Source organism: Nitrospira sp. M1, from assembly GCF_965152605.1.
The window spans coordinates 2,842,388-3,765,133 of sequence record NZ_OZ224217.1 but is presented as its reverse complement, the minus strand read 5'-3'; the positions used below and the strand labels follow the sequence as shown (position 1 = coordinate 3,765,133).

788 protein-coding genes, 5 tRNA genes, 4 pseudogenes and 3 riboswitches (1 of these 800 running past the window's edge) are annotated in these 922,746 nt (G+C 47.9%); of the genes and pseudogenes, 467 read left to right on the top strand and 330 right to left on the bottom strand.

Translation table 11 applies throughout. The features are described from left to right. Positions 1-742 precede the first annotated feature (742 nt). The 20 genes from rsmH to ACWHX8_RS16865 all read left to right on the top strand — a co-directional run bounded on the left by rsmH (position 743) and on the right by ACWHX8_RS16865 (position 22,240). Positions 743-1,687, top strand: coding sequence for a 16S rRNA (cytosine(1402)-N(4))-methyltransferase RsmH (gene rsmH / locus ACWHX8_RS16960; protein ID WP_447969316.1), 945 nt, complete (start codon positions 743-745; stop codon positions 1,685-1,687). Next, positions 1,684-2,010, top strand: coding sequence for a cell division protein FtsL (gene ftsL / locus ACWHX8_RS16955; protein ID WP_447969315.1), 327 nt, complete (start codon positions 1,684-1,686; stop codon positions 2,008-2,010). Before rsmH ends, ftsL begins: the two co-directional genes overlap by 4 nt. 18 nt (positions 2,011-2,028) lie before the next feature. Then, positions 2,029-3,762, top strand: coding sequence for a peptidoglycan D,D-transpeptidase FtsI family protein (locus ACWHX8_RS16950; RefSeq protein ID WP_447969314.1), 1,734 nt, complete (start codon positions 2,029-2,031; stop codon positions 3,760-3,762). 17 nt (positions 3,763-3,779) lie between these two features. Then, positions 3,780-5,306 (top strand): UDP-N-acetylmuramoyl-L-alanyl-D-glutamate--2,6-diaminopimelate ligase, encoded by a 1,527-nt coding sequence (locus tag ACWHX8_RS16945; protein ID WP_447969313.1) that lies wholly within the window; start codon positions 3,780-3,782, stop codon positions 5,304-5,306. A 17-nt stretch (positions 5,307-5,323) separates the two neighbouring features. Then, entirely contained in the window at positions 5,324-6,754 is a 1,431-nt protein-coding gene (locus ACWHX8_RS16940) for a UDP-N-acetylmuramoyl-tripeptide--D-alanyl-D-alanine ligase (RefSeq protein WP_447969312.1), read from the top strand. A gap of 60 nt (positions 6,755-6,814) precedes the next feature. Further along, entirely contained in the window at positions 6,815-7,891 is a 1,077-nt protein-coding gene (gene mraY / locus ACWHX8_RS16935; protein ID WP_447969311.1) for a phospho-N-acetylmuramoyl-pentapeptide-transferase, read from the top strand. Between the two features lie 9 nt (positions 7,892-7,900). Beyond that, positions 7,901-9,352, top strand: a complete 1,452-nt coding sequence (gene murD, locus ACWHX8_RS16930) for a UDP-N-acetylmuramoyl-L-alanine--D-glutamate ligase (protein ID WP_447969310.1) — start codon at positions 7,901-7,903, stop codon at positions 9,350-9,352. Positions 9,353-9,366: 14 nt separating this feature from the next. Continuing rightward, positions 9,367-10,545 carry a putative lipid II flippase FtsW gene (gene ftsW / locus ACWHX8_RS16925; RefSeq protein ID WP_447969309.1) on the top strand — a complete coding sequence of 393 codons (1,179 nt, stop codon included), beginning with the start codon at positions 9,367-9,369 and terminating at the stop codon, positions 10,543-10,545. A 137-nt stretch (positions 10,546-10,682) separates the two neighbouring features. Continuing rightward, positions 10,683-11,789, top strand: a complete 1,107-nt coding sequence (gene murG / locus ACWHX8_RS16920) for an undecaprenyldiphospho-muramoylpentapeptide beta-N-acetylglucosaminyltransferase (protein ID WP_447969308.1) — start codon at positions 10,683-10,685, stop codon at positions 11,787-11,789. A gap of 37 nt (positions 11,790-11,826) precedes the next feature. Further along, positions 11,827-13,209, top strand: coding sequence for a UDP-N-acetylmuramate--L-alanine ligase (murC, locus tag ACWHX8_RS16915; RefSeq protein WP_447969307.1), 1,383 nt, complete (start codon positions 11,827-11,829; stop codon positions 13,207-13,209). Positions 13,210-13,229: 20 nt separating this feature from the next. Further along, on the top strand, positions 13,230-14,147 hold the full coding sequence (murB, locus tag ACWHX8_RS16910) for a UDP-N-acetylmuramate dehydrogenase (RefSeq protein WP_447969306.1): 918 nt from the start codon (positions 13,230-13,232) through the stop codon (positions 14,145-14,147). 102 nt (positions 14,148-14,249) lie between these two features. Further along, positions 14,250-15,182 (top strand): D-alanine--D-alanine ligase, encoded by a 933-nt coding sequence (locus tag ACWHX8_RS16905; protein WP_447969305.1) that lies wholly within the window; start codon positions 14,250-14,252, stop codon positions 15,180-15,182. 7 nt (positions 15,183-15,189) lie between these two features. Continuing rightward, a complete protein-coding gene (locus ACWHX8_RS16900; RefSeq protein ID WP_447969304.1) occupies positions 15,190-16,005 on the top strand; it encodes a cell division protein FtsQ/DivIB in 816 nt (271 codons plus the stop codon). Positions 16,006-16,011: 6 nt separating this feature from the next. Next, entirely contained in the window at positions 16,012-17,259 is a 1,248-nt protein-coding gene (gene ftsA, locus ACWHX8_RS16895; RefSeq protein ID WP_447969303.1) for a cell division protein FtsA, read from the top strand. A gap of 105 nt (positions 17,260-17,364) precedes the next feature. Next, positions 17,365-18,603: a cell division protein FtsZ gene (gene ftsZ, locus ACWHX8_RS16890; RefSeq protein ID WP_447969302.1), complete on the top strand. Its 1,239-nt coding sequence runs from the start codon at positions 17,365-17,367 to the stop codon at positions 18,601-18,603. Between the two features lie 73 nt (positions 18,604-18,676). After that, positions 18,677-19,396: a peptidoglycan editing factor PgeF gene (gene pgeF, locus ACWHX8_RS16885; RefSeq protein ID WP_447969301.1), complete on the top strand. Its 720-nt coding sequence runs from the start codon at positions 18,677-18,679 to the stop codon at positions 19,394-19,396. Positions 19,397-19,491: 95 nt separating this feature from the next. Further along, the gene (locus tag ACWHX8_RS16880; RefSeq protein WP_447969300.1) at positions 19,492-20,199 is read left to right on the top strand and encodes a YggS family pyridoxal phosphate-dependent enzyme; all 708 of its coding nucleotides are present in this window, start codon (positions 19,492-19,494) and stop codon (positions 20,197-20,199) included. A 54-nt stretch (positions 20,200-20,253) separates the two neighbouring features. After that, positions 20,254-20,550, top strand: coding sequence for a YggT family protein (locus ACWHX8_RS16875; RefSeq protein ID WP_447969299.1), 297 nt, complete (start codon positions 20,254-20,256; stop codon positions 20,548-20,550). An 11-nt stretch (positions 20,551-20,561) separates the two neighbouring features. Further along, complete coding sequence (locus tag ACWHX8_RS16870; RefSeq protein ID WP_447969298.1) at positions 20,562-21,077, top strand: DivIVA domain-containing protein; 516 nt, start codon at positions 20,562-20,564, stop codon at positions 21,075-21,077. A 35-nt stretch (positions 21,078-21,112) separates the two neighbouring features. Continuing rightward, positions 21,113-22,240 (top strand): serine hydrolase domain-containing protein, encoded by a 1,128-nt coding sequence (locus ACWHX8_RS16865; RefSeq protein WP_447969297.1) that lies wholly within the window; start codon positions 21,113-21,115, stop codon positions 22,238-22,240. A 21-nt stretch (positions 22,241-22,261) separates the two neighbouring features. Here the strand turns inward: ACWHX8_RS16865 and ACWHX8_RS16860 are convergent, their stop codons facing one another. From ACWHX8_RS16860 to ACWHX8_RS16825, 8 genes and pseudogenes are all read right to left on the bottom strand, one after another. Further along, positions 22,262-22,654, bottom strand: a complete 393-nt coding sequence (locus ACWHX8_RS16860; protein WP_447969296.1) for a type II toxin-antitoxin system VapC family toxin — start codon at positions 22,652-22,654, stop codon at positions 22,262-22,264. Then, entirely contained in the window at positions 22,651-22,881 is a 231-nt protein-coding gene (locus tag ACWHX8_RS16855; protein ID WP_447969295.1) for a hypothetical protein, read from the bottom strand. The genes ACWHX8_RS16860 and ACWHX8_RS16855 overlap by 4 nt, the downstream gene beginning before the upstream one ends. A 307-nt stretch (positions 22,882-23,188) precedes the next feature. Continuing rightward, positions 23,189-24,979 (bottom strand): discoidin domain-containing protein, encoded by a 1,791-nt coding sequence (locus ACWHX8_RS16850; protein WP_447969294.1) that lies wholly within the window; start codon positions 24,977-24,979, stop codon positions 23,189-23,191. 945 nt (positions 24,980-25,924) lie between these two features. After that, positions 25,925-26,659, bottom strand: a pseudogene (locus ACWHX8_RS16845) (IS5 family transposase). Between the two features lie 53 nt (positions 26,660-26,712). Continuing rightward, positions 26,713-26,868, bottom strand: a complete 156-nt coding sequence (locus ACWHX8_RS16840) for a hypothetical protein (RefSeq protein WP_447969293.1) — start codon at positions 26,866-26,868, stop codon at positions 26,713-26,715. A gap of 132 nt (positions 26,869-27,000) precedes the next feature. Beyond that, complete coding sequence (locus tag ACWHX8_RS16835; protein ID WP_447969292.1) at positions 27,001-27,180, bottom strand: helix-turn-helix domain-containing protein; 180 nt, start codon at positions 27,178-27,180, stop codon at positions 27,001-27,003. Positions 27,181-27,346: 166 nt separating this feature from the next. Continuing rightward, complete coding sequence (locus tag ACWHX8_RS16830) at positions 27,347-30,487, bottom strand: DNA polymerase III subunit alpha (RefSeq protein WP_447969291.1); 3,141 nt, start codon at positions 30,485-30,487, stop codon at positions 27,347-27,349. Further along, positions 30,453-31,664, bottom strand: a complete 1,212-nt coding sequence (locus ACWHX8_RS16825) for a DNA polymerase Y family protein (RefSeq protein WP_447969290.1) — start codon at positions 31,662-31,664, stop codon at positions 30,453-30,455. Before ACWHX8_RS16825 ends, ACWHX8_RS16830 begins: the two co-directional genes overlap by 35 nt. A 718-nt stretch (positions 31,665-32,382) precedes the next feature. On the opposite strand from ACWHX8_RS16825, the gene ACWHX8_RS16820 reads away from it, so the two are divergent. Continuing rightward, complete coding sequence (locus ACWHX8_RS16820) at positions 32,383-34,263, top strand: TIGR03790 family protein (protein ID WP_447969289.1); 1,881 nt, start codon at positions 32,383-32,385, stop codon at positions 34,261-34,263. A 21-nt stretch (positions 34,264-34,284) separates the two neighbouring features. Further along, positions 34,285-34,767, top strand: coding sequence for a methylated-DNA--[protein]-cysteine S-methyltransferase (locus tag ACWHX8_RS16815; protein ID WP_447969288.1), 483 nt, complete (start codon positions 34,285-34,287; stop codon positions 34,765-34,767). Here ACWHX8_RS16815 and ACWHX8_RS16810 read toward each other — a convergent pair. Then, on the bottom strand, positions 34,759-35,352 hold the full coding sequence (locus tag ACWHX8_RS16810; protein ID WP_447971930.1) for an NUDIX hydrolase: 594 nt from the start codon (positions 35,350-35,352) through the stop codon (positions 34,759-34,761). The genes ACWHX8_RS16815 and ACWHX8_RS16810 overlap by 9 nt on opposite strands. Positions 35,353-35,695: 343 nt before the next feature. Between ACWHX8_RS16810 and ettA the strand changes: the two genes are divergently transcribed. The 4 genes from ettA to ACWHX8_RS16790 all read left to right on the top strand — a co-directional run bounded on the left by ettA (position 35,696) and on the right by ACWHX8_RS16790 (position 38,532). Continuing rightward, complete coding sequence (ettA, locus tag ACWHX8_RS16805) at positions 35,696-37,381, top strand: energy-dependent translational throttle protein EttA (protein WP_447969287.1); 1,686 nt, start codon at positions 35,696-35,698, stop codon at positions 37,379-37,381. Between the two features lie 30 nt (positions 37,382-37,411). After that, on the top strand, positions 37,412-37,630 hold the full coding sequence (locus ACWHX8_RS16800; RefSeq protein ID WP_447969286.1) for a hypothetical protein: 219 nt from the start codon (positions 37,412-37,414) through the stop codon (positions 37,628-37,630). A 10-nt stretch (positions 37,631-37,640) separates the two neighbouring features. After that, positions 37,641-38,108 (top strand): hypothetical protein, encoded by a 468-nt coding sequence (locus tag ACWHX8_RS16795; RefSeq protein ID WP_447969285.1) that lies wholly within the window; start codon positions 37,641-37,643, stop codon positions 38,106-38,108. Between the two features lie 79 nt (positions 38,109-38,187). After that, complete coding sequence (locus ACWHX8_RS16790) at positions 38,188-38,532, top strand: hypothetical protein (RefSeq protein ID WP_447969284.1); 345 nt, start codon at positions 38,188-38,190, stop codon at positions 38,530-38,532. 76 nt (positions 38,533-38,608) lie between these two features. On the opposite strand, the gene ACWHX8_RS16785 is transcribed toward ACWHX8_RS16790, so the two are convergent. Continuing rightward, complete coding sequence (locus tag ACWHX8_RS16785; RefSeq protein WP_447969283.1) at positions 38,609-39,244, bottom strand: peroxiredoxin; 636 nt, start codon at positions 39,242-39,244, stop codon at positions 38,609-38,611. Positions 39,245-39,801: 557 nt separating this feature from the next. Between ACWHX8_RS16785 and ACWHX8_RS16780 the strand changes: the two genes are divergently transcribed. Continuing rightward, on the top strand, positions 39,802-40,260 hold the full coding sequence (locus tag ACWHX8_RS16780) for a DUF3015 family protein (protein ID WP_447969282.1): 459 nt from the start codon (positions 39,802-39,804) through the stop codon (positions 40,258-40,260). Between the two features lie 207 nt (positions 40,261-40,467). Here ACWHX8_RS16780 and ACWHX8_RS16775 read toward each other — a convergent pair whose 3' ends face one another. Further along, complete coding sequence (locus ACWHX8_RS16775) at positions 40,468-41,013, bottom strand: ATP-dependent zinc protease family protein (RefSeq protein WP_447969281.1); 546 nt, start codon at positions 41,011-41,013, stop codon at positions 40,468-40,470. Between the two features lie 548 nt (positions 41,014-41,561). Between ACWHX8_RS16775 and ACWHX8_RS16770 the strand changes: the two genes are divergently transcribed. From ACWHX8_RS16770 to ACWHX8_RS16690, 17 genes are all read left to right on the top strand, one after another. Then, positions 41,562-43,829, top strand: coding sequence for a sigma 54-interacting transcriptional regulator (locus ACWHX8_RS16770; protein ID WP_447969280.1), 2,268 nt, complete (start codon positions 41,562-41,564; stop codon positions 43,827-43,829). 256 nt (positions 43,830-44,085) lie between these two features. Further along, a complete protein-coding gene (locus tag ACWHX8_RS16765; RefSeq protein WP_447969279.1) occupies positions 44,086-44,469 on the top strand; it encodes a hypothetical protein in 384 nt (127 codons plus the stop codon). 602 nt (positions 44,470-45,071) lie between these two features. Beyond that, positions 45,072-46,523, top strand: a complete 1,452-nt coding sequence (locus tag ACWHX8_RS16760) for a sensor histidine kinase (protein ID WP_447969278.1) — start codon at positions 45,072-45,074, stop codon at positions 46,521-46,523. After that, a complete protein-coding gene (locus tag ACWHX8_RS16755; RefSeq protein WP_447969277.1) occupies positions 46,504-47,163 on the top strand; it encodes a response regulator transcription factor in 660 nt (219 codons plus the stop codon). Before ACWHX8_RS16760 ends, ACWHX8_RS16755 begins: the two co-directional genes overlap by 20 nt. Positions 47,164-47,320: 157 nt before the next feature. Further along, positions 47,321-47,797 carry a DsrE family protein gene (locus ACWHX8_RS16750; protein WP_447969276.1) on the top strand — a complete coding sequence of 159 codons (477 nt, stop codon included), beginning with the start codon at positions 47,321-47,323 and terminating at the stop codon, positions 47,795-47,797. A 90-nt stretch (positions 47,798-47,887) separates the two neighbouring features. Beyond that, positions 47,888-48,397, top strand: a complete 510-nt coding sequence (locus ACWHX8_RS16745; RefSeq protein WP_447969275.1) for a TlpA family protein disulfide reductase — start codon at positions 47,888-47,890, stop codon at positions 48,395-48,397. Positions 48,398-48,417: 20 nt separating this feature from the next. After that, the gene (locus tag ACWHX8_RS16740) at positions 48,418-49,173 is read left to right on the top strand and encodes a cytochrome c biogenesis CcdA family protein (protein ID WP_447969274.1); all 756 of its coding nucleotides are present in this window, start codon (positions 48,418-48,420) and stop codon (positions 49,171-49,173) included. A 210-nt stretch (positions 49,174-49,383) separates the two neighbouring features. Then, positions 49,384-50,922, top strand: coding sequence for a sigma 54-interacting transcriptional regulator (locus ACWHX8_RS16735; RefSeq protein WP_447969273.1), 1,539 nt, complete (start codon positions 49,384-49,386; stop codon positions 50,920-50,922). Positions 50,923-51,377: 455 nt separating this feature from the next. Further along, complete coding sequence (locus ACWHX8_RS16730) at positions 51,378-52,001, top strand: transaldolase family protein (RefSeq protein ID WP_447969272.1); 624 nt, start codon at positions 51,378-51,380, stop codon at positions 51,999-52,001. Positions 52,002-52,436: 435 nt separating this feature from the next. Next, positions 52,437-54,398 (top strand): cytochrome ubiquinol oxidase subunit I, encoded by a 1,962-nt coding sequence (locus tag ACWHX8_RS16725; protein WP_447969271.1) that lies wholly within the window; start codon positions 52,437-52,439, stop codon positions 54,396-54,398. Positions 54,399-54,443: 45 nt separating this feature from the next. After that, positions 54,444-54,635, top strand: a complete 192-nt coding sequence (locus tag ACWHX8_RS16720; RefSeq protein WP_447969270.1) for a hypothetical protein — start codon at positions 54,444-54,446, stop codon at positions 54,633-54,635. 245 nt (positions 54,636-54,880) lie between these two features. Continuing rightward, positions 54,881-58,318, top strand: a complete 3,438-nt coding sequence (locus tag ACWHX8_RS16715; RefSeq protein ID WP_447969269.1) for a molybdopterin-dependent oxidoreductase — start codon at positions 54,881-54,883, stop codon at positions 58,316-58,318. A gap of 114 nt (positions 58,319-58,432) precedes the next feature. Beyond that, entirely contained in the window at positions 58,433-58,831 is a 399-nt protein-coding gene (locus ACWHX8_RS16710) for a response regulator (protein WP_447969268.1), read from the top strand. Positions 58,832-58,960: 129 nt separating this feature from the next. Beyond that, positions 58,961-60,250: a 4Fe-4S dicluster domain-containing protein gene (locus ACWHX8_RS16705; RefSeq protein ID WP_447968487.1), complete on the top strand. Its 1,290-nt coding sequence runs from the start codon at positions 58,961-58,963 to the stop codon at positions 60,248-60,250. Positions 60,251-60,396: 146 nt separating this feature from the next. Next, positions 60,397-60,642 (top strand): hypothetical protein, encoded by a 246-nt coding sequence (locus tag ACWHX8_RS16700; protein WP_447969267.1) that lies wholly within the window; start codon positions 60,397-60,399, stop codon positions 60,640-60,642. Positions 60,643-61,345: 703 nt separating this feature from the next. Then, positions 61,346-66,238: a hypothetical protein gene (locus ACWHX8_RS16695; protein ID WP_447969266.1), complete on the top strand. Its 4,893-nt coding sequence runs from the start codon at positions 61,346-61,348 to the stop codon at positions 66,236-66,238. A gap of 124 nt (positions 66,239-66,362) precedes the next feature. Continuing rightward, a complete protein-coding gene (locus ACWHX8_RS16690; RefSeq protein WP_447969265.1) occupies positions 66,363-67,289 on the top strand; it encodes a carboxypeptidase-like regulatory domain-containing protein in 927 nt (308 codons plus the stop codon). Positions 67,290-67,416: 127 nt separating this feature from the next. Here the strand turns inward: ACWHX8_RS16690 and ACWHX8_RS16685 are convergent, their stop codons facing one another. Continuing rightward, a complete protein-coding gene (locus ACWHX8_RS16685; protein WP_447969264.1) occupies positions 67,417-68,001 on the bottom strand; it encodes a MarR family winged helix-turn-helix transcriptional regulator in 585 nt (194 codons plus the stop codon). Positions 68,002-68,113: 112 nt separating this feature from the next. On the opposite strand from ACWHX8_RS16685, the gene ACWHX8_RS16680 reads away from it, so the two are divergent. The 3 genes from ACWHX8_RS16680 to ACWHX8_RS16670 all read left to right on the top strand — a co-directional run bounded on the left by ACWHX8_RS16680 (position 68,114) and on the right by ACWHX8_RS16670 (position 69,989). Next, positions 68,114-68,356, top strand: a complete 243-nt coding sequence (locus tag ACWHX8_RS16680; protein ID WP_447969263.1) for a thioredoxin family protein — start codon at positions 68,114-68,116, stop codon at positions 68,354-68,356. Between the two features lie 131 nt (positions 68,357-68,487). Beyond that, complete coding sequence (locus ACWHX8_RS16675; protein WP_447969262.1) at positions 68,488-68,946, top strand: group I truncated hemoglobin; 459 nt, start codon at positions 68,488-68,490, stop codon at positions 68,944-68,946. A 173-nt stretch (positions 68,947-69,119) separates the two neighbouring features. After that, entirely contained in the window at positions 69,120-69,989 is an 870-nt protein-coding gene (locus ACWHX8_RS16670) for an MOSC domain-containing protein (RefSeq protein ID WP_447969261.1), read from the top strand. Between the two features lie 62 nt (positions 69,990-70,051). Here ACWHX8_RS16670 and ACWHX8_RS16665 read toward each other — a convergent pair whose 3' ends face one another. From ACWHX8_RS16665 to ACWHX8_RS16655, 3 genes are all read right to left on the bottom strand, one after another. After that, positions 70,052-78,319 (bottom strand): autotransporter-associated beta strand repeat-containing protein, encoded by an 8,268-nt coding sequence (locus ACWHX8_RS16665; RefSeq protein ID WP_447969260.1) that lies wholly within the window; start codon positions 78,317-78,319, stop codon positions 70,052-70,054. An 80-nt stretch (positions 78,320-78,399) separates the two neighbouring features. After that, a complete protein-coding gene (locus ACWHX8_RS16660) occupies positions 78,400-78,627 on the bottom strand; it encodes a hypothetical protein (protein ID WP_447969259.1) in 228 nt (75 codons plus the stop codon). Positions 78,628-78,633: 6 nt separating this feature from the next. Continuing rightward, positions 78,634-79,512 (bottom strand): hypothetical protein, encoded by an 879-nt coding sequence (locus tag ACWHX8_RS16655; RefSeq protein ID WP_447969258.1) that lies wholly within the window; start codon positions 79,510-79,512, stop codon positions 78,634-78,636. On the opposite strand from ACWHX8_RS16655, the gene ACWHX8_RS16650 reads away from it, so the two are divergent. Further along, positions 79,511-79,648 carry a hypothetical protein gene (locus ACWHX8_RS16650; protein ID WP_447969257.1) on the top strand — a complete coding sequence of 46 codons (138 nt, stop codon included), beginning with the start codon at positions 79,511-79,513 and terminating at the stop codon, positions 79,646-79,648. The genes ACWHX8_RS16655 and ACWHX8_RS16650 overlap by 2 nt on opposite strands. 746 nt (positions 79,649-80,394) lie before the next feature. Here ACWHX8_RS16650 and ACWHX8_RS16645 read toward each other — a convergent pair. The 4 genes from ACWHX8_RS16645 to ACWHX8_RS16630 form a co-directional block, all read right to left on the bottom strand. After that, complete coding sequence (locus ACWHX8_RS16645; RefSeq protein ID WP_447969256.1) at positions 80,395-81,078, bottom strand: response regulator transcription factor; 684 nt, start codon at positions 81,076-81,078, stop codon at positions 80,395-80,397. Positions 81,079-81,597: 519 nt separating this feature from the next. Further along, positions 81,598-82,230 (bottom strand): response regulator, encoded by a 633-nt coding sequence (locus ACWHX8_RS16640; protein ID WP_447969255.1) that lies wholly within the window; start codon positions 82,228-82,230, stop codon positions 81,598-81,600. Between the two features lie 11 nt (positions 82,231-82,241). After that, complete coding sequence (locus ACWHX8_RS16635; RefSeq protein WP_447969254.1) at positions 82,242-84,185, bottom strand: PAS domain-containing sensor histidine kinase; 1,944 nt, start codon at positions 84,183-84,185, stop codon at positions 82,242-82,244. A gap of 524 nt (positions 84,186-84,709) precedes the next feature. Then, on the bottom strand, positions 84,710-85,603 hold the full coding sequence (locus ACWHX8_RS16630; RefSeq protein ID WP_447969253.1) for an NAD(P)-dependent oxidoreductase: 894 nt from the start codon (positions 85,601-85,603) through the stop codon (positions 84,710-84,712). Positions 85,604-85,823: 220 nt separating this feature from the next. Here ACWHX8_RS16630 and purE point away from each other — a divergent pair, with 220 nt between their 5' ends. Beyond that, positions 85,824-86,330, top strand: a complete 507-nt coding sequence (gene purE / locus ACWHX8_RS16625) for a 5-(carboxyamino)imidazole ribonucleotide mutase (protein WP_447969252.1) — start codon at positions 85,824-85,826, stop codon at positions 86,328-86,330. Positions 86,331-86,531: 201 nt separating this feature from the next. On the opposite strand, the gene ACWHX8_RS16620 is transcribed toward purE, so the two are convergent. Next, positions 86,532-86,735, bottom strand: coding sequence for a DUF1653 domain-containing protein (locus ACWHX8_RS16620; protein ID WP_447971929.1), 204 nt, complete (start codon positions 86,733-86,735; stop codon positions 86,532-86,534). Positions 86,736-86,764: 29 nt separating this feature from the next. Then, positions 86,765-87,577 (bottom strand): TrmH family RNA methyltransferase, encoded by an 813-nt coding sequence (locus ACWHX8_RS16615; protein ID WP_447969251.1) that lies wholly within the window; start codon positions 87,575-87,577, stop codon positions 86,765-86,767. A 252-nt stretch (positions 87,578-87,829) separates the two neighbouring features. Here ACWHX8_RS16615 and ACWHX8_RS16610 point away from each other — a divergent pair, with 252 nt between their 5' ends. Next, positions 87,830-88,963, top strand: coding sequence for a diguanylate cyclase (locus ACWHX8_RS16610; protein WP_447969250.1), 1,134 nt, complete (start codon positions 87,830-87,832; stop codon positions 88,961-88,963). 26 nt (positions 88,964-88,989) lie between these two features. Here ACWHX8_RS16610 and ACWHX8_RS16605 read toward each other — a convergent pair whose 3' ends face one another. Both ACWHX8_RS16605 and ACWHX8_RS16600 read right to left on the bottom strand, forming a co-directional pair. Beyond that, complete coding sequence (locus tag ACWHX8_RS16605; RefSeq protein ID WP_447969249.1) at positions 88,990-90,030, bottom strand: HDOD domain-containing protein; 1,041 nt, start codon at positions 90,028-90,030, stop codon at positions 88,990-88,992. Positions 90,031-90,158: 128 nt separating this feature from the next. Then, a complete protein-coding gene (locus tag ACWHX8_RS16600) occupies positions 90,159-92,117 on the bottom strand; it encodes a TonB-dependent receptor plug domain-containing protein (RefSeq protein WP_447969248.1) in 1,959 nt (652 codons plus the stop codon). A 428-nt stretch (positions 92,118-92,545) separates the two neighbouring features. On the opposite strand from ACWHX8_RS16600, the gene ACWHX8_RS16595 reads away from it, so the two are divergent. Both ACWHX8_RS16595 and ACWHX8_RS16590 read left to right on the top strand, forming a co-directional pair. After that, positions 92,546-93,376, top strand: a complete 831-nt coding sequence (locus ACWHX8_RS16595; RefSeq protein ID WP_447969247.1) for a glycosyltransferase family 2 protein — start codon at positions 92,546-92,548, stop codon at positions 93,374-93,376. Between the two features lie 502 nt (positions 93,377-93,878). Further along, positions 93,879-94,133, top strand: coding sequence for a hypothetical protein (locus ACWHX8_RS16590; RefSeq protein WP_447969246.1), 255 nt, complete (start codon positions 93,879-93,881; stop codon positions 94,131-94,133). A gap of 186 nt (positions 94,134-94,319) precedes the next feature. On the opposite strand, the gene ACWHX8_RS16585 is transcribed toward ACWHX8_RS16590, so the two are convergent. After that, positions 94,320-94,994 (bottom strand): AAA family ATPase, encoded by a 675-nt coding sequence (locus ACWHX8_RS16585; protein ID WP_447969245.1) that lies wholly within the window; start codon positions 94,992-94,994, stop codon positions 94,320-94,322. Positions 94,995-95,219: 225 nt separating this feature from the next. Here ACWHX8_RS16585 and ACWHX8_RS16580 point away from each other — a divergent pair, with 225 nt between their 5' ends. The 3 genes from ACWHX8_RS16580 to ACWHX8_RS16570 all read left to right on the top strand — a co-directional run bounded on the left by ACWHX8_RS16580 (position 95,220) and on the right by ACWHX8_RS16570 (position 97,830). Next, a complete protein-coding gene (locus tag ACWHX8_RS16580) occupies positions 95,220-96,131 on the top strand; it encodes a hypothetical protein (RefSeq protein ID WP_447969244.1) in 912 nt (303 codons plus the stop codon). Positions 96,132-96,159: 28 nt separating this feature from the next. Next, on the top strand, positions 96,160-97,182 hold the full coding sequence (locus ACWHX8_RS16575; protein ID WP_447969243.1) for a DUF362 domain-containing protein: 1,023 nt from the start codon (positions 96,160-96,162) through the stop codon (positions 97,180-97,182). 81 nt (positions 97,183-97,263) lie between these two features. Beyond that, entirely contained in the window at positions 97,264-97,830 is a 567-nt protein-coding gene (locus tag ACWHX8_RS16570; protein WP_447969242.1) for a DUF5069 domain-containing protein, read from the top strand. Here the strand turns inward: ACWHX8_RS16570 and ACWHX8_RS16565 are convergent. Continuing rightward, a complete protein-coding gene (locus ACWHX8_RS16565; RefSeq protein ID WP_447969241.1) occupies positions 97,789-98,877 on the bottom strand; it encodes an aminotransferase class V-fold PLP-dependent enzyme in 1,089 nt (362 codons plus the stop codon). The two genes, ACWHX8_RS16570 and ACWHX8_RS16565, sit on opposite strands and share 42 nt — an antisense overlap. A gap of 159 nt (positions 98,878-99,036) precedes the next feature. On the opposite strand from ACWHX8_RS16565, the gene ACWHX8_RS16560 reads away from it, so the two are divergent. Beyond that, the gene (locus ACWHX8_RS16560) at positions 99,037-100,395 is read left to right on the top strand and encodes a tetratricopeptide repeat-containing protein (protein ID WP_447969240.1); all 1,359 of its coding nucleotides are present in this window, start codon (positions 99,037-99,039) and stop codon (positions 100,393-100,395) included. A gap of 222 nt (positions 100,396-100,617) precedes the next feature. Here ACWHX8_RS16560 and egtD read toward each other — a convergent pair whose 3' ends face one another. From egtD to ACWHX8_RS16545, 3 genes are all read right to left on the bottom strand, one after another. Beyond that, positions 100,618-101,604 carry an L-histidine N(alpha)-methyltransferase gene (gene egtD / locus ACWHX8_RS16555; RefSeq protein WP_447969239.1) on the bottom strand — a complete coding sequence of 329 codons (987 nt, stop codon included), beginning with the start codon at positions 101,602-101,604 and terminating at the stop codon, positions 100,618-100,620. A 342-nt stretch (positions 101,605-101,946) separates the two neighbouring features. Further along, a complete protein-coding gene (locus ACWHX8_RS16550) occupies positions 101,947-103,530 on the bottom strand; it encodes a glycine betaine ABC transporter substrate-binding protein (protein WP_447969238.1) in 1,584 nt (527 codons plus the stop codon). Between the two features lie 15 nt (positions 103,531-103,545). Continuing rightward, positions 103,546-104,289 carry an ATP-binding cassette domain-containing protein gene (locus tag ACWHX8_RS16545; protein WP_447969237.1) on the bottom strand — a complete coding sequence of 248 codons (744 nt, stop codon included), beginning with the start codon at positions 104,287-104,289 and terminating at the stop codon, positions 103,546-103,548. A 326-nt stretch (positions 104,290-104,615) separates the two neighbouring features. On the opposite strand from ACWHX8_RS16545, the gene ACWHX8_RS16540 reads away from it, so the two are divergent. From ACWHX8_RS16540 to ACWHX8_RS16530, 3 genes are all read left to right on the top strand, one after another. After that, a complete protein-coding gene (locus ACWHX8_RS16540; RefSeq protein WP_447969236.1) occupies positions 104,616-105,827 on the top strand; it encodes an SUMF1/EgtB/PvdO family nonheme iron enzyme in 1,212 nt (403 codons plus the stop codon). Between the two features lie 70 nt (positions 105,828-105,897). Continuing rightward, a complete protein-coding gene (locus tag ACWHX8_RS16535; RefSeq protein WP_447969235.1) occupies positions 105,898-108,297 on the top strand; it encodes an energy-coupling factor transporter ATPase in 2,400 nt (799 codons plus the stop codon). Next, the gene (locus tag ACWHX8_RS16530; protein WP_447969234.1) at positions 108,294-109,067 is read left to right on the top strand and encodes an energy-coupling factor transporter transmembrane component T family protein; all 774 of its coding nucleotides are present in this window, start codon (positions 108,294-108,296) and stop codon (positions 109,065-109,067) included. Before ACWHX8_RS16535 ends, ACWHX8_RS16530 begins: the two co-directional genes overlap by 4 nt. A 103-nt stretch (positions 109,068-109,170) precedes the next feature. On the opposite strand, the gene ACWHX8_RS16525 is transcribed toward ACWHX8_RS16530, so the two are convergent. The 4 genes from ACWHX8_RS16525 to ACWHX8_RS16510 form a co-directional block, all read right to left on the bottom strand. After that, positions 109,171-109,743, bottom strand: coding sequence for a DUF4114 domain-containing protein (locus tag ACWHX8_RS16525; RefSeq protein WP_447969233.1), 573 nt, complete (start codon positions 109,741-109,743; stop codon positions 109,171-109,173). Between the two features lie 615 nt (positions 109,744-110,358). Beyond that, on the bottom strand, positions 110,359-110,943 hold the full coding sequence (locus ACWHX8_RS16520) for a DUF4114 domain-containing protein (RefSeq protein WP_447969232.1): 585 nt from the start codon (positions 110,941-110,943) through the stop codon (positions 110,359-110,361). A 977-nt stretch (positions 110,944-111,920) separates the two neighbouring features. Next, the gene (locus ACWHX8_RS16515; protein WP_447969231.1) at positions 111,921-113,909 is read right to left on the bottom strand and encodes a prolyl oligopeptidase family serine peptidase; all 1,989 of its coding nucleotides are present in this window, start codon (positions 113,907-113,909) and stop codon (positions 111,921-111,923) included. Between the two features lie 391 nt (positions 113,910-114,300). Then, positions 114,301-114,507: a hypothetical protein gene (locus ACWHX8_RS16510; RefSeq protein WP_447969230.1), complete on the bottom strand. Its 207-nt coding sequence runs from the start codon at positions 114,505-114,507 to the stop codon at positions 114,301-114,303. 262 nt (positions 114,508-114,769) lie between these two features. On the opposite strand from ACWHX8_RS16510, the gene ACWHX8_RS16505 reads away from it, so the two are divergent. Further along, on the top strand, positions 114,770-115,066 hold the full coding sequence (locus ACWHX8_RS16505; RefSeq protein ID WP_447969229.1) for a DUF167 domain-containing protein: 297 nt from the start codon (positions 114,770-114,772) through the stop codon (positions 115,064-115,066). Between the two features lie 35 nt (positions 115,067-115,101). Here the strand turns inward: ACWHX8_RS16505 and ACWHX8_RS16500 are convergent, their stop codons facing one another. Continuing rightward, a complete protein-coding gene (locus ACWHX8_RS16500) occupies positions 115,102-116,265 on the bottom strand; it encodes a M28 family peptidase (RefSeq protein WP_447969228.1) in 1,164 nt (387 codons plus the stop codon). A gap of 219 nt (positions 116,266-116,484) precedes the next feature. On the opposite strand from ACWHX8_RS16500, the gene ACWHX8_RS16495 reads away from it, so the two are divergent. The 7 genes from ACWHX8_RS16495 (at position 116,485) to folE (ending at position 124,171) form a co-directional block, all read left to right on the top strand. Beyond that, positions 116,485-119,580, top strand: coding sequence for a VWA domain-containing protein (locus ACWHX8_RS16495; protein WP_447969227.1), 3,096 nt, complete (start codon positions 116,485-116,487; stop codon positions 119,578-119,580). A gap of 17 nt (positions 119,581-119,597) precedes the next feature. Next, on the top strand, positions 119,598-120,017 hold the full coding sequence (locus tag ACWHX8_RS16490; RefSeq protein WP_447969226.1) for a hypothetical protein: 420 nt from the start codon (positions 119,598-119,600) through the stop codon (positions 120,015-120,017). A gap of 38 nt (positions 120,018-120,055) precedes the next feature. Further along, positions 120,056-120,994, top strand: coding sequence for a malate dehydrogenase (mdh, locus tag ACWHX8_RS16485; RefSeq protein ID WP_447969225.1), 939 nt, complete (start codon positions 120,056-120,058; stop codon positions 120,992-120,994). 322 nt (positions 120,995-121,316) lie between these two features. Next, entirely contained in the window at positions 121,317-122,618 is a 1,302-nt protein-coding gene (gene nuoF / locus ACWHX8_RS16480; RefSeq protein ID WP_447969224.1) for an NADH-quinone oxidoreductase subunit NuoF, read from the top strand. A 15-nt stretch (positions 122,619-122,633) separates the two neighbouring features. Continuing rightward, positions 122,634-122,978 (top strand): 2Fe-2S iron-sulfur cluster-binding protein, encoded by a 345-nt coding sequence (locus ACWHX8_RS16475; protein ID WP_447969223.1) that lies wholly within the window; start codon positions 122,634-122,636, stop codon positions 122,976-122,978. Between the two features lie 93 nt (positions 122,979-123,071). Continuing rightward, entirely contained in the window at positions 123,072-123,473 is a 402-nt protein-coding gene (locus ACWHX8_RS16470; protein WP_447969222.1) for a 6-carboxytetrahydropterin synthase, read from the top strand. A 74-nt stretch (positions 123,474-123,547) separates the two neighbouring features. Further along, positions 123,548-124,171: a GTP cyclohydrolase I FolE gene (folE, locus tag ACWHX8_RS16465; protein WP_447969221.1), complete on the top strand. Its 624-nt coding sequence runs from the start codon at positions 123,548-123,550 to the stop codon at positions 124,169-124,171. 324 nt (positions 124,172-124,495) lie between these two features. Here folE and ACWHX8_RS16460 read toward each other — a convergent pair whose 3' ends face one another. Continuing rightward, a complete protein-coding gene (locus ACWHX8_RS16460; protein WP_447969220.1) occupies positions 124,496-125,287 on the bottom strand; it encodes an alpha/beta fold hydrolase in 792 nt (263 codons plus the stop codon). A 229-nt stretch (positions 125,288-125,516) separates the two neighbouring features. Here ACWHX8_RS16460 and ACWHX8_RS16455 point away from each other — a divergent pair, with 229 nt between their 5' ends. The 5 genes from ACWHX8_RS16455 (at position 125,517) to ACWHX8_RS16435 (ending at position 128,749) form a co-directional block, all read left to right on the top strand. Continuing rightward, positions 125,517-126,239, top strand: coding sequence for a PEP-CTERM sorting domain-containing protein (locus ACWHX8_RS16455; RefSeq protein WP_447969219.1), 723 nt, complete (start codon positions 125,517-125,519; stop codon positions 126,237-126,239). Between the two features lie 357 nt (positions 126,240-126,596). Further along, positions 126,597-127,934, top strand: a complete 1,338-nt coding sequence (locus ACWHX8_RS16450) for a replication-associated recombination protein A (RefSeq protein WP_447969218.1) — start codon at positions 126,597-126,599, stop codon at positions 127,932-127,934. Between the two features lie 157 nt (positions 127,935-128,091). Further along, on the top strand, positions 128,092-128,337 hold the full coding sequence (locus ACWHX8_RS16445; RefSeq protein ID WP_447969217.1) for a CopG family transcriptional regulator: 246 nt from the start codon (positions 128,092-128,094) through the stop codon (positions 128,335-128,337). After that, on the top strand, positions 128,324-128,488 hold the full coding sequence (locus ACWHX8_RS16440; RefSeq protein WP_447969216.1) for a PIN domain-containing protein: 165 nt from the start codon (positions 128,324-128,326) through the stop codon (positions 128,486-128,488). Before ACWHX8_RS16445 ends, ACWHX8_RS16440 begins: the two co-directional genes overlap by 14 nt. A 78-nt stretch (positions 128,489-128,566) precedes the next feature. Then, a complete protein-coding gene (locus tag ACWHX8_RS16435; RefSeq protein WP_447969215.1) occupies positions 128,567-128,749 on the top strand; it encodes a hypothetical protein in 183 nt (60 codons plus the stop codon). A 100-nt stretch (positions 128,750-128,849) separates the two neighbouring features. On the opposite strand, the gene ACWHX8_RS16430 is transcribed toward ACWHX8_RS16435, so the two are convergent. Together ACWHX8_RS16430 and ACWHX8_RS16425 are read right to left on the bottom strand one after the other, a co-directional pair. Beyond that, a complete protein-coding gene (locus tag ACWHX8_RS16430) occupies positions 128,850-130,706 on the bottom strand; it encodes an ABC-F family ATP-binding cassette domain-containing protein (RefSeq protein ID WP_447969214.1) in 1,857 nt (618 codons plus the stop codon). Positions 130,707-130,808: 102 nt separating this feature from the next. Continuing rightward, positions 130,809-130,884: transfer RNA gene (locus ACWHX8_RS16425), tRNA-Ala, on the bottom strand. 222 nt (positions 130,885-131,106) lie between these two features. On the opposite strand from ACWHX8_RS16425, the gene ACWHX8_RS16420 reads away from it, so the two are divergent. From ACWHX8_RS16420 to ACWHX8_RS16410, 3 genes are all read left to right on the top strand, one after another. Beyond that, positions 131,107-132,426, top strand: coding sequence for an adenylosuccinate synthase (locus tag ACWHX8_RS16420; protein WP_447969213.1), 1,320 nt, complete (start codon positions 131,107-131,109; stop codon positions 132,424-132,426). 63 nt (positions 132,427-132,489) lie between these two features. Then, positions 132,490-132,565: transfer RNA gene (locus ACWHX8_RS16415), tRNA-Lys, on the top strand. A gap of 418 nt (positions 132,566-132,983) precedes the next feature. Further along, positions 132,984-133,631, top strand: coding sequence for a response regulator (locus ACWHX8_RS16410; protein WP_447969212.1), 648 nt, complete (start codon positions 132,984-132,986; stop codon positions 133,629-133,631). 90 nt (positions 133,632-133,721) lie between these two features. Here ACWHX8_RS16410 and ACWHX8_RS16405 read toward each other — a convergent pair whose 3' ends face one another. After that, on the bottom strand, positions 133,722-134,372 hold the full coding sequence (locus ACWHX8_RS16405; RefSeq protein WP_447969211.1) for a response regulator: 651 nt from the start codon (positions 134,370-134,372) through the stop codon (positions 133,722-133,724). Beyond that, positions 134,369-135,544, bottom strand: a complete 1,176-nt coding sequence (locus ACWHX8_RS16400) for a histidine kinase (protein ID WP_447969210.1) — start codon at positions 135,542-135,544, stop codon at positions 134,369-134,371. Before ACWHX8_RS16400 ends, ACWHX8_RS16405 begins: the two co-directional genes overlap by 4 nt. 288 nt (positions 135,545-135,832) lie before the next feature. On the opposite strand from ACWHX8_RS16400, the gene ACWHX8_RS16395 reads away from it, so the two are divergent. From ACWHX8_RS16395 to tatA, 5 genes are all read left to right on the top strand, one after another. Next, positions 135,833-136,615 carry a BON domain-containing protein gene (locus ACWHX8_RS16395; protein ID WP_447969209.1) on the top strand — a complete coding sequence of 261 codons (783 nt, stop codon included), beginning with the start codon at positions 135,833-135,835 and terminating at the stop codon, positions 136,613-136,615. Between the two features lie 25 nt (positions 136,616-136,640). Then, positions 136,641-137,024, top strand: coding sequence for a hypothetical protein (locus ACWHX8_RS16390; RefSeq protein ID WP_447969208.1), 384 nt, complete (start codon positions 136,641-136,643; stop codon positions 137,022-137,024). 71 nt (positions 137,025-137,095) lie between these two features. Then, entirely contained in the window at positions 137,096-137,554 is a 459-nt protein-coding gene (locus tag ACWHX8_RS16385; protein WP_447969207.1) for a hypothetical protein, read from the top strand. A 454-nt stretch (positions 137,555-138,008) separates the two neighbouring features. Continuing rightward, entirely contained in the window at positions 138,009-138,251 is a 243-nt protein-coding gene (locus tag ACWHX8_RS16380) for a YtxH domain-containing protein (RefSeq protein WP_447969206.1), read from the top strand. 83 nt (positions 138,252-138,334) lie between these two features. Continuing rightward, positions 138,335-138,640, top strand: a complete 306-nt coding sequence (gene tatA, locus ACWHX8_RS16375) for a twin-arginine translocase TatA/TatE family subunit (RefSeq protein WP_447969205.1) — start codon at positions 138,335-138,337, stop codon at positions 138,638-138,640. A gap of 397 nt (positions 138,641-139,037) precedes the next feature. On the opposite strand, the gene ACWHX8_RS16370 is transcribed toward tatA, so the two are convergent. Together ACWHX8_RS16370 and ACWHX8_RS16365 are read right to left on the bottom strand one after the other, a co-directional pair. Next, on the bottom strand, positions 139,038-139,169 hold the full coding sequence (locus ACWHX8_RS16370; protein ID WP_447969204.1) for a hypothetical protein: 132 nt from the start codon (positions 139,167-139,169) through the stop codon (positions 139,038-139,040). A gap of 17 nt (positions 139,170-139,186) precedes the next feature. Then, positions 139,187-139,378, bottom strand: coding sequence for a hypothetical protein (locus ACWHX8_RS16365; RefSeq protein ID WP_447969203.1), 192 nt, complete (start codon positions 139,376-139,378; stop codon positions 139,187-139,189). Here ACWHX8_RS16365 and ACWHX8_RS16360 point away from each other — a divergent pair. After that, entirely contained in the window at positions 139,377-139,760 is a 384-nt protein-coding gene (locus tag ACWHX8_RS16360; RefSeq protein ID WP_447969182.1) for a hypothetical protein, read from the top strand. The genes ACWHX8_RS16365 and ACWHX8_RS16360 overlap by 2 nt on opposite strands. A 205-nt stretch (positions 139,761-139,965) precedes the next feature. On the opposite strand, the gene ACWHX8_RS16355 is transcribed toward ACWHX8_RS16360, so the two are convergent. Then, on the bottom strand, positions 139,966-140,241 hold the full coding sequence (locus ACWHX8_RS16355) for a transposase (protein WP_447969202.1): 276 nt from the start codon (positions 140,239-140,241) through the stop codon (positions 139,966-139,968). 558 nt (positions 140,242-140,799) lie between these two features. Between ACWHX8_RS16355 and ACWHX8_RS16350 the strand changes: the two genes are divergently transcribed. The 7 genes from ACWHX8_RS16350 (at position 140,800) to ACWHX8_RS16320 (ending at position 146,789) form a co-directional block, all read left to right on the top strand. After that, complete coding sequence (locus tag ACWHX8_RS16350; RefSeq protein ID WP_447969201.1) at positions 140,800-141,213, top strand: response regulator; 414 nt, start codon at positions 140,800-140,802, stop codon at positions 141,211-141,213. A 241-nt stretch (positions 141,214-141,454) separates the two neighbouring features. Continuing rightward, positions 141,455-141,838, top strand: a complete 384-nt coding sequence (locus ACWHX8_RS16345) for a CBS domain-containing protein (RefSeq protein ID WP_447969200.1) — start codon at positions 141,455-141,457, stop codon at positions 141,836-141,838. Positions 141,839-142,279: 441 nt separating this feature from the next. Then, positions 142,280-142,645, top strand: coding sequence for a response regulator (locus ACWHX8_RS16340; protein ID WP_447971928.1), 366 nt, complete (start codon positions 142,280-142,282; stop codon positions 142,643-142,645). 63 nt (positions 142,646-142,708) lie between these two features. Continuing rightward, positions 142,709-143,140, top strand: coding sequence for an FKBP-type peptidyl-prolyl cis-trans isomerase (locus ACWHX8_RS16335; RefSeq protein WP_447969199.1), 432 nt, complete (start codon positions 142,709-142,711; stop codon positions 143,138-143,140). Between the two features lie 556 nt (positions 143,141-143,696). After that, positions 143,697-143,906 carry a hypothetical protein gene (locus tag ACWHX8_RS16330; RefSeq protein ID WP_447969198.1) on the top strand — a complete coding sequence of 70 codons (210 nt, stop codon included), beginning with the start codon at positions 143,697-143,699 and terminating at the stop codon, positions 143,904-143,906. 287 nt (positions 143,907-144,193) lie between these two features. Next, entirely contained in the window at positions 144,194-145,444 is a 1,251-nt protein-coding gene (locus tag ACWHX8_RS16325) for an NAD(P)/FAD-dependent oxidoreductase (RefSeq protein ID WP_447969197.1), read from the top strand. 292 nt (positions 145,445-145,736) lie between these two features. Next, a complete protein-coding gene (locus tag ACWHX8_RS16320) occupies positions 145,737-146,789 on the top strand; it encodes a sodium:calcium antiporter (RefSeq protein WP_447969196.1) in 1,053 nt (350 codons plus the stop codon). A gap of 230 nt (positions 146,790-147,019) precedes the next feature. On the opposite strand, the gene ACWHX8_RS16315 is transcribed toward ACWHX8_RS16320, so the two are convergent. Together ACWHX8_RS16315 and ACWHX8_RS16310 are read right to left on the bottom strand one after the other, a co-directional pair. Further along, on the bottom strand, positions 147,020-147,640 hold the full coding sequence (locus tag ACWHX8_RS16315; RefSeq protein ID WP_447971927.1) for an IS30 family transposase: 621 nt from the start codon (positions 147,638-147,640) through the stop codon (positions 147,020-147,022). Between the two features lie 63 nt (positions 147,641-147,703). Continuing rightward, positions 147,704-147,997 carry a helix-turn-helix domain-containing protein gene (locus ACWHX8_RS16310; protein ID WP_447969195.1) on the bottom strand — a complete coding sequence of 98 codons (294 nt, stop codon included), beginning with the start codon at positions 147,995-147,997 and terminating at the stop codon, positions 147,704-147,706. A gap of 70 nt (positions 147,998-148,067) precedes the next feature. Between ACWHX8_RS16310 and ACWHX8_RS16305 the strand changes: the two genes are divergently transcribed. After that, the gene (locus ACWHX8_RS16305; protein WP_447969194.1) at positions 148,068-148,715 is read left to right on the top strand and encodes a hypothetical protein; all 648 of its coding nucleotides are present in this window, start codon (positions 148,068-148,070) and stop codon (positions 148,713-148,715) included. A gap of 227 nt (positions 148,716-148,942) precedes the next feature. Here the strand turns inward: ACWHX8_RS16305 and ACWHX8_RS16300 are convergent, their stop codons facing one another. Then, positions 148,943-149,266 carry a hypothetical protein gene (locus ACWHX8_RS16300; RefSeq protein WP_447969193.1) on the bottom strand — a complete coding sequence of 108 codons (324 nt, stop codon included), beginning with the start codon at positions 149,264-149,266 and terminating at the stop codon, positions 148,943-148,945. 403 nt (positions 149,267-149,669) lie between these two features. Further along, a complete protein-coding gene (locus tag ACWHX8_RS16295; protein ID WP_447969192.1) occupies positions 149,670-150,092 on the bottom strand; it encodes a CBS domain-containing protein in 423 nt (140 codons plus the stop codon). Positions 150,093-150,852: 760 nt separating this feature from the next. Between ACWHX8_RS16295 and ACWHX8_RS16290 the strand changes: the two genes are divergently transcribed. The 11 genes and pseudogenes from ACWHX8_RS16290 to ACWHX8_RS16240 all read left to right on the top strand — a co-directional run bounded on the left by ACWHX8_RS16290 (position 150,853) and on the right by ACWHX8_RS16240 (position 161,985). After that, entirely contained in the window at positions 150,853-151,041 is a 189-nt protein-coding gene (locus ACWHX8_RS16290; RefSeq protein ID WP_447969191.1) for a hypothetical protein, read from the top strand. 112 nt (positions 151,042-151,153) lie between these two features. Beyond that, entirely contained in the window at positions 151,154-151,918 is a 765-nt protein-coding gene (locus tag ACWHX8_RS16285; protein WP_447969190.1) for a PRC-barrel domain-containing protein, read from the top strand. 78 nt (positions 151,919-151,996) lie between these two features. After that, complete coding sequence (locus ACWHX8_RS16280; RefSeq protein ID WP_447971926.1) at positions 151,997-153,748, top strand: thiamine pyrophosphate-dependent enzyme; 1,752 nt, start codon at positions 151,997-151,999, stop codon at positions 153,746-153,748. A 380-nt stretch (positions 153,749-154,128) separates the two neighbouring features. Continuing rightward, positions 154,129-154,419 carry a hypothetical protein gene (locus tag ACWHX8_RS16275; protein WP_447969189.1) on the top strand — a complete coding sequence of 97 codons (291 nt, stop codon included), beginning with the start codon at positions 154,129-154,131 and terminating at the stop codon, positions 154,417-154,419. A 63-nt stretch (positions 154,420-154,482) separates the two neighbouring features. Beyond that, the gene (locus tag ACWHX8_RS16270; RefSeq protein ID WP_447969188.1) at positions 154,483-157,353 is read left to right on the top strand and encodes a cbb3-type cytochrome c oxidase subunit I; all 2,871 of its coding nucleotides are present in this window, start codon (positions 154,483-154,485) and stop codon (positions 157,351-157,353) included. Positions 157,354-157,470: 117 nt separating this feature from the next. Further along, positions 157,471-157,632 carry a hypothetical protein gene (locus ACWHX8_RS16265; protein ID WP_447969187.1) on the top strand — a complete coding sequence of 54 codons (162 nt, stop codon included), beginning with the start codon at positions 157,471-157,473 and terminating at the stop codon, positions 157,630-157,632. Positions 157,633-158,303: 671 nt separating this feature from the next. Further along, positions 158,304-158,435: pseudogene (locus ACWHX8_RS16260) on the top strand (transporter); the annotation flags it as partial. A gap of 359 nt (positions 158,436-158,794) precedes the next feature. Further along, entirely contained in the window at positions 158,795-159,106 is a 312-nt protein-coding gene (locus tag ACWHX8_RS16255) for a hypothetical protein (RefSeq protein WP_447969186.1), read from the top strand. 376 nt (positions 159,107-159,482) lie between these two features. Then, the gene (locus ACWHX8_RS16250; protein WP_447969185.1) at positions 159,483-160,958 is read left to right on the top strand and encodes a BON domain-containing protein; all 1,476 of its coding nucleotides are present in this window, start codon (positions 159,483-159,485) and stop codon (positions 160,956-160,958) included. A gap of 97 nt (positions 160,959-161,055) precedes the next feature. After that, positions 161,056-161,433, top strand: coding sequence for a hypothetical protein (locus ACWHX8_RS16245; protein ID WP_447969184.1), 378 nt, complete (start codon positions 161,056-161,058; stop codon positions 161,431-161,433). Positions 161,434-161,709: 276 nt separating this feature from the next. Continuing rightward, positions 161,710-161,985, top strand: a complete 276-nt coding sequence (locus tag ACWHX8_RS16240) for a transposase (RefSeq protein ID WP_447969183.1) — start codon at positions 161,710-161,712, stop codon at positions 161,983-161,985. Between the two features lie 205 nt (positions 161,986-162,190). Here the strand turns inward: ACWHX8_RS16240 and ACWHX8_RS16235 are convergent, their stop codons facing one another. After that, entirely contained in the window at positions 162,191-162,574 is a 384-nt protein-coding gene (locus tag ACWHX8_RS16235; RefSeq protein ID WP_447969182.1) for a hypothetical protein, read from the bottom strand. Between ACWHX8_RS16235 and ACWHX8_RS16230 the strand changes: the two genes are divergently transcribed. The 3 genes from ACWHX8_RS16230 (at position 162,573) to ACWHX8_RS16220 (ending at position 164,751) form a co-directional block, all read left to right on the top strand. After that, positions 162,573-162,764 carry a hypothetical protein gene (locus ACWHX8_RS16230; protein ID WP_447969181.1) on the top strand — a complete coding sequence of 64 codons (192 nt, stop codon included), beginning with the start codon at positions 162,573-162,575 and terminating at the stop codon, positions 162,762-162,764. The two genes, ACWHX8_RS16235 and ACWHX8_RS16230, sit on opposite strands and share 2 nt — an antisense overlap. Before the next feature lie 90 nt (positions 162,765-162,854). Next, entirely contained in the window at positions 162,855-163,238 is a 384-nt protein-coding gene (locus tag ACWHX8_RS16225; protein ID WP_447969180.1) for a hypothetical protein, read from the top strand. A gap of 961 nt (positions 163,239-164,199) precedes the next feature. Further along, complete coding sequence (locus ACWHX8_RS16220) at positions 164,200-164,751, top strand: alcohol dehydrogenase catalytic domain-containing protein (protein ID WP_447969179.1); 552 nt, start codon at positions 164,200-164,202, stop codon at positions 164,749-164,751. Positions 164,752-165,384: 633 nt separating this feature from the next. On the opposite strand, the gene ACWHX8_RS16215 is transcribed toward ACWHX8_RS16220, so the two are convergent. Further along, positions 165,385-165,684, bottom strand: coding sequence for an RNA recognition motif domain-containing protein (locus ACWHX8_RS16215; RefSeq protein WP_447969178.1), 300 nt, complete (start codon positions 165,682-165,684; stop codon positions 165,385-165,387). Between the two features lie 1,084 nt (positions 165,685-166,768). Between ACWHX8_RS16215 and ACWHX8_RS16210 the strand changes: the two genes are divergently transcribed. The 6 genes from ACWHX8_RS16210 to ACWHX8_RS16185 all read left to right on the top strand — a co-directional run bounded on the left by ACWHX8_RS16210 (position 166,769) and on the right by ACWHX8_RS16185 (position 173,230). After that, positions 166,769-167,059, top strand: coding sequence for a hypothetical protein (locus ACWHX8_RS16210; protein ID WP_447969177.1), 291 nt, complete (start codon positions 166,769-166,771; stop codon positions 167,057-167,059). Between the two features lie 129 nt (positions 167,060-167,188). Then, positions 167,189-167,572, top strand: coding sequence for a hypothetical protein (locus tag ACWHX8_RS16205; protein ID WP_447969176.1), 384 nt, complete (start codon positions 167,189-167,191; stop codon positions 167,570-167,572). A gap of 287 nt (positions 167,573-167,859) precedes the next feature. Continuing rightward, entirely contained in the window at positions 167,860-168,444 is a 585-nt protein-coding gene (gene nuoI / locus ACWHX8_RS16200) for an NADH-quinone oxidoreductase subunit NuoI (RefSeq protein ID WP_447969175.1), read from the top strand. A gap of 230 nt (positions 168,445-168,674) precedes the next feature. Further along, on the top strand, positions 168,675-169,871 hold the full coding sequence (locus ACWHX8_RS16195) for a glycosyltransferase family 4 protein (RefSeq protein WP_447969174.1): 1,197 nt from the start codon (positions 168,675-168,677) through the stop codon (positions 169,869-169,871). Beyond that, positions 169,829-171,796, top strand: a complete 1,968-nt coding sequence (locus ACWHX8_RS16190; protein WP_447969173.1) for a glycoside hydrolase family 15 protein — start codon at positions 169,829-169,831, stop codon at positions 171,794-171,796. Before ACWHX8_RS16195 ends, ACWHX8_RS16190 begins: the two co-directional genes overlap by 43 nt. A 723-nt stretch (positions 171,797-172,519) precedes the next feature. Continuing rightward, positions 172,520-173,230 carry an OmpA family protein gene (locus ACWHX8_RS16185; protein WP_447969172.1) on the top strand — a complete coding sequence of 237 codons (711 nt, stop codon included), beginning with the start codon at positions 172,520-172,522 and terminating at the stop codon, positions 173,228-173,230. A gap of 93 nt (positions 173,231-173,323) precedes the next feature. Here the strand turns inward: ACWHX8_RS16185 and ACWHX8_RS16180 are convergent, their stop codons facing one another. Further along, positions 173,324-175,102 carry a ShlB/FhaC/HecB family hemolysin secretion/activation protein gene (locus tag ACWHX8_RS16180; protein ID WP_447969171.1) on the bottom strand — a complete coding sequence of 593 codons (1,779 nt, stop codon included), beginning with the start codon at positions 175,100-175,102 and terminating at the stop codon, positions 173,324-173,326. A gap of 395 nt (positions 175,103-175,497) precedes the next feature. Beyond that, on the bottom strand, positions 175,498-177,162 hold the full coding sequence (locus tag ACWHX8_RS16175) for a tetratricopeptide repeat protein (RefSeq protein ID WP_447969170.1): 1,665 nt from the start codon (positions 177,160-177,162) through the stop codon (positions 175,498-175,500). 327 nt (positions 177,163-177,489) lie between these two features. Here ACWHX8_RS16175 and ACWHX8_RS16170 point away from each other — a divergent pair, with 327 nt between their 5' ends. The 4 genes from ACWHX8_RS16170 (at position 177,490) to ACWHX8_RS16155 (ending at position 183,922) form a co-directional block, all read left to right on the top strand. Continuing rightward, complete coding sequence (locus ACWHX8_RS16170; protein WP_447969169.1) at positions 177,490-180,780, top strand: hypothetical protein; 3,291 nt, start codon at positions 177,490-177,492, stop codon at positions 180,778-180,780. Positions 180,781-180,884: 104 nt separating this feature from the next. Then, positions 180,885-181,385 (top strand): hypothetical protein, encoded by a 501-nt coding sequence (locus tag ACWHX8_RS16165; protein WP_447969168.1) that lies wholly within the window; start codon positions 180,885-180,887, stop codon positions 181,383-181,385. Positions 181,386-181,956: 571 nt separating this feature from the next. Continuing rightward, a complete protein-coding gene (locus ACWHX8_RS16160; RefSeq protein ID WP_447969167.1) occupies positions 181,957-182,325 on the top strand; it encodes a hypothetical protein in 369 nt (122 codons plus the stop codon). Positions 182,326-183,055: 730 nt separating this feature from the next. Continuing rightward, positions 183,056-183,922 carry an SWIM zinc finger family protein gene (locus tag ACWHX8_RS16155; RefSeq protein WP_447969166.1) on the top strand — a complete coding sequence of 289 codons (867 nt, stop codon included), beginning with the start codon at positions 183,056-183,058 and terminating at the stop codon, positions 183,920-183,922. Between the two features lie 141 nt (positions 183,923-184,063). Here the strand turns inward: ACWHX8_RS16155 and ACWHX8_RS16150 are convergent, their stop codons facing one another. Then, complete coding sequence (locus ACWHX8_RS16150; RefSeq protein ID WP_447969165.1) at positions 184,064-184,948, bottom strand: P-loop NTPase; 885 nt, start codon at positions 184,946-184,948, stop codon at positions 184,064-184,066. Positions 184,949-185,321: 373 nt separating this feature from the next. Here ACWHX8_RS16150 and ACWHX8_RS16145 point away from each other — a divergent pair, with 373 nt between their 5' ends. From ACWHX8_RS16145 to ACWHX8_RS16095, 11 genes are all read left to right on the top strand, one after another. Further along, positions 185,322-185,807 carry a ribosome maturation factor RimP gene (locus ACWHX8_RS16145; RefSeq protein ID WP_447969164.1) on the top strand — a complete coding sequence of 162 codons (486 nt, stop codon included), beginning with the start codon at positions 185,322-185,324 and terminating at the stop codon, positions 185,805-185,807. A gap of 64 nt (positions 185,808-185,871) precedes the next feature. Continuing rightward, positions 185,872-187,077, top strand: a complete 1,206-nt coding sequence (gene nusA, locus ACWHX8_RS16140; RefSeq protein WP_447969163.1) for a transcription termination factor NusA — start codon at positions 185,872-185,874, stop codon at positions 187,075-187,077. Between the two features lie 20 nt (positions 187,078-187,097). Further along, the gene (gene infB / locus ACWHX8_RS16135; RefSeq protein WP_447969162.1) at positions 187,098-189,665 is read left to right on the top strand and encodes a translation initiation factor IF-2; all 2,568 of its coding nucleotides are present in this window, start codon (positions 187,098-187,100) and stop codon (positions 189,663-189,665) included. A 94-nt stretch (positions 189,666-189,759) separates the two neighbouring features. Next, the gene (locus ACWHX8_RS16130) at positions 189,760-190,041 is read left to right on the top strand and encodes a DUF503 domain-containing protein (RefSeq protein WP_447969161.1); all 282 of its coding nucleotides are present in this window, start codon (positions 189,760-189,762) and stop codon (positions 190,039-190,041) included. A 26-nt stretch (positions 190,042-190,067) separates the two neighbouring features. Further along, on the top strand, positions 190,068-190,448 hold the full coding sequence (gene rbfA / locus ACWHX8_RS16125; protein ID WP_447969160.1) for a 30S ribosome-binding factor RbfA: 381 nt from the start codon (positions 190,068-190,070) through the stop codon (positions 190,446-190,448). Positions 190,449-190,478: 30 nt separating this feature from the next. Further along, complete coding sequence (truB, locus tag ACWHX8_RS16120) at positions 190,479-191,486, top strand: tRNA pseudouridine(55) synthase TruB (RefSeq protein ID WP_447969159.1); 1,008 nt, start codon at positions 190,479-190,481, stop codon at positions 191,484-191,486. A gap of 36 nt (positions 191,487-191,522) precedes the next feature. Further along, positions 191,523-191,792, top strand: a complete 270-nt coding sequence (gene rpsO / locus ACWHX8_RS16115) for a 30S ribosomal protein S15 (protein WP_447969158.1) — start codon at positions 191,523-191,525, stop codon at positions 191,790-191,792. A 93-nt stretch (positions 191,793-191,885) separates the two neighbouring features. Then, positions 191,886-193,982 (top strand): polyribonucleotide nucleotidyltransferase, encoded by a 2,097-nt coding sequence (gene pnp / locus ACWHX8_RS16110; RefSeq protein WP_447969157.1) that lies wholly within the window; start codon positions 191,886-191,888, stop codon positions 193,980-193,982. A gap of 28 nt (positions 193,983-194,010) precedes the next feature. Continuing rightward, entirely contained in the window at positions 194,011-195,276 is a 1,266-nt protein-coding gene (locus ACWHX8_RS16105; protein WP_447969156.1) for a M16 family metallopeptidase, read from the top strand. A gap of 195 nt (positions 195,277-195,471) precedes the next feature. Beyond that, a complete protein-coding gene (locus ACWHX8_RS16100) occupies positions 195,472-196,023 on the top strand; it encodes a hypothetical protein (RefSeq protein ID WP_447969155.1) in 552 nt (183 codons plus the stop codon). Positions 196,024-196,102: 79 nt separating this feature from the next. Continuing rightward, complete coding sequence (locus ACWHX8_RS16095; protein WP_447969154.1) at positions 196,103-196,729, top strand: hypothetical protein; 627 nt, start codon at positions 196,103-196,105, stop codon at positions 196,727-196,729. A gap of 62 nt (positions 196,730-196,791) precedes the next feature. On the opposite strand, the gene mutS is transcribed toward ACWHX8_RS16095, so the two are convergent. Genes mutS through ACWHX8_RS16075 form a run of 4 tightly spaced genes read right to left on the bottom strand, consistent with a single transcriptional unit; the run spans position 196,792 to position 202,385 of the window. Then, the gene (mutS, locus tag ACWHX8_RS16090; RefSeq protein ID WP_447969153.1) at positions 196,792-199,434 is read right to left on the bottom strand and encodes a DNA mismatch repair protein MutS; all 2,643 of its coding nucleotides are present in this window, start codon (positions 199,432-199,434) and stop codon (positions 196,792-196,794) included. A gap of 47 nt (positions 199,435-199,481) precedes the next feature. Beyond that, positions 199,482-199,958: a tRNA (adenosine(37)-N6)-threonylcarbamoyltransferase complex ATPase subunit type 1 TsaE gene (tsaE, locus tag ACWHX8_RS16085; protein ID WP_447969152.1), complete on the bottom strand. Its 477-nt coding sequence runs from the start codon at positions 199,956-199,958 to the stop codon at positions 199,482-199,484. A gap of 25 nt (positions 199,959-199,983) precedes the next feature. Next, complete coding sequence (locus tag ACWHX8_RS16080; RefSeq protein ID WP_447969151.1) at positions 199,984-201,606, bottom strand: NAD(P)H-hydrate dehydratase; 1,623 nt, start codon at positions 201,604-201,606, stop codon at positions 199,984-199,986. 56 nt (positions 201,607-201,662) lie between these two features. Further along, the gene (locus ACWHX8_RS16075; protein ID WP_447969150.1) at positions 201,663-202,385 is read right to left on the bottom strand and encodes a pyridoxine 5'-phosphate synthase; all 723 of its coding nucleotides are present in this window, start codon (positions 202,383-202,385) and stop codon (positions 201,663-201,665) included. 253 nt (positions 202,386-202,638) lie between these two features. Here ACWHX8_RS16075 and ACWHX8_RS16070 point away from each other — a divergent pair, with 253 nt between their 5' ends. The 9 genes from ACWHX8_RS16070 (at position 202,639) to ACWHX8_RS16030 (ending at position 211,384) form a co-directional block, all read left to right on the top strand. Further along, complete coding sequence (locus tag ACWHX8_RS16070; protein WP_447969149.1) at positions 202,639-203,829, top strand: aminotransferase class I/II-fold pyridoxal phosphate-dependent enzyme; 1,191 nt, start codon at positions 202,639-202,641, stop codon at positions 203,827-203,829. Further along, positions 203,826-205,139, top strand: a complete 1,314-nt coding sequence (locus ACWHX8_RS16065; RefSeq protein ID WP_447969148.1) for a homoserine dehydrogenase — start codon at positions 203,826-203,828, stop codon at positions 205,137-205,139. The genes ACWHX8_RS16070 and ACWHX8_RS16065 overlap by 4 nt, the downstream gene beginning before the upstream one ends. A 28-nt stretch (positions 205,140-205,167) precedes the next feature. Then, positions 205,168-206,226, top strand: a complete 1,059-nt coding sequence (gene thrC / locus ACWHX8_RS16060) for a threonine synthase (RefSeq protein ID WP_447969147.1) — start codon at positions 205,168-205,170, stop codon at positions 206,224-206,226. A gap of 73 nt (positions 206,227-206,299) precedes the next feature. After that, the gene (locus tag ACWHX8_RS16055) at positions 206,300-207,526 is read left to right on the top strand and encodes a hypothetical protein (RefSeq protein ID WP_447969146.1); all 1,227 of its coding nucleotides are present in this window, start codon (positions 206,300-206,302) and stop codon (positions 207,524-207,526) included. Next, positions 207,526-208,758 (top strand): aspartate kinase, encoded by a 1,233-nt coding sequence (locus ACWHX8_RS16050; protein ID WP_447969145.1) that lies wholly within the window; start codon positions 207,526-207,528, stop codon positions 208,756-208,758. Before ACWHX8_RS16055 ends, ACWHX8_RS16050 begins: the two co-directional genes overlap by 1 nt. Positions 208,759-208,794: 36 nt before the next feature. Further along, positions 208,795-210,441 (top strand): citramalate synthase, encoded by a 1,647-nt coding sequence (gene cimA, locus ACWHX8_RS16045; RefSeq protein WP_447969144.1) that lies wholly within the window; start codon positions 208,795-208,797, stop codon positions 210,439-210,441. 109 nt (positions 210,442-210,550) lie between these two features. Then, on the top strand, positions 210,551-210,826 hold the full coding sequence (locus tag ACWHX8_RS16040) for an integration host factor subunit alpha (protein WP_447969143.1): 276 nt from the start codon (positions 210,551-210,553) through the stop codon (positions 210,824-210,826). Positions 210,827-210,866: 40 nt separating this feature from the next. Next, positions 210,867-211,211, top strand: coding sequence for a MerR family transcriptional regulator (locus ACWHX8_RS16035; protein ID WP_447969142.1), 345 nt, complete (start codon positions 210,867-210,869; stop codon positions 211,209-211,211). 96 nt (positions 211,212-211,307) lie between these two features. Continuing rightward, positions 211,308-211,384: transfer RNA gene (locus ACWHX8_RS16030), tRNA-Pro, on the top strand. Positions 211,385-211,451: 67 nt separating this feature from the next. On the opposite strand, the gene ACWHX8_RS16025 is transcribed toward ACWHX8_RS16030, so the two are convergent. Further along, the gene (locus tag ACWHX8_RS16025) at positions 211,452-211,697 is read right to left on the bottom strand and encodes a hypothetical protein (protein ID WP_447969141.1); all 246 of its coding nucleotides are present in this window, start codon (positions 211,695-211,697) and stop codon (positions 211,452-211,454) included. 636 nt (positions 211,698-212,333) lie between these two features. Between ACWHX8_RS16025 and ACWHX8_RS16020 the strand changes: the two genes are divergently transcribed. From ACWHX8_RS16020 to ACWHX8_RS16005, 4 genes are all read left to right on the top strand, one after another. After that, entirely contained in the window at positions 212,334-213,128 is a 795-nt protein-coding gene (locus ACWHX8_RS16020) for a glycosyltransferase family 2 protein (protein WP_447971925.1), read from the top strand. Between the two features lie 70 nt (positions 213,129-213,198). After that, positions 213,199-213,531 (top strand): lipid-A-disaccharide synthase N-terminal domain-containing protein, encoded by a 333-nt coding sequence (locus ACWHX8_RS16015; RefSeq protein ID WP_447969140.1) that lies wholly within the window; start codon positions 213,199-213,201, stop codon positions 213,529-213,531. Beyond that, a complete protein-coding gene (locus ACWHX8_RS16010) occupies positions 213,524-215,230 on the top strand; it encodes an ArnT family glycosyltransferase (protein WP_447969139.1) in 1,707 nt (568 codons plus the stop codon). Before ACWHX8_RS16015 ends, ACWHX8_RS16010 begins: the two co-directional genes overlap by 8 nt. Before the next feature lie 457 nt (positions 215,231-215,687). After that, the gene (locus ACWHX8_RS16005; RefSeq protein WP_447969138.1) at positions 215,688-217,079 is read left to right on the top strand and encodes a malic enzyme-like NAD(P)-binding protein; all 1,392 of its coding nucleotides are present in this window, start codon (positions 215,688-215,690) and stop codon (positions 217,077-217,079) included. 99 nt (positions 217,080-217,178) lie between these two features. Here the strand turns inward: ACWHX8_RS16005 and ACWHX8_RS16000 are convergent, their stop codons facing one another. The 8 genes from ACWHX8_RS16000 to ACWHX8_RS15965 form a co-directional block, all read right to left on the bottom strand. Beyond that, a complete protein-coding gene (locus ACWHX8_RS16000; protein WP_447969137.1) occupies positions 217,179-218,309 on the bottom strand; it encodes a phosphatase PAP2 family protein in 1,131 nt (376 codons plus the stop codon). Positions 218,310-218,345: 36 nt separating this feature from the next. Continuing rightward, entirely contained in the window at positions 218,346-219,377 is a 1,032-nt protein-coding gene (locus ACWHX8_RS15995; RefSeq protein WP_447969136.1) for a TolB family protein, read from the bottom strand. A gap of 76 nt (positions 219,378-219,453) precedes the next feature. Then, the gene (locus ACWHX8_RS15990) at positions 219,454-221,490 is read right to left on the bottom strand and encodes a M1 family metallopeptidase (protein WP_447969135.1); all 2,037 of its coding nucleotides are present in this window, start codon (positions 221,488-221,490) and stop codon (positions 219,454-219,456) included. Between the two features lie 198 nt (positions 221,491-221,688). Continuing rightward, positions 221,689-222,606, bottom strand: coding sequence for a signal recognition particle-docking protein FtsY (gene ftsY, locus ACWHX8_RS15985; RefSeq protein ID WP_447969134.1), 918 nt, complete (start codon positions 222,604-222,606; stop codon positions 221,689-221,691). A gap of 86 nt (positions 222,607-222,692) precedes the next feature. Beyond that, positions 222,693-223,160: an rRNA maturation RNase YbeY gene (ybeY, locus tag ACWHX8_RS15980; RefSeq protein ID WP_447969133.1), complete on the bottom strand. Its 468-nt coding sequence runs from the start codon at positions 223,158-223,160 to the stop codon at positions 222,693-222,695. Between the two features lie 72 nt (positions 223,161-223,232). Continuing rightward, positions 223,233-224,210, bottom strand: coding sequence for a PhoH family protein (locus tag ACWHX8_RS15975; RefSeq protein WP_447969132.1), 978 nt, complete (start codon positions 224,208-224,210; stop codon positions 223,233-223,235). Between the two features lie 187 nt (positions 224,211-224,397). After that, entirely contained in the window at positions 224,398-225,228 is an 831-nt protein-coding gene (mutM, locus tag ACWHX8_RS15970; protein ID WP_447969131.1) for a bifunctional DNA-formamidopyrimidine glycosylase/DNA-(apurinic or apyrimidinic site) lyase, read from the bottom strand. A gap of 67 nt (positions 225,229-225,295) precedes the next feature. After that, on the bottom strand, positions 225,296-225,712 hold the full coding sequence (locus ACWHX8_RS15965) for a dual specificity protein phosphatase family protein (RefSeq protein WP_447969130.1): 417 nt from the start codon (positions 225,710-225,712) through the stop codon (positions 225,296-225,298). A gap of 269 nt (positions 225,713-225,981) precedes the next feature. Here ACWHX8_RS15965 and ACWHX8_RS15960 point away from each other — a divergent pair, with 269 nt between their 5' ends. From ACWHX8_RS15960 to ACWHX8_RS15885, 16 genes are all read left to right on the top strand, one after another. Beyond that, complete coding sequence (locus ACWHX8_RS15960; protein WP_447969129.1) at positions 225,982-226,332, top strand: hypothetical protein; 351 nt, start codon at positions 225,982-225,984, stop codon at positions 226,330-226,332. A 34-nt stretch (positions 226,333-226,366) separates the two neighbouring features. Beyond that, complete coding sequence (locus ACWHX8_RS15955) at positions 226,367-226,579, top strand: hypothetical protein (RefSeq protein ID WP_447969128.1); 213 nt, start codon at positions 226,367-226,369, stop codon at positions 226,577-226,579. Between the two features lie 737 nt (positions 226,580-227,316). Continuing rightward, on the top strand, positions 227,317-227,937 hold the full coding sequence (locus tag ACWHX8_RS15950) for a hypothetical protein (RefSeq protein ID WP_447969127.1): 621 nt from the start codon (positions 227,317-227,319) through the stop codon (positions 227,935-227,937). A gap of 122 nt (positions 227,938-228,059) precedes the next feature. Further along, on the top strand, positions 228,060-229,805 hold the full coding sequence (locus ACWHX8_RS15945) for a hypothetical protein (RefSeq protein WP_447969126.1): 1,746 nt from the start codon (positions 228,060-228,062) through the stop codon (positions 229,803-229,805). Positions 229,806-229,831: 26 nt separating this feature from the next. Then, complete coding sequence (locus ACWHX8_RS15940; RefSeq protein WP_447969125.1) at positions 229,832-230,329, top strand: Rab family GTPase; 498 nt, start codon at positions 229,832-229,834, stop codon at positions 230,327-230,329. Further along, positions 230,330-230,725, top strand: a complete 396-nt coding sequence (locus ACWHX8_RS15935; RefSeq protein ID WP_447969124.1) for a hypothetical protein — start codon at positions 230,330-230,332, stop codon at positions 230,723-230,725. Between the two features lie 112 nt (positions 230,726-230,837). Beyond that, entirely contained in the window at positions 230,838-232,625 is a 1,788-nt protein-coding gene (locus ACWHX8_RS15930; RefSeq protein ID WP_447969123.1) for a sigma-54 interaction domain-containing protein, read from the top strand. Between the two features lie 348 nt (positions 232,626-232,973). Next, positions 232,974-234,032, top strand: a complete 1,059-nt coding sequence (locus ACWHX8_RS15925) for a DUF481 domain-containing protein (RefSeq protein WP_447969122.1) — start codon at positions 232,974-232,976, stop codon at positions 234,030-234,032. Between the two features lie 320 nt (positions 234,033-234,352). Further along, a complete protein-coding gene (locus ACWHX8_RS15920; protein ID WP_447969121.1) occupies positions 234,353-234,787 on the top strand; it encodes a response regulator in 435 nt (144 codons plus the stop codon). A 418-nt stretch (positions 234,788-235,205) separates the two neighbouring features. Next, positions 235,206-235,664, top strand: coding sequence for a large-conductance mechanosensitive channel protein MscL (gene mscL, locus ACWHX8_RS15915; RefSeq protein WP_447969120.1), 459 nt, complete (start codon positions 235,206-235,208; stop codon positions 235,662-235,664). A gap of 120 nt (positions 235,665-235,784) precedes the next feature. Then, a complete protein-coding gene (locus ACWHX8_RS15910; RefSeq protein ID WP_447969119.1) occupies positions 235,785-237,233 on the top strand; it encodes a mechanosensitive ion channel in 1,449 nt (482 codons plus the stop codon). A 926-nt stretch (positions 237,234-238,159) separates the two neighbouring features. After that, positions 238,160-239,134 (top strand): ABC transporter substrate-binding protein, encoded by a 975-nt coding sequence (locus ACWHX8_RS15905; RefSeq protein ID WP_447969118.1) that lies wholly within the window; start codon positions 238,160-238,162, stop codon positions 239,132-239,134. Further along, positions 239,131-241,050: a PAS domain S-box protein gene (locus ACWHX8_RS15900; protein ID WP_447969117.1), complete on the top strand. Its 1,920-nt coding sequence runs from the start codon at positions 239,131-239,133 to the stop codon at positions 241,048-241,050. The genes ACWHX8_RS15905 and ACWHX8_RS15900 overlap by 4 nt, the downstream gene beginning before the upstream one ends. A gap of 291 nt (positions 241,051-241,341) precedes the next feature. Next, entirely contained in the window at positions 241,342-242,175 is an 834-nt protein-coding gene (locus ACWHX8_RS15895) for a response regulator (protein ID WP_447969116.1), read from the top strand. Between the two features lie 449 nt (positions 242,176-242,624). Next, positions 242,625-243,029 (top strand): response regulator, encoded by a 405-nt coding sequence (locus ACWHX8_RS15890; protein WP_447969115.1) that lies wholly within the window; start codon positions 242,625-242,627, stop codon positions 243,027-243,029. Between the two features lie 345 nt (positions 243,030-243,374). Next, on the top strand, positions 243,375-243,809 hold the full coding sequence (locus ACWHX8_RS15885; protein WP_447969114.1) for a glycine zipper family protein: 435 nt from the start codon (positions 243,375-243,377) through the stop codon (positions 243,807-243,809). Between the two features lie 156 nt (positions 243,810-243,965). Here ACWHX8_RS15885 and ACWHX8_RS15880 read toward each other — a convergent pair whose 3' ends face one another. From ACWHX8_RS15880 to ACWHX8_RS15855, 6 genes are all read right to left on the bottom strand, one after another. Further along, positions 243,966-244,097, bottom strand: a complete 132-nt coding sequence (locus tag ACWHX8_RS15880) for a PEP-CTERM sorting domain-containing protein (RefSeq protein ID WP_447971924.1) — start codon at positions 244,095-244,097, stop codon at positions 243,966-243,968. Positions 244,098-244,447: 350 nt separating this feature from the next. Further along, positions 244,448-244,726 carry a hypothetical protein gene (locus ACWHX8_RS15875; protein WP_447969113.1) on the bottom strand — a complete coding sequence of 93 codons (279 nt, stop codon included), beginning with the start codon at positions 244,724-244,726 and terminating at the stop codon, positions 244,448-244,450. A gap of 557 nt (positions 244,727-245,283) precedes the next feature. Further along, on the bottom strand, positions 245,284-245,532 hold the full coding sequence (locus ACWHX8_RS15870; RefSeq protein WP_447969112.1) for a GlsB/YeaQ/YmgE family stress response membrane protein: 249 nt from the start codon (positions 245,530-245,532) through the stop codon (positions 245,284-245,286). Between the two features lie 47 nt (positions 245,533-245,579). Continuing rightward, positions 245,580-246,248, bottom strand: a complete 669-nt coding sequence (locus ACWHX8_RS15865) for a DUF2959 domain-containing protein (RefSeq protein WP_447969111.1) — start codon at positions 246,246-246,248, stop codon at positions 245,580-245,582. Positions 246,249-246,360: 112 nt separating this feature from the next. Continuing rightward, complete coding sequence (locus tag ACWHX8_RS15860) at positions 246,361-246,777, bottom strand: DUF2780 domain-containing protein (RefSeq protein WP_447969110.1); 417 nt, start codon at positions 246,775-246,777, stop codon at positions 246,361-246,363. A gap of 74 nt (positions 246,778-246,851) precedes the next feature. Continuing rightward, positions 246,852-249,311, bottom strand: coding sequence for an ATP-binding protein (locus ACWHX8_RS15855; RefSeq protein WP_447969109.1), 2,460 nt, complete (start codon positions 249,309-249,311; stop codon positions 246,852-246,854). A gap of 567 nt (positions 249,312-249,878) precedes the next feature. Here ACWHX8_RS15855 and ACWHX8_RS15850 point away from each other — a divergent pair. Together ACWHX8_RS15850 and ACWHX8_RS15845 are read left to right on the top strand one after the other, a co-directional pair. Further along, positions 249,879-250,046, top strand: coding sequence for a hypothetical protein (locus ACWHX8_RS15850; RefSeq protein ID WP_447969108.1), 168 nt, complete (start codon positions 249,879-249,881; stop codon positions 250,044-250,046). Continuing rightward, on the top strand, positions 250,043-250,351 hold the full coding sequence (locus ACWHX8_RS15845) for a type II toxin-antitoxin system VapC family toxin (RefSeq protein ID WP_447969107.1): 309 nt from the start codon (positions 250,043-250,045) through the stop codon (positions 250,349-250,351). The genes ACWHX8_RS15850 and ACWHX8_RS15845 overlap by 4 nt, the downstream gene beginning before the upstream one ends. 134 nt (positions 250,352-250,485) lie before the next feature. Here ACWHX8_RS15845 and ACWHX8_RS15840 read toward each other — a convergent pair whose 3' ends face one another. The 8 genes from ACWHX8_RS15840 to ACWHX8_RS15805 all read right to left on the bottom strand — a co-directional run bounded on the left by ACWHX8_RS15840 (position 250,486) and on the right by ACWHX8_RS15805 (position 257,171). Further along, complete coding sequence (locus tag ACWHX8_RS15840; RefSeq protein WP_447969106.1) at positions 250,486-250,905, bottom strand: secondary thiamine-phosphate synthase enzyme YjbQ; 420 nt, start codon at positions 250,903-250,905, stop codon at positions 250,486-250,488. A gap of 387 nt (positions 250,906-251,292) precedes the next feature. Continuing rightward, entirely contained in the window at positions 251,293-251,661 is a 369-nt protein-coding gene (locus ACWHX8_RS15835; protein WP_447969105.1) for a DUF6036 family nucleotidyltransferase, read from the bottom strand. Beyond that, positions 251,662-251,811: a hypothetical protein gene (locus ACWHX8_RS15830; protein ID WP_447969104.1), complete on the bottom strand. Its 150-nt coding sequence runs from the start codon at positions 251,809-251,811 to the stop codon at positions 251,662-251,664. Further along, on the bottom strand, positions 251,789-252,001 hold the full coding sequence (locus ACWHX8_RS15825) for a hypothetical protein (protein WP_447969103.1): 213 nt from the start codon (positions 251,999-252,001) through the stop codon (positions 251,789-251,791). Before ACWHX8_RS15825 ends, ACWHX8_RS15830 begins: the two co-directional genes overlap by 23 nt. A 218-nt stretch (positions 252,002-252,219) precedes the next feature. Then, the gene (gene uvrA / locus ACWHX8_RS15820) at positions 252,220-255,069 is read right to left on the bottom strand and encodes an excinuclease ABC subunit UvrA (RefSeq protein ID WP_447969102.1); all 2,850 of its coding nucleotides are present in this window, start codon (positions 255,067-255,069) and stop codon (positions 252,220-252,222) included. A 177-nt stretch (positions 255,070-255,246) separates the two neighbouring features. Beyond that, positions 255,247-255,624, bottom strand: a complete 378-nt coding sequence (crcB, locus tag ACWHX8_RS15815) for a fluoride efflux transporter CrcB (RefSeq protein ID WP_447969101.1) — start codon at positions 255,622-255,624, stop codon at positions 255,247-255,249. A gap of 91 nt (positions 255,625-255,715) precedes the next feature. Continuing rightward, positions 255,716-256,555: an ROK family protein gene (locus ACWHX8_RS15810; protein ID WP_447969100.1), complete on the bottom strand. Its 840-nt coding sequence runs from the start codon at positions 256,553-256,555 to the stop codon at positions 255,716-255,718. Beyond that, complete coding sequence (locus ACWHX8_RS15805; protein WP_447969099.1) at positions 256,545-257,171, bottom strand: nucleoside deaminase; 627 nt, start codon at positions 257,169-257,171, stop codon at positions 256,545-256,547. Before ACWHX8_RS15805 ends, ACWHX8_RS15810 begins: the two co-directional genes overlap by 11 nt. Before the next feature lie 789 nt (positions 257,172-257,960). Between ACWHX8_RS15805 and ACWHX8_RS15800 the strand changes: the two genes are divergently transcribed. Then, the gene (locus ACWHX8_RS15800) at positions 257,961-258,767 is read left to right on the top strand and encodes an SDR family oxidoreductase (RefSeq protein ID WP_447969098.1); all 807 of its coding nucleotides are present in this window, start codon (positions 257,961-257,963) and stop codon (positions 258,765-258,767) included. Between the two features lie 29 nt (positions 258,768-258,796). Here ACWHX8_RS15800 and ACWHX8_RS15795 read toward each other — a convergent pair whose 3' ends face one another. Then, positions 258,797-259,219, bottom strand: coding sequence for a DUF6941 family protein (locus ACWHX8_RS15795; protein WP_447969097.1), 423 nt, complete (start codon positions 259,217-259,219; stop codon positions 258,797-258,799). A gap of 218 nt (positions 259,220-259,437) precedes the next feature. Then, entirely contained in the window at positions 259,438-260,142 is a 705-nt protein-coding gene (locus tag ACWHX8_RS15790; RefSeq protein WP_447969096.1) for a CPBP family glutamic-type intramembrane protease, read from the bottom strand. 438 nt (positions 260,143-260,580) lie between these two features. Between ACWHX8_RS15790 and ACWHX8_RS15785 the strand changes: the two genes are divergently transcribed. Continuing rightward, positions 260,581-261,402, top strand: a complete 822-nt coding sequence (locus ACWHX8_RS15785; protein WP_447969095.1) for a hypothetical protein — start codon at positions 260,581-260,583, stop codon at positions 261,400-261,402. A gap of 176 nt (positions 261,403-261,578) precedes the next feature. On the opposite strand, the gene ACWHX8_RS15780 is transcribed toward ACWHX8_RS15785, so the two are convergent. From ACWHX8_RS15780 to thiS, 14 genes are all read right to left on the bottom strand, one after another. After that, positions 261,579-262,244 carry a class I SAM-dependent methyltransferase gene (locus ACWHX8_RS15780; RefSeq protein WP_447969094.1) on the bottom strand — a complete coding sequence of 222 codons (666 nt, stop codon included), beginning with the start codon at positions 262,242-262,244 and terminating at the stop codon, positions 261,579-261,581. A 66-nt stretch (positions 262,245-262,310) separates the two neighbouring features. Next, positions 262,311-262,640: a hypothetical protein gene (locus ACWHX8_RS15775; protein ID WP_447969093.1), complete on the bottom strand. Its 330-nt coding sequence runs from the start codon at positions 262,638-262,640 to the stop codon at positions 262,311-262,313. Between the two features lie 219 nt (positions 262,641-262,859). Beyond that, entirely contained in the window at positions 262,860-264,086 is a 1,227-nt protein-coding gene (locus ACWHX8_RS15770; protein ID WP_447969092.1) for an aminotransferase class V-fold PLP-dependent enzyme, read from the bottom strand. Then, positions 264,058-264,918: a tryptophan 2,3-dioxygenase gene (gene kynA / locus ACWHX8_RS15765; RefSeq protein WP_447969091.1), complete on the bottom strand. Its 861-nt coding sequence runs from the start codon at positions 264,916-264,918 to the stop codon at positions 264,058-264,060. Before kynA ends, ACWHX8_RS15770 begins: the two co-directional genes overlap by 29 nt. Before the next feature lie 62 nt (positions 264,919-264,980). Further along, positions 264,981-265,565 (bottom strand): LOG family protein, encoded by a 585-nt coding sequence (locus ACWHX8_RS15760; protein ID WP_447969090.1) that lies wholly within the window; start codon positions 265,563-265,565, stop codon positions 264,981-264,983. Between the two features lie 72 nt (positions 265,566-265,637). Further along, positions 265,638-266,561 carry a M23 family metallopeptidase gene (locus tag ACWHX8_RS15755; RefSeq protein WP_447969089.1) on the bottom strand — a complete coding sequence of 308 codons (924 nt, stop codon included), beginning with the start codon at positions 266,559-266,561 and terminating at the stop codon, positions 265,638-265,640. Continuing rightward, entirely contained in the window at positions 266,558-267,934 is a 1,377-nt protein-coding gene (gene pafA, locus ACWHX8_RS15750; RefSeq protein ID WP_447971923.1) for a Pup--protein ligase, read from the bottom strand. Before pafA ends, ACWHX8_RS15755 begins: the two co-directional genes overlap by 4 nt. Positions 267,935-268,514: 580 nt before the next feature. Next, positions 268,515-269,198, bottom strand: a complete 684-nt coding sequence (gene prcA, locus ACWHX8_RS15745; RefSeq protein WP_447969088.1) for a proteasome subunit alpha — start codon at positions 269,196-269,198, stop codon at positions 268,515-268,517. A 4-nt stretch (positions 269,199-269,202) separates the two neighbouring features. Next, positions 269,203-270,048, bottom strand: coding sequence for a proteasome subunit beta (prcB, locus tag ACWHX8_RS15740; protein WP_447969087.1), 846 nt, complete (start codon positions 270,046-270,048; stop codon positions 269,203-269,205). A 24-nt stretch (positions 270,049-270,072) separates the two neighbouring features. After that, positions 270,073-271,548, bottom strand: a complete 1,476-nt coding sequence (dop, locus tag ACWHX8_RS15735; RefSeq protein WP_447969086.1) for a depupylase/deamidase Dop — start codon at positions 271,546-271,548, stop codon at positions 270,073-270,075. A gap of 48 nt (positions 271,549-271,596) precedes the next feature. After that, positions 271,597-273,276 (bottom strand): proteasome ATPase, encoded by a 1,680-nt coding sequence (gene arc, locus ACWHX8_RS15730; RefSeq protein WP_447969085.1) that lies wholly within the window; start codon positions 273,274-273,276, stop codon positions 271,597-271,599. A gap of 223 nt (positions 273,277-273,499) precedes the next feature. After that, positions 273,500-274,132, bottom strand: coding sequence for a thiamine phosphate synthase (thiE, locus tag ACWHX8_RS15725; RefSeq protein ID WP_447969084.1), 633 nt, complete (start codon positions 274,130-274,132; stop codon positions 273,500-273,502). 140 nt (positions 274,133-274,272) lie between these two features. Next, positions 274,273-275,046, bottom strand: coding sequence for a thiazole synthase (locus ACWHX8_RS15720; protein ID WP_447969083.1), 774 nt, complete (start codon positions 275,044-275,046; stop codon positions 274,273-274,275). A 3-nt stretch (positions 275,047-275,049) separates the two neighbouring features. Beyond that, a complete protein-coding gene (gene thiS / locus ACWHX8_RS15715) occupies positions 275,050-275,304 on the bottom strand; it encodes a sulfur carrier protein ThiS (RefSeq protein WP_447969082.1) in 255 nt (84 codons plus the stop codon). Between the two features lie 248 nt (positions 275,305-275,552). Here thiS and ACWHX8_RS15710 point away from each other — a divergent pair, with 248 nt between their 5' ends. Together ACWHX8_RS15710 and ACWHX8_RS15705 are read left to right on the top strand one after the other, a co-directional pair. Further along, positions 275,553-276,008 carry a histidinol-phosphatase gene (locus tag ACWHX8_RS15710; protein ID WP_447969081.1) on the top strand — a complete coding sequence of 152 codons (456 nt, stop codon included), beginning with the start codon at positions 275,553-275,555 and terminating at the stop codon, positions 276,006-276,008. A gap of 205 nt (positions 276,009-276,213) precedes the next feature. After that, complete coding sequence (locus ACWHX8_RS15705; protein WP_447969080.1) at positions 276,214-276,450, top strand: Lrp/AsnC family transcriptional regulator; 237 nt, start codon at positions 276,214-276,216, stop codon at positions 276,448-276,450. Positions 276,451-276,465: 15 nt separating this feature from the next. On the opposite strand, the gene ACWHX8_RS15700 is transcribed toward ACWHX8_RS15705, so the two are convergent. From ACWHX8_RS15700 to ffh, 11 genes are all read right to left on the bottom strand, one after another. After that, positions 276,466-277,779, bottom strand: coding sequence for a S41 family peptidase (locus tag ACWHX8_RS15700; protein ID WP_447969079.1), 1,314 nt, complete (start codon positions 277,777-277,779; stop codon positions 276,466-276,468). A gap of 27 nt (positions 277,780-277,806) precedes the next feature. Continuing rightward, positions 277,807-279,003 (bottom strand): murein hydrolase activator EnvC family protein, encoded by a 1,197-nt coding sequence (locus ACWHX8_RS15695; RefSeq protein ID WP_447969078.1) that lies wholly within the window; start codon positions 279,001-279,003, stop codon positions 277,807-277,809. Next, on the bottom strand, positions 279,000-279,899 hold the full coding sequence (locus ACWHX8_RS15690; RefSeq protein WP_447969077.1) for a cell division protein FtsX: 900 nt from the start codon (positions 279,897-279,899) through the stop codon (positions 279,000-279,002). The genes ACWHX8_RS15695 and ACWHX8_RS15690 overlap by 4 nt, the downstream gene beginning before the upstream one ends. Continuing rightward, on the bottom strand, positions 279,896-280,564 hold the full coding sequence (locus tag ACWHX8_RS15685; RefSeq protein ID WP_447969076.1) for a cell division ATP-binding protein FtsE: 669 nt from the start codon (positions 280,562-280,564) through the stop codon (positions 279,896-279,898). The genes ACWHX8_RS15690 and ACWHX8_RS15685 overlap by 4 nt, the downstream gene beginning before the upstream one ends. A gap of 163 nt (positions 280,565-280,727) precedes the next feature. Beyond that, positions 280,728-281,114 carry a YraN family protein gene (locus ACWHX8_RS15680; protein ID WP_447969075.1) on the bottom strand — a complete coding sequence of 129 codons (387 nt, stop codon included), beginning with the start codon at positions 281,112-281,114 and terminating at the stop codon, positions 280,728-280,730. Next, entirely contained in the window at positions 281,111-281,737 is a 627-nt protein-coding gene (locus tag ACWHX8_RS15675; protein WP_447969074.1) for a ribonuclease HII, read from the bottom strand. The genes ACWHX8_RS15680 and ACWHX8_RS15675 overlap by 4 nt, the downstream gene beginning before the upstream one ends. A 59-nt stretch (positions 281,738-281,796) precedes the next feature. Continuing rightward, entirely contained in the window at positions 281,797-282,264 is a 468-nt protein-coding gene (rplS, locus tag ACWHX8_RS15670; RefSeq protein WP_447969073.1) for a 50S ribosomal protein L19, read from the bottom strand. A gap of 128 nt (positions 282,265-282,392) precedes the next feature. After that, positions 282,393-283,145, bottom strand: a complete 753-nt coding sequence (trmD, locus tag ACWHX8_RS15665; RefSeq protein ID WP_447969072.1) for a tRNA (guanosine(37)-N1)-methyltransferase TrmD — start codon at positions 283,143-283,145, stop codon at positions 282,393-282,395. Continuing rightward, a complete protein-coding gene (rimM, locus tag ACWHX8_RS15660) occupies positions 283,135-283,695 on the bottom strand; it encodes a ribosome maturation factor RimM (RefSeq protein ID WP_447969071.1) in 561 nt (186 codons plus the stop codon). The genes trmD and rimM overlap by 11 nt, the downstream gene beginning before the upstream one ends. Positions 283,696-283,780: 85 nt before the next feature. Further along, the gene (gene rpsP, locus ACWHX8_RS15655; protein ID WP_447969070.1) at positions 283,781-284,065 is read right to left on the bottom strand and encodes a 30S ribosomal protein S16; all 285 of its coding nucleotides are present in this window, start codon (positions 284,063-284,065) and stop codon (positions 283,781-283,783) included. Positions 284,066-284,142: 77 nt separating this feature from the next. Beyond that, positions 284,143-285,534, bottom strand: coding sequence for a signal recognition particle protein (gene ffh, locus ACWHX8_RS15650; RefSeq protein ID WP_447969069.1), 1,392 nt, complete (start codon positions 285,532-285,534; stop codon positions 284,143-284,145). 237 nt (positions 285,535-285,771) lie between these two features. On the opposite strand from ffh, the gene ACWHX8_RS15645 reads away from it, so the two are divergent. The 6 genes from ACWHX8_RS15645 (at position 285,772) to ACWHX8_RS15620 (ending at position 293,695) form a co-directional block, all read left to right on the top strand. Continuing rightward, on the top strand, positions 285,772-287,022 hold the full coding sequence (locus ACWHX8_RS15645; RefSeq protein WP_447969068.1) for a LuxR C-terminal-related transcriptional regulator: 1,251 nt from the start codon (positions 285,772-285,774) through the stop codon (positions 287,020-287,022). Positions 287,023-287,357: 335 nt separating this feature from the next. Further along, a complete protein-coding gene (locus tag ACWHX8_RS15640; RefSeq protein WP_447969067.1) occupies positions 287,358-288,779 on the top strand; it encodes a sigma-54-dependent transcriptional regulator in 1,422 nt (473 codons plus the stop codon). 730 nt (positions 288,780-289,509) lie between these two features. Next, positions 289,510-290,451: a DsbA family protein gene (locus ACWHX8_RS15635; RefSeq protein ID WP_447969066.1), complete on the top strand. Its 942-nt coding sequence runs from the start codon at positions 289,510-289,512 to the stop codon at positions 290,449-290,451. 55 nt (positions 290,452-290,506) lie between these two features. Beyond that, positions 290,507-291,487, top strand: a complete 981-nt coding sequence (locus ACWHX8_RS15630) for a hypothetical protein (protein ID WP_447969065.1) — start codon at positions 290,507-290,509, stop codon at positions 291,485-291,487. A gap of 188 nt (positions 291,488-291,675) precedes the next feature. Continuing rightward, positions 291,676-292,125, top strand: coding sequence for a calcium-binding protein (locus tag ACWHX8_RS15625; RefSeq protein WP_447969064.1), 450 nt, complete (start codon positions 291,676-291,678; stop codon positions 292,123-292,125). A 373-nt stretch (positions 292,126-292,498) separates the two neighbouring features. Then, the gene (locus ACWHX8_RS15620) at positions 292,499-293,695 is read left to right on the top strand and encodes a hypothetical protein (protein ID WP_447969063.1); all 1,197 of its coding nucleotides are present in this window, start codon (positions 292,499-292,501) and stop codon (positions 293,693-293,695) included. A gap of 10 nt (positions 293,696-293,705) precedes the next feature. Here the strand turns inward: ACWHX8_RS15620 and ACWHX8_RS15615 are convergent, their stop codons facing one another. Then, positions 293,706-294,677: a methyltransferase gene (locus tag ACWHX8_RS15615; protein WP_447969062.1), complete on the bottom strand. Its 972-nt coding sequence runs from the start codon at positions 294,675-294,677 to the stop codon at positions 293,706-293,708. A gap of 693 nt (positions 294,678-295,370) precedes the next feature. Between ACWHX8_RS15615 and ACWHX8_RS15610 the strand changes: the two genes are divergently transcribed. The 7 genes from ACWHX8_RS15610 (at position 295,371) to ACWHX8_RS15580 (ending at position 301,390) form a co-directional block, all read left to right on the top strand. After that, positions 295,371-296,315 (top strand): hypothetical protein, encoded by a 945-nt coding sequence (locus ACWHX8_RS15610; RefSeq protein ID WP_447969061.1) that lies wholly within the window; start codon positions 295,371-295,373, stop codon positions 296,313-296,315. 92 nt (positions 296,316-296,407) lie between these two features. Continuing rightward, complete coding sequence (locus ACWHX8_RS15605; protein WP_447969060.1) at positions 296,408-297,334, top strand: hypothetical protein; 927 nt, start codon at positions 296,408-296,410, stop codon at positions 297,332-297,334. Positions 297,335-297,515: 181 nt separating this feature from the next. Beyond that, a complete protein-coding gene (locus tag ACWHX8_RS15600) occupies positions 297,516-298,184 on the top strand; it encodes a hypothetical protein (RefSeq protein ID WP_447969059.1) in 669 nt (222 codons plus the stop codon). Between the two features lie 75 nt (positions 298,185-298,259). Continuing rightward, positions 298,260-298,961 (top strand): hypothetical protein, encoded by a 702-nt coding sequence (locus tag ACWHX8_RS15595; RefSeq protein WP_447969058.1) that lies wholly within the window; start codon positions 298,260-298,262, stop codon positions 298,959-298,961. A 96-nt stretch (positions 298,962-299,057) separates the two neighbouring features. After that, a complete protein-coding gene (locus ACWHX8_RS15590) occupies positions 299,058-299,765 on the top strand; it encodes a hypothetical protein (RefSeq protein ID WP_447969057.1) in 708 nt (235 codons plus the stop codon). Between the two features lie 47 nt (positions 299,766-299,812). Further along, complete coding sequence (locus tag ACWHX8_RS15585) at positions 299,813-300,616, top strand: hypothetical protein (protein WP_447969056.1); 804 nt, start codon at positions 299,813-299,815, stop codon at positions 300,614-300,616. Positions 300,617-300,754: 138 nt separating this feature from the next. Beyond that, positions 300,755-301,390, top strand: coding sequence for a hypothetical protein (locus ACWHX8_RS15580; protein WP_447969055.1), 636 nt, complete (start codon positions 300,755-300,757; stop codon positions 301,388-301,390). 167 nt (positions 301,391-301,557) lie between these two features. Here ACWHX8_RS15580 and ACWHX8_RS15575 read toward each other — a convergent pair whose 3' ends face one another. Beyond that, the gene (locus tag ACWHX8_RS15575; protein ID WP_447969054.1) at positions 301,558-302,394 is read right to left on the bottom strand and encodes an EcsC family protein; all 837 of its coding nucleotides are present in this window, start codon (positions 302,392-302,394) and stop codon (positions 301,558-301,560) included. A gap of 138 nt (positions 302,395-302,532) precedes the next feature. Further along, the gene (locus ACWHX8_RS15570) at positions 302,533-303,231 is read right to left on the bottom strand and encodes an arginine N-succinyltransferase (protein ID WP_447969053.1); all 699 of its coding nucleotides are present in this window, start codon (positions 303,229-303,231) and stop codon (positions 302,533-302,535) included. A gap of 530 nt (positions 303,232-303,761) precedes the next feature. Here ACWHX8_RS15570 and ACWHX8_RS15565 point away from each other — a divergent pair. Next, on the top strand, positions 303,762-306,815 hold the full coding sequence (locus tag ACWHX8_RS15565) for a DUF748 domain-containing protein (protein WP_447969052.1): 3,054 nt from the start codon (positions 303,762-303,764) through the stop codon (positions 306,813-306,815). 113 nt (positions 306,816-306,928) lie between these two features. Continuing rightward, on the top strand, positions 306,929-307,723 hold the full coding sequence (locus ACWHX8_RS15560) for a DUF1295 domain-containing protein (protein WP_447969051.1): 795 nt from the start codon (positions 306,929-306,931) through the stop codon (positions 307,721-307,723). Between the two features lie 12 nt (positions 307,724-307,735). On the opposite strand, the gene ACWHX8_RS15555 is transcribed toward ACWHX8_RS15560, so the two are convergent. Beyond that, positions 307,736-309,037, bottom strand: coding sequence for an AmpG family muropeptide MFS transporter (locus ACWHX8_RS15555; protein ID WP_447969050.1), 1,302 nt, complete (start codon positions 309,035-309,037; stop codon positions 307,736-307,738). A gap of 761 nt (positions 309,038-309,798) precedes the next feature. Here ACWHX8_RS15555 and ACWHX8_RS15550 point away from each other — a divergent pair. Both ACWHX8_RS15550 and ACWHX8_RS15545 read left to right on the top strand, forming a co-directional pair. Then, complete coding sequence (locus tag ACWHX8_RS15550) at positions 309,799-312,849, top strand: PAS domain S-box protein (protein ID WP_447969049.1); 3,051 nt, start codon at positions 309,799-309,801, stop codon at positions 312,847-312,849. Positions 312,850-313,456: 607 nt separating this feature from the next. Then, on the top strand, positions 313,457-313,909 hold the full coding sequence (locus ACWHX8_RS15545; RefSeq protein ID WP_447969048.1) for a hypothetical protein: 453 nt from the start codon (positions 313,457-313,459) through the stop codon (positions 313,907-313,909). 75 nt (positions 313,910-313,984) lie between these two features. Here the strand turns inward: ACWHX8_RS15545 and ACWHX8_RS15540 are convergent, their stop codons facing one another. From ACWHX8_RS15540 to ACWHX8_RS15530, 3 genes are all read right to left on the bottom strand, one after another. Further along, positions 313,985-314,545 carry a YqgE/AlgH family protein gene (locus tag ACWHX8_RS15540; RefSeq protein ID WP_447969047.1) on the bottom strand — a complete coding sequence of 187 codons (561 nt, stop codon included), beginning with the start codon at positions 314,543-314,545 and terminating at the stop codon, positions 313,985-313,987. A 147-nt stretch (positions 314,546-314,692) separates the two neighbouring features. After that, the gene (locus ACWHX8_RS15535; protein WP_447969046.1) at positions 314,693-315,601 is read right to left on the bottom strand and encodes a hypothetical protein; all 909 of its coding nucleotides are present in this window, start codon (positions 315,599-315,601) and stop codon (positions 314,693-314,695) included. A gap of 207 nt (positions 315,602-315,808) precedes the next feature. Next, on the bottom strand, positions 315,809-316,081 hold the full coding sequence (locus ACWHX8_RS15530; protein WP_447969045.1) for a Fe(2+)-trafficking protein: 273 nt from the start codon (positions 316,079-316,081) through the stop codon (positions 315,809-315,811). A gap of 140 nt (positions 316,082-316,221) precedes the next feature. On the opposite strand from ACWHX8_RS15530, the gene ACWHX8_RS15525 reads away from it, so the two are divergent. Further along, positions 316,222-317,157: a Ppx/GppA phosphatase family protein gene (locus ACWHX8_RS15525; RefSeq protein ID WP_447969044.1), complete on the top strand. Its 936-nt coding sequence runs from the start codon at positions 316,222-316,224 to the stop codon at positions 317,155-317,157. A 27-nt stretch (positions 317,158-317,184) separates the two neighbouring features. On the opposite strand, the gene ACWHX8_RS15520 is transcribed toward ACWHX8_RS15525, so the two are convergent. After that, the gene (locus ACWHX8_RS15520; RefSeq protein ID WP_447969043.1) at positions 317,185-318,687 is read right to left on the bottom strand and encodes a class I SAM-dependent methyltransferase; all 1,503 of its coding nucleotides are present in this window, start codon (positions 318,685-318,687) and stop codon (positions 317,185-317,187) included. Between the two features lie 15 nt (positions 318,688-318,702). After that, positions 318,703-319,404, bottom strand: a complete 702-nt coding sequence (locus ACWHX8_RS15515; protein ID WP_447969042.1) for a TenA family transcriptional regulator — start codon at positions 319,402-319,404, stop codon at positions 318,703-318,705. A 463-nt stretch (positions 319,405-319,867) separates the two neighbouring features. Between ACWHX8_RS15515 and ACWHX8_RS15510 the strand changes: the two genes are divergently transcribed. From ACWHX8_RS15510 to ACWHX8_RS15500, 3 genes are all read left to right on the top strand, one after another. Beyond that, entirely contained in the window at positions 319,868-320,434 is a 567-nt protein-coding gene (locus ACWHX8_RS15510; RefSeq protein WP_447969041.1) for a polymer-forming cytoskeletal protein, read from the top strand. A gap of 186 nt (positions 320,435-320,620) precedes the next feature. Then, positions 320,621-321,070 (top strand): bactofilin family protein, encoded by a 450-nt coding sequence (locus tag ACWHX8_RS15505; protein WP_447969040.1) that lies wholly within the window; start codon positions 320,621-320,623, stop codon positions 321,068-321,070. A 483-nt stretch (positions 321,071-321,553) separates the two neighbouring features. Then, complete coding sequence (locus ACWHX8_RS15500; protein ID WP_447969039.1) at positions 321,554-322,024, top strand: DUF4149 domain-containing protein; 471 nt, start codon at positions 321,554-321,556, stop codon at positions 322,022-322,024. A gap of 87 nt (positions 322,025-322,111) precedes the next feature. Here ACWHX8_RS15500 and ACWHX8_RS15495 read toward each other — a convergent pair whose 3' ends face one another. The 9 genes from ACWHX8_RS15495 to ccmA form a co-directional block, all read right to left on the bottom strand. Then, entirely contained in the window at positions 322,112-323,029 is a 918-nt protein-coding gene (locus tag ACWHX8_RS15495) for a tetratricopeptide repeat protein (protein ID WP_447969038.1), read from the bottom strand. A 20-nt stretch (positions 323,030-323,049) separates the two neighbouring features. Then, entirely contained in the window at positions 323,050-323,490 is a 441-nt protein-coding gene (locus ACWHX8_RS15490) for a cytochrome c-type biogenesis protein (protein WP_447969037.1), read from the bottom strand. Between the two features lie 26 nt (positions 323,491-323,516). After that, positions 323,517-324,071, bottom strand: a complete 555-nt coding sequence (locus ACWHX8_RS15485; RefSeq protein ID WP_447969036.1) for a TlpA family protein disulfide reductase — start codon at positions 324,069-324,071, stop codon at positions 323,517-323,519. After that, positions 324,068-326,017: a heme lyase CcmF/NrfE family subunit gene (locus ACWHX8_RS15480; protein ID WP_447969035.1), complete on the bottom strand. Its 1,950-nt coding sequence runs from the start codon at positions 326,015-326,017 to the stop codon at positions 324,068-324,070. Before ACWHX8_RS15480 ends, ACWHX8_RS15485 begins: the two co-directional genes overlap by 4 nt. Positions 326,018-326,194: 177 nt before the next feature. Further along, positions 326,195-326,647, bottom strand: coding sequence for a cytochrome c maturation protein CcmE (ccmE, locus tag ACWHX8_RS15475; RefSeq protein ID WP_447969034.1), 453 nt, complete (start codon positions 326,645-326,647; stop codon positions 326,195-326,197). After that, positions 326,631-327,143, bottom strand: coding sequence for a cytochrome c maturation protein CcmE domain-containing protein (locus ACWHX8_RS15470; RefSeq protein ID WP_447969033.1), 513 nt, complete (start codon positions 327,141-327,143; stop codon positions 326,631-326,633). Before ACWHX8_RS15470 ends, ccmE begins: the two co-directional genes overlap by 17 nt. Then, positions 327,140-327,865 carry a cytochrome c biogenesis protein CcsA gene (gene ccsA / locus ACWHX8_RS15465; protein WP_447969032.1) on the bottom strand — a complete coding sequence of 242 codons (726 nt, stop codon included), beginning with the start codon at positions 327,863-327,865 and terminating at the stop codon, positions 327,140-327,142. Before ccsA ends, ACWHX8_RS15470 begins: the two co-directional genes overlap by 4 nt. A gap of 80 nt (positions 327,866-327,945) precedes the next feature. After that, entirely contained in the window at positions 327,946-328,623 is a 678-nt protein-coding gene (locus ACWHX8_RS15460) for a heme exporter protein CcmB (RefSeq protein ID WP_447969031.1), read from the bottom strand. Beyond that, entirely contained in the window at positions 328,610-329,398 is a 789-nt protein-coding gene (gene ccmA / locus ACWHX8_RS15455; protein WP_447969030.1) for a heme ABC exporter ATP-binding protein CcmA, read from the bottom strand. Before ccmA ends, ACWHX8_RS15460 begins: the two co-directional genes overlap by 14 nt. 144 nt (positions 329,399-329,542) lie before the next feature. Between ccmA and ACWHX8_RS15450 the strand changes: the two genes are divergently transcribed. Together ACWHX8_RS15450 and ACWHX8_RS15445 are read left to right on the top strand one after the other, a co-directional pair. Then, entirely contained in the window at positions 329,543-330,157 is a 615-nt protein-coding gene (locus ACWHX8_RS15450) for a peroxiredoxin family protein (RefSeq protein WP_447969029.1), read from the top strand. Further along, positions 330,144-330,890 carry a cytochrome c biogenesis CcdA family protein gene (locus tag ACWHX8_RS15445; RefSeq protein ID WP_447969028.1) on the top strand — a complete coding sequence of 249 codons (747 nt, stop codon included), beginning with the start codon at positions 330,144-330,146 and terminating at the stop codon, positions 330,888-330,890. The genes ACWHX8_RS15450 and ACWHX8_RS15445 overlap by 14 nt, the downstream gene beginning before the upstream one ends. A gap of 98 nt (positions 330,891-330,988) precedes the next feature. On the opposite strand, the gene ACWHX8_RS15440 is transcribed toward ACWHX8_RS15445, so the two are convergent. Continuing rightward, on the bottom strand, positions 330,989-331,978 hold the full coding sequence (locus ACWHX8_RS15440; RefSeq protein WP_447969027.1) for an outer membrane protein assembly factor BamD: 990 nt from the start codon (positions 331,976-331,978) through the stop codon (positions 330,989-330,991). Between the two features lie 198 nt (positions 331,979-332,176). Here ACWHX8_RS15440 and ACWHX8_RS15435 point away from each other — a divergent pair, with 198 nt between their 5' ends. The 3 genes from ACWHX8_RS15435 (at position 332,177) to ispH (ACWHX8_RS15425) (ending at position 335,469) form a co-directional block, all read left to right on the top strand. Continuing rightward, entirely contained in the window at positions 332,177-333,172 is a 996-nt protein-coding gene (locus ACWHX8_RS15435; RefSeq protein WP_447969026.1) for a 3-oxoacyl-ACP synthase III family protein, read from the top strand. 152 nt (positions 333,173-333,324) lie between these two features. Continuing rightward, positions 333,325-334,224 carry an orotidine-5'-phosphate decarboxylase gene (gene pyrF / locus ACWHX8_RS15430; RefSeq protein ID WP_447969025.1) on the top strand — a complete coding sequence of 300 codons (900 nt, stop codon included), beginning with the start codon at positions 333,325-333,327 and terminating at the stop codon, positions 334,222-334,224. A 306-nt stretch (positions 334,225-334,530) separates the two neighbouring features. Then, a complete protein-coding gene (ispH, locus tag ACWHX8_RS15425) occupies positions 334,531-335,469 on the top strand; it encodes a 4-hydroxy-3-methylbut-2-enyl diphosphate reductase (protein WP_447969024.1) in 939 nt (312 codons plus the stop codon). Positions 335,470-335,639: 170 nt separating this feature from the next. Here ispH (ACWHX8_RS15425) and ACWHX8_RS15420 read toward each other — a convergent pair whose 3' ends face one another. From ACWHX8_RS15420 to ACWHX8_RS15410, 3 genes are all read right to left on the bottom strand, one after another. After that, complete coding sequence (locus tag ACWHX8_RS15420) at positions 335,640-335,780, bottom strand: hypothetical protein (RefSeq protein WP_447969023.1); 141 nt, start codon at positions 335,778-335,780, stop codon at positions 335,640-335,642. A gap of 512 nt (positions 335,781-336,292) precedes the next feature. After that, on the bottom strand, positions 336,293-336,526 hold the full coding sequence (locus tag ACWHX8_RS15415; RefSeq protein WP_447969022.1) for a DUF4879 domain-containing protein: 234 nt from the start codon (positions 336,524-336,526) through the stop codon (positions 336,293-336,295). Positions 336,527-336,818: 292 nt separating this feature from the next. Further along, positions 336,819-337,322: a hypothetical protein gene (locus ACWHX8_RS15410; protein ID WP_447969021.1), complete on the bottom strand. Its 504-nt coding sequence runs from the start codon at positions 337,320-337,322 to the stop codon at positions 336,819-336,821. A 402-nt stretch (positions 337,323-337,724) separates the two neighbouring features. Between ACWHX8_RS15410 and ispH (ACWHX8_RS15405) the strand changes: the two genes are divergently transcribed. Further along, positions 337,725-338,441, top strand: a complete 717-nt coding sequence (ispH, locus tag ACWHX8_RS15405; RefSeq protein ID WP_447969020.1) for a 4-hydroxy-3-methylbut-2-enyl diphosphate reductase — start codon at positions 337,725-337,727, stop codon at positions 338,439-338,441. Between the two features lie 171 nt (positions 338,442-338,612). Here ispH (ACWHX8_RS15405) and ACWHX8_RS15400 read toward each other — a convergent pair whose 3' ends face one another. Together ACWHX8_RS15400 and ACWHX8_RS15395 are read right to left on the bottom strand one after the other, a co-directional pair. After that, a complete protein-coding gene (locus ACWHX8_RS15400; RefSeq protein WP_447969019.1) occupies positions 338,613-338,864 on the bottom strand; it encodes a ribbon-helix-helix protein, CopG family in 252 nt (83 codons plus the stop codon). 198 nt (positions 338,865-339,062) lie between these two features. After that, complete coding sequence (locus tag ACWHX8_RS15395) at positions 339,063-339,812, bottom strand: hypothetical protein (RefSeq protein WP_447969018.1); 750 nt, start codon at positions 339,810-339,812, stop codon at positions 339,063-339,065. 975 nt (positions 339,813-340,787) lie between these two features. Here ACWHX8_RS15395 and ACWHX8_RS15390 point away from each other — a divergent pair. The 3 genes from ACWHX8_RS15390 (at position 340,788) to smc (ending at position 346,017) form a co-directional block, all read left to right on the top strand. Then, the gene (locus ACWHX8_RS15390; RefSeq protein WP_447969017.1) at positions 340,788-341,024 is read left to right on the top strand and encodes an AbrB/MazE/SpoVT family DNA-binding domain-containing protein; all 237 of its coding nucleotides are present in this window, start codon (positions 340,788-340,790) and stop codon (positions 341,022-341,024) included. Beyond that, positions 341,021-341,458 (top strand): type II toxin-antitoxin system VapC family toxin, encoded by a 438-nt coding sequence (locus ACWHX8_RS15385; protein ID WP_447969016.1) that lies wholly within the window; start codon positions 341,021-341,023, stop codon positions 341,456-341,458. The genes ACWHX8_RS15390 and ACWHX8_RS15385 overlap by 4 nt, the downstream gene beginning before the upstream one ends. 890 nt (positions 341,459-342,348) lie before the next feature. Further along, on the top strand, positions 342,349-346,017 hold the full coding sequence (gene smc / locus ACWHX8_RS15380) for a chromosome segregation protein SMC (protein WP_447969015.1): 3,669 nt from the start codon (positions 342,349-342,351) through the stop codon (positions 346,015-346,017). A gap of 229 nt (positions 346,018-346,246) precedes the next feature. On the opposite strand, the gene ACWHX8_RS15375 is transcribed toward smc, so the two are convergent. After that, positions 346,247-346,594, bottom strand: coding sequence for a 4Fe-4S dicluster domain-containing protein (locus ACWHX8_RS15375; RefSeq protein ID WP_447969014.1), 348 nt, complete (start codon positions 346,592-346,594; stop codon positions 346,247-346,249). Positions 346,595-346,829: 235 nt separating this feature from the next. After that, complete coding sequence (locus tag ACWHX8_RS15370) at positions 346,830-347,600, bottom strand: 4'-phosphopantetheinyl transferase family protein (RefSeq protein WP_447969013.1); 771 nt, start codon at positions 347,598-347,600, stop codon at positions 346,830-346,832. A 291-nt stretch (positions 347,601-347,891) separates the two neighbouring features. Between ACWHX8_RS15370 and ACWHX8_RS15365 the strand changes: the two genes are divergently transcribed. Next, positions 347,892-348,791, top strand: a complete 900-nt coding sequence (locus ACWHX8_RS15365) for a DMT family transporter (RefSeq protein ID WP_447969012.1) — start codon at positions 347,892-347,894, stop codon at positions 348,789-348,791. 43 nt (positions 348,792-348,834) lie between these two features. Continuing rightward, positions 348,835-349,227: a nuclear transport factor 2 family protein gene (locus tag ACWHX8_RS15360; RefSeq protein ID WP_447969011.1), complete on the top strand. Its 393-nt coding sequence runs from the start codon at positions 348,835-348,837 to the stop codon at positions 349,225-349,227. Positions 349,228-349,329: 102 nt separating this feature from the next. Here the strand turns inward: ACWHX8_RS15360 and ACWHX8_RS15355 are convergent, their stop codons facing one another. Both ACWHX8_RS15355 and ACWHX8_RS15350 read right to left on the bottom strand, forming a co-directional pair. After that, positions 349,330-349,701, bottom strand: a complete 372-nt coding sequence (locus ACWHX8_RS15355; RefSeq protein WP_447969010.1) for a hypothetical protein — start codon at positions 349,699-349,701, stop codon at positions 349,330-349,332. A 76-nt stretch (positions 349,702-349,777) separates the two neighbouring features. After that, on the bottom strand, positions 349,778-349,993 hold the full coding sequence (locus ACWHX8_RS15350) for a hypothetical protein (RefSeq protein WP_447969009.1): 216 nt from the start codon (positions 349,991-349,993) through the stop codon (positions 349,778-349,780). 232 nt (positions 349,994-350,225) lie between these two features. On the opposite strand from ACWHX8_RS15350, the gene ACWHX8_RS15345 reads away from it, so the two are divergent. Beyond that, the gene (locus tag ACWHX8_RS15345; RefSeq protein WP_447969008.1) at positions 350,226-350,705 is read left to right on the top strand and encodes a hypothetical protein; all 480 of its coding nucleotides are present in this window, start codon (positions 350,226-350,228) and stop codon (positions 350,703-350,705) included. 81 nt (positions 350,706-350,786) lie between these two features. Here the strand turns inward: ACWHX8_RS15345 and ygfZ are convergent, their stop codons facing one another. From ygfZ to ACWHX8_RS15275, 14 genes are all read right to left on the bottom strand, one after another. After that, positions 350,787-351,884 (bottom strand): CAF17-like 4Fe-4S cluster assembly/insertion protein YgfZ, encoded by a 1,098-nt coding sequence (gene ygfZ, locus ACWHX8_RS15340; protein ID WP_447969007.1) that lies wholly within the window; start codon positions 351,882-351,884, stop codon positions 350,787-350,789. Between the two features lie 211 nt (positions 351,885-352,095). Continuing rightward, on the bottom strand, positions 352,096-352,464 hold the full coding sequence (locus ACWHX8_RS15335) for a response regulator (RefSeq protein WP_447969006.1): 369 nt from the start codon (positions 352,462-352,464) through the stop codon (positions 352,096-352,098). Positions 352,465-352,537: 73 nt separating this feature from the next. Continuing rightward, on the bottom strand, positions 352,538-353,053 hold the full coding sequence (locus tag ACWHX8_RS15330) for a tetratricopeptide repeat protein (RefSeq protein WP_447969005.1): 516 nt from the start codon (positions 353,051-353,053) through the stop codon (positions 352,538-352,540). A gap of 227 nt (positions 353,054-353,280) precedes the next feature. Further along, on the bottom strand, positions 353,281-354,081 hold the full coding sequence (locus ACWHX8_RS15325; RefSeq protein WP_447969004.1) for a sulfide-dependent adenosine diphosphate thiazole synthase: 801 nt from the start codon (positions 354,079-354,081) through the stop codon (positions 353,281-353,283). Positions 354,082-354,131: 50 nt separating this feature from the next. Then, entirely contained in the window at positions 354,132-356,072 is a 1,941-nt protein-coding gene (gene thiC, locus ACWHX8_RS15320) for a phosphomethylpyrimidine synthase ThiC (protein ID WP_447969003.1), read from the bottom strand. 112 nt (positions 356,073-356,184) lie between these two features. Continuing rightward, a riboswitch (TPP riboswitch) is annotated at positions 356,185-356,287 on the bottom strand. A gap of 55 nt (positions 356,288-356,342) precedes the next feature. Then, positions 356,343-356,771 (bottom strand): TA system VapC family ribonuclease toxin, encoded by a 429-nt coding sequence (locus ACWHX8_RS15315; protein WP_447969002.1) that lies wholly within the window; start codon positions 356,769-356,771, stop codon positions 356,343-356,345. After that, on the bottom strand, positions 356,758-357,009 hold the full coding sequence (locus tag ACWHX8_RS15310) for a DUF2191 domain-containing protein (protein WP_447969001.1): 252 nt from the start codon (positions 357,007-357,009) through the stop codon (positions 356,758-356,760). Before ACWHX8_RS15310 ends, ACWHX8_RS15315 begins: the two co-directional genes overlap by 14 nt. A gap of 819 nt (positions 357,010-357,828) precedes the next feature. After that, positions 357,829-358,641, bottom strand: a complete 813-nt coding sequence (locus ACWHX8_RS15305) for a hypothetical protein (protein ID WP_447969000.1) — start codon at positions 358,639-358,641, stop codon at positions 357,829-357,831. A 380-nt stretch (positions 358,642-359,021) separates the two neighbouring features. Further along, on the bottom strand, positions 359,022-359,900 hold the full coding sequence (locus ACWHX8_RS15300) for an EamA family transporter (RefSeq protein WP_447968999.1): 879 nt from the start codon (positions 359,898-359,900) through the stop codon (positions 359,022-359,024). Positions 359,901-360,068: 168 nt separating this feature from the next. After that, entirely contained in the window at positions 360,069-361,169 is a 1,101-nt protein-coding gene (locus tag ACWHX8_RS15295) for a CARDB domain-containing protein (protein WP_447968998.1), read from the bottom strand. Next, positions 361,169-362,128: a hypothetical protein gene (locus tag ACWHX8_RS15290; RefSeq protein ID WP_447968997.1), complete on the bottom strand. Its 960-nt coding sequence runs from the start codon at positions 362,126-362,128 to the stop codon at positions 361,169-361,171. Before ACWHX8_RS15290 ends, ACWHX8_RS15295 begins: the two co-directional genes overlap by 1 nt. A 592-nt stretch (positions 362,129-362,720) precedes the next feature. Further along, a complete protein-coding gene (locus ACWHX8_RS15285) occupies positions 362,721-365,894 on the bottom strand; it encodes an efflux RND transporter permease subunit (RefSeq protein ID WP_447968996.1) in 3,174 nt (1,057 codons plus the stop codon). Further along, the gene (locus tag ACWHX8_RS15280) at positions 365,884-367,119 is read right to left on the bottom strand and encodes an efflux RND transporter periplasmic adaptor subunit (protein WP_447968995.1); all 1,236 of its coding nucleotides are present in this window, start codon (positions 367,117-367,119) and stop codon (positions 365,884-365,886) included. Before ACWHX8_RS15280 ends, ACWHX8_RS15285 begins: the two co-directional genes overlap by 11 nt. Positions 367,120-367,149: 30 nt before the next feature. Further along, complete coding sequence (locus ACWHX8_RS15275; protein ID WP_447968994.1) at positions 367,150-368,583, bottom strand: efflux transporter outer membrane subunit; 1,434 nt, start codon at positions 368,581-368,583, stop codon at positions 367,150-367,152. Between the two features lie 232 nt (positions 368,584-368,815). Here ACWHX8_RS15275 and ACWHX8_RS15270 point away from each other — a divergent pair, with 232 nt between their 5' ends. From ACWHX8_RS15270 to lspA, 6 genes are all read left to right on the top strand, one after another. Continuing rightward, positions 368,816-369,535, top strand: a complete 720-nt coding sequence (locus ACWHX8_RS15270) for a response regulator (protein ID WP_447968993.1) — start codon at positions 368,816-368,818, stop codon at positions 369,533-369,535. After that, positions 369,532-370,959: an ATP-binding protein gene (locus ACWHX8_RS15265; protein WP_447968992.1), complete on the top strand. Its 1,428-nt coding sequence runs from the start codon at positions 369,532-369,534 to the stop codon at positions 370,957-370,959. The genes ACWHX8_RS15270 and ACWHX8_RS15265 overlap by 4 nt, the downstream gene beginning before the upstream one ends. Positions 370,960-371,143: 184 nt before the next feature. Continuing rightward, entirely contained in the window at positions 371,144-371,608 is a 465-nt protein-coding gene (locus tag ACWHX8_RS15260; RefSeq protein ID WP_447968991.1) for a MarR family winged helix-turn-helix transcriptional regulator, read from the top strand. A gap of 163 nt (positions 371,609-371,771) precedes the next feature. After that, positions 371,772-372,875: a quinolinate synthase NadA gene (gene nadA, locus ACWHX8_RS15255; RefSeq protein ID WP_447968990.1), complete on the top strand. Its 1,104-nt coding sequence runs from the start codon at positions 371,772-371,774 to the stop codon at positions 372,873-372,875. A gap of 166 nt (positions 372,876-373,041) precedes the next feature. Then, entirely contained in the window at positions 373,042-375,906 is a 2,865-nt protein-coding gene (gene ileS, locus ACWHX8_RS15250; protein WP_447968989.1) for an isoleucine--tRNA ligase, read from the top strand. A 2-nt stretch (positions 375,907-375,908) separates the two neighbouring features. Then, entirely contained in the window at positions 375,909-376,427 is a 519-nt protein-coding gene (lspA, locus tag ACWHX8_RS15245; protein WP_447968988.1) for a signal peptidase II, read from the top strand. A gap of 162 nt (positions 376,428-376,589) precedes the next feature. On the opposite strand, the gene ACWHX8_RS15240 is transcribed toward lspA, so the two are convergent. Together ACWHX8_RS15240 and ACWHX8_RS15235 are read right to left on the bottom strand one after the other, a co-directional pair. Beyond that, the gene (locus ACWHX8_RS15240; protein WP_447968987.1) at positions 376,590-377,525 is read right to left on the bottom strand and encodes an ATP-binding protein; all 936 of its coding nucleotides are present in this window, start codon (positions 377,523-377,525) and stop codon (positions 376,590-376,592) included. Then, positions 377,522-377,731, bottom strand: coding sequence for a MoaD/ThiS family protein (locus ACWHX8_RS15235; RefSeq protein WP_447968986.1), 210 nt, complete (start codon positions 377,729-377,731; stop codon positions 377,522-377,524). Before ACWHX8_RS15235 ends, ACWHX8_RS15240 begins: the two co-directional genes overlap by 4 nt. A 384-nt stretch (positions 377,732-378,115) precedes the next feature. Between ACWHX8_RS15235 and tkt the strand changes: the two genes are divergently transcribed. The 5 genes from tkt (at position 378,116) to ACWHX8_RS15210 (ending at position 390,266) form a co-directional block, all read left to right on the top strand. After that, entirely contained in the window at positions 378,116-380,179 is a 2,064-nt protein-coding gene (tkt, locus tag ACWHX8_RS15230) for a transketolase (RefSeq protein WP_447968985.1), read from the top strand. A gap of 164 nt (positions 380,180-380,343) precedes the next feature. Beyond that, the gene (locus ACWHX8_RS15225) at positions 380,344-383,205 is read left to right on the top strand and encodes a bifunctional transaldolase/phosoglucose isomerase (RefSeq protein ID WP_447968984.1); all 2,862 of its coding nucleotides are present in this window, start codon (positions 380,344-380,346) and stop codon (positions 383,203-383,205) included. 262 nt (positions 383,206-383,467) lie between these two features. Then, a complete protein-coding gene (locus ACWHX8_RS15220) occupies positions 383,468-385,528 on the top strand; it encodes an RCC1 domain-containing protein (protein WP_447968983.1) in 2,061 nt (686 codons plus the stop codon). Positions 385,529-385,966: 438 nt separating this feature from the next. Further along, positions 385,967-388,033 (top strand): RCC1 domain-containing protein, encoded by a 2,067-nt coding sequence (locus ACWHX8_RS15215; RefSeq protein WP_447968982.1) that lies wholly within the window; start codon positions 385,967-385,969, stop codon positions 388,031-388,033. Positions 388,034-388,160: 127 nt separating this feature from the next. Further along, positions 388,161-390,266, top strand: coding sequence for an RCC1 domain-containing protein (locus tag ACWHX8_RS15210; protein WP_447968981.1), 2,106 nt, complete (start codon positions 388,161-388,163; stop codon positions 390,264-390,266). Positions 390,267-390,488: 222 nt separating this feature from the next. Here the strand turns inward: ACWHX8_RS15210 and ACWHX8_RS15205 are convergent, their stop codons facing one another. From ACWHX8_RS15205 to ACWHX8_RS15160, 10 genes are all read right to left on the bottom strand, one after another. After that, a complete protein-coding gene (locus tag ACWHX8_RS15205; RefSeq protein ID WP_447968980.1) occupies positions 390,489-392,471 on the bottom strand; it encodes a tetratricopeptide repeat-containing protein in 1,983 nt (660 codons plus the stop codon). An 18-nt stretch (positions 392,472-392,489) separates the two neighbouring features. Beyond that, the gene (locus ACWHX8_RS15200) at positions 392,490-393,656 is read right to left on the bottom strand and encodes a patatin-like phospholipase family protein (protein ID WP_447968979.1); all 1,167 of its coding nucleotides are present in this window, start codon (positions 393,654-393,656) and stop codon (positions 392,490-392,492) included. A 258-nt stretch (positions 393,657-393,914) separates the two neighbouring features. After that, on the bottom strand, positions 393,915-395,069 hold the full coding sequence (locus tag ACWHX8_RS15195; RefSeq protein WP_447968978.1) for a TIR domain-containing protein: 1,155 nt from the start codon (positions 395,067-395,069) through the stop codon (positions 393,915-393,917). Between the two features lie 19 nt (positions 395,070-395,088). Then, the gene (locus ACWHX8_RS15190) at positions 395,089-397,437 is read right to left on the bottom strand and encodes a DUF2235 domain-containing protein (protein ID WP_447968977.1); all 2,349 of its coding nucleotides are present in this window, start codon (positions 397,435-397,437) and stop codon (positions 395,089-395,091) included. Positions 397,438-397,696: 259 nt separating this feature from the next. Then, entirely contained in the window at positions 397,697-399,091 is a 1,395-nt protein-coding gene (gene sthA, locus ACWHX8_RS15185; RefSeq protein ID WP_447968976.1) for a Si-specific NAD(P)(+) transhydrogenase, read from the bottom strand. Further along, entirely contained in the window at positions 399,088-399,963 is an 876-nt protein-coding gene (locus tag ACWHX8_RS15180; RefSeq protein WP_447968975.1) for an HDOD domain-containing protein, read from the bottom strand. Before ACWHX8_RS15180 ends, sthA (ACWHX8_RS15185) begins: the two co-directional genes overlap by 4 nt. A gap of 353 nt (positions 399,964-400,316) precedes the next feature. Next, positions 400,317-401,870, bottom strand: a complete 1,554-nt coding sequence (zwf, locus tag ACWHX8_RS15175) for a glucose-6-phosphate dehydrogenase (RefSeq protein ID WP_447968974.1) — start codon at positions 401,868-401,870, stop codon at positions 400,317-400,319. Between the two features lie 161 nt (positions 401,871-402,031). Continuing rightward, positions 402,032-402,925 (bottom strand): phosphogluconate dehydrogenase (NAD(+)-dependent, decarboxylating), encoded by an 894-nt coding sequence (gene gnd / locus ACWHX8_RS15170; RefSeq protein WP_447968973.1) that lies wholly within the window; start codon positions 402,923-402,925, stop codon positions 402,032-402,034. Between the two features lie 155 nt (positions 402,926-403,080). Next, complete coding sequence (locus ACWHX8_RS15165; protein WP_447968972.1) at positions 403,081-404,949, bottom strand: glycoside hydrolase family 15 protein; 1,869 nt, start codon at positions 404,947-404,949, stop codon at positions 403,081-403,083. Between the two features lie 205 nt (positions 404,950-405,154). Next, positions 405,155-405,352, bottom strand: coding sequence for a hypothetical protein (locus ACWHX8_RS15160; protein ID WP_447968971.1), 198 nt, complete (start codon positions 405,350-405,352; stop codon positions 405,155-405,157). A 280-nt stretch (positions 405,353-405,632) separates the two neighbouring features. Between ACWHX8_RS15160 and ACWHX8_RS15155 the strand changes: the two genes are divergently transcribed. The 6 genes from ACWHX8_RS15155 to ACWHX8_RS15130 all read left to right on the top strand — a co-directional run bounded on the left by ACWHX8_RS15155 (position 405,633) and on the right by ACWHX8_RS15130 (position 413,479). Further along, on the top strand, positions 405,633-406,745 hold the full coding sequence (locus ACWHX8_RS15155; RefSeq protein WP_447968970.1) for an aminoglycoside phosphotransferase family protein: 1,113 nt from the start codon (positions 405,633-405,635) through the stop codon (positions 406,743-406,745). A 28-nt stretch (positions 406,746-406,773) separates the two neighbouring features. Next, a complete protein-coding gene (locus ACWHX8_RS15150) occupies positions 406,774-407,526 on the top strand; it encodes a nucleotidyltransferase family protein (RefSeq protein ID WP_447968969.1) in 753 nt (250 codons plus the stop codon). Positions 407,527-407,718: 192 nt separating this feature from the next. Next, entirely contained in the window at positions 407,719-409,692 is a 1,974-nt protein-coding gene (locus ACWHX8_RS15145) for a diguanylate cyclase domain-containing protein (protein ID WP_447968968.1), read from the top strand. Positions 409,693-410,204: 512 nt separating this feature from the next. Further along, entirely contained in the window at positions 410,205-410,975 is a 771-nt protein-coding gene (locus ACWHX8_RS15140) for an OmpA family protein (protein WP_447968967.1), read from the top strand. Positions 410,976-411,026: 51 nt separating this feature from the next. Further along, on the top strand, positions 411,027-412,469 hold the full coding sequence (gene ybgF / locus ACWHX8_RS15135) for a tol-pal system protein YbgF (RefSeq protein WP_447968966.1): 1,443 nt from the start codon (positions 411,027-411,029) through the stop codon (positions 412,467-412,469). A gap of 119 nt (positions 412,470-412,588) precedes the next feature. After that, positions 412,589-413,479, top strand: a complete 891-nt coding sequence (locus ACWHX8_RS15130) for a diacylglycerol/lipid kinase family protein (RefSeq protein ID WP_447968965.1) — start codon at positions 412,589-412,591, stop codon at positions 413,477-413,479. A 43-nt stretch (positions 413,480-413,522) separates the two neighbouring features. Here the strand turns inward: ACWHX8_RS15130 and ACWHX8_RS15125 are convergent, their stop codons facing one another. The 7 genes from ACWHX8_RS15125 to ACWHX8_RS15095 form a co-directional block, all read right to left on the bottom strand. After that, a complete protein-coding gene (locus ACWHX8_RS15125) occupies positions 413,523-415,418 on the bottom strand; it encodes an LTA synthase family protein (RefSeq protein ID WP_447968964.1) in 1,896 nt (631 codons plus the stop codon). 55 nt (positions 415,419-415,473) lie between these two features. Then, on the bottom strand, positions 415,474-416,094 hold the full coding sequence (gene pgsA / locus ACWHX8_RS15120; protein ID WP_447968963.1) for a CDP-diacylglycerol--glycerol-3-phosphate 3-phosphatidyltransferase: 621 nt from the start codon (positions 416,092-416,094) through the stop codon (positions 415,474-415,476). A gap of 471 nt (positions 416,095-416,565) precedes the next feature. Next, positions 416,566-418,041 carry a heme-binding domain-containing protein gene (locus ACWHX8_RS15115; RefSeq protein ID WP_447968962.1) on the bottom strand — a complete coding sequence of 492 codons (1,476 nt, stop codon included), beginning with the start codon at positions 418,039-418,041 and terminating at the stop codon, positions 416,566-416,568. Between the two features lie 342 nt (positions 418,042-418,383). Further along, a complete protein-coding gene (locus ACWHX8_RS15110; RefSeq protein WP_447968961.1) occupies positions 418,384-419,175 on the bottom strand; it encodes a histidine phosphatase family protein in 792 nt (263 codons plus the stop codon). A gap of 402 nt (positions 419,176-419,577) precedes the next feature. Beyond that, positions 419,578-420,312, bottom strand: a complete 735-nt coding sequence (locus ACWHX8_RS15105; RefSeq protein ID WP_447968960.1) for an SDR family oxidoreductase — start codon at positions 420,310-420,312, stop codon at positions 419,578-419,580. A 2-nt stretch (positions 420,313-420,314) separates the two neighbouring features. Beyond that, entirely contained in the window at positions 420,315-421,736 is a 1,422-nt protein-coding gene (locus ACWHX8_RS15100) for an FAD-binding oxidoreductase (protein WP_447968959.1), read from the bottom strand. Positions 421,737-421,743: 7 nt separating this feature from the next. Further along, positions 421,744-423,231: a UbiA family prenyltransferase gene (locus tag ACWHX8_RS15095; protein WP_447968958.1), complete on the bottom strand. Its 1,488-nt coding sequence runs from the start codon at positions 423,229-423,231 to the stop codon at positions 421,744-421,746. Between the two features lie 565 nt (positions 423,232-423,796). Between ACWHX8_RS15095 and ACWHX8_RS15090 the strand changes: the two genes are divergently transcribed. Both ACWHX8_RS15090 and ACWHX8_RS15085 read left to right on the top strand, forming a co-directional pair. After that, positions 423,797-425,020: a glycosyltransferase family 87 protein gene (locus tag ACWHX8_RS15090; protein WP_447968957.1), complete on the top strand. Its 1,224-nt coding sequence runs from the start codon at positions 423,797-423,799 to the stop codon at positions 425,018-425,020. Between the two features lie 209 nt (positions 425,021-425,229). Beyond that, on the top strand, positions 425,230-426,141 hold the full coding sequence (locus ACWHX8_RS15085; protein ID WP_447968956.1) for a hypothetical protein: 912 nt from the start codon (positions 425,230-425,232) through the stop codon (positions 426,139-426,141). A 247-nt stretch (positions 426,142-426,388) separates the two neighbouring features. On the opposite strand, the gene ACWHX8_RS15080 is transcribed toward ACWHX8_RS15085, so the two are convergent. Continuing rightward, complete coding sequence (locus ACWHX8_RS15080) at positions 426,389-427,783, bottom strand: sulfatase-like hydrolase/transferase (protein WP_447968955.1); 1,395 nt, start codon at positions 427,781-427,783, stop codon at positions 426,389-426,391. A 714-nt stretch (positions 427,784-428,497) separates the two neighbouring features. Here ACWHX8_RS15080 and ACWHX8_RS15075 point away from each other — a divergent pair. Then, the gene (locus ACWHX8_RS15075; RefSeq protein ID WP_447968954.1) at positions 428,498-430,372 is read left to right on the top strand and encodes a hypothetical protein; all 1,875 of its coding nucleotides are present in this window, start codon (positions 428,498-428,500) and stop codon (positions 430,370-430,372) included. A gap of 12 nt (positions 430,373-430,384) precedes the next feature. On the opposite strand, the gene ACWHX8_RS15070 is transcribed toward ACWHX8_RS15075, so the two are convergent. Together ACWHX8_RS15070 and ACWHX8_RS15065 are read right to left on the bottom strand one after the other, a co-directional pair. Next, the gene (locus ACWHX8_RS15070; RefSeq protein ID WP_447968953.1) at positions 430,385-431,128 is read right to left on the bottom strand and encodes a class I SAM-dependent methyltransferase; all 744 of its coding nucleotides are present in this window, start codon (positions 431,126-431,128) and stop codon (positions 430,385-430,387) included. An 86-nt stretch (positions 431,129-431,214) separates the two neighbouring features. Continuing rightward, positions 431,215-432,444 carry a glycosyltransferase family 2 protein gene (locus tag ACWHX8_RS15065; RefSeq protein ID WP_447968952.1) on the bottom strand — a complete coding sequence of 410 codons (1,230 nt, stop codon included), beginning with the start codon at positions 432,442-432,444 and terminating at the stop codon, positions 431,215-431,217. Positions 432,445-432,719: 275 nt separating this feature from the next. After that, positions 432,720-432,799: riboswitch (cyclic di-GMP riboswitch) on the top strand. 608 nt (positions 432,800-433,407) lie between these two features. Between ACWHX8_RS15065 and ACWHX8_RS15060 the strand changes: the two genes are divergently transcribed. The 20 genes from ACWHX8_RS15060 (at position 433,408) to ACWHX8_RS14965 (ending at position 454,845) form a co-directional block, all read left to right on the top strand. Then, entirely contained in the window at positions 433,408-433,584 is a 177-nt protein-coding gene (locus ACWHX8_RS15060; RefSeq protein WP_447968951.1) for a Flp family type IVb pilin, read from the top strand. A 229-nt stretch (positions 433,585-433,813) separates the two neighbouring features. After that, positions 433,814-434,005 carry a Flp family type IVb pilin gene (locus tag ACWHX8_RS15055; RefSeq protein ID WP_447968950.1) on the top strand — a complete coding sequence of 64 codons (192 nt, stop codon included), beginning with the start codon at positions 433,814-433,816 and terminating at the stop codon, positions 434,003-434,005. A gap of 357 nt (positions 434,006-434,362) precedes the next feature. Further along, entirely contained in the window at positions 434,363-434,827 is a 465-nt protein-coding gene (locus ACWHX8_RS15050; protein ID WP_447968949.1) for a TadE/TadG family type IV pilus assembly protein, read from the top strand. 3 nt (positions 434,828-434,830) lie between these two features. Beyond that, positions 434,831-435,526, top strand: a complete 696-nt coding sequence (locus ACWHX8_RS15045) for a TadE/TadG family type IV pilus assembly protein (RefSeq protein WP_447968948.1) — start codon at positions 434,831-434,833, stop codon at positions 435,524-435,526. 111 nt (positions 435,527-435,637) lie between these two features. Continuing rightward, the gene (locus ACWHX8_RS15040; RefSeq protein WP_447968947.1) at positions 435,638-437,071 is read left to right on the top strand and encodes a vWA domain-containing protein; all 1,434 of its coding nucleotides are present in this window, start codon (positions 435,638-435,640) and stop codon (positions 437,069-437,071) included. Between the two features lie 227 nt (positions 437,072-437,298). After that, on the top strand, positions 437,299-437,826 hold the full coding sequence (locus ACWHX8_RS15035; RefSeq protein ID WP_447968946.1) for an A24 family peptidase: 528 nt from the start codon (positions 437,299-437,301) through the stop codon (positions 437,824-437,826). Between the two features lie 137 nt (positions 437,827-437,963). Further along, positions 437,964-438,785 (top strand): Flp pilus assembly protein CpaB, encoded by an 822-nt coding sequence (gene cpaB / locus ACWHX8_RS15030; protein ID WP_447968945.1) that lies wholly within the window; start codon positions 437,964-437,966, stop codon positions 438,783-438,785. Positions 438,786-438,851: 66 nt separating this feature from the next. After that, the gene (locus ACWHX8_RS15025; RefSeq protein ID WP_447968944.1) at positions 438,852-440,300 is read left to right on the top strand and encodes a type II and III secretion system protein family protein; all 1,449 of its coding nucleotides are present in this window, start codon (positions 438,852-438,854) and stop codon (positions 440,298-440,300) included. Between the two features lie 110 nt (positions 440,301-440,410). Continuing rightward, on the top strand, positions 440,411-440,689 hold the full coding sequence (locus ACWHX8_RS15020) for a hypothetical protein (protein WP_447968943.1): 279 nt from the start codon (positions 440,411-440,413) through the stop codon (positions 440,687-440,689). Beyond that, positions 440,686-441,933, top strand: coding sequence for an AAA family ATPase (locus ACWHX8_RS15015; protein ID WP_447968942.1), 1,248 nt, complete (start codon positions 440,686-440,688; stop codon positions 441,931-441,933). Before ACWHX8_RS15020 ends, ACWHX8_RS15015 begins: the two co-directional genes overlap by 4 nt. Positions 441,934-441,973: 40 nt before the next feature. After that, on the top strand, positions 441,974-443,287 hold the full coding sequence (locus tag ACWHX8_RS15010) for a CpaF family protein (protein WP_447968941.1): 1,314 nt from the start codon (positions 441,974-441,976) through the stop codon (positions 443,285-443,287). Between the two features lie 45 nt (positions 443,288-443,332). Then, positions 443,333-444,310 (top strand): type II secretion system F family protein, encoded by a 978-nt coding sequence (locus ACWHX8_RS15005; protein WP_447968940.1) that lies wholly within the window; start codon positions 443,333-443,335, stop codon positions 444,308-444,310. A 10-nt stretch (positions 444,311-444,320) separates the two neighbouring features. Beyond that, positions 444,321-445,274, top strand: coding sequence for a type II secretion system F family protein (locus ACWHX8_RS15000; protein ID WP_447968939.1), 954 nt, complete (start codon positions 444,321-444,323; stop codon positions 445,272-445,274). A gap of 94 nt (positions 445,275-445,368) precedes the next feature. Next, a complete protein-coding gene (locus ACWHX8_RS14995; protein ID WP_447968938.1) occupies positions 445,369-446,382 on the top strand; it encodes a tetratricopeptide repeat protein in 1,014 nt (337 codons plus the stop codon). Between the two features lie 1,300 nt (positions 446,383-447,682). Then, on the top strand, positions 447,683-447,856 hold the full coding sequence (locus tag ACWHX8_RS14990; RefSeq protein WP_447968937.1) for a Flp family type IVb pilin: 174 nt from the start codon (positions 447,683-447,685) through the stop codon (positions 447,854-447,856). A gap of 567 nt (positions 447,857-448,423) precedes the next feature. Further along, on the top strand, positions 448,424-449,815 hold the full coding sequence (locus ACWHX8_RS14985; RefSeq protein ID WP_447968936.1) for a YhjD/YihY/BrkB family envelope integrity protein: 1,392 nt from the start codon (positions 448,424-448,426) through the stop codon (positions 449,813-449,815). Between the two features lie 90 nt (positions 449,816-449,905). Beyond that, complete coding sequence (locus tag ACWHX8_RS14980; RefSeq protein ID WP_447968935.1) at positions 449,906-450,790, top strand: carbon-nitrogen hydrolase; 885 nt, start codon at positions 449,906-449,908, stop codon at positions 450,788-450,790. 73 nt (positions 450,791-450,863) lie between these two features. After that, positions 450,864-451,922, top strand: coding sequence for an agmatine deiminase family protein (locus ACWHX8_RS14975; protein ID WP_447968934.1), 1,059 nt, complete (start codon positions 450,864-450,866; stop codon positions 451,920-451,922). A gap of 108 nt (positions 451,923-452,030) precedes the next feature. Then, positions 452,031-452,957 carry an NAD(P)-dependent oxidoreductase gene (locus tag ACWHX8_RS14970; protein ID WP_447968933.1) on the top strand — a complete coding sequence of 309 codons (927 nt, stop codon included), beginning with the start codon at positions 452,031-452,033 and terminating at the stop codon, positions 452,955-452,957. Positions 452,958-453,069: 112 nt separating this feature from the next. Further along, positions 453,070-454,845, top strand: a complete 1,776-nt coding sequence (locus ACWHX8_RS14965) for an ABC-ATPase domain-containing protein (RefSeq protein WP_447968932.1) — start codon at positions 453,070-453,072, stop codon at positions 454,843-454,845. 599 nt (positions 454,846-455,444) lie between these two features. Here ACWHX8_RS14965 and ACWHX8_RS14960 read toward each other — a convergent pair. Further along, positions 455,445-456,731 (bottom strand): HD-GYP domain-containing protein, encoded by a 1,287-nt coding sequence (locus tag ACWHX8_RS14960; protein WP_447968931.1) that lies wholly within the window; start codon positions 456,729-456,731, stop codon positions 455,445-455,447. Positions 456,732-457,266: 535 nt separating this feature from the next. Here ACWHX8_RS14960 and ACWHX8_RS14955 point away from each other — a divergent pair. The 4 genes from ACWHX8_RS14955 to ACWHX8_RS14940 all read left to right on the top strand — a co-directional run bounded on the left by ACWHX8_RS14955 (position 457,267) and on the right by ACWHX8_RS14940 (position 460,792). Beyond that, on the top strand, positions 457,267-458,046 hold the full coding sequence (locus ACWHX8_RS14955; protein WP_447968930.1) for a S16 family serine protease: 780 nt from the start codon (positions 457,267-457,269) through the stop codon (positions 458,044-458,046). 152 nt (positions 458,047-458,198) lie between these two features. Further along, the gene (locus ACWHX8_RS14950) at positions 458,199-458,867 is read left to right on the top strand and encodes a 5' nucleotidase, NT5C type (RefSeq protein WP_447968929.1); all 669 of its coding nucleotides are present in this window, start codon (positions 458,199-458,201) and stop codon (positions 458,865-458,867) included. Between the two features lie 243 nt (positions 458,868-459,110). After that, positions 459,111-459,632 (top strand): response regulator, encoded by a 522-nt coding sequence (locus tag ACWHX8_RS14945; RefSeq protein ID WP_447968928.1) that lies wholly within the window; start codon positions 459,111-459,113, stop codon positions 459,630-459,632. Positions 459,633-459,964: 332 nt separating this feature from the next. After that, entirely contained in the window at positions 459,965-460,792 is an 828-nt protein-coding gene (locus ACWHX8_RS14940; protein WP_447968927.1) for a hypothetical protein, read from the top strand. A gap of 413 nt (positions 460,793-461,205) precedes the next feature. On the opposite strand, the gene ACWHX8_RS14935 is transcribed toward ACWHX8_RS14940, so the two are convergent. From ACWHX8_RS14935 to ACWHX8_RS14910, 6 genes are all read right to left on the bottom strand, one after another. Continuing rightward, entirely contained in the window at positions 461,206-461,799 is a 594-nt protein-coding gene (locus tag ACWHX8_RS14935) for a Slp family lipoprotein (RefSeq protein ID WP_447968926.1), read from the bottom strand. Between the two features lie 72 nt (positions 461,800-461,871). Then, positions 461,872-462,948, bottom strand: coding sequence for a tetratricopeptide repeat protein (locus tag ACWHX8_RS14930; protein ID WP_447968925.1), 1,077 nt, complete (start codon positions 462,946-462,948; stop codon positions 461,872-461,874). A 535-nt stretch (positions 462,949-463,483) separates the two neighbouring features. Beyond that, positions 463,484-463,978 carry a hypothetical protein gene (locus tag ACWHX8_RS14925; protein WP_447968924.1) on the bottom strand — a complete coding sequence of 165 codons (495 nt, stop codon included), beginning with the start codon at positions 463,976-463,978 and terminating at the stop codon, positions 463,484-463,486. Between the two features lie 223 nt (positions 463,979-464,201). Then, a complete protein-coding gene (locus ACWHX8_RS14920) occupies positions 464,202-464,429 on the bottom strand; it encodes a hypothetical protein (RefSeq protein ID WP_447968923.1) in 228 nt (75 codons plus the stop codon). A 493-nt stretch (positions 464,430-464,922) separates the two neighbouring features. After that, positions 464,923-465,234: a hypothetical protein gene (locus tag ACWHX8_RS14915; protein ID WP_447968922.1), complete on the bottom strand. Its 312-nt coding sequence runs from the start codon at positions 465,232-465,234 to the stop codon at positions 464,923-464,925. An 84-nt stretch (positions 465,235-465,318) separates the two neighbouring features. Beyond that, the gene (locus ACWHX8_RS14910; protein ID WP_447968921.1) at positions 465,319-465,915 is read right to left on the bottom strand and encodes a c-type cytochrome; all 597 of its coding nucleotides are present in this window, start codon (positions 465,913-465,915) and stop codon (positions 465,319-465,321) included. A 695-nt stretch (positions 465,916-466,610) separates the two neighbouring features. Here ACWHX8_RS14910 and ACWHX8_RS14905 point away from each other — a divergent pair. Further along, entirely contained in the window at positions 466,611-466,778 is a 168-nt protein-coding gene (locus ACWHX8_RS14905) for a hypothetical protein (protein ID WP_447968920.1), read from the top strand. Between the two features lie 88 nt (positions 466,779-466,866). Here the strand turns inward: ACWHX8_RS14905 and smbP are convergent, their stop codons facing one another. From smbP to ACWHX8_RS14875, 6 genes are all read right to left on the bottom strand, one after another. After that, positions 466,867-467,232, bottom strand: coding sequence for a small metal-binding protein SmbP (gene smbP, locus ACWHX8_RS14900; protein ID WP_447968919.1), 366 nt, complete (start codon positions 467,230-467,232; stop codon positions 466,867-466,869). A 453-nt stretch (positions 467,233-467,685) separates the two neighbouring features. After that, entirely contained in the window at positions 467,686-468,636 is a 951-nt protein-coding gene (locus ACWHX8_RS14895; RefSeq protein ID WP_447968918.1) for a universal stress protein, read from the bottom strand. Positions 468,637-468,703: 67 nt separating this feature from the next. After that, positions 468,704-468,859, bottom strand: coding sequence for a hypothetical protein (locus ACWHX8_RS14890; RefSeq protein ID WP_447968917.1), 156 nt, complete (start codon positions 468,857-468,859; stop codon positions 468,704-468,706). 1,349 nt (positions 468,860-470,208) lie between these two features. Continuing rightward, the gene (locus tag ACWHX8_RS14885; protein ID WP_447968916.1) at positions 470,209-471,975 is read right to left on the bottom strand and encodes a SulP family inorganic anion transporter; all 1,767 of its coding nucleotides are present in this window, start codon (positions 471,973-471,975) and stop codon (positions 470,209-470,211) included. A gap of 1,329 nt (positions 471,976-473,304) precedes the next feature. Continuing rightward, positions 473,305-473,529, bottom strand: coding sequence for an alginate export family protein (locus ACWHX8_RS14880; RefSeq protein WP_447971922.1), 225 nt, complete (start codon positions 473,527-473,529; stop codon positions 473,305-473,307). A 207-nt stretch (positions 473,530-473,736) separates the two neighbouring features. Continuing rightward, on the bottom strand, positions 473,737-473,874 hold the full coding sequence (locus tag ACWHX8_RS14875; RefSeq protein WP_447968915.1) for a hypothetical protein: 138 nt from the start codon (positions 473,872-473,874) through the stop codon (positions 473,737-473,739). A gap of 617 nt (positions 473,875-474,491) precedes the next feature. On the opposite strand from ACWHX8_RS14875, the gene ACWHX8_RS14870 reads away from it, so the two are divergent. Beyond that, positions 474,492-475,865, top strand: a complete 1,374-nt coding sequence (locus ACWHX8_RS14870) for a sigma-54-dependent transcriptional regulator (protein ID WP_447968914.1) — start codon at positions 474,492-474,494, stop codon at positions 475,863-475,865. A 235-nt stretch (positions 475,866-476,100) separates the two neighbouring features. Here ACWHX8_RS14870 and ACWHX8_RS14865 read toward each other — a convergent pair whose 3' ends face one another. Further along, positions 476,101-476,517 carry a CBS domain-containing protein gene (locus ACWHX8_RS14865; protein ID WP_447968913.1) on the bottom strand — a complete coding sequence of 139 codons (417 nt, stop codon included), beginning with the start codon at positions 476,515-476,517 and terminating at the stop codon, positions 476,101-476,103. A 597-nt stretch (positions 476,518-477,114) separates the two neighbouring features. Here ACWHX8_RS14865 and ACWHX8_RS14860 point away from each other — a divergent pair. The 6 genes from ACWHX8_RS14860 to ACWHX8_RS14835 all read left to right on the top strand — a co-directional run bounded on the left by ACWHX8_RS14860 (position 477,115) and on the right by ACWHX8_RS14835 (position 484,397). Next, complete coding sequence (locus ACWHX8_RS14860) at positions 477,115-477,855, top strand: DUF899 domain-containing protein (protein WP_447968912.1); 741 nt, start codon at positions 477,115-477,117, stop codon at positions 477,853-477,855. 137 nt (positions 477,856-477,992) lie between these two features. Continuing rightward, positions 477,993-478,931 (top strand): hypothetical protein, encoded by a 939-nt coding sequence (locus ACWHX8_RS14855; protein ID WP_447968911.1) that lies wholly within the window; start codon positions 477,993-477,995, stop codon positions 478,929-478,931. A 1,271-nt stretch (positions 478,932-480,202) separates the two neighbouring features. Beyond that, positions 480,203-480,676 (top strand): response regulator, encoded by a 474-nt coding sequence (locus tag ACWHX8_RS14850; RefSeq protein ID WP_447968910.1) that lies wholly within the window; start codon positions 480,203-480,205, stop codon positions 480,674-480,676. 278 nt (positions 480,677-480,954) lie between these two features. Next, a complete protein-coding gene (gene sthA, locus ACWHX8_RS14845) occupies positions 480,955-482,355 on the top strand; it encodes a Si-specific NAD(P)(+) transhydrogenase (protein WP_447968909.1) in 1,401 nt (466 codons plus the stop codon). Positions 482,356-482,510: 155 nt separating this feature from the next. Further along, positions 482,511-483,071 carry a QcrA and Rieske domain-containing protein gene (locus tag ACWHX8_RS14840; protein ID WP_447968908.1) on the top strand — a complete coding sequence of 187 codons (561 nt, stop codon included), beginning with the start codon at positions 482,511-482,513 and terminating at the stop codon, positions 483,069-483,071. A 3-nt stretch (positions 483,072-483,074) separates the two neighbouring features. Next, the gene (locus ACWHX8_RS14835; RefSeq protein WP_447968907.1) at positions 483,075-484,397 is read left to right on the top strand and encodes a cytochrome b N-terminal domain-containing protein; all 1,323 of its coding nucleotides are present in this window, start codon (positions 483,075-483,077) and stop codon (positions 484,395-484,397) included. A 481-nt stretch (positions 484,398-484,878) separates the two neighbouring features. Here ACWHX8_RS14835 and ACWHX8_RS14830 read toward each other — a convergent pair whose 3' ends face one another. Next, positions 484,879-486,006, bottom strand: coding sequence for a bifunctional UDP-4-keto-pentose/UDP-xylose synthase (locus ACWHX8_RS14830; RefSeq protein WP_447968906.1), 1,128 nt, complete (start codon positions 486,004-486,006; stop codon positions 484,879-484,881). A gap of 264 nt (positions 486,007-486,270) precedes the next feature. Between ACWHX8_RS14830 and ACWHX8_RS14825 the strand changes: the two genes are divergently transcribed. After that, a complete protein-coding gene (locus ACWHX8_RS14825) occupies positions 486,271-486,444 on the top strand; it encodes a hypothetical protein (protein WP_447968905.1) in 174 nt (57 codons plus the stop codon). Between the two features lie 191 nt (positions 486,445-486,635). Here ACWHX8_RS14825 and modA read toward each other — a convergent pair whose 3' ends face one another. Next, entirely contained in the window at positions 486,636-487,373 is a 738-nt protein-coding gene (gene modA, locus ACWHX8_RS14820; protein WP_447968904.1) for a molybdate ABC transporter substrate-binding protein, read from the bottom strand. 813 nt (positions 487,374-488,186) lie between these two features. On the opposite strand from modA, the pseudogene ACWHX8_RS14815 reads away from it, so the two are divergent. The 5 genes and pseudogenes from ACWHX8_RS14815 (at position 488,187) to ACWHX8_RS14795 (ending at position 495,323) form a co-directional block, all read left to right on the top strand. After that, positions 488,187-491,364, top strand: a pseudogene (locus ACWHX8_RS14815) (efflux RND transporter permease subunit). Then, the gene (locus ACWHX8_RS14810) at positions 491,365-492,747 is read left to right on the top strand and encodes an efflux RND transporter periplasmic adaptor subunit (RefSeq protein ID WP_447968903.1); all 1,383 of its coding nucleotides are present in this window, start codon (positions 491,365-491,367) and stop codon (positions 492,745-492,747) included. A 46-nt stretch (positions 492,748-492,793) separates the two neighbouring features. Beyond that, positions 492,794-494,377, top strand: a complete 1,584-nt coding sequence (locus tag ACWHX8_RS14805) for an efflux transporter outer membrane subunit (protein WP_447971921.1) — start codon at positions 492,794-492,796, stop codon at positions 494,375-494,377. 284 nt (positions 494,378-494,661) lie between these two features. Continuing rightward, on the top strand, positions 494,662-495,006 hold the full coding sequence (locus ACWHX8_RS14800; protein WP_447968902.1) for a hypothetical protein: 345 nt from the start codon (positions 494,662-494,664) through the stop codon (positions 495,004-495,006). 2 nt (positions 495,007-495,008) lie between these two features. Continuing rightward, complete coding sequence (locus ACWHX8_RS14795; RefSeq protein ID WP_447968901.1) at positions 495,009-495,323, top strand: DUF2934 domain-containing protein; 315 nt, start codon at positions 495,009-495,011, stop codon at positions 495,321-495,323. 236 nt (positions 495,324-495,559) lie between these two features. Here the strand turns inward: ACWHX8_RS14795 and ACWHX8_RS14790 are convergent, their stop codons facing one another. Next, positions 495,560-495,985 carry a CBS domain-containing protein gene (locus ACWHX8_RS14790; RefSeq protein ID WP_447968900.1) on the bottom strand — a complete coding sequence of 142 codons (426 nt, stop codon included), beginning with the start codon at positions 495,983-495,985 and terminating at the stop codon, positions 495,560-495,562. Positions 495,986-496,862: 877 nt separating this feature from the next. Here ACWHX8_RS14790 and ACWHX8_RS14785 point away from each other — a divergent pair. The 3 genes from ACWHX8_RS14785 to ACWHX8_RS14775 all read left to right on the top strand — a co-directional run bounded on the left by ACWHX8_RS14785 (position 496,863) and on the right by ACWHX8_RS14775 (position 499,280). Next, a complete protein-coding gene (locus tag ACWHX8_RS14785; protein WP_447968899.1) occupies positions 496,863-497,225 on the top strand; it encodes a hypothetical protein in 363 nt (120 codons plus the stop codon). A gap of 39 nt (positions 497,226-497,264) precedes the next feature. Continuing rightward, positions 497,265-498,137 carry an SPFH domain-containing protein gene (locus ACWHX8_RS14780; protein ID WP_447968898.1) on the top strand — a complete coding sequence of 291 codons (873 nt, stop codon included), beginning with the start codon at positions 497,265-497,267 and terminating at the stop codon, positions 498,135-498,137. Between the two features lie 198 nt (positions 498,138-498,335). Then, positions 498,336-499,280, top strand: coding sequence for a sugar phosphate nucleotidyltransferase (locus tag ACWHX8_RS14775; RefSeq protein ID WP_447968897.1), 945 nt, complete (start codon positions 498,336-498,338; stop codon positions 499,278-499,280). 546 nt (positions 499,281-499,826) lie between these two features. On the opposite strand, the gene ACWHX8_RS14770 is transcribed toward ACWHX8_RS14775, so the two are convergent. From ACWHX8_RS14770 to tnpA, 3 genes are all read right to left on the bottom strand, one after another. After that, positions 499,827-500,165 (bottom strand): hypothetical protein, encoded by a 339-nt coding sequence (locus ACWHX8_RS14770; protein ID WP_447968896.1) that lies wholly within the window; start codon positions 500,163-500,165, stop codon positions 499,827-499,829. 114 nt (positions 500,166-500,279) lie between these two features. Beyond that, complete coding sequence (locus tag ACWHX8_RS14765) at positions 500,280-500,576, bottom strand: hypothetical protein (protein ID WP_447968895.1); 297 nt, start codon at positions 500,574-500,576, stop codon at positions 500,280-500,282. 266 nt (positions 500,577-500,842) lie between these two features. Further along, positions 500,843-501,274 (bottom strand): IS200/IS605 family transposase, encoded by a 432-nt coding sequence (tnpA, locus tag ACWHX8_RS14760; protein ID WP_447968894.1) that lies wholly within the window; start codon positions 501,272-501,274, stop codon positions 500,843-500,845. A gap of 263 nt (positions 501,275-501,537) precedes the next feature. Between tnpA and ACWHX8_RS14755 the strand changes: the two genes are divergently transcribed. From ACWHX8_RS14755 to ACWHX8_RS14745, 3 genes are all read left to right on the top strand, one after another. Next, positions 501,538-501,837, top strand: a complete 300-nt coding sequence (locus tag ACWHX8_RS14755) for a hypothetical protein (RefSeq protein ID WP_447968893.1) — start codon at positions 501,538-501,540, stop codon at positions 501,835-501,837. Next, on the top strand, positions 501,834-501,992 hold the full coding sequence (locus tag ACWHX8_RS14750) for a hypothetical protein (RefSeq protein ID WP_447968892.1): 159 nt from the start codon (positions 501,834-501,836) through the stop codon (positions 501,990-501,992). Before ACWHX8_RS14755 ends, ACWHX8_RS14750 begins: the two co-directional genes overlap by 4 nt. Before the next feature lie 171 nt (positions 501,993-502,163). Next, complete coding sequence (locus ACWHX8_RS14745; protein ID WP_447968891.1) at positions 502,164-502,448, top strand: hypothetical protein; 285 nt, start codon at positions 502,164-502,166, stop codon at positions 502,446-502,448. A 1,082-nt stretch (positions 502,449-503,530) separates the two neighbouring features. Here the strand turns inward: ACWHX8_RS14745 and ACWHX8_RS14740 are convergent. From ACWHX8_RS14740 to ACWHX8_RS14665, 16 genes are all read right to left on the bottom strand, one after another. After that, entirely contained in the window at positions 503,531-504,091 is a 561-nt protein-coding gene (locus tag ACWHX8_RS14740; RefSeq protein WP_447968890.1) for a TlpA family protein disulfide reductase, read from the bottom strand. A 17-nt stretch (positions 504,092-504,108) separates the two neighbouring features. Continuing rightward, positions 504,109-505,374 (bottom strand): sialidase family protein, encoded by a 1,266-nt coding sequence (locus ACWHX8_RS14735; RefSeq protein ID WP_447968889.1) that lies wholly within the window; start codon positions 505,372-505,374, stop codon positions 504,109-504,111. A gap of 663 nt (positions 505,375-506,037) precedes the next feature. Continuing rightward, on the bottom strand, positions 506,038-508,362 hold the full coding sequence (locus tag ACWHX8_RS14730) for a TonB-dependent receptor domain-containing protein (protein WP_447968888.1): 2,325 nt from the start codon (positions 508,360-508,362) through the stop codon (positions 506,038-506,040). 806 nt (positions 508,363-509,168) lie between these two features. Further along, positions 509,169-511,394: a TonB-dependent receptor family protein gene (locus tag ACWHX8_RS14725; RefSeq protein ID WP_447968887.1), complete on the bottom strand. Its 2,226-nt coding sequence runs from the start codon at positions 511,392-511,394 to the stop codon at positions 509,169-509,171. Positions 511,395-511,459: 65 nt separating this feature from the next. Continuing rightward, entirely contained in the window at positions 511,460-512,848 is a 1,389-nt protein-coding gene (locus ACWHX8_RS14720) for an amidohydrolase family protein (protein WP_447968886.1), read from the bottom strand. A 740-nt stretch (positions 512,849-513,588) separates the two neighbouring features. Then, positions 513,589-514,146 carry a cytochrome P460 family protein gene (locus ACWHX8_RS14715; protein ID WP_447968885.1) on the bottom strand — a complete coding sequence of 186 codons (558 nt, stop codon included), beginning with the start codon at positions 514,144-514,146 and terminating at the stop codon, positions 513,589-513,591. Between the two features lie 1,191 nt (positions 514,147-515,337). Next, positions 515,338-516,102, bottom strand: a complete 765-nt coding sequence (locus ACWHX8_RS14710) for a hypothetical protein (RefSeq protein WP_447968884.1) — start codon at positions 516,100-516,102, stop codon at positions 515,338-515,340. Between the two features lie 109 nt (positions 516,103-516,211). Further along, complete coding sequence (locus ACWHX8_RS14705) at positions 516,212-516,517, bottom strand: hypothetical protein (RefSeq protein WP_447968883.1); 306 nt, start codon at positions 516,515-516,517, stop codon at positions 516,212-516,214. A 136-nt stretch (positions 516,518-516,653) separates the two neighbouring features. Continuing rightward, positions 516,654-516,860: a helix-turn-helix domain-containing protein gene (locus ACWHX8_RS14700; protein ID WP_447968882.1), complete on the bottom strand. Its 207-nt coding sequence runs from the start codon at positions 516,858-516,860 to the stop codon at positions 516,654-516,656. A gap of 188 nt (positions 516,861-517,048) precedes the next feature. Further along, entirely contained in the window at positions 517,049-517,396 is a 348-nt protein-coding gene (locus tag ACWHX8_RS14695) for a hypothetical protein (protein ID WP_447968881.1), read from the bottom strand. Positions 517,397-517,451: 55 nt separating this feature from the next. After that, complete coding sequence (locus ACWHX8_RS14690; RefSeq protein ID WP_447968880.1) at positions 517,452-517,862, bottom strand: ExbD/TolR family protein; 411 nt, start codon at positions 517,860-517,862, stop codon at positions 517,452-517,454. Further along, the gene (locus ACWHX8_RS14685) at positions 517,859-518,464 is read right to left on the bottom strand and encodes a MotA/TolQ/ExbB proton channel family protein (RefSeq protein WP_447968879.1); all 606 of its coding nucleotides are present in this window, start codon (positions 518,462-518,464) and stop codon (positions 517,859-517,861) included. Before ACWHX8_RS14685 ends, ACWHX8_RS14690 begins: the two co-directional genes overlap by 4 nt. A gap of 38 nt (positions 518,465-518,502) precedes the next feature. Continuing rightward, positions 518,503-519,402 carry a TonB family protein gene (locus ACWHX8_RS14680; RefSeq protein ID WP_447968878.1) on the bottom strand — a complete coding sequence of 300 codons (900 nt, stop codon included), beginning with the start codon at positions 519,400-519,402 and terminating at the stop codon, positions 518,503-518,505. After that, a complete protein-coding gene (locus ACWHX8_RS14675; RefSeq protein ID WP_447968877.1) occupies positions 519,399-520,412 on the bottom strand; it encodes a tetratricopeptide repeat protein in 1,014 nt (337 codons plus the stop codon). Before ACWHX8_RS14675 ends, ACWHX8_RS14680 begins: the two co-directional genes overlap by 4 nt. Positions 520,413-520,488: 76 nt before the next feature. Further along, the gene (locus ACWHX8_RS14670) at positions 520,489-521,082 is read right to left on the bottom strand and encodes an energy transducer TonB (RefSeq protein ID WP_447968876.1); all 594 of its coding nucleotides are present in this window, start codon (positions 521,080-521,082) and stop codon (positions 520,489-520,491) included. A 253-nt stretch (positions 521,083-521,335) separates the two neighbouring features. After that, entirely contained in the window at positions 521,336-522,022 is a 687-nt protein-coding gene (locus tag ACWHX8_RS14665) for a PEP-CTERM sorting domain-containing protein (protein ID WP_447968875.1), read from the bottom strand. 271 nt (positions 522,023-522,293) lie between these two features. On the opposite strand from ACWHX8_RS14665, the gene ACWHX8_RS14660 reads away from it, so the two are divergent. From ACWHX8_RS14660 to ACWHX8_RS14575, 18 genes are all read left to right on the top strand, one after another. Then, positions 522,294-522,680: a hypothetical protein gene (locus ACWHX8_RS14660; RefSeq protein ID WP_447968874.1), complete on the top strand. Its 387-nt coding sequence runs from the start codon at positions 522,294-522,296 to the stop codon at positions 522,678-522,680. Between the two features lie 219 nt (positions 522,681-522,899). Next, positions 522,900-523,106, top strand: a complete 207-nt coding sequence (locus ACWHX8_RS14655) for a hypothetical protein (protein ID WP_447968873.1) — start codon at positions 522,900-522,902, stop codon at positions 523,104-523,106. 151 nt (positions 523,107-523,257) lie between these two features. Continuing rightward, entirely contained in the window at positions 523,258-525,972 is a 2,715-nt protein-coding gene (gene secA, locus ACWHX8_RS14650; RefSeq protein WP_447968872.1) for a preprotein translocase subunit SecA, read from the top strand. 247 nt (positions 525,973-526,219) lie between these two features. Then, positions 526,220-527,800 (top strand): phosphoenolpyruvate mutase, encoded by a 1,581-nt coding sequence (gene aepX, locus ACWHX8_RS14645; protein ID WP_447971920.1) that lies wholly within the window; start codon positions 526,220-526,222, stop codon positions 527,798-527,800. A gap of 298 nt (positions 527,801-528,098) precedes the next feature. Continuing rightward, positions 528,099-529,325 (top strand): class I SAM-dependent methyltransferase, encoded by a 1,227-nt coding sequence (locus ACWHX8_RS14640; RefSeq protein ID WP_447968871.1) that lies wholly within the window; start codon positions 528,099-528,101, stop codon positions 529,323-529,325. A 124-nt stretch (positions 529,326-529,449) separates the two neighbouring features. After that, positions 529,450-529,821, top strand: a complete 372-nt coding sequence (locus ACWHX8_RS14635; RefSeq protein WP_447968870.1) for an NADH-quinone oxidoreductase subunit A — start codon at positions 529,450-529,452, stop codon at positions 529,819-529,821. 153 nt (positions 529,822-529,974) lie between these two features. After that, positions 529,975-530,454 carry an NADH-quinone oxidoreductase subunit B gene (locus tag ACWHX8_RS14630; RefSeq protein WP_447968869.1) on the top strand — a complete coding sequence of 160 codons (480 nt, stop codon included), beginning with the start codon at positions 529,975-529,977 and terminating at the stop codon, positions 530,452-530,454. A 92-nt stretch (positions 530,455-530,546) separates the two neighbouring features. Next, positions 530,547-532,298: an NADH dehydrogenase (quinone) subunit D gene (gene nuoD, locus ACWHX8_RS14625; RefSeq protein WP_447968868.1), complete on the top strand. Its 1,752-nt coding sequence runs from the start codon at positions 530,547-530,549 to the stop codon at positions 532,296-532,298. A 110-nt stretch (positions 532,299-532,408) separates the two neighbouring features. Then, positions 532,409-532,930 carry an NADH-quinone oxidoreductase subunit NuoE gene (gene nuoE / locus ACWHX8_RS14620; protein ID WP_447968867.1) on the top strand — a complete coding sequence of 174 codons (522 nt, stop codon included), beginning with the start codon at positions 532,409-532,411 and terminating at the stop codon, positions 532,928-532,930. Positions 532,931-533,046: 116 nt separating this feature from the next. Next, complete coding sequence (gene nuoF, locus ACWHX8_RS14615) at positions 533,047-534,360, top strand: NADH-quinone oxidoreductase subunit NuoF (protein ID WP_447968866.1); 1,314 nt, start codon at positions 533,047-533,049, stop codon at positions 534,358-534,360. A 9-nt stretch (positions 534,361-534,369) separates the two neighbouring features. After that, on the top strand, positions 534,370-537,039 hold the full coding sequence (gene nuoG, locus ACWHX8_RS14610) for an NADH-quinone oxidoreductase subunit NuoG (RefSeq protein ID WP_447968865.1): 2,670 nt from the start codon (positions 534,370-534,372) through the stop codon (positions 537,037-537,039). 69 nt (positions 537,040-537,108) lie between these two features. Next, positions 537,109-538,170, top strand: coding sequence for an NADH-quinone oxidoreductase subunit NuoH (nuoH, locus tag ACWHX8_RS14605; RefSeq protein ID WP_447968864.1), 1,062 nt, complete (start codon positions 537,109-537,111; stop codon positions 538,168-538,170). Between the two features lie 18 nt (positions 538,171-538,188). Continuing rightward, a complete protein-coding gene (gene nuoI / locus ACWHX8_RS14600) occupies positions 538,189-538,728 on the top strand; it encodes an NADH-quinone oxidoreductase subunit NuoI (protein ID WP_447968863.1) in 540 nt (179 codons plus the stop codon). Between the two features lie 136 nt (positions 538,729-538,864). Continuing rightward, the gene (locus tag ACWHX8_RS14595) at positions 538,865-539,383 is read left to right on the top strand and encodes an NADH-quinone oxidoreductase subunit J family protein (RefSeq protein WP_447968862.1); all 519 of its coding nucleotides are present in this window, start codon (positions 538,865-538,867) and stop codon (positions 539,381-539,383) included. After that, positions 539,380-539,685 carry an NADH-quinone oxidoreductase subunit NuoK gene (gene nuoK, locus ACWHX8_RS14590; RefSeq protein ID WP_447968861.1) on the top strand — a complete coding sequence of 102 codons (306 nt, stop codon included), beginning with the start codon at positions 539,380-539,382 and terminating at the stop codon, positions 539,683-539,685. The genes ACWHX8_RS14595 and nuoK overlap by 4 nt, the downstream gene beginning before the upstream one ends. A 4-nt stretch (positions 539,686-539,689) precedes the next feature. Further along, positions 539,690-541,585 (top strand): NADH-quinone oxidoreductase subunit L, encoded by a 1,896-nt coding sequence (gene nuoL, locus ACWHX8_RS14585; RefSeq protein WP_447968860.1) that lies wholly within the window; start codon positions 539,690-539,692, stop codon positions 541,583-541,585. 100 nt (positions 541,586-541,685) lie between these two features. Beyond that, positions 541,686-543,266 carry an NADH-quinone oxidoreductase subunit M gene (locus ACWHX8_RS14580; RefSeq protein ID WP_447968859.1) on the top strand — a complete coding sequence of 527 codons (1,581 nt, stop codon included), beginning with the start codon at positions 541,686-541,688 and terminating at the stop codon, positions 543,264-543,266. Beyond that, entirely contained in the window at positions 543,263-544,744 is a 1,482-nt protein-coding gene (locus ACWHX8_RS14575) for an NADH-quinone oxidoreductase subunit N (RefSeq protein ID WP_447968858.1), read from the top strand. Before ACWHX8_RS14580 ends, ACWHX8_RS14575 begins: the two co-directional genes overlap by 4 nt. Positions 544,745-544,798: 54 nt before the next feature. Here ACWHX8_RS14575 and ACWHX8_RS14570 read toward each other — a convergent pair whose 3' ends face one another. Next, positions 544,799-545,191, bottom strand: a complete 393-nt coding sequence (locus tag ACWHX8_RS14570; RefSeq protein WP_447968857.1) for a hypothetical protein — start codon at positions 545,189-545,191, stop codon at positions 544,799-544,801. Between the two features lie 620 nt (positions 545,192-545,811). Further along, entirely contained in the window at positions 545,812-546,657 is an 846-nt protein-coding gene (locus ACWHX8_RS14565) for an ankyrin repeat domain-containing protein (protein WP_447968856.1), read from the bottom strand. 145 nt (positions 546,658-546,802) lie between these two features. Here ACWHX8_RS14565 and lhgO point away from each other — a divergent pair, with 145 nt between their 5' ends. Then, positions 546,803-548,002 carry an L-2-hydroxyglutarate oxidase gene (gene lhgO / locus ACWHX8_RS14560; protein ID WP_447968855.1) on the top strand — a complete coding sequence of 400 codons (1,200 nt, stop codon included), beginning with the start codon at positions 546,803-546,805 and terminating at the stop codon, positions 548,000-548,002. A 39-nt stretch (positions 548,003-548,041) separates the two neighbouring features. Here the strand turns inward: lhgO and ACWHX8_RS14555 are convergent, their stop codons facing one another. After that, positions 548,042-548,659: a hypothetical protein gene (locus tag ACWHX8_RS14555; RefSeq protein ID WP_447968854.1), complete on the bottom strand. Its 618-nt coding sequence runs from the start codon at positions 548,657-548,659 to the stop codon at positions 548,042-548,044. A gap of 566 nt (positions 548,660-549,225) precedes the next feature. Between ACWHX8_RS14555 and purH the strand changes: the two genes are divergently transcribed. The 3 genes from purH (at position 549,226) to ACWHX8_RS14540 (ending at position 553,072) form a co-directional block, all read left to right on the top strand. Continuing rightward, entirely contained in the window at positions 549,226-550,782 is a 1,557-nt protein-coding gene (purH, locus tag ACWHX8_RS14550) for a bifunctional phosphoribosylaminoimidazolecarboxamide formyltransferase/IMP cyclohydrolase (protein ID WP_447968853.1), read from the top strand. 156 nt (positions 550,783-550,938) lie between these two features. Continuing rightward, positions 550,939-552,213, top strand: coding sequence for a phosphoribosylamine--glycine ligase (gene purD, locus ACWHX8_RS14545; protein ID WP_447968852.1), 1,275 nt, complete (start codon positions 550,939-550,941; stop codon positions 552,211-552,213). Further along, positions 552,161-553,072 carry an L-threonylcarbamoyladenylate synthase gene (locus tag ACWHX8_RS14540; RefSeq protein WP_447968851.1) on the top strand — a complete coding sequence of 304 codons (912 nt, stop codon included), beginning with the start codon at positions 552,161-552,163 and terminating at the stop codon, positions 553,070-553,072. The genes purD and ACWHX8_RS14540 overlap by 53 nt, the downstream gene beginning before the upstream one ends. Here the strand turns inward: ACWHX8_RS14540 and ACWHX8_RS14535 are convergent. Beyond that, entirely contained in the window at positions 553,054-553,905 is an 852-nt protein-coding gene (locus ACWHX8_RS14535; protein WP_447968850.1) for an SDR family oxidoreductase, read from the bottom strand. The two genes, ACWHX8_RS14540 and ACWHX8_RS14535, sit on opposite strands and share 19 nt — an antisense overlap. A 153-nt stretch (positions 553,906-554,058) precedes the next feature. Here ACWHX8_RS14535 and ACWHX8_RS14530 point away from each other — a divergent pair, with 153 nt between their 5' ends. Both ACWHX8_RS14530 and ACWHX8_RS14525 read left to right on the top strand, forming a co-directional pair. Then, the gene (locus ACWHX8_RS14530; protein ID WP_447968849.1) at positions 554,059-555,099 is read left to right on the top strand and encodes a threonine aldolase family protein; all 1,041 of its coding nucleotides are present in this window, start codon (positions 554,059-554,061) and stop codon (positions 555,097-555,099) included. 68 nt (positions 555,100-555,167) lie between these two features. Then, entirely contained in the window at positions 555,168-555,398 is a 231-nt protein-coding gene (locus tag ACWHX8_RS14525) for a hypothetical protein (RefSeq protein WP_447968848.1), read from the top strand. A gap of 474 nt (positions 555,399-555,872) precedes the next feature. Here ACWHX8_RS14525 and ACWHX8_RS14520 read toward each other — a convergent pair whose 3' ends face one another. The 5 genes from ACWHX8_RS14520 to ACWHX8_RS14500 form a co-directional block, all read right to left on the bottom strand. Further along, positions 555,873-556,304: a hypothetical protein gene (locus ACWHX8_RS14520; RefSeq protein ID WP_447968847.1), complete on the bottom strand. Its 432-nt coding sequence runs from the start codon at positions 556,302-556,304 to the stop codon at positions 555,873-555,875. Between the two features lie 125 nt (positions 556,305-556,429). Continuing rightward, complete coding sequence (locus tag ACWHX8_RS14515) at positions 556,430-556,642, bottom strand: hypothetical protein (RefSeq protein ID WP_447968846.1); 213 nt, start codon at positions 556,640-556,642, stop codon at positions 556,430-556,432. Between the two features lie 10 nt (positions 556,643-556,652). Beyond that, entirely contained in the window at positions 556,653-558,182 is a 1,530-nt protein-coding gene (locus ACWHX8_RS14510) for a YifB family Mg chelatase-like AAA ATPase (protein WP_447968845.1), read from the bottom strand. A gap of 710 nt (positions 558,183-558,892) precedes the next feature. After that, entirely contained in the window at positions 558,893-560,131 is a 1,239-nt protein-coding gene (locus ACWHX8_RS14505; RefSeq protein WP_447968844.1) for a tetratricopeptide repeat protein, read from the bottom strand. 107 nt (positions 560,132-560,238) lie between these two features. Then, positions 560,239-561,261 (bottom strand): PA0069 family radical SAM protein, encoded by a 1,023-nt coding sequence (locus tag ACWHX8_RS14500; RefSeq protein ID WP_447968843.1) that lies wholly within the window; start codon positions 561,259-561,261, stop codon positions 560,239-560,241. Positions 561,262-561,842: 581 nt separating this feature from the next. Between ACWHX8_RS14500 and ACWHX8_RS14495 the strand changes: the two genes are divergently transcribed. The 29 genes from ACWHX8_RS14495 to ACWHX8_RS14355 all read left to right on the top strand — a co-directional run bounded on the left by ACWHX8_RS14495 (position 561,843) and on the right by ACWHX8_RS14355 (position 606,833). Continuing rightward, positions 561,843-561,919, top strand: a tRNA-Arg gene (locus ACWHX8_RS14495). A gap of 779 nt (positions 561,920-562,698) precedes the next feature. Further along, a complete protein-coding gene (locus ACWHX8_RS14490) occupies positions 562,699-563,349 on the top strand; it encodes a polysaccharide biosynthesis/export family protein (protein WP_447968842.1) in 651 nt (216 codons plus the stop codon). A 43-nt stretch (positions 563,350-563,392) separates the two neighbouring features. Further along, entirely contained in the window at positions 563,393-563,998 is a 606-nt protein-coding gene (locus ACWHX8_RS14485; protein ID WP_447968841.1) for a polysaccharide biosynthesis/export family protein, read from the top strand. A gap of 179 nt (positions 563,999-564,177) precedes the next feature. Next, positions 564,178-566,511 carry an XrtA system polysaccharide chain length determinant gene (locus ACWHX8_RS14480; protein ID WP_447968840.1) on the top strand — a complete coding sequence of 778 codons (2,334 nt, stop codon included), beginning with the start codon at positions 564,178-564,180 and terminating at the stop codon, positions 566,509-566,511. Further along, positions 566,508-567,566, top strand: coding sequence for a TIGR03013 family XrtA/PEP-CTERM system glycosyltransferase (locus ACWHX8_RS14475; protein ID WP_447968839.1), 1,059 nt, complete (start codon positions 566,508-566,510; stop codon positions 567,564-567,566). The genes ACWHX8_RS14480 and ACWHX8_RS14475 overlap by 4 nt, the downstream gene beginning before the upstream one ends. Positions 567,567-567,589: 23 nt before the next feature. Continuing rightward, positions 567,590-568,525, top strand: coding sequence for an XrtA system polysaccharide deacetylase (locus ACWHX8_RS14470; RefSeq protein WP_447968838.1), 936 nt, complete (start codon positions 567,590-567,592; stop codon positions 568,523-568,525). Between the two features lie 439 nt (positions 568,526-568,964). Further along, positions 568,965-570,164, top strand: a complete 1,200-nt coding sequence (locus tag ACWHX8_RS14465; protein ID WP_447968837.1) for a glycosyltransferase family 4 protein — start codon at positions 568,965-568,967, stop codon at positions 570,162-570,164. 373 nt (positions 570,165-570,537) lie between these two features. Then, on the top strand, positions 570,538-571,308 hold the full coding sequence (locus tag ACWHX8_RS14460; protein WP_447968836.1) for an acyltransferase: 771 nt from the start codon (positions 570,538-570,540) through the stop codon (positions 571,306-571,308). A gap of 50 nt (positions 571,309-571,358) precedes the next feature. Then, positions 571,359-573,320, top strand: a complete 1,962-nt coding sequence (locus ACWHX8_RS14455; RefSeq protein ID WP_447968835.1) for a dehydrogenase E1 component subunit alpha/beta — start codon at positions 571,359-571,361, stop codon at positions 573,318-573,320. Continuing rightward, positions 573,317-574,717 (top strand): 2-oxo acid dehydrogenase subunit E2, encoded by a 1,401-nt coding sequence (locus ACWHX8_RS14450; RefSeq protein WP_447968834.1) that lies wholly within the window; start codon positions 573,317-573,319, stop codon positions 574,715-574,717. The genes ACWHX8_RS14455 and ACWHX8_RS14450 overlap by 4 nt, the downstream gene beginning before the upstream one ends. 8 nt (positions 574,718-574,725) lie before the next feature. Further along, complete coding sequence (locus ACWHX8_RS14445) at positions 574,726-575,406, top strand: 4'-phosphopantetheinyl transferase superfamily protein (RefSeq protein ID WP_447968833.1); 681 nt, start codon at positions 574,726-574,728, stop codon at positions 575,404-575,406. Between the two features lie 291 nt (positions 575,407-575,697). Further along, the gene (locus tag ACWHX8_RS14440; RefSeq protein WP_447968832.1) at positions 575,698-576,663 is read left to right on the top strand and encodes a lysylphosphatidylglycerol synthase transmembrane domain-containing protein; all 966 of its coding nucleotides are present in this window, start codon (positions 575,698-575,700) and stop codon (positions 576,661-576,663) included. Positions 576,664-577,108: 445 nt separating this feature from the next. After that, on the top strand, positions 577,109-578,806 hold the full coding sequence (locus ACWHX8_RS14435) for an FAD-dependent oxidoreductase (protein WP_447968831.1): 1,698 nt from the start codon (positions 577,109-577,111) through the stop codon (positions 578,804-578,806). Then, on the top strand, positions 578,791-579,984 hold the full coding sequence (locus ACWHX8_RS14430) for a glycosyltransferase (protein ID WP_447968830.1): 1,194 nt from the start codon (positions 578,791-578,793) through the stop codon (positions 579,982-579,984). Before ACWHX8_RS14435 ends, ACWHX8_RS14430 begins: the two co-directional genes overlap by 16 nt. Positions 579,985-580,000: 16 nt before the next feature. Then, positions 580,001-581,017, top strand: coding sequence for an NAD-dependent epimerase/dehydratase family protein (locus ACWHX8_RS14425; RefSeq protein WP_447968829.1), 1,017 nt, complete (start codon positions 580,001-580,003; stop codon positions 581,015-581,017). Positions 581,018-581,116: 99 nt separating this feature from the next. Continuing rightward, the gene (locus ACWHX8_RS14420) at positions 581,117-582,097 is read left to right on the top strand and encodes an NAD-dependent epimerase/dehydratase family protein (RefSeq protein WP_447968828.1); all 981 of its coding nucleotides are present in this window, start codon (positions 581,117-581,119) and stop codon (positions 582,095-582,097) included. 945 nt (positions 582,098-583,042) lie between these two features. Continuing rightward, positions 583,043-584,179 carry a glycosyltransferase family 2 protein gene (locus ACWHX8_RS14415; protein WP_447968827.1) on the top strand — a complete coding sequence of 379 codons (1,137 nt, stop codon included), beginning with the start codon at positions 583,043-583,045 and terminating at the stop codon, positions 584,177-584,179. 1,331 nt (positions 584,180-585,510) lie between these two features. Continuing rightward, positions 585,511-587,154 (top strand): DUF5060 domain-containing protein, encoded by a 1,644-nt coding sequence (locus ACWHX8_RS14410; RefSeq protein ID WP_447968826.1) that lies wholly within the window; start codon positions 585,511-585,513, stop codon positions 587,152-587,154. 1,018 nt (positions 587,155-588,172) lie between these two features. Next, the gene (locus ACWHX8_RS14405; RefSeq protein ID WP_447968825.1) at positions 588,173-589,201 is read left to right on the top strand and encodes a sulfotransferase family protein; all 1,029 of its coding nucleotides are present in this window, start codon (positions 588,173-588,175) and stop codon (positions 589,199-589,201) included. Positions 589,202-589,818: 617 nt separating this feature from the next. Beyond that, positions 589,819-591,483, top strand: coding sequence for a DUF5060 domain-containing protein (locus ACWHX8_RS14400; RefSeq protein ID WP_447968824.1), 1,665 nt, complete (start codon positions 589,819-589,821; stop codon positions 591,481-591,483). Positions 591,484-591,898: 415 nt separating this feature from the next. Then, on the top strand, positions 591,899-593,089 hold the full coding sequence (locus tag ACWHX8_RS14395; RefSeq protein WP_447968823.1) for a hypothetical protein: 1,191 nt from the start codon (positions 591,899-591,901) through the stop codon (positions 593,087-593,089). 340 nt (positions 593,090-593,429) lie between these two features. Then, a complete protein-coding gene (locus ACWHX8_RS14390) occupies positions 593,430-594,449 on the top strand; it encodes an NAD-dependent epimerase/dehydratase family protein (protein WP_447968822.1) in 1,020 nt (339 codons plus the stop codon). Positions 594,450-594,578: 129 nt separating this feature from the next. Continuing rightward, positions 594,579-595,043, top strand: coding sequence for a hypothetical protein (locus tag ACWHX8_RS14385; protein ID WP_447968821.1), 465 nt, complete (start codon positions 594,579-594,581; stop codon positions 595,041-595,043). After that, positions 595,040-596,383 carry a DCC1-like thiol-disulfide oxidoreductase family protein gene (locus ACWHX8_RS14380; protein WP_447968820.1) on the top strand — a complete coding sequence of 448 codons (1,344 nt, stop codon included), beginning with the start codon at positions 595,040-595,042 and terminating at the stop codon, positions 596,381-596,383. The genes ACWHX8_RS14385 and ACWHX8_RS14380 overlap by 4 nt, the downstream gene beginning before the upstream one ends. Before the next feature lie 722 nt (positions 596,384-597,105). After that, positions 597,106-602,331: an Ig-like domain-containing protein gene (locus tag ACWHX8_RS14375; protein WP_447971919.1), complete on the top strand. Its 5,226-nt coding sequence runs from the start codon at positions 597,106-597,108 to the stop codon at positions 602,329-602,331. Between the two features lie 82 nt (positions 602,332-602,413). Beyond that, entirely contained in the window at positions 602,414-603,100 is a 687-nt protein-coding gene (locus ACWHX8_RS14370) for an Lcl C-terminal domain-containing protein (RefSeq protein ID WP_447968819.1), read from the top strand. A 142-nt stretch (positions 603,101-603,242) separates the two neighbouring features. Then, on the top strand, positions 603,243-604,451 hold the full coding sequence (locus tag ACWHX8_RS14365) for a glycosyltransferase family 4 protein (RefSeq protein WP_447968818.1): 1,209 nt from the start codon (positions 603,243-603,245) through the stop codon (positions 604,449-604,451). Positions 604,452-604,479: 28 nt separating this feature from the next. After that, positions 604,480-605,748 carry a glycosyltransferase gene (locus ACWHX8_RS14360; RefSeq protein WP_447968817.1) on the top strand — a complete coding sequence of 423 codons (1,269 nt, stop codon included), beginning with the start codon at positions 604,480-604,482 and terminating at the stop codon, positions 605,746-605,748. Positions 605,749-605,852: 104 nt separating this feature from the next. Beyond that, on the top strand, positions 605,853-606,833 hold the full coding sequence (locus ACWHX8_RS14355; RefSeq protein ID WP_447968816.1) for a D-glucuronyl C5-epimerase family protein: 981 nt from the start codon (positions 605,853-605,855) through the stop codon (positions 606,831-606,833). Positions 606,834-606,886: 53 nt separating this feature from the next. Here the strand turns inward: ACWHX8_RS14355 and ACWHX8_RS14350 are convergent, their stop codons facing one another. The 15 genes from ACWHX8_RS14350 to ACWHX8_RS14280 all read right to left on the bottom strand — a co-directional run bounded on the left by ACWHX8_RS14350 (position 606,887) and on the right by ACWHX8_RS14280 (position 625,939). Then, complete coding sequence (locus ACWHX8_RS14350; protein WP_447968815.1) at positions 606,887-608,287, bottom strand: pectate lyase family protein; 1,401 nt, start codon at positions 608,285-608,287, stop codon at positions 606,887-606,889. Between the two features lie 585 nt (positions 608,288-608,872). Beyond that, entirely contained in the window at positions 608,873-610,138 is a 1,266-nt protein-coding gene (locus ACWHX8_RS14345) for an O-antigen ligase family protein (RefSeq protein ID WP_447968814.1), read from the bottom strand. Between the two features lie 673 nt (positions 610,139-610,811). Beyond that, on the bottom strand, positions 610,812-611,045 hold the full coding sequence (locus ACWHX8_RS14340) for a hypothetical protein (protein WP_447968813.1): 234 nt from the start codon (positions 611,043-611,045) through the stop codon (positions 610,812-610,814). A 241-nt stretch (positions 611,046-611,286) separates the two neighbouring features. Continuing rightward, positions 611,287-612,384 (bottom strand): glycosyltransferase, encoded by a 1,098-nt coding sequence (locus ACWHX8_RS14335; RefSeq protein ID WP_447968812.1) that lies wholly within the window; start codon positions 612,382-612,384, stop codon positions 611,287-611,289. Between the two features lie 944 nt (positions 612,385-613,328). Then, positions 613,329-614,207, bottom strand: a complete 879-nt coding sequence (locus ACWHX8_RS14330; RefSeq protein WP_447968811.1) for a sulfotransferase domain-containing protein — start codon at positions 614,205-614,207, stop codon at positions 613,329-613,331. An 11-nt stretch (positions 614,208-614,218) separates the two neighbouring features. Continuing rightward, positions 614,219-615,247: a glycosyltransferase gene (locus ACWHX8_RS14325; RefSeq protein ID WP_447968810.1), complete on the bottom strand. Its 1,029-nt coding sequence runs from the start codon at positions 615,245-615,247 to the stop codon at positions 614,219-614,221. Positions 615,248-615,353: 106 nt separating this feature from the next. Then, the gene (locus ACWHX8_RS14320; protein ID WP_447968809.1) at positions 615,354-616,262 is read right to left on the bottom strand and encodes a glycosyltransferase family 2 protein; all 909 of its coding nucleotides are present in this window, start codon (positions 616,260-616,262) and stop codon (positions 615,354-615,356) included. A 36-nt stretch (positions 616,263-616,298) separates the two neighbouring features. Continuing rightward, the gene (locus tag ACWHX8_RS14315; protein ID WP_447968808.1) at positions 616,299-617,843 is read right to left on the bottom strand and encodes a lipopolysaccharide biosynthesis protein; all 1,545 of its coding nucleotides are present in this window, start codon (positions 617,841-617,843) and stop codon (positions 616,299-616,301) included. Positions 617,844-617,883: 40 nt separating this feature from the next. Further along, on the bottom strand, positions 617,884-618,540 hold the full coding sequence (locus ACWHX8_RS14310) for a PIG-L deacetylase family protein (RefSeq protein WP_447968807.1): 657 nt from the start codon (positions 618,538-618,540) through the stop codon (positions 617,884-617,886). Between the two features lie 56 nt (positions 618,541-618,596). Further along, positions 618,597-619,439, bottom strand: a complete 843-nt coding sequence (locus tag ACWHX8_RS14305) for a glucose-1-phosphate cytidylyltransferase (RefSeq protein ID WP_447968806.1) — start codon at positions 619,437-619,439, stop codon at positions 618,597-618,599. Positions 619,440-619,498: 59 nt separating this feature from the next. Then, on the bottom strand, positions 619,499-620,776 hold the full coding sequence (locus ACWHX8_RS14300; RefSeq protein ID WP_447968805.1) for a methyltransferase domain-containing protein: 1,278 nt from the start codon (positions 620,774-620,776) through the stop codon (positions 619,499-619,501). A gap of 41 nt (positions 620,777-620,817) precedes the next feature. After that, entirely contained in the window at positions 620,818-622,032 is a 1,215-nt protein-coding gene (locus tag ACWHX8_RS14295; RefSeq protein ID WP_447968804.1) for a class I SAM-dependent methyltransferase, read from the bottom strand. A gap of 25 nt (positions 622,033-622,057) precedes the next feature. Beyond that, on the bottom strand, positions 622,058-623,239 hold the full coding sequence (locus ACWHX8_RS14290; RefSeq protein ID WP_447968803.1) for a class I SAM-dependent methyltransferase: 1,182 nt from the start codon (positions 623,237-623,239) through the stop codon (positions 622,058-622,060). A 105-nt stretch (positions 623,240-623,344) separates the two neighbouring features. After that, on the bottom strand, positions 623,345-624,400 hold the full coding sequence (locus tag ACWHX8_RS14285; protein ID WP_447968802.1) for an NAD-dependent epimerase/dehydratase family protein: 1,056 nt from the start codon (positions 624,398-624,400) through the stop codon (positions 623,345-623,347). Between the two features lie 276 nt (positions 624,401-624,676). Next, on the bottom strand, positions 624,677-625,939 hold the full coding sequence (locus tag ACWHX8_RS14280; RefSeq protein ID WP_447971918.1) for an outer membrane beta-barrel protein: 1,263 nt from the start codon (positions 625,937-625,939) through the stop codon (positions 624,677-624,679). Positions 625,940-627,289: 1,350 nt separating this feature from the next. Here ACWHX8_RS14280 and ACWHX8_RS14275 point away from each other — a divergent pair. Next, positions 627,290-629,929 carry a PKD domain-containing protein gene (locus ACWHX8_RS14275; RefSeq protein WP_447968801.1) on the top strand — a complete coding sequence of 880 codons (2,640 nt, stop codon included), beginning with the start codon at positions 627,290-627,292 and terminating at the stop codon, positions 629,927-629,929. A 319-nt stretch (positions 629,930-630,248) separates the two neighbouring features. Here ACWHX8_RS14275 and ACWHX8_RS14270 read toward each other — a convergent pair whose 3' ends face one another. From ACWHX8_RS14270 to ACWHX8_RS14235, 8 genes are all read right to left on the bottom strand, one after another. Further along, positions 630,249-631,007 (bottom strand): CpsD/CapB family tyrosine-protein kinase, encoded by a 759-nt coding sequence (locus ACWHX8_RS14270; RefSeq protein WP_447968800.1) that lies wholly within the window; start codon positions 631,005-631,007, stop codon positions 630,249-630,251. Then, positions 631,004-632,578, bottom strand: a complete 1,575-nt coding sequence (locus ACWHX8_RS14265; protein ID WP_447968799.1) for an AAA family ATPase — start codon at positions 632,576-632,578, stop codon at positions 631,004-631,006. Before ACWHX8_RS14265 ends, ACWHX8_RS14270 begins: the two co-directional genes overlap by 4 nt. A gap of 3 nt (positions 632,579-632,581) precedes the next feature. Continuing rightward, entirely contained in the window at positions 632,582-634,069 is a 1,488-nt protein-coding gene (locus ACWHX8_RS14260) for a GumC family protein (protein WP_447968798.1), read from the bottom strand. Beyond that, positions 634,059-635,114 (bottom strand): polysaccharide biosynthesis/export family protein, encoded by a 1,056-nt coding sequence (locus ACWHX8_RS14255; protein ID WP_447968797.1) that lies wholly within the window; start codon positions 635,112-635,114, stop codon positions 634,059-634,061. The genes ACWHX8_RS14260 and ACWHX8_RS14255 overlap by 11 nt, the downstream gene beginning before the upstream one ends. 132 nt (positions 635,115-635,246) lie before the next feature. Then, complete coding sequence (locus tag ACWHX8_RS14250) at positions 635,247-635,861, bottom strand: polysaccharide biosynthesis/export family protein (protein ID WP_447968796.1); 615 nt, start codon at positions 635,859-635,861, stop codon at positions 635,247-635,249. A 193-nt stretch (positions 635,862-636,054) separates the two neighbouring features. Next, the gene (locus tag ACWHX8_RS14245; RefSeq protein WP_447968795.1) at positions 636,055-638,979 is read right to left on the bottom strand and encodes an SDR family NAD(P)-dependent oxidoreductase; all 2,925 of its coding nucleotides are present in this window, start codon (positions 638,977-638,979) and stop codon (positions 636,055-636,057) included. Further along, positions 638,976-640,139, bottom strand: a complete 1,164-nt coding sequence (locus tag ACWHX8_RS14240) for a DegT/DnrJ/EryC1/StrS family aminotransferase (protein WP_447968794.1) — start codon at positions 640,137-640,139, stop codon at positions 638,976-638,978. The genes ACWHX8_RS14245 and ACWHX8_RS14240 overlap by 4 nt, the downstream gene beginning before the upstream one ends. A 1,040-nt stretch (positions 640,140-641,179) precedes the next feature. Then, a complete protein-coding gene (locus ACWHX8_RS14235; protein WP_447968793.1) occupies positions 641,180-641,362 on the bottom strand; it encodes a hypothetical protein in 183 nt (60 codons plus the stop codon). Between the two features lie 451 nt (positions 641,363-641,813). Between ACWHX8_RS14235 and ACWHX8_RS14230 the strand changes: the two genes are divergently transcribed. From ACWHX8_RS14230 to ACWHX8_RS14100, 27 genes are all read left to right on the top strand, one after another. After that, positions 641,814-643,079, top strand: coding sequence for a hypothetical protein (locus ACWHX8_RS14230; RefSeq protein WP_447968792.1), 1,266 nt, complete (start codon positions 641,814-641,816; stop codon positions 643,077-643,079). A gap of 13 nt (positions 643,080-643,092) precedes the next feature. Next, positions 643,093-644,040 carry a glycosyltransferase family 2 protein gene (locus ACWHX8_RS14225; RefSeq protein WP_447968791.1) on the top strand — a complete coding sequence of 316 codons (948 nt, stop codon included), beginning with the start codon at positions 643,093-643,095 and terminating at the stop codon, positions 644,038-644,040. Positions 644,041-644,126: 86 nt separating this feature from the next. Continuing rightward, positions 644,127-645,113, top strand: coding sequence for a glycosyltransferase (locus ACWHX8_RS14220; protein WP_447968790.1), 987 nt, complete (start codon positions 644,127-644,129; stop codon positions 645,111-645,113). Between the two features lie 57 nt (positions 645,114-645,170). Beyond that, positions 645,171-646,199 (top strand): FemAB family XrtA/PEP-CTERM system-associated protein, encoded by a 1,029-nt coding sequence (locus ACWHX8_RS14215; RefSeq protein WP_447968789.1) that lies wholly within the window; start codon positions 645,171-645,173, stop codon positions 646,197-646,199. A gap of 108 nt (positions 646,200-646,307) precedes the next feature. Continuing rightward, positions 646,308-647,498 (top strand): TIGR03087 family PEP-CTERM/XrtA system glycosyltransferase, encoded by a 1,191-nt coding sequence (locus ACWHX8_RS14210; RefSeq protein WP_447968788.1) that lies wholly within the window; start codon positions 646,308-646,310, stop codon positions 647,496-647,498. A 38-nt stretch (positions 647,499-647,536) separates the two neighbouring features. Further along, positions 647,537-648,745, top strand: a complete 1,209-nt coding sequence (locus tag ACWHX8_RS14205; protein WP_447968787.1) for a TIGR03088 family PEP-CTERM/XrtA system glycosyltransferase — start codon at positions 647,537-647,539, stop codon at positions 648,743-648,745. Between the two features lie 37 nt (positions 648,746-648,782). Beyond that, a complete protein-coding gene (asnB, locus tag ACWHX8_RS14200; RefSeq protein WP_447968786.1) occupies positions 648,783-650,660 on the top strand; it encodes an asparagine synthase (glutamine-hydrolyzing) in 1,878 nt (625 codons plus the stop codon). 61 nt (positions 650,661-650,721) lie between these two features. Then, complete coding sequence (locus ACWHX8_RS14195) at positions 650,722-651,936, top strand: glycosyltransferase family 4 protein (RefSeq protein WP_447968785.1); 1,215 nt, start codon at positions 650,722-650,724, stop codon at positions 651,934-651,936. Positions 651,937-651,974: 38 nt separating this feature from the next. Further along, positions 651,975-653,216: a non-hydrolyzing UDP-N-acetylglucosamine 2-epimerase gene (gene wecB / locus ACWHX8_RS14190; RefSeq protein WP_447968784.1), complete on the top strand. Its 1,242-nt coding sequence runs from the start codon at positions 651,975-651,977 to the stop codon at positions 653,214-653,216. Position 653,217: 1 nt separating this feature from the next. Then, complete coding sequence (locus ACWHX8_RS14185; protein WP_447968783.1) at positions 653,218-654,432, top strand: TIGR04063 family PEP-CTERM/XrtA system glycosyltransferase; 1,215 nt, start codon at positions 653,218-653,220, stop codon at positions 654,430-654,432. A 170-nt stretch (positions 654,433-654,602) separates the two neighbouring features. Then, complete coding sequence (locus ACWHX8_RS14180; RefSeq protein ID WP_447968782.1) at positions 654,603-655,376, top strand: tetratricopeptide repeat protein; 774 nt, start codon at positions 654,603-654,605, stop codon at positions 655,374-655,376. A 64-nt stretch (positions 655,377-655,440) separates the two neighbouring features. After that, complete coding sequence (gene asnB / locus ACWHX8_RS14175; protein ID WP_447968781.1) at positions 655,441-657,336, top strand: asparagine synthase (glutamine-hydrolyzing); 1,896 nt, start codon at positions 655,441-655,443, stop codon at positions 657,334-657,336. Between the two features lie 83 nt (positions 657,337-657,419). Beyond that, positions 657,420-658,481 (top strand): polysaccharide deacetylase family protein, encoded by a 1,062-nt coding sequence (locus tag ACWHX8_RS14170; protein ID WP_447968780.1) that lies wholly within the window; start codon positions 657,420-657,422, stop codon positions 658,479-658,481. 29 nt (positions 658,482-658,510) lie between these two features. Then, positions 658,511-659,551: a GNAT family N-acetyltransferase gene (locus tag ACWHX8_RS14165; protein WP_447968779.1), complete on the top strand. Its 1,041-nt coding sequence runs from the start codon at positions 658,511-658,513 to the stop codon at positions 659,549-659,551. 3 nt (positions 659,552-659,554) lie between these two features. Beyond that, complete coding sequence (locus ACWHX8_RS14160; protein WP_447968778.1) at positions 659,555-660,598, top strand: hypothetical protein; 1,044 nt, start codon at positions 659,555-659,557, stop codon at positions 660,596-660,598. A gap of 20 nt (positions 660,599-660,618) precedes the next feature. After that, complete coding sequence (locus ACWHX8_RS14155; RefSeq protein WP_447968777.1) at positions 660,619-660,888, top strand: acyl carrier protein; 270 nt, start codon at positions 660,619-660,621, stop codon at positions 660,886-660,888. A 337-nt stretch (positions 660,889-661,225) separates the two neighbouring features. Next, positions 661,226-662,938, top strand: coding sequence for a glycosyltransferase family 39 protein (locus ACWHX8_RS14150; protein WP_447968776.1), 1,713 nt, complete (start codon positions 661,226-661,228; stop codon positions 662,936-662,938). Positions 662,939-663,805: 867 nt separating this feature from the next. Further along, a complete protein-coding gene (locus ACWHX8_RS14145; protein ID WP_447968775.1) occupies positions 663,806-664,738 on the top strand; it encodes a glycosyltransferase in 933 nt (310 codons plus the stop codon). Positions 664,739-664,823: 85 nt separating this feature from the next. After that, a complete protein-coding gene (locus ACWHX8_RS14140; protein ID WP_447968774.1) occupies positions 664,824-666,407 on the top strand; it encodes an acyl-CoA ligase (AMP-forming), exosortase A system-associated in 1,584 nt (527 codons plus the stop codon). Continuing rightward, positions 666,400-667,707 (top strand): type III PLP-dependent enzyme, encoded by a 1,308-nt coding sequence (locus tag ACWHX8_RS14135; protein WP_447968773.1) that lies wholly within the window; start codon positions 666,400-666,402, stop codon positions 667,705-667,707. The genes ACWHX8_RS14140 and ACWHX8_RS14135 overlap by 8 nt, the downstream gene beginning before the upstream one ends. 244 nt (positions 667,708-667,951) lie before the next feature. Next, complete coding sequence (locus ACWHX8_RS14130) at positions 667,952-669,112, top strand: DegT/DnrJ/EryC1/StrS family aminotransferase (protein WP_447968772.1); 1,161 nt, start codon at positions 667,952-667,954, stop codon at positions 669,110-669,112. 53 nt (positions 669,113-669,165) lie between these two features. Then, positions 669,166-670,452, top strand: coding sequence for a glycosyltransferase (locus ACWHX8_RS14125; RefSeq protein WP_447968771.1), 1,287 nt, complete (start codon positions 669,166-669,168; stop codon positions 670,450-670,452). A 6-nt stretch (positions 670,453-670,458) separates the two neighbouring features. Then, the gene (locus tag ACWHX8_RS14120) at positions 670,459-671,832 is read left to right on the top strand and encodes a putative O-glycosylation ligase, exosortase A system-associated (RefSeq protein WP_447968770.1); all 1,374 of its coding nucleotides are present in this window, start codon (positions 670,459-670,461) and stop codon (positions 671,830-671,832) included. Positions 671,833-672,034: 202 nt separating this feature from the next. Further along, on the top strand, positions 672,035-673,885 hold the full coding sequence (locus ACWHX8_RS14115) for a carbamoyltransferase family protein (RefSeq protein WP_447968769.1): 1,851 nt from the start codon (positions 672,035-672,037) through the stop codon (positions 673,883-673,885). A gap of 15 nt (positions 673,886-673,900) precedes the next feature. Continuing rightward, the gene (locus ACWHX8_RS14110; RefSeq protein ID WP_447968768.1) at positions 673,901-674,305 is read left to right on the top strand and encodes an SxtJ family membrane protein; all 405 of its coding nucleotides are present in this window, start codon (positions 673,901-673,903) and stop codon (positions 674,303-674,305) included. Between the two features lie 13 nt (positions 674,306-674,318). Then, positions 674,319-674,471: a DUF5989 family protein gene (locus ACWHX8_RS14105; protein WP_447968767.1), complete on the top strand. Its 153-nt coding sequence runs from the start codon at positions 674,319-674,321 to the stop codon at positions 674,469-674,471. Between the two features lie 589 nt (positions 674,472-675,060). Next, the gene (locus tag ACWHX8_RS14100; protein WP_447968766.1) at positions 675,061-676,530 is read left to right on the top strand and encodes a lipopolysaccharide biosynthesis protein; all 1,470 of its coding nucleotides are present in this window, start codon (positions 675,061-675,063) and stop codon (positions 676,528-676,530) included. Between the two features lie 76 nt (positions 676,531-676,606). On the opposite strand, the gene ACWHX8_RS14095 is transcribed toward ACWHX8_RS14100, so the two are convergent. The 7 genes from ACWHX8_RS14095 to ACWHX8_RS14065 form a co-directional block, all read right to left on the bottom strand. Continuing rightward, positions 676,607-677,623, bottom strand: a complete 1,017-nt coding sequence (locus tag ACWHX8_RS14095) for a polysaccharide deacetylase family protein (RefSeq protein WP_447968765.1) — start codon at positions 677,621-677,623, stop codon at positions 676,607-676,609. A 135-nt stretch (positions 677,624-677,758) separates the two neighbouring features. Next, positions 677,759-678,994 (bottom strand): hypothetical protein, encoded by a 1,236-nt coding sequence (locus tag ACWHX8_RS14090; RefSeq protein ID WP_447968764.1) that lies wholly within the window; start codon positions 678,992-678,994, stop codon positions 677,759-677,761. Next, positions 678,967-679,572, bottom strand: a complete 606-nt coding sequence (locus tag ACWHX8_RS14085) for an arsenate reductase/protein-tyrosine-phosphatase family protein (RefSeq protein ID WP_447968763.1) — start codon at positions 679,570-679,572, stop codon at positions 678,967-678,969. The genes ACWHX8_RS14090 and ACWHX8_RS14085 overlap by 28 nt, the downstream gene beginning before the upstream one ends. A 253-nt stretch (positions 679,573-679,825) precedes the next feature. Beyond that, entirely contained in the window at positions 679,826-680,989 is a 1,164-nt protein-coding gene (locus tag ACWHX8_RS14080; RefSeq protein WP_447968762.1) for an NAD-dependent epimerase/dehydratase family protein, read from the bottom strand. After that, the gene (locus tag ACWHX8_RS14075) at positions 680,986-682,038 is read right to left on the bottom strand and encodes a Gfo/Idh/MocA family protein (RefSeq protein ID WP_447968761.1); all 1,053 of its coding nucleotides are present in this window, start codon (positions 682,036-682,038) and stop codon (positions 680,986-680,988) included. Before ACWHX8_RS14075 ends, ACWHX8_RS14080 begins: the two co-directional genes overlap by 4 nt. Before the next feature lie 138 nt (positions 682,039-682,176). After that, entirely contained in the window at positions 682,177-683,376 is a 1,200-nt protein-coding gene (locus ACWHX8_RS14070; protein ID WP_447968760.1) for a glycosyltransferase, read from the bottom strand. 283 nt (positions 683,377-683,659) lie between these two features. Further along, the gene (locus ACWHX8_RS14065) at positions 683,660-684,487 is read right to left on the bottom strand and encodes a sulfotransferase domain-containing protein (RefSeq protein WP_447968759.1); all 828 of its coding nucleotides are present in this window, start codon (positions 684,485-684,487) and stop codon (positions 683,660-683,662) included. A 549-nt stretch (positions 684,488-685,036) separates the two neighbouring features. On the opposite strand from ACWHX8_RS14065, the gene ACWHX8_RS14060 reads away from it, so the two are divergent. The 5 genes from ACWHX8_RS14060 (at position 685,037) to ACWHX8_RS14040 (ending at position 692,521) form a co-directional block, all read left to right on the top strand. Further along, positions 685,037-686,353 carry a nucleotide sugar dehydrogenase gene (locus tag ACWHX8_RS14060; RefSeq protein WP_447968758.1) on the top strand — a complete coding sequence of 439 codons (1,317 nt, stop codon included), beginning with the start codon at positions 685,037-685,039 and terminating at the stop codon, positions 686,351-686,353. Between the two features lie 364 nt (positions 686,354-686,717). Beyond that, positions 686,718-687,755 (top strand): hypothetical protein, encoded by a 1,038-nt coding sequence (locus ACWHX8_RS14055; RefSeq protein ID WP_447968757.1) that lies wholly within the window; start codon positions 686,718-686,720, stop codon positions 687,753-687,755. Positions 687,756-687,818: 63 nt separating this feature from the next. Continuing rightward, positions 687,819-689,753, top strand: coding sequence for an asparagine synthase (glutamine-hydrolyzing) (gene asnB, locus ACWHX8_RS14050; protein ID WP_447968756.1), 1,935 nt, complete (start codon positions 687,819-687,821; stop codon positions 689,751-689,753). Continuing rightward, entirely contained in the window at positions 689,750-690,940 is a 1,191-nt protein-coding gene (locus tag ACWHX8_RS14045; protein ID WP_447968755.1) for a TIGR03087 family PEP-CTERM/XrtA system glycosyltransferase, read from the top strand. The genes asnB (ACWHX8_RS14050) and ACWHX8_RS14045 overlap by 4 nt, the downstream gene beginning before the upstream one ends. A gap of 468 nt (positions 690,941-691,408) precedes the next feature. Further along, positions 691,409-692,521, top strand: a complete 1,113-nt coding sequence (locus ACWHX8_RS14040; protein ID WP_447968754.1) for an SGNH/GDSL hydrolase family protein — start codon at positions 691,409-691,411, stop codon at positions 692,519-692,521. A gap of 377 nt (positions 692,522-692,898) precedes the next feature. Here ACWHX8_RS14040 and ACWHX8_RS14035 read toward each other — a convergent pair whose 3' ends face one another. The 3 genes from ACWHX8_RS14035 to ACWHX8_RS14025 form a co-directional block, all read right to left on the bottom strand. Next, on the bottom strand, positions 692,899-695,001 hold the full coding sequence (locus tag ACWHX8_RS14035; RefSeq protein WP_447968753.1) for a hypothetical protein: 2,103 nt from the start codon (positions 694,999-695,001) through the stop codon (positions 692,899-692,901). Between the two features lie 81 nt (positions 695,002-695,082). Continuing rightward, the gene (locus ACWHX8_RS14030; protein ID WP_447968752.1) at positions 695,083-697,350 is read right to left on the bottom strand and encodes an InlB B-repeat-containing protein; all 2,268 of its coding nucleotides are present in this window, start codon (positions 697,348-697,350) and stop codon (positions 695,083-695,085) included. 76 nt (positions 697,351-697,426) lie between these two features. Then, positions 697,427-697,510: riboswitch (cyclic di-GMP riboswitch) on the bottom strand. A 253-nt stretch (positions 697,511-697,763) separates the two neighbouring features. After that, on the bottom strand, positions 697,764-698,708 hold the full coding sequence (locus tag ACWHX8_RS14025) for a hypothetical protein (protein WP_447968751.1): 945 nt from the start codon (positions 698,706-698,708) through the stop codon (positions 697,764-697,766). On the opposite strand from ACWHX8_RS14025, the gene ACWHX8_RS14020 reads away from it, so the two are divergent. The 8 genes from ACWHX8_RS14020 (at position 698,701) to prsR (ending at position 709,523) form a co-directional block, all read left to right on the top strand. Beyond that, the gene (locus ACWHX8_RS14020) at positions 698,701-698,958 is read left to right on the top strand and encodes a hypothetical protein (RefSeq protein ID WP_447968750.1); all 258 of its coding nucleotides are present in this window, start codon (positions 698,701-698,703) and stop codon (positions 698,956-698,958) included. The genes ACWHX8_RS14025 and ACWHX8_RS14020 overlap by 8 nt on opposite strands. 856 nt (positions 698,959-699,814) lie before the next feature. Beyond that, positions 699,815-701,299, top strand: a complete 1,485-nt coding sequence (locus ACWHX8_RS14015) for a sensor histidine kinase (RefSeq protein WP_447968749.1) — start codon at positions 699,815-699,817, stop codon at positions 701,297-701,299. Further along, entirely contained in the window at positions 701,296-702,096 is an 801-nt protein-coding gene (locus tag ACWHX8_RS14010) for a hypothetical protein (protein WP_447968748.1), read from the top strand. Before ACWHX8_RS14015 ends, ACWHX8_RS14010 begins: the two co-directional genes overlap by 4 nt. Positions 702,097-702,111: 15 nt before the next feature. Then, complete coding sequence (locus ACWHX8_RS14005) at positions 702,112-703,506, top strand: sigma-54-dependent transcriptional regulator (protein ID WP_447968747.1); 1,395 nt, start codon at positions 702,112-702,114, stop codon at positions 703,504-703,506. Between the two features lie 843 nt (positions 703,507-704,349). Continuing rightward, positions 704,350-705,231 (top strand): exosortase A, encoded by an 882-nt coding sequence (gene xrtA, locus ACWHX8_RS14000; protein WP_447968746.1) that lies wholly within the window; start codon positions 704,350-704,352, stop codon positions 705,229-705,231. Between the two features lie 19 nt (positions 705,232-705,250). Further along, a complete protein-coding gene (locus tag ACWHX8_RS13995) occupies positions 705,251-705,973 on the top strand; it encodes an exosortase C-terminal domain/associated protein EpsI (protein WP_447968745.1) in 723 nt (240 codons plus the stop codon). Positions 705,974-705,984: 11 nt separating this feature from the next. Further along, positions 705,985-708,102 carry an XrtA/PEP-CTERM system histidine kinase PrsK gene (gene prsK / locus ACWHX8_RS13990; RefSeq protein ID WP_447968744.1) on the top strand — a complete coding sequence of 706 codons (2,118 nt, stop codon included), beginning with the start codon at positions 705,985-705,987 and terminating at the stop codon, positions 708,100-708,102. 29 nt (positions 708,103-708,131) lie between these two features. After that, the gene (prsR, locus tag ACWHX8_RS13985; protein ID WP_447968743.1) at positions 708,132-709,523 is read left to right on the top strand and encodes a PEP-CTERM-box response regulator transcription factor; all 1,392 of its coding nucleotides are present in this window, start codon (positions 708,132-708,134) and stop codon (positions 709,521-709,523) included. A gap of 617 nt (positions 709,524-710,140) precedes the next feature. On the opposite strand, the gene argJ is transcribed toward prsR, so the two are convergent. The 11 genes from argJ to ACWHX8_RS13930 form a co-directional block, all read right to left on the bottom strand. Beyond that, the gene (argJ, locus tag ACWHX8_RS13980; protein ID WP_447968742.1) at positions 710,141-711,346 is read right to left on the bottom strand and encodes a bifunctional glutamate N-acetyltransferase/amino-acid acetyltransferase ArgJ; all 1,206 of its coding nucleotides are present in this window, start codon (positions 711,344-711,346) and stop codon (positions 710,141-710,143) included. A 54-nt stretch (positions 711,347-711,400) separates the two neighbouring features. Beyond that, complete coding sequence (gene argC / locus ACWHX8_RS13975; protein ID WP_447968741.1) at positions 711,401-712,489, bottom strand: N-acetyl-gamma-glutamyl-phosphate reductase; 1,089 nt, start codon at positions 712,487-712,489, stop codon at positions 711,401-711,403. 162 nt (positions 712,490-712,651) lie between these two features. Then, the gene (gene rpsI / locus ACWHX8_RS13970; RefSeq protein WP_447968740.1) at positions 712,652-713,044 is read right to left on the bottom strand and encodes a 30S ribosomal protein S9; all 393 of its coding nucleotides are present in this window, start codon (positions 713,042-713,044) and stop codon (positions 712,652-712,654) included. Between the two features lie 53 nt (positions 713,045-713,097). Further along, a complete protein-coding gene (rplM, locus tag ACWHX8_RS13965; RefSeq protein ID WP_447968739.1) occupies positions 713,098-713,526 on the bottom strand; it encodes a 50S ribosomal protein L13 in 429 nt (142 codons plus the stop codon). A gap of 38 nt (positions 713,527-713,564) precedes the next feature. Continuing rightward, positions 713,565-714,053 (bottom strand): bifunctional nuclease family protein, encoded by a 489-nt coding sequence (locus ACWHX8_RS13960; protein ID WP_447968738.1) that lies wholly within the window; start codon positions 714,051-714,053, stop codon positions 713,565-713,567. Positions 714,054-714,151: 98 nt separating this feature from the next. After that, positions 714,152-714,607 (bottom strand): bifunctional nuclease family protein, encoded by a 456-nt coding sequence (locus ACWHX8_RS13955; protein WP_447968737.1) that lies wholly within the window; start codon positions 714,605-714,607, stop codon positions 714,152-714,154. A gap of 207 nt (positions 714,608-714,814) precedes the next feature. Beyond that, positions 714,815-716,536 (bottom strand): proline--tRNA ligase, encoded by a 1,722-nt coding sequence (locus tag ACWHX8_RS13950; RefSeq protein ID WP_447968736.1) that lies wholly within the window; start codon positions 716,534-716,536, stop codon positions 714,815-714,817. 88 nt (positions 716,537-716,624) lie between these two features. Continuing rightward, entirely contained in the window at positions 716,625-718,025 is a 1,401-nt protein-coding gene (gene rseP, locus ACWHX8_RS13945) for an RIP metalloprotease RseP (protein WP_447968735.1), read from the bottom strand. A gap of 9 nt (positions 718,026-718,034) precedes the next feature. Then, on the bottom strand, positions 718,035-719,195 hold the full coding sequence (locus ACWHX8_RS13940) for a 1-deoxy-D-xylulose-5-phosphate reductoisomerase (RefSeq protein ID WP_447968734.1): 1,161 nt from the start codon (positions 719,193-719,195) through the stop codon (positions 718,035-718,037). A gap of 25 nt (positions 719,196-719,220) precedes the next feature. Next, positions 719,221-720,111, bottom strand: a complete 891-nt coding sequence (locus ACWHX8_RS13935) for a phosphatidate cytidylyltransferase (protein WP_447968733.1) — start codon at positions 720,109-720,111, stop codon at positions 719,221-719,223. Then, entirely contained in the window at positions 720,108-720,905 is a 798-nt protein-coding gene (locus tag ACWHX8_RS13930) for an isoprenyl transferase (protein ID WP_447968732.1), read from the bottom strand. Before ACWHX8_RS13930 ends, ACWHX8_RS13935 begins: the two co-directional genes overlap by 4 nt. Before the next feature lie 250 nt (positions 720,906-721,155). Between ACWHX8_RS13930 and tldD the strand changes: the two genes are divergently transcribed. The 4 genes from tldD (at position 721,156) to ACWHX8_RS13910 (ending at position 725,474) form a co-directional block, all read left to right on the top strand. Continuing rightward, positions 721,156-722,598, top strand: a complete 1,443-nt coding sequence (gene tldD / locus ACWHX8_RS13925; RefSeq protein WP_447968731.1) for a metalloprotease TldD — start codon at positions 721,156-721,158, stop codon at positions 722,596-722,598. 66 nt (positions 722,599-722,664) lie between these two features. Further along, positions 722,665-724,035 carry a TldD/PmbA family protein gene (locus tag ACWHX8_RS13920; protein WP_447968730.1) on the top strand — a complete coding sequence of 457 codons (1,371 nt, stop codon included), beginning with the start codon at positions 722,665-722,667 and terminating at the stop codon, positions 724,033-724,035. A gap of 79 nt (positions 724,036-724,114) precedes the next feature. Then, positions 724,115-724,615 (top strand): hypothetical protein, encoded by a 501-nt coding sequence (locus tag ACWHX8_RS13915; RefSeq protein WP_447968729.1) that lies wholly within the window; start codon positions 724,115-724,117, stop codon positions 724,613-724,615. A gap of 214 nt (positions 724,616-724,829) precedes the next feature. Beyond that, positions 724,830-725,474, top strand: coding sequence for a lysophospholipid acyltransferase family protein (locus ACWHX8_RS13910; protein ID WP_447968728.1), 645 nt, complete (start codon positions 724,830-724,832; stop codon positions 725,472-725,474). Between the two features lie 9 nt (positions 725,475-725,483). Here ACWHX8_RS13910 and ACWHX8_RS13905 read toward each other — a convergent pair whose 3' ends face one another. From ACWHX8_RS13905 to ACWHX8_RS13890, 4 genes are all read right to left on the bottom strand, one after another. Beyond that, positions 725,484-726,134, bottom strand: a complete 651-nt coding sequence (locus tag ACWHX8_RS13905; RefSeq protein WP_447968727.1) for a uracil-DNA glycosylase — start codon at positions 726,132-726,134, stop codon at positions 725,484-725,486. A 39-nt stretch (positions 726,135-726,173) separates the two neighbouring features. Then, positions 726,174-727,577, bottom strand: coding sequence for an FAD-dependent oxidoreductase (locus ACWHX8_RS13900; protein WP_447968726.1), 1,404 nt, complete (start codon positions 727,575-727,577; stop codon positions 726,174-726,176). Continuing rightward, positions 727,574-728,455, bottom strand: coding sequence for a presqualene diphosphate synthase HpnD (gene hpnD / locus ACWHX8_RS13895; protein ID WP_447968725.1), 882 nt, complete (start codon positions 728,453-728,455; stop codon positions 727,574-727,576). Before hpnD ends, ACWHX8_RS13900 begins: the two co-directional genes overlap by 4 nt. A gap of 440 nt (positions 728,456-728,895) precedes the next feature. Continuing rightward, the gene (locus tag ACWHX8_RS13890; protein WP_447968724.1) at positions 728,896-729,450 is read right to left on the bottom strand and encodes a hypothetical protein; all 555 of its coding nucleotides are present in this window, start codon (positions 729,448-729,450) and stop codon (positions 728,896-728,898) included. A 508-nt stretch (positions 729,451-729,958) separates the two neighbouring features. Between ACWHX8_RS13890 and ACWHX8_RS13885 the strand changes: the two genes are divergently transcribed. Continuing rightward, positions 729,959-730,372, top strand: coding sequence for a secondary thiamine-phosphate synthase enzyme YjbQ (locus ACWHX8_RS13885; RefSeq protein ID WP_447968723.1), 414 nt, complete (start codon positions 729,959-729,961; stop codon positions 730,370-730,372). A 440-nt stretch (positions 730,373-730,812) separates the two neighbouring features. After that, on the top strand, positions 730,813-731,826 hold the full coding sequence (locus tag ACWHX8_RS13880) for a hypothetical protein (RefSeq protein WP_447968722.1): 1,014 nt from the start codon (positions 730,813-730,815) through the stop codon (positions 731,824-731,826). An 87-nt stretch (positions 731,827-731,913) separates the two neighbouring features. Here the strand turns inward: ACWHX8_RS13880 and ACWHX8_RS13875 are convergent, their stop codons facing one another. Together ACWHX8_RS13875 and ACWHX8_RS13870 are read right to left on the bottom strand one after the other, a co-directional pair. Next, positions 731,914-732,786, bottom strand: a complete 873-nt coding sequence (locus ACWHX8_RS13875) for a PHP domain-containing protein (protein ID WP_447968721.1) — start codon at positions 732,784-732,786, stop codon at positions 731,914-731,916. A gap of 16 nt (positions 732,787-732,802) precedes the next feature. Then, on the bottom strand, positions 732,803-733,744 hold the full coding sequence (locus ACWHX8_RS13870; protein ID WP_447968720.1) for a dihydroneopterin aldolase: 942 nt from the start codon (positions 733,742-733,744) through the stop codon (positions 732,803-732,805). Between the two features lie 45 nt (positions 733,745-733,789). Here ACWHX8_RS13870 and ACWHX8_RS13865 point away from each other — a divergent pair, with 45 nt between their 5' ends. Next, positions 733,790-734,224 (top strand): hypothetical protein, encoded by a 435-nt coding sequence (locus ACWHX8_RS13865; RefSeq protein WP_447968719.1) that lies wholly within the window; start codon positions 733,790-733,792, stop codon positions 734,222-734,224. Positions 734,225-734,342: 118 nt separating this feature from the next. Here the strand turns inward: ACWHX8_RS13865 and ACWHX8_RS13860 are convergent, their stop codons facing one another. Next, positions 734,343-734,648, bottom strand: a complete 306-nt coding sequence (locus ACWHX8_RS13860; RefSeq protein WP_447968718.1) for a hypothetical protein — start codon at positions 734,646-734,648, stop codon at positions 734,343-734,345. Between the two features lie 263 nt (positions 734,649-734,911). Between ACWHX8_RS13860 and ACWHX8_RS13855 the strand changes: the two genes are divergently transcribed. The 8 genes from ACWHX8_RS13855 (at position 734,912) to ACWHX8_RS13820 (ending at position 745,725) form a co-directional block, all read left to right on the top strand. Continuing rightward, complete coding sequence (locus ACWHX8_RS13855; protein WP_447971917.1) at positions 734,912-735,847, top strand: glycine--tRNA ligase subunit alpha; 936 nt, start codon at positions 734,912-734,914, stop codon at positions 735,845-735,847. Next, positions 735,844-738,096, top strand: a complete 2,253-nt coding sequence (glyS, locus tag ACWHX8_RS13850; protein ID WP_447968717.1) for a glycine--tRNA ligase subunit beta — start codon at positions 735,844-735,846, stop codon at positions 738,094-738,096. The genes ACWHX8_RS13855 and glyS overlap by 4 nt, the downstream gene beginning before the upstream one ends. Positions 738,097-738,174: 78 nt before the next feature. After that, positions 738,175-738,639 carry a hypothetical protein gene (locus ACWHX8_RS13845; protein ID WP_447968716.1) on the top strand — a complete coding sequence of 155 codons (465 nt, stop codon included), beginning with the start codon at positions 738,175-738,177 and terminating at the stop codon, positions 738,637-738,639. Continuing rightward, entirely contained in the window at positions 738,640-738,807 is a 168-nt protein-coding gene (locus ACWHX8_RS13840) for a hypothetical protein (protein WP_447968715.1), read from the top strand. A 14-nt stretch (positions 738,808-738,821) separates the two neighbouring features. After that, positions 738,822-741,830, top strand: a complete 3,009-nt coding sequence (ppdK, locus tag ACWHX8_RS13835) for a pyruvate, phosphate dikinase (protein ID WP_447968714.1) — start codon at positions 738,822-738,824, stop codon at positions 741,828-741,830. 5 nt (positions 741,831-741,835) lie between these two features. After that, positions 741,836-742,972, top strand: coding sequence for a bifunctional diaminohydroxyphosphoribosylaminopyrimidine deaminase/5-amino-6-(5-phosphoribosylamino)uracil reductase RibD (gene ribD / locus ACWHX8_RS13830; RefSeq protein WP_447968713.1), 1,137 nt, complete (start codon positions 741,836-741,838; stop codon positions 742,970-742,972). 272 nt (positions 742,973-743,244) lie between these two features. Continuing rightward, a complete protein-coding gene (locus tag ACWHX8_RS13825; protein WP_447968712.1) occupies positions 743,245-744,234 on the top strand; it encodes a glycosyltransferase family 2 protein in 990 nt (329 codons plus the stop codon). Between the two features lie 177 nt (positions 744,235-744,411). Further along, positions 744,412-745,725 (top strand): carboxylesterase family protein, encoded by a 1,314-nt coding sequence (locus ACWHX8_RS13820; protein ID WP_447968711.1) that lies wholly within the window; start codon positions 744,412-744,414, stop codon positions 745,723-745,725. A gap of 501 nt (positions 745,726-746,226) precedes the next feature. Here the strand turns inward: ACWHX8_RS13820 and ACWHX8_RS13815 are convergent. Both ACWHX8_RS13815 and ACWHX8_RS13810 read right to left on the bottom strand, forming a co-directional pair. Then, positions 746,227-747,204: a FecR family protein gene (locus ACWHX8_RS13815; protein ID WP_447968710.1), complete on the bottom strand. Its 978-nt coding sequence runs from the start codon at positions 747,202-747,204 to the stop codon at positions 746,227-746,229. 110 nt (positions 747,205-747,314) lie between these two features. After that, positions 747,315-747,938, bottom strand: a complete 624-nt coding sequence (locus ACWHX8_RS13810) for an RNA polymerase sigma factor (protein WP_447968709.1) — start codon at positions 747,936-747,938, stop codon at positions 747,315-747,317. Between the two features lie 134 nt (positions 747,939-748,072). Between ACWHX8_RS13810 and ACWHX8_RS13805 the strand changes: the two genes are divergently transcribed. Then, entirely contained in the window at positions 748,073-750,745 is a 2,673-nt protein-coding gene (locus ACWHX8_RS13805) for a TonB-dependent siderophore receptor (RefSeq protein WP_447968708.1), read from the top strand. Positions 750,746-750,955: 210 nt separating this feature from the next. Here ACWHX8_RS13805 and ACWHX8_RS13800 read toward each other — a convergent pair whose 3' ends face one another. Together ACWHX8_RS13800 and lysM are read right to left on the bottom strand one after the other, a co-directional pair. Next, positions 750,956-751,813 (bottom strand): M48 family metallopeptidase, encoded by an 858-nt coding sequence (locus tag ACWHX8_RS13800; protein WP_447968707.1) that lies wholly within the window; start codon positions 751,811-751,813, stop codon positions 750,956-750,958. Between the two features lie 380 nt (positions 751,814-752,193). After that, positions 752,194-752,625, bottom strand: coding sequence for a peptidoglycan-binding protein LysM (gene lysM / locus ACWHX8_RS13795; protein ID WP_447968706.1), 432 nt, complete (start codon positions 752,623-752,625; stop codon positions 752,194-752,196). Positions 752,626-752,989: 364 nt separating this feature from the next. Here lysM and ACWHX8_RS13790 point away from each other — a divergent pair, with 364 nt between their 5' ends. Then, positions 752,990-753,886: a spondin domain-containing protein gene (locus ACWHX8_RS13790; protein ID WP_447968705.1), complete on the top strand. Its 897-nt coding sequence runs from the start codon at positions 752,990-752,992 to the stop codon at positions 753,884-753,886. A gap of 72 nt (positions 753,887-753,958) precedes the next feature. On the opposite strand, the gene dapF is transcribed toward ACWHX8_RS13790, so the two are convergent. The 4 genes from dapF to ACWHX8_RS13770 all read right to left on the bottom strand — a co-directional run bounded on the left by dapF (position 753,959) and on the right by ACWHX8_RS13770 (position 757,227). After that, the gene (gene dapF / locus ACWHX8_RS13785) at positions 753,959-754,828 is read right to left on the bottom strand and encodes a diaminopimelate epimerase (RefSeq protein WP_447968704.1); all 870 of its coding nucleotides are present in this window, start codon (positions 754,826-754,828) and stop codon (positions 753,959-753,961) included. Positions 754,829-755,238: 410 nt separating this feature from the next. Beyond that, complete coding sequence (locus ACWHX8_RS13780; RefSeq protein ID WP_447968703.1) at positions 755,239-755,796, bottom strand: DUF5069 domain-containing protein; 558 nt, start codon at positions 755,794-755,796, stop codon at positions 755,239-755,241. Positions 755,797-756,231: 435 nt separating this feature from the next. Then, positions 756,232-756,582: a thioredoxin gene (gene trxA / locus ACWHX8_RS13775; protein ID WP_447968702.1), complete on the bottom strand. Its 351-nt coding sequence runs from the start codon at positions 756,580-756,582 to the stop codon at positions 756,232-756,234. A gap of 78 nt (positions 756,583-756,660) precedes the next feature. Next, positions 756,661-757,227, bottom strand: a complete 567-nt coding sequence (locus tag ACWHX8_RS13770) for a TetR/AcrR family transcriptional regulator (protein WP_447968701.1) — start codon at positions 757,225-757,227, stop codon at positions 756,661-756,663. 592 nt (positions 757,228-757,819) lie between these two features. Between ACWHX8_RS13770 and ACWHX8_RS13765 the strand changes: the two genes are divergently transcribed. Continuing rightward, positions 757,820-758,146, top strand: coding sequence for an RNA recognition motif domain-containing protein (locus ACWHX8_RS13765; protein ID WP_447968700.1), 327 nt, complete (start codon positions 757,820-757,822; stop codon positions 758,144-758,146). Between the two features lie 84 nt (positions 758,147-758,230). Further along, a complete protein-coding gene (locus ACWHX8_RS13760) occupies positions 758,231-759,088 on the top strand; it encodes an acyl-CoA desaturase (protein WP_447968699.1) in 858 nt (285 codons plus the stop codon). Positions 759,089-759,094: 6 nt separating this feature from the next. Here the strand turns inward: ACWHX8_RS13760 and ACWHX8_RS13755 are convergent, their stop codons facing one another. From ACWHX8_RS13755 to ACWHX8_RS13745, 3 genes are all read right to left on the bottom strand, one after another. Further along, entirely contained in the window at positions 759,095-759,940 is an 846-nt protein-coding gene (locus ACWHX8_RS13755) for a hypothetical protein (protein ID WP_447968698.1), read from the bottom strand. A gap of 267 nt (positions 759,941-760,207) precedes the next feature. Beyond that, positions 760,208-760,372 (bottom strand): hypothetical protein, encoded by a 165-nt coding sequence (locus ACWHX8_RS13750; protein WP_447968697.1) that lies wholly within the window; start codon positions 760,370-760,372, stop codon positions 760,208-760,210. Between the two features lie 408 nt (positions 760,373-760,780). After that, entirely contained in the window at positions 760,781-761,173 is a 393-nt protein-coding gene (locus ACWHX8_RS13745) for an STAS domain-containing protein (RefSeq protein ID WP_447968696.1), read from the bottom strand. A gap of 219 nt (positions 761,174-761,392) precedes the next feature. On the opposite strand from ACWHX8_RS13745, the gene ACWHX8_RS13740 reads away from it, so the two are divergent. Continuing rightward, complete coding sequence (locus ACWHX8_RS13740; protein ID WP_447968695.1) at positions 761,393-761,854, top strand: GNAT family N-acetyltransferase; 462 nt, start codon at positions 761,393-761,395, stop codon at positions 761,852-761,854. 90 nt (positions 761,855-761,944) lie between these two features. After that, positions 761,945-763,093 (top strand): JmjC domain-containing protein, encoded by a 1,149-nt coding sequence (locus ACWHX8_RS13735; RefSeq protein ID WP_447968694.1) that lies wholly within the window; start codon positions 761,945-761,947, stop codon positions 763,091-763,093. Positions 763,094-763,846: 753 nt separating this feature from the next. Here the strand turns inward: ACWHX8_RS13735 and ACWHX8_RS13730 are convergent. After that, positions 763,847-764,155 (bottom strand): peptidylprolyl isomerase, encoded by a 309-nt coding sequence (locus tag ACWHX8_RS13730; protein WP_447971916.1) that lies wholly within the window; start codon positions 764,153-764,155, stop codon positions 763,847-763,849. Positions 764,156-764,709: 554 nt separating this feature from the next. On the opposite strand from ACWHX8_RS13730, the gene ACWHX8_RS13725 reads away from it, so the two are divergent. Both ACWHX8_RS13725 and ACWHX8_RS13720 read left to right on the top strand, forming a co-directional pair. Continuing rightward, complete coding sequence (locus ACWHX8_RS13725) at positions 764,710-765,003, top strand: type II toxin-antitoxin system Phd/YefM family antitoxin (RefSeq protein WP_447968693.1); 294 nt, start codon at positions 764,710-764,712, stop codon at positions 765,001-765,003. Between the two features lie 7 nt (positions 765,004-765,010). After that, positions 765,011-765,292, top strand: a complete 282-nt coding sequence (locus tag ACWHX8_RS13720) for a type II toxin-antitoxin system RelE/ParE family toxin (RefSeq protein WP_447968692.1) — start codon at positions 765,011-765,013, stop codon at positions 765,290-765,292. A gap of 118 nt (positions 765,293-765,410) precedes the next feature. On the opposite strand, the gene ACWHX8_RS13715 is transcribed toward ACWHX8_RS13720, so the two are convergent. Then, positions 765,411-765,848: a VOC family protein gene (locus ACWHX8_RS13715; protein WP_447968691.1), complete on the bottom strand. Its 438-nt coding sequence runs from the start codon at positions 765,846-765,848 to the stop codon at positions 765,411-765,413. Between the two features lie 269 nt (positions 765,849-766,117). Here ACWHX8_RS13715 and ACWHX8_RS13710 point away from each other — a divergent pair, with 269 nt between their 5' ends. Further along, positions 766,118-766,534 (top strand): hypothetical protein, encoded by a 417-nt coding sequence (locus ACWHX8_RS13710; protein WP_447968690.1) that lies wholly within the window; start codon positions 766,118-766,120, stop codon positions 766,532-766,534. Positions 766,535-767,316: 782 nt separating this feature from the next. Here ACWHX8_RS13710 and ACWHX8_RS13705 read toward each other — a convergent pair. From ACWHX8_RS13705 to ACWHX8_RS13695, 3 genes are all read right to left on the bottom strand, one after another. Continuing rightward, positions 767,317-768,162 (bottom strand): hypothetical protein, encoded by an 846-nt coding sequence (locus ACWHX8_RS13705; RefSeq protein ID WP_447968689.1) that lies wholly within the window; start codon positions 768,160-768,162, stop codon positions 767,317-767,319. 457 nt (positions 768,163-768,619) lie between these two features. Continuing rightward, a complete protein-coding gene (locus ACWHX8_RS13700) occupies positions 768,620-769,921 on the bottom strand; it encodes a hypothetical protein (protein WP_447968688.1) in 1,302 nt (433 codons plus the stop codon). A gap of 292 nt (positions 769,922-770,213) precedes the next feature. Then, on the bottom strand, positions 770,214-770,387 hold the full coding sequence (locus tag ACWHX8_RS13695) for a DUF1330 domain-containing protein (protein ID WP_447968687.1): 174 nt from the start codon (positions 770,385-770,387) through the stop codon (positions 770,214-770,216). Between the two features lie 265 nt (positions 770,388-770,652). On the opposite strand from ACWHX8_RS13695, the gene ACWHX8_RS13690 reads away from it, so the two are divergent. The 3 genes from ACWHX8_RS13690 (at position 770,653) to ACWHX8_RS13680 (ending at position 772,812) form a co-directional block, all read left to right on the top strand. Continuing rightward, complete coding sequence (locus ACWHX8_RS13690; RefSeq protein ID WP_447968686.1) at positions 770,653-771,213, top strand: TetR/AcrR family transcriptional regulator; 561 nt, start codon at positions 770,653-770,655, stop codon at positions 771,211-771,213. Between the two features lie 172 nt (positions 771,214-771,385). Further along, positions 771,386-771,655 (top strand): DsrE family protein, encoded by a 270-nt coding sequence (locus ACWHX8_RS13685; RefSeq protein WP_447968685.1) that lies wholly within the window; start codon positions 771,386-771,388, stop codon positions 771,653-771,655. 188 nt (positions 771,656-771,843) lie between these two features. After that, positions 771,844-772,812, top strand: coding sequence for a pyridoxamine 5'-phosphate oxidase family protein (locus tag ACWHX8_RS13680; protein WP_447968684.1), 969 nt, complete (start codon positions 771,844-771,846; stop codon positions 772,810-772,812). 127 nt (positions 772,813-772,939) lie between these two features. Here the strand turns inward: ACWHX8_RS13680 and ACWHX8_RS13675 are convergent, their stop codons facing one another. Continuing rightward, positions 772,940-773,527: a TetR/AcrR family transcriptional regulator gene (locus ACWHX8_RS13675; RefSeq protein WP_447968683.1), complete on the bottom strand. Its 588-nt coding sequence runs from the start codon at positions 773,525-773,527 to the stop codon at positions 772,940-772,942. A gap of 233 nt (positions 773,528-773,760) precedes the next feature. Here ACWHX8_RS13675 and ACWHX8_RS13670 point away from each other — a divergent pair, with 233 nt between their 5' ends. The 3 genes from ACWHX8_RS13670 to ACWHX8_RS13660 all read left to right on the top strand — a co-directional run bounded on the left by ACWHX8_RS13670 (position 773,761) and on the right by ACWHX8_RS13660 (position 775,526). Then, entirely contained in the window at positions 773,761-774,222 is a 462-nt protein-coding gene (locus ACWHX8_RS13670) for a YHS domain-containing (seleno)protein (protein WP_447968682.1), read from the top strand. Between the two features lie 83 nt (positions 774,223-774,305). Then, complete coding sequence (locus tag ACWHX8_RS13665; RefSeq protein ID WP_447968681.1) at positions 774,306-774,905, top strand: cytochrome P460 family protein; 600 nt, start codon at positions 774,306-774,308, stop codon at positions 774,903-774,905. 309 nt (positions 774,906-775,214) lie between these two features. Next, the gene (locus ACWHX8_RS13660) at positions 775,215-775,526 is read left to right on the top strand and encodes a hypothetical protein (protein WP_447968680.1); all 312 of its coding nucleotides are present in this window, start codon (positions 775,215-775,217) and stop codon (positions 775,524-775,526) included. Positions 775,527-775,672: 146 nt separating this feature from the next. Here ACWHX8_RS13660 and ACWHX8_RS13655 read toward each other — a convergent pair whose 3' ends face one another. From ACWHX8_RS13655 to ACWHX8_RS13625, 7 genes are all read right to left on the bottom strand, one after another. Beyond that, positions 775,673-776,179, bottom strand: coding sequence for a hypothetical protein (locus ACWHX8_RS13655; RefSeq protein ID WP_447968679.1), 507 nt, complete (start codon positions 776,177-776,179; stop codon positions 775,673-775,675). 6 nt (positions 776,180-776,185) lie between these two features. Beyond that, positions 776,186-776,515 (bottom strand): hypothetical protein, encoded by a 330-nt coding sequence (locus tag ACWHX8_RS13650; RefSeq protein ID WP_447968678.1) that lies wholly within the window; start codon positions 776,513-776,515, stop codon positions 776,186-776,188. Positions 776,516-776,625: 110 nt separating this feature from the next. Further along, positions 776,626-777,489: a class I SAM-dependent methyltransferase gene (locus ACWHX8_RS13645; protein WP_447968677.1), complete on the bottom strand. Its 864-nt coding sequence runs from the start codon at positions 777,487-777,489 to the stop codon at positions 776,626-776,628. A gap of 122 nt (positions 777,490-777,611) precedes the next feature. Then, entirely contained in the window at positions 777,612-778,079 is a 468-nt protein-coding gene (locus ACWHX8_RS13640; RefSeq protein ID WP_447968676.1) for a YaiI/YqxD family protein, read from the bottom strand. 233 nt (positions 778,080-778,312) lie between these two features. After that, the gene (locus ACWHX8_RS13635; RefSeq protein WP_447968675.1) at positions 778,313-778,801 is read right to left on the bottom strand and encodes a hypothetical protein; all 489 of its coding nucleotides are present in this window, start codon (positions 778,799-778,801) and stop codon (positions 778,313-778,315) included. Positions 778,802-778,819: 18 nt separating this feature from the next. Continuing rightward, on the bottom strand, positions 778,820-779,065 hold the full coding sequence (locus ACWHX8_RS13630) for a hypothetical protein (RefSeq protein WP_447968674.1): 246 nt from the start codon (positions 779,063-779,065) through the stop codon (positions 778,820-778,822). A 20-nt stretch (positions 779,066-779,085) separates the two neighbouring features. Further along, entirely contained in the window at positions 779,086-780,252 is a 1,167-nt protein-coding gene (locus tag ACWHX8_RS13625) for a Na/Pi symporter (RefSeq protein ID WP_447968673.1), read from the bottom strand. A gap of 236 nt (positions 780,253-780,488) precedes the next feature. Here ACWHX8_RS13625 and ACWHX8_RS13620 point away from each other — a divergent pair, with 236 nt between their 5' ends. From ACWHX8_RS13620 to ACWHX8_RS13610, 3 genes are all read left to right on the top strand, one after another. After that, a complete protein-coding gene (locus ACWHX8_RS13620; protein WP_447971915.1) occupies positions 780,489-781,403 on the top strand; it encodes a glutaminase in 915 nt (304 codons plus the stop codon). Between the two features lie 458 nt (positions 781,404-781,861). After that, the gene (locus tag ACWHX8_RS13615; RefSeq protein WP_447968672.1) at positions 781,862-782,455 is read left to right on the top strand and encodes a Tll0287-like domain-containing protein; all 594 of its coding nucleotides are present in this window, start codon (positions 781,862-781,864) and stop codon (positions 782,453-782,455) included. 399 nt (positions 782,456-782,854) lie between these two features. Beyond that, entirely contained in the window at positions 782,855-783,898 is a 1,044-nt protein-coding gene (locus tag ACWHX8_RS13610; RefSeq protein WP_447968671.1) for an isopenicillin N synthase family dioxygenase, read from the top strand. Positions 783,899-783,960: 62 nt separating this feature from the next. On the opposite strand, the gene ACWHX8_RS13605 is transcribed toward ACWHX8_RS13610, so the two are convergent. Both ACWHX8_RS13605 and ACWHX8_RS13600 read right to left on the bottom strand, forming a co-directional pair. After that, the gene (locus tag ACWHX8_RS13605) at positions 783,961-784,299 is read right to left on the bottom strand and encodes a YajD family HNH nuclease (RefSeq protein ID WP_447968670.1); all 339 of its coding nucleotides are present in this window, start codon (positions 784,297-784,299) and stop codon (positions 783,961-783,963) included. Between the two features lie 116 nt (positions 784,300-784,415). Next, positions 784,416-784,850 (bottom strand): hypothetical protein, encoded by a 435-nt coding sequence (locus tag ACWHX8_RS13600; protein WP_447968669.1) that lies wholly within the window; start codon positions 784,848-784,850, stop codon positions 784,416-784,418. Positions 784,851-785,366: 516 nt separating this feature from the next. Here ACWHX8_RS13600 and mgtE point away from each other — a divergent pair. The 3 genes from mgtE to ACWHX8_RS13585 all read left to right on the top strand — a co-directional run bounded on the left by mgtE (position 785,367) and on the right by ACWHX8_RS13585 (position 789,978). Next, positions 785,367-786,788 (top strand): magnesium transporter, encoded by a 1,422-nt coding sequence (gene mgtE / locus ACWHX8_RS13595; RefSeq protein ID WP_447968668.1) that lies wholly within the window; start codon positions 785,367-785,369, stop codon positions 786,786-786,788. A 730-nt stretch (positions 786,789-787,518) separates the two neighbouring features. After that, positions 787,519-788,901 carry a hypothetical protein gene (locus ACWHX8_RS13590; RefSeq protein ID WP_447968667.1) on the top strand — a complete coding sequence of 461 codons (1,383 nt, stop codon included), beginning with the start codon at positions 787,519-787,521 and terminating at the stop codon, positions 788,899-788,901. 3 nt (positions 788,902-788,904) lie between these two features. Next, positions 788,905-789,978 (top strand): c-type cytochrome, encoded by a 1,074-nt coding sequence (locus ACWHX8_RS13585; RefSeq protein ID WP_447968666.1) that lies wholly within the window; start codon positions 788,905-788,907, stop codon positions 789,976-789,978. A gap of 28 nt (positions 789,979-790,006) precedes the next feature. Here ACWHX8_RS13585 and ACWHX8_RS13580 read toward each other — a convergent pair whose 3' ends face one another. Continuing rightward, positions 790,007-790,819, bottom strand: coding sequence for a hypothetical protein (locus tag ACWHX8_RS13580; protein WP_447968665.1), 813 nt, complete (start codon positions 790,817-790,819; stop codon positions 790,007-790,009). Positions 790,820-791,033: 214 nt separating this feature from the next. Here ACWHX8_RS13580 and ACWHX8_RS13575 point away from each other — a divergent pair, with 214 nt between their 5' ends. From ACWHX8_RS13575 to ACWHX8_RS13565, 3 genes are all read left to right on the top strand, one after another. Further along, positions 791,034-791,672: a thiopurine S-methyltransferase gene (locus tag ACWHX8_RS13575; RefSeq protein ID WP_447968664.1), complete on the top strand. Its 639-nt coding sequence runs from the start codon at positions 791,034-791,036 to the stop codon at positions 791,670-791,672. Between the two features lie 269 nt (positions 791,673-791,941). Further along, entirely contained in the window at positions 791,942-792,670 is a 729-nt protein-coding gene (locus ACWHX8_RS13570) for a PEP-CTERM sorting domain-containing protein (protein WP_447968663.1), read from the top strand. Positions 792,671-793,239: 569 nt separating this feature from the next. After that, on the top strand, positions 793,240-793,614 hold the full coding sequence (locus tag ACWHX8_RS13565) for a tetratricopeptide repeat protein (RefSeq protein WP_447968662.1): 375 nt from the start codon (positions 793,240-793,242) through the stop codon (positions 793,612-793,614). A gap of 177 nt (positions 793,615-793,791) precedes the next feature. On the opposite strand, the gene ACWHX8_RS13560 is transcribed toward ACWHX8_RS13565, so the two are convergent. Further along, positions 793,792-794,952 carry a mandelate racemase/muconate lactonizing enzyme family protein gene (locus ACWHX8_RS13560; RefSeq protein ID WP_447968661.1) on the bottom strand — a complete coding sequence of 387 codons (1,161 nt, stop codon included), beginning with the start codon at positions 794,950-794,952 and terminating at the stop codon, positions 793,792-793,794. Positions 794,953-795,123: 171 nt separating this feature from the next. On the opposite strand from ACWHX8_RS13560, the gene ACWHX8_RS13555 reads away from it, so the two are divergent. The 4 genes from ACWHX8_RS13555 (at position 795,124) to ACWHX8_RS13540 (ending at position 797,222) form a co-directional block, all read left to right on the top strand. Beyond that, on the top strand, positions 795,124-795,474 hold the full coding sequence (locus ACWHX8_RS13555) for a hypothetical protein (RefSeq protein WP_447968660.1): 351 nt from the start codon (positions 795,124-795,126) through the stop codon (positions 795,472-795,474). Between the two features lie 107 nt (positions 795,475-795,581). Continuing rightward, the gene (locus ACWHX8_RS13550; RefSeq protein ID WP_447968659.1) at positions 795,582-795,872 is read left to right on the top strand and encodes a 4a-hydroxytetrahydrobiopterin dehydratase; all 291 of its coding nucleotides are present in this window, start codon (positions 795,582-795,584) and stop codon (positions 795,870-795,872) included. A 16-nt stretch (positions 795,873-795,888) separates the two neighbouring features. Then, positions 795,889-796,395: a gamma-glutamylcyclotransferase family protein gene (locus ACWHX8_RS13545; RefSeq protein WP_447968658.1), complete on the top strand. Its 507-nt coding sequence runs from the start codon at positions 795,889-795,891 to the stop codon at positions 796,393-796,395. Between the two features lie 407 nt (positions 796,396-796,802). After that, complete coding sequence (locus tag ACWHX8_RS13540) at positions 796,803-797,222, top strand: cupredoxin domain-containing protein (RefSeq protein WP_447968657.1); 420 nt, start codon at positions 796,803-796,805, stop codon at positions 797,220-797,222. Positions 797,223-797,346: 124 nt separating this feature from the next. Here ACWHX8_RS13540 and ACWHX8_RS13535 read toward each other — a convergent pair whose 3' ends face one another. Beyond that, a complete protein-coding gene (locus tag ACWHX8_RS13535) occupies positions 797,347-797,619 on the bottom strand; it encodes a hypothetical protein (protein ID WP_447968656.1) in 273 nt (90 codons plus the stop codon). A 398-nt stretch (positions 797,620-798,017) separates the two neighbouring features. Here ACWHX8_RS13535 and ACWHX8_RS13530 point away from each other — a divergent pair, with 398 nt between their 5' ends. Continuing rightward, positions 798,018-799,541, top strand: coding sequence for a BON domain-containing protein (locus ACWHX8_RS13530; protein ID WP_447968655.1), 1,524 nt, complete (start codon positions 798,018-798,020; stop codon positions 799,539-799,541). A gap of 437 nt (positions 799,542-799,978) precedes the next feature. Here ACWHX8_RS13530 and ACWHX8_RS13525 read toward each other — a convergent pair whose 3' ends face one another. The 4 genes from ACWHX8_RS13525 to ACWHX8_RS13510 form a co-directional block, all read right to left on the bottom strand. Further along, positions 799,979-800,947, bottom strand: a complete 969-nt coding sequence (locus tag ACWHX8_RS13525; RefSeq protein WP_447971914.1) for a lysylphosphatidylglycerol synthase transmembrane domain-containing protein — start codon at positions 800,945-800,947, stop codon at positions 799,979-799,981. Beyond that, positions 800,947-801,972: an NAD-dependent epimerase/dehydratase family protein gene (locus ACWHX8_RS13520; RefSeq protein ID WP_447968654.1), complete on the bottom strand. Its 1,026-nt coding sequence runs from the start codon at positions 801,970-801,972 to the stop codon at positions 800,947-800,949. Before ACWHX8_RS13520 ends, ACWHX8_RS13525 begins: the two co-directional genes overlap by 1 nt. A 17-nt stretch (positions 801,973-801,989) precedes the next feature. After that, a complete protein-coding gene (locus tag ACWHX8_RS13515; RefSeq protein ID WP_447968653.1) occupies positions 801,990-802,667 on the bottom strand; it encodes a class I SAM-dependent methyltransferase in 678 nt (225 codons plus the stop codon). A gap of 536 nt (positions 802,668-803,203) precedes the next feature. Then, positions 803,204-805,288 carry a hypothetical protein gene (locus ACWHX8_RS13510; RefSeq protein ID WP_447968652.1) on the bottom strand — a complete coding sequence of 695 codons (2,085 nt, stop codon included), beginning with the start codon at positions 805,286-805,288 and terminating at the stop codon, positions 803,204-803,206. 718 nt (positions 805,289-806,006) lie between these two features. Between ACWHX8_RS13510 and ACWHX8_RS13505 the strand changes: the two genes are divergently transcribed. From ACWHX8_RS13505 to ACWHX8_RS13495, 3 genes are all read left to right on the top strand, one after another. Continuing rightward, positions 806,007-806,351, top strand: a complete 345-nt coding sequence (locus tag ACWHX8_RS13505; RefSeq protein WP_447968651.1) for a hypothetical protein — start codon at positions 806,007-806,009, stop codon at positions 806,349-806,351. Between the two features lie 152 nt (positions 806,352-806,503). After that, entirely contained in the window at positions 806,504-807,397 is an 894-nt protein-coding gene (locus tag ACWHX8_RS13500) for a transporter (protein ID WP_447971913.1), read from the top strand. 43 nt (positions 807,398-807,440) lie between these two features. Next, positions 807,441-808,133, top strand: a complete 693-nt coding sequence (locus tag ACWHX8_RS13495) for a C39 family peptidase (protein ID WP_447968650.1) — start codon at positions 807,441-807,443, stop codon at positions 808,131-808,133. A gap of 223 nt (positions 808,134-808,356) precedes the next feature. Here the strand turns inward: ACWHX8_RS13495 and bioF are convergent, their stop codons facing one another. Continuing rightward, positions 808,357-809,523 carry an 8-amino-7-oxononanoate synthase gene (gene bioF, locus ACWHX8_RS13490; protein ID WP_447968649.1) on the bottom strand — a complete coding sequence of 389 codons (1,167 nt, stop codon included), beginning with the start codon at positions 809,521-809,523 and terminating at the stop codon, positions 808,357-808,359. Positions 809,524-809,763: 240 nt separating this feature from the next. Between bioF and ilvB the strand changes: the two genes are divergently transcribed. From ilvB to ACWHX8_RS13445, 9 genes are all read left to right on the top strand, one after another. After that, on the top strand, positions 809,764-811,539 hold the full coding sequence (gene ilvB, locus ACWHX8_RS13485) for a biosynthetic-type acetolactate synthase large subunit (protein WP_447968648.1): 1,776 nt from the start codon (positions 809,764-809,766) through the stop codon (positions 811,537-811,539). A gap of 103 nt (positions 811,540-811,642) precedes the next feature. Next, entirely contained in the window at positions 811,643-812,164 is a 522-nt protein-coding gene (gene ilvN / locus ACWHX8_RS13480) for an acetolactate synthase small subunit (RefSeq protein WP_447968647.1), read from the top strand. A gap of 80 nt (positions 812,165-812,244) precedes the next feature. Then, a complete protein-coding gene (ilvC, locus tag ACWHX8_RS13475; RefSeq protein WP_447968646.1) occupies positions 812,245-813,258 on the top strand; it encodes a ketol-acid reductoisomerase in 1,014 nt (337 codons plus the stop codon). Between the two features lie 43 nt (positions 813,259-813,301). After that, positions 813,302-813,967 (top strand): phosphatidylserine decarboxylase family protein, encoded by a 666-nt coding sequence (locus tag ACWHX8_RS13470; RefSeq protein ID WP_447968645.1) that lies wholly within the window; start codon positions 813,302-813,304, stop codon positions 813,965-813,967. Next, complete coding sequence (gene pssA / locus ACWHX8_RS13465; RefSeq protein ID WP_447968644.1) at positions 813,949-814,743, top strand: CDP-diacylglycerol--serine O-phosphatidyltransferase; 795 nt, start codon at positions 813,949-813,951, stop codon at positions 814,741-814,743. Before ACWHX8_RS13470 ends, pssA begins: the two co-directional genes overlap by 19 nt. Before the next feature lie 175 nt (positions 814,744-814,918). Continuing rightward, positions 814,919-816,466, top strand: a complete 1,548-nt coding sequence (locus ACWHX8_RS13460; RefSeq protein ID WP_447968643.1) for a 2-isopropylmalate synthase — start codon at positions 814,919-814,921, stop codon at positions 816,464-816,466. Between the two features lie 43 nt (positions 816,467-816,509). Beyond that, positions 816,510-817,586, top strand: coding sequence for a 3-isopropylmalate dehydrogenase (gene leuB, locus ACWHX8_RS13455; RefSeq protein ID WP_447968642.1), 1,077 nt, complete (start codon positions 816,510-816,512; stop codon positions 817,584-817,586). 1 nt (position 817,587) lies between these two features. Then, the gene (locus tag ACWHX8_RS13450; RefSeq protein WP_447968641.1) at positions 817,588-818,796 is read left to right on the top strand and encodes an NHL domain-containing protein; all 1,209 of its coding nucleotides are present in this window, start codon (positions 817,588-817,590) and stop codon (positions 818,794-818,796) included. Between the two features lie 150 nt (positions 818,797-818,946). Beyond that, positions 818,947-819,957 (top strand): aspartate-semialdehyde dehydrogenase, encoded by a 1,011-nt coding sequence (locus ACWHX8_RS13445; RefSeq protein WP_447968640.1) that lies wholly within the window; start codon positions 818,947-818,949, stop codon positions 819,955-819,957. A gap of 90 nt (positions 819,958-820,047) precedes the next feature. Here the strand turns inward: ACWHX8_RS13445 and ACWHX8_RS13440 are convergent, their stop codons facing one another. Next, positions 820,048-820,218, bottom strand: a complete 171-nt coding sequence (locus ACWHX8_RS13440; protein ID WP_447968639.1) for a hypothetical protein — start codon at positions 820,216-820,218, stop codon at positions 820,048-820,050. Here ACWHX8_RS13440 and ACWHX8_RS13435 point away from each other — a divergent pair. From ACWHX8_RS13435 to queA, 3 genes are all read left to right on the top strand, one after another. Next, positions 820,217-820,453, top strand: coding sequence for a DUF2905 domain-containing protein (locus ACWHX8_RS13435; RefSeq protein WP_447968638.1), 237 nt, complete (start codon positions 820,217-820,219; stop codon positions 820,451-820,453). The two genes, ACWHX8_RS13440 and ACWHX8_RS13435, sit on opposite strands and share 2 nt — an antisense overlap. Before the next feature lie 109 nt (positions 820,454-820,562). Further along, on the top strand, positions 820,563-821,804 hold the full coding sequence (locus ACWHX8_RS13430; protein WP_447968637.1) for a SpoIID/LytB domain-containing protein: 1,242 nt from the start codon (positions 820,563-820,565) through the stop codon (positions 821,802-821,804). 24 nt (positions 821,805-821,828) lie between these two features. After that, a complete protein-coding gene (queA, locus tag ACWHX8_RS13425) occupies positions 821,829-822,848 on the top strand; it encodes a tRNA preQ1(34) S-adenosylmethionine ribosyltransferase-isomerase QueA (protein WP_447968636.1) in 1,020 nt (339 codons plus the stop codon). Between the two features lie 109 nt (positions 822,849-822,957). Here the strand turns inward: queA and ACWHX8_RS13420 are convergent, their stop codons facing one another. Next, entirely contained in the window at positions 822,958-823,656 is a 699-nt protein-coding gene (locus ACWHX8_RS13420; RefSeq protein WP_447968635.1) for a SurA N-terminal domain-containing protein, read from the bottom strand. A 320-nt stretch (positions 823,657-823,976) separates the two neighbouring features. Between ACWHX8_RS13420 and gltX the strand changes: the two genes are divergently transcribed. The 3 genes from gltX to ACWHX8_RS13405 all read left to right on the top strand — a co-directional run bounded on the left by gltX (position 823,977) and on the right by ACWHX8_RS13405 (position 826,429). Then, positions 823,977-825,401: a glutamate--tRNA ligase gene (gene gltX, locus ACWHX8_RS13415; protein WP_447968634.1), complete on the top strand. Its 1,425-nt coding sequence runs from the start codon at positions 823,977-823,979 to the stop codon at positions 825,399-825,401. Between the two features lie 167 nt (positions 825,402-825,568). After that, positions 825,569-825,642 (top strand) — tRNA-Gln (locus ACWHX8_RS13410). 310 nt (positions 825,643-825,952) lie between these two features. Next, positions 825,953-826,429, top strand: coding sequence for a DUF4149 domain-containing protein (locus tag ACWHX8_RS13405; RefSeq protein ID WP_447968633.1), 477 nt, complete (start codon positions 825,953-825,955; stop codon positions 826,427-826,429). 227 nt (positions 826,430-826,656) lie between these two features. Here the strand turns inward: ACWHX8_RS13405 and ACWHX8_RS13400 are convergent, their stop codons facing one another. Further along, the gene (locus ACWHX8_RS13400; RefSeq protein WP_447968632.1) at positions 826,657-827,580 is read right to left on the bottom strand and encodes a methyltransferase domain-containing protein; all 924 of its coding nucleotides are present in this window, start codon (positions 827,578-827,580) and stop codon (positions 826,657-826,659) included. A gap of 268 nt (positions 827,581-827,848) precedes the next feature. Between ACWHX8_RS13400 and ACWHX8_RS13395 the strand changes: the two genes are divergently transcribed. Continuing rightward, positions 827,849-828,505, top strand: coding sequence for a hypothetical protein (locus ACWHX8_RS13395; RefSeq protein ID WP_447968631.1), 657 nt, complete (start codon positions 827,849-827,851; stop codon positions 828,503-828,505). 8 nt (positions 828,506-828,513) lie between these two features. On the opposite strand, the gene ACWHX8_RS13390 is transcribed toward ACWHX8_RS13395, so the two are convergent. Both ACWHX8_RS13390 and ACWHX8_RS13385 read right to left on the bottom strand, forming a co-directional pair. After that, a complete protein-coding gene (locus ACWHX8_RS13390; RefSeq protein ID WP_447968630.1) occupies positions 828,514-829,476 on the bottom strand; it encodes a Gfo/Idh/MocA family protein in 963 nt (320 codons plus the stop codon). Between the two features lie 59 nt (positions 829,477-829,535). Continuing rightward, positions 829,536-830,234, bottom strand: coding sequence for a hypothetical protein (locus ACWHX8_RS13385; protein ID WP_447968629.1), 699 nt, complete (start codon positions 830,232-830,234; stop codon positions 829,536-829,538). 311 nt (positions 830,235-830,545) lie between these two features. On the opposite strand from ACWHX8_RS13385, the gene ACWHX8_RS13380 reads away from it, so the two are divergent. The 29 genes from ACWHX8_RS13380 (at position 830,546) to asnB (ACWHX8_RS13240) (ending at position 865,599) form a co-directional block, all read left to right on the top strand. Then, positions 830,546-831,511 (top strand): KpsF/GutQ family sugar-phosphate isomerase, encoded by a 966-nt coding sequence (locus tag ACWHX8_RS13380; protein ID WP_447968628.1) that lies wholly within the window; start codon positions 830,546-830,548, stop codon positions 831,509-831,511. Positions 831,512-831,550: 39 nt separating this feature from the next. Then, positions 831,551-832,837, top strand: a complete 1,287-nt coding sequence (locus ACWHX8_RS13375; RefSeq protein ID WP_447968627.1) for an O-antigen ligase family protein — start codon at positions 831,551-831,553, stop codon at positions 832,835-832,837. A gap of 323 nt (positions 832,838-833,160) precedes the next feature. Then, a complete protein-coding gene (locus ACWHX8_RS13370) occupies positions 833,161-834,480 on the top strand; it encodes a glycosyltransferase (protein WP_447968626.1) in 1,320 nt (439 codons plus the stop codon). A 59-nt stretch (positions 834,481-834,539) separates the two neighbouring features. After that, positions 834,540-835,517: an NAD-dependent epimerase/dehydratase family protein gene (locus ACWHX8_RS13365; RefSeq protein WP_447968625.1), complete on the top strand. Its 978-nt coding sequence runs from the start codon at positions 834,540-834,542 to the stop codon at positions 835,515-835,517. Then, on the top strand, positions 835,517-837,310 hold the full coding sequence (locus ACWHX8_RS13360) for a hypothetical protein (RefSeq protein ID WP_447968624.1): 1,794 nt from the start codon (positions 835,517-835,519) through the stop codon (positions 837,308-837,310). Before ACWHX8_RS13365 ends, ACWHX8_RS13360 begins: the two co-directional genes overlap by 1 nt. A gap of 140 nt (positions 837,311-837,450) precedes the next feature. Next, entirely contained in the window at positions 837,451-838,029 is a 579-nt protein-coding gene (locus ACWHX8_RS13355) for a winged helix-turn-helix transcriptional regulator (protein ID WP_447968623.1), read from the top strand. 115 nt (positions 838,030-838,144) lie between these two features. After that, positions 838,145-838,642, top strand: a complete 498-nt coding sequence (nusG, locus tag ACWHX8_RS13350) for a transcription termination/antitermination protein NusG (RefSeq protein ID WP_447968622.1) — start codon at positions 838,145-838,147, stop codon at positions 838,640-838,642. A gap of 49 nt (positions 838,643-838,691) precedes the next feature. Further along, the gene (locus ACWHX8_RS13345; RefSeq protein ID WP_447968621.1) at positions 838,692-840,293 is read left to right on the top strand and encodes a Gfo/Idh/MocA family oxidoreductase; all 1,602 of its coding nucleotides are present in this window, start codon (positions 838,692-838,694) and stop codon (positions 840,291-840,293) included. Continuing rightward, entirely contained in the window at positions 840,290-841,432 is a 1,143-nt protein-coding gene (locus ACWHX8_RS13340) for a DegT/DnrJ/EryC1/StrS family aminotransferase (RefSeq protein WP_447968620.1), read from the top strand. The genes ACWHX8_RS13345 and ACWHX8_RS13340 overlap by 4 nt, the downstream gene beginning before the upstream one ends. A 191-nt stretch (positions 841,433-841,623) precedes the next feature. Further along, positions 841,624-842,628: an NAD-dependent epimerase/dehydratase family protein gene (locus ACWHX8_RS13335; RefSeq protein ID WP_447968619.1), complete on the top strand. Its 1,005-nt coding sequence runs from the start codon at positions 841,624-841,626 to the stop codon at positions 842,626-842,628. After that, complete coding sequence (locus tag ACWHX8_RS13330) at positions 842,621-843,766, top strand: DegT/DnrJ/EryC1/StrS family aminotransferase (protein WP_447968618.1); 1,146 nt, start codon at positions 842,621-842,623, stop codon at positions 843,764-843,766. Before ACWHX8_RS13335 ends, ACWHX8_RS13330 begins: the two co-directional genes overlap by 8 nt. Before the next feature lie 29 nt (positions 843,767-843,795). After that, on the top strand, positions 843,796-844,860 hold the full coding sequence (locus ACWHX8_RS13325) for a class I SAM-dependent methyltransferase (protein ID WP_447968617.1): 1,065 nt from the start codon (positions 843,796-843,798) through the stop codon (positions 844,858-844,860). 2 nt (positions 844,861-844,862) lie between these two features. Beyond that, positions 844,863-846,758 (top strand): asparagine synthase (glutamine-hydrolyzing), encoded by a 1,896-nt coding sequence (asnB, locus tag ACWHX8_RS13320; RefSeq protein ID WP_447968616.1) that lies wholly within the window; start codon positions 844,863-844,865, stop codon positions 846,756-846,758. Then, positions 846,755-847,834 carry a hypothetical protein gene (locus ACWHX8_RS13315; protein ID WP_447968615.1) on the top strand — a complete coding sequence of 360 codons (1,080 nt, stop codon included), beginning with the start codon at positions 846,755-846,757 and terminating at the stop codon, positions 847,832-847,834. The genes asnB (ACWHX8_RS13320) and ACWHX8_RS13315 overlap by 4 nt, the downstream gene beginning before the upstream one ends. Beyond that, a complete protein-coding gene (locus ACWHX8_RS13310) occupies positions 847,831-848,763 on the top strand; it encodes a methionyl-tRNA formyltransferase (RefSeq protein WP_447968614.1) in 933 nt (310 codons plus the stop codon). The genes ACWHX8_RS13315 and ACWHX8_RS13310 overlap by 4 nt, the downstream gene beginning before the upstream one ends. Positions 848,764-848,765: 2 nt before the next feature. Then, positions 848,766-849,035: a hypothetical protein gene (locus ACWHX8_RS13305; protein ID WP_447968613.1), complete on the top strand. Its 270-nt coding sequence runs from the start codon at positions 848,766-848,768 to the stop codon at positions 849,033-849,035. Positions 849,036-849,065: 30 nt separating this feature from the next. After that, complete coding sequence (locus ACWHX8_RS13300) at positions 849,066-850,199, top strand: radical SAM/SPASM domain-containing protein (protein ID WP_447968612.1); 1,134 nt, start codon at positions 849,066-849,068, stop codon at positions 850,197-850,199. A gap of 13 nt (positions 850,200-850,212) precedes the next feature. After that, a complete protein-coding gene (locus tag ACWHX8_RS13295) occupies positions 850,213-851,769 on the top strand; it encodes a hypothetical protein (RefSeq protein ID WP_447968611.1) in 1,557 nt (518 codons plus the stop codon). A 68-nt stretch (positions 851,770-851,837) separates the two neighbouring features. Next, entirely contained in the window at positions 851,838-852,959 is a 1,122-nt protein-coding gene (locus tag ACWHX8_RS13290) for a glycosyltransferase family 4 protein (protein WP_447968610.1), read from the top strand. A gap of 127 nt (positions 852,960-853,086) precedes the next feature. Next, on the top strand, positions 853,087-853,878 hold the full coding sequence (locus tag ACWHX8_RS13285) for a class I SAM-dependent methyltransferase (RefSeq protein WP_447968609.1): 792 nt from the start codon (positions 853,087-853,089) through the stop codon (positions 853,876-853,878). A 178-nt stretch (positions 853,879-854,056) separates the two neighbouring features. Then, positions 854,057-854,836, top strand: coding sequence for a class I SAM-dependent methyltransferase (locus ACWHX8_RS13280; protein ID WP_447968608.1), 780 nt, complete (start codon positions 854,057-854,059; stop codon positions 854,834-854,836). Between the two features lie 71 nt (positions 854,837-854,907). Then, on the top strand, positions 854,908-855,936 hold the full coding sequence (locus ACWHX8_RS13275; RefSeq protein WP_447968607.1) for a GNAT family N-acetyltransferase: 1,029 nt from the start codon (positions 854,908-854,910) through the stop codon (positions 855,934-855,936). A 27-nt stretch (positions 855,937-855,963) separates the two neighbouring features. Next, a complete protein-coding gene (locus tag ACWHX8_RS13270) occupies positions 855,964-856,590 on the top strand; it encodes a class I SAM-dependent methyltransferase (protein ID WP_447968606.1) in 627 nt (208 codons plus the stop codon). A gap of 9 nt (positions 856,591-856,599) precedes the next feature. Further along, positions 856,600-857,790, top strand: coding sequence for a glycosyltransferase (locus ACWHX8_RS13265; protein ID WP_447968605.1), 1,191 nt, complete (start codon positions 856,600-856,602; stop codon positions 857,788-857,790). Beyond that, positions 857,787-859,580: an ABC transporter ATP-binding protein gene (locus ACWHX8_RS13260; RefSeq protein ID WP_447968604.1), complete on the top strand. Its 1,794-nt coding sequence runs from the start codon at positions 857,787-857,789 to the stop codon at positions 859,578-859,580. Before ACWHX8_RS13265 ends, ACWHX8_RS13260 begins: the two co-directional genes overlap by 4 nt. Positions 859,581-859,802: 222 nt before the next feature. After that, positions 859,803-860,960 carry a glycosyltransferase family 4 protein gene (locus ACWHX8_RS13255; protein WP_447968603.1) on the top strand — a complete coding sequence of 386 codons (1,158 nt, stop codon included), beginning with the start codon at positions 859,803-859,805 and terminating at the stop codon, positions 860,958-860,960. Positions 860,961-861,247: 287 nt separating this feature from the next. Next, positions 861,248-862,687 (top strand): hypothetical protein, encoded by a 1,440-nt coding sequence (locus tag ACWHX8_RS13250; RefSeq protein ID WP_447968602.1) that lies wholly within the window; start codon positions 861,248-861,250, stop codon positions 862,685-862,687. A gap of 35 nt (positions 862,688-862,722) precedes the next feature. Beyond that, a complete protein-coding gene (locus ACWHX8_RS13245) occupies positions 862,723-863,565 on the top strand; it encodes a class I SAM-dependent methyltransferase (protein ID WP_447968601.1) in 843 nt (280 codons plus the stop codon). A gap of 120 nt (positions 863,566-863,685) precedes the next feature. Further along, the gene (gene asnB / locus ACWHX8_RS13240; RefSeq protein WP_447968600.1) at positions 863,686-865,599 is read left to right on the top strand and encodes an asparagine synthase (glutamine-hydrolyzing); all 1,914 of its coding nucleotides are present in this window, start codon (positions 863,686-863,688) and stop codon (positions 865,597-865,599) included. Between the two features lie 70 nt (positions 865,600-865,669). Here asnB (ACWHX8_RS13240) and metG read toward each other — a convergent pair whose 3' ends face one another. From metG to tmk, 3 genes are all read right to left on the bottom strand, one after another. Next, positions 865,670-867,661 (bottom strand): methionine--tRNA ligase, encoded by a 1,992-nt coding sequence (gene metG / locus ACWHX8_RS13235; RefSeq protein WP_447968599.1) that lies wholly within the window; start codon positions 867,659-867,661, stop codon positions 865,670-865,672. A 98-nt stretch (positions 867,662-867,759) separates the two neighbouring features. Continuing rightward, the gene (gene holB, locus ACWHX8_RS13230) at positions 867,760-868,773 is read right to left on the bottom strand and encodes a DNA polymerase III subunit delta' (protein WP_447968598.1); all 1,014 of its coding nucleotides are present in this window, start codon (positions 868,771-868,773) and stop codon (positions 867,760-867,762) included. 46 nt (positions 868,774-868,819) lie between these two features. After that, positions 868,820-869,527: a dTMP kinase gene (gene tmk, locus ACWHX8_RS13225; protein WP_447968597.1), complete on the bottom strand. Its 708-nt coding sequence runs from the start codon at positions 869,525-869,527 to the stop codon at positions 868,820-868,822. Positions 869,528-869,678: 151 nt separating this feature from the next. Here tmk and ACWHX8_RS13220 point away from each other — a divergent pair, with 151 nt between their 5' ends. The 8 genes from ACWHX8_RS13220 to ACWHX8_RS13185 all read left to right on the top strand — a co-directional run bounded on the left by ACWHX8_RS13220 (position 869,679) and on the right by ACWHX8_RS13185 (position 878,469). Beyond that, positions 869,679-870,350: a DUF502 domain-containing protein gene (locus ACWHX8_RS13220; RefSeq protein WP_447968596.1), complete on the top strand. Its 672-nt coding sequence runs from the start codon at positions 869,679-869,681 to the stop codon at positions 870,348-870,350. A gap of 37 nt (positions 870,351-870,387) precedes the next feature. Further along, the gene (gene glmU / locus ACWHX8_RS13215) at positions 870,388-871,842 is read left to right on the top strand and encodes a bifunctional UDP-N-acetylglucosamine diphosphorylase/glucosamine-1-phosphate N-acetyltransferase GlmU (RefSeq protein ID WP_447968595.1); all 1,455 of its coding nucleotides are present in this window, start codon (positions 870,388-870,390) and stop codon (positions 871,840-871,842) included. A gap of 162 nt (positions 871,843-872,004) precedes the next feature. After that, the gene (gene glmS, locus ACWHX8_RS13210; protein ID WP_447968594.1) at positions 872,005-873,834 is read left to right on the top strand and encodes a glutamine--fructose-6-phosphate transaminase (isomerizing); all 1,830 of its coding nucleotides are present in this window, start codon (positions 872,005-872,007) and stop codon (positions 873,832-873,834) included. 241 nt (positions 873,835-874,075) lie between these two features. After that, positions 874,076-875,185, top strand: coding sequence for a dTDP-glucose 4,6-dehydratase (rfbB, locus tag ACWHX8_RS13205; protein ID WP_447968593.1), 1,110 nt, complete (start codon positions 874,076-874,078; stop codon positions 875,183-875,185). Between the two features lie 66 nt (positions 875,186-875,251). Next, on the top strand, positions 875,252-876,130 hold the full coding sequence (gene rfbA / locus ACWHX8_RS13200; RefSeq protein ID WP_447968592.1) for a glucose-1-phosphate thymidylyltransferase RfbA: 879 nt from the start codon (positions 875,252-875,254) through the stop codon (positions 876,128-876,130). Between the two features lie 2 nt (positions 876,131-876,132). Next, entirely contained in the window at positions 876,133-876,696 is a 564-nt protein-coding gene (rfbC, locus tag ACWHX8_RS13195) for a dTDP-4-dehydrorhamnose 3,5-epimerase (RefSeq protein ID WP_447971912.1), read from the top strand. Continuing rightward, a complete protein-coding gene (gene rfbD, locus ACWHX8_RS13190) occupies positions 876,693-877,544 on the top strand; it encodes a dTDP-4-dehydrorhamnose reductase (RefSeq protein WP_447968591.1) in 852 nt (283 codons plus the stop codon). Before rfbC ends, rfbD begins: the two co-directional genes overlap by 4 nt. Positions 877,545-877,653: 109 nt before the next feature. Continuing rightward, positions 877,654-878,469: an undecaprenyl-diphosphate phosphatase gene (locus ACWHX8_RS13185; protein ID WP_447968590.1), complete on the top strand. Its 816-nt coding sequence runs from the start codon at positions 877,654-877,656 to the stop codon at positions 878,467-878,469. A 78-nt stretch (positions 878,470-878,547) separates the two neighbouring features. Here the strand turns inward: ACWHX8_RS13185 and ACWHX8_RS13180 are convergent, their stop codons facing one another. The 6 genes from ACWHX8_RS13180 to ACWHX8_RS13155 form a co-directional block, all read right to left on the bottom strand. Continuing rightward, entirely contained in the window at positions 878,548-879,936 is a 1,389-nt protein-coding gene (locus ACWHX8_RS13180; RefSeq protein WP_447971911.1) for a malic enzyme-like NAD(P)-binding protein, read from the bottom strand. A gap of 261 nt (positions 879,937-880,197) precedes the next feature. Next, positions 880,198-880,794, bottom strand: coding sequence for a Tll0287-like domain-containing protein (locus ACWHX8_RS13175; RefSeq protein WP_447968589.1), 597 nt, complete (start codon positions 880,792-880,794; stop codon positions 880,198-880,200). Beyond that, entirely contained in the window at positions 880,791-883,265 is a 2,475-nt protein-coding gene (locus ACWHX8_RS13170) for an ATP-binding protein (protein ID WP_447968588.1), read from the bottom strand. The genes ACWHX8_RS13175 and ACWHX8_RS13170 overlap by 4 nt, the downstream gene beginning before the upstream one ends. 7 nt (positions 883,266-883,272) lie before the next feature. Next, the gene (locus ACWHX8_RS13165) at positions 883,273-884,313 is read right to left on the bottom strand and encodes a sensor histidine kinase (protein ID WP_447968587.1); all 1,041 of its coding nucleotides are present in this window, start codon (positions 884,311-884,313) and stop codon (positions 883,273-883,275) included. A gap of 255 nt (positions 884,314-884,568) precedes the next feature. Next, positions 884,569-885,003: a response regulator gene (locus tag ACWHX8_RS13160; RefSeq protein WP_447968586.1), complete on the bottom strand. Its 435-nt coding sequence runs from the start codon at positions 885,001-885,003 to the stop codon at positions 884,569-884,571. 367 nt (positions 885,004-885,370) lie between these two features. Next, entirely contained in the window at positions 885,371-886,516 is a 1,146-nt protein-coding gene (locus ACWHX8_RS13155) for a pyridoxal-phosphate-dependent aminotransferase family protein (protein WP_447968585.1), read from the bottom strand. Between the two features lie 614 nt (positions 886,517-887,130). Between ACWHX8_RS13155 and ACWHX8_RS13150 the strand changes: the two genes are divergently transcribed. Further along, on the top strand, positions 887,131-888,588 hold the full coding sequence (locus tag ACWHX8_RS13150) for a CPBP family intramembrane glutamic endopeptidase (RefSeq protein ID WP_447968584.1): 1,458 nt from the start codon (positions 887,131-887,133) through the stop codon (positions 888,586-888,588). A 67-nt stretch (positions 888,589-888,655) separates the two neighbouring features. Here ACWHX8_RS13150 and ACWHX8_RS13145 read toward each other — a convergent pair whose 3' ends face one another. From ACWHX8_RS13145 to ACWHX8_RS13130, 4 genes are all read right to left on the bottom strand, one after another. Beyond that, positions 888,656-889,465, bottom strand: a complete 810-nt coding sequence (locus ACWHX8_RS13145; RefSeq protein ID WP_447968583.1) for an NAD-dependent epimerase/dehydratase family protein — start codon at positions 889,463-889,465, stop codon at positions 888,656-888,658. 158 nt (positions 889,466-889,623) lie between these two features. Further along, positions 889,624-890,145, bottom strand: coding sequence for a gamma carbonic anhydrase family protein (locus ACWHX8_RS13140; RefSeq protein WP_447968582.1), 522 nt, complete (start codon positions 890,143-890,145; stop codon positions 889,624-889,626). A 59-nt stretch (positions 890,146-890,204) separates the two neighbouring features. Beyond that, the gene (locus ACWHX8_RS13135; protein ID WP_447968581.1) at positions 890,205-890,669 is read right to left on the bottom strand and encodes a hypothetical protein; all 465 of its coding nucleotides are present in this window, start codon (positions 890,667-890,669) and stop codon (positions 890,205-890,207) included. 66 nt (positions 890,670-890,735) lie between these two features. Continuing rightward, the gene (locus tag ACWHX8_RS13130) at positions 890,736-891,512 is read right to left on the bottom strand and encodes an alpha/beta hydrolase family protein (protein ID WP_447968580.1); all 777 of its coding nucleotides are present in this window, start codon (positions 891,510-891,512) and stop codon (positions 890,736-890,738) included. Between the two features lie 345 nt (positions 891,513-891,857). On the opposite strand from ACWHX8_RS13130, the gene ACWHX8_RS13125 reads away from it, so the two are divergent. The 10 genes from ACWHX8_RS13125 to ACWHX8_RS13080 all read left to right on the top strand — a co-directional run bounded on the left by ACWHX8_RS13125 (position 891,858) and on the right by ACWHX8_RS13080 (position 898,256). Further along, complete coding sequence (locus tag ACWHX8_RS13125) at positions 891,858-893,432, top strand: M14 family zinc carboxypeptidase (RefSeq protein WP_447968579.1); 1,575 nt, start codon at positions 891,858-891,860, stop codon at positions 893,430-893,432. A 100-nt stretch (positions 893,433-893,532) separates the two neighbouring features. Next, positions 893,533-893,856 (top strand): hypothetical protein, encoded by a 324-nt coding sequence (locus ACWHX8_RS13120; RefSeq protein WP_447968578.1) that lies wholly within the window; start codon positions 893,533-893,535, stop codon positions 893,854-893,856. 425 nt (positions 893,857-894,281) lie between these two features. Beyond that, positions 894,282-894,467 (top strand): hypothetical protein, encoded by a 186-nt coding sequence (locus ACWHX8_RS13115; protein WP_447968577.1) that lies wholly within the window; start codon positions 894,282-894,284, stop codon positions 894,465-894,467. Beyond that, complete coding sequence (locus ACWHX8_RS13110; protein WP_447968576.1) at positions 894,457-894,693, top strand: type II toxin-antitoxin system RelE/ParE family toxin; 237 nt, start codon at positions 894,457-894,459, stop codon at positions 894,691-894,693. Before ACWHX8_RS13115 ends, ACWHX8_RS13110 begins: the two co-directional genes overlap by 11 nt. A 115-nt stretch (positions 894,694-894,808) precedes the next feature. After that, complete coding sequence (locus ACWHX8_RS13105) at positions 894,809-895,036, top strand: DUF433 domain-containing protein (protein WP_447968575.1); 228 nt, start codon at positions 894,809-894,811, stop codon at positions 895,034-895,036. Beyond that, the gene (locus tag ACWHX8_RS13100; protein ID WP_447968574.1) at positions 895,033-895,365 is read left to right on the top strand and encodes a DUF5615 family PIN-like protein; all 333 of its coding nucleotides are present in this window, start codon (positions 895,033-895,035) and stop codon (positions 895,363-895,365) included. Before ACWHX8_RS13105 ends, ACWHX8_RS13100 begins: the two co-directional genes overlap by 4 nt. A gap of 132 nt (positions 895,366-895,497) precedes the next feature. Beyond that, on the top strand, positions 895,498-895,947 hold the full coding sequence (locus tag ACWHX8_RS13095) for a MarR family winged helix-turn-helix transcriptional regulator (protein ID WP_447968573.1): 450 nt from the start codon (positions 895,498-895,500) through the stop codon (positions 895,945-895,947). A 96-nt stretch (positions 895,948-896,043) separates the two neighbouring features. Beyond that, positions 896,044-896,919, top strand: coding sequence for a pirin family protein (locus ACWHX8_RS13090; protein ID WP_447968572.1), 876 nt, complete (start codon positions 896,044-896,046; stop codon positions 896,917-896,919). Further along, a complete protein-coding gene (locus tag ACWHX8_RS13085; protein ID WP_447968571.1) occupies positions 896,916-897,854 on the top strand; it encodes a glutathione S-transferase family protein in 939 nt (312 codons plus the stop codon). Before ACWHX8_RS13090 ends, ACWHX8_RS13085 begins: the two co-directional genes overlap by 4 nt. A gap of 54 nt (positions 897,855-897,908) precedes the next feature. Beyond that, on the top strand, positions 897,909-898,256 hold the full coding sequence (locus ACWHX8_RS13080) for a nuclear transport factor 2 family protein (protein ID WP_447968570.1): 348 nt from the start codon (positions 897,909-897,911) through the stop codon (positions 898,254-898,256). A 616-nt stretch (positions 898,257-898,872) separates the two neighbouring features. Here the strand turns inward: ACWHX8_RS13080 and pfp are convergent. Beyond that, positions 898,873-900,132, bottom strand: a complete 1,260-nt coding sequence (pfp, locus tag ACWHX8_RS13075) for a diphosphate--fructose-6-phosphate 1-phosphotransferase (RefSeq protein WP_447968569.1) — start codon at positions 900,130-900,132, stop codon at positions 898,873-898,875. Positions 900,133-900,858: 726 nt separating this feature from the next. On the opposite strand from pfp, the gene elbB reads away from it, so the two are divergent. The 5 genes and pseudogenes from elbB (at position 900,859) to ACWHX8_RS13050 (ending at position 907,619) form a co-directional block, all read left to right on the top strand. After that, positions 900,859-901,512 (top strand): isoprenoid biosynthesis glyoxalase ElbB, encoded by a 654-nt coding sequence (gene elbB / locus ACWHX8_RS13070; protein WP_447968568.1) that lies wholly within the window; start codon positions 900,859-900,861, stop codon positions 901,510-901,512. Between the two features lie 651 nt (positions 901,513-902,163). Further along, on the top strand, positions 902,164-904,038 hold the full coding sequence (locus ACWHX8_RS13065) for a DEAD/DEAH box helicase (RefSeq protein ID WP_447968567.1): 1,875 nt from the start codon (positions 902,164-902,166) through the stop codon (positions 904,036-904,038). A 92-nt stretch (positions 904,039-904,130) separates the two neighbouring features. Further along, positions 904,131-905,237 (top strand): annotated as a pseudogene (locus ACWHX8_RS13060) (transposase). Between the two features lie 357 nt (positions 905,238-905,594). Next, the gene (gene hchA, locus ACWHX8_RS13055; RefSeq protein WP_447968566.1) at positions 905,595-906,479 is read left to right on the top strand and encodes a glyoxalase III HchA; all 885 of its coding nucleotides are present in this window, start codon (positions 905,595-905,597) and stop codon (positions 906,477-906,479) included. Between the two features lie 294 nt (positions 906,480-906,773). Next, positions 906,774-907,619, top strand: a complete 846-nt coding sequence (locus tag ACWHX8_RS13050; RefSeq protein ID WP_447968565.1) for an SDR family oxidoreductase — start codon at positions 906,774-906,776, stop codon at positions 907,617-907,619. On the opposite strand, the gene ACWHX8_RS13045 is transcribed toward ACWHX8_RS13050, so the two are convergent. The 11 genes from ACWHX8_RS13045 to ACWHX8_RS12995 all read right to left on the bottom strand — a co-directional run bounded on the left by ACWHX8_RS13045 (position 907,596) and on the right by ACWHX8_RS12995 (position 921,079). Next, positions 907,596-908,420 carry a M48 family metallopeptidase gene (locus tag ACWHX8_RS13045; RefSeq protein WP_447968564.1) on the bottom strand — a complete coding sequence of 275 codons (825 nt, stop codon included), beginning with the start codon at positions 908,418-908,420 and terminating at the stop codon, positions 907,596-907,598. The two genes, ACWHX8_RS13050 and ACWHX8_RS13045, sit on opposite strands and share 24 nt — an antisense overlap. Continuing rightward, positions 908,417-908,887 carry a YbjQ family protein gene (locus ACWHX8_RS13040; protein ID WP_447968563.1) on the bottom strand — a complete coding sequence of 157 codons (471 nt, stop codon included), beginning with the start codon at positions 908,885-908,887 and terminating at the stop codon, positions 908,417-908,419. Before ACWHX8_RS13040 ends, ACWHX8_RS13045 begins: the two co-directional genes overlap by 4 nt. 8 nt (positions 908,888-908,895) lie before the next feature. Further along, entirely contained in the window at positions 908,896-909,210 is a 315-nt protein-coding gene (locus ACWHX8_RS13035; RefSeq protein ID WP_447968562.1) for a YbjQ family protein, read from the bottom strand. 440 nt (positions 909,211-909,650) lie between these two features. Next, positions 909,651-911,240, bottom strand: a complete 1,590-nt coding sequence (locus ACWHX8_RS13030) for a di-heme oxidoredictase family protein (RefSeq protein WP_447968561.1) — start codon at positions 911,238-911,240, stop codon at positions 909,651-909,653. A gap of 429 nt (positions 911,241-911,669) precedes the next feature. Then, positions 911,670-912,554 (bottom strand): lytic polysaccharide monooxygenase, encoded by an 885-nt coding sequence (locus ACWHX8_RS13025; RefSeq protein WP_447968560.1) that lies wholly within the window; start codon positions 912,552-912,554, stop codon positions 911,670-911,672. Beyond that, positions 912,523-912,966 (bottom strand): lytic polysaccharide monooxygenase, encoded by a 444-nt coding sequence (locus ACWHX8_RS13020; protein ID WP_447968559.1) that lies wholly within the window; start codon positions 912,964-912,966, stop codon positions 912,523-912,525. The genes ACWHX8_RS13025 and ACWHX8_RS13020 overlap by 32 nt, the downstream gene beginning before the upstream one ends. Positions 912,967-912,993: 27 nt before the next feature. Continuing rightward, positions 912,994-915,696, bottom strand: a complete 2,703-nt coding sequence (locus ACWHX8_RS13015; RefSeq protein WP_447968558.1) for a M12 family metallo-peptidase — start codon at positions 915,694-915,696, stop codon at positions 912,994-912,996. A 797-nt stretch (positions 915,697-916,493) separates the two neighbouring features. Next, on the bottom strand, positions 916,494-917,084 hold the full coding sequence (locus tag ACWHX8_RS13010; protein ID WP_447968557.1) for a class GN sortase: 591 nt from the start codon (positions 917,082-917,084) through the stop codon (positions 916,494-916,496). Continuing rightward, on the bottom strand, positions 917,081-919,264 hold the full coding sequence (locus ACWHX8_RS13005; RefSeq protein ID WP_447968556.1) for a marine proteobacterial sortase target protein: 2,184 nt from the start codon (positions 919,262-919,264) through the stop codon (positions 917,081-917,083). Before ACWHX8_RS13005 ends, ACWHX8_RS13010 begins: the two co-directional genes overlap by 4 nt. Positions 919,265-919,393: 129 nt before the next feature. Continuing rightward, positions 919,394-920,263, bottom strand: coding sequence for an OmpA family protein (locus ACWHX8_RS13000; RefSeq protein ID WP_447968555.1), 870 nt, complete (start codon positions 920,261-920,263; stop codon positions 919,394-919,396). Between the two features lie 537 nt (positions 920,264-920,800). After that, positions 920,801-921,079, bottom strand: coding sequence for a hypothetical protein (locus ACWHX8_RS12995; RefSeq protein ID WP_447968554.1), 279 nt, complete (start codon positions 921,077-921,079; stop codon positions 920,801-920,803). Positions 921,080-921,438: 359 nt separating this feature from the next. Here ACWHX8_RS12995 and ACWHX8_RS12990 point away from each other — a divergent pair, with 359 nt between their 5' ends. Beyond that, positions 921,439-921,681 (top strand): hypothetical protein, encoded by a 243-nt coding sequence (locus tag ACWHX8_RS12990; RefSeq protein ID WP_447968553.1) that lies wholly within the window; start codon positions 921,439-921,441, stop codon positions 921,679-921,681. A 19-nt stretch (positions 921,682-921,700) separates the two neighbouring features. On the opposite strand, the gene ACWHX8_RS12985 is transcribed toward ACWHX8_RS12990, so the two are convergent. Both ACWHX8_RS12985 and ACWHX8_RS12980 read right to left on the bottom strand, forming a co-directional pair. After that, on the bottom strand, positions 921,701-921,943 hold the full coding sequence (locus ACWHX8_RS12985) for a hypothetical protein (protein WP_447968552.1): 243 nt from the start codon (positions 921,941-921,943) through the stop codon (positions 921,701-921,703). Positions 921,944-922,403: 460 nt separating this feature from the next. Further along, a protein-coding gene (locus ACWHX8_RS12980) for a TIGR04283 family arsenosugar biosynthesis glycosyltransferase (protein WP_447968551.1) crosses the window boundary here: on the bottom strand, positions 922,404-922,746 show its 3' portion. 353 nt of this gene lie beyond the right edge of the window; the window shows 343 of its 696 coding nt (coding positions 354-696); the start codon falls outside the window, past its right edge; it ends in the stop codon at positions 922,404-922,406.

Sequence of the window (922,746 nt, the reverse complement as noted above, 5' to 3'; positions counted from 1 at the left end):
CTCTTGAGATAAGAGTTGAAGTCGAAGGTGGGTAGGGGGCGGCGAGTTTTTACGTTGATTTACTCACTGCAGATTGGAAGTTAAAGCTTTTTCATGGAGCGTAGTTCTACGACTTGTGCCTGACGATTGCTCTGTAAGCTTTTCAGTTTCTTACTTCCTCATGTTTTTTCATGACCTGCTGCTGTCGCTTGTCGTGTCGGTCTGGTTGTCACAATTCTGAGGATCGCAAGCTCCAAGCACTCTTGCAATATTACCCTCTGAATGATCATCTTGCCCTATTCCGTATTCCCGAAAAAATCTAGGGCAGGGTCTCGTGTGTCATCTGTTCATGGACTGGTTCCTTAAGCCCACATGGGAGCCTAGCGCCGTTTCACATGACTTCCAACAGTTTGGAGATATGATTTTGCGTAATGCGTTGGAGTCATTTAGTGGAAACTACTTTGACTCGCTGTAGATGTAAGAGCATGCCGCTCTTCTTGTTTGTCCATCCGTCTTCAATAATGAACAGTCTGCCCGCCATCGATTCGATAAAAACTTTCTGTAATTTCCTTCGGTTTTAAGGTTATAGCATTAGGTGTTTATATTTATACTATTGCTTTAGCGCTAACGCATTAGCTGAGGCTGTTGAGGTCTCTTTGTTGGGCTGATGCTTCCTCGTGGTCTAGAGCTTGCGGCTTGACAACTCGAACCTACACCGTATAATGCGTTGTGTGTGGGAGTGGATAAAAGTGGTAGGAGTTTTATGGTTGAAGAAAAATTTGAAAAACGCCTAAATTATGAGCATGATCACGTATCTGTCCTTTTAAATGAGGTACTTTACTGGATTTCTCCAAGTCCAGGCAAGTTATATATAGATTGTACGTTGGGAATGAGTGGGATGTCAGAAGCGCTACTTGAGAAGAGCATGCCTAGTGGTAAATTGCTAGGTATAGATCGTGATGCTCAAGCAATTACGCAGGGTCATCATGCTCTTGGGTCTTATCGTGATCGTGTGGAGCTCAGGCATGGGAACTTTACGTCGCTGAAATCCATAGCCGAGGAGGCTGGATTTTGTCGCGTCGATGGCATTGTGTTTGACCTTGGAGTTTCCTCACCTCAATTGTCACAAGCGGAACGTGGCTTCAGCTTTATGAAAGATGGTCCTTTGGATATGCGAATGGATCAGTCGACAGGACCGACTGCTGCCGAATTTCTCTTGCACATTCCCGAAAAGGCCTTAGAGCGTGTCCTTCGCGAGTACGGTGAGGAGCGATTTGCGAGACGAATCGCTCGTGCCATTGTGCAAGAGCGGCAGGAACCTATTACGACCACAAGTCGACTGTCTGAAATCATTCGGCGAGCGATTCCCATACCGGCTCGACGAGGGCGCCTTCACCATGCCACGCGAACTTTTCAGGCTCTTCGCATAGCCGTGAATGGAGAATTGGATGGGTTGGCTGATGTCCTCCGTGATGCAAGTTCGCTTTTAGGCCCTGGCGGACGTGTATGTGTGATTGCCTTTCATTCCCTAGAGGATAGAATCGTCAAGCAGACGTTTCGTGAATTATCGGCGAAACCTCATCCGCAACTCTCCCTTTTAACCAAGAAACCACTGACGCCCACGCGCGAGGAACAGCAACGAAACCCACGGTCACGAAGTGCCAAGCTTCGAGTGGCTGAACGTGTCATAGGTGAAGAGCAGGTATGAAACGAAGTGGTTTTACCATGATGGTGGTGTTCTTTGGTGCCATTGGTCTGTTGTACGTGTGGATGCGGGTTGATCTGCTTCGAGTCGGGCATGACATTGAACAATTAAAGCAGCAAGAGCTTACTCTTGAGCATCGGCAAGAAGCCTTGCAGTTACAACTCTCACAACTCACGGCCCCTCAGAAGATCGCGAAAGCTGCCAAGGAACAGTTTCAGTTGAAGATGCCTGATCCAGGTCAGATTGTGATGGTGGCCTCGGAGACAGCTATGGCGGGAATTGCCCCTTCGCCTCACAAGGCTTTGCAGGTGGCACAAGGTCAATAATTATTTGAAGGATTGCGTATGAACCCGAATTCCGCACATGTGAATCAGGTCTGTCGATTTCGTACGGCCATAGTGTGTTTTGGATTGCTCGTCGGCTTTGTTGTCATTTTTTCCCGTCTGTTTTTTCTGCAAGTAATTCAAGCCAATGAGGGAGCCCTGCAGGCTCACGGACAACATTTTGAAAATGTGGAAGTGAAGGGAAGCCGTGGGCTTATTGTCGATCGTAACGGGAGTACCTATGCGATCAATGTCAAAGTGCCATCTGTCTATGCGCGGTCAGCCGATATTCAAGATCGTGCACTGGTCGCCCGTACGCTTGCTCCCATCTTGAATATGTCCGTGTCTTCCGTTGAACGCAAATTACAGAAGAACAAGAAGTCTATTCAGTTGAAGCGTAAGCTGACTGACGAAGAGGCGAAATTGGTTCAGGCGTTGGCGTTGCCTGGTATTACCGTGAAGATGGAATCGCATCGGTTTTACCCCAAAGGCACGGCTCTGGCCCATTTGATGGGAATTGCTGGGAAGGATAGCCAGGGCTTAGAGGGGCTGGAGTGGCGGTTTGACTCCTATTTGCGTGGACAGAAACAGGTTGTCCAGTTTCAACGTGATGCGTCGAAAGGCCGAATTGCCTTGGTTCGTGACGTTGGGCGGCGGCTTCATGAGGGCTATCGCGTCACGCTCACAATCGATGAAGTGATCCAATATATTGCCGAGGAGGAGTTGGACGACGCGATGAGTCGTACCAAGGCCAAACGGGGAGCGGTTCTCGTCATGGATCCCAGAACCGGTGCCATGCTCGCATGGGCGCTTCGTCCAACCTTCGATCCGAATCATTACCAAGATTGGTCAAGGGATCATTATGTCAATCGTGCGGTGACGGATCCGTATGAGCCTGGGTCGACGTTGAAAGTCATGGTCGCGGCGGCGGCGATTGAACAACAGAAATCGAATCCAGATGAGTTGATCTATTGTGGAGACGGCGAGATGCCCATTGCGGGAACCAAGATGCATGATATCGGGAAGCATGGGTGGATGACGCTGAGCGAGGTGATCATGCATTCCAGTAACATCGGCATGGTGAAAGTCGCGAATGATTTAGGACGAGCCAATATCCATAGAAGTTTGCAGGCCTTTGGTTTCGGGGAAAGAACGGAAATTGATCTGCCTGGAGAATCGTCAGGGAAGTTATTGTCTGTCGATCAATGGGATTCACGAACCCTCTCATCCTTAGCGATCGGCCAAGGCCTGAGTGTGACGCCAATCCAGCTGTTGACTGCTATGTCAGCCGTCGCGAACGGAGGATCACTGCTTCGTCCATATGTCGTGTCTCAGGTGGAAGATTCCCGGGGAAATATGGTCTTGAATCAGCAGGTGGAGATACGACGCAACCCGATTTCTTACGAAACATCGGAAGCCGTGAAGGCAATGTTGGTCAATGCGGTTGTACGAGGGACGGGAAAGAATGCAGCGCTCCTCGACTACACGGTGGCAGGAAAGACCGGCACCGCACAAAAAGTTGATCCAAAGACGAAAACGTATTCGCGAACAAAATTCATCGGATCCTTTGTAGGCTTTGTTCCAGCTGAAGAGCCACGACTCGCGATCCTAGTGGTTCTTGATGAACCGGAAGGTAAAGGATATGGCGGAGAAGTTGCCGCGCCGGTGTTTCGTAAGGTCGCGGGAAAAGCTCTGCGTCATTTAAACGTGATGCCAAAAGACGGTGGAATGGTCAAAGTTGCCGGATTGTTCTAGATGGAAACGACAGAGCGATGACGATTACCGAACTCATTCAGCCGATCCAGCCCCTTGAGGCCAAGGGTGATCTTAATGTGGAAGTCTTGGATGTGACCGATGACTCACGTCATGTGAAGAGCGGGAGTGTGTTTGTGGCGGTTAAAGGTACGCAGGTTGATGGACATGAATTTGCGGTGCAGGCCTGCACTAATGGAGCTGCTGGAATCGTGTTGGAGGATTCTCTGTCGGAGGAGCGAGTCGGGAAATCTGATTCTCTGAATGATCCGTCTACTCCAGTTATCATTGTGAAAGATTCAAAGCGAGCGCTTGGTGTTTTAGCCTCGCGGCTTCATGGGGACCCGTCTCTTCATCTCAACATGATCGGCGTCACTGGGACGAACGGAAAGACGACGGTGACGCATTTGATTCGTGCGTTGCTTGAGCAAGATGGAAAACGTTCCGGTGTTGTTGGAACGGTTGGATATTTTATTGGTTCTGACTTCTATCCGGCGTCGCATACAACTCCTGGTGCGGTTCAATTGCAAGCATTGTTAGGGAACATGACGCAAGCAGGTCTGGATGCAGCCATCCTGGAAGTGTCATCGCATGCGCTGGCGTTAGGTCGGGTGGCGGGATGCGAATTTGATGTGGCGGTGTTCACGAATTTAACTCAAGACCATCTCGACTTTCATGGAGATATGGAAACGTATTTTGAAGCCAAGCAACTGCTGTTTTCCGAATTCTTAACGCCAATTCGCAAGACGAATTCGAAGAAAGCCGTTGTGAATGTGGATGATAAGTGGGGAGCGAAACTAGTCCAACGCTGTCAGGCTCCAGTCTGGACATATGGTATTCGCCTTGATGCTGATATCCGGGCACGCGATGTTGATTTCTCACTGGACGGAACCCAATTTCAGGTGACCACGCCACGTGGAGCATTGGGTATCCGCAGTCAGCTGGTTGGGGAGCATAATGTGTATAACGTGTTGGCGGCAATCGGGGTGGGCTTGGAAATGGGAATGTCTGTCAATGCCATCGAGTCGGCCATCGCATCGGTGGAAAATGTTCCGGGACGATTTGAGCGTATTGATCGTGGCCAAGATTTTACGGTGATTGTGGACTATGCCCATACGGAAGATGCATTGCTCCGTGTCTTATTAGCCGCTCAGTCTTTGAAGAAAGCCAAGATCATTACCGTGTTTGGGTGTGGCGGTGATCGTGATACCGGAAAACGTCCGAAGATGGGACAGGTTGCCGTACGACACAGTGATCTTGCGATTTTGACGTCGGATAATCCTCGAACGGAAGATCCGATGAAGATTTTACAAGACATTGAAGCAGGGATTTTCAAAATTCCACAACCGATGCGTTCAGACTATCGAATGATTCCTGATCGTCGAGAGGCCATAGAGGCCGCCATCGCTGCAGCAGAGACACACGATATTGTTCTGATTGCCGGGAAGGGACATGAGGATTATCAGATTGTGGGCACGAATCGATTGGACTTTGACGATCGTCAGGTTGCCAATGAAGCCCTTCAACAACGACTTCGGTTGACGTAGCAAAGGGTCTTGGCTGTATGGCCTCCTTTACCATGGACGAAATTATTCAAGCGACTGGAGGTGAGGTGTTGTGGTCAACCTCTCGCGCTCGGGTTCGAGGGGTGACGACAGATTCCCGTCAGGTAAAGCAAGGAAATCTGTTTGTGGCTCTCAAGGGGCCTCACTTTGATGGGCATCGTTTTGTGAAAGGGGCCATGAATGATGGGGCTGTTGGTGCGATGATTTCACGAACTGCATGGGCATCGATCTCGCCCTGGATCCGTCGTGGCCGACGAACACATGCATCGGCTTCATGGTTTGTGATTGGAGTCGATGATTCTCTGAGGGCCTATCAAGAACTCGCCTCGTATCATCGTCGCCGGTTTTCATTGCCGCTGATTGCCGTCACGGGGAGCAATGGGAAAACGACAGCCAAAGAGATGGTGAGTCATGTGCTGGCTCGACGTTGGCGCACGATGAAAACGCAAGGGAACTTTAATAACAGTATTGGTGTTCCGCATACCTTATTACGAATGACGAAACGCTATGAGGCGGCCGTGATTGAAATGGGCGTCGATCAAGAGGGGCAAACCACTCGATTGTGCGAATTAGCGCAGCCCACGGTTGGTGTGATTACCAATGTCGGCCCTGATCATCTTGAATTTTTCGGAACCATCGAGGCCTCGGCTCGTGCGAAAGGTGAACTGTTGCCCGCGCTTCCTTCTGATGGCGTGGCTGTCTTAAACGCGGATGATGCCTATTTTAAAGGCTTTGCTCGACAAGCGCCGTGTCGAATGTTGTCGTACGGCTTCTCGAAAAACGCTGAGATACGAGCGAGCGATGTGGTGTTGAATCGTCAGGGGGCGCAATTTCGTCTCCATCTCCCTCATCGTGCTCGAGCCAAGCAGATACAGCTTCGAGTTGCCGGTCACCATAATGTCTCGAATGCGTTAGCGGGCGCGGCCGTGGGTCATGCATTGGGAGTGTCAGCGCACAATATTGCCATTGGCTTGGGTGAGATGCGTGCGGCTTCGATGCGATCACAAATTCATCGCATACATGGTGTGACTTTTCTGTATGACTGTTACAACGCGAACCCGGCTTCCATGGAAGCTGGGGTCGATTTGCTCATTGAATTGGCAAAGGGACAACGCACAATTGCCGTGTTGGGGGAAATGAGAGAATTAGGAGTTGGTGAAGCGACATTTCATGAAGAGGTTGGGCGCTATGTGGCCCGAAAGGATGTTGCCTATCTCATTGCCTGCGGAAAGCTCGGGGCGATGCTGGCTGACGGGGCAAGGCAAAAAGGGATGCCAGCGTCGAGCGTATTCGAGGTCAACCGGGTGTCGGATGCGGCCAAAGTATTGCAACGCCTCGTTCGTCGCGGAGATGTCGTCCTTCTCAAAGCTTCTCGCGGTGTGCAGATGGAGAACGTGTTAGATTTCATGGAGAGGACGAAGAAGAGGTAACCGTGGTTCGTTGCTGGTGTTGTCTGTGGGTGTGTCAAATCTTACGTTAGGTCTTATCTTATGCTGTATCTCTGGCTTTACCCGTTACACACGGAATATGCCATCTTCAATGTGTTTCGGTATTTAAGTTTTCGCATGATTTATGCCGCGATCACGGCGTTCTTGATTGCCTTTGTCCTTGCCCCGCCCATGATTAAGAAATTTCAAGAATTGGGAATCGGTCAACGGGTCAGGGATGATGGTCCAAGCGGACATTTAGGGAAAACGGGAACGCCGACGATGGGAGGGGTGTTGATTATTTTTTCGGTATTGCTCACTACATTGCTGTGGGCCGATGTTCGGAATCTCTATATTTGGTTGGTGTTGTTAGCGATTGTCGGATTTGGATTGATTGGATTTGTTGACGACTATATCAAGATTCTTCGAGGTCGCTCGCAAGGACTCACGGCGGTGCAGAAATTAGCATGCCAGGGAGCTGTGGCACTCGCCATTGCCATGTTTTTTTATTATTCGCCCGGGTATTCCACGCAATTGAGTGTTCCGTTCTTTAAAAATTTCACACCCGATCTTGGTCTCTTCTATGTCCCGTTTGCCGTGTTGGTGATTGTCGGATGTTCAAATGCTGTCAATTTGACTGACGGGCTTGATGGGTTGGCTATCGGTCCGACCGTGATCGCGGCCATGGCGTATACCATTGTGGCCTGGGCCGTTGGCAATAAGTTGATTGCCGACTATCTGTTGATTCCTCATATCGATGGTGCGGGAGAATTATCCGTGTTGACCGCTTCGATTGTGGGGTCAAGTCTGGGATTTCTTTGGTTTAATACCTACCCTGCTTCAGTCTTTATGGGTGATGTCGGTTCCTTGCCGCTCGGGTCGGCATTGGGAACCGTTGCCGTGGTCTGTAAGCACGAATTGTTGCTCCTGATTGTGGGGGGGGTGTTTGTCATGGAAGCCGTGTCGGTCATTTTTCAAGTACTGTCATTCAAATCACGTGGCAAACGCATATTTCTGATGGCGCCGCTCCATCACCATTTTGAGATGAAAGGCTGGGAAGAGCCGAAGGTGGTGGTTCGTCTATGGATTATTGCGATCATTTTAGGGCTCTTGAGTGTTAGTACCTTAAAGCTTCGTTAGTATTTTTGTATGTTAGCGACCTTGGAATATTTACCCACGATGTCTCCTCTCAATCAGACCATGAATTCAGAATGTCCTAATCTTCAGGGAAAAGATGTGACGGTCGTTGGAATGGGGAAAAGCGGTGTGGCCGCTGCCCGATTACTCAAGACGATCGGGGCTCATGTGACGATTGTTGATGAACAGGAAGAAGCGGTGCTTCACCAAGCAATTTCAACGTTAACCGAAGAGTCTATTCAATTCGTCACCGGGAAATCGTGGGAAACAGCTCTAGAGCCGGTCGATTGGATTGTCCTCAGTCCTGGTGTTCCGGCCAATCATGCTGCGCTTGTTCCTGCTCGTCAACAGGGTATTCCAATTATTGGAGAGATGGAGTTGGCCTGTTGGTTTTTAGAGATTCCCATTATTTCCGTCACTGGAACGAACGGCAAAAGCACAACGGTGCGATTGATCGGGGAACTCTTGCATGCCAGTAGAAAGAACGTCTTTGTCGGGGGAAACCTGGGGATCCCGTTGTCTGAAGCCGTCTTGGCTCATCGGGTGGCAAAGGAAGGGGGGGGGGCATCTTCTACGTTGCCGTATGACTATGCGGTCGTTGAGGCCTCAAGCTTTCAACTCGAGACGATTCAACGTTTCCATCCCTGGATTGCCGCTATTTTGAACGTGACTCCTGATCATCTCGATCGCCATGCCTCTTTTGATGAATATCAAGAGGCGAAATGGAATATGTTTGTCAATCAAACGGCTGAAGATTTTGCCATCGTCAATATGGATGATCCGCTTATTGCCGCGCGAGCCGATTCGCTTCCCTCATCGGTCGTGAAGTGTAGTCTTTGCCGTTCGTTGGATGCTGGTGTGTGGCTGGAGGGAACCGCTGTCAGGGCAAGAATTGATGGTGTGGACTCCACGGTCGCGGAGCGAGGGCAAATTGCCTTGCGGGGTGATCATAATTTGGCCAATGTCCTTGCGGCCACGGCGGTCGGTCTGTTGTGTCAGTGTTCACTTGAGAGTATTCGGCAAGTCCTTGGTTCATTTTATGGAGCCGAACATGTCCTGGAGTTTGTTCGTGATCATCATGATGTCAAATATTACAACGACTCTAAAGGGACGAACGTCGATGCAACCAAGAAGGCACTTGCCAGTTTCGATGAGCCGATTCTTTTGATCATCGGGGGAAAAGACAAGGGCGGAGACTTTGCGCAACTCCACGACCTCATTCAACGGAACGTCAAAACCGTCATTGTCATTGGTGAAGCAGCGCAGCGCATCATGAGTTCCTTGAACGATGTCAAGCCTATTGTAGCGGCTGAGAGCCTCGCTGAGGCCATTGCCTGTGCTCAAAAAGAAGCGAACGCTGGAGATGTCGTGTTGTTGTCTCCTGCATGTTCGAGTTTCGATATGTTCAAAAATTATGACCATCGTGGCAAAGAATTTAAAAGGTTGGTTCACGAATTATTGTGAATGCTGGACGCGTCATGGGATCAATCGTCTTTCGCAAAAAAAATATGTCAACCGTGGCTCCGAATTGGGCCGGGTTATTTGATCAACCGCATCGAGCGACATTTTTCCGCTCACTCGATGGCGTCATTCTTGGCGTGACGATTGTCTTAGCGCTCGGTGGTTTGATTGCGGTGTTTAGTGCAAGCGGGTATACCGCCAATGTGAGATTTGAATCGTCCACGACGTTATTCTTTCTTCGTCAAGCCATCTGGTTGGCCATTGGGTTTAGCGCACTGTTCTTTATTGCTCGAATCGACTACACCGTCATCCGGCACTATATCCCTCGACTGCTTGTCGGGTGTGTGGCGTTATTGGGGATCGTATTGGTTGCGGGTGTAGAGAATAACGGCGCACGACGATGGATTGATCTATCCTGGTTTTCGATGCAGCCTGGCGAACTGAGTAAATTGGTGGTGGTGGTGTACTTAGCGCATTATTTAGCCAAGTCTGAGAATCGAATCACGAAATGGCGAGATGGTCTGTCGCAACCTCTTTTGGTTGTTGGACTGATCAGTCTCCTCTTGGTCTTTGAGGATTTTGGCACTCCCGTCGTGTTGGGCCTGTTGCTGTTTGGCATGTTGTATATTGCCGGCGCACGAGTTGCACATCTTGCGATGTTGGCGTTGATGGTTATTCCACCATCAGTGTGGCTGATTGTCAGATCTCCTGAACGGTTGGAGCGGTTGAGCAGTTTTTTACATCCAGAAGCCGACCCATTAGGTGCGGGTCATCAACTCCTGCAATCCTTTTTAGCTTTTAGTAATGGAGGGGTGTTTGGGCAAGGGTTGGGGTTGGGCGGCCAGAAACGTGGTTTTCTCCCTGAAGCCCATACGGACTTTGTCTTGGCCCTGATCGGAGAAGAACTCGGGTTTGTTGGGACAGTTTGTTTTCTCGGGTTATTTGTCGTGTTGCTTCTGAAGGGGTTTCGGGTTGCAGCTCAAGCCCCTGATATGTTCGGACGGTACCTCGCGCTTGGCGTCACGTTGCTTCTTGGTATTCAAGTTCTGATGAATGCCGGAGTCGTGAGCGGCTTGTTACCGACCAAAGGCCTGACGTTGCCTTTTGTGAGCTATGGCGGGTCGTCGTTAGTGACCAGTCTCATGGCTATTGGGGTATTGCTGAGTGTCGCTCGTCAACGGGCTGGGAGAGTCTAGAGCAACGGTATTTTTACTGTAGGAAGAGAATAGGGGCGGCCCCTGATGTTTCCCGTTCAGGTGTTCCATGGCCATGATTATTGTGTCTGGTTTTCGCCTTTGCCGGATGATGTGTGTGCGTTCATGGTGTGTCGTTCGTGACTCAGAGATTACCGGTGCCCAAGAATATCGTGATTGCAGCAGGAGGGACAGGGGGGCACTTGTACCCGGCAATTGCTCTCGCGAAAGAATTTAAACGGCAGGATCCCGAGACGATGATCACATTTGTTGGATCTGGCAAGCATTTGGAAAACACGATTCTCGCTCATGAAGGGTTTGCCGTCGAGCATATTGATGTCAAAGGGATTGTGGGTCTTGGCGTGTGGGGTGCCATGCGAAGCGTCCTGTTGCTTCCCAAGGCGATTCGACAATCGATGAAGATTCTACGTGCCCGGTCGGCTGATTTGGTGATAGGAACAGGCGGTTACTTTAGTCCGCCAGTGGTGTTTGCTGCGGCGCTGTTGGGGCTGCGACGCATCATCATGGAGCCAAATGCTGTCCCGGGATTAGCGAATCGAGTGTTGGGTCCGATTGCCGATCGTGTCTTTGTGGCGTTTGACAGCGCCAAGGGTCACTTCAATAGTACCAAAGTTCGGATTGTGGGCACCCCGGTGAGAGACGAGTTCTTTCAAGAGGCTGTTCAAAACCCAGAGCGGCACAAAAAAACGATTGTGGTCGTTGGGGGAAGCCAAGGAGCCAAAGCGATTAACACGGCTGTGGCTGATGCGATTCGAACGTCTTCTGTGCTTCGGGACACGTGTGTATTGATTCATCAAACCGGGGCGTCTGATTATGAACGGATCATGTCGCTGTATGGAACGTCCGAGGGCGATGTGGAGGTTGTGCCTTTCCTGTATGACATGCCTCAGGCACTCAAGTCAGCGGATCTTGTTGTTTCACGTTCTGGTGCAGGAACACTCGCGGAGCTTGCAGCCTGCGGAAAACCATCAATCTTAATTCCATTCCCTTATGCGACGCACGGCCATCAGGAAAAAAATGCGAGAGCGGTGGAAGCAATGGGGGCTGCGTCAGTCATTCTTGAGTCGGAGCTTACGGGTGAACGTTTGGCTCATGAACTGGAAACGCTATTGAGTCACCCTGAACGGTTGAGCGAGATGAGTGTGCAGAGCTTGGCGTGTCGCAAGGTCGACGCGACGATGCTCATGATTCAGGAGTGTCAGCACTTGATGCGTTCGATGGCGTAAGACGCAGGAGGCGTTGCCAAGGGCGGAAAGAGGAATAATGTTCAGGAAAATTCAAAATATTCATCTCGTTGGAATTGGTGGAAGCGGTATGAGCGGCATTGCCGAAGTCCTACTGACCTTAGGCTATCAAGTAACGGGATCTGACATGAATCAATCGGATACCGTCCGTCGCTTGGAAGCAATCGGAGGAAAGGTGTTCATTGGTCATCAGGAGTCGAATGTAGAAGGGGCGCAAGTCGTGGTCGTCTCATCGGCAGTTCCGGATACGAATCCTGAGGTCCGAGCGGCAAAGGCGAAAGTCATTCCTGTCATCCCGCGAGCTGAAATGCTAGCGGAGCTCATGCGATTGAAGTATGGGGTCGCGATCGCGGGAGCCCATGGAAAAACCACCACGACGTCAATGGTCGCGACCATTTTGGCGCAGGCTGGACTTGATCCAACCTTTGTCGTTGGGGGGAAAGTGAATGCCGTCGGGACGCATGCTCGTCTTGGACGAAGTGACCTCCTGATTGCTGAGGCCGACGAAAGTGATGGGTCGTTTCTTCGTCTTTCTCCATCGGTTGTGGTCGTAACCAATTTAGATCGAGAGCACCTTGATTATTACGGCACGATGGAAGGCATTCAAGAAGCCTTTTTAGAGTTCATCAACAAAATCCCATTCTATGGCCTCGCGATTCTCTGCGCGGACGATGAATGGGTTCGTGGGCTTTTGCCGCGGATTACGAAGCGTTACCAAACCTATGGGTTGCATGATTTTGCTGGGGCGCTGACTCCAGATGTCTATGCGTCGGATCTGAGGGCGAATGATCGCGCGGTTGAGTTTCGTGCGCATTTTCGCGGGAAAAAATTAGGGCCATTTCGTCTTCCCATTCCTGGCAGTCATAACGTGTCAAATGCGTTGGCCGCGATTTCAGTGGCTTTGGAATTAGATGTGTCTGTCGATCTGATTCGAAATGGGTTAGCAGCATTTTCCGGAGTTGAGCGACGGTTTCATATACGAGGAGAAAAAGCCGGAATTATGGTTGTGGATGATTATGGGCATCATCCGACAGAAATTCGAGCAACGCTTGCCGCATCAAAGTCGGCATGGGATCGTCGAGTCGTCGCCGTCTTTCAGCCGCACCGTTACACGAGAACCCGCGATCTCGCCAATGAGTTTGCCAAGGCTTTTGAGCAGGCGGATGAGGTCTATGTGACAGATATTTATCCTGCTGGAGAAGCTGAAATTCCTGGGATTACCGGGGAGTTGGTGGTTGAAAAAATTCGAGGGGCTGGTCATGCATCGGTGCATTGGGTCAATGGCAATGTAGATCTGGTTGAGCAAGTCAAAAAGAATTTGCACCCAGGCGATGTTGTCATCACTCTTGGTGCTGGCGATATTTGGAAATTCGGGAAAGATTTGTTGGGGAGCCTTTCATAGCCAAATGTTGTCATGACGCAATGGGGCACACGCACGTATTTGATAGCCGGTCTCTTCGGCAGGTGCTGGATGGATTCAAAGGGGAAGTTAAATTTCATGAGCCCTTGGCCGCCTATACATCGTTGCAGATCGGTGGCCCTGCAGATGCCTTGGTGATTCCGGCTGATGTTGACGATCTTCGTCAGCTTGTGCGGCAGGCCAAAATCGGCAACGTGCCGTTGTTCGTCTTGGGTGGAACGAATGTGTTGGTGAGAGATAAAGGAGTGCGAGGTATTGTGATTCAATTAGCGCAACTGAACCACATTCGACTTGAAGCCAATCATGTGCTCTATGCGCAAGCTGGTGCGCGAATGCCGACCGTGTTGGCTTATGCCATTCGCCATCAATTGTCAGGCTTCGAATGGGCGGCTGGAATTCCTGGCACAGTTGGAGGAGGGGTGGTTACCAATGCCGGGACCAAACTTGGAGAGATGCGCGATGTGCTGACGGCGATAGAGCTTGTGACTGATTCTGGGAAATTGAAAAGAGTCGCCGCATCGAAGCTATCGTTTGCGTATCGGTATGCCCGTGTGCCGAAGCGCGTGATTGTCGGGGCGTGGTTTCAGTTATCACAAGCCACCAAGGAACATGTGGAATCCTTAACCAAGCACTATCTTCGATACCGAAAAGAGACGCAACCTCTCACATTACCGAATGCTGGTTCAGTTTTTAAAAACCCTCCAGAACAATCGGCAGGATCGTTGGTTGAACAGGCTGGACTGAAAGGGGCTCGGATCGGTGATGCGCAGATATCGCCGAAACATGGAAATTTTATCGTGAATGTCGGTCACGCCCGAGCCGCAGATGTAATAGATCTCATTCAGAAAGTTCGACACACCGTAGCGCAAAAAACCGGTATAACCTTGCAGCTAGAGTTAAAGACTGTGGGGGAACTGTAACCACAATGCCACGTGAAAAAAAACTTGTGAAGAATTCAATCGTGCCGTCATCTTTTTTAGCAGCATTTTTCAAATTTCATTTTCTGTTTTTCATTGAATCTTATGGCTAAAAAACGTATGCGTGTTGGCGTGATCATGGGGGGGCGGTCGGCCGAACGGGATATCTCGTTACAGACGGGGAATGCCGTGTGTGCGGCGCTGACTCGGCGAGGGTATCTCGTGAAGCCTATTGAGGCCGATACCTCTCTGCCTTGGAGCTTGCGATCGAAAAAAGTCGAGGTCGCATTTCTCGCCTTGCATGGTCGTGGCGGCGAAGATGGAACGGTTCAAGGCCTGCTTGAGGTGTTAGGGATTCCCTATACCGGTTCGGGGGTACGAGCCAGCGCGATTGCCATGGATAAAGCGTCGACGAAAGCGCTGTTCCAATCCCATGGTCTTCCGGTTCCTCGAGGCGTCGTCTTGCATCACGAATATCCGAAACGAATCCTCCCCGCAGGACTGAAATGGCCTGTCGTGGTGAAGCCCAGTAGTGAAGGGTCGACAAATGGCGTCTCGATTGTCAGGAGTTCGAAGATGTGGCGCTCGGCCCTTCGTCGTTCGTATCAATATGATCCGAAGGCTATTGTCGAGAGCTATATTGAGGGTCGGGAGATTACGATTGGTGTCATGGATGGCAAAGCCCTTCCCGCAGTCGAAATTCAAGCGCCAGGAGGTTTCTATGATTATCAGGCGAAATATAAAAAAAAGGATACTCGATATGTCTGTCCTGCGTCGTTACTGAAAGGGCCGTTAAATCGGATGCAAGTCCTGGCGGTTCAGGCGTATGACGTCCTTGGGTGCGAAGGCGCGGCGCGCGTGGACTTTCGACTGAGTCGGCAAGGTCGTCCAGTCATATTGGAAATCAATACCATTCCTGGCATGACCGAGCGAAGCTTGCTTCCGATGGCCGCCGCACAGGCTGGTCTGCCATACGATGAACTTGTTGAAGGTATGCTCAACAGTGCCCTGAAGAATCCACCGAGACTTTTTGCCTAAGGAAGAGATGCCGATGATTCGCCAGCGTCAGAGGACCGTACGAAAAAATCAGCCAGTCAACAAGCCAGGGCGTCGTCGCCGACGTCCGAAGCACACCGTTTGGCAGAAAATGATGCGTTGGGGTATGGCAATGGTGTTGGCGGCCCTGTGCATCGTTGGTGTGTGGGAGTTTGATCGAGTGGAATCGGTAGCAATGAGTTTAACAACGGTTCAACATGTCACCATTATCGGGCTGAATGAATTAGAGCGAAAGGATATCCTTTCGAAGCTGAATCTCTCACCTGAGACGAGCTTGTTCCATATTCAGTCAGACTCGATCATTGCGGATCTCACATCGCATCCCTGGGTTCGGAATGCGGCGGTTGAACGAATATTCCCGCATACGTTGGCTATTCGAATTGATGAACGAGAGCCTGCGGCCGTTTGGCAGTCCAAGGACGCTCGATATGTCCTTGATGCACAGGCGAAGGTTCTTTCAACGGTTACGAATGAGCAATTCCCTGGGTTGCCGGTGGTAATGGGGATTCCCGAAGATTTTGCTCTATCTGGCAATGACGACGTTCAGCAGAAGGTCCGTGATGGCATACTCGTTGGGAGTTTGTTGTCGAGTGGATTCAATGTTGTTCCAACAATACATGTGAATACACCGTCAATGGTTCTGGCCGACACTCAGGATTTCCGTTTCCAATTTCATGATTCGATTGAGGCCCAATGGCAACGGTTCCAAGCATTGTATCCCTCGATTGAAGCACAGATTACGCGTGAGGCGACAGAGATTGATTTGCGATATTCAGGAAAAGTAATTCTTCGAAAAAGGGAGTGATACGCAATGTCGAAGAAAGAACGCATCATCGTTGGCTTAGACATCGGAACGACAAAGATCTGTGCCGTGGTGGCAGAGGTTCTTGATGATACGTCTATTAATGTCATTGGAGTCGGTTCCAATCCGTCGCGTGGCCTACGAAAAGGTGTTGTCGTCAATATTGAGAGTACCGTCGAGTCTATTAAAAAAGCTGTGGAAGAAGCGGAACTCATGGCTGCAGTGCAGATTAACTCCGTCTATACGGGCATTGCAGGAAGTCATATTGCGAGTGAAAGTACGCATGGGGTGGTCGCGCTGAAAAAGCGAGAGGTCTTGAACGGGGATGTGAGTCGTGTGATCGAAACAGCTCGTTGTGGCGCTGTCATTCCTTCGGATCGTCGCGTCCTCCATGTTCTGCCCCGTGAATTTATTGTTGATGACCAAGAAGGCATTCGTGACCCAATTGGGATCGCCGGGTCACGGTTGGAAGTTGATGTGCATATCGTGACCGGTGCGGTAACCTCGGCGCAAAACCTTGTGCGATGCGTGAATCGAGCGGGGCTGGATGTTGCCGATATCGTTCTGCAACCGCTGGCATCGAGTGCGGCGGTGTTGTCGCCGGAAGAGCGGGAACTTGGTGTGGTGATGGTTGATCTTGGGGGTGGGACGTCGGATGTGGCGATTTATGTCGAGGGAAGTATTCGTCATTCTGCGGTGATTCCAATCGGGGGGAACCATTTGACGACGGACTTGACCGTGGGACTTCGTACCTCTCATGCCGATGCCGAGAAAATCAAGATTCGCCATGGGGTGTCATTATCTGAACAGGCCACTGATGAAGAAACGATTGAGGTGCCGAGTGTCGGAGGTCGTCCGCCACGTTTGGTTTCTCGTAGTCATATTGCTGAAATTCTTGAGCCACGAGTGGAGGAGATGTTCGATCTGGTTCGTCGAGAAATTCGTCGTGCTGGGTATGATGGTATGCTGGTCGCCGGTGGAGTGATTACCGGTGGCACCTCACTGCTTCCAGGCATGGCGGAAGCCGCAGAACGAATCTTGGATTTACCGGTTCGAAGTGGAGGTCCGACCGGTATTGGAGGGTTACGAGATGTGGTCAGCAATCCCATGTGCGCAACAGGCGTCGGATTGATTTTGCATGCGGTCAATCATGAACAGGTTTTGCAAGGAATGGGAGTCGGTGGGATAAGCGCGGGAAGCGGACGATGGTCTTCGGTCTTGGACCGTATGAAAGATCGTGTTATGAGTTTTTTTTAAGTCTATGGCATAGGCTGAAGACGTGCACCGATCTCTTGAGGAAACGATGAATGTCCATGTGTTTCATTACAGTTCAGATACCGAGTTTGGCGAAAGGAGGCCATAATGTATTCATTTTCAGAGGAAGATTCATCTGCCATTCGCATTAAAGTGATTGGAGTTGGTGGAGCGGGATGTAATGCGGTCAATACGATGATTGCGGCAGGGCTCAATCGCGTAGAGATGGTGGTTGCGAACACGGATGTTCAGGCTCTGGAAAAGTCTGAGGCCCCGTTTAAAATTCAGTTAGGTCCTGAACGGACGCGCGGACTTGGCGCTGGTGCGCGACCGGAAGTGGGAAAAGAAGCGGCATTGGAAAGTGAAGGGCAAATTCGTGATGCTCTTGAAAATGCCGAAATGGTCTTTGTGACTGCCGGAATGGGTGGGGGAACCGGGACCGGTGGAGCCCCGATTGCGGCCAAAATTGCTCGTGACCTCGGCATCTTAACTGTCGGCGTGGTGACGAAGCCATTTCAGTATGAAGGGCATCGTCGAACAGCCTATGCGGAAGAGGGGCTTCGGGAATTAAAGAAACATGTCGATTCGCTGCTTGTGATTCCCAATCAAAAGCTCTTGACCTTGGTCGATAAGAGTACTCCGCTTCTTGAGGCGTTCAAGGTTGCCGATGATGTATTGCGACAGGCCATTCAGGGAATTTCCGATGTGATCACGACGCCAGGTTTTGTCAACGTCGATTTTGCCGATGTGCGGACTGTGATGAGTTATTCTGGACGAGCGGTGATGGGATTAGGTGTTGGGCGAGGTCCGAGTCGGGCGAGTGAAGCTGCCAAACAGGCGATCTCAAGTCCGCTCCTCGAAGATGGAAGCATTGCAGGGGCTCGAGGCCTTCTCTTGAACATTTGTGGCGGACCCAGCTTAACGCTGCATGAAGTTGATGAAGCATCGACCATTGCGAAGGAAGCCGCTGACCCTCAGGCCAATATCATTGTGGGACAAGTCATTAATCCTGAAGCCGGCGATGAAATCATCGTGACGGTGATCGCGACGGGATTTGAGCAAAAGGACACTGGGTTTACTCGTCCTCAGCAGCGTGAGGTTGTTCGGGAGACTGTTCGTGAGACTCCAGCACCACCCCGTGAAGCTCCAGCTCTTGCTGTGAAGCCAGCGAATGAGCCCCTGTTGGCGTCGGTTTCCAACGAATCGGCGTATTCAGATGAGGAGTTGGATCGCCCAACCTTTATGCGACGATATGCTCCCAAACGAGCTCATCAAGAAAATGGGAATTTGCTCGTTGATGACGATTGGGACGTGCCAACATTTTTGAGAAAGTCATCAGATTCATAGGGGGAATGGTCTATCAGTCTTCTCATAAGACAGATTCCTAAAGAGGGCCCAGCCTTCGGAAAAGGTTACGGACGTGGACTCTCTTTCATTCCCTGAGTGTATTCCTGCCGAGCATGGCTTTGTCCATTTTTTTGGAACACGGCAAAGTCCAGCAGCTCTCGTCAACACAGTTCAAGTGGGACAGGTGACCCCTGTCCCACCGGATTACCCTTTAGTGATTTCCCTCAAGCAAGTCCACGGGAAATCGGTATTGGTTTTTGATGAACCTCTTGATGGCAATGCGACTCTCGCAGAAGGGGATGCACTGGTCACCAGTCAACCTCAAGTCCTGCTCGTCGTGCGTACTGCTGACTGTGTGCCTGTGCTTTTTGCCGATCTTCAGTTGCGTGTGGTGGCGGCAGTTCATGCTGGATGGCGAGGTGCTGTAGCTGGAATTGTCGAGGAAACCCTTTCAACCTTGAAGGATCGGTATGGGACAAAAACCGAACATCTTCGTGTGGCGATTGGACCTTCGATTGGTGCCTGTTGTTTTGAAGTTGACGGTCCAGTCATTAGTCCCATAAAAGCGCAGTATCCGTATTGGGCCAAGGTCGTGAGTCCGATTTCTTCGACGCATGCCAAGGTGGATCTGAAAGAGCTCATTTTCCAACAATTACAGCATCAGGGTATTGCCTTGGCGGCAATCAGCAAGAGTGATGCTTGTACACAATGTGATGCGAACCGATTTTATTCGTATAGAAGAGAGGGGCGAGTCAACGGGACGATGTTGAGTGGAATCATGATAAACCCCTAAAGAGTAAGAGCGTGAAGTGACGAAACGGCGATTTCGGATTACAATAGAGTCAAGGAAACATTGTCTCTGATTATGGAATGGTGAATGCGGAGCCTGTGTCTTGTTCAATTGCTGAAAATATTCAACTCGTCGTACAGTCGATTCAAGAGGCCGCTCTCCGTGTGGGGCGAGAACCCAAAGACATCCGATTAGTCGCTGTGACGAAAACCGTCCTTGCTGAACGGTTGCGTCACGCGCATGCTGCCGGCATTCGGACTTTTGGCGAAAACCGTCTTCAAGAGGCTCAACAGAAACAAGCGTCGTTGCGGGACCTTGTTGATGTGTCCTGGCATTTTATCGGACAGGTCCAACGTCGGAAAATTAAAGATGTGGTCGGCCAATTCGATCTCATTCATTCTGTGGAAAGTCTTGAGCAAGCGAGAACGATGGACAAGTGTGCTCACGATCTGGGAATGACCCAAGCGATGTTGTTGCAGGTGAATGTCAGTGGAGAAGCGACGAAGGGTGGATTTTCAGTGTCTGATATGCTGAAGGCCTTGCCGGAATTCGAACGGATGAGGCATGTGACCGTACGAGGATTGATGACGATTCCCCCGTGGTCTGAGGATAGTGAGCAGGCAAGGCCGTACTTTCGTGAACTGCGTGCGTTAGCCCAGACCGTTACGCAGCAGGCCTATCAGCGGACGAAGATGGAAGAGCTGTCTATGGGGATGTCTCGTGACTATCTCGTTGCTGCGGAAGAAGGCGCCACAATTGTACGAATTGGAACGGCTCTCTTTGGCTCTCGTGATCCTGTAGAATAAAGGAAGACGATCACACGAATATTTTGCTGACGAAGCCGTATCGCAAGGAGGTTTATGTTTATTGCCGCCAATATACTCGAAGGCGTGGCCCATGTGTTGGATTGGATTTTAACCATCTACATGTACGTCCTCATTGCGCGTGCGCTGATATCCTGGGTGAATCCTGATCCCTATAATCCTATCGTGCAGTTTTTAAGCCGGGCGACGGAGCCTGTTCTTTTTGCTATTCGTCGACGGTTGGGATATGGTATGACCATTGATTTTTCTCCGATTATTGCTATCCTCATCATTATGTTTTTGCAGTATGCCGTGGTTCGTTCGTTGTTTGAACTGGCGGCACGGATGCATTGAGAGATTTTGTCATGAAAATTACACCACTTGATATTCAACATAAAGTGTTTGACGCCAAGTTTCGCGGTTATGAGAAGCGACAGGTCGACCAGTTTTTAGAAGAAGTCGCAGAAACAGTGGAAAGCCTGACGCGTGAAAATGCTGTGCTGAAAGAAAAAATGTTGTCCAAGGACGATGAATTGGTCAATCTGAAAAAGACAGAGACCACGTTAACAAATACGTTGATGTCGACACAGACCTTTGTTGATCAATTGAAGCGTGGCGCAGAGCGCGACGCGGAGCTCATTGTCAAAGAGGCAGAACTGAAAGCCGAAGAAATCCTTGCGCAAAGCCGTACGGATTTGATGGAGCTCAGACGGATGATTGCAGATCTTCGTCGCCAGCGAGCCCTTGTTCTGGAGCGTTTGCGTTCAACCTTAGGGGCTTTTCATCGTTTGATCGAAGTCGAAGAACATGCCGATCCCATTCCTGACGTTGTTGAAGAGTCTGCCTACAACACTGATCAGGAAAGTCTTCCAGAAGTGTAATCCATTCGAAAGAGTCTTTATTAGGTCAATGTCCGATGGACACGATTGATCCCATCACCCGGGCATTGCAAACGGGCATTCGTGACCAGATTTTTCCGGGTGCGGTCTTGTGGGTCCGGAGCCATGGGCATCTCCGGTATCATCAGGCAGTCGGCCTCACCTCTTACCTAGCTCCCAATCACCAAACGTCTCTTCACACTATTTATGATCTCGCCTCGTTGACGAAGCCCTTGGCTACGGGAACCGCCATTCTTTGCCTTGTGCAAGAAGGTGTTCTTGAGATTGATCAGCCAATTGGTTTGATCCTGCAGGGATTGCGTGGAACCCTTATTGAACATGCCACGGTTCGAGATCTGTTATGCCACCGATCAGGTCTGCCAGGTTGGCGACCGTACTATGAACAGTTCGTTCTGCAGAATGGAGCGTTACCACAGGAAATCACACGAGAGGCTCGTTGTCACGAAGTTCTGAAGCATATTGCTCAAGAGCCTTTAGAGTATCAGCCAAGAATTCAGAATGTGTATAGCGACCTGGGGTTCATGCTGTTAGGACTTGCGATTGAGAGCGTTACCCAACAATCGTTGAGTCAGTATTGTGCTGAACAGATGTATAACCACCTCAATGGATGTTCATTATTTTTTGGAGACAATGTCGCGAATTCGTCGGTTCATGAACGGTCTGCATCGGAGATTGCTCCAACTGAACAGGATTCTTGGAGAGGAAGGCTCTTGCAAGGGGAAGTGCATGATGAAAATGCATATGTGTTGGGAGGAGTGGCTGGTCATGCTGGATTGTTTGGAACAACAGAGGCTGTGGGTGCCATCACTCAGGCGTGGGTCGCAGCCTATCATGGTCGTGATTCGTTGCTTGATCCGACGCTGGTCCGGCAATTTACATCACGACAAGGAGAGCCAAATGATTCGAGTTGGGCTCTTGGGTGGGATACTCCATCGAAATCTTCATCCTCTGGAAAGTACTTTTCCGCTTCAGCCTTTGGGCATTTGGGATTTACCGGCACATCGGTCTGGATCGATCCGGAAGTTGAATTGGAAGTCATTCTTCTCACCAACCGGGTACATCCTACCCGTGCAAACAATGCCATTCGGCAGTTTCGTCCAATGATTCATGATGTGATTTATGAGGAAATCGTTCGGAAGGCGTAATGCTCTGAAAAGAAAAGAAACTTAAAACAGTTCAATCATAGCTTTATGTCCTGGAGCTGAAGCCAGACGTGCATCACAGGTGACTAAGGGTGCCCCCAACAGTTCCGCTAGTGCGACATATGTTGCGTCATACGATGTGAGATTCTGCCGTAAATCCCAAATACGATACAGAAACAAATTGTGAGCATATCGGGTTAGTGGAAAGTCTGCTAAGTCTTCAATAGCCTGAAACGCACGCGCCGCTGAAAGTTCACCGTGTTGGCAGTATCGCCGCAAGACGTGAGTAACTTCAATATCCAATAAGTGTGGACAATGTAGTGTTTCCCGCTGATGAAGGCATCGTTCTTGGAGCTGAAGGCCTTTGGAGGTGCAGAGTAATTGTTCTAGCAACGCTGAGGCATCAAGGACGATCACCGTTGTTCCCGTTCTCCTCGAATGAGTTCGGCTGGGGAAACAGGGAGTGTGACGGAAGTTCGACGGCGAAGGCGATCACGCATTTCCGTCGGTGTGGGGAGTTCAGCAAGCTCGCGGATGTGCCCAAGAAGATACTCTGATAACGAAAGCCCTTCCATGGCAGCTCGGCCCTTCAATTTGCGATGTAATTTGTCCGGGACGTTTCTTAGTTGAATCATTTTTGACATGTGATTATGATAATTTCATGTGCATAACATGTCAATGGCTAGTGTAGGGAACCATAAATGCACTTTAGCCTATTGACATCAGGGCTTTACTGGCACGTCAATCTGGAATGATCCGAAAGTCGAATTGGAAATGCTTCTCTTAACCAACCGTGTGCGTCTCTCCCGTGAAAACAACAAAATCCGCGAGTTTCGTCCGATGATTCATGATGTGATTTATGAGGAAGTTTAAATAGAGGCATGTCCAATTTCTTCAGATACTGAGGCAACATTGCTAGCGTTCCATTATCTGCTCTCTCTGAGAGACTATTCACAATCCTCCTTGAATTTCTGCCTCCGTGATACTCATCCAATCATTTTCATCGTTTCCGCGATTCACGATTCTCACGTATTGGCCGGTTTGGTCTAGGAAATCATATGTTTCAAGATTCAACGTCCCTCCGCTACTCTCTCTTGGCACGTTTGGATCTCCGATGGTGATCCAATGTTCATTATCTGTTGATGATTGTATGAAAAAGCGTGCCCTTCGTTGATCGCCTCGATACCAGGCGAGAGAAATTGAAGAAATTACCCGGGTGCTTCCTAGGTTTATGACGATGTATTCATCAAGGCCATTTGCCGCCCAGCGTGAAATGAGATTACCGTCAAGAATATTGTCCGGGACATTGGGGTCTTCGTGGCTGCTGGCTTCAACGCCGGTTATAGGGAGTACAAGAGGAACGGCTCCGCGTTCAACCGAACCACTATCACAAACCGCATTGCCATCTTCGTTTCCATCCACAGGCCGTATATACCCTCTTTGATCTGTGGTAGGACAACCGCCAAATCCGCTGCCATGGTCGATGGCTGGACTATCTAATTGTATTCGGTGTGTTCGAGTTGTTCCGCCCCAGTTCGAAAAAACATTGAGATTGGGATCAAGTGGATTGTTTTCAGTGCCCGTGAGGTCAGAATTAGTTTCAACGCTACAATCTGACGTTAGTACACCGATGATATTTCCACCCTGTGAAGAAATGACCCCAGGGTCGGCACCTGGCTCGTTCGGCGTATCGGTTCGGCAGTCAGGTGTATAGCCTATACTGCCCTCAGTATCGATATTGTCTGCAAGAATCGAGTTGACCAATGTGATCTCGCCTATATTGAAGATGCCTCCACCGCCGTGAACTTCGGAGGCGGCATTGCCGGGCGTCGATCTGGCCTGATTATCTGTAATCGTGGTGAATGAAATATCGGCGTCCCCATAATTCATGAGCCCTCCGCCGCGAATTCTGGCAGTATTCCCACTGATGGTGCTATTGTGAATTTCCATGGTGCCCCCGGCATTCCGGATTCCTCCCCCACGCGTGGTGAAATTTCCTGTAATCGTACTGTTTTCGATCGTCAGGTCAGCTCCCAAAAAGTTCATGATTCCAGCTCCAGAGTGTTGAGTTCCACCTCCACCTGCCGAAGGAGGGGTCTCAACGGTTGAATCGTTGGGAATTTTGTTATCCCGGACGGTACTTCTCGACAGATAGAGACTTCCGTCATTCGCAATGCCTCCTCCTGGGGCGCTGGTTTCATTGTCTTTGACGATGCTGTCAGTGAGTTCTAGCGTACTTCCCTCCGCGATAAATATTCCTCCTCCTGATAACATGCTCCCGCCTCTTCCATTTTGAATGGTCAATCCTGATATTGTTACGTCAGCTGAGTCAGCTGATGTTCCGATCGCAAAAATTCGTGTTTCATGAATCCCATCCACGGCGGTAACATTGGCTCCTGAACCTTGAATGTCCACATCCTCCGTGATCTGAAGCCGGCCACCACCTTGATTAGATGGAAGAGTTAACTGATAGACACCTGGGGGAACCTCAATCGTATCGCCGACAATCGTCGCATTCGCCTCTTCGATGGCTGCCCGCAAGGTGCACCGACCTGCATTGTCTGTAATAACATCGGGTCCCCCATTTACCGCGATTTCGCATCGAAAGTCTCCTGGATTGGCATCGGGCTTATCGATCATGTTGTTGACTCTGAACGTACACCCACCAAGGAGGATAAACCATAGAACGACGACGTTGAACACGTGAAAGATAGAGACTGTTTTTCGAGTAAAGAGCTTCATGGTAAATCTCCCTCAGGAATATTTGTATTTTGGTATGATGCCTAATAGATATGACTGCGACGGGACTTATAGAGAGCAAACTGTATACCAGTGAGAGTGTTGTGTTTAACGTAAACTGTCATCGCGACTGTTATGTCTTAGAAGAGTGCAGGTTAGACTGTTTTAGGCAAGTGTGAAGTATCGGAATAGATAACAAAATTATCCATTCCGATATCTTGGTGGCATTAAAACAGATTCAATCTTGAACTCCTATGAATATCCAACTTGTGAAAATAATAAGATTCGTGAGTGATGTTTCAATGATTCATGACGTGATTTATGAAGAAGTTGTTGGAAAAGGGTAGTACTTAAGAAAGGAACTTCTAGAACACTTCAATAGTTGCCGTATTCCTAGGAGCTGTAGCCAGACGTGCATCACAGATGACTAAGGGGCCCCCAACAGTTCCGCTAGTGCGACTTTTCCATCATGGATTGCGGCTTCACCGACTTCGCTCGCTGGTACGTTCTCCATCAAGTCCAGGTATTCCTTGTCATTCATGGCAAATCCAGTTTGCCCTTTCGTCGTCTCTACTCTCGTTTCGTGGACAAAGCCACGGGACTACGCTGCGATCAGATCATTGCGTTGACCGCGGCGAAGGCCCGCAAAGATTATCCGCAGCATCTGCGACGCATCAAGGTCTACGTGCCGAACACGACCGGCATTTATAGCGATACCAAATAACTTCTAGCCGAATTTACATCATGTACACAGCGTAAAAACACACGTCGGATAGACGGAAGTATATTGGAACGGCTATAGAACCCTCTGCAAAAGTCAGTTGAGTTGAGGGGCTTGTCTTTCGAATCGTCTTTTGAGGGGGGTTGTTGTCTACGGTCCTTTGTTGATTTTTCCTTCGCTCCCCTTTTCGAGGCTTGTCGGTGGTGCTCATCGGGGACTTGCCTTGGTTAGGCGGCCTTGATCGGAGCTTGCCCACAGAAAAACACATTCGACAGCGCACAGAGCCGGGTAAACTGCGCCGCGTTTTTGGCCAGACCTTTATCCCGGAGCTTGCGGTGTCCCCAGAGGTGTTTGATCACCCGGAAGGAATGTTCCACCTTGGCGGTGGTAAATTCGGTCGAATGAATAATAGGCGGCCCTTGCGCCTGCACCCCAATATGCCCTTTGGCTCCAACGTGCCACTTGTTGTTTTTACGGGTCGAGCTCATCTCGGGGCCCCGTTCTTTGCGACGGTTCTTCTTGCTCACGGGCTCGGCCAGCAATGTCGCATCCACAATCGTCCCGGCTTTCAGCACCAGCCCCTGGGCCGCTAAGTGGGTATTCACGACGGTCAGAATCTGTTGCGAGAGGCCATGCTCTTCCAAGAGATGCCGAAATCGACAGATGCTGCTCTCATTCGGAATCACGCCCCCAAAACAGTCAAAGCCCAGAAAGGTCTGGAAACTCAGGCGATCTTACAGGGCTTCTTCCATCAGGGGGTCGCTTAAATTGTGCCACAGCTGAAGGAAGTGAATGCGCAGCATCACCCGCAGGTCATGGGGAGGACGTCCGCCGGGGCTCTTATAAGACGGCTGAATGACTTCCTCCAATTGCTGCCACGGCACACCCTGATCCATCTCGTGGAGAAAGCGCTCAATTCGCAAGGGCTTTGTTTTCATTTGGTACCTCAGGGTGATTTGCATGAGGGCTATTCTACGGAGTTCCGTTACTTTTGCAGAGGGTTCTATAGATATTGTTAATCGCTTGGAGTCTCGAAATGTCCTGGTATCCGGTTTTGCCAGGGAACGGTGGCGGTCTTCGCCTGTTTCAGTAGACTTTTGAGATTCACTTCCGCAGCTCGCAGAAGTTTCGGCTCCCCGTTTTGAAGAAGTGCGGTGAGGAGGGAATACATTTCTCGTTGTTCCTGAGGCGAATGAGCGATGAGTTCTAGGATGGGGTCTGGAGAGTCTACATATGTCCAATCAGCATCTTTCTCATCAGAGTCACCTAAGAGGAGGTTGATTGCTGTGGGATTACTATAGGGCTAGTCTGGCGGTATTCCGAGTGCAGTGGCCAATGCTTCAAGTCGTGAGGCTGGCGGATCCAACTCGCCGGCTTCGATGGCCTCAAGCTCAGTCGAAGGCATGCCGACTTTGCCGGCTAATGCTGTCACCGAATTTCCTCGCATGCGCCGCCAGGCTTGAATGTGTTCATTGATGGGCATGAGCCGATCTTAGCCAAGGTCTGGACCGATGTCCAGTGTTCTTCGATCTCATTAACCGTCTCTCGTGAAGCGTAGCTTGTAAAAACCAGAAAGACTCCTCATGCGAGATACGAAATACGAGCAACGTTCCTTAAGATACGAACGACGAGATATGCTTTTAACCTGCTTATGGTGTTTCATGTTCACAAGGCGACGAGCCTTTTCGAATAGTGGCCTGGTTGGGTATTGAAAAGTGGGAAGACCTGTTTGCGGTCATTCTGCGGACTTCCTTCACGATCAATGAATAGGTTTGAAATTCTTCCTCAATGATACCCACTAAAATATATGGTCCTTGGTTGGTTAAGAGCGCACCATATTGTTGATAGGTCTTAGGAAACAACGTGGCTTCATACAATCCTGTTAAGTCTTCAAAGGTTACGAATTCCATCGGCTCGCGCTGTTTGGTCTGAACGGATTTTTCGGTGATCATCCAGCCGATCATCGTAATGGTTTGTCCCACGTACAGATGTATGTCGCAGGCTGGTACCACATGTAATCCTTGAAACGCTTCTGCAAACAATTCGAGTGGATGGGTGTGAAGTGGAAATCCGAGTAGTTCAATCTCATGTTGGATTTTTTGTTTTGGAGAGTAATCTGGTGGAATAGGAAGTGCCACGGACTTGTGTGGAAGAAGAGGTAATAGAGAAGACGTCAAACTACAGGGTACTGTGTGAGCCGTTTTTTGTTTGCTTCCTTGCTGCGCATGATGCGCATACAGGCGCCAAAGAAGGCCTGGACGTGTGACGTCTCCTGAAACACTATCGAAACATCCGGCTTTGATGAATGTGCGGGTGTGGGCTTGTTCTCCCGCCATGCGGATCAGAAAGTTCTGTAATGATCGAAACGGGCCACGTTGAGTCCGTTCTTCAAGAAGATGAGTAATCACATCGGTCTTTAGCCCTTTGATGTGCATGAAGCCCATGCGAAGAGTCGTGTCGGTTCCCACATATTCCCAATGACTGGCATTGATGTCCGGCGGTAAAATTGTGAGGCCCATACGACGGGTTTCCGAAAGGTAGGCAAAGGGCGAGTAGAACCCACCTTGATTGTTAAGCACGGCTGCCATGAATTCTGCGGGGTAATACGTTCGCAGGTAGGCGGATTGAAATGAAACTTGCGCATAGGATGCGGAGTGCGGCTTGCAGAAGCTATATCCCGAAAAGCTCATGATCATGTTCCACATTGTGGCGATCGCCTGTTCTGATGCTCCGTTGGCGGCAGCCCCACGAGAGAACTGCGCGTGATAATCTTGAAGCTGTCGTTCCTTGTGCTTTTTACTCAGAATTTTTCTGAGTTGATCGGCGTCTTCTACGGAAAACCCTGCCACTTCCATGGCGACTCGCGTCACGTCTTCCTGGTACACCATAATGCCGTGAGTGTCAGCCAAGACTTTCTCGAATAATGGGTGAACTGGTTGATGCGTCTCACCATGGGCACGCAGGACGAAGTCTCGATTGTAGGGATTGCCTGCAGGACGAACGAGAGAGGACACCATCACGACATACTCGAAAATGTCTCGAGTTGATTGCCGTGTCTTGCTCATGGTTTTCCACAGTTTCCTCAGCAACAGACGTGTGGCGGGCGACTCGATATAAAAGCACCCGATCGTATTGGTCTGACGAATCAACTCTTGAGTCTGAAGGTCATGGATGGGATCCCATGATGTGTGGTTGAGACGTTGTCCTGTGTGAACCGCGACGGCATCAAGCGTATCGCGAATGACTGCGAGTGAACGATTTCCTAAGATATCGAGTTTGACGAGACCAGCATCTTCGGCTTGATCTTTTTCCCATTGAATAATGGGAACACCTTTGGGTGCAATTTGGATTGGGACGTAACGCTGAATCTCACCTGGAGCGATGATGACTCCGCCACAATGGACCCCGAGATGTTGGAGGCAGCCTTCGAGGCGGAGTCCTAGAGAGATTATTTCCGGCCATGGCTCAGCCATCCCTAAGGCTTGGCAGATGTTTTCTGCCCACGAGGTCAATGTGGGTGTTGTCGGAGGTGGATAAAATTCTGTTTGGCGGACAAGGCGTGGGATGAACCTATTCAGTTCGGCTAGTGACATTCCGTAGACTTTGGCAACTTCGCGAATCGCTGCTCGAAAGCCTAGCGTGTTGTGGTTTGCCACCATGGCTGTGCGACGGGTGCCATACTTTGCGAAAATGTAATCGATAATGCGGTCCCGTTCATCCCAGGGGAAATCAATGTCGATGTCTGGTGGATCCTGACGTCCGGCATTCAAAAATCGTTCAAAAAACAAGTTGTGACGAATCGGATCGACATGGGTGATTCCCAGACAGTATGAAACAATTGACGCTGCGGCTGATCCGCGACCGCACGTGCGTGGAGCTTGTTGGACAATGTCTTGGACAATTAAAAACCAAACGGCAAACCCCTTCGACTGAATCACCCTGAGTTCGGTCTCGATTCGTTTTTGAATGTCATCAGAAATTTCTCCATATCGTTCTCGAGCGCCTTCGTATGTTTTGGCCTGAAGCGTGGGAAATGTTTGTGGATCTGTTTGGTCGCGAAAGGCTTGCTGTACGGTCTCTTTGAAATTCCATTCAGTATGACAACGGTTGGCAAGGCGGCGTGCATTACGTAGTGCATGCGGCATATGTACATAGTGTGGTTCGAGAACTGAAGCTGGAGCAAGCCATTGGTGACGGGAGCAGTGAGAATCTGGCTGCAGTTGTGAAAGCGTGGTCTTCAACGCGATTGCGCGTAACATACGATGAAGATGAAATTCTTCAGGATGTACAAAATGCACACGATTGGTTGCGACTGGCGGAATTTCTGTGCGTCGGCTCAATGCAACGGCTTGATGCATCATGGTTCCTGGTGTCAATTCAACATAGATATTCTGCAGTTTTCGCTTTTTCCATGCTGTGAGAGCCGGAATATCATCGGACAATACAAGAAGATCACGATGATGTAGGTGCACAGTGTCAATGAAATCAAAGTCCTCATGACAATGTCTGGCTGACAGTATGCGGCACAGGTTCGTGTAGCCAGTCATGGTCGTTGCGAGTAAGGTGGCTCGGTGATGCTGGTGAGTGAGCTCAGCTCCAAGAATGGGTTTGAGTCCTACGCGCTTGGCCGTTTCTATGAACCGTATAGCGCCATATACGCCATTGGTGTCGGTGAGCGCGAGAGTGTCGGCTCCATGCGACTTGGCCGTCGCACACAACTCCTCCACTGAAGACACCCCGGACATGGGTGAGTAGTTAGAATGGACGTGCAGATGAACGAAGGGTGGCATGCGTGTTCCCCCACCAAATGGACTGTGGACCAAATCGTTTTCGAATCTGATCAAGCGATAGTGTTAAGCGGTGTGACTTTTGGGGTGCAAAAGGTTCATTGATGAATTGTTCCTGAAACAAATCACTCTGTTCGATAAATGTAGAGAGTTGTTCCGCATATATGGCGAGACGACTGCTTCGAATTCGGCGTGTGAACATTCGTGTCAGCAGCGTGGCGGCATAGGGGAGCAAGTCGGCTTCCCAGTATGTTCCCGGGGTTACGGCATGCGCTTTCGTCATTTCTACTCCATCACGATATTGAAATCTGACCCTGATCGCGTGACACATCCGCTGTTGATGCCGTAGCTGCTGACAGATTTGTTCAAGGAGTCCATACAACGCCCCATGGAGTCGATGGATGTCGATTTCATCGGACTTGAATTTGAGCGCCGCTTCAATCTGTGGTTGTTGGGGTGGGCAGAGAACAGGGGACGAGTCGGTCCCATGTGCCCATGCATGAAGAGCCCCGGCATGCTGTCCCAAGACAATCTGAAGGTACACGAGTTCAATGTCTGCAAGATCATGCAAGGTATGGATATTCAAATCCGACAATACCGGCAACATGGTCTTTGTATGGTGAGGGCTAAGCGGTAAGGCATGGATAGGCAATGGCGCAAGGAATGCTTCTTCAGAGCCATGTTGAATGTCGCACAGGAGTGGAGGTGTGACAATGGTTGAGGCAATACGTGCGACGAGTTTATTGCTGGCCAGTCCGGCCACTCCGATCAGTCCATAGTGTTGTGTAATTTCTCGCTTGATTCGCATGGTGGCATCACAGGCCAATCCAAAGAGACGTGTGGTGCCGGTCAGATCAAAAAAGAACTGGCCAGGTTGGATCGGTTCCCACACTGGGGAAAATTGCCTGATGGTGTTCACGAGGGCATGGTGAGCTTGCCGGACGTGCGTTGTGCGTGGGGGAAGAATGTGCAGTGACGGGCATCGCTGGCGAGCCTGTGCGACAGAAAGGCCTGGCAAGACGCCATCTAGCTGGGCTTCTTGTGACACTTCAGTAATGGGTGATCGAGTGGCTGATGAAACCGCAACGGCAACGGGTCGTGTTTGTAACGAAGGATCGTCTAGGCGCGCGAGAGCGATGGAAAACGTGGGAATAGAAAAGCAGGCAATGTGGCGATTCATGGGGCAAGCATATCTTATGGTGACAGAGAAAGGACGGGGCCTTAACAATCCTGCTATTCTCCAAATAGCCACAATATTGTATCCAATGGTTGCATTTTATGAAGATTTATGTCAAGAATACTGCTATAGCCGTTCCAGTTATGCCGAATCAGTTACATGTCGATCCACTGAATACTGGTTATAGCCGTTTCAAATAACTTCCGCTGGTGGAAACGTTGTACCGCGCGAAGTTCGTGATATTCTCCTGCTTGGAACGTATTTGGATTCGCTATAACCCTTCGTTATTGAACCGTCAATCGTATACAGGGCATCCAGGCGGGCATAACTTTCCTCTATGTTTGCGCTGTGTACATGATGTACATTCGGTTGGAAGTTATTTGGTTTCGCTATAGTAGAAGAACATTCTCATATTCCTTTAACGATCAAAGATGGCCATTCCGTGTCCCTATGACTCATACAGAAAGTCAAAGGACAGGTCATGCTTGATCAGGTACGAATTATTTCCAAAAAACGGCTACACAAATTAGATGGATCGGTTCATGCCAAGACCAAATCCGACATTCTTGAATGTTTGAATACGATGTTTGTACTCTAACGAAGATGTGTTTCAAAAACGAAAGGGCTCGATATCAGATGATGTCGGGCCTTTGTCATTCTGACGTAGGGTGTTCTACGATGTAGTTTCAAGCCAACCGAGATGTTCATTGTAGGTGTCTAAGTGGTGCTTCGCGACAATCAACGACAGAAGCTGGAATATCATCGTGTTGGCGGCTATCGGATTCGTGTGCAACATGTCCGAAAGCCACTCGTCGTAAAGATTTTTACTGTTTTTCAGTGGGTCGGGTTATTGACCTTTATGGCCATGAGCGTTCTGCAGGAACCTGTTTGGGCGGCGCTTAGCCCAACCCAAGTTGTGATTGTGTCGAACATGAATAGCCGAGAAAGCGATTCCGTTGCTCGATATTATGCACAACAACGAGGCATTCCCCTATCGCATATCATTGAATTGGATACATCGACAAGGGAGACGATTGGTCGAGAAGAATATAAAGAATCTATTGCCCAGCCCCTTCGAGAAGCGCTACAAGTCAAAAAGCTTGCCCCAACTGTTCGCGTGATTGTCACCACGTATGGAATTCCTCTTCGCGTTGAGGCGCCTCGTCCTTCTGCGCAAGAAACTGTTTGGTTAGAAGATGCCAAAGCTTGGCGAAAATCTTCTGTCGAGTTTTTACAAGAGCTCACGCATGATATCGAAGGCATTGCGACTCAAAAACCTGAGGCCGCATTCTCGCCATCACACGATGTCGATATGAATGAGCGAGCCATTCACGTGTTCCTTCAAGAAGTGGGGCAGGCTATTCAACGGGCCAATGATCGTATTCGAAACATTGAGGATGTCGATCGCAGAAAAGCTCATGAGCGTGTGTTGGAAAAAATCATTCAGCGTATCAATGGCATGGCGGGTACGGTTCAGATCTTACGATCTGTGTCAGAGAAGACGGCAATGGCCATGGATGCGCCGTTGACGGCTCTTCACGGTCAGCTCCGTTCAGCAGAACGTCTGACTTCGTTATTGTTAACTGTTCCCTCGGACAACAATCGGGAACATGCCTATCAAGTTGTGCAGCAGCACTTTGGTGTTGCAGGCGTGCTGCGCTTTGCCAATCAAGAAATTCAGCGATTCAGCTTCGTGCATGCCCGTGCGAGTGTCGATAGCGAATTAAGTGTTGTGTGGTGGGGGCACACCTTTGCGCATCCATCTGGCAAAATCCCGAATCCCTTGTATGCCTGGTATCCTGAGCAGGCTCAGGAGCAGGCATTGAGTCTTCCAGTCATGCTGGTGAGTCGTCTTGATGGACCGAATCCTGATTTGGTTAAACGCATGATCGATCATGCAACCCTGACGGAGCAGAATGGCTTGAGGGGAAACGCCTATTTTGACGCACGGGGAATGGATTCCAAGCAATTGTTAAGCTACGGACATTATGATCGAGACATCCGGATGCTCAGCGAGGCTGTCCGAAACATTTCTTCTTACCCCGTTGTGCTCGAAAACACACAAAAACGATTGAGCGAACCTGGGGATGCTCCTCATGTTGCGCTCTATGTCGGGTGGTATCGTCTTCGACACTACGAGGATGCCTTTACGTTTAATCCAGGTGCGATTGGCTATCATATTGCTTCGGGCGAGGCGGTCAGTCTTCGTGATCCGATTGAACGGGGGTGGTGTAAAAACGCATTGGAACGAGGGATTACGGTGACGCTAGGGCCAATCGGGGAACCCTATCTTGATGCATTTCCTTTGCCGACGGAATTCTTTGGTTTGTTATTGACGGGGCGCTATTCGGTCGTTGAGGCGTTCTACCTTTCCTCTCGCCATCTGAGTTGGCAAATGGTGCTCGTGGGGGACCCGCTGTATAATCCGTGGCGGGGTCGAGCATTTGCTCAAAAAGTGAAGAAGTCTGGCATATTACGTCGACAGACGTTTCCAGTTCCTCCATCGGAGCGAGTTTTTTCTGATCCACTTCATATTCGGGAGAAACTCCTGGAGGAACGCCGGCAAGTCTTGTCGAGGCTTTCGTTACGCGAGGGGCGTTAGTGTAAGGAAGGAGTCCGCGTCATGTTCTATCATGTACTTCGAAGTCCGGTTGGCAAACTCTTGTTGGTGGGGAATGAGCAAGGGGTAAAGATGCTGAGTTTTCAGGATGGCCGACATCCTCAAGCCATTGATTCGCAATGGAGAAAAGATCGACAACCTTTTGACGATGTGATTACCCAGTTGGAGGCGTATTTCGATGGCGAACGTACAACGTTTTCAGTGAAGCTCTCCCCTGAGGGGACAGACTTTCAACGGAACGTGTGGAAAGCGCTTCGACGTATTCCGTATGGGAAAACCGTTTCCTATGGCGAGATTGCGAAGCGGATCGGAAACCCTCATGCGTCACGAGCCGTAGGAGCCGCGAATGGACAAAACCCTATTTCGATCATTGTCCCGTGCCATCGGGTGATTGGAGCCAATGGCAAGCTAGTCGGCTATGGTGGTGGGTTGCCGATTAAACAGTCACTACTTGCCCTTGAGCAAGAGTATGGTGCGTCACGGTGATACGTTTCGAGCTGTGGTCTGATTTGGGGGGTGATTCGTATGGGGCATTTGCGTCATAGGTGCGATTGATCCAAAGTGCACTCCGAAGCTTTTTCGCTGACAATCCCGGACATACTGGGTAAGCGCTTCATGAATCACTGGGAATGCGAGTTGTTCCCAGGGAATATCGTCAAGAGACACCAGTTGGACTTCTAGACTTTCTTCTCCAGCACCAAATTCACGTGTTCGTAGTTCCCCACGATAGATGATATAGACTTGATCGACGCGGCGTAATGAATAGACTGCATAAAGCGATGTAATGTGAACGTCAGCTTTGGCTTCTTCTAGGGTTTCCCTTGCCGCAGCTTCCTCGGAGCCTTCACCCATTTCCATAAATCCAGCTGGGAACGTCCAGAGTCCTACGCGAGGTTCAATGGCCCGACGACACATGAGGATCTGTCCTTCCCATTCAGGAATACAACCTGCCACAATTTTAGGGTTTTGGTAATGAATGGTTTCGCAGTTTGGGCAGACCGCTCGCAGCCGATCTTCTCCCTGAGGGATCTTCTGTTCAACCTTTTCACCGCATTGACTGCAAAAATTGATGGGTGGGAGTGGCATGTCACTTTCCTATCAGACGAAAGGCAAGCGGTCAAATGTCGATTTTGACCATTCGATACTCTACATACACGTAACTGGTAAGTTGAAAAGTGAAAATGGCAAAATGAAAAATTGTGGAAAACGCTCTGAGTTCGATATTACATTTTTACATTCTATGCATGATTCCCCTATCTCATGGTGTACCACAAGTACGGGCCGTGGGTCACGAGGTTTCGAAGTCCGATGATGCCAGCTTGCGTTTGTGATCCCGCCATCGCCTTTGGTAAGGTTGGGGCCCGGAGTGCTTGCTCCGTTTCTTAACCCGCAATCGCTAAAGGAAAACAATAGGATGAGTACAGATGAGAAACAGGTCATATTTTCGCTCATTGGCGTGGGTCGTGTGCACCCACCCAAAAAACAGGTTCTCAAAGACATTTATTTGTCATTCTATTATGGAGCTAAAATAGGGGTCTTAGGACTGAACGGATCTGGGAAAAGTACGTTGCTGCGGATTATTGCCGGGCTTGACAAGGATTATCTTGGAGAGATCACGTTTTCGAAAGGCTATTCCGTAGGACTGCTTGAACAGGAACCCCAGCTCGATCCTGGAAAAACCGTTAAAGAAGTCGTGGAGGAAGGGAGAGCCGAGGTCATTGGACTCTTGCGGGAATATGAAGCCGTTAGCAATCGATTTGCGGAAGAACTTTCATCTGACGAGATGGAAAAGTTGATTGATAAACAAGCGCAGTTACAAGAAAAGATCGAAGCAGTCAACGGATGGGAGCTTGAACATGAGTTGGAAATTGCGATGGATGCGCTGCGGTGTCCTCCACCGGACTCGGTAGTTGAAAAGCTTTCCGGAGGGGAGCGTCGTCGTGTGGCTCTCTGCCGCTTGATGATTCAAGAGCCAGATATTTTGTTGCTGGATGAGCCCACTAACCATCTTGATGCAGAATCTGTGCAATGGTTAGAGCAGCATTTGCAGCAGTATAAGGGAACGGTTATTGCCGTGACCCATGATCGATACTTTCTGGATAATGTTGCGGGGTGGATTTTGGAATTGGATCGTGGCCATGGCATGCCGTTTCAAGGCAATTATTCTTCGTGGCTTGAACAGAAACAAGATCGATTGGAAAAAGAGGAAAAGACGGAGTCCAAACGGCGGAAAACTCTTGAGCGTGAGTTAGAGTGGATTCGCCTGTCTCCCAAAGGCCGACAGGCAAAGGGAAAGGCTCGCGTGACGCGTTACGAAGAACTTGTGAGTGAAGAGCAAGATCGACAAAGTCAGGACCTTGAAATCTATATTCCGCCTGGTCCGCGATTAGGAGATGTGGTCATTGAAGCCAAGGGACTTCACAAGGCGTTTGGCGAGAAAAATCTCTTTGAAGATCTCTCCTTTACATTGCCTCGAGGAGGGATTGTGGGGGTAATTGGGCCGAATGGTGCTGGAAAAACCACGTTGTTTCGGATGATCATGGGAGCCGAAAAGCCCGATGCGGGTGAATTTACCATAGGTGAGACTGTGACGCTTGGGTATGTGGATCAAGATCGAACGCTTGATGCCAATCGTACGGTGTGGGAAATCATCTCCGATGAGCAAGAGACCATTATGTTAGGGAAAGCCGAAGTCAATTCGCGAGGCTATGTGTCGAGGTTTAACTTTGCGGGATCTGATCAACAGAAGAAGGTCAAAGATCTTTCTGGCGGTGAACGGAATCGTGTGCATTTGGCGAGAATGCTGAGAGAGGGGGCCAATGTGTTGTTGCTCGATGAACCTACGAATGATCTTGATGTGAATACGCTCCGTGCATTGGAAGAAGGCTTGGAGCAATTTGGGGGTTGTGCCGTCGTCACCAGTCATGATCGCTGGTTTCTCGACCGTATTGCGACACATATTTTGGCATTCGAAGGCGATAGCCAAGTGGTATGGTATGAAGGTAATTATAGTGAGTATGAGACGGATCGGAAAAGGCGTTTGGGGAAGTCGGCTGAGCGGCCCCATCGAATTCGCTATCGAAAGTTAACCAAAGGGTAGGCCTACTCCATTGTTGAAATGACGAATGGGATGCTTGGACAACGACCAGAAGTGCTTATCGCTCGGACTGTCGGAATTATCTGTATTGCACTTGGATTTGTCTTAGGGATGCATGGTCTTGATTATCCTGATTCGATGTGGCTCCCAACGGCATTGGGCTTGATCGTCACAGGGATGGTCGCTCAATTATTCGCGTTAATCCGATCGTTCATGCGAGCGACTGAAGACAAGAAAGATCCAAAGCTGTGAAGAAACACTGATGCGTAGTATGTTCGTGCGTTCAAAGACTTTGACTGCCTTATTAAAATTTGGTGTTGTCGTATTGGCCGGATGTCTCTTGACGAGTTGCACACATTGGCGTGACCGCTATTTCGATAGTGCCGTAGACGACTTGACGCAATTCGATATCCGCGAAAAGTTTGGCAAACCACATATGGTCGAACAGTCGTTGTTGGATAAAAAAACTACGTGGGTCTATCGCGTGGCTATTCCTGAAGGCGAACTTGATCCTTCCGGTTTAAAGGGCTTTGGATCTGGTGTGGCCGATGTTGGTGAGGCTGTTGCCTCTTTAGTTGGAAAAGGGGATCAGGACGGCGCCCCGCGAGAACGTATTGTCTGTCTGCGTTATGAACTCTTGTTTGATGAGGAACGGATACTCAGAGAGTGGACGCGTCAGTTTTGTCAATTGAAAAAAAAGGAAGATCCGTTTGGGAGTCGTGAGCGGTGAGACGTTCCGTGAGGGTTTGCTGAAGGAAATCCTTCTTTTTAGCGATCAAAAAACCATCTGAGGTTACAGGAATTGGTGTATGCCCGTTTTTAAAAGTCCGGCATTTATTCAACAATGTTTTGCTGTGCATCCATTGTCTTTGAATGTCAAAATGGTTGCACTTCCAGAAAAAGTTGGTATTTTTTGTGACAATTGTCATATGCGGCATCGCCTGCAGGTGACCATGTGTCAAAGTCAAATTGGAGACGAACCGTTCACGGATGTTGGTGCGGCTGAGAGTCTAGGGCAATGCATGGCAGACCACTCCGTTGATTTGCGTGTGAGTCAAGTGGATGTCAAATCAGATGTCGTCCAGTTTCGATGTCGTCCGTGTCGTCGTGTCTATCAAATGAAGATTTCTCTGTTCGAGACTCATCAGCAGTAAATGCGTTCATAGAGGGAACACAGAAAAAAAGAGCCGCTGTTACGCGGCTCTTTTTTTGTTTCACTGCCTAAATTTCTTACTTGTTAGGTTGCGGAGTGTACCGCAGATACGGCTTCACGACGCGGTGGCCCTTCGGGAAGAGGGAGGGAATTTCTGTATCAGTCACAGCCGGGGTAATGATGCAATCTTCGCCATCTTTCCAGTTGGCTGGCGTCGCTACTTTGTGTTGAGCTGTTAGTTGTAGTGAGTCGATCACGCGAAGCAATTCAGCAAAATTTCTTCCGCACGAGGCCGGATACGTTAAGGTTAGTTTGATTTTTTTATCAGGTCCGATCACGAATACCGAACGCACAGTCATGTTGTCTAACGCATTCGGGTGAATCATGTCATACAGATTGGCGACCTTTTTTTCAGGGTCCGCAATAATAGGATAGCTGACGGTACAGTTTTGAGTTTCATTTATATCGTTCACCCACCCTTTATGAGAGTCAAGTGGATCGACGCTAATTGCCAACACTTTGACATTACGGTTCTTGAACTCATCATTCATATTGGCCATCGTACCGAGTTCAGTGGTGCAGACCGGCGTATAGTCCTTGGGATGAGAAAAAAGAATGCCCCACCCGTTGCCAAGCCATTCATGGAAATTAACGCTACCTTCCGTGGTTTCCGCTGTAAAATTCGGTGCTTCATCGCCTAATCGCAGTGCCATAATGTGCCTCGCTTGATAGGAAGTGGATGGATAAGGTCCTCGTGCTGAATGAGAGTTTTCCTCTGAGGTAGGGGCTCGGATGATTTACGGATCCGCTACTCATATTGCTAGGTAGAAGTCTACGTCATGTCACAGAAGATGGTCAACTAAGCAATGTGTTGCCTGCTGGGCAGGCTTTGCAGAGCTGGTCGACTTGGATATGAGGATATAACATTGGTCCCAGTGAAGCACTGGGTTTAAGTATTTTGCTGCCTTTCCTTTCCAGTGAAGGGAATAAATGCATAGTGTCAAGATTCATCATTTATTAACGGTTGTATAGATACATAGTTCTTGAAATTGCCTCTTCTAGACAAGAGTCACGAAGATCCTTGCTTTTTATCTAATGAAAGATACTGTGGTTGTTGGTATGTTACTTGTTGGCTGTAGTCTGATTGAGCTATTTTGAGCGATGGGGACATGCCTCAAACTCTCGTATTGGGACTTGGGTTGGTTATGAGGAATACTGACATATTCATACCGCTGTGCCATTTATTCATACAATAATGAGGAGGAAGATTATGTTGAATGTGAGGAAATTATTTCTATTAAGTATGGTGTGCGTGATGGGACTAAGCTTGAATGCGTGTTTGATTCTTGAAGCGACGACGGACACCGCCGTGCAGATCAGCGATGCTGTGACGCATGCGACGACTGATATTCTTTCCAGCACCTCAGGTAGCGGCGGCCATTCTTCGGCCGAAGCTCGTGCCAAAAAAATTCGAATGTTTGCCAAGCACAATGCAAGGAATGTACAGCAAGATGTGGCTCAGGGAGGGGGGGAGTATCTGGCTTCGCTTGAAGCGTTGTTGGAAGTTCCTCCACAACGGCATGATGAGTTCACTGTCTTTGCGCAATCACACTATGAGTGGCTTGTTAGCGATGAGGACGGGATCACCAATGACGGGCTTATGCAATTGGCGGATTTCGGATCTCAAGACATAGCGCAAGCCCTATCCGTGCAAATAGCGGCGAAGTAATGAACCCTGCGCCATGATTCATGGCACAGCATACACTCAGCATTCGTCGTTAGGTTGTGGATACTTTTTAGGCTCCGGCATTCACTTGCCGGAGCCTTTTCTGTTTTGAGGTGTTATCGTTTGGTGATACGTCGGTTCTACGTGCACCCAATCTTCGTGAGCAATCGAAGGTGAGAAAGTGTGATAGGACTTCTGATTGCTAAAACTTTACTTTGATGAAGATTTTTTGCAGTTTGGTTCAAGGGTGCGTTTCGACGAGGGGTCGATGGTGAAATGCTGGTTGAGAAACACTCGTCCAATCAAAAGTTCATATTCGTAATTACTGCGATTAGCCAAGTTTACCTCGGCTTCCTTATGGGTGTCGCCAAGGCAGATGTCTAATAGAACGACGGGTCGTTCTGCTGATTTCTGTTTGTGCCGTTTGATCTTCACGATTCGCTTGATTTCACGCTCAAGGGTCAGGTTTTTGTTGCTTCGATCTGTGACGGTAAATTTAACCCATGGTTTCCCGTCACGTTCAAATTGATCAATATCTTCAGCATGAATGGAGGCACTTTCCGCTCCCGTGTCGAGTTTGGCCACCATCCGCAAGTTTCCGGGGAAAATACGTACTTCTTCGATCCAGCCTGCTTTCACTAATGCTTCTGATGCCAGCAGTGTATCTGAATAGCCAACCGTCAAAATTAAACAAGAAAAAGAGAATAAGGCTTTAAATGTTACGGAACGGGAAATCGATGCCAGGATAGTATTCATTGACTCAAAAACCTCCTTAAATATACCTATAAATTAAAAAGAGAAACGTTCATAAATTCAAAAATTGGTAAATTTAACTCTGATTCAGAGTGGAAATGCAACGACTTCGGTTTTGTATCCCATGTTTTCGACTTCATTTTGCCATGCGCTTCAGTTTAGTGCCAAAGACCATCATCGGGTCATAGGCACTGATGATGTTGCATCGCTCATGAGAAAAAGAATTACCATAAACTGAAATTCCATGTACACACGTCAGGCAAATGTGATGCACAGAACGCTATTTGTGATCTCCCGCTTATACCGAGTCAGGAAATTTAGCTCAACGGACAAAAATTTTACTCATAATCAAAGAATGTCTATGTGTTGGAAGGCTTTCCTGTTCATCATGTTGGAAGAGTGAAGAGTGATGAGTGATTGTTGCCATACGTGTGTGCGGGATCTACAGAAATTGGTGAGATCTCACAGTTTTTGATGTGAACTTCTCTGTATATTTGTTGTAAACTTGAGCGCTCCGTTCTCCTCCTTTATATTTTTATATTTACCATATTATGTCAAGCTTCACACCAGAAGATGAGACCTCAGGGACCGCTGAGCAACTTCAGGAAACGCTTCATCATTTAGGGGAGCGTGTTAAAGAGCTCTCAGCGTTGCATTCGACGGCTCGGCTGTTCCAAGAGGATGGTGGGTCGACGGAAGAACTCTTGGCAAAGATGGTGGCCCTGCTTCCCGCCTCCTGGCAATACCCGGAAATTACTGCTGCACGAATACGATTTGGTGAGGTCGAGATTGCCACGCCGAACTATCAGGCGACGCCCTGGGTGCAACATGCTGATTTCGTTTGTCAGGGGGATATTTTTGGGTCGCTTGAAGTGGTGTACCTTGAAGAGCGACCTCTAGAAGTCGAGGGCCCTTTTCTTGCCGAAGAGCGAAACCTCATTGACTCGTTGGCGGAAATGCTCACGATTCATTTGGATCGAAAGCGATCAAGTGATGCCTTGCGTGGGCTCTCTAAAGTCTATCGGGATGCGACGGACCCCATTATTCTTGAAGATCTCGCAGGAGTGGTGACATCGGTGAATCCCGAAGCAGAACGTGCGTATGGGTGGAACGCTGCCGAATTGATTGGGCAGCCTATCACGGTTCTGGTCCCTCCAGAGGAACACCCTCAGGTGCAAGGCCAGCGAATGCGTTGTCAACAGGGACAGGTTGTTCGAAATGTTTCTGGTGTTCGACAATCGAAGGATGGGAAGCGTCTTCCGGTGCTGATTACCCTCTCGTTACTCACGGATGAAGAGGGGCAACCCACAGGCATTGCCACCTTTGCTAAAGATATTTCTGTGTTGAAAGAGACAGAAGCCGCACTTCGGAATGCGCATGATGAGTTGGAGGCGCGTGTGAAAGAGCGGACGAGTGAACTTCATCAGGCAAATGATTTATTGACGGAAGAAATCGCACAACGTACGGAAATCGAGTCGCGTCTTGAGCAGGTTATTGGCAAACTCCAACGTAGTCATGACGATCTTCAGGCGATGATGAATCAACTTTCCATCGGCGTAGCGCTCACGGATCGTTCAGGCACGATTCTTTTTCTCAATCGCGCCGCTCAACAGTTATGTCAAAAACGGTCTGAACAATGTGTGGGAAAACAGTGGAAAGAACTCTTTGGCGATGCAGAGTCTCTTGCGCGTCTTGAAGAAATCGTGCAGCAATCACCGCAGAAACGTGAAAGCATGCTCGTGAAAATGCCGAATGTGCCCGGAGGACGTATCAGTTGGGCCAATGTAGATATTTGTGACGATCCACGGGATTCACAGCAGAAAATCTTCTACTTGTATGATACGTCAGAAGTGGAGAATTTACGCCGGCTTCTTGGTGAAAGTGGAAAATTTCAGGATTTGATTGGAAAGAGTCAAGGCATGCAGGCGGTATTTCAACAGATTCATGAGTTGGCGCGTGTGGATTCCACGGTGTTGATCGAAGGAGAGACTGGAACAGGAAAAGAGTTGGTGGCCCGTGCCATTCATCGCACCAGTCATCGGAAAGATATGCCCTTTGTCGCCGTGAATTGTGCGGGTCTCACCGAATCGCTTGTGGCCAGTCAACTCTTTGGGCACAAGCGAGGGGCATTTACTGGTGCCGTTTCGGATCAGACAGGTTTGTTCGAAGCGGCGGAAGGTGGGACGCTGTTTCTCGATGAAATCGGTGATATTCCTTTATCGATCCAGACTAGTCTGCTCCGCGTGTTGCAGGAGCGTGAAGTGACGCGTTTGGGCGAGTCCAAGCTTCGAAAGATTAACGTACGCGTTATTGCAGCCACACATCATCATTTAGCCGACGATGTCGAAGCAGGAGAGTTTCGCGCTGATCTTTTATATCGAATTCGCGTTGGGCGAGTGCTGTTGCCCCCGTTGCGGGAACGACGAGAAGATATTCCACTTCTCTCGAGTTTTTTCTTAGGGCAATGTCAGGCAACCACGGGCCGTCCTGTGAATCAAATTAGTCATGAGGCGGTGCGTCTGCTTGTCTCGCATGATTGGCCAGGAAATGTTCGAGAACTCCAACATGCCATCGAGTTTGGGGTGATTCGTTCTCGTGGGCCTATCTTGCAGCCCCATGACTTTCCTCCGGAAGTTCTTGATCAGCAAGATGTGCCGCCCAGGCTTGCGCGTGGGAAAAATGCGCCAATAGAAGATCAGGGCGACCCCATTCTTTCTGCGCTGGAGAAAACGGGAGGGAATCGGAGTGCCGCAGCCAAACTCCTTGGAATCAGTCGAGTTACCCTCTACCGTCGCCTCTCTCGCCTGGGGATTAAGTAATACTTCAGAATTACCTGCCTCCTTTCTCTGAATTCATATAAAATCATTGCGTGAAACAGATGATGCATATTCGTTACATATGTGTAACTTTACGTGTATCACCGTTACAGTATTATTATAGATTATTTTGTATAATTAGTTGTTTTCATTGAACTTAATAGTTGGTACTCAAATTGTAATACTTTGAGAAGAGAAGACATAACATTCAGTGGGCTGTCGGCTAAGTATGAGTAGAATAATGAAAGGAAGTACAAATATGAAAACCTTAATAATGAGCCTCATTCTAGTTGTGGGTTTCGGAGTCGGGCCGTCAATAACCTTGGCAGGAAACACTCCATTTAATATTGAGAATCATCAGACCATGAAGACATGGTCTGCAGAGAATCACGTTGAGAAAGCCAGGGTTGCCAAAGAGAAAGTTGAAGGTCTTGAAGCAAAAATTGACGAACTTCAAACGAAAATCGATAAATTCTCTCAAAAACCCTACCTGGACACCAAAGGATTTAAGCGCCAAGGGTTGAGACTGTGGAAGGGGAAATTAGTCAATGAGTTAAGGCAGATAGTCGACAAGATTGTCTGGCACGAACAGCAAGCTCATGAGATGGTCGCTTCTCAGCACGACAACCAAGAAGACTCCTAATCCTGTCTAACATTCTTCTCTCGGATTCATGGAGCCCGATCAAAGATCAGGGCTCCACCATTCCTGGCAATAATCAAGTCATAGACAGATATCCTCTCATTTTCCTCCAACAGAGCCCTTAATTCTGTGTGACTGAGATCACATGAGAACGATGAATTTCGTCAATCAGTCTTTTGTCGTCCAATGATTAAACGTGGAAATTAAGGCGCTACGCTATTTTCCAACCTCGTTCAAATCTTCTGCAATCCAAACTTATCTGTAGATTGTAGCCTTCCAATCTTCTCTTTTTCTCACATGCGCAGTGCTGTATGCCCAATATCGGCCTATAGCCGTTCCAATATACTTCCGTCTGTACGACGTGTGTTGTTGCGCTGTGTACATGATGTACATTCGGCTGGAAGTTATTTGGTTTCGCTATAGTAGCCAGTTCATGTTTGAAGAGATTCGTGAAATTTGGATCAGTCTGTTTCCAGGCTATGTGTTTGTTCAGGAGGGAGAGAAAGTATAAAGTGGCGTATTTTATACTGTCCATACTGTTCTGTTGGACTTGATGTTCCTAGACAGAACCTTGTTCGACTGGAAAGATAGATGATGAAAGGAAGATGATGAGAGCATTCTCCCTCTATCTGGTGATCTGTGGTGGTAGTCTTGCTGTACTCTTAATCAGTCTGATTCTTCCTATTCTCTTGCCAGGCTGGCGCTGGCAACATGAACCGCTCCATTCCACCATAGAGGCGCTTGGTGGACTGACCGCCATCGCCATGGCGATTGTGTTACTCCATAGCACCAAGAAGCATGACAGAGAAAAGTTTCATGCGGTGGCGGGAGGTTTTCTTGCGATGGGCCTCCTAGAAGTATTTCATGCTCTTTCGACACCTGGGGATGGGTTCGTCCTCTTACGTAATATGGCAAGTCTCTTTGGAGGGATTGGGTTTTCGCTCGTCTGGCTTCGAACAGCAGAGAAAAGGAAGATGAGCGAGTCAACTATGCTGTGGTTGATCGCTGGAGGAACCCTGGCAATTGGTATCTGGATACTAGGATTTGCGGAACAACTTCCCGTCCTGATTCGCCAGGGCGAATTTACCCCAACGGCCATCGCACCGAAAAGCATCGCTTGCATGCTCTTCCTCGCCGGGGCTGTGTATTTCCTGTTGGATTACCGAAGCACCCGTCAATTAGAAGATGTCATGTTCGCATGCCTCGCGCTCATGTTCGGCCTCGCCGAACTGATGTTCACCTACTCGACTATCTGGGATGGACCATGGTGGTATTGGCACTGGCTTCGTCTTATGGCCTACTTCTTGGTTATGGGGTATGTTGGACATGGTTATCTCAATGCCTTCTCCGATTTGCAGATTTCACTGGTTCAGACCTTACAGGCTGAGGAATCAGTCCGTCGAAGCGAGCAGCAACTGCGTGAAGTGTTGGAGGAGCGCGAACGGTTGGCAGAGGATCTTCATGATGGCGCAATCCAATCGATGTTTACACTCGGGCTGAGTCTCGAACGCTGTCAGCGTCTTATTCCCAAAAATCCAAAAGAAGCGATCAGTACAATTGGTGATGTGATTGCGGATCTTAAATTAGTGATTCGAGACCTCCGGAATTATATTAGCGGTACAGAAGCTGAGTCTGAAAATTTCCCACCATTGAAAGAAGCGATCGCATCGCTGGTGCGTACGATGAACCATTCTGCTCCCATTCACTTCCGTATGCACGTTGATCAAGCCGCGACCACACTCCTGACTCCAGATGAGAGAACGCACGTGCTCTATGTCATCAAAGAAGCGATGAGTAATAGTCTTCAACATGCCGGAGCCAAATCCGGATCAGTGTCCCTTCACGTTCAGAATGAGATTGTTCGTGTAGAAGTCAAAGATGACGGTTTTGGCTTTGACCCCGCGGATGACGAGAGGCATGGATATGGTTTACGAAACATGGCTGCGCGTTCGAGGCGACTTGGTGCCAGGCTTGAGGTACGATCTGAGAGAAATAAGGGCACTCGAATCATCTTTGAAATTCTTAAGAAAGGAAGTCATGTCTCAGCACCAGTCTAATCCCGTCCGTCTTCTACTTGTGGATGATCATGAAGTGCTTCGTCTCGGTTTGCGAACATTATTTGGCGAGACTGAGGGGATTCAGGTGGTCGGCGAGGCAGGAGATAAAGCGTCGGCCATCTCGGAAGCCACCCGACTCAAGCCCGAGGTGATTGTGATGGATGTTCGATTGCCGGATGGCAGTGGTATTGAGGCTTGTCATGAAATTCGGAGCACCTTGCCGAACACACGAGTGTTATTCTTGACGTCTTTTGCTGATGAGGAAGCTGTGCTGGCGACTATCATGGCAGGGGCTGATGGGTTTCTTTTAAAAGAGATTGGCGGGGAGGAATTAATTCGAGCCGTCAAAACTGTCGCGGAAGGACAATCCATCCTTGATCCAGCAGTCACGCAACGCGTGCTCGCAAAAATGAAATCCCTTTCGGATGCGGCACTTGAAGACAAAAGTGGAAATTTATCTCCGCAAGAAAAGAAAGTCTTAGCTTTTGTCGCGGAGGGGAAGACCAATAAAGAAATCGCTATGGTGATGGACTTAAGTGATAAGACTGTTGGCCACTACCTCGAGAATATTTTTCAAAAACTCAATGTCACCCGCCGTTCTCAAGCCGCTGCGCTATTTGCCCGCCGATTTCCCCAATAGGGGTATTCACCCCTAACTGTGTACGGGCATAAAAGTTTTGGTTCTCCAGGCGTTCTCACCTACCGGTCCATCTTCTTCAAGGCTATAGTGTTGACATGATTGATTCGTAGATGGTGGCAATTTCGTTTACCATCAGGCTTACCAAAAGGAGGTCATCATGTTTATCAAGCACCCACAATCTTTTGTAGGGTTTTTCGCAATGGTTCTAACCCTGGTGTGTTCGTTGCTCATTGGAGCCAGCGTGACCCAGGCGAGTGAAACAGGCGGAAAGGGTAAAATGAAGGTCGTCTATCAAGTCAACGGCCCCGATCCAGCCGTTGCGAAATACGCGCTGGCGCTCATTAATAAACATATTGAAGCTGAAGGGGGTCCCGATAACATTGATGTGGTGTTAGTGGTTCACGGACCAGCGTTGAAACTCTTTGAAAATGCCAATGCTGATCAAGATCTGAAAGACAAGATTAAGATGGTTCTGGATAAAGGAGCAACCGCTGAGATGTGTCAGGTTTCGATGAAACTATTTGGGACTCCGTTAGAAAAATTAGTTGCTGGATTTATTCCTACGGAACATCCAGTTGCTGTCAAGCGCATTGCTGATCTGCAACGTGAGGGATATGTATATATTAAACCGTGAGGATGAATGATGACATATGATTGTTGTAAGCAGATAGTAACTCACAAAACCTCACTTCGTGGGAGCCATGCAGGCTCCCACGAGGGAACTGTGGGCAGTAGCATTCATGAAATGGCTTTGCGTCTCATGGTTGTCCTGGTCAGTCTGGTTTTCTTGACTTCTGTTGCCAATGCTGCGTCATCCGTAGAAGCTCCGGAATTTGAAATTGAGACCTTCGATGGGCAACGCTACAACAACGCATCATTACGTGGGCAGCCGACGTTGTTGGTGTTTTGGGTGCCATGGTGCCATTTCTGTCAACTAGAATTGCCGGTATTGGCAAAGTTTTATCAGGAGAATAAACCGAAACAACTTCGTATCTTGACCATTGCCTTTGCGGATACACGTGCCAATGTCCAAGAGTACGTCAAGGCCAACCCTGATACGTTTGTTTTTCCAACCGCCTATGATCAGGAGGATCGAATTGCCCAAAAGTTTGGTGTTAGCGCGACTCCGACATTTGTCGTGATGAATGAACAGGGTGATCTAGTCTTGGCGCACTTTGGAGCTGGCCTTAATCAGAATCCGCAGTATCGGGCATTCCTAAAAAGCATGCGTTAGAGAGTGAAAACAGTATTTCCATGATTGAATCTTCTGCTCAGATTCCACAGATCACCCTATTGGCTGCGTTTGGAGCCGGGTTTTTGTCCTTCCTATCTCCGTGCGTACTGCCTCTTGTGCCTTCGTATATTTCCTATGTCACCGGTCTATCCGTTGAACAGCTTCAAATGTCCACAAAGCGCGAACAGTTTCGAAAATCTATCATCTTGAATTCTTTGCTGTTTATCGCAGGGTTTTCTTCCATCTTTATTGTTTTGGGAGCATCGGCGAGTCTGTTGGGTCAATGGTTATTTGAATATCAGGAGTATCTTCGAAAGGTTGGAGGAGTTCTGATTATTCTGATGGGACTCTATGTGCTTGGTATGTTTAAGTTTAGCTGGTTGACGACTGAAAAACGTTTACACTTCCATACCCGTCCATTGGGGTATGGGGGTTCATTTCTGATCGGTGTCGCCTTTGCAGCAGGCTGGACCCCCTGTATTGGCCCTATCTTGAGTACCATATTATTGTATGCGAGTACTTCAGAAACGTATCTGGACGGGCTGACGCTCCTGGCCTTCTATTCATTAGGTTTGGGCTTACCACTCTTTGCTGCAGCCGTGAGTCTAGAACGATTTTTGTCTAACTTCAGAAAGATCCGACGACATATCAAGGCTCTTTCGGTCGTAAGCGGAGTGTTATTGATTGCAGTAGGTATCCTGCTTTATTCTAACGCGTTCGTCCGATTGACAAGCACCCTGGAACGTTTAGGCGTTGGATGGTATATCGGACAATAAGGTAAGTGTCATTAACACGGCAATGCTGTCAAGACTCTGTCTCAGATAACGGTCATCCCCCTTTTCATACGAACATAGGCTATACATCTCGAGTTGTCAGAGAGAATGTGCGAAATGTTCGCTTTTCCTACTACAGGTTAAGCTTTTTTATTCGACAGGTACCGTTCTTGTATGCTTGAATCGGTTGTTATTTATTCTAATGGATCCCCCATGAATCGAATCGAAACCAGCTATCGGGCGTTACTCAAAGTGGCGATTGTGCTCAATTCGCAACGGGATACGAATAGTCTCTGGCAGGCCATTACTGAACAGATCAATCATGTCATGCCCTGGGCGCGAGCGAGTGTGACGCTCTATGACCGGGACGTCGATGGGTTCCGGTTCTATATTGTGGCCACGAATATTCCAAAAGTTGTCTTGCAGGGCGATACGATAATTCCACGAACAGGAAGCGCAATGGGCTGGACTTATGATCATAAGGCGATGCATGTTCGTCCTGATCTCAAGCAAGAGCAGGTTTTTCTTGAAGACCAGTGGTACGTGGAGGAAGGTCTCGGACGAATGATCAATCTTCCGTTGCTCGTTCAGGAAAAATGCTTGGGGGTGTTCAATGTTGGAAGTGTCGACTCTGGTTATCCAAGCCAGGATGACCTTGAGTTTTTAATGCAAGTGGCGATGCAAATTGCCTATGCGATTGATCATGTACAAGCATACGAGGAGATCAAGCGACTTCATGGGAAGTTGGCACGAGAAAATATGTACCTTGCCGAAGAACTCAAGCTCACCAAGCACTTCGGTGCCATGGTGGGGGAGAGTCACATATTCCAATATGTGATGGAGATTGCTCAAGAGGCCGCACCGACCACAACGACCGTACTGATCAACGGAGAAACGGGGACAGGAAAAGAGCTGCTGGCTCAAGCTATTCATGATTGGAGTCCTCGTCGAGGCAAACCATTTATTCGAGTGAATTGTGCGGCGTTTCCACCTGGGTTGGTCGAAAGTGAGCTTTTTGGGCATGAGCGTGGTGCGTTTACCGGGGCAGATGCTCGTCGCGAAGGGCGTTTTGAATTGGCGCATGGAGGAACGTTGTTGTTAGATGAGATTGGAGAAATGCCGTTGGAAACTCAGGCGAAATTGTTGCGGGTGATTCAAGATGGCCTGGTCGATCGTATTGGCGGCAAACAACCAATTCCCGTCGATGTGCGTTTGATTGCTTCAACCAATGCTGATTTGGCCGCAGCGGTTGAGCAAGGTCGCTTTCGGGCTGATTTGTTCTACCGACTGCATGTCTTCCCGATTACGATTCCTCCGCTCCGTTCCCGTCCGGAAGATATCCCTGGGTTGGCACAGCACTTTCTTGAGCATTATCGCATTAAGCTCAGGCGTCCTTGTAAAGAGATTGCTGCGGAGTCAATGGAGAGACTCATCCGATACCCTTGGCCAGGAAACGTTCGAGAGCTTGAAAATCTCATTGAACGAGCGATGATTCTCTCTCATGAATCATTGTTGCACATTGATGAGCGGCTCCTTATGCCTTCTCCCACAACCCCTCCTGTCAAACCAGCTTCAGGGTTAATGGATTTTGAACGCCAGCACATATTGCAGACGCTAGCTTCGACGCATTGGCGTATTGAAGGTTCAGGCGGTGCAGCAGAACAACTGGGTCTTGCTCCTAGCAGTCTGCGCAGTCGTATAAAAAAACTTGGTCTTCAACGTCCAACAAAACTAAAGCGTGAGTCCGACTAGAAAATTACTACTGCATACCCTTAACCTCCTCTCTCGAATATTCCTCACTATTCAACGCAGTCTCGCCACGGGAAACCGTGGCCAAATGTCATGTATCCACCACCATTTTGAGTGGGACGTTTGCGCTGTCTATGGAGTCCTTCTCACTTAAAGAGCAATTCCTTTCAAAGTTTTCATAAGATTTCATATTGCTACGGATATTAATTTTTTGGTGTAGGACATGCATGGCGTGGAGTGACTAGGAATCTTAAGTGATGTTTTATCGTAAATTGATGTTCTATTCACCAAACTTTTGCTAGTTCCTTTCCTATCCTTCTAAAGATTCAACAAATTTGAAGTGTTTTTACTGTGATGTCTTTGTTGAGTTGCCTTGTGCAAAAAGGTTTCCTTTCTCTAATTGGCTATCAAGAACTGATTCAGCTGGACGTTGCTCTGATATGTGAAGAAATGAATAGATGAAGGTGTATCTTCAGACTGCAAACATTCGTGAAATTCAAGAGGCTGCAAACTTCGGAATTCTTGATGGGATTACGACGAATGCCTATCTCGTGTCGAAAGAAACTCACGCGTACAATATTTACGAGGGATTACAGGAAATTTGTCATCTTGTGGATGTGCCAATTTGCGTCGGAGGATTGAGTGTCGAAGAAGAGGCCCTGGTGAAAGAGGGAAATGAGTTGGCAAATATTCATTCCAACATTGTCGTGAAGTGTCCCTTCACCTCAGAAGGGCTCAAGGCTACCAAAAGGTTGGCTGCTGAAGGCATTCGCGTCAATGTCACGCTTTGTTGTTCCGCAACTCACGCATTGCAGGCTGCTCATGCAGGAGCATGGTATGTCTCATCTTTCATGGGTTGTCTTGGCTATGTGGAAGGCTGTGAAATACATGTGATTCGTCAAATGGTGGCTATGTTTCGTCATTATGGAATCGATGCGCAGATCTTTCTGGCTAGTGTGCAAGACCCTCGGCACGTCGTAGAGGCTGCTTCGGTTGGCGGTCATATTTGTGGAGTGCCCTTCTCTGTTATGAAAAGACTGATGACGTCTCGTTACGCTGGTGTCATAGAGAATACTCTGTAAAGCCACGTGGCTGTGTCTCAGCGTAGCGGCAAAGAAGTTTTTCCATAAACCTCACACTTCTGTTTTTTCTCAATGCCTTCGTGATGATCTCACAATATCTGAATAATTAACCACTGGCCACCGCGGTTAACGCCCACGAGCCCACCACGGTATTTGGTGGGCGATGGCTTGCTTCGTGGACTTTTGTGCAGATCAAGCAGTTATTTCCCCTGTATTTTCTGGAGATTTTATCTTGACGCCCATTGAATGGGTTTAGGTATAGCGCATGCAATGAGCAAGAGCATGAACTCCACGAAAGAAACAAAATTCCATACTTACATCACGATAGATCGAGAATTCTGAGGAAACGTGAGAACTCTTCAACTGAGTGGATGGTGATTGAAGAATTATGCCGAACATATTTATTGCGACCAGTGGCGTTGAAGGAGGAAATAGATGAGACGGGTAACATTAAAGCGAAATGGCTCAGTCGTAGTCTTGGGTGCCATGCTGGGTTTATTGCTCTTACCTATTTTGATGGCATTTCCTGTGATGGCTGGAGGCGGTGGGGGAGGGTCTGCTGGTGGTCCACCCGCTGAAGTGGTCGCAGCGCAAGAGGCTGCTGAGGAAAGTGTTGACCCTGAAGAAGAGAGTCAGGAAATGGCACGTGATGTCTACTATAAAACCGAAGGGGTCGTGTCGGGAGAAGCCGCTCCGATAGCTGAAAATAATGCTCGAGATTATCCGCGGTACAACTTTGAAAGTCGGGTTCTGATATGGGTGGCCAATCAACAGCATTTATATTACGGAAGTTTTGTCTTGGCGGTTCCTATCTTCTGCATGATTATTGAGTTTGTTGGGATGGTGACGAAAGATAAGGCTATGGCGAAAAAATATGATCGCCTCGCCTATGATTTCATTAGAATCAGCCTGACCGCTTATTCATTGACGGCTATTCTCGGGGGAATTCTTCTCTTTACATTTCTCACGCTGTATCCCACCTTTTTCGGGTATCTTTCCAGCATTTTTCGTCCGGTCATGCATATCTATGCTCTTCTGTTCGTTGCTGAAAGTGGAACGCTGTACATTTATTACTACGGATGGGACCGGATGAAGGATGGGATTCTGAAATGGCTTCATCTGACGATTGCCGTTGTCTTGAATGTGATCGGAACCGTCCTGATGTTTTTGGCGAATTCATGGATTGCGTTCATGATGTCTCCCGCTGGTGTGGATGAGCAGGGACGCTTCCTTGGAAACATTTGGCATGCGATTCATACGGCTCTTTGGAATCCTCTGAATTTTCATCGAATCCTTGGAAATATGGCGTTTGGTGGGAGTGTTGTGGCCGCCTATGCTGCCTATCGATTTTTGTCAGCGAAAAATGACGACGAGCGTGCACATTACGATTGGATGGGATATGTCGCGATGTTTATCGCGGTGATTTTCCTTATACCGTTGCCCTTCGCTGGATATTGGTTGATGCGCGAAGTCTACGCCTACCGTCAGCAGATGGGGATTACGTTGATGGGAGGCTTGCTCGCCTGGTTGTTTATCATTCAAGCCACGATGATTGGTGCACTCTTTCTAAGTGCGAGTTATTACTTGTGGCAATGTTTTGGTCGTATGCCCGGGGCTGAACGTTTTCAACGATACATCAAATATCTCGTATTCATCTCTATTGTGGGTCTCTTGGTGTTTATCACCCCTCACACGATTGTCATGACACCTGCCGAGTTGAAAGCGATGGGAGGGCAACAGCATCCAGTTCTTGGAAACTATGGGGTGATGTCCGCGAAAAATGGTGGCATCAATATGCTCATTATCGTAACCATCATCAGTTTTATCTGGTATCAGCGCGGCAATATGATTCCCTCTGTTCCTTGGCGAAAATTCGGTAATACCTTTATGACCTGCTTCTTTGTCATGGGAAGTCTGAACATTATTTGGTTGGCCATTTATGGGTATTACATTCCGGCCAATGTCAGGATTGGTCTATCGGTTCCGCAGGTTGTTACCACCCTGTCCTGTCTATTTTTGATGATGCCATTAAACATTGCCATGTTGAAGGGGGCCAAGGTCGCCGGTGCGATCAGATGGGGAGATATGCCTGCGCGTTCACAGTATGCCTTGATTGCCTTGGCCACGGAGTTTACGTGGATGATGGCCTTGATGGGCTATATCCGTTCATCTGTCAGATTGTTTTGGCATGTGAATGAAGTGATGCGTGATAACTCGCCTTGGGCCTATACCCACACGATTGGGTTTGCTGCCAACATGATTTCGTTCAATGTGTTGTTGTTTTGGATATCGATTTTGTTTGTGTTCTGGTTGGCGGCGTTCGGCCACAAGAAGGTGACGGCTCAAGAAGCCGTGCCTACCCCTGAGCTTGTTCCGCAACCTTCTGCTCGGAATTGAGGTGAAGAATGTATGTCTCTCATCATTATGTCGAGGAGGTCAATCATGGTTGATTTTCCAATTGGGAGTCCAGAGATTGAAGTGATCTTTGGGTTGATCGGGTTCTTTGGTGTACTGCTTTTAGGAATGACAAACGTCTTATCCTGCCCGCCCGAAACGTTAGTAGAGGAGAGCGCCAGGCCTAATCTTATGCAATATCAGGTGCGGTTTGGGTGGGGTCGTGATGACGAATACTAATACTGGCAGTCATCAAATATTACTACATGGCTGTGATGGTTCATATGGATTGATGAAATCGTTATTCACTTTTATCAAGAGGCGGTCGTCTCGCTGCTGACGTTGTGTGTATGCAGGAAAGGGGTTGACTGTCTTAGTAAATGGAAAGGAAGCAAGGATTCGTGACTCAATGTATTTCAGAATCTTTTCGGCATGTTGCCATTTTGGAAAATTGAACAGCGTAATTCCTAAAGGAGGAAGGAACCATGTATTTATCGAGACGGCAGTTCATGAAGGTGTCAGCGGGCACGGTGGCCGCGGTGGCGTTGGCGGATAAGGCGTTAGCCTTAACAGCCTTGCAACCGGTTATCGAAGTAGGGAACCCCCTGGGCGAGTATCCCGACCGGTCGTGGGAGCGGGTGTATCACGACCAATATCGCTATGATTCCTCGTTTACGTGGTGTTGTTCGCCGAACGATACGCATGCGTGCCGGATTCGGGCTTTTGTGCGCAACGGAATCGTGATGCGGGTGGAGCAGAACTACGACCATCAAACGTATGAAGATCTCTACGGCAATCGGGGGACGTTTGCGCACAATCCTCGGATGTGTCTCAAAGGGTATACCTATCATCGGCGGGTGTATGGACCGTATCGATTGAAGGGACCGTTGATACGTCGAGGTTGGAAAGCCTGGATGGATGCCGGGAGTCCAGAATTCACCCCGGACGTGATGACAAAGTATAAGTTTAATGCGCGGTATTTGGATGACATGCTGCGGGTGTCCTGGGATACGGCCTTCACCTATCTCGCCAAGGCGATGATCGTTATCGCCAATCGGTATAGTGGGGAAGCCGGGGCCAGACGGCTCAGAGAGCAGGGCTATGCGCCAGAACAGATTGAAATGGCCAAAGGTTCTGGAGTCCGTTGTATGAAGTTTCGTGCGGGGATGCCTATCTTGGGGATTATTGGAAAAATGGGTGTGACCCGCATGAATGGTGGCTGTGGAGCACTGCTGGATAGTTGGGTTAGAAAAGTTGGGCCAGATAAGGCTCAAGGCGGACGATATCTTAATAATCTCACGTGGCACGGCGACCAAGATCCGTCACAGCCCTATTGGTCTGGGACGCAGTCTATCGATTGTGATCTCAACGACATGCGGTTTTCTAAACTGAATACGAGTTGGGGGAAGAATTTTGTCGAAAACAAGATGCCGGAAGCTCACTGGAAGCTGGAGTGTATTGAGCGGGGAGGCCGTATTGTGGTCATCACGCCAGAATATAACCCCACGGCGCAACGTGCCGATTATTGGATCCCTGTTCGGCCAGAAACCGATGGAGCGTTGTTTTTGGGAGCATGCAAAATCATTTTAGATGAAAATATGCAAGATGACAGTTTTATTAAGTCGGCGACTGATCTTCCCTTATTGGTCCGTACGGATACTTTGCAGTATCTGGATCCTCGGGAAGTAATCAAAGACTATCAATTACCTGATTTTTCGCAAACGTATTCTGGCAAAATCCAAGCCTTAAAGCCAGAGTATGTGGCTCGTTTAGGCGGAATAATGGTGTGGGATCTCAATAGAGATCAAGCCGTGCCGATTCATCGGGAACTGGTGGGCTGGCATTTTAAGCAAAGCGGAATTGATCCAGCTTTGATGGGGACGTACCGGGTGAAGCTTTTGAATGGGCGGGAAGTGGATGTGATGCCGATCTTCCAGATGTATCAAGCGCATTTGCAAGATTACGATTTGGATACGGTACATCAGATTAATCGTGCGCCCAAGGACCTTGTCGTACGCTGGGCGCGAGATTACGGTACGGTCAAACCTGCAGCCATTCATAACGGGGAAGGAGTCTGTCACTATTTTCATATGACGAGCATGGGGCGCGCGGCAGCCATGGTTCTGATGTTAACAGGAAACATGGGGAAATTTGGAACTGGCTGTCACACGTGGTCTGGAAATTATAAAGTTGGTATTTGGGCGTCGACGCCATGGTCAGGCGCAGGGGCAGGTGTTCATACAGGGGAAGACCCCTTTAATATCACCACCGATCCTAATGCGCACGGGAAGGAAGTCATTTATCGCTCATATTATTACGGTGAAGAAACAACCTATTGGAATCATGGAGATACGGCGTTGATCGTGAATACGCCGAAGTATGGCCGTCGGGTATTTACCGGGAAGACGCATATGCCCACACCAAGTAAGTTTCGGTGGGTGGCGAATGTCAATATTTTGAATAACTCGAAACATCACTATGACATGGTCAAAAATGTCGATCCGCATATTGAGACGATTGTCACTCAGGATATTGAAATGACCTCCGATGTCAATCATGCCGATGTAGTGTTTGCGGTGAATGGCTGGATGGAGTTTACCTATCCGGAAATGACGGCAACCGTATCCAATCCATGGATGCAAATTTGGAAGGGAGGCATTCGGCCCCTCTATGACAGCAGAAATGATTTAGATACCGTAGCTGGCGTGGCTTCCAAGTTGGCAGAGATCACCGGTGATGGGCGGTTCCGGGATTACTTCAAATTCGTCTATGAGAACCGGGTGGATGTGTATGCGCAGCGATTGCTTGATGCAGGGACAACCACATACGGCTATAACGCCGATACGATGCTCAAGAGCGAGAAGGGCTGGATGGTGATGTGTCGGACCTATCCGCGTGTTCCACTGTGGGAGGAAATTAATGAGAGTAAGCCGCAGTGGACGCGGAGTGGGCGGTTGGAGGCCTATCGGGTGGAGCCGGAAGCCATCGAGTACGGGGAGAACTTTATTTCACATCGGGAAGGGACCGAAGCGACGCCGTATCTGCCGAATGCCATTATGTCGTCGAATCCGTACATTCGGCCAGATGACTACGGGATTCCGATCACCGCGCAGCATCACGACGATAAGACGGTGCGGAATATCAAGCTGCCGTGGCAGGAAATCAAACGGTACTCGAATCCGTTATGGGAGAAAGGGTATCAGTTCTATTGTGTGACGCCCAAGACGCGGCATCGGGTGCACAGTCAGTGGTCGGTGAACGACTGGGTGCAGATGTATGAGTCGAACTTCGGCGATGCGTACCGGATGGATAAACGGACGCCGGGGATTGGGGAACATCAGATGCACATCAACCCGGCGGCGGCGAAAGATCGGGGGATCAATGACGGGGACTATGTCTACGTCGATGGGAACCCGGTGGATCGACCGTATCGGGGCTGGAAGCCAAGTGACCCGTACTACAAGGTGGCGCGGTTGATGATTCGGGCGAAGTATAACCCGGCGTTCCCGTATCACGTGACGATGGCCAAGCATGCGCCGTATGTGTCGACGGCCAAGTCGGTGAAAGGGCATGAGACGCGGCCGGATGGGCGCGCGATTGCCATGGATACGGGGTATCAATCGAACTTCCGGTATGGAGCGCAACAGTCGTTTACGCGGAGTTGGCTGATGCCGATGCACCAGCTCGATTCATTACCGGGCAAGAGTGCGAACAAGTGGAAGTTCAAATGGGGCTTTGAGATTGATCACCATGCGGTCAATACCGTGCCGAAAGAATGTCTGATCCGTATCACGAAAGCGGAAGAAGGTGGCATCGGCGGGCGGGGGCCATGGGAGCCGGTTCGGACCGGGTTTACGCCGGGTCAGGAAAATGAGTTCATGATTAAATGGCTCAAGGGTGATCATATACGAATTAAAGTATAAAAGAAGAGGGGCCAGGACGCATGGTTTCCTGGCCCCGTCGTGAAAATAGTTATCTAGGGGGCAAGTATCCATCGCTGTGAATGGGGAAACTGATACGCAAGTGTCTAATAGACTATGCGAAAACCTTGCGTATTTGTGGTCGACGATGAGGAGTTAATTCGACATGGTATTGTGACACGGCTTACTCGTCAACATTTTCTGGTGCGAGACTTTGAGTCTGGCGAGTCAGCCTTACGTTTTATGGAGCTACACCAAACATGCCCTGATGTCATTCTTTTAGATTATAAGATGCCAGGGATGAGTGGGTTAGAAACCTTAGCAATTATTAAAAAACAGATACCCTCAGTCGTGGCGATTATTTTAACCGTTGATCGGGGGGCGGTGGATGAAGAGATTGCGAGAAAAGTTGGAGCCTGGAACGTGTTCGCAAAAAGCGTGGAACTTGATGGAATCGTGCAGCTCGTTAATGATGCATTGGCAATCAAGAACAGTTCGAATGAAGGATTCGCCTAGTCATGATCAAGGCAGATTCTCAAACTATTGCAGGTTGTCTGTAACAATATTGTAATCATTAAGTAGCATAAGACGAATGCTACTTTTGACCTTAACCAATACTGGCTTACGCTACTAACGGAGGAAATCATGCCAGAGGTGTATAATTGGCAATTAGGCCGGAAGATGCTGTATCCGTATGAAGAGCGGCATCCGAAATGGCAGTTTGCATTTGTGTTCAATATCAACCGGTGCTTAGCCTGTCAGACGTGTTCGATGGCGGATAAGTCGACGTGGTTGTTCTCGAAGGGGCAGGAGTACATGTGGTGGAACAACGTGGAGACGAAGCCCTATGGGGGGTATCCGCAGTTCTACGACGTGAAGATCACGCAGTTGATTGAGCAAGTCAATCCCGGGGGGCAGGTCTGGAACGTGCGGGTGGGGCGGAAGCACCATGCGCCGTACGGGGTGTTCGAAGGGATGACGATTTTTGACGCGGGGGCGAAGATCGGGCAAGCGGCGATCGGGTATATCCCCACGGACCAAGAGTGGCGGTTTGTGAATATCTATGAAGATACGGCGACGTCGATGCGGGCGCTGGTCGAAGGCGTCGATAAGACGGGGTTCACGAAAGAAGAGCCGTGGAAGATGAGTGGGAGTAGTTTGCCGGAGCATGAGACGTACTTCTTCTATCTGCAACGGATCTGTAACCACTGTACGTATCCAGGGTGTTTGGCGGCGTGCCCGCGGAAGGCGATCTACAAGCGGCCGGAAGATGGGATTGTGTTGATCGACCAGAACCGATGCCGAGGGTACAAGAAGTGTGTGGAGCAGTGCCCGTTTAAGAAGCCGATGTATCGGGGGACGACGCGGGTGACGGAGAAGTGTATTGCCTGTTATCCCCGAGTGGAAGGCAAGGACCCGTTAACGGGGGGCGAGCCGATGGAAACGCGGTGTATGTCGGCGTGTGTGGGGAAGATTCGCTTGCAGAGCCTGGTGAAGGTGGGGGAAGATGGGTTATGGGCGGAAGACCGCTGGAACCCGTTGTACTACACGATCCGGGTGGAGCAGGTGGCGTTGCCGTTGTACCCGCAATGGGGGACGGAGCCGAATGGGTACTACATTCCGCCCCGGCAAGCGCCGCGGGGGTATACGCGGCAGATGTTTGGGCCAGGCGTGGATAACGCGATTGAGAAGTATCTGGTGCCGAGTCGGGAGTTGTTGGCGGTGCTGCAGTTGTGGCGGGCGAGCCAGCAGATTCTGTTCCGGTATGATGTGATCCCTGGTCCGAAAGTGTTTGAGACCCAGATTCACGGGAAGAAGTTTGAGATGTATAACGATACCGTGTTGGGCTTTAACAAGTCGGGCAAAGAGGCGGTGCGGCAGCAGGTGGAAGAGCCCATCTATGTCCGTCCGGCGGAACGGATCAACTGGCTGTAAGGCGTTTTCCAAAGACAGCAATGTAGCAGAGGATTGGAGGTCGGCCGACGCTTTCCATCTACCGGCATTGGAAAGGTCTATTCCTTATCATTGTCGCCCGGCCTCCCTTTTTTTATGTCATTTATATACACGTATCAGGAGAGATCATGAACTGTCGACGATGTGCTGGATTCATGGAAAAACAAATATTGATGGATCATATGAATGAATCGGGAGAAATATTTATTAAGGCCTGGCGATGTCTCAACTGCGGAGAAGTCCTTGACCCCATGATTGCTCAAAACAGAAAATCTACACCGGCACCGATTTATGATAAAGCCCGTATGAGAATTACAAAGGGAATTTCCGTCAGGAAAGTGATGGCTCTGGATAAGAAAGAAGTCAGCATATAGATACGAGTAGAGATTACGAGCCACAGTGCTGCAGGCATAAGGCTTTTCTGAAGCTCATCATTTTTTAAGCATGCCCAAATTGGAATCCACCAATTTGGGCATGTTCATAATAGATATTTGTCACTTCTCAACATTCTTTCCTATTTACCATTTTCAATAAAAGTTCTGTTTTACGAAAACCTCTCTTACTCTAACCGTCCTAATTGTGTATCAATCCGTTTGTTTTGTGGTATTCGCGTGCGTCAGTATCGCGAGTTTACGAGGGTAATGCCCTAGGGTTCTCAGCTGCAATTTGCTAGAAAATATTGTCTCAAAACTCCACATGGGTCTAATTTTCTTGTCTCACATAGTGTGAGTCTTTCTGTCTTTCCTTCTTTTCCCTTGCACGACGAGAGAAACTATTTCCGCGAGGTAGCGTGGTTGAGTGATTGTATTCCGCCGCGCAATTTCGTGAGATATTCCGTGGAATATGTCGCGTTATAAGATTGCGAAATTATATATACAGGGAAATGTGTGTATTTTCGGAGGAATCATCGGTGTAGTGCGAATATGTTTTTTGGCGTAAAGCATGCAGAGAGTGAACGAGAGTCCGGCTGAAACTGCTTATCTGTACCAATGTTGTCGTCAAAGAAATTTTCGCATGACGATGAAGTGTAAGAATTTTTATACAGCGTAACACACTTATTTTTAGGAGGGTCAAGCAATGCCTTGGTTTGAGGGATTCCTACGTACCTGGTGCGGACGACTGGCATTTCTATTGGCAGGAATGAGCGCATTCATTGTTTCTGGAGATATGAGTTTTGCGTCTGATCATCCAGATACAGAAACGCATGCTTCTGCTATCAAACCAGTGTCAACGGTTACGAATGATTGGGTTGAACGACTCAAAGGACAAACGATTGTTGAGGATTCAATGGAGGGTCGACCAGATCGAGCCGCAAAGGTTGACCGCCAACATCAACGGTTGATGAATCAAATGAACCATCAGATGCAAATGGATATGACATCTCCTCGCGCGGATGGTTCGTACAATACGACCTCCATGTTGCATCAGTATGGAGCTGGTGGACAGGATTATCTTCTTGCCTCAGATAGTAAGTCTGAACCAGTCTCAAGGCTGGCGGGTCGATGTCCGCCTAGTGCCCCAGTCACAGCTTTTGATATCTCAGCAATCGATGTTGAGATCACCTTGAATCAATGGCTGGATTATTATCCTGGTTATATGTATGTCCTCACCGAAAATATTGAAAAGGTTCGTCAAGAAGAAAAGTCCAATGCTGCGGCCCGCGAAACGGAGGGATTTCCCACGGGGGCGGTGACGAATGGGTTGCAGACCGGGTGGATTCAGCCGTTGGTTATCCGAGCCAATCAAGGTGATTGTCTAAGAGTGAAGTTACGGAATAAATTGGAATTTGGTGAAGACGTGAGTTTTCATATTCATGGATCGAGCATGATTGTTTCGGATACGGGGCAACCAGCCACGACCACGAACCCTGATGGTGTGGCGGAAGAAGGCGAAGGCATTGATCTGGAATGGTATATCCATCCGGATACGCAAGAGGGAGGGCGTCAATTTCATAGTTATAGTAATGATCGAGAACTGACAGTCATGGGATTGTTTGGGGCTTTGATAGTTGAACCGAAGGGGGCGAAATATTTACCAGCAGTCAAAGAAGGCGAGGATTCTCGTCTCCAGAGTGGCTGGCAAGCGATGATTGATAATGCCAATGGCCCTGATTTTAGAGAATTTGTCGTCATCTATCATGAGGTGGGAGATGAAGCGTTTCGACCAGTGAATAAACATGGAGACTTTCTTCCGCAGCGTGACCCATTGACAGATGTCTATCGCCCGGGAGCCCGTGCATTAAATTACCGAAGTGAACCATTCGGTATTAATTTTATGCATTTACAACATGAATATTTTGGTTTTGAAGATGAGTCGTTAGGTTACAGTTCCTATACCTTTGGCGACGCTCCGACGCCAATTCCACGGAGTTATTTAGGCGATCCGGCAAAATGGCGGCTGATTCATGGAGGGTCAGAAATCTTTCATTCTCACCATCCACATGGAGGATCGATTCGTTGGGCACGAAGTCCACGGGCGACTGATGAAATGCCTCTGTGGCACAAAGCGAAAAATGGTCCGGTAAAGTTTCCTGTTATACGGACCAAGTCCGATCGTGTCGATACCGAAGTTATTGGGCCAGCCGAGGCACTGGATTTGGAAACGGAATGCGGGTCCGGCCTCTGTCAGCAAGGAGCCGGCGACTTTCTCTATCATTGTCACGTCGCCCATCATTATGTCGCAGGGATGTGGGGATATTGGCGGGTCTATAATACATTGCAAACAGCTGAGGTGCATACGGACGTCATGCCGAAATTGGAAGAATTGCCTGACCGTCGTGGTCGCATGCGTCAAGCCGTACCATCTGACAAACTGGTAGGGGAAACGCTTGATTGGTTTGGTAAGAAATTCAAAATCATCGAAAAAGGCAAGAGCAAGTGGAATGCAGATCCTGTCATTGTGACTCTCAAAGATTGGGTGTCGATGCAGTTGCCGACGCCAGGTCAACCTGGACATACTGACGATGAGCGTGGGCAGATTATGGCCTATGATGCATCGGTTTGGGACTGGACCTGGGATGGCATGACGGCCTTAGCAGAAAAAGAAAGTACAATCGAAAATCCAAAATATAAATCAAAGACTCCAGGCAAGCGGCGGGCGTTATTCTTTGATCCGATTACTGGAAAGCTCGCGTGGCCGCATATGTCTCCTCATTTTGGGAAGCGTGTACCATTTTCGCCTGATCATAATCCTGCTCCCTGGCTGGAACCTATACGACGAGATGGGAATGGTAACCCGTCTACACAACCGGCTAAACCCGGAGAAAATGGCCGGTGGAGTCTCTGCCCGGATAATGCCAGACAAGCCTATTACAATGTCCATTTTATCGAAACCCCAATTGAAATGACGGCGAAACAAGGTGATGAAGAGTCGGTCATTGACCCCAAAGGTCTCATCTTTGTAGCGCATGAAGAAGAGGAAGCGATTCGTGCCAATAACGACCTGAAGCTTCCGTTGGTCTTTCGAGCGAATATTTATGATTGCTTAGATTATGTCTTAACGAGTGAATGGGAAGATGACGATTTTACGAATTTTCAATCATCGAAAATCAATACGCATTTTCATTTCGTACAATTCGATACGCAGTCGTCCGACGGAGTCATTACGGGAATGTCGTACGAACAATCGGTGCGTCCCTTCACCATGCTAGAAAAGCCGTTAAAGAAGGGATTACCTGTTCCCATGAATGCCGTTCTGCTTGAATCAGCAAAGAAAGGCGAGCAATCGATTCGCGTCTCAAATGCCGCACAATATCATGAAAATACATTGCTCTTGGTTGGGGCTGATAATGTGAAAGGAAATGAAATCCGCCGAATTCAAAAGATTAAAGGTCAATCCATTACCTTTTTTCAACCGCTGGAGCATGATCATCCAGAAAAGGATATTGTGACGGTAGAGTTTGTTCGCCAACGGTTTTGGCTCGATGCTGACGTAGGCACCGTCTTTTGTCATGATCATGCGTTCGGTGCCACGACATGGCCGCATGGGGGATTTTGTTCATTATTGGTTGAACCGGTGGGGGCCACGTATCATGACCCCAAGACTGGAAAGCCTATCCGAACCGGTCCCATCGCTGATATCCATACCACAGAACCCATTGGGTATGGAGTGAATAAGAGTTTTCGAGAGTTAGCCGTTCAAATGCATGATACGGTTCCCCATTCGGTCAATATCGTTACGGCAGGCAATCCTCCTGGACAACCGATCGAGGTGGCTTTGGAGGCTGGGAAAACCGTGTCTTTTCAAATGCCTGATGATCTTTATATGTCTCCCATGCCTTTCTTAAATGGGGGTACGCACACCACAGGAAGCGGGATTGACTTTAGAACTGAACCAATTGCGTTACGATTGGCAGTCAATCCTGATCCTTCGAAAATTTTTAGCAGTGTGGTTCATGGAGACCCGAGTACTCCACTTCTTCGAGCGTATACGGGAGACACTCTCGTCTTTCGGTTGGTTGAGTCGTTAATGAATGAAACACATGTCTTTACCGTCGCAGGGCATTCATTTTTAAGTGAAAGATATGCCGGTGATGCGAATAGAAAAAATTCGATTCACGTCGGCATTGCTGAGCGGTATGATCTAGTGGTTCCAGAAGCGGGAGGACCGAGACGGCAACCGGGCGATTTCTTGTATTTCAATGGTCGGTCATCGAAACTGTCTGAAGGTTCCTGGGGTATCTTCCGGGTTTTCGATGAACAGCAAGATGACTTAATGGCATTGCCAAGAGGCTTAGGAGAGCTGGAAGGACCGAAGGCGCCATTACCTGTTTGTCCTTCCGATGCTCCCAAGAAGGAGTTTAAGGTAGTGGCTATTGATCATCCTACGATGAATTTTAACACGCAAGTCCCTGAGTCTATTGAAGTAGATTTTGAACGAACCATCGATCTTCAGAATCCGAATGGAAAAGTGTATATATTGGAAGAAGAGGTTACGAAAATCGCTGATGGATTTCAGCCTATGCCATTGACCGTGAGGGCCAATATTGGTGACTGTATTGTGGTGCATCTGACGAATAAGATGAAGTCAAGCCGTGCGTCATTTTCAGCTTTTGCGTTAGCCTTTGATCCGAAGGATTCGTTGGGTCTGAATCTGGGAAGGAATCCAGGTGATCAAACTGTTGGTCCTGGAGAGAGTCGAGTGTATACCTATTATGCCGATCCATCGCATGGGGAAGTTGCTGCACTCGTATGGGATGGCGGTAATATGATGTTGAATCCCAGAGACGGTTTGTTTGGGGCAATTATTATCGGGCCCAAAGGGTCGGTGTATCGAGATCCTAAGACAGGAGCTGACATTAGTTTGAAAAATAGTTGGGAAGCTGATGTCTTAATTGATCGAAGTATCTCAGAGAATGAGCATCGAAAGAACTATCGGGATGTGGCATTATTTTTTCAAGATGAAGATAACATTATCGGGACTAGTTTCATGCCATATGTGCAAAACGTGGCAGGGATGACGGGAGTGAATTATCGTTCAGAGCCATACCTGCATCGTGAAGAACATGGTTGTACGCTGGGTCGAATGTTTCAACCCTGTGACGCGGATAATCCTCAGGACCCGGTTACGCCGTTAATCGAGGCTCATGCTGGCGATTCAGTTCGGATTCATGTGTTTGGGGCGAGTAGCGAACAAAATGGAATGTTTAGTCTTGAGAAACATGAATGGCCAATCGAGCCATTCATGCCGGGTGCAGACTTAATTAGTGTTGTGGAATTTGGAGGATCAGAGCATATCGATGCCTTTATCCCTGCAGCCGGCGGTCCATATGCCTTACCTGGCGATTATATTTGGAATAATCAGCGGCTTCCATATGCTCAGTCCGGTCAATGGGGGTACTTCCGCGTGTTGCCAGAAGGAGACCAGCGGATTCTTCCTTTGCAAGAGGGGAAGACGACGAACATGAAAGAAGCCCATATGGATGAAAGGAAGAAATCCGCATCCCTTATGAACCCGGTGAAATTGAAATAACTTCAAGGTCTTGTTCGCAAGACATGATGAAACTAATAGAACGAGGAACTTTCCCACGAGTAAAGCTGTTCAGTGAAAAGAAATGAAAGCTGGTGGGAAGGTTTATCGAGTGAAGGATTTGATCATGAAAAAACGATTGCTTCCGTATAGTCTCAGTATAGTTGTCATCTTGTGGATATCGATTCCTCAAGTGTGGTCATATGAAGAAATGGTTGTGGAACAGGGAGGTACCATCCAAGGTAAGGTGACGTTGATAGGGGACTCTCCAAAACCGATGGCGTTCAACCTGGTTACGATTCCTGACCCCGTCTATTGTGGACGAATTTCTACCGGAACCGGCTGGCGGATTGTAGAAGATTTTATCGTGAACCCTGAGGGTGGGCTCAAAGATGTAGTCGTGATGATTGCAGGTATTAAAAAAGGTAAGTCTTTTGAATTGCCTAAAGTCAAGATTGAAGCCAAGGATTGCGACTTCTTTCCTTTTGTCAATGTCTTACGTGACCAGGATGAAATACAGGTTATGAATATGGATCCTGTGCAACATGATATTCAGGGATATGAAACGGCTCGTGTGCGCGGCGCCCGTGTGTTATTCAATCGCCCACTCCCGATGAATCCGTTTCACAAAGTCTTTGACGCACTCCATAGTCACAAACATTTACCCGGTACACCCATGATTGAAAACATTCACTTAACAAAAGAACGAGATATTTTTGTCATGCAATGCGGGTTTCATCCGTACATGTTTTCTTGGGGCGTCGTTGTGGACAATCCGTATTATGCCATCACGAAAGAAGATGGTCGGTTCGAAATTACGAATGTGCCTCCCGGAGACTACACGCTGACCGCATGGCATGCTGGCACCAAAACATATTTGAGGAAAAACGTCACCGTAAAGCAGAAAGAAGTAATCACGGAACAGTTCGTATATGAAGCGCCCAAGGGTCGAAGAAGTGTTCATGAAATGCATGAAAATCCACATTTTGGACTGGAAATGCTGGGTGACGACGTAGAAATTGAGCCATCATTGCGCCTTCAACAAACTTCGTAACAGCGTAGGCTTTAACAGCGTTTAGGTTTTGTCTTTCTTCCTGGTCTTTTCGAAGGTGCGGAGAAGCGACCGTCTATCTGTCTGCTCGACTAATATTGGAGAACTATTGCTAGAAAGTCATGGACCCTCAGGCTCCGTTCGTTTGCTCTAATTCTGGGAATTGATGTTCACGGCAGATCAATTGAATTTCCTGTTTACTTAATGGTTCACGCGTTAATCCGCAGACATAGCCTCCTTGGTGCTGTTCGTTAAAGCGGCACGTATGGCAGGCGGCGAAGGTCTTGCGTTTATTGGTACGCTGCATTCCGCGTAAGATTCCTCGAAGGACCTCTTTAAGTTCATGAAGATTGAACGAATGGGCTGTCTCCAATGCGGTTTCCAGCCCTTTCGCCGGAATAGATTGCTCAATAAACTTTTTCCCTTTTGTGGTGGGCGTCAGATGCACCATCCGTTTATCCTGTCGATCTTGTTGCTTACGCAATAAGCCCTTCTGCTCTAAGACCTTCAGTGATTGAGAGACTGTTCCCTTTGTTAAGCCTAGATATTCTGTGACAGCCTGGGGCGTATCTGAATAGCGATTGCATTGCGTGAGATACGTCAAGGCTTCGATTTGGACGGGTTGCAATCCAAATTTCAAGCCATACGTCCTCATTTCCATCCGTAAGAGGTTACATAATCGCTCTAATATATCGTGAACTTCAGGTGCGCTCATATGTTGATTGTATCGCCTCGATACATATTTGACAAATGAAAACTATTCTGCAATACTCATATTGGTATCGAGTCAATACTAATAATTTACTTTAACTACAAGGAGAGTCGCAATGAAAAAAGCTATTTTCTATCACGCAGGGTGTCCCGTGTGTGTCGAGGCCGAAGGCATGGTGGCGCAAGCGCTTGACCGCAAGCAATATGACCTGGAGGTCATCCATTTTGCTGAACATCCCAATCGTGTGGCTGAAGCTGAAGCGGCTGGAGTGAAATCCGTTCCAGCGTTGCTGTTAGACAACCAGGTGTTTCACATTAACTTCGGGGCATCCATGGCTGACGTGAAGGGGGCTTCTTGACGAACAACGATGTTCGATGCACGGTTTGTACGTCGTGAGGTGTTTCGCTTACTTAACCGTTGACTCTGCCCTGGGTCGGTGACTTAGGGCAGAGTCAAATGTATACGCCAAGAAAGAAGGAGATAATGAGAATGCGTTCATTCGTGAAATCAATATATATGGGATTAGCTGCTAGTCTCTTGATAACCGCAGCGGCCTGTTCGACGGTTGAACCTCCAGTCGGAAAGACATCTGCGTCGTTATATGATCGGTTAGGGCAGAAACCCGCTATTACAGCGGTCATCGATGAATTTGTGGGGAATGTGGCCAACGATAATCGGATTAATGGCCGATTTGCCACAACAGATATTCCACGATTAAAAGGGCACCTTGTGGATCAAGTATGCATGGCGACTGGAGGTCCCTGTACCTACACAGGCAGAGATATGGTAACGATGCACAAGGGAATGCGTATCACCAACGCCGATTTTAACGCAATGGTCGAAGATTTAATTGCTGCACTCGATACTTTCAAGGTTCCCCAAGCAGAGCAGAAGGAATTACTTGGTCTTCTAGGGTCGATGAAGTCTGATATCGTCGAATTACCGTAACGGCTATTCCTGCATTTGAGTGCGACGCTTGGCTCCTTGCGAGATGGACTTCATCTTGGCAGGGAGCCATTTCGTTCATTGCCATTTTGTGTTAGAACGCGACTGTTCATAGGAAATGTTCTGGAAAGACTGCTGCGGAAAAATTACTGGCTGTTAGATAAGGAGCGTTGAAATTGACTCATCCAACATATGCTGAGATTGGACGCATTGCGTCAGTGTGGCGATACCCGGTGAAGTCGATGATGGGGGAAACTTTATCCCTCGCTCAGGTGAACGAACGTGGGATATTCGGTGACCGGTCCTATGCCATTTTGGATCGTTCAGACGGCAAGATTGCCACAGCCAAAAACCCGAGGAAATGGCCGACATTGTTTACGTTTCAGGCTGCATTCCATGATGCCATGAATGCGGCTGACCACGTGTCTCCGGTTCATATCACATTGCCAGATGGAACCATGCTGACTAGTGAGCGAGATGATGTCGACGACAAACTTTCCCAGGTACTCAATCGCGAGGTCATGTTAGCGGCGACTGAGAATGGTGTGGTGAAAGGTGTACGATCGCCCCTTCCTGCTTCTTGGATTGCCAATTCTGAGGAATATTGGCCTGATGTTGATGGTCGCGATCATCGCGATACTGTGACCGATTTTACGCTTCCTCAAGGAACATTTTTTGACGCGGCCATGATTCATATTCTTACAACCGCCACGCTCTCTCAACTTCATGAGAGCTATCCTGATGGACAGTTAGTCATACCACGTTTTCGGCCAAATCTCATGATCGAAACGACGGATGAGACCAAGGGATTTGCAGAAAATGCATGGATTGGCCACACCCTTGCCGTTGGAGACAGTGTTCGCCTGAAAATATCCGGACCATGTGCTCGTTGCGTCATGACAACCTTATCGCAGGGTGATCTTCCCAAAGACCCCGGTATCCTGCGTACGGCTCTCAAGCAGAATCAAGGGAATGTCGGAGTATATGCCTCAGTCTTGCAGGGAGGGACCATTCGACCTGGTGATGGGATCATGCTTGAAGACTGAATGCCAATGACATTCAGCCTCTTCCGATGACTTGGCCCGTCTGATCATCGAAGGACCTGAATTTAAAAAATGAGCCGCCAATCCAGGGTGACCCCATGTGTCGTCATGTTCTGACTCAATTGTGCAAAATAATTCAAACTCAAAATCTGTTTCTTTAAAACTTCCGCAGTTAGTCCTGCTCCTAATAGTCCACGACTTCGGTTAGGTTTAAAGCCTTCAACTGAAAAACGGACGTTAGGATTTTGTGCAAAGTTAGCATCGACGATTCGATCAGTGTTAAGCATTTCGTAACTCCACCGACCCCATACCTCTGGAACAATTTCAAAGTTCAGACCAGAGGCCATCACGCCAGCCACTCGAAGACCGAGAGACGGGCGAAGCGATTTCGTCTTGGATTTCCCCACTGTCAGATTAAGCGCTTGGGCTCCAGTTTCAGTATATCCGTCCTGAGACAGGTAGCTATAGGACACAGAGGTCAATGGTTGGATATCTAGATCTATGAATGTATTGCGCCATGAATGACGACTGCCGACCTCAAGATATCCTGAAAATTGATAGCCGTCTGTCTGAGCCTTGGCTCGACGATTGATCGATCCGAAGGTAAGACCACGATTGGTTTTAGTTTTCAGGTACCCGAAGGTGCTGGCAATATCTGCGTAAAATGGCTTTTGCATATGACTAGCGTATAGGCCGACAAGGTAGGTATTCACTCGATTCTTGTTAGAAATACCATCTAAGTTTACGTAGGTTTTTGAGAAACCCACATTCATTCCGATCAGAGATCTGGAGCCGATTCGGCGATCAAATCCGAGCATGCCTCCGCCGGATTGATAGTGAAATCCTGTCGTATTGCTATCACGTTTGCTTTTCCCATATATCCCAGTGCCTTGCATCCAGACCCCAGGCTCCCAATGCATTTCATGATTTGTTCCTACACCTGGTTGGAAGTTGGAATTCATAAATGCATTCGAGAGGTCTTGCAAGCTATTCTCCATCTCCAGAGGAGATCCGGTAAATGCAAGGCTTCCCATTGTTCTCCCAACCAAGCCACTGGAGAGGGGCGCGCGGAGCATGTTGGCTGGTCGGATCGCCATCGCTCGAAGAAATTGATTGTTGGATGTGTGAAGGGGAGTTGCAAGAGTTCCTTCTGCTTCTGCGCCACTTGTGATTTGCGTGTAGGCATTTTGTGCTGACTCATCTGGGACGCTCATCAGTTGAGCGATGACTTCGTCAAAATCTCCTGTAGCCTGTGAGCTATTGGCATCCAATGCCAGGGCAATTGCCTGTTGATTGCTTGATCTGGCATTGTTTTGAAAGTTCGTGCTGGTACGGCGTAATGTGAGAATCACATCATTCCCGTTCTGACTAAGATTCGGTGTGAAATTTGGATGATTCATCGACACGGAATCAAAGCTACCAGCGACTCCACCATCGCCGGTGACCAGTGTATACGTTTCTTCATGATGATAAGCGCCAGGTGCGGGTTCGACCTGTACGGTTCCTCCATTGATGGTCACGGTTCCTGAGACATCAACCAGATCCCCACTCCCGTTTCCATTAATATCTATTGCAAGTGTGCTATTGGGATTATTGGTATAGTTCCCGTTCACCGTAAGCGTGCCAATTCCACTTCCAGGAGAAAGGGTCCCTTGGTTAATGATATTGCCCGTTTGACCTGATCCAGACAACGTCCCTCCAGAGGTGACCGTTGTATTTCCTGCTATCGCACCAGTGACTTCTAATATCCCTGCATTGACCGTCGTGGCACCAGTGTAGGTATTGGCGCCTCCTAGCGTCATGGTGCCAGGGCCGAGTTTGGTCAAGCCGCCGGTGCCAGTGAGGACGCCGGTGAAGGCAGTGTCGGTGGCGTCACCCGCGGAGAGAGTGCCGCTGCCAAGGTCGACAGTGCCGGCGCCGGCCAAGGAGGCGACGGAGGCATTGAGGTCATTCAAATCCAAGGTTGTCCCGGCCCCCAGAGAGAGGGCACTGCCGACTCCCAAGGTACCGGCTCCTGCTAGTTGTAAGGTGCCGCCGGTGAGCGTGGTGTCCCCGGTATAGGTATTCGCACCACTCAAGGTCACGGTACCCACGCCTTCTTTGATGAGTGTCCCTGTCCCGCTAAGCACATCACTATAGGTGCCCGAGCCCGCTTGATCGAAGGTGACGGTAGCAGCATTAGCAATATCGCCTTGGAGACTGGAGGTGGTGCCTTCGAGAATGCCCGTCGTGACGGTGGTGCCGCCGGTATAGGTGTTGGTGCCGTCAAGGGTGAGGGTACCGGCGCCGAGTTTGGTCAAGCCACCGGTGCCGCTGAGGACGCCGGCAAAGGTGGTGTCGGTGGCATCGCCGGTAGAGAGGGTGCCGCTGCCTAAGTCGACGGTGCCGGCCCCGGCCAATGAGCCGATGGTGGTATTGAAGTCGTTTAAGTCCAGCGTGGTGCCGGCGCCGATGGCCACAGCACTGCCCGTGCCCAGCGTGCCGGTGCCGCTGAGCTGGAGGGTGCCGCCGGTGAGGGTGGTGGCGCCGGTATAGGTGTTGGTGCCGCCGAGGGTGAGAGTGCCGGTGCCGAGTTTGCTCAAGCCGCCCGTGCCGGTGAGGACGCCGGCAAAGGTGGTGTTGGTGGCATCGCCGGTGGAGAGGGTGCTGGTGCCTAAGTCGACGGTGCCGGCCCCGGCTAAGGAACCGATGGTGGCATTGAGGTCGTTTAAGTCCAGCGTGGTGCCGGCGCCGAGGGCCACAGCACTGCCCGTGCCCAGCGTGCCGGTGCCGCTGAGCTGGAGGGTGCCGCCGGTGAGGGTGGTGGCGCCGGTATAGGTGTTGGCGTCGTCAAGGGTGAGAGTGCCGGTGCCGAGTTTGGTCAAGCCGCCCGTGCCGGTGAGGACGCCGGCAAAGGTGGTGTCGGTGGCATCGCCGGTGGAGAGGGTGCCGGTGCCTAAGTCGACGGTGCCGTCCCCGGCCAAGGAGCCGATGGTGGCATTGAGGTCGTTTAAGTCCAGCGTGGTGCCGGCGCCGAGGGCCACAGCACTGCCCGTGCCCAGCGTGCCGGTGCCGCTGAGCTGGAGGGTGCCGCTGGTGAGGGTGGTGGCGCCGGTATAGGTGTTAGCGCCGTCAAGGGTGAGGGTGCCGGCGCCGAGTTTGGTCAAGCCACCCGTGCCGGTGAGGACGCCGGCAAAGGTGGTGTCGGTGGCATCGCCAGCGGAGAGGGTGCCGCTGCCGAGGTCCACCGTGCCAGCGCCAGCCAAGGAGCTAACGGTGGCATTCAGGTCATTCAAATCGAGCGTGGCCCCGGCACCGACGGAGAGGGCACTGCCGATGCCCAAGGTGCCGGTGCCACTGAGTTGGAGGGTGCCGGCGGTGAGGGTGGTGGCGCCGGTATAGGTGTTGGCGCCGCTGAGGGTGAGGGTGCCGGCACCTTGCTTGAGCAGGCCGCCCGTCTCACTGACGGTCCCGGTAAAGGTGGTCGAAGTGGCATCGCCGACCGTGAGGGTACCGCTGCCTAAACTGACAGTGCCGGTGCCGGTGAGTGAGCCAATGGTGGTGCTGACATCGTTTAAGTCGAAGGTCGCCCCCGCACCGACGGAGAGGGCGCTGCCGACGCCCAAGGTACCAGCTCCTGCTAGTTGTAAGGTGCCGTCATTGATTGCCGTCCTGCCGGTATAGGTATTGGCGCCGCCGAGGGAGAGGGTGCCGGCGCCGAGTTTGGTCAAGCCGCCGGTGCCATTGAGGACGCCGGTGAAGGTGGTGTTGGAGGCATCGCCAGCGGAGAGGGTGCCGGTGCCGAGGTCGACGGTGCCGGCACCAGCCAAGGAGCTAACGGTGGCATTGAGGTCATTCAAATCCAAGGTCGTCCCGGCCCCCAGAGAGAGTGCACTGCCGACGCCCAGAGTACCTGTGCCTGCTAGTTGCAAGGTGCCAGCCGTTAGCATGGTGTCCCCGGTATAGGTATTGGCACCACTCAAGGTCACGGTACCCACGCCTTCTTTGATGAGTGCCCCTGTCCCGCTGAGCACATCACTATAGGTGCCCGAGCCTGCTTGATCGAAGGTGACAGTAGCGGTATTGGCAATATCGCCTTGGAGACTCGTTGTGGTGCCCTCGAGAATGCCGGCGGAGACGGTGGTGCCGCCGGTATAGGTGTTGGTGCCGTCAAGGGTGAGGGTACCGGCGCCAAGTTTGGTCAAGCCGCCCGTGCCGGTGAGGACGCCGGCAAAGGTGGTGTTGGAGGCATCGCCGGTAGAGAGGGTGCCGTTGCCTAAGTCGACGGTGCCGGCCCCAGCCAAGGAGCCGATGGTGGTATTGAAGTCGTTTAAGTCCAGCGTGGTGCCGGCGCCGAGGGCCACAGCACTGCCCGTGCCCAGCGTACCGGCCCCACTGAGCTGGAGGGTGCCGGCAGAGAGGGTGGTGCCGCCGGTATAGGTGTTGGCGCCACCGAGGGAGAGGGTGCCGGTGCCGAGTTTGGTCAAGCCGCCGGTGCCGCTCAAGGTGCCGGCAAATGTGGTGTTGGAGGCATCGCCTGTGGAGAGGGTGCCGCTGCCTAAGTCGACGGTGCCGGCCCCGGCCAAGGAACCGATGGTGGTATTGAGGTCGTTTAAGTCCAGCGTGGTGCCGGCGCCGAGGGCCACAGCACTGCCCGTGCCCAGCGTACCGGCCCCACTGAGCTGGAGGGTGCCGGCAGAGAGGGTGGTGCCGCCGGTATAGGTGTTGGCGCCACCGAGGGAGAGGGTGCCGGTGCCGAGTTTGGTCAAGCCGCCGGTGCCGCTCAAGGTGCCGGCAAATGTAGTGTTGGAGGCATCGCCTGTGGAGAGGGTGCCGCTGCCGAGGTCCACCGTGCCAGCACCAGCCAAGGAGCTAACGGTGGCATTCAGGTCATTCAAATCGAGCGTGGCCCCGGCACCGACGGAGAGGGCACTACCGATGCCCAAGGTGCCGGCCCCACTGAGCTGCAAGGTGCCGGCAGAGATGGTGGTGTCGCCGGTATAGGTGTTGGCGCCGCCGAGGGTGAGAGTGCCGGTGCCTTGCTTGAGCAGGCCGCCCGTCTCACTGAGGACCCCGGTGAAGGTGGTCGAGGTGGCATCGCCGACCGTGAGGGTACCGCTGCCTAAACTGACAGTGCCGGTGCCGGCGAGCGAGCCGATGGTGGTGTTGAGGTCGTTTAAGTCTAATAGGCCACTGCCGCCGATCGTGACCGCGCTGCCACTCCCCAAGGTGCCGGCGCCACTGAGTTGGAGGGTGCCGGCGGAGACGGTGGTGGCGCCGGTATAGGTGTTGGCGCCGCTGAGGGTGAGAGTGCCGGTGCCGAGTTTGGTCAAGCCGCCGGTGCCATTAAAGATGCCAGTGAAGGTGGTGTTGGAGGCCTCGCCGGTGGAAAGGGTGCCGGTGCCTAAGTCGACGTCCCCGGCTCCGGCTAACGAGCCAATGGTGGTGCTCACATCATTCAAGTCTAAGATCCCACTGCCGCCTATTGTGACTGCACTGCCGCTCCCCAAGGTGCCGGCGCCACTGAGCTGGAGGGTGCCGCCGGTGAGGGTGGTGGCGCCGGTATAGGTGTTGGCGCCGCTCAACGTGACCGTGCCCGTGCCTTCTTTAATGAGTGTGCCGATGCCGCTGAGGATATCGCTATAGGTCCCGGCGCCCGCTTGATCGAAGGTGACGGTAGCGGTATTGGCAATATCGCCTTGAAGACTCGTTGTGGTGCCCTCGAGAATGCCGGCGGAGACGGTGGTGCCGCCGGTATAGGTATTAGCGCCGCCGAGGGTGAGGGTGCCAGTACCGAGTTTGGTCAAGCCGCCGGTACCATTGAGGACGCCAGTGAAGGTGGTGTTGGAGGCATCGCCAGCGGAGAGGGTGCCGGTGCCGAGGTCGACGGTGCCAGCGCCAGCCAAGGAGCTAACGGTGGCATTCAGGTCATTCAAATCGAGCGTAGCCCCGGCACCGACGGAGAGGGCACTGCCGATGCCCAAGGTGCCGGTGCCACTGAGTTGGAGGGTGCCGGCAGAGACGGTGGTGGCGCCGGTATAGGTGTTGGTGCCGCCGAGGGTGAGAGTGCCGGTGTCGAGTTTGGTCAAGCCGCCGGTACCATTGAGGACGCCAGTGAAGGTGGTGTTGGAGGCATCGCCAGCGGAGAGGGTGCCGGTGCCGAGGTCGACAGTGCCAGCGCCAGTCAACGAGCTAACGGTGGCATTCAGGTCATTCAAATCGAGCGTGGCCCCGGCACCGACGGAGAGGGCACTGCTGACGCCCAAGGTGCCGGCCCCACTGAGCTGCAAGGTGCCGGCAGAGACGGTGGTGGCGCCGGTATAGGTGTTGGTGCCACCGAGGGTGAGAGTGCCGGTGCCGAGTTTGGTCAAGCCGCCGGTGCCATTGAGGACGCCAGTGAAGGTGGTGTTGGAGGCATCGCCAGCGGAGAGGGTGCCGGTGCCGAGGTCCACCGTGCCAGCGCCAGTCAAGGAGCTAACGGTGGCATTCAGGTCATTCAAATCGAGCGTGGCCCCGGCACCGACGGAGAGGGCACTACCGATGCCCAAGGTGCCGGCCCCACTGAGCTGCAAGGTGCCGGCAGAGATGGTGGTGTCGCCGGTATAGGTGTTGGCGCCGCCGAGGGTGAGAGTGCCGGTGCCTTGCTTGAGCAGGCCGCCCGTCTCACTGAGGACCCCGGTGAAGGTGGTCGAGGTGGCATCGCCGACCGTGAGGGTACCGCTGCCTAAACTGACAGTGCCGGTGCCGGCGAGCGAGCCGATGGTGGTGTTGAGGTCGTTTAAGTCTAATAGGCCACTGCCGCCGATCGTGACCGCGCTGCCACTCCCCAAGGTGCCGGCGCCACTGAGTTGGAGGGTGCCGGCGGAGACGGTGGTGGCGCCGGTATAGGTGTTGGCGCCGCCGAGGGTGAGAGTGCCGGTGCCTTGCTTGAGCAGGCCGCCCGTCTCACTGAGGATCCCGGTAAAGGTGGTCGAGGTGGCATCGCCGACCGTGAGGGTACCGCTGCCTAAACTGACAGTGCCGGTGCCGGCGAGCGAGCCGATGGTGGTGTTGAGGTCGTTTAAGTCTAATAGGCCACTGCCGCCGATCGTGACCGCACTGCCGCTCCCCAAGGTGCCGGCGCCACTGAGTTGGAGGGTGCCGGCGGAGACGGTGGTGGCGCCGGTATAGGTGTTGGCGCCGCCGAGGGTGAGAGTGCCGGTGCCTTGCTTGAGCAGGCCGCCCGTCTCACTGAGGATCCCGGTAAAGGTGGTCGAGGTGGCATCGCCGACCGTGAGGGTACCGCTGCCTAAACTGACAGTGCCGGTGCCGGCGAGCGAGCCGATGGTGGTGTTGAGGTCGTTTAAGTCTAATAGGCCACTGCCGCCGATCGTGACCGCACTGCCGCTCCCCAAGGTGCCGGCGCCACTGAGTTGGAGGGTGCCGGCGGAGACGGTGGTGGCGCCGGTATAGGTGTTGGCGCCGCTCAACGTGACCGTGCCCGTGCCTTCTTTAATGAGTGTGCCGATGCCGCTGAGGATATCGCTATAGGTCCCGGCGCCCGCTTGATCGAAGGTGACGGTAGCGGTATTGGCAATATTGCCTTGAAGACTCGTTGTGGTGCCCTCGAGAATGCCGGCGGAGACGGTGGTGCCGCCGGTATAGGTGTTGGTGCCGCCGAGGGTGAGAGTGCCGGTGCCAAGTTTGGTCAAGCCGCCGGTACCATTGAGGACGCCGGCAAAGGTGGTGTTGGAGGCATCGCCAGCGGAGAGGGTGCCGGTGCCGAGGTCGACGGTGCCCGTTCCCGCTAAGGAGCCGATGGTGATGCTCACATCATTCAAGTCTAATAGGCCACTGCCGCCGATCGTGACCGCACTGCCGCTCCCCAAGGTGCCGGCGCCACTGAGTTGGAGGGTCCCGGCAGAGACGGTGGTGGCGCCGGTATAGGTGTTGGCACCGCCGAGGGAGAGGGTGCCAGTGCCGAGTTTGGTCAAGCCGCCGGTGCCGCTCAAGGCGCCGGTAAAGGAGGTGTTGGAGGCATCGCCGGTAGAGAGGGTGCCGCTGCCTAAGTCGACGTCTCCGGCTCCGGCTAACGAGCCAATGGTGGTGTTCACATCATTCAAGTCTAAGATCCCACTGCCGCCTATTGTGACAGCGCTGCCGCTCCCCAAGGTGCCGGCCCCACTGAGTTGGAGGGTCCCGGCGGAGACGGTGGTGTCGCCGGTAAATGGGTTATTGCCGCCAAGAGTCAGAGTGCCTAGCCCTTGTTTACTTAAACCACCGGTACCCGCTATGGATCCAGGTAGTGTTAGGTTATTACTCGTGCTGACGTCCCAAATAGGAGTCACTCCATCAATGAATAAATCACCACCCAATGCTTGCCCAGCTGAAGACCCTCCCCCCCCGGCGGTGCCTGCTGTCACTGTACTATTCGCAAAACTTCCGTCAACGACCGTTAGACTTCCTCCTTGTCGAACAAAGACTGCTCCGCCCAGTCCAGCTCCTCCTCCGCCTGAAATTGGGCCACTACTTCCGCCACCCGTCCCAGCTGTTCCTCCATTGTTGCCGGCCCCTGCACCAAAGCCTGCATTTCCGCTATTCGCCCCACCTCCACCTCCATATCCCCCATCGCCACCGTTACCACCGCCACCTCCACCAAATCCGGCATCACCACCTGAGCCATCGAATCCTACTGCTCCGATTCCTCCACCACCACCACCACCCCGAATCCCCCGTCACCGCCATCGCCGCCATTAATAGCTCCTAATCCCCCGCCGCCCCCGCCGCCGCCATCGCCTCCATCGCTTGCGTTACTCGCAGAGCCAAGCACGCTCAACGCACCACCGCTCCCGCCATTCGGTGCACCGCCGGTTCCTCCAAACCCTACAAATCCGTTTCCGCCATCACCAGTCTCTCCCCCACCGCCTCCAGCCCCACCAACGAGGGCGCTACCGCCATTACCAGCCAGTCCTCCACCCCCGCCATGCCCAACTAGGTTCAATGGAGCCCCACCATCGCCACCCAATCCTCCGCCTCCTCCAAGAAGTAATCCTACGATTCCTCCACCATCTCCACCGACTGCTTCGTTTTGATCAAAGTCAACATTTTCGAGCGTGACAGTGGCACCATCATTGACAAAGAGTCCGCCGCCCGCACCAAGTCCGCCACCTGCACCAATTCCACCATCTCCCCCTTTGGCTCGACCATTTTCCACATTGAAATTAGAGATTTGAACGGTACCCGTCCGTATGAAAAACACTCGGTGGGCATTATTCCCATCGATCGTCACCTCGCCACCTGTAGCTCCGCTCGCGTTAATGGTCACGGATTCATCGATGAGCGGAAGGGCGCTGGAGAGCGTGATGGTTCCAATCGATCCAGAAAAGACAATTGAATCAGTTCCGCCAGAACTATTTGCGTCGATAATGGCTTGACGCAGAGAGCCAACACCTGAATCGTTATTCGTGGTGACGGTATAGGTGGCGGCTAAACCGACTGAAAAGAAAAAAATCTCGGGAGCAGCAATAACGCAAAGCAATACAATGCAAGCAATAGTAGGTAATCGCATGAAGAACCCTCTTCTCGCGGTTGTAATTGGTCCGATTCGGTTATATGTGTGTTCAGAGATTTTTACTGAACATCATGCACCCGATCGAATCATTGATCTGTTCGACGATAGTGTCGAGATAAGTGCGGATAAGTAATGAAGGGAATGAATAGATGCAGACGGGAAGATAAAGAAAAGATAAATTCAAAGAAACGATGAACCGGTGACGATACAGGATAAAACGAAGGAACGTCTGAGTGACAAAAAATGTATGAGTTCGGTCGTGGTCTGGTTCAAACGATAAAGATCTATGAATCATAGGAATGCTTGATGCTTTTCTACGATGAATATGTCGTGGTTCTTGCGTTCTGATGACAGTGATATCCAAATTTTCAAAAACTTAAGCTGTATGTTGTTCAAATATTCGCAGGCTTTCACGTAAAATGATTGATTGTTCGGTTTCGAACAGAGCGACATGTGCAGCTTCGCACTGACGTGGTCATCTGATTTACTCTGAGATCTTCTCGCATTATCGATGTCTGTCTCTGTACCTTATTTTCCTCATGCAAGATTATTTTCGGCCGTGATTCTTTGCGCGTGGACGAGATGGATTGGCCGCCATATCGCTACGTCATGTAGCGACGTTAGCAGGATATAGCTGTGTTCCCGCACGCTTTGCCTGCTCTCGAGTCGAGCTATCCATTTTGTTAGGGAATACGCATGAAAACTGAAATGGAGGCGGCGTTGGATATTGTGCGGTAAGACGACCTTAGGGTTTGTTATGGAAAGTCGATTTTGAATGTGTGCAGTCAAGAAAACAATAATACTGTTCATTAACTTTACAGTATGATTTGTATTTTTCTTTGTTGTTAGAGGCGAAAGGGTAATTATTCGTTATCATTTTCAAATCTTCCCAGCACCAAACAAGGCCGCAACTTGGCTGCGTCGTGTCGCATGGAGTTTGTCAAAAATGCGGGAAATATAATTTTTTATCGTTTTTTCACTGACATTCATGGTTATGGCAATTTCTTTATTGGTATGGCCAAGGGCAATCATCTCCACGAGTTTTCGTTCCTTTTTGGTTAACGAACCAAAATCCGTTGTCATTTCTGAGTCCGAAAACTGGGTGATTTTTTCAAAAGGAAAGGTCGAACAACTTGAAAAAATGACTTGTGTCCCCGTATTCAGCATGCGAAGACTTTGAATGAGTTCGGTTGCTTTGACATCTTTCATCAAGCAGCTGGCTCCCGTTGTCTGGGATATGGTTAAGAGAGTCTGCTCCTCTATGCCGGACGCGAGCAACATCAACTTCGCATTCGGGAAACGTTGCGCGAGTTGTTGCTGAATGCTCAAGAGATTTGTTTTATCCGGTCCGATGGCCCAGATAATAATGTCGGCGATGTCTCCTGGTTGACTTGCCGGTAATGACTCCGGGGAGGCGGCTTCGCACATAATGTGAAATTCTGCTGTTTCCATAAGAATCGTGCGTATTCCGTGCCGCATGATTTCACTCCGGTCAATCAGAATAAGGTGGATGAGGCTGTGACGTTGTACTGTTTTGCCTTGTGATGACGTTATGTTTTGCATAGTTAAAGGAACACATTCTTGCCTACGGTAATGGTAGAAACGTAAAAATTTCCTGTGACGCGGTCTCGGGGAAGGGAGTGAGGTGACTTGAAAAATCTGAGACGAGACCGTAATGCACTTAAATATGCACAGATGATGCCATTTGAAATTTATTTTATACTTGAGAGCGATTGCTCATTGTTTTCTGTCTCGAGGTTTCCATACATACTTGAATCTTCGAAATTAAAGTTGTCTCGGTCTGTCAGGTAGACCATGACTACTAATGAACAAACTCTGGGTGAGTGTCTGACTACTTTAGGTATAGGATAGGTGGATCTGCATGAATAATCTGTCAGGCAAGAACGATTTGCTTTGTAAGATTACGGCACGTAGGTTGTAGGCATTTTCCTGACAAACGAAGGAAGGGAAACTGAACAGAGGCGCATGATTGTGGAAGACGACATTGAAAGGCGCCAATGAATGAGGCGAGAAGACGGTGAGTCTCTGTGCTATGTGGATTTGTTGAGCTATTGTCACCCCTTACTCAAGCAACTGTTGTTCAAGGGCAAATCGAATAAGTGAAGAGGTGGTTTTAAGATGCAATTTTTCTAACATTCTGGCTCGGTAGGTACTAATGGTTTTCTCACTGAGGGAAAGCTGGGAGGCAATTTCGACGCCTGTTTTCCCTTGGCCAATTAAACGTAACACCTCAAGCTCACGATTTGAAAGTGTGTGAAGCAATGAGGCTGAAGTCTCGCCGGACACATAGGCTGCCAGTTCTTGGGCAAGAGAAGTGCTGACGTACCGGCCTCCTGCGAGAACTTTTTTCATGGCCGTAATCAACTCTTCTGGTGCTGTTTCCTTTGTAAGGTATGCCGATGCCCCAGCCTTCAATGCACGGAGCGCATACTGCTGTTCGGGGTAGAGGCTCAACACAACGATGGGTAAGTCCGGTTGATATTGTTTCATTTCTTTGAGCACGGCGATTCCATTTTTATCTGGGAGATTAATGTCTAATGTTGCGATATCCCATGTTTTTTGTTGTGTGGCTTGTAATGTTTCATGTCCCGTTCCACATTCGACGATTTGCGCTCCCGCGAATGCTTCGGTGATCAAATGTTTCAATCCACGTCGGACGATGGCATGGTCGTCAATGATGAGAATTTTAATCATTACCCTACGTTCTAATCCTTCGCTGATATGAGAGGAGTAGGAACTTGAATGGCAACCCTCGTGCCCTTGCCTTCTTCTCCTTGAATTATCATTGTTCCGTTAATCTCTGATAGGCGCTCCCGAATCCCATTCAGACCCAGAGAAGTGGTCTGTTCTATTTCTTGTCGAGTGATTCCCCTACCATCGTCTTTCATTTCAAGGATGAGATATTCATCACGGTGAGAGAGGCTTACCGTCACCTTGGTAGCATCTGCATGTTTGAGAACATTTGTCAGAAGTTCTTGTGTGATACGAAAGAGCGTCAGAGAGCAATGAGGTGCAAAATCGATGGTGTTGATTTCTTTACTGATAATGAGTCTACAAGGTAGAGACGTCCGGGTTTGGAATTCTTGGATCTGCCACTCAAGAGCTGCGAGGAGCCCTAGGTCGTCCAACATGCTGGGTCGTAAATCTGTAGCAATTCGTCGCATGGTGTATATAGCTGTGTCGACTGCTTTGGTTATGGAATGAAGTTGAGCATAGTATGGGTTATTGGATGGATCCTGATTGAGTTGATCGAATTGTGTCGCCAGATGAGAAATACTAAATTTCAATCCTGTTAAAATTTGCCCAAATTCATCGTGCAATTCTCGTGCGATACGTTTTCGTTCTTCTTCTTGTGCCGACACTAACTGCCTTGCGAGTTGTTGTGCCTGTTCTAAGGCCTGATAGGCATTCTGCTCGGCTCTCATGCGTTCCAATTCAACGGCAGCGCGGTCTGCAAATATCGACAGCACCATTTTAACATAATTGAAATTTTCTAATGGGCCATCGTGAGCAACGCAAATATGGCCAATATAATCGCCAGACTTTCCAACTAGAGCTAATCCCAAATACGAGTCTGCTTGTATCTCTGCTAACCCTTTATCGTGAGGGAAAAACTCTTGCACGCGGTTGGGGTAATACACTGGACTGTTTAATAGAGGACTTTCCCACGGCGTCCCAGCGACATCATAATCAAAAAGCATATGATTCAGTTCTTGGTGCCAGCAGGCAAGCGGCCTCAGGCATGAGCCTTGTTCATCCATCACTTCAGTGATAAGTGCAAATCGAACTCCTGTGGCTAAGGCCAGATGTTTAATGAATTCATCGAAAAAGGCTTGGCCTGTGGATGAAGCGGTTCCCTGCGCAAAACGGTGCAACATGGTCTCGGTTGGCTTGTGTTCTCTGACTTCTTGAGTGAGTCCTAGGATAGTATGAACCTTTCCATGGTCATGTTCGATTGGCAGAAAAGAAGCGTGGAAGAACCGTTTATCTGGGCCTTCAAATTCGTATTCTGATTCGACCTTCTTCAAAGCCAGTTCAAATAGTTCTGCGATCCGTGGCCTATCCTTATTCGCGACAAAATCAAGATATGGTTTTCCGATGATTTCTTCTTTCTTTTTACATCGAATCATCTGAATTCCGGCATGATTCATGGAAATGACCTGGCCCTTACGATTGAGTTGATATATGCAGTATGGTGAATGTTCAACTAATGTGCGGTACTGCTCTTTGCTCATTCTGAGAGCGTCTTGCGCAAATTGTAACTCCGTGATGTTTTCGTGTATCACGACAATGTGGGCTAATCCTTCTCCTTCAACTGGAATGATCTTGACACGAAACCATGTCTTTTGTGGTGGTGATTGGCAGGAATAAACAAACGATGTATGGTGATGTTTGCCACCGATGACCGATCGAATAGCTTTTGCAATTCGCATAGCTTCATCTGCGTAGTCTCCCTTAATTTGCTCACACACCTTTAAATAATCATCTCCAGGATTCCATACAGAAGAGAGAAGGACATTTTGGGGCGCGACATTTCTCAAACTCGCATTCGCTGACAAAACCATTCCCTGGGCATTGATGATGCAGACATGGGCCGATATGGCATTCAGAATGGAATGGGTTAGTTGTTCAGTATTTTGGTCTCTCACGTGACATGCCTAATGTATAATATGTAGTGATAGCTTGATGGCTTAAGAGGATATGTTCTTGTACATCATGAAATAAAAACTTCCCACACTTCATGTTAAACGCTCAGCTGTTATTTCTGGACATTTTGGCTCCACAAATACACTCCCATGAAAATTCATGAGACACGGCCAATTCGACCGTTCGATGATGGCTCCGTATCCGCTCTTAGGACACGCATGGCCATGATGTCGTCGTATGAAGTTTTCGCAGTTGATGGGTCGATCATTCTATCGATGTGGGGGACGTTCTTGGCTCGCCTGTAGTTTGTGACGTCTAAACTATGAAACCTTTTGCAGTTGTTGCGGATAAGTGACTTCTTGATTCAACCTATAATAAGTCGTGGGCATTGAATTGTTCGTCATGAGATCTTGAGGTACGTTACGTTTATTACAATGTTCATAACTAAAAGTCGAGGGTCAACAGTCTTAGGTGTGCTGTCATTTCTAAACGTTTTCTCTTTTTCGATTTTTCTTGTAGTTGAAGCTCAGGTGCGGCCTCGGAACGTGAGTTCGGCTATTGCGGATTTATCGAGTTCGCCTTTCCCTCGCTGGACTAATCGACTGTACTGTTCTAGCGTAGCTGTTGCCAGTGGGAGTGAGAGGCCTTGTTGTTTTCCCATATCAACCGCGATGCCAGAATCTTTCGCGGCATGTGCGGCTGAAAAGTAACATTCATGGTCTCTGTTGATCATGTCATCTCCGTCGGTTTCCAGCACACGCGATGCGGCGCCTGTTTGAGCAAACACCTCTTGTAACATCGTGAGATCAAGACCAAGCGCCTGGCCTAAGCCTAGGCCTTCGGCGAGTCCTGCCGTATTAATGTTCATGACCATGTTGACGAGTGCTTTGACTTTGGCGGCCTCACCGGCCGGCCCGATATGTCGAAGCGCCGCACTCATGGATTGAAGCAGCGGTTCGGCGCATTGGAATGCTTCTGGTTTTCCTCCACACATCAGATAGAGCGTGCCTTCACGAGCTTGCGTAATACTACTGGCCATGCAGGCTTCGAGGCTTTGCCCGCCGTGCTGTTCGACTAATGTTTCAATGTCTATGTGTAATGCCGGAGTATTGGTAGCGCAATTGATGAATAAGCAATCTGAGGCATGGGCGAGCAGACTGTCAGGCGAGTTTGGTTTGAAAATATCCCGCATGGCCTGATCATCGCTTACGACTGTGATGACGATATTGGAGTGCTTGGCAACGTCTGCGGGTGTCGTGGCAGCCTTAACGCCCAACTCTTCGACTAGCGACGTCATGGCAGCAGGGTTTTTATCGAAGACTTTCGTTAACGTATAGCCATGATCACGAAGTCGTCGGGCCATATTGGCCCCCATTCGTCCGATTCCGACAAATCCTACTCGGAACTCAGTTTTGTGCATCGGATGGTACTCCTTTACGCTGTCACCTTGAGTCAATGCATTCTATTGATGCGAGCCTGTTTGAACGCTGATTCTATATGTACCATTATTTGAATAGTGTTGTCAGTGCGTACGAATCGACGAAAAATGTCTGGGTTTTGGTAGACCTCTTGTGAGCAGAACAGGTATGGTATCGCTTCGTGTTGTATCCTTCATCAACCTAACAAGTGGGAAGATTGTCATGACTCAACAGAGCCAAAGTTCACAGCCTCGTGTCGCGATTCTCATGGGTAGTCGAAGTGACCTTGAAACGATGAATCATGCGAGCGACATGCTCAAGAAATTGCAAATTCCTCATGAAGTAAGAATTTTGTCTGCACATCGTGCGACGGATGCTCTCTTAAATTATATCGGGGATGCAGAGGAACGCGGCGTGCAAGTGATCATTGCCGGGGCCGGTGGGGCTGCTCATTTGGCCGGCGTTATTGCGGCCAAAACGATACTCCCGGTTTTGGGGGTCCCCATGCAGTCCAAAGCCTTACAGGGGATGGATTCACTCTTGTCTATTGTGCAAATGCCCAAAGGCATACCAGTTGGGACTTTGGCGATTGGTTCAGCCGGTGCAGCGAATGCGGGATTATTGGCGGCGGCGATCTTAGCGTTAGCCGATCAAGGCGTTCGTGACCGCTTAACCGCATTTCGAGAGGAGCAGACTCAAAAAGTGTTAGCCGATCAAATCGTAACCTGAGTGAGGTATCTCAGAAACTGTGTTTCAGATGCTTCATCTGGAAGTGTCAGGCTCGTCTTCTATAGCCGCTTCAGTTATGCCGAATCTATATGTCGTCATACTGAATGCTGGTTATAGCCGTTTCAAATAACTTCCGGTGGTGGAAACGTTGTACCGCGCTGAGTTCGTGGTATTTTCCTGTTTGGAACGTATTGGGATTCGCTATAGTCGTTGAAAGCGTGGAATCCGCATTCCGTCTTTCTCCACGTCTTCTTCAAAGAGATGCCTCGGCCTGACCCACAGGCCGAAATCGCCATAGAGTGCCCGGTAGACCACCAATTCTTCTTCGGTCTCACTATGCCGGGCGCATCCTATGACCTGATAATCCTTCCCTTTGTAATGCCGGTACCGTCCGTTTTCAACCATCACGGTTCTCCTTGTGCGCTCAAAAATCATCAAAGTGGAAATTGCTGTCGATAGGCGAACAGGGCAATACTTGTGGCCATGGCTGCATTTAAGGAGTCAACGGTCTTGGCCTGAGGGATCATGAGAGTGTGTTGAAACTGTGCGTCTGGCAACCCGAGGCCTTCTTCTCCAACCAGCAGTCGAATATTTTCAGGCCATTCCCACGTTGAAAGATCGTCTCCCTTGAGATCCAGAGACACAATCCATCGACAAATTTCATGGTGGCTCAGGTCACGAATCTTCGGTCCTTCCCACAAGGATTGATTGAAGATGGTTCCACTTGACGCTCGGATGGCTTTTGGATGAAACGGGTTGGCGGCTTCCTGTAACACAATCAGTTTTTGTACCCCAAAAGCCGAGCAGCTTCGGATGAGCGTTCCCAGATTATTGGGGTTGCTCAGTGGACACAGGACTTCGACTCCTTCCGGAGGTACGGAGAGGTTGGCGGATGGGATTGCGGGGGTATGACACACGAGGAGGGGAAACGCCGTTCCCGCAGTATCGAGTTGTTGAAAGAGTGTATTCGCCAGTTTGAACGTACGCACATGTTCAGGTAATTCCGGCAGTTCGGCGTGTTGAGAAGTGCAGAGGTATTCTCTGCAGAGAGTTGGATGACGAGACAATGTTTCCTGAATAATCTTCCTGCCGGCGACAAGACATTGTCCATGTTTTCGAATCCCTTTTCGTTCACACAACGAGATCCAACGTTTAAAGTGGGTATTTTGGGCGCTAGTGATACGTCGTTCATGATCGTCTGCTGGGTTCGAGGGGCGAGGAGAAATAGTCTGAAAACGAGAAGTCATGGGTGTCGTTGGAGCGTCGTGTTTGGCGTTCACCTTCAAAGATAACAATGCCCAGCATTCTAACAGAACCAGCATTCAGAAACCGGTGTTTTGGCCGATAGGAATGATAGGGGATTTGACGAACCTTCGACATGTGAGGTCTCTCACTTTGCGAAGGAGCATGCGTGTAAGAGAACCGACATGGCTGGTTGTGCGATAGGTTGTTGGTGATGAGGATATTGCATCAGATCGTTGTTGTAAGGAGATGTCTGCATGTTTAAGCGGTGGTCTGGAGATGATAAGAAATCGACAGGGGCAAAGCTGGAATATCATCAATCACGTGATCCTGCATCAGCTCACGAGCATGATCATGCAACACCGGCTTCGGAGGCATTGGCCAAAATTTTGCGTGCCTTAGGTCGACAATCGTTTGATCTCGATCATGTCGTCGCTGAAGATATCGAAAAAAACTTTGAACGGTGGGCGATGCATGTTCTTGTGGGCGCCTCGACTGTGGAGGATGAAGAGCCGTTGACCGATGGTCGACGGGATTGGGGAGGGCTCAATCGCTTTGTCAATACGCATCGACAACAGGAAAAAAAGTATGTCTCGGAAAGTTTGAGCGATCTTCGAGATGTCTTGCTAACCTTTACGCAAACCATTGGACAAACGGTGATTGATGATCAGGAAACCGATCGACAACTGGCGATGCATCTTGGAGGGTTACAGGCGGCTTCGGAAACACACTCTGCAGAGGAAATGAAGAACGCGCTGCTTCTTGCGGTGCAAGGGATCAGTCAGGTCATTGTTGAGCGAAAACAGCGTCAACAGGCACATGTCGAAATTTTGGGATCCAAGCTTCAAAAAATGCAGACGGAGCTTGGACAGGCGCGTGCGCAAATGACCCTGGATCCGCTCACCAAGCTCTACAATCGAGCAGCCTTGGATACGCAGTTGGAGCGTGTCGTTGGCCTGAGTCTTCTTGCGGGGTCGGAGGCGAGTGTCTTAATGATTGATGTCGATCATTTCAAGCAGGTGAATGATACGTTTGGTCATCGAGCCGGCGATGCCGTTCTGCAGCAGTTTGCTGATCGATTGGTGTCAACGTTTTTGAGGAAGTCGGACTTTCTCGCTCGCTATGGAGGCGAAGAAATGGCCGTGTTGCTCCAGAGCGATGGATTGGATATCAGCAGTAAAGTTGCCGAACGATTCTTAGAAGCTGTCAGAAATAAGCCATTTGAACATGAAGGGACTAATATTCCGATCACTGTTTCAATTGGGTTAGCGGAGCTCATGCCTGGCGAGTCCGTTGCTTCATGGATTGAGCGAGCAGATCGGGCGTTATATCAGGCGAAGGAAACGGGACGTGATCGTCTCTGCGTGGCACCCCGGACCTTGGCGGTCTAAATGACCGTGATGGGAGTGAGGTGGTATCACGCGTGTTCGGATTGGGTGTCGTTTGTGATGCGAGAAGAGAGTATTGTCGTGGCGATGTGAAGGGGGCGTTCAATCTCTTCGGTGTTCCCGATGTGCGCTTGGAAAAAACTGGCGATTTCAGAAAGACCTTTTGGAATGTGGGTGATAATGGCCAGGACATCGTCAGGATGTAAGTCAAGCCATTCATTTGCTGCAATTGCAGCCTCCTGCACCGCTTCTTCCGTATCAGGACGACACCAGAGATCAGCGAGACATCCTGAGAGTGCCACACAGTGTATGACAGCCTGTTGTTCTGCCGTGTACTCGCGGTTGTCCTGTGGTTGATGACTGGCGCCTATGGCGACGTGGAAGTCCTCCGGAAGGTTCCAGGATTCTGTTACCCAACTTCCCATTTTGGCATGATCGCACCCAAAGTACTGGTTTTCGAGTATTTGGAGTTCTGTGTGATTGTCTTTCGCATCCATAGTCAATGTTCGTGTGACTTCTGGCGCCACCTCGTTTAATGCCAGGAGGCCAATGTCCTGAAGCAGCGCAGGAATAAAGACCAGCTCGGGATCAGGGAGTTTGCACCAATGTCCTAACGTTCGACCGGCTATGCCGGCGATGATGGAGCGACGCCAGAATTTTGAATGATCCATCCCGATATGTTCGGGGTGGTTCATGTCCTGACACAATCGGTAGAAACAGAACGACAAGGCTAGGGAGTTGACGGCATTGATGCCGAGCAATGTCACAGCTTGAACAATATTATTGATGGTATGGCGAGATCCGCCGTAATAACTGGAATTGGCAATGTGCAGAAGCCTTGCGACGATTGCTGGGTCTTGACTCATTAATGCCGCGAGCTTTTCGAGGTCCGCATCTTCGTTTCGGCACATTTTTAAAATTTGCGACGCAATAGGTGGAAGGGCTGGGAGGCTCAATGATCGCTGTAAGCGGTCAAATAATGATCCGTCCTCGCCTGGGTACCAGTGCGAGTCTTCAGTGAATGTTGGCGATGCTTTGGGCATGTGTGTGCTGTTGTCAATCAATGCCATGTTCTCCAGCGTGTCAATGAGAGTGAGGGGCTTGCCTATAGTTTCGGTGAAAAAGATGCAGGCTTAAGGGGAAATTCAGCTAGGATGCCCTGCTATCTATTCAGGCAGGCTAATTTGGCGGATGTACTCTAGAGGGAATATTCTATGCCCATTCTGAAGAAAAGGCCGGGAGCGCGAAATCCAAGGTATTCTTCGTATGAGGTATTGGTGAAGTTTTCGAATATTCCAAAAAGACGCCACGCGGGTGTGGGGCGGTACGTAATCGCAAGATCGGCTTTGACATAGCCTCCTACCCTGTCTTCTTCTGTAGGAATTTGGAGGTCAAAGCGTGTGCCGATGACTCGGACCTGAGTCCGTATGGTCCATGTTGCCGAGGGGTGAGTCGTGAGTGTGAGGCCGCCACTCCACTTTGGGCGATTACGAAGCGGGTCGGATGTCCCCTCAATTTCCGTATCAAGGTAGGTCACAAAACCTTTGACAGAAAATCCATCCAGAGGCGTGACGAGCGTTGACAGTTCAAGCCCTTGAGTGTTGACGGTTTGAAGATTGACGAGGCGAAACATATTCATTCTTGCCAGAGCCGGGTCCAGATCGATGAGTTGTGAAAAGCGATTGTGAAAATAGGTGAGTTCAATCTCCGGGCCATCGTCCCCCAGGCTGTGATGAATGCTCACGTCCCATCCTTGGCTACGCTCCGGCTTGAGTTGCGGATTGCCAATCGTTGGGTCACCCAGGCTTGCCATGCTCGGAAGTTTAAATCCTTCTCCATATCCAGTGCGAACCCGAGTCGAGGCTGTGGCTTGATAGCTCAGAGCGATTCGGGGGCTTACCTCCGCGCCAAATCCTTCAGGAATATCTACTCGTAAGCCCATCGTAGCTTGAAGGTCCGAAAGCAGTGTCCCGGATACTTCTGTAAATAGAGCATGAGTCGATCGTGTATTATGAAAATCTGTACGTTGATCTGTCGGAGCACCGAGAGCGGTGAGCTCCTGGATGCCTGTCCGTTTGCCAATTTCCGTCGTGAGTTGAATGCCGCCAGCAAACGACCAATCTGGGGTGAGGGCCACCGTATGCCGCCACGTTGGCTGAATGCGGGTATACGTCGTGTGAAAAGTATTTGGAGGAATCCGAAAGATCGTCGGGTCTGACGCAACGCCTGGATTGTCGCTGTCTTGCGTGCGTCGAAAGATAGTGAGCGACATGGTGTGTTTCCAATGATCTGTCGGATTATGGATCAGCTGTAGCCCTGACACGAGTTCGGCGGTTGTTCGTGTTTCCGGGTCGCGAATAACGGCCAAGCGCGATCCACCGCTGCCTTCTGGAAACCCCTGGGTTGAAGTATGGGTGAATTGCCCGGTGAGGCGGAGTTTCACCGGAAGACCGTTATCCCAATTCACATGCCACCCTGCGGTACCCAATTCAAATCGATCATGCTTGACCTGTTCGTCATTTCGAGTATGTGACAGTGATACGGCATAGGTGAGCGGACCGACGGGGCCATTGGCCTGGAGCAGCTCTCGAGTAAATCCGAACCGTCCAGCCGCACCACGGATGAGTTGATGTGATTCCTGCCCTCCTGATTGTGTGATGATATTAATGGCTCCTGAAACGGATTCGGACCCATACAGCGCTGAGAGGGGGCCGCGAATGATTTCAACTTTCTCGATTCGTTCCGGCGTGAGCGTTGAGAGGTCTACCGAGCCTCCACGCTGATTGGTCGGGTCATTGATTGGGACTCCATCGAGCATAATTAACGTAAAATTGGGATCTCCTCCTCGAATATAGATTGAATTAATCCCTCCTCGTCCGCCCATTTCATCCACATGAAGACCGGGGACTTGCTGCAGGATTTCGCTGAATCGATGGGCTTGTTGATGGGCAATGTCCGATCGAGAAATGACCGTGACGCTGGCGGGGGTTCGAGTGATGGGAGTTGGAAGAGCGGAGGCGCTGACAATAACCGGATCCAGTTGAGTAATCTCTGCTTCATCTGATGCATATGATATTGCCGCGCTATAGAATAGCCAGATCAGCAGGAGTATATGACCGAATAGGAGGATGAACGGTCTGTGGGTGTGCTTGTTCAAGCAGAAGAATCTGCGTATAGAAAGACGAAACGCATTATCAGTGTATAACCTATTTTTTTCTAAAACATGAGACAAAGACTTTATCATTTACGGATCAATCGAGCAAAATGGATTGGGGATGATTGAGGCAGGAATTATCGGGAGTGGCAACAAATAAGTCAGTGGGGCACATTTTTTAAATGTCTTGTCATAAGAGATTTTCTGCTGTTCAGTATGACAGAGGCTTGTGGATGCCTTCTCTATCTGACAGACAATGCCAGGACATGATACCTTTTAGGTATACCATGTCGATACATCGGTGAGTCGAACGGGTCGGTCACGTCATCTCAGCAGGCTGCGAGTATTTGCTGTCGTGACGCTCTTCGTCGCACACAGAAGGGGTTGCGGAATCTGAGTGTTCGTTGCAGCATTGTCTGCTCGAACCTATCGTGAGTCAGAGTGTTCTTATGGATCCAATACAGACACTATCCGTCGTCATTCCAGTCTTCAATGAGCGGCAGACGATTGAAGAACTTCTACGGCGTGTGCTTCAGGTCGAGCTCACTGGAGTGGCGAAAGATATTGTCATTGTGGATGATGGTTCAACTGATGGAACCACTGAATGGTTGCGGGCATTGCTGAAGACTGAAGATGGGAAAGGCGTCCTTCCCAACTCATCCCATACTGAAGACGTCGTGACGTATCAAAACGTGAAGGTCTTGTTTCATGCGCAGAATCAAGGGAAAGGAGCCGCATTAGTTCGGGGTTTTCAAGAGGTTAGTGGAGATGTGGTCGTCGTGCAGGATGCAGATTTAGAGTATGATCCGCAAGATTATGCAGACCTCATCAACCCTCTCTACCGCGATACCGCAGATGTCGTCTATGGCTCGCGATTTCTTTCTCGCACAACTCCTGCGTGGACTATGGCTGGCTATGTCGGGAATAAGTTGATTACGGCATTGTCCAATCTTGTGACAGGACTGTCTCTGACTGATGTGTGGACCGGATACAAGGTCTTTAAGCGATCGGTGATACAGCAGATGGTCTTGAATGAATCGGGTTTTGAACTTGAGCTTGAATTGACGAGTAAGGTGGCATTTGGAAAGTGGAGGATTTGCGAAGTGCCCATCTCGTATCACCCTCGGAGTCGAGTCGATGGGAAGAAAATTACTTGGAAAGATGGCCTCAAGGCTATTCAATGCCTCTTCCGGTATCGTTGGAGTAAACTTCTTGGTCAGCAACGTGAAATCCAAAAGTTTTTCAACCCACAAGACCCTTGATCCTCTTTTTTCCCTTTCAGTGTCTTATTTTGTTTATGATTCTCGCTCTCAACTAGTGCCTTTGATTAGTTTTGGTATCTACACTCCTGTCCTCGTATTATTCGATCTGTCAGTCTGGTTGTCTATGCCTTCGCAAAGTGTATGGTGAGCCCTACAGGCGCCATGTTGCCTTCATCTGCGTCATTCTGTCGCATGAAAATCCAAGTCATTGAATTGACTTGCCTTGTGGGTAGAGCCCGTTCTCTTGCTGATCAGGGAACGGCTTTTGCTGTCTCTTACTATACGATATTCATAGTTTGTACATCTTGTCTGAATTGACGGTAGGTTGAGGAGGCCAAGGCCTTTCATAGGCAGCTTATATTTGGAGGAGTTTTTATGGTGACGCGGATTATTGCAGTATTCATGATTGGTGCCATTGGCGGCATGCTTAGTCTCTTGACAGTCAACGATAGACCGGATGGAGACAAGCATTTCATGCACATGTTTTAATAGGGAGGGGGTTATGACTGTTCGTATTACATCGGCACTCATTATTGGTACCATTGGTGGCATGTTAACCCTTGTTCCGATTTCGGGTTTTGCCGGTTCTGCGCAGGATGCGTTCAAGAAGTTGCAAGGACAAAATGGCTCAGAAGTTAAAGCTCAATCTGCTAGTTCGTCTGCCAAGGCCACAGGTAAGAATAGCGAGGCTAAAGAAAAAGCTCAGAAGGCCATGAAAGACGCCACGAATAAAGAGTCGAAGAAAATGCGAAACTAAAGGGTACTCAAGAAAAGAAAATTTCCTGAAATAGGCAAGCAACGGAGAGCTGGCTTTTTCATACCCCTCATCATATTTTGTTGCTAGCTCTACCGGTATAAAGGGCTCATTTGGATGAATCTGAATGAGCCCTTTTCTTTGTCTGATAATGGTTGGTGTTCAGCAGGTTACGATACAGTCTTTTCGTTACTGAGGGATGCAATCTCGATGTTGAGTGCACGGGAATATGATGATGGATTGTTGTCTCGTGATTTGCGTTGCAGGGGTTTGAGGGAGGCGTTGTGTACTCAGGATCATTACCCCAGGGTAGTGGCGCATGTGTTGTAAAAGATAATTGATAGCTTGGTTCGCGTAGCGATCATGAGAATTGGATACGTCCGTTCTTTTTCCAAATAGGGCGTCGGCTTCGTCAAAGAGCAAGACGGCTTCCTGTATCTTGGCCATGCGAAAGATCGAGGCAAGATTTTTTTCAGTTTCTCCAATATACTTTTCTATGGTCTTTTGTACATTGAGTTTCAGGAGTGGGCGGCTCAATTCAACAGCTAAAGCTTCGGCTGCTGCGAATTTCCCCTGTTGATCCGGCCCTGTAAACACGGCTGTGGTTGGACGTGTTTTGTGAAGATGCGGTTTGAACATGGTACTCTGTAGGGTTACATGTTCTTTGATTTCTTGCGAGAGGGTTTGCAAGCGTTCGACCGTCTGAGCGGACAAGGACAGGTTTTCGCAGGTAGGCTTAGGTTGTTCACTCATTATCGCCTGAAGTGTGTTTGGCCTTTGGCGGGATTCTTCGCTTGAGGTCGCGACTGGAAGACTCAATGTTGTGAGAAGAAACAGCGTGAAGACATTCACGGATGTGGTCATGGTCAGTTGTACGATTGTTGGCTACTATAGCGAAACCAATAACTTCCAGCCGAATGTACATCATGTACACAGAGTAAAACACACGCCGTACAGACGGAAGTATATTGGAACGGCTATAGTCCTTTTCCATGGATCTTACGGCAATCGATTGATGATGTACAACATCTGATGTCCGATGTGTGGATGAGCATCTTCGTGTATTCAAACTGCCGTGAATGAAAGAGCATGAATCTGCCCATCTCTCACATGCAATTTTTTCTCCCTCAACTTTTGGAACGTGTGTTGCCATCGGGTGGCGTGGCTGATCATCTTCATGGACATTTCCGGGCCGATGCGACCGCTTGGGCCATGATGGTTCTGACATCACAGGATCTCGAATCTGAAGTCGTAAAGGCGGCTGGAGATCGATTGTTGGATTATCAACTGTCGGATGGACGAGTGGTGATTTCAATCGATCATCCTGATGTTTTGTGGCCTACGCCGTTAGCCGCGCTCGCTTGGCAGAGTTCGGGTCTTCATCACGATGCGTGGCAACGGGCCGTAATGTGTATGCTTCACACAACCGGGGTTCACTGGGAGAAGTCTGACTATGCGGCCGTCAGTCATGACACATTGATTCCGGGCTGGCCGTGGACTGAGCAAACGCATTCCTGGGTCACGCCGACGGCTTTGTCGATGATAGCCTTATCCGCAGCCGGATATGGTGAACATTCACGAGTCACGGCAGGTGCCAACTTGTTACTTGATCGACAAATTCCGACTGGAGGATGGAATTACGGGAATACGTCTGTATTTGGTCAACAGCTTCGTCCATTTCCGGAAACGACGGGAATGGCTTTAAATGCTCTTGCGGGTCGTGTGCCTCGTCAAACGGTCGAACCCAGTCTTCGCTATCTTCAGGAGCGCATCACCACGCTTCGAACTCCGCTTTCGTTGGGATGGGCAATCTTAGGCCTGAAAGCGTGGTCAGTTTCGGCAGATGCAACGCAAGAGTGGATTATTGAAACGCTTGAGCGAACGTCGTACTTTGGGGGATACGATACGGCTTCGTTCTGTGTGTTATTCGCTGCGAGCCTTGCGACTGAAGGGTTGGAAAGTCTTGTCACGCAACACGTCGAAGGGGACCAACGTGCTTAGATGATTTGAGGTGATGGAGTTCCACGGTATGTTCTTTCGTTCATATACTTCTTCGACATGGTCGAGGCGCAAGTTTCTCAAAGTTCTCTTGGCTGGGAGTACGCTTGTGGCTTCATCGTCGTGCACAACTTCCATGAGACGAAAGTCTCACTTATCGACTCAGGTCTTTATTGGCCAGGCAGGTTCTTATGAAGGGAATCTTCGCAGCGTGATAGCGCAAGGGTTTCAAGAACTCGGGATATCTGCTGCCGAAATGAATGGGAAAAAGATTTTACTTAAACCGAATCTCGTTGAAACCCATATGGCTAGCGCGCATATTAATACCCATCCGCTGGTTATTCGGGCAGCGGTTGAAGTGTTTCTGAGTCTTGGAGCCAGGCAGGTGGTGGTGGGTGAAGGGCCCGGCCATCGACGGGATGCATTGCATATTTTAGAGGAGTCGGGTCTTGGGTCGATCCTACACGAAGACCGCATTCCTTTTATCAATTTGAATGAACAGATTGGCTATCCAGTAAAAAATCAAGGCCAATGGACGGCCCTTCCCTCTTTGACCTTTCCTGCCGTCTTCCGTGATATCGATTGGATCGTCTCAATGCCGAAGTTGAAAACTCATCATTGGGCTGGTGTCACGTTGTCCATGAAAAATCTTTTTGGCGTCATGCCGGGGCTATATTACGGATGGCCCAAAAATGTGTTGCATCATCATGGGATTCATGAATCTATCTTGGATATTTATGCTACGCTCAAACCGCACTTTGCGATTGTCGATGGGATTGTCGGAATGGAAGGGGACGGCCCCATCATGGGTGATCCTAAGCCAATGGGGGTGCTAGTCATGGGGAGAAGTCTTCTCTCCGTCGATGCCACTTGTGCGCGGTTGATGGGAGTGAGTCCTCATAACGTTCCGTACCTGAGTGCAGCCGAGAGCTGGATGGGCACGATCAACGAAGCAGGTATTGAGCAACGAGGTGAACTCATTCGAGCGCGTCGACAAGACTTTGCCTTATTGGACTACATTCCTGCTCAGCAAGGGTTACGTTTGAACGAATAGCTCTCTGCTGATTTTTCGAGAGTACGGTGGTGTCTTCTCAATCAAACAGCTTCATCTAACTGCCGAGGATCTTTTCTTCAGATGACGAGAATACGGAAGCCCACTGATCAACTTGCCGGTTGTTGTTGGCTTCCACGATTTATAGACAAGGTCCGCTTGCAAATCTCTGGGAAACTGCCCCTGTTGTATCGAATGACGTTTTGTAGTCCGATGGGATTCGATGGATATTTTTTACGTCACTTCCAGATACGAAAAAACGATTTCCTGAAGGCCGTTCAGGACTCAGGGGTGGGTGAAGATGGAATTGGCCAATGGTTTCTCGCTCAGCCTGGAGTCACTGAGGAGCGGGTTGCAGAATGGAACGCATTCGCTCCTCGGTTGGGTGAGTCGGGTCAGCCAGGTTACTGGACATTTCACTTGGTGAAATATGTGTTCTATCCCAAGGCTGTGGCTATAGCCGACTCGAGTCACCTGCGCGAGTTGAGAGTTTGTACTGCGCGGAGTTCGTGGTCTTTCCCAGTTTTGAGTACATGTGGATTCGCTATAGCCCTGTCAATAATCTCTTTGAAGCGATCATTCAAGATGAAGAATGATTTGCAAGGTTTTTTAAGAAGGTTGTGTGGGGAGTGCTTCCCTGATGGTATCTAATGCATTCGTGACATTCTGTGCATCAGCTAAGCCCAACCATGACATTCGTATGGCAGGTATTTCCCCTTCTGGATATTCCGTCAATGGTTTAACCACAATATTGTTTTTTTTGAAAATCTTCATGAGCATGGTGTGATGTTGATGCTGAAAGGTCAGGATCCCTGGCGCGTGCGGACCATCCCATTCTTGTAACTGTATGTCGTTTGTTTGCTCTAGTTGGCGTTTAGCTGCCTCCCGTATATTCTGCAAGACTTCAGTGTTGAGCCCTTCCTGATTGATGTGTTCACAAGCTTTGGCGAGCCCCGCAATGAGGCCAATATTCTGCGTGCCAATTTCAAAACGAGAAGCCAGCGGTTGTCCTTTCGGTTCAGGTTGTGACTGGATGGAAGGTATGTGCTCTCGCAGATGCTTGGAGAGGACAAGTCCTCCTGTCCCCAAAGGGCCTCCGCACCATTTATAGCCTGAGAAAAAGTACGCATCACATAGTAGCTTGTCGAAATGTACGGCAATGTGTCCTACGGCCTGGGCGCCATCGACGATAAAGAGCGTTCGGCACTCTTTCGCAAGGGCTGCAATTTCAGTGACAGGGAAGATTCGTCCATCTACATGAGACACATGACTCAGGATAATTGCTCTGACTGGTTGTTCATGAAGCGCGTCACGAACAGATTTCAGGAATTGTTGTGACGAAGAGGTTGGCGGTAGGAAATGTGTTTCAACGCCTCTGTGTGTGAGGGCCAGTAGTTCGTTACGAATAGAGGGATTTTCATGAGTTGAACTCAAAATGATATCTCCTCGTTTCCAATCAATTGAAGAGAGAAGCACGTAATTTGCGGTTGAGGCGTTTGGGACAAACGCAATGGAAGATGGATCTGAAACATGGAGTACGCGGGCAACGGTTTCGCGGCATCGTTGAATTTTCGTGCGATACCACTGAATCCCGCTTTCGGAATATAAATATTCGTGAAACTCCGAGAGCGTTGTTTCGACTTCCTGTCTGGCTTCAAGGCGGGTTGGACAGGAGGCCGCGTAATTGAGATATAACATCAGAAAGTGTTCGAATACGATGAAAATGCTAGCTTGCCATCTTCCTGCCATGCATTCAAGATAAAGTTTTTTCTTGAATTCATAAGACTCCACGGCTAGGCTTGATGTTGGATATGTCAGATTGCCGTGATGCGATGCGTGAAGAAAGGAATGGCGACCATGTCTGAATCCCTTGTGACTCATCGAAAGGCGTCCAACGATGTTGCGTTGATTTTTGTGCATGGGTTTGGTGGGGAACCGACAAAGACCTGGGGACAATTTCCTGAGTTTCTTTTACAGGACTCCCGTCTCCATAATTGGGATATGTATAGCGTGGGATATCCGAGTGGATTAGGCTTAGACCTGGTTGGCATTTGGAAGGCCAATCCCTCGATCGATACCATCGCCAAAAGCCTTATTACCTATGCGAAGGTTCAGTTCACCTCGTATCAACGGCTCGCGCTAGTTGTGCATAGTATGGGAGGGTTGGTCGTTCAACGTGCGTTGGTTGATGACCACAACTTTGTGAAACAAGTTGGTCATGTGTTTTTCTTTGGTACGCCAAGTCGTGGATTAAAAAAGGCATTATTTTTTCAGTTTTGGAAAAGGCAAATTGACAATATGGCAGAGGGCGGTTCATTTATCACGGACCTTCGTGATCGCTGGGATCAGACCTTTTCAAATGGACAGGCCCCTTTTCAATATTGGGTCACGGCTGGAGATCAGGATGAGTTTGTTCCCAGACATTCGTCGCAGATGGGATTCCCGGAAGACCGATGTTGTGTGGTTCCAGGCGACCATTTAAGTATTGTGAAACCGGAACATGCAGATAGCTTAAGTGTCCAGATTGTCGTGGGTGGATTAGCCGGTAATGCCAATACCATTGCCATCGCAGATGCGGCCCAACGGGCGATTGAACATCGTCAGTTTCAGGAAGCCATTTCTCTGCTTGAGCCTAAGAAAGAAGGACTTGATGAGCGAGGTGTGGTTGAATTGGCCTTAGCGTATGAAAGTGTTGGTCGTCATGCTGAGGCACTCACGGTGTTGCACGATCGGCATGCTGACGAGACTGATGCCATGGGTGTTCTCGCAGGTCGATTAAAACGACGTTGGTTGCTTGAGCGGCAAGCACAAGATGCAAAAGCTGCACAGAATCTTTATCGACAAGGTTTTGAGCAGTCCGTACGAAAAAACCATTTAGCGCAGGCCTATTACCATGGAATTAATCTCGCGTTCATGTCGTTGGCCTATGATGATAACTTTGTCGAAGCACAGAATTTTGCAAAACAGGCCATAGCGCACTGCAAGGAAGCCAAAGAGGATAAATGGCAACGGGCGACTTTGGGTGAAGCCTATCTCCTTCTTGGCGATGCTGATGAGGCGGTTCGTTACTATGCGTCTGCCTTAGCTGCGAAACCTGCCCCAACTCCCAGGGAAGTCGATTCGATGTTGCAACAAGCTCTCAAGGTTTCCAGCGTTTTAGGATATGAGGACGCTGCTGATCGCTTGATGGTTGTGTTTGGAAGGGCGCATGCATGAATCGTCCACTATCAAGAGAATAGTAGCAGCAAGATCGCAACAACGATTACCCGGCAGGCTCAGCTGGGTCGCTCAACGACCGTGTCCAAGCATATTGATGTGTATTTGGATTTGCTATAAATCCTAAAGTAAGAGGATTGAGGCTTCGTCCAGCAATTCTTCATTCACGCTGCGCATACATTTGGACCTGTTTTCTGTCTATAAGTGTGTCGGTGAGACGTATTATGGCTTTCTTGCCAATGCGAGGCCAATAAGTTCTTCGGAATCGGTGTACCATTTGATCATGTCAAAGCCGGATTGCTTGAGGAGATTTTCGGCACGAGGGTGATCATATTTTGTGCTGATTTCCGTGAGTATATCTTCTCCTTTCTCTAAATTAAAGGAAAGATCAAGGCCCGGTATCTCCACGCGTTGTGATTCCTTTGAGCGCAGTCGCATTTCTATCCGATGAGCCGTCGTATTGTAGAGCGCGACATGTTCAAAGTCGTCAGGATTGAGCGTGGCATCCAACATGCCTTGCATAACGTGCAGAATATTTTTATTGAATGCGGCTGTGACGCCCGCTGAATCATTATAAGCGGCTTCAATGCGTTTGATGCTTGTTTCTAGTTGCACCCCTAGCAAGAAAAAATCACCCGATGCCATTTCCGCATGAATGGATGAGACAAAGTCGAGAGCGGATTGAGAGTCGAGGTTTCCGATTGTTCCCCCCAAAATGACGACGAGTCTGCGGCCACCGTCCGGGATATGTTCAAGATGAGCCAAGAAGTCCCCTACGACCCCATGCACATGAAGACCTTTATACTCTTTGACGAGTTCCTGGGCCACGCGTCGGACGATCCCTTCACTCACATCAAAGGGGACGTAGAACCGTAGTTGATTGGCCCGAGCCATGGCGTCGAGTAGCACGCGAGTTTTTGTGGCAGCGCCTGATCCTAGTTCAACCAATTCGTCGGCTTTGGTCAAACTCATGATTTGGTCGGCACATTGATTCAGAAGGTGTCGTTCTGTTCGTGTTTGATAATACTCCGGGAGTTCGCAAATGGCTTCAAACAGTTCAGACCCTCGATCGTCGTATAAATACTTTGTTGGTAATGTGCGAGGCGTTGATGTCAGGCCCTTCCGTAATTCTTCTTGAACGCTGGTCGGTGTCTCACCACTCACATGTACATCAATGATGATATTCTGTGGCTCGGCGGTGCAGTCCATACTTCCTCCTCATGGGGGTGTGTGTGAATGTGAGAGGATTGAGTGATTTAGGGTATTGACGACAAGAAGCGCTAAGAAGCTCGCCGCGCTAGGAGCCCTGTTCGATACAATGAAATGTCAAGCGTGTCGGTATATCCGTGGGTGTTGTGAATCTAGAGTGTAGCTGTCATGAATATGTGTTGACCCTTTACCGCATTCAGTTGTGGTGATTAGGGAAAAAAGAAAACGTCTAACCAGAGGGAAAATCACCGACGGGGAATGTTTGATCGACTTTACCTAGTATAAAAGGGAATGTGAATTGATGCAACTCTTCTTCTTTCTTTTTGGATTGAGGCGTTGCTGTTATCTTGACGCCATGCCTTTGGGTTTGACCCAACGTTCAATCACGCTGAGCAGACCATCGACAAACAGTGCGAGTAATGCAGCTGGTAACGCTCCGGACAAGATTAATGTCGTATTGGCAAGTTGCAGTCCGGATACGATCGGAACGCCTAAGCCACCAGCACCGATAAATGCTGCTAACGTCGTGGTGCCAACGGTAATGACGGCAGAGGTGCGAATGCCCGACATTATCAATGGTGCCGAGAGAGGCAAGCGTACCCATGAAAGAATTTGCCAGTCTGTCATGCCAAGCGCTTTCGCGGATTCGACGGCGGACGGCGCCGCTTCTCTGAGTCCTGTGTACGTGTTGCGGAGAATGGGAAATAATGAGTAAAGCCATAATGCCATGATGGCTGGAAGGGCGCCTATTCCAAAAATGGGAATCATAAAAGCTAAGAGCGCGATTGAGGGTATCGTTTGCGTCATTCCAATCAAGCGAATCAGAGGTTCTGCGATGGTCCGCTGACGTTCCAGCGCAAGTCCAAGCGGAACAGCCAGAAGAATGCCCAAGACCAATGCCAATCCGGCGAGACTCACATGTTCCAGTGTGTGAGAGGCGAGCACATGTTTATGTTCCCAGAGATATGGAATAAGATCTGATGAGGGAAGGGCTTTGGACGAAGGTCTCTGGTCGCTTGTCTGAAGAAGCTTGATTGATACAAGCGCATCGTGGGCTACGTGTTTGACTGAATCTCCCTTTTCCTGCAGTCGAAGGTTTAAGGCTTGCATTGATTGTGTATCAAGAGAATTGGCAAGCGAAGCTAGGACTGCTCCGAGTTGAGGGAATTGCGTGAGGATGTCTCCACGAATGAGCACAGCCGCTTCATAGGGCGGGAAAAAATGACGGTCATCGTCTAAGACCTTCAAGTCATAGACCGCGAGTCGTCCATCGGTTGTGTAGACATCTAGCACATCGACATCACCCCTCTCGGCTGCTTGATATTTGATCGTCTGTTGCATGGTCACGATTTCTTTGAATGTTAGTCCGTATTCTCGCTGCAATCCGGGGATCCCATCTGGACGTTGCACGAATTCATACCCCACGCCTGCCCGCAGTGTTGAGGACATTTTTGTTAGATCAGAAATCGTGCGAATATTCAATTCCTCAGCCTGACCTTCGGACATCGCTAAGGCATAAGAGTTTTCAAATCCTAGCGGGCTCATCCATACCAGATTCCATCGTGACAAAAATTCAGCACGCACATGGTTGAGAGTGTCTTGTGGAGTAGGAAGAGGGGGGTGTTCAAGAATGCTCACTAATCCCGTTCCCGTGTACTCAGGGTAGAGGTCAATAGATCCGGATTTGAGCGCTTCGAATGCGACTTGGGTGCCAGCAAGTCCCAAGCGACGTGTCACGGTGATCGTCGTTTTCGCCTCAATGAGTTGTGCCAACATTTCTGCCAGCAGTCGATTTTCCATGAAATTTTTTGAACCCACGACGAGACGTTGTTCGGGTAAGGGCGCTTGTAGGTCCGATGCGTACAGATATGCAGGCCCAAGGTTGAACAGTAATGCACTGATGAGAAGCGCGTGCCGTGCAATCATTGTGAGTTTCTGGGATTACGGGTCGGGTACATGTTTCAATAAGTTTTCGACATAGGTATTTGCTGGATGAGCCATGAGTTCGTCGGGTGAGCCAATTTGCATGATCTGTCCTTGTCGCAAGACGGTGATTCGATCCCCGAGGCGAAAGGCTTCACGAAGATCGTGCGTGACAAGAACCATGGTTTTGTTGAGGCGTTGTTTGAGATCTAAGAATTGGTCCTGTATGTCGATTCGGGTGAGTGCATCCAATGCCCCAAATGGTTCATCTAAGAGAACGATATCCGGATTGCCAGCGAATGCTCTGGCGACCGCGACTCGTTGTCGCTGGCCGCCAGAGAGTTCTACGGGATAGCGTTGTCGATATTGTTCAGGATCAAGACTCACGAGGTCGAGCATGGCGTTGACTTGTGTGTCACATTGCAGGGAGGACCATCCAAGGAGAGTTGGCACGAGGCCAACATTTTGTTCAACGGTCCAATGGGGGAGAAGTCCTCCATCTTGTTGGACATATCCAAGCCGTCGTCGCAGTTCAATTGGATTTTCGTGATGGGCGGTTTTGCCTTGAATGTGAATTTCCCCAGATGTCGGTGTATCGAGTCGGTTGAGGAGTCGTAGAAGCGTGGTTTTTCCTGATCCACTTTCTCCAATCAGGACCATGGTTTCTTCAACGTGTACATGCCAATTGATGTCCTTCAACGCAAAGGTGCCATTGGGAAACTGTTTGGTCACATGACGGGTTTCAAGTGCGACGTTGGGCATGGGTAACGTTATGACGAGCCATCTTGTGAGTGGCGCATAAGAACTGTGGGCACTGATTGTGACAATTGTTCAGGAGATATTTCTGATCAGGATACCAAGGACGGTCTTCTGTAGCCAGAGGTTGTCATACATTATAGAGAAAGCATGCTGGTAACAAGAATATCTTCGCAAAATATTGTCACGTTCATGTGCGCTTTGCTACCCTCGTACAGATGGTATGTGCTGATCGATATCATCATATGGTGGACGTGTTGGAATGACCCCTTTTGAGGGGTTTTTTATTGACGGCTTTCTACGTGGGCGTTGTCTGTGTGAAGGAGGAGCTCATGATCTCTTCAGCTGTACTCCCTGAGGCGTTACATCAAGTTCGTACGTATATGGATGAGATGTTTTCGCTCATTCATCCTGACTCGTTTTATGAACGAGGGATTCCGGAACGTCATCGCCTCATTTTTTACCTCGGGCACGTTGAAGCCTTTGATTGGAATCAAATCGCTCGATGGACGTTAGGGAAGACGTCGTTTCATGAAGAGTTTGATCAATTGTTTGAAGCCGGCATTGATCCTGCGCAAGGAACATTGCCATGTGATCAACCGTCTGACTGGCCGGCTCTTGATGAAGTCTTGGCGTATAATCGACGGGTACGAGAAGAAATCGATCGCAGTATTGATGACGCCCCTACTGATATTTTACATATTGCCATTGAACATCGATGGATGCATGTTGAGACCACCGCTTTTATTTTTCATCGTCTTGCCCAGACCTCGAAGTTCCCTCCGACTCTCCCAGCTTCTCCTGTGTATCCATCTCCCGTGCACGAGATGATCGAAGTCCCTGAAGGAATCGCGACGCTTGGAAATGATTCATCTGATGCATTTGGTTGGGACAATGAGTTTGAGGGGTATGAGGCAACCGTCCCGGAATTTTTAATCAGTAAACATAAGGTCACCAATGGTCAGTACCTTCAATTTGTTCACGAAGGAGCCGCTCCTCCATCGTTTTGGGTGCAACGTGGGGATGCGTGGTTTCTCCGCACGATGTTTGGTGAATGTCCGCTTCCCCATGATTGGCCGGTGTATGTTTCTCAACGTGAAGCCCAAGCCTACGCGACGTGGGCTGGTATGGCTCTGCCGACTGAAGCGCAATTTCATCGTGCAGCGTATGGAACACTGGACGGCGAGGAACGGTTATTCCCCTGGGGAAACGAATCGCCAAAGGGTATTCACGGAAACTTCGGCTTAAAACATTGGGATCCCGTGTCAGTCACGGCACATCCGGCTGGAGAAAGTGATTTTGGAGTGGCTCAACTCGTTGGTAATGGATGGGAGTGGACCTCTACGCTATTCAGCCCTTTTGACGGATTTACGCCTCATGAGACGTATGCTGGCTATTCAGCCAGGTTTTTTGATCAGGATCATTATGTCGTCAAGGGGGCTGGTCCTCAAACCGCTGCATGTCTGCTTCGTCGATCATTCAGAAATTGGTTTCGTCCCAACTATCCCTACGCCCATGTGGGATTTCGATGTGTCCAAAATTGATCATAATTTGAACTTGAGGGATACATACGCCATTCTGTTCTTCATGCTTACCTAGAAAACGTGGTTTATCATGAATGGTGGTAGCTCGGATTGGCGTACGTGCGGGTGGGTGTCTGACCTGACATCTGTCTGGCGCGACACGACGCTGATTGTGCTGACCGCTCAAATCGCCGCAATCTACGCGGCCATTCTTATTCCTTTCAAAGTTGGTATTCCCATTATTCCAGGTTTTGTTGAGTTACGCCCTGCGAACGCCATTCCGCTTGTCACCTCGCTGCTCTTTGGTCCAGCGGCGGCCTGGGGCGCAGGAATTGGTAATCTCATTGGGGATTGTTTTGGCACATTGGGGCCAGCCAGTGTCTTTGGATTTCTTGGAAACTTTTTTCTTGGCTGGATTCCCTATGTCATGTGGGGGAATCTTGGCCCGCTTTCATCCGGAAAGCCTCCGTATGTGAAATCCTGGAAGCAAGGTTTTGAGCTGACGATGGTTTGTGCGATCTCATCCGCTGTATGTGCGGTGACGATCGCTTGGGGTGTTGAGTTGTTAGGGTTTCTTCCGTTCATGGTACTGGCTCCCGCTATTTTTTTGAATAATATTGTTATGGGACTATTGCTCGGGCCGCCGTTACTGTTGTTTCTGTATCCCCGGGTAAAACGATGGGGGCTGTACTATCAGGATATGTGCGATGTGCGAATGAAAATACAAGATTCAAGCATTTCGTTAGGAAAAACTGCGTGTTTGGAAAAACTGCATCCAAGGTCTACTCGTGATGGACTCATGGTTGAGATGGAGGCTGTGACCTTTTGCTATCGGTCTGCTGAAGGAGCTGCGTTGCGCAATCTTTCATTGCAAATTCGAAAAGGTGAATGGATTGTAATCATGGGGCGGCGGGATTCTGGAAAATCAACGTTGTGTCATTGCCTGAATGGACTGATCCCACGCTTAGTCCCCGGCGTATTTTCTGGATTCTTAGCAATTGGGGGACAATCAGGTGCGCATGCGAGTCAACCCGAGAACGTTGGGCTCGTTTTTCAGGACTTTGATACCCAATTAATCTCCACGAATGTCGAACAAGAAATAATTCATCCCCTTGAGTATCGGGATCCGCCTCTTTCGTTCGAGGCGATGCGAGAACGGATTGACGCGGTTATGCGGGAAGTCGGTCTCGAAAACTTTGCCTCCCGGGATCCCTTGACCTTGTCAGGAGGGCAGCGTCAACGATTAGTGTTGGCTTCGGTCCTGGTGTGTTCACCAACCTTGTTGGTGCTGGACCAACCCATGACTGACCTTGACCCTAAAGCACGGCAACGCCTACGGAGCTTGTGCCTCAAGTTGAAAGAGCAAGGCATGACGATCATTCTTGTCGAGCATGAGTCTTCGGAGGTGTTAGCGGCTGATCGTCTCTACGTTCTGAATCACGGTGAAATCTGTTGGGAAGGAACCCCGAGAGAATTATTTCAATCGCCAGGCCTTCCCGGGCAGTTTGGTCTTGCGTCATCCCCACTCGCAGAATGTTTCGTTGATCTTCGTCTGCCGACATTACCTTTGACAGTGGAGGACGCATGGTATGTGACGGATAAACTTGGGATCACGCTTGACACGGGAAGCCATGTGGCAACACATGAGGATGGGATGGATGAAGGACGTGTCCCGAGTAGTCAATCTCATTCATTGATTCATTTTGACGATGTGACATTTGGATATACTCAAGGTGTTCCGGTGCTCACAGGTGTGTCGCTGACGATTGCGCAAGGTGATTTTGTGGCGGTGTTAGGGGAAAATGGATCTGGGAAAAGTACGTTGGGAAAACTTGTGAAGGGGCTTCTTCTTCCATCTGAAGGCCATGTTGTGGTGCATGGTCATAATACGACAGTCACGTCGATAATCGAATTGTCGCGGATGGTTGGGTATGTCTTTCAAAATCCTGATCATCAGATATTTGCAGAAACCGTGTGGGATGAAGTGGCGTTTAGCCTGAAAAACCTTGGAATTCCCAACAATGAATGCGAACAACGTGTTGTTGAGGCCTTGATGGCGGTCGGCTTAGATGTGAGTCGCTATCGATTCGAAGATCCGTTTTCATTAACCAAAGGCGAGCGTCAGCGTGTGGCCGTGGCATCTATCTTGGCGATGAAGCCGGATATTCTTATTTTTGATGAACCGACGACGGGACTCGATGCACAAGAAACAGATCGAATGATGAGGATGATTCGTGCTTTGCATCAGCAAGGCCATACGATCGTCATGATTACTCACACGATTCAACTTGTTGCAGATTATGCGACACGCTGTGTGTTGATGCATGATGGTACAGTCTTAGCGGATGCCTCCACTCGAGACATTTTTTCAGATCCATTACTTATGCAGGAAGCGGCTTTAGATGTTCCGGCGGTTACGAGATTTAGTCAACGTTGGGGCTGTACATTATTGACTGTTGAAGAAGTGAGAGCGGCTTTGAGATTGCCATGACGATTTCTCTGTACCTTGATCATGATACATGGATGCATCGATTAGATGCCCGTACGAAAGTACTAGGTGTTTTGGCGTTGTTTATGCTCGCATTGTTGTATAGCCATCCATTCTATCTTGCGGCAGTGTGGGGTCTGGTTTTTCTTGGTGTGGTCAGCGCCAACGTCTTGGCCAATCTGAGGAAAATTTCGATACTTCTCGTGTTGTTATTTTTGTACAGTGCGATACTCTGGCCATTTTTCGTTGACGGGCACACCCTTATTTTTCATTGGGGTTCCGTCCTGATTACGGCTGAGGGATTGACGTTTGGTTTTGGTATGGGGTTACGGCTGAATGTCATGGTGATGAGTGGGATATTGTTACTTTCGACAACAAGGCTGGAAGACTTTGCACGCAGTCTTCAACGATTTGGTATTCCCCCGTCAATGGGATTTGCCGTGACGCTTGCATTTCGTTGGGTCCCGACATTACTTGGTTCGATCAGTATGATTGTCCAGGCTCAACGATCTCGAGGCCTAGACCTCTCTGCAGGGTCCTTTGTAGAAAAGATTCGAGGATATGCGCCCTTGGTCGTTCCCCTCATTGGCCATACGCTACGACAAACCACGCTACTGGCTATGGCTCTTGAGTCTAAAGGGTTCAGGCCGAGCCGTCGTCGTCACTCGTATGCCCAGGAACGCATGACAGGTCTTGATTACGGTGTCTTGTTGGTTGCAGTAGTCCTCATTGGGGTGAGTTGGCGATTGCGTGTCATGGGATATGGAGTGTGATTCGTGCCCTCACTGTAGCGCGGTATGAGTAGATTCACAAAAAACAGCGCCCTCTCCATTTTCATGGAAAGGGCGCGAATCTTTAGATATTCATGAGTCTTGGTTACTGTTTAGCCGATGGTTTGTTTCTTAAACGCCAGGCGGCTAAACCCATCATTCCTGATCCTAATAAGATGACCGTGGATGGTTCTGGGTTTTGCACTAAATTTTTCCCGGCCTCAGTATTCGAAAAAGAAAAGATAAGGTCATTATAGTCTCGATCGCCACCACCAAGAAGGTCTTCAAAGCTGACTAACGTTTCACCTTGTCCGAACGAATCGTCGATGAGCGCATGGGCGATGCCATCGATGTTATTGGCTGCTCCACCCGAAAAAAACGTGTGACCTGTGTTGTGGACTTCCAGACGAAAGTTCAGTTCCGTGCCTGCACTAAAGTTCCCCAAATTAAAGGTCGAGCCTGCTGCTTGGTTTGTTGTAAAGATTTTTGTGTTGCCGAGGTACAGTGAGCTGGTGTAGCCGGCATTGCTTCCCTGAAACGTTGCGGTGACATTCCCGTCATGTTGGACAATGATATTCCCACCCAAGACTGAGGTGGCCATAGACGTCGCAGGAAATAAAAACATGCCACATCCAATAAGTGCGAGCGTTAACCCTTTGAGGTGTGTACATAGTTTCATGTTTACGGTCCTCCAGTTATGACAATTGATGAATTCTTTGCTGACTTACTCTCTCTATAATGAAATCAGTCCTATGGGTTATGCTGCAATTTGAGCTTGAGTAAGGTGTTGTTCTATATGTCAGCAATTATGAGGCCATGGTCCGCGAGCTGAAGTGGTAGTGTGCCGTTATGTTCCGTTGATTGAGGTTTGTTCCGGTCTCGTTATTCTCCTGTACTCATTCAGCTCGTGACTATAAGTTGGAGGTAGGATTTGAACGTGAAACTTGAAAAAATAATCGACAGGTTCTCGTCGTCAGACGTGACTAACGGGCACGAACAAGCAGAGATCTGCTGAAGCGAAGAAAAACTCAATACATTACCATTGCCTTTCGGAGCAGAAATCTTGACGAATTCTATGTGAAGGTGATGTTGCTGACTCTTCTGAGTGGCTATGCTGTCGGTGAGGAGAGGGGTATCGCTTGAAAGTTGCTGAATTGGCACGATGGCATTGTTTGGGCAGTCACAGGTCACTTGTGTTGAGAGAGCGTCATGCCGTGATTTATTAAAAAATCCCGCTCTTTTCATTTTTATGAAATGAGCGGGATGAGAAACTTCATATTTCAATGTTTAGAAATTATTCTCTGCGGGATTGTGATTTTCTCCAGCGCCAAGCGGCTAAGCCCACCATTCCTGATCCTAGTAAAATGACCGTAGATGGTTCGGGGTTTTGTGCAAAACCGGTGTTTGTCTCAAGCTCTGTATTGGTGTTGGAGAAAGAGAAGATTAAGTCATTGTAGTCCCGATCTCCACCCCCAAGAAGATCTTCAAAGCTGACTAATGTTTCGCTCTGCCCAAAAGAATCATTAATAACTGCATGGGCAAGGCCGTCGGCATTGTTGGCACCGTTTCCAGTGAAGAAGGTCTGACCGGTGTTATGAACTTCGAGCCGAAATTGGAGCTGAGTACCGGCGGTAAAGTTTCCTAGATCAAATGTAGAGCCATTAGCCTGATTGGATGTAAAGATTTTAGTGTCACCCAGGTACAGTGAGCTAATGTAGCCTGCATTCGAGCCCTGAAATGTGGCTATCACATTTCCATTATTTTGAACGGCAAGCGATCCTCCTACCACTGAGGTGGCCAGAGAGAGCATTGGCAGTAAACAAGCAAAACCGAACAGCAAGGCTATTGTGGCTTTCTTCATCCGATGGACAGTCTTCATCGTCTCTACCTCCTCCTTGTAATTGGCTCAACCTACATTTGAGTGAGTGTTTTGGGAATTGCATGTCATTCTATTTCAGGCATTCGACAAAGTTTCTTGTTCATTCACCCATTTACTGACATCTTTTTTCGTGAACTATGTGCTGTGCCCGATGAATTCTTCTAAGGACTTTGTGATGTTGTACATAACCCACATTCAGTTCAGAAGAGGGTAGTAAGGAAGAAAATAAAAAGATATGATCGCAGGTTTTGTGATGAAGTCTAGGCAATGCTCAGCATTATGAGAAAAGAGTAATTCTTGTATTTTTTACTAAGTACAGCAATGCTTGTGCCAATTCTTGCTCATTGCTGATATATACTTGCAAGTGCTTGATTGCGCTGAATTCATCTTTGTCTTTCTGTTATGAAAATATGAGAATCCGTGAAAGATGATTCAGGAATGACACGAAAGGTGAAAAAAAATCTGACAACATGAATAATTTAAGTGAAAAATACACAGCGATGTCTAGCCTATATGTGACACCTATGCCCCCTCTACAAGTGTTATAGCCGTTTCAGTTATACCGAAACGATACAGCGCCATCGTGTACACTTTGCCATCCAATACGTGAGAGAACGCCTCAAGCATTGTCAGTCAATCCAAGCGGGTATAGCCTTCCGATGTTTCACGTTGTACTGCGCTGAGCTATAGCCGATTCCATGAACTTTGATACCTTGAAGTCCTTCATTCCGCAGGGAAAGTCAGGGTGGCTCAACTGAAATGTATTAGGATTCCCTATAGTGGTATTTTCTCTTTTGAACGTATTTGGATTCGCTATAATGTGGAGTAAAAGGCAGCGTAATCACACACTTCATGCAGTACAGATATGTGTTGGAACGGTACCGATATTTTCAGTGTACGCTATAGCTAAAAAAATCGACACTTCAACGAACTTCTTGTTTCATTGAAATTGTCAGGTATTCATACGTATGAATTCTTCAGCCCTTCTGGGTTGATGAGGCTGGTTGTGATGGAATTTCATCTTGCATGTTCAATATGTGGATAGGCTCAAGAGGATCTGCCGGGGAAAACGAAAAAATCTTTGAATAAAAATAGAGTTCTGCGTCCAAGACATGTTTCATATTCTTCGCGTTTCGAAAGCCATGCTGTTCACCTTCAAATGTAACATAAGCAACAGGAAGCCTTTTTTCTTTAAGGGCTTCAACCATTTTTTCGGCTTGGTTGGGTGGAACGACTCTGTCTTCGAGTCCTTGAAAAAGAATTATGGGGCAAGAAAGCTGGTGAGCGAAATGAATGGGGGAACGTTGGCGATACAGCTCCTGCATCATCGGGTAGGGACCAACTAACCGATCTAAATAGCGTCCTTCAAATTTATGCGTATCCTGGGCAAGAGCCTCAAGGTCCGAGACGCCGTAATAACTCGACCCTCCTGTAAACGTCTTGTGAAAGGTTAGCGCACATAATGTGGTATACCCACCGGCACTGCCGCCGGTGATCGCCACTCGCTTCGCATCAACCAATCCGCGATTCATAAGAAATTGGACGCCGTTAATGCAATCTGTTACATCGATGATTCCCCATTGTCCCTCTAACCGTTCTCGGTATGACCGTCCATAGCCCGTACTGCCGCCATAGTTTACATCTAACACAGCAAAGCCACGACTGGTCCAGTATTGGATCGTCAAGTTAAGCGATTGTCCGCATGCTCCAGTGGGGCCTCCATGACTTTTCACGATCAGTGGGGGGCGTTCACCTGATGGTGCATAGAAGTCGGTATTATGAGGTGGATAGAAAAAGGCATGGGCATGTTTTCCGTCGTCTGTTGGATATTTAAGGGCCTCTGGAATTGAAAGGTAGCCTGGCTGGACTGGAGAGTTGAGCGAACGATGGAGGACGACGGATTGCTGTGTGTTCAGATCAATCTGAATGATTGAAGTTGGTTCAGTTGGAGAGCTTGCTGTGCAATACACCGAATGTCCCTCGACGTGAATGTTGTCGATATCCGTGTAGGGCAGTTTGAAAGGCTTGAAGCTTTTTAATTCTGTGTCAAGGCTGCCAAGGTGCCACGTGCCTGTTTGTGTGTAGGAGCATATGATATGGCTGGAATTTTGAAACGCATAGGTCGACAAGCCAAAAGTCCATTGAGGCTCTCCAAATTCAGCATCCAATGGATAGAGGGCTTCAATCTGACCCTCCTGAATTCTGTATAAATTCCACCACCCGGTACGATCGGATATAAAATGAAGCACTCCTGAGGGAGACCATTCCGGTTGAAAAATTGACTCAGCGTCTGTTCCAGCCACGCATCTGGCTTGCGCGATCGATCCATCGGTTTGAATAGTGGCGACCCATAATTCTGTCCCGTCCCATGGCATATTGGGATGGTTCCACGAAAGCCAACTGAGGTGACGGCCATTGGGGCTTAATCGTGGCGAGGCATAGAAGTCATGTCCAACGGCAAGGATCTGTCCATATGTCTCCTGGGCGTTCTCATGTAACGAAATGCTGACAATGGAATTGGTTGGCTCACTGTGAGAAGTCGAATGGTCTTCTCGAACGCCAATCAGTCGATTGTGCTTGTGGTCGATGACGTAGTCGGCATATCGGTAAGGTCCTTCCGCGGTGATGGGACTTGCCTCGCTGCCAGGTAGATGCTGACGGTAGACCCGTTGGTCCGTGAAGTTTGAAAAATAGAGGACGTCCTGCGAGACGTGGTAGGCACCTCCACCATATTCGTGGACGCGAGTCCGAACATTAAGCGGGGTTGGAGTCATCTCAGTCATGCTGTTGTCTAATGTTCGACGTACGATTACATTCCGACCGCCATCCGTGGGACGGCCTTCTATCCAGTATAAATCCCGACCATCCAAGCGTAGCTGTCCGAGTTTAATGGCCTCGGAAACGATCAAGTCAGATGTGAGTGGTGATTTCCAGGAACCATATGGATTGCATTGCGGGGTAGACATGTTTTGAGTTTTGCTCCTCACTATGGTGGTCGTAATGTATTGATGAGGCAGTTGAAGGTATCGTAATACGACTGCTGTGTCGTATGGGACAAAAAACTAGAAAATCTGAAAAATGGTGGGGGTATGTTGGGACGGGAATCGGCTCACACGATAAGTGGGGCAATCGTGGAGGAAGCGAAATGAAAGGCTATAGCGAAAACAAATAACTTCCAACCGAATTTACATCATGTACACAGCGCAAAAACACACGTCGTACAGCTTGAACGTAAGGAAGGTTATGCCCGCCTGGATGCCCTACACGCGATTGACGCTTCAATCACGATGGGTCAATCCGCATTCAGTGCGACGACATGCAGATTCGGCATAACTGGAAAGGCTATAGTATCGAGAGTTAAGCCTTTACTGAAAACTTTGAACGAGAATGTTCATCAATGGCGATTTCAACAAAGTTTGAGACATTTTTGATGCATCGACCACAACAGCTATTTTTATCATCGATTCCGAGCGTGGAAGCTAAGAGTTTCGGGCAGGTGATGCCTTCTCGCCCCAAGGTCCGAACATCTGATTCTTTGATGCCTTTGCAAACACAGATGTACATGTCTTCCCTCTTGAACTAGTGTAGTGTTTGTGTGAATACGATATTGATAACCATTTTCAATATAACTAATTGTACTCGTTCATTTTCATGCTGTCAACCTTTTGCTCTTGAAAAGTCAATCCGGAAAAAATTCTGTAAGTAATTGAAAAATATGAATTTATATTTTATGTTTCTGTAGGTTTTTATTGTTTGTTTGATATTGTTCATCCGGAAATTATGGGTGAAAAAGTATTCATTTTCACATTCTTTATGAAATATTTGTATGTTTGATGCCTGTATTGAGGAAACATCTGATGGTGTAATCTTGGCTGTCCACGTTCAACCCCGTGCAGCGAAAACAGAATATATCGGCCTGTACCGGGACACGGCCTTGAAATTTCGCGTGATGGCTCCACCGGTTGATGGTGAAGCGAATGACGCCCTTTGTCGATTTCTGGCCAAACATTTTGGTCTAGCTAAACGTTCAGTGGTCATTGTGGGTGGGAGTAAAGGTCGTCACAAGCGTGTGCTGTTGAAGGGGCTATCGGTAAGGCATGTGACGCTGGGTTTTGCACGTTGAGGATTGTATAAGAGAGCTACGTCACGCCTCTTGGCTTAAAGGAGAAACGCGGCAGGGAAATTCGCCAAGAGGCCCTGCATACGGAGAGAGGCTCGTTCTAATCGTTTAATGTCACGATGAGATATGTGATCTGTACGAAGTTTCGAGAGCCATTTTTCATCGGCTTTCAATTTCAGGAGTGAAGCCAACGACGTGTTGGGAATACAGGTATTTCGACTTGCAGCATGGGTGATAAGTGGTTGAAGCGTCTTAATTTCCTCAGCAAAGTCAATGGTGTTTGGCAGAAACGCATAGGGTTCACGATCTTCATTCAACTGATGAAAGAGATCGATGAGCCACCGAGTGGTTAATGCCATGCGTTCGTAATGAAGAGTATCGGGGAGGTCCGTCGGCTGATGGTAGCGAGGGGTTCGCCCGGCAGAGAGAAACAGAAACGGAACGGATGCATTTCGAAAGGCATGATAATCACTGAATGGTGTTCGACCTAAGATAGGAATTTCTTCGATCACATGCATTCCCAATGGTTTGATGAGCAGTTCTTGATTGTTCAAACTGTAACGTCTCTGGTGCTTGATATGCCGATAAAGTTCAGGGCTCTGTTCGGCCCCTGCTGCAAAGATAACCTGCCTGAGTGGTTCCCAATGAACTCCTCCCATGAGCTCAAGAATCATCACGGTCTGTAGGTTTTTCGAACTTCCTATTTCACTGGGAAGATGATCGACAAAGTGTTGTGAACCCATCAGAGCATATGGGGGTTCTTCTGCAGTAAAGGCAACGAATACAACGGAGTACCGTGTGAGCGATGGCAACGTTTTGGCGATTTCTAGGAGAATCGCCACAGCTGCAGCGTTATCGTCTGCCCCTCTGTAGATATGTCTTCCTGACTTTCCCAGGTGATCGTAGTGTGCTCCAAGGAGGAGCCAGCGATTTGTTGCGGCTGATGAATGAGCTCGACGAATACCGATAAGATTGTCCCCAATCTCAGGTAAGAGATGTTGTCGGTATCCCTGTAAGGAAGGGAGCAGTTCGAGTTCGGCTTCCTGAAATCTGTTTACAATATAGTGAGCCGCCGCTTCATGCCCTGGAGTGCCTGGCTTTCTTCCCGCAAGCTCTTGGCTGGCAAGATACGCCACATGACCCTGCAGGCGGTGAGCAAGGTCGGAGGTGAGAGTGAGTGACGTGGGATCAATAGCCGACATGTCTACCAATTTTGTTAAATAGCGTTGCGGTTATTGGATCTGTGAGAAGAGCCAGTATTGTACAAAGCGACTCTGCTCATTCGCTAGATCATACATTCGCCAGGGTGGGAAATTCTTATCCGATGATGTTAAGGTCTCAGAGCGATGAAATGGCTCCGTTTGCAAGAGAAACTCCCATTTTTATAATCTGCCAATTTTGTCACTGTGTACACATCATCCATGAGCACACCTTCTCCTTCAAGCTCCCCATTACTGACCCTGCTCTTAGATCGACACGATCAAGCGACGGCTAGCAGTCTTCGAGACGATCTTGTTCGTCTTGGAGTTGACGACACCGTTTGGGAACTTTGTGAAGAACTTCAGGAGGCCTCATCGAAAATTGCCAGCGAAGCCGTCTGGACCTTGGCGGAGTTTCGCCGTCGTTGCGGGCTTGAAACGGTAATTCCCTGGCTCGACCTTGGCATAAGCCTGACGCAGTCCAAAGGAGCACTGGGGCTTCGATACTTTAAGGAAAGTCCGTTAATCCTTGGGGTGCTTGAGACGCCAGAGTCACGTGCGGCTATTTTGCAATTGACGCTTGAGTTGGCGGATGGCTCGTCAGATGTTGCTCCGAACTGTGCGTTGGAATTTTTTAAAAAGGCTCCTGAACTCTTACTCGAAATTCCCATGACGCAACTTCAAGCTTGGGCGGAGATTGGCATGGAGTTGGCGCAGTGGGATTATGTATTGGGAAATGAATTCTTTCATGAAAGTCCGTCGATCGCCCAGGTCATCTCTCAAGATGTAGTGAGAGATTGGATTGGGTTTGGGATGAAGCTGGTGACAGACAATTCGTTGGGGAAGACCGACTATGTCGGCACCATCGAGTATTTCAGGTCGAGTCCTGCCATTTTCAGTGCCATTCCAGAGGATGAAGTGAGGAGTTGGGTGATCAAGTTGGGAACCGCTCTTGCGGAGCAGTCTCCGTCTTTCGCTATTTCGTTCTTAGCAGATTGCCCTCGTGTCCTGGGGTGCTTCCCATCGACTGACTGGAAACTGCGTGTGTTAAAGTATGGACTCCTGCTTGCTGACCGAGACGCTGAAGCGACAATGGCCTATGTCAATCGCGCCTCCGAAGTGCTTCGCTTGACGGGAGAGTCTGACGACGCAATTGGTGCATTCGAAGAATGGTATCGCAGCGGGATGGAGGTCTTAGAATATAGCGCGGAAGCAGCCCGCGCGTACTTTTCCCTTGAAACCAAAAATGCCCTAGCGGCGGTTGAGCAGTCGATGCAGGGAGTGCCGCTTCGTCAAGTCGCACGTACGCTCAAGTTATTTGCGCAAGGTATGTGCGGAACGACTATTTCGATTGAGGCGTTGTCTGATTCCTTGCTTCCCACGACGACATCAAGTGCCGAAGTAAAGCATTGTCGAGCACACGTGAGTCCTGATGGACAAACTATTTTTCTTCCCGCTCTGATTCGTGAGAAGTCGTCGCGTGAACACAATATTCGACTGTATACGGTTATGACGGCGCATGAGGCAGGGCATTTAGAGTTTGGGACCTATCGCGTGGCATTCGATCGACTGCGTGACCTTGCTCGTGCTGTGTGGATGCGCTATGCCCCAAAAACAGAACTTGATCAAGCACCCAAGCCCAAGACCCTCGGTGAACTATTTGCCATCTATCCTCAACGTGGAGTCATTCAGGATTTGTGGGAGATTTTAGAAGATGCACGGATAGAATTTTTATTACAGCAAGAATATCCCGGCTTACAACATGATCTGAGATTACTCACGAAAGAGGCGGTGAACACTCGATCATTTTTGCATGGCATGACGGTTCGTGAAATTGTGCTTGATGCGTTGCTGTTGAAATTTGCCGGAGAACCATCAGGGATTGGCGAACAGCAAGACCTCCAACATGTTGTCGCCAGAACATGGGAGTTGGCTCAGACCATATTGCGTCCAGATGCAACGGCTGAAGACGTCATTGTTCTGGCCGACCGACTCTATCAGATTTTAGATGAAATGGTTGCTCAGTTGAGCCCGTCTGACAAAAATCAACTGCGAGAAGTCGATGAAGACGAGTCTTCAGATATTGGTGCGGGACCGCGCGCGGCTGAAGAGACATCCGATGAGTATCGCCCTATTACCAATCTGACCTACCGAGGTGCGATGGATCCAGACTTGGTTCAAGGGCAGGGTGATGAAGATTCTGGTGGATCGTCATTGGCAGACGACACGCTTGAGAAGAAAGCCGCAGCATTAGATGATGGTCGTTCATCACAGCAGGAACATCCGACTGACCAAGCCTCCCGGAAAGATATGGAACAAGGGGAAGCCGGAAAGACTCAGCAGGAGTATGGACAATCCCCGCTTGAGCAATGGCTTGAAGTGGACAGGGGGAAGCGGCCTCTTCAGCACGCGACGCAAGGGGGAGCGCAGGAAATTTTTTATGACGAGTGGGATGGCACGTTGCACGATTATCGCCCTCGCTGGTGCCGAGTAATTGAACGCGTTGGTGAAGAAGGTCGTTCGGAATTTGTCGACAACACGCTGGCCGTCTATGCTCAGGAGATTCGGTTGTTACGTCGATACTTTGAAACGATTCGTCCGACGGCACTTCGTCGTCTTGGTCGCCAAGATGTAGGAGACGATATTGATATTGATGCGGTTGTGACGCGTATGGTCGACAAGCGAGTGGGACGCGAACCGTCTGATCGCGTCTATCTTCGTCGTGAACGTCATGATCGTCAAGTGGCTGTGGCCTTTCTGATCGATATGAGTGGATCAACTGGGCGGCAAATCGGGTCCGGATCTCGACGCGTCATTGATATTGAAAAAGAAGGACTGATTCTCTTGTCTGAAGCATTGGGAGCCATTGGTGATGACTATGCGTTGTATGGATATTCGGGACAAGGGCGAGGACAGGTGGAGATGACCGTGCTCAAGGACTTTGACGACAACTCGCTGAGTCGCACGGCGTTACGTATTGGGGCCATCGCACCGATGAAACAAAATCGCGACGGAGCGGCGATTCGTCATGCCGTTCGTCGTTTGCTGCAACAGCCGGCCCGTACTCGGTTATTAGTGCTTCTGAGTGATGGGAAGCCACTTGATGATGGTTATGGCGATGAATATTCATTGGAAGACACAAAAATGGCGTTGCGAGAAACACGCATGAAAGGTATTCATCCATTTTGTATTACTGTCGATCAAGAGGCGGGAGACTATCTTGCACGCATGTACGGAGATGTCGGGTTTGTCGTGATAGATGATGTGGGCGAATTGCCGACGCGACTTCCAGGTATTTATCAACGGCTCACAACATAAGGGGTCTAGTGGTTTCTATGAGTGAACAACAATCTTCAGATCGACAAGTACCGCCTTGGTTATATAAATTATTCACGGGCCATCAATATCCGTACGTACGTCGTCAAGCGAAGTTTGGACGAAAAGACCGGAAGCCCGGCGAAGAATCACGAGAGCCGACCCGTCCAGAAATTGATGAAAAGTTTTGGGAGATTTACCCTGATTGCTGGGTGAAGGTTCTGCAGGAAGTCAAAACCGGAATGATCGTCAGTTTTATTGAATTAGGCAGTTATGAGCCGGGAACCTATCAAGAGCTTGTGGATGGTCCAGAAGCCTTTCTTGCCCGAGAGTATGGAAAAAAGAAAATAAAAATTAATTTTTATCAAGGCGATAATTTTGTCTGTACGATTAATTTTAAAGTCGATGGCTGGACTGATCATAATGATGATCATGAATAAACTTTCGAATAATTTCGCAATGCAATGAAGGTAGAATCATGAGAAGACTCAAAATCACGGTAGTGGGAGCAGGGAATGTTGGAGGGTCGATTGCTCAGCGACTCGCCGAAAAAAACTGGTATGACGTTGTGCTCGTGGACATTGTGGATGGTATGCCACAAGGCAAGGCGTTGGACTTAGCTGAGGCTGGTCCCGTGTGCGGCTATGATTCCAAGATGGTCGGTGCGAATCACTATGATGAGACTGCAGGTTCTTCTGTGGTGGTCATTACGTCGGGTATTGCACGCAAACCCGGCATGAGTCGTGATGCGCTCATTGAGACGAACACAAAAATTGTCTCTTCTGTGGTGAAGGAAATTGTTCAGCGTTCCCCTGATGCCATTATTATTATTGTGGCCAATCCACTCGATGCGATGACCTATGTAGCGTATCGAGCGAGTCAGTTTCCGAAACAGCGAGTCCTGGGTATGGCTGGCGTGTTGGACTCTGCTCGCTTTCGAACCTTTATTGCTGAAGAATTATGTGTCTCCGTTGATAATGTCCAAGCTATGGTGTTGGGAGGGCATGGTGATGCGATGGTGCCGTTGATTCGCTATACCACGGTCGCGGGGCGTCCGCTTGATGAGTGGATGTCACGGGATCGGCTTGAGGCATTGGTCAAGCGGACACGGCAGGGTGGAGCAGAAATCGTCAATTTGCTCAAGACAGGAAGTGCGTACTATGCGCCTGCAGCGTCTGCGGTTGAAATGGTCGAAGCCATTGTGCGGGATCAAAAGAAAATTCTCCCCTGTGCGACACTGTGTGAAGGCGAATATGGATTTCAGGGAGTATTCATGGGGGTGCCCGTGAAATTAGGCGGCGGCGGAGTAGAGGAAATTATTGAATATCAACTGACGCCTGAAGAGGATGCAGCTCTGAAAGTATCGGGTAAGGCCGTTCAAGATTTGTGTCAAAAAGTCGATCAATTATTGAAGTAAGTCACTGCATACTCTTCAGATATTTCCTTATTCACTGTGTCTGCCTGAATCCTTCCGTCTGCCCGTGAGTGTGGCGCTAGCCAGTTCGTCTCTAGGCCTCTTGGCCGATTCAGGTATACCGAATTTCCTTATTAAAATGAGCAGTATTTCTCGTGCAGTGGAAAAATCTCTCAGAAGACTCATTGATGTAGTTCTCTAGCCCTAACACATTGACTATACAATAGTTTTGTCGTGCTACGTGCTTGACTGATTTAGAGAATGCACCGTATAGTTGTTGAGTTGTAGCCACCCACTCAAAATGCATAGCTGAAATTGGAACAAGATGACTGAACAACAAACCATTGCCCCTCGGGTACTTGTTGGAGTGGAAGACGAGCCTTGGAAAGTTGAGCCGTATGTTCGCCGTGGTGGATATGAGGCTTGGAAAACGTGTGTCTTGAAAGAGGATCGCGAGTCAGTCATTGCTGTTCTTAAGCATGCTCATCTTCGCGGTCGCGGTGGAGCAGGGTTTCCGACGGGGATTAAATGGGAGAAGGTGTACAATCACCGAGAGAAAGAACGGTATTTTGTGTGCAATGCGGGTGAACATGAGCCTGGAACCTTTAAGGATCGTTATCTTCTTAAGCATCATCCCCATCAATTGCTTGAAGGCTGTCTTATCGGAGCGTTTACTGTGCGCGCCAAAAAAGCGTTTATTTATTTGAATGCTGAATTTGAAGAAGAGCGTGCAAATTTCGAGAGAGCTATTGATGAAGCTCGCTCTAAGGGGTTGATTGGGAAAAATATTCTAGGAACGTCCTTAGATCTCGATCTTGAAATATTCGATGGGCATGGAAGTTATGTGGCGGGTGAAGAAACGGCCATGTTGGAATCGATGCAAGGTCGGCCTGCACAACCAAAACAGAAACCTCCGTTCTATCCAACGGAATTTGGACTCTATGGAAAGCCGACATTGGTGAATAACGTGGAGACGTTATCAAATATTCCCGCTATTCTGCGTAATGGCGCCGGATGGTTTATGCAGGTAGGAACCGAAAAAAGTCCAGGAACGATGCTATTTTCACTCAGCGGGGCGGTGAATCGGCCCGGTGTGTATGAGCTTCCAATGGGTACCCCTATTCGCTACCTCATCGAAGAATGTGGTGGGGGAATTCCAAACGGACGGGGACTGAAGGCCGTCTTCCCTGGCGGACCATCTTTTTCTATGATTGGTCCTGACCAACTTGATTTACCTATGGATTTTGATTCGCTGAAAAAGGCCGGGACAGGGTTAGGATCTGCAGGAGTTATTGTCGTAGATGATGCAACCTGTATGGTTGCTCAGACTCTGAAGCTCTCGAAATTTTTTGAAGTTGAAAGTTGTGGCCAATGTCCGCCGTGTCGAATTGGAACAGGAGAACTGGCTAAGTTGGTTGAAAAGATTGAACGGGGCGACGGTATACAAAAAGATCTTGATCAGCTCTTGCAAATTTGTGGGTTTGTCAAAGGAACGGGGTTTTGTACTTTAGTGACGGGCGCATCAGTTCTGGTGCAAAATAGCCTGCGAATGTTTAAGCAAGAATACGAAGAACATATTAAACTTCAACGTTGTCCTTTTGACCGGCAGACGACAACGACTCATTGACTCTGTGTGATAGCGATGCCTCGTGTGACGTTTATACATCCCGAAGGAAAGAGCGGGGACGTTCCTGAGAATCTGACGTTATTGGAAGCTGCCGATGTGCTTGGCTTTCCTCTCACGCATGATTGTGGCGGCAATGCTTCCTGTACGACGTGTCGGGTTGATGTCGCAATGGGCGAAGAGAATCTTTCGGAAATTGATTTTGAAGAGCAAGACCTGTTAGACCGCGAGGCGCTCACCGAATCGTATCATCGCTTGGGATGTCAGGCTCGTATTTTAGGTGATGTGATCGTCCAAGTCCCGGAGCAAAAATGGGGAGACACCACGTCGAGCGATCAAGATTCTAGTGAGAATGCATCATAAGCAACGTCTTTTCAGGCACTATTCAACGACCTCCCTCTCTCGCCTGTGAACCATTTCAATTGATATCGTTCTTGGGTAGGGTAACGCGACGACATGGCACCAAAGGTGACAATCACTCAAGCCTTCCACTTTTCTGCCGCACACCGCTTGCATACTGAACAACTCAGTGTGGAAGTGAATCAGAAGATTTTTGGGAAATGCAATAATCTTCATGGGCATGGTCATAACTATACGGTTTTTGTGACGGTGTGTGATGAGGAAGAGTCTTCTTTTGACCGCGAAGCCCTCAATCAACTCGTTCACACCCGCATTGTTGACCGGTTTGATCATCAGCATTTAAATTTTGATCCAGCCTTTCAGGATGTGGTGACGACAGGTGAGAACCTTGCCAAACTTATTTGGGACATACTGGTGAAAGAAATTCCAGATGGTCGGTTACAGAAAATTGGCGTGATTGAAACTCGCGATAATTATTTTGAGTATATTGGTGATTGAGTGGCCATTTTGTTCTTCACACGGTGTTCGAATCTATGATCATTGGCTGGACGAGAAAGGATTAACTCAAGTCTATGGCAAAAAAACGCATTGGCGCGAGTTCGCGAAAAACTAGAGTTGTCACTGTTCCTCAAGAAAATGAGGCGCAACAATCTCATCTCGAATCAACGGTACACACGCTGCTGACACAGCTTGGCGAAGACCCTGCACGTCATGGGCTGCACGATACTCCCAAGCGGGTGGCCAAGGCTCTCACGTTTTTAACGAAAGGGTATCATCAGGATATTGATGCCCTTCTCAACGGGGCATTGTTTCCGATTGACTACGACGAAATGGTGATCGTGAAGGACATTGATTTTTATAGCTTATGCGAACACCATATGTTGCCCTTTTTTGGAAAGTGTCATGTCGGGTATATCCCGCGTAAGCATGTGGTGGGACTCAGTAAAATTCCTCGTCTAGTCGATGCCTTCAGCCGTCGGCTTCAAGTGCAAGAACGTCTTACCGTACAGATTGCCAAGACGCTTCAGGAAAAACTTAATCCCCATGGCGTCGGGGTGGTGATTGAAGCTCGGCATTTGTGTATGAGCATGCGTGGGGTAGAAAAGCAAAACACCATTGCCGTAACAAGTGAAATGCAAGGTGTTTTCAGGAAGCAGCAACAAACACGGGAAGAGTTTCTCAAGCTGATTCGATAAAAATAACCAATATTCAATTAAAATGTGGAGACTGATTGACCTCTTTCAAGGAAGAGAGTATGATCGGCTCATTAATTGGGTATTTTCATATTCCACGGATGGGACTGTTGCGCAGGAGGCGCTGGTCTAATACCGGGTTTTTTTAAATCGGTGTTATTTAGGTTTTGTGGTGTAGTTCTACAAAACACCATTGGGATGCGAAGATTTTAAATTTTGGCTTCCCAATGTTTTGGTACAACCCTATAGGGTAATGCTCAGACTGGCCTTACCCTTTCACTTCTCTCCAACCGTTTTTTCTTTCTTCTCACAACTGTATCGTATGCTCTAGGGAGCTTCAGCAAGAAATGTCGTCAGTGCCTGATTAAAGGCGTCGGGCTGTTCAAGATTTGTCAAATGGCCTGCGTTGGGAATGGTGACGAGCCTGGCCTGAGGGATACGCTCTGCCATATAGTGGGATTCGGATGGTGGGGTTGCAACATCTTCTTCGCCGACGATGACGAGAGTCGGGCAGGAAATTTCCGATAAATGAGGCGTCGAGTCTGATCGGTCAGCCATGGACATCAGGTCTACAATGATCCCAGATGATTGATTCGTAAGAATCATTGATCTGACGTGTTCGACGAGATCGTGTCGTTGTCCCAAGGTGGTTGGGGCTAGTAGCTTTGGAATCATCATATCCGCAATCGCGGTTGGTCCTTCTTTGTAAGCTGTTTGGGCCATGGCTTGCCGTCCTGCCTTTCCTTCTTCACTATCAGCTTGTGCGCGGGTATCGGCCAGAACCAGTGCCTGTACCATGTCGGGAAATAATCGATAGAACGCAAAGAGTGTGTAGCCACCCATCGAAAGTCCGATGAATGTGGCCTGTTGAATATTCAAGTGTTGCAACAGGTCATGGACATCCTTTGCATAGTCTTCCAGCGTGAAATTCCAGAGCAATGCATCGGATTCTCCATGTCCCCGGAGGTCAAGGGTAATGACTCGATAGTGTTCTGAGAGAGCCTCAGTTTGTGGGTTCCACATCCGTTGCGATAATGGAAAGGCGTGGATGAAGACCAGTGGGTGACCCTTTCCTATATCCGTGTAAGCAATATTAACCCCATTGATGTGTGCCCTCATGTCTTTTCCCTCCTGACGCTTGTTGTCCTGTGCTCGTTACAGTAAGAATAGCGGGAACATCCCCGCGTTTCATCTTTTGTGATGGACTTGTCTTACCATGTTTCTTTTGTATCATGAACACATACTATCCTTCATTTCATGTGATCTTATCCACTTACATTAAGGCCTGTTAGGGGTGCATCTGGAAGTCTCATTCGAGCGTCACGAATCTTTAAGGGAGGGGTAGGCAATGAAATGTCGAGGGGTTGGAATATTCTGTCTGTGGTTGATCGTCTGTTGGAGCACTTCAGCATTTGCCGTCACGATTGCTGATTCTGTCACGGACTTCTCCGGCAGTCAGGGGCAGAATGGGTGGTTCTATGGATTTACCAATCAGACTGCGGGCGGCAGCTTTGAACAATTCGATACGTTTCTTTCTGGACCCAATAGATGGGCGGCTTCAGCCGCACAGGTTGGATCCAATAACAATGAATTTTTGACGTTGAATCCACTTGGTGGTCATCCAGTTGGCTTGGGGCCTGATGCTCAGAATGCCGTCATTTTGGCAGTCCGCAGATTTGTGAGTCCCGTGAGTGGAAATGTTGATATTGCATTTGATCTTCGCAAACAAAATATTCTGAACCCCAATGGGGGCGGCATCACCGGCCGCATCCTTGTTGATGGTGCAGAGGTGTTTTCGCAGTTTATCGCAAATATGGATGGCGTGGGTGTGCAACAGACCTTCACCCAATCTCTCTTGATCGGTTCTACCGTTGATTTTGTGATCGATCCTACCGGGATCGCTAATGGTTCAAATGGTGCGCTTTCGGCTCGGGCCGACGGCTCGATTTTTTCGGGCACTATTTCAACGAGTCTCGGTCCTCCGAATACGGTCCCTGAGCCTTCGACGGTCCTCTTGCTTGGGACTGGCCTTGTTGGAATGATTGGATGGCGGTTACGGCGTTCCTTCTAGTCCAGCAACGTCAAAGTTTTCAAAAAGAGTCTTCGCTCACATTTGAGCGAAGACTCTTTTTTTTTGAATATAGCGAATCCAAATACGTTCCAAGCAGGAGAATATCACGAACTTCGCGCGGTATCATGTTTCAACGAGCGGAAGTTATTTGAAACGGCTATAGCCTGCACAGCTCAAGTGTTTTGGGTCAGTCTTATGGAGCGATCCCGCCTTGTTTTGATAGGCTACAAATTAACACCTTTGCGATGACTGATACGAGAGAAGGCGAACAGGTTGTCCTTATCTGTAAAACTCATCTATTCTATGCATGTGACAGGCTGAAGAATTCGTGTGTGAGTGTGATGAATGATCTGAGTGATGACGATGTCTACTTCATCCGAACAGTCGACCCTTTTCCCAACAGAAAATAAAGCGAATCTGGTCACAGCTCCCTTGGCTGATCGAATGCGACCTCGAGACTTCTCGGAGTTTGTCGGACAAGACGAGGTCATTGGTGCCGAGACGTCATTACGGCGTGCGATTGAGCATGATCGGCTCCCGTCGCTCATCATCTGGGGGCCTCCCGGTTCGGGGAAGACCACGTTGGCAGGGTTGATTGCTCGTCACGTTCAAGGACAGTTTGTGCCATTTTCGGCAGTATTGAGTGGTGTTCCAGAATTGCGCACCATTCTAAAAACAGCCCAGCAGCGACGCACGGTCTCTGGACAGAAAACCGTACTCTTTGTCGATGAAATCCATCGATTTAATAAAGCTCAGCAAGATGCGTTTCTTCCCCATGTCGAACGTGGTGATATTACACTCATTGGCGCCACCACACAGAATCCCTCGTTCGAAGTCATTGCTCCTCTGCTGTCGCGTTCACTCGTTGTCACGTTGCAGCAACTGTCCGAAGAGGCCATGGGGCAGATCTTGGATCGTGCGCTAACGGATACTCAGCATGGTGTTGGCGCGGCACGTCTTTCGCTTACGGCGGAAGCTCGCTCAACGCTTATTCGATATGGAAACGGGGATGCCCGATCAATGCTGACGGCTGTAGAGTTTATTGCTAATCAATCCAAGCCTTCGGAAGATGTTCCTGCCGCAATTGGAGTGGAAGCCGTACAGGCTGCGCTGCAAAAAAAAGTGCTGCGCTACGATCGAGATGGTGAAGAGCATTTCAATCTTATTTCAGCCTACATTAAAAGTTTGCGGGATTCTGATCCAGATGGAGCCTTATATTGGCTCGCACGAATGTTGGAGGGAGGAGAAGATCCAAAGTTTATTGCCCGCCGTCAACTCATTTTTGCATCGGAAGATGTGGGAAATGCCAATCCTCAGGCCTTGCTGATCGCGTCTGCGGTGTTTAAAGCGGCTGAAGTGATTGGCCCGCCAGAAGTGCACATTAACCTTGCTCAGGGCACAACCTATTTAGCATGCAGTGCAAAGAGTAATGCGTCGTATGTCGGGTTAAAAGAAGCCTTGCAAGACGCCAAGGAGTTTGGCAATCTTCCCGTCCCACTGCATCTTCGAAATGCCGCAACGTCGTTGATGAAGGGGCTGGGCTATGGCAAAGGGTATCGATACGCTCATGACGATCCCAAAGCGAAGGCGGAACAAAGTCATTTACCAAAAGAGCTGCAAGGTCGAAAGTATTACAGGGCTATTCACGATACAGAAAAGTTAACAAATGAAGAAGATGATGAGGCATCCTGGTAATTCAAAGAATTCAATTTGTCCCTTCTGATGGTTCAGCCCTTCTGCCCTCGTGGATCTTTCGTTCGATTTCCCCAACTTGCAAATATCAATCTTGTCATTTTGGGGGGAGTTTGAGTTGCACGTAATTACGTGAATGATTGTTTTTCAGGAGGCTGTGATGGAGCATCAAAATGTTACCCTTTCTCTTCCCAAAACCCTTTTAAAGAAAGCCAAAATTGTGGCAGCACAGGAAGAGAAGTCTTTGAGCGAATTGATGAGAGAAGTGTTACGAGGGAAGGTTGAGCAACAAACAGGCTATGAAAAGGCCAAGCAGCGGCATCTCGCGCTGCTTAATAGGGGATTGAATTTAGGAACAAAGGGACGTTTCTCCTATACTCGAGAGGACCTGCATGACCGTCCCTAAAGTTTTTGTGGATACGAATGTGTTGGTGTATGCTCATGACAAGACGGCTGAGCGAAAACATGATGTCGCAAGAGAAGAAATTCGAAAGCTGTGGGAGACGGAAACTGGAGTAATCAGTACTCAAGTCCTTCAAGAATTATTCGTCAGTTAGACCCCCCAAATTCCCATACCAATTGATAGACGGAAAGCCCGCACCATCCTTGAAGACCTTTGCGTGTGGGAGGTGGTTGTGATTGATGAACATTCCGTGCTTGGTGCCATTGATTTGCAGGCCAAGTTCAGGTTGTCTTTTTGGGATTCCATCATTCTTGAAGCGGCCTGTCGAAGTGGGGTCACGACTCTATATTCTGAAGATCTCTCGAATGGGCAACAGGTAGGACTGGTGACTATTGTTAATCCCTTTACGAATTGAGGCTGAAGTCCTTTTCTCAAAGAAGTATTTCTGAAGTTGTGTTGAAATACAAATGAGTATGGTAAGAGCAGTTACGGAGAGAGTCGTGAATGTGTGAAATTTATAGCTTTTCAATTTGACTTCTCGCAGTTTCTAATTGCGTTGAGAGGTCTGACCACCGATTGGTAAGTTTTTCTAGGTCTCTTCCCCATGTATCTCGTTCCTGGTGCAGCGTATTCCAGCGGCTATAATCTTGGTAGGTAGCAGGGTCGGCGAGTTCTTTGTCTCGCTGGGCGATACGTTCCTCGCGTGTGGTAATCTCCTCTTCAGCCTTACGGACTTGCTTCTCAAGCCGGGCGATGGTCTTGGAGAGTTCTCGTCGCGAAGGTCCTTGTGGAGGAAGGGGAGCCGGTGGAGTCGTGGTGGCTTGCGCTTTGGGTTGTTTGTGTTGCTTATGCTGTTTGGTGGGTTTTGCGGAGTCGATGTTTTTCGTCGACTGTTTGATTGATTCCCATTCCTGTGCACGTTTCCAGAGGTAATACTCATAGTCACCAATGTAGTCACGGGCTTTTCCTTCATCGATTTCCACCACGCGGGTCGCGGCACGGGAAAGGAAGACCGGATCATGTGAAATAAACACGATCGTTCCCGGAAATGTGGTGAGCGCATCGGTTAGGACGTCGACTGAAGTCGGATCCAAATGATTTGTGGGTTCGTCTAAGAGGAGCGTGTTGGCGGGTTCGATCAGCATGCGTGCTAATGCGACGCGATTGCGTTCGCCGCCGCTGAGGGCTTTAATCGGCTTTTTTTGATCATCCCCTGAAAATAAAAAGACGCCAGCGATACTGCGCAAGAAATTTCTTTCAGCGCGTGGAGCCGCTTCTTCAAGGGAGTCAAGAATGGAATGCTCGGGATTCAGGATTTCGGCTTGATGTTGTGCAAAATAATGTACCGTGACTTCGTGACCCAAGGTCCGAGAGCCTTGTTCGAATTCCAACACCCCGGCGAGTACTTTCAAGAGCGTGGATTTTCCTGCACCGTTTTCGCCAACCAGTGCAACCTTTTGCCCTCTTGCAACTGCAAAATCAATCCCTTCATAAATAACTTTTTCTCCGTACGCTTTGTGAATATTTTGTAACTCTATCACCTGTTTTCCGCTGGGACTCGGCTCTGGGAATTTGAAGCGAATGCGTTTTCCATCACGCTTGCGTTCGATGAGTTTGACTTTTTCAAGTTGTTTAATCCGAGATTGAACTTGACTGGCTTTGTTGGCTTGGTAGCGAAACCGGTCGACGAAGGTCTGAACGCGTGCGACTTCCTTGGCTTGCCGATTCGCGGCTGATGCTTCTTGCACATCTCGTTCTGCGCGCAACTTTTGAAAACTCGTGTAGTTGCCCCGATATTCTTGGATGGTGTAATTCCGTAATTCCCACACGTGCGTTACCATACGATCTAAGAACGCGGTATCATGACTGATTATGACTAGTGTCATTCTGGCGGACAATAAGAAGTTCTCAAGCCAAGATTGCGTGGCTTGATCGAGGTGGTTCGTTGGTTCGTCCAACATAAGGACATCCGGTTCTGAAAGCAGGAGGTGAGCCAGGGCCACGCGCATACGATATCCGCCAGACAATGTATGCATGCTCCTTTCCCAGTCACCTTCACCCATTCCCAGGCCGGACAGGATTCGTTTCGCCTCATGTTCCGGATATTCATTCCGATGGGTGGCTTCAATAATGGTTCGACCGGGAAGGGTTTCGAGTTCCTGGGGGAGATAGCCTATCTTGAGATGCGGACGTTTCCGGACTCTGCCTTCGTCAGGTTCGTCGGTGCCATGAATGATACGAAGCAACGTGGTTTTCCCGGTGCCGTTTGGGCCAACGATTCCCACGCGGGTATCAGGACGCAGATGAGCAGAGGCCTGATCGAATAAGGTTTTCGTTGGATATTCCTTGGTGAGGTTTTCGATATGAAACATGATTTAACGCATTTTTCCTGTAATACGGCGGTCTCAGCGTCCGTCCGAATGTAAAAAAAGAGAAGGTAAAGCGTGCTGAAGGGTTTTTTACTGAAGAAATATTGGTGGAGCTGGCCGGGATTGAACCGGCGACCTCGTGAATGCCATTCACGCGCGCTCCCAACTGCGCCACAGCCCCACTCGCAAGGATGATGCTAACATGGGATATTATACCGGTCAAGGTAAAGACGTGCGTACGTCTCGACAACACAACATAAAAAACATACATGGTAATAATGTATAGCGATATTGACAAAGTTTACCGTGCGACCTACGATGACACTGGTAGCTCTGGCAAGTCGTTTGTCAGAGCTTTTTTGTTTGGGTTTTTTGCATCGGACATCAACGGTAGGATGGATCTATGGCGAATCTAATTGTAGTAGGCTCTCAGTGGGGCGATGAAGGAAAAGGCAAAATTGTTGATTTGCTTGCAAAAGAAGCGAAAGTCATCGTCCGGTTTCAGGGAGGGTCCAATGCTGGGCATACAGTTATTACAAATCGAGGGACGTTTATTTTCCACCTTGTTCCCTCAGGTATCTTATATCGCGGGAAACTTTGTGTGTTGGGAAATGGCGTCGCGATCGACCCAGGCGGATTTATTGAGGAGCTTGATGGATTGATTGCAAAAGGGGTCAAGGTTGGGCGAAATCTCGTCATTAGCCATCGTGCGCATTTAATTATGCCGTATCATAAGGCGATTGACCGGGCAGCGGAAGAAGCCAAGGGAGCACGTCGTATCGGAACGACAGGACGAGGCATTGGTCCGGCTTATGTGGACAAGATGGCTCGAATCGGCATGCGGGTTGGCGATTTATTAAATCCAACAGGATTTAAACGGAAATTAGAAGATAATTTGGTTGAGATCAATAGTTTGTTACGTCACATCCACAAGACCAATGGTTTTCATGTCGACAAAATCTATGAGCAATATATGGGATATGCTCAACGGTTGCAGGGGTACATCGCCGATGTCTCACTGCTCTTGGATAAGTCGATCAAGCAGGCTCAGCCGATACTCTTTGAGGGGGCGCAAGGCACACATTTAGATGTCGACTTCGGAACCTATCCGTATGTGACTTCATCCAGTTCCTGCGCTGGAGGTGCCTGTACCGGGACTGGAGTCGGGCCAACGAAAATTGATGCGGTGCTCGGTGTGACCAAAGCCTATACCACGAGAGTGGGGGGCGGACCCTTTCCATCCGAATTAACGGATGATGTGGGTGAAAGCCTAAAAGCCAGAGGTCAGGAATTTGGCGCAACAACGGGTCGGGCCCGCCGATGCGGGTGGTTTGATGCGTTGTTGCTTCGGCATGCGGTGCGTGTCAATGGGCTGACTTCGTTAGCCGTGACCAAACTCGATGTGTTGGATGGATTTGAAGAATTAAAGATTTGTAATGGCTACCGGTATAACGGCAAGTTGTACAAAGAAATGCCGGAAGACCTTGATATCTTAACCAACTGCACGCCGGTCTATGAACGGTATCCCGGGTGGAGTTCCGATACCACGGGCATCGTTTCTTACAAAGCGTTGCCGACGCAAGCGAAACGGTATTTAGCCAGAATCGAAGAACTGACCGGATGTCCAATTGACATGATTTCCACGGGCTCGAAACGAGAACATACGATTCTTTTAAAGAATCCGTTGGTTGCCAAAAAGAAAACGTCAAAGTCTCGCCGTTGATACTCACGTCGTAGAGATATTGTTTGACAACGTGCAAGCCGGTTGTTTAGCATCGCCTCAGGTGAGCCGCTAGCTCAGTTGGTAGAGCATCGCCCTTTTAAGGCGAGGGTCGAGCGTTCGAGCCGCTCGCGGCTCACCAGTTTTCAAGGACTTAGATAATCCGACTGCTTTTGTCGATCTTTCATAGACCAAATCATTGGCCAAAAGAGATGAGGCCGCCAGTTTTGCCACCACCTTCCCGAGCTTCTATTCCCATTCTTTCCCTCCGTGACTGTTAGCGCGCTATCATCCTAAACCTATTTGTCTCATAAACAACTGTGAGACCATGAATGACTGGATAGTTCAGCTGTATAACTCGTAGAGGTAGGAGTTCACATCACCAAAATCACAGAATTGGTTTTTGCCCGACTACTTCATTTATCAAGGGTTATCTCCAGTTTTAACGAGATCATGATAACGATAGCATGAGATATGAGGAGTAAAATTTCAGCTTGTGAAAGGGACTTCTTCACGCTAGTTTAGAGTCGTAACAGGGTTATTGATTATAAAATTAAGTCATGCGAAACACCAAGATTTTAATGGCGGACGACCATACGCTGGCTCTCCAAGGTCTTCGCGAACTCTTAAAAAATGACTATCAGATAGTTGGGGAAGTTCATGACGGAAGTGAAGTCGTTCCAGCTGCTCGACAACTTCATCCGGACATTGTCTTGCTTGATATTTCGATGTCGCGCGTCAATGGATTTGAGGCCGCAGCCCAAATCAAAACAACTTTGCCTGGAGTCAGGATCATCTTTGTCACGATGCACACAGAGCCCACCATCATCATGGAAGCCTTTCAAGTAGGCGCTTCAGGGTATGTTCTTAAGCATAGTGCGGCCTCCGAGCTAATCTATGCCATTCAAACCGTTCTACGGCACGAATGGTTTCTCTCATCTCAGATAGGGGGAGACATTCGCGAAAAACTTTCCATTCAAATTGAAGGAATGCCTTCGGATGAACTCTCAGGGCGATTGACAAAACGACAGGAAGCCGTCTTGCAACTCATCGCCCAGGGGCAATCGTCTAAACATATTGCTCAGAGACTCAACATATCCCTCAGTACGGTGGCGTTTCATAAGACGAGCATCATGCAGGCTTTGGGCTTGAAGACTTCGGCCGAACTGACGAAGTATGCAGTTCGCAAAGGGATAACCAAACTATAAAATGAAATGTTCTCCGCTACGCCAAAGAGATTTCGCCAGTGCCTGGTCCGTAAGATTCCAGAATATGCAAGATGAGTCGAGGAATCCAACCTAGGTTGGGACGATACGATGCGTGATGGCCAATTTAGTCAACTCTGCCGTCGTATGAAGGTTGAGCCTTCGCATCATACGATGTTTATGAAATTCAACTGTTTTAAGTGAAAGGGATAACGTTGCCGCAATTTCTTTATTTGAACGGCCTTCGGCGACAAGCTGTAAGATTTCGCGCTGTCGTGGGGTGAGTTGTTCAAGGTCAGATGAGTGACGACGTTCAGAGATGGTGGATGAAAGCGACTGCTTACTAGAATCATCGGCAATGGAAGGAGAATAATAGGTACGACCGTCAAGTACTTCTCGAATGGCCAAAATCAATTCGCTGGCGGCTGATTGTTTGACAACGTAGCCAGAAGCCCCTACCGCAGTTGCATCATTCACAAATGACGGGTCAGTATGCATGGTGAGGAAGATTATTCTTAGCGACGGCAAGATTGTTTTGATTCGTTGAGCCGCGTCAAAGCCATTCAATGAGGGAAGAGAAATGTCTAACAACAAAACATCGGGCGCTAGCGTTCGGATTTCTCGAATCAACGTCTGGCCGTCCTGAATGATCCCAATAAGATCGAATTCGGATTCAATTAATTTCGACACGCCTTCGGCAATGAGCGTGTGGTCATCAGCCAAGAGTATTCGAGGTCGAGTCATATATGACTTTTGGTGTAAGGAATGCTCACGACCAATTTCATCCCAAGTTTGGGTTTGGTGTGGACTGTCAATTTCCCTTTGACCAACCGCAGACGTTCCTGCATGCTGATAAATCCCAGGCCCTGCTTAAAGCTTACCATCTGGCTTTTAGTCAACCCAACTCCATTATCTTGAATGGAAAGCCGAAGGCTTTTTGAAAAACCTTCCAAAGATATGACAACCTTTGTCGCTTTGCCATGTTTCACACTATTTCCAAGACTTTCTTGAGTCACTCGATACAAGCAATTGGTAATGTTCGGAGGAAGGTTGTTGGGAATATTCTTATGATTCAACTCGGTTCGAAGGCTTTCCCGCTGAACAAAATCCTGGAGAAAGGCCTCAAGAGCCTTGACCAAACCAAGGTAATCTAAAATTGCGGGATGCAGCTGATGGGACAGAGAACGAATGTCGTTGGCAAGAGCTGTAATCTTTGCATGGAGGCTCTGGAGTTCCGATTGAATCGCCCTCGGCGAGGTCGGTAAATTTTGTTCGAAGGATTCGACCTGAAAGGCCAACATGCCGAGTTTCTGACATGTGTCGTCATGCAAGTCACGTGCAAGACGTCGTCGTTCATTTTCTTGAATCGAAATTAACTGTCCGGCTAGCTGTTGTAATTGATTTCTTTGTCGGCGTAAAAACATGTTGGCCGTAGCTGTCTTCGCTTCTGCTGTTTTGCGCTTTTGTTCTTCTTTGTGAACTTTTTTCTTGACATGTCGAAGATCGGTTGTGCGAGATCCTAAGTGTTTTTTAAGGAGTTGTTTTTCCTGCACTAACGAATCTTGGATTTTCTTCTGAATCGTAATGTTGTGCCACGAAAACCGTGTACATCTAACCTCACCCATCTCATCTTCTGAACCCGAAAGTCGCAGACTAACCGGAAGAGTTCCACCCCGCTTTTTTTTGAGTTGAAGGTCGGCCTCAGGAACTCTTTTTGAGTTTAGGAAAGAATTATAAACTTTTTTGACGGAGCCACGACAGGATTCATGGTGAAGATCCGCAACCGAACGCCCGATCAGGGTAGTCTTCTTATAGCCCAGAACGTCGGCTAGAATTTCATTGCATTCAATGATTTGTTTCGTGCGAGGATCGACAAAGGCAACCATGTCTCCCCCCTGATCTTCTAATTTTTTCATCGTGGATTGCGTAACAAGTTGTTGATGTGAGTCTTCTGTGATTGGGATGGCTCTTCTTGATGACTAGGGTTTTGTCCAGTTCAGACACGTATGTACGTCAATTAAAATCTTATAAAGGATGTAAAGAAATCATATAGCCATTCATCTAAGAACGCAATGAAACATAATCTAGAGGCTGCTCTACGAATCGGTCGATCTAAGTAATGAGATAGGTTCTGAGACGTCCACCACGCTATGAAGCATGGTGAGGTAGTTCTGAAGTGACATAAAAAAGAAAAGGAGGATCCAATGACGACGGTCTTTCCAGGGTTCAAAAAACCTTTATTGATGTTTTTGTTGTTCACGATGATGTTCGCTTTAGTGGGCTATAGCGTTGAAGCAGGACACGGAACTGATGGGCAAACCGAAGGAGCAATCGAACGACGGTTACAAATGGACGCTCGGATCAATGCAAAGCACATCGGTGTAAAGGTCGAGAATGGCCACGCCAAATTATTTGGAACTGTAGAGACGTTAGAAGAAAGGGCTCTCGCCACTACTATCGGTGGGTCACTCATTGGGGTCCAGTCGGTAAACAATGCAATCGAGATTGAACGTAAAGTGGGGCAGGATCGTCAAACACGAAATCGCATTGAACGTTTATTGGAAAGTGCGATGATATCTGACAATGATAACATCACGGTGCGGGCTACAAATGGCACTGTGACACTCGAAGGAACCGTGTTGCAGTTGAAGGACAAAAGGAAAGCGTTTCGAGTCGCGCAATCAGTCAGCGGCGTAAAAGAAGTTGAAAATTTGATACAGGTTGTCGACTCAGAGCGAACGGATAAAGAGATCTATAACGATGTCATACTCTACTTAATGTGGTCTCCTATACTCGATATCGACGAGTTGAAAACAGAAGTAAACGACGGGATTGTCTCGCTCCAAGGTTCAGTCGACCATTTGGCTCATAGAGACGTGTTGATTATCGATATCGAGAACATTCACGGTGTGAAGGAAGTCAAGGTCGGAAAAGTCGTGCCTAAATCGCTTAAAGCCTTTTCTACTAACTCCACAGAAAATTCTTGATCGTAACTAAAAGGACACTTCACTCATGAATAATTTGAAAGAAACATATCAGGAAAAGATTGATCAAACCATCCAAGAGTGGGCGGCTCAACTAGAGGCGTATTCTACGAAATTGGAACATCTGAAGGTCAAAGCTGAAGGGTTAGAACGATCGGCCAAGATCGAATACCTCGAGAAGCTTAAAGACCTTGAGAACCGAATCGCGAGTGCGTACGAAAAGTTGGAGGAAAGCCGGAAAAAATATGAACAATTGATGGAGGTTAGTGATGGAGCTTGGGACGACATCAAGTCGGGTGGGCAAATGGCCTGGGATGATCTCAAGTCTGGTATAGAGAGTGCCTGGGACGACTTCAAGATTGCCTTCGATAGTGCATCGGAAAAGTTCTCAGAAAAAAATGATGATAAATAATCGAGAGATGGGTATGGAGTGATTCAAAATCGCATCAACTGTGAAAATGCAAGCATCTTGGAGGTAGGACTATGAAAACGTCGCCTAGCCATTTCAGTGTTCTTGTGTTAGCTATGGCCGCTGCCTTTTCGGGTTGTGATAATTCACATACGCAGACTCAACAAGAACCACAAGTTTCAGCGAAAGATGTGGAAAAGACCGTGAAAGAAGCGATCGAGGTCACTAAAAGCTTTGCCGAGAACAAGTTCGATGAGTATAGAAAATCGATAGAAATGAAAATTAACTCCCTTGATCAAAAGCATGTGGAACTCAGTAATCACGCCAAGCGGGCTGGCGAAGAAGCTAACGCTGAAGTACACGAAATACTCGATGCGATGGAGAAGAAAAAACAAGATCTGCTACGGCAAATGGAAGAGCTGAAATCTACCAGCGGAGAGGCAGTAGAAGATCTGAAGACTGGCATCGATCAAACCTTGGTAGAATTAGATAAATCGTATGATACCGCACTTGCTCGTTATTCAAAAAGTTAATCACGCTAGTGACATGAAAAACGTTGAGGGTATCCGTGAAATTATGAGCTGGTCTAGGCAGGACGATTAGATTGGTTAATGATTCATGGATTTAGTCTCAGTGCGTAGAAAGGAGAATATCATGATGAGCTCTAGAGAAGCGTATCAGCGATAAATGGAAGGTAAATTGAAAGAATGGAATGTCAAACTCGATGAATTAAAAACGAAAACAGAAAGTGCTTAAGCAGAAACCAATATGCAAATAAACCAGAAAATTGATTCCCTGCAACAGAAACATGAAGTGGCCAAGAAAAATTCCGACAATTGAAGGAAGCAGGAGATGATGCGTGGGAAGATCTTAATCTGGCGTCGAGACCGTATGGGACGCACACATGGGATAAATGTTGCCACTGCCACAGTGACATAACGACAGTAATATGCTGAGAATTATATAATTAAGAAAAAGAGGTGAAATATGGAATCCGAGAGTCGCTGCATGCTCTTTGCAAGTATGTCTTTCTTAACGGGATTGGTACTGGGGTTAAGTTCGGGCTTGCTGTATGCTCCACAGTCAGGAACACGAACACGGAGAAAAATTAAGCATATGATTGATGATGCAAACGATCAAGGAGAAGAATGGGTCGATGATACTAAAGGGTCTGTAAGTGATCTGATGAAGAGAGGAAAAAAAATAGTTGGAGAGCGCAACGTGAACTGAGCTCATAAAGCAATCAGCGGAAGATTTACCCGAGATCATCTCAATGTTAGTTGTGGCATCAGATATCAAGAAAGAGAGTAATTATGTTTGGGTCATTTGGATGGATGGAATTATTCCTAATTTTGCTAATTGTATTGATTATCTTTGGAGCGGGAAAAATCCCTCAATTGGGTGAAGGATTAGGTAAGGCCATTAAAGGCTTTAAGAAATCGGTCAATGAAACTGATGATCTCGATGTCTCAACCCCTACTTCGGACGATCAGGAAAAGCTGAATAGACAGGATAATGAGCAACGAGAGACCCTGTCAGGTCATGGCGTTGTACAGGAACAACCCCAGGACGATCAATCTGAAGATTTCCGGTCGGCACAGAAAACATTTGAATCTTGATCACCACGATATGTTTGCCGGGAGTATTTGAGAGGCAAAAGGGGGGGGATTGTCTAATGCCCAGAAGAAACAAAACTAAATTTATCGAACGGCCAAATTGGCAAGTCGAACCTATATTAACAAATATTGGATACGAAGAGTATTTACGATCGAAGCACATAGAAACTCTAGTTTATGTAAGGTCAAAGAATCGTGGTTAAGGATACCTTCACTTGAGAGGCACTGATTATGTTTCATATTAAAAAGAGTGTCCCATGCGTAAAATTCAATCAACAATTACGCCAATATTCGTGTTTAGTCTCGTTGCAAGTATAGGATTTATACTTCAACCATCGCTCCTTTTGTGCATCAGAAAAAAAGCGACTGAGAAAGGTGCCGCAAATGCCACTGAAAAGCTTCAACGAAGTGCTCTAGCTGGTAAAGATTTTCCGAGTTCCGGTGACCCGGCCCAGGGAGTCGAACCGACAATCTCACTGAAATGGAATAACGTTAAAAAGCCAAGAAACGATTTTGAAAGTAAGGCTTTCATGTACTGCTCCCCATTTATCAAGCGGCGACGAACTGAGTCAGGTGGCTGGATTGATATTCTTGTTCGAACTGCGCTGGCGATTTATAGCTCAACGCTGAATGATGATAGTGGTCGTTATCGTGCTTGACCCACTGGGCTAACGCCTCTCGTAATTCTTGATGACTCGACCACTCTCGTAACCAGATGAGTTCTTCTTTTAGGGTCCGCATGAGACGCTCCGTATCGGCGTTCCCTTTGGGATTTGTGATAACTGGGACACACCTGCGTGCTACCCAACGTCGTACAGGTCTTCATAAAGAGCGTCCCCATCGATTGACAGCCATTGTCGCTCATGAGATACAGCCCCTGCTCCTTTCCCCCATTGGGAAACTGTTGCTGGAGTCCTTGGTCGATTGCGTGGAGCCAGTCCTGAACCGTGGACCGCCTCCCGGCTTGCCACCCCACAATCTTTTTCGTGTACCAAGCCAGCACGAGGACGATGTACAGCCACCCCTCGGCCTAGACCAAGACCTTGGTCATATCCATCCCCCACCACTGATTCGGCCGATGCGGTTTCGGCTTACTCCGTGTGGGCGTCTGGCTCGCCCGTAGTCGAGGATTCGCGGGAACCAGCCAGTATAACTATCGCATGAGCCGCAGGATCCGTTTCCGGTTCACCACCAAGCTCTCAGTGAAACGCAGATGGGCCCAGACCCGGCGAGATAGCCCCAAAAGGGATGCGCCGCTTTCAGGGCTTCGATCCGCTTGCACAACGTGGTATTGCGCGCTCTGACCGCAGGCGACGGGTGCCGCCGCGTCATACCCACCCCGCGTCGCTTTTTTTGAGCTCCAGAGTGAGTTTACCCACCACCTGTTGGAGGCGAGCATTCTCTTGCTGCAACCTTGCCTCTCGTTGGCTCTGCTGGTGGACTTCAAAGGCTTGACTGACATGCGTCAGAAATTGGTCCCGCCATTGGTAATCCTGGGCTTGACTGATCTGATATTCCGTACACAAGGCGGCGACGGACTTCCCTTTGAGTCCTTGCAACACTATCACGGCTTTCATTTTGGCATCCCACTTCCGTCGCTTCATGGCTGATCCCTCCTTGCTTGATCAGCCACACTGTACTAAGTCCCCCCAGCCCTCTGTCTTAAGGGGGTGCAGTATAAATTCATCACGCGACGACGTAACGAAAGTGCCAGTCTTGTAGATCATTCTTCATTTCCTCTGCCAACAACGCTCTAGTTGTTTTAGCTAACCGTTCTTCAATTCTTAAGCAAGAAAGTTAGTACAAAGACACGTGACTGGTAGCGGAATACGGTGAACAACTATTTGGGCACGAGTCGTTCCCAAACTAGGGTTTTTGCCAGTTGTCGTTTTGTCTGCAGCCGGTAGTCTTAATCCTAACTAAGTTATTCGCTGGTGCATCACATGAACTTGTTAATGAATGTTGACGTGTGTTGAATTATGATCTCAGAGAGGAAGAACCAATAGGGAAGGTAGGAGATGACGAAGAACTGAAATCCGACCGTAAAAGACAAGTGATGGCTCATATGAATGACTCGAGGGACAGGTCTTGCTTTCTATGCGCTCTCCCCCTTCATCTGAGTGGAATGATCAAACGTCAGATGTTTACAAAGAAGGTCCAATATGCATCTAATTGCAGATGATCAAAATAAGATACCTCCTTGTGCAAAACGTATACTCATCGTCGAGAGAGAAACAAGCGATGCAACATGGCTAAGTGAATTTTTAGCATCCAAAGGATATAACGTTTTAATTACTGTGCATCAAGAAGAAGTTTCGAAGATTCTTCAAACTCAAGTAGTTGACGGGATTTTTCTGAATTTGGATGATACAAGCATGCGGGGCTTGGACATGATGAAGAACATTCGATCCAACTTCAGTATGATACCCGTCATCATCACGTTCTCAGAACCGGGTGGACCCAAGGTTCGGGAGGCCTTTGCAGAAGGGGTGAAAGGCTGTGTATCAAAACCAGTATCTTTCGAACAACTACAAGAGGCCTTATTCATATTTGAAAGGCATTTAGTGAGCCGCTAAGGACAAACGTTTTTATGAGCATGATTAAGCCGCACAAGAAGTTGTTCAAAACTTGCATGGAACGCTGTTGAGGTGCAGTTGCAGGCTGCAAAATGCGCGGTCTGCAAATGTAGCGAAGAGAGGTTTCCAATGCGATAGAATTTGCTGATATCAATCCTCTGCGGAAGACTCTCAATACAGAAGATCTTAAACTTTTCCTAAATGACAACATCTACTCTGCACAAATTTGAGGGCCCCCAACATGATGGTCAAAGACATTATGACTCCAACAATTGAAAACGTAAAAGGTAGCTGTTTCTTGTATGAAGCTGCTCTTAAGATGAAACGACTCGGGACTAAGCAATTACCAGTGATGGACTACGGCCAGCTTGTCGGAATTCTTACTGATGAGGACATCGCCTTCAAAAGTGTCTCCGCGCGAAAGGATCCCACACAAACGCAAGTAAGGGATTCGATGACTACCGGGGAAATTACATGCTCTCAATATCTGTCGATTGAGGAAGTTGCGCTTCTGATGAAACAAGTGAATCACAAGTATTTCATTGTGTTGAATGAGGAGAATGAAGTGGTTGGAATTGTTTCTCGCCACGAAGCAGTGGAATGTGTGAAAGGTCACAATCAATAAAAAATTCTCAAGACACTTTCACACGCCATGGCACCAAGGATTGGGTTGCCTTGTCCATCTTCCCCAAGAGCTCGAGTTGCACTTACAAGTTGAATCCAAGCGGCATATCAGTTTGATTTCCAACCACAGTCTTTCACCATTACATTATTACATTTTCATATGCTGAACACTTGATACCTGTGATTAGGCTTAAGCATTTCTCATCTATTTGAGACCTTAGAGATGACCCTAGATATTCCGAGAGCTTTCGCCTAATTGTCACATACGACAAAAGACATTCTCTCTCAAATGATTTTTAGTTACGTATGTCTCACCCGTCATACAAATCAGATGCGCCAGGGTTTTTACTAGTTTTGAGATATCTCGGCAGAGGTCATACTAATACTCTTGATAGACTACGTGGATAGATAATTTGAATACAGCTCATGCGAGGGCAAACGAATTTTAATTATCGATTGTGAAGAAAGGACCGTCGTGCAACTCCATGACCACCTAGAGTTCAAGAATTGCACCGTGTACACAGCTAAAAATGAACAATGTGGATTTGCTATCCTGAATGCCGTGAAGATAGATAGTGTGCTTGCCAGCTTCGACCTGTCCAGCATGAATGGACTGAACGTGCTGCACCATTTTCAAATTCAGTACCCACAAATTCCTGTTATCGTGATGTCTTCAAATTTCACATCGAGCCTGATGAGAGAATCTTTAGCAAGAGGCATTGAGGGCTATCTCTCCAAGCAAATCACCGCAGAACAATTGAAAGAGCTCCATTCATTTTTGAGAGACACGTGGAAACGCTCGAACTAGAATAAAATATGCGAAATTCTCTTAGTCGGACAAATCCACCACACAATCAAGAAGGAGGTGTCCATGGTACGGGTCCAACAAGGAGACAGGGTGAGAATCCACCTTGCCGTAAGTCTTGAAGATGAAACGGTTATAGAGGCAACTGATAGTAAACAGCCCCTTACCTTCACTCAAGGTGAAGGGAATGTTCTGCCGTCCGTGGAACAGGCCGTACTCGGTATGGCACTTGGTGAAACCAAAACGCTTCACATTACAGAAAAGGAAGCCTTTGGCCCCTACAGTTCAGACCTGATCGTGCAATTAGACCGCTCTGAGTTCGATCAGCGAGACATACATCCAGAAATAGGTCTTGAGATAGAGACAAAGCAAGCCAATGGCGTCTCACTCGTCGCCAGGGTGACAGATGTTTCTGAGACAAAAGTAACGATGGATGCCAATCATCCATACGCAGGACATACTTTGACTTGTAACCTTTTATTAACCGGAATTGATTAATCTAGTTGTCTTGTCACGATATACACCATAGAAAACAGCATAGAAGGCAAGGCGATATAAGTGGATGGTCCAGTCATTGAAAAAAGCGCTTTCATCGTAATAATGGAGGTCTTGAACAATGACCATTGAGCAAGCACAATCATGCAGGGTGTTATGGGAGGCGAAAGGCTCAACGAACTGTGGACATGCAGCGATTGAGAATGAGTACTATCCAACTGGTGAACCAACGGGCTTCTTGGTGTGTTCCTCCTGTGGAACTTACATAGGAGAAGACTTAGAGAGTTTTTCGGAATCGTAATGCTTGGAACATTTTATGAACTCACACAATAAATAGATCAAGAAAGATGTGTGTGAGGGCCGCAAGTTAGTAGACATGAGAAAAGGAAGGCGACGAGGCACGATTGTTTTCGCTTCAACATAATTGATTCATGAAATTTGCCTCTCAAGTCACGAGGACACTAAAATATATACCCGACATGCGCAGCTACGCTTGTCTAGACGAGATTTATTAGGTTCATATCACCAATAAACGCTCTACTATTCGAGGTGACCTATCATGAAAAGTTTAATTCTACTCCTTTCCACAGCTCTTTGTTTCAGTGTTATGATCTTGGTGGCTACTGTTGCTGCGCTCCCTCAATCAACCACAATCGCGCCAGAAAAATATTTAGGCGAGGTGGTCATCCCAGAAGCGATTAAGGGCTTCGACGAGCAGAAAGTCCAAAAGGACCCAATTTGTGATTCAAGCATGCGACCAAAGATTTAGAACATCAAGCCCGACATTGCAAAGCCAGGCGATAAGATCATTGTAACTGGCAGTTTTTTGGGGAAGAAAAAAGAATGCCTGCACAGTGTCACGATCGGCACTGAAGCGGGGAAAATACAACGTATGTCAATGATCAGACAGTGGAAGTCACGGTTCCGGATTCTGTACGGCCAGGGCTAACGTTTTTAAATATCCAATCCGGTGGTGGGTCAGCCCGTTCAGCTATCTTGATAGCAGGCCAAAAGTGAACTGGCTCGTGGACATTTCCTTATGCGTGAAGTTTGAATATGACACCGTTACATGTCGTGGTCATAGGTGGAGGATTCGGCGGATTAACGGCGGCTCGTGTGCTGAGGAAGGCACATGTCAACATCACCTTAATCGATAAAACCAATCATCACGTATTTCAGCCATTATTGTATCAGGTAGCAGTTGCCGCCCTCTCTCGAGGAGATATTGCAACGCCCCTTCGTGAGATTTTTCGGTCACAACGCAATGTGCGAATTATCATGGATGAGGTTCAAGCCATCGATTGTGAAAAACGTGTCGTGGACTTGAAGGAAAAACGTATTGGGTTTGATTATTTGGTTCTTGCTCCTGGCTCACAACCTTCATACTTCGGTCGTCAGCACTGGCGACAATTTGCATGGAGTTTAAAAACTTTGACAGATGCGATCCGAATTCGTGATCACATCGTCTACTCGTTCGAACTGGCAGAAGGATTTGCGTCTCGTTCAGAGGCAAGACCCTATCTCACTTTCGTGATAGTCGGTGGCGGGCCAACCGGTGTTGAATTGGCTGGCGCCATAGCCGAAATTGCCAAGTACAGTATTAGGCCAGATTTTCCGTCCCTGAAAGATGAGATGATATCCATTGTTCTTATTGAGGCAAATTCTCGGCTATTGGTCGATTTCCCTCCCGAATTATCACAATATGCAAAATTGATGTTAGAACAGCTAGGAGTGAAGGTCCAATTGAACTCCAGAGTAACTAGTCTGTCCGACAAGCTCGTCAGAGTCGGCGAGCAGTCCATTGAGACGGCAAATGTGATATGGGCGGCAGGCAATGAAGCTTCCCCTCTGCTTAAAACACTCAAGACGAAGATGGATACAATGGGACGGGTTCATGTGGAAAAGGACCTTTCTTTACCCGGCTATCCTTCGGTGTTTGTGATCGGAGACGCAGCTTGTTGTCCCGGCGAAGATGGTTGCCCACTCCCAGCATTGGCGGCCGTTGCGATGCAACAAGGCCGTTATGTGGCTGAAGTAATCAGAAATCGAACTTCTCGTGAAAAACGGAGAGGTTTTCGTTTTCACAATCGAGGCATCATGGCTACATTAGGACGTGCTAGAGCAGTCGCGGTCTTCAAGAGATGGCATATCACTGGACTTGGCGCCTGGGTAATCTGGTCAGTGGTTCATATTTTTTATTTAATCGGATTTGATCGTGTTCGAGTCACAATGGAATGGATTTGGTACTACCTAACCTATAAGCCCGGAGAACGCCTCATCGAGACGAAATCCGACACACAAACTTAAATGAAATTATCTCCACTGCACACTTTTTAGCACAACCGAAAAGACAAAATTGCGATCTTATCTCACATTGATAAGATGCTGGTCATTGCCGACAAGCACTCGAACGGCAACTAGACACACCGAAACCCCAAAGTGCTGATGAGATTCTGAGGCCGAAGCTAGGGCTTTTGTGAGGTATCATCATCCTTATTCTCTCGTATGATTGATGAACAATTTAGTCGGTCCGATACGATGATTCGTGACGAATCATTCAACACTTTTCACCCTATCAATTTGTCCACCATCTATTAACATGGACCAGTTAACGTTCATCATTGATTCAAGCAAATGGAACTTATCTATCAGTCTTTTCGTTTTTGGAGTTTCCGCAATTCTCATTGCCATTTTTGGTTATCGATTAACGGTATTGGCTGATCATCTTGCCGATCGAACCGGCCTCGGAGAAGCGTTAACAGGCGCCTTCCTTCTCGGGGCGATGACTTCCCTCCCGGAGATCAGTACCACCGTCACGGCAGCGGTGAAATCGCATGCTCAACTCGCCGTCAGTAATGCTCTCGGTGGCATCGCCGCGCAGTCTGTTTTTTTGGTGTTGGCTGACTTCACGTATCGACGGGCCAATCTTGAGCATGCGGCAGCATCTATTGCGAATCTCATGCAGGGCACACTTGCCATTGTGTTAATCGCCTTCTCAATCATGGGGAGCATGATGCCAAAATTCCAAGGCTTACTCGTTCACCCAATCACTCCACTGATGTTTGGTGCTTATTTTTATGGGCTTTATCTTGTTTTTCGAGTTCAATCGGATCCAATGTGGCGTCCCAGACAGACATCCGAGACTCGGGAAGATCATATTGATGAGTTGGCAAGCAGGCAAATACCACTTTGGCATTTGTGGACGAAATTCATTCCAGTCGTGCTTATCGTTGGTTTGGGAGGTTGGTTGATCGCTAAATCGGCAATTGCCCTATCTCAGAATACAGGGCTGTCAGAAACCATCGTGGGCGTGCTCTTCACTTCCATTTCAACGTCGTTTCCGGAGTTAGTCACTACCATTGTCGCCGTTCGACAAGGAGCGTTAACCTTAGCCGTTGGAGGAATATTGGGTGGGAATGCGTTTGATTCATTGCTCATCGCCATTTCTGACACAGCCTACAACACCGGATCTATTTACCACGCTATAAGTTCTGATCAAATTTTTCTTATGGGATTAACCATTATTATGACCAGTATTCTCCTTATGGGTTTGATTCGTCGAGAACAACATGGAATTGTCAATATTGGGTTCGAAAGTTTTGCAATCTTGATGCTCTATGTTAGTGGAGTGGTCTATCTTGTGCTTGGATAATGCCTCGAGGCTTGATAATCCACTGGTTGAAGAAAAAAGTAAATTGTCGTGTTCGAAATCGATGTATGATGTTGAATACCCCAGACCCTGAGATCTTTCTCTCGTTCAACATTTTCTCATTACATCGTATTGGTCATGTTAATCAGCATGATTGCAGCCATACTCCCATACCGATATCTTCCGTTAACGTGATGCTTGAATTCAAGTTATAAGTGCAATTTTCTCGGCTTCTACACGAGCGGGACGAAGTGATGGTGGAAGAGCTGATTGGGGGGTTGATACCCACGGGTTTTCCTTGGCCGATTATTGAGATGGTCGACGGCGTGTTTCACCTGCTGCCACGACACCGTTCGGAAATGCGTGCGCTTCGGGAAAAACTGGCGCAGCAGGCCATTCGTATTTTCATTGATCCCGCACTCCCATGATGAATAGGGATGAGCAAAGTAGGTGGTCGCCTCGAGGGCGTGGGCGATGGCCTTATGCCTCACGAATTCTGTTCCATTATCAAAGGTCAGGGTCTGCACCCGCTCTTTGAAGGGCCGCAGTAGGCGGATGATGGCCTGACTGACTTCCTGAGCGGATCGGCTCAAGACGCGTGAGCAGACCGTATACAGGGAGGCACGGTCGACCACTGTCACCAGTACACTTTTTCTATCCGCCCCAATCACCGTATCACACTCCCAGTCGCCCAGACGGGTTTTCTCCTCGACCTCTTGAGGCCGCTCCGTAATCGAGACCCGATTGAGAATACTCGAAGCGCGAGCGCCTGAGCCATAGTGCTTGCGACGCTGCTTGCCGCCTTGTCGCAGAAACGGCTTGAACTCAGCTTTTCGTGTGCTGTTACTGTCAATGAAGCGATAGATCGTTTCATGACTAAGGCTGATGTCATGATGCTGCTTTAAGTACCCACTGACCTACTCTGGACTCAGGTATTGCCGAAGAAGCTGGGTGAGTAAGGGCGTGACTTCCTCGGTCAGCTTCCGATGCTTGTGACGATGGGCGCGCTGCTTGCGATGATGCACGATCTGCAGAGCCCAGTGATACGTATACATATGACACTGCGGGTAGGTATTTCGTTTGAGTTCGCGACAGATCGTGGAGGGATGACGGCCCAGGACCTCGGCGACCTGCTTTTGCGTCTTCCCTTCTCGCCGGGCTTGCCATATATAAAACCGTTCCGCCTTGCTCACGTGATAATAGGATTGCATGAGTACAATTCCTCCGGGTAAGTTGATGAGTGTGTCACCTCATCAACAACGATGAGTGAGGCAAGAGAAATTGCACTTATTGTATGAATCCGCGATCACGCATGAAGCATTACGACTCAACATCGCCGATGGGCAAGAAAGTAATCTTTCATCGGTGTTACAATTTTTTAATCTAGAGGATGCGGAGATTCGTCATGCGACTCAAACATGGGCTGAAAGCCTCGTCAGATTTCTCACCCACCCGCTTATGAGTTCTTTACTCATGACCCTGGGGATGCTGGGCATTTTCCTCGAATTGCGGGCTCCAGGATCTGGGATTCCAGGTATCATCGGAATCATAAGTTTGCTGTTGTTTTTTTGGGGGCATGGGCTGGTTCATCTTGCAGGTTGGGAGGAATTTTTATTTGTCGGCCTCGGCGTCATTCTCATCGGATTGGAAATTTTCGTCGTTCCAGGTTTTGGAATTACAGGTATGCTCGGACTTGTCACCCTCCTTGCTGGATTTGCATTGAGTCTCTTCGGAGCAGGAGCCACGTGGGAAACCATGTTAACCTCGATCAGCCAGGTCGCACTCTCGATCACTCTGGCGATCGTCTTTGCCCTCCTGCTCTTACGTTTCCTGCCACGTCTTCCATTCGGCAAACAGTTTATTTTTGAGACATCTTTACTGACGAAGGACGGATATGGTTCGGTGGAATATGTCAACATTGTTCATTGAATCACCCCAGAGGGAATCCTTTTCTCGTTCGCACCGGATGACACAATATTTAGCGTTAGTAGTTCGAAGGGTTGAAAAGGATGTTGAAGAAAAAAGAAGGCAGACTTTTCAAATACTACTCAACAGAAAGATTCGCAGGAGATCCACTGCGCATCTAGTCTGCTCAGAAAATAAAGAAGGGAGGAAAATACTTCCTCCCTTCTTTCACTTCAAAACTTCTTATGGCTTCATTGATTCTGTTGACTGTCTTGAGATTCCGTTGCGATACTCAACCCTTCATTTTTTTTATCAAGCTCTTGCGCTACATCTGAGAGTGTTTTTAAATCCTCATTACCTGCCATGCTGGATTGTTTCAGTGCTTCTTGCCCAAAATAATTGGATCTCCCCGCGTCGTTGGCCAAGGATTGGCCCCTAACCGGATCCTTTAATACCTTCATGGGATGACCTGGGTGATCTGGAAGCATTGCTGGATTCGCCAGGGCTGTCGTCGCTAACGTTGTGATTCCCAAGATTGCACTGACAACAACGGCTATTTGACGAGACTTTCTCATAAGGCCTCCTTTTGATGATATTGAGATTAATACATTCGATTGACCAATCGTCTTATAAGGCATTGTATCGCCTCTCTGCTGGTATCCAACTACAAGAAACCCTTGTCAACAAAAGTGAAGACATTGGTTGGTTGATCATTTACTAACTCATGCCAGAAAGCCCCCTGTTTTACACGGGGATGAATGGCATCATTTTTGGAGGCTTGGAGGACAGATTCCTCCAAACTCTCTCGCAGGAATTTTGAGAAGCCCCGCCCTTTGGGCAGGGAGCTTCACTAACGGGAAATCTCACCTTCAAAGCTGGAGGATTCCTGAATTGTCATTGGAGGGACAACTGAAAACATCCCTAGTTTCCCACAACTCATGCGTATTTAGTCCATCGCCATTTATTTTTAAGCTCCTACTACTCTATGCTCAACCCTACTCCCACATAAACTCGAAGCAGATCGTGACGAGTTATGGACTTCACTACTACGCCATCTTGAATAACGGGAAGCACGAGAATGTGTTTTTCTTCCAATAGTCTATGCGCCTCGGAAATTGATGTAGTATTTTCAACAGAAATATTTTCTGGATTCATGATTTCAGTCACCGTAATGGCATTGAGATCAACACCTGCCTCCACGGCATTTAAAATGTCAATCTCACTCACAAACCCAAGCAACTTATTTTCATCGTTTACAACAGGTGCCCCTGTTAAATGGCTTGATAATAATTCGATTGCTGCTCTTGATGCGGTATCCTCTTCTCGAAATTGTGTAGTATTAGTAGCAACAATTTGCCCGACGGTTTTAAAACCTTCCGATGGTATTCCTGGCATTGACATAATCCCTCCTCTCGCATTGGTTATACTCTAGGTAGATCATGTTTTCCTGGTTTGAATAACTCTTTTTCAAAGATAGGTGCTTAAACACGTATATTCTACTATCAATAACCCTAGTTTGAGATGCCAGAATTTCTTCCTATGCATTATTTGGCCGAGAAACTATAGTGGACCCCCAAATTCTGCCCCCGCTTAGCCAAACTACAGTGTGATTTGAATAGAGGGAGTACGTGGGGAAGAAACGGGCCTGACACAGTGCCGAGTTAAAGCGCCGGGTCGCGCTCGAGGCCTTGAAGGGGGAGACGGTTAATGAGTTGGCCGGCAACTATCAGGGGCATCCGACGCAGAGCAGTCAATAGAAGCGTCAGGTGCAAGAGCGCATCACCGAACTGTTTGCCCACGGACAGGGGAAGCCTCCACTAGGGTTTTCATTAGTTATTCTTCCGTTTCAGCTTGCATAAGATGAATACTCTTATAAGGGGAAAACATTCAGTTTCTGGCCACGATAAAGAAGTAACGTGACGAGTTGCGCAAAACCCTTCGTCTTCTAATAAACTGGGAACAACACGACCATTCATGTCTGGCCTATCGCCTATGGACGTCTGAGAAAGAATCCATAGTTAACGTGCAAGAGAATATGTCTTTACGTGATCAGCTAATGTCTAAAATCGATAAACACCAGAGATAAACTGTTTGCTTATCGAAGTTGCAAATCAATAAGAAGAAGAGAAAGGCGATATCTTTATGGAGAGAGGAGGGGGCCATGGCAAGACGCTCGAGCGCATCAGGCCGGACGACTGGCAAAGATGAAATAAATTATAAAAGTCCGTTGGCGAGAAAAGTCGCAAAAGTTCAGTCTACAAAGAAAAAAACTGAAATTACGAACGCCTTTAAAGCCTCTCAGCAGAGCAAACGAAAGACGAGTGATGGGAGAACGGCTTCTTCTGGGTAAGTAAGGGCAGACAGCATACCATTCTTTCGATTTCAGGATTGAGTCATGAGGACACAAGACACCTCTATTACGAATGCCAGACAGCGAATTACACCACTTTGGGGAGGCTACCATGTTGAGAAGTCTGGACAGGATTCGCGGGTATACCATTCAAGCGAGGGATGGAGATATCGGACAAGCCAAGGATAGTTATTTTGATGATCGGGAATGGATCATTCGTTATTTGGTCGTCGACACGGCTAAGTGGTTACCCAGTCGTCTCGTTTTGATTTCTCCGACATCTGTTGGACAACCTGACTGGAAGACTGAACGTGTACCCGTAAATTTAACAAAAGACCAGATCGAAAGAAGCCCCGGCATAGAGATCGATAAGCCGGTCTCACTACAAAAAGAAAGTCAACTTGCTCGCTATTATCGATGGCCTGCTTATTGGGGTGGAATCGATCCCCTGTTTCCAGCACCCCTAGGCGGTGGGCCGATTCCGGTCCCAGAAGAGACACAAGCGGCGATAGACGAATGGGAATCAATTGCTGAAGAACAAGCCAATCTCCATTTACGGAGCGCTATAGAAGTCACGGGTTATACCATACACGCTACAGATGGTGAGATTGGCTACGCCATGGATCTCATCGCTGATATCGACGCATGGACGATCCGATACCTAGTGATTGACACCCACAAGTGGCTACCCAGCAAACACGTGCTGATCGCACCACAGTGGATTAAGGAGGTTGACTGGGCAGAAAACCTGATGCACGTCGATCTAACTCAAGGGCAAATCAAAGATTCTCCGGAATACGACTCCTCGGCTCCAATCAATCGCGAATTCGAACTACAAATGTACGACTACTATGGACGTCCTTGCTATTGGAGTTGATTCTCTAAAAAATTAATCCAACTGAACTGATCTGAATGAAAGGTCACATAACAAACTTGTATGGCCAAGGAGCCAATGATGAAAATAACAGCTGCGGAACTGCTCATCGACACGATTCATGAGTGGGGGGTCGACCTCATTTTTGGAATGCCCGGAGATGGGATTAATGGCATCATGGATGCCTTACGCACTAAGCAAGAGAAAGTTCGTTTTATTCAAGTACGACATGAAGAAGCTGCTGCCTTCATGGCTTGTGCGTACGCGAAATACACAGGGAAACTGGGCGTATGTCTTGCCACCTCTGGTCCTGGCGGCATTCACCTTTTGAACGGCCTTTACGATGCAAAACTCGATGGACAACCGGTTTTAGCAATTACAGGCCTCCCCTATCATGACTTGATCGGGACGAAAACGCAACAAGATGTCGAACTCGACAAATTATTCATGGATGTGGCCGTGTATAACACACGCGTCATGGGTGTTGCTCATGTACAAAACGTTGCAGATTTAGCATGCCGAACTGCATTAGGATACCGAGGCGTCGTGCATCTCACAGTCCCGGTCGATATTCAGGGGATGGAGGTCTCCAAGCCAGATACCCAACGCAATGTACTTCATCACACGTCCAATGTGTTTGCCATCGAGGCAGGTCTCCCGACGAATACGGATTTAGAGTCCGCCGCTGGCATTCTAAATGTAGGAGAAAAAGTCGCGATACTCGCCGGGCGAGGGGCGTTAGGGGCAACGGACGAATTAGAGCAGGTTGCCGAACGACTGGGCGCTCCAATCGTTAAAGCTCTGCTTGGAAAGGCTTCCGTTCCAGATGATAGTCCTTATACCACAGGATCAATTGGACTTCTTGGCACAAAACCGTCTCAAGAAGTTCTCGAACAATGTGACACGTTGCTCATTGTCGGATCTTCATTTCCTTATATTGAATTTTTACCTCGCCCAGGGCAAGCGCGTGGCATTCAAATCGAATTGGATCCGATGCGAATCGGGTTACGATATCCCGTGGAAGTTGGTTTGGTGGGCGACAGTCGAAAAATCCTCAATGCGTTGTTGCCCCTCTTACATCAGAAAGAAGAGCAAAGCTTTCTAGAACACGCTCAGGACGGAATGAAAGTCTGGTGGAATTTAATGGAGAAGCGTGGCAAAAATCCGACGACACCGATGAAGCCGCAAGTGGTCGCATGGGAATTGGGGCAACGTCTCTCTAATACCGCGATTGTTTCATCGGATTCCGGAACGATTGCGACGTGGTGGGCTCGTCAAATTCCATCCCGAACAGGACAGATGCATTCTGTGTCAGGAAATTTAGCATCAATGGCCAATGGTCTTCCCTATGCCATAGCCGCACAACTGGCTTTTCCCGATCGACAGTGCATTGCCTTCGTGGGTGACGGTGGGTTCTCGATGCTTATGGCTGAATTCGCCACGTGTGTCAAATATCAACTTCCCATCAAGGTCATCATCATTAAGAACAATACGTTAGGAATGATCAAATGGGAACAAATGGTGTTCCTTGGGAATCCTGAATATGGTTGTGAGCTGCAACCTATCGATTTTGCCGCCTTCGCGAATGCATGCGGTGGTATGGGGTTTACGATCGAGAACCCCCAAGAATGTGGCGGGATTCTCGATACGGCACTTCAAGCCCCAGGCCCGGTGATCGTAGAAGCAATTGTCGATCCATTCGAGCCGCCCATGCCTTCAAAAGTGACTGTTGAGCAAGCTGCTAAATTTGCTCAATCACTCGCGCGGGGCGAGCCCAATCGTGAAAAAATTGCTTTAACCGTCTTGTCCGATAAAGTTCGTGAGCTCATTTGAGCATTGAAGACATATGATCCTTAGATTCAAATGTTACCACGCAGGGCAGACATCAGAGACACCGGATCTCCTCAAGCTCATTCGAGAAAAGAGTCTAATTTAATCCGTCCACACATTGTGACGGATGTATTCCAAACATCCGTCCTGTCACATGTCTACTAGGGTAATTCACAGGTCACGCCACCATCTTTCTCCTGATAATCTAAGTTGATAAAAGAACGAGAGAATATTTTCTTTTATTTATATCATGGTAATAGTCAACATCATGAGTGAAATGTTGAGTCTGTGCTTCGATATCCGATAGGGGTTGTAATATCTCTGATACACAACTTAGGAGATAAGACTATACATTTGAGAAACATCAATTCAGGAGGTTCTATATGATACCTACAGCACACGATTCAATCTCCACAGGCCTCGATCAGTACAATGAATTTCAGTGGCAAGGAGATCATCACCAAAGCTGTCATCGCTGTGGCGGATTGTTGGCAAAGGAATTCTGTTGCGATCTGCAGGACGAAACAGAGGAAAATTGGTTTTGGGCATTACGATGTCTACAGTGTGGCGAAGTCTTTGATCCTGTCATCGTTCACAATCGGCATACAGAAAACCCTTCTGAGTTCAAGGCCCGATCTCGACGAAAACCTCCAGTCAGAACATCCAATCTATAGAAATGGTGGTTAACCGAAGCATTCATTCCCAATCATAGAATCGTTGTCGTTAAGATATTGGCCATGTCACAAGAAGCTACAAGCCCGATCAACACCAAACCTGTCATGGTCAATGCCAAACTGGTCAAAACTTGGGCCTGGTGGGCCTTAATCTGGCTCACAATTTTTCCCGTCGTCGGGGTCCTAGTTTCTATTAAATTTCACAATCCAGAATTTTTAGATCATTCCCCTTGGTTGACGTTTGGCCGGTTGCGTCCTGTTCATGTCAACGGAGTAATCTTCGGTGCTTTTTCAACAGCGTTCATCTCCCTACTTTATTATTATGTCCCTCAACTCTGTGGAACGCGCTTATATAAAGAATCCTGGGGATTTTGGCTGTTATGGCTTTGGAACGGGTTTCTCATCTCAGGTAGCCTGTCGTTACTGTTAGGGTATAACCTGGGACTTGAAGCTGGGGAGTTCGAGTGGCCATTTAATGTTCTTCGCTTTACAGTCTTCTTATGCATCACAATTCAAGTCCTCGGTACGATCTATCGACGCACTGAGCCCAGGTTTTATGTCTCACTCTGGTACACGTCTGCCGCACTTGTCTGGACGTTGCTTAACCTGTTTCTTGGAAATGTTGTTCTCCCCTACGGTAATATCGCCGGGGTAAACAGCGCCGCAATGCATGGGCTGTACATTCATTACATTGTAGGACTCTGGTTAACGCCTGCTGGCTTGGCGATCATCTACTATTTCTTACCGCTCAGTGTCCGAGAAGCATTGTTTAGCCATAAACTTTCGCTCCTAGGATTCTGGTCCCTCGCATTCTTTTATCCTTTTGTCGGAACTCATCACTATTTATTCAGCCCTATTCCCTATTGGACGCAAACAATTTCTATCGTCACCAGCATGATGCTGATCATCCCAGTCTGGGCCGTGACCGTGAATTTCTTTGGGACGATTAAGAGCCATTGGGGACAGGTCCTTGGTGGGAAGGGAGCTGAAAATTATGCCGCCAAATTTCTCATGCTAGGCGCTGTATATTACCTCCTTGGATGTTTCCAAGGTTCGGTCGAAGCGCTCCGCCGCATTCAAGAACTCACCCATTTCAACGATTTTGTGATTGCGCATTCCCATTTAACCGTATTTGGATCGATGGTGACGTGGGCAGTCGGTGGTCTGTACTACATCTGGCCTCGTGTAACCGGTCGACAACTCTGGAGCAATCGGTTGGCCAGTTGGCATCTGTGGTTGACGATCGTGGGATTCACGGTCATGGCAGTTGGATTAACAGCCCAGGGATTCATTCAAGGTTCAATGCTCGAATATGGAGCCAATTTTGTCGATTCGGTGAATACCATGAAGCCTTGGTGGGTCGCTCGCACGCTTGGTGGCGTGGCCATGGATGTGGCCTTGGTGCTCATGGTCATAAATTTTTATCAAACCGCACGCCAAGGCATTCTGATTGAATCAAAGACCGACAGCGACCATTACGTCACGGAACAACCGGTTCGACCGTTACAAAAGTCGAACTGGTTAGAGTCGCCTTCTAGCGTGGTAGTCACAGCGGGTATTGGTTTCTTTGGCCTGGCCGTCATCACTCAAGGAGTCATCCCGCTACTCATGACTGAAACTCAGGCGACGACCGTGCACGATGCTGTGACGGATATGCGCGTCGAAGTCGCTGATTATACTCCTCAAGAACGTCGCGGCCGTCGTGTTTATATTCGAGAAGGATGCTGGTACTGCCATTCACAATATATTCGACCTGTCACCGGAGAAGCCTTTCGATGGGGACCGGTTTCTCAAGTAGGAGAATATGCGCACGACCGACCACATTTATTCAGCACGCGTCGAATCGGTCCTGACTTGACTCGGATTGGACGAAAATACGGTAACACCTGGCATATTGCCCATCATTGGAATCCTCGTTCGGTTGTTCCCAACTCGATCATGCCCAGATTTCCCTGGCTTTTTCAGACAACCGAAAATGGACAACCCCCTGAACTCAACAAAGACGGCAAAGCTCTCATCGCATATCTTCAACGACTTGGCACGGCTATTGGAGATTGGCGAGAGGGGTTTGTGTCCACAAGGCTATCACGCGGTACAACTTTCAACGGTATTCGTCAAGGTCAGCCATCTCTTCTCACGTTAGGCAAACAAGTATATGAAAATCGTTGCGTGGGTTGTCATGGATCAAAAGGCGATGGGAAAGGACCTGCGGCGCAATTTCTCGCGCCAAAACCACGTGATTTCACCAAAGGAATTTTTAAGTTTCGTTCCACTCCAGGACGAGATTCCCTTCCAACTGATTCAGATCTTTTCGTCACGATTACCCATGGATTATGGGGCACAGCCATGCCACCATGGTATTCCTTATTGGAACGAAAACGTCTAGCCGTGATTCAATACATCAAGACGTTCTCGGATCGATGGGAACAAGAGAGGGTGAAAGAACCTATCATCATACCATCAGAGCCTCCAGTCACGAAGGCCTCCCTTCAGGCTGGACAAACTTTGTTTCAACAACACTGCCTCCTTTGTCATGGAAAAGAGGGTCGGGGAGATGGTCCCTTGGCGCAGAAGGTCAATGATATTTGGGGCTTCCCTATTGTGCCAGCGAATTTTTCACTTCCTGCGGGAAGCCCCGGTGGAGTTAAGTTAGGACACGATAGCCTTCATCTTTACAAAACGATCATGACCGGTGTTGGAGGAGACCCAATGCCGGTTTTTGAGGAAGAGTTGAGTCCAACCGAAGTCTGGAACATCGTACATTTTATTCAATCTCTTCGAGTAAAAGCCTATGAGATCAAACTCCGTCAGGCTGGTGTTAACAAAAACAACGTAGAGGAGGCAAGACGAGCCATATGGTCGAGGCTCTCAACGAATGCAAACAGGACCGGCGGTTTATTAGATAAAAAAGTTAAAAACAGTCCTACAATGTGATCAACACAGCCTTCAAATGCTGGTTTTGATTCGATTACGGTTTTATATAAAAGGTAGACGTTGGAACCAAGAATCAGCGTTGTAGCACTCTCTTCTAGGGAGGAACACGAAGTTAACATGAGCAAACAAGACACAGATGTAAGAACACAGGAATATCATTATGAAACAGCTGGCATCCGTGAACGCACCGGGCATGTTCCATTATGGCTCATCATTGTAACCATTAGTTTAATGACGTGGGGAGTGTACTACCTCGTTTTCTACTGGTATCCTCCTTAAAAAACATTTGGACACTTTAAGCATTCGAATTGCTGAGACATTAACACTTACTTTTCAACGAGCTGAGGCACACATGTACATGAATAAGGGTTAACATTGCTACTACGGTACTCATATATGGCTGTGAGCTTCGCGATGATCGTTTTTTCAGGAGGGGCTTCCGCCCAGGATCTTATGATTCTCGACTGACCACCAATCGACCGGGTATCGGTGATACAGCGTATCTTGTTCCACCGGGTTACGTTCAACTAGAAGGTGGCGTCACCGTCCAACACGATAGGACACGCGTTCTTCAACAACAAATCCGACCGTATCGGCACCGAATACGCTAATCAGAATGGGACTGCTGGATGCTTTGGAATTACGCTTTTGGAGAGGAGAATACGTGTATCAGAAGACGAGCTCAGGCGGCGCTCTCTCTGAATCTTACTCTTCCGTATTGAAGCAAGGGGCTACATTCCTGACGAGTCCACGCCTGATATTAATTAAGATCGCTGCGAACCATGCACTTTCCAAACGAGTGAGTTGGGAAGGGAATGTCGGCGCGGCGTGGGAAGACGAATTACATAATATCACGGGCTCTATACAACTGCCCTGGGCTTGTCAATCACCGACAAGTTCACACCCTTTGCTGAAGTCTTCGGAAACATGAATGGCCTTCAACTCACGGATTTGATGCTGGCTTTACGTATCTTGTCCTACCTACCCTCCAGCTAGATCTATCCAATGGACCAGGCATTACAAGTGCAGCCGCTGATTGGTTTATAGCAGCAGGGGCCTCGTACCGTTTTCCATCATTATGATAATCCTCGTGAAAGAAATTTCTCTTCTCTAAATCGCCGATAGGTACGGTCATGATTCATCCTCTTATTGCTTCACAATAGATAACTCCCAGTTCTGATCTATACGCATCTCTATAACAGAACGTGAAGAGAGCATTCATCTTATGACTACACCGACTTTTTTAAACTGACCGTCTCTTAATTCTTTTCCCAGAGAAATTGTCGTATCCCGGCAAGCCAATCAACTAAGGAAATGTGAACCAGACAATGACTAGGGTTTTCGACAGTCGTGCTTTCACTCATCGCGGGATAGAATCAAATCCTAGAAAATATTGAATGCCAGTAACCCAGCAACTTCCAAAAAAGTGAAGGTGAAGGCTATGCAACCGTTACTCTTGGCGACGATCATTGTGATCACGAGTTCACTAAATATAGATGAGGCTAATGTCCGTGTGATATCAACAACGCAAATCGCGGAAAATCTTTTTATTCATGGAAAAGATGATATCCCTGAGGGGAAACAAGATCCCCAGAGAGGAGAATTTCCACCGGGCGTCCCGTCAACACCATCTGCCCCCGACACATTGAGAACCCCCGACGCCATAACGGATTCGCCGCCTGTCATTTCGCCGCCTATCGTGGATAAGGAAATGACGATTCCTCCCCCTATCACAGATCCTGAATGTCGGTGAAGCCTGAGAATCTTCCGGATAATCCAGGCAAAGAACCTCCGATATTTCCGCGTTAATGCGTAAACCAAACGAGTTGTTCGGCAGAAGAATGCTGTCAAGGCCAAAATGCGTCCTCGCCATTTCTTGGCGACGACATTATAGCTTTTGGGATTATATCGGTAGGACGGTAAATCTTCACAGACGTGATCAACATCAACTTTGAGACCGGAACAGCTCAGTATTTTCTTAACAAACTGTAATCCTAGATTACCTATTTAACTAGCATAGACCACCGATAATCCATGAACTAGGGTTTCTCATAGTCCACAAGTTCCCTTTTCTTCGTTATACATAACCATAACTACGTAATAGTAATCGAACTGGGTTGGAGGTGTGTATGCGTGACAGTATTTGCGTTTCTCGAGATTCGCTAGTCAGTCCAATAGTACAGTTTTGGATAGGAGTGCTTCTACTAGGTGCACTTCTTTTGGTGAGTCACGGAAATACCTTAAACGCAGCGAAGGCGCGCGAGATCTCGGATCAAGAAATCACGCGGGCCGTGGAAAGTGCTCTGCTCCTTGACGAGAACGTTCCTTCTCATCTCATTGATGTGCGTACAGAACATGGAATTGTCACACTCAGTGGTATGATGCCGCATTTTCGATCGAAAGGTCGGGCAGTAAACGTTGTCGAAACCGTGAGAGGTGTCCAAAGTGTGATCAACGGGCTCACGGTAACTGTTTCCAAAAGAACAGATGAAGAAATTCGTGACAAAGTGCAGAAGGCACTGAAGGAAGATCCAGCGACTGACTCCTATCAGATCAAGGTCGACGTCGACCATGGAGCTGTCACCCTAACAGGAAGCGTGCCGTCTTGGGCAGCTTGGGAGCTTAGCGAATGGGTAGCCTCAGGAGTGTATGGAGTACGAGAAATCAATAATCGTCTCGTCATCGATGTCGAGGAAACACGCTCTGATGAGGCGATCGTAGACGAAATCCAGACACGTCTAGAATCCGATGTCTGGGTCAATGAAGACTCGTTCCTTGTATCGGTGAAGGATGGAGTGGTGACACTCGATGGGGTGGTCGGCAGTGTGGCCGAGAAACGGCAAGTGACCAGTAATGCACACGTAGCAGGTGTAAAAAAAGTTGACGGCCAGCTCTTATTCGTAAAAGCTTGGGCGAAAGGAAAAATGAAACGGCGAGGACAACCAGGGTATAAAGACGACACGGAGATAAAAGACACGTTGATTCTAGCGTATGCTTACGATCCACGAGTGTCAGTCTTTAATCCAACTATCGATGTTCGTCACGGGATCGTAACTCTGACTGGAGTCGTTGACAATCTCCATGCCAAACGAGCTGCAGAAAAAGTCGCTCGGTACACACGTGGAGTCCTCTGGGTCAAGAATTTATTAAAAGTCAGACCCAAGGATCTTATCGAAGATAACGCACTCAAACGAAAGGTCGAGATGGCTTTGCATGATGACATTTTTCTGAATCGATTCCAGGTGAACGTAGATGTTCATAACGGGACCGTCTTGTTACGAGGCTCCGTCGAATCACAGTTTCAAAAAAATCACGCAGAGGATGTGGTCTCGGGAGTCAAAGGCGTCGTGGATATCAAGAACAAGCTGACGGTTGACGAGACGTGGACGTGGAGACCTGATGCCGTCACCAAGCGCGAGATCGAAAGTGAGTTGTGGTGGAGCCCGTTCGTAGATAGTGATGATATTGCGGTTACTGTCAAAGCCGGTGTCGCAACACTTTCTGGTACTGTTGATAGTTATTTGGAATATGAAACGGCGATCGAGAACGCTCGGGAAGGAGGAGCCAGGCGTGTGAAAAGCTTACTCACCATACGAAAATACTGAGGCTTTAAACGTCTGCCTGATTGACCATTGTGAAACTTCGTCGCATCTATAAACGTACATAGAGTCCAATAATTTATTCCTTAGAAAAAAGGAGAGCATGATGAATAATCAAACCAACATGTACAAGAGTATTCTCATAACTAGTGTAGTCGTCTTTTGTCTTTTTGGTCTTATTTCGACGGGCTTCAGCGAGAAAGTACATGATCAAGAAATCATAAAAAAGTCAGGAGAACAAAGAGCAGCAGCCAATGCACTTCCTCCTAACCACCATATCATCTATGGCACAGTGGAAGGGGTGAATGCGAACACAATCAAAGTAAATGCGGGTGCAATAGGGGAAATATCGCCTCGTTACCTTGAATTAGAAAAAATTGGAGAAAAAGCTAAGTCATTAAAACAAGGTGATCGCCTCCAGATTACGGTAAATAATAAGAACAAGGTGATAGACTATCACCTTGAAAATGGGAACCACTAACCTAGAGTGTGGAGGCCTGCCATAGCGAAGAAATGTGTACATTCATTATGTTGATGGGATACTGGACCAAGGATGAAATTTTTTCGGAAGATTATCGAAAACTCAGAGGATCCTTTGATGAGCGAAGGTCATAGCAGGTACACGGGCACACAGTGAGCGACATGAGCAAGATTTTGCACAATACATCTATAAATCTGAGAGTTATTGCACCCTTTTAAGACAGAGGGCTGGGGGAACTTAGTACAGTGTGGCTGATCAAGCAGGGAGGGATCAGCCATGAAGCGACGGAAGTGGGATGCCAAAATGAAAGCCGTGATAGTGTTGCAAGGACTCAAAGGGAAGTCCGTCGCCGCCTTGTGTACGGAATATCAGATCAGTCAAGCCCAGTATAACCAATGGCGGGACCAATTTCTGACGCATGTCAGTCAAGCCTTTGAAGTCCACCAGCAGAGCCAACGAGAGGCAAGGTTGCAGCAAGAGAATGCTCGCCTCCAACAGGTGGTGGGTAAACTCACTCTGGAGCTCAAAAAAAGCGACGCGGGGTGGGTATGACGCGGCGGCACCCGTCGCCTGCGGTCAGAGCGCGCAATGCCACGTTGTGCAAGCGGATCGAAGCCCTGAAAGCGGCGCATCCCTTTTGGGGCTATCTCGCCGGGTCTGGGCCCATCTGCGTTTCACTGAGAGCTTGGTGGTGAACCGGAAACGGATCCTGCGGCTCATGCGATAGTTATACTGGCTGGTTCCCGCGAATCCTCGACTACGGGCGAGCCAGACGCCCACACGGAGTAAGCCGAAACCGCATCGGCCGAATCAGTGGTGGGGGATGGATATGACCAAGGTCTTGGTCTAGGCCGAGGGGTGGCTGTACATCGTCCTCGTGCTGGCTTGGTACACGAAAAAGATTGTGGGGTGGCAAGCCGGGAGGCGGTCCACGGTTCAGGACTGGCTCCACGCAATCGACCAAGGACTCCAGCAACAGTTTCCCAATGGGGGAAAGGAGCAGGGGCTGTATCTCATGAGCGACAATGGCTGTCAATCGATGGGGACGCTCTTTATGAAGACCTGTACGACGTTGGGTAGCACGCAGGTGTGTCCCAGTTATCACAAATCCCAAAGGGAACGCCGATACGGAGCGTCTCATGCGGACCCTAAAAGAAGAACTCATCTGGTTACGAGAGTGGTCGAGTCATCAAGAATTACGAGAGGCGTTAGCCCAGTGGGTCAAGCACGATAACGACCACTATCATCATTCAGCGTTGAGCTATAAATCGCCAGCGCAGTTCGAACAAGAATATCAAGCCAGCTACCTGACTCAGTTCGTCGCCGCTTGATAAATGGGGAGCAGTACACCATTCAGCTTCCGCCACCAGTTCGCTGACCAGTGGTACGACTTGCACAACCCTGAACAGACGGAGACGCCAATGACCGTGCGTTTTCAAACCCGGCGCGAGGACTTCCCTCCTAATGTTGAAGACTTAAAGATCGAGCAGGTGGTGCTGTATTTTGCCTGCGTCGAAGGACAGACTTTCGAGATGAAGGTGGACAAACTACAATTCATCTCGCAGGATCCCAATGGGTCCGGCATCGGCATCGGCAGCGGGGCAACCTCCATCGATGGCGTCATCAGCACACGCCGGGGCAACGCGCCCAAATGGGCGCCGCTCATCGGAAAAAATCCGGTCGGCGAGTGGGAGCTGACATTACCCAACGCAGAGGACGTGAAAAACCGGTTTAAGAATGAAGAACTCGACGACATCTTGTTTGTGATCACGTACGGTGGCCAAACGCCGCCTCGGCCAGTGTAACAAGGACCGTGTTCGAGTGGTCAGGAAATGTCAGTAATCAACTGCGCTGGCCGATTGTCACAGGAAATGGAAAAGGTGTTTTTCGTCAACAATGACAAGGTATTTCGCCGATTGATGAAGAATCTTCCGGGGAGCAAAAACAGGGGAGGGATGGTTGCAAAGCCGCTGTACTATTAAAATGTCAGCTAAACGACTCGTTGATACGTGAGCTACATTAAGAAATAAGGAGAATTGTTTGTTTCGATAAAAGGTAAAAGTTATAGCCGATTCAGTTATACCGAAACGATACAGCGCCATCGTGTACACGTTGCCACCCAATACGTGAGAGAACATGCCAAGCATTGTCAGTTATAGCCGATTCCATGAACTTCCGTACTCTTGACACGTTGGATATCGCGTTGAAAGTCCTTACTTGGACACCTGTAATGGAGATATGCGTAGCCAGAACGATCACAACAACGATTTCCCATCAAGTGCAACCGGGTCGCTCAACGACCGTGTCCAAGCATACTGATGCGTATGTAGATTCGCTATAATCCATGTGGGTATAACCTTCCGGTGTTTCGCATTGGATACCGCGTTGAGAGTCTTCATGGTTCAACTGGACTTGAACACCTATCATACCGAGATCAGCTTGATGATTCGGTGAGGATGTCACATGTCTGTGAGAACCACGAGGCCTTCCAACTATCGTGTTCAAGCTTACTGATGTGTACTTGGATTCGCTATAATAAAATCATCGTGGTCTATATAGACCAATGGGTTTGTACCTCGTTGCAAAAGTTTGATATTCGTTAGGCAATTGAAATTCACAAGTGATTGATTTTACCCAGTATCGTCTGCCATTTTAAGGCGAAGGTCGAGCATTCGAGCCGCTCGCGGCTCACCAGTTTTTTGTGAGAGAAGCGATTTTTCTTGTTTCTCTGCATTATCGCCTTGTAAGCACTTGAATCAGGATTGAGTGAAAGAAATATTTTTCTTTTTGGTGTTTAAATTGGAGTCTGACCCTATATTATTTCCCATGTTTAAAGCCATTTATATCGATCAAGCAGAACATGAATACTCCGTTGCTTTGACCGAGTTGGACAACAGTACACTGCCGGAAGATGAAGTCGAGGTTGCCGTTGAATACTCGACTCTGAATTACAAAGACGCGTTAGCGATTACCGGTAAAGGACCTGTGGTGCGAAGCTTTTCCATGGTACCGGGAATAGACCTCGCCGGTCGCCTAACTGACAGTAAAGACGTTCGTTTTGCTGTTGGAGATCGTGTTCTTCTAACCGGCTGGGGGATGGGTGAACTACATTGGGGAGGCCTTGCGCAATGTGCGCGGGGCCATGCTGACTGGTTTCTCCCACTGCCAAAACCATTTTCCACCTTTGAAGCTGAATGGGACATTACCCAGCAGAAAGACATGATTACGAAAATCGGGCTCTCTGAAGTTATCGAGCAGGCTTATGCACTCTTAGCGGGAAGAGTTCGAGGCCGTATTGTGGTTGATATCAATGCCTGAGTCTGCTGCTCTTGATGTAAGAGCAGTTATTGAAATATATATTCGAAAGCGTCTACCCAACATCTACGTCCAGAAATAGCCCTGTGTTGTTCGTGCTGTTGGACATCCTGCCACAAGGTCCTGGACATTCAAGGTATTATAACGATCGAAGACTGCGCGCGTTTTATGTCCTGTCATTTTAATGATGATCGTTTCTGTGACGCCGGGTCAGATGAGGGTGCCGAGTGCTGTTCGGCAAAAGTCATACAGGAGTACTCCCCGATGTTGACGTTTGAGAATATAGGGTCCTTTTGGTTTTTCCCATTGTCCCAATCCTAATCCTAACACTAGCCAGCTGCCAAATTATGCAAATGCTTTTTAAATGATGGCCCTCTAGAATGAAAGCTGGAAGCGTTCCAGGGGTATTGCAATGGTTTTCGGTTTCACGAGAGCCTGAATCAACAGTTCCGCGAGGAAGCGGAAGGGAAAGCCCCACCGCTTCCTGCAGATCCAACGCATGTTGTGGGGCGAGCACATTGTTAGGGATTATTTTACACCCCAATGGCACATGATTAGGAATTCGCCATACACAGGTCATCGTTTAGGAGAGGCTTCTCCTTTATGGTACCGAGAGTGAAGCAGAGAAGGATTTTCCTAGAATCGGCTACGGCGTTTCTGGTCGAACCCGCCCCCACCAAAATCTCCCCCACCACTACGTGGAGCTTGGGGTTTCGCTTCGTTCACGGTCAGCGTTCGGCCTCCTAGTTCAGTAGAGTTCAGTGCCGCAATGGCCGCCTCAGCCTCTTTCTTTGTGGCCATTTCCACAAAACCAAAGCCTCTGGATTGACCAGTAAACTTGTCTGTGATCACGTTCACCGATTCCACCGTCCCGTGCGCTGAGAATAGATCAGTAAGCTCTGATCCAGTCGAAGAGTAGGGCAAACCCACCAACATAAAGTTTTGAACTCATGGAGTTCCTCCATTTGAAAAGTGATATTGTCTTGGGTTTAGATACGGCGAAGCGACTGGAATGAGCAAGACGTGAATTCTGAAACAACTGAGGTCAGGCTTTCGAGTAGATTCCCCGGCAACACAACATCGGGTAAAGGTCTTGCTTGTTTAATGCTTCCTCCTTACACCTCCAAGGCTTGTGAGATGAAGTAGCGTCTGACTCTAGCACGGCATGTATTCCAAAGATAGTTAGACTTCTTTGAGCAGGAGACAGTCAACACTGTTGGAGACAAGAGTTCAAATTGAGTTCGAACCTATAGAAAGCTTCTTGTGGCTATATCTGTGGAATAATACAGAACGAACTGATGAGGTGGCTTATCCTCTGTTTGAGCAATGTGTTTGCACAGTCTTCGAAATAGATGATTGTCTTTTGCACTGAAACATAACCTTTTGACCCGACAGGCTTGTGGCACATTGACACCATCTAGGTTGAGGTATAGAGTGATTGTATGACGTAAGACTCTACGTTGACATTCCTATCCCTCGCGCATTCTTACCATTATCCCCTGCGCGTCTGATTCTCCTGTCCGCGCCACTCTACGCCTAACCTCTTCTTAACAATCGCTGTCGGTTTTTGTTGTCGATTGTAACGCTGTTCATCAGATCAGGTTTCTGAAGAGGTCACTCTGGGCCGTCTTGGTTAAAGAATAGAGGTGAACTCATGTATCCCTTCGAGATGCTTTTGGGATTGATGTTCCTATTTTGGGCTGCAGCTATATTTGCGACCTTTAGAGAGAAGCCTCCAAGCCTCAAGTCGGAGGTTTTCAATTAGCCTTCATTGAGTAGGAGCGTTGCAGACCGATAGCCGTTGATCCACGAACCTGCTCGACCGTTTTCGTGGGGACATTGGCAGAAGTCGGTCGCAACTATTTGATGAGGTCGGTTGATGTGCTGCAATGAAAGAGCTCGATAGTGGGCGTGTGTAGAACGTCAATTACCGGGGGTTAACAAGAATTTCGAAAGGACGCACTATCGTGATTCCCACGACGTGTGGTTATTCATGTATCCTAAAAAAAGGAGTCATATCATGAAACGTATTCTTTTTAGCAATTGTACGATCCTCGTTGCATCCTGTATGTTTTTTCTATTGATGCTGCCAGTGGTGTCTTCAGCCGGCGATCCGGAGGATACGATGAAAGATTTTTATGAAGCACAAGAACAGGGCCTTGCGCAAATCGCAGATGGTAGTGTTGCCGACACCCTGAAGGCCTGTATCGCCAGAATTCCGTCGGGCGCCAGTGATGGACAGCGCATGTTAGCAGAGCAAAACTGTCAACATGTTAACGTCAAACGGAATGGAGTTCAATTGAGCTTCTAATCGAATATCTACCAGAATTTCCCTCTTGGCAAATACCGCACCGAGGGGGAGATTCTCTGGGCCAACGCCCAGAGAATGGCGTTGGCCGTATTCCTGAATGTGCGAGACCTTCAGCTTGGAAGAAAACACATGAGATCTTCTGTCGTTGTGAATGTTCTTGTCGGTATGGTTGGCATGATGGTCGTGGGTTGCGGAGTTTTTGAAGCGAGCCCTCCAGAAGAAACACGACATGAGTATTCCAAGTTTGTAGAAGACAAGATGGGCCGGCTTCGAGGCACTCATGCACAACTTGTCGTGCAAGTTGAACAGAGAGAATTGGAGTATGAATGTCAGGAAATCTTAGAGGCTGCCCTTGATGACTTAACAAAAAAAAGTGAATCCGTTCAACAGCGAATTGATGCCTTACGGGTGGCGACAGGGCAAGACTGGTTCATGCTTCAATATGGCATGAATGCAGCGTTGGAAGAATTGTCAGAATCGTATGCTCGAGCATTTGCATTGAATGCGGTGTAAGCATGCCTTCTAATGCGGCTTCAGTCAAAGGACTAGGACGCAGTTGTTTGACTCCAGGGACAAGGTTTGTGTTTGTCAGAGTGCGGTGGGTGACGTGGATGAGTCTATGGAAATATTTGTATTGAGAATACGAAAGCATTCGTCACAAGAAGGAATAGGCTAGCTAAATCTGAATTGAAAGCGTGGAGTAGTTTCTACTTATTAGTCTGCTAAGCATAAGAACGTTGTCTTCGAGTAATCCGTATTCTCGACCACTGCCTGCAGATTGTGTTCAAGAAAGAAAACTGATGAAACGGCCTAAGGGCTTTGTCCGACACTATGAGAAAATCAATGCTTGGATCAAGCTGATCACCTTCTATGAATTTGCGATGGGGCTGAAGACAACTCTGCGCCATCTCCTCCACTATAGACCGATCACCCTTCAGTATCCTCACGAAAAACGGGTACTCCCTGAAAATTATCGGGGTATGCTGGCCTTACTACGATATGACGATGGGACCGACAAGTGCGTGGGCTGTGATCTGTGTGAAGCGGTTTGCCCAAGTCGGGTGATCTCAGTGATCAGCGCGGAAGTGCCGGGTGAGCCAACCAAGCGCTACGCAAAAGCCTATTCAATGGATATGACGCGATGCTTATTCTGTGGATTGTGTGTCCAGGCCTGCCCGGTTGATGCCCTGGGAATGACGCGAGAATATGAGTGGGCGGTGTACACAAAGCGAGACTTGTTCCTTAACAAGGAACAACTCCTCGCTATCGGAGATCGATCGTTTCCAAAAAGAGAAAAACGGATCGAATTCCAGCATGCGAATCTGGCGTTCTTTAACGTCGCCTTTCCCGGCCAACCACTCAAGGACATCGAACGTCCTGTGTGATGGACTATTGAGGGGAGCGGTTGAAGACTGTGCCGGGCGTCGGCTAGAGAATACAGGAATCATTCCAATCTTGATTGGACAGAAAAGGCCGTTCGCCGTCATGCGTACGCAAGAGGATGCGTAAGCCACTATCTGTTTTGAGTGGCACGATTGGATTGCCACTATTTTTCACTAGGTCTAGCAGGCACGTTGTAGCAACACTATCACTCACAGAAAGAATAGGGAAGAAAATGAATGTGCTCCATGTTGCGACCCTCAATCGTCCCATCAGGCAGGACTTGGGTTACGCTCCTATCGAATCGGTCGTGTATAACATTGACAAAGGATTGCATTCATTGGGCCACCGTTCGATTGTTGCCTGTTCCGGTGATTCCCATGTTGTTGGAGAACAGTTCACGACTATTGAAAGAAGTTTCAGTGAGTACTGCACCAACCACACACACGTGAAGCAAGGGCATATGCACAGACACCTTGTCATGTCACTTCAACGAGCACAACAGGGTGATATTGATGTCATTCATATGCATGATGCCGACATGGCTGAGTATATGTTTAATGGAGTTTGTCAAAGTCCTGTCCCTCTTGTGATGACGCTCCACGTGCCTGCGGAAGATCATGTGGGATTCACGCGTTGGAATGAAACCCTTGTTGCTTCTTCGAGTGCATATTTTGTCCCAATTAGCGAATACCAAAGAATGCAACATCAGAGACTAGTCAATGCACAGAAGGTGATTCATCATGGTATTGATGTAGAAGACTATCCGTTCAAAGGCCATCCCAGCAAACAAGACTATTTGTTCTCCATTGGAAGAATTACTCCAGTGAAAGGACAGGATACCGCCATTGAAATTGCGAAAAAGACCGGATCCAGACTCATCCTTGCCGGCAATGTCCAGAACAAAACTGAAGACCGTGAATTTTTCGAAAAATTACACCAGTCAATCGATCTGATGACGAATGCGGGCCGATCCTTTTTGGGTAGTGATTATTATGAAACAGTCATGAAACCTATTCTGGATTCAGATAAGCAGATCATCTATATCGGAGAAGTGAATAGCGATCAGAAAAAACTGTGGTATCGGCACGCACGTGCGACACTCTTTCCCATTCAATGGGGCGAACCGTTCGGGCTCGTGTTGATTGAATCCATGGCCTGCGGGACACCGATCATAGCCTTTCGTAAAGGATCGGTGCCAGAAATTGTCATTCATGGAAAAACAGGGTTCATCGTGGATTCCATCGATCGCATGGCTGAAGCCGTGAACGCCATTCACCTTATTGAACCCAGTGATTGTCGAAGGCACGTTGAAGATAATTTCTCAATCCACAGTATGACCACCAAATATGCCGAGCTGTATCAACGGATTATAAATGAAAGGACGGTATGCCTAGAGACATCCCCGTCAGTAACGGGTCTTTCCTTTTAAATTTTGATTCGGATTATCGGATCCGTGACGTGTACTTCCCGTTTATCGGGCAGGAGAACCATTCATGCGGACACCCGTTTCTCTTTGGAGTATGGGTGGATGGGCAGTATTCGTGGATGGGGCCGGAATGGAACAAAGATTTACGCTATCAAAACGCAAGTCTGGTCACAGAGGTCTTTCTCAAACATGACGTTTTGGGCTTGGAGCTTCGATGCGCCGATGTGGTGGATTTTGAACTCAACATCTACATCAAAAAAATCGAAGTACGCAATCTTCACAATACAGCCCGTCACGTCCGACTTTTTTTCAGTCATGACTTTAATTTGTATGGAAATGACATTGGCGGCACGGCGTATTTTGATCCTCGAAGCTGTTCAATTATCCATTATAAAATGCACCGGTATTTTCTGATTAGTAGTTGGGCGCATGAGCACTGGGGTGTTCAACATTTTGCGTGCGGCAGGAAAGATGCGTCAGGAAGTTTGGAGACAGTTCAAGGCATAGAGCACGGAGAATTGAGCGGAGAGGCTTCTGCCTGGGGGTCTCCTCATTCTACCATTGGTATTTGGCTTGAATTGCCTGCCAAGGAAACTTCAACGGCGTATTATTGGATAGCGGCGGGCATGACCTATCCTGAAGTCGCGAAGCTCAACTTGGAAGTCCACAACACCACACCTGAAACACTCATCAAACGTTCGTTGAAGTACTGGAAAACATGGGTACATAAAGATTCGCTCCAGCTTCAAGGCCTGCCCAAATCCGTCACCGAGGTGTTTCACCGAAGTCTGCTTATCTTAAGAACGCAGATCGACAACCATGGTGCCATCATTGCTGCCAATGATTCGGATATTATTCGTTTTGGAAAAGATACGTATTCCTATATGTGGGGACGAGATGGCGCATTTGTCGCCGCGGCGTTAGCCAAGGCCGGGTATTCGCATGTGTGTATGAAATATTTTGACTATTGCGCCCGAGTGTTATCCGACGAAGGCTATTTATTCCAGCATTATAATCCAGATGGCTCTCTGGCCAGTAATTGGCATTCGTGGTTAGTCGCTGGCCAAGAAGTCCTTCCTATTCAGGAAGATTCAACCGCCTTGACGCTTTGGGCGCTGTGGATCCACTACCAGAGTTTAAGGGAGGTCGAATTTATTCGGCCTCTCTACAGCACACTCATCAAAAAAGCCGCTGACTTTTTAGTCAGTTACCGGGACCCTCAAACCCTCTTGCCCTTGCCATCCTATGATCTTTGGGAAGAACGCTATGCCTTACATACGTATACGGTTTCGTCCGTCATCGCAGGCCTCAGAGCCGCGGCGAATTTTGCGGCACTTTTTCAAGATACCTCGCTAGCTGAGAAGTATGACTCTGTCGCTGATGAAATGACAGAGGGCATTAATCAACATCTGTACCATGAAGGGCTCAAGCGATTTTCCCGTTCTGGCTCCAGGAGAGAAAACGGATATCAACTTGATGAAGTCATTGATGTCAGCCTGTTAAGTTTGGCAACTTTTGGAATTTTGGATCCGAAAGATCCACGAATGATTGAAACAGCCAACGCTGTACGAGAGCAGCTCTGGCTGAAAACGTCTGTTGAAGGTTGCGCAAGATACCAGGGAGATGTCTATCAGCGTGCGGAGGATAGCCCAAAAGATATTCCTGGGAACCCATGGTTTATTTCAACACTGTGGCTGGCAGAATATTTTATCGATCAAGCCGAGAATCAGCAGCAGTTACAAGCGACGCTTCCATATCTTGAATGGTGCGGGAAAAATGCGCTCCCTTCTGGTGTGCTTGCCGAGCAGATACATCCTGTTAACGGTTCACCTCTTTGTGTTTCACCGCTCACCTGGAGTCATTCTGCTTTTGTTTGGACTGTTCTGCGATACGCCGAAAAGAACGAGATCCTTAAAAATACGAGCTAGCAACATAAGGGCATCATTTATCCTAAAGGTGAATCGTGTAGTTTGGGGGAAGAGGGGGAGAGCGGCTGTATCCACCTGCTTGGGGGGCAAGCCTATTCTGGATCCTTTTGCGCAAAAGCAATGGGCTGTTAGGGGGGGGATTGCTCAATTTCAAAAGCATGGCTCCGTAGTCTGGCCTATCTGTCTCAATCACGTGAACCTTTAGGGGTGAGCGTATTGCCTAAGGTTGGATGTCGTTAACAAATCCCCTAGTTCGGTGGACTGTGTATGTGTACACCGTTGATTGACTTCATTGCCCTCAACTCAACTATGGCTGTACATGTAGGCATTCATTCGGCCTTGAATACGAACAAAATTATCCGCTCGTCATCAGTTGATTTTTCATTCGAGTCTGACATCTGCAGGTGTTTCTCATTCTACACGTGCGTGGCTCAGCACTTCATTGCACTGTCAGTCCACACAAACATGAGTGTCTTTCCTATAGAAACCCCCCTAGCAATGTAGGATGTTCTATTCTATAAGCATTTTTATGTCAATTCACACTGCTTTGTCTGCATTCAACTCCTAGAGCCACTCCTCCCTACTTTTTCATAGAGTCAGACTCTTATTTCGTTCGGCAAGCCTTTCGTCATTGTCCTAACGCCATTATTTTACCGCTAGCCTCTTTTCAGGAAATCGCCGGCATTTTCTTAGGTTTGTTCTTGGTTGACCGAAGAAGGAGGTATGCGGCTAAGGACATGGATTGCGAGAAGGTTAGTGCGAGAGCAGCGCACGGTTGTCGGGCGTTTTAAGGACGTCGGTGTCCTTACCGTTCTGTCTCTTTGTGGGGTGTTTTGCTTGAGTGGTCTGCTTGAAACGAATTATGGGTTTGCGATGATGTTGGAAAGAGAGTTGGTAGAAGACTTACCCATTCAACGTGCATCTCAACGGTCTCAGATTCTGCAGCCCGGTCTCGGTGAAACGGTTCATCAAGGGGTTCCATGGACGTTGTTTGATATATATCTTGATGAGGATCGTCCGTTTGTGAAGGGAGCGCTCTCTGAGGATTTGGAGGACAGTATCGACTTCGTGCGGCATGTGCCAGCAGGGACTTTGCTCCTTGAGACGTATTGCGACCGAAGGGGGTCACGAGCGTATAGTCTCGCACTTGGGCATCGTCGGGCCATACAACTACAGGAGTTTTTACAGAATTTACAGATTCCTCACGCACACATTCAGACTTCGAGTTACGGAAACGAAAATCCCCAGTGCCGAGAGACGTCAAGACGTTGTTGGGAGGAAAACGTTCGAATGCAATCGACGTTTCGGTACATCGCCATTAAGGAGTCTAAGCTTGGCTGCTTGGGACGATTGCGCATGCAGGGACGTGCGTTGTCAGCTCCTAGTCACATGAGCCATCGATTTCTTCAAAAAATTCATTTGGCACCTAAGTAGAACCTCAGAAATCCCACCTTTCGACCTTTTTCATCACTCGTAGCGTCACAAATCCTCAGCTTTCCTGCGCGATTCAGTTATGAGGTGAATTGCTTACAAGAGATCCAGCACGACTTGAAGGTGAATGCCGTGATCTTGCAGGTTTTGTCCTGGATCCGATACATGGTTGAGTTGTTGTCCCCAATAGATATTGGCTTGAACATGTTGCAGTAATGGGTGAGATTGCTGACGGAAAGAGAAGCGTAGGCCCGCTCCAATGCTGGCTAAGGTATGAGGTGAGGCGGTATTGCCTTTGGCGTCCCACGATCGACCAACATCAATGAATGGCGCAAATTGTACGGTTTCCAGGCCGAATGTTGCTGGCAGGACGGGAATTCGAGATTCGATCGTGAACAAAAATGCATTGTCGCGAACGACTTGATTCTCACGATACCCCCGCACGGTGAAGCGACCGCCTAAGGCATATTGTTCCAACGGGAACAGTCGGTCATTGGCGAGTTGCAGATCCATTCTTCCGATTACTTGAATGCGATAGGGATCAAACCGATGAGCGCCTTGCACTTGCCCAAGCCACGTAAAGAAATGTCCGTCTGGCACGAATACGGAAGAATTAATGGTCGCTCCCAGAACATCGAGGCCCAGACTAAATCGTGAGCGAGCTGAGAGCACTTGGTTCGGTCGGCGATCGACCCATTCCTGCGCAAAGCGCAACACCGAATACACCGCTTTGCCCTGTGCCGTCGTGCCAGGCGTGAAGGAAAATGGAATGCCGAGGAGAAAGTTCTTGTTTTCAAGGCGTTCGCCTATCAATGTCACCGCAAATTCTTGTGTGGGCGTTCGATAGAGAGGTTGTCGCAGTGATAAGGTGAAAATTTTAGTTTCACTCTGAATATCTAAAGGCTTAAATGGCGATTCCACCACGGAAAAGTCATTTTTCCGAAACTGGAAAATCAGGGTCGTGTCCCACGGGGTAAAAGGCAGGGCATAGCTTGCGTCTACGAGAGGGTCGACGCCTTCCGACATTCCCCATGTCACGCTTGCTGAATCACCAAGACCTAATGGATTCAAATGCGCCAATGTAAAGAGACCGCGTTCCGCGCCGACAGTGGGAGATTGGTAGTTATTAAATTCAGCCCATGCCCTCCAAGGGTTCGTTTCCTGGACTCTAACCTTGAGTACTCCTAACCCCGGTCCTAACCCTGGCTGTAACTCTGAATTGATGCGAGCGATACGTTGATCTTGTAAAAAGAGTTGGAGCCGGTCTCGCAAGGCATTCACGTTGACGGGCGGCCCGGCACGTAAATTGAGGCGGCTCGTAAAATAGAATGGCTGAAACCAATTGGTTCCCTCGACGTCGATGTCGGAGAGTTGGCCTTCGACAACCTGAAACGTAATGATGCCATTCAGCACCTGTTGATCGGGTAGGACGGCTCCGGACGTAATATATCCCTTTTGCACATATTGCAAGGTAATGGCGCGTCGAAGTTCTTCCAGCCGTTCTGTTGTGAGTTCTTGATCTAAGTATGGCTTGACGACATCAGCCAGTTCTTCTGGAGTCAACACGGTTGTGCCGACAATTTGGACTTCTTTCACGAAAACTTTGAGTGGGGGAGCGTCTTCTGCCTCATCGGGAAGTGGTGTGAGCGGGGGAAGAATATGTGGAACGTCAGAGCGAGGAGAGGAGGGAACTTCTTGTTGCGTGATCGGAGGTGGAGTGCCAAAAAGTCCTGTAGGGTCATTCACCGGAGGCAGTGAATTCTGCGCCGACTCCAGGCCTGTAGCACTGGAGGGGAACCCCCAGCATAAGGCCGAAACAGCGCAGGCAATCATCACCAGATGGGTGAATGGGTATGGTCTACGAGTTTCGGTCATGTGAGATAGGTAATGACCTTTCCCTGACACGTCTTAATTTTGGTGCAATAACATGTTCAGAACATATTTGACGTACGTTTTTTGTTGATATTATTTCTGCCGTGAGTAAGGGACTTTCCGAGTCTCTTACTCATGGCAGCCATACCATATCAGAATAGAACAAACTTTAAAAATGTCGTGGTACGGAGTTGGAGCGAAGGCGTTTGCACTATGGGAGTGGCATGCCGGTAGTTCCAGCATGCCACTCATTGAATAGGCCGATGGTGTAGAGGGTAGAAGTGTTGGCTAGGGGTTTTACGTGAACAACTTCATTCATCAAGATGTCAGCGTTTTTTGCTTTCATCCGCATGAAACATGTAGCTCAATTCACCCATTATGGCCGAAGGGGCTGATGGCTAATAGGTCCAGCTTAAGATCACCGTGAAGACATTCTTGGTGTAATCAAAGACGGCAATATTGGAATCATTGCGAATGCGTTGATATTGCCCAGTGAGAGCGAAGTTGTTTGGCAAGTCTTGCACTAATTGGACAAGGTGATTGTGCTGTGTGTCGTCACGCTGCACGGTGCTCGTTGCCGTTTGAGGGAAGATGGTATTTGCCCCGGCATTATAGTCTCGCCAGTGCATATCAAAACTATAGCGGAGTCGGAGTCCATCGACTGGGAGGGAAACTTGCCCTCCTGTTAAGAACCGATGGCCTTGATAGGTGAAATTCGATCCATCTGTATTTTCATTGTCATATTGATAACCGATTCTCAGTAAATGGGCGTCCTCCGAAAAACGGAACACATGAGTAAAGCCCAGCATCGTATTAAACCCATCACGAACATCTGAATCAACATCGATGCCTACGAAACGTGGATCGTTGTTTGACGGTTCGTTGAAAAATTCCTTCACTTGATGCCGAACAATTGCTGTGGTGATGTTTCCGACTTGTCCCACGATTGGAAGCGTGATGACTGGTTCCACGAGCGTGGCTGAAAATGTCGGACTATGCCGGCTTAAAAATGGAACAGAATCCAGCCAGAGATAATCAAACGAATATTCCACAGCCAATTGGTAGGGAAGGTCAAAAACATTTCCGCGATAAAATCCTCCAATGCCAATTAAGTGGTCTTGGGTGTCAAATCGTGAGAGATAATTGTTGACGTTGAGTGTTTGAAAAAATGAATAGTTGATCGTGGATTCAAATGGGCCATGCCGAAGCCAGGCATAGTTGAACAAAGCCGATGCTAAGACACCAGGAGATGGGGCTTTTCTGTCTCGTAAGGCTTGGACCGTCGCATCGGAATTGCGATTAGGGTTGATGGCCACGTTATCATCGTAATATCCACCGATACTGAGTTGCGCCGTCAATCGTTTGCGTTCTTGTGTGGTTCGCCGGCCCGCCGCGAGTGTATCCCGAAGTTGAATGGCGCCTTGCGTTAACGGGGAAACCGCATCGGCTTTGGCGGCTTCATCTAATTCAATAATGGCCTGTTCAGGAAGTCCAAGTACGCCACTTGCCAGCCCACTGTAAAACATCGTCAGTTGTTGAATGTTCGGATCCTTCGATGTTTCTGTATTAAACGCGGCTAAGGCTTCGTCATAATCTTTCTCTCGATAATGCAGAAACCCAACGCAATATCCCAAACTTTCCAAGCCTGGTTGTTCTTCGTAGGCATCGAACAGTAAGGGTTCAGCTTCATCATATTGATGCTGCGCAAAGTAGGCCATGCCCAGTTGATAGCGAATATACAGATCGTCCGGCTTGAGTTGTCGTGCCGCTTCTAATTTTTGCTGTGCGATCTCCGGTTGATTGAGCGCAAGATGGGTCAGCCCAAGGTAATAGAGCACTCTCGCATTCTGTGGGTCACGTTCATGGGCTTGGGTTAGCAGTTCAAGCGTTTTTTGATATTCTTTGGCATCATAGGCCATGGTGGCTTCGGCGAGTAACACCTCGGCGTCTCCTTTTTGCGCAAAGACGGGGCTCATGAAGAGCGCACAAAAACACGTCACAAGGAGACTTCCCCCTAAGGCCCGTAATCCAAGAATGAATACGTACCCATAATTACGTTGCATAACCTCAGTTCCTTCCATGGAATGTGGGACACAGTGAAACGCTTCGTCGGCTTTTACGTCAGCCTTCAGATTTTGTCAAGAGAGAACGGAGAATGAATGAGAGGAAAAGCGTTCTGTTAAATATGTATTTTTATTAAGATATGCAGGGCTTTACGTACAGATGTTCTGGTATTTATCACGGCAACGTCTCACACGTAAAAAATATCTTGACAGAAGCCCAACAATAAAAAACAATGAAGTACATTTCTTCATGTACGGTCTCGGAATGCGCGGAAAAGATTTTTGCGCTTGGACGGAGTGAGTAAAGGGGCAGAGGAGGGCCACTTTATGAAGGCAAGTCAGCTTAAGGCGAACACGTTTTTTCGGTCGGTGGTCTGGTTTCTCATCGCCAGTCATCTCTTTTGGGGGCACGTCGTTCTCGCACAGAGTCTTCCCGCTGAGACGGAATCCGTAGGAATCGTTTCCAATATCTCTGGTCAAGTCTTTCTCCATCATTCACATCAACCTGCCATTGGCGAACGACTAGAATTTAAAGGTCCAGTTGTCTACGGCGACCAAATCCGAACAGGCGATGATTCCATGCTTGCCATGCTCATTAACCATGAGACCTTGGTGGTCATGGAGGAACAATCTGAACTTCAAATCCTACAAGATGGCCAGTTGTCCAAAGTTATCCATGTATTGAATGGGCACATCTGTGTTTCAACCAAAACAGATGGTTTGCCGATTGTCCTCAAGACTGAAACCTTTTCTCTTGCGATTGAACCTGCCTCTATTGTTGGGATCACGGTTACTCCACCAACGAGCCAAGGGTCTTTTGCCGGAAACGAGTCCTTGAGTGAATCAAGACCTCTTCTGAGTTCGGGGTATTCCCTCGCTTCGCAAGATCGTGTTGCGGCCAATCATATGACATCGACGGTACATGTAGTGGAGGGACATGCGGCGTTCTTGTCCGATGACTCAAGTGCGGTGCAGACGAGTTTAGGTGCCCAGCAGGGTGTTCAAGTGATCGGAGAGTCTGTGAGCAACCCGTTTGTAGATCAAAATGCTCCATGGCGTGTTCAAGAATTTCAAGCCAATCCACAACACACAGGAACACCAGTAGAAGCTCAAACACAAATTGTAGGAGCGCAGCAACAGCAAGCTGATAACTTAGTGGCTGCGTTGTTTGAGCCGGACCCAGCGGCGAACCTTGAACCAACATTACCCCCCTCTGTGATTGTTGAAGATGATCGTATTCCCACAACAGAATTTAGACAGTCTGGAGATGGAGAAACGGAAGTGGTAGTAACTCCGCCGCCACCTCCGCCACCGGCACCAGTACCACCACCACCTCCGCCTCCACCGCCTCCGCCGCCACCGGCCCCAGTGCCGCCACCACCGCCTCCGCCACCACCACCGGCGCCAGTACCGCCACCTCCGCCTCCTCCGCCACCACCGGCCCCAGTGCCGCCACCTCCGCCTCCTCCGGCCCCAGTGCCACCGCCACCTCCTCCGCCACCGGCTCCAGTGCCGCCACCGCCACCACCACCTCCGCCACCACCGGCCCCAGTGCCGCCACCGCCACCACCACCTCCGCCACCACCGGCCCCAGTGCCGCCACCGCCACCACCACCTCCGCCACCACCGGCCCCAGTGCCGCCACCACCACCGCCACCACCACCGGCTCCAGTGCCACCGCCACCGCCGCCACCACCACTGCCGCCTGGTCCTGGTCAGTCGGGATTCCCCGCTAGTGCAGGGAGTCCAGCTGTCATACTTTCCGGCGGGAGCACAATGGGGATAAATGCTCCGTTTGTGGCATCGACAAACGGGTCTTCATCAAGCAATGGGCCTCCGGTCATTCTGGCGTTAGACAATTACTCTGGAGGCATATCCAATATTCCCATGTCTTCCGTGGGGACCATTGCGCCATCTGTTTCCTCTGATTTGTTGTCGGCCTTCGAGGACCCTAGTAACGCCGGCACCCTCTTGGCTGGTATTCGTACTCAAAATACGCCGACTGGACAGGCCACGATTTTAGGGGGGCTTGCTCTTCAAGATTCGACGGTGAATGCGTCGGTTGATGTGGCACAATTTGCCAATGCGAATGTGGAGGTACAAGGGTCAATTCTTGAATTAGGCAATAGTACGTTCACAGCCTCGGATGACTTGCTGAATGTATCGAACAGTACGGTGAATGCCTCAGCTAGCACAGCGTTGGTGCGTGTGCTTGGAGGCAGTGCCCTGACTGTCAATGGAACCGTGGTGTCCACGAATGGCAGTCAGCTCAATGTGGACAATGGGTTGCTCGATATTCAAGATGGTGGAACGATGAATGTCGCCGGAAATCTCCTGATGAACGTGGGGCAGAATGTGCTGACATCGGGGGATACCTTCATTACGGTTGAGCAAGGGGCCCTGACCGCTGATAAGTTTTCCGGCCGGAGCTCAGACATGAATTTAACAATCACCAATGGTGGGTTCTTGGCTTTGTCGGACGAGAGTCAGGTGTCCACTGTCAATGGGTTTGGGTTTGTGATTCGAAACATCACCAGCGATGAGACCTTCGTAACCGTTGATAGTAGTGTGCTTGAGATGGGGGGAGACACGAATGGCGTGCTGGCAAGATTGTCCGAATCCTTTATCGTGAATTCCGGAGGAGTATTAGATGTTAATAATTCCGGAGAGGTGTCGGTTGGATCTATTATCAGAGGAAGTGGAACCACCCCAAGTGCCGGAACGCTGAGCGACACGGCTGTTGTCGTGAATAATCAAAGTGAGGTGACAGCCAATCACGTCGTGCATCTGGATAATTTAATTTCCGCGACAGACTTGATTCTTACCGTGAACGATGGTGGGCTTCTTGATCTGCAGAATGTCAGTAGGGGAAGTTTTGATACGGTTGCGACAGTAGCCGGGAGTTCGATCGTCACCGATGAGACGTTGGTGCGTGTCGATCAAAGTACACTGGCTATGGGGTCGGAAATGCTTTCAGTAACGCAGAAAGGTGTTCCAGGGAACGTGACGGTGAATAACGGAGGCGTGCTGTCACTGTCGAATGGCAGTCGATATGTGGATGCACAACTTCTTGATGCGACCAGTCCATTGGTTGTTCTGGTTCAAAGCACGATGTCGACGGGCTCAAACTTCCTTGACGTGACTAGCGGATCGACATTGGTTGCGAATTTGCCGAATGATGCATTGGTGTCATTGGATGCCAGCCGGCTCACCGTCAATGGCTCCTTAGTCAATGTGACGGGCGCCAATAGCGCGGTGAGTGTAACTGGGGCGATTTTTAGTCTACAAAATGGTAGCGTGTTAGAGATTGCCGGTGGTGCATTAGTCGAAACGAATGCCGGTGGTCTCTTTAATTTGACGGGTCCCTTAGGGCAGTTTGGCGGAGGCTCTGCGGCCAATCCCAATATCTTAAGTGTGACAAATAATGCTTGTGCGAGTAGTGCCTGTACGGCTCCGTTTGCGGCATTTCCAGAGTTGCGGGTTGCAGGACCTGTCAATGTTCAGCAGGGGTTCAATCCTCTAGAAGGATTTGACCCTTCAGGCAATCAGCTGAATATCAGTGACGATGCGGCTGTGCTGGTGAACACTGGAGGCACGATTAACCTCAACAATAATTAATATTCACCTCGTACTGCAGCAGTGAATGACACGATGTCCGCCACACCTCTCATTCGGTGATGGGAGGTGTGGATCAAGAGTAAGTTTCTGGGAGAGCGAACCTTATGACGATGAAACGTGGGTTGTTGTTTCCTGTGTGGCTGATGACATGTTTCTTCTTGGTGTTATCCGATGGGATCGTGTTTGCCGATGCTGAACAGGCAAAAGAGCAGATTATCGAACACTTAGAATTTTTGGGGTATGAGTGTGATCCCATGAATCAAGGAGTGAAAGTCACGCATCCGTCGAAGATCGGGTTTCTCTTGGTGCCTCTCAAAGATGGGATTATGGTGCAGTCGGCTTTTGCCGGCATCGAGTCGCAGTCTCGTTCCGAAGCTCATGATGCTATCGACAGTAACCTTTCGCAGCTTTCGCTTATTAACGACTTGAATCGGCATGCCTCGGTCTCACGCTTTTTCTGGGCCGATACCGGTGAGCTTGTGATTCGAGCCTCTATCCTCGGGAGTTACGATAAGCGTCGCTTTTCGACATTTATGCAAGCATGGGAAAAGGATGGTCAAACGTTAGGGAAGAACTACCAAAACTTGCGACCGTATTTAAAGTAGCGGTTTTCTCGCAGATTTTTTGAACTACGTCAGCCTCGTCAATTTCACGCGATCATTTTCAACAAACTATCTACCCCCTCTCATCATTATCATCATCTCAATCTCATTTTTATAAGTATTTCCACTTGAGTTTTCGTGGAGTTCTTTCTTTGTAAAGATGGACAATGAGCTGAATGTCTCTATAGCCGTTCGAATTTACTTCCGTCTGTATGACGTGTGTTTTTGCGCTGTGTACATGATGTACATTCGGCTGGAAGTTATTTGGTTTCGCTATAGTCATACGTAGAAATCATTGCATAATTATAGCGAATCCAAATAAATACCAAAGAGGAAAATACAACAAACTCAGCGCGATACAACGTTTCAAGTAGCGGAAGTTATTGGAAACGGCTATAAGCTTGTCGTATGAAAGTCTGGCCCATGTGTTGTTTTGGAAAAATTCCCAATGAAACTAGGGCGATGAGTATTCTTGTTCATGAAGCCGTGGATGTGCGTTTAAGGAGCAGTGAGTTGAAACCGACAAGATTATCAAACATTGTGCCATTTATTGGTTGCTCTGCACATTCGAATCATGCCGATTGTTTTCATAGCTCAGAGTCAAATGATTGTTCGATTGGGTTGCGTTCTGTTCTTGTTGCTGATGTGCAGTGGAGTGCTGGGGTGCGCGACTGACGGTCGCTATCGAGAAGACTATGACATTCAACATCTCAAGGTGGTATTTCTTGATCAGCAAACCTTACATGAAGAGTGGGGAAATCGGACGGGGCAGAGCGGCGTTCAATTCATGCCGTCTCATGGCGGCAGCATGCCGTCACTCAAAACGCTGAGAGGGTTTTTTGATTTTACGACGAACACATTATATTGCCCTAAATGGAATTTTGCGGTCTGCGGTCATGAGTTACATCATGCTGCCTTAGGCCATTTCCATGATAAAGAATAGCTCTTTCTAGTGTATGGGGTTTCTCTCTCCATTGCCCCCTGGTATCCCTGCCGTTGTGTCGAATGAATATGTAGGTCATCTTACCGCTTTTTGCTATTCCTTTTGAAATCCCCTGTACGACATCCGCATGTTCACATTCTGATGAGATTTGTTGCTGGTGTGTTGTCTAACGTGTAGGTCATTGAAAATATTGTGTTGTTCTGGAATTTGTTTCATGTGACTGTGTTCGTAAATTGATACATGCATGCCATGAAATATGTTGGCTAAGGGTACTTGATCATGCATAATAGATGAATGGACTTGTTGGTTCATGCAAGTTCGGCAGATGTTTGGTGTTCTCCCTCTAATGGACCAAAGGAATGTTGGTGGACGATAAGGCAGGTTGTGATCTGTTCTGTTGTCATGTGGAATTATTTTCGTAATTTTGCTGCACACGGAAGGGAATCCTCGTGAGGTGTCGTGTTGGGTATGGTCGTAGAAGGGCCAGCTCGGTGAGAGTCGAAAATTGGACCGTAAGCGCCCGTGTGCCTACGTTAATTTTTGGCTTGTGCGACCGATATAGTACATGACGTGAAGGTCCTCTTGTTGCAACGTATTGAATGCTCTTCTTCGATCTGACTCAGGAACGGATATGTTGACAGCAATGGCTTTACTGCGATGACGATCAACGATGCCTGTGAGTCCTGTTGCCTGTAGAACGCTAGTCCAATTCTAAGCGAGTGAGGAGCCTATGCGTAATCGAATCGCGTGTTCGGCACAAACGCTCACACAACTCCAGCCTGATATGATTCATTCTGTCGTTGGCGGGCAAGTGTATAGCCTTGGTAAGCAATACTTTACCGAGAGCCGGGTTCAAATCCTTGAGTCTGGTGCTGGTTCTGTTTCTGCTGAGGTGAGTGGGACGTTTGGAGTCTATTCGCAGACTATCAAGTTACGCTCTGGCGTTTTGTCGACCAAATGTTCGTGTCCTTCAAATGAGAAGCCGTTTTGTCGTCATTGTGTTGCCGTGTTGCTTCAGCACTATGATGGGACAGCGGCTGATCATGAGCCGATTAACGAGTCCGATCATTCGGCTCCTTCGGTGGTCTCGTCGGTTCAAGGACAGAGCACAGGGGGACATTCGACCTCGAATGATTTTAATTTCCGAGACGTGACGGCTTTTGTCGATTGGTTAGAGTCGTGTGTGAACAAGTTGGGACAGGCTGAAGCATTACCTGCGCCTCCTAAGTTGCCAGCAGGTGCTGTACGGGAATGGAGTATTGCGATTGATTCACTGCATCGACAATTTCTGAAAAACGAAGAAGCGCATGGCGAAACGCAAGCAAATCTTCAGGCAGCGCAAGAACAAATTGTGCGATTGACTCAAGATTTGGAAGAAGCCAGGCATGAGGCCAAGAATGCTCAAGCGGCGTCTGAAGAATTTAAAGCGGAAATCCATCAGTATCAAGCGTCGCTTGCAGACTCAGATCGTGTCGGGCAAGAGCGAGATGGGCTTGCTCAGCAGCTCAAGGGGGTTCGTGAAGAATTGGAGAAAAAAGGCGCTGAGTTAGGCGGTCTTTCGGAGGCACTCACCACGTTGTCAAAAAGTCTTCCATAACGTCTGCAATTTCTAGGTCTCTGGCATTCTGCCGCCTGCGACTCTCCAAGAATCTTTCCCTTGTCTTTTGCATTTTCATTGCTGAAGTTTCCCTGTTCACGCTGTGTGGTGATGAGGTGGCTGAACGTCTGAAGGCGTATTTCACGTGACTGAGAGTCGAGCTGCCATATTGTCAGCGATGTGTTCAAGGGCTATGGCTGGAGGCGATGTGGGGTCAAGGTCGACGACCGGTAAATATTTCTGGACCGATCGGACAATTGATTCATGCTCAGGAATATTTCCGAGTAAGGTAAGGTCGGTTCCGACGTATTGCTTCAGAAGACTCTGAAGCTGCAACGTATTAATTCGTGACCCACTCGTCATTCGGTTGAGAATCAAATATGGCTGAAAATCTTGTAGGGCCTGCCGCGCTACTGGGACTCCCTCCTCATTGGTTTCTCCCACGGCTTCCAAGACCTCCGACATGCTTTGAAATTCTCGGTCAAGAAGGGCATTGGCAACGGGGTCTCGAGCGGCAAATGCCGTGAGAACTTTTCGGATGGCCGCGAGTTTAATAAAGCGATAGAGATCAAGGACTGAGGTTGGGTCAGGCGTTGCAACGGCTAAGTGGTGGTCAGCTAACAGAAAAAAATCCAGTGTGTGATAATGTGTTCCCGCTCCGACATCGACAACGATGACATCGGCATGAAGTTCCTTTAGATGGCGTATGAGTCGTTTTTTTCTGGCATGTTGAAGATTGGCCGTGCGCAGGGTATCCCCGGTCCCAGGGATCAGTCGAAGGTTGTGATAGCCATTGACGGGTTGAGCGACCTCTTCGAGTGTTTTAATGCGGTGACTCAGGAAATCTGTCATCGTTGCAGTTGGGTGAAACAGACCAAACAGGATATGCTGATTGGCTCCACCGGTATCAAAGTCCGTTAAGATAACTCGTTTTCCTCGTTTTGTGAGAAGAAGTGCAAGGTTACTGCTAATGACACTTTTTCCTACGCCACCTTTCCCAGATGCGATTGACAGGATTTTGGCCATACTGTTCCTTGAAAATAGATGCTGCGTGAGTGTGGAAGCCTGTGTTGTCTAGGCGTCGACTCAGTGCTCTCGTGATAATGAGAATGCCTTTATAAGCAGTCTATCATAGGGGTAGTCTTAAGCCTATGGAGTGATGAGTGCTTGCCGCAGCGTGTTTTTGGTGAATGTTCGGGTAGGGGCCAGTTCCGGACGGCTTGGAAGGTGGAAGAGCCGAGGTGGGAAATGGTCCCATTCGCACAGGCTCTTGCGTTTAGACTAAAGAAATGCTAGGGTCGCAGCAAGGTGGAGTGGGCGAATGCCCACTTTTTTTTGTTCTTAAACTACTGAAAAATTAGAGTATGCGAATAGAACCCCAATCTATTCGTATTTGAGCATGACGGGTTCAGGTCACAGTGTCGAGCAACGGATTGAACAGGTTGCGAGTCCTTTGGCTCATGCGCTGAATGTGGAACTTGTTGAAATTCGTTGTTTGGGAAGAGGAGCTGGCTCCTGCATTCGTATAACCATTGATAAGCCGGGTGGTATTGGGATTAAAGATTGTGAGGAGCTCCATCATTCCTTGAGTCGGGCACTTGACGTTCTCGATCCCCTTCCTTATGCCTATAGACTTGAGGTATCTTCCCCAGGATTAGATCGGCCTCTTAAGCATCGTCAAGACTACCAACGTGCATTGAACAAGTTAATACGCGTGAACTTGCTGAGCGATGAGAAGAAAAAGTCCTTTATCGTTGGGCATTTACAGGAAGTAACCGACGAAGGCATCTGCTTAAAGCCTGTCCCGTCTAAAGGGGCTCAGAAGCCTCATGTCACGCTGGCGTGGGGGATGTTTGACAAGGGCAGACTGGAAATAGAATTCTAGATGGCAACACTATCAAGATGGGTTGAATGTCCAACCATTATTCACTTTGATCGGGAGCTGATACATGAAGCGTGAATTAATGGCAGTGATCGAGCAAATTGGCCGTGAGAAAGGCATTGATAAAGATCGTGTCCTCGCTGCTGTTGAATCGGCTCTCGTGACGGCTGCAAAAAAACGTTATGGGCATGGTGAGAATATTCAAGTCGATGTCGATCACGAAACAGGTGAAATTTCTATTGTTTCAAAGAAAACCATTGCCGAGACCGTGACGGATGCGCGCACTGAAATTTCGCTCGAAGAGGCTCGCCAAATTGATAGTGATGCGGAGATGGGCGATGAAATTGGTTCGTTAATCGATATGGAGGAATTTGGCCGGATTGCCGCACAAGCAGCAAAGCAAGTCATTTGCCAGAAGGTCAGAGAAGCGGAATGGGAAGCGGTTGAGCGTGATTATTCCAAACGGCAAGGCGATCTCGTTCATGGCGTTATTCTTGGCCAGGAACGTCGAAATTATCTTGTTGAAATAGGAAAAACCGAGGCTCTTCTCCCTCTACAGGAGCAAATCCCTCGAGAAACGCATCGTCGTGGTGATCGAATTCGAGCCTACCTGCTTGAAGTTCGCCGGACCCCGAAGGATGTACAAGTGATCTTGTCGAGGGCTCATCCGCAGTTTGTCGTGAAGCTGTTTGCCTTAGAGGTGCCAGAGGTTTCGGAGAAGATTGTTGAGATCAAAGGCGTTGTGCGTGAGCCTGGAGATCGAACGAAAATTTCCGTTGCCTCGCGTGATAAAGCCGTGGATCCGGTTGGGGCGTGTGTCGGAATTAAGGGCTCGCGCGTCCAGGCTATTGTCCGAGAACTTCGTGGAGAGAAAATTGATATTATCCCTTGGACCAACGATCCGAGAGTGTTTATTGGAGAAGCCCTGAATCCTGCATCCATAGAAAAGGTTGGAATTGACGAAGAAAAGAAGGCCGCCTTGGTCGTGGTTGCCGACTCTCAACTGTCACTTGCCATTGGAAAAAATGGGCAAAATGTTCGATTGGCTGCCAAGTTGACCGGATGGAAAATTGACATCATTAGTGCGACAGAGTACGAAAAAGAAAAACTCGAACGAGACAGAGATATTAAGGCGGCTCTTGCAGAAGAAACCGCAGCACAATCGAGTCCCGATGAATCTTCAGGACACAAGGCGGTTGAGCCGGACACCGCCAATGCTGTTGATTCCCCTGGGGCGAGTGATGAGCCGGCGCCAACAACTGAAACCGTTTAACGTGTGAGGGTTATTGCTGGATGAGAGTGTATGAGTTAGCCAAAAAGCTGGGGATGGAAAGTCGAGTCCTTATCCCTGAATTGGTTCAACTGGGGATCGAAGTCACGTCTCATAGCAATACGCTGGATGACGAAAGCGTTCGGCGAGCGGTTGAAGTCATTCAAGGGAAAAAGCCTGTTGATGGCGTGGATGATGCGAAGAGGCCGGGACGAAAAGGCACGGCAAAAGCCGCTGGTACGTCTGGTAAGAAAAGTAAAGGATCGAGTGGGTCTTCTGCCACCGTTGACGAACCCAAGAAACCTGAAAAGAAACATATTCTCATCAAGCGGAAGAAAGTTGAAGAAGACCCCGACTCTGATTTACCTGTCGGAGAAGTCACCGAAGGCACGATTGATCGTGAGCTAGAGCCTGGAGTTCCTCCAATTTTAGATAGTCCAGCTGAAGGCGTTCCTGAATCAGTTGCTCTATCCCAGTCTGATGCTGAAACCGAAGTTCCGCCTCCTCTCGCTGTCACGCCCGAGCCAGAGCGTGAGTCTCAGCCAGAAAGTTCCAGTACGCTTGATCCTTCAGTAAGTGAAGACTCAACAGTAGTTAGTGCCAAGGCTGAAAACAAGGATGCTCCGAAATCATCCGTTGCTGATCCAATTGAAGGGAAAATTAAAAAGCCCAAAAAAGTTGGGAAGAAACGTGACGATGATCTCTTTGCTGCCAAGTATGAGGATGCCGCTCGGTGGCAAGATCTTCGTCCCCTGCCAGCGTTGCGACGTGAAGAGCGGTCGCGTCCAAGCCAATCCACTTCAGCCACTGAAGTCACGAAGCCAAGAAAGAAGGGAATAAAAGTTCATGCCGGAATCTCGGTCAAAGAATTTTCCGAGTTATTAGGGCAACGTCCGGCTGAAGTGATTAGAAAACTTATGGATATGGGAATTGTTCTGGCGATGAATCAGCCAATGGATTTAGACGCGGCAGCCTTAATTGCTGAGGGTGCAAACGTGAATATTGAGATTGCTGCGGAGAAACAGGGAGAAGATCTTCTTGAGGAAGTTCTTGAGGAAGTCACTGAGAAACAGTTAGTGTCTCGAGCTCCGGTTGTCACGATTATGGGGCATGTGGACCATGGGAAAACCTCATTGCTCGATGCCATTCGTCAAACGCATGTGACGGATCGCGAAGCTGGCGGGATTACGCAGCACATCGGGGCATACTCTGTAAAAGTTGGTGAGAAGCGGGTGACATTCCTGGACACGCCAGGTCATGAGGCCTTTACGGCCATGAGGGCTCGCGGAGCGCAAGTGACGGATATTGTCGTCCTGGTTGTTTCGGCTGATGATGGGGTGATGCCGCAAACGGTCGAGGCCATTCATCATGCGCAGGCCGCCAATGTTCCTATTGTCGTCGCTGTCAATAAAATTGATAAGCCCGACGCCAACCCTGAGAGGGTGAAGCAGGGGCTCAGTGAGCATGGCCTGATCTCTGAGGCATGGGGCGGGCAAACGATTTTTGTCGAAGTGTCTGCCAAAGAAAGGCAAGGGCTAGATCAACTGTTGGAAATGCTTCTCTTGCAGGCTGAAATTCTTGAGCTCAAGGCTGACATTGCATGTTCCGCGAGGGGTGTGGTGTTAGAAGCGAGATTGGACCGAGGACGAGGACCGGTGGCGACAGTGCTTGTTCAACATGGAACTCTCAAAACGTCCGCCATATTTGTCATGGGCGCCGTCAGTGGTCGTGTCCGAGCGTTAAATTCTGACACAGGCGCAAAGCTCAAGGAAGCTGGTCCCTCCATTCCTGTGGAAGTGATTGGTCTTTTGAGTGTGCCGGCGGCCGGTGATCAATTCGTTGTCGTAAAAGATGAGCGAATGGCTCGGGGCATTGCAGAAGGGCGTCAAGAAAAGCAGCGCACGGCTGACTTGGCCGCTACGGGACCGCGCCGAACCCTTGATGAGTTTTATGCGGAAATGCAAGAAGGCGAGGTGAAAGAGCTTGCTATACTCATAAAGTCGGATGTCCAGGGGTCTGCCGGTGCTATTTGTGATGCCGTGGAGAAGTTTTCCTCCGATCTTGTGCGTTTTCGAGTGATTCACAGCGGTGTTGGAGGAATTAGTGAGTCTGATGTATTGTTAGCCGCCGCATCGCAAGCCCTAGTCATAGGCTTTCATGTCCGCCCAGAGCCAAAAGCGGCTGCCTTGGCAGAGCGCGAAGGTGTGGAGATTCGACTGCATACGGTCATTTATAAAGTTATGTCTGAACTCAAGTCGGCTGCCGAAGGTTTACTGGCGCCGACATTGAAGGAACGGGTACTTGGACGTGCTGAAGTCCGGCAGTTGTTTACCGTTCCGAAAATGGGAACGATTGCTGGTTGTTATGTCACCGATGGCATGATTGCACGATCAAGTGCGGGTATTCGAGTCCTTCGCGACAATGTGCTGGTGAATGAAGGAAAGCTCGGGTCATTGCGGCGCTTTAAAGACGACGCTCGCGAAGTCCAGCAAGGCTATGAATGCGGAATTGGCGTCGAGAATTTTAATGATCTCAAGGTTGGCGATATTCTTGAAGCCTTCGTCTATGATGAGGAAGCCGTTAAGCTATGATATTGAATCAATCAGCGTTCCAATTCATAGTCGCGTATGACCTGAACGTGTTGGAAGTCGGCTAGGTTTCTTCATGCGATGGCGATGATGTGGAATGGTCATTGGACTGTGCACTGTTGAGTTGCATTTCCCTGATAGTCAATCGTTAAAGGCGAAACGTCAAATTCTTTCCAGTCTAAAGACTCGGCTTCATGGGAAATTCAATGTCTCTGTGGCTGAAGTCGATGATCAAGATCTTTGGCAGAGCGCGGTCCTGGGCATTGCCTGTGTGGCCAACGAATCGGGGCGAGTGAATCAGGTGTTAGATCAGGTTCTGAACACCATTCAAGCGAATCCGACTTTGGAGTTGTGTCGATCACGTATTGAATTATTGTAAGAGGGTTCTGTCGAACGTGCATGCTGATGGCCAAACCGGGTTACAAACGAGCAGAGCGGGTCGCGGATCAAATTCGCATGGAGGTGGCTGATATTCTTGCTCGCAAGATAAAGGATCCTCGTATTGGTTTTATCACCGTGACGGATGTCGATCTCAGTCCAGACCTTCGTTTTGCCAAAATTTATGTGACATCACTTCGTGAAGGTGAATCGGACGAGGTGGCGTTAGATGGGCTTTCGAGTGCTGTGGGATTTGTTCGAGGGGAGCTGGGGCGACGTCTTGAGTTACGGTATACTCCCGACATCACGTTTTGCCAAGATGCTAGTCGTCAGCATGGTCGTCGAATCGATCAGTTGTTGGATTCACTTCAACATCATGAAGATGGCTCCGATCCCTTATCACGCTGAGGACGACAAAGGAACAAATCAGTACGTTATATGGATGCTACCCTCGCAGCGACGACCCCACAAGGCCAATCCAAGATCGTGCCACGTCATGTTCATGGAATTCTGAATGTTCGGAAACCAGTTGGGTGGACGTCTCATGATGTTGTGCTTCGTCTTCGACGAGTATTTGGTATTCAGAAGATTGGTCACGCAGGAACATTAGATCCTGCAGCTACTGGCGTGCTTCCTGTTTTGCTGGGTAAAGGGACCAAAGTTGCGAATCATCTGTTGGAGTGGGAAAAGGAATACGTCGCGGTTCTGCGTCTTGGGCAAGCAACTGATACTCAGGATGCGACGGGAAGGATCATTCAAGAATCGTCTCTTGCTGGGTTGTCTGAAGATCAGATCCGATCAGTTGTGAATGAGTTTGAGGGTGATATTCAGCAAATTCCTCCAATGTATTCAGCGGTCAAAATCAAGGGGCAACCTCTCTATCGCGCAGCTCGACGAGGAGAAATCGTTGAACGACGTCCAAGGCCTGTCACGATTTATCGACTGGAAACGCTGGCGGTCAAGGGCTGTGATGTGCATGTACGGGTACAGTGTTCTAAGGGAACGTATATTCGAACTTTGTGTGCAGATATTGGTGATCGGTTACACGTTGGAGGCCATTTGCTCTGGCTTGAACGAAGCCGTGTCGGGCCTTTTTGTGTGCAGGATGCTCTTGATGTCGACGAGTTGACGGAAAATTTTCTCGCTCCAGAGATGCGTCGTTCATTTTTGACGATTGATGAGGCGCTTCCCCAATTGCCTGTTGTAGTGGTGAAGACTGAAGACATGAAAAAGGTGATGAATGGCGTTCCAATTCCGTGGGGAGATGTCTGCGTGAGTCAAAGTCAAGCTGGTGACATGAATCAAATGCGTGAGGGGCAACGTATTCGAATGCGTGATCAACAAGGGCGGTTGTTGGCTATTGGAATCACGGGTTCGTCGGCTCGATCGACGGGAGGACATGAGGGCACAAACGTACGAGTTGAAACCATGTGTATTGAGCGATAATTTCAGAAGAGAGCATACTACGAGGAGGGAAATGCGATGGCATTCACAAAGGAAGCCAAGGTAGCCGTTGTACAGCAATTTCAGCGCAATGAGAAGGACACAGGTTCCTCTGAGGTTCAAATTGCGGTGTTGACGAGCCGGATCATCGATTTGACGGAACATTTTAAACAGCACAAAAAAGACCACCATTCTCGTCGAGGGTTGTTGAAAATGGTGAGTCGGCGACGTCGTTTGTTGGACTATTTACGTCGAGTGGACCAAGCGAAGTACCAGACCTTGTTAGGGTCGCTGGGTTTGCGGAAATAATTATCACGCAATGCCGATTGTTATATTGGCCTTGAGGTACAAATTTTTGGTTCCGAGTTGCCGAGTGCGGAAACCGCTCGAGAGGAGAGAGCAATGATACATGCCGTAGAGATCGAGGTTGGTGGGCAAACCCTTCGCTTAGAAACAGGGAAAATGGCGAAACAAGCTGATGGTGCCGTGTTAGCCTCGTATGCAGATACTGTGGTATTGGCGACGGCTGTCTCAGCAAAGACGCTCAAGCCACAGACTGATTTTTTGCCATTGACGGTGAACTATCAAGAGAAAACCTATGCGGCTGGTAAGATTCCCGGTGGATTTTTTCGTCGTGAAGGTGCGCCAAGCGAAAAAGAGGTATTGACCAGTCGTTTAATCGACCGGCCAATTCGTCCCCTTTTCCCTGAAGGGTATCACTATGAGACGCAAGTTATTGCCTCAGTGCTTTCCGTGGATCAGACTCTTTCCTCCGATATTGTTGGCATGACGGCATCGTCTGCCGCATTGGCGATTTCCGATATCCCCGTAGGTGGGCCGTTGGCGGGCGTGAAAATTGGTCGATCCAATGGTCAATTTGTGGTGAATCCTGATGTCAAGACCATGGAGGCAAGTGATTTAAATCTTGTCGTCGCAGGGACGGCTGATGCGGTGATGATGGTCGAAGCCGGGGCTCACGGACTATCGGAGTCCACGATGCTCGAAGCTATTGAATTGGCCCATGCAGAAATTAAAAAAATTGTCGCAAAAATCGTTGAGTTGCAAAAGCTTGTTGGTCGGGAAAAGCGGGCGTTTGAGATTGAACCCGTTGATGCAGAACTGGAAGCTCACGTTCGTGCCATCGTGGCAGAGCCCATTCGTCAAGCGATTGTCATTGCAGACAAGAGTGCTCGACAGGGACAACTTGATCTGGTTCGTCAGGATGCTGTTCAGAAGCTTGCCGAAGACGATGAGGCTCGCGCCGAACAAGTCAAACGTATTTATCATGACTTGGAATATTCAGAAGTACGAAAAATGATTTTAGATGGGAAAGTCCGGGCCGACGGGCGTGGGCCTGCAGATATCCGTCCCATTACCTGCGAAGTTGGGTTGCTCCCGAGAACGCATGGCTCTTCTCTTTTCACGAGAGGAGAGACGCAAAGTTTAGCCGTTGTGACATTGGGGACGAAAGAAGATGAGCAACGTATCGATGCGTTGGAAGGAGAATATTTTCGACGATTTCTGTTGCATTATAATTTTCCGCCATTTTGCGTAGGCGAGGCAAGGCCGCTTCGTTCTCCAGGACGCCGTGAAGTCGGGCATGGCAAGCTGGCCGAGCGCGCCTTATCGTCTATTCTTCCCACGCAAGAAGAGTTTCCATACACGATTCGGGTTGTTTCAGATATTTTAGAGTCCAATGGGTCGTCATCTATGGCGACGGTCTGTGGCGGGACGTTAGCGATGATGGATGCTGGCGTTCCAATCAAGGCCCCAGTTGCAGGCATTGCAATGGGGTTGATTTTGGAACAAGGGCGTTCGTTAATTCTCTCAGATATTTTAGGACTTGAAGATCACTTGGGGGACATGGATTTTAAGGTAACTGGAACGAAACAAGGCGTCACGGCACTTCAGATGGATATCAAAATATCAGGCGTCACGCCAGGGCTTATGAAGGAAGCGTTGGAGCAGGCTCGCGTTGGACGTTTACATATTTTAGAGAAAATGGATGAGGCCCTTTCCACTCCCCGTGAAACGCTTGCCGCCTATGCGCCACGGATTTTTAATTTACAAGTCAAGCAAGATCGCATTCGTGACGTCATTGGCCCAGGTGGAAAAACCATACGGAGTATTATTTCTGAATGTGGCGTGAAAGTGAATGTCGATGATTCTGGTCTTGTCACCATTGCCGCAGTTGATGGTGAGTCAGCGGAAAAAGCCAAGGAAATGATCAATCGTTTGGTTGAAGAAGTGGAGCCTGGGAAAATTTATCTCGGCACCGTTAGGAAAATTGTAGATTTCGGTGCCTTTGTGGAAATTCTTCCGAATGTCGATGGCCTTGTGCATATTTCGCAATTGGCCCCCCACCGGGTTCAAGCCGTGTCCGATGAAATCTCAGAGGGGGAACAAATTCTTGTCAAAGTCCTTGAGGTGGATCGACAGGGAAAAATTCGCCTGAGTCGAAAAGATGCGATGGGTGAAAGTGCTCCAGCGGAAGCGTAATTCCTGATCAAATCCCAAAGAGCTAGGCGTGTATAAAAAAGTCATATTAGACAATGGTGTGCGGGTCGTACTTGAGCGAATGTCTTCACTCAGATCAATTGCGATCGGTATCTGGGCCAATGTGGGGAGCCGTAACGAGGCTGTACGTGAGTCCGGTTATTCTCACTTTATCGAACACATGATGTTCAAAGGAACGAAGCGGAGAACGGCTGCGCAAATTTCTAACGAAATCGATGCTCTTGGCGGGGAAATGAATGCATTTACGACGCATGAGGCCACCGCATTTTATGTGAAAGTCTTGGATCAGCATGTTGGCCATGCCCTCGATTTGTTGGCTGATTTGTTTCATGAGTCTCGGTTTAGCACAGCGGAAATTCAAAAAGAAAAACAGGTGATATTAGAAGAAATTCGTATGGTCAAGGATGATCCTGAAGATCTCGTTCATGAGCTCCACGGGAAAGATGTCTTAGGCACACATCCCTTGGGGCGCCCCATATTGGGTGAACCTGAGACCATGTCGAGTTTGAAGAGACGTGATCTTCTTCGGTACCTACAAGATCAATACCATCCAGAAAAAACTGTCGTGTCAATTGCAGGTAATTTTAAAGTCGAGGAATTGCTTCCTCAATTGAATCAGTACTTTGGTGGGTGGTCGCGCGATCGAGCCTCTAAGCCATCTGAAGTTCAGATTCCATGGCCCGACAACGATTCGTCTAAAGCACGCGTGTATCGTAAAAAACTTGAGCAAGTTCATCTGTGCATGGGTTTTAAAGGATTGCCGGTTGGACATCCGGATCGATATACCGCCAATGTGTTAAACACCATTCTTGGAGGAGGCGTGAGCTCTCGTTTATTTCAACAGTTGCGTGAAAAACGAGGGTTGGCCTACACAATTTATTCGCACCTATCGGGGTTCTCCGATGGTGGGTTGCTGACTGTGTATGCTGCGACACGATCAGAGGAAGTTGAAACAGTTGTTCGGGTGGTGTGCAAAGAAATTCAGAAACTGTGTCGGCGAGGAGTAACAGAAGACGAACTTCAGCGTACAAAAACCCAACTCAAGGGGAACCTGATGTTAGGGTTAGAAGGCACCTATGGACGTATGAATAAATTGGCTAAAAATGAGTTATATCAGGGTCGGTATGTCTCACTACAAGAGATGATTAAAGAAATTGACAGAATTTCCATCGGTGACATTAACCAATTAAACAAGCAACTCCTTGATTTAAATGGACTTGTGGTTACAGCGTTAGGGCCGGTTCCCAGAAATATCACATTAAATGACGTGCATTAAATACCATGGGGATTTGGTGAATAATTGCTTGACAACCAGATCGTGGATAAGTAGCATGGTCCTCTAATTTCCGAAAAGAAAAAACTGGTACAATACGCAAAAGAATTGAGTGGTTGTTTTGAAAAAAGAGTGTTCCCAAAAGATTGTTGGTATCCTTTATTTAAGTCATTCTAACAACAGTGAAGGAGGGAGGAGATGAACAAGTCATCTTTTCGTGTTGGGGTCGTAGCGCTCGTTGCCTTCGGTCTTCTGACATTTGGTATGACCGGTATTTCCCTTGCTCAAATGGGTCCCGCTGACAAAAATCCAAAAGCGAAGGGCAAGGCTGGTGATGTCGCTAGTCAAGGAGAGATCACCTACAAAGGGAAAAAAGCTACAAGCTTAAAGGGTCGATTGTACTCTCACTGGGCGGATAATCCAGAAGGTGAAGTACTGTTTGGCATTCAGTATTGGAATTCGTCTGATCCAGCAGAAACGGGGAACTTCCCTGGCCGAGCCTCTGACGATCGAAGCGTGGCTTTGCCTGATCCGCTCGTTGCCTGTTGTAGCTGGGGCTTCACTGGTGGAGAGGACAATAACAAATCCTATGCCGGTTGGTACAACCCCCAAACCACCGTTCGGTTACGGGTAAAAGACAAGGCGTTGTTAGATCAAATCACCAAGGCCGCACAAGATTTCGTGGCCATGGAAGTGCAGCTTGCTGATGGCGATACCATTACAGGCTTCAAAGTCATGGAAGAAGAGTAGCACGGTCTGTCTACGTGTAATTAAGAATTTTGAAACTTTATTATATTCAATGAAATTCTTGAAGAGGAGGGAAGGCATTATGAAAGGTCGTAAGACTCGGTTGGCAGTTCTTGCTGCCATTGCCCTGGTTGGTGGAATGGCCTCCAATGCCATGGGCATTGAAGCGTTCCAAGAGCGCTTTGAGTGGGGTGACCTGAGCAAGCCGACGACTCTACATGCTCGAGTTGCCGTTGTGGATCCATATGACAAAGCTGCTTGGGTCAATGTCGCTGTCTTTGGTGGGAATGCCGAAAGCGGGTACTACTGGCAAAAGTATTACCCGGGCAAAAACCTTAAGGTGTATGCTGGAAATGACGAGGTCTGGAATCAGCTTCAGTCACTCGGTAAAGACTCCCAAAGTCAAGCCGTGATGACAGGAACAAAGCCTTCCAAGTATTCCTTAGTCGAAATTACAGTTCAAGAAACTGAGCAAAATCATCGAGTCGTCCAATCATTGAAGGTCGTTGATGACAACGCCGGTTCGCCAGAAAAGCCAAGAAATATGGCTAGTCTTCGATCGACAACGATTCAACAGGCTATGATCGATGATTATTGGCCACAGAGCAGAAAAATGCTTTATGATGTGTTGATTCCTGGAGGTCCAGCCATTTCAGGTATCATCAGAAATTCTAATCAAGGTGTTGAGTACCGCCAAATCACTCCATAAGATTAGAACGCATTTCAGTTAATCAAAAAGGGAGCAGCTACTAGGTAAGCTGCTCCCTTTTTTTATTCTTTCTCTGCCTGCTCGAGTCGATGCTTCATATCAGCTAATCGGTTAAGGGCCTCAAGTGGAGTCATGGCAAATAGGTCCATTTGTTTGACCTCGTCAAGGATGACATGACCGGGCGGTGAGGTTTGGTCTAGAAGTGGCTGTTGTTCATTTGACTCGTATGTTGAACTGGCTGACTCATGCTCAAGTTGTCTGAGAATATTTTGTGCCCGTTGAATGATCGTATCTGGAAGCCCTGCTAATTTTGCAACATGAATTCCGTAGCTTCTATTAGCCTTTCCTTTGATAATTTTTCTTAGGAACAGGACATCTTGGTTTTTTTCTTTTATTTGTACCGTATAGTTTTTTAATCCCTCACGCGTTTCTTCTAGTTCTGTCATCTCATGATAATGGGTAGCAAATAGCGTTCGTGCTCCAATATGACAACGATCAAGAATATATTCCGCAACGGCCCAGGCAATGCTGAGTCCATCGTACGTACTAGTGCCTCGTCCAACCTCATCAAGTAAGATCAAGCTTCTCGATGTTGCTGCTGTAAGAATTTTTGATGTTTCTGCCATTTCCACCATAAATGTGCTTTGGCCTGCCGCAAGATCGTCCGATGCGCCAATGCGTGTGAAAATTCGGTCGACCAAACCAATATGTGCAGATGTGGCAGGGACGAAGCTTCCGATTTGTGCCATGAGTACAATCAGTGCAACCTGGCGAAGATACGTGCTCTTTCCCGCCATATTGGGGCCTGTGATTAACAGGAGTCGCTGTTGGTCAAGGTCAAGAATCGTGTCGTTTGAAATAAATCCACCTGATAGTTCTGTTTGTTCTATAACCGGATGACGTCCCTCAGTAATAGAGATGACGCTGCCCTGATCAATCTCTGGCTTAACATAACGATTTATTGCTGCGGTTTCTGCTAGTCCTGCTAAGACATCTAGTTGAGCAATGATGCTTGCCATATGTTGTATGCGCTGCGTGGCTTGAGTAATTTGAAGGCGGAGTTGTCCGAAAAGAGAGGCTTCAAGGTTTTTAATCTTTTGATCAGCCCCCATGATTCGATTTTCCAGTTGGGTCAACTCTTCAGTTGTAAATCGTTCGGCATTGACGAGTGTTTGTTTGCGGATATAATCATCGGGAATTTTTGCAAGATGTGTTTTCGTGACCTCGATGTAATATCCAAACACACGGTTATACTTAATTTTGAGTGATTCAATTCCGCTTCGAGCTTTTTCACGTACTTCCAGCTCTGCAATCCATCGTAGGCCTTCACGTGCGACCTTTCGAAGTTCATCGAGTTCACTATGAAATCCTTCTCGTATAATGCCTTCATATCCAGAAGTTGGAGGAGCTTCCGTGGTGATGGTCTGATCAATGAGTGTCTTGATGTCTTCCACATTATCCCAGGAACTCATAAGATTTTTAGCAAGAGTACTTTGCAGGGAGTCCAGATGTACTCGAAGGTTCGGTAAAACCGTCAAGGATTGTTGCAAGCCAAGTACATCGCGAGGCACTGCAACTCCCAATGCAATGCGGCTATTTAATCGTTCAAGGTCCTGGACTTCTCGGAATAACGTCCGTAGCTCACTGCGAACTCGAAGATTGGTGACGAACTCCGCAATAACTGACAATCGTGCGTGAATTTCTGTCAGATCAATCAACGGACGCACGATCCATTGTCGAAGGAGACGGCCAGCCATGGCTGTCACGGTTTTATCTAATATCGTGAGTAAGGTTGCGCAGTCACGGTCTTGAGAAAATGGTTTGATGAGTTCCAAATTTCGGATGGTCACTCCGTCAAGCTCCATTTCTCTCTGTGCAGAACGAAGCCGGGGTTTTTGGATATGTTGATGATTCATCCCTGGCTGAGTTGTTTGGAGGTAATGGAGGAGGCTTCCAGCTGCCTCAATGCCTCTCGTCAACCGTGGAAGTTCAAGTTCGTCTGCACGGTGAACATGAAAGTGCGTCGTCAAACGCAAGAGATTTTTCTCGGCGTCAAACCAGCTTGCATCGTGTTGGACCAGCCGAGACTGACGGAGGTCTTTGAGAGACTGAAGCATGTCTGAGGGGGTGAAGTTAGGAAGGATAATTTCTCGAGGTTCCAGACGGACTAATTCATCCATAAGGGACATGCGGTGTTGGGGAGTTCCGTATTCAACGACCCAAAATTCTCCGGTAGACAAGTCCAGTGTGGCCAGTCCGTACTGAATTGTGCTTGTCGAGCGATCATGGGCAGAAGGAGGTATGCAGGAGATTGACGCAAGAATATTTGCCTCCTTTGAGGGCAAGAGGTCACTATCAAATAGGGTACCTGGGGTATACAGACGGACGACTTCTCTCCGTACGAGCCCTTTGGCGGCTTTGGGGTCTTCCACTTGTTCGCAGAGGGCGACGGTCTTTCCGGCCTTCAGGAGTTTGGCAATGTATCCAGTGGATGCATGATATGGAATTCCGCAAAGCGGTATGGGGGTATCTTTATTTTTACCGCGTGAGGTGAGGACAATATCTAGTAACTTTGATGCTTCTTCGGCATCTTCAAAAAACATTTCATAGAAGTCCCCCACTCGAAAAAATACAATAGCCTCTTGGTGCTTGGCTTTGACTTCTCGAAATTGTCGCATCAAAGGGGTTGTGTCAGTTTCAGCCATAACGGTCATTTCTTTCTACGGCACGGGTGATGAAGGCAATGAAGAGGTTATTCCAAAATCTTTAAAACAAGGTCTCGACTTTTTGTCCCTGTGGCTCTTACGGTTGCCTTTCTGATTGATCGTTGTTGATGTTCAAGAAGAATTTCAAGGTGATCGGTTGGTAGGTCGTCTTCCATGCGTTCTGCCCATTCAATGACGACAACCGAGGACGAATCCATATATTCCTGAATCCCGATTCCAGCAAGTTCATGGGGATGCTCTAGTCTATACAAGTCGGCATGAATCAGTTGAAGCCGGCCATGATATTCATGAATGAGTGTGAATGTCGGGCTTGAGACCAATGCCGTGTCGACTTGAATGCCCGAGGCCAAGCCTCTGACGAAAACGGTTTTTCCCGCACCTAATTCTCCTCTGAGAGCAATGACTTCTCCTCCTGTCAGGTGCTGACCCAGCCTCTGTCCCAATGATTCAGTGGCTTGGACTGATGGGAGGCGAGTGGTCCACCCATTTCCTTCGTTTTTCATGGAGAACATACCATGTAACTCTTGTTTAAGATGTTGTGTTTTCGCCGCATGGCGACAACATGTGCTGTAAGGCGTGCGGGAGATGTTCAATAAGGTCACTGGCGATCAAGCTGGCTTGTCCAAGCTGTTTTGCGGCCAAATCTCCAGCCAGCCCGTGGAGGCAGACTCCAGCCCGTGCGGCATCCCAAGGGAGAAGGCCTTGGGCAAGAAAACTGGCAATGACTCCTGTGAGGGCATCTCCCATACCGGCGCTTGCCATCCCCGGATTGCCCGTTCCACAGATGGTAGCTTGGCCCTGTGGATGAGCGACAATGGTTCGAGCCCCTTTCAGTACGAGAATAACTTTGTGAGCCTTCGAGAATTTGAGCGCGAGCCCAAGGCGGTTGTGATTTATTGTTGTAGCAGACGTTTGGCCAAGGAGCCTGGCCATTTCCCCTGGGTGAGGCGTGAGAATTGGCATTTTTTTGCAAGAGGACAGTAGAGGAAGATATCCAGCAAGAATATTTAATCCGTCGGCATCAATAACGCAATGTTGCGTAAGATTGGGAAGTAATTGTCTGATGAGCTTTCCCGTTTCTCCATGGGTACCGATTCCCGGTCCAAGCGCAATGGCATCACGTTCTTCAGCAAAGGCCATGAGCGGTTTGAGGGCCGCACGACTGAGGGTTTGGGTTTTGGTTTCTGGCATGCCTAATGTCATGGCTTCAAAGAGCTTGGCATCAAGGCTCGACTGTCCCGATTGAGGTGTGGCAATGGTGACTAAGCCGGCTCCTGTTCGTAGGGCCGCTCGAGCGGCTAATGCTGCCGAGCCAGTTTTGCCTGGTGAGCCAGCAATAAGTCCGATATGCCCACATGTGCCCTTGTGTGAGTCTTGGTTTCGTGTCGGTAGTAGTGCCGCAATAGACTGTGGAGTCAGAAGGTGAAGTCCTACACCTAATTCGTCTACATAAGCCTGTGGAATACCAATATCAATCGTGGTAATGATGCCTGTATGGTTGATGGCCTTTCCCAGGTACAGGCCAATTTTGGGGCAACCGAATGAAACCGTCGTGTGGGCCTTGATCGCAACCCCCAGGATCTTTCCTGTATCGCTATGGATTCCTGATGGAAGATCAACGGCAATCGTTGGCGCTTGCGCGTCATTCATACTGTTGATCGCCGTGTGATAGGGTTCTCTAACGGTGGATGACAATCCCGTGCCTAACATGGCATCAATAAGGAGAGTGGCTTTGTGGGTTGAGGCACGAATGCTGGCTTCTGATGGTTCAATCTTAATCACTGAAGAAGGGACTATCTTGCGTAAGCGTTGATACATTCCCCGCGCATCGTGAGTCAGTTCTTTCGGATGAGCCAGGAGGAGGACATGGATTTTTGCGTGTTGTTGTTTTAATAGTCTGGCAATAACGAGCCCATCCCCGCCATTATTGCCTTTTCCACAGACGATAGTGATCGGTTGTCCAGAAGGTGACCCAAACTGTTGTTCAAGGACTTGAACGACGCCCTTGCCAGCTCGTTCCATTAATAGGCTTCCGGGGATCTTGTGTTCGTCAATAGTGCGTCGATCTAGAGACTGCATTTGGGAGGCGGTGACAAGTGTCGGGAGTGGCGTTGGGTTGGCTAGTGTCGTCATGGGGTTGGGAGTACGCATGATTTGCTAGGCGTGAGGGTTGCTTGGCTATGGCCAATGAGTTGCTGTTGGTTATTTCAGCGAAGTGGGTTGAGTAAGGCTTTCATGTCTCTGACGGCTCTCTCCAAGCCAGTAAAAACGGCACGGGAGATAATGCTATGGCCAATGTTGAATTCAGCAATTTCAGGAATGTGCATCAAGCGTTGAATATTGTGGTAATTCAGTCCATGGCCGGCATTGACGCCTAAGCCAAGTCTGTGTGCAAGTTTTGCTGATTGTTCAAGGGCGTCGAACTCTGTTTGTTGCTCTTTGCTGTTTCTCGTATTGGCGTACCGTCCTGTATGCAGCTCGATGGAATTAGCTTGAATCTTGTGTGCAGCTCGAACCTGTTGCTGGTCGGGATCGATGAACAGGCTCACCGGGATTCCTCCGTCATGGAGGAGCTGAATCATGTCGCGTATTCGTTCTTTGCGTTCAACCACAGCCAGGCCACCTTCGGTTGTGAGTTCCTGTCGTCGTTCCGGGACGAGAGTGACCATGTCAGGTTTAATGCTGAGAGCCATTTTTGCTACGGTTTCGTCAGCGGCCATTTCCAAGTTTAATTGGATATGAACGGTTTCTTTTAACAAGGTGAGGTCTCGATCTTGTATATGACGTCGATCTTCACGCAGATGAACGACGACACCATCTGCACCGGCCAGCTCTACCAACGTAGCCGCGGTAATGGGATCTGGTTCATGGCCACCTCTGGCTTGTCGAAGGGTTGCAACATGGTCTACATTCACACCGAGTCTGGCCATAAGTTCCTCTTGTTGGAAAAAGCCCCTTCAAAGAATGAAGGGAAGGGGAACGCATTATGTCAGAAGTGAAAATATGGCTGCAAGAAAACGCCTCGAGTGTCGGTGTTCTCCTCCATTCAGTTTTCATCCAATTTGTCGACGGGGAGATGAAAATTGACTGCTTGAATCAGCTGATCTAAAATACGAAATTGTTGAAAAAAGAAGGATTTCCTACGTTCTTGCCAACTGATTCAAATCATTTTTTACGGACATCATGACACCATTTTATCGAATTGAACGTTTGCCACACTATGTATTCGCCCAAGTCCAATCGTTGAAGTTAGAAGCACGACAACGAGGGGAGGACATTATTGATTTAGGGATGGGCAACCCTGATCAACCGACCCCTTCGCATATCGTGGATAAGCTGACTGAAGCGGCGGGGAATGGACGAAATCACCGGTATTCCGCTTCACGAGGCATCACCAAGCTCCGGCATGCGATTTGTGCGTGGTATAAGCGAAACTATGATGTTGACTTAGACCCAGAAACAGAAGCGATTGCGACATTGGGAGTCAAAGAAGGGTTGGCCCATCTGGCTTTGGCAATGGTTGGTCCAGGGGATGTGGTGTTGACGCCAACCCCTACGTATCCAATCCATATGTATAGTGTGATTATTGCTGGAGGAGAAGTACGTGGGGTTGAATTGAATCCAGCGGCGGGGGATTTTTTCGAAAACTTAACGCGAGTGTACCGTCAAACTCAACCGCGACCTAAAATACTCATTATGAGTTTTCCACATAATCCAACCACGAGTGTGGTGGATCTGGAGTTCTTTAAAAAAATTGTGGCCTTTGCGTTGGAAAATGACGTGTGGCTGGTTCATGACTTAGCCTATGCCGATCTCGTCTTTGATGGCTATCGAGCTCCGAGCCTCCTTCAGGTTCCAGAAGCCAAACAAGTCGGCGTTGAGTTTTATTCTTTGTCGAAAAGTTATAATATGCCAGGGTGGAGAGTTGGGTTTTGTGTTGGCAATCAAGAGATGATTGGCGCACTGACCAAAATAAAAAGTTATTTAGACTATGGCATGTTTCAGCCAATTCAAATTGCCAGTATCATTGCGTTGAACGGGCCTCAGGATTGTGTTGGAGATATCGTGGAGCGGTACAAACGTCGGCGGAATTCGCTAGTGGATGGTTTGAATCGAATTGGGTGGGACGTTGATTATCCACGTGCGACGATGTTCGTGTGGGCACGCATTCCACCCGCGTTTCGAGGTATGGGTTCGCTTGAATTTTCAAAGTTATTGTTGCGTGAAGCCAAGGTCGCCGCTTCTCCGGGAATAGGCTTTGGCGAGGGTGGCGATGAGTACGTGCGATTCGCGCTTGTGGAAAACGAACATCGTATTTATCAAGCCGTTCGAGGCATGAAGCATGCCCTTAAACTTGGGGATACGAGCCGATGAAGTCTAAAATTACGGTAGGAATGATAGGGTTAGGAACTGTGGGATGTGGTGTGGCCAAAGTGTTGTTTGGCAATGCTCCATTGATTGCTAAGCGGGTTGGAGCACCGGTCGAGCTCGTTCGGATTGCAGATTTAGATATTACGACAGATCGAGGATTGTCGATACCAGAAGGCGTACTCACTACCGATGTGCAGGCCGTGCTTCAGGATTCAGATATTGATATTGTCGTCGAATTGATTGGCGGCTATGACCCGGCCAAGGGTTTTATCCTCAAGGCTATCGAGCAAGGGCAATCCGTTGTCACGGCTAACAAAGCCTTATTAGCGGTGCACGGGGAAGAAATTTTTCATGCGGCAACATCCGCTGGGGTTGATCTCGGCTTTGAGGCCAGTGTTGGCGGAGGGATTCCGATTATCAAGTCCCTAACCGAGGGGCTAGTCGCCAATGAGGTGACCTCGATGTTCGGGATTATGAATGGGACATCTAATTATATTTTGACGAGAATGACGGAAGATGGGAACAGCTTCGACGATGTGCTGCAGCAGGCGAGGGACGAAGGATATGCCGAAGCGGATCCGACATTTGACGTCGAAGGAGTCGATGCAGCGCACAAATTAGCCATCTTGGTGAACCTGGCGTTTGGAACGACGGTCAATATTAAAGACATTCATACTGAAGGGATTTCTCGTCTTTCGACGATGGATTTTGAGTTTGCCCGTGAGTTTGGCTATACCATTAAATTGTTAAGTATCGCGAAGTGCGTCGATCATGAAATTGAAGCGCGAGTCCATCCGACTCTCATTCCCTCAACCTCCCCTATGGCTCAAGTTGGAGGGGTATATAACGCTATTCATATCGTTGGAGATGCTGTCGGGGATGTGGTCTTGTACGGGCAAGGAGCCGGTTCCCTTGCAACGGCCAGTGCCGTGGTAAGCGACATCGTGGATATTGCAAGAAATCGACTCAAGAATATTTCTGCGCGTGTGCCAGTTGCTTCCTATCACTGGGATCATCGTGCGCCCATTCGTCTGCGGCCTATTGAAGAAATTTCAAGTATGTATTATTTACGGTTCATGGTTCTGGATCAACCTGGCGTCCTTGCTCAAATCTCCAGTACTCTGGGTGAGCAGAACATCAGTATTTCTTCGGTGTTACAGAAGGGGCGACAACAGGGGCAAGCCGTGCCGTTGGTCATTATGACACATCGTTCGTCAGAGCGTGCGGTTCAAGTGGCGATTCAGACTATATCACACATGCCATTTATCTCTGAAGCGCCCATGCTGCTACGGATTGAAGGGGCAGAGGCATGAGTGAACGTAGCAAAGTGATGGTGCATGTATGATTCCTTGGCGAGGAGTGATCGAAGAGTATCGGAAGTTTTTGCCGGTGAGCGATTCGACTCCCATTGTCTCCTTACAAGAAGGGAATACCCCGCTCGTTCAAGCGAAACGGCTGGCTCAACGTATCTGTCCTGGGGTTGAGCTGTTTTTGAAAATTGAGGGCGCCAATCCGACTGGCTCGTTTAAGGATCGCGGAATGACCTTGGCGGTTTCCAAAACGCTTGAAAAAAAGGCGCGAGCGGTTATGTGCGCGTCAACTGGAAATACCTCTGCGGCGGCGGCGGCCTATGGGGCGAAGGCTGGGCTCCCTGTCTATGTGCTAATTCCTGCAGGAAATATCGCGCTTGGTAAGTTGACGCAGGCTATCATGCATGGGGCGAAAGTTATTCAGATCGAGGGAAACTTTGATCAAGCGCTTCAGATTGTGAAAGAACTGTGTCGGGATGATGAATTTGAACTCGTCAATTCGATTAATCCATTTCGATTAGAAGGTCAAAAAACCGCTGCGATGGAAGTGTGTGATCAATTAGGAAAGTCTCCCACCGTCCATGTACTGCCTGTTGGGAATGCCGGAAATATTACGGCCTACTGGAAGGGATACCAAGAGTATCATGCGGCCGGTCAAGTCAGAAGTGTGCCCAGAATGATTGGATTTCAGGCTGAAGGTGCGGCTCCCATCGTGCGAGGACATGTCATTGAACATCCCACCACCGTTGCCTCGGCTATCAGGATTGGTAATCCAGCAAGTTGGCAATTAGCGATGAATGCTGTTCAAGAGTCAGATGGTCTGATCAATATGGTCACCGATGATGAAATACTTGAGGCCTATACAATGGTGGCGCGAGAAGAAGGGGTATTTTGTGAGCCAGCGTCCGCGGCGTCGGTTGCAGGGGTCATAAAGTTGCATGCGGCAAACGAATTGTCCGAGGGCATGACAGTGGTCTGCACATTGACAGGACATGGTCTGAAAGATCCTGATACCGCGATGAACATTTCCGATCAACCATTGACGGTTCGGGCGACTCGTGAGGAGGTTGCAGCCGTTTTATCTCTGTGATATTCCTGAGATATTCTGTGTGAGATATGGTGAGTCCACGTTGTTATTCTTGAATTGAGATCTGTGATTGACAATGAAAACCATCATTGTCCAAGGCGATGGCATCGCGTCTCATGCTCTTCCAGAGCTTGATGGGCAAACGCTGTTGCAAGTTGCCAAAACCCCGAATTTAGACGAGATGGCAACCCAGGGCGAGTTCGGCGCTTTGACTTTGCCGTCTCAAGGTGTTTCGCTCTCAGGCACTGTGGTGCATTTATCTCTGCTTGGTTATGATCCTGCCAGGTATTATTCGGGGCTTGGACCATTTGAAGCCGCGAGTTTAGAAATTGTCCTCGAGCAGCATGATATGGCGTTTCTCTGTCAATTCGTGACGCTGGGGGGATCAAATGGTCATGGGGATGACAAAAAATTAGGTCCAGCCCTCATGTTGAATGATGATGAAGCAGGTGGGATCAATACGGAAGATGCGCGAGAATTAATTGATGTTGCCAATGAGCAGCTTGGGTCAGAAGCCATTCAATTCTATGCCGGCGAGCGACATCGCCACGTGATGGTGTGGATTGGGTGTCCCAATCGTTGTCGCTGTTATAATCCACTGACAGCACGAGGTCGAACGATTGAGCCATTTCTTCCATCTGGGAAAAGCGCCGATGTCCTTAGAGAACTCATGGAGGCCTCTCGCATTCTTCTTCGGCGTCACCCCGTCAATCTAGAACGTGAGCAGGCAAAGCAAAGCCTGGCGAATTGTCTCTGGTTGTGGGGGCCTGGAAAAGCCATTGAATTGCCAAAGTGGAACGATCGGTGGTCGATTTCCAATATTACAATTTCACCATCGAGTGTGCACCGTGGTGTTGCGATGTGTGCGGGGATGGACGTGCTGAATCCTCTAAACTCTGACGACAATCATTTGCAGAGCTTTGGCCTGTACGTGCAGGAATGTATAACTGAAATGCAAACGAGAGACTTTGTCTATGTGCATGTGCCTATGCCCGATACTGCGAGATCAGATAACATGAACGCTATGATTCATACGATAGAAATGTTTGATGAGCAGGTCGTTGGTCCTCTTCTTCACTCACTTCCTGAGAGAGGCGATTGCCGTCTTTTGGTTGTCGGAAACCATGCTGGCGAAGACGCGCAAGAGCCCTCGCTCTCTCCGACTCCCTATGCCTTGCTTTCACCGCTCCAGGCACGACACACAAAGGCACCATCATCTTTTGATGAAGTCCATGCTGTGCAAGGTCCTGCTCGAGATGCCACAAGGATTCTTGGGCGAGTGCTCGCAACAGAGGCCTCTTAATGGCATTACTCATTCAGAAGTTTGGTGGAACTTCCGTTGGAAGTGTGGAACGAATCCATGCGGTTGCTGACTTGATTGAACGGACAGTTCGTGAGGGACATCAGCTTGTTGTCGTGCTTTCCGCGATGAGTGGAGAAACCGATCGGCTTTTGCGGTTAGCACGCGATATCTGTACGGTTCCTGACGAACGTGAATTAGACATGTTGTTGTCGTCGGGCGAACGAGTCACGATTTCGTTAATGGCGATGACGCTCAGGGAACGAGGAATTTCAGCTCAATCCTTTACTGGGCGGCAAGTTGGAATTGTGACAAACAATTCTCATACGAAGGCGCGAATTTCCCGTGTCGCCGCCGACCGGGTGAAAGTGGCATTGTCAGAGGGAGTCATTCCGATTGTTGCCGGATTTCAAGGTATCAATGCGTCATCAGATGTGACGACGCTTGGCCGAGGCGGATCGGACTTGACGGCTGTTGCGCTGGCTGCGGCATTAAAAGCGGATCGATGTGTGATTTATACCGATGTGGACGGGGTCTATACCGCCGACCCCAATGTGGTGCCCAATGCCAGAAGGCTTCGCGTACTTTCCTATGAGGAAATGTTAGAATTAGCAAGTTTAGGGGCAAAGGTCCTACAGGCTAGGTCTGTGGAGTTTGCGGCGAGGCATCAGGTACCGCTTGAAGTCAAATCAAGTTTTACGGAAGGGCAGGGAACACTTGTGACACAAGAACATGCCGATATGGAAAGAGTCCTCGTCTCTGGTGTTGCCGGAGATTTGAATCAAGCCAAGTTGACGGTCGTGGGAGTGCCGGATAGTCCAGGGATTGCCGCTCAAGTATTTGGGGCTGTGGCTGAAGCCGGTCTGAATGTCGACATGATCATCCAGAACATCAGTCAGGAGGCCTTGACCGACATTTCGTTTACCGTCCCGCGAGTGGAACTCCCTCAGGCGATTGCGTTGCTCAAAAGAGTGGCGACGACGGTTCATGCGCGTGAGGTCGAAGTCAAAGAAGATATTGCTAAAGTCTCCCTTGTTGGCGTGGGCATGCGATCGCATTCAGGAATTGCCGCTCGAATGTTTCAAGCCCTTTCCCGTGAAGGCATTAATATTTTAATGATCAGTACTTCTGAAATTAAGGTGTCCTGCGTTGTGGAAGAAAAATATTTAGAATTGTCGTTACGGTCATTGCATAATGAATTTGAATTAGATAAAGATCCCTCCGTTTCCCTCTGACGATATGGGTGTGAACATGAAGAGAACAGATTGAAGATGAACGATTATTCCACAGCTAGCCCATCGTTAGAAATCTACGATACCACGTTACGTGATGGATCGCAGGCAGAAGATGTGAGCTTTTCCGTCGAGGATAAGATCCACATTGCATTAAGGCTTGATGAGTTAGGTATTCATTACATTGAAGGAGGATGGCCAGGAGCAAACCCAAAAGATATCGAGTTTTTTCGAGTTATCAAAACCACGCCATTAAGCCAAGCCACGGTTGTTGCCTTTGGCTCCACACGAAAAGCGGATAATGCCGTCCAGAGCGATCCCAATCTCCAGGCCTTGTTGTCGGCTGAGACCGAAACGGTGACGCTTTTTGGAAAAAGTTGGACTCTACATGTGACGGAGGCGTTAGGGACGTCATTAGAGAAAAATCTAGAACTGATTGGTGATTCAATCGCGTATCTCCGAGACCAACAGCGTCATGTATTCTATGATGCCGAGCATTTTTTTGATGGCTATAAAACGGATGCCGATTATGCAATGAAAACCTTACGAAAAGCGGCAGAGGCTGGAGCCGAACGTATCATCTTGTGCGATACCAATGGCGGGTCGATGCCGTGGGAAATTAAGGAAATTTTCGAGCGGGTTCAGGCTGAGAGTTCTGTCCCTCTTGGCATTCACGCCCATAATGACGCAGAAATGGGCGTTGCCAATTCTATTGTGGCTGTGAACGCTGGCGCACGGCAAATTCAGGGAACGATCAATGGAATCGGAGAGCGGTGCGGGAATGCGAATCTCTGCTCTATTGTTGCTAACCTCGAATTGAAAATGAACACGCCGGTTTTAGGGGAAGGACGATTAGCTCAACTTCGAAGTGTCTCAATGTATGTGTCGGATATTGCAAACCTCCTTCCAAATAAACGTCAACCGTATATTGGTGATACCGCGTTTGCCCATAAAGGTGGTGTGCATATCCACGCCGTGCAAAAAAACCCGTTAACCTATGAGCATGTTCGACCAGAAGATGTTGGCAATCACCGCCGTGTCTTGATTTCTGATAATAGCGGCAGGAGTGCGGTGCTAGGAAAGATTGAAACGTTAGGGTTAACTTTGCCGAAAGAGCATGCGCATGTGGAAACGCTCTTGTCCGCGTTGAAGGCTCGAGAGTATGAGGGCTATCAGTTTGAAGGAGCCGAGGGGTCATTTGAGTTGATGGTCAAAAAAGCGCTTGGCGAACATACACCGTTCTTTGAGTTATTGGGCTGTCGGGTGATCATTGAAAAACGGCAAGCGAATGAGCAACCGGTTATGTCTGAAGCGACGATCATGGTCAAAGTTGGAGAAGTCGTAGAGCACACCGCTGCGATTGGGGATGGCCCCGTGAATGCTTTGGATAATGCTCTACGTAAAGCCCTTGAAAAATTCTACCCACAATTACACGATGTGAAGCTCCTAGACTATAAAGTCCGGGTCTTGTCTGGCAGTCAAGGTACAGGATCTCGTGTGCGCGTATTAATCGAGTCTGGAGATCATAAGGGAAAATGGTCAACAGTTGGAGTATCCGAAAACATTATTGAGGCAAGTTGGCAGGCATTAGTTGATGGGATTGAGTACAAATTGCTACAGGAGGAACGGCCCCCCATAGAGTCTCCCAGAGGACACGATGGGTTGATCAAGGATAAGTTGTTGTAATTCCTTGACATTTCATGTAATCGCCTGTACTTTTGAAAAGATGCCTCTAAGAATTTATTGAGGCTAGCCAACACGAATATCCATCGTCAATCGGGGGTTGAGGGGGATTATGAGAAAGGCTGATGTTGCCAACATCATTTGTGAAAAGGTGGGACTTTCGAAAACTGAAGCGATGGACCGAGTTGAGGATGTCTTGAACATTCTCAAGGAAAGTCTTAAGAAAGGGGAAGCCATCAAGATTGCAGGATTTGGTAACTTTATTGTGCGAAGTAAGGGGGAACGGAAAGGACGAAATCCACGAACGGGTGAAGAAATTGCTATCACCCCGAGACGGGTTGTCACGTTTCGCCCAAGTCAGTTATTTAAGAAACATGTAAACTCATAAGATTTCGAGAGGCCTACGTGGCTCTTCGGTGATAGTCCTGATGAGGGTGGAGACGAAGCAAGCCGGAAAGACGTGCTATAAGATTGGTGAAGTCGCCGATATTACCAAGCTTCCGGCGTACGTCCTACGCTTTTGGGAATCTGAGTTTAGCTTTCTTCGACCCAAAAAGAGCCAAGGACGTCATCGAGTCTATACCCAAGCTGACATAGAAACGATTATCGAAATTAAGCGAATGCTCTATGAAGAAGGCTATACCATTGCGGGGTTGAAGCGGTATTGGTATCGTCGAAAACGTAGCTCGAATGTCTCAACTGTCAGTGGGGATCGAGTAAAGAAAGCCAAGACAGAGTTGAAAAATATCCTTAAGATGCTTGATGAGCGATAGGGTCGTCTGCGCAACAGCGCATGGCGTGTCTTTCACGCACTAAAAAGACATGCCATTGTCTCCTTCGTTGTTGTCGCAAGCAGGAATGATTGTCGTCGGGGCGTGGCGCAGCCCGGTAGCGCACTCGCTTGGGGTGCGAGAGGTCGGCCGTTCAAATCGGCTCGCCCCGACCAGTTCTCCTATCTTGTAAGAGGTATAACCCCTTCATCACCAACTCATGAAACGTATCAGGCTGGCAGGTTAGGCTTGGATGTCATCTTCAATAAGGTCTTCGCTTTCCGGCATGCCATAGGCCACAAACTTCGCATATGACAAGTAAATTCCACTGCTGTCCCGCATGGCTCTTGTTCCCGCTTTCATTCTCTCCAGTTTCGTGCTATCTGCACCGGTTTCGTGCAGCTTGCTGACGTATTCATTCAGGACGTCATTATAGGTTTCCATGGCTTTTTCGACGTTCAAAAAGGCTTGCATTATTTGTTCGGTCATTGCAGGTGTTCCTCCATCATTGTTGTATGAGCAAGACTGTCACCTTACATGAGCGTCAAATTTGTGGTCAACTTATCGCCATTTCAATAAAAATCCGTATGCATTCTGTTCACGCATTTGCCTTGGACACCTGTAATAGCAACAGCAGAAGTCATGAGACTTCAACGAAGGTGGCCCATGAGGTACGAGAAGGTCGCTCACCGTTCGTGTCCAAGGGCACCTGTAATAGCAACAGCAGAAGTCATGAGACTTCAACGAAGATGGCCCGTTCGGCACGCTAGGCTCACTCACTGACAGTGTCCAAAGACATCTCTGAATAAGTAATATGTAGGTTTGTGATAAAAATAGAACTCGTTCTATTATCTGCAGATATTGGGAATGTGTGTAAGAGACGTGGTTTGACCGTCTTTCTTCAGATTCAGTAAAATGCGCACGCTTTACCTCGGTGCATGTGCTGGGTTGCGCACTGGTTTAGTAAACGTGCAAAGAGTTCGTGCACACTTACCCTGAGTATTCCTCTCCTGTTTCATCAGATATGTTGGGTGTGTTTGACCGGGACATCTGTTTGAGCAATGCGTGAATGGGGCAAGTGATTCTTTCAGTAAGAGAGTTGGTGATGTTGCGCTCTATCTTCCTATGATCTCTGATTCGCACCCATGGATTTCAGTCGTTATCCCGATGAAGGATGAACGAGAGAATATTATGCCACTATCGAGCCAGTTGCTCGGGTTTTTCTCCGGTCGGGAAGAAACGAAGACCGCGCCTTTTGAAATCGTGTTTGTGGACGATGGAAGTACAGATGGCAGTGATCGTCTATTTCAAGGTCTGGCTCATGAGCATCCAGAAATTCGGGTCATTTATTTGGATCGTAATTATGGGCAAACCGCCGCGTTTGATGCAGGGTTTCGATATGCCACAGGAGCGTTGATTGTGACATTAGATGGGGACCTTCAATATGACCCTGTGGATATTGGGAAACTGTTACCGCTCGCCAATCAGTACGACGTCGTGTGTGGACGACGTCAACGGCGAAATGACAATCTGATTCGACGGTGGTCTTCCCGTTTGGCCAACGGCGTGCGTAACGCGGTAATTCATGATGGGATTCATGATACGGGGTGCTCACTCAAGGTGTTTAAGCGGTCGGTTCTCGATCGTATTCCATTGTTTCAGGGCATGCATCGTTTCTTCCCTGCATTAGCGCAAATGTATGGGTTCTCTGTAACAGAAATACCCGTTCAACATTTTCCTCGAGTACATGGACTCTCAAAGTATGGTGTGGGTAATCGACTGTTTGCCAGTGTCTATGACCTTTTTGCCGTACGGTGGATGCAGAGTCGATGTTTGAACTATCACAGCCGTGAGCAACACAACGTGACGAACGACCTTGCACCGTGTTCCTCAAAGAATTCGTTGAACAAGAACGCCTAACTCCTCTCTCTTCAGTTCAGCCGAAATATCGGTTTTTCATTAAGAATTTCCATCTCCCTACGGTGAAACTATGACAATGATTGATGGGCTTTGGCTTGCAGTTGAGACGTACTTTTCGAGTATGACCGGTGAGGAAATTGCTTGGAAATGCGTCGGGCTCTTAGGAGTGCTCCTGTTTTTCTCTCGATGGATCATCCAATGGATTGCGTCTGAGCGAAGAGCGCAGAGCCATATGCCTCTATTGTTTTGGTATTTAAGTTTTGCTGGGGCTGTGATGACGTTGGCCTATGTGCTGTATCTTGGGGACGAAATTCTTATACTTGGGAACAGCGCGAATAGTTTCGTCTATGCAAGAAATCTCATGCTGATTTATCAAGGTCGGAAGCACACCTCCAATGGATAATCCTGCTGTTTCAGCCATACACCCCTCCCAAGGTTTCTCGCTCGGGCATTTTTGCGCCATTTTCGCCCTTGCCAGTCTTCTGCTATTGGTGAATCTTGGTGGCCTGGGGCTGACTGACCGAGACGAGGGGAGTAATGCAGAAGCTGCGAGGGAAATGTTGGAAACCGGGGATTGGGTCTCGCCTACCCTCAATTATGAGCCGCGCTTTGCGAAGCCGGCTTTTGTGTATTGGATTATCAGCGCGTCCTATGCCGTGTTTGGGGTACATGAATTTTCAGCCAGGCTGCCGTCTGCTCTCTTTGGAGTCGGACTGATTCTGTTGCAGTATAGTTTTCTCGCGAAGGTTTGCGGAGCGCGAATTGCGCTCTTTGGTGCGCTCATGCTCCTGTTGAACCTTGAAATGGTTGGTGTGTGTCGAATGGTGCTCACCGATCCGGAATTGGTATTTTTTACGACCTTAGCTGGTTATAGCTTTTGGCTGGGTATGGAATCGGGTCAATCCAAGCGGTGGATATTCTTAGGGCTCTATGTGGGAATGGCATGTGCGATGTTGGCGAAAGGGCCGGTGGGAATTATCATTCCCCTGTTAGGGATCATTCCGTATCTCAGTCTTACGGGGCAATGGAAGCATTACTGGGAAAAAGGATATCCGCTGTTGGGCTTCCTTCTTGTGGGTTTAATTGCGGCTCCATGGTATATCGCCATGTTTACGATTCATGGAGAGGCGTATCTAGCCGCAGCAGAAGCCAATACGACAGGACGTTTTTCCAACCCAATGGAAGGGCATGGCGGGACGATTCTTTTCTATATTCCTGTTTTGCTTCTGGGGTTCTTTCCGTGGAGTGCGTTTCTTCCCATGTCGCTCTATCACACGCTGAAGGGTATGAAGTCGTTTCGTGCGATCGCATCTGACGGCCAGGTGGGGCAAAAGCTTGCGATATTTTCGACATTGTGGATCGTAGGCCTGTTGATATTCTTCACGCTCTCAGCGACGCGGTTGCCTCACTATATTTTTCCGTTATTTCCTATGGCTGCCATTGTTGTTGCGCTCTTTTTTGATCGATGTGTATCCGAAGATTCTCCGCCAGGGCTGAGGGTGTCAATACGGTTGCTGATCGCGATTGGCTATGCGCTGGGGTTAGCGTTAGCTTCCGCCCCAGCAGTGTATACGACGTTTCTTGAAACGATCACGAAAGAATTTCCAGCGGCAAGCCACATGGATGTTCAGCTACTCCCGGTGTTACTTGGTGTGCTTGTGATTGTTGGAACGATGGGCCTGCGTCACTTTCTGGGATCGAAAGAGACACGGATCTATGGGTTTGGAATTGCTGGAGGGATGATGGTCGTGTTTGTGTTGGTAGTCGTGGTGTTTGCACTTCCGAAGTTTCATGAGTATTTTATTGCTCCTCCGCAACAATTAGCTACCATTGCCGGGATGAATCTGAAGCAAGAGGATCGTTTGATTCAGTTCGGACGAAAACGTCCGTCGCTCACGTTCTATGCGCAGAGAAAAGTCTATCAGATCAATCCAGGTGAAGATCATAAGTTTATTTCCCATGAGAATGCGTCCGGTCGAAAGATGATCGTGTTGCAGTCGCACCTTCGTCCGCAGTTGCCCGAATCAGTATCTGATTACATCTTGGTGCAAGAGCGTAACGGGTTTTCTCTGTTGGTGAATCGGTCATTACTGAAGCCATAGCTTTTGATGTCTTGCTTCCTGGATCTGTGAGGCTTCAATGAGCAATGCGATTAATTGGATAATCAAGGACTTTGGTCAGGGCTTCGTGACGAGACTTCCGTTGGGTTATTCCTGTCCTTGAACCTCAATTGGTTAGACCACTTAGGTACGTAAGGCTCTTGTCTCTAGACAGACTATGAGATATGCTGTATGTAATCGAGATGATTGGATAAGAAGTTGCCCACAATTTATATCTCGTACTTGGAATTATCTTCCAACAGTGCTTCAATATTCATACAACGTTTTTGGTGCCCCATCACGTTAGAATGTGACTTCCATCGGAGTTGCTTTTCTCACCAAATATCCTTCCTCTACGTTGTGCATCCGAATCATTTGCTTGTCTGCTTGCAAGATCAGCTATAACAAGAGGAATGTCGCTGAAATTATGAGTAGCCAGAATACACGGAGACCCTAGATCATGGCATCAAGTAAAAAGAGAGTGACACAAGGCGGGAAGACTGAGTTCATACGGATGGTCCGTTACAAGAGTGAAAACCAGGTGGGTGTCTTGGCGCAGTTTGTGTCGGCCATCTCGGAACAGGGTGGGAGTATCGGCGATGTGAAGACGCGTAAGCTTGGCAAGTTTTATATCTGGCGAGATGTCACGATTATCGCCAATGATCGAGAGCACTTTGCCCAAATTCTCAAAGCGATTCGGGCTTTAGAGAAAACGAAGGTCGAGCAGATTGTTGATGAAGTGCTTGAACGGCATTTGGGTGGAAAAATCAAGATGGAACTTAACCATCCGATTGAGACCATTAATGATATGCGAGCGATTTATACTCCAGGCGTGGCTGATGTCTGCCGGATTATCCAGAAAGATCCAAGTGAGGCGTACAATTACACATGGGTGCATCATACCGTTGCGCTGTTGACCAACGGGAGTCGAACGCTGGGGTTGGGCAATATTGGTCCGTTGGCGGCGATGCCCGTTATGGAAGGGAAGGCGGCATTATTTAGAAAGTTTACTGGCTATAACATGGTGCCGATTCCAATCGATACGACGAACTCTCAAGAATTTATCGATACAGCGATACGATTGTCGCCAGGATTCGGTGCGATTCATTTAGAAGATATTTCGGCTCCGGAATGTTTTGAAATCGAAACAGAGCTGGTCAAACGTCTCAGTATACCCGTCATGCATGATGACCAGTACGGAACGGCTGTCGTATGCCTGGCGGCTGTGATCAATGCGTGTCGTATCGTCAAAGGCGATCTTGAGAAGGTACAGATTGGACAAATCGGACTTGGTGCTGCTGGGAGTGCAATCGCTCGTTTAATTATGGCCTATACGAACCGGACGATTTGGTGTTGTGATAAGAATCCTGCTGCGGTCGAACGCCTTGAGGTGTTTCGTCAGAACAGTGCGACGCTGGAACAAGTGATGGAGCGTTGTGATGTGGTCATTTCCACGACAGGTGTGAAGGGCTTGATTTCACCCACGTTGGTGAAAAAGCAGCAAATCATCTTGGCTCTGAGTAATCCCATTCCAGAAATCACCGAGGATGAAGCCATGAAAGCCGGAGCCGCGTTCTACTCTGATGGACGATACGTGAATAACCTCTTAGCCTACCCAGGAATTTTTAAAGGTGCCCTGGAAACGCGAGCAACGAAAATTAACGATTCTATGCTTCTTGCCGCAGTTCAAGCCATCGTGGACGCCACACCTCAAGGAGAAATTGTGCCAAGTCCATTGGATCCCACGGTTCATGTTGCTGTGACCAAGGCCGTGGCGAAAGCGGCTATGACGAGTGATGTCGCGCAAAAATACTTTGATGACGAATACTTTGATGTTGAGGAAAAGTCGTAGAAACGCATCCTCAAGTTCGTATCCATATAATGAACATATGTTTTACTCTGTTCTGGCCTGTTGCCTGTCCATATCTCATGTGAAAGGCTTCATGGTTCTTCATGACACCAATGGAAGCACCCCTCGTAACTGACTGATTAGTCCCACAAAGCACATTATTCCCAATCCCAGTAGCACCTCGGTCGTGAGTATGGTGAACCTATGTCGTGAGTCTTCGGTATGAAGATTCTCTAACACCGTACGAAGCTGATGGTTGCGCACCATCCACCACGCGACGCCAGATAAGGCGGCCAGTGTGGTGATGAAGAAGGAGCCTGAACATAAGGCTACCCCTAAGGCCATAAGTAACGAACTTGTAGTGAGCATGGTCTGTCTGCGTGTGGCGGAGTTTCGTGTTGAGAGGCGTGTTCGGAGTCGAATACCATAGCCGATGGCTGTCACGAGGATGCTTGCTCCAAGGATGATGTCATATAAAATATCCATGTCTGGTTTTTGGACGGCAATCCATAATACGCCTAGTCCCCCGACAAAAAATGGAAGGCCCTGTGCGAGGGATTCGATGAGCGAGGTACGCCAACTTCGAATGGGTTGTGCCAGGATATAGCCAATAACATATCCCAGGAACGCGCCAATGCATGCGTCAGACGGAAAGTGGGATCCCTTCATAATGCGACTGAGTGCGACGAATGTTGCGCTTCCATACAGTATCCACGCAAATCGTGGGAAATGTTTTGCGAACACAGCGGCAACGGCGAATGAAGCGGACGAATGCCCGGACGGGAATGCATCCAGTCCACTTTGGAATGAGGGGCCAATTTGCCAGTGCTCTTGATGGGCAAGTCGTGGACGTGGACGTCCAATGGAATGCTTGATGATTTGTGTGATGAGTCCAGAGATTCCATGAGCCACAAGAGTCTGTATGCCGATTTGCTTGAGCTTATGGTGTTTCCAGGCATAGCCTGAAAGAACAAGAAGCAGGGAGATGATAATTAAGGTTGATCCGTGTCCGAGTTGATTGCCGATTCGGCCGAGATGTTCTATCGTTTGATTCGGCGTTGCACGAATGAACTGGATGATGGGGAAATCTATTTGTGACAGAGCGCCGACTCCTCCCACAACCACGATGGATGCGATGATGCATACCAAGGTGGAGATATAGGGAGGGAATTTTGACGGAACGGATGGACCAGTGTTGTTGTCAAAAAAAGAATGAAGAAATGATGCAATCACTCCAGCTCAATACGCAAGGCTGATGGGCCCTGGTGTTTACGGGACCCAATCAGCAAGGAACACATTAAATTCACGAGGATTTGACGCATTTCGATCAGAGACCCACACGACCTTCGATCCGTCTGGCGAAAACATGGGAAAGCTATTGAAATGGCCAAGTGTTGTGATTTGTTCTAACTGTTTACCCTGGTCGCTGATGGTGTAGAGATGAAACGCTGGTCGGCCCTTGTCCTCAGATGGTGATGAGACATTCGAAGAAAATATAATATTTTTTCCATCGGGGTGAAAGAATGGCGCGAAGTTCGAAGCCCCATTCTTCGTAATCGCATATTGATCTGATCCATCGGCATTCATAATGAAAATCTCAAGATTCGAAGGCTCGACCATATTCTTCGCAAGTAGGTCTTGATACGCCTTGAGGGCTTCTGGTGTGTCTGGATGGCTTGCGCGATATACGATACGTGTGTTGTCTGGTGAAAAGAATGCTCCGCCATCATACCCAACTTGCTGCGTCAGTTTCTTGATGTTGGTTCCATTAATATCCATGCTGTAGATATCGAGGTCGCCCTCTCGCATGGAGGTAAATACGATTGTGCGTCCATCAGGGGACACGGTGGCCTCGGCATCGTACCCTGGCGTCGCGGTTAGTCGTTGGAGATCCTTGCCGCTGACATGTGCCGAAAAAATATCATAGTCGTCTAATGCCCATCGATACTGTTTTGTTCGTTTGATCTCTGGAGGGCATTGCGGAGCGCGCATATGAGTCGACGAAAACAGCACTCGACGATCACCGGGGAAGTAGTATCCGCATGTGGTTCCGCCATGCCCTGTGCTCACTCGTCGTTGATTGTTTCCCTCTAAGTCCATCGTAAAAATCTGATAACAGGGCAGAGGGGATTTTTGGTACGGATCATGTGTGGATTGGAAGACCAGATTGTCTCCATCAAAAGAAAAGTAGGCTTCGGCATTTTTTCCGGTTGTCGTGAGTTGTCTGATATTTTTGAGATGTGGTTCGGCTGATGGCGAGGGGCCGTCTTTGGCTTCCACAAGGGAAAAGGATGTAACCATGATCAGTGCAACCATGCAATAACCGTAACACATTGAGGGAAGACTGAGAATTCGTATGACGTTCACTGGGTACTCCTTATGCGGCATTCAATAAGACATCGAGGCTGTTGATTGGAGGATCAAAGAGGCCTCGAGTGATCACTGTTCCCTGTTGAAAGATCAGGTAGCTATCCCACCCATAAAAAAACAAAAGCCGGGCCACGCGGGAAATCGCTTCTGAGGAAAATCCATGAAAATAACTTACCACATGGTTCGGATTGGTTGGATTGGGGCATGACACGAGCCACGCAATATCCGGCCCTTCAAACTTTTCTCCTTGTATGGCAATCCAATTGTCGCCGGTTTGGACGGCATCTCTGCATTTCGCTAGTCCCTCTAGGGCGAGATCACTCGTGAGCGGATGGCCGAATATCAGGAGCGATGTATCCTGCAGTGTTAGGCGAGTCTTCGTCTCAGTCATAACCGGGGAGCCCTGAGATTGTAAGCGATACAGGACTGGTTGATAGGCCTCTTGTGTGGCTGTTGAACTTGTCTTGTCTACATATATTGCTTGGTGTTGATCGGTTACCCAGGCGTTGAGCATGGGGGGCAATTGCGCGCGAGGGATTCGCCGCAAGACCATAAAGTCTGGGTCGATCACGAGTCGGGTTGGTAGAGACGGAGCCGAAAGGCTCACGGTTTGTACGTGATCGTTTAACGTGATGATGGTGTCAAATGTTGTCCCATCAGCAAGATAGAGCACTGCAGGAAGTCGAAGGCGATACACGGGCTGCTGTTGAACAATGGTGGCGTTCACGAGAAATTGCCCGGGGTATTCAGGATCTTCCTGGACATGTGTCTGTTCAATGTTGAGAGAAGGGGCTCCTGTCTGCTCTACCCATTGCTCAAAAAACCAGCTCAAGTCTTTGCCGGCGATGTCGCTGAATATTTTTTGAATGGTATTCCAGTCCGCATGTTTCCCGGTCCATTCCTTGACTAGTGTGCGAATGCCTGTGAAAAAATGTGTATCGCCAATTTCCTGGCGCAGCATATGAAACAGCATTGCGGTTTTTTGGTAGCCAATGGCATTGTCGATGCGAGTTTCTTTGTGATGAAACTGTCTGACCGGGTATTCCTGTGGTGTTGTTCCGTATAAATTATATTCAAAAAACATCTGCTGACGTTTCTGAAGCGCGGTCTCTGCTGAGGCATGCACCTCTTCATAATAATAGTTTGAAAGATAGGTTGTTAGGCCTTCAACCCAGTTTCCATCTGAGAAATGGTTAAAGACGGAATTGCCAAACCATGAATGCACAATCTCATGGCCCAGGGAGTAGGGTTGTGTGTACCCGCGCTTGATGATTCGGTCGCCGAGTAGCGTATAGGACGGGAGTCCGATACCTGCTGGGAAAAAGTTTTCGACCACGGCGAACTTGGAAAACGGGTAGGGTCCCAATAGTTTTGTATACATTTCTAGGTACTGTATCGTGGCTTCCAGGTATTGGTCAGCTAATTCTGCATCTTCGGGAAATAAGTATGTGGCGATGGTAATGCCTTGCCATGCCTTTTTCTGTTTGACGAAATGATTGGCCACTAAGGTCAGGGCTTCGCTTTTTTGGGTGATGTTCCATGTCGACGTTGTTTCATCGTCAGTTACTGTATGAGAGACTTCTTTGCCTTGAGTGACTGTTTCCCATCCAGAAGGGACTGTGGACGTGACCTGAAAGGTTGCTAAGGCATGCGGGACCGTTGGATACCATTGGGTTTCCGAGGTGAGGTAGACGCCTTCGGGGCCAATATACCCTGTGGTTTCATCGGGTTTGGTAAAGCGAAGGCCTGGTGCCCCTTTGGGGTGGTCGTCGATCATGCCATGGTAGCGGACCTTGATCGTGTGAGAAGAGGTCTTGACCTGAGAATCAACAAGGGCAATTTGCAGGCGATGTTCCACATCAGAGGGAGAATGTGGTTGTTTCGTGATTTCTTGGAGTTGAATGACGGAATCATTGAGCTGGATTTCATCTATGACCAAATTTTTATTTAAGGTCAGTTCGAGTGTGTCAGGGAAAATCGTTGCTTCAGGGAATGTGATCGTATCTTCAATCGTCAGGCTATGGGTGGTTGGCTGAAGTGTCATGGTGAGATTGTGGTGTGGGGTTACGAGTTGACCTTCTCCCCAGGCCACTTGAATAGAAACGACGTTGCAACAAAGCCAAATAAACAGGAGAATTATCGGTGTGATAGATCGCGAGATTGTACGTGATACATGGAGATCGTGTCTGTCAATGAATGAACGCATGATCACACTGTATTTATCATGAGAATATGGCACATATTAGCCCTCTATACGAAACAGGGCATCAATAAATTCTTGAGCTTGAAAATTCTGTAGATCATCTTCTCCTTCGCCCACCCCGATCAGTCGAATCGGGATCTTCAATTCTTCCGCAATGGCGACGACGACGCCCCCACGAGCCGTTCCGTCAAGTTTCGTCAGCGCCAGGCCTGTGACGCCAAGTGATTCATGAAACTGTTTGGCTTGCGCAATGGTATTTTGTCCTAACGTTCCATCCAGAGTCAGGAGTACTTCGTGAGGTGCACCTGGGAGCTCCCGTGTGATCACACGTTTCATCTTTTCCAGTTCTTGCATGAGGTTCACTTTGGTGTGAAGCCGTCCCGCTGTGTCGATGAGCACAACGTCACTGTTTCGGGCCTTGGCCGCGACGATCCCATCGAAGACCACGGCGGCAGGGTCTGCGCCTTGTTGATGGCGAATGACGTCAACGCCAATGCGGTCTCCCCATGTCACGAGTTGTTCGGTCGCTGCTGCGCGGAACGTGTCGGCGGCGACAAATAATGGCTGCAAGCCCGATTGTTGCAGTTGTTTCCCTAGCTTGGCAATTGTCGTGGTTTTGCCGACTCCGTTGATCCCTATCGCAAGCAGAACATAGGGGCGGGGGCCCTGTTGAATTAATGTTTCGAGTGGTTCTGCTTGAATAGGTTGAAAAATTTTCAGCAATGTCTCTTTAAATGGTTGGAGTGGATCGTCGGAGTCAGCCGTCACACCTTCTGTTCGGATCTGTTCCATTAAACGTTCGACGACACGAACGCCGACGTCTGCTCCGAGTAATGCCTCTTCGACTTCTTCCAGAACGGCAGGGTCTGGCCCCGAACCAATCAGGCGTTGCAATGATCCCTGCACACTCTTGCGAGTTTTCGTCAATCCATCTTGTAAGCGCTGTAGCCATCCCATAGTAAGCCTAATGTATTACGAGCTATGTTCCGCGTATGTCAATAAATGATGTGCCAGTTATGTTCTAGACTGAATGGAGAGTTCCATTACCGAGGATGTGTTCGTTTTCTCAAGATTTTCGGTAGCGGGTGCAGGGCTGTCAAAATAGCCTGTTCTTTCCGTTTCATGCGTCTGGCCTCAGATTCTCCACGTTCATGATCATAGCCGACGAGATGCAGAATGCCATGTATGAGGAGTTGTAGCAACTCTTTATCAATGGAGTGTCCATAGGTTGCCGCTTGGCGCTCAGCCATCGGCACGGAAATCACGACATCGCCGAGTAGTGCTGTACGAGGGCCAGGTCCTTCCCACAATGGAAATGCCAGTACGTCGGTTGGTCGGTTCAGATGACGATATTGCCGGTTTAAGGTTTGCATCCGAGTGTTTCCCACTAGCTCTACGCTGAGTTCCGAATCTGGGACGCCAGCTCTCGTGAGAATGGCCTGTGCAACAGTACGAAGTGCGTGCTTGTTGATTCGTGTGTGGCGAAGCCGTGATCGGAGGAGCACGGACATTAGTTAGGTCTATTTCTATATCTATTCCGAATCAAGAAATGTCGTACGTTCTTTGCCTGAGGCAGGTGAGGATCATCGGGATTCCTGTGTGTGAGAGGTTTTCTGTCCATAGTGATCGTAGGCCTTAATAATTGCTCGTACGAGTGGATGTCGAACCACATCTCGTTCCGTAAAATGAATAAATTTAATGTCTTCAATATCTTGAAGAATTTCAGTAATTTGCACAAGGCCAGACGTCTGAGTGGGCGGCAAGTCAACTTGGGTAATGTCGCCGGTCACGATGGCCTTGGACTGTGCCCCCAACCTTGTGAGAAACATTTTCATTTGTTCTGCTGTCGCATTTTGCGATTCATCGAGAATCACAAACGCATCATTGAGCGTTCGTCCTCGCATGAATGCCAAGGGGGCAATTTCAATTTCTCCGCGTTCGACTAACCGGTTTGCGCGTTCAATATCCATCATACTGTATAGCGCATCATACAGAGGACGAAGGTACGGGTGAACTTTGGCAATCATATCACCGGGCAAAAAGCCCAGTCGTTCTCCTGCCTCCACGGCTGGTCGTGCAAGGACAATGCGACTCACTTCTCGTTTATTGAATGCGGCTAACGCCATGGCCATCGCAAGATATGTCTTGCCCGTGCCCGCTGGGCCAATCGCAATGACCAAGTCATACTGTTGGATCGCCTCAATATACGCTTGCTGAGCCGGAGACTTGGGGACAATGCCACCCTTTTTCATGCTGGCATTGCTCGGCGACGGATCGAGGGAGAATTTTTTAAGAGGTTGAGCCAGTTCCGTTTCGGTGGAACGAAGCGCACGAGTGATGTCGTCGGGTTTCAATTCATAGTAGTCACGAGTCCAATCACCTAATTCATGTAAGATGCGTTCTGCTCGTAGCACGGCATCGGGCTGGCCCTCTAATGTAATTTCATCACCCCGAGCCGTCATATCGACATTGAGTTCCCCTTCGATCATTCGAAGATGCAAGTCATGTGGCCCAAATAGGTTGGCGAGATCGACTCCTTCTTTAAGTTTTAGTTTTCTCACGTCGTGATTCGAAGCATTGTTCCTATATGATGAATCTTGAGTCAGAAGTCTAACAGAGGGAATTAGGGTAGACAAGATTTTACTCTGTTGTTGAATGCGGTTGTCCGGCAACGCACGGTTGTTTCACGGAAAATTGAATGCCGCACTCAGTAAGGATTTTTCTTGCCTGTGGGGAACGTGTCCCTGATTATCTGCGCTGTTGACAGGTTGGACAGTAGAAAGAGCTGCGTTCTGTGATGAGACGTCGAATGGGTGTTGGGCAGCCACGGAAGCAGGGTTGACCGGTTTTTTGATAAATCACATGCCGTTCTTGGAATCGTCCTTGGGATCCATCAGGTGCTCGAAAGTCTCGGATCGATGACCCTCCGCAGGTGATGGCTGTTTGAAGGATCGTGCGGGTTGAGTGATACAGCCGTGCAACGGCCGTACGAGATAATCGATAGCCCTGTGTGTGCGGATGGATGCGGGCATCGTACAGAATTTCATTGGCGTAGATGTTCCCAATACCCGCGAGTTTGTGCTGATTCAAGAGGAACGCCTTCAATCGTCCACGCGTAGTATGGATGAGATGATAAAAATCTTCTTGGGAAAGCGATAATGGATCGACTCCAAATCGTCGTGTGGTAAATTGGGTTAAGTGTTCAGGGTCGAGCAAGTACACGCGACCAAAACGTCTTGGATTCCAGTAGTGCAGCGTTGGCTCTTTAGATGACTCTAATTTAAAGGTGAGATGAATGTGTTTGTCGTAACCCGCACTAGCGGAGTGATAGAGAAACAGGCCAGTCATGCCGAGTTCGGCTACCATGTATCGTGTGTCGTGATGTTTGCTGCATGTGAAGATCAGACTTTTCCCTTTTCGGGCGAGATCGGTAATACGTGATTCCAGGTACCATTGGTGAGAGGGAAGTCCGATTCGGATGATATCTGGTCGTCGTATGTGAAATTCTTTAATGGTACTTCCAAGAATATGTGTGTGCAGGTGGTTGAGAATGACTTCAACCTCTGGCAGTTCTGGCATGAAGGATTAGGCTTTCTGCTGACTGAGATGCACGGTATGTTTCATGATGAAGTGCGAATTGGACGGGTTAGGTGGGTTTTTTTTGTCGCAAGAGTTTAACTTTTTCAATGGTATGTTCGAGGCGTGGAAGTGGTGTGGTACCTTCCCGACGCTCTCGAACAAATTCCACGGCTTTCTCATAGCTCATGCCTTGGACACAACAGAGATACGCAATCAGGACAGACACCGATCGCCCCATTCCAGCACGGCATGCAATGAGAATTTGATGTGTCGGCAAATGGCGTTCAAGCCACATGACGGCTGATTCGATATCCATTGGCACGGCTTCGGTGTATTCCCGTAGCGGAATCCTGCCCAACAGAATTCCCTGTGGCGGAGTCAACTTGCTTTCAAGAGCTGTCCAAAGCAAGGCCGAAATGACCGGAGGCGGTGCGTGGGCATCATCAATATTTCCAATGTAGAGGGAGCCGAGTAGGTTATCCATTCTGACGTGTCTCGCAAGTGATGTCTTGAAAACGTCGTTGTTCCCTTGTTTGTAGCTCGGATGGAGGGGGGCCGGCAAGCGTTTTGATGAGAGAGCCTATGGTGATGGGTTCATGTGATTCACGAGTCATATGTGTGTTGAGGGGTGAAATGAGTTGCGGAAGATAATGATGGACACCTATACTAACCTTGTACGCATGTTGGTATCGGACAGGAATTTTTATACATGCTCTCTCTCTACTACACTATTATTGATGAAAGAATGCCTAAATGACTGTATCGGAAGTTGAAGAACGTCTTGGACTGGTGAAATGTGCCATTTGCAAATCAAATCGCTTTGGTATTGATAGTCGAACGGTTAATGAGGGAGATGAGTGGAAGGCGATTTGTCGAGATTGTTACTATACGTTTCCTGTCCATACGGATATGGAGTTCTACCTTCAGACTCAACCGGATGTTCCGTATCGACTTCGGGACATTGCCTGTCGCTTTTGTGAGAAACGTGGAGTCACACTCAATTTTCGTATTATTATGTCTGTCAGGGAATCGATATATTTTGTCACATGTCAGCATTGTAAAAAAGAGTTTCCTGAGCAGTCATCACTTGAAGCCTTTGAATAACCACCAATTACTCGCCTAAGAATCGAGAGGCACTATGGACAATGAGAAAGAATCCCCACCTTCCGAACAAGACTCCGATTCCCCAACATCATCGTCTTCGCCCAAGAAAGACCCCAAAGGTCGTAAAGAACTTAATGTGGTATCGGTGCCAAATGATCGCGACATGATCGCTGAAGAAATGGCCGAGCTTTTCGAAGAAGATCAAGTCACGCATCAGCATGGCAACAGCGAACCCGAAGGTGACTAGGGCATCTGTAATTTGAGGCCTTGAATGGCGTGATGCCTATTAATTGAAGGAATGGCGTCAAGGGCGTTTGCTATTCGGAACTACCATGCCCTAGGGCATCTGTAATCAAAGCCTCCAAATAGCTGACCGATAGTGGTTAAATAAAGCGAGACATCACTAGGCCCAAAATAACCACAATGCCCTTCCCCTAGGGCTCCTGCCATTGAAACCGTTGAATGGGCTATTTATTTAGTGAGCCAAATATTTGCTAGGACCATCAAGTACTCAAAATAATTGTGGGTAGATATGTTCTTGGTCAGTTTTCTCTCGTTCTCCTAAATTGCTTTCCATTCCTTCAAATTCATGGCCTTTTGTTTTCCCCCTGGCCGTATCTCCTGCTTGTTCGTCTAACCCTTAAGTGATAGGATGTTCAATCATTTTTGATGCTATAGCGAATCCGCATATACAGCATGTTGCTTGGACATGATCGTTGAGCGAACTCGATGGGCCTGACAGGCAATCATTGTTACGATCTGATTGGCTTCTTATATTTTGATTATAGGTGTCCAAGTGAGGACTTTCTCTGCGGTATCCAACGTGTCAAGGGTACGGAAGTTCATTGAATCGGCTATAGTGGCCTAGGTCAGGTCAAAATTGGTGTCTGTTTCAATGTAGGGTGGCTTCTTGTTGTTCGAAATATCTGAGATACAAACGTTACATGGGCACCCGTTGTCTATCCATAGCCAGGGAGCATGAGGATGAATCAAACTCGTAAACATCAACCAAGTCAATTAAAAGTATCCGTCCATGCACGAAAGTCTGAAGATGAATTGGACGCACGCGTGCTTGATGATGAGCACGCGGGTACGGCGAGCTTGGATAAAGTCCGGGATATTTTGTTTGGGGCTCAAAGTCGGGAGTACGAAAAACGCTTTACTCGCTTGGAAGAACGATTACTCAAAGAGGCGGCTGAATTACGCAATGATCTCAAAAGTCGCTTTGATTCTCTCGAGCAGTACGTCAAAAATGAAGTTGAATCGTTAACGAGCCGAATGAAAAATGAACAGAAGGAAAAGACCGAGTCTTTGGGGGTACTGAGTCGTGAGCTGGGGCAATTGGGGAAACTTGTTCAGGAACGGGTGTCTGAGCTAGATGACCAGGCTATTCAAGGACAACGGGAACTGCGTCAACAAGCTTTAGATCAGCATAAGAGCCTGTCGCAAGAGATTCAACAGAAGAGCGCTGACCTTTCTGTGATGTTTGAAAACGCTATTGAAGAGCTTCGAGGAGAAAAGCTGGATCGGGCATCGCTTGCAGAAATGTTTATGGAGTCAGCACTGCGGCTGAATAACGATTTCAAGTTGCCCACCAAAGAGTAATTCCCTTGATCCATCAATGAACCATTCGTGTCTGACGGTGTCTCTGATGCTAGGGGGAAGGCAGTCGGGTGAGTCGTACGCGGTGCGGTACGAACTCTAAACTTTTCGTGAGATTTCTGGATATGGCTTCTCCTTCTGATAGTGTTTCGACTGCTCCTGAGGGCAAGGCCTCGGCTTCTGAGTTGGAGGCACTGGCTCAGTTACGAAATATTCTTCTTGCTCCAGAGCAAACCAAAATTGAACAATTACAGAATCGCTTAGACGATCCTGCCCTTCAAGCAAAAGATGTCAGCCGAGTCTTGCCTGATGCTATTCTGCTCAGAGCCAAGCAAGATACTCAACTTGCCGCATCGCTTTCCCCAATATTAACAGAAGTCTTCATTCTATCCATTAAGAAGTCTCCACGCATCATTGTCGATGCGATTTCTCCGATTATGGCTCCGGCGATTCGCAAGGCCATTTTTAGCGCATTGCAGGGAATGGTGCAGTCGCTCAATCAAACGCTGGATCATAGTGTTTCCTGGAAAGGACTTCAGTGGCGAATTGAATCCTTCCGCACCGGAAAACCTTTTGCTGAAATTGTACTGTTGCATACCCTCAGGTTTCGCGTTGAGCAAGTCTTTCTTATCCATCGAGAGACTGGGCTGCTTCTTCAGCATGTTGCGGCTGATATCGGGGCGATACAAGACGAAGCGGTGGTTTCTGGTATGCTGACCGCTATTCAGGATTTTGTACATGACTCATTTGGAGGGAAGCATTCTGATTCATTGGAATCTCTACGTGTTGGGGAGCTTACGGTCTGGGTTGAACAAGGTTCCAAGGCGGTCTTAGCCGGAGTCGTCCGAGGAACCCCCCCCCATGAATTACGTGAAGTGTTTCAACAGGTCCTCGAATCTATTCATGTCACATTTTCAGATGCGCTTGAGTCATTCACTGGAAATCCAGGCTTATTTGAAACAACTCGCTTGCAACTCCAGGAATGTCTTCAAGCGCAGTTTGAAGGCGGGTCATCAAAACCCTCTCCGTTTCTTTGGGGCGCACTGGCTTTTGTCTGTGTGGGGTTATTGCTGTGGGGGGGATGGGTTTACATTGATCATCAACGATGGACGACATTCCGTCACCTCGCAGAGAAAGAAGCGGGAATGAGTGTCACCTCAATTACTGAGGACCATGGGGTGTCCATTGTGAGCGGACTCCGAGATCCGCTTGCAGTCGAGCCAGCAGTCTTAGCTGAGCAAGCAGGCTTAGATCTTAAATCCATCCAATTTGAGTTTGAACCCTATTTGGCGCTTTCCCCTCACTTTCTTGAGATGAGAGTCCGTACGCAATTGCAACCGCCGGATTCGGTAGACATCAAGGTCGAGCATACGCACCTTATTATCTCAGGGAACGCGTCGCACCAATGGATTGGTCGAATAGAACACCTCCAGTTTCTTGTTCCTGGGCTGACCAAGATTGTCACTGAACATCTCATTGATACAGATCTGGTACAATTTGAAACACTTCAAGAAGAGCTTGAACAGCAGTATTTTGTGTTTGCCAAAGGTCGTTCAGCGCTGTCTCAGGCAAATCAGAACGATCTATTGGTTATTTCAAAAAAGATTCAAGAACTTGATGTACTTGCGGAACGTTTAGGGCAAAAGATGCGGGTGGAGATTCAGGGTCAATCAAGTCGAGAAGGTTCTCGATTAAGGAACAAGCAGTTACGACTTGCACGATCTCAGGCTGTGTGGAAGGCCTTATCGGTAGACGAACTGACACGCATCAATGTGATTCCTGTTGAAGTGACGGGCATTGTATCTGATAAGGCTAACAGAGATCCTGCATTGGCTCGGCGTGTTTCAATCAAGGTATTTCTAGAAGAGTAGCAAGGCGTGGGAAAGGGTTAGGGGGAATGCTTCAAAAGAAAGTGTGTTTATTGGGCGCGTTTGCGGTTGGGAAGACGAGTCTTGTTAAGCAATATGTCTCAGGGATTTTTTCTGAAAAATATCAGACAACGGTCGGGGTCAAGATTGATAAGAAAGTCCTGGATGTTCAAGGTGAGTCGATGACCTTAATTCTCTGGGATTTGCACGGGGAAGATGAATTTCAAAAAATCCGGGCATCGTATTTGCGTGGTTCATCAGGGTATGTGTTGGTGATTGATGGAACTCGGCAACTCACTTTCCCTGTTGTTGAGGGTCTTCAACAGATGACGCAAGAGATTCTTGGAGATGTTCCATTTGTTGCCATAGTCAATAAGGCTGACCTATCCGATCAATGGGAAATTGAACAGGACGCCGTCGCAGGGTTACGGGCTCGTGGCTGGACGGTCATTGAAGGGAGCGCCAAAACGGGGCAAGGCGTGGAGGAGGCATTTTCCACGCTTGCCAAGCGTATGGTTGATGAATAAATGGAGTCGTATCCTCTTCCCGTACAACAATATCTTCTGCGGCATATTGTCACATGCCAATTTCCGGGTTATTTCTATGTAAGTGAGGATTGTCATGTTCTTGAGGCTGGAGGTGCCTTAGGACACTATGGTCTGCAGTCCTGGGAAAAAGGTCAATCGATTACAGAGTGTGTCTGTTTTTTGCACGGCCTTCTCCCGTTACATGGACAACATGTGGTCATCCCATTTGTACAATTTGACGCCAAGCATTTTCTCGATCTTCATCTTCTTCCTGGAGAAGCAGGAGACTGGGTGTTATTCCTCGATGTGACAGAGCAGGCCATTCAACAACAACATCGGCAATTAGCCCATTATATGATGCGTTTGGCAAAATCCGGATCTCCTTCATACTCATAGAGATTGGTCATTGTCGCGACAGTATCCTCGCCCTGCTGCTGTGTGTTGTTTGAGGAGCATTTCCGTGCATATGGATGAATGATGCATGTCACGATCACATACGGCTTGACTCATGATGCATGAGCTGTCTCTGTTCACCGGGCTTAGTGAAGCGCTCTCCATACTCGTGCTGAAGCGGGAGAGAGCTTCCCACTCATTTCACTCTCTCCATTCCGTTCCTGAGTGGTACCGAACGTTTCTAGGAAAATCTCTCGAGGATTTTCCTGATATCCAACCGGACTTGGACTCACCGTTCCTTCAGCATTTTTTACCACAGGTCCATGAATTTTTGGACGGGCAGACGACCGGGCAACTCACATCTGGAATTTGGTGTGAGCAGGGGGCTGATGGGAAAGACTATCAATTTGAAGCGACAGCCGTGGCAAGTACAGATAGCCAGTTGTTGTTGATTCAAAGAATTGGAGGAGGTGCGCTTGAATTACAGACTGTGCTCCAAACCGCGCGTGAGGGAGGATTGCAGCATCAGCGAGCCATAGCCGAACATAAACAGGCTGAACAGGTCTTAGGAGGAAAGCTCGAGCGGAGCGAGCAACTCCGCGACGATCTCATGGTGATTCTCGATCGTTTGCAATTAGGCACGATCATGACGAATGTCGAGGGCCGCATCACATTTGTCAGTCTTGTTGCGCAAGAGATCTTGACCCTGACGGAATCGGCTGTGGTCGGTCAGCCTTGGAATGCTATTCCGGCTTTTTCAGAACACGACAAGGCTGCGCTTCAGGATATGATTCGACAATCGATCAGTGAACGAGTCAAGGTCCCAGTGGTGGTCGAACAGGGGAGGGGGCGGCGTGTTTCATTGGAGGTAGATGTTCAGGAAGACCCTCGAGACTCCCAGCGGACGATTTTTTTTCTCTACGATGTGACGGAGGTTCATAACCTTCGAGAGGTCTTAACGGAGAAACATCGTTTCTTTGATCTTGTCGGAAAGAGTGCTGCCATTACCGATGTCTATACTCGGATTCACGATATTGCTCCAACCGATGCGACAGTGCTGATTGAAGGTGAAACGGGCACGGGGAAGGAATTAGTCGCTCGGGCGATACATCAGGCGAGTCCTCGAAAAGACCATCCGTTTATTGCGGTGAATTGTGCGGGGTTAACGGACTCTCTTCTCGGCAGTCAACTGTTTGGCCATAAGCGTGGGGCTTTTACCGGGGCGATGCAGGATCATGAGGGGTTTTTTGAAGCCGCGAATTCCGGGACACTGTTTCTGGATGAAATTGGCGATATGCCACTCAGTATTCAAACAACGCTGCTTCGAGTGCTTCAAGAAAAAGAAATTATGCGAGTCGGTGAGTCCCACCCTCGAAAGATTGATGTACGAGTTGTTACCGCGACACATCAAAATTTACAGGAGCTCGTCACGACGGGGAAATTCCGCTCAGATCTCTTGTATCGAGTTCGAGTCGCGAGGTTGCACCTTCCTGCATTGCGTGATCGGCGAGAAGATATCCCACTCTTGAGTGAAGTGTTTTTTAGTCAATCGCGTGCGGTAACGAAAAAGTTGACCATCAAAGAAATGAGCCCTGACACGATGCGACAACTTATCAAGTATCGATGGCCTGGGAATGTTCGGGAACTCAAAAGTGCATTGGACTATGCCTGTATTCATTGTCACGGCGAGGCGATTCTTCCCTCGGATCTACCGCCTGAATGTTTGGAAGTCAGCGAGAGTCCGTCGATGAGTTTCACTACGGAATATGATGAACGGGAACAGATTCTTGCGGCTCTCACGCGTGCAAAAGGCAAGCGTGCCGAAGCGGCACGACTACTCGGGATGAGTCGGTCGACGTTGTATCGTCGCTTGGATAGTCTTGGTCTTCCAGCGAAAGAGTAGTTTGTTTTCCAGGTATGGAGGAGATGTAACGATCGCTCGGGCCTCCATCTATAATGTTATGGGAATTGCGACGAATGCATAGCATTCTCGTCTATGAGCAGTTGTGAGATGTCCAGGACGTGAGTCAAGAAAGAAAATATGTTATAGAACTGAAGACGATGTCGGTTTTCCGTGGGATTGTTTGACGTCATTACTGATTACCTCCCCCTCGATATTCATGCAGGGATAACCCAGAACCTTCATATTTCAGGTTTTCGTATTCCTATTCCCTGTCCTCATAAAAATTTGTTGCTCAGGAAGACTCAAGGAGTCTGAGCGAAGATGTGTGTGCTAACACAAGGAGGTCCAATGCACAAAAGTAAGTGGGGCATGTTTGTTATTCTCGTGTACATGATGATGACGGTTGTGGCTTCTGCTGGGACGATGGCTCAGATTGATTTAAAAGATGGAAGCCGGGTTTTTGGCGAAATTCTTGATATGTCTGAGGGCAAGCTGATCGTCAAGACCGCATTTGCCGATGAAGATCCGATCATGATTCATTGGAGTGAGGTGGTGGGCATGACGTCTGAAGAGCCTATCACCTTACAGTTGAAAGACGGAATGCGGCTCACGGGGGTCCCGACGACGGATGAAGCCGGGAATATGCAAGTGCAGACTGTGTTATTGGATCGTCCCCTTCCGGTGAATTTAGACTCCGTTATTGCCGTGAATCCACCAGAAAAAAAGGCAGTCGTCTATTCCGGAAATATCAATTTTGGAGGGGCGATTAATTCTGGCAATACCAAGCAGAAAAATGGGAGTTTCCTGGGAGAGTTAATCGCACGAAGTGAACGATTGCGTTTGACGATATTGGGACGATGGATTTATGGAGAAGATCGCACGGGAGTGAATGCTCGGAATTCATTTGGAACGATTAAGCTCGACTTCTTTATTACGAAACGCTTTTACGCCTATTCGAGTGCGATTTTTGAACAAGATACGTTTCAGGATTTGCAGTTGCGAACATCGATTAACGCTGGGCCAGGGTATCAAATTATCGACACAGGTGACTTTTCAAGTCCGTATTTTCACGGCATGCAGCTAAGCGGTGAAATCGGACTTGGTTTTTTTAATGAAGACTTCAAGATTGCACAAGACCAAAATTATGTGACGGGGCGCTGGGCGATTGACTTTTTATGGCCCGTCTTACCGACCGTCACGTTGTTTCATCAACATCAGGGCTTCCCATCTTTGGAAAGCAGCAGCGACTATTACGTCACGAGCCAGCAGGGGGTTCGACTCAACATTTGGGAAAACTTTGTATCGAGCTTGCAAGTCAATTGGCGGTATGATAACACGCCTTCTCCTGGATTTAAGAAAACAGATGTTCTCTATCTCTTGACCTTGGGTTATGCTTTTGTATCCTGAGTGTTCAGGGTATCCATTTCCGTGTCGACGTTGCTTGTCATTCCTATCGATTCGTTTGGGACCAGCAAGCTCACGTATGTGGCCTTGATTCCCAGACGAATCCGTTGGGTTCCTCCCCTATTTTTTACACACCGCATCGATCATATCGAACCTGTTGACACACATTCTGACACAGTGTGATGTCTCATGGAGTGTGTCATGGAATGAGAATTACTTCGAATGACTATCGTAAGTCATTGAAAGTATTGATGTATTTAGGTGGCATCATATTTGAAGGTCTACCGTTCTGTTACGACATTCTCTAGGACCAGGAGGGTACGATGTTTACGATGGAACGAGAAGACATATGGAATGGAATTCGTCCTACTCACTTCGTAGATAAGGATGGACTCATGGGTGAGATTCTCATTGTCGACGATGATCCGATTGTTCGTCATTTTGTTCATCGAATGTTGCGTATACAGGGGTACACATGTACAGAGGTCGAACATGGTCTCGAGGCAATGAACCTGCTTCGAACGCATCGTCCTCGACTCATTATTACGGATCAGCAGATGCCAGTCATGACTGGCATTGAGCTACTTGAAAATCTCGTGTATCAGCGTGAGGAGCCAGCTATTCCTACAATTCTTTTGGCTAAAGATGATGAGTATGATGTGTTTGGTCGAGCGAAGGAGTTAGGCGTGCATGCGGTGTTGAGTAAGCCTCTCGATTATCGAAAAATTATTATGGCTGTTTCGGCGGCGCTTTCTTGACGCATGGAGGCGGTTTTCATGGTAAGCCCTTCAGTTGGGTAAGGTGACCGCGTCACGTAGATAGTTGCTCTTGGCATCTTGAGGGACGATTGTCTTAGTGTTGGTGCTTGTCTTTACGGAGAAGGACAAATAGAGGGGGTACTTTTCCGTAGAGCGGTAACAGCCTGTGATGATCGTTCCTCTTTTTTTTGCATCTGACGCCTGTCTAGTCGGGATTCGTCTGAAGCGAGAAGCGAGACGATTTCATGAGAACGCTGATAGCGTCGGAGATGCTTGACTCGTGATAAAAAATGGAACATAGTAGATTGAATCACACGACACATCGACTGTGGGCGTTCAGGAGTCGCGTCTATGCTCTCCGGTTCGTTCGCAGTATTCAGTAGATTCCCATCCATTCACATTTACATAGGGGGTACGTATGCTCCAAGAGTTTAAAGAGTTTGCCATGCGCGGTAATGTGGTCGATATGGCCGTTGGTATCGTCATTGGCGGAGCGTTTGGAAAAATTATCTCTTCGTTAGTCAGTGATGTCATTATGCCGCCAATAGGACTCCTGATGGGTGGAGTGGATTTTGCGGATCTTTTTATGACGCTGAAGGACGGTGCCACGGCCGGCCCCTACGCGTCGTTAGCGGCAGCCAAGGAAGCTGGGGCCGTGACGATGAATCTTGGGATCTTTATCAATACGATCATGAGTTTCATTATTGTCGCCTTTGCGATCTTTATGGTGATCAAAGGCATGAATAACATGAAGCGAGAAGAAGAAGCGCCGCCTGCAGAACCCACAACGAAAGATTGTCCGCAATGTCAGATGACGATACCAATTAAGGCTACACGATGTGGTCATTGTACGTCAGAGGTCAGAAGTGCGGCATAAGTAAGCACGCAACTTGTTGAGTGCGTCGTACCCGGGCAATGGCACTGAACGTGTCGTTGTCGAGGTGCGTTTCGCAAATAATAACCTTCTCAGGCAATTGAAAAGGAGCCAACTATGGACATGAGTAAACTCGTGGACTCGTTACAGGCAACGCTTGGCGAAACCTTGCCGACTGTGCTTGGTGCCCTGGCTATTCTAATTGTGGGGTGGTTTATTGCGGTTGCAATTCGTGGAGGTGTTCGAAAGTCGCTTGGATTTTTACAAGTCAATGATCGGTTACGGACGAGCACCGGTACGCATATGGATCTTGAGTCAGGTGTGGCGACGGGCTTGTATTACGTCATCCTTCTCCTCGTCCTCATGGCCTTTTTTAATGCGTTGAAATTGGAAACGGTGTCTGGTCCACTTCAGGGATTGGTCGGGCAGGTATTTGAGTTTATTCCCAAACTTGTAGCGGGGGGTGTCTTATTGCTTGTGGCATGGGTATTGGCCACGATTGTGCAAACCCTGGTGGCCAAGGCATTAGGCGCAACAACTCTTGATGAAAAGCTGGCGTCTGGGGCTGGGATGAGTCCCATGAGTGATACCCTAGGAAATGTGCTCTACTGGTTAATTTTTTTGTTGTTCCTTCCAGCGATCTTAGGAGCCTTGGAACTCAAGGGGCTTCTTGATCCTGTCCAGGGGATGGTCAACGACATTCTTGGCATGCTGCCCAATATCATGGCCGCTGGCATTATTGGTCTTGTGGGTTGGTGGGTCGCAAAAATTTTACGAGATTTAGTGAGTAATCTTTTGGCGGCCTCAGGAGTCGATCGTCTTGGTGAGAATGCCGGCCTTCGAGGAACCATGAGTTTGTCTCGTCTTGTCGCGCTCGTCGTCTATATCCTGATTCTTGTTCCTGCGATCGTAGCAGCACTTGAAGCATTAAATATTGATGCACTGACTGAACCGGCGATTGAGATGCTGAATGCGATGTTAGCAGCGATTCCCAACATTTTTGCTGCGGCGATCATCCTGGTCATTGCGTACTTTGTCGCTGGTCTAGTTTCCTCGCTCATGAGCAATCTTCTGGGTGGGATTGGGTTCAATGGACTGCCAGAAAAACTCGGCGTCGGACAGGCTCTGATTGGCGAGCCGACACCTTCTCAGATTGTCGGAAAAGTCATCAGTTTCTTTATCATGCTCTTCGCAACGGTCGAAGCTGCGAATCGTCTTGGATTTCACCAAGTCTCCGGTCTTGTGGCCATGTTTATACAGTTTGGCAGCCAAGTCCTACTCGGCGGTTTAATTATTACCATAGGGTTTTGGCTTTCCAATCTGGCGTATGCGGCGATCGGCAGAGCGGGTTCCACGTCGGCTGCTAATATTGCGCGTTTTGCCATTCTCGGTTTGATTTTGGCGATGGGCCTCCGTGCAATGGGACTAGCAGACGATATCGTGAATCTGGCATTCGGGCTCACGCTTGGCGCAATTGCTGTGGCGGTGGCCCTGTCCTTTGGTCTCGGGGGGCGTGAAGCCGCTGGTCGGCAAATGGAACATTGGCTTAGTAAGCTGCGTGGAGAAAGGTAAGGGCTCCTAATGTTCCCTGATCTCAGCTTCTGAGGTCAGGGAACATTCGTTTTTCATTGAGAATGATTGACCGATCGACTTGCGCTTCTCATATTCTTTTTAGTTTTACTTCCCATATCATCGGCGCGTCTGGTCGCAAGTTTCAAACATGTTATTGTGTTGTGAGTGCGCTTGTGCCCGTCAAGAAGTCTTGAAGGTTTGTGTTGCATAAATAATGCAGATATAATGTGGTCTCATGATGTATATTGCTCTGTATTAAATCGTTTCCCTCCCGGCCTTTTTTCTTTCATTATCCTTGATCGTCTTCTATAATCATACGTATATAGGGCCTATTCCTCTCCCTGAATTTCTTCAAATCTGGGTCAGCACTACGGGCAATTCGTGACAACGTAGGAGTTGCTATTTTATGAAGAATACTCTGTTTTGGCTTAATGTAGTCACGAGGATTTATCCTTTCTCCCAGAGTCACACATTGCGACCTTTGCTGGTGCTGAAGCGTGATGACTTCATGTCTCGTGTCTCCCTTGTGTGTCAGTCATTACTCGTCCTGAGTGAAATCGCTGCCTTAGGCGGTTCTCGTGTAACGCAACAGATAATTGTGAGTCACCAAACTCCATCGAATTTACGCATGCCGCTGCGGATTATGCATACATGTAGACCATGAGGATTCGTCATGCTGTAATAAGCGATTCAGGTTTTTCACCTGTATCTTCCCGATGGTCATTCAGCCGCAAGGTGCTTGGGGGCAAAGGTGGGAGGAGTTTTCCCGTGGGTTCCACTCCCGTTTGCGATAATACGATGTTCGCGTAGAGGCTTTTACGCATCACGCTCGATGTTTCAGTGGTAAAGAAATAGGTTGTTGTCTACTCTCGATAGAGATATGCGAACAGATTAAACGCTCATCTGTGCGGCTTCTGAACTTTGCCATGAATTCACGTGGGAAAAATTTTCTGCTAGGCCTGCTTCTGGCGCTCACGATCGGTATGCTGGGAGCTTGTTTTCAAGACCCTGATCGTCCCTTGAGGCTTGGAACAAATGTCTGGATTGGGTATGAACCACTGTATTTGGCACGCGATCTCAATTATTTTAAATCGAATTCCGTCAGATTGGTGGAGTATCTGTCGGCGAGCGAAGTCATGCGCGCCTTTCGAAATCAAGCGTTGGAAGCCGCTGCCTTAACCCTCGATGAGACTTTACTGCTTTTGGAAAGCAAGGTTCCGGTTCAAGTTTTTTTGGTGGCGAGTATTTCTTATGGGGGTGATGTGATTCTGGGTTCTCCAGATATTACCACGTTTTCCTCATTAGTTGGAAAACGAGTCGGTGTGGAGTCGAGTGCGCTTGGTGCCTATTTTCTCTCGCGCGCATTAGAAAAGCATGGGTTGTCTCTCACTGACATTACGATTGTGAGCCTAGAAATTGGTGAGCATGTGGCCGCATATAAAGCCGGAAAAGTCGATGCGCTGGTCACATTTGAGCCTGTTCGTTCTCAACTCCTTGCGTTGGGAGCGCATGAGTTATTTACGAGTCGTGATATACCTGGAGAAATCGTGAACGTCTTGGTTGTGAATCAAGCGTATTTTGCGGAACATCCTCAGAATGTGCGCAAAGTGGTACGTGGATGGTTTCGAGCCATCGACTACTTCACGGCAAACCCCCATGATGCCGCTAGTCGTATGCAGAAACGACTGAAGATTCTTCCTCAAGATGCGCTGAAGAGTTATCGTGGTTTTCGGCTTCCGAGTTTGGAGGAAAACCAAAAACTTCTTCAAAGCGGTACTCCCGGCTTACGATTGTTCGCGAAGCGTCTTCGGGATCTCATGCTGACGAAAGAGTTGTTGCGCGCACCTGTGAACCTTGAGTCACTCTTTAGTCCCGCAGCGTTACGTAAGGGCTCATCATGAACATGATGTCGCGATATCCTCTTCGATATCTTGTCATTGGTATTCTTGCCGCTTTCTCTCTCTTGATTGGCATTTTGACATACATGGCAACGCAACCATTAGTTATTCAAAATGTCGAGGGGCAGGCGGCTGATCGCCTCAGGGCTGAACTCACGCAATTGCAAGGGGTGTTACAAATTTTACTGAGGGCTGAGAATGTCGAGGGTGCTCAAAGTGTGGTGGTCTCGCTTGGCTCAGCTCCAGAACATGAACTTGCACTGCTGACTGATGCAACCGGCGTCATCATTGCTTCGACGCGACTGTCCGATGTTGGAGAGGCTTGGACGTCATTGACGCCGCCGTTAGATAGACTCATGATTGATCAAGTAAACATTTCTGGCGGTGCCGTCGTTCGCTTGACGTCTGATTCGCAATATCTCGCCGGGTATGTCAATATTTGTGATCCCGTTATTACGGGAACACTTCGTCCTCCACAGTGTGGGTTCCTCTATCAACGTATTAACCTGAGTCAGGCACGAGTGGTGGCTGTGGCTGTATTGCATCGTCAAGCCGTAGCGTATGGGCTTGGCTTGGCTGTCCTTGCAGGGGTGTTGGGACTCATATTTCACCGTGTCGTCACACGACGTGTTGAGCGTCTTATAGCCACGGTGAATCGATTTACCACTGGCGATTCGACAGCGCGTGCTGGGTTGGAAGGGCAGGATGAGCTGGCTCGCGTCGGCGAGGCTTTTGATTCTATGGCGCAAACGATTGCGAATAATCAGCAAGAACTGCAGGGTTTGAATACGCAATTAGAACGGCGAGTCGAGGAGCGCACGCGTGAGCTTCAAGAGAGTGAGCAGCGATTTCGAGTTATCTTCGAGCAGGCGGCGGTTGGTGTGGCGCAAATGGCCTCTCGGTCTGGCGAATTTGTTCGAATCAACCAACGATACTGTGACATTCTTGGCTATTCCCAAGACGAGATGATGGGGCGGACGTTTCAGGATGTGACGCAGTCCAGTGATTTGCCGGAAGATGTCCACAAGATGAATCGCTTGTTGAGGGGTGAAATTGAAAAGTTTTCAATGGAAAAGCATTATACCAGGAGGGACGGGTCGACGATTTGGGTGAACGTATTTGTGTCACCCATGTGGCAACCTGGTGAAGAGCCGACGTACCACATTTCAGTGATGGAGGATATTACCGAGCGAAAAATCATCGAAATGGAAATTTTCCAGCAACGTGCAGAGCTGGCTCGCTCTAATGCCGACTTGCAGCAATTTGCTTCTGTCGCGGCGCATGATCTTCAGGAGCCGTTACGTATGGTGTCGAGTTATACGAAGTTATTGGGAAAGCGTTATCGGGGCAAACTTGATGCAGATGCGGATGAGTTCATCGCGTATGCTGTGGATGGCGCGAATCGTATGCAGACGTTAATTCGCGACCTCTTGGAATATTCGCGTGTGGGGAAAGGTAAATTGCACATGACGATGGTCGACACTGAAGACGTGGTCGTGCAAGCTTCTCGAAATCTGCAGTCGTTGATCACGGAACGTCATGCAAAAATACATTGGGATAATTTGCCTCATGTCAAAGCCGATATTATCAGGCTTACGCAAGTGTTCCAAAATCTCTTTGCCAATGCAATGAAATTTTGCGATGCCTCGACCATTCCGTGTATCAGCATTTCCGCTGAGCCACGATCGATGGATTGGCTGTTTTCTGTTCAGGATAACGGTATCGGTATGAAGGCCGAGCACACGACGAAAATATTTGAGGTTTTTCAGCGGTTGCATAATCGTACGCAATATTCTGGGACGGGTATCGGGCTCGCGCTGTGCAAACGAATCGTGGAAGACCATGGGGGGCAGATTTGGGTAGAGTCCATACCGGACAAGGGCTCTACCTTTTTCTTTACCATTGTCAAGGAGTCATAAGTACGCTGCGGCGACAATTGCGTAACGTATTTATGTATACAATATGTTATGAGAGAGAAAACATCTGACCGTATTGAGGCAGATGGCTTCTAGGCGGGTACCTTCTTTGCTCGGTCGGAGTTATGACGGATGTGGTATGACACCCGTATGGAAGTGTGATGCGTGGGGTCTGGAATATTATAGATCTTGGACTTACCCTTATTAAACAAAACACCATACATGATAATACGTTCCTTGGTTGGGGTAGTATCTTGCGATAGCTATTATTATATTCGAGAGGGAGACTGATGTATGAAACGTGTCCTTATTGTGGATGATCAGGCATCGAATCGGCTGATTCTTCGTGAGCTTCTAGAAACCTTAGAATGGGTATGTACGGAAGCGACTAATGGGGTGGAAGGGTTGGAACTTGTGCATCATGCGAAGCCAGACCTTATCTTAACGGATTATCATATGCCGGAGATGGATGGGCTAAAGCTCTTGGAAGAGTTAAAACGTAATCCATCAAATCAAGATATACCAGTGATCATGATTACGGCGCATTCAACAACAGATATTCATCATCAGGCTCTGTCCCTCGGGGCATCCACCGTGTTGCCTAAACCCTTTGAATTTGAAGCCTTATTCAGAGCTGTGAGTAATGTTATTACCGCGAAGGCTTCTGCTGATCAGAATACTGTCGTTTCAACGACAAGAAAACTGGAAATTCTTCTTGTGGAGGATAATGAAGGCGATGTGCGCTTAACACGGGAGGCGCTTAAGGACGTGAAGGTGCCGGCTCGTCTTTCGGTGGTGTATGACGGAGAAGAAGCCTTAGCATTCTTACGTCGTCATGACTTATATGCGGACGCTGCACGCCCAGATCTTATTCTATTGGATCTTAACTTGCCCAAAAAGAGTGGCCATGAGGTTTTAGCCGAAATCAAATCGGACGAAAATATTCAAGCAATCCCGGTGGTGGTACTCTCAAGTTCTGCACAGGACGACGATATTTTCAAAGCGCACGAACGTTTTGCCAATTGTTATGTGACAAAGCCAGTAGATTTAAATGAATTTTGGAATCTCATCAAACATATCGTTGAATTTTGGTTAGTCATTGCGAAGATTCCCCCAAAAGTTCATTGACCGATGTGATGTGTTATCGACATTCAATGTCCTAACAGATCGTTTGATAAGCCTTTCTGTTTCTGTCACTCGGTGTTTTTAGCCATAAGGCTCCACAGGGCTTATGATTGAGGAGTGTATTTTTTACGGCCCTTCCCGCTTTCTTAATCACACCGCATGCCTTCTCCCGTCTCACAAGGAAAATCTGAAACAGTCTTGAGACACATTGCCCCAATTATCCCGTAGGCCTATTATGATGGTTTAGGGTTAAAATTATTTAAGTGATTGATATATAAGATTAAATTTGCATGTGTCATTTGTGGCACAGCGATTGAATACGTATACTGAAATCTAAGTGTTTTGATCTTTCTTTTCAAATATGAGGTCTTCCAATGCTATTACATGATAGCCAGGAAAAAAAGCAGGATGTCTCTCAAGGCATATTTTGCACTCAAGGACGGATGAAAAGGATGAGTCGAATTTTAATTGTTGATGATGAACCGGATCATCGATTGGTATTGAGAACGATGCTGGAAGGGGCTGGCTATGAGTGTGAAGAAGCCGGAGATGGGATGGCCGCACTTGCGGTTCTTGAACGAAGTGATATTGATGTGGTGTTGACCGACTTGCAGATGCCACGAATGGATGGTTTTCGGTTTGCGGAGCACGTAGCCGCTCACGCGACATTTCAGTCCATTCCAATCATTGTCGTGTCGAGCCAAACCCCCGACCTGATCCCGTCTTCAGGTGGAGAAAACAAAATATTCACGATGCTTTCTAAACCTTACGAGTGGCCGAAAGTTCTGACTGCTGTCGCGAATGCGCTTGCCGTTGTTGAGCGTTCGCAATACGAAGCTTCGCTTGTTGGGAGTTGAATGCTTGCATTCGTCGATACATATTATGAAATATGAGCTACGTGCCATGCCAAAACAGTTCCGACATATTGACCTAGTTCCTCTAGTCTTAGCGTGTCTTTTAATTATTTTGATCGTATTGATTGTTCTGGAGATGTGGTAACAGGGACGGTTCAGGGCAAACGATGGACTAAGAATTGTCATGATGATTTGCGGCAGATTACCTTATAGGAATGGGTGACTTCCTGGTCGTCAGCAATCATCGCGGTATACGTTGTGTTGACAGTGTGTGAATATTGCAGATACATACTCACTGCAGGTGACGAAGGGCCGTCAGCGCAGTTCTTTCTATGAGATGAATAGTTGATGAAGATGATCGCTCAAAAAATGATCGTGGGTTTATCTATGATCAGTCTGTCTGCGTTCTCTGGATGTTCCGGTCCACAGCCTGTTCTCTACCCTAATCAAGTTCTACAGGATAGTGGAGAAGAACAAGCGGAGCAAGATATTTCGGTTTGTGAAGAACTTGCAGAAGAATATGTCTCGAAAGGCAGTGCTGGGGAGCATGTTGCTGGTCAGACGGTTGGCGGAGGGGCGATCGGTGCTGCCTCAGGTGCTGTTGGTGGGGCAATTGCCGGAAACGTCGGGCTTGGATCGGCTATTGGAGCGGCAGTAGGGGCCACGCAAGGATTCGTGCGGGGAATTTTTTCATCTGGAGGGGCAGAAGCTAGTCCAACCTATCGAAGGTTTGTCAATCGTTGCTTAAGAGAAAAGGGATACGAACCCATTGGGTGGGAGTAGCAATGTAGAATATGTATCCTAACGAACTCAGGAATGATTGCCCACTTCAATACGGTGTTCTGTTCAAGAATGTCAGATGTCCCGTTATGTCTTCTCAGATGTTTACCCACGAAACCTCCCACGGTTTCCCGTGAGAGGCTTCAGTACATGAGCAAGTTATGAGCGTGAGACTTCAGAGTTCTGTTTGTGTGACTTTTTGTGTCTCCAGGCAAACATGCCGGCAAGTCCTGACCCGAGAAGAATAATAGCCGAAGGTTCCGGCGTTGGCGTTGTTGCCGGAGGAGGTATGCTGAAATTTAAATTAAAATCACCATGGTTTGGAGAGTTCTTCAGATAGACGTTTTGTTGGTTTGGTTGTTGTGTTACCTGGCAGGTAAACCACCCTGATCCACCAAGGATAATGTTTTGCCATTGGCTCCTTCTCCGATTTGAAAAGCCGGACCGGTACGGCTCAAACTGACTTCTGCGCCATCATATAATCCTGCCCCGGTTAAAATCCCAGAAAAGTTGGTATAGTAGCTCCAATTATTGGTATCTACGGGTCCTCCATTCGTGGCGTAGGCCGTTCCGTGTAGTTCTCTTTTCGGGCTGTTGGGTGGTGCAATAGTTGTGAATCCAGAAAAATTTACATCGATGTTTCAGATTCGGTTTGGCTCGTCTGCATTCACGACTATTCCTGTTAACGTTGCCGATGTGCCAGATTGTGTAAACGATCCAGGATTTTGGAAAATAAAATTTGGGCTGAGAGAGCCATATTCAAGCCCTGGCATCCACAAACCGTGAGAATCATTGCCACTGTGATAGCTGTCGGATATGGCATTACTTGTTGAATACGTGGTGACAGCCCATGCTGTGGGAGAATGCAATAGTACGGCGAATGTTAATAACCCGCACGTCTTGAGTAATCCGTGTTTCATTACTGTTCCTCCTGGCCCAACTGGGCTTGGTGAAAAATATATCTGTAGTTTTTGGTCGTGTGGTCAGTTTGAGCAAACTTCATGCGAAGTGTTCATAGAAGAGGTGGGGATATCTTGATCTATGTCGATTGTTTTTGTTGCTGTCGAGTCTGGAGTATAGAAGACTGTTACGAGTGGCGAGGACATTTCATTCGAGGGAAATGAGAAGAGGCAATACAAGGAAAGCTGCCAGTTGGGTTTTTCGACTGTATGAATTCAACGTGAAAGTCAAGAATGAAGATGATTGTCGTTTATCCTCTATTCAACAACTGTTAAGGCAGGTGACACGTCTTGTCTGGGAGCGTATAACGGGAAACGCATGAATACATGTCGAGGATGTATCGGGGTATTTTGAGAAGGACGGCTTTTAACGAAAGAAAAATGCAGGCAAAAAAGAGAAAGGAATCGTACGTCGAGAAAATACGGGAAATGTTCTAGGGCAAACATTTCCCGTATTGCGTGTTTTGGCGGGCAAACGATCTTCTACTCAACATTGTCGAGCAACAATTGAGCAATGGTTAGCCTTTGACTTTGCGATAGGCAAATAACAGAAGCAGTGCACCGCCGATAGCAATGCCAAAGCTTCGAATATCAAACCCTGAGACTTCTCCATAGCCCAACGATGTGCTGATGAACCCGCCGACCGTGGCGCCGGCGATTCCAATGAGGATGGTGATGATGAAGCCACCGGGATCTTTACCGGGCATCAAAATTTTGGCGAGGATGCCCGCAATCAATCCAAAGACGATCCAGGAGAGTATTCCCATGAGTGTTTCCTTTATCTAGAGGAGTCGCTCTGTATGTTCAACATCTCTTACTGTTCTTTTGCCATCGTTGAAATGAACGAATCGGCTTCTTGAATCGACGCTTCCATTTCTTTGATCAAGGACGAAATATCGCTTTCGACTGCAACTAATTCATTCTTGAGTGAGGCAATGGCTTTGGCATTTAGATTGTGCTTCAGAAAGAGCACTTGATCTTTGAATGCGGCCATGACGGGATCCATTTTTTTCTCCGCACGTTTCATGGCTTTGATGAGTTGCGCGTACTGCTTTTGAGTGTGATCAAGTTTACGTTGGCTCGTTCGACGTAAACTGATATTGGAATACTCCTCCAGTTCGGCTTCCCATTCGGTAAACAGGGCTTCAGATACGTCTTCTACAGATGCGACTCGATCATGAACGGCTTGCGCCCTGGCTTCACTCTCTTCGTACTCTGCGCTCAACTTGTCATACTTTTCTTGAAGGTCGCCACCTTTAAAGTTCAAGACCGATGAAAATCGTTCGAGCGCCGACTTGAATTGTTCCTTGGCGTCGGCTTGCGCATCGCGAGCTTTTTCAACATCAGAAATAAGGATATCGCGTTTGTGATAGCCCATTTTTTCCATGGCCTCGTAATAGACCGTTTGACAGCCGGTCAACGAGAGGATGACGAGGCTCACAAGCCAAATGTGTAAGGTGCGTGATGCAAAACAGGTGTTCATGGACAATAGTCTCCTCGATCTAGAGAAACATGTGATGGATGATAGCGATGGCAGCATCGTCGAACAATGGGGTTCCCCGGCTTTTGATCAAAAGAACCAGAGATCGAAACGTTTATTCACTGGGACGAATGACCTTTTCAAGCAAACTTCTAACGCCGTCGCCGCCTTGGCTTTGCACGTATTGCAGGACCTGGGGGACAAACTTACCGATCATTTCGGCATCCAGTCCGAGTTTCGAAAAACCACCGGCTAAGGCCGCAAGCGAACCCAGTCCGCCAGCGTTTCCTCCAAGGCTCGACGCGAGGCCTCCCAGCATGCCCATCACTCCGCCACCACTATCGGCCCCACCGTCGGCTGAAGGCGCGGCGCTCATGAGATTGCCAATACCGGGGACCGCGTCGGCAATTTGTTGAAATTCACCGGCACCCAGCTGTTCTTTGGCGATAGTGAAGAGCATGCCGGCACCGCCCTTGGCCTGGTCCTCGTTGACTCCGAGATTATTAGTTAACATCTGAACGAGTTCCATCATAACGTTCCTCCTTTAATCGGTTGGTTGTGTTACGTGATGAGTGTGCAGCAGAGGGGGGTACAGGGTATTGTAGGCTATTCCCACGCCGGAGTCATGTCTCCTGATGAATTTTTCCAATATGGTACCCATGCCAATGTTACCAGGTTAATGGAAATATTCGTTTTTTTGGGCCTAATCGTGATGGATTCAAGTTCTCTAGCCTCTTCATCCCATTGGAGGGTCAGACGGTCTGTATCCTCTTGAAATTGAGCGTCGAGATCGACGAGCCGTTGTCGTAAGGCTTCTACGGTATCGCCGGCTCTTGCGACATCTTTGGCCTCTTTCATGGATCGTCCAACTCCTCGAATTGCGGTGGTGGCCCGACCCATTGATGATCGACTCATGGTTTTCCTCCCCAGAAAGGCCGATAGCAACGTCGCGCCAAACGAAATGACCGTTTGCATTTTCTGTTGCTTGGCTTGTTCGGCCTCGCGCTCAACGGCTTGTTCCGCGCGACGAATGCGTTCTTCGAGCGTGGCGATTTTTGGCGCATATTTTCTGCGGAGCCGTTCGGTGGCTTCGTCTCGTTGCTCGTGTGAATGTTGTTGGACTCGAATACGAAAATCGCGTTCGGATTCGTCTGGTTCTGAAGCCATTTTGAGTGTTGGACTTTTCCAGAGTTCGAGCGCTTTATTCCGGTAGACCCAGTGTTTAAAGTCTTTTTCCCATTTCTTGTACTGCTTTGCGTTACCCGCGGCTGTTGCAATCGGCGAATAGGTGGCGTCTTCTTCTGGCCGCTTCTCCAAATCGTCAGGGTCGATCTCGGTCTCGTCGACCTTGTCCCAGTCGACCGGGATAGGATCGTCAGTGATGGGAACGAGTCCTGTGATATCACGTAACACGTCTACCTTTGTTTTGGCTTGCACATAGTGAACGGAAGCCGAGGCCAGTAACCGCGGCTGATAGGCGAGGATTGTGTCATTGGGTTGAGTGCTTCGCGTGGGAACGAAAACCTGTGCAATGCCTGAAGGAAGAACCGGTCGTTGTGTGCTCTCCATCTCGCGGCCTGGTTTTTTCACTTTCATTGACTGTGTCGTTACGGGAGCTGTCGCGGTCTCTTTCACTGACGTCGTGAGTCGGTCTTTATACGGATCCATCAGGGTCTTGATTTGTGTCCTGGTCAGCGGCCCGCGCAGGTACGAGAGTGCCCAGCGTGTTTCGAATATTTCTGGCGCATCGTCGTGAACATTGTTCATGAGAAAGACGCGACTCCCCAATCGAGAGAGGGTTCTCTCCATTTGAGCTCGATTCATCGGTTTCCCGGCTTCCGAGGCGGCTCCCTCAAGGCCGTCGAGTACTCGTGCCATATCGCGTTCCGTTTGTAAGCGTCCAATAAACCAGGTTCCAGCGTTGCCCAGCCCTTTGTAGTCAAGGTCGACTGGGTTTTGCGTAGCAAGGACGGTGCCGACGCCAAATGCACGGGCCTGCTTCAGCAGGGTAAGCAACGGGGCTTTCGAGGGCGGGTTTTTAATCGGCGGGAAATAGCCAAACACCTCATCCATATAGACGAGTGCGCGGAGACTGGTCGTGCCGGATTGCGTTCGCATCCAACTCACCATTTGACTCAGGAGAAGGGTGACAATGAACATACGTTCGGTATCGCTTAAGTGCGCGATAGAGAATATGGCGATACGTGGTTTGCCATCCGGCGTATAGAGTAGTTGATCGATATCCAGCGGCTGACCTTCGAGCCAGGTCGAAAAGCCCGGCGCACCCAGAAGATTGTTAAACTTCATGGCGAGCCCGAAGCGATCTTTTGAAGGGAAGAAGGATTCTATATCCAATACGCCAATTTTCTGAGCCGGTGGATTCTGTACGTAGCCGATGAGTTGAGCTAGGTCCAGATCTTGTCCCTGTTTCCAGACATGTCCGAGAATGGTTGAGAGTAATATATGCTCTCGACTTTGTAGCGGATCAGCATCAATGCCAACAAGATTTAACAGGCTAGTTGCTGTCGTGCTGATCCGTTCACTGAAGAGTTCGGTGTCTTCGAGGATCGATGCGGGAGGTGCCGAAAACGATTGAAGAATGGAGATCGGTAAGCCCGCCGTACTTCCGGGAGTGTAAATGGCAAAGTCTGCCGTGTTACGGAGACGCTGAATTCGTGTGCCGTTTTGGTTCCAAGCTTTCAATCCTTTCTTCCATTTCTCAGCCTCCTGCTGAGCATATTCCACGGTTGAGAACCCTTGCTTCTGTGCATCATCCTCATTGATCCACGGTTCAAAGTCCTGTCCCTTGAGCTTAGGGAAGGTAAGCAAAAGATTAGAAAGATCGCCTTTAGGATCGATCACCAGGGCGGGAATGCCGTCAATCGCCGCTTCCTCTAACAAGCTGATGCATAAACCCGTTTTGCCACTGCCGGTCATCCCTACGCACACGGCATGCGTCACCAAATCTTTAGAGTCGTATAGGAGTAATCCCGGTTTTGGTTCCTTCTTCTCTACATCATAGGGGCGTCCAAGGTAAAAGGCTCCAAGTTTTTCAAAGTCTTGCATCGACACAATCCTTTCAATGATGTTCTTTGCGCGTTTCGTCTGTGAACGTCATATACTGGGGTAATTGTCTGGACGCATTGCATCATAACTTATAGGCAACTCTCAAGCTTGGACACCTGTAATGAATAGAGCAGAAGGGGAAAGATTCCAACAAAAAATATATGTCGAGTGGGGGACGGCGAGCAACGACCGTGTCCAAGGACACCTGTAATGAATAGAGCAGAAGGGGAAAGATTCCAACAAAAAATATATGTCGAGTGGGGGGACGGCGAGCAACGACCGTGTCCAAGGACACCTGTAATGGATGTGAAGGAAGGATTAATGCGTCAACGGAAAAAGGTCTGTTGACTATTCTCAAGACTGCGAGTGAGATGAAAGATCACGCGAGCAGAAGCGAGAACTCTTTCAGTATTTCCATGCGAATTGCAATGTAGACAAACTGTTTTCAGGTGTGTGTCAAAGGAGTATGACAAGAGTGATGGAGAGTAAGATAGGAGGAGAGAGAACGTGTTCTTGAACGTGATAAGGGCGGTGTACCGGTCGGTCAGGTCAAAGAAGCTGATTGATGTGGGGAAACTTAGCTTGTCTGCTCATGTATCCGAATTAGCGAGAAGCGGACTCGTTCGATTGGGAGGAGGAAAGATTCCGAAAGACGTGTGGAAGCTTCCTCGCCCTGTCGATAAGCAGGGTCGTGGGTTGAAAGTGCTTCTTGATGAGCGAGAGGATGGACGATGAAGTTTTGGGATACGTCTGTGTTACTTCCAATATCTCTTCAGGAACCTCAACCCACTCAAGTCAAGAACCTGATCAAACAGGATGATGATATCGTGGTTTGGTGGGGTACATTGGTTGAAGGGTATTCAGTGTTCGCGCGCCTTCGCCGTGAAGAAGTATTGACCCAGAACGACGAGTTTCAGTCACGGCAGATTCTTACTCGTTTAGCTGGTGCTTGGACGGAAGTTCGACCGAGTAATCCTGTTCGTGATCATGCTGGACGAGTGTTGCTTCTCCACCCTCTGAGGGCAGCCGATGCACTGTAGTTGGCTGCGGCTTTAGTTTGGTCTGGCCGCCAAACCACGTATTCAGGGTTTGTCTGTCTGGATCATCGATTGCGTGAGGCTGCACGTCGAGAAGGGTTTCAGGTACTGCTGTAGTCGGGTTGGGATATTGATCCTCACCTTCCATCATCAGCATCGCGAATCAGTGTACACACCACACGTCGTTCCGTACGCGGCCCATCGAATTCACAGAAAAAGATGTTTTGCCAGCGGGATAAGCCCAATTGACCATCAATGATCGGAATCGTTTCTGATGGACCGACAAGGCCAGCTTTCAGATGGGAATCGCCATTGCCATCTTGTGTATCGTGTAGCCACACGCCTGGAGGAATCAGTGTACGGAGAAGATTGACGACATCGAGTGGGACGCTGTCGTCCCAATTTTCTTGGACCATGATGGCAGCCGTCGCTCCCTGAGCATACACATGCATAATTCCATTGTTGATGCCGCTCTGCTCAAGAATTGCATGAACAGATTCAGTGATGTCGAGGAGTTGTTCGTGCTGTGTGGTCTGTAGGGTGATTGTCTCACGCATGTGTCAAGGGTAACGTATTGTTCCAGAGTATTAAACCTAGCTGTTTTTTTCAAGTTCGCGATCCTCCTCTCTCTTGTTTCAAACTCTCTTCCGTACCGTTTCAGGAAACAGGGTTGGATTCATTATCTGTTGCGTCATATTGTGCCACATTGAACTTGCTATTCCCCGTAGCTTGCTACAGGGTTACCACTTAAGTCCCCCTTTGGAAAAGGGGGTTAGGGGGAATGCACTTCAGGGGGTAGCGGAAGCTGGCGCACAGCCGTAGATCGATGGAACGGTTCAAAAAGCATGAGATGTGCGAAGCTGTATAGAAGGAAAGATTTCAGATGTGTATATAGGATAGGTGTTTGAAGGTCAGCACCATGTGGCGTTGCGATCATTCTTTCGTTAAATGAGTCGATGGCAAAAGTGTTCAACCGTTTTGTTGAATAAGAAGATTGCCGTGTCTTTCGGGGAGGCGGTAATGGCTGACTGAGCGGCAGACTGAATTGCCGTAGATGCAACATCATGACGCCGGGCTACATATTCGGCGTCATCCAAGTCCTGATCCGTCCCACGCCGAAGCTTGGCAATGATAAAGTCGACGGGGCTCAAAAGACGTACACGTATGCCAGGAGCTTCATGCCAGACCGAGGTCCGTTCTCGGTAGCCTGGCGGCATGGCCACGATGGACCATCCCGACATATTTTCCCCCAGGTCTGCGGGTACGTGCTGTTGTTGGAGGAACGTAATCAGCGGATCCAACTTTCCTTTCAATTACCCATCGATATCCACTGTGACTCTATCGGAAAACCCATAGGCCTGTAACGCTAATCCTCCTACACGAATGAGGTCGACGGCATTCCCTGTTTGCCGGTGGTATTCGGCTAATTGTTGGGTAATGCTATGAAGCGAGAGTGGTGGCAAATCGTAAGGCCTCGGCAAACGTCCGGTAGTCTCGAAAGTCAATTGGTGTGTGATCAACCGGGAGAGGTGTTCTCGGGATCATGGATTCGATAAGCCGCTGATACGTCGTGAACCATTGACAGGCTTTTTGGTAAGCATTTTTGACTTCTGAACGGGTTTGCCACGGAGTGATGTCAAGGTGTTCATTCACAAGGATTTCCAACCAAAGAAGGCGAAGAGCTCTTGGACTCTGAAGGACTTCGTCAATTGATGTAAGCCCCGTATATGAGGGTAATAGCTTCATTGATGGAGCTTGCTAAAAAGATTCTACTGTTTTCATGTTATGAAGTGTAGGACATTCCTGAACTTCCAGCAAGTCCTCGTGTTCCTTGTTTACTAGCATGGGTGAGCTGGGAGTATGAGAAAGAGTTACGGATTTGTCTGGCCAAGCATCGGTTGAAGAAATTGTCCGGTATATGACTCAGGTTCCTGTGCCACGTCTTCCGGTCGTCCTTCAGCAACAATCTTTCCGCCATGTTCTCCGCCTCCCGGGCCAAGGTCAATGATCCAATCTGAACATTTCATGACATCGAGGTGATGCTCGACAACCACGACGGTGTTTCCTTCTTCGACAAGACGATTAAGAACACATAAGAGTTTCTGAATGTCTTCAGTATGAAGCCCAGTAGTTGGTTCATCAAGAATGTAGAGGACTTCGTTGGACTGCGTCGCACGGTGTTTTGCTGTGTGAAGACGTGCGAGTTCTGCTGCGATTTTCAATCGTTGGGATTCTCCTCCCGATAAGCTGGTGGCCGGTTGTCCTAAACGGAGATACCCCAGTCCTAGAGAGTTGAGCAGTGTCAGTGGGGGGGCAAGGGTTGGAGCGAGTTCTCCAAATGTTGCCAGTGCCTGTTCAACCGTCATAGAGAGGGCATCATGGATTGAATGGCCCTGCACGCGAATGGCGAGCACTTCAGGTTTAAACCGGCGACCTTCACAATCCTCGCATGTGACGTACAGGTCTTCAAAAAAGTACATCTCCAGCTTTTCATGCCCCTGTCCTTCGCAACGAGGACATCGTCCTGCACCGGTGTTGAATGAGAAATGCGCTGGGGTGAGTCCACGAGTCTGTGCATCGGAATGCTGCGAGAAGAGTTGTCGGAGAATGTGAAAGGCTTTTATGTACGTGATAGGGTTTGAGCGAGGTGTTTTTCCGATAGGTTCTTGATTGATCAGTCGAACCGTGTGGAGATGTTCTAGTCCATGGATATCGTCAAATGTTCCAAGCGGAGGTGCCGCAACGTTGAATGCGCGAGCGGCTGCGGCATAGAGAATGTTTTCGACCAGAGTACTTTTCCCAGACCCTGAAACTCCGGTGACGCTTGTCAACGTTCCGAGGGGAATTTGGATCGTCAGATTTTTCAGATTATGCTCTCGTGCGCCAGTAATTGTGAGGGTTTTCCCATTTCCTGTACGGCGATGGAGAGGGACAGGTATCGATGCATCACCTCGTAGATAACCAGCCGTAATGGAATGAGGGTGTTTCATGAATGCAGAGACTGATGCAGAACAGATCACTTCACCGCCCTGTTCTCCTGAAGCCGGACCGATTTCAATTACGTGATCAGCTTGCTCTATGACCTGATGATCATGTTCAACGGTAATGACCGTATTGCCATGCTTGGCAAGTGCTTTGAGTAACCCGGCTAAGGCGGCTGTGTCACGTGGATGAAGGCCAATGGTGGGCTCATCGAGGACATAGAGTGTCCCGACTAATTTGGCTCCGAGTTGCGTAGCCAATGAAATCCGTTGCGCTTCTCCGCCTGACAGCGTACGCATTTCCCGATTGACGGTGAGGTAATCTAATCCCACATGGAGAAGGCATGACAGTTTGGCCTCTAATGTCTGAAGTATGTCGTTGGCGACTTCACGTTCATAGGGGGAGAGTGTAAGGTCTTGTAGCCAGGCGTGAATCTGCCGTATTGGCCATTGAGAGACGTTATGGATATTCTGCTCGTGGATATGGACCATGAGTGCATGCGGGCGAAGCCGGCTTCCCTGACAGGTTGGACAACGAGAAGGACTTCGATAGCGACTGAGAAAGACGCGAACATGCATTTTGTAGCGCTTGCCCTCCAGATATTCAAAAAACTGATGAATGCCTTCCAGCTTTTTTTCACCTTCCCAGAGAAGCCGTTTTTCCTCGCGTGAAAGTTTTGCATAGGGCGTGGTGATGGCGAGTTTTCGTTTTTTGAAACCTTTGAGCATCTCATCTTGCCACCAGTGATTGGACGGCTTTGTCCATGGTTCAATCACGCCGTCTTTGAGTGACTTTGCTGGATCAGGAATGATGAGGTTTTCGTCGTAGCGGAGAATATTGCCGAATCCTTTACACTCTGGGCATGCGCCCAAGACATGGTTGAACGAAAAGTGTATGGGCCGAACGGTGTCGAAGGTGTGATGACATTGTGGGCATCGGAGTGACGTGCTGAAGCTAAAGCGTTTGTCGTCTACGACTTGGACTTGGGCAACCCCATGTCCTTCTTGAAAGGCTGTTTCTAAACTCTCCACAAGCCGCGTATGATTATCCTCCCTGAGGACCAGTCGATCGACGACGATCTGTAGCGTAGGCTGTGTGAACTTTTTGGGTATAGGGTTCATATTGAGATTAAGGACTTGATCATGGTGAAGCAGGCGAACGTACCCTCGCTTGAGCAATGATGAAATACAATCAGGAATCTGTTGGGGTTTTGGCGCGTCAATGGAAAACAGAATGAGGGCGCCGCTGTGTGGGAACTCTTCTAACAGCTTTTGAGCTACAGATGCCGGTTGATGGGCTTCAGCTTGTAGATGGCAGTTAGGACAGATGAGGTGACCGATTTTTGCAAAGAGGAGCCGCAGATAATCAGAGATTTCACTCGCTGTTCCTACCGTGGAGCGTGAAGTTCGAACCGGGTTCTTTTGTTCAAGCGCAATGGCCGGTCGAATGTTGAGGAGTCGATCGACATCAGGTCGAGTCACTCGCTCCAAGAACATTCGGGTGTACGAAGACAGTGATTCGATGTATCGCCATTGTCCTTCAGCAAAGATGGTATCGAAGGCGAGTGATGACTTTCCGGAGCCCGACACTCCGGTAATCACCGTGAGGGCGTTGTGTGGGATTCGGAGCGAGATATTTTTGAGATTATTTTGTCGTGCGCCTTCAATAATGAGATCGCGGTGTGTGTGTGCGTCTGTCAGGTCTTTCTTTCGCATAGGGGACTGTAACAGGCGACTCATACGTCAACCAAATCAGCGGCTGTTGCAAGACGTACATGTATCGAGACTCTATCAAATGGAATGGTTCCTATGTTTTGAGCAGCGGATTCCGTCTTTGAGAACGGAGGGTACCGATAGATGGGTAGGAGAAGACATGGGCTGGGATGTATCAGAAAAAAGAGCGAGCAAGATAAAACCTTAGCCGAAGCGGCCCATGGTATCGCCTAGCCAGACGGCCCCGAGACCGAGAAGCAGGTGTAAGATAACGATGAGCATAGCTTGTGGGTATTGCCCGTCTCGTAAGAACGCAAAGGCTTCGTAGCCGAACGTGGAATAGGTTGTGAACCCTCCGAGGAGACCAATAAATAGAAATGGGCGAATTTCTGAAATAACGAGTTGTTGCGTATCCGTCAAGGCATTGAGCAGACCAATCAAGAAACATCCCAGCACATTGACTGTTAACGTGCCAAATGGATACCCGAGAATGGGATTTAGTCGTTGAACGAAGTCAGAGAGGAGATAACGACTGATTGATCCAATCATACCCCCTAGCCCAACTAAAACAATCTGTGTCATGGAAGGAATATCAAACTCTGGTGATGATGCGTGCCTCGCTCACCTGCTGCGAAGAGTGCGAATGCTGAGAAGACCGTACTGCAAGGCTTTCTCAAGAATCAACTTTTTTGAGATTCTTTGTTTTTCGTGAGGAACGTTGTGTCTCCCTGATTTTCTTCGTCTCTTTCGCTTGAATCCAGCGATTCATGAGGTCGTCAGGTCCAAGGTTCCAAAACGCGATCCCGCCAAGCAGTCCTGCGGTATTGGGTACGAGTGTCACTTTTTCAGGTAAGACGAGTGTCACTTTTTTACTATTTCCTCCACCAATGTAGAGATGATCAAAGTTTAACACGCGATCTAATGTCTTGATCGCTTTGGCCAATCGTGTGTTCCACTTCCTTTTGCCTATTTTTTTGAGGATCTTTCCACCTAATTGTTCTTCGTAGGTTTCATGATGTTGAAACGGATGATGTCCTAACTCCAAATTGGGTACTAATTTACCATCTACAAAAAGTGCAGACCCAAACCCTGTCCCTAAGGTAATGACAAGTTCGATATTTTTGCCTTGTATAGCCCCAAATCCTTGCACATCGGCATCGTTGGCAGCTCGTACTGGCTTTTTTAATCGTGATGTGAGGGTTTCGCCCAGTTTAAACCCTTTCCATATGGCATTACCGAGGTTTGGCGCTGTATACACAATGCCATGACGAATCACACCGGGAAATCCGACTGATACGCGGTCGAATTCACCTTGTGCTTCAGCCAGCTTAACAATGGTTTTTGTCACAGCCGTTGGGGTTGCTGGCTTAGGGGTGGGAATGCGCCCTCGTTCGGTTACAGGGGTTCCTGTTTCGTCGAGAATAATGGCCTTGACTCCAGTGCCGCCGATATCAATGGCGAGCGTTTTGATGGGTTGACGATTGCTAGTGCGTGTTGGAGGTTTATTGGCCATGCTGATTCTCCTCGTGTGTGTACTCTCGACCGTTGTAAATACGACCACCGTCTTTCGCATAGTCTTGTAATACGCGAACTGCCTCGCTGCGATGTATGTCTTGAGTGACCGTGATTCCTCGTGCGTGTAACGCATTGACCCAGTCGAGTGGTTTTGTGCCTTCATCAAACCCGATGTCTCGTGCATCTTCATCCCGTGCACCACAAATAAGTGTGCGTATCCCAGACCACGGAATGGCTCCCAAGCACATGGCACAAGGTTCAGCGCTTGTGACGAGTTCATGAGTCGAAAGTCCTTCGGCTCCGAGGTCATGATGGCCAATAGCTTGTTGTGCAAGTGTCAGGGCAACAATTTCTGCGTGAGCAATCGAGGCTTGGGATGTTGTGACGAGATTCACCCCGGGAGCGACCAGCCGGTTTGTGGAGGAATCAAATACGCCTGCAGCGAAAGGACCTCCTGTGCGATACTTCACATTAAGACGGGCCAAATCTGTCATGAGAGTCATTCGCTGATCAATGGTGGGGAAATTGGAGGGAGTTTTCATCAGATATTCAGTTAGCCAATCGGGTAACTGAAGAATGAAGGGAGCGAAAGGTGATGGTGTGGTTTGATTCATGAAGAGCTGATTTTTCGTCCAGATACACCGCCATACCTTTATTGCTTCACGATTGAAGCGAGAATGATATTCTCCAGGTGGTGATCTCAAGAAGCATGGAGGTCGTACGACCATCGTGATGAGGAACGGTCATGGCCGTGAAAAAAAAGGGCTTCCATATCAAATGTGATGGAAGCCCTTTTTTCGCACAAACCGTGCTGTCTTTCGTGTGCCTTCGATATGTGTCGTCCCATCTGTGGTCGAACAAGGAATTTTCCGTTTATTTAACGACCGGTTGGTTCGCTGTCAAACAGGGCACCCTCTGATGAGCCACTCTGTTGTCCTGCATCCAATTCGCATCCTCTGTCTGAGAACCGTGTACCCAGGAACTGATACGTCGTGCTTGAGAGCACTGTCTCTTGATTAGGATGGGAACATCAACTCGGTAAAAACGAAAAAAGCCGTTGTGGTTGGAAGGTAGTCGTAACCACAGACGGGGCTAGATGGCCAGGTGGCGTAGCGTCATCCATGAGAGACCTCCTTTTCGTGTAGGGTCTTGCGTCTGAATCGCCTTGAATCGTTTCCGTGTACGACTCATCCACAAGTAGTGAAAACATTATTAATGCTACGCTTATCTTCCTGGTCTGTCAATACACAAGATCGCCTAAAATGGGATCGTGTTCATTCCCATCAGGGTGTACATGGGAAGAGTCTTGCTTTGTTTATTCAAACATGTAAAAACATTAATTCTGCCTATGTGTTGTAGTGTCCTGTTTGAGGAATGAAGACATTGAATTCACTGAGGTATCCATGTCCATTTTTGTGAAAAGCGTTATCATTATCACGGGAGCTTCCGAGGGAATTGGGCGAGCCTTAGCTCTTGGGTTAGCCCCACAACAGCCTAAGCTTGTTCTCGCGGCAAGAAATGAGGAACGCCTGAAAGAGGTGGCTTCCGAATGTGAGCGTGCCGGAGCTGTTACGTGTGTCGTACCTACTGATGTCACGGATGAACAGGCATGTTATCGGTTGGTGCAACGAACGGTAGAGACCTTTGGCGGCCTGGATGTACTGGTCAATAATGCCGGTATGGCGATGCGAGCGACGTTGGAGGAGGTCTCAAATCTCTCACTGTTTGAGCATCTCATGAAAGTCAATTATTTAAGTGGTGTGTATTGCACAAACTACGCGTTACCGTATCTCAAACAATCAAAAGGGCGAGTGGTGGCGGTGGCGAGCGTTGCCGGGTTGACTGGTGTTCCCACACGAACCGGATATTGTGCAAGCAAGTACGCCATGATGGGTTTCTTTGAATCCTTGAGGATGGAAGTAGATGAAGCGGGGGTGTCGGTCACGATTATCGCGCCGGATTTTGTGGTATCAAAAGTTCATGAGCGATCGTTTGATGCCAATGGACAACAGGTAGGAGAAAGCCCTGCGAATCAACATACCTATTTAACGGCGGAAGACTGTGCCTCCATGATTATTCGTGCCATGGAGAAACGTCAGCGCTTGTTGGTCACCTCGTGGCGAGGCTACTTGGGGCGACTCGTGAGGATCATCATGCCGAATTTGATTGATGGGATTGCGAAGAAGGCCGTGAAGGAAGAGGTTCACTGAAAGTTTAGCTGAGGTTTCATCGAAGTCCTCTAGGAGGCCGGCGTTTGAGGCGGGGTTTCCTGCTGAATGACAAAAAAATCTTTTTTGGTGATGAATTGGCCATTGGCATGGAGTTGGAACTCATAGCGGCCAGGCCCTGGGAATATAAGAGCCGAGATATTCAGTCCGAAGTCATGGGTTTCGAGACGATTCTTGATTTCGATTGGCGAAAGGGCTCCCTTTCCCACCGTTTGATTTTTATCGAGATAGATAAGCGCAATCTCAAATTGATACTCTCCCTCGGCGTCGTTAAGACAGAAATACACGCCCATTTGCGGGTGTTGGCAAGGAAAGGTTTTGGCCCACAGATGGGTAAAGGCACCAATGATACTTTTCTTCCCGGTCAAACTGTCGATGATGATGGTGTCACAGACTAAAAAAGCCTGTACGCTGGGTTTTACGATGTCGGTCATAGATTGTAAATCCTTGTACTCTTGAAACACACTTTAACGGAAGCAGATTACCATACAATGTTCTGTTTCTCTGCGCTATAGCCGTTTCAAATAATTTTCGTAGGTTGAAACGTTGTACTGCGCTAAGTTTGTGGTATTTTCCGCTTTGGAACTTACTTGGATTCGCTATAGTCCCTTCGAGTTTTTCTGTGATTCAGTAGGATTCGAAGTGCCTCATGCTATGTGAGTGCGGTTTTGATCCAGATGTATAGCACCATCACTTCTATTGCGTGAGCGGCGATGACGGCGTACAAGTTGTTGAATCGTACCCACATCCATCCCCAGATCATCCCATCCCAGACGGCTATCCAATGAAGGTGTTGAAATGTGGCCACCATAAAGGGGTCAAATGCAAAGATCAGTGCGGAAAGAAGAATCGCAATCGTATGGGTGAAGAGACGAGTGTGGGATAGATGACACGTGATGAGTGTTATGAGTCGACCTAGCAAGAAGCCTCTGAAATTGAATTCGACAGCAATGGCAATGGCCGTGATGGTCCATGGAATCATCACGACTGTTGGAACTTGAGCATGTGGTGTTTGTCCAAGAAAGGTGATGTCCATTCCTAAAGCTGGAACGATGTTAAGGATAATGAACGAATTGCCAATGCCTAAGAGAAGGCCTACTAGGCAGCCCCATCGCAATCCAAGCCATAGCTGGGAAGTGTGTATTCCTAAACGGAGGCTCAGCTTATCGTTTGCGCAGGCCCACAAGCCTAATCCGGTGTATGCCAATATTTGCGGTAGAAACTGGGCAATCGTGTATGCTTGAGTGGGGTGAGGAAAAAGATAAAAGAGGATGGTGGCGGCAAGAGGTAATAGGGCAAGGCTTGGCCATTTTTCCGTTTCAGTTTGCATGCGCGTGTGAGGTGAGTAGGGAGACACGCTGATTCGTCCTGAACCGTGTGCACTCTGTCCTCATTGGTAACGGAGTGCTTTACCTGGGTCAAATTTTGATGTCTTGATTCCTGGCTAAAGGCTCAACAGTGAAGGTATTGCTGCAACTTTTTGAACAGAGTAAGAACCCGGTGGCAGTCTGACGAGTAGACATATTGCTGATGGATAATGGGTTGAACGCTATCAAGTTAATTGGGCGTTATGCAAATCACATGAGTGCTAGAGGGATTGAAATGCATAGTATTATGCTGAGCAAATACGTAAAATACCTCTTGTGTTTTCACGTATTAACACGAGGCTCTCGGTTGGCGATTGGTCATTGGTAGCTCTTGAGATCAAGTGCTGTAAATTCGTAGAATCATGGTACATTCTGTATCGCCTCCTGCGATTCATTTCATCATTTATTTGTGTAAGATAAGGAGTCGTATGAACGAGTTGGTCATAATTCTGTCAACGTATCGGTGTGGTCATCCTCAACTGAAAAGCCGTGGAGTGAAGATTCTATGCGTCTTATGGAGTGCAGTTGTATTCTTCTGCCTTCCGGGTACTTCTTTTGCTGTCGCCGATCAAGGGGAAGGGGCTCAAGAGCTACCTAAGCCTAAAATTAAAACCACACAGCCGCTTTATAAGGATTGGAATTTTGATAAAGAGCAGGCCGGCTCTCCGCCGACTGGGTTTATGAGCGATGTGAAGAATCATGAAGCCACAGGCACATGGTTGGTCACCACCGAGCCTTCAGCGCCTTCTCAACCGCAGGTTGTGGTTCAAGATGCGGATTGTTCCGATGTTTCGTGTTATGACGTGATTCTGGGTGAGGAAACGGACGTGACCTATGTTGATGTCTCCGTACGTATAAAGCTTACAAAGGACATGGGACCAGGGAAGGCTGGTATTGTGTTGGGAGCCAAGGATCATAAGAATTTCTATGCCGCGGTTGTGACGCCTGCAACAAAGACGGTGGAAGCCTTTCTCGTTCGTGATGGAAAAGCCACGTCGTTTGGTCAGTCAGCATTAAATCTGGTTAAAGGCGATTGGCATGCTCTTCGTGTTCAGCGAAGTCCGATGATGAGTCATGATCTATTCAATGTATTCTTTGACGACCGTATGTTGTTATCACTTTCCGATTCCACGTTCAAAGAAGGTAAGGTCGGCCTGGTCACATGGGGGAAAGGACCATTTACCTTCGATAATCTTCGCGCACAGGAGTACTTGACGAATCTTCCGCTTTCTCGACCACCGGCATACTAACTGTGGGAAACGTGAACAGAGTCAATACGATCGACCTTGTTTGTGGGAAGAACTGTCAAGACGATGCTCTCAAATGCCAGGAGAGAGAAAAGAATGGGGAGAGAGAACTGGTCGATCTATACTATGTGAGTAGTGCTCTGTTCGTGCAATGCAGCGAGTGGCGTCAGGCCTGCGGGCTAAGTTTTTTTGACTAATGTATAGACATAGCCAATCTTTTTTTGTCCTCCCGTGGCCTTACGGAGGGTGTAGTCAAGAGGTATCTCTTCCACAGAAAATCTAAAGTATTCTTGGAAGTAAAACTCAATTGTTCCCAATCCGAGGCGGTTGGGATCGCAAAATATTCCCTGTCCGCCTGACTTCAGCGCAGACCGTAGGACAGTAGAAATTTCTGGTAAGTTCTTTTCGTCATAAAATACTTCACTGCCCAAGACGATATCGAAAAGGTTTCCAAGATTGATTGGGGCAAACCAATCCAATGTGTATGTGTCAAAGTCTGTGATGTTGTTCAATTGACACGATTCCTTGATTCCTTCGAGCGTCACGGGAACCATGTCGGAAAATGTTGTTGATGCACCAAGCTGAGCCGCAACGATCCCAGCTACGCCCACTCCGCACCCAATTTCTAGAACCGTTTGTCCTTGTAATTTGTGTGGAAAGAAATTTTTGATCAGAAATTCTGATAAGGCCACTTCGGACGGCCAAATTCGATCCCAATATCCCCATCCAAGAGATTCATCATCTCGTTTATCTAACGGTGTTTCATCTGCAATGTCTCGTTTGGTTTTGATGACGACCGGAATGTCTCCAAGTTGAGACAGGGCAATGGTTTTTGTATGACTCAAGGGAAATTCCTCATAACAACGAACGTGTTAGAATTGTGACGTACAGAACAATGAGTTTGAATCCATTTATGTGTTGTCACATTCCGCAAGTTGGGTCTCGACAAATGCTAAGATTTTTTCGGCGTCCTCAAGTAGGCCATCGGTGATATTCATACCAAGTGCCACTTCCTCATCGTCTAAGGTGTCGGCTAATCCGTGATTTTGCAGTAAGCTGACATCCCAAAAGACGAGCCCAATGTTTTCTTGTTTCCCATCAATCGTTGCAATCGCATTGATATTATCGCCGTGCTCCGTAGGAGTACTGACAAACGAGGGTGTCACGCCATTTTCTTTCGTACGTTGAAGAAATTCCATAAACGTCTTAATTCGTTTTAAACTTGTAATATCCATTTGCATGTCAAGTGTTTCCTGGTTTGTTAAATGTAAATCATGATGATGAATGTGACTGGAGAACTTCGTCTTTTTTTCAATTGAGGTTCGAAGGAATATGTGATCCTTCCATAGTACTCGATATTATTCAAGAATAACTCAACGTGTCGGGAGAAATACATCTCTCTTGCAGAGCGTACTCTATGAGTTTATAGGGTATTGAGGAAGACATTTTCTAATTTTCGTTTACTGGCTCTGTTCTATGGCTTGGGCTAATTGTCTTGTGCATTTGATGAGTTCATTATCAGTCGTAAGTATGTCGGGGCAGATTCGAAGGAGGTCTTCCCGGGAATCGATGATGATTTTGTTTGTTTTCAACTTAAACGCAATAGTATCCGCCGATTGATGGCGAATGCTCAAAAACGCTCCTTGTGTTTCCGGTTCTCCCGGTACGTGTATGCCGTGTTCGTGGAACAGGTTACGCAATCGTGCGTGTTGTTTCAGTGAATAGGTGCGCAGACGTTCAGCGCCTAGGCCTAGCGTGAGTTCAAGTCCGGCTCTGGCTTGGTAGTACGGAAGAACGGGTGGTGTAGATTCGAGAAATGCATTGCCACCTTGTGCCAGCTCTACTTCCTCTGGCCGTCTGAATGCAAACGGATTTGGTTGTGCAAACCAGCCGGTATCGAGTGTGGTCAGTGAGCCGGTGAGGTGTCGTGGATGGATATATAACCAACAGGCTCCAGGCCCACCGCGTAAATATTTGTAACACCCGCCAATCGCAAAGTCAGCGTTTAACATTTCAATATCGACAGGGAGAACTCCTGCTGCGTGGTACAGATCGATGAGCACCATGGCTCCTCGTGTCTGTGCTTCGCGAATCAATTGCCGTAAATTGCTGAAATATTGTCCAGTCGTAAAAATAACCATCGAAACCACGAGCAATGAATTGGAATGCTTGACTGCAGCAAGCAACTCTTCTTCGTGATAGATTCCATGTTCATCTGCGCCGACGCACTGTAAGGCAATCCGATCGCGTTTGGCATAGATTTTGAGGATATGATCAATGGAACTGAATTCGCCTGTGGTGGTGATAATGTTGAACTTGTCATCGTAACTGTTCAGGATTGCCCGTAATCCTTGCCCCGCACTGGTTTTTGGCACAATACAGTCTGCTGATGGAGCGTTGATGAGGTGTGCAATGCTGTGACGAAAGGCTTGGATTTCGGCAAACCAGTTCTCCCAGGCCTCATCCATGTCTTCATACCAATAGGATAGGGCTCGCTGAATGTCTGAGAGGGTTTGATCTAACGGACGGCCTAAGGAGTGATTGGCGAGATACGTCTCCTGTCGACGTAATACGTGCGAAAACAAGGGGTGGATATGTGTACGAAGAGCATGCTCCTCTAGTGGGCCAGACCCAAGGGCCGCCAGAGCATGGTGAATGCTATTCGTTTCCAATTTCCGTTCGGACATCGATGAGCTCTGGGAAAAAAGTGATGTCGAGGGCTTGCTTGAGAAATTTCACACCTGATGATCCACCGGTTCCCCGCTTAAACCCAATAATACGCTCCACTGTTTTGAGATGACGAAACCGCCAAAGCTGAAAATTTTCCTCAACATCTACGAGTTTTTCACACATCTCATACGCATCCCATTGCGATTCAGGGTGCTCATAGATGTGTTTGAATACATGCGTGAGTTCGGTATTACGCGAATGTGGTTGAGACCAGTCTCGCTTCAGGCATGCTTGAGGTATGGGATGTCCCTGCCTGGCTAAAGAACAGAGAAATTCATCGTACAGACTAGGCGCATGGAGTGTGTGCATCATCTCCTGGTACAGGCGATCATCATGCCGAAAGACTTCTACGACGTCCGCATTCTTATTGCCAAGAATAAACTCAATAGACCGATATTGAATGGATTGAAATCCTGACGCATTGGCTAGCACGTTACGAAACTGCCCGTATTCGTTTGGTGTAAGCGTTTCAAGTACGGACCATTGTTCAAAGAGTTGTCGTTGAATTTGCTTGACTCGGGCTAAAATCTTAAAGCACGGATTGAACAAATCCTGTTGAATATGTGCTATCGCTGCCCGCAGTTCATGGAGAATCAGTTTCATCCAGAGTTCAGATGTTTGATGCTGAATGATGAAAAGCATCTCATCGTGATGCGGCGGCTGGCTTAACGGTTTCTGAGTCGCGAGTAACTGATCGAGATGAAGGTACCCGGCATAGGTCATCCGATCATGGAAATCGAGTTGAATGCCGGTTTCCAGCTCTCGTGTATGTGGCGCATGTTCGTCCATAGTCGTGAGGGTGTGGACTGATTGTAGGACGATGGCTCTATTTTGTGAAGGGGGAACTGTGTTTATGGGACAATAGCCTGCTTTTTAAGGGAAGGGAAGGGACTTCCTGCTTTTTCATTCATCTGGTCTAACAATTGCCTTGGGTCTTCAGCTTTTATGATAAGCGAGCGATTGACCGATGTCACAAATCCCTCTTGGACTTGATGGTCCATGAAGGCGAGTAGCGGATCATAAAATCCTTCCACGTTCAAGATCCCGCAGGGCTTATGATGAATTCCTAGTTGAGCCCAGGTCACCATCTCGCAAATTTCCTCTAATGTTCCGTAGCCTCCAGGGAGCGCGATGAATCCATTAGAGAGTTGTTCCATGAGTGCCTTTCGCTCGTGCATGGTTTGGACGATGCGTAAGTCGGTGACTTCCTGGAAGGCGAGCTCTTTTTCTGCAAGAGCGGCTGGAATAATGCCAATAACTTCTCCGCCTTCTTTGAGTACCGTCTCTGCGATGACGCCCATCAATCCAATGTTACCGCCACCGTAGACTAACCCGATCCCGTGTTGCACGAGAAGCTGACCGAGTTGACGGGTGGTCTGCTCATAGGCTGTTTGACTTCCTGTTGTCGAACCGCAGAAGACACAAAGACGTTTCATTCGTTTCGCTTTCAAACATGATCACGATTTTTCTCTGAATCCTTCCCCCCAAGTTCAGAGAAGAACGTGAGGTTAAGAATTCATTGGAAGATTGATGAGTGAGTAGGGGTTGATGCGGGATCCGTTGAGTCGGACACCCCAATGCAGGTGCGGACCGGTGGCCCGTCCAGTGGAGCCAACTTGCCCGATGGTTTGTCCTTTTTTCACGACCTCTCCCTCTTTGACTGAGATATTCGAAAGGTGAAAATACATGGAGTATAAGCCGACTCCATGATCAAGAATGACTCCTTTACCTGTGAAGAAATGATCGTGCGTGAGGCTCACCGTTCCGGTATTCATTGCGGCGACGTTGGTACCTTTGGGGGCGGCAATGTCTTCACCGCTATGCGGACTTTTGGGTTGTCCATTAATGACGCGTTGACTGCCAAATCGACCTGAGATACGCCCCTTGACTGGGGCAATGAACGGGCCTTCCCAATAGGGATGAGGGCTGATGGTGGCAAAGGCGTTCATCATTTCCTTTCGCTCGGCTTTTACGCGAATGAGTGTCTTGTGGTCCAGATCTACCTTTTGTTTCGGAAGCTTCAAGTGTTGGACTGAGTAATTTTCTTTCATGACCAAGACTGTATAGCTTCGATGTTCTGTCTCAGTCGTCGTGGTGATTGTGATGTCTAGCTCATGTAAGCTGGGCTTATCCTGCATATCAATTCCGAGGAGCCCGGTATAGGTCGTTGGTGATTGTCGAATAAAGGGAATGTTTCGATTCAGAAAGGTTCCTGTGACCGTTGTTGGCTGGATATGTCGCACGGGAACGTTGACCCAGAGTACTTCTCCTTGCTTGGCGCTCAATTGCCCATCAGTGCCAGGTCGTTGTTCTTGCGCACTTGGAACCAATTTAAGGGGAAAAATGCTGGCAATGAGCAAGGTGATGACGAGAAGAAATTTCCCTGGCAGTCGGGATTTTGAGAATGCTTCATCAATGCGATAGATACTCATGTCTGTAGTCTCGTATGTGGGACTTGTGTGAGAAGTTCTTCCACACGTCGATTCGACGCGCAAAAAGGGTCCATACAGAGAATGGTCTCTTCCCAATATCCGTTAAGCTTCAGGTAGGTCCAATCTACCGTGTATGAACGATTTTTGGCTCTGGCAAAACGAATGAAATCCCCTCGCACTTTGGCTCTGGTGGTTTGAGGTGGGATACTTTTTGCTCGTTCAATGGCTTCTTCCGACACCACTTTCCGGATATGATCTCGACCAACTAACAGGTAATACAGACCTCGTTGTTGATTGACGTCATGATATTGGAGATCCATCATGGCGAGGCGAGGGTCGTCCCAGCCACACCCTTTTTTTTCAATATACGATTCCATTATCCATTTTTTTGTCACCCAATCCAGTTCTCGAACGAGAAGCATGGGAGAGTCTTCTAGGCGATCAAGGACCCGTTCCCATTCTCTGAGTACATCGTGCATGATCTTATCGTGAGGCTGGGTTTCGAGATATTCGCTAGCTCGTTCCCAATACATTCGCTGAATTTCCAGGGCCGTGAGTTCTCGTCCATCCTCGAGTTTGATTCGTCTCTTCAGTGTGGTGTCTTTTGAAATGTCACGGATGGCTTTCACCGGTTCGTCAAGCTCAATGTTTGGAACGGTGAATTTATCTTCAATCATAGAGAGCACCAGGTCTGTGGTTCCAACTTTAAGGTATGTGGCGAATTCAGACATGTTCGAGTCGCCAAGAATGATATGAAGACGTCGATACTTTTCTGCATCGGCATGCGGTTCATCCCGAGTATTGATGATGCTCCGTGACGATGTCGTTGATGAGGACGTTTTTTCGTGAATATGTTGAGCGCGTTGAGAGATAAAGTATTGAGGCTTCCCTGACACTTTGAGGATTTTTCCAGCCCCTGAAAAAATTTGTCGTGTCACAAAGAATGGAATCAATTGTTCCGCGACCTTCCAAAAGTCGACATCTCGACGCATAAGGAAATTTTCATGGCACCCATAGGTGTTGCCAAGTGAGTCGGTGTTATTTTTGAAAATGAAGATGTTGCCAGAAAGACCTTCTTCCCGTAGTCGATCTTCTGCTATGGGCAGACATGATTCCAGTACACGCTCTCCAGCTTTATCGTGCATGACGAGATCAAACAGGTCGTCGCACTCTGGCGTGGAGTACTCGGGGTGACAGCCGGTGTCTTGGTAAAAACGTGCTCCATTGATCAAGAAGGCATTCGACGGCCAACTATTAGGAATTAACCCTTCGAATATGTACCCGAGAATTTTTTCAATAGGCAAGTAGACGCGACCGTTTGGTGAAAACGTCAGACCATATTCGCACTCAAGTCCAAAGATGCGTTTCATGATGAAACCCTGAAGACAATGGAAGCCGCGGTTATAGCCGTTTCAGTTATGCCGAATCGGTAGAATATCCATTTGCTAATTAGATATCCACTACGTGATAAACAAGGGCAATTGCTGCAGAGCATCCATGCGGGTGTAACCTTCCGATGTTTGAGGAGTAGTCATACGCTGTGGCAGTCTCAACAATTCAACTGGAAATTAATTGGATTCGCTATAACTCAGCATACACCTCGACTCCCCATTCTTCAATATTATAGCAAATTTGAATAATTTCCAGTCGGATTTATGAGGACACAGGGGTTATAGCGAGTCCACAGACGTTCCATACATGAAAATACAACTATTGCGAATCCAAATATGTTCCATAAAGGAAAGTACAACTAACTTCACGCGGTACAACGTTTGGCTCAGCGGAAGTTATTGAAACGGTTATACGTGCCTGTGAGGCTAACAGTCTGGCACCATGGCGTGCATAGGTGTTATCACGTTGCTATAAGGTCGATGGTGGGTGTCATTGGTTACGAGGACATGTAGGAGTCTGTCTCTTGAATGGCGTCAGCATTGGTCTCTGATATATAAAACGTTAGGAAAGCAGGGCCTGTGCTTCTGACGAAGGAATGCGTCGAAATTTTCGGCCAGATCTATCTCGGTCAAGGACTGCGACTTCTAGTCCTTCGATCGTGATGTATTGTTCCGTGACCTGTTCAAAGGCTCTTTGGCAGAGGGCCAAGGCCTGTTGTAACGTGGGGATACTTTCAGGGCTTTCGCGGTGGAGGTATGTGAGGAGGGCTTCGGCGCGTCCTCCAATCGCGGTCATCCGTTGTTCGTCAACGATGCTCCCATCGAAGGCAATGCGATAGAGTTCATTGTGTCCTGATTTTTCGCCGACTTGCGCCAAGAGTAGTTCTACTTCGAAGGGTTTAAGTTCTTGGCTGAAAATAGTGCCGAGGGTCTGTGAATAGCTGTTGGCTAATGATCGAGCCGTAACATCTTCTCGACTGTACATCAACCCTTTGAGGTCGGCGTGTTGGATGCCTGCCTTTCGAAGGTTTTCAAATTCGCTATATTTTCCAGCCCCAGAAAACGCGATGGTGTCGTAGACTTCAGAAATTTTAAATAAGGATACGCTAGGGTTATCGGCGATTAATAGCAAGCCGCGTTCATATTCAATGGCAATAATAGAGCGTCCTTTGGCAATACCCTTTTTGGCGTACTCCGCCTTGTCCTGCATCATTTGTTCTGGTGAAACGTAATAGGGGAGTGCCACGAAATTAATGCTCCTTCGATCGGGCGTGAATGAGTTCTTCCCAGACTGTTGAGAGGATGTTGTCTTCAACGTCTTGGACGCCTTGGTTATTGACAAGTTTCATGGTGGGATAGATATGTCGAATTGGGTCTGGCCCACCGGTGCCAACATCTTCTTCGGCAGCATTGGCTAACGCGAGGAGGGCAACTCGAATGGCGGTTTGTCCATCGAGGTGTTTTTTAAACCGCTCTTTGAGCATGAGCCGTGCGTCTTTTCCGCCTGATCCCACTGAATGAAATTCAGTTTCTTCGTATCGCCCCCCGGTAATGTCATACTTGAAAATTCGACCTAGACTTCGCTTGGTATCGTACCCAACAAACAAGGGGATAACGACGAGCCCTTGCATGACCAATGGGAGGTTCGCCTTCACCATGTGTCCCAGTCTATTGGCTTTCCCTTCGCAGGATAGCTGAACGCCATCGAGTTTTTCGTAATGTTCAAGTTCAATGCTGAACAGCTTGGCCATTTCAACGCAAGGTCCTGCAGCTCCGGCAATGGCCATGGCTGAATAGTCGTCTGTTTTAAACACTTTTTCCATTCGATTCTCAGCAATCTGAAACCCTTCAGTTGCTCTTCTGTCGCCGGCAATGATGACGCCCTGCTCATATTTGAATGCGAGAACCGTTGTGCCATGTGTGAAGAGAGACGGTCTGGGTGCGCCACTCAGCTCGTAGTGACTCTGTTGTTGAAGAATCGGTTGTCCCCAGCGTGACACCGGTGTGAGTTCTGGTTGATGGGTCGAAAGAAATTGAAAAAAACTTGAATAGTGGTCGTGTGAAAATTGAGGGAGATTGGGGTCAGTTGGTTTCATGAAGATCCTTTAGGCGTCAGGTCCCTATTCTGAAAGTTTTGCAAGGAGTTGATCGACTGTCGAGACGCCTTCCAGCAGGTCATTGGTCAAGGCGCGTGTACCGCGGTGAGGATCCATGAGAGGAATTCGCTTTATCGTGTCATTGCCTTGGTCCAGGAGTACCGATGTCCAGCTGACGCCATAGACTTTTTCAGAGAATTGCTTGAGACAGGTGCCGCGAAAGTAGGCTCGTGTATTGACCGGCGGTTCGATCAAGGCATGTTCAATATCGGCATCTTGGAGTAGGCGGTCAATACGGTTCCCTCGCTCAAGTGTATAATACAAGCCTTTGTCCGGGCGCATATCATGATACTGCAGGTCGAGTAAGGCAATGCGAGGATCTTTCCACCCACATGACTTACGATCCATAAAAGATTGAATCATCTGTTGTTTGGCAACCCAGTCAAGTTCGCGTCCAAGTTGGGTGGGATCGTGCTCAAGTTTATCGAGGATACGTTCCCAAGACACAAGGACATCTTTTGTTGCTGGTGAAAGGTCTCGAGTATTATAAAATTCATAGGCCGTCTCGAGATACATGCGTTGAATATCAACAGAAGACGTTGATCGGCCATTGGCTAATCGCAGGCTTGCGTTGATGGCTAAATCACGTGAGACAGTTTTGATATCTCGAACTGGGTCTTGCAGTACGATTTTAGGAATCTCCCACCCGGCATCCAACATTTCCATAATAATTGCGGTTGTGCCGATTTTGAGATAGGTAGGGATCTCCGCCATGTTGGCATCACCAACGATCACATGTAAGCGCCGATATTTGTCTTGCTCCGTATGCGGCTCATCTCGTGTGTTGATGATGGGCCGTTTCACCATGGTATTTAAGTCCATCACACATTCAAAAAAGTCGGATCGTTGAGATATTTGGTACTCGACGGCATCGGTCGAATTTTCAGCCCCGACTTTTCCGGCGCCAGTATAGATTTGCCGGGTGACAAAAAATGGAATGAGTGTTTGGGCAATTGTCGCGAACGGGACCGAACGCGAAAGCAGATAGTTTTCATGATAGCCGTAACTATTCCCTTTGCCATCGGAATTATTTTTGTAGACAAAAAATGTATCGGTCCCTTGGGTCGAATTGAGGGCCTGTAAGCACGTGTTGATGATTCGCTCGCCGGCTCGTTCGTACGTCAGGAGTTCAAGCGGTTGACTGCATTCTGGCGTGGAATATTCTGGATGGGCTCCGTCAACGTAGAGGCGTCCGCCATTCAGGAGAAGTTTATTGAGTTGACGGTTGTGCCGGATATTAGGACGTTCAGGTTCACCTTCCACAACAAAGCCACGTGCATCAAAAAATGGATTTTCATTCTCATAGTCCCAGATGCCCTGAGGGGAGGGAAGCATTGGGTAGTGACTGATGAGTCGCATGGAGTCCGTGACAGGGTCTGACTGTCCAGAGCCTTTCGCCAGCAGGCCAAACTCAGTTTCCGTGCCTAGAATTCGGTGCAATGGCCCTCCCTGTCAGCTGTATATTGATGGGTAGACGCGAGATGTTCACTAGAAATAGTGTCCGACGCTGACTGTTTCTATTTCTCGTGATTCGGATGGTTCTTCCGTTAATGTTCGCACGTGAATGATCTTTTCCCCTTTTTTGCCGGCGATTCTCGCCCAATCATCGGGGTTGGTCGTATTGGGAAGATCTTCTTGTTCTTTAAATTCTTCTCGAATGGCTTTGAGAAGATCATCAGCCATTATGCCTTTTTCTCCCGTGGCGATCGCACGTTTGATCGCCATTTTTTTTGCTCGAGACACAACGCCTTCAATCAGAGCTCCACTGGAAAAGTCTTTAAAGTAAAATGTTTCCTTTTCTCCATTGGCATATGTCACTTCTAGGAAGCGATTTTCTTCAGACTTGGCATAGAGGGCATCAGTGGCAAGATCGATGAAATGCGCGACCAGGGATTTCACATCATTTTGCTGTTGATCAAGTTCGGTTTTCGAGAACGGAAGATCGGAGGTCAGATACTTACCAAGAATTTCCTTGGCCCCTTGTTTATCGGGTCGAGGGATTTTTACTTTGACATCCAACCTTCCCGGTCGCAAGACGGCTGGATCAATGAGATCTTGTCGGTTACTTGCACCGATCACGATGACATCTCTGAGACTTTCGACGCCATCAATTTCCGCAAGAAATTGAGGGACGATCGTTGATTCCACGTCTGAGGAAATTCCGGTGCCTCGTGTTCGGAATAACGCATCCATTTCATCGAAAAACACAATGACCGGATAGCCGTTAGAGGCCTTTTCTTTGGCTTTGGCAAAGACTTCACGAATCTGGCGTTCCGATTCACCAACGTACTTGTTTAAGAGCTCAGGACCTTTGACATGCAGGAAATAACTTCGGATATCTTTGCCTGTGAGATGTTGGAGTTTCTGAGCAATTGAGTTGGCCACGGCCTTGGCGATTAACGTTTTCCCGCACCCAGGCGGTCCGTACAGCAAGATGCCTTTGGGTGGAGAAAGCCGGTGCTCTGCGTAGAGATCAGGGTACAGAAACGGTAGCTCGACGGCGTCCTTGACTTGTATAAGTTCTTTTTCAAGACCTCCAATTTGCTCATAGTTCGCATCTGGTACTTCCTCTAGCACCAATTCTTCCATTTCAGACTTAGGCAGTTTTTCGGTGATGTAGCCGGAGCGTGGATCAAAGAGCAGGAGATCGCCAACGCTGAGCGGCTCTTGCTGCAACGGTTGAGCCACTTCTACGACACGTTCTTCGTCATGTCGTAATTTGACTAAAGCCCGATGATCATCAAGTCGAATTTTTAGTTGAACGACTTCGCCTTGTGGATCAAACTCCCGTGTTTCGATGATGTTGAGGGCTTCGTTGAGGATCACCTCTTGTCCTTTTCGCAAGTCTTGCCCAGCCAGTGAGGGATGCATACTGACTCGCATTTTCCTCCCTGACACCGATACGTTGGCTGTTTCGTCCTGGTTCAGGCTACAGAAAATCGCATAGCTAGAAGGGGGCGCGGTGAGTTTTTCTACTTCTTCCCGCAAGGCCTCGATTTGCACTTTCGCTTCTTGAAGGCTGGAGACAAGACGTTCGTTTTGTTGCTGAGATTGGCGAAGTTGTTGACGGGAGTCGTAGAGTTGATGCATTTCAGTCTCCATCGACTCCAGCTCGCTTCGGAGTTTTTCTAACTCATCGTTCGGATCATTTTGCTTTCTCATCCCCATCGTCATTCCACCTATTCGTTTAGTATGAACGTGCCTGGCAAGACTTAGGAGAGAACATCTTCAAAATTTGGCAATACGTATATTTAAAATTGTGCAATCATTTTCTTTCATTCTCATCGCATATACATTGTCTGAAGTAAAAATATCTTATCACTCGTTTTTCAAAAGGGTCAACCAACTTGGTGTTTGAGTCATGTGGTTTTGCTTGCATGAAACGCTTGACTTATGAATGTTCGAGTGCTTGTAGAAAGTGTTGAGTGGCAGACGCGACGTTGGTCGATTCCAGAATTGCTGAAATCACGGCAACGCCGTAAGCGCCTGCTTGCTTGACTTCCTTGACACGCTCCAGAGTGATTCCGCCTATGGCGAAAATGGGAAGGGTCGATTGTTGGCAGGCCAGTTCCAATACCCCTAATCCGAGGGGGGACCCGTAGGTCCTTTTGGACGGTGTGTCATAGATTGGCCCGAGCACAAGAAAGTCGGCCCCTTCAGCTTCCGCAAGCAACACATCGTCAAGCGCATGAGTCGATTTGCCAATCAACGCCTCCGGGCCGAGAAGCTGACGTACTTGTGGAATTGGCAAACTATTTGCTCGCAGGTGAACGCCATCTGCCCCGATATATTTTGCGATATCTGCTCGATCGTTTATGAGGAGGAGGGCCTCATGGTGACGAACCTGATAGAGCATGTCTTGTGCGAGCGAGAGCAGAGGCTGAGTGTCGAGATCTTTTTCTCGAAGCTGAACAAACTGTGCCCCTGCATGGAGCGTTTCTTGAATGACTGATCGGAGAGGGCGCTCACGGGTTTGATGACGACTCGTCACCACATACAGGGGAGGAAGAATTTTTTCGGTCATTACAGATGTTAGGAGAAATTAAAAGTGCAAATTTCAAATTGAAAAATGAAGGGAAAAGATTATAGATCAACGACTTCCCCATTCTTGTTCTTGTCTCTTGCGTAATTTTACAGTTTGCATTTTTAACTTTGCATTAATTCCTAGAGCATGCCTTCAATGGTGGTGCTTGCGGTGGCATAGAGCTTACGTGGAATTCGTCCGGCTTTGTAGGCCAATCGCCCTGCTTCAATACCTAATTTCATGGCTTTAGCCATCATGATGGGATTGTTTGCTCCGGCAATTGCGGTGTTCATAAGTACTGCGTCTGCCCCGTATTCCATGGCCAAGGCCGCATCGGAGGCCGTTCCTACGCCTGCATCGACGATAATAGGGACGTTGATGGTCTCAAGAATAATTTTTAAATTATAGGGATTCCGAATGCCTAATCCCGAACCGATTGGTGCGGCCAAGGGCATGACTGCTGGGCAGCCAACATCAACAAGCTTTTGAGCGACAATCGGGTCATCATTGGTGTAGGGCAAGACGATGAAGCCTTCCTTTACCAAAATTTTTGCGGCTTCGATGAGTCCTGCCGTGTCAGGGAAGAGCGTTCGTTCATCGCCGATAACTTCCAGCTTTACTAAATCTGAGACACCGGCTGCACGTGCAAGACGTGCGTAACGCAGTGCATCTTCAACGGTATAACAGCCTGCGGTGTTTGGAAGGATGGTGTAGTGCTTCGGGTCTATGTAGTCCAGCAGGTTTTCTGTTTTTCGATCCGTGATATTGACTCGCCGCACGGCAACGGTAACCACATCAGCTCCAGCGGCGTCAATGGCTTTCTTGGTTTCACTGAAGTCTTTATATTTTCCGGTGCCAACCCAAAGGCGGGATCGAAATTCTCTTCCTGCAATCACTAATCGATCATCAGTCATAGTCTAATATTTAATCCTGTGTTTTGTAATCGGAGGTTGAAGTGGAGTGTGTGCTTCTGCTCCACCGCCAATGAAACTCAGAATCTCTACGGTATCTCCATGATGCAGGATCGATTTGGCAAAGTCATCACGATCCAAAATTTTTAAATTGAGTTCAACGGCAACCTGTTCGGCGCGAATGTCTAATTGCTGAAGAAGCTCTGTAACGGTGAGACCGTCTTGGAGGGCCTGGGATTCTCCGTTGACTTGAATATCCATGAAAAGACCAGAGACTCATGATCATGTATGAGGTAATTCTAGATGCTTCGAACGTGATTTTTATCCTACGGTAGCATTGAAATACTTGTCAATAAAAGGGTCTGAGTTGTTTTATTCTGGGTGAGCAATCGTGTTGAGGGCAGATGTGGAAATGATTGAACGAGAAAATTTCTGGTGGATCAGAGGAGAGGTTTTCCTTAGAATAGGGTTCTTGGATTTATTCTATCAAAAAGTCTTGAGCCCTGAGCATGGACAATCACAATGAAGCATTAGCCGGCCTGTTTCATTCGATGGCGGGTTTACTTTCTGGGCGAGACTCAAACCCCTACCGTGTACGGGCCTATCGCAAGGCTGCTGAGTCGTTGCTCCAATTAGAAGAAGATGTTAGTGAGATTGCCAAGCGCGGGGATTTACAATCTATCCCAGGAGTGGGAAAAGATCTCTCGGTGAAGATTCAGGAGTATTTGTCATCTGGATGCATCCAAGCGTATGAAGAACTGAAGACTCCCTTACCTGATGAGGTGAAGGTATGGACGGCTCTTCCAGGATTCTCCGAGCATCTCGTGCACGATTTATATTTTCGATTGGGGATTCGGACATTGGAAGATTTAGAGCGGTTAGTCCGTTCTCATATGTTGCGAACGGTTCCAGGAATGGCAGAACGAACTGATGAAATTTTGGCGGCCATTCACGAACGTCTCTAGACCTCAGATCGGGAAATATTGTTTGACGGTATTGAAGGGCTTTGGTAGCGTTCGAAGGTGTCCCATTCTCATATTTTGTACCTGCATCTCTATTGAAATAGACGCGACTTTTACGCATTACACGAGTAGCCTCTTGCAGGCTGGACTTTTACCGTCGTAATTATTTTGCGGACATAAATCTCTAACGAAGAAAGAAGCACTTGATATGTCGATCTCTGCATTTATTCTCATTGATGTGACAGGAAACCACACGAAAAGTGCCTATAAAACGATCATGAGAATTCAGGGCGTACAATTCTTAGCAGCCGTGACCGGCCCGCATGACCTCATCGCGAAAATTGAAGCCGAGACTATTGAAGAATTACACGAAATTGTTCTCTCTCGCATTCGTAGCATTGACGGTGTGCTGAAAACGAGTACGGCTCTGGTCCTCAACTTCTGAGCAGCGTTCCATGTTTTAGGCTGCTGGGCGCAACTGTTTGAAGACTTTCCAGGTTTTCAGAAGTTCCAAGGCTTTCTGAAGTTGGATGTCTTCCGGTGGGACATCGTCGTCGGTCTCTTTCTTTTCTTTGGTATTGTCTTTGGCATCTTTTTCTGCTGGCTTTTGAGGGACCGGGACCGTTGCCTGTGCTTTCTCTTCTGTCGTGGCGGTGTCCTGGAGGGCTGCCGTGGCTTTCGGGTCCACAACAATGTCAGGCTTGACGCCAATATTATGAATTGATTCGCCTTCAGGCGTGTAGTATTTCGCGGTTGTTAAGCGGAGTCCCGACCCATCAGAGAGTGGGAGGATTGTTTGCACTGAGCCTTTCCCAAAGCTGGTTGTTCCAAGGATAACGGCTTTCCCCCAGTCTTGCATCGCGGCAGCAACAATTTCTGATGCACTTGCTGAACCATGATTGATGAGGACAATCATGGGATATTCGAGAGTGTCGCCATTGGCCCGTGCACGATATTCATCTTCTCGTCCATTGCGACCTTTGATCGACACAATTAATTTCCCAGATTTCAAGAATTGTTCGGACACTCCGACCGCTGCCGTCAGGAGTCCGCCTGGATTGTTCCGTAAGTCCAAGATTAAACTTTGAATATTTTTTTCTTTCAGGGTTGTTAAGGTATCGGCTAAATCGTCTGGTGTTTGTTCTTGAAACTGTGTAATGCGAACATATCCTGTATTTCCACCAATGACCTTGCCCCGCACGCTCTGAATTTTGATGGTATCTCGTGTGATCTCATAGACTAAGGGTTCTTTCGTCCCTTCCCGCAGTACGGTCAATGTAACAGGAGTGCCTTTGGGACCGCGCATTTTTTGCACAGCTTCCATGAGCGTGAGATCCTTCGTCGGTGTATCGCCAACTTTGGCAATCACATCACCGGCTTGAATCCCTGCGGCAAATGCCGGGGTATCTTCAATGGGAGCGATGACGGTCAATCGGTTTTCCTTAATGCCGATTTGAATGCCCAGTCCCCCAAACTCACCCTTGGTTTCGACTTGCATTTCTTTGTACATATCTAAGGTCATATAGGAGGAATGCGGATCTAAGCCTGCCAGCATCCCGCGGACGGCACCATGAACCAGGTCCTGCATTTTCGTCTCTTCGACATAGTGTTTTTTGACTTGCGATAACACTTCCGCAAAGATTTGCAGTTCTTCATAGTTCTCGCTGGCATGTCCTGTTCGATCCCACCCTTTCCCGATGAGGATGCCAACAAGAAGAATGGTGACGACGGTGAGCCCGGATACCCAAACAGTTGACTGGCGTTCTTGTTTCATACAAAAGTTCCTTTTGCTACTCCACGGTTATGGACGTTTGACAAGCCATCGAAGAGGATCAACGGGTGTGGTACCTTTTCGTAGTTCAAAGTAGAGCGTATTCCTATCTGTAAGTCCAGTTTCCCCGGTCTTTCCAATGACGTCTCCTTTTGCCACAGCCTGTCCCTCTTTGACGAGTAGGGTTGAGGCATGTGCATACAGAGAAAAGAACCCATTGGTGTGATCCACTATCACAACAAGCCCGTACCCTTTTAGCCAATCGGCATACACCACATTGCCTCGAGAAACCGTACGAATCGGGCTGGCTTGTGGGGTATTAATTTCTATGCCTTTTTTTGTGACATAGGTATCAAAGGTCGGGTGTTTTTGACGGCCAAAAAACGAGACGACGTTTCCCTGGGTTGGCCAGAGCAACGAGCCTTGAGTGTGCGCCTTTCCTTTTTTTGACTTCGGTTGGGCTTGAGAAAGTTTAAAGCGTTGGTCCAACTCTTTGAGTAAGGCATCAACTTGTTTGGCTGATCGTTTCAAGCCTTCGACGGTACGCTCATAGAGTTCCTGTTCTTTCGACAAGCTCGTCAGGACGACATGTTTGTCTTTTTTGACACCCTTCATTTCATTGATGGCGTGTTGCGTGTTGCGTTGATAGGTTAAGAGTTCTTCGCGCGCCTGTGATTGTCGTGCTTTGAGTTCTTCTAATTCCGTCAATTGTTGACGATAGGTATTCAAGAGTTGATATTCCTGCTTAGAGATTGTCGATAAATAGGCTAACCGCCGTTCAAAGTTCGTTAAGGTATTCGCTTCGAAAAGCGTTTTCAAATATCCTCCTCGCCCTTCCATGTAGAGTACCCGTAGTCGATTGGAAATTGAGCTTCGATGTTTGGAGGTTTCCTTCTGAACGCCTGCTAATTGTTCGTGCAGTTTCCCTAATTCACGATCTTTCCCCTTGAGTTCTTTGCTGATGCGGCGGTACTCCTTCTGTTTCTGCAGCAGGGACTTATCGAGTTTTTCAATTTTCTTGAGAACGGACTCCGATTGTTGGCCTGCCTGTTTCGCTTTTTGTTTCGTTTTGTTGATTTCGTCATTTAGTTTTTTGAGGCGAAGACGCTCTTGTTCCAATTCTTGCGTAATGGCTGCTTGTGTTTGAGGTTTCGCCCACGTCCATGATGACAGGGACATACTCGTCCCAAGCAAGAAAACGATAAAGAGGTGTGAGGTATACTTCATGTTCTGACCTTCATCCAACCGTAAATCGAGAGGGCGCTTCCTGCGCAGCCTAGTACCAGTCCTGCCAACACTAGCATACCCGACATGTGAATGGGGAAAAAGTCAATGGCTGTTTGCAGGCCTCCAACCCAGCCCAAGTCATGAATTTTATCTTGTACGATTTCAAAGCCTCCGCGTAAGAGCAGCAGCGATAGCCCTCCTCCCAATGCCCCCAGTACGGCCCCTTCAATGAGATAGGGGATGGCAATAAAAGCTCCTGTGGCTCCGATCAAACGAAGAATTTCAATTTCTTCACGTCGTGCATAAAATGCTAATCGAACGGTATTCGAAATAATAGTCATGGATGCCAGGGCGAGAATGAGTCCGATACTCAATGCGCCGACTTCAAGGTAACTTGTAAACAGTGTTAAGCGTTCGACCCAGTCGCGACTGTAGCGAACATGTTCTACGCCAGAAAGTGTTTTGACCCGAGAGGCCAGCGCCGCGACGAGGTCAGACACTCGATCATGCGGAGCGACCGTGGCGACAAAAGAGGCGGGCAATGGGTTGTCGCCAATGCCGTTGAGGAGATAGGACTCTTCAGGAAATTGTTCGTGAAATTCCTTGAGAGCTTGTTCTTTTGAGACGAAGGTCAAAGATTCGATGCTGGTTTCTTGTGCCAGTGCTGTTTTGAGGTTTCCCTGTGTTTCGCTGGAGATCTCGTCTTCAAGGTAAATGATGACTTGCACATGATCTTGGAGTGAGCCAGCAATTGTTCGAACATTGTGATACAGCAATAAAAACATGCCAAAACTGGCAATGGTAAATGCCGTGGTGATAATGCCAATCAGCGTATTGGTTCTGTTGGCGCGGAGGCCTCGCATGGCCTCACGCAGAAGATAGATGAGGCGTTTCACGAAAGCGTTCCTTGGTCAGTGAGGAGGCGGCCGCAGTCGAGTTTGATCATTCGCCCGTTGATTTGTTCGACCACTTGCCGGTTATGCGTGGCCAGCATCACCGTTGTGCCGCGTGCATGAATCGCTTTGAATAACTCTGAAATTTCATATGTTAATTGCGGATCAAGGTTTCCTGTTGGCTCGTCCGCTAATAAGATAATGGGACTATTCACAATAGCTCGCGCAATACACACACGCTGCTGTTCGCCGGCAGACAGGACGGAGGTTTGAACCGCGCGTTTATGGTCCATGCCAACCGATTGAAGCGATTCGGCCACTTTTCTTCTTGCATCAAAGGACGACAAGCCTCGAATAATCAGTGGCAGTTCCACATTTTCATAGACGGTTTTATGTGGCAAGAGCTTAAAGTCTTGCAACACGAATCCCATGGTTCGGCGAAGGTAAGGTATGTCGGTTGGTCGGAGGCGGGCAATATTACGATTCTGGACCAGTATTTGGCCATCGTCAGGAAACTCCGCCCCAAATATCAGTTTCAGTAACGTGGTTTTGCCGGCACCGCTTGGCCCGGTAATGAGGATACATTCCCCCTTATCGACCCGTAGAGTAAGGTCTGAGAGAGCTAAGCATCCTTCATAATATTTTGTGACGTGGAAAAGTTGAATCATCCGGCGTGTGTCATGTGAGATGGTCGAGGGGAAACGGACGTCATTTTGTTGCTCGTATTCATCAATACAAATCTCCAATTAAGGCAATACCGCGTAGGTTCTTGGCGTTTCGCGCACTTCTGGCATTGACTTGGGTGTGCATACTAAGGGTTATTATACCAGCTCACCATCTGCTGTCTTCCCCAGGAACTTCAAAGGCATGTTCGATGTGCGTGATTTCTAGAGAGTCATCGGCATGTCGACGGCATAAGACTACATCGAAACGGCTTTCTTGATGGCTGAGTCGATGTCGCGATAAATAGTGAGCTGCTAGCTTGATTAAGCGTTGTTTTTTGGATTCGGTTATCGTAGCCAGTGTCCCTCCATGACTGTCTGACCGTCTGGCTTTGACTTCGACAAAGACTAGGGTGTTGCCATCTTTCGCAATGAGATCAAGCTCGCCTCCTGGAAGTCGCACATTTCTGTCAAGGATACGATAGCCTTTCTTTTGGAGGTAGTGCGTTGCGAGCGATTCGGCCGTTTGGCCAAAGATGTGCCCCTCTGGCTTCATTGCAATGCTGGGGGAACAGCCTGACAGTTCCGAACGGGGCGAAAGCTCTGTCGATGTCCTTGGCAGGGTCCATATTGAGTCAGGAGTTGAAGGTGCTGTGGTGTCGGATAGCCCTTATGAATATGGAATTGATACTGAGGGTATCGGTCATGATACTCGTTCATTATACGGTCTCGGGTCACTTTCGCGATAATCGAAGCTGCGGCAATTGTCAGAGACAGACTGTCGCCCTTGATAATCGCTCGTTGGGGAATGGAAACATGAGGGACATCAACGGCATCAATAAGCAGATAATCCGGAGTGACCGACAATGCGGTAACGGCTCTGAATAAAGCCAGACGTGTGGCTTGAAGGATATTGACGCTATCGATCTCTTGTTCCGTGGCAAGGCCAATGGCCCAGGACCTGGCACGATGCGTAAGATCGGCAAAGAGATGTTCTCGTTGGGACTCACTCAAAACTTTTGAGTCATTGAGCCCATTGAGGTGAAACCGCCGAGGAAGAATAATGGCCGCAGCGATAACTGGACCTGCCAATGGACCTCGCCCCGCTTCATCAAGGCCGGCTATCCAATGATAGCCACAGGAATGTGCCGTGTCTTCAAAGAAATAGTTTGGCTCCATGAGCCTTTATGATCGTGGCTGGTGTGCGAACTCTTCTATCCACGGGCATTGCGTATTGGTCATGCTTCTTGGGTCGAACCTGCAGTTTCTGGTGCTTCCGCAACTGACTCTAAAGCCGGAGCGGCTTCAGTTTTCGTGCTCGCCTTGCTCATTCTCGTAAATTCACGTTCTGCAACTTTGGCGGCTTTCCCTTTTTTCGTGCGTAGGTAGTAGAGTTTGGCTCGTCGGACTTTTCCTTTTCGAACAACCTCTATTCCGGCAATACTGGGCGAGTGAATCGGGAAAATACGTTCCACGCCAACGCCGAATGAAATTTTTCGGACGGTAAATCGTTCACTGACGCTCTTGCCTTTTCTGGCAATCACGACGCCTTCAAACACCTGAATCCGTTCTTTTTCCTCTTCAGTTTTTTTCCCGGATGACTTGGACTCGATGACTTTGACTTTCACGCGAACGGTATCACCGATCTCAAAAAATGGGACTGATCCTTGGGCAAATGACTGTTCTAATCGCTCTAACCGGTTCATCGTTGGGCTCCTTCCTGCCGCTCTCTCTTGCTAACGTGTCTTGTTATGAAAAATCTATTGATTCATGCTTTTCTGATGTCACCCAGGTCGTTTCGATCCTGAGTCAATAGCCAAACTATAACGTGTCTCTAGCTACTCGTGACGTGAGGGTGTTCTCGCAATATTTCGTCGAGTAACAATTGATCTTCCTCACTTAACGTGTGCTGGGTGAGTAAATCTGGTCGTTTTACCAGAGTATTCCGTAGTGCTTCTTTTCGACGCCAACGCCTGACCGCTTCGTGATTGCCTGATGAAAGAATGTCAGGCACGGCTGAGCCTCGAACCTCGCTGGGCCTCGTGTAATGCGGGTAATCTAACAGAGAATCGACAAAGGAGTCATGTTGAGCCGAAAGTGGGTCGCCTAAGACGCCTGGGATAAGGCGGACTGCCGCATCAATCATAACCATGGCAGGTAATTCTCCACCCGTTAAGACGTAATCACCCACAGAAATCTCTTCAGCCAACAGTGTGGACCGGACTCGTTCATCGATACCTTCGTAATGACCACAAATAAAGACGAGTCTTCTGGACTCACAACTCAACGCTTGGGCTTGTGCCTGGGTAAAGGGAATGCCTTGAGGAGAGGGAAGGATAATCCGAAGGTCTTGGGTGTCGTTTCGCAAGGCATCAATGACCCGAAAGATTGGCTCGGCTTTCATGACCATGCCTTCACCACCACCATAGGGCGTATCATCGGCATTGAAATGAGGTCCATCGGCGTAATCACGGATATTGTGGACAGCGAGGTGGAGCAACCCTTTTTCTTGCGCACGTTTGACCATGCTCTGAGACGTTACGGCCCTGATACTTTCAGGAAATAATGTGAGAACGTCACACTGCATAGGGTAGCCCCCACTCTTCTACCGGCGCGACAGTCATCAATTTACCCGTAATGTCGATCTGTTTAATGACCTGCCGTGTGGCGGGAATCAAGTATTCTTCGGTGTCCTGTCGAACTACAAACACGAGGTGTTGAGGGAGATCTAAAATTTCTTCAACCTGTCCCAAAGCACGCTCTTTTTCATCATGGACGGCTAAGCCAATGAGTTCGTATTGGTAAAACTGTCCAGCGGGAGAAGGCGGTGCTGAATCGAGCGGAACCTGGATCAGAGCGCCTTGAAAGGCCGAGACGGCTTCTGGTGTAGAAAAGGCTGAAAACCTCACGAGATAGGAGCGCCCAGTTTGTCGTGCATGGGTAATCGCCGTTTGTAATGATTGTCCCGACCGAGACACGAGTGTGACCGTTGGAAGGTTCTCAAATCGACCGGGGACGTCTGTTAACGATTCAATGCGGACTTCCCCCTTCACCCCAAAAGGCTTCAGCACACGTCCGATCGTGACTGACTCTGTCATGGCTTGCATGGTCACTGTTTTGGTTCCGGCGTCGTCCACACGTTTACCGTACGCACTTTCTACATGCTTGTGAGGGGTAGGCTGATATCAGCCTACCGACTACATCCCCAAACTTCTGTGTGATTTATGATGCGTGCGCTGCATTCTTTTTGGCTTCGGCCAGCGCTTTCATCACTCCTGTTTTGCGGAGGAGGGCACGAACGGGGTCCGTGGGTTGCGCACCTTTTTGAAGCCAATCAAGTACTCGATCTTCCTTGAAGGTTGCTTTGTCGGAATCCTTTAAGGGGTTATAGGTTCCAATGACTTCCAGGAAACGACCGTCGCGTCGCTTACGCGAATCGGCGGCAACGACTCGATAAACAGGATGCTTATGTCGTCCCACACGTGTTAACCGTAAATGAACTGCCACTGTGTATACTCCTCGTTAAAATGTGATGGAAACTGTAAAAGGTTTTGGTGCCTATTGTGAATGGCTCTGTGATCAGGTTAAGGAGACTGAAGAACTCTGACTAATTTCTTTCGCTTTTTCCCTTTTCCCATTTTCCCCATGCCCATTCGTCCTCCGACAAGGGACTTCATCATACGCCGGGCTTCTAAAAATTGTTTAATAAGACGATTAACTTCTTGGACAGACGTCCCACTTCCGCGCGAGATTCGTTTCTTGCGATTGCCATTAATAATGGTGTGATCGCGCCGTTCTTTCTTTGTCATTGAATCAATGATGGCCACGACCCGTTTAATTTCTTTTTCAGGAAGCCCACCTTGCGATCCTGCGTCGGCAACCATGGACTTGATTTTTTGCCCTCCAGGAAGCATGTCCAAAATTTGATCAAATGACCCCATCTTGTTCACTTGCTGGATTTGATCGCGAAAGTCTTCGAGCGTGAGCGTATTGCTTGAAACTTTTCGTTGAAGCGTTTCAGCCTGTTCTTTGGAGAAATTTTCTTGGGCTTTTTCAATAAGGGTGAGCACATCGCCCATTCCCAGAATTCTGGAGGCCATCCGGTCAGGGTAGAATGGCTCCAAGGCATCAAGTTTTTCGCCCACACCGAGAAATTTAATGGGTTTGCCAGTGGCGGATCGAATGGACAGCACCGCACCGCCACGTGCATCACCTTCCACCTTCGTCAGGATGACGCCATGCAGACCAACAACTTGATCAAATCGTTCGGCGACAGACACCGCTTCTTGCCCGGTCATGGAATCGGCAACCAAGAGGACTTCGTCTGGACTGACAGACTGTTTAATGTCGACAAGTTCCTGCATCAATTCTTCATCTATATGCAGGCGTCCTCCGGTATCGAGAATGACAACTTCGTATCCAAGGTCCTTGGCGCGAGATACGCCGTCCCGACAGGTTTGAACCGCATTGGCGTTTGGTTTGCCTTCTTGATCGCCACGGTGCACCATGACTTCAAGGTCTTGCCCTAAGGATGCAAGTTGTTCTCCCGCAGCTGGTCGACGTGGGTCGGCGGCCACGAGCAGCACTCGTTTCCCTTGGGTTTTAAAATGGTTTGCAAGCTTTCCGGTGGTTGTGGTTTTTCCAGAGCCTTGAAGCCCTACCATCATGATGACGGTCGGAGGAGTCGACGAGAGATGGAGGTCCGCTTGGTCTTTTCCGAGCAGATCTCGTAATTCTTCCCAGACAATTTTGACAACTTGCTGGGCGGGGTCTAGGCCCTTGAAGACTTCTTGCCCAATGGCCTTTTCCCGAATTCGTTCGATGAAATCTTTAACGATCTTGAAGTTGACATCTGCCTCTAACAGCGCAAGGCGAACCTCTTTCAATGCGTCGGTGATATTCTGTTCTGATAGAACAGCTTGCCCACGCAACTGCTTGAAAACATTGTCGATTTTTTCTGTTAACGATCCGAACATAAATTAACGATCCTATCCCCGCTTTTCCAGCTACCCAAACCAGCTAGTCTAGTAAAGACTTGTGGGGGAGTCAAGTAAACAATCATACGTTATAGTTCCTATGTAAATATGATTAATTAATATTGAAAGTTCTGAATGTCAGATTTTGCACTCAAGACATTTATTTGTAAGATACTTCACCGATTTTGGCATATGGGATACCTGAGCTTTATCTGTTTAGACCATTGAGAGTCACACATGAAATCGAAAGACTGGGTTGCACTGATTGAAGCTGGGTATCAACTTGAAGGAGATGATGAGGGATGGGCAGAGAACGTTTTGGAAAAGGCTGCGCCACTGCTAGACCGTGGCTGGTGGCCGAGTATCGCGACCTATCGATTTACACCAACAACGATCAAGCTTAATCATGTTAGGACGACTGGTCCGTCTTTTGTGACCACGGCCATTCGAGAACATGTATCTGATTTGCCGAATGAAATGATTGATCTTCTCTACCGGCGAGATAATGGGGTCGGTTCGGTTGGTGAAGTTGTGTATCCACGCTTTCCTCATCATCAAGCAATTGTGCGACGTGAGACACAGGGCGTGATTAGGGATAGTCTGGTCATCCCTGGCCATACTGGGGAAGGAAGCGCTATGGCGTTGTACGTGGGGTTCTTAACGGAAACCCCACCCACCGCACTGGAGCGAAAGCGCTGGCCGTTGATTACCAGTCATCTTGCCGCGGGACTTCGTCTTCGATCATTGGCTCAGTTCTCGTTCGATTCAGCGTCAGTAGAGGCGATTTTCGATCCAGCCGGTAAAGAATACGACCTCCGTCATACTGCGAAGGAACGCTCGGTTTGTGAAACGTTACGCGAGACTGTGCGAAGAATTGATCGTGTACGGACTAGGGCTGGTAGACATGATCCTGATGAGGCCCTACAGAAGTGGGAAGGGCTTGTGGAGGGACGTTGGTCACTTGTTGATCGATTTGATACAGATGGCCGTCGGTTTGTCGTGGCGATCAAGAATGATCCTAGCTGTCCCGATCCACGTGGACTAACTTTGCGTGAGCGCCAAGTGGCGGAATTTGTGGGGCTCGGCCAGTCGACCAAAGAAATTAGCTATACACTTGGTATTTCTCTGTCTGCGGTGACGAACTGTACGGCACGTGCACTACACAAACTTGGGCTCTCATCATTAACCGAATTGGCAGCTTTCTTTTCTCCAGGTGGCTTGCGGACAAAACTAGCTGAAGTGTCCCTCAAGGGTGAAGAGCTACTCGTCGGCGTGTATCCGTTGATCGGTGCCGAGCGTGTCACAGGGTTGACCGAGGCAGAGCGTGAAGTTCTCGCTCATTTAGTCGCCGGGTCGACAAACAAAGATATTGCACAGCGTCGGAACACAAGTGAATACACGGTGGCCAATCAAGTGAAAGCCATTTTTAAGAAGCTCGAAGTTTCTTCTCGTAGCGAACTCGCTGTATGCTTGCAGAGTAAGGTGTGACAGAGTGTTCCTTATCTTCACCCTTCCTACTTTAAAATAGTATAGAGCGCTTCTGTTTCATGGGCGCAACGTACGTTGCTCTTGCCTTCTACCGTTTGACGTGTCTCACCCTATCTGTAGTGATTGCTTCTCACATCTGATTTGGATTGATGTGTGAAATTAGCTATAGCATTCTTTTGTCAATCTCCGTACATTTCTCATACGTTCATTTTACATACTTATATAGTCCTAAAAGTATTATGCGTATCATGATGCCAGTTGAGTCACTTGCTACCGTTGTTCGTAGAGGAGCAAAATCTCTACTCAAGCCCCATGTGTGTGATAAGGAGAGTCCTATGAAAGCGAAAGTCCTTGTTGTTGACGACGACGTTGATACGAACGTCTTGCTCCAGCAACGGTTGGACATGTTGGGGTATGACTGTATTTCTGCTCAAGATGGGGCGCAGGCGCTTGAATTGATTCAACAAGAATCTCCTGATGTCGTGTTACTCGATCTTGAACTGCCTCAGTATTCTGGGATTGAGGTGCTTCAGCGGTTGAGCGGTCGGGTGAATCAGGCAAGGCCTACAACGTCGCCTTCATCGTCAGGGTATCAACTGGTCAGGCCGTTTGTCGTTGTGATGACGGCCTATGGTTCGGTGGATGATGCGGTGGAAGCAATGAAATGCGGAGCCTATGATTTCCTCACGAAACCGTTTGACTTCGACCACTTGGAGATAGTGATGCAACGTGTCGTTGAACGAACGGCATTACACAAAGAAGTCAAACATCTTCGCCAAGAAGTCAATCATCGATATGCGAACATTGTTGGAGAGAGCCCAAAAATGAAAGACGCGCTCGCGATGGCACGACAAATTGCGTCCTCGCAGGAGACCGTGTTGTTGTTAGGGGAAACAGGAACGGGGAAGGATATCCTTGCACGATCGATTCATCGTTGGAGTGCACAATGTGATGGGCCATTTATGGCAGTAAACTGCTCGGCATTTCCTGAGACATTATTGGAAAATGAGTTATTCGGTCATGAAAAAGGTGCGTTTACCGGGGCAACAGACATGAAAGAAGGGAAAATCGAAGCTGCCGATGGTGGGACAGTCTTTTTAGATGAAATCGGGGATATGCCCTATCAGCTCCAGGGACGATTGTTACGATTGCTACAAGATCGAGAGTTTCATCGGGTGGGCGGCACGAAGTCAATTCGCGTACAGGTTCGATTCATCGCGGCGACCAACAAAGATTTACACGAGGGTATTGCCGATGGATCTTTTCGTGAGGATCTCTTCTTTCGGTTGAATATTCTGCCCATCATGCTGCCGCCACTCCGGGAACGAATGGCCGACCTTCATGCCCTGGCGAAGTATTTTGTCATGCGTCATTGTCAGGAGATACGGCATCCAGGGAAAACATTGACGTCTTCTGCGCTCGAAGCCATGATGCACTATCATTGGCCAGGAAATATTCGCGAACTGGAAAGCGTGTTGGCTCGTGCCGTGATCTTGACAGCCAATGAAACCATTTCCGTAGAGGATTTGCGGTTGGAAAATGGCAAACAACCAGAGAAAGAACTTCATGCAGATCAGAAGGATTACATTCCGCCATTAAAAGCATCACTTGATCGTCATAGCCAGTTTTTAATTATCCAGGCACTCACTCAGACCGGCTGGAACCAAACGAAAGCCGCGGAAATATTACAGATCCATCGATCTTACCTTGTTCGGCTCATGAAACGACTCGGAATCTCATCAACCAATCCATCGTAACCGACCCCCTCATCAGGCTCCTGTCCGACTATTGCGCTCAATCAATTTTTGGATCTCTCATATAGCGATGGAACTAGAGTTGTGTTTCTTCATCCCTAGCCGCGCACGGCTTAACTAGACTCATGTCTGAGTCTCACTGAATTAGAACATTTGCATACATAGCCGCTGACTCAATTTGAGTCACTCTCTGCTTGAATGCACTGTGACGAAATAGGTCAGTGTCAGGTTTTGAGATATGTGTATCTTTATGAATTTTTAAAAAATATGATTAAAATCATATGCTTATATAGATTTATCTCTGCGGGATTCGTTCTAAGAGACTGGGTACTATTGTTGCTGAATTAAGGATTCAACAGTAAACACAAACGCTTTTTTAGAGGAGGTGTGTGATGGAAGCAGGCCCATTCAGTCTCGGATTCGGAACCTATTGTGCGTTGGCAAGAACGAAAAGAGTGTCATCTTCAGAGATGGAAGAAGACAGACAAGAATCAGAGCCGGATATGTTAAGGGAGAACGATGTAGAAGAGGATGCGTAGCGAACTCAAGCGTTATGCGAAAACAAAAGATTGAACGCAGGTGAGTTTTTCGGTGATAGCCTGACGTTGGATCTAAGTATTTACACTGGCAAGTTGCCTTGTTGTTTTTCCGTGGAGGATGAGCCGTACTTCAGTGTGTATCTGGAGTAAAAAGTGAATACAAGGCCTCGTGAATATTACAAAGGAATTTGACCATGAAATATCTATGTATGTGTGCCCTTATGCTGTTTTGTATGGGGGGAATTGCTCTTTCAGACATTGGAGCCAATGATGGAGAGAAGGACTCCGTGAACTTGGTCGGGCATGATCAACGTGTGCGCTTACAGGAGAATGAGTCTAGTGGAGAAAGTCTAACGGTAGATAATACCGTGTTACCCGATTCTCCGAGTCAGTTTTTGCAAACCGACTTGGTTTTGGCACTGAGAGCCTTACTCAAAGAGCAGCCAGAAGTGATTCTTGATGTACTGAGGTCACAGCCTATCGAATTGGCAGCTCTTGTCGAGCAAGCGTCATACCTCAGCCAAGTCGAGGCTGAAAAGACAAGGCGACTGAATGAGTTGAGACAGCCCAAGGTGTCGGTCATTGATGCGAAACGCCCAATCCGTGGAAATCCTGAAGCTCCTATCACCATTGTAGAATATAGCGATTTCGAATGTCCGTTCTGCCGAACGGCCTTTTCCACAGTGAAGCAGGTCTTAGAGCAACACAAAGACCGAATCCGGTTTGTGTATAAGCACAATCCGCTGAATTTTCATGAGATGGCAGAGCCGGCAGCTCGATACTTTGAGGCGATAGCCATGCAAGACATGGAAGAGGCGTGGCGTTTTCACGATCGAGTTTTTGAACAGCAGGATTTGCTCGAAAATGGTGAGTCAGTCTTGAAAGCGATTGTGGCCACATTGAAAGTCGATCGTAAGAAGTTGGAAACAGACCTCAAGGGAGACATTGTTGAACAGCGCCTTCAACAAGATCGGGAGGAAGCAGAACGATTTGGATTTGATGGAACGCCAGCGTTTTTGATCAATGGCGTGTCATTAATGGGTAGTCAACCTCAAAAAGATTTTGAAGACATCATTCAATTAATAAATACGGAACAATTTGCAGACAAACGTCTGGCCACTTCCAACGATTATTAGTATCCAACATGTTAGGTAGACAGGTTGCAACATTCATTCATTGAGGAGACACGTCATGAAGGAAATACTGTTTGTCCTGTTATTTGTGTTCTTCGCGACTTCGGTACATGCGAAAAACTTTACAGTGAAAAATTGCGACTCGTCTTCTATGGAAGACATCAATTGGGCGGTGGACTTCATTAACAATAATATTGATGAAATGCTGGCTGAGGCCACATTTATCCCGAGTAAGTATGCAGACAAGATTAAGAAAAAATGGCCCTCGACCACACTGAAATGTTCTAAAAAGAAAAAATGCAGTGGAGATACTCTTGGATACCATAAAGTCGGTAATAAGTTTAATCTGTGCTGGGATCAAATCCGAGATGCGAATCAAACTCGCTGTGAACTGGTGGGAATTCTTATGCACGAAAAGGCGCATGCGGCCAATGTCCCAATCGAAAAGAAACATAATGATAGAAATGCCTATTCTTATGTGAGTGGTGTGGACTTGGTCTATCGATTTGATGATGTGGTAGAGAAAATTTGTAATAAAAATGCCAAGCCGACGAAGACTATTGTTCGTCCAGGCACAGTAACGGGGACACCCAAAACTGGTGGCGACGTGGTTGAGGCTGGACGTGCAACGAAACTGGCTTTAGGTCAACTGTGTTCGGAGCACACACAATGTGAATCGAGTCAATGCGGAAAAGGTGTGTGTGTCTGTAATGACGATAATGATTGCGGCCGTGACTCTCGTTGTAAGAAGAAGATTGGAAAAAATTATTGTGTGCCCACAGGTGGTCTCATTGGAGATTTTTGCAAGAAAAATTCTGACTGTGGAGTCGGCAAATGTGAAAAGAAAAGCTGCGTTTGCAAACATGACAGTGACTGTACAACGAGTTTTGGGTCAAACGATTTTCGTTGTGCAAAGCCAGGAATGGGATTTGGCAAAAACTTCTGTCAATCAACTTCCGTGGGCAATGGTGGAGCTTGTGCTAAAAACTCGGACTGTAACAGTGGTAAATGCAAGAAGGATAAATGTGTGAGCAAATAACAACAAGCAAACTTCTGAAAAAGCATAAATCGTTACGAAAGTTTTTAATTCCCCAGAGTGTTATACGGATACTGAACAAAGAGAAGAGGTTGAGAAGTATGACTAGCGTGTCCTCTGAGTACCCGTTGCAGACGATGGGGAATCTTTATGACTGAGGTGATTTAGGTGGTGTTCAGGGGGAATGTATTATGACCAGACGAAATATGACAGGTATTGTGCTAATCGCGGTATTGGCCTTAACAGGTTTTCAGAACGTCAATGCTCAGACCATGTGTCAGGGGCAGACAGCGACGATTGTTGGCAATGACTTCGACAATGTGCTCATCGGAACTCCAGGAAATGATGTGATTCATGGTCTTGGGGGAAACGATATCATCGAGGGCAGAAATGGAAATGACATCATTTGCGGTGGCGAAGGTGCTGACAGTATCTTTGGTGACCGTGGTGACGATGCGATCAGGGGCGGGCCTGGAAACGATAATCTTAGGGGGAATGCCGGCACGGACAATATTAATGGTGGAGATGGAAACGATATTCTTCGGGGAGGTGCTGGCCCTGATTTGTTGGATGGTGGCAATGGCCGTGACGACTGCAACAGAGGTACAGGCAACAATCCTGCGGCACTGAACTGTGAATGAGACGTATGATGGGAAGGTTCCTGTAAATTCACGGTGAGAGCGTGTTCGTTAAGAGATCGCTTTCTACTCATGTCCACGGTTCGACAGATGGATCAGTCAGTCGAACCGTTCGGATTTTCTCCCATCTATGGTTTGGCCCCCATAGCAATGCCCTGGCGTGTGTGGTTTCATTCAATTCTTCATGGATGATGATTGTACTACAGTGATAATCAACCACGGATGTGTTGGGCCGTCCAAGTAGTTATTCAGGCTTTGCCGGCATTTTGTTGCGTGCTATCAGCACGTCAGCTTTCCCTCCGCTTGCAACTCTATTCGTTTTAGCGCTATGTTTTTAGACTTAGGCTCTAAGCGATTTGTTTTGTAAGGGAAGAACATGCTGAACATGATGGAGGCCCGAACGCAACGGGCGCTTAGGAATTTTCGAAAGGCTGTGGATCGCTTATTGCGGGACCATGCTCCCGAGTCGATGCACGGCCTAACAGAGACATTCTGTTCAAAGGTGCAGTCCGCACCTGAAGGGACGGACTATTGGCAACAGCTTTGCGGGGAATGTGAACGCCTCACTCGTATTCCGTATCGGCATGGAACATTAGCGCAGGCAATTGAGTGGGAAGCGTTGAAACTTCAGGCACGGCTCACGTCAGTATCCGCGAGTCACGAACGGTCATCCGTTCCACTGTTTCGTGAGCGTCATGTACACATCGGGACACTCATTCGTGTGTGGCGACAACTTGCTCTCGAAACGGAACATGAGTTGGCGAAGCAAGGCTACGAGACCTTGTTGGACGTGGGCCCGTGGGGTGGGTTTAATTTTGCGGTCCAAGCGGATGGGTATACCCGCATGCCCTTTGCTCGATTGACTTTGGCCGTGGGCAGCCTTTCGAATATCCCAATGGAAGAGCAGTGGGAGTTGTTCTTCGAGAGTTTTCTGCCTCGGTATTTAGTTGCACTCGAATCTGCGGGCGTGACCATTCCTAACGAGTTTGACTATCAATTTCATGAGCAAAATGAGTCAGGTCGATTTTCAGAAATTTCCTGTACATATCATTTTCCGCATCATACTTATGAACGGCGGTCGTTTGTGAAAATCCGCCTATCGTATGTCTTTGAGACTGTCGAAGAAATTACCTTGTACGACTTTCTTGGCTTGCTGGAACGATTGCACTTTACCACCGATTGGGATTTATATCGCGAGCGGACTCAGGATATTGATGCACGATTCGATCTACAAGATTTCATTTCGTTGAGTCATATCACGGAAGGTGTCTACCACCGCACACGTGAAGAGGAAGCCCTGTTGGTGGAAATTAAAGAGGCGTTTCGAGGGGCGATCCGGGAGCGAAAGGTGCTGTATGGGTATCTGGATTCCATTAAAAAGACAAAATGGATTGAGAACCTCTATTGGGGAATTGCCGAGGCCGCTTTAGGCATTCGGAAATATCAACGACCGATTTCGTTAACTCGAGACGTGTGTACGCAGATGCCTCCACGACTGCTCATTCCCGTTAGGCGACACCTCCAGGACTATCATCAACGTCTTGATTCCGTTCCGGCATCCGCGTCTGATTGAGCGACTCTTTTCACAGCCGTGTCGCTTCCAATGTCCCGATGCTTCCAGAAATGGGATGCCGCCGTAATCGACCGAAGCCTTCAGCTTTCAGCCACTCTTCGACTTCCGTCCATCCATAACTCCGACCCGTATCCGTAAAGGCGTACATGAGCAGGGAGAAGACTGCCGCATCGACTGGTTTGGTGTCTGTTTCATCGAGGAAAAATTCCACGATGAAGACTTTCCCTCCAGGCCTGAGTGCTTGTTGTATTCGACGAAGAAGGGTTCGATTTTCCTGAGCATTAAAATCATGGAAGATGTTTGCGACCAATGCCGCATCACTGTCTTGAGGGAGTCGTGCGGTAAAGACATCGCCACGACGAACGGACAGACGATTCCCCAATCCTCGCTGTGTGATCAGACGCTTTGCAACAGAGACGGACTGATCAATAACCACGCCGGATAATGTCGGATAACGTTGCGCGAGCGCAATGGCATACGCTCCGGAACCGCCGGCTAGGTCAAAAAACGTCGTCGCCCTGCGCGGCATTCGACAGGTTCGAATCGTGGGACGTGCTAAGATCAGGCTTCGCTCCTCCATAGCCAACGCCAATCGCCTGCGGAAATCTGGACTCTTGGTGATTGGTGCCCAGCCCTGTCTTCCCTTTTTTATGACCCGAACCATATCCGTCCAATTGGCCCAATGATGGTTCAGTAACCACAAGAGATTCGTAATAGCGGTCGGACTATTCTTGTCAAGATACTTCCGAGCAAGGAGTGTGTTCCAATATTTTCCTGCCCGCTGATGGACTAACTCCAATCCCGTTAATGCATTCAACAGTAAGCGCATGCCTTCTCTGTCGGACCGGCAGGCTTTCGCCATTTCGTCGGAAGTCCGTTTGGTCTTGCCAAGGGCGGTGAAGACGCCCAGTTCATTCGCAACCAACAAGACTTTGGAGTCGGCATAGCCATTGGCGAGTTGCAAGAGATCTGGGTAGGTCATTGGCTAGCCTCCAGTATGCATGGCGTGGACAGAGCGGTCCACATAATTGTGGACCCTATGAGGCCAGTGAGTGGCAGCCTGTCTAAGCAAACATCGATGACCGAAACGATGTGATTTCATGGTATGTACTTCATGCGGGGGATTCTTCTCACTCGTGTCAATGAACTGTGGGTAAAGGTGAATCAGTATAGAGATTGATCAGCAATTTGGATCCCATTGCTCACATTGCTCACAATGGTTGGATTACGCGATGTGTTGTAACTCAATAATCCGAAGAGATCAAACCTTGTTGTCTCGTGCTCGTGACTTCTGTTCTTGCTGTTGTGACGTACGGCATCTTTTGTTTGAGTATTTGTAGGTATTGCCGTTCCTTCCTAACCATCGATTCTAATTCCTCCTGTCCTAAATAGAGTCACACGTTCGTTGTTTGAGGTGTGATGAAATAGGTCAGTCGGTGTTTGAAGTCTTTCCTTCGTTTCAATTCCTTCAGAAGAAATATTCATAAGAATTCACAGGTTCGAATAGTTTTCTGCGTATGGGTGACATGGAAGACCGTGCGGCACTCATGTTGCTTTTCTTTTATGTGACGCAACCTCTCAATCAAAATTTTTGTGGTCTACATGAGGAATAGTAAGGCATTTACGGTTTTTCAGAAGCATTCATAATTTTTTAAAGATCTAAGGGAACCACTCGATGAATTTTATACTTTGGAATAATTGGCTGTTGATGGCGTGGCTCACACCTGCGTTCTGGGCGGCTTCCTGTTTGATTGATGTGTGCTGTATTAGTGAGCGTGTATTTCGTTATCCGTCAGATGGCCCAATCATCTCTGGTCTTTTCTGTGTCCTTCCGCTCGCTCTGCTGTTTGTGGAACTTGGTAGCTGGGAAGCGGTGACTGTTTCGTTGGCTTGGCCTGCACTCTTGGCTGGCGTGTGTTACTTCCTTCACCTGTACTTCATCTTTAGAGCGCTCTTTACGATCAACGATGCATCCTGTTCAGAAATTTTCAATACCTTGACGGTGTTCGTTGTTCCTGTCATGGCGTTTGCCATGCTAGGCGAACGCTTGGCCCCGATCTATTACGTGGCCATTGTCCTTGCGTTACTCGGTATTCTTGTGCTGATTCGGTATCACCTCTCCGGTCTCCACCGACTGGCAATCGCTTGGTTAACCCTCGCAGTCATAAGTATCTCGCTGACAATGGTTTTGCAGGCCTGGGTGTTCGAGCACATAGCGTATTGGAATGGGATCGTGTTGTTTGCGATAGGCACGTTCGTGACTGCGCTGTTTATCTGTAGCCTCCAACGGGGACGGCTCCAGCGCATTGTCGGATTGTATCGGCGTTTCTGGAGGATTTTTCTCTTGGCAGAACTCCTTCAACTGGCAGCGGTGTTGGCCTCGCAGCGCGCGACGGATATTGGACCATCGGTATCCTTTGTGGCGGTAGTGGAATGTAGTCTTCCGCTATTTGTGATGGTGTTTAGCAGCGGATTGCTCTTGATTTCAGAACGATGGAAGGCGATGAGCCAGGAATTTCACGACACCTTGTTGCTTCAAACAACTTCCATCCCGGTCAAATTGACGTCAGTCGCGTTTATCTTATGTGCGATTGTCATGGTGCAAACCAAGGCCAGCTAAGGATTCATCTTGAGGGAAAGCAATGTATGGATATGAAAATCTGCACCTATCTGATCAACATAAAAATTTATATAACCAAAAGGAGGGGAATCATGAGTATCAGTAATCGTGTTGCGGATCAGTCTTTCGTTCACTCGATGACTCAGTTTGTCTGGCTCTCGGTGATGGTCATGGCGATGTGTGTGTTGTGTCTTGTATGGACACAGCAGCAGGCACATTCTCAGACGATTGACGACTCAGCAGTCAACGTAAAGATTAAAGAGAATAAATTTATCTTTGATGGCCATGTGCTCTGGAGTATCGACGACGGAGAGGTACGGCCTCGTCTTTCTGGCGAGCTGGACCTGAAAGATGCTGGAGGACTCTGCGGTCGCATGCGTATGGATTTTTATGCGGAGGGGCATGTCTTATTGCTCTCGAAATATGGTGGGGAAGTCTGTGCAAAAGGGGATAGTCGACAATCTTGGTCGGTCTCTCTTGATCCGTATGACAGCAATAAATTGAATGAGATTAAGGTTTCTATTGAAAAGAAAACCGCGAGTAAAGACTGGACCATCATTGGGTCTGAGACTGTGAAACTTGAACCAATTCGTCACAAAGTCAAAATTACTGAAGATGGGTTTGATTTTGGTGGCAAATCCTTTGCCCTTGGTGCTCCGACAGGTTCTGGCGATGTGACGTGGTCATGGAGTGGCGGGAAAATTACACCTCGTGTGACTGGCACGATTCACATAAACAATGCTGCGAGTGCTTGTGCCCGATTGCAGATTAAATATTTCTCGCTTGACGGAGATCTCCTTGAGACAAAAGTTGGCGGAAAGTTTTGTGCCTCTGATAATTCGCATTGGTATAAAAACGTCGATCTCAGCAAATACAGTGACTGGAAGATTGCGTCTATTCAAATCAATCTTCAAACCCTTCGATCAGACAATTCCTGGCGCACGGTAGGCAAGAGTTCCAGTCGGTACGCCCACGCTTCGAGCAATTCAACTGTTCGATTTACGGGAGGGAGACTTTGATTGTGTTCATGCCCAACATTCATGGCGTTGAGGGTTTCACATCTTCATGAATCATTTAATTTTTTGGATACATGTACATAAAAAAGAGACAGAATTAGCAGGTGAAGCAATTTTTTATGAGTACATTTTTGTCCGACGTATCACGCAGTCAAGGTATTCAACAAATAGAGGAGGTCTAATCATGGAAAACATTATTCAAAAACAATCATCTACCATGAATCGTGCTTTGGGAGTGATGGGGGCCGTCGTGTTGGCTCTCAGTGGCGCGGTGAGTCACGCGGAGACGTACTGCTACGATTTCAGCAATCTCGCAGATACGGATTATCAAGTCGGACAAACGATTCCTACACAACATGGGAATATTAACCTTCTAGAGGTGTTCGATGAAAATGGAAATCCGATGCAACCGAACTCGAATGGAGCCATGCTTCATCATAATGTGCCCATCCCTGGTCAGGGGGAGGCTCCGTCACTGTTTAATCACGGCGGGATGACCATTCAGGTTGTCCCAAATAGTCCAATATCGTCCGTGACCTTGAAGTTCGCCGAAAACACCGGGGCCACGGATCAGCAATTATGGAATGTTGGTGTCAATAATGAACGGCAAATTTGGAGGGGGCAATTGTCTACCCTTGATGGACAGACTCTTGGTCAAGCAACATTCGGAGGGCGGGTACGGATTGCGGTCGCTGGGGTTGTGGATTCAGATCCTAATTCTTACTGGGTCCGTGGCATGGCGACGCTGACCTCTGATCCCGTCAATCCAGGATTGCCCGATAGAGGCATCGAACGGTTTTCGATAGGACGGAGTAGCCAACTTCTCATTGATGATGTCTGCATGACGGAATAGAGAGTTTTCTTAGTGTGGTTAGTATCGAAAGGTTTCAAGGAAACATGTCCGACATACATAAAAGGAGAACATATCATGTTATATCGAAACTATATGATTTCTGGATTGTCTTTGCTTAGCATTTTGGGGATGTTGGTGCTGCCTGCTAATTCTGCACGCTACGAGCAGTCAGTTTCGCTTCAAGGATCGACGAAGAAGACAGATAATATTTCTGGGTTTGCCGGTGAAAAATTTGTGGTAGGGGTCCCGAACAGCCAGAAAGATGACTTCGCAATTTATGGGATTACGTCTGAAGAGCGTCGTGATAATCCCTGCTATGTCACGATTCTTACGGAGAACATAAACGATTCTGGTAAAAAGTTGGATACGAAGAAAAATTTGTGTGGCGGTAAGGAAAAGAGCAAAGAAATAAAAGCAATCTATTCCGATTCAGGTTTTGGGAAACGGGTGTTTGTTACCGGTGTGCGAGTCTGCATGAATAATAAAGATACACGCGTGAAAGGCATCAGGATTCGTGGGAAGGCCATGACCGAGGACGGAAACCTTGTGGCCCTCAATGCGAGTACGTCTGGTGTCTCAACGGGAGGGATACAGAAAATTGTCACGACGGAGCCTTCCGATCATCGAGCGAATTGCAATAAGAACTGGAAGAAATGGGCGCAGTGCAATGACGGTTATATTGCCACAGCGGCGGTCCTGCATTTTGATGCGGGGAAAACTCCACGATCGCTTACGGGCATGGAACTCAAGTGCCGGCGGGTTGCTCAAGCTCGATAGGGAGCAGCTTCGGCGAATGCAATGCTAGAGAAATGCCTAATCGTCTAGAGTCCGCAGAAGGCGTTCAGGATCAATTCGAGAAAAGGAACGACGAAGATGAAATGTCTAGACTATCGAACTCAAACCGTTTTCGTATTTGCATTATTAATCGGAATCTGTGCTCCGCTAGGTGCGTATGGTGAGACGCAGAGCACAGAGGCTACGCAGGTGCGGGAGATGGCTCAGTGGGAGACTTTTTACGCAACAGTTGCATCTCACAACACTCTACCAATGCGGCTCGTGGCCCTTGATTCTCTTGATGGGCCGCCACCCTGTGGGAAGGATGGCATTTGTAATGTGAATGCCTGCTCGGCAGATCCGGATTGTCCCGAAAGTCTACAGCACGAGAATGACAGCGAGCCATACGAACCTCCCCATGACGAAAAAGGGATTGGAGGGTCCGTGTGGCTCACCACCGGTCTTGACGGATATGACGGTGGGCATTCCTGTGATTTCGATAAAAACACTTGCAATATCAAAGTGTCGTGGAGCGTGCAGCCCGACAAGTACGACAAATGGAAGATCTGTTGGAAGGATTGGGGCGATACGTTTACCAATGCCTGTGATGAAAATCAAAAGGTTCGAAAGTTTGAAAACAATTTTTACGTGATTCCCAATTTGAAAGAGGATCATCATTATCGGATTCGTCTGGAAGGGCGAAAGGATAAAAACGATAAGTGGAAATGTCTGGCTAAGGCGCGATTACGGAACGTCCATTTGAATGGGACGAATATCAGGGGAGTCGTTCCATGCATCGTGCCGTGATTGTATATTTTAATCTTTAAGATTATCTGAGAAGAAAGGAGGCAATCATGCCACCCACACCACTTCAATTTTATCAAGTGGGATCTTACCCCTATCCGGTTACGACGACTGGCAGCGGAAGTGCGCTAACTATTTGCCGCAGGAATAACGATCCCTATTTAGCGTTTTTAACCCAGACATCATATGAAGATGAAATCGTCTTACTCTATTTGCATTTGTCTGTCTCGAAAGAAGCTGTACGTTTTGCAACCCCTCTCGATCAGGATGTTATTAGCGGTATGACCTATGGGCGGTTTCGAAACATCATTTGGGCCGTGCAATCCACCACGAATCAGGATACGATCATCGGTATTGATCCCGACACCGGTAATCAGGTCGATACGATTACCGTGCCGACCCGACGGGGCGTGGCGCTAGCGCATAATGGTTTATATTTTGTTCGAACGGATGGCACGGTTCTGGAGGCAGTCGCCAATAATGGAGTCGTGTTGGGAAGTGTGAATGTCTCACTGGGGTCCAGTATTCAAGGTCTCACGGCAGCTCCGTGGTCCTATGTAGCCAGTGATACGGCTCTTAATAGACTGGTGGTGCTCAATGTCTTCGGCAGTGAAGTGGCTGAATGTACGGCTCCTCCCGGACTCGCCGGCGGTATCACCGCAGTGGTGTATAACAGTTTTCCAGATTATGATCAGATTTCCCAACTACCCACGGAAAATGGTGCTTGGGGCGATATTGGAACGCCGTATCATCCCGACACTCCTTGGAACCCCGCACCGTGGATTATGCGTCATAATATTTATTTGGCAAACGAATTAGACCAAACAATCTATTTTGGATATTTTTATGAATGACAATGGGCTGTTGACCATGGTAACGGAGGTTGTCTGGAGCACTGGGGATACGCAATCCGAGTGTCTTGATAATTCTTAGAATAGGATCATCACAACATTACACGTTAGCAGTGGGTTTTTGCGATTGCGATTGGTCTGATGGAAAAAACTGTCAGGAGAAGCGGGCGGGCGGCAAGGGAGCTGTGGGCGGTGATAGCAACAGGATTGTTGCATGTTGTGTTTCAAGGTCTGGGCGCGAAAGGGCTCTTTATTGCTTTGGCGGTCACAAGTTGGGTGACGTATATTGCCTGGCGGGTTCGTGATAATCCCAGCCTGTGGAGACAATGGGGATTTCGAGTCGATAATCTAAGGGCATCACTCTTAGAACCCACCGTCGTGTTTGTCTTTGCGATGCTAGGGATGCTGTGGTTTGCCGTTAGCTATGAGCGCGATCTGTGGAGTGCTCACATCGTTATTCTGTTGCTGGTATATCCGATATGGGGGGTGCTTCAGCAGTTTTTGGTACAAGCGTTGGGAGTATCTAATCTCAGGACACTCTTCCCTCATGCCGGACTTCTGTGGATTGTGCTTCTTGGGGCGGGCTTGTTCTCTGTTGTCCATTATCCGCATGGCTGGTTAATGTTTGCCACGGGACTCTTGGCGTGCGTTTTTATTCCCAGCTATCTCAGGCATCGGAACTTGTGGGTGTTGGGTGTCTATCACGGATGGTTGGGAACGTTTTTTTATCTCTGGGTCTTGAATCAAGATCCATGGGTTGCCGCGTTTGGCGCATGATTCTCTGTGTGTTGTGGTGAGTGCAATGAAGCGGCAGGATTGATCTTCTGGTGTATTTCTGTGTTGGTGATCGAAACATCAGTCGATCAGGTAGTGTGGGATCTTCGATCGAGACAAGACAGAGCGGGAAAAGTTCTGGGGTAGTGTGTGTGAAGTCAACCGAATCCTTACTGGGCGGAAGTGGAATATGATTCAGCTTGGCTGTCGGTCTGTTTCCCGGTTTTTCCAAGTGCTTCATAGGCGGCTTTAACTGGTACTGGACCATAGATTCGTTCCAATCGTCTCACTGTAAAATGTCCGCGTGCAAGATCTTGGAAATGATTGATGAACAAGAGATTGACTGTGGCGCCACCAGCTGCACCGATGATAGGAATAGCTTGTGCTGCGGCTTTTTCAGAGACCTGGATGCTATAGCGTGTGGCGATTTGCGTGACGAGCCGGACTAACCCCGGTGCTCCAGTTTCTGCCATGCCCCGTTCGGTAATGTATTTGGCCGCTTCGGAAACCGCAGCACCCAGGGCTGTTCGAACCGCAAAGTATCCGGTTTCTGCGCCATCATCATTTGGGGTTGGGCCACCAAGCGCAAAGACTTCGAGACATGAGAGTTTGGTTTCTACGTCCAGAATATTTTCCCCTTCGCTCCTGGCAATATCGGCGATTGATCTGAGCATAATCGTCGTCGAGATCGGGAGCTCGATAGCTAATCCTCCCAGACCGAATGCTCCACCAAGTGCCCCGCTGATCGAGGTGAAGACCTTATGCGCCGTATTGGATGCGTCTCCTGCATGTTGATAATTGAGCGTGGCCACTGCGACATCCAAGGCCCTTGATAGTGCCCCTTTTGTCGAGCTCATTAATTTGTCTGACCAATTGTCTGGTAAGACTGCGAGAGCCTTTTCGACAGGCGTTCCGATAAGATTGGTGACTTTCGCGGCAAAGCTGGGGTTTTCGAGTAGCGTGAAAGCATGTTCAAGAGCTTCTTGGTCCTCTAAACTAAGCGTCATGGGCGGGCTTCTCCGTGTGAGAGCAATGGTGGGTGAAATCGAAACATCTTGTGTTCATTATATCGCATGCACGAAATATTTGCTGGTCTACGTTCTCTATCGGTTATTGTAAGGCCAGTATTAACAAAAGGCTGGTCGTTATTCTTTCAATTTTACGCGAAATTGACCTTCTTGAATACTGATATGTTCCACTCCTTTGGCAAAGTGATCCCAAAAGCCTCCGTCAGCGCCAAACTTTTCAACGAGGTTTATGTTTTTGATGTCACCCCACCAGGATTGGGGCAGTGGGACTCCGCCAAGGCTCATGCCGCGAATCGCGACAACCGGTCGATTATCGACATACTTCAATACAACTCCCACGTGTAATTTCAGGGTCTTACCGCCAAGGACAGGAACATCGTGGTCCATTGGCACGAGTAATTTCAGACTCACCAGGTCATCGGTTAAGTCCACGGCCACATGTTTGGCCGTTTCTGGGTCTTTGGCAATGAGGGCATTGAGCTCTTTTTCAGATAGCTGAATTTCTCGTTTTGCCGACTCCTCGTTATACGGTTCTGGGTCCAATGGTCCGTCGGATACTGACCCTTGGGGTCTTGTTGTCGGAGAATTGCTTGAGGGTTGATGTTCTTCAGAGAGCTGAGCGAGTTTGGCCTCGAGAATGTGCTGTTCCGATGTTGTGAGTTGTGTCGGAGTGAACGGTGCGGCGTAAATACTCTTTCCCAACCACCAGGTTGTGATGAGTATAGTAGTCAGGATGAGAATAATCCCAATGCCAAGTACCTGGAATCCACCGAGACCGCGATTTGGTGTTGGGGGTGTTGTGGTTGGTTGGTCCATATCTTTCCCTCTCATTAAGGGTACCGCATTCTTTTCTAGCGGACAAGTTGTAGCAGGGGAATCTGTTGCAAAAACGAGGGGGCACGATTGTCTTGTCACGTTCGTGCTGTGTTAGACAGGTACAACCTAGTATAGCGTATTGCTCGGGTGATTGCACAGAGCAGGATGCGTCAACGTCATGCAGTGAGCAGTCAATCAGTGTTTTAGTGAGATGCCGGTCTCGTCACGAAGTCTTCTCCATCCTCACTTCGCGGGGACACATTTGGGAGTCATGCTCAACGACTTTCTGGAGAGCCATTGAGGGTTCGTCCGTTTCCTCATCATTGCAAATGTGAGTGTATGGACAATCTTGTTGTGGAGTTGTGGAATGCTTTGTTAGAAGAGGTGCAAAGAGGTGTTTGCTCGTATGTCTCATGGTTGTCTTTCATGCCACGAACCGTTGTCTGTAGATGTATATAGTGAAATGGTAAACTCTATGGTATGGTCCTGGGCACTTTGCTATGAACGCTCTGTAATGGGTGAGATGAGTGATGGCATTCTTCCGTAATACAAAACGACTCGTCATTCTTCTGGTAAGTCTGGTGTTGCTGTACACCCTTGTTGGATTTGTGGTGATCCCGTGGGTTGCCAAGGAGAAGCTTCCGGTCATATTGACTGAGCAGCTTGGCCGTACAGCGGTGGTGGGCGACGTCGCGTTTAATCCCTTCACGCTTTCACTCAGTGTTCGTGACTTTGAAGTGCAGGAGCAAGACCAGAGCCCGTTGTTTGGATTTCAAGAACTCTTTGTGAACTTTCAGGTCTCGTCGGTGTTTCGTCAGGTGTATACCTTTGAACAGATTAAATTGGTGTTGCCGTACGGACTGCTGAAGATTCGACCGGATGGCACCATGAACGTTGCTGAGTTGGGGCCGACAACTTCTTCTGAGCCGGATGGAGAGTCTGCAGATGACGAATCCGTGCAAGAGGCTAGTGACGATACGGGTGTGCCGGCCATTGAAATTCATCGTATTGCGATTGAGCAAGGCATGGTTGAATTTCATGATGAATCTCGGCCGACTCCATTTCATGCTCATATTGTTCCGATTGAAATTTCCCTCAATAACTTTGCCACGCATCCTGATTTAGAAAACCCTTATTCCGTCACTGCCGAGTTAAGCGAAGGAGAGGTCTTTGAGTGGGAAGGGACGCTTGTGCTAGAGCCATTCAGTTCCACAGGGAAGATCTCGCTGACAGAATTACAGCTTCACACGCCATGGCGATATCTTCAGGACCAGCTACGTTTTGAGATACAAAAAGGGGTATTGAATGTCAGCACGGAATATCAGCTAACTATGCAAGGGGAACATCTCGAAACGAAATTGAGCAAGGGCGAACTTCATGTGAGCGAGTTGAGCATGGCGGCCAAGGGGAATGCGGACACGGTATTTGCTATTCCTTCCCTTGATGTGGAAGGCGTTACGGTTGATGTGACAGAGCAACAGGTGACTATTCCATTGATACGTTCCAAAGACGCTACGTTTGTGATCTGGTTGAATGACAAGGGCATAGTTAATTATCAGGAACTTTTTGCTCCCATAGATGCGTCAGAGCAGGGCCAGGGATCTGCACAAGATCCTCAACAAGATGCCTCTCCTTCTGACGATCCCTCGGCTCAGGAGAAGCCGTGGCTGATCGATGTCCAAGATTTCGCCGTGCAGAACTATGCAATTGATTTCGAGGATCGAACCCTGGAAATGCCGGCGTCACTCAATTTCACCGGGATTGATCTGCAAGTCAAGGGACTCGAGACGAACTTTGAGGAGCCATTTGATCTTTCCTTAGTATTGACCCTAAACGATTCAGGAAAAGTGAAGACGAAAGGAACCGTGGATGTGGATCCTGTCGTGGCTGACCTTGAGCTGAGCCTGTCCGAGGTTGCCCTTTCTTCCTTCGCTCCATATCTCTCCCCACATGTGCAGCTTGAGCTTGTTGATGGGGTTGTGGAACTGGAGGGGAGGATGACCTATCAGGATGCACCCACCGCCTCCCCGCTTGTTCATTACGGTGGACGCATTGCGCTCAATCGGTTTGTTGCTCGTGATCCTGAGTTAGATGAAGCGTTTTTGAAAGTCGAATCGCTTGCGGTCAATGGCTTGAATTTGGATGTTGCGCCGACGGCAGTGTCGATTGATGAGGTCGCGCTGTCAAAGCCCTTTATTAAAGCGACGATAGGTCCGGATGGAGCAATGAATGTCTCGCGGTTGTTTTCTCCCCCTGGTTCACAAGATGAACCGGAACAGGAATCGCAGGATGAGGCCTCGACTCCGTCCGAATCTGCTGATGGGGATCAAGAGCCGCTCTCTGTCAAGGTTGATAGAGTTCGTCTCGAGAATGCCGCTGCACAATTTGCCGATCAGTCCCTGGAACCGAATGTCCTCACCGGTATTCAAGAACTCACTGGGACGATTTCAGGACTTTCCTCGGCGCAAGTGGCGAAAGCCGATGTGAATCTCAAAGGAAAAGTTGATACGTATGCGCCCTTCGAAGTGAAAGGAAAAATTAATCCACTGAGTAAGGACGCCTACACTGACCTCTCGCTTGTGTTTGATAATGTGGATTTGACCGCAGTGTCCCCATATGCCGGAAAATACGCAGGTCACCCGATTACAAAGGGGAAGCTATCCCTTGATCTTGCCTACAAGATTGCTGAGCATGTCTTGGAAGGGGAAAACAAGGTTCTTGTCGATCAAATGACGATGGGTGCAGAGACGGGAAGCCCAGATGCCACGTCTTTGCCAGTTCCCTTAGCACTCGCGCTCCTCAAGGATCGGCATGGCAAAATCGATATTGATTTGCCGGTTCGAGGTGATCTGAATGATCCAGATTTCAGCTATGGCGGTGTGGTCATCCAGGCCTTACTCAATTTGCTTACGAAGGCGGTGGCCTCGCCCTTTAATCTTGTTGGAGGGCTTATCGGAGGAGGAAGCGATGACCTGCAGTTCGTGGAATTTGACCTTGGATCTCAGGAGTTGAAGGAGAAAGAACAGGAAAAACTACAATCGTTAGCCAAGGCACTTGTTGAGCGTCCGGCGCTGAGGCTGGAAGTCACGGGAACGGCCGATCCGACGCATGATCGGATCGCTCTGGCTGAGGCCAAGCTTGGAGCTCAGCTCGATACGCTGCGTGACAGTGAGGAGGCAGCCATGAGTGATGATGAATACCATCGTGTGATTCGTGAACTTTTTGTTCAGCAGTTCGGCGAAGCTCAAGCAACGAAGCTAGAGTCCGTTCCTGACAATGATCAGGAGACAGAATCACGTTCAGATGATGTGCTCGAGGCTAAGGACGCAGATGTCAATGCTAAGGACAATGAGTCTGTACAGGGGGAACCCTGGGAACGTATGAAACGTCAATTAGTCGAGGCGATAGATGTAGACGAACATGCTGTTCGTCTCTTAGCGCAGCGACGCGCCCAAGTCATCCGCGATCATCTGATTCAACAGGGGGAAATCCCGGAAGAGCAGGTATTTCTGATCGAAGTCCAGTTAAATGCTCAAGCCGAAGAGAATCTCGTGCGTAGTCCCCTTTCATTGAACGCAGGATAGTGCAAGATGCGCTATGGAAATTGAGAAATGGAAATTGAAAATTTACGATCCTTCAATTTTACTTAGATTGTATTCTTAAATTTTCACTTTTCATTGTATCATTTTTCGCTCGTATGTCCTTTCTCTCTCTTTCCTTTGATTTTCTTCTCATCGTCTGGCTGAGTGGGGCCATCGTCATGCTTGGCCTGTGGTGTTTCTACTGTTTTCATCGTAATGCGGTCCTTGCCGATGTCGGGTTTTGTCTGCTCTTCGGTGTCCTGAGTATCGTCTCTGTGAATTTGCTTCCAGGAGATATCTTGCGAAAAGGACTCGTCGGCGCAATGGGGGCAGTTTATGCATTTCGCTTAGCCGGGCATCTATGTGTTCATCGGATCTATGGCAAATTCGAAGATGCTCGATATCAGACACTTCGAAACAACATGGGACGTTGGGCGCCCTTGGGGTTCTTTGTCTATTTTCAAGGACAAGCCCTAGCCGTGGTCATTTTTTTTATCCCATTGTTCGTTCTCATGAGCAATCCGTATCCGCCGTTTGCGATAGGAGAAATTCTGGGAATGATGCTTTGGATTTTCGCGATGACGGGAGAAGCGTTGGCAGACTCTCAATTAGCGAAATTTCGTCAAATTCCTGAGAATGCGGGGAAAATATATCGTGATGGGTTCTGGCGGTATTCTCGTCACCCCAATTACTTTTTTGAGGGAATGATCTGGACTTCCTATGTTGTGATGGCGATTGGAGTCCCGTATGGTGGGCTTACGCTGATTGGGCCGGTGCTGATGATTACAGCACTTCTCAAGGTAAGCGGCATTCCTTATGCTGAGGCTCAGGCGTTGTCGACACGTGGGGAGGAGTATCGTGAGTATCAACGGACCACCAGTACTTTTGTCCCATGGTTTCCCAAGAAATGACCGGATGGTGGGTTATCGGCTTTCTTCAGCGGGAAGTGCCTGGTGCGTTTCTCTCGATGCCTCATCGGCTTTGAGCTTGGCGATTCGTCCAATGAGCAGAAGTCCCGGCAAGGCAATGAGCGTACAAAACGTATAGAAGATTTCCCAGCCAACCCAGTCAGCGAGGAGGCCCGTTGTTGATCCTGCGATCACGCGTGGAACACCCATTAAACTTGTCAGTAGGGCATATTGTGTGGCGGTAAATCGTTTATTCGTGATGCTGGCCATGAAGGCGACATAGGCCGTCTGTCCTAGACCACTGGTGATTGTTTCAAAGGCGATGACAGCTGTCAGAATTACGAGGTGATTTCCTGCAATCGCCAGTATCACGAACCCGGCCGTCGAGATCATTTGTAAGATGCCAAAAATCCAGAGAGAACGGATGATCCCAAGTCGGTAAATCACTAATCCCCCCAACAGGCCTCCAACAATTAAGGCCACCATCCCAAATAATTTGACGACCATGGCATATTGTGTTTTAGAAACTCCGAGATCGACCATCAATGGGGAAATCATTTCTGACCCCATGCTGTCTCCAAGTTTATAGAGAAGGATGAAGGCCACAACCAGGATAGCGTGTGGTCGCGAGAAAAATTCTACAAACGGCCCGACGATCGCTTCTTGAAGTGATGCAGGGAGGGGATAATCTCTTGTCGGTTCTTGAGCAAGCCATGTCGCAACGATGCCGATCAACATGCAGGCTCCCATGATGAGATAGACATCTTGCCATGAGAAGAGGTCTTGATCAGCGAGGAAGAGTGCAAGGGCACCCGAGGTCAGCATACCGAGTCGGTATCCATAGATAAAGATTGAAGAGCCGATGCCGAGCTCTTCATCTGTTAATGCCTCGCGTCGATAGGCATCCAAGACTATATCCTGACTTGCACTGAAAAACGTAATAAGGAGGCAGAGTGTGACGAGACTGGGTACATGCGTGAGAGGATTGGTGAGTGCAATTGCACTGATGGAAAGGAGTAGGGCAATCTGACTAATAAGCATCCATCCGCGCCGTCGACCGAAGTCGATGGGAACGAAACGATCCATCAAGGGAGCCCAAAGAAATTTGAGCGTATAGGGCAAGCCGACAAGACTGAAAAAGCCGATGGTGCTGAGATCGAGTCCCTCTTCACGCAGCCAAAATTTTAAGGTTGATCCTGTGAGGAGTAACGGTAAGCCGGAGGCGAACCCCGTCAGCAACATGATGAGCATCTTGTGGCTGACTAAGAGCTTGACGAAATCCATCAACCAATGATTTGACCGAATTTCAGTGTTCATACGTATGAGATTACCACGTGATCTAGATTGCGTCTTCCATAAGTCTTGAAAGAGAAAGGCTCGGTCAGCATGCAGGCATGATCATGATTTTCAGTAATACACTGGCAGGTTGAAATACTTTTCTGGTGAAGTCGGAATTGGTCTCATCAATTTTGACGCCAGAAGCTTCGGTAGCGTGTTATAGCATATATCCTTTTATCCAATCAGACAGAACGTCAATCATTTTTTCAAACAGGAATATGTATGCGGTGTCGAGCCCAATTTTGTTCCATGCAGTTCTATTTATTTGGGGGAGACTTTTTCCTATTGGAGCTCATTGAATATTTACAAACATGGGGTTGTCCTGGATAACTCTTTCATTGAGTCGAAAGCGATGAATGCAACCGTGGGTAGGCAGTCCATGCTTTATCAAAGAAGTAAGCGAATGTATTGGAAATGCCTTGCAGAGAAGGGAGGGAGGTGTCAGCGTAGAGTATTCCAACATAATTTATGGTACACATCGTATTTCTCTAGGTTGCGCAAGATATGTGCTGTGGTATAATTCGTTGTTGATTTGTCTAATATTCGTTCCCTGTCTACCTTATTTATATTTCTCTTTCTTACGTTCCATACTATCGATTCCATTCATACCATTCGAGAGGTGTCTTCTATTTTTTCGCGACGTTTTCATTGGCTGACTCATACGAACTTATTGATTTTCTCTCAATAAACGTTCCTGCCGTTGTGTAGCCGGAGCTAAATGCCAATGAAAGAGTCGATGTATGAACCAAGATCCTTCTTCTCCTCCTTCGCTTTCTGAGTCAAAGCGGGACGTTCCTCATTTGGATCAACTTCAGTTGCCCACTCACATTCATGCGCGTCAGCATGCGCTTTCCTCTATAGCCAACCAAAAGCTTCTTTTAGAAAAAATTGCCATTGGTGAATCTTTGCCAGATATCCTGACTCTTTTTTGTCAGAAGATTGAGGGGCAGTTTCCAGAAATGTGGTGTTCTATTCTTCTGTTGCATGGTGAAACCTTACGTCATATTGCCGCACCCAGCTTGCCGGATTCCTATATTCGAAAAATTGACGGAGTGAGTATCGGGCCAGAGACCGGGTCATGTGGAGCTGCGGCATTTGAACGAGAAACCGTCATTGTGTCTGATATTGCCAGTGATTTTCGTTGGAATGAGTATAAGGATCTTGCAATAGAGCATGGCTTTCGGGCCTGTTGGTCAACTCCGATATTTTCTTCGACCGGTAACGTTCTCGGGACCTTTGCCCTGTATTTTCCTGAACCTCGGACTCCGGACGGCATGCAGCACGGGCTTATTGAGATTTATGCTCATCTTGCGGGTATGGTGATTGAGCGTGCACGACTTGAGGAAACACTCTCGAATAATACTGCCCGCTTTGAACGGCTTGTGAAGTCGGCTCACTTTATTCCATGGGAGATGGAATATGCGACATGGCGAATGCTGTACATTGGCCCCCAAGTTCAACAACTCCTCGGGTTTCCTGAATCGCATTGGGCTCAGGATCAGGCGTGGGAGGGGTGCATTCATCCTGATGATCATGAATGGGTCTTAGCCTATTGTCGTGATACTGCAAAGCAACAGCAAAACTTTGAACTTGAATATCGATTGAAAACCGCGAGCGGTGGGACTGTCTGGATCCATGATCTTGTGAGTGTCGTGTATGATCAGCATGATGAGCCGAAATTTCTTCAAGGGTTCCTCCTTGATATTACTAAACAGAAAGAAGCTGAGGTTGCGATCCAAAAAAGTGAAGAGCGGTTTCAGGCTATTTTCGATAATTCCCCGGCCTTGGTCTTTGTCAAAGATCCACATGGTCGGTATTTGATGGTCAATCGTCAATGGGAGGATCGGTTTTCCTTGTCGCGAAAGGATGTAATCGGAAAAACGGTTCATGATGTATTTCCACAGGAAATAGCGGATGTGTTGTTTGCCAATGATCGGCAGGTTCATGAAGCGCAAGCGGCGATCGAGTTTGAAGAGGTTGTTCCTCAAGATGGTGGTGAGCGTACGTATCTTTCTATTAAATTTCCTGTTCCCGCTTTTCACGAAGAGTCGAATGTTATTTGTGGAATGGCAACAGATATTACCGAGCGAAAACGAGCTGAGCAGCTCTTGCAAGCTCAGAATACGGTCTTACAGCTGTTGGCATGTGATGAACCGCTCAGTCATGTCCTCGAAAAAATCTGCCTCTTAATCGAGCAGCAACGAGCCGGCACCTATTGTTCCATTCTTCTGCTCGATTATGATGGGAGAACTCTACGTTTAGGGGCCGCTCCATCACTTCCTGAAGAGTTTAGTCAGGGACTTGATGGACTGACGGTTGGAGATCTCAGTGGATCGTGCGGGTCCGCGGTATTTTTAGGTAAACCGGTGATCGTCTCTGATGTCAGGCAAGACCCTCGCTTCGCAAAATTTGGAGATTTTCCTGAACAACATGGCATTCGAGCCTGTTGGTCGACTCCATTTTTTGGGAAAGACGAGAAAGTGTTAGGCTCATTTTGTATTGCACACCCGTCGGCGTGCTCCCCAACTGCGTATGATCAGCATCTCATGACGACCGGGGCGCATCTGGCCAGTATTGCCTGTGAGCGGCATGGTACCGAACTGGCTCTTAGAGATAGCGAAAACAAACTTCGGCAGTCACAGAAAATGGAAGCTATCGGGACATTGGCTGGAGGCATCGCGCATGATTTTAACAATATCTTAACCGCGATTCTTGGGTTTAATGAATTGGCCCGTTCATTTCTCCCAGCAACCAGTCCAGTGTATCGATATCTTGAAGAAGTGCATGCCGCTGGAATTCGAGCCAAAGGTCTCACTAAACAAATTCTTGTCTTTAGTCGTCAGACAGATCAAGAGCTCAAACCGATACATTTGCCACAGGTCATTGAAGAAGCCCTTCGATTTCTTCGAGCAACGCTCCCAACAACCATTGAAATCAACACTTCACTCAAAAATGAGGTTAGCCCGATCATCGGCGATCCTATTCAAATTCATCAGGTGTTGATGAACCTGTGTACGAATGCGGCACAGGCTATGGGGGAAAGTGGTGGTCTGCTGGAGGTGAGTTTAGAACATTGCCTCCTCACGGATGAAGAGAATGGACGCGCATTTTCTGGGCAAGCCTATTCTGAGAGAGAGATGAAGGGGCGATCGTATTTGAAGCTTACGATTCGTGATACTGGCCCTGGCATACCACCAGAGATTCTCGATAGAATATTCGATCCATTTTTTACCACAAAAGATGCCGGTGATGGAGTTGGACTTGGATTGTCTGTCGTGCATGGCATTCTTTCAAACCACAATGGGGGGATCATCGTTGATAGTGTGTTGGGTAAGGGAACGACCTTTACGATATTTTTGCCTGAACTCAATGTCACATCCGTAGAGGAACGATCAAATGAGGTCTCGCTGAAGATTGGAGCAGGAGAGCGCATTTTATTTGTTGAGGATGAAGAGTCAATTGCTCACCTGGGAAAGGAAATTTTAAAACAACTTGGCTATAACGTGAGAGTCGAGACGCAAAGTGTTGCTGCCCTGAAAGTCTTTTGTGAGGCTCCGGAAGATTTTGACCTTGTGATCACAGACCAAACAATGCCCAATATGACTGGTGAAGTGCTTTCACAAGAACTGCTGCGTCGACGCCCGGATATTCCGATTATCCTCTGCACGGGGTATAGCCCTGGCATGACACCAGAAAAAGCTCGAGACTTGGGAATTCGGGCCTTCTTATGGAAGCCCCTTCTTCTGCATGACCTGAGTGAGACTATTCACCAAGTCCTTTCGTCTTCATAGGTCTGTGTACGGTCTGATTAAAAATAGGAGCGTAGGTTTATAGCGTGTCTGATTTCCTGTAGTTGAAATGTCTGGCTGCAGGTCAGTTCCGTTGTGCCCATGCAATAACCATTGGTTTGACATTGATGGCGTGGGATCTAACATTTTACGGAGTTGATAGTGGTCTAGTTCTTGCTCGTTCATTGAATAGATAGATGATTGAGCGGTATGGAGTCTAAGCCGTAGGCGAATTATGCTTGGTTCGGCAGGTAGCATGAAGCCATTAATCGTTGTAAGTGGTTGACATATCGTTAATTAAGAGGCATTGGTCTTACTTTGTGTTCGTTCAGGAGTTTGTCGGGACGAACAGCGTGACGGTCATAATTTTGATATTTTCCGTATCGGATTGGATAATATCTGTAATCCAGGAAAGGACTATTCACGAGGACCTCACATGAGCAACGTTCATTGCACATGCTTGATGATGTCTTGGCATCGGGTATCTGGGAAGAATGAGTCAGTTTCAATACCTTGCGGCAGTATCTGGAAACGGTGTGCCCAGGCTATTGATTGAAACAATAGATGTGAGTATTGGCTGTATGGGAGATGTGGCTATGGTAGGAATGGCATGATGGTATCGACAACATCAGATTATTTTTTTGTGACGGCTGTTCCGACTTCCATGTGGGGACGTGTGTTACGGTATTGTCAGTCTCAGCCTATTGGCAATGGGCGACTCTCACCGTACATCTTTGAAGCCCAAGCATGTCTGACCTTGAATGTAAAACCGTTTCATGACGGTTGGGCTTCTCCGCACCCACTTCCGCATGGCACCTTCTTTTCTGAACGATATCATCAACATACAATCTTTGATATTGTCCAGGCGGTTCGAGAAGGGGAGTTGGATAGCAAAGTTTTAACGTATCCTGAGTTACTCGAGGGGCACGATACGGCCATTGTCTATTTTTGGCCGGACGAAAAAGTATCAGAGTATGAAGAGATTGAAAGTGACTATTCTTTGAATCAGAGGGTGCATGAACTGTTTGAAAGTCTAATGAATCAGGCGATACGACATTTATAGCGTATGTTTGTGCACCAAGGAAGGACAACAGTGAGTGCGATTGAGAGAGCCGCATCTCCCGACGAACAGGAAGAACTAGTTTAAAGTTGGATCTGCAGGCATATCCATGTAGATTTTATAGCTTTCATCTAACGATTGAATTATTTCTCCCCACAACAATGCAGGGTCTTTCTCAAATACCCATGTAGGGTCGGCGGGGAGTGTCAACCATGACCCGGTCTGCATCTCATTTTCAAGCTGCCCGGGAGCCCACCCTGAATACCCCATAAAGGCACGAAACATTTCATTGCTTGACGGTTCTTCCAAGATTCGTTCAAGCGTTTGCACATTCCCACCTAAATACACTCCATCGACCACGTGGTGTGTGTCTGATGGTTCTTCTGGAACGCGATACAGAATAAGTAAGCTGTTTTTTTGAACCGGTCCCCCGGTAAAGACGTGATGACGCTGCCCCTCAATGATGGGGATTTGAGGAAGCACTTCGGTGATATTGATTTCCGTAGGTCGATTTATGACGACGCCTAGAGCGCCTTCATGACCATGTTCGCAGAGGAGAATAACGGTCTGCCGAAAATTCGGGTCACGCAAGGACGGGGTGGCAATAAGGAAAATTCCTTTTTCTAACTCAATTCCCATTCGTTTATCCTAACGTGACTGCATGACAGGTTCAAGGGGGAAGACCAAGGGCTTGACACGTGTTTTCCAGGCTTGGTTGCTTATATAATTTCTATGAATTTGTGAGACGATGTAGAGGGAATGTAAGCGCGCGTATCCCTGGGGTCTCTATGGAGTATGGGTTGATTGTTGTTTAGGCGACGTTGTATTCGGTATGGCTTCATTATTGAGAAGAGATGTGGGATTTATAAGGTTGGATTGATCTGTAGGGGGCTCAATTGTCTGCGTTTGATCCTTGAGATGTTCAGGGGGTTCAAGGAGAGCCTCCAGAATTTTTTTTTGGAATTGCTCTAATAATGTCGGTGGTGAGTCTGTGGGGTCAGAGTCGTTCTCGAGAGATTTCAAGAGTGTGGTCACGAATGTTGGGAATCGGTTTCCTAATTGTTCTGGGTCAAGCTGAAAGAGTTCTTGTGCTTTTTGTAATTTCCCTAGAATGTATTCAAGGGCATTGATTTCTTCTAGGTTTGCCTGATCACCTGCTCTTGCACGTTCATGCAATCCTGCTCCTCCAGGAATAGCAACTCGAGTAGACTGTGTGGCCAAGGAGACGGACGTTGATTGACGAACAAAAAGGGCTGCGTGAGAAAGGGTTTCAAGTTTTGCTAGAGAAACGGCAGCATTCGTGGCTTTCTCCGTGCGACCCTGTTCTAATTCTTGAAGGATATTTTGTGCTGACGTGAGAAATGCTTGAATGTCGGCTTGTTCTTGTTCATTGAGATCGCCTTCAACGAGTAGATTGAAGTGCTGTTGGATAGAGGTGCTGAATTGCTGGCCTTGGATGCTCACTTTCTGGTCATTGCTCAGTCCTTGAAATGTGTAGGTTCCGAAGGATGTATTGACTTCTGAGGCAGATGACAGTGAAACTCGGTCACCTTCTGCTGTTACAAACGTAAAATTGGTGGTGTTCAGGGAGCGTGAGCGAGCGTGCAGTTGATTCGATGTCGCGGTGAATGAGGGGGGAGTGGAATTTTGCTGAATGTTCGGAAAAGAACTTCCCACCTGAGCTAATGAAGACATGCGACTCTCCTTCGAACCATTTATATTGCTGGTGCATCTTCAAAGGGGTATCGGTTTGTATAAAAAGAATCTAAAGGAAGGCAAGTCCACGCATAGGCGAAGCAGGTGATCGGGCTTTAGCCACGAAAATGAATGTGGACAGCTAAGGATATCGAAAATGCAGGTATCCTGACGTGGCGGTTATAAACGATTCAGGTACTGGTAGGATTACGTCCGGTAGTCCTTAAATTCAGCTGTGGCATCCGGGAGTTTGAAGAAGGCGCGCATTTGATTTTTAAGCGTCTCTCGTGCACTTTCATCTCCCAGGTTTAAACGGTATTCATTGATGACCATGGTTTTGACTCCGCCTGGGCCATTCCATTCATTCCAGCAATCCTGGCAGACATTATTTTTAATTTCTTGCTCTAATTTTCCTAGGAATAAATTATCCGTCATCATTTCTGATGTTTTTTCGCATTTCAGACAAGCAATTTCAGACATATAATCCGGAGCTCCTTTGCCAATGAAGAGGTCATTGAAACGGTGAATGTAATGATCATGGAATCCTATCACACCTCTTTGTCGAAGGAAAAGATGAAAATGAGATATATGTATGCATCGATCAAAGGAGGGGGCTTACGGTGATTGCCGGGGGTATTGATATCGGAACGTTGACCTGTCGGCTGTTAGTTGCTGACATTACTCCAGAAGGAAGCATGCAAGAGATCGATTCGGATCGTCGAATCTTACGCTTGGGAGAAGGGGTGGATCATGAGGGGCGGCTCAATGGCCAGGCCATGAAGAGGGTGATCGACGTCCTTGGTGAGTGGCGGACGAGATTTGCACATTGTCAGGTCGACGCGACCGTGCTTGTGGCGACTAGTGCTGTTCGAGACGCCAGCAATCAACTGGAGTTCTTGGAGAGAGTGAGGCTGGAGACAGGGTTTTCGATAGAGGTATTGAGTGGAGACGAAGAAGCGCGTCGCACAGTACTCGGAATCAAATTTGGTCTTCCATCTGAAATTGGCGAATGTGTCGGTCTAGACATCGGTGGAGGAAGTACGGAGTTTATTCGAATGACCCGTGAGGGGCAGTCAATCGTTGCTTCACTTGATATTGGCGCGATCCGGTTAACTGAGCGGTATTTGCATTCAGACCCACCGAATGAACAGGAGGTGCTTGCGACCGAACGACTGATCAATGAACAGCTACAGACTTTCCAAGTACAATGGGGTGACCTGGCCTCTGCCACGCTTGTGGGGACAGCTGGGACCGTGACGACCTTAGCAGCAATGGCACAGCAGTTGTTACGTTATGAGCCAGCCCGCATCCACAATTACTGGCTAACCCTTGAGAAGATTCGTGAGTTAGAGCATGACGTGCGCTCGCGCACGAGGGCTGAGCGTGCCCAGCTTCCTGGTCTAGAGGCAGGCCGAGAAGGCGTCATTGTCGCCGGTACGATCATTCTTCGAACGATTATGGAAACAATGGGATTTACGCGGTGTTTAGTCAGTGATTATGGATTGCGGGAGGGAATGCTGATTGATCTTATGAATAAGCGCACGCGCGATCGTTAGTCGTATTGTTGCACATCTCGAAGACATCTATCGTTGGCTATACCACCGAAATCCTTTGGATTCTTGATAGTTGGGACGATGAATTTTAGCGCCTGGCTTTTCAAGCATCAGCACTTTAAAGTCCCAGAGGCCGAACCATGCAGGGTCGAGCACGCTGTGATAATGCAAGCCGTTTAACTTCGGGAGCGTGTCGCCAAGCGTATGTTTGAGTTCATCTTGCGTGTAGGCACGAACCGCAAATGGGGTGTCGAGCGCTTCGCAAATGCGACGGATGGCGTAGGCGGCTCCAGTACAGAGGACTTGAGTCTCTCCTGAAATACTCAACAGTTGTGGCAGCGCACAATATTGTTCCCGAAATCCAAGGCCGCGTGCGGCGTGGCGCATATGTGAATATTGGACTTCGTATTCGGTGTGCCCCGGGAGTTTCACTGGTTCGGGATAGCCTGTTTCAATCCCAAATTCTATGAGAATGGCATGGCCCCCTGGTTTCAGCACTCGCCAGGCTTCTATGAGAAATGACAGTGCTCCATAATTAAAAATGATTTCATTGGGAAAGGGCTTATCGAGTGGTAAGTGGAGACGGCGGATAAGGTCTAATGCGGCTTGATGTTGAGGGGTGGTGCCCTCGTGTGACTCCAATTCCTTGGCCGTCAAGTGAACAGGCGTCATATCCGCTAAGTTTTCATTATCGATAATCAGATCGACACTTCCATCGGTAAATGGGAGTTGTTCCGCGTTCGCTTGAGTGGCTGAAGCGTTCCATCCAGCGGAGCGAGCCAGGCTTGTTTGCGAACCTAAAAACGGACGTGTCAGATCTAAGAATGTATAGCGAATGTTTCGACGTTCTTCTTCTCCTAATTCGCCAGCCAACTCTTTCGACACATACCCTAATCCTGCCCCTACTTCGACGATGCGTGTGGGGCGAGGGCTCAACCATCCCATTTTCCGGAGTGTTTGTCCTAGCAGTCGACCATAGGTCAGGCCATGTAAGGCTTCACAGGGTTCTCGGAAAAGATGGGAAACCGTTGTTTCAATGATTTCAAAATGCCCATGTTGTGTCTGAATTCCTTGCATATGAAACTTTGAAAGATGCCCTTCGGTTTCTTTAGCGACATTTCCGTGCCATCCTTCGCGCACACGTTGTAAGAGTAGGTCCCACTTCGCGTCCGCGCTGTGTCCGCTTGGCGCTTCAGATCCGTAAAAACAGAGTGAGTATCGCGGGAGCGCCCATCGTTCTAAAAACCATTGGCCGGTTTCTTGATTCGGTCCACAGATCCATTTCCCAAATCGACTGACCAAGGCGGCTAGGGTTGAATGGCCGTCCATAGCCCCCAGGAGTGAGGCTCCCATGCGGTTCAGTTGGATCAAGGGTAAATCTTCATCGAGTGGGCTGACCCACCATTCTTCTGGACCATGCTGATAGATGATCAGGTCGGGCATACGCCATGCGCGTTGATGGAGGATCTCGCCTTCGAGTGTGAGCGGTTCGTCAGACTGTTGCGCACGGGTAGAAATCGTTGTGTCTTGCACGGGTATGTTCCTCATCTAGGCACATGAATCAAAAACCGTCCGATGCATGCCCTTCCAGAAGCTGTGCCATGCTTCGACGGTTTGTCGGGCTCCAAGAGCGACCTGCTCAAGGTCTTCGTAATTTTTTGCGGTGTGGCGTACGCCTTGTGTCATCCAATCGCTGTGAGCCATTTCTTCTTCAAGATGCATCGAAAAAAATGTGAGATCATGTGGCGTGAATTGTGGATACTTCTGTAACCCTGGAAGAAAATACTGAAATTCTGAAATGGCAGTTGTTTCAATTGCCCATTCCGCGCCAAGGGCTTGTAAATATCCGGCTTCCATGAAGAGGTTGTGCACAATGTCGAGATATCCCTGGACTTCTGGGACAGGTTGAGTCTGTCGTAAGTCCTGCTTACTGATTTCAGCTGCCTCGGCAAAACGTTCGAGTTGCCGAATATGCGCGTGATTCAGTGATCCACTTCCGAGCTCGGAATAGAGGGTTTTCGTGAGTTCGACGCGCATTTCCAATTCTTCAAGTGGCGTCTGATAAAGCAGCCCCTCTAAGAGTTTGACGAACCGATGACAGAAAAAATGATATTGCTTGATAAACCTTTGTAGTTGAGCCGTTGTGAGAACACGATCTCTGAAATCCACGAAAAAGTCATTGCTGTTGACGGGATGTGTTCTCAGTTCATTCAACAACGAGTCAATAGTGAGGGGTTGTAGAGTCTTCACGAACGCGTATCTCTCGTTTCGTCTATAGCATATCCCTGCTTGGAACGTTGAAAGATTACACCAACACAGGAAATGCTCGCAAGCGGAAGGACGTGCCGTCTGCCACGAATTATGAAGGGTTTCCAAGGATCGCAGGGCAATAGCGATATGACTTGTGTCAATGATTGATTTGAAAGAGAAAAGAAAGATGGATTGTCAAGCAATATTCGGTAGAACGACGGTCCAGGCTCGTTGAGAAGCGTTTCCACAATACGCCTTCAAATGGCTTACCCTGTCTCTGATTATCTCGCCAATGAATAACATGCCTTCGAATTATTTTATGATTTGTTTGAATAACAATCAGGATTTTAGAAAAACTGCCGAGAATATAAGTGATTTTCCTAGGGATGTCGTTGGGATTGTCCTAGGCGTTCCCTATGATTGTAAAACACCAGAATTGTTCCCTGGATCCAATTGGAGCGCAATGAAGCAAATTGCCTTGTTACACGGAAGGCCTTCCCGGCTAAAAGGTACGATCTATCCCATTCGTCGGATTTCCAGAATCGCACAAGAGCCAAAGCCTGTACGAGCGAAAACTCAGGAACCTGGTGAATGGCGGGAGGACAATCCTTCCGCCTTTTTGGGACCAGGTGGCGAATGCAAAGGCGTGATGACTGGAGATGGGAAAATGCGAATTGATGGAAATCTCGAAGGGGAAATCCATACACAAGGATCCGTGATCGTTGGTGAAGAAGGGATGGTGGAAGCAGACATCCAGGCGGATTCCATCGTGACTCAAGGAGTGATTACCGGCAATGTGAAAGCGAAAAAAAGCATGCATCTCAAGTCGTCGGCTGTTGTGAAAGGGGCTGTTACGACTCCGTTTCTTTCAATGGAAGAAGGGGCAGTCTTAGAGACTGATTGGTCTCTTTGGATTAACGGCGGGAGAATTCCAGGGAATGTGTGGAACGAGATGTTTCAGCATGAAGCGATCACGCATCCTCCTTGGTGGCCTTCTGAGGTTCCGGAATTTTCCATTCGCGAAGGATGAATAATGAATGATGCCGATGATGGCCAACCCACAGCAGGCATATTTATGTGATCGGGTTTCCAGCAGACTAAAGAAAATTCCACTAACCACCGACAACAGTTTGAGAATGATGATGAGTGCATACAACATGGTCTGGTACAGGTCACATCCACATAATTGTCCCACTAAAGGGGAAAGGAATGCGTCATGGCAATTGAATTAGATGAACGAGATACGATGAATGGACAATCAACCGGTACAACGACGAATGGTGGAAGCTCGGGCTATCGAAATGGGTCAACCCCAGCAGGAGTGAAGGGTGACGTTGTCGCGTTTATTGGTCCTGGCGTTGAATTTAAGGGTGTGATTAGTTATCAAGGAAGCGTGCAGATCGATGGAAAACTTGATGGAGAATTGCATACCGAAGGCACGCTCCTAGTCGGTGAGCAAGCCGTGATTACCGCCAAAATTAGCGCGGGTTCCGTGATCAGTCGTGGAGAAATTAAGGGAGATATTGTGGCAAAGGAAAAAGTCCAGCTTTTAGCCACAGCCGTCATGGAAGGGTCTTTGAACACTCCGCAATTATCCATGGAAAATGGCGTGGTGCTCAATGGCACAATTGAAATGAAAACCAATGGCGCCAAGAAAGCGTATTAAATAATCCCGTGTTGTGTGTGACGAAGGAAATCTAGAACCTGAAAGGGCACGGGAACGTATTTCACGACGATTGGGTTCGTCGTCGTGAGTGAAATCATCTGGCCCTGCTTGTCCATTCACACTCGAACCTTGGAGCGGTATCGAGATTGAGTGTCAACGCGATTGTCCTATGCGGACTTCCCTGCTCTGCTTGTAAATTTCCCCACCCATCGGTGTATGATCGCTGGTCAATACGATAGTTATAGCCGTTCCAATTTACTTCCGTCTGTCCGACGTGTGTTGTTGCGCTGTGTGCATGATGTACATTCGGTTGGAAGTTACGTGGTTTCGCTATAATACCTTCCCCCTGATGTCTTGAGCACTCCGAGAGGTAATTTTCAGTCAGCCTTTGACGGCTTGGAAAAGGCTGAAGTATAGTTTTTCCACAAAACAATTCGGAATACAGTACGTCCCGCCACAATTACTCAGAAAGCCATTACGCCTATGCCTCTATTTTTCGTCGTCTGGATTCACCTTGTTGCCGCCATTACCTTCATTGGTGGGCTGATCTATTTGCACCTTGTGCTCAGGCCTGTGTTGCGTTCTCAGGGGAAGGAGCCTGAGTCGAACGAAGTCTTACGACAGACGGGTCAACGATTTCGGACGATCACATGGATGAGCCTTATTGCGCTTATCTTAACTGGGGCCTTTAATATGTTGAGCGAAGGCGGATCGGCGAGAATCGAAACGGAGTGGGGCGTGGTGCTCATGCTTAAACTCTTTCTCTTTGCCATTGCATTTGGCTTAGTCTTAATCCATGACTTTGTATTAGATCCGTACGCGTCATCATCGCAACAATCTGTGAAACCGCAAGTGGTGATGAGCAACATTCGGCGGGCGGCGTTTGTTCAGCAAATGATTCTTGTGCTAACACTCGTTATCCTATTTGTCGCAACATATCTTTCATCGATGTAATGAACAATGGTGAGGTGTAATCGATTGTTCCGATTATTGGAGGCGGAGGAATCACTAGGAGTGTGAAGTTTTGAATCCTCAATCGATCTAGAACGGCGTTTCTCCGGCTCGCAGTTTCGCGAGTGCGTCTTTGACAAACTTTGCATCGGGACTTGCAGGGTCAAGGTTTTTAAAGGCCAAGGCCCAGGCATCTTCGGCTTCGCGGGGTCGTTTGAGGTACCACAAGGTTAACCCCCGGTACCAATTGACACCGGGCTCGTTCGGGCGGTCGATCAACACTTTATCAAAATAGCCCAGAGCGGTGTTAAAGACTTCGGGGTCATCAAATTTTCGTGTTTCAATCAAAATAACGCCTAAATTATATAATGCTTCATTGTTGCGAGGCTGCAGTTCTAGTACTTTCGTCCAAGCCTTATGCGCTTCTTCATATCGGTTAAGGACCTGATACGAGCGTCCTGCCATGATTTGCCCTTCCAGGTCATCTGGGTTTTTGCGTAATCGTTCCTCCAGTTTTGCCACCATTTCTAGTGGATTTGGTCCATTGCCGTCTCCTGGTGTCTGAGCCTGCGAGGCTGTGAGTTTTTCTAGGGCTTGAATTTGTACCCACAAATAGGTTCCCAATGAGGAAAAGAGAACGATCAATGCACAGATCGTTGCTGGTAGCCATATTTTTTTTCGGAGTGGAGTCGCCTGTTGGACTTTGGCGTCATCGGCGGCGTCCTTCTGCAATAGTTCAAGCCGATCAAGAACGTGTAGGAGGCGATGTTCATCTGTCACCTTAAGTCGTGCATGATCTTCTGGTTCCATTCGCTTTTGAGCAAGTTCAACATCGAGTTCTTGTAACGAACGGACGAGCACCTCACGTTCAACAACGAGATCGGCCAGTTCTTGCTGTCGATCGTCATTGTGAAACGGGGAGAATGGATTTGGGTCTTTTCGCCAAAACGGAGACGTGATTGCCAGGATGACAAAAATGAGGATCGTGATAACGGGAATAAGTAGCATTGTTGTTAGCAGATACGCGCTTAAGGATGGTGAAGTTCCCGTTCGATTCGTTCACGGGCTTCCTGATCAAGAGGAGGAGGCTGATGCTGTGGTGTTGGTGATGATGGCCTGACCCACAGTTTTACTTCTTTATAGAGGAAAAATCCCCCGACAAGCAGCAGGGCAAATGGTGCAACCCAAATCAACCAGTTCATCCCATGTTTGGGGGGTTGCATGAGGATGTAATCGCCATATCGGCTGAGAAAGTAGGCGTGAATTTCCTCAGGGGAATGCCCAAGGGTCAATCGTTCTCGAATCGCGCTCCGCATTTGAATGGCCAATGGAGCGCCGGATTCCCAAATGTTTTCTGTTTGGCAGACCGTGCAGCGGAGCGTTTTTGCGATTTCACGAACTTGCACGTCCAACTCGGTTTCATCGACCACTTTGGCAAACGTTTGCCAGGAGAGAGTCAAAAGCATCACGAAACAAAGCAGGAGGCAGCGGCGTATCATGTTGAGGATTGTGTGTTATTCAAAAGTGGAGAAATTACGTTTTCTGTCAGATTGGTATAGACTTGTCCGACGATTGGGCCGACCCATTTATGTCGGATGACGCCTTGCTGATCAATCACAAATGTCTCAGGTACGCCGTAGACTCCATAATCAATCGCCAAGGTCCCTTTAATGTCGCGGACATGTTGAAAGGTCGAGCCATAGGTCTTGAGATATTTCTTGGCATCAGGCAATTCATCTTGATAATTGATTCCTAACATCACAAAGTCCGGGTGATCTTTAAATTGCTGATGAAGGCGAAGGATGTCTTTGTGTTCCACTTTGCACTCGTAGCACCAGGATGCCCAGAAATTGAGCAAGACAACCTTGCCTTTATATTGATCAAGAGAAATCGTTTGTCCTGACTCAACATCCGGACCCGTAAAAGTCGGCGCAGTCGTTCCAATAAGGACTGTGGGTATACTGCGAGGATCCCCCCATAGCCCTTGATAAAAGAGAGCGAAGAGGGCGAGCAACCCTAAGGTCAATGAAATTTGTAAGCCGCGACTCATTCTTCCCGTCTTCGTGGTCGAAAAATATTGAGTAAGACGCCTAGCCCCATAATACCACCTCCGCCCCATACCCACAGAATGAGGGGATTAATCACGCCTCGAGCGACCGCGACGCCATCTGCTGAGACATCTGGCATGGTCAGAAAGATATGCCCCATATTGATAGCATGAATCGCTGATTCTGTCGTCGGACTTTGCGATGCCGTATAGACACGTTTTTGCGGTCTGAGTTTCGTGATGACTTCATTACCTTCCGTAACCTCGAACACCCCTTCTTGGGCTTTCCAGTTTTTGCCTTCGACTTCATGAATATTCAGGAGTTTCATCTCATAGTTGGCAATGGAAAAGCTGTCTCCCACTTTCATGGAGACGACTTTTTCTGTTTGATAAATCGTTGAGGCTATTATGCCAATGACCAAGATTAAGACCCCAATGTGGGTGATCAGGCTCGAATATCGGCGCTGATTGGCTGAGAAAGCTTTCAAAAAACCTTTGAAAATATTGACATGTTCGCGATTTGCATACAATTTGGAAATTTTCCCAAAATCGAGAAAAATAGCTGAACCGGAAAACCCGACAACAAACCCGCCAGCCAAGGCGTAGAGACTATGGATTCCGGAAATAAACAGGAGAACAATTGTCACAAGTCCGGCAATAAGTGGAACTAGAAAGTTTTTCTTTAAATTACTGGCAGAAGCCTTACGCCACGGAATGTACGGTCCGATGCCCATGAGAAAGAGCAGGCCTAGGGCAATCGGCATGAAGACCGCATTGTAATACGGAGGGCCCACCGTCACTTTTCCGCCTTGCAGGGTTTCCACCATTAGCGGATAGAGTGTCCCGAGAAACACCGTTGCAGCGGCGACCAGAAAAAATAAGTTATTGAAGAGAAAGATGGATTCCCGTGAAATAAACGAATCCATTTCTATCTGACTCTTGAGTTTTTTTGATTGAATGATCAAGGCTCCAAAGGCTGTGCCAATGATGGTCGTAATAAAAATAAGGATATAGAGTCCACGTTCCGGGTCGGTTGCGAAGGTATGAACCGAGGTTAGCACCCCGCTTCTGACTAAAAATGTGCCAATAAGCGACAGCGAAAACGTCACGATAATCAAGAGTAAATTCCATACCTTGAACATCTTTCGCTTTTCTTGCACAAGGACGGAATGAAGATAGGCTGTCCCCACCAGCCAAGGCATAAACGATGCGTTTTCAACGGGATCCCATCCCCAGTAGCCTCCCCACCCGAGTTCGTAATAGGCCCAATATCCTCCAAGCAGAATGCCAGTAGTCAGGCAGAGCCAAGCAAAAATAGTCCATCGCTGTGTGACCTTAATCCATTCTTCTCCGAGACGACCTGAAAACAGGGCGGCCATCGCAAAGGAAAAAGGAATGGAGAAGCCTACATAGCCCATATAGAGCATTGGAGGATGCATGACCATGGCCGGATCTTGAAGCAACGGATTGAGGTCCTTGCCATCAAGTGGGGTTGGAACTAAGCGGGCAAACGGGCTGGAGAGGAATACGATCAGAGAAAGAAATCCAAGCATGACCGCCGATTCCACCGCGATCAGATAGGGCATAATGGTTGGTTGAGTACGCCAATGTAGCCAAACGGCTAAGGTGCTGAATGACGAAAGGATAAAAGCCCAGAGCAGCAACGAACCTTCATGTCCACCCCAAACTGCGGCAACTGTATAGAAAAATGGCAGTTTCGAATTGGAGTTATTGGCGACGTAGAGAACGGAAAAGTCTCTCATGAGAAATGAATACACAAGCGTAGCCATGCCGATAAACAGCAATACGAACGTCAGAGTGACGGTAATGCGCCCTACTCGAACCCAGTCCGCATTTCGTGATCTGAGTGCGACGACGGATGAGCCAATACCCATTAGGGTAAGGACCCAGGCAACGACAACAGAAAAATGGCCAATCTCAATAATCATAAGTCGTAATGTATTTCATTCAATTGCGGGAGTTGGACGAAATGAAACGTGTTTGCACTTTTATTCTGGAGACCCTACTGGCAGCCGTCAGTAGGAAGGAAGGAGTTTCTGATCATGTCATGATACATCGTTCTTTAAAAACCTCTTGTCTCTTCATTCCTCTTACAATTCCCAACATTACCGAAGCGTCTTCATGAAATCCTTTTTCGGCAACTCGACGCCAGCCCGTTTCATTTCAATCGGCATGTAGTCTTCCGAGTGTTTGGCCATGATCATCTTAGAATGAAAAATCTTATCGGACTTCCAATGTCCTTCAGCAACGGCTCCTTGTCCTTCTTTAAAGAGATCAGGAGGGATGCCTTGAAACACTACCGGGATTGTGGCTTCTCCATCTGTGAGTTCAAAGGTCAGGCCGACGGGATCGGCCTGAGTTTTGATGCTTTTTTTAACAACCATGCCTGCCACACGGATTTTTTTCTGTGATTGCTCAGCTGAAAAAGCGCGAACTTCAGATGGTGTCACGAAATAGACAAGGTTCTCGCCGAAGTTTCCTAAGGCTAAGTAGCCCAGGGCTCCAGCGACAAGAAGAATGCTCAGAATCAGACTGGTTTTTTTACCTTTGGTCCACATGGGTCTCGAACTCGGGTTCATAGAGTTTGGATTCTTTGATTTCCTGAAACAAGCACGTCACTTTGCGACTCATCGAAAACACACTTGCCACGAGCACGACAAAAGCAATGAGATACGCACTCGCAACAAATCCATAATTCGTGACTAGCGCGGTCTCCTTCGCTTGAAACATCTGGGCTTCTGGATCCCACCGTCCAATCAGGATCAGTGTTTTTAATTCACGCAGGTTTTCCAGAGGCGGCCCCTGATACTGGACCTTGAGATTCTTCGTCTCCCCCAGCAATGCAAACTCAGCATGCCCTTCTTCGGGGCTTCCGGTCAAGCTGCCGCTTCCGACCATTCCCTGCACTCGGATGGGGGCTTGCGAATGCTCGCCTGCGATCACGGCTGCCGGGCTCACGCTGGCCAAATTTTCTTGATAGTTCCTGGTAGCAAGGACGGTCAATAGTATGGCCATCACAATCACGCCTGCCCATCTCAGATAGAACCCGGTCATGAGCTGGTTTGAGTGAGGTGCACTTGGCTGAGAAGGCGTCCTTTTTTTGCCTGCAGCAGATTCGTTAAGTATAGCATTTGTGTTCGAACCATGAGCATGTAGAGAAACAATAGATTGAGTCCAAGACTCATGATTGATAAAGGCAGCAGAATATCTCCAGACATACTCACTCCCCGCATGGAAATGGATAGCGGTTGATGGAGCGATCGCCACCACTCAGCCGAAAAATAAATAATTGGCAAGTCGATGCCACCAACGATGGCCATGACTGCAGCATATCGCCCTTCTTTATCTGGATCTTCTACAAAGGTTCGTAGCATAAGATATCCTGACGCAATGAGCAGCAGGATAGCAAATGAGACCAGTTTGGGGTCCCACGTCCACCAGGTATTCCAGGTAGGTTTCGCCCAAATAGCGCCAGTAATAAGCGATAACATGGTAAAGATGACGGTGAGGCCTGCAGCTGCTTGACACATATTGTCGACTAACGGGTCTCGTTTCCATAGATACCAGAGACTGCCGAGAAAGAGCGATGCGTAGGCCATGAGCGAGGTATGGGCAAGGGGGACGTGCACATACATAATGCGCACAACTTCCCCTTGATAATAATCAGGCGGTGAGTCGAATAATCCCAAATAGAGTCCGTAGAATATGCAAAAAGCTGCGGCTGCACCAAACCATCCCTTAAACCGTTGAATGCGTCTAATGAATCGATTCATCATGATAAGGCCGAAGACGAAGTGAAGGCTGTTCTTGAAGGACCTGGAATTGTAAGATCCCTTAGAGAGGATTATACCGGAGGCTATGAATCCAGAATCAACTCAAATAACCAAAAAGACACAACCGTGAAGATGACATCAAAAATTGTCAGTAATTCTATCCAGTGGAAGTAGAGTGCCAAAGGTTGAGCATTGAGTGCGCCTCGTGTGGCCTCAACCGCAGCAATCATCACTGGAACAGCCAATGGGAGCAGCAAGACGGGAAGCATGACTTCTCTGGCACGAATCTGAACGGTCAGTGCCGAAAATAGCGTCCCAACGGCTGAAAGTCCCAGTGTCGCTAAGAAAAAGATTAACAGAAGAAGGTCAATTTCTTCAACAATATTCAGATTGAAGAAGAGAACGAACAGGGGAAAGAGCATGACTTCGACGACGAGCATGAACAATAAATTTCCAAGCATCTTGCCCAGATAGATGGCCCCTTTCGGGGCTGGACTCATCTGAAGATATTCCAGGGCGTCATTTTGCAGTTCTGCGGAAAAAGACTTCCCTAAGCCAATGATGCCGGTGAAGGCGAAGGAGACCCAAATAATGCCGGCGATCAGTTGTTGCGCGGCATCTTGATCCATGGCGAAGCTAAAGCTGAAGACAAGAATAACGATGAGAGCAAAGAAGAGCATGGAAGACAGGGTCTCCCGACTTCGCATTTCACTGATAAGGTCTTTCCAGACCACCCATTGAATTACTCTAAGAAATGTCATGGGCTTGGTAATTGTCCGTATGTGAAAAAGTTAAGAGGCCTTGATGGAGAAGGCCTGTTCGGTGAGCCACCTTGGCGGCTTTTTCTCGATCATGGGTGGTCATGACGACGACGCCAGCTCGTTGAGTGACTTCACGAATGATATGATTGGTCACTTGGACGCCGCCTTCGTCCAGGGCATTGTAGGGTTCGTCTAAAAGAAGGACTTGAGGTTGAGCCAAGATTACTTTGGCTAAGGCGAGACGTCGTTTCATGCCGGCGGAGAAGATTCGTGTCTTCATTTCACCGAATGCTCCAAGACTGACTTGGTCCAAGGATAATTTTAACTCTCGAAGAGTTGGGTGTTGGCCTCGCATGGCCATGGCAAAGCGAAGGTTTTCCATGGCATCGAGATCATCGTATAAGTGTGAACCATGGGCCAGAAACATGCTGGCTTGTCGGACGGATTCTTTTTCAGTAATGCCATCATGACCAAGGATGGTAAATTGGCCACTCGTCGGTCTGACCAGTGTCGCTAAAATTCGTAGGAGCGTGGTTTTGCCGGCGCCATTGGATCCGAAAAGGGCAAAACACTCACCAGTTGGAATTTCAAAGGATAAATCTTCAAAAATCCGATAATTTCCAAATGATTTGCTGAGTTGGAATGTCTGGATGACCATTGAGAGCGTATTAAGGGTTACCTGCGGCTTTTTCGCCGTTTCATGAATGGCGAGATTCCATGTGTTAAATGATTGTGGGTGAGGCCGTTGACTTGACCTTCGATTATGCGATTGCACTATAGCCTAGGTAACCGAACTTACGCCACGTCTATCGATGGGAATCTTGATCAACATGAATCTCAGGAAGTTCGGGTGTGGTATACTTATGAAGTGCGGTGTGTTGACGGCCTAATTGGCTAGATTTATATTGAGTTGAATTTCATGAATGCCTACTCTTCAATGGTCGCTCATCTTCGAATAGTTCTTCTGGGGATGGTCTGTCTGCTCATGCCTATCTGGGGCTGTGATTCCGGATATTCCGGGCTTTCCGACGTGTCTTCGAAGGATCAGCAGATGCAAGTCAAGCGTGGGTGGCCAACTATCGGAGCGCCTTCACCTCCATTCACGCTGAAGAATATGGAAGGCAAGTCCGTCAGCTTGTCAGATTTTAGTGGCAAAGTTGTGTTGCTAAACTTTTGGGCAACGTGGTGCGGTCCCTGTCGAGTAGAGATGCCGGCCATGGAAGCCCTGTATCGAGAGATGCAGAGTCAGGGGTTGGAAATTGTGGCTGTTTCGGTGGATGCTCAAGGCACAGAAGTCACAAAACCTTTTCAGGAGGCCATGGGATTGACCTTTCCAATTTTGCATGATCCTGAGTATGAAGTGGGATTGGAGTATGGAGCTCGAACGCTTCCGATCAGTTATGTCATTGATCGGAAAGGAATTATTCAACATCGGGTATTTGGCGCTCGTGACTGGAACGGTCAGGAGGCAAAAAAAATAATTCAGGCGCTCCTCGATCCTCCTCCGGCATTGGACTACGATGGACTCCTTTAATCAAGTTTCTCTCTTGGCCGCATTTAGCGCCGGCTTTCTTTCGTTTATTTCCCCATGTGTGCTTCCGTTAGTGCCTTCCTATCTCTCGTACATCACGGGCTTGTCCGTAGAGGAACTCTCCAATGTTCGTGAGCGGGAGCGGTTTCGGAAGTCAATCATGATCAATTCGTTGCTTTTTATCGCCGGGTTTTCCTCGGTGTTTATTGCTTTTGGGGCATCGGCAAGTTTTATCGGGCAATTGCTGTATCAGTATCAAGACCTCATCCGAAAGGTCGGGGGGGTGCTTATTGCCGTGTTTGGGCTCTACCTCATGGGTGTGCTTAAGATGCGGTTCTTCATGACTGAACGGAAGCTGTTGCATTTCGAAAAACGGCCGTTGGGATATATTGGATCGTTTCTCGTCGGGACGGCATTTGCCGCAGGCTGGACGCCCTGCGTGGGACCTGTTCTGGGTGGGATTCTGGCCTATGCGAGCACGACGGAGTCCATGCAGGATGGCATCGTGCTCTTAACGTCCTATTCAGTAGGGCTGGGGTTACCGTTTTTTCTCACGGCGTTTGGCGTGGATAGCTTTCTGACACATTTTAAAAAGTTACGGCATTACCTCGGTGGGGTCTCGATTGTCAGTGGAGCGCTTATGGTTGCGATTGGCGTGATGTTATATGCAAATTCCGTCACCATGGTTACGAGTTTCCTGGAACGAAACGGTATTGGGTGGTACCTCGGACAATAGTCTTTCTTTCCCCTAGTTCTAACTAAAACCTAGAACATACTTAAGGGGCATCTCCCCAAAAAGGGCAGGTCCTATTGAATGTCGAGCGACGCCCTCTTCTAGCACCATTGCCCTGCTTGACATGTTGCAGGCGTTGACGCGTTTGACGGGGATGGTGTGATGGGTCGAGGAGTAGGTGTGAGGGCTGACGATTCACACCATGAGCCAATGGAACATTCCGAGAGGGTATTGGCTGGTTGCTGAGACGTGCTTTCTTCTAATGGAGGGAACGCGAGAATGTCCATTGGTGATAAAGCAGGCTCAACTTTCGCGAGTCTGATAGGTTGTTCTTGTTCAGTTGGCATTTCTGGAATTTCAAGGTTTGGATGGTCGTTCTGCAGTTTGGTGAGCATTTGCATGCCACGGTCATAAAATGGATGGTCCGTGTCTTTTTGGGCCAGATCGACAAGCCAATCTTTCGCCCATTCCACATTTCCCAGTTTTTCATATGTTTCGGCTAGGTGGTACTTGGCTTCGCCTGCCGTTTCCAGATGTGGGTATCGTTCCACGATTTGTTTGAAGCGGTGAGCTGCGGCAAGATAGGATTCACGATTGTAATAAAACTCTCCAACGAATAAATCGTGCAAGGCTAGATGTTCTTGGCATGAAGAGACTTTTTCGTGCGCCTCGGCTTCATAGCGACTGTCAGGAAATTCCGTGACAAGCTTGCGAAAGGCGGCTAACGACTCTTGAATAGGTTCAGGATCTCGATCAATTGTTTTAAATCGTTTATAGTGACTCATGGCAATCTTGTATTGCGCATAGGGGGCTAACATATGATTACGATGAAGGTCGAGAAAATGTTTATATTCGACGATGGCTTCAAGAAATGATTCTTTTTCAAAGTAGGCTTCAGCGCGTTTCATGATGACATTGGGATCGTAATTCATTTCAATTGAATCACCCACAAAAATTTGTTCGTCTGTCCCACTCAATATTGCAGGAGAATCGGATGAGGAAGGCTCTGGAGTCGATGAGCAGCCAGTAAAGATGGCGCCGCATAGAGCACTGCTTATAAGAAGGTTGTAGGCGATGGTTTGTCGTTTCATTAAGTATGGTACCTTAGTGTGAGCATTGGGAAGTCCTTCATACGTTTACCATAACACAAAAAACATGCCAGGCTACCAAAGTCATGAGAATTAAAGCAAATTCTATGTGTGATTCCGTGTTGCATCGATGCCTTTATGCCTCACTGTGCGGGAAGACCTACACGAGACCTCACTATGATTCTCAAGGATGCGACTGACATGTTTGGGGCAACAATTATTGGAACCGGGTCGTTTTTGCCGTCTCGAGTCGTTTTGAATAAGGAGATAGCCACGAATCTTGGTCTCGATGAGTCATATATCTATCGAGTATCTGGAATTCGTGCACGGCATTGGGCCAGTGAAGCTGATGAGTGCTCTCTGTTGGGAGAGCATGCTGCTCGGCAGGCGCTCGAGCAAGCCAGACTGCACGCCCGTGAGATCGACACTATTCTGTTCTCGACGACATCGCCGGAAATGGGGGCCTTTCCATCCACGGCCAGTCTGTTGCAAGGCCGTTTAGGAGTGAAGGGAGCCAGTGCCTTTGATTTCAGTGCCTCGTGTTCAGGCTTTTTGTATGGATTGTCTATGGCTGATACATTAATTCGGTCTGGTCAGAGTGAGCGATGTTTGATTGTTGCGGCGGAGATCAAGTCACGATACTTAGATCCTGGAGATAAGGGAACGTCCATGTTGTTTGGCGATGGAGCTGGAGCTGCCGTCGTGTCTAAATGCCAAGAGTCGCATGTCGGAATACAACGTGTTCGGGTATTTGCGGATGGAAAATATTCCAACCTTGTGCGCATTCCCGCAGGAGGATCTCGTGAGCCAATGTCTGCTGATACGATCAAAGAAAAATGTCATACTCTTCGATTAGAGGGGGCATCCTTGTTTCGTGTGGCAATCAAGCAGCTTGCTCCAGCCCTGCAAGAGCTTCTGGCGATGAACCATCTCGCAATTGATGATGTTGATCATGTCATGTTCCACCAAGCCAATAGTCGAATTTTGGCAAAACTTGCGAGCCGATTGAATATCCCCGCTCGCTGTCTGTTTTCGGTGATTGAACAGACGGGCAATACCTCATCGGCTTCATTGCCGATCACATTGGATTTTGCCAATCGTCAAGGGCGCCTCAAGCCTGGTCAGCTCATTCTTCTTGGAACGATTGGGGGAGGCATGACCTGGGGGGGCGCGTTGATACGATGGAGTGGTGGGTGAGTACTGTATGATGTTGAATCGAGCCATTTCGCCAGGTGTTTATTGACGGGTGTAAATAGTTTTCGTACTGTGTCCATGGTGAGTGCTGGTACTGTGAATGTCTGATGGCCACAGATTTTCTGAGATAGAAGAGGACCGCAGAGAGCAGACACATGGGTGACATAAATTTTGCCGATGTCATTATTGAACGCACACGGAAGTTTGGGCACTCGCTCTGCGTTGGACTCGATCCCCATGTTGATCGTATTCCAAAAATCTTTTTTGCAAATAATGGACGGGAGGTTTCTCCGGTCGAAGGTATGGCGACGTTTTTTCATGAGGTCGTGAAGCGATTGAACGGCAAGGTCGTTGCCGTGAAACCGCAAAGTGCGTTCTTCGAACAATATGGAGCTAGTGGAATACGGGTGCTCGAAGAGTTAATGGTCACATGTAAGCAGCAGGGAATGCCTGTCATTCTGGATGCCAAAAGAGGAGATATTGGGTCGACCGCTGCCGCCTATGCCGCATTGATTGATCCGTCCAGAGCCGAGTCGGCCAATGCAATCACACTCAATGCGTACCTTGGCACTGAAACGATTGAGCCGTTTTTGCCACATGTTATTCATGATGGGGCCGGTATTTTTGTGCTTGTCAAAACCAGCAATCCCGGTGCTGCTGAGTTTCAAGGGCTCAACGTCGATCATGATTTCCTGTATTGTCATGTAGCGAAAAGCCTGATTCGATTGCTGCCCAATACGATTGGCACGAGTGGATGGTCGAGTATCGGTATCGTTGTTGGTGGAACGTATCCAGCGGATGCAATGAGAATCCGAGAGATTCTCCCCCATTCGCTCTTTTTAGTGCCTGGGTATGGGGCACAAGGTGCGTCGGCAAAGGACGCCCTCGCAGGATTTGTCAGGGGGCCGAAATGTTTGGAGGGTGGGGTGGTGAATGCCTCTCGATCTATTTTGTATCCAGTTGGTGTTGATGCGACTGTGACAGAATGGGAGGCCGCGTTTGACGAGGCGGTGTATCGATCCACCAGTGAGTTGAGAGAGGCAGCTATGCTCTAATGGAACACCGTGTGGTTCGGTTACGCTGGATGTTTTCGAATCGGAATGAAGTTCCCCAATTACGGGCATCCTCATTTTGAAGCGTTTCCTGCTATAACCTGATTTCGATGGGTGTCGTGTGGACAGACATTGCTACGAATGGTTCAATGAGTCGTTTTTTGACTGCTCACTTTGCAACCATTAGCAGGAGCAGATAGAATGCCACATAGAAATTACGGCTTTGGCATGTCTGTCGTTGATGAATACGAAAGCTGACGAAGTACTGAACACCATATTGTGAACGGATAGATCATAAAGGGGGGGAGAGTGAAAATTTACTTAGCGGATCCGCGCGGATTCTGTGCAGGAGTAGACCGGGCTATTGAAATTGTTGATTTATCACTCAAAACCTATGGCGCACCGATTTATGTCCGTCATGAAATTGTGCATAGTCGTCATGTCGTCAATTCTCTTCGAGATAAAGGGGCCGTGTTTGTCGAAGAATTAGACGAAGTGCCCGATGGAGCCATCGTCATCTTTAGTGCGCATGGAGTAGCGAAAAGTGTGTGGGAAGAAGCCAATCGACGCAATCTCAAAATCATTGATGCCACCTGTCCTCTCGTCATTAAGGTGCATAATGAAGTTAATCGTGATTACACCAATCAGTACGAACTGATTCTCATTGGGCATTCCGGACATCCAGAAGTGGTTGGTACACTTGGACAGGTTCCTGATAAGTTTCATCTGGTTTCCTCCGTGGAGGATGTCGAGAGTCTCGTGGTCGAAAATTCGGATCATTTGTCGTATGTCACGCAGACGACACTTAGCGTCGATGAATGTCGGGATATTGTTCAGGCCTTGAATCGACGGTTCCCTGGCATCAAGGGCCCTCATCAGGAAGATATTTGCTACGCCACGCAAAACCGGCAGAATGCCGTGAAGGAACTGGCCAAGTATGTCGATGTCATTTTAGTCATTGGGTCTCCGAACAGCTCGAATTCCAACAGACTCAAAGAGCTTGGCGAGCGATGTGGGAAGGCTTCGTACCTGATTGATTCCTACCAGGACATTAAGCCTGAATGGCTAGAGGGAGCGAACGCCATTGGCATTGCGGCAGGAGCTTCCGCCCCAGAAGTTCTCGTGACCGAGGTCGTCGATTATCTTCGGACATTAGGCGCGGATGAATTAGAGGAATTAACCGTGGTCGAAGAAGACGTTGAATTTCTGCTCCCGAGAGAACTGCTCGTCAATCAAGGCAAAGGCTGACGCTCAAGAGCAAACATAGCTGGCGTTACACCGCTGCCCATCGGTACATGCTTTTTGGGTTTTGTCCTTGTCTACTTCCTCTTTCTGGTGTTTTCTGTGCATTGCGCACTTTACACGTTGAGTTCTTGTAAAAACCCTGACAATGTGAATATTGGTATCACATACAACCTTCACGACCGGCGTTCTTTGAATACGAGCGCATCAATGTCATCTTCTGTGAGAAAACCCTTTCTCTGAGCTTGCCGGACCCCGTAACGCTGAATCTCAAAAAACTCTTCCCCTAAACGATGTTGCTCATATGTTTGAATCATCTCCCCAAAAAGCTGACTCTTGTTTTTTGATTCTGTGTAGATTTCGGAATTATGTGACCGGATTCTGTGGGAATTATTTGTCCAACTGATGCTCAAATAATTTCAAAATCAGCCGTGGAGTTAGGAGAAGTTTGCTGAAGCAAAGAAGAAAGAGCGGGTTAAGCAAATCAGGTAGATGGCTAGGGACGTTCGAATATTTCCCCGGAAACACGGAAGGAGTCCATTTTCGCTTTGGCAAAAAGCGAAAATAGAACCTCCTCAGGTTTCGAATAAGCTAACAGGTAGTCTTATGAACTACTGGTAGCCATCAAGATTGAAAAAGCATTGAGAAAGTCATGAAAGGAGAAAAAAAGACTCACCCGAAGGAATATTTTCCTCCAGGTGAGTAGTTGCAATAGTCGTTACTGAATGCTTAACGAATCAGATAAGGTATTTGAGGGGAAACATCCACTACAGGACGTAGCTTGAATCGTAAAAAATCCCCCTTGGCTGGGGGTAGCATTATAGTAGCGTCACCACCCGATAATCGTTCCACTAAGATCAGTAATCCCCTGAGAGCCTAATGATGGGAGTATGGCACCGCCTAATTTCGCTACATCCCCATTGGAATATCCAAGTTGTACTGTCTCAACAACCATACAGTTGCCGCCATGGTTTTGATTCGTAACAGAAACAAAGGGAAAATTAAAAAGGTCTTCCACTCCACCCTGTTGAGAATTCACTCCGCTCACCTGAAGGTAGCTCAACCCTGGGGCTGGCCTTGGGCGTATTTCTTTGATTGTTCGACGCTTTTGTTAATCCGTTCATATTTTTTAATTAATTTTTGAGGCGCTGGACCAAGACGGCTATCGATAAGCTTTTGCAGCATTGAGGGAATTTCAACTCCTTCAGCTTTATGAAATTCTCAAACTAACACCGTCTGGTTCAACGCGATGCACACAAACAGGAAGGTGGTAAGCATACGAAGTTTCAGGTTAGGCATAGTTCTCCTTTGAAAGAAATGGTGATAGTGAATGACCTTACATGAACACTCGTGGGTTAACTGATTATTTTCCCATATTGGGGAACATTTTCTCCGGCTCCTATGGCTTGAATGATCTGGCTCAGTCGTTCAAATCGTGGAAGGAGCTCTCCCCCTACATCGCCCTGGTTTTTGAGAAGATTGATCGTCTTCTCGACATAGGTCGCCAAGTCAAACCGGCCTAGTCCGATCGATTGTAATTGATACTCTTGAGTGTCAAGAATGTTCACGTTCGTGCCTGGAAGAATGAAAGAAGTGCCGTTCTCAGCTCTCTTGGCCCGTAATTCAACGATTGCCATGGTCATGACTTCGTCCGTACTAATTATTCCTCTCTCATGCATGCTTCGGGCGAGTCCTCCAAATTCATCAGCTGTCATATTGCGGAAATTGTAGTTATTCGTGTGGACCTGCACCGCCTCTTCATTCTTCACTTCTGTTTTCTTCACAGATTGGGTGGGGAAAGCCGATGATGTATAGTCAACAGCGGCGAGAGCTTCAGAGACAATCGATTGAACCTGCATAGCCTGGATCTTCGTTGAACGTTGTTTTATGTGTTCGTGATGCCTGATGATGTCGTACTCTCTCTACTCACAAGCAAACCTTGTACCACCCCATGGCTGAACGAGAAACAGCAGGGACTACGGGATTCAGAAAAGGGGCAGTAGGACGCCAGAGGGGAATCGTGGGATCAGAAAATTCGTAATCTATAAGGAATTTTGAGCATCAAGTATCTGATCCCGCCATACTGAGTAAATCTACGATGAGACGGAGACAAGAAAGATCGCTCTTGCGGTTCCTTGTTCAGCCATGTATTTGCCAATGCATGGCTAGGAAAAAAGCGGAGAAGCGGTAATTGCTGCCGTCGGTCTTTCTCTTAAGACCGTGTCGGAGAATCGGAGCAAGGGGACGAAAGTAAGAACTTCATGCTCAAGAAAAGTGTGTGGGAAGAAGCCAATCGACGCAATCTCAAAATCATTGATGCCACCTGTCCTCTCGTCATTAAGGTGCATAATGAAGTTAATCGTGATTACACCAATCAGTACGAACTGATTCTCATTGGGCATTCCGGACATCCAGAAGTGGTTGGTACACTTGGACAGGTTCCTGATAAGTTTCATCTGGTTTCCTCCGTGGAGGATGTCGAGAGTCTCGTGGTCGAAAATTCGGATCATTTGTCGTATGTCACGCAGACGACACTTAGCGTCGATGAATGTCGGGATATTGTCCAGGCCCTGAACCGTCGGTTCCCTGGCATCAAGGGGCCTCATCAGGAAGACATTTGTTACGCCACGCAAAACCGGCAGAATGCTGTGAAGGAACTGGCCAAGTATGTCGATGTCATTTTAGTCATCGGGTCTCCGAACAGCTCGAATTCCAACAGACTCAAAGAGCTTGGCGAGCGATGTGGGAAGGCTTCGTACCTGATTGATTCCTACCAGGACATTAAGCCTGAATGGCTAGAGGGAGCGAATGCTATTGGCATTGCTGCAGGAGCTTCCGCTCCGGAAGTTCTCGTGACCGAGGTCGTTGATTATCTTCGGACATTAGGCGCAGATGAATTAGAGGAATTAACCGTGGTCGAAGAAGACGTTGAATTTCTGCTCCCGAGAGAACTGCTCGTCAATCAAGGCAAAGGCTGACGCCCAAGAGCAAACATAGCTGGCGTTTTACCGCTGCCCATCGGTACATGCTTTTTGGGTTTTGTCCTTGTCCTACTTCCTCTCTCTGGTGTTTCCTGAGCATTGCGCACTTTACACGTTGAGTTCTTGTAAAAACCCTGACAATGTGAATATTGGTATCATATACAACCTTCACGACCGGCGTTCTTTGAATACGAGCGCATCAATGTCATCTTCTGTGAGAAAACCCTTTCTCTGAGCTTGCCGGACCCCGTAACGCTGAATCTCAAAAAACTCTTCCCCTAAACGATGTTGCTCATATGTTTGAATCATCTCCCGAAAAAGTTGACTCTTGTTTTTGGATTCTGTTTTGGCCATTTTTTCGAATTTTCTAGCTAGTTTTGGCGGGAGTGAGACGGTTAAGGCAACTCGTTTTTGGTCCATGGTGTCCTCCTGTATGACAAAATTATGCTCTAATACAAAAAAGCCAGCAACCTTTCTTAAAGTCCGACTTCTTTCCTAATCGGGGTTTGGAGTCAAACGGAACGGTTTTGTACGCTAAGGGCAATGAGGGTGGCAGGAAAAGTGTTATCAGAAGAAGGCCGCCAGCACTTTAACAATATTGATTCTTCAAGGAAGCGTTCATCCTGAAGACAGCGGTTCATTCAACACCGTTCGTACGGCATTGAGAAACAATGAGTGTCGGAGGAACGGGTTTCCGACAAACAATGTTCCCTTCTTCAATTGCTCTCGAATTACACCATTGGGCTCTTCTATTTTTGAAGAAGTTTGTGCATGAGGGGAAGTTCCTACTCCTCTGGTATGACGTGGAACAAATGTTCCTGCCCTGTCGGTGGGTTCATGATGTTTCCAGATCGTCCCTCGCTCTATCATTTTCTCTCGATTCCGCTGAACGGCCAGAAAAAATCCTGCCTGTCCAACGTCTTCTGTATTGTGCCCATTGGCAAGTGCATAGTCATAGGCTTCTCCCAAGCGTTCCCTATCGCTTGCTGTGAGGAAATCAAAGACATTCCCTGAGGCAGCAAAAGGATCAGGGGCACGGCTCTGAATAGTCAACACGTGCTCTTGGATGAGTATTGTTTGGATCTCCTTCACCGTCGCTTGAGAGAGAGGCTCTTGCTCAGCGAGGGATTGGACAGTGCTCTCGACAATAGCAAGATGTCGGTCTAATGGAAGATACCGTGGGAGTTGATGGTCAGAAAGTATCTGGCTGGCCTTCCGGTACAACTCGTCAAGGTGTGAGCCTGACGGACTAATCACGACATCGGTGGCTACGTCAGTTGTGAAGGTTCCCTTGGAGGAAGAAGGTGGGTGTTGGTCCTGTGGCGGTTCATGCTTGAGCGGCGCATGTTCAGATGTTCGAATGATCATCAGGCTTTCCCGTTTTCCAAGTTGTCCGAATCAGGTACAATTCGGCCAACTTGGAACGATCTATTTAATTCGTATCCCAATCGACGTGAATGGTATAGGCGGTGCGCATAGCTGATGTGGCTGGATAAGACCCACCATGTAATGTAAACTTTAATCCAAAGGACCCACGGGCTTTCTCTCCATCAAATGCATCAGAGCTATCATTTTGTGCTCCTGCAATATCTATACAAATATGGTTCGTGTGCAAATATTCCTTGCGCTAGCAGAGCTCAACTATCATTGAGGTATGTCCATTGGAAATATCATTCCAATCCCACATCACATTTGTGATTTTAGCTGTAGAGGGAGATCCCCCCCCAAGCCATCGTCAAAGTAAGTGGTGGCGTGCCCACCAAATGTGGTTGGTTATTGTAGAGACAGTCCTCTTTGTCCCGCGTTGCTAAGCTAAAGCAAGTGTAAGGCCATACTGATAGTGGGAAGCTTCGACGCAAGATTGATTTGCCATCTGGGCACAAAAGATCAAGGGAATAATGGTTTAGTGTGGCAATAGCGAACGGCCCGTCCTTTTTATAAGGTGAAAAAAGATACTGCGATAGGCAATTCTTGACAGCGATGTTTACCTATTGAGTGGGGCTAGCCCAACAAAGGTACGCAAACGGCCATGGGATTTCTTGAAAGTGTTTGTCAATCCATTTTCCTCTTCCTCTGTCTTTACCAGTTTCTGTGAAAGATATAAATAATTCCAACAAATAATGGCATTCTTGATGAGGCGATTACTCATTTACATTGGCAGAAATCGTGATGAAGGGAGAACTCAGACCGCTGAAACGGCAATCCGAGATGGAAGAACGGTCTTAACGTACGTTTTCGTTCAGTTGGACTTTAAATCCCTAATCAATGATGTACCTTGACAGTATATCCAAATCGCTTTACCATAAAGTAAAGCGATTAAATGTCTTTCCCAGGGGAGTGATTATGCCTGATGCAACCTTGAGCTCTAAGCATCAACTCGTTTTACCGGCTGCCGTTCGAAAGCAATTGGATATCAAGCCTGGCGATCAAATTGATGTACAAGTGGAGGGCGATCAGGCCGTTATTCGGAAAGCTCCCAAATCCTATGTGGAAGCTCTTGAGAAGGTTCCTTCCACCCTATGGAAAGGATATGCGCGTGAGTTGGAGGCTAATCGGGAGCAATGGGATGAGGAGCGTTGAACCGAATTCCGGCAGGAAGTCGAATCGCGCTTGATACGGTTGCCTTTATTTACTTTCTTGAGCGACACCCTACCCATTATAAGTCTGCCAAAGATTTGTTCGAACGTATCGAAAAGGGAACGATTGAGGCTGTGGCCTCAACATTGGTTTTGACTGAACTGCTTGTACCAGCCTTTCGTGCTGAAGATTTGTCGAGTGCCCAGGAAGTCTTCAGATTGGTTTCTCACTTCCCACATCTCGAGCTTATTGAAGTCACCGCAAGCATTGCCTATAACGCCTCACGGATTCGGGCCAAATCATCTCTTCGAACTCCTGATTCCCTGCATTTGGCAACCGCCGCGATGGAACAGGTTGACTGGTTTGTGACCAATGATAAGGCGTTTACCCGAATCCCAGATCTTCCTTTCAAAGTTGGATTGTTCTCGCATCGCTGAACTCTAGCCTTAGAACTATAGTATTTTAACTTTTTCTCAGTACCTATGATTTGACGCCTGCAGGCCAGTCCGCTGGGTGAACACCTCTCATGCTGGGCGGGCTTGTTTGAGTGCAGCGAGTTTGCCCGCCCCACCAACCGGGGTTCATCTCATCCGATGAGCCTGGCCTGGGCCGTCCATGGTTTTGGGTCCTTTTGCCGAAACAAAAGGGCCTCGGCTGCCGGGACGAAACCCGGCAGAAGACAAAAACCTAGGAGAAAGAAGATATGCCTACGATGTAGAAAGGAAGGGAAATATATAAAGTTCTTGAGCAAAAGCTTTTCTGACTTAACGACTTCCCAGATGAATAGGTCTTCATGAAAAGTTAAAAAACCATATAATTGGGCATTGCTTTGAGCTGAAAAGATGAGATTTGTCAGCCATGGCATTTCAATAAGCATGGACAGGCCCCCTTGATTTCGCTTTTTCCTCTATCCTTTCAAACTTGTCCTTCCTTCCTGATTTTTCTTTCGATTCCCACGGCATACCGTGGGAGCAGAACTATGAAGTAGTCTGCAGTTATCCCCATCTTGCCCACAATATGTGGCGTGAATGGTGGTATTACACTACTTTATTTGGTGGTTTTTTTGATTTTACGAAAATACTGTGGTAGATCTGTACGAATATAGCGAATCACAATACGTTCCAGTTGGACCCTTGTACACGATAGTTCCTTTAACCGTGATCTGTTCAGTATTTAGCATTTGTTGGACTCTCATGCCTTTGGATGTTCCAATTACAGGTGTCCAAGTCACTTGCACTGCGGTATCAGATACTTCAAGGTGCTGAAGTTAATAGAATCGGCTATATCACTCTAATACTCTTAATCTCCACATCTATGGAGGAATAGCATGCATCTCCAGACTTTGATTGTCGAAGGGTTTAAATCCTTTGCCGAAGCCAAAATCGAATTTCCCCAGGGCGTCACGGCGATTGTCGGGCCTAATGGTACAGGGAAAAGTAATATTGTGGATGCGTTGCTTTGGTCACTTGGTGAGCAAAGTCCAAAATCTCTCAGAACGGAGAAAATGGAAGATGTCATCTTCAATGGAACGGAAGTCCGCAAGCCGATGGGCATGGCCGAAGTCTCGACGATTTTTGGAGGGGTGACGGAGCAAGAGCTCGAAGCATTATCGGCGTTGGGGGATGCATTGGCGCAATCTACGGAAATCATGATAACCCGGCGACTGTATAGAGATGGCGACAGTGAATACTCGATTAACAAAATTCCATGCCGGCTTAAAGATATCCGAAGCCTCTTGTGGGCCTCTCGAGCCGGGACAAAAGGTCATACGGTCATTGAGCAGGGTAATATCGATCAATTGCTGAGTGCGTCGCCATTAGAACGCCGGGAATTTATCGAAGAGACGGCCGGTATCATTCGCTATAAAAAGCAAAAGGCCGAGGCTCTGCGGAAATTAGATTCTACAGAACAAAACCTGTTTCGAGTTCGGGATATTCTGACCGAAGTGCAGCGTCAGCTTCGGTCGTTGGAGCGTCAGGCCAGGCAGGCGCGAAATTATCAAGAACTGCAGAGTGAAGCAAAAGCCCTTGAAATCCAGCTTCTTCGATGGGAGTACGAACAGTTACGCGATAGCCAGCGAGCGATTCTTCAAGAGTTAGAAGAGTCCGAGACGCTGGAACTGGGGCAGATCACTGAAGAAAAGCGGATATTGGCAGAGCAGGAAGTCATCAAGTTGGAATTAGCGAAAACCGGAGAGTCCGTCACCTTAAGTCGTGAACAACTGAGAGAAGTTGAGCAAGCCATGGCTCATTCCTTAACCTCTATCGAGGTTCTTCGGAACCAGCTTGCGCATTATGAGGAACAGCATGAGCAGGCTATGAGAGAGCGGACGCGGGTCAAGGAGGATGCGGATCAATCGCAAGGATTGACGGAATCGATTGTGGAACGGATTTCACATATGCAGGGGCAAATTGAATCGTTGGAACAATCGGTCATTGATGGAGAGCAGCAGCAGACAGAATTGATGCAGAAGCGGGCAGTCGCGAGTGAGGAACTTGAGCGTCTTCGAAAAACACTGCTGGATCTCACGGTGAAGAAATCAAACATTGAAAACCGTTTGGAGAGTTTTGAGGAAAGACGGTCCGGTCTTGCGCGTCGATTGGAGCGTTTGCTGCTGGAACGTGCGGAGTTCGAAGCCCAGCAGACTCGCTTGTCTTCGGAAGGTGAAGTGTTGCGTCAGCAGCGTGAGGCATTAGCGGAATCCCTTGAACAGTTGCGGGTCAAACGTGAAGAGGCCGAAGCGTCTGTCCAAACGTTGTCGGAAAATCAAAAGGCTCTTGATGGCCGCCTCATAGAAGGGCGGACGAGTTTGGCGGGAATCGAATCCGAGCTTCGTGCTCTTCGTGCGGTGCTTCACGAAGAATTTGGCTATAGTGCGACTGGTGAGATTGAAGAGACGTCGATTCGGGGAGCTTGTCGGGAAGTCAAGGAAGTCTTTGCTGAACGTATGGACGTTCAGGAGCATGTTGAGAAAGCCATTGAAGCGGCATTAGGTGACCGTATAAAAGCATGGGTCGTCGAACGCCCTGAAGATGCGATTCGGGCTATCACCACGCTCAAGGAGCAATCGCTGGGTCGTGGAAGCTTTGTGCCTGTTGATCTCTTGCCACCTCGGTCACGTGATGAGGCAGGATGGGAGCACGCGCTGCTTGATGAGACTGCCATTTGGGGGACAGCTATCAGTTTTGTCAAAACTCCACAAGAACTTCAACGGGCCACGATGCTGTTTTTGGAGAATGTCTATGTGGTGGAGTCACTCGAAGCTGGCGTGCATATCATGGAAAAACATCAGTGGTTCGAGGGAAGAGGGCCGTTGCTTGTCACAGCAGATGGTGAAACGATTCAGCCGTCTGGTGTTATGACGGGTGGTGTGGTGGGAGAGTCTGGTGGGGTGTTGCGCCGACGAGGTGAAATTCTCCGTCTGGAAGCGAAAGCGAAGGAATTAGGGGCGAGTATCGAGAAAGACCAAACGGATCGAGATGCCGTTGCTCATGACCTTGAATTGACTCAGTCTCAGCTTCAAAGTCTTCATCAATCGATTCGGGAGACCGAGGTGCGACATCTGTCCTTGGAAAAGGAAGAAGGCGTTCGAGCGAGCGCGCTTCCTGAGATACTCCGTCGTCTTGAGACAATACAGCATGAGCAACTGTCGGAAGAGGGGGAAGTTGCAAAACTGCAGGAAGAGTCAACGCTACTTCAAGGGCAATTGACTCAACTTGAGGCGACTCAAACCGAACGCGAACAAGATCTTGAGCATGTGTCTCAGGACTTTGCGAGCGTGGAAGCCAAAGTGAGAGAGTTACAGACATTCATGACCGAAACGCAGATGAGTCTGAGGACTTTTCAAGCTCAATGCGCACATGAACAAAGTGATCTCTCTCGTCTGCAGCAGGAAGAAGTTGCCAGGACCACAAGAATCCAAGAATTAGATCACCAACTCGAACAACTTTTTATCCAGACTCGTCAAAGTCGTGATGAACGTGTGCGTTTGGAAGAGATGTTTGAGAAGGCGCAAGATAAAAAGGACGGTATAGAAAAGACGCTGACCGAATTTCAAGACCAGTATAATCAGGTTCTTGAACAGACTCGACTGTTTGATCGCCAAGTGGCAGACGTTCGAGAACGACTGGCTGAAACGCTGAAAGTCCGAAACGGGGTGACGGTGCGTTTAGCCGAGGTTCGAACCAAATTGACCACGGTCGAAGAGACGCTCACCGAAACCTATGGACTTGCGTTAGAGACCTTGCAAGCTCCGGTTGTGACGGCATCACCTGTCGATGCGGATGAGGTCGAATCAGAGAATCTTCCTGGAAGTCCGTCTGAGTGGAAAGAGCAGTTGCAAACCATTCGCGGGAAATTAGGACGCATGGGGCCAATTAATCTTGCGGCGATTGACGAGCATCAAGAACTTCTGGAGCGTTGTGAGTTTCTCACGACTCAAGAAGCCGATTTAACCACGTCGATTCAATCTCTCCAAGAAATCATCCAACGGTTGAACCAGACGACCAATAAGCTATTTTCTGAAACCTTTAAGAGTATTCAGGAAAAATTTAATGAGGTATTTACAGCCTTATTTGCCGGTGGGCGTGCGGAGCTTGTCCTTGTCGAGCCGGAGGAAGAAGAAGGTGAAACAAAAAGACGAGACGCTGGTGTTGATATTATCGCGCAGCCCCCAGGCAAGCGCTTGAAAAATTTGTCGATGTTGTCAGGTGGTGAAAAAACCATGACGGTGTTGGCGTTATTGTTTGCGAGCTTTCTTATTAAGCCTTCTCCGTTTTGTGTGCTTGACGAGGTTGATGCACCACTGGATGAAGCCAACGTTGGGCGATTTGGGCAATTTTTGACGCAAATGGCTGAACGGTCTCAATTTCTCATTGTCACGCATAATAAACGAACAATGGAAGTGGCTGACTCTCTCTTTGGCGTCACGATGGAGCAACCTGGGGTGTCGAAGTTAGTTTCTGTTCGACTCAATGAACTTCAGGAAATTGCATAATTCGTCTTCCAAATGGGTAAATGACGGGTTCTATGAACGAGTCCTTGTCTTCACTCTCATAAAGCCAAAATCTGGATTTCTTCTCTCGCCTCTGGGTTTTGTACTCTGTCTTTACTTTGATGATGGGCGGTAGTGTGTGACAGGCGAGTCTTTTGATGAAAAAATACCCATGCTTTCTTTTGTGAAAGCATGGGTATTTTTTTGAACGAGAAAGGAAAAAGTTACACGATTAATTTCTTACACCACTCCACACTTTTTCCGGATCGATTTCTTTATCCGGATTCAATGTGCGTGCTTTTTCCAGTAAGACTTCTGTGGTTTCAGGAATTTCTGGATCAGAGATGCAGCAATCGTCGACAGGACAGACAGCGGCACATTGAGGCTCGTCAAAATGACCCACGCATTCGGTACATCGTTCGTGCGTGATGACATAGACCGTGTCCCCTTCGCCTTGCCCTTCTCCTACTTCATTGCCCGCTTCCTCTGCGGCGCTTCGAGTTTCGAATATTGCTTCATTGGGACATTCTGGCAAACATGCCCCGCAATTGATGCATTCTTCAGTAATCAGCAGTGACATAGACCCTCCTTCAGAACCAATAAATCGGAAATGTCCTTAAAAAGAAATTTCAATGGAATCCCCTTGTGGGGAATTGTAAACAATATCCAAACGAGCCTCATTCTACCGCTATGATTTTATACACGTCAACGGCGCAGAAGACCTAAATTGCTAAGTCCTTTGGGCCGTAGCATGAGCCATGAATTGGCCTTCTACGCTGTAGCCGTAAGGTGTGACTTTGCTTTGAACGCGTTGCTTACTGTGTCCATGACCACTCCCAGAACGCGGGTTTCCAGTTCTGCCCGGCGACAACGAGTGCGGCGACATGGTCTCGGTCTACCTGAATTTCGTGCATAGTCCATCGTGATGGCTCTTCATCATGCCCTGAGACTTTGAGCAAAGCCGTTGGGACTGGTGGAAGAGAGACCGTAATGTCTTGTAACGGAAACGAGAGCCCTTTTCCTGTGGCTTTTACGTACGCCTCTTTCCTGGTCCAACAGGTAAGAAAACTCTGTTTTTGTTCAGACTGTGACATGGCCGAAATGATCGCTTTTTCTTGTTCCGAGCAAATTCGTTCGATAAGCGATTGATAACTCAATGTTCGATGTGCGTATTCAAGATCGATTCCGACTTCTTGGTTTAGGGCAAAGGCATAGAGCGCGAAGTGTTGTGTATGGCTGAGATTAAAGAAGAGAGGCGGGTCCTGGGCTGGTTGTTTCAGGAAAGGTTTTCCCTGTGGACCGTGGGAAAACACCAGCGACGAAGCTTCAACCTGTAGATAGCGGCTGATGATCAGCCTCAGTGCGCTACGCGCGGCGATAAACGCGTGGCGATGTTCTTGGAATTTCAGCCGTTGAGCACGTTCGATTTCATCCGTCGAGAGCAAGCGTTGTAGCTCGGGAAGTTGATGTTCTTGAGGTGTTAATCCCACTTTCCATATGTGTACGACATGTGGAGGCAAAGTCATACTTTGTTTAGGGTGGCGCCAGGAACCATCATGGTTCACGTTGAGATCGTCGTTGGACATGAGCAAATGTTTCGATGGAGAACGTCAGGGATAAGGAGCCAGCGTGGCGTACAGTACCTCGCGCACTTGGCCATTGTATGAGAGGAAACAGGATGAATCAATCTCTTCTCAGGCGTCTCGGTGTTTGTCGTGATACGCATGGGGTTGTCTGCGTAAGCGCTTCAAAACATCTTGACGGAATATTCCACGGCTGTTATAGCAGGCCTTTCGTCATCAGGAAGGCCTTCGTCGTATTCATTCCGTTTCTGCATTTCATTGGACGTACTCCGTTGACTGTCTAACGTCACAATCATGTCGGCACGTACACCTTCAGCCGCTTATGCGGCGTTGACCACTGCGGCCATTGTGTGGGGGGGGTCTGTTGTGGCCCAAAAAGTGGCGCTTGGACCATTTTCTCCCGTTGAAGTCTCGGTGTTTCGCGGACTGGGGGCTCTCCTTATTTTGATTCCCCTGTGGCTGTGGCGTGAAGGCGTGGTGGCATTCTCACTTCGAGATGTTGGTGTGTTCGCCTTACTGGGAGTCGCGGTTTTAGCGAATCACTTGTTAATGTTGTTTGGACTTCAGTTCATCGGAGCCGGTGCGGCAGGCATTATCATTGGTGCGAGTCCTACCATTACCGCGTTTTTGTCATCGATTCTTATTCATGATCACCCTTTTCGCCAGGTTTGGGTTGGCTGTGCGGTTTCGTTTGTGGGCGTCTTGTTTGTATCTGGGATGAATGGACAGTCCAATGTGGGAGGGAATCCTCTGTTAGGAGGTGGGGCCATCTTTCTGTCATTGGTGAGTTGGGCCCTCTATACGATAGGCAGTCGACGGGTCATGGAGCGGTTTTCTTCACTCATGGTGAACTGGACGACATTATTGTGCTCAATTGTTCTTCAGATTCCACTCCTGTTTCTTAATCAACACGTGTTGGCCAGCGGGATTGATGTTGTGCCGTTGTCCGGTTGGATGGCGCTGTTTTATGTTGTGGTGTTTGCGACGGCTCTTGGACAGCAAGCGTGGCTCTATGGCGTCGAGGGGGTTGGTCCGTCACGGGCGGGTATTTTTGTAAATCTCATCCCAGTATCCGCGCTGCTATTGTCTTTTTTCATTCTTGAGGAATCCATCGGCTGGGGAGATGTTTTGGGGATTGGGTTCATCTTGCTTGGAGTGTGGTTGGTCAACCGACAATCATCGAGACAAGCATGATCGGTCTATCGTATGATTATGGTGTTATGAGAGGAGTCGTCTAATGTTAGAACAACGTATCGAAGAAGTGACCCAAGCCAATGAGTTCTTTTATCAGGCATTCGAAAACCTTGACATTGCGGCCATGGATACAATCTGGGCTCATCAAGAATATGTGACCTGTATTCATCCGGGATGGAGTATTCGGGTGGGATGGCCGGCGGTTCGTGATTCTTGGGTGGTGATTTTTAATAATACCTTTTCCATGAAGTTTCAGTTAACGGAACTCCAGGTTCAAGTTGCGGCGGATGTTGCATGGGTTATTTGTACTGAAAATATTACCAGTCGTGTGGGTGATGTAGACCAGAATAGCGTGGTTGTCGCGACGAATTTATATGAGCGGATCGGTGAGTCCTGGAAGATCATCCATCATCATGGATCTCCCTTAATGGAATAATACGACGGGTGTCGCTCGTCGCTTGTATTTCGTTTTTCGAGTACTAAGCCTTTCTGATTTTTACGAAATACGTTTCACGAGCGACGAGATGCGGTTTTCCGCTTAGGGACCAACAAACTTAACCGGCGTGTTTCCAGTTAAATGATCAGGGGTAATGACATAATGACCAAGTAAAGATTTTTCCCATATCACATTTGCTGAATCGAAATCTCCCGCTGTCAGGAGGTATGTGAATCCTCCGATGATGGCTCCGAGTCCGGCATACGCAATTTTAACGGCACCATAGGGTAGCGTCGTGACAAAGCTCGCAAGGCCGAGTCCAACTTCAGAGGCTTTTTCTCCAGTGTCAGCCATTGCGACTGATGGGCTTGCTCCTGGTAATAACATGCAGAGGGAAGTACAGAGTATGAACACTCTTGCCCAATAGAAGACCTGTGCGAGTTGTTGTTGTGACTTTGAGGCGATGTTTTTCACGAGTGAGGATATCCTTATTTGTAAAGGAGATTTCTTCTAAATTGAATAATGAGTTAGGGATTAAGCTGGATAGGTCTTAATCTTTCACCGTAACCGTTTTCCCCCATTCCTCCACAGTTGGATCACGTTCATCCATGGTCATTGCGCTGTATTTTTTGAACATGGCGGCCCCACCTTTTTTTCTTCGCCAAGCGCTGAACTCTAAAAAGTGTTTTTTGCAGAGCGCTCGTGTCCCGGCTGGGGCATAATAGGAGAGGGAACAGGAATGAATGAAACATGGTTCTGAACTCATGAGAAGACTCCCTGAAAAATATCAACGTGAGATTATGCCGAGTATGCCGAACCCGCGACATGGAATGCAATGGGGGTAGCGGTTTAAGGCCGGTGCTTTAGGTCTCATGAATCACATCGAATCAGGTGATCGCGGGTTTCCCTTGCAATCCTTCCTGACCGAAGGTATCGTAGGGTCCTAGTTGTTCGGGTAAAAATTCAAGGAATATTGTTAGGTGAAAGGAGAGTGTCTTGTGTTGAAAGCTAAAGATGTGTTCGAAAAAACAAGGGAAGCTGCCCTTGGCGCGACTGATCAAGATGAACGGCCATTACAGGTAGATTATGAGGCCTTGGAAGGGAAAATTGAAAAAGCCTTAGGTGGACGATCAGTCGAATTGCTTCATATTAATCAGTTTTTGCCGGAAGGCTATGAAGATCAGGGTCGATTTAATGTGGTGGTGATGACATCCGGTCAGGTCTTATTCGATATGGTCATTGGTGATTCATATTTCCGGTATGACATCTTTTCATGTGGTGATTTAGATAAAATTCAACTGATTGATGGTACATGGGATAATACGGAAAACAAAACACAGGATGCCTTTTTGAGTTTACGCTTGATGCATGGAGATGAAGCACATATCCTCCTGGCGCTTCAAGATGAACAACGACCTGGACTGCTTGCGATGGCTGATGCGGTGTCATCTCGCCGTCATCCTGACAAAAGCTCGTAACGCGTGTGACGTATACAGCCGTAATGCTTAGGAATGTTATGGAGCGTAGCGTTTGAAGCAGGCTTCATGTTTTCATCCTTTTTACTGTGGCAGAGCGAAGGGGAGCGTTTGAACTACAGCTGAGTGGCGTTCTTCTCCACATGCAACCGTGAGTTCGGTTTCCGCTTTCGTGAAATCGCGTAAAGGAAATCCGAAAGCGATAGGCTTCTTGAGCAATGGTGAATAGGCTGCGCTGGAGACCCAGCCAACCTCTCGGTCACCGCTAAAGAGTTTGGCCCCATGTTCTGGTATGTGAGTATCGGTTGAATCAATCAGCAAGCCAACCAGTCGTCGCTTCACTGAGCCATACGTGTCCATCCGCGCCACAACTTCTTGTCCAGGGTAGCAGCCTTTTGTCAGGCTAAACGCTTTCCCCTCCAGGTTGGCCTCTGGAGGGACGATGCGTTCATTTAAGTCTGGGCCAATCTTAGGAATTCCAGCCTCAAGTCGTAAGGATTCAAGAGCCGTCTGCCCAATCGCGCGAAGCCCTACAGGCTGTCCAACCGCCCAAAGCCGCTCCCATGCCGAGACAAGACCAGCAGTTGGCATATGAATTTCGATGTCATGCTCTCCAGTTTCTTCCGTTTTGACCAATATGGCAGTCTGTCCTTCAAGTTCTGTCACTTGCAAGTCCAAGGGCTTGGATGCAGCCATGTCTATCGAGAAGGCCTGCTTGACAAGATCAGGAGCTAATGGTCCGGAGATAAGCAGTGTTCCCCATGACTCAAGACAATTCTCCATTTTGGCTTTGGTGCCGAACAACAAGAACTTCCGTAAGTGCTGATACGTCATATCCCCCACCTCACCGGCATCTTCGAGGATGATGGAATCTTCTAGGAACAAAACTCGAAAGTAGGACAGCATTTTGCCCTTGTGATCCATAAGGGCCGAATACAGCCCTTGCCCGGCCGTTAAGGGACGAATATCATTACTGATGAGATTTTGAAGCCAGGTGACGCGATCATCGCCGGTAATACGGTTAAGTCCGCGGAGCGAAAGATCGGCAATGCCGACGGCTTGCCGTACGGCCATGTGCTCCTCTGTGGCGCTACCGTAATGTTCAGGCATCTCCCAATCCCCACTGGTGTGGAACTGTGCGCCTAAGGTTTCATGCTGCGTGAAAAGTGGAGAGTGTTTCATGCTAGGACACCTATAATCCCAATGTTTAGTTTGCCTCGTGATTTACGTATACAAGAGGGAGGTTCTTGAGCTGAGGGCCTGTTGAACGTTCGTGTCCTAGGGACACCTATAATCCCAATGTTTAGTTTGCCTCGTGATTTACGTATACAAGAGGGAGGTTCTTGAGCCGAGGGCCTGTTGAGCGTTCGTGTCCTAGGGGCACCCATGGAATTCACGTTAATTCTTCCAATAGGGCTAAGGTTCTGGCAGAGAACTCATTACGTGACACGATTTTATTGATACCGAGTTCTTTCGCCTGTTTCCACGTTTCCACTTCTTCATGGTTTGCAAAGGCGAGGACGGGGATCTGCTTGAACTGCTCTGTGTTTTTGAGGAGGCGAAGTGCGGCTGCGGCTTCAAGTCGTTCATCATTCATATTGAGAATAACGGCATGCGGTTGCAATGTCGTAAGCTTTTCCTGCCAGTCTTCCTGTTTCTTGACGCGTTGAAGGGTATAGCCATGCGGTAAAAAGGCATCGCGGATTTTTGTATAAAAGAAAATGTCGCTGACGCCAACTAATATCGTTTTATCCTGTTCCATGCCGGTGTCTATCCTTTGGTTAGAAGAAAGATGCTGAAGCTCTGCTCCCCCTTCTGTTTCATTGATTCAGTCGCTAGTTCATGAGTGTGATGAGTCGCATCATCGCTCGTTTAGCGGAGGTGTATTCCGGATCTAACGTCGTGGCCTGTTTGTAGGCATCAATGGCCTTTTCCCAGTCGCCCTTCTTTTCGTAGACGCGCCCGACATTCATATGGGGGAAAGCTGGATTTTCGTAACGTTTGGCATTCATCGCTTTTTCAAACCAAGGAATGGCTTCATCCAATTGATTGAGTTCGATCAAGTACGCTCCAATGTCGTTATAGGGATTGCCAAAATCCGGATCACAGTTAATGGCTCGATGACATTCTTCAATGGCTTCATTGAGTTGTCCCATGAAGCTATAGGTCCACCCGAGAAATGTGTAGGCTTCTGCTGAGGGCGCCGTTGCGATCGACTGTTTGTAAAGCTTTACGGCTTCATCCAGTTGCCCTTTTCTTTGGGATTCGTAGGCCTGCTGGAAGAGATTCCATGCTAAAATCTTCTCTTCTTCTGTGCCGCTGCCTTGTTGCAGGAAATCCTGCAAATCCATATGCATGCCTCCCGAGGTTAAGACGAAGTGAACAGTGAAGACGTTGCTGAACGGTACTATTTATAGTCTAAAGTGCAACGTGATGGTTTTCAACTCTAGGACGAAAGCCACGTATCGTTACGCGAAGTCATATTCTAACATACCGCAAGGTGATACGATCGAATCTCTGGAGCGTATCGAAATGTTTCTCTGCGATATGTGAGAAACTGTTGACTTCTCTCTGAATGCTAATCGCCCTTGAGTTTGTGTTTTACGAGTTCGGCTGCACGTCTTCCCGATAGGATCATCGACCCAAAGGCCGGTCCCATTCTTGGTGAGCCATCTACGGCGGCCACTGCCAACCCGGTGACAAAACAATTGGGGTAGACTTCTCGGGTATTTTCTACGACTAACGCTTCCGATTTTGCAATCCACATGGCGCCATTGCCTGGAACGTTCTCATACAAATTTCGACGGTGGAGTAGGTTGACGACGACTGCATCGTGACCGGTTGCATCCACCACAATGCGGCTTTCAAGTGCGATGGGATCGACATGAATGATGTCGTGTCCGGCCATTTCCGCTGTCGTGTTATTGACGACGACTCCTTCCAGCTTCCCTTCCTCACGGACGATCAAGTCAAGAACTCGTGTCAGGTTCATGACTTTCGCGCCGGCATCATAGGCGGCGGCAATGAGTCGTGCCGTTGCGTGTGGTGGGTCGACGATGGTCATGCCTGCACATTCTTGAACGGGTTTGCACGGAATACCCAGTTCTTCCAGGATCGCATCAGCTGGCGCACAAATCGTGGCCTTGTTCATCAAATAACCGCCAGACCAAAACCCACCGCCGAGTGCCAGGCTTTGTTCAATCAATAGGGTGCGTATGCCGTCCAAGGCCAAGTCTCTCGCGCACAATAAACCCGACGGGCCAGCGCCGACGATGATGACGTCACTTTCAATCATTTGATCGAATTCTTTATAAAACTCCCTGGCGATATGACGTGTGACGTCACGTTCTCGTAAGGGAGCTGTGGTGTTCTCCTTCATAATCGTATGCTCCGCAAGTTAGTCATGATCTACATTTGATCGGTTAACGGTTATAAATAGATCTCTCCTCCGGCCTTTCGAAACTCTTCGGATTTTTCTTTGAGACCTATCTGAATGGCCTCTTGTTCTTCTACCTTCAATCGGTCTGCGTAGTCTCGAACATCTTGAGTGATTTTCATGGAGCAGAAACTCGGCCCGCACATTGAACAGAAGTGTGCGCCTTTGGCAGCTTGATCGGGGAGGGTGGCATCGTGATACTCACGAGCCGTTTCGGGATCAAGCGATAAATTGAATTGATCGTCCCAGCGAAACTCAAACCGTGCTTTCGAGAGGGCATTGTCACGAGCCTGAGCGCCAGGGTGTCCTTTGGCCAGGTCGGCCGCATGAGCAGAGATTTTATAGGCAATCACTCCATCCTTCACATCTTCCTTATTCGGTAGGCCAAGATGTTCTTTGGGCGTGACATAGCAGAGCATCGCACAGCCGTACCATCCGATCATGGCTGCCCCAATCCCTGAGGTAATATGATCGTAGCCAGGAGCAATATCGGTTGTCAGGGGTCCCAATGTATAGAATGGGGCTTCCTTACAGACGCTCAATTGTTTGTCCATATTTTCTTTAATCATATGCATCGGCACGTGACCCGGTCCTTCAATCATGACTTGCACATCGTGTTGCCATGCGGTGTTGGTTAATTCACCTAAGGTTTCGAGTTCGCCAAATTGTGCGGCATCGTTCGCGTCGGCAATCGAGCCTGGGCGAAGTCCATCGCCTAAACTAAACGACACATCGTAGGCTTTCATGATTTCGCAGATTTCTTCGAAATGTGTGTAGGTGAAATTTTCTTGATGGTGAGCCAAGCACCATTTTGCGTGAATGGAGCCGCCTCGGGAAACAATTCCCGTCATGCGATTGGCTGTGAGCGGTACATACGCAAGGCGAACGCCAGCGTGGATTGTAAAGTAGTCCACGCCTTGCTCTGCTTGCTCGATCAGCGTGTCACGGTAGATCTCCCATGTCAGCTCTTCGGGTTTGCCGCCGACCTTTTCAAGGGCTTGATAAATCGGGACCGTACCGATGGGGACCGGGGAGTTCCGGATGATCCACTCTCTCGTTTCATGAATATTTTTCCCTGTTGAAAGATCCATGACCGTGTCGGACCCCCATCGAATCGACCAAATGAGTTTCTCGACTTCCTCTTCAATGGACGAGGTGACCGCAGAGTTGCCGATGTTGGCATTGATTTTTACAAGGAAATTCCGCCCGATAATCATCGGTTCGACTTCCGGATGATTGATATTCGAAGGAATGATGGCGCGACCTCGTGCGACTTCGTCCCGTACAAATTCCGGGGTAATACGAGAGGGAATTTCAGCCCCCCAGGCTTGCCCTGGATGCTGCACAACGCCCTGCGACTTCTGGGTATTGTTTCGAAGAGTTTCTGCCTCCTCTTCTCGTGCTTGGGTTTCTCGTATCGCAATGAATTCCATTTCCGGCGTCACAATGCCTTTGCGGGCGTAGTGCATTTGTGTGACGTTCATGCCGGACTTTGCCCTGAGCGGTTTGCGACTCAACGCGAAGCGAATGGAGTCCAAGCTCGCATCCATCGAACGCTTGCGACCATAGATTGATGAAACCTCAGGTAGTTCCTCGACATCATTTCTACCCATGATCCAATCTCGACGTAATGGATGCAGACCCTGGCGAACATTAATGGCGACATCAGGGTCGGTATAGGGGCCAGATGGGTCATAGACCATCACGGGAGGGTTTGGGGTCGGGGTTGCCCCGTTCGGTCCCTTTGTGGGTGTTAAGGCAACTTCACGCATGGGCACGCGAATGCTGGGATCGGAGCCCTTCACATATACCTTTTTCGAAGCTGGAAATGGTTGAGTGGTTAACGTAGCGGATGGTGTGTTGCTGTGCTCAACGAAAACGGGAATAGCCTCGCCGTTGGTTAAATCGGTTCGATTATGTTGTGAGGTGCTCATGGTGCGATCCTTTCTCAGGATGGACGGAAGTTAATGCAATGACCCAGACAAGAGAAAAAGTGGAAATACAAAAAAAGCCGTTCCCTAGTGTGAGGAAACGGCCGGAAAATTTTATACCGATCTGCCGCTTCCCTACGCTGGTATTACCCAGGTCAGGTATAAGGGTCGTCCAACTGCGTTGGACATCTCAGCGAAACGCTCCCCTAGCCTTGTAGGTGAAATGCTAGCGTTCAGGTCGGACCTTGTCAATGAGGCGAATGGTCGAGTGTGCTAATGCAGCGGATGTCTCCAGCGCAATCCAGAAAACCGGCTGTAGTCTTGGTCTGTGGTGATCCACTCACTTCCAGCTTCAATCGCGATGGCGGCGAGATAGGCATCAGGAACAAGGTTTCCTTTTACATGCGCTTCCCCACAAAGTCGCGAGAAGATTGCCCAATGTCGCGGGCCAGGTGAGATCAGAACGCAGGTCGGCTGAGATCTAATGGCATCAACAAATGCCAAAGCCGTGGGGAGCGGAGTCGGTTGGTTGAAGACTTTCGGGTGCGTGACAATTCTGAGAAACCCACTGAGCACAAGTTCGCTGATTCCAAAGGCGGTGTCGGAATGAGTCCACTGGTTCAGCCAGTTGCGATATAACGGGTGATCCGGAGAATCTTCTCGATGTGCGTACACAAGGACATTGACGTCAACTAACTCCATTCTTATCTTCCATCATATCTAAAAGATCGGCACTGTTATCCAGATCAACACCGGGACGAAGTCCGCCACCTTTAAATGTCGGAAGCTTTGGCCTCGCTGTTTTTACGGACCGTTTGTTCATGGAAAGGAACATTCGTAAGGCGTCTTCGAGCAATGAGGTCAATGTGCAGCCAGTCTTGGCCGCATGTTGTTTTGCTTCAGCCAAAAGTTGATCGTCCAGTCTCACTGTTGTCCTCATACATCAAAACATATTATATATGCATCAATATGTCAAGTTGTTGACGTGGTTGCCCAGTTTGTTGCCAAGACCGCGTCTGCACCCTGTTGCGATATTTGCAAGGCTGTGTGTTTGAGTAGATTTCTACTTTTCGTATCTTCGATCAAGTGTAATTGTTGCTACGGTGGGCGTTAATACTTGAGAGAGTGCTGAATTTCGGATTTCTGGCTATCAGGTTTTTGCGTGTGAGACAAATCCGGATATACACAACGATCATCCCAAATAGGGTACACCCTATATGATTAGGTGTCTGTCATCCTCATCCATGTACACTTCGGGCGTTTGAAGCGCCGATTCCTTTTGATTCGTGGCAGGGATTTGAGATTGATAATGATAATGCCGTGACGACACGGGGAACGGACGCGGCTTTAAAATGGCCTGTGATATTCATACGGAAAGTATGAAATAAAAATAGGAATGGAAAACCATTCAAGGTTTCAAGACGGGAAAAGTTGTGCTTGAGAATGGTAGCCAAAATTCCTTCCCCGTGAGCAGGAGTTGCTTGTTCTATTAAAAAACCTTCCACCACCTTGAACATTAAGAGAGGTGAGGGCTATGTCATAAAGCACGCGACCTGACCCCCAAACAAGAGGTCGCCGCCTATTTTCATCGGGATGCGTCCACCTTCAGTCGGCATATTGGAAAGATCAATGCCGGTGTCCGAAGTTGCAAAGGGGGCATGGCCACGTTGAATGAATACATTAAAGCATTAACGCAGGCCTGACCCCCAATTCACTAGACCCATAGGGTAGCGTCCCCTTTTTATCCCAGCACAGTTAACTAACCGTCCTTCCCAATCTTATTCATCAAAAGTTGGTGTTCAATTAGTCTTTTTGTAATCTTAACAGCGGTCTGATCAAAGTCAGTCATGGGCTGTGGCGTTTTTGGTATGTCTGCTACAATATCTCTTACAGTAGTAGATAGAGATTGATTCAACGAAACCCCAAACTGCTCTCCCAGGAATACCATTTGAATCGAGTCTTCTGTTATGAACATTTTGGAATATTCTGTGTTCTCTGACGGAGTGGTGAGACGAATAAACTCTAAGGCCTTTTTTCTGTCTGGATAAGTTACAAAACGTAGAGCCCAGTAACTTTTACCTTCAAACGAAATTAGAATATGATATTGATCACTTTTCTTTAATTCAAATAGATTATCTGGGAAGGAGGTAGAAGACACTTCAATAAGAGTTCGTTTTGCTGCAGAGTTAAAAGCAATGCCTAGTTTCCGAATTTCTTCTTCTAATCTTTTAACATGGGACTCAATGGACTTTGACATTTTAACTTCTTCGAAAATCCTAGTTGCATCACGAGTCTTATGCTCAGCAACCTTTAGCGGTAATGAATTGAAAAAAGTGTCAGCTGTGTTAAGATATTCTTTTTCAATCTGGTCCAGTTCCTCAGAAGAAATCGGGATCTCCCTCTCCTTTAGTGTATATAGTTGGTTCCCAAGTTCTTGAAGTTTGGATTCTATACGTTCTGTTTGCTCCTCCTGTTTTCTGGAAGTCTGATTACTATCTACTGTTGCACCATAATAGGCCAATAAGGCCGCAAGGCCCCCCAGGGCAGCAGCTATAATATACCAAATATTCATAATATCTTATGACAGGTAGATACTGTTGAGCATTTTCAGCTACTTATTCTTGTGTATAAATTATCCAGATCTGATAATAATTTCATCCTTTGAACATATCAAGGATCTTTTAATGAATTTTCTCAAACTATCTAGTTACTACTGTGCATTTACCCATCATACAGAAAGTCCAAAACAACGAGGACCATACGCAGGACGAGACTTAATAGTTGAAGAAATCCGAACTGGAAAATAAGAAAAGGGACTGGAAAATAAAAAAATGGGGACAGATTGAGGTGGTCCTAAAAAACAGACACACCGTTAAATAAGGGGTCAAGACGCTTTCTTCATAATATATTTTGTCGATTCGCTGTCATCAAAATCTGCTCCTTTTTATATCTTTACTCCGTTTCATCTAGTGCCACGAGTCCAATGCCTATTACCATCAATGTAGCGCCGATGAACCGCTGGCGTACGTTGGTTTCTCGTAAAATTAACAAGCCCCATAGAATAGCAAACAACACACTCGTGCGTTTGATCGCGATGACGGAGGGAACACTGGCAAGGCTTAAGGCCGTGTTGTGAGCGATTAGCGTTGTGGCGCTAAAGAGTCCAATGAGCATCAGAAGAGAAATCTTGATAGGTGGACTTTGATTGGTGTTTGATGGGCGAATGAGAAAAAATATAACGAGCAAGGCGAGCGTCATAAACACATTGATCGAAAGACTCCAGAAGATGGGAGACGAATGTTGGACTCCGATTTTGTCAAAATTTGACGTGAGACTGTAGATGGCCGCGACCGAAAGCATTCGTCTAGGACCCGGTTCTTTAACCATCGCGACAAAAGGATCCAGCCAACTAATGTGTTCTCCCTGGATGGAAATGATGTACGAGCCTCCAACAATCAGCAGAATCCCCAGTAGTCCGAGTACGCCGGGAAATTCTCCAACAATCCAGGGTGAGGTGAAAAGCAAAAAAATTGGCGTGAAGGTGATGAAGGGAATCGTCAATGACAAGTCTGAGGCTTGGAGTGCCCGCATAAATTGTATAAAAGCCAGCACGTTCAGGATTCCGCCTAATAGCAGGGCTTCCCAATAACGCGGACCGATAAGCGGGAGCTCACTTGTTAGAAGGAAAAAACTCAGGAGAATTGGGAAGGCAAGGGTACTGGCCGCTAGCGCTGCAATATGAGGGGGAGTGCAGTGGAGCCCTTGCTTACTGAAGAGATCCTTTAATGATTCGGAGAGCGCGGCAAGAAGGGCAACACTTAACCAAAGCATGCTCTAGTGTACAGCACTGCTCTAGAAGGTAAAGTTTTTGAAGGGCGCTCTGGATAAAAAACTGTTTCTGAAAGTAAGTGAATCCAGGAGTGAAGGTTTTGTCGTCACGATAGACGACGAGCCCTGGCTTTTTTTCCAGGGCCTCGTCTTGCGCTTAAAACGTTGGTCTTATTGAACTCGAATCGGGATGTAGGCGCGGTTGTTCGAGCCACTTACCTCACTAATGTCATTGTCTTCATCGACAATGATCCCCAGCCAGTAATTTTGACCGGCGTTAAGGTAATTCGGAATGATGGCCGAAACCGTGGTGGTGTACACATCTGCCGGATGGATCGATCCAAACGATCCGCCTCCAATGCGTGTATCGCCGTAACTAATATAGTCGTTGGTCGAGATGTAGATCCCATAGGTGACGTTTGAGTGCGTCTGTTTGCCATTGTTTTCAATCGTAAACTCTGGCCTGACGACGTTTCCCCGTGTCACGCGATACCCTGGTTCACCCGCAATCGTAATTCCCTGCAAGGTTCCAGTATTGGTGCTGTTTCGCACACGTACGCGACCATGGCTCGAATATTCACCGCTGGCGCCGGTGCGCCGCCAGTGTGAGGCCGACACGTCGTTAAAGTTCGAACCTTGTGAGCCATAGAGTACGCGTGCGCCATGGGAGGCATCTTCGCCAAAATACGTTCTGGCGGTGTTGCCATTGGTATGATGGTGACGCCAGGAGTCGCCCATGACATTGTATTCCCAATTGACATGCATGAGGCCGAGATAGTGACCGGCTTCGTGCACAATGACCGCATCGATCGGTCTTCTGGTCCCGGTGTAGACATAATTCGAACTTTTGTTTTGCGACGTGGTCCATGAGCGTCCGGTAGAGTCCAGCACGATATCAACTTCATCAAGTCCGTAATGCCAGCCGAACAGCCAATAGCAGTGGTAGCGCATGCGGGCTTCTCCTGGAGGAGAAATACTTGCGGCCCACACTTCGTTTTGTCCATTGCCGCTTCCCACACCTCCTGATTCGGTTGTGTGATTAATAGAAAACGGGGAGGGATTGGTATTGGTTATGTTGATGCCGCGTTGTGCAGATTGCAAGACACTTCCCGAAGGGAAACTCCCAGTGTTAATTCTCGCCGATGTGGAATTCCCGCCCCACCGAATTTTCTTGCCGCTATCGCCGTTACATTCCAGCCATGATGCGGCCATTGCCGAATTGGAACAGATTGCCACGATGGCTATGGTCAGTAGAGATTTTGTGATAGTCATTATTCTTGTTCCTCCTTTGCACGTATATCGTACCGTTCTTCATTGCTGACTTTTGGTGATAAGGCTCGTTCGGCGTCCAGCGGCATGAGCCGAGGGTCAGGGACGGAAAATCGTTCTTTCGGATTCGCCATGGCGATTGGAATTTGAGGCGTTCCCATTCGCGCACTCCATTCCCGAATGCCTTCGATAAAGCGATCGAGCGACAACGGTGCATCGTAGGTGGTCATTGCTGAAGCTTCATCGTTTTCGGTCAAATCTTTTCGGGAGGGATCCATTTGTACGCCGTACTTGACGACGGAATACTTGGGCGCTTCTTGTTCATATCGTGCGCGAAGCTCTTTCAGGCTTTGAGAACTCCTCCGTTGCAGCATATCCAGTTGCTTCCGTATTTCAGGTCGTTGAAGCAACGTTTCGAACGATGGCCGCGGGACTTCCATGACGTTCAGGTCAAAACGCGGCTTGCCTCCGATACGCAATGTCTTTTGGACATCCACGACCGGTATCCCCCACGCATTGAACACCTGATTCTCATGAACGCGAAAGCGACCTTCAACACATTCGACAAGGGGGCAATCGGTTTCCTTGCCTCCTTTAACGAACAATACATCGGTTTGACCGCGTGCAAAGGCCGGGGCGGATGTGACCAAATACATACCGCCTTGCCCATCCGAGCCTCCGGGAATGCGTAACGTTAATCGTTCGTCAGGAGTCTTCCCTCTCAGCGTCTCCATGATCTGGTAGGTGACAAACGTGTGTGGAATCCCTTTCGGTTGTTCCTTGGTGGGCTCCGAGTTTTTATAGACAATATTGGTCACTCGACCGTACACGATAAGACTCGACTCACCGACTAACGATTTGAGCTTATGCTCTGCGGTGTCGTTGGGACTGTGTGCCCATGCCGTGAAACTTGAAGTCGTCAAGGCGAGACACGTTAGGGCTGCAACCATTGTGCGTTTCATGTGAATACCTCTTGTTCATAATAGTGAATACAGATTAAACAACAGCATTTTGAGCATAACTTATGGTGAAATTGGCATGGTCAACTCCTTCCTTCTCTTTTCCTTGCTGATGAATGTTTTTAGGCTGCTTGCCTGTATTGCATGTATATCTTTCGCGATGCGCTATTGGGATTGAGTCCTTGGATAGCAATAGAAATGCCAAAGCGGATGTGTGATTCGTTCATTCTATTTAATGAAAGAAATTTCGATGAATATCAGTGGGTTACGTGATGACTGCGACGAATGACATGAGAGAACAGAAGAGCGCGAGGCGAGATCGGGTTCAGCGCGTATGAATCGAATGAGATACATGGTGTATCTGTTCAGATAACAGATTGTATAAGGGTCAGACTCTAAATTTTCCGTTCAAGATTTTCAGTGTAAGGTCCAAGTGGAAAGCCTATTCTGAGAAGCTGTGGCTTGCATGGCTAATGCCGCGTCACATCACTTCCGACAGTTTCGGGGGAAATGTATTGTGTGAGTGGAATCAGGGAATGAGGATGATTGGGATTTACTGCAATGCTGTTGAGGTGATTGTGAATATGCCGTTGTTCTAGCCGGTGACTTCACCCGGTTTCGTTGGTGTGTCAGACTCAACATGGACTGGGGCACGAGAGATTTGATTTTTTCCCGCGAAGAGTGCTTTGACATCTTCGACCATTAAATAGAGGCAGGGTATCAAGATCAACAAAATAGCGGTGGAGAAGAGAATCCCAAACCCAAGAGAAATGGCCATTGGGATCATAAATCTGGCTTGCCGCGAGGTTTCGAATATCATGGGGGCGAGCCCCACGAATGTACTTACCGTGGTGAGAAGAATGGGCCGGAACCGTCGAATCCCAGCTTGTTTGATGGACTCGATGGGGCTCATACCGGCTTGGCGTTTTGTATTCGCATAATCAATCATGATAAGCGAATCGTTTACCACGACTCCCATCAGCGCGATAATACCCATGATGCTGATAATACTGATGCTATAGCCCATCAGCATGTGACCGATCACAGCCCCCACTATCCCGAATGGGATGGCCATCATGACAATGGCTGGCTGTATATAGCTTCGAAAAGGAATGGCCAACATCATATAGATGATCACAAGCGCTAACGTGGAACTGTAGAGAAAGCTATTGAGCGCATCCCGTAACTCTGCCCGCCGTCCCTCAAAGCTGTAACTCAGTCCTGGATAGTCATTGAGAAGCTGAGGAAGAATGTCGCGCTTGAGCGTGTTGAGGACAAGGTTGGTTTCTTTGATTGGTTGAACATTCGCCGTGACGGTGACTGTCCGATGTCCGTCCCGCCGAGTAATTTCCCGAAAGGCTCGACCTTTATCCACTCTGGCAACTTGATATAAGGGAATTTCTTGACCAGACTGGGTTTGTAGGACAAGATTTTCGATATCGTATTCGCTCGTTCGTTCAGTGAGCGGTAATCGAACGAGCACTTTAATCTCGTTGCGTCCTCGTTGTTGACGGAGCGCTTGAGATCCGTAAAACGCGTGACGAACTTGCCGGGCAATTTCTTGCGCGGTGAGTCCCACGCTTCTCGCCTCTTCACGAACGTGAAAGTTAATCTGTGGCTTTCCAGGTGAATAGCCATCGTCAACATCGTTGACGCTCGAAAATTCCCCAAGACGTTCGGCCAAAAGGCCGCTCACCGTATCAAGCTTCTCAATATCTCGATGACTCAATTCGACGCTAATGGACGGGCCACGTCCAGGGCCCCCACTGTCAGATTCAAAGCGCACATATTCAACTCCGGCGATAGCCGGGGTGTTTTCTCTCCAGAGTTGTGTGACGGTATTTGTGCTCAAGGGTCTGTCGTTTGGCGGTGGCAAATAGACGTGAACTTCAATCATGTTTTTTTGAACGAGAGTGAAGATGCCGGTTGAGACTGTTTGCCCCTTGTGTCTTTCCACCAGACCCTGTGCGGAATCAACCAGGAGATCGCGAACCCGTTGCATTTCTTGTGGTGGGCTTCCGAAGGGAAGCACGGCGGTGGCGCTGGCAAAATCTGCCTCAACCTTCGGCATCAAAATGAAGCCCATGCGTCCGCTGATGGGATACGCCAAAATTATGATAAAAATGCCAATCCCGAGAGAAAGGCTGAGGTACCGGTTTTCAATAGCTCGACGCAGAAACGGGCCGTAGGTGTCTTCAATGAAATGCGTAAAGGTTCGACTAAATCGTTGTTGATAGTGATGAAGGGCTTTCCCGAGCTTATTGGTGGGATTGGGATTCCCATGGGCTAAGTGCGAAGGAAGAATGAAGAGTGCCTCAATCCAAGAGATGATAAAGGCGGTCGACACGACAGCGGGAATGACCGCCCAAATTTTTCCAAAACCTCCTGGCACAAACATCAATGGGAGAAACGCCACAATGTTCGTGAGAATGCTAAAGCTTATGGGGAGTGCAATGTCTCGAGCACCGAGAATCGCAGCATCAATGAGGCTTTTCCCTTGTTGTCGATATTCGTAAATATTTTCACCAGCAATAATGGCGTCATCTACCACGATTCCCAGACCAATGATGACCGCAAACAGCGAAACCATGTTGATGGAAACCGACAGCAGTGGCAGGAACAACAGCGCACCGAGAAACGAGGTAGGAATTCCCACCGTGACCCAGAAGGCAAGTTTATATTCAAGAAAAATCGTGAGGACGACCAACACAAAGAGGAGTCCCAGAAATCCATTTCTGAGCAGAAGGGTCAGTCGTTGATGGTAGATTTCCGAACGATCCTTTTGAACGGCATACTGAATGGTCGGTGGAAGATCCTCTGCAATCTGAGCCATCGTCGACCGAACAGTCTCAGACACTTCGATTGGTGTTTGATCGCCTACTCTGAAGATTCCGATTCCAATCGCACGTTGGCCGTTGTAGGTGGCAAATATCTCACTGTTTTCAAATCCCTCAGACACCTTGGCAATATCACCCAGTCTGACGAGTGTGCCAGCCTGATTTGCGATGATGGGGATAGTTGTGAATTCGGAAGCCCAATTTCGCCGTTCTTGAACGCGAAGCAGGATTTCTCCGCTTGTGGTTTCGAGGCTTCCTCCTGATCGATCCAGGGCGGTCTCTGAAATTATTTGCGCAACCTTTTCTAAGGTCAGCCCGTAGGATCTGAGATTTTCTTGAGAAATCTCAATGTGAATTTCAAAGGCTCTAGCTCCCAGCAGTTCGATTTGCGTGACTTCAGGTTCTTGCAGAAGGCGGTCGCGAACCTGTTCTGCGGCCTCACGGAGGTCCCATTCTGATACGTCGCCGTACAGTTGTAGAGTCAAGACTTCACGACGATGGGTGTCCAGGCTAAACTGTGGTTCCTCCGCATCCTCTGGAAACGTGATAATGCGTCCAATGACTTGTTGGATGTCCTGGTAAATCTTTTGATTGTCAGAATTGCCAAGCAGCTCGACGACGACGGTGGCTTGATCTTCTGATGCGGTGGACAGCACTTCTTCAATGCCATCGAGGTTTTGAACGGCTTCTTCAATCGCGAGAATGACGCCCTGTTCCACCTCTTGAGGACTCGCTCCTGGAAAGGGAACCAAGATGGTCACGGTATCTTGCTCAAATTCCGGGAACACCTCTTGTTTAATCTGAGTGGTCATCAGCAGCCCACCGCATAACAACAGCAACATGAGCAAATTGGGGGTGACGCGATTGTGAACCATCCACGCCAGTGGTCCGGTCTGTGTAAGACGTTGAGAGGTGGCGGGCTTAGTGTCCATGCACGGAGTCGCTCTGGAGTTGAGCCTCAGCTGGAGTCATACGGATCAGGGCCATCCCTTCCGTTGGTGAAGGAATATCCGTCACGATGAGATGTTCTCCATGCTGAAGACCATTGGAAATCAGCACATCTTTGGGTCCTCGGAAAGCAATGTCGACCTGACGAATTTCAAGTGTGTTCTCAGCATTAAGTAGCCAAACGGTTTCTTGATCGTGAAGGATGTGTCGATCCACTTTCACCACGTGCTCCAACTCTTTTCCTTGTATTTCTGCCCGCAGATACGTTCCGAGCAGCACGGTGGGGCCTTCGGGATTGTTCGTGTAAAGATTTAAGGGATCCTGGATTGAGACGAGGATGCGAGCCATGCGTCCTTCCGCTTCAAGATCCGACAATAATCGAATGACAGAGCCGGTACGAAAGGCCGTCTCGCCCCAGACTGTGTCATGGTACAGTTTGACTGGAGAGCCTTTCTCGTTTGGTGTGCGGGGAATCTTGATCCAGCGCAATTGAGAGATTGGCACGGAGACCTCGACCCAATATTCCTTGCTGCCGACTAATGTCACAATGTCGGAGGCTGTTGTGATGTAGGTGCCTAAATCCACATGGCGCTGGAGCACGCTGGCATCAAATGGTGCGGTCAGGACGGTACGGGTCAGCATGAGTTTCGCCGATGACAGCGCAGCTTGGGCTGCCTGAACATTAGCCTTGCTCACGTTGAGCTGCGGAGAGCGAAGCACTAGCGCTTTTTCCTGCTCGGTAATGTCTTCTCCTAACAGGTCGAATTCCTGTTTTGCCACAGCCTGATTGCCTGCTTCAATTAACCACTCAGCCCGGGCCTTTTCCAGATCGGTCTGACGTTGTCGAACGTCCAGAATATAATCCTTCGGATTCAGCCGTAAGATGGTGCTGCCTTTTGTAAATCGACCGCCTGGCACAAGTTCAGGGTTGACTTGAATGATCTCACCATTCACCTGCGCGCGAAGGGTCATTCGCTGTGCGGGCTGAACGACACCCCATGCTTCAATCGAGATTGGATGCGTTCCGATGTGAATTTCCCTGGTGTCGACGAGACGCGCTTGAGGTGGTTTGGATTGTCGTTTCGGGTTCGGGCTGTTTTGGACTAAGGAAAATGCGATGCCTCCGGCAAGGGCTAGAATGAGGAGTGGGACGATAATTTTCAGGCCGAATTGAAGGCGTTGGCGTGTTGATGTCGATGTTGATGGCATGTCTATCGTGTTGAAAATCTGTTGTGTAGGTTAACCAGCCTGTGAGTTGAGTTCACGCTGGGTTGGGACTGGCAATTCCCATCCTCCAGCCAAGGCCTTGGCGAGATCAACCCGGAAGTCGATCAAGTTTCGTCGAGCTGCAAGAATTTGTCGTTCGAGTCCCTGTTGGCTAATCAGGGCATTGAGCACATCCAGAAAATCCGTGGCGCCTTGAACATATCGCGCACGTAGCCGTTCGATGACTTGCGTGGCGAGTTTGAGTTGACGTTCGAGGCTGAGTGTTTTTTCGCGTTGTTGGGTTTCCCGGGTCAAGGCGTCTTCGACTTCTCTCATAGCTTGCAAGACGGTCGATTCGTAATTGTTGAGAGCTTCTGAGCGAAGCGCCTCGTTTCGCTCCACTTCTGCGGCTCTTGCCCCAGCATCAATGATAGGCCCCACAACCTGCGCGGCCACTGTGGCCAGCCAACTGGAAAATAATCCTGCCGGTGTGGACGCAAAAGACCCTCCTGACAGTGTTGAGGTGATATTCGTGGTGAGGGCCCCCGTGAGGTCAATTCGTGGGAAACGATCGGCAATGGCCGCTGCGATACGTGCGTCTGCGGCTTGTACCTGATAGAAATTCCCTTGGACATCAGGGCGCCGTTGCAACACGTCTGCCGGCAGTCCGGTGTCGGGTAGCGGTGGCAATGTCAGAAGAAACGTGTTTTCCTGTAAAGCAAGCGATTTTGGAGGATGACCACCGAGGATCGCCAGTTGATGCGTGAGGGTTTCAATTTGCGCGACGACGTCCTTCATTTCACCATGCGTTTGTTCAATTAATTGTTGTTGGCGGAGAACATCCGCTGCACCAGCGAGGCCTTGACGAAACCGTAGGGTCACGAGGTGTAACACTTTTTTGTTGGTGGTGAATTGTTGCTCTAATACGTCCAATTGTCCTCGTTGCTCAATCAAGCTGTACCACGCTTTGGCAATTTCCGCTGAGAGCGTTAAGCCTGCTACTTTGACATCGGATTCACTCGCCAGCGCATCAAAGTGAGCGGCTGACGTGTTTGCACGAATTCTTCCCCACAGATCTAATTCATAGGCCATGGAGACGCCGAGTGAAAATCGGTCGGTTTCCAGCGCATTATTATCACGACTTCTACTGGCATTCACATTGCCGTCTAATGCAGGAAAGCGAGCAGCGCCTTCTCGCGCAAGAACAGCCTCTGCTTGTCGCAATCGGTCCCAGGTCGCGAGCAGCGACGGATTGTTTCCCATGGCCAGATCGATGAATGCATTGAGGTCGTCATCATGAAAGGCTTCCCACCATTTATCTGGTAATGCGGTTTGTCCGGATTGTGAAAACGCATGAGGTAGCGGAGCCTGTAATTCAATCGGGACAGCGTCGGACAGGCAGCCTGCCAATCCCAGCATCATCAGTCCGACGACGCTATGGTGGATAAGGGTGACCAATCTACTCATGACAGACCTATCTGACAAACAAGGCTCATCGTCCTGGAAGAAATTTATCGCAAGATTGTTATTCGCGTATATATATTCAGTATAACAACAAATGTTCAAACGCGACGAGGAGATCAAGCTTTTTTGTAAGAAAGTATTTCGAATCCTTGTTTTGACAAACTTTGATACAATTTTTCTTTTCACCTTTTGTCATTTCACGTCATAATGAAGGAGTGTACCCTTCGGACACGTTATGGAATCTTTACCTCATATTCTTATTGTTGACGATGAACCCTCCATACGAAACCCATTGGCTGACTATCTGAAGTTAAAAGGATTTCGCATACAGACCGCTGAAAGTGCTGCGGAAGCACGAAAAATTCTAGGCATCACCTCTATCGACCTTTTGGTGCTTGACATCATGATGCCCGGAGAGGACGGATTATCCCTCTGCCGCCATTTGCGTGATACGAAAGACATTCCGATCATTCTTCTCACGGCTATGGCAGACGAATCTGATCGAATTGTTGGCCTGGAGATGGGAGCGGATGACTATGTTGTGAAGCCGTTTAATCCGCGTGAACTCTTAGCACGCATTAAATCGGTGTTACGACGCGTCAATAGCTTGCCCAGAAAAGACCGAGAACCCTTGGCGAGCATGATGAAGTTCGATCGATGGACCCTTCATGTCCATCAACGGGAGCTGATGGGGGATGATCGCGTTGCGATTCCTCTCAGCACCAGTGAATTTGTGCTGCTGGTGGTTTTCTTGACCCATCCGCGAATGGTCCTTACCCGAGATCAATTGTTGGATTTGACCCGAAATCGTATGACCGATGTTGTTGATCGCAGTATCGACATTCAAGTGAGTCGCTTACGGAAAAAAATAGAAACGGACCCGAAGAATCCTATACTGATCAAAACGGTGTGGGGAGATGGGTATACGTTTACAGGGGAGGTCAGCCCCGAGTGACTGTTCTCGCGACACGAGTGCGGCGGTTGTATCCGCAGCGATTGACGGGGCAATTGATTGCGTTGCTTATCGCAGCGTTGGGCATTGCTCAAGTTGCCAATTTCCTGATTTTTATGGACGAACGCCGGGCGGCCACTCGATTAGTCGAACGGACGCAAATTTTGGAACGCATGGCCTCATTAATTCAGCTTATCGAAACGACGTCTCCGGCCATTCATCCCCAAATGGTGCAAGCGGCAAGTTCACGAAAGTTGTACTTTTGGTTTGCAGACACCAGTCCAGTTCCACCTCATGTGAGCCAAATTGACAATGACCTCATGACTCGTCTTCATGTATTGCTCGGTGAGCATGACATTCGTGACGTGCGATTATTGAGTCACGAACAACAGGTCGGAATGCAAGAGGCCATTGATTTGTCATGGGGTCATAAGCCGAAGGGCTCACCCTCTTCATTTTCCTTGTCTCAGGTAGATCCACCTGGTCTTGTGATTTCAGCTCAACTTGCGGATAGAAGATGGCTCAATGTTGGGTTAGGCATCAATCCACCTCTGATCCGGTGGGCCTTGCCAACGTTTTTTTCGATGACCTTAGCTGTGGGCAGCATTTGTCTTATTGTGGTGTGGATGGTTCGGCGCATTACTCATCCTTTGAAGGCGTTGGCAAAGGCCGCTGAAGCCGTTGGCCGTGGAGAAACCATTGACCCTGTTTCTGAAGATGGACCGGTTGATCTTCAGCACACCATCCGGGCCTTCAACCGCATGAATGCGCGTCTTCAGCGTTTTGTGCAAGATCGAACTCGCATGTTGGCCGCGATTAGCCATGATCTTCGCACGCCAATGACCTCCCTTCGGCTCCAAGTCGAATTTGTCACCGATGAAGAGATCAAAAGAAAGATGCTAACCACGTTGGAGGAAATGCAACGCATGAGTGAGGCGACGCTGGCCTTTGCGCGAGATGAGGCGTCTACTGAACAATCCCGCTCGGTCGATCTTGCCGCTCTTCTTGATAGCCTTTGCCAAGATTTAGCTGACCTCGGATTGAATATCAAATGGGACGGCATCGGTAAAACTCCATACACGTGCCGGCCCGTGAGTCTCAAGCGTGCGTTTCGCAATTTAATAGAAAATGCTGTGCTATACGGTCAGCAAGCACGAATTGAACTTCAATCGCTAGACCTGGAATTTCGTGTTTTGATTTATGATGATGGTCCGGGCATTGCGTCTCAGGATGCAGAGTTGGTTTTCCAACCCTTTGTTCGCCTAGAAGAGTCACGGAGTCATACAACGGGTGGGATCGGGCTTGGTATGGCTATCGCTCGATCTATTGTCAGACAGCACGGTGGCGATATTGTGTTGATTCATGATGACCCCAAAGGATTCTGCGTGAGAGTTCATTTACCCAAAGCCGACTCCCCGATTAGGTAAAGACCGTTGGGAATTCAGTTTTCAGCGGCGAATAAACTAGCCCTCTATTGTCGTTTGCGGGTTCGAACGGGTCCGCTAAGATGTCTGATTTGCCTTGAATTTGTAAGTTGTCCAACTAATCTCCAAATTGTTAGTGTATTGCCATTATGATTGTATGATGCTATAATGACAATACATTGTCATTATGAATAGTATTACACAACAAAACTACTCTCCTGAAGGAAGAGTTTTCACTCAACTTCTGTTCGAGGTGTTTAGGCTCTATGGGCGTTTCCTTGCGGAAGGGGATAAACTCGTCCAGCCCTTTGGCTTAACCACTGCCCGATGGAAGGTGGTGAGCGTTATTGCTCTGGCTAAGCAACCCGTAACAGTCCCGCAAATTGGCCGACGGATCGGGCTTTCACGTCAGAATGTTCAGCGGCTCGTTGATGTATTAGAGGAAGAAGGGTTTGTGGTCTGTCGAGAAAACCCAGATCATAAACGGGCCAAATTGGTCGCGTTAACAGAGAAGGGGGGGCGACACCATGAAGCCATCGTGGGTAAACATATTCCTTGGGCTAACCAATGTGTCGAAGGGATGAATCAGGATGATCTTGCCCAGACATTATCGGTGCTCAAGCGATTAACCCGTCAACTCGATCGCACGTAATCCTGACCTGATATCATAAGAGTTCTCCGAGAAAGAACTTTTGCAAGGATTGATGCATCTGATAGAGTGTAGATTCATCTGAATGCTTTGCTGGGCAGTCGTGCCGCTCGTAGTTTTAATTCAATCATTTTCAAGTTCACCAGCTAATGACGAGGTTCAACGAATGAAAACTATAGAAGAAGCCACATTTCCAATTACTGATTATCAAGACCGGCCTGTCGAAGAGTTATTCGACAGGATCGTGGCAGCCAAGAAAACGCTTGGCAGCCAAGTTTTGGTGCTCGGCCATAATTATCAACGGGATGAAGTCATTGTGCACGCGGATTTACGTGGAGATTCATTATTGCTTTCGAAGTTAGCGGCCGAACGTTCTGAATTTCCTAACGTGGTGTTTTGCGGCGTGCATTTTATGGCGGAAACGGCCGATATCCTGAGTCAGTCGAATCAAACCGTGATTTTGCCGGACTTAGCGGCAGGCTGCTCGATGGCCGATATGGCCGCGATCGAACAGGTGGATGAATGTTGGGATGCGCTCTCATTATTTATGCCGGTAGACGAAGTGGTGACACCGGTGGTGTATGTAAATTCGGCTGCGGACCTCAAGGCATTTTGCGGAGAACATGGCGGAGTGACCTGTACGTCGTCTAATGCCAAGGCGGTCATGGAATGGGCTTGGTCAAGGCGAGAGAAAATTCTGTTCTTTCCCGATGAACATCTTGGCCGCAATGTGGCGAATAAAATGGGGTTTCCCAAAGATGAAATGATTGTCTGGGATCCGTTTAAAACCAACGGGGGCAATACCCCTGAGGCGATTCGCAAGGCCAAGCTGATTCTTTGGAAAGGGCATTGTAGTGTGCATCAAATGTTTCAGCCACCGCATGTGGATTATTTTCGTAAGCAGTATCCAGGCATCCAGGTTATCGTTCACCCGGAGTGCCATGAAGATGTCGTGAATAAAGCCGACTTTGTTGGCTCGACAGAGTTCATTATTCAAACTGTCAGCAAGGCACCAGCCGGGACGTCCTGGGTTGTAGGCACAGAATTGAATCTGGTCAATCGACTCAAGGCCGAACAGACGGACAAGAAAGTGTTTTTCTTGTCTCCCCTGGTATGTCGATGTGCCACAATGTATCGAATTGATGCCGCGCACATGTGCTGGGCCATGGAAAACTTGGCGCAAGGACAAGTCGTGAATCAGATTTCCGTTCCTGATGATGAAAAAGTCTTGGCCAAGGTTGCGTTGGATCGTATGATGGCGCTGAGTTAACCTGCACACTTTCCTTCCACCGCTACTCTTTTCATCTCGCATGAATTTGTAACTAACCGTGGATTTTCTGCCGTTGTCTATACGGGACTCGTCAAAGTTTGACGGGTCCCGAAGGCACGGCTAGAATGCCAAAACATTCAAATGTTTTTCTAACTACTGAATATTCATGGACTATAAGCCGACCCTCAATCTTCCGCAGACAGATTTTCCCATGAAAGCCAATCTCCCTCAGCGGGAGCCAGCGCTCCTTGCTTGGTGGGAAGAGCAGCGCCTGTATGAAAAAATTCAGGAGGCTGGGGCGGAAAAACCTTTATATCTCCTTCATGATGGCCCTCCCTATGCCAATGGGAAAATTCATATTGGGCATGCGCTGAATAAGATTCTCAAAGACATCATAATTAAATATAAAACCATGGAAGGCTACCGGGTGCCTTATGTGCCAGGATGGGACTGCCATGGGTTGCCAATCGAACATCAAGTCACAAAACAACTTGGTGAGAAGAAAAAGAGTCTCACGGCCATTCAGCTCAGGCAAATGTGCCGTGATTACGCAAGTAAGTTTTATCAGATTCAGCGTGAAGAGTTTGAACGGCTTGGGGTGTTGGGAGATTGGGCGCACCCGTATCTCACGATGGATAAATCCTATGAAGCAGCCATTGTTGAAGAGTTCGGCAAGTTTGTTGAAAAAGGTGGCGTCTACAAGGGGTTGAAGCCTGTGTTGTGGTGTACGGCTGATCAAACGGCCTTGGCTGAAGCCGAGGTCGAATACGAAGACCATACCTCTCCCTCGATCTACGTCAAATTTCCATTTGAAACATCACCGTCCACGTTAGCGTCGCCGGATGTTTTTGGGATTCCGAGTCTGGCCGATGCGACGCAGGTCTCGATTGTGATTTGGACCACGACGCCCTGGACGTTGCCAGCCAATCAAGCCATCGCGATTCACCCTGACTTCGACTATGCCTTCATTCGCATCGGGAATGAGGTGTTGGTGATGGCTGAAAAGCTTGCCGATCAGGTAGCCAAAGCCTGCGGGTTGTCTGACTATCAAGTACTTGGCGTGAAAAAAGGCAAAGATCAATTTGAAGGTCTTGTTTGTGCGCGTCCCTTGACGAAAGGCCATTCTCCCATTTTGCTTGGAGATTTTGTCACCTTGGAACAAGGGACTGGGTGTGTTCACATTGCGCCGGGTCATGGGATGGAAGATTATCTGCTTGCGCTCAAATACAATCAGGCTCCGCAACAAAGCCTTTTGACGGAACCGTTGCACGTTGTGGTGCCTGTCGATCATATGGGACGATTCAAGCCGGAGGTTGAGGACTTTGCCGGTCAACCGGTACTCAAAGCCAATCCGGAGATTGTCAAGAAGTTAGAGGGGCTTGGCGTCCTTCTTGGTCATGGCTCAGTGAACCATTCCTATCCACATTGTTGGCGGTGTAAAAACCCGGTCATTTTTCGAGCAACCGAACAATGGTTCGTATCCATGGAGCAAGGCGACCTTCGTTCACGAGCACTTAAGGAAATTGATCAAGTCCAATGGTTTCCAGGACGAGGGCGGGATCGAATCTATGGCATGATTCTCAATCGACCGGATTGGTGTTTGTCGCGTCAGCGGATTTGGGGAACGCCGATTCCAGGGTTTACCTGCACGCACTGTGACAAACCCTTGGCAGATACGACTGTCATTGCACATATCGCGGGACTTATGCGAGATCGTGGAGCCGATGTCTGGTTTGAACTGTCAGCGGAGGAACTTTTGCCTCAAGGCACAGCATGTCAAGGATGCGGGGGGCAGGCCTTTAAAAAAGAACAAGATATTTTAGATGTCTGGTTTGAATCAGGCGTCAGTCATGCGGCTGTCTTACAGGCTAGGGATGCACGATGGTGGCCGGCAGACCTCTACCTCGAAGGATCTGACCAGCATCGTGGCTGGTTTCACAGCGCCTTGTTAACCTCAGTGACTACAAAAGAGTGTGCGCCATACAAAGCGGTGCTCACGCATGGGTTTGTCGTGGATGGCGAGGGTAAAAAAATGTCCAAATCTGCCGGAAATGTTGTGGCACCTCAAGACGTGATATCACAATCCGGAGCGGACATTTTACGGCTGTGGGTGGCATCACAGGACTATCAGGAAGACTTACGCATTTCGAAAGACATTTTAAAACAAACGGTTGATGCCTATCGAAAAATCCGCAATACCACTCGCTTTTTATTGAGTAATCTTTATGATTTTGACCCTGCTCAGCATCGCGTGGCCTATGATGATTTGTCACGAGTGGACCAGTGGGCCCTCTATCGTCTTGGCCGTCTGATTGCATCTATGCAGAAGGCGTATGGTGATTTTGAGTTTCGTCAGGCTGTCCATGAGCTTGACTATTTTTGTTCCGTGGACATGAGTGCGACATATTTGGATATTCTCAAAGATCGCCTCTACACCTTTCCGAAGAATTCAACGTTACGAAGAGGATCACAAACGGTCATTTTTGACATTGTCCTTGCGTTGTCCAAGCTTATGGCGCCGATTCTGAGTTTTACTTCCGAGGAAATTTGGCAGACCTTGCGGAAAAGTCTGTCTGGGGATGACGCGGTGTTGAGTGTGCATGTCTCGTCGTTTCCGAAGAGCGATCCATTATGGAAGAATGTCCAAGTCGAACAGGAATGGGTGACGCTGTTAGCCACGCGGACGGTCGTGCAAAGTGCGTTGGAAAAGCAGCGGCGCGAGAAAGTGATTGGGGCGCCGTTAGAAGCACGGTTGATGATTCATGCCACGGCAAAGCATTATGCGCTTCTCAAGCAATATGAATCTGATTTGCCTGCACTCTGTATTGTTTCGCAAGTACAGGTTGAGCAGAGTGACGTGTATGTAGCAAACCAAGGGCTTGTGGCTGACCCCGACCTCGAGGTGATGGTGAATGTGGAAAAAGCGGATGGGACGAAATGTGAACGCTGTTGGAATTATCGATTAGCTGTCGGAAAGGATTCTCAGCATCCCACATTATGTGAGCGGTGTGTAGAAGCGGTTATGTCGTAATTATGGGCAAACGATTTGCTATTCTGGCCTTTGTGAGTACAATCATCATTGTGGTTGATCAAATCACGAAGTCCTATATCGCCACGACGATGTACCTCCATCAGTCGATCATCATAATTCCAGAATATTTTAGTCTCACGTATATCCGAAATCCCGGTGCCGCCTTTGGAATTCTTGCATCGAGTAGTAGTGGATTCCGGATGGTGTTTTTTCTTATCACGTCGATTTTTGCGCTCGGCCTACTCCTGACCATTTTCGTGAGATTGCAGCCCAATGATTGGTGGGGGCAGCTGACGATCTCGAGTATTTTCGGTGGCGCGATTGGAAACCTGATTGATCGTCTGCAATTTGGGGAAGTCATCGACTTTCTGGACTTTTATATCAATGGTTATCACTGGCCAGCGTTTAATGTGGCCGATATGGCCATAAGTCTTGGCGTCTGCTCGTTATTCCTTCTGTTTGCGTTTGAAAAACGTAAGCCTGAACTGTCCCCGCAACAACCCCAAGAAGATCTTCGCTGAGCGTGTCGCATGAGAGCCGGCGTCTACTATTATCCTTTTAAGTCGAGTCTGACTCCTTTTACTGAAGAACGAGTGAGGCGGGGGAAATGCAAAGTGCAAAATTAAAAGTGGCGACGAACAACGCGCGACGAACGACAAGCGACGAGTAACGAGAAAAACGTATTACTGGGCAGGGGTTTTGGCGCGTGCAACCATTTTACAGTAGGAGCAGATGCCCGTACTTGTTGGTTGGCTGCAGGTGGTACAGGGTTGGAGTGTGCTTTGATCCGTTTCAGTCATGGAGCCGTGCGTGGTTTGCGCCTTTTCTTGCTTGGCGAGAAATTGCCAATAGAAGGTGTGCTTCGTGCCTGGTGATTCCGCTTCGAGTCGATTGAGCACGTCTTTATAGACTAGCATTTTTGCCCCTTTGGACATGGGGCATTCTTCTACCATGTAGTCAATCCGGTTGACGACGGCATAGGCGGCAATTTCTCGTTCAGTCAGTCGATAGAGAGGTTTGACCTTTTTGGCAAAGCCTTCCATTGATGCCGGAAGTGTGGGGCTTTGTTTCTGGAGATACTCTTCTTGCCAGTGGAGAACGTTGCCCAAGAGACGTGCGGCTTCGTCGTCTAAATTATGGCCCGTCGCCATGACATCGTAACCCCCTTGAATGGCCGCGCGGTTAAATTGATATCGTTTGATGGTTCCGCACGTTGAACAGGTCGGACGTCGAACCATGTTGGCCAGATCGGGAATACTTGCACCTTCTTCCTCTTCAACATTGTGAATGGTTAGTGTGGCTCCACATGGCGCGGCAATCCGTTCCGTGAATTGTTCGACTTTTTCGCGTGAACCTTCTGAATAGGCTCCAATGCCTTGATCAACATACAGTCCGTCTGCCCGATATCCAAGCTTCAACAGAATTTCCCACAGCGTCAGGCTATCTTTTCCGCCTGAGACTGCGACGAGAATGCGGTCGTCGGTGCTAAACATATTTTGAGATTTTATTGCCTTCTGCACCTGGGTTCTCACGAAATCTGTAAGACAGATTGAGCAAAAGGCTGTGTTGTGACGTGGCAACCGTAAGACGGCGCGGGCTGGACATTTTCGGCATTTCATGACATCCGCTCCGATCCACCGGAAATGACCGGACGAATTTCAATGACATCACTATCAGCTAACAGTTCATCTTCAGTCACGAGGTCTTGCCCACGAATCACGAGATAAGCTTCGGGAATCAGATGCAGATCTGTAAACAGATCACGCACGTGTTTTGGCCCTTTGATTTCTATATCGCGAGTGGGATGGCTCAGGTGGATCTTCATGAAGGCTGCATCATACGATTGTAGTTTGGTGCTTTGCAACGAGAAGATCCGCATTCGTGACGATCACGGGACAGAATCTGGTAGCTGAGGTGTAAGTAGCGAAAAGTAAAGATGAAAATATGTGTGGATGGGAAAGGCGAAACAGGCAGAGGAGAAGACTTCTGGGATTTCTATACTGTTTCCAATGTATTTCTGTTAGCCCCAGGGATCGAGAGATTGCCGGTGAGCCGCATCCCAGCTCATATCTGTGAGAAATTTATAAAATTTGTATGGTAAACCTGAAAGAAGGTGATAGAATTTAATCTCATTGTCTAAAAAGGAGAGAATCGTCATATTTCTTGGCAGTCAGAGTCATAATCGGGAGTCACCAAGGAAGGGAATTCCATGAACGACGCGCATCGCCCTATTGATCTGAAATGTATTAATACAATTCGAACGCTTTCGATGGATGCCGTCCAGGCGGCGAATTCAGGTCATCCAGGAACGGCCATGGCCTTGGCGCCTGTGGTCTATACCCTCTGGAACCAACTCTTGCGATTCGATCCTGCCGATCCCATATGGCCCAACCGGGACCGTTTTGTACTTTCCATCGGCCACGCCTCCATGTTGTTGTATTCCCTCCTTCATCTGTGTGGCGTGAAATCCGTGAATGCGCAGTACGAACGATTGGGTCAACCATCGGTGACGCTTGATGACATCAAACATTTTCGCCAATTGGAGAGTAAGTGTCCGGGGCATCCCGAGTATCGATGGACGTCGGGTATTGAAACGACGACTGGACCTCTGGGACAGGGTGTTGCCACAAGCGTAGGCATGGCCATGGCCGAACGATGGATGGCAGGATATTTTAATCGTCCGGACTTTGAAATGATCAATTATGATACCTATGCATTGTGTGGTGATGGGTGCATGATGGAAGGGGTATCCAGCGAAGCGGCGTCGTTAGCCGGGCATTTAAAACTCTCGAATCTCTGTTGGATCTATGACAATAATAAAATCACCATTGAAGGACATACGGCATGGGCGTTTAGCGAAGATGTGGCGACGCGATTTATCGCCTATGGATGGAATGTGACGAGAGTCGGCGATGCCAATGACCTCGATATGTTAGCGAGAGCGTTTGCCACTTTTAAGAAAGAGACGGACCGTCCAACGTTGATTATTGTGGATAGCCATATTGCATTTGGTGCCCCGAATAAACAGGACACGCATGCGGCCCATGGAGAGCCTCTTGGCGAAGAGGAAATTCGTCTCACTAAACGAAATTATGGATGGCCTGAAGAAGCAACCTTTCTCGTTCCTCCCGATGTGCCGCAACATTTCCAAGAAGGGGTTGGGAAGCGGGGGAAGGACATGCGTGAGGCCTGGATGACGCTCTTTGATGAGTATAAGAAACGCCATGCCGATCTGGCAGATCATCTCTACACCATGCAACATCGAGGGTTGCCTCAAGCCTGGGATGCGAATTTGCCAACGTTCCCTGCCGATGCGAAGGGCATGGCGGGACGGGAGGTTTCGGGGAAGGTGCTCAATGTGCTTGCGCAAAATGTCCCGTGGCTGCTCGGGGGAGCGGCGGATTTAGCACCTTCGACGAAAACCCGATTGACGTTTGAGGGGGCAGGGGAGTTTACCGCACAAGAGCCAATCGGGCGGAATGTTCATTTCGGTGTTCGCGAGCATGCCATGGGCGCTATCCTGAATGGCCTCTCGCTCTCAAAAGTCCGGCCTTACGGATCGGGATTTTTTATTTTCAGTGATTATGCCCGCCCTACCATACGGTTGAGTGCGTTGATGGAAATTCCAGTCGTGCATATCTTTACACACGACTCGATTGGTGTAGGTGAAGATGGTCCGACGCATCAGCCAATCGAGCAATTACCGTCGTTGCGGGCGATCCCTGGCTTGATTCTCTTGCGGCCGGCCGATGCTAATGAAGTGGTAGAAGCCTGGAAAATCATCATGCAGTTACGGCATGAGCCTGCGGTTTTAATTTTGACCAGGCAAGCACTTCCGACGTTGGATCGTACCAAGTATGCGTCAGCGTCCGGTGTGGCCAAAGGTGCCTACGTGTTAGCCGATGCGCCCAATGGTCAGCCTGAGGTCTTGTTGTTAGCCACGGGAAGCGAAGTCTCACTCTGTGTGGAAGCGCATGAGCAACTCATCAGCCAAGGCATCAACAGCCGGGTCGTGAGCATGCCGTCCTGGGAGTTGTTTGAACTACAATCTGTGGACTATCGCGAGTCCGTTATCCCACCCCACGTCACGGCTCGAGTGTCCGTGGAACTGGCGTCGACGTTTGGTTGGGCGCAGTATGTCGGGACAACCGGACAGAGTATCGGTATGAACACGTTTGGTGCATCGGCTCCGCTAAAGGAGTTAGCCAAGAAGTTTGGTTTTTCGGCAGACAAGGTGGTTGCTGCAGCAAAAGCTCAACTGAAACAGGCATAAACGTTGGTGATGTCGCCTGCGTCATCATGAAATCTGTGAAATCTGACGACAAGCATTCTGAACAGAAGAGTGTCGCGTGCGGTCTAATACTGTATTTCCGATGTCGAGGATGAGCATTTCTCATGAACTTTGAACTTGAAACATTATAGGCAAGGAGGCGTACTATGAATCCCCTCGTTCAACTTCGAGAGCAAGGACAAAGTCCCTGGTATGACTATATTCGCCGAGGCTTGATCACCTCTGGCGATCTGAAAACCCTCATTGATCAGGACGGGCTGATGGGGATGACCTCGAATCCCGCCATTTTTGAAAAAGCCATCGCCGGGAGCACCGATTATGACGATGAGCTGCAACGCGCGGCTTCCGAGCTCATCGGCGTAAAGGAGATCTATGAGCGAGTGGCGATTAAAGATATTCAGGATGCGGCTGATGTGATGCAAGGAGTCTATAAACATTCAGAGGGCCGCGATGGTTATGTCAGTCTGGAAGTCTCGCCAGACTTGGCATTTGATACGCAGGCCTCAATCGACGAAGCCGTGCGTCTTCACAAGGCCGTGAATCGAAAGAATGTCATGATCAAGGTGCCGGGAACATCTGAGGGGCTGCCGGCGATTGAAGAGCTGCTGTCACGCGGCATCAATATCAATGTGACGCTGTTGTTTAGTGTGAACATGTACGAGCAGGTGGCCTGGCGCTATATCCGTGGACTCGAACGTTTGGCCGCAAATGGTGGCGATGTCAGTCAAATCGCGTCGGTGGCCAGTTTTTTCGTAAGCCGAATCGACGGCCTCATCGATAAGCAACTCGAAGCCAAAATTAAGGCGGAATCAAATGCGGGTAAGAAATCCGTGTTGGAAGGGCTTCTCGGAAAAGTCGCGATTGCCAATGCCAAGCTCGCGTATGAAAAGTTTCAAGAAATTTTTGCAAGCAAAGAATTTCAAGCATTGAAATCTAAAGGCGCGCATGTGCAGCGGGTCTTGTGGGCGAGCACGGGGACCAAGAACCCCAAGTATCCCGATACGTTGTACGTCGATCATCTGATCGGAGCGGATACGGTCAATACTATGCCCGAAGCTACGTTTGCCGCGTTTCGAGATCATGGCACGGTGAAGGCCACAATCCAGGAAGGCTTGGACGACGCCAAAGCCACTATGAAGCAGTTAGCTGAAGCCGGTATTTCCATGGATGACGTGACCGACACGCTGCTGCGCGATGGCGCGAAATTGTTTGTTGATGCTTTTGATCAATTAATGGGTGCGATTAGCCGTAAACGCGCCGAGGTTCTTGGAGACAAATTAGATCGAGTCACATATGCTCTAGGCGAATGGCAGGCACAGGTTGATGAAAAGTTGACAGAAGTTCAAACGAATAACCTTGTTCGACGAATTTGGGCCAAAGATCCAAGCGTGTGGCATCAAGACCTTGGCCATCAAAAGATTATCCGCAATGCGTTGGGTTGGTTGAATATTTCACACGAACAATTGCCGCATATCGCGAAGCTCCAAGCTGTTGCGAGCGACATCAAGGGAGCCGGCTTTACACATATTCTGCTCTTGGGCATGGGAGGCAGTAGCCTGTGTCCGGAAGTCTTACGAATGACCTATGGCGTTATCAACGGGTATCCGGAATTGCATGTGCTGGATAGTACGGTGCCCGCACAGGTTCGAGCCTTTGAGCAACAGGTGGACTTGTCCAAGACGGTCTGCATTGTCGCCAGTAAATCCGGTTCGACGACGGAACCATTGGTGTTCCAGAAATATTTTTATGATCGCATGCAGCAAGCTGTCGGAGACAAGGCTGGACAGCACTTTATCGCGATAACCGATCCGGGGTCGTTGCTTGAAGGGGTGGCTAAGAAATTGAAGTTTAGACACATTCTTCTAGGCGTGCCTGAAATTGGCGGACGCTATTCGGCACTTTCGAATTTTGGAATCGTTCCCGCGGCTCTCATGGGCGTGAATATTGAAAAGTTTTTGCATCAATCCGAACGCATGCGACATTCCTGTGAGTCATCCGTGCCTGCTCAGGAGAATCCAGGAGTCAGACTGGGAGCGGTGCTGGGTACTTTGGCGAAAGCCGGTCGAGACAAACTTACGTTTGTGACATCCCCGGCCATATGGGATCTCGGCGCATGGCTGGAACAGCTTGTGGCTGAGAGCACGGGAAAAGAAGGCACGGGTATTGTTCCCGTTGACGGAGAATCTTTAGCCTCTCCGGAAGCCTATGGCCAGGACCGTGTTTTTGCCTACGTCCGTTATGCCAAAGAACCGTGCTCCGATCAGGATGCCAAAATCGCTGCGCTGGAGAAAGCGGGACATCCGATTATCCGTGTTGATCTCACCGACTTGCTCAACGTGGGCGCGGAGTTTTTCTTGTGGGAAATGGCGACGGCTGTCGCAGGGTCGATCCTTGGCATCAATGCCTTCGATCAACCGAATGTGCAGGAAAGTAAAGATTACACCAAAGCCTATCTCGATGAATTCAAGAAAACTGGGAAACTTCAGGAATCCAAACCGGTACTGATCGATCAAGCTGTGCAGGTCTATGCCGATGAAGCAAATCAGAAAGCCCTCAATGGCGCCTCCACGTTTGATGACGTGCTGGCGAGTCATCTATCCAGAGTGAAGCCTGGTGACTATGTTGCCATCAATGCCTATGTCGAGCATACGGATGAAGTGCAGGAGGTGTTTCAGCGGATGCGGACAAAAATTCGTGATGCCAAACAGGTGGCCACGACGCTTGGCTATGGGCCTCGCTTCTTGCATTCAACGGGGCAACTACATAAAGGTGGTCCTAATTCTGGCGTGTTTATTCAAGTGACCAGTGATGATGCCCAAGATCTGGCTATTCCCGATGAACTCTATACGTTCGGCGTCCTCAAAGCCGCGCAAGCGTTGGGTGATCTAAAAAGTTTAACCGCCAAAGATCGACGCGTCATTCGCGTCCATGTTGGCGCAAATGTGCAAAAAGGCTTAGAGCGGCTCGAGCAAGCTATTGAAGCTAGTTTTTGTGTGGGCAAACACTAAAGCTGCGTCTTCTCGAGTCGACTGCTAATCTAAACGAAGGTACATTACATTTAGACAACCAATGTGTTTCGCAGGGAAGCGAACGTCGTGGTTGAACAGCATCGCCGTCTCCATTTCTCGAATCCTCTCTTTCTTCAGACCCTCGGCGTCCGCTCGAACTTCGTTCTAAAGCAAATAAATTCTCCTCTCAAGCTCATTCCACATCCGGGACAAATGTGTGTACAGAACGTAGTTGTCTGGACGTTCAGAAAGGATGAGAGACATGCGCCGATTTCACCTGTTCTCTAGGACTCGAGATGTTTTCTGTGCGCCGAATTGTCGCTGGTGGCTGGTGTGTGGTCTGACGTTAGTGGTGGTCGTGGGGCTGGGTTGGCCTTCGACCAGTCAGGCGAGCAACCGAATGTCCCTGATCCCGTATGGAGACCCTGGCCGAGTGAGTTCGGGATTGGACTATACATGTGCGGTGCGTGTAGACGGGAGTGTGCGCTGTTGGGGGGGCAATGGGCAAGGTCAGGCTTGGCCCCCTAAGGACTTGCGTCCGGTGTCCCGAGTGAGTGCGGGGGAAGCACTTACGTGTGCCGTACAAGTTAATGGGCTCGTGCGCTGTTGGGGCAGAAATGGGCAAGAGGAAGTCGCGCCGCCGGAAGAATTGGGTTTGGTCGTGAGTGTAAGTGTCGGTGGGGGACATGTCTGTGCCTTGCAAGCAGGAGGAGTGGTGCGGTGTTGGGGAGACAATCGCGATGGGCAAGCCACACCACCTGGAGGTCTGAAGCCTGTGGTTGAGGTCAGCGTAGGCTGGAGGCACAGCTGTGTGCTGCAGGCGGATGGTGTGGTGCGGTGTTGGGGGCGAAACGAACGCGGGCAAGCGACGCCACCAAAAAATCTTGGGTTTGTCGTGGGACTTAGTGCGGGCTATGCCCACAACTGTGTGGTTCAGGTGAGTGGGACTGTGCGTTGCTGGGGATACAACAGTGAAGGTCGGGCCACGCCACCCAGAGGAATGAGTCGAATTGTGGAAGTAAGTGCGGGCCGGTCGCATAGCTGCGCGCGGCGCATGAATGGTGTGGTGCGCTGCTGGGGGTACAATGGTGATGGCCGGGCGACGCCGCCGAGAGATCTCGAACCGGTAGTGGGCGTGAGCTCGGGGCGGGCGCATAGTTGTGCACGGCAAGCCAATGGCGTGGTACGGTGTTGGGGGCAGAATTTGCAAGGGCAAACAATGCCACCCGAGGATGTGGTGAAGCGATTAGAAAATGTCGCGGTGAGACCAGTGGCACCTATCGTGACAGTTGGAGGTACGCAACTGTTTCGCGCAGTGGCCACCTTCAACGACAATTCCTTACAGAGGTTAAACGTCGGTTTGCCACTGGTCGCGCAATTGGTGGACATCTCATCTGGTGAAGGCTGTGCGATACAGGCTAATGGGCAGGTACGCTGTTGGAAGTATCACTCATTTCAAGAGCTTCCGGAAGAGTTGCGAGTTCCAGAATATTTAGAGCCGGTCGTTGACTTGTGGGAGGGACTAGGTAGGGACTGCGCGTTGCAAGCGAATAGCGTGGTGCGATGCTGGGGATCTGAAGGTAATCCTGAGGCGACGCCGCCGACATTTCGCGGCCAGGTGTTGAGCTTGAGCTTAGGGCGTTCAGAATGTGCTCTCGTGGAGGGTGGGAAGGTGAGGTGTGGGGTAATGGCACCTATTCCCCCGGGGAACCTGCGTCCATCGGTGAGACTGGATGCCAATGCCATTCATAGCTGCGCAGTACAAGCCAATGGGCGGGTGAGCTGCTGGGGAAATAGATATAGTAGACGCGAGTATTTTGTTCCGCCGGATGATCTCGGGCTAGTGGTGAGCGTGAGCGGGAGTGATTTCCATTACTGTGCGGTGCAAGCGGATGGGCAGGTACGCTGTTGGGGAGAAAATACAGCTGGCCAGGGCACACCGCCTGAGGATCTGGGGCCGGTGGTCATGGTGAGCGCGGGGTGGACATATACCTGTGCGGTGCGGGCAGGAGGAACGGTGCAGTGCTGGGGAAATACCCCTTTTGATCAAGACCCGCCCGATGATTTAGGGCCTGTGCGAATGGTGAGAGCATTGGTCAATCGTACTTGTGCCCTGTTGGCGGATGGACGGGTTCGATGTTGGGGTCACCGTAATTTAATTGCTTTACCCATAGATCGACTAATGTGGGGCAGCAGTTTCGCAGATGTGGCTAAGGTAGGAAAAGGAGGCTTTGCGACGGGGCTGGCACCCGGCATCACGGATATCTCAGCAACACTCTTGGGCATCACAGGCCAAACTCATCTGATCGTCGAAGTGCCCTAGGATGAGAGCAATTTCTCATCTTAGAAATTTTCCAGTTGTGCAAATGTAGGGTGATCTCAAAAGCTTGACAGCCAAAGATCGGCGCGTCATTCGCGTCCATATCAAAACGGATGTGCTGCAGGGCCTAGAACGGCTGGAGCAAGCGATCGAAGCCAGTATGTGTGTGGGCAAGCATTAAAAATTGCTTCTCCTCTAGATCACTGATAATCTGAACGAAGGCAAGCTAAGGCAACCAGTGTGCTTCGCAGGGAAGCGAACGTCATGGTTGAACGTCACAGCCTTCTCTCCATTTCTCGATTCCTACCTTTCCTCAGACCCTTGAGGTCCAGTTTAGTTTTGCTCCCCAACGAACGATTGCCTCTTTCAAACTCATTCTACGACGGCCAAGAACGTTCTTGCATGATGTTGTATGCATGACGTTCAGAAAGGATGACGGACATGCGATCTTATCTGTCCTCTAGGTCTCCATATGGGTCCCAGCAACCAGTCTGGAGTCGTTGGCTCTTGTGTGGTCTCACGGTAGTGTTCATAGTGGGGATGGGGCTCGGTAGTCCTTCAGCCAGCCAAGCTAGTAATCGGATGGCCCTAACTCCGTATGGAGACAGTGGTCGGGTTAGTGCAGGGTTGGATTATACCTGTGCGGTACGAGCGGATGGGCGGGTGCGCTGTCAGGGCGAGAATGGGCAAGGTCAAGCCACGCCGCCCGGGAATTTGCGTCCAGTAGTGGCGGTGAGTGCAGGAGCAGCGCTGACCTGTGCGGTACAGGTGACTGGGGTGGTGCGGTGTTGGGGAAAGAATAACTTTAGGCAAGCGACGCCGCCGACAGATCTGGGACCAGTGGTGAGTGTGAGCACCGGGGGGTTCCATGGCTGTGCGGTGCAGGTGAATGGTGTCGTGCGGTGTTGGGGGGATAATCGGTTTGACCGGGCCACGCCGCCAGGGGATTTATTGCCAGTCGTTCAGGTCAGTGTGGGACATGCACATGGCTGTGTGGTGCAAGCGAATGGACTCGTGCGGTGCTGGGGGAGGAATACGCATGGGCAAGCGACGCCGCCGGCGGATCTGGGGCCGGTGGTGGGCGTAAGTGCGGGGTTTGCCCATAGCTGTGCGGTGCAAGTAGGAGGGGCAGTGCGCTGTTGGGGCACCAACGGCGCAGCAGGCCTGGCGACACCGCCGGGGGATCTGGGGCCAGTGCTGGAGGTCAGTGCCGGATGGTCGCATAGCTGTGTCGTGCAGGTGGGAGGAACCGTGCGGTGTTGGGGGAATAATCGGTTTGGCCGGGCGACGCCGCCTGGGAATCTGGGACCGTTGGTGGGCGTGAGTGCGGGGTTGTTGCATAGTTGTGCACGGCAAGCGGATGGGGTCCAGCGTTGTTGGGGAAACAATGATCACGAGCAGGCCTCGCCGTCGGTGGACATGGTAAAGAGGTTAGAGCGTGTGGCGGTGACGCCAGTAGCGCCCACGGTGCCGATTGGTAGCATGCAACTCTTTCGGGCGACGGGCACGTTCAATGACCAATCCACACAGGCGTTACACATGGGCCTGCCGCTCATTGCGCACACCGTGAGTGGGGGGGGGACACACAGTTGCGCGGTGCAAGCAAACGGGGTGATCCGCTGTTGGGGGAACAATTTCAAAGGCCGTGCCACGCCGCCCAGGGATTTAGGCTTGATGGTTGGGGTGAGTGCAGGGAGATTCAATAGCTGTGCGGTGCAAGTGAATGGGATGGTGCGGTGTTGGGGGGATAATCAGTTTGACCAGCTCATTCCTCCGGTGGATCTAGTTCAAGGAGTGAAGGTGAGTGTGGGAATTCTTTTCGCCTGTGCGGTGCAAGTGGATGGGGTGGTGCGTTGTTGGGGAGATAATCGTTATGGTCGAGCCACGCCGCCGGTAGATCTGGGTCCGGCGGTGCAAGTAAATATGGGAAATGTTCATGGCTGTGCGGTGCAAGCGGATGGGCGGGTGCGTTGCTGGGGGGATAATCGTTATGGTCAAGCCACGCCGCCAGATAATTTTGGCTTGATCGTGAGGGTGAGTGGAGGACGTGGTTTTAGCTGTGGACTTCAAGCGAATGGGGTGGTGCGGTGCTGGGGAAAAAATAATTATGGGCAAGCCACGCCGCCAGGGGATCTGGGGCCTGTGGTGGGTGTGAGTGCAGGGTTTGATCATAGTTGTGCGCTGCAAGTGGGTGGGGTGGTGCGGTGCTGGGGGAGAAATAATTATGGGCAAGCCATGCCGCCGGGAAATATGGGCTTTGCGGTTGGGATAAACATGGGGGAAGACCATAGTTGCGTGGTGCAGGTGAGCGGGCAGGTGCGTTGCTGGGGGAGTAATTTTTTTAACCGAGCTACACCCCCCTTAGATCGACCAGTGTGGGGAAGTAGTCTATGGGAGGTAGCCTCCGTGAATGTTTTTGGCCAGGCCAAGGGGAAAATGTCAGGCGTGACCGATATCTCGGCGACACTCTTTGGTGTCACAGGGCTCACACATCTGATCGTCGAGTGAGCGAACGATGGGTGTGAATGGGCCCAAGAATTTATGATTCCCTGAAATATATGTCCGGTGTTATTCGTTGTTGATATTGGCGTGCCCACGTTGTTTCTTTGCCTTACTTTCAGAAAGGATGACTGCCATGAATAGATTTCATCTGCCTATAAATACTCGACATGGTCACGGGCCGCATGTCTGGAGTCGCTGGATCGTGTGCGGTCTGACGTTAGTGGTGGTGTTGATGGTGGGGCTCAGTAGTCTATCTGTTAGCCATGGGGCGAGTCGCACGGCCCATGCTCCATATGGCGACCGCGGTCGGGTGAGCGCGGGGTTGGACTACACCTGTGCGGCGCGGGTGGATGGAAGCGTACGATGTTGGGGGGGAGATGGGCATGGACAATCCAGGCCGCCTAAGAATTTGGCTCCAGTGCGACGAGTGAGTACGGGAGAAGCGCTGACGTGTGCGGTGCAGGTGGATGGGGTGGTGCAGTGTTGGGGAAGGAATACGCATGGGCAGGCGGTGCCTCCAACAGATTTGGGGCCGGTGATGTGGGTGAGTATAGGAGGGTTCCATAGCTGTGCGGTGCAAGTGGGAGGAGTGGTGCGTTGCTGGGGGGACAATCGCGATGGGCAAGCGACGCCACCTGGAGATATACTGCCAGCAGTCCGAGTAAGTGTGGGGCATGCCCATAGTTGTGCGCTGCAAGCTAATGGCCTGGTGCGCTGCTGGGGGAGAAACGAACATGGGCAAGCCACCCCGCCAGAGAATCTCGGTCTTGTGGTAGGGCTGAGCGCCGGGTATGCCCATACCTGTGCAGTGCAGGTGGGCGGGACGGTGCGTTGCTGGGGGTACAATAGTGAAGGCCGGGCGAAGCCTCCTCAAGGTCTGAGTCAGGTGCTTGAGGTGAGTGCGGGACGCTCACACAGTTGTGCGCGGCGAGCAAATGGGGCGGTGCACTGTTGGGGGTATGATGGCGATGGCCGAGCGACGCCACCAGCAGATCTCGGGCCAGTGGTGGGGGTCAGTGCGGGCCGAGCGCATAGCTGTGCCCAGCAAGCGAATGGAGAGGTGCGGTGCTGGGGTGAGAATTTGCAAGGCCAAACGATGGCCCCCGTGGACGTAGTGAAGAGGTTAGAAACTGTGGCCGTACGACCCGTGGCGCCAATCGTAACGATCGAAGGCACGCAACTCTTTCGGGCGGTGGGTACGTTCAATGACCAGTCCATACAGAATTTGAGCTCGGGGCTGCCGCTGGGTGCTGTAAGTGTTTGGCAGCATGATGATACTAACTGTGTGGTGCGGGACAATGGGCGGGTTCGTTGCTTGGGATTTTATGATTCCCAACCCACGCCCACTGCCAGGCTGCCAGAGGATCTAGGTCCGGTCGTTCGAGTGAGCCTGGGCAGTTCTTTTCTGGGCAGTTCTTTTAGTTCTTTTGGCTGTGCGTTGCAAGCCAATGGCGTGGTGCGCTGCTGGGACCGAAACGAACGCAGGCAAGCCACCACCCCGCCAGAGAATCTCGGTCTTGTGGTAGGTCTGAGCGCCGAGGGTGACCATAGCTGTGCGGTCCAAGTAGGTGGGACTGTGCGCTGCTGGGGAGACAATTCCTTTGGCCAAGCTACGCCACCGGGGGATATGCTTCCGGTCATTCAGGTGAGTGTGGGGAGTCAGCATACATGTGTGCTGCAAGCCAATGGGCGGGTTCGCTGCTGGGGAAGGAATGATATTGGGCAAGCCACACCACCGGGGGACATGCTTCCCGTCATTCAGGTGAGTGCGGAGAGTCTGTATACATGTGTGGTGCAAGTCAATGGGCGGGTTCGCTGCTGGGGGCATAACTTTTCTGACCAAATTACGCTTCCCGATGATTTAGGTCCGGTTGTGATGCTGAGTACAGACACGGGATATGGCTGTGCGGTGCAAGTGAGTGGGGTGGTGCGTTGTTGGGGAGGCTATTCTACCACTCCACCGGAGGGTCTGGGACCGGCCGTGGAGGTGAGCACGGGGTCTGATAAAACCTGTGTGATGCAAGGGAATGGCGTGGTGTACTGCTGGCACCATGCTGGGATTTATAACGGTGTTCTTACACCAATTGTTGACCGACCGGTGTGGGCAAGTAGTCTGCCGGAGGTGGGTATAGTGGGGAAGGGTGGCTTTGCCACGGGGCTGACGCAGGGGGTTACGGATATCTCGGCCACGCTCTTGGATGTCACAGGCCAGACACATTTAATTGTGGAAGCGCCTTAAGGATAAGAGAAATTCCTAACTTCGGAACCCCAGGTGTGGGGAAGGATTGGTGGTTTAAAGAAATTGACGGCCAAAGTTGGGTAAATGATTCGAGTTCATCTCGGGGAATGTGCAAAAGTGCATAGAACGGCTAGAGCAAGCCGTCGACGTCAGACTCTGTGTAGGGGGAATCCTAGCCGTTTACGTGTACCCATGGTGAAGGAAAAGAACGCCTGCGCGTCTTCATTTCAAAAGTTTCCGGGTATCAAGATGGATAAAATGCGCGCCTCGTTCTTTGACTCGCTTGACCATGTCTTCCGTGCCGCCGGCATCGTCCCCAGGCTCTCCATTCCACAGTGCGAGCAAGGTCAGATTGTTTTGTGAAATCGCGAGGGCATTGTGGAGCATCCACAGATTGGACCGCTGCCAAATATTGTAGTCCTTCTTTGCTCGGAGCCAGCGCGGTAGTTCGTTGAAATCTGAGAGCATTTCTATTGACTGTGTTTTAAGGAGAGCATTGAACCGTTCAACCCATTGCGGTCCAGCATCTGCGACGGAAGCTTTCATGTACGCGTTCTGTGGTATGGCCAGATAAATTTGAGAGGGAATGTCGAGTTCTTTGCATACTTCATGAAAGAGGATATCTCCACCTGATGCACACCCAGATATTCCAAGAAACGTGCCCTTGTTTTTCTCTTTCTCCTTCATTAACGCCTCTTTAATCATGGCTCGACCTTGAGCTTCTTTCTCTCTTGGGAAGCGAGGACTCTTTCGACCTTCAGCGTCAATACGATGTCCGGTAAATAAGATGACATGGGGAACATCTTCAGTTATTGGACTGTGCTCCTTCTCTTTCATGATGCTCTCCATGGCCGCCTGTGTATTTTCTTTCAAAATGCCAAGACGCTTATACAGTAGGGCCTGACTGCGTGCAGCGCTGCGGGCAAAATCTGGAGCATTGGCAAGGGCTTTCTGATAGGCCCGCCCAACACGGCTGGGTTTTGGCGAAGTGAGCAGTGTTAGATCTGCAAAACTAATTTCTGCCCAGAGATCAGTTTCTGTCTCACGCGCGAGCGCTGTTTGTTTCGATTCAATCGCTAGTTGAACCCCGGCGCCGAGATCATGCCGGAGTGCTTGAAGTTTCTTGAGCTTTAATGCTGCCTCATCCGCGGTATCGAAGTCATCTTCCCATACTGATACTTGAGCGGTGGCAAGTTCGGTAATGATGGTGAGCATCGCGAGCGCATTTAATCCTGAATAAAAATGGTTCCGGTCTTCGATAAACCCCTCGTTATAGAGTTTGAACGATCTGTGGAGATGTGGTGACGCAAGGGCTGCTTTTTGAATGGCCTCTATACCTTCTGTTTCTTGCCAATCCTTATCCCAGAGGATTTTCGCGTTTCGTCCTCTAAGAGCCAAAATCTCTGCACGGTCTGCTGCATGTTCCTTCCCAGAAATAGCAGCATTCTCAAGAGCTCGTTTCAGAGCCTGGTCCGACTGTACGAGATTGCCTTGCCGTTGAAAGATTGTTCCAAGTAGGGTATTGGCTTGCAAATCCATATCATCATATTTTCGGATGGTTTCCCATGTTATCTTTGCACCTATCCAATCTTTCAGTGCAAATTGAGCTTCCCCAATAAGTCGTAGGCCTGTGGTTTTCCAGGCGAACCCATCGACTTCTGCCGCTAAGAGTTGAAGATTTCCAAGGCTCTTCAAATATTGGGCTTGCTCGACTTCTTCTCTGAATTCCGTCGGAACAACTAGAAACTTCGTATGGTCGGTGGGTTCGAGACCGGGGAGTAGCTGAAAGACGGGACTATCCTGCGCTTGTGAATCCCACGTAGCCTTAAGCGCATTCACTAAGGTCTCGAGACTTGCAGTCGGATCATCTGCATCATATAGCATATACCGATCTGTCTTTAGATCAAAGGGGACATCATCTCCTTTCGACTTGAGAAGAAACGTACGTTTATCCCGAAAAGCATGGCGAATTCCTAATTCATAGAATGCATTGGCATTGTGAATCGAGATATCTGCAATGACGATATCCGCGATAAGAAGCTGTTCGAACATGTCCGTACGTATGTTGCCTTGTTGAATGAATTCGCCTGTCGTGCCGCCAGAATAACCAGACTTTTGAAGAGCTGGACGAATAAGTTCTTGGTCGACGCGATCAAAGTTAATCCCGTTTTTTGTGCCAAATGGACGGACGATGAAAGCATGCATACCGTAATTTCCTCCTACTTAGATGAACGTCCCGAAATGTTCGATGGCGATCTCCTCGCCAACCTTCTTCCCAACACGTCGAAGGTCGGGTATGAATTCGACCGAATCCAGCTTCTGAACATGCTTTGGTTGGATATCCGGCAGGCCCAATGCCTCGAGTCCCGGTTGGCTGAGTTCCGCATTGTACCGGGCATAGAGGAAGCGCCGGCCTTGATCGTTTGAAAGCGGGATGGCTGTTCCTGTCGTATCGCGTGGCACCATATCGCCTAGTTCACGATCGATTGGCGCTCCATGCACACACCGGCCCACCAATCGGCAATTCGTGTCTTGGTCAACCATCGCGCCGTACATGAGCGCTCCGGGAATCCCCGACACGTTGGTGATGAGCCCGTGATCAGGGTCGTCTACGTCTTCATCTTCCGTCGCTGCGGCCCCAGTTCCGACGGACATGATCAGCAGTTTGTCTTCACCCGAAGCCCAATTGAGTCGATAACCCGCTTCGGTCGCCATGCGATACATGAGAAAGGCGGGATTGTTATAGGGTGTCATTCCCCCATCGACGAAGACAAAGGACTTGCTGTCGTCATTCGGATCCCATTGAATGACTTCAGGCGGAAAATACACGGGGGCAGCCGTACTTGCTCGGACGATTTGCCACAATGGAATATTCAGATTGCAGTCAGGACGAGATGTATCATTATATTTGGCTAGCGGGTTACTGCTCATGGGCCAGGGAGAATCTGTCGTCCGGTTTCGCATCACGGTGAGGAGCAAGCATTCGAGGTCATCTGGTTTCAAGGTTGTTAATTCTCCAAAGGTTTTTTGAAGTATTTGCTTGAGAGGGTCCGCTTTGTACAGGGCTTTCCAGCGTTTTAAAAGAAACTGCTTTTCAAACATGGCCGGTCCGGTTTCTTGATAAAAGCTGAGCAGCTCCGCGACCGACATGCCTCTGGCTAATCCGGCGGCGATGATCGCCCCAGTGCTGGTTCCTCCGATGAAATCGAAGAAATGGCACAGTCTGAAATTTGAGCCAGCGCCTTTCGCTTGCGCCAGGAGCCGTTCCATGTTTGCGAGAATTTCCAGCGTGAGAATGCCACGGATGCCTCCACCGTCAAGGGCTAGCATTGTGTGTTGCTGATCTTCCTTGCCTTCATACCGAGACGCGAGTGTTCCCCACATTGTCATGTCGACCTCCTGGTGATGAAATATAATAACAAGGCCAAGGCCATAGATGAGAATTCTGTTAAAAGGAATGCTTATAGACGTTTCACATAACTTTAGCTGGTTGAAACGTTGTCCAGCGCTGGGCTATAGCCGATTCACTGACCTTCTGTACCCTTGAAGCGTTTGACGCCGCGTTGAAAGTCCTTAGAACTTAACTTGACCGAATTGAGCTTCGCTATAGGTGTACAAGAGTTGTGTCTTAAAAAGAGATTCAATTGTCTAGGCCACGCGGGTTCGTTGAGGTTGAACTCCCGACGTGGGCATGATCAGTTCATCGAGCCGTCTTTTCAGTATACCTCTGAATTTTCGTACGTTAAGGTTTCCTCGTGTATTGCGGGGGACGAGGATCGTTCGTTCGGGACGCAAATCAAACGGTGCCGGGGTGCCGCCAGGCTCTCGTATCGGAAGCCAATCAGCCGGAAAGTCTACGTTATTGACGCTGCGGCTGTGAAGCATGCCTGCTTCGAAGATGACATTGGGATTATCTTGAAAGGTTCGCCGGCCATTGGTTCCTTGAATTTCTTCAGAAAAATAACAGATGCCAAATCGGCACTTGCTGAGCATCCGGAGCAAGTGCGCATTGATATTTCCCGGTTGATGTTCGTCTTTCCAAAAGACCAGTTCAAAGGCATCTTTGTAGTCTTCTTGGATCGTTTTCTTGATCATGTCTATTACTCGAGAGTCGGCACGATCTGAGGACGCTAAGAAAATTTTGGGTTGCGTCAGTACCGGTAAGGGTTTTTGAAGGTATGTCTGAAGTTGTTTGCATGCCTCCCGGGTTTGCTCCATGCGTTTTCGAAACTGCAGGTTGGCGATGTAGACGTTGCACATGGCCGTTGCGATGGTCTGAAGTTCGTCCTTGGCCATGCTCGTGGCTTCTAAGCGTTTAGAGGTTTCAAACGAATGGACTCCGTAGTTTATGCCGTCCCGGCGGAGTGGAATGAGGATCGTCGTTTGCAATGGGACATCACGTAGCTCTTGGTCATTGGTTTTCCAATAGGGAGGAAGATGGGATTCTCCCGACCATAAATCCTGGTAGCGTCGGGACATTCGCAGGTCGGGGTGCTTGCGGTCCAGGCTCACGACCCAAAGCGGCGCGGTTTTTTCGTAGGCGAGACCGGCAAGGCTTGAGCACCGGCCTTTAAGGTCGCGCACAGGAATTGATTGAAATGTTGAGTTTCTGGCTAGTCCTAAGGGATAGAGAATTTTTTGACTTGCGTATTCTCCTTCAATAAATAGGCGATCAACGTCGATTTCTAGCACTTTCTTTGTATAATTCAAGACCAGTTCGCGAAATCGTGAAAAGGTAGCATCGTCGATGAGTTCGCAGGAATACGAAAAGTGTAGTAGGGTTTTTCCGAATGTGTAATCCATGATTGCTCCCCTTTGTATCTCAACCCGAATTGTGTGTTTGCCCTTTGGTTGAACGTGCTAGCCCGGTCGGTGCCGGTATATCAATCGGTTCAATCATGAACGTCGCGTCACCGTGATTGTTCTTGTAAAACATTTGCCATGGTTCTGGGCCAGGCAGAATGGCATCGTTGATGAACAAAAAGAGTTCTCCGTCACGTCGAGCTTTGAGTTCTGTGGTGAGCGTGGATGTCTGATTGTTGACGTCATCGGATAGCGTCGTAGAAGGCGGCGCTGTTGGGTACAGCGGGTACTCGTCGCTCCCTTGACTGCCAATCCGTGCGATGGGCTTGAACCACGGTTCACCAAGGTGGCGGCGCAAGAGAAGTCCCGCATACATCGAACGTGTCATCTTCTCCCACGTAAATCCATTCAGGTCTGTTGGAATGCCATTATCATTCCAGGGTGTTTGCTCGTTCATAGAGAGGGTGAGCCGATAGCGTTGGCCTGCCTTGAGCTGAATGCCACTGGCCCAGCATAAGGAATTTGTTGAAAACCCCTCTGCGTTAATTTCTTCTGAGGCAATCCGCGACTCTTGTGTTTCCTTGCAAACCAGCCCACCCGAGTTCATCATCGAGAATATGATTTGACTGGTACCTTGGAAGATGAGGATCACAGAGGCCAGTCCGGCGGCAAACGGCAGTACCCGTTGTTTCATGAGTTTGAAAAACGCTTGATACAGCCAATGCGTTCGAAATCGATAGATGATGTCATTGGGAAGGGTACTCTTAGGAGTTGAAGGTGCTGTGGGATGCGTGAATGGCTTCCATAGGGTTCGCATGTGATCCGTGATGGAAACCTGAATGCGGCATCCAATGTAGATAAGGACGATGAGTAGAAGTACGAGGCCACTCAATGTGCCGGGATGGCTTTTGAACGCTTCGAGCCAGGGGCTCAACAGGTCGGGAAGAAAGATACCAATTCCGGAAATGATGGGGGAAATCGCGCAAAGGGCTCCTGTACAGGCTTCAGTTGGCGGTCTGTAGAGTGGGAAGGCTAGAAGTCCACCGACGACCATCACTGAGGCAAAATAGGCTATGCGTTTCCACCACACCAGATTCCACACGGATTCCTGCCCTTGGGTTCGGGATTGAGCCGTTGAGACGTGCTCGATCAGTTTTGATGGCGTTTCGTCTTGCACGGGTTGATCGATGATCTGTCCATCGGATTGCACAATGGCATACCGTGCTGGAAGTCCGATAGGCGCATACCCATCGACTCCTGCACGAATTCGTTGGATAACGCTTTCGTGAATTTTCGGACGCGCAATTCTGATGGGATCATTGCGATCATCATCGTTATTAGTCAGACATTCCATCTTCCTCGGCAAGTATCGATACGCTCCACCCAACCCCTGTCTGGCATCGTAGATTTTTCCCAGAGGATTGGCTTTTTCTAAAATCCGTTCATAGTCATGTTTTTTAAACCGAAGGTTTGTTCGTTCAGCTTCCCGCATCATCCATGCAAGAGAGACGTAGGATAACCCGTCATCAGGGTATCCGCCCCCAACATTCGTATGCGCTCCGGCGAACCAGACTTGAGTCACGCGTTCATCTTCGATGTGTTGGGCATGGATGCGTCCGTTGTCGGTCTCTTCATGTTCGCTCAGCAGTTGAGGATGAAAAGAGTTTCGCTCATCGTCGAGTGCGAGGGCATGACAGGCGCGATGCACGTTCTTGTCAAGGATGTGTTTCGGTCGTATTGGAAACACGGCATTCCATGCACGAGTCAATTCATCGATGGGCAATCCATAGGCCGAAACCGTGTCCCACAATCCAAGGAAGGTAATGTGAGGTCCGAGTACAGTGTCTGGCGTTGGATATGATTCTCCAAGAGCGTCTGCTGCTGTGCTTAATCCTATGAGCCTGAATAGAGATTTTAGTTTATTTTTGTAGTGTCCTCGCCGGCACAGGCGTCTGTGTTTGTTGAAGGTATCGGTGGCGAGCTTCTGGAGTTCTCGCGTGTTCTGAGCGGTCACAAGACCTTGACATCGAACGAGCTCGGACAGCACGCGGATTGTAAACGCTCCTCGGCTAAAACCAAAACAATAAATCTGATCGCCAGTGTTGTAGTTCCGTGAGAGAAAGGTGTAGAGGTCGATCACGTTGCGTTTCAGTCCCCATCCGAAAGCTCCGCCAAGTAAGGCTAGCGGCTTAAACGCCGAAGTGCCGACGCCATCATCGTAATAGGTAATCTGCGTGGGTAAATCGGGAGAGGAATCATCTGAGTCTGAAAGGTCCAAGGCTTGATAGAGCCGCCAGACGTTTGTTTTAAAGAGCTTGGCTGAGCTATTTCCGGTCCCGTCTGAGAATAAGACAATGTGTTTGCTCATGGTCATCCTCGCTCTGTGTCTGTGGCCTGAAAGTCCTGCGTGCTTGTTAATTATTGAGAAGTGCAATAAAGATTCCCACGTGTGTTGCAAAAACGGTAGAAGCAATTTCTAGAAAATTCTTGGAGTTTCTATGAGGTTGGCGAAGGAATGTCGTCTGGAAAAATGTGTTGGTAATGATCTGTTATCGAAAAGGATACATGACGTATCGCTTTTGATAATCCGATTGTGTCGTGAGTTGAGGGGGCGAGCCGATACTCTTTTACCGGCGGCGTTGCTTAGTGATGTCGAGGGCGGCGACACGGTAGGCTTCGGCGAGGGTGGGGAAATTGAAGATGTTTTCTACAAAACTATCGATCTTGACATCATGGAGTAAGCCCATCTGCCCGATGTGAATGAGTTCGGTGGCGCCTTCTCCGACGATATGGACGCCAAGCAGTCGTTCGCCTTTGGAATCGGCGATCATCTTCAGCAGGCCGATGGTCATGCCGGAAATTTGCCCGCGCGCGATTTCGTTGAATTTCGATCGTCCGACAATGGCTCCTCCGAATTTTTCGATCGCTTCGTGTTCGCTTAATCCCACACTGGACATTTCTGGGATCGTGTAAATACCCATGGGAATGTTTTCAGGGTTGACTCCTGAATCTAAGCCTAGGGCGTGACAGACCGCTCGCCGTCCTTGTTCCATCGAGCAGGAGGCTAGCGACGGCGGGCCAATCACATCACCGACGGCATAGATATGCGGCACCGTGGTTTGACATTGCTCGTTGACGGGAATGAGCCCTCGATTGGTCGGGGTAAGTCCGGCGGCTTCGATGTTTAGTTGTTTGATGTTAGCGATGCGTCCGAGGGCGACCAATAGTTTTTCGCTTTCAATCGTGTCTCCGTTTTCGAGTGTGGTGATGACGTTGGAGTAGCCATCCCAACGTGCGTCTTTGATTGATTGTTCTCCACGATAGCGTCCGCCACTATCCTGAAAGGCTCCACAAAATTCATCGGTGAGTTCTTTGTCCAGAAATCGAAGTGGGCGATCGGCCGAATCAATCATCGTGACCTGAACACCGAGTAGCGCGAAGATTGACGCGTATTCACTGGCGATGACTCCGCCTCCCAAGACGGTGAGGGATTTGGGGAGGTAGACGAGTGACAGAATGGAATCGCTGTCGAAAATGTGTTCATGGTCGACGGGAATGTTGTCCGGTACGCGCGGACTTGACCCCGTTCCCACGACAATCAGATCGGCCGTGAGTGTCTGGGATTGACCATCGAGACTTTGGATGGCGATTTCTCGATCCGATCGGAATTGGGCACGGCCATGGAACCGGTCAATGTTATTTCGACCAATCTGTTCAGTCATAAACTGACCATGAGCGTTCACGACCTGATTGAGTCGTTTCATGAGACTGGCAATTTTGATGTCATCCCGCATCTTGAATTCAAAGACTTCGTTTGTGCTTTGAAATCGAACAATCTGTAGAGCGCTTTCTCGTAGTGTTTTACTTGGAATCGTTCCGTGGTAGACGCATGACCCTCCCACTTCACGATTTTGTTCGATGAGGGCGACGCGCTTTCCGGCTTTGGCCCCTTGGATCGCGGCTTTTTGACCGGCCGGTCCGCTGCCAATAACCACGATGTCGTATGTGGCGCTGTGACTCATAAGATCATGCATTCTACCGTGGCATGAATGGTGTCCCGCAGTTCTAGTAAGGCATTCATATCTTCGGGGTAGAAGTTTAAGTCCTGGACGACCGGGAGTGTTCGAAGGGTCGCTTCAGGTATTGAATCCGGGTGGAGGTGAAACGATGCCATATGGTCCGCCAGGCAGGTAATGATCGCGCCCTTGGTTGGCGAGGTGGCTTGCGCGTACGTGTGGTCTTGGTACAAGAGAATGGCTTCGCGGACTGGTTCCGGGAGTTTCCAGCTTTGAGCGATAGACCCGCCCATCTGTACATGATAGTCCTGCATGAGCTGTTCAATGACCGTCCAGGGGAGAGGCGCATCGTTGCTTTTTTTCATGCCGATGAGTGTATGGAGTACGACCGGTTTCCCGATTGCGTGGAGTAATCCGCAGAGAAACGCATTTTCAACGTTATGGCGCATCTTCCGAGCAATTTCTTTTCCATATAGCCCCGTGGTCAAGGCATGGCGCCAAAGATCTTTGACGGAGCTTTCATAGCCTTTGATGTTGAATACGCCTGATTGAACCGATATCGAAAACGCAATGCCGGAGAGCATGTTCAATCCCAGCCAGGCGATGGCTTGCTGCAATGAGACGATTGGTGATCGAGGGAGATACGCTGGGGAATTAGCGATTCGTAAAATTTGTCCTGCCAAGGATTGATCCTGTTGAATAAGCGATGACAGTTTTCCGACATCCGCGTTGGGGTCGCCTGAGTCGGTTAAGACTTGATTGGCCACTTGTGGCAACAATGGAAGATCCATGTCCTCCTGCTCGAGTTTGTCTTGAAGAGATGCCCGAAGACCTTCAAGCAGTTCTTGCTCAGGCATAATCGATGATGGCGTACCCATATCCTCTTGTCGGTTTGACGAGGCTGACCCTTGAGGGTGTCCAAGGACTGGATTTATAGCTTAAGGCTGTCTAAGGAAATGGCAGGACTGATGGTCAGTTGTCCGAAGATATGTCTCAGTGAAAAGGCCTGCTTAAAGTCATTAAATGGGGTCAAGGTGAGTGTTGCGAGGTTTTGTCATCCACCTACAAGTCACTGAATCGCTTGAGTAGTGCCAGGGCTGACACGTTCGAAAATACATAAAAGGGTTGGAGTCTTTTATGGACATTTAGTATAGGCATTGGGAAGTGTAAGGTGGGTTCCTTACATGAAGAAGTATTTGAGAACAGGTAATAGTATGCGTGAACTAAGGGCTTACACCAAGCGCCATTTTCGGCCATCGGTTTCGATGAGTTTGTCAGCTTCGATCGGACCCCAGGTGCCGGCTGGATATTCGGGGAGCCATTTCGTTCCATGGTCTTCCCAGCCTTTGAGAATATCCGTAACCCAGGTCCATGACGCTTCCACGGCATCACGACGCATGAAGAGCGAGGCATCTCCAGTCATGACATCTAAGAGCAGACGTTCGTAGGCTTCCGGCGATGGGGCATCAAAGGCGTCACCATATTTAAAGTTCATCTCTACCGGATGTGTTTTGGCTTTACTCCCTGGCCGCTTCGATATGATCCGCAAGGCCATGCCTTCTTCGGGTTGAATGCGTAAGGTCAGGAGATTGGGGGCTTGCGGGATGTTGGGATTAGCATTAAAGAGGATTTGCGGAATGTCTTTGAATTGAACGGCGATTTCCGATGCGCGTTTGGGCATGGCTTTTCCCGTGCGGATATAAAACGGCACACCAGCCCAACGCCAATTTTCAACAAAGACTTTTAACGCCACATAGGTCTCAGTCGTCGAGTCGGGACGTACCCCTTCTTCTCGTCGATAACCAGGAAACTCTTTTCCTTGAATGGTTCCGTGGGAGTATTGCGCACGAACGGTCATGTGCTCAACGTCTTTCCCGCGTATGGGTCGCAGCCCCCGGAGGACGTCCATCCTCGTATTTCTGACGACGTCGGGGTCAAGCGAGTACGGCGGCTCCATCGCGATAAGGCAGAGTAGTTGTAAAATGTGGTTTTGAATCATATCGCGTAAGGCTCCGGCTTCTTCGTAGTAGGAGGCGCGAGTGCCGAGCGTTTCCGCTTCGCTGACTGTGAGTTGCACATGATCGATGTATCGATGGTTCCAGATTGGTTCAAATATGGCGTTGGCAAAGCGCAGGACCATGATATTCTGAACGGTTTCTTTTCCGAGGTAGTGGTCAATACGATAGATCTGTGATTCATCGAACACTTGACCGGTAATCGCGTTGATTTCTTTTGCTGATTCTAAGTCGCGGCCGATGGGTTTTTCGACAATCACGCGGGAATAGTGTGATGGGTCATTGACATCATAAATCAATCCAGCTTGGTGCAAGCCTTGACAGGCTGGCTTGAACGTTGTCGGTGGGATGGCCAAATAAAAAATTCGATGTCCCGGTAAATTGAATGTCGATTCGATCTTTTCCAGCCGTGATTTCATGGTTGTATAGGTCGTGGCATCATCAATTGGCCCATTCATGTAAAATAACCGACGTTGAAAGTCCTTCCATTTTTCCTCGTCCATCGTTTGCCGTGAGAATTTCTCGATTCCATCCCGAGCGATATCCCCAAATGCCTCGTCACTCATTTTCGTTCGTCCCCCCAGTCCCAGCACGGCATAATTCTCGGGCAGGAGACTGTCGAGCAACAGGTTGTAGATCGCTGGTAGCAGTTTCCGACGGGTGAGGTCTCCTGAGGCTCCGAAGATAATGAGCGTGCAGGGTTCGGCGATGACCGATTGGGTTGTTTCAGGATTGTCAGACGTTTGTTGTGTTGACGGCGTCGTTGGCATGATACACCTTTGAGGTTAAATGTCGAACGTCATAAACCGCTTCCCCAGAATTCTTCGTCGAAAGAAGACCACAGGTCATCGAGAGAAGGATGATCAGTAAGGTCAGCCATTTTTCACCCTAATACGTTAAGGGACTTTGGTCAATTTCAATTCTCTTGATTTTAGCGTTTGACACTATGTCCGCCGAAGGCATTCCGGAGCGCCGCGAGCATTTTTTCAGCAAATGACTCTTCTTGACGTGAACGGAAGCGCGTAAAGAGTGCTGTCGATAGGGTTGGGACGGGGACGTCTTTTTCGATGGCATCCATGAGCATCCATCGGCCTTCCCCTGAATCTTGCACAAAGCCTTTGAGTTTTTCGAGTTTGGGATCTTCTTTCAGCGCCGAGGCCCCCAATTCTAAGAGCCATGAGCGAATGACGCTTCCCTGCATCCACAAGTCGGCAATCTGTGGAAGATTGAGGTTGTACGAACTCTTGGACATGAGTTCAAACCCTTCAGCATAGCTTTGCATCATACTGTATTCGATGCCGTTATGGACCATCTTGACATAGTGTCCGGCTCCAGCCCCTCCCACATGCGCCCAGCCGTTTGGTGGTGCGAGTGTCGTGAAAATGGGTTCGAGCCGATTTACGGTGGATTGTTCTCCTCCAACCATGAGGCAATAACCAATCTGTAACCCCCAGATGCCTCCGCTTGTTCCTGCGTCAACGTAGTGTAATCCTAATTGTTGAAGGCTCGCCGCACGTCGCACATCGTCATGGAACTTCGTGTTGCCGCCATCAATAATAATATCGTCACGAGTCAAGAGTTTGGAAACCGCGTCAATCGTTTCTTCGGTTGGAGCGCCGGAGGGGACCATGACCCAGACAGCGCGAGGTGTCGAAAGCTTCGAGACCAGATCTTCTAACGATGCTGCTCCAATGCATCCCTTGTCTTCTGCTTCTGTAACAAGATTGGCCGCACGGTCATACACGACGACGCGATGGTCTTGTTGGCGAAGCCGGGTGACCATATTCATGCCCATCTTGCCGAGGCCGATAAATCCGAGTTCCATAGTGTTCCCTCCCTGGAGTGATAGCTATAGCCGTTTTTACAGAATTTCCAACAGTTGCTGCCTATGATTTTACGGTGTGGGTTGGAATCATTACGTGGTAATTATTGAGATTCGCCACAGTCTATACATGACGATGATTCTGTCTGGAACGCTTGTTATCTGTTACTTGGTTTTTTTGCCGATGATCGGCTGCGTCGAACCACGGTATGGGTGCCTTTTCGAGAATTTAAGGCCAGATCAAGATTTGAAGCTGCCGTGATCAGGCCAAAATGTGTAAAAGCTTGTGGAAAGTTTCCCAATTGTTCGCCTGTATGCGACACTTCTTCGGCATACAAACGAAGATGATTCGTATAGCTTAACATTTTTTCGAAAATAAGGCGTGCTTCGGTGAGTCGGCCAGCTCTCGTTAAGGCTTCAACCAGCCAGAAGGTACATAAGCTGAAGGTACCTTCTTCGCCTTCAAGTCCGTCTGATGCGGCTTTGCCGACTTCGTAGCGGTAGACGAGACTGCCAAGGGCCAGCTGTTCCAATGTCCGGTCAATGGTTGAGAGCATGCGGGGGTCGGTTGGTGAGACAAAGAAGACGAGCGGCATGATGAGATTGGAGGCGTCGAGGGCTTCACTTCCATACGATTGCACAAAGGCGCCGACTTTAGGATTCCACCCTTTTTCCATGACATCGGTATAGATGCGGTCGCGTTCCGCCATCCATCGTGCTCGATTCCCTGGATATCCCCGGCTATCGGCAAGACGAATTCCTCGATCAAGGGCGACCCAGCACATGACTTTGGAATAGACAAAGTGCTGTCGGCCTCCACGAACTTCCCAGATGCCTTCGTCGGGCTGTTCCCAGTTTTTGCAGACGTAGTCTAAGAGGCGGCAAAGATTGACCCATAAATCGTAGGAGATTGGTGATCCATGTTTATTATAAAGGTACACGGCATCCATGATGGTGCCGTAAATATCCAATTGCAGTTGATTCGCGGCCCCATTGCCGATCCGGACTGGGCGCGAGCCGCGATGCCCATCGAGATGATTCAATTCTTCTTCAGCTAAATCCCGTCGACCATCGATTCCATAGACCAGTTGAAGTGAGCCATCTGGGTTGAGTTCATGACAGCGGGCGTTGAGCCAATCCATAAACCGAGCGGCTTCAACCGTGAAGCCCAAACGAAGCAGTCCGTAGAGTGAAAATGCGGCGTCCCTGATCCATGTATATCGATAGTCCCAATTGCGTGGGCCACCGATGTGCTCGGGAAGACTGGTTGTCGGAGCCGCGACGATCGCTCCAGTTGGGGCATAGGTGAGGAGTTTGAGCGTGAGTGCTGAACGGTGCACCATTTCTCGCCAACGACCATCGTATTGACACTGTCCGAGCCATCGTTGCCAAAACGCCGAGGTATTTTGAAAGGCTTCATTTCCAGTCTCGGGGTTAGCCAGTAAATCGGTTTCCCCGTTGTTATCAGCAAATTCTAGAAAAAACGTCAGGCTTTCACCTTGTTTGACCAGAAACTCTTTATAGGCTGTCCCTTCTCGTACTTTGAGAGGAATGGGGCTCACGAGTCCAACGGTGCTGGTCGCTGTTCGAAAAATAGCTCCTCGTCCAATGATTTCAGCGGTGTGGGTATCACGACCATAGTTAAAGGCCGGCTCACATTCTAGCCGGAATCGCACTTGCCCGCGAACCACTGAGACCATTCGAATAATTTGATGCCGTCTCGGACGGTATCCAGGTTCGTCTGACTCTACCGGCATAAAGTCGGTGAGTTCTCCGACGCCCTCATCCTGAAGAAAGCGAGTGAGTAAGATGTTCGTTTCCGGCAGGTACATCTGTCGGGTATTGCCTTCTTGTACCGGAGCAATTTTGAAATGTCCGCCAGCCTTGTGATCGAGGATGGACCCAAAGAGACTTGGGGAGTCAAAATGTGGAAGGCAGCACCAATCAATGGAGCCATCGAGACCAACGAGTGCGACCGTATGAAGGTCTCCAATGATGCCGTAATCGCCAATATTTTTATATGCCATAATCTTGATTGCTTACTATAGCAGTGAATTCATTGAAATACTATATGTAGTAGGTCTGGTGTTGTTTTATACAATATTCAGGAAGGCCAATGATACATGACCCAATGGTCGAATTCCATCATTCGTTGCCTTTGGATTTGCGCGATCGTTGTCATGCGAAGTCTCAGGCAAGGAATGGGCAACGCTGGAGAGTCGTCGAGTGCTCCTAGACTCGAATATCAATGGTCTGTCGAGCGTCCTTGTTGGGTTGACGAGTTTTTGTTGATGTTTCCGGAGTTGAGGACTTTTTGTCACGTGGTCGACGACGAAAATAACTTCCCTTCTGCCCGACATCACGATCTCCAATGGCGGTCGTGGTTCGGTGTTGCGGAAAACTTACCTGTGTGGTTGTTCCAATGTCCATAATCCACCTCCTCCGTGAAGTAGTAATTACATGGAATGGCAATAGTACTGACTCTTATCTATACGTATCGGTAGTAATGTGAAAAAACCTAAGAGAAACGTTCTTGATGAGCAGAGAACTTGAACAGAAGAAAAACCGTTTCTTCTTCAAAACGCGTTGAAGATAAGCCGGTTTGGTCGGCCTGTGGAGGCTGTGACTGGTTCTTCGAAGTGCCTGAGGTCCGTTCATTCAAAAATTCACCTCGTGACAGAACCTTCAATCGACCGTATAATTCGTACCTATGACGAGGGATGTTCTTCGAACACACACTACCGTGCATCACGATCTGGTTGGGAAGGCTCTTCAGGCCGATCTTCCGTTTTCCGCACAATGTGTTGCCTGTCATCCATTAGCTGGTGATGCATCGAATCGCCGTTACTATCGGCTCACCCTGGCAGAGGGGCCTGTAGATTCGCTTATTTTGATGCAATTGTCCGATCCTGAAGAGTTTAAAGCATCGGAGGAAGCGGTAAGTGGATCGGCTCTCGACGTGACGGAACTGCCCTTTTTGAATGTTTTGACATTTCTTCGCTCTCTCGATATTGCCGTTCCGGCTTCCTATTATTTTGATGAGCCGGCTGGGTTGGTATATCTGGAAGATTTTGGAGACCTGACCTTGGCAGAAGCCTATGCGACGGTAGATCAAGATAGGCGTGAACGGCTGTATGGTCAGGCGATTGATACCTTGGTGCAGATTCATCTTCGTTCGGCTCGGCATAAACAACCAACGTGTCTTGCGTTTAACCGTGCATTTGATGTTCCGTTGTTGATGTGGGAGTTTGAGCATTTTCTGGAATATGGCGTGGAGGCTCGACAGGGGAAGCCGTTGGGCGACGAAGCGTCTCGCGAGATACGTCATATATTTCAGACCATGGCTGAATATATGGTGACGCAACCCCGAGTGTTTACGCATCGTGATTATCATTCACGTAATCTCATGGTTGATGGTGACCGGTTGGGCGTGATTGATTTTCAGGACGCGTTGCTCGGTCCGGCTACCTATGATTTGGCTTCTCTGCTTCGCGATTCCTATATTGCGCTCCCGGAACATGTGATTGACCAGATGATTGATCGCTATGTTCATGGGATGTGTGCAGAATTGGATCGTGCTAAACAGGCGGAGATGTTGCTCACGGATCCCGCCGCATTTCGACGACTATTCGACTACACAAGCATTCAACGAAATCTGAAGGCCGCCGGGCGGTTTGTCTATATTGATCGTGTGAAGCAGAATTCAAAATTTCTGGCGGATATCCCTCGCACATTAGGGTATGTCCAGAAGAATCTGACAAAATACCCTGAATTACATCCGTTGTTGGTCCACCTTTCCCCTCATGTGCCGGAATGGCAATAGCCGACCGTAGTTGTCACCGATGAGAGCAATGATTCTTGCTGCAGGGTTGGGTACTCGTTTACGACCGTACACCGACACCCGTCCGAAACCGTTATTGCCCGTTGGCGGAACCTCCCTCATTGTCTGGAACCTGCTGCTGCTCCGGCAGTATGGTATGCATGAGGTCATGATCAATCTTCATTACTTGGGTCACATGATTCAACAAGAGTTGCGTGATGGTGCGCAGTGGGGTATGCAGATTTCCTACTCCCAGGAGCCTGTGATTCTCGGGACGGGTGGGGGGCTGAGGCAAGCTGAGGCCTTTTTCCAGGGAGAAGATTTTCTCGTATTGAATGCGGACACGCTGATCGACATTGATCTTGGCGAGGTCCAAAGGGTGCATGCCACTCACCACGCCCGGGTCACGATGGTATTACGAGATGACCCTCACGTCGAACAATGGGGCGTGGTTGAGACGACAAACGATCATCAGGTGGTGAGGATTAATGGCCAGGGCCAACGTGATGATTGCTGTGAGCCCGCAGTGTTGCAGCGGCACATGTTTGCTGGAGTCCATATCTTGAGTCCTCAAGTCTTAGCCCATTGTCCTATGGGACAATTTTCTTCCATTATCGATGCGTATGTCGCGGAGTTAGAAGATGGGGCGACGATTATGGGGTCTCTGCATTCTGGCTATTGGTCTGATGTTGGAACACCTGAACGGTATGAACAAGTGCAGCGAGATGTCGATGCCGGGCGTTTGACCTTGGCCGCCCGAGAAGTTGGGTCATCCCTGAGGTAGATGTTTTCTCTCGAATGGTATAAGGTTTTGATGATGGTGAATCATCAAGGGGTCGTGGCAAGCGTTAGGGGCTATAGCTGTTCCACGGCCCTTCCGTATAGTTCCAATAGGGTATTGACTAGGTTTGGACGTTTACGACTATAGATCGTATATATTCATGAAATGTTGAACACCCATCGTTTGAGCATTCAAATGCATACTTCTTCATTGGACACATATAAAGAGCGACTTTCTCGGCTTCTGCAGGCATTGGATTCGCAGGACATCCCGTTCTCTTCGTCTTTAGAAGCGTCTCTGTCTCTTGCCTGCCATCAATTAGAGTCTGTCTTAGAAGTGAACCCTCTCCAAGACCTCGGTCAAGATGTCGTGCCTCACGTGCCACTGCATGTTGAGGGAAATGGTTCGTCTTTATCGTTGGTCCAACCTGTACAAGAAATTTTAAACTGTATTCCTGATAGTCATATTGTGACCTCGTCTGACGGCATCATTCATATGGCCAATCAACAGGCGGCACGGCTGTTTCATCTCACTCAGCAGCAGTTGACGGGCCTTCCTTTCGCAAGCTTAATGAGTGAGGATAATTGGACCAATCTCTTGCAGCGCTTAAAAGCGTTAAATGGAAAAGTGCAAAACTGGCAAGGAGAGCTTCAGGTTGTTCCCCACTCGAAAGATCCCCGTTCCGTGGTATGTACGCTTTCGGCTCTTCGGGATACCGATGGGCAGTTGGTTGGTGCGCACTGGCTCCTCTGGGATGTGACTGAACATCGACAGGGGATCATCGCTCAAGAATTGTCCAATGAACTGATTCAATTGCTCTTGTCAGGCATGACGGTTCGGCAGGCATTGTCCATCCTGTGTCGTCGGCTGGTTGAAACGTTTGGCTATCCATTCGTATGGATTGGCACACAGGAGGCGGGAGGTTCGATGTGTTCCATCGCACATGACGGTGATGCATGCGTGTCGTCCTTAGAACGTCTTGAACGGATTGGTAAGCCCGTCGATGTTGTGAGTCAAGCCATTCAACAGAAGCGCACGCAAGTATTGCGACATGATCATGCGAATGATGAACCTGGTGTGTCATGGCTTCGTGCTGAGGGGTTTCAGTCTCAGATTGTTGTGCCGCTCTCAATCGATGATCGAGTGTTGGGAGTCTTAACGATCTGTTCTCGCCAAGCTGATGAGTTTGAGCCCAGTATCGTCCGGTGGTTGGAACAACTTGGTCTGCATATTAGTAAAGCGATGTTTGTGGCTCAAAACTATGATCATTTGCGTCTTCAGGGGAAAGCGTTGAATTATGCAGAGCATGCGGTCTGTATCACGAATCCGGAAGGGACGATTGAGTGGGTGAATGATGCGTATTGCCGTATGAGTGGCTACGAGCTTGGAGAAGTGATCGGAACGGTGCTGCCCTCATCGCAATCCAAGTCCTTTCGACAGTTATTGGAACGGGCGGGCGAACAAGAATTACCTGCACAATCGTGGAAGGTTGAATCGACCGCCACACGAAAGGACGGCAGAGAGTATACGATGGAGGAAGTGCTGACCCCACTCTTGAATGAAGATGGGCGTGTGTCCAATATTGTCGCGATTCTTCAGGATATTACGAGCCGAAAAGAGGCTGAGACGCAAATTATTCATCGTGTGTATCATGATCCGCTCACGGATCTTCCCAATCGCGTCATGTTTCAAGATCGACTTGAACAAGCCTTAGCCCAGGCTCGAAGGCATCAACGGCTCCTCGCCGTGTTTTTTATTGATCTGGACTGTTTTAAACGCGTGAATGATGAATACGGACATCGGGCTGGTGATCAGTTACTCAAAACAGTAGCCGAACGTCTGGCGCACTGCGTGCGTGCGACTGATACTGTTGCTCGTTTAAGTGGGGATGAATTTACCTTGATCCTGCAAGACCTCGAACATGCGGATGACGCCCAACATGTTGCACAGAAAATTTTAGATTGCGTCGTTGATCCTATCTCTCTCGATGGTCATCAGGTCCAGGTCCGGACGAGTATCGGGATTGCACTGTTTCCAGTTGATGCTGTAGAGCCTGAAGATCTTCTTCGGCAAGCTGATCGCGCGATGTACAAGGCCAAGGAGCTTGGTGGGCAAGCGTGGGCCTTCTCGTCTGGAGGCGCCAGATCGTGTATCCCCGGTGCTTCCTAACCTATCCTGTCACTCCTACGATTCGTTTCGATTCCTGAATCCTTCCCACAACTCTTTCCCGTCAATCTTTGTGTGTTTTCTTATGCCCTAGGTGAGTGTGGGGGCGTTGGGGAAATACCACGGATGTTGAAAAAATGCTTCGGACGATGGTCCTTCTTTCGATATTTTTAGTGAGCACGCACTCCTCTGTATTTCTGAGCAGGACATCATTTCAAGGTCCAGGTGTTTGAAGGTTGGCTCTGTTGTCTTTTTTCTACTCGTAAGTTTGAAATGGTAGTATGTTGTTGGATGACAAGTGTTTTTTGTGAGGCGGTGCTATTTCTTGTGCCATGTACGAGTGCTTTGTATTTGCATATTGGATGTGAGAGCCAATGAGATACCAAGGGCGAACATTCCTAAAATTCCACCCTCGCTCTCTTGGTCCCGTAATTGCATGGCCTATGTTTTGCGGTACTGACGATGTGCGTCAGATTCCAATTATGATCAATCGAGTGCAGGACAATGAAAGGAGCATGACTGCGATGAAGCAACCAGGCGTGTACTATCGATCACTCGTGACCATTGTCATACTTCTTTCGATGATATTACTGGTAAGCGGGTGTAGTCACCGTGCGACTCATACCACCGGTCACGGCCAGAAAGTCAAGAAGAATCAAATGCATGAAGCGGACGCTGAGCAACTTGCTTTGCTTGATGAACGATCAGGTGGACAGTCTGGAGCAGGGGGAGATGGTTTTGGTTTCGGCGGGAAAGGTTCCAAGCAGTTTTCACCGTCCGACGAGTTGTTCTCTCAAGAATCCTTGGACGAAAGTGATGTGGATATTAAACCTCTTTCGCCAACCGATCTTGCGAAACAATATTGGAATCAACGGCGACAGGCAGAGTTACTCTCTGATCGTTCAGGTCTCAATGATGTCTTTTTTGAGTTAGATAGTTGGGAGTTGACTGATGAAGCGAAGCAGGCTTTGCTCAGTAACGCCAAGATTTTGAAATCGAATCCGACAAACGCCGTAACCATAGAAGGGCATTGTGATGAGCGAGGCACTCGAGCCTACAATTATATACTCGGGAAAAAACGCGCGTTACGCGTTCGAAATTACTTGACCAGCCTCGGGGTGTCGGCATCACAACTCACGGTGATGACGTATGGTAAAGATAATCCTCTTTGCCGTGGCGATGGGGAATCCTGTTTTCAGGAAAACCGGCGCGCTCACTTTTTACTCGGAGTCAAGATCGCCGATGCAAGACCGTGGAATGCCGATCGTGATGACTGGATCGATTGACAATTCGACTGAATAATATCTTTGTTCGTATAGAGACATGGCATGAATTTTATGAATAACACTCAGCGAGCTTGTTCAACTGTCGTAGTCATTATTGCATGTTTACTCAGCAGCGGATGTGTAGCGCAGCAGGCTGATGTCGTGCGTATCAAGCGTGACCTTGATGCGCGCATCACGAAATTAGACAAGAGTAAAGTTGATCTGCAGGACGCGGTGGCTGAGGCCAATCTGGCGCTTCAAGAAGCGAATGGGATTATCTCCACCCAGCGTGCTGAAATACAGGAACTGCTTGAAGCCCGTGCTGAAGTGATGGATCAAGTCACGACCATTAAAGATGGTGACTTATTTGAAGTGCGTGGGGCGATAGACCAGAGCGAACATCATTTGCAGTCGGTCACAAAACACATGGACATGCTTGGCCAGGAGGTTGAAGAGACCCGCCAAGAAGCTCAGGTGCGAGAAGAACGTGTTCTCTCCAAGGTTGAACAGCTCCAACAACAAATTCATCAACAGAACGAGGTTGTGACTTCGCAAGCTCAAAAAATTTCAGAGTTTCAGGGCTCGTTTGTCGATTTTAAGGACGCCTTAGATACGGTTCGGCAGGCACTTGTCGATCAAGAAACCAAGTTAGGTAATGTTGATAGGCAAATGGTCAGTTTCACCAGTGATCAGCATGACAAAAGTGACGTTGCGCAAGCCAATTGGCAGCAAATGAAGCAGAGTGTGGATAGTGTCGTGTCTGCATTCGAGCAGGTGACCCAAACGCTTGCCGACCGACTTGATACGCATGAACGTACTCTTGCTCAAGTTGTTCATAGTCGATCGCTGCCTGAGGCTGTCTCTTCAAAGCCTGAGCGTCCGGCGGTTCATTCAACGGTGGCAGATTCGAGCCCGGCTCAAGACCTTCGGGATTCACTGGCGAAGATGGCGCCTTCTCAAAGAGAGGCGGACTTCAGTCCTCCCGCTGAATCTGACCTTGCACGAGATCGGCTCTTCGAACAGCAAGCGACTCAAGCTTCCCTTGAGATGTTAGATCGTTCAAAAATTGTCGGGAGCCAATCGTTATCTCGACCAGTTCAGCAGCAGACCAAGCCAACGGAACGTGAGGTTGCATTTTATCAGCAACGCTATGAGATGTTGCGAGCCGGTGACTTACAAGGAGCGTTTCATGGGTTTCGTCAATTTCTCAAGGAATATCCTCGATCGTCACTCGCATCAAATGCTCAGTACTGGCTGGGTGAGTGTTATTATGGGCAAGGACAGTACGATCAGGCTATTCGAGAGTTTAAGCGTGTCATGACTGCATATCCGACCAGTGCAAAGGTTCCTGCCGCACTCTTGAAAATTGGTTATTCGCATTTAGGCCTCCATAATGCCAAGGCCGCACGTTCAATGTTTCGTCAACTCGTTCGAACCTACCCCAAAAGCCGTGCCGCGACGAAAGCCTATGCCAGGTTGACTGAAGTGAGTCGATCGCGAGATGGCGCATCGTAAAGTACTCTTCTTCTTGATCAGGCCTATTTGAAGGGAGGGCATGGTGTGGCTTTTGGCAACATCCATGTGGCTTTGAGAATTGCGTGAACTCATCACGCGTTCATACCTTTTGAGGTTGCGTGCCTGACTCCAATCCATTTTCTCCGCAAAAAACTCTTACGCTCTATAATCCAACCTCTGGACGAGGAGATGCTCAACGAAGAGCGATCGCTCTTGTTCAGCATCTTGTCTCGATGGGGTATCATGTCAAACATACGCATGCGACAAGTGGCGATGAGGCCTCTTGTCTGAGCCAGTTGGGAAGCGATTGGGAATCTGTCATTTGTATAGGAGGAGATGGCACTCTCTTTCATGCACTATCCTTGATTTCACCTTCGACGGCTATCGCGTATTACCCATCTGGAACTGTCAACCTTTTTGCCCGTAGCTTATCCATTCCACGCGCTGTCGATGAATGGCTCAACACTTTACAGCAGGGGGTGACGCGTGACATCTATTTAGGGCAGGCGAATGGGCGTTCTTTTCTGAGCGTGGGATCGGTGGGTTTTGATGCGCGAGTTGTCGCGCGCGTTTCCTTATGGCTTAAGAGCTGGATTCATGAGGGAGCTTATGGAGTTCAGGCAATACGCGAACTTCTACGATACAATTTTCCACCATTCAATGTGTTGATCGATGGAAGAAAAGTTGAGGGAAAAATCTTAGGGATCATTGTTGGGAAAGGTCCATATTTTGCTGGCCCACACCCTATTTTACCGACTGCCAATCATGCCTTTCCAAAACTATCCGTCGCCGTACTCCATGGTGATCAAGTAAGCTGTCTAGTGCGCTATGCGTATGGCCTGATCCGAGGCAGTTTAGCGCAGATGAAAGGTGTGAGTCTGTATTCTGCAACTCAGGTTGTGGTTGAAGGCTCTGGAGGCATTGATGTTGAAGTCGATGGCGAGCCGTTCGGACTCACGCCTGTGACATTTACCGTAGAGCCAGTTCCCAGGAAAGTATTGGCGCCTTGACTCTGATCCTGTTATTACGGTTGTTCTTTAACAATAATGGTGGTCAAATTCTGGTAAATGTTTTGTAATATTCATCAACCGAAGCCTTGAATTGTAGCATCTTATGCCAAGCCTGGCCTTCAAGGTCTTCTGGAACATCGTTAATTCGATTGACTGTTTCGTATGGGTCGTTCTTCAGGTCAAACACTTCTGGTGTTCGGCGGCCAAAGTGATAGATAAACTTCCAGTTTGCTTGCCGTAGCGCCAAACAGTAATTTGTATACCAACATGAAGATACGACGTATTCATGTCCTTCGGTTGTGAATAGGCTTTTGCCTGGTAATTTCCCTTGAATGTGCACTCCAAGTAATTCCAGTATGGTCGGCATGAGGTCAATATGATGTCGAAGACCCCCTCGAGTTCCAATCGGACCAAGCCACTGAGGCCCGTATATGAGCAATGGGACACGAATGCCTTCTTCGTACGGAACGACATCATGTTGTTTCCGATAATGCTCGCCAAATGCTTCGCCGTGGTCACCCACAAAAATCAACATCGTATTCGCTAACAGTTCTTTGTCTTGCAATTGTTTGTATAGCTGGCTCGCGAATCGATCTTGATAGGCAATGGCCTCCAGATAGCTTGAGAATTCTTTGTTGGGTTCTGGCCATTCCTTCATCCCTGGTATTTGGTATGGATGATGTGTGGAAACTGTCAGCAATGTCAAAAAAAATGGCTGAATATTGTTTGAGGCAATCCAATCAACTGTAGGCTCAATCATGGCCAATTCGTCTAGGCCGAAATACCCTACTTCTTGATATCCAGCACTCAGATCTTCCTGAAGTTGCCACGAATCAAATCCCACATTTTTCAAAAGCTTTGGTCGATTTTCAAATTCTCCTTTAGCCGTTTGCAAGAAGGTTGTTCGATAGCCGAGTTCTTGTAGAAGGTGAGGGAGGCATCGCAAGGGAAAGGCTGTTGATTCTGATTCACTGATCGATTGTTTCAACTGTGGGTACATGCCACACAGGATCCCCGTTAAGGCTTTCGATGTATGTGGGACGGTCGTATAGACATTCTCAAACAGATGACCTTGCTGTGCAAGTTGGGTGAAAAATGGAGTCTGTGCTTTATCTTTTCCATGTGCATAGGAAGGAAATACATCCGCTCGTGAAGATTCCATGACGAACAATAAAATGTTTGGACGACGTGTTGGTTGCTGATCGAGTAATTGGGGAGTCTCGTATATGGCTTGAGGCAATGCGAGTGTTTCAGCCTGTGCAATTTGTTGTGTAAAGAGTGGAAAGAAGAAGTCTACAAAGATCCTTGTAGAGAATGGCGTTCCTGTTCCCCCCGGTGGTTGTGATAATCCGATGAGATATGGAGAAATGATGATGGCCATAACGACTAGGGCTGATTGTACGTGAGAGCGAATGCATGGCTTGCCGGTGAATTGCCATCCTAATAAAAAACACGAAATAGCGATGACAATTCGAGTGAGGAGCCCCGCATCGACACCGCTGCGAATGACTGACGAAAGCTCGCCGGCATGTTGAGTCGTATATGAGATGAGAGAAATGTCAATTTGTGTCCCTGTTTTCATGAGGAACTGATGCTCGACGATGGCGATGACGTAGAGTAATGCATGGCTGCTATGAAAGATGATTCGGTGTGTCCGCTCTCCTAAGGATTGAAAGATGAATGCAAGTGTGAATAAAAACACTTCCACAAGCAGAACCGTTCCGACTTCCGGTAGGAACGTGATTGCCCATTCTTTGATTCCAAGGTTGAGTTGAATGTATAGAATCTTTTCAAGCCGAAATGCGAATAGCGTGATGAGAAGAAATAATCCGTGACGAAGGGCAAGCGTGATGAGAGGAGAGCGCGCGTTACATTGCATTGCTCTCTGTTTGATGGAGGCCTGAATGTCCTGTATCAAGGGTGAAAGGCTATTTGGCATTTAGGCAAACTCCGAAACGATAAAACCGAAGAGTGTGAATTCAAGCATCTCGACTTTAGGCCGTCCTGCCTGTTCCAATTTTTCGTAACACGGACGAAAGATACTGGAGCCCTGATACGATGCCGAGCATAAGCGACACGTAGAGAAGAACGACGCCAAGGTTATGTATTCCGAATGTTTCATAGAGAGGAAATATGGGGAGTGAGAGAAATAGAATTCCACATATTTGAAAAAATGTTTTTACCTTTCCCAACGCATCAGCAGGTATGAGCAGGCCTTCTGCCGCCGCAACCGCACGGAGTCCTGTCACGCCTAACTCTCTGGCAATGATGGGAAAGGCCAACCATGTTTCTATTTGTTGGTATTGGACGAGCACTACAAGTCCTGCCGTGACTAATAATTTATCAGCTATTGGATCAAGCAGTTTGCCTAGTGTGGTGATTTGAGAGTACTTTCGTGCAAGATATCCATCAAAAAAATCCGTCAACGCGGCTATGCCGAATATAATCGCTGCTGTCAGAGAACGTGAGGATGAAGGAGGAGGGAGCATGGCAATAAATAACGGAATTAACATGATACGGGAACAGGTCAACAGGTTTGGAAGATTTATGTTGGGAGAGGGAAGAATCGATCTTTGTATCTTTGACTTTTCAAGCGTGTCATGAGTCATTTGCATGATCGGCATGTCATTCGTCAGCATGTCATAAACTGTTGAAGGTTGGTGGAAGCTATAATGGTAATTTTGTATTCCTATATTCATAGGCAAGGTGAACGTTCCATTGTATCCGGAATGTAGAATGTTCGTTTAACATGAATGGCTTTGAATGCAGTTAGTCGATTCTTGAATTATCGGTCATTGTGTAATTTACTTGATAACTTCGTTGTGTTCTTGAAGGGGAGACGACTGTGCAAACAGGGGGAAAGGCTTGTGATTTCCTGAGGAATCCTAAGAAGTTTGTCTGTCCTATACTCGATGATCATTCGGGCATGGGGAAGTCTTGCCAGGAGTGTATTTTGGCTTGAGGCCAATTCTATGCTCTGTATCTTTCAGAAGAGAGACGTGGCAATTGACTCTTCGGCTGGACGTGGAGGCCTGCGTGTCTCTCAACGCTAGTGCGGAGGTCCATGGGTGTGGACCCGTGGGTATCTACAAAAAGGTTGGTCTAGCTAGGTGGTCTTTGATATTTTCTCCTTCATAATCTAAGGCCTTGTCGGCTAATTTCTTAAACGCTTTGGCAAGTTCACTTAAAATTTTCCGTGTCTCTATGCTTTGAATGCCGGAAACTGGGGGCATGGAATTATCCTCAAATACTGCTAAAATCCGATTTCTTGCTCCCAACGCATGACCTGGAGAACTCAAGAGCTCAAGTGTCTGCATTTCGCTGACATTGCTTGGACTGTGGCAAACCATGCAATTTTCACTGCGAAATCCTAAGGAGAGGTTCCAATAGGCTTTATCGAGTTCTTTGACGTATGGATTGTCCGGAGAAAAGATGGCGTCGTAATTGGTAACTCTGGGCTGTAAGACCGTACTGTCAGGATTGTTCCACAGCCAGGTTCCATTCCATGTTCTTTCGCGATATGAAGGAAGAGGGGTTCTCTTGTTCGCTGATCGAAAAGCTCCAATGATTTTCCCCTGTCTCACCAAAAGAATAAGCTCGGCGCTTTCGTTGTATTTTTTCCACTTGTTTTTTGCATGCCAAAAAGGATACGGGTATTCGCCGTCCGGTAATTGATTTCGAAATTGAACCGGGAAACGGTACGCTAAGAGTTCGCCGTCATGATCAACCTGATACGAGCCCTCAAACATAAATAGCGAAAGGTATAGTTTTCGAAACAGAAGCGGATTAAAGCGAGTCACATGCGTATGATAGGTTTTATAATCGCCAGGAGCTTTTTGCCCGCCCCAGAGAAACGGTTCATGCATCCTTGTCTTAAAGATCGATGATGTCGTCAGCGTATCCGCACATCGATCATGTGCTGTGACATCACCGGGGTCGGACAGGGGGCATGCGGCAAGAATGTTGTTTGCGAGTGTTTCTGCAAATTCATTGGACGTGTCGATGTTCGTCTCTTGGTTGCTTCCCTTTACATTCATTAATTCAGTCACCAACGCTTCCGCCCCCTTTTCAGCCCAATCAAGAATGATTTTTTCTTCTTCGTCATTTAACAAGTTATAGGGCCGCGCGATACTGTAGGCTACTGGTGGCATGGCGTTCTCCTCTATCACTGCCCGTAGTCGCAAAACCATTTCCATTGCTGCACCAAGCCGGCCTCGTGGTATTCCCTCGGAAAAGTCGAAATGCCGTCTTCCTAATAAAATTTCATTTTCTGTGTAGGGCTTTGATAGTAAATCTATAACTGGAATGTAGTAGAAAAATGGACGATCTGTTGTGTCCGTATGGCAGGCGAAACATTTTTTTTCTAAAATTGGTTTTATATGTTCGTCAAATTGGGTAAAGGTTTCTTGTAGTGAGGCCTGTGGTATTTCAGTGTTTTTGGGTATTGCAACAATTTCTTGAAAGTGACGTGCATAGAGTAGTGTCCAGGTTGATGCAATGATGACAAGGCTGCCAAGCAATATTTGTACTGTTTTAGATTGAATTGTCGTTTCAGGCTTCATGGCAATGGTTACTGGTTTAGGAATATGATGAATTTTTCGGAAGAACGTATAAGGAAATTAAGGTTGAGGCTGAGTTGTCTATGAAGATTGTAACCGGCTGCCCAATGGTCATTTCTCGTTTCATCGCATAAAATCTGAGGAAATGGGGTGTAGCGTGGCGCAGGGGAGTAATTATGAATTAAGCGAAAACGTGCAAAGGCAGGCAAGGGATTAGCGAAGCGAAAGGGGATTTCGTTTCTGTGTCAGTCTGGCGTAGCTATTCAAACGTGGATGGTCAGGAACAGGATTTTGTTTCTATAGGCATTGATGGTGTAGGTGGCCTCTGGGATATTGAATCGTCTGCTAATGCGATGGCTGAGGTAACGCATACACAAGTTCCTCTAAGGTGGCTCGGGTGATTGGAGTGATCATATTTTCTGATTCATGTTTAATGATTAATACGCCACTTTCCTGCAGTCGAAATGATTGCCACTCAAATCCTTGTACATCGCGAAACTGGCCAGCGTGCGCCACAATGACTTTGTTAGTACCTTTATGTGGTAAAGCGTAAATGAGTTTTCGGAAATGTTGATCGGCCAATTCTTTCTCTTCCTTCGTTGTCAGTCCCATTTCCACGTACGATGTTTTTGTCCCTTGATAGTTGAGCGATGGTTCAATGACATCTATGCGTCCAAATGCGAGTTGAGCTGTTTCTTGTGTACGACAAGTTGGGCTTGCGTACACTGTGTCTATCGGGATCTGAGATTTTTGGAACACTTGACCTAATAGCCACGCTTCCGCTTTCCCTTCCTCAGTGAGGCAGCTGCCTCGCTTGAACGTGGGATGTGTTCCTCCATCATATTTCAAAGCGAATCGTTCAAATGCCGACCGATTTTCCACATCTTTATCGCGTTCTGAATGTCTGATAAATATGGTATATCCTCCTTGACGCAACGCGGCGAACACGTCCGACGGCATGCCTGATGGCACTGGTATTCCGGTAACTTTTATGTGGGAAACAATAGAAATGAAACGGAAAAATGTGTCACGAAACTTTTCATCTGCAGAGATGTGAACAGTTAATACCATGATGAAAGTTCCGAGCATGTATATCAGGAATTTCAAGACTTGTTTGCCGATTCCTGAAATATTCATCTCAAGCTCCTCTGTTCGATCAGGCTACGCATACAATTTGTAAAAGTCGGCCACAACGTTGTCTGAGTATGTGTATTCAAGTACATGAGTTTACCTCTTTTTGCGGAGATATTATTGGCATGGAATATTTGTGGGCAGTTCTAGGTATTGTTTCTCTCCAGTGAAGGCCCAAGTTATTTGCCATATGGGGTTCAGTATGCATGCGACTGCACAATGAAGCGCACTATTGATGCCAAAACAATGTTTTCTCTCTTATTTTTTGAACAGGTATGTCGTGAGCTTGATTAACCTTCAAGAGAACCTGTTCATCGCTACTTGTTTGTTCGGGCTCTCTTCCTCAATCGTTTTCTATACAGATAATGTTTATCGGCTATATCGTGATAAATCCTGTGAATGCAGTATTCAGAGCTTCAACTGTTTAAACATACATTCCGGGATGCTACGTAGCAGCAGCATAATTGGTTGCCAAAACCAAGGCGTATAGACTTCATTGCTAGGGTTTTTCATTGCCTGGTGAATGTGTTTTCCGACGGTTTCAGGTTTAGCAAATAACCCATTTTTCTTCACATCGGCAGTCATGGGAGTATCGACGAACCCTGGTTTGATCGTGACGACGGATATATTTGATTTTGCCAGTCGGTTTCGGAGTCCCTGTAAAAAGATGGTGACGGCACCTTTAGCTGTCCCGTAAACGTAATTGCTTTGACGACCGCGATCTCCTGCGACAGATGAAATGACCGCTATCGTTCCTTTCCCCTGTTTTTCAAAGTAGTTGCCTAAGATAGTCAGTAACGAAATTGTACTGAGACTGTTGGTGGTTAGTTCTTTCATCGTGGCCGAAACACTTTGTTCGCATGTCTCTTGATGACTTAATGTTCCATGAGCAATGAGAACGGCGTCGAGTCCTTCGAGAGTATGGATTGCGGTTGTGATGAGATGTTCGTGTTGATCAAGAAGGCAGAGGTCGAGTGTCATCCTCTCGACCTGTGTTGCTCCGCGCACTACTAAATCGGCTTGAATGGCTTGTAATTTATCAGGGTCGCGACCTGCAAGGTAGAGTCGAGCTCCTTCCAGCGCAAAGCGTTTTGCCGTTTCTTGGGCTATGGACGATGTGGCTCCAATGATCAAGACATTCATGATTAATCCGTTATGCTGTATAACGACGAATTTGCAAACGCATGCTCTCTCTGTATTGGTGATGAACAGGATTCGGACATGCTTGGTTGTGGTGGTGTGGGGGCGAGGTGTGTCACACGTCGCCAAAAGCTTGATGAAAACCCTGGGTCTCGTAGTTGTTCAAGTACGTGCCAACAGGGGAAGTAGGCTTGAAAGTCTTGCCTACTCATGTGGGCGTCTTTCGCCGGGTAGACGGCTCCACCTGTTTCGCGGACAATGTTGTTGAGCTTCGTGAGAAGCGTGAGGGTTTGGTCCCCTAAGAAAGGAAAGTCCAACGCCAGTGTTGTTCCGGGTTTCGGAAAGGACAACAAGCCAGGAGAGGGGATCGATCCAAACTTTTTTAGGACAGCAAGGAAAGAGCCTTGTTGGGATTGATGAATGATGTTAAGTAGCTCACGGATGCCTTCTTGTTCATCATGGCAGGGGATAACGCATTGATATTGGAGAAATCCCCTGGTGCCATAGAGTCGATTCCAATGGAGGAGAGCGTCGAGTGGATAAAAAAACTTCTCATAGGGTTCGTGCGATTGTGTGAGCTGTCTGGGTTGTATGTGGTAATACGCCCGATTAAGCAATTTCATGATTCCAGAGTTTAGAAAGGCGGATGGGATGTGAAAGGGGACAGTCAGCGTGTTGCGGCGAGGAATATGCGTAAGAGATTGCGAGTTGTCTGTACAATGGTTCCCTCGAATAAATACTCCTCGACCAGTGCGTTGCTGTTTTGCAAAACAATCAATCCAGGCCACGGTATATTCGAATGATGCGTCAGATTGCATGCTGAGATCAAAGAATTCATCAAGCCCAGAAAATCTGATTCGTTCTACGGCAATACAGGGACTTGTGATCGGCTTGAGCTGGATGTCTGCCCATACAATAAGTCCAGTGAGCCCTAACCCTCCAATTGTTGCACGAAAGAGTTCGGTGTGATGTTGTCGTGAGCACGTGATGCGTTCGCCGGTAGAACGGAGGAGTTCGACGGTGCGTACGTGATGTCCAAAAGTTCCGGCCTTATGATGGTTTTTCCCATGGACATCGTTTGCAATCGCGCCTCCGAGAGACACATATTTGGTGCCGGGCGTGACAGGTAAAAACCACCCTCGTGGAACAACACAGTCTAAAATGTCTGCAAGTAATACCCCGCCTTCGCATCGGAGAATTCCAGTGGAGTCATCGAACGAGATGAAACGTTGAAGGCGGTGAGTTGTGAGGAGGGTTCCTCCATTATTCTGACAACTATCACCATAGCTTCGACCATTGGCGTAAGGCAGCATGGAGGTCTTTTGATTGTTCCGAGGTAAGGGCTCATGTGGCCAACGGATCGGGTGAACATGTTGAGGTTGAGCTTTGGGGTAACCTCCCCACGATTGAAAATTGTGTTTCACCATGACTCCATTACATCGCAATAATGACGATGAGCCCTCCTGCAATCGCAACAAGATAGCTATGCGGATCCTTTATGGCCAAGATCAACGGGTCATCGTCGAGTGTCCCCCGATTGGCTAAGAGCCAATTTCGGCTGATCCAATATAAGAGCAGTGGACAGATTAACCACAAAGTTTTGGGATGCTGATAGAGAGTCAGGACATCAGGGCTATTGATGTAGAGGGCTAAGACTAGGACCGACAGGTATCCGCTGATCATACCCATGATGGCCAAGAGGTGTTTATCCAGACCTCGATAGGCTCGTCTGTCTAACCCCTGATTATGCCTGACCTTACGATATTGCAATTCTAAATACCTTTTCGTGAATGCCAGGCTTAAGAAGAGGAACATCGAAAATGCTAATAGCCAGGACGAAATGGATACGCCAATGGCCATGCCTCCAGCAAGGACCCTGAGGGTATACAGGCCAGCAAGGATTAAGACGTCTAAAATGGCGACTTGTTTGAAAAAGAGGGAGTATCCTGTTGTCGATACCGCGTACAGACTTAAGATGTACAGAAATGATAGCGGGAGAGTGGCGTGTGCGAGAATCACGGATCCTAAAAATAATGTCGGACTCATCAAGAGGCCATATGGAATGGACAATGCCCCACTGGCAAATGGACGGTGTTTCTTCTTGGGATGTCGTCGGTCTGCCGGCAAGTCAAGAAGATCATTGAAAATGTAGATACTCGACGCACACAGGCTAAAGGACACAAAGGCCAAAACCACTTGTGTGCTTTGTTCCCAATGTCCAAATTGATGCGCCGTAATCAGCGGAAGAAAGACGAGAATATTTTTGACCCACTGTCCAAGACGCAGTGCTTGAACAAGACGATGAACAGAATGTGAATCTGTGCGGAAGGTTCGAACGACTGTAGAGGATTTCTTGGCTTGTGCAAGAATCTGGTTTGTTGGGTCCACAAGTAAGGCCGAATGAGCTTGGGCCCAGACAGAAAGGTCTTTTTTGTTGTCTCCGATGTAATCAAATCCTCGCTCTCCAAATCGCTCGACGAGTTTTCGAGACTTCGAGAGCCCGGAGAGATTCCTCTTCCCATCACTGGCTAATACTTCAGAAAATATCCCAAGGTGAGTTGCAATGGCCTCTGCGGGGTGGTAGTCGGATCCCGTGGCTAACACTATTGTTCGCCCTTGAGCGTGTTCTTGCTTGAGGTAGTCGAGTACCTCTTGACGATAGGGTAGTTGGTTTGGATCAAGAATGACCCGCTCGGCTATGCAACGCTTAACATGTGCACGGCCTTGAACATACCACATGGGTAAGGCGAACAATGCCCAAGGTTGCTGTTTCATGAGCAACAGGATTGATTCCCACAGTACGTCGGTTGCGAGAAGCGTGTTATCTAAGTCAACGCAGAGAATCCGAGTGTTTCTGGCCTGAATCGAGGTTAACCCAGCTTGTTTTGTGAGTTCTACGGTTGTTTCAGCTCGGTTTTGCATGCTGAGGAAGAGGTCAAATTGCGGACATGTTAATTTGTTCGATTTGCGTGTCCGACCGCATATTCAGTAATTCCAATAGACTTTTCTCGTTCTTGAGGCGTGAATATTCTCTTTCTAAGTTGTTCGCAAGGGGCAACGATAGGTTGTAACGGCAGCTAATCGGTAATCGTTGGCGTACGATGTCAGTGAGCCTGTACGAAGTACCTGGCGATTGTTCACGCTTATCTTTATTTTATCGGTCGTTATGTTCGAAAACTGATATCTAAAAGATGAGGGGAGAGGTTGGGATGTTACCGATGAGTGACTGGATTAAGTTTTTAGATGTATTTGTCGATGTTTTATAGAACGTTATCAGATTCCTACAACACGTTTGGGTGATGTCAGGAAGTCTCATGCAGCCCTCCGCCACTTCGTCAATGTGAACATGGACTGGTTCGAATAGGTCTGTTGAGTGCCAGCTGATGAGTAAATAAGCTGGACATGACGATTCACGGCTTCTTTTCATCCTTATGAATCATTGATACGTGTCGAATTGTGTAGCTGAATGTATGTGAGGAATTCGAATATGACGGGACGTGGATGGAACTCTCGTGAGTTGATTCCCATCATATTGGGTGCTTCATTATTATTAGAAGTACTCCTCTTTATCCAATATATACTCCCTCATGAGGGGAAATATTTTTTCACACATGATCCTATAGGGGCAGATTTTGTGGTTTTCTGGGCAGCCGCCATTTTAACGGTGACTGACCGGTTGCCGGAGATATTTGACTATCAAACATTTCACGCGGCTCAAACAGCTTTACTTGGCCATGAATATCAGCTTCGTATTTGGTCGTATCCACCTCATTTTCTTTTTTACCTTACCCCGCTAGCTTGGTTGGCATACTTGCCTGCATATGTGTTTTGGAATGTTGTGACATTCCTGATGTTTGTGTCGACAATCATTGCTGATCGATCACGTCATATTTTCATTTTTTCCATGGTGGTGGCTCCCGCCACTTTTATGAATGTGTTATGTGGTCAGAATGGATTTTTAAGTGCAGCATTTTTTGTCGGTGGAATGATGTTGCGCCAGCGACATCCAATCTCTGCCGGAGTTCTCTTTGGGCTACTTTCGTATAAGCCTCATCTGGGTGTCCTAATCCCGGTCATGCTTATTGCAGAACGAAATTGGAAAACACTCTGTAGTGGAGCTGGGGCAATTGTGGTGCTCGTCGTGTCGAGCGTGATTTTTCATGGCCTTGATAGTTGGATCTTATACTCAACAGAGACGATTAGGGATACCACGATTGTTTTAGAGAAAGTATCAGGTTTGCTGACGTATATGATGCCTACGGTATTCATGAGTGGTCGGATCTATGGATTCGAAGAGAAGACGAACTATCTGATCCAGGCCAGCGTCACGCTCATCGTTATCGGCGCAACATATTGGGCCGTTCGTCGAACGACTGACATGAAACTTCGAACCGCCATTGCATGTGTTGGTGCGTTTTTGGCCTCGCCGTATGCCTTGAATTACGACATGACGATTTTTTCTGCTGCAATCGTTTTGATAGTCGAGATTGGTCAACGAAGCGGATTTCTTTGGGGTGAGGGATGGGTGCTTGTTATGGCCTGGTTTCTTCCAATTGGAGTAATATTTTTTAACGCGAGTAGTGTGCCTATTGCTCCTGTGATTGTGGGTCTCCTATTTTTGTTCCTGATGATTCGTGCTGGTAAAGATTTAATTTACTTGGATTCTTTTGCTAGAAACGAAAACATCAATACGACGGTTATGAAGGTTTGACGTCTATCGAGCGTAACAGGCAAAACATGCAATCACTTCTCCATAGCTTTGTAACGTCTTGTCCGCAGACACGGTATGCACGTCTGTCAAAAAGAACAACAAGCCTTCTTTTATGTCTTGTAATTTTTGTAATTGCGTATGGGGTCATATCTCTAGGGCAGGCGTTCCCGCAAAGGGAGTCAAACGTGACGGATGGCGAGGATGTACGAATGTATCACAGTGTGATAGTGCGCATACACAATGGAGAGTCATATTACGATGTCGTTGGAGATGAACTGAGAACGCGGGGGTATGCTTCACGACCTTTTTTTAACTGGCGACTCCCAACTCTGGCGTTAATAATGGGGAACTTACCGAGTCCTGTCTGGGGACAATGGATCGTGATGGCTCTTGGACTGTTGACATTGTTTTGGTGGTTTCAGGTGTTGGATCGCGAATCTGGATTTGTTCTCGCTTTGTTCTGGAGCCTCCTGTTCTGTGGGCAACTTCTTTTGTGCTTGAATGACAAGGGATATTTCTATCACGAATTGTGGTCTGGAATGCTTATCGCTTTTTCTTTAGCGGCATATGCTCGCAAATGGCTACTTCTGAGCATGATGAGTGGTATGCTAGCAGTGTTTATCCGAGAGCTTGCCGTGTTGTATCTGTTCATCATGATCGTTGCGGCCTGGAAAGAAAAACGAAATCATGAACTGTTGGGGTGGCTAGGAGGCATGGCAGCATTCAGCTTGGCACTTGCCTGTCATGCTTGGGTTGTTTCAGGACTGTTGACGTCATCGGATATCGCGAATGAGAGTTGGATACAGTTTGGAGGCTGGCCTTTTGTCTTAAGCACAGGAAATTGGAATGCCTTTCTGCTTGTCTCGCCAAAATGGATTGTCGCAGTTATTTTGCCGTTAGCGCTGATTGGAATAGCCGGGTGGCGGGGAGCGACAGGTGGTCGGAGTGCACTGGTACTCTGTGTCTATTGTAGTGCCTTTTTAATTGCAGGCAGGGTCGATAATACGTACTGGGGATTTATGTATGCACCATTAATTCCCCTAGGAATCATCTATGCAGTCCCATCACTTTTTGACCTTACCATGAACTTGTGGGGACGCTCACAGCGATTGCTCTCGTGAGTATTTTATTTTGTTACTCTCCTTATCTCTCTTAGTATTGTAGGTTGTGTGGCTGTTTTCGTGTCTGTATGAATTGCAATTGGCCGATGAACCCCAAGGAATGCACTTGCGATGCATTATCTATGGATGAGGGAAAAGAATACAGCATTGGAGCTAGAGCTGGTGTGTGATGAAGTGCATGTCAGTCGTTCTAGAAAACCCCCTCGAAAAGATATCTGCAGTGCGCGTGAACATATTGGGTTGTCGTTTATCGAATTAACTCAGAAGTCACAATAGAACCCTGCCTGGTTGTTAAATGTACATACCCTGCAAGTCCATCAACATCTGAACCATTGATGAACACATGTTTCTCTTCATTGTGGTCAACCTGTTGATCATATCCCAGTAATTGGATGATAAAAGTGCTTAGGTCATAATGAGATTGAATGTGAGAAAAGTGTGTTCCTATATCTGGATTGTTGACATTGTGAGTAAAAAAGAGAAATGGCACTTCGTAGACTTGTCGTTTGAACCAACCGTGGCCATTCAACCCTTCTTCTTGAAGGAGTTCCCCGTGATCCGCTGTAAATAAGATATATGTTGGCTTTGTGCTTTTTCTTTGTACGGTGCGAATGATTTCAGCTAAGACATAGTCTGTGTACAACACACTATTGTCATACTCGGAGTCATATTTCTTAAATTCGTTGGGAGATCTTTTTGCGTATGGCGTATGGGAGCCGCGTTGGTTGAGCACGATGAAGTTATTTGTATTGAAATCAATGTGGTTTAAGTATTCGACTAAAGCCATATCATGAGCCGAACTCGTCTCGGCAAACTCCGAACGAGTGACGTAATGATCGATGTTTTTTTTGCAAAGGACATTTTCCATAATTTTCATATGTTCTCTGTAGTATGCAGTGACAAAATAGGTCGTAAACGAGTTGTGTTTAGCAAGTCGAAATAAGCAGTTGCTTTGGCTTGTGATTTGCGATGTGACACCAGGATGCTTCAACCTGTTTAAAATCCCAGCAACGCCGGTGATACTCATGGTTCCTGATGAGTATATTGTCCTGGCCTTGAGATCTGTCAATGCACTCAGGCGAGGCGTCGTGGTGTGTGTCGTATATCCCAACAACGACAACTGCTCAGCTCTGAGTGATTCTCCAATAATTAAGATGATATTCATTTCTGGATTATTGACGAGCACGTTGGGGGGGGGGATTTCCGGAAACATGCTGATGTTGCCAAAAATTTTCTTTGGGACAATGCCGATAGCAAAATATTTAATGGAACGAAAAACATTTTGGAGCGCAAGTAAGTGAGGTTTAGGCATCACCATCATGGCCTCGACGTTCCATAGTTTTCCATGTTTGTTGTTCAGTAAGATGTAGGTGAGTGCAAGGTCGCCAACAAAGAGAGCGAGGAGTAACACTGTCATGTATTTGTACGTTGTCAGCGACTGCCGTAGTCGTTGTGATAAGACAAACATGACAGCTCCAATACTCACAACAATGAGGCTAGGCAAGATCATCGAGTCAATTTCATCCCAAAATGACTCGGCAGCCTCTTCTGGGAACGCGTAGGCTTGGTAAAACGAGATAGGCTGAATGAACGTGCCGAAATATTGAAAATTCAATACTTGAACGAATGTCATGAGTAACATGATTACCAAAAAACCTGTTCGTATGTGAGAACTGCAAAAAGAGAGCATTAAGCAGATGTAGAAAAATTGTTGCGCCGCTGCCCAGTCGATTTTCTCAAAAGAAAAGGGGTAGCTCGGATTAACAAGGTGTGTGAATAATTCAATGCCATACATTCCAAGAATAATCATCCCCACATACAAGAGGTGTTTCCCTGAGTATGATAATAACTTCCGCATGTTCATTTCGATGATATTTTAGGGGTGGATTTTGCGAAACCGTTGCATGGTTAATTGACGCATTGCGTGTATGACTGTTTCGAGATTTACGATGAATTCTCTCAACATCCTAACGACCTTGTCCGTGTCTTTTTTTAAACCTGCCAACAAGCTGATACGTAGACGTTGATCGTTTACAAACTCATTCTGAGCATTTGTTGTATAGGGCTGTCCTAGAAGCAGGTGTTTTCGAATGGAAAAAAATGAGGTACTTCAATGCAGAGCTTCCGTTGACATATGATGAAATACATCATATGTCGGCCTTGTGCAGATGTTTCTTGATATGGGGCATTACGAGGGAACGGTGAATCAATAGTGCTGACATCTTTGATCGTATGATTCTCTTGTACGCACGCAGGGTGAAAAGCTAGCGGTTATATGATAATAGGTTAAGTTTGTGGAGGTGTAAGCCGAAGACACAGTAGTCCTTCAATCAGTCCATCCTTGTTATTCGCCTGCATGGTAGATTCACACTCTCAGATTCCTTCGGAAAAGACGGATCAGAAACCGCAATCTGTTACGTATTTTCTCATTTTCTTGTTACTGATTATCCAACTCTTGTGGTTTTTGAAGGGGCCTGTCCCACTGTTGGAGGGAGGCCTTGTAGGCTCGGATAGCTATATGCACCTTAATCGTGTTGTGCAGCTCGTCGAGTCAGGTGAATGGTTTAGTTCCGTCTACCCGCGAAGTAATGCACCGTATGGTGAGACTCTACATTGGACGAGGTTGATGGATATTCTGTTGATCTCTGGGGCAAGTGTGGCTTCAATTGTTGTTCCATTTTCGACCGCCTTGCATTGGTGGGGAGTATTGTTGAGCCCCGTGTTGCAAATTGTTGCGCTTGTCTCTTTAGTGTGGGTGATGCGGCCGATTTTTGACCGTGAGCATCAATTGTTGGCAGGTGGAGTCTTTCTCTTCCATCCAGCCTTACTCCAAAGCTTCTTCGCTGGTCGTCCTGATCATCATGGGTTTCTTGTGGTGTGTTTTATTGTACTCCTTGGCCTTACATTTCGAATCATGACATGCCTGCCTTTCGCTCGGTGGTGTGTATTCGCAGGAATCGTTGCAACTGGGGCAATCTGGGCAAGCGTGGAGTCACTCGTCGCACTGTCGGTCTGTATTTCTGTTCTTGCCATGGGGTGGGTGTGGTATGGACAAGATTGGGGAATACGTAACCTTATTGTGACGAGTACGTTGAGTGTGCTGACATGTGTTGCACTGTTAGTCGATCGTGGAATTTGGCAATTCTTTCACGATGAGTATGATCGCTTTTCAGTTGTGCATTGGAGTGTCCTGTCACTCATTGCAAGTTTTTGGATTGTGATGTGCTTGGTCGAGAGGCTGTGGGATCGCAGAGCGACGTCTCTACATCGTCTCTTATTAGGGATTATCGGAATAGTTGTGGTCTTGAGTATTCAGTGGATGCTCTTCCCAAAGTTTTTTCAAGGCCCGCTTGTCGATGTTGACCCTCAATTTATAACGCTGTTCTGGAATCGCATTGCTGAAACACAACCGCTTATTTCGACTGAGTTTTGGCAGTTTGGCCGGTTCATACTGTATCTTGGCATTGCCCTGCCAGCCATCCCGTATTTGATATGGTTAGTCTTCAAGGAGTCGAATGACAGTTATAGATTGTTTTGGTTGCTGATTGCTGTTGGAATCTTTGTGTTTCTTCCCTTGACTCTTCACGAAATGCGTTGGGCGGCCTATGCAGAGTTGCTCATGGTGTTTCCTTATACGCATCTTATGGGGCGAGTACTACAGCGGATTGCCGGTTCGTTTTCTATGCCATGGATTGCGGTCGTGAAGATGAGCATTGTGTTTGTGAGTGCCATGTGGTTCTTACTGGTTGGCGCCAAAATGATTGAAGCCGAAGATCATGGCGTGAGCACCACAACGTCTCACAATTGTCCAGTCATTCCTCTCTCAAAGTATTTAAATGATCCGGCTGGCTTCGGCCGCCAAAACCAGATGATTTTGGCTTTTGTGGATTTTGGTCCGGAGCTTCTTTATCGAACGTCTCATCATGTCATTATGACGCCGTATCATCGTAATGTGTTGGGTAACCTTGATGGGTTTCAAATATTGTCAGACTCTACTGGAAATCTGGCAAAACGGTTACTCCAAACCCGGGGGGTTGATCTTATTCTGACGTGTCCTTCGTCTCCTGCGGAATCTTCATTTTTTCAGTCTCCTGATAACCCTTTATCGTTGTATGATCGACTCAATCAAGGACGTTTCCCCCAGTGGATTCGTGAAGTCAACCTTCCTGCTTCGTTGGATGAACACTTCAAACTGTTTCAGGTACAAAAAAATCACAAAGACCCTACCTGATTGTTGTCTCTATCATTTGTCCCTATCATCCGTCTCGTACTGTTTCTGCCAGACGCAGGTGAGGTAGTGATTTGTAAAACCATGACGAAGGATTGAGAGGCAACGTTGGAACAAGGCATGTGGATGCCAATAGTAGTAATGTGCAAGATTGGGCCGGAGATCGGCGAGTCGTGTTTCTTTTCGCTGAAGAACAGCGATTGGGTTAAAGGGTTGCCGTTGTTGTAAGCAAGTTAACTCCGTCAAGTCATGCCGGTGAAACATCTTCCGGAAACTCTGGGGGGTAAAGTCATGTAAATGATGCGGGTTTGCATCGACAGTTGGTGTGGTAGGCACGGAACCGATGAAGATGCCGCCTGGACGTAAAAATTTTAACAGATGCGTGATGAGTTGCTTGGGCTGAAGAACATGCTCTATGGTTTCTAATGAGACAATGGTGTCAAAAGGGTATTCATCTTGAAAGCTCATTGCATCGGTACACATAAAATGTATTCCCGTTTGAGCATATCGTTTCGTTGCATACTTGATACTTTCCTCCGAACAGTCGACTCCAAGGACTTCTTTGTTCAGGCTATTGCCTTCAAAAAGAATTTTTGATCCATACCCCACCCCACACGCGATGTCCAAGATGCGACCTGGGCGAGATTGGGCTGCCGCGAACTCATATCGCTCCATGTGTAGCTCAAGCGTGAGGCCTCCTGTCACGTCTTGGGGCTGAAGTTGGTCAGGAATTAGCCGTTCTAAATTATCGATAAGCATACAATCTGTGCCATTGAAAAATCCAAGAGGAAACATCTTGGCGGTTTGAATATTTGTCCATCAATCGTAACGAAAATCGGAATACTCTATTTGTGTGGCATCCGAAAAAGGCTTATTAAAAAACTTGAAAACACTATTTCTATTCCGAGTGTCAGTGCCGTGGTGCCTGGTATGACGAGTCGAAGACTGTGAGGATAGGATAAGGGTCCGAAATTCTGACTCTGCCAATCGAGAACTCCCAGGGAAAGTAAGGCGCTTCCGAGTAACGTGATGAAGATCCCAATCCCAATGCCAACCTCTAGAGTCATACGTTCAAGGATATGTTGAAACAGGGTGTCGTGTGGAAGGAAGCCCGCGGATATGGCAAATGATTTTGAAATGATGCCGAAGGTGATCAAATTAAATCCTGTTAAAATAGACATCGCTGATACTAGTAACGTATTTGTATCGAAGGTGATGCCGTGAATAGTGATCGGTCCTGTCAGGAGCATGGTCCCACTTGTCATTCCTGTTAAAAATAAAAAGAATCCTGGAAGGAGGAAGAGCCATCGAGGACAATACAACAACATAAACCGCAGATGTCGCCAGCCATCACGCCAGGTGCGGAGATGGGGCGAGCGATTTCGGCCGTCTTTGTGTAATGTTATGGGAATTTCTGTGATACGTGCCCCGATTAATGTTGCCTTAATCACCATTTCTGAGGCGAATTCCATGCCGGTAGCCCGCAGGTCTAATGATTGACAGAAATGACGACGAAACCCTCGCATGCCACAGTGAAAGTCAGTCACGGGGCAATGGAAAAATAATCTCCCAATTCCACTCAACGCTGGATTTCCTAAGCACCGATGCAGCCACGGCATGGCCCCTGGCAAGATTGTGCCTCCTGCTTTTGGTAGACGACAGCCCATGACAAGATCATGCCCCTCGCGTAATTTTTCAATAAATGGATAGATGCCAGTAAAGTCGTAGCTATCATCGGCATCTCCTATCAGTATGTATGTCCCACGTGCCACGGCAATCCCTGCCATGAGTGCAGCCCCATACCCTTGTTCTTGCACATGGATGACATGTGCCCCACATGCGATTCCTTGGTCTCTGGAGCCATCATGGCTTCCATTGTCTGCGACAATGATTTCAGCGTCTAGATGGTGAGTGGCAATAGCGAGATTGGCTTTGCGTAAACATGTCTCTAGCGTTCTTTCTTCGTTGAGGCAAGGTAGGACTATGGACACTTCAGGGCGATTATCGTTTTCTGCCGTTGTTGCATCATGACAGTCTTGAGTTGACTGTGTGTCTAATATGTGTGGTGAGTTCATGTATGCATGCGTATGCGGACAATGTAGAAAGATGGGAATTGTATGTAATCTCTACTTTTTATAGTCGGTTATATGACAGACATCTTGAGCGTCGGATCTATTAGGGGAACAAAAAGTTCGCTCAGATAAAAATTGCTAGACAGACAATGGTAATCAATAATGATTGTGTCACAATATTGTCTCCTCTCCCTTAAACATGAATAAACGAAAATTTTATTCAAGTTTTCTTAGGTCGTACCGATAAGCCTAATCACATTTGATACATAAGAACTCTCTCTCGAAAAAGGCATACCTGTCGTAAGATTGGGACGCAAAGCCATGGATCAGTCAAGAGGCTGATCGCCCGGCCGCCGAAGGAGAAAGCGATACATCTTGCCGGGATGGAGTTTCTTGAGGAGTGTAAGGAGCTAGCTCTATGTCGACAAAAACCTGGTCATGTTCTTTTGCGAAGAGACAGGTTGAAGAGATTAGACGTTCCTCAAAAGGAAAGAAGAGGAACTGTTGGGCGACGGTGAGTGGCTCCGTATCTCGAAAATTCTATCAAACATATTCTCCATCGAAACAGCTACTTCCTCACATACATCAAGCTTGTACTTCATTATTGACAACAATCCAGTCGAAACAGCATTGGGAATGTGGTCTTGAGGCGAGTCGGGAACCCTTTTTCCTTTCTTCTCCGCAATCTTCTAGAAGGCATGATGGACGGGGACGATTTCGATGGTTGGAACAACACGATGACATCATTGCAAGACATATGAAGACGTCAATGGTTTCAGTCAGAAATGCTGATATTGACGTCTGTAGGCAGAGGTTCACTGCACGGAGCGTTACGCCCCACAACTCAAAATTGAATCACATCAGAATACGACAGGCAAGTGGCAAGGAAGGTCAGCGGTGGGGATTATGTGGGCACACCATCATGTCTGACAACAAACTAATGTGCCCGAAAGGAGAGATAGAATAATGACTCAAGTTATGCGATTTTTTCAGGATGAAGAAGGTGCCACCGCATTGGAGTACGGACTGTTGGCGGCGTTGATTGCTGCAGTAATCATTGGCGCTGTCACCACTCTTGGTGACGTGGTTAGTACGACGTTTAATAATATCGCCGCTTCAATGAAATCCAAGACGGGTGGTTGATACGTCTGAAAAACAATCAAAGAATCGTGTGAGGTTGAGAGGTGCTATACGGTCTTGATAGTGGTAGGCCACCTTATCGGTCTCTACTTTCTTCGATCGGCCTCGGACGATGTGATTGTTGTCATATACGTGAAAAGTAATTCCCCCGGCCTTCTTTTTAAGTAAAGGGGTCGGGGTGAAACAGAAGTCATTTTCGATTGTCGTGAGTTTTTCGAGAGGAGCAGGGATCATGTTAACTAATCTGGCAACCGTATGTCGTTCTTTTTTCTTAGATGAAGAGGGTGCGACTGCGCTGGAATACGGGTTGTTAGGCGGACTGATTGCCGCAGTCATCGTTGGTGCTGTCTCCACTCTTGGTGAAGTGCTCAGTACTACATTTAACAATATAGCTGGTTCGATAAGTTCCGCTATCGGCTCTTAGGTTTGTTCCGCGTTTGATAAGCGGAGAATGTATAGATTTATGAAACAGGTAATCTCAAGGAAGAGATTGAGGAATTTACGACAGAGTCTCTCCACACTTCATCGGTAACTCTCCTGCCTTAGCCGGTCAAGGAATTTTCCGGTGAAAGACTTCGAGAGAGTGATCCGACAGCTTTTTTGTCATCCTTCTGTGTAGACCTCAGCATATGAATTCGTAGTATCAGCAACTGACGAGTAACGGTTTCAGTTAGATAAGGGTAGGCTTCATTCAAGACTATCGGAGGGTAAGTCTATGCAAATTTTCGGTGCACCAAAAAGATTCTTGAACAAGCGATTGCAGAATACTCGTGGGAATACCATGACAGAAGTAGGATTGCTTTTATTTCCATTCATACTACTCTTGTCTTCCGTCTTTGAATTTGGGTGGTACTATTTCCATGAACATACGTTGCAGCATGCAACAAGGGAAGGCATGCGGTTGGCCTTGGTTGGTGGCATTACCAAGGATGGAAACGGTGATTCGCTGAGTCGTGAAGACTCTATTATTCACGCAATTCAAAAGAATGCGTCATGGGCCATGGTGATTCGCGCAGAGGATATTGCTATTTTTAAGGTTGGGGATAATTATCAAAATCCAGAAGGGTGGGAGACTGCTGCACCCAATGCCGGAAATCCTGCAGATTATATGCGAGTGGTGGTGGATTATGAACATACGTTTTTAACTCCGTTTGTCGGACGTATCTTCTCGGAAAACGGATCAGCAAAAATGCGTGCACAGGCGACATACCGTAATGAGCTGTACGATATTCAGACGGAGGCATAAACTATGATACGACAGACTCTAGGATCACAAAAAGGCATGGCGAGCTTTGAATTTGCTGGTGTGGCCATGGTGGTGATGGCGTTAGCATTTGGAATCGTTGAATTTGGCTCTCTCATTCGTGCGCAAGCGATCGTGACCAATGTGACACGGGAAGGCGGAAGTTTAGCGTCACGTGATCTCAAAAATGGACAGGAATTATTGACGGTACTTGAACAATCTACTTGGCCGTTAAATTTTGGTTGTCCTTTGAATCAGGATGGGGGTGTGGAAGCTGGTTGTGATCAAAATGCACTTGATCGTCAATTTAAAATTTACATTACCAAAATCAATGCCGGGACAAGCGAGACAAACGCTCCGACATGTAACACCCCACTTGAAAGTGGAAGTCTAGCTGGAGCCGGTATCTCTTCGCCAAATCAAGACCTGTATTGTGGTTTGACTGAGGAGCTGTGGAGAACGCTTGAGTATAACGAGAATTATTCGACCTCGGGAAATGGGACTTCATTGTTGTCCCAATTAACTGTTGTCAAAGTATATTATCGCTATGACCCGTTGACTCCGTTGGCGAAATTGTTGCAGGTGGTTCCCTATTTTGGGGCCAGTACGGGCAATATCATGAATTTCCACAGTGGGAATGCAGAAAACCCTGAACAGGGTAGTGAGGACTCCTTTCTCCTAGGAAGTAAGGCAATCTTTTAAGGTTGTTTCGTATCGAGAGAGTCATACGGTAGGTGATTCCAAAGACATATCGAAGGGTTTTCACTTCTTGTGTTTACAATATGATGAGTGCTGACAAGGAGAAGTTCTTTTATGAAACATGTCTTTTTACGATTAATATATAACATGCGATTTTCTCTGGGTAGAAAAGAGAGCGATCAACGGGGAATGTTTGCTCTCGCAACAGCGGTGGCTCTGGTGTCGTTATTTGGATTTGTTGCATTAGGAATCGAAGTTGGAAAATGGTATATCGTTCGTGCAGAACTTGCCAAATCAGTCGATGCCGCGTCGTTAATTGGTGCAAGAAATATTTCAAATCCATGGCTCGGTGCGCATTTTTCTGATGCGAGTGATAACGAGGAAGGCTTGCGGGAGCTTGTGAAACTCATTGGGGAAGCGAATTTTACGCCAGGGTTTTTCGGTGCGAGTGTGCCTATCGTTGAAATGTCAGGGCAGATCGAAGATGGAAAGGTGATTGTCACGGGAAATGCCGATGTGACGAATTATGCTGCCCGAACGCTTGAAACGTCGAGCACGCGAGGACAGTACGATACAACATCTGTTGCATCTATTGGTGGTGCTCAGAAACGAGATGTTGAGATTATGCTGGTATTGGATCGATCCGGCTCAATGTCTCATGAAATGAATAAACTCAAGGATGCAGCCAAAAGTTTTGTAGATTATTTCGAAGATACGCAAGATCAGGACAAACTTGGGCTTATTAGTTATTCAACCGCTGTGAGCATCGATGAGCCACTCAATACAAATTTTGTTGATAGCATGAAGACGAAGATTGAAGGAATGTCGGCATCTGGCTGGACGAATATGGAAGATGCGATTGATCAGGCCGATGGTCCCCATGGGTTTGAGGATCAATCGGAAAAGCCTGGCGATCAAAAGGTCCAGCAGTTTTTAGTATTTTTCACCGATGGAATCCCCACAGCCTTTCGTTCCACGTATGATCCAGTGACCGCTCCCTATCGTCTCTTTACGCGAGGCGGAGTCAATAAAGTGAATACAACAACTGATGAACCTGATGTGGTGGTTGCTGCATCAAATAGCTTAAGTGCACGACTGTACGATCCATATGATGGTTCTCAACTCCCTGATATTCCAGGGAGTCATCCAAAGCAGTTTCACACAGGTGATGGCTTGCCAATTTTATTGTCATCGTGTGGAAAGTACACCATGAAGTGGTGGATTCTCCAAGATCCAGACTATGGAAAGAATTATTCTGGTTCCCCAATTTCAGGATATGATGCTGAGCGTTGTTCGATTCCAATCCACAAAATGATAACATATGTTGAGGATCAAGCTAAGAAAATGGTGATTGAGCATGCTCAAGAGCTTAAAGACAAAGGCGTAAAGATCTATACCATTGGGTTAGGGGGAAGCCTCAATACCACGCAATTGAAGGCGATGTCGAGTGGGGAAGCGTTTTATTACCCTGCACTGACCTCGGATCAACTAGAGGAAGTGTTCCAAAAGATTGCGAAGAATATCAAGCTGAGATTAATTCAAGTCTAACGTTTCACGTTGAGTCTTACTGTCGTGATGAGGCCTCGTAGGAATATCCTACGAGGCCTTTTTTTTGAAGTATGTCGATTACAGATATTCGTGAAGAGAACCGAAGAACGAAGGAGCTCTCTGTGTGTTAGCGCATGTTGTGATGTTCTGAAAGTCGTAGAGACGTCATCTTCTCTCGTACGGTCTCTAAAGGGTGTTTTCGTGGTCTTGGATGCTTCTATTTTGGCATGACGTATATTTTGTTGATTAGTATTCTTTCGATTGCGCTGATTTGGGCTGCAGTCACTGATGTTCGCTGGAGCAAGATTCCCAATGTCATTACTTTTCCTTTAGCAGGGTTGGGACTTGTGATTCACAGCGTCTCTGACGGATTAAACGGATTGCTCTTTAGCCTTCAAGGGTTAGCGCTTGGCTTTGGGGTTCTTTTCATTTTTTATTTATTAGGAGGAATGGCGGCTGGTGATGTCAAATTGTTTGCCGCAGTTGGTGCCATCATTGGCCCGCATGATGCGTTTATTGCCTTCTTGATTACAGCTTGTTTAGGTGGATTGTACGCCATTGGGCTGATGATGGTGACTTGGGGGATACCCAGTACGGCGGAGCGTGTGAAAGTGATACTGACCACGTGGTTGGTGGCTCGAATCTTCACGAGTCCTCCACCAGTAAACGATACGCAGCCTAAATTGCGTTATGGGCTTGTGATTGGATTGGGCACCTTATGCTCTCAAGCTTGGCGATGGATGAATGTAACGTAATATTGATGACGATATTGTTCATAAAGAATTTAAGAATATTTTGGGTTGTCCGATGAAGGAAGTACATGAAATATAACGAAGTTGAATACACAAAGATAATCAATTTTTAATCCTTCAAGAGTAAAGAGGTATACGAAATGTTTCAAAACCGACCTGTCCTGTTCATGGGGCTTGCAGTCGGCATAGCCTTAGTGACGACAATTCTGATCTACAATTGGCTTCAACAACAGAAGCAGAAAGAGGTTGATGTTGTTGAGCAAAAGGTTGTCACGATTGAAGGAATTCCAATTGCTGTAGCCAGTGCAGATATGGCGTGGGGCACGCCCATTAAGAAAGAAATGATCCGGGAAATTCCATTTCCACAGGAAAATCTTCCTGCTGGCCACTTCAAAAGTCTTGAGGATTTACAGGGGCGTGTCTTATTGATGCCGGTGAAACGGAATGAACCAATTCTTGAATCAAAATTAGCGCCAATTGATATTAAAAGCGGTGGGGTTGTGGCCGTCTTGGATCCAGAGAAACGGGCAATGGCCGTGAAAGTGAATCAGGTGGTCGCGCTTCCAGGGTTTATCAAGCCAAGAGATCGCGTCGATATTATGGTGACGATGTCTAGTGGTGGTAAGGGGCAGATTACAAAAACCGTACTCGAAAATATGCTTGTGCTTGCCATCGGCACGCAAATAGAACGCGATCCAGCTGATGGGAAGGCCAGCCCAGTGAAAATTATTACGTTTGAGGTGACCTTAGAAGAAGCCGAAATGCTTGCCATGGCGTCCAATGGGGGACAATTACGATTTGCGCTTCGTAGTCCACTCAATGTGGCTTTGAAAAAGACGCGTGGAGCGACAATGCCGAATCTTCGGGCTTCATTTCAGGCAGCTCCCCCTAAAAGAAAAGCGAAAAGAAAAGCACAAGTTGAAGTGATCAAAGGCAATTCAAAAAGTGTTGTGAAGTTCTAGGATGTGTGGGTCATATTTGTGCGAAGAATACAAAGGTTCGACTGATGTTTTTTGGAAGGAGTGAGTATGTTACAGAGAGAGCCCATCAGTAATTGCGTAAAGGTATTTCTTATTGGAATGATTGGATATGTCGTGTGTGGGGCCTCTCTTGTCCATTCTGAAGGGCTCACATATCAAACACTGGAATCGAAGGCGCCACAGACGTTACATGTTGGGTTGGGGGCGTCTATTGTCGTTGATAGTACAACACCTTTCGCACGAACGTCGGTGGCCGATCCAAAGGTTGCTGATACTCTGGTGATCTCCCCAAAACAGATTTATGTGACGGGTAAGTCAATTGGATCTACGACGTTGACGATGTGGGGAAAGAATGGGGCCGTCAGTAATGTGTTACAGGTCTTGGTGACTCCAGATTTAACAAAACTGAAAGCCCAATTACATCAAGTCTTTCCTGGAGAGACGAAAGTGCAAGTCACTGGTGGTCACGATAATATTTCCTTATCCGGAACGGTATCAACGGCAGAACAGTTAACGAATATTGTAGAGATGGCTGAGCCGTATGCTCCAGGGAAAATCATTAATCTTTTAAATGTTGGTGGTGTGCAACAGGTTATGCTCGAAGTGCATATTGCGGAAATGAACCGTGGCCTGACACGTCGTATGGGGATTAACTATTCCAGACTTGGAGAGAGTTTTTTCTTTGGCGAACTCAATGATCTGAGTGAAATATCTCTCGAAGATGGAGTCTTTACTTTTTTGCAGTCAGCCGCTGTCAACGCCACGTTTGGGATTCCCTTTGGTAATGACATTTATATGATCTTTTTAGACTTTTTAAAACAACATAACCTGTCCAGAGTGTTAGCTGAACCGACCTTAGTAGCCATTAGTGGTCAAGAGGCCACATTTCTTGCTGGTGGAGAGTTTCCGATCCCTGTGCCTCAAGCTCTGGGAGTGACGACGATTAAATTTAAGGACTTTGGCGTGAAGCTGAGTTTTAATCCTACGGTATTAAATGATCGTAAAATTGCATTGAAAATTTCACCTGAAGTCTCTGAGCTTGATTTTGCCAATGGTGTCAATTCTGCTGGGTTTACAATTCCGGCGATCACGACACGAAAGGTTCAGACAGTCCTGGAACTTGATGATGGACAAAGCTTCGTGATTGCAGGGTTGTTGCAGAATAATATTCGAGAGACGGTAGCGAAGTACCCAATTTTAGGCGATATTCCAGTCCTCGGTGCGTTGTTTCGAAGTACCTCTTTTCAGAAAAGTGAGACAGAACTGGTTGTCATTGTCACCCCAAGACTTGTGAAGCCTGTTGATCTCGCGAAACAGCCTCTTCCAACTGATGACTATTTAGAGCCTAATGATTTTGAATTGATGTTATTGGGGTACCTTGAAGGTATTCCAGAGTTAGCAGATTCAAGCGGTCAGCTACGTGATGGCCATGCTGTGAACACCATGTCGTGGCAAGGTGGTGGGTTAGAAGGGTCTTTTGGACATTTGGCTCCGTAGTCTGTGAATAGAGAGGAAAACACATGTGGAATGCCTTGACTAGAGTAATCCGTCTTCTGTGTTGTGTGGGTCTTGTTGTGGGGATGTCTGGTTGTCATCTATGGCCCTTTATGGCAAATGACGATGGTCGAAAAGTTCGTGATCTGGGGAAAGCCGATCAAATTATGTATCCATACGCTCCTCCTCCAGTCCATTTAAGTGAAGGGTACGGACATGCGTTTCACGCAGCAAGAGATAATCAGATTCTTCACCCTGAGGCCTCGGAAAACCTTGATGTCGTAACGGAAAAAAATGGCAATGCGTCGTATCGGTCTATTGAACTATACCGGAAAAGCTTTACTTCACCTCCCTTTGGTACATCATCGTCAAGTAGTGGAGGTAAGAAATGAGTGAGTCTAGTTGGAAGCCAACCCGTGTCGGTACGACGGGTTCAGAGTCCTCGGCTGAGGCCAGGATCGTTGAATTAGCGATTCTCGTACCTGAAGTGAAGAAAGTGATAGAAGATCAAATTCGTGCTGATAGTGCGTTTCGACTCAAGCAGCAGGGTGAGACGCTCGTTCCTGATTTATTAATTCTTGAAATAGATGAGGAGCCAGAGAAAACATTCTCTCTTGTCAAGACGGTACTGGGCTCTGCCAAAGGGACTGAGATTTTCTTAACGTCCGCTAAAATCGAATCGGATTTGTTGTTGGAAGCATTGAGAGCTGGCATGAAGGAGTTTCTTCCGCAACCGATTCAACCAGACGAGGTCAAGGCCGCTCTAGAACGGTTTAAAACTCGGAATAGTGAAGTGGCGCATGAAGGGAAAAAACAGGCAGGAAAGGTCATTACGTTGTTTGGTGGTAAAGGGGGAACGGGAACAACGAGTGTTGCTGTGAATCTTGCTGCTAGTCTTCATTTAAGCCCACGAAAACCGGCTGTTGTATTAGTTGATGTGAATCAACATGGAGGCGACATTCCCCTCTACCTTGATTTGTCGACGTCACATAGTTTTCGCGATATTGCTGCTGACCTGACTCGGGTAGATTTAGCCTTCCTCGCCAGCGTCTTAACCAAGCATGAATCTGGAGTGCATGTGTTGCCATCCGGGTATGACGATCTGAGTGCGGGACGGTTGAATCCGGATTGCATAGAGCCAACGATCAAACTCCTCCAATCGATGTTTGATTTTGTCGTTATTGATTGTGGGCATGTTTTAGATTTGACGACGAAAAAAGCCCTGGAATTGTCTTCGAGTATTATGGTGGTCTCAAGCCTGATGGTTCCTGTTGTGCATCGGACCAAGCGTATTCTCGAGTTGTTGCGAGGCTCCGGGGTTCCACAGAGTAAAATTGATTTACTTATTACTCGGTATCTTTCGCATGAAAAAGATGTCTTACATGAAACAAAGGAAATTTTGAAGCAAGACGCGAAGTGGTTACTGCCCAATGATTATGTGTCTTCCAGTAATGCGATTAACAGTGGAAAGCCGGTTGTGATGATTGCCCCTCGATCATCGTTGACCAAAACGTATCAACAGTTAGCTGCCTCGTTCCTTGAGCACTCCCCAGAACCCCAGAGCAGTTCGTTTTGGGGAAATTGGATGAAGTCCGTCAAAGGTAAGCGGACTCAGCAGAGTACGGCAACAGCCTAATCATTTCTTATCTCATTACCACTAAGGATGTGAAATTACGATGTTTGCAACTGAATGGGAGCAAGTCGGTTCCGGAGGAACGAACCTCGAAGATTTGAAAGGTCGATTGCATCGTCAGGTCATTGAAGCGCTTGATCTGTCCGTGGTGGCGACGCTCGACCAGAGTTTACTCAAGGGAGAATTGAGTAACTTAGTTGAGAAGTTTTTAGAGCAAGAGCCTGTTCCCTTAAATGCGCGTGAACGAGAACAGCTGATCACGGAAATTCAGTGGGAAGTTATGGGATTGGGACCCTTGGAACCCTTGCTTCAAGACCCTACGGTGAATGATATTTTGGTCAACCGGGCTGATCAAATTTACGTCGAACGTGCGGGAAAACTCCAGCCCACGGATATTAAATTTCGCGATGAAACGCATTTACGGAAAATTATTGAAAAGATTGTTTCAGCGATCGGTCGACGAGTCGATGAATCGTCGCCCATGGTTGATGCCCGATTATCCGATGGTTCACGGGTTAACGCCATTATCCCTCCGCTGGCCTTAGACGGCTCTTCGATTTCGATTAGAAAATTTTCCAAAGATAAATTACAGATTGATGATTTGGTGGCAAAGCGGTCACTGACTCCGGAAATTGCCGAGCTATTGAAAGGCATTGTCGAAGCCAGATTGAATATCTTGATTGCCGGTGGGACGGGTTGTGGAAAGACGACGATTTTAAATATTTTGTCCAGTTTTATTCCGTCAGACGAACGGATCATTACGATTGAAGACTCGGCCGAGCTTCAACTTCGGCAAGACCATGTGGTGCGCTTGGAAACCCGACCTCCGAATGTTGAAGGCAGAGGTGAGGTGACACAGCGAGAGCTGGTCAAAAATACATTGCGAATGCGGCCAGACCGTATTGTGCTCGGAGAGGTTCGATCCGGGGAGTGTTTGGACATGCTTCAGGCGATGAACACGGGGCATGATGGATCGTTAACGACCATCCATGCCAATACACCTCGAGATGCGCTCACTCGTGTTGAAACGCTTGTGGCAATGGCCGGATTGAACCTTGCCACCAAGGCTTTACGTCACTATATCAGTTCTGCGCTTGATGTCGTTGTCCAAATGACTCGATTGTCTGACGGTACTCGAAAGATGACCAGTCTTCAAGAGATTACGGGTATGGAAGGCGAAATTGTGACATTACAAGAGATTTTCTCCTTTCACCAAACAGGATTAGATGAGAACCGCATGGTGAAGGGGAAATTTGCCGCAACGGGAGTTCGGCCAAAATTTGTTGAACGATTTACCGCCTTGGGTATCGAGATTGATGCTGGTGTCTTCGATCCTACCAAAATCTATGAAATATAACCGTCATAATTGGTGTGTGAGAGCTTTTGAGAGGAAAGTGTTGGGATGACGATTCTCATCAGTATAGGAATCTTTGTCAGCATTATTCTACTTCTCGAAGGTGGGTTTCACTTCTATCATGCCTATATCAGCCCTCGAAACAAAAAAATCAAACGGCGATTACGATCTTCGGGAAAGTCCGAGACGTCGAGCCCAGAACACTTACAGCAAGCCAATGTCATTCGGCAGCGTGCGACAGGAGATATGCAATGGCTCAATGTGTTGCTGTCTAAAGTGGCGAGTCTTTCAGCTGTTGAGATGACCCTGGTTCAGGCCAATAGTCACATGCCCCTCAGTGTCTTTGTCCTGGTCTCCTTTGTTTCGGCGGCATTTGTGGCGGTTGCCACGGTCATCTATGACTTGGGAGTTTTAGGAATGTTGGGAGGTGGTGTCGTTGGGTTATTTCTCCCATATTTGTACATGCGTCGGAAACGGAAAAATCGGTTTTTAGTATTTCAACAGCAATTACCCGATGCGTTAGATTTGATGGCCAGAGCCTTGCGAGCGGGTCATGCCTTTTCGGTCGGAATGAAAATGGTCGGAGATGAATTTCCTGACCCAATTGGCCCGGAAATGGGAAGAGCGGTTGAAGAAATTTCATACGGTATTGAAATTCCAGAAGCCTTGAAAAGCCTTTCGAAACGAATTGAATGTGTTGATTTAAAGTTTTTTGTGACGGCGCTGATCGTTCAGCGTGAAACAGGTGGAAATTTAGCGGAAATCATTGAAGCCATTAGTCGACTTATCCGATTGCGTTTTGAACTGTTGGGACGAGTTCAAGCGCTGTCGGCTGAAGGGAAATGGTCAGCTATTGTGCTCATGGCTTTACCGATCGTTCTTCTCTTTGGGCTTAAATGGATTAACCCGGAGTACATGGCACCTTTGTTCGAGGATCCAACCGGGCAACTGATGTTGGGTGTGGCCATTGTGTGGATGATGATTGGTGGCGTTGTAATTAAGCGAATGATCAATATTAAGACATAAAAGGCATACGATGGAAATGGCATTGGTCATCAGCGGGCTGGTTTTTGTTGGAATGTTAGTGCTCATGATAGGTGGGCATGCGCTTTTTCAATCTCGACAGCGGGCAAAAGATTGGGCGGAGCGAGTCAATGGAAAGACGACTAAAAAGGAGAAAACGAAACAAGAAGAAGGTTTTGGGTATCTGAAGACACGGATGCTTCACCTCTTAGAGAAGCTTGGACAAGCCAACAAGCCGAAAGATCAGGCTGAGACATCACGGCTTCGCAAGACGCTCGTTTCAGCAGGATACAGAAATCCTCGCGCACCCATCGTCTTCCTGGGAACCAAAATATTTTTGATGCTGATCTGCCTTGGTGTGTTCTTTTTGTTTGGATCAGAATTAACCAAAGACAAGCCCATGTCATTTTTTATTGGTGGCCTGGTTGGGGCTGCGATCACTGGGTTCTATGCACCTCAATTGTGGCTTATCACTGCTGTGAAAAGTCGAAGAGAGCGCATTCTTGATGGCTTTCCTGATGCCTTAGATTTGATGGTTGTTTGTGTGGAGGCAGGTCTCGGTCTTGATCAAGCGATTGCGAGAGTCGGAGACGAAATTAGTATTGGTCATAAGGATCTCGGTGAAGAATTCAATATTTTAAGTTTGGAGTTACGTGCGGGGCTCACACGAGAGCAAGGGCTCAGGAATTTAAATATGCGGACGGATGTAGATGAAATTCGTAGTTTGGTCGCGTTGCTGATTCAAACCGATCGATTTGGGACCAGTATTGGACAGGCCTTACGGGTTCATTCTGACTCGATGAGAATGAATCGGAGATTGAAAGCTGAGGAAATGGCCGCCAAATTACCAGTAAAATTAATGGGACCACTCATCCTGTGCATCTTCCCAGCTCTCTTGATTGTCATTATGGGGCCAGGCGTGATTCTCCTTATGAATAAGGTCTTTCCGGCTATGGGAGGTGGATAATGAGGCATATACCATATTTACTCATCACAGGGTTGAATCGTGAAGAAAGGTCGGTGAGCTCATGAAAGGCCGAAATAGAAAAGGACCAAGACATGTGAATCGCGTTGAATGGCAAGGTTCACGGTCAGTCTTTGTCGCCTTGGCGTCGTTGGGATGTCTGATTGTTTTATCAGGATGTGCATCTTCTCAAGATTCGTTATTCGAATTGCAAGATGAACATTATCGACCCATGATTGAACGGCAAAAGGCTGGACTTCCATTTGATGAGAGTGTCAGTAAAATGGATGTCAAGGAATATACGTCGGAAGAATATGAGCAATTTGGCGATTCCCATATGAAGCAAGGCAAGATTGTTCTTGCTGCCGTTCAGTACGAAGCCTCACTGAAAATGGAGCCTGATAGAATTCCGGTTCGTTATAAAGCTGCGCAGGTCTATCTGCAGCATGGAAAGGCGGAAAAGGCGTATGAACGGTTTCATGAAATTCTTGATTATGACTTCAATTATGCACTGGCATACGAAGGCATGGGGCAAGCACTTCTGCGTATGAACAAAGATGCAGAGGCCGAACTTGAATTTCAACAAGCCTTGACGTTTGATAGTCAATTGTGGCGCGCGCATAATTTTCTGGGAATTATTGCCGATCGTCAAGCTCGGCATGCTACGGCCATGGTGCACTATCAAAAGGCTTTAGCGATTAGTGCAAATAACTTTCATGTTCTCAATAACCTCGGGATGGCGTATTTTTTGAATAAAGAATACGAAAAGGCCATCAACGTTTTTCAGCAAGTTGTTCGTGCCGATTCTAAAAACTCAAAAGTCTGGAATAATCTCGGGCTTACCTATGCGAAGGTTGGTCTCTACTCTGAATCGTATAATGCGTTTCAGCGAGGTCTCGATACTCCCAAGGCGTATAATAATCTTGGACTGCTTTTCTTAGAAGAAAAACAAACGGCTCGAGCGGTGAAATGCTTTGAGAAAGCGGTGAATTCGCAAACGACGTTCTATGAAAAGGCACAGGAAAATCTCACTCTTGCCAAGCAAGAGCTTTCAAAGCTTTCCTCTTTCAAACGGCGTGCCGTTACGCTTCAACAAGGAAGTTGTCTCTAACGGAAATCTCAACTATCTTTCTTTAAAGGGAATGGTGTGCGCATTCAGAGTATCCATCGTTTCATCCTTCGACGCTATTCGTGATGAAGTGATAGGAATGCATGGGGACTCTGCATGTCATGGAGTTCAAGTAATCAAGGCATCACCATTCAAGTTTCAAAGAACTTGTTACACAACATTTCCAAAAGACTAGGGCGAAACTAGATAACTTCTCGCAGTTTCCTTGGACATGGTTCTTAATCACGCCATGCCTGACTGGGAGACAATCTATCTTGAAGTCTCATCGCACCTGATGTCTCCATTGCGGATGTCCAGGGAAACGCCGCGCAATAACACACTTCGTACATACGAAAGTCTATGGGAGCAACGATAGACTTACTTCGTCTGCTTTTTGTATGACTCCAACGAGTCAGCAATGTTCTTCTGCACCCTCGTATAACTCGTTTGTCTAAATCTTTAGAAATTCGTATTCATTGTCTCTTTGTCACAAGAGGTGTCATGCCTAGAATCCCAACTATCCACTCATGAGAAATACTGCTGGCCCCTCACTCACCATTTTTCTTTCTTTCCAGGCGAATGTGCGTTGAGTTGTACGCATTACCTTTTCGGCAACAACTGAAGGCGGCAAATCGACGGTACGTGCTATGAGCGTGTGGAGCAATACGTCAAATATATAACCTTCGAATGGATCAAGTCGAAGGTACACCCTTCGAAGATGATTCCTTGTAGGAATGCAGAGGGATGTATTCGTGATATAGAGGAATCTGTATTATTGCGCGACCTCATGTAAGGTTTATTTCCAGGTTTCCGATGGACGTGCTGTTGATTGTTTATCGTTCTGCAGTATTCATGTTTCATGTGGCATAGAAGTCGTCAATCTGTCGAAAGGATTAACAGCGAAATGCTATTCTAAATGTGTTTGGATTCTGTCTGTTGTGACGAATTTGAAGAGATTGCTGGGTAGATTGACTCCAGGGTGTGCTTTCTGTCTCCTTGCGATGTATAGAAGTGAAAGTGAGAAGTGTTTTGGCTTGTTAGGAGTTAGGAGGAGGTGGGTTATCTTCTTGATGTCTGGTGGTGCGCCTCTGTCGCAAAAGTTAACACGATCCCGAATAGAGGTCAGATCGCCTGCTTACTGAAATTGAAGCAAATGAGTAACAGCTTAGATCAACCAATATGAGTGATAAAAAAGAGACGTAGGGTGAGGTTGTGGCATTGCGTTTGCTTAACTTAGGTATGAACACGGGATAGGAAAATGGGTATCTCAGACATTACAAACTATCATACGAAGGAGCACACTATGAATTCCATCATGACATTCATCAATGACGAAGAAGGCGCGACAGCAATGGAATACGGATTGCTCGCGGCCTTGATTAGCGCGGTCATTATCGGTGCGGTCCAAACGCTTGGGACTCAGATCACCGTGGCACTAAATACCGTTTCAACTGCCATGGGTGGCGTGAATAACTAACTTCTGTGCCGTAAAGTCGATTGATACTTTTTGCAGTGTTTGCCGTAAATAGAGCTCTACTATTAGCCGTCTCAATCGTGAAGATTGAAACGGCTAATATTTTGGTGTGAGTCAAGCCTGATAGGAGACGGCTTGTCCAATGAGATTTCCCATTGTCAAGTTTCGTTAGATAAACAGTATCAAAATACTATTGATCGTTCCTCTCTTCAATCTCTGTGCAACGGCCATGTGCCGATCGTCTCCATCCAGCCCTGTTGGTAGTCATAAGATTGTATAATAGCCCCTGTCACTATATTGAGTCATCGGGGCCATCATCTGGTGCGAAACAACTACTGTTTATTGTGTCTTGTATTGTTGTGATATTCCGGTCGGTCAATATCGTAACGGAAAAGAAGAGATGACGGGCCTGAAATTCTGGAGAGACATACCATAGATACTGGGTCAATATCATGTTACATGAGAAGGAAATGTCTTGCTTTTTCAGAAACGGTGCGTGTGGTTTCTTGTGTAGACATTTTGCCGTATGCAAGGTACGCTACATGGGTAAAATAATGGGAAAGTTCTAGCATGATTCAACGATCCATCGAATATTGTCAACGGGACTTGTGGGAAGCCAATCTCGAAAGTCTTGAGCCATTTCAACGATATTGGGTGAGTTTCCTCCGTCTCGTTTTTGTGGCAGCCTGGGAATTTAAGGAAAGTGTCCTCAGTATTCGAGCTACCAGTTTAGTTTACACGACATTACTGTCTATCGTGCCATTTTTAGCTGTGACGTTTTCAGTGCTCAAAGCGTTTGGCATTCATCAAGAGATAGAACCACTGCTGGGACATGCCTTAGAGCCACTAGGCGAAAAAGGGCAAGAGATTACTCGTAATATCATCGGGTTTGTTGACAATCTAGAGGTTGGAGTGTTGGGGGCTGTCGGTGTTGCTGGGCTCTTTTATACAACGTATTCCTTGATTGCGAAAATTGAAGAGGCTTTGAATTCAGTCTGGCGAGTGCAGCAAGGCCGGCCTTTTGCTCGCCAGTTCACGGATTATCTTAGTGTCGTTCTTGTTGGCCCCGTCTTTGTCTTTACCGCATTTGGATTAACCGCATCGGCGCAAAGCCACTGGCTGGTACAGCAAGTTGTCTCCATTCAGCCTTTTGGCTATTTGATGATCTGGGCGACAAAGTTGTTGCCCTTTGTCTTCATCTGTTTCGTCTTCACCTTCCTCTATAAATTTGTTCCCTACACAATGGTGAATTTGAAGTCTGCATTGATGGGAGGGCTGACAGCTGGAGTGTTGTGGCAACTCGCGGGTTTGGTGTTTGCCAAAACCGTGGCCAGTTCCGGGAACTACAGCGCAATCTATTCCAGTTTTGCAGTGCTCATTCTCTTTTTGATCTGGCTCTATGTCGGTTGGCTCATTGTGTTGGCTGGAGCGCAAGTCGCGTACTATCATCAACATCCATCAGCCTACCTGATGCAATTACGGTGGAGACAAAACACCCATACATTTCGTGAACATGCCACATTGGCCATTTTGCTGCAGATGACCCGGCGTTATTTTGGTGGTTCACCGCCATTGGAAGAGTCGCGTCTTGCACGAAACTTGAATGTTCCGCTTTCAGTCGTAGAAGATGCCATCAAGCTTCTTGTAGAGGGAGGGATAATCGTCAGGACCGCAGAGCCGGTTGGTGTGACGCTTGGCCGTCCGCCAGAGCAAGTGTCCGTTGTTGAGGTTCTCGATTTGGTTCGTGCGCAAGATCAAACCTGTGCCCTCTTCTCCAATGCAGAAATGAAAGAGGTTGGAAAGGTCTTGAGACGACGAGATAATGCGGTTGAAGAAGCGTTAGAAGATGTCACGCTGAAATCCCTTGCACTCAATGGACGATTTCCTCAAGATCTGACGACTCCTCAATTGATCCATGCCGAAGAAGCCGAAACTGTTATTGCACCAGCCGTACAAGACTAATCGATGTCTATGCATTTCGCTTTTTCCTATACTGTCTTTTGATACTGAAAAAATGTCTAGAGTAAGAATGCAAAAGGATATGATGGCGCTATGAAAATCGGACTCATCCAAATGTCCTGCTCTCCGAATGCGTCGGAAAACACCGAGAGAGCCGTTTCTCGTATTGAAGAAGCTGTACGTGGTGGAGCAGCGCTTATCTGTCTGCCTGAGCTGTTTCGTTCACAATATTTTTGCCAACGAGAAGATGCGGCTCTATTTGATTTAGCTGAAACAATACCTGGGCCAACGACCGAAATCTTGAGTAAGGTCGCTAAGGAGAAGAAGGTTACGATTGTTGTGCCGCTCTTTGAGCGACGGGCTGCAGGTGTGTACCATAACTCGCTGGTTGTGTTGAATGAGCACGGTGAGATCGCTGGCTTGTATCGCAAGATGCATATACCCGATGACCCTGCCTATTACGAAAAATTTTATTTCACGCCTGGAGATAAAGGCTTCCAAGCGATTCAGACATCACATGTCACGATTGGTCCGTTGATTTGTTGGGATCAATGGTACCCTGAGGCTGCTCGACTCACTGCATTACGTGGTGCGGAAGTCCTGGTGTACCCCACGGCCATTGGATGGCATCCTGCCGAAAAGGCTCAAGAGGGCACAGCACAACGTGAGGCCTGGATGACCATTCAGCGAAGTCATGCGATTGCCAATGGAGTCTTTGTCGTCTCAGTCAATAGAGTCGGCCATGAGATTCCGGTGGAAAGTGGAGATGGCATAGAGTTTTGGGGCAGTTCCTTTGTCTGTGATCCGTTCGGTGTGATTCTGACTCAGGCCTCCGTGGAAAAAGAAGAAGTGCTGCTTGTCGACATTGACTTAGGACGAATTGAAGAGACCCGTCGGAATTGGCCTTTCCTCCGCGACCGCCGTATTGATGCGTATGGAGGGATCACGAAGAGATTCATTGATGAACCCATCCCTTAGATGATTGTGTTGTTTTTCTCTCCGCTCACTATTCTCATTACATACCTCGATCCTGACTATCTATGTGAATGATATGATTTCTTCTGCATCAAAAAGTTACCGCATGCCGGCGGAATGGGAGCCACACGAAGCCACGTGGATTGGGTGGCCGCATAATGCAACCGATTGGCCAGGAAAGATGTCCACCATTTCTTGGGTTTATGGTGAGATTGTTCGGAAGATTGCGAATGGAGAGATTGTTCGTATCCTTGTGAATGATAAGACGCATGAACACAAAGCGAAGCGGGTGTTAGAACGTGTAGGTGTTCCTCTTTCCATGATAGAGTTTTTTCGAATTCCTACTAATCGTGGTTGGACTCGCGACTTTGGACCAATTGTCGTGAAATCATCAGAGCCAACGTCCGAACGGTGTATTGCTCGATTTCAATTCAATGCCTGGGCGAATTATCCAGATTGGCAAAAGGACAATCGGGTTCCTGAACGTCTTGGGTCTAAGTTGAATATGGCTGTGTCGCTTGTGGAGCATTTCGGACGACGCGTGGTTCTCGAGGGGGGAAGTATTGATGTGAATGGTCGTGGAACGTTGCTCACGACAGAAGAATGTCTTTTGGATGAGCAGGTGCAAGTGCGAAATCCAGGGTTTGGCAAGCATGACTATGAGCAGGTTTTTCATGATGCATTAGGCGTGTCCAATGTCGTGTGGCTTGGCAAAGGCATTGCTGGAGACGATACGCATGGGCACGTGGATGATCTTTGCCGATTTGTGAATCGAAATACGGTAGTGGTCTGTCAGGAATCCAATACGCACGATGAAAACTACTATCCCTTAGCAGAAAATCGAGAGAGACTTGCTGGGATGAAACTTGAAGACGGTTCTTCGGTGGATGTGGTCTCTTTGCCGATGCCATTTCCATTATATTTTGAGGGTCGTCGACTTCCTGCCAGCTATGCGAATTTCTATATTTCGAATGCTGCCGTGCTGGTCCCAACTTTTAATGATCCCCATGATCGCGTGGCCTTAGGTATTCTGGGAGACCTGTATCCCGATCGTCCAGTCGTTGGTGTTCACGCGGTTGATCTTGTGTGGGGATTTGGCACGATTCATTGCTTGACTCAACAGCAGCCGGCCTGAACACGTGGCTCGTGAATCGTCGCTTGTATTTCGCACAAAAACTCAGAGGATTAGTCTTTTACGAGATACGAACGACGAGATACGTGATACATTTTTTGAGAGAGAGTTATGAGTACTGAACTATCGGCATCATTTTCTCTCCCGTCGCCGTTGCGGATTGGTTGGATTGGAACCGGTGTGATGGGGGCTTCGATGTGTGGGCACATATTGCGCGCTGGGTATGACGTGACTATTTTCACCCGATCACGCGAGAAGGCTGAAGGCTTGCTGACCCAGGGAGCTCGTTGGGCGGATTCGCCAAGGGTCGTAGCTGAACGAAGTGATGTTGTGTTTACCATCGTGGGGTTTCCTGAAGATGTGCGAGAAGTCTATCTCGGTGAAGGTGGCATGCTGGCAACGGCCAGTGCCAATATGGTGTTTGTCGATATGACGACCTCACAACCGTCTTTAGCGATAGAGATAGCTGAAATTGCACGAACCAAAGGTGCCTATGCCATAGACGCTCCTGTTTCAGGTGGGGACATTGGGGCCAAGAATGCGGCGTTGTCTATTATGGTGGGAGGCGATGGATACATCGTAGATGCCATCAAGCCTGTATTGTGTGTGTTCGGGAAATCTGTGATACATCAGGGTGGCCCTGGAAGTGGTCAACACACGAAGCTGTGTAATCAAATCGTCATAGCTGGAACGATGGTTGGTGTGTGCGAAGCGCTTGTCTATGGTTACCAAGCTGGGCTCGATCTCCATACCATGTTGGGTTCCATTCGAGGCGGTGCTGCGGCCTGTTGGACATTGGAGAACTTGGCACCTCGGATGCTTGAGCGAAACTTTGATCCTGGGTTTTTGGTCGATCATTTTATTAAGGATATGGGGATCGCTCTAGAAGAGTCGACACGTATGGGGCTTCGGCTGCCGGGACTCGCCCTCGTTCACCAACTCTATCTTGCTGTTCAAGCACATGGGCGTGGTCACATGGGAACGCATGCACTCCTCCTTGGCCTCGAACATCTGTCAGACGTTCAACTCAAGACATGAAACGTTGCTCGTTGCTCGTGAATTGTATCTCGCGAAGAAAAACTATAAAACTCTTCTCACGAAAGACGAGGTACGAACGACGAGCAACGTTTTTTATTTTGTGGAACAACCAATGAAAACACTTGATGACCTGAAGCATATTCTTACCCACATCGATGGACGTGGGTATAAGGCGTACAAGGAAATTCAAGGAGCGTATGATGATGATTGGTTGAAGCTTTACATCGACCATGTTCAGGGTGATCCCTTTGCGGCTCCCACAACAATTCGCGTGCGTGTCCATCATGCGATTTCCAAGATTCCTTCCGATCTGTGGGTGAACCACGTTCGATGTGTGGCGCTTCGAGATTTTTTGGCTCGCCTGGTTCATCGTTCGATTCAATCAACAGTTCAGAGCCATCGTGGTATGGGCAAAAGCGGGTTGATCTCTATTGATGTTGGTGGACAAGAGATTCTTGAAAGAACTGCTGTGGTCATAACAAAGCACTGGGTCGAAACGCGACTTGAAGTTGGGCTTCCAGCAGCGGGACGAACCATTCTGGGCAAACAGGCTGAAGCCATGTTATGCCAAGACATTCCGCATATTGTTCAACAGAGTCTTGTCTGGTCGCAATTGCCCCAACAATTATGCCAAGAGCATGTGGACTATGCTGAAAACTATGCGGCCATCCAGCAGACGTTATCTGCGAGAAGTTTAGTCGCATTTGTCGCGGATGGATCAATCTTGCCGCGAGAACGTGGAGATTCTGCACAACCTTTATCAGTTGAATATGCAACGCCATGGTATAGTCCTGACTCGTTGCACGTGACATTTGAAGTACCTCATCCAGTAAAAACTCAATCTGGTGGCATGACTCGTTCACTAAGAGGATTGGGTATTCCTTGCGGTATTACGCTGATCGTCGGAGGAGGCTATCATGGAAAATCAACTGTGCTGCAAGCCATTCAACATAGTGTGTATCCACATGTTCCTGGAGATGGACGGGAGTATGTTGTCACGTCTTCCGATGCCGTGAAGATGCGAGCTGAAGATGGACGACGAATTGGCAGTGTTGATATAAGTGGGTTTATTGGTCATCTTCCACAAGATCTGCCAACAACGTGTTTCTCGACTGATAATGCGAGCGGGAGTACGAGTCAGGCTGCCAGTATTCTTGAAGCATTAGAGATTGGAAGTCGTGTTATTCTTTTGGACGAAGATACGAGTGCCACGAATTTTCTCGTGCGGGATGCACGTATGCAGGCTCTCGTCCGTAAGGCAGATGAACCGATTACGGCATTTGTCGATCGAGTGAAGGAGCTGTACGAAGAAATAGGAATGTCCACGATTCTCGTCTTGGGTGGGTGCGGTGATTATTTTGATGTGGCGGATCATGTGATTTTCATGAAGGAATTTCATCCGATAGATGTCACACTTCAGGCAAAAGACATTGCCAGGACTCATCCATCTGCGCGTCGAAGAGAAGTCTCAGGCCCGTTGCCTTCTGTCCGTGCACGAATTCCACAAGCGAATAGCCTTGATTCATCCCATGGGCGAAAAGAGAGACGCATTACCGTCCGTGGAATCAATGAAATTGTATATGGTGAAGCCATAATCAATATGGAAGCCGTTGAGCAACTTGTTGATGTGAGTCAGACGCGAGCCGTGGGATATGCGCTTGATGTGATGAAACAGCGATTGATGAACGCTGAAACACCCATTTGTGAAATTGTCTCAGCGTTGGATGAAATATTTAATCAGGAAGGTCTTGATGTTTTGAGTCCATTTGTTCAGTCTGGTGCCCATCCAGGAAATTTCGCCCGTCCCCGTGCGCAAGAGATTGCTGCAGCGCTCAATCGCCTGAGAACGATCCGTTTTCAGCAAACTGATTATAGCGAAACCAAATAACTTCCAGCCGAATTTACATCATGTACCCAGCGCAAACATAGAGGAAAGTTATGCCCGCCTGGATGCCCTGTATACAATTGACGGTTCAATAACGAAGGGTTATAGCGAATCCAAATACGTTCCAAACAGGAAAATACAACGAACTCAGCGCGGTACAACGTTTCCACCAGCGGAAGTTATTTGAAACGGCTATAACCAGTATTCAGTGGATCGACATTTATAGCGAAACCAAATAATTTCCAGCCGAATTTACATCATCCACACAGCGAAAAAACACACGTCGTACAGACGGAGTATATTGGAACGGCTATAACCGATTCGGCATAACTGAAACGGCTATAATCCTTCTTGTCTCTCATAGCCCGAAATCACGGTTAGAACTCTCCTTTGGTTTTCTTTAAAAAATGAACACGTATGCCGTGTAGTATGACGCATGTTCTACTTCCAGCAGACCTTCATTCTTCATGTGTAGAACAGACGTTATTGAAGTCACTTGGTTTGACTGAAAGCAGTCTTTGACCAGACGAAGCAAGAAATTATGTCGATGTCAGGAAATAGTAAGAATTTTGAATGACGGAGAAATGGAAGGGGAGGTGAGATTACATGGTGACCCAATCAGAAAGGAATTGTTCAACTCGAACACCTTCTTGTTCGGGGTCCAGCACTTTGATGATTTCTGGTATCGAGGTGCCCTTATGCATGGTGGCAAAATTGATAGGGACTGGCTCTGAAAATGGTTGTTGTGAGGCATTCTGAATCAGAAGGATTGTCGGATGCAAGAGATTCTCTTTTGAGTGAGCCGTGACAATGCCGCGTTCACCGGTATTGAGTTCAACTAAGCTGTAAATGGGATAAATCCCGATTTGTGAGACCAATTGTGAAACGAGTTGTTGATCGAGTTGGTTCTTTTGCGCACGTTGATACAATTCACGAAGCGCCTGTTTCCCTGACATCGGTGGAAGTCCGAGTTGCCCTGTCAGCAATTCATCATACTCGTCAACGACGCGGAGTAGTCGGCTACTCGTGCTGGTGGACTCTGGTGCAATGAGCGTGGGATATCCTGTTCCGTCGAGACGTACGTGATGGGCCTCGACAATTGCTCGAACATCTTGAGAAATATCCGAACTCTCTTGCAGTATTTCCACACTCAACCGGGGATGAGAGTTGTACAGTTCATGATCCTCCTTCGACTGTCGATTTACGGGAGTCAACAATGCAGATGGTATACGAAGGAGTCCGACATCGTGCAGCAGTGCTGCCGTTCCTAAGGTTCGTAACTGAGAATCGTCATAGCCAATCAAGCGTCCTAAGAGGACGGCCAAGGTTCCCACGGACAGGGCATGTTCGTGTAAGTCAGCCGAAAACTCTCGTGTACGAATTAAGGCAATGCAGGCTTCTTCATGTTCGAGTGTTTGGGCAATGATGCTGTGCGTCACATCTTTGACCTGAGTGGCTTGAATGATGCCTGATGTGGCAATACTGGTTAGGAGGTCACGAACCGATTCAAGCATTTGAGATCGAACGTCTCGCGTCGAGGACAGTTCGTTGGAGAGCGATTTGCCACGGAGAGTTTTCGGGAGGTTTGCAATACGCTCTGTGGCACGCTGCTCTTCAGTCTGTACGTCTGATTGGACGGTGTTGGCAGGTTCTAATTGCTCAGTGCGATTTGCCGTACCTTGACTCTCAATGTGTTGATCGGTATCAATTCCGCGATTTATGTCGATGGTAAGGTTCTTGACTCCACATTGTATGAGCTTATCAATTTGCGTGTGTGTACGAATTGAAAATCGATGGCGAAGAAAAGGTGTCTCCATCCAGGGGCGATCGATTCCACACACGTACATCCCGATTGTGAGTGCCTCGATTGGTATGGTTTTCTGTGACATCGTGATGATGAGAGTGATTGCGAATCTATCTCGTGTTCCTCATAAGGTATTTCGGACGCAATCGTTTCATTCTTTACTGATTTCTAACGTTCTTCTCACTTAGTTATCCGTCCGTTTCTGGGCTGTTCTTGGTATTCGTATGCTTGTGAGACAAGGCTGAGACGGACGATGAGCGCGCCTCGGGATCTATCTGTCCTGTGGATTTTCTGCGACGCGTGACGTTTTCCTCTATCTTTCCCTCAAGTCAGTGTATTTCCTCACGTCTCCCCGTCAACGCTAAGGCACCCTTCTCTGACAAAATTCTGACAGGCGACAGCCTTTGTTCACGGCATGGAATATTTTGCCGTGAGGCACGAAGTCTGTTGATCGTGAATAAAAAAGCGGATTTTTCCTCAAGGGGCAGGTCTTTCTTCATTTACGTGTCGGTCATTCTTGACTCAGATGATGTGGCATTGGCTTTGCTCAAGTTTAGGTATCTGGCTACCGAATATCGAAGTACAGCAGTGAAAGACAAGCCAGCAAAAGGAGAAAGAACATGGCCAACCGAAATATATCCTCCACTCACAGGTGTTCGGATTTTGACAGCCATTTGAGAAAGAGAGAGACAGTGTTCGGTCGATATATTCTGAGTCTACTCTTGGTGTTCCTTTTCGTTGGTTCGTATGTTGAAAAAGCAGATGCTCAAGCCGTACCACCGGCCTCGATGACCAAACGGTCTATTATTCCGATTCTCGGAACGACCTATAATGAACAATGGGAGCAAGTGGGGATTGTGGCCGATGTAGAAGTGGAATTTGAGCGGCGAGATGATCACGAAGGGTTGCAGTTAGATTTTCTTACCAAGCCAGGACGGTTTTCATCTTTGGCGAAACGTTCCGTTCAGGACGCTCTTGCCCTGGTGACGCAGGCTGCGGGATTGAATGCCGATTCGTGGACCGTACGTTTCCGGTTGCCGTATGCAGGGGTGACCTTATACGGAGAGAGTCTGTCAGCCATGGCTGCAATGAGCGTCGTCGCCTTAGCCAAGGGCGAGATGGTGCATTCAGATATTGTAATGACGGGAACAGTCACTCCCGAAGGATCGATTGGTACGGTTGGAGGCATTCCATTGAAAATTGTTGCGGCGCATCAAGAGCATTTTCGTCGAGTGTTGATTCCAGAAGAGCCGGATGTCGCCGATGGCGACTGGCAAACGCCTTTTCTGATGCATGTGTCACCGGTCAAATCTGTTGATGTGGCGTATTTTGCGCTGACAGATCATCCCCTCAAGGCCTCTGGTGCTGATCAACAAATTGAGGTAAGCTTAGCTCGTTAAGCACATTACCCTCACGCAAGACATGTCTGTGTCGGGATACTCTGGTAATCTTCTGATTCTGCACCATGAATGTTGCATGTTCGCGAAGGACCGTACAGATTCATGATGCATCATGTCTTTGACTTCTGCTGACTTCATACGTTCTAGAGAATATGAGCAATCAACAACAGCACACACGACCCTGCTTCGCGGTCGATATCGATAATGTTCTGGCACGTGCCGAAAGAGAAGTTCAGCGCTGGTACTTGGAATTAACAGGAAAGCCTTGGCCTCGCGGGCAATATGGAAGTGCGGGAGGTTTAGATACTGGTCAGGTGACGCTCGATATTGTCGAAGAGATTTTTGCCCGGTTTCATGAAACCTCAATCCCACGTCTTCCCCTTTTGCCGAGTGCAAAGCTTGCGTTACAGCAATTGCAGCACAAGTATCGTATTGTCATTATCACGGCTCGACGACCCACTTCGCGTCCACAAACATTAGCCTGGCTTCAATCGCATCAGATTCCGTTTGAAGAACTGTATCATACGGAAGACAAAGCCGGGGTTCCTGAAGACATTCGTTTAGCGGTGGACGATCATCCACTGCATGCGCTTGCGTATTGCGAATTAGGTATTCGTGTCTTTCTCATGGATCAACCATGGAATAGAGGTGTGACGCATTCATTGTTGACGCGAGTCACTGGATGGGACGAACTTCTCCACGTCCATGATAATGGCAACGTAACACGTCAAACGGTGACTCTCTTGGAATCTCCTCGGGTGAAGGATCTTTTGCAATCAGTCAATCACGACGTTACGTGTACCGCCGTTGAAGCGTCATGATCTGGCTGTGTATTTCTTCAATGTTGTCTCTGTTCAATTATATGCTCTAGGCATTGACGAGAAGATGTTTCTTGGCGTTTGTTGTTGATGCCTTCCCTCCTTACTCTCTGTTTAGATCTACTGAAATTCCCTTCGCAAGTTTTCATTCTGACATCCGATAAGACCCTGAGCTCAGCGTGTATGAAGCGTGCCGCTTCCTGAACAATTTCAAAGCCAATGCTGGAAAACATGTGAGGGGGAAACATGTCGTTCGATACTGTGATTCAAGAAAATCAGCATGCGTTACCGTGGACCGTTCTCGTTGCTGAGGATAATCCTGATGATTGTCGATTGACTGAAGAGGCATGGAACGAAGCGCAACTTGGACACGAAATTCGTTTCGTTCATGATGGCAAGGAACTTCTTGATTATTTGTACAATCGAGGAAGCTTTGTTGATGCGGAAACGGCTCCACGTCCAGGGGTGATTCTCTTAGATCTGAACATGCCACAAAAAAGCGGAAGTGAAGCTCTCATGGAAATCAAAACCGATCCAGCCCTTGCTCGTATTCCGATTATTATCTTGACGACATCAAAGGCGACACAAGATATGTTGAAGACCTCGGTGTTGGGGGTCAATGGGTATATCACGAAGCCAGGGACATTTAACGGGTACATTCAGATGATGCATAACCTTGCGCAGAACTGGTCAGAAATGATGGATCTGCCTTTTTCTCGTCGTGAACCAGGTCCAAGCGATTGGCTTGGGAAGACCGCCTTATGTTAGGGGCGATTTCGAAGATGAAGTCTTGCCTACGTGTTGATACGATATAACCGCTATTTCTTATTTATGCTCTGAAGAAGAAGACTCAGATCGATTTCCTTCTCATGATGAATGTTCAGACGCGGACGTTCTCTACCCGTTTTGCCGACATCATACACTGCGGTTCGACGTACAATAGAGTGTTCATCGAAAAAGTCTTATTCGGCACTTAAAGATTTGCCTGAAATTGCCGATGAAGCAGATAGGGTCTGCCTGAAGATGATGTGACCTCATAATTTGGTGCAAACGATGCGTACGTTGTTTTTTTACTCATCAACCGGAAGAGCAAAATAACTATGAAACAGCCATTATTTTCTTGCAGTTTGGTCGTGGTTCTTGTGACTGGCATCTATTCGCCTGGATTGGCAGGTCACTATGATGAGGTTCTTCATCTTGTGAATCATCGTGATCAGCATGGACATCTTGTGGTGCCTCAGCATTCGAATGGGTCTAGTGACGAATCTGCCGTCTTGTCCGAACCGCAGGTGACTTCCAACATGGAAATGTCGGGTGCATCAACGACAGAGGCGTATTCGAATGATGAGTCCAGTGACGTAATGAAAAAAACCGTGCTGCCAGCCCTTCCTGGGAGATATACATTTCGGAATACGAACTGGGGCATGAGCATTCCCACTGTCAAAACAAAAGAAACTGCGGAACTTCTGTGGGAACTCGACTCTCAGCCATTAGCGCCCGGTGAGCATCGGTTGGGCTATCAGACTCGTATCAGCGAGATTGATGCGGTATTGACCTACGCGTTTGAGCATGATCATCTTATACAGGCCAAGTACCTATTTGAAACCAACGAAGCGCAAAATGATGCTCAGCCCTTATGGTCCTACAAGAAAGTCAAGAGTTGGATTAGTCAGACCTATGGCCCACCTCAATCAGAGGAAAAGCTCTGGAGTAACGAATTGTATCGGTATGCGCCTGAACTGTGGGGGCGTGCGCTCATGCGAGGTCATCTCACTATTGTTGATGAGTGGAATGTCGATGGAACATCGATCATTCTTTTATTGAATGGTGGAGATGACTCGGTTGGTTTAATTGCTGAATTTTCAAATACCGCGCACATGGCAAATCAAGAATTTGTGTACCTGCCTCCTTCGTTTTTCGCGTTGTAAGATTTGTATTTTGTTTATTACGCGATCATCAACACGCTGAGAATATTCCTCTCTGCGTATTGGTGGTGGTCCTACCTAAAAACTCTACCTACGCTTTGCTCTCAGTTGCGTCGTTGATTTCGAGATCTCTATAGCGAATCCAAAAAAGTTCCAAGCAGGAAAATACCACAAACTCCGCGCGGGATAACGTTTGAACGAATGGAAGGTTATCCCCGCTTGAATGTCCTGGCAATGCGTGACGTGCTCTCTCACGTATTGGAGATCACTCGTGTACAAGATGGCGTATTATCGTTTCAGGATAACTGAAACGGCTATAGCCGCGAACGATGTCGGTTTTTTCTTGAATACGTTGTTTTTCGGTACGGGATGTGAGGATGAGGAAAACCGATATTGTCAGGTAACGAGAGGCGTTGCTACCACCAGTACCAATAGGGGTAGGGCCTATACAACCCACCATAGTATCCCCAATACGGGCCACCAAATGGATATCCATAGTAGGGGCGATTCCCATAGCCCCCTTGCTCACTCTCTTCCCAGACCTTGATGTGTTGAATGTTCATGGTTGGGTACACATAATCCATTTCATCAAGAGGTTCCGTTTGAGAGCCGGTGATCTTTCCAATAAGTGTCACCCGAGTTCCAGCTGGGACGGTGGCAGGGTCTAAAAATTCTGATTGAAACGCCAGCAGACGTCCCTCTGATTCTGTGCGATTACTGGTTGGTTCCTGGTCATCAGTCAGTGGGAGTTGTAAAATCGTAAGTCGAGTGTGATCTTTGAGTCGTTTCGCGGATAAAATTTCACCTCCAACCAGAACGAGCTTTCCCACATGCGAGTCGGGAGACTCCTTGATTTGCGCAAAGGAAAGATTGTGGTCGACCTGGCCCTGTAAACTTTTCGGAACGATGGAGTGTGGCGTTGACGAGCATGCTGACAAGAACCCGCAGAGCGAGAGTGCAAGGATATTTCGGATGTAGCGTTGCGTAAGAACAGATGGATATGCGGACATTCGATACCTCATAGCTACAGGATATCCCGTTAGGGGAGAGAATTCAAATGATAAGAGATAATAATGGTTGCGCTAGGGTACGATTTGTTCAGTCAACGTACGAATTCTCTCGTCTTTACCGCCTAATTTGAGATATTGCTGGTATTGCGCGAAGGCTTGAGCGGTGTCTTTACGATAAAATTCGTAGAATGTTCCCAGATTATAATAGGCCTCCACCAGGGTCGGATCTAAGGCTATGGCCTTTTTGTACACGCGCTCGGCTTCGTCGAGCTGTTCATTTTCTGCATACAGTATTCCTAAATTCAAGAGCACTTCGACATGTTCTGGGGCCAGCCGAGAAACGGTCTCAAACTGTTCAATCGCCGCTAATGGCTGACGTTGGTGTTGGTAGAGAGAGCCAAGATCATAGTGAGCATGGATGTGATCAGGGTTACTGGTGATGGCCTGTTGATAGGCTTTGATGGCAGGTGGAAACTGTGATTGCTGTTCGTTCACACGGCCAAGCAAATGCCAGCCGTCGGCATGATTTGGGGCGGTCTGGGTGAGTTGTTTCAGCAGTGTCATAGCCTGCGTTGTCTGACCGTCCTGCTTGTAGAGATACGCGAGATTATACAGGGCTTCAGATTGATTCGGCATATGAGACAGGACCGCTTGGTATTCTCGCATGGCCTGCTCATACGCGTGAGTTTGTTCGGACAGCTTGGCGAGTGTGAGCTGAGCTTCCCAATACTTGGGGTAAATTGTTAGCGCAGTTTGAAGAGACTGCTTGGCTTCGGGAAATTGCTGTTGCGTGATAAGGATCAATCCCAAATCATAGTAAGCTTTGGCAAAATTCGGATGTAGCTCTATGGCGCGGCGCAGGCTTGAAACCGCTTGCGAAGAGTTTGTGGATTCGTGAAAAAGGAGAATTCCTAAAAGGTGATGGGCTTCGGCAAATTGAGGAAAGTCTGCAATGGCGTGTTCGGCATGTTGTTTCGCTAAGGTCATATCGCCATTTTGGAGGAGTGATATGGCCTTGTTGTATAGCTCGCTTGCCTGATGAGCTTGAACGTTCTTTGGATAGGTGAATATCCATGTTGTCGCAATGATGAGGCTGATCATGAAGACGTTGAGAAGGTATGAATATGGTGAATGAGATGATGGTTTCATAGAGACTCCCTACCCGATGAACTTACCTGTCATGCTTGAGCTCATCGTCATGTTTTTCGTGTGCTGTAAATATGAAGATAAAGATAATTTCTCACGATCGGGAATGGCGTGAGAAGAGAATCTCTAGTTGTTTCAATGAATTTCCGCTATAGCCGTTCCAGTTATGCCGAATCAGTTACATGTCGATCTACTGGATTCTGATTGTTTCTTCGTTCTTGAACCGTCAATCGTATGCTGGGCATCCAGGCGGGCATAACTTTCCTCTATGTTAACGTTGTGTTGTGCGGAGCTATGGCCGATTTCCTGAACTTCGATACCTTGAAGTCCTTCATTCCGCAGGGAAAATCAGGATGGTTCAACTGAAATGTATTAGGATTCGCTATAGTTGTATTTTCTTATTTGGAACGTATTTAGATTCGCTATGGCTATAGTAAGTATAAAGTATTCTATAATGATGGAAAAGAAAAAGCCTTGGCCTCTAACGCGAGACCAAGGCTTTTCTTCGTTGTCGCTTCTGTAAGACGTGTGATAAGTCCTATCGAAGAATGATGAGTTGCCCTTTGTGATCACCGTTAGCAGACGGGTTGCTATAGGTTAAAACGTTTGTGGCTGTCACGGCCGTCAGGTCACTCGTGGGAATTCCAATGTATTTGGTTTCTCCAGGTTTCAGCAAGACTTTGGCTTCCATGACCCAAGGTCCGGCCTGCGAAGAATCTGCAGACAGGTGAAAGGTGTATTCACTATCCAGGGTATTGGTAACTTCAATTAGTATGGGACGTCCTGCTCGCCCCCCTGTACCCTGAGAGATTAAATTTAACACCGAGACTGGGGGGTACCAGCCGCTCGATCCAGCGACTTTTGCTGCCGTAAATGCCAAATCCACATCGAGTTCTGTAAATGGTTGACCGACGACAGAGCCAGTCTTCAGGTCACCAACTTCAACCCCGCCCGATTGAAGTGCGAGGGCTGATGAGAAGCCCCCAAGGATAAGGAAGAGGCCCAATCCTAAGCCAACGAAATAAGTCCGCATCACGATCCTCCTTTGTTGGAAACAAAAAATAATTGAACACAGTATTTCATGTTTTTCTCGTTTACTCGAGTATTTCTCGTTGTCAACATGAATGCTAGATTTCAATGGCAATTATCGCCGCCTGCGGGACGACCAATCATTGAAGTTGATCCTCCGCGAGGAACGTCATATCCGCTCAACCGTATTGTTTTCTCATTCGCGATTATCGCTGTCTTCGGGCCGTCTACTCGTTGAAGTCTCGCGTCCCCGCTGGGAACATCTGTTGGCTCACCGATGCGGTTTCTGATTCGCGATTATCGCCGTTTGTGAAATGTTCGATCATTGAAGTTGATCCTCCGCGAGGAACGTCATATCCGCTCAACCGTACTGTTTTCCCATTCGCGATTATCGCCGCCTGTGGGCCGTCTACTCGTTGAAGCCGCATCCCCGCTGGGAACATCTGTTGGCTCACCGATGCGGTTTCTGATTCGCGATAATTCCATGAAGGGTTGGGATGAAGAGGAGGTAGGCGAACCGTCCTTCATCCCAATCATCCTTCACAGAATAGGGAAAGAGCATAGCAAAGAAATTTTGGAAGGCCCTTCGCTGCTCTTACCCCAATAACCCGCGGTTTCGGTATGAAAATTCACTCAAACACGATCACACGGATTCTTAGTATTGACAGATACGATAAACCAACAGTTGCCTGTTCATGTACTTGAGAAAACGAAGGACAGTATACGGGGGGAAGAAACCGTGGTCTACAGGCGTGTGCCATCAGATACTACACCATGCTACACGGAGCACTATTTTTTTTGAGTAAAAACGAATGGTTTGAGTGGGATGTTTGGATCGTTAATCGTTCCCTGAGCAGACCATAAACAAGACATGGAAAGCTCCTCTTTTCTGACATCGTGCGTCGTCTCTATGACGATGAGATGAAGAGAGGAGCTTTCATGTAGAGCTTAATGAGACTTGGGAGTTGCGAAGCGAATTTCCTTGCCGACGAATTGTTCGCCGTCTTTCGACACTTCAGCAACAAGTCGGTCACCGACTTGAGGTCTGGCATCCTTCGTTTCAATACCGTCTTGTTGAAAACTTGTTTGAGCGTGAATGGTGATCGACACTGTTTTCCCCTTTGGCGTCTTCACGACGATGTGGTCGGCGCTCGACTCTGTGACCGTTCCAAGTACATGTTCATTTCCACCGTGAGCCCAGACTAAAGAGGTGGTGAGAGGTAACGAAAGCAATACAACAATAGCCAACCAGCGTGTCATGAGCGTTCTCCTTTTTTAACCTCAACCGAGCAAGTTGTCACGGCGATCTGTAACGAACTGTTCAATTCAGGGTTACGATGAATATTAATGATGATGTTCGGCTGCAGGTTGAATATCTTCTCCAGCAAGGAAGCTGTCCAAGGCTTCTTGCTCGTCACGTTCGGCTTGCGTGATGGGATTCATGGTTTTCATTTTTTTAATTTCTTCTGGTGTAATGTTGGGAAGATGACGAATGAAATGGACGAGTTTCCAACTCTCAGTATCTTTGTCCGGATCACCGTCGCCCCAGGCAGGCATGCCTGTAAACCGCACCCCATAGTGAATAACGTAGAATATTTCTCCATCTGACATCGCCTGAATGGTCTGGCTACGTAGGTCAGGAACCGGAGGATAAAAATTAGGTCCCATGGGTGTTTTCCCACTTCCGTCATTCGCATGACAGTTTGCACAATGATCGGCAAAGTGATGTAACGCATCGGCTAGCACCTCGGGCTCAGGCGGTATGGGGTTCTGTGCATGACGTAGGTGGCTCGGCACGGCCCAATGACGAATGAACCTGACAAGTTGAACTTCGAGCTCTGTCGGTTTCCCCTTAGCGCTGAACGCTCCAGGGAGAAGCCAGAGTGTGAGGATGAGGATGCTGATGCTAAAAATGATTCCTAACGTAATCCAGGTTTTCAAGTGTTATCTCCTTAAGACTGTGACGAAGATTGCGTAGAGGAATTTCCCATTTTTTCTATAGACCTTCATGCGTATCTGTTTGTGACACCAGTAACAAATTCTTCCTCTCCAGTGCAAAGGTATGTGTGAGAAAGTGCATCTGGGGGTTGCTATTGTTGTGAGGCTTTTGAGTGGCCTTTTGGTTACGAGAAAAGTTGAGGATTTTTAGACATGCTCAACTATCTTATCATGTTAACGACATTGGAGATGAGCGGGCCTCAGGTTTTAATGCAGTCAGAGGTTTTTCTTGTAGCACTCTGTAGCATCTTGAGGCTCTCATTGAATGATAGTATTAGCTGATGGTCTTTGAATAGGAAGGACAGGAAAAAATTCTGACACTCTCTTGGCTTTTCGTATGGTTTCGCCTTCACTTTGCCTATGGGTTTTGGCTTGCCCTAATCTTGCTGGGTTGTCTATCTTCTCGATTTTTTTAATGAATTTTCAGAAGTCAAAAAAGGAATATACATTGCACAAGATTATATCCATTCGCAATTCGAAGATCTTTATAGGCCGTGGGCAATATTTTGAGGTGTTACATTCTAAACGCTTCATACCATTAATTTCCTCAGCATGTCTTAATCTTCAGATAAAGAAGCGTAGCATGATACACCCAATAGAAGGTGGCCTTGAGGAATCTCAAACAAGGGGGCAAGAGTATGACTAGTCCTTTAGAAATTTCTGATGCGTTCAGGACTATGTGCAAAGTAGCGGTTGAAGCTGGTTTATCGCGTAAGGAAATGGAGAATGCCGTTGATGCCGCGTGGCTAGTCAAGGCTGATTGGGATCGTCAGTTCCTTGAAGGACGGACGTGTCAATCTGTGTAATGCCTGTTGAATCTGTTGAATGATTTTTATTAAAGGAGACGGATGAGGTACTCATTCGTCTCCCTGTGGGTCTTCCTTCCGTTCCCTATTATCTCATCTCATTAAAATGGCTCATCGCATTGTTGGCATGTCCCGTGGCAACTTCGGCATGATTTTCTTTTCCATGTGCGATTGCCTCGTCAAGCTCATTGACGGCAGCATCTAAGTGAGGATTGCTGACTTCTTCCTGGCCCGCTTTTGCATGTGTTTGCGCAGCAGTTGCATGTGTGACGAGTGCATCGGCATGTCCCATACTGCCATGATCAATCGCTTCTTGGGTGTGGGCGATGGCTTCAAGCACGTGAGCATTGCTTGCAGCACCGGAGGCCATGGGTCCGCTTGTACATCCGCTAACGGCTAGAGTGAGAATTCCAATAGCAAGAGTCAGTCGTACGGTGGTTCTCAATGTGTTCATGCATCCTCCTAGATCAAAATTGAAATGAGTCATCAAGCCTTTTCTCGACATGTTGACCATTATGCCTACCGATACCTATGTATACTACAACTTGTAAATACTTGCAAATAAACCTAGTTCTAGGAGTAGAACTGCGAAGTGCGATAGGGCTTGCTGAATGGTTGGAGGAATGAAAGTCGGGAGGGACGGCTCATTCAACGCAAGGTGCATCCGGATCAGGGCTCACCTCGTCTCTAGAAAAACATGCTCGTCAAAATTTGATGATGTCGTATTGAAGAGTCAATAGAGGTGTGTGATGTATGAAGCAATGGTCTACACAGGTAGGAGGGAAGCTGATATCTCATGACAGAATGAGCTTATCATGAACCAGGATCTCTGGTTGCCTTCTGTTTTTGTATGGATGTAGGGTGAAGAGCCGGACGACAATTAGTCTCTTGCAATCGTTTTCATTATTTATGATGATGAAACTGTTGGCAGCACAAGAACAGGGCACCATGCCTGATGCATGACGCTTTCAGTTGTGGTTCCGAGAAGGGCATCGAGGAAATTCTGGTGACCGTGTGTGGTCATGACAATAAGATTGAAGGCCTGCTCAGCATCTTCGAATAAAATCTCGTCAGCGACTTTTCCTCTTCTGATCGTGGTATCCCATGTCCATCCGGGCTGATCCGGCAACTCGACCTTCGGCATTTCTTCTTCACATCCAACATGAAGTAACGTGAAGGCACCTTCAGGATTTCCTAATGTGTGAGCCATGGCCGATGCCGCGTCTATTGCAGGCTGTGGATCGGGAGTCGATGTAATCGGAATGAGTATACGGTTTAAGGTGACGGCTCCATCAAGCGGCAAAACAAATCCTTGGCACCCTGGCGGTACCACTAAGGTCATGACTCCAGACTCGGATGTAATGGCTTCAGCGATCCCGTAAGAAGATCGAAAGCAGAAATCATGTTGGTGTTGAGTCGTAAGGACAATCAGGTCAGTATGTTTGTCGCGAAGATATTGTAGAATCGTGTTCTTTGCGTTTGAGGTAAACGCCAAGATTTTTTCAACATGAAACCCAAGCTCTTCACCTTGATTCCTTTCCGGCTCACCCAATTGTTTTCCCCACTCTGCGAGGGTTGTTCGAACTTGCGGGAAGTCGTTCCAGGATTCAAGAATATTTTCCTCTTTGCGTTGTTCGCTACGGAAAATTCTCAATTCGGCACCAGTGACTTCAGCCATTTTCAGCGCGTGGACAAAGGCCAACGTACTTTCAGCAGAGCAGTCAGTGGGATGGAAGATACGATGAAGATTTAATGATGGGAGGGTCGTTTTTTTGTCGAAGACCGAAGTCTTGGGACTGTGTGTTTCGAGGAAGCGGGATTCAGTTTGTGAAGTGAGTTGATCTTTGAGGCTGTTCATATTCGCGCTCCTTTGATTTTCAGGGCTCGAAAAACTTCTTTTTAATTCACAGCCGCAATTGGCCGGCTCACTTATCACATGAAAAGTGCTGAGAGGCATATTTCTGTAAGGCTTTGTAAGTCTCCAAAAACTGCTGTTCGTGTTCGTCACGTTGAGGGTCAGTTGCAGTGACCTGATTTTCTACGTCCACAGTTTTCTGTTCTTCTTCTTTTTCTTCAATCATGCTTCCTTCTCAATCATGCGAAGAGTGAACATCGGATCATTTCATTAATTAACCAGAGATCTGCTTTTGGTGAATACATTGAATGTATTCCGTATTTCAGTAGGCTTGTTCATGGTTATAAGAAATTTCATGTTCAGTATGAGAGCAAAGGGTATACCAATGATTTACTCATACATGATGCGTGTTTCAGTGGTGAAAAATAAGAGTTTTTCTGAAAGTATTTTAGTAGAAGACGTTGTGTCGTTTCGTGAATTTGTGCGCATTTGCTCGAATCATTTGGTGCGAAGTAGCGTAAAGCATGGTCCTAATATGATCTATGCAATGAAAATTCACAGTAATTGATGACTTAACGTTGAAATGTCAAGGCTTAGGCGTCGATTCTCAAAACTCTTTGATGGAAATTCAAGTAAAGTATTTTTGTAAAATCGTATCGACGCTAAGGGCTGAGATGGTTCAGACGATTCACTGGTATTTTGAAGCGTTTTGCCTGGATGTTTTTTGATATGAAGGCGTGCGATTACGTACTTTGTACGCAATTGAAAATCGCACAGTCCAGAGGAGCCATTGATGTAATGAGGGGAATTATATTTTTAAATATATGAAAAATATCACTATTTTAGAGTTCGTTTGATCCTGGATAATTTGGTATCTACCTTGCTCAGACAATAAGTTGTCAAGAGAGTTATTCATATTTAAAGAGGTATATGTCACATGGAAGCGTTTACACTCATACTCCTGATAACCTGGGCGATCATGTCGAGAATTTAAGTTAAGTTTGCCCTCTTCGTTCCCCTTTTTTTGTGATTCGGCAGTTGAATAGACAGACAATGTTACGTTCATTCAATACTCAGCACACTCTTCACCATTCTGGGAGTGTTGAATAATGCTGACATCGAGCTGCAATATTCCTCGAGCACGTGTTGGATGTCAGAAGCCTCGGGTCGGTTCAAAAAAGTCCGTCCAGCAAGGCCACAGCCATTTTGACGCGCGGAGCGTACTGGTTATACGTGAGCACGGCAAAATGGCGAGAACGCCGCTGGCGGCTTTTTTCAACAGACCCATTCTCTATCTTCATCATCTTCCTTTGAGCCGATCGTCATCACGTTTTGATCTAGATTGATTATCAAGCCACTTTCGACCTTGCTAGAGCTGTTCCGATTAACTTCCGTATGTACGAAGTGTGCTTTTGCGCTGTCTTGGCTACCTTTGATCGACATGTTAGGAAGAGACAGGTTTCGACGTTGGCTGCCTATATTCTCGATGCTCCCCGGTTTAGGCAATGATCGTAGATAAGGTAACCTTTTGGAAGTTATTTTGTTTTGCTTTAGACGTAATTGTCGACGGTAGGGTCAGTCGGATTTGGAGGAGGACGCTGCTACTGCTTTCTGCTCGATAATTTGTACCGCTTTTTCCATGGTTTCATTAAAGTGCGTACAGATATGATTCTCTTTGAGTCGAGATAGTTCATTCAGATCCTCAAGCACCTGCCGAGTTCGTGGGGACATACCGGCGGTCAGTACCTCCACTCCACGACTATTCGCCGCTTCGATTAAATCGCCTAATGCATAGGCGCCCGATAAATCTAACTCATCCAGCCATTTGCACCGGATGATGAGGACATCTTTTCCTTCAAGGTGTTCGACGGTTTCATTGAGCCAATCGATGGCGCCAAAAAATAATGGTCCATGAGGTCGGACAAAGACAATGCGATCTCGAACAATGTTCTCGAATCGACCACTAATTTCTCCTCTATTTTCCCCATTGAGGCTCATTTGTCGTGCATGGTCTCGTGCAAAGGCAAAAATCAGATCTTCTTCTTCTTGCTTCACATCGTCATTCCGTCGGTCGAGGTCAGCGATATACCGATCGGCCTGATCTTTGACGAAACGGAAAAATGCGGCGGCCAGTCCGATGGCCATGGCCGAGAGTAAATTCCAAAACACTGTCATGAAGACGACGAGCCCAAACACCAAGAGATCGGATGTGGGCAAGCGTCGAATCACGGGCAGGACCCGCATATCTAAAATGTCATATCCAGCCTTCAACAGTATGCCCGCCAAAGCCGAGAGTGGAATCGAGGCCGCCAGAGGGCCAAGACCCAGTATGAATGACAGTAAGACGAGCCCCATCGTTATCGAAGCTAATCGTGTGCGTGCTCCACTTTGAATGTTGACAACACACGGCATGGTGTTGGTGGCGCCTCCTAATCCACCGACGAGTCCGGAAAACAAATTGGCAGAACCTTGCGCGACGAGTTCGCGATCGCTGTTGTGATGGGTACCGGTCATGTTGTCAACAATGAGACAGGTTAGCAGGCTATCGAAAATACAGAGGCCGGCGAGGGCGGCAGCCGGGACAAATGCGGACTCAAGGAGCGTTAGATCAGGTAGATAGAGAGAAGGAAGACCTGTCGGGATATCACCAATTGTTGGAATATCTAATCCTAATGCAACAGTTGTGATGGTTCCGGCCAGTAAGCCAATTAAGGGGCCAGGCAACCAGGGGACCGGCGAAATTTTCGGCCACGCGATGACGAGCAGTAAGGTGAGCATTCCAATTCCCACTGCTGCTGGTGAGGCATGGGTGAGACTCCAAGGCAATTCCGTGATGGCAGCCGTAATGCTCTTGACTCCATCAAGGCCGAGAAAGGGATTGAGTTGAAGCAGCATGTATAAGATCCCTAGGCCAGTCATGAATCCTGAGATGACGGAATACGGGGTAAACTTAATAAACTGTCCGAGTTTCAAGAGGCCTAACACAATCAAGATAAAGCCGGCTAAGGCAATCGTCGTAAAAATAAAGATTAAGTCGGGAGTGCCATCAGATGTTTGATGGGTCTGGGCAATGGTTAGGATTTGAATGGTAATTGGTCCGGTTGGTCCGCCCACCGACCAGGCGGATCCACTTAAGGGGCCGGCAACAAGGCCTGCCGCAACTGCGGACCACATGCCGGCAATAGCTCCAAGTCCAGACGCGACTCCGAACGCCAGAGCCATCGGAAGTACCACCATGGCCACGGTGATGCCTGCCAACACATCTCCCCGTACATGGCTACCGAGCCCTTGGAGATTTTCTTTGAAATTAAAATCTTTGAGGTATTCGCGTATGCGTTCCATTAATGGATCTATCAATTTCTATTCATCGAATAAGTAAAGGTGGAATAGGTTTCTTAATTGTCCATAAAAATATGTTCGACGGTCACCAAAAACGTGTTAATACACTCGCCATTGCTGTCAGCGTATGCATTGGTGTGGTGCAAAAACGCTGAGATTATATAGGAAATAAATGATTTTCTACAATGAAGGACTCAGATTGATCGTATCTGTGAGCGATGCATGCCTGATGAGTCAAATTGTTTTCGATGCTGTCCAGTTACAGTATTGCCATGAAGTACCGTGTTGATTGATTCAATGTTGACCCAACATTGACGTATTTTCATCTGCACCGTACGTGGAGTATCACATATGCGACTGTCACAGATAACTTTTTAACACCATGGCGAGGGTGAAGATACATTCCAAAATTCGACACCATTCGGTGACATATGGCCCAACGGTATATCAAGCATGGATTGAGAGTGAGGAGTCTGAGAATCGTGGTTTTGTACCAGTCCGGCGCGGGAGCAAGAAAGTTTTGACCAAATGCGGTAAGAAACGGTGATGTCATGAGGGAACCTTTGCCGAGGAGTGTGCGTTGCCTGTGCGAATGCCTTTAAAATTTTCCTTACAATTAAAGCCCTTGAGATAGCCACGAATGTCTTGAGCAATCCGCTCCATTCACTCCCCTCTCATCTAGCCGCAAATAACTTCTTCATATGTATTGAATCTTTCTATTCCCCGTAGCTTGCTGCGGGGTTGCTGAACAAAAGGAAGAGTATGAGAAACCGTAGTTTCTCAAGCAGAAGAATTCTTCCACTGAATTCCCTGTCCGCTTGCGGCGGGATCTTTTATAGGAAAAGTCAATTCTCTGGCATGTCTAGATGGCATTTCGCAAGTCACATGCCAGAGAGTAGATGAGGAGTGCAGTTGGGAAAGTTTTCCAAATTATTGGGAAATTGTTACATCTTTCAGCATGAACGACCTTGAGTTGTGAATACACTTCTCAAGAGAGGGAGAGGGTATTGGGCGAAATCGTACGGTGTCTCCTGTGCGAAATTGAAATGAGTGGGAAGAAGAGGAGGGGTATCTACGATGGGCATCTCTTGAACGTCCATCGTCAACAACGACAAAGAGCAGATGGAAAAGTTAGAACGTGATCGTCGCCATGGTATACACATAATTGCCATCAGCGGTCCCCGGGCTCTGTAGTACTCGATCAAAATAGGACCTTTGAAGAATCGGGTATGGCTCACTTCAACGGATGAATCTTGTAAGCCACTACACCTCCCCCAATTCCAGTTGGTCCATATTCCGCGCGGGGTTTCGCGAATAAGAAGTCGCAATTTTTCATGGTTTGGGATCTCCTGAGGAATAATCAAAGAGATAGGCAAACCGCAATGGCCAAGCTGTCTTGAAGTTATAGCTGATCTCGCCGTGGTGTCGATGTGCGAAGTGATGCGTGCGGCCGACTTTTCTAACTTGGAAGGTCGATTCTCTCTCATAATCAAATTGTTCTTGAGCAGGCAGTGCGAACACCCGAAATCCTACAGTCGAATTGTCACGTTTTTGCAGATGGTTTCCCTCATGCAGTTGAAAGAGATACAGCTCTCCGTTGGCTCACGGAATATGACGACTCGAAATGGTGCTCAGGCGGTCAAAGTCGCCCGGAAACTCTTTGGAATGATTGTCAGCTCCGAGTGCAATCCCGCTCCTTGGTAACGCTGCGACAAAAGAAGAAGGATTGACAGAACTCCTCGTTGAATGTGTTGCATCGTCTCTTTACTCTTGGGCAAGTCGTTCGATGTTGTTCATCGTGGCCTGCGCAACGACCGTGTCTCCGCGAAAATCTAATATCAGTTGTGGATGATCTGAAAATTCGATGTAGAGGATTGAGAGGGAAGACAATGAACTGTGCATTCATCCATGTAGATGGACTTGATATTTCACGGTAAGGAGACGCATTGGCATGCATGCCCAGGCATAGTTATCGCTTCATATCAAGCCTTGAATTGGGGTGTCGTGTAATAGGAAGCAGTCAGCATGTGTGAAAAAGAGTGCCAATTCACACTTGCTTGGTGTGCATCATCGCACGTTGATTGAATGCGTACGCATGTCCCTGACTCTGAATGACGAACAGGAAAAACAAAAATCCTTGCAGGCACTCATGATTATTGGCGGTAGAGTCTCTATCTTGCTGGACGGTTTTTCGAGTATAGACTTTGCATTTTACGGAGCGTATAGCTTTGCGCTACGTCTGTGTGCTGTGGCGTGGAGATCCTTCGAAACGGTCCCTCTACATATTCAATGCCCTTGAAAAATTGAGGGTTTGTTTATCATTTTCTCGATACTAGGCCATGGTAGACTTCATTGTAAAACGGTATAATCGACTATGATGAAACGCATCACCGTGTGTTCTGATACGGATCACGACGTGTTGATCGTAGTCATGAGGAGTAGGTGATTCTGACAATAAGCCACAACGTTTTGGGTCGAAGTTTTGTCTTGTTTATTCATTTCGAACACTAAGGATTGCTATGCGTGCAACGATTTATGTCACTGATGATGAACAAAGTGTGTGTTCTGCATTAAGTCGTCGATTGACCAGGCATGGGCATTTAGTGAGAAGCTTTCATTCGGGTGAATCTCTTCTTGAGGCCTTGGATTATGAAGTTCCGGACTTACTTTTTTTAGATCTTAAAATGCCAGGGATGAATGGACTTGAGACATTGCAGCGGGTTCGGCAGACCATACCTAAAACGTTGGTGGTGATGTTGACCGCGTATGGGAGTGTTGAAGATGCGGTGGAGGCGATGCGTCTAGGTGCCTATGATTTTTTAATTAAATCCGTTGATTTCTCTACGGTTGAACCAGCGTTGAATCGAGCGCTCAAATTTCTGGAGTTGAGATTGCGTATTGAGTACACCGCCTTGGAAAAGCAGCGTCAGTACTCCTGGGATCATGTGATTGCAAAGAGCTCAGCCATGGGACCCATCGTCGAACAACTGCGGTCCTGTATCGAAGAGGAAACGGCGTTGCTTTTTTTGCAGGGAGAAGTAGGAACTGGAAAAGAGTTTTTAGCGCGAGTGTTGCATTATAACAGCGCCAAACATCTCGGCCATTTTGTCGCGGTCAGTTGCGCCAAAGTCGATGAATCCTTGCTTGAGCAAAAAATATTCGGGTATGAACGGGGAGCGTTTAGTGGGGCAAGTCAAACGATGCCCGGAGCCCTTGAATACTCAGACGGCGGGACGCTGTTTATTGATGAAGTCGACCGTCTCCCGCTTGCCATACAAGGATCCTTGGCTGAGACCATTCAAACCCGCACATTTTGTCGCATGGGTGGCAAAGACCATCTGCCTCTGAATAATTGCCTTGTCATCGCTAGTACGATTCCATTAGAGCAAGCCGGCGACACGCAGGTGTTTCATCCGGCTTTACTGTCATTGCTCAAGGACAATCAAGTCCCCATTCCACCGCTTCGGGAACGTAAAGAAGATATTATTCCGATGACGATGAAAATAATTTCTACCTATGGAGAGGAAATTGGTCGCCCGAAACTCGACATCGATTCTTCAGTTCCGCCGTTACTGGAAAGTTATACATTTCCTGGGAATATTCGAGAGTTGGAGGCCATGGTCAAGCGGGCACTCTTATGTACGGAAGGCCCCATTCTCAAGTCACTGGACTTTTACTCGCAAAGTTCACGTGATTTTGAAGGAGAACTTTCTTCAAGCACCGTTCGACTCAATTTCGAACTTGGTCAACACAGCTTATCGGAAGTTCAAGGCCTGGTCGTTCAGGAAGTGCTACGATTAGTGAATCAGGATAAAGAGCAGGCGGCTCGCTATCTTCAGATTTCTGTTCAAACGCTTGAAGCGCACATTCAATTGCTTGATACTGTACCTTAAGAGGTAAGAGTATGTATCGTGTGAGGGGTACCGATATTTTCGTCTTTCCCCTCTTGTCGCATTTACCTGATGCCGTTTCCTCCAGCAATTCTTAGTGTTCTGTATCTGGAAACCCCATTCATCAAAACGTCTCGGAGCTAAGCCGGTATCCTTGCGGTGCTTGGCACTCCTTCTTGTGAGTCGGAGTGCATTTCACACTCGAAGATTCGGCAGTGCGATCATCCCGCTCGGCACGTTAATCTTGCGAAATTTTTGGTTCGGCGTAGCTGGGTTCTGCATAGCTTTTGAAATACAACAAAATATCCCGAACAGAGACGATTCCAATAATTTTCCCGGCTTCGCTGACGGCTAAATGACGAACTCCGCACTCACCCATTAAATCATTGGCATCTCGAACGGTTTTCGTTGACTCGATACTCACGACCGGTTTTGTCATCACGGCCTCGACGGTCAGGCTTGAGAGGTCTTTTCCTTCAGCTGCAGCTTTTCGTACCACATCCGTTTCGGTAACAACCCCCACATAATCATTATTGGATGTGACAAGCAACGACCCAATTCGTTCGTCACGCATTTGACGAGCGGCCATGATGAGTGATTCGCTTGCCTCAATCGACTTGATGTTTTTTTTAATAATTTCCGCTAAGTCTGACATTGAAACACCTCCTTATGATGGAATCTGAAAGGCATTGAGAAATATGAGGACCATCCAACCCTCTTTACTCTTGCCGGAATTCTCAGGAAAAGCTGCCATGCAAGACCAGATGTGGTCCTCATTGTATCACTTTACTCTAGGTTGTAGAAGTAGAAGAAAAAGAAATTGATGGTGTTTTTGCCTCAACAGTTGCTTAGAAGTGTAGAACATGAGCGTTCACCTTTGAGAGCGTGGTGGTTTAGCACTTGCTGTCATCGGCGAACGCACGACTTCTCACCCCATCTAGGCTCGAGAGAATTGGAACGCAGCTGAGCGCGGCGCATTGTTCTCGAGTATGGTGTTGCGCAAACGTTGAAGTCAGTTTGATGAGTTGTTACCGTGTACACATTTTCAATACGATGTGATGCCCAAGCAGACGGGCCAGCGTATGACGATGGATGAAATGGGTTTGTACACCGTCGAGAACAGAAAAATCACGAAAGAAGAGTTTTTCTACACGATGGGTGACTGTAGCTAAGGAAGCATGTGTGATATTTCGTGCTCCCCTGGTTTACTTTGCATGGGGGAGTATTTGGGCTATCGAAGGAGGGTAGTAGTATGACTAATCATACTGTGGTCTCGCACGAACAATGGGTTGCCGCACGTAAGGAGCTGCTGGCCAAAGAGAAGCAATTTTCTCGACTGCGTGACGAGCTGAGTCAGCAACGTCGGGATCTTCCTTGGGAAAAAGTTGAAAAGGAATATGTGTTCGAAGGCACAAACGGGAAAGAGAGTTTGGCTGATCTTTTTGATGGCCGAAGCCAACTCATCATCTACCATTTTATGTTTGACCCTGATTGGGATGAGGGCTGTAAGTCGTGCTCATTTCTTGCCGATCATTATGACCGGTCAATTATTCATTTGAACCATCGTGCTGTCACCATGGTCACCGTATCGCGTGCTCCACTCGCAAAGCTAGAAGCATTCAAGAAACGTATGGGATGGCATTTTGAATGGCTGTCTTCATTAGAGAGCGACTTTAATTGGGACTATCAGGCCTCCTTCAAGCCAGAGGACATAGAGAAGCAGCAAGTCTATTACAACTATGAGACCGGGCGCTTCCCAGTGAATGAAGGCCCAGGAGTCAGCGTGTTTTTCAAGGGGCAATCTGGGAGTGTTTTCCACACCTATTCGTCATACGCTCGTGGTCTCGATATGTTCATCGGCGCGTATCAGTTACTTGACATCGTTCCAAAGGGCCGAGATGAAGCGGGATTCAGTTACGGTATGGAATGGCTGAGGCATAAGGACCGCTACGACGATATTCATTTCGTGGATCCGTATGCAAATAAACTGTGAACTGGAATTGGCGAAAATGCTGTCTTGATTCAATTGATCTTTTCCCTCTCTTGCGCTTCTGCTATGAGCAGAGAGACGGAAATTCCTGTAGAGGTTGAACCTCGTTCGATATTAGTCTGATACATAGGATTTAGAAAATGCTCTTGCTTGTCGACATACCACGAAGATTGCTTTGGCCAGCAGATCGGCTTGTGTTGGCTCTGCTTGTATTACTGATGCTCAACGCCTGTGTGGGGAAATTTGAGACGAAGCCGAGGCTCACTGAAACGTGTCAAACCGATTGGCAATCGGGTATCGATGCCTCGGCGCTTTCCGATTCAACAACGACAAACGGTCTGCATGTGTTGGTTTGGAACATTCATGACCGTCTGCTTGGGGAATCCAATGTGTCCAAAGGAGGGCATACGGAGGAAGAAGTGGCATGTATCGGCGACCTTGCCAAGCACTATAACCTGGTACTGTTTCAAGAAGCCTTCGTCCGGCCCGCGCAAATTGCTCGCTACACGGGTCATGCCTGGGCTGATCATCCGGTCTTCGAAGAAGGGGGCGGTGGCGATTGGTGGCCGCTTCGAGTTTTTTGTGAAATTTGCCTGAGCCCTGGCCTACTCATGTTGGCCGGAGACGAACCTGAACTTGTACATGCCGAACCCTATGAAGCATTTGCGGGATGGAATACGAAACTCAACAAAGCCGATAACTTCTTTTCGAAAGGCTTTCAGCTCGTCAATTTCGGGAACTTTTGGGTGCTCAACAGCCACATGGATTCTGGGAGGGGCCAAGACAGCATCGATGCCCGTGTTCTGCAATTCCGTCAAATCACCGAGGCATTACAGCGGTTGGTTCCTGAAGACGCGTCACTCTTCATTGGTATGGATTCGAATCTCCGACCGGAAAATGAAAAGCAAGATGGTAAGATTTTGAAAGAATTTCTCGCATCGAATGGGTTAACCCTCGTGCGTCAGATCGGCCCAGACTTGATTGCCGTCAGAAATCTTAGCGTCGAAAATCCGCAAACCCTCCCGCTAAAAGACGTGCTCAGTGATCATAATGCGTTGTCGGTGATCGTGTATCCATAATATCATTAATCAATGCGCGTTTAGGCCATGACGTTGCCACACGTGTTTTCACTTCGATGCAGACGAGTGATTAGTATCGTCTCATCAGCCTTACCGATGATGATAAATCAAAAACTTGGGATAGGTTTGTGCGTTATGCTGATAAAGCATGGAGCCCTTTCGACTATGTGTGCCTTGCCGTTGCTCACAATCGCAACATTCGAGAAGCCTTTGCCTTTGATCGTCATTTTGATCAAATGGCCAACGCAGGATTGATTCGTCTCCCATAAGATGAGCTGAAAATGTTCCCGACACTGACGGACAACCGAGGGGATGGTGATGTATCTGTCAACGGGAAACAGACATAGCAATAGGTAATATCGCATTGACGAAAGCGCTATATGAGCGATTCAATGGCATGAGCCAATGTGAAGCACAGTTAGCCTAAGACTTGCTGTAGTAAAGATTGGTAAATTCTTATAATGCTAGACCTGCCCCCAAGACTGTTCTTGTCGTAGCCGAATTTTATTGACGCAATCCAAATGCTATAGCCGTTCCAATTTACTTCCGTCTGTACGACGTGTGTTTTTGCGCTGTGTACATGATGTAAATTCGGGTGGAAGTTATTTGGTTTCGCTATAGTTCTGCACGAGGATATAATTGATCATACGATTGAATCTTTCTTTTATCCCTTGAATTAAAAGTTTCAGCCATACTCTTCGTCATCTACATGACTTATGGTTCGAAGCGTTCCGACGTTGGCATGCTTCAAACGTACTTAGTGAAATTTGTGTTTCCTGCTGTAGCAACGAATATTTGATTGCTTATGCCTCCAGTTAACGTTGTTTCTGAAGAGGTATAGAAGAGGCCAATGTAGATGGAATGATGGTTTTCGCTCACCTGTGCACGTGCATTTCCGCTCGTATTGTAGTGTGTCATTGGTCGTCATTTTGTTTGTGGTGCTTATATCTTAATTTATAAACAAAAATATTACGCTGTCATCAAATATAGCTGGCATTCCAGTTGCAAATATTTTGTCAGGATTCAGTACCTACAATTATTTTTAGAATATAGCGAATCCGAATAAGTTCCAGTTGAGGCATATCAACTAGCCTCGCGCGATTCAATTGTTAACATAGAGGAAAGTTGTGCCCGCCTGGATGACCTGCATACGATTGACGGTTCAATATCGAAGGGTCAATCAGAAGCCAGTAGGTCGACATGTAACTGATTCGGCATAACTTAAACGGCTATAACTCTCTACTCATGCAGGACACTTTGGAGGGTTTGTTGTGAATAAACATAAATCGACTGGCTTCCAAGGTCCTTTTGCCCATAATGGTTTGGTGTCTCAATCCTCTCATGGGTATTCAGATGAGAGGGTTGAGAAGGGATATTCTCCTGCAGTCTTGATTGTCGACGACGACCCTGATTGTCGTGAAGTCCTTCGTCTGCCTCTCGAGCATCAAGGGCTGAGGTGTCTAGAGGCAGAAAATGGAAAATCAGCACTTGAGATTATTCGGAAAAATTCGATCGGTTTTATTATTACGGACTGTCACATGCCAATTATGAATGGTTGTGATTTTCTTGAACAACTTGCACTGGAAAATCCTCATCCTCCCCCGGCAATCTTGATTTCTGGAAATCTTACGGGCATCATTCAAGAGAAAGCCTTTAAAGCCGGAGCGCTATACATTTTCTCGAAGCCCTACGATCCTCAAAATATTTTATTCCTTGTTTTAAAATTTATTAAGGTAGCGTCTTAAGGATAAGAGCCTCGACGCCACCTCACCTCCCTTTCAAAGAATCAGAGTCAATCTTTTTCGCATCTCATTCTCTCCTGATCATTTGGAGTGACCAAAGAATTACCTTCGACTTTGCTCTACGTTTAGATTTCCTAACTGCCATGTGTAAACCGCACAATTCTGACACTCAACCCCAGAAAATGATAAGGCATGATTTCTGCTATTTGATCATGTATGAGAAAAAGTAAGCTTGTTTGGAATTTTAATACGCATCAGCGATGCAACCGTGCGAAATTACAATGAGCGATCTGTTTGAATTCGACCTTTTGTGCGTTGGGAGCGGGCCTGCCGGTCATCGAGCGGCCATACAAGCCGCCAAGCTCGGGAAGCGAGCGGGAGTGATTGAGCGACGGCAATACGCGGGAGGCGTTTGTGTGGAGCTAGGCACCATTCCCAGCAAAACTTTTCGGGAGGCCGTGCTATCCTTTATGGCCACCAACCACCCTTTTTTGCAACAAACAGGAACTCGAAATCGTCACCGTCCATCAGCGGCTCAACTGTTTTCCCGTGTGAATTTCGTCAGGAGCCGAGAAGTTGAAATGGTTGAAGATCAGCTTTGGAGGAATAATATCGAACTTATTCTCGGTGAAGCCTCATTCAAAGATGACCATACTCTCGTCATTACCTCAGAAAACGCGACAAAAACCGTTACTGCAGAGAACATCCTTATTGCCGTGGGAACCATGGCAGCTTCTCCTCCAGGTATCGCCGTGAATGGTGAAAACATTGTCACCAGCGACGAGATGGTCTGTCTCACGAACCTACCCAGGAGATTAGTGGTTGTCGGAGCGGGCGTGATCGGAATGGAGTACGCGTCCATGTTCGCAGCACTCGAAATCCACGTGACCGTGGTAGATAAACGGGAACGATTATTGGAATTTTTGGACAACGAAATCGTCGAGGAGCTTATGCATCAAATGAGAAATCGGGATGTGACCTTTCGGATGGGAGAAGCCGTGGAAACGGTGAACATTACTGAAGGCCCTCCCAGGCAAGCCGTGATTCAGCTTGAATCTGGCAAGCGGATCGTGTCCGATATGGTCCTGTATTCCGCCGGGAGAATCGGTGCAACTGATCGATTGAACCTGGAAGGGGCTGGACTGACCGCGGATGATCGAGGTCGCATCACGGTCGACGAAGAATTTCGAACGAAAGTCCCACATATCTTTGCCGCCGGGGACATCATTGGATTCCCCAGTCTTGCGGCTACATCTGCGGCACAAGGAAGACGAGCCGCGTGTCATGCGTTTGGAGTCAATGCCGGTCCCATGGATACACACTTTCCATTCGGCATTTATGCGATTCCCGAAATTTCCATGATTGGTGCGCATGAGCATGAACTGACAGAGAAAAGAATTCCGTATGAAACTGGGGTGGCCCGCTATAAGGAAATCGCGCGAGGACAAATTCTTGGCGATGACAGTGGGTTTTTGAAAATGCTTTTTCACCGAGAGACCCGGAAACTACTCGGAGTTCATGCGATCGGCACCGGTGCGACGGAACTCATTCATATTGGACAAGCGGTGCTGGAGTTAGGGGGTGGTCTCGACTATTTTCTTGACCGAGTCTTCAATTATCCGACACTTGCGGAATGTTATAAGGTTGCCGCGCTGAATGCCTATAATAAGCTGTCACAATAGGAGAAAGGTCTGACTCTGGCTATGACCGTTATCGAAAGACCCCAACGCCGCAATAGTTGTAGAAACGAACGTGCAGCAAAGAAAAGGTAAACGATTATTCTATATAAGGGAGTTCTTACCCAGCATTGCTATTTTGTCGATTGGTACGTTCATCCATGAACCTCTCTCAACAGTCCAACAAAGGGTCCAACCTCGAGGGTAAGGCGATTTCTACGCCAGTCGGAACGCGGCGGGGGTTTTTTAAATGGGTCACGGGGCTGTCCTCTGCATTCATCGGGCTGTCTCTTGCTATTCCCTTGATAGGATATGTCATATCTCCGGCTCTCACGCGACGGAAAGCGTCTTGGATGCCGGTCGGAAAAGTCGAAGATCTTCCTGTGGACGCACCCAAAGATCTTGACTATGCCGTCACCATACAGGATGGCTATCTTGAAACGCGACAAACCAAGGCGGTTTGGGCCCTGAAACATCCGGATCAGACGGTAACGGTCTTTTCTCCGATTTGTCCGCATTTGGGGTGTGGCTATCATTGGGATTCCCAAGATCAAAAGTTTAAATGTCCATGTCATGGAAGCGTGTATGACATAAATGGCAAGGTATTGGGCGGGCCCGCACCTCGGCCTTTAGATGTTTTACCATCCAAAATTGAAAACGGTGAATTACTGGTCATCTACAAAGAATTCAAATCCGGGCTTTCCACACAAGTTGAGTTGTAACTGATGGCTTTGCGTCTTTATCAGTGGTTGGATCGTCGGCTCAAGCTGAAATCTCTTGGGCACACGCTTCTCGATGAACCCATACCCGGCGGTGCGAGCTGGATCTATGTTTTTGGATCCGCCACCTTGTTTCTCTTCCTCTTGCAGGCAGTGACAGGCATGTTTTTGGCTTTGTATTATGCCCCAACGCCTGATCATGCTTACGATTCGATCCAATACATCGAACACGAAGTCTGGTTTGGCTGGTTTGTGCGCGGATTGCATCACTGGGGTGCTTCCGCGGTCATGGTGGCAGTCGGGCTGCACCTTCTTCAAGTGTATCTCTATGGAGCCTACAAATCTCCTCGGGAAGTCATGTGGATGGTCGGCATCATTCTTTTCCTGATTATGCTGACTTTCGCCTTCACCGGATACCTTCTCCCGTGGGATCAGACCGCTTACTGGGCGACTCAGGTAGGCATCAACATGATGGGAACCCTTCCCATCATCGGAGGTTTTCTTGTTCGAGTCCTCCGTGCCGGGGAAACGTTAGGCGCGCTGACCCTCTCCCGGTTCTTTGCGATACATGTGCTGTTTCTTCCGGCTCTGATGCTCATGGGGGTCGCAATGCATCTGTTCATCCTTCGGCGAGTCGGTCCAGCTGGTCCATGGAGTACCGAACAAGCACAACAGAGAAGTGAACCCTTTTGGCCTTGGCAGGTCTATATGGATGCGGTAGTCATGGTTGGCCTCTTCCTCCTGCTTGCCGCTCTGGCGTACTTTCTTCCCTTCCCTTTGGCGGACAAGGCCGATCCTGCGGATCATTCGTTTGTGCCAGTCCCAGAATGGTACTTTTTGTTTTTCTATCAGTTACTGAAATATGTCACTGGCCCATTGGAGCCAGTGGCGACTTGGATTCTGCCGACCCTCTTTATCTTAGCGCTACTATTCCTTCCTTTTCTTGATCGTCGACCGGAACGACGTCCAACGAAAAGACCACTCGTGATGGTTACTGGAATTGGATTTCTGATCATTGTGTTCGGTCTACTTGGCATTTCCTTAAAGAACTTGTACGCTATTCCAAAGTCCGACCCGTCGGTTGTCCAAGGTCAAAAACTATTTGCCCAACATCATTGTGCGGCCTGCCACAGAGTTCATGGAGAAGGGGGCAAGGTCGGACCAGATTTATCGTTTGTCGGCGACCGGAGACCTGATCGGGATTGGCATCTCCGCCATTTTACTGATCCTCAATCGGTCTCAGCAGGATCCATCATGCCAAAATTTCACCTGTCGGACCAAGATAAAAACAACCTGGCCAGTTATATGTTAAGCCTGAAAAAAGGCTAAGCCATTTCTTCAAGATCACTTCAACATCCACGTATTCTTCTTCATTTTTCCGTTAACTTTTACTGGTGAGCGAGAAACGGTATCACTCATCTAATAACGTTGATCCGTGATACGCACGACTCTTATCGACTTCTTGGATGAAAGGCAATATTGCTCCACCCCACGACTTAGCCTCAAGCGTCACGCATTCATGTTTTCTCTGATTGTAATGCAATAAATCCCATGAGTAAGGTTTGCGGATAGTTCGCTCAAATCACCCACGTATGAGACAGTTGTGATCTCATTGCCAATCCGAGCTTCTACCTCGATAAGGGCGGGCGTTTGATATGGAATACCCTAATTTTTATAGAAATCTCTATAAAAATGAAGAATTATCAAGTCATCGCACTATCGACCCATAAACTATATTCTCGTGACACACAGACACTCGAGATCAGAACGTCTGGAAGCAAATGACCGTGTGACATTATGACACTGCTCATCAACTTATTTTCTGTACAATCGTCTCATGCTTGAAATGGTTTCTTAGTGAATTAAGCCCATAGTGCAACCGATAGTCGTGGACATAATAATTCATGGTTGCCTTCAGCGTACTGACCATATCCCATTTCGGTTCCCAGCTAAGCAACTGCCTTGCTTTTGTAATATCAGGAATCCTTCTATCTGAATCTTCGTACCCTTTCCCATAAAATTCTTCGGAGGATATCTCAATTATTTCAGGAAGATCGAAAGATTCCTGTTGCCAAAAGTTATTGGCATAAATATCTTTCATCAACACCGCTAAATCTTTAATGCTTGTTTCATTGTGTGGGGAGCCAATATTGAAAATTTCTTGATCACAGATTCCATTGGGATTCTCAACAATCCGATAGATGGCATCAATCGCATCGTCAATGTAGGTGTAGCAGCGTTGATTGTGCCCCCCATCCACGAGTTTCATCTGGCCCCCATTGATCAAGGCGTCCATAAAATAGGAAAACACTCGTGGGATGCCATCTGTCTCACTTAATAGATAATCAATTTTGGGGCCAATGAAGTTAAATGGGCGGATGATACTATACTTAAATCCATCTTCCAGACCATAGGCGTGGAGGACGCGCTCAAGAAGTTGTTTTGCTGACGCATAAATCCATCGGTGTTTGCCGATTGGGCCAAGGATGAGATTGGTGCTGTCTTCGGAAAAGATCGCATGTGCTGGATCAGAAGGGTTATTAAGATTTGCATTCAAAAAGCTTGCTGGGGTTTTCCCGTACACTTCACACGTCGAAAATTGTACGAGGCGCTTTTTGAGCTTTCTGCATGCCTTCGCAATCTTCAGATTTTCGGTAAAATTTAAGTCAAAGACTTCTAACGGCATTTTGACGTAAAGCCCAGGGTTCGCATAGGCGATCAAATCAATCACGAGGTCAGAGTCTTCCACGAGTTTTTCCAAGCCCCAGTTTTCTTCACGAATATCTTGCGTGAGCATCGTTAAGCCAGGATGACCAAGTAATTCCAAAAGCTTATCGTCGTAATAGTCGACCACAACCACCGAATGGTTCTCTAGCAATAATCGCTCTGTGAGATGTGACCCTATAAACCCAGCTCCACCAAGACTTAGAACCTTCATTCGAGGCCTCCTCGTTAAGTATTCCACTCGTATCATGGAAAAGAAAAAATAGAAATATTCACATTCTCACAGCATCGCTTGTACCGAAATGGTTCGATCTTTATAGGGGACAGACTTTCCTTCCATAGCCAATGATTGTACTACCTTCTTTCGAAAAAAGATCGTATTCGTAATAACATAGCGTTGCCATAATCAACCTACCTCACGACTCAAGCGAGACATCCATTCTAAGCCACGCCTCTGCATCTAGCCCTGCGACATTTTGTGGCCAGCAATAAAATCAACGGCGGCAACAATGTCATGAAATTGCTGGAATATTTCTTATGCAATGTATTGAAAAAACGTGGGGACTGTTCGGCGGTCGATGCGAGACTCAAAGTGCTGCAGCTTGAGCTGCAGCACTTGGCCAAAAACTGGATGGTGCTTGTGCCGGAGTAGAGAGACATGCGCTCAACCCATCTCGCCCTGAGTTTAGTAGATGGCGTATTAACACACGACTACAACGCTAGTGAGTTACAGAAGAAACTTTCCATGCCCCTAGATGGGTGGCCACTTTGTACCTGTGGAACAAGATGGATTTCATTGTGTCAATCGAGGAACGCAGACTGATACCCTTTCGAGGGGTTAGGTTATGAAAGGTTATTCGGGGATACCGAATCAAAGCCATATTTGAGTAGGAGTTTTTGTATGCGAGGGCTTGCGATATAATCGAAGAAATCTTCCGCAACATTTATGGCTGCCTTCCGACAGGTCCACACCACTGCTTGCCCCAACTGGACCGGTATATGTCTTCCGGCTGGAGCTTCATCAATAATTCGCACTTGCGGGTTATTGATCGCATCCGCACGGTAGATGATGCCTAAGTCCGCCTTGCCCGTGTGAATCAAGTTCACGATATCCTCGGCGTGCTGGGCATAGAGAAGACTGGGTCGAATCTTATACGCGGGATCGAGATTGGTGAGTGCCCGAGCCGTGATTTCTCCCAGCGACGAAGCTTTTGGATGGCCCAGAGCAATACGAGTCGTCCGATTAGGCAGTGCCTCATTAAAAGAGACCGGCATGACTCCAGAGCTTGATGACATGACGAGCACGAGAGATGTTTGTGCGTAGATCCGTGGCCCTCCGTTGAGAGTCAGTTTCTTGTCTTGCAGTGTTTGGACTTCCTCAACCGACGCAGGGAGAAACACATCGAATGGGGCACCCTGTTCAATTTGTCGGCGAAGTATTGGCGACGGTCCGTACACGACCTGTAGAGTCGCACCATATTCCTTCTCGAACATCGGGACAATCTCTTGTAATGCCGCCCTTAAGCTTGGGGCGGCCCCAATTTTCAGATCTTCAGCCTGAACAGACTCGCTCGTTGCCATGATGCTTGCAAGTCCACCTATGATAGCTAGAGTAATTCCGAATTTACGAATTCCCGCCATTCTGCACCTCTTCCTGACCCGTTCATCAGAGGGTCTGCCCAGTCAAATGAATAAATGAGACTGAATCAATCTTCATGAGATAGATCCTGAGGACTGATTACTGTGCGTGTGCAAGCAAAGCCTAGGAAGTTTTCTCTGATATTGATCTCATCCCACATAATGAGTTGATTGCCTTTCCCAACCGATACTTCATCACCATGCCAGTTTCCTTCATGGCGTCGTGCATCTAACTAAAGATAGGGACCTGATAGATCAATTCGTTCTGTTGAATGCAAATGATCTATTGCCTTGATCCCAGCTAAACGTCGATACGAATGAACTACATTGCAGTACCAGCAAAATCAATGCCTATTGTCGGATGCAATAATGTAATGAAAGAAACCGCTTTAAGTTGACCTTTCTAAAGAATTCTCCACAAATTCTTCTTTAATCAACTGACTCGCGCCTTTGGCGGAATTGTGAAATTGCGCACAGTGCGCTCAGTGCAAAAGTGCGAATCTGCGTTTTTCATGCGTTATTAAAACTTGAGACATAGAGTTGGTCGCGACGATGCTGCGCTAAGTAACGTGCATGCATCCTGTTCTGGCGTACCTGGATGTCGCGGCAATTTGATTTGGTAAGAATTTTGCTAGTCGCTAAAGTGAATAGTTTGATTCGCAGATGATATCTCGGATCACAGAAAACAAAGTAGTCGTTTAGGAAAGTGGCGTCCAACATGGAAGAAACTCAAACTGTTTTTTGGAGTCTTCGCGCATGAACAAGCTCGTCCTCATTGCCTTGCAACGGCCGTATACCTTCGTCGTCATGACCATTCTCATCGTATTATTGGGGGTCCTAACGGTGCGGCACATGCCGACCGATGTCTTTCCGAATATCACGACTCCCGTTACTTCCGTGGTCTGGATTTACTCCGGTATGCTGCCGCAGCAGGTGGAAGGACGTATCACATATCTGTTCGAACGTTTTTTAACCTCGACGGTGGAAGGCATCAAGTACATCCATAGCCACTCTTACTTCGGCAGCAGCATTACCAATATTTTTCTCCAGGACGGAGTTGACGTGGGGAGGGCCGAAGCAGATATCGTGGGCATTGCGCAGAATGTCGTCAATGCCCTGCCGCCCGATATTTCGCCGCCCATGGTCATGCGTCTTGCTCCATCCTCTATACCGGTGGCCATGCTTCAAATCAGTTCCGACCGCATGACGCCCGCGGAGCTCTACAACCTCGTCTATATGAGGATCCGCCCTCTGCTTGTGACGGTGCCGGGGATCGTTCTGCCTCACCCCTATGGCGGCCAAGACATGCAAGTCATGGTTAACCTCGATCAGCAGAAATTGCTCGCTCGTAACCTCACGCCGGCGGACATTCACAAGGCACTCATGCAGCAATACCTGATACTGCCTTCCGGCGACGTCAAGATCAAGCAGACCGACTGGATCGTTCAGACGAATGCGTCACCGTTAAAGATTGAAGATTTCAACAATTTTCCGATCAAGCGGGAAGGCAATGCATTCGTCCACTTGCGCGACGTGGCGACGGTGCGCCTCATGGGTCGGGTCCAACAGAACTCAGTGCTGGTAGATGGAAAACAGACGGTTATTCTTGTTGCCATGAAGAGTACGGAGGCCTCGACCCTTGACGTCGTCGATGGGATTAAGGAGATGATCCCGCGCGCCGAGGATATCTCTCCGGAGGGCGTGGAGATCAAGCTCCTTGACGATGCCTCAACGTTCGTCAAGGAATCGATCGCAGACGTTTTGCATGAAATGCTGCTGGCGGGGGCACTGGTCGGCCTCATCGTGCTGTTGCTGCTCGGCTCATGGCGGGCCACGATCATCGTCTGGACCTCAATACCGCTGTCCATTCTGACCGCTATCATCGGTCTGCATCTGCTCGAAGAGACCATCAACGTTATGACCTTGGGTGGTTTGGCGCTGGCCGTCGGCATTCTGGTCGACGATGCGACCGTGATGATCGAGAATATCGATCGTCATATAGAAATGGGCAAACCGCTTGAACAGGCCATCATTGATGCCGCTAATCAGATCGTTGTCCCGACACTCGTCGCTACTCTCTGCATTGCGATTGTCTGGCTTCCGCTCTTCGGACTCGGCGGCGTCGCCGGCTACCTATTCAAACCCATGGCGGAGGCGGTCATCATCGCGATGATCGCTTCCTTCATCCTGTCGCGCACACTAGTGCCGACCATGGCGAAATATATGTTAAAGGATAACCATGTCCCCAACACATGACCCGCCTGGACAGCCAGGCACGGAATCATCGCGGAACGTTTTCGTCCGCTTTCAAAAAGGATTCGAACGCCGCTTCAAGCAGTTCCGTGATCGGTACGGTACGCTGCTCGAACAGGCGATCGCCAATCGCAACGCCTTCGTTACGATCACGCTGGCCATCGCGGTATGCTCCTCTTCTCTCTTTTTCTTCCTCGGGCGCGATTACTTCCCCGAGATCAGGTCGGGCATCATGACGATGCATATGCGGGCGCCGCTCGGGACGCGCATTGAGGTTTCAGGACGCATTGCGACGCTCGTTTCCCGGAGTATCGAGGAGTTGCTGCCTGGCCAGGTCGAAAACATTGTCAGTAATTGCGGCCTGCCGGTCGGACCGCACAACCTTGCGTTCATTCCGACGCCGACGATCGGTTCCCAGGATTGTGACTTGACCATTCTCTTGAAGAATGACAAGTCGCCGGTGTGGGATTATCGGCGCATTCTCCGCAGGGGCTTGAGAGAACGCTATCCGGGAACCGTATTCACGTTCCAACCGTCCGATCTGACGGCCAAAATTCTCAACTTCGGCGCGCCTGCGCCGATCGATGTGCAAGTCAACGGTCCGGACATGTACCCCAACTACGAGTACGCTCGCAAATTGGTGGGCAAGTTTCGCGAGATTCCTGGTGCCGCGGATGTGGTGATTCAACAGACGATGCGCACGCCGACCCTCATGGTCAACGGCAACCGCACGTTCGGACTTGGCGTCAACAGATCCTTGAAGGAAATAGCGGACAATCTGCTCATGACGACCGCCGGAAGCCAACAGGTCGACCAGACCTATTGGCTCGATCCCAGTACCGGCATGTCGTATCTGATCAATATCTATACGCCGCAGTCGCAGATCAACAGCGTCAATAGTCTCAAAACCATCCCGGTCGAGTCATCGAGCAATTCTTCGAACGATAAGGGTGTGCAGCTGCTCGGTAATTTGGCTGAGATTTCAGCGACGGGAACGCCAGGTGTCGTCACGCATGGGAACATTATGCCGCTATTCAATATTTATATATCTGCAGAAGGGCGCGATCTCGGTGGTGTGTTGAAGGATGTCGAAAAGGTTGCCAAGAGCATGGAGGACGAGATGCCACGCACTGCCAAACTCGAAATCCATGGCCAGGCTTCGCTGATGCACGACGCCTATTTTGAGCTGATCTTCGGACTAATCTTCGCGGTCGCGCTGGTCTATCTGCTGATTGTCGTCAACTTCCAATCCTGGCTGGATCCCTTCATCATTATTACAGCTCTGCCCGGAGCACTGGCGGGTATCGCGTGGGCGTTGTTCCTGACCCACACACGACTTTCGGAGCCCGCACTCACAGGCGCTATCATGACCATGGGCACAGCGACTGCCAATTCGATTCTCGTCGTGTCCTACGCGCGTGAACGTCTGCAAGAACATGGTGACGCGCTGCGGGCCGCAATCGAAGCTGGCGTGACCCGCTTTCGTCCGGTGCTTATGACGGCGTTGGCTATGATCTTCGGGATGGTTCCCATGGCGATAGGATATTCCACGAATGCGCCGCTAGGTCGTGCTGTTATCGGTGGTTTGCTCGCTGCCACCCTCTTCACCTTGTTTTTCGTACCCTGTGTCTACGCGATTATCTATAACGGGCGAGCGGTACGCCAGAAGGGCGATGCATAAATGGGTAAGTTTCTCCATGGAAAGCTAGTGGTCATCTTAGCGATTTTTCTGTGCGCGCTTTACCTGGGCTATCGGTTTTATGAGAGCGAAAGCGCTTCCGCTGTGTTGCGCGAACAGACGCTCGAAGACTCTATCTCCACTGTGGCGGTCATCAATCCAACACCGGTGCCGCCGACCGAGACCATTACGCTCCCCGGTAATGTTCAGGCGTGGTTTCAGGCGCCGATTTACGCGCAGGTCTCGGGCTATGTGAAGATGTGGTACAAGGATTACGGCGGGATAGTGAAAAAAGGCGATATCCTCGCCGAAATCAATGCGCCGGCCCTCGACGCCCAATATGCGCAGGCCAAAGCGGATCTCAAGTCGGTGAGCGCGATCTATGACCTCGCCAAGATCACCGCGGAGCGCTTTTTGGCGCTGCGCAAAAACCATGCGGTGTCCGAACAGTCGATATCGGTGAAGGTGGCAGAGGCGAAAGCCGAATTGGCAAAGGTGAAGGCAGCGGAGCAGAATGTCAGGAATTTTGAGGCATTAATTCGGTTCAAAACGATCGTTGCGCCATATGATGGTATCGTGACCGAGCGCGGTATTAATGTCGGTGACTACGTCAACAAAGAAGGCACGATCAGTACTCCCGGCTCAGTCAGTAATCTCTTTACGGTGGCAGACGTCAGCATGTTGCGTCTCTTTGTCTCTGTGCCAGAGTCGTTCGGACCCTTTCTCCAGCCTGGTATGACGGCCGACGTGACGGTGCCGCAATTGCCCAATCGTCATTTTACCGCCAAATTTCTGACCGTCGCCCGTGGATTCGACGTCAGCACACGTACCGCGATCACCATCTTCACGATCGAAAACGAGGACCGCGCCCTCTGGCCCGGCTCCTATGCCGAGGTTCACCTCACGGCTCCGGTTGACAGGAATGTCGTCACCATTCCGTCTACCGCGTTGGTGTTCCAGGAACACGGCACACAAGTGGCTGTGGTGACGGAAGATGATCGAGTACATATGAAGCCGATTACCGTGAGCAAACTTCTCGACAGCGCTGTCGAAGTGGCAGAGGGGATTTCCGTCACTGACCGTATCGTTAACAATCCAAGCGCCGCGTTGCTCGAAGGTGACACGGTGCGCATCGTGACGCCGGCGCCCGGTTACGACATGCTTGGGACAGATGCGCCTGCGCCAAGGGAGTCGCCGGCGCCCATGAAAGCACCAGGAGCTATGGAGGGACCCTTGCCACATGAGATGCCCGCTCCCATGAATCCACCCGCGCCCATGGAGTCACCGGCGCCCATGGAGGTTCCCGCACGCAAGAAGGCACTAGTGCCAAAGGAAGTCTCCGCGCCTAAAAAAATTATGGCATTAAAAGAGCAATCTTCACAATGATCGTGGTGGACTCATGATGTGCGAACAAGTAGGAACATGCTCCCAAATGTCACGTAGATTTTTTGCCCGTGTGTGGTACTGTGGCGTGTTGCTGTTGACCCTCAATTTATCGGCTTGTAGTTGGTTCCCGGCCGTCGATCTGGCTCCAGACTATGATCCGCCTCAATACGTCGTTCCCGCTTCATGGCATGGGGCAAGTCCCTTCGTCGAGGCGAAGCCGTCGGATAGCGAATTACGTCCGGATTGGTGGGAACTGTTTAACGATCCAATCCTAAACAGTCTTGAAGAGCAGGCCATGGTGGCCAATCCGGATCTGCAAGCTGCTGCCGAACGGTTCGTTCAAGCTCGCGATGTGATGATGAGGGCTCGATCGCAGTACCTTCCCAAGGCCGGTCTGGGGTTTGGCGCTTCAAACAATAGGCAATCTCGCAATCGTCTCTTTCGCGGCCTCGACGAACCCAATCAGGACACGAACATTGACACCGGGGGACTTGCGTCCTGGGAACCAGATTTTTGGTCGGCGCTTCGCAATGCGACGCGTGCCGAGCTCTACCGAGCCGAGGAGCGGGCCGCTGACTATGGTCTCGCGCGGCTCAGCCTACAAGCGGAAATTGGGGCGAATTATTTCACGCTTCGCGGATACGACGCGCAGATAGCCATTTATTCTCAATCGATCGCTCTCTACAAGCAGTCGCTTGCCCTCGTGAAAGCCCAGTTCGCCGGCGCGATTGCGTCGGCGCTCGACGTTGCCCGCGTCGAATCTCTACTGTTCAGCACGGAGACGAGTTTAGCCCAGATGGAAGGACAACGACAAGTGACGGAACAGGCGATTGCCATCCTTGTCAACGTGGCACCGTCCAGCTTCACACTTAAGCCGGTTGACGACCTTCAAGTGGAGAATTTCGAAATTCCCAGGACAATCCCTTCCACTTTGCTAGAGCGTCGGCCCGACGTCGCCGGCATGGAGCGCCGGATGGCTCAGGCGAACCGCGTCATCGGTATCGCTCGCGCCGCCTTTTACCCTGATGTGAGCTTTTCGGCAAGCGGCGGATTCGAAGACGCTGGTTTTAGTCTGATCAAGCTTGCTACGAGTTTCTGGTCTTACGGCTCATCGATTTCGCTGCCGCTTTTTCAGGGTGGGTATCGCCGCGCGCAATTGCAACAGGCCTGGTCGGCCTATCGCGAGACGGAAGATCGATACCGTTCGACGGTGCTCAACGCCTTTCGTGAAGTCGAGAATAATTTGAGTCTGACCAACCGACTGTCCCATGCGGCGAATCGGCAGGACGCCGCCGTCGGAGCCACGCTCAAGACGCAAAATCTGACCATGGAACTCTACAAGGGTGGGCTAGCTTCCAGCCTTGAACTCATTTATGCGCAGGTTGCCATGCTGACGGCGCGCATCGACTCAGTACAGATCAAAGCCGAACTGCTGAGAGCCACGGTGGCTCTCATCCGTGCGCTCGGCGGTGGCTGGAATCGCGATCAATTGCCAACCGATGAGCAGATTCAACCTTTCGGTACGTTCCAATATGTCGATCTTGATAAACCATCGCCCGTTGGGGGAATCGACGTCAATGCAGATAACAACTCGATCAATAATGATTTGACAAAGTCGTCCGTTCCTTAACCGTCGTGATCCTTTCCTCTGATCATTTCGTGTATCCGGAAAGCCTGTTCCTTGAAATGGTTCGACGAGCGATGCGAGCGACGGAGATTCTGCAGAATCGAATCATCCTACTCGGCAGTCACCGGACTCGTCTTGATCAGATTACGGATGGCTCGAGACGGGATCGACTCTGGGGTGGAGTAGTGATTCGTGTGTGCTACAGGTCAAAAAACCTTTCTTAAAAAACCCGATGTGATTCAAGCGTGGCTGCAATGGCGAAAGGTGCACTGTGGAACACGTTGGTCATGACTGTCAAAGTGGACACATTATGGAACCTCGGTTGGCAGTGTCTTCCTGAACTCATGGAACGGTTTGAGAAACTGGATGCCGCGATTAGCACCTCGTGTGAAGGCAAAATCCTTGACGCCATCTATCAAGGCATGCCATGCCGAAATTTCTCTTCTGATCTTTTGCAATGTGTGCCTGAGTGTGTTGGGGTGATGGAACATCAGGATGTGCTGTGGAGTGACTGGGGAAACCCCAAGCGAATCGCGGGAACTCTGCAGCTTTTGGGCAAGGAGCCAGCACTTTCTATCAAGTATTTCACAGAGTGTTCCCAGTATCATGAGCATGTGATGGAGGTATCGTAATCATGGCTAGAAAACAGGAATCCCCTATGGGTGAAGAAACGAACAAACAACCTTCTGCTTCCAGACAACGAAAGTTTCGGCTGATTAAAAAGAGTGGAGGGAAATCTTCTGAATCTGACGGTTTACCCTCTGAAAGCACGAAGACCCATGCATCCACGATTGAGGTCTCTGAACAGAAAGCCCTTCCAACATCTGAAGATCTCCATAGCCTCATTGCAATCCGAGCTCATCAACTCTACCAACGTCGAGGTGCCCACCATGGACATGATTGGGCGGATTGGTTTGAAGCGAGACGTCAGGTCACTTCAGAGGAGTAATAACTGCTGATCTCTGGTCATAGAACAAGAACTAGGAGTAGAGGAGCGGGAATGCTCCTAACAGCGAGAGTCTAGCCCCGCAAGCTTCATCATGTCGAATGAGCAAAGGACCCTTGCTTTACAAGACTAGCTATAATCCAAATAAAAACCCCAATAAAAAATAATCCGTGTAGTCCTTTTTGTCTGAAACGAATATTATTTTTGCTATTGTCACCGAAGGTAGAACCTTTCTTCAGCTAATCTTCAACCCCGACGCCAAGCCCAATCCAAGCTCGTAGAAGATCATGTCGCGTGATGGATTTTATCACTACGCCATTCTTTAGTACCGGAAGTACCAACATATGCTTCTGTTCCATGATCCTGACGGCTTCGACAAGTGGCGTGGAGTCAGTGACAAAAATTTGCGCATGTTTCATGATATCTGTAGCCTGAAGTGTGCTTAAGTCCTTACCAGCCTCCAGCATTCTTAGGATATCGAACTCGCTGATAAACCCAAGGAATTGTCCATTTTTGTCTACAACAGGCCCTCCTGAGGTATGAGACGAGATTAATTCAACTGCGATGCCTAATCCTTCTTGATCCGGATAAAACTGCAATGTATTCGTCGCATTAATCTGACCAACCGTTTTGAATCCTTCCGCCGGTATACCTTGGATAGTCATAATCTTTCCTTTCTTCACTAGTTTGATGAAAGATTGAAAAACCTATTTCACCGTTTACGTCGAAACATTATCCAGACTCGAAATACACAACGTTTTTAACCCACAATAAGCTATTTAACTGAAAGTGCCATATCGCTGTGCAGTGAATTTAATAATTCGTTTTTGTCATGCCGATCATATTTTTTAGTGACGCAAGCTGTATGCCAATTTCGATCTTTAGAGAATCACATTCGTAAACTTTAGAAAACCAAGAGCATGGCAAAAACCTGAAAACAATATCCTAGCTAAAAATGGAACATTGAGTAAATCTGCACAGGCTGCTATGTGCGAACTTGGACGTACTGCCATCATTGTGGACTATCAAATTAAGATGAAACCTCTTTCATCGTCTCCTATATTCGCAATGCATTAGTCTGTAGGAGGCACTCCATGGGAGCAAGGTTTTCTCATTCACAGTGGACTCGACACCTGTTGTAGTCCTGCCATCCTCATAAGACCAATCCTTCCTCCTTGCTGGAGTCTTCTGGGCCGAATTTTTCTCACGAATATTGCTCCATGTTTCAATTAGTACTTCAATAGAGCGAATATGAACGAGCAAGAATGTCATGAATCGCACGATTCCAGTGACGAAGAATACCTTCATAGATAGATTCCTAAATTAAAGCCTTATTGTTCAAGCGTTATTCGCACCTAAACAAATCTTCAAGTATTTGGTATGGATTTTGATGTATTAGATTTACGTCGAAAGGTTTCTACGAATGCTGATGTGTCTGTACGCGTGGTGATCAGGAGGGCTTCACGAAACATCATGGAAGAGTAAGAGCAAATTTCATTTATGGGCCTTAGTATGTTAAGGCTAAAAAAAGGAGGTTTTCTCATGAATCGCTTATCTCACTGGTGCCTTCAAGTCATGTTGCTCATGCTGATCATGGTGAGTGTGGGATGTCAGAGACCTCATACTCCTGTCAGTCTCAATAATTTAGACGCATCTCAAGATCAGCAGTTTATTGTCAAACAGTACCTTCATCAGGCAGTTCTCATGGTGCAAAAGGCGCACGACTTGAGACTGAAGGCCAAACGCTATGCGCAACTTTTCGGACCAGACTCAGAATGGGTGACAAGTGCAAATATGTTGGAAGAGTTTTATATCAATGAGGCCTATGATCGAGAACGATTAGCGGCTCGGCATGTTGGATTGTCCTCGTTTCGCTCTCGCGCAGTAAGCCTTAATGCTCGTTAGGGTCAGTAGGGAATGGGAAGAAAATATATGGAGGATAAAATGAAACCTCTTCATTGGATTCTGCGATGTTTGCTCCTTAGCAGCATGCTTTTATCATTTGGTTGTGGGGTTTCCGTAAAGCCCGGCGAGCGAGGATTGCGATGGCATCCACTGTCCGAAGGTCTGATGAAGGAACCACTCAAAGATGGGTTCTACTGGCGTGCACCTTGGAATGATATTTATGTCTATCCGGTTCAATGGGGAAGTTTTACGGAAGAAGTTGATGCCTTGAGTTCTGACGATTTACAGGTGATTTTAAAAAGCGCCATCATCTTACGTCCCATACCGGAAGAGGTGTATTTCTTAGCTCAAGAAGTCGGGTCGAATTGGTATCCCAAAGTGGTCAGGCCAGAATTGCTTTCCGCGGTTCGGAGCGTAATTTCAGGGTACGCAATGGTGAGTATACCGGAGCGGAGCACGGAAATTGCGCATAAGATTCAAGGAGTGTTGGAAGAAAAGTTAAAAGGTCGGCATCTGGAAATTCGGAGTATTGCCTTGGCTGATATCGAGTGGCCCAAAATGGTGTTAGATGCGATTGAACGAAAACAGGCCAAGGAACAGGAGAATGAACAAAAAGAATTTGAACTGGTGATTGCGAAAAAAGACGCGGAAATTGCGAGACGACGAGCCAAAGGGGAAGGGGATTCTCTGAGGATCAGAGCGGAGGGGGAAGCCGCAAGCCTGCGAATCCGAGCCGAAGGGCAAGCCAAAGCCCAGGAAAACATTTCGAAGACTTTGACTCCCGAATATTTACGATTCAAACTCTATGATTCGACCAATTCAAAATTTGTCCTTCTGCCAGATAATTTGGAGGTTCCACTTCTTTTGAATACCGAAACGACTTCAGTGCCTCGGAGGAACATCGCCCCATGAATTAAGCACTCTTTTGAATTGCATGATTCAACGGCAAACAATAGTCATGGTAAAGATGTCTTGTGTTGCAGGGGAAAGGCCAACGACATACTCTTAACTCCTTTTGATGCATATCATATAGAAGTTTCAGTACTAGTGTGTATGATTTTCGCTACGTCATGTGAATGACTGGCCATATTATGAAAGGTGAATCTCATAATGCATAACCCCCAACGTAAAAATGGAAACCACTGGGCCATTGTTTTAGCCGGTGGAGAAGGCCAACGAATGAGGCCGTTTATTCAAAAATGGTTAGGATACCCAAAGCCCAAGCAGTATTGTGCGTTTATCGGAAAGCGATCAATGTTACAACATACATGGGATCGAGCTGATCAAGCTGGTCATCTCGAACATAAAGTGACGGTTATTGATAAGACGCATCGGCAAGAAATTTTCCGACAATTGAACGCTCAGACAAAAGGGCGCATTCTTATTCAACCGAAAAACTGTGATACTGCAGTCGGGATTTTCTTAGCGTTGACTTACATTAACCATTGGGATCCTTACGCGATGGTGACGATTTATCCTTCCGATCATTTTATTACGCCTCATCGAAAATTTAAACGAATGATCAGGGAGACGGTGTCAGTTGTGAGGCGTGTGAAAGAACGGATCGTATTATTGGGAGCGATTCCAAACGCCCCTGAAGGAGAGTATGGATGGATTCGTCCAGGGAAATCGCTGGCCGGGAATTCTGGAATGCCCGTTCATACGGTAGAAGAGTTTATTGAAAAACCCGATGAGAAAGCGATTCAAGCCTTAGCTCAAAAAGGCGGAATTTGGAATACGATGATTGTCACCGCCTATGGAAATAGGCTCTGGAGTTTGGGTGAACAGTGGTGTCCAGATATGCTGAAGCTCTTTCAGCGACTGCAAAAAACCATAGGGTCAGCACAAGAAGCCTTGACGTTAGAGGCAATTTATCAGGACATGCCTCAGAAGAATTTTTCAAAAAATTTCCTGGAATGCATTGTCATGCACCTGGTTACTATGGAATTGCAGGGCATTCTTTGGAGTGATTGGGGGAGGCCGGAAAGAATTGTTGAGACATTAGAAGTCTTGGGGAAAGAACCGACGTTTCTTGTTCCACAACTCTCCACCTGAGATCTGCTTCAGGCTCAGTTGTGTGTCACGCTGGGATTATTGGCTCTCATACGATAGCGTCTGAGAGCACTTCTGTTTTCATTCCTGTCGTCAGGAGATCACTGGTCCTATTTTCGGTATGGTCTGATCCGTCTTAGCGATAACGAAAAGGCGAAATCTTGAGAAGCGTATATGCTATATGCCGAGAAAAAGCGGGGAGTTCTTTCGTCTGTGTGTCTTGCCCTTGTTCTCAGTCAAAATGTTCGCGAAGCCCTTGCCTTTGGCTGGATTGCTTCGTCTCCCGTAGATGGGCTGGGAAATGTTCCCGACGCTGACGGGCAACCAAGGGACTGGTGATGTATGTCTGTCAACGGGAAACAGACATAGCAATAGGTGATATCGCATTGACGTTCGAGGTAACGCGCTACGCGAGTGATTCAATGGCATGCGCTAATGTGAAGTAAGGTTAGCCTAAGACTTGCCGTAGTAAATATAGGCAAAGCTTATAAAACTAGATCTGACCTCAAAACCTTGTAGGCCGCCGCGAAAACTCAAATCATCGAGCCGTTAAAATGTGAAGAGATGAAAACTTTCTTCACCTGGCTTGCTTTCGAGTGGTGCCCAAGAACCGTGGCGGGAATATTCACGAATTCGATCACTATTCAATTTCAAGATACCCCCTCCTGTGAAATGCCGTGAGGATTTTTTTGTTGATTCCGTTTTGTGTTGCCCCGATAGTTCACGTTTGACCCATGACGGCAGTTTAAGCAATGACTGTACAGACGGAGAATCAAACGGGTTGTCATCGGAAAGACTTTTCCTCTCCTCGCCTACCGCCGGCTGAGCCATACTCAACAAAAACAGGATGGCTGGAATTGCCATGAATATGTGTTTGGTTGTTTTCATGATTTGCTCTTTCATATTCTCAAATTTGTTCAATTTGTGACCCGCTCTGATCATGGCGGTGATCAATACGTCTGACCTTAGAATCCCCAAAAATGTGGCTGCTTGATAGAAAGACTATGCTTCTTTAGCGTATTCCCTGGTTTGTTGCCAAGGGTGATACCCGACAGGAATTGAGTGAAACTTGATGGGACCGATTTCATGCGGCTCTTGTAAATTTCTCGTATGGATATAATTGTTTGACAATTCAGTCCCAGCTCCCTTTGACCCCAATAACCCCAAAGACTTCATGATTTTCCTCTGCTCCAGGTGCACCCAGATATATCCCATCAGGCAACCTATAAAGAAACCAGCCAGCGCAAGAATAACCAAAATTCCCAAAAGATTGATTGCGTCCAATGGTTCCCAGTTCATGTTCTCCCTCCTTTGTCTCAGGATCCTTTGTTTGCCTATGTCTTTTTATCTGAGCAATTATGGCGCCAAACAAAAGACAACCTTCAAGAAGGGTGAATAACCATTATTTTCAATCCATTATATTTTCAAGCTATTGCATCATGAGTGTCTGGAATGACCGGCAGTTGAGGCATCTCGCACGGAGCGTTGCGTGCATATCCGCTCAGCGCTTTTTCAAAGTTCTACGACATTCTCGTAGATACCCACGGGCTTACGCCGCGTGGCACTTAAAATTCAAATGCAAGCTGAAGGTGTCCCTTATCTACTTGCTCTTGATGAGCTACGTACCGCCGGATCACCGCCTCATTCAACCCCACGGTCGAAGAGAAGAACCCGGGGGACCACAACACGGCTCCCCAGTAAGTCCGCTTCAGCTCGGGATACCGGAGGCGAAGTTGCCGACTCACATTCGCTTTCATCTTGCCCACAATACTTGAGACAGCATATTTCGGAGGAATCACCAGCACCACATGAATGTGGTCAACCTGCACACTCCATTGTTTGACCTCCACATCAGGGTGATAGTGCTGGATTTTCGATATATGCTCCTCCACAAAGAGCTTAATCACTCCCCGCAAAATGCGTCGCCGATACTTCGGAATCCACACCACATGGTATTGATGCTGATACGCACCATGAGCACTGAGTCGAATCTCCATGCACCAGTGTCATCCAAACCCCTTCATATGGCAAGGAGGCCCCGCTTCCAGCGGGGAGCGCTTTCACCCAGGGGCTCACGCCACGTGGTCCTCCGCGCTAGCTTTGATAGAAAATGAGAAGCGGCCTTGCGCCACAAAGGTTTCGGGGAGGGAGGATGACGAAAATCAGGCGCGGATTCATACAATACGTGCAATTTCTCAAACCCTTTAAGAGGGTACGATGCTGTGACGACCCAATCCATTTTATCGAAGGAATGGTACCTATGAAACACTATCACCACTTAGGCAACGTAAGAGCGGCTTTACATCTGGCAGGCCCGACGGGAAGGGAACACGCAAAACAAATTGCCGATGCACTTGGCCGTCATCCCTCAATGCCCTGTCGCGAAATCAAACGGAATACCTATGCCCAGTGTCATTTTTATACCTACCACTGGGCGATGAAAATCGTGCTAATGGGTGACCCCAAAATCAAACGATTAGTTCCCGGCAATGCCTCCATTCTTATCGGTATGGATTCAAACTCCGACCTGAAAATGAGAAGCAAGATTCAGAGATTTTGAACGAGTTTCTCGCATCGAACGGGTTAATCCTCGTGCGTCAGGCCGGCCCCGACCTGATTGCCGTCAGGAATCTTAAAGTCGAAAATCCACAATCCCTGCCGTTAAAAGACGTGTTGACTGATCACAATACGTTGTCGGTGATTGTGTATCCATAAGATGCCTGAGATTTTCAGTGCATGGAACTACAAAGGTAATATTTCACGTGCGCAGTATTTCAGTATCTTGAGATTGTTAAGTTTGTTACTGTAGAGGTTTGTCTGCACTATTTTCGGTATGGTCTGATCTGTCTTAGTGATAACGATAATGCAAAATCTTGAGAAGCGTTTATGCTATATGCCGATAAAAAACTGGGAGTTCTTTCGTCTGTGTGTCTTGCCCTTGTTCTCAGTCATAATGTTCGCGAAGCCTTTGCCTTTGGCTGGATTGATTCGTCTCCCTTAGATGGGCTGGGAAATGTTCCCGACACTGTCGGGCAACCGGGGGGGCTGGTGCTGTATGTCTGTCAACGCGAAATAGACACAGCAATAGGTAATATCGCATTGACGTTCAAGGTAAAGCTCTACGCGCGTGATTTAAGTGGCATGCGCCAATGTGAAGCACGGTTAGCCTAAGACTTGGCGTAGTAAAGATAAGGTTTACACATCAATGCTAGGCTATAAGCTTTGACCAGTCAAACGATGATGCATCGATCATACATTTATGCCATCAAAGGGAATGATTTGGCATCGACTCTATTGAGCCATGTATTTTGATTTTTAACCCGCCACTATCCACTTCCAGTTCTTTTAACAGATTTCTTCGCGGAGAGTCCGGCCAGAAGCTTCGACGGCATCGGTGTTCTCGCAATTCGATAATGGTGGGTTGTCTTGATGATGGAATTTTTACTGATTGTGTGTTTTGACCAGTCGATTGATCGGATACGCACAGGTCTGGAGTGTGATTCCGAACGGATCATGTACAGCGTTGAAGAGAGACCGATTGAAGCCTTTGAATAAACCTGTTGAATAATCAATGCTTTTCTAAGTTTTGTCTGAGAGGCGATCAGAGATTGAGTAGGGAACGATTTTTGCGGTTAATAACTGTGAAACACGGCACATCATTGGTCACTGTGAGGTGATATCATGGACTCACTATTTGAATTAGCGGTCATCGCAGTTGTTGTGCTTGTGGCATGGGCGGTGATCAATGTGTTCAGCTATTTGGGGTCAGGGACCTTGTCGTAAAGACGGTCCGTTTGTCTCTGAACAAATCGGTCAGTGATCCAATGGGTTAGGCCTCGTGGCTTTGCGTAAATGCGAAAGCCAAGCTGATCAGATTGACGGTACGTCGTTTGGATCCATTGAACTGCCTCCTGCTTCATCTTCCAATTCATGATGGGATTTTCCTGAGAAGTTCAACCTAGAAAATCCTCAAGCCTCCTTTACGAATAGATCGGCTGAAGACATCTTCTGTCCATTGAGGTATCAATCACTTCTTCCGTAGTTCTATAGCCGTTCCAATTTACTTCCGTCTGTACGACGTGTGTTTTTGCGCTGTGTACATGATGTCAATTCGGTTGGAAGTTATTTGGTTTCGCTATAGCATCACAACGCTATACCTATTTCACGCAATATTTTTTGACCTGATGTTGAAAAATCGTGTAGCCGAATCTTTGTTCGTGCAATGAAGAAGGCTGATGAAGTGTGTGGAAATGTTACTGAAGGATTGATGTGGGATTAGATGTTTCTAGAAGATGTTCAATCATAGCAATGGCATCGGGGCTGTCCCAATCACGGGGGCCCATAGCTTTGCCAATCAGTTTGCCCTCTTTATCAATGAGCACGGTCAGGGGCAGGGCTCTAGCCATATAAGCATGCGAGACTGCGTTCGTTTTGTCGAGGAGCACAGGAAAGTCGACCTTGAGAATGTTCAGGAACGCCTGAATAGCTTCTGGCTGAAGATCGGCTGTGATCGTTAGTAAGAGAAAATCTGTGTTGCTAAAATGCTGGTTGAGTGTGGCGAGTGCAGGCATTTCTTCTTTACATGGTCCACACCAGGTGGCCCAGAAGTTCAGTAACACAATCTGCCCCTTGAGTTGTGAGGAATGCACCTGTGTTCCATCCAATGCTTCGAGCGTAAACGGCGGCATCGTCGTGCCAGCGAGTTCACGTGAAATGCGTAATTGATCAAATGGATTAGCGGCCCATGACAATGCGGTCGGAAAGCCCATCATCGTGAGGAGCAGCAAGGCGATCATCCATGTGTGTCGGCACATTATGGTCAAACTCATGTTTAGGATTGAGGAAGGTGAAGGTCTTGGATGATCGTAACATTGTTGGGAAAGGCATGTTCGACCCAAGAGACGACGCCTTGTCCTTGCTGATTCATGGCAATGGCCGGGTGCTGGGCTTTGGCTTTATTCAATCGTTGAGGTCGGTTAAATGTCTGTCCGCGATCCAGTGAATACGAAAAAAATATTTCATGACGAACGGGTGACAGTTCTTCCCATACCATCAAGACGCGTCCTAATCGGTCTACCGCCATTTGCGGTTTATCCGGAAATGTACTTTTCGATACATTCAGTTTTTTGCGTGGAGAGAAGGTCTTTCCTTCATCGTCGGATATAGCCAAATACACGCCTGGCACATCGTCAGGGCCTTCTGTGTACCAGGAGACATAGAGTCGGCCTTTGCCATCAACGGCGATTGAGGCAGGACGGTGCGGGCAGGCAGGAAAGTTCCATCGGTCATTCCCGACCACGACGGGTGACGAATAGGTTCGTCCTCCATCCTTGGATCGCGCGACAACGGTTTCCCGAAATTTGCCATCGAGAATCTGCCGCCAGGTTACATAAATCGTTCCATCCGGTGCCGTGGCGAGCGCGGTTCGACAGCAGACGCACGTGTCACCTTCTAACTGAAGATTCTTGGCGACACTCTTGCCCTGATCTTGTGAACGCGTGACATATGTTTTGGGTTGTTTCTTACCCGTTCGTTCATCAATCCAGGCCAGATGCACCGTCCCTTTCGAATCGACGCACAAGTTGTCAAACGTATGTCCTGTTGGCGTCTCATCATCATTGACGGTGATCGGTGTCGCAAAAGACTTTCCTTGATCTGTTGACGTACTGAGACGCAATGTACTCGCAAACGGGTTTTTTGATTTTTGAGTTTGAGGAGAAGACCACGACAGATACACCTTGCCATCCGCTCCCAAGGCCAGTCCTGGTGACTGATGAACGGAGGCGACGGATGGTCCATTGTTGTTGACGTGTACGGCTCCTGGAATGGTTGTCGCCTTTGTTTCGCTTTTAACGTAAAAAAGTTTATTGGATTCCTGTCCAACTTCGTGCCAGGCCACATGGCGATTGCCCTGTTCATCGACCTGAAGCGCAGGGCCTGAAACTTGAGCATGTCCATGATTAATGGAGAGCTGTTGGCCGAGAGAAACTTTATGCTGGGCTTCGGCACTGACTGCAACCGAAACGCCGGCCCAGATGCCAAGCGCTATGCCGCCAGTCAGGAGATAGAGTCTGAACGAAGGTGAGATGTATTTCATGTAATGAACTTTCTGTATGAGGTTCTCGGAGTGTACGTAAAAACGTAATTCTACGTCTGTCGTGTTTGTAGAAGATTCGGATATGGGATCATGAGGTCTTATTCTACTCAATTATGAACAAGTTAAACGAGGTCGCTCACAATGATCTACTTATTTATGCTCATTGATGCCTATGAATGCTACAGTTTTTTGAGAGGATGGTATGATCGAGTCTGGATGGTCGAAAATTAGTTCAGGGAAATCCATCATGTCGCATTTGCACTGATGTGTTGGTGAGAACGTGCATCATTGGAGATGTGTTCTTGTCCGTAAAGCCTTATTTTTTGAAATTAAAAAACTAGAGTCGAAGGTTCGAACGCTAAGTTGGACATAGTTTGATGTTGAGTCAAGACCGGTTCGGCATGTGTGGCAAAGAACTCGATACTTTCAGTTTTACAACAGCCGACGCCCACATTCTCGTCTAGCTGGGCAGACACCCGATCACGTGTACTTTCAGTCACAGCCGCAACCCGAGCGGCTTAACTCAAAAGAGGGAGCGATCCACTTATCGAATGGGGACGAAGTGTTCAAAGAAACGGGGCCACTTCTCATTAAATTCTGCTGGTAGGATGCAGGCCGGCAAAAGGTGAGCGGTGATCGATGCTCACCTTTTGCCTTCTCTTGCTAGAACAGTCCCAATGTGACTCCTCCGTAAAATGCGCGGCCGTACCCTGCAAAGAAGAGTTGTTTGTTGGCATCGGCCGTTGCGTCTGAGACTACCTGTCCAGATGCTGCGTACGTTGTGTCTATAAGATTGTCAATCTCGAAATACAACTTCGCAAAACGAACCCAATCGTTTTCAAATTGAAAGGTCTTGTGAAGATTAAGATTGATGAGCCAAAACGATGGAATGCCGACCGTATTGCCATTGTTTAAGAAATAACTATTGGAATAGTTGGTTTCCACCCAACCTCCCCATCCGGTTTCAAGATGAAGATACTCGGCTTTCAGGTTGAGGATGTCCCGGGGAACGTTAGGAACTTTCTTGCCGTCTTGTTGCACGTCTGTGGCAATACCATTTACCAAAAACCGGTCTGTGAAATTCTTGTACCGAGCATCAATATGCGTGTAGGCGCCAGAAAACCGCCATCCTGGGATGGGTCGCCAATCGGCAGAGAGTTCAATGCCTCGGTATTCAGACGAATCAGCATTGGTTGAGGCTGTGGTGCTTTGATCAAAGACATTTTGCGTGATGATTTCATCCCGAAAGAAGGTCCAGAATCCCACCACTTGTACGGTCAACGTGTCATGCAGTCGTGACTCTGTCCCGATTTCTACATTCACATTCTTTTGCGCCTCTAAATCAAAATTACTTCCCGGTAACCCCGTAAGCGGATTGCGAGTTAGATTCCCAAAGGTTGGTATGGCGTACCCGGTTGACCCCCGTACCCAATGTCGGTAGCCTTCTTCCGGTCTCCAGGTGAGGGACATTTCCGGAGCCCAATTATAAAAAGTCCGAGAGGCATCAGCTCGAGTATTTACGGCTCCGGCATTGTCATAGTTAATGGTTTGGATACTCACGATGGACTGCTCAAACCCGAGACCGGCGGCAAGAGTCCAATTGGGAAGGAATGTGAGTTCCTCGCGGAAACGCCCTCCAATGTTTCGGATGGTCCCACGATTGTTGGCAGCTAAAGTTCCACGAGTGCCCCGGCCGTCGGCCAGATTTTGAAAAGAATTCCCTTCCTGTTCCATGTTATTCACAAAAAAGCCAAGATAACTCGTTAACGGCATGCCAAATATCCGGCCATGATGCCGGAGATCCGTATAATGTTTGATGTTGGTGTTGACGTTATCGAAGATCTGGAAAAAATACTGGTTGATGTCTTTGACATCATAATCCGCCTCTATGGTTAAGATGGTATTCGGGGTTAGTTCCCGTTCATAGATGGCTCCGACAATCGTTCGTCGGTCAATACGTTGTTGATTTCGGGCTATGGAGTTGGAGCCGGCCTGACGGGGATTGGCCTGAAATTGTGCCTTTGTCAGCCGGGTCGGGACTCGTGTATCCAGCCAGTTGGTGATGGCTTTGACGTACAGACTTTGTTTTTCATCGATAGTGAAACGGAAGTTAAAATTCAGCGTTTGGGTCTGGTAGTCGCTGTGCCGGATGTATCCTTCTTCTTCCGCCACATTACTGGCAAATAATGAAATGTCCACATTTTTGTACTGTTGGCCGAGGGCGATGGCTTCTTTGTGGTATCCGAACGATCCGCCTGAAAAAAACGTTTCGACGCCCTGAATGTCGCTGCCCCGGCGACTTCTGAAGTGAACCATTCCGCCGAGAGCATAGTTATCGTACAGCGAGGAGGCGGCCCCTCGGATGACTTCGGTGCTTCTCATAAACCAGGGATCGTGCATATCGAGTCGGGATAGGCCGTCGGATTGTGTTTGAATAAACCCATCTTCATAGACCTTGATGCCCCGAACGGCAAAGGAGGTTTTGACTCCTGAGCCGCGAATGGAAATGCTGAAATCCCGTGGACCGTTGGCTTGTCGAAGAATGACACCGGGGAGGGCTTCGAGCGATTCTTTCATCGTTCTGGTTGGTTGCATGTCTGTTTCAGACTGTAGAGTGGAAGACACGGTCAATCCTTCCGGCCGTTTCTGAATTCTGGTGCTCACGATACTCATTTCCTCCAGCATTTCTACTTCCTCCTCTTGGAGAATTGCTTGCGTGTTCTGTTGTTCATCTGTTTGTTGTGAGGTCGGTGTTTCACGCAACTCCCTGAGTTGGCTCCGTATGTCTTCTAATCGATTGCTGAGTTGATTGAGTTCTCCTTCCAACTCCTGTTGTTGCTGCATGAGGGTTTCTTCACTCAGTACAGACGTGTCATCTGATGCAGCAAACGTTGGAGGTGCGGCACTGAGAAGGCTGTGAACAGTGAAGAAGAGAACGAAGAGACAGGCTGAGCATTTCGATACACAGACAGAACGTAACTGTTTCACGCGATAATCTCCTTGTGGAAAATAATGAATAACGCAGACATGAATCATTCGGCTTTGCGTGTTGTCTAGACCGCAGAATGAGTTGATCGGACTTTGGGTGGTAGGTGTGGTCCGCTGTTCATCTGAAAGAAGTCATGTCTTGATGTGCACATAGGACAACAACGATTCGAAGATATGTGATGGTGGTCTAGACGGATGTTGTTGTGCCGTTAATCAGTATGAGTAAAGCGAGATGAGGGTAAAAGACCGAGTGAAGGCCAAGGAGGATGCAAGCCCAAACACCTTCACTCGGGGCATGTCCAAGGTTTGGAGGCCGGTCCTTCCTTGGAGCAATGCCGCGACTTCAAGATTGAGGATGTCAGTTGATGATGCACGGCTCAACAGTAGGTGATTAGAAGATTTTGGTCTACTGGTTAGTGCTGATCCATGCTACAAAATGCACAGATTTTTTGTGGCGGGATGCGAGAAAAATTCATGAAGGGGTTACGTCTGTCATCAATGGCCGTGACGATTCCTTCTGTATTGAAGGTGCCTTGACTCTCAGTGTTTGTAGAATGATTTCGGGTACTGGATTCCTAGGTCATCCCAATCGGCGGTATGCCGGTATGCAGATCACAGAAATCTTTTGCATACGTGTAGGTTCAGGTTTCATCTTCGGCGTCTGATGAATCAGGTGAGACGAGGGGCCTGGGTGTTCTGAGAAATTTTCCACATCCTCATTCCTTGAAATGCCTATTCGTATCTGCTTGAGTTGGTTTGATGTCTGTCCATGCTCTCGATGATCTATTTGCGTTAGGTCAACGCAATTAATTAAATCTCCATTCGACTCCGCCAAATCCGCTGATGCCTTGCCCTGGATTAAAGAATCGGCCTAAGGAGTCATTGACCACGACGGCTCCGGCATAGGTCTGATTGGTAAGATTTCTGCCTTCGGCAAAAAACGAAAGACTCTCGTTGTAGGAATATCCTGCGCGGAGGTTTGTAATAAAATAGGCTGGGTTTTTGGTTGTATTGAGCGAGTCGACATAAAACCCTGCCATTGACCACTCAAAGTTCGGGGCGATCCAAAAGCCTGCGGGATGGTCATACCGTACCTCGCCGGTAAGGTAATGTTCCGGCGCACCGGGAACGCGATTACCCTCTTCGGCGACAACGGCGCCTCCTCCGACGACGTCGTCGGTGAATTTGAATAATGACCAGGTATAGGCCGATCTCAGAGTGATCGTATCACTTTGATTTTTCGGTCCAGGTGTCAGAAGTCCATTGGCGACCACGATGCTTCCCCCCGCTTCGACTCCTGTGTGCCGGGTGCCTTTGGCATTTTGAAAAGTTCCCTGATTGTTAATATTGGAGGCGATGATTTCTTTTTGCATTTCTAAATCAAATACGGTCACTTCCCAGGAGATGCGATTGTCGGCGGTGATCCCGCGCGTGCCAAGTTCAAATTGCCATGCACGTTGGGCATCAAGAGTGAGAAAGGCGCTGGTAGGCGTGGAGCCATCAGGGTTGACAGAGGAGGTTAACTCTAAATTGATTGGCGGCTCATAGCCGCGGCTGACATTTCCGTAGATTTGTGACGTGGGCGTGGTTTGGTAGGAAAACCCGACTTTCGGAGTAATGGCATTGAATTGCCGGAGGTCGGTCCGGCTGCTGGTCATGTTTCCCGAAAATGGACTGAAGAGTTGGTTCCGGCCTTCTCGAATACTATAGTCCCACCGGCCGCCTGCAATGAAAATGAAGTCCTCGGTGACATTGAATTGGTTTTCCAGATATGTGCCAAAATTGGTGGTCTGTAAACTGAGGTTTTGCGTCTGTGTTCCACGATTCCCGAGATTGTTCACGAAGCGTCGTTGATTGGTATCTCCGTATCGTGGTTGATGACCGATGATGAATACATTGTCATGACCCAAAAGGGAATTGGTGTTGCTATACCGAATTTCTCCTCCCACATTATAGTTGTCCTGGACAATCGTTTGGAAAATGGGATGATCGACATACTGATAGGAATAATAGGGAATAATTTCAAAGAATTGATTGGCGGTGAATTCGTTACGATAGGCGATCCCTGTTCGGATTAAGTTGTAATACCGTCCATATTTACAGGCTTGGTTGGGACCGCAGGCAAAGGGACTGATTCCACCCAGCGAACTGGCTTGCTGATCGTTGTCTTCTAGCTGCGCCTGTGTCAACGAACCGGGAATGCGTTCTGCGACGACGCCTCCTAAGATATAGGCGCGGACTTCTTGATGAGTACCGATTTTTAACCCAATGTTGGCGTTGAGTCGTTGACGATCCTGTTGGCTGTTATCCTGATAGCCGTCCTGATGACTGCCTGATGCGCTGATGTAATAATCGGCAACGACATCCATGTGTCCTATTTTAAACGGCTTGGTTACGTATCCACTCGAAACCTGTCCCATGACGAGTCCAAAACTTCCGCCTTGGAGTCTGACTTGTAACAATGACGCATTGTATCCGGTTCGGGGGACAAAATTGATGGCTCCGCCAATTGTATTGGCCCCGTAGCGCAACGCATTGGCTCCCTTGTACACCTCGATCCGTTCATAGGCGAGGAGGTCGATAGATTCAAAGTCTGAGAATCCGTCAGCGTCTCCAAAATAGATACCGTTAATGAGAATATTAATGCCGCGATGGTGAAAGTTGTTGCGAAGTGACGTGCCGCGAATTTGAAATTGTCCTTCGTCCGCCCCAAACCGGGTTTGAAACCGGACGCCTGGGACAAACTGCAAGACATCGTTCAGGTTAACGCCTCGAGATTGGCGTATTTCTTTTTCTTCAATTAACGCGACGCTTCCAGGCCGTCGTGCTAATTCTTCTTTGACGACATCAATATTTTCAATGCGTTTTCCTTCGACGAGAACGGGTGCTAACATTTCGACTTCAGTGGGTGCCGGTTCCTTCGACGGTTCTGCAAACGTCATGGAAGCCCCAAGCGTCATGGACATGAGGCCAATGCTGAACAGACCGTATGGACTGCATAGGTTTCGACGCACTGTTGTGATCACATTCATGATCCTTTCATTTGAGACATGCGATTCGCGTGTTCACGCGAATACGAGTTGGAAATAAAAATGTATTAATGCGCATAGGGGTCTATGATGAATAGTGGTTTGCCCTGTTTGACACGAAGCGTTATATGGCGGATCTGCTCAAAGTCTTGAATCGGATTTCCTTGCAGGACGATAAAGTTCGCCTCGTACCCTTCTGTGAGTCTGCCAATCTTTCGATGTGGAAAGATGGTTGCGGCCGTGTTTTCGCACCACAGCTTGAGCAACGTGAGGTTGTCGAATATTCCAAGATCATGCAGATGCAGGGCTTCGGCACGGGACGTCTCTGCGTGATCACTGCCAATGGCAATTTTGACGCCTTGTCGGTGCAATAATTGAAGATTATCGCGTTGGATCGTTTCTGCTGTTTGCTGAATCGGTTGCTGTGTAGGTTTTTGATGATTTCCCCGAGCGTGAGAATCGTCTGCATGGGGGGACGCATGCCCGTGTTGGTGGTGTCCAGCAGGGGGAAAGGCGCCGGCGACAGTCGTGCTCACGACCGTGACGTTGTGCTGGAGCGCAAGGTCGGCATCATGTTTTTGCAATATGGTTGCAGAGGCGTGTTTGACAGTTGGAAGGTACCAGCCAGGCGTATGAGCGACTTCATCCACGCCGCGTAGCACGGCTTGCCGAAAGTCTGCTGCCGTTTCAACGTGAGCAGAGACTCGTAATCCATTTTTATGAGCGCGCCTGACGATTGGGTCGATCAGGTTAGCGTGGAGCCCCCGGTGAAACTGTGCTTGGGGTGCATGGGCATGGGGGGCGACTGGTGAAATCTGACCTATGTATATCTTCAGGAAATCCGGCTTGCCCGCGATGATCTTGGGCCATGTCCGGTCTAAATCCTGATTTGAATCGATGACGAAGTAGGCACGATTGTTAAACCACCCCTGTGCCTTTTTTCCGATAATGGGTTCATATCGGTGCAGACGGAGAAGGTTTTCGTACAGTGCAATGGGGTGCCCGGTCGTGGAAGTAAGCCCACCATGCGCAAAGGCGACATCAATACTCTGCGAGCTATTGATCTTGTCCTGGATTTGTTCAGAAAACTCTCGAATGTTATTGAGGTTTTTGACATAGAAAATGCCATGTTGCAAATAGGTCAGAATTGTGTGATCGATATTCCATGGCCCTTCGACATTATGGGTATGGGCTTCTCCAAATGGTGGAAGAACAAATTGTCCATTAAGATTGATTGTTTCATCGACAACCTGCGGACGAGTCTTTGTCAATAAGCCATTCTTGACATAAAAGATCGTATCTTGAAATGTGCGCCCATCAAACCATTGTCCATTGGTAAACGCATAGACTTTTGGAGAGGTATCTGTGCTAGACGAATCCGAAGCGTACCCTTCGGGTGTCACGTGGATACTGATGGCTATCAGCACACATAGGACGAAAGCAGGCATGTACTTCATGGCATTCGATCACTCATCAGCGTACGGTGTACGAACTTCAGTTTTTAGCATCTCATATATTGTGAGGAAGTCCTGCGTCATTAAGACTTGCTTGGATAGATTGTGACAGTTAACTATTGTGTGTTGGGAGATATACAACGCGGCGCACGTTGGGTGAAGTCTAGAGAGACTTTCTAATCTTTTTCTCTATGGGTTCCTATATAAGTACAACAGGGCTGATAAGCTTGTTAGTACCATAGGGTTCTACGGATAAACTACCTATCAGTACACCAAAAACTCATGGATGCTACAGTTTTTGAATTATGCTCCATGCCCTAAAGGCGCCAGGTTATTTGTACTGAGAAGCCGCGAGAACTTTTGAGTGTCAATAGGGCAGGAGGCAAGTGGGCTTCACGTCTTTAGACTCGTGGATTGCAGGGAGAAATGGTGGGGAGTCAACTTAAATAGCGGTCAGCCGTCCATAACTCTTGAATGCCGTGATGCTGGCAAAGGGCTGCGATACGTGCATCATGGATTATCGAGCTTTAGACTTTCGCTCAACGTAACACGGGCAAATATCCCAGATAGGGTTTAACCTGGGCTTTGTCCCTTGCTGATAGAGTTCAGGGTGAAGACCACGAAACGTGCGGTTTCAATTCGTCTTCACCCTGCTAACTATACATCTCAGAATAAGAGACTACTTCGACATCTAAGAAATCGTTAAGACTTCTCTTCTGTCGATAGGCTGTCTCATTTTTGGCTCAATAGGCATGGCCACGTGTTTCGAAATATTCATCGTAACGATGGACGTAATCCTTGGGCTCGCCCAACGGTAAATGACATCCTCGGCAGGCCTTATAATCTACATCCAATCGTTCTCCGTTAGGTTTGAACGCTGCGTAGATCCAATCGCCATTTTGTAATCCCTGAGGGGCATGCATTCCCCAGCCTTTGTCTTTTTGCATCACGAAAATTTTGGCTAGTTCGCCTTTTACCAGATTGCCTTGCGTATCCTTCGCAAATTCGTCATTCATCCCTTTCTGCGCATTATAGATTTCCATGACTAAGATTGATCCATTGGCAAATGATGTGCCCTGACTTGTTTTGGCGCCAGTTTTGTTGATGTAAAGATCTCGAACGGCATTTGGTTTTTGGATGCCTTTTAAAAACGTTGGAAACATGTTGTAGTCTTTGGGGAACATCAAATCTCCGTCTTTCGGCATGTCATGTGATTGGGCTGATGGAGTCATCGACATCGATGAACAGCCGATGAACGGGACGATCATACTCAACAGACTCACCATAATCAGTTTTTTCATGACCCACAGTCTCCTTATATGTTGTAAAGATCAATAAAGGCTCGTTTTCGTAGAGTCACTCGATGAGCGAATAGGTTTTAAGGGGTGTGATCCCCTGAGTCTTGGTCACCTTGGAATAGCGTGGATGTGTCCTCACTCATGTTATTCCAACTCATGGGAAATGTTGCTGTCGTATTGGTTCCTCCTTCCTGTCGATCTTTCTAGTGATAGGGTGATTACGTTTTCGTTGAAATTTCTCAATAGTATTTGTGTGGCTATAGCCGTTTCAGTTATGCCGAATCAGTTACATGTCGACCTACGGAATGCTGGTTATAGCCGTTTCAAATAACTTCCGCTGGTGGAAACGTTGTACCGCGCTGAGTTAGTTGTATTTTCCTATTTGGAATGTATTTGGATTCGCTACAACCCTTCGTTATTGAACCGTTAATCGTATGCAGGTCATCCAGGCGGGCATAACTTTCCTCTATGTTAACGTTGAAAGGCGCTGGGCTATAGCCGATTCACTGGACTTCCGAACCCTTGAAGGTTTTGACACCGCGTTGAAAGTCTTTAGGCATAAACTGGACCGAATTGAGATTCGCTATAGCTCACTCGTTAGTACGAGCATGTAGATGAATTTGGATTTCTTTTTTTGTTCTAGAATGAAACCGGGTTGCCGAAATTGTAAGACCGTGAAGTATGGAGTGTGTGGAGTAGGAAGAATTGTCTCAATTATCGAATCAGTTAAAATCCGGGGTTTGGGATAAGAGTCCAGGGTGAAGGCCAAGGAGGTTGCAAGTCCAAATGCCTTCACCCTGGGTTTCCCAAGGTCAGGAGGAAGAGCCCACCTTGGGTGTCACACACAACGGAGCAGATGTCTTTACCTGCAAGGTCAGAATATCAGCGTCTACGCGATGTACCCGTCACGTGGGCTCCCCACCTTGGGTGTCACACACAACGGAATATATGCCTTGCCCCGTCAGGTCACACTATCAGCCCCCACGCGATAGTCCCGTCACGTGGGCTCCCCACCTTGGGTGTCACACACAACGGAACACATGCCTTTACCCGTTAGGTCACACTATCAGCCCCTACGCGATATTGCCGTCACGTGGGCTCCCACCTTGGGATTCAAAAAACGGACAGGCGAACTGGTTGAGAACCACATCTGCATAAATATCTACTTCATAGGGCACGTGTCATCCATTACGGTTAGGATGACGGTACATAAAAGTTCAAAGGGTTCATGGCGTGATAGCTCACGTTTGCGTGTTTTCCTACATCGGGGTCGACAAACCCATCGGTGTAGCCAGTTTCGTGTCGAATGGTAAAGTCCTGCGGTGTGGGCTGCCTATTATGCTGATGGACAAGGCTTAAATATCGGTGTTTGCCCTCCTCGATCCTGAGAATCTCATCATCGGTCTCATATGCCACTTTGGGTGGATATGAGCGGCAAGCATCGATGGCGACATTAAGAATTCGATGGATATACAAAAATGTATTGAACGCCTGATTCACGATTGGGCGGAGGTCTTCGGGCTGTTGATTGATGAAGACAGGGCGAGACATTCCACCAGGATGGGCGTCTGTGAAGATGATGCCATGTTGAGTATCGAACGCAATGGCGCCATTGGTCACTCGTCCGTTGGTGAGATCCGCTAACTCGATGTAGTGGCTGTAGTCCTTCTGCCTTGCCTCATCGGTATTGTCCGGAATGTATTGTCCTGGTACCCGTCTTACAATCAGGTCACGGTGGTTCGCAACTTGTATACGAATGAATGCGCTATGCCCGTTGCCTTTGCACATCGTTGGACTAAAGGGTTTGGCTGCGAGGTGGAGTGAAAATAGTTGATTGGCCTGTCCTATCACCGGTATTCCGAAGATGCTCATCAAAAGCATGGCAAACAGTGTTTTCTGTATCGAACGGTGACGAGAGAAATTTAATATGATGTAAATGCTCCGCAAGGCACGAGACATCTTTACCTCACAAATATAGCGGTACGATTGAGGCAGCACGGGCTAGACCTGCTTGTACACGAAAGGCATGTACGACTGATCCGTGCTGTATGGTCTGAGAATGAGTGAATTACGAAAAGTGACGGACGGGCGGGCCGCGAGATCCTGGAGAAAGAGTGAGGCAGAAAACATTTTGCGCGCCCTCACGAGAGAGAAGGGGAGTGATGCATGTAGAGGCTTGGTCAAGCTGTGTTGTGGGAGTCTGAATCGCCTGGCTCGCCTTACACAGCCAATCGCACCAGGATTGTGTATGGCTGTCCTGACTGTGATGAGCGGTTGCGTGATTGGCCATGGCGCCAGCATAGGATGTGCTGACCGCTAGAAAACAACAGCTCAGGGCTATGGCGATGACTTTATGACTTATTCGAAGATTCATGTGAACGGCCATATGATGTCAAAGGTTGAATTGCAAACACTGATCATACGCTTCCAATTGTTTCCCTCACTGTACTGAGAACGCGCATGTTCGTCTACAGATGTTTACTAAGTCCTGCAACAGTTTTCTGAAAAAATTATCGCGTACCGGTGAGGACAGGTTCCCAATGTTCCTTGCGATTGTCTTGCACAAGGGCATTTACGGATTCGTGAAAAATCCTGAGACTGCCTTTCCCGATTTTTGTGGCCTCTAGTCGGCCTTCTTCGACCCAACGATAAATCGTCCATCGGCTGACATTGAGTACTTGAGCGGCTTCGCCTACGCGTAGAAGTTGCTTAGTCATGGTGAGTATCCTCCTCTTTTTTCATTTCCTGTGTGCAAATGTGTTGGTATGGCATTGTTGTCAAAGCCTTGTGAAAAAATACGTTCCGTCTGCAGGACAGCCAGGCGTTCTTTCTCACCACAGTGCTCATGATCAGACCTGCCAACAAAGACAAGTCCGATTGAACGACAAACGAATGCAATAAAGAATTACACTGTCAGGAATGTATGAGGAGGGCCACGGGATCGAATGGAGAGCGCATCGTATTGAGGCGCTATGGCAGAGGCGTATTGAAGAGTTGCGACAACGAGAAGGTCAGGTTTCGTATCGGGTGTTGAACCTAGTTGACCTGTTGAGGAATAGGAGCCGACTTGGCAGGCCCAAATACACAGTGTCGAATGATTGGCGGTCTGTTGAGTATGGTGTGTGGTTTCATTGGGAGGAGCCGCATGGGCAAACAAACAAAATGAAGCGGCCCCCAGCAAGAACAGGTAGAGCGATGAAAGAAGAATCCCTCCTGACCGAATAGTTCGCCTATGTGAAGAATGCGTCATCATTTCACCGTATTGGGCATTTGGCCAGTAGGAGTACGTGGCTTCCTGGTCCTTAGAGCTACGGCCGTATTCCAGGTTTGGTGGCGATTGCCATACTATGAATGCCGTGTTGTCTGACCTGATCCATTACGGCGATCACCAAGCCATGTCGTGTGTGTTCGTCGGCATTGATGACGACCGAAGGTTCTGCCTGTGCCTGGATCATAACTTGGAGTTTGGCACTCAGTTGGTCAAGCGTAATGGCTTCTTTATTGAAAAACAAGTCCCCTTGTTCCGTTATCGTCAAAGAAACCGGTTCGGTGACCGAATCCGTGGTCGAGTTGGCTTCTGGCAAATTCACGGGCATGCCATGCTGTGTCGTCATCGAGAGCGTGGCGATCATGAAAAACACCAAAAGAAAAAACATGGTGTCGATCATGGGAATGATTTCGATGCGAGCTTTCTTTTTTGCTGAAGCGGGAAGTCTCATGAATGGCTTTGCCGATTTTCGGCTGCGAGAGCCGACTCCATATGGGTGGCATATTGTTCCATACGTTCGGTCGCTTGTTCTACTCGAGCCAGAAAATAATTATAGGGAATGAGAGTTGTCACGGCGACAAAAATTCCTGCTGCGGTACAGACCAGTGCTTCGGCGACACCTCCGGTGACAGCATGAGGTTGCCCGAGTCCTGATTCGGCCATGATGCCGAACGAGTCAATCATGCCCACAATGGTCCCAAGTAAACCCAAGAGTGGACCGAGTGTAATAATCGTGTCGAGTGCGGATAACCCTCGTTTGAGACGGGTCAATTCGGCAAGACTTGCCGCTTCCATGGCCTTTTCAGGCAATTCGCCTCGCTTCATGATACCCGCGGCTAAGACTCGCAATAGTGGCTTCTGGCGTTGTTCGGCAACGGCCAGTGCGTCGGTCAACTTTCCCTGTTCGGTCAGCGTGATGATTTTTTGGGCTTCAGCTTCATAGCCGAGGTGCCGGAAATAGAAACATCGTTCCAGGATAATGGCGATACCCAGGACGGAACAGAGGACTATCGGCACCATCATCCAGCCGCCGGCTATCAGTATCTGCATCATATAGTAGGTCGCCTCATGCTTTCTGGGAATTCAACTGGTTATCCGTGAAGTCCAAATTTCAGTGGAACATCGACATGCTTCTCGATGACAAAGTTACCATCTTTGGCAGGAGCAAAACGCCATTGACGCATAGCCGCAATGGCGGCCTCATCTAAAATCTTATGGCCACTACTTTTTCGAATCGTGATTTTTCCTGGCATACCGCTGGTATGGACAAGGACACGGAGGAGTACGATGCCCTCCCATCCTTCCTCTTTTGCGACTCGTGGATACACTGGACGAACCGAATGGCGAACGCCAATTTTTTTAATGCCTAATCCTTTGGTCGTTGGAAGGCTTGCTGTCAACCGCCGTGTTTTCGTTGGTAACGATGGTGGAGGCGTTGCTTTGATAGCGTGTATGGATGGACGCAACGGTCCAACCGTTGGATGTTGTGCAATGGTCATGTGAGGGCTGGTTGACGTGGATGAGGTTGCCAGGCTTGTCCTTGAGCGTTTCACCATTTTCGTCGCGCTTTGTGCGAATAACGCATCTGATGCCAGTGTATCTTTCAATATTCGTTTTTTGGGGGGTGTCAGTGGCGGTGTGTTCGGTGGTACGGCGTCGAGTTGAAGTGCTGCGACGGCCTTCATGGGTTGTGGTTGCGAGATTTGTGGTTGTACGGGTTGCGTCACAGGTGGTGTGGGTACGCGGCGAGGTAGGGTTTTCAGTGGTGGTGCTGTGGCCTCAGGTGCTGCGCTCGGGGCTTCCGTTTTCATTGGAACTTCGGTGGGAACAAGGGTGACCTTGACTGTTGGGCTGGTGTCAATGGCGGGAGGAGACGGTTGGATGAGAGATAAGCCCAGTAGCACACTTGCATGAAACGCCAGTGACAAGATGCCACAGAGACTGAATATTCGAGGTGAGCATTCTGGCTGTACGGCGGAGGCCGAGGTCATGGCTGAACTTTCTTGACTAATTGTGTGATGCGTTCATCTGTTCCACCGAGTTTCAAGTATTCTTGATACTGTCGTAATGCCTTGTCCGTATCTTTTCGGTGAAATTCATAGAACACCCCAAGATTGTAATAACCTTCTGTGAGATTCGGTTCCAATGAAATGGCTGTGAGGTATTCCTGTTCGGCTTCGTCGAGTCGTTTGAGCCCCGCTAAGATCACCCCAAAGTTCAGATGGGCTTCTGGATTTTCTGGGTCAAGCTTGGTGATGGCGGAAAAATGTTCGGCGGCCTGCTCACTTTTCCCCTGATCCTGGTATAGAAACCCTAAGGCTTGATGTGGGCCAAGCAAATCGTCTTTGATGCTGAGTGCCTGTTCGTAGGCTTGAACCGCCTCGTCCGGCTTGTTGGCTTTTTCAAAAAGCTCTCCTTTCAGAAGCCAGCCCTCGAGATGATTCTGATCGGTTGTATGCAAGCGCTTAAGCATCGTGTGGGCCTGTTCGACATCACCGGCTTGATGATGCCAATAGGCGAGTTTGTAGAGGATATCCGGCTGGTCAGGTTTCAGACTCAGGGCTGAGGTATAGGCCGTAATGGCTTTCTGTGGCTGAGCGGTTTGGTCGTACAAGGCGGCCAAGGCGAGTTGCGCTTCTAGAAAACGAGGATACAGGTCAACGGCTTTTTGGTAGGCAACTTCCGCATCGGCAACTTGCTGTTGATGATGGAGGACGGTTCCCATATCCATGTGTGCACGTGCAAAGTTGGGATAATAGGAGACGGCCTGTTTGAATGCGGCGATCGCTTGTTCCGGTTGCTGCAATCCGGTGAAGTAGACAAGCCCAAGCAAATGATGGGCTTCGGCGAATCGCGGGTACGTGGCAATGGCCTTTTCAAGCGTGGCGACCGCTTGTTCATGCTGTCCTTGCTGGATATGTTGGTGCGCCTGGTTGAAGTAATCCAGGGCTTCATCTGCGAATGCGGCTGATGGAAAAAGCAGGAATGCCCACCACATCATGATGATCAACCACCCATGAAGGTTGAAGATAGGGCGGTGCTGGCTCCTAATTGGTTTGGGGGCTGATCGCATAATTTTAATTGGGTTGATCCAAGTCAAAGCGTATTGGCAGGTCGACGGTTGAGGCAACATCGAATTCTCCGTTTTTGGCCGGGGCAAATATCCATTGTGTGACAGTTTGGACGGCGCTTTCGTCTAAAATGGGATATCCTGAACTTTTTTGCGTTTTAGCCGAGGTCACGCTTCCATCAGATTCAATTGAAATTCGAAGGATTGTGATGCCTTCCCATCCCTGTTCTCTTGCAAAGCGCGGGTAGGGCGGCCGCTGGGCTTTGATGGGTTTCACGGGTGTGCGTATTCCGCGCATCTGCCCTATAGGATCAAGAGCGGGGGATGGTCGTGGTCTGGCTCGGTCGATAATGGGAGAGTCCGGAACACGGAACACAGGGTCGACTGTCAGTATGGGGTGAAACGACGTGAGGTCCGGTACGGGAAATTCGAGGGTTCGAGGGGTTCGAACGACGGCTGTGCCCGGAACCTCGATCATATCGAGTGTGTCGACGTCGGTATGGTCAGCTATTTGCGTTAACCCAATTGAAACTCCAGTAAGGCATGATGTCAGCAGGGCAATGCTTAAAATCCCGATGGTTTTCAGTGATTGCTGTGTCATGGCATATGCGGTGAGTTGGTGTTGAACGACACGTTGATGTGGCTCCGTATACTGATGCGTGTTGCAGTTGTGTGCTCGTTCAGTATTTGGAGGATTTCACCATCTTATGGAAGGTATTTTCAGGGTGTCAAGAAACCGTACAGGCTCTTCATTCGCTGAATGTGCTCTCACATCCTCAATCGAATGCGAGGGCCGGCTGTATAGGAAAATCCTGCCGGCCCTCTTCTCATTGAAAAGCGGTCTAGAATGTGAATCAGCTTAAACCCTGACCACTCACTCTATCAGTCGATTGCCTTCGATAACGCATCAGCCCGAGACCGAGGAGTCCAATGCCGAATAGGCCCAGTGTTCCAGGTTCAGGTACGGGGTTTGGATTTGGAGTAGATTCGGCCTGATGGACATTCAAATTTGTTAAGACAAGGCTGGCTGTTTCTCCAGGCAGTGCGTTGCCAAACGTAGCTGTGAACGACGAAATGCCGTGCCAGGCATTTGGATCAAATGTGAAAGACCCTGTGCCGGGAATGAGAGATGAGGGACCTGCCGTTGAACCTGTAAATGGCGTGAACAATGTATCAACAGTGCCCAGTTCCGTGACGTCGACGCTAAACGCGTCGAATGGGGTTGCCGGATTTGGTCCGCCAAATGTGAATCGTACGCCTTCGGAGTCTCCGGCCATGACTAATCCATCTCCGAAAAGGTGAAAATGACTTTCTGGATCAGTGTTTCGAATGGCCGTGGCGTAGACATTATTTTCTGTGTATTGAAAAATTCGAGCAGGGCTTATGGAACTTTGGTCCAAGATCATTCCTGGTCCGGCCGCGGGATCATTAAAGTCTGTCTTAAAGCTAATACCATGCGCAAATAAGGGGGTCGTGCAGAAAAGGAATGTACATGAGATGAGACAGAATGAAGATAGCCATTTTGTCAGAAATGTTTGCACGATGAAGCTCCTTTCAACTTAGGGTGATGGCGGTCAAGGTCTATGTCTGCGCCGTATTGTTTGCTCAAGTCACGGGTATAAATTACTTGATGCAACCCGGGTATTTCTACGAGTCTTTGCCTACTGATACCAACAGATGCAACAGTTTGTGGAGCAGCAGAGCGTAAATGAATAGAAAATGAAGTGTCTAATAGGGAAAGCCTACGATCATCAAGGGATCGTGAGAATCTGTCGAAGATGAGCGTGTGGCGTAAATTTCCGGAGAATTGCCGTGAGATTTTTGAGAGTGCTTCTAGGAGTTGTTGTTCTTTTTCTTGCTGGAATTACCGTTGGAGGGCAGCTTTGGTCTGAGGAGGTGATTCCTCATTGGTTGATTCCGCTCTTTCTGCTGCCTGCGGCGGTCTTTCTGGATTACTGCGCAAGCAAGGAAGCCCACTCTTGGAACATACTTCAATACTCCACGACTGGTGGTGTGCTTTGTCTCATCCCGCTCGCATTCTTCCTCATGAAATCCGAACCATTTCGAATTCTCTTTGTCGCTGGGGTTCTTATTGCTTTTTATCTTCGTAGCGAAAACCTTGTTTATGGGTGGATATCAGTCTGGATACTACGTGCGCTTGAACAGAAAAAACGCAAAGAGTCTGAGGGGAAGTTTTGAGATTCTAGAAACACTGTTGTGTACCGCTCCAAAAGAGGCTGAAGTTGGAACTACTTTTAGCATTTATATTGCTCCTCGGTCTGACTGTTTGGCGGTGTCATGGTTTGGAGCATTCTCGTGGTCGATAACGTAATTCCTGCCTGGTTCATATTTCCGTTTCTACTACCTGCAGCCATATTTCTTGACCATTTTTTTAGCACCGGAACCTACATATGGAAAATGGCAAAGTATTCTACAACTTTTGTCTTGCTTGGGTTGTCCTTATTTGGATTTCTCTTGACCGAATTTGAAGAAATGCGCACCGCCACTGCTATAGCTCTCGGATTGGTTTTCTTCATTCCGATCGTCCTTGCTCCGGAGATCATATTCTGCTTGCTTGGGACGGTGATTCTTACGGTAGAAGACTTCTTTGGCAAGAAGAAATGAATTTTCAAAATACAGTTTTCAACTGTCCATTCATCTGAACTTTTGCTGTCGAATCACCCGCCGACTTCGTTTCTTTTGATTCTTACCTTTATTCAGGTATACTAGAGGGAAACGTCTGTTTTTTCTCATCTTCTTAGGTAAATCCCTTAACATGTTTATTCAACTCCTGAACATTCTATTTGGAAGCAAAAACGATCGTGAACTCAAGGCCTTCAAGCCGGTTGTGGACAAGATTAATGAGCGGGAGTCCACGCTGACGCCGTTGTCGGATGAGGCCCTGGCTGACAACACGCAAACATTCAAAAAACGATTAGAAGGCGGCGAAACGTTGGACGATATTCTGCCAGAGGCCTTTGCCGTCTGCCGTGAAATGTCCAAACGGCGTTTGGGGATGCGGCATTTCGATGTCCAGCTCTTGGGCGGCATGGTTCTCCATCAAGGACGAATCGCGGAAATGCGAACGGGTGAAGGCAAAACGCTTGTTGCCACGCTTCCTATCTATCTCAATGCTCTGGCCGGCAAGGGAACGCATTTGGTCACGGTCAATGATTACTTGGCGAAACGCGATGCCCAGTGGATGGGTCCACTCTATACGAGCTTAGGCTTGTCGCTTGGCATCATTCAGCATGATGCATCGTTTCTCTTCGATGCCACCTATGATGCCCCTGATAAGCGTCTGCAATATTTACGACCTTGTGAAAGGCGAGAGGCCTATCGAGCTGATATTACCTATGGAACCAATAATGAATATGGCTTTGACTATCTGCGAGATAACCTGACGGTTACGGACTTAAATCAATATGTTCAGCGAAAGCCGTACTTTGCGATTGTCGACGAAGTCGACAGTATTCTCATCGATGAAGCTCGGACGCCGTTGATTATCTCGGGGCCGGCTGAAGCCAGCACGGATATGTATTACCGCATCAACAGCATCATTCCCAATTTACAGCATGAGCGAGATTACACGATAGAAGAAAAAACCAAGACGGTGACGCTGACGGATGATGGGAATGCGAATGTCGAAAAACAACTCGGTGTCGATAATCTCTATGATATGAAGCATTTGAGTCTCGTGCATCATGTCATTAAGGCATTGCAGGCTCATGTGTTGTGGAAACGTGACGTGGACTATGTGGTCAAAGACGGCGAAGTGATCATTGTCGATGAGTTTACCGGACGATTAATGCCGGGACGTCGTTGGAGCGATGGCTTGCATCAAGCTGTGGAAGCGAAAGAGGGTGTGAAGATCGCCAATGAGAATCAGACCCTGGCTTCCGTCACGTTTCAAAACTTTTTCCGCATGTATGAAAAGCTTGGTGGCATGACTGGTACGGCGGATACTGAGGCCGCGGAGTTTGCCAAGATTTATAATTTGGATGTCAATGTCATTCCCACCAATCGGCCCATGGTTCGGCAGGACTATGCCGATGTTGTCTTCCGAACGGAAAAAGAGAAGTTCAATGCCATTGCGGATGAAATCAAGGAATACCATGATCGTGGTCAGCCAGTCCTTGTGGGAACAATTTCAATTGAAAAGTCCGAACGGTTGTCGACGCTCTTGAAGCATCGCGGGATTCCGCATCATGTCTTGAACGCGAAATTTCATGAGAAAGAAGCCGAAATTATTGCCCTGGCCGGTCAAAAAGGCGCGGTGACGTTGGCCACGAACATGGCCGGTCGTGGAACGGATATTCTCTTAGGTGGAAGTCCTGAGGCATTGTTTAAACAGCAGGTGATTTATAAAGATGAAGGTCTGACGGAAGAGCAACAAGCTGAAGCGTACGAAAAAATCAAGTGGCAATGTGAAGAGAATAAAGTCGAGGTGCTGGCGGCTGGCGGCGTACATATTGTCGGTACTGAACGGCATGAGAGTCGGCGTATTGATAATCAGCTTCGCGGTCGAGCGGGACGTCAAGGCGATCCTGGCTCCTCACGGTTCTTCTTGTCTCTGGAAGATGATCTGATGCGAATTTTTGCATCCGAGCGTGTCTCAAATCTGATGCTCAAGCTTGGGATGGAAGAGGGGGTGCCGATTGAACATCGGATGGTGAGTAAGTCCATTGAAAATGCTCAAAAGAAAGTTGAAGGCCATAATTTTGAAATCAGAAAGCATCTACTTGAATATGACGATGTGATGAATAAGCAACGTGAGATTATTTATGAACATCGCGCGATGGTGTTGGGTGCCGAAGATTTGTCTTCAGAAATTCAAGAAATGATTTCGGATACGGTTGATGGCTTAATCGATACCTACTGTCCGGAAGAGCAATATGCCGAAGAATGGGACCTTGAGGGGTTTGTGGAGCAGATTCACGGTCAATTTGGTCTTGATTTCCTTCGTATCGATGAACTGAAAGAGATGGGACGGGATGGCTTGAACGAAGAAGTCCGGGAACACGTTCAACAGGCATATAAAGAAAAAGAGTCACGTTCTGCTGAGGAACAGGGTGTCACCTCGGAGATGTTTCGGTATTTAGAAAAAATGGTCTTGCTGCAAGTCATCGATCAGCAATGGAAAGATCATCTGTTAGGCATGGATCAATTGCGTGATGGTATTGGCCTTCGCGGGTACGGGCAGAAAGATCCGTTGGCGGAATATAAGCGTGAAGGCTACGATATGTTTGCCGGCATGATGGCGCGGATCAAAGGAGAAGCCTTAGAACGATTATTTAAGGTGCAATTGGTCAGAGGAGAGCGGCCAGAGCCGATTGCCGAAGCTCCGGTTGCGCCGCAGATGAGTTTTAATCGGGGAGAAGATTCGGCTCCGGCACAGAAGACGGTTGTTCGCACAGAGGAGAAAGTTGGACGCAACGATCCCTGTCCATGTGGCAGTGGGAAAAAATATAAAAAATGCCATGGTCAATAATGAGGCCGGTGTGACTTTTTACGAGTAAACGTACAGGTAGACCATTTTCTACTGACATGGCATCCGTGACTGTTCTGTTTTGATGTCCCCTTCGTTTCTTTCACGATTCTTCTCAAAAGTTTTTCAGATGTTGATAGTTCGTCGATTGTTGATACTGTACGTAAAAATCATGAGCGTTGGTGCCGGGATGTGTGATCCCCGACAATGGAAGGTGATGTGAGTGAAAAAGACCACGCAATTTAAACAGATGTTGCAATCAAATCGCCTGGAGTTTTTGCTCGAAGCCCATAATGGTCTCAGTGCCAAAATTGTAGAGGAATCGGGACATAAAGGCATTTGGGGTAGTGGACTCGGCATTTCGGCAGCCTTAGGGGTGAGAGACAACAATGAGGCGAGTTGGACGCAAGTTCTTGAGGTTGTGGAATTCATGAGCGATGCCACGACGATCCCCTTGCTGCTTGATGCGGATACGGGGTATGGAAATTTCAACAATGTCTGCAGGCTTGTGCGGAAACTCGAACAGCGTCAAGTGGCTGCGGTATGCCTGGAAGATAAGTTATTCCCTAAAACCAACTCCTTTCTTGGTGAACAGCAGCCTCTTGCGGATATGGATGAATTTTGCGGCAAGATCAAGGCGGCCAAAGACACCCAGCAGGATCCAGATTTTTGCGTGGTGGCCCGCGTTGAAGCCTTTATTGCCGGCTGGGGACTCACTGAAACGCTGAAGCGTGCCCAGGCTTACGCTCGATCAGGAGCTGATGCTGTGCTGATTCATAGTAAGTTGTCGAAGCCTGATCAGATTTTGTCGTTTATGAAGGAATGGCATGAACCCTGTCCGGTGGTCATTGTGCCGACGATGTACTATGCCACGCCTACCAGCGTGTTCGAAGAGGCTAAGGTGAGTATGGTGATTTGGGCTAATCACTTAGTCCGTGCGAGTATTTCGGCCATGCAGGATATTGCCAAAAAAATTCATGCTGAGCGGTCGCTCATGACGGTGGAAGATGCCATCGTCCCGGTTCGGGAAGTGTTTCGTTTGCAAGATGCCGAGACCTTGAAAGCCGCAGAGCATGCCTATCTTCCGAACCGTCAAGCTGAGCATGGACGAGCCATTGTGTTGGCCGCCTCAAAAGGGGCGGATTTGGGGTCCTTGACTGATGAGAAGCCTAAGGCCATGTTGCCGATTCAAGGGAAACCATTGTTACAGAGGCTTACTGACCATTTTCATGCGGTCGGGATTCACGACATTCTTGTCGTGGGCGGGTATAAACCTGAGACCATTGATGTTCCGGACATCCAATTGCTGATCAATGCAGAGTATGAACAGACTAAGGAACTATCCTCCTTGTATACCGCGTTAGACAATTTCGATCGGCCCGTCATTGTCTCGTACGGGGATATTCTGTTTAAGAACTATATCTTGCTCCGACTGCTCAATGAGCCTGGCGATATTGTGGTCAGTGTGGACGCGAATCCCATACGAACTCATGTCCTTAATCGCTTTACGGATTTTGTTCGATGTTCACGAGGGTACGACACGGATTATTTCGAGGAGTCGGTTCGGCTGCTGGAGATGAATCCGTTTCTTTCTGCAGATCAAGCGGATGGGGAATGGATCGGGCTCGTGAAGTGTAGTGCCGAGGGGGCGAAGCACGTTCAGGCTGCGTTAGAAGACCTACATCGCCGAGATGACTTCCATACACTTCGAATGAATGACTTGTTTGAACATCTCATCAAGAAAGGCCAAGAAGTCCGCGTGGTCTATACCAATGGCCATTGGCTTGATATTGACGATCTCGAAATCTTATCGGAAGCCATGGAATTTTGATGCATACCCTATTCTCGTAATGGAACCTGGTTGATTGACTCGGTTGTGGTTACGCGGGAGTTGAGTCTTCCTGTAGAGAGTGTGGTCATTTTTTTCTTATCACCGCGTCCCATTCTTTCGTTCTGGAACACATCTTTCCTCTGTCTGCACATTGAAGTTTCGTAGAACCGCTGCCCCTTCCACGCATGAATGTATTCCCTCCGTGTAAACTCATTGTCTTTGCTTGACTTGCTCAGGCTTTGCCCCTTATCGTACGGCGTTATTTTTTAGGAAATATTCGTATACGAGGAGCATACTTGTGTCAGGTTCTGGCTCGACAGAGATTTGCCATTCGATTCTTCTTCAACGAATCATTGACGAAATTTCACAGAGGGGGCCAATGACCTTTGCTCGTTTTATGGAGTTAGCCCTCTATGATCAAGACGGCGGGTATTATATGACGGTGGGGGCTCAAGCCTCTGATGCGTCACTGGAAGATTCACGTATCGGCTGGACGGGAGATTTTTATACTTCATCCGATGTCCATCCACTCCTTGCGCGATGTCTCATTAAACAGATTCAGGAAATGGATGCCCTGTTAGGTCATCCTACCCCGTTTATGGTTGTAGAAATGGGGCCGGGGAAAGGGTTGCTTGCACGAGATATCCTGCAGGCCTGCGTCGGTGATGACTCTGATCTATCTTCAAGACTGACGTACATATTGATCGAACGGAGTCCGGTGATGCGAGCAACCCAAGAGCGGAATCTTCGCGACTCTATGGAGAAGGGGTGCTCGATTGAATGGCATGCCTCATTGTCAGCGCTGGCTCATGATTCGGTTCATGGTCTGGTGTTTTCAAATGAGCTGGTAGATGCCTTGCCTGTTCATCGCGTCAGTATGGTCAACAAGAGACTGCATGAGGTGTTTGTTGACTACCAGGATGGACAATTTTGCGAACGCTTGGGTGAGCCTTCCAGTCCGGACATTCTCGCCTATATTGAATCCTATGCAGGTGGCAATGATCGGACATGGCCAGAAAGCTATCGCACTGAAGTTCACTTGGAATCCGTGCGTTGGATGGCAGATGTGGCGCATGTGCTTCAACGCGGCTTTGTGCTGACAATAGACTACGGCCATACGGCGTCAGATTATTACGATGTTTCCCGAAACGATGGCACGTTGTTGTGCTATCACAAGCATTCAGCTTCCTCAAATCCCTATGTTCGAGTTGGAGAGCAGGATCTGACAGCGCATGTGAATTTTTCCGCGCTTGCGAGTCAAGGGATTCATGTTGGGTTGTCTGTCACAGGCTTTACCAACCTCATGCACTTTCTTCTCGGACTTGGAGCCGATAGGATGCTGGCTGATGTGGACCCTGAATCAGAGGAAATGCAGTCGGCGATTCAATTTTTACGGCCTCACAGTATGGGACAAACCTTTAAAATTTTGGTACAACACAAAGCACTTGAGCCTCCGACGTTAGCAGGTCTCAAATTTCGGCCCTTCTTTGAAAAGGCTTTGCTTGGTGTCGGCTCAGAACCTTGAGCCGAATTGTTCCTTGTCCGAGATACGAACGACGAGATACGAGGAAAGATGTCGGCATTGTTGATAATTGTCATGAATATGCAAATTGTGCCGGTAAGATAGAAAGATTCACGAGAGGTCATGCATGGGTGGAGAAGCCGTCCCATTTAACTATATCCCTATTGTCATTTTTATGGTCTTGGGGACTGTCTTTGGCCTAGTGTCGCTTCTTGTGGGCATTGCCTTACGTCCCCATCGGCCTTACCGCGCGAAGTTGCTTCCGTATGAAAGTGGGAGTCCGCTGTTCATGGATGCCCGCATTCAATTTCCGATGCGCTACTACATTATTGCCATGCTGTTTGTCATTTTTGATATTGAAATCATCTTTTTGTTTCCTTGGGCTGTGGCTTTCAAGCAGCTTGGGCTGTTGGGGCTGATTGAAATGGGGCTCTTTATTGCCATTTTGGTTGTAGGATTTTGGTATGTCTGGAAAAAGGGTGCATTAGATTGGGAGTGAAATATAGGCCTTTAGGCCTAGCCAAAAAGGGGAGTGAACAGATAAAATAGCCCGCTAACAAGAACTCCCTTATTAAGGAATTCCTTCGTGAGGGTATTAATCATAGTGAGGTGATCGAGTGGTCGAGAGACATTCTCGGTCGGATGGAGTTTGATGAGTTTTCTTGAACGACAGCTTGAACCGAATATTGTGACCACGCAGTTAGATTATTTCATTAGTTGGGCACGTAAATCCGCGTTATGGCCAATGACGTTTGGATTAGCCTGCTGCGCTATTGAAATGATTGCGTCCGTGTCGTCTCGCTATGATATTGATCGGTTTGGTGCTGGAGTGTTTCGGGCCTCTCCACGGCAATCGGACTTGATGATTGTGGCTGGTACCGTCTGTCGAAAGATGGCTCCGGTCATTCGTCGTATTTATGACCAAATGGCCGAGCCTCGATACGTCATTTCCATGGGGTCCTGTGCGACGTCTGGTAATCATTATAATAGTTATAGTGTGGTCCAAGGCGTTGATCAGATTGTACCCGTCGATGTCTATATTGCTGGTTGCCCTCCACGTCCGGAAGCCCTCCTCGATGGCTTGATTAAGTTACAAGAGAAAATTCAGCGAGAGAAGGTGTTCGTTAAATAGGTGAATCTCCACGGGTCGATTGCCACCGTCTTCATGTCTGTGAAGGGTTGGGATCGTAGCCAGGGGTGTTATACACGTGATTGAATGACATCATGCATCTAGTTCTTGAAACCTTACAGCAACAGTTTCCATCGATTATTCAATCGGTGCACGAAGATACGCAGCGTCATGAGTTGTCGGCTCAGGTCTTGCGTGACGGGTGGGGGGACGTCGCGAAGTTTCTTCACGATGACCCGGCAATGGCGTTTGATCATATGACCGATATCTGTTCGGCAGATTATCCTGATGATCTTGAGCGATTTGAGGTGATCTATCACTTTCTCTCTCTGCCCCATGGGGTCAGAATTCGTGTGAAGGTACGAGTGACTGAGGACGAGCCGAGTCTTGTGACGATCAGTGATATCTGGGCGGGTGCGAATTTTCTCGAGCGGGAAGTCTATGACCTCATGGGCATTCAATTTTCCGGGCATCCTGACCTTCGTCGGATATTGATGCCGGAGGATTATGAGGAAGGCTTTCCTCTTCGAAAAGATTTTCCAGCAGAAGGAAAGGGCTGGCGGAGCCAAATGGACTTTATCCCCAGGTTGGATGAGCCAGAAACTGTTTGGTCGGAAGAAGAGATTCCGTCTGATCAACGTCATCAATTCATGGCTGGCGATTCGCCAGAAGATTCAAAGCGTACCACGGAAATGTTGTTGAATATGGGACCGCAACATCCAAGCACGCATGGTGTACTGCGGGTTGTGTTAGAACTCGATGGCGAACGTGTGACGAAAGCTGTGCCGGATCTTGGGTATTTGCACCGTGGTGTGGAAAAACTTGCTGAGGGGCTGCATTACATGCAGATTCTTCCGCACACTGATCGGTTGGACTATGTGTGTGCGATGACCAATAATTACGCATACGTTCGCGCCGTGGAAAAGTTAGTGGGTATTACGATTCCAGAGCGGGCAGAATATGTGCGGACGATTGTGGCTGAGATGCAGCGAATCGTGGGGCATCTTTTTTGGCTGGGCACTCAGGCATTGGATATCGGAGCGATGACGGTGTTTTTTTTCACGTTCAGAGAGCGTGAAGTGTTGCTGGATATGTTTGAAAAGTTGTGCGGGGCTCGTCTGACATTAAACTATTTCCGTTTTGGTGGTGTTGATAGTGACCTGACGCCAGAAATTATTGACGGGTTAAAAGAGTTTTTAAAAACCTTTTCTGCGCACATTGATGAGTACGATGCGCTGCTCAAGACTAATCGTATTTGGTTAGCTCGCACGAAGGGTGTCGCCGTGATTTCAGGTGAAGATGCGATTAATTTTGGTCTGACCGGCCCAAGTCTTCGAGGGTCTGGCGTGGCCTATGATATTCGGAAATTAGAACCCTATGGTGTTTATGATCGAGTTGAGTGGGAAGTGCCAGTTGGGAAGGATGGCGATACATACGATCGCTATTGGATTCGCGTTGAAGAAATGCGGCAGAGCGCACGCATTATCGAGCAATGTTTGGAACAGATTCCGGAAGGGCCGATTATTGCTGAAGATTCCAAAGTCATTCCGCCTCCTAAACCGGACGTCATGCGGGATATGCAGAGTTTGATTCATCATTTCATCATCTTTACGCAGGGATTTAAGCCTCCTAAGGGTGAAACGTATTGTGCGACTGAGGTGCCGAAAGGTGAACTTGGGTTTTTTCTGATCAGTGATGGCAGTCCAAGGCCGTATCGCATGAAAATCCGGTCGCCTTCGTTTGTGCATATGGGGGCCTTCGATCATATGGCCCGCGGATATCTGATTTCAGATATTATTACGATCTTTGGGACCTATGACATTGTGATGGGTGAATGCGATAGATAAGAAGAGAGAATGCAACGTATAAAGTGTAAATTGCAAAATTAAAATTCGAAGTACACAACTAACTTCTTTCATTTTTCACTTTTCATTTTAAAATTTTCATTTATTTCAACATGATTTTTGACAAACTTACAGACGAAGTCGATGATCTCCTGTCACGCTATCCAGTCAAGCGTTCGGCACTGTTGCCGTTGTTGTATATTGCGCAACGGGAAGAGGGGTATGTGAGTGAGCCGGCTATGAAAGAAATCGCCAAACTCTTGGATCTGACGCCTTCTCAAGTGTATGAAACCGTGACGTTCTATTCGATGTACAATCTCAAGCCCATCGGTAAGTACCATATACAGGTGTGCCGTTCCTTGATGTGTGCGTTAGTGGGGTCTGATAACGTGGTGGAATGGATTCACAAGAAGTTAGAGATTACTCCTGGCCAGACATCGTCAGACAGAAACTTTACACTGAGTGTCGTGGAATGCTTGGGTTCATGTGGTACCGGCCCAATGATGCAGGTGAATGATGACTATTATGAACGCTTGACTGAAGAAAAAGTCGGACACATTCTTGACGAACTGAAGCAAAAGGGATTTTCTTCGATGAAGAGTGGACCGTTTATGTTTCCTGAAATGGCAAAGTGAAAAATCAAAGTGCAAAATTTAAAATAAAAATGTCATGAGGATGTCCTGTCTTTAGTTATGAACATTTCCCCTCTTACATTTTGGCCTTATGTCTTAATAGGCGGAGCCTGATACGTATGGCGCAATACGAAAAAATTCTGTTCAAAAATATGGAGCAACCGGGATATGCCGGCTCTTTAAAGGAGTATGAGCAAACTGGTGGGTACCAAGCCTTGCGAAAAGTGTTTGGTGGAATGGCTCCTGCCGACATTATTGAGACCGTCAAGCAGTCCGGGCTTCGAGGGCGAGGTGGAGCCGGGTTCCCGACTGGTGTGAAATGGAGTTTCATTCCCAAAGATCATCCAGGGCCGAAATACTTATGTTGTAATGCGGATGAAAGTGAGCCTGGGACCTTTAAGGATCGCCAACTCATGGAACGTGATCCGCATCAAGTGCTGGAAGGCATGGCCATTACCTGTTATACGATCGGTGCGGAAACGGCCTACATTTATATTCGTGGCGAATTTTGGTTGGGCGCGCAGATCTTGGAGCGCGCGATTGAAGACGCGAAGCAGGCAGGTTATCTCGGCTCCGATGTTCTGGGTAGTGGAAAGACGATCAACATTTATGTTCATCGAGGTGCGGGTGCCTATATTTGTGGAGAGGAAACGGCGTTGCTTGAATCCTTGGAAGGGAAGCGCGGGAAACCACGATTCAAACCGCCATTTCCTGCTACACACGGGCTGTATCAAAAGCCAACGGTCGTGAATAATGTGGAAACGCTCGCCAATATTCCTCATATTATGAATCGTGGAGCCGAGTGGTTTGCGGCAATCGGTGAGCCGCCGAAGGGATCAGGAACGAGAATCTTCTGTCTGAGTGGGCACGTCAAACGTCCAGGGAATTATGAAGTGCCTATGGGAGTGACGTTTCGTGAAATGATTTATGAGGTAGGCGGTGGGATGCGTTCGAATACGCCGCTCAAAGCATTTATTCCTGGCGGGGCCTCCGCACCGTTTCTGACTCCAGAACATTTAGATGTCAAAATGGATTTTGAGTCGGTGGCCAAGGCGGGATCGATGCTCGGATCCGGGGGGATTACGGTCATGGAAGAAGGCACCAGCATGGTCTGGGCTGCCCTTCGTTTGATGGAATTTTTCTATCACGAGTCTTGCGGGAAATGTACCCCATGCCGGGAGGGTAGTTCGTGGCTCGTGCAAACAATGCAACGAATTTGGCGTCGAGAAGGTCGCATGTCCGATCTTGATCTCTTGCTGGATCTGTGTAAAAGCATCGAAGGGCGAACGGTCTGTGCGTTTGGCGAGGCGGAGGTGTCACCGATTGTGAGTACCATGCGGCATTGGCGGTCTGAATATGAAGAGCTTATTCGAGAAGCTGAGGCCTCGCGGCCAAGCGGCAAACAGGAAATTCCGGTGTTGAGTCAAGTGTAGATATTGCTTATGAGCGAACACACACCAACAGATATGGTGACGGTCACGATTGACGACGTGACGACGACGGTGCCCAAAGGCACGCTGGTGATTGAAGCGGCCCGTCAAGTTGGCGTGATGATTCCCCATTTCTGCTATCACCCCAAACTGTCTCCTGATGCCAATTGTCGAATGTGTTTGGTTGAAATCGAAAAAATGCCAAGGCTGCAAACGTCATGCAGCACGCCAGTGTCAGATGGCATGGTCGTCCGTTCATCGGCGTCTTCAACCGTGACGCAAGCCAGAAAGTCGGTCCTTGATTTTATTCTGGCCAATCATCCTCTCGATTGTCCGGTTTGCGATCAGGGTGGACGATGTGACTTGCAGGACTTTTCTCACGAATATACGGCGACAGGCACGAAGTTTGTTGAACTCAAGCGGGTATTTCAAAAAGAGTATTTTAGTCCCGTCATCGAGACGCAAATGAATCGCTGTGTGCAGTGTTTGCGCTGTGTGCGTTATTGCGATCAAGTCATGGATGTTCGGGCCTTGGCTCCTGCAGGCCGAGGAACCATGACAAAAATTCAGTCGTTTGGCGTGCATGAGCTCGATTGCGAATTTTGCGGTGGCTGTGTCCAGATTTGTCCGGTAGGGGCTATTACCAGTCGTCTCTCGATGTATGAATTTCGGCCTTGGATGCTGAAACGGACGGAATCCATCTGTGGCTATTGTGGCGACGGTTGTCAGATGACGTTTCAGGCGAAAAATGATGATCTCATCGAAGTCAATTCTACTCATGGTGCCGGACGAAATAACGGGGATCTCTGTTCACGCGGATATTTCGGCTATCATGCCAATGTTCATGAAGATCGTCTCAAATCTCCACTTGTGCGTCGAGATGGCGAATTCGTCGAAGTCACATGGGAAGAAGCACTGGAGGTTGTTGCGGAACACCTCGTACGCATAAAAACGGAAAGTGGTCCTGATGCCATAGGCGGGTTGATGGCTTCTCGTTGTACCAATGAAGATTTGTATCTGTTTCAAAAATTCATGCGGGTCGTGATCGGCACGAACAATCTCGATAGCAGTGCTCGTTTTGGACATATGAACGGTGTCCAGGCGCTTCGGCAGGTTCAGGGAACGCATCGTTGGACAGTCAGCTACGAAGATATTCTTGCGGCGAATGCGGTTCTTCTTGTTGGGACGAATATCACAGAGACTAATCCCATCACGGCGTTGAAGGTCAAAGAAGCCGTTAAGAAACATGGGGCGGACTTGATCACCGTGGAAGCCCTACGCCCTGCAATCGGGGTAATTAGTAATATTGCCTTGTTGTCTACGCATCATTTACCTGTTTCGCCAGATCAATTTGGAACAGGGGTGATCGGCCTACTGAAGGCGGTGATTGAGGGCGATCTTGTCGATGCTGAGCTGTTGGTACAGGCGAAAGAGTATGTTCTGAGCGTCAAGGAACGTCTTGGTGCGATTTCCTGGAGTGACATTGAAGCTCGCACAGGCCTGACGTCTACTGCGTTTAATGAGGCGGTAAAGGCATTTACCAATGCTGATCGTGCGGTGGTCCTCGTTGGTCAGGGTGTTCTCCGAAGTCAGGGTGGGTGTGGTGTGACGGTAAATCTCTTAGATTTACTGATCTTGACGGGGAAAGTGAGTCGAGCAGGCTGCGGACTTGGTCCGTTGGCTGAAGAAAATAACGATCAAGGGGCTGTGGAGATGGGCGCTGTAGCCGAGTTGTTGCCTGGAGCTCTTGATGTGGCCTCCCAAGAGGCTCGTCACATTCTTGAAACCACTTGGGGATGCTCTTTGCCATCGAGCGCTGGCCTCTCACTTATGGATATGCTGGCCGGAGCTAAAAGCGGACAATTGAAAGCCATGATGGTGATTGGGGAAAACCCGGTTGCCTCACTTCCGACAACTGTTGGTGTGAAAGAGGCGTTAGCAAATCTTGAGTTCCTTGTCTGTCAGGAACTGTTTTTGACGGAAACTGCACAATTAGCGGATGTGGTGTTGCCTGCCTGCTCCTATGCTGAAAAAGATGGCACGTTTACGAATACCGAGGGGCACACGCAAGCTGTGAGGAAGGCAATTGATCCGCTTGGTGACAGTCGACCGGATTGGGAAATTCTGTCTGCGCTCTCTGCCTTGATGGAAAGTCCGCTCGAATATGAGAGCGTGAAAGCTGTTGGGAAGGAAATGCGAAATGTGATTCCTGGTACTCGAACGCTTGGCCCCTCGCCGCTACCGCCAACTGTGTGTCCTGAGACAATTTCGCACTATCTTCAAGAAGGCTATCGGCAAGATGTTCATACGCGTTATCAGCTCTCGGGTCCTCATGATCCACATATGTTTGTCCTGAATGTTGGGCAATCACTCTTTCATTCAGGAAAGTTTTCGACTCGTGCGAAAGGGTTGCTTCGTATTCAAGATCATGGAGTTTTGAATATGAACCCTGAGGATGCGGAGAGGTTGGGGATTGCCTGTGGTTCACATGTCCGTGTCTCGAATGCACAAGGGCAGGTCACCACAACAGTCAAATTGCTTGATCGTCTTCCAGCGGGGGTGTTGTTTTTCCCGGAGCATTTCGATGAAGACATCCGACAGTTGCTGGTTGTATCCATAGATGAGCATACACAAGTACCGTATTATAAATGTACGTTCGTGACTGTGGGCAATGTCTCCTAATATTTGTGATAGGTATGCGCCTGTTGAAGTGTCGCATAGTTATTCTTTCTTAAATTTTGGAGAAACCTCGTGTTTGACTTCGGCATAAAATTCGCGCTTACGGTGACCCAAATCGCCGCGGTGATGGGCATTGTGTTGTTGACTGTGGCAATCCTTACGCTTCTGGAACGGAAGGTGTTGAGTTGGATGCAAGATCGTATGGGGCCAATGGAAGTCGGGCCGTACGGTATTTTGCAGCCCGTAGCTGATGGGCTGAAACTGTTCTTTAAGGAGGACATTATTCCTGCGGGTGCCAATCGGATGATGTTTATGATGGCGCCAGTGCTGTCATTAGTCCCTGCGTTGATCGGTTTTGCCGTCATTCCTTTCGGGCCAAATTGGACCGTTGATTTTTTTGGCGTTGAATTCAAACCGTTTGCGATCAGCGATATCAATATCGGTATTTTGTACATCTTGGCATTTACGTCTATTGGTGCCTACGGAATTATTTTGGGTGGCTGGTCGTCGAACAGTAAGTATTCATTATTGGGTGGTTTGCGGTCGGCGGCTCAGCTCATTAGTTATGAGCTGAATGTTGGTCTTTCGATTGTCGGAGTGTTGTTGCTTACCGGGTCACTCAGTATGGTCGAAATTACCGAAGCCCAATCTGGGGGATTCTGGAATTGGTTTTTCTTCGCGTTACCTTTCCCGCAAGCCATTGCCTTTGTCGTGTTTATTATTTCGGCTGTGGCAGAAACCAATCGGGTGCCATTTGATTTGCCTGAAGCGGAAAGCGAGTTGGTGGCCGGGTTCTTTACGGAATACAGCGGCATGCGTTTCGCCTTTTTCTTCTTGGCCGAATACGCCAACATGATCTTGGTATCTTGTGTCGCCTCGGTTCTCTTTTTCGGTGGCTGGCAGGCGCCATTGCCGATTCTTCAAGGGTCGGGGTCGATGGTTTGGATAACCGGAATTTTTTGGTTCACCTTGAAAGTCTATGCCTTTTTGTTTTTCTTCTTTTGGATTCGTGCCACATTGCCGCGATTGCGCTATGACCAGTTGATGCGGTTTGGGTGGAAGGTGTTATTGCCTATCGCGATTGGCAATATTGTTGTGACGTCCATTTTTGCCTATATGTTTCCGGGTTCGTAATCAAAAAGTGAGTTTCATATGAAATTAAAAGAATGGATCAAGACGCTCACGTTTTATGAACTGTTGTTAGGTATGAAGACTACAATGTCGCATCTCCTTCGGTATAAGCCGATTACGATTCAATACCCTCACGAGAAAAAGCCGCTTCCTGAGAACTATCGCGGCATGCTCGCGTTATTGAAATATGATGACGAAACGGAAAAATGTGTGGGATGTGATTTGTGTGAGGCGGCGTGTCCTTCACGGGTCATTCGAGTGGTCAGCGCAGAAGTGCCGGGAGAGCCCACCAAACGCTATTCTAAAGAATACTATATGGATATGACGCGGTGTTTGTTTTGTGGTCTCTGTGTGCAAGCCTGCCCCGTTGATGCGCTGGGCATGACGCGTGAATTCGAATGGGCCGTGTACGATAAGCGGAACCTCCACTTGGATAAGCAACAGTTATTAGCGATCGGGGATCGAGCCTTCCCTGTACGTGAAAAACGCATCGAATTTCAGCATCCCAATGTTGCCCATTTCAATGTGGCATTCCAAAGTCTTCCACAAAAGGAGAGTTAATTACTTTTTCTTCCGGCGTGATACGCCAGAGGCAGGGCTTTGCCAATTGGCACGTGGAAGTGTCGTCGTACGCCAGGGTTTGCTGAACGGTGTTAACGAAAAAATAGTCTCAGCTGTATTTGGAATTCATTGACATATGGATAGTCTCATATTTTTTTACTTCGCGGGAATCATTGTCCTAACAGCGACGCTCGTGGTTGTGCTTCGGAATCCTATTTATAGTGTCTTGTCTCTTCTCGTCATGTTTTTTCATGTGGCAGGGCTGTACGTCACGCTCCATGCAGAGTTTCTAGCCGCGATCCAAATCATCGTGTATGCCGGAGCGATTCTTGTGTTGTATCTCTTTGTGGTGATGCTTCTTAATATTAAACGAGAAGTTCGGTTACATCGGCAGTCTTTCATTGCTGCATTTTTAGGCGTGACGCTGCTGACCGAAGCCATCTTATTAGTGTTTCAGAGCAAAGGCCCCGTCTTTCCGGCTTCTGCCTCAGTCGAGCCTGTTGGGGATGTGACGGGAAATACTGAATCGATTGGGCAGGTATTGTATTCAACCTATCTCTTTCCGTTTGAAGTCGCCTCATTGATTTTGCTTGTCGCGATGGTCGGGGCTGTCATTCTCTCGAAAAAAGGTTTGTTAGATCAAAAATCCTCATGACTGTTCCTATTAGCTACTACGTCGTCTTGAGTGGGTTGATCTTTCTGATTGGCTTAGTCGGTGTGTTGACGCGTCGTAATATCATTATTATTTTGTTATCCATTGAGTTAATGCTCAATGCAACAAATATTAATTTTGTTGCTTTTTCCGCGTACCTGGGGAATTTGTCTGGTCAAGTGTTTGTCTTTTTTGCGTTGACTGTTGCCGCGGCTGAAGTCGCGGTCGGGCTCGCGATCATTATTGCCTTATACCGTCATACTCCGAGTATTAATGTTGACGACTTCCGGTTGTTGAAGTGGTAAGTCAATGCTCTACGTCTTAATTCCTCTTCTCCCACTCTTGGCGTTTGTCAGTATTGGGCTCTTTGGCCAGCATTTCAAAGGCCGAAGTCACTTTATTGCCGTTCCGGCCGTGCTGTGTTCCTTCGTCTTGTCTCTCGTGGCGTTTTCGGAAGTCGCGAATGGCAATATTCTTCACATTCCACTCTATACATGGGCCACATCAGGCGACCTTCGCATTGAGCTGGGTCTCTATCTCGATCAATTGACGGTGGTCATGCTGCTGTTGGTGACGATTGTCAGTTCTCTTGTGCATGTCTACACCATTGGCTATATGCACGGGGAACTGGCGTACGATCGATTCTTTAGCAATATCGCGCTCTTTACATTTTCGATGCTGATGCTTGTGATGTCGGATAACTTTCTGCAGTTGTTCGTATTTTGGGAAGCGGTGGGGCTGTGTTCATATTTGTTGATCGGTCACTGGTACGAACGGCAATCTGCCAGAGCCGCAGCGACGAAAGCGTTTGTGGTGAACCGTGTCGGTGACTTTGGCTTCCTGCTTGGGATTTTATTGGTCTTTGTCATGTTCGGGAGCTTGGCATACCTGCCAGTGTTTGACGCGGCTCCAAAGATGGCCAATGCCACGGTGAATGTACTTGGCTCTGTCGGAGGCAACTGGGAAGTTTCAGCCCTCACGTTAATTTGTCTCTTGCTCTTTGTCGGAGCCATCGGGAAATCTGCCCAGGTTCCACTGCATGTGTGGCTGCCGGATGCGATGGAAGGGCCGACGCCCATCTCGGCATTGATCCATGCCGCGACGATGGTGACGGCAGGAGTCTTTATGGTGGCACGATTGTCGCCCCTGTATAACTTATCGCCAGTGGCGATGGATGTTGTGGCGATTGTCGGTGGATTGACCATGGTTGTTGGTGCAACGATTGCCCTTACGCAAACTGATATCAAGCGAGTGGTGGCCTATTCGACGATGAGCCAACTCGGGTACATGATTATGGCATGTGGCCTGGGTGGTTATGTGCAAGGCATTTATCATTTGTTGACGCATGGTGCGTTTAAGGCGTTGCTCTTTTTGGGCTGTGGTTCCGTGATCATTGCGTTACATCATGAGCAGGATATGCGGCGGATGGGTGGGTTAAAAGATAAGTTGCCCATTACCTATTGGACATTTGTCATTGGCTCATTAGCGTTGGCCGGATTTCCGTTGACCTCTGGGTTTTTCAGTAAAGATGAACTGTTGTTGGTAGCCTGGATGTCTGGAGATTTAGGAAAGGTCCTCACGGTTTTAGGGTTGCTGACGGCTATGATGACAGCATTTTATAGCTTTCGTTTAGTCTTTGTAACCTTTTGGGGGGAATCACGAGTCGACCCTCATCATGCCGATCATATTCATGAACCGTCCAACACGATGACCTATCCGCTTGTGATTCTTGCGGCGTTGAGCATACTCGCTGGTTACATTGGCATTCCGGAATTTCTGCAGCCGGTGTTTCCTGGAAGTGGAGGTGATCATCATCATGGCATGGCGGCAACGGGTATCATGATTGCCGCAACCATTCTTGGACTCACAGGGATCGCCGCTGCATATTTCGTCTATGTCAAATCGCCTGGGCTTCCAGAACGGCTGGCGACCCAGTGGCAATCTCTTTACCAACTTTCTTTACACAAGTGGTATGTGGATGAAGCTTATGATACGTCCATTGTGACTCCGACATTCCGTGTTGCCGATCAGATGTGGAAACGTGTGGATGTTGCTGTGATAGATGGTGCGGTCAATGGGATCGCTCGTGGTGTGGCGTGGGTTGGCTGGATGGGCCGATTACTCCAAAGCGGGGAAGCGCAAAATTATGCGTTGGCTATGACTGTTGGGGCGGTCACCATTCTAGGAGTATATCTTTTTTACTAACAGACAATGCAAAGTGAAAATTGCAAAATGAAAAATTTAAGAATATGACAAGAGCACGTATTTCACTTTTTACTTTTCACTTGTTCTTTTTAAGAATCCTATGACTGATATGGTGATGCCATCTGGCGGGTTCCCATGGCTGACATTGGTGATTTTTTTACCTATCGTCGGAGTGGGGGCAATTCTTCTTGCCAAAGAATCTGCTGCAAGACAGGTCGCACTAGCCTTTTCGGGTTTGATCTTCCTTGCGTCGTTGCCACTCTGGGTTTTATTCGATAATGCCAATGCGGGGATGCAGTTTGTCGAGCGGCACTTTTGGATTGCCTCTCCTCCCATCAATTATTCCGTTGGAATTGATGGAATCAGTATGCCTCTTGTCCTTCTCACCACCTTTTTGACTCCTCTCTGTATCCTCGTCTCATGGACGGCGATTCATACGCGGGTTCGTGAGTTTATGATTAGTTTACTAGTCATGGAAACAGCGACCATCGGGGTCTTTTGCGCGTTGGATTTTGTGTTGTTCTATGTATTTTGGGAAACCATGCTTATCCCGATGTATCTGTTGATTGGCGTGTGGGGTGGCCCGAACCGTGTCTATGCGGCTATTAAGTTTTTTCTGTATACCCTGGCAGGAAGTATTCTCCTCCTGGTTGCAATTTTGGTGTTGTTTTTCCAAGGCGGTCACACATTCGATATTTTGTCATTGAGTCAGGCTGACTATGCTCCAAGCCTTCAGGCATTGCTCTTTTGGGCATTTTTTGCGGCTTTTGCTGTGAAGGTGCCGATGTTTCCATTTCATACGTGGTTGCCTGATGCCCATGTTGAAGCCCCAACGGCCGGCAGTATCATCCTGGCGAGTGTCTTGTTGAAAATGGGAACCTATGGGTTTCTTCGTTTTTCCCTTCCCATGTTGCCTGATGCCACAGAACTGTTCACGCCCGCGATGATGACCTTGTCTGTGATTGCGATTATTTATGGGGCATATATGGCGCTTGCTCAGGCAGATCTGAAGAAACTCATTGCCTATTCCAGCGTGAGTCATATGGGGTTTGTGACGCTGGGTATTTTTGCGTTCAATGCTCAGGGTATCGAAGGCGCTATTCTGCAGATGGTGAATCACGGGATTACGACTGGTGCGCTCTTTATGTGTGTGGGAATTATTTATGAGCGAACCCATAGCCGGCAAATTTCTGATAATGCCGGCTTGGCCACACCGATGCCGCGATACGCTACGTTTCTTGTCATCTTTGCACTTTCCTCGGTTGGACTGCCTGGGATGAATAGTTTTGTTGGTGAATTTCTTGTGCTCATTGGAGCATTCGTGTGGAGTAAGTTTGCCGCGACGCTTGCCTCGTTGGGAGTCATTTTAGCAGCCGCCTACATCCTCTATATGCTGCAGCGGGTAGTATATGGCACACCATCCGAACAGATGGCGCCAAAACTCGTTGATCTGAACATGCGTGAGTTCGGGATGATGGTTCCATTAGTCGTCTTGGTCTTCTGGATCGGACTCTATCCCAAGCCATTGCTGGATGTAATGCACTCCAGCGTCGATCGTCTGGTTCAACGTCAGGCACAAGTGATGACCGTTAATCAAGGCACGCGTGATTCGCGGGACGGGTTGTTGAGTACACGTCCTCGTCTAGAACCATTTACCACCTCAATGAGTCACACTCCATGATCCCTTCACTGATAGATCTCGGGGCGATATTACCGGAACTCGTGATTGTTGGAGCCGCATGCCTCTTGCTCGTGCTCGATCCGATCACTCCGTCCTCGAAGAAAGATCTGTTGGCTTGGATGAGTCTGGGGGCTCTTGTCGTGTGCTTTGTACTCACGATTGGCGATTTACATCATCGAGTGCTGGTTTTTAGCGATTTAGTGGTCATTGATCCATATGCGGCTTTTTGGAAGCTCTTGCTGTATGTCATTAGTGGGCTGACGATTCTTTTCTCGATGACCTATTTAAAAGAAGAGAAAATCGATCTTGCTGAATATTATGGCTTCATCCTGCTCTCACTTGCCGGGATGATGATCATGGTTTCAGGTGCCGATCTGTTGACGATTTATTTAGGCATTGAACTCATGTCGATCGCGCTGTACATCATGGCCGGATTTAAACGGTTTGATGCGAAATCTATTGAATCATCAGCGAAATACTTTATTCTTGGGTCATTTTCCTCAGGAATTCTTTTGTACGGCATCTCCCTCCTATATGGCGTGTCCGGGAGCACGAAACTGACAGACATCGCGCAGGCTGTGAATGCTCGCGGATTTGATGATCCCTTGGTGCTCATCGCGACGATGCTCTTGATCGTCGGGTTTGGATTTAAAGTCTCGGCAGTGCCATTTCATATGTGGACTCCAGATGTCTATCAAGGCGCACCGACCTCAGTCACCGCTTTTATGGCCGTAGCCTCCAAGGCTGCCAGCTTCGCGGCCTTTCTCCGAGTCTTACTTGAGGGGTTTGGCGGTGTGAAGCCGAATTGGCAAGGTCTCATTTTACTGATTTGTTTAGTGACAATCGTCTTGGGGAATCTTGTCGCGATTGTCCAGACAAATCTGAAACGGATGCTGGCCTATTCCAGTATTGCGCATGCCGGCTATGCCTTAATCGGTATTGTGGTGGCTGGCTCCGTGGCCAATGGAGATCCCATCGCTTCTCGTGGCGTGTCCAGCATCATGCTGTATTTAGCCATTTATTCGTTTATGACCATGGGGGCATTTGCGATTATCGGGCTATTGCGGCGTGGGGGATTAGAGGGCGAAGAGCTTGATGACTTTTCCGGTCTTGCTAAACGGCATAAGGGCGCGGCCTTTCTTATGATGGTATTTATGGTTTCGCTGGCCGGAATTCCACCGACAGCCGGGTTCATGGGGAAATTTTATCTTTTTATGGCAGCGGTAAATGCTGGGTTGGCATGGCTCGCGATCATTGGGCTGATTTTTGCGGCTATTTCCGCCTTTTACTATCTTCGTGTGGTGATGGTCATGTATATGCGGGAACCCTCAGCGGCTCAAGAGCATGACACTCGCCTGGCATTTTCTCCTACCACTTCTGTGGTGCTTGCCTGTGCACTTGCCGGAGTTGTCTTCCTTGGAATATTCCCAGGACCATTGGTTTCCGTGACGACTTCTGCCGTGATTACATTTCCCTAACCGACTCGACACGGCTCGCTCTCCGTCTGATTCTTTGGAGAATGCCGTATGACCTTAAAATTCAACCACCATCATTTCTTCATCAATATTTCTTATCTGTAGCGCTCGACCGTGGCTGTCGACATAGGCTTTGAGCCAGTCGCCTACATGAGCGGGTCGATCAATCATCGTTTCTTGATCCACCGGGAGACGTATGGAGTCTCCGGCGTTGTCCGTGAGAAGATAGGCTGCGCCCTCAATTTTGGTGACTTGCCCCATGACGGTAAACGCAGAGGGCCAAGATGTCATCATATGCTGTTGTTTTTGTTGTTCAGCCAATGATCCGACCACAATGCCTTTCCCAAGACTTTCTTGGTCTGAATGTACCGTGTGAGCTGTTCTTGAACATCCATAGGCGAGAGTACTTGTGAGGATGCCGAGTAAGGCAAGTTTGTAGAGTCCTGTCATAATTGATCTCCCGTGGTCGTAAATTGAGTCGAGACAAAAGGTCTGCGAACCAGTCGTATTGTTATAGTCGTTCCAATTTACTTCCGTCTGTACAACGTGTGTTGTTGCGTTGTGTACATGATGTACATTCGGGTGGAAGTTATTTGGTTTCGCTATATTCTTTATTGTGGCAGACTTTTGGTCTTACGTGTAGGCTATAGCGAATCCGCAAATACATCAGTATGCTTGGACACGGTCGTTGGGCGACCCGGTTGTACCTGAAGGGTAATCGTTGTTGTGATCGTTCTGGCTACTCATATCTCCATTGCAGGTGTCCTTGGACACGGTTGTTGGGCGAACTATATGGGCCTGACGGGCAGGCATGGTTGCGGCCTGGCGGCTTCTTATGTCTCGATTACAGGTGTCCAAGTAAGGACTTTCAAGGCGATATTCAACGTGTCAAGAGTACGGAAGTTCATGGAATCGGCTATAACCGGAAATCATCTGATTATCGTGGTGTTACGGTAGGTTCCATGGGTAAGGCGTCTGATCGTGCAGACGTACTCTGAATCATTCAATACGCACTGTAGTGTAGGCAAACTATCTTTGAGTGGTGTGTGAGGTCGCGAGGTTTATTTCGCTCATCCGTGTCGAGGGACTGGAAGAAATTGGCGAATTGTCCACAGCTGTTCATTGAGAAGGGTGTTTGTGTTGAGAGAATCGTTCAAAATCTGTCTGGCTTTGTTGTGCTGAAAGCTAATTGCGAGTTGCTCAGGGGTGTGTCCATCCTTGTCTTGAATCGTAAGGTCGGCACCATGTTTGAGTAGAACTTTTATGACCTCGACATGTCCGAGTTGAGCCGCGCAATGGAGAGGCGTCATCCCAGAGGCATTTCTGGCTTCAACGTGCGCGCCATGCTGGAGCAACAGGTTCACCATATGAGTATGGCCCTCTTGTGCTGAAAGATGCAGCGGGGTCCATCCGTTATGGTATTGCGCATGGATATTGGCTTGGTATGTTAAGAGTGTTTTGGCAATAGTCAGATGATTATGCTGAGCCGCGATATGTAAAGGTGTGAACTCGTGTGTTCGACTGTTGAGCGTCGCGCCTTGTGTAAGCAGAAATGTTGTGACGTCCTCGTGTCCCTCTTGTACGGCAAGGTGCAGCGGGGTCCAGGTATCTTGGTATCGTGCTTGGAGGTCCGCGCCATGGTCGAGGAGGAGTTTGACGATAGAAAGGCGGCCCTGTTGGGCTGCAAAATGTAAGGGGGTTGCACCTTGTGCCGTTTTGGCGTTGACGTGTGCACCTTGTGTGAGCAATGAGTGAATGGTTTCAATATCTCCTGATTTCACGAACGGATGGAGCATTTCAGTGGAATTGAAAGAGGTGAAACGTATAAGCGTGAGGACAAGAGCCGATGCAATGAATAGGGTACGGAAGTTCCTTTTCAAAAATGCCCAGGTACGCGTTAATTGTTGATTCTTCATTGGGATGTCTTTGCACAGGACTGGTGAATGGTTCTGTGGTATCTCGAGTGTGAGATGTATGTATTGAATCAGATGGAACGTGGGTGAGAACAATTCCCCAAAAGGGGGGATCAGGGAAAATGAAACAGCAAGAGATGGGAATGAGATGCATACGACGGATTTTTTGATAATTGGTGGTGGGATAATCGGAGTAAGTATTGCACGTGAATTAAAGCGACGCTTTCACGATTCGTCTGTGACAGTTCTTGAAAAAGAGACGACGTCGGACCAGCATGCAAGTGGACGGAATAGCGGTGTCCTCCATGCCGGATTTTATTATACCCCCGATAGTTTAAAAGCTCAGTTTACAAAGGCAGGAAATGCCTTGCTGACCGCGTATTGTGAGGCTAAGCATTTACCGTTGAATCGTTGCGGAAAATTGGTTGTGGCGAAGGATAGCCATGATCATGCTGCGATGGATGTTCTGCTGGCCCGGGGCCGAGCGAATGAAATTGTGCTGGAAGACATTACCGAACGGCAGGCGAAAGACATTGAGCCTCGCGTGAAAACCTGTGAACGGGCTCTGTTTTCGCCAACGACTTCAACGGTAGATCCCGTAAAAGTCCTTCACGCGATTGTTGATGATGCTCAACGTGAAGGCATCAACATTCACTATCAAACGAGATATGAGAAGAAAACCGGGAAACAGATTCAGACATCACATGGAACGTATGAAGCCGGGTATGTCGTGAATGCTGCTGGTCTCTATGCGGATGTGATTGCCCGAGAGTTTGGTTTTTCTGATCGATATCTTATTCTTCCGTTCAAAGGGCTGTATCTGTATTCTGATGAGCCTGTAGGATCATTTCGTACGAATATCTATCCGGTCCCAGACTTGAAAAATCCATTCTTAGGTGTGCATGTGACGGTGAATGTTGAGGGACGATCGAAAATAGGTCCAACGGCCATTCCAGCATTTTGGCGGGAACAGTATCAAGGTATTGAGAATTTCAATATTGCCGAATTACTTGATTTACTCAAAAGACAAACGGGGTTATTGGTATCGTCCAATTTCGATTTTACTCGTTTGGCGTTTCAAGAACTCAGGAAATATTCTCGTCCACACTTGATTCGTTTGGCCTCATCGTTAGCTCATAACATTACGGTAGATGACTATACCAAGTGGGGAAGGCCAGGGATTCGAGCCCAGTTGATTGATGTCACGCACGGAACGTTAGAGATGGACTTTGTGTTAGAAGGTGATCGGACATCGATGCATGTCTTGAATGCCGTCTCACCTGGATTTACCTGTGCTATCCCATTTTCGAACCATGTCTGTGAGAAGATCGATCAGGCTCTCGTATAACATGGTCTCGGCCTCGGCTGTGTTGCTGGGATTAGAGAGTCAATGAGCGACGAGGGTTTTTGAGTCTTGCGATTGACCGAGTGGCGATTGTACAGACTCGGGTTGGGTTTTTACGTCATTGGCTTGCTGGATCAGATCAGACAGTAAGTGATGCCAGTGCTTTGTACTGGCCATGGCTTTATTAAAGAGAATACCTCCCTCCTTTGTCTCCATATCCAAAAAGCTAATCCTATGGATTGAAAGTTCTTGCTCAAGTGTTGCGACACACAGTTCAACTTTTTGATTGTGTGTGTTACTGCTTGAGATCGGCGCTTTGACTGGGTTAATCGCTCCCATCTGTTCCTGAAGTGTATTGGCCCGTACGGCATATTCCTGTGGATGTGTTCTCAGTGTTGATTGAATGATTGTCCCATTTTTTAGAATAAACGAGCCAGCAAGTTCCGTAAACTGAAGAAGTTGTGGGGGATGTGTGGTGGAATGAATGACGCAAATTGTTCGAGTTGACTCATTGAGCGCAATTCCGTGTTGTCCGGCCTGATCAAGGTACATTTGAGTGGGCGTAAATTGTGTCTCAGCGAATGTCGATGCAGGAAGAGAGGGAGGCGACGATGGCTGCTTGTTGCTTAAGTGTAAAAGACTAAAGCCTACTCCAAGCATGACGACAATCGTAAGGAAGATGATGGCGAATTCTATCATTTGGGATTTTGGGATAACCTCAGGCGAGTCAATAGGTTGGTGAGTATCGTGTTAGCGCATATTGAATGTAAAAAGATTGCAACGTCATATTGAGCGAAGGAGTGTCTCGTATCATTTGTTGCTAAAGTTTTTGGCAAGTGAAGGCCTTCCACGCCATTGGCGTGTTGCGTCGACGTTCTATGATGATGTCATGAAAGAAAAAGGGAACGGAAATGCTACAGATGCTTCATGGTCTCATGAATAATTTCGGCCAAATGACGAACGAACTTAATTGAATAGTAGAAGTCAAAATCATCTATAAAATTAATATGTTAGGTAGGGACTCCAGGTCTTCCATTAAGGTGTTTTTGATGTCGACGCTACGGTTGAAATGAAATGTCAACAAGGGTTGTCTGTGTCTGATGGGTGAGAGGACAAAGTTGAGGCTTGTTCGTTGAAGTTCTTGTGGGCGATTTGATAAGCTACGGCTCCTTTCTCCTGAAAAATCCGTTGTATACAGTCTCCAGTACGAACAAAAGGTAGGCATTATGGCGAACGTCAATAAGGTTTTGATTAGTGTGTCTGATAAAGCTGGTGTGGTGAATATCGCCAAAGGGTTGGTTGCTCTCGGGGCAGAAATTCTCTCGACTGGAGGGACGGCTCAGGCGTTGAGAGATGAAGGTGTTGCGGTAACGGATGTGTCGGCGTACACCGGGTCACCGGAAATTCTTGGTGGACGTGTGAAAACGCTCCACCCGAAGATACATGGTGGTTTGTTGGGGCGGCGGAAGTTGGATATTCACGTGAAGCAAATGAACGAACATGGCATTGATCCTATTGATGTGGTGATTGTGAATTTGTATCCCTTTGAAGCGACCATTGCGAAACCCGGATGCAGTTTTGAGGAAGCTATTGAAAATATTGATATCGGTGGTCCGTCGATGTTGAGATCGGCAGCCAAAAACCACGAAGATGTTCTGGTGATTGTTGACCCGGATGACTATGATCGAGTTCTTGATGCCTTGCAGACTGGAACGGTTTCGTTAGATTTGCGTCGGGAGCTGGCGAGAAAAGTATACAGTCATACTGCGCGTTATGATGGGCTTATCGCCGCGTATCTTGAGCAGCAAGCAAGCGAATCTCCAGATCTGAAATTTCCATCCCACCTGTCTTTACAGTACAAGAAAGTTCAAAATTTACGGTATGGAGAGAATCCACACCAACAAGGTGCCTTTTATCGTGAGGTGAATGCTCAGGAACCTTCAATTTCCAGAGCGCAACAACTTCATGGTAAAGCGATGTCCTATAACAATTATTTAGATGCGAATTCTGCTCTGGAATTAGTGAAAGAGTTTGATGACACGGCCGTGGTGATTGTGAAACATAACAATCCGTGCGGCGTGGCATTGGGGGCAACCGCAGTAGAAGCCTATGTTCGAGCGCGAGCAACAGACCCAACCTCGGCGTTTGGCGGAGTCATTGCGTGTAATCGTGTTGTCGATCTTGAGACGGCCAAAGAAGTGACGTCGACATTCGTTGAAGTGCTTGTGGCTCCAGGATTCCATGAGGATGCCCTGACTGAATTACGGCGGAAGAAGGATCTTCGGTTGCTTGATGTTGGCTCTCTTGATGTCAGTCAGCGAGAAGGATTTGATCTCAAGAAAGTGGTTGGTGGACTGTTAGTGCAAGACCGTGATCTTGGTACGCTCAAAGATCTTGGCGAGTTGAGTATTCCGACCAAACGTCAGCCGACCACCGAAGAGTTTGAAGCCTGTGACTTTGCGTGGAAGGTGTGTAAACACGTGAAATCAAACGCTATTGTTCTGGTTTCGGATAACCAAACCGTTGGAATCGGTGCCGGTCAAATGAGCCGGATTGATTCGGTGAAACTCTCTGAAATGAAGGCGGTCTTGCCGGTCAAAGGTACAGTTCTGGCGTCTGATGCCTTCTTTCCATTTCGAGATGGGCTTGATGCCGCGGCGAAAGTTGGTGCCACTGCAGTGATTCAGCCTGGCGGTTCGATACGGGATGAAGAAGTCATTAAGGCTGCCGATGAGCATGGGTTGGCCATGATTTTCACCGGCATGCGGCATTTTCGACATTAATGCCTGTTGACGCATGGGCATGATTGACCGATCATACCATCATACGTGCGAGGTAAAGTTGTGGTCATTGCTCACCTGGAATGTCCCATTGATTGCAATAGAACTTCGGTGTGTGAAATCTAGACTGACTGCCTTCGCAGTGTTGACGCCTTCACTATGAAAATTCTTGTCATTGGCAACGGCGGACGTGAGCATACCCTCGTCTGGAAATTAGCGCAATCTCCACGCGTGTCAGCGCTGTATTGTGCGCCGGGCAATGCCGGGATTCGTCAGTTGGCGACATGTGTGCCGATTAAAGCTGATGATCTTGCAGGATTAAAAAGCTTTGCACAAGAAAAGGAGATTGATCTCACGGTTGTGGGTCCTGAACTGCCGTTATCCCTTGGTATTGCCGATGAGTTCCGTAAGGCAAGGCTGCGGATATTCGGGCCGACACGAAATGCCGCATGCATCGAATCAAGCAAATCGTTCGCCAAAGATTTGCTGCTTCGCTGTCATGTGCCAACTCCCAAGGCCAAGACCTTTGATCAACTCGATCAAGCGCTCCAGTATATTGACGGTCATTCGGTTCCTCTTGTCGTCAAAGCCGATGGGCTAGCGCAAGGTAAAGGGGTCGTGATCGCACGTACCAAGGAAGAGGCCAATGACGCGGTGACGAAAATGCTCGAACAACGGCAGTTTGGTGAGGCCGGGCTGCGTGTGATGATTGAAGAGTTTCTTGAGGGCGAGGAACTGACGCTGATGGCGTTTGTCGATGGTCGAACCGTTATTCCCATGATTGCGGCTCAGGACCATAAGCATGTGGGTGAAGGTGATACCGGTCCGAATACCGGTGGAATGGGAGCCTATGCTCCTGCCCCAATTGCAACGGACGCCTTACGCCAACGGATTGTTCGAGACATTCTCAACCCTGTGGTTGAGGGGCTATCGCGTGTTGGAAGTCCATACTATGGTGTGCTCTATGCTGGGTTGATGATTCATCGAGGGGAACCCTATGTCTTGGAGTTTAATGCGCGATTTGGCGATCCGGAGACTCAAGTTGTATTGCCGTTGCTCAAGACAGATTTAGTCGATGTGCTCGAAGCCGTGGTAGAGCATCGATTAGACCAAATTCCTATTGAATGGCATGATGACGCGGCTGTGTGCGTGGTGCTTGCGTCCTACGGGTATCCAGGGCCTTATCAAACAGGATTGCCAATTTCTGGTTTATCTGCTCTTAATCATGCGAACGACTTGGTAGCCTTTCATGCCGGGACTGCCACCCAAGGGAATGATGTTGTCACGAACGGGGGGCGGGTCTTGGGAGTTACGGCTGTGGGACCAAACTTACAGTCTGCTAGAAATCGCGTCTATGAGGCTGTGAATTTAATCACTTTCGATGGCCAGTATCATCGACGCGATATTGCGCATCGTGCTGTGCCAACGCCCTAATCTTCGAAGGTCTATAGCGAAACCAAATAACTTCCAACCGAGGTTGCCCAACGAACCCCGCACGATACAACGTGAACATAAGGAAGGTTATGCCCGCCTGGATGACCGGCAGACGATTGACGGTTCAATAACGAGAGGTCAATCAGTATTCAATGGGGTGACCTGTAGATTCGGCATAACTGGAACGGCTATAGGCGTGGCGACCGTCCTTCATATTCCTCAAACACTCACGTCAGACATTCTCGAGACCGCATCGCAGTGTATTCTTCACGATGGCGTATTAGCGGTTGCGACTGAAAGTACGTATGCCTTTGCTGCTGGGGCCAAGCATCCTCGAGCGATTGACCGCATTGTACAGATGAAGGGTGATCGGCAGACCAAGCCAATGTTGTTGCTCGTCAGTTCGAAAGCGCAGGTGCTTCAGGTCGTTTCGGCTTTGTCGTCTACTGCAGAATTTTTAATGGATCGATTTTGGCCTGGACCGTTGACCCTTATTTTGCCTGCTGCTCCAGACCTTCCAGGTTCTCTCACCGCTGGTTCGGAAACGATTGGTGTTCGACAGCCTTCTCAACCTCAACTTCTTCAACTTCTTGCGTCGACTGGCCCATTAACCGGAACTAGCGCCAATCGTTCCGGGCTATCTCCTGCAACAACTTCGGAGGAGATTATGCGAGAGTTTGCTGAAGAAGTTGATATGATTTTGGATAGTGGACCTTCACCGGGAGGCTTCCCTTCCACGCTTCTTGATGTAGTCGATGACATCCGTGTGCGACGGCACGGTCCTATCACGGTGGAGCGCCTTGACGATGCGCTTTCCCATCTCGGTCAGCGATGTCAGGATCATTCCTCGCGAAGTTGATGTGTGACCTCTGCGATAGATAGGAATGGAGTGGTGAGTAATTGCTTTGCCGTCTCAATAGAAAACGCCAGGTCTTTTGGGCGAATTAATCCTGACTCATCAATCGTTGCCATGTGAATATTTGGGGTGGCGGCGCGTCCCAAAAGCTTGAGAATAGCGAGGCCAAACTCCCAGCGGTTGAGTGTTTCCGGTCCAGCCAAGTGAAGAATTCCCTGGAAATCCAATGTGCTCAATTCAAGAAGAGCCGCGGCAAGCGTATGCACCCAAATTGGTGATCGTCGTTCGTCAGTAAACAGACGGATTGGCTCTCCTGTGTCCATGCCATGAACCAGCCAACGAGTTTGATGATCAAGCGGGTCGATGCCATACATCAGTGAGGAACGAATGATCGTCGCGGTTGGACATTGATGGCTGACAATCTGTTCAGCCTCTGTTTTGGCTTTCCCGTATGGATGAAGAGGATTCGGAATATCTGTTTCCTGGTAAGGGGCACGTGTGCCATCAAAGACCAGGTCTGTTGAGAGATGCAAGAGTTTGATCGAGTGTTGATGCGCGATTGACGAAAGATGGCGAGCTGCCGGTACAATCGCATCAATTTCCTCTGTACTCTTGTTTGAGCAGGCCGTATGAATGATGCAGTCAGGTTTGATTAATGTGATGAGATCGTGGACGTGATCATTCTTGCTCACATCACATTGATGGAATTGGGCTGGCGATGCAGCTGGAGGCGTAGTTTGATAATACGTTGCATAGGTCGTCCATGACTGTGCAGCTTGAATAAGATGGGATCCTAAATACCCTGTTCCGCCTGTGATAAGTAGCGTTGGTGACATCTTTCTGGCTCCGATCGTTCGTTATCGTCCATTTCCTATCGTATGAGGGAGTACATGTCGATTGTTTGCTTGTGCCTACGGTCCCCTCTTTCGTACAATTTCTTATAACCTCTTCTGTTGAAATAATGGCCACATGCGACATAAGGAATTGCCATGATTGATTTACGAAGCGATACAGTCACAAAACCATCACCGGCGATGCGTGAAGTCATGGCTCAGGCTGATGTCGGTGATGATGTGTACGGAGAAGATCCGACCGTGAATCGACTTGAACGCATGGCGGCGGGGCTTCTCGGAAAAGATGCTGGTTTGTTCGTACCATCCGGGGTCATGGGGAATCAACTCTGCATACGATTACATACGCGTCCGGGGGATGAAGTTATTGTCGAAAGTCTGTCGCATATCATCCGCTATGAAGGTGGGTCCGCATCTTCGTTGTCTGGGGTGCAACTCAGGTGTGTGCCAGGAGTTCGAGGGATTTTGGCAGCCCAAGACGTGAAAGCTGTGATTCGGAAGCCCGATATTCATAATCCTTCAACAAGCTTGTTGTGCATCGAGCAAACTCATAACTGTGGGGGAGGGACTGTTTATCCTTTGTCGACCATTCACGAATTAGCCGAGGTTGCGCGATCCCATGGATTGGCCTTGCATTTAGATGGGGCTCGGCTTTTTAACGCGGTTGCGGCGACTGGAATCTCGGCTGCAGAATATGCACGTCCGTTTGGTACCGTTTCATTTTGTCTCTCCAAAGCGTTGGGGGCGCCGGTTGGTTCACTCATTGTGTCTGATGGCGAGCACATGACCGCACTTCGTCGGTTACGGAAGATGTTTGGAGGAGGGATGCGTCAAGTAGGTATACTTGCGGCCGCAGGGATCTATGCGTTGGAACATCATGTGGGACGATTACGCGAGGATCATCAACACGCCAAGCAATTGGCGCAAGTCTTATCAGAAATACCTGGCGTGCAGTGTAATCCTGCCGAGGTTGAGACCAATATGGTGCTGTTTCATGTTGAGGAGAAACTTGGGACCACCGATGAATTACTGGCTCAGTGTCGAGAAGCCGGGGTGTTGCTGAACGCCGTGGGAGACCGATCGTTTCGTGTCGTGACGCATTTGGACGTGTCCACTGAAGACATAGAAGACGCTGGTCGAATGTTCACAAAAGCGTTTTTTCCCTCTCACGTACGTTGACACCCTACGAACCCCCTTCCTACAATTTACTCCTTAACCATTCATGATGATGCAAGGAGCCGATACACGTGAAGAACATGCAAGCCGTGTCCTTTCAGCAAATTACACAAATTTTAGAGTTAACGGATGGATTACAACTTTCACGGGAATGGGTGGAGATACCGCTTTCTCCCGCAAGTCCGGGGACGGTCAAAAAACTTCCCAACGGAAAGTTAGAGGTTGTGGTCGATGCTGATATCCCCTTTGATGAATGGTTTCCGACTCTCAATGAAAAAATTCAGGCGGTCATGCAGGAATAGAAAGCAGAGAATGGTGCAGTTCAAACGTGAATTGGTGAATTGACGGAATGACTGATCAGTTGCTCGAGAAGATTGTGACGTAAAAGAAAGATGGTATTGATGGCGGTTCGAGATCGGGATTGGCCTGGGTATACAAGTTGGTATTGTTGTCAAGAGTGTGGTCGTCTCTGGACCTTTCAAGGGAGCGATGTTATCGCGCTTGATCTGAGTTGTGCCCTAGGCCCAGCTCAAGCAGGTGAGGGAGTGCCTTGTCGAACCTGTACGATATGCGAGGGAACCTGTCAGGCGCCAGCTGCAGAAATCTAGCTTCCCTCCTAATCGCATTTGATTGTGTCTGCCTTCTTACTAGCATGATTTCGTGAACCCCAAAGGTCGTAGAACGCATCAATGTGTGATGGAGAAGAATTGATGGGCCAGGGTACTCTGGATCAAGTGTCTTCGAATTCTTAGTAAGAGGCGTGACGGGTTTTGACCTCATTCTGAGGCCACGGCCACGGCCTTTCCCTTCATGTCCGATTCACCTTCTTTGCCTTTGACTTTTTCAACCGACCATTCCTTTGGGGTAATTGTGAGCAAGTGGCCTTTGAGTGTATAAAACTCTCCCTGAGGTATTTCTATGTGCCCACCGTCTTTTAGATGTAAGTCAAGGACGGTCTTCCCCGACTCTTTTTTGGTCAAGAGAAATCGTTTGGCGCTTTTCACTAGATCATAAGCTCCTTGCTCATTAATCACCATTGAGCTGCGTTCAACCTTGGCATGGAGCTTCCCGACTGAATCGAAAATAGCGAAATTGACGCCAAGTGGTCCCTCTGGTTTTCGTAACAGTAGTTCAATTTGCGGTAATCCCTCAATTTCAATGATACCATCGGAATTACGATACCAATGTGGTCCAACCTTGACATCCATACGCCCATTCTCCTTCTTCTGGAAAGTGTACTAGAATAATTGCGAGAGGTGAAATATATGATGATGCGAGCGGATTGAACTGATAACCCTCACCATCAAACGACACATGATGATCCGATTCTTCTCTATTTTTTTTTAATACGATTCAATATAAGGGCGATGCATCCTCCAAGAAGCCCTCCCCCCACTATAGGTGGGACTAACTCCACTAATTTGACGTCCCAGATGGGTTCTTGGGTCACCATCAAGTCTCGCATGCCTCCTTGGATCATGATGACGGCTAAGGCCATCATGGCGCCAACCAGAAACCACCATCGAAAGATTTTAAAAGACTGCATGGGTGTTGGTCTATACCGTTATGGGACGATCAAATGTCCGATATTGAATTGCTTCCGCGACGTGTGAGGGAGCAATGCTTTCAGATTCGGCTAAATCAGCAATAGTCCGTGCCACTCGGAGAATACGGCCAAAAGCCCGTGCTGAAAGCCCAAGCTGGGAAACAGCACGTTCTAACAGGTTCTGCCCTGTCGGATCAATCTTGCAGTACTGTTGAAGGTGGCGAGGTTTGAGCTGGGCATTGCTGAATAGCCTGTCTTGTTGATAGCGGAGAATTTGACGCTGGCGGGCAGCAGAGACACGTTGCCGAATGTCGGCGGATGTTTCCCCTGTTGCAGTTTTTGATAAATCACCGACCGGAACAGCCGGAACATCCAATTGAATATCCAATCGGTCGCGTAATGGGCCGGAAAGCCGTGACCGGTAGCGACGAATTTGATAGGGCGTACACAGGCATTCATGACTACGATCACCAAGATATCCGCAGGGGCACGGGTTCATCGCCGCGATAAGCATCACGTGTGCGGGGTAGGTGAGTGTTGCATTTACGCGAGTTAAGGTGACGGTCCCATTTTCTAATGGTTGCCGAAGCCCATCGAGTACCGACCGTTTAAATTCCAGTACTTCATCTAAAAATAGTACACCGTGATGAGCGAGTGAGACTTCACCCGGCCTGGGAATTGTCCCTCCGCCTATCAGCCCGGCATCTGAGATATTATGGTGCGGAGCTCGAAACGGACGAGACGTCATGAGTGGAGAATGAGAACTCAACGTGCCGGCAATACTATGAACTTGACTGGATTCGAGACGTTCCTGCATCTGCATAGGAGCAAGAATTCCTGGTACTCGTTGAGCGAGCATGGTTTTCCCCGACCCTGGTGGGCCGACCATGAGGATATTGTGTCCACCGGCGGCAGCGACCTCAAGTGCGCGTTTGGCATGCAATTGTCCTTTGACATCGGCAAAGTCGTCGTCCAATAGGGTTTCGAAGCATTGAGGCAGCTGTATGTCGTGATGAGTAGGTGCGAGCTTGACGGAACCATTTAAAAACTCAACCACTTCTGGCAGTGTGTGAACGCCATACACTGTGACATCTTCGATGACGGCGGCTTCTTCGGCATTTTCAACTGGAAGCAGCAAGGGATGGGATTTGCGGCACACCATTCCGATTGAGAGCGCACCCGTTACAGGTTTGATACGTCCATCGAGAGAGAGCTCACCGACAAAGACAAATTGCTCAACTGTTTCTGGTGACAGTATGCCTTCCGCCACCAGCATGGCGATGGCGATCCCAAGTTCAAGCCCGGCTCCTTCTTTTTTGATGCCGGCTGGCGCCAGATTCACGGTGATCTTTTTGGGGGGAAATTTAAATCCGGTATTCTTGAGTGCCGCCCGTACGCGATCGCGGCTTTCGCGCACTGTGGTGTCGGGTAATCCTACAATAGAAAATTGAGGCAGCCCTCCTCCGATATCGACTTCCACTTCGATTAAATGCGCCTCTAATCCCCACAATCCAGCGCTCAACACCTTAGCTAACACCATTTTCTCCTTGCGTTTTGGTCACCAAAACAGTGAGTTCTTGAGAGAGAGTATAGGAATGCATTTTCATTTTTTTCAATGAAGGAAATATCTACTACGTACTTCCATCATTACTCTTTAGAGGGGGTAATGCGAGTGCTGAACGATATGAGGCGAAATTCTCTGGGGGTATGCGGATGGTTTGACCGATAGGTATTCGATGTCGTATTGGCCTTTAATTCGAGACTGACTCTTATTGTAATGTGATATGCCTATTCATTCAAAACGTTTTGGGGTCCGATGGATTTTATTTCCAGTAAAGTGTCCACAGCTTGGGCAATTGATGCAGAAGGGGGTCAGGTCGTCATTCCAATCTGAATGTATACGATCTTCAGAAACATCGTCGTCGGGCCAATCGTCTGGGTAGCCTTCTCTTGTCATCTTGTGCCTGCAAGTTGAGTTTTTGCATTCGATGACACTGAGGACGCGTTTGTGCATTTCATCCATTGTTCGACTCCTTGCTAAAGCCGCTACTCGTATCGCGAACTTCGTTTCATGCCCTCAAATATGCTAGCTCACAGAGTCGTTTGTCTCACTCGCAATTGTCCTATTCGGTTTGAATAGGGAGAGGGGAAAGGATTGAGGCAGCTCTTGTTGCTATGCATGAGCGGTTGTGCCATGACGTCCTATATTGTGGGCCAAGCAGAAAGCGCTTTGGTATCTGACTACGCGTACTATGCTTTTTTCTGTTGATGCTTTTCCCGTATGGCATTGGCTCGAGATTCCAGTGGCTCGGCTTCTTTATCTCGGTTGTGTTGCTTGAGGTAACTGGCATAATTTCTGAGCGTTCGCTCTAAGAGTGGGTGATCACTTCCTTTTGTTTTTTCAATCATGGTGATGGTGTGTTGAAACAGTTCTTCGGCTTTTTGTGTGTGATTTTGAATGGCATACACCAGGGCGAGGTTATTGAGAATTCTCGCGAGTCGTGGATCTTCATTCCCTAATTTTTTCTCAAGGTTTTTTCGAGCACGTTCAAGCAGTGTTTGCGCTTTATCATATTGTTGTTGCGCATGATACAGTGAGGCGAGTTGACTCAAGCTTGCGGCTACTTGCGGGCTGTCTGGTCCTAAGGCTTTTTCATAGATGTCAAGAATTCGTTTCAGCAGCGTTTCGGCTTGTGCATAATCTTTTTGCTCATTGTACAGTAAGGCCAAATTGTTCAAACTTCCGGTGAGTCGTGGGTTATCGGCTCCCATGGATTCTTCATTAATGGCAATAGCTTGTTTGAGGAGAGCTTCTGCTTCGCTCAGACGTTTCTGGGTTTGGTAGAGAAGCGCTAAATTATTGAGGTGTGGAACTAAATTAGTACTGTTCGGTCCTGAAACTTTTTCAATGATACCGAGGGCACGTTTGAGATGGGGTTCGGCTTCCTCATACTCGTGTTGCCGAGCGTGGAGGCCTGCAAGGTTTTTAAGATCATTGACTAAATCTTTATGATCTTTTCCAAGTTCCTGCTCTCTCATCTGAATGGCTTGTTTGAACAATGGTTGGGCCGCGCCGTACTGTTCTTGCGCATAATGCACGGCCCCTAAGTTACTCAGGGTCGATGCGAGGTCGAGTTGATGCGACGTTGGGTCTTGTTTGTAGATTTCGACGATTTTGGTTAAAAAGTGCTCAGCTTTCGCATATTCACCTTGAGCGTCATGGAGGATAGCCAGCTTGTTTAAGCTCTTGGCTATACGAGGGTCTTGGCCATCTTTTTTCTGAGCTTCCTTGAGTGCGGCTGTGTATTCTTTTTCGGCATCTGAGAATTTACTTTGCTGGAGGAGTTGATCACCCTTCTGCGTATATTCATCCCACACCGTGGCTTCTTCTGTGCACCCTTGTCCGATCGTGAGAATAAGGCATAAGCCGAGTATCCAATGCCTGAATGACTTCTGTGGTCCGGTTGATTGTGGTGCTGAATTGCTCATTGTTTTTTGGTGCATCCTCTTTGTTAGCGATATTGGAGAATAGTATAAAACAAGATTGTACTTCACGGCTTTCATGGTTGTCAGTTCACGCGAAAAATCTCTCGTCATTAGATGTTGTGAAAAAGGTCTGTTTGCTGAGGGCCGGGTCGTTGAAATGTGTGGGGAACAGGGTGATCAGCGTGTGAGTGATAGCCGAGTTGTTTGCAACTCAGTTGAAAAAGTTGTTCGATCATGCGCCAGGTTGCTCCGTGGCCATTTTGGCGAGCAAAAAAATTTTCTTCTGAAAATGATCCATTCCGTAACTCTTTTAAGCGATTCAGGATTTTCTCGATACGATCTGGAAATTGTTTCGTCATTCGTTCAATGAAGACAGGCTCGACATTTCCGTTAAGACGGAGGAGGCTGTAGGTTGCGGCGGTGGCTCCGGCGTCACGAGCTTTCCTGAGGATGGCAGGAATATCCTGTTCATTAAGGCCGGGAATGATTGGGGCAAGGGAGACGGCGGTTGGGATGCCTATTCGGGAAAGCTGTTCCATCGCTTCGAATCTGCGAGAGATTGAGGGGGCTTGAGGTTCAACTTTTCGAGCTGTCTCATTTTTGGCAAAAGGGATGCTGAAATACACACGAAGCCAGGCTTCTTTCTGCAGCTGCTGAAGAATATCCTGGTCTTGAATAATGAGGGGTGATTTCGTAATGATTCCTACGGGATTTTTATACGATTGGCAAACGTCGAGGCAGGCTCTGGTGAGTCGATAGGTGGCCTCTAGTGGTTGATAGCAATCGGTATTACCGGAAAAAACAATCAGCTCTCCTTTCCAGGACCGTGTATTCAAGGTGCTTCTGAGTAACTCTGGTGCATTGGTCTTGACCACGAGTTTCGCGTCAAAGTCGGTGCCTGCGCCAAATCCCCAATATTCATGAGTTGGCCTGGCATAACAATACGCACATGCATGGAAGCACCCTCGGTAGGGGGTGAGGCTCCATCGGAAGGGCAGGTCTGGGCTTTCGTTGCGACTGAGGATACTTTTTGCTTGTTCGTGGTACACGGTGATGCTCGTCTGACTTATCGGGTCGAGAATTTCCCGCTGTTCAGAAAGAAACCGATTGGCTGGATTAGAAATGACTTTCATGGATGAACTGATACGTATTTTTTCGGTTTCATAGGATGCAGAAAATTTTGCATTTTAAGTGTTGTGAATAGTATAGGTATGAGTCGTTCATAGCTTGAACGTCTCTTGGTTTCTGTGACATCAAGTAGAAAACTATATGAGTGAGTATTCTTTTCTGCTCGTAGGTTGAACCTTTTTCTTGTGTCCAGAAGAACACAGATTGTTGCTCAAAAACAATCTATGGAAGGCGATACGCATACACGGAAACAGATATGTCAGTCTTTGAATCAGCAGTCAATCATAAAGAGAGTTAGCTACAGTCTTTTCTCGCATTCCTTCGTCATTATGACCTTGCCGAATTTATGCAGCTTAGTATTTAAGGCATTTCCTTGTTTGGTTATATGAATTCTTGTAGACTTCTTCCAGGGTAAGCATTTGTTGATTGAGGTCTTTCTTCCCTGCCCCGAAGCTCGTTTTAGACAGTGCGAATGTATTGGCTCATAGACATGACTCTTCATGAGAGTCATGCAAGACCGTGTATTAGTGTGCGCCTCGAATTTTCAAGTTCGTAAACACCTATAATCGTTAAGAAAATATACCTTGCCCCCGTAGCTCAGGTGGATAGAGCAGCGGTTTCCTAAACCGGAGGTCGGACGTTCAAATCGTCTCGGGGGCACCATTTCCTGTATGCATGCATTGTATTTTGGAAGTTTTCTTGACAGGTTTCACTGACCCAACTCATCGTACTGACTATGAAGCCACTGTATGAGTTTATGTACGGATGAGGAGCATTGTCCGCCATTTTTTACCTACAAGCAGTGAATTGTGTTCGACAAAAGGATAAGTTTCTACCTACGGTGTCGATATTTTTCAATTTCTCATATAAATCTTTCGTTAAAGAATTCGTAGTGAGGTAACCGAAGGGAGAGTTAGTAAAGAGGTCTATTCTAATCGTTCTGATGTTTCATGTTGATTGCATAATAATAGCGAGTTTTAAGGAATATTTGCGCTCCATGCAGGTATTGGATTGAATAATGGTATCTGTATTGCAGTGTTGCTTAGAACGATGTCGGGAGCAAAAGGTGATGTAGGAGGGTTTGGCTTTTTGAAATGACCGTGGGACTAAATACGGCGATTGTAGAAATTCGTGATAAGGTATGGTCTTGAGAGGTATCACTCTTTCTACTAATATAGTATACTTTTAGAATTGTGAGCTTCCAGACTTTTGGCTTCAATTTCCTAAGTATAAATGCTTTATTTTTAAGCTGAAATCATAAAGCGATGACTAAGGTTATTGCAAGCTGATCAGTGTTTTAGGGAATCGTGTTTGGGTTGTAGATAGTGAGAGAGTGCATAGGGTGGATTACACGGACATTTGTTATACCACTGATCTATCAATAGAAATCGCTTAAATGAGGATGCTTGATATAGGTATTCTCGTAGGGACGAGGTGAGATTATGAGGGTTTGCAGAGGCAAAGGTGGATCCGTCGTGCTGATATTTCTGGTGTTCGCCCTGTGCGCTGGTATAGGGATAGGCCATGCTCAGGATCCTGCTCCTGACCCAGAAAAACGAGCAGAAAAGAGGGCCTTAATCGTCACAGAGGAATATATTATTGGTCCTGAAGATGTTCTGGAAATTAGTGTATGGAAAAATACGGATTTATCTCGAGAAGTGGTCGTGAGGCCTGATGGGCGTATTACCTTACCCTTGATTGGAGACGTGAAGGCTGTTGGTCGAACCACGCAGGAACTTCGAGAGGAAATTACTGAGCGGTTGAGTGCATACAAGGAAAGTCCTACCATTGCCATTGTTGTCAAGGCTGTGAATAGTTACTACTACTATGTTCAAGGTGCCACCGGGACGAGCGGGAAGCTTCCACTCCTCAGTCGAACGACGCTGGTTCAAGCCATTACCTTAGCCGGTGGGTTAACACCCGATGCCGTGCGGAGTCGCATTGTCATTTTTCGTATTGGGGTCAATGGCGATGGATCGGATAAGCTTATTGTCAATTATGACGATATTATTCTTCGTGGTGCAGAAAATGTAGTTGTCAAACCTGGCGATACGATTGTTGTGCCTTCAGAAACCATGGTGTTGTTGCCGTGAGTTTTCAATGAATTCAAAATTTTCTGGATAGGTGGTGGAATACATGACCCGATGCAAGCGTCAGCTCTTTGTCCTGTTCGCTGTTCTTTTTTCTTGTCTGCTCCTTGGTTGTCCGAGACCCGATGTCATTGTTCCTCCCGGACCTCCGGAAGAAGGGTTTCTTCTGGGTCCTGAAGATGTGTTGGATGTAGTTGTGTGGAAGAATGAAGATCTTTCTAAGGAAGTGGTCATTCGTCCGGATGGGAAAGTTTCACTACCGTTGATTGGAGATGTTCCTGCTGCAGGCCTAACAGCGGATCAGCTTGCTGAAGAAATTGAAGAACGGTACAAAGCGTTTAAAGAAAATCCAGCTGTGTCTGTGAACGTGATTGAAGTAAATAGCTATTACGTCTTTGTTGTTGGTGAGGTCAACACTCCTGGGAAACTTCAGATGAAATCCTACACGACAATTTTGCAGGCGGTCTCTCTCGCGGGAGGTTTCACGCAATTTGCCTCTCAAAATGATATTCGAATTATCAGAAATGTCTTGAATGGTGATGGGAAAGTCAAAGAATTACGGATTCCCGTTAGATATGACGATCTTATTTCTGATGATGGGGCGGCGTACAATGTGACACTACAATCAGGGGATACCATTGTTGTTCCCTAACACATAAGCAGTCAAAGGGCCAAGGCTCATTGACGGTATGTCACATGGTAGTTTTTTCTAAGTCTATTTATGAACAACAGTGAGTACTTTTTATATTTAAGGGGACGATACGTCTTGTAACTCGTATGGAATCAGGAAATATTTCAAATTCAAGTAGTGCCAGTGGTGGCGATAACCTCATGATTCAGGTCTATCTGGAGGAACTTCTGGATATTGCCATTCGCCGGAAGTGGTTGATCATCACTATCGTCCTTATTTGTGTCGTTGCATCTGGTGTTTTTGCATGGAATCAACCTGAAATCTATCGTTCCAGTACAACCATCTTAGTGGAACATCAAAAAATTCCTGGGAACATCGTGCGTCCCATGGTTGATGATGGGGTGGCTGAACGAGTGTCGACCATCACGCAGCGAGTTCTCAGCCGGACCAGTCTGCAAAAAGTGATTGAAGAGCTGAATTTATACCCCGAAATAATTAAGAAAGATGGATATGACACTGTGATTGCAGCTCTGGCTAAAAATGTCACATTAGAGACTAAGGGGTCTCGAGGCCGCCTGGAGTCGTTTACGATTTCATTCGCGCATGGCGATCCTATGACTGCGATGAAGGTGACGGCCAAAATTGCTTCTCAATACATCGATCAAAATTTAAAAATTCGCGAACAATTTGTCGAAGGCGCGTCTGAGTTTCTCAACCAGGAGTTAGATATTGCTCGGAAGGAATTAGATGCGAAGGAAAAACTGTTAAGTGAATTTAAATTAAAACATGTAGGTCAGCTGCCTGGGCAACTGACCACAAATCTTCGAAGTTTAGATCGGCTCCAAGCAGAAAAGGAATCCATTCAGGAATCCTTGAATAATCTGAGTACGAGAGTCGAATTGACGAAAAAGTCCATTCGTGATTATGAAGCCATGGCTGGAACGATGGCGGATATGTCCAGTTTTAATCCAACTGGAGCAACCGGTGCTCCCATGGCCGATCCGCTCGTACAACGTTTGGGGCTCATGAAGGAAGACTTGGCCAAGATGTTGGTGGAATATACCGAGTCTTATCCCGATGTCATTTCCTTAAAAAATCATATCAAACGACTTGAATCAGAAATTGCTGAGCGAGATGCGCTTGGCATGGGTGGAGAAGATCCTCTTAGTGAAGATTTCCTGGCTGAAGGTTTGGGTGATACGTCTCAAAAGTTCGATCCGTATCTTCAAGATTTAATCAACACCCAAGCTGAACTCAAAATGCAAATACAAACGCTCAGGTCTCGGAGCAAAAACATTGATGCTGACATGTCGAAACACCAGAAGAATATTGAAGTTACGCCACAATATGAACAAGAGTTACTCGTTTTGCAGCGTGACTATGCCAATATGCGCGAAAATTATCAGCGGTTGCATGAAAAACAACTCAATTCTCGAATCTCCGAAAATTTAGAAAAACGCCAAAAAGCTGAACGATTCCGAATCCTCGATCCTGCGAATTTGCCAACACTGCCGGAAGGTCCTCCGCGATACCTTATTGTTCTTGCAGGATTTGTGGTTGGGTGTGGCCTTGGATATGGTTTGGCATTTATCCTGGAGCAATGGAAACCAACATTTCGTCGTTCTGAAGATGCGGAGGTCTCCATTGGCCTGCCTATTCTTGCAACGATTCCGAGTTTTCAAATTGCTTACGGAAAGTCATTCAAGAGTCTACCCCATACCCCATCGGAATTTAGCTCGGGGCATCGTGCCGATGGTAGTCTGAGTCCTCAATACTTACCGCAGGGATTTCCAGTAAAAACAACAAATGGGAAATCTGGCAGTCATTCTAAAAATGGATTTCCTCAAGAGCTTGGACTTGTCGCAAAGTGGAGGCCTGGCTCTATTGTGGCTGAGCAATTTCGAGTGGCCGCGACAAGGCTCAATCTTATGCATTCGACTCAAGAAAGTACGGTTGTGCTTGTCACAAGTTCCATGAAAGGGGAAGGGAAAACCTCAACGGTTGCAAATCTTGCTTACACGTTAGCAAATGATCTGAATGAACCGACGCTCGTCATTGATTGTGATTTTAAACGTCCGGCCGTGCATGAACTCATGTCCATATCGAGTGAGCCGGGACTAGCCGAATACTTTCATGGGGAAGAACCACTTGAAGCGTGTATGCATCAAGTCTCTGACGGTCCGCTTTGGATCCTTACTGTTGGAAATATCAAGGAGTTTCCTGTTCCGCTTTCTAAGTTTCCACAGCTAGCGTCGGTGATTGAATCCTTAAAGCCTCGGTTTCGCTATATTCTTTTAGATGCGCCGCCCATTCTCCCCTTGGCAGATATTAATGCGTTGACCGGTCTGGCTGAAATCCTTCTCTTTGTGGTTCGATCTGGAAGTACACCGAAAGATGTTGTGATGAAAGCCACCGATATGTTGAAGACGACGGCTCAGGCTCGTTTAGTATTGACAGATGCCTGGTCGCAAGGGATGCCATATTATGTGCGACAAGGGTACGAGGTGCCTTATGCCATTGGCGAAAGAGGATGATTGATTCTCATTTAGGTGATCTTCCACATGTTATGTCAGAGCAGGTTGGATTCATTGAGCGGCTCTTTGAAGTCTTAGGGCTCCGAAGAAGAGTCTTAATCCTTGGTGATGGAGGATTAGCAAGTAACCTTGCCAGAGTATTGGTCACCAATGGGAAAAGCCGATTTGATGTGGTTGGATTTTTATCGAAGAACATTGCCTCTGTCAGTACGTCCTCTTCCATTCCGCCAGTCATTGGGACAATTGATCAACTGTTTGAAGTGACTGAAAATCATCGTGTGCAGACCATTGCTGTCTGTTTTGAAGATCGTCGTGGAACGATGCCGTTAGACGCCTTGCTGGATATTAAATCCTTGGGTGTTGAGGTCGTTGATGGTCATCGAATGTATGAGGCAGAGTGCGGACGACTCAGTATTGATGAGCTGAAACCGAGTTTTTTGATTTTCTCACAAGGATTTCGGCGCAAGCCTGTTGTGATGGTTCTCAAACGGTTAGTTGACGTTTTAGGAGCAGCATTCGGCCTGCTTTTTCTGGCTCCGCTTCTTCTTCTTATTGCGATCATCGTCAAGCTTGATTCGCAAGGGCCTGTTTTTTACCGACAGACTCGTGTTGGGCTTCATGGGTATCCCTATGTACTCCGAAAGTTTCGTTCAATGCGGCATAATGCTGAAGATGATGGTGTTAGGTGGGCTTCCGTTTCAGATGATCGTGTAACGAGGGTAGGGTATTGGTTGAGGCGATTGCGGCTTGATGAATTGCCGCAGTTTATTAATGTCTTGAAGGGTGAGATGAGTCTTGTGGGGCCAAGGCCTGAACGCCCTCATTTTGTGCAAGAGCTTCGGACATTTATTCCGTTTTATGACCTTCGTCATACCGTGCGCCCTGGGATTACAGGGTGGGCTCAGACATGCTTTCAGTATGCGGCATCATTAGAAGACTCACATATGAAGTTGCAATACGATCTTTATTATGTGAAAAATCTTTCACTATGGCTTGATGTTCGGATATTGCTTCGGACCTTTCATGTTGTTCTACTTGGGACAGGGGCGCGATAAGGGATATTGACGGAGTATAAAATATGATTCATAGTTTAAGCTTTGACATTGAAGAACACTTTCAAGTAGCGGCTTTCGATTGCCCTGCACGACGTCGCCATTGGGAGGTCCTTCAAAGCCGAGTTGAAAAGAGTACCGATACCATTCTTGCTCTGCTTGATTCAGCGAACGTGAAAGCCACGATGTTTATTTTGGGATGGGTGGCTGAGCGACACCCAGAGATGGTGAAGCGTATTGCCAATGCCGGACATGAAATTGCCTGTCATGGTTATTCGCATGAACTTATTTCCGTCCAGAATCCAGCAACATTTCGTGAGGATATACGACGTGCCAAAAAAGTTCTTGAAGATATCACCGGACGGGCTGTTCTTGGCTATCGTGCTCCAACGTTTTCAATTACAAAGGAGACAACATGGGCCTTGCCGATTCTTGTAGAGGAGGGGTTTCTTTACGATTCAAGTATCGTTCCAGCTATGCATGATTCCTACGGAATTCTTGATGCGAGTCCGCGCGTTCATTCCCTCGATACGGGATCAGGGATGCTCTGGGAGGTGCCGCCTTCTACTTGTAAGGTTGGGTGGATGCGGATTCCCGTGGGGGGAGGGGGCTATTTTCGTCTTTTCCCATATTCAATGTTTCGTTGGTTCCTTCATAAAGTTGAACGAGAAGGTCACCCCTTGGTCATGTATTTTCATCCATGGGAACTTGACCCTGAACAGCCAAAGATGAACGGTTCGCTTCTTTCTAAGTTTCGTCATTATGTCAACCTCCAGAAAACACAAAAACGAATGACGTGGCTTCTTGAGGATTTTCAATTTTCGCCAATTCGTGAAGCCCTACCTTCTTTTTCTTCTTCTTTAGGGCCGTATCCAGGCTCCGGCCAACAACATGAAGAGCTTGAGTCATGTGCGAGTCTTCCTAGTCATTCAGACTCAGCCAATAGCTATACGCCTAAATAGGCATTGTCTTGCCTGTCGTTGTGTGAATAATCTTCCTTCCCAGTGTCCCTAGTATTTACGAGAGATTCGACTCTCAATCCTTTCCCGTACAGCTATGGATTGTGGGCAATGAACAGTTGGAGAATCGATGCTTCAACATATGTATGAAATTGCTTGAAAATTGGGTCTTCTGGTATTTCGAGGAAAAGTGTTATAGGGTAAGTGGTATTTCTCGAAGTTCAATCAGCGTAAGGTGAATTTTTCAAAAAACGCATCTCTCATCGGTAGTACATGCCTGTCGCTCATATGTCGCAACTGTGATTATCATGTGGTGTGAATTTGACTCGAAGTTATGTGGTTTCGCTAAAGAGACTTGGGTTATCGTGCAATCATATGCACTGAATTTTCTAAGAAAGTTTCTGGTTTGATCACGGCTGTGTATGCGTGAGCTTGCTAATCTATGAATATTTTATTCCTTGCCCCTCATCCGTTCTATCAAACTCGAGGCACGCCAATAGCTGTGGATTTGATGTTGCGAGTGCTTTCTGAGCGGAGGGAGTCAGTTGACTTGCTTACGTACCATGAGGGTAGCGATGTGCAGTATGACCAATTGATGGTGCATCGCATTCCCAGGGTTCCGTTTGTCAAAGACATTCCTCCTGGTTTTTCCCTCAAGAAACTTATTGCTGATGGCCTGTTGGCAGTGCGAGCGGTTCAACAATCTTGGAAGAAGCGGTACCATATTGTTCATGCTGTTGAAGAGTCGGTTTTTATTGCGCTGATCCTCAAGCTGCTATTTGGGGTCCCGTATGTGTATGACATGGACTCTTCTTTAGCTCAGCAAATGGTGGAGAAATTTCCAGTGTTACGGCCATGTGCCTTTATCCTCAACTATTTTGAATCAGTTGCGTTAAAACACGCGTTAGTGGTTGTCCCCGTGTGTGATTCTCTTGGGAAAATTGCGTTGAGTCATGGTCACCCTCATGTTCGCACACTCCATGACGTGCCTATGCTTGATAAGAGTCATCCGGTAGAGAGTACCTCTCTTGGCATTAATGTCCAGCAAGATCGATTACGAGTGATGTATGTTGGAAATTTAGAATCCTATCAGGGAATCGACTTACTCTTGGATAGCTTTTCTCTTCTTTCATTACAAGTGGACCATGTTGATTTAGTCATTGTGGGGGGGGCAACAGCTGATATTCAAAAATACCAACAAAAGTCTTACAATTTGGGGATGCAGGAACGAGTATCTTTTTTGGGTCCAAAGCCTATTTACCGACTCGCATCGTTTCTGGCGGAAGCCGACATTTTGGTTTCGCCGCGTATAAAAGGGAATAACACCCCAATGAAGCTGTATTCCTATTTGCAAAGTGGAAAACCTATTGTGGCAACGAACTTGCCAACACATACCCAAGTGCTCAATGAAGAGGTCGGCGTTCTTGCTGAGCCTTCCCCCGATTCCTTTGCTGAAGGCATGCTGAGTTTGGTTCATGACCAAGACCTCGCCCTGAAGGTTGGTTCGGCTGGTAAGCAGTTGGTTGAGCAAAAGTTCAGTTATGCCGCTTTTCGTGAAAAGGTTAATGATCTGTATAGCTTGCTTGAGAAAATGGTGCGGGAAAAATCCGGGAAAAAACATCATCAAGGTAAAGACATTTGAGGTCATGCTCTGGCTTGATAATGGTCTGCCGGTGTTTCTCGTTACGAGAGAACGCGTACCTTCTAATTGTTGAGTCTATGACGAGGGTTACTTATTTTGCATGATGTCTTTACAATAATAATATGAGATATTCATGAGCAATTACCAGTAATGTTGAGTGTGAAGGAAGAACGGAAGGATGTCTGTTTCTCTCTTGATTTTTTACAGTGATTGAGTGGAAGTTCTAAAAGCCCATTGACCAAGGTATAAGTCAGAATAAGTTTGCATGTCTTAGATCTGAGAGTCATGCTTTTTCTTAATCAACAGTTACACATTGCCGATAACAGGGGAATGATGCTCAAAGTGAGTAGAGGAAGATGAAGGTGTGGGTCGTATGATTTCGGCAAAACCCGAGCAGGTGATTGAGAAAAAGTCGCTCGTCAAAAGTTTGGCAGAACCAGAGACCTCTGCCTTGAAGAAGTACCAAATGTTTTTTGTGGGTTCTCCCAGTTTTAGCGCATTGCTTAAGTTTGAATTTTTGACGGTACTGTTTGGCCCACTACCGGGAGCGGTTGGTCTGTTGCTCCGAAAGCAGTTTTTTCCTTCGTTGTGCAAAAAAGTCGGAGCTGGAGTGGTGTGGGGGAGAAGTATTTCCCTCCGTCATCCAGGAAATGTTGAGCTTGGTGATCGTGTGGCGATTGATGATTATTGTTTGGTCGATGCGAAGGGCGGCGAAGCCCATGGGATAAAAATTGGGAATGATGTGTTGATTGCACGGAGTTCGATTATCCAAGCGAAAAATGGTCCAATTGAGATCGGTGACTCTTGTTCAATTGGGAGTCAATGCCAGTTGAGCTCGGTTGGTGGGATTACCTTAGGTCGGTCGGTCATGATGGCTGGGCAATGCTATATTGGTGGCGGGCGGTATCATACCGCAGACAGGCAGATTCCTATGATGGAGCAGGGGCTGTACTCTCAAGGTCCCGTTGTCATTGGAAACGACGTCTGGATCGGCTCCGGTGTGATTGTTCAAGATGGTGTGAGAATTGGTAATGGATGTGTCATTGGATCGGGTGCCGTGGTGACGGAAGATATTCCTGACTTTGCGATTGTCATTCCTAATAGGAAGCTCCTCTTTCTTTCACGAGGGGAGTCCTTGGCATAGTTCCTATTCTTGAATCATGCGAGTTTTTCATTTAACGAAACGGGTACGCGATGATTTCTGAAAAATCAACACAGGTTGGCCTTCATCTTCACGCAAAGGCGATCCTTATTCGAAGTGTCGAGCAGAGGCTGCTTGAGTTATTTAAGGAGGGACGGCTGTTTGGGACTGTGCACACCTGTATTGGTCAAGAATGGACTGGAGTGGCAGTCAGTGAGGCGTTACAAGATGAAGACCTGATTTTCAGTAACCATCGATGCCATGGTCATTATTTAGCCAAAACTGGTGACGTTGAAGGTCTGATTGGTGAAATCATGGGAAAGCAGAACGGCATGTGTGGTGGTCGGGGAGGGAGTCAGCACATCTGTTCGCAGGGATTCTACAGTAACGGAATTCAAGGTGGCATTGTTCCGGTAGCTGCAGGTCTTGCCATGGCTCAAAAAATGACAAGAACGGGTTGTATTTCGGTGGTGTTCATTGGAGATGGAACCTTGGGTGAAGGCGCACTCTACGAAACGATGAATATTGTGTCTAAATGGGAATTGCCATTACTCGTTGTGCTGGAAAATAATTACTATGCTCAGAGCACGTCTCAGCATCAGACCTTGGCCGGTAATATCCTCGCACGTGGTGAAGCGTTTGGGATCAAGAGTGCTCATGCCAACACTTGGGAAACAGAAGAGCTTATGATAACGGCTGCCAGCTCTGTTCAGTATGTCCGAGACGAATGCCGGCCGCTCTTTTTGCAAATTGACACTTATCGGCTTATGGCTCACTCCAAAGGTGACGACGATCGGGACCCGGAGGAAGTCAAAGAATATTGGGCCAAAGATCCCATTGAACTCTTCCGTCAGCAGACCACTCCGAAGGAAATCGAAGAGATTGATCGACAGATCCAAGTGAGCATTGATGCAGCGGTGTCTCGGTCCGATGCGACGCCCTATTCAGCAGAGAGTGAAGTGAGCGACGAGGAGACCGCTTCGACTTCTGTTGAGTGGACGCCGACGCAGATTCAATCGACTGAACGGATGGTCAATGCGATACATCTCTCGCTGCAGCGTAATATGCAACGGAATGACAAGATTATCTTGATAGGGGAAGATATTGAAGGGCCCTATGGTGGAGCTTTCAAGGTTACCAAGAACCTGAGTCAAGAGTTTCCAGGGCGCGTTCGAAACACGCCAATTAGCGAATCGGCATTAGTGGGGTTAGGTAATGGGCTGGCACTCAACGGATTACTCCCTGTGTGCGAAGTAATGTTTGGTGACTTTCTGGGTTTGGCATTCGATCAACTGTTAAACCACGCCTCAAAATTTCGCTATATGTATAACGAGCAAGTGCGTGTGCCTTTGGTTGTGCGAACCCCTATGGGAGGGAAGCGTGGCTATGGGCCGACGCATAGTCAAAGTATCGAGAAGCATTTCATGGGCCTGCCAGGGACTCGAATGTTATCCCTTCATTCTCGATTTGATCCTGGGCTTGTCTATGATGAAGTCTTTTCGTCCATTGATCGGCCTACTATTATTATTGAAAATAAATTGCTCTATGGTCTTCGTGTTACCGATCAGGTTCCCAGCGGATTTTCGCTTGAACATAGTCATGAGCAATTCCCCACGACGCGTATACGTCCGTTGAGCACCCCTGATCTTACAGTGTTGTGTTACGGCGGTATGCTGATCGATGTCGAGCGTGCGATCCAGCAATTGTGTGATGAGCATGAGGTGTTGTGTGAAGTCATTTGTCCTCTCCAGTTATATCCCTTCAACCCTTGGCCGGTGATGGAATCACTCCAAACAACGCGTAGGCTGATGATTGTGGAAGAGGGAATCAGTTTTGCCGCTCTTGGGTCTGAACTGTTGGCTCAGATTGCCGAGCATCAGCCAGATCTTCTTGAGCACGTGTGTCGTGTCTCGTCACCGAAGCACCCAATTCCGTCTAGCGGACCTCTTGAGAAGGAATGTTTACCTGGTGAAAGTCATGTAGTGACAACGGCCTTAAAAATGATGAATCTATGAACAGTATTCCAGTCATTATTCCGCAGGACAATGTGAACGACGAATCCGTGACCTTGCTGTCTTGGTCTGTTGCCAATGGAGAGTCCGTGTCTCAAGGGCAAACGATCGCTGAAATCGAGACAAGCAAGGCCGTGATGGAAATAGAAGCCCCAGCTGCTGGAATTCTAGAATATTCGCTTGAGCCAGGTAGCGACATCGATGTTGGAGCCTTGTTATGCAGGATTCGAGGTGAAGCACAAGAACGTGAAGCAGGGAGCGAGTCGCCTATCACGGGAGACGTGTCGGTCTCTTCGGTCGATGCCAATACAAACGGTCAAGGTTCTAAGGCTCTTTCCGCAAACGAAGGTATCCAGACTCACTTTACAAAGAAAGCTCACGCATTGTTAGCGCAACGTGGCCTCCCACTTGAGCGTTTTGCTGGTCGAGGGCTCGTTCGGACAAAAGATATCCTGCTTGAATTAGGTGAAGTGTCTTCTGCGCAGACTCAGCCTTCTGCGCCACGAACTGTTGTTCGAGGCGAACGGTCGATCTCACCTGTATCACCGACCCCGGCGTTTGGCATTCCATTTCGAACGGAAAAGTTATCAAAAAGCAAACGAACCGAAATCGGGTATTTGGCATCAGGCTCTCAGAATGCATTGCCGAGCGTGATAACGGTGGCTGTTCCAACCAGAGGTCTTCGAGCGGCAGTTGAGCAGCATAAGCATATTGATGCATCGGCCACAGCCGTGATTCTTTTTGAAGTCGCGCGTTTGCTGCGTCACTATCCATGGTTTAATGCGTTTTATCAAGATGGACATGTAAATGTGTATGACGAAGTGAATATAGGGTTTGCCATTGATGGAGATTTTGGCTTGAAGGTTCCGGTGATCCGCACTGCGGATACAAAAAGTATTGCTGAGATTACCAATGAGATCCAAGAATTGATGGTTGCGTACCTTGGGAATACGCTCTCCAGTGCCAATCTTCAGGGTGGTACGTGTACGGTGACTGATTTGTCAGGCGAGGGAGTCTTTGCGTTTCATCCGCTTCTCAATCAGGGGCAATCAGCGATCCTGGGTGTTGGAGGAGAGTTTTTCCCACCAGGAAGTCGCGAAGGAGTCTTTAACCTGATATTAGCGTTTGATCATCAAGTATCCGAGGGACGTCAAGCAGCCAAGTTTTTACGCGAACTTGGTGAACATCTTCAGGCATATGAGGCTGCCCTTGCTGGAGCTTCGTCTAGCGATCAAGACGCAGAAGACGTAAGCAAGCTCAGTTGTGCACGTTGCCTCACTCCGCTTGCCAATATTCAAGAATGGGATAAATTTGAACATTGGGATCACTTTATGGTCCCAATGGTGAAGCCTGACGGACAGCGTGGATATTTGTGTAGTGTCTGCGTGAGGGGGTGGTAGGCATTCGTATGGAACAGGAACTGAAACAAGTCGTTGCCGAGTTGTTTGATACGGACCTTCAGCAAATCACCGCTGATTTTCTCTTATCCACAAGGCGCATGCAAGGCTCCTTGGCCAGGGCGAAGCTTGATGCGGCCATCCGACATCGTCTTGGGGTGAAATGTCGTGGAGTCTATTCGGCTCAAACCTATGGTGAATTGCAAGAAGCTGTGCTTGGGGGTTCTGCCAACGGTGCCGAGACGCATGCATCTGCCTCGAACGGTTTGGCTGTGACGAATACGGAGACTTCTGTGGCGGTGGCAGCCAATCGTATTGGGACGGCACCTGTGCTCAGTTGCGGAATTGATATTGAAATGGTCGAAAGCTTTCCTGAGGTGGACGACTATTGGAAGGACTCCTTTTATACAAGCTCATTTTCATCCGTTGAGATTGCCTATTGTCTTCTGCAAGAACATCCCCGTATGCATTTTGCAGCTCGCTGGTGCGCAAAAGAAGCACTTAAAAAATGCCAACCGTTGTATCTCCACGAAGAAATGAATCATCTTGAGTTATTGTCTCCTGATGAGGGCCCACCAATTTTTCGACATTATCGACATGGAACGTTCGTCTCCATCCCTTTTGCTGTGAGCATGTCCCATACTCAACACATGGCTATTGCGATGGTTGTGACGCAGGTCGCGTTGCCCTGACTACGTACGGTGCTGAAATTGTCGTTGAGTGTCTTTGATCCCACGGCGTGTGGTCGGCACTCATTTTTCCACGATTCATGTTACATGTCATGAGTGTATAGAAAATTTTTCATCTGAGCACGCCGTGTAACGAACGTAGCACGAATAGTCGATTCTATTTCGTCGGTATGGACATATGAGTGGTGTAATGCGTGGGACATTTAATCTGTGATGCTGACGCTATACTTTGCTTCAGAGAAAGATCATGACATCTATGCAGGATGGTCGTATGTGCGAATTGGACCATAGGCAATGAACTACGCCTTTTGGTTTCGTATCGTGGTGAGTCTTGTTGTCACGCTTGTTCTCATTCAAGCGATTGACTGGGAAGCCTTTCCCGGGATGGACGACATTAGTTTCGGCTATCTGTTTGGTGCTGGGTTACTGGTCATTCTCAATCGATTGCTGAATGCCTATCGGTGGTATCTTCTCATTAATCAATTGTCTTCGAGTGTAAAGCTTCGTGAAGTAGTGGGAATTTATTTTAAAAGCGCATTTGTTGGGCTTGTGATGCCGTCAAGTGTCGGTGGTGAATTTTTAAAGGGTTATGGGCTCATGAAGTCAGGGTCTGGAGCTATTGATTCGTTTTCGTCGATCTTTATGGAAAGAGTTCTGGGGCTCATCTCCTTGCTAGGATCCGCGTTGATAGGCTTTTTGTTTTTAAATATTCAATTGGACGAAATGCACGAATTGACGATTGGTCGAGTGTTTGGGGTTTTTTTGATTGTGATGATTGGAGGTCTTATTGCTTGTTATTTTCTTGTTCCTTGGGTTGAGGAACGACTGAATCCTCAGTCTAAGTTTGCCTCGTTGATACTGAAGCTACGTCATGCTTTTCTCTTTTACCAAAAAATCAAAGCTCGCTTGTTTTTGGCTTTTCTGCTGTCTTTTTGCATCCAAGGATTTCGTATTTTTGGTGCCTGGTTGGTTGGCTTAGGATTAGGCTTGTCAGTAGAACTCGCGTATTATGTCTTGTTCATTCCGATCATTTCGCTGATTAGCATGATCCCTATTTCCATTGCAGGTCTTGGGGTTCAGGAGGGTGCGTATGTCTATTTTTTTTCGTTGACGGGAACGAACGCAACGATCATTCTTACGATGGCATTAGTGTTGCGGTTTTTATTGATTTTTGCTGTTTTGCCTGGAGGCATTCTTTACTTACGGGAAGGACTTTGGAAGAACTCAAAGCTGAACGAAACGGTCAAACCGCAGATATAACGGTCAATACTGGATCATGTCAGATCGTGTGCGACTTGTAGTCTGTTGACACGTCTCTTTACTGAGGAAATGGACTATCGAACGTAGAAGCCTTGCCGATTCTGTCTTGTTCTCTGTCATTTAAGGCAGGATTCTGTGTGGCATCTTTTTTCATGTGTCGGAAAGGCTACTGCGTGCTTCAATGCAATGGAGGGTTCCTAGTTTCGTATTCATTGAATTCGTTATCCTGTATTGTTATTTGGATGCACAGCGTTATGCGACGGTTGGCTAGAGAGGTGAGGGGAACGTCTGGCGTGTATTTGCTTAGGTAGTAATGATCGAAAGACTATTCCCAGGAAATGCGGAATATGGTATGAGATAACTCGACTTGCCATGATGGCTTACCCCTTACTTTACCCGCAAAATTTGAATGACTATTCGATATCGTTAATCTACTAAAAAAGTTATGAATCGAGCCGTCGAAGACACCGTGCGCACAGAATATGATGTGTTGGTTATTGGGGGCGGGATTTATGGGGCCTGTGTCGCTCGTGATGCCGCACTTCGTGGTTTGAAAGTCATTCTTTTGGAAAAAGGTGACTTCGGTCATGCGACATCGAGCAATAGCCACAAGATTATTCATGGTGGATTGCGGTACTTGCAACATGGGAATCTCCCTCGCATGAGAGAGTCGATTCAGGAACGACGCACGTTGGTGCGAATTGCTCCTCATCTTGTCAAGCCCATGCCGTTTCTTATCCCGACCTATCAACATATTGGAGCGAAGAAATTTCTGTTGCGATTGGCATTAATGGCCAATGATCTCATTGCCTTTGATCGAAATCGTGATTTGCCCAAGACCGCTCATTTTCCTTCAAGCCGTGTGATGTCCTGCAAGCAATCCTTGGCGCATTGTTCGGTGATGAATCAATCGAAGTTGACTGGTGGAGCCTATTATTATGATGCGCAAGTCCATAACTCTGAGCGTCTGCTCCTTTCAATGCTGCAGTCCGCTCACACTGCAGGAGCCAATTCGCTTAATTATGTCAAAGTTTTGAAGCTTCTTGCCAGTCACGGTTCTGTTGTTGGAGTGCAAGCTGAGGATATGCTGACTCATACTCAGATAGAAGTTCGGGCTAAGTGCATCGTCAATTGTGGCGGGCCATGGGTGGCTTGGTTAGGGGCATTGGGAAGCCGTTCATCTACCCCGTTTCAGGTTCCATTACTTAAGGCTGTGGTTCTTATAACCGATTCTATAGTAGATCGAGTGGCTCTCGGTGTTCCGAGCCCGTATTCGTATGTGGATGCCGACGCGGTCATGAATAAAGGGTGTCGATATTTCTTTATTACTCCATGGCGTAATCGATCGTTAGTCGGAACCTTTCAATCACGATATGATGGAAATCCTGATGATCTTGGTGTGACAGAGAATGAAATTGAGGCTCATGTCAGAGAAGTGAACGAGAGTCTACCTGGAGTCAAACTGACTCGAAACGCTGTACATTTTGTTAATAGTGGGCTTCTGCCGAGAAATGAAACCTCTCATCCCAATGCAGACGTTCAGTTAGCGAAACATTCCGTAATTTATGATCATGAAAAAATTGATGATGTCAAAGGAATGGTTTCCGTAAACGGTGTCAAGTTCACCACGGCGCGAGCCGTGGCAGAAAAGGCTGTGGACCTTGTGTGCCAGAAACTCGGAAAGAAAGCGATACCGTGTACGACGGCGACGGTCCCGGTGTACGGGGGGGATATGGCTTGTCATGCTGATGTCTTTCAGCAGGCCATGGCTCAGAAGCCGAGCAATCTGTCTCAGGAGTCCGTCCAACATATCGTTGACACGTATGGGTCTCAATTTTCGGAAATCTTTCAGTATTGTCACGACGATAGGAAATTGAGTTCTCCTATTACGACGGATGTGCCGATCATCCAAGCGGAGGTTGTCCATAGTGTCAGAAAGGAAATGGCTCAGACTTTGAGTGATGTGGTGTTTCGACGCACGGAACTTGGTACCGTTGGATATCCCGGAGTTGACTGTCTGCAGCAATGTGTCATGCTTATGTCGCAAGAATTGAACTGGGATGAATCCAGGGTACAGCGGGAATTATGTGAGACGAATGCAGAGTATGAACGAAGAGGAGCCGGCCCATGCATGGGGAATTAACGTCTAACCGGATTCTTGTCATTGCGCCCACGCCATTTTTTGCGGATCGAGGGTGTCATGTTCGGATTCTTGGAGAGATCAAAGCCTTAAAGAGTCAGGGGTATGTTGTACAGCTGTGTACTTATCATTTGGGAAGAGATATCGACGGTATCGATACGATTCGAACGTTAACGATTCCTTGGTATAATAAATTGTCAGCCGGTCCTTCTATTCATAAATTCTATATTGATGCCTTATTGTTATGGAAGGTATTTCAGGTCTGTCGATCGTTTCGCCCGAATATTCTTCATGCGCATTTGCATGAGGGGATTGTGATCGGGAAGCTTGCAAGCTTGTGGTACAACATACCGATGGTTGCTGATTTGCAGGGAAGTTTGACGGAAGAAGTTCTGGATCACGGGTTCCTGCCACGTTGGAACTGGCTGGCAAATGTCGTACGGTGGATAGAGAAAAAAGTGAATGCCATGCCATGTCATTTGATTACCAGCGCCTCTCGTACAGCTCAACAGGTTACAGAAATCTTTGGGATGACGAATGTTTCAACTATTGGAGATGGTGTTGATCTGGATGTGTTTTCTCGTCAGCCTGAAGATCTCGAGCTCAAAGCCAAGCTTGGGATTGCTTCAGATGACAAAGTGGTCGTGTTTATTGGCGTGTTGACGGCGTATCAAGGCATTGATTTGTTATTAGATATGGCCGTATTGGTGCTCAAGGATGTTCCGACGGCAAAATTTCTGATTATTGGGTTCCCTGAAGAGCTATATCGGAAAAAAGCCGTGGCGATGGGACTGGGCGAACGGGTGATCTTTACCGGAAAAATCGAATATGCGGACGCTCCCAAGTATCTGTCGCTAGGGAGCGTGTCCGTTTCACCGAAGGTGTCGTCATCCGAGGCGAATTTAAAATTATTTACATACATGGCGTTGGGTCTTCCCTGCGTCGTGTTCGATAATCCAGTCAATCGAGAAATTCTAGGTAATTTGGGTGTCTATGCTGAAAATAATGACCTTATAACTTTTTCTAAAATGATAGTCGAACTGTTAACCGATTGCGAGCGAGCACGTCAACTTGGCGAACATTGTTATCAAAAAGCGTCTTCTGAGTATTCATGGGACGCTGTTGGGTATCAGTTGCGTGAAGTCTATGGAAAACATGCGGCGGTAGCGCCTATTTTGTAAAGGGAGGATGCACACAATGGCTGATACAGTACTGGTCACTGGAGGGGCGGGCTTTATTGGATCGCATGTTGCTGATGCACTCCTGACCCGCGGCTTGTCTGTTGTTGTGTTGGACGATTTAAGCGGAGGGTTCCGTGAAAATGTTCCCGACGGTGCTGAATTTGTTGAAGGGAGTATTGTCAACACTCAACTGATTCAGGAGTTATTTACGACACACAATTTTACCTATGTCTATCATCTTGCCGCCTATGCGGCTGAGGGATTAAGTCATTTTATAAAAAAATTCAATTATGAGAATAATTTGATTGGAAGCATTAATCTCATAAATGCCTCCGTCAATCATGGAGTGAAGTGTCTGGTCTTTACGTCATCAATCGCGGTGTATGGGCAGAATCAGTTGCCGATGACTGAAGACATGGTCCCCGTTCCTGAGGATTCATACGGGATTGCGAAATTGGCCGTTGAACAAGATTTGCAAGCGAGTCACGAGATATTTGGCCTCGACTATGTCATGTTTCGACCACATAATGTCTATGGTGAACGACAGAATATTGGTGATCGTTATCGGAATGTTGTTGGCATCTTTATGAATCAGCTGATGCAGGGGCAGCCGATGACAATATTTGGTGATGGCCAACAAAGTCGAGCGTTTTCTTATATTCAGGATGTGGCTCCGATCATTGCCGGCTCTCCGTTTAATGCGCGTGCGCTGAACCAAGTGTTCAATGTGGGAGCTGAAACTCCACATACGGTCAATGAATTAGCAGAAATTGTGGCGAAGGCCATGAAGTGTGAGAAGGCGATTTCATACTTAGATGCGCGAAATGAAGTGTTGCATGCTTTTTCAAGCCATAACAAGCTGCACGATGTATTTGGCGATTCTCCTAAAGTAACCTTGGATGATGGAGTTCATCGAATGGCGGCGTGGGCTAAAAAGGTTGGCGCAAAGCGAGGAAAGACGTTTGACGGCGTCGAGATCCTAAAAAATATGCCAAAGAGTTGGAGAGAGGCATTGTCTGAGAGTTCTCGATAGTATGGGTTTTGAAAGGCACTTCTTTGCCATGGTCTGTCCTGTCTCGTATGTCTCTCGTGTATTGTATTGCCTAAAAATCTGTCAGATGGGAAATACGTTGTGAAGGTGCTTGTGACTGGAGGGACAGGTTTTACCGGTGGCCATTTGTGTGCAGAGTTGGTTACGCAAGGCTATCATGTCCGGAGTTTGGTACGACAAGAGAGTCAGACTGAGGAATTAGAGAAGCTCAACGTTGAAATTGTCAGGGGTGACCTGTGTAACCCTGACTCGTTTCGGAATGCGGTGCATGGCGTCGACATAGTGTTTCATATTGCAGCGTTATTCCGGCAGCAAGGAGTCGGGCCCGAAGTCTTTCGTCAGGTGAATGCGGAGAGCGTGGAGCATTTGCTCAAGGCATCAATTGAACATGGTGTGTCGAGATTTGTGCATTGCAGTACAGTTGGCGTTCATGGGCATGTTACGCAATCACCTGCGAATGAACGTACACCATTCGGTCCTGGAGATATTTACCAAGAAACCAAATTGCAGGGGGAAAATATTGCACGACGTTACATGGACGAGAGACGATTACCGGTCACGATCATACGTCCTGCGGGCATCTATGGTCCGGGAGACATGCGATTTCTCAAACTGTTTCGAGCGATTCATAAACGTCGATTTGTCATGATTGGCGCTGGGACCGTGAACTATCACTTTACCTATATTGATGATTTGGTTGACGGGATTATCTTGAGTGGTCGATCGGAACAGGCAATTGGTCAAACGTATATATTAGGCGGAAAAGAATATGTGCCTCTTAATCAATTGGTGACCATGATAGCCGATGAGTTGCACGTGAAACCTCCTGGACTACGGCTTCCCATGTGGCCGGTGTATGCAGCAGGTTTTGCGTGTGAAGTTCTCTGTAAGCCATTTGGTCTTGAGCCTCCGTTATACCGAAGGCGTATCGATTTCTTTAAAAAAAATAGAGCATTCGATATTTCTAAAGCGACACAAGAGCTTGGTTTTCAACCAAAGGTCACCTTACAAGAAGGCATTCGGCGAACAGCTGCTTGGTACAAGCAGCAAGGGTATCTTTGAGCTGTTGCGACATTGATCGGAAGCCAGGTTTTTCTTATGACGCTGTAAATGGTACAGAATTATAAGCTTACGGATAGAGTCATATTTACACAGTTTATTGTCTCTGCCAATGAACAGATGATTCATTGGCAGGGTTTTGCGAATAATTCTTTGCTGATTCCTCTCCACGGTGAGTAGATCATTGTTGGACATTTTCATTCTGGCCTGAACAAAACAATGAAGATTGTAGGCAATAAAATTTCACATTCTGAAGACCGTAAGTTCTTCTCGGCAACTTCTCGTATCATAATGATTGAGTCTCTACATGTAGCCGAATTAAACCGTTTTCCCGCCTTGGCATAGGCACCATACTGTCCTAGTGCCGTTCGAGTGTCTTTCTATATTCCTTGCAGACGCTACGTGCTGCCACCGCAACGAAGTTTCTCGAAACTCAAAATACCCCTGCCCAGTCTTGTGTCTGGTATTCTCGGCAATGGCTAAAGGAGTTTTTGAGCAAATACGTTATGGTCAGTCGTGTGTTGGCATCTCTGAGTTTTTGCGGGAGTGTCTGCCGTCCTGCGGTATCACTTGCTCCTTATTGAAAAGGGCTTCATGCAATGACTGTTTAAATCACGTACTTTAGGATGCAGTTCTCTAATGTCTCATCCTATGTCTATTCTTGTCGGTTATGAAAATTTAACCTGTTGTACTGTGTTGTCCTGGGGGAATCGGATTTGGCAATCTTCGATTCTAGATTATGTATTATCTCACTGGAAGCTGGTGTGTGTTTTTTCGGGTGAGAGCATTTCTTCAACGTATTGAGAGAAGATCCTCTTTACATAATGAGGTGTCTGGGGCAGAATTTTATCAATAGGCATCGCCATGGTTCTCACTGAGTAATTGCTTTTTTGGTCGTGTGGTGAGTGGAAGGAAAATCTTATAGGAGAGTGTGGTGAAGCACATATCATGTCTGCATTATCTCAAAGCTTCGCATCGTTTCCTGTAGAAATCAGTGTTGCTGTTCTTAGTTACAATGCTGAAGATCGCATCAAAAAATGTTTGAATGCGATCAATGAACAAACTCGCCTTCCGAATGAAATTCTCGTCATAGACAATGCTTCGACCGATCAGACGGTTCAAATAGTTGAACGAGAATTTCCTCATATAGAACTCAAACGGATTCAATCCAACACGGGTTGTAGTGGAGGGCGTAATCGTCAAGTTTCATATGCAAAGTATCCGTATGTGATGTTGGTTGATGATGACGTTTTTCTGTCACCTACCTGCCTGGAAGAGCTTGAGCGCGCGGTTCAGCAATTTCCGGAGGCGACAATTTGGTCGCCACGTGTTTGTTATGAGCAGGATGAAGGCCGGATACAAATGGATGGCGTGTTCCTTCATTTTATTGGAGAAGCCGTATTAATCAATCCGGAACGGAGGTTGAATGGTCATGAATTGGGAAAATCTCATGTACGTGCTTCCAATCAAGAGATGTCTGATGCTTCGGTGAATGGGGCGGCACTGCCAGAGGAGCCGTTTCTCATTTCGTCACAAGGCGGCGTAGCGTTTCTCATCAAAAAAGAAGTGGTCTTACATATGGGTGGCTATGACGAAAGCTATTTTTTTGGTCGAACGGATGGAGAATTCTCTTTTCGACTTACTTTGTCGGGACACCAAATTTATTCCGTCCCACGCGCCATTGTGTATCACCGAATGAAAAAAAGAGGGTTGAAGCAAGTTGAGCGTCAAGTGAGAAATCGTTGGTTGTTAATTCTGCAAACATATTCATGGAAAACTTTAGTCGTGCTTATTCCGGCTTTGCTGGTGTATGAGGTGAGCGTTGTGGCTTTTCTTGCCCTCAAAGGAAGATTGCCCCAATATTTTAAGGCTAATTGGCAAGTATTGCAGATGTTTCCGCAGACATTGGAAAAGCGAAGGAAGGTTCAGGCAATAAAATGTCGGTCTGATAGCAATATTCTCTCGAGTGGATTTATTAATATTCGTGCCGATCTGTTATCGAATCCGCTTTTCAGAACCGTTCACCGTACTATGAATGTATTCTTTAAAAGCTACTGGATTTTTGCAAAGCGATTGATTGAATGAGAGTGAGGGGATAGTCGTACGTTCGATAGCCGTGCATATGCCATGGACTAATTCATTCATTGAGGTATTGAGAGAAGTGGAGCCTGCGAGTGTCTACGCACACTTTTTCTGTCGTTCCCCTTGCATGAGCAGACTGTGAGTGTTGTGCAAGGACCATTTCGAGGTCATGTTATCTATGTCATGAGGTGGCTTATTGTGTAGGGAACGATGGATCATCATCGTGTCATTGATAGTCCCAAGTGTACTGTAGAAACCGGTCATCCCCGTTAGAGAGCAAAGATTTTCTCCCAGTTGGTAAAACCATTGAGTTGTGGTTTGTCATCCTTCCGCCAGAGGTCGTTGTATTGCCTCCGGGTTTTCCCTCTTTATCTGGGAATCTTCACTAGACTTGAATGATTGGAATGAAAATCAGTTGAAATCGTTTTGAGGGAATTATTTTTGATTTTTGCGATTATCAGTAGTGAGTGCATAAATACGTAGTAACGTTGAATGTTTACCCCACCAGTAATAGGTCCACTCTGGTGATATACTGAATTTTCATAGTGGGTAAATCTGTTTGTGAGAATAGAATTTCTGTAAATTTCTGTTGCAAGATGTCAATTTATGTCAAATAGGGCTACGGAAATGTGTTGTATTTGATGAGATTCCCTGAAAATGCTGAGTATTGTGGGTGGTATATTTATTGCTATTTCATTTGCCTCAAACGCATTCGGATAAAGTTCCACAGTAAATAGAGCATATCAAAATGTGCATTCTGTCAAAATAATTTACAGATTTTAAAGCCTAGGTCGTATTTTTTTACAGTGCGGAATGTACATATTTGAGGGAGCGAATGCTCGTGGTTGAAAAATTGGGTTTGAGTTCTTAATGGCTATTCATGCTTCCTATTCGTGTGTGTATACGTTTGGCATGGTGAAACCAAATTGTGCATTGTCAATAATTCCTCAAATGGGTCCAACGACAGAATTTTCTGGTAGATGGTGCATTGAAAGAGTGTACACTCAAGTAGTCGTAAGAAAATCGTAAAACGACAAGCTGGGTGTTGGCAGCAATCTATGTGTGTCGGTAGCCAGTCCTTTGGACCCTCTACATGTGTAGGATTGACGTGTGGGGCTGTAAGTATTGTCCAACGGAATTTCGAATACTGTGTTAAAGAAGATCTTCTTTTGTACTTCTTCTACCACAATATTGCGTATTTATTAAGATTTTTATAGGTTTGCCGATAAAAACATTTGGTGGGAACCAGGTATTGATTGAGAAATTTTTTAATAATGAGAGAGACGTAAGCGGTCGATCTTTTCTTACGAAACTTCCAACTATGGAGAGTGACATTGAATATTTTAAGAGCTGGTAAGAATGCGCGACGATGGGGGGCAACAAAAATTGTTCTGTGTGCCTGGGTTGTCTTGTCCTCAATTCCTTCCTTTGCAATGGCAGATGTGGGCCTGTATGACACGTGGTGGAAAGAGATAAAAAACTCAAAAAGTTATAACAATCCTTTTAACTACAATGAGATTAATCTCAAGGTGACATATACTTCTCCGAGTGGTCAGAACATCAATTTCTTTGGTTTTTATGATGGCGATGGGAGGGGGGGACAGAATGGAGATGTCTGGAAGCTCAGATTTATGCCGGATAAGGTGGGTACATGGAGGTACACTTATAGTTGGACTGATGGAACTTCGGGTGGATCGGGAAGTTTCAAAGTCGTCGATACGGGAAAGCCAGGCCCTTTAAAAATCGCCTCTGATAATTCATGGTATTTTATGGATTCACGTGGTAAGCCATTTCATTTTCGTGGGTATGATCTTCATCATGTTGGACCGGAAATTCATACATCGAAAACATGGGCAAACTCTTCTTCGACCTATATCGACATCATGAACAATAAAATGAGCGCTCGCGGGTATAACATGGCCATGGTGGATTCTCCCTCCGATTCCGGGCGGTCGCGGAGCTGGTGGAAGAATGGGCAGAAAGATGTCTTCGACCTGGGCGTATGGCGTGATTACGAAAAAATCTTGCTCCATGCAATCAACAAGAAGATATATGTTTTTCCTTTTGATGGATTTGTCTCTCAAGGGAATAAAGGGCATATGACTGATGTGTTCATCCATTATATGGTAGCCCGTTTTGGTGCCTATCCGTCCTATATGGGATTTTCTCCTACTTGGGAATGGACTGATATTTGGAGTGCTTCACAAGTCAATCAATTCATGAAGCAGGTCCATAATTGGCATCCTTTCGCCCCGTTGTTGACGGCGCACGACTGTGCAAAGAGTGATTTTCAGGGCTGGCTTGATTTCTCAATGCGTCAATCGGCCAATCCAAGTCACCCGACACGAGATATCTTTTCCGCTAATTCGCGCACGTCAGGTCAAAGTCAAGGTAGTTGCAATACCACTGGTGGGGTCGCCAGTGCCTTTCGAAATAAACCGATTATTGGTTCTGAGGAAGTATGGGAGTTGCCCGGCGGGAATTTCGGAGAGCCGCGAAATCGAAAGGAAGTTCGACGAGCCGCATGGGGCATTATGATGGCCGGGGTCATGCCACTGTATTCTGAGTGGACAAAGTGGAGTAACAATCCAGGTAATATGCCTGGTGAGCCCGATATCCGACGCATGTTTGACTTCTTTTATTCCAAAACACAGTACCGGAAGTACAAGCAGCTTAACTCACTTGTTTCAAAATCGAATCGGCAGATTGCGTTTGGAAAGGAAGGTCTGGAATATTTAGTCTATGACGAAAATGGCGGGTCGATCACCATTAATTTGTCTGGCGCTGGTGGGTCAAATACTTTTGATGTGCTCTGGTTTAATCCTACAACAGGTGCAACGCAGAATGGAGGGAAGGTAAAAGGGGGGGCATCTCGAACCCTGCATTCGCCCATTTCAGGTGATACCGTGCTTCTGCTTACCAAGGGTGAGGCTGACACGACACCTCCGGCGGCGCCGACTGGTCTCAGATTAAATTAGTCACCTAGTTCATGGTTTGATACGAAGTTTCATCGTGCCCATCTTCACCATGGTTATATAGTGTGGCGTGTGGGCGAAGGCCTGTTTTGTCTCGGTCGGCAACAGTTCACGCAGCCGGTCGGGGTAGGTTTTGCGTTCCGCACAAGGTCGAGTGGTCCGTTGCTTCGAATAGAAGGCACGAAGGCTAACCTGCCTCATCAGTTGCTGCACCCATTCGTGATTGCCTCGATGCCTATGTCGCTGGCTGGAGTTCAATTCACAACCACCTACTCCCCTGGATGAGGCATTGGAGAGTACGCTCATTCAAGACATGTCTCAGGGGTGGACTTTTTTTGACAAGGATTTGGTTGAAAACCGTCTTTGTCGTTACTACGTTTTTGCATGCCGCTTTTGCCGGAGGTCCTCATCGTGGGCCGCATCCAACTGTGTTCCTGCCTATATGCTCTCTGCCTTTGTCGCTATCTGACCTTTCCTCATCTGGCTCTGCTTTGTATGTATCGTAGTCGCGTGGTCAATTTTACCAAGGTGCAAGCATTTTGTTCACCGTCGCTTTAAACGTTGGGGTATGGTAGCGTCAAGATTGTGTCCTGCGTCTTTCTTAGTTAGTATCATCTGTTGTCTTGTGTAGAGCGTATTCTCCCGGGCCATCGTGCAAATTTTTTGGACTCTTTCCATTGGCGTCTCCCACGAAGAATCTGCAAGCAAGCGATTAGCTTGACAGTACATCAAATAGAATTCACGAAATCTGTAATATATGGCTGCCATTGTTGATGAGGGTTGCAAGTCGATGAATGCGCGACCTAATATTGACCGGTTTGTCAAAAAATGTCGTTTCCCAGGCTCCAAGATCCTCAGTCGTTGGGTGACCGTCATGAAATCGCATGGGGCTTGGATCTATTTCTGGAATACGCCAACGGGTCATTCTTGATTTTTTTAACGGTTTTTGACGTAAGGTCACGTATTATATTTTATGCTATCTGGTAACTCGGTCCATTCATTGAATGGGAAAGAGGATGTCATGCTCTCTATCGTGCGAGAGAAGAGCAATTATCCATTTTTTATTTTCGGGTGTCCTCGGTCAGGATCTTCGTTGTTGAGCCGGATGTTGAATGCCCATCCGCGTTTAGCGGTTCCTTTCGAGTCGCATCTGTTTAGTATGTTTTATCCTTTGCTTCCATACTATGGAGATCTATGCAAGGCTGAAGTCTTGGAGCAATTGGTCTGTGACATTCTTGCTACGGATGTCATGAAGGACTGGTCTCCTCCCGTGAAAAAAAATCAGGTGTTGTCGCTGATACGTGTCAACAATTTCGGAGGCATTATGGATGCTGTCATGCGATCGTGGGCACAGACGCAGCAGAAACAGCGATGGGGTGACAAAACGCCTTGGCATGTTCAGTATTGGCCGCAAATTCTTCAGTATTTCCCGCACACGAAATTTATTCATATCGTCCGCGATGGACGAGATGTTGCCATTTCTTTGTTCCGCGCGCGTTTTGGCCCGAAGACGGTCTATGGGGCCGCTCGGCAATGGGATAACTATATACGGGACGTTGAACGTCTTAAACGAGCTGTTTCAGAGCAGAATTTTTACCAAATACGCTATGAAGATCTTTTACAGGATCCCGAATACACGCTTGTAGGAATTTGTGATTTCTTACATGAAGAATATACACCCCATATGTTGGAGTTTTACAAAAATCCTGACCTGTATAAAACGGACCAGACCAATATGCATAACCTTTCGAAGCCATTGTTACATCACAATACCATGAAGTGGCGGGCTGAGATGACAGAACGTGATCTTTGTGTTTTTGAAGCCGTGGCCCAGAGCACCTTACGTCAGCAGCGATATGAGGTTGTGTGTGAAAATCCGCGTCTCTCTCAATTTCAGATTGTATTTTCTCGTTTTCTTGTTGGGCCATCAAAAAAAGTGATAGCGCTACTGAGAAATCGAAAAGGGCAAATCGATGCCATGATTCGTTGGCGGATTATGGCGCGTGTCATGATTGTTGACCGAATTCTTCGTGCATTTCGATCCAGGTAGAATGAAAAGAATCGTCCATGCACATTTTACCATACGAAAGAGTGAACTCACTTGCTATCTTCATGAAAGTGCAACGTTGTGCGGGGCGTAATCGGGCGTGTTCTTGGCGTGTTTGTGCAACCGACTCAAGAATGGATTGTCGTAGCTTCTTCTATCCCCAGGTGACTTGAGCGAGTCGAGTGTTGATTCTGTTGCCTGAGTCAATCAACGCAAGTCGTGTTGACTGTCCTCAACGTTGTATCACTCTCTATCCCGCAATCTATCCGTTGTCGTGCACTGCCCAAAATTACTCAATGCTATTGTGTGGTGACAATGTCTAGCAAGATCCTCAATCTCGTTAGTATGCCCTCAAGCCGTTCCCGTTATTGACCGCCTTCTCAGCACTGGCCAGGATCGTGAGGTCCATGTCAATTTCTCCCCATGATTGAGATCATTTAGTCGCAAGTATTAAGAATTTTGTGAAGTGACCGAATGATAAATATAGACGAAACAATAACAATGTATTGTATTTGCTTGTTACTAGGTAATTGACCATTCTTCTTACTTAAATCCCTACCCCTCGCAGGAGTATCATTGTGAAGATCAATAATACGTGTTTCTTGAATTGTCGCAGAACTATGGCCATTGTCCTGGCAAGCTTCATCGTCGTGATCATGATGCAGAGCATGACATGGGGAATGAGTCAGGTTGGGCTGTATGATGTATGGGAACGTCAGGTTATCAATACCAAGAAATATTCAAACCCGTTTGACTACAACGTCATTGAACTACAGGCCACATTTACTTCTCCAAGTGGCAAGAAATTCAATTTTTTTGGGTTTTATGATGGTAACGGCAATGGTGGGCAAACCGGGGATGTGTGGAAGCTCCGATTTATGCCGGACAAAGTTGGTACATGGAAATATACCTATCGCTGGACGGATGGCACGTCTGGAGGTTCTGGCAGCTTTCAAGTTGTGGATACTGGGTTGCCGGGACCTCTAAAGGTTGCCTCCGACAATTCATGGTATTTTGAAAATGCTCGTGGACGAGCCTTTGACTTGCGTGGCTACGATGTCCATCAAGTGGCGACGTTTGCGCCGAGAGGGAATCCCTATACTGGTGACCGCTCTTGGTTTAAGAATATCATTCAGAAAGATTTAGCGGAAAAAGGGTATAACTTTACGATGATTAGTTTGCCGGCCGATCGCGTGGATACGCATGTTCCCTTCAAGGCGGAGACATTGTGGGTGAATGAACAGGAAACCAAAGTCTTTGATGTGTCGGTTTGGCAAGGTGTCGATTCGATATTAGGCATGCTGAAAGACAAGAAAATTTATACTATTACATTTGCCGGCATGATTTTTCATAATAATGCGGTCACGCCTCGAACGCGACCAGGGGGTGTGTACAATTTTAACGACTTCAAAGTGCTGATCAAGTATTTTGTTGCACGATACGGTGCATTTTATAATTTTTTGGGTTGGTCGCCAGCCTGGGAATGGCATGATGCTTGGACAAAGAGTGAAGTCAATACCATTATGGCGCAAGTAGACAGTTGGGATCCGTTTGACCGGCTCTATAGCATTCATGACTGTTCTCACAATGGTTTTTCCTGGCTTGATTTTTCGATGCGACAAACAGGGAGTCGTAGTGTATTTGATGGAAATGCTCGACAAGCCAACTGGACTCAGTTTGGTGATCGACACGCCATTTGTGGATCAAGCTCGGGGGTTGGGTCCAAATTTGTCAATCAGCCGATTGTCGGAAGTGAAGATCTTTGGGAAGGGACCCTCAAGGGTCAACCAAGGAATGGGACGGAAGTTCGTCGTGGAGCTTGGGGAGGGTTGCTGGCAGGTGTGATGCCGTTGTACTCCGAGTGGAATAAATGGCTCAAGTCGGGTGGCGGCGGACAAGGGGAACCCTACATTCGCCGAATGCTTGATTTCGTGTATTCGAAGACTCAGTATCGTCAATACAAACAACTCAATGGGTTAGTCTCGAAGTCAAGTCGACAGGTTGCTTCGGGGAAAGAGGGGCAGGAATACTTGGTCTATGATGAAAATGGTGGGGATATCGTCATTGATTTGTCTGACGCTGGAGGATCAAACACTTTTGATGTCCTTTGGTATAATCCGACATCCGGGTCTACGAAAGATGGTGGCAAGGTGAATGGTGGAGCATCGAGAACGCTGCATTCCCCAATTTCAGGGGATACCGTCTTGCTGCTCACCAAGGGGAAGGCTGATACTACACCACCGAAGGCTCCAACAAAACTTTCGATTCGATCGGTAGAGCGTTAATAGTCTATAAAATGATGGACACGTCAAGTGACACGTAAAGTATCCAGTATTTTTGACGTGGGACTTGGCGTGTTCTTGTGAAAACCAAGGGTCTCCATCCTGATCATAGAGGAAATTATTTAAGCTATTTTTTCGAACTGGTGGTCCGACGGTCGGATTATGCATGTCAGTGTTATTTTCACTGAATTATTGGGCTACATTTATTAAGTGTAAGTGCTTAATTTCCGTATGTATATTCCCATATAACGTTTTGATGGGTATCTTTTTCAACGAAAAGCTCTGTGTTGTTGTGACCGCCCGGGAATTGAGTCGAGAAGTTATATTTCGTTCATGCTATGATTTATTCATACAAACATCTGAAATCTCTGATTAACCACTGAATAGACGTCAGTTCTTACTGAATCAGGGGAAAATAATGAAGGGGAAGGGTTCATTCCGAAAGGCAGGAATTATCTTTGTCGTGTTGTGTTTGTGCGGCATTGTCTCTTTCACGCTTGTTGAGGCAAGCTTGAGGGTTTTGGGGATTTCTTATCCTGTCTTCCATATGTATGACCCAATTCGTGGAAAAGGCTTATTGCCTGGAAAAGAAGGATGGTATCGCTCTGAAGGAGCGGCATATATTCGAATCAATTCCGCCGGCTTTCGAGATCGTGAGCATATTGTGGAAAAGAAGCCTGGTGTTTATCGGATTGCCGTGTTGGGCGATTCGTATATGGAAGCACGTCAGGTTGCGCTTGAGGATTCATTTGTCCGGCGGTTGGAAGTTTATCTGCAAGCCTGTGATACGCATCCGTACCAAAAAATTGAGACATTGGGATTTGGGCAAGGCGGCTACTCCACGACCGATGAGCTTCTCACGCTGAAGCATCATGTGTGGCCGTACAGTCCGGATATGGTGCTGACGGCCTTTTTCCATGGCAACGATTTAGTGGATAATTTTCCAAAGATTAATACCTGTGAAGGTGGCCACTGTCCCGATATCCGGCGTCCATTTTATTATAGGAAGAATGGTGAATTGACGTTGGATACGTCATTTTCGCAATGGACATTCGATTCATTTAAGGATCGGATGCTGCTCGTTGGGGTGCAGTATTCTCGCACCCTTGAAATGCTCAATCAGGCTTCCCGTGTGTTGAACAACTGGCGCGTTCAACATAATACCGATTATGCGTTTAAGGAGACCGGTTTGTCGGAGTGGGTCTACGCTCCCCCCAGTCTTCCTGTGCATAAGGACGCCTGGAGGTTGACGGAAGATATTCTTGGTTTACTCAATCAAGAGATCCTGGAGCATCATGCTCAGCCATACTGGATGCTAGTCACTAACCCCAGTCAAGTTGACCCTATTCAGCGACAAGCTCTGCGACAGCGTCTTGGCGTTGAAACATTAGATTATCCAGAACAACGAATCATGAAACTTGGTGAAAGCCTGCATGTGCCGGTTATCCCTCTTGTGTATGCTTTTCAACAATATGCTGATGAACAGCAGGAATATCTGCATGGTTTTCCAAACTATCGAATGGGCGCAGGACATTGGAATGAAAAAGGCCATGATCTTGCCGCTCGTCTTGTTGCCGCTAACGTGTGTACCTACCTGTCGACACCATAAGGGCACCTGGTGTGCTCGTCTGCTGAGTGGCCCAAAGAAGATTCTTGTTCGTGCTTGTGCTAGTATCATGAGGGATGCATTGCCTTATTGTTGAATTGGGCTGATTGTATACTGTTCGTCGCTACTCTCGATTCCTTGCTGCTTTCCCTTGGCATTGCGAAGTCATATTCGTCACCTGCAGGAGGTGATGTGAAACGATGGCACCATGATAGAGAATGGGCTGTAAGTCATGGATGATGAAACTTCTCAGGCGCTCAAGGAGCGTAGTCCAAGTTTTTCTGTGGATTGTCTTATGCAACGTTTTCATGTGCGTGCAAAGAAACGCTAACGAGATAACAGTATGGTGAATCTGAACTCTCTTGTTGGGAAACGGGTACTGGTCACTGGCGCAACCGGTTTTGTGGGCGGGCATTTAACACGCCGGCTGGTGAATGATGGAGCGTGTGTTCGTGTACTTGTGCGAAAAAGCAGTGATCAGACGGTCGTCGACGGTCTGCAGTCGCTCGGAGCTGAAGTGATCTATGGAGATATTACTGATCAAGCGGCGGTGCATGATGCGGTCAAGTCTATGGAATATATCTTTCATATTGCGGCGCTCTTTCGTTCGGCAAAACACGGGGATCGTATCTATTACGATATAAACGTCGAAGGAACCCGAAACGTTCTTGATGCCGCAGAACATGCGTCCGTGCAACGGGTTCTCCACTGCAGTACGGTGGGAGTGCATAGTCATATCCCACAGCCTCCTGCAGCAGAAGACGAAGACTACCGTCCAGGAGATATATATCAGTTAACGAAATGCGAAGGCGAAAAACTAGCTCGTGAACGGTTTGCCTCTGGCCGTGTTGTTGGGACGATTGTGCGGCCTGCCATGATTTGGGGACAGGGAGATACGCGAACGTTAAAACTCTATAAAGGGGTCGCACATCGACGGTTTCCAATTATTGGAAATGGCAAAACACTGACGCATTGGGTTGACGTGAATGATTTAGTTGATGGGTTTCTCTTAGCGGCTGAAAATGAAGCAGCCAAGGGGCAGACCTACATTTTTGCAGGAGAGCGGCCAGTTTCTATTTCTGAGTTAGTTGTGACGATTAGTCGCGTTGCGGGTGTGAAGCCATGGCCATTCAAAGTGCCTGCCTTACCCATTCAGCTCCTTGGTTCACTCACCGAGTCTATCTGTAAGCCAATTGGTATTGAGCCGATATTGCATAGGCGGCGAGTAGATTTTTTTACCAAAACACGTTCGTTTGACACCTCAAAGGCCAAAAAAGAATTGGGGTTCCGTCCTCGGTTAACGTTTGAAGCTGAAGTCGAAAAAATATTTCAGTGGTACCAGACTCAAGGCTGGTTGGCGTAAGCGAGACGCATTGTCCGTGCTTGCTCCTAAGATTTCCTTACATCATACTGATACACGTAAGTCACGCACACCTCTCCTTGCCCTGTGGCAGAGGAGTTTCCCTGAGAGATTCGTCTAGGTAACGCCGTTATGGAAAATCTTCGAGGCATACCGCATTCTCTGTGTTTTCCGCTGATTTCTCTCATCATTCTCATCTTTCTGGTATCCCAAGTGGCGGTCATTCTTCTCCCAGTCCCGACCTATTACTGGCCGTTTATGGACTACCCAATGTACAGCAAGGTTCGCCATGAAAATGAACTCGTTAATGAAAATTTAGAGTTAGTGGGACTCACCTACGATGGACAGCAGCGAAATATTCCACCGGAGGAACTTGGGTTGAGTTTTTTTAAATTTAATGATTGGTTTGTGCCTCGTCTTCGAAGCAATCTGCATGATCCATCCATTCACCACTATGTTGAGCAGTTGAAAGCGATGGAGTATGAGGTGTTTCGTATACAAGCAAAGCCTGTACGAATTTCTCGTTTCGGGATTACAGATGAGCCGATTCAGGTCTTTATCGATATTAACATGCATTCGTTAGCAGGTCATGAATGAGCATATGGGCCGTTTGGAAAACCTATTGGTTTACACCCGCTTCTCTTTTTAATCTTGCCTGTTGCCGTGTACTTCTTGTTGGGCTTGAGTTGTGCTTGACTGTGGGGCGAGAATTTTACACGAAACTCATGTTTACAGCAGAGAATGCCCCGGTGCTGGCTCAAACCCGATACTCGCCGTCGTTAGTCTATAAATTATTGACTCTTCCTTTTGACCAGCCGTGTTTACCTTCCGAGTTTGCCCTTACCGTAATATTTGTGACGACATGTATTGCTGGTGTGGCAGCGTTTCTCGGGCTTTTCACGAACCTCAGTCTTGTGGTCTTCGTTGTTGGCCACGTATTCATGCGGTCATTTCACTATGCCTTTGGCGAATTTCACCATGTTCAAGCGATAATGATGATTGCTCTGGCAATTCTCACGCTGAGTCCTTGCGGCCGCGTCTTATCTGTCGATGATCTCTGGCGCCGCCTGAAGACTTCCGCAAGTCAACGAAAGCTTGTCCCGGGTAATGTGTTGGAAGAGGTGAGTGAATTTGCGCGATGGCCTATTGTGTTGATGCAATGGATTTTTGCTTTATGCTATTTCTCAGGATTTCTGAGTAAAATGCGGTATTCCGGGTTTGAGTGGGCCAATGGGTTCACGTTGCAATTTTATTTGGCGCGTGATGGTCTTCGATGGGGTAGTCCCTTGGCTTTATGGTTTGCGGATCATCATTGGCTCGCGTGGTTGTCACAATGGACCGCAATGGTATTTCAAGGAACGTTCTTTCTTATTGTTATTTTTCCGTTGTTGAGGTGGGTGTATATTCCTCTGGGATTCACGTTTCATGTGGTTGTGTATTTAACCATGCGAGCGCCATTTTTTACATGGATGGGGATGTATGGCGTCTTTATCGATTGGAAAGCTGCGGTTACCAAATTATCGTCTCTATTTTTTGCCAAACAGGGAAAGCTTGAGGTCTTGTATGATGGACAATGTCCACTCTGTATTCGTTCAATGACCATTCTTCAATATGGTGATTGGTTTGAGCATATACGCTATTCGAATGTATTAGAGCGTTGGGAGGCTCTACGTGAGGAAACGCATCTCGATATCCCATTGTCTGAATTTTTACGCGAAATGTACGTCGTGATGCCGGATGGTTCATTGTGTAAAGGGTTTTTTGCATTTAAGGAATTAGCCAAGGTTGTGCCACTCTTCTGGGTGTTGCTTCCGCTCTTCTATCTTCCCCTGGCCTCTACGTTTGGGCCTAAAGTCTATAGCATGGTTGCCTCGCGAAGAAGTCGATTTGACGCCTGTACATTTGAGACCTGTGCAATGACAAAGCATAAGCTCTAGCTATCATGACAGCCACGGTGTTGTAGGTTGGTTGACCAGATGCCGAGGAGAGACGCAGGCCCTAAAGGTCGGTACCCTCCAAGCGAAACATAGTGGTTATCTCAATTCAGGATTAAGACCAGAAGCAGAAAGCCCAGGGGGATGGACGTAATAGTCATGACGACTGTTTGCTTTAACGGGTTTGGCCGGTCAATCACCATGCCGCAGCAAATTAGATTGACCACGGCCTAAGCTTTTGCTGTTGAATACACTTGCCAGTATCCGTTAATTCGCTTACCATCTATTATCACTTACAACATTTTTAGCGGACGTGGCCTTGACTCCGAACAGGGTCTCGAATCTGTTCCTACCCCCTCAGGTTCCTTTATCCCAGCTACACTCTTGGTTCACAACCGAGTGGTCTACAGTATTATTGTATAAGACCCTGTTTCCATTGAGAAATAGATATAGATGGATTGTCGGCAAAACAACCATTGATAGTCCAATTTTGCTTTCGAAGTAAAAGTTGTAACTACGTAGTTATTTGTATGATTTTATGAAATACACTCACTATTATTCAGGCAAGCTTGAGTAAATGCGGGCACAAAAGAAACTTTGACTTCTTTAGTCTCACTGTTTCCCTAGTCGATTGGTTGTTTTTTAGAGTTTTCATCCTATAGAGTTCAACTACGGAGACAATTGATGTGTGTTGGTATTAGGCCGCTCCATGGAGTATACGTTTGATGTATAGGACTCATGATCGGGGTTGTTTATTTTGGGGTGGAGTTTTCACATTTTTTAGTTGTTTACTCTTACTCCCATCTATACCTGGAACGGCTGCCACTGAGATTCTCTCAGATGAATTTACGTCGCCGACACTGAACTCGTTCTGGCGATTTTATGATCCGTTAGCTGGTGGGGATACCTCAGATGATTCATTATTGAATCATACAGGAACTAACCTAGAAATTGTGGTTCCGGGTGGTGCCTCTCATAATCTTTGGCCTTCGCAAATGTGGGCTCCGCGTCTGTTACAGCCAGCCGGTGATGAAGATTTTGAGGTGGAAGCTAAATTTGATACTGACGTGATGCTGAAGTATCAGATCCAAGGATTGGTGGTGCAAGAGGCTGATGATACGTTAATTCGTTATGAAGTGCATCATGATGGTGCGAATATAAAGGTTTTTGCCGCGACTATCATGAACGGGGGGAGTCCTTCTGTCAAGGCCAATGCGACCGTGACCTTGGCTGCCTCCATCTATCTACGAGTCAACCGAAGTGGCAGCCTGTGGACGCTTGACTACTCAGATGATGGACATAGCTGGACGACGGCGACGTCTTTCACGCGGAATATTGTGGTCAACGAAGTTGGGCTCTTTGCCGGGAATCATGCAAGTAATCCGACTCAGTCCCCAGCCTTCACTGCCTCTATCGATTATTTTAGGAATACCAGTTTGACCTCCCCAGTAGCTGTTGATGATGCCGTCACTACTCCGCAGGATACGCCGGTGGAGAATTTCGATGTGTTGGCTAATGACAATGCCAATGGCCAGACAATTAACGTTACGACAGTGGTGGCGAGTGATTCTTCGAATGGGACTGTCGTCGTGAATGCCACGACGGGCTTAATAACCTATACTCCCGATTCGAGCTATAGTGGTCTGGATACCTTTACCTATACGGTGGACGACACTGAAGGGAATACCTCGAATACAGCCACGGTGACAGTGACGGTGAATAGTAGCGCGGCTGCTCCGATTGCGGTAAACGATGCCGTGAGTACTCCGCAGGGTACGCCGGTGCAGAACTTCGCAGTATTAGCCAATGACAATGCGAACGGGCAGACAATTGACATAGCGACGGTCGTGGCGAGTGATCCTTCGAATGGGACTGTCATCGTGAATGCGATGACGGGAACTATTACCTATACCCCTGATGTCGGATTTGGCGGGACCGATACTTTTACCTATATGGTGGACGATACCGAGGGCGATACCTCGAATACAGCCACGGTGACAGTGACGGTGAGCAGTAACGCGGCCGCTCCGATTGCGATGAATGATGCCGTGAGTACCCCGCAAAATACGCCGGTGCAGAACTTCGCAGTATTAGCCAATGACGATGCGAATGGGCAGACAATTGACGTCACGACAGTAGTGGCGAGTGATCCCCCGAACGGGACCGTCGTTGTGAATGCGACGACAGGAACTATTACCTATACGCCTGATATGGGATTTGGCGGAACTGACACTTTTACCTATACAGTGGACGATACCCAGGGTGATACGTCGAATGTGGGGACGGTAACTGTCATGGTGACTGTTATGAGTAGCACTGCGCCAATTATTGATGTTTGGTATTCCACCGATCAGGGGTTTGGGCAAGTCGGCAGGCCTCAAGAGTGGGTGAACATTGTCGGAAACGTTTCTGATCCCAATGGTCCTACTTCATCGATTTCATTGACGTATTCACTGAATGGTGGACCTACCGTGCCGCTGACAGTCGGCCGTGACGGGCTACGTCTCGAACACGTTGGAGATTTTAACGTTGATATCGATGCTGATGAGCTTCTATCTGGAAATAACTCGGTTGAATTTGTTGCTTCAGACCAGGCATCAGAGGTGGCTACCAAGACGGTATTTGTCAATTATACTCCTGGAACTCTTTGGCCACTACCGTATTCGATTGATTGGACTGAGGTATCGGCGACAAGCGAAATCTTAAACTTTGCTCAGGTTGTTGACGGAAAGTGGAGTATCGATGTAGTGGAAACAGATGCCGTTCGTATTGTAGAGCCGGGATGGGATCGTCTTCTTGCCATAGGAGATATGTCGAGCTGGGAAAATTATGAAGTCGAAACCCGTGTGACCTTCAATACCGTTACAAGTTCGAGCTCAGCGGCATTTGGATTCGTTCATGGGTGGACAGGTCATACTAGTGATCCACCAACAGGCCCAAGTGGTCAACCTCTAGTTGGTGCACCATTAGGGGCTATTTCCTGGTACCGATTGCGCGTCCCCAACCCCCCACGCCTTGAAATCTCAAACTGGATAAATAATAGTGAGGTCCGTCTAAAGGTTGATAACAGCGGGTTTACGCTGAGTCCGGGGAAGACCTATAGCTTTCGATCCCGCACGCAAGCCCTGACCAGTGGGGTTCTTTACACGCTAAAGGTTTGGGAAGTTGGCCAGCCAGAGAGTTCCGGGTCTCTTATTCAGGTACTGAATAACCCTCCACAACCCGTTGGGTCTCTTCTCTTGCTAGCACATAAAGCTGATGTAACATTTGGACCTACAAACGTTATTCCCATTGGGAATACGCCAGCCGCATTTGATGATTCAAGTGGAACGGTGATTGATGTTCCAGTGATTATCAATGTCCTAAACAACGATGATGCCAATGGGCAGTCACTTGATCCTTCCTCGCTGACAATAACCGGTGGTCCCACAAACGGGTCAACTCTGGTGAACGCAACAACGGGAGAAATTACCTATACCCCCAATTCTGGATTTACAGGTTCGGATTCGTTTACCTATGCCGTGGCTGATATTCAGGGGGATTTTTCTAATGAGGCACAAGCAAATATCACCGTAGGAACGGAAATTCAATCTGACGAATTCTCCTCGACGACCTTAAATTCGTTCTGGACCTTCTTTGATCCATTGGCCGGCGCTGCGCCAGCATCAGATGATTCCTCGTTTAATCTGACCGGAACGACATTCAATCTTGCAGTTCCAGGCGGTGCTTCTCATGATCTGTTCCCTCCTCATCTATTTGCTCCGCGACTGTTGCAAGATACGATCAATACGGATTTTGAGATTGAGGCAAAATTTGATTCTATGCCGACTGACAAATTCCAACTACAGGGGCTTGTGGTGCAGGAGACAGATCAGACGCTCATTCGGTATGATGTGTATCATGATGGAAACAATGTCAATATTTTCGCGGCGGCGATCACGGGGGGAGGAGGAGCTTCAGTCAAAGTCAATACTGCGGTAACTCTAACGGCCCCATTTTTTCTCCGGATTAACCGGACCGGTGACCTTTGGACACTTGACTATTCGGACAATGGACAAACGTGGATGACTGCCACTTCTTTTGTACATAACCTAATAGTTAAGCAAGTGGGAATTTTTGCTGGAAACGATCATGATGACCATTCGCAGTCCCCAGCTTTTACGGCTTCTGTCGATTATTTCAGAAATACTGCCTCGACTACGAACCAAGCCCCGACGGTTGCGGCGGGGGCGGATCAGGCGGTGACCTTGCAGAGTGGAGCCAATTTAAATGGGACAGTGACAGATGATGGGTTACCGACGCCCCCGATGGTGAATACGGTGTGGAGTCTGACGAGTGGGCCAGGAACGGTGACCTTTGGGAACGCGGCGGCTGTGGACACGACAGCCAGCTTCACTGCAGAAGGTGTGTATGTGCTGCGCTTGACGGCAGACGATACGGCCTTGAGCACGTTTGATGAGGTAACGATCACGGTGGCAGCGACGAACCAAGCCCCGACGGTTGCGGCGGGGGCAGATCAGGCGGTGACCTTGCAGAGTGGAGCCAATTTAGATGGGACGGTGACAGATGATGGGTTACCGACGCCCCCGACGGTGAATACGGTGTGGAGTATAACGAGTGGGCCAGGAACGGTGACCTTTGGGAACGCGGCGGCTGTGGACACGACAGCCAGCTTCACTGCAGAAGGTGTGTATGTGCTGCGCTTGACGGCAGACGATACGGCCTTGAGCACGTTTGATGAGGTAACGATCACGGTGGCAGCGACGAACCAAGCCCCGACGGTTGCGGCGGGGGCGGATCAGGCGGTGACCTTGCAGAGTGGAGCCAATTTAGATGGGACGGTGACAGATGATGGGTTACCGACGCCCCCGACGGTGAATACGGTGTGGAGTATGACGAGTGGGCCAGGAACGGTGACCTTTGGGAACGCGGCGGCTGTGGACACGACAGCCAGCTTCACTGCAGAAGGTGTGTATGTGCTGCGCTTGACGGCAGACGATACGGCCTTGAGCACGTTTGATGAGGTAACGATCACGGTGGCAGCGACGAACCAAGCCCCGACGGTTGCGGCGGGGGCGGATCAGGCGGTGACCTTGCAGAGTGGAGCCAATTTAGATGGGACGGTGACAGATGATGGGTTACCGACGCCCCCGACGGTGAATACGGTGTGGAGTATGACGAGTGGGCCAGGAACGGTGACCTTTGGGAACGCGGCGGCTGTGGACACGACAGCCAGCTTCACTGCAGAAGGTGTGTATGTGCTGCGCTTGACGGCAGACGATACGGCCTTGAGTACGTTTGATGAGGTAACGATCACGGTGGGTGCGACTACATCGATTCAGTCGGATGAGTTCACATCAACTACCCTCAATCCGTTTTGGCGTTTCTTTGATCCCCTAGCTGGAGTTCCATTGTCTGATGATTCATCGTATTTGGCAACTGGAACCCATTTAGAGATCGCGGTTCCAGGAGGAAGTTCTCACAATCTTTGGCCTGGGCAAATGTTTGCTCCTCGGCTCTTGCAAGGGGCGAGTGACACGGATTTTGAAATAGAAGCCAAATTTGATACTGATGTGATGTTGAAATATCAGATCCAAGGCTTGGTGGTGCAAGAGGCTGACGAGACATTGATTCGTTATGAAGTGCATCACGATGGGGCGAACGTCAAGATTTTTGCCGCAACTATCACAAATGGGGGGAGCCCTTCTGTCAAAGCCAATGCGACCGTGGCTCTGGCTGCCTCCATCTATCTTCGGGTCAACCGAAGTGCAAATCTGTGGACGCTTGACTATTCAGATGATGGACAAAGCTGGACGACAGCAACTTCCTTCTCACGTACCATCGTGGTAGACGAAGTCGGGTTTTTTGCCGGGAATCATGCAAGTAATCCGACCCAGTCCCCAGCCTTCACCGCGTCTATCGATTATTTCAGGAATAACAGTAGTCCATAATAAAAGTTTGTCGTTTTGTATGTATGGTGAGCTCTTTTTCTAGCTGTGGTGTACATAAATACCCAAGTATCGAGAGGGTTTCATGAAAATCTACATGGTGAGTCAGAGTAGAACAAGGCAAGCAGTGAGTCTTGGGGTTATACTTTTGATACTCAGCATTGTGGTCGGAGGTGTAGGTTGGTCATCTGATGCGCTAGTCCAGGAGAGAACGGTTGAGATTCCATCTACCGACAACACGAAGAAGTATCCCACACGGCCGAGAATTAATGGGTATGAACTTCGATCATTCGGCGACTCGTCTAAGATACGGAGAGCAGGGAAGGGTCGGTTTGCACTTGTCCTTGCCGGCAAGGCTGTTTTTGACAAAAAAGGTGGCATTGTGTGGGAACGTTCCCCTGATCCAGAGAGAAGAAATTGGTCTTCTGCCGTATCCTACTGTTCCCAAAAAGTCGTAGGTGGACGGAAAGGGTGGCGTATACCGACGTTTGCTGAATTATCGAGTCTCATGGATCCGAATAATCCAAATGGTAATCCTGATTTCCCGATTGGTCATCCGTTCAAGAGCGTAAAGTCTTACCTCTCACCAAGAAATGTTGAACTTGCATTTTATTGGTTTGCGAAAGCAGATGCCGATGGGCCTGGAGGCGTATGGGATGTGTTTCAAAATGATGGTATAGCTGGGGATACGATCAGCAAGGAAAATGATTTTCTCGTTTGGTGTGTATTCGGTGGCAACACTATGGTGCCTGTCAAAGAGTCGGCCCCCTAAGTATGACCGTAGAGAACTTGCAGGTTCGAGTCTGTGTCAACTCTAAACTATGACCGGAAAAAGCCTCGTATATTGTTACGAAGTAATGTTTTTGCAATGAACTTTCCAGGTTAGTTACTTGATCTGAGTATAGTGCAACATTGTGCATATTGGCGTTTTATCACAGTACTACCCGCCCGAAATAGGTGCCCCTCAAAAACGACTTTCAGAGTTAGCTGCGCATTTTGTTCGACGTGGTCACTCCGTAACCATTCTGACGGCGATGCCTAACTATCCCACAGGGAAAATTCATGCAGGGTATGGCGGTGTATTTCGTCGAGAGTCTTTAGAAGGGATGACTATCATCCGCACATTTATTTTTCCAACGAATAAAACCGGTTTTTTGCCAAGATTAACGAACTACTTTTCATTTGTACTGTCCTCTGTAACAATTGGAAGTTTTTGTGTTAGACCTATGGACTACTTGCTTGTTGAAAGCCCTCCGCTTTTCTTAGGCCTCTCTGGAATATGGTTAAGTCGAATAAAAAGTGCACGGTTGATCTTTAATGTTTCTGATCTCTGGCCAGAAAGTGCTGTGCAATTAGGCGTTTTGCAAGCGAGTGGATTAGCCCACCGGCTAAGTGCCAGGTTAGAAGCATTGTGTTATCGCCATGCCTGGCTTATCACTGGGCAGTCAAAAGGTATCCTTGCGTCAATCGCGCATCGTTTTCCTGATCGCCACGTGTATCATCTTTCCAATGGAGTAGATACCAAATTGTTTTATCAAAGTTTGAATGCCGAAACTCTTAGCTCCACAAGGAAGAGATCTGACAAGTTTTCCGTAACGTACGCTGGCCTTCATGGCCTTGCGCAAGGATTAGAGCAACTTATACATGCGGCAGACGCTCTTCGGTCAAACGAAAACATCGTATTTCATCTTATTGGTGATGGCCCAGAAAAGCAGAAACTTGTAGACATTGCTGAGCAGCGTCATCTTACGAATATACTTTTTGCGAACCCTCAACCATCTGAGAAGATTCCCATGGTTCTCACTTCAAGTGATGCTATTATTGTTCCCTTAAAGATGCACATTTCCGGGGCCGTTCCTTCAAAATTATATGAAGCCATGGCCAGTGGTCGGCCTGTTATATTGGTGGCTAGTGGTGAAGCTGCAGAGATTGTAAAAGAGCATCAAGCCGGAATAGTGGTAGAACCAGGGGATCAAGCCGAACTCGTTCGATCGATTGTAAAATTATATGAACATCCTGACCTCTGTCAGGAATTGGGAAAGAATGGGCAGCGAGCAGCAGTCCAACATTTTGATCGATCGAATATTGCCGATCGTTTTATGGAATATTTATCTACCCAATGACTGTGTGACGGTCTAGCGGCAAAGAGTAATGAGTAGAAATCAACAACCTAAACTCCTATTTCTCGCGTGGCCTTTCCTTCCTCGTAACGCACCTGGATGTGTTCGAACTTGGGCAATTGCCAAATATCTTTCACGGTGTGGATGGGATGTTACAGTTGTCACTCCACATGAGTCTTTTTGGAAACGAGTTGATAGTTCGAGTGCTATCGATACGAAACTGCAGGAAGAAAAAATTACTCGTATTACTACCGGACATCGATGGCGTTTTCTTTCAACAAATGAAATGAAGTGTGCCAATCAAAAGCTTAGTTGGCTTGCTGGAGGAATTTTCAGAAAATTTTCACGTCGACTTGGAATAGATCCTGCTATTGGATGGAATCAGGCCGCAGCGCAAGCCTGTTCGCATTTGACGTCAAAAGATGTCGATGTAATCTTAGTAACCGGAAAGCCTTTTTCCGCATTTCGGCTAGCCGAGCGTTTGGCCAAAAAAATTAATCGACCGTTTGTCTTAGATTATCGTGATCCATGGACTGATAATCCGCATGCTGCGTACCCTCCTCGATTAGCCACTATTCGAGAAGAGGCTCGATTGCTTAAGAAGTGTTCGGCTGTGACAATTGTTTCGAAGTCTTGGGGGGAAGTTCTCGACAGGAACTTTAGGGTCGGTTCGAAGTTACATGTGATTACAAATGGGTATGACCCCGATGAGTTACAAAATGTAAAACCATACGATTTTGGGCATTTCGCTATTGTCTATACGGGAGTGTTTTATAGGACAAAACGTTCGGTGTCTCCTGTCATGGCCGCATTCAGCCTTCTCAAGGAAATGATTGACGAGACAACTCATCCTTGGTTCTTTCATTATTATGGTTTATCAGAGGAACATGTTCGAGAGGAAGCGATCAGGTTTGGTGTGCTACCTCGAGTCGTATTTCATGGGGTTGTTCCTAGAGCGGAAGCGCTCTCTGCAATATGTGGCGCCAATCTTGCCGTAGTGATCACGTCGATTGCAAAAGATTCGACGAGTGCGGATAAAGGCATCGTGACAAGTAAAATTTTTGAAGCTGTAGGACTTCGGACACGAGTTTTGTCTATTGCACCACAAGGAAGTGACGTCGAAACTATTCTCCACACAAAAGAAATGGGCCAAAGTTTTTCTGGGGATAATGTGGCTGGCATGGCATCTTTCATTACTGAAGCGATGTCGTGTTCGTCCTCTCGCCCCATAGAGTCTGAATTATATCAGTGGACGTATATTTCCAAAAAATTGGATGCTGTCTTGCGTGAGGTGTTGTAGGGTTGCCCCCTTAACTTAAAATGCCTAGAAGCAAGCCAAATATTCATCGCACGAAGAATGGTCAGGCGGTTACTAGTGTGTGTAGCATAATTAGATAAATTCCCATGCAAGTTGTTTTTTATAAAACCTTATTTACAAACTGGGTTCAGATGTTGAGCGGTGGCAGTTATTGGCATGCGGCTTATGGTATAGGTGAGAATTTTGACCCAAGGGAGTTACAAGATTATTATCGCAATTATTCATCAAAGGTCGAGTGGAATGGTCTTGTTGACCAACAGCAAATTCCCCTTGTTCAGGAACCCAATGGAACACCCTTTTACCACCCAATTCTTCTGGCACAAAAAGCTCTTGGGCATTGGAGTTGTTGGTTACGAAGTTTAAAAAAGGAAGAAACACATAGAGAATTGTTTCTGCAGCTTGCTCAGTGGTTTGTCGTAGCGCAGGAAGTACAGGGTTCTTGGAAACTTAAGTCAATGGAAAAGGCTGTGTATACGGTCCCTTATTCTGCGTTGGCACAGGGGCAGGCTATTTCAGTCCTTGTGCGTGCATTTGCAGAAACGTCGGATAATGCGTATAAAGCGGCTGCTCACCGTGGCGTTCAATTCATGCTTACATCAATGACAGATGGGGGCGTGTGTCGAATAGTCCCTGAGGGATTAATTCTTGAGGAATATCCACGGCAAATTCCCAATACGGTGCTCAATGGCTGGATAAGCGCCTTGTTTGGATTGCATGATTGGTTAATTCTTGCTGAAAATGTTGATGATCAACGGAAACTCAACGCTAGCGTCGTGGCGCTTATCAAATACTTACCACAATACAATGCTGGATATTGGTCCCTTTATGATACGTCTGGCTCCATTGCTAGCCCCTATTATCATAATGTGCATATAACTCAGCTTATGGCATTAGAAAAAACCTTTCCACATTATTCATCGGAGATTAATGCAACTCGCAAGCAATTTGAGCGGCAAAAGCAGTCATCGTTATGCTTTGGCCGGGCATGCCTGTATAAAGCCGTTCAAAAAATCAGAAACCCTCCAGTTACGGTCTTTGTCCAGACAAAGAACGCAAAGACAAGTTGATGACGCCAGTTGACTTCTGATTTTCCTCTCATCAAAGAGACTTTGTGTGAGGATTAGTTGACAGCTGTTATCCTGAGGTTTTCGGGGGCATCTGGTGGAGAGTTAGATCCAGACCCTGGAGAAGTTTTATTCAGGAATTCTTCCAGGTTGGTGTATCCATCACTGTCAGCATCTTGTGTTCCATCTGAGTCGTCGTTTGGATTGAATCCATGTGCAACTTCCCAGCTATTTGGCATTCCATCGTGATCAGAATCGGTAGGTGGAGAGCCGGTCAAGAGGATTGGATAGCCTCCAACCTGAGAGGGGCTATCAATGATTTTCCCCGTCTTGTTCTTGACTTCACTAACGATGCGTTTATCGACACCGTCTCGTACTGGAAGAGTTGCTCCTGCTAAAGCTAAGACGTCAACCTCAGCTTTATATGCATCAGTTGTCGATATGTTGGGATAGCTGTATCTGGATCCAGTAATAGGGAAATCCGGTGATCCCGAGGTACGGCGAATGGCATCGTCTTCTGGTAGGGAGTTGTTCGGTCGCTTGTCTGGGTGAATATTGCCTTTTAAATAAACTCCTGATCCTGAGTTGTACCTTTGCCCACCCATTAACCGTATAGGCGCTTTAAGGCTTACAGGAGTTGAGTGTAGGATAAATCGGTTAGCAACTAAATTGGTATTTATTCTACCTTCTACGGGATACAACGTCATACCAATATTGCCATTATAGTAGATAACATTATTGACTATGTCACTCTCTCCGCTCTGAAGTAACGGGTTTCGATCTGGATGATGTGCCAGAAGATTATGATGATACGATAACCTAGTCATCCCACCTCCAAGAAGCGAACCTTTGCCGTGACATCCTTCTGGATGAGACGGCTGTGCACAGTTGAGTGATTCGGTAATAAAACTCCATTGGATCGTAATATCTGAGGAGCCACCACCGCCATAGACGGCGTTAACTTGGTCGACGGCCCAACTCATCGAGACATGATCTATGATAATATTGCGACTTTCCGTGGAAGATATAATAATGGCATTACTGGTTTGCGGGCTTGGAGCGCTTGGCCCAGGACGAATGCGTATATAACGAACAATAACGTTGCCTGTTTTTATCCTTAATCCGCCACCTTTTAACTGAATTCCACCGCCAGGAGCTGTCTGCCCTGCAATGGTAACAAATGGATTTCGTATCGTAAGCCTGTCTGTGAGGTTGATAGTACCGGCTACGCGAAAGACAACAGTTCGTGGTCCTGAGGCATCGATTGCTGCACGTAAACTCCCAGACCCAGAATCATTGAGGTTCGTCACTTCAATAACTCGTCCACCACGTCCACCTTTTGCAAACCGTCCAAACCCCTCAGCTCCCGGAAATGCAAGAGTTTGAGCTTCAGCATATGAACCCATAGATGCGACAAGGAAAGATAAGCCCAGGAATATCCTAAGAATATAGTGCATATTCAATCTCCAATATAAAGGCGGATGGTCTGTATATTTTACAAAATACTACTTCGACATTCATCGGTTAAATGGCGAGAAAGTTGAGCGAGCTCATGAAAGGGTTGGCTGTGGCCGTTTATCTCATTAATTTCGTGCTCATTATAATTTTTTAACAGGAATTATAGCCGTTGCAGTTATGCCGAATTAGTTACACGTCGACTCATTGAATTCTGATTGCCCCTTCGTAATTGAACCGTCAATTGGATCCAGATCTTCAAGCGGACATATATTTCCTCATTTTAACATTGTACTGTGTGGAATTTGTTGTATTTTCTTGTTTGGAACTTATTTGGATTCGCTATAACAGGATTAAACCTCACCGGCAATGAGATCTATGCGTTGAGTAGCAAAATAATTGCCATTGCCATGAAGTTCAGAAAAATCAAACAGTTAATGTTAATTATCTATGTTATCGAATAAATTGTGTGAAGGGTTATCCATACAAATATTTTGTAAGTTATTGTCATTCATGGCTGTTCATAGGTGTGTAAGTGTAAGCTTGATGGGGAAGCTTTCAGTCTGAATAGTGGGGTCCACTATAAATTACATATAGGGTGCTCCGTGCACATTATTCCTGCGAATCAAGATTCTTTGAGGCCATATCCAGATATTTGCACCAACTAACATGCCGAGAATCAGGGAGAACTCCTTTGCGAAAAGTTGGTGAATACATAGGGAGAGAAGTAGGACAGAAGCTGCGGCCCCTAGGAGACATAAACGTAATGGATCATTGTGAATTTTATGTGGTGCACATCTATAAGCTTGCCAAATAATCATGAGGAATGCTGCCAGTCCAATAAGCCCCCAATAGAGAGTTACTTGAACAAAACAATTGTGACTACCAGAAACATAGCCGCGTCTTGATAAAAACCCGCTCTGTTTTCCCCATTCACCATAGAAATTAGTGATGCCAACACCAGTCAGTATATAATCTGGCAAGTGTTTGATAGCTGCTGAGTACACACGCGCTCGCCCTTCTATCTTCTCGCCATAATCAGGTGTGCTTGTAAATGTCAAGCGAGAATATATTGCGTCCGGAACCCATATGAACATTCCGAATGCTAAAACAAAAATAGCGATAAGAACGTTCAGATGCTTAACTCCATAAGTATAGACGACAATTGCACACGAAATGATGAGAATTGTCGTCCCACCTCTAGACATTGGAAGTAGCGTTGCAATTGAGCAGAAAGTGGTTACGGCTAAAAGCCCGTATCGTTGGTACGCAATCTTTGTTGTAAGCGCCAAAGCTAGAGCTATTACTGCTCCCTGTGCCGTTAAGAACGACATTGTATTTAAGTCATTCGCGATGGGGCTAGCTTCGAAAATACGAACTCGGAGCTGAGTTGCTTCATCGAAATTTTCTGCTTTGGCAATATTTAATGAACCATAGATTGATAGAAAAAGAAGAGTGGAAAGCCAGATACTCGAGAAAAGAAATCCATAAATTCCATAAAGCAGAGCTTTCTGATCTCTGCAAAATGATGCGACGAAAATTCCACCTATAATCATAAATCCAATGCGTGCTATTTCGTAGAATCCTGTGCTGCCATTTATAAATTCCATAAACAAGCCAACACCAATTAGTGCATATCCACTTAAAAATACTGGATGACTAAGTGCTATTAAAAGGAATTTGAGCCGTCTTAGAAGAAGATAGCTTCCCATAATGAGAAACATTATAAATAAAATACTCGCTCCTCCAATTGTTGGCAGATGAATTTGGAGAGGTAATATTGAGATTGTGATCATCAACAAAAGTTGTTCAACTCTTGTTGTTTTGCATCTTTGCCGTACCCCTTTAATCATTTGAACTTCTCCAGAAATATTGGGGACCTTGCTAAGATTAGATTTCCCTTTGCTTAAACTTGGCTAGCGTCACCAAACTAAGACCTGAGTGGTAGTCCTACTTCATTGGACAGGTTTGAGGGGAGGTTAAGCCCTAAGTTGTTAGTTTGTGTCATGCCGCCTGTCTGTGATGTTTTCGTTGGGATGCAGGGCGTAGTCTAGGCCGGAGGAACAAAACTTCGCCCACCATAAACCTCGATTGGGGTTTCTCCATTAAGAGTTGAATGTGGTCGATTCTCAGTGTAAGGATCTTCCCCCTTTGCCGAGTTGCCGCTGAAATTGCAGTGCATTCTCAAAGGCATGCAGATAGACGCATTCATAATTTCAGAGAGCGCTAGAGCTGCTCAATAAACACGGCATCTATCCATCGCCTTTTTCCGTCCATCAAAATTTTGATTCCGTATTCTTTCAAAAGGCCAGTGAACTCAAAACTCGTGGACTGGCTACCCTGATCGTTATTGAAAATCTCTGGCTTGCCTTAGCGAGCCAGGGCTTCTTCCAGTGCCTTTGGGCAAAACTCGGTGTCCTTTATGTTGGACAGCCACCAGCTCAAAACTTTACGACTATACCAGTCCATGATCGCGATCAAGTACAAAAGGCCCCGTCGCACTAGTATATAGGTGAGATCCGTGCATCAGACCTGATTGAGCCGCGTGCTATCCAGCAGGCCTAGCAAATACAGATAGGTCTTGTGCAGCGGGTGAAGGTCAGACGTATGTGGCTTTTTGTACACCGCTTCAATCGCTATCTTTCGCATCAATCTATGCACGCGATAGCCCACGTTATAGCAGTGTCGCCGCAGATGCCGCGCCCTCTCGCGGGAGCCGTAATCTGGCGTAGCCCCAAATTGCTCATTGATCAGACGCATCAGTTTCGGTTGAGCGGTGGCTCTTCTTTTGGGTTATAATACCCAGCCTGAGCGGCTGAGGCTGAGCATTCGACAATGCGCCGTGATGCTCAGATTCTCGATGGACGGCTCTAATATTTTCTGACGCCTCCTCGCTCCAATTGGACGGAGGCATCTTCTCAAATATCACGTTCCACCGCCAGTTGGCCGATTTTTGTATTAAGTGCCTTATTGCATCTGTGGAAACAGTAGTAGTGTCATTTTAATCATTTAATACTACCTCATAGGCGTGACAGATTTTCCCAAGGATACGTTCTTGATTGAATTCTTTCTGCACAAAAAGATTCAGTTGTTTTCCAAGAAATTCTTTCTTCTCAGGTGTTTGAAGTAAACTCAGAATTTCCTTGGCAAGCTGATGCGGAGAACCAGGAGGAATTAAAATTCCTGCTCGGCCATGATCGAGTAATTCAGCGCATTGACCTACTTGTGTAGCTACAACAGGAAGCTTGGCCATACTGTATTCTATGAGTGTCATTGGGAATCCCTCGGACGTTGAACTAAGCACCCCGATATCACATTCATCTAGGATATTAAATACATCATTTCGTTGGCCGAGAAAGGAAACGTTTTTCTCCAAACCATAATTATCTATCAATTTTTTCATTTCGTTACGGTAGTCTATGTCGATTGAGGAACCTACCAGGATTAAATGTGCTCTTGTGATTTGCTGAGTGACAAGTGCCATGGCGTGAAGTTGTGTCATGTGATCCTTGGGCGGACGAAGGTTTGCCACGCAAACAATTCTGAAGCCTGCATCGCCAGGAAGGGGTGTTGCCTTACGAATTCCATTATTATGCCATGCAAAGTTTGGAACATACCAAACCCGATTAGACGGTAAGTGCAATTTATGATGAGCCCAAACTGCTAAGTTCTGGTTCACCGTAATCGTTCCTCTAATGCGTCTTGCCACAAGTCTGTAAAGCCAAGCCGTATGCTTGGCAAACGCCAAGTGACCCTTGTGAATATGCCAGAGCAAAGCTGGAAAGGGTGAAAAGAATGATGCAAGCATTGCAATAAATAGCGAAGGTCCATGGGCATGAAGGATCTGAATGTCATGTTCTCTAATAAAATCGACTAGGTGTTTTATCGCTTTTAGGTCGAGCAAATATCGACGTCTTAATTTGAGTTTAATGATGTCCTGTGCTAATTCAACCTCTAACGGACCATCTCCTCGTGTTGTGCATAAGAATACTTTACATTGCACTCGTGGGAGATGATTTAGAAGATTAACTACCACTCGCTCTCTGCCTGCAGCTGATAGTGCATCGGTAATGTGTAATACTCTATAGGGCTTGGACATTGTTTTTTTCTAAAATTTCAGGCTTACATGGTTCTGTATTGCTAGCAGTCTCTTGTAAATTCTCAGCGAGGATTGGTAGTTAATCAACTATTCGCTTCAGTAATTGTCTGTGCAAAATCCTGCGAGTCTTAAGAAAGATGCAATTGACTTCTTGGCAAGCCTGAGCACCGTTTGCAAAGGAATTCAGGCTCACTTATTCATATTTCAAATTCCACTACAGTCGTTCATTGAAGACATTATCCAGCTACCAGCCTTTTCCATCCATTGAAAGTTTGCTCCCGTGTTTTTTGAGCCTTGTGGTGAACTTCCGCAACGTATATTGGGATTCGTGGTTCGGGTTGCATAGGTCTGGCGGATGATAAGGCTCCAGCCTCTCTTCCAATACCTCAAGTCAGACATGTGTCTCCATCGGATTCGCCAAGTGCCATGAGAGCAATTTCCAGTTATGTCAGTGCGTGACCGCTATATAATATACACGCCCCTCCTTGGGTTGGAATGTCGATAACATCTATCCCCCAGCCTTGGTTCAACAGCGAGACAGCAATGTTTCGCAGAAGATACGGGTATATTCGATGGTGAGGGTAGGGCTGTCTCGTGCGTGGTTCACGACAGATCGCGCGTAAGTTCAGCAGCCCAATTTACCACAGGAACTGTTGCCGCCTCCTCTCGTTATTCACCTGTCATCGTCCCCAGCTCGTCAACTGGCGGATCTTATACATATGTCGAGAGTCGGAACTCTTCATCTAGCCAACGCATCAGCTTCAAATTCATATGTGCGCGCCAGTTGAGGGCATCATCCAGGATCGGGCGCAGCCCTAATTTTATCATAAAAGCCACAGGGTGATACTTGTAGGTTCTATTCATATTTTTCATACAGCATAGTGCAAAAAGGCAGTTTGTAGAACCAGAGCACACTTATTGTAGGCGACCAATAATTCCAGGCCCTATACGTTCCCTTCTTTGATAGAGGGTCCCTTATGATTTACCCAATGTCGAAGTGAACGGCCAACTAATCCTTCAACTCCCACTACTTGTGGCTCCCATATTTTCTTTAATCTTTGTATTGTTGTTTCTTGTAAAAACATCGAGGGGTGATGAGTGTCTAGAGCCGTTGGTTTGAGAACGCTTTGCCTAACAACGGGCGATCGTTTTAAAACGTCTAGCAAGTGCAAGAAGCCCATTTTTCGGAGAGAACTAGCCGTGTAGGCTGCTAAGGATCCAAGGAGTTTTAATCTTGGTGTCGAACTCGCATTGATACGTTGGTTGATGACCGTGGAAGTGAAATCGGTCGTGACGCCAAGAAACGATAAAAGTTTCCGAATGAAGAGTTCTGGTGTAGCTACTAAATCATCATAGAGCAGTATACATATTTGGTCTTTCGGAAAATAGGAGTAGTACCTGGTGAGATGCGTGTAATAACAATTGTCGTCTATAAGATCTGGATAATTAGAAAGAGCTTTTTCCAAAGGCATGTCATGTGGAATTTGTTTTGATCGCTTCCGGTAGATATATACAGAGTATAATCTTTCAAATGGATTTCGTAGGCAGGTGAACAATCGTACGTTTGGTAAGGTTTCCCACATTCGCTTAGGGACTTTTTCTTCATAGAAGTAGGATGTAGAAATTTCCCCAATCGCTTTGGCATTTGTCGCATGTCTGTAAAAGTTTCTATACCATGCAATTCCTTTATTGTATTCAAAAGTAAAAAAACTGGTCTCTTTTGTTCCATGAGCCAACGCTATCTCTGGGTGTTCCAGTAACAGTTCGTACAGCATAGAAGTGCCCGTGCGGCCCGGGCCAATCCCAATAAAAGTTGGCAACATATATTCCCTTGCTACGTGGATGAACAATCCGTCGCATTGGGTTTTCGACGATTTGCTAATAAAGGATTAGAAGGTGTGGGCAAAGATTGTAGGAGTCGGTGCGGTGTATCTTTTCCATCAATAACCGTTTGGTAAATAGTAATGAGTCGATGAGCCACCTGATCTAATGATAACTCCATGACCTTTTGACGTCCTGTCACAACATCTGGTCCATTGAAGACATCCCTTAGTTTTTCTGCAATGTCGGAAGGATTGGGCTCTGCGATGTAGCAGCCTGGAATATCATGTATGCGTTCCTTGACATCCCCAATATCGAGTGAAACGACAGGACGATTACAGGCAAGCGCCTCTTTAACGATATTTGGCGACCCTTCTTGATAAGAAGTCAACAGAAGTACATTACTTGCGTTGAGCCATGTCGATACTTCCTGATGCGGAACTCCTGTCAAAATTCTTAGTACGAGAGGAATTCCGCCAGCCGATACTTGCTCTCCTGCCAATTTAGCTAGTTCAAAGCGTTTGTGAGGGCGGTGAGCTTTATCTGCAAAAAGAACATTGAAGCAATTGGGGTCCCACCCTAATCGCGTGCAAGCCGTGATGCGGTCTTGTGGCTGAAAACGATTGAGATCGACACCATTTGGCAGGATCCACACCTTTTGTCGGTCGATTTTTTGAGGAAGAGCGCTTTTAAGATTTTCGGATTTTACGATAATACCGTTTGCTCTGTGAGCTGCAAGATATGAGGCAAAGACGCCTAGACGGACGGTCATTCGCTTAAAAAAATTAAAAAATGAACCTCCAAGAAGATCGGTTCCACAGAATGAAACAAGCACCGGGCGGTCTTTGACAACCCGTGTTACAGTTTCGGCCAAGAGCCCGCCATATAATGCATGGACAATATCAGGGTTAAATTCTGTTAATTTTGTAGAAATGGCTTTCCCAAGATCTCGATAGGTTTTTCTCCCTTGTTCAACTCGTTTGACGCAAAGGACATCCACTTCAAGTCCACAGGCTTCCAGTCCTTGAATTTGTTGTTGCACAAAAGTTCCTACTGTAGGATGCTCGCGCGTGGGGTACATATTAGTAACGGCAAGAACTCGCATAGGTCTAGGATCTCATCTAGCGCATTGGTATTCGCATTCAGCGTCAAATTTGTGTTTTTGATGTGGTTTTCATGCCTAAAAGCAGCATCAATCCAATAATCGGTTCCATCAATAATCGTTTTCGATCCGTGAGCATTCTTCTGGCAATACTTAATAACATATGCATTTTTTGGAGCGGGCTAGAAGGAGCCTCTCTGACGACTCTTAATTTCTGAATGAGAAGATTCCAGGCAAATAAAAAAATTTTCCCTTTGGTTTGAGGATCATAAAATTCCTGCTGAGCTTCAATTGTTTTGACATGTCCAGAAGCTGCAGGATGCAATCGGCGAAAGAAGAGGTATTCCGGTAATTCAATAAACGGACCGTACAGCATGAGTTCCAGTAATAACACTTTGTCTGATGGAGAATAATTTTGAATTAACCGTGTTTTCCTTAGTATATCTGAACGTATGACACCAAGCACGGCATTGCAATGACTGAGGTTGCAGACTCCGCGATGGAACCGGTCAGTCACTGATGGTAAGTCGAGGTCAGGGCCAATTTTGGCCTGTCTGAGCGATGTTCCGTACTCATCAATTAGTGTTGTATGTGAATAACAGAGCACGGCTTCTTGCCGTCTTTCTAATGCTGTGATGCATTTTTCAATATAACTTGGCGCGCAAAGATCATCGGCAGCTGCCCACTTGAAGTATTCTCCAACAGAGAGCTCAAATGTTTGGTTATAGTTGAATGCCGCTCCTAGATTTTTTTCATTTCTCACATACCGAATTCTTGAATCTCGTGCCACGTAGGTTTGGCAGATGGACTCCGTACGATCAGTCGAGGCGTTGTCGGATATAATAATTTCAAAATCTTGAAATGTTTGCTCTAAGAGCGAATCAAGCGTTTCCTCGAGAAATTTTTCGGCATTATAGGTCGGGAGACCGATAGTGATGCTGGGTTTTCTCGACACCTGGCTATGTCCTTATTGTGTATGTGTTCGTTAACTTTACTTTTTCCTTGCCACGAGGAATTTTGGTGTGTGTTTGCCCAGTCCCAGACCGGAAAAGATTAATTCAATAATGTCTGTAACAAGATGTGGCTTAATGACATAAAGCGTTAATCCATAACTGATGATTCCTGTGATGACCAAACTTAAAAGGGAGAATACATTGTGAGCACCTGCAACCATATTCAAGAGGGGTTCTTTCAGGCACAGCACAATTGCCATCATAACAACCGTCGCGATGAGTGTCGGTAACATCTGTGAGAGGTAGTCGCGAAGTGAAATTGGCAGACCTGTATTTCTACATAAGATGAACATATTATAAATGAACCCTATAGCAAAGGCGCCGACGAGAGCAAGGGCAATGCCCTCAACTTCCCAAGGGATGAATATGATAACGAGTATGATCATGGCTATACCTTGAATTAATGCGCCTCCGAAATTATATTGAGGTCGATTAATCGCCAAGAACAAGGGAGAAGCAATTCCCGACAGTGGTCTCAAGAGGCCGAGGAATGCAAAAATCTGAAGGAGTGGGATTGAGGCGCGCCATTTTTCACCAATCAAGAAAATTATCAATTCGGGCGCAAGAATGAGCAATCCCATAGAAAAAGGGATGGTAATTGCCGACAACATTTGAAGACTGTTGAGGAATGCCTTTGCTAAACGCGTGTTATCATCTCGTATCGTAGCGTAGGCGGGGAACAAGACCGAGTTTGTGATCATGGAGATTTGACCAACTGTGAGAGCTGAGATGGTATAGGCTTGACTATAGAATCCAAGTTGTGTTGTCCCGAACAGTTTCCCAACGACGAGTTTGTCGCCATGTTCGTAGCCGTATTGCACGAGGCCGGTCCCGAGAGTCGTCATACCAAATTTCGTCAGATTTTTGGCGACGAATGGGTCCCACTTATGTGGAATAAGCCATCGTAATGTTGGACAGACGAGGACGTTTGTCAGTAACGCCATACATGATTTGACGAGTCGACCATAGACAAGGCTCCACAAGCCAAACCCCGCATAGGCCATTCCCACAGCCGTTAGCATATAGCTCAGGGAGCTGACGGCTGCTGGAATAATACGCCGCCCGAACATCATCTCCTTAGAAAGGAGCGCATCTGGAATGAGGCCGATGGCATTAAACAAGACAATAACGGCCATCCATTGACAGATCTTCGTTAGCTCGTTCCCACCAAAAATTAAAGCAAATTCGGAAGCGAACCCCGCAATCAACGCTGTAAAAAGACATCCGACAGTTGTTGTGATGAGGAATGCGTGAAAAGCAGCTTTGTTGGTTTCATCTGTCGAAGCAATGAGGGCGGCTTTCATGCCCAAGCCAGAAAATAACCCGCAGATTCCAATCAAGGCTCCGCCTAAACTCACAAGTCCAAAATCTTGCGGGTCCAGAAGTCGTGCTAAAAGAATAGTCGAGAGTGCTTGAAAAAGTCTGAGTGTGGCATTGGACGCGGTTACTGCCAGTCCGGAGCGGAAGGCTTTCAGGCGCATAGCAGAGGTGAGGAATGCTTTCTCGTAGTGATGCTTTGGCATCTATTCATACAGAGATGGTCCTGGTGCCTAGCATATATACTTAGAGAATGATCTTCCGCCCGTAAAAGGCTTCGGCATATTGGTTGGGCGCATTTGATTCGATGCCGCGAAGTCTCATAATTGACATAAATGTCTCTTCGGTGAACCACCTCTTGTCTTGTTGAGATGTGAAGCTGTCCATTATGTAACGTACTTTTTTTTTGCACAGGTCTTCACTGGGACACATGAACACATTCGGCTGTCCGAGATCCCCATCATATTTCGGAATCTCATACTCTAAAATCGTATGGTTTCGATAGGTATTCCAGGTGAGTTCGGATATTGTTCGATGATCTTGGTGAAGATCATGTCGGTAATGGGTCAGAATCAAATCAGGCTCAAACTCTTTCCGAAGTTGCTGGAAGTAATCTTTAATTTCGGCACCAATGAAATTAAAAAACGAATCTTTAAATGTGTTGAGGATAACATGATGGTTCGGGGCATCTTTGAGAAATGAGCTAGCACTTGCGCGGGCCTCTTCAGCTCTTGTGTGATTCGCACTGAAAACTACCCAATACAATTCAATGTTTACGTAGTCTTCAATCAACTTGAGGACAGTCGCTCCACATCCAATTTCTATGTCATCGGCATGGGCTCCAAGGCATAGGACTCGGAGAGGTGATGCCTTGCTGTTATCGAAGCGCCACTTAAGTGTCATGAGTTTTTCTGTTATTCATGAGTGAGCGCAGAGTCTGATACGTATTCGACGATGGTTTACGAAGGCTGTTCATGACTTTTCGCAATCTCAGTATTCACATCTCTATTGTCCTGCTTCGGCCCGGAAAAACGCCAGAGTTCCCAGGGAGCCTCCCCGCTGGCATCTAGTTCGTCCAAGTGCTGTTTTTCTTTAAATGTATCCATGGTCGCCCAAAATCCTCGGTATTGATAGGCCGAGAGCTGATCTTGTTCGACGAGTCGCGCAAAGGGTTCACAAACCAACTCTTCGCCGTCGTGCATGTATTGGAAAATTTCCTTTCGTAGCACAAAAAACCCACCGTTAATCCATAGCCCTGAATCACCGACATGACGGACATCTGTCACTTGACCATCATGTTTCATCTGAACAACATGAAAACTGTGTGGTGGCCTCACGCACAAGAAACTCGCTGTTTTCTTGATTTTTGAGAAATGGTCTAATATGTCGGGTAGGGGACAGTCAGTCAAACTGTCGCTGTAGTTTGCCAAAAATACTTCATCTTCTCCGAGGTAAGATTCAACGGCTTTCAGGCGCTGTCCAATATTTGACTTGAGCCCGGTGTCAACAAACGTAATATTCCAGTCTTGTGTGTCCGTATTCAAAAGTTCAAGGGATTTTCCGCCATTTTTTATGGTGAAATTATTCGAAAGACATTCGTTGTACTGTAAGAAATATTCTTTGATTACGTCGGCGCGGTAGCCAAGACAGAGAATGAAGTCTTTATGTCCGTAATGTGCGTAGTACTTCATCACATGCCAGAGTATCGGCCTGTAGCCAATCGTGACCATTGGTTTGGGAATTGTTTCAGAGTATTCCCGCAACCTCATCCCTAGCCCTCCACAAAATAGCACGACTTTCATGATGGGGGTCTCCTCCTCTTGACCATAGGTCCCCAATTATACGAGAAAACGAGTATCTCTCAATAAATTTTGACGTCGGGGATGGGGACGAGAAATTGTCCGCCCCATTCACGAATATAGGCCATCTGTTCGATAATTTCGTCTTTAAAATTCCATGGCAAGACAAAGAGGTAATCCGGCTTCGTTGCTCTGATTTTGTCAGGATGCTCGATTGGAATATGCGTGCCGGGCAGAAACTTGCCTTGTTTATACGGATTTCGATCAACGGTAAAGTCGAGAAAGTCGGATCGGATCCCGCAATAGTTGAGTAAGGTATTTCCCTTTCCTGGAGCGCCGTATCCGACAACGGATTTCCCCTCTCGCTTCGTCACAATTAAGAAGTCCAGTATCTTCCACTTGATGGCTCGAACTTTCGGTTCAAAGGCTAGATGGCCCTCGAGTTCACCAAAGCCAGCATCTGTTTCAGTTGCCCTGAGATCGGCTATACGTTGGGTTGTACTCTTTGACGTGTCGGTGTCGTGACATGCAAAGATTCGTAATGACCCTCCATGCGTCCAGAGTTCTTCGACATCGAAAAGCTTTAAACCATGAGCCTGAAAAATTCTCTCTACCGTTAAAAAAGAAAAATACGAAAAATGCTCATGGTAAATCGTATCAAACTGCGCTTCTTCCATAAGCCGCATGAGATGTGGAAATTCCATGGAGATCACCCCTTGCGGCTTCAGGATGATCTTCATGCCTTTAATAAATCCATTGAGGTCTGGCACTTGCGCTAAGACATTGTTTCCGATCACGAGGTCGGCCTGTTGACCTTTCTCTGCCATTTCTCGTGCGGTTTCCTCGCAAAAAAATTGGACAACGGTTCTGATGCCCTTTTCGTTGGCGACCTTTGCGATGTTGACGGCCGGTTCGATGCCGAGAACTGGGATATTCTTTTCTACGAAGTACTGCAGTAAATAGCCATCATTGCTTGCAAGTTCCACCACCAGGCTCTTGTCGTCTAGCGTGAATCGTTCGCTGGCCATATCCGTATAGGCCTTTGCATGCGCAAGCCACGAATCTGAGTATGATGAAAAGTAGGCATACTCCGTGAAGATATGTTCCGGCTTCACATATTCTTCGAGTTGAACTAACAAGCATGTTGCGCAGACATACACGTGCAGGGGGTAAAATGGTTCCATGTGATTCAGTTGTGTTGCATGTAGGTAGCTTTCACATGGGGGGGACATTCCTAAATCTACAAAGGTGTGGGTCAAGGGTGTGTCACAAAAACGGCAGGCTCCGCTCACCTCGATCCTATCGCCTCGCATGTGATCGTAGTCTGATATGTTCGTCATATGGTGTTCCTCTGCCATTTCTTGTGGGTCTCTTAGAACATTTAAGCCGTAAGCAAGGTGCTTTCTAGTCCCATACGGTTGACCAGTTCCCTAATTTCCGTTTCATATATGGGGTTCGTGAGTATAATCACATCAGGTTTTATGCGTTCAAGATCCGCCGGGGCAACAATTCGCTGGCCAGTTCCTCCCATGTATTGCCCATGTTTCCGGGGGCTGATGTCCACGGCATATTCAATCGTGTCTGTTGCGTCAAGCATATTCAGAAAACTTGCCCCTCTGGCTCCTGCCCCCCACAACACGGCCTTTTGACCTTTGAGGGTAAATTCGCGTAGTGTATTTCTCCACCCATTGAGTTTTTCCTGATAGTTTTCCGCAAACGCTTTTACGAGGCCCTGTATTTCTGTAGAGCTATTGTCTTGCTCTGCAGAGGGAGAGGTGCGGGGTTCATGAGCTGGTGTTGCCTCGAGACACAAAACTTGTCCGGAAAAGGCCTCAGTTACCTGTTGAACGAAAAATCCGTTTTCGGAAAACGCCTGGGCAAGTGAGTGTTCGCAAAAGTATGAGCAATGCTCATACATAATGTCCCAAATGCTCAGGTCACGAAGCAAATAGAGGACAGTGGGAACTTCAAAAAAGACCATGCAATCCTGCCGACTGCCAATGGCTTTTCGTATGTGCGAGAGAAAGTCGGATGGAGATTCGACATGCTCTAATACATGACGAGAGCAAATGAAGTCTGCTTGGTAGTCCGTATGCGCTTCTGAATAATATCCTTTGATAAAGGTGAGATGTTCTAAGAGCAAGCTGTCCGGTCTTTTTCCGTCATAACTCGGATCAAAGCCAACTCCACGATTTCGTCCTCCCTCACACAACATCGACAAAAATTCGCCACTGCCACACCCAATCTCAATAATTGTTTTTCCCTGAAGCCGATGTTTTTCTACAAGCTGGTCTGCCAATTCCCTGGCATATCCTTGAAAATGGGGTGAGAAATGGAGGCAGTTTTCGTACTGTTGTGCGTAGCGCATGAGGGAGGGGTCAAAGGCGATGTTGTAGATCATACTGCAGGCAGTGCAGAACCCCAATTGTATCTCTCCTTTAGGGGCCCTTACGGCTTCTTCTTTGCTTGACCATATGGCAGTGCTATGAATAGGAAGTCCTTTACTCTCAAAAAAAATTGATAATTGCTCACGATGGCAGATTGGGCAACGTGTCTGTTGACCGCTCTTGTGAGTGTCAGGTTTCTGTACATCCATGAGATTTCTCCAGCATACGTCAAGATCAAACGGCGATCAGCTCAGCCTCAACCCCCATCTGTTTTAAATCCGAGCGAATCTCGTCATAATACGCTGGATTCATGGCGACTACAAGGTCAGGCTGATAGGTTTTTAGAAAAGCTGGCGGGACAATTTCATGCCCGGTACCCGCAGAAAATTTTCCATGTTTGTGTGGGTTGATGTCCACGATGTAGTCGAGTTCGTGGGCAATGTCCAAAGTCGTCAGATAGGCCACGGCTTTTGAGCCAGAACCCCAGAGTACTATTCGCTTATCTTGCGTTGTGACAGACTGTAGAGTTTCTTTCCATTGCTTCATTTTCAGAGGGACAGTCTCTTGGAATATCTTTACGTCATGCGCCAATTGCTCCAAATCCTGGGGTTCCTGTGGGGGCGTACCTCGCGAACTAGGAGTGGGGCGAGCTTCGACCAGTAAATACTGGTCATCAAAGTCATATTGAGCGTTGAGGATCTCAAAACCACATGAGCAGAACAGATATTTTAACGAATCTAAAGTAAAATACGAACAATGTTCATAATACATATCCCAGAAGGCTTGTTCCTTGAGGATGCGAGATACGTCAGGAACCTCAAAGTAAACAATCGTCTCATGACGATCTCCAATACAGCGTCTCACCATCTTCAGAAAATCGGACGTTGACTGTATGTGCTCAAGGGTATGCCGGCATACGACAAAATCAGCTGAAAGGTGTGAGTACTTTTCTGAGTAGAAGTCAGGAAGGAAGGTGATTCGTGAATTTGCATTGCTTTGAATTCGATCAGAGATATAACCTGGGTCAATCCCAGTTCCATAGTTCATACCCATCTCACAGAGCAGAACCAAGAATTCACCTTTGCCACAGCCAATTTCCAAGATATGCTTCTCTCGAAGATTGTACTGTTCAATCAGACGTTTGGCGAGCTTGGTTGCAAAGGTTTGGAATCGGGCTGAAAATCCTTGGGTTTCTTCATAGCGCGATGAATATTCATGCATTCTTGGATCGAAGAGAATATTTTCGATAAACCCGCAACGCCGACAAAAGGCTAATTGAATATCTCCTTTGGGATACGTCAATGCTTCCTCTCGATTGTCAATCAGAAGACAGCTATGAACCGGTACATTCCGGACATCATAAAAGAGGGATAAACTGTTACCCCCACAGTTGAAGCACGGTTTGATGTTATTCATTTTGCTAATATTTCTTCGTTCAAAGCACTTTGTTCTTATACGTTCGTCTTGATACTGGTTGTAGGAATTTGTAGCCCCTCACCCGAGAATGAACACGAGAAACTGCTACCCAACGTTCACCTGACGGTCCGTCTTGTCCGACTCCCATCGGAGTGTGGTGTTCAATTTTTTCGACTCCAACAGATGTTTAATGTGATCGATTCGTTTGTAGCGGATACCTTCAAAATCTTCTAAACGAAGCCCCACTTTCTGATAGGTCTCATATAGGTGTTTTGCGGCATCCCGCGCATTCCATTGGGGGCGAAACTCAGGGAGTACACGTGTGATTTTACCGAAATCGACACGGTAGCAACGGGTATCTGGCCCGCCGTCTTTGGCATATTCAATTTGGCAATCCGGTACCGTCTCTTGAACAATGTCCGCCAGTTCTCTGATCCGGTAATTTTCTTCTGACACCCCTACATTGAACGCTTGATTGTGAACGAGTTCAATCGGGGCATGGAGGACTGCCAGGAACGCTCGAGAGATATCCTCAATATGCACGATGGGCCTCCATGGCGTTCCATCACTTTTCACATAGACGCGGCCACTGGTATAGGCCCAAGCCACAAGATTGTTTAAAACCAGATCAAATCGAAGACGGGGCGACACGCCGTATGCAGTCGCATTTCGTAAGTAGGTTGGAGCGAATGTTGAGTCTGCTAGCTTGGCGACATCCTGTTCGACGCGAACTTTGGAAATTCCATAGGGGGTGACAGGATTAAACGCCGACTCTTCATTTAACAGATCGTCTCCTCCGGCCCCGTAATTACTGCAGGAAGAGGAGAAGAGAAATCGTGGTACGCCGACTTGTTTCGCCAAGGTGGCTAATTTGACCGACGCCTGATGATTGATTGCATACGTTAAGCTTGGAGCCAAATTCCCCAGTGGATCATTCGAAAGGCCTGCGAGGTGAATGACGGCATCAAAGCCTTCCACATCAGAGGCTTCGATATCACGAATATCTTTCCGGATATCCGGAATTGATTGCATAGGTTCTCCAAAGGAGCAAGCCTCAAAGAGATCGCTATCTATCCCCACCACTTCATGCCCTTTTTCATGAAGCATGGGCACCATGACGGCACCAATGTATCCTTTGTGACCTGTCACAAGAATTCTCATGTATCCCTCCCAGTTTCGAAGGAGCGCTCCATTGTCTGAAGCTCTCTGTTTATTTTGAATTCACGTTTTCAGTCCATCACAAGAATGGAGTTCCTAGACTTTATAAAATAGTGCATAAAAAGACTATCACATATTTGCCTGGCACTTGTCCGACCACATGGGCGAATATCAATATTCAAGATCAAAGATTAAGTCGTACAGTTGGGAATAGGTACGATATGACCATACGTAGTTATTTAGATCAGCTTTTGACTTTCTTGTAAATGGCGATCTTTTTCACAAGACTCCTTGCAGCGATAGCATGAACGTATTTGCATAATAGTCAAATTGACGAATATTTGAAGATCGTTTCCTGAAAATATACTCGAAACGCAGGCCTAACCATTTGACGGTTCGATAGTCCAATCCCAGTCTTCCTGTGATCTGCTTGTCTTGCCTATCCGATGAGCCTAGGGCAGTCGCTTGATTATCGAACGTATTGTCAACGAATAGCATCCCACTTCTCAACGATATGCGGTCACCAATTTTTTGTGTAGCCCGAAGCGATACGCCAGTTTGCAAGATTGCAGAACTTCTAAACACTCCAGATTGAAGAATGCCTCGAAAAGTACTTACGTTTACGTGCAATCGTGATGTAGGGTTCCAATTCAGATCACCTCGAAGAAAAATATTTTCTCTTCCAGAATCTCCCTCACTTAAAGGTGAATTCGCTGGCTGTATACGAGGAGCACGGTCAAAGTTCAGGACTTGGTATCCAACACGGAATTCCCCAGAGATTCGGCTGGTGGGGGCCAGTTCCACCCCTGTGCTGATTGTGTACGAAAAGCTGTCGAGCTGGTTGTTTGTATTAAAGTCATAATCATTGACTTCGACGCTTAACAATGCAGCTGTTTTTTGAAACACTGGAAAAATAAGCGTCGCATCAGCTCCCGTATGTTGCAGGTTTCTAATGGGGGCCTGACCATTATTTTCAAAATTCCAGTTGGTAGAAAAGAACTTCATTCTAAACCCCATTTGGGGGCCTATGTGTTGTATTTGTCCAACAAGAGAATTGGTATTCCATGTCGTTAATTCTCGCTGTTGAAGGTCAAACTCAGATCCCCTCTGGTCAAACCCTTCAATGTGACCGCCTTTCAAGTCTACTTCTAGTCCAATTGGAAAATCTAAATTCAATTGTCCCATCACTTCTTGGCTTAATACGTTATTTTCTGAAAAACGGTAGTAATAGTGCTGAGTTGCTCGATAGTCAGCCACGAATTGATACCGTGTACCCAAAGGCAAAATTACTTGAAGTCCAGGGGAAATAGTATGAATAACATCGTCACGTCTTCTTGTGTCCGTTCTGAAGATATTGTCCGAGTAAATTGTTGCGACTCCTAAAGAGGGATGTAGACGCAATGGCCCTGCATTCAACCCCGTTCCCGGAAAAATGGACAAAAAAGAAACTTGTCGAAACGGGGTCGCCCCTCCACTGAACGTGTAAGAAGCCGGTGAAACTTGAGCCCATCCTATCTCCGTTATTCCACCCCCCAAACACATACAAAGGCTATAAAAACATAGCCCATACCACATGAATGCTAGTCGTCTCGTAACTCGATTAACGGAGAGGGGCCTTACTTGAGATTTACATCCCATCTTCACAGGCTTGCGGTACATTATTGTAAGTGTAAATTACTAGTAGTTTTTGGCTGTACAATGAGACAACTATTTATTCCTGAACTATAGACGCACATCGATCTTTTTCACAATACGCTCGTGATTGTATCTTTCACTCAGAAGTTTGAGCTGTCTCTATTTGGGGACTTATCGTCTGTATGATCGATCGTGCACGTCAGAGGGTAACCCCTAGCGTGGAATATCTTTTTGCCAGGAGTAATTAGAAGATATTTTTTAAATTGGTAAATATGGCGTTGACTGTACCACTCCCCCCGAAAGCCTTGCAATATTTGAGTTGGCTATAGGGCCTGATGAGTCAGTTTGTATCATTCCAACCAACTTCGCCTGTGATTAAATTATGCAATTCGGTTTACCTCACATTGTGAATGTATGCCCCTGAACGTATCAATTTCGGTCAGAATTTAGACGTACTGCCCCTCGAATACCTGATCATGGATATACTTTAGCCCCAGCATTGAGGCAGTGCTTGAAGCAGCCTGCCGTGCTCCTCGACTCTTCACCTCCGTACTCTTCTTGGGCGCTCTCTGCCCAATCTATAAGCTTTGGATACACTGGTTGTAAGTTATGAGGTCGATGATTTTTCTCTTCCAGTTGCCGCAGTCGCTTTAACCCTCTGTGGCTCAATTGTCTCTTTTTTATTGGTACTAGGGGTGTCTATTGATTTATGGCTTTCAAGTAGTTCTTCGATGGGTACGTCTTTCTGGTTTTGTTTGCGAGTTCACACATTTTAAATCCCAGTAAATCTAGAGGCTTTCTTGAGGTCAATTTTCTCTCTTTGCTGGGAGAGCGTCGTTGTCAATAGCTTTGAGTATGAGAATCTCTCGTATTTCGCAAATGGATGTTTTGTTCTTTGGAAGTAAACGCTGAATGTCTGGAAAAAGTAACGATGAAATATCGTCAGGAAACCTTAGGCAATGAACGATAGGGATTTCCACCAATCCTCGCGACCGTTCGAATCTGCGAGACCGAAGTGCAAGTAAAGTATTGTGTATTTCTTCCGATCAAACACCCACAGCCAAAATATATCCCATCTGTACCAGCAACCCATTTCTAAGAATGGGATGTAGGGCTACAAACCTAGATCTCATGCACAGTTGAGATAGAGATGCCCGGTTTCTACTGAGCACATTGCACGACAATGTGAGAACGTACGGTACGGTGGGTTTCTGGGCTCTTAGAGCCATTGCATTGATGCACTGAAGGAGGCCTCTCGTGAATTGCCGTATCTCTTTTCTTTCAACTTTCTTGAAATTGGGGAGCGTTTTGCAGGCTTTCTTCGGAATTCTTGCGTTTCTGTTCCTTATGAATGCGTTTCTTCTCTGTTCTGCCGAAGCTGCCGACGTAACTCTAGCCTGGGATCCTCCAAATTCTGAATATGGGGGATTTATATTGGAATATGGAACTGCGAGTGGCCAGTATACGCAATTTCAAAATGTGGGTACCGAAACTATGTGGACGGTGCGCAATTTGGAAGCTGGCCAGAGGTATTATTTTGCCGCAAAGACGTACGATGCCACCAACACGACAAATAGCCAGTATTCAAATGAAATTTCCGTTCTGATTCCTTTGCCTCCCTTGGTAGCAGATTTTTTTGCAACTCCTACCACGGGAACTGCTCCTCTCACTATTTCGTTCACAGACAGTTCTGTGGGAACTCCGACGAGTTGGATATGGAATTTCGGGGATGGTGAGACAAGCAGAGAACGGCATCCAACTCATATCTATAAAACGACAGGCACGTACTCAGTCAGCTTGACGGTGGGTAATGCTGGAAGGCAAAACGTTAAAACGTTTTCTAATTTTATCTCCGTTGGAAATAAACAACGACACCCACCAAGTGCAAGCTTTACGATGACCCCAAGTTTGGGGAGAGCGCCCCTCCTGGTGACCGTGGATGCCGCTGGCTCGCGTGACCCCGACGGGGCGATTGTGGGCTATGCCTGGGATTTTGGTGATGGCCGGACTGGCACGGGGAGCAGCCTTACACATATCTATGAAACTCCAGGCACCTATGCCATTACCTTAATCGTGACGGATATTGATGGGCTGACAGCGACTGCGACGCAGTCAGTCACCGTTAACAATGCACCTGGCATACGTTCAGATGATTTTCACGGGGACACTCTTGATACATCGGTATGGACATTTATCAATTCGTTAGGGGATGTTGCGCTCACGATGACGGGCAAGGAGGTCGCGTTTGCGATCCCGGGGCCTACCTCCCATGCGATGGGTGTCGATTCTCCCACGGGCAATCATGCCGCGCGGATCATGCAGCCTGCCCCGGATACGGACTTTGAAGTAGAAGTCAAATTTGTCTCGCCTGTGACCGCCAGATATCACACGCAAGGCATTGTGGTGGAAGAGGATAGCGGGACATACTTACGGCTGGAGTTTTTTAGTGATGGGGCGCGAACCCACATCTATGCCTCGAGTATTAAGGGGCCGAAGGAAACGACCAAGATTCATCAACGCATAAGCGCCAGGTCCCCGGCTCCCTTGTATATGCGGGTAAAGCGCACGGGCCAGGAGTGGACGCAATCGTACTCTACTGATGGTTCGGCGTGGACGGTGGCCGGGAGATTTAAGCAGGCTGTAAGGGTCAGTGCCATAGGACCATATGCGGGGAACATTGGCCTCTCTGGGAAACCGGCTCCATCACATACTGGGGTCATCGACTATTTCGTCAATACCGATTCGCCCATTGCCTCCGATGAGAAAGACACGTATCGGTTAAGTTTGTCCAGTGTGGGAAATGGAACGATTCACAAGGTTCCTGATCAAGAGACGTACCTTGAGGGAGCGACAGTTAAACTTACGGCTGTCCCTGCTCCGGATTGGACATTTGGCATGTGGGGTGGGGCTGCTACCAGCAGTCAATCGCCCATTACCGTCACTATGACAGCAGATCAGTCTATCTCGGCGACGTTTACGCGCATACTATACCCTCCAAGTGCAAGTTTTACGGCGACCCCAAGTGTGGGGAGAGCGCCCCTCCTGGTGACCGTGGATGCCGCTGGCTCGCGTGACCCCGACGGGGCGATTGTGGGCTATGCCTGGGATTTTGGTGATGGCCGGACTGGCACGGGGAGCAGCCTTACACATATCTATGAAACTCCAGGCACCTATGCCATTACCTTAATCGTGACGGATATTGATGGGCTGACAGCGACTGCGACGCAGTCAGTCACCGTTAACAATGCACCTGGCATACGTTCAGATGATTTTCACGGGGACACTCTTGATACATCGGTATGGACATTTATCAATTCGTTAGGGGATGTTGCGCTCACGATGACGGGCAAGGAGGTCGCGTTTGCGATCCCGGGGCCTACCTCCCATGCGATGGGTGTCGATTCTCCCACGGGCAATCATGCCGCGCGGATCATGCAGCCTGCCCCGGATACGGACTTTGAAGTAGAAGTCAAATTTGTCTCGCCTGTGACCGCCAGATATCACACGCAAGGCATTGTGGTGGAAGAGGATAGCGGGACATACTTACGGCTGGAGTTTTTTAGTGATGGGGCGCGAACCCACATCTATGCCTCGAGTATTAAGGGGCCGAAGGAAACGACCAAGATTCATCAACGCATAAGCGCCAGGTCCCCGGCTCCCTTGTATATGCGGGTAAAGCGCACGGGCCAGGAGTGGACGCAATCGTACTCTACTGATGGTTCGGCGTGGACGGTGGCCGGGAGATTTAAGCAGGCTGTAAGGGTCAGTGCCATAGGACCATATGCGGGGAACATTGGCCTCTCTGGGAAACCGGCTCCATCACATACTGGGGTCATCGACTATTTCGTCAATACCGATTCGCCTATTGCCTCCGATGATGGAGAAAGTAAACGTTAACTGTCACCCGTATAGGCAAGTCACCATTCTGGAAATCCTTAAACACAATTGAAAGCTATATTAGGGAGAAAGACGACTTGAGCATGCAAGAAAACATATTCTGAGGAAATAGCGGAATACTCTACTCTCCTGACCTGAAAATCTATAGGTGATGCGACTGCGTCTTTATGTGCTGGTGATCAATTGTAAAATTTCGATGTTCAGTCTACAACGTTTTTTTCAATAGCATCAAGTGTCGGTTATTTGTAGAAGGTAGGGGGGCGTTGTGTTGGTTAGTCTTGCGGAAGTGTCTCTCAAATTTGTACGTAGTTAGAATGCATTACAAAAGCTTGTAAATACGTTCCGGGATGTGAAATTTAAGCTTTGTAAGGACGAGCCCCAGTATATTTCCTCCACGCATCAGAATCTGCTCTTTCACGCTCCGTGCAACTGTGGAACGGGTTTTTTCTGCCTGTAGCACAAAAATAATTCCATCGACAGTTCCGCAAAGCGCCAGACTATCCGGAGTGACACGTGCGGGAGATGAATCGATGACGATTAGGGCAAACTGGTTGCGAAACCCATCCCACATACTTTTCCCGTTAGACTCTGTTTGTCCGGTTAGTGCAGATTGGACTTTTGGAGATAACGTTCCAATATAAAGGTTTGAATCCTCAATTTGCGAGATGACTCCATCAAGAGACTTCCCATTTTCATAATGGTTTTCTAAGGGAGGTTTTGGATCAACGCCAAATGCTTGATACTGACATGGTTGAATGAGGTCAGCTTCAACGAGCAAAATTGGTTTCGTGCTATGTTGAGCTAACACCATTGCAAACTCTCGGGCTAGGGTAGACGTTCCTTCTCCTTTTTGTGTGCCGATAAATTGAATGACATTTTTCTTAGGGTCTGCAAGCCGTGTGGCGATATGCTGGGCGAGGCCGAGAAGCTCGGGGTCCTTGTAATACCGTGCAATAGAAAATGGGCTGTCTATTTTTAAGAGGGGAGGCGAGGAGATTGTTGACGCTTCCGTAGATCCGTTTTCATCTACATGACGTTCGCCGTAAGCGATTTGGAGTGCATCGTAGATTTTGCTCATGGTGATACCGCACCTTGTTGATATTCAGGCAATACAAGGTATTGACCAGGGAGAATCATGTTGGGATTCATAATGTGAGGGTTGTGCTGTTTAACCCACTCAATATACTCCCTTTTTGTAGAGCCATAGGTTTCATGAGTTATTTGGCTCAGACTTTCACCGAGTTCAACGACTCTCGACCTCGTTGCCGCATGGACTGCAGATAGCTTTTCATCCAACTGCTTGGATGAAGAGGAAGTCTTCATGAGGTGAAGTGGTTGCTCATCCCCTTCATTCAGAGGTGAATTGAGTGTTGATTGAGCATTCATGTTTGTCCGCATATCATGTGAGTGTTCGACAGGATCGACAACGTGAATGGCCGGCAAATGAGCAGGTGATGAGGTGGCGGCATTTTGCCGGCTGACTATGGACGGTCGCATGGATCTATTCGTAAGCACATTCTTTACAGATTGCATATTCCCCGCGGTCTCAGTTTCAGGATTTGTCTCCGTCCCCTGCACATCTTCTAAAACAACCTGAGACCTTGATGCTTCCATAGGGTCGCCATCAGGCCTGGGAGCAGCTGATGAGGGCTCAGCTTGTTGAGTATGCATGACCGTAGGGTCTTTGGACGTATTGAGGCTTCCTTGTTTTTCTTGACTCACATTGTGTTCCATCCCGGTATTTTCATGGAAACTGCGTGATTCCCAAAAGGCTATCATGCCAATACCTACTATCAAGACAAATCCTGTTGCCAGAGCCCATTTCCACAGGACCGGAGGATGGGAGCCGTCAAGGTCAGAAAGAACTTCTTTCACGACGCTCACAGGTACGGGGGTAAGTTGTCTTCCAAAGCCGGTAATTAGTGCGTTATCACAAAGGACATTCAATCGCCGAGGGATCCCTCTTCCTTTTCGTGCAATCAGCTGTAGGGCTTTATTCGAAAAGACTGGGTTTCTAGGTGTGGAAGCGACAGCAATCCGGTGAAGAATGAATGCTTTACTCTCTTTTTCGGTTAATGGGGAGATTTTGGCTCGAAGGGCTATGCGTTGCTGAAATTGTCTCAACGCAGGTTGTTGAAGCAAGGTTTCTAGCTCAGGCTGTCCGACCAACACTATCTGAATTAACTTTTCCGTTGCCGTCTCGAGATTGGATAACATCCGGAGGTTTTCTAACGTCTCGATAGGCATGTTTTGAGCTTCATCAATGATCAGGATAACTGTACCTCCGGCTTTGTATTCTTCTATCAATGCTTCATGAAGTTGGTTGATCATTCCTGATTCATCATTATGAGTCGCAACGAGGTCGAGTGACGTAAAAATGGTGGTCAGTAGACCGTGATATGATAGGACAGGATTAAAAATATACACGGTCTTCTGTTTTGGGTCGCTATGCTCTTCGAGAAACGCACGAATTATTGTGGTTTTTCCGACGCCAACTTCCCCGGTAATTTCGACAAATCCTTTTCGTTTTTTGATTCCATACACAATTGCGCCAAGTGCTTCCTTATGGCTAGAACTCATGTAAAGAAAACTCGGATCAGGTGTGATCTGAAATGCTTCCTTGCGGAGACCATAAAAGGCGAGGTACATAGATTAACTCACATTTCTTTGGTAGAAGGAGGCAAGAACCGGAAGTCCTAAATCTTCTACCGCTTGGTCTGGCCTTGTGTATGTGCCGGCTAAAAATTCGGAGATGAATGCTACACCAAGACTGAAAAAAGAGCTTAAAATAACACCGAGTAATAGTTTGAGTGCGGCCGGACGACCAATCGGTTGCAAGGGTGGTTCTGCAATTTGGATGACCCTGATGTTTGACATTTGCAGACGGTCCATCTCTTCTGATACTTTTGCCTCTTCAACTTTACCAAGATACAGTTGCACGTTTTGCTCATCCGCGTTTTTTTGTCGTTCGAGGACAGCTAAATCCTCACTCAATTGGTCAAAGCTCAGGATTTTGTTGTCTAGCTCCTTGATGTGGTCAGCAATGACTTTCATGCTAGCCTGTTTGGTTTTTAATGCAGACGAAGTTTCTAGTTTGGTGATTTCAAGGTTTTGGAAAGTAGGATTGTTCCCACTGATGATTGTGTCCGACCTTTTCTCTTTCGGGTGTTCACGTATAAACCCTTCCAGCAGTTGAATCTCTTTTCGAAGGTTTTGAACCGGAAGGCTATCTTCCGTGTATTTGCCAAGTAAGTTCTGTTCTTGACGTTGCAAGTCAAACAAATCCTCTTGAGCTTTTTTAAGAACACTGTCCCCTTGGGTTGAGGAAAGCGGAATGGTTTGCGGTATTGTTTGCAGCTGGGATTCAAGCGAGATACCTTTACTCCGTAACCCATGTATCTGATGCTTGATTTTTTTATATTCCATGTCTAGGTCAGCTTTTTGATTTAGGAGGCGTTGTTGATGCTCCTTTAAAGAGGATGTAAGGTTGTTTTTACGCTTGAACGCCTGTAGTTTCGCTTCGGATTTTTTTAGCTTTTCCTCATAATTACGCAATTGATTGTTTAAAAATGAGGCCTTGGGGTCGCTAAACACTTCAAGGTGTTTCCCCTTTAATAGATCAATAAGAATGTTCAGAGCCATTGCCGCCATTTGAGGGTCTTTATGCAGGAATGTCAGGCTAATTACATTTGAATAATTCACGGGTTCAGTCGTCAGTTTGCCTAAAAACTTCAATGTGGCAGGATAAATGGCATCTTGCCCTTTCTCTTGTGATGCGCTAGCTAATTCTGGATAGATTTTATGAATTCCTATGGTTTGGATGACTTGTCTTGCCAAATCTTTACTAGAAATAATATTAAGTTCTGTTTGTATGGCAGCTTCTTTGTCAAAATCTACATATTCTTGCACGCTTCCCACCTCTGGCCGCACAACGTGTTCTCTGCCAGACTTCAGCACGATTGTGGACTCGGCTTCAAAATAGGGCACAGATAGATACACCCATCCTAGTATAGGTAGAAAAACCACAGAAAATGCAACAAGGATTTTAACCTTGTGCTTAAAAAGGGTGGTTAAAATATCTCGCAGACTCCCCAAAGGATAGGGCAGGCGCTCGGCTTCAGTGATCGCTTCATCTTCCATCGTATATCTCAGGGTTGGCTTTCTCTCTGCTTGACCGTATCGTATCTCCTGGTACATTCGAGGATCGAAGTAAGACGGCAACCTCAGGGTTTTTGAGTTGTTTGGAATAATTCTTCATTAAAATTTCTCGCAGTTCTTTTACCGTGTGCCCAACGACTGGAAATTCACCTACTAACTGCAATGCGATTCGTCCATCGGGTCGGACTAACACGGACTCATTAAGTTCTGGATTGAAGAAAAATTTAATATCCAGTTGATCACCGACCTGAATTTGGTAATCTTGTGGAGGAGTTGTCCCGACTTTTGTGAGGTAATTCAGATAATTCCTTTCGTCGGCTTTAACTTGCCGACTCAATTCTTCAAACTCGACTTCCAGGCTTCGTAGACGTTCAAGCTTGTTATTCACTTCCAAAATTTGCTGCGAAATCACCTGGCCTTGAGCCTCAGCAGAAACCAGATCAGTTTGAGTATGAAACATCTGCATTTCCATTTCCTGATAGAGCGGGTTTTTGCCGGTCGTGACACTTCCGGCTAAATTGGCTTCCTGATCCTTAATAAATTGAGAGACGATTTCCATTTCTTTTCGAAGCGATTGGACATGAGGGTTTTGCTCAGTATACTTATTGAGTAATTCCTGTTCTTGCAATCGAAGCTTGAGTAAATTATTTTTTGCCCCGCTAATAATGCCTTGCTCGGATTCCAAGACACTTGTCAGAGGAATTTCCGGAGGCACATGGCTAATCTGATTCTTAATCCACGCTAGTTTTTCCCGGAGACCTTGCGCGTGGTTTTGCTGGACTTTTAAGGAATTGTCTAATGTATTACGTTGTTGAAGAAGAAGATTGATTTGTGAGCCAAGTGAAATGATGCCATGGTTTTTCTTGAAATCTTGTAGGTGGCGCTCGGACTCTTCGAGTCGTTTTTGATAGGCCTGGAGTTGTTGTTGCATGATGGTGTACGTCTGATCCACAGTTGTTTCCATAACTTCCTGGCTTGTGGGAATTCCGGGGTCAGATGGAGCAGCCTGAGCAACCGCTTGAAACATGTCACAATCTATACTTGTTAGAACCATGCAAAGTGTTAATGTGAGTCTCGCCAAATGATGGCGCCACGCTTCGCCTCTAGTGACAGTTTGGTAAAATGGGCATCCCATTATCTATAGTCATCCAACGTATGCTTACCAAAACGATCGTGGCACATACACCGTATCATGAGGCAATAACTGAATGTCTTGAGAGAGGTCTCTGCCGCTAAGAGCCGCTTCCAAGTTAACCCGAATCGCAAAGGGGTCATTGTTCTGATCTCGGCGAATGACAACCACTTCACGTTTGTTTGCCATGTCTTCCTTCATTCCCCTGGCAAGGGTAATGGCCTGTAGCACAGTCAAGGGGCCAATCATTTCAAATTCTCCCGGCGCACCAACTTGGCCATCGACATAAATTCTCTTCGCCTCTTTGATTGATCGAACGATAACGGCAATTTCAGGATTTTTGAGTTGTCCCGCATACTGTTCTGCTAAAAGCCTTGTCAGATCAGACGGGGTAAGACCTGCCGCTTTGATTTCATGCACCAATTGAAGTGAGATGTAGCCGTCAGGACGAACAATTAATTCTTCTTCATTCAATTCGGGGTTAAAAAAGAATTTCACACTTAGTTGATCGCCAGGCTTGATGACATATTTCTCATTGTCAGAATTTCTCTGATGTGTTGGTTCCTGCGGAAAACCGCTAGGACTTAATTCAGAAACCTCTACGGTCCGTAATCCACTTCCAATGGAGTGACACGCACTCATGAGAAGACAGAACGCCATGACTTTTAAAAACAGTAAGTTCTTCATAAATGTAAGATGTTACAAGTGTTTCTATTCAAGGTTTTTAAAGCTTTGCATGCACTCATCATTCATAGTAAAGATCGTAAATGGCAGAATGCAAGAAAAAGGCAATATGAGGGAGTCATTAAAATGAGACAGGACTTCTCTGCTTAGCTTATTCCTTATGAATGAAAATTTCGTGAATAGTTTGAGTTAGTCTTGCCAAATCATCAGGTTTATCAAGTGCAGCATATGCTCCAGCTTTTAACGCTCTTTCTTTGTCTACATGGCTTAAATTACCACTAAATATGATTAATGGAATACGGTTAGCGGGCTCTGATTGTTGAAGTTGCTCGATGAAGTCCAATCCCGTCAGCTTAGGCATTCGGTTGTCCGTAACGATCAGATCCACTCCATCCTGTCTGAGCAATTCCAATGCCTTGACTCCATGTTCCGCTTCAATACATGTGTATCCTGAATTTTCGAGTAAAGCCCGCGTGGCGCTTCGTGCAGATTCATCATCATCTACAACCAGGACCGTTTTGGTATGGCCATTCTTTTGTGCACTGTCTGTTGCCCAAGTGTCAATTGCCTGGTCTTTCCCTGGTAGCTCAATATGATGGAAGGTGGGCACAAGTTTCTGTAATTGCGCTAATGTATGTAATGGAGAATTCAAATGGATTCTATCGAGAAAGTCGTCGAGTATCTGATTGAGTTGCGTGAAATCTTGAGCAGCGTGAGATTTTATTTGGAAAATCTTGTCTATTGGTGAGTGCTCAGAGTTTTCGCCATCGGCGACTAACTCTTCTTCCAGTTTTTCTCCTGGGCGAAGGCCGACAAACTGAATGGGAATTTCCTTTTCAGGTATATAGCCGGAGAGGCGAATGAGATGACGGGCCAAATCCAAAAGTTTAATCTGTTGTCCCATATCTAACACATAGAGTGCACTCTGCTCTTTGAGTGTGGCAGCCTGCAATACCAATTCAACGGCTTCAGGTATGGTCATGAAGTACCGGCGAACATCTGGATGTGTTACGGTTACCGGACCTCCTCCACGAATTTGTTTTTGAAAGCGGGGCACAACGCTTCCATTGCTGCCGAGCACATTCCCAAATCTGACAATTAAGAAGCATGTTTGGCTCGTTTGAGCTAAACTCCTAACGACTAATTCGGCTCCTCGTTTCGTTGCCCCCATCACACTGCTAGGATTCACGGCCTTGTCCGTCGAGATTAAGACAAAGCGGTCCACGCCAGCGTGTTCGGCAGCCTTGGCTACGTGGTGAGTCCCAATAATGTTATTTTTGAACGCTTCACAGGGATTGAGTTCCATTAAAGGAACATGCTTGTGAGCTGCGGCATGAAAAATAATTTCAGGCCTATAGTGCTCTAATGTCTGTTTGAGACGTAGAGGGTCGGTAATATCACCCAAAACCTCATGAGTCCTGGCCGAATATCCGTTGTCGGCCAGCTCGCTTGCAATTTGGTAGAGACTATTCTCATGGCGTTCATACAGGACAAGCGATTGAGGATCAAATGCTATAATCTGGCGGCAAAGTTCAGACCCAATAGATCCCCCAGCCCCAGTAACCATTATTCGTTTCCCCTGAATAAGGGGTGGAAGTATTTGTCGCGGAGTTCCTACTGGAGGCCGTTGAAGAAGGTCTTCAATTTTTAAGTCTCGAATCTGTCCAATCGTAACTTTCCCATCAAGAATATCTTCTAATTTGGGGAGCGTCTTGATGGGAATTTTAAATGCTTCTAGTGTGCGTAGGATATTTCGAATGCTACTTGCGTGTGACTGTGATATGGCGATAAGAATTTCTGCAGGATTTTCCAACGCAAGAATTTTGGGAAGGTCTTTTGAGGTAGCAAGAACTTTAATTCCATGAATTCGCTGCCCTACCTTCAATGGGTCATCGTCAACGAACCCAATTGGAGAATAGGCGCACGATGGATGTTCTTGCATTTCTCGAACGATTTTCTCTCCCGTTTTTCCTGCTCCGATAATTAACACACGTTTGGAACGTTTCGAGGTTTTATTCTTTCGAAAGAGGCGAACCACGAGCCGGATGCCAACGAGAAAACTGATCAATAACATGCTATCGATCACAAAAACCGATCGTGGATACTCTGTGAATCCAAACCCGAAATGCACAATGAGGAAAAAACACAGTGTTCCAGAAAGGACCCCCCAGATAATATTTTTCACATCCCAGATGCCGATATATCGCCAAAGGCCCTCGTTCAGTCGAAAGAGTGAAAACGAAAGGGTTCTGACGAGCAGAAGGACCGGTAACATTTGGAAGAAGACTTGATAGCTCTTTGATGGAATATAGCCATCGAATCTCAATAAAAAGGCTAAATAGTTGGCTACGACGATAAGTCCGACATCCAACCCAACAATGAGTTGACGCCGGTACGTCAAAATATATTTGCGCAGAGAGGAGTTTGGGAGGAGTAGGATCTCGTCCTGGCCTTTTTGCGGACTGGCAATTAATAGATCGTCATGAATTCCAAATATTTTGAACGAAGCCTGTACAAGAATAACGAGGTCTAGCAAGAACGAGGAATACGCGACATATACTTTTGCCAATCGGATTTTATCCGGCAGAATTGTCTTGACGTATTCTTCTTCAGGGTTTGCCACATGCCCGAGCATCATCTGTTCGTCAATATATTTAAGTGACGCAAGGTCCACTAACCCGGGCCTGGTTTCTAGCACTTCTTCGTAATCATTTCGAAACATGTCAACATATTGTGGAACTTCAGGTCTTGGACCGACTAAACTCATCTCTCCTTTTATGACATTGATGAGTTGAGGAAGTTCATCAAGCTTGACGCGGCGCAATATATTGCCAATCCGTGTAACCCGTGAATCATGTCCTATCGTGAGGAGGCCTCCTGTCGGGACTGGCCTATCTATCATGGTTCGAAATTTCAGAATAGAGAACTTCCGAAATCCTTGCCCCATACGAGTTTGGGCGAAAAAGACAGGTCCCTTTGATTCTATTTTGATAAGGAGTGCGAGAAGAACAAATACGGGGGCCAATAGAGTCAGCCCCACGCATGCCACAAGAAGGTCAAATGAACGTTTGATCATCGCCGGTAATCTTCGATAAGCGTGGAAACAACGCGAATGACATTCTGGATATCGTCCTCACTCATTTTGGAATAGATCGGGAGAGACACAATACGGTCAAAGACTGCGGTAGCCAGAGGGAAATCTTCTGGCGAATAGGTGAATGTATTGCGGTAGTATGGATGAAGGTGCAAGGGAATAAAATGCACACTGGCTCCGATGCCATGTTTTTTCAGTTGATCGATAAACTCGTTCCGCCCAATTCGCAATTGTTCAACATGCAGTTGAATCACATACAAGTGCCAAGCATGGTCGATATTGTCCGTAACATGAGGCGTACGGATCTCAGGTAGCTGACGAAACGCTTCATTATAGCGCATGGCAATATGCTGCCGGGATGCCTTAAAGTCATCACATTTCTGTAATTGCGGGATTCCCAGCGACGCCGCAATATCAGTCAAATTATATTTAAATCCCGGATGACAAATTTCGTAATACCATGACCCTCCAGGGGTATACCGTTGCCATGCATCCTGCGAAATACCATGAAGGCTCAACATGCGCATACGGTGAGCCCATTCAGGGTTCTCGGTCGTCGCCATGCCGCCTTCCCCGGTGGTCATCGTTTTCGTGGCATAAAAAGAAAAGCAGGTAATGTCTCCAAGTGTTCCTATCATTTTTCCCTGATACGAAGCGGGGAGTGCATGGGCGGCATCTTCAATTACATGGAGATGGTGGACTCGTGCTATCTCCAGAATTTGGTCCATTGCACAAGGATGCCCGGCAAAATGCACGGGGATAATGGCCTTGGTCTTTGTCGTTATGGCCTTCTCAATTTGACCAACATCAAGGTTGAGGTTGTCTTCTCGACAATCCACCAATACTGGAATGGCGTTGAAGTAGTGTACCACCTCTGCCGTTGCCGCAAACGTCATGGTTGGAACGAGGACCTCGTCTCCTTCTGAGAGGCCTATTGCCTCTAGTGCAAGATGCAAAGCCGCTGTACAAGAATTCACCGCTACAGCATTTCTGGCACCTAGGCGTTGTGCGAATTCTGCTTCAAACTGTTTAACTTTTGATCCTGTAGTTAGCCAACCAGATCGGAGGGTCTCGACAACTGCAGCGATTTCTTCCTCACCAATATCAGGGACGTGAAATGGCAAATGTTTGTCCAACGGCACGTATCTCACCTAAGTCTTAAGGGAATCCTGTAATCTGGATTTCACTAACAGTAAGCAACAATAAGACCATAACTTGCAAGCATATTTTAAGGAAATTTACCTGGAAAAATATATTTACCTATTCTTTACATACAATAGTTGAAGATAGAGCCAGAGTTTACGTGAACTTTATTAATAACATCCGAGTAGCTTATGAATCTAAAGAGATATAACGCGTATCCAAAAGGATATAAATGTGTACTTAAAGTCTAGATAGCTTTAATTGTTCCTGGACAGTTACTCCTTGGTTTCTGGTTTTGAATGCCAGTAAAACCCCTCGAAATTCACGCCCCCACTATATGAACTTGTATGAAATATCGACACTTTAATACATTTCAAATAAAAATTACATATAAAACAATGAAAAGAAAGAGGAAGTGCTTAAATAAAAAATCCGACGGCCAATTGCGCGATTTTTCGTTGAGATAGTATTAGATAGTAGGGGTTATTTTAAGATTGTCAGCTTCCCTGTCAAGCGGACAGGAGCTTTGGGTGCGCAGGAACATCCTGTAAGGTGATCGAGCTGGTGGAGGATTGGAGGGCAAGCGCGGCTTTCTAGGTGATCTTTAGGCAGGTCAGGGGAATCAATGTGGGTATGTATAGCTGACAGGATCTAGTACATGGAGCCATCGATGTCGAAAAGATGCCGATCTCATAGATGCTGCCCTTATCCGGATTTATTCAGCCAAAACAGTCAAGTTTCAAGAAAATTTTGGGAGTAAGGGTTCTTTTTTCCGATTGTATTTCTTCCTTCAGTTGTTTGCTCGTGACAATTGGAATTCATTGTGTCGGAACGGCCTAATTCCTCATGCCGTAGATTTCATTGCACATCTTCTGGTGGATGCCCTTAGTGAGAACATTCTTCTGTTCCATCGCATGTGCAGAGGGTTTACTGGATCGCTCTGTTCGTATCCCGTCTTATGGCTCTCATTTCAATATTGCAGGAAAGACATGTAGCCAAGTGTAATTTTATAAATAAGCCGCATTCCGAATGGTTTGCTTTACACAGAAACGATGCATGTATCGAAGCCCAGCCAGTCGTTCACAGAAATGGGATCTGCACGGTCTTCGTTAAGCTTGATTTTCATTCCACAACAGGCAAGCTTCAGGCGATCGGTTTGGTCACTACCTGTTTTTTCTTTATGAATCTTCTCGCTAGCAAGGGATGTTCTATATGTTCTCATGACATTCTCATATCGCTGCAAGTTTTATGGGATTTGGGGTATGTACAGTTTATGTTGCTGAAGAAAATAATTTCTTGCGACCTCTTTATTTAAACGTTGTTGTAAGAACGTTTGAAATCATTAAGAAAATTAGGAAATTATGTTGGTTTAGTCATGTAGATGGTGTATGGTATGAGACTCAGTGTACGTGTCTTCCATAATACTGTAGCTTTTACGCAATAATCACTAAAAAATGCATTCAATCCTTCTTTCCCAAATTCGTTGGAGGTTCATTTATGATGTGGTGGCAATACAGGAGTTCCGGGTTAAAAGAAAATTGGAACGGAAGAGAGTCGGCGGTTGGATTGTTCGTTCTTTGTGAACGGACTCTAAGGGATGAGGGGGGATGGAGATGAACATTTTGAAGCGCCACTCTGTCAGATTGCTCCTCATTGTCGCATGTGTTGTTTTCATGCAATTTCCTGCACCGCTGTTTGCCACGCTCACTCTTCAGTCGTCTCTCAACGTAACCGAGACATATACTGATAATCTCTTTTTTGAAAGTAAGAAAAATAAACGTGACGATTTTGGCACGTTTGTGATTCCATCACTGACTCTTACCTATGAAAGTCCGGATGTGGTGTTGTCGGGAAGGTATTCTGGTGTTGCCCAATTTTATGTCAATCATCCAGGGGCCAATACGTATATTCACAGGACAAATATTGGAATTGACCTTCCGTTTTTGACCAAGCGGTATAAAGGTCTTGAAATCAGGTTGATTGAATCGTTTAATTTTACTCCAGCTCTGCAAGGATTTTCGTTTGAAGGTGATCCCGCAAATCAGGATAATCCATTGCCAGGTCAGGCAGGCCAAGGGGGGCGTGTTGGCGGCAGCGGGTTTGGCGGCGGTGGGTTTGGCGGTGGCGGGTTGGGCGGTGGCGGGATTGCTGGGGGTAGTACTCCGATTGGTAACCAGGGAGTATTCACTGGACGTCGTGGGTCCAATTCATTTCAAAACCGGGCTGGAGTGGTTGTGAGGTATCATTTATCGCCGCGTTGGGTACCCAATGCTCGTTACGTCAATCGTTATGTCACTTTCACAGACCCTGACTTAAATGATTCGCTGACTCATACCTTAGGGGCTGGGACTAGTTATATCGTATCCCCCAGAACACGGCTGAATGCAAATTACAGAGCAAGTATCAGCGATATTCGACGCGGAGATACCGTGGTGACGCACAGTATCAGAGGGGGGTTTAGTCATACGTTGACTCCAACGGTGAATTTTAGAGCAAGTGCAGGTGTTTCATATACGGAATCGGCTGATAGGATTACATTTTCGGGAAATGCAAATATTTCCAAAAGTTTCGAAGCTGGTTTACTAGCAATAAACTACTTTCAGGGAGTCACGCCTGGTGGTGGGCTATCAACTTCTGGGGTGCTAACTCAACGAGGCACGGCCACGTGGTCGTACCCCATCTCTGAGCGGGTGAGTGGATTCCTGGCGGGCGGCGTTGCCAAAAATAAATCGTTAACCGGCAATGAGGTTGACGTGACGAGTTATCAGGGACAAGTTGGATTCAGTGCTTTGCTCTTGCCTTGGTTGAGTGGAAATATTTCATACAGTTACATTAAGCAGAATTCAGATGGCTCCGCCACGGCATCAAGAACGGCCACGGTGAATCAAGGGTTTATTGGCCTGACTGCCAGACTCCCTGATTGGCGAATTATGAGATAGGGAACAATGGCGAATGAAAAAACGACCGGCACTCTCCGTTATTGTTCCCGTCTATAATGAACAAGAAAGCACTCCTGTGCTTTTTGACAAGATCGTGTCGGCATGTCAGTCGTTAGGGGAGCCGTTTGAAGTCATCTTTATTGATGATGGGAGTCAGGATCAGACTCCTCAAGTGTTGGAACAGTTACATCACGATCATTCATACGTTCGCGTCGTTCAATTTAGGAAAAACTATGGGCAAACTCTCGCGATGGCAGCCGGATTTCGTGCGGCGCAAGGCGAGTTTGTCGTGAGTATGGATGGTGATTTACAGAATGATCCCAAAGATATCCCGAAGTTACTGGACAAACTGAAGGAGGGGTATGGGGTCGTCTGTGGCTGGCGCAAGGCTCGAAAAGATAAGTTAATTTCCCGTCGAATCCCTTCTATTATTGCCAATTGGATTATAGGGAAAATTACCGGAGTCGCCATTCATGACAATGGATGTTCCTTGAAGGCGTATCGCCGACACGTCGTGAAACAATTACCACTATACGCCGACTTTCATCGATTTATCCCGGCGATGTCGACACTTGGCGGGGCCCAAGTTGCCGAAGTCGTTGTGACGCATCATGCCCGGCAGTATGGCTCGAGTAAATATGGGATTTCTCGGGCTTGGCGGGTGTTTTTGGATTTGTTCGTGGTGAGTTTGCTTGTCAGATCTTCTTCTCGTCCAGCTCTCTGGTTTGCTCGGGCAAGTGGTGTCGCCTGTGTGTTAGGTCTGGTGTGCTTATTCGTGTTTCTTACACATGATGTGTCAGGCATTGTCCTTCCGTCTGTGGCCTTCATGCTGTTAGCCTTAACTGGTCATTTGCTTGCGCTCGGTATACTGGGTGAAATGGTGTTGTCAACCGGAGATTTTCATTCAGAAAAATTTGTGAGCGACAGTATTCTTGCCAAGAAGCCCGGGTTTCATTCGTGAACATATTTTTGGTCGAACAGGATCACTCTCTCGCAATCATTACCGTTTCAACCTGAGTTGTATATTAGGATTAGCCCTCTACTTGTATGAATTCTTCCAGTTCAGATACCGCACAGGCTATCCACGAGTCACCTCAGCCGACTCCCTCAGTTTCGATTGTTGTGCCTGTGGTCGAGCGGACACATGATGTTGAAGCTGTCTATCAAGCCTATTCCTTGATTCTTGAGAAATTACAGGTGACATTCGAGTTTATCTTTGTCATCGATGGAGGAGAGCAGGGGGTGATGCGATCTCTTGAGAAACTTCAGGGGGACCCATCTGTGCTGAGAGTTGTACCTCTTCCGTATTACTTTGGCGAATCAATGGCATTGACGGTGGGGTTTGAGCAAGCAATCGGAGACACGATTGTGACGTTGCCAGCGTATTTTCAAACGGCTCCTGAAGGTCTTGAGAACGTTCTCAAGCATGTGGATGAAGGATATGACTTAGTCGTCACCAGGCGCTGGCCACGAATTGATACGTGGTTGAATCGTCTTCAAACACAAGTGTTTCATGCATTAGCGAATCGATTAACCGGCATTAATCTTCATGATCTAGGGTCCGGTCTTCGCGCCATGAAAAAGCAGGTTGCCCAAGAGGTATCCATCTACGGTGACCTCCATCGTTTTTTACCACTGCTTGCCCACCAAAAAGGTTTTCGGCTGATTGAAGTCGATATTCCTCAACATGCAACGGAGAGTCAGTCTCGCCTGTATCGGCCCGGTGTGTACCTCAGGCGCATCTTGGACCTTCTTACCGTCGTATTTCTTTTCAAGTTTACGAAAAAACCCTTGCGATTCTTTGGTTTGATCGGGAGTGGGTTATTTGCCGCCGGGTTCTGCGTGTCTGCGTTGTTAGCGCTAGAACGATTGTTAGGGGTAACTGCATTGTCTGACCGGCCACTATTGATTCTGGGGGTGCTACTCATGGTGTTAGGGGTCCAAGTTGGATCCATTGGGCTTCTAGGGGAAATTATTATCTTTACCCATGCTCGAAAATTAAAAGAGTACACTATTCGAAAGTTCTTGCGGTAATTCAAATATTTTCTCGTAATTCTCGCATCTTGTCAGTTTCATAGGACGTGAGTGGCAATGGAAATTCATTCATATCTTCCAGAGAACCAGAGTCGATGGGATGACTTCGTCGCAGTTGCGTCGACAGGCACGTTTTTTCATACGAGCATGTGGAAAGCCGTGATAGAAAAAGTGTTTGGCTATAAGTCGCTCTATTACCTTGCGGAGCGAGTTGGCACAATCGAGGGAGTGCTTCCACTATTTTTAGTGAACAAGCCCCTGCGCGGGCAGGTCCTGATTTCAGTCCCGTTTGGTGTCTATGGCGGAATCTGTGCTGAGTCCCTTGAAGCAGTTGGGTGTCTGAGAGAACGAGGAGAGAGTCTTGCGCGCGAATTGAACGTGGACTTTCTTGAACTGCGTCATATGGACGCTCATAGTATTGATCTTCCGATCAAAGAATTGTATTACAGTTTTTCTCGTGAGATTTTTGATGGGGAAGAAAAAAATATGATGGCCATTCCTCGGAAACAGCGTCGGATGGTTCGTCAGGGGATGAGCCATCAATTGGAATCAAAAATAGGTGGCAAAGAATTTCTCAAAGAATTTTACATGATCTATACGATGAGCTTGAGAAATCTCGGGACTCCAGCGTTTCCCTACCATTTCTTCGAAGTGTTACTGGAAGAGCTGGGAGAGCAATGTAAAATATTAACCGTGTGGCATCAGAATCAGATGGCCGCTGCCGTCATGACGTTTTGTTATAAAGATCAACTACTGCCGTATTATGGAGGCGGACTTCCCCAGTTTCTTCGATATGCCGTGTATGACTTTATGTATTGGGAGCTAATGCGTTATGGCTGGGAGCATGGGTATAAGGTCTTTGACTTTGGTCGAAGTAAGCAAGGGACGGGAGCGTTTGATTTTAAACGACATTGGGGGTTTGAACCCAAACCGCTTCAGTACCAATACTATCTTCCTCATGGGGGAGACATTCCCAATGTGTCTCCGACCAATCCAAAGTTTCAGCCCTTCATCTCTTTGTGGAAAAAACTTCCCCTTCCAGTAGCCAATTTCATCGGTCCGCACATCATCAAGTATCTTCCCTAAAGGTCCGAAAGATCAGAAGAAATAGGGAAGAAAGTTTTTCGCGGATATATGTCGTGAGTGCACAGTCCTCTTGTGTCCTGTGCCATTCGACGGGTTCAATATTTTTACATGAATATTTTGTATCTTGCTCATCGGATTCCCTTTCCCCCGAACAAGGGCGATAAAATTCGGTCATATCATCAAATTCAGTATCTCGCTAAAAATCATACGATCTATCTTGCCTGTCTTGTTGATGATGTTGATGACCTTCAGTACGTCGATGAGTTGAAGAAGTACTGTCAAGTCGTTGAAGCCGTCAACGAACCTCTTGTGAAGCGAGTGTTGCGTACCGGGTTGGCGCTTGTCAGAGGTCAGGCCTTAACCGTTGGTGCATTTTATTCGCACACATTACAGCAAAGGATTAACGCCATCCTTGAGTCTGTCAACATTGATCGCATTATCGTATTTTCGTCACCGATGGCCAAATATGTTCGTCATGTCAATGCGACGCCCAAGCTGATGGATTTTGTTGATGTTGATTCTGAAAAGTGGCGTGAATATGCCGTGTATCAAAAATTTCCTCTCTCGTTACTCTATCGATTGGAAGCCTATCGACTTGGGTGTTATGAAAAGGCCATAGCCGAAGAATTTGAACAATCAGTATTTATTTCCGCTGAGGAAGCCAATGTCTTTTGTGATCGTGTAAAAAACTGTCCTGTGAATGTGATCCCCAACGGAGTTGATATCGACTTTTTTCAACCCCATCGTTGTGCGGAAACGGGAATTGCTCAAGATGGAACGATTGTGTTTACCGCGGCGATGGATTATTTCCCAAATATTGACGCGGCTCAGTTCTTCTGCCGAGATATTTTCCCAAGGATTTGTGAGCTATTTCCTCAGGTTCGTTTCGATATTGTCGGGCGAAAGCCCGATCCAAAAGTGTTGCGGCTCGCACAGCTTGGGCGTATCAATGTGACCGGAACGGTACCCGATGTCCGGCCGTATCTAGAAACGGCATCGATCGCAGTTGTGCCATTACGAATTGCCCGGGGTGTACAAAATAAAATTCTTGAAGCCATGGCCATGGGGTTGCCTGTTGTTGGCACGTCTAATGCTTTTGAAGGGATTTCAGTATGTCAGGACAATGGTATACGAATCGTGGATGATCCGATTCAATTTGCTGATGAAGTCATCAGCCTGCTTCATGACCCTGTGTTACGCACGACATGCGGAATACGGGCTCGAGAGTTTGTGCGGCAACGTGGTAGTTGGGACGATTGTGGGGCCGAGCTGGAGCGATTAGTCCATAGTATGAGTTGAGTGGCGTAGAGTCTTTCTCACGGGATGGGAAGCAGAGGATGTTGCCAGAACGTAAAAGTCACGATGCGCCCCCGATTATCCTCCACTTGGTATTTCGTTTAGCCATGGGAGGGTTAGAGAATGGGCTGGTCAATCTGATTAATCACATGCCTGCAGATCGTTATCGTCATGTGATTGTGTGTTTGACGGATTTTACGGATTTTCGAGATCGTATTACCCGAACTGATGTCGAGGTAGTGGCGATTCATAAACAACCTGGCCTGGATTGGGGATCGTACGTGAGGATATGGAACGTGTTGAAGCAATTGAACCCGAATATTCTTCATACACGGAATTTACCGACAGTGGAGTATGCCATCCTGGCGACCCTGGCAGGTGTTCCTTGTCGTATCCATGGGGAGCATGGCCGGGATATTCATGATCAATATGGTGCCAATCTGAAATTTCGCCTGTTTCGAAAGTTTGTGGCCATGTGGATTCAGCACTTTATCGCGGTGAGTGAAGATCTTGCGCAATGGTGTCAATCGAGTATTGGAATCAATCGCCGTCGAATTAGTCAGATATATAATGGCGTAGATATTCAACGATTTCATCCTCGACAAGGAGCACGGCCAGAACTGTTTCCCCAAGGATTTGCTTCCTCCAATCAATTTATTATTGGCACAATTGGACGAATGCAACAGGTCAAGGATCAAATAACCTTGGTGCAGGCCTTTCTTCATCTACGTGAATATTTTCCCGATCGTGTAGAACACGTGCGATTAGTTCTCGTGGGCGACGGTCCTCTGCGTCCAGACATTGAACGGTTGATTACAGAACATGGCCTATCACACTCTGTGTGGTTGTCTGGAGAGAGGCAGGATATTCCAGACCTACTTCGGTCATTTGACCTGTTCGTTCTTCCCTCGGAGGCGGAGGGAATTTCTAATACGATTTTAGAGGCGATGGCGTGCGGGTTGCCCGTGCTGGCAACGGCTGTGGGAGGAAACGTTGAGCTGGTGATCGATGGCAATACTGGTCGCTTAATTCCTCCGAGAGATCCTCGTGCAATGGCAGAAGCTATGGTGGACTATGTACAAGATCCAAGCCTGGTTCAACAACATGGAAGGGCTGGTCGGGCGTTAACAGAACAACGTTTCAGTCTTGAGACGATGGTGAACGGGTATTTGTCTGTCTACGACTCCGTACTTGGTCGAATGCCTGACCATCGGCAACCGGCCTATGGTGTTTCATCTTCGAGCAAGTGACCGTAACCGTGCGAATGAAAGAAGGTAGCATCTAACGATGTGTGGAATTTGTGGGGTGTTTAATGTTGGGAGTGGAGATCCAGTTCCCGTTCCCTTATTAAAGAAAATGGCGGACACGATCGTTCATCGTGGGCCGGATGAAGAAGGATTTTACTCTGCTGGTCCTGTTGGGCTGGCGCATCGTCGGTTATCGATTATCGATTTAGAAGGTGGGCAGCAACCGCAGACGAATGAAGATCAGTCAGTTTGGGTGGTCTTCAATGGTGAAATCTATAATTTTCAGACATTACGGGAATATTTAATACAAAAGGGTCATACGTTTAAAACACGATCCGACACCGAAGTCATTGTGCATTTATATGAGGAAAAGGGCGAAGACTGCTTTAAGGATTTGCGTGGAATGTTTGCGATTGCCATTTGGGATAGTCGTCAACGGCAGTTGCTTTTGGCGCGAGATCGTGTCGGAAAGAAACCACTGTTTTATGCCTATAATGGGTCACGGGTCGTATTTGGGTCTGAAATGAAGGCCGTGTTAGCCGCGCCAGATGTGTCGCGAGATGTCGATCTCGAAGCGCTGTCTGATTACTTTTCCTTGCTCTATGTGCCTGCACCAAAGTCTATCTTTACGTCAGTTCGCAAAGTCCTCTCTGGGCATTATGTAGTAATATCAGATCGTGGCCTCCGAGATGAAGAGTATTGGGATATTGATTTTTCTCGAACACTCGTCAAATCGGAACGTGAGTGGTGCGAGGAACTCATGGAGGCGTATCGGGAGGCGGTCCAGTTACGGTTGATCAGCGAAGTTCCGTTAGGGGCGTTTTTATCTGGTGGTATTGATTCGTCATCGGTGGTCGCACTGATGAGTCAGATTACTGGAAACCCGGTCATCACAACGTCTATTGGTTTTGAAGAAAAAGAATATGATGAGTTGGATTATGCGCGGCAAGTCGCGACGCAATTTGGTTCGCAACATTTTGAACAAGTCGTTCGTCCTGATGCCGTGGGCATCACCGAAAAGCTTGCCTGGTATTATGATGAGCCGTTTGCCGACTCTTCAGCCATCCCGACGTATTATGTCTCGAAATTAGCACGGGAGCATGTAACCGTTGCGTTATCAGGCGATGGCGGCGATGAGTTATTCGCCGGTTACCGACGGTATGTCTTTGATCGTCGTGAAGAGCAGCTCCGTTCATTCATTCCATCGTGGATTCGCCGTTCGGTGTTCGGTCCGCTCGCGGCCCTCTATCCTAAAGCTGATTGGGCTCCGAGAATATTCCGTGGAAAAGCGACGTTCGAAAATTTAGCGAGGTCTCACATTGAAGGGTACTTCCGATCTATCTCAGCCGTTCGACCTGAAGTCAAGCAGCAGCTCCTTCATCGGCAGGTGCATGAAGCCCTTGGATCGTATGAGACGGTGGATGTGCTTCGCTCGTATTACGAGAAAGCGCAAGGAGCCGATCCAATTGCTCGGATCTTATATGTCGATGTCAAAACATACATGACCGATGATATTTTAACCAAAGTCGATCGTGCGAGTATGGCGCATTCCTTAGAAGTCCGTGCCCCTCTTCTCGATCATCCATTTATGGAGCTCGCCGCCAGTATTCCCGCTTCTTTCAAACTCCAAGGGACGACGGGAAAGCATATCTTAAAAAAGTCGTTAGAGGGAACCTTGAGTCATGACATTCTGTATCGGAGTAAAATGGGGTTTGCCGTTCCCTTAGAGCGATGGTTTCGAGTTGAATTAAAAGATATTGCCCACGACATGTTATTTCAGGATCACGGTCATCCATTTTTGAATATGGACACGGTCGGGAAACTGTGGAAAGAGCATCAATCAGGATTACGAAATCGTGCGACGGAGTTGTGGACCGTGTTGATGTTTCGTATGTGGGAACGTCAATTTCTCTCGTAAGACTTCCTGGGTCTTTTCAGCAATTCTTTCAGCTCAAAAAAGCGTTCGTTTCTTTCACCCTATGAAGATTTTAGTATTTACGGGCTTATATCCGAATAATGTCTGGCCGAATCATGGCATTTTTATTCAGCAGCGTATGGCTGAAGTCGCGAAGTTGCCGCATTGCGATGTCCGAGTGGTTGTGCCGGTCCCCTATTATCCTCCGGTTCCGATCGGCTGGAGGGCTGCCTATCGAAAAATTGATTCGCATCGAATCGTCGACGGGGTTCCCATAGACTATCCACGATATCTCATGATACCCAAGTTGGCCATGGCGTTACAGAGTGTGATGTTGTTTTGCTCAGTCATACCCTTTGTGCTTCGGCTTAAAAAAACATTTCCGTTTGACGTGATTGATGCACATTATGTCTACCCAGATGGGTTGGCTGCCGTGTTGTTGGGGTGGTGGTTACAGGTGCCGGTTGTCGTGTCAGCAAGAGGGAGCGACCTGAATGTGTTTAAGCAATTTCCAATCATTCGGCGAATGATCCAGTGGACGCTTGGTCGTGCAAAGGCTGTGATCACCGTTTCCCAGGCGCTAAAAGATGTTACAGTAGAGTTGGGTCTGTCGCCTGAGAAAGTGACGGTGATCCCAAATGGGGTGAATGCGGAAAAATTTTCTCCAATGTCCAAGGCTGATGCTCGCCAAAAGCTGGGATTACCGGTTGCTGAAAGAAAGATCATTGTCTCTGTGGGACATTTAACCCCGAATAAGGGCTTTGATCTTCTCATTAAGACATTGAAAAAACTTTCCGAAAAGTCTTATGAATCCACACCTTTCTTGCTCATCGTTGGTGGCGGTGCCTATCACAAGGTCTTGGAGCGTCTTGTTGAAGATCTTGGTCTCTCTCAGTGGGTTCGACTTGTTGGTGCGACGCCTCATGATCAGTTGACCTGGTATTACAATGCGGCAGATATTGTCTGTTTGATGAGCGAGCGAGAAGGATGGCCAAATGTTATTCTTGAGGCCTTAGCATGTGGTCGACCAGTTGTTGCAACGAAGGTTGGTGGGATTCCTGAAATTTTGACATCACCGCATGTTGGATGTTTGGTCGAACGAGATATGTCGCAACTTGCTCTATGTTTGGAGCAGGCACTACAACGAGAGTGGACGGTGTCAGAGATTGTGGCGCATGCGAATGGATTTAGTTGGACACGGACGGCTCGTTCGGTTGTTGAGGTGCTTACATCTGTTGTCTCTCCCCAGAAGATGGCGGGGACTTTTCGCAAATCATGATGATGTTGGAGGATTGAAACGCTGTGATGGAAAGCTTAATGAAAATTGTCCTGGTTGCGGGAGCTCGACCAAATTTCATGAAAGTGTCGGCGATTATTGACGCAATTCATGCGCATAATGCTTCAGGCTCTCGTCGTATAGAGTACCGCTTGGTTCACACCGGGCAGCATTACGATGCACAGATGTCGCAAGCATTTTTCACTGATCTGGGCATTCCGAAGCCTGATGTTGATATGGGGGTCGGGTCTTCGTCTCACGCGCAGCAGACTGGGGAAATAATCAAACGGTTTGAGTCTGTGGTTCTTGATGAACGGCCTGATGTGGTGCTTGTGGTTGGAGATGTGAATTCGACTATTGCCTGCTCATTGGTGGCCTCTAAGATCTTCTATCCTACGCCGACAGCGACATTGAAACTTTTTCGCCCTCGTATCGCCCATGTTGAAGCTGGCTTGAGAAGTTTTGATCGAGAAATGCCAGAAGAAGTCAATCGTGTGTTGACGGATGTGGTATCAGATTTTCTGTTTATTACGGAACGGAGCGCTGAGAAGAATCTTAAAAAAGAGGGCATTGCAAAAGAGAAAGTCCATTTTGTGGGCAACACCATGGTTGATTCGTTGTTAAAACATCGGAAAAAATCCCAAGAATCAACCATTTTGGAGCGTTTAGGTCTCTCTGGCAATGCGAATGGTGCGCAGTCATCTTCTCGCAAAGATGGAGTCGTTACGAGTCCAAAACAAAAAGCGCGTCGGGCGTACGGAGTGATGACCTTGCATCGCCCGAGTAATGTGGATGATTCAACGTGTTTTCAGCCGATACTTGAAGCCTTGAAGGAACTGAGCCAAGAAATGCCTATCGTCTTTCCTGTACACCCACGGACGTTGAAACGAATTCAAGAATTTCAACTCGAGTCGTACTTTGCCTCACTGACTCCATGTGATATCGGAGAATCAGGGCTATTTTGCATTGAACCACAAGGGTATCTCGATTTTCTGTGTTTGACGGCCAATGCCAAATTGGTTCTGACTGATTCAGGCGGGCTACAAGAGGAAACGACGATTTTGGGTGTTCCATGCGTGACCTTACGCGAGAACACCGAGCGGCCGATTACGATTACGCAAGGTACGAATGTCTTGGCTGGAACGAAAAAAGATCAGATTCTCCTTCATGCGCGCCGGCAGCTTGCGCATCATACGAAACATAAGAGGCCAAAATTCTGGGATGGTCATGCCGGTCAGCGAATCGTTGACATTCTTCAAACATGTTTGTGTGGCGAACGCTGAAATGCCGTTGAAGATTCTTCATATTTTGGATCATAGTTTACCGCTACACAGTGGATATACCTTTCGAACGAAGAATATTTTTCTCGCGCAAGAAAAACGAGGCTGGACTCCAATCGGGTTAACGTCGTTGAAACAAGAACAGACGTGGACAGGGCCTTGGGTAGAAAAGGACATGGTCGATGGCCTATGCTTTTATCGTTCACCCAAGCTGGACGCAGAGCACGGTTGGTTAGGGACGCAGTCTCAACTCATCAAGACATTGGCTCGTCGGCTTGACGAGGTGATTGAACTGGAGAAGCCGGATGTTTTACATGCCCATTCTCCTGTCTTGAATGTTATTCCGACGTTATGGGTTGCCAGAAAATACAACCTGCCGGTGATTTATGAAGTTCGGGCCTATTGGGAAGATGCGGCGGTCGATCATGGGACGTATCAAGAAGGATCGTGGAAATACCGTGTCGTTCGAACCCTCGAAACCTTCGCTTGTCAACGCGCAACGCATGTGACGGTCTTATGTGATGGGATTAAACACGACTTGATGAGTCGAGGGATTTCCGAGAAGAAATTGACCATTATTCCGAACGGGATTAATCTGGATGATTTTCAAGATTGTCGTCCGCATGAAGCCTATCGGAAAAACTGGAATCTTTCAGGAAAGCGAATCATTGGCTTTATCGGATCGTTTTACCGCTACGAAGGCTTGGATTTGCTTGTCAGTGCGTTTGCGGAGCTTGTCAACACTCATGACGACCTTGCGCTGCTTCTAGTTGGGGGCGGAGAGGTCAAACATGAATTAGAGGAGCAGATTCATGCGCTTGGCATTCAATCTCAGGTTGTGATGCCTGGGCGTATTCCTCATGAGGACATTCCCGGTGTCTATGGTCTTGTTGATATCTTTGTCTATCCCAGAAAGTCTATTCGACTGACTGAGCTGGTCACGCCGTTAAAACCCCTTGAAGCAATGATTGTTGGGAAACCTTTGGTGGCGAGTAATATCGGTGGACATCGGGAGTTGATTCAAGATGGCGTCACTGGCCTACTCTTCACTCCTGATGATACCAGTTCCTTGAATTCGACGTTATCTCGATTGTTGTCAGATGAAGCCTATCTGAACACGTTAGGCCAACAAGCGCACGCTTGGGCAAAGGAATGTCGTTCGTGGGATAACACCACGTCAGCCTATGGGCAGATTTATGCGTCGGTGACGAACAATTGAAAGAGGCCGGTGAGGGCATGCGACGTTGGTGGCGTGATCACGTAAGAAGATTTCAGCATCAGCGAGCCTCTTTTGTCTTGTTTGTTGTATCATATTCCAAAGGCGTCGGTTTTGTAATCCAGAGGTGTCAGAGGCTTTATCATCATGTTTTCTACAGAGGAGTCGTCTTTATGAAAAGAAGACTGTCACAGATTATGACCTGTGTTCTTCCTAGGCAGGATGTGGGTGGCGGATATCGGAATTATTCTCAAGTCATTCCCTATCGTATGGTTATCAGTCTTGTTGTCTTTGCCTGTCTTCCATGGTCTGGACCAGTCGAGGGGGGAGTCGTTGCTCCATCGTTTTCAATGGGTAACTGGTCTCCGCACTGGGAAATGGGACAAGTACATTCCCATGCTCGTTATCAGGTGTCCCATCATCCTGCCGGTCCAACGATGTATCATGATTATTATCAATTAAAAAACGACCGACATATAGGACAACTTGTCCGGCTTGTCGAAAGCGCTCATACGAAGCGTATTTTACCCTTGCTTCAGCAGTCTTTTAAACGTCCTGGCCACAAGGAGCATTATTTACGTCAAGCATCACGTGAAATTCGATACACCCTAGATCGGCTTGTGAATCATCCGAAAGCCTTAGCCTTATCGGCGACCGTGGGGAATTTGATGGGGCAGCCCAATTTGCCGGTTAACTATTATCAGCGCGCGATAAAGATGTATCCCAAACATGCCATCACGCATGCCCAATTTGGGAATTTCTTGGTTGGGATTGGAGAATTTGAAGACGGTATCGAACGGCTCAAGATCGCCATTAAAATTAATCCGAAAATGGCTGCATCGTATGGTTGGCTTGCGTGGGCCTATCAAAAAAGTGGCGAGAATGAACTGGCTCAAGAGTATTCCCAAAAAGCGAAAGAACGGAACTTCAAAGGCAAGCTTCCGTAATGAAATGTGAGAGAAGAATCACGTGTGGGAACAGATGTTTTCATGTTAGGAAAAGACGAATGACATGAGTGGAATCTGTGGAATAGCGTTTCCTGAACGAATGCCTGAGCAACAATTTGCATGCTTGACGCCGATGCTGCGAGAGCTTGATCGTTCAACGCAGTCTCCAGGTCGCATGCGTATTGGCCAGTCGATAGGAGTCGGTGTCCAAGCGTTTCCAGGTAGATTATCAGGCATTGCGGAGCTGAAAGAACATGGACATATTCATGTGCTCGCATTTCATGGCAGCATTTACAATCTCGACGAGGTCCTCGCTCCGGTTCGCGAACATGATGATCCACTCGTCGCGCTGTTAGCGATGGCATTACGTGGGATGCAGTCGTTCTTAACAAGTCTTCGAGGCGATTTCGTTCTCTCCCTGTGGGATGCAAACCAAGAAACGCTCTTTCTTGCTTCTGATCGGTTTCGAGTCCATCCTCTTTTCTATCGACAGGATCAAGAAAAATTTGCCTTTTCGTCGAGAATGCAAGGTCTTCTCGCATGCCCTGCCGGTCAAGACATGTCCCTCAATCCCTCAGCCATTATTCATGTGATTAGTTCCTCGTTCATCCCGACCCCAAAAACAATTTTCCATGAAGTTCAAAAGTTACCGCCCGGGCAACTACTCACGTGGAAGAACGGGGACATGCAGTTGGAGCCCTATTGGGACATGAGCTTTAGCAATTCCGGGACGTTGTCTCGGAGGGCATATTCAGAAAAATTGAAAGAAACCTTTTCGGATTCCATCATGGTTCGGATGAAATATGATCAAAAGCCGGATCAGATCGGGAGTTTTTTGAGTGGGGGGATCGATAGTAGCACCGTACTGGGCGTGTTGACTCAGTTAGCCCAAACTCGAATGAATAGTTTTTCAATTGGGTTTGGCGAAGAAATCTTTAATGAAATGAGCTTTGCACGTTGCGCGGCCAACGCATTTGGATCACAGCAACACGAATATATCGTGACGGCAGATGACACGTTTCAGGTTATTGATCTCCTTATTGATAACTTTGATGAACCGTATGCAAATGCCTCAGCCATTCCGACGTATTATTGTGCCAAATTAGCACGAGAGCATGGCTTTGATGTGTTGTATGGTGGAGATGGGGGAGACGAGTTATTCGCGGGAAACGAGCGATATGCCACACAGAAGATCTTTGACTATTATGGTCTCATCCCTCGCTGGCTTCGGGATTTTGGTGTTGCTCCAGGCGTATCCTTATTGGCGAACTTGCTCAAGCTGAACGTGTGTATAAAGGGAACCAAGTATATTCAGCGTGCGAATACCCCATATCCTGACCGACTGTTTTCATGGGGATTATTCGAGATCCTTCACATGAAAGATGTATTTTCCGGAGATTTTCTGAAGACGCTTGGCGATCAGTATGATCCGCACCATCATGTGAGAGAACTTTATGCGCATTCAAAGTCATTGGCGCACACCGAGTTGGAGCGGCAGTTGTATCTGGATTTGAAGCTTGTGATCTCCGATAACGATATTATAAAAGTGACTCGGATGACAGAAGCCAATGGAGTCGCCGTGCGTTTCCCATTTCTTGATCATCGGTTGGCTGAATTTGCGGCTGACGTTCCTGCACATATCAAGATGGAAGGGACGCAGTTGCGGACGTTCTTTAAGTCCACCTATGCCGATCTTCTTCCAGAAGAAATTCGTACAAAGACCAAGCATGGCTTTGGATTGCCGATACCTATTTGGTTACGGACTCATAAGAAGCTCAGAGAAATGATGATGGATCTGTTGCGAAGTGAGCGGGTTCGTCATCGGGGAATATTTGCCCAACACACCATTGACGATCTCATGAAAAGACATCAAGACGATACGACGTCTTTTTTTGGCACGATTCTTTGGAATTTTGTCATGTTGGAATTATGGCTTCGGAGATATGTTGATAAATCGTAAGCGATGCACGAATGGTTGCTGTGCCGTCTCCAGTCATCGGTTGTGGGAATTGGGTGAGTCGGGCCTGTGTAAGGAATGAGCGTATGGGTACACTGAAGTCTCTTGGAATCAAAGCGATCGGTGCTCTTTTGCACCGAATGGGCATTCTTGCGCTGATTAGCCGGTGTGTGGATGTCGTGCAAAAATCCTCTGGGTCTTCCATGGAAGTTCATTTTCCTTGTGTGCAAAAACGAGCATCCCGGCCGATACAGATTTTAATGTATCATGGGATTGGTGATGAGCGGACGCCATTTCTGGGGCCTGCCCCTATTCGTGGTTTTACGAACCAACTGCGGTATTTGGCAGAACACTGTCATGTGTTGGATCTTGAGGAGGCCGTTGAGCGAATGCAACACCATGATGTGCCTCATCGAGCTGTGGTGATTACACTTGATGACGGGTATCGCGATAGTTATATGAATGCGTACCCATTGTTGAAAAAAATGGAACTTCCCGCCACAATTTTTTTGGCCACGGCCGCTATCGGTACAGGCAATGTGTTATGGCATGATCGTGCATGTTGGATGATTAGCCAAACGGTTGTTCCCGTGTTAGAGGGGTTTGGCAGTTGCCAGCGGTTTGAACTTGAGACATGGGAAGGCAAACAAGCGGCGCAAGAAGCCGTGTTGTGGTACCTTCGCTCTCTTGATGATCAGCATCGTATTGAAGCCATTGAACAGCTTTCGACGAAATTGCAGGTTTTCGGTGAGCCGGAGCCGGAGCCACGATTGATGTTGAATTGGGAAGAAGTGAAGGAAATGTACCAAGCGGGCATTCGTTTTGGTGCGCATACCGTCAGCCACCCCATCCTTTCGAAAATTCCATTGACGGCAGTTGCTGCAGAACTTCGTGAGTCGAAAGAGACCATTGAACGTCATGTGGGGGCCCGTGTGACGACGTTTGCCTATCCCAGTGGACGGCCAGAGGATTTCAATGCAGAGATTAAAGAGATTGTGAAGCAAGAGGGGTTTATGTGTGCGGTGAGTACGGTATCTGGGCCTAACTATGCGGGTGATGACCTCTTTGATTTGAAGCGAGTGGGGTATTGGGATCAGGATATTGGACCATTTGGACTTCGTTTTGAGTATATGCGGTTTTGCGCATAACAAAGAATCCTTGTTCGTATGATGAACCTATGAAGTGGAAATTTCTTAAGGAGCGAGACGCCTTTCATGCTCATCGGGAGCAATGGGATGCGCTGAATGCTGCCATCGACAATCATATCTTGCTCGACTCGGATTTTTGGGATCCACTCGTGCGGTTATTCGGTCATGATCAACTCTATCTTGGTATATGTGAAGACCCAGAATATCCTGCTATGGTTCTTGTCGAACATGTTGGTGCGGGACGATGGATGACGTTTCAACCATCGCAAGCCCCTCTTGGTCCAATCCTTCTAGGGAATCCATCGAATATTGAAGATCAAATGGCTCTCCTTGTTCGGAGTCTTCCTGGTTTTACAATTTCTCTAGGCGTGACACAACAAGATCCAGACTATACTAGCCTGACACGAGGGGTGAGTGATCAGCGATTGGAATGTTTAGACTATATTACGATTCCGAGGATTTCACTTGTCGATACATTTGACTCGTATTGGAAGCAACGAGGGAAGGATCTCGTGGGGAATCTTGCGCGCCGCAAGAAACGACTTGATGAACAAGGCGTGAGAATCTCACTGTCAGTCGAACGAACGCCCCAAGGCATGGATGAGGCAGTACGAATCTATGGGCAGTTTGAAGAATCTGGGTGGAAAGGTGAGCATGGCACGGCCGTTGGCGCTGACAATTCACAGGGCGAATTTTATCGTGACATGCTTGCTCGATTTTGTCAGCGAGGTGAGGGGCTGGTGTACCAGTTGTTCATGGATGACGTCCCGATTGCCAGTAATCTGTGCGTAGAAAGAAATGGGATGCTCATCATGCTCAAAACGGCCTATGATGAGCAACATAAAAAATTGTCCCCAAGTTTTATGATGTTAGAAGGCATGTTGAAAAACCTATTTTCCGAGAAGACCGTTCATGTGTTGGAGTTTTACGGACGAGCGAAAGAGTGGCACAAAAAATGGACGACCGAGGAGCGGACGATGTATCACATCAATTGCTATCGATATGCGATGGTCTCGCAAGCTAGAAAGCTTTTGAAAACGCAAGGTCTCTTATCGGGAAAGAGCGGGTAGTGCATGGACCTTGTTGTACGACCGGCTGACCTGACCAATGATTGCGAGCAGATTGTCGACCTTCAGCGTCAATACTTAACTCCACGTGCTGATCTCAAACGATTTCATTGGCTGTACCAACACAACCCTTTTGGCCAACCGCAAGTCTGGGTGTCTGAAGAGTCGAAAACGTGCGCGATTATTGGAGCGGCGGCCGCCTTTCCTCGTTCACTCTATATCGGATTGAAGAAGCAGTTGGGATGGGTGTTGGGCGATTTTTGTATTAGCGAACAGTACCGATCTCTTGGGCCAGCTATTCAACTCCAACGAGCATGTCTTGAAGGATTGGGGCATGAAGGGGGCGTGGTTTGGTATGATTTCCCAAGCACGCACATGCTGGCCATTTATAAGCGGCTCAAAGTGTCTCAGTCCAAACAGATGATTCGTTTTGTGAAACCGTTAAAGATTGATCGAAAGCTTCGCTCTGTGGTCAAGTCGACCTTCTTGCAACGATGTCTGAATCCGCTTGGCAATCTGGCATTGCGTGTGAGTGATCGGAGAGTGAACAATCCACCAGGTTTGACCTTTCAGCAGCATGCAGGAGAGTGCGGTCTTGAGTTTACGGAATTATCTGATGCGATTGGAGGCATTCATGGGAATTGCCTCGAACGAACCGCGGCATACCTGAATTGGCGATATGGGCAAAATCCTCTTGCTCCGTGTGTTATGGTAACGGCCCGTAGAGAGGGGACGCTCAAGGGGTATGCGGTCATTGCCGAGACAGAGGCTGATGCCATGATTCTTGATATCTTCGGTGTCCAGGATAGGGATGTTATGGTGGGTCTTCTTGATCATCTTGTTGCGCGCGCCCGCTCTAGTCTGGCTGAAACCATTGTGGTCTCTATCGTAGAAGACCACCCTTGGATTCCTTTTTTGCAGTCCGTGGGATTTAAGCCTCGTGAGGCTTCTCCCATCATTATTGCTGGTTTACCTGTTGAATCTGAACACAAAACCAACGAAAATCAGCAAATGTCATTATTGTTAATGCAAGGAGATCGTGATAGTTGAAGGGGGAGGCATGAGTGATTATGGAAGATAATGTAGATCTTGCACATATTCGAAAATTTATCGTTGAACACATTCCACGGGTCGGTCAACTTGAGGATCAAGATGATGCCCAACTCTTGGAGGATGGCTTATTAGATTCACTTGGGATTCTGGACGTCGTGACGTATTTAGAGGAGGAGTTTGGTATCTCGATATCTGACGAAGAGCTAACTCCAGATAACTTTCAATCAATACGTACCATGGTTCTCTTCGTTCAGAAAAAGAAGAATCACGTCCAGGTTGCAGACTGAGTGTCGGACATGTCTCCAGGCTGTATCAGTCGTAGCAGGTAAGATGCGATTCGTTGATGACGATAAGAGCGGTCATTCCTGAAAAAATGAGTGGAAGCAGAGGCGAAATGTCACATTTCGATGTCTTGCCTCTGCTTTTTCTTCCTTTCCTGCCAATTTTCTTGTTTTAAGCCTATTCCTTCCAATATGAGCAGGACGAGTTTGGGGCCGGTGTTTTCGTTCCGATGCACTGACCGATTGACATATTGAGGTTTGGCGATATTGAAATAAATACGTCTGAACCTATAGGCTCACAGTGTTCGTGAGAGAGTCGATCGTTTACAACGAAAGATTGAATATGTTCCCCTTGCACGAAAATAAGAGTCCGGCATCGAAGCCCTACTGGGTTGTTGGAAGCCTTATCCTCTTATTATGTCTCGCGGCCATGTTTCGACTTTCACATCTTGGCGATAAAGATTTTGGAATCGATGAGATTCTCCATGTGTATGCCGCCCAGGAGCTGCTCAAAGGGAATCCCCCTCTCTTGCCATCAGGCTATGCCTATGAGCGAAGTCTACCGTATACCTACCTTGTGGCGCTGACTGGATTATTCGGTGGATTTACCGAACTGACCCTACGGATTCCTAGTGCCATCCTTGGCGTGCTCGTTGTTTTTTTTGTGTATTGGATGACGCAGCGATGGTTCTCAGTCGAGGCTGGTCTTGCCGCAGCCTTTTTTACAGCCTTTTCGCCTATGGAGATCGCACATTCTCGTGAAGTGAGGATGTACATGCTGTTTCAGCTGTTGTTCTTACTGATTGTGTTTTTTTTCTATGAAGGATTCGAAACCTCTTCTTTAAAGAATGGGCGTGGGGCCAGATTGTCTGCCGTAGGGAAATGGACAGATGCGTGTCAGGTGCGTCCGTTATTATTGTTTTATGCAGGTCTAGCATTTTTGTTGGCCCTGGGTGTCCATACACTCATCCTTCCAGCGATGTCCGGTTTTGTTGTCTACGTTCTGGTGATGGGAGTACTTGGAGTCGTATGTCGATCGATCGATCTTCCTGTCCGGCAAAAATATATTGGCGTTTCTCTTCTGATCATTCTCGGGGGGATTGTGGGGAGTCTCCTCTTTCCAAGCATTCCCGCGAAGCTTGTGGCCATGACTCAGGAGCCGCTTGCGTGGGGTCAGGAAAATGCTGATAACTGGAGTTACTATCGTTGGTTATTGTTAGATGAATACCCTCTCATATTTGGAGGGATAGCCATTCTTTTTCTCTATTGTTTTTTGCAAAACAACAGGGTTGGCCTATTGATTGCGTGTGCGTTTCTGCTGCCTTTTGTGCTTCATAGCCTCATCTTACCCATGAAGAGTTACCGGTATCTTCTCTACGCGTTGCCGTTCATGTATATAGCGGCAGGCGTAGGGTTTGTTGGACTGATGCAGTCATTATGGTCGGCAGGCAAGGCGCTCAACAAGGCTGAACACGTCCCAAGCATGCTATGGAATGTCATGGCATTCACTGTTCTTGTTGCGACTGTATTGGGGGTCTTGATCAACATGCCGTGGTTTATGCGGACGGTAAAGGATTTCTCTCAAGGCTTTGACTCTCCCCATGTTGCCGATGTTCAGCATCACAACTGGAAAACTGCCGTACAATATATCGAGGCACATGCTGTGGGAGGCGATGTGACGGTTTCTGGCTATCCGTTGCTTTCTCGTCATTATGGAGCGACTCAGCCTTTATATTTCATGAATAATTCCTACCTGCGGACAAATATCAAAAGAGACTTAAAGAATGAACAGGGACAACTCATTGACTATACGTTTGGGGCTCCAGTGCTTCAGAACCTGGAAGATCTCAAACAGGTCATGAAAACTCATACGTCGGGATGGGTCATGACCTATCGGTGGCGAAAAGATCGATTTTGGAATTATACCGATCTCGACGGCACCGCCTTGGGAACATTTCCGACCGATGTCCTACGCTATATAGAGGCTCACCTGGAACCGCAGAGCATTCCCAGTGCTCCGTATATCGTGTTGTGGCGATGGCACACTCGCCCTTAAGAGAGTTGCGTACAGACGAATCGTCTTTCGCTCGGTAAGGCGATAGTTACCTTTTGACTTCACTCGTTTTGCCTTACTGCCTTTTCTGTTATAGCGAATCCAAATAAGTTTCAGCTGAGGTCGATCAACGAACCCCGCGCGATTACTCACTTCAAGCATGTGGAAGTTATAGCCGTACCTTTCACCTTTTGCTTCTACGACATGTGTGGTTGCGCTTTGTACATGATCTCAATTCAGCTTAGAGTTATACGGTTACGCTATAATTGAAACGGCTATAAGGCCCGCCTGACTGTACCTGGAGTTTGGCTGTTGTCCGATGTAGGTATTCCAATGGGTGTCTGGACAGTCATGACGCAAAAGAGTGGGGAAAGTAATGATATATAGCTAATTGATTATACGTTATGTCGGCTATTATGTGCTCTTTGGTGTAAGTTCCTGTTAGTTACGTAAGTGATTCTCCAAAAAAGTTGATTTTCACTCTGAATCGTGAGATGCTTTTCCCTTATAGCTGATTCTTGCTTGTTCGTTTTGTATAGCAATCCCCTATCGAATCTGATTGGTTAGTATTTCTTACATGGCAATTCCAACTCATGCTGTGGTTTTTGAGATGGTGTTGAGATGATTGTCTGAACTCTGTATCCACCGACCACCATATTGTATGGCTATAACCGAATCATGTAACTTCCGTGCCCTTGAAGCGTTTGATACTGCGCTGAAAGTCCTCATGTTTCAACTGGGACGTATTTGGATTCGCTATAGTGACCGTACACCGCCATTACTCAATAACACACGTAGTTCGATTGTATTTTCCTTTCTGCCACATGCCATATCATTTTGAAAATCTCTGATTGATCTGAGGAACATATTATGGATCTTTCCATCATTTTATCCACAAGCCGACGCCCACAGATTCTCTCTCGAACGCTTCAGAGTTTTTCTGAACTCAACACGGGAAGTCTCATTTGGGAAATTATCCTTGTGGACAATGCAAACGATGCTGAAACTCGTCAATTGGCAGATCACTATGCGGCTACCTTAACGCTTACCTATGTTGTCGAAGCACGTGTAGGAAAGAATTTTGCGTTAAATACGGCAATTCCAAAAGCTCACGGGAGCCTATTGGTGTTTACGGATGATGACATCCTTGCTGATCCCGATTGGCTTTTGCGTATTTGGGAGGGAGCGAAGCGTTGGCCAAACCATTCAGTTTTTGGTGGAAAAATTCTACCACACTTCCCAACAGAGGATGTCACATTTGATATTGAGAATCGTTTGGTCAAGTCAGCCTTGGTCATTGCTGATTGGAAGCTTCCTGAAGGTGAATACAAGCCGAGTATGGTGTGGGGCCCGAATTTTGCTGTTCGTTCCTGTGTGTTAGAGAATGGTTTTCGATTTAACACCGACTTTGGTCCAAATAGTGGTCGGTATTTGATGGGTGATGAAACAGAGTTTCTGTATCGGTTAGACCAGGCTGGACATACCCCAGTGTATTTACCCGAGGCTTTGGTCCATCATCAAATTCGACCTGAACAGATGAGTATGGAGTGGTTGCGAAGACGTGTCGCGGCTTACGGCGGCACGTTCGCGTTTATGTCCGGGTTACCGCATTCCCCGCTATTGTTTGGCGTTCCACGGTATATGTATTCACAAACCCTTCAAGCGTTTCTCCTTTATCTTCGTTCCCGCCTGTTTTCCGACGACAAAACGCGATTTGAGTCCGAACTGATGTACTGGTATCGCAAGGGAATGTTGCTTCAGTATTGGATCGGAGTGCCGAAAGAGAAGGTAATCGTGTATTAACGTCGTGGTGTGATCGCGTCGTCCTGTATTATCACGTATTTACATTTGTGGCAGTATTGGTTGTTTGAAGGTCCTAGAGCGTCCTATGGGCTACTTGATCCAACATATGTTGCGGCAGAGCGCCGAGCATTTTCCTGAAAAACCAGCTTTGGTCCATCGGGAAAAGGTCTTGACCTACCAGGATGTCGCTCGCCAAGTATCCGGATTGGCCGCCGGCTTGAACGGATTAGGGCTTGAACGAGGCGATCGCGTGGGCATCTATCTCGATCCTTCTCCTGAATTAGCGATTGCTATTTTTGGCATTGCTCAGGCTGGGGCCGTATTTGTTCCCATCAATGGACTCTTGCTTGCTGATCAGGTGGGGCACATTGCGCGGGATTGTACGATGCGGTGTTTGATCACGACGAGAAAAAAGCTGGCAAGCTTACAGAACGCGCTTGATGGACTCACGCAGTTAGAGATTTTGATTGTCATTGAAGATGGGACTGATGTGTCGTCAGCAATGACTATCCATGGCTTCTCTGAGTTAATCGAAACAGCTGATGTGTCTCGTGGCGTGGCCTCCTGTATCGACAAGGATTTGGCCGCGATTCTGTATACGTCAGGCTCCACTGGGAAACCCAAGGGGGTGATGTTGTCCCATGCGAATGTTGTAAGTGGAGCATCAATTGTGTCGACGTATTTGGAGATTACCGACCAGGACAAAATCTTAGCCGTGCTTCCCTTTAGCTTTGATGCCGGGTTGAATCAACTGATGTCGGCCTTTCAGCAGGGTTGTACGCTCGTGCTCATGACGTTTGTGTTTGCCAAAGAAATTGTTCAAGTATTGCTGAAGGAACAGATTACCGGGTTGGCGGGAGTTCCGACATTGTGGAATCTCTTGTCGCAATCCAATTCGACGCTTCACAAACAATCCCTTCCTCACTTGCGATACATCACGAATACAGGGGGAGCCATGCCTCAACCTGTCTTGGCCCTTCTTCGGACAGCCTTGCCAACGACGAGTGTGTATCTCATGTATGGGCTGACGGAAGCCTTTCGGTCCACCTATCTGCCTCCAGATGAACTTGATCGGCGCCCAACGTCCATGGGGAAGGCTATTCCGAATACCGAAATATTAGTCGTTGATGGACATGGGCAGCCGGTGAAGCCGGGGGAAGTCGGAGAGTTAGTACATCGTGGGCCAACAGTGTCGTTGGGATATTGGGGGCAACCTGAATTAACGGCAAAGGTCCTACGTCCACATCCCCACAATCCATCCCATGGCGGGATTGATGAGATGGTGTGTTATTCAGGTGATCTCGTCAAGATGGACGATGAGGGGTTTTTATATTTTGTCGGACGCCGCGACTCCATGATCAAGTCCGCAGGGTTTCGTATTAGTCGGACTGAAGTCGAGGAAGCCTTATATCAAAGCGGACTCGTGAAAGAGGCGGCGGTCATTGGCGTTCCTGATGAGATTCTTGGTCAAGCGGTCACGGCTTTTGTTGTTCCCAAGAGTCCTGAGCCTGTTGACTCGACCAGTCTGTCAGCCTTTTGCGTGACCAAACTTCCACGGTACATGCTTCCAAAGACCTTTCATATTCTTGACGCGTTGCCTAAAACTCCAAATGGCAAAATCGATTATACGAATCTTCAAAAAATGAATGTGACGTCATCGCATGCCTGACATCCACGCACTCATTGCCCGACATTTTCAAGCAGACTCTGGCTTATTGGTGTTCGGGGAGCAAGTCTCTATTGATGTCATTGTTGCGAAGTATGGTACCCCATTGTTTATTTACGATGCACGGGTTCTTGATCGGAAATATGCATTGCTGCGACAGGCTTTACCTTCGAACTTTTCAATCAGTTACTCCGTCAAAGCGAATCCTTCTCAAGCCATTCTGAAACATTTTTTGGAGAAGGGGTGCGGGTTGGAAATTGCGTCAAGCGGAGAGTTTCTACAGGCCCTACAAGCGGGTTGCGCTCCAGAATCTATTCTCTTTGCAGGACCGGGGAAAACGGAAGCCGAATTAGAGTTGGTGTTGGCGAAGGGCATCGGAGAAATTCATATCGAATCCGTCTTAGAGGTTGAGCGTATTGCCATGATTAGTCAACGTCTCGGGCTCATTGCCAACGTGGCTATTCGAGTGAATCCGACAGGAGAAGCATTGGGCGGGGCCATGCGGATGGGGGGGCAATCGACTCCCTTCGGGATTGATGAGGAAGAGCTTGAATCAATCGTTGATCGAATCTGTTCTCATCCTGCACTGACATTCCGTGGGTTGCATTTATTTTCGGGGACGCAAATCTTGGATTATGCCGTTTTAGTCTCTCAATATCGAAAGGGTGTGGACATTGCCAGGCGAATCGTCAAGAAAACGGGACGCCCGCTGCACACCTTGGACTTTGGGGGTGGCTGGGGGATTCCGTATTTTGGAAAAGAAGAAGAGTTAGATACTCAGCAACTGACTGCTGGTTTGGACGAATTATTTTCCGAGATTCGGGATGATCCAGATTTTACTGGGACGCAATTCATGGTCGAACCAGGGCGATACCTTGTTGGGGAAGCCGGCGTGTACGTCTCTCAAATTATAGATATCAAAGTGTCTCGAGGGAAAAAGTTTTTGATCGTTGATGGAGGGATGCATCAGCATCTGGCGGCATCTGGTAATTTTGGACAGGTTATTAAGAAGAATTTTCCAGTGTGTCTTGTCAACAAGCTTGATCAGCCGACGGAGGAAACCGTGGATGTCGTGGGTCCGCTGTGTACTCCGCTAGATGTGTTGGCTCGTGGAATTCAACTTCCTGTGGCCGCGGTTGGTGATTTCGTCGGAGTGTTGCAGTCTGGTGCTTATGGGCGGACGGCCAGTCCTTTGCATTTTTTGAGTCACCGTTCTCCTCCTGAAGTGTTAGTGAAAGAAGGTGAGGCTAAGCTTGTGCGACGGAGAGGGACCTATGAAGATTTGACCAGTGACTGTGTCTGAACGAGAGAGGCTCAAGGTTTTCTTGGTAGGTTTTTCACGAATGTGTATCGCTATTCAGGTGAAATGTCTTGGGTCGTTTGTATAGTCAAGTTCTCACGGGTACACGTATCACAGTCGAGTCGCTCGCAAGATCGTTTTGACGCAGCGTAGATCCAGAACATTATGGGATCCGGCCTGGGTTTGACTTGGCTATTTGTGCCGTGCGTATTTCAGTAGAAGGTCGTGTTTGGCAAATGAGTGAGTGATGATCGGCTGTATGGAATTTGTCGTATCAAGAGACCCTCGTTTACCGATCCACTATCTTTTCCCTTCACGTTCTCGGACAACTCAGCCTGAACCTGTTACAGGGAGTGCAACCTCGTATCATTTTTGGGCTCGCAACGCCCTCTTTCACGGTCTTGGAAGCCTTGGGCTGAATCCTGGCGATACAGTGTTGGTTCCGGCGTTCCATTGTTCGACTGTGGTAGAGCCGATCCGTCATTATGGATGCGAGGTGGTATTTTATAATGTGCATCGTGATGGGATCGTTGATTTTGAAGACATGGCACGGAAAGTTGATTGTCAGGTCAAGGCTGTCCTTGCCATTCATTATTTCGGAGTCCTACAGCCTTTACAGAAAATCAGGAAATTCTGTCAGCACCATCACTTGTTTTTTATCGAAGATTGCGCCCATCTCTTCATGGGGGAGAGTCGCGAAGGACCAATCGGGAGTGTCGGAGATATCAGTATTTTCAGTTGGCGGAAGTTTTTGCCGATTTATGATGGGGGGATGTTGGTCTGTAATCATGCGCCATGTCAACATGCCGTTCCTTGGCAAGGGCTGAGCGGGTGGTTCCAGGTGAAGATTGTCAAAAATCTTTTAGAGAAATGTTTGTCGGATAGGTCAACCCCTAGACCATCGATCGGCCCGAATCAACGCACTGAGTTTCCCGTGCAGGGTACCGTATCGCATGAGGGTGTGAGCGAACAGCCTCAGGGTAACACGCATGTTCCAGAGTTTGATTCCTCGCAATTGAATTGGCCGATGAGTCGATGGTCTCGATACATAATAAAACACATAGATGTGTCGAAGATTATGCGGAAGCGTCAAGAGCATTCGAGTATTCTCTCTCAGGCATTAGGGGAGTTGCCGGGTATTCGTCTCTGGTCGAGGGCGGAAGCGAATCGTGTCTGCGCATGGGCGTTTCCCATTGTTGTGGAGCATCGAACGGATCTTCATGTGGAACTGAGGAAACGGGGAATCCAGTCATTTTCATGGAGCGGGGTGATTCATCCGACGCTTGACGTCGCTGAATTTGGCGATGCAAAGTTTTTGTACGAGCATCTGGTGCTGCTTCCTAATCACCAAAGTTTAACTCAGGATGAGTTACACTTTATCATTGATGCAGTGAAAGAAGCGTTGTGACGCGATAACGTACGATTCGAAGAACTCTGCTCGTCAGTGTCATGAGATGAGATATGGCTGTAGTATTACCGATGAAGAATATTTTGATGATCGCATTTCATTATCCGCCATTTTCCGGGGGAAGTGGTGTGCATCGGACATTGAAATTTTCACGGTATCTCCCGCAGTATCGATGGAGACCGATCATGTTAACGCCTCATGTCCGAGCGTACCCGCAAACCAGCACTCATCAGATGGATGAGATTCCTTCGGATGTGCTTATTACACGAGCCTTTGCATTAGATACGGCACGGCATTTATCTTTCAAGGGCAAATATCTCAACGCCTTGGCATTGCCGGATCGATGGGCTACTTGGATGATCGGCGCCATTCCCTTGGGGCTTTGGCTGATCAAAAAGTATCAACCTCAAGCGATATGGTCTACCTATCCTATTGCAACGGCGCATCTCATCGGATTTGTGCTCAGTAAACTGACAGGACTACCTTGGGTTGCCGATTTTCGAGATTCCATGACCGAAGAGAATTATCCACGCGATCAGACAACCAGGCAGTATTATCAGTGGATTGAGCGAAAGACCTTTGCGCAGAGTACGAAAAATGTTTTTACTGCACCATCTACACAGCAGATGTATCTCGATCGATATCCAGAGTTGAGGCAAGAGTCGTGTCTCGTGATTCCAAATGGATATGACGAACACGATTTTCAAAGTCTACAGCTTGAAGACGCCCATATCCTTGGGAATGGTCGTCCCATGCGATTGATCCATGCAGGAGTTGTCTATCCAGAAGAGCGAGATCCCCGGCCATTCTTTCAGGCTTTGGCGCAATTAAAACAAGAAAACCTGATTACGCCTGACATGTTACGAATTGAATTTCGTGGGTCTGGTTCAGAAGGTGTGTACGCAACAATACTCCAAGAGCTGGATATTGCAGATATTGTCCACCTGCTTCCCTCACTTCCCTATCGCCAATCGTTGCAAGATTGTATGTCGGCAGATGGGTTACTTCTTCTTCAAGGATCGACCTGCAATCATCAAATTCCAGCAAAGGCCTATGAATATCTTCGTATCAAAAAGCCTATTCTGGCGCTAACGGATGCCACGGGCGATACCGCCGCTCTTTTGAAGGAATGTGGCGGCGCGACCATTTGTGATCTGCATGATGCGGAAGCCCTCTATACAGGGATTCGGAAATTTCTAACCCAAATCAAATCGGGTCGGCATCCGATCGCTCATGAACAGACAGTTGAGAAGTTTTCTCGAGCATGTCAAGCTGAAACATTGGCCACATCCTTGCGTCACCTTATCGAGAATCGAGGGGAGTGCGTTACTCGCCCCTGAACACCTATGAGAGACATTGCCTTAGTTATTCTTGTCTTAGGTTCTGCCGCCGTCGCCATAAGACGGCCCGTGTACGGGATGTTACTGTTTGTGGCCTTTGGCATCATCAATCCTCAAGGGTTTACCTGGGGGTTTGGCCGTTCATTTCCGATTGCCATGATTATGGCCATAGCAACAATCATCGGCTATGCGATCTCGCCTGAACCGAAGCGGTTTCCTCGTCAGCGGGAAGTCTGGATGCTGCTCGGGTTATGGGTATTATTCATAGTGTCGACGGTGGTAGCCTATTTCCCTCACCGAGGGTGGATGTCGGATGCGGCGTTAACCCAACTCATCCATGTGTCAAAAATCTTTGTCATGATTTTTCTATCCATGTCCATTTTCTATTCAGCAGAACGTGTACAGATGTTGATGAAGGTTGTGGCGCTATCGATAGGACTGTTGGCTGTCAAAGGCGGAATCTTTGCGATTGTCTCGGGCGGCAATGAACTGGTATGGGGACCGGAGGGGTCTTTTCTCTACGCGAATAATGCCATTGGTCTGGCCATGGCCATGAATGTTCCCTTGCTCTATTATCTGATTCAACTTGAACCCCGATCGTGGCTTCGCAAGATTATGTGGGTCATGTTGGGGCTGTCTGTGCCGGCGATTGTGTGTACATTTTCCCGAGGGGCATGGTTAGGACTCATGGCGGGAGTAGGGCTCATTTTATTGAAGAGCAAGTATAAGGTCTTGATTATAGGCGGCGGGGCTATGCTCTTGGTATCGGCTGTGGCATTCATTCCATTTCTGGCCACATTGGATCTCGTGCCTGATCGTGTTCAGACACGCTTCGATGAACTGGTGAATTACGAAGAAGAAGGGTCGGCGGTGAGCCGTTTTTGGAATTGGGAAGCCTGTAAACGTGTCGGTTTTGCCAATCCTCTTACTGGAGAGGGTTTTGATTACTACGGGAAACACATTTATGTACAGTATTTCCCAGAGTTCATAGCGGAATACGGACATGATAAGGTGTGGTCATGTCATAGCATGTGGTTGACGGTTCTGGCCGAGCATGGCATTGTGGCTTTTCTCCTCTGGATTGCACTACTGGTATCCTGTTTTCTCAGTTTACGAAAAATCCAACGATTTAGTAGCAGAGTAGATGATCTGCAATGGATGAGCTATTACGCGTCGATGGTGGAGATTAGTTTTGTGGTCTATATGATCGTGGGAACGTTTCTCGATGTCGCCTATTTCGATGTATTTTATCAATTTATTGTCGTGGTCATTCTTTTGAAAGAATACATGTATTCAGTTGTGAGGTCTTGGCATAGGAGTTCAGGGGAGGAGCGTTTGAAGCGGTCGCATGTTCGAGCGTCGTTGGCAGGAACCCGATGATCTTTTTTCATGCCAGTCTTAAGCCAACCCGGTGAATGTTCCGTGGGACTATTTCTTCGGTGAGTGACCAATTAATACAAAAATAGAGTAAGATGTGTCTATCTGATGAACTCAGGCATTCAGGTAGTGGGACCATGAGTCCGATGGACTCACGTCGTTGCCTACTTGATAGGTTTTCCTCGTAACGCAGAATGGTATATGTATGAAACACATTAGTCTTGGCATTTCGGCTTATTACCACGATAGTGCCGCCTGTTTAGTGCATGACGGTGACATTGTGGCTGCCGCACAGGAAGAGCGGTTTACACGAAAAAAGCATGATGCAGGGTTTCCGCATGAAGCGGTGAAATTTTGTCTCAAGGAGGGTGGGTATACGCTGTCAGACGTCAATGAAATTGTGTTCTATGATAAGCCATTATTGAAGTTCGAGCGATTGCTTGAGACGTACTTGAGTTTTGCGCCAAAAGGGATTTCGTCTTTTCTGGCGGCAATGCCGGTGTGGCTCAAGGAGAAACTCTTTCTGAAAGATCTTTTGCGCAAGGAATTCGTACGGATAGGGGCGTTGGCCTCGCCAAAAGAGGTTCCACAGATTCTCTTTGGTGAGCATCATGAATCGCATGCCGCCGCGGCCTTCTTTCCTTCGCCGTATCAGGATGCGGCCGTGTTGTGTATGGATGGTGTGGGGGAGTGGGCGACGACCTCAGCCTGGGTTGGACGTGGGAATCAACTGACACCGCTCTGGGAAATTCCATTTCCCCATTCAATTGGTTTGCTTTATTCGGCCTTTACCTATTACACCGGGTTTAAGGTGAATTCCGGCGAATATAAAGTCATGGGCCTGGCACCATATGGTCAACCCACGTATGTGAAGGCCATCTATGAACATTTGCTGGATGTGAAAGAAGACGGCACGTTTCGAATGAATATGGAGTATTTCGATTATTGTACGGGTCTCAAGATGACCAGTGCCAAGTTTGACGACATATTTGGTGGTCCTCCCCGAAAACCCGAATCGGAATTGACTCAACGGGAAATGGATCTGGCGCGGTCGGTTCAAGAGGTGACGGAAGAGGTGGTGTTACAGTTGGCAAAAGGGCTGCAAAAAGAAACGGGGTTAGAGGCTCTCTGTTTATCCGGTGGGGTGGCTCTTAACTGCGTGGGGAATGGTCGTCTGCTCCGAGAAGGGCCGTTTAAGCGCCTGTGGATTCAGCCGGCAGCGGGAGATGCCGGCAGTGCCTTGGGGGCAGCGTTATCCGTCCATTATCAATACCATGGGAATCCTCGAACGACGAATGGAGAATCCGACGCGATGCGAGGCAGTTATCTGGGGCCGGCATTCACGAATGATGATATTGAAACGCGCTTACAGAAACTTGGGGCTCAGTATGAACGTTTAGATGATGAGACCGTATCCAGCCGTGTCGCCCATGAGCTTGCGACTGAAAAAGTCATCGGCTGGTTTCAGGGTCGAATGGAATTTGGTCCTCGAGCGTTAGGTGGCCGAAGTATTCTCGGTGATCCACGAAGCGAGAAAATGCAGTCGATCATGAATCTGAAAATTAAATATCGAGAATCGTTTCGTCCCTTTGCCCCGTCCGTGCTTCGAGAACGGGTTTCTGAGTACTTTGAATTGACCGACGAGAGTCCCTATATGTTGCTGGTGGCTCCAATCTCAACGAATCGACGGGTAGCACTGACGGATGCTCATAAAGATTTATGGGGCATTGATTTGTTGAATGTGCCAAAATCGGATATTCCTGCTGTGACTCATGTGGATTATTCGGCGAGGGTCCAAACCGTGACACATCAGACAAACCCGCGATATTATCAGTTGCTCAAGGCATTTGACGCTGAAACAGGTTGCGGTGTTCTCATTAATACATCGTTTAACGTGCGGGGTGAGCCAATCGTGGGAACACCGGAAGATGCCTATCGATGTTTTATGCGTACGGAAATGGATGTGTTGGTCCTTGAGAATTGTGTCTTGCGTAAAGAGGATCAACCTCAAGTAGAAAAAGACAGTAGTTGGATGCAAGAGTTTGAACTTGATTAACGGGAGCCTCAATCCATGAGTTTTGATCCATCAACTGTGACAACGAAACAATTGCGGAACTTTGGTTGGCTCATGGGTGGCCTCTTCTTGGTTATCGGGCTGTGGCCGCTTGTCATGCACGGGGCTGGACTTCGTAGCTGGAGCACCGTGGTGGCTGGATTGTGGGGGACGATGGCTCTGGCTTGGCCAAAGGGGTTAATGCCATTGTTTCGTGGCTGGATGTGGTTTGCCGAAAAACTCGGGTGGTTCAATACACGGGTGTTATTAGGAGTGATCTACTATGCGCTGGTGACGCCGATTTCTCTCTTAATGAGAATGCTGGGGAAGAAGCCGTTGCACTGTGACTTTGATCCTCAGAAATCCAGCTATCGCGAAACGAAGGCAGTGCGGACGCCGGATCATATCATGAGGCCATTTTAAGAAGGAGAAGAGTATGCAGGAATTTGTATCAGAATTGTGGGCGTTTATGCGGGAGCGCAAAAAGTTTTGGTTGGCGCCGATTCTGATTATGTTGTTGTTGCTCGGTGGATTAATTGTGTTGACCGAAGGCTCTGCCGTTGCACCCTTTATTTATACGCTGTTTTAAACCTCAACACTGTGTTCAGCATGAAGGCCCTTCACTATTGTTGCCCCGGTTGGTCTGAACGATAGACTGAAGGGCCCTTCACGAGTCTTTTCTTTGACCGCAAGCCGATACGCTGAGGTGTCCTGCGTGTATTTTTTCGTCAAAGGCGGTCAAACTCATTCATCGTGTAGATCATTCTATAATCACGTGTCAGTTGGTGACTTCTTTATCCCACCGTTCGTTCATCATACCCATTTTTATGTTTGTGGTTGTAGACTAATCGTCCCCTCGACATGAGCATGCCGTGCGGTGTGTCGAAGCAGATACGCACATCCTCATGCAATGAAATACGTGTTCTCGGTGCTCTCTTGAGTCTTTTTTCGTCTCTCTTCGTTGTGTTGTTGTACCAGAGTTTTAACGTGTGCCGTGTTGAGTCGTATACTGCCAGAATGAAATAGACAGTTGTTTTAGGCTTTTGCCTGTATCTTGAATCGTGAGCGAGCAAGATGTTCGTGGGCAAATGAACTCATAATGGCTTGAGCTTCTTAGGGGTGTGAGCGGAGTGAAGCAATTTTTTGGAACAATGGCGGATGTCTGAAGGAGTAGGGGAATGGGGCCTGCAAAGCCGTTAGCCGACATATTGTTAGGTGGAGTCGTATGGATGATGGCCATGCGCTGGGGAGTGAGGCTCATTGGTTTACTGAGCACGGTGATCCTGGCTCGTCTCCTGATGCCGGCAGACTTCGGTATCGTGGCCATGGCCATGGTGTGCGTTGGTCTCATTAATCAATTACTCGACTTCGGTTTGGAGTTTGGATTGATTCGTAACCCGAATGCTGAACGGAAGCACTATGATACGACATGGACGATTCGATTGTTGCAGATGGGCGGCGTATCGATTGTGTTGGCTGCCGCGGCACCATTTATTGCCTCGCTGTATGAGGAGCCGAGAGTCATGCCGATCCTCTGGGTGATCGCGTTTGGGGCATTTGTCCGAGCGTGGGAAAACATTGGGACAATCGATTTCCGAAAACATCTGCTGTTTGATCGGGACTTTAAATTCAATGTCTATATAAAACTTGGTGGGTTTCTCGTCACAATTGGGCTGGCCTTCTACCTGCGGAACTACTGGGCGCTGGTCATGGGTTCGTTATTTAATCATTGTGTCGCGGTGGGCGTGAGTTATGTCATGTCGTCGTACCGCCCGCGTTTTTCGTTAGAAGCTGTGGGGGAAGTGTTTTCATTCTCCCAGTGGATGCTGGTTCGCGGGTTGGCCAATTATATTTTTGGTCGCGGAGATGAGATGATCATTGGAAAGGTCTTTGGCTCAATTGGCCTAGGGTATTATGCGATGGCCAAGAATGTCTCGTCCATGGCGACGGCTGAGATTGTTCAGCCTGCATCACGTGCATTTGTTCCAGGGTTTTCACAGTTTGAAAATGAGCCAAGCCGATTGGCTTCTGCTTTTACCCGAGCCATTTCCGGGATGGCTATGATTGTCGTTCCCGCTGGACTTGGCCTGTCATGTGTCGCCTCGGAAGTTGTGCCGTTGTTATTGGGTGATAAATGGACGGAGTCCATACCGCTCTTACAACTCGTCCCAGTTGCTGAAGTTGTCATGGCGTTACATGGCCTGGCGGGGAGTTTGGTTATTGTGATCGGGCGGGTGAAGCTATTGGCGGGAATTGCCTGGTTGCGGGCTCTGGTCATGTTGGGCTGCGTCTATCTCGGGTACCAATTTTTCGGATTAGTTGGAGTCGTCTACGGCATGATTGCCAGCGCAATGTTTTCTTTTGTTGCATTAAACAGTGCAGCGATCAGTGTCAGTGAGTTGGACTGGGGTGGTATTCTTCGTGCTGTCGTACGTCCTGTGATTGCAGGAGCCTGTATGATGGGGGCAGTATACTGGGTGGATACTCTTTGGGTCCTTCCCTTGTTGGTCTTGTTAATCGCAAAAATATGTGTTGGGGCTGTAGTCTATGTGTCAGTGATCGCTGTATTGTGGAGAACTTTTGGTGGTGCAGATGCTGTCGAGACAGAACTTCTGAACATGGTGCGTCAGAAACTAAAATCGGGTTGAATCTAAAATGCATTGGACCACATTCTGAAACGTGCAATTCTGATCTGCTTGTCAGAGTGAACATTTCGCAGAGAAATTATCGTGCCAACATCGTGCGAAGAAGATGGGCGAATCCGCTGACTTCGGCTTCAAACACTATCTGTGGCGTTGTCTCTGAATCAAGAAATCGAGGCCAGGCCAACGGCGATGTGTTTAGTGAAATCAAGCCAGGTTCACACGTTGTCGCCGTGTGTATATCTTCCTTCTCCAAGAGAGGCCAGATTGTAGGAGTCCATTCCCCGCTTGGATAACATAAATGATGAAGGGACCGACCGGTAATGGTCTGTAAGACGGCTCGATTATCTTCAAGCTCGCGTTTCACTGCGGTGCTGTCTGGGGGGAGGTGATGGCGGTGGGTGTGTAATTGAATGTCAAAGTTCTGCTGTGCAAGGTTTGTCACTTCTTCTTCAGACATGAGTGAGAGTCGACGAGAGGTCACGAGTTCTTCAAAGTCGAGATCGAGTCGATTGGCGATCTCGCGTGCAAGACCCACTCTGCCTGGTTCGTCGAGAATTGTTTCTCCATGATTGATGATGTGCTGTATCGTTTTTTCTCCTTCTAATCCTTTTGTCGCTCCAACGGTATGTTTCGCATCGACGATATCATCAACCTTCACCTGTTCTCGTGATGTTTTCCAAAACAAATATTGAATGGCTAGACGAAAAATAGGGTTAGGATGTGTGACATAATAGGTTGTGACATAAATGGTCGCTGTCAATCCCATTTTCTGTAAGATCGGGATAGCGAGAGCGGAGACACTGTGAAACCCGTCGTCAATGGTTATGACAATTTCATTTCCTTGTAAATTTCCCTGATGCAACAGTGCAAGAGACTCATCCAGTGTCACCGTGCGAAATCCTGCATGCGTGAGCCAACGCATGCGTTGCTCAAATAACGTTGGGCTTTGAAATAACTTCGGTCGAAACAAATGCTCGTCTGTAAATGAAAACCCATGAAAACACACGATTCGTAGATACTGCTTCGTGAGACGATTGGATAGTGCAAATAACTTCGTGTGTTTGGCGAGTGCATACAGACTATTCTTTATCGACATGGCCATCATCTCCTGTTGATGGGTGAACGGGAGCGGTCAGAATTCAGGAATCATAACATGTGAGTTTGACGCATGATGAGAGCCAAATCGGTGCGCTGGGATCGTGACGACAACCGATAGTACCATGTCGTTCCCTTAAGACATAAAGCGGCGTAGAGAATGAATCATCATTTTGAAGTATAACGCGCGATCGCCTGGAAAGTTGAGGTCGGAAAACATTTTCGGATTGATCCCAAGCACGCCAAACTCTAAGCATATGGATAGTTTTTGGGAAATCGAAAAGGAAGGATCCTTCAGACAGGAAAAAACATATTCAACTTCACGGGGAAACGTCAGGCGACATTGAATAAGAGGATAATCTGTGGCCGGAGGGTTGATATGCCCGAATATCGCGTCGACTAAGAGTCGTGGAAAGTCAATGCCTGCAAATATGGCTAAATGGAGAGACCCCCAAAATCTGGAGTTGAATTCCATTAAAGAAAATGTATCACTGGCAGGGTCCCAGCGATATTCAAACATCCCCACGCCTTCCCATTCAAGATGTGTGGCTCTTAATTTCGCATCAGCTAAGACGGCTTTGTGTTTCCAGGCACTTCGTAATGAAGACACTCCCCCCGTATGCGGGACTTCATGAACCCGTCTGTGCATGAATTCTCCTAATATCGCCCCTTGCCATTGCGATAAGAACACCCCCACGCCAATACCATGTACATATCCTTGAATAAGAACTTTTTGGTAGCGTTGTCGTAGTAGTTTGAGTCGTTCACTGGCTATGCGACTGGTTTGACACTTGATGACATCTCCAGAACTCCCATCTCGGGCATACACCGCATCAACTTTGAGAAATAATGGTTCTCCAAGCATGTGCAACTCGTCTTCGGATGGCAATGCATCTTCTTCTCCAAGAAGAGCAAACGGTGGTAAATGTTCCCGGAAACCTCCTTCTATGGACGCTTGAAATAAGTCACATTTACTCAATGCCTGATAGACTAACCGTTGGTCTTTTGGGGTAGGGAGAATATGTTGAAAGTGCTGAAACCATGGTCGAATGACTAATAGAAAAGCCTCTGAGGGAATAATCAAGTCTATATGTTCTTGATCCAGAATCTTGTTCAACCACGTGATGAACTCTTCAGGGTTTTGATATGACGGTTGCTGATGTGAAGCATGGCAATACGAAGAAGAAAATCCCAAGGCGTCTTCGAGCGGAGACGTCGCGACCACGCGGTAGCCAGCCCGGCCAAGAGAGCGTATGACCGCGAGGGACCCAATAGCATGAGCTTCGGTGACTAATATTGAATGGTCTTTTCTCCAATGATCCTTCAATGCGGTTCTCTCACGGCCTACTGGGTTTTTTGGAATTGTGAACACATCCTTGCAAGTGCCAAATCAATGCGATGGAAGCATTGTTCGAAATAGGCATTGGATAATCCATAGGGGTCATGAAAGTACACAGACCATGGCTGTGGAGACCATAACCCTAGCAATGTTACTTGAATAGCATTTTCCTTAAAATATTGATTATAGAGTGCGTTTGCATGGGCTGGTTCGAATGCGACAAGCAAATCTCCTGAGTGCAGTGACACCTCTTGGATATTTTGACTTCGATGAGTTGCCAGTTGAATCCCCCGACTACGTGCTGTAACTTGAGCGCAAGAATTTGCGGGGTTGCCTGCTTTGGCTTTCAATCCAGCCGATATGGTGTGTCCGCCCAATTCACGATATTTAAATTCAGCATATGGACTGCGACAAATATTTCCATGACAGACAAAAATCACTCGCGAAATTATCTGCCAGTGAATATGTCGGTAGGTCGCGTAGCCTCCCAGCATGGTTTTGACGGAAAAGTAGCTATGTTGTAGAAATGCTTTCTTTCCGCCGTAGACACGTGCGAGATAGTCTGTGCTCTGCTGAATGGGTGGCTGTGGATGTTGAGCGTTGTTCATCATCCACTCCTACTGGAATACGTGTATTGTGTCTGGACGATAGTGCGCACATACTGACGTGTATAGTTGTGTCGTTTTCACGTTGTAGTGAGACTGTGAATGGGTATGGTGGTGTTGTAATGGGCGTTGCATGTCACACTCTTGATACGAGGTACTCAGGAGGTGATACAGAGTCTTGTGAGTCGAGCGGAACGGAAGTGTTGAGGTCCATTCGTGCCTCAAGTTGTCGCCATGGCCTGTGGTTGGTGCGAACGTCTTATACGAGCCGCTTTAAGATACTCGCAAATTCGGTGTCATACCCTCTCATGGTATTGTGCCATTTGATATAGGCCTTCATGCTCTCATGAAAGGTCACCTCCGGGGTATAATTCAATTCTTTCTGTGCAAGATCGCAGGAATGAAAAACCCCCCGCATCTGCGCCGAGCAAAATTGCCAATTAATCGGTGCCGCATTCGTAACTTTGGCAATTGCGGTCGGGCCTTCTACCGTCAATCTGACTTTTTCTTCTAGGTCGCCTGGTAATTTTGCCACGATCCCCCGAAAGAACATGTCGACTTTGCAGAGCATCGGATCTAAGCGCAACGCTTCGCGAACGTTGCTGCCCACCAGGTGCTTCAATGACGCTACTGGATTATAGGAGACTTTTGGAGCGGTGATATGCCGCTCAATGTCTTGCTTACTGATAGAAATGGCTTTTGTTTTTCCGGTGAGAGGGAGAAGATACTTGGTGAGTTCGGCCCACGTTGTATTGTAATTATCTGTCACAAAGTAGCGTGTGCCGTCACCGTTCCCATTCAATAAGGCCAGTTCGATGGCTTTGGCCAGGTTGGCGACATCGACGGTGACGCATGCCGTATTTCCGTTGTCCATCAAGCCAAACTGGTCTTGCTTAATCATGTTGATCAGCCCCGAGAGTAAATACGAACTCGGACCGATAATATTGGGGGGGCAGAGAATGGTACTTGGTAAGCCAGCTCGAGCGGCGGCTTGTACCATCTGGTCCTGTTTGAGTTTCAGGATGCCATAGGCATTCGTTTGCGGATCGGGTGGAGCCGATTCAGACACAGAGTTTGGTGAAGGTGTATCGCCATAAATCAGGACGCTACTGATATGCACGAATCGTTGTACCCCGACTTGCTTAGCTTCTTCTAACAGAATTTTCAACCCGTTGAGCATGACATCGTCAGTGCCACGTGTGCAGTTAACCACGTGTGTGACGCCTTTAAGCGCATCTCGCACGTGTTGGCGCGATAAAATATCAACCTGTTGCAGTGTGACATCGAGCCGTCGGAACAAACGCCAGGCACTTCCATCTGAGTGAATAACCGCTAAGACCTCGACATCTTTTCTCGCAAGCAAGCGCTCAACAACGGCTGTGCCGGCAAATCCTGATGCTCCAAAGACTGCGACTCGCATCATTGGGCCCTCCCATTTTTTTCATACCACGTATCTGGTAGGGCTTCTCGATGTTGATAGGCGTTCTCTAGGAGTCGTAGCGACAATAGCCCTTCCTCGGCTGAAACCATGGGCTTGCGGTTTTGCTGGCAACTCAAGACAAAGTCTTCAATTTGCTGTTGAAATTGAGATGCCTGTGATATTTTTCCGTTGGTTCTGCTTAGATTAATACTCAAATCAGGCTGATCGTACGGGTATAACACTAGATCTTTCATATTATCAGGGAGTAAGACTTGTCCTTTTTCCGTGTCCAATACCAATCCTGATGGTAAGGCGGTTGTTTTGGAAAAATGGACATATCCCAAAATTGGATTAGACCCTTGCCCAAACTTCATGAACATTCTTGCATTGGCCTCTGGGCCTCCCAAGGAATCGTCTTTGAGCTGAATGTCATCAGGAAACCCAAAGAGATGGAGCATACGGTCAAGGAAATGTGTACCCGTCACAACGAGGACCCCCCCCCCAATGCTTTGACGTTTCATGAGGTAGTTAGAAAACGTGGCCCATCCCCCAGGAGTGCCGAATTGATACGCAAATTTTTTAACCGTTCCAAAATACCCTTGGTCAAGTAAGTCCTTGAGGAGTTGGAAATTTGGATAGAATCTTGTGCAATAACCGACGGCCACTTGTTTTCCTGTTTGCTTTTCCACTTCGATGATGTCCAGACCTTCTTGTAGGGTAGAGGCCAGCGGTTTCTCGATGAGTGCATGTATCCCGTTCTGTAAACATTCTATGGCCAGAGGAGCATGAAGGTGGTTGGGTGTGGCGATCAGCGCACCATCAACCTTGCCTTTCATGTTGGATATGGATGATTGGATTTCAACCGCAAGACCAAATTCATTGGCAATCTGTTGCGCTCTGTTTGTCTCGGGGTCGACAAACCCCACAACCTGTACCAGGGGTGATGCCAGTGCCGCTGGAATGTGTGAACCGTATGAAATCTTTCCGATCCCAATAATAGCAAGTTTAAAAAGTGGGAGAGGCATTTCAGGTTGATGATGATCGTTATTCATAAGCGTGTTTAGTACTGATTGTGGATTCTGGCGCATGGTCTATGGAACGCTAGCAATTTCATGTGAGCCGGTGGTGTATGTATGTTAACACGGAAGATGCCAAAATCATCACTGGTCACGAGCATGAGCAGCCGGAGATTAAGAACAGCATGCTGATTTATGTTCGATCAGAGTGTGAATGTACTGTTCAAATTTATCGACTCTATTTTCCCAATCATTTTGCCGGGCATACATGATTCTTTCTTCACGCGTTGAGGCTGATGTGCCATCAAGGTTTCTTTGGATCGCGTCTACCCATTCTTCGGCTGTTTGGCAAATATCAATATACCCTTCAAAGTATTGCTTGATTGGAGCGGTGTAGGCAGAAACAACGGGTTTCCCCGATGCCAGGTATTCATTGATTTTCAGTGGGTACGCGGCAAACATCCATGATTCTTTTGTGCCGAGGTATGGCGCAATCTGAATGTCCATCAAATCCAGGCAGAACGGTATGTGTTCTTTGGTAATTTGTCCTGCATAGGTGACATTGTCTCGTTGAAAGAATTCTTGGTAGGACATCCATTTTTGTTCATCTGATTTGATCGAGTTGTCCATGACGCGTCCGATAAACACAAAGTGGCAATCAGGGAACTTCTGTGCCAATTGGTTCAGCAACACATAATCAAGCTTTCGATTAATTGTGCCTAGATACCCTATTCTGGGACCCGGGATCTTTTCAATTTGACTGGAGATATCCGAGGATTGCCGAGCATTATCGAATGATGAGATATCAACGCCATTTTCGACAATATTCCGTTCCAGTGCCGGATTTTTGATCATTTCATCCCACACCGTATTGTTGACCGCTGTCACCAGGTCGGCGATGTTGACGAGCTGTTCATGGTACTGATTTTCAACTTCACCGATAAAGTGATACGCATCGAACATATGATAGAGCACATAGGTCGGGTTTAATTCTTGGACATATGGGAAAAAGGAAGGGTTAAAACAAAAGACGATGAACTCGTCATTGTGGTCGATAGACAATATCTGCTTGAGTTTTTTGCAATGATGTTTTACGGCCCACCGATCAGCAAGGGGGATCTTGTAGTTTCTCGGAAGAATCTTTCCCGGCTTGTACAGCCGGACATCATCTTTTTGCTCTTCGTATCCAAAATATTGCGCATTGGTACATTGATGCGAGTACAGAGCTCCATTGGAATAGAGCACAGGCCAGCCCCGCTTTCCCAACCGAGACAGGGTGTGTTGACGTCCTGCCCACTGGCCATCCCAGATCGTATGTGAGAAGGCGATGATGGGTACATGCGTTTCGTCCCATTTTCTGCTGAGGCAGCTCATGAGGATGGTGTATCCATCAGTAGCGAATGTTCAATCAATGTACCGTAATGTTGGGGTGATGCGAATTAGTGTTTCTCAAGCGTTATCGGCTTTTATGCGATAACGCTTGAGCGTACCTGCTCAACTTGTGCTTTTCTTCTCTGATGGCCTTTTCGATGTTTGTGCCACTAGAGTCGTCAGTGCTCTGGGTTGGTAATCTATGCCGTACATGGTCATGAACACGAGGTCTTATCCTCACAATGGCTGCTCGTTGTCATTGTGAGGCGCAGAAGCCGACATGTGGCTAAGAAAACCCCCACTTTTCAACACAAAAGCCATAACGCTCCTGAAACAGACTCATGTCATGTCGTAATTTGTCATGAACAATGGCTCTCTCTTCTTCAGAGAGCCGTTTCTTTTGACTCATTCGAGAAACAGGTTTATACAGTCCTTTGATGAGTTGCTTTGCCGATGCAGGGAGGAAGCTTGCCACAGACTGCATCCGAGGGTGCATATTCAGGAAAACTTGCGCTTGAGATAATTCACGTGTTTTATGCTTCACTTCATCAACGATTTTTATATCATCACCGTTCAGTTGAAGGCTGTCAAATAGTGACGTAAGCAGATGTTTTGGGTTTGAGACCAATTCATCAAAATCAAGGACTTTAATATTATGTAACCCAAAATGTTCGCGGTATGGTTCGAGTTGTTCGAAATAGTTTGAAATACTGACATATCTGTCGTCGGTTATCGGTAACTTCGGATCAAACCATTCTTTATCTAATGAGAAATTATAGTCCGATTCAATACGTGTAAAAGGATCTCTCACGACATATAAAAAGGTTGGTGTGATCCCATAGGCTTTAATGTTTTTGGCCACATTCGGCTCAGAAGGATATTTGGTGTATCCTGTGGAGGCCTCAAGCACATACGTATGTCGATTTGGATCGAAGTCCCATAAGTCGGCATACTCCTCCACATGGACTCCATGCCCTTGATTTTCCGAGAAATACTCTGGTTCTTTATGTATGCAGGGGCAAATATGTGGGTGTTGAACCAAGTGCCAATACAGGGTTGTGGTACCGCTCTTCATCGCCCCGATGATCATGATATAGGCGTTATTTGGTATCATGGACTTAGACATGGAGAATACTTAATTTGAGGACTCACGCTCGGTGATTGTAGATTCCACGATATCGACGAATAGAGTTATGCCATAGGCATGGGGTGAGATCAGAAAACTAGCAAAGAAGTCGTAGGGTGTCAATTTTGTCACTGACAAGGCACTATGGGTTGTGTTCTCGACAGCAGTTAGACGATATCAGTGATTATTCTGTGACTTAAAGAAGGTTTGTTTGGTTTTGTGGTTTCTAGTCTGTTCGCTTTGGAATGAGGGATCATCGAAGGTTTATTCTGTTGTTGTGAGTATGAAAATTCAAGGAATCCTCTCTACAGGATAGCTTCCTGAAGGCAGTTAGTGATGAGTCATGATGGTATACGGATGAGACCTTTTCCGTTATGATCGAGACAGGTGGATTTCACGAGAGAGAATGGGATAGCGGCTTAGGAAACGTAAGGTTCTTGCCGATAGTAGGACTCGAGAATGAGCCTAGATAGCTTCTGAGTTGAGCCCTAATTGGACTAATGTAGTGGACTTGATTTCATACACAAAGAGGAAGCGATGAACGTCAGTATTTTTGGCCTTGGATATGTTGGTGCTGTGTCGTTGGGATGTTTGGCTCGAGATGGACATGCGGTGGTCGGTGTTGACCTGGAGCAGACCAAGTTGGAGTTGATTCGTCAAGGTGCGACACCCATCATTGAAGAAGGTATGGAAACGTTAATGCGCGATGCGGCCACAAGTGGACGCGTGCAAGTGACTGATAATGCTATGGATGGCGTGGAGCGATCGGATGTGTCATTTGTGTGTGTGGGGACACCGGCACGCTCGAACGGCAGTCAGGATTTAACGGCGATTCGGCGGCTCAGTGAGCAGGTCGGCAAAGCGATGAAAGTGAAGGCCGGGTATCATGTCTTTGTCATTCGTTCGACCGTCTTCCCTGGTACGGTGGAAGACATCATTGCTCCGATTATTGAAGAGCATTCTGGCAAGAAAAATGGACAGGATTTCGATGTGTGTTTTCAGCCTGAATTTCTTCGAGAAGGGTCTTCGATCAAAGACTATGACAATCCGCCGTTAACGGTGGTGGGTACCGAATCGGCACGTGCGGAAAAAGTTCTGCGTGACCTGTTTGGCCATTTACCTTGTGAGTTTATCGTCACGTCTATCCGAACGGCGGAGATGGTGAAGTATGCCTGCAACATATTTCATGCCCTCAAAGCGACGTTTGCGAATGAAATTGGACGCCTCTCACAAGCAATGACTGTTGACTCGCATGCCGTTATGGATATGGTGTGTCGAGATACGCGTCTGAACATTTCTCCTGCATACCTACGGCCTGGATTCGCCTTTGGTGGGTCGTGCCTGCCAAAGGATCTGAAGGCAATGCTGTATGTGGCGAAGACCAAAGATGTGTCGGTACCGATGCTGGCAAATGTTCTCACAAGCAATACAGTCCATATTGATCATGCGATTGAGACCGTGTTGAATGCTGGGAAAAAGTCCATTGGATTGATCGGACTGAGCTTTAAAAGTGGTACAGATGATTTGCGAGAAAGTCCATTGGTTGTTATGGCCGAACGCTTTATCGGAAAAGGGCTTGATCTGCAAATATATGATCCTGAAGTCAATGTCGCAAGACTGATGGGAGCGAATCGTCGGTTTATCGAAGAGACGATTCCTCATATCGCCTCATTAATGACCAAAAATTGTGAATCCCTTGTCGAAAAAGCAGACGTACTCATCGTGGGGCTCAATGACAAGGCGATCATGGAGGTGCTCGTTCAACAGACACGGGATGATCAGATCATTCTGGATCTTGTGAATATTCCACAAAAAAATCGTCTACGAGGAAATTATCAAGGAGTCTGTTGGTAGTTTCATGTCTGCAGTTTGCACGCAACGCACGGCATGAGCTTGCGGTGTTGTCATGTTGGCTTTCATCTCACAGGGCCTTATCTTTGAAACTCTCGTGCTCCATACTCCAGACTCATTATTGCTCACGCGTTGAACGGTGTAGATCATTATTCTATACGAGTTCACTGTCATTTTGCTCAATGAGTCAGCGGATTGGTTAACGTGTCACGCTTGCGGTGGCCGTAATCGATAGGTGAGGTCCAGTAAATCCTGAGAATCGTACACCTTTAACCCCTTGTTGTTGCATAGCGTACCTGGGTACCGTATGTCATGGTGGAGGGTGATTCTGAACTGATGCGTTGTTCTTAGGCTGCCTCGATTGGTTATGAAATTCATCGGGGCATTCGTTGCGCTGGTTCTGCTTCTAGAAGGAGTGATCCGTATCCTGATCGGCGCTCCTCGAACTGAGTATCTGCCGTTACTCCGCGTCCAGCCAGATTCCAGATTTGGATATGCACCGATACCTGGAGATCAACATTATGGGTACGATGAGCCGATTACGCTGAATAGCTTAGGGTTGCGAGGAGCAGAGCTCGGCTCTAAGAGACCTGATGAGCATCGTATCTTGGTATTTGGAGGAACACAGGTTTACGGGTTAGGAATTCCCGATGCAGGACTGTTGACGAGTGTCCTTGAAGATGGTCTCAATCGCGACAGCCATGCTCGAACCTTTCGGGTAATAAATTTTGGTATCCGAGCCTTTACCCTTCGACAGCAACTCAATTTCCTTGAGGAGGTTGGTGTCGATGTTGAGCCTGATCATGTGATGGTGTTTCTTGATATGTACAGCATGGGAGAGATGGATATTCAGGTATATTATACGCGAGTCAAGGCACGTGACTGGTATATGTTGGATTTGGATGCAAAACCCGTCGGTCGTGTACTGGCGAAATGGTATGTGATTCAAGCCGCGCGTAAGAGTGCGCTCGTCGCTTGGCTGCACAGTCACTATAAAAATTGGATACAGCAGCAGAGTGTGGCTGCCAAAGTGATGCGTGGAGAAAAGGATGCCCAGGTGGAGCAATGGCTAGGGTTTGTCTCACAGCAAGTCGAGGCATTTGCGGCTATGGCAAAGAAGTCCCGTTTCACGCTGAGTTTTGCCTTGCTTCCCTTTCCCTCTCCCTCTCAGGTGTCAGATGAGCGCCAGACTCGTCTGTATCAATCTCAACTCCAGGATATGGTGACCTCTCGAGGGCTGACGTTCTTGGATGTGCGAAAGCCCTTGCGCAAACTGTACGAGCAAACGGGTCGTTTGCCTGTCGCACCGTTTGATGCACACTACAATGCTGCGGCTCATGAAGCGATTGGGCGCTATCTTATAGACGCGCTACGAGAACATGATGTGATGTCAGTGAAGTCATAATGGTAGCTTGAACCATAACTATCTGATCTCGATTTTGGGAAGAACAGCTTAAGGTAATCTTCAATGTGTGGAATTTACGGACTTTTTAGTTTTTCAGGACAAGATCCTGGACAACCCAGCGTGCTCCAACGCATGGGTGATGTCATGGCCCATCGTGGACCGGATGATGACGGCGAGTATGTGGGACATGGCGTTCTTCTCGGAATGCGTCGCCTCGCTATTATTGATGTAGCTGGAGGGCATCAGCCGATATCGAATGAAACTGGAACCATCTGGGTTGTGTGTAACGGCGAAATTTATAACTTTCGAGAATTACGAGAAGAACTTCGTGGCTTGGGCCACACGTTTCAAACCGGAACGGACAGCGAAGTGATTGTACATGCCTATGAGGAGTATGGAGACGACTGCGTTTCTCACCTAGACGGCATGTACGGATTTTCGCTGTGGGATGCGACGCGTCGACGATTACTGGTGGGCCGCGACCGCCTTGGTATCAAACCGCTCTATTATTGTAACGACGGTGTCCGGTTAATCTTTGCCTCTGAGATCAAATCAATTTTAGCAGTCCCAGGAGTCAACGCGGAACTTGACCCGATGGCACTTCGAGAGTATTTGACCCTTGGCTATACCCCGGCCCCGTATTCCATGTTTCGTGGTATTCGGAAGCTGCCGCCTGCTTCGCTCATGGTGTGTGAGAATGGCCAATGCGATATTCGGAGTTATTGGCAATTTTCAGACACGGTTGACCATTCCTTGAATGAGCAGGATTGGGCGGACCAGGTCCTTGAAACCTTCGAAACGGCCGTCGTGTCACAAATGGTGAGCGATGTCCCACTCGGGGCTTTTCTCAGTGGGGGTATTGATTCAAGCAGCGTAGTGGCGATGATGGCCAAACATAGCACGCACCCGGTCAAGACGTACGCGATTGGATTCGAAGGTTCCGATGGAGCTCAGTATTACAATGAACTGCCTTTTGCTCGCAGAGTTGCTGAGCTGTTTGGTACGGATCATAAAGAGATTCTGGTCAAGCCGGATGTCGCACAGTTGCTTCCTCGCCTGCTTTGGCATATGGATGAGCCGATGGCCGACGCCGCATTTATCACAACGTATTTAGTCGCGGAATTTGCACGGCGCGATGTTACCGTGATTCTGTCAGGTGTTGGGGGCGATGAATTATTTGGCGGCTATCGTCGGTATCTTGGAGAGTATTATGCGCAATATTATAATCGGTTGCCTCAGTGGATGCGCCGCAATGTTCTGACTCCATTGGCTCATCGTCTCCCGAGCGATCGTCATTCACCGCTGTTGAATTTGTCACGCTACGCACGAAGTTTTATGCTCTCGAATGAACTCTCATTTGATGAGCGTTATCGTACGTATGTCCAAGTATTTAGTCGCGTACAACGAAGTCGATTGCTCCAAGAACCGTGTAATAGTGAAGTGGATTCTTTAGGGGCCGTGTTATCGGAGTCGGGAAATGGCGATGCCTTGCGGCGTCTCCTTCATGTGGATATCGCGACTCAATTACCCGATGACTTGTTAATGCTCACCGATAAAATGACTATGGCGACTTCACTGGAATGTCGAGTCCCAATTTTGGACCAACGGCTCGTTGAACTTTCGGCTCGTATGCCATCTCGATATAAAATTCACGGCCGACACTTGAAGCATATTTTAAAAGTCGCGTTCAAGGGTATTCTTCCGGAGGACATCCTACATCGCAAGAAACGTGGGTTTGGTGCACCGATGGGGGCATGGCTGAAAGGCGCTCTTGCCCCGCTCCTCAGGTCCGTACTTTCCAAAGAATCGGTACAGCAACGCGGGGTATTTGATTGGAAAGAAATCGAGCAAACCATCGCCCTCCATGAGGCGAATAAAGAGGACCATACCGATCACTTGCTCGCCTTGATGAATTTTGAATTATGGAGTCGCATGTATCTGGATGGCGAGCTACCTGCCGACGTCGCCGCACAACTTCAGGATGCGTTAGTCTATTGAATATTTTCTACCTCTGCCATCGATTTCCCTATCCGCCAACTCGTGGAGGAAAAATCCGTCCATTCAATATGATCAAACATATGAGTGGGGAGGGGCATACGGTCACCGTGGCGTCCTTGACGCGCTCTACTGAAGAGTCTGAAGCCGCGATGGGTATCCGTGACTATTGCGACGACTTTATGTTTGAACAAGTGGATGCATCTGCCGCCGTTCTCCGCATGATTGGAACGTTACCGACAACGTCTCCCGCTAGCATGGGCTATTTTTATTCGCCTCGCCTCAAACGTCGAATTGATACTACACTGGCTGAACATCATTTCGACCTCATTTTTGTCCACTGCTCTTCTGTCGCACCCTATGTTGCTGATGTGCGGACGATTCCAAAAATTCTTGACTTTGGCGATATGGACTCTCAAAAATGGTTGATTTACTCCAAATTTCGCCGCTTCCCGTTATCACTCGGGTATCGTCTTGAAAGTGTGAAACTCCGACAAGCCGAAGAGGAGCTCGCGAAGAAATTTACGTTCTGTACCTGTACGACCAAGGCTGAACTGGACACCCTGAATAGCTATGGTGTTCCTGTGCCGACCGACTGGTTCCCAAATGGCGTGGACACTCAATACTTCTGCCCCATTGAAGACCCCTACGATCCCGATGTCATTTCATTTATTGGCCGTATGGACTATTTCCCAAATCAACAATGTATGTTGTGGTTTTGCCAACATGTCATGCCGAGGGTTCTGGAGAAGCGGCCGAATACCAAACTCTGGATTGTTGGGGCTAATCCTTCAAGAGCCATACGCGCGCTGGGGAGCCTGCCAAATGTGACTGTAACGGGATCTGTGGATGATGTCCGGCCATATATCTATCGTTCTGCGGTAAACGTAGCACCTCTAACCATTGCACGAGGGACGCAAAATAAGCTGCTTGAGGCTATGGCCATGGGAATTCCTGTCGTCACCAGTGAGCAGGCTGCAGGTGGGATTGACGCGGTTCCTGGTGAGCATTTTCTGACAGCCACAACCATCGAAGGATATCGAGATGCCGTTCTTCGCCTTCTGGATAGTCCTCAAGACCGAGAGCGATTTGCTCGCAGTGGCCGAGCGCGTGTACTCTCACATCACAGTTGGGAGAATTCGATGAGTAAGTTGAACCTGTTAATCGAGAAGTGTCGGAAAGTTTCATAGTATCACCACCTGTTCCTGCCGCCAAATTCCCGTCACATTGTTCCCTGTGTTCGTAGTTTCATATTTGGTCATGATCTTTCGGTTGCTTCAATGATCCTGCTATAGCCGTCCCCATATACTTCCGTCTGTACGACGTGTGTTTTTGCGCTGTGTACATGATGTACATTCGGCTGGAAGTTATTTGGTTTCGCTATAGAGGTTTTCTGACCTTTTTTATTCACCTGTGTTATAGAATGGGAAGGCTTGCTCGTGTTGCTCAAGTGCTTTTGGTCGAATTATAGAACTTTCGATTGTGATCATGACCAATTTGAATCTATCCTTCAGGCGGGGCAGGCCTCAACGTACGCTATATTTTTTATCCCTCTAGGCTTCCGTAATGAACATAGCTAAGATTACGAATGGAAATCAGTTGGATTCGCTTGTCTCTTTGAGGAATAATTAGGTGTCCGTAAAGGATGTGTTGTCGAAATGAACGGTAAGACCAAACGTGGCAAGGCAAGGCTGAAGCTAATTCTTGCCGCGGTTTTTGTCAGTGTGCTGATTCTTGTTGTTGTCTTGGAAACGGCTGTGCGTGTTCGGCAATGGGTCAAGTATGGGACCGCGACGACATCGGTGCAAAGTTTTACGGTCGATCAGGAGACGGGGCTTCGCGTTCCAAAACCAGGAAGCACGACTGGACGGATTCAGGTTAATTCACTGGGGTTTAGGAGTCCTGAATTGCAGATGCCAAAGCCTGCAGGCACTGTTCGTCTCGCATTTCTCGGCGGGTCGACGACCTGGTGTGCGGAAGTGAGTGGAAATGAGATGACGTGGCCCCATCTTGTCTGGAAAGACCTTCAGCAATCGTACCCTGAAGTTACCTTCGACTATCTCAATGCTGCTGTTCCTGGTTATTCTGTTGGGGAGTCGCTCTTAACCCTAGAACATCGTGTGAAATCACTTTCTCCAGATATAATCGTGATTTACCACGCCACAAATGATTTGAGTTATATCACGCGAAAGTTGGCCAGGGCGCAAGGTATTTTTTCTGGTAGAACCGAAGATCCCAGCTGGCTTGCCCAGTGGTCTCTAACCTGGTTTCTCATCGAAAAAAACCTGGAGTTACATGAACGGCAAAACAAGGCTAAAGCGGGAACGGCTCAGCTTGTGTTTCACTCTGCTGAGATCGCAACCGAGTTTTCTGAAGAGCTCGAACCACTCGTGCAGGCGAGCCAGTCTGTCGCACAACTTGTTGCGCTCGCAACATTTTCCCATAAATTCAGGAAAGAACAAGCGTTGGACGAACAGCTTCAGGCGATGAATACCTCCATTTATTATATGCCCTATATGACGCCACAGGGGTTATTTGAAGCATTTGATGCATATAACGGCGTCATTCGTGAAACCGCTCAAACGCACGATATTCTGCTCATAGGCGGTGAAAATCGTATTCCCGGCGACGATCGACATTTTAATGATTCGGTGCATTTTAAGGATGCCGGAAGTCAAGCCATGGCAGTGCGAGTGACCGAAACACTGAAGCAAGCGCCACAGTTTCAGACATTGCTGAAGAAGATTCCTCCAAGTTCTGCTTCTCACTAAGTCTCTAGCCGATTCCATGAACTTCCGTACTCTTGACACGTTGAATATCGCGTTGAAAGTCCTCCAAGCAACCCGACGAGAGACAACGTTTCAATTAGTGGAAGTTTATGTGGGACGGCTATATCTGGAACTTATTTGGATTCGCTATCGTTGAGATAGGCCCTACCAAGCGACATTCTTCATTCGACCCATCGGTGTAAACGTGACCAGGTTTACAATCGCAAGAGGTATGTGAATACCTGTTGTGACAATGGTAATCGTGTAACGTTTGCAGTGGGGTAAGGTTCATACGTCGGGTCTGTGCAGACCCGACGTATGTGGTGCAAGAGGCGTGGGAGGTTAGTTTTTCACTGATACGTATCGATGTATCTCAACGATCAATCAGGAATTTTAGTGTGACTGATGATGAGTTGATCGTACCAGACATACCCAACTGGATGGGCTTGGTTTTTGTTTTTGTTGGTTTGGTACGGTAAGAACCAGAGTTTGCCATATCCCTTATTGTTACGGAGCTGTATGAGAAAATCGATGGCTAAGATACTGGGTTTCCCTTCATGCGAAACCCATAATCGTACACGACTCTTTTCTCCGGGTTGACCGTGTGTGAGGCCGATTTGAAAGGTCATCCATTCGTCCGGCACATATTCCACGCATGTCGGTGAATTTTCTGGCCAATCAGACCGAAGACACGGTCCAGGGCCTCCAGGTTGGTAATCAAAATCATAACGCCCCACCCTCGTGACAATTCCATCATTGAAGCCGCAGGCATGATACATGTTGGGATATCCGTGCTGATTCGTGTCAACAAGCACGATTTCATTGCTGGAACACGAGTATTCATCGGCAGCCCCAATCATGCCCTGCTTCCATCCGGCACCGGGATCAAACTTTGTATTCAAAAAACTTGCTGAAAACCGTTGCTTCCACTGAATGAATACTTCTTGCCCTGGCCCAATGGATTGCCCATTTAAATAGTCGGCGAAGCGAACATGATATTGTCCGGACCCTCCACTCCCACTATTTGACGGGACGATAAACCTTAAGGAGCCGGCGTCAATCTCCGGACAGCCCTTTGTGGGATCACTTTGTAGTGCCTCGCACCGTCCATCATTTGATGTGATGGCTTCGCGTAGGTCGCCCTTATCCGTTGGTAATGGATCATTGAAATCTTGACAATAAATCGTGCTAGCTTGTTGGCACAGTGTGGCGAACGGTCCGCTCGGTAATGGTGGTGCGTTTGGTGTATCCCCATTCGGAGGAGGTGGATTGTCTTGTCCTATGACGACCAGTTGGGTCGGTGAGCTCGGTGGAACGTTATCGAGCGAGGCCTGATCTCCGGAGCCTGGAGTTGATTCGGCGATAGGGGGAGTCACGGGTGTCCCGCCTTGCGCATGTTTGTACAACCAGATTGTTGATTTATCTCCCGCATAATCCCCGTACATGATTACGCCATATGTGTTTATCGGCACCACGAAGCCATCGACGGTATTGGCTGAGGAGCGATTGAGTGCACTTGGTCTGGTTGCCTGATCGTCGATGACGCTCCACGTATTTGTCTTGAAGTTAAACGCATAAAACTTCCCAACATTATTCAACACCAAGAGGTCGCCCGTTACTGGATCGACGGTAATCAGTCCACCTTCTTTGGCATGAGGAAGCTGTAAGATGGTTGGAGCATCTGGTAGTTTTGTGATGACTCCATTTGCGTCCATCTTGCACCAAGATTTTGACGTTGGAAATCCTGAGGCACTCGTATTCCCGCCCCCGAAGACGATGGCATGGGTAATGGGGTTATAGGACGCAAAATTGTGATACCATCCTTTTTGAGGTTGTCCTGGTCCTTGAAAACATTCATATTTTTTGGATGCGTACACGCTCCAGGTATCTGAATCGTAGTCATATTCTCGAACGGATCCGTTGGATCCATCGAAGACATACCATTTTTTCCGTTCGGGAAAATATTCAAGCGCATGCGCGATGCCGCCCCCATTGGGCCCCTGGACACCCTTCCTCCATGTTTTTTTTGTAATATCGTAATGATAGATATTGGTAAAACTTGGAGTAATTTTCACAAATCCTAAAAGACGATGTTCGGGGGAAATCGTATTATGATTATACCCATGTCCCAATGAAGATTTTTGACCCATGACAAGGAGATCCCGTGTCCAGGTATTCGATTCGTCCGAATAAATATGTAGTTGTGAAGAATTGTAATGTCCTGATCCGAGAAACAGAACTTGCTTGCCGATTGGATCCCACGTGCCTTCGCCCATGTACTGAGTCGACAGTGCATTGTTCCCGCCGGGATATTTTAAGTAATTAGGGGTAAACCCATTCGTTTTCAGTTCTGCCCAACTGCCTGCCGGCATGGAATTCGCGACGTCGCCAAGGACGCTTGCCCTCGTGGGATCCGTTGAAAAGCACAGCAAGGTTGCAAACAGGAGCAGGAGTGTTCGTCGTTTGACTTTCAGTGTTTTCATAGTCTTCCTTTAAAGCAGAGTTCAAATAAAGCCTACTGCAACAAGTAAACGAATTCATGTTCAGAGCACCCTAGCCGAAGCCTAAGGTGCAGGTGTGATCGTGATATAGTTTAAGATGACATGTTGGCTTTCCCGTTGCAAGTTAACGGTCAAGTTCCCGTCCTTGACGGTGACTAGGAAATCGGTGATGGTGAGGAATTCATTGACTCGTGTTCGCACATTTGGAAACACGACCTTTCCTTCCACTTCAATGTGGTGTGGACCCTGGGCATAGCTCGGGTCACCACTGGCCAGGGAAACGAGATAGTTGCCGTTGGCGAGATTATATTGCCAAGTGGCTGTGTTGCCTTTATCAAAGTGGATAAAGGTATCCCGGGACTGATTGCTCAGGTAGTGGCGTTCACGGGTGTTGACCCGGGTTGACCAGCCATAGCCACGGCTGCTGGAAAATGTTGCTCCGTCATCCTTGATAAATCCCGACGGAACGGACGCGCCTGAGGGTTGGAAGTTAATGGACACGGCATTTCCACTCGTTGGAGGCGAACTTGGTGGCGGAGGTGTGGTGCCTCCGGCCGGTGCAATGCGTACGTAATTCAAGATGGTCTTGCTTTTTCCTCCGCTGCGGGTGAGCTTAATGGTTAATTTTCCATCTGAGACGGTCACCGGGAAATTTGAGACAACTTTGAACTGCCCGGGTTGCGTGGTGACGTTATTGATAGCCGTCCGTCCTTCAACCATGACATGATGTGGCCCCTGCGGATAACTGGGATCGCCACTGACGAGGGAGACAAGGTAGCTGCCGTTGGCGAGATTATATTGCCAGGTGGCCGACGTTCCGGTATCGAAGTGAATGAAGGTGTCACGAGACTGATCTTTGATGGCGTTGCGGTCACGGGTGTTGACCCGGGTCGACCAGCCATAGCCGCGGCTGCTGGAAAAGAGTGACCCATCATCCTTGATGAATCCCGACGGGACGGATGCTCCCGAAGGTTGGAAGTTGATAGAGACGGCTTCGCCACTGGGGGGCGGCGTAGTTGGTGGTGGAGGTGTGGTGCCTCCGGCCGGAGCAATGCGTACGTAATTCAAGATGGTCTTGCTTTTTCCTCCGCTGCGGGTGAGCTTAATGGTTAATTTGCCATCCGAGACGGTCACCGGGAAATTTGAGACAACTTTGAACTGCCCGGGTTGCGTGGTGACGTTATTGATAGCCGTTCGTCCTTCAACCATGACATGATGTGGCCCCTGCGGATAACTGGGATCGCCACTGACGAGGGAGACAAGGTAGCTGCCGTTGGCGAGATTATATTGCCAGGTGGCTGACGTTCCGGTATCGAAGTGGATGAAGGTGTCACGAGACTGATCTTTGATGGCGTTGCGGTCACGGGTGTTGACCCGGGTCGACCAGCCATAGCCACGGCTGCTGGAATACGGGGCCCCGCTATCCTTGAGGAAGCCCGACGGAACGGAGGCGCCCGAGGGTTGGAAATTAATGGAGACGGCTTCGCCACTGGGGGGCGGCGTGGTTGGTGGTTCTGGCGCGGTCACGAAGGTTGCTGATACAGACTTCGCGGCATTCATGCTGACGACACATGAACCCGATCCCGAGCAGGAGCCACTCCATTGAGAGAAGGTTGCGTTAGATTGTGGAGTGGCAGAGAGAGTGACAGATTGTCCTTCAGTGAATGATGCCTTGCAAGCGGTTGTGCATCCAATGCCCGAAGGATCACTTGAAACGGTTCCGTTTCCTGTAATCGAAACGGAAAGTGTATAGGTTGTCGTCGTTGGAGGTAATTCCTTAAATGTTGCGGTCACGGATTTCGCGGTACTCATCGTGACGACACAGGAACCCGATCCGGAGCATGCCCCTCCCCAATTCGAAAACTTCCAGTTTGATTTTGGTGCGGCAGAGAGAGTAACGGATTGTCCTTCAGCGAAGGTGGCATTACAGGATGTGGTGCATCCAATGCCCCCAGGAGCACTTGAAACGGTTCCGCTTCCCGTTATCGCAACGGAGAGCTTGTGTGATACGGTTGCTGCTTCTGTGCTGACTTCTTCGGAGGGAGCGCTCTCATTGCCCGCATTATCATATGCGGTAACGGCAAAGTAATGCTTTTCTTCGGCGGTAAGGCCTTCTTTACGATACGAGGTGTTCTTGTCGGCATTGTCGGGGTGGCCATAGTGCCCAGATTGTGTGCCATGATAAACATTGTAGCCAGCTAAATCCTCTTCTTGGTTTGGAGCCCACTCTAACTCGACATCTTTGTCGGCAGCGGAAACTATAGTGGAATGTGAGAATAGTAACCCAAAGGCAAGAACGATAACGGGTATGTTTCGGCTCCAAGTGAACATATGAGGCCCCTCCTTAAATAGAAAAATCGAAGAAGGCCCCATTTCCGCGGGGTGCTGACTGAACATCTGCCCTTCCTTCGGTGACCCGGCCATCAGATATGAGCCCATCTGATCCGTGGTTTTGCGTCCCTACCTCACGGTAGGTTTGCCCTTATCGGGAAGGAGCCTTCCTAAGTTATAACGGTAGACGCTGTATTCCTTAGCTGATCATGTGAATGAGTGTCCCTATTGTTTGTGCGTATATCTCGATGAACGTTGAGTTCCACATGCATACATATATCGGCCATCTTGTCTAACACTTAAGTTATCCCATTCCGTCATTTTTTCATCGCATATTTTCGAATCGTATGGGTTCTTGACGATTACTTTTTACACTCATCTAAAAGCAAGTCATGATGTGTGGAATGTCGTCACTAATTGGGGACGATCCGCACATAATTCAACATGGTTTTCGCCGTGCCGCCTTGACGGGTGAGGCGGATAGTGAGCTTTCCGTCGGCAACGGTTACTACGCGATTGGTGACCGTCGCAAATTCATTGGCTTTGGTTGATACGTTGTTAATGACCGTGATGCCTTCGACTTGCACATGATGAGGTCCCTGATGGTACGTAGGATCCCCGCTCGCTAACGAGACACGGTACTGGCCATTGGGGAGCGTATACTGCCAGGTGACGGTCGTGCCCTGATCGAAGTGGATAAGGGTATCGAGGGACTGATTACTCGAGCGATTGCGTTCACGGGTATTGACACGTGTCGACCAGCCGTAGCCACGAGAGGCTGTGAAGGGGGAGCCGTCATCTTTGAGGAATCCCGAAGGCGTACTGGCGGACGATGGTTGGAAATTAATGGACACGTTAGCTCCCCCTGGCGGTGGAGGAGGAGCGGGAGGTCCTGGAGGTGGTGGCGGAGTTGATCCTCCTGCCGATGCGATCCGCACATAATTCAAGATGGTTTTCGCTGTTCCACCTTTTCGGGTGAGGCGAATGGTCAGTTTTCCGTCGGCTACTGTCACCAGGCGATTGGTAACGGTGATAAATTTATTTGCCGTGGTTGATACATTGTTAATGACCGTGATGCCTTCGACTTGGACATGATGAGGCCCCTGATCGTAAGAAGGATCCCCACTGGCTAACGAGATGCTGTATTGGCCATTGGGGAGCGAATATTGCCAGGTGACGTTCGTACCTTTGTCAAAGTGGATGAGGGTATCGAGGGACTGATTACTCGAGCGATTGCGTTCGCGGGTATTGACACGTGTCGACCAGCCGTAGCCACGGGAGGCTGTGAAAGGGGAGCCGTCATCTTTGAGGAATCCCGCAGGGGTGCTGGCAGAGGAGGGTTGAAAGTTAATGGACACGTTAGCCCCCCCTGGCGGTGGAGGAGGAGCGGGAGGCCCTGGTGGGGCTGGAGGAGGTGGAGGCGGCGGAGGCGGTGAGGTTGATCCGCCAGTAGCTCCAGAGGCTTCGTTCGAAGGCGCACTTTCATTTCCTGCTAAGTCGATAGCAGTGGCAATGAATGTGTATCGTGTATTGTCTGCTAATCCGGAAATAGTCTTTGACGGAGATGAAGGATTTGATGGCAACCCGGAAAAAACGGGTGCGCCATAATTGGTTGAAGGGGGAATTCGTCTGTAAATTCTATACTCCGCCAGATCACTTTCTTTGTTCTGCGCCCAAGAAAGAGTGAGTGAGGCTGCCTGAACATGGTAGGGCAGAGCTGAAAGTGCTGCAATGAACAGCATGGTAATAAACGCTGGAAAGCTGATTCTGCATACGGGGGTAACATAACTAGTCATTGTGTTCATCCATTAGGTTTCGGTTTGCAGGTGTGGTAAAAAATGAACGTGATCATCTAGACGTAGTGAACCTCACCGTCGTTCAAAACGTTAAAGAATGCGGCTGTTGCTACATTGATTTGACCAGATACATCGTAGTCGATAATCCCACTAGGCTTGTGGCTTTGTGGTGAATTTTGTTGATCTACGTGCGTGGTCTTGTGGGTCCCAGGCATTACCCGCAAGCAATTCATGTACCGAATTAGAATTTTGTCGAATTTATTTCTTGAAATTAGGAGGTTACAAAAAATTGTCTACGCGATGATGGAATTAGGAGAAATGAGATTATTGAAATTTCTGAAGGTCGTGCTGTTCATGTGTTATACGTAATTTCTGAAATTGTTAGACGGATGAATGGTAGAAAACATTGTCATGATGTTTTTCATATTTTTTTGATTTTTTACTCCGCAATGCACTGTTTTGACGGTGAGATTTGACTCGTCAAAGGGTAGTATGTTTTCTAGTGGATTCTCTTATGTCTGATTGTTAGGAGATCTGTTTGTTAAGGAGATGTATGATTTGACTCATTGTGCGTTGAATCATAGGTGAAGAAAAATGTGTAATCGGTATAAACGATTACGTCGTCACAGTATGTACGACATTATTCACTGTTGGATGCAGGCTGTCTGATGTTTTCACGTCTTTCTATATTTTGGCGATCAGCGTTGGGGTATTTAACCATTATCGCCTTAGTCGTTGGGGTGAATCTGTATGTTCTGAATCAACTTCGCGTTCTGACGGATTTAAGTGCACAGCTGGTTATCCATCATTTTCCTGCTGTTGAAACAGCGAAACGTTTGATTGTGAGTTTATATGCGCAGTTAAAGAGCGATAAGCAATATCTGGTTCTTCGGGATACTTTGTTGTTACAAGAATTTCTTGAAGAAGCCGAAAACTTTCGAAAAACGCTGCAAGTCTTGCAAGAGCAGGAGGATTCCCCAGAGACCTTGGAGTTGTTGGCGACAGTCAAGCAACTGCATGAAGACCTTCACACGCTGTTTCTCAGTGAAGGGGTGGAGCAGCGTGAAAGCTCTGAAGTGTCTATTTCTTCCTACGAGAGTCGTCGTGATGTGTTGGTTGACTCCATGACGGAGTCGATAAATTCGTATATTACATTACAGGAATCAAGTATTGGGGGCATTTTACGTGATACGCATGTGCGGTCTGTTCAAGCGGTCGATATTTCTCGACAACTGATGATCATGGCATTACTGTTAGGACTTGGTTTAGCTGGTGTTGCCAGTTATAGTATTCTTCGTCCGCTTAGGCGCGTTCAGGGACAGATACGTCGTATTGGGCAAGGTCAGTTTGGTAGCACGGTTCCGGTGACTGTTCCGCATGAGTTACGAGAACTGGTTCTTACGGTTAACTGGATGAGTGAACAATTACAGCAATTGGATCAAATGAAGTCTGAGTTTCTTGCCAATGTGTCGCATGAACTTCGCACCCCGTTAACTTCTATTCGAGAGGGCACGCAACTTCTCATTGATGGTATTCCTGGTCCTGTCAATCGCGATCAACGGGAGACCTTGACCATTTTAATGGAAAGTAGTCAACGTCTGAATCAGTTAATCGGCAATCTTCTTGATTTGTCTCGGATGGAAGCCGATATGTTAGCCTATCAATTTCATCTCACGGACTTGAATCGTCTGGTGTTGCGTTCGGTTGAGAAAATGAAATTCCTTGCAGAACGCAAACATATTCAACTGTTGACCGAGTTATCACATGATCGTGTTCGTATGCAAGAAGTTGATGGTTCACGCATTGAACAGGTGACCGAGAATTTGTTGTCCAATGCGATTAAATTTAGCCCTGAAGGATCGTCTATTACCATTCAGTCAAAGGCTTCAGAAGATAACCAATGTTTTCATCTCTCCGTGTCGGATACCGGGCCTGGGGTCCCGCCTGAAGACTTGCCCCATATTTTTGAACGATTTTATCAAGGAAGATCACAAGAAGGTCGTTCGTATGTTGGAAGCGGTATCGGGTTGGCTTTAGCGAAGAGAGTGGTGGAGGCTCATGGAGGAACTATCTGGGCTGAGAGTGAAGTCGGAAAAGGGACAACACTTCATGTTATAGTAGGTAGTCGAAAGGCTAGTGGAGTCACCAAATGATACGATGGGCAAATCGTTTCTCTAAAGTCTCATGTGTCATGATTGGGGTGGCCGTATTTTTGGGAATAGTAAGTTTGCCTGTAGATATGTGGGAGATTGACCCTGCGATCGCGCAGGTTCAGTATTTGAATGGTTCATTGTCCTCAATATTCGAGCCTGATTCGGAAGATGCCCCATTTTTTCGTGCTCTTGTCGAGTCCCAAGAGCAAGAGTTGAAAACATGTAAAACGCCATTAGCCTGTCAGAAACCAAATTTTCTCCGAGGTGTGGCATTGCTGTATTCTGACAAGGTTTTAGCTTCGTCTCATTTCCGAAAGGTGATCTCGGCAAAGCCATCGAGTCGTTTAGCGGCTGAAAGCCGATTTTGGCTTTGGCTTCTTGATGTCCTTCATGCACCAAAGGAAGGAGCACAACTCTCAACTATTGATCTCGCACGACGTCTGACTCGTGAAATCGTGGATCGAGAATTTATGGTGTATGATTTGGTGGCAAAGCTTGAACAGACGTCGCTTGAATCGTTACAGCAAAAGGTGATAGACCGAGATAAAAAGGTAGAGGAATTGAATCAAGTCATTGCGGCTTTATCGAAGGAAATACGTGAATTAGAAAAAGAGCCCGCCATCCGCTTATCCCTTCAAGAAGCATTGGACTCGAGCGAAAAGAAAGTTGAGGAACTCATGCATCAGTTGGAGGCGCTTCGGAGAATTGATCAAGAGCTCAAGGAGAAGGCTCCGCCAACTCGACCATCAGAAGAATTGACCCCTTCTCCAGAGTTAGAAGCCGCCTCCCCCAAATAGGAATGGAAAAATCTTATGTCAGATGAACGTATTCTTGTTGTCGATGATGATCCGAGTCTGTTGACACTCTTGCAAATGCGACTCAAGTCAATGGGGTTTGTCGTGACGCCTTGTGGGACAGGGCGAGATGCATTAAGCCGAGCCCAGGAAGAGGCTTTCGACTTTGCCATTCTCGACCTTCGCTTGCCGGACTCAGATGGTCTGGGGTTGATGGAAGATCTACATCATCTGCATGCAGGCCTTCCTGTCTTAATTCTCACGGCACACGGATGTATTCCGAACGCTGTAGAAGCCATGCAAAAGGGCGCGCATGGATATTTGACAAAACCGTTTGATGATAAAGAACTTCTTGCGAGTATTGATAAGGCCTTAACTCAACAACGCATGAGCCAAGAAATCCATCGCCTGCAAATGCTGGTCAATGAGTTATACGGCATGGATAAGGTCGTGGCTCGGAGTTCTGAGATGCAAGCATTGCTTCAACAGGTGGCACGAGTAGCCGGTACTGATGCTACTGTGTGTATTTCTGGAGAAACGGGAACGGGAAAAGAAGTCATTGCGCGAGTCATCCACTGCAATAGTTCTCGAGCGAATAAGTCATTCATTGCCGTGAATTGTGCGGCCATTCCTGAGACATTGTTTGAGAGCGAGTTATTTGGCCACCAAAAGGGATCTTTTACTGGCGCTCATCAGACGAAGCGCGGACTGTTCCAGACAGCTGATAAAGGGACGTTGTTTCTTGACGAAATTGGTGAAATGCCCTTATCACTTCAAGGAAAGCTTTTGCGAGCGATTCAACAACGGGAAGTGCTTCCGATTGGAGCGCAAGTGCCAACGAAAGTTGATGTGCGGATTCTCGCCGCAACGAATTCAGACCTGGAAGTCGCGGTGAAGGAAGGACGGTTCCGAGAAGATCTCTATTATCGAATTCATGTCGTGCCGCTCTGGATTCCACCGTTGCGTGATCGCCGCCAGGATATCCCTTCGTTAACGCAATTTTTTCTCAAACAAAGTGTGGCGCGTCTGAATAAGCCCATTCGAGGGTTTACGCCAGATGCGATGCAAACGATGGTCACGTACTCGTGGCCAGGAAACGTTCGAGAACTTGAAAATGTCATTGAGCGTGCCGTCGTCATGTCTCCGAAAGATATGATTACGGCAGACCTATTACCCTTGACCCCCGATAAGTCTCCAGGTACGCTTCAGCCATTGACCGAAGCCAAAGAAGATTTTGAGCGTGAGTACTTAAAGGACATTCTCCGGGCAACCGATGGAAACATTTCTCGAGCATCGCAGATTGCCGGTCGGTATCGTGCAGATTTTTATAAACTCTTAAAGAAGTACGGGTTGCATCCATCAGATAATCAAGGAGAACGGGTGCCACCTGGAGAATCGGTAGATGTTATATAGACGGATTCGTATGTTCGCATTCATACTTGTGCTTTCTTCTCGTGTGGGTTTTCCATCAATTCATACTTGATCACGTTACAGCATCATGCTTGATGCTCTTCCACGTTTCTTTCATTTCTGTTCGTGTGTAACAGACATTGACCAATGTACCCATATGTTTGCCTTGTTCTGTGAATAGTACAGGCACCATACTTTGAGTACGTAGATTCCTGATGTGGTTTGAGTGTCTTGACGAGACGCGCAATCTTTGTTGGAATCTAGGCTGGGCTTTGTAGATGTCGGCCATGCCCGTCTGTAAGTCATGTCTTTTTTTCAACGTCAGAGTATGACATTGTGTGGAATTGATCCAACATGCTGGAGATGTGAGCAGTATCGATAGTGATGGTAGAGCTTAAGAGTCACCTCAGTTAAACCGAAGAACTACCAGCAATCATATGCAATTCAGACGCTTGTAGCGAATCCAAATACGTTTCAGTTATAGCCGTTTCACATAAACTATCGCTAATTGAAACGTTGTCTCTCGTCGGGTTCGTTGTATGCTCCTGTTTGGCGCATATGCAGATTCGCTATAAACCATGAGGACTTTCAACGCGATATCCAACGTGTCAAGAGTAGGGAAGTTCATGGAATCGCCTATAACTGACAATGCTTGACGTGTTCTCTCACGTATTGGAGCAAACGTGTACACAGTGGCGCCGTATCGTTTCGGTATAACTGAATCGGCTATAACAGTTCCTCTTTCAGGGGACGTTGTGCAATATTTCGTTAATGAAGAAGCATGTCGCATCATATGATGTTTCACATTAGGAGCGTACACGGAATGAGACTAATGGATGTGTATTTATGACGGTTATGAGTCTTCCCTCGCATTCATCGTTTGATTCTCGAACTTTTTTTCTTTGGTCGATTCCGATCATTGGCCTCTTGCTCTTGCTGTATTGGGATATTACCGGTGCGCTGATTGGTGATTGGTATAATGATCCTGATTATTCCCATGGATTTTTAGTGCCTTTCTTATCGATATTTTTTGTTTGGGAACGTTGGGATGACATCAAACAAACGAACATTCAACCTAGTTGGTGGGGAATTGGACTTCTAGGCTTTGGCCTGATGATGTTAGTCATTGGGTTGGTTGGAGCAGAACTGTACACGCAACGATGTTCGTTGATCGCTGTGTTGAGTGGGCTGGTTCTGCTTGTGTTTGGCTGGAACATGATGTGGATAGTCAGTCTTCCTTTGGCCTTCTTAATCTTTATGGTGCCGTTGCCTGCGATTGTGGTGAATACCATTGCATTTCCTTTACAGCTATTTGCTGCCAAAACGGCAACGTTTTGTTTGTTTTCTCTCGGGATCCCAGTATTGCGAGAAGGGAATTTAATCGCCCTGGCTGGTACAACACTTGAGGTGGCCGAAGCCTGCAGCGGGCTTCGATCATTATTGTCGCTGTTGGCGTTAGGGACGGTGTATGGTTACTTTTCTCAAACAGTGATCTGGAAAAGATGGGTGCTCGTGTTTCTCTCAATTCCCATTGCCATCATTGCCAATGCGGTTCGGGTCAGCGGGACTGGGATTCTGGCTCACTATTGGGGAGTCGAAGCTGCAGAAGGTTTTTATCATACCTTCGAAGGGTGGATTGTGTTTATTGCAGCATTTGTTATGCTTTTAATCTGTGGCAGCCTCTTGTCTTGGATGGGACAAAGACGAAGAGACGAGGCAGGACTATGAAGTTCGGGAGTGACTAGGCATGAAACCTTGGCCTTTTATAATTGCAGTTGTCATGTTAATTGGCACATGGGGGGTGATTGAATCACTGTCCTATGGAGACACCGTACAAAGTAAAAAAGCCTTTGAAACGTTTCCTTTGACCGTAGCTAATCATTGGAAAGGTAAAGAACTGGGGTTGGAAGAGAAGATTCTCAAAGTCCTGAAGTTGTCGGATTACATGATGCGTGTGTATTGGCCAGCTGAAGAATCAGGGACCGCAAATATGAGCCATGTGAGTCAACTCAACGTTTCTCGTCCTCATGGGGAGGCAATGAGCGGTCCTGTATGGTTGTATGTCGGCTATTATGAAAGTCAACGAACGGGTAGTACGTATCATTCACCGAAGAATTGTTTGCCGGGAGCTGGATGGCAATTTGTGGAGTCCGAGCATGTCACAGTCCCAATGGGCGATGGCCGTGGGCAGGTCATCAACCGTGTGCTGATTGAAAAGGGCTTGGAGCAGCAAGTGATCTTATATTGGTATCATGATCGTGGCCGTGTGATTGCGAGTGAGTATTGGGCGAAAGGCTACATGATCTGGGATGCCATCACGAAAAATCGAACGGACGGTTCCTTGGTCAGAATTTCAATACCGGTGACGACGAGTTCGGAAGCGGCATACCAGCATGGCATAAACTTTATTCAAGACCTTTGGCCTGTTCTCTTAGAATTTATGCCTGATCAGTCAATTCATACAGTCTAAGAGGAAGAATCGTGATCTGGACGATCCCGTGTTTCCTAAGTGGTGGGGCGGCTCTCTTTTTGGCCGCCCTTCTTCTTTTTCGGCAGAATAAAGGACGCGTGTTTCTCGCCCTGCTGTTGATGGCAGCAGTCACGGTATGGGTTCAATTGACGAATGGGTTTTCTGTACTGTTTGAACACCAGTTTGTATTCTGGAGGCAGCTCTCTCTCCTTGGAGAAATTCTGTGGCCAGTGACCATCTATTTGGTTGCCTTGTCATTTACGAAACATCTGTCGCTCCCTTTTCATCAGTTATATGTGTGGCGATTTCGTGCATTACTTGCGGTTGCGGTGGGATTAGGACTGTTTGTCGCCGGGTTTCCTCATATGGTGGTTTCGGCAGGTCCCGAACACGAAGTGGTGGTGTTTCAGCGACCGTGGGGGCGAGTGATTTGGGGGTTTATCTTAGTGAGTTTGATTCTCGGCTTATCTGAATTGGAACATATTCTTCGCGTGTCACGTGATCCAATTCGGTATCAAATCAAGTTCGTTGTTATTGGGGTCGGCGGCATGGCGGCCATTGCAATTGTTCAGGCCAGTCAAATGTTGTTATTTGCGGTCTGGCAGCAAGAGTCTATGTGGATGGCAGCTATGGCAGTGTTTTTATCGATCGGATTAATTGTGTACGGGTTGAGCCGATGGGGGCCAGAAGACTTGAGTCACAAACTATTCGTGTCTCCTCATGTCTTGTATACCTCTTTTACCTTTCTCATTGTTGGCGTGTATCTTGTCGGTGTGGGGCTCGTCGTCGCCGTGGTGAGGCAAACTGATTGGACGATGAGTTCGGCATTGGGTATGCTCGTGCTTTTTGTCGCTGGCGTCGTGTTAGTTATTGGAATGTTTTCTCGACAAGTGCAAGCAGAGCTGCAGTTGTTTGTCGCGAAGCATTTTTATCGATCAAAGTATGACTATCGGAGTAAGTGGCTTGAATTAACAGAATCATTTAGTTCCTGTCAGTCCGTCGAAGAAATTTTAGACGAATTTTTAAGTATTTTGAGTCGGACATTTGGGGCATCAAAAGTAACGATTTGGATAGAATTTCAAACGGACAATCGATTTCACCAAGTACGGTCTGTGACGACTGGGCCCTCAAATGCCTCGATTTCTATGACCCACCCTGTGATTACGCAATTAGGACACCAAGGAGTTCCAATGGTGTTGTATGCTCAGGCAACTGAAACGAACGATCAGATAAAAAGCTTTATGGAAGATACGAGAGCCGTGGTGTGTGTGCCATTGCAGTCGGCGTCTGAGCATCTTATGGGTTTTATCACCCTCAGTGAAGAGTTGCATGGCCGTCCCTATGGTCGAGACGATCTCGACCTTCTTCGAGCGATGGGGCATCATGTCGCCATGTTGCTCACGCAAGTGAAGTTGATGGATGAGCAACGTGCATCTGCTGAGTGGGAAGCGGTTCACAAGTTTTCGGCTTTTTATTTGCACGATTTAAAAAATCTGGCGTCAGGGCTTTCGTTAGTCTCTCAAAATGCCGAGATGTATGGGCATGATCAGGAATTTCAGGCTTCTGCCATGCGGACCATTGGAAAGACTGTTCAGCGGATGATGGCGCTGATTGGAAAAATCTCGCTCCACGTTAAGGCCCCAAAGCAGGAACCCGCTGCGTCTTTTGAAGTCATGAATGTGAATGAGATTGTCTCGGATGTCGTGGGAACGTTGGAGGGCGTGTCCTGTAAACCTCAACTCGTCCCTGGCTCTGACCTTCCCGATGTCTCGCTCATTCCTGAGGAGTTTAAGCATGTCATCTTGAATGTGCTGATGAATGCACAGCAAGCGATACATGATGATGGGATCATTGAAATCGAAACGAAGCAAGAGGGGCAGAATGTGTTAGTTGTTATTAAAGATAATGGACGGGGAATTCCTGAGGCGCAACTCCGGACGCTCTTTCAGCCCTTTCGAACGACCAAGAAGAAAGGCTTGGGTATTGGTTTATATCAATGCCGGCAAATTGTTCAAGATCATGGAGGCATTATGAGAATTGATAGTCAGGAAGGTCGAGGCACGAGCGTTTCAATTCTCTTACCGCAGGTTTGTCGTCCAGTCGCAAGTATGAATGTATCGGTGAGGTAGCGTTGCGCGATGGGTGATGAAAGGATGCTATGGAAGAGGCATTGAGGGATTCCAGTCAGGGAGAGAGGCAGGCTCTTCCATCTCTTTTGGTGGTGGATGACAACCTCGAGCTTCGTGAACAGATGAAGTGGGGGGTGAAGCATGCCTACCAGGTCTTTGAAGCAGGGGGAAGAACTGACGCTCTTGAGATCATGGAAAAGACGCAGATTGACTTGGTGACGTTGGACCTCGGCTTACCTCCTGATCCTGATGGCGTGGCGGAAGGGTTTCTGGCGTTAGAAGAGTTTCTCTCACTCAATCCTTCGATGAAAGTCATCGTGATTACAGGAAACCATGATCGCGCCAATGCGCTTAAAGCGATCCAGCTTGGTGCGTATGATTTTATGGAAAAGCCTGTCGATCTGGAGGTGTTGAAAGTTATTCTTCAGCGTGGCAGCTATCTCGCGCAAGTAGAAGTCGAGAATCGTATGCTTCTGGAACGTGAGAATAGTCGAAGTTTTCACGAAATTATCGGAACAAGTCCGACCATGGAGAAAGTGTTTGATACAATTCGACGTGTGGCGAACTCAGATGTCTCAGTCTTAGTCGTTGGAGAAAGTGGGACAGGAAAGGAACTGATTGCGCGTGCGATTCATCACCAAAGTGAGCGACGAGATGGTTCGTTTGTGGCAATCAACTGTGGGGCTATTCCTGAAACATTACTGGAGAGTGAATTATTTGGGCATGAGAAGGGGTCGTTTACTGGTGCCCATCTTCAACGACGCGGCCGAGTCGAGTTGGCGCAGGGCGGTACGTTATTTCTCGATGAAATTGGTGAGCTGTCTACGGCCTTGCAAGTGAAATTGCTTCGTGTCCTTCAAGAGCGATGCATTGAGCGTGTCGGTGGGCGTGTAGAAATTCCAGTGGATGCACGCGTGATTGCCGCGACGAATTTAGATCTTCAGGAAGCCATGAAAGATGGACGGTTTCGTGAAGACTTGTATTGGCGATTGAATACTGTGACGATTACGGCACCTCCTCTTCGTGAGCGTGGAGCGGATATCATGGTGATCGCTAAATCGTTACTGCAACGATATGCTGATGAAGCGAAAAGGAAAATTGCTGGGTTTAGTCGGGAAGCGGTCGAGGCGATTGAGCGGTATGCATGGCCGGGAAATGTACGAGAATTGGAAAATCGAATTCGACGAGCCGTGACCCTCTCGGATCATTCACGACTGATCCCCTCTGACCTTGATTTAGAAGAGCCCAAAGAATTTGCTGAACGGACAACGCTCAAGGAAGCCCGCGATGCCGTTGAAAAAAGTTTAGTAGAACAAACGCTGACGAAAACAAGCGGAAATATTACCAAGGCTGCCGTCATACTTGGCGTGAGCCGCCCAACGCTTCATGATCTCATTTCTCGCCACAACGTTCGGAAATAAATTTCTCGAATCGTTTCAATATTGCTTCTTGTAGCGACATCACATAACTTCAGGTAGGTGTTTAGGGCACGAACACTTGACAGTGTTATAGCCCATGCAGGCTTATAACGAAACCAAATAACTTTCAACCGAATTTACATCATGTACACAGCGCAAAAACACACGTCGTACAGACGGAAGTAAATTGGAACGGCTATAACCAACACTCGAATGACGATCGTAGCTCACGATTGAAATTGTAGGTGTCCCTTGCCCACGGTTGTTGGAGGTGCTGTGTGTCTCTGGTAGGTATTCTTTCTTGAAGTCTTACAGTATCTGATATTTTTATTATAAGTGTCCCTTGGCCACGGTAGTTGGGAGTTGTGTGTGTGCCTGATGGGCAATCTTTCTTGAAGTCTCTTTTCCAATTGCCATTTTGATTACAGGTGTCCCTTGGCCACGGTAGTTGGGAGTTGTGTGTGTGCCTGATGGGCAATCTTTCTTGAAGTCTCTTTTCCGATTGCCATTTTGATTACAGGTGTCCCTTGGCCACGGTAGTTGGGAGTTGTGTGTGTGCCTGATGGGCAATCTTTCTTGAAGTCTCTTTTCCGATTGCCATTTTGATTACAGGTGTCCAATTAAGATCGATAGGAGGCGTTGATTTTTACGTAGTCGTACGAGAAGTCTGTCGTCCAAACTTTGGTTGAGGCTTTTCCCTTTCCTACCGTGATCGTAATCGTATAGGATTTCTTCTTCATTACTCGTTGAACATCTCGTTCCTTGGTTGGCATGATTTCTTGTCCATTTTTGACCATCGTGACATTATCAAATGCAATCGCAATGTGTTTTGGTTGTATTGCTGGACCAGAACGGCCAATGGCCACCATGAATCGTCCCCAATTGGGGTCTTCTCCAAACAAGGCCGTTTTGACGAGTGGAGAGGTGGCGAGCGTCTTGGCAATTTGCTTTGCATCTTGCTCATTTTTCGTTCCGCGTACCAGGATTTCAACGACTTTCGTTGCGCCTTCCCCATCTTGACAAATTTTCATAGCCAATGCCTGACATAGGTGATTGAGCGCTTGATGAAAATTCTTTTGATCCGCGGAATGTGCTTGAATCATCGGGTTTTCTGCCATTCCATTAGCCAGACAGAGAACGGTATCATTCGTACTCGTTTCTCCATCAACCGAAATGGTATTAAACGATGAATCGACGGCTTCGCGCAGTAAAGCTTGGAGTGTGTTGGGATGAATGGCGGCATCGGTTGTGATATAGGCAAGCATGGTTGCCATATCCGGATGAATCATCCCTGAGCCTTTTGCCATACCGCCTATGCTGACGAGTTGTTTGCCGATTCGTGTTTGAACCGCCATTTCCTTTATTGTTGTGTCGGTGGTCATGATGGCTCGTGCGGCGTCTCGATGCCCAGATTTTCGTAATTGTTGCATGAGTACCGGAATGCCTTTTCGAATAGCCGGCATTGGAAGTCTTGGCCCAATAACACCGGTTGAGCCGACAAAGACACTCGTGGGGGGGATATCCAACCGTTTGGCAACAAGTGCGGCCATCTCCTCGGCATCTTGTAATCCCGGGGCTCCGGTGCAGGCGTTAGCATTTCCACTATTGACAATAAGGGCTTGACCGAATGGTTTCTTGAGGTGGAGGCGATCGAGAATGACCGGCGCAGCTGGAATTTTATTTTGGGTGAACACTCCGGCCATCGGACCTTCAATATCCGATACGAGGAGTGCGAGGTCAAACAAGGGAGAGGCTTTAATTCCAGCATGAATGCCTGAGGCCTTGAATCCTTTAGGAGCCGTCACCCCTCCGTTAGTGTGTTTCATCTGATGGTTACCTGTCGCTGTAATATTTGCGTGAATTTTTGGATAGATGGGTGTTTATGGAAAGAGGCCATGAGATGTAAGTCCAAGATCTTCCGGGAAGTCTAAGGCCAGATTCATAGCTTGAATGGCTTGTCCTGCTGCGCCTTTGACGAGATTATCCAGAGCCGAAACGGTGATAATTCGCCCGGTTCTTGGGTCATGGGTGACGCCAAGGTCGCAAAAATTTGAGCCTCGGACATGACTTGGAGTGACGTCATGGGGATGTTGAAAGACCCGAATACAGGATTCATTTTTATAAAAATCTTTATACAGCGATGTCCAATCTTCCCTTGAACCTTGTTTGGTAAGCTTGGCATATGCCGTGCTGAGAATCCCTCGATTCATGGGTACGAGGTGAGGCGTAAATAACACTGAAAGATCGGAAGGGACTGATGTTGTGGTTTCTGTCCTGGTATGGTTAGAAATTTTAGTCAATTCCTGTTCAATTTCCGAGATATGTCGATGGGTTCCGATCTTATACGCATGGATCGACTCATGGGCCTCAGGAAAATGATATGCCAAGTTGGCACCTCGCCCAGCTCCGGAAATGCCTGATTTTGCGTCAATAATTATCGTGCTTGGGTCAATCAGTCCATGTGCTAATAACGGCGCAAGCTGCAAAATGGCCGCCGTGGGGTAGCAGCCAGGTACGGCAATTAAACGAGCTTGTTGAATGGCTGATCGATAAAGTTCAGGCAACCCATAGACGCTCTCTTGTAACAGAGCCGGGAATGGATGGGACACACCGTAATAGTGTTCATATACGGCTGGGTCTTTCAATCGATAGTCGGCACTCAAATCAATAACCAGCTTATTGAGGTCAAGAAATTTGGCGACTGGTTGTAATGAGTGGGTATGAGGAAGAGCCATGAAAATAATATCGGCCTGTTGGGCAATGGCTTGCGCGTCAAGTGGAACTAACGAAAGAGAGGTCAACGAGTGAAGGTGGGGGAAGATGGCACTCAGAGGTTGCCCAGCTGTTTTTTCAGAAGAGGCTACGACGGTTATGGAAATTTCAGGGTGACTTGCCAGTAGCCGAAACAGTTCTCCCCCGGTATAACCACTTGCTCCAATGATCGCAGCCCGTTTTTTGTGTGTTTCCATTGTTCCTTAAGCCTATAATTACCGGTGCATGTTACATCGGCAGGTCGTGTGAGCGTATGATGGGAATGAACAATTGACAGCCCCGACATGAGCCGGTTTTGGACAAGAAAAAAGGGAAGGCATTGAGGCCTTCCCTTTTTTACTAAAAAACCATAGAAGGTCTCAGCGTTTGGAATATTGGAACTTAGCCCTTGCGCCTTTCTGTCCGTATTTTTTTCGTTCCTTAACCCGTGAGTCGCGGGTGAGAAGGCCTTTCTTCTTGAGTGATTCTCGAAGAGAGGGGCTTAGAATCGAGAGGGCTTTTGCAATCGCATGACGTAAGGCTCCAGCTTGGCCGGATACGCCTCCACCAGCAAGAGTCGCACGCACATTGTATTGTCCAGAGGTTCCAGTAATATCAAATGGGGAGACAATCTGATTTCGATGCCCTAATCGAGTAAAGTACTGATCTGCTGGCCTATTGTTCACTTGAATTGTTCCATTTCCTGGTTCAATCCATGCCCGGGCGATTGCATACTTTTTTTTCCCTGTCGCGTACTGTGTTGTTTCAACCATTCTTTGAATCCTCTTTAAAAAAACAGGTAAGCATAAATGACGTTCACGTTATCTTATAGAGTTAAGGCTTGAGGGTTTTGTGCCTCATGGGGATGTTCAGCGCCAGGGTACAATCGTAACTTTTTGGCCATTTGCTTGCCTAGCGGAGACTTTGGCAGCATGCCGCGTATGGCTTGATTCAGAAGCTCTGTTGGCTTTTTCTCATGTAATTGTTCTGCCGTGACTGATTTAATGCCACCAGGATAACCTGTATGGTGGTAATAGGTTTTGACTTTAAATTTATTTCGGGTGAGATGAATTTGCTTCGTGTTGATCACGACGACATGATCTCCGGTATCAACATTCGGTGTAAAAATAGGCTTATGCTTTCCCCGTAATAGCATCGCAATACGCGAGGCGAGTCGACCAAGGGTCTTACCTTCGGCGTCAATAAGATGCCATTTTCTCTCAATTTCCAGGGGCTTGGCTTGAAACGATCGCATGCAATTCTCCTTCGTAATGGTACGAATCTACTTATTCGTTATGAGGCTTCTGTTTCCGACTGACCAAAGCTTTTGGGGTCCAGCTTGGCCAGCCATGCATCTAAATTTTCCCCACCTCGTTTTTCCAAGACTTCTTGCGTGACATAAATAGGGCTCTTGGTTCGAAGAGCAAGCGCTATGGCATCACTGGGTCTGGAATCAACCGTTTTCTCAAAGCCATTTTTGGAAATTTGGATGGAGGCATAATACGTATTATTTTTTACTTCGGTAATAATGACGCTCGAAATCGTAAATCCTAAATGTTCACCAAAGCTATAAATCAAGTCATGGCTCATCGGCCTTGGTGGAACGACTTCTTCTAGCGCCAGCCGAATCGATGTGCCTTCAGCTGTGCCCACCCAAATCGGCAAGACTTCAGAGTTCTTTTCATCTCGAAGAACAACAATTTGCGTCTCAGTGTTGGGGTCGATAAGCACCCCATGAACTTTGAGCGCGATAAGAAGGTTAAGGTCGGGATGATCAGACATATGCAGTGGTCAACCTATGCAATATTTTCTATTTATTAGAATGTATTTGGTGCCGTTTATACAAGAAATTTAGGCTATATCGGTCTTGATGCTTACTGCTAGCCTTCAAATTTACCGAAGTCTTCAGGCTTAAGGTTTTCCAGCCAGCGCTCAAGTTCTTCAGAACTTTGTTTATGTAAAACCTCGGCGGTGGCAAAAATCGGAGCATCGGTTCTCAAGGCAACAGCAATGGCATCACTAGGTCGTGAATCAATGGAAAATTCAGAGTCTCCATAGAGTAAATGAATTTTTGCAAAGTACGTATTTTCTTTCAAGTCTGTCAGGACAACGCTGATGATCTTTGCTTCCATGCTATCCAGTATCGTTTTCATTAAATCATGGGTCATCGGACGCGGTGGGGCAATGCGTTCTAATGCAAAACTAATGGCACTAGCTTCAGATTTCCCTACCCATATAGGGAGCATGTCGGAATTTTGCTCGTCTCTCAGTATGACGATATAGGCGTTATTATAGGGGTCAAACAATAACCCCCGAACATTCATTTGGTTGAGCATGGAAATGCCTTGAAAAGAAGAGCGAGCACACAATTATTGTGTAAGACAAAGTACTACGGTATCACTCAGTACGATATATTGTCAACGAGGAATGATGGAGGCAATGCATGAATAATCTATGAAAACAGTGAGTTAGAGCAGCAGATTTCATCTCGTTCCATTTGATTGCTTGGCGAAACCTTAGAAGTGCGGAGACAGTATTTTTTGTTATTGGGTATTGGTGGCGTTTGACAGTTTTTCCCGTACGTACTCAGTGAGTTCGGACGGGAAAATTGATACCTTTTCACCGCTTTTTCGTTCTTTAAGGTCTATGGTGCCTTTTGCGAGTCCTTTATCTCCAATTACTACCTGAAATGGCGCTCCGATCAAGTCAGCATCGTTAAACTTAACCCCAGCGCGTTCATCTCTATCGTCGAGTAAGACCTCGATGTTTGCTTGTTGTAATTCTGTGTAGAGGCTGTTGGTGACCTCGTGAACCTGTTCTGAGTTGGTCACCGGAAGGAGGTGGACATGAAATGGCGCGATGGGGATTGGCCATGTGATGCCACGGTCATCGTGATTTTGCTCAATGGCGGCTGCGACTGTTCTGCCGACGCCAATGCCGTAACACCCCATGACTGCGTAATGGTCCACTCCCTGTGAGTCAAGATAGGTTGCCCCCATTTTTTCGCTATATTTCGTGCCGAGCATGAAGACGTGACCAACTTCGATGCCTCGTGCCGTCTCAAGCTTTGCTTGACTGTGGGGAGATGCATCGCCTGCTTGCGCTTGTCGGAAGTCGCCGATGATGTCGATGGTAAAGTCTCGGTCGGCATTGGCATTGATGTAATGCATATCTGCTTCATTAGCTCCGACGATAAAATTGCTGAGTATGCCAACCGCATGGTCTGCAAGGATTTTAATTCCTTGAAGTCCGATCGGACCGGCAAATCCTGTTGGGGCATTCGTGAGTGCTAGCACAGACTCGGGGTCGGCGAGTGTGAGGTCGTGAATGCCGAGGTGGCGTTGAATTTTGATTTCATTGGCTTGGTGGTCCCCACGAATGAGGACGGCGATAAACGAATGGTCCGGTGTTGTATAGACTAACGTTTTCACCAGGCGATCTGGAGTGGTGTTGAGTACCCGGCAAACTTCCGTGACGGTTTTTGCCTGTGGAGTGCTGACCTTTTTGAGTGATTCTGGAGATTGGGCTAATTGGGAACGTACTTCGGGAACGACTTCGGCCCTCTCCACATTCGCGGCATACGCGCTTTTCGGGTCAAACACAATGAGTTCTTCCCCCGTGTTGGCGAGCACCATAAATTCATGAGACGATGTTCCACCAATAAGGCCCGTATCGGCTTCTACGGCGCGAAACTGCAGACCCGTGCGCGTGAAAATACGATGATAGGCATCATACATACTGTGATAGGTTTTTCGGGATTCCTCTTCGTTTTGGTCGAAGCTATAGGCGTCTTTCATAATGAATTCACGACCGCGCATCAGTCCGAACCGTGGACGAATTTCATCACGAAACTTGGTTTGAATCTGATAGAGCGTGACCGGCAATTGTCGGTATGATCGAACTTCACGTCGGAACAAGTCCGTGATCACCTCTTCGTGGGTTGGTCCTAAACAGAAGTCGCGATCATGACGATCATGACATCGGATCAGTTCTTTTCCGTAAAAATCCCACCGTTCGGTTTCTTTCCAGAGTTCTGCCGGCGACAGGACGGGGAGGAGGACCTCTTGAGCCCCGATGCGATTCATTTCCTCTCGAATAATCTGTTCGACTTTCCGGATGACGCGAAGCCCCAGTGGAAGATAGGAGTAGATTCCAGCGGCAACCTTTCGAATCAGGCCGGATCGGAGCATGAGCCGGTGGCTGATCACCTCGGCTTCTCCGGGGTCTTCCCGTAAGGTGGGTATAAACATGTGTGTGGTGCGCATAGGTGTCCTACATTGAAAATATGAAGATGTGGTCTTAAACGAGTGGCGAGGGTGTAGTCAAGAGCACCTGAGAAATGAACGATCGTGTTTATTGCAGAAGGCGTGAAACGTCATTCCAAGTCGCGTATACCATAATGCAGAGAAGCAAGACCATCCCAACCTGTTGCGCGATTTCACGAGATCGTTCTCCAAGGGGACGACCAAGAATTGCTTCACAGGCAAAGAAGAACAAATGCCCACCATCTAAAATGGGGATGGGTAAGAGATTGAGAATGCCTAAATTGATGCTCAGGATGGCGATGAGGAAAATTAAACTCGAAAGTCCTTGCTCGGCATGTTCGCCCGAGACACTGGCGATCATGACTGGTCCTCCGATGTTTTTCGTTGATATCTCTCCTGTGAGAAGCTTGTAGACACCTACGACGGTCAGTTCTGACCATTTCCATGTGGCAATCATTCCGTCTAATGGAGCTGTCAGGATCGAATCGGTTGTGAACATTGATCGCCCTTGAACTCGAATGCCAATTTTCCCAATAACCTGTGTTTCGCCGTCTTCCGTCGTGAAATTTTCGGCGGCAGGAGTCACGCTGAGAGATTGTGTTTGCTGATCCCGTAACACTTGCACCACAATGGGCTGGTCAGGATGACTCCGGACGACGTCAGTCATTTGTCTCCAGGTATGAATCGACTGATCATTGATTGCAAGGATTCGATCTCCGGCAAGTAGGCCGGCTTCCATGGCCGGCGTATTGGGGACAACATCGCCGACAACGGGTGGTATGGCTTCGATACCCAATCCATAAATGAGTTCGTCAGGTTGATTGGGATTGGGTTTCGAAGATGGTGTAATCACAAAGGTTTTGACCGCTTCATCTCTGAGGACATCGATGGTCATTGCCCGTCCGTGACTATTCTCGATGGACTCGGCTAGCTCTCCGTAGGTGGTAATTTCCGTCTCATCGGCGCGAAGAATGCGATCGCCGACGTGTAATCCAACCTTTTCAGCTGGAGAATTTTGAATAATCGCTTGGATTTGCGGTGTCAGATCCTGAAATGTTGGCACAAAGAGTGGCGAACCACTTGCCAGGAGCCCAGAGAAAATCAAGTAGGTCAACAGAAAGTTAAATCCAGGCCCTGCCGCGACAATGAGTGTTTTATTGGGCAACGATTGATGGGTAAAGGATCTTCGTTGCTCTGTAGGGCTGACGACTTCAGTATCATCCTCGCCGAACATCTTCACATATCCACCGAGGGGAACGGCCGAAATCAGGTATTCGGTGTCGCCCACGGTTCGGCTGAAGATTTTTGGTCCAAATCCTATTGAAAATTTTAAGACTTTGACGCCAACCCAGCGTGCAGCTAAAAAATGCCCATATTCATGGAACGCGACTAAGACACCCAGAACAATGAGAAACCACCATATTTTTTGGGCAAAGACAAAAATAGCGTCAGGGGATAGTGCCATGAACATGAATGGAGAGAGCGTCATTGTATGAACCTATTTCACTGCGACGTTTCTGAGCATCGAGGCTTTTTCTCGTGCCCATCGATCGGCTTCTAAGGCATCTTCCACTGAACGCAAAGCTCGAGGTGTATAGGCCGTCATGGTTTCTTCAATGATTTTCGGGATATCTAAGAACGAAATCGTCTTGTCTAAGAATGCTTGAACGGCCACTTCATTGGCAGCGTTCAAGGTTGCCGGAAGTCCTCCACCTTCTGCCAGTGCATCATAGGCTAATTGCGCACATGGAAACTTTTCAAAATCTGGTGGTGCAAAGTTCAGTTGGCCGATCGTGCCGAGGTCGAGCAGTGGGGGATCTAGGGGAATCCGGTTGGGGTAGTTGAGTGCATAGGAAATTGGTGTTCGCATATCAGGGAGTCCAAGCTGTGCCATGACCGAGCCATCACGATATTCTACCAAAGAATGGATAATACTTTCTCGGTGAATAACAATATTTATTTGAGCGGGAGGAATATCGAATAGCCAGCGGGCTTCAATCACTTCCAACCCTTTATTCATTAATGTGGCCGAATCAATGGTAATTTTCGCACCCATTTCCCAATTAGGATGTTTTAAGGCTTGTTCTATTGTGACATTTTTTATTTTATCAAGTGGCCAGTCCCAAAACGGTCCACCGGAAGCGGTGAGCACAATGCGGCGAACATCTACCCGGCGATGTCCTTCGAGTGACTGAAAAATGGCACTATGTTCGCTATCAATGGGGAAAATCCTGGTTCCCTGTTTATGAGCTTCTTCTTGCATAAGATGTCCGGCCATTACCATAGGTTCTTTATTTGCCAGAGCAACTTTACGGCCTGCTCGAATGGCCGCCATGGTAGGCGTGAGCCCTGCTCCGCCCACGATTGCCGAAATCACTAAATCACATTCTGTATGCTGTGCAACCGCACACAGTCCTTCTTCTCCACTTAACACTTCGACGGGATGTCCCTTGAGTCGAGCGCGTAGCGCATCGGCGGCGGTTTGAGAGGATAGTGCAACAACCTGTGGATTGAATGTTCGAATTTGTTCTTCGAGTTTCTTGTCATTTTGACCGGCTGTCAGGCCTACAATAGAGAATTGCTCTGAAAATCTTGACACGATGTCCAACGTACTGGCCCCGATCGATCCCGTTGAGCCAAGAATGACAATGTTCTTCATGAAGAAACCCTTCTATGCGTGCAGTCTAATAATGGGCTGAGCTACTCACGATCAGGAGATAGTAATAGAACGCCGGAGCCGTTAACAGCAAGCTGTCAATTCGATCGAGGATGCCTCCATGCCCAGGAATCAAGGAGCCGGAGTCTTTGACTCCAGCACTTCGCTTGAAGGCCGATTCCGCAAGGTCGCCTAATAATCCCACACAAGCGAGCAAAATGCCAATGATAAGGCAATCGTATAATGGTAGCGACGGAAGAAACCAGAAGTGGCACAGTATCGCAAGTATCACGGAAAAAATAATGCCAGCGATAAAACCCTCAACGGTTTTCTTGGGACTTAATCGAGGTGCGATCGGTCGTTTACCGATTGACGCGCCGATATAGTACCCGCCAGTGTCGGCCGCCCATGTCACTACGATCACAAAAAAGATCAGGAAGTCTCCTGATTCTAGCTGACGGATGAGCAGAAGATGTCCCAAGCAGAGTCCGATATAGCCAATGCCAAAAACAATGGCGACTGGTCGTGGAAGACGTGGCTTAACTTGTTGGGGGGCCAACATGAAGGCGAGGAGGAGTGCCACAACGATGAAGGTGGCGATCGTGATGGGGCCGATATGATCGGTCCATTGTATGGCTATCAACAGGATGCCGATCGATCCGATGTAGAAGGTCGAGGCGAGAGACGTAGGAGGAGTTGGGAGCGTGACTTTGGTGAATTCCCAAAACGCTAATCCAGCGACAATGAAAATCAGAGCCCAAAAGGCAAAAGGTGGGACGTAGCGTACGAACACATAAAAGAGAGGGGCAAAGATCAGTGCCGGGTAGACGCGTTGTAAGGTGAAGCGATGGGGTTTCGGATGGGCTTCCGGACTCCCCGGTTGTGAGGAGTGGCTAGGATCTCTGGGGTCGTTCTTCACAGCCCATTCTGAGGGGCCACGCTGTGTGAGACGCGCCCAAATCTTCGCTCACGGCTTTGATAGTCGAGAAGCGCGGCGAGGGTTTCCTGACGACGAAAGTCAGGCCAGAGAGTTTTGGTGAAATACAGTTCCGTGTACGCGATTTGCCAAGGCAAAAAGTTACTGATGCGTGTTTCCCCGCTCGTTCGGATTAAGAGATCCGGGTCAGGCAGACCATGGGTTGTAAGGTATCCTTCAAAAAGGTCCTCGTTAATGTGTTCTTCACGTACGGTTCCCAGTTGGATGTCTTTTACAAGACTTTTTACGGCATCGATGATTTCGGCCCGTCCTCCATAGCTTAACGCAACCGTGAGTACACGGTCGGTGAAATGTTGGGTTTCCTCGGCAACGTCCTGGACTAAGGATCGTACAGCGTGAGGGAGTTTCTCCAATCGTCCAATGGGGAAGAACCGTACGCGGCGTTCCATAAATAATTGGCGCTCGTGTTTCAGATATTCGTCCAACAGTCTCATAAGCATTGAGACTTCAGCAGCAGGGCGGTTCCAGTTTTCATGTGAGAATGCATATATGGTGATATGGGGGATACCAACTTCGTGACAGATATCAAGGACATCACGGAGCGCGGTCAAGCCTTGGCGGTGCCCTTCAATTCGAGGCAGTCCACGGAGCGCTGCCCATCGGCCATTTCCATCCATGATAATGGCGACATGGCGAGGTAGGAGTTCGGAGTCTAATTGTGTCAACAATTGAGCTTCGGCGATTTGCCCAGGTGACACAACTTGTGAGTGGCTCATGAATAAACTAAGCAGGTCAGGAATTAGGAGAATGCTATCGGGAAAGTTCTGTAGAACTCGACAAATTTTAGTCTACTGAGGAATGGGGTGTTTGTCAAACCTGTAGGTTTTCACTAGGAGAGGCAAACCATTTTCATTCAGTTCATCATGCGTGTACTCGGAATTCATACAAAATTGCGCCATTTAAAGATGATCGGCTATACTCCACTTTCTTGTCACGACCCCATGTGCTTCAAAGAAGGATACGAGAATGACAGATGTACCAACACCAGGACTTCACCAATTTTCATTACAGGAACAGGATGTGTTCAAGGCCTTGAGTCGGGTAAAGGCTCGCGATGTTGATTATGCAGATATCTATTTTGAGTCAAATATTTCTGAATCGGTTTCTATGGAAGAAGGCATTGTCAAACGGGCCGTGAAGCATATTGGACAGGGAGCCGGAGTTCGAGCTACGGCTGGGGAGAAGACCGGGTTTGCGTATTCGGACGACCTGTCTCAGAAAGACTTAGAAATCGCGGCAGATACCGCCAGATATATTGCCAATTCCCCCCAAGGTGAAACGCCTATTGCCGTGACTCACCGTTCTGAGCCTCTTCAGAACCTTTACCCCCAGCAACAACCGATCAGTGACGTCGAGACCGGAGAGCGTGTGAAGTTGTTAAATCTTATCGACGCAACCGCGCGAGAGTATGACTCGCGAATTGCAAAGGTTATGGCTTCATTTACCACTGAGCATAAGGTGGTGATGATTGCCAATTCCGATGGACAGCTCGTGGGAGACATTCAACCATTGTCCAGACTGCAAGTGACGTGTATTGCTGAAGAGGGGAGTAATCACCAAGTGGGGTCATTCGGTGGTGGCGGGCGTGTAGAGTTTTCGTACTACTATGAAGCGGATCGTGTTCGTCAATTTGCACGCGAAGCCGCTCGGCAAGCCATTCTGAATTTACAGGCTGTTGATGCGCCAGCCGGCGTGATGCCTGTCGTTCTGGGAAACGGGTGGCCAGGCATTTTGTTGCATGAAGCCATTGGGCATGGATTGGAAGCCGATTTTAATCGTCGTAAGACATCGGCTTTTAGTGACCTGATCGGACAACGAGTGGCATCCGACGTGTGTACAATCGTCGATGACGGAACCCTGCCCTTTCGTCGAGGGTCGCTCAATATAGATGATGAGGGAATACCCACTTCCCGAACCATGCTCATTGAAAAGGGGATTCTCCGTGGGTATATTACTGATCGATTAAATTCCAAACTTCTTGGAATTCCACTCACGGGAAATGGAAGACGGGAAGATTTTCGAAGCATTGTCCTTCCACGGATGACGAATACCTTTATGTTAGCGGGAGAATCGGACCCAGACGATATTGTCCGTTCGGTAAAAAAGGGTATCTATGCCGTGTCATTTGGCGGAGGGCAAGTTGATATTACGAATGGTAAGTTTGTTTTTTCTGCCAGTGAGGCCTATCTGATTGAAGATGGAAAAGTCACCAAGCCTGTCAAGGGGGCGACGTTGATCGGGAGCGGTCCTGATATCCTCAAGCAAGTTTCTATGGTGGGGCATGACCTTCAACTCGATGCCGGGATTGGAACGTGTGGGAAAGACGGACAGTCGGTGCCTGTCGGCGTTGGCCTGCCGACTCTCCGTATTGATGAAATTACAGTCGGAGGAACCAGTGTTGGGGGATAATGTGAGTCCCGAGAATCTTCCGGGCAAGTCGGGCTCTTCGTCCAGATCGATCTGAGTAATACTCTTATGAGCACTTCATTAATATCCGAACATGAGCAATTTGCCTCGCTGGCAACAGAAATGCTGGATCGTGCCAAATCACTTGGGGCGTCTGAAGCCGATGTCCTTGTGGCAGAAGGTGATTCAGTCTCCGTGCAAGTTAGATTGTCTGAGGTAGATCGTTTGTCCAAGGCACGAGAGAAAAGTCTTGGATTACGTGTTTTTTTCGGCAAGCGGTCTGCATCGGCGTCGACTTCTGACTTTTCTCGAGAATCATTATCTCGATTGGTTGCGGATACGTGTGCATTAGCAAAGGCCGTAGCGGAAGACGAGGTGTCTGGTCTTCCGGATGCCAATTTGATGTCGCAGGATTTTCCGAACTTACATGTCTACGATGCAACGACCTTGAGCGTGGATCAAGAAATAGACTTAGCGCGTCGAACAGAGCAGGCGGCAATGTCTGTTGATTCACGAATTACGAACTCTGAAGGCGCAGATTGCGCGGTGTCCCATGGGACCGTGCTTCTGGCGAATCATCATGGATTTGTGGGCTGTCATCAAAGCTCCTCCTATTCGCTCTCGGTTTCACCTATTGCAGGCGAGAGTCACAATGGGGGCATGCAACGTGATTCATGGTATTCCGTAAAGCGAAAGTATCATCAACTCGATAGTCCAGAGACCGTGGGAAAAGAAGCGGCTCGTCGGACTCTTCGGCGTTTGGGGGCGAGAAAAATATCGACCCAGCAAGTACCGGTTGTTTTTGATCAAGAAACGGCCCAAAGTTTATTAGGGCACTTGGCAACGGCGGTTTCGGGGTATTCGTTGTATAAAGGTGCCTCTTTTTTATTGGGCTACCTTGGGAAGCAGCTTGCTCCAGACTTTGTCACAGTCTATGACGATGGCCGATTGCCTGGGGGCTTGGGATCCCGCCCGTTCGATGGCGAAGGGTTGGCGACCCAAAAAACTTCCATTGTGGAGCATGGGCTGTTAACCAGTTATTTATTAGATACCTATTCGGGGCGAAAGCTCGGGATGCAATCGACTGGTAATGCATCGCGTGGGGTCGGAGATAATCCCTCTGTTGGTCCAACGAATTTATACTTGGAGCCTGGAGCAACCTCTCCTGCTGAGATCATTGGTTCAGTGAAGCAAGGATTGTATGTGACGGAATTAATTGGATTCGGTGTGAATATGCTGACGGGAGATTATTCGCGTGGCGCCGCCGGGTATTGGATTGAAAACGGAGAACTCGCGTATCCGGTTGAAGAAATTACAATAGCTGGAAATCTCAAGCAAATATTCTCTGACATTGAAATTGTCGGCAATGATCTGGAGTTTAGAAGTCGTATTGCCTGTCCGACTGTGAAGATTCGTGAAATGATCGTTGCCGGTAATTAGTTGAGCTTGCGGCCGTCAATGGAAAATTTGTTGAAAGAGGCGCAAGTTTATCACCCAGAAGCTATAAGGTACGTAATTTATGCCGCTTGATGTCACAGATGGTGGAAAAGCTCTTCAATTAATAACCTCGCGGTATAATCAACGTGAGTGGAGAAAAAAAATCGAAAAGATGCTTTCGCTCCCACCGAGCGGGTTGGACGATGATGTCCAGCGCAAAGTTTTTCTGTACTTGAAGGTTGGTCTCCAAGCCTATAAATCACGTCGGGCTGATACGCCATCTTGGATCGTTGGTGGTTTTGCGACGAAAGAAGTTATCGATCGAGCTCTGTTTAATCCCACCGTCATTGACGACACAATATCCAAAGAGGATGTGAAACTGTTAGGTGTAGACCCAGGCGATGACGTCAATGACGTCTGGTGGGATGACATGCTTATCAGGTGGCATATCAATCCAGAAGACGAAGTATTCGAGGAAATGCCAGAAGACGATGCTGAGAATGCAGAGTCTAGCGAGTCCGGTGATGAGACAACGGCATCTGATGAAGCCGAAACATCGTCGTCTGTTTCTTCGGATACGTAGGCGAGAGTATTACATCCAGTTTTCTCCTTGCGTGTATTTTGCAAATTCTCAATATTCCAACCGTTCTTGAACTTCGTCATATTCTCTACGCGTAGGTGAGCTCCTTACTCCGGTTCAAAGAGTTTCAATGCTGTTCTAATAGAAGCATACAGACGCATTCGGTAACATTTCTTGTATCAGAATGCGGATATATTGCTCATAACCGTCACGGGTCATGGCACAACCCCTCACTCACATCAATCGCATCTGGCTGTCTTGGCTGAATCGACTCGTCTGTCGAGTTATGTTTCGAGTGACGAATGTGCAGCCATCTCCTCTCCCTGACCAGGGGCCTGTGTTGTTAGTCAGCGATCATTCTTCACTTGGAGATCCCCTGGTCTTGCTCGCATCCGCCGGACGGCATATTTCGTTTTTGATGGCGCAGGAAATCTATGCATCGCGATTCCAGTGGGCGTATGAAGCCATGGACACGATTCCTGTGCGTCGGGGCCGTCAAGACATCAATGCGGTTCGAGGCATGCTTCAGCGACTCCGTCACGATCAGGTCGTCGGTCTTTTTCCTGAAGGAGGTCTTGATAATTTCCGCGCGGAAGAAGGACGCCCAGGGATTGGATATCTCGCCTTAAAGACTGGAGCGCCGATTGTGCCAGTTTCGGTAGTCTGGGCGAATGAACGATCAGTGACGTCAATCGTTCGGACACTCTTGATACCCTGTCGAGCTATGGTTCGTTATGGCAAACCGTTGATCTTTCCTCAAGAGTCAAAACCAGATCGAGGCAAAATTGAGCAGGTCACCACACAGGTGATGGACGAAATTACACGGTTGCGAAAAGAAATTATAGCGAGCGATGATACGTGAAGGATATTGTTAAAATAAATCCATTTGTCGCGGTTGCGTGTCTGTTTCGACTTGGGAATCGCTGGTTGTTGATTGCTCGATGTCCGATGCGTTGGAGTGAGCTGGAGCACTTTTCATTTTGTCGAGAACTTGTTTGAGTTTTTGGAAATCTTCTTTCAGAGGAATTCGAAGGTTTCCTTGGTGGAGTGCAGCGGCAGGGTGGAGTAAGGGGAAGAGTGTAAAGTCTGGACATTGAAATGTGCGGCCACGAACTTTGGTAATACCAATTTTTTGGCCGAGAAGGGTTTGTGTGGCGAAGTTTCCGAGGCTGCAGACAAGCTGCGGATTGATCAATTGAATTTGCTGAAGAAGAAATGGTTGGCATGTTTCAATTTCGTCTGCTTGCGGATCGCGATTATTGGGAGGGCGACATTTGACGACATTCGCTATATAGATTTCTTGACGCGAAAGACCGACTGATTCAAGTAATTCGGTTAACAGTTTCCCTGCAGCACCCACGAATGGCTCACCCTGTTTATCTTCATAATACCCTGGACCTTCGCCAACAAACATGATGTCGGCATTGGGATTACCAATACCAAAAACCACTTGCGTGCGCCCTGATGATAACCGGCATTTTTGGCAATCTGTCAGAGAGGTTTTCAGTTCATCAAGCGTCATAGCACGTCCATCTTAGAGCTCGTGGAAAGGCTTGTCAATTCAGTGACGAGTGATCGAATCGAGTAGAGCTTGGGTGCAGAGATTGGCACTGAGGATACTGCTCTCACGGGATGCCGGGGAACCTGTGTCTGTCCACGGTCCTGCAAGAAACAGGTTTGCGAGTGGGCTTTTTTGAATGGGGCGAAAGACGGATGTGTCAGGATGGCAGGTCAAGATGGTACGCATGGTTCTGGTAATTCGAATTGATTTCGAGGGATGAAGGTGTTGATTGATTGGTGAAGGTAAGAGGCGAGAGAGTTCTGAAAGAATGTCATGATCAGTCGAGTCAGCGAGTGGCTGATTGCTCATTTTCACACATGATATCCGTGTGGACCGTGACGAAGGGTTAGACGTCTGATGCAATGGTTGGACGGAAATCCAGTTGTAGGTGTTAGGGGAAAGGAGTAGTCGGGGTTTGGTGAAGAACTCGGGAATTTCAAGCTGGACCATGAGCGAGGAGTGTTCATGTAATTGAGTGAGATTGGAAAAGTACGCATATTTCGTCAAGATACGATCAGACAGACAGGCAATGAGTCTGTGTCGTGGTAAGGCGGAAATATAATAATTGGCTGTGAGCTGTGTGCCATCGTTCAGTGTGACTCCTGAGAGACCAGATGCATCATAGTGGAAATATGAGATTGTAGAATGTTGATGAATGTGAACATGTTGCGCTGCGAGAGATTTGCGAAGTGGTGCGATCAATAGTGTTTCTTCGTCGAGTGAAGGAATGACCGTTCGGTTGTGCTGTCTCGTTGATAAAAAATATTGCACGAGTAACGTTTTGAAATACTGAGCCGAACAGTGATGTGTGTCGGAGCCAAGAATGAATTGACATAAGACATCCCAGATATTCTGGATGGTCTGTTCCGATTGTCCCAGTGTCGTAAGCCAGGCTTTTGCGCTTTGGCTCTCCAAGTCTTGTGGCAGCTCAAGGTCCCCTTCCCAATACTGTTCTAACTTTTTGATCAACGTCCAGCGTTCGGAAAAGGGCATGCCTTGAAAGCGTAGGAGGCCAATGAGCGTATGAAATGGCGCAGGGGTCCATGCAGGGTTGAAATGCACAGGTTGTTGTGCCGCGTCAGTCATAAATTCCAAGGTGACAGGTGGGGTCGACGTCAAAAGGGAAATGGTCTGTAGCTCTCGCAACAGAGCCCACGTGGCATCTTGAAATCCATGGATCACAAAAGGACCGTCGTGAGAAAACTGGGTCTGTTTTTCTGTGCTACCCGGAGAAGAAAGGTTTTTTTCTGAGCGTGTGTGAGGAGGGAGTGGTGATACAGGAGCGAGTAAAGGCTGGTCCTGGCCTTGGTCTACAATCGACACGTGAAAGCCATGTGAGGCCAGACGAAAAGCTGTGGTGAGGCCAGTAAGCCCAGCCCCCATAACAAGAATGTGAGGCTTCACGCTTGTTGTGTCGTGGTTCCAAAGAGGGAGGAGCGAAGCCAGATCCCCGCAGCAATGAGCAGTCGGTTGGATGAGGGGAGGCTGACTCGTGGTCCGAATACCTGATAGTTGTTCGCTTCAATTTTATCGAGAATTCGACTGTACACGCCCCGCATAATTTCAGCCACGATTAAGGCGCGACGGTCTGCAGGCGGGAGTGCTTGTAGTATCTGCTGAGCGTGCGAATAATACTCGCGCGCACGTCCACATTGAAATTTCATGAACTCGATAAACTCTGGTGTGTGCTGTCGAGCGAATAAATCTTGCTCGGAATACCCAAAGCGAGTGAAGTCTTCCTGGGGAAGATAGATGCGGTTGCTCTCGGCATCGCTTCCAACATCACGAAGGATATTCGTCAGTTGAAATGCAAGGCCAAGGTTCGTGGCATATTCAGTAGCTTCCGGTGCTCGTGTCCCGAATACTTTCAAGCAGATGAGTCCAACAACGGAAGCGACCCGGTAGCAATAGGGGTAGAGGTCTTCAAATGTCTGATATCGTTTGATGGTCAAGTCCATCTCAACGCCAGAAATCAGATCTTGGAAGTGCGCTTGAGGAATATCGACCGTTTGAAGGTGATGGGCTAAGCTAATGGTCACTGGAAACGTAGGCGTACCTTCGTAGGCGGCGGCCACTTCTTTGCGCCAACGTATGACTTGGTCAAGTGGATCGGTTCCTGGTGGCGGGTCGTCGACGGCATTGTCGACTTCGCGACAAAACGCATAGACCGTATACATCAGATCTCGGCGATCTGGCGGCAAAAACAAGAAGGAGTAATAAAAATTGCTCCCACTATTCTTTGAGACATCCTTACAGTAAGCTTGGGCATCTTGGGGAGACATGGTTCCCCTATTCAGAGTGAAGAAAAGGTAGAATGTCTAGGTTGGTGCAATAGTGAGGCAAGGGATGCTCCAACTGTGACTTGCAGAGATTCTCTTGATGTAGCCGTATGACGGACTTCTGTTGTTCACGTATACACATAGAATGCAGCTATACTACCACACTCATGCTTGTCATGAAAAATAACCTTGGGACCGGGTGTTTCTATATATAGGCGAAGCGAAATTTTCACGTTTCATGGGTAAATTCTCTCGCGACGCTTGCGAATGCGCACTTCCCTCGTTCAGGCGAAAGCATATCAGAGCGGATAGAGGAAGTGATCCGTGAATCGGTGGTCGCACGATGTTCTCTTTAGACAGGATAGTGTTTGAAGCACGTCAAGTGCGGCAGGGTGTTTGGCAAGAACCGGCTCATGTGAGGCATACTGTGACTATTGTGACGACTAGAGTTTTTTCTGAAGATGTTTTTCTAAAATCCAGCCGTGTTTCCCTGCTGATGTGCTGATGTAATACATCCATTCCCCATTCACGGTTTCACCATCAAGAATTGTGAAGGTGTCCCCCATCGAGACTGTCGTTTGGGGTTGTCTCCCTGCAGAGTCACTGGAGAGCGTGATTGGAGTGTGTTCTCCAGATGGACTTGGAAGCAATGTTACCGTATCACCTTCTCCAAATTTTGGAGTAGAGGGCTTTACTTGCTGAGAGGGTATCGGAGTCAATTCTGGTTTCTGAGGAGATGCCGTCAGGCTGTCGGTGGTCGCGGGCATTCCAGGGAGTTTCGCCAGGTCAGGCTTCATGGTCCAGTACAGGAATCCAACGGCAATCAATAAAATGAGAATCCAGAGGAGGGGACGGCGCGTTGGTGGTTTGTGCTGCTGTAACTCATCATCTTCTAAGCCTTCGTCAAACTCTAAATCCTGATCTGGTTCTTGTGCGAAGACCGTCGACCATTCTCCAGGTGAGTGAGCAAAGATTACTGCGTTAGCATATTCAGTCATAATTGGGATGCTCCAGTTAGAAAATGGTAACGAAGCGATATTGGGACGAAACCTTCATGGAACATGTGGTAAATGACGACCTGACTAAGGTTAACTACCAATTAGTTTCTACATACCATCACTTGGGTACCTTGTCAAACAAAAGGTGTCGTCGTGTTCCATTCGCACATGCATGGCATGCGTAGCTATCGTCGGAATCGATGCCCCTCTCGTCAAATAGAGCTGCTGAGGTCAGGCGATGTCGGTAAGAGCGAGAGTCATGTGCGAAGAAAGTTGTTCCGGTATGAGTGACGAAGGGGTTGCCTGTTTGACCTCATGAATCGTTGGTGTGGCGTCTATCAAGTTTTTTCGTGTGACTCAGAGTTTGTGTGGTGGAGTTGTCGATGGTCTGTTCCTCTCACGTATTCACACGAAGTATGAAGTGTGCGGCAAAGACAATCGTCTTGCATCTCATGATAACCTGAGGCAGAATGGTTCTAGCGCACATTGATTGGTGAGAGACAGAGAGATGAAGTCCTTCCGCGAAGAATTATGGTTTCAGACAGATGAGAGACGTGCGTACATCAATATCACTCCTCGCATCGAAAGTGCTGTGACGAAAAGCGGTATTCGCGAAGGATTGGTCTTAGTCAACGCCATGCATATTACCGCAAGTGTGTATATCAATGATGACGAACCTGGGCTACTCAAAGACTATGATGAGTTTTTGGAAAAGCTGGCACCCCAGGGCGCATCGTATCGTCATCATGCCACTGGCGAAGATAATGGCGATGCACATATCAAGCGACAACTGATGGGGAGGGAAGTGGTTGTGGCGATTACGAATGGGGCGTTAGACTTTGGTCCGTGGGAACAAATTTTCTACGCGGAATTCGATGGCCGACGAAAAAAACGTGTCCTAGTCAAAGTTGTTGGTGAGTAGGATACCTATAAACAAGACAAGTGTATGGTGTCAGATTATTTGAACAAAGTACTTGCTTCATGTGGTGACGAGACTTAGCTGTATCGTATCCTACGGCACCTATAATAAGAATAAAAGAAGGAGCTTCAAGCTTTTGAATAATAGTTTTTATATCAGAAGGTCTAACAACTACCCTGAACCGTGCCCTAGGGCACCTGTAATAAGAGTATGAGAAGGAGCCTTAATCTGTAGAGCAAAAGTTATCGTATCAGAAGGTCTAATGACTGCCCCGTACCGTGCCCTAGGGATACCTATAAACAAGGTAAGCGTATGGTGTCAGATTATTTGATCAAAGTATTTGTTTCATGCAGTCACGAGACTTAGCTATACCGTGCCCTAGGGGGCACCTGTATTAACCGTTTTTCTTTGTAACGTATTTGATGTTCATGTGGAGTTAATGTATGTCGAGTTGGTATCGGCCAGATCCCTTAACGCGAGACTTGATTCACCTGATCAATGCTCGCCGGCATGACCACGGGGATTCGGAGTTAGCAATTGAAGTCCTACAAGCGCTGTTGGAACAAGAGCGTGAGCATGATGTGTTGACCGTACTTGCCGCACTTGATGAAAGCATGGCGGAGTGGTTGTTCGATCTCTTGGCCGAAGCCTCTTGTGCGGTCTTAATTGAAGGCCATCCAGAGGATAAAGACACCTATGCGATTCTGGCAGCATTGGAATTGCCGCTTCAAGCGAATTTGCCAGCTCCATTAGGGTTAAAGCTTGATCCTATTGCCACGGCGGATCTGCTACGGAAACATCTTCACCTCTCACTTGGGTCGGTCGTCAATGTGGAGCCTCGGCTGTTAACGGATACGACGCTTGATTTTCTTAGTCTTCAGAAAATGCATGAACATATTACGGGAGTCGCCAGTTCTCAACGTCGGCTACCCATTGCTGCACGGTTGCATCCACCGGTCGAGTCGACAGCTTTTTTATTTTTTGAAATCGTCGGGGTGTCGGATACGGATTTACCCAAGGCCTTAGAAGAAGAAGACTGTCAGGGGTTAATCAAAGGGTTAGTTGCTCAATGTCCAGAGGTGGCCTCAGCTCCCCATATGTTGGAAGCTCCGTCGTATGCCGCCTATGCGATGTTTGATGCTCAAAATGCGGTTCGACTGCATCGGCTTGCCGATGAAACCGCGGCTGTCTGGCATGACTTGGAGGTGCCTGTGCGAAGTCGGACAATTGTCCATTTGCATACGCAATGCGGAAATGGGGTCTATATGCCGGTGTGGACCGACCTCTTTGATCCTGAGCTGCCAGAGGATCATGGGCCGATTTGGACATCTCCCGACGTGTGGGTGTTCACCGCGGACTTGCCGATTGAGTGGCCAGGGGAAATGTTAACCAACCGACTACTTGCCGAAGGGTGTGCGCGGTTCGAAAACCACATCGTCGAAGCACCGGAAAACTAATAAAGGAAAAAGTGAAAATGAAAAATTGTAGAATTACGATGCAATACGTGAGGGGAGAGTCTTTGCCTTCAATGAATATGTTGTCATTTACGCTTTATCCGTAGCCGTGCTCTTATTCCCTGTCGCACAGATCCGTAGTGCTTCTAAGGCCTGTTCCGGCACCTTCAAGTTTCCTCTCCCAATTCCTATTGCAATATCTGGCCTTGTTGATCCGTGAAAATCACTTCCTCCTGTTACCGCAAAGTTGAGTCGATTGGCAAGAGCAAGGTACTCAGATGTTTGCCGTGGAGTATGCGAACTGTAAAAGACCTCTAGACCTTGCAATCCAAACGTGTGTAATTCCTGACAGGCTGTTTCTAGTTCACTGAGTGAATGTCTGACCCAACTCGGGTGGGCGAGTGATGCTACGCCTCCGGCATCTCGAATCCAACGAATAGCTTCTTTGGCATCCGGCAATTGTCGCGCGACGTACGCCGTGGATCCTTCTTTCAAAAAACGAGAAAAGGCTTGCTCAATAGTCGGCACGTAGTGTTTTTTGACAAGGACTTGTGCCACATGTGGTCGGCCGATAGAGCCATGACCAGCTACCGCTTTGACGTCTTCATACGAAATGTCGACTCCCACGTTATGCAGCTTGTCGATAATCTTAGGTATGCGCTCGTGGCGGCTGTTACGTAAAAACGTCAAATGTTGTTGAAATTGAGCGTCTTCATGGTTCACGAAATATCCAAGGATATGCGTTTCTTTTCCTCGATACAGGGAACTCACCTCTACTCCAGGAATGACTTCAATGCCATGGGGAGAGGCGGCTTGTGACGCTTCGGCTATGCCGTCAGTCGTATCGTGATCGGTCAAGGAGAGGGCTGTGACGTGAGCCTGATGAGCTAGCTTGATGACATCTGTTGGGGAATAACTGCCATCTGAATAGGTGCTGTGAAGGTGAAGGTCGATACGTTTCATTGATGAAGGCAAATCCCTAATCCTTTTGTGCGACTAACCGTGCCGTGAAGACCGGGTCTTTCCCTTGTGGGCCTTTGTGTTCTCCTTCTTGATAGTGCAAGATTCGTAGGCCGTTGACGAGTGTCAATAACTCATTATGTTCAAGACAAAACTCTTTATTTCGAGGATGGTCGTGAACAATATGATTATCAATTAAAAATGTTTCGTATATCAAACGGCCTCCTGGTTTGAGTGCCTGGATGATTCGAGGAAATAAAGGACGATAGAGATAAAAAAAGACGAGAATGCCTTCATAGTCGTCCTTACCAAGGTCCGGTGGATTGTCTGGGTTGGTTTCCAGGTCGATCAGTTGTGTGGTGAACTGAAAATCCTTGGTGCCGGGCATGCCTGACATGAATTTTTGGGCATCAGCTAAGGCTGCTTCATCTCGGTCGATGCCAAGCACAGAAAATCCTCGTGAGGCAAGATGGCGTGCATGACGACCGGAACCAGTCGCAATGTCTAAAACTTTTCCTGGCGCCAGGTTCGTCGAATGTTCGAGAAAGAACGGGCTGAGTTCAGTGTGTCGGTTGGATGATGGGAGTGGGTCGTTGGCATGTGATCGAGATTGTGATAGTCGAACACCAACAGAGCCGTTAATATGATCTAATGGAGGGGAGGTTTTTCGCACCCACGCCTCCAGGTGTGTAATGGGAAATTCGTGGAACAGGGTTTGGCTGATGCGTTCAGTCAAGGCTTCAAGTAAGGAAAATCGAGATGTGGCAGCAATGTCTATCACTCGTCCTACGATTTTTCCATAGTCAACCGTATCTATTAAATCATCGGAAATGGCGGCTCTCCCATTGGCGCATTGGATTTCAAGGTCAACCGCAATGGGCTGTGGTTGACGTCGCTCCATGCTTGTGACGCCGCAATGAACTGAACATTGAATGCCTTCGATAATAATCGAATTTTCCATCACGGCATTTTCTGTGAGAGGTGCAGGGATGTCAAGGGAACGTCAATGATGAGACAGAAGCTCGTGATAGGGACCATGTTCGTTTTCCTCGTGGGGGTGGTCAGTGTTGCCATGTGGAGGTTCTCTCTCGGTTCCACTCCTACCATTCGAATTCGAGCAGAGGAGTTTCGATTTAGTCCTAAAAAGACTGAGGTCATCGCATTGCAAGAGGTCCGCTTCGTGATCAGCAATTATGGGGGTGAGCGTCATACGTTCTATGCTTCATTTCTTGATAATGACGCGGTTCATTTGGAGTGGGAGTCGCCCGACCTCTCACGTAGCCAAGGAACGCCCGTTCATCTTTCTCGTGGGCAATCGGTGAGTTTTCTCGCAACGTTTCCAGCTGGTATCTATCCGTTCCGTTGTGTCATTCAAGGACATCGTGGAATGGAAGGGGTCGTTGTGGTTCGCAGAGGCAGAGAAGGTGAAACAGCAAAATGAAGGGACTTTAGAAAAAACAATATGAAATGTGAGGCGAGACCGTTCTCAGTCTGAATAGAAAAGCGCCTTCTCGATACCATGCATCGGGAAGGCGCTTTCATTTTCATCCGTTACATGATCATCGTTGAGCAGGTGGAAGATAGTCCCCAGGATTGCTGTCCATGGCTTCTTGGACTTTTGCATTACGGTTGCATGTTGTTTCCGCCAGCATTCGTTGCCCAGGACTGACGTCACCAATGTTATCCAGGCAGGCTTGTAAACTTCCTGCTGGAGATCCTGGTGAGGCATTGTTGGTCGATTCAGTGTTTGCTGCTGAAGTGCCAGAGGCACTTGATCCGTTTCCGGTTTTGTATGGCTGTTGGCATCCACTGAGCAGGATGACAAGCCCCATAGCTCCTAGCAAGACATACAGTGAACTTTTCATAGCTAAGGCCCCTCCTAAAAAAAATGACAAAGCGCCGGTATAATAAATGAATACAGCGTGAAAAAACAAGCTGAACCTGAGTCGTGATCCTATTGTACCTTGCCATGTTGAGTCGAGTCTCTGGTAACTTTCCTTGACTACCAGAAGGTTTGTTGCTACCTTGCGCGGTACACAATGAAGCATCGTGAATGACGCTGATGCTCCTTAATGACTAGCGACCCAGATGAGAATCGTATCCTTTTCAGGAACGGTTGAAAGAAGTTGTGACCCTCCAGGATTTGATCCTCTCCCTTCATCAGTTTTGGTCTACACAGCACTGTATCCTCACTCAGCCCTATGATACTGAAAAAGGGGCCGGCACGTTTAATCCCTCGACGTTTCTACGTGCCCTTGGTCCTGAACCATGGCGTGCGGCCTATATCGAGCCTTGCCGTCGACCAACGGATGGGCGCTATGGTGATAATCCCAATCGGCTTCAGCACTATTACCAATATCAAGTTGTATTAAAACCTGCCCCGTCGGATGTTCAAAACCTCTACTTGAAAAGCCTTGCGCATCTTGGCATCAATCCCCGTGAACATGACATTCAGTTCATTCAGGATGACTGGGAGTCGCCAACTCTTGGCGCTTGGGGATTAGGGTGGGAGGTGAGATTGGATGGAATGGAAATCACCCAATTTACCTATTTTCAGGAGGTGGGCGGGCGAGAAGTCGATCCGGTGACCGTTGAGCTCACCTATGGATTAGAGCGAATCGCCATGTATGTGCAAGGGGTCGATCATGTCTTTGATCTACGGTGGGCGGATGGCGTGACCTATGGGCAACTCTATCGTGAGGCGGAAGTTCAAAATTCTACCTATAACTTTGACCTGGCGAATGTTGAGATGATTCGGCATACCTTCGATGCGAATGAACGAGAATGCCAACAGTTGCTCGAACATGATTTAGTGATTCCAGCGTATGATTACTGTATGAAAACGTCGCATTTGTTTAATCTTCTTGATGCGCGAGGGGTCATCAGCGTGGCGGAACGGACGGCATATATTACCCGGGTCCGAGGTTTGGCCCGGCGATGCGCAGAAGCCTATACAGCGCAACGTGAAGTCCTGGGCTTTCCACTCATACAACAAGACAATGCCCAAAAGGCTTCGAGCAAAACTCCTAAGACGCGTCGAGCGCGTACGGCCTCACGGTCATGAAACCATCACGTCAGAACATACGTCAGAACATACGTCAGAGCGCATCAAGAAAGGCTGGGAAACGTGCATCGTCATCTTCAGCCAAGACACGAATGCGGTCCTCGACTCGTCAGCAATCTCCGGCTTCATCCTTGTTGTTGGAACTTGGTACAGAAGAACTTCCTGCTTCGTTTATTGACCCTGCGTTGCAGCAACTTTCAACTCTTTTCGCAACGACCCTGAGTGAGCAGCGACTGAGCTATGAATCGATTCGCACCGTTGGAACGCCTCGTAGGCTTGTGGTGTTTGTCGATGGTCTCGTACCGAAACAGTCCGCCTTACAGCAGGAGGTCATGGGGCCCCCTCAATCTATTGCGTATGATGGGCAAGGAAACCCTACGAAAGCGGCCCAAGGATTTGCGAGTACTCAAGGCGTGTCTGTGACCGCGCTTCAAACACGAGAAACGGCAAAGGGCACATATGTATGTGCCGTGAAACACGAACCCGGTCGGACGACACCTGTGGTGCTGACGGAACATCTTCCCAAGGTCATTCAGCAACTGTCATTCAAAAAATCCATGAAATGGAACGACTCTCAGCTCCGCTTTGCTCGTCCGCTTCGATGGATTCTGGCATTGTATGGCACGCGGACGCTCCGCTTTGACATTGGTGGCGTATCTTCAGGGGCCGTGACCTTTGGACACCGATTTCTTGGCGCTCCACGTTCAAAAATTGGTGCACCTATCACGATGAAGAATCCGACAACATATGAAGCCACGATGAAACGGAGCGGTGTGATGGTTGATCCACAGGAACGACGAGCCTTGATTCAAGACGAAGTCCGTAGGTTAGCAAAGTCGGTGAAGGGTGCAGTGTATGCCGACCATCACATGGAGTTATTGGATCAGGCTGTGAATACGGTGGAATGGCCTCACGCCATTCTTGGAAGCTTTAACCCAAATTTTCTCGCATTGCCTCAAGAAGTCTTGATCACGGCAATGAAAGAACATCAAGGCTATTTCTCACTGATTGGAAAAAATGGCGTGCTGCTTCCAAAGTTTATTACGGTCACAAATATGAGATTGCCGAAAATGGACGTCATTCGCTTGGGCCATGAGCGAGTGCTCTCGGCTCGTTTGAATGATGCTCAATACTTTTTCCGTGAAGACCGAAAACAGTCATTAGCTGACCGAGTCGAACAATTGCAGGGTATCACCTTTCACCAAAAACTTGGCTCGATGTATCAAAAGGTGTGTCGGTTGCAAACTTTCGTTCCTCGAATTGCTGAATCTATTGGCGCACATGAGTTGAAAGATGTGTGTGAGCGGGCAGCCTATCTGGCGAAAGCCGATCTGACAACGGGCATGGTCGGAGAGTTTCCGACTTTGCAAGGGGTTATGGGGCGTGAATATGCCAAGTTTGATGGCGAGCGTGCTGAGGTTAGTGAGGCGCTGGGAGACGTGTACCTTCCTGGTTCGCCTGACGGTGAGCTCCCACACACAACTCCGGGAATCGTGTTGGGGCTCGGCGATCGACTTGATACCTGTACGGCGTTTTTTTTCGTCGGCATGATTCCGTCTGGTTCTGAGGACCCGCTGGCCTTGCGGCGGTTGGCCTACGGACTTGTTCGAATTATCGTTGAAAAAGGCCTGAGAGTGAATGTGATTCAACTCATTGCTGAGGCGGAGCAGACTCTCAAATCTCAGAATGTTGCGAAACCGGCATCGAATGATTCTGTCGTCACAAGTCTCGTAGAGTTTTTGATCGAGCGACTCAGATTTTTCACGAAAACCCGTTACGGGATTGCCGATGATCGTATGGATGCCGTGCTGGCTGTAAGACCATCAGGAGTGTGTGATTTCACGGATTTAGTGATCCGCATGCAAGCCCTTCATCAAATTGCGGCACGACCAGAGTTTGATCCATTGATCGGCGGGTATACACGCGTGAGTCGGATTCTTCAGAAAGAACAATGGCAAGACGATCGCATCAATCAGGCTTTATTTGAGCATGAGAGTGAACGGAGTTTGTTCGAAGCCCTTGAGACCGCTCGCACATCACTGGATACATATTTGGTTACGCACGATTATGCTGGTGCGATGACGACGTTGCTACAACTGAAGACTCCCATTGATGGATTTTTTGATGGGGTCATGGTGAATGCTCCCGATCAGGCTGTCCGTGCGAATCGTCTTTCATTGCTGGGGCGTGTGAATCAACTGTTTTTAACGTTGGCAGATTTTTCGCGAATTCAAGCATCGATGAATTAATATCATACGATCACCGGAGAAGAGTGAACAGGAATGGATGATGTGACATTCTCATGATGCAGGTGTGGAGTTCGTTTCATGTCGACCGACGATCAAGACAGGCGAATACTGTGGTTCACCCGTGGAGTCACGGTAGTCCTTATTCTTGTTTGTAATGGTCTTATGGTATTGGGGTGGTGGATGAGTGGGCTGAATTTAAATGTCGCCTTGTCGAAGCCCGAAATCTATGATGTGAGCAGCCATTATTGTGTGAAGGTGAAATGGATGGAGGTCGTCGGAGTTGATCGGCCCATGAAAGTGTGCACCGAATGGCTGGACCTTGCAGACCCATCTGGGAACACGCATACCATTCGTGAAGGGCATGCGTTAACGGTGGGTGTGAATGGAGCTCTCCATTATGAAGAGCAGCGGAACGAAGATTATCGCCTGATTGGCCTCGTGCTGTTTGTCATGGTGGTGATCGGAGCTGGCATGTGGGCTAAGCGCTACTTGATTGCCCGCTATGCGAGCCGTTTGCAACGTCTGAATGGAGAGGTCTCGTAAATGTCGATTGTGTTTCATGTAATCTTTCTCTATTCTTTATTTATGAGTTATCGAATGCTCCATCAAGTGGTGAGTGAGCGTGGGTTCGCGTTGGGAGACACGAACACAGGAGGACTGACTCATCGATGTCTTCGGCAAAGACAACGAACGAGGCGAGCATTATTTTAAGGGGGAGCGACGTCATGCGTCACAAAAAGTACGTATATTATTACGGTGATGGGAAGGCTGAGGGTAAAGGTTCGATGAAGGAGCTCCTGGGAGGCAAGGGAGCTGGTCTGGCTGAAATGACGAATCTCAACATTTCCGTGCCTCCGGGTTTTACCATTACGACAGAGGCATGCGTGGAATATTTTCATTCAAAGAAGCGCTATCCACCAGGTATGTGGGATCAGACACTGCTGGGATTGAAGCGTGTTGAAAAATCCATGAATGCTCGCTTGGGAGACGTGGACACCCCGCTCTTGGTTTCGGTGAGGTCGGGAGCTCGTGCGTCTATGCCGGGGATGATGGATACGGTGCTCAATCTTGGGTTGAATGATCAAACCGTCAAGGGGCTAGGGAAGAAAACGGGGAATCCTCGATTTGCCGTTGACGCGTATCGTCGTTTTATTGCCATGTTTGGCAATGTGGTCATGAATGTGTCCAGGGAGCATTTTGAAAAAGTGTTAGAGGAAGTGAAACACTTGCATAATGCCGTCCATGATACCGATTTGTCCGAAGAAGCCCTTCATGATCTGGTGACTCGTTACACGCAATTGGTGCGAGCTGAGACGGGTCGAGATTTCCCGCAAGACCCATTTGAACAATTGCGCATGTCGGTGAATGCGGTGTTTGAGTCGTGGTTTGGCGACCGTGCAGTGACGTATCGACGACTGTACGACATCCCTGATGAATGGGGAACAGCCATTAATGTTGTGGCGATGGTTTTTGGAAACATGGGAGAGACGAGTGGGACTGGTGTGGCCTTTACACGGAATCCTGCAACGGGCGAACCGGTATTTTTCGGGGAATGTCTCTTGAATGCTCAGGGTGAAGATGTGGTGGCTGGTATCCGCACACCACTTCCAGTGTCGGCGTTGAGTGAAAAATTGCCTCAAGCCTACAAGGCTCTGACGAAAACACAGAAAACGTTGGAAAAGCATTATCGTGACATGTTGGACCTGGAGTTTACGATTCAAGAGGGAAAACTGTACATGCTGCAAACCCGGATAGGGAAACGCACGGGGATTGCTGCAGTCAGAATTGCAGTTGATATGGTGAGAAAGGGATTGATTGATCGCCGGGAAGCGATTCAACGGGTGGCTCCAGAGCAATTATCTCAATATCTTTATCCAATTTTTGAACGATCAGAAGAAGAAAAGTATCAAACCGTGGGGAAGGGGTTGCCTGCAGGTCCAGGTGCGGCTGCCGGAAAAATCGTCTTGACTGCCGATTTGGCGGTGGAGCTGAAGAGCCGAGGTGAGCGAGCCATTCTTGTGCGGCAAGAAACCAGCCCGGATGATATTCATGGGATGCATGCCGCGGAAGGGTTTTTGACAGCCAAAGGAGGAATGACCTCTCATGCCGCAGTTGTTGCGCGACAAATGGGGAAGGTCTGTGTTGCGGGATGTGATGGCGTGGAAGTGCTCGGAGATAAGAAGGTTCGAATGGGTACGATGGTCCTGACCGAGGGAGACCCCATTTCACTCAATGGATTCACGGGCCAGGTGTATGCGGGAGATATTGCGGTCGTGGACTCAGAGGTCATTCAGGTCATTCAAGGGAAAATGAATGCCTCGCAATCCGAGAAATATCAATATTTTTCCACGCTACTCAAATGGGCTGATAATTTCCGGACATTGCGGGTCCGCTCAAATGCCGATGTGCCAGATCAAGCGCAAATAGCCAGAGGGTTTGGAGCCGAAGGTATTGGGCTCTGCCGTACGGAACATATGTTTTTTGCCGAAGACCGCGTAGAGATCATGCAGCAAATGATCTTGGCGTCTTCGAGGGAAGACCGTGAAAAATATTTAGCGCAGCTGCTCCCATTGCAAAAACAAGACTTCATCGGGTTGTATCGGGAAATGAAAGGGTATCCCGTTACCATTCGCTTGCTAGACCCTCCCTTACATGAGTTCCTCCCCAAGCGCGAACACCTGATGGTAGAATTGGCACGCTTAGAGGCCACCAATGGCAATCCTCTGGATATTCAAGAAAAAAAGCAGATGTTGGCACGTGTTGAAGAGCTTCATGAATTCAATCCAATGCTTGGACTGCGAGGGTGCAGGCTTGGCATTACTATGCCAGAGATCACACGCATGCAAATTCGCGCCATCTTTGAGGCGGCATGCGAAGTTGCAGAGGAAGGAAAAAAGATTGTCCCGGAAATTATGATTCCATTGGTTGGCATGGCCTCAGAAATGAAAGCTCAGAAAGAGCTGATCCGTGAAGTGGCAGCCGATACGATGGCACGTTGTGGTATGAAGTTGACCTATTTGGTGGGAACGATGATTGAGTTGCCTCGTGCTGCGGTGACGGCTGGTCAGATTGCACAGGAAGCCGAGTTTTTCTCATTTGGCACGAATGATTTAACGCAAACGACCTATGGGTTTTCTCGTGACGATTCTGCCAAATTTACCGGATTTTATATGGATCGGCAGGATCGATGTCCTTACTGCCAACGCACGAATGTCGATTGGAAAAAAATGGTGTGCCGGATGTGCAAGTCGTCTATCGACAAAAAGGCCGAGAATATTCTGGATTTTGACCCGTTTGCCAGTCTTGACAGAGAAGGCGTGGGAGCCATGATGACGTGGGCCATTAACGCAGGCCGTGAAACTCGCCCGAATATTAAACTCGGGATTTGTGGAGAACATGGTGGAGACCCGAGCTCGGTCGAATTTTGTCATCAACTTGGATTGCATTACGTGAGCTGTTCTCCGTATCGCGTACCGATTGCCCGGTTAGCTGCCGCGCAGGCTGCTGTAGCAACGCTTGAAGGAAAACCGAAAAAATCGGCACAGCCTTCAGCGCAAAAAACACGTGCAACGAAAACTGCGAAGGCGAGCGTGAAAGGGAAGGTTCCGGCAAAGAGCAAAGCCAAAGCCTCAGCAAAAAGCAATGTTCCGGCGAAAAGCAAAGCCAAGGTTTCTGGTAAGAGTCGAACTCGAACGCCTGTTTCTCGCACGCGAAAATCCACAGCACGCAGGTGAGCAACGTGTCTCAAGACACGGCGTATATGAAGCAAGCCCTTCGTCTTGCTGAGAAGGCGAAGGGGCGAACCAGTCCCAATCCCATGGTTGGGGCCGTGGTCGTCCAGCATGGTCGTGTCGTGGGCCGCGGGTACCATCGTCAAGCCGGAAGTCCGCATGCTGAAATTCTTGCGCTAAAGCAGGCTGGGCCTCAGGCTCGTGGGGCCACAATCTACTCGACACTCGAACCCTGTTGTCATACCTCAAAACGAACACCTCCTTGTGTGCCGGCCTTACGTGATGCTGGCGTGAGTCGCGTTGTTGTGGCAATGAAAGATCCGAACCCCAAGGTGCGGGGGAAAGGGATTCGACAGCTTCGACGGGCCGGCATGGCTGTCGATGTTGGATGTATGAAAGAGGAGGCGCAGGATCTCAATCGAGTCTATCTCCATTGGGTCCGCACGGGATGCCCCTTCGTCATCTTGAAGGCCGCGATGACGCTTGATGGGAAAATTGCCACGGCAACGGGTGAGTCGCAATGGATTACCGGCAAAGTGGCTCGACGACATGTCCATGAATTGCGCAGTCATGTCGACGGGATTATGGTTGGGATCGGTACCGTTATCAAAGATAACCCGGAATTATCGGTGCGAAAAAGCCTTGCTCCCAAACGAACGCCAGATGTGCGACAACCCACGCGAATCGTACTCGACAGTCGATTGCGAATCCCTCCAAAGTCCAAAGTTTTACGATGGACGCTTGAGCAACCGACCATCGTCTGCACAACGTCGCTGGCGTCACGGGCCCAAAAAGATCTGCTGAAAAAAGCCCATGCGACCGTGCTTGAATTTCCTCAGAACAATAAGCATGTGTCGTTAACCGCATGTTTCCACACACTTGGGAAATTGGGGATTACGAGTGTGTTGGTCGAAGGCGGCAGCGAATTGAATGCCGCAGTGTTGCATGCGGGCCTGGTCAATCAAGTGCAATTTTATATGGCTCCTCGGGTGTTGGGAGGTCAGAACGCGAAAGGGCTTATTGGTGGACAGTCGCCAACACATTTGACGCAAGCTTTTTCGATTGATGAGCTCAGCGTTCACAAGCTTGGTGATGACTTTGTGTGGATAGGGCATGGCATTCATTCTCAATCGCGTAAGGTCTGAAGTGGCTGACTTACTGCTTGTCGAAGATCGAAACTTTGATCGATAAGAACATTAGCCCTCTGACGAGCTTTACAAGGCAGGTATTGTTCAAGTTCTATGCTCAGTGAGCCGAAGACTTCTTCGGGTGTCTGTGTGACATTGTTCTTCATCCAACCTCATGACGCAGTTGTGCTGCACATCGAATGAATAATCGTAGGACATCTCCATGCTGTATGAATCGGATAGTGACGTGGATAGCCTCATAGGAGGAATTCGATGAGAAAGGACTCAAGATGAATATTCGCACAGCTGTGGTGATTCCCTATTTCCAAAAGAAGGAAGGCGTGTTGAGGAAGTGCATCACGTCTGCGATTGAGCAAAAGGGCATCGATGATTACGAGATCATCATTGTAGATGATGTGTCGCCTATCACTCCCGAATCGGAGATTGGGGACATCATGCAGGCCCATCCTGAAAAAATTCGTATTCTGAAACAAGAAAAAAACATGAAGCAAGGGCGTGCCAGAAACCGAGCTCTGGATGAGTTACGGCCAGAGACGGAGTATGTTGCCTTTTTAGATTCCGACGATGAATGGACGGATGACCATCTGGCCAATGCAGTTTTTGTCTTAGACAAAGGCTATGACTTTTATTTTACGGATCATTACCAGTTGCATCAGACGGTGTCGGCCTTTGATCGCATGAAGCGTGTGGATATGGCTAAGCATCCATTGATAGAAGGCTCGACCCATCTGTATGAGTTTACCGAAGATATGTTTACGCAAATTATCGTGGGAAATATTTTGGGGCAATCGACGATTGTCTATCGATATACCAAAATGCCCGACATTCGATACCCGATCGAATTTACGATTACAGGCGAAGAATATTTGTTTTGGCTTGATATGGCCAAGGCGTCGGATAAGATTGCCTTTTCCACCAAATGTGAATGTCGGTATGGCGAAGGCATGAACGTCTATTCGGCAACCATGTGGGGGCATGAGCGCGCGATCGAAAAAATTTATGATGACATGCGCTATCGGAAAAAAATATTCGAACGGTATGAAGTCAATGACGTAGAAAAAAATGCCCTCAATGAACGTATTACGTCGTTGCGCCAATCGTTTGTACGGGAAGTCCTTCATCGGTTAACACATCGAATGCCGATCAAAAAACAGGAATTTATGAATTTCATTACAATGGACCCGCAAGCGATTCCCGCATTTATTCCCGGAACGATTTCCGCCGTGCTTTCAATGGTGAAAAGTAAAACTTCCAAGTAACGAGTCGCACTACGTTTACCTCGCCCTCATTAGTAAAGTCAGACTCTAAATTCTAGGCTCATTACAGTGAATCAGTCGGTGTGCGCGTACATGGAATCAACCTCTATTTTGACTGAGTGTGAAAGGGATTGGTAGGGTGAGAGAAATTCTGAAAAGGTCAGAGGAAAGGAGCAATATATGCGATGTGTCTTGGGTGTTTTCCATATTGTATTCTTGCTCCTGCTTGGCTTCCTTGGCGTAGGGTATTCGGAAAGCGCTGATCGCTTCTCGGAACAGATTCTAAAGAAACCGCTCTCACTCACCTCTCTTGTTCAAAAATACCTCACAGCTTCAGATCGTGAGTCTACAGAAGCGGCATTGTCGGATATTCTGCAGTATCCCGATGTGTCTGTTTCGGCGGTGTCAGAAGCTATTAAACAATCCCCTAAATTTTCCACGCAGCCGGTAGGACCACAGCCGTCACAAGCTATTACGGTACGTGGTCGGCAGTATCGGTATAGCCTCTACGTTCCTCCTTCGTATGACTCTGCCAAATCGTATCCTCTAATTGTGTGTCTACATGGTGCGGGGTTTACTGGTGAGTCGTATTTGGAACGATGGGTGCCTCGTTTAGATGATCACTACATTCTCGTATGTCCGACGATTTCGATGGGTGCCTGGTGGAGCCGTTTTGCGGAAGACTTGGTGATGAAAATCGTCAACACCATTCAAACGGACTATCATATCGATCGCGATCGGATCTTTCTGACGGGGATGTCGAATGGGGGAGTTGGGGCATGGATCATTGGAATGCATCATGCCGATACGTTTGCCGGCATTGCCCCGATGGCGAGCGGGATCGATGATGTGCTGTTTCCGTTCCTCGATAACTTGCACCACACGCCGGTCTACATTATTCACGGGCTTCATGATCAAGTCATGCCGGTCAGTCTCAGTCGTACATTGGTAAATGAAATGGGGAATCGTGGTATTCAGCATGTGTATCAGGAGCATAATTTTACGCATCCGCATGCTGGAGGACACTTTTTCCCAAGAGAAGAGTTGCCGGCACTGGTGTCGTGGTTCGATAGGCAGACACGAGGGGCACTCCCTCAACGCGTATCTGTGGTGCGTGATGCGACGCATTTGACGAATTTCAGTTGGGTACGGATTGATGCGACAGACCAGATTGCCGCCTTTTCTGAGAATCTGGTTGACAGTCGCGACAGGTTTATCACCGAGAAAATTTATGCCAAGTTAGAGGCCGAAGTCATTTCATCAAATCGAATCGTAGTGAAAACCGAACGCGTCAGGCGTTACAGCTTGTTCTTGAATAATGAGCTTGTTGACCTCTCTAAGCCTGTCATCGTTGAAACAAACGGAAAACGGTCTTTTGAAGGCATCATGACTCCCAATCTCGAAACCCTTCTTCAGGAAGCCCGCCGCCGTCAGGATCCGGGCCTGCTTTTTCCGGCACAAGTGATTGTCGAAGTTCCTAAAGTTGCGGAATAAGATAGTCGATACTTATGACTGTCAGTGACGTGTAGCATTGCTATCGACGCATGGCACTCTCTATAGCCGTTCCGATATACTCCGTCTGTACGACGTGTGATTTTGCGCTGTGTACATGATGTACATTCGGCTGGAATGTTATTTGGGTTCGCTATAAATGTCGATCCACTGAATGCTGGTTATAGCCGCTTCAGTTATACCGAAACGATCACACGCCATCTTGTACACGTGTGATATTCAATACGTGAGAGAACACGTCAACCATTGTCAGTACATTCAAGCGGGGATAACCTTCCATTCATTCAAACATTGTACCGCGCGGAGTTCGCTGTATTTTCCTGTTTGGAACTTTTTGGGATTCGCTATAACCCTTTGTTATTGAACCGTCAATCGTATACAGGGCATCCAGGCGGGCATAACTTTCCTCTATGTTTGCGCTGTGTACATGATATACATTCGGTTGGAAGTTATTTGGTTTCGCTATCGTGATTATTTCCGCCCTTACCGAAGAAACACGACGTAATCCGTGATGCGCAACGTGGAGAGGTGAAGTTGGGATTGAATGGTTTCTAAGGCACGATCCAGATTATCAAGGTGAAACACGCCACTGACCCGGTCGAGTGCGACATCGTCGTTGGTCAACACCACGTACCCTGATCGGTATCGGTTGATTTCTCCTAAGACTTTCCGCAGCGGCGTTTCTTCAAAAATCAACAGCCCTCGTTGCCAGGCTGTGGCAAGACGCAGGTCGGCCGTCTGCACTTGTTGTATCCCCGCTGCCGTGCTGTAGGCTACTTGCTGGCCGGGGTGAAGTTGCACCTGAGGCGAAAGGTCTGTACGAGATGTCTCAACCTTGACATCGACGAGTCCTTCGAGCAGTGTAACCAATGTCTGTGTGTCATGGTTTCGAACGGCAAACGCCGTCCCGAGGGCCTGGATTTGTCCTTCATCCGCCTGAACGATGAAGGGACGTGTTTCATCCTTAGCCACGAGAAACGTTGCCTCTCCCGACAGTAGTTCGACCCGCCGGTGCGTCGAAGTGTACTCCACAGATAGCGCCGTGTCGGTATTGAGATGAATGGTACTCCCATCGTCCAAGGTGAGACTCTGGCGTTCGCCGATTCCCGTGCGATAATCTGCCAGCCATATCGCAACCCTGTCTCCTTCGAAGAGGGCCCCAAGCGCCACCAGGGTCAACATGGCTGCTACCGCCCAATTTTTCCACGCCCTATTTCCCAACGTTACCTGAGACCGTTGCTCTACAGGATCGGAAGCCGGACGAGCATCAGATAGGCTCTCTAAGCCCAGCCACAGCCGTCTGACCTCTTGAAACACCTGTTCATGTTCAGGACTTCTCCGGCGCCACTCGAGGGCTTGCCGTTTGTCCTCCGATGTTGACTCTTTCGACGCAAGCCGGGCAACCCAATTGGCGGCTTCCGTCTCGATAACATCGTTGGGGTCTTGATAGTGCTGACTCATCTGTATTCCGAGTTCCGTAAAAAACGTTGATGTCGTTGCTTGGGCGTGCTGGTCACGGTTCGCGTTCTTAATTTAAACACGTATCAAACCCCAAAATCCTCACAGACCGGTTACGCCCGTGTGATGCGGCGACGAAAGTGCAGCATGGCCTTGGCGATATTTTTTTCTACCGCGCTACGGCTGATGCCTAAGCGCTCCGCGATGGCACTGTGTTTCAGTCCTTCAAGCCGATTCAGTGTGAGAATTTTCCGGCACAGCGGCGACAAGTCCTGCAAGGCGGCCTCCACGATTTTCAGTTCTTCTTTGGCGAGGAGAATGCGTTCAGGCGTCGACCGGGGATCTTCGATGGCGAGGAAGTCGGCGCCCTGATCAATTAGCTCGGCGCGACGGCGTTGGGCACGAAGATGATCGGTTGCCAAGTTCGCGGCGATGCGGAACATATAGGTCCGGACATCCATGATCAAATGAGGGTGCTCGATGCGTTGCAAGCGAATGTAAGTTTCTTGCATCAGATCTTCAGCCGTGATGGCACACCGAATCCGCCCTGTGAGATATCCACGAAGTTCCTGCGTATATTGTTCAAAGATGGAGAGAATATGCGTGCTCATTGTCCGTATCTGGTTTCCTAACAAAGCTGTCAGCATACTCCATGCAATGGTTTCAAGGCCATGTTCATTTTCCAGGTTGATGATTTTCAAAAAACCGGTAATGGCGGTAGAGCGGTAAAGATTCATTTCCACGCACAAGTCTCCGTTACATATTTTTTCATCTGACAAAAAACCAGTGAGGTTTTTTCACTTTCATTCGTGTTGGAAATGATGAGGACACAACCCGAATGCATGTGGTGGAAGATTGAAGGAGATCACGGATGAAGATTCGTAAAAAACAACGGAAGATGCCCAAGACATTTCGCCAGACCTGGCCCTATCTGATTTCCGGACATGCCTTGAGCCTCATGGCATCCGGAACGGTTCTGGCAAGCGAACCTTTTCTCAATCCCCCCAATTTGGCTAATAAGTCGACATCGCTAGTGATGGCCGCGTCGGAACTTCGGCAGTTTCAAATCCCTCCCGGCCTGCTGCAGTCGGCGTTGACGTTGTTTGCCGAAGTGAGTGAGCTTGAGCTGTTTTATCGTTCGGATCTCGCAAAAGGCCGACGTACGCAAGGAGTGCAGGGCCGGTATACGCATGACCAGGCCTTGCAGTTGTTATTGAACGGCACAGGGTTGGGACATCGCTTTTCCGGAGACAACATGGTCACGCTCTTTGTCGAGAAAGCCGACGACGCATCCGTTAGCAGTGCGGTTGGAGCAGTGGCGGCAACAGCCGCAGTTTCGCAAGCTCAAGAGCAAGATGTGCCCATTGTCGAAGTCCAGCCGATAGAAGTAACGGATACCATTACACGGAATAAAGTGTTCTTGCCGCCTGTCGATGGCTACAAGGCGGATGAGACGACTGGTTCGACCCGCACGGTATTGCCTATCAATGAAACCCCCACGTCCATCGGTGTGGTGACGAGGGATATTATTCGAGATACACGTTCCCTAAGGCAAAGTGATGCCTTTGAGCATGTCAGTGGGGTTTCGAGAGGCAGTACGCGACGAGGAAGAGCGGAAGGGTTCAATATTCGTGGCCTGAATGTGGGAAGTTTTGAAGGGTCGTTTGGGGGACTCAAGCAAAACGGATTGGTCGTTGACGGGCTGTTTGCGCCCGATCCGGCATTGATTGAGCGCTATGAAATTATTAAGGGCCCCGCGTCGATTGCGGGAGGCGCGTCCAGCCCGGGTGGACTCGTGAATCGAATTACCAAGACGCCTCAGTATAAAAACTTTGCGACCTCGGAATTTCAAGTGGGTTCATTCGGTCTCTATCGGGGCGTCGTCGATGCCAACGGAGTCTTGCCGCAACACCAGACTATTCGTGGGCGACTCATTTTTGCCGTGGAAGAAGGTGGAAATTTTGTCGATGAGCTGGATGTCCGGCAATATACGGTAGCTCCATCTTTGGCGTTCGATCTGTTTGATGGGGCTGGAACACTACTGTTGACCGGGCACTACCAGACCTTTGATGGGTCCAATTGGAATGGATTGCCTCTCATGGCCGATGGCAAGGCGCCCGATATTTCGCGCACGCGCAACATTGGAGGCGGCAGTGCGAATGGGGCGAAGTTAACCTTCGAAGGGCAGAATTATGAAGCTCATTACAATCATGAGTTTGTGAATGGATTGACCCTTTCAATGAAAGGGAAGTACGCGCATTCGGAGCTCTCAGATAAGAGTATCTATCCTTATACCCCCGGTGGAATTCCTGCAAACGGCGATACTGCTATGACGCAATCTTTACGGGAACTCGATTGGGAGACGTATGCGGGAGAAATTTTTCTGAGTCAAGAATTCGACGCGCTCGGTCAAAAACATGAAGTCTTAGTTGGCGTGGATCATCGTGACCAAAACCATGACTTTGTCGCCGGTTATGATTTTGTCGGGGGCGGAGATTTTTCTGGTGCAATTGCTACAGACAATATTTTTAATCCACGCAATAGTTTTCAATTACCTTCGGATGATGTACTGATCAGGCAACGAGTGAGTACGGGAGGTGGTTTTGCCCCATTCAATCCGCGAACGATTGATATTATTCAGACCGGTCTGTTCGGGCAAGTGGTGATACGTCCCATAAAACCTCTGACGCTCGTGGCGGCTGGCCGGTATGATTGGGCAGAGGTGACGACGACAGGATTGAATTCAACTCCACATACTATTCGTGCGGGGGACTATTCAGAGTTTACAGGGCGTGTAGGGGCGACGTACGAAGTGATTCCTGATTTGCGGGTGTATGGTGGGTATGCGCAATCGTTTCAGGCTAATCTTTTTTCGCTAACGGTAGATGGCAGCCTTGTTCCTCCAGAGACGGGAGAAAATTATGAAGTGGGGGCGAAGTGGGACTTATTCGAGGGGCGGCTCCGCCTGACGACGGCTCTGTTTCGGACATATCGCCAAAATGTGGCGACTTCGGATATAGGGAATCCTGGGTTTTCCGTCGCAGTCGGGGAGCAGCGTCATCAAGGAGTGGAATTTGATATGAATGGACAACCCTGGCCTGGTCTCAATCTGACGGCGAATGTCTCGTATATCGATTCCGAAATTACCAAAAGTAATTCGGCTGCTCAAGTCGGCGCTTCCCCAAGGCGCGTGCCCCGCTCGTATGTGGGACGTGTGTTCGGCACTTATGAATTGCAATCGGGTCCATTGCAAGGTGTAGGATTTGGAGGCGGGGTCTTTTTTCATGGCGGGTTTGAGTTAGAAACGCCTAATCGTTTTGGCACCGACCCGTATCAACGTGTAGATGCGGTGGTGTTTTACCGTCCCCCTCAAAAAGCCTATGACTTTACGATAAATGTCCGAAATTTATTGGATGCTCGATATATTGAAATTCCTGGAGGAGTAAATGCGTATAACTACTTCGGTGCGCCGGTCAGCGTGTTCGGCACGCTACGCGTGAACTTTGATTCGGATCTGGAATGGACGCCGCCGTGGGCGGATTGAAGAGGGAAAAAGAAAATGCAAAGTGAAAGGTGCAAATTGCAAAATGGGGAGCGAAGAGCGTGAAGTGGGAAAATTGCAAAGTGCAAATTGAAAAATTGTGACGAAGGACGAACAACGAGCAACGAACGACGAACAACGAGTAACGAACAACGAGCAACGAACAACGGAAGAAAGGCCAAATGAGTCTGACTCTCTATATTTGTCCGCCAATTACGTTTGGCAATGTTGTTCTCGAACTTGGAGAGCCTCCGGCATCCATTCCTGGAATTGGCGAATCCGCGTTTCATTGCTTGGGTGCGTGGACATAAACTCTGCCGGTTTTTTCCCCTGACTCATCTGCCCCATGCGTTCCCACAATTTTGGCGCTTCTGTTGGATCGAAGCAGGCTCGTGCGACAAAGAGGAGGCCCATGTAATCCGCTTCCGATTCATGATCTCGTGAAAAAGGCAGCATGATCCCATATTGTGCACCCACTCCAAGTGCGCCTAAGACCATGCGTTGGGTATTGTAGTCCATGTCTCCCAAAGCCACGCTGGCTGCCAGAGATCCAATTTGCATGAGTTTTTGATGCGCCATGCGTTCAGCGCCGTGCCGGGCGATGGCATGCGCGATTTCATGTCCCATGACTACGGCTAGTCCGTCGGCATTTTCTGCGACCGGAAGAAGTCCGGTGTAGACGGCGGTTTTTCCGCCGGGCAAAGCAAAGGCATTGGCCTGTTCCGACTGAATGACATTAAATTCCCATTGAAAGCCAGGGTCGACGTCGACGGCCGCTGTGGCCAATTGTTGTCCAATACGCCGAACGAGATCGACGACTTCTCCCTGAGCGAGTACTTGGGATTCGCTGAGAATTTGTTGATAGGATTGCAGCCCGAGGGCCATTTCCTGTTGCCGGTCGATATCAACCAGTTGCGAGCGGCCAGTGATGGGAACCGTTTCTTGATTGGCGACGTAATAATACAGTCCGTAACAGGCAAACAGGACAAGCGGGATCAGGCGCATTTTCAAGCTCATGCGTGGGCGCCGTTGCCTTGGAAACCGCCGTCGACCTAACCCACCGAATGGCATGGTTATTTCTCCTTCATCGTTACAACGCTCAACATGAGCACTTTTTTATTGTTGAAAAAACGTCTGGCTACAAGACCAAGCAGGTCATCGGCAAGAGAACCATCCCGGTCACAGTCAAGAAGGGTGGCGAACCCACAGAGGGTGGTCGCCCTTCTGTAATAAGGGTCAGGCATAACTATTGACTTAATTCCCTTGTATCTCTTTTACGCTTTTGGGTCATAGCGATTAAGCATTTTTGCTGTTGGGAAACGAAGAAGGAATGACTGGTATAGTGAATGATCTGGTCTAACTTTTGGCAAGTCATGGAGTTGTGTTTCTCGTGGAGAGACGCCAGGCTTGGCGTCTCTCCTGCACTTCGAATCATCCAGCGAGATGTGGCATTACCCGGTGGGAATGCGAATCTTTTGCCCGGGATAGATTAAATTGGGATCTTTGATGACTTCTTTGTTGGCTTCGAAAATTTTTGGATATTCCATCGCATTGCCTAAGAATTTTTGGGCAATGCCTCCAAGCGTATCGCCTTTTTGAATGACATAATATTCCACTTTATCCGTTTGGGATGGAGCCTTCACATTGCCGGCTCCAACATCTGTGACGCCTTGTACATTTCCCGCGAGCAAGACGGCCTTTTCCATGGCCTCGGCACTGGCCGCATCGCCTGAAAGATTCACTTCCCCATCTTTGAATTCCACGTTGAGATCCTTGATGCCGGGATTGCGTGCTTCGATGTGTTCTTTAATCTTTTCGGCCGGGTCATCATTGCTGCCAAACACTTTTTCTCCAATGTCTTTGACGAAATCAAAGAGCCCCATAATGATACCTCCAGGTTAATGTGAAAAAACCGAGGGGGTTGTATTGAAAATGCGGATGGTGACTCGAAGGTCATGCTCATTAATGCGAACACCTGAGGGTACTCGAATATTTTACGCAGATCTAGAGGGTGCGGCATTTTTTGTGTTGCGATCTGTCATGGGAATGAATATTTCACAAAGTACTCTAGCGATTTTTCTTGTTCAGTAGAGGTCGATGTGAATCTTGATGAGGGTACGTAATATTAAGGTGGGGACGACTATATGTTGATTGTGTAACGTTTGAATGAGTTATTGGACTGTAGGTAATGATAGGAGTGTGTCATGGTGTCGAATGTCTCATTTCATCCAAGGAGGGAAATAACTGATGGTTACTTTGACGTCCAAGCCTGCAGTCATGAATGTCGCAATCGGCCTATTCGGTACTCTGCTCTTTACCTCTTCACTTGCGCTGGCGGTTCCCGTTCAAGTGAGTATTCAGAATTTATCACCGGATAATGGGATTTTTCTAACTCCTACGTGGGTAGGGTTTCATGATGGGAGTTTCGATCTCTACGACCGAGGCGTAGCGATTGGTGCTGCCGGTTTGCCTTCCAGTTTAGAGTCGCTTGTGGAGGATGGAAACACCGCGTCACTGTCAACTGATTTTGCCAATAGTTCGGCTGGAAGTAACGGCGGTGTCGACGGAACAGTCATTGGTCCGGCTGGTTTACCGGGACCGATTGATCCTGGTGAACGGGTCACGAGTCAGGCCTTTGATATTCAGGCTGGACGCAATGGGTATTTCAGCTATGCCTCAATGGTCATCCCTTCGAATGATGCATTCATTGCCAATGGGGATCCGTTTGCGCATGAATTGTTTGATGGAAGTGGGAACTTTGTGGGAGTCGATTTTCTTGTGCTTGGGAGCCAGGTGCTCGATGGCGGGACTGAAGTCAATAATGAAATGCAAGCGGCATTTTTGAATCAACTCGCAGCCAATACGGGCGATGTGGAAGGTGGCGTGGTCCAACTTCATCCAGGGTTCATCGACTCGATAGGCAATCCCGGAGGGACAGCGTTAATTCTAGGAGCAACCACTGCCGGTCCTGGTGGAAATATTGCCATTGACCGAATAGCTGCGGATTTTACGCAAGAAGGCTATCACGTTGCACGTGTGACCGTGTCCGCAGTGCCTGAACCATCCACTGTGTTGATGTTTGGGTCTGGGTTAGTGGGGCTCGTTGCATGGCGCTGGAGAAAAATTCAGCAGGGTCTTCATTGAACGGTAATAATTTCTGAGTATATGCTGTGTGTGAACAGAGTCCTCAGGCAATTTGAGGACTCTGTTTTTGGATTACCGGAAATGGTGAATAAATGGCGTACTAAATTCTCCTCTGGCGACTTCAGCCACCGGCCCTTTCATCGTGATGTTATATTGCGGGTCAATGGCCACTTCGAGATTACCGCCTGGTGCCTTGACCGTAACGGGGCTTTTGACGAGCCCTAAGCGGATGGCGGCACTGGCGGCAGCACAAGCCGATGATCCTGAGGCTTGTGTTTCCCCAGCACCTCGTTCCCAAATGAGAATCGAGATGGATCTTGGTCCTATTGGGACGGCCAGTTGTACGTTCGTTCGTTTTGGAAAGATCGTGTGGGTTTCAAGTTCCGGTCCAATTTCCAGCAAGTCTTCACGTGTCCATGCATCACCTTTTTCTTTAAAGACAATACAGTGGGGATTCCCGACGCTGACTCCCATAAATCGTAGCGATTGTCCGGCGGCTTTGACGGGTTGTTGTATGAGTTCGGGAACGCGAAGAGAACAGGGGAGGGTTATGGGTTGGAATGAGGCACGTCCCATCTCTACCGTGGCTTCATTGACATGCCCGGTTTCATTTATGCCCAGATGAACCTGCACGAGTCCGCCTTTGGTCTGCACGCTAAATTTCCGTTTTCGAGTTTTTCGCGTGCCATAGAGGTAACACCCAAAAATTCGCAACCCGTTTCCAGACTTTTCCGCTTCCGAGCCGTCAGGGTTATAGATGCGCAATCCAAAGTCGGCTTTTTTTGTGGGATGCAGGGCTAAAATTCCATCACTGCCGATTCCCCAATTTCGATCACAAATGGTTCGAATGATCCGAGGTGTGAGTTTGAAGGTGAGGCTCGAAGGGTCAAGGGCAATATAGTCATTGCCGAGCCCATGCCCTTTAAAAAATTGGTTGTTCATGGAGTCTCCATCGTGTTCAAAATTGGACTTCTGTTGGCAATACACGTTTCTTCGAAGCTACTCATTCACCATGCCGTGAGGCGACAATCGTCACCCTGGTTGTACTGAGTGCGATTGATGCATCGTGTTCGTTTGTGACCATCTTCGCGGTCGATCGTGCTTTGTCACGCGAGCTTTCTTGCTCGCTGACGGAGTTCTTTGTGAGTTGATTGATCGACCTGTGAGTGATGAGTGAATGAGCCGTAAGTAAAAGATATGACGAAATTATAAAATCGCAACGAATGTCTGTCAAAAAAAATCGTCACTGACCATTTCGCGAGTGGTTTATTGGCGGTTTGGTCGGGAGCATGTGGATGGCTCTGGTTGAATAAGCAATGAAATACATCGAGCGTCATGTCGGAGCGTATTGGTCAAGAGGAATTCGCCTCCGAAGATTTATGAGTCACGTAGTCGAGAATCTGTTGTTCATCATTTCCTGCTTTCCAGACGGCCCGAAGAAAGTCAGCTGGATCAATGCCAAGTTTCCTGAGAAATGGGCGATCCCCACCGCAGGCATACATCAATTCAGATGGCATTTCACCGCGAAGCTTCGCTTTAGCTTTTTCGATAATGCGTGGAAGCCAACGATAGCCACCGAGGGTTGCACCCATTGATGGAAGATCGTGCATGGAAATATTCTTATCAGACGGGTTTCCGTTCTGTTCCCGGAGAAAATACTCTCTCCGGACGGTGGTGATACGCAATACCGTTGGGAAGTCCGGTTCGCCAACGTCATGTGAATCTTCGACGAAATCATAGATTTCTTGTGGCGTCGCTCCGATTGATGCTAATTGTCGAATGTCTGCATCAGAAAAAATTTTGTCCTTTCCCCTTACTCCCCTGGCAAAGCTTTGAACGGCGGCATCGTACAGACTCGTAAATTCTTCAATCCATGATTCTGCTTCTTTCGGGCTGTGTGTGCTGTTCATGTGTGAGTCCCTTCTTATCTAGTCAGTCTGGTGTATCATTCAGGTTTGGTTCGAATGTCAGGTTCTACTGGATATTCAATGACGATTCTTCCCGTATGTTTGTTTGCTGCAAGGTATTCATGTCCCGTGTTCGCTTGATCTTACGTACATCGTGCAGAGTCGACGAGAGTCGTGAGTTGACCAACGTCAACTCACGTGGCGATCTGCTTCAAAATATCACCGTAGTGCTTGTCCTTGACCAAGCACCATCGGAAGTACATGGTCGTCGAGCCTACGAATTTACCAGTCAGCAGGGTGTAAACTCGTGGTTTTCATCTTGCTGAGAACGTGACCGGCTTGTATGCCTGGCTTTAGAACATCAGCCAGCCCAAACGTTGCATCCGATACATGGTATCGTACGACATACGCCTTCCTAATGGAGGCGTGGAATGTTGCTTACACAGTTGTTGTCAGCACTGTCCTGAGGGTGTCGGTGAGAACCTTTTTCGGCACAGCACCAACAACTGTCTCGACGACCTTTCCTTTCTGAAAAACTAAGAGTGCCGGGATAGATTGAATGCCAAATTGAGCGGCAAGAGATGGTTGCTCGTCGACATTCACCTTCCCCACTGAGACTGTGCCTGAGTATTCGTTTGCCAGTTCTTGAATGATCGGGTTCATAGCCTGGCACGGTCCACACCAGGGTGCCCAGAAATCGACAAGCACTGGTTGAGTACTTTCAGTCACGTCTTGTTGGAAGTTTTCTGCCGTAAGTGTGAAATAGGGTGTCGTTGCTGTCGTGCTCATGATGTGTCCTCCGTATTGAAAATTGACTATTTTGACCAACTAGTAGGTAGATAATCAGCTGAAATGAAAAGTCAATGCCTAGGCTGTTTTGAGCATGGCTTTTATTTGCCGGACAACTGTTGTGAACTGTTTGGGCCCGTGGGCTCGTGCTTGTTGTAATGCACCTTGAAGAGCCGCTTGAATCAAGGAAGCCTGGTCCTCATGGTTTCCTGGGAATGTCATCACGTGCTGTTTCTTTCCCTCAGTGAGAAGCCGAGTCAGCCATGTATGGACAAATGTACAAAGATTCGCCAGTTCCTGCCTCGTGCCATTTGAGATACTGGCGAACTCGGCTTGGAGTGACCCTGTGAGGCAAATTTTATGGCCGGACTGCATGACCTGCGAAACCATCTGCATGTAGGCCTCGAGTTGTTTCCAGGGATCGGAGTGGTCTTTGGTAATCGTTTCTAATGCTGAGACGAGCGACATGTGATGTCGAGTGACTAATGCGAGACTGAGATCGTCTTTGCTTGGAAAGTGGTGATGAATGGTTGCTTTGCTGATGCCGATCCGATCCGATAGGTCTTGATAACTGAAGGCCGTAAAGCTGCGAGTTTGGAGTAATTCCTCCGCGACGTCTAAAATCTGTTCTTTTCTGTCAGACATATTTGTTTTCTAGAAATGGATAATAGCATTATATTAGACCAACTAGTTGGTAGAGTAAAGTGTTCATGGTAAGCCTTGCGTGGGACATCGTTGCGTCTCTGCTAAGAATAGGAGCGTGAGGCTTCGACGATCATGAAATTTCCTGGTCATGCGGTGCAGGCTAAACTAGACAGAACATGTGCGTCTTGGTTTTTCGGAGTTAATATCATTTGATGAGAACGGTAAGAGGAAATGCGTTATTAGATATGAAATGAGTTTCATGCATCGATGGGTATTGTGAGAAAAGCTCGTGGTTTATTTGTTAGGAACATTGATTTGTCAAGTGACAATTTTAGGTCTTTCTTTACATGAAAGTTTTTGTATCTTTTTTTGAAACGCTATGCTAGGCTAAAAGTACCGTGTCAGATGGGACCTCATGATGACGGGTTAGTGAATCAGGTCCAATAACCGATGTTGTTTTGCCCGGGAGTTTACTCGGAAGCCTGACCAGAGTCGCCTCAATTGTCGCGTCCGCGGCCTACCCCTTCCCGATGTGTTTACCTTCTCCAGCTCAAGGCAATATCAAGTATCTTTACTTTAAAGGAGGAACCTCATGGGTTCAAAAATTTATGTGGGTGGTTTGCCGTATTCTGCGACAGAGGCTGAAATGGAAGCATTGTTTGCCGAGCATGGCACTGTGCAATCAGCACGAGTGATTACGGACAAATTTACCGGGCAGTCGCGTGGCTTTGGTTTTGTTGAAATGTCTACCTCGGAAGAAGCCGAAGCAGCTATTTCCGCCTTGAATTCCACTGAAATGGGTGGTCGCACCTTAACCGTGAACGAGGCCAAGCCAATGGCTCCTCGAACGGGTGGCGGCGGCGGTGGCTTTGGTGGCGGCGGTGGAAACCGTGGCGGCGGTCGGGGTAACCGATTCTAACCATTTATTGACACTGACTTGAGTATACGGAGAGGCTTTCCGTGAGAAAGCCTCTCCGTCGATATTTTCTTAACCTCTCTGCCTATGACCGCTACAACTCTACTTCCGCTTAGCACGCGCTCTTTTGACTTCCCGACAACGTTTCTTTTTAGTCTTATTGCTGTAGGGACGATGATCGGTGTTCCAACCTTTGCGTATTTTTACGACTATAGCTGGGTCGACTGGTCGATGTTTGTCGTGATGTACATTGCGAGTGGCTTGGGAATTACCGTTGGTTATCATCGATTGATTACACATCGGAGTTTTGCTTGCCCTAATTGGGTCAAGGGCGTGTTGTTGATCTGTGGAGGAATCGCCTTGCAGAATTCCGCCCTGAAGTGGGCGCGTGATCATATTCGACACCATACTCACTGTGATCAAGAGCAGGACCCGTACAACGCCAAACGAGGATTTTGGTTTAGTCATTGTGCATGGTTGTTTTGGAGAGATCCTCATCGTAACTATCCATTTCCTGGTCGATTAGTGAAGGATCCGGTCGTCATGTGGCAACATCGGAACTATGTCCCGATTTTTGTCTCAGGTTTACTTTTGCCGTTTGTTGTCGGGTTTCTGGCCAACGGATGGGTTGGCGGGGTTGGCTGTTTTCTCTTAGCCGGAGTGGGGCGAGTGTTTTTTGTGCTGAACTCGACCTTCTGTATTAATTCCATTTGTCATTTGTGGGGCAATCAACCTCATGGGCATACGGATTCAAGTCGTGATAGTTGGCTGATTTCACTCGTGACCTTTGGTGAAGGCTATCACAACTATCACCACATGTATCCGAGTGACTATCGCAATGGTCTCCAATGGTATAACTTTGATCCTTCCAAGTGGCTCATTTATGGCTTATCCATGTTTGGGCTCGCCTCATCGCTCTATCGCTCTTCCTCAAAAACTGAATAGTGTGCGTTATTCTGTCGTCGGACGATGTTTCCGCATGTTCATAGCTACTTGATTCTTGATGAATCGGTAGAATCGCTCATGTTGAAAATATGTGGTCGTTGCTGCGCTTGCGTCGTGAATGATGTGCTGAAGGTCGGCCCCAGGGGTTGCATCATTTAAGGCACAGTGAAGAGAGAGTCCGACGCTACACGGGCGCCAGGACTCCGATGGCAACGGAAGTGGGTCGCTCCCAGGTAATATCCGAATGCCTTGCGTTTTCGCCAAGGTGAATTGTTCTGGATAGGGAAGAAATTTGGGACGACCACTATTGTCTCCGAGCAGGACTTGGCTCATCACCGATGAGGTCATCAATTCTGTCAGGATCGTTCCTCTTGTGCCCCACCACTTTCCAAATGCCCATGGAATAACTGGAATGGCACCGCTTTTTTTCACCTGTTCAATTGATTCCTGAATAGTCATGCCATCGTGAAATGTCTGATTTGTCATGAGGGCCAGGACCTCGAATTTTTCTTTGGTGACAAGCTGTCGGCCTGCAACAATTAGAAGTGTTTCACCCTGTGTTGATTCGGCAAAGAGTGTGAAGTCTTCATTCGTACGTCGAAAACGCCACGCATGCGAACCGGGATGCGAAATGTCCGTGTGCTGGTCGGCCAAGCTTGTGAATCGTTGAAACCAATGATCCCAGGAGGATTCAGTCAAGAGCAGGACGCCGAGGACTGGTCCGTGATGTTGCCGATATGTTGCGTGTGCTTGGCAGTTTTTGTAGGCGGAAGCTAGGAATGTTGCGAGCTCAAAGCAGTCGTACATATGTACGTGCGTATCGATGACAATGAGCGGCATATTGGGTTTCATGGCTGAGAGCAGGCCTTGTGCTGTCTTTGAATACTTTTGCAGAATCCACTATTTTACAGTGGTCTCATCGGATAATCCATGAGGGGTAAGGCTTGTGGGGACTAGGACAGAGAACATGGGTGGTTTCGGGTTGTATGCTGAAATGGTTTTGAAGCGGAGCGGCCGCGTTCCGTCATTCATTCACGATGGGCGTCACTGGAAATTATGAGATGGCCATGCTGTCGTTCTTCAGGGCCTGTTGTGTTGTGCCTTGCGACGAACTCTCTGCTATGAGCTTTGAGACATGTGATGAGTGGTGAAGGTATCTTCTAATGCTTCAGCAATGTCTTGAGCTTTTTTCATACTCATAATCAAACTCTTTTTGTCTTTTATCGAAGCCCGCTTGACGTCTTTCAAGAACTCACGGACCGGCTTGGGGGCAAATTGACTCATAGTACTTATTTCTCCTCAGTCATGTTGAATATGAATGATTGTATGAGTTCCTTCATCAAGAACAATCTGTTCTTTTTGGAACATTGTTATTGTTGAATATTCTTATCGGTGTCTGTATTTGAAAGGTTTAATCTGTGTGATGTGTCATCATGTGTACACTTCTTGGGAGTGAATTTGCTTGAGTGATAGAGGTTGTTCTGAAGCGAAAGTCGGTTAAGATGATTTTGATTTCAGATTCTCATATCTTGAGGTGCTCAGGAAGCCTCGCGCATGTTGTCTCGTGAAGTTTTCATGAGGCATGCTCAGACGCAATACGCTGATCAGGAAATAGAGGGAACACCTCCAGAATGTATTCTTGTCATGAATGAGTAGAACGGGGAAGCTGGATAAAGAGGAGTGAGAGCGGAATTACTCAATGATACTCAAGGCGTCTCGTGTTAAGACATGTGGATTGTGTTTGACTGTGGCTGAGGCAGATTGTTCGTGTGGAAGGGGTTCATCGGATGAGGAGACGTACTGCGCCATATTGCAGAGTTCCAGGATGCTATAAATTTGGTCCTTGGGGTTTACTAATGTGACGTTCACATGCTGAGCTTTGGCTTCAGTGATACATTTGTGGATGAGACCAAGGCCAGAACTATCGATAAAGGTGACTGCCTCTAGATCAAGAATGATATCATGTGTCTCTGAATTGTCGCTCTCATGAATCGTGGAGGTAAAGATCTCTCGAGCACTGTAGTCGAGCCGTCCAAAAAGAGTGTGGATTGTCGCGTTTTGTTTAGTTGAAGTCGTGATATCCATAGGCTTGGCTCCCCTAGATGAATGAGAACTGCCTTTAACTTCGGATTGTTTCTCGTTATTCTTAACCGGAAATTCCATGAATGTTGATGAAACACGGCGTGAGGGAGAGGGGGTAAGCGTATTACATTCTAGATGAATGAACGTATGTTTTGATGTTAATGATGTTTTCCCAATAAGGCAGGAATTGCCTCATTTTTATCGAACTTCCTATATTTCAGAATGTTCACAATCCTCTGGACAGTTCAGACCTTTTCTGAGCTCAAGGCCGATCAACTGTTTGATATCTTGCAACTGCGGGTTGATGTCTTTGTCGTTGAACAGCAATGTGCCTACCCTGAAATAGATGCGTACGATCGACATGTCGAAACAAAACATCTGCAAGGGCATGATGCGTGTGGCAACCTTGTCGCCTATGCACGGCTCCTTCCAGCGGGATTGCATTTTTCTGACGTGTGCATTGGTCGGTTTGTGGTACAAAAAGACATGCGAGGGCAAGGAATCGGTCATGAATTATTGCGCATGTCCCTAGAAGTGATCCAGCAATGTTGGCCTGGTTCTTCGGTCAGAATTTCTGCTCAAGAGTATCTCAAAGAATTCTATGTACAATATGGCTTTTCGCGAGTATCGGGAATGTATCTTGACGCGGGCGTTCCCCATATTGAGATGCTGAAGGAAACGTGATGCTTTTCCTCACTTATACCTCCTTCTACATTTCTTGAACAATGAGTTGTGTGTACAAACGGTTCACTCCATGATTGATAAGTTGCAGGTATGAAGTCTATTCCGTTAGGTGATTTGCCGCTCGAGCAATTTCTTGAGGAATATTGGCAAAAGAAACCGCTCTTGGTGCGCAGGGCATTGCCAGATATTAAACCGCCTATCGCGGCTGATGAATTAGCTGGACTTGCCTGCGAAGAGGCTGTCGAATCTCGACTGGTCATTCAGGATGGAGTCAGCAATCGGTGGGATTTAACGCACGGACCATTTACGGAAGATACGTTTACCTCGTTACCCGACACGCATTGGACATTGCTGGTCCAGGCTGTGGATTTTTGGGTGCCTGCAGCAGCAGAATTCCTTGCGCAATTTCATTTTCTTCCGAGCTGGCGCATTGATGATTTGATGATCAGTTATTCCGTCGATGGCGGTGGAGTCGGTCCGCATTTTGACAATTATGATGTCTTTCTCGTGCAAGCCAGTGGTCGTCGGCAATGGGAAGTCGGTGGAATGTTCGATGCGAATTCTCCGCGCCGTTCGGATACGCCTGTCATGATTTTGTCTGATTGGAAGCCGGAGCAACGGTGGATTCTTGAGCCTGGGGATCTACTCTATGTTCCTCCTCGTGTCGGTCATAGTGGGATCGCGGTAGGTGATGATTGTATGACGTGTTCCGTGGGATTTCGTGCACCTTCTCACAGTGAAGTTCTGCGAGGGTTTGCCGATTATGTTGCCGATACGCTCAGTGAAGAAGTCCGGTATGCCGACCCCGACCTTGCTGTTCCAAGAAATCCAGGCTGTGTGACTCCAGACGCGTTACAGAACGTTCACCGAATAGTTAAGCAATATCTCGAAGATAAAGATCTGTTGGCCGAATGGTTTGGGCGGTTTATCACTGCGCAGAAATACCCTGACGAAACTAATGTGTCCGCTGTCTATCGATTAGAGGATCTGCGTGCCCATATAGCCAAAGGCGGAATGCTGAAACGGAATGAAGGGACACGAATGGTCTTTCAGGATCGAGGTCCTGTGGTGTGGTTATTTGTAGATGCCCATCGTTATGAATGCGGTAGGCATCAGGCCGAGTTGGTCCACGCATTATGTACCGACCTGACGATCAATCCAGGTCAGTATCAGCAGTCAGACGAACATCTTCAGCTTCTTGTCGATCTTCTCAATCAGGGTAGTCTATATTTTCTGTAGATTTTTAACTTTTCATTGAGCCCTTTAGCCGTTCTCATACACTTCCGTATGTTCAACGTGTGCAATTGCGCTATGTACGTGATGTGAATTCAGATGGAAGTTATTTGGGTTCGCAATTGTCGTCTGGGAAGCGTTTGTATCAGAGAACAGCTAGCCCAAGAGTACTGCCCACACTCCACGGATCATCTGATGCTCTCCTCACAGTCTAAGGCTCTTGTTATCTGCCGGGGTTCGTCCCGGCGGCCGAGTGTATTGTTTGTCGCGTCCCGAAGGGCGCACCCATTGTTGTGGAGGCAAAAGGACCCAAAACCAGTGACGCCCAGGCCAGACTCATTTGATGAGACGAACGCCTTTGGGTTGGGCGGGCCAACTCGCTTCACTCAAACAAGCCCCGCCCAGTATTGGAGGCGTTCACTCAGCGGACTATAGCGAAAGCACATACCTTCTCACCAAATTCAGATGACATACATAGCGCAAGTATATACTTCGAACATACGCAAGGTATTAGGACGGCTATAGCCTGCAGGCATCAAGTCATATGTACTGCGAAGAAGTGAAAATACTATATTTAATGTATTTGCTTGTTAGTTGTGAAAAATGAGGAGCGTATGCGGACGTTTTTCCGCTTAGGCAAGATTTGCTTGCGACTAAGTGCAAATGGAGAGGGGGACTGTGCTTCTGAATCGATTGAGGCCTTTCTCGAATGCGCATAAAGGCAACAATCCGAGAAAGACCTCTAGCTTTATCGAGTGGTTACGGTGTGCGGCTTGTGATTTCTAGCAGATGATAGCCAAATTGCGTTTTGACGGGACCATGAACTTTCCCAACTTCTTCATTAAACACAACTTTGTCAAATTCCGGAACCATTTGACCTGGCCCAAATTCTCCAAGATCTCCACCTTGTTTCCCTGATGGGCAAGAGGAATGTTCTTTCGCCAGTTCACCAAAGTCTGAACCGCCTTCAATCTGCGTTTTGATGTTTTCACAGGCTTCGTTCGTAGAGACCAAAATGTGTCGAGCGCGTGCTTTAGCCATATCGCTTCTCCTTTTTTGGGAATAGATTCGTAAAATGCAGTTATCTCATGATTGTGTCGTCATTGTCCACCGATGAACAGTTCGAATCATCTCGCGCTGCACAAGAAATATTATGAGTGAAGAATATGTGTGAGGTATGAGTTGAGATCGCGTTGTCAATTAGGGCCCTGGGTACTCGTTTGGCGATTTGCGCGGTTTTTGGATTTTGAGAGACTTGGACTGTCACGGTTGTGACTTCTAATACTAACGCTAATTCTTTTACCAATCCCTTCGGATCTAGGACTTCAGCTTTTGTTCACAAAGCTCTCGGATGTAGCCTTGCACGAGTTTCTTATATTCCTTGCAAATCAGGCGAATGGGTGTGTCGTTGTTGAATATTCGTCAATCATATTGCTCTCACGTGCTAACGGATATGCTGAAAGGGAAATGGGTACTGAATTATCTAGCATGCGAGGAATTCTTAAAAACGTTTTAAGTAAGTAGCGTGATAATCATCATGCCGTAATACATTTCTTGCAGGATGGGAAACGATAGGATAAACTGATAATTATCAGTAAATTTTCTGTTGAAAGGGAGGTGCTATGTTTACCGTCGATTCCATACGGCCTGTATCCGATTTTAGCCGGAAGCCTGCCGAACATATTAAACGGCTCAAAAAGACCGGACGGCCTGAAGTCTTAACCGTCAATGGCAAAGCTGAGGTTGTCATTCAAGATGCGAAATCTTACGAAGAGATGGCCAGCTTATTACACTCACTGAAGCAAATCGCCCAATCCAAGAAAGAACATGATATGGGCAAAGGCATTTCAGTCAATAAAGCCTTCTCTCGACTCAGTAAAAAACTTGCGGCCTACTATCCTGATGCAGGTTTTTAAAGTTTATATGTCTCCCACGGTTGAGGCCGAAATTGAACATTACGTTCATGAAATCGCCAAGGATTCCATTCACCATGCGGTGAAATGGTATGGAGACATTCTGAACAAGATCTCTACGCTAGAGAAACCGCCTGGCCGTTGTCCCTATGCGGATGAAATGGATTTTCATGACTATGAAATTAGAAATTTAATCTTTGGGAAGTATCGCATTCTCTTTCATATTAACGGACAAACCGTTCAGGTGTTGCATGTGAAACACGGCAAGATGGAACGCCGTCCGCTGACCTAGGTGCCCTCGTGTTTTGGAGTCAATCGTTGACTTTGAATAAAGTCTTTGATCTATCATCATTCTTTTCTGCTATGCCAAGAACCTATTCTTTAATTTGGTCAAGAAGGAGAAAGCTTCACTATCGCGGCTCGTCGGCATCTCCCACATCACTCAATTCCCGTTCTCCGAATATTGCCGATTCCTTGGTGTAGTGCTTGAACTCCAGCAGGTTATGCGCCGGGTCTTCTAGGAAGAACGTGTGATGCTCCAGCGGGGATCCGGCAAACCGGGTGCTGGGTTCTTTGAAAAACGACAGTTTTTTTTCTTTGGCCCGAGCCACCATGGCTTCCCACTCATCCTTCGTTGTAAACACGAGCCCAAAATGGCGGGGATAAATACTCTTCGGTTTCTCGACAGACTCAGAGGTCATCTGCGCCACGATTTGATGGCCCCCAAGATTGAGCGTCAAGGCCACTTTGGATTCTCGCCCTAACCCACAACCAAGTCCTTCCACATAGAACCGTTTTGTGTCTTCGACGTTTTTCATGGGAAACGCTACATGAAATAAGATCCTCACTGACCTGCTCCTTTGCTATCAATAGTCTATATTTTACCCTATCGCGTTCCACAGTGCGGTTCAAGCTGGAACGTCTCGTTTGGCCTTTAGGTCTTCCTGCCATGTCCCATTTTTCCGGAGTCTATCAGTTATGAATGCCCCATTTTCTCTGGTCTTTATTGCTCGTCAAATGTCAGTACATCTACCTTTTTCCGAAGGTGGCAAAAACGAAATAGATTATCTATAGTATTTATAGGACATCAAAAATATCTTAAGTAGGAGGAACGCTTATGAAAAAGAAACAGGCCTTGAAAGGTATCGTGGGTTTTCTAGTCATTGTTGGGCTGGCAAGTCTCTTAGGGTTTGGACTGGCAAAAACTCCCGAAACGCCTCTTACCCCTTCCTCCGAGCAGATCGAAAACGAGTGGTCTGCAGAAGAGCATCTGATAGCCGCTAACTTGTTTGAAGAAACAGCGGTACGTCTCGAAGCCAAGGTGGGTCACTTGGAGCAACGAATAGCGAGGTTCACGAAAAAGCCCTATTTGGATCCGAAAGGGTTTAAGCGACAAGGGTGGAAATTACTTATGGGGTCTCACCGAGCAGAACTGAAGGAGCTTTTAGAGCAAATCGCTTGGCATTACGAGCAGGCAAAGCAGCTTAACGCGTTGTCTGTACCTAAAGGGAAGGACAAAAATGGGAAATCCTAATTGTTCATACGGTTGAGTCCATTCTTTCTAATCCACGAGGCTCCTTCGACGGGCACGTTCTCATTTTCATTGACTTGCTGCGCGGGGAGTCGAGCCTCCGATCGAGTGATAAAAAGTTCGAACGCGAGGAGTATAAAAGTCAGCCTTCCAATGCCTTTCACACCCGGAATGTTGTCCTGGCTTTCTGGTCTCTTCCCAATCTGGTGGACATATCTGAAAAGCGCCATACTAAAGCGAATCCAACAGTTGGAATGCCTGGACACGATACTATGCAAGAAGGTGCAATCTTGCATGGCATCCAACTGCGTGACTCAGCCATCGACTTGATATATCAATTACATGTGTCCAGGTCCAACTGAGGCCTATCAACTAACCTCGCGCAATTACTCACTTCAAACATGCCGAAGTTATAGTCGTGCTTTTGAATATTCGCTTGTACGATGCGTATGGTTGCGTTGTGTATGTCTATAGCCGTTTCAAATAACTTTCGCTGACTCAAACGTTGTACCGCGCGGAGCTATAGCCGATTCACTGAACTTCCGTACTCTTGAAGCGTTTGACTCCGCATTGAAAGTCCTTAGGACTTAACTGGACCGAATTGAGATTCGCTATAGTTGTATGTTTCCGTTTGGAACTTATTTGGATTCGCTTTTGTCAATTCGGCTGTACGTTCTGCAGTATCGCTATAATTGAAACGGCTATAGGCGAGGAATCGTGACATGGAGAATCACAGAAAGTAGAGCCAAGACCTTGGTGGGCTTTTTCTGACCCAACTCCCATTTCTAGGATGATTGGGAATGTGTGACCAAACAGTCTCTACGCCAAATGACATATGCCGTAAAGGCCAAGAGTGAGATGAAGAACACGGAGCGAATGCGTCCGAATCCAAAGCATGCGAAGTTGCTCGTGGCATTGAGCAGGCCGAAGCCGGCATAGACCAAGAAGACAAACAAGGCCCAACGACGGAGTGTGAGAAAGCCATACCCAATGGCGATATGAAGCACTGGGGATTGAGCTTTGACCAGGAGACCTGGGATGCCAGTAGGTTTGCTGCAAAATACGGTCAGGAGGTAGTCCGGGTTCGCCAGAATAATGTACAGGTCTGTGAGCGCGGTGAACAGAAATAACCCGCCAAGATATCGAATGTCGTGAGCGCGTTTCCAGACAAGGTGTAGCGTGGCCCATTGGCCTTGTGGAGTTGGGAGATATGCTTGATAGGCTTGAAGACACCACCAAGGCAAAATAATGAACATGCCAAAGAACCAGCCCGCTACCGGTCCCCCGACGGCTCCGAGAGCCCACGTGCAGGCTCCGAGCAGTCCTCCCACCATCAGCACCCAGGTCATATGGATGGGATACCCCCTGACCAGGTGCCCTAGTCCTGGAAGGATAGCCGAGAGGATTCCACCAAGCGGTGAGGTGCTTGAATGATCGGATGCAGAAAAATTCGCTTCAGATCCCATGGAAAAGAAAGGATAGAGGTGTAAAGAGCTGAAGTGCAAGCTGAGCAGAAAGGATCGATAGGATGCCATCGAAAAGAAACTCAGCTGGCGAGAAACGAGAATCAACGTCTCATTGCAGGCACAGCCGATGGACAACGCAGCCCGATTCCCAGAAACAGATTTCAAATCTTTCTATTCCCCGTAGCTTGCTGCGGGGTTGCTGAACAAAGGGAAGCCTTTGAGAACCCGTGGTTTCTCAAGCAGAAGAATTCTTCCACTGAATACCCTGTCCGCTTGTGGCGGGGATCTTTTATTATGATTTAAGGGTAGCGTCCCCTTTTTGGAGAATCGAGGAAGCCTTTAAAATTGGTAGCGCCCTTTTTCTACCCTAATGGCTAATTGCAATAACGCAGGACTGACCCTACCAATTAGCACTCTTTTGTTTCTTGGCTTATAACAAGAGGAAATGTCGGTTATTGAAACTTATAAAACTAGTCTTGACCCTATGAAGTCACAGTCTGAACGTGTGTAAGCTTCCTCTAATCGAGGACAAGTCAAACGTAGAGCTTTCTAGTTGGGGCCACCTCAGCCTGACACACTGTAATTAGCTCACGCTAACGGTCTTAATGCGCAGATAACTGGGCTATTCTGGTTCGGAAAACTTCTTCCCATTTAACCAGACTCCCAAGGCCAAGATGAACAAAGATGATACGATACCAACAACATTACTCATTGTACTCATGAGTCTTAGGAAGGTATAAAAAAAATCATTTTCGGGAAGCATTCTGGCTTGAAAAAGAGTAAAGAATATGGTCAGTAATGAACCTGTTGCCATACAGAAAGGTATGATCCATATCCACAGCCGGCGGAAATATTTGGCGATTAGAACCCATCCGATCACTAACGTTAATTGAACAATAATTGTGGTGACCACATGAGAGATTGTGTTCAGGTCTCCAGGGACATGAAAATTCGAATTTTGCCAGGCCCAACCGAGTCCCAAGCCAAAGAGAATAAGCAACGTGGCAATTATATAGCGTGTGTACATCGTATATTGTCCGATAATGGTATACGAAGAAAGGTCCTGGCCAGGCCTAATCACACTCAAAATGTGTTGAAGTTGATCAGAAACAGCCGTCGCGGTCCGATCCATCTCAGTAAACCACCATTTTTTCTTTGAGGTGCTCTGGCCGAAAATCGGATCTCCGTTTTCCTTAAAACCGATAATATAAATGGTCTCCTGAAAATCCGGCAGGTGAATTGGAAAGCGTTTCTCTATCATTGTCTTGAATTCTTCGTAAATCATCTTTTCTTTTTTAGCCCTTCCTTTTTTCGTTAGAGCATCCGTAGGGCGTGGTGGTAAATAGAGAAGTAGGGCTGTATAGTTGACATTGTTTTTCACCGCTTCAATTTCCCATTCAATACCGGCGGATTCACCAACGGTTAGTACAACCAGACTCGACTTACCTAATAGCTCTTCTACTTTCCTCTGCCAGTTCTGGTGTTCCACAAAAACTCGATAGGCTCCATGAGGGTAGGCGCCTATCCGCGATTTCCAATTAGGCTCTCCTATTGATACCAATGGCCCGATGGCATTAAGTACAAGCAGAAATTCTTCGCTCGTCCCTTGAATGTTGACCGTACTTTCACCTATTGAAATAACGTCATAGTTTCTTGACTGATCTTCGTCGAAAGGACGGAGAAACAGCACTGGCGAGCGTTTGTCAATTTTCGTCACTTGAGCAAATGTGGGGACTAAAAAATAACTGGAAATTATGACCATGAATATACACAGAATAAATCCACCAATGGTCAGCCAAAAGTAAGTCATTGAACTTGCTTTTGGTGAAAATAACCCGACAAACATCATTCCGCAGAGAACACACCCAATCACACCGATTAGGTAGATGGTGTAACCAATGAGCGTTCTCGTATCTGCAGACATCTACTTGTTTAAGATTAATATTCTGACATGTTAATTAGGGTGAGGTCTTGTAATGCCATGCCAAGGAGAAATTGCTATGCATAAACTTTCCTTTACCTTGAACTCTCCGCGAGTGAAATGGGATTACTAGAAAAACCCAGCTAGGAGATAGTTTTTACAAATTAATCTGCCAGCGTCACGCCATCCGTGATCAGAATGATAGAGCCATTCGGCATTCCATTTCTGAATTTCGAAGTAGCGAATAGTCCTCTGGCCAATACCAGATTAGAGCCGTCTCAACATGGGAGAACTCCTATAAAGCCGACCCCCCTCGAGTCGAATTTCCTTCCACCTCCCGCTGTTTTTCAGATGCCGCTAATAATTGCCCGCCATATTTTTCTACCTGCTTGAGAATAACGGGAAAGTAGACTTGATCATACTTCTCATTATCATGGATATCGAGAGCACTGATAATATCGGCGGCCATGGTTTCTCCTTCATTAGTTTGGTTGAGATCTCCTCTACCATCGAACATTTTCTACACCGTATAGAATGAGCTCCCGCCGAGCAACCTATAAAATCTCTAACTCTTAACCACCGTAAATATTCACTTTTCATATCTCCTGTCCTTTTCTGCGTCTTCCCCAACCAAATCAAAAAATGTTGAAATGTGGTGTAACAAAGATTCTGTAAAGTTGACACTTTATGTATACCGAACGTTCGGTATATAATGGAGCTGCAAAGGAGGTATCATGCCCATCACCAAAGTCAATGAAAATGAATTGCTGGACCGATTAACCGACGTGTTTCGCACGTACGGGTATGAAGGAGCCAGCCTGAGCAAGATGTCTGAAGCCACCGGCCTTCAACGTGCCAGCTTGTATCATCGGTTCCCTGGCGGGAAAGAAGATATGGCCAAGGCTGTGTTAGAGAGAGCCGAGCAGTGGCTCGCAACTCACGTCCTGGCACCGCTGTCTGCGCAAGGCAAACCGGCAGACCGCATTCGTATAATGGCGAAAGGGATTCATGAGTTTTACGGAGGAGGACATCGTTCCTGCTTACTAGAGGCCCTTTCGTTTGGCGGTGGTGATGACGACGTGAAACGGCATATACGACGTGGATTAGCTGCCTGGGTAGAGGCTTTGGCAAAGGTGGCTCGTGAAGCCGGGGTATCGACGACGAAGGCACGTCAGCAAGCTCAGGATGCGATCGGTCGAATTCAAGGTTCGTTAGTGATGGCTCGGGTCCTTCAGGATCGCGGACCGTTCGAACGAACGTTGCTGAAACTTCCTACGATGATACTAAGTCACTAAGTAAGCAGAAGGAAATTTTACATGTGCCATTTCATCGAATCGATCACCGAATGTTGCAGGCTGTCCTTAGGGGACAGGCGAGGTTAAGCGCAGACTAGTTTTTTTTGCTCTATACTTTTACCGAACGTTCGGTGTTAATTCTTCACTTCAAATTCTCAAGGAAGACCGCATCATGAAAGTCACTATCGCAATTTTTTCAGATCCTAAGAATGGCTCAGAGGAAGCCCTCGGTCGTGTGTTTAATGGGTTGGCCGCAGCCTATGACTTTAAGCAGGCGGGCGACGACGTGTCCGTGGTGTTTCAAGGGACCGGCACGCGCTGGATCGGCGAGCTCACCAAGAAGGACCATCCGGCACATGAATTGTTCGAGGCAGTGAAGGATCAGGTTGCCGGTGTATCCTGTGGCTGTGCCGATGTGTTCGGCGGCTCCGAGGAAGCTTAGAAATCCGGATTCGATCTCATTAAGAACAATCCGATTCCTGGAACGTCTGGCCTTTCCAGCTTTCGCACGTTGCTTTCAGATGGTTCGACTGTGCTGACATTTTAATCAGAAGTCCAACGTCTAACTGGAGGCGTGAAACGCACCGCCTCCAGTTAGGGCCTAGCACTCTCCCAAAAAGGAACGAAGCCATGAAAATCGAAACTCCATACCACGAAGGTGAATTGCAGGTACAAGAACGGGTGGGTGTCTTGGACGAAGGCGCGATGAACTCGCGTGTTATTCAAGATTCCATCATTAAAGGTGCTCTGCGGTTTATCAGTCAACTGCCCATGGCTGTGTTTGGCAGTCTGGATCATGAGCAAAATGTGTGGGCCTCCGTATTCATGGGAAATCCAGGTTTCATAACAGCGGAAAATGACCAGACCGTGAGGTTCGATCTCACGAACATGGCGCACAATCCGCACGATCCGTTTTGGATGAATATTCAAGAAAATGCTGAAGTAGGAATGCTGGCTATCGAACTAGTCTCACGTCGTCGCTTGAGGATCAACGGTACCATCACGCGTGAATCCGAGGAGTTGCTACAACTCAAGGTGAAAGAATCATATCCCAATTGCTCGAAATACATCCAAAGGCGGTACATCATCGCTCAGCCAAAGGAATGCGATATGACTCCGCTTACAGCAGTGCGTGGGGAAGTATTGGGTGTCGCACAACGCACGATTATCAATCGAGCTGATACATTTTTTGTTGCCAGTATGCACCCTGAGCGAGGAGTGGACGCCTCGCATCGGGGTGGCAACCCAGGGTTTGTCTCAGTTGTTGATGACCGCACACTTCGCATCCCGGATTATCCAGGGAATTCTATGTTCAATACCTTGGGCAATTTCGCTGTGAATCCCCGGGCAGGAATAATTTTTTTCGATTTCGAGTCTCATCGAACTCTTCAACTTACTGGTCATGTGGAAATTCTGTACGACGTGGATGACTCGGTGGAAGAAACGGGAGGCACGAACAGGTATTGGCAACTTCAGATTGATCGTTGGTTGGAGATCGGTCATGCCCCTCAGTTGACTTTGGAGTTCTTGGATTATTCACCATATAACTTCCCAGTCCGTAGTAGTTCTGGGGCATGGATAAGGAAGGCTAGAACCTAGGGCTTTGATCTATTCGACACGAACTTCTGAACTGTAGGTTGTTTGAATGACGATCGCCCGGATGGCCAAGGCTTACTATCGTTTACGATCACGTGCACATTGATATGGCAGTTTGGTGGTGAATGGGTCAACGCTTCCGAGGTATGGCGTTGGCAATCAGTGCCTTAGCTGCTCGTTTTGCGATTTGCGCGGTTTCTGAATTTTCAGAGACTTGGACGGTTACCGTCGCCCCTTCCAGTAATAGCGCTAATTCTTCTGCCAGCCCTTTGGGGTTTGAGGCTCCCGCTTGTTTGCACAGCTCTTGGATATACCCTTTCACCAGTTTTTTATATTCTTTGCATATTTGGCGAATGGGTGTGTCTGTGTCTGAATATTCACCAATGGTATTGATGAACAAACACCCGTAAAAATTATTTTGCTGGAACCATCGTTGTGCAAAATCGAAAATGGCGAGCAGGCGTGCTCTTGGTGTCTTTCCTCCAGTTTCCACCCGTCGCATAAATTCATTCCGAGCCAGCCCGTCGTAATGTCGTAAAACAGCGAGGACCAGCTCTTCTTTCGAACGAAAATGGGCATACAGCGTTTTCTTCGTGACTCCGGATTGTTCCACGATCAAATCAATTCCGGTGGCATGAATCCCATTCTCAGCAAATAGCTCGAGTGCGGTGTTGATTAATTGCTCCCTCTTTGAGAGGCCGTTGGGTTTTTGCTTCATGAATCGATATGACTGTGTCTAGCCGCGATCTTCATTGATTTTGTCTGCATTTTTTCGTGTTTTCATGATGGTACGTAAAATACCTTTTAAAAACAATATTATTGGACGAGTATAGTCATACGATGAAAAACTTTCCTGATGTTGTAACAAAACCGTTCCTTGTCCGACTAATATTGAAAGTATACAGATCTGTATATATAATTTATTCACGTTCGCTTACAAGGAGGTTCATCATGAGGATGATACCAAAGTCAATTGTTTCAGCACTTGCTCTTGTTCTCGCTATGGTTGCCACGCCGGTTTTTGCGCTGGACTTTATGAACAGTACTCCGGGGATCAGCGGGTATGACCCAGTGTCTTACTTCGTGGATGGTAAGCCCATGAAAGGCAGCGGATATCATGTCGCTGAATTCGACGGTGTCACCTATGTCTTTGCCAACGAAGACCATAAAGAGATGTTCGAGTCCAATCCGGAAAAGTATGTGCCGGCTTACGGTGGATACTGTGCGTATGGTGTGGCAGTTGGAAAGAAGATTGTGTCTGATCCTGAGGCCTGGAAAATTGTTGATGGCAAACTGTATCTGAATTTAGATCAGGATATCCAAAGCAAATGGCTCAAGGATATTTCTGGCTATATCGAACAGTCTGAGGCGAACTGGAAAGACATCAAAGGGAAAGCCCCATCGGCCTTGTGAGAAGTGTGAGGGGAGAGGTCTGTCGTGAGTCACAGGCGCAGGCCTCACATTTTTGAGAGACAACATAAATAAAGGAGACATGGATGAAACAAGTGTTGATTTTTGGCATGGTTCTACTTTTAGGGTTGGGAAGTTGGACAGGATGGGCGATGACCGATGCTGAAAGGCCATATGCCTCAAACATCGACTCGAAAACCGGGGACATTCATGTTCCTGAGGGATATACCTTGTGGCCGGTGCTTGGGACATGGTCGCATGCGAAGACGGAAGGGGATTCGGGTATACAAGAACACCATGTGGTGTATACGCAACCTGAAACGATTCAGCATTACCAAGAAACCGGCGAGTTCCCTGACGGAGCCGTCTTGGTGAAAGAACTGTTGAATACGAAGACCATGGCTATGACGACTGGACCTGCTGTAGGACATGCCACCACAATCAAGGGGTGGTTTGTGCTGGTCAGAGACACGAAGGGGCGCTTTCCTTCATCAAGCTTATGGGGTGATGGATGGGGATGGTCGTTTTTTGATGCGGAAGATTCCATGCACACGGAATCAAAAGATTACAAGAATGACTGTCTCCCATGCCATACGCCAGCCAGGCAATTGGCGCCCAAAGAGGCAGTTGATGCTGATAAATGGATCTACTCGTTCGGATATCCTGTGCTTCAGAACAAGTCATGATCAATGATAGATGGGGAAATCTCTAACATCTTGAGTCGGCATCTTCGGCAGGTAGTGACGTCTGGTCACTGCCTGCCAACCCCATCATCTTACCCTCCCGAAGAGCGATTCAGCAGAAGTCTTCATCCTCACTTTTTACAATGTCGCATATAGCAATAGTATGGAAAACTGCCCTTTTGCATTGAGAAAGAAAAGACGGTAAAATACTTACACATGAAAATATGTAACGATTCATATCTATACGTCGTCATCATCAAAAGATCAAACCGAATAGACGCTAGAAGTTTTATTTAGGGGTACAGTAAAGTCGTGGTCATATCATTCCCAACAATCGCCAGTTGTGTATTTGCTGCGTATCTCTTTGGCGGGACGGATCTCGAGGATCATAGTTACGAACCAATTCCCAATCCATCATCAGAATGCACATTTTCTGCCTGGGTTAACGAGGGAGAGTTTCATCTTGAGAGAGACGGCCATGAAGTCTTTATCGCTCTTCCAATTCATCGAGGCTGGTACCGGTTTCAATACGATTGGGGCCAAGATCAAGCCTACATGTCAGTGCCTGGCGAAACGAGGTGGTATCCAATTCCTGTTCGCATGGGTTCCGATGAATTTTACTAGTTATCTGCTCATGTAACTGATTGGGGTCAGACTCGAATTAATGTGTCGAGCAGGTCATCACAGGGGATGAGTCCGGCATGCTTAGAATGTGCAAGACGCCTGTGGGAAGAGGTGATGTATCGAGGGAGGGAATGCCAATGCGATAGTCATGATGGATCATGGCGAGAAGGACTTTTATCCTTTTTATCCTGTCGGTCATGCATTTTCCCAAATAGATACCCGGCGATCGCTCCCATGATTCCTATAGAGGCGGTCAGTTGTTGTTCAACGTCTGCAAGTACAACAATCGCGATGGTGCCGAAGATGACAAAGACTAACCCGCTGGCATAAATGACATCTTGAGCCGTATAATCATTACTCTTACTGATTACAAACAACATGATCATGAGAGAGATCATGCCGGCTATGGCGACGCCAAGCGTCTGGTATAATCGGTTCTGTTCTTTGAGTTGATTGAATTCAAACGTATATCTGTCTGCTTCTGAAAAGATTTCCTGTGTAGGAGTTTCTTGGGGGACCGGATATTGAGCATCAATATCGATCCCGTTTCCCATTTCTTCTGCCAATACCGACCCTGTCCCCCACAACGCGTCGACGAAAAAAACAAAGCTACAGATCAGAATGTTCAAGAGCCGCCTGTTATCCTTTATCATACGTTATCATTCTTGAAGTATTTGGATAAGTTTGGAGTAATGTTGGATTTGTGAAAATTTTCTGGCTTTTCTTGCTGCATCGACTTTTTGTTCCAGAGAGGCGATCATGGTGCTTTTCTTTTGTAGCGTCCAGCTTCGTGTGTCATCTCGAAAGCGCCGATACACCGGCGGCTCCTGCATTTTTTGAATGATAGGCGCATTTTTTTGACTAGGGAGCTGGAATTTTCTCAGTTCTTCACTATTGGCCGGGATAGACAAGACGAGAAGTGATGTAAGAACAACTCCCGAACAACTGAGTCTTCCGATTGCTCCTCTGCCTTCTATCCAGCGATTCATTCGGCCCCTCTACACAAATAAAGATACAGGTGTACTTCCAACTTACTCATTTGTTCATAAAAAGGCAATACACCACTGCTTGTTCTTGAGTCGCCTTCCATTTCTGGATATCAATGAGACAGATACAATCTCATTGCACTAAATCCTTTTTGCTCTCTCCCGAGATACAGCAGCCGTTTGCCGGGTTCCTTCACTTGTCGTAACCAGTGTTTTACCCAATTTTTGGCTGGTTGAGGACTATCAACATATTTTAGCTGTAGGAGGGAAAGTCCAGCCTGTTCACTCGCTAATTTCAGTGAGGCTTCGGAAAAGTAAAACAAGTGTTCGAGTTCAGCCTTTGGATAGTTTTTAATGTCAGACGCGTACATGGGACGTTTTCTCCAGCATTCAACATTCGGCACTTCGATTGCGATGACCCCGCCTTTGTGTAACATCCCTTTCATCGTTTTCAGGATCTCACAGGGATCGGGTAAATGTTCAAACACATGCCAAAGACTAATCACGTCGAATTGTTTATTAGAAAAATCCAAGTCTTGCAGCCGACCAATAAAAATGTCAGTCATGCCCACTGTCGTTTTCGTATGTTGGGCATATTCATCGGAGAGCTCCGTTCCAGACCCCGAAAATCCTGCCTCTCTGGCCACGGCACAAAAATCGCCCATCCCACACCCTACGTCCAACAAGATCCCTGTGGTGACATACTGAAGAATGTCATTCAAACGTTCTTGATATAATTTCTTGAGATAGTACTTGTTGTGATGAAACCACGCGCTCGCAGGCCCATCTTGCAAAAGTCCGGGCCTTGTATACTGCGCTTTCAGGGCCTCAGGCCGTGGTTGAGGACTTAAGAAAATCACACGGCAGGTGTGACATTGAAAATAGTTAAAGTTGGGGGCTTCCGTCAGTTGAGTAAATTCACGGCTTCCACATACTGCACAGGCTTTAACGAGATCATGGTGTTTCTGTTGATGCATGTCTCTGTCTCTAGGGATTAACAAGGGATCGAAAAGGTTCGAGTACGCAATCGGTCTCCTCGTTCATACTTACATGGACAAAAAGGTGTATCCATAACTTTGCAGGATGATTGCTCAAACTCTTAAGCGTTCTTGTCTGGTTGTGTGGCTATGTTTGTGAGATAGTGATCGAGGTGCTTAGCAAATAACTGGCGGTTTCGTTGAGTCAACGCAGAGGGGCCACCCGTGTCGATTCCGCTTGCCCTGAGCGTATCCATAAAGTCTCGCATTGTTAGGCGAGCGCGTATGGTGTCGGCTGAATGCATCTCACCGCGAGGGTCAAGCGCATGTCCACCCTTGGCAATGACCTCAGCAGCAAGAGGAACGTCAGCGGTAATGACCAAATCGCCAGTTGCTAATCGTTTGACAATTTCGAAGTCAGCTACATCAAAACCATTGGCGACTTGAATGGCTGAAATATAGCGAGATGATGGCACTGAGAGGAGTTGGTTGGCGACCAATGTCACCGGTACCGCTGTCCGTTCAGCTGCACGAAATATGATTTCCTTGATTACCTTGGGGCAGGCATCGGCATCAACCCAGATGGGCATGTGATGTTCTCATCGTTCATATCGGAGTGCATGGAGCTGTCGATGTACTATTCTTGACTGCTTTTGAGAATGAATAGACAGTAAGGCGTGAGCCGTATTCTTGTGTCGACAAATCAAGCCTACGTGGAGGGAGCAGAATAAGCAAGAGACAGGTAAGGCCAAGTCTGTCGGAAGGTGGGGCAGCCTTCGTTGTAGGTCATTATCAAAACATGACAATTCTCATGTACGCAGGTTCAATTATCGGAGACTTCAATTTTACTTCCATCGGCAGAGACATCAATGTCTATCGTGTTCTCGCCAATTTTCCCGACAAATTCATAGCCGACAACTTGCATGCTCGCTGAGTGACTAGCTTCGATGAAGGTTGGGGTAAATCCAGGAAGGTTTTTTTTAATGGCCTTCATGACGGCTCCAGGAACCATATCTCGTTTGAATTCTATTTCGATTTCTTGCACTTCTCCGCTGGGATAGACGTCATACTCAAGCTTCCGGCCATCTTTGAATGTGCCTTGAATTTCATAGACAAAACTTCCTCCAGGTTCGGTTTCCGTGTTCGCACTTTCAAAAGTGGCATCAGGGAATTGTTCTTGAGCCTTTTTCATAATGATTGCCGGTACGGCACTGAGTTCTATTGATGTTTCCACGCCAGCCCATGCCGGGAGAGGAAAGCTTGTTAACAGCATACCGATGGACAGAGGAACTGCTAAAGAAATGTTTCTCATGGGTGTTATAGGCTCCGTTCACTTTTTCCCAGAATGAATTGGCAATAACTCAGCAATTTCTTTTCGTAAGACTTTCCAGAAGCCTTGCAGGTTGGCATATTTATTATTGACCTGCTCTAAATACTCTTCGAGATGATCGATGGCTTCATGCTGTTCAGCCTCTCGTTCCTTTTTCAATTGCTGTTTAAGCTGAAGCAGCGTATCTTCGAGTTCATCGACCTTTTGTTCTAAGGCTTGTTTTCGGGTTGCAATCGTATTCAACATCCAATCCTCCTTATGTGTAGTTACCAACCAAAAGCCTGACTCGCGCCGATTAAACTTAGCGGAAACAGGAAGAAGACGCCTAGAATATACAAGGCGACGTAGAGTTTTTTTCGCATGGCCAGTTCAGCCATTTTTTCAGCAGCGTGGATCGGGATGTCTCGCAAAAATGGGATGCCATAAATAAAGATGACTCCAGCGATATTATAAATGAAGTGGATTAAGGCTATCTGCAGCGCGAAAATCGCATTGGCTCCAGTGACGGCCGTGGCCGCCAATAAGGCCGTGATGCATGTGCCGATATTGGCCCCTAAGGTGAAGGGATAGATTTGCCGGAGGCTAAATATTCCGCTGCCGGCTAATGGTACAATGAGGCTTGTGGTCGTCGACGAAGATTGGACGAGCACCGTGACGGCAGTTCCCGTCGCGATACCGGAGACTGGACCGCGACCGATGGCGCCGTGCAGAATTTCTTTCGCGCGTCCGACCATCAAGACCTTCAAGAGTTTACCAATCGCGGAAATAACGAAGAAAATCATCACAATGCCGAAGGTAATCAGCAGAACGCCTGCAATCACTTCCGATAACCCAATCCCCCCGAATGCGCTCTGGGCCGCTTGGATAGGCGGTTTGACGAGGGGCTTAATGAAGTTTAGCCCTTTCATGGACATGGAGTCCCCACCAATCATCAGATTCGAGAGCATAGCCCCCGTTTTATGAAGTATCCCAAACATGATTTCTAAAGGCAAAAAAATTACCACACTGATGACATTAAAAAAGTCGTGAATCGTCGCGGCGGCAAAGGCCCGTTTAAATTCCGCGCCTTCTTTGACGTGCCCCAGGCTGACAATGGTATTTGTGATTGTGGTGCCAATATTCGCTCCCATGACCATTGGAATTGCAATGGTCACCGGTAAGCCGCCAGCCACCAGACCGACGATGATGGATGTCACGGTGCTGGAGGATTGAATGAGGGCTGTTGCGACTGTGCCGATGACAAGAGCAGTGAGCGGGTTGCTGGCGAAGGAGAACAGTTCTTTGGCTTCGCCGCCGGTTGCGGTTTTAAATCCACTTCCAATCATGCCGACGGCTACGAGTAAGAGATATACAAGGAAGGTCACCATGAGCCATTGTTGGTAATTGGCCGATGTTGTTGTGGGATGTTGTTCGTAGGTTGTCGAGATGGACATAAGGCTTCTCCTGGTGGTTATCCGCTTAGGAATGCAGGCGGTACACAAAGTATTACCGAATTGTGATTCGTGCAGGATCGTAAATGGACAGTGTTAAGAACGTGTTACGAATGCGTGTGAATTATGTTAATAGTGAGTTTTATGATCACAGAGGGTCGTCACGCTTGTTTGGGGATGCGGAATCCATGGGGAGAGTTTCAATAGGCGTTGCTGACGAAAATTTGCGGGAGCGGTGTATGGACTATCAACAACTCTTTTCTGACATAGCGAGTAAATTGCCTAACATTGATGATCTCGGCAACGTCGCCTCATACATACCTGAATTGCAAAATGTCGATCCGAAGAAGTTCGGTATTCATCTCACCACGATTGATCGGCAGGATTATAGTTTTGGCGATTCCAACGAAAAGTTTTCTATTCAAAGCATCGCGAAAGTCTTAGCCCTGGCCTTAGCCTTTGAATTAGAAGATGACCAACTCTGGGATCGAGTCGGAGTCGAACCTTCGGGGAGTCCATTTAATTCCTTGGTGCAATTGGAATATGAAAAAGGTATTCCGCGTAATCCATTCATCAATGCCGGGGCCTTAGTGATCTGCGATATTCTTGTGAGTCGTTTGCGCAATCCTCAAAAAGATTTCCTTGAATTCACACAAAACATTTGCGGAAACCCTGCCATTGAGTATTGTCCGAGAATTGCTGAATCGGAAAGACGCACAAGTTATCGAAACGCCGCGCACCTCAATTTAATGAAGGCTTATGGCAACATTCAGAATGATATAGAGGCTGTGTTAGATTTTTATTGTCATCTGTGTTCCATTGAAATGACGTGTAAAGAATTAGCGCAGGGCTATGTGTTTCTCGCCGCCAATGGGGTGAACCCGCTCACCAATGAACGCGTGCTGCGTGGGAGCAAAACCAAACGTATCAACGCCATCATGCAGCTCTGTGGGTTTTACGATGAAGCCGGGGAGTTTGCGTTCAAAGTAGGCTTGCCGGGAAAAAGTGGAGTGGGTGGGGGAATAATCGCTATTTACCCAGGACATTACAGCATTGCTTTGTGGAGTCCCAAGTTGAATAAAAAAGGGAACTCCTATCGGGGCATGCAAATTCTTGAGTATTTCACGACTCGAACCAAGTCATCCATATTTTGACGTGTCTTATGCGCGAGGATGGGGCTTGGGTTTCGTTTTCGCGTCTTGTCCATTCAACGTTGCTTTAGATAGCCATATGTGACTCGCAAGTTTTTGTTGCTATCTTGTTTCTTTTCTTTCCAAGAACAACCGCCGTTTCTATTCATAAGGTCAATACAAAACAGGAACCCTGGCACGACTCGTTGACTCGAGTGCTGGAGGGGCGTAGACTCGAACTGTTCACAGAAATCAGCCAGGGCTAAGCCATGGAGTGACTGGCGTGAACATACAACATCGATCATCAAGACTTCCTGAAAGAGCCCTGCGGGCGAGCCTGTGCCTGGAGGGCTTTTGTGTGTTGTGCGCAAGCAGAGAGGGGCAACTGAGTCCGGTCTGGAGAGATGAAGGAATTTCTCTTTCTCTCAGGCCGTGCGAGTCGTTCTCTTTTGAGTGGGAGTACATACAAAGGGGGTGCTGTCATGATCAATACAAAATTCTTAAGGAGAACCCTTGTTGTCGGGATCGTGTTCGTTGTGTTAGTGGGCTGTTCCTCAGGAACAAAAGAGGCCAATGTCGGGGCCTGTGTAGCCCCAGAGGTGGTTGCAGATTATGTCCATACCATCATTGAAGCGGACCGGACCCTATATGCATCCCTCGTGGTGGAAAGGATGCGGCATTATGGGAAAGACTTGGTGGCAGAAGACTGGGCCCAAAAGAACAAGCTTCCCCTGCCAGCACAAATGCTACAGTTTGCAGGATTGGAGGTCGAACGCAAGGGGGTTGGCTTGAAGTACCGGCTCGCGAGTCTGTGGCCCGTCGATAAGACCAATGGGCCGGCCAATGACCGTGAACGGACTGGGTTGCAGACGGTCTCGGATGATCCGGGCACCGTGCATACGAGTATGCTCAAAAGACCAACAGGTCCCGTTTTTAAAGCGATCTATGCTGATAAAGCGGTCTCTGAAACGTGTGTAACCTGTCACAATAAACATCCACTCAGTCCAAGGACGAACTACAAGCTTAACGATGTTATGGGGGGAATCATTATTGAATTTCCTCTGAAATCATCGTAGGTCTGGACCTGCGTTGAGGTTCCAAAAAATCAGAAGCTGGGGTTGTTCTATGAGCCACAAACCCAACCGAACTGTGGCCATGTTCGCACAGTCCTACTCGTTTAACACGAGAGTCTGCTCGGGGATGCGTATTGTAATGCTGCTATTTATGTGTGGGCAATGTGGATGAATGAGCGTGAGTTTTTACGCTCTTTCCCAGAGTCCTGGCATCCGCTTTGACTATAGGACGAAAGGTGACGAACTTTAATGGTTTCTGATCAGGTGAAAGTTTTCAATTAAAGTACATACGCATGTCTGACCCCACTTCCTGGTGTCTGTGTCTCGTCTGGTGACAAGTCCCGTCTCGATATATCCTATCACCTGATACCGCAAGAGGGGTAGAATGATTCTAGAAAGCTTATGACACATCAAACGATTCCTGTCATCAATCTACAACCGCTAGACATCGGTGGTACGCAACGCCAAAACACGGTTAGGCAGGTTGGTGAGGCCTGTTGTAATTGGGGGTTTTTTCAGATTATTGGGCACGGGGTGCCTGATGATCTAATTGCGTGCGTATGGCGCGAGACCAAGGGGTTTTTTGCGTTGCCCACTTCCGTAAAAAATGCTGCGGTACGCACAAGGGAGAATGCACGAGGCTGGTATAACCGTGAATTGACCAAAAACTCTCGTGACATGAAGGAGGTGTTTGATTTTGGGTACAAACCCTATCCAGAGCTTCCTGATGAGGATTCCTCAAATTGGACGCGTGATGGATACAATCAATGGCCAGACTTAGGGCAATGCGCTGACTTTCAATCAACGATGTGGGAGTATTTTCAGGCGTGTGAGCGCATCGCGTTTGCATTGCTGGAAGTGATAGGGGAGGGGCTTGGTGTCGCTCCTGGTAGTTTGGCCCAAGACTTTCTTGATACGCACACGAGTTTCCTCCGACTCAACTATTTCCCCAAGCACGATCCTATACACCTAGGTCAGCAAGCCTCAGCAGCGGGGCATCTTGGTATTCATCATCATACGGATGCTGGCGCGCTGACTGTGTTAGTTCAAGACAATGTCGGTGGTCTTCAGGTCTGCCTTAATAATGAATGGATTCCGGTCGATCCGGTGGACGGTGCACTGGTGATTAACATTGGGGACATGGTGCAAGTTTGGAGTAATGATCGCTATCAGGCCCCGCTTCATCGTGTGCTCGCCAGTGAAAATCGCGACCGATATAGCCTGCCGTTTTTCTTTAACCCTTCTTACGACGCCAAGTATGCTCCGCTTGATGTATTAATAAATGAAGCATCCCCTCCAAAGTATCGACCGATTAATTGGGGAGAGTTTCGATGGCAGAGGCAGCAGGGCGACTATGCAAATTACGGCCAGGAAAACCAGATTGCCGACTATCGAATTCCTCACGTTTCTGAAAGTCAGAGACGAAGGTGGGACGAGAGCTCATAATACAGATCCTCAGGTTGGTCTACGATGAATGAAAAAGAAGGAATAGCAGCCTTATTTCTTTTTCACTCTGCCTTCTTTGTCAGATAATCCCCAAGGATGCCTCGGCTATGTTCATCATCATGACAGTACACGCACAGGTTTTCCCAATTAGACCCGTTGGCAGGATTGTTGTGGTGATTTCCATCTTTATGATGCACGGTTAGGAGATGTTGATTCGTACTGTCGAACTCTCTTGCGCATTTCGCACAGATGAGACCATGAATCTTTAATGACTGTTCACGATAGTTGGTCGTACGTGCGTTTTGCTGCCGTAGTTCTTTGACGACTTCGTCAACAGGCTTACCTGATTCAACCTTTTGGAGCCGTCGAAGTTTATGGCGCCCCCTGTATTGGTCTCCCATGGTTTGTGCCCTCCTAAGACAATCGCAATCCGAGCTTTCTGGCAGTTCCATATTGTCGTACCATTGCACGGGACACCCATAGGTATGCGTGCCCCGAATGAACAAGTCTTTGTGAATTATTTTAATGCCTCAAGGGTCGTACGAAGTTCCTGCAATTCTGTCTTAAATAACGCAAGATGTTCATCACGTTGAGGTTGCGTCTCTTTAAATTTCCATACTCGCTTAAAGACAGACCACAGCTCCTTGTTATGCGTGACTGCGAGGTCGTACGTGGCTGTCTCCCGTTTGGCCTTGTCTACACAGCATAAGGTTTCGTCGAAGGCGTGAAATTGATTGTGCAAGTCGTCTAAGGCTTGGTCATTCCCTTTTCCGCCTTTTGCTGCATCCGCACTCGCTTCCATCATGGTTATGAGATTTAAAAGCGTATCCACACTGGTTGTTCCCTTTGCTTTCTGTGCGAATTCATCAGCATGTGGATAGAAGAGATAGCTGCATCCACTGAGTCCGGTGAGCAAGATTGCTGCAGCCAAGATTTTGATGATGTTTTGCATGAATACCTCCACTGTTAAGAATGTGTATGACAGGAATTGCGGGTGGTTGTGTTGATAGACAATGTCTCTTTACACCGGGTTGACGACTCGTATATTTATCGTAACGAGATTGGCTCGACGAGACAACCTCCTTGAAATGCAACATTCGGCTTCGATTCTGGCTTGCGTTTCTCACGGAAGGATAAGTTTGGAAGGGTGAGTGTCCAACTGTCTGACTTCAATGAACTCCTAGACTGATTTGTCATCATGCTCCAACGATTTATGAAAATGAAGCAGAAACGTACAGAGATATCCTCAGTGATTGACAAGCCGAACTTTACTCTATACTGCTAATACTTGACTGGTGAACATTGGAGGTTAGTGTTATTGATCTCCCATGTGTTGACGGCAATGAGGTGAAGTGTTCACTGAGCCTGTCATAATCCCAGAAAAGCTTGCTTCCATTTTGGAGTTTGTCTCTGTAGATAGAGCCACGCAACGTATCTGTGGCTCAAATTTGGTGAACTGAAAGGTCATATGGCAACGATCGAACCATCTATCCAAGGACAATCTGGGAGGCCTCGGAGTCAAAACACGACGACTCCCCCTAAACGAGACCTTCTCGTCGTGGCCGCGAAACGCTTGTTTCATCGTCAAGCGATTCGTCATCTCACCAATATGTTGAGTCGTTTGCATGCAGCCGACACAGCATATGTCATCCAACATATTGATTCACCTGAAGGTCGACGAACGACCTTTGATTGCCTTCCCAACGATGAGTTTCGAGGCCATGTATTAAGCGAGCTCGATTCAGAGACCAGATCGCAAATATTAGACAATCTCTCGTCTTCCAGACTCACACACATTCTGGAGTACTTAGGACCGGATGACGTGGCAGATATCCTCGGGGATCTTCCGGAGGAACGAAAAACCCAAGTCCTGGCATTGATGAAGCATGAAGATTCAACGGAAGTCAAAGATCTCATGCAGTATGAGGAAGGAACGGCTGGGAGCATCATGACGACGGAAGTGTTTTCACTTCCTCAGGACATGACCGCAACAGAAACTATTCTTCGCCTTCAAGAAGCCACTGAGGCTGAAACGGTCTTTTACATTTACGTGACGGATAACGACGATCGGTTAGCGGGTGTGTTGTCTTTGCGGAGATTGCTAACCGTCCCGCCCTCAACACCCCTTGATGCGATCATGACTCGTCATACGGTGAGTGTGACGCCAGAAACGGATCAAGAAGAAGTGGCACGTTTGGTGGCTGCGTATAATCTGTTGGCCATTCCCGTCGTGGATCATGCGAAAGCGTTGCTTGGAATCATTACGGTTGATGATGTGGTCGATGTGATCCGGGAAGAAGCTGTGGAAGATATGTTAATCATGGCTGGTGCGCCTGACGAAGGAGCGTTTCTGCATTCGTCTGTTCCGAGCGCAGCGCGAGCACGATTCCCATGGTTATTCACGAACCTACTCGGGACATTTTTTTCTGGAGCGCTGCTCTGGTATTTCCGGTTTACGCTCCAAGAAGCCGTGGCATTGGTGAGTTTTATCCCGGTCATTTCAGCTATGGGCGGCAATGTAGGCCTGCAGTCTTCAATGTTGGTGATCAGGGCCTTAGCAACGGGTCAGATTGGGCAAGGCGATCTTTGGCGTGTCTGGAAGCATGAGTTGGCCATTGGGCTTCTGCTTGGCGTGATTTCTGGAGGGTTGGTCATGGCTGTAGGATGGGCCTGGCAAGGGCACTATATGCTGGGAATTGTTGTTGGCGTTTCATTGTTAATGGCGTTCATCGTCTCTACCAGTTTTGCTTCAATGTTACCAATTCTTTTTAATCGGATGAAGATTGATCCAGCTGTCGCGGCAGGTCCGCTCGTATCGACGGCCATGGATATTGTTGGAATTGCCATTTATTTAACCTTGGCAACTGCTCTTCTCACCTATCTTGTTTGAACCCCGCTTTATTGATGTGTGCAGACTTCGTATCCAAAACAACAGCAATCGGTATTGCATCCTTGAACTTCTAAAAAGGAGTCGGGGGTGTGTACTTTACGTGAAGAGTTCTCGGTAAAGAGCGAAATGGGTTTGTTTTATGAGAAGCCATTGAACGTTGTGTCGGTTCTGTGTGTACTCATGATTGGTAGGTGCCTGGACAATCGGAGTACATCAACGACAGGTTCGATCTGCTCTGCTTTTCGTTCACGGTACTCTGGAGTTGAAAAGGTATGATGTCAGACTGTAAGAGTCCGAGCAAGACGCCTTCATCATTGCTCACGGGATACAGCGGCGTATTGGATTTGATACATCACTTCTTTTTCATGTTCTTCGCTAATTCTTGCGTTGTCGAGGCAAATCTTCCTGTTCGCTAGGCGTTTCGTTGCATGAAATCTGGCATCTCAGTTCCTTCTTACCTCATAATCTACTTTGCTTTATTTACTGCTGGTACGGTCGTTGCATTAATTATGTATCAAGTTCATAACGTGTAGGGTTTTATATACACGGTTGAACCGCAGTGTTGACGAAATGGCTGCGTGATTGCTGATGAATAGTACCTGAGTTGCCTGTAAGACAATAATTTAAGGTATCGCGGATATGTTGATTCGTATCTACTTCGCGCACTTGCTCATTGTCGCAGGAATGTGTCTGTATTGCCTTGCTCGATCACGTTGCATGTTGAAGAAGTGTGATTGGCTCTGTCTTGATGGTGGTTCATCCTGTGATTGTACACGTCTCGCTCAAACGAATGATGAAAGGCTGGCCATGCCAATTGGCCAACTGGCTTGAGGGGCAAGATGACGTCGAGATTCGTCAGGGTGCAGATGCTGGGCAAGCGAATGACTCTGTTGATTGGCACGATCAGCGTGTTTCTTCCGTACAACTATTGAAAGTTCTTCTTGTTCCATGTTTTGTGCTCCTTTCCATGGTCTTTATGTTCTCTGAAGCCCACACCCTTCCGCAGTTCACGAGGCAATATGAGCTGAAATGCAGCAAGTGTCATCTCGCGCCTCCCACCCTGAATTTTGCAGGCCGGAGGTTTTTGCAGAATGGATACCGATTCTTTAGGGAAGAGCGGGATGACAAGACGATCAAGGATTTAATAAAGTTGGATCGCACTATTCCACTGGGAGCGTGGTTTTCCTCTCAACCATATGAGAGGAAAAACGGAGTGACCCGTATTCGGCCGTTTAATGATGCCCGGCTCTATCTTGGTGGAGGCTTGTACCGTGATGTTTCGGCTTTTATGCGCTTGGACCTTGATCAAGCAAAGGACTATCGATTTGGTTCTCAACTTGCCACGCTCAGTTATAATCCAACTGATCTCTTGAACGCGCATGTGTCTTGGACGAGTGTGACCTTCCATGATATCAATGATACGCTGCATAGCTCGCGTCAATTGACATTGATGCCTAATGCAGTGCTGCGCCAGTCGTTCGGCGGCGCGGATAATGGTGGGTCCATCGCTTCTCCACGTCAGGGGCTCCATTTTTCAGGTTGGCTTACGGATCAGGTGTTTTATACGCTCGGGTATACCGGCAATGCCGATGATTTCAATATCGGAGAACTCTCAACCCTCTCAGGACGTCTTGCTTTTGAAATTCTCCCGGTCTCAGGCTATGACTCATTTGCAATCTCCGTCGGAGCATTTGGAATGCATGGGTTCAACAAGGATTCGAAACGTCGGGAGTTCGATCGCCTCATCGGTGATGTACAGATGGATATTCCATTGATTCATGCTCCTGCCCCAGGCGTCATTCGTCTAATGGGAGCCTACTTGCTGGCGAAAGATGATCGTGAGCTTGGCGGATCGGTACACAATCGCGCCTGGTATGTGCAAGCGCTGTTTGCCGCAATGTCAAAGGGAGACCCAACATGGGTGCCGGTCGTTCGGTTCGACGAGTACACGCAGAATGACGGGCGCGATCGGTTCAGGGAATTGACCCTCAATCTCACATATTATTTCGTAGAAAATTTTCGAGCTCATCTTGAGCATTGGAGGCAGATCGATGTCCCTGCTGGTTCAGCAACAGACCGAAATGTGATTCTTCGATTTGTCTACTTGTACTAACTTATGAAGCTGCACCTTTTCAGCGTCGCCATGCTCGTAGCCGTTCTGCCAATGTCCGTGAGCATGACTCCGACGGACTCCATGGATCCGACGAATCAGTGGGACGATAATACCCCGGTCTTTCAAGTCTTAAAAGAGTTAGGCGAGCCGATGCCTGCGCACTATCGTCCGCAGCATGACGCGCAAGTGGTGAAGCAAGGGGAAGAACTTGTCAAATATGGTGTGACGCAAGGACCTGATGGTGCGACAACAAACCTGCAGTCTCAATTTTTTGTGTGCATCGATTGTCACAACGTAAGTCGAGAAGATCCCGATCTCAAAAAAAGTGATCCGGAGGCTCGGTTGGATTTTGCTATTCAACATAAGCGCCGTTTCTTGCCGGGAACGACGTTCTATGGAATCGTGAATCGAACGTCATGGTACAATGGCGATTATCAAAGGAAGTATGGAGCCTTGGCGACCACGGCCCATAAAAATTTGGAAAATGCGATACAGCTTTGTGCTACGAAGTGTGCGATGGGGAGAGAACTCGAAGATTGGGAACTCGAAGCCGTCCTGGCATATTTCTGGTCACTCGAATTACGGCTCAAAGACTTGAACCTATCCGAGTCAGACTGGAAGAAACTACGATTGACACCACGCCTGCCGCACAACAATCAACGTCTGATCTCGTGGATAAAAGGATTGTATTTGAACGCATCCCCAGCAACGTTTTCCAAGCCTCCAGTGATTCGTACGGCCACGGGCCACTATGTTCCCGATATCGAAAAGGGAAAAGCCATTTATGTTCTGAGTTGTATGAGTTGTCATAAAAATGGTGGGATCACAGCGTTCACGCTTGAAAATTCTGCAGTGTCGTATCGACTCATGAGTGAGCACACTGATTTTGGAGCAAATTTTTCAGTGTATAATGCGGTCAGAAACGGAATCAAAGCGAGTCCAGGCAAAGGCTACATGCCGAATTTCCCGTTAGAGCGTATCAGCGATCGCCAGTTAAAGGATTTGCTGGCCTTCATCAACTATCAAGCGACACACGACCAACTGACACTTGAGCCGTTCAACGATTGGATCCATTGAGCACGCGTGTCAACGAGATCGAAAATGTTCATGGTATGTTTGGCGAAGTACTTGTAAGTCTTAGGTGAATTTTCGTGGGCCCTGGATTGTCCCTCATGGCATTAATCAACCCGGCCTCAATGAAGTCGTTGCGAGTGGCGCCAGGCGATAAATGTGAAGCATAGACGGTTTGCAGCGCCATCATGTCGAGTTCCGTTAATCGTCCGCTATTCTGCCCAGAGTAGACTCCCAGGCCGCCGCTCATTAAGGAATTGTGTGCTCCGCCGATTCCATTCGCCTGAATGTGGCACATGCCTAAAATACCATGTCCGATCACATCATGCGCATACGCTTGCGGGGTTTGATCGTCTGGTTGAACCGCGCGGCTGGACTTCAAAACTCCAGGTGTTTGCCACTCATGGTGCGTACATCCGACATTTGATACACAGCCAAAGAATATAGGATTCGGATGAGTCATTGAGATGACTCGGAAGTCCCCAGTTGGGGGTTCGTGTTCTTCGGTTATGTGAAGCGAGGTGGTAATTACACCATTTGTGGCTAGAGTAATTTGTTTGAGTGTTGAGCGAATCTGATGGCGTTTGTCCTTCGAGACAGTGGTCGAAACAATTACATTGATGGCGCTTCCCCTAGGAAATCCGGTCCATCGCTCGTGAGTTGGGCAAGCCCCTGCTCCAAGTGGACCAGACCCGAATATGAGGGCCTCGATCACGTCACGATCATGGTCATTGATAGCGGGTTCAGATAAAATTGCCGTTGCCCCGCAAACGACAATGCCGCCGGCAATGAACAGGGACCTGATTGTTTGCAGGAAATAATCGGTCGCATGAGATAGATAATTCATACGATTCATTTGTGTACAGGCGTACATTAACTAAATCTTAGAGCAAGATCGTATCTAAGCAAAGCCGGGTCAGAACGAACAACGCATGTCAAGGTTGGGAGTGTCCTTTTGGCATTCATGAGTTCCCTCCCACTCATAATTCACGGAAGCGAGATAGCTGAGGCATGCGTCATGTCGATGGAGGTCATGGAACAATGGTGAAGGAAAGATTTTTATGAACGCCGACTTTTGGAACGACAGATGGCAACGCAATCAGATTGGTTTCCACAATAGCGATGTCCACTCGTTGTTGACTCGCTATTGGCCGATGCTGGAATTCGCGAACGACGCCCGGGTGCTGGTCCCACTGGCAGGCAAATCGCTCGACGTATGCTGGCTGTTAGAACAGGGGCATGCTGTCACTGCCGTGGAATTAAACAAGTTAGCGGTTGAAACGTTTTTTGCTGAACAGCAGTGGCCTGCAACCATCACTCACGGCGCGCAGCATGCCATCTTCCATTACAAGACACTCGAATTCTGGGTGGGTGATTTTTTTGCTATCAAGAACGAGGATGTTCCGGCCTTTGATGGCGTGTACGACCGCGCGGCACTGATCGCACTCCCACCCGAAATGCGTCGTGGTTATGTCGATACGATGAGTGCCTTATTGAAGCCCGGCTCGAAATATCTGCTGATTAGCCTGGAATATCCTGATGACATGCTGGACGGACCTCCCTTTGCAATCGATGGCGACGAGATTACCAGACTGTTTCATCCCGCATTTTCCATACACTGTCATGGGAAACACTCATCAGAAGTGAAGGGGCAACGCTGTCTCGAAGCCGTGTACACCTTGCAACGTTTGGAGGTATAACGTGCATTGACGTGTATGTTTAGCAGGTTCTATAAAGACTGACTGACTCCTGAAGCGCACCTGAATGTACGCTGAAAGTGTAAGAAGTATCGAGAGGGGATTCGTGGACTGATGAAAGGGCTAATAGGTGAGTCAACAATAGGCTCGTATTCTCTCTCGATGACTATGTGTCTTTCTGTGATATGTTTTTTGGTCTTCCCTCTTTGCTTTGATACACTCCCAACTACAGCCGAATGCATCTGATTCATATATCATCAGGGAGGTTGATCATGTATCTATCTCGCGTCGGAATCCTTACATTTTTGAGCCTACTCATGCTTACTGCCGCACACGTTGGTGCGGTGTCAATTGCACCAACTGATCTCGATCCCCTCACCTTAGGTGCCAGAATCGTCGGACCCGTTGGGCCAACGGTGGACACTTCTCTCGTTAATGCCGCCGGAGAGAGTGTTGGAGACTTGCAAGGCAGTGTCTCATGTCCTACAGGGTTCGCGGCATGCGTCCCGCCGGTCAATCCTGCGGGAACAATTTATACGTATGTGCACGAGGTGACGCCAGGCGTAGATTTCCCAAACGATCCTCCTTTTCCCCAACCGGCCGTTGTTGTGCCATTTGAAGATGTCATGGAATTTAGCCTGGGCTTCCCTGCCGAAGGGTTTAATGGAGAAGCAGGTTTCAGTTTCTCCGACACTGAAACGGCACTGGAGACAGGCGGGGAGTTCAGCGTCGAACTCCTTTCTGATAATAGCCTGCAATGGACTGCGAATGGCGTCGGTTGGGGGACGGGGGAGACAATTGCGTTCTTTTGGCAAACGACTCAGCCGCCTAGCGGGCCGGGTGGGGTGTATGTGGCCAGCAATGGGATCACTTCGGGCATTGGAGCAGGGCCGCTGCCAACGCCTGCGCCTGCTCCCATACCGGAACCGGCGACATTTGGTCTTATGTTACTAGGCAGCGTTGCGCTACTCATCGGTCGACGGGTATTGAGACGCGAATAATTTTGCAGCCCATATTCTAAAACGAGGAGTCCTACCGTCTATCGTCCCCTTATTCAACAGGAGGTGCGTAGGATAGTAGTTCAGGTATTTCGATCTGAAAGAATTAAGGTCAAGTTTTGTGTCAGTTAATTGAAACAGAGAATATTAAAGGAGAAACTGTTTGCCTTGGAGAAATGTTAATCGCTTCAATTTTGCTTCGGTGGTAGGTTCGCAAGTAATGCACGAAGCCTCCGATGATCACATTTGGGCAATCCAACACCTTGGTGACGACTCTTTGCCCCCCAAGACGATAGCTACTTTCAAGCAGCCTCAGGTATTCAGCTTCCAAGTATCACAGGTGATGCCAAATAACTTCCCAATGTCACTGGTTTTTTTCGAGGAACCTGTGTCTAATTAGGCAACGCAAGGCTTGATCTCACTCACCCTTTTCCCTCACTTCGCTTGCGCTCGAATTTAATTTACCTTGCCGAGTTAGGCAAAGGCTCTATATTATAAATGGTGAAGGGATTGGATGGGGAATGGTGTTCTCGCACGTAGAGCCGCTTGGCTATTACTATAAGGAGGTTGCCATGAAACGATTGTTGGGGATATTAGCCATCGCTATATGTTTGATGTTTGTCGGAATGAATGCCTCAGCTGGCATGGGTAAAAAATCGGTGCCTGCTCTTCAGGCGGCAGCCGAGTCAGGAGCCGCAGGTCATAATGCTGAAGGCATAAAGCATTACGAGAAAGGGCATTGGGAAAAAGCGCATGAGCATTTTATGGAGGCTGCCAAAGCTGATCCAAAATCGGCTGAAGCTCATTATAATTTAGCCCTTACATTGGATAATATGGGAGATCACAAAGCTGCTACGCAGCATTTTCAAGACGCGTACGATCTGGGGAAAGATAATCCAGACATCCAGAATTCAGGAATTCTCAAAGCTCATCTCAAAATGAAATAATGGAAGAAGCCAAGGGTTGTGCTGAAACCTGTAGCTTGGTGGTTTCTTGTTACTCATTTTGACAATCAAAAATTCCTTGAGAGTTCTTGAAACGTAAGTTTTCGATACCGAAAACCACAGGCTAGGACTGAATTGATCAAAGTTTTCCCTATATCATTCCCAGCCAATTCCTTCTTTTTACATTCTGAGTTTATTCCCAGATAAAGTAGGATCAAATTTTTCTTGACAAGTTATTTTCCTATCTTTCGGTTCTTCCCTTGGTGTAAGCCCTAGGCCTGCAGAATGCCAAGGGGCGAGTCGTTGGTTTTTGTAAGTGTACCCATCAGACTGTAGCGGATCTTCTGCCATCAGCAACGGTGTGTCTAAATCTAAGATCTCGATCCCGCCTAGGCCAAGCACGAGCGAGAAGGAACAACCCATGGCAAGCCTTGTCTCGATCATGCCGCCAATCATGAGGGGTATATTGCTCGCTCGACATAGGGATGCGATTTCTATCGTAGGAAGTAGCCCGCTTTTGGTGATTTTCAGGTTGATCAGATTGGCTGCTTGTTCTTGAATGACTTGTCGGGCATCTTCAACGGTGAACACTGACTCGTCAGCTGCAATCGAAATGGATGTGTGCTTTGTGATGTCTGTCATGCCAGCCACATCATAGCGATCGACGGGTTGTTCGAACGCAATGACTGTGGCACGCAGCCCTTCCAGTGTTTTCGCGACGAGTCGTGCTTCTTCGACTGTGTAGCCTTGATTAGCATCAACGATTAACGAGATATCATCGAAGGCGTCATCAAAAGCCAAGAGTGTTGCAATGTCACTCTCGGCTTTTCCCCCAACTTTCAATTTGAATGTGCGAAACCCTTGCTGGTACCAGCCACGCGCGATCGCCACAGTGTCTGCTGCTGCTCGTATTGGAATGGTGATGTCTGTTTCAAATTCTCTTACAGCGGCACCACCCCACAATGCCCATAAGGGTATGCCGATCTCGCGGCATAAGGCGTCAATCACGGCTGTTTCCATGCCGCAACGCACTGATGGATGATGAGGAAGTGATGATTCGAGTTGAGCCGAGATTACACGATACTCCCGAACATCTAATCCGATGAGTTCACCGATCACAGTGTTTGCTTTGGTGAGACAGTTTTCTTGGGTCTCATTTGTCAGCGCAGGGAATGGAGCAATTTCTCCATATCCATGAGTGCCTGTCGTAAGGGTGATCTTAATGAAAATATTCTTGGCCACCGCCATCTCACCTTTGGAAATGGTAAATGGTTCGGTCATTGGAATATTCACGGCCCAAATCTGAATGTCGTTGATCTTCGTCTGTAAGGTCTTGCTCATGTTGGGTTCCATTATCTTTGGTCAATACGTATTATGGCATGCGTATCTTGACAGAGGGAGAAAAAAAGAGCTACTCAAAGGTAACTTATATTGTGTTTACGGATGTTGGAGGAATTCATTTCTGAAACCATCGTTTTGTCCTATTCTCTTCTTTCGGTAGGAGACTGTATTATGAAAATTATTACTCTACTGCTTCTTGTAGGATTAAGCCTCAGTGGATGTTTCACTCCAACTCCGGGTGAAAAAGCGTACAGTGCATGTTTAGACTCTGTTCCTGAAGATATTAAGCGGGCTGCGGAAGGTGAATTTGATCTGTATCACGAGACGACTCAAACGGCACTGACCAAAAGTAATCCCATCACTTCGATGGATACCACGATAAGTCAACCTTGGTGTTCTCCGGATTGTGAAGTGGCGCGTGAAGAACAACAACGAATCGTATCGGAATGTTATGACCAGTGGCAGAAGGTCCAGTCCTCTTTTTCGTCAGATATGGAAATGGTTCCTAGCGAACCGAAGTAGGGTCGGAATGCTGCATGCATGAATGAATGGCCTTCGGTCCAACCACGATTTGTGATAGCGGTGATGAGATTGTCTGTAATACTGAAACCTTCATAAGGAGAAGGAACATGGCATTGACCAAGCTTTCCTCAACTGAAATAGACTCCAAGCTTGCTGAACTTTCAGGGTGGAAACTTCAGGATAATAAATTGCGTCGGGAATTCAAATTTACTGATTTTGTTGAAGCCTTTGGATTTATGTCACGTGTGGCATTGCTTGCAGAAGCAGCTGGACATCATCCTGAGTGGTTCAATGTCTACAATACCGTCAAGATTGATTTGGCCACGCATGATGTCGGAGGAATTAGTGATGCGGATTTTGATCTTGCTGTGAAGATCAACCGACTCTGTGGCGAGTGAGGCTCGGCACAATTGCATGTACTACTTTGCCTATGGGTCCAATCTGTCAATCAGGCGATTGCGGCATCGATTGCCGTCGGCGTCTGTGGTATGTGTGGCGAGTCTGCCTGGGCATCGGTTGCTATTTCACAAAAAGAGTCAAGACGGATCGGCAAAGTGTGATGCCATGTATACGGGCGATGCAGACGATGTGGTCATTGGAGTCGTCTATGAGATTGAGACAGTGGAAAAGCCTCGATTGGATATCTTCGAAGAACGAGGATATGGCTATGAAGAAAAAACGGTGAAGGTGTCGACATCGCAAGGGCAACAGATTGACGCTATGACCTACTATGCGCTCGATATCGATTCGACGTTAGACCCCTATCATTGGTACAAAGAGCATGTCCTGCGTGGAGCACGAGAACATCAATTTCCGATAGCGTATTTGCAATGGCTTGAGCGTGTTCCGTCTATTCCCGATTCGAATCACGAACGGCATACTCGTGAATTGCAAATTTATCGTTATAGCGAAACCAAATAACTTACAGCCGAATGTACATCATGTACACAGCGCAAAAACACACGTCGGACAGACGGAAGCATATTGGAACGGCTATAATCAGAAAATCTGCAGATTGCCTTTCGATTCCCGTCGCGCCTTGTGTTAGGCGCTGCTTTCCTCTGGCGCAAGCCTACGTTTGTTGTTCATGCTTCCCTGCCATTGAGAACTGAAATAGTCATTTCAAGAATTCGCCCCATTGACGGATGAAGGTGAATTTTATGAAAAACTTATGGTTTTTTGAGATTTCTTTACTGAGTATTTATGAAGATAGATGGTTTGCTAATCGAATTCTTATGGCCTTTGGGAGTACAATATTCTATAGAAGGTAGGATTTGTCACAAAGCAAAGATCTACATGAGAGTCTGTATAACAAAGGAGTGATAGTCATGGCTCAGAAGAGAAAATTGAAAATGAGGCTCTTAGGGCTTGGGCTGTTGTTGCTGCTCCTGGTTCCGGTCGTGGGGTTTGGTCAAGTGAGTTTCACGCCTGTAACCATTCATATGGAGAGTTGGGCTCCCTACTATCGTCCTTTCGAGGCCACCATTCAATCCGGAACGCCAATTCATTGGAACAACCCCACGGGCTCATCACATAGTGTTCGTCATGATGGTTGTGACGAAGGAGGTCCGTGTCTCTTCGACTCGGGAGCTGTGCCGCCAAATGGCAGCTTTTCAATTCCGAGCCTCGCTCCGGGACACTATCCCTATCATTGTGAGTTGCATCCGATCATGCAGGGGCAATTGATCGTAGCAGGTCCCATTGAGTCCAACGCAGAGTCGGCCCAAGTGGCTCAACTGAAACAATGAACGAGGTGTTGTGAGGTCAAAGGGAAGTGTTGAATGTCCGTATGTATTTGAGTTGGCAGTTTTGAGGTAATGAGGGAAGAGACGCGGGATGTTACAAGAGGTGCTGTATCTGTTTCGATAGGTCTTAAAACAGTCGATCTCGGAATTTCAACCGATCCCAAAGTGTGACCTTGCGAAGCTGCGGAGAGTTCTTGTCCAGTCGATGCCGCTTCCCCCGACGTGTTTCAATCTCAATCGTGTCATCGTCAAAGACCTGTATCACTTTCCAAAACTTATTAATCGTGTAGGAATAGGTATCTCCGTGTTGGGCGGGGTACACTTCTTGGGCACGTGGACTGGGGTGGGACGAGGATTTTGTTTTCGTAAAGATAACAAAGTCCCCAACCTGTATTGTCATAAGTGGAATACTCCTTTCGAGAAGTCCGCGTTCATTGCTGTATTTTCCCTCTCTATCGTTACTGTATGTTCTTTTAGAGTATCATGTTATTCAAAATTTTCAAATTCCCGACTTGAGGCCAATGTGACGTTCGTTGGGTTGTGAATCTCCGGACTATATGGATTATGACGGTCGTGTGTTGATGGGTAATCCTATCTATGTCATGTTCGGCATTGGATCATGATCGGTCGTCAAGTTCACAATAGTATAGTCCAGTGAGGGCGTGTTGTTGCAGTATTGTCCTTTCAGGTCTGGACATTGTTTCTTTGTTGCCGAGCAAATTATCAACTAGTTTTATCGAGTTTTTTCTTTATACTAACAATAGTTTACTTGTAATTTTTCTGAGAATGGTTGAACGTATGTACTTCCGATTGCAGTTCTGTGGATTCGTCGCTGCCGTGTGTTTGAGCATTTCCTCTGGTTTGGCTTCAGAACGGGTAGACGACACTAGTATTGAAATTCCTGACGCTTCGGTCGATTCTCGACCTACTGTGCAGGAAGGGGAGCGTCCTGCGACTGTGGACGATGCTCGGATTGCAGTTGCGATCAAGAAGAAATTTGCGCGAGTTAGCCGGCGGCTGTTTGCGTCTATCGAGGTATCGGTCAAAGAAGGGGTGGCCACGCTCAAAGGAACGGCAGAGAGCTTGTGGGCACAAGAGCGGGCCGGTGAGCTGGCACAAGTGATTCGAGGTGTTCGTGGTGTGATTGATCGGATTTCTGTGGGGCCGGTGGGGAAGACCAAGGATTCGACGATCCAGGAACAGTTGGAGCATCAGTTTCTGGAAGATCCAGTCGTCGACCTGAAGGATCTTCACATCTCAGTCAAACGAGGCGTTGTGACGCTTAAGGGTCAGATGCAATCGTGGCAGGAGAAACAATCAGCCTTGAATGTCGCCAAAATGGTGAAAGGCGTTCAGGCTGTTCGAGATAAACTCACTGTGCATGTTGTTGAAGGTCGTGCGGATTCGGTCATTCGGAAAGAAATCCTGCGTCGCTATGAATTCGATGTGTGGGTTGAGAGGCCGCAATTTGTGAAGGTGAGCGTTCAGGATGGCGTGGTGACGTTGCGTGGCCGTGTTCGGAGTGTGTACGAAAAATATCGGGTGGCCGAGCTTGCCCGAGTGTCTGGCGTTCGTGACGTGCAAGCTGATGGAGTCGAAGTTCTAGAGGGCGCGTATGACGATCCGATGATTCGTTCGCATCGCCCAACGCCCACGGATGCCGATCTCACTGAGGCGATTCAACGTGTCTTGGCGTATGACCCTCGCCTTGCTTTATTCGATATTCGTATTTCCGTCAAACACGGAATCGTGACATTGACGGGGACCGTGCCGTTTCTTTCGATCAAACGAGAAGCGGAAGATGATGTCCACCATACCGTTGGTGTTCATGCCGTGAGAAATCAACTCACGGTGCAGACAAGCTCTTCTCCGAGCGATCAAGTCATTCGTGGTCAAATTCTCAATGCCTTTACACATGATCCGGTTTTGGCGAGGTTCTCCCTGTCGGTGGCTGTCCGAAAGGGAACGGCTCTTTTGACAGGAACGGTGGATTCGATTTACGAGCGTCATCGGGCAGAAAATGTGTCATCCCGTATCCGGGGTGTACATGCATTGCAGAATCAAATAGAATTTTCGACTCAAGAAGAAGAAAAAACGGATGGGGACATTCAACTGGACATTGAAAATCAGGTATGGTGGAACCCGTATCTTTCAGGGCAGGATATTGTGGCGACGGTACAGAATGGGACCGCAATCTTAAGTGGTTCAGTTGAGCATGCACCGCAGCGGGTGATTGCCGAACAGCAGGCGTTTGAAGCTGGAGCGTCGGCAGTCGAAAACCGATTGCACGTCAGGAAGCGGCCCTCCTTGCCAGAATCGTAATCTAGGAGAATGATTAGACAGACGAAGAGGTAAATTCTACATTGTCGCCATTTTCCAATATTATTTGGCCGTTTTGCTTTCAGTCACCTGTTCTGCCCAACCGTGAAGTTTTCCGTGAATTTTCAATAGTTGTAGGTGTCGCAAGCAAAAAAGACATGACCGTCTTGACTGACTCATAGCCCAAGCCGGACAACCCTGCGATGCAGGGTTTGTCTGCCAACCTCAAATTCATGGTTTTTGTATTGACTTTGTTCGCAACCGCCTGACAATGCGAGCTCCTCCCTCCTGTTGTGAACCCCTAACCTAAATCGATTGAACATGACAAAGGAAGAGTTGCCTGTCAGTTGAGTTGGGTTACCCGAAGAAAAATCCATATCCTTGAATGTATCTTCTATGGTTGTTCTTCACGTCCAATGATCGCATGAGCATGGGAAGTTTTAGGATTGCTCGGAGGACAGTTTGCGCATGGTTCCTATTGCCGTTAGAAGCCCGTATCCAAGGGCGGCCCAGAGCATGTTGCGGACGCGGATTATCAGTGCGACGGCCAGTCCTGTTGACGCCGATTGACCAAGCTCTGAGAACGTGTAGGTGAATGCCCACTCGGTCAGACCAATTCCGTTGATGGCAATTGGCAGCATTGAAACAAGTTGTGTGATCGGCATCGCCACTGCGCACTTCCCAAATGGGATCCAATCGCCGATACCTCTGGCGACTAAGTACACGTTTAAAATAGAGATGACGTAGAAGAAGAGTGAAAGCATGAGACATTGTGCGAGCACGCCTGGATTTGCTCGGTACCGGTCGAGGTAGGTACGTATTTTTTCCAGTTTGTCTAGGATTTTGCTAGCGAAGGGAGACCATCCGAATAGCCGTTCCAGCAAACTGATCAAGCGTCTGTCCACAATGGCGAAAGCAAGCGCAACGTGCACAACGACGCTCACCATGATAATGCCCATGACCAAGGAATGTGAGCGTAGGCCTGGCCAGGAAAGCAATGCACCAAGACCGAGAAGGGTCAGAATGAAAAATCCGGTCAGCCGTTCGACGAACACGGAGCCGAGTGCATCTTGAAGGGATGGTACGTGTTGCTTGAGTGCCGTGACGCGCACGACGTCGCCGCCGATTGATGAAGGAAAGATGTGATTGTAGAACATGCCTGTGATGTAGAGCCCGAACAATCGGCCGGTTGGTACGTGGGCTCCGCGGACATCAAGGAGTATCTTCCACTTCAGTGTGCAAAGGTAGACACTCATCGGGGTGAGTGCTAGAAAGATGAGGAGATCAAACACACGTGCGTTATCCAGCGTGTGGATGATTTTTCCCCAATTCGCACTTGAGACGACGTAGGCAAGGAGACCGAAGCTAACGAGCAGTCGGAGGACGACCCAGACGCGTGATGAAGACATCACTTTGGTAGAAGGCCACGTTCTCGATACCACTCAATCGTGGCCCTGATGCCTTTGGCTTCGTCCCACTTGGGCTCGTAGTCTAGGAGTGTCGTGGCTTTTGAATAGTCGAATGCACGGTTGTGGGTGAAGAAGCCGACGCGGCGACGGAAGAGCGGCGGTCGGAGTCCGAATGGTTTGCAAATGATCTCGCAGCAGAGTCCTGCAAGCCACACCAGGCTGACTGGGACTTTTCTGTTCTTGAGCTTCACGCCACCTATTGTGGCAATGAGGGCGGTGAGTTCGTTGAGTGTGATCGGCTGGCTGGAGGCGATGTTGAATGCCTCGCAGTGAACCTGATCACGAGGAGCGACCGCGCACAGTAGAAGCGAATCGACTTGGTCTTCAATATATCCGAGATGGGCAAGAACCTCGCCCGAGCCGATCATCCGAAACTTTCCAGTGACTATCGTCTTGAATAGTTTCAGCAATCGCATGTCCCCGGGTCCATAGACCATCGATGGACGGTTGACTGGCACGATCATGCCGTCATTGGGTAGGTTTTTGGCAAATTCGAGGATGGCAAGTTCACCGGCGAGCTTTGTCCGGTGGTATTCGTCCATTGGGTTAAATGGCGTCTTTTCGGTCGCAGGGATTTCCTTCACATGACCATGCACACCGACAGTGCTGCAGTGCACGAAGCGCTTGACGCCAACGCGCGAGGCAGTCTGAGCAAGCTTGAGTGATCCAGCGTTATTCACTTTGTCGTACATCTTTTCATTGTGGTTGACTTCCTGGAACATTGCCGCGATGTGGAACACCTGGTCTTTGCCTTGGAGCAGATCATCCCACGGCTCGTCGGTTGAGAGGTCGAGGACCTCTGCTTTGTGCCCAGCTGCCCGTAGCTTCTCTGCCTCGGTTGGGTGAAGTACGGTGCCGGTGACGTCAAGACCGTAACTGGCAAGACGATGAAAAAGCGCGCCTCCGATAAATCCGGCGGCGCCCGTGACGAGCACCTTCTGGCCGTCGAGATCCTTGTATTTCATCGGTAATAACATGAGGTCTATGATGCGGTGCCTGAGAGTAAGACGAGATTTGTTTGGAGTTTCCCTTTCCAAAGATATTTCTTGATCCTGGCTGCAATCTTGACGTTCGAGAAGCCAGCCTCGGTAAGAAGTTGAATCAGGAAACTGGAGCGATAAAATCGACAGTGATCCTTAATGAACCATGTATGCATCGTATCCCAAATCTGATTGAGGAACGCACCCTCCAATTCTCGGTCCATGAGGAGAAACTGTCCTCCCGGGGCAAGAGCCTCATGCACTTTCCTCGCGGATGTCTGCGGGTCTGCGAAATAATGAAACGCGCTGACGCACAGAGCCGTTGAAAAGCCTGTTTTGGTAAATGGCGACGTTTCCCAATTGCCCTCGATAAACTCAAGATCGAGGATTCTGTCGGCAACGGCTTTATTTCGGGCAGTCTCGACCATCAGCGGGGACAAGTCGAATCCAGTGCCTGTCCAGCCTGGACGATCCTTTAGGATTTGCCGCAATAGCCAACCCGTTCCGCATCCGATATCGAGCACGGAACCAGTGGTCCCCTCAGACACGAACTGTCGTAAGTCATTCCCCTGTGCGAGGTACCAGGGGTTGTCCTCATAGGTTGGTGCGACGCTATCAAAATAGGCACGGACAGCCTCAATTTCTGTTTGGACAGCATTCAATTGGGTATTCACTTTCATCGATTGGCAGTGCCTGAGCGAGTGCCAATATATGCTTATCAGTTACGTGCGTGCAACCTCAGTGGTGGTCAGAAGAAAGACTCGACGATATGATGCAAAGAAACAACCGGAGAAATCACAGGTTTTGGTGACTCGCAGATAGAATGGCCTGTTAGAAGGGGCGTGTATTCTATGCGTATGACTCCTTTACGCAGGCATGTACGTTAGATTTATATTCATGCCCTTTGTGGTCCGTTGTGCCTATGCGGCCCCATGACCGAACGCCTCATGTACGTAGTTGCAGTTGAGATTAATATCTCTGAAGGGAGAGTGTTTTCTCGGTGTCCTTCCACATGTATCGGAGGCAGAACTGGGGTTCTTGAGAAGATTGTTTGGCGTCTAAAGCTTAGAGAGGAGCTGTTGTTTTTCTTTGCATTACGAAAGATCTACTATCGTGCAATCGAGTGCCTACATCCTTTCCTCTTTTTGATAGAGGGAAGGATAAGCTTGACTGTTGATGAGGCTATGTATTCCAGGGGTTTTGGAGTGATTAGTCGTTACCCAATTTCCAGGCCGATAACATACTCTTCAAACGTATTCTTCTGAGAGCGTTCTTTTGTAATGAGAGTGTTGAGTTGTTGCTGAATGGTTTCGAGTTCGGTTTCTTGTGCGTGGAGCTTTTTGACATAGCGAGTGTATAACTGGCTTTGATTGCTCAGTCGTCTCATATTTTCTCGGATTCGTTTTTGGTCGCTGGCGATATTCGCAGTTCGAGTCTCGAGCTGTTGTCGGGCTTCTCGCGTTTGCGAGAGTTGTTGGCGAAGTTTGACAACCTGTTCAAGAGCTTCCTTGACATCGGAATTCACCTGCTGGGATTTGAGGTAAATGCCAATGGTTTCGTGGCCTGACGTGACTAAGCTCACGGTTTCTTCAAGTGGCTTTCCTTCTTGTACGGTGAACGATTCCGTCTTCTCCGAATCGACGTTGATTGCAAAGCGGTACACATTTCGGGTGTGTTCTCTTGGGTTGATCGTATCCACAAGATTCCAGCCTGAGCGATAGGGATGTTCAATGAGCACCATCTTTTGTTTTTGACTACGATTGGTCACGTCATACGTTGTGCTCTTCAATGCTTTGCGTGTCGCAATGAGTACCCCTTTGCGAAGTCTTGCCGAGAGAAGTTTCTGTTGCGATGGGGCTGGTTTTCGGTGGACTTCAGTTGTGAGATCTAAGGCATAGCTGATGAGCCGACCTTGCTTTGGTGCGAGGTCTTTCATCTGTGCATCCCCGGCATAGGCATTGTCATCAAATATGGTGATCGGACCTTGCCTCAAGGATAGGTTGGTGGAGTTCTTGAGATGAAAGGCATGCAAGGGATGTTTCGCATGGGTAGTTGAATTGTAGATCGAAAGTTTTTCTCCCTCAACGGGCTGATTGACGATGGGAAACATGGCCGAACCATGCCGTGGAATGCTCACTGGCGTTTGTATGGTGTAGGCAAAGAGTTCGCCGGTTTGCTCACCTTGTGCCGCGGCGTTCACGCCTTCTTGAAGGTCGAGATCTGTATAGTCGTGGGGTTCTGCTGGTGCCGGAGCCGCCATGCCCATCATCTCTTCTTGACGCATGTCTCGTCTGCTCCCGAACCGTTTTGCTTTGGTTCGACTTTTCAGCGTGCCAGCCAGATTAGGTTCTTGCGTCTCGGTTTCCATCGTAAGGCTGTCACTATGGGTTTGTGGATTCAGGGCTGCATACAACTCTGGTTGTACGACCGGGCGAGGTGCATAGAGTGGTTGATAGAGGTCCATCGTGAATGAGATGGGCCGTCCTGAGACCAATGAGAGCTGCACCTGATCCCAATCATGATCCGTCGTGTTATCGATAATTCCCCACCCTTGGAGAAATGGCGCGTCATCATCCTGAAGTACTAACCGATATGATGTTTTCCAGACTGGAGTTTCTCTGAGATAGGCCATACGAACGCGTCGTTCATCAGTTCCTTCGAAGCTGATGGCAATCGTTTTTTTCTGCCGGTCGTGACTGTGTGACAAGACTGCGAGGGCTTGCTGCAATTCCTTGTTCAGGGCTTGATTCAAGACTTCAAGCTCCTGGATATGGGGAAGCGGTATGGACTGGAATCGTCCGCTCGCCAGAATATTCAGGTATTCCACTTCGATGCGTTGCGACTCCGTTCCGGTTCCTTTCCATTCAGTTTTTTTCTCGACGCCAACGATGGTCCCGGTAATCGGCGTGGGAGTAGTGAGTTGAATGGGTTCTCCTCGTAATTGTGTAAGCAGTTGTCCCAGGGTTGGGTGATGGGAAAGGTCGATGCTAAACGAGCTCAATGTCTTCGCAAGAGGGTCTTGGGACTGATAGTGAATAGATGAAACAGTTCCGCCATCAAAGTCCTGAACGACGAGACTTTTTAAGAGATCGTTGATTTCAGTGGCTCGAACAGGAAGTTGAATTTCGGTCTGATCCTGAACCGTTCCATCGTGTTGAAAATAGCCTACGCCGCTTGTATAGAGAACGACTTTGGAAATTGGGATATGAGCTACTTCTGTCAGATTTGTCTTCTGAGCGGCAGCCATGATTGGTAGCAACGCTACGGTTACGCAAACAATCCAGAACATGCGGTAGGGCATGGTGTTCTCCATTAAATTAATGTCTGTTGCTCATAGCAAAGGTCTGTTGAGGGATGCTAGCCAATATAAATAACTTCTATGTGATCCTAGGCACGGTGGTACTGAGAACTGTATGGCGTTGATAGATATGCTTCATTGGAAACTCAGCACGTTTGGCTATTTCAATTACAGGTGTGCTTAGACACGGTGTCCATAAAATGCTTCGTGATTTAGAAGTTCGTTGGAATAGCTATGGGACTCGTCTGATTTTACCATGCTCAGCTGACACGTATAGGGAACGCTGTCAACATATATACAGATGTGAGGTTTAATGACTCTATCTCTACGTATGCCTGCCTTGAATTCTGCTCATTAATTTACGATTATCTGATTCTTACTTTTCGCTTTCTTTTTCACCCTTTCCTTTCCTCTTTCTTCTTGTATCTAAAGAGATACGCCATTATCCATTGAGATACTTTTTGACCTTGGTCACATTGACGGCACCATATCCCGACCTTATCTGTCTCACGTGGTGAATCGTAGGATTTTCCCTATGATTACAAGTGTTTTGTGACGTGGTGTAATGTCAGGTTCTTGCGTATGGAATACATGGTATGACGTTTGCCTAACTTGGAAAATGTTTGTAGGTGCATCAACAAACATCTCGACTTTTCACTGTTTCTTTTTATCATGGTCGAAATGCCGCACTCCGACTGGAGTCGGGAAAAAGGAGATGTGTATGAGAACACTTCAACATATACTGATTGCTGCAGCTCTGGTTTTTTCTGTTGGTACAGCTATGGCAGAAACAGACCATGGGGTGACGGCGGCAAAGGAATTTCATGCATTGAGTCACCTGACTAGCTCAGGTGAGCAAACGACGATAGCACTTACCGATGAGCAATTGGATACGGTCGCCGGCGGCTATACGCCCAATCCAGATGCTCCGATTATTATTGTTCGCAAATGGCCGTTCCCATGGCCGGGTCCGGTCTGTCTGTCCTGTCCGGGACCCTACATGGACAACATGCGAGATATTCTTGTGAATCCAGTAACTATGCACACGCAGGTTATGGGGCACTAGGGCGTAGTGCTCTAGAAGTCTCACGTGTTCTCTTAGGTCGGCTTCTTGTGAGTGGTGACTCTTGAACCGGAGACATCACTCACAAGGAACGACGATTTGCAAGCGTCGCCTTTCATTCGCGTAACATTTTGATCGAAGGGTTAGGGTCTGTGATGACATATAGTCAGCGGCAGTGGCATTTTGTGTTTTTGGTTATTGGATGCATTGTGTTGCTGAATGTGGTGCCTCTGTGGGCCCAATCACTTGAAGGTGATCGACGCGAAGAAGCGACGGAGTTTCAAGAGTCGCGTGATTTGTTTTTGCGTCAAGAAAAAATTGTTTTTGGTCAGGGTGAACTACTTTTGGAGTTTTCCAGTCTCTATAGTAGTAATGAGTCGCAACTCGTGAATCTCGAGTTGAAGGCTAGGACGTGGGATAATGCGATAAATCTTCAGTATGGGCTTCTAGACGGGTTGCAGTTTGGGTTGCAAGTCCCGGTTTTGGTGAATGCCTTACAAGAAACTAATGATCTGGTTGGCATGACGTCTATACGAGATGAAGATCGTGGGTTTGGCGATGTGAGCGGGGACTTACGGTATCAACTCTTAGGAGAGCGTCGGGGCCAACCTGATGTGATTCTTGATGTGAATGTCAAATCAAAGACCGGAGGACAAACGCTGCGAGGGTCTGGGCATTGGAATGTTGGAGGTGGGCTTACATTGGTGAAAACGCTTGATCCTGCTGTCGTATTTGCGCGATTAGGCTATACGGAGACCGTGAAACGAAACGGTTTTAATCCAGGAAACATTATTGAATATCGATTTGGAGTTGGGTTTTCGCTGAACGATCGTGTGAGTTTGAATGCTCAGCTTAGCGGAGCATTCCTTGGGCGGAGCCGTCAACGCGGTACACAAATCCTGCGTTCGAGTCGTGAAGTGGCGAGTTTATTGTTGGCCACGACGATTCTTCTAGATCGTCATTTCTCCATTGAGCCAGTTATTGGTGCTGGGCTTACTGATGAGTCGAATGATTTTACGTTTGGGTTGCGGTTTCCTTATCGATTCTGAGATCGTCCTTATCTGCTGTCGTTACAGAAAATCAGGCCCGATCATGAAAATTGTATTTCTTCTCCTATGCCTTGTGTTGTTGTCTGGTTGTATGGGAACGCTGAGCAAGACCAATTGGTCTGAGCCTCAAATATCTACAGTTAAGCGACATAGCTTAAAAGAACTTCGTGATCGTCATGTGGTAAAACAACAAGAGGATTATTCTTGTGGTGCTGCCGCACTTGCCACCCTTCTGCTCTATTATTATGGCGAAGACACTTCTGAAACAGAAGTCCTGAAACTTCTCAAACGGCAAATTGATCCGGAGGAATGGCCGAGGAAGTCTGTTCAAGGATTTTCATTACTGGATCTGAAAAAAGTGGCACAGACCAAAGGATTTCGTGCGGCTGGTTTTGAACTGACGATTGAACAGCTTGCCAAGTTGACGGCTCCGGTTATCGTGTTTATTGAGCCTTTAGGCTATAAGCATTTCGCCGTGTTGCGCGGCGTCGATCGCGGGCGTGTCTATCTCGCAGACCCCTCTCGCGGCAATTTACGCATGAATGTTCACCGGTTTATGGAGGAGTGGAGTGGGATTGTGTTTGTGCTTGGGAAGTCTGGAGAAGAATTGCTTGCTGATTACCCGCTTGCGCTTCCTCGCCCTGAAGTATTGAATCCTGAAATTCGCCGAGTTGGCCAGATGCTGGGGCTTGGCCGAACGGTCCAACAATTCAACCTTCGTCCTTTTCAACGATAAACCTTCAATATATTGACGACATTAAATAGGCATCTCTAAAAACCGTCCCTTTCCGCGATTGCGGCGTCAGCCGCGTGCTCAAATCCTCATGTATGCCTCTATACACTGCGGTTTTGCGCGCGCGACTTCCTTGCACTCACGAAAAAATCCTGGTTTTTAGAGGTGCCCATATGTCATGCCAGTTTTACTGGCATCACAGTCGGCCGGTGGCGGCTCCGTGAGGTTATGTCGACAAGGAGAACGATGTGTGGATCTGCCTAAATGCGTGGAGAGCGGTTTCGATGTGCTCGCGTGTATGTTCCGATGTCACGGTTACGCGCAGCCGGCTTGTGCCTTTCGGCACGGTTGGTGGACGTATGGCCGGCACATAGATGCCATGTTTGAGTAATGTTGTGCTGATGGCTACCGCAAGTTGAGGGTCGTTGAGGATAATGGGAAGTATGGGGCTTTGCGTATTGGTGAGTTGAAACCCCATAGCTTTGAGCCCTTGATAGAGTTGATCGCGATTGTGCCAGAGCCGTGTTCGACGGTCTGGGTCAGATTGAACGATGTTAATGGCTGCTTGGGCTGCGGCTGCCATAGACGGGGGCGGGGCGGTCGTATAGATAAAGGAACGGCTTGTGTTCATCAGATAATCAATCAATGTTCGTGATCCGACCACGTACCCGCCGATTGTACCCAGAGCTTTACTCAATGTGCCTATTTGAATGAGTTCATTGGGATCTACCCCAAAATGTTCGACGCTTCCACGTCCGTTTTGTCCCAGGACTCCAGTCCCATGAGCATCATCAAGCAAGAGCGTGGCCTGAAACTCATTGGCCAGCCGCACGAGTTCGGGAAGTGGAGCAAGGTCCCCATCCATGCTGAATACGCCTTCTGTCATAATGAGCGTCTTCTGTGTGCCAGCTCGTTTTTCAAGAAGCTGTTTGAGATGGGTCGTATCATTGTGATGAAAGACTCGAAGCGTGGCCTGGCTGATTCGACATCCATCGATAAGGCTGGCATGGCAGAGACGATCGGCAAAAATACAGTCTTGTGGTCCAACTAATGTAGGGATGATCCCTGTGTTGGCGCTGTATCCAGAGCCGAAGGTAAGGGCAGCTTCTGTTGTTTTAAATTGCGCAAGGGTGGTTTCTAGCTCCTGATGCGGGGTTTGCGTGCCAGAGATTAACCGTGAAGCTCCTGATCCTGTGCCGTATTGCCGAATGGTCTCTATCGCGGCATCTGCGACCGCTGTGTGATTGGCGAGGCCCAAATAGTTATTGGATGCCAGTTGGATGACGGATTTTCCGTCGAACGTGATGACTGGCTCAGTTGCAGAGTCGACGGTCTTGAGCTGGCGTCGAAGGTGTTGGCGTGTGAGTTCGTGAAGTTCGTCCTCAAACATCATGAAATAGGCTGAAAAGGCATGTGTTGATGGCTTAAATAGTTGGTTGGACGGCTCATTCGTGTTAGAATGGTTGTTGACTTGTCAAACAGAGGAAGAATATCATGCCATATTCATCAAATGGTTAACAAAATCATTTATAATGACGATTAATTTTTAGGTGTTTTCTACGCAGTAGACCTTACATTAAACACACATGCAGGCTCTCACGTGCGGGAGTCCTTAACAAGAGGGTGGGTCATCATGCAACTGACAGGTGCTGAAATATTTCTTGAGTCATTAAAACGCGAAGGCGTCAAAACCATTTTTGCCTTACCAGGCGGTGTGGTCCTCAAGATTTTCGATGTGCTGCACCAACAAAAAGATATCGAAGTGATTCTCACTCGTCATGAGCAGGGAGCAGGCTTCATGGCCGTCGGGTCCGCCAAGGCCACAGGAAAGGCGGGCGTCGCACTGATCACGTCAGGTCCAGGAATGACGAACGTGATTACAGCCCTGGCTGATGCGTATATGGACTCTGTTCCTATTGTTGTGTTTTCTGGACAAGTTCCGACTGCGCTTATAGGAAATGATGCTTTTCAAGAAGCTGACAATATTGGCTTGAGTCGTCCATGCACCAAGTATAATTTTTTGGTGAAGGATGTGAATGATTTAGCGGCCACCATTAAAGAAGCGTTTTATATTGCAACCACAGGCCGTCCTGGCCCAGTTTTAGTCGATATTCCCAAGGATGTTTCAATGGACAAGGCCGAGTTTACTTATCCCGATTCCGTTGCCATTCGTGGGTATAGCCCTACATATGACGGGAGCAGATGGAAGATTAAACAAGCGGCTGAAGCCATTGCGAAATCGAAGCGGCCAATCTTGTATGTCGGCGGTGGTGTTGTGTTCTCAGGGGCGTCCCAAGAACTCCTCGAACTTGCGGAGATGACGCAAATTCCCGTTGATATGACATTGATGGCGTTGGGTGGATTTCCCGGGAACCATCCTTTATCACTCGGTATGTTGGGGATGCATGGAACATATGTCGCGAACATGGCCATGCATTATTCTGATTTGGTGATTGCGGTTGGCGCTCGATTCGATGATCGCGTGACGGGGAAGGTTTCCGAGTTTTGTCCACAAGCCAAGATCATTCATATCGATATCGACCCAACGTCCATTCGTAAAAATGTGCATGTCGATATTCCAATCGTTGGCGACTGTAAGCGAGTCTTACAGGAACTCAATACGATTCTTCGAGCAACGGTTAATGGTAATCAACGAGAATTTCGGAAGCCATGGTGGGATCAGCTTCATAATTGGCAGACGGAGCATCCCTTGCACTACGAGCAAGACCCTGATGGTCAGATTAAACCGCAATATCTCATTGAACGGCTGTATCAGCTGACCGAGGGGCGTGATCCGATTGTCTCGACAGATGTCGGACAACATCAAATGTGGACGGCTCAATTTTTTAAATTGGCCAATCCTCGGAGTTGGCTGACATCAGGAGGACTGGGGACCATGGGTTTTGGATTTCCTGCGGCGATGGGTGCGCAGGCAGCGTATCGAAATCGCTTGGTTCTCTGTATTGCAGGCGACGGCAGTTTTCAGATGAATACGCAAGAACTTGTCACGGCGGTGGTTGCAAAACTCCCTGTAAAGGTGTTTGTGATCAACAATCGTTTTCATGGAATGGTTCGACAGTGGCAAGATCTGTTTTATGAAGGCCGGTATGCCTCAAGCTATCTTGAGCAGTATCCTGACTTTGTGAAATTAGCGGATGCCTATGGTGCTGCCGGTGTGCGCATCGAAAAGGTGAGTGACGTCGATGACGGGATTCAGGAAGCCTTATCCATCGATCGGCCAGTCGTGATCGATGTTCCGGTGTATCAATATGAAAATTGTTATCCGATGATTCCCGCGGGTGGGAGTAATCATGAAATGTTGTTACAAGATCCTCCTGATTTAAAAAAGCCGAATCCAATGAGTAAGAAAAAAGCACAACAAGGCAAAGATCCGATCTTAACGGCCTAGTGTCGGAACGCGACGTGATCTTACGGCAGATTCATTCGACAGAGAATGTGAAGACAGAACATAACGGTAAATTTTAGCAACACGACGCTAGGTCTATTCACTCATGGAACATATTATTTCCCTCTCAATAGAAAATAAATTCGGCTCGCTTTCGCGTGTTGCTGGGTTATTCAGTGGCCGTGGTTTTAATATCGAAAGTCTTTCGGTTGCGCCGACTCTTGATCCGTCTATCTCGATGATGACCATTGTGACGTCGGGAGAAGAACGGATTATTGAACAAATTTTGAAGCAATTGAATAAATTGATCGACGTAATCAAGGTTGTTGATATTAGTGAAAGTGAATATGTCGAACGTGAAACAGCTCTCATTAAAGTGCACACCCGTCCCGAAGATCGTGCGGAAGCTCTTCGCATTGCCGACATTTTTCGAGCCAATGTGGTTGACTCTTCGCCGATGTCCTACACCATAGAAGTGACTGGGGATATCAGAAAAGTCCAAGCGATTATTAATCTCCTACAACCGCTCGGCATTAAAGAACTGGTTCGAACGGGCAGGGTCGCTATTGGACGAGAGCCGACTCGCACCGCGAGCACTCAGTCCCGGCCACTTGCCAAAGTCAACTGAACGTATCATTTCAACGATCTCCGGCCTCATCAATTTCGGAGAATATGGCCAAACCCTTCTGTATATTTTAGGAGTCCGTCATGAATATTTTTTATGAGAAAGATGCCAATCAACAAAACATTTTAAAGAAAAAAGTGACGATTGTCGGTTTCGGAAGCCAAGGGCATGCCCATGCGTTGAATTTGCACGAAAGCGGGGTCAAAGTCGTTGTGGGTGTACGGCCAGGGTCGTCTTGGCGAAAAGCTGAAGCAGCTGGGTTGAAAGTGATGCCGACGGCTGATGCTGTGAAAGATGCAGATGTGGTGATGATTTTGGCTCCGGATGAATCTCAGGCCGCCATCTATGAAAAGGATATTGCCCCAAATTTGAAAGATGGGGCCTACCTGGCGTTTGGTCATGGATTCAATATTCACTTTGCTCAGATTCAACCGACAGCAAAAACGAATGTGTTTATGGTTGCACCGAAAGGACCAGGACATCTCGTGCGTTCTGAATACGCCAATGGGAGCGGTGTTCCCTGTCTTCTTGCGGTGCATCAAGATCCAAGTGGCGATACGACTGATGTGGGCTTAGCCTATGCGAGTGCCATTGGTGGAGGCCGAGCTGGTGTCATCCAGACGAATTTCCGAGAAGAAACCGAAACCGATTTATTTGGTGAACAAGCGGTATTGTGCGGTGGGCTGACATCCTTAATTCAAGCTGGATACGAAACACTTGTTGAAGCCGGCTACTCTCCAGAGATGGCCTACTTCGAATGTTTGCATGAAGTGAAATTGATCGTCGATCTGATTTATCAGGGTGGCATTGCCAATATGCGTTACTCTATTAGCACCACAGCCAAGTATGGAGATCTGACACGAGGGCCGAGGGTGGTGACGGCTGAAACCAAAAAAACGATGAAGCGAATTTTATCCGAGATTCAAAGTGGACGATTCGCGCGTGAATGGGTGTTAGAAAACCAGGCGAATCGGCCTGTCTACAATGCGCTCTTAAAGAAAGGCGAAGAGCATCCCATTGAAGAAGTCGGACAAAAGCTTCGCGGAATGATGCCATGGCTGCAAAAAGATAAACTTGTTGATCAAAGCAAGAATTGATTAGTCATGTCTAACTTCTCGTTGAAGACTGGAGACACACGCATTGGCTGATCGTGCAGCGGGGATCCCAATTGCTCGTGAGGGGGTTCCCTTTGTTATTGGTGCTGGGGCTCCTGCTTTGGCGGCTGGTGTTGTGGGGTGGATCGGTCCTGCACTGGCCTTAGGAGCCTTTGCAAGTTACTGTGCTTGGTTTTTTCGCAATCCGGCTCGTGTCATTCCTCCAGGAGAAGAGCTTATTGTGTCGCCGGGCGATGGACTGGTTGTGGCGATTGAACGAGAATTTGAGTCACGGTTTCTCAAAGCCGAAAGTATTCGAGTGAGCATCTTTCTCAATATTTTCAATGTCCACATTAATCGGGTTCCTTGTGAAGGGGTGCTGTGCGATGTGGCGTATCAACCAGGGCAATTTATTCCAGCCAGTAAGCCTGATGCGACGGTACGAAACGAGCAAAATGCCTTGATGATTCAACGGTCTGATGGGAAGAAGGTTCTGTGTGTCCAGGTAGCTGGACTGATTGCTCGACGCATTGTGTGTTGGGCGACACCGGGAGAACGTGTGGCCAAGGGCGATCGGTTCGGACTGATTCGATTCGGATCACGAATGGATCTATATTTACCTGAGGAAAGTCAGATTCTTGTGAAAACTGGAGCGCGAGTGAAGGGCGGCACTTCAATCTTAGCGGAGTTACCATGCGCGGATCCTTTATAAGAGAACCCAAGCGTCGGCGGGGAGTGTATTTGATTCCCAATCTCCTGACGACAGGAAATCTGTTTAGTGGATTGGCCTCGATCCTCTTTGTGTTTAGTGGAAACTTTCAAGCGGCGGCTATCGCCATTTTTGTGGCGATTGTGTTCGATACGTTGGACGGCACGTCGGCCCGTTTGATGAAAAGCACGAGCCAATTTGGGTTGCAGTACGATTCTCTGGGAGATTTGATTTCGTTTGGGGTAGCCCCAGGGCTTGTGATTTATGCCTGGGCATTGAATACCCCCACCATGTTGGGGGCAGCCGTGATGTTTGCGTTTGTGGCATGTGGTGCCTTGCGGCTGGCTCGATACAATGTGTCCGCAACATCGAATGACAATAAGGCGTTTACGGGACTGCCCATTCCTGGAGCTGCAGGTGTGATTGCGTCTCTTGTGATCTTTGATCATCATGTTCTTTCCTTAGGCGACGCGGTGCGTCCAATCTTTGGATTAGTCTTGAGCTTAGGGTTATCCTTTCTGATGGTGAGCACGATCAGGTATCGTAGTGTCAAAGATCTCAAGTTTCGAGAAAGCCATCACTTCAACTATTTGGTGTACGCTATTCTTGTGTTAATGGCCGTCTTGGCGTATCCGCAGCTCATGTTATTAGTGCTCTTCGGAACCTATGCCCTGTCTGGGGTGATCGATCAAGGCTATCAAGTGCTTGCGAGTGCCTTTGGCCGACGGAAAGATTCGACTGGAGCCAATGATTCTCTGAAAGAATCCAAGGAGTCATAGAATGGATATGGCGAGTTGCGCATATGTACGGTTTCAGATCGTGATGATGAATGTGAAGCAATGTCAGTTTCTTCTAGGGAACGAATAGTGTAAGTTCGATCGGGTGCCTGGGTGAAATATTTAGCCTTCGTCCCGATCGGGAGGAAGGCTTTTTTATCATGAGGAGGTATGGGTTATGGCACGGTTGATCAGGATCTTTGATACGACATTGCGGGATGGAGAGCAATCTCCTGGCGCGAGCATGAATATTGAGGAAAAGGTCCTGGTGGCAAAACAACTCGCCCGACTCAATGTCGATATTATTGAAGCCGGTTTTGCCTTTAGTTCGCCTGGTGATTTTGAAGCCATTACACGGATTGGGCAAGAAGTGGATGGCCCAATTGTCTGTAGCTTGGCACGGGCAAAGCCAGAAGATATTGATCGAGCGTGGGAAGCCCTCAAAGGCGCACCCAAGCGTCGCATCCATACCTTTCTGTCGACATCCGATATTCATCTGAAGCATCAATTTCGTATGACGCGTGATGAAGCCAGAACGCGAGCCGTTGAAATGGTGCAACATGCCAGGAGTTATGTGGATGATGTGGAGTTTTCGCCGATGGATGCGACACGCTCGGATCTCTCCTATTTGTGTGAAGTCGTTGAAGCCGTGATCGAGGCGGGGGCAGGGACCGTGAATATTCCCGATACCGTTGGCTATACCACCCCACAGGAGTTTGGCAATATTATTCGTACCATTCGAGAGCGTGTACGAAATAGCGACAAGGCGATTATCTCCGTACATTGTCACAATGACTTGGGTTTGGCCGTCGGGAATTCCATGGCAGCGATTTATGCCGGCGCCGGACAGGTGGAATGTACCATTAATGGGATTGGGGAGCGGGCTGGCAACGCATCTCTCGAAGAAATTGCGATGGGGCTGAGAACTCGAAAAGATTTTTATGATGCTGATACACAAATCCTCACGGAAGAAATTTCAAAGAGTAGTCGGTTGGTGAGTAAAATTACCGGAATGGTCGTACAGCCGAATAAGGCCATCGTGGGGGCCAATGCCTTTGCCCATACGTCAGGCATTCATCAGGATGGTCTCCTCAAAGAAAAAAATACCTATGAAATCATGCAGCCTGAATCGATTGGATTGACCCAGAGCCGTTTAGTGATGGGGAAATTATCAGGGCGTCATGCGTTTCGTGAAGAATTACAGAAGTTGGGGTATACGCTTTCTGACCAAGAAGTGAACGAAGCCTTTGATCGTTTTAAGCGGTTAGCCGATCAAAAGAAAGAATTATTCGAGGAAGATCTTGAAGCCATCGTCTCGGAAGCAGCCATCCGTGTTCCGGAGCGATATGTCTTGAAAGGCCTGTCGGTCGCGAGTGGGTTTGGCCAAGAACCCACGGCGACAGTTGAACTTGATGTTGATGGCAAGATTGTCAAAAAAACGGGAACGGGCGATGGTCCGGTTGATGCTGTGTATCGGGTTATTACCAGCCTGACTGAAACTAAGAGCCAATTGAAAGCCTATATTGTGAAAGCCATTACCGGGGGGACTGATGCGCAAGGTGAAGTGTCTGTTCGTGTTGAGGAAAGCGGAGAGATGGTAACAGGACACGGATCGAATACGGATATTATCGTGGCCTCTGCGCATGCGTATTTGAATGCCCTCAATAAGCTCACATCACTTATGGAACGACATGCTCGGGCTGAACAGAAGGTTCCGCTGTGTTAATTTTATTCAAGGTTGATACATTTATATTGTTGAGGCGAGGACAATGAACAAAAAGATTGCGGTGTTTTCAGGCGATGGAATCGGACAAGAAATTATTCCTCAGGCCATAAAAGTGCTCGAAGCGATCGGTGCACGTTTTGGTCATACGTTTGCGTGCGAGTATGCAGAGGTTGGTGGAGCGGCCATTGATTCAGCCGGGATTCCTTTACCACCCGAATCGTTGGCCTTAGCCAAGAAAAGCGACGCGGTGCTGTTGGGAGCGGTTGGAGGACCGAAGTGGGAAGGCTTAGACTATGAGCGCCGTCCGGAGCGGGCCCTGTTGGGTCTTCGGGAACAGCTTGGGCTGTTTGCCAATTTACGTCCAGCCAAAATTTACTCCGCTTTGATTGACGCGTCAACACTCAAACCGGAAGTCATTGACGGTATTGACGTGCTGGTTGTGAGAGAACTGACCGGAGGAATTTATTTCGGAAAACCGAAGGGAATTGAGTCAACTCCAACTGGCCATAAAGGCATCAATACAGAGGTGTATACCACGGAAGAGATCACGCGGATTGCCGAGGTGGCATTTCAAGCGGCGCAGAAACGCCGTCGTCTTGTCACGTCTATTGATAAAGCGAATGTGCTGGAGTCTTCTGAGCTTTGGCGTCGAGTCGTTATTGAGGTGCATAAGAAGTATCCCGATGTCGAGCTACGCCATATGTACGTCGACAATTGTGCTATGCAACTTGTTCGCAATCCAAAGCAATTTGATGTGGTCGTTACGACCAATCTTTTTGGCGATATTTTAAGTGATGAAGCGGCGATGCTCACCGGGTCGATCGGCATGCTGCCTTCAGCAAGTATTGGCTCGACCGTGGGCATGTTCGAGCCGATTCATGGCAGTGCCCCAGATATTGCCGGGAAGAATATGGCAAATCCTATCGGAACAATTGCGTCTGTGGCCATGATGCTCAATTATTCGTTTGATCTTCCCAAAGAGTCTGAACTGATTGAGCAAGCCATTCAGATGACACTTGATCAAGGATTTCGTACAAAAGATATTGAAAGTGAGGGGATGACACTTTTAGGAACGAAGGAAATGGGCGATACCATTCTTCAGAACTTGGGACGTTTATAATATGATTGACTCTATACAGCCAGGACATATCGGAACGATTGCCGGTGTTGGTGAAGCAGGGTGTGCGGGTGACGGCGGTGCATCGACTGATGCGTTCGTGAACGAACCCAAGAATGTGGCGTTTGACGATCGTGGTAATCTCTATATCATCGATTCTGAAAATCATGTGATTCGAAAGATTGAACGAAAAAACGGAATCATTTCTACGGTTGCCGGAACTGTTGATGAACATCAGCAGGCTCCGGTCTCATCTGAACCGGTGGCACATGAGACGACGACGGAACCGGAAGATCTCTTAGCGGACTTATCAGATAACCCGGCTGGAGCCTATGAGCATACTCCAGACCTGAGTGGGACCGTTCGTTATTGGGGAGGGAAAGCTCCAACTGAAACTCGATTTGATGGCGATGGCGGACTTGCAACACAAGCGAAACTGAACTTTCCATCAGGGTTCGCGATAGATGAAGCCGGGGCAATGTATATCGCCGATACCTTGAACCATCGTATTCGAAAAGTCGATCCAGCGACGAGGAACATTCAGACGATTGCAGGCACAGGACGGGCCAAATGGACTGGTGATGCAGGACCTTCCGATGCGGCAACATTGAATGAGCCTGTGGCATTGGTCATGGATGGAAAAGGTCGATTATTTATTGCGGATCAGAGTAATAACCGGATTCGTATGATTGATACGACAACTGGAATAATCACCACTGTTGCGGGTATGGGGGAAGCGACCTATACCGGCGATGACATGCCAGCGATTGAAGCTGGTCTTGCAGGGCCAAGTGGATTAGCGTTGGACGCAGATGGAAATTTATTTATTGCCGATACGTTTAACAATCGAATTCGCAAGGTCCATCTTGAGTTGGGAACGATTGAAACGGTTCTGGGAAATGGGCAGGCCTTTAGCTATCAGCCTGGTGCCAACGAGAGAGAGCTGTCCGTAGCGAGACCGTACGGGATTGCCTTTGATCGGAAAGGACATCTGTTAATTACCGATTCTGATAACCACGTAGTCAGAAAGTGGGATCCTGTTGAAAACTCCATTACGGTTGTGGCTGGGGTTGGGGTTGCACAATTTTCCGGCGATGGAGACCTTCCTCAGAACAGTAGTCTCAATTTCCCATTTGGTATTGCGGTAGATCAGGACGGGAATATTGCCATTGCGGACACCTTTAATCATCGGATTCGCCTGATTGCAGTCTAAAAATCACCCAGGACTCTGTTGATGTGTGTCATCATTTTTGAAGTATGAACATTGGACCGCATGTAGCAACGGAATCTGAGCTTTCTTTCTGTCCAGACCTTGTCCGAAGTTTCTCATCATTTCATGTTTCGCTAGAAAGTTGATATGTCTATGAATAAGAAGGCAGCCTATAACGTTGCGATCGTCGGAGCCACTGGTGCCGTGGGTACTGAGATGCTGGGTATTCTTGAAGAACGAAAATTTCCTGTGGATCAGGTGCTTCCCCTGGCGTCAGCGCGTTCGGCAGGGGAGGAGGTTTTATTTAATGGGCAAGCTCTCACGGTCAAATTGTTAGAAAAAGACTCATTTGCCGGAATTGATATTGCCCTCTTTTCTGCCGGGGCCGATACGAGCAAGGAGTTTGCTCCGATTGCCGTCGATGCCGGAGCAATTGTGGTAGACAATAGTTCTGCCTGGCGAATGGACCCACAGGTACCACTCGTCGTGCCAGAAGTGAATGCTCATGCGCTTGAATGGCATGGTGGGATCATCGCTAATCCCAATTGTTCGACCATTCAAATGGTGGTGGCATTACAGCCATTGCATAAAGCCGTGTGTATTAAGCGAGTGGTCGTGACGACCTTTCAGTCTGTTTCTGGCACAGGAAAAGATGCGATGGATGAACTCGCTGAGCAATCTCGTAAACTCATGAGCTTGCAAGAGCCATCTTCAACGGTCTACCCCCATCATATTGCCTTCAATTGTTTGCCGCACATCGATGATTTTTTGCCGTCCGGATACACCAAAGAAGAAATGAAGATGGTGAACGAGACACAAAAAATAATGGAAGATGCGATGATTCACGTCACGGCCACGACGGTACGAGTGCCGGTGTTTGTCAGTCATGCCGAATCGATTAATATTGAAACCAAAGAACACATCACGGCAAATGAGGCACGAGCCATTCTTTCCGAATCCCCAGGCGTTCTGGTGTATGACGATCCTGCCCATCAGATCTATCCATTACAAAAAGATGTTGCAGGAACGGATGCCGTATATGTTGGAAGAGTACGAGAAGATGAATCGATTGCCAATGGATTGAACTTATGGGTTGTCGCAGACAATCTTCGAAAAGGGGCGGCGTTGAACGCCATACAGATTGCCGAGGCACTCATTCGATGACTAGAACTGCTGAAAAAACCTGCCAGCAGCGTTCTCCTGACTCGTTGCGCGTGAATCGTATCCCGTATTTCGTAAAGGCAAAGAGTGTTTTCACGAAATGCGAGCGACGAACGGCGATTCACGAATTCGGCCTTGCTGGGTCGTCTTGCATCCAGCCCAATGGTGAGGTAACGCAGGCTTTGATTGTGTGTGGTGAATGGGAGCCGTAATCTGCTTACTCTGAAGTCGATACTTTTTGAGTAGTTCTTGAGGCTGGGTCATGGATCTCAGTGGATTAGGAAAACTGTTAGTCATAATGGGGCTCTCGGTTGTGAGTGTCGGTGTCCTGTTCCTTCTCCTAAGCAAGTGGCCTCTGGCTGGAAATGGTTGGCTTGGGCGGTTACCGGGAGACATTTTGATCAAACGTGAGAACTTCACGTTTTACTTTCCGCTTGCAACGAGTATTCTCATTAGTGTGATTGGGAGTGCTCTCGTGTATTTTTTCATGAAACGATAACGTCGCAAGAGGTGAGGTCGAAGGTGTGAAGAATGAAGAGTGCGGTCCAATTCTACCCAAACGTTTGCATATCTTTGACCTATGTATAGCCGTTTCAAATAACTTCCACATGCTTGCAGTGAGTAATCGCGCGGGGTTAGTTGATCGACCTCAGCTGGAACGTATTTGGATTCGCTATACTATTGGATTAATCTTTTGTGCCTCCGTTTTTTGTCCATCCCTGACTTCTGCTTCCGAAGACATTCGTGTTTCCTTGACCGACAAGGCCATGCACGTGCAGATGTCATCGTCTCATCCGATCACCCTCCAATTTCCCTCTGGTCAGCGTCTCAGGGAGTCCAAGCCTTTGGTTATTGCGCCAGAGGGACGGGGTATACGTATTAATGGGCGCCGGTTTGCCTTTACGAAGGCGTTTGCTCGATCCTCAGGAGGCAGCCTGACGATTTCTGTCCGATCTTCTTCTCCAGGCAGTTCAACCCGAAGTACGACTCGGCAATGGGTCTTGAAGGGGAAGGTGGAAATCCAACGGCATCAGGCAGCACTCTTGGTTATTAATCAGGTTGATGTAGAGGCCTATGTGGCTGGAGTCGTGACGGGTGAGATCAATACCAGTTGGCATATTGAAGCGCTCAAGGCACAAGCTGTCGCGGCGCGAACCTATGTCTTGTATAAAAAAATGATGAATCAACAGCAACCGTACGATGTGGTCTCAAGTGTTCAAGATCAAGTCTATCAAGGGCAAGGCAAGGTCAATGCAAGGGTTAAATCTGCCATCAGAAGTACAAGAGGGAAAGTTATTGCGTATGATCGTCATCCTATCCTTGCGGCATATTCGTCAACCGCAGCTGGCCCCACTGAAGATGCTTCGTATGTATGGGATGTGGACGTCCCGTACTTAAAGGGTGTGGAATGTCCATTTGATGATTTGTCTCCGCGGTATCATTGGCGAGTCGCTGTGACGCTCGACTCATTAGAACGTCAGTTCCGGAAATTTGATTATGATGTTGGGAGCATTGCCACAATTACGCCATTTACCCGGACGCCTTCTGGAAGGGTTGACCGTATCCGTATCCTGCACTCTCATGGACAACTAATACTTCGTGGGCAGGATTTTCGTCGTGTGGCGGGATATTCCACAATACTCAGTACTCAATTTGAGATTGAAAGCATGGGGCATGAGCTGGTGTTAGTCGGGAAAGGGTCCGGCCATGGTGTTGGGCTTTGTCAGTGGGGCATGAAAGAAATGGCCGAGTTGGGGTATTCGTATGAAGCGATCGTGCGGTATTATTACCCGGGTACAGAATTGTTACCGCTGTCTCAAGTGAATTTGTCACCTCCTCTTCTTCATTAACCTGTTAGTACGTTGCTTGAGCTGATGCAGCTTACTGACTTTCAATTTCCATTCGATCCTTCCCTGATTGCGACCACTCCGGTTCGTCCGCGTGATCATGCGAGACTGTTGGCTGTTTCGAGAGAACAGGGAGCATGTCGCGACGCGCACATTTTTGATCTCCCTCATTTATTACAGCCTGGCGACTTAGTGGTGGTCAATGATACGCGTGTGGTCCCCGCTCGTGTAGTTGGGACCAAGGTGCCAAGCGGTGGAAAGATCGAAATACTCGTGCTGCGGTCGTCTGGTCTTCAGCAATGGGAAGTGCTGTTGAAAGGTCGTGTGCGGGTTGGACAGCGGATTCGTCTCGAAGGCGATGCCGAAGCGGTTGTTGAGGAACGGAATCAGGAGCGAACGGTGATTTCGATCAAGAGTGCGTTGTCGGGGAGTGAGTTGTTACAGCATATCGGGCAGATGCCCTTGCCGCCCTATATCAAACGTCAGCCGACAGAAGAAGACCGAGAAGATTATCAAACGATGTTTGCGCAGGCAGAGGGGGCGATTGCGGCTCCGACGGCAGGCTTGCATTTTACCCCAGCATTGCTCGCGGCCTTAACGGAGAGAAACATTCATGTGGCCAGCATTACCTTGCATGTTGGACCGGGAACTTTTCGACCGGTCACGGTCACAGAGATTGAGGCGCATCGTATGGATCCTGAATGGTTTCACATTCCCGAGGCAACGGCTCATGAGATTGCTCGTGTGAAACAGCATGGCGGTCGAGTCGTGGCTGTCGGCACGACGGTGACGAGAAGCTTGGAGTCGGCAGTTGATGAGGCAGGGCAGGTTCGCCATCAAGAAGGACAGACTCGTTTATTTATCACGCCTGGCTATCGGTTTCGAGTCGTCGATGTCCTGATGACCAATTTTCACTTGCCAGGAACGACCCTGTTAATGTTGCTCGCTGCCTTTGCTGGCTTAGAGCAGTCACGAGCGGCGTACAGACATGCCGTGAACGCGCGTTACCGATTTTATAGCTATGGCGATGCCATGCTCATTCAGTGAGCGTATTTCGTTGCTCGTCTTTCGTTGCTTGTCGCTCGTGAATCGTATCTCGTGAAAACTCATTCAGAAACTTCTTGTACGAACGACGAGCAACGAAATACGCTCTGCATCAGAGCAAGTGATCATGAATAACGATATTGCTTCTTGATCGTATGGAATTTTGGAACGCCTGAAGAGCCCGTTGTTTTTTCTGGAGAAGAAATTGAAGCCGAATTCGTTCCGTCGTTGAGGCGTCTGGTTCTTCTCCTTCCCCGGCTTGCCGTGTGGCCAGTTCTTCAACTTCCTTGAGTTCTGCAGGGGTGAGCGTGGTCGACTCTGAGATGAGCAGACGAGCCTTGTCCCGAAGCAATTCAATCTTCCGTTGACTTTCAAATTCCCCTGGCGTCATTCGGTTATTCGCAAGCACACGTTGGTAAAATTGTGGGTCGAACGCTCCGTCTTTCTGGAATTCTTGTTGGTTGACGATTGAGTTTCGTAATTCTTCTTGTGAAACGACTAAGCCAAACTCTTCGGCGACCAGGGTCCATGACTTGGCATCGATGAGGCCATTGATGGCGAGTTGTTTAATTTGATCTTCATCAATATCTTCTTGTTTTAACTGATCGCGATAGAACCGAAAGTAGTTGTCGTAGGTTCGGCGATACTCTTGAAGCGACACTTTATACGGGCCGACTTCGGCGACAGCATTGGATGAAGACCCTTCATAATCCCATGCCCCGACAATGACGAAAGTTACGGTAATGGCGATAAGAATCGTCCAGAGAATCCAGGGATGTTTTTGCGATCCCTCTCGCATAGTGCGAAGCATGAACACTCCTTGGTTATTGGATGAAACGGTAGTGGGAAGATTTTAAGTTAGGTTCGAGATAAACGCAAGGCCTAGGGAAAACTTGCGACTTTACATCCTCTTGAACAGCATGGTATTGAGGTATCCCATGAATGGTTTGCGTTCTGTCTCTCGTTGCTCATTGCTGGTCGCTCGTTGTTTGTATCTCGTTGCTGGTCGCTCGTTGCTCATTGCTCCTCGTTGTTTATTCGTCTTTCGCTCTTCTTTTCCATTTTCCATTTTCCATTTTGCAATAACGCTTCACACTTCACGTTTCACGCTTCACGCTTCACGAGTTCTGTATGTCTAATGTTCGTGTGCGATTTGCTCCCAGCCCAACCGGGTTTCTGCATATTGGTGGCGTGCGAACGGCTTTATTTAATTGGTTGTTTGCGCGTCATGCTGGTGGGACCTTTGTCTTACGAATAGAAGATACGGATCGCGACCGTTCGACTGATGAGGCGATTCAGATTATCCTTGATGGACTGAAGTGGACAGGGCTTGACTGGGACGAAGGCCCCTATCGTCAAACCGAACGATTGGAATTATATCGGGAGCACGCGATGGGCCTGTTTGAGAGGGGTCTCGCCTATTGGTGTGTGTGTACTCCTGAGGAGTTGGAAGCCAAGCGTAAAGACGCGCATGCAAAAGGAGAGTCATTGAAGTACGCCGGCACATGCCGAGACAAAGGTCTTCGTGCGCCGACCGAACCGGCAGCGTTACGATTTCGTTCACCGCAAGAAGGGCAAACCGTTTTTGATGATTTGATTAAAGGGAAAATTGTTTTTGAAAATCAGGTATTGGACGATCTCATTATTCTCCGTTCAAATGGGTATCCGACGTACAATTTTTCTGTAGTCATCGATGATGCGTTGATGAATATTACACATGTGATTCGTGGAGATGACCATGTGAACAATACCCCTCGGCAAGTTCCGCTTTTCGAAGCGTTGGGTTATGCCATCCCAAAGTTTGCTCATCTTCCGATGATCTTAGGCTCAGATAAGGCGAGACTTTCTAAGCGCCACGGGGCAACGTCAGTGCTTGCCTACCAAGAGCTGGGCTATCTTCCGGAAGCCCTCGTGAATTATCTGGTGCGTTTGGGGTGGTCGCATGGTGATCAAGAAATATTTTCCATGAACGACATGATACGGTTATTTAGTTTTGAGCATGTTCAATCCTCGGCGGCTGTGTTCAATCCAGAGAAACTGCGATGGCTCAATGCCCAGTATCTTCGGACGTCTGAACCACAGTATGTCGCAAAACAATTGCTCCCTTACCTAGAAAAGGAGGGTTATGATGAGAAAACGTGTGCGAGAATCCCTGGCGGCGTGGAGGCCTTGGTGCCCCCCTTGCGAGAACGGTCCGAAACGTTGCTTGACATGGTCACGGGTGCAGCCCCCTATCTTGCAGAAACGATTACCATTGAGGAGAACGCGGCGAAAAAATTTCTAACGCCGGTGATTGCACCGAGTTTGAAGAAGTTTGCCGACCGAATTGAGATAGCATCATCGTTTTCCAGAGAGGTCTTGGAACATATCTTTCAAGGAATTCTTGAAGAAGAGAATCTCAAGATGGGAAAGCTGGCGCAACCGCTTCGTGTCGCCTTGACTGGGGGAACCGTCAGCCCAGGTATTTATGAAGTCATGGAGCTTCTTGGGAAGGCGCGGACACTGGATCGGTTGCGAGTGGGTATTCAACAGGCCGAATCTTCGGTGCCAGCTTGATGGATAACCCTAGGGTCTTTGTCGTTTTTCTCTTCATCGAGAAAGCCAGAGAAAGAGGTGCGAAGTCTTCTAATCCCTATTGATGTGCCTGGGGCAATATGCTCGCCTATTGTTCCTTGATTTGGCTTGACTCACGAAGAAATCCTCTACTAAGCTACGCGTAGGATTGGGGGATCGTCTAAGGGTAGGACGGCAGATTCTGGTTCTGTCTGTGAGGGTTCGAATCCTTCTCCCCCAGCCATGTTTCGAGCATTTGTGTGCAACTCCATCTCTCATCGTTTCCGTTCCTGTTTCTTCCTGCTTAAATACCTATCGAATTACTTATAGCCATAGCTTTCTTGTGGGGGCATCTCACATGATAGTCTGTGTCCGTCTGAATTCCTGTGGCAGTTGCTTTTTTGCAAGTCGAAAGGAGGTAATCCTAGAGAATCAAGCATGGGTTAAGATTCTAAAGTCTGTTTTTGTTTATGGTGAATCAGATATTCATTGCGATGATGATGCTATTAGTAAATGGGTAAGTCATATCTAATTTTCCTCCAACGTAAATAAGCATGTATATCTTTCTCTCTTGGATTCATCTCTCTGCTGCAATCTTTTGGGTTGGCGGGATGCTCTTCTTGTCATTGGTGGCAGTCCCGTTGTTGAAACGTGAGACAGATCCCGCTCAAGCTCAACGTTGGTTTCTCAATGTTGCCCGCCGTTTCAGATCAATAGTTTGGTGGGCTATCGTACTTCTTCTCCTAACTGGAGTATTACTCCTTCCTCAGCGTTTAAGCTTTTCTCTTCCACTTTCTGAATGGCCAATTATCATTATTGCAAAATTGTCTTTAGTGCTCTTGTTAATCATTACCTCCATCACGCACGACCGCATCATCGGACCGAAAGCTCGAAGCATTAAACAAAAGGCTTCTGTCGATTGGTCAGCTGGAGATCGCATTCTTGTGCATTTTGCACCATGGATTGGACGGATGACGATGATTTTAGGATTAGCGGTTGTCTTGGCGGGAGTGATGCTTGTGCGAAGTTAAACTGTGTGGTGTGGGCACGATGTGTCTCATACCCGCACAGGTGAGTCTTCTGTGTACTCATGTGTAACTAGTATTGATTGTAAGCTCTTCTCTTTTATTCTATGGCTTTTCCAAAGACTCCACTTTTCTATAATTTGCAGGATATTCGAACTACCCTGAAATTGATGATTCCAGTCAGATTGAATGTGATCTATAGGCGTGAGTGTCCTTTATGTCACTCTGTTTCTCTATGCCGCAATCTGTGTTGTGACCGGTTCCAGGTATGTCAGGATTCGTCGTCGGCCGGCCAGTTTGGATTGGCCCGGTGCGCCAAGGATGATCCATGTGGGATTCGGGAAGCGATAGACATCGACGTGGCGGAAGCTATCGATGAAGTCGCGCATTTGTGGGTGGTGGCGCCATCCCTCTGGCGGTTGGCTGTCCATGATGCATTGTTGCAGGTATTGTTCGAGCCGGTATTCATCTCTGATGGAAATGGTGTGTGTGCAGTCAATTTCTCGCACGATTGCGGGCATGGCCTGATTGCTTAATGCTCCGAGAACTGGTTCCGCTGTGAGGTACTGCCGTGTTTTGTTGTGACTAAACAGTTTGGTGTAACGTTCGTAGATTTGAGGAATAAAGGCATCCTGTTTGGGGAGCATGATGATGACGGTGCCACGATGGGGGTTGAGGGCCTTGTTGATGGTTCCGATGGCTTTTGGCAGTGATCGAGGCGTAAGTCCATACAGTGATTGTAAGGCCCAAATAATGTCGTACCGAGTCGTCGACGTGTGTAGGGAAGCTTCTTCGATCGGGGTGTGATAGGCGCGTCGAGCTTGGTACGGAGGATGAAGGACCTGCTGGCACATGGACAGACAATAGTGGGCAGGATCCATGTAATCATAGAAGATTGGAGTGTCTGGCGGCAGATGTGGCCGTAACATATGAGGGAATGTGCCGATGCCGCACCCGATGTCCAGGAGTTGCGTTGGAATGGCCCCTTTGGGAAACAACGCGTCCCAATTAATCATCCTGAGGACTGTGGAGTAGTCTTCTTCAACGATGGTTCGCCAGATATCGGCATTCAATGTCCCTGTGTGGTGTGGTATGAGGGTTGGTGCGGGCTGAGAAGCAATCGTTTTCGGCACAGGTCGTGACGTGAGTTTGGGCATGGCTGGCTTCCTTTTCCTTCGGTGAATGGACGATGAGTGCAATGCTTTGTCTATCGCAAAATAAGTACCGGAATTTGGTTTGGACTTGATCTTTTAGAGGGGCTCGTATTGTCCCGTCGTTGTTAGATTCTGGTGATGTGTTCCGGGATGAGACAGTTTGTGACAGGAACATTTGCTCGGCAGCTCTTGCCGTGGTCTCGGCAAAATTTCTCCAGAGCGCACATTGTGTTTCACTAGAAAATCGTAAGGGTGTATACTGAAGTTTTCTATGAGTGAGCCCTATGTGAACATGATCACGAAGCAAACGGCATTACTAGTGTTGTGTGTGTGCTGGATTATGGTGTGGCCACCGTCTCTTCTTGTTGCCGGAAGTCAAGCGTCCGAGGTGTCGTTTGTGAGCAATGTGGCTCCCAGGGCAGGGACAGCAATGCCCGCAGTTGTCCGCCTAGCGTCTCAGCGAACCAGTGCCGCTCATATTGGGTCGGTCATGGCGATTTTGGCGACGTTCGATGAGGCGAAGGTGTTGCCGCGCGAACAGGATCCCAAAGCGAATCAACTCATTCATACATTGATTCAGCTGCAAAGCATGGTGCTGAAGAGCCAGAATCCTGTTATTCGTGAATGGGTATTGAGTGCGCTGCGGGTGAAGTCTGGAAATTCTGTAGAACAGGTCCAGAAAGACTTGCAGCGGACGGGGTTGACGATGGAATCATTAGAAGCGTTTGTGGAGTATAGTGAGATGTCTTCACCGTGGAGTCGTGGGGATCTGTCGGATGGATTTCATGAATATAATGTTCGGCAAGAACATTGGATGTTGTTGCAAAAGATTCTTGTGGCTGCTCGTGAACAGTTGCAGGTAAGGGGAGCGACCCTGGCCGAGGTGTTTGCCCGTCAGCGTCTGCACATGCCTGGAGCTATACAATAGTCGTGACCTTATCTTTGTAACGTGACGACGTGTTTCTGATCTGCTGATTGATAGCAGGCTTCTGCAATCTCGACAGCCCGTAAGCCGTCTTCTGCGGTTATGGGCATGGCTGTTCCAGTGCGCAAGGCTTGAACGAAGTCGTTGATGACTAACGGAATTGTCGGGGTTGGTGAAAGTTGAAGCACCTCCGGTTGGTCTCTTTGACTATGCCGGGTAATTGTTGATGTCGACCAATTGGCGCATAATTGTCCTCTTTGGCCAATGATTTCTATCTGTGTCATACGCGAATCGCTCATTCGGGAAGCATCAAAGAGACAGGGTGTTCCTGATTGTGTGGTGAGTCTTCCCCAGGCATGATTTTCTGGCCCATTGAGGATAGGTTGGTTCGTCTCGCAATATACCTCACGAATTTCTTCTTGTGTCAGAAGTCTCGCCAAGTCTAACAAGTGTATCCCGATTTCTAAGAGAGCCCCTCGGTTCTTCCATGCCGTGACTTCTTCCTGAGAGTGTGGGCGACGTTCTAAACGAGCGGTGAGTGAAAAGTACTGCCACGCTCCAATGTCCTGCGCCCAATCTTTGAGTGCGGTAATGGTTTTGTCGTATCGGAGCGTGTGCGCTGTCATGATGGGGATGTTCGCGTTGGATGCCTGTGCGGCTATTTGGCGGGCGTCGGACGCGGAAGCGGCAAGCGGTTTCTCGATGAGTAATGGTTTTCTTTGCTGAATCGCTTCTATCGCAATCGGTTGTGTTAATGAAGGTGGAGTGACGACGATAATGGCTTCGACTTCAGGGTCCGCAATAAGGGAGTGATAGGCTTGATGAAAGTGAAGTGCATGTTTTTGGGCAAAGGCTTGCCCTTGCGTCTCGTCACGGCGACAGATAGCGACGAGTCGTCCAGGTGAGTCCGGGCCTAGCAGATGGTTGGCGTATCGTGTGCCGTGACGGCCAAGTCCGATGAGTCCGAGGTTCATGGTTCGCTCTCGAGTGGGTATCCTTGCCGTTGGTTGTTGTCGAACTTGCAATGATCCTTTTACTCAATATGAATAAAGCAAATTGGATCTTTCACGATGGCCGTTGGGTAATCGTTGTCTTCGACAATATACGATAGATCGTGTTGCTCACAATAGTTGGTAATCCATGGGATTTCTTCGACGGATGTTGTAATGAGTCCAGGTCTCGTCAATTTCTTGAGGAGAGTCGTGGTCAGGGTAAAGACGGTTTCTCGCTCGTGTTGAAATTGGTGGGGATTGAAAGTTGCCGGATTGGCTCTGCCATATGAGAGGGCTGAAAGTTCTGGGAATTCTTCTGGATCATTGAAGACGCTGACGATCCACATGTGATCAAATGTGCCTTTCGCTTCTTGTGCATCGGTTGCCGTAAATGACAATCCATGGTCTTGGCAGGTTCGATTAAGCGTCTCGACTTCTTCTACGCGGAGATTATACGCTTTGACCGATCGATGTAATTCAGCGATTTCCATTATCAACGGGGGGATTTCGGCTACTCCTGCGCCAACGTACAGGCTAGAGCCTCGTGATGTGAGGCGAGTCTTCAAATGTTCGGCAACCTTGCTTCCCATTTGTTTGCATGGTTGCCGATGAGCTTCCCAAAACACCTCTCCGCCTTCGTCACAGTAGATTGGGGCGAGTGAGGCATAGTCCAAATCTTGAAAGATAGTCGTAATCGCTTGCCGGGTTGTAGGTTGGAGCTTTAGGGGTTTCTTGTTCATGATTTGATCGATGAAGGCAGTCTACCGGGTCGAGTCTGTGAAATCGAGAAAAAGCGGCTTGATGTGTCTTTGATGTTGACCCGTCTCTCATATTGGTGTATTGATTTCCTTCTAGACCCACGCATGTTTCGAATAAGCATTGTGTTATAATTGACTTCTGTTATCCAGGGTTTTCTCTTCATCAGGCCTTGTTCGTAGTATGAGTGTGCGGTCTATTGTCATGCCAATGTTCCTAGGGTGATACCATAATTGTTTTATGAGTGTATTTCTATTTGTATCTGAATGTATGAGTAATAATGAGGAGTCGGTTTTTGGATGTTATAAAAGAATTACGTCGAGTCATTGACCTTGAAGGGAAAACAATCTCGCAGTTGTCTGCGACGATTGGGTCGTCGTTTGAAGCAGCCGTTCGACTACTTGCGGATTGCTCGGGTCGAGTGATCCTAACGGGTGTTGGGAAATCTGGTCTCATTGCGCAGAAAATTGCCGCGACGTTAGTCTCGACCGGAACCCCCGCCATCTTTCTGCATGCGGCCGAAGGCATGCATGGCGATATTGGCATTGTGACCAAAGATGACATTGTGATTGCCGTTGGCAAGTCCGGCGAGAGTGAAGAGTTGATTACGATTCTCCCGTTTATTCGGCGGTTAGGAGCACGCATTATAGCTATTACCGCTAAGACCGATTCGACGATGGCTCGAACGTCCGATCTTGTCCTCATCACCCCAATTGAAGAAGAAGCCTGTCCATTGAATATGGCTCCCACCTGTAGTACAACGGCAGCATTGGTGCTTGGTGATGCCATGGCGATGACGCTCATGAAATTGAGAAATTTTCAACCTAACGATTTTGCGCTCTATCATCCTGGGGGGCAACTTGGTAAACGACTATTATTGACGGTCGGAGACATGATGCGTAGCGGTGAAGCCAATGCGGTCATCGCGATTACGTGTGATGTGCGTTCGATGTTGTGTGAAATTACGAGTAAGCATGCAGGGGCTGTTTCCGTCGTCGATGATCAGCATCGGTTGCTGGGTTTTGTGACGGACTTTGATATTCGCCGTGCGTTGGAAAGTGGTCGTGATATTTTTGCACTTACCATTCAAGACATCATGAACGAAAAACCCTCGTCGATTTACGACGATGAAATGGCTATTACCGCGCTAGAGCTCATGGAACGTCGGGAGCGACCCATTTCCGTGTTGCCTGTCCTCAATCGTGCAGACAAAGTCGTCGGCATGATTCACCTTCATGACCTTGTCGCGAAGGGGTTATAGTGATGTCCGCCCTCTTTTTCTCTCAGTAATGCTGCTCCTTTGAATCGCTTCTTTCCTACAACGGCCGTTCCTGCCATGGGACCGATCTATGCTTACGGTCTGATGGTGGTCGGCTTCTCTCTCTTTTTTGTTCGCCTCAACCATCTCACTGAGTATGTTTTTATTGCCTTGGTGGCCATTTGGGCTATTGAAAAGCTCTTAACTCGAGATTTTCATCTACGCCGAACGTTTGTAGATTGGCCGATTCTCTTATTTCTTGTGTGGATTTTGGTGACGGGATTTTTTGCGGTTGATCCCGATTATAGTCTGAATGAATGGCGAAAAGCCTTGCCTCGATTTCTGATTTTTTGGTTTGTCGTCAATGCCATCACCACCGAAGTCCAAGTTCGTTCCATTTTATTCGCAAGCTCACTGGGGCTTGGCGTCTTGAGCGGTGTTGAGGTGGGATATTATTTTTGGAATGGGGGGAATCTGTTAGATTTCTCTCTGAGGTGGGGGAGTCGAGCGGGCGACTTGACTGGTAGCAGTCAATGGTTGGGGACATATTTAGTCATAGGTTTGCCGATTGTCCTTCTTGGTGTTTGGGGTGAATCTTTTGGTGGAAAGCGTGTTGCGTATAGTGTCATATGTGTAGTCATGTTTGGAGCTGTGCTTTTGGTTCATACACGAGCGACGTGGTTGGCAATTGGTCTAGAGTTGTTCGTGATTGGAGTGGTTATCTTGCCGCGCTATTGGCGAGTCCGTGTGCTAATGGTTATGGCCGTTTTTGTCCTCATATTCTTGCCCTTTGGTATAGGGAAGTTGTCCTTAGTGACGGATTTGCAGGTGGCGAATCCGACGACATTGCAATTACGGTTCAACACCTGGGAGTTTGCGATTGAACAATTAATGAAGAATCCCTGGGACAGCCTGACTGGTGTGGGTTATGGGAAACATAGTTTTGCCAAAGCCTATCCCAACTTGGGGCCTGGGTATCATACGCATATACATAATTCATTTCTTGGAAGAGCTATGCAACTCGGATTGCCTGGTTTGTTGCTATTTTTCTCAATATTTGGGATGGTTTTAGTCAAGTCATTACACGGATGGAAAGCTTGTTCCCATCTCTATGTCGGGCAATTGTCTCTTGCGATATTTCTTGGAACCCTTGGCCTAATCGTGAGAAATCTCTTCGACGACATGTTTATTGGTTCGATTGTCTATTTATTTTGGCTTATGATTGGGTTGTTCTGCGTGCTACTCAGTCTTCATGGTCAACAGAGCAGGCAGGACCATGGTGCGGAACAACTTGAAGGAACCTCAACTGTAAATAACCGATACAGTTAAATGATTGACAGAAAAGTTTCTTAGTCATATGATTTGATATTTATATTTATTATACCTCAAGTGAATTATTTACATTTACTTCTATCCTCACACGTGTCCCGTCTTTCCACCCTTTCGAATGATCTCTCATTTCTCATCTTTGTTCTTGCAATTTTTTCTTACTCAACGTGGTGTTCTGTCTATGAATTTTAGGATAGTTGTGCTGTGAAGACGATTAGTAGGTGCCTTCTTAAGGGATGAGGGAGACAGTCATTTTCCAAAATCTGTGATGTCTTTGGCTGAAGGGCAATCTTCATGGAAGTTTCCGGAAGTTTGTGCTGTCCGTGGCGACAGCACCCTACTATGCGGGAGAGGAGTGGTGCGACGCATTGCTTGAACACCCTCAGAGAAAAATTAAAGTCGTTCGAGTCATTGCTCGGTTAAATATTGGCGGACCGGCCAAGCAAGCCATCTTTCTTACTCATAGTCTTAACGGTAGAAACGTTCAGTCATCGCTCATTACAGGGGTTGTCGGTTACGATGAAGAATCCCTTGCATTATCCAAACTTGAGGAAGAAGGGGACGTCTATATTCTTCCTACGCTCGGTCGGGAAATTTCTTTGTGGCAAGATATTCACACCTTCTTCGAACTGTGTAAGATTTTCAAAGCCATCAGACCAGACATTGTGCATACTCATACGGCCAAAGCTGGAACGCTTGGCCGGTTGGCGGCAATCTGGGTACGTGTGCCGATCAAAGTGCATACATTTCATGGCCATGTGTTTCGCAAGTACTTTGGTCATATCAAAACAACGCTGTTTGTGTGTATAGAAAGACTCTTGTCCTATGCAACGGATCGCATTGTGGTGGTAAGTGAAAGCCAGCGTCGAGAGCTTACTGATGATTTTCATATTGCGCCTGTGGGGAAATTTCATATTATCCCGCTAGGATTCAATTTAGAGTCATTTGCTTCGAGCGGTTCAATGGTTGAGGCGAGGTCAGAGTTTGGAATTGACTCAAACGCATTTGTTGTCGGATTTGTCGGTCGTCTTGTCCCTATTAAAAACCCTTTTCTCTTGCTTGAAGCTTTTTACAATGCCGAAGTGTTTCGTCACACAACTCCAAGCTTTTTCAATATGCACAATGAACCGTGGTCGGTCATTGTGGCTGGCGGTGGGGAATTATTAGAAGTTATGCAGTCTGAAGTCGAGGCACGAGACTTTTCCAAACGTTTTATTTTCTGCGGGTGGCAACAGCATGTTGAACATGTGCATGCCGCAGTAAATGTCGTTGTCCTGACCTCACTCAATGAGGGAACGCCGGTTGCTCTGATTGAGGCGATGGCCTCCGGTAAACCCTTCATTGCGACAAATGTGGGTGGAGTGATTGATTTGATGGTTGGCACAGGGTCTTCTTATACGGCTGTGAATGGTGGGGTGTTCACCGTCTATCAGAATGGTATTTTGGTAGAGTCTCAGGATGTTGTGGGTCTGGCTGGTGCGCTGCTCTACATTGCCACTCATCTGGAAGAAGCTCACGCAATGGGGGCTGTTGGCCGGGAATTCTCCGTTAAACTGTTTGATGAACAACGATTGCTTGGAGATATAAGAGGGTTATATCAGGATCTGCTTGTGGAAAAGGGCATACAGTATCGCTGTGTGTAATATGAGGAGTGGCTTTGTCGGCATTTCGCAATGCGTAAATAATTTGTGAGGAACTATCTATGCGCGTGTTAATTACAGGCGGAGCGGGGTTCATCGGTTCTCACTTGGCGGAAGCCTTATTGGAGCGTGGGGCCGAGGTGTATATCATTGATGACCTCTCGACTGGAAGTGTTGAAAATATCGAACATCTGCAGGCACATCCTCACTTTCATTATTTTTTCGATACAGTCATGAATCGGTTTTTGATGGCGGAACTTGTAGATCGTACCGATTGTATCTTTCATTTAGCTGCGGCTGTCGGCGTCAGGCTTATTGTGGAGAGTCCCGTCCGAACGATAGAAACAAATGTCAAAGGCACGGAAATTATTTTAGACCTTGCGAGTAAAAAGAAGAAAACCGTGGTGATTGCGTCGACGAGCGAAGTGTACGGGAAATCGCATGCGATCCCATTTTCCGAAGATGGCGACTTGGTGATGGGGGCAACGACAAAGGGACGTTGGAGTTATGCCTGCTCTAAAGCGTTAGATGAGTTTTTAGCCTTGGCCTATTGGAAGGAAAAGCAATGCCCCACCATTGTAGTGAGATTATTTAATACGGTTGGGCCGAGGCAGACCGGGCAATATGGCATGGTTATCCCTCGTTTTGTTCAACAAGCGCTGGCCGGTCAATCAATGACGGTATTTGGAACAGGTACGCAGAGTCGTTGTTTTACCTGGGTTGGGGATGTCGTACACGCGCTCGTGCAATTAAGTCAGCATCCGAAAGCCGTGGGAGAAATCTTCAATATTGGGAGTACTCAGGAAATGAGTATTCATGATCTTGCACAGCTGGTCAAGATGATGACGAACTCACAATCGGATATTACGTTTATGCCCTATGATCAAGCGTATGAATCTGGCTTTGAAGATATGGAGAGACGGGTGCCATCTCTCAACAAAATTCAAGCTCTTATCGGGTATAAGCCAACGTTGGATTTGACAGGAATCATCGGAGAAGTCATTGAATATGCCAAGAAGAAGGACCTAAGCAGAAGCTAATGCTGGAATTCTCTGTCTTTGCCTCCTCAGTATTGTTGGCCGCATTGTTAACCCCATGCGTGAGAAGTGTGTCGTTAAAATGGGGGTGGGTGGCTGTGCCTAAAGCCGATCGGTGGCATCAATCGCCGACGGCCCTTCATGGTGGAGTCGCGATCTTTGCTGCGTTTTCTATCCCACTTATTTTACTTGCGCCTTCTCATCCGAATCTTTGGGTGCTTCTTGGGGCGGCCACGCTCATGTTTTCTTTAGGTCTGATCGATGATGTGAAGCATCTACAACCCTACACCAAGCTGATTGTCCAGATCATTGCCGCTTGTATCATTGTGTCCAATGGTATTCTCATTGAGGTTTCGACTTTTCCGTTTATCGGAATTTTTCTCACCATATTTTGGATTGTTGGAATTACCAATGCTTTGAACCTGCTTGATAACATGGATGGTTTGTCAGTGGGGACAGGGTGTATTGCTGCACTTTGTCTGGCGGTAGCAGGCATGTTTACCGGGACAGCGCTGATGAGTGTCATTGGGTTTGGTCTTGCGGGAGCCACGTTGGGATTTCTCTTCTTCAACTTTTACCCTGCCAAAATTTTCATGGGTGATGCCGGGAGCCTTTTTTTGGGGTTTACGCTCTCTGTTCTGTCGTTGATGGTGGGATGGAAGCAAGCAACCAATATTTTCTTGAGCATGCTGGTGCCTGTGTTGGTGTTGGCTGTGCCAATTTTTGACACGGCCTTTGTGTCTGTCGTGCGTTTCTTTAATGGTCAAGCGATTTCTCAAGGTGGTCGAGATCATACCTCCCATCGATTAGTCGCCTTTGGCCTTCCGGAGCGAATTACGGTTCTATTTTTCTATGCAATGAGTCTCATTTGCGGGGCTATCGCCTTAATCGGCGTGAAGTTTCATTTGTTGTATCCCGCCATGCTCGTCATTTTGTTGGTCATTATGTTCTGGTATTTTGGGCTGTTTTTGAGTGGAATCGTGTCATATGAAGATCAAAAAGCCAAAAAGCCTCTCCCGTTCACTGATAAAGGATTTGCCTTGAATATGGTTTTTGAGCATAAGAGGCGAATTGGCGAAGTTGTGGTCGACTGCGTGCTGATTGGGGTGTCCTTTACCCTGGCCTATCTCATTCGTTTCGAAGGGCTGCCGAATGAGTATGTTGTCGCCATTACCCAATCGCTTCCGTTCCTCATTCCATTGAAGCTCTTCGTCTTTTTTTACTTTGGATTATATCGTGGGCTTTGGCGATACGTTGGTATGCAGGATCTCATTAATATTCTCAAGGCCGTGACGGTGAGCTCTGTGCTCTCCGTGGCAACGATCGCCATGGTGTTTCGACTTGAAGGTCATGCCCGTTCGGTATTTTTTATTGATTGGATGGTGTTGTTACTGACTGTCGGAGGCGTTCGTGTCTTTATTCGTTTGATCAAAGAGTATCTTGGATCCTGGGTGAAGCCTGAAGGAAAACGATTGTTAATCATGGGAGCCGGAGATGCTGGAGAGATTGCGTTACGAGAAATTCGAAATAATCCAACAATTGACTATTATCCCATTGGGTTTATTGATGATGATCGAAGTAAGTTAGGGCGTGAAATCCATGGCATTCCGGTCATGGGAACAAGGAGGGAACTTCCAGTCGTTGTGCAAAAGCATCAGATCGAAGAAATCCTAATCGCGATTCCATCGGCCAATAAAGGTCTATTGGCAAAAATTTTACAAGATTGTCGAGAGACGGGCATTGCGACTCAGGTCCTTTCTCAAAGTCGAAATTTGGCATCCGTGAAATCTGCTTGATTGTAGGGGGCATAATGTTTCCCAAATCTTCTAAGAAGAATGTCCTTGACTGAAATGATTTTTTGTGTTCAATTTATGAACATATATATGTTCAGTCGATGAACAGATTGACGAGTGAGGCCACTTGTTAGGTGTATCTAATGGATAAAGACGGTCAACGTGCGCTTCTTGTCCTTCAGGAAATCGAGCAGAATCCCATCATTACTCAACGTTCGCTTTCTCTAAAACTTGGTGTCGCTTTAGGCTTAACCAATCTCTATCTGAAGCGTTTGGTGCGGAAAGGGCACATTAAAGTCACCACGATTCCCCGAAATCGAATTCGCTATCTCCTCACACCTCGCGGCATCAAAGAAAAGTCACGGTTGACGTATGAATACTTGCAATTTTCTTTGACCTATTATCGCGACGTTCGACGGAGACTCAATCACACATTAGCATACCTCCAACAGCTTGGGATGAAACGTATTGTTATTTTGGGAATAGGGGAGTTTGCTGAGTTTGCCTATCTTTCACTTCAGGATAGTGAGTTAGTCTTGGTGGGATTTGTGACCGAAGAGCCTGGGGACAGTTTTTTGTCGTATCCCCGTGGAACTCTGGAGGTACTGAAAGCCTGGGAGTTTGATGCCATACTTATCAGTGACCTCACACGTATTGACGCCCATAGAAAAAAGCTCTTGGCGTTAGAGATTTCGGCGGAACACGTATTTTCGCTGGTGTGAAAAAAGGGTTATCGGGAATAGTCCTGAGAATGACTATTTGGAGCCCAGGTTGAAGCGGTGGGGAAACTTCGAATGTAAGTGAGAGGGCGAAGCTGTGTTTAATGCATATTTACATATGGACGATAATTCCCGCTGGTATGCTCTTCGGACAAAGTCCCGTCATGAGAAAGTGGTTCGTGAGCGATTAGTTTATGAAGGGGTTGAGGCATTGCTTCCGACAATAAAACGCCTTAGCCGATGGAAGGATCGGAAGAAAGAAATTGAAACTCCACTCTTTCCAGGATATTGTTTTGTTCGATGTGTCTTGGAAAACAAATTGCCGATTTTGAACATAGTCGGAGTCGTCGAAATTGTCGGATGCGGACATCGACCTCAAGCTATTCCCGAAGAAGAAATATCAGCACTGAAGGCTGTGGTGACTAGTGTTCTTTGTTATGATATTCATCCTTATTTGAATGAAGGTATGAATGTTGAGGTCGTGGCTGGAGTTTTGAAAGGCGTGCGTGGAATATTATTGGAAAAAAATAACGGTCATCGATTAGCTATTGGCATTCGACTGATTCAACAAGCAGTTTCTGTCGAAATTGACGCGATGGATATTGCCCCAGTCTGACCCCATTCCTTCTGCTTATTGAAAAAATGAGCGACGAGATCTAGCCTTGATGGAAAACTTTCAGGAACACGTTGCAGTCATTGGAACAGGGCATTGGGGGAAAAACCACGTCAGAAATTTTTATGAATTAAAGAGTCTGGCCGTCATTTGTGATACCAATGCCGAACGGTTACAGGACCTGGCGTTACAATATCCTACGATTCGTCATACGACCGATTACTCAGAAGTTTTACAGGATTGCACAATTACTGCTGTGATCATTGCGACGCCGGCTGAATCCCATGGGGAATTCGTACGAAAGGCCCTATTGGCGAAGAAGGATGTGTTGGTGGAGAAGCCTCTTTGTTTATCGGTGAACGAGGGGGAAGAGTTAGTTGCATTAGCAAAAAAACAACAACGAATTCTCATGGTTGGTCACCTTCTCTGGTACCACCCTGCCGTGTTGAAACTCAAAGAACTTATCGAAGCAGGCGAACTTGGTCGAATGCAGTATGTGTATTCCAACCGCCTGAATCTTGGGCAAATTCGACGTGAGGAGAATATTCTTTGGTCATTTGCTCCGCATGATATCTCAGTCATATTAGGGCTCGTCAATGAATGTCCCGAGAGTGTTCGAGCTCAAGGTGGGAATTATCTTCACCAGCAAATCGCGGATGTGACGGTGAGTCTTCTTTCGTTTGCCAGTGGTGTGAAGGCGCACATTTTTGTTTCATGGCTTCATCCGTTCAAGGAACAAAAATTGGTGGTTGTTGGGGATCGTAAAATGGCTGTGTTCGATGACCTTGAAAGGAGCGAGAAGCTTCTTCTTTTTCCGCACTCTATTGACTGGAACGGCAATATTCCAGTGGCAAACAAAGCCGACGCACAGGTTGTTGAATTTGATCAAGAAGAGCCGCTTCGTGCTGAATGCGCACACTTTCTCGAGTGTGTGCATTCGAGACGTAAGCCCAGGACAGATGGAGAAGAGGGAATAGCAGTCCTGAAGGTTCTTCAGCGGTGTCAAGAGGCTCTGGAAAAAGATGTACACCGTCAGGAATTGAAAGGTACAGAAAAGAATTTTTTCGCTCATGCGTCGGCGTTCCTCGATGAAGACGTGAGGATTGGCAAAGGAACGACAATTTGGCACACGACACATATTTTAAAAGGAACATCAATTGGCACGAATTGCAAGATTGGACAAAATGTTGTGGTTGGACCGAACGTCACTGTAGGGCACGGTGTGAAAATCCAAAATAATGTATCTGTCTATGAAGGGGTGACTTTAGAGGATTGTGTTTTTTGTGGGCCTTCAATGGTGTTTACCAATGTCATTAACCCTCGAAGCGAGATACCTCGAATGACGGAACTCATGCCGACATTAGTCAGGCGAGGTGCGACGTTAGGGGCCAATTCAACCATTCTTTGTGGAATTACCATTGGGCAATATGCATTTATTGGGGCTGGAGCTGTTGTGACAAAGGATGTACCGAATTTTGCCTTGATGGTTGGAAGCCCAGCCAGAGTAACTGGATGGATGTGTGAATGCGGGGTCAAACTCACGGTAGATGGAAAGAAGCATAACTGTTCAGCCTGTGGGAAATCATACACAATGGGGATTGATGGTTTGCACCTGAATGAGGAAATTCCGCAATCCTATCAGGAGAGAATATGAATGTTCCGTTGATGGATTTTCATGCGCACCATAATCCGATGAAACGTGAAATTTTAGAAGCATTGGAGCAAACTTTCGCCAACCAAACCTTTATTTTAGGTCCAGAAGTTAAAAAATTAGAAGACCGTATCGCGACCTATTGTCAAGCAAATTTTGGTATTGGAGTGTCCTCGGGGACAGATGCATTGTTGGTTTCCCTGATGGCCTTGGGCATTGAGGCTGATGACGAGGTCATTACGACTCCCTACTCTTTTTTTGCGACGGCCGGTACGATTGCCAGGCTTGGAGCCAAGCCTGTCTTTGTGGATATCGATCCAAGATCCTACAACATCGATCCTGCCAAAATCGAGTCTGCCATTACTCATAAAACGAAGGCGATCATCCCTGTGCATCTCTACGGACAATGTGCAGATATGGCGCCTATTTTAGAGCTTGCTTCCAAGTATCAATTGAACGTGATTGAAGATGCCGCTCAGGCAATTGGGGCGGATTATAAAGATGGCCGACGTGCTGGAAGCTTGGGGACTATCGGTTGCCTGTCATTTTTCCCTAGCAAAAATTTAGGCGCGTTAGGTGATGGCGGAATGGTGGTGACCAATGATTCGGCTTTGGCTGAACGAATTCAAATCCTCCGTGTGCAAGGGAGCAAACCCAAGTATTACCATAAATTCATCGGAGGCAATTTTCGTTTAGACACTTTGCAGGCAGCCGTGTTGAATGTGAAGTTGAATTATCTTGCTCAGTGGACTAAACAGCGACAAGAGAATGCGAGACAGTACAGAAGACTATTTCAAGAACGCGGGTTGCTCACAAATTTTGGTATCACATTGCCTCAAGTGATGTATGAGCAGGCTGATGTTAGTCATCAGCACATCTACAACCAATTTATTCTCCGTGTTCCACGGCGTGATCAATTAATGACCTATCTCAAGGAGAAAGGCATTGGATCAGTAATCTATTATCCCGTTCCCTTTCATCTTCAAGAGTGTTTTTCCTATTTAGGTCATCAAAAGGGAGATTTCCCTGAATCAGAGGCGGCCGCCCGAGAGACCCTTGGATTGCCGATTTACCCAGAACTGCAGGTAGAGCAACAAGAGTATGTGGTAAATATGTTTAAGGAATTTTATTGTTCTAAATGATAAGCTCGAAGCCGCTTAATTTCTAATGAATTGCGCGTGGGTTTTATTGAGGATAAGTCCAGCTTCTGGTTCTTGTCTGCTGAATATGAGGAGCCGCAGGTCCTGATATGTCGTGTTTGTGTACTGTTGCCTGTCTACGCGCGTGAAATGTTTTTGAACAATATTGAGTTGACCGTACGAAAGGGAGAACAGTGGATCTCAAGGGAAAGAAATTTTTAGTTATTGGTGGAGCGGGGTTTATCGGATCGCACCTTATTGACCAATTATTGAAGGAAGATATTGGGCAGGTGGTGATTTATGACAACTTTGTTAGGGGTAGCTTAGAAAATTTGGATGAAGCGTTAAGAGACCCTCGTGTGAAAATTCATGAAGTTGGTGGGGACGTTTGCCAGACTGACATCCTTGGTTCGGCAATGAAGGGTATCGATGGGGTATTTCATTTGGCTGCTCTGTGGCTTCTTCAGTGTCACGACTATCCTCGTGCTGCCTTTGATGTGAATATTCGAGGAACATTTAATGTTCTAGAAGCTTGTGTGAAGAACAATATTGCACGGTTAGCCTACTCGTCTTCAGCTTCTGTCTATGGCGATGCCGTAGAAGAACCTATGACGGAAGACCATCCGTTCAACAATAAAAACTTTTACGGTGCCACAAAAATTGCGGGCGAGGCAATGATGCGATCATTTCATTATCGCTATGGATTACACACCGTTGGACTTCGCTATATGAATGTGTATGGTCCCCGCCAGGACTACCTTGGTGCCTATATTGCCGTTATTATGAAAATGCTTGATGCTATAGACAAAGGACAAGGTCCGACAATTTTAGGTGACGGTACCGAGGCGTTTGATTTTATCGCCGTAGAGGATTGTGCTCGAGCGAACATATGCGCCATGAAGTCTGAGGTCGTTGATCGTTTTTATAATGTTGGAACAGGAAAACGGACGTCCTTGAAAGAACTGGCTGAAATGATTGTAATGCTCACGGATTGCAAATTCTCTATAAGCTATGCTCCACGAAGCCAAGCGACGTTAGTTCGAAATCGAATAGGTTCGCCAAAGCGGGCTAAGGCCGAAATTGGTTTTTCCTCCGAAGTCGATCTGGAACAAGGTCTGAGAGGTCTTATCGACTGGAGAAAAAAGCATATGAAGGAAATCACTCGACGACGGCATTTGAGTAGGGTGCAGAATGCGTAAAGGCAGGAAAATTCAGATTGCCACTCCAAGTTTAGGTGAAGAAGAGTGGATGGCACTTCGTGACCCGATTGAAAGTGGGTGGATAACGCAAGGACCTAAAGTTGCGGCATTTGAAAAGGCCTTTGCTGACCGTCACAATGTCAAGCATGCCTTTGCTGTCACATCTGCGACGACAGGCCTTCACCTTTCACTTTCGTCCCTGGGAATCAAAGCTGGGGATGAAGTTATTGTCCCAGCTTTTACCTGGGTCGCGACGGCGAATGCCGTTATCTATTGTGGAGCGATACCGGTTTTTGCCGATGTGGACCGTGTGACCTTCAATCTTGATGTTCAAGATGTTGAACGACGTATCACTTCTCGGACGAAGGCAATCATTCCGGTCCACCTTTTTGGCCTCTGTGCAGATGTCGAGGCCTTGCGATCAGTCTTGCGAGCCGATATTGCCATTGTGGAGGATGCCGCTTGTGCCGCGGGTGCTGCTTGCCACGGTCGTTCCGCAGGTGCAGTAGGTGATGTGGGGGTCTTTTCCTTTCATCCTCGCAAGTCGATTACAACTGGTGAGGGAGGTATGGTCACAACGAATAATGATATGTTGGCCGAACGAGTAAATCGAATGCGCAATCACGGTGCGTCTATTTCCGAAGAAGAACGGCATCATGGTTCTCGTCCGTATCTGCTCCCTGACTTTGATGTGCTTGGCTTTAATTATCGCATGACAGATCTTCAGGGGGCCGTTGGTCTTGTGCAGCTTGGAAAGTTAGACACGTTTATTGATGAGCGTGCTCAGATAGCTGAGGCCTATCGAAATGCCTTGAGCGATCTTTCCTGGCTTCGGCTTCCGGATGAACCACAAGACGGTCGGCATGCTTGGCAAGCTTTTGTCACCTATGTCAATCCCGACACAGCACCTCAGCCTCGAAATGTGATCATGGAAGTCTTGCAGCAACAAGGAATTGCAACGCGTCCAGGTACGCATGCGGTTCATATGTTGGGATATTACCAGAAAAACTATAATTTTCACCCTCAAGATTTTCCTGGCGCATATGATTGTGCCCAGAACAGTATGGCTATTCCTCTTCATAATCGAATGAGCCAAGAAGATTTCACGTATGTCGTAGATGCGCTTCATCGTCTCTAACCTCTACGTTTTTCCGCTCCTAGTAATTCATGCAGCAGGACCAACCTCATCAGCCGGTTCGTCAAGATGTCGACGTTGTCAGGCAGCCATCCTGGTTGACCGACCTGTTGGACTTACCATCTTGCCCTTGTGAGGGAGAAGTGGTTGCGACTCGTGGCATCGAAATGATGATGGTTAATGGTATCTTACGCTCAAAATCTATTGTCTCTGATGCACAAGAGCAAACGAAAAAGACGTTTGGCTTTAAATGGCATCAGCGTGAAACGTTCGAAAGCAGTGTGGTGCTTTCGAAGATGCGAGCGTGGCTCATCGAGCGGTATGGTGATATTACTCAGGCTGGTTGGCTAAAGGACTATGGTGAAAATCCGTTAATCTTGGATGCTGGATGTGGGGCTGCAATGTCAGCACTTGAATTATTTCGTGATGTGCTGGACTCCGCACGGTATCTTGGTGCCGATATTTCAACGGCTGTTGATGTTGCTTCGGCCCGATTCGCGGAGAAAGGTCTTTCGGCAGGGTTTATTCAGGCAGATTTAACTCAGTTGCCGTTTGCTCCTTGTTCGTTTGACATTATTTTTTCAGAAGGCGTGTTGCACCATACTGATTCGACGGAACATGCGTTTTCCTCATTAGCAAATCTGCTGAAGCCTGGAGGACGGTTTTTGTTCTATATTTATCGACAAAAAGGACCGGTTCGTGAATTTACTGATGATTATATTAGAGGACAACTTCAAGGTCTGCCGTCTGAACAGGCATGGGAGGCCATGTTACCGTTAACAAAACTTGGCCAGTTACTGGGGGAATTGAATATTGAAATTGATATTCCAGAACCAATCGATCTCCTGAAGATTCCTGCTGGGAAGATCGACCTTCAACGATTTTTCTATTGGCACGTGTGTAAAGCCTATTATCGTCCAGACATGATGCTTGATGAGATGAATCATATCAATTTTGATTGGTACGCTCCGCGTAATGCCCATCGTCATACAATTGGAGAGGTGCGTTCCTGGTGTGCCAATGCAGGTATTACTATCGAACGAGAGCAAGTTCAAGAGGCTGGAATGACTGTCATTGGGAAAAAGGATCGCGTTTAATTATGTGTGGGATTGCTGGATGTATCCACGTCAATGGAGCATCCGTTTCTCCTGTGATATTAAAGAAAATGACCGACTCGATTGCACATCGAGGCCCTGATGGTGAGGGGCATTGGATTGAAGGAAATGTGGGAATAGGGCACCGGCGGTTGGCTATTATTGATCCATCCCCTGCCGGACACCAACCCATGATCTCAGCCGATCACCGGTATGTCTTAGCCTATAATGGCGAAGTATATAATTTTCGTGAATTGCGAAGTGAGCTAGAGGCGCTTGGCTACTGGTTTCGTTCACGTACGGATAGTGAAGTGGTATTGTATGCGTTTGCGGCTTGGGGGTTAAAGGCTTTGGATCGATTGAATGGAATGTTTGCCTTGGCCTTTTGGGATCGAAAAGAAAATTCGCTTTTGCTTGCAAGGGATCGTTATGGAATTAAACCATTATATTATGGATATCGGGGGCAAACCTTGCTCTTTGGGTCAGAGCAAAAAGCAATCTTAGCGTTTCCGGAATTTCAATCGACGTTGGACAAGGCGGCTCTTATAGAATATTTTACATTCCAAAATATTTTCACTGACCGAACGTTGCTGAATGAAATTAAGCTCCTACCGGCTGGTCAGTATGCTCAATTGAATTTGAAGGATGAACATCCATCTCTTCGATTAACTCAGTATTGGGATTTTAACTTTCGTGAGCCTGAAAAGCCTGCTCGAATTCAAGAGTATCGCGAAGAACTAGATCGGCTGTTTCAACAGGCTGTAAATCGTCAACTGGTTTCTGATGTTGAATTGGGAACGTATCTCAGCGGTGGCTTGGATTCCGGATCGATCACAGCTGTGGCTGCGCGGTCAAACCCGTATATTAAGTCTTTTACATGCGGGTTCGACTTAAGCTCCGCTTCCGGGATTGAACTGGGTTTTGATGAACGGGTGAAAGCTGAAGCGATGTCAGCTCGTTTCAAGACCGAACATTATGAAATGGTTCTTAAGGCTGGGGATATGGAACGTTGTTTATCTAAAGTCGTTTGGCATATTGAAGAGCCTCGTGTGGGACAGAGTTACCCTAATTACTATGCGGCCCAGCTCGCCAGTAAATTTGTCAAAGTTGTGCTGTCAGGTGCAGGAGGAGACGAGCTTTTTGGGGGGTATCCCTGGCGTTACTACAGGGCCACGATGTGCAACGATTTTGAACACTACATCGAGCTGTATTACAGTTTTTGGCAGCGCCTGATTCCCAATGAACTCATGGCTAAAGTTTTCGCTCCAATTTGGGATGATGTCAAAGATGTCTGGACCCGTGATATTTTTCGTGAGGTATTTCGAACTCATGAGACGCATCTTGATTGTCCTCAAGACTATATTAATCATTCTTTGTATTTCGAAACTAAAACCTTTTTGCATGGTCTACTTACTGTCGAGGATAAATTAAGTATGGCTCATGGCCTTGAAACGCGAGTTCCCTTTTTAGACAATGATTTAGTGGACTTCGCTATGAAATGTCCAGTGAATCTTAAGCTTAACAACTTAGAGGAAGTCGTGCGTATCAATGAGAACGAACCGGGAAGTAAGCAAGGGATATATTTTCAGAAAACTAAAGATGGAAAACAAATTCTTCGCGATGTCATGAGACGATACATTCCTGCTGAAATTGCAGATGCAGTAAAGAAGGGGTTTTCATCTCCAGATGCAAGTTGGTTTCGTGGTGATAGTATTCAATACGTTAAACGTGTGCTTTTTGATAACAAAGCTACTATTTATGATTTGCTCGATCGACATGTGGTGCAGCGTTTAGTTCAGGAACACTTAGATGGAGGAAAGAATCGACGTCTTTTGATTTGGTCCCTCATTTACCTAGAGATGTTTCTGTCAGGGAGCGGTTCATCGAAGTCGAAATTATGAGTATTCGTAACGATGTAGAGGCTTCATCTCGTGAAAGTATTAGATTAGAGCGATTGGTTCGTTCAGCTGTCGACCGTATGGCTTTAGATTTGACCGGTATCCGAGTCTTGACTGAAGCTGCCACAGGGCCATACGCCGCGACGGTCGCTCTCGCTGCCCTTGCAGGTGCTGCCGAGGTATGGGCCGTAACGCGAAACTCTCAGTGGGGGAATGCTTCTGAAATAATTAACAATAATACATGTTTTTTGGAACGTATCGGAATTCAAAAATGTGTACATTTTATCGATGGTGATTCTAGCATGGTACCTTCTGGTTGTGATTTGGTGACCAATTTAGGTTTCGTCCGTCCGATCGACAGGATTGTTATTTCTAAGCTTAGCGATAGTGCGGTTGTTGCATTAATGTGGGAGCCGTGGGAGTTTAGACCTGGAGAAATTGATCTTGAGGCTTTACACAAAGAGGATATTCCAATTATTGCGACGGCAGAGCGGCATGCTGAAGTTCGGACATTTGACTATATCGGACCAACCATTGGGCGGCTTTTGCTAGAAGAAGGAGTAGAAATTGTCCGCTCGCGTATACTCTTGATCGGTTCTGACCCATTTGGAAAATCCGCAGCGACTTGGCTTGGGGCGGCGGGGGCGAGTGTCGTGCGTGCTTCACCAGTGGATTGGGGCAGAGTGGCGATTGAGGCTCGAATGGCCGGGAAAGGGATTGATGCGCTTGTTCTGGTTGAACATCGTGACCATCGTATGATCATTGGTTCTGAAGATGAGCAGGCATTAGCTGTGCTCGCGAAGGATGGTGTGCCAATCATTCGTTTATGCGGGGTCGTGGATTCGGAGATTATCCGGAGAAGTGGGTGTACCATTTCTCCAGATGTTGCTATTCGGGCTGGATCTATGACGGTCACGACGGCTTATGCTGGGAGTCGGCCTGTAGTAGATTTACATGCTGCAGGCCTTAAAGCTGGGTCGATTGTTGTCAGGGCAAAACGGCAGGGACATTCAAGCCAGGAGGCGGTTGCCGCTGCTATCGTGAGCGGGTATGGTTTAGCAATGGAGTCTGTAGAATGAAAATTGCGATCGTTGGCCGATCTCGGTGGTTATTGAATACCGCAACGACGCTCGCGAAGGCTGGACACCAAATTGTCAGCGTCGTCACCGCGAAGGCGGAGCCATTTTATCAATGTGAGCCTTCTGATTTTGAACGCATGGCGTCAGATGTTGATGCAGAATTTTTAGGCATTGTTAAGTTAAGTAATCGTGATGTGCGTGAACGTATTAGATCATCAGGTGCCGAACTTGCTGTTTCTATCAATTGGCCTACTATCGTTAATGAAGAGGTCATAGGATTATTTCCTAGGGGGATCATGAATGCTCACTGCGGTGATCTTCCTCGTTATCGAGGCAATGCTTGTCCAAATTGGGCTATTCTTAACGGTGAGGACAGTCTGGGGCTATGTGCCCATATGATGGAGCCGGACGCAGTTGATGCAGGAGCAATTGTCTTAAAAGATCATTTTAAGTTAGAGCCTTCGACCTATATTGGCGATATTTACGCATGGTTGGATGGCCGTATTCCGACCCTTCTTATGGAGGCGGTCAACGGTTTGGAGCAGAACACGCTTGTACCGACTTTACAACCGATTGACCCGTCTTTGGCCTTGCGCTGTTACCCCCGTCTGCCAGAAGATGGTCGCATTGACTGGCGTCAAAGTGAGAAAATAGTATGTCGGTTAGTTCGCGCCTCTTCACATCCGTTTGAGGGAGCATTTAGTTATTTTGGAAACATGAAGAAAGTGACGATATGGCGTGCTAGTCCCTATGTGCATGAGCAGCCATTCTGTGCAGTGCCTGGGCAAGTGCTGTTGCGGGTAGAGGGAGATCCCGTTATTGCTTGTGGTCAGGGTGCACTTCGCCTTGAGGACATTGAAGTCGATAGTCTTGTTTCTACTGAAACGAAGAAAATAATTGGGGCCTCATTGCGCCAGCGTCTTTATTGAGCATGAGTCTACAAAGTCTTAAAAAGTTGCTCATTAAAAAACTTATAGAATCCTTTGAGGAGCAATGGGATCTGGATCGCCCCACTCGTTACGAAGTGGTAGAGGAGGGAGAGAAAGTCGGCTTGCTCCTCTTTGCTCAAAAATCCGATGGGAATTGGAGTTTGATTCATGACGAGCTTCCTATCCATCTAAAGACAGAGGTTGATGTCGAAGATTTTCTGGCAAGAGCTTTATCGATCTTTCTTATGAAACATCCAGCGTGGTTACGTTGATGCCACGTTTGGAGGTCAAGGGGAACCTCTATGTTTGCTCGTAAGATAAAACTTGTTGCGGATATGTTGTATAAGCGGCCTAAAGGATGGAAATCTTTGCTCTGGAATTCATCCATGGCGCAGTTGAAGCGCCCTGGCCCTCTCATGGCGCCAGTACACATATCAATTGAACCGACCAATGCCTGTAATGCCCGTTGTCCTGTCTGTGAGACTGGGAAGGGCGACATGCAGCGCAAGACGGGTTTTCTTGATGAGGATCTCTATAAGGAATTTATCGATAATGTTGCTCCTACTACAGCCATACTGCTTTACTATTTCATGGGGGAACCTTTCATGCATCGTTCTTCCTATGACATGATACGCTATGCTCGTGATAAAGGAATCTATGTCGAGAGTTGTACCAATGGCGATTTTGTTGACCCTGAAGGAGTGATTTATTCAGATATTAATAAAATATCTTTTCAGTTGGGTGGCATGGATGATGCTACACATCAGCGTTATCGGGTTCGTTCCAGGCTTGATAAAGCAGTTAACAATTTAGAGAGGTTACTTGAACTTCGGAAGAAACATCGTAATTCGTCTGTTGAAGTTGAAGTGGGTTTTATCGTGATGCGTCACAATGAGGCCCAAGTTGATGATTTCTTAAATTGGGCCCAAAAAATTGGAGTAGATCGGGCCAGTATTATTGATCCTTGCGCCCGCAATATGATGGAAGCACATGCCTATCTCCCCAAAGATAAAAAGTATTGGTTTTATGACGAAGAAGCATTTGCACAAGGTATTCTTCGGCCCAAAAAGATTCCCAATAATGAATGTGTTTGGATTTGGAATTCCATTCAGCTTAATTGGGACGGAACGGCCGTCCCATGTTGTCGAGATACCAATGGGGCATTTCCATTTGGCAATGTCTTCGACAAAGGAGTCAAGGCCATTTTCAACGGTGAAGCAGCCACGGCTTTTCGCCATCAATTATTAACAAAACAAGGGGACATATCCATTTGTAAATTGTGTTCTGGATATGGCCTTCCTCAGATGCAGCATACAAACCCAGCTGGGTTTACCATTCAACGCCATACCATTAATGATGGGGAAATTCCCAGTCATGATGAGGCGATTGCTAACGCGCAGAACACGCTCCTTTCAATTCGCACCAAAAGCAACTGAGAAAAATATATAGATGTGGGCTGACTTTACGTTGCAAATATTGTTTGCAACGACATTACTCACCGTGGGGTGTGTTCGTTTGTTCTTTGTGCACACCTTGGCAAAGGGGGCAGTCGACCATTATTACTGGATTCTCGCCGCTAGGGCTTATCGTGAACAGCGTGGTTTTCCTGTTCGTGTCCCCAATAAGTTCCTGCTTGAGGATGAGCGTCAGTTCTATCCTCCTGGGTTTGGGCTCCTTTTAGCTCTTTTTCCTGATAATTTTCTGCGCAGCTCTCGAAGCGTAATTATTGTTATTGGTATAGATGCCGTAACGCTTGGACTCCTTATCAGTTTTGCACTTTCTCTTGGATTACCAATGGCGAGTATCATAGTTCTTGTTGGGAGCTATGGCCTTGCCCCTGTTCTCGTTGCTTACAATACGCAATTAACCTCTCGAGGTCTGGGAAACTTTTTCTTAGTTGTCAAACTTCTTGCTGAAGTATCTGCGGTTTCAAGTACCGAAACGATGTCAGCTATCTTTTGGGTTATTGCTATCGTTGCAACAGCTGCCGTCATCCTGACTCACAAGATGACCACGCAGTTTATGCTGACTCTCTGGCCCATCTGGCCTTTCGCTCTCGATGCAGGCAACCTTGTATGGATAGCAATGTTTATTCCTCTATTCGGGATCGGCCTTGCTGCGCTCATTACAGGACCAGCATTTCAGCGTATGCAATGGTTCTCGCATTGGGATATCGTCACATTCTGGAATCGAAATTGGCACCATTTGGGTGCACATCAGTTTCGCCAGTCGCCTATTTATGGGGATGTCGATAAGCTGAGTCCGATAGCTTTTCATCAATCAGGGGTGAAGGGTGTGCTATCCCATGCGACTTTTATTGCCGGGTATGTGCCGGCCGCATTGGTACTCCCACTGACCTTGGTCTTTGCGCCAGAACCGCCTATGTGGATGATGACGTGGTTTGCCGTGGCTATAATTCTAGCCGTTGTGACGCTCTATGTTCCATATTTGAAGTGCCTAGGCGGTGGGCATTTGTATTTGTTCAATTCGGTACCACCCGTCGCTTTATGGTGGGGCATGCTGTTTGCCCAGCCCACTTCGACCATTTTTGTTGCTTTCGCGTTGGCAATGATAGCTACAGGTGGTAGCCTCTTTCTCGGCTGGCGTAAACGCAACGTTCGCATTATGGATAAGGAGGATTCCCTTACTGCGCTTATAGCAAGACTGAATACTCTTCCTGCTGGACGGGTTGCGAGTTATCCTGCTACGTCATGTGAACGAATCGCCCTTGAAACATCGCATGCGGTGTTATGGGGCGGTCATGGTCTCGGATTTAGAGAACTTGAACCACATTGGCCGGTGGTACGAATGCCTTTGCATGAGGCTTTCAATGCCTATGATATTACGTATGCAGCTCTCGATACTAGTTGGTGGCCGGAAGGGGAAGATGTGTTTGCCCTTGAGTCTGGTGATCCCAATCCTGATCAGCTTAAGAAGTGGCGATTTTACAAAGTAGGGAAAAAGTACCCGGTGGCGAGTTCTACAGGTTCAGAACATAAGGTATGACTTCTCGCTCATTACTATTCATTTCAAGTTCAGATTGGGATGCCCTCGTGACGAAGGGTGTGACTGATATGCTATTAGAACGTTCAGAGGGTGGGTATTTCTCAAAAGTCATATCGGTCCATCCTCTGGCTCACCATACTCGCACCATACCTATAACCCAAGGTCATGATTTGGTTGAATTTGGGTTCGATGCGATTCCGGGGGGGGAGTCAAGTAGATTGTTACGCCACATTTATGCCCCACTCTATATCCTGATTGCAGCATGGGGAATTCGTCGACTCATTCGGACTCACCGTATTGACGTTGTTCGAGCAAGTGACCCGTATTGGGCTGCATTATGTGGTTGGTTAGGCAGCGCGGGAACGAGTGCAAATTTTTGTATTTCCATCCATGCTGATTGGGATCATTTTTACAGTCTTGATCCACAATTAGGAGCTCCGAAGATTCTAGGGCTGCGATTTCTGGCCAAGGTGCTCGAGTCATTTTTGCTACGAAAGGCAAAATGTGTTCTCTGTATCCGAAGGTCGTTGTTTGCTTATGCGGAGCGGTCTGGTGCCCGGTCAGAACAATTACGGTATATCCCTCATGGAGTAAACCTTGAATACTTTCGAGACGTGCCTTCTCGGCCGAGTGACCTTCCTCAGGGGCGAAAGCTTGTGGTGTTTGCTGGTCGTCTGTCCCAGCAAAATTATGTTGATGATGTGCTTGCTGTTGCTAAGCACTTAGCGCCTCGTGGAGACTCAATGGTTGTGTTTGCGGGTGGAGGACCTGAAGCAAGTCGGTTGAAATATGTGGTGAGTCGGAATCCTGATCTTGTTCACACAGTGTATTTTGCTGGATTTTTACCGCGTGAGTCAGTCATCGCGTTACGCTTTGCGGCGACGGTGAACCTTGTCCCAATGGGAGGATTTAGTTTAATCGAGGCTTGTGCGTCTGGAAGACCGACGGTTGCCTACGATGTGCAATGGCATTCTGAGTTAATCGAAGATCAGTGTTCAGGGCTGTTGCTGGCTGAGGGAGATGTGACGGGACTTGTCTGTGCGGTTGATTCGTTACTCAATAATCCTGAATGGGCTGATGAAATAGGTTCGAGTGGTCGAACACGTGCTTTTACGCTTCATAATCTGAATACAGTGTATGAAATCAGGTCGGCCGTATATGCTGAGATGATCAATGGAGGAGCACGATAATAAGCGAGTCAATGAAAACTCCTGATAAAACGATGAGTCTGAGAGCATCTCTAAAAAGTAACTGTATGCAAGTATTCGATTGACGGTGTCACCTATTTACTAAAAACAAATGGTACCTCAAGAATCTATGCGTTTTGAATTTGGGAAAAATTGGAGGCGCTTCATTGAACTTCTGAATGATGCTCGGGTAGTTGAAGCCAAGAAATCCCTGCAAACGATGTTAGAAGTTCAGGATTTTCGCCATAAGAGTTTTTTAGACGCCGGATCGGGTAGTGGTTTATTTTCATTGGCCGCTAGGACGTTAGGAGCATCTGTGTATTCATTTGATTTTGACGAAGAGGCTGTGACTTGTACGAAGACTCTTCGTCGGCAATTTTTTCCGGACGACTCTGAATGGAAAATTCAACGTGGTGATGTCCTCGATCAGGAATTTCTCAATTCTATCCAGACCTATGATGTTGTCTATAGTTGGGGAGTCCTTCATCATACTGGGGCCATGTGGACTGCCCTTGAAAATATTGCAGTTGTTGTGAATGTTGAAGGCTATTTATATATTGCTATTTATAATGATCAAGGGGTGATTTCACGGTATTGGTTTCATGTCAAGAAAATATATAACTCAAGTCGATTGGGGAAAATGTTAATGGTTGCTGTGCATGCACCTTATCTTTATGGTCTTCGCCGATTAGTCAGAATGATCCAGGGACGAAAAGTCCCAAGAGGAATGGATTTATGGAGAGATATGATGGATTGGCTGGGTGGTTTTCCTTTTGAGGTAGCTAAACCCGATGCCATAATTGACGTATTTGCCAATCGTGGTTTTCGGCTAATGAAACTAAAGACATGTGGTGGTCGCCATGGTTGTAACGAATTTATTTTTCGCAGAGAAAGCCATGAAGGTTGCAGTCGACAACAGTGAACACCTATTAAAAAAATCATATTGTACGAAGCAAATTTTATTTTTTCTGTAATGAATTTGGAATGATCGTCATGGGAATATCTCAACATTTCTTTGAGCAATTATTGCCAAAGATTTGTAGGAGAACTCTGAGAAGAATTACGGTTGTTCGTATAATGAGATTTAAGTAGGGAGAGACATGATGAGTGATTTTGTCCAGGGGAAAATTTTAGAAGGTAATTCCTGGTATACAGATAATCAACGACTAGCTCAGTTAAGCTCTCTTGGAGGTCAGTGGGCCTTGTCTTATCGCTGGCAGCTCTTCGGTAAGATTATAGACCAATGGTTAGTGAGTAGAACGGGAAAAAGTCAATTTCTTCGGGTGCTTGATGCAGGTTGTGGAGATGGTATCAATATGGAAGTATTGGAACGTCTTCTTTTTGTTCGTGGTATGTCTACAGAAATTACGGGATGTGATTATAACGATTTGCGATTGCACCGCGCATCTCAAGATAATCATCATCGTGTTCTTGAGGTAGATCTTCGAGCGACACCTTTCCCTGATGAATCATTTGATGTAGTACTGTGTAGCCATGTTTTGGAGCATATCCATGATGATGCCAGGGTCATGAGTGAATTGTCCCGCATTGTTGAGCGTAAAGGCCTTGTAATAATTGCAGTACCGAATGAAGGGTGTCTTATGGCAAGGCTTCGTAATCATGTAGTGCAACCTTCGATTTTTCGCACAACAGACCATTGTCAATTTTACACCTCGAAAGCACTTCTGGATCGTGCTGAACGAGTCGGACTTACTCTTCTAGGAGATATAGAACCTGAGGGCTTCTTCTTGCCACATTTAGGTCTCTACACTCGCCTGCGTGAGACAAAAATTGGGCGTTTTCTAATTCCACAAGCAACTCGAGTCTTACCAAGCCAAGCTGCTGGTCTTGTGGCCGGGTTTAGAGTTGCGTCGATATAACATGGCATAGCTTCTTTAAGGCTCACAGGAAAAATTCCACTACATGAAGGTTCTGCGATGGAAATACGCTTATGATCGAAGTTGTTGATTTGACTCCTGATTGTGAGTCTAAATGGAACAAATTTGTCGAAACACATCCAGATGCACTTCTTTACTATGGGCTGGGCTATCGCGACTTTCTTGCTGATATTATCGGAGGAAAGGCTCGGTATCGTCTTGCCCTTGAAAAGGGGGTTGCTGTTGGCGTTCTTCCCATTATTGAGAGAGACGGTCCCTATGGTCGTGTGCTTAACAGTTTGCCTTTCTTTGGTAGTTATGGCTCACCTCTTGCCAGAGATCCTGATGTTTTTCGTGTCCTAATGCTCGATTGGGGAGACATCACGGATGGGCGTGATATTGCGGCGGCAACGATGATTATGAATCCATTGGCAGGATCGATACTGTCTTCTATCCCATTTGATGTTGATGATCATCGTACAGGTCAATTCACGACATTGCCATCACGTGTCAACGCCGAGGCGGCCATTCTGGATGGGATTGATGGTACGGCGCAACGTAATGTGAGGCGCGCGCGGCAGGCTGGAGTGATTGTTGAGGAAGACGCGGGTGCGCTTCCATTTCTGGAGACCATTCACCGCACGAATATGGCCGAGATCAAGGGGCTTGCCAAGCCACCATCGTATTTTTCCACCATCCCTGCGTGTTTCCGTTACGGAAGGGATTGGCGTCTCTATGTGGCCAGCAAAGATGGCGTGCCGGTCGCCGCAGTTCTCCTGTTCTATTTTCAAGGTGTCGTGGAATATTTTACTCCTGCGATTACGTCAGAAGGTCGGAAATGTCAGGCAACGGCCCTAATCCTCCTTGTTGCGATGGTCGCCGCTTCTGAGCGTGGTTATCGTATGTGGAATTGGGGGGGGACTTGGCCCGATCAGGACGGGGTCTTTCGATTTAAACGCAAATGGGGAGCCAATTCTCGACCTTATCGCTACTTTGTTCGTATTAGAAATAAGGACCTATTAAAAGCAACACGTGCCGAATTGCTCACGTCTTATCCCTGGTTCTATATTCTACCGTTTCGGCTTCTTGCTGAGGCGGACTGATTGGTCTATAAATTGGAGCGTAACGATATGAACAATAAGTTCGATGTATCGCTTAACAAGATTAAGAGCTTCATGGATGACACGCTCGACAAGCATGGCACGACTTCGCTTGGTGTTGGTTGGCGTTCCCGTGAGAATCAATTTCTTCGCTTTGATCAATTTTCCCATCTTTTTCAGGATTGTTCTGAGCCATTTTCAATCAATGATCTCGGTTGCGGACTCGCGGGTTTTTTCGAGTGGGCTAAGGAGCGTGGACTCCCAGTGTCGAACTATATTGGGTATGATATTTCGGAACGTATGATTGCGCGCGCGCGGGCTTTGCATTCCAAGCACAATGTACGTTTTGTGAAGGCGGAGAAGCCAACTGATATTGCCGACTTCTCTGTCTGCTGCGGGATTTTCAATACCCGTCTGGACGAGAGCGATGAGGACTGGACCCAGTACATGCGCGAGGTCGTGTATGCACTAGCAAAGGCAAGTCGAAGAGGTTTTGCTTTTAACTCACTCTCAAGCTACGTGGATTGGCGTGAGCCGCATCTATTTTATGCGGAACCAGCTGAATGGTTTACCTGGTGCAAGACGAACATTTCTAAGAAGGTTTCGCTTCTCCATGATTCGCCATTATACGAATGGACGATGATTATTCGCCTTTGAGTGAAATCGATGCGTATTCTCCTCATTGATTTTGCTTATCAAAATATCAACCGAACGGTTATGCTTTGGCCACTTGCGTGGCGGGAAGTCGGTGAGGTTACTCGGTTTGGCCCCGGGCACGTGAGTGATGAGGAGTGGAAGGCTGGGCTTCGTCCTTTCCTGAAAAAACATGGCCGTTTCGATGTCATAGTCGCGGCTGAGCTTCTCGTATCGGCGCTCACGTATGAGAAAGAACCCGACCATGTTATCAGGTCACTCGACAACACGTATGAGTGTCCTTTCGACCTGTCAGGTGCCATTGAAGGTTGTCGGCGGGTTTTTGACGAATTTGTTGTTAGCGACGCGATCAGAATAATCTCTATGTTGGAATTCGATTCGTACAACATGCATCCGAGTCATAAAGATCGGATACACATGCACGACTTTTTCGTCATTGGCTGGGGGAAGGAATTCATCCAACCAAAATCCACAATAACCGATTTACACAGAGAGAATTTTGGTTCTCGTGTTAATGATCATTGGTGGGATTTTATTAACGCTAGCTCTCATCGTGTAATATCGTCCGCGGCAATGATCTCTGAAAGCGAGTTTTGCTGGAGCAGGCTCGATCGTCGTCGACAGCGATGGGCTGTGCAGGGAGCACGTTACGCGGCAAGACAAGACGCGCGTACTCGTCTTCGTAAGGCTGGAATACCATGGACTGGGCTTATGCTCGTGGATATGATATCGATTATCAATAGAATTAATTCGAAAGCCTTACGCTGGCCTTCTGTCCGTAATTTGCTGAACCATAGCTGGGACCAGGGTTTTCGAACTTCCCGTTATGCCTTTACCTGTGGTTCAGCCTTGGGTTTTCCAATTCGGAAGTATTTTGAGATACCGGCTTCAGGAGCCGTACTTGCGGCGCAACCATCGAACGGTTTTATGAAGCTGGGGTTTCGTGACAAAGTCAATACGGTGGTCACAACACCAGAAACAATTGTCGAGATTGATGCCTGGTTACAGGCAAATCCTGCCGATGCGCAGCTCATAGCATCTGCTGGGCAGGAACTTGTTTGGGCTCGCCATACGGTGAGGGCAAGGGGTGAGCAATATGCTCGAGCGATTGAAGCCATTGCGGGTCGACGCTTCGCTGGTTCTAGTTGGGAAGATGGGGAGTTTACGATCATCGAAAAATCAATAATGACTGAGGTCCAATGATGGGTGAACTTCGCTTCCTTATCATTGACGCCTGGCGCGTCTTCGGAATCCGGGTTTTGGTGCTCGTTACGTTGTTGGTCATTAGTGGACTTCTTGAGGGAATCGCGATCACTGTGGCTTTGCCGTTACTTGGTTCACTTGGTGTGTCGGGGCCAGAAAGTCAGAGTGGCTTTAAGGCTTTTCTTGCTGACATTCCATCTACGTTAGGGTTACCTGAAGGCCCACTCGGTGTGGGGATTTTGATGTTAGGATTCATCCTGCTTAGTGTGATTGCCTTCCTAGCGCAAGCTCGACTCGCCGCGACTCTTCAAGTGGAATACGTTGTGCGTTGGCAAACGCAACTCTTCGAAGCTTCCATTCGTTCTGATCTGGCCTTCTTGAGCGAACGGAGGGGAGGCGATGTGGTCGCGGCTCTTGTGGCCGAAGTGAACCGTGTAAACGGGGCGTTCTACCATACTTGTCTTGTTGTCACGTCAATAATCAATCTTGTGATCTATCTAATTCTCGCTTTGCTGATCTCGCCAGTCGTAAGTCTAGCTGTCGTGGTGTTGGGAGCTCTGCTGTTCCTTACGACGCGCCCGTACCTGGTTCGTGCATACGGGTATGGCAGGGCCATTACTCGGGCCCAGGCTGATGTTCAGTCGTTGGCAAGTGAATACATTTCTGCCGTGAAGCTCGTAAAAGCTGCTGTTGCAGAAGGTGTGTCGGTAGAGCGTTTCTCAACCGCAGCTAATCAGCTTGCTTCGTTCTATTTCAAGAATTCGTTTGACATGCAGAAAGCTAAGGCGGTATTCGAGTTTGGAGGTGCTGCGGGTATCGCGAGTCTGCTGATTGTGGGACCACTAATTTTTTCTGTCGACGTTGCAACCTTACTTGTTGTGTTGGCATTATTCGTACGGCTTCTGCCACGTGTCACCGCTTTGCAGCAGGGCATTCAAGCCCAAAATTCGTTGTTGCCTGCTTTGGGAAATTTACGTACTATTTTGAAAAGTGCAAATAATCTAGCAGAGCCCGTCGATGAACTACCACTCCCTGTCGGTATCGCTAACAACGCCCCGGAAATTGTCTTTCGGTCGGTTACTATTCAACGTGGTGACAGATCAGTATTGAAAAATATCAATCTTGTGGTCCCAGCCGGCCGTATTGTTGCTTTAGTGGGGCCCACAGGTTCTGGTAAATCGACGCTTGCAGATGCAATTCTCCGACTTGTGTCTGTGCACCATGGTGAGATACAAATTAGCGGGCACGACCTTTTTGAGCTACCGCTTCCAACCTGGCGTCGCGCCATTGGTTATGTGGGCCAAGACACGTCTCTTCTAGCCGGAACAATTGCCGATAATGTACGCTTTGGCAATATCATCGCTGATTCGGCGATCGATCAGGCTCTAACTCGTGCAGCGGCTCAGTTCGTGCAAGATCTTGATACGGGAAAATTAACTCCTGTTGGCGATCGCGGAATGAGACTGTCAGGGGGAGAGCGGCAGCGTTTGGGGCTTGCCCGAGCATTTGCCGTGCCGCGTTTACTCTACATCCTTGATGAAGCTACGAGCGCACTTGATGCGGAAACAGAGGCACAAGTGGTCGAAACCATGGAGTCGCTCTCTGGTAAGGCGACTGTGCTTATCATTGCGCATCGTTTCTCTGCTGTTCGCAATGCCGATCTGATCTATGTGATCGAAGATGGTCGGGTGGTAGAATCAGGTAACTGGAGTGAGCTGGATAAACCAGGTCACCGTTTTCACCAATTGAAAGAACTCCAAAACATGACTACCACAAATGTAAATGTTTGAGTATATGCCGGTTATTATTCTAAAGGTGGTCTGTTTTTTGACGCTATTGTGTATATCTGAATTTAAGACTGCAGTTCTCATATACGCCTACCCTGCTGAGCAATCATCAGTTGTTCGTTTTGGTTGATCGATAGGTTAATCTCTCTACTTGAGGGGAGACTTCTGACTCCTCATTTTTCCGTACATATGTACCACCCTTGGGTTTTTAAGTATACGTAAGCGATGTCTCGTATTCTTATTGTAGGCCCTCGTCTTGAAATTGGGGGTACTGAACGCCATCTTGAGCAGATGATGCCTGCACTTCAACATCGAGGTATTGATATGCATTTGCATGTCATGGAACGCGGTGGACCTCTGGAAGAGCGTATCTCTTTGGCGGGTGTGACCATTGAAGGTGCCAAGCCAGGGCTTTCACGGATTACCAGAAGTTGGGATATAGTTCGAAAACTTGCTGTGCGCATCAAAAGATTAAAACCTGATCTGGTTCATATGTTCCTTCCTGAACCGACGTTACTTGGTTCCCTTGCAACGGAAATTTCCCAACAGCCTCGTCGAATTATTAGTCGTCGGTCACTCGCACATTATCGAAAGGCGTATGTTGGACTTAGTGCTCTTGAAATATTTTTCTATAAAAGAGCAAGTGCTTTGCTTGGGAATTCAAGAGCCGTCGTCCAGGAGTTACGGGCTGAATGTGACAATTCTTCGGATATTGGGCTTATTTCAAATGGAGTTTCAATACCTCCTATATGTGATGGAAGCGTGCGTGTTAGTCGGCGAGCCGAAATTGGGATACCTTCGAATACGTTAGCGATTGTGATCATCGCCAATCTCTTACCCTATAAAGGGCATGCGGATATGATGAAAGCGCTTGATTTGGTGAAGGACGTTCTTCCGGACCAGTGGAGATTAGTGTTGATTGGTCGTGATGAAGGATACGGTGTCAGACTTGATGAATTGATTAAGTCTTATCATCTTGCCAATCATGTCGTGTATCTTGGAGCACGTCACGATGCTGCAGACTTGGCCGCGGCTTGCGATATTGCTGTTCTGCCATCACATCAGGAAGGTTCATCAAATGCCTTGCTTGAAATGCTTGCTCGTGGATTGCCAACAGTTGCAACTGCAGTTGGTGGTAATCTTGAGGCAATCGAAAGTGGTGAGAACGGTCTCTTGGTTCCAGTTGCTGAGCCAGATCTTCTTGCGCAAGCGATTGTTTATTTAGTGAAAAATCCAGGGCTTGCTGCTAGCTTAGGAGAAGCTGCACGTCGTACTGCTGGTTCACGATATGACCTTGAAGAGATGATAAACCGGTATGAGCGGTTATATTGTAACTACGTAGACGTAGGCGTTGTTCCGATCCAGAAAATTATTGATGGCTAAGCCATGTTTCGTTATCCATGGTTAGGTAACGGCATTATGTGTAAAATCTCTTCCCGCGTTTATGGATTCAATTACTTGAGTCATCTCGAAAATTCTGGGGGTTGACGCTAAGTTGCTGTTTGACTCGGAATCGCATGCTTCTTACATGAAGTTAACGTATTGATTGAATGGATACGAGTCTGGTCGGCAATGACGCGTCCTAAATAATCCTTTCGCGTTCTGAAAATTGAGACGCTGTTTTCCATTTTAGTCATTCAATTGGGTAAAGGTTTCATCTAACAGTCCCTATGCTCTTCTCTTCTGAAGAAAACAGTGTTTCTAACTCAAGACTACTCATCATAGTTGGAATGGTCTTTTTCTTCTATTCATTGCTCGCTAGCCTTGCTATTCAACTGTATATTATTCCAAATATATTTCCTCAATTTGATCTTGGAGACGGGTTAATCATTTTCGATTCTTCTGGATTCAGTCAATTGGCCAAAGTTAAAGCCATTGAAATTAAGGAGGAGGGATGGGGAGCATGGGAGTTGCACCCACAAAGTCTTTCTCCGGCGGGAATTGCATCAATTTTTTATACACTCTGGACTCCTAAGCCTTTTAGCCTCTTGCCATTTAATGCGTTGATTCATGCCCTGAGCGCATGTGCCATTTTCTGGCTGTTGGGTCATTTATTTTCCAGTCGATCTGCCATTGTGGGAAGTATGTTATTCGTCATTAATCCTGCGGCCATGGAGTGGGTGGCACAAATTCACCGTGATGGAATATTTATCATGGGAAATCTGTTGGTGTTAGTCTGTGCGGTGCAGTTATATAAAGGATTAGAATTGTTCAATGTTAGGACAATGTCCTGGGGACTTCTGGGAGGGGTTCTCGGAACCTGGTTGGTGTGGGTCGCTAGACCTTATTGGGTTCCGGTTCTTTTGGTCTTTATGTTGTTTGGAATAGCATTTGTCAGCATTGTAATTTTTTTAACGCGAGATTTAAGACAAATTGGCCCAGTCCAGTTTTTATCATTTATTGTTTTTTCAATGAGCTGTGTGTTGTTTCAGGTATGGCTTATGAAACACTATGGCTACAATTTTACCAATCTTCCACCGGATGAATCCTTGATAAAGATAGAAGAACCACGGAATGGGTCGTATAGTGATAATAGAGATGATGCAAAGGATTGGGAAGTTACTGAAGCAAGTGCCAATGGGTTGATTTGGTCCTGGAAACGAACGTCGTGGCTTCCGTATGAAATTGAGGCCAAATTCTATCAAATGGCTAGAGCCAGGCAAGGGTTTTCATCGGCTGGCGGTAATACTGTTGTTGATACGAATGTGAGCCTAGATTCAGCTGGAGCTTTCTTCAATTATTTCCCAAGAGCACTTCAACTTGGTTTACTGAGTCCTTTACCTGAATTATGGCAAGGTGTTGGGAGTACACCAGCCATGACCTTGGCAAGAAAGATCACAGGAATCGTCACGTTAGTTTTCTATATGTGTCTCATGAGCGGACTAATAGGAATTATTTTATATAGACGAGTTCCACTGTTATGGATCATATTATTTTTTTCCCTCTTGGGTATTGTGGTGTTGGCTTATATCTGTCCAAATATTGGAACCTTACTTAGGCTGCGAGCAGGATTTTATATGCTATTCATAACCTTTGGCGCGGCGAACCTAGTGGAGATGGTGTCTGTGTGGTTGAGAAAAAGTCAGCGTAACAAAATTACTAATTACTAAATTGTTTCTATTCGATGTACAGACAAAAAAATCTTATGAAAAAGAAAGTGGAGAATGTCGATTATGATGTTGTGGCAGATTTTGGTGACGAGTGGAAGACCTTTGATCAGCGAGATCTTACGGATGCAGAACGGAAAGAGCAATTTGATGCCTATTTTTCCATTTTTCCTTGGGACCGAATTTCTACTGACGCTATAGGGTTTGATGCAGGTTGTGGGTCTGGAAGATGGGCAGTATTAGTTGCTTCACGAGTAGGTCGTCTACATTGTGTTGAACCGTCTTTGGCCATTAATGTTGCTAGAAGAAACCTAGAAAATTTTCCGAATTGTAGTTTTCATCAGAAGACGATAGACAGCATGCCATTGTCAGAAAATTCCATGGATTTCGGTTTTTCCTTAGGTGTCCTTCATCACATGCCTAACACCCAACAAGGTATTCGTGATTGTGTGGCTAAATTAAAGCCTGGCGCTCCTTTACTCTTATATTTGTATTATGCGTTTGATAATCAACCTGCCTGGTTTCGGTGGTTGTGGGCCATCAGCGACATAGGACGACGGCTTATTTCAAGACTACCTTATCGAGTAAAGTATTTCGTATCCCAACTGATCGCGATATTAGTCTATCTTCCCTTAGCAAGGACCGCTAATATTTTCAAGAAGCTGGGTTTCAATGTTCATAGCTGGCCCTTGAGTGTTTATTGGGACAAATCATTTTATACGATGCGAACGGATGCGTTAGACCGATTTGGTACGAAATTAGAGAAAAGATTTACGAAAGAGCAAATTCAAGTCATGATGGAACAAGCTGGTCTTGAGAATATTGAGTTTAGTCAGAATTCGCCATTTTGGTGTGCTGTAGGGTTTAAGCGCCATTCATGAACTTTGAGTTATTACCTGTCAAAGTCATCTTCATTTCGGAAAGCGAACACCTCGTCTTAGTTCTTCTTCACTACTCTCATTCAAAGTTTTGATCTTTTTCTATGTAAGTGGGTGTCATGAATGTGTGGAATAGTCGGCCGATTTAATTTTCATTCTCATGGTCCAGTGCCAGCTGACTTGATAAAGCGCATGGCGAAGCTGCTCGTGCATCGGGGTCCAGATGGAGAAGGTGTGTACACCGACGGGTCTGTGGGGTTTGGGCATCGTCGTTTGTCTGTAATCGATTTAACTCAAGCCGGGCATCAACCCATGATCAGTGCAGATGAAAGGTTGTGCCTAACATTCAATGGCGAGATCTATAACTTTCGCGAATTGCGAAAGGCTCTCGAAGGACGTGGTCATCAGTTTCGTTCCCAGAGTGATACGGAAGTCGTGCTGGTGGCGTATCGAGAGTATGGTGTGAAATGTGTTGAACATTTACGAGGGATGTTTGCATTTGCGATTTGGGATCGACAAGCACGGCGTCTGATGATTGCGCGTGATCGCGTTGGGAAGAAGCCACTTTACTATTACTTGGATAAGGATGGAATCGCCTTTGCCTCTGAACCCAAAGCGTTCTTAGCTGATCCTGGATTTAAATCCGCTCCAGCATTTGATGCAATCTCCCATTACCTCACCTATCAATATGTTCCAAGTCCGTGGTCGGCTTTTCAGGGAGTTCATAAACTTCCACCTGGTCATATGTTGATTGTCGAAAACGGTCAAATACGAACGGAACGCTATTGGCAATTATCCTATGCTCAAACATTTCGGGGATCTCAAGATGATGCGTCTCATGAATTGCTTCACAAACTTTCTGAGGCGACAAAATGCCGATTGATCAGCGATGTGCCTTTGGGCGCGTTTCTTAGCGGAGGAATAGATTCAAGTGTGATAGTCGGCCTCATGGCTCAATTAGGCAGCTCGCCCTTAAAAACATTTTCTATAGGGTTTAAGCAGGAGAAGTATAATGAGTTACTGTTTGCTCGAGCGGTCGCGGAACGATTTGGGACTGATCATCAGGAATTTGAGGTCAATCCAGAGCCTACGAAAATATTCCCTAAATTAATTTGGCACTATAATGAACCCTTTGCCGATTCATCGGCCATTCCCTCCATGTACTTAGCCGAGATGACACGACAGCATGTGACGGTGGCTTTGAATGGAGATGGGGGAGATGAAAATTTAGCTGGGTATGATCGCTATTGGGCTTCTCTGTTAAGTCATCGATACGATCGGTTGCCTGCGTTTCTAAGGAAAAGCATTGAACGGGCCGCATCGTATTTGCCGGAAGCCAAGGAGTCAAAGACATTAACGAGTCGGGTGAAACGGTTTGCCTCGGGTTTGGGACATTCGCCGTATCAACGATATCTGTCATGGATCATGCACTTTGATCAACCGTTAAAGACTGAGCTTTGCACAAAGGAATTCGTAGAGGCATCAGGCAGTCAGCAATCGACCGATTTGCTTGTTGATGTATTTGAACAATCACAAGCGCAAGATTTACTTAATAAAACATTGGATGTTGATGTCCAGACGTATTTGCCCAACGATTTACTTGTGAAAGTTGACGTGGCTACGATGGCGCATGGTCTGGAAGCTCGTTCTCCATTTCTTGATCACGAGGTGATGGAGTTTTGTGCAAGTTTGCCAGCAGCCATGAAGCTACATGGGTCTGTGAAAAAGTTTGTGTTAAAAAAAGCAGTCAATGATCTATTGCCGCCAGATATTTTAAACAGACCCAAAATGGGGTTCGGCGTACCGATTGATCATTGGTTGAGACATGAATTGCGCGAAATGGCCTATGATATCTTGCTCTCACCTCGTGCAACACAACGTGGATATTTTAACCGGGCCGTGGTTGAACGTTTGTTACACGAGCATGTAAACAGAGAGCGAGCATGGCACTATCAAATTTGGAATTTGCTCATGCTGGAATTGTGGTTTCGAATGTTTATCGATGGCGAGTGGACGATGCAGCATCAAGTAACATAAGAGGGAGGAGAGTGATAAGATATGCCAAGAATTTGCTTGTGATTATCAGTATCTTGTTGCCTGAAACGTATTATTTTACCTGACTTCCAGGTGCAGTATCTTCATTCATGGTCAGTAATCCCAAGACTTCCTTCCCTCCTGCCGCCAAGACCATCCCCTGAGATTCAACCCCCATCAGTTTAGCTGGCTTCAGATTGGCCACGACGACAATCGTCTGTCCGATTAATTGGTCAGGTTCGTATTTTTTGCCGATTCCCGCCACAATCTGTCTACGTTCACTGCCGAGGTCTACTTGAAGTTTTAACAGTTTATTTGATTTCGGTACTCGCTCGGCCTCAAGAACCTTTCCTACTTTTAGCTTGACCTTCATGAAGTCTTCAATGTCGATTTGCTCTTCAGCTATCTGATTTGCCTGATCTTTGTGTGCTTCTTCTTTGGTCCCTTCCTTAGATTTCCGTTTAACAGCTTCCACCTTCTGGTCCACGATGTCTTTCTCCTTGTTCCTTGTTGTTGCCTCAATTCGCGGGAACAGGGATTGTCCTTTTTGAACCGTTGTGCCGACTGGGAGTTCTCCCCATGTGATTTTCTGAGCGAGAAGCGAGTGAGAAAAGTTTAACGATAATCCTAACTGCTCATTCATGATATGGGCCGTAGATGGCATAACGGCGGCATTGGCGAGACATAAAAAGCGTAAGGCCTCAGCGGCATTGTACAAAACCGTCTGTAAACGTTCCTGTTTGGCTGGATCTTTTGCCAAGACCCACGGAGCCGTCTTATCAATATATTGATTGCCGAGTTGGACCAGTCCCCAAATGGCTTCCAATGTTCGATTAAATTCCAGGCGTTCAGGGTCCAGGTGGTGGGGAAGAGTCGTCTGAAGGAGAGTCTCGGCGGCAGTTTGTAGTTCTTGATCAAGTTCATCTTCGCTTGAACGGACCGGTGCAGGGACTTCTCCATTGGCAAAACGTTGGATTAACGTCACGGTTCGACTGAGCAGATTTCCCAAGCCGTTGGCGAGATCACTATTATTTCGACCAATGAGAGCCTCTTGAGAGTAGTCGCCATCTTGGCCAAATGGAACTTCGCGAAGAAGAAAATATCGAAAAGCGTCTACTCCGAATTCATCTACGATGACATTGGGGGCAACGACATTCCCCCGGCTTTTGGACATTTTTTCGCCATTGACCGTCCACCAGCCATGCGCAAAGATGGTGTGAGGTAGCGGAAGCTCAAGCGCCATGAGCATCGTGGACCAATAGACGGCATGAGTCGTCAGGATGTCTTTGCCCACCAGGTGAACCGTCGCGGGCCAATATCGATTCCTCGAAGGCGACGGTGGCAGATAGTCTAAGGCCGAAATGTAGTTCGTTAAGGCATCAAACCACACATAGGTCACATAGGCAGAATCAAATGGGAGTTCGATGCCCCATGAGAGTCGCGATTTTGGACGGGAAATGGAGAGATCTTCCAAGGGTTTTTCGAGAAACCCCAGTACTTCATTGCGACGTGAGGCTGGTCGAATAAACTCAGGATGATTTTGAATGTGGGCTTTAAGCCGGTCCTGATATTGACTCATTCGAAAGAAGTAATTGCTCTCGCTCAATTGCTCAATAGGACGTTTGCAGTCAGGGCAGAGCCCTCCTTCAACATCTTTCTCCGTCCAAAATCGTTCGTCGTATGTACAGTACCACCCAGTATATTCAGCTTGGTAAATAAGTCCCTTGTCATACAGGGTTTGTAGAAATTGTTGCACGACTGTTTGATGGTGTGAATCCGTGGTTCGAATGAACCCGTCATGACTCATCATGAGTGTTTCCCACAAGTTTTTGAATTGTGGAGTGAGCTGATCACAATGAACTTGTGGTGCAATATTGGCTTTGGCCGCGGCTTGTTGGACTTTCTGCCCATGTTCATCAAGCCCGGTAAGAAAAAAGACATCATCGCCTCGCAAGCGGTGGAATCTGGCCAGGACATCGGCGGCAATTGTCGTGTATGCATGTCCAATATGAGGGACATCATTTACGTAATAAATCGGAGTGGTGATATAAAATGGGTGTGTCATAATAAGAACAAGTGAGTGCGTGTGTTATCCCTATGGTTTCTGAGTCATGTCGGCTCAATTATTTGATTAAAGAGAATTGATATCCGTCGTGTATCTAGTCATGAAGGAGGAATTGCTTCCCGGAGTTGTAGGAAAAATTGCTCAAATCGTAATTGTGAGTTGAGGTTGCGTTGAAGCCCTTGCTCTAATTGATGCAGGGTATCGAGAAGACCCAAGATGTTCTGAGGGGATGTTCGCTGGGCCAATTCTCGTAATTTGGGAAGATGATCCTCATGGAACAGAAACTCTGTCGGTGCGTGAATGGTGACCAGGAGGATATCACGCAATCCAGTCCATAACCACAAGAGGGCTTCTGGTATATGCCCGGACTTGGATAAGGCCTCTGCAGCATCAAAGCTACCTGAGATGGAGGATTGGGAGTCTTCAAACAGTAAAGCGAAAAACTCATGTTGCTTGGCTTTGGTTGCGTCTAGGTCAATGTTCAGTGCTTCTCCTAGCCGTGCATTCGTGAGGAAGCTGATAAATCGTGCATCGGATTGTGAAAACCCTCGATGTTGCATAAGGTAGTCGATGGCTTGTTCCTGAGACGGCGGGGTAAAACGTACCGTGAGGCAGCGAGATTTCAGTGTCGTCAAAAGAGCCGATGGCCGGCTGGTGATGAGAAGGAATAGACAATGATCCGGAGGTTCTTCGAGTGTCTTGAGCAGGGCATTGGCCGCACCGATGGTGAGGCGGTCTGCATTGTCAATCAGGCAGATTTTTCTCGGCCCGAGGAGAGGGCGATAAATCATGTGATGCTCAATTTCCCGAACCCGTTCAATTTTGATTTGCGGATGCTGGCCTTGTCCTTCATCGGGTTGAATGAACAGCACGTCGGGGTGAATCTGTGCCATGATTTGTTGACAGGATCTGCATGTCTCACAGGCGTCTGGCGTTGACGCGTCGGCATAGGTATCACAATTCATGGCTTGAATACACTGTATGGCGGTCATGCGCTTGCCTATGGCCTCGTCTCCTATCAACAAGTAGGCGTGGGCAAGATGGTTCGATTGGATTGCGCTACGCAACCACGCGATAGGGGTTGTGTGGCCTATGATATCCTGGAAGGGCATGAATGAATGTAATCCGGGTTGAATCTCTGGTGATTGGAGAATGTGCTTATGTCTTCACGCGTGTTCTTTTTTGTAACAGGTTTATGACCTGGCGCTCAATCGCCTGAGCAATATTTTCGGGGCTTTCCCGTCCGTTAATAATGACAATGCGTTGAGGGTGTTGTGCTGCAATGGCCAGGAATCCCCGTCGTACACGGCCGTGAAATGCCTGGGATTCTCGATCGAGACGGTTTTGGTTTTTGGCACGTTTGCGCCGTGCAAGGCCTTCTTGAATTGGAAGATCAAATAAAAAGGTCAGGTCCGGCGTGAGTCCCTGAGTGATGAAATCATTAAAATAGGCAAGGACCTTCACGTCAAGTTTTCGTCCAAACCCTTGATACGCAAGGGTGGAGTCCGTAAACCGGTCACAGAGTACAATGGTGTTCTTCGCAAGAGCTGGAAGAATGTGATGCCGAATATGTTGAGAGCGGGCAGCGAGCACCAGAGCTGTTTCACATTCGGCTGTGATCGATTCCTGCTTGCCGGGAGCGAGGGTATTATTGAGGAGAAGCGCTCGGATTTTTTCGGCACAGGGTGTGCCGCCTGGCTCTCGCGTTTCGAGGACCGTGTGTCCCAGAGCGGTCAGTGTAGCCGCCAAATTGTGGCATTGCGTGGTTTTGCCTGAGCCTTCAATGCCTTCAAATGTGAGAAATAGCCCCGATCGTTTGCTCGATCGTCGCGTATGTGCTTTTTGGAGTGTCTGAGCCGTTCCCACGAAGAGATCCTAATCTAAGTTATTGAAAATCTCAAGAAAAGGCTTGCAGGGCCTAGACGATATTTGTAAGATGGCGTACGTCACATCTACTAGTAGGCATGCCAAATCCTATTATCCCTGTTCTGGAGTCAGGAGTTGAGCCTCGTTAGCTATGTCGCAGGCTTCGCTTAAGCGCTATTTTCTTACAGGCTTATTGGTTATCACACCGATTTGGGGGACGATTCTCGTCCTCAAGACGTTGTTTGTAACAGTCGACAGCATACTCGGGAATGTATTAGCCGATTTAGTGATACAGGAGTATTACTTTCCTGGGCTTGGCATTATCGCTCTACTCATCTTGATTTTTCTTGCAGGGATCTTAACGACCAATATTCTTGGTCGTAGAATTGTGAAGCGGTGGGAAGGGTTTTTAGACCGGGTCCCCATTGTCAGAGGGATTTACGCGACGCTCAAGTCTGTCATGGATATTCTTTCCTTTAAACAACGTGAAAAGTATGACAAGGTGGTCATGATTCAATTTCCGAAGGATGGAAACTACTGTTTGGCCTTTGTCACAGGTGAGACGCGAGATGAGGTTCAGCGTTTGGTCCCCGAAGCACTTATTCACGTTTTTGTCCCGACGTCTCCTAATCCCACATCCGGCTATTTCTTATTAGTCCCGGAACATGAAGTCCTTCCTGTCGACCTCGAGGTTGAGGAAGCCATGAAGTTAATTGTCTCCGGCGGCTTGTACTCCTCTGATCGTCACCCGAATGTTGATGACATGGTACGACGCAAAGCTCGCGAAACTGCGAGGCCTGACGTGAAGGTCAAGACTGGGTGAAAGGGGCGTCATCGAAAATCATGGAGGTTCTGGAGTCATGAGCACAGTTTCTGCCGTCATTATGGCTGCGGGACAAGGGACACGGATGAAATCCGCGATTCCCAAAGTCCTCCATCCCGTCGCAGGAAAACCCATGGTGTGGTACATGGCCGCCCTGGCCCGTCGTGTTGCGGACTCAGCCGTGGCGATTGTGATTGGACATGGTGCGGAGCAGGTACGGGACTACCTTCACCAAGAGGAATCAACGCTTGCGCCATTTTCTGTGGTTGTGCAGGCTCAGCAATTGGGGACAGGGCATGCGGTGCAACAAACTCGCTCGGTTGTCGTGGGCGATACGCAACCCGTTGCCAAGCACTGTCTGATTTTAAATGGTGATACGCCGTTACTGACCGAGGAAACCATACGCGCTTTGCTCAATGCGCATGAATCGAGTCAGTCAACCGTGACGATTTTAACAACGATATTGGACAATCCTCAGGGGTATGGCCGTGTGGTGCGCGGCTCAGAGAGCCAGGTACTCAGTATTGTTGAAGATCGTGATGCCACAGAAATGGAACAAGCCATTCAAGAAGTTAATGTCGGAACCTACGTGGTCAATACGAGCTTTCTCTTTGAGAGTCTCGACACCTTGAAACCTCAAAATGTTCAGGGAGAATATTATTTGACGGATATCGTTGGAATGGCTGTCTCTCAAAACCTTCGGGTTTCAGCATTAATGACGACCGACACGAATGAAACGATTGGGATTAATAATAGAGAGCATCTGGCCTTAGCCGAACGAGAAATGCGTCAGCGCGTGTGTCGGATGTGGATGCAGAATGGCGTCACATTAGTGGACCCAAGTCGAACGAGTATTGATGCGGATGTGGAGATTGGGAGAGATAGCGTGCTCTATCCAGAAGTCAGGTTGGAAGGTCGGACCGTGATTGGCGAATCCTGCGTTGTGCGCTCTCATACGAGAATCACCAACAGTACGTTAGGGAATCGCGTGACTATACAAGATTGCTGTGTCATCAATGAGTCGGAAATCGATCAGGAAGCCAGCGTGGGTCCGTTTGCTCACTTGCGACCTAAGGCCAAGATACGGGCTCGTGCCAAGGTGGGGAATTTTGTCGAGCTCAAACAGACCGAATTGGGTGAAGGTTCCAAGGCGAATCATTTGTCCTATCTTGGGAATACAGAGGTTGGACGAAACGTGAATATCGGAGCGGGCACGATTACGTGTAACTATGATGGGTACAAAAAGGAACAGACCATCATCGAAGATGATGTCTTCATTGGAAGTGACACCCAACTTATTGCGCCTGTCAGGGTCGGTCGTGGCGCCATCATTGCCGCCGGCACAACGGTGACGCAAGATGTTCCTCCTGAGGCATTGGGGATTTCTCGTCCTGTTCAACTGAATAAAGAGGGGGCGGCCAAGCGGAAACGCGATTTGCGTCATCTCAAGCCTTCCGGCTCAACGGGCGAAGCCTCAGGCCAAGGCCAGTAGAACGAAGCTCCTTCTTGATACTCAGGTGCTGTGTTGCTGCCATTCTTGTGATAAATGTTTCATTCTGTTGATCTCTGTGCTATAGATTTGCACAGTAACGACCGACATAATGAAGAAAACGTGCAATAATCTCATAAAATCGAATTTCATTGAGGCTTGATTATGTGCGGTATCATTGGATACATCGGAAAAGAAAAAGCAACACCGATTCTGATCGATGGGTTAAAGCGATTGGAATACCGCGGGTACGACTCTGCCGGGATTGCGCTTCTTCATAACGGAGAACTCGCCGTGAGACGGAGCGTTGGGAAGCTGGTGAATTTAGAGCAACTGGTTGAGCCGGAACATCTTAATGGATCGCTCGGGATTGGACATACCCGATGGGCGACGCATGGCAAGCCATCTGAACAAAATGCTCATCCGCACCGCTCAGGCAATCTCGTGCTGGTCCATAACGGAATTATCGAAAATTTTCTTTCCCTCAAACATCGTTTAGAGACCGAAGGGTATCGATTTTCCTCAGAAACCGATACGGAAGTCATCGCACATTTATTAGAGTCCTATATGAAGAAAGGGCTCTCATTGCAGGAAGCCTTGCAGGCAGCGGACTTGGACCTCCATGGCAGTTATGCCGTAGCCGTCATCTCTGTGTCAGAGCCTGATGTCATTGTGACGACTCGGTCTGGTTGCCCATTGGTAATCGGAAAGAACGGAAAAGGCTCATTCTTAGCCTCCGACGTGACTCCACTTCTTGCTCACACTCGGGACGTGGTGTTTTTAGAAGATGGCGACATTGGGATCTTAACGCCTTCCGATATTTCAGTGATTGGCGCAGATGCCAAGCCCGTCACTCGTACGAGTGTGACCATTGATTGGGATGCGGATGCGGCGGAAAAGGGTGGGTATCCTGATTTTATGTTGAAAGAGATCCATGAACAACCTCAAGTGATCATGGATACCCTGCGAGGTCGTTTTAATTATGAAACCGGAGAGGCCGATCTTCCTGATTTATCGATGACGGCACAAGAGTTGATTGACGCGCGTCGTATTTGGATTGTGGCATGTGGTACCTCGTGGCATTCTGGATTGGTTGGAAAGTATCTGTTTGAAGAAATGATCAGAAAGCCGGTTCAAGTCGACATTGGTTCAGAGTTTCGCTATCGGGAGCCTATGATTCAAAAAGACGATTTATTTATTGCGATCTCTCAATCCGGAGAAACCGCAGATACGTTAGCTGCTGCACGAGAGGCCAAAAAACGAGGAGCGCGTGTCTTATCTATTGTGAATGTGGTGGGTAGTACGCTGGCGCGAGAGTCAGATGGTATTATTTATACACGGTGTGGTCCTGAAATTAGTGTGGCTTCTACCAAAGCCTTTACGGGTCAGGTGATGGCGCTCTATTTACTTGCCCTTCACGTTGGCCGTGTGCGAGAAGTCTTGAGTGCGGAAGAAGGTCGTTGGTGGTTAGATCAATACACGGCCCTTCCCGGTCGGGTTGAGAGCGTGCTCAAGCAAGAAAAGGACATTTTGGCTATCGCACAGCAATATTTCACGAAGAGTAATTTTCTGTACCTAGGCCGTGGGATTAACTATCCGATTGCCCTCGAAGGAGCCTTGAAATTAAAAGAGATTTCCTATATCCATGCCGAAGGTTATGCGGCAGGAGAAATGAAGCACGGACCCATCGCCTTGGTTGATCAAGACATGCCAGTTGTGGTCCTTGCGCCTCGTGATCGATTGTATGAGAAGACAGTCAATAATCTGATGGAAGTTCGAGCCCGAAGCGCTCCGGTTATTGCGTTTGGATTCGAAGGCGATGAGGAGCTGAGTCGAGTGGCTGAAGTGGTGGTGCCAATATCTGAAGTCCATCCCTTGTTAACGCCGATTTTATTTGCCGTGGGTTTGCAATTGCTGGCCTATCATATTGCCGTATTGCGTGGGTTGGATGTTGATCGCCCTCGAAACTTAGCAAAGAGTGTGACGGTTGAGTAACCGCAACATGCTCTGCCTTTACACAGATATAGTATTGTTCCATACAGACGTGCTTGGTATCATTCTAAACACGAAGTCTAATTTTTCTCGCCTATCCTAAACTATTCGAACGATTTATCTGTATTTGTCCCAATTGACGTCTCTGGTTTTTCCAAAAACTCGTGTTTCAATAGTCGTGTGTGCTCAATGATGAGTTGAGTGCGCGTCGCTCGTCAGTCATGCGAATATAATCTGGAAGGTCATGAGCAGACAGATCTCATCAATCATCGTCACGGGAGGAGCAGGGTTCATTGGAGCCAATTTTGTGCGACTCTTGTTTTCACGATCTGCTGCTGACGTAGTGGTTATCGATAAATTGACGTATGCCGGGAATCGGTTAAACCTTCAAGGTCTGTTGCCCAATGAACGGATCACGTTTATCGAGGCCGATATTGCAGATCGGGAGACGATGCGTCAAGTTTTTGCTGAGCATAGCCCTGAAGCTCTCATTAATTTTGCCGCAGAGTCTCATGTCGATCGTTCAATTGATAGTCCCGTTGCCTTTCTTGAAACCAATACCGTTGGCACCTTTGTGTTGTTAGATGCGGCTCGACAGTACTGGATGGCCTTATCTGAAGACCAAAAGCGAGAGTTTCGATTTCTGCAGGTATCCACAGACGAAGTGTACGGAGCCCTAGGGGCTGAAGGCCTCTTTTCCGAGGAGACTCCCTATGCGCCCAACTCACCCTATGCGGCATCCAAAGCTGCGGCGGATCATTTTGTTCGAGCATATTTTCATACCTATACGTTACCGACAATCATAACGAATTGTTCCAACAACTATGGCCCATTTCAATTTCCTGAAAAGCTGATCCCACTCATGCTCCTCAATGCCTTAGAAGCGAAGCCGCTTCCTATCTATGGTGATGGTCAACATGTTCGTGATTGGTTACATGTCGAAGATCACTGTGAAGGGCTGTGGCGTGTGTTGACGCAAGGACAACCTGGGGTGAAATACAATATCGGAGGTCAGAACGAACGAACCAATATCGAGTTGATAAACGCACTGATACACATACTCGAAGAATTGGTTCCGGCGTCACAGAATCAGAGGCTTCTGGATCAATCGATGACCGCATATGATGAATTGAAATCCTTCGTGATTGATCGGCCTGGACATGATCGACGCTATGCCATTGATGCTTCGAAAATACAAACAGAACTTGGATGGACGCCAAAGTATGATTTCATGAGTGGCTTACGGCACACGGTGCAATGGTATCTTGATCACCAAGATTGGTGTCGGGCCGTACAGGCGGATAAGGGAACACGTGTACGGTTGGGGTTGCAAGCCCTTGTTCGTGACGTATGAAAGTCTGCGGAACGTGTTGATGCCAGTGAGTGATTACCCTCAATCGAGATATGGAGCGTGTGTGAGATGAAAGGGATTATCTTAGCGGGCGGAACCGGATCACGGCTGTATCCGTTGAGCTATGCCGTCAGCAAGCAATTGATGCCGGTGTATGACAAGCCCATGATTTATTACCCTTTGTCCACCTTGATGCTGGCTGGTATTCAAACCATCCTGCTCATTACCACACCGCATGAGCAAGACGGGTTCGTCAGACTGTTGGGTGACGGTAGTCATTTAGGCTTAGATATTCACTATGCCATTCAACCGAACCCTGGTGGGATTGCTCAGGCGTTTCTCATTGGTCGCGATTTCATCGGTGACGAGGCGGTCGCCTTGATTTTGGGGGACAATATTTTTTATGGGCACGGTTTGGCGAAGTATCTCCGTCAAGCCGTTGACCTACAATCCGGGGCAACGGTATTTGCGTACCAAGTGCGTGACCCTCAACGATACGGCGTGGTGAGTTTCGATCAACAAGGGAAGGCAACAAGTCTCAAGGAAAAGCCCGCGGCTCCAGCATCTTCGTATGCGGTGACTGGGCTCTATTTTTATGATAATCAGGTGGTTGAAATCGCGAATTCATTAAAGGCGTCTCCTCGAGGGGAACTTGAAATTACCGATGTCAATATCAAATATTTAGAGTCTGGACAGTTGCACGTCGTGCAATTGGGGCGTGGAATTGCGTGGCTCGACACGGGAACTCATGAATCGCTTTTACAGGCGGCGCATTACATTCAGGTCCTACAGGAACGGCAAGGCCTCATGGTCTCGTGTCCTGAAGAAATTGCCTATACGATGGGGTATATTAGTGAGCATGACGTCAAGCAACTTGCCGAGACGATGAAGGGCAATACCTACGGTCAATATCTGTTGTCTATCCTTGGACAACCTCTCAGGAATTGATGGTGAAGATTTCTCATACAGCATTGCCCGGTGTGGTAATTGTAGAGCCAGATGTCTATCAAGATGGGCGGGGGTTTTTTTTAGAAACCTACCATCGAGAAAAATATGTCAAGGCCGGACTTCCACAAACTTTTGTCCAGGATAATTACTCTCGTTCAGGTCGCAATGCACTCCGTGGGCTTCATGCGCAGATTCGCTATCCGCAGGGAAAGCTGATACGTGTGAGTCAAGGGACCGTCTTTGATGTGGCCGCGGATATCCGTCGTGGTTCTCCAACCTACGGACAATGGGTTGGCGCAACATTATCTGCCGAAAATTTTAAGCAAATTTATATTCCTCCTGGTTTTGCTCATGGATTTTGTGTGATGAGTGAAACTGCGGATGTGGAGTATAAATGTACGGAGTTGTATCACCCAGATGATGAAATTGTGATTTCTTGGAAAGATCCTGCGCTTCATATTACATGGCCAGTCTCAACACCAGTCATCTCCCAAAAAGATGCAGCTGCGTTGAGCCTAGAGGAAGAGCAAGAACGTTTACCGATCTATCAAGATACATACGTATGAATGTCGTTCTTGTCGGAGCCAATGGTCAGCTTGGTCATGCATTACAACAGTCATTGAACGGACATGACGTGCATGCGTATGGAAAAGACGCGTGGGATATTACCAACCGCGAGTGTACAAGAGAAAAGCTCGAATCGTTGACGCCAGATGTTGTGATTAATGCGGCAGCCTATACGAATGTGGATCAGGCTGAATCCGATCCGGATACGGCGTACCGTGTGAATGCCGACGGTCCACACAACCTAGCGTTAGTGACGAACACGCTGGGTATCCCGCTTGTCCATATTTCCACTGATTATGTATTTGATGGCACCCAGACGGAGCCCTATCACGAGTTTGATCGACCGAATCCTCTTTCAATGTACGGAAAAAGCAAATTAGCAGGAGAAGAACGTATCCGTATGACGGCGACGCGTCATTTCATTATTCGAACGGCCTGGCTCTATCATACGGTTGGAAAAAACTTTCCGAATACGATCTGCGCCCTTGCGCAAAAATCTCCAGTTCGTGTAGTCAATGACCAATTTGGTTCTCCTACCTATGCTCCTCACCTGGCTAAAGGTATCGAGCAATTGCTTGAGACATGTGCATATGGGACATACCATCTTGCGGGTTCAGGAGGAACGAGTTGGTTTGACTTTACTCAAGAGCTTTTTGTGCAGTTACACATTCTCGCGCCTGTCACGCCGGTATCAACGAAAGAATTTCCTCGACCGGCACCTCGACCGGCCAATGCCATATTGACCTCGATGCAAAATCCTTGCATACTTCTGCCGCCGTGGAAGCAAGGCGTTGCTGAGTTTGCTCTTCAGTATTCATCACAATCCTGCGAAACGTCTATGGGATAAGACTAGGTAATAAAAAAGTCTCCCTAGGGAAGGATGCTTCGTTTTGCAGAGTTTCCCTTCGCGTACACAAATCCCTTCCATTAATCACAGCATAGAGTAAGGAGTCACCGTGGGTTATGTAGAGGCTATTGTCTTGGCTGTCTTGCAGGGGTTAACCGAGTTCTTGCCGGTATCGTCGTCTGGTCATCTTGTGTTGGCGCAGTACTGGTTCGGGCACGTGGAGGAAACAAGCTTTTTGTTTGATATCATGCTGCACTGTGCAACGGTTGTGGCAATTCTCGTGTATTTTCGAAACGATTGGATTGTGTTGACACGAGGGTTGTTAGGCTATCAATCAGAATCTGATGATGCGAGTGTATTTACTGGAGCGGAGTGGCGGACCGTGCTAATGGTCGTTGTGGCGTCGATTCCAACAGCGATATTAGGATTAAGCATTCAGAAAATCGGGTTAGATCTATTCTCGCGTCCTGATATTGTCGGGGGGTTTTTGATCGTGACAGGAGTCGTGTTGTGGGTTGGCCGAGGTAAGTCGATTGGTCGTGGCATTCAGGACATGACCGTCGTTGATGCCCTCATTATCGGCTTGGTTCAAGGCATTGCTGTCTTGCCAGGTATTTCTCGCTCAGGCTCGACGATTGCGGGCGGCCTGCTCCTTGGGCTTGAGCGTGAACTCATTGTCAGATTTTCATTACTCATTTCTATTCCCGCAATTCTTGGAGCCATGCTGTTAGAAATGCTCAAGGTTATGAATAGCCTTGATGTGCTGACTGGTCCCTATCTCGCGGGGATGACCGTGGCAGCCTTAGTCGGGTATTGGTCTATTGGCATTATTCTACGCCTTGTGAAGCAAAACCATTTTCATTTATTTTCGTATTATCTTTGGCCAGTTGGTCTTGGCATTATTGTGTGGATGCATCTACTGTGACCGGTCATCATATCATGATGCGAATGTCACCAGAATGGAAATGTCTTTCCACCCGCATTGATGTGTTGTTCTGGAGCCTTATCCCTTAACGACTCGTCGCGCAACACCATGTTCGATGCCTGCCTTGGCCACAGCTTTGGCAATGTGGGAGACCACTTTTTTATTAAAGACACTGGGAATAATGTACTCTTCGTTGAGGGCGGAGGGAGGAACGAGATTCGCGAGAGCTTGAGCGGCCGCAAGGAGCATCGGTTCGTGAATCGTTTTGGCCTGAATATCTAACGCTCCACGAAAGATTCCTGGAAAGGCTAAGAGATTATTGCATTGGTTCGGATAATCGGACCGGCCGCTGGCATAGACGCGACAATACGGAACAGCATCTTGCGGTGAAATCTCAGGGTCGGGATTCGCCAGGGCAAACACGATAGGGTCTTTGGCCATCAGCGCCAAGTCTTCAGGTTTCAGGGCATGTTGGCTTGATAGGCCAATGACGACATGTGCCTCTTTCAAGGCATCTTGGAGGGATCCTGCCGGATGGTCATAGTGAATGAGTGTATGGAGATTGTGAACATGATCTTGAAGGACGTGAATCGGTTGATCAAGAACCAATCCGTTTTTATCACAGCCTTTGATCGCTGTGGCCCCAGCTTCTATTAGCAGTTTACAACAGGCGGTTCCAGCTGCACCGAGTCCCACGATCACAATGTTGATCTGATTGAGTTGCCGTTTCGTGACCTTCAGTGCATTGTATAATGCGGCAAGTACGACAACGGCTGTCCCGTGTTGATCGTCATGCATTACGGGGATATCTAATTGGTGGCGAAGGCGTTGTTCAATGTCAAAGCATCGAGGTGCACTGATATCTTCGAGATTAATGCCGCCAAATCCCGGAGCTATAGCTGTAATCGCTTGGACAATTTCATCAGGATCCTGCGTGTTGAGACAAATGGGCCACGCATCAATGTTGGCAAATTGATGCAGGAGCATCACCTTACCTTCCATGACGGGCATGGCAGCTTCCGGCCCAAGGTTTCCTAATCCGAGAATGGCTGATCCATCGGTGACGACGGCAATACTGTTGTGTTTACTCGTGAAGGTATAGGCTTTTTCTCGATCCTGCGCTATAGCTTTCACAACTCGACCCACGCCAGGCGTATAGACCATGGAGAGGGTGTTGCGAGTTTTAATGGGAAATTTGCTTTCGACTCGAATCTTTCCACCTAAATGCATCATGAAAATATTGTCAGATGCGGCGACGACCTTCACGTCTGACAATTCGCTCAAACGTTGAAGGATCTGGTCGCCGTGTTCCTCACTTTGGGCATCAAAGGTCACATCCCGAATCACTGTCGTTTTGGTTGCCGAAATGAGGTCGACGGCCCCAACGCTCGCCCCTTCTTCGGCCAGCGCTGTGGCTAATTGCGCGAAAACTCCAGGGCGTTGGGTGAGTTCTAAGCGGACGGCCATACGATAATTGGAATAGGGGCCACCATCTTCTGGGGACAGGCGTTGTCGTTTCTGGCGGGCGATGATTTTTGGCGTCATGGCTCGAAAATTCTGCGGAATTCTCCTCTCACTCGTGAGATTTAAGAAGGGAAGGCCATCTGCATACTTCATTATATGCTTTTCGGACAAAATCTGCTGTAAATAAAATCCTGATACGGATGGCCTTGAGACAAGGTGAGATAGTCGAGGGGGGCTTTGTCGTATGCGGTTTAACAAAATGGGTTACTGATCAATGGGAATAGTGATCACAATTCCTCCTAACACGCTGTTGAGCTTGAAATTACGCTTTGGGCTGAGCGGATGCAAATTGTGGCAGTCGATGCAGGCTTTTGTAACCGCTTTATCAGCAAAAATGGCCTGAAAATACTGTTTTTTTCCGCTGATAACCGTACCCATATATGGGGTGTCAGGATTCATCGTGACGGTTTCCAGCCCTTTACGTTCAAAGTCTGTTGCAGGGCCATTTCGGCGATAGATTGGCCAGAGACTGATTAAGCGATAACGTATCCCGCTTCCTTTTTCAGCGACGAGACGTCCCGCTCGTTGGAGAAACTGTGCTGGCAAGGGGAGGGCGTTTTGTTGTTCCCAGTGTTCAGCTGCGGCGACGATTCCCTTATCCTGCATTCGATTGACGACATGCGTGGTGTAGACGGTACGGTCGGCCTCGATAATCGAATGTGCATAGAGCGCCACTTGTTCTGGTGGAATTCCCGAATTAGCCGGTTTTTTTTCGCCAAATGAGCGTGGTGTCCAACTTGTGATGACAAGGCAGGCGCATAAAATTCCCATCCATCGTATATGTATGTCGAATCTGCTCACGATGCATCCTCCTGTTTCGTCTCTTGAGCCTGAAACGTAATGTGGCAGGTTGTGCCTTTGCCTTCCTCACTGTTTATCCGAATCTGCCCTCCGTACTTTTGGATGATTCGGCGGGCTATGGTGAGGCCAAGTCCTGCTCCTTTTCCCTGTTGCTTGGTGGTGAAAAAGGGGTCGAAAATTTTTGATAATTGCGTGCGCGACATTCCCTGCCCTGTATCCACAATAATGATATGCGTCATATTTTCTGAAAAGGAAGATGTGATGGTCAGTGTTCCTCCTTGCTCCATGGCCTGAATCGAGTTGGTGAGAATGTGTGTGAGAGCCTGAGCCAATTCTTGCGGAATGGCGTTAATCGGCGGAACAGGCTGATAGTTCGTCTGAATATCAATCGACGACGTGTCCTGCGATTGTGTCACGAGATCAATGGCACACGCTAATTGCTCATTCACGTCAACTTGAGAAAGGTGTTCCGTGAGTTGTGATGTCGCGAGTCCGGTGAAGTCTTTGATGATGGCGGCCATCCGTCGCCCATGGTTTACGATGTTCTGGGCATACTCTTTGATTTGATTGGGATTGTCTTCTTGTTGAATGGCTTCGCCAAGTCCAATGACACCGACAAGCGGATTGTTGAGTTCGTGTCCAATGCCGGCACTCAAGACGCCAAGACTGGCAAGTTTTTCTTCTTTGATCAAGCGATCCTGCAAATGGCTTTCTTTCGTCATATCTCGAAACACCAGTCCGACTCCTGGTGCATGACCAGGTCTCGCTTTCACGGTAAACCATTCATAGCGGTATGTTTGATTATGAAGATGAAACTCTTGTCCATTCGACGTCGAACTCCAATCCGATTGTTGTTGCAGCGGATCTCTGAGTGCGTGATGAGATCGGGGTTGAACTGATAATTGCGTGATGTCTTCACTCGATGTCGCGCAAATCGTTTGAAATTCTGTTTCGAGTTTCTTTGTGGTTGGCGTATCGGTTTTCAGAATATGAAAAAGGGATTCTCCTTCGACGTACCCATTATCGTTGAGGTGAAGGGCTTCCTTGGACGCACGGTTCATATATTGAATGTGTTGAGTTTGGTCGAGCATGATGACGGGGTCCGGGACGCTATCGAGAATCTGGGTTGTGGACTCTTGAAGGTATTGGACTTCTTGCGCTTTGAGTTCAACTTCACTTTCTAGCCCGGCAAACGTAGATGCTAATTGCCGGTTCATCCGATTGACCTCGTCGGCGAGTTCTTCAAGTTCATCGTTGGTCTTAATGTTGACAGGTTCTTGCAATTCGCCACGTCCAATGAGTTTTGCTGCCTCTTGTAATTGTCGGATGGGCGTGACAATGCGTCCAGCGGCAATGGCGCCGAGTGCTGCCAATAGGCACACGGACAACAGTCCAAAGACTGAGATCCAGGTGAAGAGGTGATCGATGGGAGCAAACAGTTCTTCAGATGATTGCCACACAAACATGTGCCATCCGACGTTTGTCGAGGCCTGTGTAATCACACTTGAAGTGGGCAGGGGAGCAAAGCCGATAATAGAAGCGCGATCTCCCCCATGTCCATCGCTTGGGGCCGCCGTCCAGCCTTTGTGCATTGGTGTGACTAAGGGAATGATCTGCGGGTCGCTCAGGCTTGTGCCTGTGGGAAGAATTGGGCAACTCAGAACCTTTCCGTGGCCGTCGATCAGCATGACATGACCGGTTTTGCCAAACCGGATCGTCTCAATCGATGGTCCGAAAAACTCCTTTGCATCATAGATGCGATGTAAGACGCCAATAACTTGGTAGCGAATGCTGTCCATAATCGGGAGTGAGAGGGTGAACGTGTACGCCTCCACCTTGTCATTGAACATGACGTTTCCGATGTAGGGTTGGCCGACTCCATTTTTGAACGCCCCTTTCCACCATGGTTCCTGCGCGTGGGCATAGGCGACGTTTGTATTCAATGTGGCAATGAGACGTCCGGCAACATCGGTAATGAAGAGGCCTCGAGTGGCGGATCGGGTGACGATAGGGATGGGGTGCCCTGGGTCGACATAGGATCCGCCATAGTAGTGCTGGAGCATGGTGACAAGATCGTTGTGTGTGAGGCGTTCAATGAGCTGAGGGTTTTCTGTGGTCCAGGCTTGGCTTTCTTCGGTGATGATGGCTTGCAACTCATCATCGCTATAGGTTGTGAGCTGATCTCGATGGGTTTCCAATGTTTTGATGATGGAAACATCAGTGACGATTTCTGTGTTGTGCGCAATTTCATCACTCAGGATCAGGTCAATTTTTCTTGCCGTTTCTGAAGCTAAGGCTTGAAAGCTTGTCCCACTGACTTCTCGTATTTCTTTTGTTCCTTGCAGGAATGCCATAACAAGGCCAATAGTCAACGGGAGAGCACCAACGAGGAGCATCGAGAGGATGAGCTTGCGTTTCAGGCCTCGCTTCACCTTGATCGGCGTTTCTTGTGTGTGGTGTCTGGAGTCCATGAACGCACTACCCTGATGATGGTGAAGAGGCATGAGCGATTTCAATCGTAAAGGTTGTACCTTTGCCGACTTCGCTTTGGACCAAAAGCTTGCCATTATATTTTTTGATCATGGCTTTCACGGTATGGAGGCCTAAGCCTGTGCCTTGTCCCTTCGGCTTCGTGGTAAAGAATGGTTCAAAAATTTTGTCCAAGTTTTCTTTGGCAATCCCACAGCCGGTATCGGAAATTGCAATTTTCCCAAATCCGTTTTCCTGCCACGTGGCGAGTGTTAACGTCCCTTTGCCTTCCATCGCATGAATGGCATTGGTAATAAGATTCACCAAGACTTGAAACAGTTCGTCGGGATTGGCGAGGACTTCAAGCTGCTCTTGATAATTTTTGATAATGGATAGATCCTGAAGAATCGTGGCAAATTGAGCAATTTTCACGGCCTCGTCTATTGTTGAGTTGACTGCAACTGGTATTGCATCACCAGGTTTGGCTGCCCTGGCGTATTGTGTAATGTTTTGACAGATACTCTGTATGCGTTTTCCTGCCTCAATAATGCTTCGGGCTTGTGTGTGAATCGTGTCAAGATTGGTTTCTTCTAATATGTTTTCTGAAAAAGCCAAGAGAATATACAGTGGATTGTTGATGTCGTGCGCAATGCCCGAGGCAAAGGTCCCCATGCCGGCGAGTTTTTCTGCTTGAAACAATTGCGACTGCATGTGCGATGTGTGCTTGACGAGATCCCACAAGACTTTCGACGCGGCCCCTCCTAACACTTCTGTCTCGGGATGTTTGTGTGTGGCCAGCAACTGTTCGATAGCAGGGTCTCCGGTGACATTGACAATGAGATTGATTCCTTCCTGGCGAATCAGTTGTAAGGGGTCCTGGGTGGTGGGAATGTGACGTCGGGTCGCGTATTCGAGTGCAGGGGCTGAAGCGTCTCGATCTGCAATGCCCACGACAGTCACTCTTGGAAGATTGGTCAATAGTTCAAGTAGGGCAGATCCGCCTTTTCCAGCACCGAGAATAACAATCGTTGTCTGATCTTGGATGTTCATAATGGAGAAGTCCTTGAGACGTGCCTATGTAATTCAGGTCGCATGTAGAAGCTCGAAGGAGAACGCGCAATGAATCAAAGGGGCGCTTGAAGAGTTGACGATCGCAACTCATTTCAGGCTACAGCTCTCCCTTACCGCAGGGAGAGCTGTGAGATCCTGAAGTGAGGACAGGGACAACGAAGGCAGGAGAAGCTTGTGAGTTGATCACTCATGCTTACTCCGCTTGTACGTGCCAATCATACGGGGTCTTCACGATTAGAACCCGCGAAGTTCACGTTGTCCCATTGCTTGAGTCACGGCCGCTCGTAGTTTTTCGGCCTCAACAGGTTTCACGAGGTAGTCGACTATGCCATGTTTTAACAGAGATGTTGCCATATCCATGTCGGGAAATCCGGTTAAAACGATCAGCGGGACGCTGGGCCATTCCTGTTTGTAATAGTTGATGACGTCAATCCCATTTTTATTCGGCATGCGAATATCCGTGATGATGACATCTAGCACGATAGGATTTTCGCCTTTTTTAATTTCTTCGATCGCTTTCTCGCCATCTTCAGCCTCAAGTACATGGTAGCCGGCCTTCTCCAAGGTCATGCGAACGACCTTTCGAACATCTGGTTCATCATCGACGATAAGGACGAGTCCTTCTGAAGGTTGTCCGCTGAACATGTAGGCTGATTTGGGTTGAGACATTGTTGACCTCCTTAATGAATGATGGACAGACTATTCTGCCTAGGTACCTTGATGATCACTCTCCGCTGCAAGGTTGTCACTTGTATCGGTGGCATATTTCGACAAAGCCCGAACGCACAAAAGCCCTTCGAGCACATCTATGCCGAAGGGCTTGGGGTTGATGCATGTTCCTGAAGATCGTCATCTCCGATTCTCCGTGAACCAGCTTGAGAACACTATCAATTAAATGCCGATCCGTTAACAAAGTCAAGAATATGTTATCGAGATGTACTATTTATTGGGAAGATGGGTCGCCGCTGATATGCGTCACTCGCTGGAAGTGTGAACTGGACTCCTTCACCGCACCTACTGGTCATGCGCTAGAAGGTCAAACGTTATGGCGGGATGAGTCTGCTTGGTTCCACACGGCCATTGCCGCCTGCATTGATTCTCCCATTGGACGTTGTCCATACTCTCTGGTCAGTAGGTGTTCGAGAGCCGACAAAAGGAGGAGAACATATTCTTGACGAGAGGATTCGCCCATGAGTCCAATGCGCCAAACTTTTCCAGCCAATGGGCCAAGTCCGCCGCCCACCTCAATGTGAAATTCTTGGAGGAGCGCTTGTCGTACTGTGTGATCGTCAATGAAGGAGGGCAGTTGTACGCAGAGCAAGGTGGTGAGTTGATAGGGTGAAGGCGGCAACAGTTCAAATCCGAGTGTCCTGAGTCCAGCCATGAGTGCGAGGCTATTGTGTTGATGACGTGCAATCCGGGTTTTGAGACCTTCTTCTTGAATCAAACGGAGAGACTCGCGAAGCGCATAGGCCATAGAGATTGGTGCGGTGTGATGATAGGTACGTTTGGACTCACTCCAGTAATCGGCGATCAGCGAGCTGTCCAAATACCAACTGGTGCAGGTTGATTGACGCTGCCGAATGCACTGTAGCGCGTTGTCACTAAACGTAATCGGCGCGACCCCCGGTGGGCAACTCAGGCATTTTTGCGTTGCGCTATAACATGCATCGATGTGCCAGGCGTCAACATTGACGTCCATTCCCCCGAGCGATGTGACGGTATCGACAATATACAATGCCTCATGTTGTTGACATAACTGGCCGATGTGTTCGAGAGGTTGATGTGTGCCTGTTGACGTTTCAGCATGAACAATGGCTACGGCTTTAATGTGGCTCGTTGCCTTTAAATGGTGTTCGATATGTTCGGGATTGAGCGGTTGTCCCCACGGCGCTTCAACACGAATCGCCTGTCCGCCACATCGTTCGACCATAGAGGCCAGTCGAGTTCCAAAAATCCCATTCACTCCGACAATGACTGAATCGCCAGGTTCCACCAGATTGACGATTGCCGCTTCCATGGCTGCCGATCCTGTTCCTGAAATTGGAATGGTTAACGCGTTGCATGTGCGAAAGAGCCATCGCAGGGCTTGTTGAATGTCATCCATGATTGCAAGAAAGGCAGGGTCCAAGTGGCCAACCAAAGGGGTGCCCATGGCTTGTAGAACTCGTGGGTGAACCATGCTGGGTCCTGGTCCAAGAAGGATACGGTGGGGTGGGGTGAGTGCTGAAAGAGGTTGCATCGGAATACTGCGAAAATAGGCACTCCGATTGTATCTGATTTGGAATGTTGGACGCTATAGCAAATCCAAATACGTTCCAAAGAAGAAAATGCAACTATAGCGAATCCTCATACATTTCAGTTGAGCCACCCTGAGTTCCCCTGCAGAATTAAGGACTTCAAGATATCGAAGTTCATGGAATTGGCTATAGCTTAGCGCAGTACAACGTGAATATGAGGAAGGTTATGCCCGCCTGGATGACCTACAGACGATTGACGGTTCAATAACGAAAGGGCAATCAGTATTCAATGGGGTGACCCGTAGATTCGGCATAACTGAAACGGCTATAGGCTATCAGGAAAAAGACAAATGAAGGAATCGAAATATGGAAATGTTTCTGTGTACGTCATGTCCGTGCTTTCCCTTGAGCGCTCCGTGGTATATTGCCGCGCAATTGAACCTGAAGGTGTGTGTCTCTAGTGTAGCGCACTACTATGTATTGGTAGAAAGGCCCGTGGATTTTGGAACCTGAACCGTACATCCAAGTACAAGACGCGGGTGATCCTGGGGACATCATGGCAGATCAGGGAGGAAATCCGTCTGTAGGGTTTTCGTTTGCCTGGACTCTTGTGTGTACGTTGGTGTTTCTTGGAGGTATGGGTTTGTTGGTATGGTCATATGGCTCGCTGACATCGTTGGAGCGTGTTGAGAATCCCGAACGGGCCTTAGAACATATCGTGAGTCGATCCATGTCCCTCGAATCATCGCTGAAGCAGGTGTCGCCTTGGGAACAATCCGTGTACCGGGTGCTCAATGGAGAAGACGAAACCGTGAAGCCGCTTGTTCGATGGTACACCGAGTTGACGCATGAATCAGATGATCCAGTAAACGCACTTTATGCTGGGGTCCTGGAGGCTGAGGCCGGGCATTCTGAGCGAATGAAAACACGGGTGGAAGCATGGGATGTCGAAGATGAACGGTGGCAACTCTTTCGGGATATGCTAGAAACCGCGTATGGCGGTAAAGCGCATAACCCTGAAAACATTCACCGGCTGCAAGCACGACTCGCCGAAGAAGTTCCCGATAATTGGTTCTACCGTCGATTGGCGCTTCACCTTGCCACGCGAGCGCACGACACAGCGTTTGTTCGCATGACGCAAGATCACCTTCAGAGTCGACAGAGTCAACTCGTTTGGCGCAATCGTCTCTTAATCTTTGTCGAGGTTGGCGGAGCGTTTGTGAGTCTGATGGCCTTACTGATCGTTCTCTGGATTCGCTATCGCAAGGGTGAAGATGGGCTGGTAGTCGGGCATGCAGCGTTGCCACCACCGTGGAAGGGTGGTGATGGTTTTGCTGTGCTTATGCGAGGTGCGGCTGTGACGTTTCTGTTCCTGGCTGGGCTGGGAGCACTCTTAGGGGCATACTTTAGTTTCCTGAATGGCGGAGTCAATGAGAAAGTCATAGAACTGATAAGCACGGTCATTCTGTATGTGCCGATTCCTTGGTTGTTGTATTACTATCTCCTGCGACCCAAGGGCTATTCGCTGCGCCACGTGTTTGGCTGTCAACTCCGTCAAGGAAAAGTCGGAGTGTTATCTCTCACAGTCTTGTCCTTGTTCGCCTGCGGGTTGTTTGGAGATGTGGTGGTCAGTTTCGCTGGTGATGTCGTCGGACGGTCAACGCATTGGACCGAATGGTTTCAAGATAGCTTGGTGTGGGGGGATGGTATCGATCTGTTTATTCTATTTGTAGAAGTTGTCGTATTAGCTCCGATTTTTGAGGAAATAATATTTCGAGGTATTGTGTATGCCAGTTTGCGGCGACGATTTGGCTGGACACTCTCGGCGGTATTGAGCGCGGCTATTTTTGCAATCGTGCACGGATATGGCATTGTCGGTCTGTTAGCTGTGGGGTGGAGCGGGTTCCTTTGGGCCTGGGCCTATGAAAAAACCGGAAGCCTGTTGCCGGGCATCGCGGCACATGCTTTGAATAATTTTGTCTTTATGGCCAGTCTCCTCGTGGTGTTTCGATGAAAAAAAGAAAAGTGAAAAATATAAAATGTATCGGAAAAGAACTTTCTCTTGTCTCTCGTCTCTCGTCTTATTTTCCACTTTTCATTGTACATTTTTCAATTCTGTCAAGTGCTTCATACAAGTCAGGATGTAAGAATGATGCATACAGTGTGCTCCTGAGCTTTGCAATATTCAAACGTTTTCCTGGATTTTTGGGTGGCAACAATGGTGGAAGTCTCAGGCCCCACCGTTTCGAAGCGACTTCAAAGATATCAGACCATCGTCGGGATATACCGTCGCTCACGATATAATGTTCTCCATCTTGAGCCTTTTCGAGTGCCGTCAAGCAGATGGCGGCCACATCTTCAATGTGAATGAGATTCACGTATTTATTGGTGTTGTTCACCTTTCCCTTTCGCATCCAATCAAGAACGTGTCGACCCGGTCCATAGAGTCCCGCGAGTCGTAACACAACCGCGCCATAGGTTTCACGAAAATATTCTTCGCTCTGTACACGCGGAATGGAATAGTCGAGAGGCGCGTGTTCATCAATCGGAGATGGTTGTCCCGACCCATAGGCTGATGTGCTGCCCAGCATCATCAACCGTCCCCGGTCCTCAAAATGCTGTTCGATAAAATTTACTGCAGCGTCTTGAGGGAGAGCAGGGAAACACCAAATCACATGTGCGTTCTTGGGAATGTTTCCCCATGTTTCGGGGGCCGTTAGGTCAAAGATTATCTGGTCGTTTTCTGGAACGAGTGGAAGGTGAGTTATGGGATTTCGGCTGGTGGCATATGTCCGCCAGCCGTGAGTTTTTGCGAGCGGGTAGAGAAATGTCCCTGTATATCCTGCACCAAGGATGACAAGAGGGCGAGATTGAAGTTCAGTCTTACTCACAAGAATTGTTGTGCCGGAGAAGTCTTTTGTCTCTCGTTAGTCCAATGAGCCGTTCAATGGTGTTCAGGGGCTTTTGCGAGATATGAGAAACGAACAACGAGATACGAATGCCAGGATCGATGAACGACATGTCACGAACGGCCAGCAACGTCGATTGATCATTGTTCTTGACGATCTGCCATGTATTGGCTTGCGTAGTGAATGTAGTTTTGGGCGGATTCCTTAATCCATGCTAACTCCGAATCCGAGAGTTGGCGTTTGACGCGGCCTGGACTACCTAAGACGAGGCTATTCGCGGGAATATGGGTGTGTTCGGTAATCAAGGCTCCCGCTCCGATCACGCAATCTTCTTCGATGATGACCCCGTCCATGATGACTGCGCCCATGCCAACTAAGACACGGTTCTTGATCGTGCAGCCATGGAGGACCACATGATGTCCGATCGTAATGTCATCGCCCAACAGAAGGGGGTACGTGTCGTGCGTCACATGAAGAAGTGAGAGGTCTTGAACATTGGTACGATGACCAATGCGAATAGAATTCACGTCTCCTCGGATTACGGCATTGAACCAAACGCTTGCCTCTGGGCCAATTTCGACATCACCAATAATCGCGGCGGTTTCTTCGACAAACGCACTACTGGCAATCGTTGGCATCACTCCACGAAACGCTCGAATCATTCTTCTCTATCTCCAAATTGCAATGAGTATGTTTATGTCAATATCGTAACAAACGATAACTACCGGACCAGTACCGCAGCAATGACGAGGACGGTGAGCGCGGAGATCACCGCGACATACACCGTCACGCTTCGATCGCTGAGCCAAGCGGTTTGCCAGTCTTCAGGATACAGAGCTTTTCCAACAGAATAGAGGCCTTCGTCGTACAGGCCTAATATTTTCTCCATTTCTATTAAGGTCTTTTTCGCAATACGATGGCGGTCTCGTTGTTGAAGAATCAGGTAGACAAAGATCGCAGAGAAGAGTGCGACGCCAGTGATGGCGAAAAGTTGCGTCGTTCCGTTTGTGCCATGAGTTGGCGAGATCGCCATAATGGTGACGAGCAACAGCACCAGAAAGGCGCTGGCAAAGGCCGTGAGGCGCATCATCTGTTCACGCCGACGGAACACTTCTTCTTTGTACCATGGGTAGAGAACCCGCAGGATTTCTAGTTGTTCCTCACGTAAATCTGTGTCAACCGGCATGATCGTCCCATGTGAAAAAACCATGTGATAGGTTCTGTCGGTTTTCCATATTCATGAAAATGGCGATTAGTCTGGCAAATGTTGAATCATCCAGTTCGCAAGGCATGTCGTCATTATACGAAAATCATCAGGTTTGCCGAAATGATGATTGGCGCCTGGAAGGAGACGGAGTTCTGTTTCTCCTGACAACGAGTGTTTCAGGCGTGTTATTTGATGAATCGGTACCAATTCGTCACCATCGCCATGGACGATGATGGTTGGTGTGGTGACAGCTTGTGCCGCGGTGTACGTATCATAGGTCAGGCAGTTTTCATAAAATGCATAGCGTAATTCGATTGGTTTTTCCGAGCCTGTCACGTCTGGGATCTCACCGGTATTCTGCCAGCGGTTCATTGCCTCTTGTCCAAATTCTACCCGAAGCATTTCTGGAAAGTCAGGGACCGGGCATTTGAGGCCGAGAGCTGCCAGGTTGGAGTCACGAGCGGCAATTAATGTCGCGATGAGACCACCATAGCTCGACCCGACAAGTCCTACGCGAGAATAGTCACGGGAACGGACAAAGGATAAGGCATGTTCTAAGGCATCACAGCAAATATCGACGGTAAGGTCCGCGAACCTGCCGTCGGATTCTCCCATTCCAAACCAATCAAAGGCAAAGGTACTTATGCCACGTTCAGTGAGCAATTCAGTCAATCGTCGATTGGTGTTGCTCTGTTTATTGGAAAGAAAGCCATGGCAGAGCACGACAATTTGGTCGGTCCTTGGTGAGGGTTTGGCCAGAATGCCAGAGACTGCTTGTCCGTGTGAGTCTTGAAATGACAGAGTCTTGTGATGAGTCGTCATTGCTTGATGCCGTTTCTCGTGTGTGTCGATTGGATCTGTGTGTCGTCGCGTTACATGAATTCTACGATTCAGAAAAACGCACGGAATGTATGTAGATTCACCTTTACCCTGCAAGACCGATCCGGTGCCTGTCAAGCCTCAAATTTCAGCGGTCCTAGGAAGGGCCGATTGCGTGATGTTTGATATGCAGAAGGAGAGTGGACTTTCGGATAGAGGTCTTGTCCTCACGAATTCGTATGCACTGTATGCTTATTTGTTCAGCATTTGTTCCTTTTGATTTACAGGATATGAAATTTCTATACTGCGCTCTAGATTTTCTTTACCTTTTTATCTAATGGGGGACTCATGACTACAGTACTTCAAAAAACGGGTATCGTGCTCCTCGGTCTTGGCTTGTGTCTTTCCAATGCATGGAATGTCCAGGCCGATGAGGGAGGCACAAGTCATAGGCGTGCGGCCTCGCAGAGTGCTAGTGGAATTGAGCCAGATGTCCTGCAGCAGCGGTTCCAAGATTTAACGACGTATGAACAACTCAAAAAAACACTCTTACGCATTCAACGGGTTGCCCGGAACAAAGTTGTCGTGGGTCCATTGATTCGTAATCATGATAATCAAGGTATCATCGATATCGATAGCGACTTAGCCGCCGAGCCTTGGATGCAACCGCATGTGTGCGGCATTGATCACCCGAATCCCACGGTCAGAGAGGCGGTGCTCTGCACGATCAATGATGGTGGACGTGGGAATCAAAATCCAGTGGCTGTTGGATTTTCCACGCAAGGTCGTGAGCTCTGGGCTGCACGTCTCGGCAATCCTTATGGCATGAAAGTGATGGTCATCACGCAACAACATGGGAACGAAGTCCGGTCAACCGAGGCCGCGCTACGTTTCATCCGGTATCTTGCACATGCCAGGAATTCTCAGGCTCAGAAGATCCTGAAAAACGTCAATCTTCTCATTCTGGTGCGGGCCAATCCCGACGGAGGTGAGCCGTCGTCTGATTGTTTTATCGGCACGCCGTTCGGTTCCGTGATTACGGAAAATTGTGCCTTGACGCGAACCAATGTCGACCCGCAGGCCGGTGGTGGCTATAGTGAGGATTCCGAGGAAGGTTTTTTGGGAACGGTCGGCGTCGGGTATAATTTGAATCGATACCATTTTGTCGATTTGAAACATCCCATTCGACCGCAAGAAGCCCAAGCCATGGTTGCCGTCGGCTTAGCCTGGCGCCCTGAGGTGATGCTTGATCTCCATGGAGATATCAATAAAACGTCTTGTGTGATTGATCCGACGAGCATTATGCCAGGTACACTTGTTGGAGGACTGCCCAGTGCACAATGCCAAGATGGAAGTCCACAGTCACCAGTCGTGTTTAGCCCGTTGGTGACCACACTGAATGAAGATGCCGGGATTCAACAACGTCGTTCACGAACCCTTGCTGCCCGGGTTAGCAAGAAAATTCAACGGCTCGGGTTTGGTGTCGTGAATCGATTTGCCCAAATTCAAACAGGAGCAGGAACCATCAATGACGGCAGCTCCGCAGCTTACGCAAAATTGGGTGCCATTGCAGGAGGGTGGGAAAGTCAGAACTTCACCAATGCGGTAAGCCTGTCGATTCAACGAGTCGTCAATGGGATGCCCGTTCCTGGCCTGACCCCCGAATGGTTTCGTGGAGATCGAGCTTTCGCATTCATCAATACGTTCATGAATGTCGTGGCGTTTCAAGAAGTCCTGTTGACCGTGAGTGCATGGCGTTCCCAGGAGCCTGCCGGCGAAGAAGGGTATTGCGATCTTCCGTTAACGACGGCGATTAATGTCGCATTTCCTGAAGACGTGTTTGGACCTGTTCCGGGCTATGGCCCATTTTTGATGCCGCTCATTGGCGAGCTTCGTCAGGTGCTCGATAGTTGTCCCGAGTAGTGTTTTCAAGCAGGCAAGAGACGTTTGAGGAATTTGGCGGGAATATGTGTAGGATAGCCCCTATAGATATTCGATCGAATTCATTGATAGAAAATTGTTGATGCTGAGCAAGGAGATCGATGACGAGGCTGAAGCCGCCATCCCCAAAACCTGGCGGGACTATCTCGCCCCAGTCACTGTGTTAATTTTCCCAGCCGTTGCCATACTGGTGTGGTTTGCAGGAATACCGTGGCTGCAGTCATTGGGGTTGATGGCGACGTATACCGTCGTCTGGTATCTCAGTCTGACCGCACTTTCGGTCTTTTTTACCGTCTGGGCATTTCAATATCTTGATGAATGGGCGACTGGCCCTCGAAACAAAAGAGTTCAAGCCAAAAAAATTGAATTGGAGTTACTTCGGAAAAAAGAGATTGACGGAAATTAATGATTCTAGATGAGCATGGAATGTGAAGTCTTACATAAAGAATTTATTTGCAAAAAGAAAAGCGTTGTTCACGATGTTCCTGATAATGTTTAGCCGTTGCCGCTCTGTGTATTACATTAAGGCCCGCGTGTTGTATCCAGAACTCGCACCGCATTCGGAATAGCTTAGACGTTAGCCCTAAGGACTACAACTCAGTAATGGTTGCAAGGCAGGAAGTCGCTTAACTGGGTTGTCACGAAATGCTTGACCACTTCCAAGTAAATATTTCTCAGCTATCTCTCGTATGACATGCTTCGATGCCTTGGTGTGGCGAGAGTTTCCCTCCGGCTAGGGTATATTTCGCATGGCAAGCTTGGTAAAATTCAGTTACCTGATTATTGTAAGAAAATGTGGGTATTGAACGGAAGTATTTGGGAGAAATATTTATGGCTACCGCAAAAGAATCAGCACGCGAAGTGCTCGAACACGTATCAGATAAGGCCACGTGGAATGATATTATGTATGAACTATATATAAAGCAAAAGTTAGAAGCCGGCTTCGCTGATATTGAGGCAGGGCGAACGATTCCCCACGATCAGGTAAAGACCGACCTGCTAAGCAATGGACATTGAGTGGTCGTTGCAAGCAAAGACAGACCTTCAAAGTCTCCACACTTACATCTCCAAAGATTCCCCGTTTTATGCCAGGCAATTCGTTGAACGCATTTTAGTAGCCGTAGAGAAGCTACAGCTTCATCCAAAGATAGGTCGTATGGTTCCAGAGGCTGCTAGAGAAAATGTGAGAGAGTGTATCTTTCACCGAGAGTCTCACTACCTCTTGTCGTCACTTTTATACTGACACAGTAAAGTTCCGCCCTAGAAGTGTTGAAAATTTCTAGAGCGGCTATAGGTTTCCCACATTTTTCGTGCTCATTTCATTGACCGAACACGCGTAGCCGCGTACACTATGCAGGATGTTGTATCGAGATAGAATCACAATAGAATCAGGAAAGCGTGGAGGGAAACCGTGTATTCGAGGTCTTCGAATTACGGTCTACGATGTTTTGGAGTACCTGGCAGGAGGAATGACCGAACAACAGATCTTGAATGATTTTCCAGACCTCGAATTGGAAGATATTCGAGCTTGTCTGGCTTTTGCCGCAGACCGGGAACGAAAATTGGCATCGGTACCCCCTGAGTGAAACTGCCTTTCGACGAAAATCTGTCACCTCTTCTTGTTCCTATCCTTTCCTCACTCTTTCCTGAATCGACTCATGTTCGATATGTTGGTCTTGCTTCTGCAGACGATGACAGCATTTGGACATATGCTGGCAACCACGATTTCATGATTGTGTCCAAAGATTCCGACTTTCATCAGCGAAGTTTTGTGAAAGGCTCACCGCCGAAAGTCATCTGGTTACGTTGTGGAAATCGTGGAACCGAGGAAATCGCAAACATTCTCAGGCGGTATCATGCAGAACTCGAGCAATGTGCAATTGACCCCGCCCCAGCTTTCATTGAAATCGGCTAGCTAGCACATCAAAATAAGTTCAGATAGAGCACCTCACTCATTGGAGTCTTGACGCGTGGTTGGTCTTGACAATAGTACTAATTAGGATTATATTGATTAGAATCAAAAATGGCAAAGTGAAGAGGAGAAAGCATGCCCATTACAGACTATCGGAGGGACCCTTTTCTGTCGTTGCTCAGGCCGTTAGTCGAGGCGTATCTGGCCTTTTTTCGCACTGGGACGCGGCACATCGAATCCATGGGATTGACATCAGCACAGTTTGATGTGATTGCCGAACTAGGCGGCACCGATGGTCTGACTTGTACGGAACTTGGTGACGGGACGCTGATTACCAAAGGAACATTAACGGGTGTCCTTGATCGATTGGAGACCAAAGGGTTATTGAGGAGAGAATCGGTCAAAGGCGACCGGCGAGCTAGCAATATTCGGTTAACAGCAAAGGGAGAGGCACTCTATAAAAAAACTTTTCCGGCACATGCTGAATTTCTTAAGCCTTTCTTTGAAAAGGCTTTGACAAAAGAAGAAGTGAAGCAGATGAAGATATTATTGAAACGACTTCGGGACAGTTTTGAAGATACGTAGGCGTGCGCTAAGACGGAGATATTGAGGGTGCTGTATTGGATTTATTCATTGCGAGTTATTTACTAAAAGAGTTTTTAGACAACAGCGAGGTGCAACATGAGTATGCAATACAGAAAAATCAAAAGAATTATCGAACCACAGTCGGTCATTGAGGGAGCTGGAGTGAAACTGAAAAGGAGTCTTGGAGGCGAGGAGCTCAACTATCTTGATCCATTCCTCCTTTTCGATCATTTTGGATCGCCACATGCCGAGGATTATCAAGCTGGGTTCCCGATGCATCCACATCGAGGAATTGAGACGGTGACGTACATGTTGGCAGGGGAAGTCCAACATCGAGATACGTTAGGGAATGAAGGGAGTATTGGGGCAGGAGATGTCCAATGGATGACGGCTGGAGGTGGGATTCTACACGAAGAAATGCCTCAAGTCCGTCCTGAAGGCAATGCCGGATTTCAACTGTGGGTGAATCTTCCTGCTCGACTCAAGATGTCACAGCCGCGATATCAAGATGTTTCGGCAAGTGACATACCTGAAGTAACGCTTGAACATGGTGTGAAGGTTCGGGTCATCACGGGGGCAGTTGAGGGGACGAAGGGGGCGGTCAACAACATTGCGGCCAATCCGACATATCTGGATGTGACCATTCCGCCCAATGGATCGTTTGTTCAACCGATCGTACAAGGTCATACGGCATTTGCCTATGTATTCGAAGGCCAAGGAGCGTTTGTGAGTGGTGACGGTCAGGAGTGGGTGTCGCATACAAACTTGGTCGTGTTAGAGGATGGAGAAGGTGTACATATGGTGACGGAGAATGAGTCGGTGCGTTTTTTGTTGGTTTCAGCAAAGCCCTTGGGCGAACCGATTGCTCGCTATGGTCCGTTTGTCATGAATACTCAGGATGAAATCCAAGAAGCATTGAATGACCTTCGGCATGGCACATTTATTTGGACAGAGGAGAAGGTGAGATCATGAGCGCACAATTTCCTGATGAACAGAATGAAGAAGGGGCATTTACCCGACAGGATGATCAGTTTCGAAGTTGGGTAACGGAGGACGGAAGTTCAGGATTCCCGGCTGAATCGGGACGCTATCATTTGTATGTGTCATTAGCTTGTCCGTGGGCGCACCGAACGATTATTGGACGTAGGCTTAAAGGCCTTGAGTCTGTCATTGGTATGACGGTGGTGGATCCCATTCGTGATGATCGTGGCTGGGCGTTTCGAGAAGGGCCCGGTTACAGCCTTGATCCCATTAACGGGTTTCAGTATCTCAGCGAAGCGTACCGGGCGACCATCCCCTCGTATGGGTCTCGTGTGACGGTGCCTGTTTTGTGGGATTCTCAATCTGGGAAGATTGTGAATAATTCAGAAGACGATATTCTTCGAATGTTCAACCAGGCGTTTCATCAAGCAGCCGGTGACACACCTGATCTGTATCCTGAAGCAATCCGAGTGGACATCGATAGCTTAAATACGCGTATTTACGACAGGGTCAATAATGGCGTGTACAAAGCTGGATTTGCCACGACCCAACGTGCGTACGAAAACGCGGTGAGTCAGTTGTTTGAGACGCTCGATCAACTTGAGGTGCGTTTGAGCAGCCAGCGGTATCTTTTCGGTTCCCAGATTGTTGAACCCGATTGGCGTCTGTTTGTGACATTGGTTCGTTTTGATGCGGTCTATCATGGTCACTTTAAATGTAACCTTCGGCGTATCATTGATTATCCACATCTTTTTGGATATCTCAAAGATTTGTATCAACAGGAAGGCATTGCAGAAACCGTGAATTTCGATCACATCAAACGCCACTATTACATCACGCACGATGATATTAATCCCACGGGCATTGTTCCTCTTGGGCCAGAACAGGATCTGACGGTTCCCCATGGTCGAGGGGCGTTGGTTTGAATTGGAATGTAAGGCGAATTTATTCATGTTTACACCTTGTAAGGAGATGACACGATGAGTGCAAACAATCAAGCGCAAGCCGTTATTGATGGTATTTTAGCTGGGAAAATCTTGGAAACATTCGATGCCTATTATGCGGATGATGTCGTCATGACTGAAAATCGAACAGAGGAGCGAGTCGGGAAAGCGAAAAATCGAGAGTATGAATTGCAGTTCCTCGACAGCATTCAAGCATTTCATGGAGCGACCGTTGGAAGGACGATTATTGCAGGAGATCATTCGGCGGTTGAGTGGACGTTTGATGTGACGTTTAAAGGAGATAAGCATGTCGTGATGCATCAAGTCTCCGTGCAAACCTGGAAGGATGGAAAGATCATCCGTGAAGATTTTTATCATGGGTAAATTATAGGGTACCTCTACAAATCAGGATTTTTTCGTGCGGGCAAGGAATCGGCGCGCGCGGAACTTGGACGCTTGTTATGGTTCTCGCGGAAAGGAGAATTCATCCCAATAATGGAAAGATGGCAGTCTCGTCTGCCCTCTGGCCCATCGTGCCCAAGGCCACTGCCCTGAGCCTTGGCTACGATAGTGGGAGAACCCTCACGACACTGATGACCCCTCCATTGTGTGAGGGAAGTGAGCTCTTGATATTTTTATCGTAGGTAGCCAAGACATGAAAATTTGAGCACGCGGCTGACGTCGCCATCGCGGAAAGGGACGGATTTTAGAGGTGCCCTAGAAAGAGTCCTACCTGTTGAAGTGCGAGTCTTTTTCTTCCAAGAATTTCTCCGGCGCGATCGCCACGTCTGGAAAAGTTCTAAGGACCTGGCGGTCGGCCGTCACCAGCGTGACTCCCAAAGTTTTGTGCGAGACTGACAAATTCGCAATCATACGCTGAACATGCTGATTGTGCCGCAAGATTCATCACGCGGTCTCAAAATTTTGATGCCTTGGCATTTCCCGGTGGATATGAGGCTGTGTTACATCTTTGTAATTTTGCCGAAGAAAAGGGGGGAAGTTACTTTTCTTTTCTCACCAAGGGGAAAAATTCGGATCGAAACGCATCGGGTGTCAGATGTAAGAGGGCGGCGTATTGTTCTATTGTCTGTTGCTCATTAAAATCTTCGGGCGTGAGGCGGACCATATATTCTCTGGCAATGGCATAATATTCCGAATGCACATCCACTAGGCGGACTTTGGTTCGACCCGTCTCGGGGTCCATAATGTCCTTGAACGAGATAGGCGTGAACCGTCCATTATCAATCGAGACCATCGCGGCATTGCCTCCGTTGAGCAGAAACTCTGCTGCGCAATAGCCCAAGTCTCTCGTATATTCCATGTCATAGGGAATAGGGTCGGCTGAGCGCAATTCATATCCCACATTTTTGGTTTCGATGGTCATGGTAATGCCATAGCGTTGCAAGGCAATCTGGACTGACCGTTTGAGGACCCGGCCAATCTCAAGTTCGGCCAACCGAATATGATCGTGCTCATCTAGATTAACGGTTCCCATCCCGGCAAACTCGTTGGGATCCAGTAATTCTGCAATCCCTTCCGCTAAAACGGCGACACCGTCGGACCGTCCGTAACTTAGCCGCTTGACGATGGCACCCACTAAGAGGTTGGTGAGGTGAGCGAGCGTGACCTTCCCTTGTAGAAACTCCTCGGGGATAAGGGTAATGGATGCTCCCGAGGCCTTCCCGATTCCCAACGCCAAATGACCGGCTTTTCGTCCCATGGTGACGGCAAAATACCACCGTGAAGTCGTGCGTGCGTCAGTCATGAGATTTTTGATAGTTTCCACGCCTAAATGGCGCGCGGTCTGAAACCCGAAGGTCGAATTACCATGAGGCAGGCAGAGGTCATTATCAATCGTTTTGGGCACATGGACCACGCGGAGTTGGCCCGAGGCCAATTGTTCTAATTTCGATGCAGAATAGGCCGTATCGTCTCCCCCGATGGTAATAAGTCCGGACACGTTCAGTTGGGCAAGTGAGGAAAGGACGGTTTCCAAATGTTGGGGGTCTTTCGTGGGATTGGCCCGCGATGTTCCTAAGATAGACCCTCCTCGAAAGTGCAGCCGGCTAACCGTGTCTCTTGTGAGCGGTCGAACTTTTGACAGGTGGCCTTGCATCAGCCAATGGAACCCATCTTGTACACCGATAACTTCCGCACCACATAACGTGCTCCTGATCGTGGCGGCCGTAATCACACTATTGATCCCTGGTGCGGGACCACCGCCGACAAGAATGGCAATTTTGGGTAGAGACGTATTCATGGCTGAGGCTCTCGCTTTCTTTGGTTAAAATAGTTTTCTTAATCGAGAGTGTTGAATAATGCTGATATCGAGCTGCAATATTCCTCGAGCACGTGTTGGATGCCAGAAGCCTCGGGTCGGTTCAAAAAAGTCCGTCCAGCAAGGCCACAGCCATTTTGACGCGCGGAGCGTACTGGTTATACGTGAGCACGGCAAAATGGCGAGAACGCCGCTGGCGGCTTTTTTCAACAGACCCTAATCATATCATCCGGTTTTCTGAAAACAGAATCAACTCAGGGAATCTTTTTTGTCCCTTTTGACAGTGATTGAAAGATGAGAGCGGATGTTGCATGAAGTCGCCAGTAGGGTTTCCTGCTTTTGCCGAGTCCCTCTCCCAACGTTGTGATGGAGGTTGAACGCGGTTAGGAGTGAGTTGGTCTTTCTCTCACTGTCCGAACAAGCGAACGAGACAAGGAGGCGTTCTTCTATGTTTGTCCAGATTGTAGACGACGAATGAGCCGACCCTATTTGGGACCAAAGAAAATCTCAGTAAGCTTTGAACCCAGGTTCCGGTATTCGGTATCATCTATATCATCAATGACCAGGCAATACGCCAGGATGCTTGATCACCACAATATGCTAAGTCGGGTACAGCTGCTAAGCCAATAGAGGGACTGGTTGTTTTGTCATTTACTGGCGCATGTGTAGGCCCATTCATTATGGGCTTAGAAGCCAAAGGAGGAGATTATGAAACAGGTTGCCGTCATTCTTTCAGGGTGTGGTTTCCTAGACGGGGCAGAAATTACAGAGGCGATCAGCACGCTTGTGGCGATCGGACAAAATGGAGCCGAGTACAAAGTCTTTGCGCCCAACAAAGACGTCGCTGAAACAAATCACCTCACGCAAAAGCCTACAGGTCAACAACGAAATGTCCTGCAGGAGGCTGCCCGTATTGCACGAGGTGATATTCAGCCGCTGGAAAATTTAAAAGCTCAAGAATTTGATGCACTGGCGTTTCCCGGTGGTTTTGGGGCGGCCTTGCACCTCTGTGATTTTGCCGAAAAAGGAAGCTCCGGAGAGATTGATCCTCAAGTGACCAGAGTCGTCAAAGAGTTTCATGAAAGCCGTAAACCGATAGCGGCTATTTGTATTGCCCCCGCGATCATGGCCCTGGCGTTTGGGAAGAAGGGTGTGAGTGTCACCATCGGTGATGATGCTGGAACCGCAACGGAAATTGAAAAAACCGGAGCCAAACATCAGAATTGCGCCGTAGAAAAGTTTGTGGTGGATGCCGATAAAAAAATTATTACGACTCCAGCCTATATGTATGGAACAGCCAAGCCTCATCAAATTTTTGAAGGGGTGAGTGGGGCTATCACTGAACTTCTCAAAATGGCTTAATGGGTCTGCTGAAAAAAGCCGCCAGCAGCGTTCTCACCATTTTTCCGTGCTCACGTAGTACCACTTGAGCACCTGTTATCGCACTCCATGGTGGAGGATAACTGATCAGCAAGAGAGGTCGTGTGTTGGCCATGGTTCACAGGCTTATCATGCTCAAGGCTGAGCGTCCCCCTGTGACCTTGCTCACGCGAAGGGAATATTGCAAGTCTGCTGGTATGGCGACCCATAAGGAAAGGGCCTCTGCCTATTGATCAAGTCATCTCAGATGAGCAAGTTGAACCGCCCCTAAGCTTCTAATAGTCAAGGGATTCTCTGTGAAATAGCACTTTTGATATCCTCATTATTCAACACTTCCCCGTGCAAACTTATGTGCATTCTGTCAAGACCAACAGAAAAATGTAGGTCGGATATGTGAAGTCGAAGTTTTATAATGAATGCTCGAGGGATTGTATCCATGAAGGGAGCTTCGAACTTAAAACTAGTATCAAGCATCTCCAAAGCGGACGTTTCTAAATTCGCAAGACAATCTTCTCAAACGACCCAAAGCGGACATTCTCATGAGGAGTAAAATGGGTTTACTGAGATGATGCTAAACTGGCTACAGCTTCTTTCAAAGCTTAACTGTACGATTCTTGGACCGACTCAACTGACATGGCAAGTCTAATTCCGCCTCTTAACAGTTGCGTTAATCGAATGCAATCAGGCGAGAAACGTTTCGCTTGGCGCCTAGGAAGTCATTTGGAGGACGACTACCTCTGTTGGTACGAGTTGCCGGTTGGCAAAAGACAGCGATATTCCGACTTCATTATCCTGCATCCGGCACGCGGCCTGTTGATGTTGGAGGTGAAGGACTGGAAGCTGGATACAATCCAGAAGATAGATAAGGCGACTGCGACTATCATCACCCCGCAGGGCGTCAAAATCGTAAGCAACCCTCTGGAACAGGTGCGTCAATGCACTTATCAACTGATACAACGGCTGGAGAGGGACCCGCAATTGGTCAATCAAACAGGACGTTATATGGGCAACATGGTTTTTCCATACGGCTATGGAGTGGTATTGAGCAATATTACCCGTAGGCAGTTCAAATCTTCTAACCTGGGAGAAGTGTTACCTGATCACAAAGTTATCTGTAAGGATGAAATGGTTGATAGTGTGGAGCCAGAGGCCTTTCAGGAGCGCTTATGGAACATGTTCACTGTGCAGTTCCCGCATCCTCTTGCCCTACCGCAGATCGATCGTATCCGTTGGCACATGTTTCCCGAAGTTAGAATCAATACAGGCGATCAGGGCAATCTTTTTCCAGAGGAGCCAGAAGAGGAGGATATAGAAGAGCTGCTACCTGACATTATAAAAGTCATGGATATGCAGCAGGAAATAATGGCACGCAGTCTTGGGGAAGGACACCGGGTCATCCATGGGGTCGCCGGTTCTGGCAAGACCTTGATCCTAGGTTATCGCTGTCTCTACCTCGCCAAGCTGCTGAACAAACCAATCCTTGTTCTCTGCTATAACATAACACTGGCTGCAAAGCTGCGCGAACTGATTGCTGAGCGGGGTATTGGTGACAAGGTCAGTGTCTATCACTTTCACGACTGGTGCGGTGAACAGCTACGCACCTACCATATTGATCGACCACAGCCGGGCGACAAGTATATTGACCGGCTTGTTGAGACGGTCATTGCTGCAGCGGAGAAGGGTGCGATACCAAAAGGTCAGTATGGTGCAGTCATGATCGACGAAGGCCATGATTTTGAGTCTGAATGGCTGAAGCTTGTGGTAAGCATGGTTGATCCCAAGACCAACTCCCTACTGTTGCTTTATGACGATGCACAGTCGATCTACAGCAAGAAGAACCAGCTCGACTTCAGCCTATCTAGTGTCGGAGTCCAGGCAAGGGGCCGGACAACTGTACTGAAATTGAATTATCGAAATACCAATGAAATTCTTGGCTTCGCTTACCAATTTGTCAGCAGATACCTTAAGTCAGATGCTAAGGACGAGGATCATGTTCCGTTGGTTGAGCCTGAGGCGGCGGGGCGTCATGGACCTGCACCCGTAGTAAAGACTTTTAACTCTTATGAAGAGGAAGCTTGTTATATCGCTCGTACCTTCAAGCGAATGCATGACGAACAGGGGATTCCCTGGTCCGATATGTGTATTACATATCGGAGTAGCTGGATGGGAGAAAAACTGCATGCCCAATTAGCGTCCATAGATGTTTCCTGTCAATGGCTCGGGGATTCAAAGGCGAAAAAGCGGTTTAAGCCATCGGCTAACAGCGTGAAATTGATGACAATGCACAGCAGTAAGGGGTTGGAATTTCCCATTGTTTCGGTATCAGGGATAGGTAATATGCCTGCTGACGGAGAGGATCCAGCCTTAGCGGCCAAACTGCTGTATGTTGCGATGACACGTTCCACAGAAAAACTGCTGCTTACCAGTCATAGAGAGACAGAGTTTCTTTCCCAATTGAAGCAGATAGATCATGACCTTTTCCCTATAAATTGGACAGTTAAAAAGTAGAGTTTTCCTCAGCCGAATGTCCGGTATTGGCCGAGGCTGTGTGAAAACTCCGATGGAGAGTATCATATGCTTTTCCCACGGAGGTGTTAGAGATGAGCGGATTTATTGAAGGCAAAGATCGCCATCAGGCCACTTTGTTTCCTGAACGATTAGATGATTACATCGCCGAAGACAGCGCTGTTCGGGTCATCGATGTCTTCCTTGACGATCTGGATCTCTCAGGTCTTGGCTTCAAGACTCATCCGAATGAAACAGGTCGCCCAGCGTACCACCCGACGACACTGCTGAAGATCTATGTCTACGAGTATCTCAACCGTGTGCAGTCCAGTCGTCGCCTTGAACGGGAAGCGCACCGCAACGTTGAACTCATGTGGCTCACCGAACGCTTAGCGCCGGACTTTAAGACCATCGCCGACTCGAAGTCCAGATGCTCCAAACACCAGAGCAGCAGCTCTCTCTGACGGATCCGGATGCGCGAGCGATGAAAACGAGGGGTGCCGGGATCGTCGGGTATAACGTCCAGACCGCCGTGGATGCCACACACCATTTGATCGTGACGCACGAGGTGAGCAATGTCGGGCATGATCGTCACCAGTTACACCACATGGCGCAACAAGCGAAGGAGGCCATAGGATCTAAGACGCTCGACGTGGTGGCCGACCGGGGGTACTTCACCAGTGAAGAAATCCTGGCCTGCGATGAGTCGAAGATCACGACTTATCTCCCCAAGCCTCAGACATCGGGGAGCACGAAGCAAGGCTTGTTCAGCAAACGCGACTTTATGTACAAAGGGGAAGAGAATGAATACGAATGCCCGGCCGGTAAACGCCTCATCTGGCGATTCGAGACGCAGGAGAAAGGATTAACAACAAATATTGGTCATCACACTGCCCTAACTGCTCGATGAAGTCGCAGTGCACGACGAGTCAGTACCGGCGAGTGGCGCGATGGGAACATGAGGCGGTGCTTGAGGCTGCCGAGCCTGTCTCGATCAAGAACCGGAGCGGATGCGCACTCGACGAGCAACTGTCGAGCATCCGTTTGAAACATTGAAAGTCTGGATGGGCTATACCCATTTCCAAACCAAAACCTTCAAGCAGGTGCGCACCGAGATGAGTTTGCATGTGTTGGCGTACAACTTCAAACGGATGTTGTCGATCTTCGGCGTGAAACCGCTCCTCAACGCCATCCAGACGTAAGTAACGTTCTCAAGGCCAGCTCGTGGGGACACAAACCGGAAGTGCCAGGCAAAACAAAAAACGAAGAGGAGATGGGCTGATGCGCCTACTATCGCGTTGCAATGATAAGTGTAGGTAAGTTTTTACACAGCCTGGACCCAAAGCAGTCATTCAATGATGAGTTAATTGGCATTGTGCAGATTTTGAATATGGCAAGCCTGTTTGATAGTGCTTGGAGGGACTGGAAGAGACTTAACTGCCGTCTTTGTTATGTGGATGACGCTTGGTTATTGTAGAGTAATTAGGAGTTTAAACCTGCCGAGCCCGATTTTTGGGGAATAAGGTAATATTAATCGATTGCCCTTTAAGGAGAAGAATATGAGTACGAAAAATACCGACTTGAGCAGAGAGCCCGCACCGGATCAGGCGGAACACAACGCGTTTTTCCCCTCGCCGTATTCCTTGTCGCAATATACAGCACCAAGGACCGACTACGATGGCGCAGACTATCCGAATCGGTATTCCGGCAAGAAATGGAAAGTGCTCATGATCGGCACTGATGAGCGCTATCTGATCATGAAGAATGACAAGATGTTCTCTACTGGAAACCACCCGGTTGAAACGCTCGTGCCGATGCTTCACATCGATAACGCCGGCTTTGAAATCGATGTGGCAACCGTGTCCGGGAATCCGGTCAAGTTCGAAATGTGGGCCATGCCTCGCGAAGATAATGCGGTTCAATCAGCTTATAAAAAGTATCTACCACAATTCAAAGAGCCAAAACGGCTTTCCAATGTTATCGAGCAAAGCCTTGGCAAGGATTCGCCATACCTTGCTGTGCTGGTGCCGGGCGGTCACGGAGCTCTGACGGGCGGCATTCCAGATAGCAAGGAAATGAAGATAGTCCTCAAATGGGCGATGGACCATGCTAAGCATATCATCACACTGTGCCATGGCCCAGCTTGCCTTTTAGCAGCCGGTGTCGGTGAAAGCAAAGAGAACTACCTATTCAACGGCTACGAAATTTGCGTGTTCCCTGACGCGCTTGATGAGGGCGCCAATATCGAAATCGGTTACATCCCAGGACATCTGCGCTGGCTTCTGGCCGAGAGTCTTGAAAAACTTGGCGTCAAGGTGATGAACGACAAAATGTCTGGTGCGGTGCATCAAGACCGAAAGCTTCTCACCGGAGACAGCCCCCTTGCTTCCAATGCCCTGGGCAAATTGGCCGCTGGCGCGTTGTTACAAGAAGTCGGCAACTGAGCGAACGTTTAAAGATCACAACCCTGGAATAGAAGCGCACGAGCTTTAGGCATTTAACCTATTGATAAGTGATCAGGGTCGGGTGATGGCCGAGAGCGGATTGTTTACTATAGCCGATTCAATTAACTTCCGTGCCCTTGGAGCATTTGATACCGCGTTGATAGTCGGTATGAATAAGGTGGAACTTTTTTGGATTCGCTATAGTGGGAAGACGGTATATTTGAATGTCGGCTTCGGATCAGGCAAGATCGTACCCGACGTTGTTTGTTTAGTCTGATTTCAGGTCATGGAACGATGATTGGTACGACTCTTCTCTTCGGTGCCACTTCAATGTTGGGCTTCAACCTCGCGACGCTTTTTCCAGATTCTCTTCTTCCGTTTATTTCTCCTGGAAATCGCTCACGATTTGTTCGACACTGGCCGGCCTTGCGACTCGATGATTCCAACTGGATTCATGCGCTTTTTCAACAGACTCAACCAGATTTGTTGTTGTATTGTCATGCTGTATGCGATGTGGCGAAGTGTGAGGATCATCCCGAGTGGGCAGAGGAAGTCAATGTCGGTCAAGTCGAACGAGTCATTGCTGTTTTACCTGCACGCACGAAATTGGTGTATGTTTCATCCGATCACGTATTTGGGGGTGACGGGATCTATCATGAGGAATCGACGCCATGTCCTATTAGTGTCTATGGGAGAACACGGGTAAAGGCTGAGCAACGGGTGTTGCAACGCGCTGGATCGTTGGTGATTCGAACGGGCCTCGGGATTGGGAATTCGTATGATGGTCGAACAGGTCATCGAGATTGGCTCCGCTATCGGACACAACAACGCCTTCCAATTACGATTATTCGAGATGAATATCGATCGGCCGTGTGGCTCCATGAATTGGCTCAACGTGTCATGGATTTGGCCAATAGTGATGAAGTTGGAATTCGTCATCTCTCGGCGACCCATGCCGTGTCTCGTGTGGAATTAGCACGCTACTTGATGAAACGAATGGGAATAACGGGTGCGTTTACAGTTGAGAGCCGCCATCAACAGAAGGCACCTCATATTGGACAAGTCGAATTGAAGAGCGTCTATCAGGGGAAATTGTTTCAACCGTTAGAGAGTGTGTTAGAGGGAGGAAGGATTCTTTAACGGAATGGGCTTTTCTGCCGAATAGCCGTGCCGGTTGCTTAATTCATGGAGGGTATCGATTCTCTTTTGAAGTTCAGGGTGAGTATCAAAGTAGTGTAACATTCCAAAGTCCCAAGCTTCCTCCTGCCGTTGTAACGCCTCAAATAGTTCGGTAGCTCCGCCTACATGTCCATAGTGGCAGTTGAGAATCTGTAGTGCAGTTTCATCTGCTTTACTCTCGCGGCTTTGGGAGTATTTGGCTTGCCCGAGCGTCATGGTTGAGGTAAGCAATTGTGAGATACTTGAATTGGCTCCTGTGAATAACGTCGAGAGTGCGGCCAAGACAATCCCACGACCAAGAGAACGTAGATGATCCCGGTTTTTGAAATGTCCCAATTCGTGAGCCAGGACAAACGCTAAGCCATTTTCTGACTTTATGTTATTGAGTAACCCTGAGAAGACGATAATTCGTCCGCCAGGGATGGCCATTGCATTGATGTTTTGTGATTCAATGACCGTCACTGGTGTGGTCAGTCCAATCTTTTGGCATGGACGCAAGGCGTCGATGAGTTGTTGCACCGAAGTGTGTTGTTGAGGAGACGCGCTTTCGCCAAATTCCCAGTTGATATTGATTTTTCCAAACAACTGGGCTTCGTCTTCTGGCGAAATATAGTCGACAGCCTGATCCACGAAAACCCCGAGTATCCAAAAGCTGAGCACAACAAGCCCTAACACTCCTAGGAGCAGAATGACGAATTCACGAACGGGATGTTGGTGGGAAATGTTATCGTTGTGTTCCGGCAACGACGGCTGATACTTCACCGAGTGGAACCTTGAGGAGTACTGTGGTGATGATAAATGGCCGTTCCGTAGGCCAACACTTCAACAGAGCCGATTCGTTCGCTGTCGCCTTTAGAGATCGAGGAGGTTTCCACACGAAGATTGATGATTTGACCCGCATCGGGACAGCTTTCTTTCAGGCGCAGGATGGCTTCGCGTCTCGCACGGTCTAAGAGAGTTTCATAGGCTTGAACGGTGCCGCCAAAAATATTTCGAAGCGTCGCGAGAAATCGTTTGAAGTAATCGACTGAAATCACGACATTACCGTGCACAAGCCGCGCATCGCTGATCGGACCGAGATTGGCCATCGGTCGTTTGCTCGAGGTTGTGGGTAGTGAGAGAAACGCTCGTTCGCGCTTCTGGATAGATTGATAGTGGCGTGTTTCTGCTATTCTTCCGAAGATATAGCCGAGTGCGAGTAACGCGGCGACAACCGCAAGATTTTCCATGCTATAGCTTACTCCACTGTCACGGCTGTTCCGTACACATAAATTTCTGCAGCTCCTGCGGCGACGGATGAGGTGGAAAAGCGGACATTGACGATGGCATTGGCTCCCATTTGTTGGGCTTGGGCTTTCATACGGTCAATCGCCTGTTCTCGGGATTCGCCTAAGAGTTCCGTATAGCCTTTGAGTTCCCCGCCAAAAATATTCTTAAAACTGGCCATGATATCCCGCCCGACGTGTTTGGCTCTCACCGTACTCCCTGACACAATCCCGTGACAAGTCGTAATGGTTTTTCCTGGGATTTCTTCGATATTGGTCACAAACATGCGCTCTCCTTTTCAAGGCCGATGAGCAAAGGTGAAGGCGTTTTTCCTGTATGACGGTAATTATCTACAACACCGTAACTCTCTTTCGGTCAAATGCCTGGGTTGACCTAAGCCCAAATTATTCTGGATATAGCCGTTTCACTATACTTTCTGCTGTTCGACGTATGTTTTTGGGCTATGTGTGTGATGTAAATTCGGCTTGAAGCTCTTTGGTTTCGCTATACGCTTGGAAACTGTATCGTATAGACGTGCGCGAAATCTACTTGGGAGGTCAGTCGTTTTGCCTTGAATAATAAATAAGTGGAGCTAAAGGAGGGAAACACGGAGCTTGCACATGGTTAATGAGGGAGGCTGTGCCACTTCGTCTGAGGCACAGGTGAGCCCGGCGACAAGCGTTTTCAGCTTGTCGTCGGGCTGTCTGTTGTTCTCATCCGTCTCTATTACTCGAGATCAGATGGATCATTGAAGAGCTTCGGAAGGGCAATGTTTCCATGACCGTTTTGCGGAAAATTGACTGCCCCTGGGTTTCCGGGGTTCAGATTTGAGGCCGTGTCATCCGGCGGGAAGAGGACGAGTGATTGTAAAAATTCCAACAGTAGGGCCTGCTGTGCTGCTGGAAGTCGAGCAAAGCGGTTTCGTGATGCTTGGGCTTCCCCGCCATGGCGCATAATGACTGACCACAGGTTAATGCTGCGTCCGTCATGTCCATAGGGTGCGGTTGAACCGACTCCCCATAAGGGTTCCGTCATAAACTCCTTCGTCAAGGTTCCATCAAAATTCCGTTCCCAGAAATTTGGTCCAAGGTTGTGCCGTTTAAAATCCGCAAATATATTATTGACGATGAATCGTTTGCCTTGAGGCTTTTTAATGGGTGGATTGCCTGAGTTCGGATCAGCCTGGACGAGTGGCGTCGCAACAGCAAAGAGCTGATTGAAGACCCCTTTCCGATTGTTGAATTTCGTTTCGACGTCTGCAATTCGTCTATCACGTTCAATGACCAATGAAGGTATGTGGCAACCGGTGCATTGAATTTTCCGGAAAATGGTTTTCCCGGTACGCACACGAGCATTTTCGCGATGAATGGCAGGTTTGAAATAATTTAAGAGATAAAATTCCATGTGATCGACAAGACTCACGGGAATTTCATTGGCGACGCCGTCCAGGTCCGAGTCATCACTTTCGCTTGAAACTGGAGGTGCTTCAATCGTGTCAATTGCTCCATCCAATATCATTCCGGATGGAGTGGTAATGTTTCCTCCTGCGGATGCTTTGGCTAAATCTGGGTCAAAGGCTTCTAAGCCCATTTCATGGTTGAGTGCCCCGACCACAAATTCTCGAATGGAGATGGTGCTGCCTTCGTGAAAAAAGGGTCGCACGCGTAAGTCCGCATTGACTCCCGTGACTCTTGATGCGTCTACCGAGCCATCGGGAAGCGCTCTGATGAATCCGTATGAAATGCCCTTGCTTTGGAGTCTGGCGCGTATATTTTGTCCGGTTTTTTGTGCACGTGCACTTGCCGAATTTTTGATGGCACGGAGTTCCTGAGTGATTTCGTCGGCTAGCATTTCTACAATGCCAAGCCCAAATAAATGTGGGGCGTCTCGGCTGTCAGGTCGTGTAAAGACATCTCCACCGAATCCTGCTGAGCCTTTCGGGCGGCCATGACAAGCCGCACAACTATCAGCGAGTCCTGCGCCAATTGATCCATCGGCTTCGATATCTCCCCGTCCGTCGCCCGTCCGTGGCCCAGAGCCTTGCGCGACCGTGAATTTACGTTGAAAGAGATTCCGTCCGCGACGAATGGACCGAAACGGATCTCGATTAATGATATATAAGGACGATTTCGGGGTGTTAATATCCCCACGGCCAGCACCTATCTGATCCTGCAATGATTTTTGTATGCCTGCATTGACGGAATTTGGCGTTTGCGTAATATCGGTTTCCTGAGCATGCGAAGACGGAGGACTTGCTATTGTGAAAACAATGGCAACTGTGACCGCCATAGAAAACTGTGCATAAGACGAATTCATAAATACCTCCTGAACAATATCAAGGTGCTGACGATAGGAGTCGTGCAGCAAGAACACTGAAACGTTAGAGGGTAGGCAGCCGTGACAGAAACTTGACAAGGTGGACGTTTCTGCATACATCGACAAGGAAGAACGTATTGAGGCAGGTAGCAAATACCAGGCGAATATTGGGTGTAAATAATAAGTATAATGACGAATAGTATGTGTATCTCTAATACTTGAAATTCAAAAACCTGCTGATACTTGCCTTGCGCAACCCCAAATACTCCTCCCCACTTTACGGATGTGACTACCTAAACTAGAGACAAACTACATATCAGACGTCATGGAGGGCGTTCTTGTTGTTGAGGCGACTTTGTCGTCATTCGTGTGCGTGCCTTTCAGGTTTTCGGTGAATGCTATGCGCTTTCCCGAGCCGAAGCTTCTTGATTATTTCTTTACATTCCATGCCTGCTTCCAGGCTAATCCGGTACCAGGCGCATAGTAAGACGGCGCTTGATTGCACCATCCTGAAAATGGAAATGGGCGGCATTGATAGAGGTTCCCGTTTGTGCCTTTCACCACTGTTCCAGGTTGATAGCCTCCTCTTCCTTCAGGATAGGTTAGGTGTTCAGACGGAGTGTTGGGATCCGGAACGTCATTAGGGTTTCCATCAGGTGGACCGTCTGGGTTCCCGTTGGGTCCGCCGTCGGGGTTGCCATTAGGTTCGCCATCTGGATTTTCATCAGGCCCATCACCTGGTCCGCCGTTTGGTACTTCTTTGTCAATAACGAAACTGTGTGACTGAGAAGATTTCGTAAATACACGATTGCCGTTGGGTGTGCGTGTTGGTTCGATACGGCCATCCGCGGTCAGAGTGCCGATTCGAATAAATTGCGACTCGGCATTGACTTTTTGTGCTAAAAGGAAAGGCCACACTGTCCGTCCGCCATCTCCCTCATCGAGCACGAGTTGGATCTGCTCCACATCTCCCCTTGATTGTTCGAAGAGACGGAAAATGATGGTGGTTCCGGCTTGCAAGTCTTCCATGGCTGTAACTCTGCCGATTTCCCGAACATTGTCCTGGACAGTTCCGCCTTGAAATTCAACATCGTTGCATGAGTAGAACGCCTCTGGGCTGTCGGAGCGTTGCCAGATATGGAAGATGACGTGTTTGCCTGTGCGTTGAGGCAAATGGCATTGCATGCGATACCCTCGTCCACCGCCTTGGATGGTTTCAAGCGGCACTTGGCCGTGACGGCAGAATTCTTCCAACTCACCCCATCGAATGGGTTGTGTGGGGTCATAGCCTTGCGGCGTGACGTAGAAGATCATGTCTTGGGTTGCATGAGGGGGCCGTGGCATTGTACACAAATTCAAATTGTCCGTTGGCGTCTGGGGCGATAGGGGTAGCTCGCCAATCGGAGCGGAGGAGATCTAACCCGCGAAACGTCGGGTTCCCTCCGCTGCATTGTTGGCCGTCAGGAATCAGGGCTTCATGCTGTCCGTTCGCGTTTCCTTGCCGGACTCCGTTCCAGTCGTACATGGGTTGCGTCCCGCCTCGCGCGACAGCGGCCCGGCAAGCTGGATCTTGATGATTTTCAGGGTTCCCGTTAAAACGGCATTCGTGCACACGGCTTGGGGGAACGACCATCGTGCCATGCGTAGAGCCTTCTTCCGGGAGGCCAAAGGTCCCGAGGAGAATGCCAATGAGTGTCAGTGAACCGAGCTTTACAGCGAAATGCATGCGTCTCATCCCCTTTGTCTTTTCATGTCATCGAATGACGACATCATCGATTAATACTTGTGTGATTTCGTCAACAGCATCTTTTTTATTATTGAATCCACCGATGGTTATAGTATGGGTTCCTTGAGAGAGCGTTTTGCTATTGAGAGTGACTGCTACCCAACCTGTCACTTGATTACTCCCTCCATCGCCGTCTCCAGTGATCCGCGCCAGTACTTGACTGCCTCCGGGGCCTATCAATGTATTGTCAATTGAGAGCAATGTTTCACTGAATTCATCGGGCTCATAATTGCTTGTTTGTCCCATTCGGTATCGCAGGGATATCTTGATTGGTCTGGCTGTAGGTAGGTTAAATGATCGTCTCCATCCACCGGACATATTGCGTTTTTCCGCCTTACTATGGCCACCGACAAGAACTTGCAGGCCTCCACCGGTAAATCCGAAGTTCGGTTGATATGCCCCTTTTGCAAAGTTCGGTTGATTTGTGTTTCTGAAGGTATCGTCCATATAGGTGAATCCGTTTGTTCCTGCATCGAACGAGGCGCTTATAATAGGTTGTCCGGGAGGCGGTGGTGGGGGGGGAGGGGTTGATCCTCCTGCCGGCGAGATTCGTACATAATTCAACATGGTCTTTGCCGTTCCGCTCTGACGGGTGAGACGAATAGTCAGTTTTCCGTCGGAGACGGTAATAAGGCGATTTGAGACAGTGATAAATTTATTTGACACCTCGGTCGACTCATCATTAAACGTTTTTTTATTGTTGAACCCGCCAATCGTGATGGTATGTGAGCCTGCTGGTAGGGTTCCAATGGAAAGTGCGACAGGTACCCAATCGGTTGATTGCGCATCTCCCCCGTTCCCATTTCCGGCAATCCGAGCAAGAAAGTCGTTGGAGCCGTCTCCTCGTAGTTGGTTATCGACAGATAGAAGCGCTTGACTGATTTCGTCACTCTCATATTCGGCGCCTTGCGTGAGTTTATACCGGAACAGCAATGTGACATGGCTTTCTGTAGGCAAGGTGAACGTTCGTCTCCATCCACCTGACATGTTTCGAACAGTCGAATTATTTATTCCCCCGAGTTGAACACGGAGAGCCCCACCCGAAAAGCCTTGCCCGGGGGCATGTGCGCCACTTGCAAAATTGGGTTGATTGGTATTGCGAAATGGATCATCGACGAAGGTGTATTGATTGGTGCCCGAATTGAAATTTGAATTAAGGAAGATGCCACCAGGGTTATTTCCTGTGACGGCAATGGTAATGCGTTGGGTGGCCGTGCCCCCGCTACTGTCAGTGACCGAAGCGGTGATGCGATGGGTGCCGACTGAGAGTGGCGTGGAGACTCTTCCACCTGTTCCAACTTGACCATCTCGATCTGAACGCCAAACAAGATCCGAATTCAAATTCCCATCCTGCTCGTCTGTCGCTGTCCCGACGAGAGTCACCGCAGACCCACTGGTGATAAATGCTCCATCCATTGGTGACGTAATGCCGACTGTGGGAACAGAAAGGTCAACGACGGAAATGCACGCGGCTCTATCAACGACGGGTTGCATTTGATTCAAGCTGCATTGGGAAAATTGATCGCTGCCATTGATTGATGGATTCATCAGGAAGTTGCCAGGCGTGCTCGCACATGCTGATCCGCCTTGATTATCGTGAGGAGCGCCAAAATTATGGCCGAGTTCATGGGCGACGACGAGGGCTCCCGCCGTTCCGCCACCGCGAATTTGATCAACCCCAACTCCAAATCTAGAGCTACATAATGAACTTAAAAAAGCGATGCCGATGGTGCTTCCATTCAGATCACGGCCTGTAAAAAGATGGGCAATGCCCGGGTGTGTAAATGTTGAACCACTCGTGAAGTTTCCGAATTGATCCAACAGCGTACTGGGGTTTGTCGACGTTAATGTTCCGTTCTGCGCCAAGTGCCGAATTTCCACCAGATGAATTTGCACACCGACTTGTTCTGAGAAAATGCCATCCACGACGTTGAGTCGTGCGAGTACGGCCGCATCCGCGGATGTTCCAAAATTATCCTGTTGAATCTGTGCAAATTGAGGGTCTGAGACGATGGCCATATCTAGATTGAACGAAGCTCCCGCAGCCTGCGCCGGAACAAATCCTTTTAACTCCTCAAGTAAAGCGGAATAGTCCGTCATGGGCTTGGCGGGCCTGCCGGGTGTTCCCAGCCCACAGGTGGCGACACCTAAATCTCGAGTGTCGGATAAGCGATAGATGCCATGTGTGGAGCTGTCCGAAGAAGGCTGGACTGAGAGCGCCGAGGTCATGGCCTGCATTGAATCGATAATAAAGACTTCTTGACCGTCCCAGAACATTCCAGACCAGTGTTTACCCATTTTGGTCAGGCGGACCCACGAATGTTCAATGCCTTGAATCGTGCCGCGATAGAGGGTATTGGTTTTGATCAGACGTTCTTTCTGGGCTTTGGATAATTTGTCGATTAAGCGATTATTGGATTCCAAGACAACGTCGAATGTTCTTCCAAAGGCTTCGAATGACCAATTCCACGTATGATCTGTGTGGTCTGGATCGCTTGAGTCCGGCTCGCGGCTTTCAATGGCCATTGGCGGTAGTGACTCGTAATACAGAATTTCAAAAGATTTATCTTCGGTAAGAGGTGGAGCTGTGTCGTCCGCATACGTGAGTGTGGCAAGAAAGAACATGCAGAGCCCCAATATGGCGACTATGCAATTTCGGCGTGTGTACATGATGGTCCCTTTCATGTTGAGTCTGTTTAAATGTGATGAAAGCGTAAATTTCACGTTAGTCAAGTACAAAAATGCAGCATAAATGGATACACGCAGCATCCTGAAAGTCGTCAGTAGGATGGAGGGAAGGGTCGGCGATAGTTTTTTGAATCGGAATGACAAGAGAACGAATTCATCATGCGCATCCTTCCTATGTGTTTCTAGTTATGTTTCTATCGATCAGGTCATTGGGTTTGACCTACGTCGGTCATCAAGTTGCAGAGAGAGGAATTTAAAAAATGAACTCTTTCTGTTCGTGATTGCTAGCAATCTGTATTCCATAAAAATATGTGCCTATCTTGTGGGCAGCGCGATCGCATTGAATAAGAAGAATTCCTTGAATTCATGGAACATACGAAAATGAAACTGTCAGGTCATGTCATCGCCAACTAAAATTTGTACCTAGGTGAAGTGCATGTGGTAACCATGAGTATTCGTAGGTATCGTAGGTGAGACCCTACAGTTTCTCTCTTTTCTTTTTGAAAGTTTTGTGGAGGACGATAATGGGAAAACGTAGAATCAAGAGAAGAAAACTCATAAGAGAAATCTTGTATTCACCATCACTGATGTCGCACGAAGAGAGATTTTCTGTAGGCAATACAGCGAGCCTTTCTCTACTTCCCAGGTTGATTCGAGTTGTGTAGTTTGTGCGGAAACATCTTGTGGATAGTTGTTGGGGAATTAAGGTAGGAAACCGTTTAAACAGTTTTCAAAAATTTAAAAGCATCAGTAGGCAGTCATTTCCTGAGATATGGTCGTTATGTCGGCGGGGGCGAATCTCGTGCTCCGATTACAATATAGCGTAATGGACCTCCGGGTGTGATGGCATCAAATGGGTAGCAGGTCACGAGTGCAAGCTGTGCATGGGATTCGTCTTGGACGATGATGGACTGACGTGCATCCACAACCTGCATGTTCTGAATGGTAAATGATGTGGTCTGACCATAGATGTCGTCGATGAGTATTGTGTCACCCGATTGCATATGTTCGAGAAATGCGAAATGCGTATCTCGATGACCATTGAAAATCGTTGTGCCAATGGAGCCAGGCAGCGGACTGCTTGCAACATGCCCAGGCCCGAACGCGAGTGTGCGTCCATTGGCACCGGAGAGCACAAACATTTCGATGCCGTGTTGTGGAACCCGAAGCTTTGCGATTGGCCAGGTATCGGCCCAAGGCCATGGTTGAACTTGCCCTTGACCGTCTTGCGTGTGAGCCCAGGCTCGTTCAATGAGGTACTGAGCGAGTTCAGCTTTTACATAGATCCATGCGCCATACCCCGTGTGTCCTATGCCAAGTACAAGCAGGAACATGGTGAATAAGAGCAGAAGGGCACGGGGCGTATTCATGTTTGACTCCATTGATAGCCTACGCTGGCACAGGCCATGAGTAGAAGAATCAATCCGACGGTGAGATGCCAAGGCCCCGGTGTGGCTCCGGCGGACAAGCCAACGATCGCCGTGTAATCTTGCCCATTGGGAAGATGTGTCTTGATTGCGTGAGTTGAAAGCGTTTGATCTCCAGGTCTCGCAGGCGTGACATCAATGGCAACGAGACTGGTATAGCGGCTGACCAAGTGATGAGTCATGGCGAGGTTGATGATCTCTTGGCGCACGGGACTGTTGTCTCGTTTCTCAACACCGCTATCCATTAACGTCATAATTTTCTGCCGTGCCCAGTAGGTGGCGATGCCACGACGTTGGAGCGCGGCATGCAATGATATACTTTTCTCCCAAACCCTTGATCCAATTTTCCCTTTGATGTGTAGTTGCTCCGATCCGGCTTCTGCTCGAATGGCAATCATCAGCGGCTCACCGACATAGAGATCAGGAATGCGATCAGGGGTGATGTCCCCTGGTGAGTTTTCTGTCGACGTCATGTCGATGTCTGTGAGTACTGGGTGTTCAAGTGCATGAAACAGGTGGTTCATCTTGTCTTGGACTTCGTCGATACGACCAATATAGGTAAAGGTCCCACGTCCGAATTTGGCCGCATGCCGCATGAAATAACTGTTTGGTGCAGAGCCAATTCCAATGGTGAACAGGCGAGTGTCTGTCAAAGTGTCCTGGATGGCTTGGAAGAGTTGTTGTTCGTTTCCAATGAGTCCGTCCGTGATAAAGACGACTTGTCGGATGTGTGTCGTTGGGTCGTGCTGGGCGAACGCATGTGTGAGGGCGGGTAACATTTCTGTTCCACCTTCAGCGAGCAGGCCTTTGACATAGTGTGTCGCTTGCTGAATGGCCGTTGTCGTGACGGGTTGAGAAGAAGAAAACAAAGTCTCCGTTACATGATTGAATTGGATCACATTGAAGCGATCCCGTTCTGTGAGACGGGTGAGGGCGAGTTGTAAGGCAAGCTTTGCCTGTTCAATGGAACTCCCATGCATGGAGCCCGAGGTGTCGATGACGAAGGTTACATCTCGTGGCAAGGCCACGTGGTCGGCAAACACGCGGCTTGGCGGCATGAGCATCAGCATCACGTATGTTTCGTCACGGAAGTGTTCCGAGAAGACAGCCGCTTTTGGTGTATGTTCCTGTTCTGCTTCCCATGTCAATTCAAAGTCGCGATCTGCTGGAACGTTTCCTTCTTGTAGGGTGATTTGATATTGGCTTGTATTGTTCGAGGTCTGATGAATGTCATGATAGGTCGAGGCGAGTTTGGCAAGTGGAAATCCCGGTGCGAGATCGATTGTGAGCGTGATTGGGTTCAGCTGCTTTTGGCTGGGATGTTGAACGGGTGGTGTAATTCGTGAAGCATCGGGAACCTGATAGGTATTTGTTGCCCATCCATGTCCGTCAGAGAGCCTCGATGGCGCGGTCAGTGATTCATCTGAAGTGACAGGTGCGCCGGGGATGTATCGAGGCCCCACGACCATGGGAAAGCGGAGAGAGAATGTTTCACGTTCATAGTGCACGGTCTCTTGGTATTCAAATTCAACTATGATCGTTTCGTGTGGCCCAATATTCGCGACTGAGGCGGTGAACATATTGGGCCGTTCTTGTTCAATGAGACTGGTCCGTTTTCCTTCTCGTTTTGCCGTGCTGTAGGTCTGTTTGGCTTGAGCCCGTTCTTGGATGATGCCTTCAATCACTCGATCTCCAATATGCATGCGAAGATGATCGACGGCAGCCGTCTCAGGGAGGGGAAAGACATAGATCCCTTCGGTCCATCCAGGCCCAGGATTTTGAAACGTTTGTCGAACGACTGTTCTTGCAATGAGTCCTGTGATGGAGATGTGCGCGTTCGTCTCGACGGTCGGAGCAGGAGAATATGAAAGTCCTTCCGATGAGCGAAACAAGAGGGTTCCTTGCGTTGCATCATGTGGAGAGGTGTATTGTGTTGATGATTCAGCGTAGGCATCGGTGGTGAACACTATGAGGAGTGCTATCAACGTCAGGACTATGAACAGGAGAAGGTGATATGAGGAGAAACCTCTCGAGGTACTGTTGCTGTTCCCTCGTACACGAGTGAGTCGATGTGCGATTCCGAATGTGAGATACGCCGTCTCGCGGTTGTGGTGAATGTTCATAAACAAGAACCCTTTCATGAATAAAAAATGAAGCGTGTGTCCAATGGACGAGACACGTTCGAAACCGTAGGAATGAGAGCTGCGACATGACCGGTGGGATGTCAGTTCGCAGCTCTCGTGAGTGTGACGTTACGGGAGGGAGTTCAATGTTGCGGTTGATTCGCTTTCCGGTTCCATATCAATGGTTGTCGAGAGCAAGGCTGTCGTCGTTGTGTCAATCTCTTCAGGGAGCGGACTGTTGGCGACATCCGGTTTCACCGTGAGAATGGTCTCCGGCTCTGTTGTCAGTGTTTCGGCAACGAGTGGCGTTGAAAGGGAAGCCGAGACCTGGTCAACTGTCAGAATGATGTGGGCACGCCGATTCTTCTGGAAGCAGGTTTCGGAGTCTTCCGTACAGATGCGGTTCTGCGACCCCAAACTTTCTGTTTCGATAGAAGATGTTTCAAACCCTTGAGCCGCCAGATAGGCCTTCACGGCGTTGGCCCGACGAAGGCCCAGCCGCTGATTGTAGGCATCGGACCCATGTTGATCGGTATGTCCTTGTACTGTGATGTGCCAGCCTTGTTTTTCCTTCAGCGCATCGATTTTTTCTTGGAGTATGGTGGCGGCTTCTTCGGAAAGCCCGGCTTGATCAAATCCAAAGAACACGTCGGTCTGATCGAGAGACACGGATTTCCCTGAATTGGCTGTATCGTCTTCATAGGCGACAGGCATTGGGTCTATTCCTTCTGTCGATGCCTCTAATTCTGAGATGTTTCCAGATGTCGAGGTTTTCATGGTCTGTGATAGCTGTTTCATCTCACCCGCATCGGCGGGATTGGCATGCAATGGTTGATCCTCCGAGATCATCCACATGCCTCCAATTCCCAGGGTCAACGCTAATAGCCCTGAGCCCAGCATGAGCGTTTCTTTCGAAGAAGGTGCAGACCCTGATGATGCTCGTGATGGTTGAGAGAACCTCTTTTTTTCACTGTCTAAATGTTGTGGGTCGTGTTTCATTGATTCCTCCATTGAATTAATGTTGTAAACCGTACGTCTCATGATTTATTTCTGTAAGAGTGGATTTGAAATACCGCTCTGTTGCCTCGCTGTTCCTCAATGTATGTGCTTGTCACCTCCTTTCCGAAGAACCGTTCAAGGCCGATGTTCACGGTGATCTAAGCAATGGCGATACCAAGGCTGAAATTCAAAAAATCCTATACTTTCAGTGTGTTGTGTGATCTATTGGTGCGTGGATGGAATGACCGTGCGGTGAGTCTTGATGGGCATGCGTGGCCATCCACGCATGAGACTATCTGAAAGAGTGTGAGGGGCAGTTATGTCGGACTACAGTTGGGAAAACAGACGAGGAGAAACAATCAGACAAATGGGAGTCTGGAAAAGTACACTATACGTAGTTGGAGGGAAGGGTTGTCTGGAATCGACTATAGCGAAACCAAATAACTTCCAACCGAATGTACATCATGTAGACAGCGCAAAAACGCACGTCGTACAGACGGAAGTAAATTGGAACGGCTATAGGCGGTGAATTGTCGACTAGACTCCGGTGTAATCATCGAGGTCAGATGAGTCTTCTCTGGACTCTTGAATGTCTTTGCCAGTTCTGAACATGGCTTCTAAGCGTCGAACTTCGTGTGACCGTCGTTGACGTTCTTCTAGTAACATCGACACAATGGCATTCCAGAACGCTACTTCTTCTGCAGAGCCTTCTGTCAGGCGTTGATCACGCCATTCGGTCGCAAAACGGGTGTAAACCCGAATTTCACAGTCATCGAAACTTTTTAACGATTTTGCAAGGTCCTTAACAGCGTTCATGATATTCCTACTATCAATCGTGTCGTTATAGCCGATTCAATTATAGCGAAGCCACATAACGTTCAGCCGAAAGTCCTCATGGTTTATAGCGAATCCATTTACAGTCCAATCAGGAACATGCAACAAACCCAGCTACGTATTTGGATTCGCTATAACGTCTATGCGACTCGCGTATCTGTAAATAGTATCGGCTAGGCTCCCGTAAAATCTTTACCCTGAATACGAAGAAAGATGAGAAGAAAACAGACGAAAATGCTGGTACGATAGAGGTTTGATGGGACTGTCTTTACGGCTCAGTTCGGTAGAAGACTTCGGGAAGGTCTTTGCGCATGCATACATTTAGGAGAGGGAGATCGACAATGATGTCACATGGAATAACGAAATGGTTCAGATTGGGAATCTTTCTTGGCGTGCTGGGTTTGTGGGGATGTGGGGAAGATCCTCAGCAGTTATTCGAAACCGCGCAATTCGAAGAGCAGCAAGGCAATCGTCCGCATGCCATTCAACTCTATGAACAAATCATCCAGATGGACGCAAACAGCGAACTAGCGCAAAAAGCCAAAGAGCGTATAGGGAAGTTAAAAGAGAAAAGTGAAGAATGAGAGAGTGAAGGAATGCGAGTCAGTCTTTGTCTTCCAGGTCGACGCCGGTGCGGTACATGTACTCCAATCGCCGAACTTCGCCTTCCCGTCGCAGGCGTTCGTCGATACATAGGTTCACGACCGTATTCCAAAATCCTGCCTCAGCCATGGCCCCTGCTTCAAGACGTTGATCGCGGAATTCTCCCGCGAAACAGGTATAGTGATTCAGGTCAACTTCATTGAAGTCGCGAAGAAAGGCTGAAAAATCGTTTGCTGAGTCCATAGTCAAGTTCCTATCCACTGTATTATTTGCGATCTTTATCGGCACTCAATCACCCATTTCTTAAGTTTCTGTTGATATTTCTTGGGCATTTCTTTGCTCCTCCGCATGTTTTTGGTGTTTCCACCCTGTTCCTCCTCTCTTTTCTCTTGTCTGACCTGCGGAGGGCTTAGCTTTTTCGAGCTGTTATTTCGCTATAGCCGTTCCAATTTACTTCCGTCTGTACGACGTGTGTTTTTGCGCTGTGTACATGATGTACATTCGGGTGGAAGTTATTTGGTTTCGCTATAGATGATTGTTTCTGTTATCAAAAATTATTTGAAAGTCTTGAACTGTGCTGTGTGTATTGATGGTGAAAAAACAGGGGTGTGACTGATTGGGCTTTTGAGATGTGATTTTGGAACGCTATGTGTGAATGGAGCAATTTTTTAGACCGATGATTTTTTGCTGGGGCTAACGCAGGTTAACGAATGTCTTGAAAAAATCCTGGGGTCAGAGTGGGAAGTCCGTATTCGACATACAAGATGATCAGCAAGACCCTGGTCAAACTTTTCCAGACTCCCATGCGAAGAAACTTTCGTGCATCGGTCACAACAGGAGAGGGGAGGAGGTGTGGGACGGTATAGTGTAAGAGTGTATTCCCAAATGCGACATCTTCGAGGATGGGTTGATTCGGGAACCTCCCAATTCGTTCAAACAGCCCCTGTCTCACAAACAGAGCTTGGTCTCCATAAATAATGTGTGACCTCGTGCAACGAAAATTATCGAGCCAGGATATGAAACGGAGTCTCCAATCATTGCCGGAA

Excerpts from the sequence above, each read along its gene's own strand:
- ACWHX8_RS15025 (WP_447968944.1), top strand. The coding sequence starts at position 438,852 with ATGTTACAGAGAGAGCCCATCAGTAATTGCGTAAAGGTATTTCTTATT.
- ACWHX8_RS14870 (WP_447968914.1), top strand. The coding sequence starts at position 474,492 with ATGCGTGCAACGATTTATGTCACTGATGATGAACAAAGTGTGTGTTCT.
- ACWHX8_RS16525 (WP_447969233.1), bottom strand. The coding sequence starts at position 109,743 with ATGAAACTATGTACACACCTCAAAGGGTTAACGCTCGCACTTATTGGA.
- ACWHX8_RS13545 (WP_447968658.1), top strand. The coding sequence starts at position 795,889 with ATGTACTACTTTGCCTATGGGTCCAATCTGTCAATCAGGCGATTGCGG.
- ACWHX8_RS13950 (WP_447968736.1), bottom strand. The coding sequence starts at position 716,536 with ATGCGCACCACACACATGTTTATACCCACCTTACGGGAAGACCCCGGA.
- ACWHX8_RS13960 (WP_447968738.1), bottom strand. The coding sequence starts at position 714,053 with ATGTCTGATCATCCCGACCTTAACCTTCTTATCGCGCTCAAAGTTCAT.
- ACWHX8_RS15070 (WP_447968953.1), bottom strand. The coding sequence starts at position 431,128 with ATGCTTATCGATAATTTAGAACGGCTAATTCCTGACCAACTTCAGCCC.
- ACWHX8_RS15010 (WP_447968941.1), top strand. The coding sequence starts at position 441,974 with ATGTTTGCAACTGAATGGGAGCAAGTCGGTTCCGGAGGAACGAACCTC.
- infB (WP_447969162.1), top strand. The coding sequence starts at position 187,098 with ATGAGAGTGTATGAGTTAGCCAAAAAGCTGGGGATGGAAAGTCGAGTC.
- ACWHX8_RS15800 (WP_447969098.1), top strand. The coding sequence starts at position 257,961 with ATGTCCATTTTTGTGAAAAGCGTTATCATTATCACGGGAGCTTCCGAG.
- ACWHX8_RS13395 (WP_447968631.1), top strand. The coding sequence starts at position 827,849 with ATGAGTGAGCCCTATGTGAACATGATCACGAAGCAAACGGCATTACTA.
- ACWHX8_RS14280 (WP_447971918.1), bottom strand. The coding sequence starts at position 625,939 with ATGTGTTTGGGGGGTGGAATAACGGAGATAGGATGGGCTCAAGTTTCA.
- ACWHX8_RS16905 (WP_447969305.1), top strand. The coding sequence starts at position 14,250 with ATGGCTAAAAAACGTATGCGTGTTGGCGTGATCATGGGGGGGCGGTCG.
- ACWHX8_RS13940 (WP_447968734.1), bottom strand. The coding sequence starts at position 719,195 with ATGAAGAACATTGTCATTCTTGGCTCAACGGGATCGATCGGGGCCAGT.
- ACWHX8_RS13610 (WP_447968671.1), top strand. The coding sequence starts at position 782,855 with ATGACACATCAAACGATTCCTGTCATCAATCTACAACCGCTAGACATC.
- ACWHX8_RS14130 (WP_447968772.1), top strand. The coding sequence starts at position 667,952 with ATGATCGGCTGTATGGAATTTGTCGTATCAAGAGACCCTCGTTTACCG.
- ACWHX8_RS16575 (WP_447969243.1), top strand. The coding sequence starts at position 96,160 with ATGTTCTTTCGTTCATATACTTCTTCGACATGGTCGAGGCGCAAGTTT.
- ACWHX8_RS15805 (WP_447969099.1), bottom strand. The coding sequence starts at position 257,171 with ATGAATCAAACCACACCATCACCTTTCGCTCCCTTCATTCTTCAGTTA.
- ACWHX8_RS14120 (WP_447968770.1), top strand. The coding sequence starts at position 670,459 with ATGAGAGACATTGCCTTAGTTATTCTTGTCTTAGGTTCTGCCGCCGTC.
- asnB (WP_447968600.1), top strand. The coding sequence starts at position 863,686 with ATGTGTGGAATAGTCGGCCGATTTAATTTTCATTCTCATGGTCCAGTG.
- ACWHX8_RS14345 (WP_447968814.1), bottom strand. The coding sequence starts at position 610,138 with ATGATTAAAGGGGTACGGCAAAGATGCAAAACAACAAGAGTTGAACAA.
- ACWHX8_RS12995 (WP_447968554.1), bottom strand. The coding sequence starts at position 921,079 with ATGAACGCTGTTAAGGACCTTGCAAAATCGTTAAAAAGTTTCGATGAC.
- ACWHX8_RS16685 (WP_447969264.1), bottom strand. The coding sequence starts at position 68,001 with ATGAGCGCACCTGAAGTTCACGATATATTAGAGCGATTATGTAACCTC.
- trxA (WP_447968702.1), bottom strand. The coding sequence starts at position 756,582 with ATGAGCACGACAGCAACGACACCCTATTTCACACTTACGGCAGAAAAC.
- ACWHX8_RS16450 (WP_447969218.1), top strand. The coding sequence starts at position 126,597 with ATGACGATGTCTACTTCATCCGAACAGTCGACCCTTTTCCCAACAGAA.
- ACWHX8_RS14810 (WP_447968903.1), top strand. The coding sequence starts at position 491,365 with ATGGGTAAGTTTCTCCATGGAAAGCTAGTGGTCATCTTAGCGATTTTT.
- ACWHX8_RS15625 (WP_447969064.1), top strand. The coding sequence starts at position 291,676 with ATGACCAGACGAAATATGACAGGTATTGTGCTAATCGCGGTATTGGCC.
- ACWHX8_RS14860 (WP_447968912.1), top strand. The coding sequence starts at position 477,115 with ATGACTAATCATACTGTGGTCTCGCACGAACAATGGGTTGCCGCACGT.
- ACWHX8_RS16750 (WP_447969276.1), top strand. The coding sequence starts at position 47,321 with ATGTTTATCAAGCACCCACAATCTTTTGTAGGGTTTTTCGCAATGGTT.
- ACWHX8_RS16680 (WP_447969263.1), top strand. The coding sequence starts at position 68,114 with ATGAAAAAAGCTATTTTCTATCACGCAGGGTGTCCCGTGTGTGTCGAG.
- murC (WP_447969307.1), top strand. The coding sequence starts at position 11,827 with ATGTTCAGGAAAATTCAAAATATTCATCTCGTTGGAATTGGTGGAAGC.
- ACWHX8_RS15585 (WP_447969056.1), top strand. The coding sequence starts at position 299,813 with ATGCCACCCACACCACTTCAATTTTATCAAGTGGGATCTTACCCCTAT.
- lysM (WP_447968706.1), bottom strand. The coding sequence starts at position 752,625 with ATGGGGCTCTTTGATTTCGTCAAAGACATTGGAGAAAAAGTGTTTGGC.
- ACWHX8_RS14155 (WP_447968777.1), top strand. The coding sequence starts at position 660,619 with ATGGAAGATAATGTAGATCTTGCACATATTCGAAAATTTATCGTTGAA.
- ACWHX8_RS14195 (WP_447968785.1), top strand. The coding sequence starts at position 650,722 with ATGAAGATTTTAGTATTTACGGGCTTATATCCGAATAATGTCTGGCCG.
- ACWHX8_RS14485 (WP_447968841.1), top strand. The coding sequence starts at position 563,393 with ATGACCCGATGCAAGCGTCAGCTCTTTGTCCTGTTCGCTGTTCTTTTT.
- ACWHX8_RS16160 (WP_447969167.1), top strand. The coding sequence starts at position 181,957 with ATGCCGATTGTTTTCATAGCTCAGAGTCAAATGATTGTTCGATTGGGT.
- ACWHX8_RS13085 (WP_447968571.1), top strand. The coding sequence starts at position 896,916 with ATGAGCGCACAATTTCCTGATGAACAGAATGAAGAAGGGGCATTTACC.
- ACWHX8_RS16360 (WP_447969182.1), top strand. The coding sequence starts at position 139,377 with ATGAGACGCTCCGTATCGGCGTTCCCTTTGGGATTTGTGATAACTGGG.
- ACWHX8_RS16285 (WP_447969190.1), top strand. The coding sequence starts at position 151,154 with ATGTTGAGAAGTCTGGACAGGATTCGCGGGTATACCATTCAAGCGAGG.
- ACWHX8_RS13270 (WP_447968606.1), top strand. The coding sequence starts at position 855,964 with ATGAACAATAAGTTCGATGTATCGCTTAACAAGATTAAGAGCTTCATG.
- ACWHX8_RS15045 (WP_447968948.1), top strand. The coding sequence starts at position 434,831 with ATGATACGACAGACTCTAGGATCACAAAAAGGCATGGCGAGCTTTGAA.
- ACWHX8_RS13505 (WP_447968651.1), top strand. The coding sequence starts at position 806,007 with ATGAGAACACTTCAACATATACTGATTGCTGCAGCTCTGGTTTTTTCT.
- ACWHX8_RS13430 (WP_447968637.1), top strand. The coding sequence starts at position 820,563 with ATGCTTGCAGTGAGTAATCGCGCGGGGTTAGTTGATCGACCTCAGCTG.
- pnp (WP_447969157.1), top strand. The coding sequence starts at position 191,886 with ATGATACATGCCGTAGAGATCGAGGTTGGTGGGCAAACCCTTCGCTTA.
- rpsI (WP_447968740.1), bottom strand. The coding sequence starts at position 713,044 with ATGGTTGAAACAACACAGTACGCGACAGGGAAAAAAAAGTATGCAATC.
- ACWHX8_RS15910 (WP_447969119.1), top strand. The coding sequence starts at position 235,785 with ATGAGTAAACTCGTGGACTCGTTACAGGCAACGCTTGGCGAAACCTTG.
- ftsA (WP_447969303.1), top strand. The coding sequence starts at position 16,012 with ATGTCGAAGAAAGAACGCATCATCGTTGGCTTAGACATCGGAACGACA.
- ACWHX8_RS13405 (WP_447968633.1), top strand. The coding sequence starts at position 825,953 with ATGTATATCTTTCTCTCTTGGATTCATCTCTCTGCTGCAATCTTTTGG.
- ACWHX8_RS16725 (WP_447969271.1), top strand. The coding sequence starts at position 52,437 with ATGAGACGGGTAACATTAAAGCGAAATGGCTCAGTCGTAGTCTTGGGT.
- ACWHX8_RS14505 (WP_447968844.1), bottom strand. The coding sequence starts at position 560,131 with ATGAGCAATTCAGCACCACAATCAACCGGACCACAGAAGTCATTCAGG.
- ACWHX8_RS16075 (WP_447969150.1), bottom strand. The coding sequence starts at position 202,385 with ATGGCCAGACTCGGTGTGAATGTAGACCATGTTGCAACCCTTCGACAA.
- ACWHX8_RS16645 (WP_447969256.1), bottom strand. The coding sequence starts at position 81,078 with ATGCAAAACATAACGTCATCACAAGGCAAAACAGTACAACGTCACAGC.
- ACWHX8_RS14440 (WP_447968832.1), top strand. The coding sequence starts at position 575,698 with ATGAACTACGCCTTTTGGTTTCGTATCGTGGTGAGTCTTGTTGTCACG.
- ACWHX8_RS15555 (WP_447969050.1), bottom strand. The coding sequence starts at position 309,037 with ATGAACACTGAAATTCGGTCAAATCATTGGTTGATGGATTTCGTCAAG.
- mraY (WP_447969311.1), top strand. The coding sequence starts at position 6,815 with ATGCTGTATCTCTGGCTTTACCCGTTACACACGGAATATGCCATCTTC.
- ACWHX8_RS16755 (WP_447969277.1), top strand. The coding sequence starts at position 46,504 with ATGTCTCAGCACCAGTCTAATCCCGTCCGTCTTCTACTTGTGGATGAT.
- ACWHX8_RS15005 (WP_447968940.1), top strand. The coding sequence starts at position 443,333 with ATGACGATTCTCATCAGTATAGGAATCTTTGTCAGCATTATTCTACTT.
- ACWHX8_RS16790 (WP_447969284.1), top strand. The coding sequence starts at position 38,188 with ATGCCCGTTTTTAAAAGTCCGGCATTTATTCAACAATGTTTTGCTGTG.
- ACWHX8_RS16730 (WP_447969272.1), top strand. The coding sequence starts at position 51,378 with ATGAAGGTGTATCTTCAGACTGCAAACATTCGTGAAATTCAAGAGGCT.
- queA (WP_447968636.1), top strand. The coding sequence starts at position 821,829 with ATGCAGCTTACTGACTTTCAATTTCCATTCGATCCTTCCCTGATTGCG.
- ACWHX8_RS15940 (WP_447969125.1), top strand. The coding sequence starts at position 229,832 with ATGCTTCAAAAGAAAGTGTGTTTATTGGGCGCGTTTGCGGTTGGGAAG.
- ACWHX8_RS16490 (WP_447969226.1), top strand. The coding sequence starts at position 119,598 with ATGAGTGAACAACAATCTTCAGATCGACAAGTACCGCCTTGGTTATAT.
- ACWHX8_RS13840 (WP_447968715.1), top strand. The coding sequence starts at position 738,640 with ATGTCGATTGTGTTTCATGTAATCTTTCTCTATTCTTTATTTATGAGT.
- ACWHX8_RS16275 (WP_447969189.1), top strand. The coding sequence starts at position 154,129 with ATGATACCTACAGCACACGATTCAATCTCCACAGGCCTCGATCAGTAC.
- ACWHX8_RS15445 (WP_447969028.1), top strand. The coding sequence starts at position 330,144 with ATGGACTCCTTTAATCAAGTTTCTCTCTTGGCCGCATTTAGCGCCGGC.
- ACWHX8_RS13310 (WP_447968614.1), top strand. The coding sequence starts at position 847,831 with ATGAAAATTGCGATCGTTGGCCGATCTCGGTGGTTATTGAATACCGCA.
- ACWHX8_RS15280 (WP_447968995.1), bottom strand. The coding sequence starts at position 367,119 with ATGCCATCAACATCGACATCAACACGCCAACGCCTTCAATTCGGCCTG.
- ACWHX8_RS14715 (WP_447968885.1), bottom strand. The coding sequence starts at position 514,146 with ATGAAAAAACTGATTATGGTGAGTCTGTTGAGTATGATCGTCCCGTTC.
- nadA (WP_447968990.1), top strand. The coding sequence starts at position 371,772 with ATGAAAACTATAGAAGAAGCCACATTTCCAATTACTGATTATCAAGAC.
- ACWHX8_RS14160 (WP_447968778.1), top strand. The coding sequence starts at position 659,555 with ATGGACCTTGTTGTACGACCGGCTGACCTGACCAATGATTGCGAGCAG.
- ACWHX8_RS16815 (WP_447969288.1), top strand. The coding sequence starts at position 34,285 with ATGTTCTATCATGTACTTCGAAGTCCGGTTGGCAAACTCTTGTTGGTG.
- ACWHX8_RS16270 (WP_447969188.1), top strand. The coding sequence starts at position 154,483 with ATGTCACAAGAAGCTACAAGCCCGATCAACACCAAACCTGTCATGGTC.
- ACWHX8_RS14740 (WP_447968890.1), bottom strand. The coding sequence starts at position 504,091 with ATGTGCCGACACACATGGATGATCGCCTTGCTGCTCCTCACGATGATG.
- xrtA (WP_447968746.1), top strand. The coding sequence starts at position 704,350 with ATGACGGTTATGAGTCTTCCCTCGCATTCATCGTTTGATTCTCGAACT.
- ACWHX8_RS14530 (WP_447968849.1), top strand. The coding sequence starts at position 554,059 with ATGATTGATTTACGAAGCGATACAGTCACAAAACCATCACCGGCGATG.
- ACWHX8_RS15150 (WP_447968969.1), top strand. The coding sequence starts at position 406,774 with ATGATTCTTGCTGCAGGGTTGGGTACTCGTTTACGACCGTACACCGAC.
- ACWHX8_RS14220 (WP_447968790.1), top strand. The coding sequence starts at position 644,127 with ATGAATTCTTCCAGTTCAGATACCGCACAGGCTATCCACGAGTCACCT.
- modA (WP_447968904.1), bottom strand. The coding sequence starts at position 487,373 with ATGGCAACGAGCGAGTCTGTTCAGGCTGAAGATCTGAAAATTGGGGCC.
- ACWHX8_RS15645 (WP_447969068.1), top strand. The coding sequence starts at position 285,772 with ATGAAATCGAAAGACTGGGTTGCACTGATTGAAGCTGGGTATCAACTT.
- ACWHX8_RS14565 (WP_447968856.1), bottom strand. The coding sequence starts at position 546,657 with ATGAAGAATCAACAATTAACGCGTACCTGGGCATTTTTGAAAAGGAAC.
- ACWHX8_RS13255 (WP_447968603.1), top strand. The coding sequence starts at position 859,803 with ATGTCTCGTATTCTTATTGTAGGCCCTCGTCTTGAAATTGGGGGTACT.
- ACWHX8_RS14570 (WP_447968857.1), bottom strand. The coding sequence starts at position 545,191 with ATGACAGGACTCTACAAACTTGCCTTACTCGGCATCCTCACAAGTACT.
- ACWHX8_RS16440 (WP_447969216.1), top strand. The coding sequence starts at position 128,324 with ATGACCGTCCCTAAAGTTTTTGTGGATACGAATGTGTTGGTGTATGCT.
- ACWHX8_RS15995 (WP_447969136.1), bottom strand. The coding sequence starts at position 219,377 with ATGGTTACATCCTTTTCCCTTGTGGAAGCCAAAGACGGCCCCTCGCCA.
- ACWHX8_RS14430 (WP_447968830.1), top strand. The coding sequence starts at position 578,791 with ATGCATGGGGAATTAACGTCTAACCGGATTCTTGTCATTGCGCCCACG.
- ACWHX8_RS15580 (WP_447969055.1), top strand. The coding sequence starts at position 300,755 with ATGGAAAAAACTGTCAGGAGAAGCGGGCGGGCGGCAAGGGAGCTGTGG.
- ACWHX8_RS16280 (WP_447971926.1), top strand. The coding sequence starts at position 151,997 with ATGAAAATAACAGCTGCGGAACTGCTCATCGACACGATTCATGAGTGG.
- ACWHX8_RS15285 (WP_447968996.1), bottom strand. The coding sequence starts at position 365,894 with ATGGACACTAAGCCCGCCACCTCTCAACGTCTTACACAGACCGGACCA.
- elbB (WP_447968568.1), top strand. The coding sequence starts at position 900,859 with ATGAAACAGGTTGCCGTCATTCTTTCAGGGTGTGGTTTCCTAGACGGG.
- ACWHX8_RS16335 (WP_447969199.1), top strand. The coding sequence starts at position 142,709 with ATGGTACGGGTCCAACAAGGAGACAGGGTGAGAATCCACCTTGCCGTA.
- ACWHX8_RS14150 (WP_447968776.1), top strand. The coding sequence starts at position 661,226 with ATGTTCCCCTTGCACGAAAATAAGAGTCCGGCATCGAAGCCCTACTGG.
- ACWHX8_RS15590 (WP_447969057.1), top strand. The coding sequence starts at position 299,058 with ATGAAATGTCTAGACTATCGAACTCAAACCGTTTTCGTATTTGCATTA.
- rfbD (WP_447968591.1), top strand. The coding sequence starts at position 876,693 with ATGAATGTCGTTCTTGTCGGAGCCAATGGTCAGCTTGGTCATGCATTA.
- ACWHX8_RS14445 (WP_447968833.1), top strand. The coding sequence starts at position 574,726 with ATGGAACAGGAACTGAAACAAGTCGTTGCCGAGTTGTTTGATACGGAC.
- ACWHX8_RS15270 (WP_447968993.1), top strand. The coding sequence starts at position 368,816 with ATGGAATCTTTACCTCATATTCTTATTGTTGACGATGAACCCTCCATA.
- rplS (WP_447969073.1), bottom strand. The coding sequence starts at position 282,264 with ATGAACCGGTTAGAGCGATTAGAACAGTCATTTGCCCAAGGATCAGTC.
- ACWHX8_RS13155 (WP_447968585.1), bottom strand. The coding sequence starts at position 886,516 with ATGGTTCACCCACGAGTTCTACAAGCCATGGGCACCCCTTTGGTTGGC.
- ACWHX8_RS14790 (WP_447968900.1), bottom strand. The coding sequence starts at position 495,985 with ATGACTATCCAAGGTATACCGGCGGAAGGATTCAAAACGGTTGGTCAG.
- ACWHX8_RS16695 (WP_447969266.1), top strand. The coding sequence starts at position 61,346 with ATGCCTTGGTTTGAGGGATTCCTACGTACCTGGTGCGGACGACTGGCA.
- ACWHX8_RS13620 (WP_447971915.1), top strand. The coding sequence starts at position 780,489 with ATGGACTATCAACAACTCTTTTCTGACATAGCGAGTAAATTGCCTAAC.
- ACWHX8_RS16850 (WP_447969294.1), bottom strand. The coding sequence starts at position 24,979 with ATGAAGCTCTTTACTCGAAAAACAGTCTCTATCTTTCACGTGTTCAAC.
- ACWHX8_RS14405 (WP_447968825.1), top strand. The coding sequence starts at position 588,173 with ATGCTCTCTATCGTGCGAGAGAAGAGCAATTATCCATTTTTTATTTTC.
- ACWHX8_RS15710 (WP_447969081.1), top strand. The coding sequence starts at position 275,553 with ATGGACAATCACAATGAAGCATTAGCCGGCCTGTTTCATTCGATGGCG.
- ACWHX8_RS16840 (WP_447969293.1), bottom strand. The coding sequence starts at position 26,868 with ATGTATTCCCTCCTCACCGCACTTCTTCAAAACGGGGAGCCGAAACTT.
- ACWHX8_RS13675 (WP_447968683.1), bottom strand. The coding sequence starts at position 773,527 with ATGAAGCAAAAACCCAACGGCCTCTCAAAGAGGGAGCAATTAATCAAC.
- ACWHX8_RS16055 (WP_447969146.1), top strand. The coding sequence starts at position 206,300 with ATGAAAACCATCATTGTCCAAGGCGATGGCATCGCGTCTCATGCTCTT.
- ACWHX8_RS14735 (WP_447968889.1), bottom strand. The coding sequence starts at position 505,374 with ATGAAATACATCTCACCTTCGTTCAGACTCTATCTCCTGACTGGCGGC.
- ACWHX8_RS15205 (WP_447968980.1), bottom strand. The coding sequence starts at position 392,471 with ATGCATGCTTTCATCGTCCGTCCATTTGGCACAAAAAACGGGATTAAC.
- ACWHX8_RS16455 (WP_447969219.1), top strand. The coding sequence starts at position 125,517 with ATGAAATGTCGAGGGGTTGGAATATTCTGTCTGTGGTTGATCGTCTGT.
- gltX (WP_447968634.1), top strand. The coding sequence starts at position 823,977 with ATGTCTAATGTTCGTGTGCGATTTGCTCCCAGCCCAACCGGGTTTCTG.
- thiS (WP_447969082.1), bottom strand. The coding sequence starts at position 275,304 with ATGGATATTCAAGTCAACGGAGAATCCCAGGCCCTCCAAGACGGTCTC.
- ACWHX8_RS16255 (WP_447969186.1), top strand. The coding sequence starts at position 158,795 with ATGCAACCGTTACTCTTGGCGACGATCATTGTGATCACGAGTTCACTA.
- ACWHX8_RS14105 (WP_447968767.1), top strand. The coding sequence starts at position 674,319 with ATGCAGGAATTTGTATCAGAATTGTGGGCGTTTATGCGGGAGCGCAAA.
- rsmH (WP_447969316.1), top strand. The coding sequence starts at position 743 with ATGGTTGAAGAAAAATTTGAAAAACGCCTAAATTATGAGCATGATCAC.
- ACWHX8_RS13700 (WP_447968688.1), bottom strand. The coding sequence starts at position 769,921 with ATGTCTGCAGATACGAGAACGCTCATTGGTTACACCATCTACCTAATC.
- ACWHX8_RS16950 (WP_447969314.1), top strand. The coding sequence starts at position 2,029 with ATGAACCCGAATTCCGCACATGTGAATCAGGTCTGTCGATTTCGTACG.
- ACWHX8_RS16355 (WP_447969202.1), bottom strand. The coding sequence starts at position 140,241 with ATGAAGCGACGGAAGTGGGATGCCAAAATGAAAGCCGTGATAGTGTTG.
- ACWHX8_RS15165 (WP_447968972.1), bottom strand. The coding sequence starts at position 404,949 with ATGGCATATAAAAATATTGGCGATTACGGCATCATTGGAGACCTTCAT.
- ACWHX8_RS16430 (WP_447969214.1), bottom strand. The coding sequence starts at position 130,706 with ATGTTTCATATCGAAAACCTCACCAAGGAATATCCAACGAAAACCTTA.
- folE (WP_447969221.1), top strand. The coding sequence starts at position 123,548 with ATGGCAAAAAAACGCATTGGCGCGAGTTCGCGAAAAACTAGAGTTGTC.
- glyS (WP_447968717.1), top strand. The coding sequence starts at position 735,844 with ATGAAACCATCACGTCAGAACATACGTCAGAACATACGTCAGAGCGCA.
- dapF (WP_447968704.1), bottom strand. The coding sequence starts at position 754,828 with ATGAACAACCAATTTTTTAAAGGGCATGGGCTCGGCAATGACTATATT.
- ACWHX8_RS14855 (WP_447968911.1), top strand. The coding sequence starts at position 477,993 with ATGCTCTTGCTTGTCGACATACCACGAAGATTGCTTTGGCCAGCAGAT.
- ACWHX8_RS14315 (WP_447968808.1), bottom strand. The coding sequence starts at position 617,843 with ATGCCAAAGCATCACTACGAGAAAGCATTCCTCACCTCTGCTATGCGC.
- ACWHX8_RS15235 (WP_447968986.1), bottom strand. The coding sequence starts at position 377,731 with ATGAAGATCCACCTGAGCCATCCCACTCGCGATATAGAAATCAAAGGG.
- ACWHX8_RS15440 (WP_447969027.1), bottom strand. The coding sequence starts at position 331,978 with ATGAAACGACAAACCATCGCCTACAACCTTCTTATAAGCAGTGCTCTA.
- ACWHX8_RS13285 (WP_447968609.1), top strand. The coding sequence starts at position 853,087 with ATGCGTTTTGAATTTGGGAAAAATTGGAGGCGCTTCATTGAACTTCTG.
- ACWHX8_RS15305 (WP_447969000.1), bottom strand. The coding sequence starts at position 358,641 with ATGAATATTTGGTATATTATAGCTGCTGCCCTGGGGGGCCTTGCGGCC.
- metG (WP_447968599.1), bottom strand. The coding sequence starts at position 867,661 with ATGACACACCCATTTTATATCACCACTCCGATTTATTACGTAAATGAT.
- ACWHX8_RS15500 (WP_447969039.1), top strand. The coding sequence starts at position 321,554 with ATGCCTCTATTTTTCGTCGTCTGGATTCACCTTGTTGCCGCCATTACC.
- egtD (WP_447969239.1), bottom strand. The coding sequence starts at position 101,604 with ATGGACTGCACCGCCGAGCCACAGAATATCATCATTGATGTACATGTG.
- ACWHX8_RS15795 (WP_447969097.1), bottom strand. The coding sequence starts at position 259,219 with ATGACCGACATCGTAAAACCCAGCGTACAGGCTTTTTTAGTCTGTGAC.
- ACWHX8_RS14070 (WP_447968760.1), bottom strand. The coding sequence starts at position 683,376 with ATGAGCTGCCTCAGCAGAAAATGGGACGAAACGCATGTACCCATCATC.
- ACWHX8_RS13955 (WP_447968737.1), bottom strand. The coding sequence starts at position 714,607 with ATGCTCAACCAAATGAATGTTCGGGGGTTATTGTTTGACCCCTATAAT.
- ACWHX8_RS16500 (WP_447969228.1), bottom strand. The coding sequence starts at position 116,265 with ATGTCGGCTATTGATCCCACGTCACTCACTCTCACCTCCGACCTTGCT.
- ACWHX8_RS16650 (WP_447969257.1), top strand. The coding sequence starts at position 79,511 with ATGAAGAACCCTCTTCTCGCGGTTGTAATTGGTCCGATTCGGTTATAT.
- ACWHX8_RS13570 (WP_447968663.1), top strand. The coding sequence starts at position 791,942 with ATGTATCTATCTCGCGTCGGAATCCTTACATTTTTGAGCCTACTCATG.
- ACWHX8_RS14510 (WP_447968845.1), bottom strand. The coding sequence starts at position 558,182 with ATGGTGTTAGCTAAGGTGTTGAGCGCTGGATTGTGGGGATTAGAGGCG.
- ACWHX8_RS15620 (WP_447969063.1), top strand. The coding sequence starts at position 292,499 with ATGCTGAACATGATGGAGGCCCGAACGCAACGGGCGCTTAGGAATTTT.
- ACWHX8_RS13790 (WP_447968705.1), top strand. The coding sequence starts at position 752,990 with ATGGTTACTTTGACGTCCAAGCCTGCAGTCATGAATGTCGCAATCGGC.
- ACWHX8_RS14235 (WP_447968793.1), bottom strand. The coding sequence starts at position 641,362 with ATGAGAACATATAGAACATCCCTTGCTAGCGAGAAGATTCATAAAGAA.
- ACWHX8_RS15675 (WP_447969074.1), bottom strand. The coding sequence starts at position 281,737 with ATGGAGCCAAACTATTTCTTTGAAGACACGGCACATTCCTGTGGCTAT.
- tatA (WP_447969205.1), top strand. The coding sequence starts at position 138,335 with ATGTTTGGGTCATTTGGATGGATGGAATTATTCCTAATTTTGCTAATT.
- ACWHX8_RS14700 (WP_447968882.1), bottom strand. The coding sequence starts at position 516,860 with ATGACTAAGCAACTTCTACGCGTAGGCGAAGCCGCTCAAGTACTCAAT.
- hpnD (WP_447968725.1), bottom strand. The coding sequence starts at position 728,455 with ATGTCTCCCCAAGATGCCCAAGCTTACTGTAAGGATGTCTCAAAGAAT.
- ACWHX8_RS13745 (WP_447968696.1), bottom strand. The coding sequence starts at position 761,173 with ATGGATATCACGACTTCAACTAAACAAAACGCGACAATCCACACTCTT.
- ACWHX8_RS16570 (WP_447969242.1), top strand. The coding sequence starts at position 97,264 with ATGACGAGAATACGGAAGCCCACTGATCAACTTGCCGGTTGTTGTTGG.
- ACWHX8_RS15035 (WP_447968946.1), top strand. The coding sequence starts at position 437,299 with ATGACGTATATTTTGTTGATTAGTATTCTTTCGATTGCGCTGATTTGG.
- ACWHX8_RS13585 (WP_447968666.1), top strand. The coding sequence starts at position 788,905 with ATGAAGCTGCACCTTTTCAGCGTCGCCATGCTCGTAGCCGTTCTGCCA.
- ACWHX8_RS16530 (WP_447969234.1), top strand. The coding sequence starts at position 108,294 with ATGACGATTTCTCTGTACCTTGATCATGATACATGGATGCATCGATTA.
- ftsL (WP_447969315.1), top strand. The coding sequence starts at position 1,684 with ATGAAACGAAGTGGTTTTACCATGATGGTGGTGTTCTTTGGTGCCATT.
- ACWHX8_RS13110 (WP_447968576.1), top strand. The coding sequence starts at position 894,457 with ATGGACATTGAGTGGTCGTTGCAAGCAAAGACAGACCTTCAAAGTCTC.
- ACWHX8_RS13015 (WP_447968558.1), bottom strand. The coding sequence starts at position 915,696 with ATGTACACACGCCGAAATTGCATAGTCGCCATATTGGGGCTCTGCATG.
- ACWHX8_RS16050 (WP_447969145.1), top strand. The coding sequence starts at position 207,526 with ATGGCATTACTCATTCAGAAGTTTGGTGGAACTTCCGTTGGAAGTGTG.
- ACWHX8_RS15550 (WP_447969049.1), top strand. The coding sequence starts at position 309,799 with ATGAACCAAGATCCTTCTTCTCCTCCTTCGCTTTCTGAGTCAAAGCGG.
- ACWHX8_RS16580 (WP_447969244.1), top strand. The coding sequence starts at position 95,220 with ATGAATCTGCCCATCTCTCACATGCAATTTTTTCTCCCTCAACTTTTG.
- mutM (WP_447969131.1), bottom strand. The coding sequence starts at position 225,228 with ATGCCAGAACTGCCAGAGGTTGAAGTCATTCTCAACCACCTGCACACA.
- ACWHX8_RS14390 (WP_447968822.1), top strand. The coding sequence starts at position 593,430 with ATGGTGAATCTGAACTCTCTTGTTGGGAAACGGGTACTGGTCACTGGC.
- ACWHX8_RS13575 (WP_447968664.1), top strand. The coding sequence starts at position 791,034 with ATGAACGCCGACTTTTGGAACGACAGATGGCAACGCAATCAGATTGGT.
- trmD (WP_447969072.1), bottom strand. The coding sequence starts at position 283,145 with ATGCAGTGTGACGTTCTCACATTATTTCCTGAAAGTATCAGGGCCGTA.
- mgtE (WP_447968668.1), top strand. The coding sequence starts at position 785,367 with ATGGCAACGATCGAACCATCTATCCAAGGACAATCTGGGAGGCCTCGG.
- ACWHX8_RS15420 (WP_447969023.1), bottom strand. The coding sequence starts at position 335,780 with ATGATTCAAACATATGAGCAACATCGTTTAGGGGAAGAGTTTTTTGAG.
- ACWHX8_RS13750 (WP_447968697.1), bottom strand. The coding sequence starts at position 760,372 with ATGAGTCAATTTGCCCCCAAGCCGGTCCGTGAGTTCTTGAAAGACGTC.
- prcB (WP_447969087.1), bottom strand. The coding sequence starts at position 270,048 with ATGAAACCAACTGACCCCAATCTCCCTCAATTTTCACACGACCACTAT.
- ACWHX8_RS15965 (WP_447969130.1), bottom strand. The coding sequence starts at position 225,712 with ATGGATAACCTACTCGGCTCCCTCTACATTGGAAATATTGATGATGCC.
- ACWHX8_RS13340 (WP_447968620.1), top strand. The coding sequence starts at position 840,290 with ATGAATGTTCCGTTGATGGATTTTCATGCGCACCATAATCCGATGAAA.
- ACWHX8_RS14795 (WP_447968901.1), top strand. The coding sequence starts at position 495,009 with ATGGCTAGAAAACAGGAATCCCCTATGGGTGAAGAAACGAACAAACAA.
- ACWHX8_RS16180 (WP_447969171.1), bottom strand. The coding sequence starts at position 175,102 with ATGACCGAAACTCGTAGACCATACCCATTCACCCATCTGGTGATGATT.
- ACWHX8_RS14690 (WP_447968880.1), bottom strand. The coding sequence starts at position 517,862 with ATGAGACTTCCCGCTTCAGCAAAAAAGAAAGCTCGCATCGAAATCATT.
- ACWHX8_RS15885 (WP_447969114.1), top strand. The coding sequence starts at position 243,375 with ATGAAGATGATCGCTCAAAAAATGATCGTGGGTTTATCTATGATCAGT.
- ACWHX8_RS13995 (WP_447968745.1), top strand. The coding sequence starts at position 705,251 with ATGAAACCTTGGCCTTTTATAATTGCAGTTGTCATGTTAATTGGCACA.
- ACWHX8_RS14985 (WP_447968936.1), top strand. The coding sequence starts at position 448,424 with ATGATTCAACGATCCATCGAATATTGTCAACGGGACTTGTGGGAAGCC.
- ACWHX8_RS15720 (WP_447969083.1), bottom strand. The coding sequence starts at position 275,046 with ATGACTGATGATCGATTAGTGATTGCAGGAAGAGAATTTCGATCCCGC.
- ACWHX8_RS14635 (WP_447968870.1), top strand. The coding sequence starts at position 529,450 with ATGGGTGGAGAAGCCGTCCCATTTAACTATATCCCTATTGTCATTTTT.
- ACWHX8_RS12985 (WP_447968552.1), bottom strand. The coding sequence starts at position 921,943 with ATGGACTCAGCAAACGATTTTTCAGCCTTTCTTCGCGACTTCAATGAA.
- ACWHX8_RS15210 (WP_447968981.1), top strand. The coding sequence starts at position 388,161 with ATGAATAGATTTCATCTGCCTATAAATACTCGACATGGTCACGGGCCG.
- ACWHX8_RS16700 (WP_447969267.1), top strand. The coding sequence starts at position 60,397 with ATGAACTGTCGACGATGTGCTGGATTCATGGAAAAACAAATATTGATG.
- ACWHX8_RS13450 (WP_447968641.1), top strand. The coding sequence starts at position 817,588 with ATGATTGACTCTATACAGCCAGGACATATCGGAACGATTGCCGGTGTT.
- ACWHX8_RS13805 (WP_447968708.1), top strand. The coding sequence starts at position 748,073 with ATGAAGATTCGTAAAAAACAACGGAAGATGCCCAAGACATTTCGCCAG.
- ACWHX8_RS13760 (WP_447968699.1), top strand. The coding sequence starts at position 758,231 with ATGACCGCTACAACTCTACTTCCGCTTAGCACGCGCTCTTTTGACTTC.
- ACWHX8_RS13295 (WP_447968611.1), top strand. The coding sequence starts at position 850,213 with ATGTGGGCTGACTTTACGTTGCAAATATTGTTTGCAACGACATTACTC.
- ACWHX8_RS16655 (WP_447969258.1), bottom strand. The coding sequence starts at position 79,512 with ATGCGATTACCTACTATTGCTTGCATTGTATTGCTTTGCGTTATTGCT.
- ACWHX8_RS14695 (WP_447968881.1), bottom strand. The coding sequence starts at position 517,396 with ATGATGACGCATTCTTCACATAGGCGAACTATTCGGTCAGGAGGGATT.
- ACWHX8_RS15040 (WP_447968947.1), top strand. The coding sequence starts at position 435,638 with ATGAAACATGTCTTTTTACGATTAATATATAACATGCGATTTTCTCTG.
- ACWHX8_RS14460 (WP_447968836.1), top strand. The coding sequence starts at position 570,538 with ATGATTTCGGCAAAACCCGAGCAGGTGATTGAGAAAAAGTCGCTCGTC.
- ACWHX8_RS13125 (WP_447968579.1), top strand. The coding sequence starts at position 891,858 with ATGACTACAGTACTTCAAAAAACGGGTATCGTGCTCCTCGGTCTTGGC.
- ACWHX8_RS15680 (WP_447969075.1), bottom strand. The coding sequence starts at position 281,114 with ATGAAGCCAGAGGGGCACATCTTTGGCCAAACGGCCGAATCGCTCGCA.
- ilvN (WP_447968647.1), top strand. The coding sequence starts at position 811,643 with ATGGAACATATTATTTCCCTCTCAATAGAAAATAAATTCGGCTCGCTT.
- ACWHX8_RS15390 (WP_447969017.1), top strand. The coding sequence starts at position 340,788 with ATGCCTGATGCAACCTTGAGCTCTAAGCATCAACTCGTTTTACCGGCT.
- ACWHX8_RS16240 (WP_447969183.1), top strand. The coding sequence starts at position 161,710 with ATGAAGCGACGGAAGTGGGATGCCAAAATGAAAGCCGTGATAGTGTTG.
- purE (WP_447969252.1), top strand. The coding sequence starts at position 85,824 with ATGACTCAACAGAGCCAAAGTTCACAGCCTCGTGTCGCGATTCTCATG.
- ACWHX8_RS15090 (WP_447968957.1), top strand. The coding sequence starts at position 423,797 with ATGACGGGACGTGGATGGAACTCTCGTGAGTTGATTCCCATCATATTG.
- truB (WP_447969159.1), top strand. The coding sequence starts at position 190,479 with ATGGATGCTACCCTCGCAGCGACGACCCCACAAGGCCAATCCAAGATC.
- ACWHX8_RS15400 (WP_447969019.1), bottom strand. The coding sequence starts at position 338,864 with ATGGACCAAAAACGAGTTGCCTTAACCGTCTCACTCCCGCCAAAACTA.
- ACWHX8_RS14205 (WP_447968787.1), top strand. The coding sequence starts at position 647,537 with ATGTTGCCAGAACGTAAAAGTCACGATGCGCCCCCGATTATCCTCCAC.
- ACWHX8_RS13050 (WP_447968565.1), top strand. The coding sequence starts at position 906,774 with ATGATTGGTACGACTCTTCTCTTCGGTGCCACTTCAATGTTGGGCTTC.
- asnB (WP_447968781.1), top strand. The coding sequence starts at position 655,441 with ATGAGTGGAATCTGTGGAATAGCGTTTCCTGAACGAATGCCTGAGCAA.
- ACWHX8_RS13500 (WP_447971913.1), top strand. The coding sequence starts at position 806,504 with ATGACATATAGTCAGCGGCAGTGGCATTTTGTGTTTTTGGTTATTGGA.
- ACWHX8_RS13800 (WP_447968707.1), bottom strand. The coding sequence starts at position 751,813 with ATGCCATTCGGTGGGTTAGGTCGACGGCGGTTTCCAAGGCAACGGCGC.
- ACWHX8_RS16145 (WP_447969164.1), top strand. The coding sequence starts at position 185,322 with ATGACGGGTTCAGGTCACAGTGTCGAGCAACGGATTGAACAGGTTGCG.
- ACWHX8_RS13160 (WP_447968586.1), bottom strand. The coding sequence starts at position 885,003 with ATGTCTCAACCCAAATCAGCCTACATGTTCAGCGGACAACCTTCAGAA.
- tnpA (WP_447968894.1), bottom strand. The coding sequence starts at position 501,274 with ATGGAGATTCGACTCAGTGCTCATGGTGCGTATCAGCATCAATACCAT.
- ACWHX8_RS16325 (WP_447969197.1), top strand. The coding sequence starts at position 144,194 with ATGACACCGTTACATGTCGTGGTCATAGGTGGAGGATTCGGCGGATTA.
- ACWHX8_RS13695 (WP_447968687.1), bottom strand. The coding sequence starts at position 770,387 with ATGGCCGCCGATATTATCAGTGCTCTCGATATCCATGATAATGAGAAG.
- ACWHX8_RS16175 (WP_447969170.1), bottom strand. The coding sequence starts at position 177,162 with ATGCAACGTAATTATGGGTACGTATTCATTCTTGGATTACGGGCCTTA.
- ACWHX8_RS15545 (WP_447969048.1), top strand. The coding sequence starts at position 313,457 with ATGATGGTATCGACAACATCAGATTATTTTTTTGTGACGGCTGTTCCG.
- ACWHX8_RS14270 (WP_447968800.1), bottom strand. The coding sequence starts at position 631,007 with ATGAGCAAAATCTACGATGCACTCCAAATCGCTTACGGCGAACGTCAT.
- ACWHX8_RS13520 (WP_447968654.1), bottom strand. The coding sequence starts at position 801,972 with ATGAAATACAAGGATCTCGACGGCCAGAAGGTGCTCGTCACGGGCGCC.
- ACWHX8_RS14805 (WP_447971921.1), top strand. The coding sequence starts at position 492,794 with ATGTCACGTAGATTTTTTGCCCGTGTGTGGTACTGTGGCGTGTTGCTG.
- ACWHX8_RS13635 (WP_447968675.1), bottom strand. The coding sequence starts at position 778,801 with ATGAGAAACATTTCTTTAGCAGTTCCTCTGTCCATCGGTATGCTGTTA.
- ACWHX8_RS15695 (WP_447969078.1), bottom strand. The coding sequence starts at position 279,003 with ATGAAGTATACCTCACACCTCTTTATCGTTTTCTTGCTTGGGACGAGT.
- ACWHX8_RS14685 (WP_447968879.1), bottom strand. The coding sequence starts at position 518,464 with ATGATGCAGATACTGATAGCCGGCGGCTGGATGATGGTGCCGATAGTC.
- ileS (WP_447968989.1), top strand. The coding sequence starts at position 373,042 with ATGGACTATAAGCCGACCCTCAATCTTCCGCAGACAGATTTTCCCATG.
- ACWHX8_RS15950 (WP_447969127.1), top strand. The coding sequence starts at position 227,317 with ATGAATCAAACTCGTAAACATCAACCAAGTCAATTAAAAGTATCCGTC.
- ACWHX8_RS13690 (WP_447968686.1), top strand. The coding sequence starts at position 770,653 with ATGCCCATCACCAAAGTCAATGAAAATGAATTGCTGGACCGATTAACC.
- ACWHX8_RS15080 (WP_447968955.1), bottom strand. The coding sequence starts at position 427,783 with ATGTTACTCATGACATTCGTTCAAGTATTGAATTTTCAATATTTCGGC.
- ACWHX8_RS14340 (WP_447968813.1), bottom strand. The coding sequence starts at position 611,045 with ATGCGTCTGATCAATGAGCAATTTGGGGCTACGCCAGATTACGGCTCC.
- nusG (WP_447968622.1), top strand. The coding sequence starts at position 838,145 with ATGGACGATAATTCCCGCTGGTATGCTCTTCGGACAAAGTCCCGTCAT.
- asnB (WP_447968786.1), top strand. The coding sequence starts at position 648,783 with ATGTGTGGAATTTGTGGGGTGTTTAATGTTGGGAGTGGAGATCCAGTT.
- ACWHX8_RS14950 (WP_447968929.1), top strand. The coding sequence starts at position 458,199 with ATGAGCAATCAACAACAGCACACACGACCCTGCTTCGCGGTCGATATC.
- ACWHX8_RS13010 (WP_447968557.1), bottom strand. The coding sequence starts at position 917,084 with ATGAATACGCCCCGTGCCCTTCTGCTCTTATTCACCATGTTCCTGCTT.
- ACWHX8_RS14940 (WP_447968927.1), top strand. The coding sequence starts at position 459,965 with ATGAAACAGCCATTATTTTCTTGCAGTTTGGTCGTGGTTCTTGTGACT.
- ACWHX8_RS15055 (WP_447968950.1), top strand. The coding sequence starts at position 433,814 with ATGTTAACTAATCTGGCAACCGTATGTCGTTCTTTTTTCTTAGATGAA.
- ACWHX8_RS14055 (WP_447968757.1), top strand. The coding sequence starts at position 686,718 with ATGAAATTCATCGGGGCATTCGTTGCGCTGGTTCTGCTTCTAGAAGGA.
- ACWHX8_RS15810 (WP_447969100.1), bottom strand. The coding sequence starts at position 256,555 with ATGGCCAATAAACCTCCAACACGCACTAGCAATCGTCAACCCATCAAA.
- ACWHX8_RS15395 (WP_447969018.1), bottom strand. The coding sequence starts at position 339,812 with ATGATCATTCGAACATCTGAACATGCGCCGCTCAAGCATGAACCGCCA.
- sthA (WP_447968909.1), top strand. The coding sequence starts at position 480,955 with ATGAGCGATCTGTTTGAATTCGACCTTTTGTGCGTTGGGAGCGGGCCT.
- ACWHX8_RS15275 (WP_447968994.1), bottom strand. The coding sequence starts at position 368,583 with ATGAGTAGATTGGTCACCCTTATCCACCATAGCGTCGTCGGACTGATG.
- ACWHX8_RS16540 (WP_447969236.1), top strand. The coding sequence starts at position 104,616 with ATGATCTCTTCAGCTGTACTCCCTGAGGCGTTACATCAAGTTCGTACG.
- ACWHX8_RS15610 (WP_447969061.1), top strand. The coding sequence starts at position 295,371 with ATGAATTTTATACTTTGGAATAATTGGCTGTTGATGGCGTGGCTCACA.
- ACWHX8_RS14780 (WP_447968898.1), top strand. The coding sequence starts at position 497,265 with ATGAAACCTCTTCATTGGATTCTGCGATGTTTGCTCCTTAGCAGCATG.
- ACWHX8_RS16705 (WP_447968487.1), top strand. The coding sequence starts at position 58,961 with ATGCCAGAGGTGTATAATTGGCAATTAGGCCGGAAGATGCTGTATCCG.
- ACWHX8_RS14500 (WP_447968843.1), bottom strand. The coding sequence starts at position 561,261 with ATGAAAGTCATTTCTAATCCAGCCAATCGGTTTCTTTCTGAACAGCGG.
- ACWHX8_RS15075 (WP_447968954.1), top strand. The coding sequence starts at position 428,498 with ATGGTAGATTCACACTCTCAGATTCCTTCGGAAAAGACGGATCAGAAA.
- ACWHX8_RS15240 (WP_447968987.1), bottom strand. The coding sequence starts at position 377,525 with ATGAAATGCCGAAAATGTCCAGCCCGCGCCGTCTTACGGTTGCCACGT.
- ACWHX8_RS15330 (WP_447969005.1), bottom strand. The coding sequence starts at position 353,053 with ATGGATTTGCAGGATTTCCTGCAACAAGGCAGCGGCACAGAAGAAGAG.
- ACWHX8_RS14955 (WP_447968930.1), top strand. The coding sequence starts at position 457,267 with ATGGCCAACCGAAATATATCCTCCACTCACAGGTGTTCGGATTTTGAC.
- ACWHX8_RS15945 (WP_447969126.1), top strand. The coding sequence starts at position 228,060 with ATGGCTTCTCCTTCTGATAGTGTTTCGACTGCTCCTGAGGGCAAGGCC.
- ACWHX8_RS13560 (WP_447968661.1), bottom strand. The coding sequence starts at position 794,952 with ATGAGCAAGACCTTACAGACGAAGATCAACGACATTCAGATTTGGGCC.
- ACWHX8_RS16800 (WP_447969286.1), top strand. The coding sequence starts at position 37,412 with ATGCTTGGACAACGACCAGAAGTGCTTATCGCTCGGACTGTCGGAATT.
- kynA (WP_447969091.1), bottom strand. The coding sequence starts at position 264,918 with ATGGACGAACATGCGCCACATACACGAGAGCTGGAAACCGGCATTCAA.
- ACWHX8_RS15375 (WP_447969014.1), bottom strand. The coding sequence starts at position 346,594 with ATGTCACTGCTGATTACTGAAGAATGCATCAATTGCGGGGCATGTTTG.
- ACWHX8_RS15215 (WP_447968982.1), top strand. The coding sequence starts at position 385,967 with ATGCGATCTTATCTGTCCTCTAGGTCTCCATATGGGTCCCAGCAACCA.
- ACWHX8_RS13680 (WP_447968684.1), top strand. The coding sequence starts at position 771,844 with ATGAAAATCGAAACTCCATACCACGAAGGTGAATTGCAGGTACAAGAA.
- tldD (WP_447968731.1), top strand. The coding sequence starts at position 721,156 with ATGACAGATGTACCAACACCAGGACTTCACCAATTTTCATTACAGGAA.
- ACWHX8_RS14680 (WP_447968878.1), bottom strand. The coding sequence starts at position 519,402 with ATGACCTCGGCCTCCGCCGTACAGCCAGAATGCTCACCTCGAATATTC.
- ACWHX8_RS15565 (WP_447969052.1), top strand. The coding sequence starts at position 303,762 with ATGGCATTCTTCCGTAATACAAAACGACTCGTCATTCTTCTGGTAAGT.
- arc (WP_447969085.1), bottom strand. The coding sequence starts at position 273,276 with ATGGGGATGAGAAAGCAAAATGATCCGAACGATGAGTTAGAAAAACTC.
- ACWHX8_RS15020 (WP_447968943.1), top strand. The coding sequence starts at position 440,411 with ATGGCAAATGACGATGGTCGAAAAGTTCGTGATCTGGGGAAAGCCGAT.
- ACWHX8_RS13645 (WP_447968677.1), bottom strand. The coding sequence starts at position 777,489 with ATGCATCAACAGAAACACCATGATCTCGTTAAAGCCTGTGCAGTATGT.
- ACWHX8_RS16470 (WP_447969222.1), top strand. The coding sequence starts at position 123,072 with ATGGCACCAAAGGTGACAATCACTCAAGCCTTCCACTTTTCTGCCGCA.
- ACWHX8_RS16345 (WP_447969200.1), top strand. The coding sequence starts at position 141,455 with ATGATGGTCAAAGACATTATGACTCCAACAATTGAAAACGTAAAAGGT.
- bioF (WP_447968649.1), bottom strand. The coding sequence starts at position 809,523 with ATGATGTTTGAGGACGAACTTCACGAACTCACACGCCAACACCTTCGA.
- ACWHX8_RS16195 (WP_447969174.1), top strand. The coding sequence starts at position 168,675 with ATGAATGTGCTCCATGTTGCGACCCTCAATCGTCCCATCAGGCAGGAC.
- mscL (WP_447969120.1), top strand. The coding sequence starts at position 235,206 with ATGCTCCAAGAGTTTAAAGAGTTTGCCATGCGCGGTAATGTGGTCGAT.
- ACWHX8_RS16825 (WP_447969290.1), bottom strand. The coding sequence starts at position 31,664 with ATGAATCGCCACATTGCCTGCTTTTCTATTCCCACGTTTTCCATCGCT.
- ACWHX8_RS14100 (WP_447968766.1), top strand. The coding sequence starts at position 675,061 with ATGGGGCCTGCAAAGCCGTTAGCCGACATATTGTTAGGTGGAGTCGTA.
- ACWHX8_RS13550 (WP_447968659.1), top strand. The coding sequence starts at position 795,582 with ATGGCATTGACCAAGCTTTCCTCAACTGAAATAGACTCCAAGCTTGCT.
- ACWHX8_RS13365 (WP_447968625.1), top strand. The coding sequence starts at position 834,540 with ATGCGCGTGTTAATTACAGGCGGAGCGGGGTTCATCGGTTCTCACTTG.
- lhgO (WP_447968855.1), top strand. The coding sequence starts at position 546,803 with ATGCATACGACGGATTTTTTGATAATTGGTGGTGGGATAATCGGAGTA.
- ACWHX8_RS15160 (WP_447968971.1), bottom strand. The coding sequence starts at position 405,352 with ATGGACATTGGAACAACCACACAGGTAAGTTTTCCGCAACACCGAACC.
- ACWHX8_RS13685 (WP_447968685.1), top strand. The coding sequence starts at position 771,386 with ATGAAAGTCACTATCGCAATTTTTTCAGATCCTAAGAATGGCTCAGAG.
- ACWHX8_RS14180 (WP_447968782.1), top strand. The coding sequence starts at position 654,603 with ATGAAAAGAAGACTGTCACAGATTATGACCTGTGTTCTTCCTAGGCAG.
- rplM (WP_447968739.1), bottom strand. The coding sequence starts at position 713,526 with ATGCGATCGTTTCAAGCCAAGCCCCTGGAAATTGAGAGAAAATGGCAT.
- ACWHX8_RS14960 (WP_447968931.1), bottom strand. The coding sequence starts at position 456,731 with ATGTCACAGAAAACCATACCAATCGAGGCACTCACAATCGGGATGTAC.
- ACWHX8_RS13820 (WP_447968711.1), top strand. The coding sequence starts at position 744,412 with ATGCGATGTGTCTTGGGTGTTTTCCATATTGTATTCTTGCTCCTGCTT.
- ACWHX8_RS13130 (WP_447968580.1), bottom strand. The coding sequence starts at position 891,512 with ATGACGACTCATCACAAGACTCTGTCATTTCAAGACTCACACGGACAA.
- ACWHX8_RS14255 (WP_447968797.1), bottom strand. The coding sequence starts at position 635,114 with ATGTTTCAAGCGGTTGCTCAGGCTGCTCCATCTGACCCCGGAATTCCC.
- ACWHX8_RS13555 (WP_447968660.1), top strand. The coding sequence starts at position 795,124 with ATGAAAATTATTACTCTACTGCTTCTTGTAGGATTAAGCCTCAGTGGA.
- ACWHX8_RS16250 (WP_447969185.1), top strand. The coding sequence starts at position 159,483 with ATGCGTGACAGTATTTGCGTTTCTCGAGATTCGCTAGTCAGTCCAATA.
- ACWHX8_RS16300 (WP_447969193.1), bottom strand. The coding sequence starts at position 149,266 with ATGAGAAAGTCTCGTCAAATAGCCGTTGTTGTCAGTGCAATCTTGGGA.
- ACWHX8_RS15935 (WP_447969124.1), top strand. The coding sequence starts at position 230,330 with ATGGAGTCGTATCCTCTTCCCGTACAACAATATCTTCTGCGGCATATT.
- ACWHX8_RS15760 (WP_447969090.1), bottom strand. The coding sequence starts at position 265,565 with ATGAAACGTCTTTGTGTCTTCTGCGGTTCGACAACAGGAAGTCAAACA.
- ACWHX8_RS13510 (WP_447968652.1), bottom strand. The coding sequence starts at position 805,288 with ATGCCCTACCGCATGTTCTGGATTGTTTGCGTAACCGTAGCGTTGCTA.
- ACWHX8_RS15535 (WP_447969046.1), bottom strand. The coding sequence starts at position 315,601 with ATGTCTTCATTAGCTCAGGTGGGAAGTTCTTTTCCGAACATTCAGCAA.
- ACWHX8_RS15290 (WP_447968997.1), bottom strand. The coding sequence starts at position 362,128 with ATGAAACGCACAATGGTTGCAGCCCTAACGTGTCTCGCCTTGACGACT.
- argJ (WP_447968742.1), bottom strand. The coding sequence starts at position 711,346 with ATGAAACACACTAACGGAGGGGTGACGGCTCCTAAAGGATTCAAGGCC.
- ACWHX8_RS15510 (WP_447969041.1), top strand. The coding sequence starts at position 319,868 with ATGAAGCAAATTGCCTTGTTACACGGAAGGCCTTCCCGGCTAAAAGGT.
- ACWHX8_RS16870 (WP_447969298.1), top strand. The coding sequence starts at position 20,562 with ATGAAAATTACACCACTTGATATTCAACATAAAGTGTTTGACGCCAAG.
- ACWHX8_RS13580 (WP_447968665.1), bottom strand. The coding sequence starts at position 790,819 with ATGAATTATCTATCTCATGCGACCGATTATTTCCTGCAAACAATCAGG.
- ACWHX8_RS15870 (WP_447969112.1), bottom strand. The coding sequence starts at position 245,532 with ATGGGAATACTCTCCTGGATCGTCTTTGGATTGATTGCGGGCATCCTC.
- ACWHX8_RS15300 (WP_447968999.1), bottom strand. The coding sequence starts at position 359,900 with ATGCTTTGGTTAAGTGTTGCCCTTCTTGCCGCGCTCTCCGAATCATTA.
- ACWHX8_RS16310 (WP_447969195.1), bottom strand. The coding sequence starts at position 147,997 with ATGCAATCCTATTATCACGTGAGCAAGGCGGAACGGTTTTATATATGG.
- ACWHX8_RS15860 (WP_447969110.1), bottom strand. The coding sequence starts at position 246,777 with ATGATGGAACTCGTTCAGATGTTAACTAATAATCTCGGAGTCAACGAG.
- ACWHX8_RS14655 (WP_447968873.1), top strand. The coding sequence starts at position 522,900 with ATGGCAAAGTATTCTACAACTTTTGTCTTGCTTGGGTTGTCCTTATTT.
- ACWHX8_RS13030 (WP_447968561.1), bottom strand. The coding sequence starts at position 911,240 with ATGAATTCGTCTTATGCACAGTTTTCTATGGCGGTCACAGTTGCCATT.
- ACWHX8_RS16130 (WP_447969161.1), top strand. The coding sequence starts at position 189,760 with ATGGTCATTGGACTGTGCACTGTTGAGTTGCATTTCCCTGATAGTCAA.
- ACWHX8_RS16515 (WP_447969231.1), bottom strand. The coding sequence starts at position 113,909 with ATGTCTACCCCGCAATGCAATCCATATGGTTCCTGGAAATCACCACTC.
- ACWHX8_RS13525 (WP_447971914.1), bottom strand. The coding sequence starts at position 800,947 with ATGTCTTCATCACGCGTCTGGGTCGTCCTCCGACTGCTCGTTAGCTTC.
- ispH (WP_447969020.1), top strand. The coding sequence starts at position 337,725 with ATGCTCAAGAAAAGTGTGTGGGAAGAAGCCAATCGACGCAATCTCAAA.
- ACWHX8_RS15960 (WP_447969129.1), top strand. The coding sequence starts at position 225,982 with ATGACTGTATCGGAAGTTGAAGAACGTCTTGGACTGGTGAAATGTGCC.
- ACWHX8_RS16015 (WP_447969140.1), top strand. The coding sequence starts at position 213,199 with ATGACAATGATTGATGGGCTTTGGCTTGCAGTTGAGACGTACTTTTCG.
- ACWHX8_RS14065 (WP_447968759.1), bottom strand. The coding sequence starts at position 684,487 with ATGATACCAAATAACGCCTATATCATGATCATCGGGGCGATGAAGAGC.
- ACWHX8_RS13065 (WP_447968567.1), top strand. The coding sequence starts at position 902,164 with ATGGCAAGTCTAATTCCGCCTCTTAACAGTTGCGTTAATCGAATGCAA.
- ACWHX8_RS15595 (WP_447969058.1), top strand. The coding sequence starts at position 298,260 with ATGTTATATCGAAACTATATGATTTCTGGATTGTCTTTGCTTAGCATT.
- ACWHX8_RS16330 (WP_447969198.1), top strand. The coding sequence starts at position 143,697 with ATGAAAAGTTTAATTCTACTCCTTTCCACAGCTCTTTGTTTCAGTGTT.
- ACWHX8_RS14110 (WP_447968768.1), top strand. The coding sequence starts at position 673,901 with ATGAGTTTTGATCCATCAACTGTGACAACGAAACAATTGCGGAACTTT.
- ACWHX8_RS15505 (WP_447969040.1), top strand. The coding sequence starts at position 320,621 with ATGGCAATTGAATTAGATGAACGAGATACGATGAATGGACAATCAACC.
- murB (WP_447969306.1), top strand. The coding sequence starts at position 13,230 with ATGGGGCACACGCACGTATTTGATAGCCGGTCTCTTCGGCAGGTGCTG.
- ACWHX8_RS15050 (WP_447968949.1), top strand. The coding sequence starts at position 434,363 with ATGACAGAAGTAGGATTGCTTTTATTTCCATTCATACTACTCTTGTCT.
- ACWHX8_RS13930 (WP_447968732.1), bottom strand. The coding sequence starts at position 720,905 with ATGAGCCACTCACAAGTTGTGTCACCTGGGCAAATCGCCGAAGCTCAA.
- nuoI (WP_447969175.1), top strand. The coding sequence starts at position 167,860 with ATGAAACGGCCTAAGGGCTTTGTCCGACACTATGAGAAAATCAATGCT.
- ACWHX8_RS13150 (WP_447968584.1), top strand. The coding sequence starts at position 887,131 with ATGGCAGATCAGGGAGGAAATCCGTCTGTAGGGTTTTCGTTTGCCTGG.
- ACWHX8_RS14435 (WP_447968831.1), top strand. The coding sequence starts at position 577,109 with ATGAATCGAGCCGTCGAAGACACCGTGCGCACAGAATATGATGTGTTG.
- ACWHX8_RS14310 (WP_447968807.1), bottom strand. The coding sequence starts at position 618,540 with ATGACACTTAAGTGGCGCTTCGATAACAGCAAGGCATCACCTCTCCGA.
- ACWHX8_RS14075 (WP_447968761.1), bottom strand. The coding sequence starts at position 682,038 with ATGAATAACGATCATCATCAACCTGAAATGCCTCTCCCACTTTTTAAA.
- ACWHX8_RS14630 (WP_447968869.1), top strand. The coding sequence starts at position 529,975 with ATGAGTTTTCTTGAACGACAGCTTGAACCGAATATTGTGACCACGCAG.
- ACWHX8_RS15990 (WP_447969135.1), bottom strand. The coding sequence starts at position 221,490 with ATGACACTTCAGCCAACCACCCATAGCCTGACGATTGAAGATACGATC.
- ACWHX8_RS13280 (WP_447968608.1), top strand. The coding sequence starts at position 854,057 with ATGATGAGTGATTTTGTCCAGGGGAAAATTTTAGAAGGTAATTCCTGG.
- ACWHX8_RS13435 (WP_447968638.1), top strand. The coding sequence starts at position 820,217 with ATGGATCTCAGTGGATTAGGAAAACTGTTAGTCATAATGGGGCTCTCG.
- ACWHX8_RS16410 (WP_447969212.1), top strand. The coding sequence starts at position 132,984 with ATGCGAAACACCAAGATTTTAATGGCGGACGACCATACGCTGGCTCTC.
- ACWHX8_RS14830 (WP_447968906.1), bottom strand. The coding sequence starts at position 486,006 with ATGAAGGTTCTAAGTCTTGGTGGAGCTGGGTTTATAGGGTCACATCTC.
- ACWHX8_RS15435 (WP_447969026.1), top strand. The coding sequence starts at position 332,177 with ATGTTTGGGGCAACAATTATTGGAACCGGGTCGTTTTTGCCGTCTCGA.
- ACWHX8_RS13870 (WP_447968720.1), bottom strand. The coding sequence starts at position 733,744 with ATGGAAAATTCGATTATTATCGAAGGCATTCAATGTTCAGTTCATTGC.
- ACWHX8_RS14755 (WP_447968893.1), top strand. The coding sequence starts at position 501,538 with ATGAAACACTATCACCACTTAGGCAACGTAAGAGCGGCTTTACATCTG.
- ACWHX8_RS13630 (WP_447968674.1), bottom strand. The coding sequence starts at position 779,065 with ATGTTGAATACGATTGCAACCCGAAAACAAGCCTTAGAACAAAAGGTC.
- ACWHX8_RS14245 (WP_447968795.1), bottom strand. The coding sequence starts at position 638,979 with ATGATCAAACGTTCATTTGACCTTCTTGTGGCATGCGTGGGGCTGACT.
- ACWHX8_RS15315 (WP_447969002.1), bottom strand. The coding sequence starts at position 356,771 with ATGGAGTTAGTTGACGTCAATGTCCTTGTGTACGCACATCGAGAAGAT.
- ACWHX8_RS14260 (WP_447968798.1), bottom strand. The coding sequence starts at position 634,069 with ATGGAAGATGAAGCGATCACTGAAGCCGAGCGCCTGCCCTATCCTTTG.
- ACWHX8_RS14060 (WP_447968758.1), top strand. The coding sequence starts at position 685,037 with ATGAACGTCAGTATTTTTGGCCTTGGATATGTTGGTGCTGTGTCGTTG.
- ACWHX8_RS13885 (WP_447968723.1), top strand. The coding sequence starts at position 729,959 with ATGAAGTCCTTCCGCGAAGAATTATGGTTTCAGACAGATGAGAGACGT.
- ACWHX8_RS16210 (WP_447969177.1), top strand. The coding sequence starts at position 166,769 with ATGAAACGTATTCTTTTTAGCAATTGTACGATCCTCGTTGCATCCTGT.
- ACWHX8_RS13390 (WP_447968630.1), bottom strand. The coding sequence starts at position 829,476 with ATGAACCTCGGACTCATCGGACTTGGCCGTCACGGCACACGATACGCC.
- ACWHX8_RS14785 (WP_447968899.1), top strand. The coding sequence starts at position 496,863 with ATGAATCGCTTATCTCACTGGTGCCTTCAAGTCATGTTGCTCATGCTG.
- ACWHX8_RS13810 (WP_447968709.1), bottom strand. The coding sequence starts at position 747,938 with ATGAATCTTTACCGCTCTACCGCCATTACCGGTTTTTTGAAAATCATC.
- leuB (WP_447968642.1), top strand. The coding sequence starts at position 816,510 with ATGAACAAAAAGATTGCGGTGTTTTCAGGCGATGGAATCGGACAAGAA.
- nuoF (WP_447968866.1), top strand. The coding sequence starts at position 533,047 with ATGGCGCAATACGAAAAAATTCTGTTCAAAAATATGGAGCAACCGGGA.
- aepX (WP_447971920.1), top strand. The coding sequence starts at position 526,220 with ATGTTGCAATCAAATCGCCTGGAGTTTTTGCTCGAAGCCCATAATGGT.
- ACWHX8_RS15190 (WP_447968977.1), bottom strand. The coding sequence starts at position 397,437 with ATGAGCAAACACATTGTCTTATTCTCAGACGGGACCGGAAATAGCTCA.
- ACWHX8_RS13540 (WP_447968657.1), top strand. The coding sequence starts at position 796,803 with ATGGCTCAGAAGAGAAAATTGAAAATGAGGCTCTTAGGGCTTGGGCTG.
- ACWHX8_RS13345 (WP_447968621.1), top strand. The coding sequence starts at position 838,692 with ATGGAAAACTTTCAGGAACACGTTGCAGTCATTGGAACAGGGCATTGG.
- ACWHX8_RS16785 (WP_447969283.1), bottom strand. The coding sequence starts at position 39,244 with ATGGCACTGCGATTAGGCGATGAAGCACCGAATTTTACAGCGGAAACC.
- ACWHX8_RS13460 (WP_447968643.1), top strand. The coding sequence starts at position 814,919 with ATGGCACGGTTGATCAGGATCTTTGATACGACATTGCGGGATGGAGAG.
- ACWHX8_RS15480 (WP_447969035.1), bottom strand. The coding sequence starts at position 326,017 with ATGATTATTGAGATTGGCCATTTTTCTGTTGTCGTTGCCTGGGTCCTT.
- ACWHX8_RS15630 (WP_447969065.1), top strand. The coding sequence starts at position 290,507 with ATGAAGGAAATACTGTTTGTCCTGTTATTTGTGTTCTTCGCGACTTCG.
- ACWHX8_RS15360 (WP_447969011.1), top strand. The coding sequence starts at position 348,835 with ATGTTAGAACAACGTATCGAAGAAGTGACCCAAGCCAATGAGTTCTTT.
- ACWHX8_RS14225 (WP_447968791.1), top strand. The coding sequence starts at position 643,093 with ATGAAAAAACGACCGGCACTCTCCGTTATTGTTCCCGTCTATAATGAA.
- ACWHX8_RS15875 (WP_447969113.1), bottom strand. The coding sequence starts at position 244,726 with ATGAAACACGGATTACTCAAGACGTGCGGGTTATTAACATTCGCCGTA.
- ACWHX8_RS13330 (WP_447968618.1), top strand. The coding sequence starts at position 842,621 with ATGCGTAAAGGCAGGAAAATTCAGATTGCCACTCCAAGTTTAGGTGAA.
- ACWHX8_RS15065 (WP_447968952.1), bottom strand. The coding sequence starts at position 432,444 with ATGAACTCACCACACATATTAGACACACAGTCAACTCAAGACTGTCAT.
- ACWHX8_RS16150 (WP_447969165.1), bottom strand. The coding sequence starts at position 184,948 with ATGGCCAAAATCCTGTCAATCGCATCTGGGAAAGGTGGCGTAGGAAAA.
- ACWHX8_RS13880 (WP_447968722.1), top strand. The coding sequence starts at position 730,813 with ATGTCGAGTTGGTATCGGCCAGATCCCTTAACGCGAGACTTGATTCAC.
- ACWHX8_RS14595 (WP_447968862.1), top strand. The coding sequence starts at position 538,865 with ATGGATAGTCTCATATTTTTTTACTTCGCGGGAATCATTGTCCTAACA.
- ACWHX8_RS15460 (WP_447969031.1), bottom strand. The coding sequence starts at position 328,623 with ATGACATTTCTTAGAGTAATTCAATGGGTGGTCTGGAAAGACCTTATC.
- ACWHX8_RS15155 (WP_447968970.1), top strand. The coding sequence starts at position 405,633 with ATGACGAGGGATGTTCTTCGAACACACACTACCGTGCATCACGATCTG.
- ACWHX8_RS13740 (WP_447968695.1), top strand. The coding sequence starts at position 761,393 with ATGTTCACAATCCTCTGGACAGTTCAGACCTTTTCTGAGCTCAAGGCC.
- ilvC (WP_447968646.1), top strand. The coding sequence starts at position 812,245 with ATGAATATTTTTTATGAGAAAGATGCCAATCAACAAAACATTTTAAAG.
- ACWHX8_RS16520 (WP_447969232.1), bottom strand. The coding sequence starts at position 110,943 with ATGAAGACTGTCCATCGGATGAAGAAAGCCACAATAGCCTTGCTGTTC.
- ACWHX8_RS13005 (WP_447968556.1), bottom strand. The coding sequence starts at position 919,264 with ATGAACATTCACCACAACCGCGAGACGGCGTATCTCACATTCGGAATC.
- ACWHX8_RS14905 (WP_447968920.1), top strand. The coding sequence starts at position 466,611 with ATGACTAGTCCTTTAGAAATTTCTGATGCGTTCAGGACTATGTGCAAA.
- ACWHX8_RS15060 (WP_447968951.1), top strand. The coding sequence starts at position 433,408 with ATGACTCAAGTTATGCGATTTTTTCAGGATGAAGAAGGTGCCACCGCA.
- ACWHX8_RS14395 (WP_447968823.1), top strand. The coding sequence starts at position 591,899 with ATGAAGGGGAAGGGTTCATTCCGAAAGGCAGGAATTATCTTTGTCGTG.
- purH (WP_447968853.1), top strand. The coding sequence starts at position 549,226 with ATGGCGAACGTCAATAAGGTTTTGATTAGTGTGTCTGATAAAGCTGGT.
- ACWHX8_RS15785 (WP_447969095.1), top strand. The coding sequence starts at position 260,581 with ATGAACGAGTTGGTCATAATTCTGTCAACGTATCGGTGTGGTCATCCT.
- ACWHX8_RS13165 (WP_447968587.1), bottom strand. The coding sequence starts at position 884,313 with ATGAACATCCAAGATCAGACAACGATTGTTATTCTCGGTGCTGGAAAA.
- ACWHX8_RS14185 (WP_447968783.1), top strand. The coding sequence starts at position 653,218 with ATGCCGTTGAAGATTCTTCATATTTTGGATCATAGTTTACCGCTACAC.
- ACWHX8_RS13530 (WP_447968655.1), top strand. The coding sequence starts at position 798,018 with ATGTACTTCCGATTGCAGTTCTGTGGATTCGTCGCTGCCGTGTGTTTG.
- ftsY (WP_447969134.1), bottom strand. The coding sequence starts at position 222,606 with ATGGGATGGCTACAGCGCTTACAAGATGGATTGACGAAAACTCGCAAG.
- ACWHX8_RS13420 (WP_447968635.1), bottom strand. The coding sequence starts at position 823,656 with ATGCTTCGCACTATGCGAGAGGGATCGCAAAAACATCCCTGGATTCTC.
- ACWHX8_RS16565 (WP_447969241.1), bottom strand. The coding sequence starts at position 98,877 with ATGTTATATCTCAATTACGCGGCCTCCTGTCCAACCCGCCTTGAAGCC.
- ACWHX8_RS15125 (WP_447968964.1), bottom strand. The coding sequence starts at position 415,418 with ATGCCAAATAGCCTTTCACCCTTGATACAGGACATTCAGGCCTCCATC.
- ACWHX8_RS13440 (WP_447968639.1), bottom strand. The coding sequence starts at position 820,218 with ATGACCCAGCCTCAAGAACTACTCAAAAAGTATCGACTTCAGAGTAAG.
- ACWHX8_RS16205 (WP_447969176.1), top strand. The coding sequence starts at position 167,189 with ATGAGATCTTCTGTCGTTGTGAATGTTCTTGTCGGTATGGTTGGCATG.
- ACWHX8_RS13265 (WP_447968605.1), top strand. The coding sequence starts at position 856,600 with ATGCGTATTCTCCTCATTGATTTTGCTTATCAAAATATCAACCGAACG.
- ACWHX8_RS16865 (WP_447969297.1), top strand. The coding sequence starts at position 21,113 with ATGGACACGATTGATCCCATCACCCGGGCATTGCAAACGGGCATTCGT.
- ppdK (WP_447968714.1), top strand. The coding sequence starts at position 738,822 with ATGCGTCACAAAAAGTACGTATATTATTACGGTGATGGGAAGGCTGAG.
- ACWHX8_RS13315 (WP_447968615.1), top strand. The coding sequence starts at position 846,755 with ATGAGTATTCGTAACGATGTAGAGGCTTCATCTCGTGAAAGTATTAGA.
- ACWHX8_RS15015 (WP_447968942.1), top strand. The coding sequence starts at position 440,686 with ATGAGTGAGTCTAGTTGGAAGCCAACCCGTGTCGGTACGACGGGTTCA.
- ACWHX8_RS16295 (WP_447969192.1), bottom strand. The coding sequence starts at position 150,092 with ATGTCAATGCCAGGAATACCATCGGAAGGTTTTAAAACCGTCGGGCAA.
- ACWHX8_RS16510 (WP_447969230.1), bottom strand. The coding sequence starts at position 114,507 with ATGTACATCTGTGTTTGCAAAGGCATCAAAGAATCAGATGTTCGGACC.
- ACWHX8_RS15295 (WP_447968998.1), bottom strand. The coding sequence starts at position 361,169 with ATGACTATCACAAAATCTCTACTGACCATAGCCATCGTGGCAATCTGT.
- ACWHX8_RS16475 (WP_447969223.1), top strand. The coding sequence starts at position 122,634 with ATGCCTCGTGTGACGTTTATACATCCCGAAGGAAAGAGCGGGGACGTT.
- ACWHX8_RS15180 (WP_447968975.1), bottom strand. The coding sequence starts at position 399,963 with ATGGGTACGCCATCATCGATTATGCCTGAGCAAGAACTGCTTGAAGGT.
- ACWHX8_RS16010 (WP_447969139.1), top strand. The coding sequence starts at position 213,524 with ATGGATAATCCTGCTGTTTCAGCCATACACCCCTCCCAAGGTTTCTCG.
- ACWHX8_RS16390 (WP_447969208.1), top strand. The coding sequence starts at position 136,641 with ATGAATAATTTGAAAGAAACATATCAGGAAAAGATTGATCAAACCATC.
- ACWHX8_RS14030 (WP_447968752.1), bottom strand. The coding sequence starts at position 697,350 with ATGTTCACTTGGAGCCGAAACATACCCGTTATCGTTCTTGCCTTTGGG.
- nuoL (WP_447968860.1), top strand. The coding sequence starts at position 539,690 with ATGCTCTACGTCTTAATTCCTCTTCTCCCACTCTTGGCGTTTGTCAGT.
- ACWHX8_RS13035 (WP_447968562.1), bottom strand. The coding sequence starts at position 909,210 with ATGTTTGTGACCAATATCGAAGAAATCCCAGGAAAAACCATTACGACT.
- ACWHX8_RS15310 (WP_447969001.1), bottom strand. The coding sequence starts at position 357,009 with ATGAGGACAACAGTGAGACTGGACGATCAACTTTTGGCTGAAGCAAAA.
- ACWHX8_RS13650 (WP_447968678.1), bottom strand. The coding sequence starts at position 776,515 with ATGAATCGCTGGATAGAAGGCAGAGGAGCAATCGGAAGACTCAGTTGT.
- ACWHX8_RS14925 (WP_447968924.1), bottom strand. The coding sequence starts at position 463,978 with ATGCGGACTTATTTCGTTGGCTTAGGATTGGGCCTCTTCCTTATCCTT.
- ACWHX8_RS13400 (WP_447968632.1), bottom strand. The coding sequence starts at position 827,580 with ATGCCCAAACTCACGTCACGACCTGTGCCGAAAACGATTGCTTCTCAG.
- ACWHX8_RS14670 (WP_447968876.1), bottom strand. The coding sequence starts at position 521,082 with ATGACACAGCAATCACTGAAAACCATCGGGATTTTAAGCATTGCCCTG.
- ACWHX8_RS15930 (WP_447969123.1), top strand. The coding sequence starts at position 230,838 with ATGATGCATGAGCTGTCTCTGTTCACCGGGCTTAGTGAAGCGCTCTCC.
- ACWHX8_RS13040 (WP_447968563.1), bottom strand. The coding sequence starts at position 908,887 with ATGGAAAATCTTGCGGTTGTCGCCGCGTTACTCGCACTCGGCTATATC.
- asnB (WP_447968616.1), top strand. The coding sequence starts at position 844,863 with ATGTGTGGGATTGCTGGATGTATCCACGTCAATGGAGCATCCGTTTCT.
- ACWHX8_RS14295 (WP_447968804.1), bottom strand. The coding sequence starts at position 622,032 with ATGGATGTACAGAAACCTGACACTCACAAGAGCGGTCAACAGACACGT.
- ACWHX8_RS15540 (WP_447969047.1), bottom strand. The coding sequence starts at position 314,545 with ATGGGAATTGAGTTAGAAAAAGGAATTTTCCTTATTGCCACCCCGTCC.
- ACWHX8_RS14895 (WP_447968918.1), bottom strand. The coding sequence starts at position 468,636 with ATGAACAGCCTCAAAGATCAACTCACTTCACAAACTGAATCCCGCTTC.
- ACWHX8_RS14355 (WP_447968816.1), top strand. The coding sequence starts at position 605,853 with ATGCAAGTTGTTTTTTATAAAACCTTATTTACAAACTGGGTTCAGATG.
- ACWHX8_RS15700 (WP_447969079.1), bottom strand. The coding sequence starts at position 277,779 with ATGAAACAAGAACGCCAGTCAACTGTTTGGGTATCCGGGCTCACCGTC.
- ACWHX8_RS13515 (WP_447968653.1), bottom strand. The coding sequence starts at position 802,667 with ATGAAAGTGAATACCCAATTGAATGCTGTCCAAACAGAAATTGAGGCT.
- ACWHX8_RS15845 (WP_447969107.1), top strand. The coding sequence starts at position 250,043 with ATGAAGTTTTGGGATACGTCTGTGTTACTTCCAATATCTCTTCAGGAA.
- ACWHX8_RS14080 (WP_447968762.1), bottom strand. The coding sequence starts at position 680,989 with ATGATGCGAGTCGCAGTCTTTGGAGCATCAGGATTTGCCGGCACAGCC.
- ACWHX8_RS14885 (WP_447968916.1), bottom strand. The coding sequence starts at position 471,975 with ATGGAACGCATACGCGAATACCTCAAAGATTTTAATTTCAAAGAAAAT.
- ACWHX8_RS15335 (WP_447969006.1), bottom strand. The coding sequence starts at position 352,464 with ATGGAACAGGATAAAACGATATTAGTTGGCGTCAGCGACATTTTCTTT.
- ACWHX8_RS16715 (WP_447969269.1), top strand. The coding sequence starts at position 54,881 with ATGTATTTATCGAGACGGCAGTTCATGAAGGTGTCAGCGGGCACGGTG.
- ACWHX8_RS16900 (WP_447969304.1), top strand. The coding sequence starts at position 15,190 with ATGCCGATGATTCGCCAGCGTCAGAGGACCGTACGAAAAAATCAGCCA.
- ACWHX8_RS15530 (WP_447969045.1), bottom strand. The coding sequence starts at position 316,081 with ATGTCTGAAATTGCTTGTCTGAAATGCGAAAAAACATCAGAAATGATG.
- crcB (WP_447969101.1), bottom strand. The coding sequence starts at position 255,624 with ATGACACAGATTGTTTTAGTTGGGCTAGGGGGTATGATTGGATCAATC.
- ACWHX8_RS15195 (WP_447968978.1), bottom strand. The coding sequence starts at position 395,069 with ATGGATTACACATTCGGAAAAACCCTACTACACTTTTCGTATTCCTGC.
- ACWHX8_RS16675 (WP_447969262.1), top strand. The coding sequence starts at position 68,488 with ATGCGTTCATTCGTGAAATCAATATATATGGGATTAGCTGCTAGTCTC.
- ACWHX8_RS15890 (WP_447969115.1), top strand. The coding sequence starts at position 242,625 with ATGAGTCGAATTTTAATTGTTGATGATGAACCGGATCATCGATTGGTA.
- tsaE (WP_447969152.1), bottom strand. The coding sequence starts at position 199,958 with ATGAAAAACGAAGGAAATGGGTGGACCACTCGCCTCCCATCAGTCCAA.
- ACWHX8_RS16585 (WP_447969245.1), bottom strand. The coding sequence starts at position 94,994 with ATGACCACATCCGTGAATGTCTTCACGCTGTTTCTTCTCACAACATTG.
- ACWHX8_RS14540 (WP_447968851.1), top strand. The coding sequence starts at position 552,161 with ATGGCCAGTATCATCGACGCGATATTGCGCATCGTGCTGTGCCAACGC.
- ACWHX8_RS16535 (WP_447969235.1), top strand. The coding sequence starts at position 105,898 with ATGAATGGTGGTAGCTCGGATTGGCGTACGTGCGGGTGGGTGTCTGAC.
- ACWHX8_RS15115 (WP_447968962.1), bottom strand. The coding sequence starts at position 418,041 with ATGAAGCCTGAAACGACAATTCAATCTAAAACAGTACAAATATTGCTT.
- ACWHX8_RS14720 (WP_447968886.1), bottom strand. The coding sequence starts at position 512,848 with ATGAAGTACATGCCTGCTTTCGTCCTATGTGTGCTGATAGCCATCAGT.
- nuoG (WP_447968865.1), top strand. The coding sequence starts at position 534,370 with ATGAGCGAACACACACCAACAGATATGGTGACGGTCACGATTGACGAC.
- ACWHX8_RS14490 (WP_447968842.1), top strand. The coding sequence starts at position 562,699 with ATGAGGGTTTGCAGAGGCAAAGGTGGATCCGTCGTGCTGATATTTCTG.
- pgsA (WP_447968963.1), bottom strand. The coding sequence starts at position 416,094 with ATGCAAATGACTCATGACACGCTTGAAAAGTCAAAGATACAAAGATCG.
- ACWHX8_RS16190 (WP_447969173.1), top strand. The coding sequence starts at position 169,829 with ATGCCTAGAGACATCCCCGTCAGTAACGGGTCTTTCCTTTTAAATTTT.
- mdh (WP_447969225.1), top strand. The coding sequence starts at position 120,056 with ATGAGAAGACTCAAAATCACGGTAGTGGGAGCAGGGAATGTTGGAGGG.
- ACWHX8_RS16590 (WP_447969246.1), top strand. The coding sequence starts at position 93,879 with ATGACTGTTCGTATTACATCGGCACTCATTATTGGTACCATTGGTGGC.
- ACWHX8_RS14770 (WP_447968896.1), bottom strand. The coding sequence starts at position 500,165 with ATGAAAACAACCAAACACATATTCATGGCAATTCCAGCCATCCTGTTT.
- ACWHX8_RS15925 (WP_447969122.1), top strand. The coding sequence starts at position 232,974 with ATGCACAAAAGTAAGTGGGGCATGTTTGTTATTCTCGTGTACATGATG.
- ACWHX8_RS13445 (WP_447968640.1), top strand. The coding sequence starts at position 818,947 with ATGAATAAGAAGGCAGCCTATAACGTTGCGATCGTCGGAGCCACTGGT.
- ACWHX8_RS14675 (WP_447968877.1), bottom strand. The coding sequence starts at position 520,412 with ATGATGTGGTGGGCATTCCTGCTTTTTCCATCAGCCGCATTCGCAGAT.
- ACWHX8_RS16420 (WP_447969213.1), top strand. The coding sequence starts at position 131,107 with ATGGCGAATCTAATTGTAGTAGGCTCTCAGTGGGGCGATGAAGGAAAA.
- ACWHX8_RS16070 (WP_447969149.1), top strand. The coding sequence starts at position 202,639 with ATGACACCATTTTATCGAATTGAACGTTTGCCACACTATGTATTCGCC.
- ACWHX8_RS16795 (WP_447969285.1), top strand. The coding sequence starts at position 37,641 with ATGCGTAGTATGTTCGTGCGTTCAAAGACTTTGACTGCCTTATTAAAA.
- ACWHX8_RS15410 (WP_447969021.1), bottom strand. The coding sequence starts at position 337,322 with ATGCAGGTTCAATCGATTGTCTCTGAAGCTCTCGCCGCTGTTGACTAT.
- ACWHX8_RS13655 (WP_447968679.1), bottom strand. The coding sequence starts at position 776,179 with ATGATAAAGGATAACAGGCGGCTCTTGAACATTCTGATCTGTAGCTTT.
- ACWHX8_RS16940 (WP_447969312.1), top strand. The coding sequence starts at position 5,324 with ATGGCCTCCTTTACCATGGACGAAATTATTCAAGCGACTGGAGGTGAG.
- ACWHX8_RS14470 (WP_447968838.1), top strand. The coding sequence starts at position 567,590 with ATGATTCATAGTTTAAGCTTTGACATTGAAGAACACTTTCAAGTAGCG.
- ACWHX8_RS13115 (WP_447968577.1), top strand. The coding sequence starts at position 894,282 with ATGGCTACCGCAAAAGAATCAGCACGCGAAGTGCTCGAACACGTATCA.
- ACWHX8_RS13720 (WP_447968692.1), top strand. The coding sequence starts at position 765,011 with ATGTCTCCCACGGTTGAGGCCGAAATTGAACATTACGTTCATGAAATC.
- ACWHX8_RS13735 (WP_447968694.1), top strand. The coding sequence starts at position 761,945 with ATGAAGTCTATTCCGTTAGGTGATTTGCCGCTCGAGCAATTTCTTGAG.
- ACWHX8_RS16290 (WP_447969191.1), top strand. The coding sequence starts at position 150,853 with ATGGCAAGACGCTCGAGCGCATCAGGCCGGACGACTGGCAAAGATGAA.
- ACWHX8_RS15955 (WP_447969128.1), top strand. The coding sequence starts at position 226,367 with ATGGACAATGAGAAAGAATCCCCACCTTCCGAACAAGACTCCGATTCC.
- zwf (WP_447968974.1), bottom strand. The coding sequence starts at position 401,870 with ATGCCAACGACGCCGTCAACACAACAAACGTCTGACAATCCTGAAACA.
- ACWHX8_RS16660 (WP_447969259.1), bottom strand. The coding sequence starts at position 78,627 with ATGGCTCAGGTGGTGATGCCGGATTTGGTGGAGGTGGCGGTGGTAACG.
- ACWHX8_RS13025 (WP_447968560.1), bottom strand. The coding sequence starts at position 912,554 with ATGATCTTCTACGTCACGCCGCAAGGCTATGACCCCACACAACCCATT.
- ACWHX8_RS15640 (WP_447969067.1), top strand. The coding sequence starts at position 287,358 with ATGAAAGCGAAAGTCCTTGTTGTTGACGACGACGTTGATACGAACGTC.
- ACWHX8_RS14835 (WP_447968907.1), top strand. The coding sequence starts at position 483,075 with ATGGCTTTGCGTCTTTATCAGTGGTTGGATCGTCGGCTCAAGCTGAAA.
- ACWHX8_RS13825 (WP_447968712.1), top strand. The coding sequence starts at position 743,245 with ATGAATATTCGCACAGCTGTGGTGATTCCCTATTTCCAAAAGAAGGAA.
- ACWHX8_RS16740 (WP_447969274.1), top strand. The coding sequence starts at position 48,418 with ATGATTGAATCTTCTGCTCAGATTCCACAGATCACCCTATTGGCTGCG.
- ACWHX8_RS15685 (WP_447969076.1), bottom strand. The coding sequence starts at position 280,564 with ATGATTCAACTTTTCCACGTCACAAAATATTATGAAGGATGCTTAGCT.
- ACWHX8_RS14230 (WP_447968792.1), top strand. The coding sequence starts at position 641,814 with ATGCAATTTCCTGCACCGCTGTTTGCCACGCTCACTCTTCAGTCGTCT.
- ACWHX8_RS14020 (WP_447968750.1), top strand. The coding sequence starts at position 698,701 with ATGGACACGTTAGCCCCCCCTGGCGGTGGAGGAGGAGCGGGAGGCCCT.
- ygfZ (WP_447969007.1), bottom strand. The coding sequence starts at position 351,884 with ATGAAACACTCTCCACTTTTCACGCAGCATGAAACCTTAGGCGCACAG.
- ACWHX8_RS14285 (WP_447968802.1), bottom strand. The coding sequence starts at position 624,400 with ATGAGAATTCTTGTGACAGGTCACAAAGGATACATTGGTGCCGTCATG.
- ACWHX8_RS14745 (WP_447968891.1), top strand. The coding sequence starts at position 502,164 with ATGCTATATGCCGATAAAAAACTGGGAGTTCTTTCGTCTGTGTGTCTT.
- ACWHX8_RS15600 (WP_447969059.1), top strand. The coding sequence starts at position 297,516 with ATGGAAAACATTATTCAAAAACAATCATCTACCATGAATCGTGCTTTG.
- ACWHX8_RS15110 (WP_447968961.1), bottom strand. The coding sequence starts at position 419,175 with ATGAATATTTCAGGAATCGGCAAACAAGTCTTGAAATTCCTGATATAC.
- ACWHX8_RS15095 (WP_447968958.1), bottom strand. The coding sequence starts at position 423,231 with ATGCAAAACCGAGCTGAAACAACCGTAGAACTCACAAAACAAGCTGGG.
- ACWHX8_RS16610 (WP_447969250.1), top strand. The coding sequence starts at position 87,830 with ATGTTTAAGCGGTGGTCTGGAGATGATAAGAAATCGACAGGGGCAAAG.
- pyrF (WP_447969025.1), top strand. The coding sequence starts at position 333,325 with ATGGGTGACATAAATTTTGCCGATGTCATTATTGAACGCACACGGAAG.
- ACWHX8_RS14330 (WP_447968811.1), bottom strand. The coding sequence starts at position 614,207 with ATGTTGCCAACTTTTATTGGGATTGGCCCGGGCCGCACGGGCACTTCT.
- ACWHX8_RS15570 (WP_447969053.1), bottom strand. The coding sequence starts at position 303,231 with ATGGACCAACCAACCACAACACCCCCAACACCAAATCGCGGTCTCGGT.
- ACWHX8_RS14915 (WP_447968922.1), bottom strand. The coding sequence starts at position 465,234 with ATGACACGCTGGTTGGCTATTGTTGTATTGCTTTCGTTACCTCTCACC.
- ACWHX8_RS16365 (WP_447969203.1), bottom strand. The coding sequence starts at position 139,378 with ATGCGGACCCTAAAAGAAGAACTCATCTGGTTACGAGAGTGGTCGAGT.
- ACWHX8_RS14415 (WP_447968827.1), top strand. The coding sequence starts at position 583,043 with ATGTCTGCATTATCTCAAAGCTTCGCATCGTTTCCTGTAGAAATCAGT.
- ACWHX8_RS16830 (WP_447969291.1), bottom strand. The coding sequence starts at position 30,487 with ATGCCACCCTTCGTTCATCTGCACGTCCATTCTAACTACTCACCCATG.
- ACWHX8_RS15615 (WP_447969062.1), bottom strand. The coding sequence starts at position 294,677 with ATGACCTACCCAGATCTCTTGCAACTCGCCAATGGCTATGCCGACTCC.
- ACWHX8_RS16605 (WP_447969249.1), bottom strand. The coding sequence starts at position 90,030 with ATGGCATTGATTGACAACAGCACACACATGCCCAAAGCATCGCCAACA.
- ACWHX8_RS14475 (WP_447968839.1), top strand. The coding sequence starts at position 566,508 with ATGATTGATTCTCATTTAGGTGATCTTCCACATGTTATGTCAGAGCAG.
- ACWHX8_RS16020 (WP_447971925.1), top strand. The coding sequence starts at position 212,334 with ATGATCTCTGATTCGCACCCATGGATTTCAGTCGTTATCCCGATGAAG.
- ACWHX8_RS15140 (WP_447968967.1), top strand. The coding sequence starts at position 410,205 with ATGACTGCGATGAAGCAACCAGGCGTGTACTATCGATCACTCGTGACC.
- ACWHX8_RS15085 (WP_447968956.1), top strand. The coding sequence starts at position 425,230 with ATGTATCACAGTGTGATAGTGCGCATACACAATGGAGAGTCATATTAC.
- ACWHX8_RS16560 (WP_447969240.1), top strand. The coding sequence starts at position 99,037 with ATGTCTGAATCCCTTGTGACTCATCGAAAGGCGTCCAACGATGTTGCG.
- ACWHX8_RS13920 (WP_447968730.1), top strand. The coding sequence starts at position 722,665 with ATGAGCACTTCATTAATATCCGAACATGAGCAATTTGCCTCGCTGGCA.
- ACWHX8_RS15370 (WP_447969013.1), bottom strand. The coding sequence starts at position 347,600 with ATGTCCAACGACGATCTCAACGTGAACCATGATGGTTCCTGGCGCCAC.
- ACWHX8_RS16945 (WP_447969313.1), top strand. The coding sequence starts at position 3,780 with ATGACGATTACCGAACTCATTCAGCCGATCCAGCCCCTTGAGGCCAAG.
- ACWHX8_RS16040 (WP_447969143.1), top strand. The coding sequence starts at position 210,551 with ATGAGAAAGGCTGATGTTGCCAACATCATTTGTGAAAAGGTGGGACTT.
- ACWHX8_RS13120 (WP_447968578.1), top strand. The coding sequence starts at position 893,533 with ATGCTGAGCAAGGAGATCGATGACGAGGCTGAAGCCGCCATCCCCAAA.
- ACWHX8_RS15450 (WP_447969029.1), top strand. The coding sequence starts at position 329,543 with ATGAATGCCTACTCTTCAATGGTCGCTCATCTTCGAATAGTTCTTCTG.
- ACWHX8_RS14425 (WP_447968829.1), top strand. The coding sequence starts at position 580,001 with ATGGCTGATACAGTACTGGTCACTGGAGGGGCGGGCTTTATTGGATCG.
- ftsZ (WP_447969302.1), top strand. The coding sequence starts at position 17,365 with ATGTATTCATTTTCAGAGGAAGATTCATCTGCCATTCGCATTAAAGTG.
- ACWHX8_RS13780 (WP_447968703.1), bottom strand. The coding sequence starts at position 755,796 with ATGAACAGCACACACAGCCCGAAAGAAGCAGAATCATGGATTGAAGAA.
- ACWHX8_RS13385 (WP_447968629.1), bottom strand. The coding sequence starts at position 830,234 with ATGAACAAGAAACCCCTAAAGCTCCAACCTACAACCCGGCAAGCGATT.
- ACWHX8_RS16265 (WP_447969187.1), top strand. The coding sequence starts at position 157,471 with ATGAGCAAACAAGACACAGATGTAAGAACACAGGAATATCATTATGAA.
- ACWHX8_RS14840 (WP_447968908.1), top strand. The coding sequence starts at position 482,511 with ATGAACCTCTCTCAACAGTCCAACAAAGGGTCCAACCTCGAGGGTAAG.
- ACWHX8_RS16065 (WP_447969148.1), top strand. The coding sequence starts at position 203,826 with ATGAAGTCTAAAATTACGGTAGGAATGATAGGGTTAGGAACTGTGGGA.
- ACWHX8_RS15920 (WP_447969121.1), top strand. The coding sequence starts at position 234,353 with ATGTTTACGATGGAACGAGAAGACATATGGAATGGAATTCGTCCTACT.
- ACWHX8_RS15905 (WP_447969118.1), top strand. The coding sequence starts at position 238,160 with ATGAATTCACGTGGGAAAAATTTTCTGCTAGGCCTGCTTCTGGCGCTC.
- pfp (WP_447968569.1), bottom strand. The coding sequence starts at position 900,132 with ATGAATACGTCTCTACCCAAAATTGCCATTCTTGTCGGCGGTGGTCCC.
- ACWHX8_RS15105 (WP_447968960.1), bottom strand. The coding sequence starts at position 420,312 with ATGAATGTCTTGATCATTGGAGCCACATCGTCCATAGCCCAAGAAACG.
- secA (WP_447968872.1), top strand. The coding sequence starts at position 523,258 with ATGTTTATTCAACTCCTGAACATTCTATTTGGAAGCAAAAACGATCGT.
- ACWHX8_RS16035 (WP_447969142.1), top strand. The coding sequence starts at position 210,867 with ATGAGGGTGGAGACGAAGCAAGCCGGAAAGACGTGCTATAAGATTGGT.
- ACWHX8_RS14380 (WP_447968820.1), top strand. The coding sequence starts at position 595,040 with ATGAGCATATGGGCCGTTTGGAAAACCTATTGGTTTACACCCGCTTCT.
- rbfA (WP_447969160.1), top strand. The coding sequence starts at position 190,068 with ATGGCCAAACCGGGTTACAAACGAGCAGAGCGGGTCGCGGATCAAATT.
- ACWHX8_RS14145 (WP_447968775.1), top strand. The coding sequence starts at position 663,806 with ATGGATCTTTCCATCATTTTATCCACAAGCCGACGCCCACAGATTCTC.
- ACWHX8_RS14980 (WP_447968935.1), top strand. The coding sequence starts at position 449,906 with ATGAAAATCGGACTCATCCAAATGTCCTGCTCTCCGAATGCGTCGGAA.
- ACWHX8_RS13860 (WP_447968718.1), bottom strand. The coding sequence starts at position 734,648 with ATGAAAAGTTCACTGTATGTCTTGCTAGGAGCTATGGGGCTTGTCATC.
- pssA (WP_447968644.1), top strand. The coding sequence starts at position 813,949 with ATGCGCGGATCCTTTATAAGAGAACCCAAGCGTCGGCGGGGAGTGTAT.
- ACWHX8_RS14480 (WP_447968840.1), top strand. The coding sequence starts at position 564,178 with ATGATTCAGGTCTATCTGGAGGAACTTCTGGATATTGCCATTCGCCGG.
- ACWHX8_RS13495 (WP_447968650.1), top strand. The coding sequence starts at position 807,441 with ATGAAAATTGTATTTCTTCTCCTATGCCTTGTGTTGTTGTCTGGTTGT.
- ettA (WP_447969287.1), top strand. The coding sequence starts at position 35,696 with ATGAGTACAGATGAGAAACAGGTCATATTTTCGCTCATTGGCGTGGGT.
- ACWHX8_RS13105 (WP_447968575.1), top strand. The coding sequence starts at position 894,809 with ATGTTGTATCGAGATAGAATCACAATAGAATCAGGAAAGCGTGGAGGG.
- ACWHX8_RS13355 (WP_447968623.1), top strand. The coding sequence starts at position 837,451 with ATGGATAAAGACGGTCAACGTGCGCTTCTTGTCCTTCAGGAAATCGAG.
- ACWHX8_RS13625 (WP_447968673.1), bottom strand. The coding sequence starts at position 780,252 with ATGTCCATCTCGACAACCTACGAACAACATCCCACAACAACATCGGCC.
- asnB (WP_447968756.1), top strand. The coding sequence starts at position 687,819 with ATGTGTGGAATTTACGGACTTTTTAGTTTTTCAGGACAAGATCCTGGA.
- nuoE (WP_447968867.1), top strand. The coding sequence starts at position 532,409 with ATGATTTTTGACAAACTTACAGACGAAGTCGATGATCTCCTGTCACGC.
- ACWHX8_RS15495 (WP_447969038.1), bottom strand. The coding sequence starts at position 323,029 with ATGCTACTTATTCCCGTTATCACGATCCTCATTTTTGTCATCCTGGCA.
- rfbA (WP_447968592.1), top strand. The coding sequence starts at position 875,252 with ATGAAAGGGATTATCTTAGCGGGCGGAACCGGATCACGGCTGTATCCG.
- ACWHX8_RS15365 (WP_447969012.1), top strand. The coding sequence starts at position 347,892 with ATGTCGGCACGTACACCTTCAGCCGCTTATGCGGCGTTGACCACTGCG.
- ACWHX8_RS15225 (WP_447968984.1), top strand. The coding sequence starts at position 380,344 with ATGAATCCCCTCGTTCAACTTCGAGAGCAAGGACAAAGTCCCTGGTAT.
- ACWHX8_RS12990 (WP_447968553.1), top strand. The coding sequence starts at position 921,439 with ATGATGTCACATGGAATAACGAAATGGTTCAGATTGGGAATCTTTCTT.
- ACWHX8_RS14930 (WP_447968925.1), bottom strand. The coding sequence starts at position 462,948 with ATGAAACCATCATCTCATTCACCATATTCATACCTTCTCAACGTCTTC.
- ACWHX8_RS15635 (WP_447969066.1), top strand. The coding sequence starts at position 289,510 with ATGAAATATCTATGTATGTGTGCCCTTATGCTGTTTTGTATGGGGGGA.
- ACWHX8_RS16460 (WP_447969220.1), bottom strand. The coding sequence starts at position 125,287 with ATGAGGGCACACATCAATGGGGTTAATATTGCTTACACGGATATAGGA.
- ACWHX8_RS16370 (WP_447969204.1), bottom strand. The coding sequence starts at position 139,169 with ATGAAAGCCTTACTTTCAAAATCGTTTCTTGGCTTTTTAACGTTATTC.
- ACWHX8_RS14350 (WP_447968815.1), bottom strand. The coding sequence starts at position 608,287 with ATGCACTATATTCTTAGGATATTCCTGGGCTTATCTTTCCTTGTCGCA.
- ACWHX8_RS16690 (WP_447969265.1), top strand. The coding sequence starts at position 66,363 with ATGAAAAAACGATTGCTTCCGTATAGTCTCAGTATAGTTGTCATCTTG.
- ACWHX8_RS15865 (WP_447969111.1), bottom strand. The coding sequence starts at position 246,248 with ATGAACACCTGTTTTGCATCACGCACCTTACACATTTGGCTTGTGAGC.
- ACWHX8_RS14015 (WP_447968749.1), top strand. The coding sequence starts at position 699,815 with ATGTTTTCACGTCTTTCTATATTTTGGCGATCAGCGTTGGGGTATTTA.
- ACWHX8_RS13910 (WP_447968728.1), top strand. The coding sequence starts at position 724,830 with ATGGCACAACCCCTCACTCACATCAATCGCATCTGGCTGTCTTGGCTG.
- ACWHX8_RS13665 (WP_447968681.1), top strand. The coding sequence starts at position 774,306 with ATGAAACAAGTGTTGATTTTTGGCATGGTTCTACTTTTAGGGTTGGGA.
- prsR (WP_447968743.1), top strand. The coding sequence starts at position 708,132 with ATGGAAGAGGCATTGAGGGATTCCAGTCAGGGAGAGAGGCAGGCTCTT.
- ACWHX8_RS15775 (WP_447969093.1), bottom strand. The coding sequence starts at position 262,640 with ATGCAAATGGATATTACAAGTTTAAAACGAATTAAGACGTTTATGGAA.
- ACWHX8_RS16630 (WP_447969253.1), bottom strand. The coding sequence starts at position 85,603 with ATGCACAAAACTGAGTTCCGAGTAGGATTTGTCGGAATCGGACGAATG.
- ACWHX8_RS14970 (WP_447968933.1), top strand. The coding sequence starts at position 452,031 with ATGAGTACTGAACTATCGGCATCATTTTCTCTCCCGTCGCCGTTGCGG.
- ACWHX8_RS14005 (WP_447968747.1), top strand. The coding sequence starts at position 702,112 with ATGTCAGATGAACGTATTCTTGTTGTCGATGATGATCCGAGTCTGTTG.
- ACWHX8_RS13095 (WP_447968573.1), top strand. The coding sequence starts at position 895,498 with ATGCCCATTACAGACTATCGGAGGGACCCTTTTCTGTCGTTGCTCAGG.
- ACWHX8_RS14975 (WP_447968934.1), top strand. The coding sequence starts at position 450,864 with ATGATTTCTTCTGCATCAAAAAGTTACCGCATGCCGGCGGAATGGGAG.
- ACWHX8_RS14360 (WP_447968817.1), top strand. The coding sequence starts at position 604,480 with ATGAGTAGAAATCAACAACCTAAACTCCTATTTCTCGCGTGGCCTTTC.
- ACWHX8_RS16230 (WP_447969181.1), top strand. The coding sequence starts at position 162,573 with ATGCGGACCCTAAAAGAAGAACTCATCTGGTTACGAGAGTGGTCGAGT.
- ACWHX8_RS15575 (WP_447969054.1), bottom strand. The coding sequence starts at position 302,394 with ATGACGCTTAGTTTAGAGGACCAAGAAGCTCTTGAACATGCTTTCACG.
- ACWHX8_RS16775 (WP_447969281.1), bottom strand. The coding sequence starts at position 41,013 with ATGAATACTATCCTGGCATCGATTTCCCGTTCCGTAACATTTAAAGCC.
- ACWHX8_RS14890 (WP_447968917.1), bottom strand. The coding sequence starts at position 468,859 with ATGATTGAAGAAAAAGAAGAAGAACAGAAAACTGTGGACGTAGAAAAT.
- ACWHX8_RS13360 (WP_447968624.1), top strand. The coding sequence starts at position 835,517 with ATGCTGGAATTCTCTGTCTTTGCCTCCTCAGTATTGTTGGCCGCATTG.
- ACWHX8_RS16780 (WP_447969282.1), top strand. The coding sequence starts at position 39,802 with ATGTTGAATGTGAGGAAATTATTTCTATTAAGTATGGTGTGCGTGATG.
- ACWHX8_RS16080 (WP_447969151.1), bottom strand. The coding sequence starts at position 201,606 with ATGCGTACTCCCAACCCCATGACGACACTAGCCAACCCAACGCCACTC.
- ACWHX8_RS16720 (WP_447969270.1), top strand. The coding sequence starts at position 54,444 with ATGGTTGATTTTCCAATTGGGAGTCCAGAGATTGAAGTGATCTTTGGG.
- ACWHX8_RS13710 (WP_447968690.1), top strand. The coding sequence starts at position 766,118 with ATGAAAAAGAAACAGGCCTTGAAAGGTATCGTGGGTTTTCTAGTCATT.
- wecB (WP_447968784.1), top strand. The coding sequence starts at position 651,975 with ATGAAAATTGTCCTGGTTGCGGGAGCTCGACCAAATTTCATGAAAGTG.
- ACWHX8_RS15000 (WP_447968939.1), top strand. The coding sequence starts at position 444,321 with ATGGAAATGGCATTGGTCATCAGCGGGCTGGTTTTTGTTGGAATGTTA.
- ACWHX8_RS14935 (WP_447968926.1), bottom strand. The coding sequence starts at position 461,799 with ATGTCCGCATATCCATCTGTTCTTACGCAACGCTACATCCGAAATATC.
- rfbB (WP_447968593.1), top strand. The coding sequence starts at position 874,076 with ATGAGCAGACAGATCTCATCAATCATCGTCACGGGAGGAGCAGGGTTC.
- ACWHX8_RS13180 (WP_447971911.1), bottom strand. The coding sequence starts at position 879,936 with ATGGCCGTCCGCTTAGAACTCACCCAACGCCCTGGAGTTTTCGCGCAA.
- ACWHX8_RS16165 (WP_447969168.1), top strand. The coding sequence starts at position 180,885 with ATGACGATGAAACGTGGGTTGTTGTTTCCTGTGTGGCTGATGACATGT.
- ACWHX8_RS15770 (WP_447969092.1), bottom strand. The coding sequence starts at position 264,086 with ATGTCCGAACGGAAATTGGAAACGAATAGCATTCACCATGCTCTGGCG.
- ACWHX8_RS15350 (WP_447969009.1), bottom strand. The coding sequence starts at position 349,993 with ATGAGTTCAGAACCATGTTTCATTCATTCCTGTTCCCTCTCCTATTAT.
- ACWHX8_RS15485 (WP_447969036.1), bottom strand. The coding sequence starts at position 324,071 with ATGAGTCGCGGCTTACAAATTTCATTGACCTTAGGGTTGCTCGCCCTC.
- ACWHX8_RS13565 (WP_447968662.1), top strand. The coding sequence starts at position 793,240 with ATGAAACGATTGTTGGGGATATTAGCCATCGCTATATGTTTGATGTTT.
- ACWHX8_RS13815 (WP_447968710.1), bottom strand. The coding sequence starts at position 747,204 with ATGAGTCAGCACTATCAAGACCCCAACGATGTTATCGAGACGGAAGCC.
- ACWHX8_RS14705 (WP_447968883.1), bottom strand. The coding sequence starts at position 516,517 with ATGAATCTTCGAATAAGTCATAAAGTCATCGCCATAGCCCTGAGCTGT.
- ACWHX8_RS14335 (WP_447968812.1), bottom strand. The coding sequence starts at position 612,384 with ATGTCCAAGCCCTATAGAGTATTACACATTACCGATGCACTATCAGCT.
- ACWHX8_RS16770 (WP_447969280.1), top strand. The coding sequence starts at position 41,562 with ATGTCAAGCTTCACACCAGAAGATGAGACCTCAGGGACCGCTGAGCAA.
- ACWHX8_RS14215 (WP_447968789.1), top strand. The coding sequence starts at position 645,171 with ATGGAAATTCATTCATATCTTCCAGAGAACCAGAGTCGATGGGATGAC.
- ACWHX8_RS16100 (WP_447969155.1), top strand. The coding sequence starts at position 195,472 with ATGAACAAGTCATCTTTTCGTGTTGGGGTCGTAGCGCTCGTTGCCTTC.
- ACWHX8_RS16225 (WP_447969180.1), top strand. The coding sequence starts at position 162,855 with ATGACCGTGCGTTTTCAAACCCGGCGCGAGGACTTCCCTCCTAATGTT.
- sthA (WP_447968976.1), bottom strand. The coding sequence starts at position 399,091 with ATGAGTCACAGCGCCACATACGACATCGTGGTTATTGGCAGCGGACCG.
- ACWHX8_RS13765 (WP_447968700.1), top strand. The coding sequence starts at position 757,820 with ATGGGTTCAAAAATTTATGTGGGTGGTTTGCCGTATTCTGCGACAGAG.
- ACWHX8_RS16855 (WP_447969295.1), bottom strand. The coding sequence starts at position 22,881 with ATGTCAAAAATGATTCAACTAAGAAACGTCCCGGACAAATTACATCGC.
- ACWHX8_RS14865 (WP_447968913.1), bottom strand. The coding sequence starts at position 476,517 with ATGTCAGACTTAGCGGAAATTATTAAAAAAAACATCAAGTCGATTGAG.
- ilvB (WP_447968648.1), top strand. The coding sequence starts at position 809,764 with ATGCAACTGACAGGTGCTGAAATATTTCTTGAGTCATTAAAACGCGAA.
- ACWHX8_RS14535 (WP_447968850.1), bottom strand. The coding sequence starts at position 553,905 with ATGTCACCAACGCTACTTATCACAGGCGGAACAGGGTATTTAGGATCC.
- ACWHX8_RS14775 (WP_447968897.1), top strand. The coding sequence starts at position 498,336 with ATGCATAACCCCCAACGTAAAAATGGAAACCACTGGGCCATTGTTTTA.
- rseP (WP_447968735.1), bottom strand. The coding sequence starts at position 718,025 with ATGACGCTCTCTCCATTCATGTTCATGGCACTATCCCCTGACGCTATT.
- ACWHX8_RS13600 (WP_447968669.1), bottom strand. The coding sequence starts at position 784,850 with ATGCAAAACATCATCAAAATCTTGGCTGCAGCAATCTTGCTCACCGGA.
- ACWHX8_RS15855 (WP_447969109.1), bottom strand. The coding sequence starts at position 249,311 with ATGCAAGACTTTGAAAAACTTGGAGCCTTTTACCTTGGACGCCCCTAT.
- ACWHX8_RS13915 (WP_447968729.1), top strand. The coding sequence starts at position 724,115 with ATGCCGCTTGATGTCACAGATGGTGGAAAAGCTCTTCAATTAATAACC.
- ACWHX8_RS16350 (WP_447969201.1), top strand. The coding sequence starts at position 140,800 with ATGCATCTAATTGCAGATGATCAAAATAAGATACCTCCTTGTGCAAAA.
- murD (WP_447969310.1), top strand. The coding sequence starts at position 7,901 with ATGTTAGCGACCTTGGAATATTTACCCACGATGTCTCCTCTCAATCAG.
- ACWHX8_RS15900 (WP_447969117.1), top strand. The coding sequence starts at position 239,131 with ATGAACATGATGTCGCGATATCCTCTTCGATATCTTGTCATTGGTATT.
- ACWHX8_RS16640 (WP_447969255.1), bottom strand. The coding sequence starts at position 82,230 with ATGATTAAAATTCTCATCATTGACGACCATGCCATCGTCCGACGTGGA.
- ACWHX8_RS15840 (WP_447969106.1), bottom strand. The coding sequence starts at position 250,905 with ATGCGTGAGACAATCACCCTACAGACCACACAGCACGAACAACTCCTC.
- ACWHX8_RS14965 (WP_447968932.1), top strand. The coding sequence starts at position 453,070 with ATGAAAACACTTGATGACCTGAAGCATATTCTTACCCACATCGATGGA.
- ACWHX8_RS14385 (WP_447968821.1), top strand. The coding sequence starts at position 594,579 with ATGGAAAATCTTCGAGGCATACCGCATTCTCTGTGTTTTCCGCTGATT.
- ACWHX8_RS13135 (WP_447968581.1), bottom strand. The coding sequence starts at position 890,669 with ATGCCGGTTGACACAGATTTACGTGAGGAACAACTAGAAATCCTGCGG.
- ACWHX8_RS13640 (WP_447968676.1), bottom strand. The coding sequence starts at position 778,079 with ATGCCCATCTGGGTTGATGCCGATGCCTGCCCCAAGGTAATCAAGGAA.
- ACWHX8_RS16735 (WP_447969273.1), top strand. The coding sequence starts at position 49,384 with ATGAATCGAATCGAAACCAGCTATCGGGCGTTACTCAAAGTGGCGATT.
- glmU (WP_447968595.1), top strand. The coding sequence starts at position 870,388 with ATGAGCACAGTTTCTGCCGTCATTATGGCTGCGGGACAAGGGACACGG.
- ACWHX8_RS15755 (WP_447969089.1), bottom strand. The coding sequence starts at position 266,561 with ATGAGTATCTATCGCATTGATGAAGCATTCTCAAAATCCCGACTGCCA.
- ACWHX8_RS15560 (WP_447969051.1), top strand. The coding sequence starts at position 306,929 with ATGTCCTTTCTCTCTCTTTCCTTTGATTTTCTTCTCATCGTCTGGCTG.
- ACWHX8_RS13300 (WP_447968612.1), top strand. The coding sequence starts at position 849,066 with ATGTTTGCTCGTAAGATAAAACTTGTTGCGGATATGTTGTATAAGCGG.
- ACWHX8_RS14135 (WP_447968773.1), top strand. The coding sequence starts at position 666,400 with ATGCCTGACATCCACGCACTCATTGCCCGACATTTTCAAGCAGACTCT.
- ACWHX8_RS13220 (WP_447968596.1), top strand. The coding sequence starts at position 869,679 with ATGTCGCAGGCTTCGCTTAAGCGCTATTTTCTTACAGGCTTATTGGTT.
- smc (WP_447969015.1), top strand. The coding sequence starts at position 342,349 with ATGCATCTCCAGACTTTGATTGTCGAAGGGTTTAAATCCTTTGCCGAA.
- ACWHX8_RS16550 (WP_447969238.1), bottom strand. The coding sequence starts at position 103,530 with ATGATTGCACGGCACGCGCTTCTCATCAGTGCATTACTGTTCAACCTT.
- ACWHX8_RS14710 (WP_447968884.1), bottom strand. The coding sequence starts at position 516,102 with ATGTCTCGTGCCTTGCGGAGCATTTACATCATATTAAATTTCTCTCGT.
- ACWHX8_RS15260 (WP_447968991.1), top strand. The coding sequence starts at position 371,144 with ATGAATAGTATTACACAACAAAACTACTCTCCTGAAGGAAGAGTTTTC.
- ACWHX8_RS16185 (WP_447969172.1), top strand. The coding sequence starts at position 172,520 with ATGCGGCTAAGGACATGGATTGCGAGAAGGTTAGTGCGAGAGCAGCGC.
- ACWHX8_RS13770 (WP_447968701.1), bottom strand. The coding sequence starts at position 757,227 with ATGTCTGACAGAAAAGAACAGATTTTAGACGTCGCGGAGGAATTACTC.
- ACWHX8_RS13305 (WP_447968613.1), top strand. The coding sequence starts at position 848,766 with ATGAGTCTACAAAGTCTTAAAAAGTTGCTCATTAAAAAACTTATAGAA.
- ACWHX8_RS14455 (WP_447968835.1), top strand. The coding sequence starts at position 571,359 with ATGATTTCTGAAAAATCAACACAGGTTGGCCTTCATCTTCACGCAAAG.
- ACWHX8_RS14945 (WP_447968928.1), top strand. The coding sequence starts at position 459,111 with ATGTCGTTCGATACTGTGATTCAAGAAAATCAGCATGCGTTACCGTGG.
- ACWHX8_RS16155 (WP_447969166.1), top strand. The coding sequence starts at position 183,056 with ATGCGTAATCGAATCGCGTGTTCGGCACAAACGCTCACACAACTCCAG.
- ccmE (WP_447969034.1), bottom strand. The coding sequence starts at position 326,647 with ATGTGGACCAAAGGTAAAAAAACCAGTCTGATTCTGAGCATTCTTCTT.
- ACWHX8_RS13535 (WP_447968656.1), bottom strand. The coding sequence starts at position 797,619 with ATGACAATACAGGTTGGGGACTTTGTTATCTTTACGAAAACAAAATCC.
- tkt (WP_447968985.1), top strand. The coding sequence starts at position 378,116 with ATGAACGACGCGCATCGCCCTATTGATCTGAAATGTATTAATACAATT.
- ACWHX8_RS13140 (WP_447968582.1), bottom strand. The coding sequence starts at position 890,145 with ATGATTCGAGCGTTTCGTGGAGTGATGCCAACGATTGCCAGTAGTGCG.
- hchA (WP_447968566.1), top strand. The coding sequence starts at position 905,595 with ATGAGTACGAAAAATACCGACTTGAGCAGAGAGCCCGCACCGGATCAG.
- ACWHX8_RS16380 (WP_447969206.1), top strand. The coding sequence starts at position 138,009 with ATGGAATCCGAGAGTCGCTGCATGCTCTTTGCAAGTATGTCTTTCTTA.
- ACWHX8_RS14140 (WP_447968774.1), top strand. The coding sequence starts at position 664,824 with ATGGGCTACTTGATCCAACATATGTTGCGGCAGAGCGCCGAGCATTTT.
- nusA (WP_447969163.1), top strand. The coding sequence starts at position 185,872 with ATGAAGCGTGAATTAATGGCAGTGATCGAGCAAATTGGCCGTGAGAAA.
- ccsA (WP_447969032.1), bottom strand. The coding sequence starts at position 327,865 with ATGATGAATCGATTCATTAGACGCATTCAACGGTTTAAGGGATGGTTT.
- ACWHX8_RS16235 (WP_447969182.1), bottom strand. The coding sequence starts at position 162,574 with ATGAGACGCTCCGTATCGGCGTTCCCTTTGGGATTTGTGATAACTGGG.
- ACWHX8_RS15470 (WP_447969033.1), bottom strand. The coding sequence starts at position 327,143 with ATGACCGGGTTCTATCTGAGATGGGCAGGCGTGATTGTGATGGCCATA.
- ACWHX8_RS14575 (WP_447968858.1), top strand. The coding sequence starts at position 543,263 with ATGATCCCTTCACTGATAGATCTCGGGGCGATATTACCGGAACTCGTG.
- thiC (WP_447969003.1), bottom strand. The coding sequence starts at position 356,072 with ATGAGCACCTCACAACATAATCGAACCGATTTAACCAACGGCGAGGCT.
- ACWHX8_RS14875 (WP_447968915.1), bottom strand. The coding sequence starts at position 473,874 with ATGCACAGTTCATTGTCTTCCCTCTCAATCCTCTACATCGAATTTTCA.
- ACWHX8_RS13845 (WP_447968716.1), top strand. The coding sequence starts at position 738,175 with ATGTCGACCGACGATCAAGACAGGCGAATACTGTGGTTCACCCGTGGA.
- ACWHX8_RS13275 (WP_447968607.1), top strand. The coding sequence starts at position 854,908 with ATGATCGAAGTTGTTGATTTGACTCCTGATTGTGAGTCTAAATGGAAC.
- purD (WP_447968852.1), top strand. The coding sequence starts at position 550,939 with ATGAAAATTCTTGTCATTGGCAACGGCGGACGTGAGCATACCCTCGTC.
- ACWHX8_RS13080 (WP_447968570.1), top strand. The coding sequence starts at position 897,909 with ATGAGTGCAAACAATCAAGCGCAAGCCGTTATTGATGGTATTTTAGCT.
- ACWHX8_RS16215 (WP_447969178.1), bottom strand. The coding sequence starts at position 165,684 with ATGTTGGTGGGTTTGCCCTACTCTTCGACTGGATCAGAGCTTACTGAT.
- holB (WP_447968598.1), bottom strand. The coding sequence starts at position 868,773 with ATGCCCTTCCAGGATATCATAGGCCACACAACCCCTATCGCGTGGTTG.
- ACWHX8_RS13875 (WP_447968721.1), bottom strand. The coding sequence starts at position 732,786 with ATGAAACGTATCGACCTTCACCTTCACAGCACCTATTCAGATGGCAGT.
- ACWHX8_RS15220 (WP_447968983.1), top strand. The coding sequence starts at position 383,468 with ATGCGCCGATTTCACCTGTTCTCTAGGACTCGAGATGTTTTCTGTGCG.
- ACWHX8_RS13725 (WP_447968693.1), top strand. The coding sequence starts at position 764,710 with ATGTTTACCGTCGATTCCATACGGCCTGTATCCGATTTTAGCCGGAAG.
- ACWHX8_RS13605 (WP_447968670.1), bottom strand. The coding sequence starts at position 784,299 with ATGGGAGACCAATACAGGGGGCGCCATAAACTTCGACGGCTCCAAAAG.
- ACWHX8_RS16710 (WP_447969268.1), top strand. The coding sequence starts at position 58,433 with ATGCGAAAACCTTGCGTATTTGTGGTCGACGATGAGGAGTTAATTCGA.
- ACWHX8_RS16320 (WP_447969196.1), top strand. The coding sequence starts at position 145,737 with ATGGACCAGTTAACGTTCATCATTGATTCAAGCAAATGGAACTTATCT.
- ACWHX8_RS14085 (WP_447968763.1), bottom strand. The coding sequence starts at position 679,572 with ATGATGAACAACGCTCAACATCCACAGCCACCCATTCAGCAGAGCACA.
- ACWHX8_RS16495 (WP_447969227.1), top strand. The coding sequence starts at position 116,485 with ATGAGCACACCTTCTCCTTCAAGCTCCCCATTACTGACCCTGCTCTTA.
- cpaB (WP_447968945.1), top strand. The coding sequence starts at position 437,964 with ATGTTTCAAAACCGACCTGTCCTGTTCATGGGGCTTGCAGTCGGCATA.
- ACWHX8_RS16875 (WP_447969299.1), top strand. The coding sequence starts at position 20,254 with ATGTTTATTGCCGCCAATATACTCGAAGGCGTGGCCCATGTGTTGGAT.
- ACWHX8_RS13890 (WP_447968724.1), bottom strand. The coding sequence starts at position 729,450 with ATGACTGAATATGCTAACGCAGTAATCTTTGCTCACTCACCTGGAGAA.
- ACWHX8_RS13615 (WP_447968672.1), top strand. The coding sequence starts at position 781,862 with ATGATCAATACAAAATTCTTAAGGAGAACCCTTGTTGTCGGGATCGTG.
- ACWHX8_RS14250 (WP_447968796.1), bottom strand. The coding sequence starts at position 635,861 with ATGAGTGCGTGTCACTCCATTGGAAGTGGATTACGGACCGTAGAGGTT.
- ACWHX8_RS13245 (WP_447968601.1), top strand. The coding sequence starts at position 862,723 with ATGAAAAAGAAAGTGGAGAATGTCGATTATGATGTTGTGGCAGATTTT.
- cimA (WP_447969144.1), top strand. The coding sequence starts at position 208,795 with ATGAACGATTATTCCACAGCTAGCCCATCGTTAGAAATCTACGATACC.
- ACWHX8_RS14115 (WP_447968769.1), top strand. The coding sequence starts at position 672,035 with ATGAAACACATTAGTCTTGGCATTTCGGCTTATTACCACGATAGTGCC.
- ACWHX8_RS13670 (WP_447968682.1), top strand. The coding sequence starts at position 773,761 with ATGAGGATGATACCAAAGTCAATTGTTTCAGCACTTGCTCTTGTTCTC.
- ACWHX8_RS14990 (WP_447968937.1), top strand. The coding sequence starts at position 447,683 with ATGAATTCCATCATGACATTCATCAATGACGAAGAAGGCGCGACAGCA.
- ACWHX8_RS14165 (WP_447968779.1), top strand. The coding sequence starts at position 658,511 with ATGAAGTGGAAATTTCTTAAGGAGCGAGACGCCTTTCATGCTCATCGG.
- ACWHX8_RS14265 (WP_447968799.1), bottom strand. The coding sequence starts at position 632,578 with ATGTACCTCGCCTTTTATGGTCTCCGCAAGGAAGCATTTCAGATCACA.
- ACWHX8_RS14515 (WP_447968846.1), bottom strand. The coding sequence starts at position 556,642 with ATGCAGTCTTTTAAAATCTTTCGATGGTGGTTTCTGGTTGGCGCCATG.
- mutS (WP_447969153.1), bottom strand. The coding sequence starts at position 199,434 with ATGGCTGAAACTGACACAACCCCTTTGATGCGACAATTTCGAGAAGTC.
- ACWHX8_RS14555 (WP_447968854.1), bottom strand. The coding sequence starts at position 548,659 with ATGCTTGGAGTAGGCTTTAGTCTTTTACACTTAAGCAACAAGCAGCCA.
- ACWHX8_RS14400 (WP_447968824.1), top strand. The coding sequence starts at position 589,819 with ATGGCCATTGTCCTGGCAAGCTTCATCGTCGTGATCATGATGCAGAGC.
- glmS (WP_447968594.1), top strand. The coding sequence starts at position 872,005 with ATGTGCGGTATCATTGGATACATCGGAAAAGAAAAAGCAACACCGATT.
- ACWHX8_RS13290 (WP_447968610.1), top strand. The coding sequence starts at position 851,838 with ATGCTATTAGAACGTTCAGAGGGTGGGTATTTCTCAAAAGTCATATCG.
- ACWHX8_RS16025 (WP_447969141.1), bottom strand. The coding sequence starts at position 211,697 with ATGACCGAACAAATAATGCAAGCCTTTTTGAACGTCGAAAAAGCCATG.
- ffh (WP_447969069.1), bottom strand. The coding sequence starts at position 285,534 with ATGTTCGGATCGTTAACAGAAAAAATCGACAATGTTTTCAAGCAGTTG.
- thrC (WP_447969147.1), top strand. The coding sequence starts at position 205,168 with ATGATTCCTTGGCGAGGAGTGATCGAAGAGTATCGGAAGTTTTTGCCG.
- ACWHX8_RS16765 (WP_447969279.1), top strand. The coding sequence starts at position 44,086 with ATGAAAACCTTAATAATGAGCCTCATTCTAGTTGTGGGTTTCGGAGTC.
- ybgF (WP_447968966.1), top strand. The coding sequence starts at position 411,027 with ATGAATAACACTCAGCGAGCTTGTTCAACTGTCGTAGTCATTATTGCA.
- ACWHX8_RS15200 (WP_447968979.1), bottom strand. The coding sequence starts at position 393,656 with ATGACAATGTGGGGAACACTCGCGTCTCGGTATGAAGGCAAGGAAGAT.
- ACWHX8_RS16615 (WP_447969251.1), bottom strand. The coding sequence starts at position 87,577 with ATGACTTCTCGTTTTCAGACTATTTCTCCTCGCCCCTCGAACCCAGCA.
- ACWHX8_RS16095 (WP_447969154.1), top strand. The coding sequence starts at position 196,103 with ATGAAAGGTCGTAAGACTCGGTTGGCAGTTCTTGCTGCCATTGCCCTG.
- ACWHX8_RS16835 (WP_447969292.1), bottom strand. The coding sequence starts at position 27,180 with ATGCCCATCAATGAACACATTCAAGCCTGGCGGCGCATGCGAGGAAAT.
- nuoF (WP_447969224.1), top strand. The coding sequence starts at position 121,317 with ATGACTGAACAACAAACCATTGCCCCTCGGGTACTTGTTGGAGTGGAA.
- ACWHX8_RS14450 (WP_447968834.1), top strand. The coding sequence starts at position 573,317 with ATGAACAGTATTCCAGTCATTATTCCGCAGGACAATGTGAACGACGAA.
- ACWHX8_RS15895 (WP_447969116.1), top strand. The coding sequence starts at position 241,342 with ATGAAACGTGTCCTTATTGTGGATGATCAGGCATCGAATCGGCTGATT.
- ACWHX8_RS15325 (WP_447969004.1), bottom strand. The coding sequence starts at position 354,081 with ATGAAGGAGAACACCACAGCTCCCTTACGAGAACGTGACGTCACACGT.
- ACWHX8_RS14095 (WP_447968765.1), bottom strand. The coding sequence starts at position 677,623 with ATGTCGATAAAGAATAGTCTGTATGCACTCGCCAAACACACGAAGTTA.
- ACWHX8_RS14170 (WP_447968780.1), top strand. The coding sequence starts at position 657,420 with ATGGGTACACTGAAGTCTCTTGGAATCAAAGCGATCGGTGCTCTTTTG.
- thiE (WP_447969084.1), bottom strand. The coding sequence starts at position 274,132 with ATGACCGAAAAAATTCTTCCTCCCCTGTATGTGGTGACGAGTCGTCAT.
- ACWHX8_RS15705 (WP_447969080.1), top strand. The coding sequence starts at position 276,214 with ATGTCGATCTCTGCATTTATTCTCATTGATGTGACAGGAAACCACACG.
- ACWHX8_RS13170 (WP_447968588.1), bottom strand. The coding sequence starts at position 883,265 with ATGGACTCCAGACACCACACACAAGAAACGCCGATCAAGGTGAAGCGA.
- ACWHX8_RS16245 (WP_447969184.1), top strand. The coding sequence starts at position 161,056 with ATGATGAATAATCAAACCAACATGTACAAGAGTATTCTCATAACTAGT.
- ACWHX8_RS16405 (WP_447969211.1), bottom strand. The coding sequence starts at position 134,372 with ATGACTCGACCTCGAATACTCTTGGCTGATGACCACACGCTCATTGCC.
- ACWHX8_RS14300 (WP_447968805.1), bottom strand. The coding sequence starts at position 620,776 with ATGACGAACATATCAGACTACGATCACATGCGAGGCGATAGGATCGAG.
- ACWHX8_RS14125 (WP_447968771.1), top strand. The coding sequence starts at position 669,166 with ATGGCTGTAGTATTACCGATGAAGAATATTTTGATGATCGCATTTCAT.
- ACWHX8_RS13905 (WP_447968727.1), bottom strand. The coding sequence starts at position 726,134 with ATGACGCTTGATGAACTGAAAACCTCTCTGACAGATTGCCAAAAATGC.
- rpsO (WP_447969158.1), top strand. The coding sequence starts at position 191,523 with ATGGCATTCACAAAGGAAGCCAAGGTAGCCGTTGTACAGCAATTTCAG.
- ybeY (WP_447969133.1), bottom strand. The coding sequence starts at position 223,160 with ATGTCCGTGCTCCTCCGATCACGGCTTCGCCACACACGAATCAACAAG.
- ACWHX8_RS16395 (WP_447969209.1), top strand. The coding sequence starts at position 135,833 with ATGACGACGGTCTTTCCAGGGTTCAAAAAACCTTTATTGATGTTTTTG.
- ACWHX8_RS13020 (WP_447968559.1), bottom strand. The coding sequence starts at position 912,966 with ATGCATTTCGCTGTAAAGCTCGGTTCACTGACACTCATTGGCATTCTC.
- ACWHX8_RS16620 (WP_447971929.1), bottom strand. The coding sequence starts at position 86,735 with ATGGTTGAAAACGGACGGTACCGGCATTACAAAGGGAAGGATTATCAG.
- ftsW (WP_447969309.1), top strand. The coding sequence starts at position 9,367 with ATGGGATCAATCGTCTTTCGCAAAAAAAATATGTCAACCGTGGCTCCG.
- ACWHX8_RS14520 (WP_447968847.1), bottom strand. The coding sequence starts at position 556,304 with ATGGATGTCAAGGTTGGACCACATTGGTATCGTAATTCCGATGGTATC.
- ACWHX8_RS14035 (WP_447968753.1), bottom strand. The coding sequence starts at position 695,001 with ATGAAAACACTGAAAGTCAAACGACGAACACTCCTGCTCCTGTTTGCA.
- ACWHX8_RS13755 (WP_447968698.1), bottom strand. The coding sequence starts at position 759,940 with ATGAAACCCAATATGCCGCTCATTGTCATCGATACGCACGTACATATG.
- lspA (WP_447968988.1), top strand. The coding sequence starts at position 375,909 with ATGGGCAAACGATTTGCTATTCTGGCCTTTGTGAGTACAATCATCATT.
- gnd (WP_447968973.1), bottom strand. The coding sequence starts at position 402,925 with ATGGAACTCGGATTTATCGGCCTCGGCAAGATGGGCATGAATATGGTC.
- ACWHX8_RS16505 (WP_447969229.1), top strand. The coding sequence starts at position 114,770 with ATGTTTGATGCCTGTATTGAGGAAACATCTGATGGTGTAATCTTGGCT.
- nuoK (WP_447968861.1), top strand. The coding sequence starts at position 539,380 with ATGACTGTTCCTATTAGCTACTACGTCGTCTTGAGTGGGTTGATCTTT.
- ACWHX8_RS13000 (WP_447968555.1), bottom strand. The coding sequence starts at position 920,263 with ATGAAACACGACCCACAACATTTAGACAGTGAAAAAAAGAGGTTCTCT.
- ACWHX8_RS16005 (WP_447969138.1), top strand. The coding sequence starts at position 215,688 with ATGGCATCAAGTAAAAAGAGAGTGACACAAGGCGGGAAGACTGAGTTC.
- ACWHX8_RS13325 (WP_447968617.1), top strand. The coding sequence starts at position 843,796 with ATGCAGCAGGACCAACCTCATCAGCCGGTTCGTCAAGATGTCGACGTT.
- uvrA (WP_447969102.1), bottom strand. The coding sequence starts at position 255,069 with ATGAGTCGCCTGTTACAGTCCCCTATGCGAAAGAAAGACCTGACAGAC.
- ACWHX8_RS15145 (WP_447968968.1), top strand. The coding sequence starts at position 407,719 with ATGCATACTTCTTCATTGGACACATATAAAGAGCGACTTTCTCGGCTT.
- smbP (WP_447968919.1), bottom strand. The coding sequence starts at position 467,232 with ATGAACACATTGAGAACCACCGTACGACTGACTCTTGCTATTGGAATT.
- ACWHX8_RS16170 (WP_447969169.1), top strand. The coding sequence starts at position 177,490 with ATGAAGGCAAGTCAGCTTAAGGCGAACACGTTTTTTCGGTCGGTGGTC.
- ACWHX8_RS16545 (WP_447969237.1), bottom strand. The coding sequence starts at position 104,289 with ATGCCCAACGTCGCACTTGAAACCCGTCATGTGACCAAACAGTTTCCC.
- argC (WP_447968741.1), bottom strand. The coding sequence starts at position 712,489 with ATGGAAACACACAAAAAACGGGCTGCGATCATTGGAGCAAGTGGTTAT.
- ACWHX8_RS14765 (WP_447968895.1), bottom strand. The coding sequence starts at position 500,576 with ATGAACTGGGAACCATTGGACGCAATCAATCTTTTGGGAATTTTGGTT.
- ACWHX8_RS14305 (WP_447968806.1), bottom strand. The coding sequence starts at position 619,439 with ATGAAAGTCGTGCTATTTTGTGGAGGGCTAGGGATGAGGTTGCGGGAA.
- ACWHX8_RS16760 (WP_447969278.1), top strand. The coding sequence starts at position 45,072 with ATGATGAGAGCATTCTCCCTCTATCTGGTGATCTGTGGTGGTAGTCTT.
- ACWHX8_RS14725 (WP_447968887.1), bottom strand. The coding sequence starts at position 511,394 with ATGAATGTGATCACAACAGTGCGTCGAAACCTATGCAGTCCATACGGT.
- ACWHX8_RS14290 (WP_447968803.1), bottom strand. The coding sequence starts at position 623,239 with ATGAATAACATCAAACCGTGCTTCAACTGTGGGGGTAACAGTTTATCC.
- ACWHX8_RS13090 (WP_447968572.1), top strand. The coding sequence starts at position 896,044 with ATGAGTATGCAATACAGAAAAATCAAAAGAATTATCGAACCACAGTCG.
- ACWHX8_RS16400 (WP_447969210.1), bottom strand. The coding sequence starts at position 135,544 with ATGAAAAAATTAGAAGATCAGGGGGGAGACATGGTTGCCTTTGTCGAT.
- nuoD (WP_447968868.1), top strand. The coding sequence starts at position 530,547 with ATGCATCTAGTTCTTGAAACCTTACAGCAACAGTTTCCATCGATTATT.
- nuoI (WP_447968863.1), top strand. The coding sequence starts at position 538,189 with ATGAAATTAAAAGAATGGATCAAGACGCTCACGTTTTATGAACTGTTG.
- ACWHX8_RS14800 (WP_447968902.1), top strand. The coding sequence starts at position 494,662 with ATGACTGTCAAAGTGGACACATTATGGAACCTCGGTTGGCAGTGTCTT.
- ACWHX8_RS16385 (WP_447969207.1), top strand. The coding sequence starts at position 137,096 with ATGAAAACGTCGCCTAGCCATTTCAGTGTTCTTGTGTTAGCTATGGCC.
- ACWHX8_RS14580 (WP_447968859.1), top strand. The coding sequence starts at position 541,686 with ATGACTGATATGGTGATGCCATCTGGCGGGTTCCCATGGCTGACATTG.
- ACWHX8_RS14465 (WP_447968837.1), top strand. The coding sequence starts at position 568,965 with ATGAATATTTTATTCCTTGCCCCTCATCCGTTCTATCAAACTCGAGGC.
- ACWHX8_RS16445 (WP_447969217.1), top strand. The coding sequence starts at position 128,092 with ATGGAGCATCAAAATGTTACCCTTTCTCTTCCCAAAACCCTTTTAAAG.
- ACWHX8_RS13260 (WP_447968604.1), top strand. The coding sequence starts at position 857,787 with ATGATGGGTGAACTTCGCTTCCTTATCATTGACGCCTGGCGCGTCTTC.
- ACWHX8_RS13250 (WP_447968602.1), top strand. The coding sequence starts at position 861,248 with ATGCTCTTCTCTTCTGAAGAAAACAGTGTTTCTAACTCAAGACTACTC.
- ACWHX8_RS14010 (WP_447968748.1), top strand. The coding sequence starts at position 701,296 with ATGATACGATGGGCAAATCGTTTCTCTAAAGTCTCATGTGTCATGATT.
- ACWHX8_RS15605 (WP_447969060.1), top strand. The coding sequence starts at position 296,408 with ATGAGTATCAGTAATCGTGTTGCGGATCAGTCTTTCGTTCACTCGATG.
- ACWHX8_RS15100 (WP_447968959.1), bottom strand. The coding sequence starts at position 421,736 with ATGGTGAAACACAATTTTCAATCGTGGGGAGGTTACCCCAAAGCTCAA.
- ACWHX8_RS14040 (WP_447968754.1), top strand. The coding sequence starts at position 691,409 with ATGAACGGTAAGACCAAACGTGGCAAGGCAAGGCTGAAGCTAATTCTT.
- ACWHX8_RS14370 (WP_447968819.1), top strand. The coding sequence starts at position 602,414 with ATGAAAATCTACATGGTGAGTCAGAGTAGAACAAGGCAAGCAGTGAGT.
- ACWHX8_RS14210 (WP_447968788.1), top strand. The coding sequence starts at position 646,308 with ATGAATATTTTGTATCTTGCTCATCGGATTCCCTTTCCCCCGAACAAG.
- ACWHX8_RS13865 (WP_447968719.1), top strand. The coding sequence starts at position 733,790 with ATGATGAGACAGAAGCTCGTGATAGGGACCATGTTCGTTTTCCTCGTG.
- ACWHX8_RS14375 (WP_447971919.1), top strand. The coding sequence starts at position 597,106 with ATGTATAGGACTCATGATCGGGGTTGTTTATTTTGGGGTGGAGTTTTC.